The sequence below is a fragment of the Peribacillus sp. NPDC096379 genome (assembly GCF_044762875.1).
GTDB lineage: Bacteria > Bacillota > Bacilli > Bacillales > DSM-1321 > Peribacillus.
The window spans coordinates 580,457-1,503,202 of sequence record NZ_JBIWFD010000001.1; the positions used below are offsets into that span (position 1 = coordinate 580,457).

Here is a 922,746-nt window from a genome sequence, read left to right on the forward strand (position 1 = left end):
AGGCTGTTTATTACTCTGAATCTCATTTTTAATATTCACGAATGATTTAAGGAGTGATAGTACAGCCTGTTAAACCGGGATAAAGTGAAACTTCCATGAGTGGTTTTTTTTCACTGATGGTTAGTTGAACCAATCGGGGTTTTACAGGCTGTTTATTACTCTGAATCTCATTTTTAATATTCACGAATGATTTAAGGAGTGATAGTACAGCCTGTTAAACCGGGATAAAGTGAAACTTCCATCAGTGGGGATTAGTTAAGCCGGAATAAAATCTTCGATACATGAAATTGAATATGCCAAACGGCAGTCATAAGAACGAAAAGCAACAGAGAAAAAAGAGGCTGAATTGATCAGCCTCTTTTCATGTCCATTTTCACCGAATTCTTGGTCGATCATTCCCAACAACGAAACGCCAAATTTCTTTAAATACATTGGCATGATGGAGAGTGTTGATAATCACAAGAACAACGGGACCTGCAATCAGTCCGAGAAAGCCAATTAATTTATATCCCACGAATAAAGCGACGAGTGTGGCAAGTGGATCAATGCCGATACTAGATGACAGAACTTTCGGTTCAACTAATTGACGTTGGACAACTACGATGACATACACGACGATAAGTCCAATTGCGAGGTGATAATTTCCGATAATCACTTCGTACGCAATCCATGGAATAAAGACGGTCCCTGTCCCTAAGTAGGGAATGATATCAATTAAACCGGAAACTAAGGCAATCGTGATGCTATATTCGACTTTCAAAATAAGCAAGCCAATCAATATCGTGACAGTCGTTAATGAAATAAGAGTGAACTGTGCTTTCATAAAACCAAATAATGCCCCTTTCAAATCATTGATTACTTTGCCTGTTCCGAGCAAAATTCTAGGTGGAAGTACTTTGCTACTAAAATGAGCAAGCTTTTTCCAATCTTTACTGATGAAAAAGGTTGCCAACAAAGAAAAAACTAAGACAGTGGCTGCGTTGGGAAACCAGGCAATGAATGCTGGGATGTTTAAGAGGGATTTTTGAATGAAACTACCTACCGATGTAGCGAGATTATCACCAAGGTTGCGAATGTTGGAAAGAATCGTATCTTGTTGTTGTCCGTCGAGATTATTAAATAACGTGGCGCTTTGATTGTATAAGGGAAGAAGCTGACCGGCGATAAATTCCTCGATAAATTGGATGACCGTTTCTAAATGGCCTGGAACGACTTTAGCTAGATAGTTTGCACCTGAAGCGATTTCAGCAATTAATAATGTAATGATACCTGCGAAGACGGAAAGAATGAGCAGCAGAGAGAGAAAAACAGCGATACCTCTTGGTATTTTCGCCTTTTGTTCAAAGAAGCTTACAAGGGGATTCATAAAAAAGGCAAAAATCATTGCGATAATAAAAGGGTATGTATATTTTGATAAATAGAACAGAACGAAACCGCCAAGCATTGTTGCTCCTATTACAACGCAGAAGCGGATAAACCGCTGTAGGTAAACCGGATTCAAAAGCCTCACCTTCCGTCAAAACATGATTATTTCGGGTAAATGGGAAGTGCGTTCTCGTTGCTAAAAGTTCCATATACTATGATTGTACATTTTGAAAGATGGAAAAGAAAGTTAAAGTTGTGAATAATTCAGAAAAATGAGAAAGGCGCAGATTTGTAGGAATATTCCTTAGTATTTTGTTATGCTGAGATATTAAATAAAGTGCATATTAGGAGGACAACCATGAATGGAGCAATCATATTTTTACTATTTTTATTAGGAATTGGCCTGCTTGCTAAAAACTCATCACTGATGGTCGCGGCAGGATTTTTACTAGTTCTGAAAGTGACGGGATTGGATACGAAGATATTTCCCTATCTTTCTGCAAAAGGAATAAATCTTGGTGTCACGGTGATCACGATTGCCGTTTTAGTTCCGATTGCAAATGGATCAATCGGGTTTAAGGAACTACTGGATGCTTTGAAATCTCCTTATGCTTGGATTGCCCTTGCGTCAGGAATAGCGGTCGCTCTCATTGCAAAGAACGGTGTCGTTCTATTGGCCAATGATCCGCATATTACCGTTGCGCTTGTTTTCGGAACAATACTAGCAGTTGCTTTATTCAAAGGTGTCGCAGTAGGACCGCTGATTGGAGCGGGGATTGCCTATTTGTGCATGCAGCTCGTCCAATTTATTAAATAAGCTCAGAAGAGACGCAGCAATTGGGTTGACTCGCTAAATCTATCCTTATTCTGTATTAAGTCATTGCTTGCGTCTCACCTTTCCTTAGGGGTGTCTTTTATATGGGAGAAATAATTTCTGCAAATCTTGTATTTTTCTAATAAAATAATATTTTTTTCACAATTTAACTACTTTCCATTCCCAAAAATCTGAAAATTGTTTATAATAGTACTATAATTGCTCTCTGATAGAGTTTCAAGAATAGGTGGAATGTTATCATGTATTCTATCTACTCTATCAATTTTTAGTTTGCAATTAACTGGGCGATCGCTTAATTGAGAGCTTTATTGTATTATTTTAGGGGGTTTTTGAAAGTATCCATTTCAGTGTTTATTAATGATAGTTTATGATGGTACCTATCATTTAACGGCTCTTACTCTCTAAAATACATATTGTCTAGGTTAAGCTCATTTTTTATTGGAAGCGCTATATTTCATGCAGTCAAAGGGGATATTTAAGAAAAGGAGAGGTTTTGTATGACAGCAACAAAAGGTCTAGAGGGCATCGTAGCAACTACTTCAAAGATCAGCTCGATTATAGATGATACGTTAACGTATGCAGGATACGACATCGATGATCTAGCTAAGAATGCGACATTTGAGGAAGTTATTTACTTACTTTGGCACGGAAGTCTCCCCACAACAAACCAATTAGCAGAACTTACAAAACAGTTGGCAGATAACGCGGCTATCCCAGCTGAAGTTCTCAATCATTTTAAAACATATCCAATCGATAAAGTTCATCCAATGGGAGCGCTTCGTACGGCCATATCATTATTAGGTTTATATGATGATGAATCAGACGTAATGAGTGATGAAGCGAACTACCGTAAGGCCATCCGTATTCAAGCACAAATTCCAACAGTTGTAACAGCATTCGCACGTGTACGTAAAGGACTAGAACCGGTTGCACCGCGCACAGATTTAAGCTTTGCAGCCAACTTCTTATACATGCTAAGTGGAAAAGAACCTTCCGCAATTGAAGTGGAAGCATTCAATAAAGCACTTGTACTTCATGCAGATCATGAATTAAACGCATCTACATTCACTGCCCGTGTATGTGTAGCAACTTTATCTGACATCTATTCTGGCGTAACTGCTGCAATCGGTGCGCTTAAAGGACCGCTTCATGGCGGAGCAAACGAGCAAGTTATGAAAATGCTGACTGAAATTGGCTCTGTTGATCATGCAGTGTCATATATCACAGCTAAATTAGATAATAAAGAGAAAATCATGGGCTTTGGTCACCGCGTATACCGTAAAGGTGATCCGCGTGCTAAGCATTTGCGTGAGATGTCTAAGAAATTAACGGAGATTACCGGACAGCCTGAGTATTATGAGATGTCCATTAAGATTGAAGAACTGGTCACAACTCAAAAGAAACTGCCGCCAAACGTAGATTTCTACTCAGCTTCTGTATATCATAGTCTTGGTATTGATCATGATTTATTTACACCAATATTTGCAGTCAGCCGTACTTCTGGCTGGATCGCTCATATTCTCGAGCAATACTCTAACAACCGTCTAATCCGCCCTCGTGCAGACTATACGGGACCTGGTATGCAAAAATATGTGCCAATTGAAAAAAGATAAGGAAGTATTTTTTTATTATTATGTGAGTTTGTAGTAAATTAATAGATGGTAGGAATAAAGGTTAGAGGCAATCAACATGGACCTGCTAATCTTTGATATTGAATCGGAGGTAATTAGACATGACACAAGGTGAAAAAATCGCAGTAACACATGGTGTACTAAACGTACCAAACAACCCAATTGTACCTTTTATTGAAGGGGACGGAATCGGTCCAGATATCTGGGCAGCAGCATCTCGTGTATTAGACGCGGCTGTTGAAAAAGCTTACAACGGCGAGAAAAAAATTGTTTGGCAAGAAGTATTGGCTGGACAAAAAGCATTTGATCAAACAGGAGAATGGCTTCCAGAAGAAACGCTGAATGTAATTCGCGAGTATTTGATTGCGATTAAAGGACCGCTTACTACGCCAATCGGTGGTGGAATTCGTTCATTGAACGTTGCTTTGCGTCAAGAGCTTGATCTTTTCGTATGCCTTCGTCCAGTCCGTTATTTCGATGGTGTTCCTTCACCTGTTAAACGTCCAGAAGATACGGACATGGTCATTTTCCGTGAGAACACAGAAGACATCTATGCGGGGATTGAATATGCAAAAGGATCTGATGAAGTTAAAAAACTAATTGACTTCCTTCAAAATGAAATGGGCGTAAACAAAATCCGTTTTCCTGAAACGTCAGGTATTGGAATTAAACCAGTTTCTGAAGAAGGAACAAAACGTCTTGTACGTGCGGCTCTTAACTACGCAATTAAAGAAGGCCGTTCTTCATTAACTTTAGTACATAAAGGGAATATCATGAAGTTCACAGAAGGTGCATTTAAAAACTGGGGTTATGAAATAGCTGAACAAGAATTCGGTGATAAAGTATTCACTTGGAATCAATATGATCGCATTAAAGAAGCTGAAGGAACAGATGCGGCAAATAAAGCGCAAGCTGCTGCTGAAGCAGAAGGTAAGATCATCGTAAAAGATTCGATCGCTGATATTTTCTTACAACAAATTCTAACTCGTCCGAAAGAATTTGATGTAGTTGCTACAATGAATCTAAACGGAGACTACATTTCTGATGCGCTAGCTGCTCAAGTTGGTGGAATTGGGATTGCTCCTGGAGCGAACATCAACTACGAAACTGGACATGCTATTTTTGAAGCAACTCACGGTACTGCTCCGAAATATGCAGGACTTGATAAAGTGAACCCTTCTTCTGTTCTTCTTTCAGGTGTGCTATTACTTGAACATCTTGGATGGACGGAAGCTGCTGCGAGCATTACAGCTTCAGTAGAAAAAACAATTGCTTCAAAAGTTGTAACTTATGACTTTGCCCGCCTAATGGACGGTGCTACTGAAGTGAAATGTTCGGAGTTCGCTGATGAACTAATTAAAAACCTATAATTTTCGATAGAACGCTTCTTTAGAGAAGAGGCCGGGGTATACCGGCTTCTTTTCCAAGAAGTTTATTCGTGCAACAGGGATAAAGGAAGTAAATGATAATTTTTACATAGGGAAGGGGAGATCTCCATGTCAAAACGTAAAAAAATCTCTGTCATCGGTGGCGGTTTTACAGGAGCGACAACAGCGTTTTTTGCTGCACAAAAAGAATTAGGTGATGTTGTATTAGTAGATATTCCGCAAATGGAAAATCCGACTAAAGGGAAAGCGTTAGATATGCTAGAAGCAAGCCCTGTGTTTGGATTCGATGCAAAAATTACAGGTACTTCTGATTATGCAGACACTGCTCATTCTGATATTGTCATCATTACTGCTGGGATTGCTCGTAAACCAGGTATGAGTCGCGATGATTTAGTACAGACTAACCAAAAAGTAATGACAGCTGTTACGAAAGAAATTGTAAAATACTCTCCAAATTCAACGTTAATCGTTTTAACAAACCCAGTTGATGCTATGACATATACGGTATACAAAGAATCAGGTTTCCCTAAGAATCGCGTTATCGGTCAATCAGGCGTTCTTGATACGGCACGTTTCCGTACATTCGTTGCCCAAGAGTTGAACTTGTCTGTGAAAGACGTGACTGGCTTCGTTCTAGGTGGTCATGGTGACGATATGGTTCCTCTTGTTCGCTACTCATATGCAGGCGGAATTCCGTTAGAAACGCTCATTCCACAAGAACGTTTAGACGCAATCGTTGCTCGTACACGTACAGGCGGCGGAGAAATCGTAAATCTACTTGGAAACGGTAGTGCTTATTATGCACCTGCGGCAGCTCTTGTAGAAATGGCAGAGGCTATTTTGAAAGATCAACGCCGTGTCCTTCCGACGATTGCATATCTTGAAGGAGAATATGGATTTGATGGAATTTATCTTGGTGTGCCTACGGTTCTTGGAGCAGGTGGAATTGAACAAATCATTGAACTTGAATTAACAGAAGATGAACAAGCAGCACTTTCTAAATCTGTTGATTCTGTTCGCAATGTGATGGCGATTCTTAAATAATTTCTAAAGTATATATTATAAAAAGCTGTCTAAGCGAGAGAATATGAGTGCCATTCGTTCACCTCTCTCTTCTTGGACAGTTTTTTTTCAAATCTGACGGAGGTCAACATTATGTTGCTTAAGAAACGAAAGCTTGGTAGAACAATTGAAGAAATCAAAGAAGGTGAAAAGCTAACGCTCACTGAGAAAATGGAAGACAAAGATTTATTGTTATATTTAGGATTAACGAATGATGCAAACCCCTTATATATTCAACATGATTATGCCGCGCAGACTACTTTCAAAAAACCACTTGTGCCTCACATTATGCTAATCGGTATCGTCACTTCAGCTGTCTCCAAATATCTTCCGGGTCCAGGGAGCCATATTTTGTCCCATCATATTGAATTGCCAAATCCGGTCTATCACTATGAAACGATCAAGTTTCGATTTGAAGTAAAAGAAGTGAATGTTAATGAAAATGAAATGGTAATAGAAGTTGTAGGAGAAAACGATGAAGGAATTTGTATATTAGAAGGTAGAATAAAGGTTTGTCCCCCTAGCCAAATTAAAGGAATAGATGGCAGTGTTTTGGAAAGTTTCTAAAAAGATGATGAGCAGGATGTCTCAGGAAAGCCAACCTTAAACTACTACTATATTGTTTCGTTAGTGGTCTGGTCAGAACCTTGCTTATGGGCATCTTTTTATCCTGTATTAATAGGCAGTAACCTCCCACCTTAAGGCTTAGAGGGATGGAAGAAACATAGGTAGGGGATAAATCGCTCGTAAAACCATAACAATCAGTGAGGGATGAAGAAAACCCCGCTGATTGAAGATTCACTTAATATTACTCTTACTCTTTTCCTTAATTTAAATTATAATGAAGATGGATGAGTCGGCTCATTGTGAGTCGCGGGGTAATATATTTTCGGGAGGAAGCTATGTCTAATAAAATTCTCGTAGTGGATGATGAAAAATCCATTGTTACGTTACTACAATATAATTTAGAGCAATCAGGTTATTCCGTGATTACCGCTTTAGATGGTGAAGAAGGGTTAAATCGGGCAATTGCCGAAAAACCACAGTTAATTATCCTGGATTTAATGCTTCCGAAACTAGATGGGATTGAAGTTTGTAAGCAACTGCGCCAGCAAAAAATAATGGTGCCAATCTTAATGTTGACAGCGAAAGATGATGAGTTTGACAAAGTATTAGGATTGGAACTTGGTGCAGATGATTATATGACAAAGCCGTTTAGTCCAAGAGAAGTGGTCGCAAGAATTAAAGCGATTCTTAGAAGATCACAAATCAGTCAGGAAGCTGGAGAATCGAATGACGAACGAGAAGGTGTTCTGAAACTTAATGAATTAGAAATTTACCATGATCGTTATGAAGCTTTTTTTAAGGGGAGATTACTTGAGCTGACTCCAAAGGAATTTGAATTATTACTGTATCTTGCACAGCATAAGGGAAGAGTTTTAACAAGAGACCAGCTACTAAGTGCAGTCTGGAATTACGATTTTGCGGGAGATACGAGGATTGTCGATGTACATATTAGTCATCTTCGAGAAAAAATAGAAGAAGATACAAGAAAGCCAATTTATATTAAAACAATACGTGGTTTAGGGTATAAGCTTGAGGAGCCGAAACCGGAATGACCAAATTCAAGACAAAGCTGTTAGTGGCGATTATCAGCTTGATCATTATTGTTCTTCTGGCAGAGGGGTTACTGCTCGGACAAGTTTTCAAAAATTACTATGTCAATACATTTAATGAAAGAATGGAAAGAGAAACCATTTTTATCGCCAAGTATATTCAGGAAAACGGGGGAATTTCTGAATTTATTCAACAAGGAAAAACAGAAGACTTGGCCAATCTACATGATGCCAATTTCACAATTATCAGGAATGATGGAACGATCCTTTATGATGATAATGTAAACCGAAATAATCATCCCGAACGTCACGAACATATGCTGAAAAGCATCACTAATCAATTAGATAGGGATAAGCAGAGTGGATTTGTAGAGGGGTCTAAGAGTCTGCAATATTTTTATAAAACGATACAAAAAGACGGCGCGATTGAGGGTGCAGCTGTATTAAGTAATGAAATAGAAGCAATCGATCAAGTGAACAGTCAAATATGGTGGATTTTGACGATAAGCCTTATCGCGTCGCTATGTATTATTACCATGTTTGCGAGCAAAATCGCTTCTAGATACTCTCGTCCTATTGAGGCGGCGGCGACAACCGCGATTGAGCTTGCAGAAGGAAATTATCGGGCAAGAACCTATGAGCGGAGTTCGGATGAAATAGGCGTGCTTAGTAAATCGTTAAATATTTTGGCGAGAAATCTTCAAGAATTGCAAATTTCCAGAGATTTGCATGAGGATCGTCTGGAAACTCTGATTGAAAATATTGGTAGTGGCGTGTTGCAAATCGATCATAAAGGGCATATTACGATGACGAATCTTGCGTATAAACAACAGTTTAATATGGAAGATACTGATTTATTGTACAAAGTTTATTATGAAGTGATTCCATCTGCAGAGATTATTGCGATTATTGAAGAAATTTTCATGACGGAAAAAAGCATCAAACGTCAAGTGTTAATTCCACTTACTATTGAAAGAAAACATTTTGAAGTGTACGGAGCGCCGATCATTGTAAAAAATGATGAGTGGAAGGGAATTATTATTGTTTTCCATGACATTACTGAATTAAAAAAGTTAGAACAAATGCGGAAAGACTTTGTGGCGAATGTGTCGCATGAGTTGAAAACGCCAATCACTTCTATCAAAGGGTTTTCGGAGACCCTGCTGGACGGCGCTTTAAAGGACGAACAAGCCTTATATGATTTTCTAAAGATCATTTTAAGTGAAAGTGATCGCCTTCAAGAGCTTATTCAAGAATTGTTGGATCTATCCAAAATTGAGCAGCAAGATTTTGTTTTACAAATTGAGTCTGTGAATGTTAGTACCATTCTTGAAGAATCCATCGCGATGCTTTGTGGTAAAGCAGAAGAAAAGAATATTAGGTTGGTCCTTGAAAGTAAGAGTCCTTCTTTATGGGTTGAGGGAGAAGCGAATCGAATTAAACAAATTTTTATCAATCTTATTACGAATGCACTAAATTATACAACAAGTGAAGGCGAAGTAAAGATTGAAGCATCAGAAGACGCGGACAATGTTCGGGTAGTTGTTCATGATAATGGCATTGGAATCGAAAGCAAAGAACTGCCGCGGATATTTGAGCGTTTTTACAGAGTGGATAAGGCAAGAAGCAGGGACTCTGGGGGAACAGGACTAGGTTTAGCGATTGTGAAGCATATTTTGGAAGTTCATAAAGGGAAAATAACGGTTGAAAGCTGTCCTGGGAAAGGAACGTCGTTTACGGTTCTTTTAAAGAAACATATTCGTTGAGGGGGAAATTAGAATTTACATGATTTTAACAATTCTAATACATGCCGTTTATAAATAGGGGTTACAATGAACTAGAAAACCCCATCATCCAGGGAGCAGATGAGACGAGGACAACCCCATGTCCTCGTCTTTTTTGGCTTTTATACAAAATCTGTAGGCGTTAAGACGCCACTACTTACTATGAGGGATTAACACGCTACACCCACCTAATCACAATGGAGAGGCCCCGTGTCCTTCATACGAAATAGTAAGAGATAGTGAACTACCACGAGCCTAAAGGTATCGTAGTTTTACGCCCACAAAATATAAAATTATGAAAATAATGAATCCTTTTCCAATATTTATCGTACATAAGAAGAGAGAGAATAAAGGAGGGGTTTCGATGGTAAGTTTAAAAAAGATTTACATAACAACTGGATTGACTCTATTGATTATCATATTAGGAATTGTGGCGATTACAACCTGGTATACCGTTGATGAATCAGACCAAGCGGTGATCTTAACATTCGGAAAAGTGGATGAAACGATTACTGAACCTGGATTACATGTGAAAATGCCTTGGCCGATTCAATCCGTTGAGAAAGTATCAAAGGAAACATTTAGTCTACAATTTGGCTATACCGATAAAGATGGTGTAGTGGAAGATTTTCCGAAAGAAACGAAAATGATTACCGGTGATGAAAACATTGTGCTCGCGGATTTAGTCGTTCAATGGAAAATAACTGATCCCGAGAAATATTTATATAACGTTGATGACCCGAACGAACTTTTATATGATTCAACATCTGCGGCACTTCGTAGCATTATCGGCAACTCGAAGATTGATGATGCACTAACGTCTGGAAAAGCTGAAATTGAAGCAAACGTCAGAGAACTGCTTTCCCACCTGATTGAAAAATACGATATCGGGATTTCGGTCCTTGCTGTTAAGCTTCAGGATGTTGAGCTTCCCAATAAAGAAGTTCGAAAAGCTTTTACAAATGTTACGGACGCTCGTGAAACGATGAACACGAAGAATAATGAAGCGCAAAAATATGAAAATCAGAGAATGAATGAAGCAAAAGGGGAAATTGCAGCGATTAATTCTGCTGCAGAAGGAGAAAAAGCTGCCAGAACCGAGCGTGCCCGCGGGGACGTAGCTGTTTTTGATAAGCTCTATGCAGAATATAAAAATAACCCAGATATTACAAGAGAACGTTTAGTGATTGAAACGCTTGAGCAAGTCCTTCCAAATGCAGAGATCTATATTATGAATGATGACGGGAATACGATGAAATACTTCCCGATCCGTGCGCTTGAAAAAGAACAGCCAAAAGCGCCAGCTGAAAGTGAGGGAACGGAATGAGTGAAAAAGTAGTCGAATTAAATAGTCGCAAAGGCTTTGGACCGTGGAGAGGATATGTAAGAGTCGGTATTTTCTTCGTGATATTACTTCTATTATTTCTTATCTTTATTAGTAATGTGTTTGTTGTGAAGGAAGGGGAATATCGAGTCGTCCGTCAATTCGGAGAGGTTGTTCGCATTGATAAGACGCCTGGTTTAAAAGTGAAGATCCCTTTTATCCAAAGTGTGACAACGTTGCCGAAGTATCAAATGGGATACGATGTTTCAGAAGCGGAAATTAATACAAGAGATAAAAAGCGAATCATGATCGATAATTATGCGGTTTGGAGAATTGAAGATCCGAAGAAAATGATTACCAATGCAAGAACAATTGAAAGTGCTGAAGCAAGAATGGAAGAATTCATTTATTCCGTTGTCCGTACCGAACTTGGTCAATTGAATTACGATGAAATCATCAATGATGAAAAGTCTTCAAGAGGAAGCCTGAATGATCGAATGACGGACAAAGTAAACGAGCTTCTTAAAGACTCGAATTACGGAATTGTAGTGACAGACGTTCGAATTAAACGAACCGATTTGCCAGCGGAGAACGAAGCGTCTGTGTTCAAACGAATGATTTCAGAACGTGAATCAACCGCACAGCAATATCTTTCAAAAGGTGACGCAGATAAGAACCGTATCATGGCCGATACAGACAGAAAGGTGACTGAGCTCTTAGCGACTGCAAAGGCAGAAGCTGATATCATTCGCGCCCAAGGGGAAGCGGAAGCGGCGAAAGTATACAATGCGTCTTTCTCCAAGGATGCCGAATTCTACCGTTTATATCGAACACTAGAATCGTATAAGAAAACAATTGGAGAGGATACGGTTATTATTCTGCCAGCCAATTCTCCATATGCAAGTCTGTTGATGGGAAACACTAAATAATGAATTTCAGAAGTAACCGTTCATTTCTCTTTCTGTATCTACTCGTGGTAGAATATAGAGATGGGAAGAACGGTTTTTTTAATAAAGCGACACTACGAACCCGATTCAATGAACTTAGACTAAGTACGCCGCATCCTGCGGCAACGTCTGAGTGACCCACATCCTGTGGGCCTCAACTAAACCGCTGAAGAACACAGCGGTAAGTTTCACTGTATCTCACCAATCGGGCTTTTAAGGGCAGTTGTCCCCCACCTACACTTCTTCGATTCCTACTCCTCTAAGTCGGGGGTCTTACTGCCCGTTAATGCGGGATAAAAAAACAAGATAATTGACTATAAAATTGGTTTTTGAAATCCAGTGTTTTTGTAAAAGGAGGATTCTCAGTTTGAGTAATAAATTAGTACTTATTGATGGAAACAGTATTGCGTATCGAGCTTTTTTTGCCTTGCCATTGTTGAATAATGATAAAGGAGTCCATACGAATGCAATTTATGGATTCACGATGATGTTAAATAAGATTTTGGAGGAAGAAAAGCCAACACATGTACTTGTAGCGTTTGATGCCGGGAAAACGACTTTCCGCCACGAGTCGTATAAAGAATATAAAGGTGGCCGCCAGAAAACACCGCCAGAACTGTCTGAGCAATTTCCGTTTATCAGGGAGCTTCTTGATGCTTACGGAATTTCTCGTTATGAGCTTGCGAACTACGAAGCGGACGATATTATCGGTACTTTATCGCTTCATGCTGAAAAAGAAGACTTTGAAATTAAGATTATCTCTGGGGACAAAGATTTAACACAATTATCTTCGTCAGCCACAACAGTTGGCATTACGAAAAAAGGCATTACCGACATTGAAGAATACACCCCTTTACATATTCAAGAAAAATACGGCATCACACCCATTCAAATTATTGATATGAAGGGTCTAATGGGAGACGCTTCTGATAATATTCCTGGAATTCCTGGTGTAGGAGAAAAAACGGCGCTTAAATTGCTTCATCAGTTTCAAACAGTGGAAAACCTGCTGCAATCCATTGATCAAGTTAGCGGAAACAAACTGAAAGAAAAAATTGAAGAACATAAAGAGCTTGCCGTACTAAGTAAGGAGCTAGCTACTATTACGCGCGAAGCACCGATTGAAATCCAACTAAGTGATACGGTATACAATGGAATGGACCAGGAAAAAATCGCTCCTTTATATAAAGAGCTCGGATTTAACACATTGCTTGAGAAATTAGATGTTGCAAATCCTGCTGAAGACATTGTTCAAGAAGCGATGGATATTGAGTTGGTCACAGAGATTACCGAAGAAATGTTGACAGAGGAAACGGCCCTTTATATCGAAATTCTAGATGATAATTATCATCGTGGAGATATCGTTGGCATTAGTCTTGCGAATGAAAAGGGGAATTTTTATATCCATGGTGATGTGGCCATCCACTCAGAGATCTTTAAAAGCTGGGCAGAAAATGAGTCGTATAAGAAATTCGTCTATGATGCAAAACGCTCGATTGTTTCGCTGAGTAGAAGAGGGATTGATTTAAAAGGAATTGAATTCGATTTATATCTAGCAGCCTACTTACTCAATCCAGCAGAATCGGTTGTGGATGTTGCAGCCATTGCCAAAGCTCAAAAGCGACCAATGCTTCAACCTGATGAATCTTTTTATGGAAAAGGGGCGAAACGTCAGATTCCTAACCAAGATGCCTTATGTGATTTCTTAGGGCGAAAAGCGAGAGCGATTTTAGCATTAAAAGATGGAATGATTACAGGCCTTGAGGAAAACGAGCAGTATGCATTATTGACTGATTTAGAATTACCACTGTCGATCATTCTTGCCAATATGGAATTACAAGGCATAAAGGTCGATGTCTCGCGTCTGATGGATATGGGACAAGAGCTGTCACAACGCTTGCAAGCTATTGAAGGAAAAATCTTCAGTTTGGCTGGTGAGGCATTCAATATTAATTCGCCTAAACAGCTAGGTGTGATCTTGTTTGAAAAGCTTCAGCTACCGGTAATGAAGAAAACGAAAACAGGCTATTCAACTTCAGCAGATGTTTTGGAAAAACTGGAAAGTAAGCATGAAATCGTTCGTGAAATTTTACATTACCGTCAGCTTGCTAAGCTACAATCTACTTATGTTGAAGGTTTGTTGAAGGTGGTTAGTTTTTCAGAGATAGATAAGGTTCATACAAGGTTCAATCAAGCATTAACCCAAACAGGGCGATTAAGCTCAACAGATCCCAATTTGCAAAATATCCCGATTCGTTTAGAAGAAGGAAGAAAAATAAGACAAGCATTCATTCCATCAGAAAAAGACTGGCTTATTTTTGCGGCTGATTATTCGCAAATCGAATTGCGGGTACTTGCGCATATCGCCAATGATCAAGCGATGATTGAAGCGTTCCGCTCTGATATGGATATTCACACGAAAACAGCGATGGATGTGTTTCATGTTGGAAAAGACGAAGTGACTTCAAATATGCGGCGTCAAGCGAAAGCTGTTAATTTTGGAATCGTCTATGGAATTAGCGACTATGGCTTATCTCAAAGTCTTGGTATTACTCGGAAAGAAGCAGGAGAATTTATTGAGAAATATTTAAAGAGCTTTCCAGGGGTACAGGAATATATGCATGAAAGTATATTTGAAGCGAATCAAAAAGGATATGTTAATACGCTTTTAAACCGCCGTCGCTATATTCCGGAAATCACGAGCAAAAACTTTAATATAAGAAGCTTTGCCGAACGGACTGCAATGAATACACCGATTCAAGGGAGCGCCGCTGATATTATTAAACTTGCGATGATTAATATGGCGGAACGCATTGAACAGGAAAATTTAAAAACAAAAATGCTTCTTCAAGTACATGATGAACTAATCTTCGAAGCGCCGCCGGAAGAAATTGAAATCCTAATGAAGATCGTACCAGAAGAAATGGAACGCGCAATTGAGCTAAACGTTCCGTTAAAAGTGGACTACTCGTATGGTCCGACATGGTTTGATGCAAAGTAATAAGAAAAGCGGAAGCGACTGATCAGGGACGACAAGCATCTGCCGATCCCTTACAGAAGGTGTACTATACCTTCAGTAAGGGGTTGGCAGATGACTCGAGTCTCTAGGAGCTGCAGCTAGACAATAAGAAAGGCGGGAGCTACTTGGTCAAGGTGGATCAACTAGGTTTGCCGTATTTCATTGTATTTATTAGTATGAACCAAATAACGAATTAAAAAGGGGGAGAAGTAATGCCGGAACTTCCTGAGGTTGAAACGGTTAGGCGCACATTAGAGGAACTTGTGATTGGTAAGGAGATTCGTGATGTGTCGGTATTTTGGCCGAAAATCATTAAAGCTCCCGAACAAGTCGAGCAATTTCAAGATGCCTTACAAGGACAAACGATTCATGAAATCCATCGCCGTGGGAAATTTCTTATTTTTCAGCTTGACGATTATGCGATGGTTTCACATTTAAGAATGGAAGGGAAATATGGTGTCTATGCTTCAGCGGAACCGTATGATAAACATACCCATGTTATTTTTTCTTTCACGGATGGCACGGAACTACGATATCGGGATGTTCGGAAATTCGGCACGATGCATTTGTTTGCAAAAGGCGAAGAAATGAATCAACTTCCACTTGCGCATTTAGGTCCAGAACCGTTGTCTCGTGAATTTACAATTGACGATCTCACTGCAAAGCTAAGGAAAACAAATCGTAAAATTAAAATGGTTTTACTGGATCAAACAGTTGTAGTTGGAATCGGGAATATATACGTGGACGAGTCTTTATTCCGAGCAGGTATTCATCCGGAGCGAATTGCTTCATCCTTGTCAGAAGAAGAAATAGCTCGCCTGCATCGTGAAATCATTGCTACTTTATCAGAAGCTGTTAATAAAGGTGGTAGTACGATTCGTTCGTACATCAATTCACAAGGCCAAATGGGCATGTTCCAGCTTGACTTATTCGTGTATGATCGAAAAGGAAAAGCGTGCAAACGATGCAATACAACCCTTGAAAAACTTAAAGTAGGTGGAAGAGGTACCCATATTTGTCCTACATGTCAGCCGTTTCATTCAAAGTAAATTTATCTAGGTAAATACACATTGGATATGCCCCATCCATATACTATTTTAGCTTGAATGGAAGGGGCATACGTTTCGATGTGGCTACAATTAATAATTCTTGCATTTGCGGTTAGCATGGATGGTTTTGGTGTTGGAATGACTTTTGGTATGAGGAAAATGAGGCTTCCATTTAAATCAATTGCAGTCATTGCGTGTTGTTCGGCATTAAGTGTAGGCATGGCAATGATAATTGGTGATTTTATCACGAGGTTTGTCTCTGTAGAAGCAGCAGGAAAAACAGGTGGCTTGATCTTAATTTTACTCGGGAGCTGGATTTTATTTCAGTATTTTCGTTCGAAAAAGCGTGTTGAGGAAGAGCAAACGCATGATACCGAGAAAATACTCTTTAATTTTGAAATCAAATCATTAGGAGTAGCGATTAATATTTTACAAAAGCCGATGAATGCAGATTTTGATAAATCAGGTACGATTACTGGAGTAGAAGCAATAGTCTTAGGTTTTGCATTATCTCTTGATGCATTTGGGGCAGGTATTGGAGCCGCGATGCTTGGCGTTTCTCCATTTATTCTCTCGATTAGCATTGCTTTGATGAGCTCATTGTTCTTATGGAGCGGCTTGCAAAGTGGTAAATTACTTTCTTCAAATAAAGTTGTCCAGCACTTGTCCTACTTACCAGGTGTTTTATTAATCATTATTGGTCTTTGTAAATTATAATTATTGAAATAGGGGTTGGGTATGGGACAGGTAATCGGAATTACAGGCGGTATTGCAAGTGGTAAAAGCAGTATTAGTCAATTTATTCGAGAAGAGTTAGGTTTTACAATCATTGATGCGGACATTGCCGCAAGAGAAGTGGTCGAACCTGGGCAAGAAGCTTATCGCGCAATCATCAAGGTATTTGGCTCAGAACTTCTTCTACCGGATGATTCGATAGATCGCGCTAAACTTGGCAGTATTATTTTTCATGACGAAAAGAAAAGGCAAATGCTTAATGGAATTGTTCATCCAGCTGTAAGAAAAAGAATGCTTGAGCAAAAAGAAACGGCCTTCGCGTTGGGGGAAAATGTCCTATTCATGGATATTCCTCTTTTGTTTGAAAGTAATTTAACGCATATGGTAGATAAAACGATTCTGATTTATGTGGATGAGCTGATCCAACTTGAACGTTTAATAAAACGTAATGGTTTAAGTGAGGTAGACGCTAAAGCTAGAGTCGATTCGCAAATGCCGCTAGTAGAAAAGAAAAAACTGGCCGATGTCGTCATAAATAATAATGGATCGCTGCTAGAATCAAAGAAACAAATAAAGCAGGTTTTGGCACAGTGGGAAGTTATATAAGTAATGGAAAAAGAGGCTTAAAAAAGCTTCTTTTTTTGATTATATATGTTGAATAAATGATCTCTGCCTTTATCTACATTTCGGATAAGTAGTGAAATCAAGATTGCTTATATAGTATAGCTTTTTGTGGGTGAAATCTGATTTATGATGATAAGGGAAAGTGAATATTAGAGAAATCAGAATTTTATTAACAATATCGTTTTGAATGTGTTATACTAATTTTAATATTATGATAAAAAGTATAACGTTAATTCGGGGGGCAGAGCTATGAGTACAAGAATCGCGATTAATGGTTTTGGAAGAATTGGGAGAATGGTTTTTCGTCAGGCTATTTTAGATAATGATCTCGTTGTAACGGCAATTAATGCAAGCTATCCAGCTGAAACGTTAGCACATTTAATTAAGTATGATACAATTCATGGGAAATTCGAAGGGGATGTAACGGTGGAACAGGAAGCCATTATCGTAAATGGTCGCCGTGTTCAATTGCTTAATAGCCGTGATCCAAAGCAGCTTCCGTGGGGGAAGTTAAATATAGATATCGTCATTGAAGCAACTGGGAAATTTAATGACCGTGAGAAAGCAGCTCTGCATTTAGAAGCAGGTGCGAAAAAAGTGGTCTTAACAGCTCCGGGAAAAAATGAAGATGTCACGATTGTCATGGGTGTTAATGAAGAAGCCCTTGATATTGATCGTCACTTTGTTATTTCTAATGCTTCATGTACAACTAATTGTCTTGCACCTGTCACAAAAATCTTAGATGAACAGTTTGGAATTGAAAATGGGTTAATGACAACTGTACACGCTTACACAAATGATCAAAAAAATCTCGATAATCCACATAAGGATTTAAGACGTGCTCGCGCTTGCGGACAAAGTATTATCCCGACAAGCACAGGTGCTGCAAAGGCACTGTCACTTGTGTTGCCGCAATTAACAGGGAAAATACATGGCATGGCGCTCCGGGTACCAACGCCAAACGTGTCGCTCGTGGACCTTGTTGTAGACGTTCAGTGTGATGTGACTGTGGAAGAAGTAAACGAAGCCTTCCGTAAAGCTTCAGAAGGTACACTTAAAGGAATTCTTGAAATTTCGATGGAACCGCTCGTGTCTATAGATTTTAATACAAGTCCACAGTCGGCAACGATTGACGGCTTATCGACGATGGTCATGGATCATAGAAAAATTAAAGTATTAGCCTGGTATGACAATGAGTGGGGTTATTCGACTCGCGTTGTGGACCTTGTGAAATTTGTAGGTTCAGAAATGAAAAGCCTTTCAAAAGTGATGGTCGGTATGTAGGTTAGTTTGTTTTATACATAGCTAAAAAAGTACCGAGTTATTGAGAGGACACTGAAAAAGTAATTCTTTTTAAAAGTTTTGAAGATTTTCATCAACATACAGATAATAGAATAAGTTAACGACCAATATGTAGTAGGTCGTTAACTTATTTTCCTCTTTAACCGGACTTTTTGAACAACCTTTATAAGATTTGAAATGAAAGGTTGTTAGAAAGAACTGCACGCAAGCTCACACGGAATTTAAATTTTTGAATAAAATAAAAAAACGCTGTTGCAAATTTTTTTGAAACGAAGTATACTAAAAATCGTGAACTTCTTGAATAAGAGTCCATAGTGGCTACTTAAAGGGTTAGGACCTCTTTGGACTAACTTTCCCCCGTGGTAGTTGTTTGTAGAATCATATTCTACAGAATTCTTAATCATGTAAAAGGGGGAATAGTAGATGGAAACAATGGGTAGACATGTAATTTCAGAGCTTTGGGGCTGTGACTTTGAAAAACTAAATGATATGGATTATATTGAAAGAGTATTTGTGGATGCTGCGTTGAAATCAGGTGCTGAGGTACGTGAAGTAGCTTTTCATAAATTCGCACCGCAGGGAGTTAGCGGAGTCGTCATTATTTCTGAGTCACACTTAACTATTCATAGTTTTCCGGAACACGGTTATGCTAGCATTGATGTGTATACATGCGGCGATTTAAATCCGAATGTTGCTGCGAATTATATTGCAGACGCATTGAATGCAGAAACTCGCGAAAACATGGAACTTCCACGAGGAATGGGTCCTGTTTCAGTGAAAAAAAGCGAAGTCAGTGCTATATAATACCGAGAGTACAAGAGGTGCAAATGATGCATCTCTTTTTTGATTTTATACATGACAGTTTGTTTCGATCTAAGGCGCTTGTGCTTTTGTTCGGATAAGGTATTAGTTTTCAATGAGTTTTACTTTGATCTCGTGTATAATAAAAGGTAAAAAGGGATAAGAGGATGATTTAAGTATGGGTTGGTTGAAAACGTTTACGAATCGATATAGTCAGCAATGTGAATCAAGTGAACATCATCATGATACAGAACTGCAAACACGCTATTATAAAAGTAATTTTGAACAAACGCTACGTGGTGTTGAAGAAGTATTCAGCAATAAACAACATTATGAGATTAAATCAGTTTCTAAAGAGCACGGGGAGATTCTTATCCATTCCAAACAGTCACCGCGTCTAGACATCATTATTACAATTATCACGGTCAGACCACTAGAAACGGCCGTTGACTTTACCGTATCAACGGAAAAATGGTCACCGATGGGAATTAATAAGGCACTTAAAAAACAGATCCTTGTGGCGTATGATGCTCTCGACCAAAAGCTATCATCCATTCGTACCAAATAGTGGGGCAAGAGTTTGAACGAATGCCCTTGTGCTGGTAGGAAGTTTTATATAAGATGGTTATATCTAAAGTGAGAAACATCTATTAGTGGGTGTCTTGCTGCCCGTTAATATTGGATAAAAAGTAATTTTCCAAAACGGCAGCTTTATCCCGGTTTAACAGGCTGTACTCCCCCCTACTCAACTTTTGTGCGAGCATCGAAAAAAGTTGAGTAGGGGGGTAAATAGCCTAATCTAGCTGCGGCTCCTAGCCTCTCGAGGTCACAAGCTGTAATGCTTGTCGAGGCTGGGCGGTCGTCTCGCTTTTTGAAGTAAAACCCCGATTGGTTCAACTAACCATCAGTGAAAAACCCTCACTGATGGAAGTTTCACTTTATCGAGTATACTACATAATACGGAGCTGATTAACGATGAAATGTCCGTCATGTCAATATAATGGAACGAGAGTTCTTGACTCGCGACCAGTCGATGAAAGTCGTTCAATTCGTCGTAGGCGAGAATGTGAGAAATGTAGCTACCGTTTTACAACATTTGAAAAAGTGGAAGAAACGCCGCTCATCGTTGTAAAAAAAGATGGTACACGTGAAGAATTCAGTTCTGACAAAATTCTTCGAGGCTTAATTAGGGCTTGTGAGAAACGCCCTGTTCCTCTCAAAGAATTAGAAGATATTACGAGCTCTATTGAAAAGGAACTAAGAAGCGAAGCCGCTTCTGAAGTGAAAAGTGATTTAGTCGGTGAAATGGTCATGAATAAGCTTGCAACAGTTGATGAAGTCGCATATGTCCGCTTTGCTTCTGTGTATCGCCAATTCAAGGATATTAATGTATTTATTGACGAGTTAAAGGACTTAATAGATAAAGAGCGAAATCAGAGCTAAGGGGAAATTTACTTTGGCTCTTTTTTCACTACCGATATATTGAATGTTTAGAAAGGTCTATAATTACCACGCTAGTATTGAGATTTACGCGACAGAATGGTACATTACTATTCTGTATCCAATGAAACCTTAGCACTTACATTCAATATATATCCGTTTTTTTATGAGTTTTCATGTCTAGCGTAAACGGCTTATATTCTCTAGTTATAGGCCGAGTATATTAGCTTTTAGGACATGGGTACCGAGCTTCGCGACTTACAAATAAGCCCTCTACTTAGTAGGTAGACTTATTTTATTATAGAAAGTACCCCAAAATCCGGCACCGCACCGCCACCATTGTGATGAGGCGAGTCGCGCTACATGATTTTATCTTTCGTGGTAAATGGTGGGCTTTTAACGTATGCAGGTTTTCTTAGAAAGGGTCTGAAGGAAGATGTCTAACACTTGGCAGGAATTGCTTCCTGTTGATCGATATACCGTTTCGTCGACAGGGTTGCTCAACGATTATGATCGTAAAGTAATGACGTTGCTGTATCAACCACTTATTGGTCCGATTTGCACTAGTTTATACATGACATTATGGAGTGAGTTGGAAGAGAATCGACTTTGGTCCCAATCTTCTTTGCATTACAACTTAATGAACACCATGGACTTGAACTTAAATGAAATCTATCATGCAAGGAATAAATTAGAAGGAATCGGTCTGTTAAATGTGTACCGAAAAAAAACAGAAGAAGGAAAACAATTCATTTATGAGCTGAATCCACCATCAACACCAAAGCAATTTTTCAATGATGGGATGTTGAATATCTATTTGTTTAAAAAAATAGGCAAGGTTCATTTCAATCGTTTGAAGAATTTTTTTAGTGATGAAGTGATGCCAACCAATGAATATGAACAAGTCACGAAGAGTTTTACTGATATTTTTGCATCGGATCAACAGACATCTTTGTATGTGTCAGATGAAGGCGAAGAAGAATTAAATCTTGAACCAGAAAAACGTTTTATCGGTCGACATGAAGGCAAAGAACTTGAAGGGTTTAAGGAAGACTTTAATTTCGATTTATTGTATTCTGGGGTAAAACCATCTCAAATCACTCGTAAAGCTTTCACGCCGAATGTTCAAGAGACGATTGCCAAGCTTTCGTTTTTGTATGGGATTGATGTACTAGATATGCAAAAGCTCGTCATTAGTGCTGCTGATATCAACAATGAAATTGATATCGAAACATTACGGAAAGCTGCGCGGGATTGGTACCAAATTGAATCGCAAAATCAATTGCCAACTTTAATGGACCGCGTGCAGCCAGAGCGAAATCGAACACAAAAGAGTGAGCCAAAAACAAAGGAAGAAGAATATATAAGGCATCTTGAAACGACTTCACCAAGAGAGCGACTCAAACAGCTTTCTGGTGGAGCTGAACCGACAAAGGCTGATTTGCAAATTATTGAGGGAATTCTTTTTAATCAAAAATTAAACCCTGGTGTTGTAAATGTGTTAATTGAATATGTGATGTTGAAAACCGATATGAAGCTAACGAAAGCCTATATGGAGAAAATTGCCTCCCATTGGACCAGGAAAAAAGTAATAACTGTTAAGGATGCAATGGAGCTCGCCAAAAATGAACATCGTCAATATCAAGAATGGGCTAAAACGAAAAAAGAAGGCAAAACGGCAACGAGAAAAGCGACTCGAACGGAAGTTGTTCCTGAGTGGCTGAATAAAGAGAAAAACAGTGAAAAAGAAAAGAAAATAGAAACAGAAACAGAAACGAAACTGAATGATCAATCAGCGGAACGGCTACGTAAGATTGAAGAATCATTAGGAATTTTGAAAGACAGGGGGTGAGGCATACATGGAACGAATCAACAATGCCTTTAGCAAGACGACTAATACAAGTAAGTTCAAAAAGCAATATGAAGAGTTGAAAAAAGAAGTGCTTAGTGATGAGCAGATTCGTCTGTTTTTGAATGAAAACAGCTCGCAGATTTCAGAAGAAATGCTAGATAAGAGCGTAATGAAGTTGTATGAATTTACCACTCAAAGTAAGCAGTGCCAAAAATGCCCGAGCCTAGGTGAGTGCGTAAATTTATTACAAGGCTTCCATCCAAAGCTTGTTATTCGGCGCAATATGATTGATCTAAATTATGAAGATTGTCCGCGTAAGGTCATGAATGATAAAAAGCGGAAATTAGAGAAGTTGATTCAAAGTCTCTATGTTCCCAAAGACATTCTTACAGCAACAATGGAAGATTTTTACCGTAGTGATGCATCTGAGAACAGAATTGATGCGGTGGAGAAAGCGATGGCCTTTATTATGGATTATAAGCCAGGAGAAAAGCAGAAAAGCTTGTATTTGTATGGGGAATTTGGCGTTGGGAAAACGTATCTGCTTGGCGCGATTGCCAATGAACTTGCTAAGAAGGAGATTTCTTCATTGCTTGTGTATGTTCCGGATTTTCTAAGAGAATTGAAGGGATCATTCACGGACAATACGTTTAATGACAAGATTGACATGGCTAAAAAAGCGCCTGTCCTTATGTTTGATGATATTGGCTCAGAGTCCATGACAAGCTGGGGTAGGGATGAGGTAATCGGCCCTATTTTGCAATTCAGAATGCTTGAGAACTTGCCGACTTTTTTTACGTCTAATTTTAACTTTACCGAGATGCAGACACATTTAACTTTCTCACAGCGCGGCGAGAAGGAAGAAGTCAAAGCGGCTAGAGTCATGGAGCGAATTAAATATTTAGCAGAACCATTTTTATTAAAAGGAAAAAACAGAAGACATTGATTTCGTATGAAGGACATAGGGCGGGTCTGCGCAACTTACTAATATAGCCAAACCATTTATCAGGGATACTGATTTTATTTAGAAAGGAACCAAAATGATGGCTCCGCACCGTCATCATTGTGATTAGGCGAGTGTAGTGTGTTACAATGATTGGTCCTTCATAGTAAATGGTGGCGCATTAAAGCCATATCGGTTTTGTATGAAAACAAAAGGGTCAGCCCCCACATCTACTATATATCGTTTGGAGACAAGCCAATGATCCGATAAACGCTATATAGAGTGTGAGGTCAGATCCTTTTTTAGTAGCACGTAGCACGCATTAACGGGCAGTAAAACCCTCACCTCAAGGCTTGAGGAATCGAAGAAGTGTAGGTGGGGGGAACTGCCCGTAAAAGCCCGATTGGTGAGATGCAGTGAAACTTACCGCTGTGCTCTTCAGTGGTTTAGTTGAGGCCCACAGGATGTGGGTCACACAGACGAAGACATGAGGACGCGGCGTACTTAGTCTGTGATTCATTGAATCGGGTTTACTGTCGTTTGATCGAAGCGTTTGCTGCGATCTTAGCGACAGTAGAACGGGACTAACAATCAGTGGGGGGGAAGAAAACCCCACTGATTGAAGGTTCACTTTATGGTAAATGGTGGCGTTTTAACGCCGTTTGGGTTTTGAATGGAAAATCACTTGATTTTCCTTTAAGGTTTACTTCTAAAAAATAGGCTTATCCCATATACATAGAAACAAAGCGTTTCGTATAGGGGGGGTATCGTTGGTACATATCTATTTTCAAGATGATACAGAAGCACATAAATGGCTCCAATTCGTATCTGTCCACCCTTTAGGGGCAGAACTGCATTCATATATACAATTTATTTCGGAAAAAGGGATCGTTGTTACGTTAGAAGAGCGGCATTTGGTTGACATTCATCGGTTATTAAGTGATGTGTTTTATACGTTTTTAATAGAAGAAAAGCTGAGAGATGGCCTTGAGCAAACGATTCGCGAAAAATTTTTATTTGAAGAACAGGAAGAAGTGGATGCGATTCTTGACATTGCCTCTTCCATCGTTGAAGGAGAGATGAAGGCGGATTCAAGTAAAGAGTTTAAGGAGGCAAAAGCCGCGATTGCTGAAGCTATTCAAGTCGTGCTAATTGAAGAGAAGTCCTTTTCGTTTGAATCCATTGCCATGTTTCGGTTGAAGGAGTTCTTTGAATATTTGGAGCATTATGCAGGGCTAGCGATTGATGAGTATAAACTTGAGCAAGATTATCAAAGCTTTATTGCCACTTTACGTGACTTTCTTAATAAGCGGCAGTCTCAATTACCAATCATTCATCTAGTACATCAAGAAAGCTTTGCTTTTTTTGATGAATCTTTTCGCAAGCTGGAAAAAGAAGACTTCCAGAGAATGATGGATCGAAGATTATTGGGAGGATATCCGATTTATATCGATTCAACTGCACTCGCACCGCTTATTTCGATTGCACCAGAGCGATTATACGTCTATACCGATGAGGCGGAAGATGGGCTTATTCAAACGATTCGGCGTGTGTTTGAAGAACGGACCGTTATTCGGCCAGTTCAATCTTTCAGAGGTACTCATAGCTAATTTTAAGAAACTTCATGAACTTATTTTTAGCAATCCTTGATTTTCTTTGAATAACCCGATATAATTTCCTACATACTAACATTTATTATAATGAAAAGTAATGATGAGGACATGGGTATTCTTACATTTCGGTTTTAAAGAGAGGGAATGCAAAGCTGAGAGCTTCCTAACACGAACAGAACACTTACCACCTCTAAACTTCAGTTAGGAACGCGTGTAAACGCAACTATTAGCTGACGGGAAGCTGCCGTTACCAAGCTACGAGTGTCATTTGGCTATGAAAAGCTGAGTGAAACGAGGGTGGAACCGCGGGTTAAATAATGATTATTAAGCTCGTCCCTGTTTTTATACAGGGGCGGGCTTTTTTGTGTTTTCCGCAAGAATACGACAAATTTAAGGAGTGAACGAGTATGTCAGAAGTAGTGAAAATAACTTTCCCGGACGGAGCAGTGAAGGAGTTTGCCAAAGGCACAACAACAGATGATATCGCAGCATCTATCAGTCCAGGGTTAAGAAAAAAGGCAATCGCAGGTAAATATAATGGTGAAATGTATGACTTAAAACGTCCAATTGAAGCAGATGGTTCGATTGCGATTATTACCCAAGACAGTGAAGAAGCACTAGAAGTTCTTCGTCACAGTACAGCTCACTTAATGGCACAGGCGATTAAACGTCTATTCAAAAACGCTAAATTCGGTGTTGGTCCGGTTATTGAAGGTGGATTCTACTATGATGTTGATCTTGAAGAATCACTAACACCAGAAGACTTGCCGCTAATAGAAAAAGAGATGAAGAAAATCGTCAATGAAAATCTTGAAGTCACTCGTGTTGAAGTGAGTCGTGATGAAGCTATTTCACGTTTTAAGGAAATTGGTGACGAGTATAAATTGGAGTTGATCGATGCGATTCCAGCCGATCAACAAGTAACCATTTATGAACAAGGTGATTTCTTCGATCTATGCCGTGGCATTCATGTACCGTCAACAGGGAAGATTAAAGAATTCAAATTGCTAAGTATTGCTGGCGCTTATTGGCGAGGAAACAGCGACAACAAGATGCTCCAACGTATTTACGGAACAGCTTTCTTCAAAAAAGAAGACTTGGCTGAACACCTACGTTTGCTTGAAGAAGCGAAAGAGCGTGACCACCGTAAAATAGGCAAAGAATTGAGCCTATTTACAAGTAACCAATTGGTCGGCCAGGGACTGCCGTTATGGCTTCCAAAAGGTGCTACAATTCGTCGAGTGATCGAACGATATATTGTCGATAAAGAAGCGAGTCTTGGCTATGATCACGTGTATACTCCCGTTATGGGAAGTGTCGATCTTTACAAAACTTCCGGACACTGGGAACACTACCAAGAAGACATGTTCCCTGTTATGGATATGGATAATGAACAGCTCGTCTTGCGTCCGATGAACTGTCCGCATCATATGATGATTTATAAAAATAGCATTCATAGCTATCGTGAACTGCCAATCCGAATTGCGGAACTCGGTACACAGCACCGTTATGAAATGTCTGGGGCTCTATCAGGGTTGCAGCGTGTTCGCGGGATGACTTTAAATGATGCACATATTTTCGTTCGTCCTGATCAAATTAAAGAAGAATTTAAACGTGTAGTCAACTTAATTCTTGAAGTGTACAAAGATTTTGATCTAAACGATTATTCTTTCCGTCTTTCCTATCGTGATCCACAAGATACAGAGAAGTATTTCGATGACGATGCAATGTGGGAAAAAGCACAAGGCATGCTGAAGGAAGCGATGGATGATCTTGGTCTTGATTATTATGAAGCAGAAGGCGAAGCAGCATTCTACGGTCCTAAGCTTGATGTTCAAGTTCGTACTGCTTTAGGTAAAGATGAAACATTGTCAACTGTTCAATTAGACTTCTTACTACCGGAACGTTTTGATTTAAACTATGTGGGTGAAGATGGTAAACAACATCGTCCCGTTGTTATTCACCGTGGCGTTGTATCTACAATGGAACGTTTTGTTGCATTCTTAATCGAAGAATATAAAGGGGCTTTCCCAACATGGCTATCACCGGTTCAAGCGCAGGTGATCCCAGTTTCTCCTGACGCACATCTTGATTATGCAAAAGAGGTTCAGGATAAGCTAAAAGCCGCAGGGATCCGTGTCAACCTTGACACACGAGACGAGAAAATTGGCTACAAAATTCGTGAAGCACAAATGCAAAAAATTCCGTATATGCTCGTTGTCGGTGATAACGAAGTAAAAGAAGGCAGCGTAAACGTTCGTAAATACGGCGAACAAAAATCCGAAACAGTTTCATTCGAAGACTTCGTGAAAGCTATTAAAGCCGAAATAAATCGCTAAATAGAAGGGTCTGATCTCGTACGCTATCCAGCTTTTCTTAAGCTGGAGCAAAAATGCGGGGTCTGACCCTTCTTATCTTATTTTGTATGCGGAACGCTCTAACCTGATTATTTTTTGATACGGATTATTTGTGTAGCCGCCATTTATGGACTACTATGTAGGTTATAATATGGTATACTAGGAGTTGTTCGTGTGAATCAAAAGAAGAAATTCACCACCCTTTTTGGTCCTACATTCCTTGCAACGCTTATTTTGTTACTGCTTCCGGATTATCGGCAGTGGGCGATTATTCCAGTCCTGCTGTTTTGGCTTGTCTTTTTTGTCTGGGAATCGATCGATAAGAAAAAAGCCAAGAACACAAATTAACAAAATTAGCGGGGAGTCCTTAGGATAGGTCCACCAGTGGGTCTGACCCTTTGTTTAAAATATTTCAAAGAAATGTATTGCAAAATTAATGGGAATTTGATAAGATAATTTTTGTTGTTGAAAAGCAATTTAAGCATTTGACAAATCATCAGTGTTTATGTTATATTTTCTAAGGTAAATTGAATACTTGTTTTGAGTAAAAGAAGAAGCACCCGCTTCTCACCTAATTGACGCAATATGCTGTCGGTAGGTCATGATTTGATTATTTGGATTTATTCTACTTAGTCTATCAGTGTGGGTGTTATTGCATCCGCACTTTTTTGTTTGTTTAATAATGCAAGTACAAATCATGAGGCGAAAGAGATAGCCTAAAACGTGTGTATTCTTTCTTTTAGCCCAAACGATTGTATTCGCTAAATATCCTTGGAGGTGGCTAACTATTAGTAAAGACGCGATGGTAAATGAGGGCATCCGCGCCCGTGAAGTTCGACTTATCGACCAAAACGGAGAGCAACTTGGAATTAAAACAAAATTCGAAGCGATGGAAATTGCCGCTCGTGTAAATCTTGATTTAGTTATAGTTGCTGCGAATGCAAAGCCTCCGGTAGCCCGGATTATGGACTACGGAAAACACCGCTTCGAGCAACAAAAGAAAGAAAAGGAAGCTCGTAAAAATCAAAAAGTCATCAGCTTGAAAGAGGTTCGTCTGAGCCCAACAATTGATGAACATGATTTTAACACAAAGCTTCGCAATGCAATTAAATTCCTTGAAAAAGGCGATAAAGTAAAAGCCTCTATCCGTTTTAAAGGACGCGCAATTACCCATAAGGAAATTGGACAACGTGTATTGGATCGTTTCTCTGCAGCTTGCAAAGAAGTTGCGACAGTTGAATCGCATCCAAAAATGGACGGACGAAGCATGTTCTTAGTTTTAGCACCAAAAATCGAAAAGTAACTGTAATGAGGAGGAATACCTTATGCCTAAAATGAAAACTCACCGCGGATCTGCAAAGCGTTTCAAGAAAACTGGATCCGGTAAACTTAAGCGTTCACACGCTTACACAAGCCATTTATTTGCTAACAAATCCACTAAAGCTAAACGTAAACTACGTAAAGCTGGTCTTGTAAGTAAAGGTGACTTCAAACGTATTCGTCATATGCTAGACAATATTAAATAAGTTCGATTTATCGAGTTAAATAGGAGGGAAATAACATGCCACGTGTAAAAGGCGGTACTGTTACTCGCAAGCGTCGTAAAAAGGTATTAAAATTAGCTAAAGGTTACTATGGTTCTAAACATACTTTATATAAAGTAGCTAACCAACAAGTTATGAAGTCAGGAAACTATGCTTTCCGTGACCGTCGTAACAAAAAACGTGATTTCCGTAGATTATGGATTACACGTATCAACGCTGCTGCACGCATCAACGGTCTTTCTTATAGCCGTTTAATGCACGGTCTAAAGCTTGCTGGTATCGAAGTAAACCGCAAAATGCTTGCTGACTTAGCAGTTGCTGACGATAAAGCATTTGCTCAATTTGCAGACGCTGCAAAACAACATTTAAACAAATAAGATCAAATTGATCTAAAACGGCCATTCTCGGACTTCGAGAGTGGCTTTTGTTTTAGGGGAGAGGAGCAAGAAATGGAAACTGCACTTATCATTTATTTATTGGCAATCAATGTGGCAACATATATTACAATGGGACATGACAAGAAAAAAGCTCGAAACCGTGAGTATCGTATCAGTGAACAAACATTGTGGCTGTTAGCTTTCTTTGGAGGCGCAACAGGAGGTTATGTAGGGATGAAACATTACCGCCATAAAACGAAGCATGTTTCTTTTAAACGGGGATTTCCGATTTTAATGATTATTCAAGTGGCGATGGTAGCTTACTGGTTCTTAAAATAAAGCCATTGATTTTTGCTGCTGTCTAAAGGTATGTGAAACTGAGGAGTTTACACCAAACATATTGGAATACATAAATTGTCATATGTGGCAGGAGAAACGTATATGTTTGTAAGAGCAGGACGAAGCAGCAGAGAGGGGATTCCCATTATGAATCAAGAACTCGTTATGCTCGTGAGTATTATTCAGTCAGGGACGATATTTGCGCCAGTGCTCTTTATTCTATTTCATGTGGCAAGGCAGGTATTATTTATTCCCGTCGCAGTCGTTTGTATGACGGGCGGGTTATTATTCGGTCCACTTGCCGGGACGATTTATTCGATCATTGGTCTCACGTTATCTAGTCTTGTCTTTTACGGAGTGAGCTGCAAAGTTCCGAAATTGACGGCGCGCTTGTTTAAAATGAAAAATAAACTGTTTGGGCATCGAAAACTCAATGTTAAACAAATCACTGTGCTTCGTCTGATCCCTTTTGTCCATTATCATATGCTGTCTCTTTGCTTAATGGAATTGAAAAAAGGATGGAGAGCATATGCTTCCGCCTCCTTTACAACCAATATCCCACTTGCCTTCTTCTATACAGTGTTCGGTCATTATATCCGTGCGTTTAGTCCGACACTCATTGTCCTTATCCTATGTTCATTCACGTTATTAGTCTATTTAATGAGAGAAAAACAAACAGTGATTAAGTGGCAGGAATTTTTTCAAGTAGGAAACTAAAAATGAAGTGACGATTTCTCAAAGGCTGTTCTCATAACGAAAGGGTCAGAACCACACACAAACTGGATCTGACCCTTTTTAGACTGGATTAGCTTTTAAGTTATCGATATTTATAAAACAAAGAAACAAGGAATAAACTCATCAAGGTTGAATCGATTATTCTAACAACGACTATGCCGTAACTCCTAATCGAAACATAGTCGATGAGAAACCATACGATCACAGATAATATTGTGAGAAGGAAGATAGACGACCAAAAAATGAATTTTTGTTTTGGATACACTTCAAGGTTTTTCCGCTTATTTTGCGAATAGGCTCTGAAATATAGATAACCTATGATCATCATAATTCCAAATAATGTACTGCCATGTTGTAAAAATTTATATAAAGGTATGTCTAATCTATAGACACTAAACATGTAATTAAATATCGGGAATTTCATCACCATAAATCCATTCATATGAGTGAAAGAATCCCATATGACGTGAGTAAGCATGCCAAACAACGCCGAATAACAAAAAACGATTATTTTCAATAGTTGACTAGCATCAGACTTTTTCGTATATGAATCTTGTAGAAAACCGGGCAAATGATTAACTAAAGTTTGGTGGATGAAGAAATGATAGATCAAGTAAATGATTGTAACCAATGGGAGATTAAAGTAAAGAAAGCCAAAAAAAGTATGGCCAAATTCTCCAGAAGGCTGCCCTCTTAAGAAGTATTCAAAATCAGGAGCCATACTACCTAAAACCATAGCTGAAAAATTAATATAATTGCTTTTTCTTGAGAAAGGCAGTACAGCTGCTGGATGAGCAAAAGTTAATGGCATATGTATTCACCTTATATTTTCTATTCAAATTATGGACATTAAAACCGCTAACTTTAGCCTATCATAGCTTAAATGAGTTTAAAATAAGCAGCTTTCACTTATTATGTCAAATCACCTTTTTAGGATAATAATAGAGATATAGCGATTTAAACGTTGATCAATAAAAACATTCATGAGCGTCTGCTCTAAAGGGAAACGATGAAAAAGGTTCAGTACTCAAATTGTATCACCTTAAGAAGGTGGCGGTGCTCAGCTGATTTTGCGAAGCCCCGCCCCTTTTCTACAGAAAAACACATAGCGACTTTTTGTGAGTGCCATGTGTTTTTGATGCTAATTTCTTCTTAAATATAGTTAATATCTCTTCTATTCCAAAAATTCCTTAATCGGACTTTTCCAGTCAATAATGGCCTGCGGGTACCGTTTTTTTACCTCTGACTCAATAAACTGAAAATCCTTGCGCTCCATTCCTTTTAACGAGCTCGTATTTCTCGGCCAGATGAAAATTGAAATGACTTCAAAAGCTTGTACAGTTGTCCCGAGATATTTTTCACCTTCAAATAGAACTCCTTTATACGTCACAACAAAGTTTTTTTGGATGTTGTTCGGATCATCGAGAAAGAAAAACTTACTATGTTCCTGTGCAAGCTCCAATTTCCGTTTTGGACTGACAATATATTTAATCACAGTATAGATGAGAAAAATAATCAAAGCGAACAAAAGCAGGCGAATGAACAATACCATGGAGATTCCTCCTCATACATTTTCCCTTATTTACGCATGGACAAGAAAAAAGTTTCACTAATTTCGATAAAAGTTTATTCTTATAAAAATGGATAAAATTGTTTGTGATAGATCGCTAACCATGTTACACTAAAATTGTACCAAATGGTAGGTATAAATCACTGTACACAAATAGGGAGGATGTTGAACATGAATTTTTATCAAAAAGAAAATTTAAGAAACTTAAATCAAGTAAAAGATTTAGCTCCTGAACAATTACAGGCCTTTTCTGAATTTAACAGTACGGTCTTTCAAGAAGGGGCGCTGTCAATTAAGGAAAAGGAAATCATCGCAGTGGCGATTGCACATGTCACAGAATGCCCATATTGTATCGACAGCCATACCAAAAAAGCCAAAGCTGTAGGTGTGACACTTGAAGAACTAGTTGAAGCTGTATTTGTCGTATCTGGTATTGAGGCTGGAGGAGCAGTAACGCATAGCACACATATCGATAATGCTTTAAGTCAAGAAGCCAGTGATTCATTATATAATCGGTCTAACCTTAAAAAGCTTGGACAATTGCAAAAAGGAGCTCCTGAAGGTTTTAAAGCGTACTCTAAATTTAGTGCAACAGCAATGAAAGAAGGCAAGTTAAGTGCCAAATTCAAAGAAATCATTGCTGTAGCTGTTGCACATGCGACACAATGTCCATATTGTATTGATGTTCATGCTAAAAATGCAGAAAAACTTGGCGCTACTAAAGAAGAATTATCAGAAGCAGTGCTCGTTACTTCAGCTTTACTTGCAGGCGGAGCGTATGCCCATATCGCCAATTTAATTCAAAGCTATGGGGAATAATTATTGAATCAAATAGTGAAGCACATCATCTAAGATTAAACAGCGAAAAAGGTGTGAATATATGTCTAAAAAGCAAGAAATTATTACAATCTCAAGAGGGATTATTCATTCTAAAGGATACCAAGCCACTTCAATTTCTGATATTCTCAAAGCAGCTTCGATTGGCAAAGGGCAATTTTATCATTATTTTTCATCGAAATATGATCTTGGACTAGCTGTTGTAGAAGACGTAATTCAAGATCTAGATCAACAGTTGATAAATGAAATCTTTCATTCAAAGGAAAAAGCGAAGGCAAGATTAAATAAAATGCTTGATTGGAATCTTGCCTCTCATACTGAATCGAAAAGTAAGCTTGGCTGTGCTGTTGGTAATTTAGCGATTGAGATGAGCGAACACGATGAAACATTTCGAGTGAAAATTAAAGAGTTTTTTGACAAGTGGATTTCTGAGGTAGAAACTGCATTAACAGAAATGGTCAAAGAAAATCAATTAGCTCCAACAACAGATTGTAAAAAAGGTGCCCAAGCCATCGTTGCCATGATTGAAGGCGGGATCCTCTTAATGAAGAATCAGCAAGATCTTGAGATTTTGACCCATGTGATGGAAATGATTCGCAAACAGTATCATCTTATTTAAACAAAAAAAGACCCTACTCGGTCTTTTTTTTGTAATCGTATAGAACGCTACTGTCAGATCAGTAGCTATTCACTAGTATTATTGCTTGTGGTCAGAACCCGTTTTTTTAACACCTTTACTACTATAAGGTTTGGCACTCTTGGCTTTGTTGGCACCAGCTTTCCAACGATTCCAGCCCTTCTTGTCAGTACCTCTTCCTGTTCCACCTTTAGCTTTACTCATATAATCACTCCATATTGTTGTAGCCTTTAGTTTAAAGTCATTGGCTAGTTTTGCCCACTTTTGTCCCACGCTTAACGGGCAGTAAGACCCCCACATCAAGATTCTGAGCATGCAAAAGAAGATAGGTGGGGATCAAACTGCCCGTAAAGGTCCGATTGGTTCAACTAACCACCAGTGGGGGATGAGGAAAATCCCCACTGGTGGAAGTTTCACTTTATTAGTAATCAAGCATTAACTATACAATATAATGACAGATAGTTATACACTTTTTTACACAAGCTTAGAAAGTTCTTGAAGTTGTATAATGGCGGCAGAACCCTCCGTAGTTCGTAACGCTTCGCATATCTTTCGTTTTGTTTCATAATAAAAAAGGTATCTCCTTCAGGGAATATGCTATAGTAAAACCATACAAAACCTGTATGGCGTTACAACGCCATATTTTGCCCTTGAAGGATCATTATGTAGCACGCGAAACTCACCTAATTACAATGGTGGCGGTGCGGAGTTGGATTTTGGTGTACTTACTAAATATTATAAGTTAACCTATAAAGAAAATTGGCTATATTAATAAGTCGCGAAGCCCCGTCCCTATGTCCTTCAATCAAACCACTTATGAAAGTTGGAACGAATCATGAATATCACAAAACTATTTGAGATGCAAAAATCACTTGATCGGCATATACAAGAAAAGCACAATCTCCATGCAGAAGACCTAATTGATAAAAAAATCCTCGCTTTATTCGTTGAGTTGGGTGAATTAGCAAATGAAACACGTTGCTTCAAATTTTGGAGCCTAAAGGGTCCATCGGAAAGAAAACTCATTTTAGCTGAATATGTAGATGGCGTTCACTTTATCCTTTCACTGGGCATTGGTTGTAATTTGCAGATAACGAGCGTTGACGTGAAAGTAGGGCAATCTAGTAAAGAGAATGATGTAACGGCTCAATTTCTGAACATATATGCTTCTATTCAATCATTTAGTATGGAACAATCTCAGGAAAACTATGAGACCATGTTTACAGATTATCTCGTTCTCGGGAATATGCTTGGTTTTTCTGGAGAAGACGTGGAACGGGCGTATGTCGAGAAAAATCAAATCAATTATGATCGGCAGAAACAAGGATATTAATGCGTGAAATGAATGGTGATGTACTATAATAAAGAATAGTGTCCATACATAAGGAGGAATAACAATGACTCATTTAGATGAAACGTTAACGATGCTAAAAAGTTTAACGGATGCAAGAGGAATTGCTGGCAATGAAGGAGAAGTCCGTCAAATCATGAAAGAATATATCGCCCCTTTTGCTGATGAAGTGACGACAGATCATCTAGGTAGCTTGATTGCGAAGAAAACAGGACAAGAGGGCGGGCCAGAAATCATTGTAACTGGCCATTTAGATGAAGTAGGCTTCATGATCACCCAAATTGATTCAAAAGGCTTTCTGCGCTTCCAAACAGTTGGTGGCTGGTGGTCACAGGTCATGCTCGCCCAGCGTGTAACAATCGTGACAAGAAAAGGCGATGTTACAGGGGTAATAGGTTCAAAACCACCACATATTTTAAGTCCTGAAGCAAGAAAAAAACCTGTAGATATTAAAGATATGTTCATTGATATCGGCGCATCAAGTAAGGAAGAAGCAGAGGAATGGGGAGTAAGACCGGGAGATATGGTCGTGCCGTATTTCGAATTTACTGTGATGAATAACGAGAAGATGCTCCTTGCCAAAGCATGGGATAACCGAATTGGCTGTGCGATTGCCATTGATGTCTTAAAGCAATTAAAAGAAACCGAACACCCAAATATTGTTTACGGGATTGGAGCGGTTCAAGAAGAAGTCGGATTACGCGGTGCCAAAACATCCACGTTTAAAATTCAGCCAGACATCGGCTTTGCGGTTGATGTCGGGATTGCTGGGGACACGCCTGGAGTTACGGATAAAGAAGCGCTAAGTAAAATGGGGGAAGGACCGCAAATCGTCCTTTATGATGCAAGTATGGTTTCTCATAAAGGACTTCGTGATCTTGTAACAGATACGGCTGATGAAATGAAGATTCCATATCAATATGAATCAATGCCTGGAGGCGGAACAGATGCGGGATCGATTCATGTGACGGCAAATGGTGTTCCAGCGCTTGCAATTACGATTGCGACTCGCTACATCCATTCACATGCGGCCATGCTTCACCGTGATGATTATGAAAACGCGGTTAAACTAATTGTAGAAGTCATTAAAAAGCTGGATCGCAAAACAGTTGATGCGATTACTTATGGCTAAGATTTGTTGCTGAACAAAGCAGGTACCTTCGGGTTTCCTGTTTTTTGTTGTTTAGCGTACGATCTGAAATTGATTAATAATCTGTCTGTCCACAATTTGAAAACGGCTGATATGTTTAAAGAATGATGTTTCGGGAATAGATAATTATAAGATACTTTCAAGTTTCATCTATTTGAAGGAGGAAGAATAATGGTCAAGAAGAAAAGAACAGCGTCAACGGTTCAAAAAAACCTCGAAACGGAGATAGAAGAAGCTGGAAATGTGCAATTGGATGAGGATGATAACCCAATCATGAAAGATGAATATTTTCAGAATCGGATTAATACCGATCATTTATAAGCGAAAGAAAAGCAATAGCCAAGTAACGGCTATTGCTTTTTTAAACCAGTTTCTAAAGATTGTAGCATTTCGGTTTTTTCTTCCTCTGATGCATGTTGCCAAATGATTTCAAACAACACACCAAGTCCAGGTAGCATTTTTTCTTCGCCCTTTTGAATGGCTTCGACGATCGTATCTTCTAACTGATCCTGTGTATTCCCTGCTACGTTGTGAATAATTGCATTTCTTAAATTCAAGTTCATATTGAACCCTCCCATCACCATAATTGTCCACTTCTTTAGTATGGAACAAATCGAATGAAAATATGTAGCAAAGGGCGAAATGCGTTATAATAAGATCTAGTGAAAAAATGAAGGAGCGTTTACCTTGAAATATATTGAGTCCGTCAAAAATCAAAAAGTAAAGCAATGGAAGAAATTATTAACGAAAAAAGAGCGTGAACAAACAGGTACATACCTGATCGAAGGGTTTCATCTTGTTGAGGAAGCACTAAAAGAAGGCGATATTGTTCGTGAAGTGATTGTCAGCATTGAAGCTGTCATTCCTGGGAAATTTAAATTAGAAGGAACAGAAGTTACGTATGTGACAAGTGAAGTGTTGCATGCGATTTCCGATACAGAAACACCACAAGGAATTGCCGCAATCTGTGATCAAAAAAAGATCCGTTTCGAAGACCTTTCACCGAAAAAAGTGCTGTTAATCGATGCTGTGCAAGATCCAGGTAATATTGGGACGATGATTCGAACAGCTGACGCAGCAGGGATTGATGCGGTTATTCTTGGGGAAGGCTGTGCGGACGCTTATAATCCTAAAGTGATTCGCTCGACTCAAGGAAGTATTTTTCATATGCCTGTCCTAAAAGGAAACCTAACAGAAATCATCGGTACATTGAAGGAACAGAATATTCCGGTCTATGGCACTGCCTTAGAAAAAGCAGTTTCCTATGATCAAGTAGAAAAGTCGGAAACATTTGCTCTGCTTGTAGGCAATGAAGGACAAGGTGTTGACAAAAAATTGCTAGCACAAACGACGCAAAATCTCTACATTCCGATTTTCGGGAAAAGCGAATCATTGAACGTGGGGATCGCAGCGGGGATCTTGATGTATCACTTACGGAAATAGGGTTCTGGCGCGACCCGAGAACTGGCGCGATTCGAGACGAAACCGGCGCGAATCAAGGCGGAACCGGACGCGATCAGAGGCAAGTCCGGAGCGCAAACTCGGATTCCGGATCGAAAAGTTGTAGAATAAATTTGAATTTGAATCTCGGGTTGTTTTATATTATAATTAAAGCTAAATTTCATAATGAAAAAGACTATGACAGAGAAGAGTAGCATCGTATCATTCATCCAGGAAGAAAATGCCTTAGACTGCAAGCATTTTTATGATTATGTTGATGTGAATTCACCTCTTGAGTCGGCATCGGGATACAGATAAACCTGTTGAAAGCTGCATCGGCAAAAAGCCGTTATCTGTAATGAAGTGAGTGCTTATTTTTATTGGCGCTAATAAGGGTGGTACCGCGATACATAAACCTCGTCCCTTTCTAGGGATGGGGTTTTTTTGTGTTTATTTTTAAACAATAAAGGAGGATATATGATGCAGGAACGTTTACAAGAACTGCAAGCTGAAGCGTTGCAGAAGGTTGCCGAAGCTTCTGAATTAAAGGAATTGAATGACATTCGTGTCGCATATTTAGGGAAAAAAGGACCAATCACGGAAGTGTTACGCGGAATGGGCAAGCTTTCAGCTGAGGAACGCCCAAAAATGGGAGCGTTGGTGAATGTTGTCCGTGAAGAGATTGCCTCAAAAATCGAAGAAAAACAGCAGGTGCTTGAAGAGGCAGCTGTCCATGCCAAACTAGCTGTTGAAAGAATTGATGTGACATTACCGGGACGTCCGGTTAATAAAGGAAATCATCATCCGTTGACGCGTGTCATTGAAGAAGTGGAAGACTTATTTATCGGAATGGGCTACACGGTTGCGGAAGGTCCGGAAGTTGAAACAGACTTTTACAACTTTGAAGCGTTGAATTTACCAAAGAGCCATCCAGCACGTGATATGCAAGATTCCTTCTATATTACAGAAGAAACATTGATGCGAACTCATACGTCTCCAGTGCAAGCAAGAACGATGGAGAAGCATAAAGGGCAAGGGCCGGTTAAAATTATCTGTCCGGGTAAAGTATATCGTCGTGATAATGATGATGCGACTCACTCGCATCAATTCATGCAAATTGAAGGACTAGTGATTGACGAAAACATCTCAATGAGTGATTTAAAAGGAACGCTTGAAGTGTTTGCGAAGCAAGTATTCGGCAAAGAACGGGAAATTCGTCTGCGTCCAAGTTTCTTCCCATTTACAGAGCCATCGGTTGAAATCGATATTTCTTGTAAAATTTGCGGCGGCAAAGGTTGCAGCGTTTGTAAAGGAACCGGCTGGATCGAAGTACTCGGCGGTGGAATCGTTCATCCGAATGTTTTGGAAATGGCAGGATTTGACTCGAAGAAATATTCTGGGTTTGCGTTCGGTATTGGTGTAGAGCGTATTGCCATGTTGAAATACGGCGTAGACGATATTCGTCATTTCTACACAAATGATGTCCGTTTCCTAACTCAATTTAATCGCCACGAATCTTAATAATTTATTTAAAGGAGGAGCAATCCATGTTTGTTTCATATAAATGGCTGCAAGATTATGTCGATCTTTCTGGCATGACAGCAACAACGCTTTCAGATAAGATTACCAAAAGCGGCATCGAGGTTGAAGGAGTAGAAAAGAAAAGTGAAGGTCTTAAAGGGGTAGTCATTGGCCACGTACTAGAACGTGAACAGCACCCAAATGCCGATAAACTAAATAAATGTTTAGTCGATGTTGGTGGTGAAAGCCCAGTTCAAATCATCTGCGGTGCGCCGAATGTTGATAAAGGACAAAAAGTGGCAGTCGCAACGGTTGGGGCTGTGCTTCCAGGCAATTTCAAAATTAAGAAAGCGAAATTACGCGGTGAAGAATCGAACGGCATGATTTGTTCACTTCAAGAGCTTGGCATTGAATCAAGATTGATTGCAAAAGATTATGCCACAGGAATTTTCGTCTTCCCGAATGATGTAGAAGTCGGCCAAGATGCGCTTAGTGTTTTAGGACTTGACGATGAAGTACTTGAATTAGGCTTGACACCGAATCGTTCGGACTGCTTGAGCATGCTTGGTGTTGCTTATGAAGTAGGTGCCATCTTAGGTCGTGAAGTAAAATGGCCGGAAATCACCAAAGAAGAAAGCGCTGAAAAAGCAACAGATTTCATTCAAGTAAAAGTGGAAGCATCTGAAGATAATCCATTATACGTTGCGAAAGTCATTAAGGATGTGAAAATTGCACCATCACCACTTTGGATGCAAACACGCTTGATGGCAGCGGGCATTCGTCCACATAACAATGTCGTCGATATCACGAATTATATTCTACTTGAATACGGACAACCACTCCATGCATTTGATTATGATCGTCTAGGTTCAAAAGAATTAGTCATTCGTAAAGCGCATGCTGCTGAAAAAATTACGACATTAGATGATGTAGAACGTGAACTTGCAAGCGATCATCTTGTCATTACAAACGGAACAGAGCCAGTTGCGATTGCTGGTGTAATGGGTGGAGCGAATTCTGAGGTGCAGGACGATACAACAACAGTCATCATTGAAGCGGCTTATTTTGCTGGAACCGTTGTCCGTAAAGCATCAAAAGACCATGCGTTACGCAGTGAATCAAGTGCTCGTTTCGAAAAAGGCGTCGACCCGAATCGCGTTCGAGAAGCGGGAGAACGTGCTGCACAGTTGATCAGCCAATATGCTGGTGGCACTGTGTTAGAAGGGTCTGTTGAAGTCGATACACTGACAATCGAACCAGCTGTCATTTCAATTACTCTTGAAAAAATTAACAAATTGCTAGGGACAAGCATGACGGTTTCTGAAGTCGAGTCGATCTTCACTCGTTTGCAATTCGGAGTATCAGTAGATAATGAGACATTTACCGTAACTGTACCGACCCGTCGCGGTGATATTACGATTGAAGCCGATTTAGTTGAGGAAGCAGCTCGTATGTATGGCTATGATAATATCCCAACAACACTGCCAACTGGAACGGTTACACCAGGCCATTTGACTGATTATCAGCAAAAACGCCGCAAAGCACGTCGTACGCTTGAAGGTGCTGGGCTTTATCAAGCGATCACCTACTCATTAACAAGCAAGAATAAAGCGACTCAATATGCATTGGACGTTCGTGAGTCTGTTGCATTGGCGATGCCGATGAGTGAGGAACGTAGCCAGCTTCGCCTAAGCATTGTTCCTCAACTATTGGAAGTCGTGAAATACAATAATGCCCGTCAGCTTGATTCACTAGCTCTTTATGAAATCGGTTCTGTCTTCTTGAAACAAGATGGAGAACAACTTCCTGAAGAACGCGAACATGTAGCTGGAGCAATAACAGGTCTATGGGAATCAAACCCATGGCAAGGCGAGAAAAAATCAGTTGATTTTTACGTAGCAAAAGGCGTGCTTGAAGCATTATTCGATACACTAGGATTGACAGAGCAAATCGATTACCGTCAATCTGAAAAAGAAGGCATGCACCCGGGACGCACGGCAGAAGTCTTACTGAATGGTGATGTAATTGGCTTCGTCGGTCAAGTTCATCCAACAGTCCAAAAAGAACTGGACTTGAAAGAAACGTATGTTTTCGAACTATCTTTCAAAGCGATGGCAGAAGCGGCTGTTGCACCGATCCAATACAGCGCAATCCCACGTTTCCCATCGATTACACGTGACATTGCCCTTGTTGTAGATGCAACAACCGTTGCGGGTGATATCCAAAAAATCATCGCAGAAGCAGGCGGAAAACTTCTTAAAGAAGTAAGTATCTTTGATTTATATGAAGGCGAACGCATGGAACCAGGTAAGAAATCTCTTGCGTATTCGTTGAAATATTTCGACCCAGAGCGCACGCTAACTGACGAAGATGTGACGAAAGCACATGAAAAAGTATTAGCAGCGGTGAAAGAAAAAGCTGGCGCTGAATTAAGAGGATAATTGTAAACAAAGCAGCCTTCCGAATGAAGGCTGCTTTGTTGTTTTAAGGAAGGAGTTGTGCGTAACTAATTAGCCAAAATTGATTAGTAAAAGTAAAGATGGATTATGAATATAGTTCGATGATGTATAATAAAGTTTGATTAAAATCCTGTATTAATTTCCACTTTTTTTGTTCTGGTCGATGTTGTAAAACTCAAGGATGTTACTCCACAAAAAGGCATTTAATTGAGTAACGCTCACTGAACTAAATAACATAATCTCCTTTGGGAGAAGTGTGTTAAAATTCATAATAAACCAATTGGGGGTATATTATGTTTGTACATAAAATTGATGAGGACTTATCTTTAAAACTAATGGATATAAGAGATGGGGAAAAGGTCTTTGAATTAACAAATAATTCAAGAGAATATCTTAGAGAATGGCTTCCTTGGCTAAATACTACAACAAAACTTGAAGAAACAATAGAGTTTATCAAAATAACTTTAAAGGGTTTCGCTGAAAATAAGAGCTTGAATACAGTTATTTTATTTAAAGGGACAATTGTTGGAGTTGCAGGTTACAATAGCATAAATTGGTCAAACAAAACAGCATATATCGGTTATTGGCTTGGCGAAGAATACCAAGGAAATGGAATTATGACCAAGGTGGCGAAAGCATTGACTGATTATGCTTTTACTGAGTTAAACCTTAATAAAGTTGAGATTAGGGCTGCGGTTGGTAATAAGAAAAGTAGAAGTATTCCTGAAAGATTAAACTTTGTAAATGAAGGATCTATTAGACAAGCAGAATGGTTATATGACCATTATGTTGACCACGCTGTTTATGGGGTTTTGGCAGAAGAATGGATTAAAAAATAGATAAACTTTTATCCCGCATTAACGGGCAGTAAGATCCCCACCTCAAGGCTTAGAGGAATCGAAGAAGCGTAGGTGGAGGACAACTGCCCGTAAAAGCCCGATTGGTGAGATACAGTGAAACTTACCTTTGTGGTCTTCAAAGGTTTAGTTGAACCAATCGGGTTCGTAGTGTCGCTTTACCGAAACGGAGTGGAGGTATTAGCGACACTAGAACGGGACTAACAATCAGTGGGGGTTGAAGAAAGCCCCCACTGATTGAAGTTTCACTTTATTATGTTAACGGGCTGTTAGTTGAAAAGAATTAATTGATTTTAAAGCAGAGGTCATATTTAGTAGTTATTCCAGAAAAGGGTGCAATTGTTCAGCAACACAGGTAGAGAATGATCTAATTGAATATAATTCAAAGCTTGTTTTGATCCATCTTTTTTCAAAACAAGCTTTTTCTATTTGCTTTTTTATTTCAAGGTTACAGTAAAAGTTGAATAAAAAAACAGTATGAATTGGTTCATATATCCAGTGTGAATGAGTAAAATCTCAAAAATAAAAGGCCCAACCCTAAAAGCCGGGGACTACCCTCTATTAATATTTCTTCCGATATAATGCCTTTGCTTTTTCCGTATTAGCAAAATGAACCTTCGTAAATTCATTCAACGCATCAATCCCTTTTTCATGAATAAGCCGTGCTGCTGCTTCATCTACTGCGTGGCCTGCGCCTTTGGGAATTTTGAATCCAGCTTTTTCACTCAATTTGTCAAAATACTTTACAAATGCATAGCGTGCTAAAATGGAAGCTGCTGCAACACTGAGGTGAATGCCTTCTGCTTTCGTGCTCAAATAAGTATTTTCCGCTTGAAACAGTTCTTGTCCCTTTAAATAGTTAAAAAATACATCGGGTTGGGCAAATTGGTCAATGAAAACAGCTTCTGCCTGTTCGGGTGAAATCTTATTAATGACATGCTTAATCGCTTGGTTGTGCAGTAAAGCTTTCATTTTTCCTTGTGACATGCCGCTAGCTTGCAAGGCATTGTACTTCGGATTGTCACATGTGAGCAGGGAAAATGGCACAACATCTTTAATCTGCTTGGCAATGTCAATGATTTGCGGATCTTTTAGATTTTTCGAATCTTGAACGCCTAATTCTTTTAATAGGGCTAGCTGCTCTTTTTTTGCATAAACAGCGACGACCGTCATTGGCCCGAAGTAGTCGCCAGTGCCAACTTCATCAGAGCCGATTATAGACATGGTACTGATATGGGCAGGTGGTGAATAACGATGTTGGGTGACAGAAGTCTTTTTTTTAGCAGCAGGAATCGCAACTTTTGCGTCGCTAGACCATTTCTTTGCTTCAACTTCTGCGGATGCACCTTGGAATAGAACTTTCCCCGACTTATAGGCAGTCACGGTACACTGCGCCGATTTAGCCATAAAAATACTTCCCGGCGGTGTTTTATCAGATAGGGAAGTTTGGTAATGTCCCTTCAATTTGTTCATTTGAGCGGTGGAAAGTGTTAATACAACATTCGACATAAGTAAAGACTCCAATTCTTTATAGTTTTATATATGTAAGATCATTGTGTATTTTGTTTGTTAAGACCTACGAGCTCTTTCGCGTGCCTCCGCTTTTACTATTTCCAGCTCTAGGCACTATCTGCTCGCCATTTGTTTGTCACCGATAATCGGGCACCTTCCGCCTTTCTTGCTTTCATGACAGAAAACTTCATGATATGATAGAAATTAGGATTTTTCAGATTGGAGGCATCAGCTTGTCGAGTGAAAATAAAAATAGGATAACAGTTGATATATATGGACAGCAATATACAATCGTGGGTGAGGAGAGTTCAGGCCATATTCGATTAGTTGCTTCGATGGTGGATGATAAGATGCGTGAGATCAACTCCAAGAATCCTTATTTAGATACAAGTAAGCTTGCTGTATTGACAGCTGTGAATGCTATGAATGATTATATAAAAATAAAAGACGAAATATACCAGCTAGAACTGGAATTAAAGAAAGTAAAGGACTGAGTACATGTTAGACTTGGCGATTTTGGCCATTCTCTTAATTGGATTTTTAGTTGGCTTGAGACGGGGGTTCATTTTGCAGCTCATTCATTTGACGGGCTTTTTTGTCGCTTTTGCCGCGGCTTATACGTACTATGATGAACTCGCCCCGAAACTAACCTTATGGATTCCGTTCCCATCTATGAGCGGTAATTCAGAAACAATGAATATGTTTATCGGTCAAGCAAACCTTGAAGAAGCTTATTACCGTGCAATTGCATTTGCGATCATCTTCTTCGCTACGAAGTTAGTGTGGCAGCTATTTGGCTCAATGTTGGACTTCATATCGAACCTACCAATCTTGAAGCAGTTGAATCGATGGGCTGGTGCGATTTTAGGTTTCGCTGAAGTATATCTTATCATGTTTATTCTATTATACATAGCTGCATTACTGCCAATGGCCAACGTTCAGGACGCGCTGAATGGCTCGTTCATGGCGGATCTCATCGTAAAAAATACCCCCTATCTTTCGGGGAAAGTAACAGAGTTGTGGTTTCAATATGTAGCTGCATAAAGTGAAACTTCTATCAGTGAGGTGTAGTTTCCCACTGATGGTTAGTTGAACCGGAATAAAGGCTGCAAGTTCTTTAGATGGCCTTGTGTCATCTTTTTTTAAGAATTCGCGTTGGAAGGGTGAGGAACCATGTCAATCAATAAAAAAGACATCATTAAACTATTAGAAAAAATAGCAATCTATATGGAGCTAAAGGGTGAAAATCCATTTAAGGTATCAGCGTTTAGAAAAGCGGCAGCTGCACTTGAAACAGACGATCGAAGTTTATCATCGATAAGTAATTTTACAGAATTAAGTGGAATTGGCAAAGGAACTGCTGCTGTGATTGAGGAATATATCAATGAAGGGAAATCGACTGTTCTAGAAGAACTGCAGGAACAGGTGCCAAAAGGATTGGTGCCATTGTTGCAACTTCCAGGACTTGGTGGCAAAAAAATTGCCAAGCTACACAAAGAACTGCAAATTCGGGATATACAAGAGCTGAAGGCAGCGTGTGAAGAGGGGAAAGTCCGCGGACTTACTGGGTTTGGCGCGAAGACAGAAGAAAAGATTCTTACCTCGATTGCTGAAGTAGGTTCCAGGCCTGATCGTCTCCCACTTGCTTTCATGATGCCAATAGCAATGGATATTGAGACATCGCTTGAAAATATGACAGATATCATCCGTTTCTCGAGAGCTGGCAGCATCCGTCGCATGAGAGAGACGATTAAAGACATTGATTTCATTATTTCATCGAACAACCCTGAGAAGGTGAAGGAACAACTACTTTCCTTGCCTGCCATTAAACATGTCATTGCAGCAGGTGATACGAAAGTGTCCGTAACACTTGATTACCAATATGATGTGTCGGTGGATTTTCGGATTGTAACAGATGCTGAATTTATTACAACGCTGCACCATTTTACCGGATCAAAAGACCATAATGTGCGAATGCGTCAGTTAGCGAAAGATCGTGGCGAGAAAATTAGTGAATATGGCGTTGAAAATATGGAGACAGGTGAGATTCTTACCTTTGATTCAGAAGAAGCCTTCTATGCCCATTTCGATCTGCCGTTCATACCACCGGAAATTCGTGAAGATGGAACAGAAGTGGAAGGGTACACGGATAAAGAACCACTTGTTTCCCTTGGAGATATTAAAGGGGATCTCCATATGCATACAACCTGGAGTGATGGAGCTTATTCCATTGAAGAGATGGTTGAAGCGTGCCGTGCTAAAGGCTATACATATATGGCGATCACCGATCATTCCCAATATTTAAAAGTTGCCAACGGATTAACAGCTGAACGATTACGGGAACAAAAAGAGATCATTCACGCTTTAAACGATAAATATGATGATATTACTATCTTATCAGGAATCGAAATGGATATTTTGCCTGATGGATCTCTCGATTATGAGGATGAATTGCTTGCCGAAATGGATCTTGTCATTGCTTCGATTCATTCAAGTTTTTCACAATCCAAAGAGAAGATCATGGAACGACTAAGAAACGCGATGGAAAATCCCCATGTGGATATCATTGCCCATCCAACAGGCCGTTTGATTGGGAAACGTTCTGGATATGAAGTCGATATGGACCAATTAATCGAACTCGCGGCAAAAACAAACACCGCACTAGAACTGAATGCTAATCCGAATCGATTAGATCTTGCTCCTCCTTATTTAAGAAAGGCACAAGAAGCGGGCGTAATGATCGTGATTAATACGGACGCACATAATTTTGATATGCTTGAACATATGGCAGTAGGCGTCTCTTCAGCGAAAAAAGGCTGGGTGAAACTTTCTTCCGTCTTAAACGTAAAAGAACCAGACGAACTACTTGCCTTTTTAAACAGAAATGATTAATTGACGCACATGAAAAGGGAGGACTACAACTCCATGCATTCGAAAGTTTTGAAAACATTGGAATTTGATAAAATAAAAGAACAGCTATTGAAATATGCTTCTTCTGCAATCGGTAAAGAAAAGGCGGCTGAGCTCGCCCCTTCTACAGACCTTACTGAGGTGACAAACTGGCAGGAAGAAACAGATGAAGCAGCAAATGTACTCCGTAGGAAGGGCAATGTCCCACTCGGTGGAATATTTGATATTCGTCCACATGCCAAACGGGCCCAAATTGGTGGGATGCTCAGCCCTCATGAATTAATGGAAATCGCTAGCACCATTCGTGCAGGCCGAATTCTTGGTCGCTTTTTTGAAGAATTACTTGAAAATGAATTTAGTGTGCCAAACCTAAATGGCTATATGGAAACATTGCTTCCTCTGCCTGAATTGCAACAGCAAATTTCCTATTGCATTGGGGAGAATGGCGAAGTCCTAGATTCAGCTAGTGATAAATTAAGAACGATACGAAATCAACTGCGCACAAACGAAAGCAGAATACGTGAAAAATTAGAAAGCATGATTCGTTCTTCTAATGCTCAGAAAATGCTTTCCGATGCGATTATTACGATTCGAAATGATCGATTTGTTATTCCAGTTAAACAAGAATATCGCAGTAATTACGGCGGAATCATCCATGACCAGTCCTCTTCAGGGCAGACTTTATTCATAGAACCGCAAGTGGTTGTTGAGCTCAATAATGTACTTCAAGAAGCAAGATTGAAAGAACAGTTGGAAATTGAGCGCATTCTTGTGGAATTATCACAAGCGGTTGGCGAGCATACGCATGACTTACTCGTCAATGTAAAGGTACTTGCGCAAATCGATTTCATTTTTGCAAAAGCCCGTTATGCGAAGGCAATCAAAGGTTCGAAACCTGCTTTAAATGATGAGGGCAGAGTTAAACTATTAAAAGCAAAACATCCTCTCATTCCTGCTGATGAAGTAGTAGCAAACGATATTTACTTAGGTGATGAATTTACAACGATTGTGATTACCGGGCCGAATACCGGGGGGAAAACCGTAACGATTAAAACAATTGGGCTTTTAACATTAATGGCTCAATCAGGCTTGCAAATCCCTGCTTTGGATGGATCGGAAGTCGCTGTATTCAAGCATGTGTTTGCGGATATTGGTGATGAACAGTCCATTGAGCAAAGCTTAAGTACGTTTTCTTCTCACATGGTAAATATTGTCGATATTTTAAAGTATGTGGATTATGAAAGTCTTGTCTTATTTGATGAGCTTGGTTCTGGAACAGATCCACAGGAAGGTGCGGCACTTGCCATCTCCATCCTTGATGAAGTCTACAAGCGCGGGGCAAGAGTCATCGCGACTTCCCATTATCCGGAATTAAAAGCATATGGCTATGACCATGAAGGGGTCATCAATGCCAGTGTCGAATTTGATGTGGAATCACTAAGACCGACCTATAAGTTATTGATCGGCGTACCCGGACGCAGTAATGCATTCGAAATTTCAAAGCGGCTCGGATTGAATGATGCAGTGATTAATCATGCGCGCAGTCATATTGGCGCTGATACGAATAAAGTGGAGAGTATGATTGCCTCACTAGAAGAAAGCAGAAGACAAGCTGAAGAGGATGCAAGGGAAGCAGCAGATTATCTAAAGCAAACCGAAAAACTGCATAATGAGCTGCAAAAAGAAACGCTGGAGTATCATCAAGAAAAAGATTCGCTGATGGAGAAAGCGGCAGAAAAAGCAGCCGATTTAATTGAACAAGCGAAAAAAGAAGCGGAAGCCATTATTGCCGATTTACGAAAGATGCGACTTGAGAAAAGTGTCGATATTAAGGAACACGAATTGATTGAAGCGCGAAAACGTTTGGAGGAAGCAACACCAGTTATCAAGAAAACGTCTAAACCACTCGTGAAAAAAGCGCCTAGAACGATTCAACCAGGTGATGAAGTAAAAGTGATCTCTTTTGGGCAAAAAGGGCACGCAATTGAGAAAGTTTCCAATACAGAATGGCAAGTACAAATTGGGATCATGAAAATGAAAGTAGACGAAGCCGATATTCAACTGATTGGTGCGCCAAAGCCGGAAAAAATGGCAAAGCCACTATCAACGGTAAGAGGCAAGGACTATCATGTAAGCTTAGAACTTGATCTTCGCGGTGAACGTTATGAAAATGCCTTATCAAGAGTTGAGAAGTATATTGATGATGCCCTGCTTGCAGGCTATCCTCGTGTATCCATCATTCATGGCAAAGGAACAGGTGCGCTAAGACAAGGGGTTCAGGAATATTTGAAAAACCATCGCTCGGTTAAACGCAGTCGCTTTGGTGAAGCGGGTGAAGGTGGAACAGGAGTTACAGTCGTCGAATTTAAATAAGGGCGAATCAGGAGAAGTTGAATGGAAAAAATCTGGGGAAATGAATATGTGTATACGACTGCTTATTATAGTGTTGTCATTTTATGTATTGTCTTGTTTTTAGCTGTATTTGAGCTGGTAACTAAGTATAAAAATTGGGAAGAAATTAAAAATGGCAACGTATCTGTCGCGATGGCCACAGGCGGAAAAATATTTGGAATATCCAACGTTTTTCGCCACTCCATTATTCACAACGATTCTTTATTGACGATGATTGGCTGGGGGGTTTACGGATTTGTTCTGTTATTACTCGGCTATTTCATATTCGAGTTTTTAACCCCAGGCTTTAAGGTCGATGAAGAAATTGAAAATGACAATCGCGCAGTCGGACTATTGGCGATGATTATTTCCATCGGCTTGTCCTTTGTCATTGGAGCAGGGATTTCATAAGTCTTAGAGAAGGGAAGAAGTTGAAATGTTGGAAAGACTTGCGAAGATCTTATTTATTTGCTGCGGAACCTTTCTTGTCATTGGAGTTATTTATATGGTAGTCAGTGGTTAAATCACAAAAAAACAGTTTATCGAAAAAGGGTCAGACCCCACATCCACTTTTTACTGTTTAGAGAAGCGTAAATGCCTTAATAAACAGTGTGGAGAGTATGGGGTCAGACCCTTGTTTTGATAAATGAGCTTAGTTAAGATTTCATTCTACATCAATTTCGAAATAAACATGGTGGCAATACCAAAGTAAATCAGTAGTGATAGAATATCGTTTAGTGTTGTAATTAATGGACCAGAAGCGATAGCAGGGTCGATGTTAAATTTATATAATATTAGCGGAATAATCGTCCCAGCTAAAGTACCAATAATGAGAGTCATAAATAATGAACTTCCAACTACTAACCCTAGAACTGGATTTCCTTGCCAAATTAAAGCGATAATCGAAATTAAGATGCCGCAAGTAATGCCGATGATTAATCCAACGTTCAATTCTCGCAAAATAAGTTTGAAAACAACTCCTCGATCCGTATCATTAGTAGCTAGACCTCTTACAACAACAGCTAAAGATTGTGTACCTGTATTACCTGTCATCCCAGCAATCATGGGCATAAAGTAGGCCAGTGCAACTACTTTGGATAATGTTTCTTCAAAACTACTAATAATCGTTCCAGACACTAAACCGATAAATAAAAGTAAAATAAGCCATGGGAGTCGGCGGTACGCGGCCACATGTGCCTTCGTATCAAAATCGATCGCTTTACCCGATGCTGACAGTTTTTCAATGTCTTCGTTTGCTTCTTTAATAACAACATCAATAATATCATCAACAGTTACAATTCCTACTAATTCATGATTTTTTTCGACTACAGGAACGGATACAAAGTCATAACGCTCAATAATACGAGCGACTTCTTCTTGGTCAGCGGAAGCCGGAACGGAGATCACACGGCTATACATAATATCTTGAATCTTTTCATATTCATCACTTATGATTAAATCTCGATAGGAGACAACACCTACTAATTTTTTATCATGATCAATGACATACAGATAGTTAATCGTTCCCGAGAACTCTGCAAATATTTTAAGTTTATCAACGGATTCACGAACCGTATAGTGTTGAGGAATCCACACGAACCGGTTTGTCATGATTCGACCTGCCGTTTCAGGAGGATAGTTCATGATATGTTGAACGATTTTCGATTCTTCTTGTTTCATACCTGAAAGAAGTTCTTCAATTTTATCAGGAGATAGGTTCTCTAACAATGAAGCTAAATCATCATTTTCCATTAGATCCATTACTTGACCGGATTTTTCAATTCCTAATTTAGTAAGGATTTTTAATTGATGTACTTTTTCAACTTCCTGAATAAGCTCAGCGATTTGTTCCGATGTAAGAAACAATAAGAACCGAGTATGATGTTTTTCTGGAAGCCCCTCAAAAATTCGTGCAATATCATAAGGTTGAAGTTCTTCTATTATTGCTTGGAATTCATTTCTTTTGCCTTCTTTTACTACTTTTATGATTTGAAGCGCTAGTTGGTCTTCTGTCATGTCTTTTATCATCTTCGCCACTCCTTTTTGAGGAGTAAGAAATAATTCCCCTCAGTGATCTAACAAAAGTAAGAAAAATGATGTGAAATTCGTCTTTCATAACCTTTGTATTTATTTGATTTTTATGCTTTAAGTAGGGGTCCGAATCTGGGTCCATTACTCCTCACCTCCCAAATAGAAAAGTACAAGCTCATGAAATCCTCGTACCAGAAGTTTTCCAAAATGAAAAACACCTCCATTACAAATGAAGGTGTAACACACGGTACTATATGTACATTGTCTGCATGACAAATACATGGCAGTCAATCTGTTCCTCCATTCGTAGAGCTTTAGCACTGTGTGGCATAGGACAATCGCCAGCTACATTAAAAACCACCTTATGTCGATGGTTCCTGTTGACCCATTGGCGTCTTTCGACATTTTTGGGCAGTAGCATATCTCCAACACAGGAGCCTCACCTAACGAGGATATTTAGTTTGCAAATTCACTCTAAAGGAATATTTTTTAGAAGTCAATGTTTATCTATTCATAAAGTCTACCTTTTTTTAGTCTTTGTGAATGGAATGTTCCTCCTTCGTTTGCTTTTTTCTTAATATGTGAGTAAACCCACGCAAAAATCTATTCAACCTCATACTATGTTCATTAATGGAACAATAGCATGTCCACCTTCATTCGTATCATTATTTTATATTAGAAGGAATTGTGACTCATTGTCAGGTATATTATAATAAAGGATAAAATTTTAAATTTTCTGTTTTTTTAAAAGGAGGAATTGGATGAACGACAAGCCATGGCAAGATATGTATCCAGCTACTATTCCTACGTCACTTGAATACACAGAAAAACCACTGCACTCATTTTTAAAGCAATCCGCAGAAGAATTCTCCGATACGATAGCCATTCACTTTGAAGGAAAAGAGATGACGTATAAGGAACTTTATGAATCGGCTCTTAAATTTTCCGCATACCTACAAGATATTGGGCTCGAAAAGGGGGACCGGGTGGCCATTATGCTACCAAATAGTCCGCAAGTTGTTATTGGTTTCTTTGGAACGCTTATGGCTGGTGGAGTCGTTGTTCAAACGAACCCACTTTATACGGAACGAGAGCTTGAGTATCATCTAAACGATTCTGGAGCGACATTTATTTTAACACTAGACATTCTCTTCCCGCGAGTTTCGGCCATTGCTAAAAGAACGGATCTTAAACACATCGTTATAACCACCATCAAAGATTATTTGCCCTTCCCGAAAAATCTTATCTATCCATTTATTCAGAAAAAACAATACGGACTCGTTGTTAAAGTCGAGCATAGCGGCAACCATCATTTATTAAAAGAAATTATGAAAACAAGCGTACCTCAAGAATCAACCGTAGAAACGGATTTCGAAAATGACATCGCATTATTGCAATATACAGGTGGCACAACTGGCTTTCCGAAGGGAGTCATGTTGACGCATAAAAACTTACTAGCGAACACGGAGATGTGTAAAGCATGGTTGTACAAAGGGGGGCGAGGGAAAGAAAAGGTTCTCGGCATTATCCCATTTTTCCATGTGTATGGGATGACCACAGTCATGCTTTTGTCCGTTGTACAAGGCTATCAAATGATTTTAATGCCCAATTTTAATGCTGAAAAAACGCTAAAAACGATTCACAAAGAAAAGCCGACCACGTTTCCGGGAGCACCCACCATTTATATTGGCTTGTTGAACCATCCTGATATCGGAAAGTATGATTTATCTTCAATTGATGCATGTATTAGTGGATCGGCTGCTTTGCCCGTAGAAATCCAAGAGCAGTTCGAACGGGTCACAGGTGGAAAATTAGTAGAAGGCTATGGCTTATCAGAAGCTTCACCTGTTACACATGCCAATCTAATCTGGGATGAACCCCGTGTTAAAGGGAGCATTGGATTGCCATGGCCGGATACGGATGCTGCGATTCTTTCTTTGGAAACAGGAGAGCCTGTGCCAGTAGGAGAAATCGGTGAAATTTCCATTAAAGGTCCTCAAGTGATGAAAGGCTATTGGAACCGACCAGAAGAAACAGAAGCAGCATTCAGAAATGGTTGGCTTCTTACAGGCGACCTTGGATATATGGATGAAAAGGGTTATTTTTATGTAGTTGACCGGAAAAAAGATGTCATTATTGCTGGCGGCTTTAATATTTATCCGCGTGAAATTGAAGAAGTGTTATATGAGCATGAAGATATTCAAGAACTTGTTGTCGCAGGTATCCCTGATCCATATCGTGGTGAAACCGTGAAGGCTTATATCGTCTTGAAAGAAGGAGCTTCGGTTACGGATGAGGAGTTAGATGAATTCGCAAGAAAATATCTCGCGGCATACAAAGTACCACGCGTATATGAAATCCGTAAAGAACTACCAAAAACAGCAGTAGGAAAAATTTTGCGTCGGGCCCTTATTGAAGAAGAAAAGAAGAAATGGAGTGAAGATGAACATAAGAAGGCCTAATGATTGGCTTCGGTTTAGCCCATGATCCAAGTGCAAATATGAATGAAAAATCGAACGGTCTGACCTCGTACTCAATAATCAGTGTGTAGTGTTTCATACACTTATTTTATACTGTATTTAGTTGGTGCGGGGTCTGTCCTTTTTCAGTGACAAAAGTAACAGCATGAAGCGGCGTTTGAATGAACATTTCTCCTTGACAGGTAGGGTCATTCACTCTACTATGAAAATATGAATGACTATTCATTCATATCTAAAATGATAAGGAGAAGTTCAGTGAACCGAAATAAACCAAAGTATAAACAAATCATAGATGCTGCTGTTGTTGTAATTGCACAGAATGGCTATCATCAAGCACAAGTTTCAAAAATTGCCAAACAAGCAGGAGTCGCTGACGGTACAATCTATCTGTATTTTAAAAACAAAGAAGACATTTTAATTTCATTATTCTATGAAAAAATGGGTTATTTTGTAGAACAAATTGAAGAGGAAATAAAGGAAACGATGAGTGCGGCGGAGAAATTACTTGTAATGATCAGAAAACATTTTCAAATTCTTGCAAGTGATGCGAACTTGGCCATTGTCACCCAGCTTGAATTACGGCAGTCCAATCTTGAACTCCGAGAGAGGATCAATGATGTGCTACGAGACTATTTAAAGATCGTAGACACGATCATCATTGAAGGAAAAGAGAACGGTGAGTTTCTTTCAAATTTGGATGTCAGACTAACAAGGCAGATGATTTTTGGAACGATTGATGAAACGGCAACAACTTGGGTAATGAACGATCAAAAGTATTCCTTGCCAGATCTTGCAGAATCGGTCCATCAACTATTACTTGGCGGTTGTGGCTCTAAAAAGTAGAATTCTTTCGTTTAAATAAGAAGCTTGGCACCATACATTTCTATAAGTTTTTTACATAATTATTTATACATTTAAGGAGGGGATGATCATGGCGTTTTTAAACCATTCTATCGAAAATCACGTTGCTCTCGTTACGATTCAAAGGGCTCCTGCGAACGCACTTTCTTCAAGTCTCATCCAGGAAATTTCACAGCTGTTTGATGAGCTGGTAACGAATCAAGCAGTTCGTTGCGTGCTGATCCACGGAGAAGGAAGGTTTTTCTCTGCGGGTGCTGATATAAAAGAGTTTACAAGTGTAAGTAGTGGTGAAGCCTTCACGAAACTTTCCAGAAATGGCCAAGAAGTATTTGAGAAAATTGAACGATATCCAAAACCGGTTATTGCTGCCATTCATGGTGCAGCTCTTGGGGGAGGATTGGAACTAGCGATGGCTTGTCATATCCGTTTGGTTACAAAAAATTCCAAAATTGGTTTGCCAGAGCTACAGCTTGGACTTGTACCTGGCTTTGGTGGCACCCAGCGTCTAACCCGTTATGTGGGAGTTGCAAAGGCTGCTGAAATGCTGTTTACGAGTGAACCGATTACGGGTACAGAGGCTGTTCAATGCGGGTTGGCAAACCATGCTTATTCAGATGAAGAGCTTTTGCCAAAAGCAAAGGAGTTGGCAGAGAAAGTTGCACAGAAAAGCCCACTCGCATTGAAAGCGGCGATTGACCTTTTAAACGATGCCAAGCCAGAGAGTTTTTATAAAGGCATTGAAAACGAAGCGAAAAGCTTTGGTACGATATTTGTTTCTGAAGATGCCAAAGAAGGAATCAGTGCTTTTATTGAAAAAAGAGAGGCTGTTTTTAAAGGTAAGTAATGAAACTTTTCTAATCGGACTTGTTCAAAAAGGCGGATAAAAAACGGGCCGATCTTTTTGAACAATGTCTAAAATAGTCTTAATTTTTAAAAAAATCAGGAGGGATTCCTTTGAATATTTACGTATTACTGAAAAGAACGTTTGATACAGAAGAAAAAATTACTTTAGCAAACGGAAAAATCAATGAAGACGGCGCTGAATTCATTATTAACCCGTATGATGAGTATGCGGTAGAAGAAGCGATCCAAGTGCGCGATGCACAAGGTGGAGAAGTAACAGTTATTACTGTTGGAAACGAATTCGCTGAAAAGCAGTTGCGTACAGCACTTGCCATGGGCGCTGATAAAGCAGTTTTAATCAATATTGAAGAAGATGTAGCATATGGCGATCAATTCACGACAGCGAAAATTATTAGTAAATATTTAAAAGATAAAGATCCTGATTTAATTATTGCTGGTAATGTAGCGATTGACGGCGGTTCAGGCCAAGTTGGGCCACGAGTAGCTGAACTTCTTGGCATTCCTTATATTACAACCATTACTCAGCTTAAAATTGCTGGTACAAATGTAAGCGTTACCCGTGATGTTGAAGGCGACGCTGAAATCATCGAAACGTCCTTGCCGTTATTAGTTACGGCTCAGCAAGGCTTGAATGAGCCGCGTTATCCATCTCTTCCTGGCATTATGAAAGCAAGGAAGAAACCGTTTGAAGAATTAGAGTTGGATGATTTAGAACTTGAAGAAGACGATGTAGCAGCGAAAACAAAAACGATTGAAATCTACCTTCCGCCTAAAAAAGAAGCAGGAAAAGTACTGAGCGGTGATATGAGCGAGCAAGTAAAAGAACTCGTACAATTACTGCGCTCAGAAGCGAAAGTGATTTAGTTTTAACAGCAAATCAAAACGACGATCCCGATTCAAACAATAAAGTGAAACTTCCATCAGTGGGGTTTGTTTTCCGCTGCCGGATAGTTAAACCAGGATAAATGACTTACAGGAGGTTTTTTTAATGGCTAGAAAAGTCCTTGTATTAGGTGAAGTACGTGACGGATCTCTGAGAAATGTATCATTTGAAGCAATCGGCGCAGCTAATTTGGCAGCAGATGGCGGTGAGGTAGTCGGCGTTTTAGTAGGAGAAAACATACAAACGTTAGGCAATGAATTCATTCAATATGGTGCGGACCGCGTCATTACAGTAGAAGATGAAAAACTTGCTCAATATACGTCTGATGGGTATGCACAAGCAGTTCTTGCAGTCATTGCTGCGGAAAATCCAGAAGGCATTATTTTCGGTCATACAGCTCTTGGCAAAGACCTTGCGCCCAGAATTGCCGGGAAACTGAATTCAGGGCTTATTTCTGATGTCACATCCATTGAAGAAGCAGGCGGAAATCTAGTCTTCACTCGTCCGATCTATTCAGGCAAAGCGTTCGAGAAGAAAATTGTAACAGATGGAGTCATCTTTGCAACGATTCGTCCGAATAACATCGAGCCATTAGCGAAGGATGAAAGTCGAACCGGTGATGTTTCTTCTCTTCGTGTGGAGATTAAAGACCTTCGTGCTATTATCAAAGATGTAGTAAGAAAAGCAACAGAAGGAGTGGATCTTTCAGAAGCGAAAGTAGTCATTGCCGGTGGACGTGGCGTAAAAAGTGAAGAAGGCTTCAAGCCATTGAAGGAACTTGCTCAAGTTCTTGGCGGAGCTGTCGGCGCTTCCCGAGGTGCATGTGATGCAGACTATTGTGATTATTCCCTTCAAATTGGGCAAACAGGAAAAGTGGTCACACCTGATCTTTATATCGCATGTGGTATCTCTGGGGCGATCCAACATTTAGCGGGCATGTCCAACTCTAAAGTGATCGTCGCGATCAACAAAGACCCTGAAGCAAACATCTTCAAGATTGCTGATTACGGCATTGTCGGCGATTTATTTGAAGTCGTTCCATTACTTATTGAAGAATGTAAGAAACTTAAATTAAACGTCTAAAGGGTCTGATTCTTCCGTTGAAAGACATTTGCTCATCAAGCAGATGTCTTGATTTTTGCAATCAGATGATGCTATTTTAAGAATTAATCCCGCATTAACGGGCAGTACCCCCACCTCAAGGCTTAGATGAATCGAAGAAGTATACGTGGGGGATAACTGCCCGTAAATGCCTGATTGGTGAGATACAGTGAAACTTACCTTTGCGGTTTTCAAAGGTTTAGTTGAACCAATCGGGTTCGTAGAGTCGCTTTATCTACGCTGCGCGGAGATATTAGCGACACTAGAACGGGACTAACAATCAGTGGGGATGAAGAACACTCCCCACTGATTGAAGTTTCACTTTATACGAATCATATTGCGAATAGATACGTAAGTTAAGGGTATCTTAGCAATGAAGCAAAATAATAGTAAGCATCTCATTATCAATGGTATACTGGTTTTAGAAATATAGTTTATTAGGAGGCATATATTATGGCAATTGTACACTCGACTGACCAAACATTTACAACAGATACAAACGAAGGTTTAGTTCTTGCTGATTTCTGGGCACCGTGGTGCGGACCTTGTAAAATGATCGCTCCAGTTCTTGAAGAACTTGATGGCGAAATTGGTGACAAAGTGAAAATCGTTAAAGTGGATGTAGACGAAAACCAAGAAACTGCTGGTAAATTCGGCGTAATGAGCATCCCAACTTTAATCGTGTTAAAAGATGGAGAAGTTGTTGACAAAGTGGTTGGCTTCCAACCGAAAGAAGCATTATCAGAACTTCTTGCAAAACACGCTTAATTCTTTTATATTTAAGAAACTTCAAGTCTATGGCTTGGAGTTTTTTCTTTTATACACTTTATGTAGATTGATTGGTTGGGAGGTTGAACATGAATCAGAGAATTAAGGACAAGCTTGCCCTGCTTCCTGATCATCCCGGCTGTTACTTGATGAAAGATCGCCAGGGAACGATTATTTATGTCGGTAAAGCCAAGGTACTGAAAAACCGAGTTCGCTCGTATTTTACTGGCTCGCATGACGGAAAAACGCTTAGACTCGTCAATGAAATTGAAGACTTTGAATATATCGTTACATCATCAAATATTGAAGCACTCATTTTAGAATTAAACTTAATCAAGAAACATGATCCGAAATATAATATTATGCTGAAGGACGATAAAACGTATCCGTTCATCAAGCTGACGAATGAGCGTCATCCGCGCTTAATCATCACCAGAAAAGTGAAAAAAGATAATGGTAAATATTTTGGTCCCTATCCGAATGTCATCGCGGCTAATGAAACGAAAAAGCTCCTTGACCGCATTTATCCGCTTAGAAAGTGTAATACATTGCCTGATCGCGTGTGCTTATACTATCATCTTGGTCAATGTCTCGCACCATGTGTGAAAGAAGTGCCACAGGAAAAATACAAAACGATGATGGGTGAAATTACGCGATTTTTAAATGGTGGCTATCAAGAAATTAAAAATGAGTTGTCTGATAAAATGCATGAGGCAGCTGAAGAACTTGATTTTGAACGGGCTAAGGAATATCGAGATCAAATCGCCCATATTGTCGTTACGATGGAAAAGCAAAAAATGATGTCCAATGATTATACAGATCGTGATGTTTTTGGTTTTGCGTATGATAAAGGCTGGATGTGTGTACAAGTATTCTTTGTTCGTCAAGGTAAATTGATTGAACGTGACGTCTCGTTGTTTCCGATATACGATGAACCTGATCAAGAATTGCTAACATATCTAGGGCAATTTTATTCAAAGGCAAATCATTTCAAGCCGAAAGAAATTTTTCTACCTGAATCAGTAGATACACAATTAGCGGAGCAATTATTACAGGTTAAAATTCTTACCCCGAAAATTGGACAAAAGAAAGAATTACTCAATCTTGCTAGTAAAAATGCTAGCATTGCGCTGGGAGAAAAATTTGCTTTAATTGACCGGGATGAGGATCGCACGATTAAAGCAGTGGAGAGGCTTGGAGAACAGCTCGGCATTTATACACCGCACAGAATTGAAGCTTTCGATAATTCAAATATTCAAGGAACGAATCCTGTTTCTGCGCTCGTTGTCTTTATCGACGGAAAACCTGAAAAACGGGAATATCGTAAATACAAGATTAAAACGGTTAAAGGACCAGACGATTACGAATCAATGCGTGAGGTAGTCCGTCGCCGCTACTCGAGAGTGTTGAAAGAAGGACTTCCGCTTCCAGATTTAATCATTATTGATGGCGGTAAAGGGCATGTTGAAGCAGTTCGCGATATTTTAGAAAATGAACTCGGTCTAGAAGTCCCACTCTCAGGCCTTGTAAAAGATGAAAAGCATCGTACATCTGAACTGATGATTGGCAATCCACTTGAGATTATCCCGCTTAACCATAGGAGTCAGGAATTTTATCTGCTACAACGGATTCAAGATGAGGTGCATCGTTTTGCCATCACTTTTCACCGCCAGCTGCGAGGTAAAAATGCTTTTCAATCTTTGCTTGATGAAATTGAAGGCATCGGCGAGAAACGAAAAAAACAACTTCTAAAGCATTTTGGCTCAGTAAAGAAAATGCGTGAAGCAACGGTAGAAGAAGTTCAAGCGGCAGGCATTCCGCGATCTGTCGCTCAAGAGCTTGTAAAGAAATTGCAAGAATAATCTTGCTGTTCAAAATTGGGTATGCTATACTACAGTTAATTTTTAAAAGTAATATACGTTTTTAATAAATTTGATTGTCTAGCTACAGCGCCTAGCCCGGCTGAGGTCATAAGTCAAACATCTGATGGAGAGAAAATCACTTTCCATACAGATGTTTGCCTTATGCTCTGTCTGAGGCTGAACAAGGCGCTTACGCTTTTCGTGTGTTGATAGAGGTGCGGGTTTCATTAGTAAAGACTTGGAGAAGGATGAGCTTCTGTGAAAAGTCTTGAAAGGGGAAGTCGCCGAAGCGATCAAGTCTCATAGCTTGATTTTGCTGGTCTGACATTGAATAAATGGCAGATTGTCAGAACAATTTTGTTCTGGAGGGCTATCTCACTGTGATATTCGTATGTATTTACGTTACCACAGCAATGAGATAATTCTCATTGCTTTTTTTTGTATGCAAAAAAACAGCTGGAAAGGGTGTCACAAAGTGGGATTAATCGTGCAGAAATTTGGCGGTACATCAGTAGGAAATATTGAAAAAATAAAGCATGTAGCAACTCGGGTAATAGAAGAAGCGGCTCTTGGGAATGAGGTTGTTGTCGTTGTGTCGGCAATGGGCAAAACGACCGACGAGCTCGTTTGGATGGCGAATGAAATCAGTAATACTCCGAGCAAACGGGAAATGGATATGCTGTTATCAACTGGAGAACAGGTCACGATTTCATTTCTTACGATGGCATTACAAGAACTTGGGTATGACACAGTTTCTTTTACCGGTTGGCAAGCTGGGATTAAAGCTGAATCGATTCATGGGAATGCAAGAATTTTGGATATTGAGACGAATCGGGTCAAAGAACAGCTTTCGGCAGGAAAAATCGTTGTTGTAGCGGGCTTCCAAGGAGTGGATGCGAGCGGTGAAATCATGACATTGGGCCGAGGTGGATCCGATACGACCGCTGTTGCATTAGCGGCAGCTTTAAAAGCAGAACGCTGTGACATTTATACAGATGTTACAGGTGTGTTCACAACAGATCCTCGTTTTGTAAAATCAGCAAGGAAATTACAATCGATTTCTTATGATGAAATGCTTGAATTGGCGAATCTTGGGGCAGGCGTCCTTCACCCACGTGCAGTAGAATTTGCGAAGAATTATGGAATACCGCTAGTCGTTCGCTCAAGTATAGAACGGGAACAAGGAACAATCATTGAGGAGGAAGTAACGATGGAAGAGAATTTAATTGTTAGAGGGATTGCATTTGAAGACAGTATTACACGGGTAACCATTTTTGGACTGACTGGAAGATTAACTTCCTTATCTACCATTTTCACAACCCTTGCCGAGCAGCACTTAAATGTAGACATTATTATCCAAAGCATTACGGATACTGGTACGACGAATCTAACATTCTCGATTAAAGAGGATGACGTAAGTGGCGTGTTAACGGTTTTAGAAAGTAATAAAAAAGAATTACAGTTTGAAAGAATTGAAACGGAAAGTAATTTAGCGAAAGTGAGCATCGTTGGTTCGGGAATGGTTTCTAATCCGGGTGTTGCAGCGAAAATGTTTGCGATTCTTGCAGATGCAGGCATCCAAGTGAAAATGGTCAGCACATCTGAAATCAAAGTTTCTACGGTTATCCCAGACAAAGACATGGTTCTGGCTGTTGAAACATTGCATGTGGAATTTCAACTTGATGAAAGAACGGTAGTCAAAGCGTAAAAAATGAGTAGAGGATCGTTAAACCTATGCAAAGCATGGCTAAACGATCCTCTTTATCTACTTATCCCACATTAACGGAAAGTCAAGCGCCCCACTGATGGAAGTTTCACTTTATCTACTCAATCGGGTCTTTTAAATCTAATTTTACGAATATCGTAGCTCTGCGGGCGCGACGTTTCGTTTCTTCGGCGCCTTCTGCTGTGAATTTTCTTTGTAAGCTGATTTGTTCAGCAAGAAATCCAGTCTCAAGTTGAAAGTGACATGCGGTGTTCAATTCAAACCGTCTTTCAACCATTATTCCAGTTAATGTCATTTCGATTTCGTCTTTGGATTGCTTGACCAATGTTAAGTCCCCCCAGCCGGCACTAGAGAAAAAGTTAATGGTTTCATCTATGTTGTGAAGCGGGAATTTCCTTGCCAACTGTTTTCCAGCCCAGTATAGAACATGGGGAGAATCTTTGCCTAAAATATCATTTAATAGTATTTCTCTAATTAACTCGTAGCCAAAAATCGGGATATGCATTTCAGTGTTATCAGATAATTCTTGCAGAGCCTGAGCTTCTTTTTCCATTGTATTCCCCACTTTCTATACAACTATTATATACGTTTTGTGAGTTGAAGCATTAATTTTTATAGGAAAATCTAAAATTAAATTGTTGGATAAATGGTGACTTATGGGATTTTCCTTAGGTGAATAAGGAAAAAAACTAGTAAAATATTTCTATTTTGAAAAAAGAAATCTTGTATCCGTTTTCTTGACGCAATTATCAGACAGGGGTAAAATGGACATGTCAGAAGATTGTTAAATAGTTTCATACATTTAGAAAATGCAGGGGTAAGGGAGAATTGATTTTATCTTTGCGAGAGTTTTCACAAATTAAGGGGGGGCACTTTGTGGCGCAAAATCGAGAGTTTGGGAACCGTAAGCTTCATTCACTTCTTGGGGTAGTTCCAATTGGACTGTTTTTAATCTTCCATTTAACAGTCAACTATATGGCAACTAAAGGAGCGGATACCTTTAATGCAGCGGTACATTTAATTGAATTCACGCCAATCAAGATTGTCGTTGAGTTTGTTGTCATTTATTTACCGTTGATTTTCCATGCTGTTTATGGGATTTACATCGCTTTTACAGCTAAAAACAACTTAGGAAGATTTAACTTTTTCCGTAACTGGATGTTCTTTTTACAAAGGGTATCAGGAATTATAACGTTAATCTTCCTTATTTGGCATGTGTATACGACAAGAATTCAAGCTGCACTTGGTGCTGAAGTGAACTTTGACATGATGGCAACGATTTTTTCAAGTCCATTCATGATTGTTTTTTACATTGTAGGGCTTCTTTCAACCGTTTTCCATTTCGCTAATGGACTTTGGTCATTCTCGGTAAGCTGGGGGTTAACTGTTTCACCTAAATCGCAAAAGATCATGACTTACATAACATTAGTTGTATTCCTAGTCCTTAGCTATATTGGGCTACGTGCAATTTTTGCTTTCGTATAAAAGGTTCGAATAAATCAGAGCAAGCTAACAAGCTTTGAACGGATATGAGGGAGTGAGCAATAATGGGTAAAGGTAAAATTATTGTCGTCGGTGGAGGTCTAGCAGGGCTAATGGCTACGATTAAAGCGGCTGAGCATGGACAACAGGTAGATCTATTCTCGTTAGTTCCTGTTAAACGTTCTCACTCTGTTTGTGCACAAGGTGGCATAAATGGAGCAGTAAATACAAAAGGTGAAGGGGACTCCCCGTTGATTCACTTTGATGATACAGTTTACGGTGGCGATTTTTTAGCGAACCAGCCGCCAGTTAAAGCAATGTGTGAAGCGGCACCATCAATTATTCATATGTTCGACCGGATGGGTGTTATGTTCAACCGTACACCTGAAGGTCTACTAGATTTCCGTCGCTTCGGTGGAACACAGCATCACCGAACAGCATTTGCTGGGGCGACAACCGGACAGCAATTGCTATATGCATTAGACGAACAAGTTCGTCGCTATGAGGTAGAAGGACTTGTTACGAAATATGAAGGCTGGGAATTCCTCGGGGCTGTTATTGATGAAGATCAAGTAGCGCGCGGGATTGTTGGCCAAGACTTAAAAACAATGGAAATAAAAGCGTTCCCAGGAGATGCTGTCATTATGGCAACCGGTGGACCAGGGATCATCTTTGGTAAATCAACGAATTCAATGATCAATACAGGATCAGCAGCTTCTATTGTTTATCAACAAGGCGCGATTTATTCGAATGGAGAATTCATTCAAATCCATCCGACCGCACTTCCTGGCGATGATAAACTTCGATTAATGTCAGAATCGGCTCGTGGCGAAGGCGGACGTGTTTGGACGTATAAAGACGGGAAACCTTGGTATTTCTTAGAAGAGAAATATCCGGCATACGGAAACCTTGTGCCGCGTGATATTGCCACGCGGGAGATTTTCGATGTGTGCGTAAATATGAAGCTTGGTATTAATGGCGAAAACATGGTTTATCTTGATCTCTCTCATAAAGATCCGAAAGAATTGGATATTAAACTTGGCGGCATCATTGAAATCTATGAAAAATTCATGGGTGAAGATCCACGTAAAGTGCCAATGAAAATCTTCCCTGCTGTTCACTATTCAATGGGCGGACTATGGGTAGATTATGATCAAATGACCAATATTAAAGGCTTATTCGCTGCAGGTGAGTGTGATTATTCACAGCATGGTGGCAATCGTCTAGGTGCTAACTCTCTTCTTTCCGCTATTTACGGTGGAATGGTAGCAGGGCCAAATGCTGTTAAATATATTTCGGGTCTTGAGGAAACAAGCGAATCTCTACCATCTTCTTTATTCGATGGCTATGTGAAGCAAGAACAAGAAAAATGGGATGGCATTATGTCGCTTAATGGAACAGAAAATGCCTATGTTATACACAAAGAGCTTGGCGAATGGATGACAAATAACGTAACTGTAGTACGTCATAACGATCGATTACAAGCAACAGACGATAAAATTGTCGAATTAATGGAACGGTATAAAAATATCAATATTTTAGATACATCAAAATGGAGCAACCAAGGAGCTTCTTTCACAAGACAATTACAAAACATGCTCCAATTAGCTCGGGTTATTACAATAGGTGCTCTTAATCGTAATGAAAGCCGTGGTGCCCATTACAAACCGGACTTCCCGGAACGTAATGACGATGAATTTATGAAAACGACAATGGCTAAGTTTACTGGCCCGAATTCAGCTCCTGAGTTCTATTACGAAGATATTGATGTTTCGTTAATTGCACCACGGAAACGCGACTATACGACAACTCACTAAAAAGAGGGGGAGAAAAGCATGGCTGAGACAAAGACAAAAACAGTACGGTTTGAAATATCAAGACAAGATACTCCAGATTCAGATCCATATATAGAGGTTTTTGAATTAGACTATCGTCCAAATATGAACGTCATTTCTGCCCTAATGGAAATCCGTCGTAACCCGGTAACGGTTGACGGAAAAACAACAACACCGATTTCTTGGGATATGAACTGTTTGGAAGAAGTTTGTGGCGCTTGTTCAATGGTGATCAATGGCAAGCCAAGACAGTCTTGTACAGCACTTATCGACCAATTAGAACAACCGATTCGCTTAAGTCCTATGCGCACATTCCCTGTTGTTCGCGACCTACAAGTGGATCGCAGCCGTATGTTTGATTCATTGAAAAAAGTAAAAGCATGGATCCCAATTGATGGAACGTATAATCTTGGACCAGGTCCTCGTATGCCAGAAAAGAAACGTCAATGGGCGTACGAACTTTCTAAATGTATGACTTGTGGTGTGTGCCTTGAAGCTTGCCCGAACGTAAACAGCTCTTCAGACTTCATTGGACCATCAGCACTTTCACAAGTACGTCTATTCAATGCGCACCCAACTGGCGAAATGAATCGTTCAGATCGCCTTAATGCGATTATGGGAGACGGAGGCTTAGCCAACTGCGGGAATTCACAAAACTGTGTACAATCATGCCCGAAAGGCATCCCGCTGACGACTTCAATCGCTTCCTTGAACCGTGACACAACCCTACAATCGTTCCGTAACTTCTTCGGAAGCGATCAAGTTTAATAAAAATAATGAAAAAAGAACCCGGAATTGGGTTCTTTTTTCATTATGGGAAATGGTGAATCCTCATTTATGCGTAAAACTTAGAAAATACGTGTAAAAATTTTTTCTAGTTATTTACGATTGGCACTGGGTAGAGAGTAGTATAACAAAAAAGAAAGATTTGCGTTGTAGGAGGTAATTGTTTGTTTGATTTTGCAGATGTTACCAAATTCATTTTTTCTTTTTTTCTCATCATGCCGATCGTCACGTTTATTCACTTAAGCGGTCACCTATTTTGTGCTGCGATATTTGGAGGTACAGGGAAAAAGCTTACACTCGGCTGCGGGAATAAATTATTTTCAATTTTGAAAATGGATATAAAAAAATACTACTTTTGGAATGGACACTGCGAGTTCGATAAATTACAAGTCGATCATCCATTTAAAAGTGTGATGATTTATTTAGGAGGAGCGCTGTTCAATCTATTCAGCATATTTATTATTAATGGACTCATATTTTTGGACGTATTAAATAATTCTATTTTTTGTTACCAATTCATTTATTTCTCTTTCTATATCATGTTTTTTTCACTTTTTCCGATGTATTTTTCCGATGGATCACCTAGTGATGGACAGGCAGCTTTACTTTCTTTTAAAAAACAAGAGAAGGATATTGTTACAGATGACGTTATAATAAAGAAAAAGAAGGCTGATTCTAAAAACGCAAAACCTTTAGAAGAAGATGATGATGTAATCTAGCCTTTTTGATTATTAAAGTAATAGGCTTTTTAAATAGATGATTTATCAATAGAATAAATGAATAGCTATTCATAAATAACATTCATGTGCGTCTCCTCCCAACCTAACGATGAAAAAGGTTTGGGATCTTAATTTCTGTCATATTATGAAGGTGGCGGTACGAAGCTGATTTTGCGAAGCTCCGTCCCTTTTCCACAGAAAGGAGCGAATAGAATGAGCAGAATATCATATATCGATAATATGGAAGAATGGGCGTCATCCTTTCAATTTAAACACCCGGTTAAAGTACGTTTTTCAGAAACGGATATGTTTGGACATGTAAACAATACCGTTCCGTTTATGTATTTTGAAGAAGCAAGGATTGAATATTTTAAGAGCATTGGCTTTATGCAAAATTGGGTACACAATGCGAGAGAAGAAATCCCTGTTGTCGCAGATCTACAATGTGATTTTCTCGAGCAATTGTTTTTTGATGATGAAATCGATGTTCACGTCAAGGTAGCTCGAATCGGAAATTCAACCGTAGATCTTCATTACATGGGGACGAAGGAAGGGAAAGTGTGCTTTACAGGTCGTGGCACGATCGTTCAAATTTCAAAGAAGACAGGTAAGTCAGTGGTATGGACGGAGGAAATGAAACAGAAGATGGGAGCGTTTTAGCAAGGGTTTCAAGTCTACATCATTTCTAACGAAAGGGTCAGACCCAGCATTCACAATTTACAGTTCAAATTAAACGTAAGTACTTCTACATACGATGTATAGAGTGCTGGGGAAGACCCTTATTCTTTTTACATCAATCCTAATATTATCTAGATACATCTAAATTATGAATTGTTTTGCTGACCTTCTTTGTTATGGGCGTAAGAAACTTATGGAACTTAAGAAACTTTTTCTATACAGTTTCATTAATTGAAGAAAGCACGATAGATTTGTCCATAAAGTAATTTGGAAAGACTTAAGAGCTCCGTTTTAGGGAGCGATATCTTGCTTTGAGTATCTCGTTACTTTATCGATAAAAGTCTTATTAAGCTAACTTTCTTTTCGCGGTTTCTTTTTTCATCCATGGAATTACTTCACGATTGAACCAGTAAATGTCTCTAAGGTTCATTCCTCTTGGTGCTTGGGCAGATGCTGGATTAGTAAAGGTAGAAGTGGTGATAAATTCACTGAATACGCAACCATAATTCCGTTTTGAACCATCTAATTCTCTAATTAAACTAACGCTGATTTCCTTTTGTGAACGTATATAATGTTTAATCTGTATGGCTGTCTTTCCATCATGAGGAAGATAGTAGATCAAATCAATTCCTCCGTCTGCTCCCTGTTTTGTTGACTGGTTTTTGTTTTTTTATTGGTTGTTTATGGCTATTCTTTTTTATTAATACTGGTAATAACTGATCCATAATGATAGACGAAATCATAGGGAGAACGAAAATAAGTATGTAATAATAAATATCTGTTCTATTCAATAAAAGAATAGTTAAAGTAATAAATCCAACTATTAATCTAACGAGTTGAAGGATGCTGTTTCTCTGCTTCTTATTCATGATTTTCTCTCCTGTTCTAATTTCCCTTTCAAAATAAACAATATGTCTTAGGTATCTAGCTTTTCTTCATTTAGCTACACTACGCTTCCTAGATTAACTAATTTGAGAAAATGTGTTCGTGAAATTAAAAACTTTAAAGCAACCTTCAATTTTTATTAATATAGGTAAAAATATCCAAAAAAGTCTAGTATCATTACTCATCATTTGCAGTCACTGATTCACTTCACAAAGAATAAAATACTTTGATTTCTTGAAACAACTGTGAAGAGTGAAGTTGTGGTGCCAACTGATTTAAAAGGGTATTATGGATTCTAAAGTACATATTTGGATCGATAAAACACCCAAGGCCAAGTCCGATTAATACAGATTAAAAATCAAAAATTAGGTCAAATAAAAAATCTAAAAGAAATTCACTATTCGAGCCTTGAAACAGTCACTCTCCCCCCTCTCTTGTCATACTATAACAAGACTAAATAGACACCCACTCCGGGTTTTTATGCTGGTGAAGGCAAGGAGGGTTACAACACTTGAAGGAGAACGAATTCACTCATAAGCCATTACTCACCAAAAGAGAAAAAGAAGTATTCGAACTATTAGTTCAAGATAAGACAACGAAAGAAATCGCAGGTGAATTGTTTATCAGCGAAAAAACAGTTCGAAACCACATTTCAAATGCGATGCAAAAGCTTGGAGTCAAAGGGCGTTCCCAAGCAGTCATTGAACTCCTTCGTATGGGAGAGTTGAAGCTCTAACACATTCTCGATTTCATACGAAGTTGATTGATAGAAGCTTACAGAGCACCATTTTGTCAAACTGTTAGCAGCGATATTTCTAGCACAATAATGAATGAATACATTCAAGAAGGTGCTCGTTATTGCTGTTAATTTTTTTGTATGAAGGACATGGGGACGGGTCTTCGCGACTTACTAATCTAGCCAATCTTCTTAGCTTGTATCCTTTTTTTAATATAGAAACCACCTCAAAATTTCGGCTCCGCACCGCCGCCATTATGATAGGGTGAGTGTAGCGTGATACTTGATTAGTCCTTCATGGTAAATGGTGGTGTTTTAACGTCATAGGAGTTTTGTATGAAGGACATGGGGACGGGACTTCGCCATTTACTAAAATAGCCAATCTACTTTACAAAAATACCTACTTTATCCCGCATTAACGGGCAGTAAAACCCCTACCTTAAGGCTTAGAGGAATCGAAGAAGCGTAGGTGGGGGATAACTGCCCGTAAAAGCCCGATTGGTGAGATACAGTGAAACTTACCGCTGTGCTCTTCAGCGGTTTAGTTGAACCAATCGGGTTCGTACTGTCGATTGATCGAAGCGTTTGCTGCGATCTTAGCGACAGTAGAACGGGACTAACAATCAGTGAGGGATGGAGAAAACCCCCACTGATTGAAGTTTCACTTTATAAAAAAAGTATTTCAAAAACCAGCTCCGCACCGCCACCATTGTGATTAGGCGAGTGTAGCGTGCTTAATAATAGATGCCTAATGGTAAATGGTGGCGTTTTAATGCCATATTTGTTTTGTATGCGAAGAATGGTTCTTGAAATTTCCCTATTTTTCATAGACAATAAAGACAATAAAGTTTTGTATAAGTGGTTGGGAGCTGTGAGAAATGGATGAAGTAACACATGTTGCGCATGTGGCGAGAATTGAAAAAGAGCTGCGTTATGTTTCGGGTTTGGTTAAGCAAAAGGGCCGGGAAATGTTAAATAATTATAAAATTACGCCTCCACAATTTATTGCTCTTCAGTGGTTGTCAGAAGAAGGCGATATGACAATAGGGGAGCTTTCCTCTAAGATGTATTTGGCTTTCAGCACAACGACGGATTTGATTGACCGCATGGAAAAAAATGAGCTTGTCCAACGTGTGAAGGATGAGAAAGATCGTCGGGTGGTAAGAATTCATCTTTTAGAAGAAGGAAAACGGATAATAGATGAGGTTATTAAAAAGCGTCAAGTGTATCTTCAAGACGTTTTAGTGAATTTTTCAAGTGAAGAAATCGTAACACTTAAAGAAAATTTAATTAAATTACATCAAGAAATGCGATAAGAATGAGGCGAGATGTTTGAAACGACCAATAGGCATAATGGATTCGGGAGTCGGTGGCTTAACGGTAGCGAAAGAGGTTATGCGTCAGCTACCCAATGAGAATATTGTATATATAGGGGATACGGCGAGATGCCCGTATGGTCCACGGCCAATGGAAGATGTGAAGACCTTCACTTGGCAGATGACGCGTTATCTTTTGAAATACGATATGAAAATGCTGATTATTGCATGCAACACAGCTACAGCCGCAGCTCTCGAAGAAATTAGTTCAGAACTACCGATTCCGGTACTCGGTGTGATCTACCCGGGTGCCCGTGCAGCATTAAAGGTATCCTTAAATTTACATATCGGTATTATTGGGACTGATGGTACCGTTACGAGTAAGGCGTATGATCACGCACTTGCAATGATTAATAATCGAGTGAAGGTGGATAGCCTTGCTTGTCCGAAGTTTGTTCCAATCGTGGAAAGCGGCGAGTTTCATGGTCCGATCGTTAGAAAAGTGATAGCTGAAACGCTACGACCCTTAAAGAAAACGAACATTGATACGCTCGTTCTTGGCTGTACGCATTATCCATTACTGGGGCCGGAAATTAGCCGGTTCATGGGAAGGAATGTGAAAGTCATTTCATCTGGTGAAGAGACTGCACGTGAAGCGAGCGTCATCCTACAACATGATAATCTGTTGAATGTAAGCAAAGAAACACCAAAACACCAATTTTTCGCGACTGGATCTAAGGAAATATTCCAAAGTATTGCCTATAGTTGGATCGGTGAAAAGATAGGGGTTGTCCAAACGGTGAAAATTGATTGATCAGACTAACTATTTGGACATGACACATTGGTAACAGTTTAAATACGATTGATATTGTAGGAGGCAGACCCATATGAGTCGCCTCCTATTTTTTTTGAAAAAAATAGGTCTATAAATTCCCATGGCTCGTATAAATAGTAGTACAAACTGTCCTGGGAGGGATTGAACATGACTCACGTAACAAAAATATCAGTTATCACAACTGTTCTGGCTTCTTCGCTCTTTTTAGGTGGTTGCGGCCTGTTCGGTGAAAAAGAAAAAGCAAAAATTGACCCACCAGAAGGAGTGACACTAGTAGATGATGAAGCAGGATTAAAAGAAGTGGATGGTAAGGAAGCAACTAAAACTGATAGTAAAGAAGAAGCAACCAAAACCATCAAAACCGAATTGTATTTGATTGATAAAAGCGGGTTTGTCGTACCACAAACGCTAGAGCTTCCTTCTAATACAGCAGTTGCCCAGCAAGCGCTTGAATATTTAGTCGCCAACGGACCTGTGTCTGAGGTGCTTCCAAATGGCTTTAGAGCGGTAATACCTGCGGATACACATGTAAGTGTTGATATTAAAGAAGGTGTAGCAACCGCTGATTTTTCCAAGGAATTTGCTACCTATAAAAAAGAAGATGAATTAAAAATTCTCCAAGCCATCACTTATACATTAACTCAATTCGATACGGTTGATAAAGTGGTATTAAAATTGAATGGCACGGAAATGAAAGAAATGCCGGTTAACAAAACACCGATTTCAGACGGATTGAATCGTTCAGTAGGTATTAACTTCGATTTATCTAATGTTACGGATGTTTCTAATACGATGCCGCTTACTGTGTATTATATTGGCGGTGAAGATGGTAGCTACTATTATGTTCCTGTAACAAAAAGGGTCAAAGAATCGAATACTGACACGATCACGGCAGCTGTCAATGAACTGGTAAAAGGACCAGGACTTGCCTCAAGTCTGCTTTCAGGTTTTACGGATGATGTTGCGTTAATTGCCGAACCGAAAACTGAAGATGGAAAAGTTACCTTGGATTTCAATGAGAATATTCTAGGCAGTTTCAAAGAAAGAAAGATTTCGAAAGAGGCTCTTGATGCACTGGTTCTTTCATTAACAGAACAAAAAGACATTGAAAGCGTGGAAGTGCTTGTACAAGGAAAGGGCGGTTTGGTGGATGAAGCTGGTAAAGCATTAACCGAACCCGTAAGCCGTCCTGCAAAAGTGAATACGGGCAGTTTTTAATAGAAGGATATAAATGTGTGAGGGCTGCTTTTGGCAGACCTTTTTTTGTTTGTGATGATAAGGGATTTCATTAAGTGGTAGAATTATTATGATAGAGGAAATTGTGTTAGACTTTAATTATCGTTAAAATTGGAGTACTAATTAACAAGTTAGGCATAAAAATCAACCGCGTTATAAAAAAATCTTACAGTGATTCAGGAGTGATATAGGATGAAAACGGTCATTATTGCAACGAAAAACAAAGGGAAAGCAAAAGAATTCGAAAGCTTGTTTCATTCAAGAGGGTTTCAGGTTCAGACGCTCCTTGATATCGAAGACGCCCCAGATGTCGAGGAAACAGGGACTACCTTTGAAGAAAACGCAATTTTAAAAGCAGAAGCAATTAGTAAAATGCTCGGGCAGTTTGTGATAGCTGATGATTCGGGCTTGATTGTAGATGCGCTTGATGGCAGACCTGGCGTGTATTCAGCACGCTACGCTGGTGAGGCAAAGAGCGATGCGGCCAATACAGATAAGGTTCTCGAAGAATTAAAGGATGTGCCAGAAGACAAAAGAACGGCAAGATTTTATTGCGCACTAGCGCTTGCATCTCCAAATCAAGAAACAATTACAGTGTCTGGTTCTGTGGAAGGACGAATCACAAACGAACCAAAGGGTACGAATGGTTTTGGCTATGATCCTGTTTTTTATGTGAAAGAAAAAGGAAAAACGATGGCTGAGCTCAAAAGCAATGAGAAAAATGAAATCAGTCACCGCGCTAATGCCCTACATGTACTCGAAGGAAAATTAGATGCTTTTCTTGAAAAGGAAGCAGCTCAATTATGAAAGTAGGGATTATGAGCGATAGCCATGGTCTAACGTCAGAGGTTGAAAAAATAAAAGCCCGTCACCAAGCTGAAGTCGATGTATTCATCCATTGTGGTGATTCTGAGTTAGAGAAAGCAGATGCGATTATGGAAGGGTTGTTAGCGGTTAGAGGTAACTGCGATCATGACCCTGCTTATCCAGATTATACAGTGGAAACAATCGGTGACTCGCGTTTTTTGGTCACCCATGGTCATTTGTATAATGTGAAAATGACCGTTATGAATCTTTCCTATAAAGCGGAGGAAGAGCAAGCGGACATCATTTGCTTCGGTCATTCACACATCCCCGGTTCTGAAATGATTGACGGGAGACTATACATTAACCCAGGGAGCATACGCCTTCCAAGAAACCGTAAAGAAAAAACGTATGCCATCCTCGAGCTCACTCAAAAAGAAGCTATCATCCATTACTACGATGTCGAGGGGAATTTGGTAAAAGACTTAAGCAATGCGTACACATTTGAATGAGATCATGTATAATAGACAGAAGAAGTCCACTTCTGTCTATTCATACTCAGTAAAATAAAAAATCACGAAAAAGAGTTGACTATCCAACTTCCACATATTATAATAAATCTTGTCGTTAGGCATTTCATACCTTGTCCCAGTAGCTCAGCTGGATAGAGCAACGCCCTTCTAAGGCGTCGGTCGGGAGTTCGAATCTCTCCTGGGACGTTAGAAAATGAGCGGTAAACACCGCTACATCAACCTCTTATATCGTTTAGTGAAACAGTCAGTATGGCGGTCATGTAAGAAATTACACCGTATATTGGCTTGTATACTTTCGATATAGGGGGTTTTTTCGTATGATAAAAAGAAAAGGATAATTTGAAAATAAGTGATATAGTAACGATTTCTGGAAAGTTAGATAAATATGTTCATGGTTTATTTGGCACTACACCGAAATGGATTGTTTAAGAAGTCGACATAATTATTGAAACATACAGTAGATGAAAATTATATCTATATCAACTTTCACGTTATAATAGTATTAATGCTAAGTTGTAGGAGTGAAAGGGTATGACAAATCATTCATCTTCATTTTCAAAAGTAACGGGAAGAAAATTAACAGATGAAATCATTGAGCAATTAAAGAATAAAATTTTCTCAGGTGCGTATAAAGTGGGGGATCGTCTTCCCCCCGAACCTCAGCTTATGGAAGAATTCGCGGTAGGTCGTTCCACCCTTCGCGAATCTATAAAAGTGCTTGTTCACGCAGGAATTCTCGAAGTAAAACAAGGAAAAGGCACACGCATTTTGTCTTTGGAATGGACGAATGAAACTTCTTTTAATCAACTGTTGCAACAAGCTGATAGGAACGATGTATATGAAGCACGAGCGATGTTAGATCAAGAAGTCGCAAAATTAGCTGCAAGGCGAAGAACAGATGAAGATTTATTGCATATAAAAACCTGTTTGGATCAACGTTATAAAGCATTGCAGCAAGGAAATTATGCGACATATGTAGATGCAGATATTGATTTCCATTTAGCTATTGCCAAGGCAAGTGGGAATCAGGTCCTATATAATTTATATCAATCCTTCATTCCTGTTTTACGGAAGATCTTGAGCAGCCTTATTGTACATGTAACGAATTATAACGATAACTCAGAGATACATGAGGATTTATTTCAAGCCATCTTAGCGCAAGATGAAGAGGAAGCCATTCGTTCTGTAAACCAAAATTTGGAGCATTAACAGCTCCTTTACAAAATTAAACGTCTGATGATACGATGTTTAGAAATCTATGTAAAGGGAGTTTGAAGATGAAGAAACAAATACTATTTATAATTGTAGCTCTATTTCTCGTTTCCTTAAATTTACGAATGAGCATTGCTTCGATATCCCCTGTATTGGAGAACATTAGAAATGATTTAGAATTAAGTAATGGTATGGTCAGTTTGCTTACATCCATTCCAGTCATTTGTATGGGCTTTTTTGCATTTTTCGCAACAAGGGTAAGCGCTCGATTTGGATTAGAAAAAACGATTGCGACCTGTTTGCTCTTAATTGGTATAGCCACAGCATTTCGAGCTTTTACGAATTCAGCAATAACCCTGCTTATTACAGCCTTTTTAATTGGAATAGGTATAGCCATTTCTGGACCTCTAGTTTCGGGATATATTAAGCAAAAGTTTCCGAATAGAATTGGGATGATGGTCGGTGTTTATTCTGTAGGAATGGGTATTGGTGCTTCATTAAGTGCCGGATTAATGATTCCCTTGCAAAAGCAACTAAATGATTCATGGCAGCTTGCTTTAGCAAGTTGGAGCATTTTTGCAGTCATTGGATTATTATTTTGGTATCCGATGGTGAAAAAAAGTGAGTTTGTTAAGAATTCAACGAAGGCAACGATTCAATTGCCATTTAAAAATAAAAACGTATGGTCGTTTACGCTCATATTCGGTCTACAAGCTGGTATGTTTTATTGTATAAGTACATGGTTAGCACCGATTGCACAATCAATGGGATTTAGTGGGGAGCAATCAGGAACACTCATTACTTTATTTACGATTATTCAAATGATCTTTAGCTTTTTAATTCCATCATTAGCAGATGTATATAAAAACGAAAAGGCTTGGTTAATGGGAAGTACATTATTTGTTTTAATTGGTTTGTTATGCATCGTCTTTCATATAGTGAATCCTTGGCTTGCAACAATTCTGATTGGGATTGGACTTGGTGGATTATTCCCTCTGGCACTGGCACTTCCGTTAAACGCAGTTTCTTCGTCAAGCGAAGCAAGCTCTTGGACTTCAATGATGCAAGGGTTTGGTTATATGCTTGGTGGAGTCATCCCCTTTATCGCAGGATTAACAAGAGATTATATCGCATATGAAAAACAAGTATTTGTATTAATGATTATTCTTTGTATGGTCCTATTTATTGCGTTACTAAGATGGCGAGGAGATAAGAGAGTAAATCAATAATATTAAAACATTGTATTAATAATAATTAAAGATTCATAACACGAAGTAAATTAGATAAAACTAGAGAATTTATTTTGAAATTATCAACCTTTTTTTAATATAGAAAACCAACATAACTACAAAACCATTCAATAGCTTCCCTATAATAATGTTAGCTTGTTACTTGTGAATGTATGAGTGTTGTTGAAGAAATCGACACGACCAATTAGAAGAAGTTTCATATACTTGCTTCATTGGATAGACTCTGAAAACCCTATAGCCTAAAAGGCTATAGGGCCCACTTCTGATATCTTGTCATTTCAAAGATGCAGCAGCAAACTCATCTTTAGTATGATCGAAATAGAGCTAAGCTTACTTATCGTTCAAGAGATATTAACCAAGAGTAGTTCCAGTTGTAGAGCCAGGAATTATTTGGTTTCCAGTAACTTGAATTTGTTGAACTTGTAATACTTTTAACGTAAGGTCCATGACAATCTTTTCACGCAAAGTGCTAAACGCTTGTTCAGGTTCGACCATAGTTGGTGAAAAATCAAGTTCAAAGAAGTTGGCACGTACTAACTCACCATAAGGTTGTTCATTATAGTTCACAAGGTTCTGGAAGAAATATTTATCCAAACGTGGAGCTACTTGATTTGCTTCATTAAGAAACATAGCTGAGTTAGCTGAAGAACCAGCTAGAATTGGGAATAAGATAAAGTCCGCTGCTGTAAGATCTGCGAATCCAGAAAACGGAACATCTGCAATTCGATCAAACAAAGTTCCATTACATTCGGTTGAAGCGTATTCAATATTTTTGCGAATGAATCCAGAAACAAATAATTTAGCTCTTGTTACGTTGAAGAAATTAGTGCCAGCAATTGGAGCAAATTCAACAGGCACAAGCTTGACTTGATTTAGAAATGCATTCTTAAGAACTCTTTTAATTTCCGTTGCTGCTGGCGAAAGTGGAATATCCGCCTCTACAACAATTTGTAATGTTCTTTCTGCTACTACAACCGGGATTTTAATCGTTGGAGTACTTGCTACACTAACGAGTGGTGTTGCTTGATCGCTTAATGGAATTTGTTCTGTCGAAGTTACTGGACAAGGTGGGTTAACTTGTTGTAAAGGTTGATTATTGAGGTTATCGCTCATAAAGTAATCTCTCCCTAATATTTTCTAATTTTTATTACCGTACGAAATTACTATATTCAACATTTTATTTTTAGCATGGGTCATTGAAGTAGGAGCTTGGCCTCTTTTATTTGATAGCCTTGATTTTTCCAATGGATTAAGGTTTTCAGGCTTTAAATGCCGTTGGGATTGGATTAATATCTCTATTTCGGGAGCTAACCATGGGACTTGCGAGTTCTCATAGTAACATTTTCCTTTAAGCGTTATCGTATCTAACTCGAACACTTTGTTCTTGTAGTAAATGCACGAATGTAACTAACACTGTTTTCTGGGCTAATTGCTTTTCATTTGCTTCCTTTTTTGTGTGTATGGGATTTACTTGAACGGACTCAATAGGAGTATGGTTGTAGTTTTCATGAACCGTGTCTGATAAACTTGTATGTTCATGAATTTCGGAAAAAATTAAACGACAATATGGCTGCTCTGGATAATACGTTACATTGTTGAATAGTTTAGTGTTAGTTTGAGGGACTTCTTTATTATTTGGGTCAAAAAAGTCAAATGTTTTTTGAGTAATCGCTCCAAATACCGGTGGATGGAGGAAATTATTAATTTCGACAATAGTGGAGAATGGTCTTTTTTTTGTTATTAAATAAATTTTTCCGTCTTTGTAAAGTGGATCTGTTTCAAGATCCTGTTTAGCGGCTGTATATTCAATGTTTTGGATGATATATCCTTCTATAAATAAGTTTCCTTTTAATGCTTTAGACATCCCGTTCTTTAATGGTTCAGAAAATTGGGTTGGTATAAACTTACTATTTGATAGGACAACTTTATTGGAAATTACGTTAATCCACATAATATTTTCCTCAAACAATACGGCTTCTTCTAAACAAATCTCTATTTTGTATTCCCCAACTACAACCGGAACTCTAATATTTACAAAATCAAAAGAAGTGCTAGATTGATTATTTTTTTCCTCCGATTTATCAACGGGTGAATCATGTACGGGAACGACAAGCGAATCATCCTCATACAGGTCCTCATCGATGTCGTCCCTGTTAAAAATCTTGTGTTTTTCATCAGCTAAGTTGGAACCAGAAGGATCGTTTGAATCAAATGCAACCTCCGTTGGAGAATAATTGCTAACGTCGGCTTGAAAATTCTGCTGATCATTAGTGGGTTCGGTTGTGTCCATAACAGAATTATCTTTAGCTTCCGGTTCGATTTCAGAAGGTTGCTCAATACTTATACATGCAGGTGAGTCAAATGAATTATTAATTGTTTCTGGAAGAGAATTTTCATTAAACTCGTCGCCTTCATCTGAGACACAAAGGCTAGGAATATGATTTGATAGTCGACAATCCATTTTCCTGTTAAAAATCTTGTGTTTTTCATCAGCTAAGTTGGAACCAGAAGGATCGTTTGAATCAAATGCAACCTCCGTTGGAGAATAATTGCTAACGTCGGCTTGAAAATTCTGCTGATCATTAGTGGGTTCGGTTATGTTCATAACAGAATTATCTTTAGCTTCCGGTTCGATTTCAGAAGGTTGCTCAATACTTATACACGCAGGTGAGTCAAATGAATTATTAATTGTTTCTGGAAGAGAATTTTCATTAAACTCGTCGCCTTCATCTGAGACACAAAGGCTAGGAATATGATTTGATAGTCGACAATCCATTTTCCTGTTAAAAATCTTGTGTTTTTCATCAGCTAAGTTGGAACCAGAAGGATCGTTTGAATCAAATGCAACCTCCGTTGGAGAATAATTGCTAACGTCGGCTTGAAAATTCTGCTGATCATTAGTGGGTTCGGTTATGTTCATAACAGAATTATCTTTAGCTTCCGGTTCGATTTCAGAAGGTTGCTCAATACTTATACACGCAGGTGAGTCAAATGAATTCTTAATTGTTTCCGGAAGAGAATTTCCATTAAACTCGTCGCCTTCATCTGAGACACAAAGGCTAGGAATATGATTTGATAGTCGACAATCAATTTTGATGACTGTAAAATCTTTGTTTTTACCGCAGGAGGTGGAAGGAGATTCTATTTGAACTCTAGAAGAATTAACAATGTTTATTTGTCTGGATATAATTTCCTGCATCTTTGTCGAATTCACCCATGGAGTCTTCACTATACTCAACTCCTAAATGAAATTTTTTCACCTGTTATTTATGTATGCTGTTTCTCCGCTATTGTTCCTCTAATCTGTATATTTCTAGTGCCCGTCGAAAGCGGTATGTTGAAGGAAAAGAGCGCATGTAGTGAATATGTGGAGAGTAGAAGTGTTGATGCAATTCGCTAGTTCAAGAGTCTGCATACTAGAACAAGTCTTGTATGAAGAATTTAAAAAGAAAGATAAAACGAATAAATATAGCAAAACAAGACGAGTCTACCTTCAAAAACCGAAAGTAGATTCGTCTTTTTCATAAAAAACTTTAATAATTCATCAAAAGGCCTAAGTGTTTCGGTGGTCTTGATAAAAGGGCGTAATCTTTAAACAAATCAGAATAGTAGGGGGTAGCTAGAAGCGTCTTCTTTTGTTGGGATTTTACTGTTCTGATATTTGATGGCATTAGGGCAATTGAATAAGAAAGAATGCCCATTTGTCCAATCGTCCCAAAGGTTATCTGAATAAATTGAAATAAAAGGGGTGAAAAGATGGGATATACGTTTATTCATAAAAGTTATAGCAGACATAAGTGGAATCGATCGAATTGTACATGTGAACGTGGTAATTGGTGTCGGGATTGTTGTGGGTGTGATGGACCAAAAGGAATCCCGGGTCCACAGGGAATACCCGGTCCTCCAGGTACAGGAAGCGTCATTCCGAGTGTTGAAAGATATTTTTATATTGTAACCTCAAATATTGAGACCCCTGAAACGATTCCTGCGAATCAATTTACAAACGATGATGGGATGCCTGCTACAGCATTTCCAGCTTCATTTGCGTATTACACCCTTTATATGAACGCGATGGTTCAGACTGCAGATACTTCATCTGTTACTACTGCAGCGCTCACGGTTCCTGATGGAGATGTATTAGATCCAGCAACTCCAATTGTCGTTGAATTTGTCGTAACGTAATCAATCAGCAGGGATTTTAAAATCGGACAAGATTATTAAAAAAGAAAATATTTAGCGGGAAATAGAAACGGGAAACTTTAAACATTTAAGGTTTCCCGTTTCGTAATTTTCATTTGACCTTTAAGATTAAAAGTAGATGTTTTTGCAAAAAAATCATATGAAAATTCACGCGAAATAAAACTAATTTTTACATGAAGTCGTCTAAGGTATAGAAAGAAAGGGTGAGATACGTGAAGGAGTTAGTTGCAGAAGCTCTCCAAAATGGCGAGGAGGACGCGCTGCTTGATGAGATCATGACGGTGTATGGACAAGATATCTTGCAGCTTGTTTATTCGTATGTGAAGAACCTTCCATTGGCAGAAGATTTAACTCAGGAAATCTTCGTGAAATGCTATCAAGCACTGCCGAGGTACAGGGGACAGGCGAAAATACGTACTTGGCTATGGCGGATCGCGATCAATCATTGTAAGGATTACTTGAAGAGCTGGTATTATCGCCAAGTCGAATTAGACGCTGGAAATCATGCTGGTTTTCAAGCAGTAGATCATGTTGAACAAGATATCATTCAAAAGGATGAGGATCAGGTATTAGCAGATGCTGTCATGAATCTTCCGGTGAAGTACAGAGAAGTGATTTATTTGTATTATTTTCAAGAGCTTACGATTAAAGAATTGGCAGAAATGACAAGGAACAGTCAGAGCACGATTAAAACAAGGATGCGCAGGGCGAAACAAATATTAAAGAACAGTTTGGAGGGAACAGGATGGAAAATCGATTAAAACAGTTGAAAAAAGCGATGAAGACTACTGTTTTTTCAGGCGTGAATTTTTCAGAAAAACATCAGAAAAACATTCGTCAGGCCATTGTAAATGAAGGAGCTGGTGAAGAGGAAGTCATTCTTGCGATTTTTAGAATGTTGAAAAGTGAAAAAAGCGGCTTTGAAATTATGGGCGTTCTGACGAGTAAAGGGAATATAAAGTTCGCTGATCATGAAGGTTTGTTGTATGCATTACTACATGATTTAGAACAAAAAGAGTACATACAAGCATATTGGGGAACTTCCGAGCAAAAATTATACAAATTGAATGATAAAGGGCGGAAGCTGTTGAGCAAAGCGGAGACAAAAAAAGAATCGGCCTCATTTGTTCTTCAAACCGTAATGGGTGGATAATTCTATGAATAAAGAAAAGTTTTTGTCCGAAGTATCGCGTAGTATTCGTTCCACGGAAGCTAGGAAACTCGTTGAAGTAGAACTGAATAATCATTTGAAACAATCAATAGAAGCGCTAAAGAAACAAGGATTAAATGATGAAGAAGCTGAACAGAAGGCCGTTTTAAGAATGGGGAGTCCAATCCTCCTTGGGCAAAAAATGGATCGTTTGCACCGCCCGAAAGTGGATTGGAAAATGATTGGCTTGTTTTTGTTTATCGTTGTTCTTGGAATGGTGCCAATATTTGTGTTCGAATCTGAACATACAGCGATGGCCTTTCTTCAGAAGTTCCTTGTAACGTTTATTGGAATTGCTTTCGCCGCAGTTCTCATGTTTTTTGATTATCAAAAATTGCAAAAATTAGGTATTGGCTGGTTCATAATTGGTTGGGGAATCATTTCTTTTGCACTCATTTCAGGAAATATGGTGCACGGAAGTGTTACTCTCGTGTTAGGACCATTTTCAACGGATATATCGATCACACTGCCACTCTTTTTATTAGGATGGGCAAGGATTTTTCGAAATGAAAAAATGAAAATGTATATGGTCGTGATTTTATATCTAGTTACAAGTTATTTAATTATATTAACCCCAAACCTTTTCGTTTTTGGCATGTTCACGATTATCACAGGTGTAATGTTGTGGGGAAGTCATTTTGAGAAAAGGAAAGTTATTTGGTCTTATATAATTTCATTGGTGATTGGTGCATCGATACCGCTATATGCTTGGTTTGCCTCTGGAATTAAGGAATATCAACTAACACGTTTATTGGCGTATCTACATCCTGAAAAATATGCAGATTCATCTGGATATCACTATGTAAAAATCAAAGAACTCCGAGATGGAACCGGATGGTTTTGGCAGTCGTTACCCGAATCAGGATTGATGTTACCAGAGAGTACAACGGATTTTGTTTTCATTTCTTTATCTTATACCCTAGGCTGGACATTTGCGGTTGTGTTGGGAGGCACATTGTTGTTGCTAATCTGTCGCATGCTTATCGTTGTTAAAACGGTCCGTGATGGATACGGAAAGTTACTTGTAATCGGCGCCTTAAGTCTTTTCGCTTTTCAGGTGGTGTTTAATCTTGGGATGTCATTTGGGCTATTTCCGATCATGAGTGTATCACTTCCATTTATAAGTTACGGAAATATGCAGGTTCTGTTGAATGCGGGGCTCATCGGTCTTGTATTAAGTGTATATCGAAAAAAAGATTTGATTCGATCTAAGACTCTATAAGTGAAAACGAGAATTTTCTTTAAAAAAGAAAGTCTCGTTTTTTATGTTTCTTGAATTTTTTTAAAAGGTCAAAAGTTCTATTAATATAGAAAATAAGTCATAGCAATGATGAAAGCGGATTCAACGGAATTGATAAAATAGAATAGTCAAATAATTAGGAAAAAGGTATTGACGTGCCTTAAATATCAGCGTAATATAAGTTTCAAATACAACAGCTTTTACATTCTTCTAAAAATTAAAAGAATTTAATCAGCTGATTACTACTCAAACTTAGCGAGTAAAAAATAAAATTCAACATGTTAAAGCATTGATGAGGATAAGTAGTCTTTTGAGCAGACATTTACAGAGAGCCGGGTAGCTGGAAGCCGGTATTGTCCAAAAGGTGAACTCACCTCTGAGTTTCAGCCCGAAAGTGTATGAGTAAGGCTGAACGGGTGCCAACCAGCACCCGTTATCAAAATATAGTACAGAGTGAAATCTGTTTAGAGTGCGCACGTATTTTGTGCGAATTAGGGTGGTACCGTGGATAGGATATATAGCCTTTTCACCCCTTTAAGTAATGCGATAGCATGCTTAATGAGGTGAGAGGCTTTTTATATGTTCTTCAGCCTTTTGGAAGTAAAAGCATGACCACGATCAAACATTAAAGAAGTAAAGGAGGTCTTTTCAAATGACAGAAAAAGCAGTGGTAGCAGCCAGTAAAGCGGAGCAACAAGTAAAGAGCGGGGCCGCATTTCTGATTGATGCCCTGAAAAAGGAACAAGTTGAAGTCATTTTTGGATATCCGGGTGGAGCTGTTCTTCCGATCTACGATGAAATTTACCGATCAGGCATGGTTCATATCCTACCGCGTCATGAACAAGGCTCCATTCATGCGGCAGAAGGATACGCCCGAATTACTGGAAAACCTGGTGTCGTTATTGCGACTTCTGGCCCGGGTGCAACCAATATTGTGACTGGCCTTGCAGATGCTATGATAGACTCGATTCCTTTAGTTGTCTTCACTGGTCAGGTAGCTACATCCATAATTGGCACAGATGCCTTCCAGGAAGCAGATGTCATTGGAATTACAACGCCAATCACAAAGCATAATTACCAAGTAAGAAAACCGGAAGACCTCCCGCGCATTATCAAAGAAGCGTTCTATATTGCTTCAAGTGGCCGGCCGGGACCTGTACTCATCGATATTCCAAAAGATGTAGCAACGATTGATGGTAAAGTTGGTGAAGAACCAGAAATGGATTTACCAGGCTATCAACCAACTACACAACCAAATTATTTGCAAATTAGGAAACTAGTAGAAGCTGTGAGCAGTTCGAAAAAGCCAGTGATTTTAGCTGGAGCAGGGATTCTGCATGCAAAAGCCTCTGAACAACTATTGCAATATGCGGAGCAACAAGGAATTCCAGTTGTGCATACACTTTTAGGACTTGGTGGATTCCCAGCTGATCATCCATTATTCATCGGAATGGGTGGCATGCACGGTATTTATGCCGCAAATATGGCCATCTCAACATGTGATTTGCTCATTAATATCGGTGCCCGTTTTGATGACCGCTTAACTGGAAATTTGGCAACTTTTGCGCCAAACGCCAAGGTTGCACATATTGATATTGATCCTGCAGAAATTGGCAAAAACGTACCGACGAAGATCCCTGTTGTTGGAAGTGCCAAAGAAGCGCTCGAACAATTGGTCGCCCAAGACGGAAAGAAACCTGAGCTTACTGAGTGGATTGAAACGTTGCAAGGTTGGAAGCAAGAATTCCCATTTGTATACAACAGAGAGTCGGATATATTGAAACCGCAAAGAGTCATTGAACTTTTACATGAAAAAACAGATGGTGATGCGATTGTCGTAACAGATGTTGGTCAACATCAAATGTGGGCAGCTCAATATTTTCCTTTTAATAAACCGCATGCTTGGGTAACTTCAGGTGGACTCGGAACGATGGGATTTTGTATACCAGCAGCAGTCGGTGCTCAAATTGCAGAACCTGAGGCAACTGTTTTTGCCGTAGTTGGTGATGGTGGATTCCAGATGACGAGTCAGGAATTAGCAGTAATGGCTGAATTAAACCTTCCAGTCAAAATCATCATCGTGAACAATCATGCTCTAGGAATGGTTAGACAATGGCAGTCAGAGTTTTATGAAGGACGCTTTTCTCACAGTAAATTCGATTATCAGCCAGACTTTATTAAATTAGCAGATGCCTATGGAATTCCGGCTTTCAAAGTCGATAATGAAGCAGATGCTAGTGCCAAAATTGAAGAAGCACTTGCGATCAAAGGACCTGTACTCATTGACTTTGACGTAGAACCTGAAGAAAACGTCTATCCGATGGTGGCGCCGGGTAAAGGGCTGCACGAAATGGTAGGTGTGAAGCTATGAAGAAAGGCATTCTAACCCTAACTGTAAACAATCGCCCTGGCGTGTTAAATCGAATTACGAATTTGTTTACGAAACGAAACTATAATATTGAAAGCATTGCTGTTGGTCAGTCTGAACAAGAGAACGTCTCAAGAATAACCGTAGTTGTTCATGTTGAAGATGAGAACGTCATTGAACAGATGACCAAACAACTAAATAAGCAGATTGATGTCTTAAAAGTAACAGATATTAGCAATCAATCCATAGTAGCGAGAGAGCTAGCTCTTGTAAAAGTACTTTCTTCAAGCCAAACCCGTACAGAGATCTATTCTTTAATTGAACCATTTCGCGGGTCGGTCATTGATGTTAGCAAAGATAGCCTCACGATACAAATTACAGGTGAATCCGATAAGGTCGAAGCATTCATTGAATTGCTCAAGCCTTATGGAATAAAAGAACTTGCGCGAACCGGCACAGCAGCCTTTCCGCGCGGTACACAAAAACAATCGGTTGTAAAAAGCTTCACGATTGTCTAATAAAAGTGAAATTTCCATCAGTGGTGGATTATCTAACTAATATAAATAGAACGAAGCAAGGATATACAGGCTACTTTCCCTACATATTAAAGGGACATTACAGCTTGAATAATCAGAAAAAAACAACTAATGAGAAAAAAAGGGAGATGTATTAAAATGACAAAAGTATATTATAACGGTGACGCAAACGAAACGTATTTAGCAAATAAAAAAGTAGCAGTAATTGGGTACGGTTCTCAAGGACACGCTCATTCACAAAACCTTCGCGATAGCGGTGTTGAAGTAGTAATTGGTCTTAGAAAAGGAAAGTCATGGGACAAAGCAGAAGAAGATGGTTTCCAAGTTTATTCTGTAAAAGAAGCAGCAGATCAAGCTGACGTAATCATGATCCTTCTTCCAGATGAAATGCAAACAAAAGTATACCAAGAAGAAATCCAACCCGTATTAAGAGCTGGTCAAGCATTGCTTTTCGCACACGGATTCAACATTCATTTTAATCAAATCGTTCCTCCGGCAGATGTAGATGTTCTATTAGTTGCTCCAAAAGGTCCTGGACATCTTGTAAGACGTACGTACGAACAAGGCGCAGGTGTACCAGCATTATTTGCCATCTATCAAAACGTGACTGGCGAAGCACAAGAATTAGCTCTTGCTTACGCTCAAGGAATCGGTTCATTACGTGCTGGTGGTTTGGAAACAACATTTAAAGAAGAAACAGAAACAGATTTATTTGGAGAACAAGCTGTACTTTGCGGCGGATTAACGTCATTGGTAAAAGCTGGATTCGAAACATTAACAGAAGCAGGCTATCAACCAGAAGTTGCATACTTTGAGTGTTTACATGAATTGAAACTGATCATCGACTTAATGTACGAAGGCGGACTAGAAAACATGCGTTATAGCATTTCGGATACAGCTCAGTGGGGAGATTTCGTTTCAGGACCACGCGTTGTGACTGAAAGTGTAAAAGCGGAAATGAAAAAAGTGTTGAAAGATATTCAAGATGGCGAATTTGCTAAAGGTTGGATTCTAGAAAACCAAGCAAATCGTCCAGTATTCACAGCAATCAATAACCGTGAAAACGAACACCAAATTGAAGTAGTTGGCCGTAAGCTTCGCGCAATGATGCCTTTTGTACAACAGCAACAAAAAGCTAAGAAAGAGGTGGTGACTGTTGCGAAAAATTAATATTTTCGATACAACGCTTAGAGATGGCGAGCAATCAGCAGGTGTAAACTTGAACTTTTCTGAAAAAATAGAAATTGCTTTGCAATTAGAACGATTAGGCGTAGATATTATCGAAGCAGGATTCCCTGCGGCATCAAAAGGCGATTTCGCATCTGTTCAAGAAATTGCCAAAAAAATTCGCACAAGCTCAGTTACCGGGCTTGCGCGAGCGGTGCAAAGTGATATTGATGCAGCATGGGAAGCATTAAAAGATGGTGCAGAGCCTAGATTGCATACGTTTATTGCTACTTCTCCGATCCACCGTGAATATAAATTAAAGCTTTCAAAAGAACAAGTCGTGGAACGTGCGGTACAAGCGGTAGCTTATGCTGCTAGCCGCTTTCCGCTTGTTCAATGGTCGGCAGAGGACGCGAGTCGTACAGAGCTTGATTATTTAGCTGAAATCGTCGAAGCAGTAATTGGTGCGGGAGCAAGGATTATTAATATTCCAGATACGGTTGGCTATACAACGCCAAAGGAATATGCTGAGATTTTTACGTATCTGCGCAATCATGTTCCTTCTATTGATAAGGTGCAATTATCAACACATTGTCATGACGATATTGGAATGGCTACAGCAAACTCACTGGCTGCTATCGAAGCAGGCGCCACTCAGGTGGAAGGTACCATTAATGGGATCGGTGAACGAGCTGGGAATGCTGCACTGGAAGAAGTCGCAGTAGCGCTACATATCCGCAGTGACCATTATCAAGCAAATACAAGGCTGACTCTTAATGAAATTAAACGTACAAGCGATATGATCAGTAAATTGACCGGTATGATCATTCCTCCGAACAAAGCAATCATCGGAAGAAACGCATATGCACATGAATCTGGCATTCATCAGGATGGCTTTTTGAAAGAAAAAACAACCTATGAAATTATCTCTCCTGATCTTGTTGGTGTGACCACAGATGTTTTGGTACTTGGCAAGCATTCCGGACGACATGCTTTCAAAAACAGGCTGGATGAATTGAAATTGTACGTAACGGATGAAGAAATGAACCGTCTGTTTGTTCAATTCAAAGCATTAGCGGATAAGAAAAAAGAAATGACAGACGAGGATCTTGCAGCACTTGTTCTTGAAGAAAAAATTTCGAAGGATGATCGCTTCTTTGAATTAGATTCCCTTCAGATTACGTATGGAACGAACCAAATTCCAACGGCGACTGTTACATTGAAAAATGGCAATACAGACCTGATCCAAGAAGCAGCTACAGGTGCTGGTAGCATCGAAGCCCTTTACAATACGCTAGAACGATGTCTGGACAATAAAGTGAATCTGCTTGATTACCGCATCCAATCCGTTGGAGCCGGCCGTGACGCCTTGGCTCAGGTGTATGTGAAAATCCGTTATCGTGGGATGGAAACAAGTGGTCGAGGCCTACATCAGGATGTGTTAGAAGCATCTGCAAGAGCGTATCTAAATGCAGTAAACCGCATCATCTATTTGAGTGAAAAAGATACCGTTCTACAATAACAGCGAGAAGTTATGTTCAAAAAAGAGGATAAAAACACACTTTATCTAATTTTTTGAACATCCTCTAGAAAGGAGAGAGAAAGATGAAAAGGAAAATTGCAGTGTTGCCTGGAGATGGTATCGGAAAAGAAGTGACGGGAGGTGCAGTTGAAATACTCGAAGCCGTCGCAGAACGATTCGAGCATGAATTCACCTTTGAATATGGCCAAATCGGTGGGGCAGCCATTGATGCAACAGGACAACCACTTCCTGATGAAACCATTGAATTGTGTAAATCAAGTGATGCAATTCTTCTTGGTGCAGTTGGTGGGCCAAAGTGGGATAGTCAGCCCACTCATTTACGCCCGGAACGTGGGTTACTGAAAATCCGGAAAGATTTAAATCTTTATGCCAATCTGCGGCCAATCAGCTATTTTTCTAGTTTGTCGGAAGCCTCTCCGCTGAAACAAGAAATTATTGAAGACGTGGATTTTATCATTGTACGAGAATTAACTGGCGGCCTTTATTTCGGGAAACCAAGTGAACGTACGATTTTTGAAGGTAAGGAAGCTGTCGTTGATACGTTATTTTACCAAAAAGAAGAAATGAGACGAATCATTGAACTTTCTTTTGAAATCGCAAGCCAAAGACAGAAAAAAGTAACGTCTGTCGATAAAGCGAATGTGCTTGAATCAAGTAGACTATGGCGTGAAACGGCAGAGGAAGTGGCAAAGAATTATCCTGATGTAACATTAGAGCATATGCTTGTGGATAATGCCGCGATGCAATTGATTCGCAATCCTAGACAATTCGATGTTGTGGTCACAGAAAATATGTTTGGGGATATTTTAAGTGATGAAGCATCGGTTCTAACAGGATCACTTGGAATGCTTTCCTCTGCATCAATTTCAGTAGACGGACCTAGTTTATTCGAACCAATCCATGGTTCAGCGCCAGATATTGCTGGCAAAAACGTAGCGAATCCGCTTGCAACGATTCTTTCAGCAGCATATATGCTTAGGTTGTCGTTTGGAATGGAGAAAGAAGCAGAAGCGGTTGAAAAGGCAGTTCACTCTGTACTCGATTCAGGATTCAGAACAATTGATATCGCTGGGAGTAATACAGAGAGCTTGTCAACTGAAGAAATGATTGCTGAAGTCAAAGCTGCTCTTTTAAATGAAGTAGCAATCTAAAGCAAGATGGGTGTTAATGAGTAAATGTGATTCACAAAGAAGACGGCTCAAATAAGCCTTCTTTCAGCCATTTTTGGTGAAGGAAGAGTCTTTTTTGAGCTATTATTTTAAAAAAATCACATAAATGGTGCAATAACGGCATCATTTTATGAAGGAAGAATGTATAAAAGTCATAAAACCAGCTCTAATTAAGTGATGGAGTGATTGTCATATTTTTAGGTTTTTACACATTGTCTAGCTTAACTTTAAAAGATCATGTTAGTTAGCTGTTTAAGTTAAGCGCTGGTCTATCCTTATTCTTCATAAATTATAACAGCTAAACATTAAAAACTTTGTGAGGTGAGCAAGCGTGGGGAAATCAATTATTGAAAAAATTTGGGAGCAACATATCGTTCATCAAGAGGAAAATAAACCGGACTTATTATATATTGATCTGCATTATATTCATGAAGTCACTTCACCGCAAGCATTTGAAGGTTTAAGGTTGAAAGGTAGGAAAGTAAGACGACCTGACCGGACGTTTGCGACGATGGATCATAACGTTCCAACAATCAATCGTTATTTTATTGAAGATGAAGTTGCTCTGAAACAGTTGACGGCGCTTGAAACAAACTGCCGTGATTTTGGAATTGAGCTTGCAGATTTGAACAGTCCGGATCAAGGGATTGTTCATGTTATCGGTCCTGAAATGGGATTAACACAGCCAGGAATGACCATTGTTTGTGGAGATAGCCACACGTCAACTCATGGCGCATTCGGATCGATTGCCTTTGGGATTGGAACAAGTGAAGTGGAGCATGTTTTTGCAACTCAGACATTATGGCAAACAAAACCGAAGACGTTAAAACTTGAAGTAAACGGAAAACTAAAATTTGGCGTAACGGCAAAAGATGTGATTTTATACATAATTGCCAAGTATGGCGTGAATTTTGGAAATGGATATATTGTTGAATATTGCGGAGAGGTATTCCGAAATATGTCGATGGAAGAACGAATGACTGTTTGTAATATGTCGATTGAAGGCGGCGCACGTGCTGGGTTAGTCAGCCCAGATGAAACAACATTCTCCTACTTACAAGGCAGAAAGTTTGTTCCAACAGGCAAAGAGTTTGAAGAGAGTGTTGAAAAGTGGAAACTCTTAGCTAGTGATGAAGATGCAGTCTATGACAGGGAAATCACCATTGCTGCAGAGCAAATCTCTCCAATGGTTAGCTGGGGAACAAATCCTGGCATGGCAAGTGCTGTAGATGAGAATATCCCTGTTGGGTCTAGTGATACGGTTGGGGAAAAAGAATTGCAACTTGCTCTCGAATATATGGGGTTAACGGAAGGAATGCAGATTACCGATATTCCGGTCCAACATGTATTCATTGGATCTTGTACGAATTCACGTATTGAAGATTTGCGAAAAGCAGCAGACGTTATCTTGGGGAAACAAGTGCATAAAGGAGTCCGGGCAATGGTTGTCCCTGGTTCGCAAAAAGTAAAAAAACAAGCCGAGGAAGAAGGGCTTGATGAAGTATTTAAGTCAGCCGGTTTTGATTGGAGGGACTCGGGCTGTAGCATGTGTTTAGGAATGAATCCAGATGCAGTTCCAGCAGGAGAGCATTGTGCCTCAACGTCCAATCGGAACTTCGAAGGTCGTCAAGGTGCTGGCGCACGAACGCATTTAGTCAGCCCGGAAATGGCGGCGGCGGCGGCGCTTTATGGAAAGTTTGTTGATATCAGAAATTTAGAAAACTCATCAATGCATCAATTACATTAATTTAGGAGGTGCAATATGGAACCAATTACGATATACCGAGGAAAACCGGCAGTTTTAGACCGGAACAATGTGGACACAGATCAGATTATTCCGAAGCAATTTTTAAAACGAATTGAACGGACAGGTTTTGGAGAATTTTTATTTTACAACTGGCGATATAATGAAAATGGTGAGCTTCGCGAAGACTTTGAGTTAAACCAGCCTGAAGCCGCGGGTGCTTCCATTCTAGTGGCAGGTGAGAACTTCGGTTGCGGATCTTCAAGGGAGCATGCACCGTGGTCGTTGCAAGATTTCGGTTTTCAAATCGTCATTGCGCCTTCATTTGCTGATATTTTTAAAAATAACTGCTTGAAAAATGGGATTCTACCAATTGCTCTTTCTGCAGATGAAGTTTCCTATTTAATGAAGGAAGCCAAAAATACCGATGTTGAATTCACAATTGATTTACCTAATCAAAAGGTTTACGGACCAGCTGATTTTGCTGCAGATTTTGACATTCACCCATATTGGAAAGAGATGCTAGTGAATGGGTGGGATGAGATCTCAATCACCCTGCAATATGACGATCAAATTTCTAAATATGAACAAACAATAGACGTTATGTCTACGAAATAATTGCCTAGCATGGCCGATTGGATCAGACTCGCACAAATACCTACAATGGAGTGTTACAAACACTTATTTTGAACGGTATAGTTGTAGTGAAGTCTGATCCTTTTTCATCGTTTTAGTTTTAGAGCAGACGCTCATGGATGTTTCTTATGAGTCATCCTCTTTTGCTAATGAATTTTTAGTTAATTTTTGTATTGTGATAAAAACAATGCTAAACTATTTGCTAGAAAATATATTGACAGGCGGAGTTATACAATGGGCGGAAAAAAGAAACAAAAGCAAGAAGGAAATGTTATTCCGTTTCCTAAATTGGGCAGTCGGCTTGTGGAAAAGGGCATAGAACATATCGAAAAAAGAGAGTTCAAACGTGCTGCGGAGTTGTACAGCCAAGCAAGAGAGCTCGATCCTGAGAATCCCGATGTTAATGTCGGTTTAATCGTTTCTTTTGTCGAAATGGGACGCTATCTAGAAGCACGGGATTTGTGTAAAGAAGTGCTACATAAAGGAATTGGCGACTATTTTCAGATCGTCAGTATCTATTTAATGGTTTTACTCCAACTTAACGAGCATGAAGAAATGGTGATAACAATCGAGGCTTTGTTGGATGATAATCAAGTACCCCATGATAAAATCGACCACTTTAAAAATATGCTTGCGTTTAGTACTAGAGTTTTAGAAGAGAATGAAGATATGTCTGCTGAAATCGAAGAAGAGAAACGAACGGAAGCAGAGTTTTATGATGACGAATGGTTTGCTGGAAAATCCGACGAAGAAATTTTTAGGAATATAAGTCGATTGTCAGAAGCGAATATTCGTGTTTTTATGCCATCTGTTCAGAAATTTCTGCTAGACGTTGCGGCACATCCTTTTTTGAAGACGCTATTACTCCACATTCTACAAGAACAGGAATATGATAAAAATATACGGGTAACAAAGCTCAAAAAAGAGATTAACATCATTCCAACAGAAATACGACCTATGAAAGATACGGATTTTTTCAAAACGGTTACATCCCTTGTAGAAAGACAATTAGAACAAGAGAATCCATCATTATTGGCTATGGCTACATCTCTCATAGAAAGGCAGCAATTTATCATGTATCCAATTGCACCTGATGCGAGCACCTTTCCAATTTGGGCTTGCGCCTATCATACTATGGCAGAGATGTATCAAACTGGTGATAATACCGTCAATCAAAGAGCCGCTCAATATGGAGTAAGTCCGGATTCCGTGCACGAAATAATCCTACAAATTAATACAATTGAAGAATTTTCTTATGGGAATATTTAATGTATTGCTGTTGAAACGAAGGGAACCTGTGTTATAATGTAGGGGTTGTAATGTCTCGTTTTGTTATGAAACGAACAGAGCCCTAGCTATTAGGGTATGGTGATGCTTGTTAGGAATAGCATAGCAGATTCATCCAGTGCTTATTCATTTTAGTATATAGATTTTTGGAGGGAAACACATGTCTGTAAAATGGGAAAAACAAGAAGGTAATCAAGGCGTACTAACTGTTGAAGTAGAAGTTGCTACTGTTAATGAAGGTTTAGACGCTGCGTTCAAAAAAGTTGTAAAACAAGTAAACGTACCAGGCTTCCGTAAAGGAAAAATGCCTCGTCAAATGTTCGAAAAAAGATTCGGTGTAGAATCTCTTTACCAAGATGCACTTGATATCATTCTTCCAGATGCATATGCAAATGCAGTTGAAGAAGCAGGAATCAACCCTGTTGATCGTCCTGAAATTGACATTGAACAAATGGAAAAAGGCCAAAACCTTATTTTCAAAGCGAGTGTAACAGTTGCACCTGAAGTTAAATTAGGTGAATACAAAGGTCTTGAAGTAGAAGCATTCAACGCTGAAGTAACAGACGAAGATGTTGATAACGAAATCAAAGCTCTTCAAGAACGTCAAGCTGAGCTAGTAGTAAAAGAAGAAGGACAAGCAGCTGATGGTGACACAGTTGTGATCGACTTCGAAGGATCCGTTGATGGTGAATTATTTGAAGGCGGAACATCTGAAAACTATACATTAGAGCTTGGATCTAATAGTTTCATTCCTGGTTTCGAAGAGCAAGTAGTGGGTCTTGAAACAGGAGCTGAAAAAGATATCGAAGTATCTTTCCCAGAAGAATACCATGCTGCTGAGCTTGCAGGTAAACCTGCTGTATTCAAAGTGAAATTACACGAAATCAAAACAAAAGAACTTCCTCAATTAGATGACGAGTTCGCTAAAGATGTTGATGATGAAGTTGAAACACTTGCTGAATTGAAAGAAAAAACAAAGAAAAACCTTGAGCATGACAAAAAACACCAAGCAGAAAACGCAATTCGTGACGCAGTGATCGAAAAAGCGTCTGCAAACGTGGAAGTTGACATTCCAGAAGTTATGGTAAATAACGAAGTAGATCGCATGATGAAAGACTTCGAACAACGTCTTCAATCTCAAGGCTTGAACATGGAGTTATACTTCCAGTTCTCAGGACAAGATGAAGAAGCTCTTAAAGGACAAATGTTAGAAGAAGCGAAAAACCAAGTTCGTGTAAGCCTAACTCTTGATGCAATCGTTAAAGCTGAAAACATCGAAGTAACAGAAGAAGATGTGAATGCTGAGATTGAAAAAATGGCTGAAATGTACAAAATGGATGTAGAGAATATCAAAAAAGCACTTGGTAGCCTAGAAGGTCTTAAAGGCGATCTTAAAATCAACAAAGCAATCGACTTCCTTGTTGCAAACAGCAAAACAGTCGCTGCTGCTGAATAATAAAGGCCAGTGTTTCTTAGGCTAGGTATTTAAATTTAGCCAAACAACCTATTTTGTATTATAATTAGAAACATGCAAGGCACGAGCATTCGTGCCTTGTTCTATACATAGGCAATGAGCCAAAAATCGATATCGGTATCACATAGTCATACATAAAACCGAAATTTTTACATTTGTGTTTAATCTTGTGACTAAAGGCTGGTATAGTGAAAAACGCTTGTTTTTACGACAACCATGCATTAGCCACTATGAATGTAGAAGCCTCAAATCGCCATTTTTAAAAAAAAATATTTTGATGGGGATTTCAGCATTGATTTTTTTATAAATTCAGTGTAGATTAATTTTAATACCGCATATACATAGTTATACATACACAATATCCCTGCCTTATTAGTAAGTGTCAAACAGGAGGAAGAAAAGCTCCTATCTAAACACACCCGGTAATTATTATTGCACTAGTTCCATGAAATAGCTTTGGGCAAATGATTTAAATTTGCTAGCCCATGGAGGTATGAAATGTTTCAATCAAATGGTTAGTAAGCGTTTTCAAAAAGTGAATTGCGTGATATACTAACTTTGTTGTTAACTGATTCGGTGGGCGTGTTCTTTGGCAATGTGACTCCATTGACACTTAACGTTTTTCGGGTTTGGGAAAGCCTGTTACGGGCAACATACATATTATTGTTAAGAATAGTTAGTACTTATTGGACAACTATCATGTCCTAAGCATTTTTATTACAAAAATACTTGGAACATGGTACAATGCGGTCTACATCAAAATTTTATTACCGAGCTTATGCGTCTATTTCAGTCCAAAAAATAAGACGATTAGCTATGTATATAGGAAAATTCTATAAAGGAGTGAGTCCATGTTTAAATTTAATGATGAAAAAGGGCAATTAAAATGTTCTTTTTGCGGAAAAACTCAAGAGCAAGTTCGTAAACTGGTAGCAGGGCCAGGTGTATATATTTGTGATGAATGTATTGAACTTTGTACAGAAATCGTAGAAGAAGAACTAGGCACGGAAGAAGAAATCGAATTTAAAGATGTTCCAAAACCGATGGAAATTCGTGAGATTCTTGATGAATATGTGATTGGACAAGAGCAGGCTAAGAAATCTCTTGCTGTTGCGGTATACAATCATTACAAGCGAATTAATTCAAACAGTAAAGTGGATGATGTAGAACTTGCAAAGAGTAATATTGCTCTAATCGGACCTACTGGTAGTGGGAAAACGTTACTTGCACAGACATTGGCACGATTATTGAATGTTCCGTTTGCCATTGCGGATGCTACTTCATTAACGGAAGCCGGGTATGTTGGGGAAGATGTTGAAAACATTTTGCTTAAATTAATCCAAGCTGCAGATTATGATGTTGAAAAGGCAGAAAAAGGAATCATCTATATTGATGAAATCGATAAAGTAGCACGTAAATCTGAAAACCCTTCTATTACGCGTGATGTGTCTGGTGAAGGTGTTCAGCAAGCCTTATTAAAAATTCTTGAAGGTACCGTTGCAAGCGTTCCGCCACAAGGTGGTCGTAAGCATCCACACCAAGAGTTTATTCAAATTGATACAACAAATATCCTCTTTATTTGTGGTGGTGCATTTGATGGGATCGAACCGATTATTAAACGCCGTCTAGGCCAAAAAGTAATTGGTTTTGGATCAGATGTGAAGAAAGATGATGTTGGAGAAAAAGAATTACTTTCTAAAGTGCTTCCAGAAGATTTATTGCGCTTTGGTTTAATTCCAGAATTCATTGGTCGTATTCCAGTAATTGCTACATTGGAGCAATTAGATGAAGCGGCATTGATTGATATTCTAACTAAACCGAAAAACGCTCTAGTGAAGCAATTTGAAAAAATGCTGGAGCTTGACAATGTCATTCTTGAATTCGAGGAAGATGCTCTACTTGAAATTGCGAAGAAAGCAATTGAAAGAAAAACCGGAGCTCGTGGACTGCGTTCTATTATTGAGGGCATTATGCTTGAAGTAATGTTTGAACTGCCTTCACGTGATGACATTGATAAATGTATTATTACAGGTGCAGCCATAACAGAAAATGAGTCACCTAAACTCGTTCTTAAAGATGGAACAACGATTAACGCGGCTGACAGAACATCTGCATAATCCTAAACAGGGTCTGATTTCGTACTCTACACACAAGTATTGCGTGTTATCATCACGTATTACTGGATGTTGTAGCGGCGAGGTCAGCCCTTTTTTTTGTCTTGAATCGTTAAATTTTGGCTCCGGCGCGCAAATCCCGCTCGCAAAGTACTGATTCCGGCTTGAAAACCTTCCGATTCGGCGCGCCATGTCTGGAAAGGGAGGCTGAACAATAAGCCATGAGGGGGTGTTTCAGTATTTTAAATGCCGAGCCTGCTAGTGTGGTGTTTTCTTTTCATACGCGTACCAGCCACTCCTCATTTTCCACAGAGAATGAAAATGGCCCAATGTTCTCCTTATAGTGTGTGTTCAAAAAGAAGGATAAAAAGAGCAGAGAAGTTCGAGGAGCGCATCTTGAGAGAACCGGAACGTATGCAGTAATACGTGAGGACTGGAGATACAGAGGGACGAAGAAATTCGACAGCTATTTTTACCGGACTTTTTGAGCATCCTCTTATACGTAAAAAAAGATGGATGATTCATTTAGGCAAAGGAGATACTATCATTTACATACTTGGTGAATGCAGGAGGGAAAGGCAATGAATTGGACAGGAATCGCGCTATTAATTCAGCTGTTTTTTGGTATTGTGATTGGTATGTATTTTTTTAATTTACTTAAGGGACAAAGGACACAAAAGGTATCGATTGATCGTGACTCTAGAAAAGAAATGGATCACTTGCGAAAAATGCGTTCTATTTCTTTAACGGAACCATTATCAGAACGTGTACGGCCGATCGCATTTGCTGATATTGTTGGCCAGGAAGATGGAATTAAGACGTTAAAGGCTGCACTTTGCGGTCCCAATCCACAGCATGTTATTGTATATGGCCCACCGGGTGTCGGCAAAACAGCAGCTGCAAGGCTTGTTTTAGAAGAAGCGAAGCGCAATAAGAAATCGCCATTTCAAAAAGCAGCCGTATTTGTAGAATTGGATGCAACAACGGCCCGGTTTGATGAACGAGGTATTGCAGATCCACTGATTGGCTCTGTTCATGATCCAATCTATCAAGGAGCCGGTGCTATGGGACAAGCAGGCATCCCGCAGCCAAAACAGGGGGCAGTAAGTAACGCACATGGTGGTGTCTTGTTCATAGATGAAATTGGTGAGCTTCATCCAATTCAAATGAATAAACTACTTAAAGTGCTAGAAGATCGTAAAGTATTCTTAGAAAGTGCGTATTATTCAGAAGAAAATACGAATATTCCAACTCATATCCATGATATTTTTAAAAACGGATTGCCTGCAGATTTTCGCTTGATTGGTGCAACAACGAGAACCCCGAATGAAATTCCTCCTGCCATCCGTTCGCGCTGTATTGAAGTTTTCTTTAGAGAGCTCGATCCTTGCGAGATTATTTCGATTGCTAAAAAAGCATCTGAAAAGGTGAAGATGACAATCAGTGATAAAGGTCTAGAAACGATCGCTGAATATGCCCGAAATGGCAGGGAAGCTGTAAATATGGTTCAAACGCTAGCTGGTATTTCTATTACAGAAGATCGTGATTACATTAAAGATGAAGACATAGCTTGGATGGCTCACACAAGCCAACTAACGCCAAGAATGGACAGGAAAATAGATGACAAGCCAAAAATAGGTCGGATTAATGGACTTGCTGTTTACGGTCCAAATAGCGGGGCACTACTTGAAATTGAAGTAACCGTCATGCCTGCACTTGACAAGGGAAGTATTAATATTACTGGGATTGTAGAAGAAGAGAGCATTGGTGGAAACGGGAAATCCGTCCGTAGAAAAAGTATGGCAAAAGGTTCAATCGAAAATGTGATTACCGTTCTTCGTTCGATGGGGGTTCCTGCTGATCAATTTGATATTCATGTCAACTTCCCGGGAGGCAGCCCTGTGGATGGACCATCTGCCGGAATTGCGATGGCAAGCGGAATCTATTCAGCTATTTACAAAATTCCTGCTGAAAATACAGTGGCGATGACAGGAGAAATCAGTATTCATGGCCATGTTAAACCGATTGGCGGGGTCATTCCGAAGATTAAAGCAGCCAAGCTTGCAGGTGCAAAAAAAGTGATCATACCGCATGAAAACATGCAGCCATTGCTGAATGAAATAGACGGAATTGAAATCATCCCGGTGAAAACCGTGAAAGAAGTCTTTGAAATTGCGTTAAGAAAAGATATTATTCCTGAACAAATCTTGCCTCAGCTTGATTTAACGAAGCGGGAAAGTGTATAAGTGAAACTTCCATCTGTGGGTGCCATTCCTCACTGGTGGTTGGTTAAACCGAGATAAACGTATTAATAGGGTCAGTTCTCGTACTTTACTCAGGAGAATCCGGTGTTAAATGCACTTGATTCTTACTGAATAAAGGAATTGCGAGATCTGACTCTTTGTTTTTTCAGGTAAGCCTATCAATCTGAGGGCGGGTTTCCACCTGCTTATTAGGCCATTGTAAGGGTGTGAAAATAACTAATTTTTGCCGATGGTGATCGGGAACGATATTTTGTCTACTATACGTCAAATTTTTGGTTTTTCGTGCGTATTGTTTTGTTTTTGGAGATAATAAAAGAGGAATAAGCTTGTCAGATAGACACGTTCTTGTAAATACGTTAGAATTGTTACACTGGTCAATCTAAAAAACTAGACGATACGATAAATTATTGGAGGTGTCAGGCATGGCTGATAGAGAAATCATCGTCCCCCTCCTGCCGCTAAGAGGCTTACTTGTATATCCTACAATGGTGCTACATTTAGATGTTGGACGAGACAAATCGGTACAAGCTTTGGAAAAAGCAATGGTGGAAGATCATCTTATCTTTTTAACGACACAAAAGGATGTTTCCTTAGAAGAACCAGGTGAAGAAGATATTTACCAGATGGGAACTTTAACAAAGGTGAAGCAAATGCTTAAACTCCCGAACGGTACAATCCGCGTATTGGTAGAGGGACTGAACAGGGCTCAGATTATTGAGTTCTATGATGATGAGACACAATTCTCTGCCAAAGTCGAAGTGTATGAAGACAGTGATGAAAAAGGAATTGAGCATCAGGCATTGATGCGTACGCTGTTGGAATACTTTGAACAGTACATAAAAATGTCGAAGAAAATTACTCCTGAAACATTTGCCGCAACGGCAGATATTGAGGAACCCGGCAGGCTTGCGGATGTGATAGCATCCCATTTGCCATTAAAGCCGAAAGAAAAACAGGAAATTTTAGAAACCATTGATGTGAAAGAACGATTAAGCAAAATAATCGAAATCATCAATAATGAAAAAGAAGTATTAAACCTCGAGAAGAAAATTGGCCAGCGTGTGAAACGTTCAATGGAAAGAACACAAAAAGAGTATTATTTACGCGAACAAATGAAGGCGATCCAAAAAGAACTTGGCGACAAAGAGGGGAAAACTGGGGAAATAGCTGCCCTAACTGAGAAAATAAATGAAGTTGGCATGCCAGAGCACATCAAGGAAACGGCCATGAAAGAATTGGATCGATATGAGAAAGTCCCTTCTTCCTCTGCGGAAAGTTCTGTCATCCGTAATTATATCGAATGGCTCATCACACTTCCGTGGTCTAAGGCAACAAAGGATGATCTCAATATTCAAAAGGCTGAAAAAGTGCTGAATCGTGATCATCATGGACTTGAAAAAGTGAAAGAACGTGTACTTGAGTATTTGGCTGTCCAACAATTAACACAGTCGCTTAAAGGACCAATTCTTTGTCTTGTCGGGCCGCCTGGAGTAGGGAAAACTTCTCTTGCACGTTCGATTGCAACGTCGATGAATCGCAATTTCGTTCGGATTTCGCTTGGCGGAGTGCGTGACGAATCAGAAATACGCGGACACAGAAGAACGTATGTTGGTGCGATGCCAGGACGCATCATTCAAGGCATGAAAAAAGCAGGAACGATTAATCCAGTGTTTTTACTAGATGAAATCGATAAAATGTCCAATGATTTTAGAGGCGATCCTTCAGCTGCGATGCTTGAAGTGTTGGACCCGGAACAAAATAATCATTTCAGTGATCATTATATTGAAGAAACCTATGATCTCTCAAAAGTGATGTTCATTGCTACAGCTAATAACTTGGCGACGATACCAGGACCGTTACGGGATCGGATGGAGATCATCTCTATTGCCGGTTATACGGAGATCGAGAAACTTCATATCGCAAAAGATCATTTGCTACTTCGGCAAATGAAGAATCATGGTTTGCAAAAGACACAGCTTCAAGTTCGTGAAGACGCACTAATCAATATCATCCGCTATTACACGAGAGAAGCGGGTGTCAGAAGTCTGGAACGTCAATTAGCTAGCATTTGCCGTAAAACCGCGAAAATCATCGTATCTGGTGAGAAAAAGCGCGTGGTGATTAGTGAGAAAAACGTAGAAGATTTCCTAGGAAAAACGATGTTCCATTACGGTCAAGCAGAAACTGTGGATCAAGTCGGTGTTGCAACCGGTCTTGCTTATACAACAGTAGGCGGAGATACGCTCCAAATCGAAGTGTCTCTTTCACCAGGAAAAGGGAAGCTCATTCTGACAGGGCAACTAGGCGATGTCATGAAGGAATCTGCCCAAGCAGCATTTAGTTTTGTTCGTACGAAAACGGAACAACTCGGAATTGATGCGAATTTCCATGAAAAGCAAGATATTCATATCCATGTACCAGAAGGAGCCGTTCCAAAAGATGGACCTTCAGCAGGGATTACTCTTGCAACAGCGTTAATATCTGCTTTAACAGGTCGACCTATTCATCGAGAAGTAGGGATGACAGGCGAAATTACTTTGCGTGGACGCGTGCTCCCGATAGGCGGTTTAAAAGAAAAATCACTAGCCGCACACCGGGCAGGATTGACGAAAATTATTATCCCGAAAAATAATGAAAAAGACATTGACGATATACCGGAAAGTGTCCGAAAAGAATTAGAATTTGTTCTCGTTTCTCATGTTGATGAAGTGTTGGAACATGCATTGGTAGGTGAAACAGAATGAAAGTAACAAGTGCCGATATCGTCATTAGTGCGGTGAAACCGGAACAGTACCCAAATGAATCGATTCCGGAATTCGCCCTTGCAGGTAGATCAAACGTCGGCAAGTCCAGCTTTATTAATAAGATGATCAATCGTAAGAATCTTGCACGGACATCTTCAAAGCCAGGAAAGACGCAAACGTTAAATTTTTATATCATAAACGACATGCTGCACTTCGTTGACGTACCTGGATACGGCTACGCCAAAGTATCTAAAACGGAGCGGGCAGCGTGGGGGAAAATGATTGAAACGTATTTTACAAATCGCGACCAGCTTAAGGCAGCTTTATTAATCGTTGACCTGCGCCATCCACCGACGAAAGATGATATCATGATGTATGGCTTCTTTAAGCATTATGATTTGCCCGTCATTGTCGTTGCAACGAAAGCTGACAAAATCCCAAAAGGGAAATGGCAAAAGCATTTGAAAGTGACACGTGAGACATTAGATATGGAAAAAGAAGACGAAACCATCGTTTTCTCTGGTGAAACGGGCCAAGGGAAAGACGAAGCATGGGGATTGTTGAAGAAGTTTATGTAAAAACAGGGTCAGACCTCACACTCTACACATTGTTTACTGACATGTACACGTCATATAAACGATATAAAAGATGTGGGGTCAGACCCTTTTTTTTATTTCTTTTTAATGAAAAGAATATAGATGCCAATACCCATTACCAGAAATGGCCAATAAGACGCTGAGTTTGCGAGTGCAGTTTCGCTCAGTCCGAATTTGCTGATGAGCTGGTCATAATAGACCGTTATAATAGCAATAATAAGTAACAAGATTCCTTTGGTTAAGCTTGATTTCGTCTTACTTGCCTGCATCAGAAAGCCGATGGCAACAATGAGTTGAAGAACACCGATGTGATTAGGCCAAAAAGCAAGATGATCAACTAGATGATAGTGCAGCCCGGTTCCAAAAAGGATCACACCTGGAAGGATGGCTTGAAACTGTTTCCCACCATATGCTTCTCCTAAAAAAGCAGCTCCGATAATACAAAGAACGGTTGGCCAATTGAAAAAGCCTTCAAATAAGACGAGATTATACTGTTGAAGCAAGAAATAGAGGCCGAAGCCGAGTAAGATAATTCCGGGAAAGATTCTCTGAGTTTTCATCATGACCCCCTAGTTTGATTACTTGAAGTTCGTTTCAATTTTTGTTATGGTCTTTCATATAGAGTAATTGTCGAATCCACTTATGTAAAATGAAGATTAGGTAACAATTCCATGTTAGCACATCGTTTTCATGAACTGTTCATAATTTTGCCGTTTTAAGTAAAATATAAATGATATAATGTAGGATGTTGAGTATTGAATTTACTGGGGGTGCAAACGAAAGATGCATATAGTAGCGGTAGGCTTGAATTATAAATCTGCCCCTGTCGAAATCCGAGAGAAATTATCATTCAATGAAGCTGAACTTGCTTTAGCAATGAAAGCATTAAAAAACAAAAAAAGTATTCTCGAAAACGTCATTATTTCGACATGTAACCGTACCGAAATCTATGCGGTGGCAGATCAATTGCACACAAGCAGATATTATATAAAAGAATTTCTTTCCGAGTGGTTCAATATCGAGAGAGAAGAGTTTTCTTCGTATCTTACAATCTATGAAGGCGAGGGAGCGATTGAGCATTTATTTAAAGTAGCATGTGGTTTAGATTCGATGGTTCTTGGTGAAACCCAAATACTTGGACAAGTACGGTCAAGCTATATGGAGGCTCAAAAAGAATCAACAATCGGAACCGTTTTCAATCATCTTTTTAAGCAATCATTAACGTTAGCAAAAAGAGCTCAATCCGAAACAGAAATTAATACAAATGCAGTATCTGTTAGCTATGCAGCCGTTGAATTAGCGAAGAAAATATTTGGCGAATTAACGGGAAAGAATACATTGATTCTAGGTGCAGGTAAAATGGGTGAACTCGCCATTCAAAATCTCCATGGTAATGGAGCTGACGATATCACGGTTATCAACCGCACACATGAGAAAGCCGTTACTTTAGCTGAGCGTTTTTCTGGGAAAGCAAAGCAATTACAAGAATTGCAATGCGCGCTAGTGGAAGCAGATATTCTTATTAGTTCAACTGGTGCAAAGGATTTCGTTATTAATAAAGAAATGATGACCTTTGTGAATAAGATGCGTAAAGGCCGCCCCATCCTGATGGTTGATATTGCTGTTCCGCGTGACCTAGATCCTGCAATCGCTGAACATGATAATGTTTTCTTATATGATATTGATGATCTTGAAGGAATTGTAGAAGCGAATATGCAGGAACGTAAAAAAGCAGCTGAGAGTATTTACATGATGATTGAATCCGAGATTGTTGAGTTTAATCAGTGGGTAAATGTCTTAGGTGTTGTGCCGGTTATTTCAGCACTTAGGGAGAAGGCGCTAGCGATTCAATCTGAGACAATGGTAAGTCTTGAACGGAAGCTTCCTCACTTAAGTGAACGCGATCAGAAGCTAATCAGCAAGCATACGAAGAGCATCATTAACCAAATGCTGAAAGATCCCATTCTATATGCAAAAGAAATAGCGGTCGAGCCAAATGCGAAAGAAGCTTTGGATCGTTTTGTGAAGATTTTTCACTTGGCAGATTTAGTTGAAGAATCTACGATGCCCGTACAACAGGAAAAAAGAAAAGTGGCGCAGGTTAAACCAGTCCCTGTTCAAGTGTAGTTGGAGTATCATATGGAATTAATTATGACAAGATTACATGAAGTGACTGTACTAATTTATGCAGCAAGTGTGCTCTTATATTTTATTGATTTTCTTCATAATAACCAGAAGGCAAACAAAGGAGCTTTCTGGTTACTTGCTATTGTTTGGGTCTTACAAACCGTATTTTTATTTTTATACATGCTACAAACGGGCCGAATCCCCGTGCTGACGATTTTTGAAGGCCTTTATTTTTATGCATGGGTGCTTATTACGTTATCGTTGTTGATCAATAAATTTCTACCTGTTGATTTTACTGTATTTTTTACAAATGTATTAGGGTTCATCGTGATGGCGATTCATACATTTGCACCGGTTCAAATTCAGTCGAAGGTACTGGCAGAGCAGCTCGTTTCAGAACTTTTGCTGATACATATCACCCTTGCAATCCTATCCTATGGGGCGTTTTCACTTTCCTTTGTATTCTCGTTATTGTATTTAATTCAATACGATTTATTAAAAAGAAAGAAATGGGGTAAGCGTCTATTACGGCTTGGCGATTTAGCTAAGCTTGAGCATATGTCTTATGTGCTCGCGGTCATTGGTGTGCCGATGTTGATTCTATCGCTTATTCTAGGGTTGCAGTGGGCCTATATCAAAGTGCCAAATGTCATTTGGTTTGATCCAAAAATTCTTGGTTCATTTTTAGTGCTCATTGTGTACAGTATCTATTTATATTTTAAAGTCCGAAAGCAAATGTATGGAAAAACGTTAGCCTATCTGAACCTTATTTCATTTTTAATCGTTCTTATTAACTTTTTCTTTTTCGGAAGTCTTTCCACATTTCATTTATGGACTACATAGGAGGATATCATGAGAAAAATAATTGTCGGTTCAAGACGAAGCAAGCTTGCTATTACGCAGACTAACTGGGTAATTAATCAATTAAAGGAGCTTGGTGTACCTTATGAGTTTGAAGTAAAAGAGATTGTGACAAAAGGAGATCAAATCCTTGATGTAACATTATCTAAAGTGGGCGGTAAAGGCTTGTTTGTGAAAGAAATTGAGCAAGCGCTTTTAAATAAGGACATTGATATGGCTGTTCATAGTATGAAAGATATGCCTGCTGTGTTGCCGGACGGTTTGACGATTGGCTGCATTCCACCGAGAGAAGATCACCGCGATGCCTTGATTTCTAAAGACCACGTAAAACTTGCTGATTTAAAGCCTGGTGCAATCGTTGGAACAAGCAGTTTGCGTCGCAGTGCACAATTGCTGGCGGAACGTCCTGATCTTGAAATTAAATGGATTCGAGGCAATATCGATACTCGTCTTGAAAAACTAAAAAACGAAGATTATGATGCCATTATCCTTGCAGCAGCCGGCCTTGCGAGAATGGGTTGGAAATCAGATGTTGTAACAGAATTCCTTGAACCAGAGCTTTGCCTACCTGCTGTTGGACAAGGTGCACTTGCTATCGAATGCAGGGGTTCAGATGCTGACCTGTTAGAACAATTGGAAAAACTGACGTGTAACGAAGCGAAGGCAACAGTAGAAGCGGAGCGGGCTTTCCTTGATAAAATGGAGGGTGGTTGCCAAGTTCCAATTGCGGGATTCGCTACTGCAAATGATGCGGGAAGTATTGAATTAACAGCGCTCGTGGCATCACCTGATGGAAAAACAATTTTCAAAGAAGTCGTTGCAGGAGAAAATCCTAAAGAAATCGGTATTGAAGCAGCTCGGATCTTAACGGAAAAAGGTGCGAAAACATTAATTGATTCTGTGAAAGAGGAGCTCAGTCAGTAATGAATGAGTCTGGCCCTCTAAAAGGTTATCATGTTCTCATTACTAGAGGGAAAAGTCAGGCAACAGGCTTAGTAGAAAAAGTGGAGAGCTATGGCGGCAACGCTGTGGTCGTTCCACTCCTTGATTTTGTCCTGCCTGAAAACGTCAATCAGCTTAAAAATTACGTTCGTCATATTCATGAGTATGACTGGTTAATTCTTACGAGCCAAAACGGAGTTGACTACTTTTTCCGTCTTCTAGAAGAGCAGGCACCGGTAAAATTGCCACGGATTGCAGTAATTGGTAGTAAAACTGAGGAAATCCTTAAGAGTCACGGGGTTAAGTCGGATTTCGTGCCCTCAAATTTTGTCGCCGAATCTTTTGCAGAGGAATTTATTCCAATGATAAAGCGGGGCTCGCGTGTCCTTATTGCGAAAGGAAATTTGGCTCGTACGGTTATTGCCAAAAAAATTCGTGAGGCAGGGGCACAATGCCAGGAAATGATTACGTATCAAACGGTATTGCCTAAAGAAAGTGAGCCGAAGCTTTCAGACTTGCTCACTAAGGGGCGATTGAATATTGTTACGTTCACGAGTTCGTCAACGGTCCATCACTTTATGAAAATCGTAAACAAGCAAGATTTGCAAGCGAGTTTAGATCAACTTGTTTTTGCCTGTATTGGTCCAATCGCTTTTGAGACAGCTGAATCATATGGTTTGTCTGTAGCTGTTTGTCCAAAAGTATACACAGCAGAAGCTATGATTGATTGTTTGGCGGAATATATGTCAAGACAATATACAAAATGAATATGGCGTTAAAACACCACCACTTACGAGGAAGGATAAATCAGGTAGTACGCTACACTCACCTAATCGCAATGGTGGCGGTGCGGAGCCGGAATTCGGGGTGCTTTTTTCAATAAAATAAGTGTACTTGCTAAGTAGATAGGCTATATAGTAAGTACTGAAGCCCCGTCCCCATGTCCTTCATCAAAATGAGACTGACGTTTCTAATGCCACGATTTACGATAAAGGACCCACCTAGTGTACGTAAGTTTAGTATGGGCTATATTTTTAAAACGCGGAGACTGAATCCCTTTGGCCTTCGTGTAAATCATTTTTAGGGAGGAATTCATATGAAAGACATTCAATTTACGAGACACCGTCGTCTGCGTTCAAGTGCTGGCATTCGTTCCCTCGTTCGCGAAACGCATTTACATAAAGAGGACTTTATTTACCCAATCTTCGTCATTGATGGTGAGAATGTCAAAAGTGAAATCACTTCTATGCCAGGAATTTATCAGCTTTCTATGGATCGTTTATTGGATGAAGTGAAGGAAGTCGTGAGCCTAGGAATTAAATCAGTCATCTTATTCGGTGTGCCATATGAACATGATAAAGATGAAGTAGGTACAGGCGCATTTAGCCATAATGGGCTTGTACAAGTCGCTACACGTTTGATTAAGGAATCATATCCAGAACTGATTGTTGTCGCTGATACTTGTCTTTGTGAGTATACAAGCCATGGTCATTGTGGCGTTGTAGAAGGCGACAAAATCTTAAATGACGCGTCCCTGGACTTACTTGCCAAAACCGCAATTAGTCAAGCAGAAGCAGGAGCGGATATCATTGCCCCTTCCAATATGATGGACGGTTTCGTTCGTGCAATCCGTGCTGGACTTGATGAAGCAGGCTTTTTAGATGTGCCAATCATGTCATATGCGGTTAAATATGCATCAGCCTATTATGGTCCTTTCCGCGAAGCAGCCAATGGCGCACCACAGTTTGGCGACAGAAAAACGTATCAAATGGACCCAGCTAACCGGATGGAAGCGTTCCGTGAAGCGGAATCGGATATAGATGAAGGAGCAGATTTCCTCATCGTCAAGCCGGCGCTTTCTTATCAAGATATTATCCGTGATGTGAAAAATTATACAACTCTGCCAGTTGTTGCTTATAATGTGAGTGGAGAATATTCGATGGTCAAAGCAGCTGCAATAAACGGCTGGGTAGATGAAAAGTCGATTGTCTTAGAAATGTTAACAGGCATGAAACGTGCAGGAGCGGATTTAATCATTACATACTTTGCGAAAGACGCTGCGCGCTATCTAGATGAAATGAAGTAAGAACCTTTTTCTAAAAAAGGATGTGTCCAAAAAGGCCAGTGAAGTACGTATGCACAAATACGTGAAGACTGGACTTTTTGAACAACTTTTAAAATAAACGATGAAATGGGGAATACCATGCGTTCATATGAAAAGTCAAAACAAGCCTTTGCACAGGCACAGAACCTAATGCCAGGCGGTGTAAATAGCCCAGTTCGTGCATTCAAGTCAGTTGACATGGATCCGATTTTTATGGAACGGGGAAAAGGCTCAAAGATTTATGATATTGATGGCAATGAATACATCGATTATGTATTGTCATGGGGGCCGCTTATTTTAGGCCATTCGAATGACCGTGTCGTGGAGGCTATAAAAAAAGTCGCAGAAACTGGCACAAGCTTTGGAGCATCTACTCTCATTGAAAATGAATTAGCGAAGTTAGTCATTGAAAGAGTTCCTTCGATTGAAATGGTCCGTATGGTTTCATCTGGTACAGAAGCGACATTGAGTGCTTTGAGACTTGCGCGCGGATATACAAGTCGCGATAAAATTTTGAAATTTGAAGGATGCTACCACGGCCATAGCGATTCATTATTAATTAAGGCAGGATCCGGTGTCGCAACACTTGGTTTGCCAGACAGCCCAGGTGTTCCAGAAGGTATCGCGAGAAATACGATTACAGTTCCATACAATGATTTAGCAAGTGTTAAATACGCATTTGAACAATTTGGTGAAGACATTGCGGCCATCATCGTTGAACCAGTTGCCGGCAATATGGGGGTTGTCCCACCCGAGCCAGGATTCCTAGAAGGCTTACGAGCTGTAACAGAAGAATATGGTTCTCTATTAATTTTTGATGAAGTGATGACAGGATTCCGTGTCGGTTATAATTGTGCCCAAGGATATTATGGCGTAACACCTGATATTACTTGCCTCGGAAAAGTAATCGGCGGCGGTTTGCCAGTCGGTGCATTCGGTGGGAAACGGGAGATTCTAGAACGCGTTGCACCAAGCGGAACGATTTATCAAGCAGGTACGCTCTCAGGTAATCCGCTTGCAATGACAGCTGGACTTGAAACACTGAGTCAATTAACGCCTGAAGTGTATCAAGAATTTATACGTATTGGGGACATGTTGGAAGCAGGCATCGGTCAAGTTGCCAAGAAATATGACATCCCACATACGTTCAATCGTGCCGGTTCTATGATTGGCTTATTCTTTACAAACGAAGATGTCATCAATTACGAAACAGCGAAACAATCCGACTTGAATTTCTTCGGCACCTATTACCGTGAAATGGCCGAACAAGGCGTATACTTGCCACCATCTCAATTCGAAGGGCTATTCCTGTCAACCGCCCATAGTGACGAAGACATTGAAAAAACAATCGCAGCTGCTGAACAAGCATTTGCTAAATTGAGAAAATAAAAGTAAAAAGCAGATTTACCTTTTGAGGTGAATCTGCTTTTTTTACGTAATGAAGATATGCGTCAACATGAAAAACTGCACACTTCAATTCTTCCCAGTCATTTTTCGCGTCATATTATCGTAGGAATTTTCATAGATTGTTAATGGCATCGTTATTTGTTTTCTTAGTTTGGAAGGAGGAGTTTGTTTGTCAACCGAAAATCAATCGTTTTTACGATTTTCCTTAGAGGAATCAGTCTGGTTTCAGAAAGGGCAGGAGATAGAAGAGCTTTATTCACTATCGCTTGAACCGAATGTGACCATTCAAGAGAGTGACCAGTATGTGGTCATTAGGGGTTCGTTGGATTTGAGTGGGGAGTATAAGGAAACTGAAGAAGAAGCTGGGGCGCAAGATCTTGGATATTCACAGCCCTATTATCCGAAGACGATTCATAGTGTGGATCAAAGAGAAGACGGATTGAGTGAATTTATTCATCGTATCCCTGTTGATATTACGATTCCAAACAATCGCATACAGTCCCTAGATCATATTGATGTAAATATCCATGCTTTTGATTATTTTATGCCTGAAAAAAATTGCTTGAAGCTTGAGGCGGAGCTTTTAATTAGTGGGATTGAAGAGTCACGACCGGAAAGTAAATCTGAAGAACCAAGAGATTATTTACATTCAGATGAATATGAAGAGGAAGAAAATGAGCGAGATGAATCAAATTCAACATGGGAAGAAACGGTTGAAGTGGAATTTGAGGATGAGAGTTATTCTTCTTCTGGGAATGTGGAGATCCCACCCGAGCCAGTCTCATTTTACCGGGAACCAGAAGAAATGGCAAATAAGCCAGAAGAAATCGAATATTCGTCAGAGGAAAATGAACCAAAGCCAGCCTTTTTTCACCGGGAACTAGAAGAAGCGGCAAATGAGGCAGAAGCAATCGATGATTCGTTAGAGGAAAACGAACCCGAGCCAGTCTCATTTTACCGGGAATTAGAAGAGGCGGCAAATACGGCGGCAGAAATGGAGTCTTCAGTAGAGGGAATCGAAACAGAGTTAGTCCCTTTATCTCGAGAAATAAAAATGGAAAAAGAAGATGAGGACGAGTTATTTACTCCGTTTGTTGTAGAGGCTAGAAAATTACCAGACATTGAAGAAGCTGAAGCATCACGGCCGATTTATGCAAATAAAACAGAAGAGATACAAGCTGTGGACCTTCCTATATTGGAGCAGAAATCAGAAGTGCCACTGAACCGCAAAGTTGAGAATCGTGTACCTAATTCAGAAATCTTCCCAGAGAATGTTTCTGAGAATTCTCTGTTGGAAAAGGAATATGCTCCATTACTTGATTTTGTCCGCCGAAAAGAAGAAAAAACAATGAAGGAAGAACCATCTGAACGTGAAAAAGCCGCAAGTGTTGATTCGGCACAAAAAGAGGCAACTAGCGACGATCATCTCTCGTTAACCTCCTTTTTAGGTCGAAAGCAAGAGGAAGAGTTAATTGGCATCAAAGTATGTATTGTTCAGCAAGGAGAAACCCTAGATAGCTTGGCTGAACGTTATGAAGTCAGTGTACAGTCACTCCTAAATAGCAATGAACTAGAACCAAGCCAAGATATCTATGAAGGTCAAGTATTATACGTTCCTAAGGTGAGAGTTACTAAAAATTAATCAAGGGCAGAGCGGGTCATCCCCTCGCCCTGCCTCCTTATCAAGAAATTAATTGATGGAAGTGAATTCCATGGCGGATCATGAAACAAGAAACAAGGATGCTGAAGCGGTTCTCCGTAACTATGCGGTAAAAACGTACCATATTGAATATATGGGCAATATTACAAAGCTATACAGTGATAAAGGAGTCTTTGCTCTTAAATCGATTGATCCTCATATTGGGATTGATTTTATCCGAAATATTCAACGCTTATATCAGCGTGGATATAATCGAATTGTCCCCATCTATCAAACGATGGACGGCCGTTATGCGGTGCTTCACAACAGTCGATTGTATTATTTGATGCCTTGGCTTTCTGATCAGGAAGATGGAGAGCGCTCCGAACGGAATAAGCAAATGTTTCGCGAGCTTGCCCGGATGCACGCATTGTCAGTAAGAGAGATTTCCGTTGATCAGGAAGAGCGTGAAGAACATTATCAAACGACCCTTGAAGAATGGAAGAAACAGTTGGAATTTCTCCGTGAGTTTGTTGAAAGCTGTGAAAAGAAATGGTATATGTCGCCATTCGAGCTGATGTATTGTACGTACTATACTGACCTTTCACAGGCGCTAGAATATTCAACGAAAAAACTAGAAGAATGGTACGAGAAAACAAAGGATCATGAAAAGATCCGGACGGTTGTGACACATGGAAAGGTTTCATTGAAACACTATGTATACGATGATCGCGGCTATGGCTACTTTATTAACTTCGAAAATTCAAAAACAGCACCACCACATTTTGATTTGCTTCCATACCTAGTGGAGGCTGCGAGAACCTATCCATTTCCGTGTGATGACTGTGTCGATCTTCTCTACAACTATATGCGCTATTTCCCCCTGAAGTCAGAGGAAGTATTGTTATTTCAAAGCTATCTCGCTTATCCAGGATCATCCATTTCGGTGGTTAAAGGTTATTTTGAAAAAAAGGGACATCGAAGTGAGTTACAATATGTCAGTCATTTTCAACGGCAATATTGGTTATTGAAAAATATTGAATATATGGTGATGAAAATCGAGGAAAACGAAAGGGCAAAGAAAGCAGCTGCAGAGGCACAACAACAGCAAGAACAAGAACAGCAAGAACAAGAACAGAATGCAGAATAATCCGATGCGTATGCTAAAAGGAACAGTAGCATATCGCTTCGGATTATTTTTTGATTCCTCATATCCAATTTTGCCGAAAAGAAATCAACAGTACGACAACGATCGAAAGCAGCAAAATATCTAAAAATGTCGGAAACAAAAGAGTGCGAAATCCCTGAAAAATACAGATCGGTAACATAAACTGACTACAAACATTACGGATACCTTTCAGCCAGGGCGGCAGCGTATAGGGAGTATAACGTTGTCTCAAAATTGCCCAACTCCTCACTTTTAAGTGGTACGATATCATATGGTTAAAAGTGGAGTTCCGTGAATAAAGTGAAACTTCCATCAGTGGGTTTTCTATCCCCGCTGATGGTTAGTTAAACCGGAATAGATGATCACATTTCCGGAAATACTGAATATTATAAGAAAAACCGTCACAGATGTAAGGGTAGACACCAAAACTCATTTAAAAACTTATAAATTCATATTTAATTAAAAAACTAAAGAAGATGATTGACGTTAGGTGTATTTCTTTTGTAAAATGAATCTTAATGAATAATTACATATCAACCGCTATGATTGGAAGTAGTATGATGAAAGACTGCTAAAAGAGAGGAAGCCATTTGCTGAAAGGTTTCTAAGTGTGTCCCATCAGAAGTCGTCCATGAGCAGTTTCCGTGAACAAAAGTAGTAGCGGAAGCCGGCGAAAAGCCGTTATCTAATCTTTAAGAGCCGAGAAAAGGATTGAACTCTTTTTTCGGAAAAAAGGTGGCACCGCGAACAACTTTCTTCGTCCTTTTGTGATGAAGGAAGTTTTTTTGTGTCTTTAACACATTTTTAAGGAGGAAATTCAGATGGAAGAATTAACGATGCCGACAAAGTATGATCCGCAGTCCATTGAAAAGGGCCGCTATAAATGGTGGTTAGATGGGCAGTATTTCAAAGCGGAAAGCGATGAAAAGAAAGAGCCATACACGATTGTGATTCCACCACCGAATGTTACGGGTAAATTGCATTTAGGTCATGCATGGGATACGACGCTTCAAGATATTATTACGCGAATGAAACGGATGCAGGGCTATGATGTGTTATGGCTTCCAGGAATGGACCACGCTGGAATTGCAACACAGGCAAAGGTTGAGCAAAAGCTTCGTGCTGACGGAATTAGCCGTTATGACCTTGGTCGTGAGAAGTTTGTCGCAGAGACATGGAGCTGGAAAGAAGAGTATGCAGGCCATATCCGTGATCAATGGGCAAAGCTTGGCTTAGGTCTTGATTATAGCCGAGAACGATTTACATTAGACGAAGGACTTTCTAAAGCAGTGCGAGAAGTATTCGTAAAGCTATATAATAAAGGGTTGATTTATCGCGGCGAATATATTATTAACTGGGACCCTTCAACAAAAACGGCGTTATCTGATATTGAAGTCATTCATCAGGATGTTCAAGGTGCGTTTTATCATATGAACTATCCGTTATCTGATGGATCGGGTTCCATTGAAGTGGCGACAACTCGTCCTGAAACGATGCTAGGGGATACAGCAGTTGCTGTCCATCCAGAAGATGACCGTTACAAGCACCTAATTGGTAAGCATGTTATTTTGCCAATTGTCGGCCGAGAAATTCCAATTGTTGCGGATGATTATGTCGATAAGGATTTCGGTTCAGGTGCAGTGAAGATTACGCCAGCTCATGATCCAAACGATTTTGAACTTGGCAACCGCCACAATCTTGAGCGCATTCTTGTCATGAACGAAGATGGCTCAATGAATGACAAGGCCGGTATTTACAAAGGAATGGACCGTTTCGAATGCCGTAAACAAATTGTCAAAGACTTACAAGAACAAGGCGTTCTGTTTAAAATTGAAGAACATATGCATTCTGTCGGTCACTCTGAGCGAAGTGGCGCTGTCGTTGAACCGTATTTGTCTACGCAATGGTTCGTCAAAATGCAGCCATTAGCAGATGAAGCGATTAAACTTCAACAAGGATCAGACGAAGAAAAAGTTCACTTCGTACCGGATCGTTTTGAGAAAACCTATTTACGCTGGATGGAGAATATCCGTGATTGGTGTATTTCTCGTCAGCTTTGGTGGGGCCACCGTATTCCGGCTTGGTATCATAAAGAAACAGGAGAAGTATATGTCGGTCAAGAAGAACCTGTTGACAGTGAAAATTGGGAACAGGATACGGATGTTCTTGACACATGGTTCAGTTCAGCACTATGGCCGTTTTCAACAATGGGCTGGCCGGATCGTGAAAGCGCCGATTTCAAACGCTACTACCCAACAGGTTCACTTGTTACAGGCTATGACATTATCTTCTTCTGGGTGTCTCGAATGATTTTCCAAGCAATTGAATTCACTGGCGAGCGTCCATTTAAAGATGTACTCATTCATGGGCTCGTACGTGATGAACAAGGTCGCAAAATGAGCAAATCCCTAGGTAATGGAGTTGATCCAATGGACGTCATCGATCAATATGGTGCCGATTCATTACGTTACTTCTTATCAACAGGAAGCTCACCAGGCCAAGATCTTCGCTACAGCACAGAAAAAGTGGAAGCGGTATGGAATTTTGCTAATAAAATTTGGAATGCATCCCGTTTCGCATTGATGAATATGGATGGAATGAAATATGAAGAAATTGACTTAACTGGTGAAAAATCCGTTGCGGACAAATGGATCTTAACTCGTCTGAACGAAACGATTGAAACCGTTACTCGTCTAGCTGATAAATATGAATTCGGTGAAGTAGGCCGCGCTCTTTATAACTTTATCTGGGATGACTTCTGTGACTGGTATATTGAAATGGCGAAGCTACCATTATACGGTGAAAATGAAGCAGCAAAGAAAACGACTCGTTCAATTCTAGCTTATGTACTTGATAACACCATGCGTTTATTGCATCCATTCATGCCGTTTATCACCGAGGAAATATGGCAAAACTTGCCGCATAATGGCGAATCAATCACCGTTGCAGCATGGCCGGAGGTGCGTTCTGAACTTACGGACAGTGCAGCAGCTGAGGAAATGAAGTTGCTTGTTGAAATCATTCGTTCTGTACGTAATATTCGCAGTGAAGTAAATACACCACTTAGCAAGAAAATCAAGCTCATTCTGAAAGCGAAAGACGAAAGCATTGTAACAACACTTCAAAATAACCGTGCCTACATTGAACGATTCTGTAATCCTGAGGAATTGACAATCGGTACAGTAGTAGATGAGCCAGGCCAAGCAATGACAGCTGTCGTTACAGGTGTGGAACTTATTCTACCGCTTCAAGGCTTAATCAATATCGAAGACGAAATTAAACGTTTGGATAAAGAGCTGGAGAAACTGAATAAAGAAGTAGAACGTGTGCAAAAGAAACTAGGCAATGAAGGCTTCGTGAAAAAAGCCCCTGCACAAGTAATTGAAGAAGAAAAAGCAAAAGAAAAAGACTATGTTGAAAAACGTGACGCTGTTATTCATCGTATGAATGAATTGAAACAGCTGTAAGTAAAAAAAATCTTGAGCGTTACTCTTAACCCTACGAGGAAAAAGGTTCAGGATTTTAAACTGTATCACCTAATGAAAGGTGGCGGTGCGGAGCTGATTTTGCAAAGCCCCGCCCCTTTTCCATGAAAAAAGGATGACTCAAAAAGGTAACAGATGACTCTATGGGTCATCCTTTTTTATTAGTTGCATACAGATGGATAATTGAATTGAAAAAAGCCACTTTGAAGATCAAGAAAATTTCCAGCCGTCCATAAAAAAATCATTTTGCCTATTTTTTAGGAGTTTGTTATGTTTAAATGTGATCCTTTATTAAAAGTTTGAGAAAAAGATCGATTTTTAGGGAGTGGTATGTTTGTTTCAATCAATGGAAGAGGTAATGGACTATTTATATAGTAGAGAATCGAAGCTTGGGATGGACTTCGGGCTTGCACGGATGGAGAATCTTTTAAAAGAGCTCAGGAATCCAGAAAAGAGCTTTCAATCCATACATATTGCTGGATCAAATGGTAAAGGCTCGACATTGAATGCCTTAAAAGAAATCTTAATGGCTCAAGGTCTTAAAGTTGGCAGTTTTACTTCACCACATCTAGAAAAAGTGAACGAAAGAATGATGATAAATGAAACGATGATCTCAGATGAAGAAATCATTGAACATATGAATACCCTTTATCCTTTATTGGAAGAAGGACAAGTAGGATATCGAGCTACTTTTTTTGAGATTATTACGATCCTATCCTTTCTTTATTTTCAAAAAAAAGAGATGGACATTGCGCTCATTGAAACTGGATTAGGTGGTAGGCTTGATTGTACGAATGTCATCACTCCTTTACTATCTATTATCACGTCGATTTCTTTAGAGCATACGAATATTCTTGGAAATACTTTGGCTGAAATCGCATCTGAAAAGGCGGGCATTATTAAACATGGTGTTCCGGTTATTAGTGGTGTAACGGAAGAGGAACCAGCTACGGCTATAATGGAGTATGCCAAAGTACAGGATGCAAACCTTTATTGTATAAATAAAGAAATCTTCGTGAATGAGCCTAGCCAAGTTCAGGATGGCCAATATTTTTCGTTTAAAATGGGGCATACAACGCTTGAACAAATCGACCTTAAAATGCTCGGACGTCATCAGGTGAATAATGCGGCGCTAGCTATTGCAGCAGTAAGGCTATTAATTGAAAAATACCATCTAGAAATCTCTGAAAATAGCATTCGGCAAGGGTTGGCAAAAGCACATTGGGCTGGGCGATTTGAAGTGTTACCAGGTCATATCATTTTAGATGGCGCTCATAACCCTGCTGGAATGAAAGTTTTGTTGGAAACATTACAAACTAGATACCCTGATTTGAATTATCATTTTGTTTTTACTGCTTTACAAGATAAAGACTACAATCAAGTGTTAAGCATGGTAGATGAACAAGCAGCATCGATTATCTTTACCGAAATTGATTTTAAGCGAGCAGCATCCGCACAGGAACTTTTTGAAAAAAGTAAGATGGATAAGAAAAAGGCCATCATAAACTGGCAGGAAGCGATCGATTATGCACTGAATCATCGAACCATCAATGATTTAGTCATCGTCACAGGTTCCCTCTATTTTCTTGCACTTGCCCGACCGTATATCATGAAAAATAGTTGAACAGACGACCGTATTCGATTGAGAAATGAATTTTGCGCGCCGGAGCCCAATTTGACGCAAAAATTTATGAAGCCAACTGCCATATTCATACGAGATCAACCCTTTATGACAGTTTTTATAAAAAACCTGTAGCTTAATGATGCGATGGGGCAATGTTCAGTGGAAACACCAGACTTAGCACGGATATTAACTTCCTGTTTCAAGTATTACGAGCCAGAATTATTAATAGGAATCGATAGTGGTGCTAAGCGAGGAGGGAGAAACCGGGTATCTCAATATGACGGGTGAAACACATATTTAAAGATCGGACCTTTCGCAAACTATAGACACTTCATTTGAACTGTGTACAGTAGGCATTAGGTCGGATCTTTTTTTAGTTTTGGATTACTTTTTCTAATTCATTGGTTTATGATAGGGATGATAAGTTAAATGCGGGGTGAAGCACTTTGATGATTATATATACAACAATGATTGCTGTCGTTCTGCTAGCTATCCTCCTGTATACACTTCCTTTGCGAATATCGCGGTCTGGGAGAATAGCTATTTTGATATGTAGTGTTTGTCTCGCAGCCATTCCGCTTGTTGCGAATGATTTTTTTCCGCGTTGGTTTCTGTATATCGCGCAGTTTCTATTGGCTATTCTTATGACTTATATCATGGTGAATAGACTCGAGTTTTCTCATGGAAAGGAAACAGAAGAAGCCAATTTATCGGAAATGGATCCGTTGTTTTCTTTTGCTGAGTTACAAGAACGAGCAAAAATGAGTGAAACGGTAGATGAATACTATGCTTCTTCAAAAGAGCAGCCAGAACCATTTATGATTCAAGAAGTTGAAGGGAAATCAGACACATCATTGGTTAAAATTGAAACGATCATGAATAAGCCGCTGGAATTGAAAGAGGATGCTTCTGAATTTATTGATTTTACGAATCGAGAAATTTTGGCGACTGAGGATACAGATGACCTAGAACCTTTCAGTTCAAGTGAGGAAGAACAGGTTTTGGCAGCAAGAAAGAAAATCTTTGCAAATCTTGAAGCGCAGGTAGCAACTTCTATAGAGGACGAGCAGCTGAGCAAGAACGAAGTAAACCTTGCACCGGCTGAACGTCTCAGTCTGGAGTTTGATGATTTGGAAGAAATGTATTTGAAAAAAAAGCAAGCGGGGGGACAGTAAATGGAGAAACGCTTCCCTACCTACTTACGGGTTTTAGCAATTGTAGTCCTTTCAACGATTTTTATCATGTCGTTTTCACAATTAGGAGTCAAAGCCTACGAGAAATTCCTGCAACAAGATCAAAAGTTTGCCGCAAATACATTCATTGGAACTGTTCAGGTTAGTGGCGAGTCTACTAAACAAGCAAATGAAAATCTCATCCACACGATTGCTGAATGGCAAAGCAAAAGTCGCCTTTCATTAACCTTTGCAGATCGTAAAATGACGATTCCTATGGATTTCATTCATTTTTCGTTAGAAGAATCTGTTCAAGACGCAGAAAACGGTATGGACAATCCATTATTCGCTACTATAACGGAAACAAATATCAGACAGTTGTTAAAAGAAATTGTGGATGAACAGGTAATTGAAAGGGTAAAAGTAGATCAATTACAAGCGGAAATTCAGAGACAAGCTGGTTTGCTTGATGTGAATGAGCGAGTGATAAGTTTGACAAAATTCTTTGAGGAATCGGTGTCTGTAAGTGTGATTTCTCATGCAAAAAAGCAACATATCGACGTCAAATCATTATCATCATGGGTTGGGAGCACGCATCCAATAACGATTCCAGCTTTCGGCGAGTTTTCTTTCATCAACGATTTGAGTGTGAATGCCGGTAGTTGGACGGATGAATTTTTAACACAAGTAGCCTCTCTAGTATATGAAGCAAGCTTATCAACTAATCTACAAATTCTTGAAAGAAATACAAGTCAGGAAGTGCCTGTAGGGGTTACAGCAGGCTATGAAGCCAAAGTCAATCGAAACGGAATGGACTTGAAATTAGCCAATCCTAATGACTTCGAAATGACAGTTACAATCAAAGCTACTCAACCAGGTGTGCTCATCGTTGAAATTAGTGGATACGAGACAGAACAACAATATAAAGTCGTATTAAAAGATTCGAAGACCATCCCTTATCGGAAGATCATTCAATACACAGCATTATTGCCAAACGGTTCAGAAACGATTAAGAAGTCAGGTAAACTGGGATATTCAGTATCCGTTTATCGGGAAACGTATAATTCATTGAATGAAAAACTGGATTCCGTGCAAATTTCGAATGACTTTTATTTACCTGTGAACGAGGTTGTTTTGAAGGAAATACCTGTGGAGTCTGAGGTAATAGGGGGAGATGATATGGAATTAGAACTGATTGAAGAGGGTGAAGATGATCATTCGGACGAAGAACTAGATACGCAACTGAGAGTTGATGAAGAACTTGGTGAAGACTCAATAGAAGAGAAACTACCATTGGATACAAAAGAAAAAGATAAATCTATAGACTAGACTTGAGAAATGGCTGCCAAATATTTTTGGTAGCCATTCTGGTTATTTTTCTAATCATCTGTTACTTCATTTTTAGTGAGTTATAAACCCGACCTTTTTTGTAAAATCATTTGTATTTGTTAATCAATCTTACTTAGTGCCTGAAGTGGAAAATCTTTAGGATCCCTTATATACTGTTCTATACCCTTGAATGTAATAGTAGTTCCCCCACTTGTCACATTAAAACCATTTCTAGCAATTACTACACCTTCAAATGATTCACCACTAAAAGTTACCTTGCCATTTGGGGCAAATAAGACCCCTGTCATTTTTAAGCCCCCGCTGTTTATAGTAATATCTCCCTGACTAACAATGGTTGCGTTAGTAAAAGTATTTACATATTTTCCTAAACCACTATCATAATAGCTTTGAACATTTATGCTATTCCCATATAATCTCATATTATCAGGTTTTATCGTTTGGGTATATCCGTGATCCTTGTACCACTGAGAATCTTTTAATGGTGGAATATCCGTATAACTCTTAGTTAACTTTGGAACATCAGCTTTAAGAATCACTTTGTCCAGAATAGATTGATGATAATTATTAGGATATTTTAAAGTCCCTTTATAATAAATTCTTGCATTTCCTTCTATCGTAGGTGTCCAATCCAATTCAACATTCCCTTGAACGTAAACATTTCCATGAATGATAGCATCTTTGAGCTTAAGATTTCCATTAACATATACATCTCCATATATATGACGTGTTCCACCCCACAAGGTTACATCTCCATTCACATATATCGTTCCTGGAGATGTAGGTGAACCCAAACCTGCACTACCTCCATCTATATTTACGGACCCATTTATATTAATATTAGAAACATTACTAAATGAACCACCGTTTAATTGACTGCTAAGCAAATTTCCTCCAACAATAATCGTGGCATTAGGTCCGTTCACTTGATTACCTTGAAATTCAAACTGTGAACCATACACAAAAATATCATTCTTCACTAGAAAAGTATAAAAATCTTCCACTGTACTAGGGCTAGGAGGCTTTACAATCTCACCCGCAATAGGCTGATTCGTTGTCCCCGGTAACACCGTTTCCAAGTTGTATTCGTTTTGATAGTGATCTTTTATAGTAAAGGCTACTTTGAAAGTTGATGTAGACAATAGCTGTATGCTTTGCTCTGAAACGACTTTAGTCCCATTGATTAGTACTTCTGTAAAAAGATAATTTGTTTCTGTTGCTAATGGATTTTTCTTTTCTTTCTCTGTGTATAACATGCCAGAACTATACCAAATACTATCTCCATTCTCATGCATCGATCGCAACTGGGTCATGACAATATTTGCTTCTTGTCTCAATTCGTTATGCGACTGTGTCTTCTCCTTAACGTGCAGCGTTTGAAAAAACACACCATACACAACACTCCCAATAAATCCTGTAATGGCTAAAGCGGCTAGCACTTCTATTAAAGTAATGCCAGATTCCTTGTTTACCTGTTTCATGAAATTCCCCACTTTTTGATAAAATTGATCCATTCCCTATTATAGTTTGTTATATAATGAATAAAAAGACATTAGGTGGTAGCAATTCGTGAATAATCTAAAAAATAATCAAGCCTTCACTCTTATTGAAGTTCTAGCTTCCATCACAATCCTTGGTATTGTGTTAACGATATTTTTATCCTTCTTCTCAAATGCAATGACATTTTCTACAAAAACAGAAGATAAATTAACAGCAATTAATCTAGCTGAACAAGAACTTTATGAGGTAACAAATAGCTTGGAAACATATTGTAAAACAAACGATTGCCAAACTATCCCAGTAGATAAGTATATTCGTCCATCCATTCCATTAAATCAAAAAAACTATCTTTCAACCGTGACACCTTTAACACAAAGTAGACAAGAAAGCTCACTAGGCTTACTTCCTATCTCTATAAGAATAGAATCAGAAGACCATAAAGAACTAACGATTACATATGGATATGTAGATGTAAGCCTCAACAATTAGGAGAATAATTGATGAAACAAAAAAATGAAGCAGGTTATACATTAGTGCTTGTATTATTAACGATTACATTAATCCTTATTTTTTCAGTAACTTTAATTAGCAATGTTTTAAACAGTTCTTTGCAGAATCAAAAATCAGAGGGAAATATACAGTTACATCAATCATCACGAATGGGCTTAAAGTATGTTGAGAAGGAGATAAACACAGCAAATAACGAAGCAAAAAAAGCGGTCATAAAATGGCTAAATGAGTTCCCTACCACTAACGCTATTCCTACAGACGCTGAAATTGCTGTTAAATACGAAAAAGAATTTAGAACTAAATTAGTAGATAAAGAAATCATATCATCTGATAAAATGTATCAATTTAAAATAGATTATATTAGTATAACAAGAGTAGATAACACTCTTACGGTCACATATACTATTACTCCCTCATTGAATAATGTGTATGCTCAAGCAGATTCGGAACGAGAAAAAACCATTAATATAAAGATCCAAGAACAAAATCGCTAAGCAACCTCTCTCCCATCTCAAGTGTAGATGTACTCACTTGGGATCCTTTCACGCTTGCCGCATCGTTCCATGGCAAAAAGGGCAGACTGCTTCAACTTCATCTCCCTTTTTCAAATTATAACTAAATTCTTATACAACAAAGTTAGGTACCTCGTCTATTTTCCTACAATCCATGCAAACAAAAGGGACAAGTTCTTCTTTTCATCTAAATTGAATGGAAGAACATCCTAATATCATTATTCGTATAGTACTACAAAGATTGGGTAATTCGCTCTATAATTTAAGTAGATTTCATGTTATTTTGAATGATAGCAGACAATGATCAAAGGATGCCAGATAGGGGTGATAGAATGAAAAGTGAAAGAAAACGTTTAGGCGATTTACTTGTTGAAGCAGGGATCATTACGGAAGAAAAATTGCAGGATACATTAACATACAAAAAAGAAGGGCAAAAAATGGGTGATGCCTTATTGGAACGCGGATTAATCAATGAGCAGCAACTCATTGAGGTGCTTGAGTTCCAACTAGGTGTACCTCAGATCAGCTTATTTCGTTATCCCGTAGATACAGCCGTCTTAGGCTTGATTGCAAAAGATTTTGCCTTCAGGAACTTAGTCATGCCCATAAAAAAAGAAGGGAATCAACTCATTGTAGCGATGCATGATCCGATGGATTATATCGCATTAGATGATATGGGACTATCGACTGGTTTGGTGATCTCACCTGTCATAGCGAAAAAGGAAGAAATCATTGCGTCACTCTATAAATATTATAGCAAGACAGAGACATTTGAAGAATTAGATATGAACAGGATCGCGACTGAGAATCTAGATGGTGAAGATGCACCAGCTGTTAAGCTTGTCAATCAACTTCTTGAAGCGGGCGTACAGATGAAAGCGAGCGATATTCATATCGATCCACAGGAATCAAACATCCTTATTCGCTATCGGGTCGATGGGATTTTACGTACAGAACGTGTCCTTTCGAAGAATATTTATAGTTTGTTAATTGCTAGAATTAAAATTTTGGCTAATTTGAACATTACCGAAACGAGACTGCCACAGGATGGCAGAATTAAATTGGATGTGAATGCTACGCCTATTGATTTACGAATTTCATTATTGCCAACCGTATTTGGTGAAAAAATCGTCATTCGTATTTTAGATTTATCCAATGTGATGATTCATCTTTCACAGCTTGGTTTTAATCAAGTGAATGTCAAAGCCTTTGTTGCGATGATTGAACGGCCGTCTGGGATGATTCTGATTACGGGGCCAACCGGTTCTGGAAAAACATCGACTCTATATGCGGCATTGAATCATTTGAATACTGAACAGGTTAATATTATTACTGTGGAAGATCCTGTGGAATATCAAATGAAGGGCATCAATCAAGTGCAGGTCAATCCAAGCGTAGGTCTAACGTTTGCTAGTGGCTTGCGCTCGATTTTACGACAAGATCCAAACATTGTCATGATTGGTGAAATTCGTGATCGCGAGACAGCGGAAATAGCTGTTCGGGCATCTTTGACAGGGCATCTTGTATTAAGTACTTTGCATACCAATAGTGCGCTTTCAACGATTCCGAGACTATTAGATATGGATGTTGAACCGTATTTGGTTGTTTCCTCCTTAACTGGCGTCATCGCTCAGAGACTGATTCGCAAAGTCTGTCCGGATTGTAAACTAGCATACACACCATCTGCCATGGAAAGAAATTTGTTTCAAAAACGTGGCATCCCTGTGCAATCTTTATATCGTGGCAAAGGATGTCCAAGCTGTCAAAACAGTGGCTATCATGGCAGGATTGCGATTCATGAAGTATTGAATATCGATGATACAATTCAAACGATGATGATGAATAATAAGCCACTTAGTGAAATCCAGCAATATACGGTTCGCAATGGGATGATTTTCCTCATTGACGATGGCTTGCTTAAAGCCAAACAAGGATTGACAACGGTAGAGGAAGTACTGCGGGTAGCGGGGACATGATTAGGGGGCTAGATGTGTGAAGGAGAAATTGGATTATATTTTAAAAGCTGCTTTTGATTTAGGGACGTCTGATATTCATTTAACGGTAGGTGTACCGCCGATTATGAGACTTCACGGTGACTTGAAACAGTATGGAAAAGAAAACCTTACGCCAGCAGACACAGAATTAATGGCGAAAGTAATGATTCCTGAATCGATGTGGCAGGCGTTTAAGGACAAAGGAGAGTTGGATCTGTCATATGGAATCCCTGGCGTTTCGCGCTTCCGGGTCAATGCTTATCATCAGCGTTCTTGTATCAGCCTTGCGATTCGAGTCGTACCAACCGAAGTTCCGACTTTAGAACAATTGAAGCTACCATCTGTTTTACAAGCGATATCTGAAAAAAGGCAAGGGCTCGTTTTGGTGACAGGACCGACTGGAAGCGGGAAATCAACGACGCTTGCAGCGATGATTGATTATATTAATAAAAATATGAAGAAACATATTATTACGCTTGAAGATCCAATCGAGTATTTACATAAACATCAATTGAGTATTATTGATCAACGGGAAGTTGGTTTTGATACACAAAATTTCTCAAATGGCCTGCGCGCTTGTTTACGACAAGATCCTGATATTATTTTAGTCGGAGAAATGCGCGATTTAGAAACGATTTCCACAGCGATTACCGCAGCGGAAACGGGTCACTTAGTACTTGGCACCTTGCATACAACAGATGCACCGGCAACAATTGACCGGATCATTGATGTGTTCCCGCCCAATCAGCAACCGCAAGTCCGTGTTCAGCTTGCCTCCGTCTTATCTGCGATTATCTCACAGCGTTTATTGCCGTCAAAAGACCGGGCAGGAAGGGTGGCAGCGATCGAGATTCTGGTGAATAATGCTGCTGTCAAAAATTTAATTCGTAATGAAAAAATCCATCAAATTGCAAGTGTGATGCAGACGAGTAAATCGGCTGGCATGCAAACGATGGAAATGTCGATTAAACAATTAGTGGAAGAAGGGAAGATTGATTCTTATTCTGCCCTCCCTTATTTAGAAGAAGGAATCATCTAATGCCAGTTTTTCACTATCAGGGTAGAGATCGGATGGGAAGAAAAAAACAAGGGAAAATGACGGCGGACACACGAAAAGAGGCGGTCACAAGGCTAAGAGAAACAGGGATAGCTGTGACGAGTATTGATGAACTAAAGGGCATTTTATATAAAGAAATCTCCTTGGGTAGAAAAAGCATAAAAAATCGTGATTTTATTATATATCTGCGCCAGTTTTCAACATTAATTCAAGCAGGGATCAGTGTTGTAGAAGCGACAAAGATTTTGGCGGAACAAACATCAAGTAAACTGCTGCGAAAAACATTAGAACATATTGTTCAAAGTTTAGAAGATGGAAACCCTTATTCTGAAGGAGCAGAAAAGCAACGAAATGTGTTCCCGCCTCTCTTCATAAATATGATGCGAGCGGGTGAAGCTGGCGGGAATCTAGAAGAGGTTCTGGAACGAATGGCAGTTTATTTTGAGAAACAGTATCAGACAAGGCAAAAAGTACAATCGGCGTTGATGTACCCAGCAACGGTTGGTTGCTTGAGTATTATTATTATCATTTTTATGTTAGCTAAAGTCGTACCAACTTTCGCCGATATGTTTACTTCATTTGGTAGTGAGCTTCCTTTCTTTACGAAGTTGATTCTCAATCTTGGTGGATTTTTTGAAAGGTTTTGGTGGGTATTTCTCTTATTAGCGGTTGGATTATATATCTTCATTCGCTATATACGATCCAATAGCGAGATGAAATACTATCTTGATTATTGGCTTTTAAGAATGCCTATCTTCGGGCAACTGATTCAAAAGGCGGAGATTGCAAGAATGACGAGAACATTAAGCTCGCTTTTCAAGAGTTCTGTGCCAATTTTGCAATCTTTAACAATGGTGGAAAAGATTTTAGGAAATGAAGTGTTAACCAGGGTGATGAAACAATCGCGACTTTCGATTGAAAAAGGCGAGTCCATGGCCATTCCGATGGAAAGACACTGGGCATTTCCACCGATGGTCACGCAAATGATCATCGTCGGTGAAAAATCTGGTACTTTGGATGTCATGCTAGATCGCGTCGCTGATTTTTACGAAATGGAAGTAGACAATGCAACAAATCAAATGAAATCTCTTATTGAACCCTTTCTCATTATCTTTCTAGCTGTAGTTGTTGGAGGCATTGTAGCAGCCATTGCCGTTCCGATGTTCACTATATTTAACGAAATCCAATAAAAATGTTCAATATAGTAGAAAAAGTAGTTGTCAACTAGTGAATGAGTCTTATATACTAGCAATATATAAATAGATTGGAAACTGTGATTGATCATTTTTATTTGGGCACTTAAATGATCAGGAGTGAGTAGTGCACCCCGCCAATTTATGTTTAAATCCAAATTTTGGAATTTAAATATAAACATGGCGGTTTTTTTGTATGAAGGACATGGGGACGGGGCTTCGCAACTTATTCATCTAGCTAATCTATTTAGCGGGTTTACTTATCTGTTCGAGAAGGCTTCCGAAAATCCGGCTCCGCACCGCCACCATTGTGATTAGGCGAGTGTAGCGTGCTTCATGACCGATCCTTCATAGTAACTGGTGGCGTTTTAACGCCCTTTTAGGTTTTGTATGAAGTTACAAGCTGTTTTATTACACCGTGTCATACTACATAAAAAAATGAACTGAGGAGTGAACGTACATGATTAAACGAGTAAAAGCATTGATTCATGATCAAAAAGGGTTAACCCTAGTTGAACTTTTGGCTGTCATTGTGATTTTAGGAATCATCGCAGCGATTGCTGTGCCGAGTATTGGAAAGATTATTGATAATAGTAAGAAGGATGCTCATCTTGCGAATGCACAGCAAGTGATTGCAGCAGCTAAATTGTCCGATGCAGCCAATGAGAAATTTGGAGCAGACGGGGAAATTACTTTAGCGGAACTTATTAATGGTGGGTATATTGATGCAGACATTAAGCCTAGTGCTAGTGCCTCTGATGTGTCTGGTCTTAAAGATCCAGATGGAGGAGTATACTCCGTTGGTGGTGTTATAGTCGAGGAAACAGCCGGTAAAAAATCATATAAAGTATATTTAGTAGGAAGTAAGCGGTCTGTTGGAGCTAAAGAGTCTCCTGTTCCATCTTCGGCTTTAGATGATCGAACGAAAGTTATATCTAATGTGAATTGATACATGTATTATGATACTCCCACTCCTTTCCGCAAGGAGTGATTTTTTTTATCTAATAATAATCAATCTGCTTTATCAATCAATTGAACCTTCACGGCATTATCTTATTTAAATCTATATAACTTCCTGTATAATAAAAGGAACAACATGACGTCAAAACTCCACATCCAGTATGAAGGAAGGCTTATTGAAAACGGGGAGACCAAAACTCCAATAAAAAGGGAGAAATCCATGACACTATTTATTTACAGCTACATAGGTATTTTAGGCTTAGTTCTCGGATCATTTTACAATGTCGTTGGCTTGCGGGTACCGGAGAAACAGTCAATCGTACGGCCGCGGTCACAGTGTCCAACTTGCAAAAGAACGTTGACAGCTACGGATTTGGTACCTGTGTTGTCATATGTCTTTTTAAGAGGAGAATGCCGGAACTGTCATTCGAAAATATCGCCGCTCTATCCACTTGTTGAGCTTTTAACGGGTTTATTGTTTATGCTTGCATTCTATGAATTTGGATGGACAGGTGAACTAGTAATCGCACTTACCTTCATCTCGTTGTTAGTCATTATTTTTGTATCTGATATTGTCTATATGATTATTCCTAATAAAGTGCTGTTGTTTTTTGTTCCTCTTGTTTTAGTTGTCCGTTTAGTCGTGCCATTAGATCCATGGTGGGATATGTTTGTCGGTGCGGTCGTTGGCTTTGGTCTGCTTTTTTTCATTGCTGTCATTAGTAAAGGTGGCATGGGTGGGGGAGACATTAAACTGTTTTTCGTGTTGGGCTTGGTTCTCGGCCTCAAGCTGACTCTCCTTACGTTTGCCTTGGCAAGCTTCTTTGGAGCATTGTATGGAGTGGCTGGCATGATACGGGGAAATTATAAGAAACGGCAGCCGATTCCATTTGGCCCATTTATTGCAATGGGTGCGTTGCTATCCTATTTTTATGGAAATGAAATCTTAAACTATTACTTTACTATGTTTTATTGAAGCGGGTGATGAAGAGAGTGAGTGCATTTAATAGACAACATCGAGTTCATCTAGCCATTAAAGATCGGTATATTCGGTTTGTGGAATCTGGAAAAAAGCGAAAACTGCTAGCCTATGGGCAAAAGAGCCTTCCAGATGGTGTGATCGTTGAGGGGCAAATCAAAGATCGTGAAACGCTCGAACTGATTGTCGATGAAATGATCGATCAATGGAAGCTTAAAGGGAAAAAAGTTTCATTCTGTGTACCTGATTCAACAGTAATCGTTAGGAAAATTCATGTTTCGAATGAGATTCCAGATCATGAACTGAATGGCTATTTATATATGGAATTGGGCCAGAGCATCCATCTGCCTTTTGCAGACCCTTTAATCGAAGCTGTGCCTTTAGAAAAAGCGGCTGAAAACCGAGACGTGTTGTTATTTGCTTCAAGAGAAACCGTGTTACATGAATTTACAGCATTATTAAAGGGTGCATCTCTTAAACCTGATATAGCAGATCTATCAGTGCTATCGCTATATAGAATGTATTATCATCTAGGTCTTGCTAAGCAGGATGAGCATGTATTAATGGTGCAAATTGGGGTAGATGCATTTGTTTTATCTGTTTTTAACGAACATAAACCCGTTTTTTCGCGTCATTATCCTTTGGAATTTCATGATGAGCACTTTGAACTTTCTAAAAGCCGCAGTGGATCGGAATTTTATTCTTGGGTGGGTGCACCGAACGAATTACACAGTCAATCTCAAGATATTACCATGGAAATCGAACGTTTCCTATCCTATTACCATTTCAATCTTACAAAAGGAAATCATCGTATCTCAAAGCTCGTTTTGTCAGGAGACCATCCTTGTATGGAAACTTTTTATTCGGATATACATACTGCGATTGAAGTATCCGTTCAGCCATTACTTGAACCACTATTTCAAACGAAAAAAGGAAGGAACATCCCTCCTGTATATGCTGAATGTATTGGACTAGCGTTAAAGTAGGTGTCAACATGCTTGTAGATATTAACTTATTACCTAAAAAAGAAAAAAAACGACGTACCGTTGTCTTCTTGATTTTGTTGACGGGGATTGTGCTATTGGTCAGTGGATTCTTCTTCATGACTACCTATCAAGCACAGAAGACCCGATTGGTAGAACTGGAGCAAGAGTTAACGTTGACTAAAGAATTAAAAGTCGCGAAGGAAAAAGAGCGAACTCAGAGTGTTGAGTCCAAATCTGTGCGTGAATTGACAACGGCGATTCAATGGGTTGAAGAACATCAAAGTTCAACCTTTTTCATCATGAGAACTGTATCTTCATTATTACCTGAACGAGGGTTTATCGTAGATTTTTCCTATCAAGAAGATGGGGCTGTGCAGCTTACTGTTCGGTTCGATTCTTCCCGGGAGGCAGCTTATTACTTGAAAAGTATTTCAAATTCAGCCATTATTTCAGGAGCTAAGTTACAAACCCTTTCAACGGAGAAACTTGGGGATGGTGTGACAGCGGAGCCTATCCTTCCACGTTACAATGCACAATATGAATTAACGGTGGACAAGGCAGCCATTCAAGCATCAATACATGGGGAGGTAGGGTCATAATGCTTTCCCGAAAAGTAGTGTCGTTGATTCTCACACTTTTGTTGCTTTTTTTTATCATAGGTGTGAGTGGCGTGTATTATTTTGAATATAAACCATTACAGGACAAAATGGCTAGTCTTAACCGTTCGATTACGAAGGAACAAGATGAGCTAGAAAAGTTAGATCAAAAAGAGCAGAAAAGTGCTGCCATTAATACGATGGCTCTACAACGGAAGCTTCCAGTGAGTGAACTTGTTGATCAATTTGTATTATTGCTTGAAGAAGTGGAAGTAGCATCTGGTAGTCTTATTACGAATCTAGCATTTACAGATGCCGAACAAGCAGGTGATTCGGTAGATGAATTAGAAGCTGGAAAACTTGAGACAGCAGTAGAAACATCAAATACAAATCCACTACCTGAAGGAGTAAAGAAATTAACAGCGGTCATTACGGTTGAATCACCAACATATCTTGAACTGGAATCATTTGTGAAAGGACTCGAGAAATTGGAGCGCCTTACAAAAGTAGAAAGCCTTCAATACACCGGACTCAAAGAAAGTAGTCGTTTAATGAACGCAGAAGATAGACTTACATTTAGTTTAACAGTAGCTACTTATTATTATCCTAAATTAGAAGAACTTAAAAATCAGCTTCCAAAATATCAGGAACCGAAACCAGCCAATAAGATAAACCCATTATTTGAAGCAAATCTTCCTCAGCTATCGGAGAACAAAGCAGAGGGAAAATTGAACAAACCAGCTGAGCAAGATAAGGATCCTGACGGGAAAATTGTTAAACGGAATCAAATAACATACAAAGTGTACACCCATAACGTGCAACCAGGAGATACCCTTTTTCAACTTGCTATTTTATATTATAATAGCCGAAACGGTGAAAAGGTGATTAAAGATTGGAATGATCTGAAACAACTTGAAGCGAATACGACAATTGAAATTCCTGTTCCTACTGATGGCAAAAATTGACGAAAGCTATTGATAACAAGACGACAAAAGTCTTGTTATTTTTTTTTATTCCTATGATAGGATGGAAAAAAATGTGCGTAGGGGGCGAAAAAAATGGACAACCCAGAAAATAAAAAAGGAATCACCATAAAAATTAATGGCGAGGAAAAGCCCTTGGTTGAAGATGATCGTAGTGATAGCGTGACAGTAGCTGAAAATCAAACTTCTGCAGCAATGGAGCCAGAGGATGAAAGCTTTGATTGGGTATTTCCTAAGGACGAGGGTGTATTCTATCAACCCGCCACTTCTACGAAAAAGAAAAATCCAACGATCCTCGCATTTGGCGGTAAATGGAAAAACCCAGGTAACAAATCGGGATACTCTCTTAAACTTCCATTTTTAGCTATTTTATTTGCGGTGATTATAGGTTCAAGTCTAGGTTTAATCGTGTTGAAAGCAATTACGGCTGATAAAGAGGTAGCGGCTGTCCCTGTTGAATCTAAGATCCCTAATGAGCCTGTGAAAGATGAAAAGAAAGGAGCGGCTGTACCTACCATCCAACCGCTAACGGCTTTCCTTGTTCAAGGTGGTTTGTTCAGCAATGAAGAGGCAGCCAAGCAAATTCAGGAACGAGTTATGGATAAAGGTGTACCTGCGGAGGTATTGAAACAAGATGAGAAGTATTATTTGTTTTTAGGTTCAGCTACAAATCTTGATGAGAGTAAGCAACTTGCTGTTTTCTTTAAAAGCTATGATGTGGAGGTGTTTTGGAAAGAGCTTACCCTTAAGCCTGGAAGTGCGGCAAGCAGTAACGCAGCCATTATGAATAAAATGATTACAGTCTATCAGAACTTAACAAAGGCATCTAGTGCACAACTATTAAATCCGACAGCAACCACCGATATGAAATCTTTACAAACAGAACTTGAAGAACTTAAAACCAAGGTGAAAGACGATGCACCAGCAGGTCTAAAAGCCGCCTATTCTGACTTGAGCTCTGCCACCGATTTAATCAAGCAATACCAAAGTACTAAAGAACCCTCTCAGTTACTAAAAGCCCAACAAAAACTGCTGCAGTTCTTGAATTCCTATCAAATCTGACATAAAACGACTATTTCTCGGGAAATAATGAAGGACCAGACCTACTTTCGTGCTTTACTGCATGAAATGGGGTCTGGTCTCCATAATAAAGTGTAGACTTTTCCATGAAAGTGGATTGTTAGTTGAGTGATTATTTGGTACGATTAGAATGGACTCCTGGCCTGCAATGATATTTTTTATAGTAAGGAATGTGATGTAGTATGCACCCATTGATTTTAGCCTCATCTTCACCTCGTCGTAAGGAATTGCTGCAAGTACTTCAAATCCCTTTTCAATCTGTAGACGCGAATGTTGACGAAAGCATCGAACCGAATACGGCGCCATCTGATGCCGTAAAAGAGCTGGCTCACAGAAAAGCAAAAGCAGTTGCTGCGAATCATCCCGACTCTTGTGTGATTGGCTCTGATACGGTTGTAGCTTTAGACGGCTTGATATTAGGCAAACCGACTGACCGTGCAGACGCTAGAAGAATGCTACAACTGCTAGCTGGAAACACGCACTTCGTTTATACAGGTGTTGCGCTCGTTCAAGGAAAGAAGAGCCAAGTATTTTTTGAAGAAACAGAAGTGACGTTTTGGGATCTGTCAGATGCAGAGATTGAAGGGTATCTTGATAGTGGAGAACCGTTTGACAAAGCAGGAAGCTATGGAATCCAAGGTTATGGTTCACTATTTGTCAAAAAAATTCATGGCGATTATTTTTCTGTTGTGGGACTTCCCGTTTCAAGATTGTCTCGTGAACTTCTGGCGTTTCAAGCGGAAAACGAGTAATCCGTTCAAGCTCTCTGACAGGAATCCATCTAAATGTAATAATGAAAGGATGGTTATTTTGTCAGAAAAAATGCTAATTCGAGATGTTCCGAAAGATGAGAGGCCGCGCGAACGATTTATCCAAAACGGCCCTCAAAGTCTCTCCAATCAGGAATTGCTCGCAATCTTACTCAGAACAGGAACGAAAGACGAATCCGTTCTTCAGCTGGCCAATCGTTTAATCAATACGTTTGAAGGCCTGCGTATGTTAAAAGATGCGTCCATCGATGAAATCACCGCCATTAAAGGAATTGGTGAAGCAAAGGCCATTCAAATTCTAACTGCAGTTGAACTTGGCAAAAGAATTACTCAATTGAACTATCAAGATCGCTACGTAATCCGTTCCCCTGAAGATGGCGCAAACTACTGCATGGAAGAAATGCGCTTTCTCTCACAAGAACATTTCATCACCCTTTACCTCAATACGAAAAATCAAGTGCTCCACAAACAAACGATTTTTATTGGCAGTTTAAATGCCTCGATCGTGCATCCGCGCGAGGTCTTTAAGGAAGCGTTTAGAAGATCTGCAGCCTCTATTATTTGTCTACATAATCATCCCTCAGGTGACCCCTCGCCAAGTAGAGAAGATATAGAAGTTACCAAGAGATTAGTCGAATGTGGTAAAATAATAGGAATAGAACTTTTGGATCATATTATTATTGGCGAACATAAATTTGTGAGTTTGAAGGAAAAAGGCTATTTGTAACACTATCAAAATTCCTGATGATGCGGTATAATAATGTTTATGATTTTTTAAGGGGAACATTATAAATTTTTGCATTTTTGAATATTGACCATTTAAAATCTTACTATAAAAAGTATTTTGTGTATGAAAGGGAGAAACCAGTATGTTTGGAATAGGCACAAAAGATTTGGGAATCGATTTAGGAACGGCGAACACGCTTGTTTATGTTAAAGGGAAAGGTATTGTCGTCCGAGAGCCGTCTGTCGTTGCGTTGCAAACAGATACGAAGCAAATTGTCGCAGTCGGAAATGATGCGAAAAATATGATTGGGCGTACGCCAGGTAATGTAGTGGCATTAAGACCTATGAAAGATGGCGTAATTGCTGATTATGAAACGACAGCAACGATGATGAAATATTACATGAAGGAAGCACAGAAAAAAGGTGTTTTCGGAAGCAAACCATATGTAATGATTTGCGTACCATCTGGAATTACAGCGGTTGAGCAACGTGCAGTTATTGACGCGACTAGACAAGCAGGTGCTCGCGATGCGTATCCAATTGAAGAACCTTTTGCGGCGGCAATCGGTGCGAATCTTCCAGTTTGGGAACCAACAGGAAGCATGATTGTGGATATCGGTGGTGGTACGACAGAAGTTGCCATCATTTCACTTGGCGGAATTGTAACAAGTAAGTCGATTCGAATTGCTGGCGACGAAATGGACGATGCAATTGTTAGTTATATCCGTAAAAATTACAACTTAATGATTGGGGAACGTACTTCTGAGAGCATTAAGATGGAAATCGGTTCAGCGGGGGATACAGAAGGCATTGAAAATATGGACATTCGTGGTCGTGATCTATTGACAGGCTTGCCGAAAACGATTGAAATCTCTGCTAAGGAAATTTCAGTTGCACTTAAAGATACAGTTGACGCAATTGTCGATTCTGTGAAAAATACGCTAGAGAAGACTCCTCCAGAGCTTGCTGCTGATATTATGGATCGCGGAATTGTTCTAACAGGAGGAGGAGCTTTACTGCGTAATCTTGACAAAGTAATTAGTGAAGAAACGAAAATGCCCGTTCTTATTGCCGAAAATCCGCTTGATTGTGTAGCAATCGGAACAGGTAAAGCGTTGGATCATATCGATAATTTTAAAAATAAAACAAAAGATTTACGATAAAAGCTTGAAGTGAGCATATTCAAAAGCTCCTTGACCCACATCGGATGAAATAAATTTGGAGTGCATTCAATTTCCGAGATAAACTTCTTTCATCTCGGTTAAAAACTGCCTATAATGGGGATTGAACACATTGGGCCACGTGCGGAATTCAGCCCAAGTGGACAATCCCTGTTTGTTTGAAAAATATCTAATTTGTAGTTTTCTCCCGCATAACGGAAAGTCAAGACCCCGTATAAAGGCTTAGAGGAATCGAAGAAGGGGTGAAAAACTCCCACAGATGGAAGTTTCACTTTATGTAGTCGTACATTTTTAATGAATTTTAGTGTTCAGCGCCAGGTGCCATTGGAATGATAAGCGAAAGTAGTGTTTCCTAGGCCGCGCCACTTATGCTTGTAGTTGATAAGCGGGTGCCTGGCGCTTTTCCAGACAGAGGTGTAGATTGTCATGCCACAGTTTTTTAACAAAAAATTAATCTTGTTATTAGCAGGAATTATTGTTCTTGTGGCATTAATCGGGTTTTCAATGAGAGAACGCGAAACATTGTCATGGCCGGAACAATTTTTTAAAGATACAACAGGATGGTTTGCAAATGCTTTTGATAAACCAGTTTCAGCTGTTACCGGACTTTTTGAAAATCTGAACGATCTGCAAAATACATATGATGAAAATGCAAAGCTTAAAGCTCGTTTAGGTGAATATGTGCAGATAAAAACAGAAGTCCAAGCATTGAAAAAGGAAAATGCAGATTTACGGAAAATTCTTGATAAGGAAGATGATTTGAGTAAGTATTCGCCCATTCAAGCGACAGTCATTGGCCGAAATCCAGATCGTTGGAATGAGTTAATTACGATTAATAAAGGCGAGATGAATGGGATAGAAACGAATATGGCAGTCATTACAGCGGATGGATTAATCGGTAAGATAAAGAGTACGACTCCTACTACCGCAACTGTACAGCTGGTTAGTTCCGGAGATCCGAATAATAAAATTTCAGCCTCTATTGTACAACAAGATGCAGCGAACGGAATCATCGAAGGGTATGATGACAAGCAAGGCTATTTGTTAATGAAGCGGATTCCATTTGATAAAGAAATAAAAATTGGCTCGATTGTAGAGACATCAGGACTTGGCGGCGTTTTTCCATCACGATTAATTGTGGGGAAAGTTGTCGAAGTGAAAGTGGATCAAAACGGCTTGAATCAGACGGCATATCTCGAACCTGCCACAGATTTTTATGATATAAAAAATGTCATAGTCGTCAAACGTGAAGTTGTAGGTGACGAAGAAGCGAAGGGTGAGGGTAAAGAATGAAGAGACTAATCCTTCCTCTCACTGCCTTTCTTTTCTTTATCATGGAAGGTTCATTCGCAAACCTACTTGCTGGCGATATATTCGGCGGTGACAAAATTATTGTGCCGAGGTTCATTATGATTCTTGTCGCATTCATTACCATTTATGGTTCGCGAAGAACGGGTATGGTATACGGCTTCATACTAGGTATAATGTATGATGTCGTATATACAGAAATATTGGGCATTTACATGTTCATGCTTCCATTTTTTGCTTACCTTATTGCGAAAATCATGAGGATTTTTCAGTCGAATCTGCTAGTGACCATTCTTACTTCGCTCGTATTTATTACGCTTTTAGAAGTGATTGTCTATCAAATTAATCTTCTGATTGGGTTTGCGCATATGGAGTTTAATACTTTTCTGGAAATTAGGCTTGTGCCAACTCTCCTGTTAAATCTTGCTTTTCTCATTGTTTTTTCTTATCCGTTAAAGCGTATGATTGAGAAACAGGAACTTGAATCAGCTGGCGAGTAAAAGTTGGCTTACTCATTCCTAAAGTACATAGTCTCTTCCTATAGAAGATAGGTAGGGCTATCCACTCTTCATAGAGCTTGTTCGGCTTCAATGTAGGCTTGACTTTGTCTAACCTTACACTAGCCATGCGGTGACTTACCTTGGCTTTAAGTGAAAAGTCAAGGAGTGGTGACGGTTTTTCTACTTTCATGCGCGTAGAAAAAGGAAATATCTCTAGTCATGTCGAATTATACTTTCATTGAGGTGAAACATGCGTCATGAATAAAAGAATTCAGCAAAATGTTATGATAAAAGGCACGAAAGATGGACTTACTCTTCATCTGGATGATTCATGTGCTTTTTCTGAGCTATTGAAAGAATTAGAATCAAAGCTTTCTGCAAATTATCAATTTCAAGAAAATGATTCGGGCATTGCCGTTAAGGTACATACAGGAAATCGTTATCTGCTTGAAGATCAGAAAAACAGTATCCGAGAATTGATCAGCCAGAAAAAAAAACTGGTTGTTGATGAAATCATCTCCAATGTGATGACGAAGGAAGAAGCAAAGCGATGGAAGGATGAACATCAAATGACGACCATTGCTAAAGTCATTAGATCGGGTCAAATTTTAGAAGTTGTTGGAGATTTACTGTTGATTGGAGATGTGAATCCTGGCGGGACAATTATAGCCGGTGGAAATATTTTCGTGATGGGTGCTCTTAGAGGGATAGCGCAAGCAGGGCATAACGGCAACCGCCAAAGCTTTATTAGTGCTTCCGTCATGAAACCATCACATATAAGAATCGCGGATAAGATCATGAAAGCACCTGACAAATATATAGCAGATGGCCATGTGATGGAGTGTGCTTTCGTCGATGAAACGGGCCATATTATTGTGGAAAAAATTCAAGCTATTAAGAACCATAGACCGAATTTTATTAGATTAGAAGGGGGACTCTAATCGTGGGAGAGGCAATAGTTATTACATCTGGAAAGGGTGGGGTGGGAAAGACCACAACATCCGCAAATTTAGGTACATCGTTAGCTCTTCTTGGCAAAAAAGTATGTTTGATTGATACAGACATTGGTCTTAGGAATTTAGATGTAGTCATGGGACTAGAAAATCGGATTATTTATGATTTAGTTGATGTTGTAGAAGGGCGCTGTAAGATACACCAAGCATTAGTGAAAGATAAGCGCTTTGAAGACAGACTTTATCTTCTTCCAGCTGCTCAAACGACGGACAAAACATCCATTGTTCCTGAACAAATGCATAAACTTGTTCACGAATTAAAACAAGAGTATGATTATGTCATTATTGACTGTCCGGCTGGAATTGAGCAAGGATTTAAAAATGCGATAGCTGGTGCAGATAAAGCGATTGTCGTAACCACTCCAGAAAAATCAGCTGTCCGTGATGCGGATCGGATCATTGGGTTGCTTGAAAAAGAAGAAAATATTGAATCGCCAAAACTCATCATTAATCGAATTCGCAATCATATGCTGAAGAATGGGGAAATGATGGATATTGATGAAGTCACGACTCATCTCTCCATTGATTTGATTGGTATTGTTCTTGATGATGAACAAGTGATTAAAGCATCCAACCTAGGTGAACCAATTGCCATGGATCCTCATAACCGTGCATCCATTGCTTACCGCAATATTGCGAGAAGAATTCTAGGTGAATCGGTTCCGCTTTCATCCATAGAAGATGAACCAAAAGGCTTAATGGCAAAAATAAAAAAAATATTCGCAGGTTCTTAAACAAAAACTCCAGCATATGCTGGAGTTTTTGTTTTGAAGCAAGAGAACTTATACGTCGAAATCAGGAAGTATGCGTAAAATTGGGCTTCGGCTAGCAAATCTCGAATTTCGCTCGCAAAGTACAAATTCCGGCACGCAAACCTTCCAATCTGGCGCGCAAATTTGATTTCTAGCTCGTAATGCTTGAAAAGGAAAGTTGCTGCTCGTGTCAAGCTTGTTTTTACCTACGCCCCCTCCTTGTAACTGTCATAGTTCGGACAAGTACATCATACACTTGTACAAAGTAATTAGACGGGGGAGGACCAAAGTATGGATGATCGAAGAAAGAGAATTCAGGATCGGATTGCGAAGCGGAGAAAGCAGGCTGAACAAAACCAGCAAGGAGCATGGGCGAATTTGATTCAAGACGAATCGGATGGATATCGTCCCAATTTGTCGTATGAAAGCCCATCGCCTGGAAACGATTATCCCCTTTTTAAAAAAGAATGGTTTTTATTTAAAATTCTTGCAGCGGCTTGTTTGTTTTTACTCGTGGCCATTGCCTATAAACATCCGTCCACACAGCTTGATAAAGTGCGAGTTGTTGTGAAAGACACGATGAATCAAGAATTCCAGTTTGCGACAGTAGCATCATGGTATGAAGATACATTCGGGAAGCCAATTGCTTTTTATCCTGATAAAAAGAAAACCGAAACGGGGACCGTTGCAGACAATTCAGATCAGCAATCCGATCTTCCGGTTATTGGTAAAATCACGGAAAGCTTTGAGGTGAACGGGGAAGGTGTGTTGGTCGAGACATCCAAAATTAAAAACGTAGAAGCATTGAATGAAGGGATTGTCATGTTTGCTGGTGTGAAGGAAGGTTTAGGGAAAACAGTGATGGTTAAGCATGCCGATAAAAGTGAATCATGGTACGGTCAACTCGAATCAGTGGAAGTAAAGCTCTATGATCCTGTTGTAAAAGGCACTGAAATCGGGAAGGTGACAGCAAGTGAAGACGGTTCAAAAGGGACATTCTATTTGGCAATTAAAAAAAATGATCAATTTATTGATCCTAAACAGGTGATTTCCTTTGAATGAATTAGTAAAGCTGTTATGGAAAGTCAAAATTCATCCTACATTATGGCTCGTGATTGCGATTTCCGTACTGACTTCACATTTCACGCAAATGCTCATGTTTTTTGTCATTATTTTCGTCCATGAAATGGGCCATGCTACCGCTGCCCACTTCTTTAAATGGCGGATTAAATCGATTCAGTTGCTTCCATTTGGCGGCGCACTGGAAACGGATGAGTATGGAAACAAATCACTAAGGGAAGATTTGATTGTCATTTTGGCAGGGCCTGTACAGCATGTATGGCTTGTCGGACTTGCCTATTTGTTCTACTCATTTTCCATTATACCGTATGAGATGTATCAGCAATTCTTTTACAGCAATGCAGCCGTGATGATATTCAACTTGCTTCCTGTTTGGCCTTTGGATGGTGGCAAATTATTGTTTCTAGGTTTATCAAAGCGAAAATCCTTTCTTGATGCACATTCGTTTACTCTTCTTTTCTCAGCCATTTTGGCAACCGCCGGTCTGATTCTATCGGTTCTATTGATTTCTTTCAATTTGAACGTATGGATTATTGCCTGCTTTATCGGAATCACGCTTGCGATGGAATGGCGTCAGCGTTATTATGCGTTCATTCGTTTTCTACTTGATCGCCATTACGGCAGAAGTGTGGATTTAACAAGGCTTGAACCGATTCAAGTCGATGAGAACGAGATGATTTACAAAGTACTGGAAAAATTTCAGCGCGGATGTAAACACCCAGTCATTGTGATGAAAAATGGTCAGGAAAGCGGTTCGTTAGATGAAAATGAGCTTCTTCACGCCTATTTTACCAATAAAATGACCAACGGGAAAATCGGTGAATTGTTATATGCGTATTAAATGTGATATTCTTGCAACACACATTGTTTGAAGGGATTTTATCATGAAAAAGCTAATTGCCAATTTATCTACACGAGAAAAAAGATACGCCTGTATAGAAAATGGACGTATCACTAAATTAGAAGTTGTGCCGCCCGATCATGCTAGTAGCGTCGGTAACGTTTACCTTGGTAAAGTGACGAAAGTTCTGCCAGGCATGGAGGCGGCGTTTATTGATTATGGAGAAAAAAAGAGTGGATTTTTGTATCGTGATGAGCTCCCATCTTATCAAGAAGCGAAACGAAACGGCACACAGAAAAGCTCGGTCAACCAGTACATACGTGAAGGGGAAAAACTGCTTGTTCAGGTGACCCGTGATGAAACGGGGACAAAAGGAGCCAAGTTGACAGGATTGATTGAATTTTCCAGCAATCATGTTGTTTATATTCACGGAATTGATTATGTCGGCGTGTCGAAAAAATTCAAAAGCCTGGAAAGTCAAAATCAATGGCGAAGTATGGCCTTTACACATAAGAAAGCAGATGAAGGGCTCATTATTCGAACAGCGATGGAAGGAAAAAGCGAGGCTGTATTTCTAAAGCAGCTACATACACAGCGAGAGAAATATGCCCAATTGCTCAAAAAAGCTACCTCATTAAAAAAGCCTACTCTTGTGTGGCGCAGAGATTCATTTCTTGAAAGTATTTTGACAGAAATGACCGACGTTCCAGGTGGGGAGCTTCATGTTGATGATTTCACTTGTTTTCAGGAATTGAAAAAGTGGCAGGAAGATCATGAAAGTGACTGGGCGATTTTTTATGAAACAGGACCGGTAAATATTTTTTCTCAAGCAGGCATTGAAAGTGATGCAGAGCAAGCGTTGAAGCAGGTTGTTCGGTTAAAGAATGGCAGCTATCTTATTTTTGAAGAAACGGAAGCCTTCACAGTTGTTGATGTGAATACGGGGAAATTTACCGGAAAAGCCCAGAAGGAACAGACGCTATTTGAAACGAATATGCAAGCGGCAAAAGAGATTGCTTATCAACTACGACTTCGGAATATTAGTGGGATTATCTTGATTGATTTTATCAATATGGAACAAGCCGAGCACCGCCGCGCGATTTTCGATATGCTGAAAACAATAACGAAACAGGATGAAATGCGTGTTCAATTGATTGGTTTTACAGAGCTTGGGATTTTTCAATTGACGAGAAAACGAACATCCACTTCACTAAGCGAAAAATTAATGATAGCTTGCCCTACATGTCTCGGTACTGGCAAGGTGGATAGCGCAGAAACGGTTGCCTTCAGGCTCGAGCGTGAACTGATGGAACATCGCAAGCTTGAAGAGGAAGCCGTTTTGATTGAAGCGAACGATGCTGTAATAGCCATCTTGTTTGGCGAAAATGACTCTTACAAGCCGGTTCTTGAAGAGATGCTTCGCAAAGAAATTCTTGTCACGATTCTGCAAGGGAATGATCATCGATATGAAATTAAACGATTTGGAACAAAGAACGAACTGATGAAAGTACGGGAAAATCTATTGACATAATTCATGAATATATGATAATATCGTACTGTTATGTTTGTAGCACCCGTGCTACAACCGCTCATAGTAGGTTCACAAGCTTTTGCTTTTTGCAAAACGCCTATGATTGGCGAGTCTGAGACATTCAAGGAGGTGCAGGTATGTACGCAATTATTGAAACTGGCGGTAAACAAATTAAAGTAGCAGCAGGCGAAGCAGTTTACATTGAAAAATTAAATGTAGAAGCAGGCGACACTGTTACATTTGACAAAGTTTTATTCGTAGGTGGCGAAAACGTGAAAGTTGGTGCTCCACTAGTTGACGGCGCTACTGTAACAGGTAAAGTCGAAAAACAAGGGAAACAAAAGAAAATCACGGTTTTCAAATACAAATCGAAGAAGAACTACCACAAAAAACAAGGTCATCGTCAACCATACACTAAAGTTGTTATCGAAGCGATCAACGCGTAAGGCTGATTATTATGATCACAGTAACATTTAATGCTCCACAAAATGTAATCAAATCGTTTACGATGAGTGGACATGCTAATTTCGCTAAAAAAGGTTCAGATCTTGTTTGTGCAGGTGCATCAGCGGTTTCCTTTGGAGCTGTCAATGCGATTATGTCTTTAACGGATGTAAAGCCTGAGATTGAGCAAGGGCAAGACGGCGGATATCTTCGCTGTGTCATTCCGGATTCGATTTCGGATGATGCACAGGAGAAGGTACAGCTACTCTTGAACAGTATGCTTATATCACTTCAGACGATCGAACGTGATTACGGAAAATACATGAAAATTATCCTAAAACATTAGGAGGTGGAACATATGTTAAGATTAGACTTACAGTTCTTTGCTTCCAAAAAGGGAGTAGGTTCTACAAGAAACGGTCGTGACTCACAATCAAAGCGTTTAGGCGCTAAACGTGCAGATGGTCAATTCGTATCTGGTGGTTCTATTTTATACCGTCAACGCGGAACGAAAATCTACCCGGGTGAAAACGTTGGACGTGGCGGAGATGATACTCTATTCGCGAAAGTGGACGGAGTTGTTAAATTCGAACGTTTCGGACGTGACCGTAAAAAAGTAAGCGTGTATCCAGCAGCACAAGAAGCATAATCCTTACATCTTGAATAAGAAGGCTTTGCTTTAAAGGGTCTGATTCCTTCTATAAACACAATATATCGCGACATTTGCATGAATGGTTTGCTGTATATCGTGAAGAAGGGGTCTGACCCTTTTTTATGATTGAAAAATGGTTGAACATGCTCTGCCATCGTCCAAAGAACTTATATGTATGTGTTCAATAAGAACCGAGACTTTCCATGAAGGATCAATCATGTAGCACGCTACACTCACCTTATTATAATGGTGGCGGTGCGGAGCCGGAATTTGGGATACTTCCTTTAATAAAAATAGTATACCTGCTAAGTAGATGAGCTATATTAGTAAGTAGCGAAGCCCCGTCCTATGTCCTTCATACAAAAAGAGTTTTTTGGAAGCTGGTTCATGTAAGGATAATAATTAATCTCCTACTATCCGCACTTCACGAATATTTGATATAATCATAAGAAAAGTGGAAGGCGCCGTTTATTGGCGACAAGCGGAAGCACATAAATCAGGTGAAATGCTTTGCGCTAGCTACTTATCAAAATACGTAAGAAGTGAAGTTATTATCCATTTAGAAATACATGACAGAGCCTAATACGAAATAGTAGGAGTAAATCATTTATGGAAAAAGAATGGACAACCGTTGAAATTCTACGCCATTCACGACATGACTGGCTGAATAAAATTCAATTAATAAAGGGCAACTTGGAACTAAGCAAACCCGACCGTGTGAAGGCAATTATTGATGATATCATTATAGTGGCTCAGCATGAGGCAAAGATATCCAGTATAGATATGCCTAAATTTAGCGAACTTTTGCTGACAGCTAATTGGACATATAGTGTGTTTCAAAGTGAATTCGAAGTAATTGATCTTGTGCAAGGTACGAGCGTGTTGGACCAAATGATGTACGATTGGACAAAGAATTTTTTTCAGATTCTTGAAGAACAGCTGGATACTTATTGTGAAAATAGATTATCAATCAATATTGATAAAAATGTAAGTACCGATTTAATCCGATTTTCCTTTGATGTACAGGGAAAGATAAAAGATGTATCATCAATTGTTGAGTTTTTGCAGAATTCATTAGTGGATAATCAGAAGATAGATCTCGAGGAAGCGACAGAGCAACTTGTCTATTTTACGATGGATATTAAAATGAAACAGAAGACATCTTAGGATTACATACAGAGATAAGGAAGTGATAGCATGTTTATCGATCAAACCAAAGTATTTGTAAAAGGTGGCGACGGTGGGAACGGAATCGTTGCTTACCGAAGAGAAAAATATGTACCAATGGGCGGACCAGCTGGAGGAGATGGCGGGCACGGCGCGAATGTTGTATTTGAGGTAGAAGAAGGATTACGGACACTGATGGATTTCCGTTATCAGCGCCATTTCAAAGCACCACGCGGCGAGCACGGCATGTCAAAAAATATGCACGGCAAAAACGCTAGCGACATGATTGTTAAAGTTCCACCTGGTACAGTTGTTATGGACGAAGATACGAAAGAGGTCATTGCCGATTTAGTCGAACACGGTCAGCGTGCGATCATCGCAAAAGGTGGACGTGGCGGGCGTGGTAATTCTCGCTTTGCGACTTCAGCGAATCCAGCTCCGGAAATTGCTGAAAACGGTGAGCCAGGGCAAGAACGGAATATTGTACTTGAGCTTAAATTACTTGCTGATGCAGGGTTAGTTGGATTCCCGAGTGTTGGTAAATCAACCTTGCTTTCGGTTGTTTCTGCTGCACGTCCGAAGATTGCTGAATATCATTTTACTACGATTGTTCCGAATCTTGGTATGGTTGAAACGGAAGATGGCCGTAGCTTTGTTATGGCTGACTTGCCTGGTTTGATTGAAGGTGCTTCAGAGGGTGTTGGACTCGGACATCAATTTTTACGTCATATCGAAAGAACGCGCGTAATCGTTCATGTTATTGATATGTCAGGACTTGAAGGAAGAGATCCATACGAAGATTATCTGACAATCAATAAAGAACTTCAGGAATACAATCTCAGACTTACTGAGCGTCCACAAGTCATTGTGGCAAGCAAGATGGATATGCCTGATTCAGAAGAAAATCTGCAGAATTTCAAAGAACAATTGACAGATGACTATCCAATCTTCCCAATTTCAGCTGTTACACGTGAAGGAATTCGTGAACTTTTATATGCTGTTGTAGATAAAATCGAAGAAACACCAGAGTTCCTGCTTGAGCATGAAGAAGAAGAGACAGGCGTTCACCGTGTCATGTACAAGCATGAATCAGCGCAAGATGAATTTGAAATTACACGTGATTCAGATGGAAGCTTCAATGTTTCTGGATTCAAAATTGAACGCTTATTCAAAATGACTGATTTCACTCGCGATGAATCGATTCGTCGTTTTGCAAGACAGCTACGTACTTTCGGTGTAGATGAAGCATTACGTAAGCGTGGAGCGACAAATGGTGTGACCGTCCGAATTCTGGAATATGAATTTGAGTTTGTGGAATAAGAAATAGTTTAGACAGTTTGTGATAACAGAAAGCTATAAGAAAATGACTTTTATAAAATTCGGAGTCATAGAGTTGGGGGTGCGAGCATGGCGAATAAAATTGATAAACGATTCTTCTTGGTCAGAGAAGATGTGCTGCCGGAAGCGATGAAGAAAACGCTGGATGCAAAGGAAATGATTGAAAGAGGCAAAGCTGAATCAGTCTGGGAAGCCGTCCAACGGGTAGATTTGAGTAGAAGTGCTTATTATAAATACCGCGATACCGTTTTTCCGTTTCATACGATTGTCAAGGAAAAGTTGATTACGTTATTCTTTTATTTGGAAGATCGCTCCGGAACTTTATCAGAGTTGTTGCGTGTCGTCGCATCATCCGGCTGTAATGTGTTAACCATTCACCAAACAATCCCGCTTCAAGGTCGAGCCAATGTGACGTTATCACTCGACGCAAGCGCGATGAAGGTTGGAGTGGATGAAATGATGACGAATTTCAGGAAAATGGAGTTTGTCGAAAAGGTAGAAGTACTAGGGTCTGGTACGTGATTGGTAGCCCCCATGCATTTTGTGTGCGTGGGGGCTTTTCTATAGAAAAACCCATAGTTGACGCATAACTCCCAAATCCGACGCATATTCTCATTTTCATCCAATCATTCTTGCGTTTTTTCACCTTTTGTTGCAAAACTATTGTAAAATATCAGAATATAGCATAATATAGACATTATTTTCGTGAAAAAGGAGTTTGTTTACATGACATATGAAATTGCTTTCTTGGGCCCAAAGGCAACATTCACGGATTTAGCGGTTTCTCAGCTTTTTCCTGATGCAAAGAAGATCCCGATGCCGACGATTCTTGACTGTCTAGATGCAGTGGAAAAAGGAGAGGTGAAACTTGCTCTCGTTCCGATTGAGAATGCGTTGGAAGGTTCTGTCAACATCACGATTGATTATTTAACCCATGAAGCACAGTTGCCGATACGGGGAGAAATTATTATCCCGATTCAGCAACATTATATGGTTCATCCTACTCATAATGATCTGGCATTTAAACCGGATATCGTCTATTCCCATTCCCATGCGATCGCGCAATGTCATAAATTTTTGCATCGCGAGTTGAAAGGGATTCCTTATGAATATACAACGTCAACGGCAGCAGCGGCAAAAATGGTCAAAGAGAATCCAGAGCGGAAAATTGCGGCGATTGCCAATGAGATGGCAGCGGAGGAATATGGACTAGTCATCACGAATCGCAATGTTCATGATTATTCCCATAATCACACGAAGTTCGTTGTCGTTTCTCGTGAAGAGGTAGCCTATCATGGTCATTTGGCGGCGGAAGGTGGAAGGAAAACGACGCTTATGGTTATGCTGCCAGCGGATTATACCGGAGCGCTGCATCAGGTGTTATCTGCATTTGCTTGGAGGAAGCTGAATCTTTCTAAAATCGAGTCTCGGCCAATGAAAACGGGTCTTGGTGATTACCTCTTTATTATTGACGTGGAAATGGCAATGGACGAAGTGTTGATTCCAGGAACGATTGCTGAGCTAGAGGCTTTGGGATGCAAAGTTTCAATTCTTGGTTCCTATCCTAGCTTCTCCGTTAAAAGTGGCGTCATGCAGAAGTGAATATTAAAAGAAAGAAAAATGAACGAGAAAACTAAAAGGGTCTGACCTCGCACTTTATATCAGTATGTAGTGTCTCATGAACGTATCTTATACTGTATTTAATTGTTGCGGGGTCTGACCCTTTGCTATCTAAGAGACATCTTTAATCAATAAGGATGTCTGCTTTCTTGAGTGCTGCCTCTGCTTCATTGAGGAGTTCCTCAGACGATGCGGCAATCGTATGTAAATGAATGCCGTTCGTCAATTCAGACAAATAGGCGGCTTTCGTTTGCGAAACTTTCTCCAAGAATTGCTGAACTTCCTTGCGATTGGCCACCATAATCGAAGCTGTTAAATCGCCGTACACGGGATGTTCAACTTTTACATCCTTTACCATAATACCAAGGTCAACAAGTAGATTTAATTCGGTTTCAGTGAGTGACGGATCATGATTGCATGCGACAGTGCGTTCATGCATGGTTGGCTTTTTTGATTGCAAATATATATAGCCTTGACTTGTGGCGACGATTGGCTCATTTCTAGCTTTGAGCAAGGTAATATCGCTGACAATCACTTGCCGGCTTACATTGGTCATTTTCGAGAGTGTGCTTCCTGTAATCGGCTGCTCGGATGTTTGCAGTAAACTTAGTAGTTTTCCCCGTCTTTCTTCCCCTAACAATTTCTTTCTTTCTGTCATTGTACCGCTCCTTAACGTAATTATCGATATCCCCAGTTTACCATAAGAGACTCCTAAACCGTAATCTTGTTATGAAACCGTAATAATGTCGATGATACCTTGACTTAGATTTTGAACATCATCTTCCGTTGTACTTTTGCCAAATGAAATCCGAATGAGCTGATGTGCGTCTTCTTCTGATTTTCCGAGTGCCATCATCGTTCTTGAAGGATCTTGTTTTCCGATTTGACAAGCACTTCCTGTTGATACACTAAACCCCATTCGATTTAATTCCAGCAACATATATTGGCCTTGTAAACCTCTACACGTAAGCGCAAGAATGTATGGCGATTGGGAGGAAGATTCAATAACTTGAACATCCATAGTATGGTCGGAAAGCTGATTCAGGCAAAGATCGCGTAATGCTTGAATTCGAATGAACTCTTGCTTTTGCTGGTCTACAAGAGCGTTCGCTGCCGTAATAAAGGCGGCAATGCCAGGAACATTGACTGTCCCAGCACGAAAGCCTGCTTCATGTGTCATATTGGGAATCGGTGGGGTAAGCTCGCTAATTTTGGGGAAAATTACGGCACCAACGCCCTTTGGTCCATACACTTTATGACTAGATATACTAAGGCTATCGCAAAGCGCACATATGGATTGAAGCGGAAACTTCCCAAACGATTGTACACAATCGACATGTAGGAAAATTCCTCGTTCTTGTGTGATCTGACCAATTTCTATAATCGGTTGAATGACGCCAGTTTCAGAGTTGATATGCTGAACAATGACCATGCATGTCCGTTCATTTATACATTCACATAGGTGATCTACATCAACTCTTCCATCTTCCAAATGCCGTAAATACGTAACTTCATAGCCGGTTTCTGCAAGTTTTTTCACGTAATTTGCTAAAGAAGCGTGTTCCGTTTGACTGATTATGATATGGTTTTGCGTTCGGTTTTGTGAAGCTAAAAAAGTCTCTAAGGCAAGGATGTTACTTTCAGTCCCACCACTTGTAAAGACAACACTCTCTTTTTTTACCCCGAGAATTTGGGCAAGTTGTTGCCGTGATACATCAAGCAGTCCAGAAGCATCAGTCCCGATATCATGAAGGCTTGCGCTATTGCCGAAGTAACGTTGTGAAGCTTCGATCCAGATCTTCATTGCATCAGGATCCATGGGTGTTGTTGCTGCATAGTCAAAATATTTCAATATGTCCACATCCACATTCTTAGTTAAATAGACTGCTAGAAAAAAACTCTTGTAAATCATTTAATAGTATGTAAAGATATGTGTCAAGACATCTGTTTGTACAGGAGGCGGAAATATGGACCCGGTGGATGTACTGATAGTCGGTAGTGGTGTTGCGGCTATGCAGACGGCGCTTAGAGCTAGCAAGACTAAACATGTGATACTCATCACAAAATCAGAGCTTAGACAAAGTAATTCCTATTTAGCTCAAGGTGGCATTGCTTGTGCGATCGCAAATGAGGATAAACCTGAGCTACATAAAATAGATACAGTTTGTGCTGGTCGCCATTACAATAATCGGATTGCTGTTGAAAAGCTTGTGACAGAAGGTCCTGGCGTGATTCAAGAACTTATGCATTCAGGGATGGAGTTTGATTGTGACAAACAGGGCGTGCCATTGCTTGGATTGGAAGGTGCGCATAGTCAAAGAAGGATTCTCCATCGTCATGGTGATGCAACAGGCCAACATCTGATGGAACATTTTTTGCAGCAATTAGCTAAATCTTCCATACAAGTGATGGAGTATACAGCGGCGATTGAATTAATTCTCGGACAAGACGACTCATGTATCGGCGTCAAAACGATGAGCAAAGAGGGGAAAGTTGAATCCCTTTATGCGAAAGCAGTGGTGTTGGCAACCGGGGGCTGTGGATCACTGTTTCGTTTCACTTCCAATTCACCTACTGTGAGCGGTGATGGCATTGCGTTAGCTTTTAAAGCAGGAGCGAGAATTCGAGATATGGAATTTATTCAATTTCATCCGACTTTGCTTTACATAAATGGCAAAACCGTAGGGTTAGTGTCCGAAGCTGTTCGGGGAGAAGGGGCAGCGCTGATTACAGAAAGAGGGCAGCGAATTATGAGCGATGTGCATCCGCAAAAAGAGCTTGCTCCCCGTCATATTGTCGCGCAAACGATTTATGCTTATTTGAAAAATGGCGAACAAGTATATCTAGATATTTCGATGATTGCTGATTTCAACAAACGGTTTCCGACCATTGCAGCGCTTTGTGAAAATAATGGGCTGGATCTAAGAAGGCTGAGAATTCCGGTTGCTCCAGGAAATCATTTTTTAATGGGTGGCATTGAAGTAGATGAATGGGGAAAAACGTCTGTTCAAGGGCTATATGCAGTAGGAGAAGTGGCTTGTACGGGTGTTCATGGTGCGAACCGCCTTGCGAGCAATTCTCTGCTTGAAGGACTCGTTTATGGCAAGTTGTTAGGCAAGTATCTTGCAGAAGCACCTGAACGAGTTTGGCCTGTTGAAAAAAAGGAAACAAAACGAGCGGAATCGCAACTCGTTTTACCTAATCTAACAGAGATACAAGCAAATATAATGAATGATGCAGGAATCGTTCGTAATCAAGCGAATCTTTCCAGGCTACTATTGTGGCTGGAATCATTTGATCTGAAAGCATTATTGCATGTTGATGTGACAAGGCTTTCTTTAGGTGAACTAGATAAAATCAACGCGATAATCGTGTCGTGGTTGATTGCCTATTCTGCATTAGAGAGAACCGAAAGTAGAGGTGGTCATTTTCGAACAGACTATCCGCTTGAAAATAATGAGGAGTGGCGTGAGGAATCTGTTGTACTTGACCGAAATCGAGCCATCCATCCATTGAAAGGTCGGGAACTTTATGAACAAATTAAAGCTTAAGCAAGTATTGGAAGCATTTTTCATAGAAGACATCGGTGAACGTGATGTAACGAGTGATACATTGTTTGCTAAAGATGAGCGTGGCACATTAACGTTTTTAGCGAAGGAAAAAGGTGTTTTTTCAGGAAGTGATGTGATTAAGACCGGCTTTTCTTTACTGGATGAGGATGTGTTGATCGAGCTTTTCGTACAAGATGGCGAAGCATTTGAAGCAGGCTGTACACTCGTTTCCATCACGGGCAACATGGCAGCACTGCTGAAGGGAGAGCGGGTCGTTCTTAATTTAGTGCAAAGAATGTCTAGTATTGCTACGGCATCTAGGCAAGCTTGTACCTTATTAGAAGGAACGAAGACGAAAGCTTGTGATACACGAAAAACAACGCCAGGCCTGCGGATGCTTGAAAAATATGCGGTCCGTTCTGGTGGGGCTTATAATCATCGCTACGGATTATATGATGCTGTCATGATTAAGGATAACCATATTTCTTTCGCCGGATCAATCACAAAAGCAGTTGAAATCGCGAAATCGAAGCTTGGTCATACCGTGAAAATTGAAGTAGAAACAGAATCAGCAGAACAAGTAAGAGAAGCAGTGGCAGCGGGTGCTGATATTATTATGTTTGATAATAGAACGCCAGAAGAAATTGCAGACCTTGTCAAACTCGTGCCACCCCATATTATAACGGAAGCATCTGGGGGCATCACATTGCACACTTTAGCATTGTACCGCGAGACAAATGTTGATTTTATTTCGCTGGGTAGTCTGACACATAGTGTTCGGGCATTGGATATTAGCGCAAAAGTAATGGAATGCGAGGAGGTTCTGTAATGAGTATTTTGGATATGGTACAAGCGTCAACCAATGTTTTACCTGAAACGTATAAAACGATGTCAAACGAACAAATGGAAGCCCGTGTTTGGGAAATTAAGAAAGAACTTGGTGGACGATTGTTTATTCCAGGTCATCATTATCAACGTGAGGAAGTCATTCAGTTCGCTGATGTAACAGGGGATTCCCTGCAACTGGCACAGCTTGCTGCCCAAAACCGTGAGGCGGAATCGATCGTGTTTTGCGGTGTTCACTTTATGGCGGAAACGGCTGATATATTGACAACACGTGAGCAAACAGTCATTTTACCAGATATGCGAGCAGGGTGTTCGATGGCGGATATGGCCGATATTGAGCAAACGGAACGAGCCTGGTCAAAGCTTTCGGCGATGTACGGTGACACGATTTTGCCACTTACCTATGTCAATTCAACAGCAGCCATTAAAGCTTTTGTCGGCAAAAATGGCGGAGCGACCGTCACCTCATCAAACGCCAAAGAAATGGTGTCATGGGCGTTTTCCGAAAAGCAACGAATTTTATTTTTACCTGATCAGCATTTAGGGAGAAATACCGCTTATGATCTTGGCATCCCTCTCGATAAAATGGCAGTCTGGGATCCATATAAGGATGAACTGATTTATGATGGAAACGTTGAGGATGTACTCGTGCTATTGTGGAAGGGACATTGTTCCGTTCATGAAAATTTCACAACAAAGAATATTGAAGCATTACGAAAAGAGCGTCCTGGGATGAATATCATTGTTCACCCAGAATGTCGCAGAGAAGTTGTCGAGAAGTCCGACTATGCCGGTTCGACATCTTATATTATCGATAAAATTGAAAAAGCAAGTCCCGGTAGTGAGTGGGCGATTGGCACAGAAATGAATCTTGTCAAACGGTTAATCAGCAAGTATCCAGATAAAAAAATCATTTCTTTAAATCCCAATATGTGTCCCTGCTTGACGATGAATCGTATTGATTTACCTCATTTACTATGGTCTTTGGAATCGATTGTAAATGGCGTTCGGTTTAATCCAATTGAAGTGCCACAAAAAATCGCCAAGGATGCCATTCTTGCCTTAAATCGCATGCTTGAACGTGCGTAAGCTTTGACAAATAACTTGTACTGCTTCGTAAATTAGCGTAGCTCTATCCCTTATCGAAAGAATGTCTAAATGGCATTCTTTTTTTTGTGGAAAAGGTGCGGGGCTTCGCAAAATCAGCTCCGCACCGCCACCTCCATAAGGTGATACAATTTGAGAACTTGAACCTTATTCATCGTTGGGCTTTAGAGCAGAAGCCCATGGATGTTTTTAATCAAATGCTTTTTCTTAAGCGGTGAACGGGGTTACGCTCATAAAAACGTTACCTTCTGCATAAGTTTTGATGATAATGATAGCAATTTGCCTAATGCGTCATAGTATATATGGACTTATGCATAGGAGGGGTTTGCAGCGTGAAAATTCATATAGTCCAAAAAGGTGATACCCTTTGGAAACTATCAAAGAAATATGGGGTAAGTTTTGAAGAGCTTAAAAAGGTCAATACACAGCTCAGCAATCCAGATATGATGATGCCTGGTATGAAAATAAAAATTCCCGGAGCAAGTGGGCATGCCGCGAAAGATGGGCATCATCATGCGAAAATCAATTACGGTACGAAGGCTGGGGCTGTGGAGCAACATCCTATCATGAAAGAACAACATGTTGTGAAGGAATACCCGATTGTGAAAGAGCAACCAATCATGCAACAACCAATCATGAAAGAACAACCAATCGTGCAACAACCAATCATGAAAGAACAACCAATCGTGCAACAACCAATCATGAAAGAACAACCGATCATGCAACAACCAATCGTGAAAGAAAAACCAATCGTGAAAGAAAAACCAATTGTAAAAGAAAAGCCGATTGTGAAAGAGAAAGTAATCGTGAAGGAAAAACCGATTGTCAAAGAAGTGCCAATTCCTCAACCGGTTATTCCAGAAATTGATATTAATAACTATTATATGGTGAATATGGCGAATATGAATGTGCAAAAGCCTGTTGTTCAGCCACAAATGCCGGTAATACCTAAACAGCCAAAAAAGGTGCTTCCTAGTTATGAAGTAGAAGAAATTGTTGAATCCATGGAAGTTGAGTGTGTGCAGGAGGAAATTCCCGAAGAGGAGTGTAAGCCTATTACACCTATAATGCCAGGTACTGGTTTTTGTTATCCACCACCACCTAATCCTTGGGTCTATGCACAAATGCCTGGTATGGTAGCGGGCGCGCATAGCATGCCGAGTCCAAACGGGTATGGCTATCCACAGCAGCCGGTTTACGGTATGGGCCATCAAATGCCACAGGTTGGATCTCATCATCATCACCATATGGACGAATCATCATCTGATGACGTGTATCATCACCATCATTACTATGGAAACGAGAATATACATGGAGTCATGCACCAACAGCCTTATCAGCAAAATCAGGGTGGCTATCAGGTTCCGTATGCAAAACATGATTCCTCTGATGAGTCACATGGTGGAGTGATGGGATCTTCATACAATCCATATACACAGCCACAATACGCACCAGCTAGTCAACCGTTAGCAAATAAAGAATCAGATTGTGGGTGTGGTCCGAAGCTTGTGGCGCAACCATATAATCCGAATCAGCCGGGCTATGCAATGGACTCTGGGCATCATCAAGCTATGAATCCACAAGTACATCCCAATATGTCCGGCTACGACCATATAGAATCGGATGTGGAATCCGATTCTCAAGGTCCCCATATTCCGGTAGCACAACCAGGATACGGTGGTCAAGGGGGACATAGCGGAACACCAGGCTATGCAATGAGCCCTGGACATCAACAACACGCCACATATCCACAAGTAAACCCTAATATGTCCGGCTACCACCATATAGAATCGGGTGTAGAATCCGATTATCAAGATAGCCACATTCCGGTAGCACAACCAGGATATGGAGGCCAACCAGTTGGCGGTATGCCAGGGTACGGAGGTCAACCAGTTGGCGGCATGCCAGGGTACGGAGGTCAACCAGTTGGCGGCATGCCAGGGTACGGAGGTCAACCAGTTGGCGGCATGCCAGGATATGGAGGTCAACCAGTTGGAGGTATGCCAGGATATGGAGGTCAACCAGTTGGAGGTAATCCAGGATACGGAGGCCAACCAGTTGGCGGCATGCCAGGATACGGAGGCCAACCAGTTGGCGGCATGCCAGGATATGGGGGTCAACCAGTTGGCGGCATGCCAGGATACGGAGGCCAACCAGTTGGCGGCATGCCAGGGTACGGAGGTCAACCAGTTGGCGGCATGCCAGGATATGGAGGTCAACCAGTTGGAGGTCAACCAGTTGGAGGTATGCCAGGATATGGAGGTCAACCAGTTGGAGGTATGCCAAGTTTCAGTGGCCAACCCGGACCAAGTGGCCAATTAGGATTTGGTGGTTATCCGGGATATGGAGGCCAACCAGATATTATGCCAGGACGTGTAAATGCACCACAAACATTTGGACGACCGACATTCGCTGACGAAAGTGATGGATATTAAAGCAAAGGGAGACAGTGTATTTTACACTTGTCTCCTCTCTCATTTGCAGAACCATATGATTCATCCATTGAAGATTGAACATTTGCGAAGCTCTGTTTACCTCATTCATTGTAACAACCGATTATTTATCATAAAAGGGTTTGATTCGATTCAAACATTGAACAATCAAAAAGAATTGACTCAACAATTAAAAAAGAATGGGTTTATCCATACGTATTCATTTTTGGAAGATCTAGCCGTATTGGAATATGACGGTCAAGTATTCGGAGCAATCGAGTATATTCAGCCATCATCGGACCGTTTTCATTTTGGTAGTGAAAAAAATCGCCTTGAAGGATTAAGTGTACTTCATACATTTCATACTAGTACCGGTTCAAACTTAACGAATAAACTCAATTCTTTTAATCAAATTGCTAAATGGGAAGAACGATTGGGGATATTTTGTAACTATCAGCCGATTATCCGTGAGTTTGTTGCTGAACCAATATTATCTAGTTGGATAAATTGGGCCAAGTGGGCATTGACAGGCATGAAACAGCATGAAATAGAGCTGATGGCTGAGAAGACAGTCATCATTCATGGCGATTGTGCCCACCATAATTTTTTAAGAAAGCAGGACGGAGAACTTGCCCTTCTTGATTTTGACCTAATTGCTTACGCGTCGCCGTCAATCGATTATTTGCAGTATTGCAGTCGAATCTTACCTTTTTTAGTGGACCCGGCAAAAGAGCTATGGTCCTATCCAGAAATAGAAACATACAAAGAGAATAAAGCGTTTTTATATGCACTTACGTATCCAACTGATATATTTCGTGAATGGAATCGTCTGTGCAAAAATCATGTTTCCCATCATTCAGCACAGCTGCATAGAATATGGAAGGTGACGATCGAACAATTTGCGAAACGGATGAAATTCAATGAAGAGATTGCCAGTCTAATCGAATCGCTTTGACAAGTTTCCTCTCGTCTGGGCGCAACTGACAGTGTAAAAACCTCAACTGAAATGGAAACTAATGTAGAGCATACGCTCATTCCATTTTAGAGGATGTTCAAAAAGTCCGGTAAAAAAAGCTGTCGAATTTCTTTGTCTCTCCGGTTCTCACGTATTACTGTGTGAGGACCGGAGAGACAATCGCTCCTTGAACTTCTCGGCTCTTTTTATCCTCCCTTTTTGAACACGCATTATTAGGAGGTTAACAAGTTGGTGCAGAAAAAAATACTCGTTCTCCCATGTGTCGTTTTGCTTGCCGGACTCATTGGTTGCACGGCTAATAATCAGGCTGGGGATCAGAATCAAGAGGATGTTCTAAATACGGGCGGCTATGATTCGAATGAAAAGGATAATTTAGTCCGGCAAATCACGTATCAAGCACCAATTGGACAGGTGGTACACGATTATAGCGAAGCCAATCAAATTCAAGAAAATCTAACGAGAAATGGCGAAAACCCCACCATACCGAGATCGGATTATGGCAATGGGCTCCTATTTCAAGAGCGCAATTTCAGCCAGAAAGATCGTAATTACCACGGTCACATCACCCCACTAAGGACGAAATCGTCGTATTACAATGCGTATGAAGGAAGGCTTGTCGACGCCATCATGAAAAAAGCAAACAAAGTCGATCATGTGAAAGAATCATGCGCGATTGTCAGAGATCAAGAGCTCATTGTTACATTATTGCTTGACGATTATTCGAGGGATGCGGCAATTGCTGCTAAAGAAGAAGTAGAAAGTAGGGTCCAACCGATGGCTGGCAATCGTACCTTGTACGTCCTAACTGATCAAGGAGTTTATTATCGCACAACAGTGCTTGATAATAAACTTCGTGGTGGTGGACCAAAAGAACAGGTCATCTTGAACGTGGAAAATATGATGGAAACTTTAGGGGTACATGAGAACCATTTGAAATAATTTCAGAAGGGTCTGATCTCACACTCTATATACCGTTTATTATGTCTTATACACGTCATATACACGATATATAGTAGCTGTGGGGCCTAACCTTTTTTTATGGAACCGTTTTTTTATGAGTAAAATCCCTTTTACTGGCCAAACTATGGACTAAAAGATTCCATAGTTTGGCTAAAAGAGGTGATAGTAGTGAAATTGAAATTTGTCTTTCTTTCTATTCTTTTAACAGGAATCGCTTGGATCGGATCTGTTTCATCGGCAACTGAGCAAACATCCGTGATTACGCAAGCCTTGGAAAGAAAGGTCGTATTGCAGCGGGTGTATTTGGACGGTGAGATGAGTGAAGAGACGCGTACAGAGTCTATTTTAGCAATGGAGGATTTCTGGGCGGAATATGCAGGCTGGCAGCTCGTTGACCAAAATAATGAAGAAATCATCTTGAAGAAAAACGAGTCTGATATATCGCCGTTACTAAAGTCAAATGGTTTTTTTGGAATAAGTGAAGATGGAACATTTTCTATTTTCAACGGCAAGCCTGAGGAACAAAAAATCATTCAATCCTTTTTTCATATTGATATAGAGCGGTTAGAAGTGAAAATACAAGAAGAGCTCGTCCAAGGCATTCCCATTTTGAATAAGAATCAGTACGAAAAGGTGCTTGAAGTGTACAAGTCATATTCTCTTCCAAGTGGCGAAAAGTGAAAGTTTCTATTTATTCAATAAAGTAGGCATGTTTCGTTTAAGGAAAGGGAACGAACATGTCTGTTTGTGTTGTTTTTTTTAAAAATACATATTGCGATCTTGATAGCGATCATTTCTCTGCCTTGTCCGTGTTTTTATGGTAAAATAGGAGATAAAGCAAATTCAGGGAGCGAAGAGATTTGTATGATTATATAAAAGGTACGATTGATTATATTGGACCGGAATACATAGTAGTGGAAAATGGAGAGATTGGCTATCAAATTATGACGCCCAATCCTTTTGTCTTTTCATCAAGGGAAAAAGAAAAGGTGCAGATTTTCCTCTACCACCACGTCCGCGAAGATATCGCCGCGTTTTACGGTTTTGAAACGCGTGAGCAAAAAGCATTGTTCACAAAATTGTTGAATGTAACGGGAATTGGACCAAAGGGGGCGCTTGCGATTTTGGCTTCTGGCCAAGTCGAACAAGTGGTACAGGCAATCGAGAATGAAGATGAAGCCTTCCTTGTGAAATTTCCGGGTGTCGGCAAGAAAACAGCACGCCAGATCGTTCTTGATTTGAAAGGGAAGCTTGAAAACATTATTCCTGATGCTTTTCCGAATCTTTTCAATGATGGCCATGCTAAAGCTGTAAGAGCAGCTGGTTTCAGTGAAGCGTTAGAAGAGGCGACACTTGCATTGAAAGCACTCGGGTATTCCGAGAAAGAAGTGCAGCGGGTAGCGAAGAAGCTTCTGGATGAGGAAATGACGACAGAACAATATATTAAAAAAGCATTGCAAATGATGTTAAGATAAGGGGGGGCGAACATGGAGGAGAGACTGCTCAACCAGGAAGCTGAATTGAACGAACAATCCTTTGAACAAAGCCTCAGACCTCAATATTTAAAACAATATATTGGCCAAGAAAAAGTAAAGGCGAATTTAAGTGTTTATATAGAAGCGGCGAAAATGCGTGAAGAAACTTTGGATCATGTTCTTTTATATGGACCACCTGGACTTGGGAAAACAACCCTTGCTGTGATCATTGCCAATGAAATGGGTGTGAATGTCCGGACAACATCAGGTCCGGCGATTGAAAGGCCTGGTGATTTGGCGGCGATTCTGAGTGCGCTTGAGCCAGGTGATGTCTTGTTTATCGATGAAATCCACCGTTTGCCTCGTACTGTTGAAGAAGTGTTGTATCCAGCAATGGAAGATTTCTGTTTAGATATCGTCATTGGAAAAGGGCCGACTGCTCGTTCTGTAAGAATTGACTTGCCTCCCTTTACGCTTGTCGGAGCAACGACTCGGGCAGGCTCCTTGTCTGCACCATTGCGAGATCGTTTTGGTGTATTAAGTAGGCTTGAATATTACACGGAACCACAGCTTGCGGATATTATCGTGCGGACTGCTGTGATTATGGAAACAGAAATGGATCAACAAGCGGCAGGGGAGTTAGCACGACGCTCTCGTGGTACACCGCGGATTGCCAACCGATTGCTTAGACGAGTCCGGGATTTTGCCCAGGTTCGTGGAGATGGTACAATTACACGTGAAATGGCCGATTATGCACTTGAATTAATGCAAGTCGACCGTTTAGGTTTGGATCATATTGACCATAAATTACTTAAAGCCATTATTGAAAAATTTCGCGGTGGCCCCGTTGGTTTAGAAACGATTGCAGCGACAATCGGTGAAGAATCCCATACGATTGAGGATGTTTACGAGCCGTATCTCCTGCAAATCGGGTTTATCCAACGAACGCCAAGAGGTCGGATTGTGACAGAGCTTGTCTACAGGCATTTTCAGATTGAGCCATTAGTTGAGTAGATCCAGCCGATTTATATTTAGGCGTCTAGAGAATGATTTAATGATTTAGGAAGTGAAAAAGTTGAAAGTAGATTTATTTGATTTTCATTTACCAGAAGAATTGATTGCACAAGTTCCGCTTTTAGACCGTGAATCAAGCCGATTAATGGTGCTGAATAAAGAGACTGGTGAGATCGAGCATGAAACATTTAAGCAAATCACGAACTATCTGAACCCAGGAGACTGCCTCGTATTGAACGATACGAAAGTTCTTCCAGCAAGATTATTTGGTAGTAAAGATGGTACAGGTGCGAAGATAGAAGTACTTCTGTTAAAACAGCAAGATAATGATTCATGGGAAACGCTTGTTAAGCCAGCAAAACGGATTAAAGAAGGGTCTGTCATTGTATTCGGAGATGGCAAGCTTAAAGCCGTTTGCACAGGTGTGCTTGAGCATGGCGGAAGAATCCTTGATTTTAGCTATGAAGGGATTTTTTACGAAGTGTTGGATGAGCTTGGTACGATGCCATTGCCGCCTTATATTAAAGAACAACTGGATGATCAGGACCGCTATCAAACCGTCTTTGCCAGGGAGCGGGGATCAGCAGCAGCTCCTACAGCTGGCCTGCATTTTACCGAGCAGCTTTTGGAAAAAATCAAAGAGATGGGCGTTCATGTTGCGTTTATCACATTGCATGTCGGGTTAGGTACATTCCGTCCAGTGAGTGTCGACGATATCGACAACCATGATATGCATTCGGAATTTTATCAAATGACGGCTGATACAGCACAGATTTTGAATCAAGTTCGTTCAGATGGTGGAAGGATTATTACAGTCGGCACTACGTCAACTAGAACACTGGAAACGATCGCATCGCGTCATGATGGTGTTTTTCAAGAAGAAAGTGGTTGGACGAGTATCTTCATTCACCCGGGTTATGAGTTTAAGGGGATTGATGGCATGATTACCAATTTCCATTTGCCAAAATCAACACTGATCATGTTAGTCAGTGCGCTGTCGAGTAGAGAACATGTGTTACACGCCTACGAAACAGCCGTTTTAGAAAAATACCGCTTTTTCAGTTTCGGCGATGCGATGTTGATTATCTAAAGTGAAACGACCATCAGTCGAGGGATTACAGACTGTTAAACCGGGATAAAGTGAACCTTCAATCAGTGGGGGAGCATCCCCACTGATTGTTAGTTGAACCAATCGGGCTTTTACGGGCAGTTGTCTCCCACCTACGCTTCTTCGATTCCTCTAAGCCTTGAGGTGGGGGTCTTACTGCCCGTTAATGCGGGATAAAAATTTTTAAAAATAAAGGAGTTCTTGCTTTTGACTGCAATACGTTACGAACATATTAAAACTTGTAAACAAAGTGGTGCGAGACTAGGAATTGTTCATACACCACACGGTTCTTATGAAACGCCAGCATTTATGCCAGTAGGAACGATGGCAACTGTAAAAACGATGTCACCAGAAGATTTAAAACAAATGGGTGCCAATATTATTTTAAGTAATACGTACCATCTATGGCTACGTCCGGGTCATGAAATTATTAAGGAAGCGGGCGGCCTGCATAAATTCATGAACTGGGACCGTGCTATTTTAACCGACTCTGGCGGATTCCAAGTATTCAGTTTAAGCGACTTCCGAAAAATTGAAGAAGAAGGCGTTCATTTCCGAAATCATTTGAATGGGGACAAGCTTTTCTTAAGTCCAGAAAAAGCGATGGAAATTCAAAATGCGCTCGGCTCTGATATTATGATGGCGTTTGATGAATGCCCACCATTCCCGGCAACTGAAGAGTATATGAGAAAATCGGTTGAACGTACGTCGCGTTGGGCTGAACGTTGCTTAAACGCTCACGAGCGTCCACAAGATCAAGGGTTATTCGGAATCGTCCAAGGTGGCGAATACGAACACTTGCGTAAACAAAGTGCAAAGGATCTTGTTTCACTAGACTTCCCTGGCTATGCAATCGGTGGTTTATCTGTTGGTGAACCGAAAGATATTATGAACCGTGTGCTCGAATTTACGACACCGCTATTGCCAAGTGACAAGCCTCGTTACTTAATGGGTGTTGGTTCACCGGATTCATTAATTGACGGTGCGATTCGCGGGGTTGATATGTTTGACTGTGTCCTGCCAACGAGGATTGCTCGTAATGGAACTTTAATGACAAGTAATGGTCGGTTAGTTGTGAAAAATGCGAAGTATGCGCGTGATTTCGGACCAATCGATGAAAACTGTGATTGCCATGTTTGTAAAAATTACAGCCGTGCCTATATTCGTCATTTAATTAAATGTGAAGAAACGTTTGGAATTCGATTAACTACTTACCATAACCTTCATTTTCTGTTAAACTTAATGGAGCAAGTCAGACAAGCGATCCGCGAAGATCGATTGTTAGACTTTAGAGAAGAATTTTTTGAGCAATACGGTTTTAATAAGCCAAATGCTAGGAATTTCTAACTCAACAAAATAGATATTATTCAGAAAGGAGAGATAGTATGCAAGGTCTAGGTGGAATATTACCATTAGTATTAATGTTTGTTCTGTTTTACTTCTTATTGATTCGTCCAAACCAAAAGCGACAAAAAGCGGTTAATTTGATGCAATCAAGCTTAAAAAGAGGGGACAAAGTCGTAACAATCGGCGGCCTCCATGGGACAATTGATAGTATTGAAGATGCAACAGCTGTCATTAAAGCGACAGATGGAAGTAAACTGAAATTCGAACGTTCTGCAATCCGTGAAGTAAAGGAAAGCGCTCCGGAAAAAGAACTCGTATAATCAGAATGAAAAAACGGTTTCCAATGTGGAACCGTTTTTCTTTTGGTTATTATGTTTTACGTTTGTGAGGAGCTCATGTTCACCCCAAGAACGCCGCCCATCATCGCGGTCACAACGAAGCAGCCTTGATGAATCCATTGCTTCAGGGAGAATAGTGAGTCATGACCAAGATATTGGAACATTAGAATAATCAATACATAAAGCATCCCTGTTCCACTACCTAACAGCAACCCTTGTTTTTTCCCTTTGCCACCTGAAACAAAGCCACCAATAAACAATGTGATAAAAGAAAGTGCCATAATAATATAAGTGAGTGAACTTTCCGTAACACTCGTAAACCGCAGAATCATTGCAAAAATGAAGCTGAAAAGAATGACTAATATAAAAATGACGCCCACTCCATGCAAAATTGCAGTCCCCATTTTTCTTGTTTCGATTGTACTCCTCCCCCTTCAAAATGACTCAAGTCTTAAATAGGCCTGGATGTCTTTGTACAAGCATATTCGATAGACCTTAGTTTTAGACCAGAAGAAGGAAATGAAAATTGTAACAACCATTAGAGAGAGGCTGTTCAAAAAGTCCGGTAAAAATAGCTATCGAATTTCTTCGTCGGTCTGTCTCTCCGATCCTTAAGACCATCGCTCGCAGAACTGCTCGGCTCTTTTTATCCATCTTTTTAAACACGCACTATTATACTCAATGGTCATAAATAATTTTAAGACCTTAGGGCTATCCTAAAAGAGATTGTAATGATTGGGGGCCTAGTTCATGAACGTTTATTTAACGGTAAGTTTACGCACAATTATCATTTATTTGCTCATTCTTTTGATTTTCAGATTAATGGGGAAGCGAGAAGTAGGGGAATTGAGTGTGTTGGATTTAGTTATTTTTATTATGATTGGCGAAATGGCGGTCTTGGCAATTGAGAATTTTGATAAACCGATTATGTATACCGTTTTGCCCATGCTGATCCTATTGATTATCCAAATTATTTTAGCCATTGTATCATTAAAAAGTCCAAAGGCAAGAAAAATCATCGACGGCTCACCGACACTCATTGTGAATAAAGGGAAAATAGATGAAGCAGCCATGAAAAGTCAACGCTATAATTTCGATGATTTGCTTATGCAGCTGAGAGCTCAAAATATTCTAAGTGTTAGTGATGTTGAATATGCAATATTAGAAACGTCAGGTGAGCTATCTGTGATCGAAAAAAAACAAGTGAAAAAGTCGGATAAAACAGGTCCTTTTCCGCTCATTCTTGATGGTGAATTACTAACATCTAATTTAAAATACATTAACAAATCTCCCGAATGGTTGATGAAGCAGATTGAGCAAAAGGGCTATACGGATATTAATCTCATCTCGTTTTGCAGCTATGTTGACGGTCAATTGTTTATTGATGAAAAATAAAGCCTCGCGCATTTTTTTCAGCGCCAGGCAAATTTTGCAAGCATTTGGCCAATAACTGGAATCCGCTGGAGTTCGGCTTTCTTTACTTCTCCAAGGAGCAGGAGAAGAATGCCGAACGTGATTCCCATATTAATGCATGAAATCAATAGTCGTGGTAACAAAGGTTGAGAAGCGAACAAGGTAAAATAAGAATAATGTCCACAGAATCCTGAGAGCAGTGTAATCAATACGGTAGATGCATATAAACGAAGATGAATCGTAACCGGAATAATTTTTAAAAGAGTCGTGAAATGTAGGAACGTGACTAATACAGTGCCCACAGCAATTCCAATTGCGGCACCCATGATGCCGAAGCTCTCTTTAGAAGCGAGAAACCAAATGGCTGCAATTTTGATAATTGAACCAATTAAGCTGTTTACCATCGCAGCTTTTGCCAAATTCAGTGCCTGAAGCATCGACTGCAGTGGCGTTTGAAAATAAAATAAAATGAAAAACGGCGCTAAAAATTTAATGAAAACAGCCGCATTATCAGATCCGTACATAATTTGTAAAATTGGTTCTGCGAGGACAAATAAAACGACTACAGCTAGGGCACCTGTTATCAAAGTAATTCGGATCGATTGTTGAAGTCTTCGCTCAATTAATTTGGTATCACCAACCGATTGGGCTTCGCTAATCGATGGAATGAGTGATGTTGCTAAAGACGCGGTCACAAAAGATGGCAGCATTAATAAAGGCAGGGCATATCCTGTTAGTTCCCCATATTGCTTTGTAGCCACTGATGCGGTTAATCCGGAAATGGCTAGGCTTTGAGCAACGACAATTGGCTCAAGAAACCATGCAACATTGCCGATGAAGCGGCCTCCTGTATTGGGTAAGGCAATTCCCATCAATTCCTTAAATGTACTTTTTCCAGATGAAAAAACGGAAAAGAAATTTTTGCGCATTTTAAAATGTTTCTTTATTTTAAACATGGTAAGTAAATAAACGAGAGAAACGAGTTCACCGATAATCGAAGCAAACATCGCGCCAGCTGCTGCGTATTCAATCCCATATGGCAGAAACGCTTTCGTCAAAACAGCAATGAAGGTAATTCGGGCAATTTGTTCAATCACTTGCGAAAATGCGAACGGCTTCATATTTTGCTTGCCTTGGAAATAGCCGCGAATCACCGATGAAATGGCGATAATCGGCACAATGGGTGCAATCGCCATTAGCGGCCATACCGTGCGCTCATCTGTGAAAAGCTGCTGACTTAGCCAAGGAGCAAGCAAAATCATAGCTGGTGTAAAAATCAGCGACAAAGTGAGCGTGCAAGCAATTGAAACAACAAGGATTTTCTTTACTTTTCGTTCATCACCCTTAGCATTCGCTTCTGCCACATACTTCGAAATCGCAACAGGTAAACCAAGTTGCGTAATATTGACGACAAGGAACAGGGTCGGAAGTGCCATCATATATAGACCAACGCCCTCTTCACCGATGAAACGGGCAATGACGATTCGATTAATAAATCCAAGAATCCTCGTAATCAAGCTCGCACCAAGCAAAATGAGGGTTCCTTTTAAAAATTTCGACATGCGATTCATCCCTGCCTTCTCAAAAAAGCTAATATCATATACAATTATCTATATGAAAATGTGGACAAAGCATGACTTAGTCTTCTAAAAAAAGCCTAGGAAATTAGAAAAGGCGAAGGAAAAATGAACCCAGTGGAGGTGTCTTTAATGGAAAAACAACATCCTTATCAGCGCTATTTTATAAAAGTGAAGCCTGTTTTACGTAACAAAGTGGAAGAATTACGGCTGCTCGGTTTAGATGACGTGAACGAAGATGAAGTATGGGAATGTCTTGTATTGAAAAAGTGGAAGAAACCGGATGCGGACATACGTATTTATGAAATCGTCCAAGACATTTTGACTCTCTCCAATAGTCAATTCATGACGTATAAAACGATAGAAGCTTATACAGCGCCCAATTTGTTTGAGGATTTATCAAGTGAAGAGTTGAAACAATTGCTCAAAGATTAATGTTTTGTAAAAGGGATAAACTTAAATTGACAGTAGTTTGTAATTGTCTCATAATAATGGTGTTGCAATTATTTAGAAATTTTAATGGGAAAATATGGCTATAAGCCTGTTTTCTGATTAGGTATGTTATACGCTTTTCATCAAACTCAGAACAGGATGAAACTTGTTCGATAGAACCCGTTTCTTTTGTAAGGATGCCGATCATACCGAACACTGAAACTTTTGGGTAAGGCGTGTAAAAGAAAGGGGTCCACAAATCAATGGTAAAAAGAAGTAGAATCGTTGCGTTTTTTCTCATCTTACTATTCATTATCGCGACGATGGGCACAACTTCAAAAGGAATCTTAAGTAATATTAAGCTCGGTCTTGACCTGCAAGGCGGTTTCGAGGTTCTGTATGAAGTAATACCAGGTGAAAATCAAAAAGTTACTCCAGATGTACTAAGTAGTACCGTAGAGTCTTTAAACCGACGAGTGAACGTCCTCGGTGTTAGTGAGCCAGTTATTTCGATTGAGGGGAATAATAGGATTCGCGTGCAAATACCTGGTGTTGAAGACCAAAGTAAAGCTCGAGAAATTCTATCGACTCAAGCGAAGCTCTCTTTCCGCGATTACAATGATACATTGATGCTAACTGGTTCCGATTTAAAAGAAGGCGGTGCAAAGCCAACTTTTGATGAAAATAATACACCAGCTGTATCTGTCACGTTAAAAGATAAAAATAAATTCAAAGAAGTGACGCAAAAAATTTCAGCCATGCCTCAAGGTACGAATCTTTTAGCAATCTGGCTTGATTTTGAAGAAGGAAAAGATTCCATCAAAGGAAATCAGGAGAATATGATTTCTGCACCTGCTGTTTCCCAAGTATTTAGTACAGATACTGTTCAAATTACCGGGAACTTCACAGTGAAAGAATCAAAAGAACTAGCTGATCTATTAAATGCAGGTTCCCTGCCAGTTGAATTGAAAGAAGTGTATTCAACTTCAGTTGGCGCACAATTCGGTGAACAGGCATTAACTGAAACCATTTTTGCTGGAATCATCGGCATTCTGCTTATTTTCGTATTCATGTTAGGCTACTACCGCTTCCCGGGTTTCATTGCGGTTGTGACCTTAGCTGTTTATATTTTCTTAACATTACTAGTGTTCGATTGGATGAACGCGGTATTGACATTGCCAGGTATTGCTGCCTTGATTCTCGGGGTAGGAATGGCAGTGGATGCGAATATTATCACATATGAACGAATTAAGGATGAAATCAAACTGGGCCGCTCGGTGAAAGCAGCAGTGGCTGAAGGGACGAAAAACTCACTTAGTACGATTTTCGATGCGAACTTAACGACGCTAATTGCTGCAGGCGTATTGTTCTTTTATGGGACAAGCTCAGTTAAAGGATTCGCAACAACGCTGATCATCAGTATATTAATGAGCTTTATCACAGCGGTTTATGGAACACGTTTCTTCATGAACATGTGGGTGAACAGCAATATCTTTAACAAGCGCCCAGGCTGGTTTGGTGTGAACAAGAAACATATTCATGATCTTGCTGAAAAAATGGATCTGTATCACTTGCCAACTCGCTTTGAAAAACTCGATTTTGTTAAAACAAGAAAAATATTTTACGGGCTTTCAATTGGTGTGACCATCATCGGTATCATCTTCCTGTTTGTTTTCGGCTTGAATCTTGGCATTGATTTCAGCAGTGGTACGCGTATTGAAGTGACTTCACCTCAATCGTTAACAAAAGAAGAAATCAAAGGCGAATTTGATTCTCTCAAACTGAAGACAGAAGACATTGTCCTTGCTGGTGCAAATAATCAAACAGGTGTTGTCCGACTAAAAGGGGTTCTCGATAAACAAGAAATTGCTGACTTAAAGAGCCATTTCGTAAAGAAATATAAAGCTGAGCCGAATGTTAGCACTGTTTCCCCGACAGTCGGTAAAGAACTTGCGAAAAACGCCTTGAAAGCTGTCTTGATTGCATCGCTTGGTATCATCTTGTATGTTTCTGTTCGTTTTGAATGGAGAATGGGTGTACCAACGGTTATCGCGCTCCTACATGATGCCTTTTTCATCATAACGATATTCAGCTTACTGCAAATAGAAGTCGATCTAACCTTTATCGCAGCCGTACTGACGATCATCGGTTACTCGATCAATGATACGATCGTGACCTTTGACCGGATCCGGGAAAATCTGCGTCATAAGAAGAAAATTAAGACAGTGGAAGAACTTGAAGAAATTACGAACATCAGTATCCGCCAAACATTAACACGCTCCATCAACACCGTATTAACCGTGCTTGTTGCTGTTGTCGCATTGTTAATCTTCGGCAGCGATGCTATCCAAAACTTCGCACTTGCACTCCTTATCGGAATGCTTTGCGGCGTCTATTCTTCACTTTTCATCGCTTCTCAGTTCTGGCTTGACCTGAAAGCAAAAGAATTGAAGAAAAAAGGAACACTCAACACAGAAAAAGCTAAAAAAGAAAATCTAGAAGGACAAGTATAAAATGAAGGACCAGCGATTATGCTGGTCCTTTATTTTGTTTTCGTCGTGAATCGATCGAATAGGGCTGCGGCACGCAAATCGTAAAGCACGCTCGAAATGTTTCCATTCTGGCACGAAAGCCTTCCGAACTGGCACGTAAAGAGACGAGCCCGGCACGCAAATTCGATTTGCGGCACGTAATGGGTGAAAAGGAAAAGAGTGTGTGATGTCACCCATAATAATTGCCCGCCGCACATCATGAAGCTTGGGGTCTTTTATAAAAGTTGTAATAAAAGGGAGTGGTTTGAATGAAGTATCCGTCCTCAACTGGCTGCGGCACGCAAATCGTAAAGCGCGCTCGAAACATGTCCATTCCGGCATGAAAGCCTTCTGAACTGGCACGTAAAGAGACGAACCAGGCACGCAAATTCGATTTGCGGCACGTGATGGATGAAAAGGAAAAGAGTGTGTGATGTCACCCATAATAATTGCTCGCCGCACATCATGGAGCTTGGGGTTTTTTATAAAAGTTGTAATAAAAGGGGGTGGTTTGAATGAAGTACCCGTCCTCAACTGGCTGCGGCACGCAAATCGTAAAGCGCGCTCGAAATGTTTCCAATCCGGCACGAAAGCCTTCCGAACTGGCACGTAAAGAGACGAGCCAGGCACGCAAATTCGATTTGCGGCACGTAATGGATGAAAAGGAAAAGAGTGTGTGATGTCACCCATAATAATTGCCCGCCGCACATCATGAAGCTTGGGGTTTTTTATAAAAGTTGTAATAAAAGGGGGTGGTTGGAATGAAGTACCCGTCCTCAACTGGCTGCGGCACGCAAATCGTAAATCGCGCTCGAAACATGTCCATTCCGGCATGAAAGCCTTCTGAACTGGCACGTAAAGAAGCGAATCCGGCACGCAAAATCAAATAGCGGCCCGTAAAGGTTCAATACGATACTTAACTAGGCTATTTTTCACCTTCTTTTGTAAAGATTAGATAGGTTTTTGCTAAAATGAGTAGGATTTCCTTTGGTTTTGTCGAATGATTTTAGATACTAACATATAAGGAGTGATTTTTTGTTTATAAAAGAATGTGGACCTTCGCTGACCTTAAGAAAAATGCAAGCTTTATTGCGAAGATTACCTTTTGAAGATCCTAATAGGCCAATTATTGAGAATGATTATGGCAAGTATTTGGCGGGGTTTCGAGGAGAGCAGTCGCTCGTTTATTATTTAACCTTTTTGAATAATAAAGATTATCTGATTTTTCATGATTTAAGACTGCCGATTCTTCATCATTTTTTTCAGCTCGATTATTTAATTCTTACCGCCAATTTTGCTTTAATTCTTGAAGTGAAGAACTATTCAGGCACTGTTTATTTTGATCCCCAGTTTGATCAATTAATCCGAACGACCCAACAGGACGTCGAGGAAACCTTCCCGGATCCTGTTTCGCAGGTGGAACAACACCGCTCTAATCTTCTGAAATATCTTCATGACCAAAAACTCGGTCCAATTCCAATTGAAACACTTGTTATTTTTTCCAATCCTTATACTCAACTTAAAACTACCCAGGGCAATCACAAAATCACAAAAAAGGTGATCCATAAAGAAAAATTTCTGCAAAGTTTTCAAGTATTTGAGAAAAAATATTCAAAAGAAGTTCTGACACATAAATCAATGAAGAAAGTGTCAAAAATAATTATGAGATCACATACACCACTTGACCAAGACCTATTAATGAAATATCAAGTTCAAAAAGAAATACTTATGAGCGGTGTTCATTGTCCGATCTGTTTTACACTGCCAATGGAAAAGTTAATGGGTAAGTGGAGATGTAATAATTGTACTTATCAATCAAATGACGCCTACATCGAATCAATCCAAGATTATGCACTACTTGTTGATACTAAAGTTACGAATAAGGAGTTCCGCAACTTTCTCGAAATACCATCAGCATCGATTTCTGCAAAACTCCTTAACTCGATGAACCTCCCTAAAGAGGGCAAATCAAGAGCTGTTACATATCAACTCAAACATGATGAATAAGTATCATTACGGAACACTAGACAGGTATTTTTCATTATTTCACGTCTAAATATATCTTCGGCACGCAAATCGCAAATTTCACACGAAACGTCCCTATTCTGGCACGTAAAAGGACGAATTCCGCACGCAAATTTAATTTGTGGCACGTAATAGATGAAAAGGAAGAAAAATCTACGCATCGACGCCGGATGGAAGCGAAATAAGTTTGAAACCCCTCGCCCTCTTTTGTATACTTATAAGATTGAGGGGTGAATGTATTGTTAAAGCCAAGAACTCGTTGGAACTTACAATCTGCCGATGAGCAGATTACGGATGTGCTAGCAAAGGAACTTCATATAACACCTCTAGTTGCATCGCTATTGGTTAATCGAGGCTTCCAAACAGTTGAAGAAGCCCGGTCTTTTCTGTTTATAAAAAAACAAGCCTTCCACGATCCGTTTTTATTAAAAGATATGGATCTTGCTGTTGAACGAATAAAAGCTGCTATAAATAATGGTGAAAAAATTCGCATCTTTGGAGATTACGATGCGGATGGCGTTAGTTCAACGACCGTGATGATGGATACGTTGAATAAGCTTGGTGCGAATGCTGATTTTTACATTCCGAATCGTTTCACTGAAGGATATGGCCCGAATGAAACGGCTTTCCGATTAGCTGCACAAGAAGGCGTAAAGCTATTGATTACCGTAGATACGGGGATTTCAGCGATTAACGAAGCGAAGATTGCGAAAGAACTAGGCATCGATTATATTGTCACTGATCACCATGAACCAGGGGTGGAATTGCCGGAAGCGCTAGCAATTCTCCATCCTAAAATTGCCGGGAACCCATATCCATTTAAAGATTTGGCTGGTGTTGGCGTTGCGTTCAAGCTTGCGCATGCGCTACTAGGAGAATTGCCAGAGGACTTGCTTGAAATTGCAGCGATTGGCACGATTGCTGATCTTGTCCCACTTTATGGGGAAAATCGCTTGCTTGCAGCGAAGGGAATTGAACAGCTTCGCCAGACAAGACGACCAGGCCTCCTTGCACTTATGAAAAAAGCAGGCATTCAGCAGGACGCATTGAATGAAGAATCGATTGGGTTTGGCATGGCACCACGGATTAATGCTGCTGGTCGACTTGGAGCCGCTGATCCTGCCGTGGATTTACTCATGGCTGAAGATATGGAAACAGCAGCTGACCTTGCTTCAGAAATTGATGCGATGAATAAAGAACGTCAGGCAATTGTTGCTGAAATTGCCGAAGAAGCGATTCGTGAGGTGGAGGAAAACTATCCACCAGCTGATAACAGTGTCCTGATTATTGGCAAAGAAGGCTGGAATTCAGGGATTGTCGGCATTGTTGCTTCTAAACTTGTGGAGAAATTTTACCGGCCGACTATCGTATTAAGCTATGACAGTGAAACAGGACTTGCGAAAGGTTCGGCCAGAAGTATTGAAGGTTTTGATTTGTTTAAAAATCTAACACAATGCAGTGATATTCTGCCTCATTTTGGTGGCCATCCAATGGCTGCAGGGATGACGTTGAAGCTCGATGATGTACCCGATTTAAGAAGCAGGTTGAACAAGCTTGCGACTGAACAACTGACAGAAGCAGATTTCACACCGATCACCAAGCTTGATGCTAAAACAGATCTTACTGAGGTTAGTATTCAAACGATTGAAGAAATGAGCTTGCTTGCTCCGTTCGGGATGAGCAATCCGAAACCTCGTGTTTTAATAGAAGGCGTCGGTGTGACGGGCATTCGCAAAATAGGATCAAACCAAAATCACCTTAAACTGCAACTTGATAATGGAACGGTCAAACTAGATGGGATCGGGTTTGGAATCGGCGATTATGCTGATCATATTTCACCAAATGCGGAAGTTTCGGTAATTGGGGAACTAGGGATTAATGAATGGAATAATATGAAGAAACCGCAAATCTTTCTTCAAGATATTTCCGTTGCAAATTGGCAGCTTTTCGATTATCGCGGACTGAATCAGGTAGAAAAATGGTTCGAAGATGTGCCGAAGCAAAATCGTAAAGTCATTATTTTCTCAGAAACGACGCTTAGTCGTTACCCATCTTTACGACAGGAACAAGGTTTTTTGCATATTCATAATGAAGAAGAGGCAGCACAAATTGATGTAAACGAATGTTCATTAATTTTAATGGATATGCCGCCATCTAAGGGCATTTTGGAAAAATTACTAGCAAACCAAGAACCAGCCCGTATTTATGTTCATCTGTATCATCAGCAAGAGAATTTTCTCAGCACAATGCCGACGCGCGATCATTTTAAATGGTTTTACGGCTTTTTAGCAAAAAAAGGTCCGCTGGATTTGAAACGTTATGGCGATGATTTAGCGAAACATCGTGGCTGGTCACGAGATACGATTGATTTTATCTCACAGGTGTTTTTTGAATTAGATTTTGTTACAATAGAGAACGGGTTAATTATGCTCACTAACAATGCGAATAAACGCGACTTGAGCGAATCAGAATCATATGCACGTAAGAAAGAGCAATTTGAGCTTGAACGAGAGCTTGTTTATTCTTCCTATCAGCAGTTATTCGATTGGTTCAATCATGTAGTTCATAAGGCGACAGGCCTTGAGGAGGAAACAAAGCAATGGATTTAAAGCAGTTTATCACGATTGTACCTGACTGGCCGAAACCGGGGATCTCATTTAAAGATATCTCAAGTCTGATGGAAAACGGCGAAGCGTATCGATACGCAACAGATCAAATCGTTGAATATGCACAAGATAAACAAATCGACATCGTTGTAGGACCGGAAGCAAGAGGTTTCATTATTGGTTGCCCGGTTGCCTACTCACTTGGCGTCGGTTTTGCACCTGTTCGTAAAGAAGGGAAACTTCCGCGCGAAACAATTAAAGTCGAATACGGCTTAGAGTATGGCAAAGACGTATTAACGATGCATAAAGATGTCATCAAACCAGGGCAACGTGTACTGATTACAGACGATCTGCTTGCAACGGGTGGAACCATTGAAGCAACGATCAAGCTTGTTGAAGAGCTTGGTGGTATTGTTGCAGGGATTGCGTTCTTAATTGATTTAACATACTTAGAAGGTAGAAGTAAATTAGAAGGTTACGACGTTCTAACTTTAATGACCTACTAAAAATTTGAGAATATTCCACAGGGTCATACCTCACTGTCTATACATTGTTTATTGTGTAGATGTGAAGGTAGGCCCTTTTTATTATTAATTATTGGTAAAGAAACGGTGAATTTTGTCGTTATTGATTAAAAATAACTCGAATTATGCAGAAAATGCGGTCTTAGCTCTTTACATATGGCTTCTTTTTCTTGATAATAGATACAATACTATTTTTCTGGTTTTTGGACAAGAGGCAAAGGGTCAGACCTTTGGACATCCTCGAATAGCGGAACAACGATTCTTTCAACTGTAATAATTGTCACTTTTTGCTGAATACCTGTATATCCATTTTGTCTTGTAGCAAGATGAAGCATCAGCGTCAGCACTAAATGTGGCTATTTTTTATTAACCTTATTCGGAAAACCTTTTGATAGGCGAATCTGCTGGGTAAAGTGGGGTAAAGGTGATACGATGGCAAATGATCAAATTTTAACAGCTGAGCAGGTTGTTGAACGGACAAAGAACTATCTTCAACAGGATGAGACAGACTTTATTTATCGTGCCTATAAATTTGCGGAGCACGCTCACAGAGAGCAGTTTCGTAAATCGGGCGAGCCGTATATTATTCATCCCATTCAAGTTGCAGGCATTTTAACGGACCTTGAGATGGATCCATCGACAATTGCAGGCGGATTTTTGCACGATGTCGTTGAGGATACCGAAGTGACGTTACAAGATATCGAAAAGCAATTTGGTGAAGAAGTGGCGATGCTTGTTGACGGTGTAACCAAGCTCGGTAAAATTAAATATAAATCACAAGAAGAGCAGCAAGCCGAGAATCACAGAAAGATGTTTGTGGCAATGGCCCAGGATATTCGTGTAATCCTAATTAAATTGGCCGACCGTCTTCATAACATGAGAACGTTAAAGCATCTTCCACAAGAAAAACAACGTCGGATTTCCAATGAAACATTGGAAATTTTTGCACCACTTGCGCATCGTCTTGGCATCAGTACGATTAAATGGGAACTTGAGGATACCGCTCTTCGTTATCTGAATCCTCAGCAATATTACCGAATCGTGAATTTAATGAAGAAAAAGCGTGCCGAGCGTGAAGAGTATTTGGACGAAGTTATCATGGAAGTACGCAAAGAAGTAGATGATGTGAACATCAAGGCAGATATTTCTGGACGACCGAAACATATTTACAGCATTTACCGGAAGATGGCCATGCAAAACAAGCAATTCAGCGAAATCTATGATTTGCTTGCGGTACGAATTGTCGTGAATAGCATTAAGGATTGTTATGCCGTCCTTGGTATTATCCATACATGCTGGAAACCGATGCCAGGCCGTTTCAAGGATTATATTGCGATGCCGAAGCAGAATATGTATCAATCGTTGCATACGACGGTGATCGGTCCAAAAGGTGACCCGCTTGAAGTACAAATTCGTACGACTGAAATGCATCGAATTGCAGAATACGGAATTGCCGCACACTGGGCTTATAAAGAAGGCAAAGAAATTGATGAGCAATCTTCATTAGAAGAGAAACTCACCTTTTTTAGAGAAATTCTTGAATTCCAGGATGATGCAACGAATGCTGAAGAGTTTATCGAGTCACTGAAGATTGATTTGTTCTCAGATATGGTGTTTATTTTTACACCAAAAGGCGATGTAATTGAGTTGCCGTCTGGATCGAATCCAATTGATTTTGCTTATCGCATTCACTCCGAAATCGGCAACAAGACGATTGGGTCTAAGGTGAACGGCAAGATGGTGCCGCTTGATTACAAGCTAAAAACAGGCGACATTATTGAAATCCTAACATCTAAGCATTCCTATGGACCTAGCCCGGATTGGCTGAAACTCACGCAAACATCTCAGGCAAAAAATAAAATTCGACAATTTTTCAAAAAGCAACGTCGTGAGGAAAATATCGAAAAGGGCCGCGAGATGGTAGAGAAAGAAATTAAAGCACTTGATTTTGAGTTAAAAGAAATCCTAACTCAAGAAAACATCAAACGCGTTGCTGGAAAATTTAATTTCTCAAATGAAGAAGATATGTATGCAGCTGTTGGCTATAACGGGATTACAGCTGCGCAGATTACCACTCGTCTTACCGAGAAATTACGGAAACAGAAAGAATTAGAACAAGGACCGACACTTACAGAAGCGGTTACAGAGCTTAAATCGCTTCATAAATCGAAAAAGCGGGAATCTGGTGTCCGCGTTACTGGCATTGATAATCTATTAATACGTTTATCAAAATGCTGTAATCCGGTTCCGGGAGATGAAATTGTCGGTTTCATTACGAAAGGCCGCGGTGTTTCTGTTCATAGAACCGACTGTTCAAATCTAAATACGTGCGAAGTAGAAGACCGTTTAATCCCAGTCGAATGGGAAGGGAATCTGAACGATCACAAAGGATACAATGTTGATATTGAAATCAGCGGCTTTGACCGTCGCGGTTTATTGAACGAGGTGCTACAAGTGGTCAATGAAACGAAAACGGACTTTACGTCTGTATCCGGCAAATCAGACCGCAACAAAGTAGCGACGATTAACATGTCCATTGCTATTCAAAATATTAGTCATCTGCAAAAGGTAGTCGATCGAGTTAAACAAATTCCGGATATTTATTCAGTCAGAAGAATCATGAACTAAGGAGTTATCACCATGCGTGTTGTTGTGCAGCGTTCTAAAGCAGCAAGAGTACTTGTGAATAACGAAACAATTGGCTCAATCGACCACGGTCTCGTTTTATTGGTCGGTGTTACACATGGCGACACAGCGGAAGACGCCGCTTACCTCGCTGAGAAAATTGCCAACTTGCGTATTTTTGAAGATGAAAACGAGAAAATGAATCATTCCCTACTCGACGTAGGCGGTTCAGTTCTCTCGATTTCACAATTCACCCTGTACGGCGATTGTAAGAAAGGCCGCCGCCCAAACTTCATGGACGCCGCTCGTCCAGAAGAAGCGAACGCCATTTACGAACTTTTCAACGAAGAATTCCGCAAAAAAGACATCCATCTCGAAACAGGCCAGTTCGGAGCGAATATGCAAGTTGAACTCACCAATGATGGCCCTGTCACGCTTATTGTTGAGAGTAAATAGGAAAGTAGACCACAGCTAGCTGGTTTGCTTTCTTTTTTTTGTGGGAAGATGGACGAATTATTATCGGGAACTTCGTCCAAAAAGCGCGGACAAGACCTCCTTTATGTTGATCTGGAAATCGAAATAACGAGTCAGAGCCTAATTTAGTGATCCGATGAGAAATTACGTTAATATTCATGAACCACCCTTGCAAAATCATCCGATTCAAGCATTGCACGCCGGAATGAGGAAGAATCGCGCCAGAACCGATCCTTTTCGCGCGAGAATCGGGATTTACGAGCCGGAGTTTAATATCGCTCCAGTACACCCCAAAAAAAACGTACCAGAAAATAGGCACGTTTAGTTTCTTTTATTTAAAAAACGTCATCAACCCATTATAGATGGCGGTTGTAACCATTTCTTGATACTCATTTGAGGTGATTTTCAGTTCTTCAGCTGGATTGCTTAAATAGCCAAGTTCGAGCAGGGCTGCGTTTTGGTGATTTTCTCGTAAAACGTGATAGTCACCGAATCGATAGCCGCGGTTATTAATTTTTAGTGCTGAGCTTAGGGCATCGTCAAGAACTATGGCAAGCTGTTGTTGATATGTATGGTAGTAGTACGTCGTAATGCCATTGATTCTTGTATCTTTGGTCGCATCGTAATGGATGCTGATGTAAGCATCTGCAGCGTTCAGTTGTGAAATCCCGACCCGAGCTGGCAGAGTGATGTATGTGTCAAGACTGCGTGTTAATAGGACGTTTGCTCCTGCTTGTTCGAGCTTAGCCTGAAGCATACGAGCTGTACGTAACGTTACATCTTTTTCCATCGTACCGCCTACGCCAAGTGTTCCTGGATCGCGGCCGCCATGACCTGGGTCAAGGACGATTACTTTACCGTTGAGATTATTTTCAATGCCAGATCGTTTACTTGGCTGGGCTTGTCCATCTGTTGAAACGAGCCACCCTGCCACATAAGCTGTCTGCCTGTTAGCGAGCTGGATTTTGTACCAGTCATTTTCCATGCCGAGAACTGCGAACGTTTCACCCTTATTTGCACGAGCAAGTAAGGTCGTATTTGTATCTGGACCACTTCGTAAACTAGTCCCATCACGAAGGATGACGATCGTGGAACTAGTAGGCTTTTCTGCCACTGTGGGCTCAGTTTGAACCGATTTGGACGGCTGTTGCAAATACCGAGTCGCAACCCAGCCCGTTTTCCCAGTTTCATATTGGATTTTTGCCATGTCGTTTCGCTCTTGCAAAATAGTGAAGGAATCCCCATTATGAACGGTCGCAAGAATCTCTCCATCGGTTGTAGCCGATTTGCGGACGACTAGTTCAGACGCAGTGACAGTAACAGTAGCTTTTTCTTCACCGTCGATCGCGATGAATGATGTGTTAACCCAGCCACTTTCGCCATGAAAGGTAATTTTCCCCCACTCCCCTTGAATGTCTTCGAATGAAAGAGTCGCATCCTTTTTTAGCTTGCCAATTACTCTTCCATCTTTAGAAGCAGACGCGCGAACATTGAGATTGTTCGTTAATGCAATTCCCGTCGCTTTGACGGTTTGTACGTTGGTTTTTTTATTTTTGGCTATGCCAGTTTGGATAAAATCGGCGGATATCCATCCAGAAATCGTATTGTTTTGAAACTGGATCCAATTATTTTCTCGATCTAGGATGTTGATTTCAGTGCCTTTATTTATATAACCTGTTTCTTCAAAAGACGTGCCAGGACCTTTGCGAATCCGTACATGATCGGACGTTACGGTAGCTTTTTCAGCACTTTTTGCACGTTTTGTATCGTCAGCTACAAGATAGCCCGCGATCCATCCTGATTTGTTTTCAGCCAGTTTAATTTCCAGCCAATCATTTTCCTCGGAAACGACCTGATAGGTATTTCCTCGGTATACTTTTTCTACGATCGGGAAACTTAAAGCTGGACCTTCCCGAACATTGATCATTTCTGTATTGACAGTGATGTCTGATTTCGTTTGACCGTATACATCTTGTACTGAAAATCCTGTTGATGTGAGAAGAGCTGCTGTCAGAATCCCGGCGATATATGTTTTAGTTCTCATGTCTTCCTCCTCGTTCTTATTGAAAATAGTCTAACAACAATTTATTCTATCTTATCATAAAATTTCCTGTTTATTTATGAAGAAAACTTTGGGTTTTGGGCAAAACTAAGAAAAAAGCAGGAGGGATGAATGATGAAATTCAGTGAAAAAGGGCAATTAAGCCTAGACCCAACCAATCAACTTTCCGGAGTCGATTTCCGAGATCATTTACAAAAAGAACAAGGCTCAACAATGTTTGAACTTGCATCAGAATTTGGCCTAAACGAGCGCGATGTGCAAAAATTGAAAAAAAAGCTGGGCGGGCGCTGATCTTTCGCGCTTTTCCGCTAGAAACTGACATGCGGTATTGACAAGACTAGTTGGAGTCCTTATTATTAATGAATAGTTATATAAGTAAAATTAATAGTTTCTACATAAGAACAACCAATGATGAAGAAAAGTAATTAAGAACCACATGTAAAGAGAAGAAATGCCTTAGGCTGAAAGCATTTCTACATGATGACTTAATGAAAGAACACTTCTGAGGCTTCACTCTGAAAAATTTTTTTAGTAAGAGATGAACGTAGGCAGGCGTTAACTGCATGAAGTGGAAGCATAATGATATGTTTCAATAAGGGTGGCACCACGGGAATTACAACTCTCGTCCCTTGTAGCAGTAATGTTACAAGGGATGGGAGTTTTTTGTTGTTTTAATCAACGATTAAATAAGTAAAATTATAGATTTGATTAAAACATGCACGTGACGAAACCAATTTTGGTCCGTGTAATCCCTTAATTGATTCCATTGTTTACAGTTGAATTGCATGAAAAGTCGTATTTATGTTAAAAAGAACTGGTGTTGTGCCAAAATGTACGAAAAAGTTTAACGGATGTAAGCAATTGTAGTGTGACAAATAAAGTTACAGATTTTAAGTAACAGTGTTAAACAAGTAAAATTATAGAATAGTGAATACAAAATAAATGTTTTTTTCAATAAAGGAGGATCTCATATGAGCATTCAAATTCCAAGAGGTACGCAAGATTTGCTTCCCGGTACAACGGAGATTTGGCAATATATCGAGAAGACGGCGCGTGATTTATGCAGTCGTTATCAATATAAGGAAATCAGAACACCGATTTTTGAGCACACGGAATTGTTTTTACGTGGTGTCGGTGATACGACAGATATCGTTCAGAAGGAAATGTATACATTCAAAGACCGCGGTGAGCGGGACTTGACGTTACGACCAGAAGGAACGGCTGCTGTTGTTCGTTCGTATATCGAAAATAAAATGTTCGGATTACCGAATCAGCCGGTGAAATTGTATTATATCGGACCGATGTTCCGTTATGAGCGTCCACAGGCAGGGCGTTTCCGTCAATTCGTGCAATTTGGCATTGAAGCGTTAGGGAGTAAAGATCCGGCGATTGATGCTGAAGTATTGGCTCTTTCCATGGGGCTTTATCAAGAGCTTGGTTTGAAAAAATTGAAGCTTGTGATTAATAGTCTAGGTGACAAAGAAAGTCGTACAGCTCACCGAAATGCGTTGGTCGACCACTTTAAACCGCGGATTGGCGAGTTTTGTAGTGATTGCCAAAGTCGTTTAGAGAAAAATCCATTGCGTATTTTGGATTGTAAAAAAGACCGTGATCATGAATTGATGAAAACAGCACCGTCGATTCTCGAATATTTAAATGAAGAATCACGCTCGTATTTTGAAAAAGTACAAAAGCATTTAACGGATCTTGAGATTGAATTTGTCGTTGATCCGACACTCGTACGTGGTTTGGATTATTACAATCATACGGCGTTTGAAATTATGAGTGAAGCAGAAGGATTCGGTGCGATTACAACGCTTTGCGGCGGTGGTCGTTACAATGGCTTAGCGGAAGAAATTGGTGGTCCTGAAACGCCTGGAATCGGCTTTGCACTAAGCATTGAGCGATTAATCGCGGCACTTCAAGCGGAAAACGTTGAACTGCCGATTGAGCAAGGAATCGATTGCTACCTCGTTTCCATGGGCGATGCGGCGAAAGATTACACGGTAAAACTCGCCTATCAATTACGCAATGCCGGTTTTACAGTGGAAAAAGATTACAACGATCGGAAAGTGAAGGCGCAATTTAAATCAGCTGATCGACTAGAAGCGAAATTCGTGGCTGTACTTGGTGACGATGAGCTTGAAAAAGGAAAAATTAATGTGAAAAATATGGCGACTGGTGAACAGGTTGAATATGAACTAACTTCATTTGTTGCTGAATTTAAGAAGCTTTACGCTTAAGGAGGAAATAGAATGTTTGGGAGAAGTTATTTTTGCGGTGAAGTAACAGAAACAGCCGTTGGCGAACAAGTTACATTAAAAGGATGGGTCCAAAAACGACGTGACCTAGGTGGGTTGATTTTTATTGACCTTAGAGATCGCTCTGGGGTTGTCCAAGTTGTCTTTAATCCTGATGTATCAAAAGAAGCATTAGCGATTGCTGATAAAATTCGTACCGAATATGTGGTCGATATTCAAGGGAAAGTCGTGAGTCGCGACGAAAGCAACGTCAACAATAATATCGCAACAGGTAAGATTGAAATTTTGGCAGAAGCGATCACAATTATTAATGAAGCAAAAACAACACCTTTTGCGATTGCTGATAAAACGGAAGTGTCTGAAGACCTTCGTTTAAAGTACCGTTACTTGGATCTACGTCGTCCGGTTATGTTTGAAACATTGAAAATGCGTCACCAAACGACAAAAGCCGTTCGTGAATATTTAGATGGCGAAGGTTTCCTTGATATTGAAACACCGATTTTAACAAAAAGTACGCCAGAAGGAGCTCGTGACTATTTAGTTCCTAGCCGTGTCCATGATGGGGAATTCTATGCATTGCCACAATCTCCTCAGCTTTTCAAACAAATGCTGATGGTATCAGGCGTTGAGCGTTATTATCAAATCGCTCGCTGCTTCCGTGATGAAGACCTTCGTGCCGACAGACAGCCTGAATTTACGCAAATTGATATTGAAACAAGCTTTATGAGCCAAGAAGACATCATGAACATGGCAGAAGCAATGATGTTGAAAGTCATGAAAGATGTAAAAGGAATCGACATCACATTACCACTGCCACGTATGAAATATGACGAAGCGATGAGCCGTTACGGATCAGACAAACCAGATACTCGTTTTGCCATGGAATTACTTGATGTGTCTGAGCTTGTGAAAGAGAGCGGATTTAAAGTATTCGCCGGAGCAATTGCAAATGGTGGACAAGTAAAGGCTTTGAATGTGAAAGCTGGAGCGGCTGATTATTCACGTAAAGACATTGATGCGCTTGGTGAGTTTGCTGCTGTATACGGAGCAAAAGGATTGGCTTGGCTGAAAGTGGAAGCGGACGGTTTAAAAGGACCAATCGCTAAATTCTTCACAGAAGAAGACCAGAAGCAATTATGTTCACTTGTTGAAGCAGAAACAGGCGATCTTCTTCTTTTCGTTGCCGATAAGAAAAGCGTTGTCGCGGATGCACTTGGAGCACTGCGAATGAAGCTTGGAAAAGAAAGAGGCTTAATCGATAATAGCCAATTCAATTTCCTTTGGGTGACAGACTGGCCATTACTTGAGTATGATGAAGAAGCGGGCCGCTATTTCGCAGCGCACCATCCATTCACAATGCCTTTCCGTGAAGACCTAGAATTGCTTGAAACAGATCCAGCAAATGTACGTGCTCAAGCCTATGACCTTGTGTTAAACGGCTATGAACTAGGTGGTGGTTCATTACGTATATTCGAACGCAATGTTCAAGAAAAAATGTTCAAAGTTCTCGGCTTCAGTGAAGAGGAAGCAAATGAACAATTCGGCTTCTTAATGGAAGCATTCGAATACGGTACACCTCCACATGGTGGAATCGCGCTAGGGCTAGACCGTCTTGTGATGCTGCTTGCAGGCCGTACAAACTTACGTGACACGATTGCCTTCCCGAAAACAGCAAGCGCATCAGATATGCTTACACAAGCTCCAGGCGTAGTAAGCAAGGCGCAACTTGATGAATTGCATCTGTCAATTGTAGGGAAAAAACAAGAATAATTTCCTATAAAAAAAATCTTGTAAGCGAATATTCAGTATGTTATGATAATTCCAATAAGTAAGAGTCCTGAAGTGTACGTTCTTTAACCTATAAGTTTTGACCGAACACTTATAGTTTCGGGAGCACAGGTTTCTGCCCTACGCAAATGCCTCCATGGATGAGGACTTGTAAACGTCAGAACAGCGCACCCACCTGCTGCGAGCGGGTTCAAAACAAAGGCGTAAACGACACAATCGGGTCTCTTACTTCATATTTAATGATTAACCCTGCTCTTATGAGTAGGGTTTTTTGTATGGATTTTTTAAATATAGGGAAATTAGCTTTGGCGCGCAAATCGCGAATCACGCTCGCAAAGTGATGATTTCGGCACGAAAATACTCCGTTCCGGCACGAAAAGAAGCCAACTCGGCACGCAAATTTGGAAACAAGCACGTAAATTGCAAATCGAGTGCTCGAACTTCACCGGGGTTAGATACAAGGACTGATTATGGGTAGGTTTATAGAATAGAGTTGAGACTTATCTAGGGGACCTCATCTATTTAGAAAACATCCACTTCGATTCAATGAAAAAGTTTAATTTTTTTTCAAAAAAGCAAACTTTTCGTGACGAACTAAGGTATGTAGTTTGAAGGAATTAACAGAAGGGGAGCAATCCGATCTATGGAACTTACTGAAAAAAAGCTGATTCAAGATATAGTGGGAGGTGACAAGGCTGCCTTCAAGAAACTGTATGACATCCATTTCAACCAAGGTATGCGTACGGCGATTGCGATTACGAGGGATCGTGAGGTTGCGAAAGACGCCTTGCAAGAAACATTCATTCGTGTGTATCGCAATCTATCTTCCTATGATGAAAATCAACCATTTGAGCCTTGGTTTTATCGAATTTTAATCAATGAATGCAACCGATTATTAAAGAAGGAAGCGAAAATGAAACAGTTGGTGCAAGTGCAAAAGACAGAAGTGATTCATTCCGACTATGGGCAAAAAGAGGAATATGATGATTTATATGAGGCGATTCAATCGTTAAAAGATATGTACCGCCATCCGTTAATTTTAAAATATCTCAAAGGGTTTACGGAACGTGATATTGCCATCTGTCTAGAAATCAATATGAATACCATTAAAACCCGTTTATTAAAAGGAAGAGAAAAATTAAGAAAGCTGTTAAGCGAGAAAAGAGGCGGTCAAGATGTCTAAGAAATTGAACGAAGATCAAATTAAACAAACAATGCTGGAAAATACCGAATATGATAGTCAGGACAAAGAGGAAATATGGAATAAAATCGAATCTGAAATTAAGCAATCGGATCGGAAAAACAAAAAGCAAACTTTGAAAAAACGGTATGCCGTTCTTATTACCGTTGCTGCTGCCATATTTTTATTATTTGGAACGGAAGCAGGGACCGGTTATGCCCTAATTGATAAGGTGAAGCAGCTATTTGTGCCAGAAAAGAAAGTGCCGCTGTCCATCGAAGGAACGGAGGAAGAAACAGATGTGACACTGAAGGAATCTGCTGACTATGTGATTTATGTGGATGAAGAACATTATCGTTATGAAGAAAAAGCGGGCTACGATCTCATCGTCCCTAAAGTGGACTTACCGGAGCGATATCCTGAAGTTTCAATGGAAATCAGACAAATTACAGATAAAAAACCAGATGAAGTGCTAAAAGACGTGCAAGCCGAATTAAAAAAATCTTTCCCAGAATTAAAGAATCCAGAAAAAGTAACGACGCCAATTCAAGGGTGGATGTTGAAAGGAATTGCCGGCGTTGAATGGAATTCACCTGTAACGAAAACATTTATCGTCAGCAACGGTCAAGCGGGAAGCTTCGTCATTAAACAAACCTACTTTTTAGAGGCATCAGAAGGACACGCTGTTCGATTTGATAACATGTTAAAAGAGTTCAAACTTATACCAAAAGAATAACTCCCTTTTGATTGGATTTCAGATAAATAACAAACAAATCCGCGAAAAATAGGACGACATATCTAGACATTTTCTTTGCACATTCATATATATATAGAAAGGAACATTCCGAATATTGAATGAAATATGAAATATTAGATTGACGAAGTGTAAATAGTCGATTAAAATTATGTCAATTTGGTAAACAAAGCGTGCCAGGTAATGGATAGGGATTTGCGCAAGGTATTCTGTCGGGTATGAAGGCAGAACTTTATTACGCGGATGTTCCAATTTAAGTATAAACTTTTTTCTTGCGAAGTAGTAAAGCAGGACAAGAGGTATAAACAAAGGGATGACTTTGAGATGAAATTGATAGATTGCGTATTAGCTGACAAACAAGAGGAAATGCTTCATTTTATTGAACAATTGGTGAATATAGATAGTGGTTCACATGTAAAGGCTGGAATCGATACAATCGGTTTAATTATGAAAGGCCATTTTGAGGACGTCGGATTTGCGGTGGACACGATTTTGCAGGAAGTTCACGGAAATCATATGGTCATGCAGCATCGAGAAGCGGTTGATCCGAAAATTATTATCGTTGCTCATATGGATACCGTTTTTCCGAAAGGCACAGTGGCAAAACGTCCGTTTCGAATTGAAGGGGATCGTGCCTATGGACCGGGCGTCGTAGATATGAAGTCAAGCTTAGTCGAACTATTGTATGCGATTAAGTATATGAAAGAAGTCGGGTATGAAGGTTACAAAAATGTGCAAATCATCTTAAATAGTGATGAAGAAATCGGCTCACCGACGTCTCGCTCGCTCATCATGGAAAAAGCACAAGGGAAAGAATTCGCGTTGATTATGGAGCCGGCAAGGAAGGACGGATCTCTCGTTTCGGCAAGAAGAGGCGGTGGCCACTACACCTTGATTGTCAAAGGGAAAGCGGCACATGCAGGCATCGAGCCAGAAAAAGGGAGAAGTGCGATTGAGGAACTCGCTCATAAGGTCATTCAGCTCCATCACTTAACCGATCACCAAAAAGGCATTAGTGTCAACGTTGGCATGATTGAAGGCGGATCTGCCTATAACACCGTTTCTTCAAAAGCTGTTGCTCATATTGATATTCGGATTGCGCAGATGGATCAAGCTCAAACATTGCTTGAGAAAATGAAAGAAATTTGTTCATTCACATCTGTTCCAGGCACAAAAATCAAGTTGACCGGTGAAATTGGCCGGCCGCCGATGGAAAAAACGGAACAGACGAAAAGCCTTCTGAAAATCATCCGTAAAGTGGGAGAAGAAATCGGCATTAAGGTGTCTGACACATCAACGGGCGGAGGATCAGACGCATCATTCACAGCAGCAACCGGTGTTGCAACCGTAGATGGACTCGGTCCTGTCGGCGGCAATGCACATAGTGATGAAGAATATCTGGAAATCCCAACCTTAACTGAACGGACTTTATTATTGGCAAAAACGATTCAAAAACTATCTGAATAAATGTAAGACCCCCGAGATGTTCGGGGGTTTTCATTTTTTTGAAAGATTAAATAATGGGTTATGTTTTTCCTCTAGTCCCAAAAAGAGGCTTTGGGGTGCAAAGTATGAATTCCGGCACGCAAATTCGAAATCTGGCGCGCAAAATTAGAAAAGTGGGATTCATGCATGCATTAAAACCTCAAATATTCCTATATGTCCCAATGCGCTAACGAACTCCACACCGATAATTATCCCGACCAGCCTACTTATCTTTTATTAAAGTTTATGGTATAGTCTTTTTTGGGAATTGTATTTATTAAGATTGTAAAGATGGAGTTGAAACATATGTTACATCAGTTTTCACGTAATGAGTTGGCGCTTGGCCAAGAGGGTTTAGATCTGTTGAAAAATTCAACGGTTGCCGTGCTTGGGATTGGCGGAGTGGGTTCTTTCGCGTCTGAAGCATTGGCACGTTCAGGTGTAGGCCGTTTGATTCTTGTAGATAAGGACGATGTCGATATTACGAATGTGAATAGACAGTTACATGCACTTCTTTCAACGGTTGGTCAGCAGAAAGTCGAGCTAATGCGTGACCGGATTCAAGATATTAATCCGGATTGCGAAGTGATCGCGATGAAAATGTTCTATACCGAAGAGACGTACGAAGATTTTTTCAATCACGGCATTGATTATGTCATTGATGCTTCTGATACAATCATCTATAAAATCCATCTTATGAAAGAGTGTCTGAAACGAGATATTAAGATCATTTCGTGCATGGGCGCAGCCAATAAAATGGATCCAACGAGATTCAAAATTGTCGATATATCCAAAACACACACAGATCCACTTGCCAAAGTGGTACGTACGCGTTTACGTAAAGAAGGCATATATAAAGGAATTCCGGTTGTATTTTCTGATGAAACGCCGATTGTCACAAGAGAAGAAGTCAATAAAGTGGTCGGTAAACCAGATGCGAAAATTCGCAAAGCGAAAATGCCGCCATCTTCCAATGCGTTCTGCCCATCTGTTGCAGGATTGATTAGTGCAAGTTGGGTTGTAGGTGAAATTACGAAAGACGTGAAAGTATATCGTGTGGGTGATGTAATTGAATAATTTCGGGGGGGAAATGCTGATTTCGATCGGCATTTTTCTATGCCCACCAAAATATTTTTCGCTAATTTTTTTGCAAACGAAAATATTGTGATATAAAAGCCTTACCCTAGAACAAGCTATTTTTATAAAAAAACACCTATATTACAATAAAATTCTGCAAGTGCTCGCCATATATAGACCTACATACAAATCACTCTTCCGTATAAAACCATCTAGACGAACGAATCAGAATCAGTTACACTGTTGTCAAAATATTTATTTAATTTAAAATATTTGATTTTCGTGTAAAGGTATGATTTCCAAATGTTTTAACATTATGAAAATCAGGGGGTACATGCATGAAAACGAAAAAGCTAGCGGGAATTTTCCTGTCCCTGTCACTAGTAGCGGGTGTATTAGCCGGCTGTAATTCAGACAGTACCGGGAGCAAAGCAAGCGAAGAATTATTGATTGGAGCGAACTTAGAATTGACCGGCGGAGTTGCTTCATACGGCCAATCGATTTATGAAGGAGCCAACCTGGCGCTTAAAGAAATCAATAAAAAGGGAATTAACGGGAAACAACTGAAGTTAGTCAAATATGATAACAAATCGGAAGCACAAGAAGCGATGAATGGGGCCTTGAAACTGATCAACCAAGACAAAGTTCTTGCTATCATTGGTTCGGCAACAAGCACGAACACACTTGCTCAAGTAGCGCTGGCGAATAAAAACAAAGTTCCGATTATAACAGCAACCGGAACAAGTCCAGAAGTGACGGTGACAAATGGGAAATTGAATGATTATGTATTCCGGACATGCTTTATCGACCCATTCCAAGGAACCGTTGCTGCAAACTTTTCTACGAAAAACCTAGGTGCCAAAACGGCAGCGATTTATATTGACAACTCAAGTGATTATTCAAAAGGGCTTGCGGCTTCTTTTAAAGAATCATTCGAAAAAAATGGCGGATCCGTTGTAACCGAAGAAGCCTATTTACAAAAAGATACCGATTTCCGTGCCACTTTAACAAGGATTAAATCGAAAAAGCCTGATTTCATTTATATTCCTGGCTATTACGAAGAGGTAGGCTTGATTGTGAAACAAGCACGTGAATCAGGAATTGACGTGCCAATTATGGGCGCTGATGGCTGGGATTCTCCGAAACTATTAGAAATCGCAGGGAAGGATGCTCTAGCAAACACCTTCATCACCAACCATTATTCATCTGGCGATCCTGACGTGAAAATCCAAAGCTTTGTCGAAGCCTTCCAAAAGGAATACAAAGGCAAAAAGCCGGATGCTTTCGCTGCATTAGGATATGATACGGCCTACTTCCTGGCAGAAGCGATTAAAAACGCTGGCGAAGAAGTAACGAGCGAGAACATTCAAAAAGCTCTTGCTGAAACGAAAAATCTGCAATTAGTATCAGGCTCATTTACAATCGATGAAAATCATAACCCGATCAAATCAGCGACCATTTTACGATACGAAAAAGGTGAGCAAGTTTTCGAAACAAAAGTGAATCCTTAAAAAACATGAGGCTGTCCGATCATGAAAGGGTCAGACCCCACATCTTCTATCTATTGTTTGTAGACGTGTAAATCACACAATAAACGGTGTCTAGAGTGTGAGGTCAGACCCTTATTTTCTTCCAGTATTGAAAGGTTTGTACGCTTTCTTAAAAGGGGAGTAAACGATGGAAATCATCCAACAATTAGTAAATGGAATTTCTCTTGGCAGTATTTATGCACTGATTGCTCTCGGCTATACGATGGTTTATGGCATTGTCAAACTGATCAACTTCGCTCATGGTGATGTATTCATGGTCGGTTCGTTTGTTGGCTTTTATTCGATCACCTTCTTACACTTATCTTTCTTTCCTGCTTTAATCTTGTCGATGGTTGCCTGTGCAGTGTTCGGTGTTCTCATTGAACGGATTGCCTACAAGCCATTGCGCAATGCGACGAGAATTGCTGCGCTCATTACCGCGATTGGTGTGTCCTTGCTCATAGAAAATGGCATGATCTTTTTTAGAGGCGCCCAACTTGAAGCATATCCCAACGATATTTTACCTACGAATAAAATCGATATACTTGGTGTTACGGTTGAAAGTAAATCACTACTCATCCTCGGTGTTTCTGTTGCCCTCATGATTATTTTACAATTTGTTGTTCATAAAACCAAAATCGGCAAAGCGATGCGGGCTGTTTCCCATGATGCAGAAGCCGCAAAATTAATGGGCATTAACGTCGATAACACGATCTCAGCCACATTTGCCATCGGCTCTTCGCTAGCTGGAGCGGCGGGTGTTATTTTTGGAACGTATTATTATAAAATCGAACCGCTGATGGGCGTGATCCCTGGCTTGAAGGCATTCGTTGCGGCTGTGCTTGGCGGAATCGGCATTATTCCAGGAGCGATGGTCGGTGGATTGCTATTGGGTGTGATCGAATCATTAGTGAGTGCAGCCGGAGGATCGCTTTGGCGGGATGGCGTCGCCTTCATTGTCTTAATTCTTATCCTCATTTTCATGCCACAAGGAATTTTTGGAAAAAACAAACGAGAAAAAGTGTAAGGGAGACAAAGCGATGATCAAACTGAAACAGACAAAAGGTTTTTGGCTCTCCATTCTATTCGCGTTCGTCTTGTTTACCATCGTCCAAGTTGTCATCTCAAGTGCTATGATTAATTTTTATTTCGTCAACATGATCTTAACGATGGGCATCTATATTATTCTTGCAGTAAGTCTACATTTGATCATTGGCATTACCGGTCAATTTTCCATTGGGCATGCCGGCTTTCTTGCGGTCGGTGCTTATACGTCCGCGGTTTTTACGATGAAACTCGGTCAGCCACTATTGATCGGTCTGATAGCTGGTGGACTTGCTGCGGCAGTGGCTGGGATGCTGATCGGCATTCCGAGCCTTCGGTTAAAAGGAGACTACTTGGCGATTGCCACACTTGGTTTTGGTGAAATCGTTCGGATTACCTTTTTCAATATCGATTATATCGGCGGACCGAGCGGCATGATGGTGTCACAATTAACCACATGGCCATGGGTATTTGGCTGTATGTTACTCACTATTTTAGTCATTCGAAACTTCACGAATTCCACGCACGGTCGGGCTTGTATCTCAGTTCGGGAAGATGAAATCGCCGCAGACGCCATGGGCATTAATACGACCTATTATAAAGTCGTCGCTTTTTTAATCGGTTCTTTCTTTGCTGGAGTGGGTGGCGCACTTTGGGCCCATAATTTTTACATTATTCAACCGAGCCAATTCGGATTTTTAAAGTCATTTGATATTTTAATATTCGTCGTTCTTGGCGGATTAGGTAGTATGAGTGGTGCCGTGATTGCCGCCATTTTACTCACACTCGTTTCCATGTTGTTAACGGAATACCCAGAAACAAGAATGATCATCTATAGCTTGATCTTGATTTTCACCATGCTGTATCGCCCGCGGGGATTGCTTGGCACGAAAGAAGTCACATCCTTATTTACGAACCGAAGAAATAAAAAAGGGGGGCCTAAAGATGGAAACAGACACACCGTTGCTTAAAGTCGAACAAGTAGGAATCCGCTTTGGGGGCTTAAAGGCGGTGGCAGATGTGAATATGAAATTATATTCGGGGGAACTCGTCGGCTTAATTGGTCCAAATGGGGCCGGCAAGACGACGTTATTCAACTTGCTAACAGGTGTATACGTGCCAACTGATGGGCGCATCTTTTTTAAAGGAGAAAACTTACGAAAACAACCTCCATATAAAATCACGAAAAAAGGCATCAGCCGTACGTTTCAAAATATCCGTTTATTCGAAGAACTATCTGTGATTGATAACGTAAAAGTTGCCTATCATTCGCTTGCCAAGCATTCAATTCTAAGTAGTATTTTACGGTTGCCAAATCATTTTTCTGGTGAAAAGGAAATGGAAGAAAAGGCGTTGGAATTTCTAAAATTATTTAACTTAGATCAATATCGGGACGATAAAGCGAAAAACCTGCCATACGGACAACAGCGCCGACTTGAAATTGCCCGGGCGCTTGCAGCTAACCCAGAATTGTTGTTGCTCGATGAACCGGCTGCTGGAATGAACCCAAAGGAAACGGCACAGCTGATGGAGTTGATTGCCTTCATTCGAGAAAAATTCAATTTAACGGTCTTGTTGATTGAGCATGATATGTCGCTCGTCATGGGTGTGTGTGAACGAATCTATGTGCTTGATCACGGACAGCTTATTGCCCATGGAACGCCTGAAGAAATCCGCAATCATCCGAAAGTCATCGAGGCATATCTCGGCGAGGAGGTGTCCTAATGCTTACGATTGAAGATCTCAACGTGTATTATGGCAATATCCATGCTTTGAAGGGTGTTTCGCTTGAGATCAACGAAGGAGAAATTGTCACGCTGATTGGAGCGAATGGAGCCGGAAAGAGCACTTTGCTTAAAACGATTTCTGGCTTATTGAAACCGAAGCAAGGAAAAATCGTCTTTGAAGGGAAACCAATCGCAGCTAAAGCAGCCCAAACAATCGTGAAGCGTGGAATCTCTCATGTTCCGGAAGGACGCCGTGTTTTTGCTAATATGACGGTAGGCGAAAACCTAGAACTAGGGGCCTTTTTACGAAAAGACAAAAAAGGAATCAAACAAGATCTGGAAATGGTGTACGATTTATTTCCGAGGCTATTAGAACGATTGAAACAACAAGCGGGTACTTTATCGGGTGGTGAACAACAAATGCTTGCCATGGGCAGGGCCTTAATGGCGAAGCCGCGCTTGCTCTTGCTTGACGAACCATCGATGGGCTTAGCACCATTGCTCGTGAAAACGATCTTTCGCATCATTGAAGAAATTAACGTATCTGGTACAACAGTTCTGTTAGTCGAACAAAATGCGAATCTAGCCCTATCCATCGCCGACCGTGCCTATGTCATGGAAACAGGCCGCATCGTTCTCTCAGGCAATGCTGAAGAACTCACCTCAAGCGAGAAAGTAAAAATGGCCTATCTTGGAGGGAACTAATAGGAAACCGCCTTAGACATGAGGCGGTTTTTGCGTACTTCACTATGTAGAAAAAATCAGTATTGGCTCCACCTACGCCAATACCACGATAGCCACGCATGCTATCCACCTGAGTTTTAGTATAGGGATATATTGTTAATTTGATATAATGCTTGTATAAAGAAGTGTAAAAAAGTGGTGACGATTATTACAAATTTTTTCGCCGTGGCTGAATGATGCGGTGGGCGGAGTATAGAGGGGGAACATAGACTTTGGGGCGTGAAATTCCCTTACCGTTTCAATGATTACAAGCCAGAAATTACATTAGCGAGTGGGATTAATGTCATTACGTGCCACAAGTAGCTCGATGCACCTACCAACAAAAAAAAGAAGGCCAAATGCCTTCGTTATTCGTTCAGCTATGAGATTTTTTTTCGGCTTTTATTTCCGAATTTCACGTATGTATGACCGTCTTCAGATTTGAAAAATTTGATTCGAAAGAGCTTCAAAGGTGTCCAGACTTCTCTCATTTTATGTAAGGCCATCTATCCTCATCCTTTTAGCGGTAGCACAGCCATCTTAGCATCTTTGCTTTAGACCTGTAACTTTGCGTCCTTATTTTTCAATAAGTTTGCCTTTCACAAAATTATTCAACTTCTTAGAAAAGTATACCAATAAAAAGGCTAAAAGGTTAATAATTCTTATCGGGAAAATGTGACATAAATCGACTATTAAGAAGCTGGAAACGATGGAAACATGTCGTACTCACCATTCGGTTAAAAGGTTGCTATGATGAGACGACTCTTTCAATGATCTGATATCTTAAAATGCAAACGCTTTACTTTTTCCTTCATTAATATAGATGTAGGAAAAAGTGTTCGTTATTACGAATCGTAAAACGGAGGTTGTGCCATAACGAAAGGGTCAGAACCACATATCTATTGTTTATCGGTGCGTGTACATGACGCAATAAACAATAGAAAAAGTGTGAGATCAGACCCTTTTTGTGTTCCTTATGGCTTAGCAATGAAATAGTCGACTAAATAGCTACTCCACAGATCATAACCAGCTTCGTTCGGTGCACTCAAATCCTCGATTAAATACTGTTTCAAGTCTTCAGATTGATCATCTGGCCAAGCTTGCCAATGATTCAAATAAGGCAGCTTCTCTTCCTCAGCATACTTCTGTAGTGCTTCCACTTGGCGAGGATAGAACTTCGCGTTAAACAATGGGTAGGGTGGCTGCAAGATAACAGTTGTCGTCGGTTTACTTGCGCGAACTTCTGTGAGAATCGTTGTAATGTTCGCTAATGAATTCTCTGTAATCACTTCACCGTTATCATTTAGTGTAAATGGTTCAAGCAGGATCATGTCAGCTTTCGCTTCAATGAGATCTTTTTGTTTCTCTTGTTGAACAAAGGCCGTTGACGTGAGATCGTAATCAAGAACATCAATACGAATCGTCTCACCATACGTTTCTTTCATCGCTGAGATGACCGCCTCTGTCCAATCTTTCTCCGTTTTGCTTTTGGCTCCGACGAGAAGAATCTGATATGGCTCACCAGCTTTTAGTTTCTTTTCAAACTCTGCAACACTTTCCTTCGGCCAATTTTTTGTAAAGAGAAGTGAGGATGTCGTGGACGCCCTATTATGGTCCTCCGCTTTAACGGTGTTTACGTCAGCTGGATGATGATGCTTGGAAATTTGCTCGTTCCAATGCCTGTTTCCAAAGATCAGCACAGCTGCCACGCAAATGAGTAATACTACAGTCAAAAAAACTTTCATGTGAACCCCCAATGATGATTTTTCATAATTCAAATATAAGATGCAAGTAAGTTCTACCAAATTTGAAATTACTCTACCAATTTCATAATAAAAGGTATAGTATTACAAAAGGGCTTGCATCTACTAAAAATGACATTTTCTCTTATGTTATGACAATAAATCCTTTTTTACAACATAATGTATGCTATAATACTTACTAATTTTGTGCAACCATCTAGGAGGAAACAATGGAAGAGACTATCAGTTTAAAAGAACTATTTTTAACATTGAAAAAAAGACTGGGATTAATCATCTCGATTACAGCATTGGCTGTCTTAGTGAGCGGAATCATCAGTTACTTTTTCTTAACCCCTATTTATCAAGCTTCGACCCAAATACTCGTCAATCAAGCGAAAAGTGATCAATCCACCTATAACGTTGGTGAAGTACAAACCAATCTACAGTTGATCAATACATACAATGTCATTATCAAGAGCCCAGCAATCCTTGATCTTGTCAACGATGAATTGAAGCTAGGGATGAGTGCGTCTGAATTGAACGAGAAAATTACTGTTCAAAGCGAACAAAACTCACAAGTTGTCAACATCCTTGTACAAGATGAGGATCCGGCACAATCCGTATTGATTGCCAATAAAATCGCCGCCGTCTTTCAAAAAGAAATTGTCGATATTATGAGCGTGGACAATGTAAAAATCTTAGCTAAAGCAACTGTAGGGGAAAATCCAGCTCCGATTAAACCACAGCCACTTTTAAACATTGCGATTGCGATGGTTGTTGGCCTTATGGTAGGTGTCGGTCTTGCCTTTCTACTAGAATACTTAGATAACACAATCAAGACAGAACAAGATATTGAAAAGCAATTAGGACTGACCCTTCTAGGGACGATTTTAAATATGGACGATCAAGTGATTAGTGATAGAAGAAATAACCGTACTAGCAGAGCAGGAGTGAGAGTAAATGGCCTTGAAAAGTAAAAAGAAAACACTACTAAGTGATAACAAGAGAAAACTCATAGCAAAATTTAATCCGAAATCTGCCATTTCTGAACAATACCGAACAATCCGAACGAATATCCAATTTTCCTCAGTCGATAAAGAAATCCGTTCAATCATTGTCACTTCTTCATCACCTAGTGAAGGAAAATCAACAACGGTAGCCAACTTAGCGGTCGTCTTTGCTCAGCAAGGAAAAACGGTTTTACTAATTGACGGAGATATGAGAAAACCAACCGTTCATTATACCTTTAATAATTCCAATACATCTGGCTTAACGAATGTGCTCACAAGGCAAAAGGAATTGATGGACACCGTGATTTCAACGGATGAAAAGAACCTGTTTGTACTTCCAAGTGGACCGATTCCACCGAATCCAGCAGAACTTCTCGCCTCTAAAGCGATGAAGGAACTAATGGCGAATGCTAAAGAGCAATTTGATCTTGTGTTATTCGATAGCCCACCGGTTCTAGCTGTAACAGATGCGCAAATTCTCGCTAATTTCTGTGATGGCACGATTTTAGTTGTTTCAAGTGGGAAGACAGAATCAGAAGCAGCCCTGAAATCGAAGGAACTATTGCTCGCAGCTAATGCAAATCTACTAGGCGCCGTCCTAAACAATAAGAAGAGCAATTCGGGCGATTACTACTATTATTACGGGACTAAAGACTGACGTTTTGACAAGCCTTTAGAACTAGTATAGAGTAATATAATGCCAAATAATTTACAGAAAATTGTCTAAAATGGTAAGAAATAATCAAAGCCTATCCGAGGAGATGTTTTTTTATGATAGATATTCATTGTCACATATTACCTGGAATCGATGATGGAGCCCAACATGTCCCGGATAGTCTTGCTATGGCAAAACTTGCCGTGTCACAAGGGATCCACTCGATCATCGCCACACCACATCACAAAAATGGAAAATATGAAAATACAAAACAAGACATTTTAAATAGAGTAACAGAGTTAAATGAAAGATTAGTAGAGGAACAAATCCCGCTTAAGATTTTCCCAGGACAGGAAAACCGAATCTATGGGGAGTTAGTGGAGGATTATCAATCAGGAGAAATCTTAACCGTAAATGATACGGGTACATATGTCTTCATCGAACTTCCAACAGGACATGTTCCACGATACACGGAACAGCTACTATATGATATACAAATGCAAGGCCTAACACCGATTATCGTCCATCCAGAACGAAATCAAGAACTAATCACCAATCCAAACATGCTCTATCAATTCGTCAAAAAAGGCACCTTGACGCAAACGACAGCAGCAAGCGTTGCAGGAGGATTCGGCAAGAAAATCAAAAAATTCTCCCTACAACTAATAGAAGCCAACCTAACTCATTTTATTGCCTCTGATGCTCATAACGTAACAACAAGAAGCTTCAAGCTGAATGAAGCCTATGATTTGATTGAAGAGAAATATGGGGTCGATATGGTGTATTTGTTTATGGATAATGCTGAGCTGTTATTGCAAGGAAAAACGGTGTATAAAGAAGTGCCGCAACAAATTACACAGAAGAAATTCTTGGGGATTTTTTAATGTAAAACGACAACTTTACTATAAGCAACGGTAATACCTTCTATCCGTTATCTATGGAGGTACTCGGTAATGCTGTGGGACCCTTTCTTTTTAAGAGTCCTTAGACGCATTACGTTGTCAATAGTGTGGTGTGAGGGTGGATTAACTGCCCGTTTATTTTTTTGACTATATTTCTATTTTTTTGTAAAAATACCAGATAAACCTTCTGTCTATATGTATTGGCTGGGTAGGAAGAAGGTTGAATATCTTCTTTAAATAGTTAATGAAAGGATATGTTACGAACGTGACTTATCATTAGCTATTTACTTTTCAGGCTACATACCCATATAAAATCATAACCTAAAAAATAAGAGGAGGAATTCATTGTGAAAAAAGTTCGTAAAGCGATTATCCCAGCTGCTGGACTAGGTACCCGCTTTCTACCAGCTACAAAAGCAATGCCGAAAGAAATGCTGCCAATCGTTGATAAACCTACAATTCAGTACATAGTAGAAGAAGCAGTTGCATCGGGTATTGAAGATATCATCATTGTCACAGGTAAAGGCAAGCGATCGATTGAAGATCATTTTGACAATGCCTTTGAACTAGAAACAAATTTAATGGAAAAAGAAAAATTTGAATTACTTGAAAAAGTCCAAGCTCCTTCGAAAGTAGATATCCATTATATTCGCCAAAAGGAACCTAAAGGCTTAGGCCATGCAGTGTGGTGTGCCCGTAAATTTATTGGCAATGAACCATTTGCCGTTCTACTAGGAGACGATATTGTTCAAGCAGAAACTCCTTGTTTGAAGCAATTAATGAATGAATATGACCAAACATTATCTTCTGTCATCGGCGTGCAAACTGTGCCTGAGAATGAAACAAATCGCTATGGGATTATTGATCCAACTGAACAAAATGGCAGACGATATCAAGTAAGTAATTTTGTAGAGAAACCGGCGATCGGAACGGCACCATCTAATCTAGCGATTATGGGGCGCTATATTTTAACTCCTGAAATTTTTATGTTTTTAGAGCAACAGGAAAAAGGTGCTGGTGGAGAAATTCAGTTAACGGATGCTATACAAAAGCTAAATGAAATTCAACGAGTATTTGCTTATGATTTTGAAGGGAAACGGTATGATGTTGGTGAGAAATTTGGTTTTGTGAAAACTACGTTAGAGTTTGCGTTGCAGAATGAAGAAATAAAAGATGAGTTATTAGCGTTCTTAGAGCAAACGGTGAAGAATATGTCTGCTCAAAAAACAAATGGATAAGGATTACTGTTAATCCAAAATCCGAGTTATCGCTATTTAATTAAAGAAGGGGTTGCCATTGGATTATAAAAAAAGGATTCCATTATTAATCATTTTAGACTCGGTCATTGTGTTATGTTCGATCTTACTTGGATACTTTATTTTGAATCCTGAATTGAAGATCTATACAAAGCCTATATTATGGATATGCTCGATTTCCTTGCTTTTAAGCCATCATTTATTTGCTACTATTTATCGTCTTTATCAAAAAGCATGGGCGTATGCAAGTGTAGGTGAATTAACCGCGATTGTAAAAGCTATTACGTTTTCGATTTCGGTGACTGCCATTGTTCAACTTGTTTTAACCCAGGATGTATATTTTAGGGTTTTAGGTATCACGTGGATGTTACATATGATTTTAATCGGCGGTTCCCGATTTTCATGGCGGGTTTTCCGAGACCGATTTATTTCAGCGAATCCTAATAAGAAACGAACGTTAATTGTTGGTGCAGGTTCAGCAGGAACAATGGTTGCTAGGCAGCTTTTGAAAAATACAGATGCCGACCTATACCCGATTGCCTTTGTCGATGATGATTCTAAAAAGTATAAATTACAAATCTATGGAATTGAAGTACAAGGGAATATTAAAGACATCCCAAAATTAGTAGAAGAACTAAACATAGAAAACATTGTCATTGCGATTCCTTCATTAGAAAAACATGAGATTAAAAGAATCTATGAAGAATGTGCAAAAACCAAAGCAAAGACAAAAATCATGCCATTGATTGAAGACCTTGTTACCGGCAGAGTTTCAGTGAATCAAATTCGAGATGTGCAAGTGGAAGACTTACTTGGTCGAGAACCAGTCGAATTAGATATGAGTGCTATTTCAGAAAAACTTACAGGAAAAACCGTGCTTGTTACAGGAGCTGGTGGATCGATTGGTTCGGAAATATGCCGACAAATAGCCAACTTCCAGCCACAAACATTGCTTCTTTTAGGTCATGGTGAAAATAGTATTTATTTGATCGATATGGAATTAAGAAGAAAGTATATGGGCGATTTTGGAATCATTCCTATTATTGCGGATGTTCAAGATCGTGTTCGGATCTTTGATATTATGTCTGAATACAAACCGGATGTTGTTTATCATGCTGCCGCTCATAAACATGTGCCTTTAATGGAATATAATCCAATGGAAGCTGTGAAAAACAATATCTTTGGCACTCGAAACGTAGCTGAGGCAGCGGATGCTTTTGGAGTAAATAACTTTGTTCTCGTATCAACAGATAAGGCTGTTAATCCTCCTAATGTGATGGGGGCGACGAAGCGGTTCGCGGAGATGGTTATTCAGAACCTAGCAAAAGAAAGTGCTACAAAGTTTGTTGCCGTGCGTTTCGGAAATGTACTTGGGAGTCGAGGAAGTGTCATTCCATTATTTAAAAAGCAAATCCAAGCAGGTGGTCCAGTCACAGTAACAGATCCAGAAATGACACGTTATTTTATGACGATTCCGGAAGCTTCAAGGCTTGTTATTCAAGCTGGTGCATTGGCTAGAGGTGGCGAGGTATTTGTCCTTGATATGGGCGAACCTGTTAAAATTGTCGACCTTGCGAAAAACCTTATTACTCTCTCAGGATATACAATAGAAGAAATCGGAATCAAATTCTCTGGGATTCGACCTGGGGAGAAGTTGTTTGAAGAGTTATTGAATGAGAATGAAGTTCAGGCGAAGCAGGTGTTTCCGAAGATTCATATTGGGAAGGCGGAGCCGATGGAGAAAGATGAGCTTTATTCTATGATCGAGACTTTGCCTCATAAGAATTCGGTAGAGTTGAAAGAAATATTAGTAAGTATCGCTAATACAAAATTTGGTAAGAAGAAACAAACAGTATTGGTTGTGAGTTGAAGAAGTAAATGAATGAATTTGAGGGAAAAAGAAGAGTGTGCTTGAAAAGAAAGTTTCAATGGTTCCTGTTCATATGATTGATTTTATTGTATGGACAAGGGCTGTTGTTTTGTATTTTTAATGTTGAAGTAGACATACGTCTTTGTAAGTGGTATGTACATTTGATGTATTTAGTTGGTTAGTAGTTAGTTGGATAGAAGAAAAGTTGGAATCCAATTAAGTACTAAGTTACTAAAGAATCACTATAAATGCTTAACAAATAAAGATTAATAAAGCGAGGATAATTATTATGATTGATACTGAATTAAGAAATATCCCCTTTTCTCCACCGGATATTACAGATGCGGAGATTGAAGAAGTTGTAAAAGCAATGAAGTCTGGTTGGATTACAACTGGACCTAGAACAAAAGAGTTTGAAAAAAGAATAGCTGAATATGTTGGTACAAATATGGCAGTTTGTTTAAATTCCGCAACAGCAGCAATGGAGCTTACTCTTCGTATTTTAGGGATAGGTCCGGGAGATGAGGTCATTACTTCTGCATATACTTATACAGCATCGGCATCCGTTATAGATCATATTGGAGCAAAAATTGTACTAGTTGATACGGCTCCAGATTCATTTGAGATGGATTACGCAAAACTTGCTGATGCAATTACAGAGAAGACAAAAGCGATCATTCCTGTTGATATCGCTGGGAAGATGTGTGATTACGATACTATATATAAAATAGTAGAAAGTAAAAAAGATCAGTTTAAGCCAAACAATGAACTTCAATGGTTATTTAATAGAGTAATTGTAATGACGGATGCTGCTCATGCTTTTGGAGCTGAGAGAAATGGAATGAAATGTGGACAAGTGGCAGACTTTACCTGCTACTCTTTCCATGCAGTAAAGAACCTAACAACGGCTGAAGGTGGTGCAGTAGTTTGGAGTAGAGGACTTGGATTGGATGATGAGTGGCTATATAAACAATTTATGTTATATAGCCTTCATGGCCAATCTAAAGATGCGTTAGCGAAAACGCAAAAAGGTGCATGGGAATATGACATTGTCTATCCCGCTTACAAGTGCAATATGACCGATATTATGGCTGGGTTTGGTTTAATTCAGTTAAATAGATATGAGAGTCTTAAGCAAAGACGTAAAGAGATTATTGAGATGTATGATAAAGCACTTTTACCATTAGGGATTCAAAGCTTGCAACATTATGGTGAGGACTTTTCATCGTCGGGTCATTTATATTTAACGAGAATACCTGGACTTACCGAAGAAAAAAGAAATGAAATAATTGTTGAGATGGCTGAAGCTGGTGTTGCGTGTAACGTTCACTATAAGCCATTGCCTATGTTTACGGCATATAAAAATTTGGGGTTTGACATTGAGGATTACCTGAACGCTTACAAGCAATATGTAAATGAAATTACGCTTCCGCTTCATACTTTGTTGAGTGATGAGGATGTGGAGTATATAATAGAAAGTTTAAAAAAGACTTTGGATGAACTCAAGGTGTGGGGTGGCTAAATGTATAGGAATTTTTTTAAAAGAGTATTTGATTTAATATTAGCTTTGATAGCACTTCCATTTTGGTTTATTATCCTATTAATTGTTGGACCGATCATTTACTTTCAAGACAAAGGGGCAATTTTTTATAATGCATCGCGGCTTGGCAAGAATGGAAAGATATTTAAAATGTATAAATTCCGTTCAATGAAAATGAATGCTCCTGACTTGAGAAATGAAGATGGGTCAACTTTTAATGCAGAAGATGATCCCAGATTAACTAAGATAGGAAAGTTTATTCGTAAAACAAGTCTTGATGAAACACCACAGCTGTTAAATATTATTAAGGGTGATATGAGTATCATCGGACCAAGGCCTGACTTACCAGAACATCGTGCATTATATGAGGGCAATGAAGGACGGAAACTAGAAATAAGACCGGGTGTTACTGGATATAATCAGGCTTACTTTAGAAACACGGTACCTTGGAAAGAAAGAATTCAAAATGATATTTACTACATTAACCAACTGTCTTGGTGGCTTGATATTAAAATATTTTTTAAAACAGCTATGTCGGTTTTGAAGCGCGAAGATGTATTTGTAAGCGAAAAGGGTACTAATTCAAATCAAAATACAGATATAGGAATGAAGGGGTGAGTTTATTATGAAAAATATAGAAAATGCAGTAACCTTCAATAAATTAAAGTGGGATACAGACTTTTTTGGTGTTACTAGTGCAAAAGCTATATTGCATAGACCGCTTACATTAGATGAATGGAATGAATTAAAAACAAGTTTTAAAGATTTTCAGTTTATATCAATTGAGAATCAACATTCAGAACCTGTTAATGCTCAGATGATCGGAAAGGATATATCCGCGTTTTTGGTAGACGTGAATATTCAGTTTGTGAAAAAAATAATAGGGCCAAATGAGATGCCAAAAAACGTAACAAGCCACCAATCACTAGAGAGAAATGATCAAATGATCGAAATAGCAGATTTTCAGTTTTCAAAGTTTACGGATGATCCAGAATTGGCTAAACGAGGTGGCGATCAAATATATCGTCAATGGCTTATTAATTCTTTTGGAAAGCCAGATAAGTTTTATGCGTTATCTAAAGATGAAATGGGCGATATAAATGGTTTCCTATTATTCTCCTATTCAGATAATGCATGTGTAATTGAGCTAATTGCTGTGTCTCAAAGTGAGACTAAAGGTGGCATTGGTACTAGCTTATTTAAAGCAGTAGAATATGCGGCATATCAACGTGGATTTAATGAAATTAAAGTTGGTACCCAAGCGAGGAATATGGGTGCAATTAACTTTTATCATAAAGTTGGTTGTAAGCAGGTAGGGTGTCATCAAGTTTATCATTTGTGGAATTTATAAATATTATGGTGTGTTAAGTCGGGGGATTTAAATGAGGAAAGTTCTTATTGTCTCAACAGTCAGTAGACAGTTTTATTTGTTTGAACAAGGTAATATAGAAGTTCTAAATTCTTTAGGATATGAGGTTCATGCTTCTGCTAATTTTAGTGATGCAAATGAAAGGTTAGACGCTTTAGGTATTATCAGGCATCCATTTGATATTCAGCGATCACCATTCTCTCTAAAGAATATAAAAGCATATAAGCAATTAAAAAAAATCATGAAATCAGAGAATTTTGATGCTGTACACTGTCATTCTCCAATGGGAGGCGTGTTAGCTAGACTTGCAGCGAAGTCATTAGGGATTACCGCTGTGATCTATACAGCTCATGGCTTTCATTTCTATAAAGGGGCACCATTTGTTAACTGGGTAGTGTATTATCCAGTGGAGAAATTCCTAGCAAGATATACAGACCATCTCATTACGATCAACAAAGAGGATCTTTACAAAGCCAATGATTTCAAAGCTGGACAAGTACATTATGTTCCAGGCATTGGCGTCGATACGAATAAGTTTGACGATGCAGTAGGTAGGCGTGAGGAGAAGCGAGCTGAATTAAGGATCGAAGAAGATACGGTAGTATTACTTTCTATCGGTGAGATGATTAAGCGGAAAAACCATGAGACAGCCCTAAGAGCAATAGCGAAACTAGAGAATCAAAATTATGTGTATTTAATCTGTGGTAGAGGGGAATTAGACAGCTACTTACAGGAGCTCACCCTCTCCCTTGGAATTCAAGAGAAAGTAAGATTTCTCGGTTTCAGAAATGACATTAAGGAAATCTGTATCGCTTCTGACGTATTTGTATTCCCTTCTTATCAAGAGGGATTGCCTGTTTCTGTCATGGAGGCCATGTCAGCAGGACTACCAATTATCGCTTCTGAAATTCGGGGAAATACGGATTTAATCGAAAACGGAGTTGGTGGATACTTGTTGCATCCAGAGGATATTGATGGATTTGCAGCATCAATTCAAAAAGTCGTAAACAATACGCCATTGCGTCAGGCTATGGGTACTAATAATAAAACTGAAGTGAGGAAATACGACACGAGTGTTGTGAAAAATAAAATGAGAGAAATATACAGCGGGCTATAACAATTATTAAAAGAAAAGAGAGACTATGAATGAGAATCATATTTGTACGTTCTAATCCAGTGGATCCCGATTCTAGGGTGGAAAAAGAAGTGAATAGTCTTGTTGAAGCTGGATATAAAGTGGAGATTCTAGCATGGGATCGAAGTTCAAAATACAGAATTAAGGAATCTTACGTAAAACTTGAATCCGGTGATGTGAAAATTTATCGATTAGGAATTCCAGCCTCCTACGGTGGTGGAATGCGGAAAAATTTATGGCCATTAGTGCAATTTCAAATGAGAGTATTCAGCTGGTTAATCAAAAATAAGCAACGGTATGACGTCATTCATGCCTGTGATTTTGATACAGCTTTTATATCTAATAAAGTTGCAAAGCAGTTGAAGAAGAAGTTCGTCTATGACATTTTCGACTATTACGTGGATGCATTTGGTGTACCGAACAAGCTGAAAAGTTATGTTATTAATCAAGACCACGAAATTATTAATGGAGCGGACGCGGTCATTATTTGTACGGACAAAAGGAGAGAACAAATTAAAGGGACGAGTCCTAAATATTTAGCTGTCATACACAATACACCGGCATATCAGGAAGATGGTTTCCAGAAGCTTGATTTAAATCCGGATAAGACTAAGCTAGTGTATGTTGGAATTCTAGGTAATGGAAGATTTATAAAGGAAATCGTAGAAATCGTGAAAAGGAATCCACAATACGAGTTCCATGTTGGTGGCTTTGGGGAGTATGAGGATTATTTAGAGGCAGTTGCAAATAAATATAGCAATATTTATTTCTACGGAAAGCTGCCATATCACAAAACATTAGAATTAGAAAATAGCTGTGATATTATGACGGCCATCTATGACCCGAAAGTACCAAATCATTATTATTCAGCACCGAATAAGTTTTACGAAGGTTTAATGTTAGGTAAGCCCTTAATTATGGCGGAAAATACGGGTATGGATGCTACTATCGCAAAATATCGCATTGGTGAAGTTATTGAATACAACATGGTGAATTTAGAAGCTGCCATAGAGAAGTTAGTTGAGCGAAAGTTTGAATGGGGTAATATATCGACTAAAATGAAGAACTTGTACAAAGAGAAATATAGTTGGGATGAGATGGAATTAAGGTTAATAAATCTTTACAAATATTTATAAAGAATGTTTGTCCAATCTTATTTTTTTCTTATAGCTCTTAGCTTAAAGAGGGGAGACTTATGGGTGAAAATATTATTTGCGGTTTCCAGACCTTTAGAGATTAATACATCCGCTTCGATAAGAAACCGTGCGACAATTGAAGGATTATTAAGCTTAGGGCATGATGTAGATCTAATAACGACCGAGTTTGATCAAAACCATCCGAACTATGATCAGAGTTTATCAAATAGCAACTTGAGTGTAAGGTATCTTAAACTCGGTGGTATACAAGACATTGCAAAATTTGGAAGGAAATTTAAAGCGATTCAACCGTTAAAAAATATAACTTACATGGTAATGAAATACTTTGAAATTTATGACAATCTCAAAGGTATGGCAAACTATGCCACAAAAGATCAAATTGATATAACGGATAGCAAGTATGATTTAATTATTTCTTCTTCAGATCCTAAGTCATCACATCTTTTTATTAGTAGAATGTTTGAAAGAGGGTTAGTAAGTAATACGCCGTGGATTCAAATTTGGGGAGATCCGTTTTTGTCGGATATAACAAGAAACAATAAATTATTAAATTCAAAAATCAAAAAAGAAGAGAAAAGACTCTTTAAGTTTGCTAATAAGATAATCTACGTATCGAAGTTAACACTGAATGAACAGAAAAAAATATATCCAAACTATGCAATCAAGATGGATTATGCACCGATCCCTTACGTGAAGAAAGAAATATATCCTAATAGTGATATTAACAAAGGGATTTTAACATTTTTATATTGTGGGGATTATTCATCAAAAATAAGAAATATAAAACCTTTGTATGATGCAATAAATAATTCTAGACACAAATTAATTATTTGCGGATTAAGTGATATTAGTCTTGAAAGTACAGATCGTATAAAAGTTTACCCAAGGGTATCTTTCGAGAAAACGAAAGAGTTTGAAAAAGATTGTGATGTTTTAGTTCATTTAAGTAATACAATGGGTACACAAATCCCGGGTAAAATTTATCAATATTCAGGGACTAACAAGTTAATCTTATTTATACTGGATGGACCAAAAGAGATACTATTAAAAACATTTAATAAATATAATCGCTATATATTTGCGGATAACAATAAGAATGAAATCTTTGGAAAAGTTGTTCGGATAGAGAATAAAGAATTTGAAAATACAAAATTTGTGGTGGGGAATTTTAGTCCGGAGAATATAGCAAATAAAATTATTAACATAAACGACAAGTGATTGTTAAAACTGGAGTGTAATAAATGGCAACTTGGCTAGTTATTTTTTTTTACAGTTTATTTCTAGTTATAGCTGTATATAATTTAGTTACTCAGTATAAACGGAAGAAAAAAATAAATGCATTCATATTTTTTCATGCTGCATTTATTTTGTACTATATATTTATCCCGATTATTAGTCACATTTGTATAGACTTGAATTCTGACGGTCTAGAGAGTTTCGTCTTATGGATAAGTTTAGCTGACTCATATGATATTTTCTATGCATTTTCTTATACAGTCATTGCTTATACAGTATTTATATTTGTTTATCGTATAAGTTTTGCTTCGAAAACAAGACTAAGTCATGAAATTACAGAGAAAACTAATACTGAGAACAATAATAAACATGAGAGTCATATCATCCAAGAAAATAAAAAAGTTTATAAGTTTGCAGTACTTACAGGGATTTCAACATTAGCTATCGGTGTTTTTGCGGAGTTACTGATTGCTAATAGTCTTGGTGGTATCCTTACTGCACTGGCAATGGGAGATCAGTTAAGAGCATATGGTAGTGATAGTTCAGTTTTAATACCTCAAAATAGACTCTTTGCAATAGTATTAATGGTTAGTTCACTTGCTTCAACTTATTTTTTAGCTTATGCATTAAGAATAAAAAGAAGTTTCATTGTGCAAATGTTTCTTTTAATATCTATCCTAGCAAGTATTTTTTATCTTCTTATTAACGCAGGTAGGTTAGGAGTAATACTTTTTGGGTTAACATTTTTTATAGATTATGCCTTTAGAAAATCTAAATATCCATTTATATATATGTTTGTATATTCTATATTTGGTTTTATTTTATTAGGACTTCTTGATGATCTATTTTTCTATCTAAGTTATGGATATTTAAAAGAAAGTTCGTCTGATTTAGGCTCAATTATAAATGAATTTGCTTTTCCATATCTTAATTTACTAAATGTACATCACATTAATGATGCTTTTGGACTTAGAATGGGAGTAGATTATTTTACTTGGATCATAAATATTATCCCAACTTCTATTTTAAGTATTTTCGGGTTAACGAAAGTTACATCAGGTTATCACTTTATAACAGAATATTATATAGAAACGAATTCTGGTGGAGGAATTCCAACTGATTTACTAACCTTAGGAATAAGACAGTTTGGATTTATAGGCATTTTAATAATCTCAACCACAATAGCTATTATCTGCAAAGAATTGGACAAAGTGATCGATAAGTTACATTCAGATAAGTTTTATTTCATTACATTAAGAATTGCTCTAATTTTGTTTATCATCGTTCCTTATGCTGATTTAGATTCATTTGTTCGTAACAGATATGACATGATTATGGTACTAATCTTTGCAGTAATAGTGAACTTTATTAAAACAAAGTCTAAAAGGCATTATCCTAGTGGAAATACTCGTTGATGGGAGATAACGTATAGAAATGAGACTTTTTATGCATCGAATATTTATATTAATTTCAAAGGTGATTATACCTCTCTTTTACAAAAAGGAATTCCTTAAAGGGCGTTGGTTTGATGATAATATTGAGGGGTGGAAATGGTGTTGGAGAAGTTTATTGTTTCAAAAGTTACTGGGAATGAATAGACATGTTCCTTTCCCGGTTTCACATAATAATATTCTTGGTAATGCCGGCAATATTCATTTTCATATAAATGATCTAAATATCTTTCAACACTTTGGTTGCTATTTTCAAAATTGGAATGGTGGAAAAATTGTGATCGGAGAAGGAACATATATTGCTCCGAATGTGGGGCTAATTACAGAAAATCACAATATCTATGATTTAGATTCACATGATGAACCTAAAGATATCACTATCAGTAATAACTGTTGGATAGGAATGAATGCAGTAATTTTACCTGGTGTGACATTAGGGGATTCTACCATTGTTGGTGCAGGTGCAGTTGTTACTAAGAGTTTTGAAGAAGGGCACTGTGTTATCGGTGGTGTTCCTGCTAAAAAAATTAAAGACTTAGATAGGTAGCTACCCAATGCAAATAATTAAAGTGTATTAAGCTAATCTGAAAAAATTATTGATTTTGAATAGAGGAAAATGATGTTTAAAATGAAAAAGGGGCTACTGGACTCGCAGTATTTTAAATATATTTATCAATTAACAATGGGTTCTTTACTTGCTCAGATCATAACTGTTATTGTAGCACCTATCATGACAAGACTATATACACCAGAACAGATAGGTATATACACGTTAATATTAACTTTAGTAGCAATATTCGGACCTGTTTTATGTGGGAAGTATGATCAAGCTATTGTAGCTGCAGAAAATGAAAAAGAAGTGATGCAACTAATTGTTGGGTGTATAGTGTTTTCATTTTCTTTCCTAATTTTAATTACAATAGGCTATAAGTTTTATCTTACAATGAATCCGCAAATAACAGATGAAATTGGGGGCTTTTCCTATTTAGTGATTGGAATATTATTCCTAACTTTGTTTGTTAATATCTTAACGGCTTATAACAATAGGCATAAGGAATATAAAACTATATCTTCTGTTATAGTAACTAGAACACTGGCGCAAAATGTTGGAATAGTGGTTTTGGGTTTACTAAAAATTGGATCAATTGGATTATTAATATCTCAATTACTAGGAATGCTAGTAGGTTTTAAAAGGCAAGGAAAGCATTTATATCAGAATAGGATTCAACTAAGGGATGTTAATTTTCAGGGAGTAAAAAATTCCTTAACTAAATATAAAAATTTACCAATATTCTCGATGCCTTCACATCTTATTAATACAGCATCTTACTCCATATTAAACTTTTTTATTATTGGTCTGTTTGGACTTGCAACTTTTGGATTCTATGCTATTTCCTATAGAATATTAGGGCTACCTTTAAATTTAATTAGTATGAATGTTTCAAAAGTATTCTTCCAAAAAGCATCAGAGGAAAATCAATTGACAGGTAATTATAGTAAATCGTTAAAGCTAATAAGCCTTTTTCTCCTATGTCTATCTATACCTATGGTTCTGATATTAATGATATTAGGCCCTTATGTATTTGATTTAGTATTTGGAGATGGTTGGAATGTTGCCGGAGTATTTGTACAGATACTAGCACCAATGTATGGAGTTAGGTTTATAGTCACAGCATTAGCTCCTGCACTGATTATATCAGGAAAACAAAAAGCAGAGTTTTATATGTCTAATCTATTTATTATAGCATCGGTTGTTTCTTATGTGATATGTAAATTAATGAGATGGGATATATATACGTTCCTAACCTTTATAACGACTACTTATTCAATAATCTATACAATTTTCTATCTATATATTTATAAATTGAGTAAAGGTACAAAAACTGTACTAAGTAATTAAGAGAAGAGGTTGTTTAACTAATGATTAACGTTATAGGACTTGGCTACATCGGTTTACCTACTGCTTTAATTCTAGCGAAGAACGGAAATAAAGTTGTGGGAACTGACTATAACATAGATTTAGTAGATTCATTAAACAATGGTGAGCTTACATTTGAGGAGATTGGACTGGAAGAACTGTTTTCAGAGGCAAGGTCCAATGGTATTACCTTTACGACAGAATATCAAAAATCACATACTTATATTCTTGCAGTTCCAACGCCATATGTAAAAGAAGATAAAAAGTTAGATCCGAAGTACATTATTTCTGCCGTGAATGGCGTACTAGACGTGTGTGAAAAAGGTGCTTTCATTATTATAGAGTCAACCATTTCGCCAGGAACAATTGATAAATATATTAGACCGGAAATAGAAAAAAGAAAATTTGTGATTGGAGACGATATACATCTCTTACATGCTCCCGAAAGAATTATTCCAGGTAATATGATTTATGAGTTAGTGAATAACTCAAGAACAATTGGAGCGGATAATCCTGAAATTGGTGAAAAGATAAAAGGTTTATATACGAGCTTCTGCAAGGCTGACATTTTCGTGACAGATATTAGATCAGCGGAAATGTCTAAGGTTGTAGAGAACACCTACAGAGATGTTAATATTGCATTTGCTAATGAGTTAGCTAAAATTTGTCGTATTGATAGCATGGATGTTTATGAGATTATTAGAATTGCTAATATGCATCCACGGGTTAATATATTACAACCTGGCCCAGGAGTTGGAGGTCATTGTATTTCTGTAGATCCTTGGTTCTTAGTTGGAGACTATCCAGATCTAACAAATTTAATTTTGTCAGCTAGAAAAATAAATGATTCTATGCCAAGACATGTTTTAGGCCGAATAAGAGATATAATGAGAGAACATGGTATTAAAGATATATCAAAAGTTGGTCTCTACGGATTAGCATATAAAGAAAACGTTGATGATACAAGAGAAAGTCCCACACTTCAACTATTAGAAAGAATGGACGAGAACTTAGCATTTGGGGTTAAAGTATTTGATCCTTTCGTAAAGAGTAGAATTGTAGATCATCAATTTATGAACTTTAAGGACTTTTTAAATGAGATAGAGATCCTGGTAATTATGGTTGGACATAATCATATAAAAAGCAATATGGACCTAATTAAGGATAAACTAGTTCTTGATACTAAAAACATATGTGGTTTTGAGGGTCCTTATAAACTATAAGAGTAAAGTTGGTAGATAAGATGAACAAAAAAGTGATGGTAGTTTTCGGAACACGACCAGAGGCTATTAAAATGTGCCCATTAGTAAAAGAATTAAAATCTCGAGATAAATTAGAAACGGTTGTTTGTGTTACAGGTCAACATAGAGAAATGTTAGATCAAGTTCTTGATGCTTTCGAGGTAGTTCCTGATTACGACCTTTCAATTATGAAAGCCAAACAAACATTATTTGACGTAACCATAAATATCCTCGAAAAAATGAAAAGTGTTTTGGAAGAGGTAAAACCTGATGTGGTTTTAGTTCATGGCGATACTTCTACAACTTTTGTAACAGCTTTAGCTTGTTTCTACTTACAAATACCGGTTGGACATGTTGAGGCTGGACTTAGAACGTATAACATCTATTCGCCGTATCCGGAAGAATTTAATCGTCAAGCAGTTGGGAGTGTAGCAAAGTATCATTTTGCTCCTACTGAGATGTCAAAAGAAAACTTAGTTAAAGAAGGAAAAAATCCTGCAAATATTTATGTGACTGGGAACACAGCTATTGATGCATTAAACACAACAGTTAGAGAAGACTACTCTCACGAACATCTAGATTGGGCAGCAGATAGCAGGCTTATTATGATAACCGCACATAGAAGAGAAAATCTTGGTGAACCGATGAGAAATATGTTTAGAGCAATAAAGAGGATAGTAGATGAGCAACCAGATATTAAGGTTATATACCCTATTCATATGAACCCAATAGTAAGAGAAGCAGCTAATGAAATTCTAGGAAACTGTGACAGAGTAAGACTGATTGAACCTTTGGAAGTTTTAGATTTTCATAATGTCCTTTCAAGATCTTATTTAATACTAACTGATAGTGGCGGTATTCAGGAGGAAGCTCCAAGTCTAGGTAAGCCAGTATTGGTTATGCGAGATACTACTGAGCGTCCTGAGGGCCTAGCTGCTGGTACATTGAAACTTGTTGGAACAGATGAAGAATTTATTTATCAATCATTTAAATTTATACTTAATGACAAAGCAGAGTATGAAAAAATGAGTCAAGCAAGTAATCCATATGGTGATGGGTTTGCAAGTATGAGGATTGCAGATGTGTTAGAATTTTAAATATAATATTTGCAGGTATCGAATGGTATTGGGTACTGCCATCACTCGGAATTTGTCGAAATACTAATAGAGGCAGAGAGTCAATGAAAGACTCTTTGTCCTTTTTTTGTTTGGTTAGCGTAATGTGAAGCCATGTTTAATTAAATATTTTAAGAGTGTTGGTTGTTAATCTGGGGTAAAGGAGCTCTCATTTAAAAAAAGTGGAAGAATGTTATAACGTCTAAGGACTTCGATTATGTATTTTATTAATTGGATGGTGTAGTGATTGAATAATTTTAACAGGGAGGGCATCTAAATGATCCTAGTAGTAGGCGGGGCTGGATATATCGGCAGCCATTTAGTAAAAGAACTAGTGGAATTGAAAGACGTGCTAGTGTTAGATAATTTATCAACAGGTCACCGTTCAGCAATTGATGAGCGGGCTTTGTTTGTTGAAGGGGATCTAGGCAATGAGGCAGACCTTGAAAAAATCTTTATAGAGAACAAAATTGAAGCAGTTATGCACTTTGCAGCGAATAGTTTAGTAGGAGAGTCTGTCGTAGATCCGTTCAAGTATTACGATAATAATGTGGCGGCTACACTTACGTTATTAAAAGTAATGATGAAGCATGACGTGAAGAACTTCATCTTTTCATCAACAGCCGCTACATATGGTATTCCCGATGTAAATGTAATTACGGAGAAAGCAAGTACAAACCCAATTAATCCATACGGTCGTTCCAAGTTAATGATTGAGCATATTCTTGCTGATTTCCATGCAGCTTATGGCTTACATTATGTGGTACTACGCTACTTCAATGCTGCTGGAGCACATCATACTGCTGAGATTGGTGAACAACATAACCCTGAGACACATTTGATTCCGATTATTCTTGAGCATTTATTAGGAGAGCGAGAGAAAATCTCGGTATTTGGTACGGATTATGATACCGCGGATGGTACGTGCATTCGTGATTATATTCATGTGACTGATTTAGCTGAAGCACATATTAAAGCAGTAGATGCTTTGTTAGTAGGTACCGTACAAACTGCCCTTTATAATTTAGGCAATGGAAAAGGGTACTCTGTAAAAGAAGTCATTGAAACATGTGAAACAGTGACTGGACGTAAAGCAACCATAGAATACACGAATCGTCGCCCAGGAGATCCAGCTCGACTCGTAGCTTCATCTGATAAGATTTACAAAGAGCTAGGCTGGAAAGCGAGTAGAGGGCTGACTGAAATTATTGATAGCGCTTGGAAATGGCACTCAAAAAAGAAATAGTATAAACAGGCATCCTTCTCTGGGTGCCTGTTTACACCTGAATTTAGCATTTTCTGCGTTGGTTTTGTATCCTATCATAATTTGAAAATTTTCATTACAGTAAAAATGAACTTGGCCAAGATTTCTTGAATATTATTTTCTTGATAAAAGAAAACGCTATCACTTACGTGGTAACTATTGTAAAAAAAGGAAATCTCGATTATAGTAAAAAGGTTAAAGAATAATATGGAAATAGGTGTATGTAGAATGAAAAAGATGATTGTAATATTGCTATCGTTGGGTCTTATTTTTTGTATTTCTATTGGTTCATTCACGGTTGAAGCAGCGGTAACTAAAGCAAAAACGTACAAAAACTGTACAGAACTGAACAAGGACTACAGCGGCGGGGTTGCCAAATCTTCTACTGTAAAAAACAAAGGGGGAAAAACAAATTACAAGCCTTATGTATCAAAAGCGCTATATGATGCGAATAGCAGTAAAGATCGTGATAAAGATGGCATAGCTTGTGAACGTTAAGAGTAGTACAGGTATCTGAAAATCCGGTGCCTAATCACCACCCTTTTAAAGTGAGATGTGCATAATGATGAAAAGACCTTGCGGAAAAATTTTTCTGCAAGGTTTTTTTTTTTTTTATTGTGAGAAAAACATTTTTCTTGTGCCATCACAGGGGATATGTTAAAGTTTTTCAAAATTGCTTCCTTTTTAAAGCTATGAATGCTTTTTGAAGGGTTTAAGACGTATGAGAGAATGACTGTGATACTGTTGGTGATTCTTACTATAAGCGAGCTAATAGTAAGAATGTATTATCGATTCATTTACAGGGGAAAGTTTCACTTTTTTGCTGATCCAGATGTTGTACCAATTGAATTGTATGAAACGTAGGGAATACATATAATTGAATGTTCTATCGTTCAGGACTATCATTATAGTCTCGGGTCCCTGTTTCAAAAGGTTGTACAACACCTCTCTAGGAAGGAATCATTCTATTGAACAAAAAGCGCACCATACTAATCGTTCTTCTGCTGTGGGCATCATGCATTTTTTACTTCTCATCCCAACCATATGAAGAACAGAATCTCCAACCGTTTTTGGGAAAGTATCTCGAAGGCAATACTAGTTTGGAGAATATGTTATCTTGGATTGTATTTAGTTACGCTGGGCATGAAGTAAGTGTTCAAAATCAGGGTCTTGCAGGTTTTCTTGAATTTTTTATTCGGAAAACTGCACATTTATCTATTTTTTTCGTATTTGGATTTTTGGCTGTAGCTGCATTACGTTATTTTTCTAAGCGCCGTGTTTTTACTTTTGGTGTACCTCTGTTGTGTGTATTGATCTATGCATGCTTTGATGAGATCCATCAACATTTTACCGGCGGTCGGACACCTCTATGGCAAGATGTTGTCATCGATACAATTGGTGGTTTACTCGGCATCCTATTTTTCCACGGGCTGTTACGCATTAAAACGAATGGGACGATTAAACGTTGGTTTTCGTTTGAATGAGTTTACCCAAACGAAAATCAGCGTTTTTACTGTTGATCGTTTACATTTCTCCTAACGCGCCGATTTTTCATCTCTTATCACAAAATGGCGAATGGTTTCTCTTGGTCTTCAAGAAGCTAATCCTTATACTATGAGCAATCAGAATTTAACTCTAACATTCTGTTAATCCTTTTTAACCATTATTGGCGCATAAATAGCTAAGAGCTACTAATCTGGAGTAGGAGGGAGCCTATGCTTACTTTCATAGCTGGGTTATTCGTAGGTTCATTTATTACAATCGTGGTGACGAACATCTGGATTGAAATATTGATAGGTCTTAAACAGTTGCACTAGATAAAACAAATCTGCTTTTAATTAGATTGAAATTTGAGGGTAGTTTCTTTGTTGTAAAGTTTGTATTGTTTTTATTTTCCTGTAAAACTTGTGTGAACTTTCTTTTGAAATAGGGGAAGTGAAGCATCATTTCGTAAAAGCATAGAAATCATCATGGTATTGCCCACAATATGAAGAACTCTGAAAACTATCTCGATCTTGTGAAAGACAAGAATACATGTAGAGCAAGTCCCCTTAATATTCATCAAAATCCTGTAACACTTATTTTAATAACAATTACTACCTTAATTTTAAATTCCTTTGGAATAAATCATTAGCAATATGCTTGAGGCTATGGTGCTTGACTACCATCCTCAAATAATTAAAATATAAAGCGATTACGTGAATTTTAGTATGACGCTTCTTTATGAACATTTTGAATCGCTTTTTTTATGGCGATTCTTTTTTTGGAAGCCATACCTGTTGCGAAAAAGTCTTTAAAAGGTGGTTCATCTTGGCATATGGTTGCTACCACTTTAAAGTAACGATCGCTTATCGGGAAAATACGTTGTCTAGTGTGAATAGTAAGTGAGTATTCGAAAATTTCAAGTTCTATTTCGTCCCCATATCTATTTATCAACCGTTTAACTTCGCGGGAGATGTAGTTTTCCATTCGTTTTTTGTCCTCCTTTGTCCGAGTTGTTCTATCTATTATTTTATGTGACTTGGACTTGTAAGCATAGTTAAAGTTTTATAAAGTTGGGGACTGTGTTTTGCGTGCCAGTCCCCGTTCGAATGATCTTGATTTTACAACTGTCACGCATTCATCATTTTCGAATGTTTCATAAACGAAAATGATCTAGCGAAAAATCATTCATTTCGTTTAAAGCGCGAAAGTACTAAATCATAAGAGGGCCTTGCAGAGAGAGTTTATTGAGCACTAAGATTATGTGAGTGAGAGAAATACAAGCTCAGTAAAAGAGCGGATATCTAAAATGTAGTTCATCTTTTCACCTCCTGAATATGGCGAATAAAGAGTATCCGTTTTTCTAAAATGCTCTTAGTAACCGTCACGATCTTCATGTAATCAATCTTATTAAAAGAAAAGCAACCGACCAAGGTCAGTTGCTTCGGATCCCTTTATGTTTATGGCATCATAAAAATCTAGGTTATGGCATTCTATTTGTGCAGTGCCGTAGGCGCTGCACAAATTAAAAAAATCACTTGTCAACATTCCAAAATACACATACACCTCCTGTTGGGACAAAGAGCGCAGGGGGTATTAAAGGAGATGTTGGCAGTGGCCGAAATTAATTATATCAGACATGAAATAATTAAAAAAGATAGCAACTATTCAGAGATCGCACAAAGATTAGGAAGAGATTCTAGAACAGTAAAGAAATATGCCGAGCAGGAGGTTATCACCCCAACATTTGACGTAGAACCAATCTTTATTATTCAATTCTCTATATGAGAAATGTACATGGTTCAACTCCCCAGTCTTCACAGCCGTTGCTGAACCACTTTAAATACATCCTCAATCAATTTTTATCGGTTTTATAGACTTTACCTCAATATAGTGATCCAAATCATCAGTGAGTGTTTAAGTATTAAAAAGTTTTGCTTTTTTAACGTAACCAACGATTATTAGTAATCGGATAATTTTTTTATGGAATTATTTTTAATAGATTGAAAATATAGGAGATTTGGCTTATGATATTCTTAATAAAGAACAATTTTTCTTGAAAAAGAACAAGAAACTGACTGTATGGGGAAAAAGAATGTTAGATTATCTATATTGGGGGATGGGACGATTGCATACATTGGACAAGGATATAGATCAAGAATGGCTCGTTTTAATAGAAGAAGCAAAAAAAATAGGGATATCTATTCAAGAAGTCCGTAAGTTCCTTACAAATAACTCCATTAATATTGAAAGCGAAGAACAACTCAAACCTAAAAAATAACTTTTTATGACATAGGGGGAAGTGAGTAAATTGGAAGAAATGAATAAAAAAAATAACAGCCAATCTATCCAGGCATCGAGATACCAGCAACAATGGATGTACGAAGCAGCTCGAACTAACAACAATAAGGAGTCTGAATTTCAAGAAACTCTTTTGCAAACTTTAAATCGAATTGAAACAAAGCTTGATATATTACTTATGCACCGTCATAAGTAATCGTATAAAAGATATACTTAATGTAGTCTTTTTATGGTGTTTTCTTGAAGGAGAAATTGTGAAAAAATTAGTGCTAAATGGTGAGTAAGAGTTGACAGATTTTATAGAAGATGGTAATTTTAAAAATGTGATAGTTCTTTATAATGAACAAAAATGGTTTTTTTTAGTAATTATTGTCCATTTATCAGTCGTTTTGTTCTTTATAATGAAAAATTTGTGAGTTGGAATAATCGAAGACGAAATAGATATTCTAATGTTCACAGTAAGAGTAAGTGGTGTAGGAAAATAATAAATCAAGGAATTTACTGAATATTAATCATTTAAATGTAGATTTTTTTACATTTTTTGTTCTATATTAAGAACTAAAGGGATCTTAATAAAGTATGGAAGATTTGGTGATGTCTCCTTACCACTATAAATGGAGGCACTCGATTACGCTGTGGGTTGAAATAAACCTTAGACGCAAGTCGTCAAGAGTGTGGTGAGAGGAGGGGTTAAATGCCCCATTTTATTATTAAAGTATTAAATTATGAAGTTTCTAAAGGGAACTCGTAATTTAGTACTTTAATAGTTGGTTTAGTAAAGGAGCTGTCAGGTATAGAAAAATTTGTTGGAAATGCAGTAGTTTATTCTATATTCAGAGGCATCTAGTAAATAACAAAAATGTAGTTTTAATCATGCTAAGCATTAAGTTCTGCACGTTTTCCTAAAATTATTTCTTCCTGATGAAATGTATTTGAAAAAGTATTAATTGGGTGAAAATCCATCTATGAAAATAACAGGGATTTCTATGCAGAAATAAAAGTAGGAAATGGTGAAGAATATTGAATTCAGCCTTTTTAAATCAAGAAACATTTAAAAATATTGTAACATATGCCTATCAACGAGGAAATGAAGTAAAAGATATGACGGTAACGATTTTAGTTGAAGAAATTAAGCAACAATTTATAGCTACGATCTCAGAACAAGAGGTAGGAATAAAGCAAACTTCTTCTTACAGCGAAAAATTAGAAGTGAAAATATGATAAGAGGGAGATCTGTGTTCAACAGGTACACGTTAAAAAAAGGAATAAAGAGGTAAATGGATGATTGGGAAAAATATAGTAAAAATACGGAAAAGGAGAGGATACACCCTCTCAAAACTTGCCGAACTAACAAATATATCGAAGTCTTACTTAAGCAATATTGAGCGTAATCTGAACAAGAATCCATCGCTTCAGATCATGTTAAAAATTTCAGACGTTTTAAACGTAGATCTCGAAACTTTATTAAAGACCGACAAGGACGAGGATACATATATCGAGAAGGAATGGGTCGACTTTGTAAATGAATTAAAAGAATTAGGATTGGAAAAAAATGATATCAAAAAATACAGAACCTTGATTGAATTTATTAAATGGCAAAATCAACATTCGAAAACTAAATAAAATTCAATTCAAATCTATTTTCTGGAGGACTATATGGAGGAAACAATTAGCATTAGCGATATTTTTAATACGCTTAAGAAACGTTGGAAGTTAATCATGTTCCTGACAGTGGTTGCAGCATTGATTAGTGGTAGCATTTCTTATTTTGTAATAACACCTGTATACCATGCATCTACACAAATCTTGGTGAATCAGAAAAACCAAAATAATCAAATAGACGCCACGCAATTAAAAGTCAATATAGATGTGATTAATACTTATAGTGTGATCATAAAAAGTCCCGCCATACTGGATAAAGTCAAAGCAAATCTTAATCTTCCAGAAAGCGTAGCGCAACTCAATCAAAAAATTACCGTAAATAGCCAAGATAACTCCCAAGTTTTTTCTTTAGCTGTTCAAAATAGTAATCCAGCAATGGCTGTAGAAATTGCCAATGAAGTAGCTGAAACATTTCAAAGGGAAATCCCAGCAATTATGAACGTCGACAATGTAACCATTCTGGCAAAGGCTGTGAATCCCATTCCTGTCGGACCAAACCCATTAATGAATATTAGCGTAGCAGTGGTAGTTGGTTTGATGCTCGGTATAGGATTGGCCTTTTTATTAGAGTACTTGGATAACACGTTAAAAGATGAGCGCGATATTGAAATATACCTCGGACTTCCGGTACTAGGATCGATTCATAAATTTTCATCAGGGAAGCAAAGATCTAAAATACAAAAAGTAGGAAGTGAACATGTTGCGTCTTAAATGGAAAAAAAAGCAGGTAAAGCCAGTCAATTTAATTGCGCATAGTAGCCCTAAATCACCTATTACTGAAAGATATCGACTAATCAGAACGAATATTCATTTATCCTCTGGAGATAAAGAAATCAGATCAATCGTCGTAACATCAGCTGAACCTTCAGATGGGAAAACTACTACAGCAGCCAATTTAGCCATTGTCTTAGCACAGCAAGGGGAACAAGTTCTACTTGTAGATGCCGATTTAAGGAAACCTTCTGTTCATTATGCATTTAACGTCAATAATATTCATGGACTGACTAGTGTGTTGACTAAAAGGATTAGCCTAGATAAGGCCATTTCCAATACACATGTACCGAATCTGGATATTTTGACTAGTGGCCCTATTCCGCATAATCCTTCGGAACTATTAGATTCCAAATCTATGGAACTATTAATGGAAGAGCTGAAAGGGATGTTCGAATATGTAGTGTTTGATACACCACCTGTACTTGCTGTCACAGACCCACAAATTATGGCACATAAATCTGATGGTGTCGTCATGGTTGTATCCAGTGGAAAGACTTCTCGAGAAGGTGCTATGAAAGCAAAAGAATTGCTAGAAAAAGCGAAGGCACAATTACTTGGTGTAGTAGTGAATGAAGTGAAATCGAAAGCTGACTATTACCAATATGGATAAAAATAAATCCGACAAATGAAACTCATGCGAATGCAACTATTGCTGGTTATGAAAAAGTTTGCGGGTTTTTTAAATGGAAATTCCATTCTTTCATCTTAGATTTGAAAAGGGGTCTTGTAAGTGTTAATTGATTTACATTGTCATATTCTACCTGGGGTTGATGACGGAGCCCTTGACTTGCTGGAGTGTATGGATATGGCGAATACGGCAGTAGGAGCTGGAATTAACCATCTATTTGCAACACCGCATCACATGAATGGGCAATATATAAATAAGAAGAATGAGATCCTTGCTCGGGTAACTGAGGTTAATAAGCATTTACAACAAGAGAAGATTCCGCTTACGTTCTATCCGGGACAAGAAGTAAGGATCCATCAACATTTAATGATATCACTGGAAATGGAGGAAGTCCTGACTCTAAATAATAGGGAAAAATACCTATTGTTAGAACTACCATCGGGATATGTACCCGCATATACACATGAAGTGGTCTACGAACTATTAATGAAGGGAATAACCCCGATTATTGTTCACCCTGAAAGAAATCGAGAATTAATAGAAGATCCTCATCTCCTTTTTCAATTGGTTCAGCAGGGATCCTTAACCCAACTCACTTCTGGAAGTGTAATTGGTCTGTTTGGCAAAAAGATTAAATCCTTTTCGGGAAAGATCATTGAACATCACTTGGCCCATTTTATTGCAACGGATGCACATAATGTTTATTCAAGAGGCTTCACGCTTCAAGAGGCCTATGAAACAATCACCAAAACATATGGTATAGATCGCACCTTATATTTTAAAGAAAATGCGCAAACGGTGCTGCATGGCCAAAGCATTCCCATTAAACAACCAATGCCAATTAGGAAAAAGCTTTTAGGTATTTTTTAGAAGTGGAGGATAGATAAATATGGAAAAGTTTGATGATTATCCAAAATGCGTTACATAAAGCAAGATGCTCCCTTAGTTCAATTACCTTATTTAGAAACGATGCTATTATATTCTATTAAAAATAGAAAAGTGGCACTGCTAAAGAGAGAAACTGTACAGTAATAATTTTAGGACTCTTCTAATTCATCAAACTATATGAATTGTAGGGAAGAAGTTCATAGATGTAAGACGAGAATAAAAAAATAGTATAACCTCTCGGAATAAATGAGATGAAATGTTTTGATTGAAAAGAATCATTGGGAACTTCAATGAATTGCTAATTTTGGAGTATTGTTTCAAGGATTAGCTAAAAAAAGACATGCTAATTAAATCATTTGATTTTAATTTTTTTACAAATAGAAAGACTGGACTTAGAACGACTTACCTCTTTATCCGCGATTGCATCCTGCTTCCCGGCATGATTCGGTTAGTTACGTGGGTGATCCTCGATTAAATTTGCGCAACAATTCACCTTGGGAACGGTGGATAAGATGTACTAGATGCCGCACATTTTAAAAATAAGATATTTGCTTGTTAGCGTAACAACGGGTTTGATTCTTAGACCGAGAAATATAAATTGTTAATTAAAGAAGGGATAGCTATTGAGTTATAAAAAACGGGTACCATTATTAGTTCTATTGGATTCATGTATCGTTTTATCTGCGATATTCCTAGGGTATTTTATTTTGCATCCCTCTTTGCATGTCTACACAATACCTTTGCTTTGGATTTGTGCGATTTCATTATTAATTAGCCATCATTTATTTGCTTCTATATATCGCCTCTATCAAAAAGCATGGGAGTATGCAAGTGTCGGAGAGTTATTAGCGATTGTGAAGGCCGTTACTTTTTCTATCGCAGTGACGGCAATGATTCAATTTATCTTGACTCAGGATGTATATTTTAGGGTTTTAGGCATCACATGGATGATACATGTGATTTTTATCGGTGGTTCCCGATTTTCATGGCGGGTTCTACGAGACCGATTTATTTCACCGAATCCTAGTAAGAAACGTACCTTAATTGTTGGAGCGGGTTCAGCAGGCACGATGGTTGCTAGGCAGCTTTTGAAAAATAATGATGTTGATCTATATCCAATAGCATTTGTGGATGATGATACGAAAAAGTATAAACTTCAAATCTATGGAATTGAAGTCAAAGGGGATATTCAAGATATTCCCCAATTAGTAGAAGAACTAAACATTGAAAACATCGTAATTGCAATTCCTTCATTAGAAAAACATGAGATTAAAAGAATATATGAAGAATGTGCAAAAACAAATGCAAAGACAAAAATTATGCCATTGATTGAAGACCTTGTTACAGGCAGAGTTTCAGTGAATCAAATTCGTGATGTACAAGTGGAAGACTTACTTGGCCGTGAACCAGTTGAGTTAGACATGAGTGCGATTTCTGAAAAATTAACGGGGAAAACCGTACTCGTTACAGGTGCTGGTGGCTCGATTGGTTCGGAAATATCTCGGCAAATAGCCAAGTTCCAGCCACAAAGATTGCTTCTTCTTGGTCACGGTGAAAATAGTATTTATTTGATTGATATGGAATTAAAAGAGAAGTATAAGGAACGATCGGAAATAATACCCATTATTGCTGATGTTCAAGATCGTGTTCGGATCTTTAATATTATGTCTGAATATAGGCCTGACGTTGTGTATCATGCTGCGGCCCATAAGCATGTTCCTTTAATGGAATATAATCCAATGGAAGCTGTGAAAAATAATATATTTGGAACTCGAAATGTAGCAGAAGCTGCAGATATGTTCGGGGTAAAAAACTTTGTCTTAGTATCAACTGATAAAGCGGTGAATCCGCCAAATGTTATGGGTGCAACGAAGCGATTTGCAGAGATGATTATTCAGAATCTTGCAAAAGAAAGTGCGACAAAGTTTGTAGCTGTTCGTTTCGGGAATGTACTTGGCAGTCGTGGCAGTGTCATTCCATTATTTAAAAAGCAAATCCAAGCTGGTGGGCCAGTTACTGTAACGGATCCTGAAATGACTCGTTACTTTATGACCATTCCTGAAGCTTCACGACTTGTAATACAAGCGGGAGCGTTGGCTCGAGGCGGAGAGGTATTTGTTCTTGATATGGGGGAGCCGGTTAAAATTGTTGACCTCGCAAGAAACCTTATCGCTCTTTCTGGTTATACAATTGAAGAAATTGGAATCAGATTCTCAGGAATTCGACCTGGAGAGAAGTTATTTGAAGAGTTACTGAATGAGAATGAGGTTCAAGCGAAAAAAGTGTTTCCTAAGATTCATATAGGGAAGGCTGAGCCGATGGGAAAGGAAGAATTGTATTCGGTAATAGAAATGTTGCTAAAAATGGATGAAGATTATTTGAAGGAGACTTTGATCGGGGTAGCTAATACGAAGTTTGGTGAAAAGACTTTATTAGTAGGTAGTGTGTGAGTAGAAGGAAGTTAATTTGAACCTAGATTTAGAATGGAGGTTTGGATTGCGCCAATTTTATTTTAAGACTTAAAAAAATGTCTATAACATTAGGTACCTTATTTTATGTTTCAAATTAGCTTTGTTAAATGAAGGTTATCCATTTAGTTGATAAAAAATTTGAAAAGAGTTTTGAAATGGGAAGGAAGTTTAGAAAATGGAGTCTATAAAAGTGAAAGAAAGGATATTCCTCTCTTCACCACATATGAGTGATGAAGGTTATGAAAAGCTATATATAAAAGAAGCTTTTGATACAAACTGGATTGCTCCTTTAGGTGAAAATGTGAACGAATTTGAGAATGAATTAGCTGCAAAGGTTGGTTCAAGAGCAGCTGCAGCATTAACTTCTGGGACAGCTGCGATTCACTTAGCTCTTAAAGCAGTAGGAGTAGGTGAAGGGGATATTGTTTTCTGTCCGACATTGACATTCTCAGCTACGGCAAATCCAATTATCTATCAAAACGCAATTCCTGTTTTTATTGATAGTGATTATGAGACATGGAATATTTGCCTAAAAGCATTGGAAGAAGCTTTTGAGAAGTATCCAGAAGTAAAAGCTGTTATTGTAGTCCATCTGTATGGTCTATCTGCAGATATGGATAAGATATTGGAGATTTGTAAGAAGCATAATGTTGCGGTTATAGAAGATGCAGCTGAGAGCTTAGGTACTTACTATAAAGGACAGCACACTGGAACTTTTGGCGATTATGGCATTTTTTCATTTAATGGCAATAAGATCATTACTACTTCCGGCGGTGGTATGCTTGTTTCTAATAATGAAGAGCGAATTACTAAGGCGAGATTTTGGGCGACTCAATCTAGAGATCAAGCGAGACACTATCAACATAGTGAACTAGGATTTAATTACCGAATGAGTAATGTTGTTGCGGGCATTGGGCGAGGCCAGTTAAAAGTATTAGATCAGAGAGTTGAGAAGAAGAGGGATATCTTTGAGTTTTATAAGCGGCAACTTGGTGAACTTGACGGCGTTGAGTTTATGCCAAGCAATGAATGGAATGTGCCGAACTATTGGTTAAGCGGTATGACTTTGTGTGACAAGGTCAGACCAATTGATGTTATAGAAGCTCTTGAGAAAGATAATATTGAATCAAGACCAGTTTGGAAACCGATGCATTTGCAGCCATTCTTTGAGAAGTATGATTTTGTTGGTAATGGGATTTCAGAGAAGTTATTTGAAAACGGTGTTTGTTTGCCGTCTGATACGAAGATGACAGATGAGGATTTAGAGAGGGTAGTGAAGATTATTAAAGGATTGTGGTTAGAGTAATGCAAAATTCCAAAGATGGTATCTATAGAGAATTTATTAAAAGACCTATGGATTTTATATTATCTCTGATGGCTATTATTGTTCTAAGTCCGGTACTTTTAGTTGTTGCTTTACTTGTAAGAGCAAAACTAGGTAGTCCGGTGTTATTTAAACAAGAAAGACCAGGGTTGAAAGAACAGATTTTTATTATGTATAAGTTTAGGACGATGACAGATGCACGAAATGTTCACGGTAAATTGTTGCCAGACCAAATTCGGTTAACCAAATTTGGCCGTTTTTTACGCTCGACTTCTTTAGATGAATTGCCAGAACTATTTAATATTTTAAAAGGTGATATGGCAATTATTGGGCCAAGGCCATTGTTGGTACAGTATCTGCCACTTTACAATGATCAACAAAAACTCCGACATGAGGTTAGGCCAGGTTTGTCTGGTTTGGCACAAGTTAACGGTAGGAATGCTATTAGTTGGGAAGAGAAGTTTAAACTCGATGTTGAGTACGTGGATAATATAAGTTTAATTGAGGATTTGAAGATAATTCTACTAACCATTAAAAAGGTATTCGTCAGAGAAGGCATCAATTCAGAAACTGCAGCTACAATGGAGCCTTTTAAGGGTTCTAATAAGGAAAGAATAAAGATATGAAAAATAAAATTTTAATAATCGGTGCTAGTGGTCATGGAAAAGTAGTTGCTGACATTGCAATAAAAATGAAAAAGTGGGAAAGCGTTGCTTTTCTAGATGATAATAGAAGTATCAAAATCTCAATGGGAATTGAAGTTATTGGAACTTCTGATAAAGATATTGATTATGTAGATGATTATGAAATATTTGTTGGTATTGGAAATAATGCTATTAGAAAAAATTTGCATGAAAAGCTAGAAACGGTTGGTGCTAGCATTCCGGTACTAATTCATCCGAATGCAGTAATTGGAGAACAAGTGGAGATAGGAATAGGGACAGCGGTAATGGCGGGAGCAGTAGTTAACTGTTGTACTAAAATTGGAAGGGGTTGCATTATCAACACTGGTTCTACAGTAGATCATGACAATAATATTGAGGATTTTGCGCATGTATCCCCAGGGGTACATATAGCAGGGGCAGTGAAAGTGGGGCGAGGATCGTGGTTAGGGATTGGTAGTATAGTAAGTAATAACGTAAACATCTGCGGTGGGTGCAAAATCGGGGCAGGAGCTGTTGTGATCAAGGATATTACTGAACCTGGAGTTTACGTGGGTGCTCCAGTTAGGAGGGTTTAGGATATGAAGATTCTTGTTTTTGCGAATTTTGGTATGGGTTTATATAACTTTAGAAAAGAATTGTTAGAGGCATTAATTAATCAAAACAATGAGGTTTATGTTTCTCTACCTAATGATGAATATGTACCAAAGTTAGAAAAAATAGGGTGTAAATTTGTAGATACCCATTTAGATAGAAGAGGAACAAACCCGCTTAAGGATATTAAATTATTGATTAATTATATGGGAATAATAAAACGTATTAAACCAAATGTGGTTTTAACATACACAATTAAACCTAATGTTTATGGAGGTATAGCGTGTGCGATAACCAAAACACCATATATTACAAATATAACTGGACTGGGAACCTCTATTGAAAATAAGGGGTTAATTCAAAAGGTAACTCTGAAGCTTTATAGGTTAGGTTTAAAAAAAGCGTCATGTGTATTTTTCCAAAATAAAACTAATCAAAGGTTCTTCATCGACAATAAAATCGTTAAGAGCAATACGAGATTAATTCCGGGCTCAGGTGTAAATTTAGAATTACAAAAATTTGAAAAATATCCAATGATTGATGATAATATAAAATTTCTGTTTATTGGGCGGATTATGAAAGCAAAGGGAATAGAAGAATTAATGGAAGCAGCTGAATTGGTAAAAGTTCAATATCCAAATGTACAATTCCATTTAATTGGAGGTAGCGAAGAAAATTATTATAAAAAGTTAGATGAGTTAGAAAGATTAGATATTATTAAATACCATGGGCAGCAGAATGACGTGCATTCATATATTAAACAAACTCATGCAACAATACTTCCGTCTTATCATGAAGGTTTAGCAAATGTTCTACTAGAATCAGCATCGTCAGGACGGCCAGTATTGGCTTCAAGGGTAACTGGTTGTATTGAAGCATTTGATGAAGGCTTGACTGGATTTGGATTTGAGGCTAAGAATGTTGAAAGCTTAGTTGAAGCGATTATTAAGTTCATAAACTTGCCTTACGATCAAAAAAGAGTTATGGGAATCTATGGGCGGAGAAAGATGGAAAATGAGTTTGATAGAAATATTGTAATTAGTGCATATTTGAAAGAAATAAAAAAGACTGTCGAGAAGGAGAAACATAATGAATCTATACGAGAAGTTAGTTAATAAAGAGGAAAAGATATCCCTACTTGGACTAGGCTATGTTGGTATGCCAATAGCTGTTGCTTTTGCTAAAAAAGTTGATGTAATTGGTTTTGACGTAAATAAACAAAAAATTGTTCTATATAAGGACGGTGTAGATCCAACAAAAGAAGTTGGAAATGAAATAATCAAGAATACAACTGTTGATTTTACTTCAGTTGAAGCAAGGCTTAGAGAAGCGAAGTTTCATATTGTTGCAGTCCCTACACCTGTAAAAGATGATCATACACCAGATTTAATGCCAATAGAATCTGCAAGTAGAACTTTAGGAAGGAATCTAACAAAAGGTTCGATAGTTGTCTTTGAATCTACAGTTTATCCGGGTGTAACTGAAGATATCTGTGTTCCAATTTTAGAAAAAGAATCCGGATTAAAGTGCGGTATAGATTTTAAAGTTGGTTATTCTCCAGAAAGAATTAATCCTGGTGATAAAGTTCATAGATTAGAGACCATTATTAAGGTTGTATCAGGTCAAGATAAGGAAACTTTAGATATTATTGCAAAAGTATATGAATTAGTTGTTGAAGCTGGAGTACATAAAGCAGCAAGTATCAAAGTGGCTGAAGCTGCAAAGGTTATAGAGAATGCACAAAGGGATATAAATATTGCTTTCATGAATGAGCTTTCCATCATATTCAATAAAATGGAAATTGATACGAAGGCAGTCCTTAGGGCAGCGGGAACAAAATGGAATTTTCTTGATTTTTCCCCAGGTCTTGTTGGTGGTCACTGCATAGGTGTTGATCCATACTACTTAACGTATATGGCAGAGAAAATGGGCTATCATTCCCAAATTATTCTTTCGGGAAGAAAAATAAATGACGATATGGGTAAATATGTTGCTGAAAGTACAGTAAAGAAAATGATTAAGGCAAATAAACAAATAAATGGCGCTAAAGTAGCTATTTTTGGTGTTACGTTTAAAGAGAACTGTCCAGATGTTAGAAATACAAAAGTAATCGACGTAATTAAAGAATTAGAAGAGTATGGTATAGATGTTAAAGTAGTAGATCCTTCAGCAGATAAAGAAGATCTGTGGCGTGAATATAGAATTAATTTATGTGAAATAGAAGACATAAGAGAAATGGATGCAGTAATTTTTGCAGTTCCACATGATGAATTTAAAGCTATTCAGTTGGAAGACGTAAAGATGATGTTTGGAACAACTGGATTTATTAATTCGGAGGTTATGAATGAAGTAGCTGCAACTTTAGAATTTGGAATTGATATTGAAAGAAATGATTGTGTATTAATGGATATTAAAGGAATGTTTAATCGAAAAGAAGCAGAGGATGTAGGTTTTTTATATTGGAGGTTATAGGAATGGGATATGAAAATATAAAGTTTCCTGAAGGAAGTACATTTTTAGTAACTGGCTCCGCGGGATTTATTGGTTCCAATTTAGTGGAAGCAATTCTCAAGTTAGGCTATAAGGTTAGAGGGCTTGATAATTTTTCAACTGGTAAAAAAGAAAATGTAGAAGAGTTTTTAAACAATCCCAACTACGAATTTGTCGAAGGAGATATTCGTGACCTTGACACTTGTATGAAAGCTTGCGGAGGGATCGATTATGTTCTTAATCAAGCAGCATGGGGAAGCGTTCCGAGAAGTATAGAAATGCCATTGTTATATGATGAGATTAATATAAAAGGCACATTGAATATGATGGAGGCTGCAAGACAAAATGGTGTAAAGAAATTTGTTTATGCTTCAAGTTCATCTGTTTATGGTGATGAGCCTAATCTTCCTAAAAAGGAAGGAGGAGAAGGAAATGTATTGTCCCCTTATGCTCTTACTAAAAAGGTGGATGAAGAGTATGGAAAACTATATACCAAATTATACGATTTAGATACCTATGGTTTACGCTATTTCAATGTATTTGGTAGAAGACAGGATCCTAATGGGGCCTATGCAGCTGTTATTCCGAAATTTATTAAACAATTGCTTAATGATGAACAACCAACAATAAACGGTGATGGAAAGCAGAGCCGTGACTTTACTTATATCGAAAATGTAATTGAAGCAAATCTTAAGGCTTGTAACGCTCCTAATGATGCAGCAGGACAAGCTTATAATATTGCCTTCGGTGGAAGGGAATATTTGATTGATATATATTTCCAATTGTTGAATGCATTAGGGAAAGATATTCAGCCGATTTTTGGACCTGAGCGTAAAGGTGATATTAAGCATAGTAATGCTGATATTAGTAAAGCGAAAGAAATGCTTGAATATGATCCTGATTGGAGCTTTGAACGTGGAATTCAAGTAGCTATTAAATGGTATAAGGAGAATTTATAATGCAAAATGAGGTGAAAAAAAGGCTTGTACTTATGATACCTCAGATGAGACATGGGGGTGCAGAGAGAGTTGTATCCCGGCTTTCATTATTGATGAGTGATTTTTATGATATCTATATTGTTGTATTTGATGACTCAAAGATCACTTACGAAGTGGGTTGTGAATTAATATCGTTAAATGCTAAGCCTAACCCACAAAACAATATGTTTAAAAGAGTTTTAAATATACTAAAACGTATTTATCTATATAGTAGGTTTAAAAAGAATAATAATATTGATATAACCTATAGTTTTGGAGACACAGCTAATTTAGTGAATGTGTTTTCGTTTGGTAACGATAAAAAAGTTATTTCTATTAGAGGATTCAAAAGGATTAGGTTAGGTAAAGGAATAAAGGAGAAATATTTATTCAAACCAATTTCAAAATTCCTTTGTTATAAATCTCATTTAATTGTTTCTGTTTCTGAATTAATGTCTAGAACAATTATCAAAGAATATAAAATTCCTTCATCTAAAATCAAAACTATTTATAATGGGTATGATGTGGATAAAATAATAAAATCTTCAAAAGAAAGAATTTCTGGTGATGATTTTGTAAAAATAGGAAATGATAGGGTGATTGTTACTGCAGGTACTTTTCGTGCAGAAAAAGGATATTGGCATTTACTAAAGGCATTTTCATTAGTCCATAAAAAAGAAAAAGATATCAAGTTGCTGATTTTAGGCGAAAACTATTGTGGAAATAAACAAAAGATAGAAAAGTTAGCAAATGAACTTAATATTTCAGATAACATAATTTACGGTGGTTATCAAACAAATCCATTTAAATACTTCTCAAAAAGTTCAATCTATGTGCTAACCTCAACATCTGAAGGTTTTCCAAACGCAATGGTAGAGGCGATGACTTGTGGATTACCAGTTATTGCATCAGATTGTAAAACTGGGCCGAGAGAAATTCTTGCACCTGATACAAGTCTATCTAAATCAACTACTTCTATCGAAATGGGGAAATATGGAGTTCTAGTAAAGCGAATGAATGAGCATGAAAATTATAACTCCAGTATTATTGAGGATTGTGATCAAAACTTAGCCGATGCCATAGTAATGATGTTAAATGATGAAAATTTAAGAAATAAATATGCCGATAGATCTAGGCAAAGAGCGAATGACTTTAGTTATATTGAATGGATAAAAAAGCAAAATGAGATTTTATTAGATTAACCTTAAATAATGGTTGGCTATATAAAGAAGTATCAGTTGACCCTAGAAACATATTAGGATTGTTCATTTCTAAAAAGTTTACAAAAAGATAAAATCAACAATTTGGGGTGAATTATGAAAATTATGTTTGTACATGCTACCATGAATGCTGGTGGTGCAGAGAGAACTATAGCTAGTCTCTCAAACTTTTTTGTTAACAAGAATCATGAGGTAAGTATAGTTACTCTACGTGATAGCGAAGTAGCATATTTATTAAGCAGTAAAGTAAAATATTACAACTGTAATAGAAGTTATGAAAGTAAAAATGCTTACGAAGCGGTAAAAAACAACATTTTCCATATCAAAAGAGTGAGAAGTTTTATATTAAAAGAAAAGCCTGATATAATTTTGTGCTTTTCAGTAACTTCCTTGTTCATAACAATAGTAGCTAATATCTCTCAAAATAGTAAAATAATATATAGCGAGAGAAGTAATCCATATGTAATTATGAAAGGGACAATGTGGAAAAAATTAAAGCGTCCTTTATCAATATTTGCAGATGGATGCATATTTCAAACAGAGAGAGCAAAAAGTTACTACCCAAAATTAATACACAAGAAAAGTATAATTATACAAAACCCTGTTTTTGTAAATGATTATACGGATTTACCAACTAAGTTTAATAGAAAAAAAACAATTGTGTCAGTAGGTAGACTTATAAATAGTAAAGGCTTTGATGTATTAATAAAGGCTTTTTCAATGATACATCACGATTATCCTGAGTATAAATTGTTGATTTATGGAGATGGAGAAGAGTTAGAAAGTTTACAAAGGTTGATAAAGAAGTTATCTCTTGAAAATAAAGTTGAGCTTCCAGGACATATGAAGAATATTCCTACTAATATCTTTGACGCTGCTGTATTTGTATTTCCATCTAGACTTGAAGGTATGCCTAATGCTCTTTTAGAAGCTATGGCATGTGGGTTGCCGTGTGTTTCTACAGATTGTGATATGGGACCAAGAGAACTAATAAACAATTACGAGAATGGAATCTTAGTTCCAGTAGATGAGGAAAATGAAATGGAAAAAGCTATTCGAGAAATTCTGAATGACACTCAACTAGCGATAAGATTAGGAAATAACGCAAAAAAAGTACAAGTAAAAAACAGTATTGAAGTCATTGGAGATCATATCTTAGAATATATGGAGCGAATTATCTATGGAAACAATAAAAAAAATAATAAAAAAGTTTCAGTTTATAAGAGCTAGAAATCCATATCAAATTGCTTTATTCCACAAAAAGAATGGTGTAAAAATGGGGAGTAACTGTCAGATATTTGGAGGGGTTAGTTTTGGTAGTGAACCATATTTGATTTCATTAGGTAATAACGTAAAAATTACCGCTAAAAATCAGTTCATTACACATGATGGTGGGATAAATGTTCTCAGAAATTTAGATTTACTTCCCAATGCAGATAAGTTTGGAAAGATAGTAATTGGAGATAACGTTTTTATAGGAATAGGATGCACAATTATGCCAGGTGTAAAAATTGGTGATAATGTAGTAATTGGTACAGGATCTATAGTTACTAAAGATATACCTTCAAACTCTGTTGCTGCAGGTGTTCCTTGTAAAGTTATTAAATCAATTGATGATTACTATAGAAGCCTTAATGATGAAGTAGATTATACAAAAAATATGGGACCAAATGAAAAAAAAGAGTATTTAATAAAAAAATATTGTCTAAATAATAAATAAAATATTTTAGGTATTAAAACATATTTTAATTTACAAATACGTGGTCTAAATTCATCGTCTATAGACGGTATAAGCTTTTAGTCGTGAACTTATGTGTCCATACTTAAAGAGTGAAGTGAAAGTATGGACGGCTATAAAAAAAGTAGTCATGCCGTATATGACATCAAGTATCATGTCATATGGTTAACGAAATATAGGTATAAGGTGTTTCATAGGCCAATTGTTGTGAGAGCAAGGGAGTTAATCAGACAGGGATGCGAAGCAAGAGGAATTTCAATCTTGCAAGGGAGTATTGGAAAAGATCACATTCATTTATTGTTATCATGCCTGCCAAGTGCTCCGAGTATAATCTTACAGTACTTAAAAGGACGATCATCGAGATTGTTGCCAAGAAGAAATATTGGGGTCAGCCACAGTTGGAACGATGACAGAAGAAATGATCAGAAACTATATTGCAAACCAATTTAATGAAGAAAAGAACGATATTTTCAAGAATGAAGAATGAGTTTAGTCTTATTTAGTAGGCTTTAGTTTAGGGTCTTTCAGATGACTTCAGTCTTAGCTAACGACTTTAGTCGTAGACATTTATGACTAAATCCGCCTGCTTTAGCAGGTGGTGGTTTAATTACATAATTTTTTCCAGATGATAATCATTTCTATTTCACTAATTAAAAGACTTGAAATATGTAAATGTATGTTGTCGCTAATATATGAAATGAGGAGGCAAGTTATGTGTGGAATTTGTGGTTTTATATCAAATCATAAAATCAATATAAGTAATCTAAAACAAATGAATAATACAATGAAACACCGTGGCCCAGATGATAGCGGTGAGGAGATTCATCAATCGGGTAATAAATATATTGGACTTGCACAAAGAAGACTTTCTATAATTGATTTATCCCCACTGGGGCATCAACCCATGTTTTCTACAGATAAAAAAGTTGCAATTGTTTTTAATGGTGAAATATATAACTTTAAGGATTTAAGAAAAGAATTAGTTGGATATAATTTTATATCGACAAGTGATACAGAAGTTATTATTGCAGCGTATTTAAAGTGGGGATTGGATTTCCTAAATAAATTAAACGGAATGTTTGCTATCGCGATATATGATTTTCGTGATGAAAAGCTCATCTTAGCTCGAGATAGAGTTGGTAAAAAACCTCTGTATTATTACTTCGGAAATGGAGATTTTGTTTTTTCAAGTGAGTTAAAACCAATAATGAAATACTCATATTTTAAAAAAGATATAAATGTAAACGTTATTTCAAAATATTTATATCATGGATACATTAATGCTCCTGAAACCATTTTTAAAGATACTTATAAAATGGAACCTGGACAACTTCTAATTTATAAGGATGGCAAAATAGAAAAGGAAAAATTTTGGAATGTAGTTGATAAGTATTTGGAAAATAGAGAAAATCCAATTGAAGATTATAAACAAGCTAAATTAGAATTATCAAACTTGATTGAAGACTCGGTAAGAAAAAGAATGATTTCTGATGTTCCACTAGGTACCTTTTTAAGTGGAGGAATAGATTCAACTCTTGTGACTTCTATTGCACAAAAAAACAGTAAAAAACCATTGAAAACATTTTCAATAGGTTTTATGGACAAGGAGCTAGATGAAGCAATATATTCAAAGGAAGTCGCAACATATCTAGGTACGGAACATACTGAGCTCTATATAGAAGAATCTAAGATGAATTCACTAGTTGATAGTATACCAGACTATTATGACGAGCCAATGGCTGATTCTTCACAGATACCTACAATGTTAGTATCTGAGTTAGCAAAGACCGAAGTTACAGTTGCATTAAATGGAGATGGTGGCGATGAACTTTTTTGCGGTTATGGAAGATACGATTCAGCAAATAAAGCTAAGAAATATGATCAAATTGGGTTAATTCTGCATAATTTATTGAATCTACCTTTTATGAAACAGTTTAATATTATTAGCCAATTACCAAATGGAGTAAAAACAATCATAAATAATAGAGATGAAAAACTAAAATCACAAGTTGGTGGTCTTCATAATATTAGTATTTGTAATGAAATGGTTATTAGTAAACAGAATGAAATAAAATTCCCTATTGAGCATTTGTTTGATACAAATAATTGGATGCAGAGGTTAATGTTAGTTGACCTACTAACAGTTTTGCCAGAAGACTTACTACAAAAAGTTGATAGAGCAACTATGAAGTATTCATTAGAAGGTAGATCTCCTTTATTAGATTATAGAATAATTGAATATTCCTTCAGGATACCCCATGAATTTAAATATAAAAACAACGAAAAAAAATATATACTTAAAGATATTTTATATGACTATGTGCCTAAGCATATGATGGATAGACCAAAAAAAGGTTTCTCCGTACCTTTACAAAAATGGCTTAAAAACAACTTAATTAAAAAGCTTAAATATTATAGTGAATCTGAGAAATTAATAAGACAAGGTATTTTTAATCACATAATTATAAATAAAATGATACGAGAATTAGAAAATACAGATGAATATCAAAAATATAGATATACTAAGTATTTATGGGGATATTATGTATTCCAGATGTGGTATGACAAATATATTGAGGAATTATAATGGGAGATTTCACATTTAAATTAAGGGGAAATAGTAAATATAGAACAATGCTTATAAGCCTTAATAATCTTGTAATTATAAGTTTATTTATATGTGTAATTTTGGTTAGGGATATTTATGGGGTATCCATCTCTAAATACTTCTTAATATTACTAGCATTTATGTTATTTCTTATTAATGATAAAAATATAATACTTGGTTTTTTTGCTTTTATTATCCCTATATCAAGTGGTGTTTCATATAATTTTATCATAGGTATAGGGCTTTTGATTTTGATAATCAAAAATAAAGAGAATATAAAACTTAAGTTTTCGTCCGTATTTTATATACTGATAATTTTAATAATAGAATTATTGTCTTCCGTCTATGGGTATTTCTCAATTGGTGACTTTATAAGGTTTCTACCATTTCTGCTTTTAATATTAGTAGTTATGGCAGACAAACATGAAAGCTACAATCATGAATTAATATTAAAGTTTTACCTTTTGGGTTTTATTATAATGACAATAGATATTATTGGTCAGACCTTAAAATACTATTCTTTTGATGAAATAATTTTATTAGGAGTGCGTTTCGGAAGCACTAGGCAAATACTTGATATATATACGGAGGGTCAATTAATATCATTAAACCCAAATTCATTAGGAGTATATTCTGTTATTGCTATAAGTATTGGGTTGCTGTTATACAATATAAACAAGAGCAATGTATATATCTTTATTATTATTTATACTACTGTATTTGGGATTATGTCTCAATCCAGGACCTTTATTATTGTTTTTTTCTTCGTGATCTTTTTTCACCTCCTCACTACATCAATTACTGTAAAAAAAGCATTAAGATCTATATTATTAATTACTTTAATCCTTTCAATAATATATTTAATTGGAACGAAACTGTTACCAGAATACGGTGTAAGTTTTGTAAAGAGATTTACTGAGGTTAATGATTTAACAAATGGTAGGAATGAAATTATGAACTTTTATTTCCAGGGTATATTTAATGAAGTAAATAAAATGCTTTTTGGTGTGGGAATTCAAAATTATAACCTTAAATTTGATTATCTATACTCATTGCATAATGCAACCTTGGAGGTTGTTGCTATTTGGGGAATAGTTGGTTTTATCTTAATTTGTTTATTGTTTAGAGATTTCTTTAGGAATGCTATAAGGGACTATAAGTATAGAATAGACAAAAGCTCCTTAACTATATCACTAGCTTTTTTAATCTCGATTCAGTCGGGTCAAGGTTTTTCTATTTATAATAACATTTTAATGTTAATTATTTGTTATTCCTCTATTAGGTTAGGTAGTTTATATGAAGAAAAAAATAGAATTTCTTAATAACCTAAGAAATCAAGAGCTGCGATTTTTATTAAACTGGGAATTTGGATCCATTTACATTTAACGTAGTTTTCTGAAAAATTTATAGATTAAAAAAGGATTAAATTTTAACCTAGAACTTTGAAACTAAAGAGGGTGACATCGTGTCAAAAGTCAGTATAGTTATACCTGTGTATAATGTTGAAAAATATGTACGCCAATGTATCGATAGTGTTCTAGCACAAAGTTATAAAGATTTTGATTTAATTTTAGTTAATGATGGTTCAACAGATAATTCTGGGGTAATTTGTAACGAATATAGGAAAAGAGATTCGAGGATTAAAGTTTTCCACAAGGAAAATGGCGGTCTTGTTTCAGCTTGTACTTTTGGTATTATGAAATCATCTTCTGAATTCATCTGTTTTGTTGATAGTGATGATTGGATTAGTGTAGACTTTTTAGAAGTCCTAATAAGTAATCAAGAATATACGAATGCTGATATTGTTTGTTGCCAAGCTATTAGGGAATATGAAAATGGCAATAGTAATTATAATTTAACAAAATTGGGTAGTGGATTGTATAGGTTAGAGGATATTGTCGACGCGTTAATTTACGATAGGGTTATAGGAAAGGTAATAGCAAACTCCAGGTGTGGAAAGCTAATTAGAACATCCATTGTTAAAAATAACCTGAATTTTTATAGAGAAGATATTGTAAATGGTGAGGATCAACAACTAATTGTACCAGTAATTATGGACTGTAACAGTATATCTATTTTATCAGATTTTTATTCATATCATTATAGATATAACAGCGCTTCAATTACTGGAAGTTATGTTGTGAATTTATGGGGGAAATTATCACTCCTTTACAATCATTTAAAAGACGTTCTAAAACAAAAGTCAGATTATGATTTTACTACTCAATTATACAATGAACTAATTACACATGCATTGATCTGTATAAATAATGAATACAAACATGATATAAAGTTTAAAGATCAATATAAAGTTTTTTGGGACATATGTAGCGATAAGGAGCTTATAAAAGCAGTACAGCAATCAGATATAATTATTAGTGGCATACGAAAAAAAACTCTATTATTTTTTATAAAAAAAAGAACGCCGTTTTTTTTAACTTTATTTGAGAGTGTGAATAAATATAGATATAATTTAAAAAATAGCGAATAATTTACAACTTTAATTACAATTTAACTTCTTTGTCGACGATTTAAAGGAGACTCTATATATTTGCTGGTAGTTTTATGGGGGAATGTTAATTTGGATAAAGAGCGAAGTAGAATTAAAAATACAATCCGTAATACTACCTATGGCATATCTGGGCAGATACTAACATATGTATTTACATTTATGTATAGAACGGTCTTTATTAATACTTTGGGTGTTACTTATTTAGGTATTAACGGGGTTTTCACAAATTTATTATCTATACTATCTCTTGCAGAACTTGGTATTGGAGCAGCTATAACATTTAGTTTGTATAAGCCATTAGCAGAAGGTAATAAAAACCAAATAAAAGCCCTCATGACTTTTTATGCCAATACTTACAAAGTAATTGCATTATTAATTACTATATTAGGTATTTCAATTGCACCTTTTATAGAATATTTTATCAAAGAAGAATCAATTATTCCTAGCCTAACTTTAATTTATTTTTTAATTTTGGCTGATTCAGCCGTATCTTACTTTTTTGCGTATAAACGTTCTTTAATTATTGCTGATCAAAGAGGTTATATTAATACTATAAATGTAAATAGTTTTGCAATCATTAGAAACTTATTACAAATTGCTGTATTGCTAATAACAAAAGAATTTATATATACTTTGGTTATTCAAATAGTCTGTACGTTAGCATCAAATATAAGTATATCTTTAAAGGTTAATAAACTTTACCCATATTTAAAAAGCGGTTCAAAAGTAAAGCTTGGAAAAGATTATAAAACTGATCTTTTTAAAAAGCTTCGTGCAATGTCTTATCATAATATTGGTTCTGTTGTTGTTCTTGGTACAGATAACTTACTTATTTCATCCTTAGTAGGGGTTTACTGGGTTGGATTGTATTCAAATTATTTAATGATAATGGCGATAATTAGAAACATAATTGGTCAGTTTTATAATTCAATAATTGCAAGTATAGGTAATTTAACAGCGAGTGACGATGTTGATAAGTCTTATAATATTTTTAAAAAACTATTTTTCTTAAATTATTGGATCTATTCGTTTGTATCTATTTGTTTACTTACGTTATATAATCCATTTATTTCTCTTTGGATTGGGGAGAAATATATATTAGACCAATTAATTGTGATAGTAATAGTAATTAATTTTTACCTAAGTGGAATGCGGCAAAATGTATTAGCTTATCGCAACGCATTAGGTCTATATTGGAACGATAGATATAAACCTATTGCAGAAGCTACTATTAATTTAGTGGCATCACTTGTCTTAATAAAACAATTTGGATTAATTGGTGTTTTTCTAGGTACTACTATTAGCCTTATAACAACTTCATTTTGGGTGGAGCCCTATATTCTTTTTAAGCACTATTTTAAAAAACGTGTGAGGTTTTATTTTGCTAAGTATATAGTTCGATTTATCTTTACATTAATTATGGCAACATTAATGCAGCTATTATCCAATACTATTTATCAAAACACTTGGGGAAGTTTTATATTATTGACAATACTGTGTATAACAATTTTTAATTTTATATTTTTATTGGTCTATATTAGATCTGGGGAACTTAAGTATTTATTCTTTATATTTAAGAAATTTGTAATAAATCCATTGTATTTAAAACGAAAAGCTAGGAAATAATTCTCTTGCTAAGCAAAAATTAAATTCAATTGGCTTTTATAGAACACTTCTAGAAGACTTATAGTTTTAAGTGTATTTTAGTATCTTACTATAATGTTGTAGTTTAAAAGTGGAAATTTGAAATTGCGTAATTATGATATTATTCATCTCTAAGAATGTGTCACATGTACCACACGTCTCTTAAATTTAAAGGAATTAGATTAAATTTTTTAAAACTAGCACGTTGGTAATGGAATGTAACTGAAAATGATTGTTATAGTGCTGTTTTGAGTGATCATTATTAAAGATTAATTAATAGAATTGCTAAAGTTGGGAGGTGTAAATTTAAGATGTCTATATTAATAACCAGAGGGGCAGGTTATATTGGACCTCACACAGTTAGATATTTTGAATAAAATGAAAATTTTGTTGTTGTCGATAATTTACAAAGCGGACATAGAAAATCAGTGGATCGAGCATTTCTATCAAATTGACCTTAGGGACAGAAAAGCATTAGACAAAGGGATAAAGTTTTTAAGAATTATAATATTGAAACGGTTATCAATTTTGTAGCTAACTCTTTAGTAGGAGAAAGTATGGACAATCCATATGAATACTACCATAACAATGTTTACGGGATGATGTGTCTTTTGGATGAGATGAAGGATAACAACGTAATTAAAATTGTATTTTCATCAACTGCATTAACTTATGGTGAGCCTAAGAATATTCCAATACTAGAAAAAGATGAAACCAATCCAACGAACACTTATGGTGAAACAAAACTAGCTACGGAAAAAATGATGAAGTGTTCTGAATGAGGCTATGGTATTAAATATGTTTCTTTAAGATATTTTAACACTGCAGGAGTACAAGAAAGTGGCAATATTGGAGAAGACCGTGATCCAGGAACCCATCTGATTCCTTTAATTTTACAAATGCCACTTGGAGAAAGAGAAAAAATTTATATGTTCCGTGATGATTACCCTACAAAAGATGGGACCTGTATTAGGGAATATATCCATGTAATGGATTTAGTGTCAGCTCACTTTGGGGCTATAGAATATATAAGAAAAGATAATCTAAGTGGAATTTTTAATCTGGGTAATGGAAATGGTTACTCAGTCAAAGAAGTGTTTGATATGGCAAGAAGAGTCACTAACCATCCAATTTCAGTGGAAGTAAAAGAAAGAAGAGCAGGGGGCTTAGCTGCCTTAATTGGAAAAATATTTTGGGTGGAAACCACAGTTTGATCCATTAGAAAAAATAATTACTGATGCGTGGAATTGGCATAAGAATAATCCAGATGGTTATAAATAGTAGCTTCATGCTATGCCGAGCTTCAGAAGCAAAGAATGGTCCTTATACCTCTTTTAATTAGTTTTAGGTGCCTAGACACCACCTGGATTTTGTCGAGAAATATAGAATGTAAGTGTTAAGATCTTGCACTCGCTTTTTTTTTAGACTTTCAATAATGAATTATGGGTAGCATGTAATAAGGAAGATTCTAAAGGGATAAGAATCTAGAACGATATCAAACAACCAGATTAACTGTAAATTTACAAGTAAGAGTAGTAATAATATCCAAAGAGAGGTCATTGTGATTTTGTTGTAGGTGAGACAGATTATATTGGGAGTCACAAAGTTAAAGAATTGGTTGAATAGACAGAAGTGCACGGTCTCAAAAATTTATCAACTGACCACCAGCGGGCTATTGAAGAACATTTGTTATTTATGCAGGTAGATTTATTTAACTCAGAGGATTTGTATAAAGTTTTTTCAACGTTTAAATTGATGCTGTTATGCATTTTGCAACTAATAGCTTAGTTGATGAATCAGTCATTAAACCGATGAAATATTACGAAAATAATGTAGCGGAGACATTAACATTTTGAAAACAAGTATGATGTGAAGAATTATTTTCTCGATAATTACCACAACCTATGGGATTCCAGAAGATTAGCTTTTAACAAAACAATTAAAAACCAAGCCAATAAATCCTAACGGTCGTTCTAAATTAATGATTGAATAGATTCTGGAGGATTTTTTCAAAAACATATGACCTACATTGATCATTCAAAGGCAAGCGTCAAATCACGAACATTCTAAAAAAATATTGATCATGAGATAATCTCCTCAAATATATTGTAAGCTCCAAATAACGCCTATCTGTTCATCAGGTGGGCGTTTTGTATGCTTTAGTTAGTATTAATTGGCACATGACAGTCTGTAGGGAGCGTCTTCGACCAGAGCAGAAGCGAATCCAACGCTGTTTTGACCAAACTATAGATTTTAAACGCTAAACTAGAATGGATAGTTATCGCCAACTAATATTGAACTCCTTTCGCCATAAATTAAATTAGAAAGAGATCGTTATGGGATGAAGTAGGTTGTAGTAGGGGTAGTAACACCGGGACATTATTACGAGGATTTAGTGCGACGTAGTCAATCTATAGTTATCATGTGCGCTTCTTGAATGCATTGACAACTGCACAAGAACGTCAAGCTCTTTTAAATTGGTCAAAAACGAATAATATAGACTCTATTGGGGGGAAAGTAGTGGATAATAGTTACAATCTGGATTTATTAATATTACCTAATGAATTAAGGTTATTACTTGAAATTATGAAGATAGAAAATGGTAATAGTATAGGGGAAATCAAAAGTGAATTAACCAAGGATATTAATTGGGAGTATTTCCTTGATTTAGCGAGGCATCATCGTGTGCATCCATTAATTTATTCAAAGTTGAATAGTATAGATGAAAGCTTGGTTCCTTCACATATTATTCAAATTTTATATCAAGAGTACAAACAAAACACGTTTCAGATGCTTCATTTAAGCGGTGAAATGGAACAAGTGAGTAAGTTGTTTACCGAGAATCAAATTCGTCTTCTTTTTTTGAAAGGTCCAGTAATTGCTGCAGATATTTACGGAGATATATCCTTAAGAACTTCTAAGGATTTAGATATTCTAATTTCAAAAACTGATTTAAAAAAAGCAGAAGAACTTCTTTTAAATTACGGATATGAGAGAGAGGAAGCTTCAGTTACATTAGGAGAGTGGAAGTGGAGGAAACACCACATAGCGTACTTCCATCCTGAAAAAAGAATCCAAATTGAACTTCATTGGAGACTACATCAGCCACCTATGAGAGAATCAAGCTTTAATGAATTGTGGGAAAGAAAAAGACGCAGTAAACTTACATCATATCCAGTATATTTCTTAGGAAAAGAAGATTTATTTTTATTTCTTATTGATCACGGTAATAGGCATGGTTGGTTTCGTCTTCGGTGGTTAGCCGATATTGATCAAATCATAAGGAAAAGCATCATTTCTGAGAAAAATAACGAGTTGTCAAAAAAATATCATCAATTAGGAGGGAAAGCTCTTATATTGGCTGCTCATTTATTAAATACACCAATCAATGAAGATATGCAATTATTCATATTAGGAAAACGTTCAAGAAAGTTAGTAGAATTAGCATTATACTACTTTGTTGAAATGGGTAATTCATATAACAACCATTTTCAAGATGTTTTGGAAATAAACGATAAACTTCATTTGTTTTCGGTAAAGTCAAGTCTTCCAAAAACGTTTCCTATTCATTTTTATAAACTTTCAATGATGTCAAATGTGAATAGGTATATCTATGTTATCAGACTTTTTAATCCTAGTAATATGGATATGCAATTTTTGAGGTTGCCAAAACCTTTATACTTTCTGTACTTTCCCTTACGACCGTTTTTGTGGATTTGGAGAAAGACAAGGAAGCCTGTTTAATCGAAGGTAGATTACAAGGAAATGAAATGCAATAAAAATTTTTAAACCTCTTGTTGATTTTAATCATTCAAACATAAGAAATCCAACAGGACACATCAAACGAGAAATTGTTGCCTTTGTTAATATGATTTGCCCTTACAAAAGTACAAAGAGCATGGCATAACAGTGCCAATACTAAATCAGTCCCTCGGAGCTATCAAGTTATGATACTGACTGGAAAATATGAAAAAACCAGCTATCCTTCCTTTAATTATTTTAAAGGAAGAACTTTCATTTTGGTCGTACAAAGTAGTATTTGACATGAATAAAAAAGAATTAGAATGATATTACTTAGAAGAAAAAATCGAATCCGTGGGGAAGGAAGTAGGTTTTATTGTTCGAAAAAGAAAACTTAGTGGTAATTGACTTTCTAGTGTTTTTGAGTCCCATTCTTTTCGCAAGTCTAGTGACCAATCCATTTCTTTCTAAGCCGTGAGAACTCGCGTAATTCACGAACATCAACAGGTAGAATAAAACTCTTTTCAATCAGTCCATGACGTAGGAGTTTGGCAATCCATTCTGCGTTTGATATATCAGTTTTTTACCTGGAACAATCTAGAATCATTGGGCGTTAGCAAGCGTGATATCAAAGATTTCTTCCAAAATATTAAAAACAGATTTCAAATAGACTCCCGTGCTTTCCAGTGCAATATGTGTCACCCCATGGTCTTCAATCCTCCACAATAGCCAGAATAAATCCTTGGTAAGAGTGGGAAGGATCACTGTTTCCTTCATACTAATTCTCGTTTAGAACACAAGACACAATTGCTTCTAAATGTACATCCAAACTAAAAATCAGCACATCGTTCAAAAAATACCTATGTAATAAACAGAGTATTAAATTAAGTAAAATATGTAGTGATTAGATCTTGGAAATATAATTTTTTAATCTTGATCAAATACAACACTAATCATAAATCTAGAAGATATTAATATATAATGCTTGCGTAGATCTAATTTGATAAATAAATGTAATTCAATTTATTGACATAGGTATAAATAGGTGGTAAATTCAACTTATATAGTTCGTTATAACGAATTTAATGTTCTCAAAATAAGTTCAAATAACTGTTCATTAACATATTACTCTTTTGGAAAAATTACCTACAAAAATAAGAACAATAGTAATTACTATAATTAAGCAATGTGGTCTTTAAAAGTTAACGATTAACGTAATTTTTGGGCGTAAAATTTTGAATATTCATTATTACCGAGTGATCAATGAAATGAATTATAGCTAAAGTGGTTTGTGGAAGTATAAAGGAAATATGAATACAAAACAATGAATAAATTTAAAAAGAGCAATTGTCTAAAACATGTTAATAAAATAAAAAATATGTATAAAGACATGGGTCTAAAACAGTTACTTTGATGGCTAGGTTGTTTAAGAAAGGAGGAATCGGATTTAGTGCTTAGTGCCATTAATTCAAATGGGAGAGGTATGGACACCCTTAAAATTAGTTGGGATTAAGATTTTTAAATCAGATAGTGGAAGTATTTACATCAAGGTTTTTAAACTTCGACGCAGAAAGATCATGTAATATGTGTCAATACTATTAAGATACGTAATCCTATTAAAAAATAGGGACGTAAAAAATATATGTCTATAGCTTTGTTAGTGATTTTACAATAAATAGGAAAAATGTGCAAGCAAATAGAAAACTAGATGAACGATCATTGAATGATTTTATAAACTATGTAATACATGAAATAAAAGGGTGCAGCATCTGCAGAAATAAACGGAATTTATAGTTTGTTCTATCACTAGTAGCAACTGGATTATGCTTAATAGTTAGATTGAGTTAGTTAATATATGGTAATTTGGTGATTATGAAAATACCAATATTTTTTATTATAGAAATCTAGAACGAGCAGAATTAAATAAATGCACTCAATGAAATGTATATACATACCAAAATAATCAGGGGGAAATCATGAGTGCTATAACCGGTATTTATCATTTAAATGAAGAACCAGTAAATCTACAGCATGGTCAAGGTTTAATGACAGCGTTGCAGAAATACCCTGCAGATGATATGCAAATATGGCATTCAGAAAAGGTTTTTCTGGGCTGTCATGCACAATGGATCACACCGGAATCAATAGGAGAACAGCTACCTTATTATGATCATGAGAGACAGCTAGCTATTACAGTTGATGCAATTATTGATAATCGTGAAGAATTATTTGAACGATTACAAATTGATCGGAAACTAAGAAAAACTATTCCTGACAGCCAATTAATTTTACTTGCTTATAATAAATGGGGAGAAGAATCACCAAAATATTTAGTAGGTGACTACGCCTTTATGATTTGGGACGAGAAAAAACAACAACTTTTTGGTGCTAGGGATCCTTCTGGATATCGGACACTGTATTACTATCGTAATCAAACTCGTTTTGCTTTTTGCACAGTTATAGAGCCACTATTAGATTTACCATATATCGGAACGGAACTAAATGAACAATGGCTTTCTGAATATTTGGCCATTACTGGGATGATAGATACAGTAGATGCCCGTATGACGCCTTATCGTCATTTAGAGCAAATACCTCCATTTCATTCGATTACGGTACTTAAAGATAAAATTAAGATTAATAGATATGGCACCTTTACATCAGACAAGCGATTAAAATTAAAGTCTGATAACGATTATATCGAAGCATTCCAGGATGTCTTCCAAAAAGCAGTCACATCCAGGTTACGTACGCATCACAAAGTGGGCTCGCAGTTAAGTGGAGGGTTGGATTCGGGTTCAGTCGTTGCCTTTGCTGCTAGAGAATTGCGAGAGAGAAAAAAAACATTACACACTTTCAGTTATATTCCTCCGAATGATTTTGAGGACTTTACACATAAACTATTTATGCCCGATGAAAGGCCGTATATTAAAACAACCGTACAGCATGTTGGAGGAATTACTGATCATTACTTGGATTTTGAAGGGAAAAGTTCTTATTCGGAAATAGACGATTTACTTGACGTGATGGAAATGCCCTATAAATTTTTGGAAAATTCCTTTTGGTTAAAGGGAATATTTGAAAAGGCAGGTGAAGCAGGCATAGGAGTGCTGCTAAATGGGGATAGGGGGAATTTTACTATATCCTGGGGGGCAGCAGAGGACTACTACGCCACCTTATTAAAAAAGTTAAAATGGCTACGACTCAATCAAGAATTGAATCAATATTGCAAAAACGTAGGTGGGTCTAGACTTCGGCTGTTACCTGGGATTGCCAAAACAGGATTTCCAATTATTCATCAATTAATGTCCAAAGGGCCACCTGCTGAACATCCGGTGTTAATTAATCGGGATTTTGCAGAACGGACTGGAATTTTTAATAAACTTAAAAGGCATGGTATAGATGAAACTGGCTGGATTTCAAGTCCCAATTTATACGAACAGAAGAGAGTTCTTTTTGAGGACATGCTTCCTTGGAATTCGGGTAACACACTAGACTCTAAACTTTCCTTACGTCATGGACTCTGGAAACGTGATCCAACCAATGATCTACGTGTCGTTCGTTTTTGTTTGTCGGTACCAGAAGATCAATATGTACAGAATGGATTAGATCGAGCTCTTATCCGAAGATCCACAGAAAAAATTTTACCCGAAAAAATCAGATTAAATCAGCGCGTATTTGGGGTACAAGGAGCTGATTGGGTTCATCGGATGATTCCATATTGGGATACATTTATAGATGAGGCTACTCAACTAAGTATGGATAAGCGCATATTAGAATTTATAGATGAACAAAAAATAAAATCAGCTTTAATAACGGTTAAAGAAGGAGCCCGTCCGGAATATTTTGCAAATTTCGACTATAGGATTTTAATGCGCAGTGTAATTGTTTACCGTTTTCTTAAAAAATTTACTTGAAGGGAGGTGAGCAGATGAGAAAAGAATGGCAAAAACCCGTATTAGAAGTACTTGATGTGAATATGACAATGGCCAATATTACTGGAAAGTATTTTGATGGTAACTTTACGGCTGGTCAACCAATTCCACCAAATATCGCGCAAAGCTAACAAAAAAGCAATATTAGATTTATTTGCACAATCAATCATGCAAAAATGTTCAAATTAGGGTATTTCATACATATGGGAACCCTCTAGATTAGTACCTTTTTAATGTTTACATGTTAAAAAGCTCCTATACAAGAAAAAAACGTATAGGGCTTTTTAACATTAATAAAATTTGTATGGTTTCGAAAATCCTAAGTTTTCCTTTATTGACACCTAACGCATTAGGAGGTATATATTAAAAGGTTGTTTGTTATTGAGAATCATTAACAAGATTACATAGATTGATTTTAGATAATTAGTGTTCGTTCGTATATTTGTTCACTATAGTGAATGATGAGGTTTATATACATTCCTGCAGATATCTGTTTATTAAATTCGAAACTTTTTATTTTCAGTGCTAATAAAGTTCTGTAAATTGAAGGTTTGATACATGGAGGAACAACAGTTGATAGAAACTACTGAAAAAAATATTTATAAAGCATTTGGTTTAACTATTTCTAGTACAATCCATCTACCAGAATTAACTCAAATCAATAATAAGGATAGGTTAACTGATATCGTTATTAAAAAGGAGGATCTCACCGTCACATGGGCTAAACAATTCGTTACAAATGAGCATTATGTCATTAATGAAAATTCAGTTATTTTTCAAGTTCCTCATGTTGCCACCTATTTAATAAGAAATGGAAATGAAATATTATTTTCACCTTTGGAGGGCTCTCAGGAAAATGAAATCAGAATATACATCCTTGGTACTTGTATGGGGGCTGTATTGTTGCAAAGAAAAATACTTCCGCTTCATGGGAGTGCCGTAGCTATAGATGGGAAGGCATATGCAATTGTAGGGGATTCAGGAGTTGGAAAGTCTACGCTTGCTTCAGCTTTTTTAAACAATGGCTACAGACTTCTAAGCGATGACGTAATACCAGTGTCTCTTAATAAAGAAAATATTCCAGTTGTGGCACCTGCATATCCGCAGCAAAAATTATGGCTGGAAAGCTTAAATCAGTTTGGGATGGTATCGAGCAATTATCAACCACTTGTAGATAGAGATACAAAATTCGCGATTCCGGTCCATTCGCAGTTTGCGAACGAATCATTGCCTCTTGCTGGTGTAATTGAATTAGTTAAAACAGAGGCTGATGAAGTGGAAATGTACCCCATTCAAAAAATGGAACGCTTCCTTGTATTATTCAATCACACCTATCGTAATCTATTTATTGAACCCTCAGAATTAATAGACTGGCACTTTAACACTTCGGCAAAGATGGTCAAACATATTGACCTTTATCGATTACATCGACCAGTATCCTATTTTACGGCACATGAATTAACAGACATTATTATAAATACGTTAAAAAAGAAGGAGAATGTTTATGTTAAAAACTAAAGAATTAGCCCATAACCATCTAATTAGTCAATTGGAAGGAAATATCGTAAGTGATATGGATGGCGAAACAGTGATGTTAAGTGTTCACAATGGGAAGTATTATAATTTAGGTGCAATAGGTGGAGTAATATGGGAGTTAATTAAGGACTCGATTTCTATAGAGGAGTTGATTACAACATTACAGTCTCAATATGATGTCGAACAAACAGAGTGTGAGGAACAAGTCCACTCCTTTTTGGACCAGTTGCTTGAAGAAGGTTTAATTAAGATAGAAGCATAATCACATTCCTAGTATTCATGATTTTCAAACTCTAGGAGGACAGGATGAACACTTTGAAGAAAGCGCGATCATTTGTGAGGCTAGATAAGAAAACGAAGCTGTTGTTGATTGAAGCCTATCTTTATTTAGCTTGGGCTCGCTATTTGAAAAGCATCCCTTTTTCAAAAGTGGTTCCTTCTTTAGGAAAGCAAATGCAAGAGACATCTAGTACAGCTGATCTATCAAATAAAAAAGTGATAACTAGTGTTTCACATGCTATTCATTTGATGAGTCGCTATACGTTTTGGGAAAGTGAATGTCTTGTAAAGGCCTTTGCTGGAATGAAGATGCTAGAGAAAAGAAATATTGAAAGCACACTCTATTTAGGCACAGCTAAAGATGAAAAAGGGGAACTTATTGCCCATGCCTGGTTACGTAGTGGTCCCTTTTATATATCAGGTTCCGAAGTGATGGATAGGTTTACAGTTGTTGCTAAATTTGCTAAAGAAATCAGCGCTAATAAGGCTAGTTAACTAGATTAATAGTTTACTTTTTTATAAGAAACCTGATTTAACTATGTATGTGGATCATGATAATAACGAACAGGTCATGCAAAAGGAGGATATGGATTTGAAGCATCTTTTGTACTTTACAAAGCGAATTCATCATTATTCAGGAAAAATACTATATATCAATCTGATTTGCATGATTTTCATTAGTTTACTAGAAAGTGTCGGAATTTTCTTATTAATCCCTCTGGTTGGGTTAACTGGACTCTTGGATGTTACAACAAAGGAAATTCCATTTTTAAGCTGGATAAACGAATTATTTCAAGGTATTCCTGAAACACTCAGTCTCATCATCATATTAGGAATTTATGTCATTCTAATGATGGGACAAAGTATTTTTAAGAGAAATCAATCGGTCTTAGGAGCAAAGATTCAACAAGGTTTTATTAGGCATTTAAGAGAAGAGACCTATAGAGGGTTACTTCAAGCAAACTGGGGATTTTATTTAAAAAAGAGAAAATCGGATATCGTCAATCTAATGACAAACGAGATTTTTAATGTAAGTGCTGGTGTTCAATTGTTTTTACAATTTTTATCTTCCTTTATTTTTATTTCGATACAGATTGGTATGGCCTTTTATTTATCGGTAAGTATGACTAGTTTAATCTTATTTTTTGGCATGTTTCTTCTTCTTTTTTCTAGAAAGTTCGTCAAAAGGTCTAAGACATTAGGGAAGGAATCCTTTTTATTAAATCAGAAGTATCTTGGCGGAATTACCGATCATTTTAACGGGATCAAAGATATTAAAAGTAATTCTCTAGAGGAATCTCACTTAAATTCGTTCCTTCCTTTAATTAAAGAAATGGAACATAATAGTGTTAAATTAACTACATTAAATTCAACCTCACAAATGGTCTTTAAAGTAGCCTCTTCCTTTTTAATTGCATTTTTTGTGTTTCTTTCCATTCAAATGTTTAAGGCTGAGGGAGCCCAATTGATGCTAATTATGGTTATCTTTTCAAGACTATGGCCCATGATTACGGGTATTCAGACTTATTTGGAGCAACTAGGAGCTATTGTTCCATCTCTTAAAGCGTTATTGGATTTACAAAATGAAAGTTTAGAAGCAAGAGAGTTATTTAATCGTGATTATGAAGATGTAAAACCAATCGAGATTAAACATGGATTATATTGTAGAAATGTCTCTTTTAGGTATCATTCAAATGAAAATACATATGCGCTACAAAATATTAATATAGACATCCCATCTAATAAAATGACAGCAATCGTAGGGAGGTCAGGTGCTGGGAAAAGTACGTTAATTGATCTTCTGATGGGCCTAAATCAGCCAGAACAGGGAGAAGTGGCTATCGATGATGTCCCTCTTACTAAGGATCATTTATTATCCTTAAGGAGATCGATTAGTTATATTCCTCAGGATCCATTTCTTTTTAATGCAACGATTCGAGACAATTTAATGATCATTGAACCGAATGCCAGCGAAGAGTATCTTTGGGAGGCACTGGAATTCGCAGCAGCAGCTGATTTTGTAAAGAAGCTGCCTCAAGGCTTGAATACGCTCATTGGCGATCGCGGAATTAGGTTATCTGGGGGTGAAAGGCAGCGATTAGTGCTAGCTCGAGCTATTTTACGTAAACCTTCGATCCTTGTTCTCGATGAAGCAACAAGTGCATTAGACACAGAAAATGAAGCGAAGATTCAAGCTGCAATAGAAAGACTAAAAGGAACGATGACCATCATCGTCATTGCTCATCGCTTATCTACCATTCGTAATGCGGATCAAGTGGTAGTTATGGATCAAGGAGAAATAATCCAAGTAGGGGCATATAACCAATTAGCGAAAGAAAAAAGAGGGATGTTTAGCCATCTATTAGGTAACCAAATGGAAGTAAGTGGGTAGTTTAATTCAGGGGCTTACATTGAAGTAATTGATATATTCCATAAAAGACAAAAAGAAGTATTGTAGCCAATAGAGATTCTATTACCTGGCCCATGGCGTTTAATGAAGTAATGTCGAAAATTGTTGAAATTTTTAAAAAAACAATGATTACAAATAATAGAATATATTGGTATATTTATTGGTATATAGTTAATGTTATGTAAAGATATTGTTAAGATTACTGGGAAGGAAATAGGCTCATTCTTACAAAAAATTAGGATTAAAGTATTCAAACTACATATTGGTAATGACTTTATTAGAGTTTTTAACTAGATATTGTAAGGGACTAATAGAGTGTTTCATTACTTTTGAGAAACGCAAACCTATTGAAAAATAGGGACGCAAAATTACAGGTCTAAGGCTATGCTATGACGGCTGTGTTGCCACAAATCGGGTGAATATATGAGCAAGCAAGTAGTAATCGAAGCTGAATGGATGGAGTTAATTTTAGAAGCGAAAAATTTAGGCTTGTTTATTGATGAGGTTTGGGATTTTATCCAACAAGACTAAAACTAGAATAACTAGCTGAAAACAATGATTTATTTGGGGAAATATAGGTTGTGATTACTTTGGAGGGCTGATATTCAGTCTTCTTTTTTTGGATAGTCATTTTTGTATAAGGATAATCAGCTCCTATTGTCCACCACATATATTATTGCAAAATTAATCGAGACTTCGTATAGGTGAAAAAGTCCTTTATAAGGAAAGTATTTAAAGTAGGTTCATTTCATTCCGATATTGAAGAAATACTCGATCAAAAAGTTACCCAGCGTTGGCAGGTGAAACAAATCAGAACCTCGTTGCAATTGAATATTCGCTCAAAGGCTCAGGTAGGAATACCATTCGTAGAATTTGCTTGAAGAGTTGCTTGGATAACGAGGGTACGAATAGTAGATTAAGGAACATAGACAATCTTATGATTCTTCATTGTTTTGTTGCAAAATAAAATTAGAATAGGGATTCGACGTACCGACTGCAATTCTTGAAAATGAAGATTGTGATTTCGAATATAAAGCCTTCCAATCTTGTAATCGAGAAGTTGAAACTTCCTCTGGGTTTTCTAACAGATGATATCTATCTGTAGAATAAAACATTCGTAATCCTGTTCCTACATTAAAATAAAATTATGAATGTAGAGTTTAAGACATAGAATATATCATTTAACCTTGAATTAACAAAAATACAAATTCCAAAAAGTAATCTGAATAAATGTTTCACAGAGAGTTTTCTGTGTTTGCCAACGAGTTATGTTGATAATCTTTGAAGTTAGAATTTTGCAGAAATTTTATCTTATGAACAATGGGGGGGATTAGGTAAGCATTAGTGCATTATAGATGGGAACTGTTGACATACATAAACACCTAGAGAACTTTCTAAGTTTTGATTCCTAGTTATGGATAGCTGTTTCATCACTCGGAATTTTTCGGAAAATTAATAGAGACAGAGAGTCAGTGATTTGGCTCCCTGTCTTTTTACGTAGCTACAATGTTGTCATCTAGTTACATACTTTTTAGCAGAAACAAAAAGGTTTAATATCGGTGCCTGGCACAACCCGAATAAAGATAAATTTACAGTTAATCCTGTTTCCGTTCCTGTGAATTGTGCTGGTAGTTTTAAAGGAGAGTGATATGGCGACTACTGTAAACATTGTAGTCAAATCTATCGCCGAACTATATAAGCGAAATAATGCTTTAGAAGGTTAATTATGGATTTAACAATTATACGTGAATGGCTTATACAAAATGGAATCCCTGCTGAAGCATTAGATCAAACGGTTGAACCGGAAGCATTTAAGGGATTTAGGAGAAACATTAAAAACAACTCTGTAAAATGATAATCATGTAGGTCTTTTGGTCACAGTATTCTTTGTACATTTCGGTGACATGGCCACTATAGTTTAGAGCAACAGATAAAGATATTAGCGATGGAAAATGGAATTAATACACTCAAGGGATGACAATAACTATGCTTACACTTTACAAATATATGGTTGATTGATCATGGAATGAAACACTTAAATGAGGTACCTGAACCGAATCAGACAATGATAATTAAAGATGGGTATCAACTTGAAGCACCTGTTTAGTAAGGTGAATTTTTTATGCACCAATTGTTATAAGAATACGTTCGTTAGTTTACCAACATCATTTTTGCTACCAAATAGATTCTTGTCCATTTCGGAACTATCCATAAATTCATAACCTAATAGTGGCAAGAGGGATTTGCAGGTGAAAAATACGTGGAAACAATAAATCTAGATGACATTGATGTAACTATATTGAAAAAACGTTTTAGAGTAACAAGTTCTTTCTCATTCGAATCAAGAGATAAATCAGGAAGAGCCTTGTGTCTAAGCAGGATAGCACTCTTGCAAAAAGAAGTAGGTGGATTTGTTGCTGCAATTTTTAATAAAGGTATAAAAGTTTCGTCAATACACAACGAGTGGTTGTTTGATAATCCGAATTTGATTTACGTGAATATTGAAGACAGTGATGATCCACTAGTTTTTGCAAGAAAAGTCAGAAGAGCGTTAAGGAACTAACTGAGGTCTTTAGTTGTATAGTTGGCAGAAACAGAGACTCAACTCAATTTAAGCCCGCCTTATTTAACTAACTTTTTTAAAGCTCTAGAAAAAGGCAATGCAACAGTTGTTTTCTTGGGAGATAGTTTAACTGCCCCAAATGAACCGAACAACTTCAAAGCACACCTTGTATACCTACAAGAGTGGTTTAATACTAAGTATGGAGCGGATAAAGTAACGGCGGGCAAGATGCCAGAATGATGTGTTCTAGGCTTGCAAGAGATGTAATAAATAAGGCACCAGATGCAGTCATCATAAGTTCTGCTTGGAATGACATTGGTAACAATCATATTGACACATATGCATCATACATGAATCGCATGGTCGATTTAATTAAGAAAACAACAAAAAAACCAGTTGATATTGTATTACGAACAACAAACGTAGGCACAAGCTCAAACATGCCAATATTGAGGAACACAACCACTCCTGCTATTTATCGTGTCGCTATGCGAAATAATGTACAAATATTTGATTTGTTAGGAATTATGGACAAGGATATCAAATGCGGAACTATTGTAGTAAGTGAACTACTAGCGGTTGGCGATGATAAGCACTACACTACACAAGGTCAAGAGTATATCGCAAATCAATTTAAACCATTATTTGATACAGCTGTTCAATTGACTAAGAAAAGTGAATATCCGAAATTTGCAACTGATTTCGATTATATCCCAGTAGTTGATAGCAGGGTAACGATAGCTGGTTTTGCAACTGGAACAACATTCGAATCTAACTCATATAATATATATTGTATAAACGTTAAAATTCTATGGTAAAACAATCGGCGTAGCTTTATCTGTAGGGGAAGCATATGGCATGTTCGATTTAACCATTGATGGCAATCCATATACAATTGACTGTTATGAGGAACAAGACAACGTAACATACGAACATCATTTAAAAATCTTTTATTTTGATGCACTAACGGATGGTGAACACACCATTGTATTAACTCACTCTTCTGCAAGTAATCCTTTAAGTTCAGGTACGACAGTTCTAATCATGGGCTTTATCGTTGAAAAAAAGATGTCAGGTTATTATAAATTTGCTCCTAAATTAACTGGAACCAAACTTTACTATAACGCTACTGACAAATCTACAAGGGTCGATGTCATAAGCAATACTACCCCGTTCACGCTACCTTTTGACCGAATACAGAAAAACAATGTCGGTACTAGTGCGGTTGCAGACAATGCTGTAACGATTACAGAAGCAGGCTTTTATCATGCATTAGGATCTGTTAAAACATTAGCAGCAATATTGATGGTAAATTACACAGAAGAGTAAACGGTGGTAACAGATGTGCAAAAAGTGTTGAACATTCAGCAACTTATACAAGTGATCGGATTGACCAAATTAATGCTCATCTATGGCTTAATGTAAATGATAAAGTAACACTTGTTTATCAACGTATGAGTTCAGATAATGTGAGCATTAAATATGATGATTCAGATGCAACATAATTAAAAGTAGTTAAAACACTTTAAGTCTATAAACAGCGAAAGGTGATAAAGTGAATATTGATGTTACAGACTTTGGCGCAGTTGGTAACGGGTATATAGATGATACGCAAAACATTTTAAATGCTTATAAAAAATTAGTTTCTTCTGGTGGTGGAACTCTCTTTTTTCCACCAGGAGGATATAAATTCAATTTACTAATTGATAATCCAAATATAATGATTAGAGGATCTGGAAGGTCAGCTCCTACATCGCAAGGCGGAAGAGGCGGAACATATTTTATTCCTGCTGATTTTACTAAACCTTGCATACAAATTGGTGATGGTATTAAACCAATTAATACGATTACATTGAAAAGTTTCAATATGTTCGGTGATAAAAACGCAGAAACTAGTGATGGACTAGTCATTAATGGAGCTTATTATATAAACGTAGATGATTTTGGGGTTTATGACTTTGGCAGAGACAACATAAGAATTGATGGGGATAAACGACCTAGCTTTAATATTTATTTCAATCAGTTTTTATCCAAATGGGCAAAAGGTTCAGCGTTTAAAATAGTTGAAGCAGGTTCTATTTACATCAATAATTTTTTGTTAAGTGGAAGGAATTCTCCTTCTTCATATGCCTTGTATTTAGATAACGGCGTTTTAAGTGCACAAAACGGTTGGATACAAATTTCTTCTAGCTTAGAGGGTCATGTGTATCTAACAGGAGATAGGTCTAAAATAACAGGGTTTAATGTAAATTTAGATTCAAATTCTAGTAACGATAATATTATAGAATTAAACTACCCAAGTGGAGCGATTCACGCTTATCTAATTGGACAAATTATCATAGATGGCAAAATAAAATGGCGAGATGGAACTGTTAATGATGCGTTTCCTAACTATACCTATATGGCAAATTTAAGTTGGTCGCAAGTATCTGATGTATTAACTTTTGGACAATCAAATGCTGCTGGATCAATAAAATATCAACAAAGTAACACAAAGCTATACAGGATTAATGACAACCCACAAGAAACTGTCATGTTAACAGGTGCAGCTTTTCGCCCACATCTCACTTATGAGTATCCTCTACAGGGTATAGACGGTGGTGCAATGTGGAGGAATAAAGAAACTGGGCAAATTCGTTATCGTTATGATTCTCGTTTCCCTGCTTCTGATAATGCAGGCGTTCCATTCAGTACGTTCGTTTCCGTTCCAGCGAGTGCAAACTCAAAAGGTAATCCAGGTGAATGGTCAGCAGACGAAAAATATCTATACGTATGTCATAAAAAAGATACATGGAAACGTACTAAAATAGAATCGTGGTAATGCACAGTCGTGGAAACTTCGACATAAGCACTCATTAATTTGAGTGCTATTATTATGCAAAATTTTATTATTAGGAGCTAATCAAATGTCATTTTTAGAACTACTACCCGAGTGGAGTTCGCTGGGTATAAGGACCCCCACAACAGTTAAAAGACGAAAGCTGGAGGTATAAACACGCCTGCGTCTTGTTAAGTGGCTTCACTTCACCACTTAATTTGCATTAAAAGAGCTTCAAGAGAATACTATCCATACCGACAATTTATATAGTGAAGTTGATGATGTATTGTTTGTTGCTACTGCTATGGCTGTAAAAAAGCCTACGAAAAGGCCGTCACAGTTGTTACAAGGGGTACTAGTGTTATAGATTCAGCCCCTATTACCTTAAACACAATAAATAAGTTAGTTAAGGTGATTGAAAGTGATCCTAATTTTTCAGCCACTATCATGAATTTAATAGAGCTCAATTAATGATAATTCTCGTTATCTTTTCAAGACTATGGCCCATGATTTCGGGGATCCAGACTAATTTGGAGCAACTAGGAGCCATCGTTCCATCCTTTAAAGCGTTATTGGATTTACAAAATGAAAGTTTAGAAGCAAGAGAGTTATTTAACCGTGATTATCAAGATATAAAGCCAATCGAGATTAAACATGGGTTATCTTGTCGAAATGTCTCTTTTAGGTATCATTCAAATGAAAATACATATGCGCTACAAAATATTAATATAGACATCCCATCTAATAAGATGACAGCAATCGTAGGGCGGTCCGGTGCTGGGAAAAGTACGTTAATTGATCTTTTGATGGGCTTAAATCAACCGGAACAGGGAGAAGTGACCATCGATAATGTCCCTCTTACTAAGGATCATTTACTGTCCTTGAGGAAATCGATTAGTTATATTCCTCAGGATCCATTTCTTTTTAATGCAACGATTCGAGACAATTTAATGATCATTGAACCGAATGCGAGCGAAGAGTATCTTTGGGAGGCACTGGAATTTGCAGCGGCTGCTGATTTTGTAAAGAAGCTGCCTCAAGGTTTGGATACGCTTATTGGCGATCGCGGAATTAGGTTATCAGGGGGAGAAAGGCAGCGACTTGTGCTAGCTCGAGCTATTTTACGTAAACCTTCGATCCTTGTTCTCGATGAAGCAACAAGTGCATTAGACACAGAAAATGAAGCCAAGATTCAAGCTGCAATAGAAAGACTAAAAGGAACGATGACCATCATCGTTATTGCTCATCGCTTATCTACCATTCGTAATGCGGATCAAGTGGTAGTTATGGATCAAGGAGAAATAATCCAAGTAGGGGCATATAACCAATTAGCGAAAGAAAAAAGAGGGATGTTTAGCCATCTATTAGGTAACCAAATGGAAGTAAGTGGGTAGGTAATTGGATACAGGGGTTCATGTTTTGGTGATAAATCTATGTATCGTAAAAAAGAATAGGTTTATGGCTTCTTGATGAATAAAAAGAAGTATTACAGCCAATAGGGATTCTAGATCCCGGCCCACGGCACTTATTAGATCATTTGTTAATTGAGTCTTCCATATTATTATTGGCCAGCACCAAGTGATATTTAAATAGATATACATGAAGTAATGTCGAATGATGTCGGAATTTTCGAAAAAATAATGATTACAAAATTAGGATATATTGGTATATTATTAATATATAGTTAATATTAATTAAAGTTATTGTTAAGATTACTAGGAAGGAAGTAGGATCACCCTTACAAAAAATTGGGTTTAAATTTTTCAAACTACATATTGGGAATGATTTATTAAAGTATTTAACTAAATATTGTAAGCGACTAATAGAGTGCCACACTACTTTTGAGAAACGCAAACCTATTGAAAAATAGGGACGCAAAATTACAGGTCTAAGGCTATGCTAAGACGGCTGTGTTACCACAAATCGGGTGAATATATGAGTAAACAAGTAGTATACGAAGCAGAATGGTTGGAGTTAATTTTAGAAGCGAAAAATTTAGGCTTGTCTATTGGAGAGGTTCGAGATTTTATTCAACAAAACCAAAATCAGAATGACTAGCTGAAAACAATAATTTATTTAGAAAAATATAGGCTGTAATTACTTTGAAGGACTGACATTCAGTCTTCTTTTTTGTTGGTAGTTATATAGGGTCGTTGTTTGTAACGAGCTTCGACCCATTCATTATGAGCGTATTAGGGAAATCTGTGGATTCTTAATAACTTTTTAAGAATCTATGCTTTTGGATTGAAAATATAGCGATTTTTAAGAGATTCCTATTCCAAATCCGTATTTTCTATGGAGCCAATTAAGAAATTGCCTCTATTTGCTGCCTAGCATATCGTTTTTGTATGAAGGACATGGGGACGGGGCTTCGCGACTTACTCCCATAGTCAATCTACTTAGCAAGTCTATTTTTATGATCGAGAAAGCATCAAAAGTTCGGCTCTGCACCGCCGTCATTGTGAGGAGGAGAGTGTGCGTGCTTGATGATCGATCTTCCTAATAACTGGTGGCGTTTTAACGCTATTCGGGCTTTGTATGATAATGAATGTTTTGCTATCATTAGGTCTTATTTTAGGTATTTCTATTCGTTCAATCACGGTTGAAGCAGCAACTAAAGCAAAAACGTACAAAAACTGCACTGAACTGAACTGAACTGAACAAGGACTACCAAGGCGGGGTTGCTAAATCTTCCACTGTAAAAAACAAAGGCGGAAAAACAAAATACAAACCTTTTGTATCAAAAGCACTATATGATGCGAATAGTAGCAAAGATCGTGATCATGATGGCATCACTTGTGAGCGTTAATTCTTGGTGTGAAAGTATTTAATAATGAAATGGCAATTGGAGCAATCAATGCGCTACGTGCCAAAGGCATGACGGATGTACCTGTTGTAGGTGTTGATGGGGTCCATGATGCCCTTCAAGCAGTCAAAAAAGGGGAAATGATTGCAACAGTATACCAAAATGCACTAGAACAAGGAAAGACTGTTGTTGATATGGCAGTGAAAGCAGCCAAAGGGGAAACAATTGAGAAACGATATGAAATTCCTTTTGAGCTAGTAACAGATGAAAATGTTGATGAATATCTAAAATAATTTTGATAGAGGAGTGGTCTACGTGATAATTGAAAAGATGGAACTAGAAGAATCTAAACATATAAAAAGTACAATGGATGCGGCAGTACTAACCGAAGTAAAAAATATTGAAATACAGAAAAGGGAAATTCCAACACCAGAAGCTGACGAGGTTTTAATTCGAATCAAAACGGTAGGGTTATGTGGATCAGATGTTCATTATTATGAGCATGGGAAAATTGGTGATTATATTGTAGAAAATCCCATTATTCTAGGACATGAGGCATCAGGAGAGATTGTCAAAGTGGGTGAAAAGGTTACGGAACTTAAGGTGGGGCAGCGTGTATCCATTGAACCTGGAGCGACTTGTGGAAAATGTGATCATTGTGAAGAGGGACGCTATAATCTGTGCCCACATGTAGAGTTTCTTGCTACACCACCCTATGATGGAGCTTTCTGTGAATACATTGCCATGAGAGCTGATCTAGTTTTCCCTATTCCAGACAGCATGAGCTATGAAACGGCAGCACTAATTGAACCATTTTCAGTAGGGATCCATGCCATTAGCCGAGGAAAACTTCAATCAGGAGAAACGGTTGTGATTATGGGCATGGGACCCATTGGCCTAGTAACTGCAGCAGCGGCAAAAATGGCTGGGGCAAAAACGATCATCGGGGTCGATTTAGAGCAAAGTCGTTTGGATGTAGCGAAAGAAATGGGAGCAACTCATACAATCAATTTACGTGAAGACAATCTTGATGACAAAGTCATGGAATATACGAATGGTGTTGGAGTCGACCTTGCCATTGAAACAGCCGGTAATCCGAAAGCTGTACAAGGAACGATTACATCGGTTCGAAGAGGCGGAAGAGTCGTCATAGTTGGAATGTCCCCACAAGATGAAGTACCTGTCAGCATTAGCAAGATTGTTGATAAAGAAATTGATCTAATGGGGGTCTTCCGTTACCATCATACCTACCCGAAAGCCATTGAAATGCTCACTAGTAAAGAAATTGATATCGAGAAAATGATTACAAATCAATATCAACTCTCTGACGCGAAAGAAGCGTTTGAAAAGGCTATCCATGATAAAACGAATACATTGAAAATGATGATTTATCCTTAATCTCGGTGTCTGTTTGTTGTACCTATCACTCCCCGAATCATCTTGTTCAATAGGAAAATAGAAAAGGAGAGCAATTACCATTGGTAATCGGCTCTCCTTTTTGCTAGATTATCTTTTGTAAATATCTCCATGAAGTTCGATGTCTATTACAATCATGAGCAACGCCTCACTATATATTTTTCCAAAGCAGATTCTTGGGAGGGAATATCTTATAATACTGAAGATGGATTTCCTTTTTTTATACAATATAAAGTAACGCCCCCCATCCGGCTTGCAAAGGTTGAAAAGTAGGGTTCATGCACGAGTCCAAATGGGCGTAACCGGCAAAAGTCGCTTGTACTGCATCAATGATCGTCGGGGTTTATATAAAAAGCGTAATAAAAGGTTATGTTTTTCCTCGGGTTCCCCATTTAAAGTTGAAAAAAGAGGCTCCGGCGCGCAAATCGGAAATCTCGCTCGAAAAGTGGAGAAATTGGCGCGATTACCTCTCTTTTTGGCGCGAAAAGAGGCAAAACTGGATCGTAAATTTGAAATCTGGCTCATAAAGGTTGAAAAGTAGGATTCGAGTATGGGTCCAAACTAGTGTATCCGGCTAAAGCTGCTTGTGGTGCATCAATCTACTTCGGGGTTTATATAAAAAGCGTAATAAAGAGCCATGTTTTTCCTCTAGTTCCCCATGAAAAGTCGAAAAAAAGAGTTCCCGGCACGTATTATGATGCCTGAACCCAGCCCCTTGTAGCGTAATTCTCTTGGCTAAATAAAAATAAACACATCATCCTTCTTTCGGTATACTAGGTATATTGCTGGCTGTGGTATAGGAAATAAAAGCCTAGTATCTTGCACATTCGTTTGTGCCTGCCAACTTGATTTTTAATCCTGAAAGAATCATATTAGTGGAAAGGTTTGTGAACGATCGAACGGACTTGTTCAGCTTAGGGCAACAGGCAGGAATCTATTGTGTTTTGACCTTTGAAATGAAAGTGAAAGATGCAGAAATATAGTTTTTAGAATTGGAGAGGGAATAATTTTTAGATAATTCGGATATTCAGCCCAATATCATCAGTCCATAACGAACATCAATTGGACTCAACAACGCTTTCATCTGAAATGAAAGCGTTTTATAATAAATGACAAGGAGGAGGCAATCAACCATGTTTGACTATCGATCTACACAGCTTCTTGAGGAGCTCCTCTCTTATCCAGAGAAAAATGTGCCAGAGCTAAGACGTAAACTGCAATTATCAAACAGACAGTTTCATTATGATTTAAAGAAAATGAATGATGGTTTAAGAGAATTAGCGTTGCCTATTATTGAGCTGGATGGAATGAATCTTAACGTACCAGATACATTGCTTAAGGCGATCCCATTCGATGTTATTTCTGATAAGCAGGTTGTTTATTCAGAAGAACAGCGGATGTATCTTATCTATCTTTATACGTTTATTCGGCAAGAGCCTGTGTCCAATTTACATTATCAGCTAGTTCTTAATGTAAGCCGTAATACAGCATTAAATGATATTAAGAAGGTACGTAAGCTTTGTGAAGAGGAAGAAATTGATCTGCTTTACTCGAGAGCAGATGGGTATCATTTATGGGGATTAGAAGAAAACAAGCGAAGACTCGCAGCGATTGCCATTAATCGAATCTTACCCTTTCCTTTTGCTGAGAAAGCCTTACAAAACTTATTTGCTGAATGGAAGGTAAGCTTCAACTATGAAACTATTCGCGAGTTGTTGGAACAAACAGCGGAGGAAAATCAAGTTCATTACGTCACCGATCGGTTAGACGAACTCGCTTATTTTCTAGCTTTTATTCAAGTGAGGCAACGACGGCAAACCATCCTCTATACAGAGGAACAGTCAGCAATCATTGTCGCACATCCATTTTATAGGTTGGGAGAGTCACTAGCAAATGAACTGTTTCATCAGCCGATTCAAGAGGAGGCTACGTTTGTCACGATTCAGCTTCTTGCCGCTTTTCAAGGTTCGATGAAGGGGATGTTTAATCCTTTTCTTGAAAAAATGGCGTTTGAATTAATCGAAAACGTAGAGAGGCAAACCTTTGTTGAAATTCCAAATAAAGTGGAATTACAACGTACGCTCTATCAGCATCTTGTTCCAGCCTACTTCCGGATACAGTTTCGTGTACCGATTTCAAACCCTTTGATTGAGAAAATCCAAGCACAGCATGCTGAGTTATATGCCATTGTAAAAGAAGCTCTACAGCCATTGGCAGCAAGAACCAGACAACCAATTTCTGCGGAAGAGGTCGGCTTTTTCACCCTCCATTTTGGTAGCCAGGTAAAGCTCGCAAAACCAAAAGAATATAAAGCGATTCTTGTGTGCTTGAATGGGGTCAGTTCATCGCTCATGATGCGAACACAGCTGTCTCAGCTTTTTCCGAAATTGAGCTTCACGCAGAACTATTCAATTGATGAATTCATGCGTGTGGATCCGGCAAGCTACGATGTCGTTTTCTCGACGGTTCCGCTTGCTTGTTCAAAGCCTGTACACGTTATTCCACCTTTGCTTACAGCCGTGGAGAAAAATCAACTCATTCAAGCGGTGGGGCGTCACATACCGGATCTTGTTGTATGGAATGTTTCAATGGAAGACATTATGACAACGATCCATCGTTATGCCGATGTAAAAGATGAAAAGGCTCTATACGAAGTACTTTTTTCAAAATTATGGTCCAATACATCATCTGAAAGGAGCTACCAGCCAATGCTCTCGGAATTATTAACAGAAAACATGATGCAATTTACGAATGATTCCCTAAACTGGGAAGAAGCGATTCGGCTCAGCGCAAGCCCACTTGTAAACAAAGGGCACATAGAAGATAGCTATGTAGAAGCGATGGTTCAAAAAGTAAAAGAAAATGGGACATATATTTATATTGGAAAGGGGATTGCGATTCCACATGCTAGACCTGAAGACGGTGTGAATCAAGTAGGCATGTCTCTTTTAAGAGTCAATCATCCAGTCTATTTACTAGATAATGAGAATTACCCTGTGGAACTCTTTATCTGTTTAGCTGCGATTGACAGCCAAACACATTTAAAGGCGCTATCGCAGCTGACGACCTTGCTTTCGAATAATGAAGCGATCGAACAATTAAAAGCGATGCAAAATCCGGAAGAATTATATGCATTTATAAAAAATGAGGAGGTAGCAATATGAAAATTTTAGCGGTTTGTGGATCAGGTTTAGGGACAAGTTTTATGGTGGAAATGAATATTCAGCAAATTCTAGGGGAACTGGGTGTGAAGGATGTTGAAGTGAGTCACTCTGATTTAAGCTCAGCAACACCAGGCGATGCAGACGTGTTTTTCTTGGCTAAAGATATCGCAGAAGGTGGTAGTCACCTTGGGAATGTGATTGTCTTAGAAAGCATTATTGATATGGATGAACTAAGAGAAAAAGTGACAGCTGTCATGAAAGAAAGTCAAAAAATTTAAGTAGATATGAGGAGGAAGTTTCATGAATGGGTTCCTTAACGTAATCGTTGATATTTTAAGTCAGCCGGCTATTTTAGTCGCGCTGATCGCACTTATTGGATTACTCGCACAACGTAAAAACATTCCAGATACATTGAAGGGAACAACGAAAACATTTGTCGGCTTTCTCGTCATTTCCGCCGGAGCAGGGATCTTGTCAGGATCTCTTGCTCCCTTTGGCGAAATGTTTCAACAAGCCTTTCATGTAAGCGGTGTCGTACCGAATAACGAGGCCATTGTTGCGTTAGCACTGAATGAATATGGCTCCAGTACAGCTCTCATCATGTTCTTCGGAATGGTGTTTAATGTGGTAATCGCTCGTATTACGCCTTTTAAATATATCTTTTTAACGGGTCATCATACACTTTATTTTGCTTGTATGCTTGCGGTTATTTTCTCAGTAGCTGGCTTCACCTCATTTGGGCTCATTTTAACTGCTGGTCTCGCTCTTGGCATTATCATGACCCTTTCTCCAGCTATCGTTCAACCGTTTATCCGTAAAGTAACGGGGAATAACAATGTGGCGCTTGGCCATTTCAGTGCGGTTGGCTATGCAGCTAGTGGGATTGTTGGCAAGCTTGTAAAAGGGAAAAACTCTCGTTCTACTGAGAACATTAATTTTCCAAAAGGGCTTGGCTTTCTGCGTGATTCAACAGTAAGTATTGCACTTACCATGACGTTGATTTATTTAATTGTCGCCCTTGTTGCAGGACCTACTTATATCGAAGCAAATTTGAGTAATGGAACGAACTACCTTGTTTTTTCCTTGATTCAAGCTGGTACATTCGCAGCTGGTGTATTCGTCATCTTAGCTGGTGTACGTCTTGTCTTAGCCGAAATTGTCCCTGCATTTAAAGGAATCTCACAGAAACTTGTTCCGAATGCCAAACCAGCCCTTGATGTTCCAATCATTTACACGTATGCACCGAATGCTGTACTGATCGGATTTTTCTCAAGCTTCTTTGGTGGAATTGTTAGTTTGCTCATTATGTCCCTTTCTGGAACCGTTATGATTCTTCCAGGGGTTGTACCACATTTCTTTACGGGGGCAGCGGCAGGCGTTATTGGAAATGCTACTGGAGGCTTGCGTGGATCAATCGTCGGCTCTTTCGTTAATGGACTGATCATCAGTTTCCTGCCACTTTTCCTATTGCCGGTATTAGGGGATCTTGGATTTGCCAACTCAACCTTCTCTGATGCGGATTTCGCAGTCTCAGGAATTTTCTTTGGTACCCTTGCTAATTATGTTGGCAAAACTGGCATTGTTGTCGGTCTACTTGCGATCCTAGCTATTATGTTTGCATTCAACTTTAAACGTACAAAAACAGATGCAGCTAATCAGGAATCTATACAGGAGGCGAAATAATATGCAAGCAACACAAACTGATTTACAAGTTTACGCCAATCAAATCCGTTATTATACGCTGAAGGAACTACAGGAATTGGGCTTCGGTCATTATGGAGGCAGCCTTTCCATTGTGGAAGTACTTGCTGTTCTATACGGTAAACATATAAATATTGAGCCAAATGATGCCGAAAATCCAGATCGTGATTACTTCGTGCTTTCAAAAGGGCACGGGGGTCCGGCACTCTATGCGACTCTGTTTCTGAAAAAATTCATCTCAGAAGAAACGCTTTATTCGCTTAATCAAAACGGTACGACTTTACCTTCTCATCCAGATCGTAACTTAACTCCTGGTGTTGAAATGACGACGGGTTCACTTGGTCAAGGGATTTCAGCAGCAACCGGTATCGCTTTTGGCAACAAGCTTGATGGCCGCGCGAATTACACTTATGCCATTGTAGGGGACGGAGAATTGAATGAAGGTCAATGTTGGGAAGCGTTCCAATTTGCTGCTCACCATCAGCTTGAAAATCTTGTCGTCTTTATTGATGACAATAAAAAACAGCTTGATGGTCTAACGATTGATATTATGAATCCATTTGATTTTGTTGAGAAAATGAAAGCTTTTGGATTTGCTGCAGAGCGAGTGGACGGATCGAATGTAGAAGAAATCGATGCTGCGGTTGAGAGAGCGAAGCAACGTACAGGCAAGCCAACTGCTATTATTCTAGATACGACGAAAGGACAAGGTGTTCCGTACTTAGAACAAAAGGCGGACAATCACCATATCCGACCTAGTGCAGAAGACAATAACGCTATAAATAAGGCTCTAGAAGAATTAGAAAAAGCACTTCAAGGAGGTCAAAACCAATGACATTTTCTTCTGTCCTCGACGAAAAAGAAATGCGTCAAACGTACGCTGATACGATTCGTGAATTAGCTAAGAAAGATGATCGTGTGATTGCGCTTGAAGCGGACTTAAGCTCAGCCATGTCTACAAGCAGACTAGAGTCTGAACTTCCAGGTCAATACGTGAATGTTGGCATTATGGAAGCCAACATGATGGGATTAGCTGCCGGACTTTCTGTTGTAGGTCGCAAACCTTTTATTCACTCTTTTGGCCAGTTTGTTACAAGACGTGCTTTTGACCAACTTTTCGTTTCCCTTGGATATGCCAAGCTTAACGCCGTGATCGTTGGATCTGATGCAGGTGTGACTGCAGAACATAATGGAGGCACACATATGACGTTTGAAGATATCGGCCTAGTTCGAGAAATTCCAAACGCTCATGTCTATGAAGCTAGCGATTCAAATCAACTCAAGTATTTACTGAAAAAGGCTTATAAAGAAGGCGGTCTTCATTACATCCGCACGATTCGGAAGCAATCGATCAACCTATACGATGAAAACGAATCCTTTGAAAAAGCCAAAGTGTTGCGTACCGGTAAAGACGTAACCATTGTTGCTTCGGGAATTATGGTAGGTGAGAGTTTAAAAGCAGCTGCCAAGCTTGCTCAAATCGGTATTGAGGCAACGGTGATTGACATGTTTTCCATAAAACCTTTAGACATTGAGACACTCATCGAAGCTGCTAAAAAAACAGGGGCTGTCGTCACTGCAGAGAATCACAATGTAAACGGAGGACTCGGCAGCGCTGTGGCTGAGGCCCTTTCTGAACATTACCCAGTTCCTCTTTACCGTGTTGGTGTTCGTGAACGCTTTGGCCAAGTAGGAAAAACGGAATATTTAAAAACGGTGTATGGATTGGATGCACAAACGATTGTAAGGGAAGTTGAGAGAGTGATTGAGAGAAAATAGATAGGAGAAGCAGGGGGACCGTTCTCCTGCTTCTTAAGTTTTGTGATAGGAAAGTTCCTACATAGGTATACTGGCTACAGGGAAGAGTAGCCACAAATATTACTACCGTGATTTTCTCTCCTGTCACATTGTCACTGGATGCTAAGTCCTTAGCTGTCAGTTTTGTGATATCAATCCCTATATTTTCTAGTATTTGCTACAAACAATAGGGAAAAGACACAATATGAAAAAATAAAAGAATCACCCTCGAATTTTGGTATAATAGATCTGTGAAGAACTAGTACCACATTTCGAGGGTTTTCCTATACAAGTTGCAATCCATCATCTAAAATTTAGAATAGCTTAGAGTAGACAGATGCCCGATCGATGCTTTCTGTCTTTTTGGTTTGTCCGATATGGCGGATATAGATATTCATCAGTATGTTCCTTATAACTCTTAAATACTACTATTATATTATTTTTATTTTTCTGACTGATTAATATGAGAATAAGTTTCTGATTATATGTATAATTATTTTTGACATATAATTTACTACATTAGTCAATTGGAGGAAAATAACGTGTATATAAAAGTAGATTCATTAGCCTTGTATAATCAATTTAATAACATTTGGATAGAATGTTGGCTTGAAAAAGGATATGGATTGGAAATGGAAGATGGCCCAGCCGATCGATACTTAATCACAGATTCAAAAGATCAAAAAGTAGGAACGATCGAATTTAAGCCATATCTATTAGAGCCGAATCATAATATTAACACAGTTTATCCTTTTCATCTGATTGAATCGATTAAAAATAATCCAGAATCGGTGATCGAAATTGATAAGGTTGCCATCTTAAAACAATTTAGAGGAAGGAACCTAGAAAGACTATTATCGGTGTTTGTTCACTACTCGGAACAACATGAAATTAGTTATTGTGTTGCTTTACTTGAGAGGGTTTTCTATAAGGCACTAAGAACGATCTATAAGTTTCCAGTGGAGTCTGTTGGTGAACAAATTTATTATAAAGGGGATTATGTGATCCCTGCTGTTATTTACCCTAAAGATCTGTATCAACATAAGGAAAAGTATCCTTGGTTACGAACTAGTAATCAAGATGATCATAAAAAGAATTATATATTAAGGTAATGCAAATCCAGAATGGAGAAACAAATGGACAGTCTTAAAACCCGGAAATTGGCTTATACTTTCATCGCGCTTTTTATTCTTTCTAACTTTCTTTGGAATATCATGTTTCAAAACAATCCGCCCGTATTAGATTGGGGTGCAGTGACATTTCAAATCATTGCTTGTCTTACATCCATTGGATGGCTTATTTATACTTTTTTTAAGACTTCAAAAAGTTTTTGGTTATTTCTTGGATTGGGAATTCTGAGTTATCTAATTGGAACGTTGATTTGGAGTTATAATGCATTTATTCTGAACCTTGATGGAGCGTCCAATACGATCTCTGAGAAATTTTGGATCTTGCAAAATGGCTTCTATTTTATCGCACTTCTGATTATCCTGAATAAAATAAAAAGCCATTTGCTAACCATTCGGTTCTTTCTCGATCTGTTAATCGTTATGACGGCAGCCACTACATTTAGTTGGATTTTTTTAATTAATCCATTGATCCATCAACATACCAATATGCTGTTAAATATCCTGGAGTTACTTTATCCCATTTTAGATTTAGGTGTATTCGTAGGGGTTTTAAGCGTTTTTTTCGCATCAGGTAGCATTTTCTCAAAAATGACAAGATTCCTTCTCGTTTCTGGTTTTTTAACTCAGATTATTGCCGATAGTATTTTTATCTCTTTAAAAGTGATGAATCCATACTCTGTAGGAAGTATCAATGAACCGTTATGGATTCTATCCATCCTCTTAATAGGTTTAGCTGGAATCTATTATGTGCCCTTTCAAAAGAAAGAGACGATAATCAATCAAAAAAGAAAAAATAAAAGTCATTTTTTGAAAATTATTACTCCTTACTTGGGTGTTCTTATACTTTCTGTTTATTTTATTTCCTTATTGTACAAAACGCATCCTGTTGTACTGGGTCTGTTTTTAACGATATTATTAGCTATTTTGAGACAAATCCTAACTTTATTAGAAAATGATAAATTAGTGAACGATTTAAATCAATTAAATGAAGATCTTGAAGAAAAGGTAAAGGAAAGAACGGATAAACTAGTAGAAACGCTAAATTCAATGGAATATATCGCTTTACATGACGTCGTTACTGGGTTACCCAATCGTAGATTTATGGAGAAAAGACTTTCACAAGCGATCAGCAATTCGGATGTGTTGCGACAGCAAATGGCATTTATGATGCTTGACTTGGACCGCTTTAAACAAATTAATGACAGTCTTGGCCATTCCTATGGTGATCGTTTATTAAAAGAAGTAGGGAGTAGATTAATCAATTGTCTAAATCAAGATCAATTTGTTTGTCGGCTAGGCGGGGATGAATTTGCATTATTAATCGAAAATACAAATATGGATGAGATAGAAGCCATCACAGAATCTCTATTAACTACCTTAAGAGAAACCTATTATATTAAGGATGTTGAACTTAATATTACCCCAAGTATTGGGGTGTCTGTTTTTCCTGATCATGGGAATAACTTAGATGCTCTCATGATGGCAGCAGATACGGCCATGTACAAAGTAAAGGGAAAAGGAAAAAATGATTGTCAAATTTACAATGGTTCAATGAGTATGGAACCAACAGTAAAGTTAGAAACTTCGTTAAGAAAGGGTCTAGAGCGGGATGAATTTATCTTATACTACCAGCCGCAAATCTCCCTGATCAATCAAGAAATTGTTGGTGCAGAAGCTTTGATACGTTGGGAAAGACCTGGCTATGGACTGGTACCTCCATCAGATTTTATTCCAATTGCCGAAGAAATGGGACTAATCTTGCCAATCGGAGAAAGAGTTTTATGGAAGGCTTGTGAGCAGTCCGCTTATTGGAGTAAAAAGGGCTTTACTCAATTAAGAATTGCCGTGAATATCTCTTCCTTACAATTTCAGCAAAATAATTTTATTGAAATGGTATCAAAAATTATCAAAGAAACCGGAGCCAATCCAAATCAAATCGAGTTGGAAATTACCGAAAGTATTGCGATGGGCCCAATTGAGCAAACAATAGCTAAATTAAATTTGTTAAAACAAATGGGCTTTAAAATAGCCATAGATGATTTCGGAACAGGCTATTCATCGCTCCATTATTTAAGCCAATTTCAAATTGACCGCCTAAAAATAGACCGTTCCTTCATTTCTGCTTTAGAGAATAGCGAAAAAGATGCAGCCATTGTGAAATTGATTGTCCTGATGGCGAAAAGTTTGAACTTCCAAGTGATTGCTGAAGGTGTAGAGAATAACACTCAAAAGTCATTTCTAGAAGACATACAATGCGATGAAATTCAAGGATACTTGTTCAGTCGCCCTGTATGTGTGGAGGATTTTGAGAGATTACTGGGGTAAGCTAGAACGGTCCCTTTGTTCTCTTTTGCACTTCTGGAGGATGACTATGACGATTTCAAATGATAATAAAATGATAGCAAAAACAGCTTTACAAGCATTTGGAGGCAAGCCAAATGTATCGAAATACTGGGACGATAAAAATGATAGTCATATTGATTTATTATCAACTATAAATAAACCATACGAGGGTATTACATCCTACTCAACTATTGGATTATCAGACTATTCAATTGGATACGCAGTAGACGCAAAACCCTTAAGAACTGAAATCGTAGGGGCGAGTGCATCAAAGTTTGCACTTTTCCCTCATATACTATCGACATGTGCCCTTTATGTTATTAACACAAAGTTCTCTATTTATCATGGTGAAATATTTCGGGATATAATAAGAATGTATTACCCAGATAGCGAGATGGAGCACGTACTATTTACAGCCCCTTTTTTATGGGAAGACTTAAAGACTCTAGATTTTCCAGCTGAAAAAGTTGCATGGTTACTTGCAATACCAATATCAGAGGAAGAGTTTGTATTTGCTGAGAAAAGGAACAGAGGAACTTGAAGGCTTGTTAGGGCAAAAAGATATAGATATATTCGATCCTTTAAATAGGAGTTAAACCTTCCTAATAAAAACACGCAAAAGGAAAATAATAGTGTTACAATCAAATAGTCTAGAATTTTCTAACAAGAGAGGACTTGAGGGGTATGGAACGTAATAAAGAATGTATGTATTGCATGGAGGATGAAGGTCGCGACAACTTAATGATTGAAATTTGTCAGTTGGATGTTTCTACTGTTTTTCTTTTTAAAGAGCAGACGTATACGGGCAGATGTAATGTCGTGTATAAGGATCATGTAAAAGAACTTTTTCAGCTTGATCAAGATGAATTGGCGGCATATATGAATGATGTAAAAAAAGTAGGAGAGGCTTTAGACAAGGCTTTCCAACCAAACAAGCTTAACTATGGGGCATATGGTGATAAAATGCATCATCTACATATGCATATCGTCCCTAAGTATGAAGATAAAGAAGAATGGGGTTCTACCTTTGAAATGAACCCAGGTAAAACATACTTAAAAGAAGAAGAATATCAGGAAATGATCGCAAGCATTAAAAAATATCTCTAACAACTAACATTTTAAAATAGTTTGTACAACAAGAGGTGCACCAAATGGTAGCATCTCTTGTTGTTGAAACATAATCGTAAATTCTTAAACGCGATTATACGGCTCTTGCATTTTTCATGCTAGATGACGGCGGCACGAGCAATTTTTAATCGAAAACCATACATCCTCTACGTCTCGAGAAAATGCTTTGAAAATACAGTAACAAAATCTTATCTATTTCTCCCCTTAACCAGGATTTATCTCATAAGAATGATCGGTTATAGTAGACCTGTTTTACTATTAATTGAAATGTTCTTTTTTCTCTCTCTTTCTACTATAAATACCTTCCCTAGCTTACGAAGCCAATGAACGGATGAATACTAGATTATCCTAATGAACCTAGACAAAAACCATAATTTTCTATATAGTTAGTCCAAAAGACTTATATGGAAAGAGTGAAGATATGCATTGTTCATCATGTGGAGAAAGGCTTGCAAACTCCTCAAATTACTGTTCAACATGTGGGAAAAAGCAAAAAAAATCTAAAGTCGTTCCTTTTTTACTTACGTTAAGTATTTTTTGCATCTTAGCAGTTGGTTTGTCACTCTATTATTACTTTCAGTATGATGTACCGCCAGAAATAGCGTCAAAGAAAATAGTGACTGAGCCTGTGAAACAAGTAGTGGAAGAAAAAGCTGAAACGATTGCCTTACCAGCTAAAAAGACTGAGGTACAGGTTAAAAAAGACATTACGGATGTTATTGCAGAACAGCAAACTAAAGTGTATACGATTTTTACAGAAACCTCTCAAGGTTCTGGCTTTTTGATGAATCAAAATGGCGATATTGTAACCAATGCGCACGTGGTTGAAGGATCTGTCCAGGCAGTCGTTAAGAATTCAGATGGAAGTGAATACGGCGGTCAGGTAATTGGCTATTCCAACGATACCGATATCGCTATTATTCGTGTGCCAGAGTTGGCAGGAGAGGAGCCGATGGCGCTTGAAACTTCAAACCAGACATTAATAGGTGAAGAAGTAATCGCTCTTGGGAGTCCGCATGGTCTTGAAAATACGGCAACATTAGGATACATAACCGGAGTAGGTCGTAACTTTTTCATCGGAAACCGCTCTTATGAAAACATCTATCAGATGTCCGCAGCCATTTCCCCTGGCAGCAGTGGGGGACCACTTTTATCTAAAAAAACCGGAAAAGCAATCGCAATTAATTCAGCAAAAATGATTGGAGAAGAAGCGATTGGTTTCAGTATTCCGGTCAAGGATATTTATAGTATTCTACAAGACTGGGTTGAACAGCCGCTCACTGAACAAGAGATTTTCGATTTATTTTATAATGAATCTGGTGATTATTATTACCAAGATCTTTGGGAAAATGAAGAGGATTGGTATTTTGACGGTGGAGAATACGTTGAAGAAGAACCAGATACATTTATTGAAAATCCAGGCGAAGAAGAAACGGACTCATCCTATTACCAAGATTCTTATGAAGAGGATTCCTATTACCAAGGATATGATGATTCTGTAGAGTATGAAGAACTAGAGGAGTATCCAATTTATGAAGAATACGAGGAGCCCGTCGACACGGAAGATCCTTTGATATATGAAGAACCTATAGAAAATGAGGATCCAGCGCTTGAAGCCCCATACCCAAATGATGAAAATATTGATGGAAATAGTTTGAACGGTGAACTAGAGGTGGGAGGAAGTGAATAGTAAAAGTAGCTTTGTGTGCAAATCCCCACATGTAGGCGGTTTTCTGATAATCTATCAAACTAAATGCTAATAAACTTAACAATAAAGCAGGTGGGCGGTGAGCCATTTCTCGATAAGAGGGAAGTAGAAATCTGACGACATTCGAGGCAATTGCTAGGGACTTTATTCCAATCTAATTTTATTAGATGTCATAGCAATTGCCATCATGCTATTTTTGCTAATAAAAAGAAGAAGGAAGGAACAGAGGCACCGAGATCCATTAGAAACGAAAATGGGGAAGGAGTTGTCTAGCTATCATTGGACGGATACCCCACATACCGAAATCCTCATTTATCACTTCGTAAGAACCTTTCCTATTTAAAGAAACGTATCAAGAATCACAATCCGATATTTGTTTGCCTATGGTTATTGGTAGGTTACAAAGCAGCGGAGTGGAAAATTAAAAACCATTTGTCAACAAATTTCAATATCCATACACTGCGATCAATAAGTAGAAACCGACTGCGTATTTAGTGGATTTGGGGCTTGAATAATTGGGGATACAAAGATTTTGATACTTTGCTAGTAAGCTAAGGTGATGGCTGGAACTTTTCCATGTTTATGCAGTCTAATGTAATGAAGGATGGTGATGGGTGTGAAGAAGTTAATTGTTCCTCTTTTACTAATGAGTGTTTTTGTAACAGGCTGTGGAACGGATAAGCAAGGAAGCTTGGAAATCTCAAACCAGGTGGATTTTGGTGAAGAGGACTATCAAAAAATTGTGTCCGCCAATAATCAACTGGGAATGGATCTGCTGTCAGTGGTTGAGGCGAATGAAGATGGCAACACGTTCATTTCACCGACAAGTTTATTCATGGCATTGTCGATGGTATATAACGGAGCGGATGGGAAAACAAAAGATGAAATAGCCAAGGTTCTGCAGGTTGAAGGGATCGATGTAGCTGAGCTGAATCAAGCGAACGCTTCTTTGATGTCCTTGCTTCATAGTGACTCTAAGAAAATTCAGCTGAATGTCGCGAACTCGATTTGGTTAAATAATCAGTTTCATTTTCAGACTGACTTTGCCAAGAAAACAAGAGATTATTTTAATGCGAAGATTCAGGAAATGGATATATTGGATCGCCAGTCTCCTGAAATGATCAATGACTGGGTGAAACAGGCCACGAATGGAAAAATAGAAGAAATGGTAGAGGCTCCTTTAGATTCGAATATAGTGGCCATTCTCCTTAACGCGATTTATTTTAAAGGGGGGTGGACCTATGGATTTGATAAAAAACAAACAGAGCAGCGAGCCTTTCATTTAAAAGACGGGACTACAAAGAATCTTCCACTAATGACGCTTAATAAAGAATTGGCGTATACGGACAACGCAAGCTTCCAGGCGGTCTCTCTCCCTTATGGCGATGGTGAAATGAGCATGAACGTATTTCTCCCGAAAGAAAATACCAGTTTAGAAGAATTTGAAAAGTTACTCACAAATGAAAACTGGAAGAATTGGATGTCCGAGTTCCATGAGAGAAAAGGAACGATCATGCTTCCAACCTTTCAAATGGAATACGAAGTGAAATTAAATGAAACGTTAAAAAAGCTTGGTATGAATTCTGCATTTGAACGAGATGCCAATTTCACGAAAATGATTACAGAGGAAGAGCCGTTATCGATTAGTGAAGTAAAACAAAAAACATATTTGGATGTGAATGAAGAAGGAACAGAAGCGGCTGCTGTAACCTCAGTAGAAGTGGTTGCTGTGTCTGCACCCGTAGATAAACCATTTCAGATGGAGGTTAACCGGCCATTTTTCATTGCTATAACAGACGATGAAACGGGGACAATCTTATTCATGGGCTCGATTTCCAATCCACAGGAGGGGAAGTAGTTTTTTGATTGAATATGAATGCTGGAGTCAATCGTGCTTTCGTGGATTAATAAATAGTTACCTGTGCTACATTCCCAATCATATATTATTCAGTTCGGATTAATTATTTGAAATTCAGACAGAATATTAGATGTTTTGGACAAATTAACCTTCAAAATTAGAAGATTACTATCAATTACTAACTAAAGCTACCAATCTCCCGCCGCTTTCATGGAGCGCGAAACTGGCAGCTTTAGTTTTCAAATCGATTACGGACTTACTTATTCATGAAAGTAGGGAAGATCCAACGCTGCGATCGTTTTTCCTGTCATCATCCTCCCACTCATCAAGCATCCTTCTTCCTCAACCGTTTAATCTGAGCAATCTCAGATAACATATCCGCAAACCGAGCATTTTGTACTTCTTCCGATTCCGGCCCGCAGATTGGGCAACAGGAAATGATGATCGATGAAACGCTTATCGCACTGACAACGTGTGTACCGTTACAAATTTGACACATATTTTGCACCCGCCAATCTATAATTTAATATATTACGATCGCCTTTAATGGCTACCGTATAGTTTTGACACATTTGATAGATTCGTGTACCAAGGGCCTCGTCTACGTTCACGATTTCATCTACGGTTAACTCGGATGAAACGAGGATTGGCTTATGGTTCAGGTAGCGATAGTTGATAACTGCGTACATTTGTTCAATCTGCCAGATCGTCGCTCTCGGTTCTCCTTTCAGCGGTTTGAACAAATCGTCGATGAAAAGGACGTCTACTTGCCGCATGCGTGCTAATTTCGTTGCTAGTTTTTCGAAATCATCTTTCAAGTCATTAAATCCTTCTACATATGGAAAATAGAGGACCGATATGTTTTTTCGTTGCATCAAGTTATTGGCGATCGCCGTTAGTAAATGAGTTTTTCCTGAGCCGGGTTGTCCGAGTAAGGCAATGCTATTGGCTCTGTCCGTTCGTATCGCTAGAAAACGCTTCAAATAGGAACTTGAACAGTCGTACATATCGACAATGATTTGCGGCTTTCCTTCCAGGCTGAAGTTCTTAAAACCCAACTTCTTAAATTCATCAGTAATGTCGCTTGCCTTTAACAACCGCTCCATTTTTTTCTGTTTTATACATGCACAGCGTTTCGAAAAAGTCGTACGCCACGCCCACGCTTGGTCTGGGCTACATACTTGTCCAGAAAGAAAATCTTCTTCTAAGACCATAGTTTCTGGGGTTAGGGTCGTGACTTCCACTCCGTTCATGATTTGGTGATTTGTCACCCATTTCGTTTCCTCATGGACGCGATAAATGATAATCCCGTGGTCCTGACATATTGGGCAATTAGGTTGGGCTTCTTCTAAGCCAACCGACTTGGTTGCCGGTGATGGATTTTTCGTTCTTTGTAGCAGCTTGGTTAGGACGTCTTCTACCGATCTTGTTGCCATTTTTCTCCCCCCTTGAGGCAAATTCTTGATCCAGCCCTGTTACATCGATCAAGGAGCGTACATTCTGATTCGCCCAATCTATCAAGATGCCCTCAGCATATCCCCACATCTTTTGTTTTTTTAGCGCCCGTTTCATCGCTTCGATCACTAATTCTGGTCCAAGATCGTTTTCCCACATCATGATACGTTCTGCCATAAAAGGGTTGAGTGATCCGAAATTCTCCTGATAAAATCGGACGGCATCTGTAGGGCTAGTTTTTCCAGCTGCCGCTGGCTTTTTTTGTTCTGTTACAGCATCTGATGGCAGAAATCCAAGGTCATTTCCGAGCTGTTTACATTGGTTGACAAATTCATGAACAAAGCCTTTATTCTTAATACTTGCTAGTTCTCTTTTAATACAAGCAATCACTTTTGGACTTCTAATCAAATTGTATTTCGCCCAGTTCAAAATGATAATTTCCTTCGTGACATCGTCATATAAGATTTTTCCGTAATCTACGAAGCGCTGCAGCAGTTTGTCAATGGTCTCGCGGTTATAACCCGTTTCTGTTTCGATGATGCGTTTTGGGAGTTCATAGATTCCGCATTGTGAGGTTTTACTGTTGGTCATGAGATACAGATAGAAATACTTTTCCTCTGGAGTGAGATCCAGCACAAACCCGTCTTGCCAAAATGCAATATGTACTTGTCTATATTTCGCCATGCGTACTCTCTCCTTTGCGCAATTTTTGTTCATAGATGGCAACGCGATCATCCATGAGTGTCTGCTCAATAGCTAAAACGATGAAAAAGATTCAGGTTCAAACATGATAGGATCTTATGAAGGTGGTGGTGCGGAGCTGATCTTGCGAAGCTCCGCCCCTTTTCTGCAGAAAAAAGCTCTTCAACTCTTTTATAAGCCGTTTCATAGAAAAAGTAGCATGCCAATAAAAAAAATTTTCAGGTACCTTTGTGTTGCTGCGTGTATGTAAGTGCACGACGAGTCTGACCCTTTCTCGTTATGGGACACCTCTTATTTTTGTACAGAATTCCAAGCTGTATAAGCTAGCTAGCATTCTCTTCTCTTTCTCTTTCTTCTTATTGTTCTTCTTCTTCCCTTAGTCTATGGATACCGTATCAATACGGTAGTCTCACGGTATGAAATTTTAGGGAGGCTTCTTTTTTGTGAAGTATCAGACACGATACTGCCAGTTACTCATTGTTTTAACGTGATGAGAGACCGTCGCATTTATTTTACGTACCATTCACCACTCGGATTTTGTTGTAAAGGTTTTATGTGACTTGTAAAATTTGTGTGATTTTTCTGTGGAAATAGAGGAAGTTAAGACTCCTTTACGAAATATATATAGTATGAATATTTCACTAAGGTGGTTTGTTTACTATGGGAAGTCAAAGGTATATCCAAGAGGGAGAAAAAGAGTTTGTTAATGGGGTAACTAGGGTTGTAATGGAGTGTGATGTGTCTAATAATCATTACCTTTTGAATGATGCTGGAGTTCTTACATATATCGTCTCCTCTAGAAAACCAAGGGTTGGACTTCAAATTAATAGTGAAACAAAAGTTCTTTGTGTGTTCTCGAAAGGTCTTATTAGAGATTTTCATGATAAAGCAAGAGGTACTGATGATCTGGCTAAACAATGGATTAAACGAGCAGTTAGAGACATCATTGATCATGGGAAAGATGTACCTCGAATCATTTATCCCGCACTAACCGGTAGTAAAATTCCCACTGATTGAAGTTTCACTTTATCGTGTATTTTAGAGCAACCGAGATGAGTTGCCACATAGATTTGGCGTGAAATGTTACCACTCAAAGAATCAGACTCCGCAAAACTAAATACAGAATGAGATAACATACTGATTTAGAGTGCGAGGTCTGATCTATATGAGTTATCCGTATTGAATGCGCTTACATAACTATTTGTTAAATAAGGTCTTTACTCCCTGATAGATTAAGGCCAATGAAAAGACGATAACTGTTAAAACGCCGATGATTGTAGTGAATGGTTCCAAACTTGATAAAAATGTTCCGGCTAAGGACACTTTTATCAAAGAGAATCCAGCTAAAAGACTTGCTAAAAACACTAGGATCATTCTATCCATTATTTTTCCCCCCTTTTTTTATATAATATATGTGTATTTTGGGGGAATGAGCGGTTGTTTACCTATGTTCTTACATAAAACGAATTTTATTTTTACATGGCAGCCGCCATTCAAAATAAATAAAAAATCCAATTGGGAATTCGGGTGGAGTTGGCAGTGGAGAAGCTAGGCTAGAATTTAATAAGTGGCGTAAAGAATATTGGAAGGCAAGATATGCCAATGAAATGATTAAAAGGGAGATTATTGAATGAAGATAGAAATATTAAATGCCATTGATGAAGAGTTCGAAATGTGCCCTGAAGCCTTTGGAGGGCCTCTTAATATTGAGGAAGTAAACCAAGCAGAAGATGAACTAAAAGTAAAATTGCCAGAGGATTTTAAAGAATTTCTTTTGAGGTATGGTTCTGGAGCAGTTGGTGAAGCTATTGTCTTGGGATTGAGAGAGGCGGAGTTTGTTGCGACACCATCATTTGTAGAGAAATCTCTACATTTTAGAAAAGCACTCCCTAAAGGGTATGAGAATTTTATTGCCATTGGTATAGACGGTGCAGGAAATCCGGTGGGTTTTAATTCTCAGAATACAGAAATTATTACATTTGACTTTGATTTCAGTGGGAAAGAAATTATAGCAGAGAGTTTTGAGGACTACTTAGAAAAAGCAATTCGTGAAGAATTAAATATACATTTTTAACATATCCAGGATACTAGCTGTAACAAGACAAACTAAGAAATTGATATTGTTAACTGTAAGCACTTGATTGCATTGTAGGCAACAAGTGCTTTTTTGTGAGAAATTTATACTTTGAACAACATAAAAAATGAGTGTGTGAAATTCATAACTCATGAAGGTTGTAGTATCATGGTGTTATATAACAATGAAGCTGCTGGTTTAGATGCCGTTTATATTCATACTCCTAATCCTAACGAAGACAATTACCCTCTTAAAATAGAAAATTTAAACTGGAGTTGCATTATCCTAAAATATTTCAAAGATTTAATAAACCTAAAGGAATTTAATGTGGGACACTATAAGTGGGAATCCAATAACAGCTATATAATCCAGTCCAAAAATAATGGGATTAAATTGTAGGACTTATTGAACTAATAGGCTTTTGTTTAACAAGAATAGGGAAACCCAGAAAGATTGGGTTTCCCTAAAACCTTATCAAAAAATCAACATTAAGATTTAACAGCGCCTATCCATAGTAATAAACAAACACCTCACTTCGCCTAAATAGATGAGATTTACCGAATAGAAAGGTATTTTAGAATACAACTGGAATATTTAATATAGAATTGAAAGAAGAATCATAAGGGGTGATTGAATGAAGAAAATGATAGTGTTAGTTGTATCCGTTCTATTTATTGTCGTTTTCTTATCTAACAACAAACTTTTCTTACCTCCACTTCCAATTGATCATGTTAGCAAAAAAGAAGCGATTGAAAAGCTAAATGATTCAAATAAAGCAATCGTTAAATTATCAAGAGAAAATGGATATGAGTGGTATATCACATATAGTGATCAAAGCATAGCTGACGAAAATATCAAGGATATGCTAAGTCAAAATAGCTGGATGTTCAAGCAAAAGGACGGTAGCGGACTTTTCTTTGAGAAACAAGGAGACCAATTGATTGCCACGACGCAGATGTGGACTGGTGATTATGTCTTGGTTAAAATTCCTGTCACTTTTAACGATTAATAAGTGAAGATCTAAATCAACATTAAAATTTTACAGAGCCCAAATATTAAAAACGGTTAGTGCCAGATGGGGGCGGTTGTCTAATACGATAATTATCGATGTATCATAAAGTATCATGATTAGCCCCTTATAAAGGTCTTTATTTGGAATTTAACGAATACTTTGTTCTTTACTTTGGTAAGATTTTTAAGGGAATTTTAGTTCCTCCAAGTTCTTGCCCCCCGATTTGATATTTTTTTATAATATGATGTTGGCCTTTAAGGCTAGATCATGTAATAAGATTTGTAATCTTTATAATTCAGCAACGTCTAACAGAAAAAGGAGGGATTAAAATGAGAAATAAGCAGTATTTATTTGCACTACTAATAGTGTTCATTATCATAGTAGGAGGTTGTTCAAGTAAAACTGCAGAAGAGCCGCCAGAAATGCCCCCCGATGTGATCGTAAAAATAAATGGTGAAAATATTGAAACAGCTAGAGGCACGTATCAATGGGAAACAAAGGGTTTATTCTCTAATCAGACGGTGATTGCGGATGCTGCTGCACCATTTCAAATAGCTGAAAATATGAAAGCGAAAATAGTTGAACAAAGTTCAGTAGCGGATATAGAGTTCAATAATGGCTCTCAACCACAATTACACGCTTATTTGTGGGAAGAAGAAAAACGTGGTGAAGAATTACCTTTGAATCAACACAAAATCACCTTACCATTGGAAAAAGGAAAGTATGTAATTGAAATTCATGCTGAATGGACAAATGGAGACTCATCCTATACTTTTGTCGTAGAGGTACAATAACAAGATTTTTCTTCAACAAAAGGGTAGGTAGAATGGAAGGAAAAAAGCTATTAATATAGAAGCTTTAGTGTAGCTCACTAACCATATTTAAAGAAAAGGAGAGATTCTAACGATGTACGAACTAAAAACAAAAGAAACCGACAGTAGTGTCATTGAGTTTATTGAAAATGTTGAAAACCCTAAAAAACGTGAAGACGCATTTAAATTATTAGATATTTTTACAGAAACGACAGGTTATCAAGCGAAGATGTGGGGACCGAGTATAATTGGGTTTGGTTCCTATCATTATAAATATGTATCTGGTCACGAAGGCGATGCACCACTAGTTGGCTTTTCACCCAGAAAAGCTAAAATTAGTTTGTATTTTGCACCGGGTGACACGGAACGAGAAGATTTGTTAAAGGAGTTTGGCAAACATACTACAGGAAAAGCGTGTGTGTACATAAATAAAATAGCGGATATTGATGTTGATGTTTTACAAGCGTTAATTCATCAATCAGTAAAGTTTTTGAAAGAAACCTATCCAAATGAGTAAGTGTTTAAAGAGAGCCAATGACTTAAATTTTCAAGTAGTTTGAATCTAATCAATGATAGATGAAACTAGATTCAACTGTTTGGCTTCTTTTAAGTATTCTTCCTCGCCAGCAATAAACAGAATAAGCAGGAGTGTCTACATTTTCAACCTGTAAATGGTTTAGTAATGAAAGGAAGATTCTGAAGCGTACGGTCCTTTATATAAATAACGAATACGAAACAGGGCTGTTCTAAAAGGGTCGGACCCTTTTAGATAGCCCTTTTACCAAATAAAGGTTTCTTCTAAATTATTTGTCTACTATGCTTGCAACTAAGAAAGGAGAAAACGATATGACTAGAAAATATACGATCGGAATAGATTTCGGAACGGAATCAGGGAGAGTGCTATTGGTAGATGTTTCCACTGGTGAGGAGATCGCTACTCATGTAACTCCATATAAAAATGGCGTTTTAGATGAGGCACTGCCGAATGGAAAGCCACTTCAACCAGATTGGGCCCTACAACATCCAAGAGATTATTTAGATGTCCTTTTTCAATCCGTTCCTAAAGTGATCCGTTTGGCTCAAATTGATAGACAAGATGTCATCGGAATAGGGATTGACTTTACATCCTCCACTATTTTACCTTTAGATCGAAATGGACATCCATTATGCTTCGATCCAAACTGGGAAAGCCATCCACATAGTTGGGTGAAGTTATGGAAGCATCATGCGGCGCATAGGGAAGCAGATGAAATAACAAGATTAGCCAAAGAAAGAAAAGAAGAATTTTTACATCGTTATGGTGGCAAAATCTCATCGGAATGGATGTTCCCGAAGATCCTACAAATTATCAAAGAGGCACCTGAGGTTTTTTACGCAGCAGACTTATTTATCGAAGCTTGTGACTGGGTCACGTATCGATTAACCAACCATCTGATTCGAAGTAGTAATACATGTGGTTACAAAGCATTTTGGAATAAAGAAGCTGGGTATCCAGAAGCTTCATTTTTTAAAGCATTACATCCACGTTTTGAACATATTTTAGAAACAAAAATGCGTGGCGAGGTTCGGTCGATTGGTGAGAAGGCAGGAGAACTAACAGAAGAGATGGCCCATAAGTTAGGGCTCTTACCAGGGATTGCTGTCGCTGTTGGAATTATTGATGCTCATGCTGGAGTGCCAGCTGTTGGAGCCGTACACCCTGGCCAGTTTGTATTAGCGATGGGGACTTCTACTTGCCATATGCTTATTTCTGATAAAGAAAAAGCAATTGAAGGGGTTTGTGGGATTGTCGAAGATGGGATTATTCCTGGATATTATAGTTATGAGACTGGTCAAGTTGCTGTCGGCGATTCCTTTGCTTGGTATGTTGGCCAAGCCGTACCGGGTTATGTCGAAAAACAGGCAATTGAAGCAGGAAAGAATGTGCATCAAGTATTAGAGGAAAAAGCATCAGCATATAAACCTGGACAATCTGGTCTTATCGCCTTAGATTGGTGGAATGGCAATCGTTCTGTCTTAGTGGATGCCAATTTATCTGGGACGATTATCGGATTGACATTAGCTACGAAACCAGAAGAAATTTATCGTGCTTTATTAGAATCGACAGCATTTGGGACTAGAAAAATTATTGAAAATTTCACCGATGCAGGGGTAGAGGTTAAGGAACTTTTCGCATGTGGTGGTCTGCCACAGCGAAATCATTTGCTTATGCAAATATATGCTGATATAACCAATCGTGAAATAAAAATACCTGCTTCCAATCAAACAACGGCTTTAGGTGCTGCCATGTATGCTTCTGTTGCTGCAGGGGGAAATCATGGTGGCTACGACACGATTTTTGAAGCAGCTGATAAGATGGCCAAAGTTAAAGACGAAGCCTTCGTTCCAATCGCAGAAAATGTGAAAATATATGATGAGCTTTATAAGTATTATCTGGATCTACATGATTATTTTGGTCGGGAGAAGTATGAAATCATGCACGGCTTAAAAAACATGAGAATGACAGAAAACTAGAAATACAAATGTAAATGAAAGGCCTGTTGTGTTCACACTTTATGAAATAGCCGAGAATACTCGTGACTTTAGCCATGAAATGAATCGACTTCGGATGGGGCGTGGCTTATGCCACGTTAATGATCCGACATATGTTCAGACACACATATACAAAAAAGTACTAATATAGTGCTCTTATTTCCCTTAAATCTTTTAACATATGCTACCATTAAAATGAAATGGAAGATTTGCTAGACGTTAAGCATGGTAGGGGATATGCGTACTCCATTTCGTACCTTATTGTATGGTGCGTCAAATATCGCGATAAAGTATGAATGGGTGACATAGATGTAAGATGAAAAGAGATGCAAAAAATTCCTTATTTACTAACCAGACGATAGAGTGGTGTAAATGTGCGGGTGTTTAATCACCTGGAAGGGACAATCTCTCAATTAATTCACCAAGGATTCTCATGGACGATCGATGTTTTTTCCATAACTGGTTCTGTCCGACATTATCATTTTGTTAATAATTCTTCCTTCGCAGTTACTGGAATCTATTGCACGAATTAATCAATTAAAAGTATAGTTTTAAAGTAGCTTGCTATTCTCTTCAATTCCTGATAAGATAAAGAAGAATTATTTTTGTTCGGTGTAAGGGATTGTAGAAGTTTCAACTTTACGTCTTAATGATCACTTTGGCAGGGATAGTAACACATTGTGTGTTTTTCACACTAGGAGGCAACAAAAATGGAACAAGGTACAGTTAAATGGTTTAATGCAGACAAAGGTTTTGGATTTATCGAGCGTGAAAATGGAGACGACGTATTCGTACACTTCTCTGCTATCCAAAGTGAAGGATTCAAATCATTAGATGAAGGTCAAAAAGTTACTTTTGATGTAGAAGCAGGTCAACGTGGACCTCAAGCTACAAATGTTCAAAAAGCATAATATTGACATCATATACAAACCAGGCTCTTTTATGAGAGTCTGGTTTTTTATTTGTCTAAATCATTGAATTTTTGATAAAAATCCCTACTCAATGTTTGGGTGGGGAGAGGATCAGACAAGTAAAGTAGTTTTATAGTTTGAGTAAAAGTAGCTTGATATCCTTATGATCTCTAATATTTTGTTAAATTCCTTAAATTTAGCCAGGGTATACTACCGATTAAACTTTGGCAACTTACTGGTAAGGATTGGCTCTGACGCGCAAATCTGATTTCCGGCTCAGATTGTTAGAAAAGCTAGGGGGATGCACGAAACAAAGCTACCGATCAACTAGTTTTCTGGCTTGTCATCACTCGATATTTGTCAAAACTTTTTTCGCATAGTAGCACTACTATGTATGCTAGTATGTTCTGGCTGAAATCAAGCTTCGCACACAGCATGTAACGAGAGAAAATCAGACTTGTTATCTTATAGTTGAATTCTTATAAAATTTCTTCTCCAGTTTTACAGAAAAAATAAGCAAAGACAGAGAGTCCATTCAATGGGGCTCTCTGTCTTTTATGCCTGAAATCATAGCGTTTTCAGGCACTAAATCCATTTCTCCAAAAGGTTTCAGATGCCTAATCGCCTCTTAATGTGTGTGAAAATACTGTAGAATAATGTAGAGTTTTGCGGTATACTACATGAAAACAACAAAGATTCTAAAAATATTATTATATCAGTAAAGTATAAAAATAGTAGTTAGAAGTTCTTCTCGTTTTAGTTTATTGACTTTTGGCCAAATTGGGAATTTTTTTATGTATACAATTATAAGAATTGAATGTATTTAAATGCACTATTTGGCATTAAAATTCGAATGGAATGTCGGGAGATGTTATTGGAAGGAGCTTTCATATGAGCGGTGAATCTGTTTTAGAAGTGAAAAATCTGCGTACTTCTTTTTTTACAGATGGTGGAGAAGTAGCGGCGGTAGATGATATCGACTTTTATATTAATAAAGGAGAAATCCTTGGGGTTGTGGGGGAATCGGGCTGCGGGAAATCGGTGACTTCGTTATCGATTATGGGCTTAGTCCCGAGTCCTCCTGGAAAGATTGTCGGCGGAGAAATTTTGTATAAAGGCGAGGATTTGACGAAGGCATCGGAAAAACGGATGCGGCAAATTCGAGGCAATGATATTACGATGATCTTCCAGGAACCGATGACGTCTTTAAACCCCCTGTTTACGATTGGGAATCAGATTATGGAAACGATTCGCTTACACAACAAATGGAATAAGCAGCAAGTGAAGGAACGAGCGATTGAAATTTTGCAAATGGTTGGATTACCTCGCGCGGAAGAGTTGCTAAATGAATACCCTCACCAGTTATCTGGCGGCATGCGTCAACGAGTCATGATTGCGATGGCTATGGTCTGTAATCCGCAATTGTTAATCGCTGATGAGCCGACAACTGCTCTAGATGTCACCATTCAAGCACAGATTCTCAAGCTCATGAAAAAGTTAAATCAAGACTATCAAACGGCGATTATGATGATTACCCATGACCTTGGCGTTGTAGCCGAAGTTTGTCAGCGAATTGTTGTTATGTATGCCGGAAAGGTCGTCGAAGAAGGGGATATTGCGACGATTTACAAAAATCCAAAGCATCCTTATACTGTTGGGTTAATTAAATCTGTCCCTGATATGCGAAAAAAAGTCGATCGGCTTTATTCGATTCCAGGCAATGTTCCGAAACCAGGAAGTATTAAAGAAGGCTGCCGTTTTGCTGCGCGCTGTGAGCATGCCTTTGATCGATGTTTTACGGAAACCCCTGAACTGTATCAAACAGGAGAGGGACAAAAAGTAAGATGCTTCCTTCATGAACATCAAGGAGGTGTTTCCGGATGACCAAACCGATATTACAGGTGAAAAATGTAAAAAAATACTTCCCGATTACGGGCGGGATTTTAGGGAAGAAAATCGGCGATATGAAGGCTGTTGATGGTGTTTCTTTCCATGTCAATGAAGGCGAGACATTAGGGATTGTTGGAGAAAGTGGCTGTGGAAAATCGACAACAGGCAGAATGCTGCTTCGGTTAATTGAACCGACAGACGGGTCGATCCTCTTTGATAATCAAGATCTTCGGGCGCTACCCAAAAAAGAGATGAGAAAAGTAAGGCGTAATATTCAGATGATCTTTCAAGACCCTTATGCATCTCTTAATCCGAGACATACAGTGGAAAAGATATTAGAGGAACCGCTACTCGTCCACGGAATTGGGGATGCGACGGAACGAAAGAAAAAGGTTAGTGAAATGTTAGAAGTAGTAGGGCTAACTAGTTATCACGCGAGACGTTATCCCCATCAATTTAGTGGTGGTCAGCGTCAACGTATTGGCATTGCCCGGGCGTTAATGACCAATCCGAAATTGATCATTGCAGATGAACCGGTCTCAGCACTGGATGTATCGATCCAATCTCAAGTACTCAATCTATTGAAAGACTTGCAAAAGGAATTTCAATTAACGTATATCTTTATCGCTCACGATCTTGGCGTTGTCCGCCATATTAGTGATCGAGTCGGGGTCATGTATAAAGGACGGATGGTGGAGCTAGCTGACGCTGAGAAAATTTATCAAAATCCGCTTCATCCATATACCCAACAATTGTTAGCAGCAGTTCCGATTCCGGATCCGGAATATTATCAAGCAGATGCACAAGCTGCGATCCAATTTGGTACATTGCCAAGTCCGTATGTCATCGATGATTCTTGGATGAATATTGAATCAGAACGTGATGATTTAGTAGAAGTTGCGCCAGGCCATTTTGTAGCTTGTCGTTTGAAGTGATTTTTGACTAAACATTGATATGTAGAAATGAAAGGGGAGGGGTTCTTGTGTTAACGTACACAATTCGCCGTCTATTGATGCTTATACCCGTCCTATTTGGTATGACATTTGTTGTGTTTTTCATCATTCGAGCAATCCCAGGTGATCCAGCCCAAGTGATCTTAGGGCAGCAAGCAACAAAAGAAGCGATGGCGCAATTAACAGAAAAGCTTGGCTTAAACGATCCATGGTATGTGCAATTTTTTCACTATGTAAAAGGGCTCCTGTCAGGAGATTTAGGGGAATCATTACGAAGCTCAGCGCCAATTAAGGATGAAATTTGGCCATACCTTGCAGCGACATTGGAATTATCATTGGTTGCAATGTTTATTGCTATTTTTATTGGCGTAAATGCAGGGATTATTAGTGCCTGGTTTCAAAATTCATGGTTTGATTATACCGCGATGATCCTGGCGTTAATTGGGATTTCGATTCCGGTTTTCTGGCTCGGTTTAATGGAGCAATGGGCTTTTTCTTTAGAGTTAGGTTGGCTTCCTTCAACAGGACGTGAGAATGTTCGTGATCCAGTTGAAGTGGTGACGAATCTCTATTTAATCGATACATTGATTGCTGGTAGATTTGACCAATTCGGTGAAGTCATCCGACATCTAATCTTGCCAAGTTTAGCTCTTGCAACGATTCCCATGGCGATTATTGCCCGTATTACTCGTTCTAGTATGTTAGAGGTGATGCGTTCCGATTATATTAGAACGGCACGTGCAAAAGGGATGAGGATGTTTTTTGTTGTGTACAAGCATTCGTTGAAAAATGCGGTCATCCCAGTGTTAACTGTAATCGGCTTGCAAGTAGGGCTATTACTTGGTGGAGCAATCTTAACGGAAACGATTTTCGGCTGGCCTGGAATTGGCCGTTATATTTATGAAGCGATTGGGTTTCGTGATTATCCAGTGATTCAGTCTGGCATATTAATCATTGCTACCATCTTCATACTGATTAATCTAGTTGTGGACCTTCTGTATGTTGCTATCGATCCACGTATTAAATACAACTAAAGAGAAGGGGGATTTTTGTGCCGGTTTTAGCAAAACGTGAAAATGAGACAAACCAGCTTCAACAGGAAGAAGCGGTTTCCCCATGGCGGGAAGGATGGAAAAGCTTTAAGAAAAACAAAGTAGCATTGGTTGGCTTAGGGATTGTGCTATTTTTTATGATCATTGCGGTCTTTGCACCGCTATTAGCCCCATACGGAATCAATGAACAAGAACTATCCATTCGAAATAACCCACCTTCGCCTGAGCATTGGTTTGGAACAGATGACTTTGGCAGGGATATTTTTTCCCGTGTATTATATGGGGCTCGAATCTCATTATGGGTCGGCCTTGTCTCCGTATCGGGATCTGTTATCGTCGGGTGCTTCCTTGGCATTATCGCCGGATATTACGGACGATGGATTGATACAGTGATTTCGAGGATTTTTGATATAATGCTCGCATTTCCTAGTATTCTATTAGCGATTGCGGTCGTAGCCGTGTTAGGGCCATCTTTACAAAATGCCTTAATTGCGATAGCGATTATTAATATTCCGAATTTCGGCAGACTCATTCGTTCGAAAGTACTCAGTGTGAAACAGGAAGAATATATTATGGCGGCTCGAGCAGTAGGGATGAGTGATGGTCGTATTTTGTTCCATCATGTGTTGCCGAATAGTTTGGCGCCGATTATTGTTCAAGCTACATTAGCCATCGCAACAGCCATTATTGAGGCAGCAGCACTCGGATTCTTAGGGATGGGTGCTCAACCACCGCAAGCGGAATGGGGGAAAATGCTTGCCGATTCAAGGCAATACATTATTCAGGCACCATGGACCGTTTTATTCCCAGGGATCGCGATTATGCTGACCGTGCTTGGGTTTAACTTAATGGGGGATGGACTCAGAGATGCATTAGATCCAAAAATGAAAAACTAAAAGTAGGTAGTTAGCGGGACGATTCGTCGTACCGCTTTCCATATAGAAAATAGGGGGAACGATGATGAAAAGAAATTCTTCATTATTTGTAAGTATTTTAGTCGTACTTACATTATTACTTACTGCTTGTTCTGGTGGGAACAAAGAAAAAGCCGGAGACAAGAGCGAAACAACAGAACCAAAAGCTGGCGGTACATTAATTTATGGCCGTGGCGCAGATTCAATTGGCTTAGATCCAATCAATATAACCGATGGTGAGTCGATTCGTGTGACGCATAATATTTTTGAAACATTGTTTGTTTATGATGATAAGCTTGAATTACAACCAAAACTAGCGGAATCTCATAAAGTTTCTGAGGATGGCTTAACATGGACACTGACGCTTAAAAAAGGTGTAAAGTTCCAAGATGGCACCGATTTTAACGCAGATGCTGTCGTATTCAACTTTGAGCGTTGGATGGATCCAGCAAACCCATACCATAAAGGAGATTTCCCATACTATCCATTCCTATATGGTGGATTTAAAGGTGATCCAAATCACAAAATTGCCTCTGTAAAAGCAGTAGATGAATCAACAGTTGAATTTACACTAACTGAAAAAACGGCGCCATTTCTTAGCTATCTAGCGATTCCAATGTTCGGGATTGCCAGTCCTGATGCGATTAAAAAGTATGGCGACAAGTTTTATGAAAACCCAGTTGGCACGGGACCATTCAAGTTTGATAGCTGGAGTCGTAATGATAAAGTTGTCTTAAAGAAAAATGAAAATTATTATGTCGATGGACAACCGTATTTGGATGAAATGATTTTCCGTGTGATTCCGGATAATTCATCCCGTTTAACCGCTCTTCAAAGTGGCGAAGTTGATATCATTGATGGCCTAAATCCAGATGATGCCGATACAATTAAAGCAAATTCACAATTAAGCCTGATTAAGCGTCCAAGTTTTAACACAGGATTCATGGTGTTCAATACACAAATGGCACCATTTGATAATGTAAAAGTGCGCCAAGCGATTAATATGGCGATTAACAAAAAAGAGCTAATTGATGCATTCTATAATGGCTATGCAGAAGTGGCGAAAAACCCATTCCCATCTTCACTTTGGGGCTATAATGATGCGATTGAAGATTACAAATACGATGTAGAAGCAGCGAAAAAGCTACTTGCAGAAGCAGGCTTCCCTGACGGCTTCAAAACAGAATTATGGACGATGAGCAATCCAAGACCGTATTTACCACAACCATTAAAAATTGCAGAAGCGATGCAAGCAAACTTAAAAGCGATCGGAATTGACGCAGAAATCAAAACGTATGAGTGGGCAACGTATTTACAAAAGACAGGTGAAGGTGAGCACCCAATGGCCTTATACGGTTGGACGGGCGTTATGGCTGATCCAGATAATTTCTTATTCCCGAACTTAAGTAATACGAATATCGAAAAACCAGCCAGCAATCGTGCATTCTATGATAATGAAGAGTTTACAAATTTATTACAACAAGCACGCGTAACCTTTGATCAAGACGAACGCATCAAGTTGTACAAACAAGCACAGGAAATTTTCCATCAAGATGCACCATGGGTAACAATTGGTCACACAACACCACCTATGGGTCTTGCGGGCTATGTACAAGGATTTAACGCTCACCCAATGGAAAATGATAATTTTGCTGAAGTGTACTTGACGAATTAAACAACATTACAATTTTTATACATGATCTTTGCGTCATGTAAAGACAGAAAGGGTCTGACCCCACACTCCATATAACGTTTAAAAAGTCATTTACGACCTATATAAACGAGATAATGTTGTGGGGTCTGACCCTAATTTTATACAAGGAGGGCTATCAATGTTTGAACTCTTAAAAAATCTAAGTAATCTCGTCGGGCCAAGCGGTTTCGAACAAGATGTTCAACGGTTTATTTTACGTGAAGTGAAAGACTATGTAGATGAATATCATGTTGACGCAGTTGGTAATTTACTCGTGAAAATAAAGGGGAATGATGCAAGTTTCCCATCTTTAGTCATTGCGGCACACACAGATGAAATTGGCTTTATTGTCAAAAAAATTGAAGAAAACGGCTTGATTCGCTTTGAAAAATTAGGTGGCTTTGATGATCGAATCTTACTTTCCTTGCCTGTATTTATAAAAGCAGATCGTGGCATTGTACATGGTGTCATTGGGACTTTATCTGTTCATTATGTGAAATGGGATGATCCAAACCGAGTGGCTAATCATCGCGAACTTTACATAGATGTTGGTGCTCGTTCAAAAGAAGAGGTCTCAGAAATGGGAATTCGCGTAGGTCAACCTATGTCTTACGGGACAGAATTTAAGAAAATTGGCAACCATCGTGTTGTCGGAAAAGCATTGGACGACCGAGCAGGCTGTGCGCTACTGATTCGCTTGCTGCAAAATTTACGTGAAACAGGTACCAAACATGGCGATATTTACGGAGCATTTACCGTTCAAGAGGAAGTAGGATTAAGAGGGGCATCCGTCGTATCAGCGGCTGTCGAGCCTGACTTCGCTTTAGTACTAGATACCACACCGACGAGTGATACAAATGACGCGTTGATGACAGGTACACGCGTATTAGGTGCTGGTCCGTGTATTAAAATAGTCGATAAATCGTTCATCGCTCATCCACTTGTCACGCAACATTTGAAGAAGGTGGCAGAAGATGGCCATATCCCTCATCAGCTTGAAGTATTCATGGGCATTGGTACAGACGCAGGAGCGATCCATATGACACATAAAGGTGTATCAACAGGTGTTATTTCCATCCCATCACGCTATACACACACACCTATTGAAGTAGTAGACTTAGAAGATATGGAAAACTCCTATCAACTTCTCTATGAATTTGTAGTCACATTGAATGAATTAAAAGGGAAGACGTTTTTGGATACGTGAGAAAGGTCTGACCACGCATTTTATATACAGTCCATAGTCGTAATGATGCTTACTTTGGTCTGTATATTATAGTGCGGGTCTGACCTTTTTTTCTTTTTATCCTGCTTTATGCTGATTACCAGTAGGTTTTTTCCAAATACTTTCCATTTGCTCGAGCGTCTTACCTTTCGTTTCAGGAACAAACTTCCAAACAAAGATTGCTGAAAGTACACTCATTAGCCCGTAGAAACCGTACGTTAACCCACCACTAAATTCCATCATCATTGGATAAGTAGATGAAATCAGATAGTTAGCAGCCCATTGTGCAGCTACAGCAATGGCCACGGCTTGTCCACGAATTTTGTTAGGGAAGATTTCTGAAATCAGTACCCAACAGATTGGCCCCCATGACATCATGAATGAAGCGGTGTAGACAATAATAAATAGTAAAGTACTCATCCCGATAATATTTGAAAAAGCCAATCCTGCTACACCAAACATGCCAATCGCCATACCAATGGAACCAATGATTAATAAAGGTTTACGCCCCCATTTGTCCACTGTCAAAATGGCGATAACCGTAAAGACCACATTGATCAGTCCCATAACAATGGTCTGTAACATCGAAGCATCTTTGGCAGCTCCCATGCTTTCAAAAATACGCGGGGCATAGTATAATGCAACGTTGATCCCAACAAACTGTTGGAAGACAGAGAGAAGGATTCCAACAACGATCACTAATTTTCCGTAAGCAAATAATTTTTCAGAAGAAATATTTCCCGTTACTGTTTGTTTAATTTCACTCAAAATCGATTTCGCTTCTTTTGAACCATTAATTCTCGTAAGTATGGCTAGCGCTTTATCATCTTGATTTTTCAATGCTAAATATCGAGGTGTTTCTGGTACGAAAAGTAAAAGAGTACCAAATAATAGCGCTGGAATAGCTTCTGAAGCAAACATATATCGCCAGCCGATGTCGTTAATCCATTCAATTGTTTGACCGTTAGCAATGCCCCAGTTAATAAAGTAAACGACTAACATCCCAAAAATGATCATAAATTGATTGAATGATACTAATCGACCACGAATATTAGCAGGTGCAATTTCACCAATATACATCGGAACAATCGCTGAAGCTAAGCCGACACCAATTCCCCCGATGATTCGATACAGGTTAAAGGTTAGTAATAAAGCGATGGATGGATCTCCTTTTGTGAAAAATAAAAACTCAGGATAAGCAGAGCCTAATGCTGATAGGAAGAAAAGGGCAGCAGCTGCGATCAATGAATGTTTACGACCAAATTTTGACGCGAAATAACCAGAAAGCAAGCCACCGATGATACAGCCGATTAATGCGCTTGAAATCGTTGCCCCATGTGCTAAAGAGCCTAAGCCTAATGGTTTAATCAAATAGGCTTCTACTGACTTATCAGCCCCAGATATAACAGCTGTGTCATACCCGAAAAGTAAACCACCAATCGCAGCGACAAGTGTAATGGCAGAAATATAAAGTACGTTTCGTTTTTGCTTCATCGTTTATGAAAGACAGATTTTAAAAACCAAATAGGAAAGTGAGTAACTAAATCGTCTAGCACTATTTTTATCAAAAAATAATAACGCTTTCAATTCATTGCAAACAGATAGTTAGAACAGATGCTGTCAACTTATTTACTATATTGGTAAAATCAAATAAAACCTGTCTTATTCCCCCCTTGTTTGAGATGTGTATTCAGCCATACAAATCAATTTTGTTAAATTAATGAAAATTTGAAACGAGTTCTCGATTGATATACTTCATTCTTATCTAACACGATAGTAGGGAAGCTTGGATGATGAATGGCATTTGGTGGACATTGTGTTTCAAGGCATATCCCTAAGTGCTTTTGAGACGGAACACCTCTAATTTGAAAATTACTTTCTAGCATATTGGAGCTGTATAAAACAACATTTGGCTGATCTGTTTCAACGATCAGTTTTCGTCCACTGATCGGATCTACTAAACAAATTTCTTCTTGATTATTCACGTTTAATAGAAATGGATGATCATATCCACCACCAACGAGCTGGTTCTGAATATGCTTCGATTGTGCACCTTCGCGTACTTTTTTTCCTTCTCTAAAATCAAAAGCCGTGTTTTCAACATCGATATAAATACCTGTTGGTAGGAGTGCCTCATTGAGCTCTAAAAAACGATCACTTTTCATCGTTAGTTCATGATCGAGTATATCCCTCTTTACATCGCCACTTAAATTAAAATAAGAATGGTTCGTTACGTTTAGTAATGTTTTTTTATCTGATAGACCTTGATACGTAATAACTAATTCATTCTTGTTATTCAGACTGTAGATGACCGTGATTTCAAGCTTCCCAGGATAACCTTCATCGCCATCAGGACTTAGATGGAAAAATTTTAAGTTGATCTCATCCGAATTCTCTTCAATAGTAGAATCCCAGATCACACGGTGAAAACCAGTAGGCCCACCATGCAAATGATTTTTCTCTTCGTTAGTAGGTAGATTGTAAGTGATACCGTCTAGATCAAATGTTGGTGGATGTATTCTTCCTGCTACTCGACCAATCATTGAACCAAAGAAAGCTGAATCGTTTACATACTCGTCTAACGTATCAAAACCTAGGACAACATTTTCGATCTTTCCTTCTTGATCTGGTACTTGAATCTTCGTAATTATACAGCCGAAATCGATACAAGTAATTTCCATTCCGTGATCAATACTGATCGTAAATGAATATACCTTTTGTCCGTGTAATTCACCAAATATCGCCTTTGTTACGTTCATATTACTCTCCCTTTTTAGCGTTCGATTCATTCTACAAGTTTGCAAGGAAAACGGATTGAAACAATTCCTCCTATATAAAAAGCGTAGGAGGGCGGCTTTACTAGAATCATTCCATTTTTCGGAACTTTTTTAATCCTTCATTTAATTGCTTAGTTTGTTCATACACCTGTTTATATAAATGATAAAGTTGTTGATAGTCTTCAACATTTTCCGGTACAGGTGTGTATGTTTTAGCAGCGGATATGAATACATCGGCACATGCTTCTAAAGATTCGAACCATTTACAACCGTATGCGGCTAGTATTGCTGCTCCGACAGCTGGTCCTTGTTCACTGGATAGCTTGATAATTTTTGCGTTGAAGATGTCAGCTTGAATTTGCAGCCATGTGTCATTTTTTGCTCCACCACCGATGGAGATGATTGTGTCAATTGTCTTGCCATTTTCTCGGAATATTTCGATCGATTCATGCAAAGAAAAGGTAATGCCTTCAATGACCGATCGTGTGAAATCGCTTTGTTTATGGGAAGAATCGATGCCGATAAAACTTCCGCGTATGTTGGCATCTGCGTGCGGTGTTCGTTCACCGACGAGATATGGGGTAAATAGCAGGCCGTTTGCTCCAATCGGAACTTCATGTAAGCAGGCAAGTAGTGATTCAAACGATTCATCTTTGGCAAACGTATTTTTAAACCAACTTAAACTATGTCCAGCTGCTAACGTTACGCCCATTGTGTAAAAGGCATTTTCTTTACCATGATTGAAATAATGGACTTTTCCCTGAAAATCACGGTCTTTTTTCTCCTCATGAGAAAGGACAACACCTGATGTTCCAATACTGCATAATGTTTTTCCTTCTGAAAGGATGCCAGAACCAATTGCACCACAGGCATTGTCTGCTCCACCGGCAAATACTTTCGTAGAACGAGCTAAACCGGTTTGTTTGGCAATATCTTCAGTAATCGTGCCGACATACTCGTGTGATTCTACTAAAGGCGGGCAGATATTGAAATCAATCCCGACTAACTGACATACTTCTTCACTCCACTTTTTCTGAGCAATATTCAATAAAAGGGTGCCAGCCGCATCTGAATATTCACTATGGATGAGACCGGTCATTTTAAAACGCAAATAATCTTTTGGCAACATAAAAACAGCCGTTTTTTCGAAAAGCTCTGGCTCATATTGTTTCACCCAAAGTAATTTTGGTAAGGTAAATCCTTCTAATGCTTGGTTTTTCGTGATGTCTAACAGTCGTTTTTCGCCAATCATATTGTAGATTTCCTTACATTGCTCTGTCGTTCTCGTATCATTCCAAAGGATGGCATTACGTAAAATGTTATTCTCTTCATCTAATAAAACAAGACCGTGCATTTGCCCGGAATAACTAATCCCTTGAATTTGTTCGATTTCGCCATCAAATTGCTCGACAAGTTCCTGTAATGCTACGATTGTTTTTTCTACCCATTCATTCGGGTCTTGTTCACTATACCCAGACTGCTCTTGGATTAAAGGATAAGACTTTGTTGTTTCATGACAAACTTCACCGCTTTCATTCATTAATAAAACTTTGACAGCACTCGTACCTAAATCAATCCCAATTACATAGTTCATGAAAAATCACCCTTTTTTTAGATAGAAGGAGGGTGTCCTAGGACACTCTCCTTAACTAGTTTAGTTATTTCATATTTACAGTTGCTATTGCATCTAAAATGTACTTATTTAAAATGGCTTTTAAGTATTCTTGTCTACCAGATTTATTTTCAATCTTGTCAAGTTGCAGGGCATATTGTTCTAGTGTATGGAAGTTTGTTCTTCCCTCAACAATATCAAGTCCGATGCCTTCTGTATAACTGCTGTAACGATCTGCAATAAAATTGTCTAATACTTGATCATCAATTAAACGCTGAGCTACTTTTGCACCGATAGCAAAGCTGTCCATGCCGGCAATATGTGAATAGAACAAGTCTTCAGGGTCAAATGAACCTCTTCTTACTTTCGCGTCAAAGTTTAATCCACCTGATCCAAGTCCATCATTTTTGAGAATCTCATACATCGCTAGTGTTGTAGAGTATAAATCTGTTGGAAATTCGTCCGTATCCCAACCAAGTAATGTATCACCTTGGTTTGCATCGACTGAACCTAACATCCCATTAATACGTGCTACATGTAATTCATGCTCAAATGTATGACCGGCAAGTGTGGCATGGTTCGCTTCAATATTAAATTTGAAATGGTCTTGTAAGCCATATGATTGTAAAAACGAGAGGCTCGTTGCCACATCAAAATCATATTGATGTTTTGTTGGTTCCTTCGGCTTTGGTTCAATTAAAAATTGAGCATTATAGCCAATTTCTTTTGCATAATCTAAAGCCATATGGAAGAAACGAGCAAGGTTATCAAGTTCAAGCTTCATGTTTGTGTTGAGCAATGTATCGTATCCTTCACGCCCACCCCAAAATACGTAGTTCTCTGAACCTAGTTCTTTACCAACTTCTAAACCTTTTTTCACTTTAGCCGCTGCATAAGCAAATACATCAGCATTCGGTGATGTTGCTGCGCCATGTAACCAGCGTGGGTGAGAGAACATATTCGCTGTATTCCATAATAACTTTGTTTTACTCGTTTTCATATATTCTTTAACCATTGCGACAATTTCATCTAGATTCTTAAATGTTTCACTTAGTGAATCTGATTCAGGTGCCACGTCAAAATCATGGAAACAGAAGTAGGGAACGTCTAGTTTTTCATAAAATTCAAACGAAGCTTCCACACGTGCTTTGGCTAAGTCCATTCCAGAAAATTGATTATACGGACGTACCATTGTACTTTGTCCAAATGGATCCGTTCCTTCTCCAGTAAACGTATGCCAATAGGAGACAGCAAAGCGAAGAACATCTTCCATTCTTTTACCATTGATTGATTCTTCCGGGTTGTAATATTTATACGCAAAAGGATTCGTAGAGTCTGAACCCTCATATTTCACATGATTAACCGTATTAAAATAGCTCATTTTTATTCCTCCCAAATTGTTTTCATATAATTTATTAGTATCATTGAAAACGGTTAATGGTATCGCTTTCAACTTGATAATTGCATTGTATCAGCAAAAACTTAGTTTGTCTATCGAATGAACTAAGTTTTTCTTTTTCTTTTTAATATGGTATAAATAGAGTAAAGAAACCGTATAGATCGTAAATTTGAGGAGAAATGATATGACTTGGAATCAACAATTAGTAAAAGTAAATAATAAATCAAAAGTATTAGAAACGATTAAGGATCAAGCTCCATTATCCCGCGCTGATATCTCACAGCAATTAGGACTAACGAAAGGCACGATTTCCTCATTAGTTAATGAGTTATTAGCAGAAAATATTTGTTATGAGACTGGGCCTGGCGTATCTAGTGGGGGCAGACGTCCAGTTATGCTGCTCTTTAATGAATGTGCTGGATACTCGATCGGCATCGATTTGGGTGTGAATTATATATTAGGGGTGCTAACTGATCTTTCAGGCAATATCGTTCAGGAGAAGATGAAGACAATCAATAATATGGACTATGAAATGGCCATGATTGCGATGAAAAAGCTGATTCAATTTTTACTAGATTCTGCACCTACGAGTCATTATGGTGTTGTAGGAATTGGCATTGCCGTACCTGGGATTGTCAGTAATGGGGGCGACCATATATTGCTCGCACCTAATTTAGGTTGGAAAAATATCCATTTAAAACAAGAGATTGAAAAGGAATATAACCTACCTGTTGTCATCGAGAATGAAGCAAACGCTGGTGCATATGGCGAAAAGCGGTTCGGAGCAGGAAAAGAATTTGAGAATCTTATCTACTTAAGTGCTGGAATCGGTCTTGGTGTAGGGTTTATTTTGAATAATGAACTGTATCGCGGGGCAGAAGGGTTTTCAGGAGAAATGGGCCATATGATTATTGATATACATGGAAAAGAATGCAGCTGTGGAAGTGCAGGATGCTGGGAGTTGTATGCATCCGAACAAGCATTATTAAACCAAGCCAAGGACGTAAAATCAATCAATCAAGCAGAGTTAAACTTGGAATCATTAGTTCAACTAGCAACAGAAAATGAGGAAATAAACTCTTTATTTGCTCAAATTGGTAGATACTTAGGCTTTGGACTGACGAATATTATTAATACGTTTAATCCACAACAAATCATTATTGGAAATCGATTAGCACTGGCAAAAGACTTAATCGTGCAACCAATCGCCGATGTCGTTGAACGTCATTCATTAAGATATAATCAAACAAACTTAAAGATTAGCTTTGCAGAATTAACCAACTATTCAGCAGCACTAGGGGTTTCAGCTTATGTAACCGAGTTTTTCTTGAAATCAGATTTACAAGAATCAAGATAAATTGTACATGATTTTTAGAAAATGAAGCGGGTCAAAATGGAAAGACCTTAAATTCGCGGTTCAAGATTATGGAATCGGTTTTTTGTTATCTTGTATGAAAAGTGTAAATAAATTTCGTTTTAGCTATGTAAGCTCGAGTGGTGAGGAAGGATATCCGGGGAACCTGACCCATTTCGTAACATATACCTTAAATAACCAGAATGAATTAATGATTCATTATTCTGATCAAACAGATAAAAAACTGTATTAACCGTCACCAACCATTCCTAATTCAACTTAAGCGGGAATGTAAAAAGAAATGTATTGAATCATTCGCTAAACATAAAAAGTGATAAATTTTTGGAGCTGGATCAGGAACTTATCCCGAATGGTCAGTTTCTAGAAGTGGAAAATACTCCATTTGACTTTAGGAGGGAACGACTGATAAAAACAGGGGGGGCATCGGATCATCCACAAAATTTACTTGTAGGGGAAGGTTATGATCATCCATTTCTTCTAAATACAAATAATGACCAGGAAATTGTCCTAATGGACGTTGAAAGCGGACGGACTTTAGCGGTAGAAACGGATGAGGTTGGATTTGTTGTGTATTCAGGAAATACCTTGAAAGAGGAGGGGGAATTCAACGGAGTTCCTTCTCGGAAATATCTTGATATCTGTTTAGAAACACAGGGATTACCTGACGCGGATCATCATACCCATTTCCCATCTGTCATATTAGATAAGAGGGAAAATTATTCTTCGGTAACGAAATACCGGTTTGGTGTTCAAGGAGATAAGGAAGATATTTTGGAGAATTAATTAGCCTTGAATGTTACTATTGAAAATTGAATCATTCATCATATCTTTCTTAAGGTAAACAATCACTTTTGTAGGAAACCATTTAATTAATTATTATCTGAATAATTTGTATATTGACAATTATCTGAAAATGTCGGAAGATAGAAATGAACACGCGTACATTGTGGGGGTGATTATCTTAGTAAGTAGAAAGAATGTTGCAAAGCTAGCGGGTGTATCTGAGGCGACAGTTTCAAGAGTATTTAATAATGTAGGTCCAATTCGGGAAGAAACTAAACGTAAAGTTTTAAAAGCAGCAAAAGAATTAAATTATTACCCAAACTCAATTGCTCAGAGCTTTGCTAGGAGGAGGAGTGGAAATATCGGTGTTATTGTACCTTATTTTCCAAAAGTTGATGTGATTTCAACTTATTATTTCTCACAATTACTAAATGGAATTGGTACAAAGCTTGGAGAAGAAGGATACGGGTTGTTGCTTTTATTTAGTCCTATGGATGAACCAAAAGATTATCTCCAATTTTTTCTTTCACAGAGGGTTGATGGTTGTATCATTATTGGATCTAAAAATACTCCGGATGAAATTAAGGCACTGGAAAAACTTCATCATAAGAACCTACCGTATTGTCTTCTTAATCAGACTTTTCTGGGCCACCCTTTTCATTTTCTTGACGCAAATCATTATGATGGCAGTTTTAAAGCTGTTTCTATGTTAATTAAGAAGGGGTTCCAAAAAGTATTGTTTCTAAACGGGCCAATGGAATATTCGAATAGCGTCGATCGTCTTGCAGGATATCATGATGCATTTGCTAATGCTGAATTAACACAAAATACTGATTGGATCTTTCACGGGAATTACAGCCGAAAAAGCGGACTTCTTGCATCAGAAAAAATAGGTCCCTTAATAAAAGATTTCAAAGCTATTTTTGCAGGGAATGACCGTATGGCTATTGGCTTAATGCAGGGATTAGGGCAGCAGGGATATCAAGTTGGCAAGGATTATGTAATTATTGGGTACGATGATTCAGATCTGTCCAAAATTACTACTCCAACACTAAGTACTGTCAAAGTGCCATTGTTTGATATGGGGTATCTAGCTGCTGAAAAGGTTGTACAACTACTATCCTCGGATGAAAAGAGAGTAATTCAAGAACGACTTTCTGTAACTGTTATTGAACGAGAATCTTCACATATGAATTTGATAAAAGGGGGGTAGCTTAATGGAGACTATAAAAGTTGGTATGGTTGGTTATAAATTTATGGGAAAAGCACATAGCCATGCATATAAAGATCTTCCATTATTTTTTCCTAATGTTATTCGTCCTGAAATGAAAGTTATTTGTGGACGTAATACCGAAGAAGTTGTTAAAGCAGCTTCTCAATTTGGCTGGGAGGAATACACAACTGAGTGGATGGAACTAGTGGAAAGGGATGATATTGATTTAATTGATATTAATGCTCCAAGTAATGTACATAAAGAAATAGCGATTGCTGCAGCAAGAGCAGGAAAACATGTTTTTTGTGAAAAACCGTTAGCGCTTACACTTCAGGATTCAAGAAAAATGCTTGAAGCTATCGAAGCTGCAGGAGTGAAACATATGGTCGGTTTTAATTATCGATTTGCACCAGCAGTAATGTTGGCTAAAAAGCTTGTTGATGAAGGAAGATTGGGGGAAATCTACCATTTTAGAGCTTGGTTTTTACAAGACTGGCTTGTTGATCCAAATTTCCCCCTCACATGGAGACTCCAGAAAGAAATTGCCGGTTCCGGTTCACATGGGGATTTAGGAGCTCATCTAATTGATTTGGCTCATTATATGATTGGGGACATTACCGAGGTGATTGGAATAAATGAAACTTTCATTAAGGAGAGACCAATTCCGACTAATATGACCGGATTATCAGCAACGGGCAGTGCTGACGGAGAAAAAGAAAAAGTTACTGTAGATGATGCGACTTTGTTTTTAGCTCGGTTTGCAAATGGTGCGATAGGCTCATTCGAAGCTACACGTTTTGCTACAGGGCATCGCAGCACGAATTCTTTTGAAATAAACGGCAGTAAGGGAAGCGTTATTTTCGATTTTGAAAGAATGAATGAGCTGCAAGTGTATTTTGGCGATGATAGGGATGATGTGCAAGGATTCCGTCGTGTACTTGCAACAGATCCTGTACATGCTTTTTCAGAAGCATGGTGGCCTGCAGGGCATACAATCGGTTATGAACATACGTTTATTCATGAAATTGTAGAACTTATGGAAGCTTTTCGTGAAAACCGTCAACCCATTCCTAATTTTAAAGATGGTGTGAAATGTCAGCAAGTTTTGGAAGCGGTTGAATTATCCATTGCAAGAAGGGGATGGGTAAAACCTTCAGAATTATAGATTGAAAGGAGTGCGACAAATGAAGAAAAGTGCATTGATTGTATGGGGTGGATGGGATGGACATGAGCCTGAACAGGTCGCAAATATATTTCAAGGAATACTAGAAGAAGAAAATTTTAACGTTGAAGTCTCTGACACTCTCACTTCATATGAAGACGTTGAGAAACTTAAATCTTTGGATTTAATAATTCCACATTGGACAATGGGGAAGGTTGAAAAAAAATTCGTTTTAAATATTTCAGAAGCTGTAATGAATGGTGTGGGCTTAGCAGGCTGTCATGGAGGAATGTGTGATTCTTTCAGAGACAATGTCGATTGGCAGTTCATCACTGGTGGTAACTGGGTAGCACACCCTGGTAATGATGGGGTTGAATATATGGTTAACGTTAAACACTCTTCAAGCCGACTATTAGATGGTTTAACTGATTTTAAAGTGGTTAGTGAGCAGTACTATCTTCATGTGGATCCGGCAGTTGAAGTTCTGGCCACCACTCGTTTCCCAGTAGTAGATGGACCGCATGTTTTTAATAAAGCAGTAGATATGCCTGTCGTTTGGACAAAACGATGGGGGCACGGACATGTTTTTTATAATTCATTAGGTCATAAGGCTAATATTGTAAAAATGCCAGAAGTTTCTTTAATAATGCGACGAGGGTTTTTATGGGCTGCAAAAGGTAAAGAACGCGCTGCAGGATCGCGGTATATTACCTTTGGAACAGCAGGAAATGGCAATGGGCGAATATTTTCTGGAATGGGAGATAGTCAATAAGTAATATCTGATTTGAAAAGGAGATGACTACAATGAAAAAAATAAGAATTGGTATTGTAGGCTGCGGTTATATAAGTTCTATTTATATGGAAAATTGTAGAAAATTCGACCATCTTGACCTACTTGCATGTGCCGATATTGATGAACAGCGGGCAGCGGCACAAGCAAAAAAATATAATATTCCTAGAGTTTATTCTGTTGGTGAACTTCTTTCAGATCCTGAAATTGATCTAGTGATTAATTTAACGATTCCTAAGGCACACGCAACAGTTTGTATTCAGGCACTTGAAGCTGGTAAACATGTTTATACTGAAAAGCCTCTTGCGGTAACACGGGAAGAAGGAGAGCTAATATTAAAAACTGCTAGAGCAAAAAAATTACTGGTTGGGAGTGCACCAGATACCTTTCTCGGAGCGGGTATCCAAACGGCTATTCAACTAATTGAAAATGGTGAAATTGGCAATCCAATTGGTGCCTCTGCATTTATGATTAACCGTGGGCATGAGCATTGGCACCCAGATCCTGCTTTCTATTACGAAGCTGGAGGCGGTCCAATGTTTGATATGGGACCTTATTATTTATCAGCTTTAGTGTCTATGCTTGGTCCAATTAGGCGTATCGCTGGGTCAGCAAGAATTAGTTATCCGGAACGTGTTATAACGAGTGAACCAAAAGCTGGCTCTAAGATTCCGGTTTCAACCCCGACCCATATTTCTGGAATCATTGATTTTTCATCAGGCGCAGTGGGAACGATTACGACCAGTTTTGATGCATTTGGTGGAACATCCCTTCCTCCAATTGAGGTTTATGGAAGTGAAGGTACCCTGCTGGTACCAGATCCAAATACATTTGGTGGACCTGTTCGAATAAGAAAAAAGGATGAAAAAGAATTTATTGATGTCCCCCTTTCCTATGGCTATTCTCAAAACAGCAGAGGCCTTGGGGTAGCCGACATGGCACAGGCGCTTTTAACTGGAAATAGTAACCATCGAGCCAATGGCCATTTAGCATATCATGTTTTAGAGGCCATGCATGGTTTTCATGATTCTTCTAAAAATGAGACTTACTATAATATGCAAAGTACATGTGACAAACCAGCTTCACTGCCTATTGAACAAAAGTTGTCGTGAAATAAAGTATTATGTTAGATAAACAAAATTTAATTCATTTGTCTTTCCTATTACTATATTTATCTATTTTATTTAAAAGAGATAGCTAGGGATGGGATAAATCTATTTTTTAAAAGGGAGATGAAAAAAATGTTTAAGTATTTGAAAAGGAAAACTCCGTTAATTTCCGTTTTGTTAGTATTTCTTCTTTTAATTACTGCATGTCAGCCAAAAGCTCCAACAACAAAAAGTTCTAATTCAAGTAAATCTGATTCAAAAACACTAACCGTTTGGCATGTTGATCAAGGACCAGCGGAGGAGTCTTTAAAGAATGCTGTGAAAAGATTTGAAAAGAGTCACCCTGGTGTTACTGTTAAATTAGTTAGGCAAGAAAATGATCCGTATAAAACAAAGTTAACTGTTGCTACGGGTGGTGGAAACCCTCCGGATGTTTTTCATTCATGGGGAGGCGGATGGTTAAAAAATTTTGTTGATGCTGGTCAAGTAAAAGATCTTACAAATGCTGTAGACAAAAACAATTATTTACCAGCAGCCATTTCTTCATCAACTTATAATGAAAAGGTTTATGGTCTTCCCGTAACTATGAATATTGTTCCAGTTTGGTATAATAAAGAAATTTTTGAGAAATACAATCTTCAAGAACCTCAAACCTATGATGAGCTAGTAGAGATTATAAAAACGTTAAAATCTAATGAGATTATTCCATTCGCACTAGCGAATAAATCAAAATGGACAGGTTCCTTATATATGATGTATTTAGCGGAAAGAATAGGGGGCAAAGAACTATTCAATGAAGCATATGGACGTTCAGGTAGAGGCTTTGATGATGTAGCTTATATTCAAGCGGCGACAAAAATTCAAGAACTTGTTAAAATGGGAGCTTTTCCGGAGGGTGTAAACGGAATGAACTATGATACAGGTCAATCGAGACAATTATTGTATACAGATAAGGCTGCTATGTCAATTGATGGAAGTTGGTTTTTAAATACATTAAGAAATGAAATGCCAGAGTTTGAAAAAAAATTAGGATTCTTCATGTTCCCGTCAATTCAAGGAGGAAAAGGTTCCGATAAAGAAATCGTGGGCGGAGTTAGTCCAGTGTTTTCTGTAGCAGAAAAAGGCGCAAATAAAGATCTTGCTGTTGAGCTTGTAAAAGAACTTGCTGGTAAAGAAACTGCAAAGGAAATGGCAAATAAAGCGAGTAGGATTTCAGCCGTAAAAGGTGTGGAATATGAGGATAAATATGCACAAAAAATCAATGATATTATGCAAAAGGCAGAATACTTGCAAACCTTTTATGATCAAACTCTTCCAACAGAAGTTGCAACAGAACATTTAGATACTACTCAAGCGCTTTTTGGATTATCAATTACACCTGAAGAAGCTGTGAAAAAGGTGGAAGAAAAAGCGAAAGAAGTTATTAAATGACGTTTTTAAATAATTAAATAGAGAATGACTTAGAGGGTCCAATATCATCTTTGGAAACAATAAGTCATCCTCTTTTAAAAAAATCGAGGTGGGAGAGATTGTGAAAACAAACAGTAAAGAATTGCCGGTTTTTTCTAATTCTATTTCTATAGTAAATAAGAAGAAAATATCTGTAAAACTTAAGCAAGGTTTAGTAATAACAGGCTTTATTGCCCCAGCGTTACTAATATATGGAGTCTTTGTTTTATATTCCATAGCTATGACCTTTTATTACAGTCTTTTCAATTGGTCAGGAATCGATAATAATTTTATCTTCATAGGTATTCAGAACTATATAGACCTTTTTAAAGATGAATTATTTTGGAGTTCTTTAAAGAACAATTCATTACTAGTTGTTTCCTCTCTTTTAACTCAATTACCTCTTGGCTTAATTATGGCTTTATTATTATTTAGTCCTATTAAAGGGATGAGATTTTTCAGGTCCGTGTATTTTATGCCATTTTTAATGTCAACTGTTGCTATTGGTATGTTATTTACCTTTATGTATGATGGTAACTTTGGAATCATCAATAAAATGCTTGGGTCGATTGGTTTAGAATCACTTCAAAGAGGTTGGTTAGGAAATGAAAGTACGGCAATATGGGCAGTTATTATCACGATTTGCTGGCAGTATGCTCCATTTTATATGATATTATTTAGGGCAGCAATTGTCGGAATTCCTGAAGAACTCTATGAAGCCGCTATGATTGATGGTGCAAATTCTCGACAGCGCTTTTTTAAAATAACATTACCGTTATTAATGCCAATAATTATCACATCTAGTATTTTATCTATTATTGGATCGTTAAAATATTTTGATTTAATCTACGTAATGACTGGTGGCGGTCCAAACAATTCTACGGAATTAATGGCCACCTATATGTATGAAGAAACCTTTACAAATTTTAATATGGGCTTTGGAAGCAGCATATCTTTTTCAATGTTTTTAATTGCATTGGTAATTACAATCATTATTGTTTTCTCTGATCAAAAAAGAAAAGGGGAGAGCTAAATGAGCATCATAAAAAAAATAAGCAAAATGCCACTTTATTTACTGGCAATAATCTTATTGGTTTTTACAGGCTTACCATACTTTCTGATGATTAATTCATCATTAAAAAGTCAGCTGGAGTTCATGACTTCACCTTGGTCATTACCCAATTTTTTAACATTTGAAAATTATTCTAAAGTGTTATCGTCGGAATTCCTGCGTTATTTTGGTAATAGTTTGATAGTTGCGGTCATTTCAGTAATATTGGTCATTGTTGTATCTGCTATGGCAAGTTATCCTTTGGCAAGGATGAAATTTAAGTTGAATCGCCCTCTTTTTATCCTTTTCATGATTGGTATGATGATTCCAATTCATACCACGTTAATCCCTATTTATCTATTAACGATAAACATTGGATTATATGATACTATTTGGGGACTAATCGGTCCATACGTGGCGTTTGCTATACCTGTATCTGTTGTAATATTCACGCAGTTTCTACAGGATATTCCTACGGAGTTAGAAGAATCTGCAAAGATTGATGGGTGCGGCCAATTCCGGTTATTTTGGAAAATATTATTTCCACTCCTAAAACCGGCAGTTGCAACAGTAGCCATTTATAACTTTATTCACATTTGGAATGAATTTGTATTTGCATTAGTTTTGACGAATTCCAAAGAAAATTTTACATTGCCTCTAGGTTTACGAGATTTTTATGGAGAATTTTCCGTCAATGTACCCGGAATAATGGCAGCACTAACATTAGGAAGTCTCCCTCTATTATTGGTGTATTTTGTTGCTCAGGAAAAAATTGTAAGAGGAATTGCAGCAGGATCTGTAAAAGGATAAGTATAGCTTTTGCTTTGCATTATTTTATACGAAGGCGAATCTGATAAACACATCTGGGTGTGAGATATAGCAATTTTTCCGGTAAAAGGCATTCTTTAGTTTCCATGCACATGAAAGGACTACTGGAAGAAAACAGACGCTTTCTTTTCTAGGAAAAAATCCAATCTCGCATGCCAACTGCCTAATATGAAATGGATTTAATAATAGTATATCGAAAAAGTAGTCATGATATTCATTATAGATTTGGAGGGATTATGACTTCACAACAACATATGTATCTTTACAGAAGGGGGATTAGAAATTAGGGGGAAATTCCAAGTTTAAGGACAGCAACACACAACAAAACGGTTGTAAAAATAAGAAAATGGAGGGATTCTATGAAAATTGGTAAAAGGAATACCAATACTGTTCTTTCAATAATTTTGTTACTAGGACTTCTTTGTGGTAACACTTTTGTCTCGGCCTCTAGTAATAGTGATGATTTAGTATATTCTGCACAAGCAAATAGGCATAATGATACTGCAAAAATAACGAAAAATATGAAAGCGCTTCCTAATGTGAAAGAGATTCCGTATGGAGAGGGAATGACTTTCCATAGCGAACCGACTTCTATTAGTCATCCATTTAGCTCGATGTATAGTTCTAGCGGTCGTGTAGACATTTGGAATGACTATGGCTATGAGGAAAAAGAGTTTTTCATGTCAGGTAAAGCAAATGTATATGACATCAATAAAAAAGATGACCCATCCATAAAATCATTAGGCAATGATTATACAACAAGGCTACTAGTAAGATTCCCCAAGGATGCGTCTAAATTCTCTGGTCGAGTTTATGTAGATATTTTAAATGCTTCTAGCGGTGTAGATTTGGAAGATACTTTTGGCAGAAGCTATGATTGGTACATGAACGAGGGGCATGCCTATATTGGGATTACTTCGAAAACTGATACGATTAATGCACTAAAGAAATTCGATAGTAACAGATATGCAGATTTAAACTGGAAAGTAAATGGAGTAGATGAAAACGGGTTGGTTTGGGATATGATATCTCAACTAGGTACTAAGCTTCGAGACAAAAGTGCAGGTGATATATTGGGTGGTCTAGACCCGAAATATGTGTATTTATCCGGTCAAAGTCAATCAGGTTTTTATTTGAATACGTACATCACATTATTTGATGATTTCCTGAAAAAATCCAATAAAAGAAAGCCATTGTTTGACGGTTATTTGAATTTAGTAGGACCTGGAACGACCAATGTACGTTCGAATGGACCGAAGCCATCTGTTACATATTCAGAAACGAGTGTTCCATATATCGTGATTATGTCTGAATTTGAACACCGGTTTGGAAGCTTAACAGAATATCCTGAGTATGAAAGAAAAAAAGACTCAAATTCTAAGAAAAATAAGTTTAGATTCTATGAGGTTGCAGGTACTCCTCATACTGATCCTACACTCGCAGTTATTCCCAATAGCGCTGAAATTGCTCTTGGTAACGGGAAGGGCAGACCACCCAAGGAGTATGATGCGGGACATTATGAAAGCGATTTAAATCTTCAAATATTTGTGAATGCTGCCCAAGAAAACATGCATAAATGGGTAACCAAAGGGATACCTGCTCCATCTGCTCAAGGCAAATGGCTCGATTACAAAAAGACTAAAACGAAAGGGAAAACATTATATACTCCTAAAACGGATGAACACGGAAATGCATTAGGTGGAATCCGTGCACCGATGATAGAGTATCCAATTGCAACGTATTATGCGAGCAGAAATGGATTGCCTTTTGAGACAAATGGAAGCATGGTATTTTTTACAGCAGATAAAATAGCAAAATTATATCCTGATTTTGAAAAAGATTATAAAAAGCCATTCATAAAACAAGCAAAAAAACTATTGGATACAGGTTATATTTTACAAGAAGGCTATGACAAACTAGTAACTTATGTGAATGAAAAGAAAGGCTTCGGCGGACCAGATGCTGAGAAAATTTCCGCTATAGCGAATGCTAAGCCAACAAAGATTGTAGAAAAAACGTTTGATCATGAAGCGATTGGTTTTCATCCAGAAAAACAACCCGATGTAGAGGCGAATCCAAATCTAAGTCATCCATATAATTCGATGTTGTCATCTGTCGGTTCTGTAGATATATGGGGAGATTATGATTATACAGAAAAGGAATTTTTTCTTTCTGGTAATGCCAATGTGTATGAGGTTGGTAAAATCGAAGGCAATGATGTTCCGACGATTAAGAGTGGACCTCATGATTATACAAATCGGATCATCGTTCGTATGCCTAAGAATATGAAGAATTTTTCGGGTGCTGTTTATATCGATATTCTAAATGCATCCAATAATTCGGATATGGAAGATACATGGAGAAGAAGCTGGGAATATTACATGCAAAATGGTCATGGTTATATAGGCATTACATCTAAAAATGTCAATGTTTCAGCGTTGAAAAAATTTGATCCTGTAAGATATGCAGCCATTGATTGGGGGGCTGATCAGGCTGGTGAATATGAAAACGGATTATTCTGGGATATGTTATCGCAGCTTGGCGTCGCTTTACATGATGACGAACAAAGCGCACAAATCCTTGGAAAAAAACCAGACTTTGTTTTCCTTGGCGGGCAAAGCCAATCTGGAATGTATCTGAATACTTATACAAATACCTTCCAGCCATACTTATATGATGCAAAAAAGAAAGAATACTTGTTTGATGGCTACTATAACTGGGTGGGTCCGAGACCGACTTCTTTGATACCACCTTTACAACCAGTGCCAAGTACAAATGAAAACAGTCCACAAACCATCTTTAAGGCAATGGGTGTTCCAAACATTGCGATTATGTCTCAAGCGGAATTTAAGGCTAAAGAAGCGAGTCCTTCTACTTATAAGTCAAAAAAGGATCAAAACAGTGAGTATGATATTTTTAGACTATATGAAGTAGCGTCGACGCCTCACTCAGATGCGATATCACCGATTATTCCAAATAATGATGCGATTGTTAAGGCTGGGGCAAAAGCTAGACTATACCCAACTAGTCCATTACCTAATACGATTAAGAGTGATTTGCACATTGATATGTTTGTAAGTGGAGCATTGCAAAACCTGTATGATTATGCTATTGCTAAAAAGGCTAATCTACATGCAGATCCTAAGAAGTACTTCCCGTCTGCCGACGATCGATGGGTAAATATAGATCCTGCAACAGGAAAATTCACAAGAGATGTGCATGGCAATGTAGTAGGTGGAATTCGTCATCCTCTCGCTGATCACCCACTGGCTACTTATATGGTAGAAAGTGATTTTATGACAATGTTTACTAACGAAAAGTTAAAGAATCTATATGGCACAAGAGAAAACTGGGTGGCTAAGATGAACGCTTCTGTCGATCAATTACTTGCAGAGGATTTAATCCCACAAACAGTTGCCGCCTCGTATAAGAAAGTCATTGCTGAGAATACAAGCCCTTGGAATCAACAATAAAATGATATCGTAACAAATGCTCGGAGTACCAGGTTTTGGGTGTTTCGAGCATTTGTTTTTGCCGATGAAATGGAATAAAAAGGTCCATGAGCGTCTGATCCCAACCCAATGATGAAAAAGGTTCAGGTTCTCCATTTGTATCACTTTATGAAGGCGGCGGTGCGGAGCTGATTTTGCAAAGTCTTGCCCTTCTCCACAGAAAAGAGCGTTATTACTTTGTTCTTAACTTCTATTACCTAAAATATTATTTAGAAAGGAAAGTTTAAAAGGCATTTAGCTAAATACTCACAATATACTTGATTAAAGGAAGGAAGGGAATATTTAAGAAAGTAGGTGTAGTTGTTGGATAGTAGGCAAAAAAAGGCGATTGTTATTGCAGGTTTATTTGGCATTATCTTAACAATAGCTATTCTTTGTGTGTACCTAACTTCGCCAAAAGAAAAAGTGGAAGAAAAGCCTGTTACTCAAGTTGACGTACTGGAAAAAGTTCATACAAGTGGAACAACGATGCCGGAGTCTGAGGACTTATTGACAGAAGAACAGATAGAAGGTGAACCGGCTTATATTTCTGAGGATGTGGTAACGAATAAGGAATAAAAATAAAAGGACTGGCCAGATGTGTAATTACTGGTCAGTTCTTTTTTTAAAATCTGGAATTGTAATAACGGGTTGAGTTGTATGGAAGAAATCATAAGGCTCTTTTACATACGTAATATTCGGATTGTTGAACTCCCCCACCTAATTTCCAACGAAATTTGAAGTGGGGGAATCCTGCAAACACCCGTATATCCACCAGTTATTGAGCAGGCTCTACTCGTAGTCCCTATGGTGAAAACTTTTAGAATCTTGTACGTTGGACTCACCGCACGCTCTGCTCTGCTTGGTTTTCACTACTTCGATACGTGCGGAGCGATTAGAACGTTGAAGATTTTACGCAACAGACGATTTTCCTGTTGCAACCTCCTATCTTCAGTTTTTAAAGGGCATTTGTACAAATATAGAACAGAACAAACACTCGTGTTGTTCAACGGTTTAGGCTAACGCCGACCGAAATACATCTCCTACCTACTCATTGGGGTGTGCCCTTCACATTCATTGAGGAAGGAGTCATCTTTCGGGAAATGATAAAAATTGTTTTGATTATAATGTTCTAGTTGTCGCTCGTATACCTAGATACTGGCTCGTAATCTTGTTCAGCGGGATCGATGGCTTGAATATCATGTAATTCTTCCTTGCATTTTTTCCATATTATTCATGATTATGATTGATACTATAAGGGTACATGATTGTTAAGGTTCCGTTTTTTGTCCTATTATCAGAATTTTGTCGAAAAGTTTTAAAGGAGTGCTTAGGTTAATATGATAAAATGGTAAAATAATTGATTAATAGGATTTGAAGGTTAATTGTTTGCTGCTAGTTTTATGGAAAGAATAAGAATACGTAGGGAATGGGGGAAGCTCGCGTTATGATGCGAACGTGAAAGACCATTTTCTAGTTTCTTATGAAATGAGAAGAGGTCGTCCCAAACGACTATATACCTGTTTATATTACGTGAAAGTAAATGGTGTATAGAGAGTCAGATCCTTCTGGGACAACTTTTTCGTACATATACGAGGGAGAATTTATCATGGATGCAAGTATAACAAAGGAAGATTTTTATCACATTCTCAAAGAAGCTTTTGACAAAGGAGAATCGGAGGGGGATGTAACAGTCAATGAGTTAGTAGAAGAATTGACTTTAAAACTCCAGGCAATATTACTAGAGGCATAAGGAAGATATAGTGAATTTGTATCATTATTTATCTGAATTTTAAAATATCATCCCGCATTAATGGAAAGTCAAGACCCCCATCTCAAGGCTTAGAAGAATCGAAGAAACGTAGGTGGGGGATGAAGAGCCCCCACTATAGCCAATGAAACGGAATGAGGACTGCTATCAGGGAAGCGTGGAATCAACAAACCATGCTAGTTGTTCCGCTTCCTTTTTAGATAAACGGTCGAGTAAGCTGACTGTTGTTATATCTTACTCATCCATTAAATCCACAAAATACCACTATTTATGGTATATATTTTCCGTTGTAGCCTGTGTTTCTCAAATTAACCTGGAAAGTTGACTTGTAGAAGCAAAAAAGTTCAAAATGGTGTAAAATAGTAATAAGAACTAGAAAGGGAGGTTGTCATATGCGATTAGAAGGAAAGAAAGTTATTAGTTTGGTTCATCATGAATGTGAAGATTTAGAGCTTTGGTATCCGATTCTCAGACTTCGAGAAGAGGGAGCGATTGTCCATCTTGCTGGTGAAGTGGCAAATGAGACATATATCGGCAAATACGGTGTGCCAGCAGAATCTGATTTGGCATATGGTGACGTCAATCCAGAAGATTATGATGCTATTCTAGTACCCGGAGGTTGGGCGCCTGATAAAATCAGAAGGTTCCCTGAAGTGATTTCATTAATCCAAGAAATGGATGCCAATGAAAAACCGATTGGCCAAATCTGTCATGCAGGCTGGGTATTGATCTCTGCGAAAATTTTGCAAGGCAAAAACGTAACAAGTACACCTGGCATTAAAGATGATATGGAAAATGCGGGTGCCAATTGGTATGACGAGCCGGTTATTACAGACGGACATCTTATCTCAAGCCGTCGTCCACCAGATCTGCCGGATTATTTACGAGAGTTTATTAACGTATTAGAAGCGAAATAATAGAACGTTCTATAGTAAAAGCGGGAGTCCAGATAATAGGGCTTCCGTTTTTTAATTGTTCTAGGATACGTACTATTTCAGTTTTTCAACCCTAAATTAGGCTCCGGCGCGCAAATTGCAAATCTCGCTCGTAAAGTATGCATTCCGGCACGTAAATCATCTGTTCTGGCACGCAAATTTGATTTCCGGATCGTAACGATAGAAATGGCGGGCGATTTCCAGCTCTAATCCCCAGCCAAATAAAAAAGCCTATGCACACATCACGCATGCATAGGCTTATTCATGTATTTATTCCGCTCCGTAACTAATCATGTTTGTCAAAATTCGATAACCGCCTGGAACTTGGCCTTGGATTTGGCGGTAGAGGACAAGGTTCGTGTAGAGATAGGTTCCTTTTCCGTAATTAGCCATTAAAATACCACCATCAAATGGTTCTTCATTTGGATCAGCCATAGAAATGAATGTTTCAAAGCGTGGATCCCACTTCATAGGGAAGTATAATCCTCTTTCTTGAACCCAATTGTCCCAATCGCTCGTTGTTATTTTGTTCGGATAGTTGAAAAGCGCTGAGTTTGGTTTCGAGACGTTGACTACAGCTTTTTCATCGGTTACTCTCCAGCGAATGGAGGGATTACCAATTGTAAGTGGATAAGGTGCAGTTGTCTGTGCATCCCATCCATCACCAGGCTTGTGATATTGCACGACAAGGTGACCGCCATTTTCTACGTATTGAAGTAAGCGAGCATTATTTGCTTTTAAATCTTCTCGAGACAGGTAAGCTCGAATGCCTGTCACAATTGTATCGTATTGACTCAAATCACCGGATGATAAATCTGCTTCTGTTAGTTTTGTGATATTGAGACCTGCGTTGCTTAAGTAGTCAGCGACTTTATCAAATCCACTCTCAATATAGCCGACTTTTAATGAAGCTGGTTTTAATAGCTCGAAAGCAACGGTGTTGATTGCTGCTGGATATTGATAATAGAAGGTGCCGATATGGTCATAGGAAATTTCTTGAATGGTCGAATTAAATGTTTTTCCATTGACCGTAGCTTGTGCTGTTAGTTTATACTCACCATTTTGAATCGTTTTCGGTGGTGTAAGGGTAAATTTCGCTTGTTTCTCTTCTGACATTTTCGTAAATGAAACGGTTGTTTTTGTAGGAGAAACTTTCCAATCTTTAGGAATGTTTAAACCGACATTGGCTGATGTTTTTCCATTACGATAATTTTTCACGGTTACGGTTACGGGTATTTCTTTTTGTACGTCTGCGGTGTTGACGACGATGTCTTCAGGAGAAAGGGTTAAACTGACATCTGGAAGAACAGCCACGGTACCTTCCAAATCCTCGGTTACAGTCGTTTGGGTGTTCCCAAATTCATATGAAATGTTTGTTGTCAGCGCTGGTTCATGATAGGCGTGATAATAGTCTGCATCTTTTGGCACATCAATCTCATAAGTAATCGTCGTTGATTGATTTGGTGCTAGATTGATTGCTTTCGCCTTTGTTTTAGCTTTCCACCCTTTTGGTACATCCAATGGAGCTGTAACTTTTTTCAACGTTTGTTTTCCTGTATTCTTCACGGTTACGGTTACGTTTGTTTCTTGACCTTTTGTCAGGATGGTAGAGGCTGCTTTTGCTTTTACATCTAGGCCTGAAGAGACATAGCTTGCAGTTTGTAATTGCTCTTCTTTTAAGGAAAGTTTGTGAAGCAAATCATTTTTCAATTCCTTGGTTAACTTAGCTTTTTTAATTTGGGATGAAAGTGAGCGGACATTAGACAGTGCAGTTTGTGATGTTGTGAAAACATGTTGTTCATTTGGATAGGCGGCAACAACCGCGTTCAAATTTCGTTGCACATTGATGAATTCAGTCTTTAATTTTGAAGCAGAGCTTGGGAGTTTGGCCGACCACTCGGTAAAATTATAAGGGACTCCGGCAAATAGATCTGACTTGTCATTCAGATCAACAGCAGTTTGTTTTAATTCTAGATGGATTTGGCGGGGTGCTGCTGGGATATCAGATCCCATACCTTGGCTTTTGTGCAGATAACGTGATTGTTCGCCAAGTTGTGGGTAGGTCATGCCATATATGGGATCGTAGGTGCCGATTTCGATAGATGTAGTCGCTTTCTCTTTAGTGGAAACAGGTAAATACAACTTTTTCACTTGCCATACCGATAGACCTTGTTTCAAATGTTGCGGGTAGACAGTTGGATCAGCTGCATCTTTAAAAGCACGTTCACTTAAAATCGTCATGGTGCGATGATGGCCATGCTGAGTATCATCATCTTGGAAGGAAGGCATGAGAATATCAGGCTGATATGTACGGATAAAGCGGATCAGCCGTTCATATGTTACATCTTCTCCCCATTTTGCTAATGTTTCTGCAGGTGTTTTCGAAAAGCCGAAATCATAAATCGGATCAGAGGTTGTTTCACTGAGATGGTAGGCTTTTACACCAGTAATTTTCGCTGCTTCAATCATTTCTCTGGAGCGGATAATTCCAAGGGAATTGTCTAGTTCAGCGCCGATTTCATTTTGTCCGCCTTCCCCGCGGTTTGCGATTAGGCTTGATGTTTTTACACCTAATCCCCTTGATAAATAGGCAAGAAAATCGCTGCGTTCATCATCAGGATGAGCGCCACTGTTTAAGAATGTAACGGTCGTTTCAAGCGGTTTGACTACATTCCATAACGCCACATCTGTTTTTTTCGGTTCGTTTGCACTACCTGTGGTCGGTACGAGTGAAAATACGATCACGAGAGAAAGAAAAGTGATTAAAACCTTTTTCATACTTGTAACCCCTTTCGATTTTAGTTAAGCTTCTTTGAAGACTATGCCTAGTAGGTTAGTAATATTACCTAACGAACTGGATAAAAAAAGCTTATCTAAATAAATAGCACGCTTGGTTATAATTGTAAATGATACTTAATAACTATTAAAAGCTGAATATTTAAAATAATTAAAAAAATAACTTGTTCATATTATCCTAATAAGGTATATTTTAGTTGATTAGGCAGATTGACTAACTAAACAGGTAAGGCCGTGATGTGATGAGTTTTAAACGAACACCCAGTCATCTAAAATTCGTTAATAAAAAAAGAACTATTCAATGTATAAAAGAATGTTCGCCGATTTCAAGGGCTGAGATTGCGAGTATGCTTGGTCTAAGTAAACCGACTGTTTCTCAACTTATAGACGAACTCATCAATGAAAAATGGGTCGTTGAGAAAGGAATTGGTGAATCTTCTGCACAAGGTGGGAGGAGACCGATTCAGCTCTTTTTTAATGAACGAAAAGCGTTTATCATCGGGGCAGATATTGGCGGGACGAATGTGAAAATCGTGGTATGTGACCTAATTGGCAACATTCTTTGTGAAACGAGTTTTTCAACAACTACGTATTTGCAATCAGGCCTTCTTAAGCAAATGGCGCTTGAAACGGATCGATTGATTAACAAGAAACAGATTTCTAAAGAGCAAATTTTAGGAATGGGCGTAGGTATTCCTGGGATCACGCAAACGAAAAGTGGCTTGGTGATAGAGGCTCCGAGCTTAGGGTGGATCCAATACCCGTTTATTGCAGAAGCGAAACGCTACTTTGATTTTCCGATTTATGTCGACAATGATGTGAATGTGGCGGCGATAGGTGAACAGTGGTTGGGAAATGCAAAGAATAAACGAAATGTGCTGTTTATTGCGGTTGGCACAGGAATTGGTAGCGGTATCATCCTGAATAACCAATTATACAGAGGGGCATCAAGTGCAGCTGGAGAAATGGGTTATATGGTGACAAATAAAGATGATATGAAACGTGAATTCAAGCCGATTTTTCACAGATATGGCTATTTGGAAAGTGTCGCAGGAGGGAAGTCGATTGGCGCCGATTTTACCAAAGCTGTCCAAAAAGACCCAGGACATGCTTTATATGAAAAGGCGAGGACCTCTGAATTAGTAGGAGAAGAAGCTTTTTTGTCTGCCAAAAATGGAGACCATGTAGCAATTGTGGTTATTAACGAGGCGATCGAACATTTGGCGTACGCGATTGTGAATGCTGCGAGTTTACTAAATCCAGAGATTGTTATTTTAGGAGGTGGTGTACTACATTCAGCTGCATACATTTTACCTAGAATTCAAGAGATAGTAGATCCTTATCTGCCTAGTTTAGTAGAAATAACAACTTCAAGGCTTGGAGAAAACGCCGGCGTCTTAGGAGCAGTATCACTATTTTTGAGAGAACATGAGAGCATTTTGAATGTTCATGATGAGGGGGATTTTTTATGAAAAATAAGAAAAAGTCGATTGTTTCCGTTTTGACATTATCTGCAGCGCTATTGATTTCTGGATGTAGTAGTACAGAGACAGATACGAAGACAAACTCGAATGCAGATGGTGCAAAGGAAGAAAAAAATGCATTAGAAGATAAAATTGTCGTGTATTCACCACATGGAAAAGATATCTTATCCAAGTTTGAAAAGCAATTTGAAGAAAAATATGAGGTCGATGTAGAGTGGCTGGATATGGGGTCACAGGAAATTCTCGACCGTGTGCGATCAGAGAAGAATAATCCGCAGGCCGATGTTTGGTGGGGAGCACCTTCTACGAACTTCAATCAAGCAAAGGATGATGGCTTACTAGCTGCTTATCAACCTACTTATTCCGCTAGTCTTGACGCGGGATTCCGTGATCCAGATTGGTATTGGACAGGTACGAGCCAGACACCTGAAGTTATTATGTACAACAGCAAAGAACTATCCAAAGACGAAGTTCCGAAAGATTGGGATGAGTTGCTTGATCCGAAGTGGAAAGATGAAGTTATCATCCGCTATCCGCTCGCATCTGGAACGATGAGGACGATTTTTTCTGCGATGATTTATCGTACGTACAAAGATACGAATGATCCAAAAGCGGGCTATGAATGGTTGACGAAGCTTGATCAAAACACGAAAGAGTATTCAGCTAACCCGGAAATGATGTATAACAAGGTTGCCAAAGGAGAAGGTTCACTGTCTGTTTGGGCGATGCCGGATGTTGTCATGTTGAAGGAAAATAAAAACTATCCGTTTGAGTTTGTCATTCCTGAAAGTGGGACACCAGTATTGACAGAAGGAATAGCCATTGTTGAAGGGGCTAAGCATCCAAAAGCGGCACAAGCTTTCTATGAGTTTGTCAATACACCAGAAGCTGCGAAAATCTTAGCAGAGGAATTTTACCGAATTCCGACAAGAAGTGATGTGACGGACTTACCTGACTGGATCACGAATACAGAAATTAAAGCGATGGATATTGACTGGAACGTTTTCCAAGAAAAAGGCGACGAATGGATGAAGTATTGGGATGAGAACATCAAGAGTGGAGACAAAGAAATTAAAGAATAAGGAAGTGTCGTTTGGATGGCGTCGATACAAATAGAGAATGTCCAAAAAGCCTTCGGAAAAACGATAGCTGTTGATCATTTAAATCTAGAAATTAAAGACGGTGAGTTCTTTACCTTTCTAGGTCCAAGTGGTTGTGGGAAAACGACAACACTAAGGATGATTGCTGGGTTTTATTATCCAACAAAAGGTGTCGTCCGATTTGGCGAAAAAGATATGACGCGTGTACCTCCGGAGAAAAGAAATACGGGCATGGTTTTTCAAAACTATGCTCTTTTTCCTCACATGACGGTATTTGAGAATGTCGCATTTGGCTTGCGAGTAAGAAAGGTTTCTTCTGCTGATGTAAAGGCGAAGGTACAAGATGTGCTTCGTAAAGTCAGACTTGAGAGTTATTCGGATCGTCAAGTGAGTCAGTTGAGTGGCGGGCAGCAGCAACGGGTAGCTTTGGCCAGAGCACTCGTGATCGAACCGGAAATCCTCTTATTGGATGAGCCGTTAAGTAATTTAGATGCCAAGCTTCGCGATGAAATGAGAGCAGAGATTTTACGGTTGCAACGAGATTATAAGATTACGACCATTTATGTCACGCATGATCAGGCAGAGGCATTATCGATGAGTGATCGGATAGCTGTTTTCAATTATGGGGTCTGTCATCAGGTTGGGACTCCTGCTGAAATTTATAATCAGCCTGCTAATGATTTCGTGGCAAGTTTTATCGGCGAAATTAATCTATTGCCTGTTCAAGTTGATTATGTCGAACAAGAGAATATAGCGGTTACGTTAAAAAATGATGGCGAACCAGTAAAGCTTGTTGTCCATAATCACGCGAATGAAGGGGAGTTAAATAAAGGGGATTTGGCTGTTTCGATTCGCCCTGAAGCCATCCGGATTCTCGATGCCATTGAAGATGGAACGAATGTTCTAAAGGGGAAGATTGAATCTGTCCAATTTTTTGGATCGATTGTCAATGTGATGGTACAGATCCAACATGTATCCTTAAGAGTAGATGTGTTAAATACGCATGAATTCGGCCATTTTTATCAAGGGAAGGACGTGTATGTAGAACTTCCTAAAAAACAACTTCGTCTGATCCCTGTCATAAGTGGTGATGCCAATGATTAAAAACCGTGATACGAGATTAACGATTTGGCTTCTGATTCCAGTCGTATTAGTGCTCGTGGCATATGTTCTTTATCCTTCTTTGCGAACTTTTTTCGAAAGTTTACAAAAAGACGGATCGATTTCATTCGGAAATTATCAGGATTTCTTCGTGCAGGAATCAAAAACAAACTTGGAAGCTCTGTGGAACTCGGTGTATATTTCCATTTTGAGTGTAGTAGTTAGTGCATTCATTGGGATTCCACTGGCGATTATTTTTAACCGCTATGATTTTCCAGGGAGAAGTTTCTTTTCAACTGCCGCGATTTTGCCAATCGTTCTGCCATCTCTAGTAGGTGTTATGGCGTTTATGTTTTTGTATGGTGAATCTGGATTGATCCCGAACGCGATTAAAGATTTGTTTGGTCTGGAAAAAGTCCCGTTTAAAATTGGCGGCGTTTCCGGAATTTTGATTGTGCATGCGTATACGATGTATGTGTATTTTTATATGACGGTTTCAGCGGCGATTAATAAAATCGACCCTTCCTTAGAAGAGGCAGCGTATAACTTAGGAGCCAATCGGTTCAAAGTGTTTTGGAAGGTGACATTTCCATTATTAACACCGGCGATCGTTGCCGCGTCATTGCTTGTATTTATGATCTCGATGGCTTCATTCAGTGCCCCGTTCTTATTAGCGGGCGGATATCGGGTATTGAGCTTACAAATTTATTTTTCGAAAATTAATGGCGACATGGAAATTGCCGCAACACAATCGGTTATTTTATCGATTGTTTCGATAGCGTTTTTATTATTCATGCGTTGGTATCAAAACCGCAAAGATTACCGGATGGCGACAAAAGGAATTGGCGCGCACAGGAGTGAAGTGAAAAATCCGCTGATGAAGTGGGTGATGGTTGGCTTTGGCATCATCGGTGTATTGGTTCTGCTTTTGCCGCACTTTACGATTCTGTTGCTTTCACTTGTACCGGATGGGACGTGGACATGGCAAACGTATCCGTCGGTCTTTAATATTGAAAATTATCGGCTTTTGTTTGAAGATCCTAATATATTCAAACCTCTAAAGAACAGTTTAATCATGGCTGTGATTGCTACGGTTGGAAACTTGGTTTTTGGGGTAATCGCTTCCTATGTGTTGGTAAAAAGAAAATTCGTTGGCAAAAGCTTCATTGATATTCTTGTCATGATTCCGTGGGCATTGCCGGCGACCGTTATCGGGATGAATTTAGTTTTCGCCTTTAATGAGCCGAGCGTTTTTTCTTTCGGGCAAATCTTAGTCGGCACATTTTGGATTTTGCCGCTCGCCTATTTCATCCGGCATATTCCACTCGTTGTCCGCTCGACAAACGCGGTGCTAGAACAATTGGATGATTCCATTGAGGAGGCCGCGAGAAATTTAGGAGCTAAATGGTTTTATACGTTTAGAAAGGTAATTTTGCCGATCATTATGCCTGGTGTATTATCAGGGACATTATTAGCGTTTATTGAGTCCGTTGGCGAATTTCCAACGTCTGTCCTTTTGTATACGATTTCAAACAGACCGATATCGATTGAAATTATGAATCAGCTTCGTATGTTCAATATGGGTCAGGCCGCTGCTTACGGGATGATTCAGATTACGCTGATTGTGATTGTCCTCTTTATTTCGAACAAATTTTTTGGAATTAAAGCCGAAAAAGCCTTATAAATGGTGGTGCAAAGATGAGTAAGTTGGATGAATTTATCAAAAATGAAGGTCGAGTATTTCCGGGGAAAACCTATGTCGAAGAGTTGTTAAAGCCGGTTTTTAATGATCAACGAGATTACTTATTTCATGTTATGTTCGATATTCATCGGGCCCATGTGATTATGTTATCCGAACAGAAGATTATCAAAGAAGAGGAAGCCAATCGTATGTTGGCTGGCATTCGGAGGGTGTCAGAGATCGATCTGACCTTAGTATCCTACGAGCCACAATTTGAAGACTTATTTTTCATGATGGAAGCAAAGATTGGTGAAGAAATCGGTCATGAACTGGCAGGAAAGATTCATATTGGCCGTAGCCGGAATGATATGGGTGTTGCGATGTATCGGCTCGTTTTGCGAGGGCATCTACTGCGATTAATCGGCGATGCCAATCAGTTGAGTGAATCATTAATCATGCAGGCAGAAAAGCATATAGAAACATATATCACCGGGTATACGCATACGCAGCCAGCTCAGCCGACGACATTAGGCCATTATTTTCTGGCGATCTATGATGTGCTGCAAAGAGATATTAGCCGGATGTGGGCGGCCTATAAAACAGTGAACCACTCTCCACTAGGCGCGGCTGCTTTAACGACAACTGGTTTTCCAATTAGCCGGAATCGCACTGCAGAGTTGCTTGGTTTTGATGAGATCGTTGAAAACTCGTATGACTCGATAGCAGGGGCCGATTATTTACTAGAAACAGCGACAGCGATTATGACGTGCATGGTGAATACTGGTAGATGGATTCAAGATTTCTTGCAACATGTGACAAGAGAATTTGGTACTTTTTATGTAGCTGATCCGTACGTGCAAGTGAGTAGCATTATGCCGCAAAAAAGAAACCCTGTTTCGATTGAACATTCCCGCTCGATTGCGAGCAGTAGCTATGGGGACGCACTTAGTGCGATTCAGATGATTCATAATACCCCATTTGGCGACATCGTGGATACGGAAGATGATCTCCAACCGCATTTATATCGCGCCTTTACCAATGCCAGTCGTGTGATGAAACTGATGTATGCGGTCATTTCTACGTTAAAAGTAAATGAAGAGCATGCAAAAAAAATGGCCGAAAAATCTAGTATTACTGTTACGGAATTAGCCGATACGCTTTCCCGTGATTATGGAATCTCGTTTCGAAAAGCCCATTCTGTTGCGAGTCATATCGCCAAACAATCGATACGTGAAGGGAAGGAGTTATATGACTGGGACACACAAGACATCAACGAGATGATAGCTGAATTTGTTGCTGTACATATCACCGAAGAGGAATGGCAGAAAATCATCTCGCCTGAATATTTTGTGGCAATTAGAAAGATTCAAGGTGGACCAAGTCCGAAAGAAGTGACGAGGATGATTGAAATTAGAAAACAGAAACTGAAGCAACAAGTGGTGGAATATGAGGAAATCGTAAACGAGTTGGATGAAAAGAGAAAAGCTTTATTGGCGTATTAAGGGATATCAAGGGAGAAAGCTAATTTAATTGGCTTTCTTTTTTTGCGTTAAAAAAAGGGATGTGGTGAGTAAATCACAGAAATTGGTGAGCAAAAGTGTGAAAGTGGTTAGTGCATGTACAAAGTTGAAGGGTAAGTCAATGAATTTGGAAAGAAATGCGGTACATGGTGAGTAAATCGTTCAAGTTGGTTAGTATATCTAGTTTTGTGAGGTGTCTTCATGAAGAGCCACTCTTATGAATTATATCCCCATAACTGGAATAGAGAAAGATGTTTTAGAAAGAATAAAAGAACGGAGTGATAACAAAAAAACAAAATAACTGGTTAAATAAGGGGAAAGGTGTTTAATGAATGATGTAAAAGAAAAATTATGGACGAGGCAATATACAACTGTTGTATTATCGACACTGATTTTATTTATTGGCATTTATATGCTTACAGCCGGCTTTTCGATGCATATTACTGAAATTAGTCATCAACCGACCTTAGCTGGTTCAATGACGACTGCTTTTATGATCGCATCACTTGGTACCCGATTTGTTTCAGGAATTCTTATTCAGAAACTGAATATGAAAGTTCTGTTGTTGATTTCGCTCGTGTATTTTATGGGGACGATTGGTTTAAGTTTGCTCAATGACTCGATTGGTTACTTGCTTTTCATTCGTGTCTTGCAAGGAATCGGCTTTTCGATTATTACGGTTTTACTTTTTACTATATCGAGCAGTCTCGTACCGAGTTCGCGTTTAGGGGAAGGTCTCGTGTTTTTTGCAATGGCAACAAGCATTGGCTTGACAGTAGGGAATATGATTGCAATCTCTTATCTCGGACGTTTTTCCTTTCAATCGTTGCTGATTGTTATCCTTTCACTTGTGCTCCTCTCATTTATTGGCAGCTTATTTATCAAAAATATCAAAAAAGAGAAGCCGGCCAAAAAGAAAACGTCCAGTGAGCCGTTCTACAAGTATATGTTTGATCGTCGCGTACTTCTTCCAAGTATCATCGTCGCATTAGACTATATGGCGATCGCAGGAACCGTTAATTTTATGGGGGCTCTAGGGAAAGAGACAAATATTGGCGGAAGTATTTCGCAGTTTTTTACGATTCAGGCGATTACGATGATTATCGTCAGAATCTTTTCAGGGAAAATCTTTGATCGATTTGGTCATAAAATATTAATGATACCAGCTACTATATCTGGTGCGTTTGGCTTAATTTTATTGGGGACATCACATCATATTGGTTTGGTGTTGTTCGCTGGTTTCTTTTTTGGAGTTGCTTATGCAGTGATTCAGCCAACCATACAAGCTTGGGCGTTAAGCCTCGTCCCACAGGAAAAAAATGCGACAGCTAATTCCATGTTGTTAATTTTTATGGATCTTGGAATGGCGGTTGGATCCATTGGACTTGGTAGTGTCGTTGGCTATATCGGTTATGGCATGACCTTCAGTTACTCTTCTGTTTTCATGGTTCTCATTTTGATCATCTACCTTGTTGGTATTCGAAAAATGAAAGCGGTCAATCAATAAATAATATGTAAGAGCGTCTAAAGAGGCCGAGGTAGTCCTAATTACGGGACAGCCTCGGCCTTATCTGATTCATTCACTTCATCATCCACATTCCGGGCTACTTGGTGTGTACTTGCTTAAGTCGGTTAATAAAAGCGGGGAAGTGATGAGTGAATCTGAAGATAAATATTACCATAATATAAAGTTCTTTAAAGAAGAAATTCAGTTTCAATTTTTCCAGTCTATTATTTTAAAGACTGTATGTTATAAAAAGATAACTTAATATGGTAAAATATATACAGTTTATTAATTTAGTAGAATAAAGTGGATTGGAGAATTGGATGATAATGAAATTACCTTTACTAAAAGTAGGGTTGCTTACTTGTTTAGCAACAGGTCTATTTTATGAAGAAGCTTTTGCGGAGTCAGAATGGACCTCGAAATGCGAAGCTTATGGGGAAGTAAAGCCCAATGAGAATCCATCTGTTCAACAAGTAAACTGCTTGCTGACGAACGCGGCAGTAGCTGCTGACATTCCTCCTGAAGTTGTAAAAGCTGTGGCCACACAAGAAAATGGTGGGTGGAGGCAATTTACTAATAATGGAGAAGCTGTTATCTCTAGTGATGGTGGTATTGGGCTCATGCAGATTACCAATCAACCGGGATATGATCAAGAGCAACTTAAGAATGATATTTACTACAATATTGATGCAGGTATCAAAACGCTTAATAGTATGTACGCTCGCACATCGACAGACCTTCCAAAAATAAAGGATGCTGGGAGGCAGGTCATTGAAAATTGGTACTTCCCTGTGATGGCTTACAACGGTATAAAGCCCGTTAATAGTCCAATTTCCAAACTTACGGGATTGGAAAATAAAACCGCTTACCAAGAAAAAGTCTTTGCTCATATCGAAAAACATAGCTTCTTAAATGGTACGAAGTTAACTAAGTTCCCATTTAGTTCAACGGATTTTCAATATAATCCTAGCGATAACAAAAATATTGAGTTTTTAAAGAAGGAGTACACATTAACGGGTCAAACGCATGAGTCCGCCTATCTTTTTAAAGCGGGGGATAAAGTAGCTGTAACAACCGAAAATGTGAATTTACGACCACAACCTGGTACTGCTCAAAAAGGCATTACGCTATCTAAAAATACGACATTGATTGTTACTGGACAATTTGTGTTTGATCAAAACGCGAACAGCCAAAACCAATTTGTATGGTATCCGGTTAAAACAGCTGATCAAAAAAATACAGGATATATTTCCTCTGCTTATTTGATAAAAGCAAGTGAAACTACAACAACTGACATTTCTTTCACTGACGTAGATAAAACTGATAGATTCTACGATGACATTTACTCGATCAGTGAAAAAGGTATTATTTCCGGATTCCCGGATGGCACATTCCGTCCGGAGGAAAAAGTCACTAGAGCGCAGGCGGCCATAATGATTAGTCGTGCTTTGAAATTATCACTTGACTCTACTGTGACACCGTTCAAAGATGTTACACCTTCTGTAAGTGGAGCTGAACATATTGCTGCTGCACATAAGCAAGGTATTATTACCGGTTTTCCAGGTGGTGAGTTCCGCCCGAAACTCCCAGTTAATCGAGGTGACATGGCCATTATCTTATCGAGAGCTTTTAAACTGCAAGGTACGACTGACAAGACTTTCTCGGATGTCACGAAAAGCATGAAATCATACGACTCCATTCAACGAATTATAGCAGCCAAAATTACATTCGGTTATGATGATAATACGTTCAAACCTAATAATGGTATTACTAGAGGCGAGTTTTCGGCCCTATTAAATCGAGCTCTACAGTATAATGCTCAATAGAAGAACTGGGGTTTTCATGTAATTGCTACTTGCAATTATAAAAGCTGCTCCCTCAAATTAATTAAGAAAGTGTTAGTAATAAATGACTTCGGATATTGAATCCGGGGTCATTTTCTTTAATTAATAAGGATATTTACTTTCTAAGACAGGTATCCACTTTATGAAAGAGAGCATTCAATCCTTTTTTGCTTATCTATTTGCAAGTGGGAGAGTCTGAGCTTCAAATCAAGATTATAATCCGAAATTGAAAATCACATACCTAAAGATACTTGGTGTCAAGCAACATCTAGAAATAAGGGAATGGTTCAGAAACAGAAAGCTATTTAATGGTCTTTCTGTTTTTTTAGTTTAAAAACAGAATAACAGGTATATTTTTCAGAGAATTACAAAATTTTTACAATATCTTAACGCTAGAATAAGAAAAGATTGGTCTTTCTTTAATAAAATAAAGAAGAGCAAACTTTATTCCGCATTAACGGGCAGTAACCAACTGCAATGTGTAGAGGAATCGAAGAAGCGTAGGTGAGGGATAAACGGCCTAATCTAGTTGCGGCTCCTAGCCCTACTTAAGGGTCATAAGCTGTAATACTCTGTGGCAAACTACGCCATGCCGTATTCCATCTTATGCTTGTCTGACTATCACAGGATGTGGGTCACGCAAACTAAAGGACGCGGCGTACTTAGTCTATGATTCATTGAATCTTAGTTTGTAGTGACGCTTTATCTTTGCTGCATGAAGGTATTAGTGACACTAGAACGGGACTAACAAAGCCCCGATTGATTGAAGTTTCAAGGGGGGATTGGATGAATATTACTGTTGCTGGAACGGGGTATGTTGGGTTGGTTACAGGGGTTTGTTTAGCTGAATTGGGTCATCAGGTAATATGCTTAGACATTCAAGAAGAGAAAATGGCCATGTTGCAAGCTGGCCGTTCGCCGATTTATGAACCTGGTTTAGAAGATCTTCTTAGAAAAAACTTACAGTGTGGCCGATTACATTTCACAACCAACCCACAATATGCCTACGGAAATGCTGAAATTATTTTTATTGCGGTAGGTACACCAGAGCAACAAGATGGTACGGCGAATTTAGAATACGTAAGAGAGGTCGCCCATTCGATCGCCCAGTTCATGAAGAATGATGTCATTGTTTGTACAAAGAGCACTGTACCTGTGGGAACAAATAATCAAATAAGCGAGATAATCCATCGCAATAAACCAGCAAACCTCTATGCGGAAGTGGTTGCCAATCCTGAATTCCTCAGAGAAGGATCTGCGATTGTCGATTTCTTTTACGGGGATCGCATCGTGATTGGTACGGATTGTCCAAGGGCACAAGCCTTAATGGAACAAATTTATCTTCCACTAGACATTCCGATTATAAAAACAGATATCAAAAGTGCAGAAATGATTAAATACGCAGCTAACGCCTTTCTGGCAACAAAAATTAGTTTTATCAATGAAATTGCCACGATTTGTGAGAAGGTTGGTGCAAATATAGATGAAGTAGCAAAGGGGATTGGAAAAGACGAGCGGATTGGTCCTTATTTTCTAAAAGCGGGTATTGGCTATGGCGGGTCTTGTTTTCCAAAAGATACGAAAGCACTTGTTCAGCTCGCTGGCAATATGCAACACCCCTTTGATCTTTTACAGGCTGTTATTGAAGTGAATACTCATCAAGCATCACTCCCAGTTGTAAAGGCAAAGGAAGTAATCGGTTCATTAAAAGGCAAGAAAGTAGCACTACTCGGTCTGTCGTTTAAACCGAATACGGATGATGTCAGAGAAGCGGCCTCTTTAGTTATTGTCAAAGAATTACTGAAAGAAGGGGCAATTATAACGGCCTTTGATCCAATTGCGATTCCAAATGCCCAACATGTTTTAGGCAACACCATTGAATATACACAGGATATTCGGCTTGCTCTCTTACATGCGGACGTAGCGATCATTGCAACAGAGTGGGAAGAAATTAAGCAACTTTCATTAGATTCTTATGAATTATATATGAAAAAACCAATCGTCATAGATGGGCGAAATTGTTATTCCCTTCAAGAGATTCGAAAACATCCGATGACGTATATTTCGATTGGAAGACCGACTGTTATACATGAATATAAGAAAAGTGGGACCTATTAATGGGGGCAGACGATGGCGAGATTATTACTTACCTTTTATAACTTCGAATGTCGATTGTTTCAGAAAATTAATCGCCATTTTGCAAACAAACATTTAAATTTCTTTTTCAGCCATATTACCCATATTGGTGGGGCTACATGTACCATCGCGACCGTTTTGATGTTGATCATCTTTTCGTCAGGTTCAACAAGAATGACGGCCATTTCGAGCGCACTTGCTTTAGCTGTAAGTCATATACCGGTTCATATTGTTAAGAAGCTTTTCCCGAGAAAAAGACCGTATTTAATCGTAGAAAAAACAAATTTTCATACGAATCCGTTACAAGATCACTCTTTTCCATCTGGTCATACAACGTCGATTTTCTCAGTTATCATACCGAATATCCTGTTTATCCCGGTTATTGCACTAATTTTACTTCCTTTAGGCATTCTTGTAGGCTTATCGCGAATCTATTTAGGCCTTCATTATCCTTCAGATGTTTTGGCAGGGGCTATACTTGGGTCATTTGTCGGGAGTCTTTGCTATTACTTGCTAAGTGTGTAATGCGGTGCCGAGAGGGAAGAAGCATATGTAATTACCTTTGCCTTGAATCGGTTCTTACGCTTTTTAATGAGGAGGATTCTCATGAAGATTGCCATTTTCACAGATACCTTTGATCCAGATATAAACGGTGTTGCACGAACATTGAAACGATTTACCGATTATTTAGGAGAACAGAATATTTCTTTTAAAATCTTTGCACCAAAGTCACAAACTAATGACTATGTTTCTAGTCATATTCATCGTTTTAAAAGTCTGTCTTTTTTCTTATATCCTGAGTGTCGTTTAGCTTTCCCTAATCTCATTCAAGTCAAATCAGAATTACAGGATTTCGCTCCAGATTTGATCCATGTCGCTACGCCATTTAACATTGGGTTTTGCGGCGCTTATTATGCAAAAAAATTAAACATTCCATTAGTTGGCTCGTATCATACTGATTTTGATCATTACTTACAATTTTATAACATGGAATTTCTCTCTAAACTGCTTTGGCGATATATGAATTGGTTTCATCGCCCATTTAAAAAAATCTTTGTGCCATCAATGGATACGTTAGAACGGTTAAAACGTCATCAGTTTACGAATTTAGAGCTTTGGGGGAGAGGGGTCGATTGCAATCTTTATCACCCTCATTATGATAAAAAAGCGGTACGCAAGCAATATGGCATTCAAAAAAAATACTTGCTTACGTATGTAGGCAGATTAGCTCCAGAGAAAGATGTAAAGACGCTCCTAGCCATCGCAAAATCAATTCCAGCTTACATAAACGAGCAAATTCAGTGGTTAATCATAGGAGACGGTCCAATGCGTGAAGAACTTGAAACTGAAGCTCCTGAAAACATGATGTTTACTGGCTATTTAAAAGGTGAAAAATTAGCGGAAGCGTATTCTGCATCAGATGTATTTGTTTTCCCTTCACCAACTGAAACATTTGGCAATGTGGTTCTCGAAGCTCTTGCAAGCGGTACACCGGTCATTGCCGCGAATGCAGGTGGAGTAAAAACGATTATTCAAGAAGGAGTAACCGGTCATTTATGTCAACCTGGGGATGTACAGCAATTTACCGATTCGCTTATGCGATTGATCCATCATGATCAAGTACGGGATCGAATGGGGATCGAAGGTAGAAATTATGCGGTAACACAAAAGTGGGATGCAATCTTTGATCAGTTACTTTGGCATTATGCGCATGTAATCGAGGAACCGAAGCAACAAAAGTTTGCCTAAGGTTGGAGTCAGCCTTTTATTTTTTCAAAAGGGCTGATTTCTACTTTTAGCTATGAAGATGACATGCTGGAGGCTAGGGACATGAATGTGTATGTAAATGTACAGCAACTATTACATAAAGCAATATTTTCGGGAATGCTTTGCAAAGTGGATGAACTTTATGCGCGTAATAAAATTCTAGATTTATTGGCGTTACAGGATTTTTCTGAAACCGAAGTGGAGCCAACTGAAAAAGACATGTCTGATCTTCTGGATGAATTAACCGATTATGCAGCAAAGACGAAAGTCATTAGTGATTTTATTGAAGAAAGAGACAGACTCTCGGCGAAGATTATGGATACTTTTCTACCCAAACCATCTGAGATAAATCGCCTTTTTATTGAAAAATATGAGCAAAATCCGAAACGAGCAACGGATTATTTCTATCAGCTAAGTAAGAATAGCCATTATATTCAATCAAAGCGGATTGAAAAAAATATTAATTTTTCAGTGGAAACAGCATATGGCAAGCTAGCTTTTACGATTAATCTGTCCAAGCCTGAGCTAGACCCGATGGAGATCGCTAGGGCAAGAGAACAAAGATCCCTTCCTTCTACTTACCCAAAATGTCTGCTTTGTATTGAAAACGAAGGCTATACTGGCAAAGTGGGGCATCCGGTGTTCCAGGGGATCAGCTAGAAATGATTGATGACGTGTTATATATTAACGGTAAAGTGCATGAGGAACCATATGTAAAAAGTAATAATAATTCTCATATAAATAAAGTAACTGGCGACTTCACACTGCAAGAACTGACAGGAAAAAAGATCGTTCCTGAAGGGTATCTCTTTGTATTAGGCGATAATCGTTCAAATAGTGATGATAGTCGAATCTTTGGTTTTATTTCTGAGGACTCAATTATTGGAGAAGTACAATTTCAATTTTATCCATTAAAAGAAATAGGTATTCCCAAATAGTTCTTAAGCGAGTATGTTGAATATATTGAGGTTAAATCGGGGCGATCTTCACTATTGAAGGTCGCTTTTTATTTATTGCGGTAACGTCAAACATGAACGGTTTAAGAGTCGTTTTCAAACGCAATCTGGGACAGACCTAATTATCTGAAAATGACCAAAATATATCAGAGAAATTGTTTAGTTGGTAGAAGGGGAATGATTAGTAAAACTTTAGCGAAAGTTTTACTAATCATTCATATAATAGAAGCGTATTTTAGTGAAATTTACTAAGGTTAAACGAGAGTTCTTCAATTAAAATTCTGATAAATGTAGAAAAATATGTATTATGTAGAAATGAATAGAGTGAATTTTTTGAAAAAAAGTATTGAAAGCGCTTAAATAAATTGGTATTATTTACGTAACAAGTAAATATTCAGTAAAAAATGGCAGAAATACTAGTTTGATGTTTACTGAATGTAGTGAAGGAGTCTGAGATGGCAACAATCAAAGATATTGCAGTTCGTGCAAATGTGTCAAGTGCAACTGTATCTAGAGTTTTAAATAATGACCCTACACTTTTAGTCACTGATGAAACGAGAAATCGGATCGTAGAAGTTTCAAAGGAACTGGACTATACGACTGTGAGAACGCGGAGAAATGTAAAAAGGCTTGAGAGTGTAAGGAGTCCTAGAATTGGTATTATTTTAACGTGTTCATTAGAAGAAGAAGAAGATGGTGTTGATGACGACCCATACTTTTCTATTATTAGACAAGGTGTAGAGAGTGAGTGTTTAAATCAGGGAATTTATACGAACAAGATTATTCGGTCTTCTGATTCAAGTCAAGAGCAAATCATAGAAGATATAGATGGCTTGATTGTGATTGGTGGTATGAACCTGAGTCTTTTAAATAGACTAAAAGATACTTTGAATAATATTGTGTTTATCAATTACTCACCAGATGAGGATAGTTACGATTCAGTCATGATTGATTTTAGAAAAGCAACCACTAGTGCTATGGAACACTTATTGAATCAAGGATTTAAGGAAATTGGTTATATCGGTGGAAGTGAGAACGATGATTTTTCAGATAACAATTTAGTGGTTAGGGATACGCGTCTAACGATATATGAAGAAATAATGAAATCGAAAGGGATCTTTCGGAGAGATCAAGTATTTATTGGCGAATATACAATGACGCAAGGATACATGTTGATGAAAGAAGCAATTCATAAGGGGAATCTACCTGAAGCCTTTTTTATTGCAAGTGATTCGATGGCGATTGGGGCACTGCGCGCAATTCAAGAGGCACATTTAAAAGTGCCTGAAGATATTGCCATTGTTAGCTTTAATGATATCCTAATGGCGAAATTTGCAAGTGTACCATTAACGTCAGTTAAGGTTTATACAGAGCAATTGGGAAGAGTGGGAGTGAAATTATTATTAGACAGAATTAATGGGAGGGAAATACCTCTGAAAGTAACTGTCCCTACTAAGTTAGTTATTCGCGATAGCTGCGGGGCTAAAAATAAACTAGATTCTTAAGGTTACATTATATCGATCAGGATTGGGGCAAATGTTTAACTTTTAAGGAGGTGAGGAACTGGAGAAATAAATTCGTTTGTCTAGAGTCATTAAGGGGTCATATTGTACGCATAAAGAAAGAGATGAAAAGTCATATAAGTAGATAAAGATCCATTTGGCAGAATAGATCTTTATCAACGACTCTTCCATCTCTACTATTCTCTATAAGAGAAAAGAACTAGATCTCTATTGTATATTAACTTCATCCGTTCTAGCAAAAAATAATGTGTTACTAGTCAAAGAAAAAACCATTTATTTTACTAAGAAAATAGGGGAGAAAAACGATGAAAAAGTATCTGAATATGTTCTTGCTTATAGTAGCTTTCAGTTTAATTGTTTCGGGATGCTCAAGAAGTGCATCAAATAAGACTGGGGGAGAGGACGGTACTATCACATTATCCCTTTTCTCATCGATGAGTAATGAAGGGGAAAAGAAGGCATTCGCAAGTGTTGTCGCCAAGTTCGAAGAGGCAAATCCTAAAATAAAGATTGAATTGAATTCGCCTGGAGATTATGAAGATATGCTTCGTGTCAAGATGGCTGCGAATGATATGCCAGATTTATTTGATACACATGGTTGGTCGCAGCTTCGATATGGTGAATATGTCATGGATTTAAAGGACATGGATTGGGTTAAAAATCTTGATCCAGCGTTAAACCAAATACTTAAAGATAAAGACGGAAAAGTGTATGCGCTTCCACTGAATCAAGCGAAAGATGGTATTAGCTATAATGTTGCTGTGTTAAAAGAGTATGGCATTGAACAACCGGCAACATTAGATGAGTTTATGAAAGCTTTAGAAACAGTTAAAGAAAAAAGCAAGGGAGAAGTTACACCATTATGGATTCCTGGTAGTGATAAAGATGGTATTGCTCAAATTTTTGACGAGTTTGCGACGCCATTACTTATTACCGACCAGAAGAATAGTTATGGAGATCAATTAGTAGATGGAACATTTGACTGGAACAATTACACGCTGCTTGCTGAAAAAATGAAGGAAATGCAAAACAAAGGGTTGTTAAATGAAGATGTTCTAACAGCACAATTACAACAAGCAACAGAGTTAATTGCTCAAAATAAGATTGCTTTCACGTTTGTTGCAGGCTCACTTGGCCCTGATGCAACAGAATTAAACCCAGATGTAAAAATAGGGACGATGCCAGTACCTGCGATTCATGCAGGAGATCAGCCAAGTTGGATTGGCGGTGAGCGTCATACTTTGGCGATATTTAAAAATACAAAGCACGCTGATGAGGCAAGACGTTTTCTTGACTTTATCGCTCAACCAGAAAATATTATAACGATTGCTAAAGGAACATCAGCGCCAGATGCTTTTACGAATGTTGATGCGGAAAACTATTTCTCCGCGTACTATAAAGAATTCGAGGATATTGATGTACAACCTTACTTTGATCGTGTGTATTTACCAAGTGGCATGTGGGATGTTATGGGGACGACTGGTCAAGAATTGCTTTCAGGTAGCTTAACACCTGAAAAGTTATCGAAAAAAATGGGCGAAGAATATAATCGTTTAAGAAAACAGTAGCTACGTGTACGAATAAGGGAGTTATTGAAGGATGGCGACTCCCTTATCCACAAAACGCTTTAGCACGTCTAAATAAGGAGTTGATATGATGAGCGAACTAGTAGCGAGAAGAAAGGTAGCCGTTGCCAAGAAAGCACCGAAGCGAAAAGAGAAAAAGCCATCTTCTCTTTGGTGGATGTATACGCCAAGCTTGGTCATCGTTTTTCTGTTTATTTTATATCCCTTCTTAAATGGGATTCAGTTATCGTTTACAAATTGGAACGGTTTTTCGCAAAGTTATGATTGGGTAGGCTTAGACCAATACAAACGAATGTTAACAGATCCTACAACATGGCTCGTTGTCAAAAATACCTTAATTTACGGAATGGGTAGTACCATTTTGCAAAATATTATTGGCTTATTATATGCGTTATTGCTAAATCAAAGCATTCGAATGAAAGCCATTACCCGAACGGTGATTTATCTTCCCGTTATTATTAGTCCATTAATCATGGGGTATATTTGGTACTTTTTCTTTGCCTATCAAGGTGGAGCACTGAATGACGTCTTGCTTTTCTTAGGCTTAGATAAAATCAATGCATTAGCAAATCCTGAATGGAATACGTGGATCATCGTATTTGTCAATACCTATCAATATGTGGGCGTTGCCATGATCATTTATTTAGCAGGATTACAAAGCATTTCAAAAGATTATTATGAAGCAGCACAAATTGATGGTGCCTCTTCCCTGCAACAATTTAAAAATATTACACTCCCTTTGTTAATGCCATCGATCACGATTAATATGGTGCTCAATATCATCGGCGGTTTGAAACTATTTGATGTGATTATTGCCTTAACGGGCGGAGGACCTGGAAATGCCTCACAATCGATGTCAACGTTTATGTATGATCTTTATTTTAAAAGACAGGATGCTGGTTACGCAGCAACGCAAGGTGTTTTCATGGCTGTGATCATTCTTATTTTAAGCTTAGCTGCTCTCGTTTACTTTAGACGGAAAGAGGTCGAAGCATAATGACATACACAGACAAGAAAAAGAAACGATTGTTTGCCGGGTTAGCCATTTTCATTACGCTTGTTCATATCATACCTTTCTATATTTTAATTACGACTGCTTTAAAAGCGAAAGGCGATTTTAGTTCAAAATGGGTTTTCCCCAAGCAAATCAGTTTCGAAAACTTTTCCGAAGCGTGGAAACTTACCAACTTAGGGAATTCGTTTATCAATTCGGCAATTATCACACTGTTTTCAGCCGTATTATTGATTGTGTTAGGATCAATGGCCGCCTATCCACTGGCACGTCGGCAAACAAAGTTAAATAAGTTTTTTTACTTCTTATTTATTGCCATTATGATTATTCCACCGTTGACGGCACTTGTGCCATTGTACAATTTGGTTGTCGATTTTGGCATGATGAATACGTATGAAGTGGCAATTTTCAATAATGTTGCCTCGTTTATGCCATTAACGATCTTTTTATATGCAGGCTTTATCCGGTCGACGATACCAAAGGAGTTGGAAGAAGCAGCCAAGATTGATGGGGCTAGTACGCTCGGGATTTTCTTTAGAATCGTGTTTCCATTGTTAAAACCAATAACTGCATCGATTCTAATTATCTCTTGTGTATACATTTGGAATGATTACCAGTTTGCGATCTTCTTCTTGCAAGATAGTGCGATGCATACATTAACCGTTTCATTAGCCAATTTCTTTGGGTCCAATCAAAATAAACTGAATTTAGTAGCAGCGGCAGCCTTAATGTCGATGTTACCAATGACCATTTTATTTTTATTCTTACAAAAATACTTCATTAAAGGGTTATCTGCAGGTTCAGTCAAAGGTTAATTGTAAAAAAACAGGAATAAGGAAGGAAGATGAAAAATGTCTAAAATTACATTTATTGGAGCAGGAAGTACGATTTTTGCTAAAAACGTCCTAGGAGATTGTTTGTTTGTACCAGCATTAGCAGGGTTTGAATTTGCCCTTTTCGATATTGATGAGCAACGTCTACAAGACTCTGAAAATATGTTGAATAACTTAAAGAAAAACTATAATAGTAATGTGACGATTCAATCATACTCTGATCGAAAAGAAGCGCTCCGTGGAGCAAAATATGTGATCAACGCGATCCAAGTTGGTGGCTACAAACCGAGTACTGTAATCGATTTTGAGATTCCTAAAAAATACGGTTTACAGCAAACGATTGCCGATACGACAGGTATTGGTGGGATTTTCCGAGCCCTTCGTACGATTCCAGTGATGTTGGATTTTGCAAAGGATATTGAAGAGGTTTGTCCAGATGCCCTTTTCTTAAATTACACAAATCCGATGGCTAGTTTAACCGGTGCGATGCTGCGCTACACAAACGTGAAAACGATTGGACTATGTCATAGTGTTCAAGTTTGTACCGAGCATTTGTTTAGAGACTTAGAAATGGACCATGAAGGAATTGAAGAACGGATTGCTGGCATTAACCATATGGCGTGGCTATTAGAGGTCAAACGCGATGGCAAGGATTTATATCCAGAAATCAAACGCCGGGCAAAGGAAAAACAAAAAACAAAACATGATGATATGGTTCGTTACGAATTAATGGATAAGTTTGGTTACTATATTACCGAGTCTTCCGAGCATAATGCCGAGTACCATCCATATTTTATCAAGAGCAAATATCCTGAGCTGATTGAACGATTCAATATTCCGCTTGATGAATATCCGCGTCGTTGTGTTTCTCAACTTGAGGGATGGGAATCGATGCGCGAAGAAATGGTGAACAACAGTCAGCTTACACATAGCCGAACACATGAGTATGGTTCAAGAATTATTGAAGCGATGGAAACAAATGTGCCGTTCAAATTTGGTGGAAATGTGTTAAATACCGGTCGCTTGATCAGTAATCTTCCAGAAAATGCAGTTGTTGAGGTACCGTGTGTTGTCGATCGCAATGGTATTATGCCGACCTACATCGGTGATTTACCCGAGCAACTAGCTGCACTGAACAGGACAAATATTAATACACAACTCCTCACAATCGAAGCCGCGGTCACTGGAAAACGTGAGCATGTGTACCAAGCGGCTATGCTTGATCCACACACAAGCGCGGAACTATCCATGGATGACATTATCTCAATGTGTGATGAGTTAATTGAAGCACATGGAGATTGGTTGCCGCAATTTACGAAAAACGAATCTAAGGATTATGTGAAATAAGAATTTGCGAGTAATTTAGAGGCTGTCTTAAAAAGGGTCAGACCACGCACTATATATACTAGTTGCGGAGTCTGACCCTTTTGCTCGATTTTTTTTATAATAAGTTTGATCATTTGAGCGTGTTTATTCGGTTATCGAATTTTCCCCCAAATGCCCTCCCAATAATAATATCTTAAATAGAAGTTCTCTAAGTAAACCACTTTTTCACAAAGTCTTTTAAATTTTATAGTAATCAACGCTTCTATGTGTAGTACTACTTTAAGGGGAACGTTTTCTTAGACATAAAGCCGTAACGAAAATTACAAATTGTTTTCTTTTATTAAGAGAAGGTAACAGTTCGATTACAAATAGGAAATGTTGGATGAATCGACAAAATTTTAAAAATAGCTTGTTTATACTGGCTTTAGCTGTAAAAGAAGGGAGTTGAAAATCGACCGTAATTAAATAATTGTGATGATAACTTCGGATAAGGAGCTATGATGGAAATTTTACTCAGTTTAAGCATATATATATCGGGTGCTCTTTCTGTTCTATGGCTAATCACCATCGCATTTGACTTGTTTCTGAAATAATAGGCTAAGAATAAGAGGGACATCTATTTTGTATTCTTTATTAAGAACCAACTAGATTAGTTCGAAACGGTTGATTGGAAGGAGAACAGGAAATGCGTGATGATAGTAAGCTTTTAGAAGCAAAGGAAAGAAAACTAGCCCGATTTTTGGAAGCACATTCAACAGAGGAAGTGTTTAATGAAGTCCAGGAATACATGCCATCCCTTCGTTCTCGATCAGATATTCTCCGTAAGCTGAACGAAATGAAGCTACCACCCTCTGTTATAAAAACTCTCATTTACTACGTACTAGCTACGAACAAACAAAAATTCGTGACTGATAAACTACTAGCGTTAGCTAATCTATGCAGAAAATTGAACATACAAGATGCCCAGGAAGCAATTACTTTCTTTAAACAATACTATTCATTTCATACTCAAATCAGTCAAGAAGGGTAACGTCAATTTTCTCTTATAGTTTGAACGCTCACTCTGAATCAGTATGTAGTGTTTAATGAAATAATCTTTTACTGTATTTAGCTGTTACCCGGTTTGCCGTTCACCAATCTTAGCTACCCTTTATAGGTAGCTCTTTTTGTGTTCTATTCTTTTTTACAAGATAACTTTAACAATAAAAATATAATCAAATTTAATAAAAGTTTATTGTAAAACGATAATAATTGCATTATTATTTAGATAATACTTATAAAGTGGGGTGCTTTATGAAACGGGGAACAATACTTTTTTTAAAGGTAACTACTTTTATTATTGGGTTTACACTCCTTGGATTATGTATCTTTGTGTTACCGGGGTTAGCAAGAGATGCAGCGGAGATGAATCCCGAGTATGCTTATTTGAGATTTCCTGTTCTTTTTGGTTTGTATATGACTGCGCTACCACTTTTTCTTGCTTTGTATCAATCATTAAAGCTTTTAAAGTATATTGAAAGTAAAAATGCTTTTTCAAAATTAGCTGTTATGTCGTTAGGACATATAAAGAACTGTGCCATTACAATCATTATCTTCTATGTAGCAGGGATCTTTTTTCTTGCCTTTCAAAACGCTTTGCATCCTGGAATAGCAATGATTGGTGCTGGTATCATATTTACAACACTGGTTATTTCATTATTTACTGCGGTGCTCCAAGAACTGTTAAGAAGTGCACTGGAATTAAAATCAGAGAACGATTTGACAGTCTGACGTGACCAAATGGCAATTATTATTCATATTGATGTGATGTTAGCGAAAAGAAAAATGAGTGTAACAGAACTTTCAAAGAGAGTTGGTATCACGATGGCTAATCTTTCTATATTGAAAAATGGCAAGGCAAAAGCCGTTAGATTTTCAACTTTAGAGGCAATATGTAAGGTTTTGGACTGTCAACCTGGTGATGTTTTAGAAGACAGAAGTACATAGAAACACAAGCATTAAGGGACTTCTGTTTTATCCGAAAAACAAGAACTTTTAGGTGGGATAGTATGACATTGATATTATTAATCGGTCTTTTTGGAGTGGGACTCGTTATATTGTTTAAAAATCCAATAATAGACAAATTTGAGAAAAACCAAAAGGTAAATATGCTAAAAAGTACTATGTGGTTTCAAAATCATTGGTTAGCTGGAATATTCCTATTCGTCATGAATGCCGTTCTATTTTTTTCAACTTGTCTTGTGCTTTATGTGTTGATGTATTTCATTATTCCATTTGTTCATATACTTGTGATGTTTTTTGCTGTAATCGGAAGTATTATTTTATGGATCGTAATAAATAAGGCTTGGCAAGGTACGAAAAGAAACCGTTGGAAGATGGGGACGATCGGGAGCAGCTTTTATATGTTCTTGACCATTATTTTTGTTTATTGGTTCGTGACAATAAAACCGTCTTATCCAGGTGAAGATACTTTCATGAGGGCTATTGGATTATTTTTCGCTATAATCGTTACGACAGTTGCATTTATTACGTGTTTGGTTATTACAGGATTATCCAAAAGGAAAGTAGCCCATTAACCGAAATATGAAATTGAACAGATTCTTTATATTTTTGCTAACGGGTACCTGAACAGGGTAATGTGTGTATCTTGAAGCGATAAACGATCACCTATTATGGCGCTTCTTTTCAAGTAAAAATCATAGGATCACCAAAAAGGGACAAACTGTATTTGAAAAGAAAGGAGATGCAAGTCGTGACAAAAAAGTTCAATAAAGGTAGCCGTAATCAAAATGCACCACAATTACACGGACAAGTTCCGGTTAGTGGGGACAACAGTAAAGGAAATAAAAGAAATAAAGATCAGAACGATAAAACAGATGGTGAAAGTTAAATGCAACAAACCGGTCCATTCAGGCCGGTTTGTTGCATTTTGTTTATGTTCCGAATAATTTTTATCGTACTAGTGCAATTGTTGAGATATGCACATGAGCTGCACTTTTAGAATTATTTAGAAGTAAGTATTTGTTGAAGGAACAAAAGGAACTTTCAAAGTCGAGAAGCTTTTTGAGTGTAATAAGTTGATAGATTGTGAATGTTGCTACTTCGACTAACGTAAGCGGTTTAATTGAAATCGAAAATGGTATAATTTAGAATGAATGGGAGATTCGGAGGTGGGGATATGCTTGAACTTATTTTAGTTCTCTTTGTTCCAGCGATTTTAATTATATTTTTGTTTGATTTTGCAAAATTTAGGCAGCAAAATCAAACGATAATTGAACAGAATGAAAAGGTTATTTCTCTATTAGAAGAAATTAAAAATAAATGATCACTGTCATTCTAGTAAACGGTGCAAGAGTCCAATAATGGAAGGCTGTTGCTGTGGATTTTCTTTTACTGACGAGGGAAGGGCAGTTGAAAATGAAGTATAACATCAGGTTATGAATTGGAGATGCGAATGAAATGAAATCAATTATTGAAGCTACAACTTTTCCAAGAACTAGACAATCAATTGCCGAAGATTTGAGAGCTTTAGGATTAAATAAAGGAATGACCGTACTCGTACATTCATCTTTATCGTCTCTAGGATGGGTAAACGGTGGAGCTGTTGCTGTTATTCAAGCATTAATGGATGTGGTTACGGAACAAGGTACCATCGTGATGCCTTCTCAATCTGTGGAATTATCCGATCCTTCAGAATGGCAATACCCTCCCGTACCAGAGGAGTGGTGGCATGGAATTAAAGAAAGCATGCCGGCCTACAATGCTGATTATACCCCTACTGCTGGGATGGGAAAAATAGTTGAGGTATTCAGGTCTTATCCAGAAGTTTTAAGAAGTTCTCATCCAAATTACTCCTTTATAGCTTGGGGAAAGGATAAACATGAAATTCTTCATCAACAATCTCTTAATTTTGGACTTGGTGAACAATCTCCTTTAGGAAAACTGTATATGCGTCAGTCATTTGTCTTATTATTAGGTGCTGGTTTTGATAGTAATACTTGTTTTCATCTTGCTGAATACAGGATTCCTAATCAGAAAGTTATTAGGAAAGGTGCTCCTATGATAGTAGAAGACAAAAGGCTATGGAAAGAATATAAAGACCTCGAATATAGAGAGGAACTTTTTGAAGAAGTCGGTAAAGCATTTGAGGCAGAATATGATCTTACATCTGGTTTAGTCGGTTCTGCTAAAAGTCGCCTTTTTTCACTTAAAGAAGCAGTTGATTTTGCTGAGAAATGGTTTGGAAATTATGATAGTAAACATATAGGCTGACTGCGGTTTTACCAAATGGTTTAGTAAAAACTTGCGTGAATCCCAATAGCCGTTCATTTCATTTCTTGTGCGTTACTCGCTTCACAGAATACATAGAATTGTACGAATTGGACTAGGTGGAACACTGATATGTGGTGAAAGTAACATGTTGTTCGGTGTGAGCAATGGGAAAGGTTGCTGCAAACAACCCCTTACCTAGCAGTAAAGGGATTGTTTGCGGCAACCTTTTTCTAATTCTATTAAAGGGCAAGATTTATTTAATAATTGGATAGGTGTATCAGACTGATAATGTCTTGGGGGAAAGCAATTGAAGCGCACTATGTTTAGGTTTTTAATGTATTTTTCGGTTTTTTTAATGGTAGTTTAATTGTTAACGCAATTTCCAAACCTAATTTGAATGTTTTAACAGCATTTTCTATTGCCTTGGGGACCTCAGCAGGGCTTACATTTGTCGAATATTATCTATCTAAGAAATTCAAGGAAAGTGAACAGATATCATATTAGTCCAAGGGAACTATAATGGTAGTTCCTTTTCTTGCAAGGCAAAATTTAAGAACAACATTAGAAAGTGAATCCAATTAAACAGTTGGACACTCATTCTATGTTTAATAAAAGGATTTGATAAAATATGAAAGAACTTTATGAAAAATATCAACTTTTGAATATACCGAATAAATACCAATTATCAGATGTTGATGTTGTTATGAAAGAGGAATATTTATCAAAAGAAATCCATGTAAAAGATATGGACTTTTTGTTAGAACCAGAAAATGTAGATAAGTTCATCAAATGTTACAAGTTAGATAATAAGGAAATCTTAGATAAATTATTTACAGAAGAAGAAAAACAAAGTTTGATACACATGAAGATTATGAATGAACAAGATCCCTCAGATCCTAATAATTTAACTGAATTTGAATATACTCGTATTCAAAATGGGGAGTATTTGGTAGTATTTATTGGTTCAATGGATGGCAAATATATTGAAGATCTCAAGCTTGTAGGAAGTAGTTCAAGATTATTTGATCGATTACTTATTCTAGCAGGAATTGAAAAAGAAGATTGTCAGTTAGGAAATATTATGTTTGAACATTATTTATTAGCACTATCAAATTTAGGTTATTTAGATTAAATATCATTCTATCACGTTATAATTCATTTTTTTAATACCATTTTCATGTGAAGTAAACATAATCATAACTTTGAGTAATAAAGGGAGGTGGACGTTTTTTTAGATATCCACCTTCTTTTTGTTTTTTAGTTACCATGCTTCTAAAAAGGCGTGTGAGCCCACGGATTCACACGAATGAGCCCAAATATTCTTTTACAACAAGATTGTTTAACGCCGTTATTTTTAAAAATCACTTGCAAATAGGAACTATTACGTTTTATAATGATTAAGCAAATGTAACGCAAATGAGGTTTTCTTTAGGTCTATCGAAACGTTACTCATTTTTTAGACTTTAAAACGTAATGATTTTGATTTGTTAATTGGAATATCCAGAGGGGATTTCGCGTGAGGGAGTGAACATGTTGAGTAATCAAAAGATTCCAGTTACCGTACTGAGCGGGTATCTTGGTTCAGGAAAAACGACTTTGCTCAATCATATTTTAGCAAACCGTGAGCAATTGAAAGTAGCTGTTATCGTCAATGATATGAGTGAAGTGAACATAGATGCTGCATTAGTTAAACAAGGTGGCTTCCAGAAAACGGACGAGAAATTGGTGGAAATGCAAAATGGTTGTATTTGCTGCACGCTCAGAGAAGATCTACTAATTGAAGTAGAGAAGTTGGCCAAGCTAGGTGACATCGATTATATCGTCATCGAATCAAGCGGGATTAGTGAACCTATTCCAGTAGCTCAAACCTTTACATATGTGGATGAAAGTTTAGGAATCGACTTGTCTAAATACTGCAAGCTGGATACGATGGTGACGGTTCTCGATGCGAACCGCTTTTGGCACGATTATGCTTCTGGAGAAAGTCTACTTGATCGTAAACAGGCCGTTGATGAAACGGATGCAAGGGAGGTAGCTGATTTATTAATGGATCAAATTGAATTTGCAAACGTGATTGTGCTGAATAAAGTAGATTTAGTAGCCCACTCCAATATTCAGGAATTAAAAGCCGTTTTGCAAAAATTTAATCCGCAAGCGCAAATTATCGAGGGTGAGTATTCTAAGGTCCCACTTGATCAAGTATTAAACACAGGTCTGTTTGATTTTGAGACGTCGAGTCAAGGAGCAGGTTGGCTAAAAGAATTAAACGAAGAGCATATTCCGGAAACAGAGGAGTATGGCATATCTTCGTTCGTGTATCGTCGTCATAAGCCATTCCATCCTGAGAGGCTGATGACTTGGCTAAAAGATTGGCCAGTTGAGATCGTTCGAGCAAAGGGATTTATTTGGCTAGCTACTAGGAATAATATTTCTGGACTAATATCGCAAGCAGGACCATCTTTGACGATTCAAGGAGCAGGAAATTGGATCGCAGCTTATCCGGAAGCGGAACGAAAACAACTATTGGCAGAAGAACCCGAGCTTCTCAATCGCTGGGATGATACATATGGGGACCGTATAACAGAATTAGTCATGATCGGCATCAGTATGGATCAAAAGCAAGTCGAGCAGACATTGGATGCATGCTTGCTTACAGAAGAAGAGATGGTCCAGGATTGGACGAAATTTATCGATCCTCTGCCTTCATTTGTATGAAGGACATGGGGGCGGGTCTTCGCGGCTTCCTAATATAGCCAATCTATTTATCAGGTATACTGATTTTATCGAGAAAGCATCCAAAATCCGGCTTCGCGCCGCCACCATTGTGATTAGGTGAGTGAGTGTAGCGTGATACAGGATGGATCCTTCATAGTAAATGGTGGCGTTTTAACGCCATATTTGTTTCATATATAAAATCTAGATAAATCCATGAGGAGGAAACATGATGAGAGTAAATATTATATTGGCATGTACAGAAACAGGAGATCGGAATTATGTGACAACGAAGAATAAACGGAATAATCCCGACCGTATTGAGCTTATGAAATATTGTCCGAGATTGAAAAAACGTACTTTGCACAGAGAAACAAAATAAGAATAACGCTAATTATTGAGTGAATAGGTTTTAATTTATAAAACGTAATGATTTTGTTTTAATAAAAGTAAGTAAAGGAGAATCGGAAAATGGCGAAAAAGTCTAAAGTTGTAAAAGAGAAAAAAAGGCAAGAAATGGTGATGAAATATGCAGCTATCCGTCAGGATCTAAAAGAAAAAGGAGATTATGTGGCTCTAAGTAAACTGCCGCGAGATTCATCACCGACACGTTTGAAAAATAGATGTGAAGTGACAGGAAGACCAAGAGGATTCTTAAGAAAGTTCAAAATGTCCAGGATTGCCTTTAGGGACTATGCACATAAAGGACAAATTCCTGGCGTGAAGAAAGCAAGCTGGTAATGAAACAGGGGCTGCTCTAAAAGGGTCTGACCTCGCACTCTAATCACAATATAAAGTAGTTGCGAGGTCTGACCCTTTTGTTATGGGGCAGCCCCGAATTCAAGCCGCGGGAAATTTTTGCGGAGGGCATGATGAATTCAATTTCCCTTGAATTTCTGCCACAATATGAAATGGTAGGTGCAATCGAATGAAATGAATGGATTGCACAGATAGAATGAGAAAAAGTATAGACCAAACGATTTGGTAGGGCTACGTGGTGCTAGTATAGTCTTTGTGGACACGACTACGTTTAAGTCCTTACAATAATTTTTGAGCGGATCTGTCCGTCTCGGAACGTAAGAATACAGGTGAAAAATACCCTATTTTTGTCTTCTCATCCATTGTGTTGCAACCCATTTTTCGCCAGTAATAACGGGCGCTCCACCATGTAAAGTTCGTTCGTTTACGTTTTGGTCGTTATAGAAGTATTCGAAATACACCGCCATTCCTTTTTGTGGGGAGACTGAAAAATTTAGTTTCGGAAAAAAAGTTTCTCCGCCATGCTCCACGTCGTTTAAGTACATGACCATTGTGCTAATTCTATTATTATTTGTTGCTTTACTTGTAGATGTAAAAAAGTCAAAATGAGCTTTATATTCTTGACCAGGAGTATATTTAAGAATTTGAATCCCTTCGCCGTGTTCAATGGGGATATTCATAATCGCTGCTATTCTTTTTTCAATATTGGTAATGATGTCATTTTCATTTTCTTGAAAAAACATACTACTACTTGTTCTTATCTCATTAACATCGTGTGTCACTCCAATTTTAGAACGATGCATTTTGTCAGTTGATAATCTAATTAGCTCGTCACATTCTTCGTCACTCAACACATTTCCTAAAATTACGACTAGTGGTTCTTCTAATCTAGCAATGATATTAATTTCTCTATCTTCTGTTTTGATTGTATTGCCAATATGATTAAAAATCGTTTGTTCTTTACTATCCACTGTCAACTTTCATCGACTCCTCAGGAGATTTAATTTTCGGAATGATTATTTTTAACTTTTTTTGTAAGTTATGATCTATGATCATTATATCATGAACCGCACGTTTATAACGGTTTCTTATTCAGCTGATAACGAAAATATTATTTTTCAGGAATCTTACAGACTTTTCCGAACGAGAAAACCCACTTCTTCAGAGGTGGGATGGTAGTGAGGTCGAAACAGGCATGTCATTAGGCATGTTCATGTTTCGATTTTTTTTTGTGCGTTAAGTGAACGTATTATTTGAAAACGGAACATATGTTCTTTATGATTGAATTATGGAATTATTTAAATAATAGGGGAGGGGGAAAACACCGTGTTTGTGACTCATTCATTTAAAATACTTTATGATAAAAAATTGTATTCGGAGTTAAGGTTGATGCAGCGAGAAGCAGCTTCCGTTTGGAACGATATAGTCAGAGAAGCAACATCTTATTATATTTGCTTTAAAAAGTGGTTAAGTAAAACGGAAATCCAAGCAATCCGAAAACAAACGTATCATCTTCATTCTCAAACTGTTCAGGCCATTGCGGATAAATATGTGGCGAATCGTGAAACCATTCGACAACTGCGAAAAACAGATAAAAAAGCAAGGTATCCGTGGCGAAGAAAGTACTATTATTGTATTCCATTAAAAAAAGCGTCAATGGATGTCTCTAAAGAAACGATTACGATTAAAAAAGTGGAATATGGATTCCAACTTTCTGATCTATTAACCAAAAAGAAAAATAAAAATTGGAATGAAAAGGTGCCGAAGAGAAATGTAACGATTGTCATTCCCAATCGGTCAGAAGAAATCTTAGAAACGTGCAACTATGCTGAAGTAGTGTGGAGAAACGGAGCGTATTGGTTTTGTTATTCGGTATCTGTACCAGAAAAAGACACTTCATCATATGCTTTTAAAGCGGCAGGTGGAGATTTAGGTGAAATTCACTCTGTAACTGTAGCAACCGAGGATCAAGCATTAGTAGTTTCGGGTCGAGTGATGCGTAGTATTTCTCAATTCCGTGCAAAGGTAGTAGCCGATTTAAGTAAGAAAATGTCTCGTTGTAAAAAGGGCTCTCGTCAATGGAAAAAATATAGACAGGCAAGCGTACGAATTCGACAAAAGACAAAAAATCAGCTTGAAGAGTTGGAACATAAGACAACAAAAGAAGTTATTTCTTTTTTAGAAGAAGAAAAAGTAACAAACTTTGTCATTGGAAACGTATCCGGTATTGAAAAAAATACAAAGAAAAATAGGGAAAAGAAACGGAAAAACAATAAAAAAAGACGACAACAATTATCGTTATGGAATCAGGGGAAAATCAAACAAAAGTTGACATACAAAGCCCAATTAAAAGGGATCCGCATGGAAGAAACAGAAGAAAGCTATACCTCCCAAGATTGTCCGTTTTGTGGGGGGCGACACCAAGCAAACGGAAGAACCTTCGTATGTTCTGTTCATAAAACAGAAATCCATCGTGATGTGAATGGCGCGCAAAATATTGTGCGCAAGAAATATCACATGGAAACGAAATCACTTCTTTCGGTTTTATATAAGCAACCGGTTTGGAATAAGCGTTTTTTGTCCAGGGAAGAAAGACAAAAAGCCAAACATCCAAAAGATCAACCGAAAAAAGAGAAAAGTATCGCCGGACGGACGGCGTAGTAGGCACAGACCTTGCCCTTTCGATGGACGGTTTTTCTATCGAGAGTTGTTCGCTAAAAGTTTTGCCTCTGCGACTTCCTTTGGGAGTTTGTAAGTGAAATGTTTGCGAAAAAGAATCCCACTGCTTTAGCTGTGGGAGTGGTCAAATACAGTGTTTCAATTCAATAGGCATCCATTGCAGTCTGGGGGCTGGCTTTTTTTTAAAATTATCAAACTTGAATCGTTTTGTTGTACCATTTTCTTTAATAGGGTGAAGGGAAAAGAAGGTTGCAAAATTGAAGGTGGTAAAGCGCCCTAAACAAGGCGATGCCGAGGCATTTAATACATTGATTCATGAAATTTGAGCCTGTTATGATCGCAATTTTTTCATAACAGGCTCTTTATATTTGTTATGTAACAGACTATTGGTTGAAAGCGTTGCCTTTTGATCGTACTGTCTCGATCTCCATTAAGATATGAGCGTTTTAAAACGATCTTGATATTCTAGCAATACCATTTCATAGACTCCAAGAATCTGCTTTACACAAGCGATCGTTCATTTTTCTTTAAAAAGTATAAATAAATAATCATCGAAATAAAAATAGAAAGAGCTGATGCTAAATAAATGCTTCGATAACCGAATAGGTAGCCGATTTGTCCGAAAGTGATGGCACCAATCCCTACGCCAAGATCGAAGAAGGAGAAGAAGGTCGCGTTGGCCATTCCTTTTCGATTTCGTTCCGCCTTTTCAATGGACCATGCTTGGAGTGCTGGCTGGACCGTTCCGAAGCCGAGACCGTAGAATATGGCGGCTGTGTAGAGCACGATGTTATTTGGAAGCCATGCGAGGAGCAGCATAGCGATGAGAATACAGATAGCCGATGGAATGTAAATGAATTTGTGACCTTTTGTATCATATAGTTTTCCTGCATAAAGACGTGTAAATAAAAGAGCGATCGCATAGATGAGGAAATACCATTGAATGCCTGTGACTCCTTGTTTCATTGAATAGAGTGGGAGAAACGTGGCAATCCCGCCGAATGTTACGGTAATGAAAAATAATAAAATCGATGGTTGCAAAGCCGTTTTTTCATAAAGATCCAATTTACGGGTTGTCGTTTTTACAGCGGCTTTTTCGCCTTTTTTGTAGTGAATGGTTGAAGCGAGTGCAACGGCTACTAGTCCTAATGCTCCACATAGAAGAAATAGTGTTTGAAATGATAGTTTTCCAGCCAGTGCTAGACCGAGTGAAGGACCGATTGCCAGTGCTAGATTTCCAGACAGGCCGTAAAAACCCATCCCTTCACCACGTCTGCTCGCAGGAATGATATCGCTTGCAATTGTACCGGAAGCAGTGGAAGAAAAGCCCCAACCGATGCCCTGGGCGACCCTTAGAGCGAATAGCATAAACATACTGGCCATGAAACCAAATACTCCAACTGTAAGAACAAATATAGAAAGACCAAATAAAAATACAAACTTTCTTCCTCGTGTTTCAAGAATTTGTCCTGCAAATGGGCGTACAATCAAGGCGGAAAATGTGAAAATCCCAACGACCATGCCAATTAATTGATCATTTCCCCCTAAGTATTCAACAAAGAGCGGAATGGTCGGTAATGTCATTTGAAAGCCGAGAAAAATAAAGAAGTTAGCGATACAAATCATCACAAAATCACGGGTCCATATTCTATCCTTACCTTGAGGACGTTGTGTTACTAAAGCTTTGTCCATCTATAAGCCCTCCTTCATTCCCCTCATATGTATATATTTTACTAGAATTTGGATGATAAAGCTATTGTTTAGGATAGGGGGTTTTTCGTGTTACTAAATATATTTTTATCGCCACAAATTATGACATATCTGTTTCATGATCGGACATACATATGAAGAAGAGCTTGTTTTAGGGAATGGCAGGTGGAGGTTGTGAGGAAAAGAAGATATAAAAGGCGGATTGTATTGTTGGTTATCTCGGCCATCATAATCGGAATGATCCTTTTTGTTATGCTTAGGCTCCCAAGCAGCCCTGAAAAAGTGGTTCATGATTTTTATATGTATGAAGCTGAGGGGAGTTTTGATCAATCATGGTCATTGTTTCATCCTGATATGAAGATTCGGTTTCCAAAAGCAAATTATATCCAAACTCGTTCACATGTTTTTATGCAGCATATGGACGTTGATACATTTTTCTATGAAATTGGTAAGGCGAAGAAAAAGAAAGGATGGAGAATGAATAAAGCAGGTGAAGTGTTTGCTGAGGTCTATGAAGTACCGGTTGACGTTACTTTTCATTCTCAATTTGGTATTTTTACGATGCAACAAAACTGTTATGTTGTGAAGGAAAAAGGAGAGTGGCTCATCCTATGGGATTATCGATTTTAGGTGTAGAATAAAGCTGAAATATTGTACTTCTCCTTTTTCATTCAAAATACGATAATAGGTTTTACATAGATCTCTTTGCACGATTACTAATTGCCTTTAGGATGAACATTTTCTCTTGTGAGGTAAGCATTGTCCAACTGCCAGCTTTAATTTTCATGACGATCGACTCCTATTTTTCAAATTATAGGGAAAAAGTACTTTCTCCTTATCAAAAGTATACCGCGAATTACGCTAATATAAACAAGATAAATTCCTACAAATTTTTTGCATAGACTCGTATTTTGTCAAACAATCGTCTGTTTTTGCTCAATCATTATTTTCATAAACTAAAAATGAAGAGGGAGGACCAAAAGCAAAGGGTCAGACCCAGCAACTACTTCATACAGTTTAAATGGAGTGTAAATAACATGATAAACTGTGTGGTGAGTGCAAGGTCAGACCCTTTTGACATTCTGCATTATTTTAATTCTAAATGTACGTTTAGCTCGTTATGAATTCTTTGTTTTTCTTCGTTACTTACAATTCCGTAGTAGATTCCATCGATTTTCTTACCTTCACTCTTAATCTCCATTTGTTCAACACTTTTCGCTGCAGCGCGATAGTGTTTTTGGATGTCGTTCATTTGCGAGAATGTAAGATTTGTTTCAATATTTTTGCTTAATGCTTCAAAAATAGTCGAGTAGTTTGTTAATGTAGCAAAGCTTGCCCCTTTATTAATGACTCCTTGAATGATTTCACGCTGTCTGTATTGACGGCCAAAGTCACCGCGTGGGTCTTCTTTTCTCATACGAGAGAAGTTTAAAGCTTTTGCTCCATCTAATTCGATTTTTCCAACTGGGAAATGATCTCCACCATAGCTAAAGTTTAAGTCATTGTTTACTTCAACACCGCCAACTGAATCTACGATATCCTTAAACCCTTCCATATTGATCTTTACGTAATAATCTAATGGAATATCGAGGAAGTTCTCGACTGTATCCATCGACATTTTCACGCCACCAAATGCATAGGCATGGTTAATCTTGTCCACTTTATTTTTGCCGATAATATCAGTTCGAGTATCGCGTGGGATACTTAACATTTTCACGGAATTTGTTTCTGGGTTAACGGTTAAAACGATCATCGTATCAGAGCGTCCACTGTCTCCATCACGTTCATCAACCCCTAGCAAGAGGACGGAAAATGGCTCCTGGTTTGTATAGACGATTTCGCTTTGTCGTTTATCAGAAATGGGACGATCTTCAATCGGTGTATGCATTGTATTAACCGCTTTTGTAAGAGAATGATAGACGGAAAATGCATAAGCGCCACCTGCTACTACCAAAATGAGAAGGGTGATACTGATAATCTTCAGCCATCTCTTTTTCTTCTTTGTTTTATTTGAACGTTTCATCTAGTACTTCCTTCCTATTTACAGAAATGGGACTTAAAATTCATTATATAGAAATTTACTAGAATTGGATAGTGTTTTATGGTGGAATAATGACTTAGACTGGCGAATCTTAACGGAAATTTAGCGAATCTTAACGAAAATTTAGCGAATCTTAATGTGACATATTAGACAGATAATGTTAAAATTTATAGGTATTTCCTTTTATGATGAGTGGTTATACGATGTTTGCTGAAAAGGAGTGAATTTGATTTGGTAGTTGTCTCGTTAAATAACGTCACGAAGAAAATTGGTAGTAAGACGATTATTGATAATCTTAGTTTTGATGTGCACGCGGGGGAGGTGTTTGGTTTTCTTGGGCCGAATGGGGCTGGAAAAACAACGACGATTCGGATGCTTGTTGGGTTGATGAAGATAACGTCAGGAGATATTTTCATAGATGGACATAGTGTGAAAGCTAATTTTGAAGAAGCGATCAGTAAAGTGGGCGCCATTGTTGAGAATCCTGAAATGTATAAATTTATGTCTGGTTATGATAATTTGAAGCATTATGCAAGGATGGTAAAAGGCGTAACTCTAGAGCGGATTGATGAAGTTGCAGAGCTTGTTGGGTTGCAGAATCGAATGAAAGAGAAAGTGAAGACCTATTCATTAGGGATGCGTCAGCGACTTGGTATTGCACAGGCTTTGCTTCACCGTCCCAAAGTATTGATTTTGGATGAACCGACGAATGGACTTGATCCAGCCGGTATCCGGGAAATCCGTGATTACTTGAAACGACTAGCTCGCGAGGAAGACATGGCCGTGATCGTATCGAGTCACTTATTGTCTGAAATGGAAATGATGTGTGATCGGATTGGCATCATTCAAAATGGGCGTATGATTGATGTGCAACTTGTGAATGACATGGTGAATGGCGGCAATGTTTCCTATGTGATTTCAGCAAAACCGATTGATCAAGCTTTCAATGTGTTGCAACATGCATTTGAAGGGATAAATGTGAAAATGACGAAGCAACACCTTCATGTGGAAGGTGAATCTGTTGATGTTCCGAAACTAGTAAAACGACTCGTTGAAAACCAATGTGATATTTATGAAGTGAAACAAGTCAATCAATCTCTTGAAGAGAAATTCCTTGAAATTACAAGTGAAAAAGGAGGGATCGCTTAATGGGATTACTCGCAAATGAATGGATCAAGATTTTTAAGCGGAAATCAAGTTATATTATGATTGGGATCCTTGCGATCATTGTGTTGGTTGCGGCGATTGGGATGACGTTTATAAATAACCAGGGCACTGAAACTGGCGATAATGGAAACTGGAAGACGGTACTGGAGGCAGAAAATAAAGACTTAAAGGAAGAGCTCAAGTCAACTCCAGGACCTTATAAAAAAGAGGTTGAAAGAGTCATTGCTGAGAATGAGTACCGCATCACACATGAAATGCCAAGAGTGACGTCTTATAACGTATGGACGTTTATGAATGAGATGATGGGGTTAGTCAATATCGTAGCATTGTTTACGATCATTATCGCGGCGGGAATCGTGGCAAGTGAATTTAGCTGGGGTACGATTAAACTGTTGCTGATTCGCCCGATTAATAGAGCGAAAATTTTGTTGAGTAAATACATAACGGTCCTATTATATGCTCTATTTATGCTAGCTATTTTATTTGTTTTAAGCTTTATTTTAGGAGCTGCTTTCTTTGGGTTTGAGCAGAACCAGCCACATTTGGCCTATTTAGATGGTCAGATTGTTGAACGTGCACAAATTCCATTTTTACTTTCCCAATACGCATTGAGTTCGGTTGGCTTGCTGATTTTTACCACGATGGCGTTCATGATTTCGGCTGCTTTCCGGAACAGTTCCCTTGCTATCGGACTATCCATCTTCCTACTATTAGTCGGTAGTATTGTAACATCTATCATTGCAGGATTCTTTGATTGGGCAAAATATTTACTATTCGCAAATACGAATTTGCTTCCGTACTTTGGAACAGGTACACCGATGGTTGAAGGTATGACCTTAGCGTTCTCGCTCATTGTGCTACTTGTGTATTTCATCATCTTCCTTGTCGTAGCATTCTGGGCTTTTGTAAAACGAGATGTAGCAGCTTAATATCGTTCAAAATCGGAAACTGGCGTGAATGAAGTGCATTCCAGCTTAATTCAGGTCGTTTCCATTGCAAACGGAGTGTATTCAGTCACGCAAATCCGAAATTGGTAGTTTGATATAGGTTATAAAAAACGCCAAGCCTTTATTTCCGTGTAGGATTAGGCTTGGCGTTTTTTTCAATTTTATCATAAACAGCTGCAAGGGCTTGTTCAAATTTTCCGCTCGTTTTAGGCTGGTAATATTTTTGAGTAACCAGTTTATTTGGCAAATATTGCTGTTTAACCCAGCCACTTTCATAGTTATGCGGATACAAATATTCAACGCCGCGTCCGAGTTCTTTGGCCCCCTTGTAGTGGGCATCCTTCAGATGGTCAGGTATGTCACCAGTGTTTCCGGCCCGAATATCAGCAAGTGCTGCGTCAATCGCCATAATTGCTGTGTTTGATTTAGGGGATAAGCACAGCTCGATGACTGAATTGGTGAGTGGGATACGTGCTTCCGGAAAGCCGAGGCGTTCAGCTGCTTCGACTGCTGCTAATGCACGAGGTCCAGCCTGTGGATTAGCGAGACCGACATCTTCGTAGGCAATGACGACGAGTCTACGGGCGATGCTGACTAAATCGCCTGCTTCAATTAAACGACCTAAATAATGAAGGGCGGCATTCACATCACTGCCACGAATGGATTTTTGAAAGGCAGAAATCACGTCATAATGGGCATCGCCGTCTTTGTCGTGAGAAAAGCTTTTTTTCTGAATGCATTCCTCTGCAATTTCCACTGTAATCGTAATCGTCTCATCGTCGTCAGGCTCTGTTGAGATGACTGCGAGCTCTAGGGCGTTCAAAGCGCTTCTAACGTCACCATTGGAGGCGGTTGCCAAATGAAGGAGTGCTTCCTCACTTACATTTGTAGAATATTTCCCAAGTCCTCGGTTATCATCATCGATCGCACGTTTTAAAGCCGTAACAATGTCATCGGGTTCAAGTGCTTTTAATTCGAAAATTTGACAACGACTCCGAATAGCTGGGTTAATTGCATGATAAGGATTACTTGTTGTCGCTCCTATTAATGTAATCATGCCATTTTCAAGATATGGTAACAGGAAATCTTGTTTCGCTTTGTCGAGTCGATGAACTTCGTCTAATAACAGAATGACTTTCCCTGACATTTTTGCTTCGGCAGCGACAATTTCCATATCTTTTTTATTATTAGTCACCGCGTTCAAAGTACGGAAGGCAAATTGGGTACTGCCAGCAATGGCGCTAGCAATTGACGTTTTGCCAACCCCAGGCGGGCCGTATAAGATCATTGAAGAAAGCTGTTTTGCTTTGACCATTCGATAGATAATTTTTCCCTCATCAACGAGATGCTCTTGCCCCATCACTTCCTCGATAGAACGGGGGCGCATCCTAAATGCAAGTGGTTTTATGGACATCGTCATCGCTCCTATAGCTTTTGTGTATGAAGGACATGGGGCGGGTCTTTGCGACTTAATAATATAGCCAATCTACTTTGCAAATATACGTACTATATTAAGAAAGCATCCAAAATTCTGGTTCCGCACCGCCACCATTGTTATTAGGCGAGTGTAGCGTGTTCCATGGTTGATCCTTCATGGTAAATGGTGGCGCATTAACGCCATATTCATTTTGTATAATAAAGGTATCATATTTTTCATGAAAAAGAACGTAAATAGGCTAACGGAGCGTGTTCAAAAAGTCTGGTAAAGAAAAGCTTGTGAATTTCTTTGTCGCGCATTTTCGATCTTCTGTTAAAATCGCGTACGTTCTGTGCAAAGATCCGTTCCTTACGTATTCCTGCCTACGCGAAAGGTTCTCGAGACGCGCTCGCAGAATTTCTCGGCTCTTTTTATCCTCCTTTTTGAACATGCACTAATATGCATTTTACCTAGGATTATGCTATAATTTTTAAAGCATATTAATCCGATCATGAAATGATGATATAGGTTATAAATTGAAGGAAAACATAAAGGTGGGTAAACGATGAGAATCTCGACAAAAGGCCGCTATGGCTTAACCATTATGATTGAATTGGCAAAGCAGTATGGTGAGGGGAAGAGTCCGACATCGCTTAAGTCGATTGCACAGACACATAATTTATCAGAACATTATTTAGAACAGCTGATCGCACCGCTTCGAAATGCTGGCTTAGTTCGCAGTATTCGTGGAGCGTATGGCGGCTATATCCTAACGAAAGAACCGAAAGAAATTACGTCTGGTGACATCATCCGCGTACTGGAAGGCCCGATTACTCCGGTTGAAGGAATTGAGGATGAAGAACCAATTAAACGCCAACTATGGGTCCGGATTCGGGATGCAGTAAAGGATGTTCTAGACAGTACGACACTTGAGGATCTAGCGAATTATAAAGATGATAGCGAACATGATTCGTATATGTTTTATATTTAATACCTTTAAAACCGTGAAGGAATAAAAAGGGTTTAACTCCAAGACTACACCATGTAGAAGCTGTTTATACGCAATCTTCTGAAATGGTAGTTGTAGAGTTAAGCTCCTTTTTTCTTTTTAAAATACGCTGTATTATATAACATTGTTGACTTTTGGCCCATTTTAGCTCTACCTTTCAGCATAGCTGAAAGACGTGTGAAACTAGGGTTTCACACGAATGAGCCAAAAATCTTTTTAACAACAATATTGTTTAACATAGCCTTAAAATAAGTCGTTTAGTGAAATCATTGTTTTGCATCATGTCAAATAAAATTATAGAATATGACCATCATGAAAATTTCAGGATAAATTGACATGGAAAATTTATTTTCTTTTATATATCGGAGGAAGAAACGTGAAGAATGTGTATTTAGATCATGCGGCGACATCACCGATGCATCCGCGTGTGATTGATCGGATGATGGCTGTCATGAAGGATGAGTATGGCAATCCGTCTAGTATTCACTCGTATGGCCGCGCGTCGCGTCATGTGCTGGATGAGTCCCGTGCGATGATGGCTCGGAGCATTGGTGCGTTATCGAATGAAATCATTTTTACAAGTGGTGGTACGGAAAGTGATAACACGGCGTTAATTGGTATTGCGCGTGCTTATCAGCATCAAGGCAAGCATATTATTACGACAGAAATAGAACATCATGCTGTCCTTCATACATGCCAGTTTTTGGAGAAATCTGGTTTTGAAGTAACCTATTTACCTGTTAATGAAGAAGGGCTTGTTTCGGTTGAAGAGTTGCGATTGGCACTTCGGGATGATACCATCCTCGTTTCCATCATGTTTGGTAATAATGAGGTCGGAACGATACAACCGATTCAGCAAATCGGTGAGCTATTACAGAATCATCCAGCATTTTTCCATACGGATGCGGTACAAGCGTACGGTTTGGTGAAAATCGATGTGAATGAACTTCATGTTGATTTACTTTCGGTTAGTGCTCATAAAATTAACGGACCTAAAGGTATCGGATTTCTCTACATCCGAGACGGCATTAAACATCAGCCGCATTTGTACGGTGGCGAGCAGGAACGAAAGCGTCGTGCTGGAACGGAAAGTGTCCCAGCGATTGCTGGCTTTGCAGAGGCCGTTACCATTGCACAAAGCACAATTGTGGAGAAAAATGAGCTGTATGTAAGCTATAAAAAAGTTATTTTAGATATTTTTAACGATGCTGGTGTGAACTATATCGTGAATGGGTCTAGCGAATCATCATTGCCGCATGTGTTAAATATTAGTTTTCCTGGAACAAATGTGGAATCGATGCTTGTGAATTTGGATTTGGCAGGCATTGCTGTTTCAAGTGGATCTGCCTGTACAGCGGGGTCTATCGATCCTTCTCATGTCCTTGTTTCGATGTTTGACAAAGATTCTGAACGGACGAAAAACTCGATTCGCTTTAGTTTTGGCTTAAACAACTCTGAGCAAGATGTGAGACAAGCGGCACATGAAACGGTTAAGATAATCAACAGATTGTTGAAATAAAGAATTAGGTAAGAGGTGAAACATAATGAATAAAGCACCTAAAGACACGCGTGTCGTAGTCGGTATGTCAGGTGGCGTTGATTCATCTGTTGCTGCTCTGCTTTTGAAAAAACAAGGCTATGATGTAGTCGGGATTTTCATGAAGAATTGGGATGATACAGACGAAAACGGCGTTTGTACCGCAACAGATGATTATAATGATGTAATTGCCGTATGTAATCAAATTGGTATTCCATATTATGCTGTAAACTTTGAGAAGCAATATTGGGACAAAGTGTTTACGTACTTTTTAGAGGAATATAAAGCAGGTCGGACACCGAATCCGGACGTTATGTGTAACAAGGAAATTAAGTTCAAAGCATTTCTTGAACATGCAGTCAGCCTTGGTGCCGATTATTTAGCAACGGGTCACTATGCACAGGTTGCTTACCGTGACGGAGAATATAAAATGCTTCGCGGTATTGATGAGAATAAAGATCAAACGTATTTCTTGAATCAGTTGACGCAAAGCCAGTTGGAAAAGGTCATGTTCCCACTCGGTCACATTGATAAAAAAGAAGTGCGAGAAATTGCCAAAGAAGCTGGACTTGCAACAGCAACGAAGAAGGATTCAACTGGCATTTGTTTTATCGGTGAACGCAATTTCAAAGATTTCTTAAGCAACTATTTACCCGCACAGCCCGGTAATATGGAAACGTTGGATGGAAAAGTGATGGGCAAGCATGAAGGTCTCATGTATCATACAATCGGTCAACGACACGGACTTGGTATTGGTGGCAGTGGAGAGCCTTGGTTTGCGGTCGGCAAAGACTTGAAACGAAATATATTGTATGTCGGACAAGGTTTCGAAAATGATGTGCTATACTCTGACTCACTTAAAGCGGTCAATATGAGCTGGGTTGCCCAACATGCACCTGCCGCGGAATTTAGCTGTACAGCCAAATTCCGTTACCGTCAAACGGATAGTAAAGTGGATGTGAAAGTGCTTGAAAATGGCGATGTTGAAGTCATCTTTGCTGAGCCAGTTCGCGCGATCACGCCTGGACAAGCCGTTGTTTTCTATGATGGCGATGTGTGTCTTGGCGGCGGTACGATTGATGAAGTGTTTAAAAATAATGAAAAACTGACATATGTCGGATAATGAACATCCCCAGCCGTGGTTTGGCTGGGGTTTTTGTGATTTTACTGTTTAGGTGAGAGGATCAAATGGAGATATAGCGCGTAAATCTTAAATTCCGCTTGAAACGTACAGATTCCGACGTGCAAACACCCCAACCTGGCACGCAAATAGGCAATTCCCGCTCGCAAAATTGATTTTCGGCGCACAAATTTTGTAAAGGAAGGTTTACGCACGAAGTAGGATGAAACGAATCGTACAGAACTCACGAATCGTAGATCATCCATTCATTTACCGCGCATTCCTACCGCACGATTAATGATGAGCCGACTTCTTTATGGTATACTGCTAAAGAATGAAATCTAATGGGGAAGTCCCATAAATAAAGGGTCAGACCCTTTTTTATAGATTAAATGGAGAGTGAATATGATGGATAAAAACCAACAAGGAATTCAATATATGCAAGAAGGTAAGTATGAAGAAGCGGTGAAGATTTTTTCCGAGGCGATTGAGGAAAGTCCGAAAGAGCCTGTAGCATACATAAATTTTGGCAATGTTTTAACTGCGGTTGGCGAAACAGCGAAGGCAGAGAGTTTCTATAAAAAAGCACTTGAACTCGATAAAGAAGCTGGGGCCGCTTATTATGCGCTAGGAAATCTGTATTTTGAAATGGACAAGCTAATCGAAGCGAAGGATATGTTTGAAAAGTCGCTTCGTACCGGGCTAGATACGAGTGATGCGTATTTTATGCTTGGCATAACTTTGATGCAGCTTGATCAAGGGAAACTCGCAATGCCGTACTTGCAACGTGCGGTTGAATTGAATCCGGATGATGTCGATGCTCGTTTTCAATATGCGCTTTGCTTAGCTAATGCGGAGTTGTACGATGAGCTAATTAAAGAATTGGAAATCGTGATTGAACAGAATCCAGAGCATGCAGACGCTTACTACAATCTTGGCGTGGCATTTGGTGGCTATAAAGAAAATGCTGTGAAGGCTATTGAATATTTCGAGAAAGCTTTGGAAGTGCAGCCTGATCATATGCTAGCAGCGCATGGAAAAAAATTGATGGAAACGCTGAACGAAGAATAAAATCGTTTTGGAAAGGGGGAACCGTATGAGCCAGCAGGATGCGTTGGATCTTTTTTCAGAAGAGAAGAAATTTATGAAAGGTCGGCACTTAGTGACAATTTTTCATAATGAGTCAAATTTGTATTCTGTCGTGCGGATTCGCCTCGATGAAACGAATTTGGAATACGACGAGCAAGAAGCTGTTGTAACAGGGTATTTTCCAAAGATTCATGAGCAGGAAACGTATATTTTTTATGGCACGATGAAGGATCATCCACGGTTTGGCATGCAGTTTCATGTCGAACATTTCAGGAAAGATATGCCGCAGTCGAAAGAAGGAATCGTCGCTTATTTATCGAGTGATTTGTTTAAAGGGATTGGGAAAAGAACGGCAGAAAGCATTGTCGATACACTTGGCGAGAATGCCATTTCGAAAATACTTGCCAATCCGTCACTCTTGGATACGGTTCCGAAATTATCATCTGAAAAAGCAAAAAGCTTCTACGATACATTGATTGAACATCAAGGGTTGGAACAAGTCATGATTGGGTTGAATCAATATGGATTTGGACCACAGCTTTCGATGAAAATTTATCAAATGTACCAACATGATACGTTGTCGATTTTACAAAAGAATCCTTATCAGCTTGTCGAGGATATTGAAGGAATCGGTTTTGGCCGAGCGGATGAACTTGGGTTTCAGCTTGGTATTTCAGGGGGGCATCCTGATCGAATTAAAGCAGCCTGTTTGTATACGCTTGATGCCCAATGTCTTCAAGACGGCCATGTGTATATGGAGGCTGAGGATTTACTAGAAGCAGTTAAGAGCATGCTTGAAGAAAATAAACGAGATGAAATTGAGTTTACAGCGATTTCTTCGGAAATTGTGAAGCTTGAGGATGAAGGGAAAATCAAAGTCGAGGAGCGTCGGATTTATCCGCCCTCTTTATATTTCTCAGAAAAAGGGATTGTCACGAATATAAAGAGAATTTTAGCGCAAACCGAGTATGAAGATCAATTTCCTGAATCTGAATTTTTGCTGGCGCTTGGTGAATTAGAGGAGCGGCTTGGCGTCGATTATGCCCCGGCTCAGAAAGAAGCGATTCAGACGGCGCTTCAGTCGCCGATGTTGATTTTGACAGGAGGACCGGGAACGGGGAAAACGACAGTTATTAAAGGAATCGTTGAGCTGTATGCAGAGCTCCATGGTGTGTCCATGGACATTCACGACTATAAAAAAGAGACTGAACCATTTCCGTTTGTCTTGGCAGCACCGACTGGACGTGCGGCAAAGCGAATGGCAGAATCCACAGGTTTGCCGGCTGTAACTATTCATCGGCTTCTCGGTTGGAATGGGAGTGAAGGATTTTCCCATGATGAAGAGAACCCGATTGAAGGGCGAATTGTGATTATTGATGAAATGTCGATGGTTGACACATGGCTTGCTCATCAGCTGTTAAAAGCTTTACCTGAGCATGTACAGCTTATTATGGTTGGAGATGAAGACCAGCTCCCATCGGTTGGTCCCGGTCAGGTGTTAAAGGATTTACTGGCATCACAATCGGTTCCGATGGTTGGCCTTGAGCAAATTTACCGCCAGGCAGATGGTTCTTCGATTATTGAACTTGCCCATGAAATTAAGCGAGGAAGATTGCCTGCGAGTTTCAGTCAGCAGCAAAGCGACCGTTCCTTCATCCGCTGTGGCACAGGACAAATCGCCCAAGTCGTTGAAAAAGTCGTCGCGAATGCCCGTAATAAAGGCTTTACATCAAGAGATATTCAAGTGCTTGCCCCGATGTACCGGGGGCCGGCGGGGATTGATAATCTAAACAAAATGCTTCAAGAAGTGTTCAACGGTAATGCTGATGCGAAAAAACGGGAGCTGAAATTTGGCGATGTCGCTTACCGGAGTGGCGACAAAGTATTACAACTCGTCAATCAACCTGAAGAAGGCGTCTATAACGGCGATATGGGCGAAATAGTCTCCGTCCTTTTTGCCAAGGAAAATACGGATAACGTCGATAAGTTAGTCATTTCGTTTGAGGGAATCGAAGTAGTCTATACGCGGCAAGATTTAAATCAAATTACCCATGCTTATTGCTGCTCGATCCATAAATCACAAGGAAGTGAATTTCCGATTGTGATTTTACCTGTCGTCAAAAGCTATTATCGAATGTTGCGGCGAAATCTATTGTACACGGCGATTACAAGAAGTAAAAATTTCTTGATTTTATGCGGGGAAGAAGATGCCTTCCGTCAAGGAATTGAACGCAATAATGAAATGAAGCGCAAAACGACATTGATGCAAAAACTACAAGCAACTGACATGGAGGAAACTGATACTACAGAGATTATAGAGACTGAAGAAGCAGTCGATCCTTTCGAAATGCTCATGAAGGTTGACCCAATGATTGGCATGGAACACGTTACACCATATGATTTTATGTAACCAAACATGGAAAACCTTTCAGTTCATCTTTGTTTGTCTAAAGACAAATACTAAAGATGTTCGGAAAGGTTTTCTTTGCATAAGGGTATGTATCATGGAAAAAATGGGCATAATCGTAGCGAATGAAATGTTGAAATATCATTTCGGTCTATGAAGAGGTAGGTGTCCATTTTGGAAATTAAATGCCCGAATTGTAACAGTAAAGATGTAGGTAAAATCGGTGTCAATCAGTTCTATTGTTGGAATTGTTTCATTGAAATGAGTGTAATGAAAGGGATCATTAATACCCATCAAGTCGAGGAGGACGGAAGTTTAAGCTCGTTGGACGACTTGTTTGAAGAAGATGATCGCCGTTTGAGTATGTAAACGCGAGAAAAGAGGTGCAGCAATGAGGGGACGTTCAAAAAGCTTCCTTGGTAACAGTACCGGTATGATGAAAAAATACACGAAAAAGATGCGAAAAAAATTAAAATCGATGCTTTAATAGGAAAGCCCCGTTGGATCAAACACACAGTTTTTTAACTGTGTGTTTTTTTGATTTAGAAGTAAATGGGCGGATATTGGGGATAATGTAAAGAACATTTAGCTAAAAAGTTGTATAGAAAAACATAAAAAGGGTGAAAAGAATGAAAGAACTTACAGTTTCAACAGTAGGGGAACTTGTAAATGCAGTGGACAATCAAGCGATTGAAGTGATTCGAGTAAAAGGAAGGATAAAGGAGAGCCCTTCCATACATTTGTCACCAGGACAACAATTAGTTGGTGAAGCCGATTCGCTTATTGAATTTAAAGGAGGCGTAGACGGTATTGAGGTAAGTCGGGATAATAGTATTGATGGAATAACTTGTATTGTTGAACCTAGCCGTCGGGCAATACTAAACCGTTCGGATGTAGAATCACTCGGAACTTTGGAACTAAGGAATGTAAAAACAATTGGGCAAATTCAACTTATTGCTACTGGATCTGTACGATCTGGGCATGTCGTTGCTCAGAATGTGGAAGTAATCGAAGCAGATACGAGAGATCGGCAGGAGCGACCCAATGGGTTTGGTGTGTATGTCTTGCAGGGAGCCTTCACATTATGGAATCAACAAACTGACTCAAACGTGACCATCTCCGCTCATCTTTTAGGTCTGAAAGCTGGTAGTGACAAAAAACCGGTACAAGGAAGTGGCATATTTATTAGTGGGGCTGGTGATGTAGGTGGAAGGCTCGAAGTGGATATACTGGAAACAGGTGAGATACACTCAAATGGTGGAATTAAACAAGGTACGCCCGATCTTATTACAGGTGGTGTTTTTGTCGTATACAGTGCTCATGTGAAAAAGGTTGTAAATCGCGGTCCAGTGACGACATATGGTGTCAATGATATGGTGTTAGATAACTGGGGAATCGTGAAAGAATGGGTGGCAGAAGACCGAATAACGTCTCATGGACCAAGTGGGATTGGTTTTGTCAACTTTAACGAAATCGGGACGCTTCGTGTTCTTAGTGATATTGAGACTCGTGGGGTTGGTGCTCGGGGATTTAATTTGTATGATGGAAATTTAAAGCATGCAGAATTTAAACGGATTATTACACATGCAAATGCTTCAGTAGGGATTCAAGTCAGTCGACCTTTAGGATCGTTAATCGTCCATGAAGATATTGAAACGTTTGGAAGAGAAGGAGAATCCTTAGTAAAGGGAGTCATCACGCAACTATCTGCCGATGGGTTAAGTGTCAAAGAAGGCGGAAAAATCGATAAAGTTGAAATTGGTGGAAGAATTGTTACAAATGGGTCTAACGTTCGAAGTCTTCACGTACAAGGCGAAATAAATCACCTTACTGTTAATGGTGGGATTTTCGCAAAAGGATCTGGAGCGAAGGCAGTATTCGTTGAAAATGGTAGCGTGCCATTAAGCGGTATAGAACTATATGAAGCAACAAAATAAAGGGAATATATATAAAGTACATCTGGTGAATTTTATTTTTTGGCTAACCTGTTTTAAATAAACAGGTTATGTGGTAAACCCAAAATCAAATATACATATTTTACTCCTCAAACACGAACACTACTAGTCGTGAGGTGAGGTGTATGAACATTCGAATGAAGTGGTTTTATCGACTGGGATTTCTGTTGCTATTATTTATTGTCTTATATATTTTTATGAAGCTCAAGCCGATGTGGGCACCGATTGTAGGCGTTGGGATGAAGGTGCTTATTCCCTTTTTAATTGCGGCGTTTATTAGTTATCTCTTGCACCCAGTAGTGGAGCTTTTGCATAAAAAGGGGATGAAGCGAGGGCTTTCCGTTGCCATTATCTATTTATTGTTCTTTGGTGGGTTTGGTTTTGCTGTGTACAAAGGAATTCCGATCATGACCGAACAAATCAGAGAGTTATCTGAGAATGCGCCACAAGCAGCGGAGCAATATCGGGATTGGACAGACTGGATTGGTCGTAAGACGGAGGATTGGCCCTTTGGCATTCATGAGCGATTAGATGCTACTATCCTCAAGATTGAGGGTAAATCGGAATCGTTGATGGATACAATCATGAGCTATTCGATGAAGCTATTTGATTTTGTGTTATTAATTGCTCTAATCCCGTTTATTGCTTTTTATATTGTAAAAGATTATGATGCATTGAAAAAAATGACACGATATTTAACACCGCGAAAATGGCGCAACCAAGGGATTGCTTTTTTAAAAGATATCGACGTTTCGCTAGGTGGCTATATTCGCGGACAAATCATCGTGTGTGCGGCAATCGGTGGTATTTCTTCACTGCTGTTTTGGATTGTCGGGATGAAATACCCATTGCTTCTAGGTGCGCTTATTGGGATTACGAATATTATTCCGTATTTCGGTCCGATTTTCGGTGCGATTCCGGCGGCATTGATTGCAGCTTCTATTTCTGTAAAAATGATTATGATCGTCGTTGTCATTGTCTTGGTGCTACAATTTTTAGAAGGAAATATCCTTTCACCGCTTATTATTGGAAAAAGCTTGCATATGCACCCGATCTTTATTATGTTTGCGCTATTGGTTGGTGGTGAAGTAGGAGGTGTGATTGGGTTAATCATTGCGGTTCCTATTCTTGCTGTCGTAAAAGTATTTGTCATTCATGCACGGATACATTTTAAAAATAACCCATCCACCGATTAAAAATGGTGGTATCGGTAGGTATCCATTGACAAATGAAAATCTTGTGAATATAATCCAATACATATGCTTTATTTTTACACGAGAACTCGTTGAAGGAACAAGTACGCTGTAGCCCTTCTTAAAGAGAGGCAGTCCCCATGGCTGAAAGGGACGCCAGAATGAAGAACAGTGGAAAGCTAGTCCGGAGTGCAGTTAATTCCTGCCGTATGCCGCGTTAAGGCGTTGATTGAGGTGATGAGTGGCGTATTTGCACTCATAATCAGGGTGGTACCGCGAGCAAACTCTCGTCCCTGTCAGGGATTAGGGTTTTTTTTGTGTCCAAAAAAGGGTGAAACAAGGTGTTTACGTAGTACGAAATAACTAATATTTAGGGTGTCTAAGCTAAGGGGCAGATCTCACAACAATTAAATACGTATACACGAAATACTGATTTAGAGTGCTTAGGTCAGACCTGATAAGACGCTTTTTAAAAATAAGGAGGAAATAGCATGAAGAACTTAACAGGCGCGCAAATCCGTCAATTGTATTTAGATTTCTTTAAAGAAAAAGGCCATTCCGTTGAACCTAGTGCATCACTTGTGCCACATGAAGATCCAACATTGCTTTGGATTAATTCAGGTGTAGCTACGTTGAAAAAATATTTTGATGGTCGTGTGATTCCAGAAAATCCACGGATTACGAATGCACAAAAAGCGATTCGGACGAATGATATTGAAAACGTCGGAAAAACGGCACGTCACCATACGTTTTTTGAAATGCTTGGGAACTTCTCAATTGGCGAATATTTCAAGGAAGAAGCGATCACATGGGCATGGGAATTTTTGACGGATGAGAAATGGATTGGTTTTGATCCGGAAAAATTAGCTGTGACGATCCATCCTGAAGATGAAGAGGCGTTTGAGCTTTGGAATAAAAAAATTGGTATTCCAGCTGAGCGCATTATCCGTCTTAAAGAAAATTTCTGGGATATCGGCGAAGGTCCAAGCGGCCCGAATACAGAGATTTTCTATGATCGCGGACCTGAATATGGTGATGACCCGAATGATCCTGAACTTTATCCAGGCGGCGAAAACGAACGCCATCTTGAGGTGTGGAACTTAGTGTTCTCCCAATTCAACCACAATCCTGATGGTAGCTACACACCACTACCAAAGAAAAATATTGATACCGGAATGGGCCTTGAACGGATGGCTTCCGTTGTCCAAGACGTGCCAACGAACTATGATACAGATTTGTTCATGCCAATTATCCGTGCGGTTGAAGAAATTTCTGACGTGAAATATCGTACTGATGTAGAAAAAGATGTTGCATTTAAAGTCATTGCCGACCATATTCGTACTGTAGCATTTGCTGTCGGTGACGGAGCACTTCCTTCAAATGAGGGACGTGGATATGTATTGCGTCGCTTGCTACGTCGTGCTGTACGTTATGCGAAACAAATTAATATTAATCGACCATTTATGTTCGAGCTTGTTCCTGTTGTCGGTGAGGTTATGTATGATTTTTACCCGGAAGTGACAGATAAAGCGGAATTCATTGCGAAAGTTGTGAAAAACGAAGAAGAACGTTTCCATGAGACATTGCATGATGGCTTATCAATTCTTGCTGATGTGATTGAAAAAGCGAAGAATTCTGGCAGCGCAATTATCCCAGGGGCTGACGTATTCCGTCTTTATGATACATATGGCTTCCCGGTTGAATTAACGGAAGAATATGCAGAAGAACAGGGGATGACGGTTGACCAAGCTGGCTTTGATACAGAAATGGAAGCTCAGCGAAAACGTGCACGCTCTGCACGTCAAGATGTCGATTCGATGCAGATCCAAGGTGGAGCGCTTGGCGACATTAAAGTAGAGAGTAAATTTGTCGGCTATGATGAGCAAGAAACAGAAGGACAAGTGCTTGCAATCGTTAAAGATGGCGACCTTATAGCCGAAGCGCATGAAGGGGAAGAAGTTCAAGTCATTTTGAGCCAAACGAGCTTCTATGCTGAAAGCGGCGGACAAATTGCAGATAAAGGGATTATCGTTAACGAAGACGTAAAATTGAATGTGTTAGACGTTCAAAAAGCACCAAATGGTCAAAATCTGCACAGAGTGACGGTTGAAGCTGGAACATTAACACAAGATGCAAATGTGATTACAGTTGTGGATGCTGATAATCGTAGCCAAATTATTAAAAATCATACAGCGACCCACCTATTGCATCAAGCGTTAAAAGATGTGTTAGGAACTCATGTAAACCAAGCAGGGTCCCTTGTGGAACCAGACCGTCTGCGTTTTGACTTCTCTCATTTTGGGCAAATCACAGCAGAAGAGCTTGAGCAAATTGAGGCAATCGTAAATGAGAAGATTTGGAAAAGTATCGCTGTAAATATTGACTACAAAAACATTGAAGAAGCAAAAGAGATGGGCGCAATGGCATTGTTCGGCGAGAAATACGGTAAAATCGTTCGTGTCGTTCAAGTTGGCGATTATAGCCTAGAGCTTTGCGGAGGGTGCCATGTTCCGAACACGGCTGTTATCGGCTTGTTCAAAATTGTCTCTGAAAGTGGAATTGGTGCAGGAACTCGTCGTATCGAAGCAGTCACTGGAGCGGGTGCCTATAAACTAATGGCTGATCAAATTGGTGTCTTAAAAGAAGCGGCTGCCAAATTAAAAACGAATCTAAAAGAAGTTCCAGCTCGAATCGAATCTGTTTTAATTGAAGTGAAAGAGCTACAACGTGAAAACGAGAGCTTAGCGACTAAACTTGGCAATATTGAAGCAGGAAATCTTGTTTCACAAGTGAAAGAAGTAAATGGCATTAAAATTCTTACGGCAAATGTGCAAGCGACAGATATGAATAATCTTCGGACAATGGCAGATGAATTGAAACAGAAGCTAGAATCCGTTATTATCGTGTTAGGTTCAGCACAAGGAGATAAGGTCAACTTGATTGCTGCGGTCACGAAGGACTATATTGATCAAGGCTATCATGCTGGTAAATTGCTGAAAGAAGTAGCGGGCATTTGCGGCGGCGGCGGCGGCGGTCGTCCAGATATGGCACAAGCTGGTGGAAAAAATCCGGCAAAATTGAATGAAGCGCTAAGTTTTGTGGAAGAATGGGTAAAATCCGTTTCATTATAAATCTGACTAGTGTACAATGTATGTATCCATGGAAACCCGTTCGGAAATATGGAATGTTGAAAAGAGGTGCAGGACATGAGTTCGTTTGATAAAACCATGAAATTCAACTTTCCGGAAGAGCCCTTTGAGAGAGATGTGCAAGAGGTATTATTCCAAGTCTACGGTGCACTTCAGGAAAAAGGCTATAATCCAATTAACCAAATCGTCGGTTACCTGCTTTCCGGTGACCCAGCCTATATCCCGCGCCATCAGGATGCGAGGAATATCATTCGGAAGCTTGAGCGTGACGAGATTATTGAGGAATTGGTAAAATCATATTTAAAACAACATCGTGAGGGTCGTTAATGCGTACAATGGGGCTTGATTTAGGTTCGAAAACCCTTGGTGTTGCGATCAGCGACGCAATGGGTTGGACCGCACAAGGAATAGAAACGATTAAGATTAATGAAGCCCAAAAGGACTTTGGCTTAAAACGACTTGGACAACTTATTGAAGAGTACGAGGTTTCTGCAATTGTTATTGGATTTCCAAAAAACATGAACGGAACGATCGGACCGAGAGGCGAAGCGAGTCAAGCATTCGAAAAGCGCCTCGAAGATAAGTTCAAGCTGCCAACTCACCTTTGGGATGAACGGCTATCCACAATGGCTGCAGAACGCGTTTTACTTGAAGCTGATGTGAGCAGAAGTAAACGGAAGCAGGTCATTGACAAAATGGCTGCCGTCATGATTCTTCAAGGCTTTTTAGACAGACAAACAAATTTATAAAGAGGTGCATACAAATGGAACATGGTGAAAATAACATTACAATTGTAGATGAAAACGGAAACGAACAGCTTTGCGAGGTATTATTCACATTTGATTCTGAGCAATTTAACAAATCATATGTCCTTTACTACCCAATCTCAGCTGAAGACGACGAAGATGAAGAAATAGAAATTCATGCGTCTTCTTTCGTACCAAGTGAAGACAATAAAGACGGTGAACTATCCCCAGTTGAAACAGAAGAAGAGTGGGATGTAATCGAAGAAATGCTTTCTGCATTCCTTGATGAAGAAGGCGACGAAGACTGATCTAATTGATCGCTTATCTATCTAAAAGAGGTTGTCCCGTTATTATGGGATAGCCTCTTTTTTTATGGATATGGGGCGGGGCTTCGCGATTCACTAATATAGCCAATCTACCATGTTGATTTACTTCCTTTATGAAGAAGATACTCCAAAATTCAGCTCCGCATCGCCACCATTGTGATTAGGCGAGTATAGCGGTGCTACAGGATGAATCCTTCATGGTAAATGGTGACGTTTTAATGCCATATATAATATTTTACAATATAATTCTGTATTTATTAGCGAATTTTAGTATAATAAGTCGGAGTGTAGCATTACAGACAGAGAAAGACTGCAAATACCGTTATAAGCAGTTTGCTTAGAGGGGGAACATAAGTGGATCAGAAGAATAAAACAAAGATACAGTATATTCGAGAGAGAATGCTCGAGCAGCAAGGTGAGGCGAGAATCGTGAGAAAAATTATTATGATTGTTATGTTGGTTATTGTGGTAGTAGCAGCTTGTGTTGGCATCGGTGGCTATTTGTATGTGCAATCTGCCCTAAAACCTGCTGACCCAGATAATCAAAAGATACAAGAGGTAGAAGTTCCGATTGGTTCTTCTGTTGGTAACATATCGACAATTCTTGCAGAACAAGGAATTATCAAGAACGCAAAAATATTTAAATATTATATTAAATTTAAAAATGAATCTGGTTTTCAAGCTGGAAACTATAAGCTCGCGCCTTCCATGTCTTTACCGGAAATCATAAAAAGTTTGAAAACGGGTAAAGTGGTGATGGATGCGCAATTGAAAATAACGATTCCAGAAGGCAAGCAGCTTGTACAAATTGCCAATATCATTGCTGAAAAAATCGACAAGAATCCTGACGATGTATTCAAACAGATGAATAATAAAGCTTTTATTAATCAAATGCAAGCAAAGTATCCAGACTTGCTAACGGATGAAATTTACGGCAAAAATGTACGATACCCGCTCGAAGGGTACTTATTCCCAGCTACTTATGATTTTTATGAAGAAAAGCCGAGTCTGGAGAGTATTGTCACAGAAATGTTGAAAAAGACGGAAGAAGTTCTTGCTCAATACAAAGATGAGTTGGATGAGCAGCATTTTACAAATCATACGATGTTAACTCTTGCGTCCTTAATCGAGGAAGAAGCGACAGCAAAGGTTGATCGTGATATGATTTCTTCTGTTTTCTTTAACAGAATGAAAATTGATATGCCGCTGCAGACAGACCCAACTGTCTTATATGCAAAAGGTCAGCATCAAGACAAGGTCCTTTACAAAGATTTAGAAGTAAACTCCCCTTATAATACGTATAAAAATAAGGGCTTAACACCTGGACCAATCGCCAATGCGGGGACAATGTCGATTGAAGCTGCTTTAAATCCAGCAACATCCGATTATTTGTATTTCTTGGCAACGAGCACAGGAGAAGTAGTTTTTGCAAAGACTTTGGATCAACATAATCAAAATAAAGCCAAATATATTACAAATAAAAAATAATGCCACATCAATTGGGAGAGATATATTCACATTCTCCCTCTTTTTGTGGTAAAATAGTCAAAGTGCAATTTTAGGCAAGAGAAATTTTGTTCATAAACGTATGGACTCGGCTAAGTGCCGGGTTTTTCTTGAGAAATAAGAAGTATAAGTTTCTAGAGGTGTTTTGCTGTTTCGTGCATATAGTCAACTCCCTCTATTTTAGCTAATTGAGCATGGTGCTTGTGCTTTTCTATAGTGCTAAACTCTTTAATGAATGTAAGTGGTAGCGCATGACACCTTCTTTCGTAACAAGGTGTTTGCGCTTTTCGTAGGAGGAAAAAACATGAGCATAGATGAATATCTTCAATCGCTAATCCCAGAGCGTAATGGTTTGATAGCGGAGATGGAAGAGTATGCAAGGTTACATAATGTGCCGATTATGGAGCCGGAAGGTATGGAAACATTGCTACAAATCTTAAGGCTAAAAAACCCGCAAGCCATTTTGGAAGTGGGTGCAGCAATTGGATATTCGGCGCTGCGAATGGCTGAAGCATTCCCAAATGTGAAAATTGTCACAATTGAACGTGATGAAGAACGAATTGGTGTGGCTAAAGAAAACATTAGTAAAGCTTGCGCACAAGATCGGGTGATTCTAATCGAAGGCGATGCACTTGAAGTGACAGAATCGATTAAAGACTATGGTACTTTCGATGCGATTTTTATTGATGCGGCAAAAGGGCAGTACAGAAAATTCTTCGAGCTATATGAGCCTTTCTTGAATGATTCAGGCATTATTGTGACAGACAATGTGTTGTTTAAAGGTTTAGTGGCAGTGCCGGAAGAAGAAATTGAGCCAAGGCGCATTCGCAGTTTAGTACGGAAAATCAAAGAGTATAACGTTTGGCTCCACAATCACCCTGATTACGATACAGTCATTTTGCCAATTGGTGATGGTGTCGCCATTAGTAAGCATAGGGGTCAACGAAAATAAAGAAATCAGAACTTCTTGTCATACCGACAAGTATAAGACGACATATTCAAGTTTAGTTTGGATAAATGACTCTTTGACAATAAATAAGAATGGCTCGGTGAACTCGGGATAATATACGGACCTTAATACGAAAATAGGAAGTATTCAAAACGTATAAGCAGCGATTGTTCGGGAAACATAGCGAAAAGACGAGCTTTCTTTAGTTCGCCGGGTTAGTTCTCAGATGATAAAGCATATACAGGAATGGAAATGATGAGTAGCCTTATTCTTTTGAACAGGAGGGCTAAGGGGGGCGCACCTTAGAATTTCCCACAACCGTGTGAGGCGGTAAAGAAATGAACGTAGGTGCTAGCAATCAACTTCTAAAAAATTGTCCGAAGAAATGAGGATGAACCTGATTTGCCAACAACATGATGCGAGAGGGGAACTAACGGACATGGAAAAGAAACCAGTTGTAATCGGAGTAGCCGGCGGCTCAGGATCAGGAAAAACGAGCGTAACACGCGCGATTTATGAAAGTTTCAAAGGACATTCCATCTTAATGCTAGAACAAGATTATTATTATAAGGATCAAACGAATCTCCCTCTTGAAGAACGGTTAAAAACGAATTATGACCATCCGCTTGCATTTGATAATGATTTGCTAATTGAGCATATACACAAGCTTTTGGGGTATGAATCGATCGAGAAACCAGTATATGATTACAATATTCATACTCGCTCTGAAGAAATCATTCATGTTGAGCCAAAAGATGTGATTATTTTGGAGGGCATTCTGATTCTTGAAGATGAGCGCTTACGAAATTTAATGGATATGAAGCTATTTGTGGATACGGATGCTGATTTACGAATTCTTCGCAGAATGTCCCGCGACATCAAAGAGCGAGGCCGTTCATTGGATTCAGTGATGGATCAATATATTAATGTGGTCCGTCCGATGCACAATCAATTCATTGAGCCAACAAAGCGATATGCGGATATTATCATTCCTGAAGGTGGCCATAATTATGTCGCAATCGATTTAATGGTAACAAAAATACAAACAATCCTTGAACAAAAGTCATTTTTGTAATAACATGACATAGATAAAGATAAGAAGCAATTATTTCTTACACGGTTTAGACTTTCTCTAAATTAGATACGAAACAAAGTCTAAACATTTATACACTGGCAAAATTAGATGGAAAATAAAATACGTACAAAGCGCGCCCTTTTTATAAAAGGACGCGCGCTTATGTATTTGTTGCTTGTTTTTATATTTTATTTTCGCCAGCCGAGCGTTACAGCTAGAAAAGTGTAGATCACTAGATACTACATAAACGGTCACCATGCTTTTAGCATCGTGAAGAATTTTGAAGGAGTGAAGGTTTTGGCAGTTGAAAAAGTATTTCCAATGACAAAAGAAGGTAAAGAGAAATTAGAGCAAGAACTTGAATATTTAAAAGCGGTAAAGCGTAAAGAAGTGGTCGAAAGAATTAAAATCGCCCGTAGCTTCGGTGACCTTTCTGAGAACTCAGAGTACGATTCTGCGAAAGAAGAACAAGCATTTGTTGAAGGGAAAATTACCACGCTTGAAAATATGATTCGCAATGCGAAAATCATCGTTGAAGATAGTACAAATTCAGATACTGTTGGTTTAGGTAAAACGGTAACATTCGTTGAACTTCCAGATGGTGATGAAGAAACGTATTCGATCGTAGGAAGTGCCGAAGCAGATCCGTTTGAAGGTAAAATCTCAAATGATTCGCCGATCGCCAAAAGCTTAATTGGTAAAAAATTTGGTGAAACCGTAACCGTTAACACGCCAGGCGGCGACATATCTGTGAAAATCATTAGTGTTAAATAATTGCATAACCGCTTTAAAAAGGGTCAGATCTCGTATACTATTCAGTAGCGGGGTTTGCCCCTTTTTGCTTGGAATTTGGGAATCGGATCCGTTAACTACGGGTGAATATATGCGTCACTCCCTGGATATATCCGCTAATTTAAAATCCCCCAGTCCAATATATGGCCTGGGGGAATACAGAAGGAGAAGGATATAAAACTAAGATTCTAAGATCCATTGCAATAGGTGGTGATTGGTTAACGGTAAAGATGGAACGGGGAATAGGTCATTGGTTTAGCCATTTTCCACGTGACATATGCCACCACAAATTAAGAGGTTCCTTCTGCACCTTGAAGCGGAGTCTCACCACTTCAAGGGGATGTTCAAAAAGTCCGGTAAACATAGCTGTCGAATTGCATCAAAGCTCATTAATGAACTTCTGTTAAAACCGCGCACGTCCTGTGCGCAACACAGAAGTCAGCACATCCTGTGCAAGTCCGGTCCTCACGAGATGCGCTCCTCGAACTTCTCGGCTCTTTTTATCCTCCTTTTTGAACACTCAATTCAAGGCTTAAAAATATTTATCGCTATCAAAATCAAGTTCTACTTGATAGTTCTTCGCGTTAATTAGATTCGAAAGTCGATTTGCTTGTCTTTCTGTTTCAATACCCTTTACCCGATAAACTTCCGGATCGAATGTTGCAACCCTGACTAAAGTGATGGCTTCACTATAGGAATGAATCATCTCTTCTTTAACAGAGGTGCCGTATTGTTTGTATTTACGTGCCTGTGCCCGTAGCTGGGTGGCGAGCTCTATCGCTTCTACAATCGTTAAAGATTGTTCTCCGAAGGAAACTTCATTTTCATAGTTCGCTTTGTACATGAGCTTATCAAGTAAGCGAAAATCACTGCGAACCTCTTTGAGCTCTTGTTCCACTGCTACGAGATTGCGTACCTGACTTGGTATCTCTGATCCTTTTTCAATTTCGACAAATGCAAGTAGGTCCATTTCTGTGTCTAATTCCTGAATGCGCTTTGATAGGACACTTTTCAGCTTAACCGCATCGGCCAATATCAATTTTCTCATTCATGTGCCTCCTGTGAAATCTTCTGTGACTACTGTATCATGAATTCGTGAATAAATGCATGTATAATTGTTTGAAAAATGGAGACCTCGTCCAAAATAGGGATGAGGTGTTAGATGATGAAAATACGACGAATAAAATGGCTTGGCGCATTCATTATCGCGTTGTTACTCGTTTTGATAGGGAGATTAGTCGACATTCAGTTGTGGAACACTGAGTCGTTTTCGAAACATCAGGTGAACTTAATCGAAGCAAGTGTGAAGCAGAGATCACAAGTATTAACCGTTGACGATGGCCGCGGCAAGTTTTATGACCGTGATGGAGAGCCTTTAACTCATGAAGAGAAACAAGTGCTTGTCTTATTTCCATTTTTAAAAAAAATGGAGTGGCCTGCAGATCAAATTGCATCCATTCTCGGGATTCGAGAAGATCAGTTACGAGCGGAAATTATGAACGGAAAGAAGCCATTTGCTTTTGGCGGTAAGCAGCCACTTGAATTAAGCGAGTATCAGTCGAAAGCGATTAATGACTTAAAAATACCAGGTGTATTCGCTGTGAAACAGAAATTCAATTCTGCAAGCATGCAAGCTAGCCAGTTGCTTGGTTCGACGGTGGTGTACTCTTCATTGTCAAAAGAAAGATACCCGGACCTTGAGCTTTTTCCTGACACAAGAGTGGGTGACAAAGGGTTACAGCGAACGTTTGATGAGTTTCTCTTATCAAGCGGCGAGTCCAAGCTTGTGTTTCATGTAGATGCGAATGGGGGGCCAATGTTTGGAGTTGACGTGAAATATGTGGAACCTGCCAATCCGCTTTACCCTGTAAAAGTCATCACAACACTAGATAAAGAAATTCAAGCAACCGCAGAGAAAATCGTGGATGAATTTCAAATTAAAAAAGGCGGGCTTATTTTACTCGATATTGAGAAAAGTGAAATTTTAGCAAGTGTTTCTCGTCCTGTTTTAGATATGCAACAACCGAATGGAGAAGGAGCTATCAACAATATGTTCACCCAACATGTACCTGGTTCTGTCTTTAAGACGGTTGTAGCTGCAGCGGCGATTGATTATGAAACAGCACCACCAACTCGAATGTTTGACTGTAATCAAACGATTGATGGCAAGGAAGAAAAACAAAGACCGCTCGGAATGTTGAACTTTCAGAACAGCTTTGCGCAGAGCTGTAACCGGGCATTTGCACAAGTGTCTCAAGAAATAGCCCAAAAAGATGCGAACTTCTTTGAAACATATGCCGACAAACTTGCGATCACAAAGTATTCGGGCTGGCAAGGTGATTTATATCATTCAGCTTTTAAACAACTGTATGGCGAGCAAGCAGGAACCATCTGGAAGGATCAGAATGAACTGAAGAACGATCCGAAGATGGTCGCCAAAACAGCGATCGGCCAATTAAATGTTCAAGTGACTCCGCTTGCTGTCGCCAACATGATGGCGACGATTGCCCGTGGCGGCGAAAAGCAAATGGTGAAGGCGGTACAAAAGGTCGAATTCAATAACGGGACATCTGCGATTGATTTCCCCGAAAAAGAAATAGATCAAAATAAAATTTCTCCATATACAGCAATGAAGCTTCAAGAATTATTAAGAGGCGTCGTGAATGAGCCAAAGGGCACCGGTACTTTATTGAAAGATTTGCCTTATACCGTTGCTGGGAAATCAGGAACAGCGCAGACAAAAATAAAGGAAGGCAAGTTGAATAAATGGTTTGCAGGCTACTTTCCCTATGAAAATCCAAAATATGCGTTAGTAGCGGTTAATTTGGATACAACGGAAAATACGAGTGGAATGGCAGCTGTTTTTGCGGAAATGGTAAAAGAGATCTATGCGGTCAATCATGAAGATCGTTCGAAAGAAGGGGAACCGCTAAATTAAGGATTGGGAAAGTATTCCCTTCAAACTGATACGGGAACGTGTTAAAATAGACCTTGTATTGAATAATGAGGAGGAAGTACATTGAAAAAAAATTCTGGACCTTTTCATACGGGTGCACGTTCATCAACCAAAGACAAACAGAGAAAAACAAATCGTATATATAATATTTCCATAACTGTTGTAATCGTGTTAATCCTAATTGTCGGAGGATCGATACTATTTAGTAAAGACGAAACGAAACAAGCATCAACGACGGTTAAAGAAGATACACCGAAGCAAACGGAGAAAAGTGATGCTAAGACTAGCAAAGCGGAGGATGAGGATCAGGACATTACGTCTGAAACTGATGATTCGAATGCCGAAAATCAAGACGAGACAGATGCAGAGCAGGGAATTGATGAGAATGGTCAAGATGATTCAACAGTCATTTTGGAATCTGAAGATGAAAATGACGAGAATACCGAAACGAGTGACTCACCGGATTCAGTGGAAACTAAGCAACCTTCCAATGCCGAAGTAACAAATTTCGATAAAGGATCTACTAACTGGGCAGAAATGGAAAATGCCGTTGCACAAGGAGCTGGTATCTCTACAGATAATATGACAGTCTTGTGGCTGGGAAATGGCGGAGCGCCTGGTAAAGCCGTTGGAACCGTTTCGGCAAAGGATACAAAGCAAGTTTACAGCGTCAACATCGAGTGGGTGGAAGGCTCGGGCTGGAAACCAGTGAAAGTGGAAAAAAAGTGATTTAACAAAAAGCAAAGAGGATGCCTAAAAGTGGGTCTGACCTCGTACACTACAGTAGTAATGTGTTATAAACACTTATTTTACTTGTAGTTGCGAGGGCAGACCCTTTTTTAAAATAGAACTTATTAAAGTTTATTATTTTTTCATCTTAAAATGCACGACAGCACTGTAAAATCGATGTCCTTCTTCCACGTGCATTTGGTGAGAAACGGACTGTACTTCAAGGAGAATGGCTTTGTTGATCTCGATTTGTGTTTGGATTTGCTTTTCGAGGTTTCTAATGGTGTCCGCTTCAAAGAACTCCACTTTGTCTTGGATTAAATCTAGCTGAAAATTCATGGTCATGCCTCCATTTGCTTAGGGTATAGGGCTATTTTATCACGTTTAAAGACTAATTCGCAGGGAAATCTAATACTTGAAGGAAAGGAGAAGATGTGGTAGATTAAGAACAGTTTCAAAACAAAAACATAGTATATTTATAGGAATAATTAAATATAAAAAGGTGATAAAAATGGGAAGAGAATTTATCGAGCTTTTTGAAGAATGGTCGAAATCCTATGATGATACTGTAGATGGTCATGATGTAGAATACCGCGAAGTGTTTCTGAACTATGAGCGGATTTTAGATAGTGTAGTAAGCAGAGCACATGGTCACACGATCGAATTCGGGATCGGAACGGGTAATTTGACAGAAAGATTGTTGAATGCAGGTTTAACAGTGACAGCTGTAGAGCCCTCACCTGCGATGAGAGAGAAGGCCATGGGAAAATTACAAGCTCGCACGGAAATAGTAGATGGTGATTTTTTTGAATTTCCTAAGCCTGAACAAGTGGATTCAATCGTTAGTACCTATGCGTTCCACCATTTAAATGATGATGAGAAGGCGAAAGCTATTGCAATCTATAGCCAATTATTAAAAACTGGTGGTAAAATAGTGTTTGCGGATACGATGTATCTGACAAATATTCATCACAAACAGGCCATACTTGATGCAAAATCGTCTGGGTATCATAATTTAGCAAACGATCTATCCACTGAATACTATACAACGATCCCGTTTTTAGAAGAGATATTAAAAGAAAATGGCTTTACTGTATCATTCGATAAGTGCAACTCGTTTGTCTGGATTATGGAGGCTGAAAAATTATAGAAAGAGGTACAGGAATGAAAGTAGCAATTATCGGAGCAATGGAAGAAGAAGTAACGATTCTAAGAGATAAAATAGAGAACCTTGAACAAATGACGATTGCTGGTTGTGAATTTAATACGGGCACATTAAACGGCGTTGAAGTCATTTTACTAAAATCAGGAATTGGCAAAGTAAATGCAGCCATGTCAACAACTATATTATTAGAAAAATTCAAGCCAGATGCGGTTATTAATACAGGTTCTGCAGGCGGGTATGAACCATCATTAAATGTCGGGGACGTTGTGATTTCAACTGAAGTACGCCATCATGACGTGGATGTAACGATTTTTGGCTATGAATACGGTCAGGTTCCGCAATTGCCAGCAGCGTTCATCCCTAATGAAAAGCTGTTTGCGATTGCCGAGATTGCTGCCAAAGAAATCACCGATATCCAAGTCAAAAGCGGATTAATCGTAACGGGTGACTCATTCATGAACGATCCAGTTCGTGTTGACTTTGTTCGCACAAAGTTCACGAACCTCTATGCAGTAGAAATGGAAGCAGCAGCAATCGCTCAGGTCGCTCACCAATTTGGTACTCCATTTGTAATCATCCGTTCCCTTTCTGATATTGCTGGAAAAGAATCGAACCTTTCATTCGATCAATTCCTAGAAACGGCAGCATTAAACTCAAGCCAGTTGATTATGAAAATGATTGATCGTTTGAAAGTGAGTTAAATAAAAAAACTAAGTTAGATTCGTGGAGATTCGTTGGACGAAAGAATGGTCATGAACAACTCTTTCGTTCAACGTACTCTTCACATTCTGAAATACTCCTAAAAACATAAGAAAAAATAGGAGGGGGAGAAAATAATGAATGTCTACCATGGGATTCATGAATTAATCGGTCATACACCGATGATGGAAATTACTCAATTTTCTTTACCAGAAGGTGTCCGAATTTTTGCAAAGCTTGAGTTTTTTAATCCAGGTGGAAGTGTAAAGGATCGTCTTGGTCGCGAATTACTTGATGCCGCCACAAAGAGCGGCGAATTAGTTGCAGGTGGTACATTGATTGAACCAACGGCGGGAAACACGGGGATTGGATTGGCATTAGCCGCAATTAACAAAGGCATTGACGTCATCTTTTGTGTGCCGGAAAAGTTCAGTGCAGAGAAACAGGAATTGATGCGTGCCCTAGGAGCTAAGGTTGTGAATACGCCTACTGAAGAAGGGATGCTTGGAGCGATCAAGAAAGCGCAAGAACTGCTAAAAGAGATTCCGAATTCCTATTGTCCACAGCAATTTGCCAATCCGTCCAATCCAGCTGCTTACTATAAAACACTAGGCCCAGAAATATGGGAACAGCTTGATGGACATGCGGACATCTTCGTTGCAGGAGCAGGAACAGGTGGAACATTCATGGGAACGGCTCTTTATTTAAAGGAACAAAATCCGCATGTTAAGACAGTAATTGTTGAACCAGAAGGCTCTATCTTGAATGGCGGTGAATCTGGTCCGCATAAAACGGAAGGAATTGGCATGGAGTTTTTGCCGCCTTATATGGATGAAAGCTATTTTCATGAAATTTACACAGTATGCGATGAAGACGCTTTCGGTTTGGTGAAAGAACTAGCCTATAAAGAAGGTCTGCTTGTCGGAAGTTCATCTGGCTCCGCTTTTTTTGCGGCATTGCAGGAAGCGAAAAAGGCAGTCCCAGGAACAAATATTGTCGTTGTTTTTCCAGATTCAAGTGAGCGGTACTTAAGTAAACACATTTATCAAGGGGGAGAGTAAGATGAAAAAAAAGACACAGTTAATTCACGGCGGCATTTTTGGAGATGAACAGACAGGTGCTGTTTCTGTTCCCATCTATCAAGTGAGCACATATAAACAAGATGGTCCGGGAAATCATCGTGGGTATGAATACTCACGCACAGGGAATCCGACGCGTCATGCCCTAGAAGAATTAATTAGTGACCTAGAGGAAGGAAAACGAGGATTTGCATTTGGTTCAGGGATGGCGGCAATGACCGCGGTTATGATGTTGTTTAAGCAAGGTGATCACGTGTTAATCACGGATGACGTGTATGGTGGCAGCTACCGTGTCATCACGAAGGTATTAAATCGTTTTGGTTTAGAGGCAACTTTCATCAATACAAGTGATCTAGATTCCATTGAAGAAAATATCAAAGAGAACACAAAAGCTTTATTCATAGAAACGCCAACAAACCCTACTTTGAAAATTACCGATATTGCAGGGGCAGCAAACATCGCGAAGAAACATGGCTTGCTTACGATTGTAGACAATACCTTTAGCACGCCGTATTGGCAAAATCCGATTACACTTGGGGCAGATATTGTGCTTCATAGTGCGACGAAGTATATTGGTGGTCATAGTGACGTTGTAGCCGGTCTTGCCGTTGTGAATGATGAGAAACTTGGAGAGGAACTTCACTTTGTTCAAAACTCAACAGGAGGCGTCTTAGGGCCACAGGATTCATGGTTATTAATTCGCGGCATCAAAACACTTGGACTTCGCATGGAAGAAACGGAAAGGAACACGAAACAAATCACAAACTTCCTGCTTGAACATGAAGCGGTATCGAAAGTGTATTACCCAGGTATTGAAAGCCATCCAAATCATGAAATTGCCAAGAAACAAGCACGCGGCTTTGGCGGTATGGTGTCCTTTGATGTCGGCAGTGCCGAAAAAGCGGCAGATGTACTAAGTAAAGTGAAATATTTTACCCTTGCTGAAAGTCTTGGTGCTGTGGAAAGCTTGATTTCCATCCCTGCCCTTATGACACATGCCTCCATCCCTGCTGATCGACGTGCTGAATTAAGGATTACAGATGGACTGATTCGCATCTCTGTAGGAATTGAAGATGCTTGCGATTTAATTGATGATTTAAAACAAGCCTTGCAAAACTAAACAGAACCTAGTACGTATTGCTAGGAGCATACTACTATGTAAAATCAGGATTTACCTGTATCTTTGGGACCCAAATCAGGGCAAGAAAGATCTCGGGCAAGCAAAGATTTAAATGATTGTAAAATTCATTCACAATTTTGCCACCAATTAGATGAAATTTGTTCATAATATACACCGTTCTGGTCAAGGAAAACGTGGTACCTTTTAAAGTAGGCAAGTAAAAGGAGTGTATGCCATGTTTTCGATTGTAATGGTGCTCGTTGTCATCACTGTTATTGGCATTGTGGTTGCAACAGAAGTAACAGTGGACTCAGATTAAAATTCTTGCAGGGTCTGGGCCTCACACTAATCCCCTTTTATTGTGTTACTTACATATCACACAAACGATAGATAGTAGAGTAAGGTCTAACCCTTTCGTTAAAGAAAAGGAGCAAATGCATTTGCTCCTTTTTCATTAACAGACAAGAGGACCACAACTAACAAACCACCAGAATCCAAAGATTAAGAGAAGAATCAAAAGTACGATGAAAAACGCATACGCTGGGCCATAACTTCCGCGCACCATACCAGGTCCAAATGCTGGATAAGATTGGTATGGTCCATAACCGCCACCTGGATATCCATAACCCATGAAATCACCTCCAATTAGGATAGAAATTCCCCCTATACTGTATGCTTCGTGAAGACGAGGTGTATAGGATATTGCCCATTATCACTGAATTTAGAAATCTGTGAGACGCATCACAAAATGCGTAATGAAAGTGAAATTAAGTTGTACAGACACAAAGACGTCCCTTCTAGCATAAGCATTAGATATAGGCGAATGACGAGAAACTCTGGGGGTGTGAGAATGCCGGATATTTTAACTGCATTAGGTTATATGGTTAAAGAGTTTTATTTGCTCGTATCATACGTAAAGAACAATGCTTTTCCTCAGCCGTTATCAGCGGGGGATGAACGCAAATACTTACAGCTAATGGCCGAAGGAGATGCCCAGGCACGCAATATGTTGATTGAGCATAACTTACGGCTAGTCGCCCATATTGTCAAGAAATTTGAAAATACGGGCGAAGATACGGAAGATCTTATTTCCATCGGCACGATTGGACTAATCAAAGCAATCGAGAGTTATTCGGATGGAAAAGGAACGAAGCTTGCGACCTATGCGGCACGTTGTATTGAGAATGAAATACTCATGCATTTACGAGCTACTAAGAAAACAAAAAAAGATGTATCGCTTCATGATCCAATCGGCCAAGATAAAGAAGGAAATGAAATTAGTTTAATTGATGTACTGAAATCTGAGTCTGAAGATGTCATTGACACGATTCAGTTGAATATGGAAATTGAAAAGGTAAAAAAATATATTGATATTTTAGATGAACGTGAAAAAGAAGTGATTGTCGGTCGATTTGGGTTGGACTTAAAAAAGGAAAAAACTCAGCGGGAAATTGCCAAAGAACTGAATATTTCAAGAAGCTATGTGTCACGAATCGAAAAGCGTGCATTAATGAAAATGTTTCATGAGTTTTACCGAGCTGAAAAAGAGAAACGACGCGGTGGATAAGTGAAAATAAGCTGTAGCTACCTAATCAGATGCTTGTTGGGATTTAGAACATTTGATGGATTGCATAAAAAATAAACAGAGCGTAAAGCAAATGCTTCACGCTCTGTAGCTCGTTCATTTGGTTTTAAACATTTCAACGATGGCATGGTAGATTTCAGTACCTTGATAAAGGAATAATCTAGATGCTGTCAATGAAAATAAAGCGATCATAATGAAACGAAATACCATTTCGTCCACTCCCCTATTTTTTATTTTATCTAATAAAAAATATAGGAGTTAAGATGAGGTAATTCGATCTGTAAAAGACGGGACCTTGTAGGACATAACGTCTGATGAGCTTAATAAAGGATAAGCTATAGAGAAATAGCGTGAGTACTGCTAGAACAACTGCAGTAAAATCCATTAAGCTGAAATCAGGTATAAACTGCATGGCTTCAATCTGAAGTTCAACAGCTACTGTGGGATCTTCTTCAACCATTTTGAAATGCTTATGTAGGCTAGGTCCTGTGAGTCCGCCATGGATTTTGCTAACCGCAGAATGTTGAATGCTTCCGAGTAAAAATAAGGCGAGTATGAGAATGGATAATCTTTTCACTGTAACCCGCCCCCTTTTCTTTTGAATTATTTCTATCTTACCATGAATTTTCATGAATGTCAGAAAGAAAAATAGACATTTTCCTTAAACAGGTTCAAGTGAATATTGGCGTTTTTTACTAAAGTATGTCATGTAGTAGCGGAATACCACCTTTAAGTTAGAAAAATTCTGAAAAGTTCTTTATAATAGAAGTATCAAAAAGAAGGAGGTAGGATCTATGGCATATCCGTTAACTTGGGATTTAGATGTGTTTTTTAAGGGTGGAAGCGCTTCACAGGAATTTACCGCTTTTTTAGATCAATTACGAGTGGATGTAGGCGAATTTGATAGGTTAGTAAGTGGCTGGAAGGTGAAATCTGTAGAGCAGGATCAGCATTTGCTTGAAACTGCTATGGAGTTATTTGGACAATCGGGTAAAAAAATGCGCCAAGCAGGAGCGTTTGTAAGCTGCTTAGAGGCACAAGATGTTAAAGATCAGAAAGCGAATGAATTACGCGGTCAAATAACGAAGCAAAGCGCCATCTTCCAGAATGCATTAACGAAGTTTGATCAGAAACTTGTCACTCTGGATGAGGAGTTTTTCCAAAACCTACTAAAAAAAGAACCATTAAAAGAATTAAAATACATATTGAATGAACGTCGCGAACGTGCGATGGAGAAGCTTTCTGTAGAAGAGGAATCATTAATTCATGCATTGGCAGTGGATGGATATCATGGCTGGAGCCAACTGTATGATACGGTTGTCAGTACGATTCACATCCCATTTGAGGAGAATGGGAAAGTGAATCAATTATCTGTAGGGCAAGCAGCTAATAAATTTTCAGATCCTGATCAAGATGTGCGCAAGCGGATTTTTACTGCTTGGGAACATGCTTGGAAAGAGCATAGCGATGTATTGGCTAAAGTGTTAAATCATCTAGCTGGGTTTCGCTTAAGTGTGTACGAAAAACGCGGCTGGAAGGACGTACATAGAGAACCACTTGAAATCAATCGGATGTCCAAGCAAACATTGGACAGCATGTGGTCTGTGATAGCAGAACATAAAGAGCCACTTGTCCGATTTCTGAAACGAAAAGCAGAACTGCTTGGATTAGAAAAATTAAGCTGGGCTGACTTGGATGCACCGATTACAACGTCTGCAAAAACGAGTGTCATGAGTTATCAGGAAGGTGCTGAATTTATCCTAAAGCATTTTGGAAAGTTTGGCAGTGAGTTAGAGAGTTTTACGAAAAAAGCGTTTGAAGAAGGATGGATCGAAGCACAAGATCGTCCGAATAAACGCCCAGGTGGATTTTGTACAGGGTTTCCTGTGTCTGGTCAATCCCGGATTTTCATGACGTATTCCGGAACGCCGTCTAATGTATCAACTTTAGCGCATGAATTGGGACATGCCTTTCATTCATATGCGCTTAAAGATACACATACATTAAACCGTGCGTATGCAATGAATGTTGCGGAAACGGCTTCTACGTTTGCTGAACTGATTGTCGCGGATGCCTCTGTAAAAGAAGCGAAGTCAGAGAGCGATCGTATTTCGCTTTTGGAAGACAAAATTCAACGTACTGTTGCTTTATTAATGAATATTCATGCGCGTTTTCTATTTGAAACACGTTTTTACGAGGAACGAAAACAAGGAATAGTAAGTAGTGCTAAATTGAATGAATTGATGATTGATGCCCAAAAAGAAGCGTATGGAGAGGCATTAGATGAATATCACCCTACATTCTGGGCATCCAAGCTTCATTTCTATATTACTGGTGTACCGTTTTATAATTTTCCCTATACATTCGGATATTTATTCTCGCTCGGTATATATGCGAAAGCGCAAAAAGAAGGTAAAGAATTTGAAGAGAAGTATATCGCCCTTCTAAAAGATACGGGTTCAATGCGGGTTGAAGATTTGGCAAGCAAACATTTAGGGGTAAACTTGTTAGGACGTGAATTCTGGGAAGAAGCGGTTGGCACTTGTCTTAAAGATATTGAGGAATTTTTTGAGTTGACGGATCCACTGGTGAAACAAGCATAATCAAAGAATTTTAAGCAAAAAGGGTCTGACTTCGCACTTTATATACTATTTAGTGGTATATCGCTAAACGGTATATCGAAATTCGGGAGCAGGCCCTTTTATTCAAAGAAGAATATTTTTATGGGTTTTAGTGTGTAACCTCACACCTGCTACGTTCGGACGATCACAATGTGCTGACTTCTGTGTTGCGCGTCATGACGTACGCGATTTTACCGGACTTTTTGAACTACCTCTGATATTATTCTAGACTTTTTTAAGTTTAAATGGACTGATCATGAGTAAAGATAATATAATCATGAAGAATAAGAAAAATACGGGCGGAGCGTACTGAATTACAAGGAAGCTTAATGTCAATAGGCAGCCAGCTACCGTAATGGGCAATCCGGTAAAATAGCCATTGTTTTCACTGATGTTAAAACGGGCTAGCCTAAAAGCTCCACAGCCAATATAAAAAACAGTGAAGAAACTGCCTGGTGCTCCAAAATCAAAGATGATTCCTTGATAGAGAAGTAAGGCTGGAGCGACGCCAAATGAGATAATATCACACATAGAGTCGAGTTGCTTACCTAACGCCGATTCAATATTAAATTTTCGTGCAATCATCCCATCGAAGCGATCGCAAAGTGCGGCTAGAAAGATTAATAGAAGACTAAGATTCAATTGATTCGTTAAAACAGCTATAATTGCAAATCCGCCAAGTGATAAATTTAGAAGGGTAATAATATTTGCCGTTTGTGCTTTCAGTTTTTTTAACGTAAGATCCAAAGCATGCAGGAAAAACAAATCATCCACTCCCTTCCTGTATTGTTAAAAGTATTGATTATATAATCATATTATTTCTGATACAATTTATGCGAGAATTATTTCTATTATTTAACAAATGGTGGTGTGTGGTGTTTGTATCAATCTTTATATCGTCTATTTATTGAGTTAACAAATGGAAGAGTTACTTCAGGCACTTTGCGGAAGTTTAGTCAGTCTACAAAGAGCCGCGCAGTGATCCCTTCCTTTGTGAAAATCTTTCAAATTAATCACGAGGAAAGCGAGCAGAACGTTACAACTTATCCTACTCTACATGATTTATTTACGCGTAGGCTGAAAGAAGGCGTAAGAGTGATTGATTCAGAGCCTAATTCTGTCGTTAGTCCTGTAGATGGTGTTTTTGAGGATTATGGTTTAATTACTATGAATAAAGAGATTGTGGTCAAAGGAAAAACGTATTCAATCGAGGAAATGCTGGATGATACAGCTGTTTTCGAGAAGTATGTTGGTGGCAGCTTTGCGGTGCTCTATTTAAGTCCGAGCCATTATCATCGGATTCATGCACCAATTTCAGGGAACGTTACGAAACGGTGGATAAAAGGGGAGAAATCCTATCCAGTGAATCGACTGGGCATGAAATATGGTCGTTCACCTTTATCTAAGAATTATCGAAATATCACGGAGGTTCAGCATCATTTGGCACATGTTGCTATTGTAAAGGTTGGTGCGATGTTTGTGAACTCCATCGTTATATCAGATGAAGCTAATCAATTAAAAAAAGGTCAGGAGTTTGCTTATTTCAGCTTTGGTTCAACGGTTGTGTTGCTTTTTGAAAAAGGCAGTTTTGAGAAACGAGAAGATTTGATTGTTCCAAAAGAAGTGAAAGTAGGAGAACGAATTGGGAAGGTAAAGGGTTGAGCAGAGGGAGTCTATATCGAAAAGGCAAGACCCCCCACAACTAATATATCTCGTTCATATGAAGTGTAAATCATACAATTAACGGTGTATAAAGTGTGAGGTCGGCTCCTTTTTTGAGACATCCTCTAAAATCCATTATGCTAAAGAACCTCTAATTTTGTGAGTTAAAGATCTTCGTTGGATTTCTGTTTCGATTAAAATGATGAAGTCTGAACTTAACTTCAGTTTTATGGCTTTGAAATAAGCTTCGATTAATAAATCATCTGATAGTTTATTCATTGGCATGCCCTAAGGCAGGTCACCTCCAATTTTTTTCCTAGGAATAAAAATTATTTCACATGCATATAGTGGTAAGTGATCTATGGTATAGTCATACCTTACCAGAAAAAGTAATCGAGAACAATCGTTCTAGTTATCCACAATGGACGTGGATAAGTTGTGGGTATTTTGTTTATAAATGATTGTTTGGTCTGCTAATCTAAGGGGATAATGTGTATAACTTTATCCACAATGAAAATAATTAAAGAATTTGTCGAAATGTTTTTGGGAATATACGTAATATATGAATAGGATGGATGGATCGTAAATGGTCATGCAATAGCGAAATTCATTAGGTTTGCTGCTTTCCAGCGCTGCTTTTTTATATTATGATGGAACTTTACGGCAAGACTAAAGAAGAGAGCGTGTTTTCTTTTAGAAATTTGTTGTAACAAACAAGAAAAGGGTTGAACAGTAATTCAAGAGAGGTTATTGAGGTGAATCATGCTTAAATTATTTTTACCAAATGAACATGTGAAAAGCATTTTTGAGATAAAGCCTGAAGACTTGAAAAAAAAAGGCGTAAAGGGAATTATTACAGATTTAGATAATACCCTTGTAGAATGGGACAGGCCTTTAGCAACGCCTAAATTAATCGAGTGGTTCGAATCCATGCGCAATCACGGGATTTTAATCACTATTGTTTCGAATAATAATGAAACGAGAGTAAAGTCCTTTTCTGATCCGATTCAGATCCCGTTTATTTCACTTGCACGTAAGCCGATGAGCAGATCTTTTCGCAGAGCGGCTGAACAAATGGGCATTAAGCGAGAAGAGGCCGTGGTGATTGGCGATCAGTTGATGACAGATGTGTTGGGTGGAAATCGAGGCGGCTTTCATACGATCCTTGTCGTGCCGGTTGTACAGACAGATGGATTCTGGACGAAGTTTAATCGGAAAATAGAAAGACGGATTTTGGCATTTTTCAGAAGAAAAGGAATGATAGAATGGGACAATCAGAAGTAATGCACGAGGAAGAACTAGCTTGCATCGGTTGTGGAGTGAAAGTCCAAACCGAAGACCCGAAAGCTTTGGGGTACACGCCTAAGTCAGCGTTGGAAAAAGAAATGATCATTTGCCAACGCTGCTTTAAATTGAAACATTATAATGAAGTACAGGATGTTTCTCTGACAGATGATGACTTCTTAAAGATCTTGAATCAAGTAGGTCAAACTGATTCATTAATTGTGAAGATCGTGGATATATTTGATTTTAATGGCAGTTGGTTGCCTGGGTTACATCGTTTTGTTGGCTCTAATGATGTCCTATTGATTGGCAATAAAGTAGACTTGTTACCGAAATCGGTAAAGCATAATCGATTGATTCACTGGATGAAGGAGTCTGCTAGAGAGCTTGGCTTAAATCCAGTTGATGTGTTATTGGTGAGTGCTGAGAAAGGTAATCAAATTCAAGAAGCAGCATCCGCGATCGAACAGTATCGGAACGGAAAAGATGTCTATGTTGTTGGGTGTACAAACGTTGGTAAATCAACATTCATCAATCGGCTGATCAAACAAGTGAGCGGAGAGGAAGATGTGATTACAACATCTCATTTCCCAGGAACGACGCTTGATATTATTGAAATTCCGCTGGATGATGAAAAAGCATTGATTGATACACCAGGCATCATTAACCATCATCAAATGGCTCATTATGTCGATAAACGTGATTTAAAATTCATCACACCGAAAAAAGAAATTAAGCCGAAGATTTATCAGCTTAATGAAGAACAAACATTATTCTTTGGCGGTTTGGCTCGATTGGATTATGTGTCAGGCGGTCGCCGTTCTTTCACATGCTATTTATCCAATGAATTGAATATTCACCGTACAAAGCTTGAAAAAGCGGATGAATTATATAAAAATCATGCAGGCGAGCTTTTAACTCCTCCACGCAGAGAAGGTATGGCTGATTTTCCTGAACTGGTTGCTCATGAATTTTCGATTAAAGATGGGAAAATGGACATTGTCTTCTCAGGTCTTGGCTGGGTAACGGTGAATGAGCCAGGTGCAAGAGTTGTTGCTCATGTTCCAAAGGGTGTTAATGTGATTTTACGAAAATCTTTAATTTAACAAGAACGAAGCAAAGAATCATTTTAGTTAGATAGACTAGAGAGGTTTTAGGGGGAAAAGGATGAAAAAAATCTACGGAGTTATAGGGGACCCGATTGCGCATTCGATATCACCAGCGATTCAAAACGATGCTTTTACTCATCAAGAGCTAGATTGTATCTATCATCCATTCCATATAACGCCAGAAAACTTGAGTGATGCGGTAAAAGGAATGAAAGCGATTGGTATTGCCGGCTTTAATATCACCATTCCACATAAAACGACCATCATTCCCTATCTTGACGAGATAGATGAGCTTGCTGCTACAATTGGTGCAGTTAACACTGTTTCTTATCAGGATGGCAAGTATATCGGGTATAATACAGATGCAATGGGTTTTTATAAGGCGCTATCTGATCAAATCTCAAATCTAACAGAGAAGAAAATCTTAGTAATTGGAGCTGGTGGCGCAGCGCGAGCCATCTATTTTACGCTGCTTTCGCACGGTGCTATCTCCGTCGATATAACGAATCGGACGTTAGAAAAGGCGGAAGCGCTAATAGCGGATTGTCCATTTGAAAAACAATCAACTGCTCTAACGCTCTTACAGGCAGAAGAGCAGTTAGCAGATTATGATGTGATTATTCAAACGACCTCTGCTGGAATGAGTCCCCATCTGGATGAAATGCCATTTAGCATTCGAAATTTATCAGAGGGTTCATTTGTGAGTGATATTATCTATAACCCACTGGAAACAAAGCTATTAAAAGAAGCAAAGCAAAAAGGTGCCGACGTTCAAAACGGATTGGACATGTTGGTCTACCAGGCTGCCTTAGCTTTCCAAATCTGGACAGGGATTACTCCGGATACAACTAGAATGAAAAACATCATGCGAACGACATTAGGAGGAAAATAAATGCTTACAGGTAAACAAAAACGATTTTTACGTGCAAAGGCACATCATCTTAATCCAATTTTTCAAGTTGGGAAAGGTGGCGTCAATGACAATCTGATTAAACAGATCGGTGAAGCATTAGAAGTACGGGAATTAATCAAAGTAAGTGTGCTGCAAAACTGTGATGAAGACCGAGATGACGTAGGTATGGCGCTATCAAAGGGAGCACGTGCTGAGCTTGTACAAATCATCGGCAATACGATTGTGCTGTATAAAGAATCTAGAGAAAATAAACAAATCAAGCTGCCTTGAGTATGAAAAAGGTCGGAATCCTTGGTGGTACATTTAACCCGCCACATATTGCCCACCTGATTATTGCGAATGAAGTGCTGGATGCATTAAAATTGGATGAAATCAGATTTATGCCCAATTACACGCCGCCGCATAAAATAAAAACAGACGATGTCCCAGATGATGATCGTGTTGCGATGCTTAAGCTTGCGATCGACTCTCACTCGTCATTTTTACTAGAAACGATCGAGTTAGAACGAAAAGGTACGTCTTATACGTTTGATACGATACAAGTCCTCCTTGACCGTGAGCCGAATACAGAATTTTACTTTATCATTGGTGCAGATATGATTGAATATTTACCAAACTGGCATCGAATTGATGAGTTGGTTGAGCTTGTTACCTTTGTTGGCGTCAAGCGGCCGGGGTATGAGGTTTCTACAAATTATCCTGTGGAGATGGTAGATATTCCTGAAATGCTGATTTCATCCTCTTTAATCAGGGAACGGGTCAAGCAAAGGAAAACCATTCGTTATTTAGTTCCTGATCAAGTTTGGGAATATATGAAAGGAAATGGATCGTATGAAACGTGAGGAAGCGCTGGAAATCGTAAAAAAACAGCTGACAGAACGAAGATACGTGCATACAATTGGTGTGATGGAAACGGCGATTAAACTTGCTAGACAGTATGGAGCAGATGAGGAAAAAGCGGAGCTTGCTGCGATCTTCCATGATTATGCGAAATTCCGTCCGATTGAAGAAATGAAGGAGATTGTAATCTCTGAGAATATGGCTTCTGAGTTACTTGAATATGGCGACGAGCTGCTTCATGCCCCAGTTGGTGCGTACCTAGTGCAAAAAGAAGTGGGCATTACCGATCGGGAAGTGTTAGCTGCTATTTCCCACCATACATCTGGTAGAGTGAACATGACGCTACTTGACAAGATTGTCTATTTAGCGGATTATATTGAACCGGGACGTTCTTTTCCTGGTGTAGCAGAAGTACGGCAGTTGGCGAAAGAAAGTTTGGATACGGCGTTATTACAATCTGTTTCCAATACGCTTGCATTTTTGGTGAAAAATAACCAAGCGGTGTACCCGGATACGTTTCATTTTTATAATGCTTTAATTTTACAACATAAGTGAGGGTTCAAAAGGACATTGAGGAGCAATGCCGCAATTCGCAAGCTTTTTCGGACCTTTGAACAACTCAATAAGGAGAAGATTTGATGACTGAAAGAGAGCTATTAATAACGGCAGCAACGGCTGCTGATGATAAACGTGCAGAGGACATTCTTGCATTAAATATGAAAGGAATTTCTTTGATTGCAGATTATTTTCTAATTTGTCATGGTAATTCTGATAAGCAGGTCCAAGCGATTGCTCGTGAAATGAAACAAAAAGCAGAAGAAAATGGCGTTGAAGTAAGACGCATGGAAGGCTTTGACGAGGCAAAATGGATCCTTGTTGATTTGGGGGATGTGGTTGCTCATGTATTCCATCGTGATGAAAGAGGGTACTACAATCTTGAACGTCTATGGGGAGATGCTCCAATCGAGAACTTGCAAAGCGAATTAAGCCAATGAGTTATGAACGCTTCGCCTATGTGTATGATGAACTGATGAAGGATGCTCCTTATGAGAAATGGCTTGAGCTCCTTCTATCAAAAATGACCCAGTACGAGGCAAGTGGCCAAAACGTGCTTGATCTTGCATGTGGTACGGGTGAGTTTACAGTAGAACTGGCAAAGCTAGGCTTTCATGTTTCCGGCGTGGATTTATCAGAGGAAATGCTGGCAATTGCAAATGAGAAAGCAACTTTATTAGGACTCTCCATTCCGTTTTATCAACAAAATATGGCACAGCTTTTCGGGCTTGGCGTTTATGATTGTGTAACCCTTTTTTGCGACTCTTTAAATTATCTTCGCGAGGAAGCAGATGTTTCGGAAACATTTCGCTCTGTTCATGCTCATCTGAAACAGGATGGCTTGTTTTTATTTGATATCCATTCCATCTATAAAATGGAGCATGTGTTTCAAAACCAAACATTTGCGATAAGTGATGAAGAGGTTTCATATATTTGGGAATGTTATGCAGGAGAAGAGCCCTATAGTGTGGAACACGATTTAAGTTTCTTTGTCCGTGATCCCGAAAATGGCCTGTATGATCGCTTTGATGAATACCATTATCAACGCACATACCCTATTTCTTTTTATCAGGAAAAGCTTGTAGAGTGCGGTTTTGAAGTGCTTGAGCTGTTAGACTTAGAGGATGAACCGATTCACGATCAAACCGAGCGGATTTTATTTGTAGTAAAGAAGAAATAAGTAGTGAAAAGGGTCTGACCTCACACTCAATAATCGTTTCCGTCGTATAAACGATTATAGTAGATGTGGGGACAGACCCAATTGATATTGGACAGCCTTTCTTTTCTGTGGAAAAGGGGCGGGGCTTCGCAAAATCAGCTCCACACCGCCACCTTCATAAGATGATGCAATTGGAGAACCTGAACCTTTTTCATCGTTGGGTTGCGTGCAGACGCTCATGGATGTTTCTTATAAAAATTAAAAAAAGAAAAGGATTTCTACATTCAATGACGAATACTAATAAGGTGCCCTAAATTGTTTTTCCACTTCTTCAATGTCTTCTGTAAACTTCTCCTTTGTCGCTATGAAAAGATGCTCGAACATTTCTCCTGTTTCTGCTTCAAGAATTTTCATTCCTTCACCAGTAATTCCGCCTTTTACCATTACTTTCTCTTGTAGTGTTGGTAAAGTGTAGATGCCTTTCTTAAGTAAGTCCCCTAAGCCGATTACCATATTTTCTGTTAAGATCCTTGCCGTTTCTTCGTCTATTTTTGTTGTTTGAACAGCCCCATCGATAAATTTTCTTGCTAAATACGTGAAAAATGCCGGTCCACAGCTCACAATATCAGAAGCAGCCCGTGTTATTTCATTTTCAATGATCACCGCCTCGGACATACTATTTGCTAATGCGGTAATCGTTTCTTTCCAAACACTTTGACATTGGCTTCCAAAGCTGAGTAAAGATACACCAGAAAGAGCGCGATTGGTAATGCTTGGGATGAAGCGGGCGCAAGAACAATCCAATTGAGATTCAAGTTGGTCGACTGAGATTGGACTTGTAATCGAGATCACACATTTGTCTTGATTTATATAAGGTTTGATGGTTTGAATTACCGGCAAAACCTCCAAAGGCTTCACACAGACAAAGAGGGCATCAGCATGCTTTGCAACATCAGCCGCGGTATTTACCACGGTTACGCCTTTATATTGATACTGGATAGCGAGTGCTTTTTTTAGAGTGCGGTTCGTGATGATGAGATCTTCTTCTGTGATTGCTTTTGCTTCCAGCCATGATTCAAGTAAAACAGTCCCCATATTTCCTGTTCCGATTACACCAATTTTCAAAATTTGCCACCTCCTACTAAACGGAACTACTCCTAAACTCTATGATACCAATTGCTTGGTTATGACGAAAATTAAAATGAAGGGTGATTTCAATGGACGTTCAAGGAAAAAAGAAAATAATCATCGGTATAGTAGCAGGAATTGCTTTATTACTCGTTTTTGCTTATTTTCAAACTTCAAAGCCGGAACCTAAGGAAACGGCAGCTGTTTTTTCTGATGGGGGCGGTATGTTTGATGAACCGTTAGAGCAGGAGGAAGAGGAACAAGAAGAGGTTATCATTAAAGTAGATGTGAAAGGAGCGGTTAACCGTCCTGGCGTCTATATCGCAGATAGCGGTGATCGAGTGATTGACCTTATTGCAGATGCTGGAGACTTCACAAGTGAAGCGAATAAAGATCAAGTGAATTTAGCACAAGTTGTAGAAGATCAAATGGTCATCCTTGTACCGGAAATTGGTGATGAGAGTGTAGATGGGGTAATAACAGGTCCGGAGACATCCTTGGGAGGTTCGTCTGACGGAAAAATAAATTTGAATACGGCGACACAAGCAGAGTTGGAAACATTAACGGGCGTTGGCCCATCAAAGGCACTGAGCATCATCGACTATCGGGAAAAAACCGGGAAGTTTCAAAGTGTGGAAGATTTGAAAAAGATATCGGGAATCGGCGATAAAACGTTTGAAAAATTAAAGGATTCGATAAAGGTAAAATAATCAGCTATTCAAATGGGGGAAGAGAAGGTAAAATGTAGACAATGTCGGAATAGGTTGTTCAAAAAAAGTTCTGGTTTTCTGATCTACACGTGTTGCTGGTTACGGAAAGGGGTCTGTCCGGTCAGACCCCGCAACGACTCTATACTGTGTATAGAGTACGAGGTCAGACCCTTTGGGGATATCTTCTTCTCGGCTACTAAAAGTGAAAAAGGGGAATGTATGTTGAATCGAATTAGTTGGAATCAATATTTTATGGCGCAAAGTCATTTATTAGCATTAAGAAGTACATGTACAAGATTAGCGGTTGGCGCAACGATTGTCCGTGATAAACGAATCATTGCCGGTGGATATAATGGTTCAATCGCTGGTGGCACGCATTGCATCGATGATGGCTGCTATGTGATTGATAATCATTGTGTCAGGACGATTCATGCGGAGATGAATGCGGTTTTACAATGTGCCAAGTTCGGTGTACCGACTGAAGGCTCTGAAATTTATGTCACACACTTTCCTTGCTTGCAATGCTGTAAATCATTAATACAAGCGGGAATCAAGGCGGTTTATTATGCAAAAAATTATAAAAACCATCCTTACGCTATAGAGCTTTTCGAGCAAGCGGGTGTTACAGTTGAACAGGTTTTAACAGAGGAAATCATTGACCTAAAAGGTAAGGAAAAACAAAATCTTGTTGCTGATTTATTAACCGCACTGTCAGAAGCTGGCGGTTCGATTGAACGAGTGAATGAACTTCAGAAACAGGCAGAACGACTATTTTTATCTCGCATCAACGGGCAGTAATACCCCCACCTCAAGGCTTCGAGGAATCGAAGAAGCGTAGGTGGAGAATAACTGCCCGTAAAAGCCCGATTGGTGAGATACAGTGAAACTTACCTATGCGTGAGCAGAGATTTAGTTGAACCAATCGGGTTCGTAAAGTCGATTTATCGAAGCGGAGATAGTAGCGGCTCTAGAACGGGACTAACAATCAGCGGGGGATGAAGAATCCCCCACTGATTGAAGTTTCACTTTATTAAAAAAAGATGGAGAGTGACTAAAAATTAAAAGGGGGAAAACGACAACTTTGATTACATGATCCGGATCACTTTGGACGAGATACCCCTTTTTAGTCTTCTTCTTTTAAGTTGAAGGAGGCCTTATGACGAAACAACTCATATTCGCTGCCGTATCTGCCACATTTGGCGTAACAGCTTTCACTTATTTCGGGTGGGAATGGCTTGTTTGTGCGTTCCTTTATTATGGCTTCCTTTATTTTCAAATTCCTAGCAAAATCTTAGCTCTTCACCTCTTTGTCCTTCTGCTATTTTTCCTCAGTGCGACTATTTCTGAAAAAAACAACCGTACGGAACTTTCAGGTATGGAAACAAACTTCACGATTACTTTTACGGATTCAATCGACATTGACGGAGATATGATGAAAGGCTTTGTGACAGCTGAGCATAACGAAAAGCTCCAGCTACGGTATAAGATTTCTTCTGAGTTTGAAAAAATAGACTTGCAAAAACATATGGAAATTGCTTTGTCTTGTCCTGTCGCGGGCGTTCTGGAAGTACCGAGTGGAATGCGCAATTTTAATAGCTTTGATTATCAGCTGTATTTAAAAAGACAAAGTATTCATTGGGTTCTTAAAGCGGATTCGATTGAATTTGCGAAATGCATATTAAAAAAACACACCGCTAAGCAAGTCATTCAGGATTTTAGGAATAAGGGGATATCCTATGTAAATGAGCATTTTCCCAAAGAGTCAAGTGGGTATGTGAATGCCCTCCTATTTGGAGAGCAGAAGTTGATTGATGAAGAAGAGCTAAAAGACTATCAGCGTTTGGGCATTGTTCACTTGTTAGCGATTTCAGGATTGCATGTTAGTTTTTTAACAGGTATGATTTTTTATCTTGGTATCCGGGTCGGTATAACACGAGAAAAGATGTCTCTCGTCATGCTCCTGTTTTTGCCGATATATATCATCCTCTCTGGTGCAAGTCCTTCCGTTCTTCGTGCATGCTTCATGGCGATGTTATTCTTTCTACTTTCTTTTATCAAAAAGCATATTTCTGCCTCTGAAACAATTTCCAGTATTTATTTGCTCCTTCTTTTATACGCCCCGAACCATCTCTACAATATTGGTTTTCAGCTTTCCTTTTCTGTTGCTTTTTCCATTATCATGTCGCTTAGAATCTTTGGACGAATTCAAAATCAACTTGTTTTACTCCTTGTTACCAGTCTTCTATGTCAGCTTGCGGCCATTCCGATTTTACTGTTTCACTTTTTTGAGTTTTCATTAATCGGTGTGCTTTTGAATGTGATGTTTATTCCGATCTATTCTGTCGTTCTCTTGCCGTTTTCGATCCTTGTTCTACTTATACATCTTCTTACGAATCCGTTCGGTGAATTTCTGCTGTTTTTTCTAAATGAAAGCTTTGTGTTATGTAATGCGATAGCGGGGTTTACAGCGGACCTGCCATTTGCTTATATTAGCTTTGGCAAGCCTGCATTCCCCATTCTTTTATTGATAATTATCTTGATACTTGCCTTGTTTGCCGTGTGGGATTTGGATAATCACCGAAAAACAAAGATTTTATTTCTTGTCCTGACTCTCTTGCTTTTATTGCAATATAATATCCAGAAGTTGTCTCCATATGGGGAAGTGACCTTCATTGATATTGGTCAGGGCGATTCGATTTTCATTAAGCTTCCTTTCAATAAGGGAAATTATTTAATTGACACGGGCGGTAGGATTAGTTTTGAACAGGAGGCATGGAAAGATAGGCGGAAAACCTATTCAACTGGTGAGGATACCGTAATCCCTTTTTTTAAAAGCAAAGGAATCCATACACTCGATTTGCTTATTTTGACCCATCCAGATGCAGATCATATCGGTAGTGCGGATGATGTTGTTGAGAATATTCACGTGAAGAAAATTGTCATCGGCGGTGGGAGTGAAGAAATTTATAAAAATAAGAAGTTCATACAAACAGCCCTTGTGTCAGGGAGTGAGGTTACGTCTGTAAAACGCGGGGATCATTGGTCAGTGGGTGAAGCTGCATTTTACGTTTTGAATCCATACAGGGATGAGGAGGACGTGAATGAATCATCGATTGTATTGTATGCGGAAATGGGCGGGGTAAGCTGGTTGTTTACTGGTGACTTTGGTGAGCAAGGGGAACAAGCGTTAATTCAGGAATATCCCGGGTTAGCCGTTGACATATTAAAAGCTGGTCATCATGGAAGTAAAACATCTTCGTCTGTCACATTCATCGAGAGTCTGAAGCCAAAAATAGCTGTCATATCAGCTGGTGTGAATAATCGTTACGGTCATCCGCATCAACAAGTGCTAGATATATTAAGCACTGCAGGAATATCTGTCTACAGAACGGACCTACATGGAGCCATTTCTTATCAGTATTATCAGAAACGAAATGGAACCTTTTCCACAGCGTTGCCATAGGATGGAGTATATAAGAAAAACAAGTCTGTTTTACAAAAAAAGGAACTGCTAAACGCAGTCCCAGTCTTTGTGCCTGTTTGGAGAGCTGTTATGTAGACCAGATTAAGAACCAATAACCTGAACGGTTACAGCAATTCCGAAAATAACGGCAAAAAACACAAATGAAACGATGAAACCTATTGCAGAGTCATTTACATCGTTTGATCTCGGTTGCAAATTTTTTTCAAATTCGTTCATTTATACCCCTCCTATTTCTTTAATAGTATAAGCGATTACAAAGAAAAAATCTAGGACACCATTTTCAAAATATGGTATTTAATGAAATGGTTTCTGATGCCTTCAGTAGTAATTCGGGATTAGCAGCTCGTAAGAAGTAATACGTCTTTTTTTGTAGAAAATCAACTTCCTATACTGACAAGAGTTGTCACAAATAGTTTTGGCTTAAGAGGCTAAAATAAATGTACAAAGCAAAGAAAGACGCATGACTTATTATCATGTATCAAATACCGCTTGAGAGAAAGTTAAACCCGGGAACTTACTTGACAGCGTTTATATAAAGTGGGGAATTGGTCAACACGAGGCCAATTCCCTAAAGTTCGGGGGGATTTTCTAAAAAGAAACATACGCATTCTTTTGTGGGGCTAATTCTCGGCAGCGGCCTCTTGTCCTATCCTAGTTGCATCAATGTTTACCTTTAAATAGCTTGTCAAAGTCTCTTGTTATCTATACGATAAGAGGGAGATTACATAAAAAGAGGCGGTATTTCTTGGTAGTAGACGTTTGGAAAAGTATTAAAAAGAAGCAATTTGCGCCAATTTACTTATTGGTTGGAACAGAATCCTATTTGATTAACGAAACGAAGCAGCTTTTGATGCAGCATGCTCTCCTTGGAGATGAAATTGATTTCAATTTCTCGCAATATGATCTTGAAGAAACACCGATAGAAACAGCGTTAGAGGATGCAGAAACGCTGCCGTTTATCGGTGAGCGTCGTCTTGTATTTGTTCAAAATCCTTTCTTTTTGACAGCAGGTGATAAAAAACAAAAGGTTGAGCATGATGTGAAACGATTGGAAGCCTACTTAGCTGATCCTGTTCCTTATTCCATTTTAGTCATTGCGGCACCGTATGAAAAATTGGATGAACGGAAGAAAATTACAAAAGAACTGAAGCGCAAGGCTGTTGTTGTTGAAGCGAAGAAGTTGAACGAACATGAGCTAAAAGTGTGGATCAGGGATAGAGCAGCGATGTCACAGATTCAAATAGACGAGCAAGCAATCGATTTATTGCTTGAATTGGCTGGGACAAATTTAATGATGTTAACGAATGAACTAGATAAAATGGCCATGTATGTAGGGGAAGAAAAAAGAATTGATGCTGTGATTGTAGAAAAATTAGTGGCGAAATCATTGGAACAAAACATTTTCACACTAGTCGATCATTTACTACAGCGGAAAATTGAAAGTGCCATTACTATTTTTCATGACTTGCTGCGCCAAAATGAAGAACCGATTAAAATATTGAGCGTGATGGCTGGGCAAGTACGCCTTCTTTATCAAGTCAAGGAACTGGCAAGACAAGGCTACAGCCAGCAAAAAATCGCAGGTTCCATGAAAATTCACCCGTATCGAGTGAAGCTCGCTCTTGAAAAAACCGGGAAATTCGGTGAAAGTGAATTGATGACGATTATGCATGAACTAGCTGAAGCGGATTATAAAATGAAGACAGGACAAAGCGATAAAGCCATTACGCTTGAACTGTTAATGCTGAAAATGGGCTAACTCTTAAAGATACGAAGTGTTGACTTGGGTTTTGCTGAAAAATTGAAAAAAGGTGTCCGAATGAACGGACACCTTTTTTGCCTGTAAAAAAACGATCCAGGGGATCGTTCATTCGTTTGTTGATTAAGCGTTTAAAGCATTAAGCCTTTTCGTTAAACGAGATTTTTTACGGGCTGCCGCATTTTTATGGATTAATCCTTTAGATGCAGCTTTGTCTAATTTTTTAGCAGCTATTAAAAGAGCTTCTTTTGCAGTTGTAGCGTTGTCGCCTGCTAGAGCAGCTTCAGCGTTTTTAATAGTTGTACGCATTGTAGATTTTACAGTAGCGTTTTGAACGCGTTTAGAATCGTTTGTTTTCACGCGTTTAATAGCAGATTTAATATTTGGCATTCCGTTCACCTCCTACATTAAGAAATCGAGATTATATGAACTCGACTTATCAGTTCTATACTTAAATAGCACAAGTGATATTTTATCAGAATGCATTCTATAATGCAATACCCTTCAAAAGGAATAATTGACGCTAAAAGCAAACTTTATCTCGTTATAGAGTATTGTACCAAAAAAATGAATAAGAAAAAAGAAATATTAGCAGAATGGTAATAAGAAAAGCGAAATCCCCTATTTCGGAGGAAGCTAGGTGGTGGAGCTAGACAGTAAGAAAAGCGGAACCACCTCTTTAAAACTAATACAATTCTTCTTAAGACAACTACCATTACAAATAACGGAGGTCAAAATGGAAAAGAATTTGGATTTAAGCCAGTATTCGATAAGAACGGATCTTGCAGTGGAAGCTACCGCATTAGCCGCAGCTCACAAAGGGGTTTCAGGTGAGAAGGATATTTCAAAAATTGAAGGAGTGATCATTAAAGAAAAAAATAAGAATGATTTAAAAATTTCCCTTGTCGAGGTGACAGAGAAAGGTGCCGAGAAAATCGGTAAGAAAAAGGGAAGTTATTTAACGATTGAAGTGCAAGGAATTCGCCAGCAAGATACAGAGACTCAACAAATGGTAGAAAAAGTGTTTGCAAAAGAACTGGCTCAATTTTTACAAGCAAGAAATATTTCTAAAGAAAGCAGTTGTCTCGTTGTGGGACTGGGAAATTGGAATGTAACGCCTGATGCATTAGGACCTGCAGTGGTTGAGAATCTAGTTATTACAAGGCATTTATTCGAATTGCAGCCAGAATCTGTTGAGGAAGGATTTCGTCCAGTGAGCGGAGTTTCTCCTGGTGTTATGGGGATTACTGGGATTGAAACAAGCGATATTATTCAAGGAGTGATTGATAAAAGTAAGCCAGACTTTCTAATTGTCATAGATGCTCTGGCCGCGAGTTCAATTGAGAGAGTGAACTCTACTATTCAAATTACCGATACGGGCATCCATCCAGGTTCTGGTGTGGGAAACAAGCGAAAGGAATTGAGCGAGGATACACTTGGCATTCCCGTTATTGCGATTGGCGTTCCGACTGTTGTGGATGCGGTATCGATTACAAGTGACACGATTGATTATATTTTAAAGCATTTTGGGAAAGAGTTGAGAGAGGGAGATCAACCATCAAGGGCTCTGGCACCAGCAGGCTTCAGTTTTGGAAAAAAGAAGAAGCTGACAGAAGCGGATTTGCCTGACGAATCGCACCGTCAAACTTTTCTCGGCATCGTCGGGACACTGCCAGATGACGAAAAGCGCAAGCTAATTTATGAGGTATTGTCGCCAATTGGTCATAATCTTATGGTGACGCCAAAAGAAGTAGATGTGTTTATAGAAGATATGGCGAACTTGATTGCAAATGGCTTGAATGCAGCGTTGCACGGATCAATCAATCAAGACAACACAGGGTACTATACTAGGTAAAAGCATGCTTTTAAACTGATAGTTCTACTCTCTCTATTAAAGTCATATTTATAGGAGACAAGCAATAGAGAGGGTGAAAAAATGAAAAGAAACCGATCAGGCGGAATAATCACAGTTGTCCACGGAGCTACCATTATAAAAGGGTTTTTGTCCGTTCTCGTCATGATGGTTTTGCTATTTTCAATAATTGGAGTCATGACTTCTTTACGTCCTGAATATCGGCTATCCTCGGAGTCTGTGAATGCAATGACCGATCAAATTTCAGGGAAAATGTTGTATTCATTACTAGCAAATGAAAATCATTATTTTTTTTCAGCATTACCTGAAGGGAAGTCAAGTTCGAATATCACGCAGCAAGTATTAAAACTATCAGCGAATATATCTTTAGATGATCCGCGTAGCCTTCTAGGTCGAGAGCTTCCAGGGTTTTCGATTTTTGATAGCGAGATTTTGGTAGCAGGTGAAGGGACGAATTATACGAATATGCCGTATGAATCCTCGCCACCGAATGACGTTCTAAATGATGAACGAGAAGCATCGATACAAAATTTAGATGGAATCGTTGAACCGGCAAAAGAGCCTGTAAAAACACCTGCAATGACGACAGATGGAAAAAAGGTCGTCTATATTTACCATTCTCATAATCGAGAATCGTTTTTACCATACTTAAAAGATGTTACTGCTCCGAATTTAGCCTATCATTCACAAATCAACATAACGAAGCTTGGATTGAAACTGCTTCAGGATTTAGAAAGTAAAGGAATCGGTTCTTCTCTTGAAAAAACAGATGTACAGGCTAACCTTAATAAAAAAGGGCTAAAATATACAAAGTCCTACCAGGAATCACGCTCGATTGCTGTAAGTGCGATGGATAATAATCGTGATTTAGATTATTTAATTGATATTCATCGTGATTCTAAAAGAAAAAAGAATACAACCATTACGATTAATGGGAAACAATACGCCAAAATTGCCTTTGTCATCGGTTCGAATAATCCGAATCCTGAGAAAAATATTGCGTTAGCTACAAAGCTTCATCATGCCATTGAGAAAAAGTATCCTGGATTATCAAGGGGAGTTTTGAAACAAGGTGGCAAAGGGAACAATGGTGTCTACAATCAAGATCTCTCTGGGAATGCGATGTTACTTGAAGTGGGTGGTGTTGACAATACATTTGAAGAAATGTATTTAACCATTGATGCATTTGCCAATGTTTTTAGTGAATTTTACTGGGATGCGAAGGAAGTTAATGTACCGGTTACGGAGAAAAAGTAATAGGAAGGAGTGCCATTTGTGCTTCGATTTTCTTTTAAATGTTTCTTAATTGTCTTAGTTTTGTTCTTCGGAGTGTTGCTCGGGATGCAACAAGCGAATACGGGAATGAAAAAAATGAAAGGCTATAATGACCCTTCTTTCTATAATGCTTTTACGGTTACAGAGTCAGATGAAGGAGACATTCATGCGTCCATTCTTGGAGAAACAGTTACAAGTCATGATTTAGCTAAGAAAAAAGAAAAGCTTGAAGAAATGAAAGCCTATAATTTTTTCTCATCAGTAGGGAAGGGGATGAGTGAGGCTGTTTCTAGTGTTTTTAAAAAAGCGTTTCAATTCATCTCGGATCTCTAGATAAATTGTATAGGGCCTCGCACTTTAAATTCAGTATGCTTTAAAGTGCGAGGTCTCTTTGTGTCGTACAAAACCTAGAAATCGCGCCAGAACTACATTGAATCACTCCAGAATGAAGAGCAATCCCGCCAAAATCCTGTGTAATCAACCCAGAGCGGAATATAGTGTAACAAGATCCCAAATCCGCGCCTTCCGCTTTTCCAACAGTCCAGCTCCAGCGCCTAGCCCCTCGAGGTCATAAGCCAAGTAAGTGAGATGGAGAGAAACCCGCTCTCCATCTCACTTACTCGCCTTATGCTTGTCGGGGCTGACCAAGGCGCTTCCGCTTTTCCTTGAACATTGCTTTTTCTCTTGTTATAATGTAAAACAGTGTATTTGTGTCGAGAAGTAGGAGTGAACGTGATGAATAGAGAAGAAAAATTAAAAAGACAATCCAAAATTAGAAATTTTTCCATCATTGCTCATATAGACCATGGGAAATCGACGTTGGCAGATCGTATTTTGGAAAAGACGAATGCCTTGCAGCAACGTGAAATGAAGAGTCAGCTGCTCGATTCGATGGATTTAGAGCGTGAGCGTGGAATTACGATTAAATTGAACGCCGTACAATTAAAGTATAATGCGAAGGATGGAGAAGAGTATATTTTCCATTTAATTGATACACCGGGGCACGTCGATTTTACATACGAAGTTTCCCGAAGCTTAGCAGCCTGTGAAGGTGCTGTGCTTGTAGTCGATGCCGCGCAAGGAATAGAAGCACAGACCCTTGCTAACGTGTATTTGGCATTAGACAATAATCTCGAAATTATTCCTGTTATTAATAAAATTGACCTACCAAGTGCTGATCCTGAACGGGTTAGAAATGAAATTGAAGAAGTCATTGGCCTGGATGCATCAGATGCGGTTCTTGCTTCTGCAAAAGCTGGTATTGGGATTGAGGATATTTTAGAGCAGGTTGTTGAACTAGTTCCAGCACCACAAGGAGATCCAGATGCACCGCTTAAAGCGCTGATCTTTGACTCCATCTATGATGCCTACCGCGGCGTTGTTGCTTATATCCGTGTGATTGACGGTTCAGTAAAAGTCGGCGATCGAGTAAAAATGATGGCGACGGGCAAGGAATTTGATGTAACAGAAGTTGGCGTCTTTTCACCGAAATCTCAACTTGTTGATGAACTTAATATCGGGGATGTAGGCTTTTTATCAGCTGCCATTAAACATGTAGGAGATACACGTGTTGGGGATACGATTACGAATGCTAAGAATGGGGCAACTGAAGCGCTTGCTGGTTACCGTAAACTGAATCCAATGGTGTATTGTGGTCTGTATCCAATTGATTCAGCGAAATTTAACGACTTGCGTGATGCTCTCGAAAAGCTTGAATTGAATGACTCAGCTTTGCAATTCGAACCTGAGTCGTCTCAAGCCCTCGGATTTGGTTTCCGTTGTGGATTTTTAGGATTGCTTCACATGGAAATTATTCAAGAGCGTATTGAACGTGAATTTAAAATCGATTTAATTACGACTGCGCCAAGTGTTATCTACGATGTCGTTATGACAGACGGTACGCAACTGAAAATCGATAACCCTGCTAATATGCCGGAGGGACAAAAAATCGAACATGTTGAAGAGCCTTATGTAAAAGCGACAATGATGGCACCAACTGAATTTGTCGGCGCCATTATGGAGCTTTGTCAAAACAAACGCGGGAATTTCATCGACATGCAATATTTAGATGAAACACGCGTCAGCATCAATTATGAGATTCCACTTTCTGAAATTGTTTATGATTTCTTTGATCAATTGAAATCAAATACAAGAGGCTATGCTTCATTTGATTATGAATTAATCGGATATAAGCCATCTAAGCTAGTGAAGATGGATATTCTACTAAATGCAGAGACAGTGGATGCATTAAGCTTCATCGTTCACAATGATTTTGCTTATGAACGTGGGAAAGTCATTGTTGAAAAATTAAAGAAGCTAATCCCTAGACAGCAATTTGAAGTGCCGATACAAGCGGCGATCGGTCAGAAAATTGTCGCTCGTTCTACGATTAGTGCGATGCGGAAAAACGTTCTGGCAAAATGTTATGGCGGTGACATTTCCCGTAAACGTAAACTTCTTGATAAGCAAAAAGAAGGTAAAAAACGGATGAAGCAAGTCGGATCTGTTGAAGTACCTCAAGAAGCATTTATGGCTGTACTAAAAATGGATGACACAACGCCAAAAAAATAAAGTGAGTTTCAAAAAGAGGGTAGGCCATGGTAATTTCGGTGTCTAGCCTCTTTTTGATTTTTTACGCAAACAAGGATTACTAACAAAAGGTTGTGAACTATATGATAAAAAGCGCTTATATCCATATCCCGTTTTGTGAGCATATTTGCCACTATTGTGATTTCAATAAAGTATTTTTAAAAGGACAGCCGGTCGATGAATATTTAGTCATGATGAAAAAAGAAATGCAATTACAGGTGAATAAATATCCAACTGCTGGGCTTGATACGGTTTTTGTTGGTGGTGGAACCCCGACATCATTAGACGAAAAACAGCTCGCGTTCCTTTGTGATTCAATTTCTGAGTGGATGCCGATGAATGAAGGGGCAGAATATTCCTTTGAAGCAAACCCTGGTGATCTTTCCCGTGAAAAATTGGCCATCATGTTTCAATCCGGGGTAAATCGGCTTAGTTTTGGGGTACAAAGCTTTAATGATGATTTATTAAAAAGAATTGGTCGAACACACCGAGCAAAAGAAGTGTATGAAACGATTGAAAAAGCGCAGTCGGTCGGCTTTACGAATATAAGTATTGACTTGATTTATGGACTTCCTGGTCAGACGATGGAAGATTTTCTAGAAACGCTTGATGCAGCGCTTGCACTTGATTTGCCGCATTACTCTAGTTATTCGCTGATTGTCGAGCCAAAAACAGTTTTTTATAATTTAATGCAAAAGGGAAAACTAAACTTGCCACCTCAGGATCTAGAAGCGCGCATGTATGAGCAGCTCATGGAAACGATGGATAAGCATGGTCTCAATCAATATGAAATCAGCAATTTTGCAAAACCAGGCTATGAAAGTCGTCATAACCTAACCTATTGGAATAATGATGAGTATTATGGCATCGGCGCTGGGGCTCATGGCTATACGGCGGGTAGACGAATCGCTAATCATGGGCCAGTGAAGAAATATATGACACCACTTGTAGATAACGAGCTCCCTGTCCTAGAAAATCATCTTGTCCCTATTCATGAACAAATGGAAGAGGAAATGTTTTTGGGGTTAAGAAAAACAGCAGGTGTTTCTTACGCGAAATTTACCGATAAATTTCGGGTGGAAATGACAGATGTTTTTGCGAAACCACTCGAAAAACATGTTGGAAAAGGCTTGCTAGAAGAGAAGGATGGGTTTGTGCGATTAACTAAACAAGGCAAACTGCTAGGCAATGAAGTATTCCAGGAATTCCTTGGTTTAGAATAAAGATGGGCAATCTCTAAAAAAAATGAAGAAAGTTCTAGGTCTAAACCGTTGACATCACTACCGGCATTTGATAATTTATTAGTATATTAGCACTCACGAGGACAGAGTGCTAACAGGGGGGATCATAGATGATAACGGATCGTCAATTATTAATCCTTCAAGCCCTTATTGATGATTTTATTCGAAATGCCCAACCAATTGGATCGCGGAGTTTGTCGAAAAAAGAAGGAATCGCTTTTAGTTCTGCGACAATCCGGAATGAGATGTCGGATTTAGAAGAATTTGGTTTTTTGGAAAAGACACATACCTCATCAGGGAGAATTCCTTCTGAAAAAGGGTATAGATATTATGTCGACCATTTGTTGGCGCCGCAAAGCTTAAAAACAGATGATCGCCGTATTATTCGCTCGATTTTTGCAGATCGGATTTATGAACTTGAGAAAATCGTTCAAAAATCCGCCAAAATACTCTCAGAGCTAACGAACTACACATCGATCGTTTTAGGTCCAAAAGTCAAAGATAACAAGCTGAAGAAGATTCAAATTATCTCTTTAAGTAGGGAAACGGCGATTGCAATTATTATTACCGACACTGGACATGTTGAGAATAAGGTCATTTCACTTCCGCCATCTTTTGATATGAATGAAATTGAGAAGATGGCAAATATTTTAAATGATCGTCTGGTCGGGGTCCCTCTTGCTGAGCTACGTGATAAGATTTATAAAGAAGTAGCTGTATTGCTTAGTCAGCATATCCATAATTATGGTACGTTAGTGACTTCTCTTGCAGAAACACTGGATATCGCGAAGCCTCCAAAATTATTTTTTGGTGGCAAAACGAATATGTTGAAACAGCCTGAGTTTCATGATATTGATAAAGTATCTTCACTGCTTTCATTGATTGAACAGGAACAAGGCCTTTATGAGATAATGAAACAAAATCCAGCTGGTATTCACGTGAAAATCGGTAGAGAAAATAACAATGTTTTGCTTGAAGATTGCAGTTTGATTACCGCTACATATTCGGTCGGGCAACAACAAGTAGGAACAATTGCGATTCTTGGACCGACAAGAATGGAATACTCCCGTGTTATTAGTTTGCTGGAATTCTTCTCAAAAGATATGACGGCCCTTTTAACAAAGCTGTATCAAAATTATTAGTAAAGGCAATATTGGGGGATGTGCAGGATATGCTGTTCTGCCGTTCTCTAGTATGTCTTACATATATAAAGCACCCATTTTTAGGAGGTGAGATTGTGACAGAAGAGAGAAAGAATGAACAACCAGTAAACGAAGAAACTGTTGAAGCTATTTTTGCTGAGGAAGATGTTCAAGTTGAGCAGGCAAATGAAGAAGAAGCTGTTGCTCCTATGGATGAACTTCAAACGGCTACTGCCAAGATTGAAGAATTAGAAGCAAAGATAGAAGAAATGGATAATAAATATTTACGTTTACAAGCTGATTTTGATAACTCAAGACGACGTGCCAAGCTTGATATGGAAGCGGCATTGAAATATAGAGCGCAAAGCCTTGCTGGCGATTTAATCCAGTCTTTAGATAATTTTGAAAGAGCGATGAAAATCGAAAGCGATCATGAAGAAACGAAATCGATGCTTGCCGGAATGGATATGATCTATAAAGGAATTGTAGAAGCGTTGAAAAAAGAAGGCATCGAAGCGATTGAATCTGTAGGAAAAGAATTTGATCCACATATGCATCAAGCTGTTATGCAAGTACAAGACGATAACGTTGATTCTAATATCATTGTGGAGGAATTCCAAAAAGGTTATAAATTGAAGGACAGAGTGATTCGTCCGTCGATGGTCAAAGTAAGTGAATAAACTACATAAATAGCAGGAGGTAAGTGACTATGAGCAAGATTATTGGTATTGACTTAGGTACAACGAACTCATGTGTATCTGTACTTGAAGGTGGGGAACCAAAGGTAATTCCGAATCCAGAAGGCAATCGTACAACACCATCCGTTGTTGCTTTCAAAAATGGTGAAAGACAAGTAGGGGAAGTAGCGAAACGTCAAGCAATAACAAACCCTAACACAATTATCTCTGTTAAACGTCATATGGGAACAAATCATAAAGAAACGATTGAAGGGAAAGATTACTCACCTCAAGAAGTTTCAGCGATTATTCTTCAATACTTGAAATCATATGCGGAAGAATATCTTGGCGAAGAAGTAACGAAAGCAGTTATCACAGTTCCAGCATACTTTAATGATGCAGAGCGTCAAGCGACAAAAGACGCTGGTCAAATCGCTGGTCTTGAAGTAGAGCGTATTATCAACGAACCAACTGCTGCAGCATTAGCTTATGGTTTGGATAAAACAGATCAAGATCAAACCATTCTCGTTTTTGACCTTGGCGGCGGTACATTTGACGTATCTGTTATGGAATTGGGAGACGGCGTTTTTGAAGTGAAATCAACTGCTGGCGACAACAAACTTGGTGGAGATGATTTCGACCAAATGGTTATTGACTATTTAGTAGCTGAATTTAAAAAAGAAAACGGCATTGACCTAGCTAAAGATAAAATGGCGGTACAACGCTTGAAAGATGCTGCTGAAAAAGCGAAAAAAGATCTTTCTGGTGTTACATCTACTCAAGTATCATTACCATTTATTACGGCTGGAGAAGCAGGTCCACTTCATTTAGATGTTACATTAACAAGAGCGAAATTTGATGAAATCACAGCTGGACTTGTAGAACGTACAATGGGACCAACTCGTCAAGCGTTGAAAGATTCAGGACTTTCTGCATCTGAAATCGATAAAGTGATTCTTGTTGGTGGTTCAACACGTATTCCTGCTGTTGTTGAAGCGATCAAAAAAGAATTAGGTCAAGAACCTTCAAAAGGCGTAAACCCTGATGAAGTAGTAGCAATGGGTGCTGCAATTCAAGGTGGCGTTTTAACTGGAGATGTGAAAGATGTTGTACTTCTTGATGTAACTCCACTTTCACTTGGTATCGAAACAATGGGCGGAGTATTTACGAAATTGATTGATCGTAATACAACGATTCCTACAAGTAAATCTCAAGTATTCTCAACGGCTGCTGATAATCAAACAGCTGTAGATATCCATGTTCTTCAAGGTGAACGTCCGATGTCTGCTGATAATAAAACGCTTGGTCGTTTCCAATTAAGCGATATCCCACCAGCACCACGTGGAATTCCACAAGTTGAAGTAACATTCGATATCGACAAAAACGGGATTGTAAACGTACGTGCGAAAGACCTTGGCACAAACAAAGAACAAGCAATCACAATCAAATCATCTTCAGGTCTATCTGATGAAGAAATCGACCGCATGGTACGTGAAGCGGAAGAAAACGCTGATGCTGATAAACAACGTAAAGAAGAAGTTGAACTTCGCAACGAAGCCGATCAACTTGTTTTCCAAACGGAAAAAACGTTGAAAGACCTTGAAGGTAAAGTCGATGAAGCGGAAGTTGCGAAAGCAAACGAAGCGAAAGACGAACTTAAAGCTGCGATTGAGAAAAACGAATTAGAAGAAATTCGTACGAAAAAAGACGCGCTTAATGAAATCGTTCAAGCTTTATCAATGAAGCTTTACGAAGAGGCAGCAAAAGCACAACAAGCTGCTCAAGGTGCAGAAGGCGAAGCACAACCATCAAATGATGATGTAGTAGACGCTGAATTCACAGAAGTAGACGACGATAAAAAATAATACAATGAGATATGGCAATTGATTAGCGAAGAGCCAACTCTCTGAAAAAAGTCAAAGTCAGGTTATCTTGGCTTTGGCTTTTTTGAGATAAGAAATGGTTGGTGGACTTTAGTCAAAGTTCCATAAATAGGCGCTTACGTTTTTCTTATTGTCTAACTACAGCGCCTAGCTCGCTTTAGAAAAAGTTGATTGCCACAAGATGGCGAAGAGCATGCCATCATGCGTCAATCCTCATTTTCTTCGCGAGCTGTCCAAGGCGCTTGCGTTTTTCTTATTGCACTATATCTTCGATGGATGTTAGAATAATCTTTATGTGAAAAGGATCGGGAGTGAGAAAGAGTATGAGTAAAAGAGATTATTATGAGGTGCTTGGGGTTTCCAAAGGAGCATCTAAAGATGAAGTGAAAAAGGCGTATCGTAAGCTTTCTAAACAATATCATCCAGATATTAATAAAGCGGAAGATGCAAATGATAAATTTAAAGAGATTACAGAAGCATATGAAGTGTTAAGTGATGAACAGAAGAAAGCACATTATGACCAATTTGGGCATACGGATCCGAATCAAGGGTTTGGTGGCCAGGACTTTGGCGGCTTTGGTGGTTTTGAAGACATCTTCAGTACATTCTTTGGTGGAGGCGGCGGAAGAAGAAGAGATCCGAACGCACCAAGACAGGGATCTGATTTACAATATACGATGACACTCTCTTTTGAAGAAGCGGTATTTGGCAAAGAGACGATAATCGAGATTCCTCGCGAAGAAACCTGTGATACATGTTCTGGTTCAGGCGCTAAACCAGGAACAAAGGTAAATACATGTTCACATTGTCATGGTACAGGTCAATTAAATGTCGAGCAGAATACAGCATTTGGTCGTATGGTCAATCGTCGTACTTGTCATCATTGTCAAGGAACAGGGAAAATTATCCCTGAAAAATGTTCAACATGTAGTGGTGCTGGAAAGGTTCAAAAACGTAAAAAGATTGAAGTCAAGGTTCCAGCTGGAATTGATGATGGTCAGCAGCTACGTGTTACAGGGCAAGGTGAACCAGGATTCAATGGCGGTCCTGCTGGGGACTTGTATGTAGTGTTCCGAGTACGTGAACATGAGTTTTTTGAGCGTGAAGGCGATGATATTTATTGTGAAATGCCGATTACATTTGCTCAAGCAGCACTAGGAGATGAAATCGAAGTACCTACTGTTCATGGAAAAGTGAAGCTGAAAGTTCCTGCAGGCACACAAACAGGTACCCGTTTCCGTCTAAAAGGAAAAGGTGTTCAAAATGTCCGTGGCTATGGTCAAGGTGATCAGCATGTTGTCATTTTACTCATTACACCAAGAAAGCTTACTGAAAAACAAAAGCAATTACTTCGTGAATTCTCTGATATTAGTGGACAAAATGCCCCGGATGAACAGGAAGATGGTTTTTTTGCTAAAGTAAAACGCGCATTTAAAGGTGACTAATTGATTAGGGGAGTTGGTAGAAATGAAATGGTCTGAAATTGCAATCCATACAACGAATGAAGCGGTCGAACCTGTTTCCAATATTCTGCATGAGGCGGGTGCGAGTGGAGTTGTTATTGAAGATCCTTTGGAACTGTTAAAAGAACGAGAAAATGTCTTTGGAGAAATCTACCAGCTTAACCCAGCCGATTATCCCGAAGAAGGCGTTATCGTTAAAGCATATATACCTGTGAATAGTTTCTTAGGTGAGACAGTAGACGCGATTAAGGAATCCATTAATAATCTGTTAGTGTTTGATATTGATCTAGGCTTAAATGCGATATCGATTAGTGAAGTGAATGAAGAAGAATGGGCGACAGCTTGGAAGAAATATTATCATCCTGTTAAAATTTCTGAACGTTTTACCATTGTACCAACTTGGGAAGACTATACACCAGTGAACAGTGATGAGCTGATTATTGAATTAGATCCAGGAATGGCCTTTGGAACGGGAACCCATCCAACGACAGTTATGTGTATTCAAGCATTAGAGCGTACAGTAAAGCCTGGCGATGTCGTGGTGGATGTTGGTACGGGTTCAGGCGTTCTAAGTATTGCTGCAGCATTACTTGACGCGAAAAACGTTCATGGTCTTGATTTAGATGAGGTCGCAGTCCGTTCAGCGATTATCAATGTGAAACTTAATAAAGTTCAAGAACGAGTCAATGTTTCGCAAGGGAATTTACTGGATGGTATCAAAGAACAAACAGATGTGGTCGTGGCGAATATTTTAGCTGAAGTGATTCTTCGCTTTACCGATGATGTGGCAAAAGTGGTGAAACCAGGTGGCTATTTTATTTCATCAGGAATTATTCAACCGAAAAAACAAGAAGTAAAAGATGCGATAATTGCGGCTGGCTTCACAATTGAAGAGACGCTTTTAATGGAAGATTGGGTTGCGTTTATCGCCAAAAGAAACCAATAAAGTGTTGCATACTAGAGAAATCATTAAGGTGGCAAAGCAGTTGCCACCTGTTTTGTATGAAGGACATGGAGATCCGGACTTATTAATTTAGACAATCTACTTACAGATATCCTTCCATTATTAAGAAAGTACTTCAAAATCCGGCACTGCACTGCCACCATTGTGATTAGGCGAGTATAGCGTGCTACATGATTTATCATTATGGTAAATGGTGGCGTATTAATGCCATATTTGTTTTGTATGAAAGTAGGTGTTTGTTTGCAACGATATTTCTTAGAATTAGATGCGTTTGTAGATGAAAAGATTCAAATCACTGGAGCGGATTTTCATCATATTACAAGGGTAATGAGGATGGGGACTACAGACCAGTTGATTGCTGTTAAACCGGATGGACAAGCGGCATTGGCTGAGATCGCAGATGTGACGAGTGAAGCTATACAAGCTACTGTTATTGAATGGTTGAAGGAAGATAAAGAACTACCGATTAAACTTGCAATTGCGAGCGGTCTGCCTAAAGGGGATAAATTGGAAGTAATCGTGCAAAAAGGAACGGAAATGGGAGCGCATGAGTTTATCCCTTTCATTGCGGCTCGTTCGGTGGTAAAATGGGACGAAAAAAAGGCGGGGAAAAAGATCGAACGCCTGCAGAAAATAGCCAAAGAAGCGGCTGAACAGTCACATCGCACCGTACTTCCTCATGTGACAGAACCACTGAATTTAGCGGGCCTTATCAATCATGCTAGTGAGTATGATGTAAAAATGGTCGCATTTGAAGAATCGGCAAAACAAGGAGAGAAGGGTGCTCTTGTTTCTGCTTTACAAGAAATGAAACCTGGTCAATCCCTACTTTTTGTATTTGGTCCAGAAGGTGGTTTATCAGAGGGAGAAATCGCAAAACTGACCGAAGCGGGATTTACCCTATGTGGACTTGGACCAAGAATATTACGAACTGAAACAGCACCACTCTATACATTGGCCGCTGTTTCTTATCAATTAGAATTATTGAGGTGAAGAAGATGGCAACTGTCGCTTTTCATACATTAGGATGTAAAGTAAACCATTATGAAACGGAAGCCATTTGGCAATTATTTAAAAACGATGGCTATGAACGTGTTGAATATGAAACAAATGCGGATGTATATGTGATCAATACATGTACAGTGACAAATACGGGAGATAAAAAAAGTCGCCAAGTTATTCGTCGGGCGATTCGTAAAAATCCAGATGCTGTTATAGCAGTAACAGGCTGTTATGCACAAACGTCGCCAGCTGAAATTATGGCCATTCCTGGTGTTGATATTGTAGTAGGTACTCAAGATCGGACGAAGATGCTTGGGTATATCGAGCAATATAAGCAAGAACGTCAACCGATTAATGGCGTTGGAAACATTATGAAATCACGCGTGTACGAAGAATTGGATGTGCCTGCATTTACCGATCGCACGCGAGCTTCCTTGAAGATTCAAGAAGGTTGTAATAACTTCTGCACTTTCTGTATTATTCCTTGGGCTCGTGGCTTAATGCGTTCTCGTGACCCGAAAGAAGTGCTCAATCAAGCACAGAAACTTGTTGACGCTGGTTACAAAGAGATCGTTTTGACTGGTATTCATACAGGTGGCTATGGGGAAGATATGAAAGATTATAATTTAGCGAGATTGCTCAGAGATTTAGAAACGCAAATCGTTGGATTAAAACGAATTAGAATATCTTCGATTGAGGCAAGTCAAATTACAGATGAAGTGATTGAAGTGTTGGCGAATTCCAATAAAGTCGTACGTCACCTACACATTCCGATTCAGTCTGGATCTGATACAGTTCTTAAGCGAATGAGAAGAAAATATTCGATGGAATTTTATGCAGACCGTTTAGTGAAACTTCGTCAAGCTTTACCAGGTCTTGCCGTTACTTCCGATGTAATTGTTGGCTTCCCTGGTGAAACGGAAGAAGAGTTCATGGAAACATATAATTTTATTAAAGACCATAAATTCTCTGAATTGCACGTTTTCCCCTACTCTAAACGTACAGGTACTCCGGCTGCGAGAATGACAGATCAAGTGGATGAAGAAGTAAAGAATGAACGTGTACATCGCTTAATCTCGCTTTCTGAGCAACTTTCAAAAGAATATGCCTCTCTTTTTGAAGGGGAAGTGCTAGAAGTTATTCCAGAAGAGCTTTACAAAGAGAATCCCAAAAGCGGCTTATATGTAGGCTATACAGATAACTATTTAAAAGTCGTCTTCCAAGCTACCGAAGAAATGGTTGGCGAAATTGTGAAAGTGAAAATTACAAAATCGGGTTACCCTTATAATGAAGGGCAGTTTGTGACAGTTTTGAAAGATTCTGAAGTAACAGCCGGAATTGTAGGTTAACCAATAGGCAGAGGGCGTCTCTAAGGGTCTGACCTCGCACTCTAAATCAGTATCTAGTGTTTCGTACACTTATCATATACTGAATTTAGTTGTTGCGGGGTCTGACCCTTCTTTGTTTTTTATAAATTCCCAGGTTCTTGCACACAATAATAACTAAGAGTCCAAACATGTAAATTTAATATTCGTCATATTCGACTAAACATGATATGATGAAGAGGTACGTACAACTAATATACTTAGTTTAGAAGGAGATATCATTATGTCAAAAAATGTAGCTAACCTTATTGATCATACGTTATTAAAAGCAGATGCAACAAAGGCACAAATTAAACAATTATGTGAGGAAGCAAGAGAGCATCACTTCGCATCCGTTTGCGTAAACCCTACTTGGGTTACTTATGCGAGTGAATTGCTTGCAGGATCTGATGTAGTCGTTTGTACAGTGATTGGCTTCCCGTTAGGAGCAAACACTCCTGAAACGAAAGCGTTTGAAACGAAGAATGCCATTGAAAATGGTGCAAACGAAGTCGATATGGTGATCAATATCGGCGCCTTAAAAGATCAAGATGATGAATTAGTAGAACGAGATATCCGTGCGGTTATTGAAAGTTCAAAAGGGAAAGCATTATCTAAAGTCATTATCGAAACGTCTTTACTAACAGAGGAAGAAAAAATCCGTGCATGTGAGCTTGCTGTAAAAGCAGGTGCTGATTACGTGAAAACGTCAACGGGCTTCTCAACAGGTGGGGCAACTCCTGAAGACATCGCCCTTATGAGAAAAACAGTAGGTCCTTCTATCGGTGTTAAAGCTTCAGGTGGTGTCCGTAATACAGAAGATGCAACGAAAGTAATCGAAGCCGGAGCAACTAGAATTGGTGCAAGTGCAGGAATTGCGATTGTGAATGGTTTAACGGCTGATTCTGATTATTAATTTTTAAAAAAGGCTTTGTTTCAAAAACCCCCCTCGGTTTTTGAAGCAAGGCCTTATGTTTTTTTTCTAGTATGAATTCTTAAAACAATGTTTGCAAATTGTTTAGAGAAAGGCAATACAGCGAGTGATGTGATGACATTAAATAAAACGCTCGCATGGGCAAGTTGCATATCCTTTGAAGAAGTTAATGCTTGTGCAAATGTTTCTAAATAATGAATCAATGGAATAAATATCAGTACCCCTAGCAAATTCAACCAAATATGCGCGTACGCAGTAAGTGATGCCTCCTTTCCAGATCCGATACTTGCCATCCAACCGGTAATGCATGTCCCAACATTTGAACCGAGCATAATCGCGATCGCGGTTGCTAAAGCCATATCTCCTCCTGCCAAAAAACTCATCGTAATTCCAATGGTCGCTGAGCTTGAGTGAATGATAGCTGTAATGATCACGCCTGTTAAGATTGCAATGAATAGGTGACTGTCCATTTCTGCAAGCAAATGCTTCGTAAATGGATAGTTGGCTAATGAGGAGGATAGAAATTTAAATCCGCTCATCGCTGCAAAAATGGAGCTAATCCCAATCAAAGCAGTCCCAAGGCTCCTCGCGAGCGTTGATGGAAGCAGCCACAATACCGCACCACTGATAACGCCGGGAATAATATATGAGTTAAGTGAAAAGGTCATGAACTCTGCGGTGAAGGTGGATCCAATATTTGTGCCAAGAATAATGCCAATAGTTTGAGGGAAGGCAATGCTTCCTGACGAAACGAGTCCGACCGTCATGACCATGACGGCTGAACTACTCTGGAGGACTCCTGTAAAGAGCACGCCCGCTAAAAATCCCTTCCATGAACGATTTGTTATTTTTTCAAGTATCGATTTTAATTTTATCCCAGACAAATTAAATAAGCCGACCCGTAAAACAAACATTCCAGTAAGAAAAATGACAATAAACAATACGAACAAGGCTAAATCCCTCAAGTAACTCACCTCTGCTAAAGTGTATGGACTAGTTGCGTGGGACATGCTTGTTTAGAACGATATGAATAAAAAATAATTTTTCACAAAAAAAGTTTAGATATATCGCAGTAAACGACAAATAGTTTTAATTAACCAGTTGACCTGATTAGATGCATATATTATAATGGTTTAGTACATGTATAACATGTTGACAACTTGAGTTTGTGTGTTGTTTTCGGAGGGAGGGAAAGAGATGTCTAAAACCGTCGTTCGTAAAAACGAATCGCTTGAAGATGCTCTTCGTCGTTTCAAACGTACTGTATCTAAAGCAGGATCGCTTCAGGAAGCTAGGAAGCGTGAATTTTATGAAAAGCCAAGTGTAAAACGTAAGAAAAAGTCTGAAGCTGCAAGAAAACGTAAATTCTAAGAGAGGGTGGAAAGATGAGTCTTCTCGAGCGTTTAAATAATGATATGAAACAAGCGATGAAGAACAAAGAAAAGGACAAACTATCTGTTATTCGTATGCTTAAATCTTCTCTTCAAAACGAAGAATTGAAAAAGCGTGAAGAATTAACAGATGATGAAGAATTGACAGTGCTCTCTCGCGAATTAAAACAACGCAAAGACTCCCTCCAAGAGTTTGAAAATGCAGGTCGTATCGATCTCGTGGATAAAGTCCGTACCGAAATAGATTACGTTGAGGCATATATGCCGGAGCAACTTTCAGAAGAAGAGATTTCCGAAATTGTAAAAAATACAATCGAAGAAGTCAAAGCATCATCTAAAACAGATATGGGCCGAGTAATGGGAGCGCTAATGCCTAAAGTAAAAGGCAAAGCAGATGGTTCTCTTGTAAATAAGTTAGTGCAACAACATCTATCTTAAACTCAAACACCCAAAGCCATAGGCATTATGTCTATGGCTTTTTGTTTGTGTATAGATATAGAAGGCTTTCTGCTTCCTAACCTATTGCAAAACCCTCACACGTTCTTTAGCCCGCATTAGCGGGCAGTAAACCCCCCGCTGATTGAAGTTTCACTATATGTTTATGGACATTCACATCAGTTTGTAAGGGATTTTCCTTGCTGATTGTAGCTTCATAGGCGATACTCAAAATAGCTGTAAAGATTCTGAAACCTTTAGGCAATACATACGTAATAAAGAGGGGAAGCAAAAAATAGGGAAAGGAGGAACCTCCTTTGAGAATTTGGCGTTCCGTGATCATTGGTTTCTTATTCTTATTGGTGACAAGTTTGTTGATCATTCAGCCTAATCAAGCAAAAGCTGAAGGTGGAATTGTTTATCTCGTACCGATTGAAAATACGGTGGAAGATGGATTGTATGCTTTTATTGACCGTGCATTGACAACGGCCGAGGAGAATGGGGCAGAAGTCGTCATTTTCGAAGTGGATACACCTGGGGGAGCAGTTAATTCAGCGACAAAGATTGCGAAACGTATGCAAAATACGTCAGTTGCGACAGTGGCCTATGTGAATAACCGAGCACTATCAGCAGGCGCTTATATATCGCTCAATACAGATAAAATCTATATGGCTCCTAATGCAACGATGGGATCAGCGGCTGTTATCGATACAGCAGGGAATGCAGCGGGGCTTAAGGCTCAATCAGCTTGGAGTGCCGCAATGAAAACAGCGGCTGAGCAAAATGGCCGAGATCCTATCTATGCACAAGCAATGGCTGATGCGGACATTAATTTGCCTGAATATGATGCGGGAAAAGGCAAATTATTAACGTTCACAGCTGAGCAAGCAAGGAAAGCAGGCTATAGTGAAGGAACTGTGCGTGCAAAAAGTGAATTATACAGCATTCTTGGTGTAGAAGATGCTGACATACGGTCAATTGATGAAAGCATCGCCGAAAAAATCGCTCGCTTTCTGACAAATCCATTTATTATTCCGGTGCTGTTAATCATCGCTGGAGTTGGGATTGTGATGGAGTTATTTACTCCAGGCTTTGGCTTCCCGGGTACTACTGGACTCATTGCCTTATTGCTCTACTTTTATGGCCATTTCGTAGCAGGCTTGGCGGGTTATGAAGTTTTAGTCTTATTTATATTGGGTGTTTTGTTATGTATCCTCGAATTGTTTATACCGGGTGGGATTGTTGGTGCTCTTGGTATGGCGGCGATTATCGTCAGCTTGTTCTTGGCTTCTAACAATCCGGTCCAATTAGGGATTTCTCTACTGGTTGCAATAGCAGTATCTGTACTTGTGTTTATCCTACTTGTAAAGGTGTTTGGAAAAGAGATGAAATTTTTTAGAAAAATTGTATTGAAAGACTCAACGAGCTCGGAGCAAGGATATGTATCAAATGTGAGCAGGATTGAATTGGTTGGTATGGAAGGAATCACGCTAGTTGATTTGAGACCTTCAGGGACGGCTGAGATTGACGGGGAACGTTTGGACGTTGTATCTGAAGGAAGCTTTATTTCGAAAAACGCTAAGGTTAAAGTTGTAAAGGCAGAAGGTTCGCGAATTGTCGTTCGTGAAATCTAGATGAGCTTATTTTAATTTTGAAAGGATGAATGATTTGGACGCAAATATTATCTTTATTATTTTGGCTGCGATAGCAATTATTATCGTACTGTCGGTATTTTTTACATTTGTACCTGTTACACTTTGGATTTCAGCGTTAGCTGCTGGGGTAAGGGTCAGCATATTTACATTGATTGGAATGAGATTACGTCGAGTAATTCCAAGCCGAGTTGTCAATCCGCTTATTAAAGCACATAAAGCTGGAATAGGTGTAGGGACTAACCAATTGGAAAGTCATTACTTAGCTGGAGGGAATGTGGACCGTGTCGTGAATGCGTTAATCGCTGCTGAACGAGCGAACATCACTCTTCCTTTTGAAAGAGGTGCGGCGATTGACCTAGCTGGCCGTGATGTATTAGAAGCGGTTCAAATGAGTGTAAATCCTAAGGTTATTGAAACTCCTTATATTGCGGGTGTGGCAATCAACGGGATTGAAGTAAAAGCAAAAGCAAGAATTACCGTGCGTGCCAATATTGAACGCCTTGTCGGGGGCGCTGGTGAAGAAACAATCATCGCCCGTGTTGGTGAAGGGATTGTTGCAACAATTGGTAGCTCAAAAAGTCATACAGATGTACTTGAAAATCCTGATTTGATTTCTCGTACTGTTTTATCAAAAGGCTTAGATGCTGGTACTGCGTTTGAAATCCTCTCGATTGATATTATGGATGTGGATATCGGGAAAAACATTGGTGCGATTTTGCAAACGGATCAAGCGGAAGCAGATAAGAAAATCGCGCAAGCAAAAGCGGAAGAACGCCGTGCGATGGCTGTCGCTGAAGAGCAAGAAATGGTCGCTCGCGTACAGGAAATGAGAGCGAAGGTTGTGGAAGCAGAAGCTGAGGTTCCATTGGCAATGGCTGACGCCTTGAAATCAGGCAATCTTGGTGTCATGGATTACATGAACATCCGAAACATTGAAGCGGACACAGGCATGCGTGGCTCCATTGGAAAAATGTCTAACGCCCCAAAGGATCATGACAAGTAAGACATTAGGAAGGGAGGATTAATATGGAATCCCTCTTTGATTTAATCTTCGGCAACATCTGGATCATCGCCATTATTATTGGGATTGTGTCCAGTATGTTTAAAAAGAAGAAGGAACAGCAGAGTGAACCCAAGCGTACCGGGACACCTACTACGCCTATTAACCAGAAACCGGTGCGTGAACAAAGTCGACCTAGGCATGAGCCTACGAAAACGATTCGCCAATTTTATGAGGAAGCAAAGAAGGCGATGGAGCCCCCGGTTCCTGCTGCTCTTGAAATCGAACCCGAAGCAAAACCAGCAGCAGAAGTATGGGCGAAGGAGCAAGAACTGCAACAGCAGGCAGCTGAACGTACGCGTAAAACGCAACCTAAAAGCATTTCAGCTGTGGGGAACGAGATTTCTGATCATAACAGTCCAGTTTATCAAACCACCTTTGAAATCAATCAGCAAAAAGTACTAGATGGCATTATCATGGCTGAAGTTCTTGGCCTTCCAAGAGCCAAGAATAGACGACGTTCGGGTCGTCGAATGTAAGAATACATGAGCGTAAAATAATGGTGCTAGAACCCCCATTCATTTCATACATTGAGATGAAAGGGGGTTCTTTTTTATGGCACAAAAATGGGGGCAGCGATTTAGAAGACTTCTTGTTAAAACTATGGATCTGCCGCAAGATGTCATGATGGACCTGCCAAGAATCACAATGATTGGTCAATTACATATTTATATTGAAAATCATAGAGGCTTACTGAACTTTACAGATACAGAAGTCCGGCTTCTTTTAAAAAATGGGCAGCTACTCGTTAAAGGACGTTCATTTGTAATCAAAACGATTTTGCCCGAAGAAATCATGCTAGAAGGTAAAATCGATCAGGTTTCTTATATAAACGAGTAAGCTTGGGAGGAGAACCATGAAGAATCAATGGACAAACTTGTACACAGGGTTTGTAGAGGTCAAGGCGAGTGGGAAAGGAACGGAGCGGTTAATAAATGAACTGATTAGACAAGGGGTTTCCGTATGGGATATCAGGAGAACGGCTCCTGGTATTCTTGTCTTTTGTATGGATGTGCAGGAAATTTCGAATCTGCGGAAAGCCGTTCGGAAAAATGAGTGTAAAGTTACCTTTGTAAAAGGAAGTGGTGGTCCGTTCTTAATTAAAAGGCTAATCAAAAATAGCGGCTTCGTCATCGGCTTTTTGGCTTTTCTGATTACGATTTTCGTACTGTCTAATATGGTCTGGGGAATCAAAGTCCATGAAGCAAGCCCAGATACCGAGCATGCGATTCGAAAAGAATTAGATAAGATGGGGATAAAAAAAGGCAAGCTTCAATTCTTGTTGCTTGATGTGGATGAGATCCAAAAGCAGTTAGGAGATAAAATTGACGTATTAACGTGGGTAGGTGTAGATTTAAAAGGTACAACCTATCACTTCCAAGTTGTTGAAAAAGAGACACCTGAAGAAGTGAAAACATATTCTCCACAACATCTTGTCGCTAAGAAAAAAGCCGTTATCAAGAAAATGCTCGTTGAAAAAGGCAAGCCCATCGTTAATATCAATGATTATGTTACAAAAGGGCAGCTGCTTGTATCAGGTTTAATTGGTAAAGAGGATAAGCAGCAAATGGTACCGGCGATTGGCAAGATTATGGGCGAAACATGGTATAAGGCAACGGTTGAAGTACCTCTCAAAACGAATTTTTCTGTTTTTAATGGCGATGAATCAACTAGACACTCTATAGCCGTCGGTAGTCTGTCTATTCCATTTTGGGGATTTAAGAATCCAGATTATCCAGAATACGTAACAGAAACATCATCCAAGCCTTTCTTTTTTTTACAATGGAAATTGCCGATTTCCTATAAAACGCAAACATTAAGAAGCAAAGAAGATTTAGTTCGGGAATATACGAAGAATGAAGCGGTGAAAGAAGCGAAAAAAATGGCAAAGGTGAGCTTAGAAAAAGAACTTCCAGAGGATGCGGAGATTATAGGTGAAAAAATTTTGCGTGAAAGCATCGGAAATGGTAAAGTTATACTATCAATACATTATCAGGTTATCGAAAACATTGCGATTGGGCAACCAATTATTCAAGGAGACTAGCGAATGTCAGAAGATATCAAAGCAATTAACGTAAGGCTTGAATCTCCCCATGAAGCGCAAGCGCTGCTTGGTAATGGGGATGTACATATTAAGATGCTTGAAGAAGAATTGCAGGTTTCTGTAATTACACGTGGAGAAGGCATTACGATTGCGGGCGAACTAGATCGTGCAGCTCTTTGTGAGGACATTCTACGATCTCTTCTTACCATAATTCGTAAAGGCATCAATATAAGTGGACGAGATGTGATTTATGCCCTTGAGCTTGCAAAAAAAGGAACACTGGAGTACTTTGCCGATTTATACGAAGAAGAAATTGGCAAAAATGCGAAAGGTAAATCGATCCGTGTCAAAACGCTTGGACAGCGCCATTACATCCATTCAATTAAGAAGCATGATCTTGTGTTTGGTATTGGTCCAGCAGGTACTGGTAAAACATACTTAGCCGTTGTGATGGCCATCAATGCATTGAAAAACGGTCAGGTCAAGCGAATTGTTTTAACTCGTCCTGCTGTTGAAGCTGGAGAAAGCTTAGGTTTTCTTCCTGGTGACTTGAAGGAAAAGGTCGACCCTTACTTAAGACCGTTGTATGATGCTCTCCACGATATGCTTGGCATGGAACAGACGCAAAGGATGATGGAACGTGGTACGATCGAAATTGCCCCGCTTGCCTATATGAGGGGTAGAACCTTAGATGATGCATTTGTCATCCTTGATGAAGCCCAAAACACGACTCAAGCACAAATGAAAATGTTCTTAACCAGACTTGGCTTTGGGTCGAAAATGGTCATAACGGGGGACAGAACACAGATTGATCTTCCAAAAGGAATGAAGTCCGGTTTAATTGCAGTAGAAGGGATATTAAAGGAAGTGAAAGGTCTTTCCTTCATATATCTTGAGCAGAGTGACGTAGTCCGTCATCCGCTAGTTGCGAAAATTATCTCCGCCTACGATACGGTAGAAGATAAATAAAGATGTTACATAAGGGGTTAGAACTCGTACTTTATACACGATTTACAGTGTATAGGAGATATGAGGTCTGCCCCTTTTTCGTGATAAGTTTTATAAAAAGGAGTTTAAGGCTTGTTCAATAACCGATACTGGTAAAAAGGAAAAAAGATGAATATTCTTCTGTAAACTATGAGAAGAGGGTGAAATGCTGATTGAAAACTGTTATGATTTTACATAATAGACGAATGCCAATTCTTATGTATACATAATATGATGCGAAACAAAATAGGAGGGGCGATTTTTGAGACTAGTTCAAGAATATGTGCGTAAATTAAGAGAACTATTGGGAAATAGATTTATCCGGGTTATACTGTTTGTGCTACTAGGTGTGTATAGCTGCTTTATTATGTTTTCAAATGTAAAACCAGAGAAAATTAATATCCAATTGTTTCAGCCTTCTGAGCAAACGATCCGAGCCACGAAAACCGTTGAGGATACGTATAAAACCGAACAGGATAAAGAAGAAGCAACAAAGCAAGTATCAGATGTGTACACGCTAAAAAAAGAATATGCCCAAAATAAAGTAGATTTAATATCATCGATTTTCGATTCTGCTTTGGAAGTGAAGAAAGAAGCAGAAGAAACAATCAGAAAAGATGAAAATGGAAAAATTATTCCCGTTTCAGCAGAAGATCAACTATCCTTACTTAAGGAAAAATTGACAGAAGATGTAAGTCGAGAAATTGGTGATACTGTGCTGACATCACTTGTCAATGCTGACGAAGATGAACTGAACATTACGAAGGACTTGACAATCACTGCTGTTAATAATGTCATGAGCGCAAAAATTGCCGCTAATGATGTTGAAAACGCGAAGAAAAGGGCAGAAGAAGAGCTGAGGTATGCTAGTATTAGTTCAGAGTTAAAGTCTGCTTCCGTTTCTTTGGCACGAAATGCAATCATCCAGAATTATTTCTTTGATCGAGAGAAGACTGATGATCAAAGGAGAAAAGCAGTAGAAACGGTTGAACCTGTAAAAATTTTGCAAGGACAAATCATTGTTGAAGAAGGACAACTTGTAGATCGTGAAGTCTATCGACAACTTGAACTAGCCGGTTTTCTTAATAATGAAAATACGATTTACCCGTTTGCTGGATTGGTTCTCTTTGTGTTCATTTCTTTAGCAGGGTTTTATTATTACTTTTATCATTCCAATGATCTTGAGATAAGCAAAACCAATCAAATGTTGATTTTTGCCCTCGTGTTTATTTTAAGTATCGGGATGATGAAAATATTCAGTTTGCTGGGCGATCTTAAATACGGCGAAATTGGGTATTTTTTTCCGGCTGCACTAGCGGCCATGTTATTAAAAATCTTGCTGAATGAGCGATTTGCTGCGGCGATTATGATTATTCTAGGTGCATTTGGCTCGATTATTTTTAATGCGGAGACACCTGGTAATCTTAACTATACAATTGGGTTATACATATTATTTAGTGGCATTGCCGCAATCATAATCATGTCTCGAAAAAACTTTCAAATGAAAATTTTACAGGCAGGGCTTGTATCGTCAGTGATTAATATTTTGCTCGTGTTTGCTATTACGTCTATTACGAATGGAAACTATACGAAGATGGAGTTTATGGTTTATTCGTTTGCGGCCATCGTATCTGCGTTAGGATCAGCTGTGTTAACAATTGGTTTACTACCATTCTTTGAAGCAGGATTTGGCATTTTATCGTCCATTAAATTACTTGAACTTGCTAATCCAAATCATCCTCTGATCCGGAAAATATTGACGGAAGCACCAGGTACCTATCATCATAGTGTGATGGTTGCAAATCTGGCAGAGTCGGCTTGTGAAGCGATTGGAGCGAATGGGTTGCTTGCGAGAGTAGGCTGTTATTATCATGATATTGGGAAAACGAAACGGCCGCATTTTTTCATAGAAAATCAAATGAATAGTGAGAACCCACATGACAGACTACCACCTGAAACGAGTAAGGATATCATTATTGCCCATGCTGTAGATGGAGCAGCCATGCTTAGGAAGCATAAGTTTCCACAGGGAATTGTTGATATCGCCGAACAGCATCATGGGACGACACTACTGAAATTTTTTTACCATAAGGTTTTGAAGGAAGATGAAACAACACTTGAGGAAAGCTATCGTTATCCAGGGCCAAAGCCGCAAACTAAAGAGGTTGCCATCATCGGCATTGCGGATAGTGTCGAGGCTGCAGTTAGATCGATGAATCATCCAACACAAGAGAAAATAGAAGCGCTCGTTCGTGCGATCATTTCTGATCGTTTGAATGACAATCAATTTGATGAATGCGATATAACGATGCGTGAATTGCATGTAGTAAGAGAGGCGCTTTGTGAGTCCTTACACGGCATCTTTCACTCAAGAATAGAATATCCCGAAATGAATAAAACGGAACAGAAGGTGAATATATGACGATAGATATCGATTTTTTGGATGAGACAAATGAAGTGAGCAAAGCGGCCGTTGAACTTGTTGGGAAAGTGATTCAATTTGCTGCAAGTAAAGAAGGAATTGAAGTAGGCAGCGAATTATCTGTTACATTTGTAAGTAATGAACGGATTCGTGAAATCAACTTAGAATATCGCAATAAAGATTACGCTACAGACGTGATTTCCTTTGCACTTGAAGAAATGGGTGAAGATGAAGTAGCAATCGTCGGTGATCATCTACCAAGAGTGCTAGGGGATATTATCATCTCGATTGAAAAAACAAAAGAGCAAGCTTTGGAGTATGGTCATTCTTTCGACAGGGAGCTTGGATTTCTTGCGTTGCATGGCTTTTTGCATTTGTTAGGCTATGATCATATGAACGAAGCCGATGAAAAGGAAATGTTCTCGCGTCAAACGGACATTCTAGAAGCATATGGGCTTAAAAGAGACTAAGCCAAAGTCGTCATTAGTTAAGAGCTTTGGTTACGCCTTTAGCGGCATCATTTCAGCAGTTAAATCAGAACGTAATATGAAGATTCATGTGGTTATTGCACTACTCGTGATCGGATTTGGTTTTTACTTTTCTCTGTCAGGAATCGAATGGCTCTTCATTATGCTTGCGATCTCTGGTACGATTACGCTAGAAATGGTGAACTCAAGCATTGAAAGGGCTGTGGATTTGGCTACAGATCAAATCCATCCCTTGGCAAAAGAAGCAAAAGATTTTGCAGCAGGCGCCGTTTTGATATATGCTATATTCTCTGTCATTATAGGAATCATCATTTTTTTGCCGAAAATAGTAGCTTGAAAACCGAGCTGATTTAGGGCAGTAAGAACCCCACCACAAGACTTAGAGGGATCGAAGCGTAGGTGGGGTAACTTGCCCGTAAAAGCCCGATTGGTGAACTAATCGGGTTCGTAGTTTCACTTTATGTAGCTGTTAACGAACTAAATGACCTCAATTCTGAAAGGAAGACAATAAATGAAAACATCTCAACTGATCTCTGAAGCAAAAATTGCGAGAGACAAAGCGTATACACCGTATTCCAAATTTAATGTGGGTGCGGCATTGCTGACAGCGGATGGCAAAGTGTACCATGGTTGTAATATTGAAAATGCTGCTTACTCCATGACTAACTGCGCCGAACGTACAGCTATTTTTAAAGCAGTTTCTGAAGGCGATACGAAATTTGCTGCGATTGCTGTTGTGGCTGATACGAAAAGACCTGTACCACCATGCGGGGCATGCAGACAAGTAATTGCTGAATTATGTCCGAGAGATATGAAAGTGGTTTTAACGAATTTAAATGGGGATATACAAGAATTAACAGTAGAAGAATTGCTGCCAGGAGCATTTTTACCGGAGGATTTGAATGGATAAATTATTTGAAGATACACAAGAAAAAGGATACAAGTCAGGATTTATTTCGATTATTGGTCGACCAAATGTCGGGAAAAGCACCTTCTTGAATCGAGTCATCGGGCAAAAGATTGCTATTATGAGTGATAAACCGCAAACAACAAGAAACAAAGTTCAAGGCGTCCTGACGCAAAATGATTCACAAATGATTTTTATCGATACACCTGGCATTCATAAGCCGAAGCATAAGTTAGGCGATTTTATGATGAAAGTTGCAACGAATACGCTGAAGGAAGTTGACTTAATTCTCTTCATGATTAATGCTGTTGAAGGATACGGACGCGGCGATGAATTTATTATTGAGAAATTGCAAAATGTTAAAACGCCGGTTTTCCTAGTTGTAAACAAAATCGATCAATTGCATCCGGATGAGCTGTTCCCGCTGATTGAAAAATATCAAGCGCTATACCCATTCACAGCCATTGTACCAATTTCTGCACTTGAAGGAAATAATGTCGAAACATTACTCGGACAGATTAAGAAACATCTGCCAGAAGGTCCGCAATTTTATCCAGCAGATCAAGTGACGGATCATCCTGAGCGTTTCATCATTTCTGAATTAATTCGAGAAAAAGTTCTTCACTTAACACGCGAGGAAATCCCGCATTCAGTTGCCGTTGTCATTGATTCAATCAAGAAAATGGATAATAGTGAAACGATTAATGTTATGGCGACGATTGTAGTTGAACGAGACTCACAAAAAGGGATCGTCATTGGTAAGCAAGGGAAAATGCTGAAAGAAGTCGGCAGTCGTGCGCGCGTCGACATTGAAAACCTATTAGGTTCCAAAGTGTTCCTAGAATTATGGGTGAAAGTTCAAAAAGACTGGCGCAATAAAATGTCCCAACTGCGTGATTATGGATTTAACGAGGATGAATATTAATTAGCAAAATTTACGTCTTATGAAAATGGATTGAAGGGTCAAGATATGAATAGGTCAGAAAAAAGTATCATGCTACTCACGAAAGGTGGGCTTTACGATGTTAGAATTTACCTGGGGAATGTTTAGTCAAACCGGTAATATTGATACCTATCTTCTTTTTAAAGAATTAGAGGTGGAAAAACGCGGTCGAGCCGAGAATGACGAAGAGATAGCTGAAATTGATTTTCCTGTTACCTGACGTTTGTCTTGATTTCTAAATATGCACGATTAATAGTTAAAGGCGCCGTGGCTCGAGGGAGTCAGGCGTTCTTTGTGCTTTTTTGGAAGGTGCCGGAGATTCGTTAACTTAAAGATTGTGACCAAGCAAATTGCAAGGTAAACTAGATATTGAGTGGGAATCGATAAATTCTGACTATGCTCCGTTACCTTATTTGTATTAGTATCTTTGTATGATAAAGCTTTCCTTTAAAGTAGCTCGTGGCGTTTTTATATATAGGGCATAGGGCGGGGCTTCGCGACTTATTCATATAGCCAATCGGCCTAACAGGTATACTTATTTTATCAAGAAAACATCCAAAATTCAGGCTCCGAACCGCCATCATTGTGATTAGGTGGGTGTAGCGTGCTATATGTGGTAAATGGTGGCGTTTAACGACATACAGCTTTGGAATGAAAGGTGGTGGATCTTTGCTTGATACAAAAATGTGAAGGTATTGTTATACGGCGGACAGATTATGGCGAGAATAATAAAATTATTACCCTATACACGCGGGAATTCGGTAAGATAGGCGTGATGGCAAGAGGCGCCAAAAAGCCTAATAACAGACTTGCTGCCGTCACACAGCTCTTTTATTACGGGTATTTTGTCTTCACTCCTTCGAGCGGTCTCGGGAGCCTTCAGCAAGGTGAAACAATTGATTCGATGCGCTCGATAAGGGAAGATATTTTCGCAACAGCGTATGCATCTTATATGGTGGAATTGTTAGATAAGAGCGTTGATGATCGGAAGGCAAATCCATTTCTGTTTGAGTTGCTTTATCAATCGCTCCATTACATAAATGAAGGCTATGATGCTGAAATTCTCAAGTTCATCTTCGAAATGAAGATGTTACAGGTGAATGGGCTAAGTCCTACACTTAGTCAATGTGCCAGTTGCGGTAACAGTGAAGGCGAATTCTCTTTTTCAATTCGTGAAGGAGGATTTCTTTGTCATCGCTGTGTCGGAAAAGATCAGTACCATATGAAAATTTCGCCTGTGACCGTTAAATTGTTGCGCTTATTTTATTATTTTGATTTATCTCGTCTCGGTAATATTTCTGTTAAGCAAGAGACGAAGAAAGAATTGCAGACGATCATAGACGCCTATTATGATGAATATTCTGGATTGCATTTAAAATCCAAGAAATTTTTAAAACAGATGGATTCGATGAAAGATCTATTTTAGAAAGATTGACAACCGAGCAACACTTCGTTAAAATTCAAAACATAATCAAATTTAATGCGTTGAAGAAAAGGAGTACTTGATTTTCTCCATATAAGCGAACCTGGGATAGTGTGAGCCGGGCTATGGACTTTCAAGGAAGGCGTTTCGGAGCATATAAGCTGCATTTGCAGATAAAAGAGGCCGTGTATATACGCGGCAATTAGGGTGGAACCGCGGGTATACTCTCGTCCCTATGCTACTGGCATAGAGACGGGAGTTTTTTGTGTTTCATTAGAAAAAATAATATGTAATGGAGGCGCAGTATGAATATCCAAAATATGATTTTAACGCTGCAAAAGCATTGGTCAGAGCAAGGATGTATTTTAATGCAGGCATATGATGTCGAGAAGGGTGCTGGAACGATGAGTCCATACACATTCCTGCGGGCAATCGGACCTGAGCCATGGAATGTTGCTTATGTTGAGCCATCAAGACGCCCAGCAGATGGACGTTATGGTGAGAATCCAAACCGTCTTTATCAGCATCACCAATTTCAAGTGATCATGAAACCATCACCAGATAATATCCAGGAGTTGTATTTAGATTCCTTAAAAGCACTAGGAATTGATCCACTTCAGCATGATATTCGATTTGTAGAAGATAACTGGGAAAATCCATCACTAGGCTGTGCCGGATTGGGCTGGGAAGTTTGGTTAAACGGGATGGAAATTACTCAATTTACCTACTTCCAACAAGTTGGTGGATTAGAATGTAAACCGGTTTCTGTCGAAATCACATACGGAATTGAACGGTTGGCGTCGTATATTCAAGAAAAAGAAAATGTCTTTGATCTTGAATGGACAAATGGCTTTACGGTTCGTGATATATATGGTCAACCAGAATATGAGCATTCCAAATATACATTTGAAACATCAAACTTAGAAATGCTTTTCCAATTATTTACGATGTATGAAAAAGAAGCGCACGCCCAAATGGAAGCAGGACTCGTACACCCAGCTTATGATTATGTATTGAAATGTTCGCATGTGTTTAACTTGCTGGATGCAAAAGGGGCTATTTCTGTAACGGAAAGAACAGGTTATATTGCACGCTGCCGAAATTTAGCTCGTAAAATCGCAAAAACTTTCTATGATGAGCGTGAAAAATTAGGCTTCCCCATTTTAAAAGAGAAAGGAGAGAACTAAAACATGAATAAGCAAGATTTGTTAGTGGAAATTGGATTAGAAGAAGTGCCAGCACGATTTGTCACAGCGGCAATGGAACAATTGTCCGATAAAGTACAAAAATGGTTAACGAAAAAAGCAATTCCTTTTGGGGAGGTCTCTGTGTTCTCAACACCCCGTCGTTTAGCATTTTACATTCAAGACGTGGCAACGGCTCAAGCCGATATTGAGGAAGAAGCAAAAGGCCCTGCCAAGAAAATTGCCCAAGATGCAGAAGGGAACTGGTCTAAGGCAGCGATTGGCTTTACAAAAGGTCAAGGAATGACGGTCGATGACATTTATTTTAAAGAAATGAATGGCGTGGAGTATGTTCATGTAAATAAGTTTATTAAAGGACAGCCAACTCTCCAATTATTAACAGAATTGAAAGAGATCATCACAAGCCTTTCATTTCCTAAAAATATGCGCTGGGCTGATCAGGATCTTCGCTTTGTTCGCCCGGTTAAATGGATGGTTGCTTTGTTCGGTAGCGAAGTAATCCCATTTGAGATTGCGGGAGTAGAAACAGGTCGCATGACAAAAGGGCATCGTTTTCTAGGAGAAGCAGTAGAAGTCATCACCCCTGATCAATATGAAAAAGCGCTTGAACAACAATTTGTCATGGCTGATCCGAAAAAACGGAAGCAGTTGATTCTCGATCAAATTCATAAGCTTGAAGTGGAGAATGGCTGGCAAATTCCTGTTGACCAAGACTTACTTGAAGAGGTTAATAATTTAGTGGAATATCCAACTGCTTTATTCGGGAATTTTGAAGAAGAATTTTTGGAACTTCCACAAGAAGTGTTGATTACTTCGATGAAAGAACATCAACGCTATTTCCCTGTTAAAAGTAAAGACGGCAAGTTGCTGCCCCATTTCGTGACCGTACGTAACGGAAATGCAGACTATCTTGACAATGTGGCAAAAGGGAATGAAAAAGTCTTGCGAGCTCGGTTATCAGATGCGGATTTCTTCTATCGCGAAGATAAGAAAAAAGAGATTGCAAGTGCGTTAGAAAAGTTAAAATCCATTGTGTACCATGAAGAAATTGGTACATTGGCTGAAAAAACGGCCCGTGTTCAGAAGCTCACAGGCATACTTGCCGATCAGGTAGAACTTTCCGATCAGAAAGAACTTGCCTTACGTGCAGCGGAAATTGCCAAATTTGATCTAGTGAGTCACATGGTTTACGAATTCCCCGAATTGCAAGGCTATATGGGTGAGAAATATGCGTTATTAAAAGGCGAGCCAAAAGAAGTAGCAGCTGCAATTAATGAACATTATATGCCTAGACATGCAGAAGATAGTGTTCCGCCATCGTCAATCGGAGCCGTTTTAAGTGTCGCTGAAAAAATGGATACAATCGTTTCGTTCTTTGCGATTGGCGTCATTCCAACAGGCTCCCAAGATCCATATGCATTACGCAGGCAGGCTAGCGGCGTTGTTCAAATCTTATTAGAGAAAAAGTGGTCGATATCTCTAGAGAAATTACTCACATACGCTCTAGATGAAATGGAAGCGCGTGGAATTGCTAAACGAGATAGCGCTGAAATTTCAGCGGACCTGTTACAATTCTTTAAAGCACGTGTGAAGCATTTATTAACCGAAAAAGGCATTCGCTATGACTTGATTGATGCACTGCTAATCAACGAAATTGGCAACGTATCAGCCCTAGTAGAACGGGCATTAGTGCTTGAAAAAGAAAAAGACAGCTCGGAATTTAAAAAGAATATCGAAGCGTTAAGCCGGGTAATGAATATCGCAAGTAAATGTGAGCAGAAACAAACGATCGATCCAACGTTATTTGAAAACAAAGAAGAGGCAGCATTATTTGAAAAATATCAAACAGTTGCTACGAAATACAGTGAAACAGATGATGAGGAAACTCGCTTCCACTTACTCGTGTCTCTTCAGCCGGAAATTGAGCAATACTTTGAACATACAATGGTCATGGCAGAGCAAGACTCTATTCGTGAAAATCGCTTGTCACTCATGAAAGAAATTAGTGAACTAGCAGAAAGCTTTGCCAGCGTGAATAAAATTTTATCCTTATAAAAACGAAAAGATGGGGATGTCTTATAAGGGTCTGACCTCGCACTCTAAATCAGTATGTAGTGTCTCGTACACTTATCTTATACTGTATGCAGTTGTTGTGGGGTTTGACCCCTTTTGCTTTGTTTATCCCGCTTTAACGGGCAGTAAACCACCACCTCAGGGCTTTAGAGGAACCGAGGAAGCGTAGGTGGGGGATAACTGTCCGTAAAAGCTCGATTGGTGAGATACAGTGAAACTTACCGATGTGATCTTCAGCGGTTTAGTTGAACCAATCGGGTTCGTACTGTCGATTGATCGAAGCGATAGCGAAGATCTTAGCGACAGTAGAAAGGGACTAACAATCAGTGGGGGATGAAGAAAACCCCCACTGATTGAATTTTCACTTTATGGTACTAGGACATTTTGGCTCTTTATATGAAGGGCATGGGGACGGGTCTTTGCGACTTACTAATCTAGCCAATCTTCTTAGCTGGTAGACTTCTTTTATTATAGAAAACACTTCAAAATTTCGGCTCCGCACCGCCACCATTGTATGCGGTGAGTGCAGCGGGATACTTGATTAATCCTTCATGGAAAATGGTGGCGTTTTAACGCTATAGGAGTTTTGTATGAAGGAAAAGGGAACGGAACCGATCTGGTAAAGTAATCTAGCTTGTGGTGTGTAAACCTTATTACATAGTGATTTCAGTGCTCTTTTCATTTAAATAGGTTATAATAATGATAAATAGTATAGCCTAATAAGTTTCTCTGCTTAAGCAGTTGGGTGGTGAGTAAAATCGAATTAAATAAACGCCAAGAATTGATTGTAGAAATTGTAAAAGAAAATGGGCCGATTACCGGGGAACATATAGCGGATAGGCTCAATTTGACTCGAGCTACACTAAGGCCAGATTTAGCTATTTTAACAATGGCTGGATTTCTCGATGCAAGGCCAAGAGTCGGTTATTTTTATACCGGTAAATCGAGCACACAACTCCTAACCGATAGTTTGAATAATATTTATGTGAGAGATTATCAATCGATTCCAGTCGTTATAAATGAAAGTATTTCGGTATATGATGCCATTGTAACGATGTTCCTTGAGGATGTGGGAACGATGTTTGTTGTCGATAAGCACGCGTTGCTTGTTGGCGTTCTTTCGCGTAAAGACTTGTTAAGGGCGAGTATCGGTAAACAAGAATTGGCTACGATCCCTGTCAATATTATTATGACAAGAATGCCCAACATTACGATGTGTACAAAAGAAGATTTAATGATCGACGTCGCTAAGAAATTGATTGACAAGCAGATTGATGCTTTACCAATCGTGAAAGAAGTTGAAAGTGGTTTTGAAGTGGTAGGCCGAATCACTAAAACGAATATAGCCAAAGCATTTGTTGCTTTAGCTGATGAAAGCTATTAGAGACTTTCTGAGGGGATGGATTGAAATGAAAGGTTCGATTATTTTTGTAGTTTCTGATTCAATCGGTGAAACAGCAGAACTGGTCACAAAGGCAGCTGCCAGCCAGTTTCCAGCTAATCATTTTTCAATAAAACGAATTCCATATATTGAAGATGAACAAGGTGTGGATGAAGTCATTGCCCTTGCAAAATTAAATCAGGCAATCATTGCGTATACACTCATTAAACCGGAAATTCGAGCATATATGAAAGAACAGGCTGAAAAGGAAAACATATTAGCATATGATATCATTGGGCCGCTTATGGACATGCTTCAGCAGAGAGCAGAAACATCGCCTAGGAATGAACCAGGGCTGGTTCGCAAACTTGATGATAACTACTTTAAACGAGTTGAAGCGATTGAATTTGCGGTAAAGTATGATGATGGACGTGATCCGCGTGGCATTCTTCGTGCAGATATTGTCCTTGTCGGTGTCTCAAGAACATCCAAAACACCATTATCACAATATCTAGCACTTAAGCGGTTTAAAGTTGCGAATGTGCCACTTGTTCCTGAAGTTGATCCACCGGAAGAGTTGTATCTCGTTCCTCCAGAGCGATGTTTTGGTTTGAAAATCAGTCCTGAAAAGCTGAACACGATTCGTAAAGAACGCTTAAAATCGCTTGGATTAGGTGATCACGCGATTTATGCCAATGTAGAACGGATTAAAGAAGAGCTTAAGAATTTTGACAGCATCGTTGCAAAATTGAATTGCCCAATCATTGATGTGACGAATAAAGCGGTGGAAGAGACAGCTAACACCATTATTAATATAATAAATAATCGCAAATAAACATTTGCCGCTATATCAAATGGCGGCTCCTTTTTATGGTTTGAGAATTTTTTTTTCAAAAAAAGTAATAAATACATAGTAGATTTTGCACAGACTATCCCTACATCAGATTTTAACCATTCGAAAAAAAATTCAATCATGCGATTCCGAGCTAATTAAGTTGAAATGGTAGCAACTTTTAAACAATTGTACTATAATAAAAAGTTGTGAGAAAAACAAAATTTTAGGTTTAGTATTAATTAATACGGAATAGACTATAAATATTAGAATGTCAAGGACTTCATCATGATAAAATTCGACAGATATGCTTTTCGGCAAAGAATCGAAGGAGAAAAAAAGGATTATGCAGAAAGATGTAGAATTAATACTTATGGTGAATGAAAAACCAATGATTTATGTAGATGCTGATGCGTGTCCTGTAAAAAGTGAAACATTGCATTGTGCAAAAATGTTCGATGTTTCGGTTGTTTTTGTCGCTTCATATAAAAATATGATGAACGATCCAGAAGGTGAATGGATCTATGTGGATGCAGACAAAGAAGCAGCTGATCTTCAAATTGCAAATTCCGTAAAAAAAGGTGATATCGTGATTACTGCTGATATTGGATTAGCCGGAACCCTGCTCGCTAAACGAGTTTATGTACTTTCTCCTCGTGGAAAGGAATATACAGAAGATAAAATTATGTCTCTTCTTGATATGCGTTATCAATCTGCAAAACTTCGCAGGCAAGGTAAGCATACAAAAGGACCTAAATCGTTTACGAAGGAAGACAGAAAAGCCTATGTTGAAAAACTTATGGGAATTTTGTCGAAACTTGCAGGGAATAACGAATCCATGTCGAATTAAAAACAATCACCGAAATGTAAGGTGAAAATATGGCGAATGCCCGAATAGAAGATGAAAAATTAAATCAAATCCGAGAAGCTGTGGATATCGTCGATTTAATTGGCGAATACGTCCAGCTAAAAAAACAAGGGCGAAATTATTTCGGCCTTTGTCCGTTTCATGGTGAAAGCACCCCTTCCTTTTCAGTATCACAAGACAAGCAAATCTTTCATTGCTTTGGCTGTGGGGCAGGCGGCAATGTGTTTACCTTTTTAATGGATATCGAAGGCTATAGCTTTATCGAAGCCGCCAAAAAGATTGCCGAAAAAGGAAATATCCCATTAGATGTCGAAATAAACCAAGAATCATCCCGTCCTCAAATGCCTGTTGAATCTAAACAGATTATTGAAGCACATGATCTTTTGAAAAAATTCTATCATCATCTCCTTGTTAATACAAAAGAAGGACAAGACGCATTAGAATATTTACTTCAACGGGGATTTACGGAAGAAGCTATTGAAAAATTCCAAATAGGTTATTCTTTGGATTCATGGGACTTTGTTTATAAATTTCTCACGAAAAGGGGATATGAGCCGGAGCTTTTAGAAAAAGCAGGTTTAACCATTTTGCGAGAAAGAGATGGCACCTACTTTGATCGTTTTAGGAATCGAATCATGTTTCCTATCACGGATCATCAAAGCAATACGGTTGCGTTTTCGGGGAGGGCTCTAGGTCAGGATGAGCCGAAATATTTAAATAGTCCCGAAACACCGGTATTTAATAAAAGTCAGATTTTGTATAATTTTCATGCTGCAAGGCCACATATTCGGAAGAAAGACCAAGTTGTCATATTTGAAGGCTTTGCGGATTGCATTTCTGCTGTCCGTGCAGGCGTTGAACAATCGGTCGCAACAATGGGTACTTCTTTGACTGAACAGCATATTCAAATGCTAAAGCGGAATACCGACCAAGTTTTGATTTGTTATGATTCAGACTCTGCTGGCATGAATGCAGCAAATAGGTCACTAAATATGCTTCTTCAAAGCGGATTTCAAGTTAAGGTAGCCGTCATGCCTGATCAACTTGACCCCGATGACTACATAAAGAAATATGGCGAAAAAAGCTTTAATTCTGAAGTAATAGGGGCCAGTTTAACACATATGGCTTTTAAAATGCTTTTCCTTCGCAAAGGAAAAAACTTAAATAATGAAGGAGATCGCATTCAATATATTGAAGATATATTACAGGAGATTTCCAAGCTTGCAAATCCGGTTGAAAGAGATCATTATTTGCGTCAACTCTCGTCTGAATTCTCCCTATCATTGGATGCATTAGAGCAGCAGCAAAGGCAAGTTTTTTTCTCTGAAAAAAAGAAAGGGAATGTCGCCTCTCCTGCTCCTGTCAAAATGAATTCTTTACAATATGAGCGAAAGCTTAGGCCTGCTCATTATAACGCTGAACGAATGATGATTGCTCATATGTTAAAAAGTAGGGAAATGACCGCAAAAATTCAAGCACTGCTCGGAACAACCGTTTTTCATGTGGATGAACATCAAGCGATCATTACGTATTTATATGCATTTTATGAAGACGGGCACGAGCCAGATGCGAGTTTTTTCTTAACATACCTGCCTGATCAAAACTTGAGAAGAATTGTTTCTGAAATAGAAATGATGTCAGTGAATGAGGAAGTTACCGACAAAGAACTGACAGATTATCTAAATCAAGTGTTGAAATATGAAAAGATGTTAATGATAAAAGAAAAAGAAGCAGAACGAAAAGAAGCAGAACGCCGCAGTGACCATCTTAAAGCGGCACAGATTGGTATGGAAATTATTCAATTACGAAAATTATTATAGTTGGTTGACTTGTGTAAGTCTTGGAAGGAGGGGAACAGATGGCTGAAAAATCAGCACGTTCCAAAGAGGTTGACAATAATGATTTGAATTTAGATCAGGTGAAAGAACAACTGCTTGAGTTAGGGAAGAAGAAAGGGTCATTGTCCCTTGAGAAGATTGCAGCGCGACTCGGAAGCTTTGAACTGGATTCAGATCATATGGATGAGTTCTACGAATTTTTAGGTGAGCATGGTGTCGAAATTCTTACTGATGGTGAGGAAGAAGATGACGATGACCCAAATGAAAAAGAACTACAAAAAGAAGAAGAATTTGATTTAAATGATTTAAGTGTACCACCTGGGGTGAAAATTAACGACCCTGTCCGCATGTATTTGAAAGAAATCGGCCGAGTGGATTTATTATCTGCCGTAGAAGAAGTTGCCCTTGCAGAACGTATCGAAGAAGGCGATGAAGAAGCAAAACGCCGTTTAGCTGAAGCGAACCTTCGACTAGTAGTAAGTATTGCTAAACGTTATGTAGGCCGAGGAATGCTCTTCTTAGATCTTATTCAAGAAGGAAACATGGGTCTAATTAAAGCCGTTGAAAAGTTTGATTATCGTAAAGGATTCAAATTCAGTACGTATGCCACATGGTGGATCCGCCAAGCCATTACTCGTGCGATTGCAGACCAAGCACGTACAATTCGAATTCCTGTGCATATGGTTGAGACGATCAATAAGTTAATTCGTGTTCAAAGACAATTGCTTCAGGATCTTGGCCGCGAACCTTCTCCTGAAGAAATTGCTGAAGACATGGATCTGACTCCTGAAAAAGTTCGTGAAATCTTGAAAATTGCACAAGAGCCAGTATCACTAGAAACGCCAATCGGCGAAGAAGATGATTCTCACTTAGGCGACTTCATTGAAGACCAAGATGCGACATCACCTTCTGAGCATGCGGCTTACGAGTTATTGAAAGAACAGCTTGAGGATGTTCTTGATACACTCACGGACCGTGAAGAAAACGTACTTCGTCTTCGTTTTGGTCTTGATGATGGCCGTACACGTACACTTGAAGAAGTCGGCAAAGTATTTGGTGTTACGAGAGAACGTATTCGCCAAATCGAAGCTAAGGCACTGCGAAAACTAAGACACCCAAGCCGAAGCAAACGTTTGAAAGACTTCTTAGAATAAGATATCCCATCAAGTAAACTTTCTAAAACCTAGGGTCTGACCTAACACTATTTATACCGTTTATTGTGTCATCTAAACGATATATAGTAGATGGAAGGTCTGGCCTTTATTTTGTTTTTTACACATATTGGCGCTCGGGCTAATATGTGTATTTAATCTGCCGATATAGTTAATAAACGATTGCTTTAGGATGTGCGTATATGAACGAAACGCGAAAGAAAATTATTATCCAAGAAATTATTTACTGGAAAAGGAACAGATTACTGCCAGAACACTATTGTGATTATTTACTCGTGCTTTACAGCGGCGGTGAAGAAGTGAAGTTTACCAACTCAACCAGGGCACCTTCAAGAAAAACAGCAAATTATCTGTATGGCATCGTAGTACTCCTTTTATTTTTTACTCTATTTTTGAATTATTTTACTCAATTTGCTGTTGGTTTGCAAATGGGTCTGACCTATTTTTTATTTTTATCCTTAATTAGCTGCACCATATTATTTTATAAGAAAAATATCCACTATCAGTTTCCACTCATTGGTTCTATGGTTGTTTTACTGTTAGCGACGATCCAAACAGCTAAGTACATGGCTTCTGGACAAGAAATCGTCCTATATATACTTTTACTCGTCAATTGTGCGATTTGGTTTGTTTTAGGTAAAAAGATGAAATTTCCTCATTTCCTAGTTTCGGGAATTTTGGGATTAACAGTAATTCTTTACTTCATAGCTAGATTATACAGTATTTTTTGAAAATAGAAAATATTCTATTGGATTTTTCTAGAAGTTTACAAATATTTTAATTAGAATCAGGATAAATTTGCCTTAAATAAGAAATTATATAAGTTATTCGTGTTTAGGTCTTTTCCTTATTTCTTTTTTCTAGTAAACTAAAGATGCTTGTATATTTATTTATTATGAACAGAATAGTAATACATAGGGAGGTAATTCTATGAAACGCAATCCAGTTATTCCGTTTATTCTTATTATGGTATTTGGAATTGGCTTGATGTTCATGCTTTCTTTCAAGGGGCTTGGTGATGCGAAAAACATCGCTGAGGAAAAAGAAGGCGGTAGCGAAAAAGCAGGGGAGCAAGTTGCTGCTTCACCAGAGGAACTGTATAAAACCAATAGTTGTATCGGTTGTCATGGAGGAAACTATGAAGGTGGAATGGGTCCTAAATTAGCTGGCGTAGCCGATCATTTATCAGTGGATGAAGTCAAAGACATCATCACGAACGGTAAAGGCGCAATGCCGGGCGGATTGATTCCAGCAGACAATATAGATGCGATGGCAGAATTTATTCACGGTTTGAAATAATGTAAGCGAGTAGCAGCATTTCTATTAGGAATGCTGCTGTTTTTTTAGGAATTTGCTCATAAGACAAGAATTTTGACGAACTCACTTGGATGAACCAACTCACATACAGCGAATTCCGTGTAAATAGAACATAGACGAAAAAAATTAATGATGCGCCAAATTGAAAAAGAGCAGATCCCAATAAAACTTTTGGGATCTGCTCTTTTGACTAGGAGTAGTTTTTGACATTGATGGTTTCGTGTAATCATGTAACAATTAAAATTAGCCAAATAAGGTAGAATACAACAAGAATAAATTAAGACAAATAATTAATACAGCGACAAACCAAGCACTAATCGTCGTTATTCGGTGGTTTGTAAGATTACCCATAATTTTTTGGTTACTCGTAAACATAATTAATGGCACTAAAGCAAACGCAATTCCAAAGGAAAGGACCACTTGGCTCATAACAAGAGCTTTAGACGGGTTAACCCCCATCATAATGATCGCTAACGGCGGAATCATCGTAATAATTCGTCTTAAATAGATCGGTATTCTCTTTTTGATAAAACCCTGCATGACGACATCGCCCGTCATTGTACCAATAGAAGAACTTGAAAGTCCTGCCGATAATAATCCAATTCCAAAAAATATCGCTACAGAAGGACCTAGTAATAGGCTAAATTGATTAAACGCCACATCTAAATCCTCGACGAATAAACCATTTTTATGAAAAAGAGCCGCCGATACAATTAACATACTAGCATTGATTGCGCCAGCAATAAGCATGGCAATCATGACATCAACAAACTCGAAACGAAAGATCTTTTTCCGCTCAATATCATTTTTGCCGACAATTCTATTTTGTGTTAAAGCAGAATGTAAATAAATAGCATGTGGCATGACAGTAGCTCCAAGCATTCCAGCAGATAATAAAATGCTATCTACATTTTCAAATTTAGGTGTAAAGAGTCCTGAAAGAACAGCGAAAGAATCAGGTTGTGCAAAAAAGACTTGAATACCAAATGCAATCACAACCACAAAAATCATTCCTGTAATAACTGCTTCTAATGTACGGACACCTCTTCTTTGAATTTCTAAAATAGCAAATGATCCTATAGCGGCAATGATCGCAGACGTTATAAGTGGAAGGTCGAAGAGTAAATAAAGGCCAAGAGCGGCACCGATAAATTCAGCTAAGTCAGTAGCCATAATAACAATTTCGGCTTGTATCCATAACAAGATGGAAGTTTTTTTTGAAAATCGCTCCCGGGATACCTCCGCGAGATTTTTCCCAGTGGCGATTCCTAATTTAGCTGACATCGTTTGAATTAATGCAGCCATTAAATTAGAAGCGAAAATGACCCATAGTAAGGTGTATCCATATTTCGAACCGGCTGCTATATTTGTAGCATAATTTCCAGGATCAATATATGCGACAGCTGCAATGAAAGCAGGGCCTAAAAAAGGCAACAATCGTTTCATTCCTTTAGCATCTCCTCGTAATGAATGAGAAGCGGATTTTGACAGTCCCTTCGAATTAGCCATGATGTTTGCAACCTCCTTTTTCGTCTAACTGATAAAGTTTCGTTAAGGAAACTTTATTTGATGGTAACAATTATATTCGCTAATTATTAAAAATGTCAAAGAGAAATGAATGAAGCATTTATACCGGTTTAACCGACTGTAATATCCCACCTCAATTTTTGTTTAGAGAACCGAGAAAAGATAGGTAGGGGATAAAAACTCACTAATGGAAGTTTCAATTTATTGGTATACTTACATGATAAACAAAGTAAAATCCTAATGCTTAAAGTACGTGTTCAAAAAGGGGGATAAAAGAGCTGAGAAGTTCTGCGATCGTCTCAAACCTTGCACGTATGCAGTGAGGACCGGACTTACACTGGATGTGCACGATTTTAACGGAAGACCAAAAATGCGCGACGAAGAAATTCGGAAGCTATTTATACCGGACTTTTTGAACAGCCTTTTAAAATACAACGTTCTTCATCAATATTAAAAGAATGATTATCTCGTCAGATATCCGTATTTTAAGTAATTAAGGATCGATGATAGCTTTTCTTATAATCGCAGTTCTTATCAATTTTTGTTATAATTTATGTACGATGCCAATCTAGCTTGGACGTAAATTGAAAAGAGAGATGATAACATGAATCATGAAAAACTATCGATGAGATTAGAGCGAGTTGCTACATATATACCAAAAGGAAGCGTGTTGGCTGATATTGGATCAGATCATGCGTATTTGCCTTGTTATGCAGTGCAGAAAGGGATCACCGTAAAAGCAATTGCGGGAGAAGTTGTCGAAGGACCCTTTCAATCGGCAAAAAAACAAGTGGAACAGACGGAATTAGAAGATCAAATAGATGTACGATTAGGAAATGGCCTTGATGTGTTGGTCCCTAATGAGGCGACATGCATCACGATTGCCGGGATGGGTGGAATATTAATTTCGTCTATTCTTGAAAATGGGAAAGATAAGCTTGGTGCTGTAAAAAGGCTTGTTCTTCAGCCTAATGTCGGTTCAAATGTTGTCCGTAACTGGCTGCTTGAAAATGATTGGGAATTGGTGAATGAAGAAATTCTTGAAGAAGATGGAAAAATTTATGAAATATTAATTGCCGAGCGAGGAATACCTGCCAAGCCTTATGCAAATCATGCTGAATCCGCTCTGCTTTTTGGACCATTTTTAATGGCACAGCGTCATGAAGTATTTTTGAAAAAATGGCAGCTAGAAAAGGAACATTGGCAAAGAATTATCAGAGAGATGGATGAAAAAAGTCAGCATGCTGCAACAAGTAGTAAGCGTCAGGAATTGATGGATCAAATTCAAAAGGTGGAGGAGGAATTAGGGATATGAAAACGGCAAATGGCCACCAAATCATTGAATTATTTGAACAGTTTTCACCAAAGCGATACGCAGCTATGGAAAACGATCCGATTGGCCTCCAAATCGGCAGTTTGAAAAGACCTGTAACAAAAGTATTGGTGGCACTTGATGTAGTACCGGAAGTGGTTGATGAAGCAATCGAGGCTGGGGCTGAGCTTATCATTGCGCATCATCCATTCATTTTCCGTCCATTGAAAAAAATTGATCTGACGGAAACAAGTGGTCAAGTGATTGAAAAATTAATTAAGCATGACATCGCAGTCTATGCTGCACATACCAATTTGGATGTCGCAAAAGGCGGCGTGAATGATTTATTGGCCGACGCATTAGAGTTGCAACAGACTGAAGTGCTTGTTCCTACACATGAAGTGAAGTTGAAGAAACTTGCTGTGTATGTTCCAGTTGATGCTGCGGATATAGTGAGAGAAGCAATCGGAAAAGCTGGAGCAGGTGCGATTGGCAACTATAGTGATTGTTCGTTTTCGATGGAAGGAACAGGAAGATTTTTACCGCAAGAGGGAAGTAATCCGACGATCGGTTCAAAAGGAATCATCGAAAGTGTTGCTGAAGTGCGTATTGAAACGATTTATCCTGAAACCGTTGAGCGAAAACTTCTCTCGGCTTTGTTTAAAGCTCATCCTTATGAAGAGCCTGCTTATGATCTATATGAGCTAGAAAACATTGGGGAAGTATTGGGTCTCGGTAGGGTTGGTACATTAAAGGAAGAAATGACACTCGAGCAATTCGCGGGTCATGTGAAGAAAACACTCGAAGTTGATACGGTCCGCATGGTAGGAGACCGTCAGGCATTGGTAAAAAAAGTCGCAGTTCTAGGTGGAGATGGAAATAAGTATTTCACCCAAGCGTTATTCAAAGGTGCCGATGTATATGTAACGGGTGATATGTATTATCATATCGCGCACGATGCAAAAGCGATGGGATTGAACATTATTGATCCAGGACATAACGTGGAAAAGGTCATGAAAAAGGGAGTAGCGAACGTCATGGCTGCTCGCTGTGATGCTAAAGGACTTGCTGTTGAATTCATCGCCTCTGCCATTCATACGGATCCATTTACATTTATCTAAAAAAAGGGTCTGACCTCACAAACTATACACCGTTTATTGACTCACTTATTCTTCAAATAAACGATATTAGTAGATGTGGGGTCTGACCCTTTTACTTTGACGATTACCTTAAGACTTTTGCTTGATTTTCGGCAAGATTTTCGTTAATGGTACTTTCTTTGTCGTATCCCAAGTGGACTCATCTTCTGGATCGTAATTCTCTAAAAATGTAATGACTTCTTTCGTAATCGGTGTTGGAGTGGATGCACCTGAAGTTACTCCAACTGTTTTGGCATCCTTTAGCCAGTCTAACTGAAGCTCAGACAGATCAGCGATTCGATACGCTTGTGTGTCAGCAATCTCAATGGATACTTGTGCAAGGCGATTGGAGTTATTACTTTTAGGGTCTCCGACAACAATCAGCACGTCGGCTTCACCAGCTTGCTTAGCAACGGCTTCTTGACGCACTTGGGTCGCCATGCAGATTTCTTTGTGTACTTCACAATGTGGATATTTCTCTTTCACTTTTTCCATAATTTCTACAACATCCCATTGGCTCATTGTTGTTTGGTTCGTAACAATGATTTTATCGTCTTTTAGTATTAATTTCTCTACATCTGCGACCGATTCAACCAAATGAACCATATCTGGTGCAACGCCAAGAGCTCCCTCGGGTTCTGGATGATTCTTTTTCCCGATATAAATAATTTGATAGCCAACAGACGTTTTCTCCCGGATTAAATCGTGAGTAACAGTAACATCTGGACAAGTCGCATCAATGCTTACAAGTCCTTTTTCTGAAGCTAATTTTCTAATTTCAGGTGAGACGCCATGGGCAGTGAAAATAACAGTACCGCCATCCACTTTTTCAAGAATTTCCTTCCGATTATTTCCGTCAAGCGTAATGATTCCATCTGCTTCAAAAGCATCTGTCACATGTTTATTATGAACAATCATGCCTAGTATATAAATTGGACGTGGTAATGTTTTATCTAAAGCCGCATTCCGAGCGATAACCATAGCATCGACAACGCCATAGCAATAGCCGCGCGGTGATATTTTAATTACTTTCAATGTGGTTCCTCCTTATATGGAAAAAGAAATCCATGGATACACTATATATTATATAAGAGGTTACGAGATATTACAAAGAATGTTGGTATGTGAAAAGAGAGTGATCAAAAAAAGTGGTGAAAAGCTTGTGGATGGCCTCCAAAATCATGAATGATTTGTGCAAGCTTAGGCCTCTCATATTAATAGCATAAGGGAAGGGGAGAGATTGCTCATCCAACTTCTCGGTTTTATTTATCCTGCATTAACGGAAAGTCAAGACCCCCCTTCTCAAGGCTTTAGAGGAACCGAGGAAGAACTGCCCAATCTAGTTGCGGCTCCTAGCCCGTCTGAGGTCGTAATACTCTGTGGCAAACTACGCCACGCCGTATTACAGCTTATGCTTGTCGGGGCTGGGCAGTCGCCTCACTTTTTGAAGTAAAAGCCCGATTGGTGAGATACAGTGAAACTTGCCGATGCGAAAGCGAAGATCTTAGCAACAGTAGAACGAGACTAACAATCAGTGGGGATAAAGAAAACCCCCACTGATTGAAGTTTCACTTTATCCTGCTTTTTGAAATGCATTAAAAGCTAAAGTAATGAAAAAGAATGCAGAGAGGGTCTGCATTCAGATTAGATATATAATTTAGGCCTCGAATTACCTTGTGTTGTTCTTTTTTTTCGCGGTTTCTTCTCGGGGACTGGTTCTTCTATGACAGCTGTGTTCTCTTCTACGGGTGTTGTATTTTCCACGGTTTCCTTTGGTGTTTCTTCAGTTGAATCAGTCGATCCCGAGCTTTTCAAACCTTGATAAATCTTCCACATGGACGGGATATTCTTAACGATTGGACCGTATTGTTGAATCATCGGTGTCACTTGTTCGGCTGCTTGTAAGACTTTTTGTGTGTTTGCTAACATGCCTGAAAGGGCACCTGGGTTTTTTAACGTTTCCAGAATTCCGCCGGCACCTGCGCCAGTCGTTGCTGCCCCTCCTCTTGTTGCTTGACCGGCAGCAGATGGAGGGGCGAATGGGTTACTAGGAGCTTTATTTTTATTTTTACCTAATAACTTGGATAATAGTCCGCCCGATGAAGTCGGCTGTTGCTGCTGATTTCTCTGACCTTGCCCAAATCCGAATCCGGGATTCATACCATTTCTAGCCTGTGGAGGGGCGAATCTAGCTGGCCCAGAAAATCCATTCTGGCCTCTGAAGGATTGCGGATTACCGTTCCCACGCCCATGCCCGAATCCTGGGCCTTGCCCGAACATTCTATTTGGAGGCATATTGTCACTCCTTTCTAAAAAACTTCCCCCGATGTGTGTTCCATATAAATTATGCATAAGAAGGAAAAAGGTTATCTGTTTTGGATTGTATATGAAAAGTGTATGTATAAACTGAATAGTTCGTTCCATTCGACTCATCATTATTATGAAATAATATACGCATACTTGCGTATTACACCACTCTTAAACTATAATAAGTAGATATGTCAAGGTTCTGATGAAGATTAGAAAGCCTGACGATTTAAAGGAGTTTTTAGATGAAGCAAAACAATTTTGAACGATTTAAGTTGCAAAGCTATATGATAGAGGCCGTGAAGGCATTAGGTTTTGATAAACCGACGGAAATACAAGAGCGTGTAATTCCGGCTGTTCTAAAAGGGACAAGTCTAATTGGTCAATCGCAAACAGGTACGGGGAAAACTCATGCGTATTTACTACCAATTATGAACAAACTTGATAGCACAAAAGAAGAAGTGCAAGCGATTATTGCAGCACCAACACGTGAGCTTGCCAACCAAATTTATAAAGAAGCTCTTAAGATTGCTGAGCATTTTCCAGAGGAATCACCTCTTGTGGTTCGCTGTTTTATTGGCGGGACGGATAAGCAACGTACAATTGACAAGCTAAAAACGCAACCGCAGCTCGTGATTGGTACACCAGGAAGAATTAAGGATTTAGTAGCGGACCAAGCACTCCGCGTTTTCACTGCTGATACGCTTGTTGTCGATGAAGCAGACCTAATGCTCGATATGGGCTTTATAGAAGATGTTGACAAATTTGCATCGAAAATGGCACAGCATATTCAAATGCTGCTCTTTTCAGCAACCATTCCTGAGAAATTAAAGCCATTTATGAAAAAATATATGAATAATCCGAAGCATGTCCAAGTTGATCCAAAGCAGGCAGCTGCAGTGAAGATTGAACATGTCCTCGTGCCATTGCGTCATCGTAATAAAACACAGTTGTTACACGACTTAGTTGTGAAATATAATCCGTACTTAGCGATTATATTTACCAACACGAAAAAAATGGCAGACACCGTTGCGGATGCTCTTATTGAAAAGGGATTAAAAGTAGGCAGAATTCACGGTGATCTTTCACCGCGTGATCGTAAGAAAATGATGAAGCAAATTAATGACTTAGACTACCAATACATTGTTGCGACTGATTTAGCGGCTCGTGGGATTGATATTGAAGGTGTTTCTCACATTATTAACTTTGAACTACCATCAGATCTTGACTTCTATATTCATCGAACAGGGAGAACGGCACGTGCGGGCTATTCCGGAATCGCTGCCACGATCTATGATGTTTCTGACGAGGATGCGTTAAACCGATTGGAGAAATTAGGAATCACTTTCCATGATACGGATATCGTAAATGGTGATTGGGTGGAAATCGATGCTCGTAATAAACGAAAACAACGGAAAAAACAAGGAAACGAAATCGACGAAAAAGCGAAAACGATGGTAAAAAAACCGAATAAAGTCAAGCCGGGCTATAAAAAGAAAGTTCAACGCGAAGTTGAAAATTTCAAAAAACGTGAGCGTCGCTTACAAAGAAAGAAATAAAATAAAGTGAAACTTCCTTCAGTGGGGTATTATAGCCTGTTAAACCGGAATAAAGGTTAGGAGGATAAGATGATGAAAATAGGATCACATGTCTCGATGAGCGGGAAAAGCATGTTGCTTGGAGCGAGCGAGGAAGCCGTTTCTTATGGTTCGAATACGTTTATGATCTATACGGGCGCCCCGCAAAATACGAGGCGTAAGAAGATTGAAGAGTTGAATATTGAAGCAGGCAAGCAGCATATGGCCGAGCATGGGATTACAGATATTGTCGTTCATGCCCCATATATCATTAACATCGGAAACTCGCAAAATCCGGCAACCTTTGAGCTAGGTGTGAATTTCTTACGAAGTGAAATTGAACGAACGGCAGCACTTGGAGCGAAACAAATTGTGCTTCACCCTGGTGCGCATGTTGGCGCTGGACCGGAAGTGGGGATCAAGAAAATTATTGAAGGCCTAAATGAAGTGCTCATTTCCGATCAAGAGGTGCAAGTTGCACTAGAAACAATGGCAGGAAAAGGTACTGAATGTGGTAGAAGCTTTGAAGAGCTAGCGATGATATTCGACGGTGTTGCCCTTCATGATAAATTATCTGTTACCCTTGATACATGTCATATCCACGATGCTGGGTATAATATTATCGAAGATTTTGACGGCGTTTTAAATGAATTCGATAAAATCGTTGGCCTTGATCGCTTAAAGGTGTTACACATTAATGACAGTAAAAACGAACGCGGCGCGCGCAAAGACCGCCATGAAAACATCGGCTTTGGCCATATCGGTTTTGAGGCGTTGCGCTATATAGTTCATCACCCACAGTTAACAGAGATTCCAAAGATTCTTGAAACACCATTCGTTGGTGAAGATAAGAAAAATAAGAAAGCTCCATACAAATTCGAAATTGACATGTTAAAGGGAGATTCCTTTGATAGCAGTCTTCTTGAAAAAGTTGTATTAAGTTAAGTAAAAAACAGCGAATGGTAGATGTTAGCCGTTCGCTGTTTTTATCGTGAAAGCAGCATGGGGATGAGATAAAAGGCAAAAGTGGATTAAACGAAAAAGGTGTGAGTGGAATCAAGGAATAAGTATGAGTGGATTTTTACAACTGAAAAAACATCTCCTTATCCAATAAGAAGATGCTACCCGTTCGTTATAGCCATTTTTCGGCCCAATTTTCAAATGAAGTAAGCGCTTTCGATAATTCGGTCCCTTTTTTAGTTAAAGAGTATTCAGTCCGAATCGGGCGATCTGCAATCACATTACGAATAACAATGCCACTATCCTCAAGCTCTTTAATTCGTTCATTTAGGACTCGCTTACTCAAGTTAGGGATATAAGTAGCAATTTCACTAAATCTTTTTGGCTCATCCTTCAAAGTATAGAGAATCAAACCTATCCATTTTTTCCCTAATAAATGATAGGACTGTTCTACTTTTTCACATAGCTTCTCTTCTTGTTTTGCCTCAATCATATTTTATCACCTCATATCTTTAGTGTATTCTAAATCACAAAGGGAACAAATAGTAACTAATAATATTTTTGAACAATAATAAATTATATTCTATGTAATCATATGATAACACATAATACTTTTTAAATGTATGTTTAATGCCATTATTATCGATTTTAGTAAACAAGTGTAACAAAAAAATAGGTTATATAAAATTACTATGTTATTATTAATACAATTCGTATATTCTAATTAATATGACAACTAAAAGGTGCTGATCTCTTTTTTATCGTTTCAAACACAGAATTATACTGGAAAATATATTTGAAAAATGTATAGTGGAGAATGTACTTAAAAAAAACGATACGACAGTGGTCAAAGGAATTATCCAGCGAAAGTTGATTTCTTAAAGTGGTACAAGGCATTGCTGAAAACATGATGTAAGGAGCGAGAACGGTGATTGAAAAAAAAATCGTTGGTGAAAAAGCAGTTGAATTTGTAAAAGATGGCATGACTGTGGGGCTGGGCACTGGTTCGACCGTTTATTATACGATTATTAAACTTGGGCAATTAATGAAAGAAGGTCTTTCGATAAAAGGAGTCCCAACCTCGATTCAAACGGAAAAACTAGCAAACGAATGTGGAATTCCTCTCGCTAACATAAACGAGATTGATTATATTGATGTAGCGATTGATGGGGCAGATGAAGTGGATCCGCAATTAAATCTTATAAAAGGAGGCGGCGGAGCGCTCTTGAGAGAGAAGATTATCGCTAGAGCTGCAAAGGAATTTATTGTCGTTGCTGATCCTGCTAAAATTGTAAACCATTTAGGAGCGTTTCCTCTCCCAATTGAAGTAGTCCCGTTTGGAGTGGAAATGACAAATAAACAGATTCGTTTATTAGGAGCGGAAACGACGATCCGCTATAGCGATGGAATTCCCTACAGGTCTGATAATGGGAATTATGTCATTGACGCAAAGTTTCCCAATATACTTGATCCTATCTCATTAGAACACAAACTTAATTTGATTCCAGGTGTTGTTGAAAATGGCTTGTTTAATCAAATGGCAGATGTTGTGATTACTTTAAATGCTGAAAAAAGTATCGTGATAAAAAATGCTCATGAGAAATAGGAAGTCGAAGTTTCTCATTAGTTACTAAAACGAAATTTATTGTTAATAGTTTACAAAAAATAACAAATTGATTATGTGATGTCTTTTGTGTATTATTTTAGGTGTTGTTTTGAAAAATACATCATGGAACCGCTTGAACTAAGTTCACAAAGTAGACACAAATTACTTGACTATAAATGATCCAAGGTATAACATGGTTATATAAAGTAACTCACATAATAAAGAGTACCTGGTAAATTATTCTTGATGAACTATAACCTGGTACAAAGATATCAATCATGTTTTTGTTAATTAAGGGGGAATAAAGGGATGGAGTCCATGACCTTTGTTTTATTCGGATCAACGGGGGATTTGGCGAAGAGGAAAATTTTCCCTGCTTTGTATAATTTATATGCAAATCAAAAAATGCCTCAAAAAATCTCCATCATCGCTGTAGGAAGGAAAGAGATGTCAGATAGTGATTTACAAACCTATGTGAAACAATCTTTGCAAACCTTTTCTAGAAGTATAATAGATGATGAAACTAGTTTAGCAGATTTTCTTAGTGCTTTTCGCTATAGCCAATTTGATGCAACAAAGATTGAAGACTATCAATCATTACGTGACCTAGTTGAACAGAGAGAAAAGGAATTACATATTCCTGAAAATAGAATGTTTTATCTTTCTGTTGGTCCAGAGTTTTTCGATCTTATTGCTTTGAATATAAAAGAAAGCGGATTAGGTTCTACAAAGGGTTGGAAACGTTTGATTATTGAAAAACCTTTTGGTCATGATTTAGAATCGGCGCGCCTCTTAAATGCAAACTTAACGAAAGCGTTTGAGGAAGAAGAAATATATCGAATTGACCATTATCTTGGTAAGCCAATGGTTCAAAACCTAGAGGCCTTAGAATTTGCAAACCCAGTTCTGCAAACGCTTTGGAACAATCAACACATCGCAAATGTACAAATAACAGCGAGTGAAACGGTTGGGGTTGAGGAACGAGCAGGTTATTATGATAAATCAGGTGCACTTAGAGATATGTTTCAAAATCATATGTTACAAATGTTAATGATGACAGCGATGCACCAACCAAACCGAATTAGTGCAAGTGACATACGTAATGAAAAAAGAAAAGTAATGGAATCTCTTCGCCCATTAAAAAAAGAAGAGGTTGGATTACACGTCATACGTGGTCAATATACGTCAGGGGAAATTGGCGGGAAACCGGTGAAAAGTTATTTAGAGGAGCCAGGAATTTATTCTACTTCTATGAATGACACCTTCATCGCTGCTGAGCTTTGGATTGATAGTTCATTTTGGAGTGGCGTGCCGTTCTATATTAGAACAGGCAAACGAATGAAAGAAAAGTCTACCCGGATTGTCATTGAATTTAAAGACTCTTCAAAAGAACTTTATAAGGATCAAAATGATAAAGTGGCTCCGAACCTCTTAATCATTGAAGTCAATCCAAATGAAAATGTAACCTTACAATTAAATAGCAAAAACCCATTAAATGGGGAAATCGAACCTATAAAAGTGAATTTTACTTCCGACCAAAAAGATGTACCTGAAGCCTATGAAAGACTCATCTATGATGCTTTTCGTGGTGATTCCACCTTCTTTGCCCATTGGAATGAAGTAGAATTGGCTTGGGAATGGGTACAACCTATTATCGACGCCTTTTCTGAAGGCTCTGTGCCACTCACACATTATGAGTCCGGATCTTACGGGCCAAAAGAAGCAGATCAATTATTACAAAACACCGGTTTTAAATGGTGGTTAGATGAAGAAACTGTTGACTCGAAAAAGGAAGCTGTACTTGTTTAACAAATAAAAGATCATTCAGGGGGATAATAAAATGACACATAATATTGAAACTTTAGCCGTTAATACGATTCGTACTCTATCAATCGATGCAATAAACAGTGCAAATTCAGGACATCCTGGACTACCTATGGGTGCAGCGCCAATGGCGTATGCTTTATGGGCCAATCATTTAGCTCATAATCCTGCACATTCAAAATGGTTTAATCGTGATCGTTTCGTCCTATCAGCAGGACATGGTTCAAGTTTATTATATAGCTTACTTCATTTAACAGGCTATGACGTTTCTATCGAGGATTTAAAAAACTTCCGTAAGCTTAACAGTAAAACACCAGGTCACCCAGAAGTGGGCCATACAGACGGTGTTGAAGCAACAACAGGTCCATTAGGTCAAGGAATTGCGACTTCAGTTGGGATGGCGATGGCAGAAGCACATTTAGCAGCAAAATTTAATCAAAAAGACTTCCCAGTAGTGGATCACTTTACGTATGCATTAGTAGGTGATGGTGACTTAATGGAAGGTGTAGCGTATGAAGCGATGTCTATGGCAGGTCATATGAAACTAGGAAAATTAATCGCATTATATGATTCAAACGAAATTTCTCTAGACGGAGAATTAAACCTTTCATATAGTGAAGATACAAAAAAACGTGCGGAATCTGTTAATTGGCAGTATTTGCGAGTAGAAGATGGAAACGATGTTGAAGCAATCACAAAGGCGATTGAAGAAGCAAAACAAAACCCAGATCAACCAACTTTAATCGAAATTAGAACAATTATTGGCTTCGGTAGCCCGAAAGTTGCTGGAACGAATAAAGCACATGGTAACCCACTTGGTGCAGAAGAAGCGAAAGCAACAAAATTAGCGTATGACTGGAATTATGAAGAAGATTTCTATGTACCAGAAGAAGTAAAAGCTCATTTTGCAGAGTTAAAACAAGCTGGTGGCGAAAAAGAAGCACAATGGAATACATTATTTGCAGCTTACAAAGAAGCTTGTCCAGCATTGGCAAGTGAACTTTCCGATGCGATTGATGGAAAAGTGCTAATTGAAGCACAAGACATTTTAACTTTTGACACGGATAAAGAAGTTTCAACTCGAGTGGCAAGCGGACAAGCCATTAACCACTTTGTTAAGACTGTTCCTTCAATCTTTGGCGGCAGTGCTGATCTGTCAGGCTCTACGATGACAGATATTAAAGGCGAAGCGAAATTTGCTGTTGAATCATTTGCTGGCCGAAATGTGTACTTCGGTGTTCGTGAACACGCAATGGGAGCAGCAGGTAACGGGATGGCTCTTCACGGAGGCGTAAAACCATTTGTTAGTACATTCTTTGTCTTCAATGATTATTTACGTCCATCTATCCGTTTAGCTGCAATATCAAAACTTCCAGTAACATATGTGTTTACACATGATTCCGTTGCGGTAGGAGAAGATGGTCCAACACATGAACCAATCGAACAATTGACGGCTCTTCGTGCGATCCCTGGCCTTACAGTGATCCGTCCAAGTGACGCCAATGAAACAGCAAGTGCATGGGCATATGCATTACAAAACGTGGATGGTCCAGTTGCGTTAGTTCTAAGCCGACAAAACTTGCCTGTGTTTGAAGAAACAAAAGGCAATATTGAGAATCTGTCTAAAGGTGCATACGTACTAACGGAAACAAATGAAAATCCAGATCTTATTTTACTGGCTACAGGATCTGAAGTATCGCTTGCTGCTAGTGCTAAGCAAGAACTTGAAAAAGAAAATGTATCGGTTCGTGTTGTGGCAATCCCAAGTTGGGAGCTTTTCAATAGCCAATCAAAAGAATACCAACAACAAGTCTTACCGGCTTCCGTTACGAAACGTGTTGCATTAGAAATGGGTATTTCTCTTGGCTGGGAACGTTTTGTAGGCCATGAAGGAAGAATCTTATCGATTGACACATTCGGAGCATCTGGTAGCGGAGCATCTGTATTGGAATACTTCGGCTTTACTACTGAGAACGTTGTGAAGATCTCAAAAGAATTGCTAAATTCTTAATCAAGAATTTGCACATGAATGATAATAAATCTGCGTTTTCTAATTGAGCGAATTGATTAAATGGTCAAAGAAGGAAATTAGAAAGCGTGGGATTTATATATATATATGCTTGTACTATCTTAGGAGGCGTCATCATGAAAGTCGGATTAATCGGTTTAGGGAAAATGGGGTTAAATATCGGTCAAAATTTATTGGATCACAACCATGAAGTAGTAGCATTTGATGTAAATCCCACAGCAGTCCAAGAAATGAAAAACTTTGGTGCAACGGGAACATCTAGCTATCAAGAACTTGTTGAAAATTTAGACAAACCTAGGGTTCTTTGGATTATGGTCCCTCATTCTGTTGTTGATTCAGTAATCGATGAAGTGAAACCTTTCCTTGAACCTGGAGATATTGTGATTGAAGCTGGTAACTCTCATTATAAGGAATCTATTCGCCGCTACAATTATTTTAAAGAAATTGGGGTAAACTTCTTAGACGCAGGTACTTCTGGCGGTATGGAAGGTGCGCGTAATGGTGCCAATTATATGGTAGGTGGCGATGCGGAAGCATGGTCGATCGTTGAACCAATTTTCCGTGATACCTCTGTAGAAAACGGCTATATTTTCACAGGTAAAGCAGGCGGAGGTCATTTCCTGAAAATGGTTCATAACGGGATTGAATACGGAATGATGGCTGCCATTGGTGAAGGATTTGAGATTCTAGAAAAAAGTGAATTTGACTATGATTATGAAAAAGTTGCAAGGGTTTGGAACAACGGATCTGTTATTCGATCATGGTTAATGGAATTGACAGAAAATGCTTTCTCTAAAGATGCAAAACTTGATGATATCAAAGGGGTCATGCATTCTTCAGGTGAAGGTAAATGGACGCTCGAAACAGCTTTAGACCTTCAAATGGCGACACCAGTCATTGCGATGTCCTTGTTAATGCGTTATCGCTCATTAGATGAGGATACGTTTACAGGGAAAGTTGTCTCAGCACTCCGCAATGAGTTTGGTGGACATGCTGTAGAGAAGAAGTAAGAAAGCAACAACAAAACATCCATGAGTGTCTGCCTTAAAGCCTAACGGTAAACAAGGTTAGGTTCTAAAAACTGTATCACCTTATGAAAGTGGCGGTGTGGAGCTGGTTTTTTCGAAACCCCGCCCCTTTTCAACAGAAAATAATTTATATGAAAATATGGGGGTAATTTATAATGAAATTTTTTATCGATACTGCGAATCTTGAGGATATTAAAAAAGCGTATAAAATTGGCGTTCTTTCTGGCGTAACAACAAATCCATCTTTAGTTGCTAAAGAAGGCGTTAAATTCGAAGATCGTATTGAAGAAATCCTAAAAGCTGTACCAGTTGTTGAATCTGTATCTGCAGAAGTAACTCCTGCTGCCGTTTCAGCTGAAGAAATGATCGCAGAAGCAGAGGAATTGATCAAAATCAATGGTGGGGATAAGAAGGTAACAATCAAAGTTCCGATGACTTTAGCTGGCCTAGAAACGACTCGTTATCTTGCAGAAAAAGGTGTTAAAGTTAACGTAACTCTTATTTTCACTGTAAACCAAGCACTTTTAGCAGCTCGTGCTGGTGCTGCTTATGTATCACCATTCTTAGGACGTTTAGATGATATTTCTGAAGATGGTGTTCAATTGGTAGCGAAAATCGCTGAACTATTCCGCGTTCATCAATTAGATTCACAAATCATTGCCGCTTCTGTTCGTCATCCAGATCACGTAACTCGTGTAGCAATGGCTGGTGCTCATATCGCGACAATTCCATACAGTGTTATTGAGCAACTTACTAAACACCCACTTACAGATCAAGGCATTGAGAAATTTGCTGCTGATTGGGAAAAAGCTCCTAAAAACTAATTGTAAATAAAGACCATTTGTATGGTTTTCTATAAGGTGTTAGTTTCTTATCGATTTACCTGGAATAAATTATTCCAGGTAAATGTAAAGAATCTAGCGCCTTTTATGTTGATAAAATGGATGCCATAATAGGAGCATCTTAGTGCAATGTATCAGAATGACACCAACGGAAACCAATGTTTTAAAGAGTTCTGAAAAAAATTCTACTTTGATATTTATGCCGCATTAACGGGCAGTAACCCCTCACTGATGGAGGTATCATTTATTCAAGAAATGATCTCCAGCATTTACTACAAAACCTTTACGATCCTTAGCTACATACTTCATAAGATATCACCAGTTTGTACATATGAACGAACTGTATAAAAACCACTTCTACAGTTTAATCTAGTAATGACTAGGTTATTTTAGAATTGCAAAATTTGAACGGTTGTTATATAATGTGTAATCGGAACATAAGTACAAAAAAATGAACAGCTAGTTCACAGGGGGAAAAAGAATGGATCATACAATGAAAAGGACTGATCGTCCACCGTACGGAATGCTTGCCGTACTGATGATTGGTGCTTTTATAGCTTTTTTAAATAATACTTTACTAAATATCGCATTGCCTTCAATTATGAAAGACTTAAATGTGGACACATCGACTGTGCAGTGGTTGAGTACCGGTTTTATGTTAGTAAACGGGATTTTGATTCCAACTACGGCTTTTTTAATTCAAAAATATTCTGTACGCCGTCTTTTCTTAGTAGCGATGGCTTTATTCACGCTCGGTACGATTCTCGCTGGATTTGCCCATGCATTTCCACTTTTATTAATCGGTAGAATGGTTCAAGCTTCTGGTTCTGCAATCATGATGCCGTTGTTAATGAATGTCATGTTAACGAGCTTTCCTGTGGAAAAAAGGGGAGCTGCAATGGGAGTATTCGGATTAGTTTTAATGGGGGCTCCAGCCATTGGTCCGACTTTATCAGGTTGGATCATTGAACACTATGACTGGAGAATGCTATTTCATTTTGTGACACCGATTGCTGTTATTGTTCTTTTGATTGGCGTTTTCTTGCTTAAAGATAAAAAGGAAAAAGTGGATATCCGTCTAGATCTATTTTCGGTTCTTCTATCCAGTCTAGGATTTGGCGGGTTACTATATGGCTTTAGTTCTGCTGGTTCGAAAGGCTGGGATAGTCCGTACGTATACGGAACACTAATCATTGGAGTCGTTGCATTGGTTTCGTTTATTTTACGTCAGTTTAAATTAGAAAGACCTATGCTTGAATTTAGAATCTATAAATATCCAATGTTTGCTTTATCATCGGCTATTTCCATGACGATTACGATGGCTATGTTTTCGGCTATGATATTACTCCCTATTTATGTCCAAACGATTCGTGGAATATCTCCTATGGATGCAGGGTTAATGTTGTTGCCAGGGGCGATCTTGATGGCCGTCATGTCACCAATTAATGGGAAGTTATTTGACAAGTTCGGTGGACGTATATTAGCCGTCATTGGTTTAGCGATTACTACAATCACGAGTTATTATTTCAGTAAGTTGACTCTTGATACGTCTTATACGTACTTAATGGTTTTATACTCAGCCCGGATGTTTGGGATGTCTATGGTGATGATGCCAGTTTCGACGAATGGTTTAAATCAATTACCAGCGCGCTATTACCCACACGGGACAGCAATGAACAATACAATGCAACAAGTATCTGGTGCTATAGGTACGGCATTATTGGTAACGATTATGTCGAATCGTACCCAAACGCATGCGACTGAGTTAGCTGCAAATGCAATGAAAAATGTGGTTGGGCAACCATCCGTTGCACAAGCTGCAGAGATGAAACAACAAATTATGATGCAAGCAATGTTAGAAGGAATTAATGATGCTTTCTTAGTGACTGTTGGTATTGCTGGCGTTGCTCTAATTCTGGCTTTCTTTATAAAAAGGGCCAAACAAGCGGAAGATACAATAGCAAGAAAACCGTCCGATAAAAAGGTAACAACGAAATTAGCGAAGAATTAAAAGAGATGCAGTATTAGGCATCTTTTGAAAACACCTAAAAAGACTATTAATCGATAAGTCATAAAAAAAGGGTTAGAATCTACCATTATATACAGTATTAATTAGTGTTTATAACACGATAAACTGTATATTAATGTGGATACTGACCCTTTTACTATTATGTAGATGCCGATTACAATTTTGAAAGCCCTCTCAATGAAAACTGTTTTGCTGACAAATCTTCATTTCCTTTTTAATCTGTGTTTGTTGACAGGTAGTAAAAGACACGATATTATTATCTTTAATTAATAATGAATTAATTAAAGATAAGTGAATTCAAATGATTAAAAATGTACGATCTAATATAGTAAGCCATAGGGAGTATTGTGAAAATCGGAGGGATTTATATGGAAGCATTTGATCAGTTAGTAAGAGAGAGACGTTCGGTACATAATTTTTTAGACAATTATCCGATTACTGCAAAAGAACTCAACGAAATTTTCGAACTAGTAAAAATGGGACCATCTGCATTCAATTTGCAACATACGGATTATCTAGTTGTGATGGATCCAGAAGTGAAGGAAGGTGTCAAAAAGGCAGCCAATGGCCAATACAAAGTAGGGACAGCTTCAGCTGTTATTATCGTATTGGGGGATAAAGAAGCATTTAAAGATGCTGCACGTATTTATGAAGGCCTTCTTATGTTAGGTATGTTGAGTAAACAAGAATATGATCATGAAGTTCAAGATGTCATGTCTCTCTATGAAAGCAGAGGAGAAGTATTTCAACGAGAGGAAGCGATTCGAAATGCTTCTTTATCAGCGATGTTGTTTATGTTGGCAGCCAAAAGTAAGGGATGGGATACTTGCCCAATGATCGGATTTGATCCAGATCAGTTAAAGAAATTATTATCTATATCAGATCAATACGAACCAGTTCTAATGATTGCGATTGGCAAAGAAAAAATCCAGAGTAGAAAGCCACGAGGGTACCGTAAACCAGTAGCTGAATTTGTGAAGTACCTATAAGCGATACAGTCCTATCTTGAATGGAGGATTAAGAGACTGTCTGAAAAGGGTGACTATACATCTACTATCTATTGTTTCTTCCGCATTAATGGGCAGTAAGCCCCCCACCTAAAAGCTTATGAGGTAGGGGACAAATGCCCGTAACAGCCCGATTGTTGAGCTATAGGGAAACTTAGCTTTGTGGTTTCCAAAGGTATAGGTGAACCAATCGGGTTCGTACTATCGATTGATCGAGGCGAAAGCGAAGATCAGAGCGACAGTAGATCGGGACTAACCATCAATGGGGGAGGGAGAAAAACCCGCACTGATGGAAGTTTCACTTTATATGATGGAATAGACATAATGAACGATGGGTAGAGTGTGGGTTCATCTGTTGGAACTTAACTTCTAGACCCAATTATATTTTTAGAAATTCGCTGTGAGTTGGGTGAATAGCTTCCCAATTTGATTCGCTGTTTTGGAACCTGCTACTTCTGCAATTTCGCTAAGTACATTTTGCCGCTGGACTGTATCAAAAACATTAATATTTCTTCCTGCTAGTATGCGGCTTATATTGTACGCTTCATTTTGGGTTAGGCTAACTCCATGCTGACTTGCGATGGATTGTAATTCATAATCCTTAATTTTATTAATTTTGTGATTGATCATCGTTTCAAATAATTTCATCTATTGAACCTCCTTTTTGCTACCATATGGATAACATATGATGGAAGTGGGCTTAAGTGAACCATACTTTATAAGTAATACAGGCTATTTCTAAGCGTGTAGGCTTAGTTTCTTTACAATTTGCCGTATTTCTTATATACTACTTTAAGTAAATCGTAACGATTCTTATAAAAATAAAATAGGTGATCGAATTGAATAATGAGAAAGTGATGCCGATTATTAAGATTGAGGATATTTCCTACAAATATTCAAAAGATCTGGTTTTAGAAGATGTCTCACTTCATGTACCACAGGGGGCCTTTTTAGCGATTGTTGGTCCGAATGGTTCGGGAAAGTCGACATTGCTGAAATTAGTTCTCGGCGTATTGAAGCTACAAAAAGGGAATGTTGAATTATTTGGCAAGCCCATTCGTCAATTTAAAGATTGGCAGAAGATTGGCTTTGTTTCACAGAAAGCTAATTCTTTTAATTCTGGTTTTCCGGCAACCGTTTTTGAAGTAGTACAAAGCGGCTTAACCAAAAAAATAGGCTTATTTAAAATCCCACGCAAAGAACATAAAAAAAAGGTTGTTAAAGCGCTAGAGTCTGTCGGTATGCTAAGCTTTAAGGATCGGAATATTGGCGAGCTATCCGGTGGGCAGCAGCAAAGAGTCTTCATTGCTCGGTCTCTTGTCAGTGAACCCGAATTGATGATTTTGGATGAACCAACAGTAGGTGTTGATCAAAACAATGTCCAACAATTTTATGAAATTCTTGAAATGATGAATAAACAATTAGGGATTACCCTTATTTTAGTTACTCATGATGTTGCGACTGTAACGGATAAGGTGACGCATGTCGCGTGTATCAATAAAACGCTGCACTTCCATGGAGATGCATGTGAATATAACGAATTAAATGAAGAAGAACTGTCCTCTATATACGGTCATGGGGTTCAGCTACTCAGTCATAATCATTAAGAGGTTGGAGGTCACCCATGATTTCGGGTATTTTGCAGTATGAATTTTTACAAAATGCATTTCTAACAGGCTTGATTATTGGTGCGTTGGCTCCACTAATCGGGGTATTCGTAGTGGTACGAAGAATGTCGATGATCGCGGACGCTCTCAGCCATGTCGCCCTAGCAGGAATTGCATTTAGCTTATTATTAGAAAAGAACTTTATTGCAATGGCAGGTCTGAATCCATTGTATATGGGAATGACGTTTTCGGTTGTAGGTTCTTTGTTTATTGAAAAGCTGAGAAATGTCTACAAACACTTTAAAGAACTTGCGATTCCGATTATTTTATCGAGTGGAATCGGTTTAAGTGCAATTTTCATTTCACTTGCAAACGGCTTTAATACAGATTTGTATGGGTATTTATTCGGCAGTGTTAGTGCCGTCAGCCGAACAGACTTGCAACTTATTATTGTTGTATCTATCTTTGTGATCATAACTTTAGTCTTATTATATAAAGAACTATTCTTATTGTCTTTTGACGAAGAGCATGCAAAGGCATCAGGAATTCCTTCAAAAGTCATTCATTTTATCTTCATTGTTATGGTTGCGCTTGTCATTGCTGCGTCGATGCGGATTGTTGGTATTTTGCTTGTGTCATCACTAATGACGATACCGGTTGCGGCTAGTCTCCGCTTTGCCAAAGGCTTTAAACAGATGATATTTTATTCTGTGATATTTGGGGAGATTTCAGTCATTTCTGGTCTGTTTTTATCGTATTATCTCGACCTTGCACCTGGTGGTACTATTGTCATGCTTACTGTATTAATATTAGTTCTCTCGATTCTTATTGGAAAAATCAAAACACGTTTTGCATAAGGTAGGGTGATTATTATGAACGTAACAACAGCGATGCAATTATTAAAAGATAAAGGCTATAAGCATACTGGGAAACGAGAAGAAATGCTTCAATTATTTTCTTCAAGTGATAAATATTTAACTGCGAAGGATGTCCTTGAGAATATGAAATCGGATTACCCAGGACTTAGCTTTGATACCATTTACCGTAATCTTTCTCTCTTTGTGGATTTAGGGGTATTTGAAACAACAGAATTAGCAGGTGAGAAGCATTTCCGTTTCACTTGTGGCCATCATTCCCACCATCACCATTTTATTTGTTTAGAGTGTGGTAAAACGAAGGAGATCGAAACTTGTCCCATGAATGGCTTAAATGAAAGTCTGCATGATTATGATATCTCCGGCCATAAATTTGAAATTTATGGAAAATGTCCGAGTTGTGTTAATCTTTAAAAAACCATCTAGTGATGGTTTTTTTTCACAAGAAAGGCATTAATACGTTTTTGTGTCTAACACAACCGTCTAGCTCCTTGTTATAAAAAAGAGGATTGAATCAAGAAGGTAAAGAATATCTTCTTGGTTCAATCCCTACGTATTTCAGAAGCTGTTTTTAGGTATTTGGTCTTTTCTTATTTCAACCAATTCTCCACCCATTTTTCCACTTCATGCCAATGATAAACTCGAATAACGCCGTCAGGAATGGGATCTTGATTGTAAGGTGTATCGAACAATAATACGGGAATATTGCATTCTTTTGCAATAGCTACAGCATTGTCGTGCTTGTCTTCGATAAAAAGATCGACCTCGAATTTCTTCGCTGTGGCTACTTTATCGTGTGATCCAATCAATTCAATATGCTTGTATTGTAATTCTTGCTTTGAAAACCAAGTTTCTGTTACATCCAACATTGCATTATTTCTAGCACTAATAAAGTAAAGATCATGCGTACTAGCCCATTTACGCAAAACTTCTTTTGCACCGTCTACAAGAATGGAGTCAGCATAAATAATGGGTTCATTCTCCATAAACCATTTAGAGAATTCTTCTTCGGGGACTTTTACAAAAGGATTGAAGTCATATTGATTCATTTCTTCATATGTAAGTGATAATTGAAAAGCTTTATTTAAATATGGAACAAATGTATCAGGTCTAGTAATCGTTCCATCAATATCAATACCAAGTCGTTTACGCAAGCTATTTATCCCCCTTATTAAGTCTAAATTCAAGTGTAACACTAGTAAATGTAACCATGCAAAGAAATAATTTTCATGAGGTTTTTGACGGAAATCACATACACTATAAATGCTCCTAAAAACGAAAGTGAGGGATGCACGTATGGAAGAAGATCGTTATTCCAGCATGGATGATGAAAAGAGAAAATCCAAGAAGCTTGAGACAGTGGAGAATCACTTAGATACAACGGCACTGGGCGAGGAAGATCAGGTAGTCATATCAGATATAAATCGCAGTTATGAGACTGTACCAGTAGCTACTGAGGCGGTGCCTGTAGTAACTGAGAAGAAAGACATTTCTTCCCACCGGTATGATGAGGAAACATCTGCAGAATTTGCTGAGCCAATGGGTAACCGTGCTTACTCAGTAAGAGACCGTGATGATGTTAATGGAAAAACAGGTACAGGATTTGGCGCATTTGCTTTGATTGTGTCTATTCTTTCCCTGTTCTTCATGCCAGTATTCTTAGGAATTGCCGGGATTATTCTTGGATTCATTGCTCGCAGAAGAGGGGCATCAACTCTTGGTGCATGGGCAATAGGTGTTGGGGTGGTTTCCATTATCGTAGGAATCTTTATCATGCCGTTTTTTTAAAAAGACGATATTTAGGGGCAAAAAAAGAGGCCTGGATCATTCCAGGCCTTATCTTGATCATTTCGCAGCTTCTGCTTCAGCGCGTTGTTTCGCATAATATTCTTCAGCAATTAGATCGATTTCTTTTTTCAATTCTTCTACCATTGTTTCTTCAGGAACTTTACGGACGGTTTTTCCGTGACGGAATAGTAGTCCTTCACCGCGTGCTCCAGCAATCCCGATATCTGCTTCTTTCGCTTCCCCAGGACCATTTACCGCACAACCAAGAACAGAAACCTTAATCGGTGCTTTAATGGTTTGAATGTATTCTTCAACCTCGTTAGCAATACTGATGAGATCAATTTCAATTCGGCCACATGTTGGGCAGGAAATAAGTGTGGCCATGTTCGAAGCAAGACCAAATACCTTCAATAGCTCACGAGCAACCTTTACTTCTTCAACAGGGTCAGCACTTAAAGACACACGCATCGTATTGCCGATGCCTTTGCTTAAAATGGCACCAAGTCCTGCTGAACTTTTCACAGTTCCAGAGAATAATGTCCCTGACTCCGTGATTCCAAGGTGAAGTGGATAATCAAAAGCTTGAGAAGCTTTGTCATATGCTTCAATGGCTAAGTTTACATCAGATGCTTTCATAGAAACGATGATATCATGGAAATCAAGGTCTTCAAGAATTTTAATATGATGAAGAGCACTTTCTACCATTCCATCAGCTGTAGGGTAGCCGTACTTCTCAATAATCCGTCTTTCAAGCGATCCGGCGTTTACGCCAATTCGAATGGGAATCCCTTTTGCTTTTGCCGCTTTTACAACAGCTTCTACTTTTTCACGACGACCGATATTACCCGGATTGATGCGGATTTTATCTGCGCCGCCTTCTATAGCTAATAAAGCAAGCTTATAATCAAAATGAATGTCGACGACAAGTGGAATGTTAATTTTTTTCTTAATTTCTGGTATAGCTTTCGCTGCACGTTCATCAGGGCAGGCTACACGTACAACTTGGCATCCAGCTTCCTCGAGACGCAGGATTTCCGCAACCGTAGCTTCAACATCATGCGTTTTCGTTGTTGTCATACTTTGTACAATTACTTCATTATTTCCGCCAATTGTTAAGTTTCCAACTTTAATTGGACGAGTTTTCGTTCGATGTATTATTTCACTCACGTGGAATTCTCTCCTTTAGGAAAAAATCATATTTCGGTACGTCTTAATGACCGCTTTACCCATTGTAACAATCTTATGAGTATATTGACAAGGATTGAATCTTTTATTCATTATAGAAGGGGATTTTATACGTATTGCCTATTTGCATGGCTTCAGGTTTAATTCCATTTAAGTTCTCAAAATCCGAAATGATGGTTTCGATGGAAAGAGGAAGTGTACCTTCCTGCTTTTTAATGATGGATAATAACGAATCCCCTGCACGTATCTTGATTTCTTTATATGGAATTGGGATAATTTCTGAAACAGGAGTCGAACTAACCTCAATGGTTTTCACAGTTGATTTAGCAGGGAGCGTTCCTTTTGTTATATCGTAATAAATGATAAAAACGGTAAAACAAATCGATAAGAAAAGTAGCATTTTTTTCATGAACATCCCCCAGCTCGTCTCGTCTTTATTTCATGTATATGTGAAACCATTCGGACTATGCCTAAAATTGGGCAGTTTTTTTACCTGTGATTTCTATGTTTCAAATGTACAGGCAATCCGCTACGTTAGAAAATGAGAGCTAAAGAAGAGAAAGTTACCCCCATTAAGGGAATATCATGAAGGAGAATTTAATGATTGCTGGTTATAGAGTATGTAGGATGAAGCAATTAAAAAGGGACACCAATATATCGATGTCCCTTAAGAAATTATTTAGAGTTAATACGTTCGATTCTATCTTTGTTATTCGGTACCTCTTTTAGAGATAAATACAACATGAAAATGGTAACGAACCAGTTTATGGTTGAACCGTATGGGACAATCGTTTGAAAAGCCGCCATAATTGTGAAAAAGATCGTCGGCAATGTGATGCTGTAAGCTGTAATTCTCCAAAGGTGACGATAGGAAAGACCACGGCCAAGCAAATTATTAAAAAGTAAACCAAACATAGCAAAGATAGACACTTTAATAAATAATAACGCTGACGTAAACAGGAACATTGCTAGAACTAACACAACAATCGCTACAGGCAAAAGGGATGTAGCAGTGTCTAGCATCTTTTCAATATCTTTGTTTGAGATCGATTGCCCTTCAAGTAAGGAGTAGGGACCTGTTTGAATTTCTCCGCCTGTCGTGAAGACAAGTTCATTTTGTAATAATCCGATAGCAGTGATAGATTCTCGAGCAATTTGCTGGGCAGTTATTTCACCGCTGTCATCCATATAAATTGTCATATTATTCTTCTCGATAATAACAGGTTCTTCACTAGTATCCGTTAGTGTTCCATTCTTTATTGTGAAATCAGGCAAATCTTCCGTAAATGTTGTCTTAATTGCAGGAATGCTTGCTTGGATTGCCGTACTGAAATAATAGGCAGAGGGAATAATGGAAACGAGAGAAAGGAAGAAGACGAACAAGATCGTTTTTCCGATTCCTTGGTTTCGAAAACTTGCGATGTCTTTCGGTGAGTACAAACTTAAAATAAATTGTTTGAAAATATTCATTCTTCACAGCCCTTTTTATGAAATGGTTTCTATATGTCTTTTTCATTTTAGCTAGGTGTCCAGAAGAACACAACAGAAAGTCATTGAAGATTCGTTAGAATGTATTTGAAAGAATTTTTCTTTCAATGATAAGCGTATAAGTTTATTACAATGGGTATTAGAGTGCTACCTAGGCCAATACGTTAAAGCCCGATTGGTTCAACTAACAATCAGTGGGGGATGAAGAAAACCCCCACTGATTGAAGTTTCACTTTATAGTAGAATATAGCCAAGGCGCTGTGGTGGTTTTTCTTAGAAAGTAGGATGAAAATGGATGTAATGTATTGGCTCGTAATTGTTGTCATGTTTATTATTGGGTTTATTGGTCTCGTTTATCCCATTATCCCAAGTGTGTTGTTTGTTTTGGGTGGTATTTTGTTATATGGAGTATTTTACTCCTTTGAGTCTTTTAATTGGATATTCTGGACCATCCAAATTTTATTAGTCCTTTTATTATTTTGTGCAGATTATGTAGCTAATTTAGCAGGTGTGAAAAAGTTCGGGGGGTCTAGGGCGGGCGTATGGGGAAGTACGATTGGTATCTTAGTCGGTCCGTTTGTCATTCCGTTCTTAGGGATTATCATCGGACCATTCTTAGGGGCCATCATAGCGGAGATGGTTATTCACAAGAAAAGTCCGGTCGTAGCTGCAAAAATTGGCTTCGGTTCAGTGATGGGCTTTGTTGGGAGTGTTGTAACCAAAAGCATCATCCAGCTGTTTATGGTTATTTACTTCTTGTTCGTCGTTTTGTAATAATGAGGATTAGTTTGGTGAGCTATAGACGTCATCGGCTTGGGGCTACAAGCCAACAAGAAGGCCAAAGAAACAACCTCCATGCCGTCTTGTCTCGTGCTTGTCGCCGATAAATGGGCGCCTTTTCGCTTTAGGTGGATGAAGAATTTGAAAATGATGAGGCATAACGTTTGAAACGTTACCAAAACTTTGATATTCTAATTGAAACGAGCATAGTGTTTGCATGTGCAATGCTACTTCGTCCAAAAAAACATTAGTTACATAGGGAGGAATTTTATTATGGCATTCGAACTTCCACAATTACCGTACGCATATGATGCGTTAGAACCAAACATCGACAAAGAAACAATGAACATTCACCACACGAAACACCATAACACGTATGTAACAAACTTAAACGCTGCTCTTGAAGGCAATGAAGAACTTTTGAGCAAAAGTGTTGAAGAAGTAATTGCAAACCTTGATGCAGTTCCTGAAGCGAAACGCACTGCTGTACGCAACAATGGTGGCGGACACGCGAACCACTCATTATTCTGGCAAATCATCTCACCAAATGGTGGCGGGCAGCCGACTGGTGAATTAGCGGATGCAATCACTTCTAAATTTGGCAGCTTTGACAGCTTCAAAGAAGAATTCGCTAAAGCAGCTACAACTCGTTTCGGATCGGGCTGGGCTTGGCTTTCAGTAAACAATGGTGAGCTTGAGGTTTCAAGCACACCTAACCAAGACTCTCCAATCATGGAAGGCAAAACACCTTTACTTGGTTTAGACGTTTGGGAACATGCATACTACTTGAACTACCAAAACCGTCGTCCAGAATACATCAACGCATTCTGGAACGTTGTAAACTGGGATGAAGTAGCTAGCCGTTTCGGCGCAGCAAAATAAGATAGCAACTAAAAAAACAGGGATTCCACAAAGGAATCCCTGTTTTTTTAGTTGCTAGAGGAAAAATTTTGAAATATCGACTCCTTTAAATAAATGTCCATTGTTCTTCAAACACTATAAAAGTAATTAAAGGAGAGTTAAAATATGGGCATTATAAAAAAATGGACTGGAGACATGGAGATTAATCGGGATTTACGGATTCTGCTAATTATCGGCGGACTGTACAGCATGAGTATTGCGCTCTCAAATACGTTTGTAAATGTATTTCTGTGGAAGCAGTCTGGAGATTACGTAGATATCGGAATTTATAATTTGGCCGTGGCAATTTTTCAGCCGTTTACATTTGTGTTTGCAGGTAGAATTGCCAAAAAGGTAGATCGGATTATTGTTTTGAGGCTCGGCGTCATATTTTTAGCTGCTTTTTATTTAGCTGTTCTCTTAATTGGCACACAGGCCACACATTTTCTTATCTTACTAGGTGGATTACTTGGGATCGGGTATGGGTTCTACTGGCTTGCCTTTAACGTGTTGACTTTTGAAATTACAGAACCAGAAACACGTGATTTTTTCAATGGCTTTTTAGGGTTGCTTACTTCTGCAGGAGGGATAATCGGACCTATTTTCGCGGGCTTCATTATATCCAGAATGGAGAAGTTTACAGGGTACTCGATCATATTTGGGGTATCGTTGTTATTATTTGCGATAGCGGTATATTTTAGTTTTTCTTTAGAAAGACGGCCAGCTCATGGTAAATATTTATTTTTCCGTACACTTAAAGAAAGGAAAAATAATGATAATTGGCGGCTAATTACGTATGCACATTTTTTTCAAGGTTTACGCGAAGGAACATTTATGTTTGTCGTTTCGATTTTGGTTTTCATTCAAACGGGAAGTGAACTTGCGCTAGGAAATTTCAGTATGGTGAATTCAATCCTTTCGTTTATCGCTTATTATTTCGCAGCAAGATATATTAAGCAAAAAATGAGGAAGAAATCAATCCTGCTTGGCGGAATACTCTTATATGCAGGCGTATTCTTACTTGCTTTCGATGTCACCTATGCCAAGCTGCTTTTTTATGCTGCGACGATCGCAATTGCTTATCCAATCTTACTTGTACCGTACATGTCTTTGACTTACGATATTATTGGCCGTGCGTGGCAGGCGGCAGAGTTAAGAATTGAATATATTGTAGTTAGAGAACTCTACATTCTGCTCGGGCGGATTGTTTCAATTGCGGGCTTTATTCTTACCGTCATGTTTTTTGACCCGGTAAAAAGCTTACCTATCTTTTTATTAATCGTTGGATCAGGACATACAATTATTTATTTATTTGTTAGAAAAATTAATATGGACCACCCCGCATGATATACGGATATCTAGAAAGGGTTAGGCCTCGCGACTGAATAAAGTGTGAAAATAAAAAACGCGAGGTCTACATCTTTTTATTCTAAAATGAAAGAAACACCTATAGACGCCTACCTCTTTCGTTCCGGCTCAAAAGAGGACAATCTGTCGCGTAAATTTCAAATCTCGCTCAAAAAAGATGAAGCCTGCGTGTAAATCATAATTTCAGCACCAAAAAAATGTTTTTTGCAGAGAAAAGCTCAGAAACGGAAAGAGGATTAAAAGCACCTGCTACATAGGCAAAATAAATAAGTAATTTTGCATTAACAAAACTAGATATTCTCTTTCAAGTTATATAGAATAAGATAGATTACTATTTTTATAAAAGGATGTGTGGCTTAGCGTGACGAAAGAAAAAAAGAAAAAGACTCATGTTCCTTTGCGATTAAATTTACTTTTCTTTGCAGTTTTCCTATTATTTTCAGTGCTCATTCTCCGTCTGGGACTTGTTCAAATCGTCTATGGAGATGATTATAAAAGAGAAATTGAAAGAACAGAAGAAGTGACTGTGAATAATCCTGTTCCTCGTGGGAAAATGTATGATCGAAATTTAAAGGTGATGGTCGACAATGAGCCGTTGAATGCTATTACTTATACGAGAAGCCAGGGAACAAAGGCAACGGAGATGCTGGATACTGCAGAAAAACTAGCCAAATTAATTGATAAAGAAACGGATAAGATAACGGTACGAGATAGAAAAGATTTCTGGATTCTTAAACATCCGGATGAGGCTGAAGCCAAAATCACCGATGCCGACCGAAAAAAGGTTACGGAAGGCGAACTTGAACAAAAAGATTTATACAAGCTTCAAATTGAAAGAATTACTGAGAAGGAAATCAATTCCTTCACAGATCCTGAGCTTGAAGTGCTCGCCATTTATCGTGAATTTTCGAGTGGCTATGCGCTAACACCACAAATTGTTAAAAACAAAGACGTAACCGAAGAAGAATTCGCTAGAGTAAGTGAAAACCTTGATTCAATGCCAGGTGTAAACATCACTACTGACTGGGATCGAACATATGCTTTTGGTCAAACGTTGAAATCCGTCCTCGGTAAGGTATCATCATCGGACGAAGGTTTACCGAGTGAAAAACTTGATTATTACCTTTCACGCGGGTACAGCCGGAATGATCGGGTAGGGAAAAGCTATATCGAATTGCAGTATGAAGATGTGCTTCAAGGAAATAAAGCGAAAGTGAAGAATATAACAGATAAGGGCGGAAATGTTGTTGAATCCCAAATTATTTCTGAGGGACAGCGTGGGAAGGATTTAGTCTTAACCGTTGATATGGATCTTCAGCAAGCAATCGAAAATGAAATTGAGAAGCAATTACTACAGGCAAAAAAAGCAGGCAATACAAAATTCCTTGATCGGGCTTTTGTTGTATTAATGGATCCAAAAACAGGGGAAATTTTGACGATGGCCGGAAAGCAATATGCCATTGATAAGGAAACAGGCAAACCAACGATCAATGATTATGCTCTAGGTAATATTTCGTCTTCCTATACAGTAGGGTCTAGTGTAAAAGGTGCAACGATTTTAACTGGGTATCAAACAGGTGCCATTCAGCCGAATCGGTATTTCTATGATAGACCCTTACTTATTAAAAATACGCCACAAAAGAAGTCGTATTCAAATATGGGGAATATTAATGATTTAACAGCGTTAAAAAAATCCTCCAACGTATACATGTTTTTAACGGCAATTGCGATAGCTGGTGCAGAATATTCACCAAATAGGGGGCTGAATATTGGACCTAAGGACTTTGATACGATGCGCCATTCTTTTGTCCAATTTGGTTTAGGGGCACGGACAGGGATTGATTTGCCGAATGAAATGACTGGTTTCGTCGGGCAAGATACGAATAATCCTGGTAAATTACTCGATTTTGCTATTGGACAGTATGATACCTATACACCGATGCAGTTGGCACAATATGTCTCAACAATCGCGAATGGCGGCTATCGAATGGAGCCTCATATAGTCAAAGAAATTCATGATCCTGTTGATGATAATACACAACTTGGTGCTGTATTTAATGAAATAACCCCAAAAGTCCTGAATAAACTGGACATGAAAGATAGCTGGATTGATCGTGTTCAGACTGGCTTTAAAATGGTTGCTATGGAAAAAGGGGGAACGGCTTATAAATACTTCGGCGGAAAGAACAAAGCCTATACAGTCGCTGCAAAAACAGGTACAGCACAAGCTTTCTATGATGGACCAAACAAAGATAAATATAAAGGTCTCCAAGCAACTATGAGCCTGAGTATGGTTGGATATGCTCCGGCAGAGAATCCTGAAGTTGCTTTTGCCGTTGTCGTTCCTTGGGCTTATCAAGGCCATTCAAGCAATGGGTTGAACGGCAAACTGGCTGAATTCGCTCTGGATACTTATTTCGATTTGAAAAAGACTCGTCAACAGGCAGGCCAAACGGAAGCAACTTCAGAGAATAAGGTTGTTAATAGTAAGGAAAACGAACAAGAACAAGCAGAATAATGAATAAACGCTTTTAAAAAAAGATGTCCCAAGAGAGTCTGACCTCATACTCTATCAATAGTACATACACTTTGTGCTATTGATAGGGTCTGTGGGTTAGGCTCTTTTGTTTTTAGGATAGCTTTTTTTGCATTTCAATTCTACTGATTACTATTGTCTACATGTATAGAAGGTGCAAAAGGGGGGATTTCTAAAGAAGAGAATTGTTTGTTCTCGTTTATTCGACGCAATTCTTGTTTGTTCTTTACAAAATTCGCACAGAAGTTTACGCAAAATTTACAAATGGTTTAATGTTCGTTAACAGTAAGATAGTAATCTTAGTTTGTAGAAACAAACAATGAATATTTCAGGGGGAATAAGTAAATGAAGAAATTTAAAGGTTTCGCTTTAACAGCAATGTTAACAGGAGTTTTGGCTGTAGCAACAGCATGCGGCTCAGACACTACTAAAGATGAAAGCACTTCTGGTACTACTGGGGACACAGCTGAAAAACTTTCTGGAGAAGTTATTATTGATGGTTCATCTACTGTATACCCAATCATGGAAGCTGTTTCTGAAGAATACGGAGCAGTTCAGCCAGATGTAAGAGTATCTGTTGGTTTTTCAGGTACTGGTGGCGGATTTAAGAAATTCATTGCAGGAGAAACAGACTTAAGCAATGCTTCTCGCCCAGTGAAAGATGAAGAAAAAGCAGAGCTTGATAAAAACGGAATCGAATTTACTGAATTACCATTAGCATTTGACGGTATAACAGTTGTTGTTAACCCTGAAAATGATTTTGTTGACCATTTAACAGTTGAAGAATTAAAAGCATTATGGGTAGATAGCGGAAAAGCAAAAATGTGGTCTGATATCCGTCCAGAGTGGCCGAAAGAAGAAATTAAATTCTATTCTCCAGGTACAGATTCAGGAACATATGATTATTTCAACGAAGTTATTTTAGAGGATGCACCGATCGTTTCAAACGCAACACTTTCAGAAGATGACAATATCCTTGTTCAAGGTGTATCAGGTGATAAAAACGCGATTGGTTTCTTCGGTTATGCTTATTACGCAGAAAACCAAGACAAGCTTAAAGATGTAAGCATTGATAATGGAAATGGTCCAGTTGAACCGACTCATGAAACAATTGGAAACGGGGACTACGCACCACTTTCAAGAACAGTTTTCACATATGTATCTAATAAAGCAGTAGCTGATAAAGAACAAGTTGCAGACTACACAAAATTCACAATCGAAAATGCTGGTAAATTGGCAGAAGAGGTTGGTTATATTAGCTTACCCGAAGAAGATTATAAAAAAGATTTAGAAAAACTAGCTGAACTTACAAAATAAGTTTCAGATATAAAAGAATAACAAAAAATGAAAAGATGGCGGGTACAACCTGGATGAACCCGCCATCCTTTTGGCTATGATGAAAGGGGTTTTCAGATTGCCACGCGGTAACGATAAAGAATACTCAGTGCAGCAAATGATTACAGAGAAAAGATTAAAGAAAAAGAACAATTTTAATTTTGAAAAATTAATTCCTGGACTACTTTTACTAACTGCAGTTTTATCCGTTTTAACAACAATTGGAATTGTGTTCACATTAATATTTGAAACATTTATCTTCTTTGACCGAGTATCAATCATTGAATTTTTCACAAATAAAAAATGGTATCCATTTTCCGCGACAGATGCATCATTTGGAATTATGCCGCTCGTTGTGGGTACTTTAAAAGTAACAGGAATTGCAGCGATCGTTGCAGTCCCTATTGGTTTGGCAACTGCCATTTATTTGAGTGAATATGCTTCTGAAAAAGCACGTAGAATCATTAAACCAATTTTAGAAGTATTGGCTGGTATCCCTACCATCGTGTATGGATTTTTTGCACTGACATTTGTTACGCCAATATTGAAACAGTTGATTCCGAGTCTTGAAACATTTAATGCGTTAAGCCCAGGGATTGTCGTGGGAATTATGATTACGCCAATGGTTGCTTCTTTATCGGAGGATGCCATGTCGTCTGTACCACGTTCAATTCGCGAAGGAGCCTTCGCACTTGGAGCCACTAAATTAGAAACGACAATTAAGGTCATTTTACCTGCAGCAGTATCTGGTATTACCGCATCGGTTGTTCTTGCTTTATCCCGAGCAATTGGGGAGACGATGATCGTTTCAGTGGCAGGTGGGTCAACACCGAATGCAAGTTTTGATGTCACATCTTCTATTCAAACGATGACGGCGTATATTGTTCAAGTGAGCACAGGTGATGCTGGGTATCAAACGACCATTTATTATAGTATATATGCAGTAGGAATGACTTTGTTCCTCTTTACACTGTTTATGAACTTATTTGCACAGTTCATCACACGAAAGTTTAAGGAGGAATATTGATGAATAAGTTAGTGGATAAAGAAATAGTTGCAAAAAAAATGGCGAGTAGGATTATCAAAAACCGAGTGTTTAAAGGATTGTTTTTCCTTTCCACATTGTTTGGTTTATTAGTACTCGGGGTATTATTCTATCGAATTATTACCCAAGGAATTGGCTATATAAATTTAGACTTCTTCCAGAACTTCGCATCAAGAAGACCGGAAGATGCAGGTATCAAAGCTGCCTTCATCGGTACAATTTGGCTTATGATCGTCGTGGCTCCTGTTTCGTTAATACTAGGTGTCGGCACAGCAATATATTTAGAAGAATATGCGAAAAAAAATAAATTCACATCTTTCATTAAACTTAATATCTCTAATCTTGCCGGCGTCCCTTCGATTGTATTTGGGCTACTGGGACTTACCATTTTCGTCAGAGCATTGGCATTAGAACGTTCTGTACTAGCTGCAGGATTAACGATGAGTCTTCTCGTTCTACCTGTTATTATTGTAGCCTCGCAGGAAGCAATTCGTTCTGTTCCGAAAGAACTTCGTGAAGCATCTTTCGCGATGGGGGCAACAAAATGGCAAACTGTTTTAAAAGTTGTTTTACCTGCTGCGATTCCTGGAATCTTAACTGGTGGGATTTTGGCCTTGTCAAGAGCGATCGGCGAAACTGCGCCACTTATCGTCATCGGGATACCGATGTTCGTCGCCTTTTTGCCAAAAACAATCATGGACACATTTACTGTATTGCCTATGCAAATCTACAACTGGACATCCCGTCCTCAAGCAGAATTTCAAGACGTAGCAGCGGCTGGTATTCTTGTTATGCTTGTTTTATTAATCCTAATGAATTCGATTGCGGTATTCATTCGAAATCATTTTCAGAAAAGATATTAAGGGAGGAAGCAGCAAATGAATGTAACAGTATTAAGATCCCAAAATAAACAAGACGGAATAACTACAAAGACCCATGAGGAAAAAGAGTTTGTTTATAAAACAACAGATTTGAACCTATGGTATGGTAGCACACATGCATTAAAAAACGTCAACTTGGATTTGTATGAAAATGAAGTTACGGCTATCATTGGCCCATCAGGGTGTGGAAAGTCGACGTATATTAAAACGCTAAACCGCATGATTGAAATGGTTCCTGGTGTAAAAACATCTGGTGAAATCCAATACAGAGGTCGTAATATTCTAGATAAATCATACGGTGTGGAAGATTTACGTACTCAAGTAGGAATGGTGTTTCAAAAGCCAAACCCATTTCCAAAGTCTATTTATGAAAATATAGCGTACGGTCCCAAAATCCATGGAATCAAAAATAAGAAGGTTCTTGATGAAATTGTTGAGAAAAGTTTACGTGGTGCAGCGATTTGGGATGAGGTGAAAGACCGTCTAAAAGAAAATGCGTATGGCCTTTCAGGTGGACAGCAACAACGTCTTTGTATCGCTCGTTGCCTTGCCATTGAGCCGGATGTCATCTTGATGGATGAACCAACTTCTGCACTGGATCCTATTTCGACTTTAAAAGTGGAAGAATTAATTCAGGAACTAAAAAATGACTTTAGTATTATCATCGTTACGCATAACATGCAGCAAGCTGCACGTATTTCTGACCGTACGGCATTTTTCTTGAGCGGTGAGGTTGTCGAATATCGTGATACAACAACAATTTTTTCAAACCCAACTGATAAACGGACAGAAGATTATATTAGTGGAAGATTTGGTTAATGAAAAGGGTCTGACCTCGCACTCTGTATTGAGTTGTTGCGGGGTCAGACCCTTTTTTTGAGGTATTCTCTTCATTATTCAGTCAGCATTTTAACAATTTCGGTAAGTTCCATATTAGGTGTAAATGTATATTGTCCAATCTGAATGCGCTTGATTAATTGATTTTCTTTCAAGTATTGGAGAAACACTACACCATTTTCGAAAATGCCCTCGTTTTCAAGAACCTCTGCTATTTTCTCAGGTGTCATCCCAGATTCCACAGTTAACGTATAAGAAACAGCAGATGGCTTCTCAGCTTGTATAGGTACCACTCGTTTCTTAGCATCAGAAATGGTTTCACTGGCCTGCTGCTTGCTTGTAGCCTCTTTTTTGCTAGTTTCAGCAGATTGGATTTTGTATCCGTTATGTTCCAGCATCACTTTCGCTTCTTCAAGGGTTAAAGAGGCTTTCTTTTCAATAGGAAATACATATGAATAGCCACCAACAAGAGCAGACGTGAATATGATTCCTGCTGCAAATGCTCGAATTGTCGATTTATTCATGTTTTGATCCTCGCTTTTGTTGCATCTTCAATAACTGTGATGACCGTATCCATCGATAAGGTAGATTGTTTGGCAATTTGCTCAAGTGATATCCCTTGTTGATACAGTGAGAGCACTTGGCTTTTAAGAATTTCATTGATCTGTGAAGCAGTGTTGTTTGGTTTATGTACTGTATACGATGGAGGGTTTTCTTGAATAAGTAGTTCTTCTTCTAATATTTTGATTTTCTTTTTAATTTGATACATTTCTTGCATATGCGTAATGGTCATTTGCTCTATTTCTTCTTCAAGTTTTACATGATCTTTTGTGAAGAAGGAAATTAGTAAAAGAATACTGGAAAATACCAAAAGTCCAATTAGTAGATATTCCATACGTTCACCTCTGCATTTTTTTTATTGGGTCTCTCTGATCATTTAAACCCCTTGATACCGTCGCTTCGAGTGAAAGTAGACAAGTACGTTTGAACTAAGGATGCGAATCAAAGACGGCTAAGATAAAGGCATTTAGCTATTTAGTCGTTCGGTCACAATTCTTAATTTACCACACTTTTTTGCAAAATTGGGTAAGTTTCTGGAGCAATGAGCATAATTATAAAAAATAAACCGGTATTTGTCTAATCAGTTACTGAAACGTTGTCGAATTTAAATGGAAAAATCTAATAAATACGTTTTAGCAAATATTTTTTAACTAATTTACCTAGAAGGAAAAGGAGATGTGAAATTCGACAAAATGCGTTTATTGTATGGAATGCTATTCAGTGCTACGATTAGAGTAATAAAAAACTGACTATTCTAACTATTGAACAGACACACAGCTCGTAGGTTGTAGGTTGTAGGTCTTGCTTAAGTACCAATATATTGAAGCGCTTACATTAAATGAAAAGGGGAGAATCATGATGAACACTTTATCAGCTTACGAAACATTACCCAAGGGATCTGAGTCACATGGCTTCCGGAAACAATTAAAGGCTGGAATATGGATTGATGGAGAATTTGACTGGTATTCTGAGGAAGAAATGGCTGTTAATACAGGGGGACAAATACGTTCCCTCATTCAATCTTTTTCAAAACAACATATATCATTTGTGAGATGCACGATTAAAAATACATCTGCTTTTTTAAAATCACCTAAAATGGTCTTTCATTATGAAAACATGCGTGATCCTCAAAATGTTGCCTTTTATTGCCCAGGAGAGAAGGCAATTTTACACATTGGCAAAAAATCAATCTCCTTGCTTGGTGGGGTAGTAAAAGGAAAGGGGATTTCGCAATATTGTATTCAAGGAAAAGGGAGCTTGTATCAGTATGGCTGCTTTAAATCGCTTAAAGAAGGAATACTTTCCTATTCACCACTCGCAAAAGGAGAAGTGAGCAGCATTTTTTCCTTAGAACCGGAAATTCAACCTGATGAGTGTATTGAAGCAGTCGCTTGGGTCATCCATACAAACACCAAAGAGGAAGCCTTGTTCATGCATGATCAATTACTTTCTGCTCTGCCTCATTAATAGAAGTATTTTATGATGATATTTCTCAAAAAACAGACTAGCATTTGTATAGAAAAAATGCTATTATAGAAAAGTCCTATGTGAAAACGTCAATATGTTTGGAGGGAAATACACATGCGCGTGAATATTACATTAGCTTGCACTGAATGTGGAGATCGTAACTATATTTCTAAAAAAAATAAACGTAATAATCCAGATCGTCTTGAGCTTAAAAAATACTGCTCAAGAGAAAAACGTTCAACTACACACCGTGAAACAAAGTAAGCAACAGGGTTTTCTCCTGTTGTTTTTTTTTGTAGAAAAATGGTTGGAGCTATACAAAACGTAGTACAATAAGAGTTAAAATAACTGAATAATTGAAATTTAACTAATGATCTTTTCATTTAAGTTAAGTGATTATATGTTAAAGCATAAGAAAGGCGGTATTCTACATGACAGATAATAAGCGGAAAATTCGTGAAGAAATGAAACGGAGATTATCAAGTTTGTCTACGATTGAGCATACCCAGCTTTCGCGTGAAATTGCACAGAAAGTGTTCGCGCTAAAAGAATGGAAGCAGGTAGAAACGATTGGTATTACTGTAGCGGTTCATCCGGAGCCTGAAACAAAATTTATTATCGAACAAGCTTGGCTCGAAGGAAAACGCGTAGCGGTTCCGAAATGTAAGCCAAGTAGTAAAGAATTGGATTTCAGGTACATAACCAGCTTCTCGGAATTAGAGACGGTTTATTTTGGCTTACAGGAGCCCGTATTGGCGACGGAGCAGGCAACTAAGGAAGACCTCTCTTTACTGATCGTACCGGGTTTAGCGTTTACAAGAAAAGGGTACCGATTGGGCTTTGGTGGCGGATACTATGACCGTTTTCTTTCCGATTATAAAGGCAAGCTACTGTCACTGGCATTCGAACTTCAGTTAATGGAATACTTGCCTATCGAATGTCATGATATCCCCGTTTCAAAAATTATTACACCAAATCATGTATATAGCGCCGAGAATTAATACTTTTTCTTATGAATATAAAGAGGATGTTCAAAAATCCGATAAAAAAGCTTGCGAATTGCATCAAAGCGTATTTTTGACCTTCTGTTAAAGTCGCGCACGTCATGACGAGCCACACAGAAGTCAGCACATCCTGTGAAAGTCTGGTTCTCGCGTATTCCTACATATTTGAAAGGTTGTCGAGATGCGCTCGCAGAACTTCTCGGCTCTTTTTAACCTTCTTTTTGAACACGCACATAAAATGAAACCTAGATTAATCGACAGTGCGAACCCGATTTAATGAACTAAACTGCTGAAAAGCATAGCGGTGCGTTTCATTGTCTCTCACCAATCAGACCTTTAGGGGCAGTTGATATCCTCCTACCTCTATCTTCTTTTGTTTACTCAGAATTCTAAGAGGGAGTCTTACTACTCGTCAAGAGTGGGATAAAGTGAAACTTTCATCCCCAACTGATGGTTAGTCCCGTTTTCCTGTCGTTAAGACCTTCTCTTTCGCTTCGATCAATCGACAGGACGAACCCGATTGGTTCAACTAAACCGCCGAAGAGCACAGCGGTAGTTCCACTGTATCTCACCAATCGGGGATTTACAGGCTGTTTATCCCCACCTATTTATTGTTTGTTTTTCTCGGGAAAATTGAGGTGGGGGTATTACAGCTTGTTAAACCGGGATAAAAATTCTTGATTTCGCCACACTAGGGATAGGAGGGATGGATATGCTTCGAACAATAATGAAAATAATGATGATTGGCATGGTAGTGTATTTTGGATATCATTGTCGTTATCGCTTGATGAATCTGATCTTAGCCAATTCCTTTTTGCGTAAATTGCTAGTTTCGGGAACATTTGGATCACGTGCTGTACGTGAGAAGATGTTACAAGGCCTCTTTAGTGGGGGAAATGGTACTAATTATTCGTAAGGCAGGTTTTGGGTCTGATTCTGTATCTCCTAAGTTTATAGGAGTGGGGATCGGCCCTTTTTTAGGAATTAAGAAGAACGTTATGAACAGCAACTTTTTCGAGAGTAGAGCCAATCAATTTAATGCGAATCTATATTTTTCAATGCCTATAGATTGAGCAAGGCTCTTGTTTTTGAATAACAAAAAAACGAAACAATTCATGTACGTTTGTTTGTACAATTACAATTAAATCTACTATAGTGAAGAGAAAGGGTAAGCAAGAATACATAAATTAGCAATAAGAAAGTGGGGAAAGTATTGGCATTTAAGGAGGATTATCTATATTGGTCGATTATTAAACAGCTTACAGTTCAATATCATTATCGAATGGTTACGATATCTGACGATCATCAAGAAATATGGCTTGAAACAGAGAGAGACAAGGCGTTTCCTGTTGTTAGAATCATTCGTCATGATCTTGATTGGGCGAATTGGTTAAAGCGTGATATTGACAGAGCCACTCTAATTGGCGAACAAATAAGGAAAAAACTTATTAAAAAGCCTTTGGATGTTTTGAATGTGTATATTACAGAGTTTGAACCTGTAGATGAATATGAATTTATTGACAAGAAAAGGATGGCAAACAAAACGACAGTCACTTCACAAATCGTAAGTACAGCTGCCTATACTGACAGAATAAATGAGCTTGAAACGATGTTTACTAAGTCTCTTTCCATTGAATTTCCACCTGATGAGGAAATCGACGAACAAAAGATTAGCAAGGTAAAACAAGTTGCTCTAGCGGGTTCTGTTCAACAAGCAAAGGAAGAACAACAGCTATTCCAAAGAGGGAAACCTCTATTTACATATATTTTTATGACGATGCAGATTATCATCTTTTTATTAATGGAAATGAATGGTGGAAGTACGAATACAAAAACACTAGTGGATTACGGAGCTAAATATTCGCCTTATATTCTGTCCGGAGAATGGTGGCGCTTTTTTACACCAATTGTTGTACATATTGGCTTTATGCATTTATTGATGAATTCCCTATCTCTCTATTTTATTGGAACGGAAGTTGAACGGCTTTATGGAAATATCCGATTTTTAATCATTTATCTGGTAGCTGGCTTTGGTGGATCATTAGCCAGTTTGATTATTACGCCGTCCGTTTCTGCGGGAGCGAGTGGCGCTATTTTTGGCTGTTTTGGTGCTTTACTCTATTTTGGCATCATATACCCGAAATTATTTTTTAGAACGATGGGCATGAATATTATTATTTTGATTGCAATCAATTTAGGCTATGGCTTTTCAGTGTCAGGAATTGATAATGCCGGGCATATTGGTGGGTTGGTCGGCGGCTTCTTGGCTGCTGGTATCGTCCATCTCCCTAAACATAAACCAAACATTAAACAACTATTATTTGCGGGTGCTACGATTATCCTTACCTTTGGATTGCTTCAATACGCCTATAGTGATAGGAATCAATCTGTATACTTTGATGAAACGACAGGGAGTTTGGCCCAAGAATATATGACTGCTGGAGATAGTGATAAAGCATACGAACTGTTAACGACTAGTATTGATAAAATGGAAACTCATCCGTTTTCTTCATTTGTATTAGGAAATATTGAATTTGAGCGTGGTAATTATCAAGATGCCTCAATGAATTACGAAGAGTCCGTAATACAAAATCCGGAATTTCATGAAGCTCATTACAATTTAGGCTTATGTTATTATAAGCTGCATCGGGTGGAAGAAGCGAAGAGCCAGTTTCAAAAAGCGGTTGATCTTTCTCCAGATCAAGAAGAATATCAAAAAATATTGAATCAGTTGAATGAAACACCATAAAGTATCACTATCTTGCAAATAATAAGGGGGTTAGGAATAAATGCCCTATAGCCTTTGCGTACCAATTAATACGTGGGGTATATAAATGATTTAGACAGTTGACTAAAGCTAACCTTTGAAAAAAGCCTCGCATGAAGAATAAATATTTTTCTTCGTGCGAGTGCTTTAGAAATAACTTTTATATACTTTGCCGAAGCACTATAGGTGTTCCGTCGCTAGTTTGCAATAGAATGAGAAGCTCTGTGTGATTTTTTGCAACAAGTACAATTGGGATAGTACTGCCAATTGGATTTAGGATGCTTCCGTCTTCTTTTTGTATTCCCAAAAGATAATTTTTATATAACCCTTCCCAAAGTTTTCCGATTATTTCTTCTCTCTGTGCCGATGGAAAACTTTTAAGTAGTTCATCGGTCCTGTTTGGCAAATCCGTTAACGGTAATGCGGTGTAATGATTTTCTAGGATGCCGAATTGCTTCAGGGCGTCTGTATAAGCTGTATCTACAATAGACCTTGTGTACTTGTCAAGTGTATGCTGCCATTTTTTTTGCTCATTATTGATCGGATCGTGAAATGTTTGAAAGTCCTTTTGGAGAGAGAGGATTGCATAAAGATGATCTTTACTCATTTTTTGCACACTTGTATAGGTGTTTTCTTTCGGATGCACTTCCCCATAATGGAAGCTGACGCTTTCGAAGAGACCACTTTCTTTTTCAGAAAAAGATTTTGTATGTAATAAATTTGCTTGATCTTGTTTCCAATCCTTTATAAGTCCTAGTAATCGGCCGTTTCTAAATAATAAAGAAATATCTTGGCGTAAATAAACCGGCTGAGCTAAGGTGGATTCGACTTTCCAGTTTACTTGATAGTGTGACGTACCTTTTTGCTTTGCACGTAAATTCGTATCAGCTGTAGTAAAGCGGAGGTCAGGGTCTATCGGGAAAAAAATAATGGTATCTTCGACAGATTTTGATCCGAAGGTAAAAAATGCAGCTAATAGAGCAGTTACTAATATAATGGCTGTATGCTTCCATTCGATTTTCATCATGCACCTCCAAAAAAATCACGGTACTCTATCTTATGAATGAAGATGGACAACTATGAAAATATATTTTGTTTTGCAAATAGATAAAACATTCATGAGCGCCTGCTCTAAAGCCTATCGATAAAGTGAAACTGCCATTAGTGGGGGGACAGCCTGTTAAACCGGGATAAAAAGGTTCACAGGTTTTATAAACTGTATCACCTTATGAAGGTTGGCGGTGCGGAGCTGATTTCGCGAAGCCCCGCCCTTTTTTTGCAAAAAAAACGCTTTCACTTGTCGGTTAATCATGTATTCGCTATACTTTTACTAGAATATAAATTAAGTAAAGCAACTTTAGGAAAGGGACATTCATGAAAACAATTTATGATATTAAAACATACTTAAGAAGATTTGGAACGTTCATCTATACAGGTGACAGAATCGCAGATCTTGAACTGATGGAAGTAGAGATTCGAGAAATTTACAAGTTAGGTATAATGGACACTAAAGAATTCCAGATGGCTATTTTGTTGTTAAGACAAGAGATTCAGGCTTCGGAATGAGAAGTAATCGGGTTGATGTATATAAACAATCAATAAAAAAGTAGAAGGTGACATAAATGGATAAATGGCTAATGGGCGTAGATTTGGGTGGAACCACAACGAAGCTCGCAATTATTAATATGTACGGTGAAATTCTTCATAAATGGGAAATTGCCACTGATATTTCAGATAATGGTCAGCGCATCACCACCAATATTGCCAAAGCGATTGATGATAAATTGGCGGAATTAGGAGAGTCTAAAAGTAAGTTGCTTGGGGTCGGAATGGGGGCACCAGGCCCTGTAAATGCTGTAAATGGTTCAATTTATGAAGCTATTAATCTTGGCTGGAACAACTACCCGTTAAAGGATTTACTGGAAACGGAAACTTTACTACCAGCTGTCATTGATAATGACGCGAATATAGCGGCACTTGGAGAAATGTGGAAGGGTGCAGGAAATGGGGCAAAGGATATCGTTTGCGTGACGCTTGGAACTGGAGTCGGTGGCGGGGTCATTGCTAACGGATTAATGGTTCATGGGGTAAGCGGTGCGGGTGGAGAATTAGGTCACATCACAGTCGTAACAGACGCAGGTGCTCCTTGTAACTGCGGCAAAACCGGCTGTCTTGAAACGGTAGCTTCCGCGACAGGAATCGTTCGTTTGGCAAAAGAAGCTCTGGAAAAAACAAACGAACCTTCCTTGCTCCAAGAAAAAATAGATGGTGGGGAAAGCTTATCATCGAAACTACTATTCACATGTGCAGAAGAAGGAGATGCTATATCTCTAAAGGTTATTCAACAAGTTAGCAAGTACTTAGGCCTTGCTTTAGCACAGGCAGGTAATATCTTGAATCCGGAAAAAATCGTAATTGGCGGAGGGGTCTCTAAAGCGGGTGATTTACTGCTTAAACCAGTTCGGGAGTATTTTGAATTCTACGCATTTAAGCGGGTTCGCAAATCAACAACAATTAGCATGGCTACACTCGGAAATGATGCAGGAGTCATTGGAGCTGCATGGCTTGTGAAAAAACATTTCGCTAATTAATGGATCTTGATAAATCATCACAATGAGAGGATGTTCCAAGAAAGGGGTTGACCCTTTCGTTATGGGGCATTCTTTTTGTCATGTATGATAATAAAAAAATATTTTGTGACAGTTTTTGGGGGCTTTCGTTGATTTTTTGTTTTATAATGAATATCTAAAGCATTAGTAAAAAAGGAGGTGTGGGGGTTGAAAAATTTTTTAGGGCAGTAGTTCATCTATTGCTGCGACCGGGACTACCGGCAATTCGGTTAAACAATTGTTTTGTATTATGTACCATCTCCATATTCCTTCTCCTAACGGCTTGTGAGGCCACGAAGAATGAAGAAACACTGAAACCAGAAAAAGAATTAGAAAACCCCGTTGTCGTTGAAGACAAGTATGAGCTACCTGAATTTCTAATCGACAAACACGAACAGATTGTACAAGTGTATGGCTGGTTGGATTCCTCCACCATTATTTATTCGGAAAAACTCGGTAAAAATAACCAATTACAGGTGATGAGCTGGAATTTTCAGACGCAGAAAAAAAGCGTTTTTTATCAACCAACCGAAGATATTGTGGATGTCAGTATTAGTCCAGATCGATCGTACGTGCTCGTTCATTTAGCTCCATTGGCTAATGAAGCAGTGATTGAAGTTTTAAACCATGATGGCACGATGGCTTTTTCTGCTTCTGTTCCATCAATTGAGTTAGCTTATGAATGGAATATACATGACCAAGGTGTGTTGTTTCTTTCTAGTTTTTTTGAAGATTGGTCATATCGAACATACATCGTAAATACGAAAGAACAAAAGATTGAAATGATAGAATTTCCACAGCCCTTTGTGAAGTGGGGAAGTAAGGAAGACCTGCTGTATCTAGACTGGGATGAAGATGAGCCTAATTTAAAAGCCCCACTTATGAAGAAGAATCTTCGTTCAAATCAGCGGGAAAGTATGATGCTTGACGTTATTTACTTTACTCGAACAGAGCATACATTAATGACGATTCAAGATCAAAGCGAGAACTATGATAAAGCTACTTATAGCTTTTTTACTGATAAAAACAAACTTATTACAAGTTTTTCAGCACTACATTTAAAAAACTATTCGAGTTGGCTGATCCCTTACTTCGACATGAGAGAAGAAACTTCTCAATTTATCTCTTTCATACCAGAAAAAGCGGCGAATGTTGGTCAATATGCTGGGGGATTTTCCTTACACGTATTCAACTGGAAGACTGGAAAAGAAGAAGTGATTCTTACGAAAGCGGAAAACGAACCATTAAGCTGTTCGCCGAACGGTATTTGGTGCCTTTATGGGAATCAATTTGAAAAAATTATTAACTTGAAAAATAAAACAGTGAAAAATTTATTTGAAATTAGCTAAAAATAAAGAGGCAGCCGATTGGCAGCCTCTTTATTTTTACCGTTTTAAGTAATCAGTGTACTAGTGTTGGAAAGCCGTTGTTAATGACAGTCATAATGGCAAACCAGCCAAATACAACTGTACTTCCTCCAGCAAACAAAATCGCTAGAATGTTTTTATCTTTAAATGCACGTAGTGTAGCAGCTAGTCCTAATATTGCGACTAGAGCGAAAATAATTACTAATCCCATGTTTTTGCCCCCTTTGTTCTCAATCTTTGCTTACTTATACTGTACCCAAAGATTTGATAACGAACTTTAGAATATGTAATTTTGATTGCATATATTAACATTTTAATGTTTTTTTGGATGTTTGTCGAGGTTTAAAAATGAACCTTTTTTATGAAGGACATGGGGACGGGTCTACGCGACTTACTACTATAACCAATTTACTTAGCAAGTATACTTAGATAATCAAGAAAGCGTCCGAAATTCCGGCTCCGCCACCATTGTGATTAGGCGAGTGTAGCGTGTTTAATGAACTATCCTTCATAATAACTGGTGGCGTCTTAACACCATTCAGGTTTTGTAATTAGATTGATGCTTCATGGTAAATGATGGCGTTATTACGCCACATTCTTTTTGTAAGTTAAATGAATGGTTTTATTTTTTCAAAAATGATAGGTTTAAACCGTCATATGTTTCTCGCGAATCTAATATGAAACATCATGTCTTATAAGTTGTGTAAAATGATCATAAAACGTTTTGCAATTAGAATAGGAGTGGAAGATGTTGAAGTGGAACCAGATTCCTTTAGGACCGTTACAAACAAATTGCTACGTCATGGAGAAAGCAGAAAAGTGTGTAATTGTCGATCCAGGCGGAGAAGGTAATAAATTAATTCAGTATATTCAGACTAAAAGGTGGCAGCCCATAGCGATTTTATTAACACACGCTCATTTTGACCATATCGGAGCCGTGGATGTTATTCGAGATTATTACCAGATTCCCGTATACTTACATGAAAAGGAAGCAAAGTGGCTTGCAGATGCAGATCTAAATGGCTCAAAATCATTTACTCCAGGGAACCCAATCGAAATAAAGCCTGCAGATCAAATGATTACAACAGAATTTGACTTGGTGCTTGGCGAATTCCATTTTATTGTATTGGAAACTCCAGGACATTCACCAGGAAGTGTTTCCTATTATTTACGAGATGAAGGTATGATTTTCGCAGGTGATGTACTTTTCCAACAAAGTGTAGGCCGCACAGATTTAAGAGGTGGCAATGAACAGCAATTGCTGAAAAGCATTCACGATAAGCTATTAACTTTGCCAGAAGATACGATTGTCTTACCTGGACATGGTCCGATTACGAACATTGCCGATGAAATGGATCAAAATCCGTTTCTGAATGGATTTTAAGATAAAAAATATGAAAAAAGAGGGTTTCCAAAAAAAAGAAAGGGTCACAGACCCCACATCTACTATAGATCGTTTCCTTGTCGTGTGAATGACATTATAAACGGTGTATAGAGTGTGAGGTCAGCCCCTCTCCTTAGCCCCTTTTACTATGTAGCAATTAATGCGCTGCCCCGCCCGCAGGCAGTAAAAATACTGTGTAGTAGCTGTATCCGACAAAGAAAACGGTTAAATAAGCGCCAAACACATAGATATACATACGCTCTGAAAGACGAAGATAACTTAAAAGTACAAAAAAACCAGTTTGCCCGAAGAAAAGTAAAGATAATGCATACATGTCTCCAAGGTAGAAAAAGATTGCCATAATGGCTGTCCAAAAACCTAGAACGCGATACATACGATCCACTCTAATACCCCCTTTAATTCCCATTGATGGTTACATCTAACGTAATTATAGAATAGTTGCTCACGAACTGTAAAGTCTAGTTTGTAAGCAATACCAAATATGTACAGGGTGACAAGTTTTAAAACAGATAGAGGTTGTTCAAAAATTCCGGTAAAAAAGCTTGCGAATTGTATCCAAGCGCAGTATTGACCGTCTGTTAAAATCGCGCACGTCCTGTGCAAGTCCGGTACTCAACGTTACTGCATACGCGAAAGGTTCCCGATATGCGCTCGCAGAACATCTTGGCTCTATTTAACCTTTTTGAACACGCACTTTAAGTCTTATTTACTATGCCCATTATTATATATGGAAATTCTTATGGCAGTGAAAGAATCAGCAAGTCATGTAATCAAAACAAGCCCAATAATCTAAAGCCAGTTAGAAAAATATTCGTAGCATTATTATGGACGGTCATCCTATTTTTCCTTCAAAAAAATATTTTAAATAATTTGATTTTTTTTTGAAGGATTTTGCCAAAAGGCGTCGAAATGTATAATTAACCAAAATAGGAGGTGAATTGTAAGTGAAATCGATTGAAAAGACAGCTGACGATATCCTTTCGCGCGCTGTCCGTCTAGGAGCATCTGATATTCATATCGTTCCTAGAAAAGATGGTCCTCTCATCCAATTCCGCATTGAAAGTAAGCTACATCCTCAGGAAGTGTTAACGAAAGACGAAAGTGATCGCCTCATTTCTCATTTGAAATTTCTTGCTTCGATGGACATTGGTGAAAAAAGACGGCCACAAAGCGGAGCCATTACCCTTGAGTTGGACAACAAAATTATTGGTCTAAGATTATCTACGCTACCCACCACTTTTTCCGAAAGCCTTGTGATTCGTCTCATTCCTAAGCAAAATATTCTTCCCGTCGAACAGCTTTCCATTTTTAAGAATACAGCGGATAAACTATCAGCTCTGTTAAAACACTCTCACGGATTACTGATCCTAACCGGACCGACCGGAAGCGGAAAAACCACTACCTTATACTCGTTGCTTCACCACGCAAAAGACATGATTAACCGCAATGTTATCACCTTAGAAGACCCCATTGAAAACGAATCAGAACAAGTCCTTCAAGTCCAAATTAATGAAAAAGCAGGTATTACGTATTCAGTAGGCTTAAAAGCCATTTTGCGACACGATCCCGATGTGATTATGGTAGGAGAAATTCGTGATGTAGAAACGGCGGAAATCGCTGTGAGAGCGGCCATGACGGGGCATCTCATACTCACAACGATGCATACAAGGGATGCCCACGGTGCCGTATACCGGTTGCTCGAATTTGGAATCAGTTGGATTGAAATTCAACAAACCTTACTAGCTGTGACGGCTCAAAGATTGCTAGAACTTCAGTGTCCAATCTGTAAGAGAAATGAATGTGATGGCGAGTGTGGTATTAAAAAGAGAAGAAAACGAGCAAGTGCATACGAACTTATTACAGGTAAAGAGTTGTCAGCAGTATTGCGATCGGCCAAAGGTGAAGGGAATGACGTATATTATCGAAAATTAAGGAATGAAATCGGCAAAGCAGTTGCGTTTGGGTATGTAAATCAAGAGGAATTTACAAGATTGGTGTATGAACATGAAACGAAGTAATTGGAATATGAAGGAGCAATCACAATTTCTTCTCAAATTAGGAGAGCTTTTAGAATTTGGTTACCCGCTTGCCGAGGCCATCCGATTTCTTATGCTTCAGCATACTAAAAAGAAAGAAGCGGATTTACAACGTTCGATTTCAGAGCTACGAAGCGGAAATCCTTTTCATAGCGTCTTAACTATGCTGAATTTTCATCCTCAATTGGTCCACTTTATTTACTTTTCAGAAGCATACGGCAACCTACCTAAAGCACTTCAGGAAGCAGGACTGTATTGGGGGCAAAGAAATGATGACATTGAGAAATTAAAAAAGATCTTTCTGTATCCTCTTTTCCTCATTTTCTTTGTAACAATTGTATTTTATATGATGAAAACCGTGCTTCTACCTAAAATTCAATCTCTCTTTCAAACGATGAATGCTGAAGAAACGTTGTTATTACAAATCATTGTTTTATTTGTAACTTTATTGGATTTGCTTCCTTACCTCCTCGTTTTTGCGATTATCGTATATCTGCTGCTTCACTCATTTTATTTGAAGAAACTCTCGCCTTTTAAACGCCAAAGCTTGCTTTTAAGAATCCCCCTCCTTGGCACCTTTATAAAATTGTACGAAACCCATTTTTTTGCAAGCCAATTAAGCGGCCTTTTAGTAGGAGGATTATCTATTAACGAAAGTATTACCCTATTCGAAAAGAGTGGAGTTCAGCCGTTTTATCATGATGTTTGTCAATTAATAAGAAATGAATTAACGGAAGGGAAGCCGCTTGACGCCATATTTCGAGATCTGCCTTATTTCGAGAAAAGGTTAAGTGTCATTACCGCAAACGGTCAGAAATCGGGAAGGCTTGAGCAAGAATTATATATGTATAGCCGTTTTATTTTGGATCAAGCCGAAGAGAAGATGAAGTTTATGATGCAGATTATTCAGCCAGCCTTATTTTCGCTAATTGGTCTTGTGATTGTTTCCATTTATTTGGCTGTTCTGTTACCAATGTTTTCGCTTATGAAAGGACTTTAAGGAGGAAAAAAATGAATGAAAAAGGGTTTACACTCATTGAAATGCTCATTGTTTTGTTTGTCATTTCTATCCTGTTAATTATTACGATCCCTAACATTTTGAAAAACCAAAATTCAATTCAGTCAAAGGGTTGTGATGCCTATGTGAAAATGGCTCAAAGTCAAGTACAGGCTTATCAAATCGATCATCATGTATTACCAGAGAGCCTAGCTGAATTGAAAGATAAGGAATATCTTAAAGAAACCTACTGCCAGAAGGAAGGAGATATTATTCTGAGCGCAGATGGAGAAGTCAGCTTAGTGAAGGAGAGTCAGGATGAATAATGAGATGACAATTACTAGTGACGAACAAGGCTATACACTTTCTGAGATGTTGCTTGTTCTGTCTATTTTTATGTTAATTGTTTCTCTAAGTGTCGGCTTTCTACCAGGCTTTTCAAAAAGCATGGAGAAACAGCTCTTCATGGATCAAATGATTGATGATTTGCATTATATACAGCATTATGCAATGACTCATAATATGAAGACGATTTTTTCGATTGATACGAAAAACAAAAAATACTATGGATTCACCGATTTTAAAGAGAAAATACTTATTCAACGATCGATTCCAAATGACATAAAAATTGATAAAGGGAGTCTGAATTTGGAAATTACCTTTTACCAAGAAGGAGTACCTAAAATGTCAGGCACTTGGTTGATTCGGACGAAAAATTCAGTAAATAAACTCACCATTTATTTAGGGGCAGGAAGGATGAAAATTGAGAAACTCTAACGGATATATATTTCTAGAGACTATGATTGCTTTTGTTATCTGCTTATTTATCGTGAGTACGATTTTGCCTATCGTCCATGAAGTCAAAATTGATCGTGCAAATATAAAAATTAGATCCGTTGCCCTGCACCTGCTTTATGAAACATTGGCGGCTTATCTTGATGGTGATGGAAGATTGTCACCGGAATTATCGGACGAGTACCGTTTCACTTGGACGATTGAAGACGAATCGACAAAGGTAATGGGATGTATTGAATATGAAAATGCAGAAGGGTCATATGAAACGATTTGTGACGCAGTTGAATAATCGAGGGTTCACACTCATTGAGATGTTGCTGTCCTTGTCGATCTTTATTTTGATTGCTGGAATGATTGTTCAGCTTTATGTAGTAGTAGGGAAAGAACTTTATCAGGATAAACGGCTCAATCAAATGGAATGGGAAATTTTTCTGCAACAAATCAAGGGAGAACTTTGGCAATCTAGCAGCCAGACTATATTAAATGACAGCATATATATGGTTGTAGGGGAAAATATTATAAGCATTGAAAAATATGATCATATTTTACGAAGGCGGGTGAATCGTACGGGACATCAAATTATGCTTCAAAACGTTTCTAGCTTTCATTGTAGGATGGAAGGAAATAAGATTGTTATATCCGTAAAAGATTTGGCAGGAAATACGTTTACAAGGGTGCTGAGACCCTTCGTGACAAGTGGATTTGAAAATGTGCAAGAATGAAAAAGGGGCTGTATTGCCTGTCACAATGGTTGTAGCCTCGATTTTGATTGTGTTCACTTTTTACAGCATAGAGAAATTCAACCTTGAAAAAATGTTTTACAAAAATGTTGAAAATGTTTTAGTACTTGATCATCTTCTGTTGTTGGCCTCTCATGAAGTACAGAATATGGTCGCTCATGATGCGTATGTTGATGGAGGTGTTCTTCATTTTCCAAATGGGACCGTTGAGTATGCAATGATAAGCAGCGAAGAGCGCTATTCTTCGCTGGAATTATTTGCATTAACCACGCAAGGTCTGAGTAGGAAAGTGAATGTCCTTTATGACATAGAGGAGGGGGAGTTGGTAAAGTGGGCGAAAGTATTTACTCTAAACGATCATATGAATAAATAAGCTGATTTTGTCCATACTAAATAGTAGGTGATGTCTATGTCTACGAATGATTATATTAAATATTTAACGCAGCAACTAGTAAAATACTTTGAAGTTCCAAAGACCGTTCGAAAAGAACAACGCAAACATAAAAAAGAAAATAGACCAACATTTCTAAGTCAATGGTTTGGAATTGTACCTTTCGCAATTAGCATGCTTTTAAAAAGAAAATAAAATGAAACTTCCATCAGTGTTTTTCCCACTGATGGTTAGTTAAACCGGGATAAACGAGAGAGATTGTCCAAATAGGGTCAGACTTCACATTCTTTATACTGTTTAGTGTGTCATGTACACATCATATAAATAGTGTTTAGAGAGTGTTGGGGTCTTGACCCTTTTTGTTTCTAGAAGAGGATGTTCACAAAGTCCGGTCAAAAAGCTTGCGAATTGCATCAAAGCTCATGAATGACCTTCTGTTAAAACCGCGCACGTCCTGTGCGCAACACAGAAGTCAGCACATCCTTCACGTATTACTATATACGTTCCGGTCCTCTCGAGATGCGCTCCTCGAACTTCTCGGTTCTTTTTATCCTCTTTTTTGAACACGCACTAGAAGACTAAATCGCTTGATTGGATAAATAAAATAATCCGCCATTAACAATAGAAATAGTAATATTCGGTTCATAGCGATTTTGTAATGCTTCTTTTTCGGTATAGTAGCTCTCAGCTTTGTCTTCCATATCTTGATAAAAGTTTTCAAGTAACCGTAAATCATCTTCCCATCGCTCGATCGCTCTTTCAGCCCAAGTATGATCGTCTCCTTCGAAAGTTCGCCTAATATATGAGTCAAGCCTGAGCAGACCGCTTTTTGGTTTGATGAGCGGCGATAAGGTAAATGAGTAGTCTGGAATTTTTGGAGTTACTTGTATTTGTAAAAGCCTTTCATGAAACTGTTCGACGATTTCTCCTGTTATTAAATTTAAGCCTGCAGACAACAGAATATCTTTCTTGCGATCACTTTGATAGGAAACTTTTGCATTGATAGAAAGCCATGGATATAAGGGATTCTGCGTATGGTTCTGCTGGATAATCTCCTCGTATAAGCGGATAAATCCGGCAAGCCTTTTCGTAGATGCAAAAATCTGATGTAGTCGTTGTGATCCGAAATGGATCAGTTCCCCTTTGACGTCAGCTGGTGCCTGTTGTGGATCTGTTATAAGGGTAAGCTGAGATGGGTTGGGAACGCCACCGGTTTTTTCAAGGTAGTGCCAGTAAAAGGGACGGTTCATCAATTCCTTATCGAGTTCAATCGTTAATTGAATCATTAAATAAGCAGGGTGGTTTTCTATGATTTCACAATGATTCGCTTTGAAATAGGTGAGCAAGAAATCATGAATTTCCTGTTGCTGCATGAAGATTTCCCTCCTTCATATCTTGGGCGAATTGAATCATGGAAGAAAGATTATCCATTTTAATTTTCATTTCACCTTCTGATTTTGACCCATCTACTACATCCACTAAATAATCTTCAATATTGCCGATATCTAATTTTGTTAAAATATCATCTAAATCACCAATCACTTTTTCAAATAGCTGAATCTTTTCATAGAGAAGTTTCAAGATATGTTCTTCTACTGTATTTTCCGTCGCGAAATTATAAATCATGACATCTTGGGTTTGACCGAGCCGATGAACCCTGCCAATTCGCTGCTCCAACCGCATCGGATTCCATGGTAAATCAAAATTGATTAAATGATGACAAAATTGTAAGTTGATACCTTCACCGCCAGCTTCTGTAGCAATTAGTACTTGAATCTTATTTTGAAAAAGCTCTTTCATCCAATCTTTTTTACCGCGCTTAAACCCGCCACGAAAAGGTACTGAGCTTATGCCGTTTTGCTGTAAAAACCATTGCAAATAAAGTTGTGTAGCTCGGTACTCCGTGAAAATAATGACTTTATCGTTGATTTTCTGGATTAATTCCAACGTCTTCTCTGCCTTTGAATTGCGCTCAACTTGCTTTGCTGTCTCAAAGAGATTATTCAACTTTTCTATGAATTCAGGTGCAGGATTTTCATGTTTTTGAGACATGTTTTTTAAAGTGGTAAAGACTGCTTCTTTGCTGCTACATGCTTCTCTTTGGAGGGTTAGGCTTGAAAATGCACTTCCCGCTCCTTCAGATTGCGATCGGAACGCAGCTACAGCGTCATATAAAGCCTGCTCAGTAGGTGAGAATTTAATTATAATTGTTTCAACATGACGTTTCGTCCACTCGATTCCAGTATCGGCACGGCGGTTTCGAATCATAACCGTATTAACAAGCTCCTTAAGATGTTCATCTTCATAGATGGTGCGGCCTTTTCCTTTATACTTTTCAGAAAAAAGAGCTGCATTTCCTAAATGTCCAGGTTTAAGAAGAGAAACAAGATGAAAGATTTCTTCTACCTTATTTTGAATAGGTGTAGCAGTTAAGAGAAGGCAGAATTTCTTTTTCAAACTTTGAACAAATTCGTAGTTTTTCGTTTTATTATTTTTTAATTTATGAGCCTCGTCAATAATGATTAAATCGTATTCTTGCTTAAAAATGATGTCTCTATGTGGATTACGCTTCGCTGTATCTATGGATGATACGATACAATCGCATGAATCCCATACATAGCTTTTTCTCTGAACAACAGCGGGGATATGAAATTTTGTATTTAGCTCAAACGCCCATTGGGAAACGAGTGAAGCAGGAACGAGAATCAGGACTTTTTTCACGAGACCGCGAATCATATATTCTTTAATAATTAAGCCAGCTTCGATTGTTTTTCCAAGACCTACTTCATCAGCCAAAATTGCTTTGCCATTCATAGTCTCGACGACTTGTCGGGCAGCTTCAAGTTGATGAGGGAGTGGTGTTAGCTGATTAAGATGATGAGGTGCTTGCAGTCCTTCAAATTCTGGAATGGCCAGATGCTTTTCCGCTTGAACTGCAAGTTTATACAGCTCCCAATTCGCCCAAGGACCATCATTCTCCACTTTATCTAAAAATTCTTCTGACCATTCATCGTCAAATTTGATTCGAATTTGCATAAATATTGCTCCTTTCTAAATATAAAAACCTAATACACGAACATTAAGGTGATAAATATAAAAAAAGTTTGGTTTTTGTGAAAAGATGATTGCGATTCAAGCATTATTAATGGTAGTATGAACGTAACGAATAAATTTTGAAATTTTCTATTAATAAATATGATTTTTATTTGAAAGACTTCCACTGTTTGATTTACTATAGTAGTAACAGAATTCTAGGTGTTTGGTGAAAGTAGCCTCTTTTTCTGTGAAATAAAGATTGTGTAAAGTCGGCAAAGTCCGTTTTAGTTGTTCAACCCTTATTTACATAGTATGTTCAAAAAAGACAATATTATATGCGGATGAAGGCTGGGGGAGAGACTACATTTGTAGCGCCGAAGGAGCAAGCTTAGCAGCGAATCTCTCAGGCAAAAGAACCCTTGTTGGACGCAACTCTGGAGAGTGTCTAAAGGCGTAAGCTTTTAAGACCACCAAAGGGGAAAGCCTTTTAAAGGTAAACTTTCAGGTTTCAGGACAGAGAAATAGCTCAAGAGGAGCTTCTCTGTCTTTTTTTATGCCCAAAAAAATGTGAGGAGGCGTAGTATGACTGAATTAAAAAGGACGCCGTTATTTACTATTTACGCAGATTATGGTGGTAAAACGATTGACTTTGGTGGCTGGGAGCTACCAGTCCAATTTTCTAGCATTAAAGAAGAACATGAAGCAGTACGTACAAAAGCAGGCTTGTTCGATGTCTCTCATATGGGGGAGTTTGTTGTAAAAGGTGAAGGAAGCACGGACTTTTTACAAAGAATGATTACGAACGATATTCTCAAGCTTGAAGTAGGGCATGCGCAATATGCCGCATTGTGCTATGAAAATGGTGGAGTTGTCGATGATTTAATTATTTACAAGAAAGCGAAAAATGACTATTTATTAGTCGTGAATGCTGGCAATATTGAGAAGGATTTCAATTGGCTGCACGATCACTTGATTAAAGATGTTGAACTGACAAATATCTCAAATGAAGTTGCTTTGCTTGCTCTTCAAGGTCCAGCTGCTGAAAAAGTCCTTCAGAAATTAGCTGTAAACACAAATTTGAGTGAGATTGACTTTTTTACTTTCAAAGAAAATATGGAACTTAATGGAGTCACGGCTCTCGTCGTATCACGCACAGGGTATACAGGGGAAGATGGCTTTGAAGTGTATTGTAATAACGAAGACGCAAAAATACTCTGGAAAGCGATTCTCAAAGCAGGTAAGGATGAAGGCGTTCAACCAATCGGTCTAGGTGCTCGTGATACGCTTCGGTTCGAGGCGAAGCTCCCGTTATACGGTCAAGAGTTAACACCTAATATTTCGCCAATTGAAGCGGGAATTGGTTTTGCGGTTAAAGTTGACAAAGAGGCTGATTTCATCGGCAAGTCTGTTCTTGCCGAGCAAAAAGAACATGGTGCACCGCGCAAGCTTGTCGGCATCGAAATGATGGAACGCGGCATACCACGTCATGGTTATTCTGTTTACTATGGTTCTGAATTGATTGGCGAAGTGACAACTGGGACACAATCGCCGACATTGAAGAAAAACGTAGGTCTTGCCTTATTGAAAAAAGAGTATACGGGAATTGGAACAGAAGTTGAAGTTGAAATCCGTTCCAAGCGCGTGAAAGCCATAGTGGCTAAGACACCATTTTATAAACGACCAAGAGGATGAGGGGGAGAAATTCATGACTAAACATCGCTATTTACCGATGACTGACCAAGATCAAAAGGAAATGTTAGCCGCAATTGGAGTTCCTACTATAGATGAGCTATTCAGTGATATTCCACAGAGCGTACGTTTCCAAGGTGAATACAAGATTAAACCTGCTAAATCAGAACCAGCTCTTTTAAAAGAGCTTACTAAATTGGCTGGGAAAAACGCCGATGCAAAGCGCTATGCTTCTTTTCTAGGTGCTGGTGTATACGATCATTATCAACCAATTATCGTTGACCATGTGATTTCTCGTTCTGAGTTTTATACAGCGTATACCCCTTATCAGCCGGAAATTTCTCAAGGAGAGCTCCAAGCAATCTTTGAATTTCAAACGATGATTTGTGAATTGACTGGCATGGATGTTGCCAATTCTTCTATGTATGATGGTGGAACTGCTCTTGCTGAGGCAGCGATGCTAAGTAGCGGGCATACAAAACGTAAGAAAATCTTGATTTCTAGTACGGTTCATCCTGAGTCCCGTGATGTTGTAAAGTCGTATGCGTTGGGACAGCGTGTTGAAGTAGTGGAAATTCCACATCTTGATGGTGTAACCGATTTGGATGCACTGCAAGAATTAATCAGCGACGATATTGCAGGAGTCATCGTTCAATATCCAAATTTCTTTGGGCGTATTGAACCTTTAAAGGAGATTGAAAAAATCGTTCATGAACAAAAAGCGATGTTTATTGTCTCAAGTAATCCCTTAGCGTTAGGCGCCTTAACCCCACCTGGAAAACTAGGCGCAGATATTGTTGCTGGAGATGCTCAACCATTTGGAATTCCTGCAGCATTTGGTGGACCACATTGCGGCTATTTTGCAGTAACGAATAAATTATTGCGTAAAGTACCAGGTAGACTTGTCGGGCAGACCGTTGATGAAGATGGCAAACGTGGCTTTGTATTAACGCTTCAAGCTCGAGAACAGCATATTCGTCGTGATAAAGCAACTTCTAATATTTGTTCGAACCAGGCACTAAATGCTCTCGCTGCTTCCGTAGCTATGACAGCACTCGGGAAAAAGGGTGTAAAGGAAATGGCTGTACAAAACATCCAAAAAGCTCATTATGCGAAAAAAGCTTTACAAGCTAAAGGAATCGAAGTCGTGTTCGAAGGTCCTTCGTTTAACGAATTCGTGATTAAGCTTCCAGCATCGTATCGTGAAATCAATGATCAATTGTTTGCGAAAGACATAATTGGCGGCTATCATCTAGGTTTAACGTACCCAGAACTTCAAGATCACATGCTTGTAGCCGTGACAGAGTTGAGAACAAAAGAAGAAATTGATGCATTTGTACAAGAATTGGGGGATAGCCATGAATAATCAGGATCAACCATTAGTTTTTGAAATGAGTACCGAAGGACGCATCGGTTATAGTCTACCAGAAATGGACGTAGAAGCTATCTCACTTGAAGAACTGCTTCCAACTGACTATATTCGCGTTGAGGAAGCGGAATTGCCAGAAGTATCTGAGCTTGATATTATGCGTCATTACACAGCACTTTCGCATCGTAATCACGGTGTGGATTCAGGTTTTTATCCACTCGGTTCTTGTACGATGAAATATAATCCTAAAATTAACGAAAATGTAGCTCGAATTGCCGGTTTCGCCCATATTCACCCACTTCAAGATGCCAGCACTGTGCAAGGTGCACTTGAGCTCATGTATGATCTTCAAGAACATCTTGTGGAAATTACGGGGATGGATCAAGTCACACTACAACCAGCTGCAGGAGCACATGGTGAGTGGACTGGGTTAATGATGATTCGCGCGTACCATGAAGCAAACGGAGATACGAAACGTACGAAAGTCATTGTCCCGGATTCTGCCCATGGAACAAATCCAGCTTCTGCAACTGTTGCTGGGTTTGAAACGATCACAGTCAAATCCGATGAATTCGGTTTGGTTGATCTTGAGGATTTAAAACGCGTAGTAGGTGATGATACAGCAGCACTCATGCTAACGAATCCAAATACATTAGGATTGTTTGAAGAAAATATTTTAGAAATGGCTAAAGTTGTCCATGATGCAGGTGGAAAACTGTATTACGATGGTGCGAACTTAAATGCTGTACTTTCCAAAGCGCGTCCCGGTGATATGGGCTTTGATGTTGTGCATTTAAATCTGCACAAAACGTTTACTGGACCACATGGCGGTGGCGGCCCAGGTTCTGGACCAGTTGGCGTCAAGCAAGACTTAATCCCGTATTTGCCTAAGCCTGTGCTTATTAAAAAAGATGGTCAATATACGTTTGAATATGACGTACCTCAATCGATCGGCCGTGTTAAGCCATTTTACGGAAACTTTGGCATTAATGTTAGAGCGTACACATATATTCGCTCAATGGGGCCGGATGGCTTGAAAGCCGTGACAGAGAATGCGGTTCTAAATGCAAACTATATGATGAGAAGGCTCGCTGAGTATTACGACCTGCCATACGATAAGCATTGCAAACATGAATTCGTATTAAGCGGCAGACGCCAAAAGAAACTAGGCGTACGTACGCTCGATATTGCCAAAAGATTGCTGGATTTCGGTTATCATCCACCGACCATCTATTTCCCATTGAATGTTGAGGAATGTATGATGATCGAACCAACTGAAACAGAATCAAAAGAAACATTAGATTCATTCATTGAGGCGATGATCCAGATTGCCAAGGAAACAGAAGAAAATCCAGAAATCGTTCAAGAAGCACCACATACGACAGTAATCAAGCGTCTGGATGAAACACTAGCAGCCCGCAAACCAATATTGCGTTATCAATCGTAGCAATAATTAGGAGGGTCTGACCTCACCACTCTATGCACCGTTTATCGTGTCATGTTCACGGTTTAAACGATATATAGTAGATGTGGGGTCTGACCCTTTCCGTTTTGGATACCCTCTTTTTCTGTTTTCTAGAGGTATAGGTATCTCTACTCATTACTTTACTTGAAACAGGAAAATGGAAGGAAATAAAAATAGACAATACGGTAAATAGCGAGCAGAATAGAAAAGATGGTTCTTACCCTAATTCAAATAATCATTGAATAGTCTTTTAGAGGTTATTTAAAAAATCCGATAAAAAACATCAAAGCTCATGAATGACCTTCTGTTAAAACCGCGCACGTCCTGTGCGCAACACAGAAGTCAGCACAACCTGTGCAAGTCCGGTCCTCACGCATTACTCCATCCGCGAAAGGTCTCTCGAGATGAGCTCCTCGAACTTCTCGGCTCTTTTTATCCTCCATTTTGAACACTCACTATTAGGAATAAAAACTTCACCGTATAGTTCTTCTTCATAATATCTTCAACATTCTTTTATTAAATAAGGTTTCCACGAAGTAATAATTATCAATTGACGAGGAAAAGCTTAAATGATATTGTGTATGATATTGTGTAAAAGAATAATTTGTTTATTAAACAAATTAAATGAAATGACTTTTGAAAGGGCTATCAACTTGAGAAGGAAATTTTAAGAGATCATTTCATATTCTTGTTCATACACGATAAATGTTTCTAGCAATTATAAAAAATTTTTTAGTAGGAGAGAAGATAATGAAAGCTGTTATGATTCCTGAAGCACATAAAATTGAAGTATTGGATGTACCTCAACCAGAAATTAAACAAGGCAATGAGGTCCTAGTGAAAATTAAAAGAGTAGGTATCTGTGGTTCAGATATGCATATTTACCACGGCACGAATCCTCTCGCTACATACCCACGGATTGTCGGGCATGAAGTGACTGGTGAAGTTATCGAAATTGGTTCTACTGTTAATGGATTAGCAGTCGGTGACCATGTTGTCATTGAACCAATTAGCTATTGTGGTACATGTTATGCATGTAGAAGTGGAAGACCGAATGTATGTAAAGAGGTATCGGTTTTCGGTGTTCATGAAGATGGTGGTATGAGAGAAATTGTAGTCCTGCCAGAAAAACAATTACACAAAGTTGATCCAGAAATTAGCTGGGATGAAGCAGTAATGGCTGAACCATATACAATTGGCGCCCAAGCTACATGGAGAGGGAATGTGAAAGAAGGAAATACTGTATTTATTCAAGGTGCAGGGCCAATCGGTATTTGTGTTTTAAAAATGGCTAAGCTAAATGGAGCAACCGTTATTATTTCAGATATTACGAATAATAGATTGGAATTTGCTAAAGAAAATGGTGCAGACTACACGATCAATCCTACTGAAGTCGACTTAGAAAGTAAAATCTATGAAATTACCAACAACGAAGGGGCAAATATTGTTATTGATGCAGTGGGTACACCACAAACATTTGAATTAAGTGTTAATGTAGCTTCTGCTGCTGGTAATGTGGTTACATTAGGTTTCAATGAGAAACCGTCTTCTATCGCTCTATTGCCGATTACGAAAAAAGAATTAACGATTACGGGTTCTAGACTTCAAACCAATCAATTTGGCAAAGTTGTACAATTGATCAATGACAAGAAATTAACGCATGATGGTTTAATCACGCATAAATTTCATATCAGTGAAGCAAAAGAAGCATTTGAATTTGTAGAAAAAAACCCTGAGAAAGTTAGAAAAGCTGTCATTATTTTTGACTAAGAAATGAGGAAGGGTAACCTTCTCTAGCTGTCGAGAACCCCTCGGCAGCTTCTATTTTTTTACCTGTCGTTTATCACTGTATACATGTGAAAATATGCACAAGTGGAAGTAGTTTATCAAAGATCGATCCATACTTCGTTCAAGGTCTTTTAAAATATTGGTTGATTTTTACAGCTGATCAATTGCGAAAAAATTATGAAATAAAGGGTTTACATTAACAAAAATGTATTATAGTATACTTGTATACAAGTTAGTTTGAAAATGAAATCGTTTTAAAAGAGTTAACTGCCAAAAGTGGTAAAGCTTAATATTATTTCTAGTTACTTTGGTAGCGTCACCATATTTTAGAATAATGAAAATGATGTAGAGCAAGGATTACAGATCAAGTATTAATCGTTTATGTAATCAAACATAATAGATTACTAAACATGCGGTCAAAATGCCAGCTGGTACTGGTATGCATAAATCTATTAATGAGACGACGGTTTATTGATGAACTAAGAAGACTTTTATCAGGAAGCAATTATCAAAAAAATAGTGAATTAGTTATTCGAAAATTTCCACTTTACTAAAAATAATAAATCACAAGGATGTTAGGAAAGGCGAGAATAAAAATGGACAATAACAAGTATATGCTTGGTGTAGATGTAGGCACAACGAGTACGAAAGCAGTTTTGTTTCGTGAAACAGGTGAAATTATCGCTCAAGAAAACAATGGCTATCAATTATACACACCAAATGTTTCAACAGCAGAGCAAGATCCAGAAGAGATTTTTGATGCGGTCGTACGGTCTATTCGGAATGTCATGCAGAAATCAAAAATTGATCCTAAAGATTTATCATTTCTTTCTTTTAGTACTGCTATGCATGGGGTTATCGCGATGGACGAATTTGATAAACCTTTAACACGTTGCATAACATGGGCAGATAATCAAAGTGAAGAGTGGGCAAAGAAAATAAAACGTGAACTTAACGGTCATGAAATTTATTTGCGAACTGGGACACCGATTCATCCAATGTCTCCTTTGAGTAAAATTGCCTGGTTAACACATGATCGTCCGGAAATTGCAAGCAAAACAAAAAAATACATAGGGATTAAAGAATACTTATTTCACAAGTTTTTCGGCGAATATGTAGTCGATCATTCGCTTGCTTCATCAATGGGATTATTAAATCTTAAAAAACTAGACTGGGATGAAGAAGCGTTAGAAGTAGCGGGGATTACAGCTGATAAATTATCAACTCTCGTTTCCACTACTAAAGTTATGACTGGTTGTTATCAAAATCTAGCTCAAGAGTTGGGTATTTTAGAAACGACACCTTTTGTTCTCGGAGCAAGTGATGGCGTTTTATCTAATATTGGTGTTAATGCAATAAAAGGGGGTGAAGTAGCAATAACCATTGGAACGAGTGGGGCAATTCGTACGGTGATTCCGAAACCACAGACCGATCCAAAAGGCCGAATTTTTTGCTATGCTTTAACTGAAAACCACTGGGTAATTGGTGGTCCAGTCAATAACGGCGGGATGATCTTACGTTGGATAAGAGATGAATTTGCTGCAAGTGAAGTTGAAACGGCGAAACGATTAGGGATTGACCCATATGAAGTACTTACACGTATTGCAAGTCGAGTTAGGCCTGGAGCCAATGGTCTTTTATTTCATCCGTTTTTATCGGGGGAACGGGCACCATTATGGAATTCAGATGTTCGTGGTTCCTTCTTCGGATTAACTTTAAGTCATAAAAAGGAACATATGGTTAGAGCAGCTCTAGAAGGCGTTATTTTTAATCTCTATTCTGTATATTTAGCTTTAGTAGAGGCAATGGATGAGCCTGTTACAAGTATTAAAGCAACAGGCGGATTTGCCAGATCAGATGTTTGGCGTCAAATGATGGCTGATATTTTTGATCAAAAAGTTATCATACCAGAAAGTTATGAGTCTTCTTGTTTAGGTGCTTGTATCTTAGGTTTATATGGACTTGGTAAAATTGAAGATTTTGATGTGGTCGAACAATTAATTGGACAAACACATGAACATAAACCTAATCCTGATCATGTGAAGGAATACCGTAAATTAATGCCTATTTTTATTAATGTTGCTCGTACATTAGAAAAAGAATATGAGCAAATCGCAATGTATCAAAGAAACATAGACGGAGAGTTTTAATAAGTCTTGTATTAGTAAAAATAACATAGTTAGTAGGGAGAAAGAGTTATGCCATTAGTCATTGTCGCATTGGGGATTATTGTTTTACTAGTATTAATCATGAAATTTAATATGAATACATTTATTTCATTAGTTGTTGTTTCATTCTTGATTGCTTTAGCTTTAGGTATGCCAATCAGTGAGATTGTTGCATCCGTTCAACACGGGTTGGGGAACACTCTAGGTGGTATCGCCTTAGTCTTTGGGCTAGGAGCGATCCTTGGTAAATTCATTGCAGATGCTGGGGGAGCCCAACGTATTGCCATGACATTAATTGATAAGTTTGGTGAGAAGAAAATTCAATGGGCTGTTGTAGCAGCTGGATTCATTCTAGGTATTGCCTTGTTCTTTGAAGTAGGTCTCGTCTTATTAATTCCAATTGTTTATCAAATTTCGAAACATTTGAAAATATCGTTTTTATGGTTAGGTATGCCAATGGCGACTGCATTATCAGTTACCCATGCATTCTTACCACCACACCCAGGTCCGACTGTTATTGCTCAAGAATTTGGAGCGAACGTAGGTCTAGTATTAGTTTACGGTCTCATTATTGCGGTTCCAACAGTAATTATTGCGGGTCCTCTATTTACGAAATTTGCAAGAAAATTTGCACCATCGGCTTTTGAAAAAGAACCGATGGGAAGTATGGCTTCCATAGGTAACGCAAAACAATTTAAAATAGAAGATACACCAGGGTTTGGTATCAGTGCTTTCACAGCGTTATTCCCAGTTATTTTAATGGCATTTTCAACAATCGTTACTTTATTTCAAGATGCGTTGAATTTACCAACATTATTTATTGACATTGTGAAAATGATTGGTGCACCAACTACAGTTATGTTGCTTTCTGTATTACTTGCAATGTATACGATGGGTGTAGCACGAAAAATTTCAATGAAACAACTGATGCAATCTGCAGAAGCTTCGATTGCATCCATCGGTATGATGTTGCTCATTCTAGGTGCCGGTGGTTCCCTTAAGCAAGTATTAATCGATGGCGGTGTTGGTGATTATGTAGCAGTTCTTTTTGAAGGTAGTACAATATCACCACTCATTTTAACTTGGCTGATCGCTGCTGTAATCAGACTTGCTCAAGGTTCTGCAACAGTGGCTGCGTTAACAACAGTTGGTTTAGTTATTCCAATGATGACCGGAACAGATGTCAATATGGAATTAATGGTATTAGCAACAGGTGCAGGTAGTATCATTGCATCACACGTAAATGATACTGGTTTCTGGATTGTTAAGGAGTCCTTTGGCTTAACAATGAAAGAGACATTCGCTACTTGGACAGTACTTGAAACACTAATTTCTGTATGTGGTCTTGCGTTTGTTTTAGTTCTTAGTTTATTTGTTTAAGGTAAGACGTCCTTTATTACAAAGTGTAATCGGTTTATTGGGCAAAAAGGATAGCGCTTAAATTAGCGAATAGTAGGAATAGTGACGACTCTTATCATGTAATCATGAATGGTATGTAAAATAGTATTCTGGATAACTGTTTACGCACAGTTTCATGAAGGTACAGTGGGGAGTACCTACATATGAAAAGGTAAACGGAGAAGGTCGTTTCAAACAGCGGAAACAAAAGTGGATGGAATTTTGTTCGATGATGAATAAAGGAATTAGATATGTAGTACTAGTTGTTTAAAAGTGAGAAACGAATATGTTCATAAACTTCATCAGTTGAAAAAGGGTTTTAGGGTCAGACCACATATCTACTATACTATCGTTTAATGAAGTGTCGTTAACACGATAAACGGTATATAGAGTGTGGGGTCTGACCTTTTTTCTGTGGAAAAGGGGCGGGGCTCCGCAAAATCAGCTCCGCACCACCGTGATACAGTTTGAGACCCTGAACCTTTTTCAACGTAGGGTTTGGAGCAGACGCTCATGGTTGTTTTCTATAAAATATTTCATTCTCTTGATAGAATTAGACAAGTCTGGCTGACTTCTAGTGCCAAATCGTTTTGTGAATCGATTGTATAATTCAGAAAATAGTTAAAAATCAAAATGAAACTGTTTACAATTGTCAATGTTTATAATAAAATGTACTTGTATACAAGTACACAACTTATTTTCGTAGGAGAGTGATCTATATATAATGAATTATCCTACATCTTGGTTAACGGGCGTGTCGATTGGCGAGAAGATAGCCTGTGAAGTACGACTAAAAATTATTAGGGGTGATATTGCTGTAGGATCAGTTTTGTCTGAAAATCACTTGGCACAAGAATTTAGTGCTAGTCGCTCACCAGTGAGAGACGCATTACGCGTACTTGCGAATGAAGGTCTGATCCGCTTGGAAAGAATGGGGGCAGTTGTATTAGGCTTAAGTAAAAAGGATATGGAAGAGTTGTATGATGTTCGGATTTTAATTGAGACATATTTACTTAAAGCTTTAAGTAAAACAGATCCAACGAATTTAAGTCTGGAACTAACAAAAGTGATAGACAAGATGACTTTGGCGATGGAACATCGAAATTCGATTGACTTTTCTTATCAGGACTTATTTTTTCATGAATTAATCGTCATTGAATCGAAGCATAAACGATTATTGAGAGTCTGGTATAGTTTAAAGCCGGTAGTTTTGACAGCGCTACTCGTTGCGACAACAAAGCGATTTGAAAAGGATTTTGATGAGATCCAACTATTAATAGACAAACATAGATTAATGATCGATGCGCTCCTTTCACAGGATGATCATTTAATCGAACAGACATTACTCGAACATTTCCAGGATACGAGAACAACGGTCTATGATTCTTTAATGAAAGATGATTTACAATAATAAAAAACACCTTGAGCATCTGATCTAAAGCCCAACGGTGAAAAAAGTACAGGTTCTAAAAATTGCATCACCTTATGAAGGTGGTGGTGCGGAGCTGATTTTGCGAAGCCCCGCCCCTTTCCACAGAAAATAAAAACGCTTAATAGGGGAGAGTCGGTTAGTATGAAAGCTGGTTTGTATCTATCTGAAAAGAAAGTAAGCATTGGAGAATTAGCGAAACCTGTTATTAAGGAAAATGAAGCTCTTATTAAAGTAGCTTATGCTGGTATTTGTGGAACCGATATGATGATTTATTCAGGTAAACACCCACGGGCAAAAGCTCCACTGGCAATGGGGCATGAATTTAGTGGAATGATCGAAGAGATCAATGGCGAAACTCCGTTTAATATCGGTGATCGCGTTGTCATCGAACCGACGATCAGCTGTGGGAAATGTGACGCTTGTTTATCAGGGAATTCACATGTTTGTAGAACGTTACAATTAATCGGGATTGATTCACATGGAGGGTTTGCCGAATACGTGGCTGTACCGCTACACCGTTTACATAAAGTACCGAATTCGTTATCCGATATACATGCGGCATTAGCAGAACCAGTTGCAGTAGGCATCCATACTGTCCGACGTTCTAACGTTAAAGTGGGGGACACTGTTGTTGTATTAGGGGCAGGTCCGATTGGCTTATTAATTGCCTTAACGGCAAAATTGGCTGGAGCGGGTAAAATATTTATTTCTGATATTAGTCCATACCGATTAGGTAAGGCCGAAGAAATGGGATTTATCGCTCTTGACGGTAAAAAAGTAGATGTAGTCGAGCACGTGAAAGAGGCTACGAATGGTGTAGGTGCAGATGTTGTTTTTGAAGTAGCCGGCACAAGAGTAACGGTTGAACAAATGCTTCATGTTTGTCGTACACAAGGACAAATTGTCGTCGTAAGTGTCTTTAAACAACCACCAACAGTTGATCTAGCAGCTATGCATTTCCGCGAATTATCTTTGACAACGACTAGATGTTACAGTTCAGCAGATTTTGCCATGGCGGTCAGTATGATGGCAAGTGGCCAAATTGATGTAACACCGCTGATTTCACACGAACTGCCATTAGAGGAAATTGAAAAAGGGTTTGAATTAATGACTAACCCAGAAGATTCATTAAAAGTATTATTTCGACCACATGCATAATAATGGAGGGAAAAGAACATGTTTCGATTAGATGGTAAAGTTGCCGCGATTACAGGTGCCACAAGAGGGATAGGTAGAAAAATGGCTTTAGCTTTAGCAGAAGCAGGAGCTACAGTAGCCTTACTTCAAAGGAATACGAGTGATGATACTGTACAAAAAGAGATTGAAGCATTGGGACAAAAAAGTGTCATCATCCCGTGTGATTTGGGAAATCAGGCACAAGTAAAAGCGGCGATTCCGACTGTTGTCAAGGAACTTGGTCAAATTGATATTCTAGTCAATAATGCAGGTATTCAACGAAGATCTCCTTCTGTTTCATTCTCTGAAACGGATTGGGATGACGTAATCAATGTGAATTTAAAATGTGTCTGGCTGTTATGTCAGGAAGCCGGTAAATTCATGGTACCTCAAGGTAAAGGGAAGATTATTAATATGGCTTCTTTATTATCCTTTCAAGGAGGTTTAACCGTTCCTGCCTATGCCGCAGCGAAAGGCGGAGTAGCACAATTAACGAAAGCATTAGCCAATGAATGGGCGAAAGAAAATGTAAATGTCAATGCCATTGTTCCTGGCTATATTGCGACAGATATGAATGAAGCATTATTACAAGATGAAACAAGAAATCGCCAAATTCTGGAGCGAATTCCAGCAGGTCGATGGGGACAGGCAGAGGATTTTATGGGATCTGTAGTCTTCTTGGCATCTGATGCATCGAATTACATTCACGGTCATTTATTAGTAGTTGATGGCGGTTGGATGGGAAGATAAAGTGAAACTTCCGTTAGCGATGGGCTTTCGCTAACGGTTAGTTGAACCAATCGGGCATTTACGGACAGTGTTATTATTCAAATACTTCAATTTTTTCTATATAAAATCTTAAAATGAAGGTTTTACTGTCCGTTAATGCGGGATAAGTTGAGTTACGTAAAGTGAAAAGTGGTTGTGATGTTGTTTCGATATTTATCTTTACTTTCGTTGTCTAATCTATCAACTTCAGGTAAGAGCACCCCCTACTCAAGGAATGTGAAGGGAGGGGGTGAGTGGCCTTTTTGCATAGAGGAACACTTGTTCTCGTGATACGATATTCTTGAACAGATTGTTCATTAATAACTGAACATATGAGGTTAGTACGAGAAAGGCTTCGTACCGTAAAATGTTCAAGGTAAAACTAACAGCCAAGGCACACAATTGTGTGAACCCAATAAGCCGAAAAAAGAAGACCCAACGGCAAGACCAATGGGATAGAGGGGTTGGGTGTTTCTAGCACACCACTGTGTCAACGCAACGTACGTTAAGCGTTCAGAAATGTTCGATACGTTAGAAACCCCCACTTCAAATTTTATTAGAAAATGAAGTGGCGGGAGTATTCATCCTATTGGCCTTACCTCAATAAAGCATAATATAAAGCTGAATTGAAAGGGATGTCTTAACGAAACCACAAGTGAAAACTGAACTACCATTAGGAAAAAGGGGGAGGATTTAATAAAAATCAACCTCCTTTTTTTCTTGCCTCGCTCTTTACAAAACCACTTTAATAAACCAGCTAAAGTTCAAATTGAAAGGTAAATTGCTGATAGTTATTTGTTAAATCCCCCTCATATCTACTCGAAATGTCATATCATCAGGAATACATCAGTTTTTCCTAATTAAAAAAAGAACCCATACAAGATGGATTCTTATTTGCCTGTTCTAATTTTTCCAGTCCACTGTTTAAATCCGCCTTTTAATTGGTAGATGTCCGTGTACCCTTTTTTGCGTAATATTTGAGCAGCTTTTCCGCTACGCATACTGTTTTGGCAGTATAAATAAATAGGCTTGTCTTTACGTAATTCTGTAAGGCGCGTCTTGACTTGTGTTAAAGGGATGTTTCTTGCACCTAGTATATGACCGCCCTCGTATTCATTCGGTTCGCGAACGTCAAAAAGTTGTGCTTTACGATATCCTTCAATAAATTCTTCCTGGCTAAGCGGTTTAACTGCACGACGCTGACTGAAAAAATTGAAAAGTGCGTAAGCAAGAAGTGCAATAAGTATAACGAGTGATATAATCCAACTCACGGTAAAACTCCTTTCTAGACTAAGCAACATATAGAGGTTATTCAAAAAGTCCGGTAAAAAAGCGTGCGAATTGCTTCAAAGCTCTGTCTCTCCAGTCCTTACGTAGTACTGTATACGCGCAGGTCCTCTTGAGATGCGCTCCTCGAACTTCTCGGCTCTTTTTATTCTCCTTTTTGAACACGCACATATAGACATTACTTATTATATAATTGAAACGAAACTTAATCAAAAGATTTTTCCTGAAATGGCAGGAATGTTTGTTAAAGTTGAATTTCTTTTGATATTTGGTAAATGTTGATACAATTATACGGTATGGATGAGCATTCTATTTTACGTCTTCCTATTATTCAATAGAGAATGACAGATGTACTATGGGAGGATTTTATGGGAAAGCAAACGTGGGCATTTATTGATTCAGGAAACAGCACACCAGCGTTTAATATGGCATTGGATGAAGCGTTGTTGAATTGGCATAGTAATGGGGAGATTCCACCAGTCGTAAGGTTTTACGGTTGGAATCCGGCAACTTTATCGATCGGCTATTTCCAAAGAGCGGAAAAAGAAATAAACATAGCAGAGGTAAAGAGACAAGGATTAGGCTTTATACGCAGACCTACAGGGGGCAGGGCTGTTTTACACGAACATGAACTTACATATAGTGTAATTGTGAACGAAGAATATCCAGACATGCCCAAAAATGTGACAGAAGCATATCGAGTAATCTCAGAAGGGATTCTAATGGGTTTCAGAAATCTTGGGCTAGATGCCTATTTTGCTGTACCGTCTACTGAAAAGGAAAAAGCAGCATTGAAGGAACCTAGAACTTCAGTTTGCTTTGATGCGCCAAGCTGGTATGAGCTTGTCGTTGAAGGCAGGAAAGTAGCGGGAAGTGCCCAGACGAGACAAAAGGGAGTCATCTTGCAGCACGGATCGATCTTGCTCGATATGGATGATGAGAAACTGTTTAGTCTTTTTAATTTTCCGAATGAACGAGTGAAGGAACGGATGATGAAAAGCTTTAAAAGTAAAGCTGTTGCCATCAATGACTTACACACAAGAAAAATAAGCTTAGATGAGGCAAAGGATGCTTTTCACAAAGGGTTTGCTACTGGTTTGAATATTAATCTTGAGCCTCTCATCCTGACAAAAGACCAAGAAAAAGAAGTAACTAACTTAGCGCAAGATAAATATGAAGCAGATGAATGGAACTTTATGAGATAAGATGAAACATCGGATTAAAAAATGGCCTATGGTTTTTCATCGGTTCACTTGCAATGTTTTCAATCAATGACTTCTCCATAGGATTCACATTGATAATGTGGGTTTCCTATAACAAAAGGTCAGCTCCCGCAACCACAATATACAGTTCACATTAAACGTAAGTACCACTATGAACTGTGTATAGAGTGCGTAGTCTGACCCTTTTGGTCTCTCATTATTTATTATCAGTTGTACGTGAACAAGGGCTTACTTATTTGATCCAAATCTGTTCTAACTCTCAGGTGTTGAGCTTTTTTAGATTCTCATTATTGACTATAAAGTTCTTCGAAAGAATCGGCAAGAGCGTACCAATGCTGTGCTTTTATTTCATTTAATTGTTCCGTAAGTCTTAGTGACAACATACTGTCGCTCACATGGAATTTTGTTAGTGGTTTACTATTTTTCAAGTTTTCGACTATCTTAAATAGCATCTTCTGGTAGGTTTCTTTAAATTCTCTATATTTTTGCGGGTGTTTTTCACATAATTCATTATATTGTGAGACCACATAATGAATTTGGACGAAATTAAGGGGCTTATGTTCTAATGCTAATGCTAGCACATCAAAGTTAGGGAATTTTTCCATGAATTTATATAAATTACCCATTGCCTCAGGAAAATTATTTGAAGATGTCGGGTGCTCCTGATGATAGCAAAATGTTGAAGGATCAATTATGAAGCGAGCACCATCTTTATAAAAACGATAGCCAAGTTCCCAATCCTCTGCCCCATAACCAAGAAATGATTCATCAAAATACCCAACTTTATCAAGCTGTTCTTTGCTGACTGATACATCACCTGTTAGAAAGGCAATATAAGGTAGTGTATAATCACTTAAATCCATCCCAAATTGATTTAATCCATTCGTTAGCACCTGAGTAAAATACCAGTTTGGAAAGGATAAATTTTTAAAGCGATTTTCATCAATGTCTTTTTTTGTGATAAGAGGGAATGACATGTTGGAAGTGTGATGATTTTTTTTATATTCCTTATAGGGAAAAATAAAATAAGGATCGCGTGGAACAAAGTCATCAATATGTTCCCATTGCTGCCTATTGAAGCTAGAAGTTAAAAAAGTATAGATCCCCCGATAGTGCATGGCACCAGTTACTACTACATTTTTATCATGTACGTGGTGTTTATAATGATTTTCAACGAAATCAGGTTCTGTTAGCATTTCTCCGTCGAGGAAGATAATGACTTCTCCCTCTGAAAGTTTGATCCCTAAGTTACGGGCACGCGATCTACCTTGATTTATGAAAGGTCGAACATATTTAAATTTAAAGGGAGGATCGAATTCTTTAGGAATTCTAGCCGTTTGGTCATTGGAACAATCGTCTATTAAGATTACCTCGAATTCAGAGAAATCAAAGGTTTGTTTTAACAAGCAATAAAGCGACAATGAAACATATTCATATTTATTAAATGAAGGCATAATAATACTTACTTTTATGTTATTCAGTTCTTTATTTTTGACAATTAATTCGTAGTTCTCAGTTTGCTGGCTATTATCTAGTGGCTCGATCTCAGCTTGCTGGCTATTATCTAGTGGCTCGATCTCAACTTGCTGGCTATTATCTAGTGGCTCGATCTCAGCTTGCTGGCTATTATCTAGTGGCTCGATCTCAGTTTGCTGGCTATTATCTAGTGGCTCGATCTCAATCTGCTGATTATTTTCTAGCGTCTCGATTTCAACTTGTTGTCTTTTTACTAACTGCTTGTTATCAACTATTTGTCTATATCCTAACGGCTTATATGCAACCTGTTGTTTTTTTATTAGCCTTGTGTTTCCAAGCGTTTGCTTTTTTACTACCTCATTGTGTATGAATATATTCTTATTTGTTTTTTTATTAGCATTCCCCATTTTTACTATTTCCTCCACATCCACTGAATAATAATATAGAGTATGAATCATTTCTTATTTTGATATTGGACTCATTCATCAGTTTTACAAACTTTGACAAAAGTAATCAAGTCTTTGTACAAAAATATTTTAATTATGTTAGGCGATTTACTAAAGGAGAACCAGCTGTGCATAGCTAGGCGACATGTTACTAGTTTAAATAAGGTTCACTCTGAATTCATTCAGGAATCAGTTTTCGATATAATCTGTCAGATAATTTGTCTTTTTATGATCTAACAATGGAACTTCTTAAGCAGGTTTTTTATTTTGTTTCTTTTTCCCATGAGACTCTTCTGAGATTTCGGACAGAATAGAAGTATTGTTTGCTTAGAAGAGGTGTCTTTAATTGATGGAAAACCAGGAGTTCAGTGATCATAAAGTTAGCACTTGGTGTATTGTTAGTATGGCATCGATTCCGCTTGTGATGACATTAGGAAACTCAATGCTCATTCCGGTGCTGCCCGTTTTTGAGGAAAAGGTAGGAATTACTTCGTTTCAATCGAGCATGATTATTACAAGTTATTCAGTTGCGTCGATTTTTCTTATTCCAGTTGCCGGTTATTTGTCTGATAAAATCGGCCGAAAAAAAGTGATAGTGCCAAGTTTGATTTTAGCGTTGATTGGCGGGCTGATTGCTGGTTTTGCTTCATGGAAATTGGAGAATCCATATATGGTGATCATTATCGGCCGGATCCTTCAAGGAATCGGTGCATCAGGCGCCATGCCGATTGTGCTGCCTTTAGTAGGGGATTTATATCAAGCAGATGATGAAAAAACTAGCTCCTGTTTAGGAATCATTGAAACCTCAAACACATTCGGAAAAGTACTAAGTCCGATATTAGGCTCACTATTTGCAGTTTTTCTGTGGTTTCTGCCTTTTTTCTCTATTTCCTTTTTTAGCTTCATTTCGATTGTGCTCGTTTTTTTCTTTATTAAGAGTCCAAAGGAGAAAAAAGAGCCAAGAAAATTTAAAGAGTTTATGCGAAAGACAAAGCAAACCTTTAAAATTGAAGGGAAATGGCTATGTACCATTTTTATCATTGGTGCGTTTGTTATGCTCGTTTTATTCGGTGTCTTATTCTTTCTTTCAGAAAATCTAGAAAAAATTCATCACATAAAAGGTGTGCGAAAAGGCTTCGTGTTAGCGATTCCACTTTCTCTACTTTGTATATCCTCATTTGTGACAGGAAGAGCAATCAAAGGGAATATTGCTATGATGCGGAAAATCGTAATGGTTAGTCTATTTCTCTTAGCTATTAGCGTCGTTTTTGTAGGCTATATACATGAAAAACTATTCTTGCTTCTCGTTATCACAAGTGTCTTAGGGGGAGCAATCGGAGCGATTCTTCCAGCACTGGATGCGATGATTACCGAAAATATTGCGAAAGATGAGCGAGGAACGATCTCGTCGTTCTATAGCTCCGCTCGCTTTATCGGAGTTGCGGCTGGCCCCCCGGTGATGTCATTGCTTATGAAGAATTATTTGAACATGACGTATATTGTTACAGGGGTCTTAAGTATTTGCATTCTTTTTTTAGTATTTAAGTTTATCAAGAGTAAACCAGAGAAAGAAATAGGACCTTCGCCAGTATAAAAGCGAGGTTTCCTGAAAAAGAATCTAATCCTTTCGTTGTGAGATAGCCTTTATTTTTTAATTATCGGAATGTATGTTCGTTTTATTGTAAGTCGGATGTACAAATCCATCATTTAATCAAAAGAAACAGTAATAAAATCCTCAGCTCCGGATTAAAAATGTAACAAGACCGGATGATGGGGGAGGACTTCAATGATTATTGATGGGGTATTTTCCGGTGGTGGAATTAAGGGGTTTGCTTTAGTTGGAGCCGTTCAGGTGATGGAAGAACAAGGGTTTGTCTTTAAACGATCTGCAGGAACGAGTGCAGGGTCAATCATTGCGGCTTTACTGATAGCTGGGTATACGGGTGAGGAAATGAAAGAAATTTTGAATGAAACGAATATTGAAGAGCTATTGGATCCACGGAGAATCTTACCTATTCCATTTGTGAAATGGCTGATGCTGTATCGGAAAATGGGATTATTTAAAGGGGATGCACTTGAAAAATGGATTGCAGCTAAGCTTGCTAAGCGCGGCATTGTTACGTTTGGCGATATTCCATATCAATCATTACGGATTATTGTAAGTGATATTACGAATGGACAGTTAGCGGTATTGCCAGATGATCTTGATAAGTATGGCGTAAATCCACTTGAATTTCCAGTTGCAAAAGCTGTGAGGATGAGTTGTAGCATTCCTTATTTTTTTGAGCCAGTTAAATTAAAATGGCGTCAGTCGAGCAGTTTATTTGTAGATGGCGGGATTTTAAGTAATTTTCCGATGTGGCTATTTGAAACTGAAGAAGGTAAGAAAACGCGTCCAGTTATCGGAATGAATCTAAGAGGGGATGGGCTTGGCAAAAAAGTAGATGAAATCAATAACGCTGTGGAAATGTTTGCAGCACTTTTTAAAACAATGAGAGATGCACACGATTCTCGATATATATCGAAAAAAGTAGCCCAAAATATCTTGTTTATTCCGATGACGGGGATATCGGCTACTGATTTTCATTTAACGGAAGACAATAAAGAGATGTTAGTTGAGCGAGGGAGAAAGTGTGCAGAGACTTTTTTAAAAAACTGGACGTATTAATTCTCTATAATGTGTGTTCAAAAAGGAGGATAAAAAGAGCCGAGAAGTTCGAGGAGCGTATCTCGAGAGGGTCGGACTTGCATAGGATGTGCTGACTTCTGTGTTGTGCACAGGACGTGCGCGGTTTAACAGAAAGGTCATTTATGAGCTTTGAAGCAATGCGCAAGCATTTTTACCGGACTATTTGAACATCCTCTATAAAACTCAAAGAGCATCTTTCCCAACTAAAACGATAAAAAAGGTTCGGATTTTCAAATTGAATCACTATGAAGGGCGGTGCGGAGCTGATTTTGCGAAGCCCGCACCTTATCTATAGAAAAAGAAAAAATCGGACTGCTTAAAAATGCGCCCGATTTTTCTTTTTATTTTTTTTACCTTCAATCACGGTCAAATGGATATCAGATTTCTTTCTGATTCGATTTTTCTTTGTTGAGTTTGCAGCTTTTGAAAAACTAGTGATATTGCTTTTACTCTTTGTTCTTTTCTTTGTCTTTCTGGCAGCTTTCTTAAAAGCTCTTTGCCCGGCATTCCCATGTTTGTCTTGTGTAATCATGCGATATATGAAAAAGATAGCGCAAGCAATAACGATCATGACGATGATATTTCGCAAAAAACCAACTGGATCATTTACGACTTTGGCAAATAACCCGAAAATTCCCAAGGCGATGATTCCGTAAATTATATAAGACAATGAACGATTCAACAAAGACACCTCCTTAAGAGCATCATGAGCAAATCTAAGTCATTTTAAACGCCCGAAGGAAAATTAATTTTCCTGACATGGGATATTCTCTTAAACTTTACACGATATCTTCGTTTTTTAAATCTTGTTCAGTACGACTTTCCAATTTCATCAACTCGTTAAAGGAAGCAAGTGCCACTTCAACTTGTGTGTCATCAGGCTCTTTCGTTGTCAGCAATTGCAACCATAATCCAGGGTACCCTAAATAACGAAGCACAGGTACATCTCTTAATTTATTCGTAAGCTGAAGAACTTCGAAAGATATTCCGAGGACGACTGGAATTAAGGCAATTCGACTGACGACTCTTGACCAAAGCGGTTCAGTTGGTACAAACATATAAACAAAGATGCCAACAACGACTGTGAAAAGAATGAAGCTACTGCCACAACGGTAATGAAGCCGAGAAGAAGCTTGAACGTTTTCAACACTTAGAGGCTTACCACTTTCGAAGCAGTTGATCACTTTGTGCTCTGCACCGTGATACTGAAATACTCTCTTGATCAGCGGCGTTAAGGATACAAAATAAATATAGACAAGTAATAGAAGTAGTTTGAAAGCTCCTTCCACTAAAATTTGGGAAGTATGACTTTGGAAAATCGGTCGAGTTAGCTCAGCTAAAAACATGGGAACTAGCGTGAAAATAAACTTACCAAACAGAAAGGAGATGATTCCGATGGCAGCGACACCTAGCCACATTGCAAGCTTAGATTCCTTTTTTGACTCATTTACTTTTCCGGGTTCTTCTGGTGCATCTTCTTCAAATTGCTCGGTTGAAAAATTTAAGTGTTTAGATCCGGTAGCGCTCGAGTCAATAATCGCCACAATACCGCGCAGAAACGGAATTTTTTTTAAACGTTGCAGGAGGGGCTTGCTTTGTCGCGGCAGGTGATAGTAGTCAATGGTTGAATCTTTCCGGCGTACGGCTGTTACGGTATGATGTTTGCCGCCAAACATAACCCCTTCAACAACGGCCTGCCCGCCATATGCAGGTTTTTTTGTATCAGACATTGTAGACACCAACTTATCCTTATATTTACTGGTTTTTCATCTAGTGTTACTCTCTTATTCATGTATGAACAGGTCGCTCTATTTATGAAGTAATATGGTAAATAAACCTGTTATTGATTGATAAGATCAAACATCCTTCTAAGAAGAAACTCCACGCATTTTGATGTTCTCTTAATCATACAAAACTAACCAGTTTTTTGCAATAACGACGTGCTTATAATGAAAGAAAAAAATGCTTGGTCAATACCCTGAAAAATAACGGTGGCATTGAATGGGCGCTTAACAACAAATCTCTGCTAAAATCGGTCATTTCCAATCCAAGTCCAATTATGAGACCTTCACGCATAGGCTGATATACACCAGATGGAAAAAATCCATTTTGAGCCTGCGAATTAAAAATGCGGAAATGATTCCATCGCTTATGGGACATACTAGTAACGGAGGTGTTATGTGTATGTCGAATAGACCGAAACAAGTGAACGGCGTCGTATACCATGAATCAATCTTAAGGGATGTTTTTGTTATTGGCGTATATGGAGGTTTCCTTTGGTGTGCGGTCGGACTTGTTGCTGCTTTTTTTCATTTTATGGATGTTAGTCCAAAGTTTATTTTTACATCTTGGTCAAATGCTGCTTGGATTCATACTTGGCTTGGGGCAGTGGTGACTCTCATTATTTATAGTATTGTATCCATTGTTTTTGCGTACCTGTACTATGCCCTTTTTCGTAAAGTGAATCATATTTCTGCTGGGATTGTGTACGGAGCTCTTTTATGGCTTATTTTTATCCTGATCCTTCAACCGATCTTTCCTGACCTGCCTTCTTTTTCAAAAATGACAGCAGATACAGGGATTACAAGTATATGTTTATTTATCTTATATGGGGTATTTGTAGGGTATTCAATTTCTTATGAATATGGGGAACTACAAAGGGCGTTAAATAGGGATAAATCTGAGGAGGAGACGAGCTGAAATTTGTAAAAGGTAGTAAGATAATTCGCAATTATGATAGAATATTGATGGTGAGCACTAAAAGGTAGCTGGAGTTAAGGGGGGAGTGGGACATGGGGAAAATTTTGTTAATAAATGGGCCTAATCTAAATAGGCTGGGGAAACGGGAACCTAAGCATTATGGAAAAGTGACATTACGTGATGTGGAGAAGAGTGTTGCAGACTTGGCTGATGAGTTGAAGCTTGAACTAAGCTGTTATCAGTCTAATCATGAAGGGGATATTATCGATAAACTACACTGGGCAGAGGATGCCGGTTTTGCAGGGATTATTATCAATCCTGGAGCATTTACACATTATAGCTATGCAATTCGTGATGCAATAGCAGGAATTGATGTTCCAGTTATCGAAGTACATATATCTAATATCCATGCACGGGAAAGTTTCCGTCATGTTTCTGTAACAGCCCCAGTCACAGCTGGACAAATTGTCGGTTTAGGTGTCAAAGGCTATCTACTTGCCTTAAGAGCCATCGAAACGATAATAAAGTGAAACTTTCCCTCAGTGGGGGGCTTACTGTCCATTAAAGCAGGATAAAGGAGAGATAGTTATGGAGAAACTAGAGAGATTCCGCTCACAATTGGCTAAAAAAGGCGTGGATGGCTTTTTAATTACGAGTACATACAATCTGCGCCATATGACGAATTTTACCGGAACCGCAGGTCTTGCTTTGATATCAGCAAATGAAGCGAAATTTATTACAGACTTCCGCTATGTGGAGCAAGCAGGTAATCAAGCGACTGGGTACGAGGTTGTTCAGCACAAAGGGACGATCATCGAGGAAGTGGCTAATCAAGCGAAGAAGATGGGGATTAAACAACTTGGTTTCGAGCAAGACCATATGACATTTGCGACATTTAAAGCATATGAAGCTTTAGTAAATGCCCAACTTGTACCTGTATCAGGGATGATCGAGAATTTACGCTTGATAAAGACTTCTTCAGAGATTAATATATTAAAGGATGCTGCTGCGATTGCAGATGCTGCATTTACACATATTGTTGAATTTATTCGTCCTGGGATATCCGAGCTGGACGTTTCAAATGAACTTGAATTCTTTATGAGAAAACAAGGTGCCACTTCTTCATCCTTTGATATCATCGTGGCTTCTGGGAAAAGATCGGCTCTGCCACATGGTGTTGCAACAGATAAAATCATTGAAAACGGTGATTTTGTCACGCTTGATTACGGTGCTTATTATAACGGGTATGTATCAGATATTACGCGCACACTTGCAGTTGGAGAACCAGCTGCAGAGCTAAAAAAAATCTATGATATTGTTTTAGAAGCACAGTTACGGGGTATGGCTGGAATTAAACCAGGCATGTCTGGAAAAGAAGCGGATGCCCTTACTCGAAACCTCATAGCTGAGAAAGGCTTTGGTGAGTATTTTGGCCATTCAACGGGACACGGCATTGGGCTTGAAGTGCATGAAGGTCCTGCGCTTTCTCTCAAATCCGAAACAATTCTTGAACCAGGAATGGTTGTAACTTGTGAGCCGGGAATATATGTGCCTGGTTTAGGCGGTGTTCGTATTGAAGATGATACGATCATTACAGTGGAAGGTAATGAAGCATTAACACATTCAACAAAAGAATTAATTATTTTATAAGCAAGCAGGAGGAAAAAAATGATCTCAGTTAATGATTTTAAAACAGGTTTAACCATTGAAGTAGATAATGGCATTTGGCAAGTTATGGAATTCCAACACGTTAAACCAGGTAAGGGCGCTGCATTTGTTCGCTCTAAGCTTCGTAATCTTCGTTCTGGAGCTGTTCAAGAAAAAACATTCCGTGCTGGTGAAAAAGTAGCAAAAGCACATATTGAAAACCGTAAAATGCAATATCTTTATGCAAGTGGAGATGTTCATGTTTTCATGGACAACGAATCGTATGAACAAATTGAGCTTCCAGAAACAAATATCCAATACGAGCTTAAATACTTAACAGAAAACATGGAAGTACATGTTATGACTTTTGGAACAGAAACGCTTGGTGTTGAGCTTCCAAAAAACGTAACGCTTGAAGTAGCGGAAACAGAACCAGGAATTAAAGGTGATACATCTTCTGGTGGAACGAAATCAGCTACACTTGAAACGGGTCTAACTGTACAAGTGCCATTTTTCATTAACCAAGGCGACAAGTTAATTATTAATACAACTGAAGGATCTTATGTATCTCGTGCATAAGGCTTAATGTGGGTGTCTTAAAAGGGTCAGACCACGCACACAATACACAGTTCATTGAACTGTATATTGTGTCGCGGGGTCTGACCCTTTTTGTTATCCCGTATTAACGGGCAGTAAAACCCCCACTGATTGAAGTTTCACTTCATGGAATATCTTTTTAATTTTTTTAAAAGTGTGGCGTAAGTTAATAAGAGTTATCTCCTATTCTTGTCATAAATTCATGAATCAAACATACATTTTAACAAATGATTAGCTGTAAATAGGAGGTTTCGGGCATGGATACGGTGTATACTCTATTGCCGAAGAAATTGGAGGAGCAATTTAGGAAAATTCCACTGTCAATGGCAAATAAAGTTGAAGAACTACGGATTCGAATTGGACGACCTCTTGAAGTGATTATCGAAGGTAGACCAACCTTTTTACCATATTTGGTTCATGATGAAGACGCTAAGCAGCTGCTTCATCATATTAGCAAATTTTCTTTATATGCTTTAGAAGAGGAATTAAAACGAGGGTATATCACAGTAAGTGGTGGTCATCGAATTGGACTTGCAGGTAAGGTTATTCTTGAAAATGGAGCGGTAAAAGCGATCAGAGATGTGTCGTCCTTTAATATTCGAATTGCGAGACAGAAAATTGGGACGGCAGAGAAATTGATTCCAAGTCTATACACTGACGAATGGCATCATACGATCATCATCGGTGCGCCTCAAACAGGAAAGACGACGCTTTTACGTGATATAGCAAGAATTATTTCAACTGGATGTGAAAGCAGACATATCCCACCTAAGAAAGTCGGTATCGTTGACGAGCGTTCTGAAATCGCCGGGTCAGTTCGGGGGGTGCCCCAGCTTGATTTTGGGCCGCGGGTGGACGTGCTTGACGGATGTCCAAAGGTTGAAGGAATGATGATGCTCATTCGTTCCATGTCGCCAGATGTGTTAATCGTTGACGAAATCGGTCGCCCTGAGGATACGGCTGCGGTGTTGGAGGCGGTTAATGCAGGAATTAAGCTCGTGATCACTGCACATGGACGAACATTGGCTGATTTAAAAAAACGTCCGTATATGGCACAAATCCTTAATCAACACATATTTGAACGCTATATCGAATTAAATAGAAGAGATAAATCTGGCTGGGGCTGTAAGGTCCTTGATGAGACAGGAAATGCTGTCCCGACATTGGAAGTGTCAAAGAATGATTAAGTTCATTGGTGCAGCGCTCATCGTATTTGCTACAACCTGGGTCGGGTTTGAATTAGCCCGTGTGTTAAGACAAAGACCAAGAGAATTACGACAGCTTAAGTCAGCGCTTCAGTCTCTGGAAGCGGAAATCATGTATGGACAAACACCGTTAACGGAAGCTGCTTTTAAACTTTCTAAGCAATTGCCAAAGCCTCTATCCCATTTTTTTGAAAGCTTTGCTGACAAGCTGTCAGGTGGTGAAACGACAGTAAAGACTGCTTGGGAAACGAGTTTAAAACGAGTATGGAAACAACTTGCCCTTAAGCAAGGTGAATACGAAATACTTGTCCAATTCGGTGAGACGCTTGGTCAGCATGATCGTCTTTCTCAGCAGAAACAGATTCAATTGGCCATGATTCATTTGGAAAGAGAAGAAAGTGATGCCACAGACCGTCAAAATAAGTATGAAAAGATGATGAAGAGCTTCGGCTTTTTATCGGGTGTGTTGATAATCATTTTGCTGTTGTAGCAGGAATGGAGGGCCTTAAATGGGCTTAGATGTAGATATCATATTTAAAATTGCAGGTGTTGGCATAGTTGTTGCATTTCTCCATACCATTTTGGATCAAGTCGGAAAAAAGGAGTATGCGCAGTGGGTTACTCTTTTTGGTTTTATCTATATTTTGTTTATGGTGGCCAGCATCGTTGAAAATTTATTTCAAAAAATTAAATCTGTGTTTCTTTTCCAGTAGGAGGGATCGGCCATTGAAATCTTAAAAATTGTCGGGATCTCACTTATCGCCACTTTTTTAGCACTTATTGTAAAAGAACAAAAACCGAATTTTGCCTTTTTACTAGTTGTTTTTACTGGCTGTGCCATTTTTCTCGTTCTCGTTGACAAAATATACGAAATAATTACAATGCTCGAGAAGCTCGCCGTAAATGCAAATGTCAATATGGTGTATTTAGAAACTATTTTAAAAATTATCGGGATCGCCTATATCGCTGAATTTGCTGCCCAGATTACAAAAGATGCCGGCCTTGGTTCAATCGCTTCAAAGATTGAGCTCAGCGGAAAAATTCTAATTCTAGCCATGGCTATCCCGATTTTGACAGTCATCATCGAAACAATCATTCAATTGATACCGAGCTGACAGGTAGACACCTGCGGCAATTATGAGGTGAATCTATGAAGCAGCGAACGTTCTACTTTTCCTTCTTGTTAATCGCTCTCTTTTTTATGCATAGTGATGCGGTACTTGCCTCAGAAACTAGTCAGGAAATGGATGTTCTTCAATCCGATTTGGTACAAGCTCAGATGGATCGGCTCGGTGTCGAAGAGCTGCAGGGATTTTGGGATAGTATTGTCACGGAATATGGTGGTTTTTTGCCGGAAAGTCAAAAAGGGAGTTTTATGGATTTTGTCAGCGGTGAGAAGAAATTTTCCTTTTCAGAATGGATGAAAGGGATTGGAAAATTTGTTTTTCATGAGCTTCTAGTGAATGGTAAGCTGCTCGGATCGCTCATCTTGTTAACCGTATTCAGCATGTTTTTACAAACACTCCAAAATGCGTTTGAACAAAGCACGATTAGCAAGGTAGCCTATTCCATTGTCTATTTAGTGTTAATTATCCTTGCGCTGAATAGCTTTCATGTAGCCATTCAATATACCCAAGAAACGATTGATACGATGATTGCCTTTCTAATGGCACTGCTGCCGTTACTCCTTGCTTTGATTGCTAGTTCTGGCGGGGTACTATCAGCAGGATTTTTCCATCCCATTCTTCTATTTTTAATGAATTCAAGCGGTGTATTAATTCAATATGTTGTATTACCGCTGCTTTACCTATCTGCTGTTTTAAGTGTAGTCAGTACGATGACCGAACAATACAAAGTAACACAACTTGCACAGTTATTGCGAAATTGGGCAATTGGTCTACTAGGCGCTTTTATGACTATCTTTCTTGGCGTTATTTCCGTACAAGGCGTTACGACGGCCGTTGCAGATGGCGTGAGCATTCGGACAGCGAAATTCGTGACAGGCAACTTTATTCCGGTTATCGGTAGGATGTTCACAGATGCGGCTGACACGGTTATTAATGCGTCAGTGCTCTTGAAAAATACAGTTGGCATGGCAGGCGTTATTATATTGCTCTTCATCATCACATTTCCAGCATTAAAGATATTAATGCTTTCTTTTATTTATAAATTAGCAGCAGCATTATTACAACCGCTTGGCGGAGGTCCTGTTATTAAATGTTTGGATATTATTAGTAAAAGCATGATTTATATTTTTGCAGCACTTGCGATTGTATCGATGATGTTTTTCCTCAGCGTTACCGTTATCATTGCTGCTGGTAATATTACTTTGATGGTTCGGTAGGGAGGGGAATCTATGGAATTTATTACGAGCTGGGTTACAAATATTATCGTGTTTGTCCTCCTTGCGACTGTCATTGATATGCTACTTCCGAATTCGGCCATGCAAAAGTATGCAAAGATGGTTATCGGTTTACTGCTGATTGCTGTGATTATCTCGCCGATTCTAAAGCTATTTCAATCAGACTTTGATGATCTATTGAAGATTGCAACGAGTTCAATTGATGAAAAAACAAATCATCAGGTAGAAAATTTAACAGAATTGAAGAAAAAAGAAATACAAGCCGTACAGGATGCATATATTTTAAAACAAATGGCTGTCGATATGAGGACAGGGGTGGAAGAGGAGTTGATGGATCAATATAAAATGGAAATTCAGTCATTGAATCTCGAAGTAAAAAACAAAGATCAGCCTAGCCTTCCGGATGATTTACAAAAAATTTCAATCGTCTTGCAGCAGACAAAAGATCAGACAGCATCGGTTGAAGTGGTTGCTAAAGTAGACATAGACACGAAACAATCATCGCAGAAATCGTCCAGCGACTTGGAACATATTAGAGGGTTCCTTGCTGCAAAGTGGGCGGTAGACGAAGAAATCATCGAATTTGCCGGAGAAAGGGGTGGCTAACAAATTGAAAAATGATAAAGGCCCGTTATCATGGCTGAAAAACCTTTTTAAGCAAACGAACGGTGAAGAGGAAAATAAAGAGAAGAAACCTTCTAAGTATGCCTATGTATTGACTGTTCTTTTATTAGGAGTCGGCATCATGATGGTGAGTAGCTTGCTTACAAATAAAGAGTCGAAAAATGATGCTGTTACAACATTTAATCAAACAAACTCCCAAAGTAAAGAGGTAGAGACGTTTGGAAAGGCTGAAAATCAGTTTCCTTCTGTAAACGACTACGAAAAATACTTGCAGAATGAAATGAAAGGAGCACTTGAATCAATAGCGGGTGTTTCAGATGTTAAAGTTGTGATCTATGTCGATGCTTCTGAGAAAAAAGTGTTTGAAAAAAATAAAGTAACGCAAAAACAAGAGACTGTGGAGACGGACCAGGAAGGTGGTAAGCGAGAGGTCGATGACACATCTATTGACGAACAGCTTGTTATTCTCAAAAGCGGCGATAAAGAGGGGCCAATCGTTGTCGAGACGAAGAAACCGAACGTAAGCGGAGTGCTCGTCGTTGCCAAAGGTGCTGAAAATATCCAAATTAAGAAATGGATCATTGAAGCTGTTACAAGAGCATTGGATGTACCGAGCCACCGAGTTTCGGTTATGCCTAAAAAATAAGGGGGATTCTTACCATGCTATTAAAAAAACAAACTGTTTGGCTGTTAACTATGTTAAGTTTGGTCGTTGTACTTTCGGTGTATTATTTGACTGGTCCAGATCAGAATGGATCTAATGTAGCAATTTCACAGGAAGAAAAGGACAAACAGAGTACTGAAACAACAAAACCAAAAGCGGAAACGGCTAAAGTTTCTGACAAGGAAGTGCCAAAAGTCGCCATCTCTTCATCAGATGATGAGTTCGAGGCATTACGTCTTAATATTCAAGATGAGCGAAGTAAAATAAGAGAAGATCTCACAAATAAAATGGGGGACACAAGTCTTTCAGCTGAAGAAAAAAATCAGGCTGTCGAAGCTAATAATAAAATTAGTGAAACAGCAACGACAGAACAAGTGTTAGAATATGAAATTATGCAGCTGAATTACCCGGCAGCTTTAGTACGCATTGATGGAAGCAAAGTGGACGTCACAGTTAAAACAGACGAAAAATTGACAGCGTTAGAAGTGGCAGACATCATGGAGATCGTAAACACCGAAATCGATGATGTAGAAGATGTGGCGGTTGAATTTAAATTAAATGAAGGGAAATAGTGGAAAGAGGGAGTCTTTAATCGGACCCCCTCTTTTTCTTATATGTTAACCAACAAAATCAAGGGTAATCAATGATAAAGCGCTTTCTTTATAATGAGAAAAATTTCACATTTATTGTGATAAGATGTAAGATAGAAGAACGCCAAAAGAAAAGTCGTAAGTATCACTAAAACATTTATTGAATTCACACTACGAATTATCGTATGATATTAGTAGTTGGTCATAATGATTTTTTTGATACAGCAATGGAAAGCGTGGGCTAATCCGGTAGGTATTTGGATATTTATTTCAGAAGTCTTTGCTTTTTATCCCGCATTACCGGGCAGTAAGCCCCCCACGGATTGAAGTTTCACTTTATAATCATTCAAAAAACTTAACTATTACAATAAAATAAGACAAGGGGTGCCAAGATGTTGAAGGTACAAGAAATTCGAGAGATTATTAAATTGGTCGATCAATCTAGCATTAATGAATTTGTTTTTGAACAAGAAGGAACGAAAATTAAATTGAAAAAGACTACACAGGAACAAGCTACACCAGTTGTTTATCAAGCTGCACCTGCTGTCCAATCTGTTGCAGCTATTCAAGCGGCAGAGGTTGCACAAGAAGCACCAAAACAAGCTGAACGTGTAACTGACACACAAGCAAGCAATCAAGAAAATTTACATAAAATTACATCACCGATGGTTGGATCATTTTATGCTTCGCCATCACCAGAAGAAGGGCCATATGTGAAAATTGGATCAAAAGTAGGAAATGACTCAATTGTATGTATCGTTGAAGCAATGAAGCTCTTTAATGAAATCGAAGCGGAAGTGAGCGGTGAGATCGTCGAAATTCTTGTCCAAGACGGCCAATTAGTGGAATACGGTCAACCGTTATTTTTAGTAAAGCCGGAATAAGGAGCTGTTTTCAATGATTGAAAAAGTATTAATTGCAAATCGAGGAGAAATTGCTGTTCGGATTATTCGGGCATGCAAGGAAATGGGAATCGAAACCGTTTCAGTGTTCTCAGAAGCAGACCGTGAAGCTCTTCATGTCCAGCTTGCAGACGAATCATACTGCATTGGCCCGACAGCTTCAAAGGATAGCTATTTAAACGTTACGAATATTATTAGCATTGCAAAGAAAACGGGCTGTGACGCTATTCACCCTGGTTATGGATTCTTAGCGGAAAATGCTAATTTTGCAGAGCTTTGCCGAGAGTGTAATGTCATCTTCATCGGACCATCCCCTGAAGCTATTTCGAAAATGGGGACGAAGGATGTAGCGAGGGAAACGATGCGAATAGCGGGCGTACCAATCGTGCCGGGATCTACAGGAATTATTAAAGACTCGGATGAAGCGATTGCCCTTGCTGAAAAAATTGGGTATCCAGTCATCATTAAAGCGACAGCAGGTGGTGGCGGAAAAGGGATTCGAGTTGCTAGAACAGAAGAAGATTTATTGAATGGGATCAGAATTACCCAGCAAGAAGCGTTAACAGCATTCGGAAATTCTGGCGTATATATTGAAAAATTTATTGAAGATTTCCGACATGTTGAAATCCAGGTGATGGGAGATACACATGGCAATGCCATTCACTTTGGTGAACGAGACTGTTCGATCCAAAGACGTCTCCAAAAGCTAGTAGAAGAAACTCCATCTCCTGCGGTTGACTCAGAGATGCGCGAGGAAATGGGAACAGCGGCAGTAAAAGCGGCTCTTGCCGTCAATTACTCCGGAGCAGGTACGGTTGAGTTCATTTATGATTACAAAAACCGTAATTTCTATTTTATGGAAATGAATACTAGAATTCAGGTGGAACATCCGGTGACAGAAATGGTAACTGGTGTTGATTTAATCAAAGAACAAATTCTAGTAGCATCAGGGGAGAAATTGTCATTATCTCAAGAAGATGTGCAATTTAACGGCTGGGCAATCGAATGCCGGATTAATGCTGAAAATCCTGAAAAGAATTTTATGCCTTCTGCTGGGAAGATTCAAATGTATCTTCCGCCAGGCGGAAATGGCGTACGCATTGATTCTGCTGCGTACCCAGGATATGTAATTCCACCATATTATGATTCAATGATCGCGAAGTTAATTGTTCATGCTCCTACACGCGCTGAGGCCGTTGACAAGATGAGACGTGCGTTAGAGGAATTTGTGATAGAAGGAATTCACACAACCATTCCTTTCCACAGCAAGCTTATGCAACACGAACAATTTGTTTCTGGAGAGTTTAACACAAAATTCCTTGAATTATATGAGGTAATGGATTCATAATGGAAAAATACAGGAGGTGCTTTGAAAATGAGTGAAATGGAACAAATGCTTGAAGTGAACGATACCTACAATGGATTAGGTAAAGTGGAAATTTCTCCTGATGTTATTGAAGTCATTGCTGGTATTGCCGCTAGTGAGGTTGAAGGTGTTGCGCATATGCGCGGGAACTTCACCACGGGTGTTGTCGAAATGCTTGGGAAGAAAAGCCACGGAAAAGGTGTCAAGGTAGATCTTGCAGACGATGGCATTAAGGTAGACTTATATTGTGTCATGAAGTTTGGCGTATCCATTCCAAAGATCGCACAGGAAGTTCAAGATAATATTCGTCAAGCTCTACTGAACATGACAGCCCTCGAAACTTCCGAAGTGAATATTCATGTTGTCGGTATTCAATTTGAAACTGCATCAAAACAAGAAAGTGAAATTGAGCAAGAAATGTAAGGATAAAGAGAGCCCGGCATTTAGCCGGGTTTTTTCGTGAAAAAAACTCTTTTTACACGAATGAGTTTAAATCTTTAAAAGTTGAGACATACAAAGAATAGAAGTTTCACTTTACCCCGCATTAACGGACAGTAGCGTCTGCAAACTAGTTTTAGTGTAAAGAAATGAGAAGAACTTGAAGTGAGTAAACTGTCCGTAAATGCCCTATTGGTTCAACTAACCCTCAGTGGAAACCCACCACTGAGGGAAGTTTCACTTTAACTCAATCTTATTTTCTGTTAGAGTGTTACATATGTGATTTTTTATGATAAAAATTAGCACAAGTTCCACCATAAAGGTTAGATTCATTTCTTTTTGAAGATAAAACTTAATAATTATGGTGATTTAGTTAATTAATGTTCGTATGTGCTGCGATTTTCATATATAATAGTCGATATAAAAGGAGTCAATTTTATGAAAAGAAGAACTGCCCGTGAAAAAGCCTTACAGGCCATATACCAACTTGAGATTGGTAAGGGAGAAATTCAAGATGCTCTAAATAGTGTTTTGGACGGACGTCCGAGTGATGAATATCTTGAAATGTTAGTAAAAGGAACACAAGAAAACAAAGAAGAGATTGATGAAACAATTTGTGCTAATCTCGACAATTGGAAGATTGAACGATTGGCAAATATTGATCGGAACTTGCTTCGCATCGCTGTGTACGAAATGATTTACAGTGATCAGGTTCCAGTCAATGTTGCTATGGATGAAGCAATTGAAATCGCAAAAGTCTTCGGTGATGATCAATCAAGCCGCTTTGTAAATGCAGTTCTGTCAAAAGTTAAAACTCAGCTTAATAAATAACCAGTGCATCGCATACATGCTAGGGAAGACTATTTATTTTCGGGTCAAGCGGCTAAAATCATTCTCACCTTAAGACAGTCGATTTCTTAAGCTAACTTTGGAGGGTGATGAATGTGTCAGGGAAAATTATTGATGGAAAAGAAATTGCTCAATCTGTAAGAAATACGCTTCGTGAGGAAGTGGACCAGCTTCGTAGTAAAGGAACAATTCCAGGTCTTGCAGTTATACTTGTTGGTGATAATCAAGCTTCGAAAACGTATGTAGCGAATAAGCAAAAAGCTTGTGCCGAAATTGGCATACATTCTGTTTTAGTTGAATGTCCAGCGACATTGTCCCAACAAGAATTACTTACTAAAATTGATGAGTTGAATCATGATGATACCGTTCATGGAATTTTAGTACAACTACCTCTTCCAGCTCATATCCAAGAAAAGGATATCATTGAAGCCATTTCACCTGAAAAGGATGTCGATGGGTTCCATCCTATTAACATCGGACGAATGATGACTGGTCAGGATGCGTTTTTGCCTTGCACACCATATGGAGTTATGGTGATGCTTGAGCATATCGGCTGTGAAATTGCAGGTAAGCATGTCGTTGTTGTAGGAAGAAGCAATATCGTCGGCAAGCCGGCAGGTCAATTGTTTCTGAATAAAAGTGCGACGGTTACGTATTGCCATTCAAAAACGAAAGATCTTGCCTATCATACAAAGCAAGCTGATATACTGGTCGTTGCTGTCGGTAAGAGAGATACCATCACGGCTGCTCATGTTAAGGAGGGTGCAGTTGTTATTGATGTTGGTATGAATCGGAATGAAGAAGGCAAGCTATGTGGCGACGTTTCTTTTAACGAAGTAAGAGAAGTTGCCTCATATATTACCCCGGTTCCAAAAGGCGTTGGTCCAATGACGATTGCTATGCTTTTGGAAAACACTGTTAAATCAGCTAAGAAATCGATTACCCTACAAGATGCATAAATAGCAATTTCCATCAGTGGTGAAAACCATCCCACTGATGGAAATTTCACTAATATCCCGGTTTAACAGGCTGTAATATCCCTACACTCATTCTTACACGAGAGTAAAATAGCTAGCTAGTGATAAACAGCCTGTAAAACCCCGATTGGTGAGATATAGTGAAACTTACCGATGCGTAAGCGGAGGTTTAGTTGAACTAATCGGGTTCGTAGTGTCGCTTTTATCGAAGCGTAAGCGGAGATATTAGCGACAGTAGAACGGGACTAACCATTAGCGCAAAACTTTGGCTAATGGAAGTTTCACTTTATGAAGAAGCTGTCACTTGTTCTATAATGGCAAATGATAGCTTTTTTGTTTTATAATAAAAGTATAGGATAATTAATTCCGAGGGTAAGCGCTAAAAATAGTAAGTAGAGGGCATGAACGGCAAAAAAACATAACAGAGCGCGTGCACTTTTTTAGATAAGGAGAAAATGATGGAAGAGCAAAGATATTTAAGTGTTTCGGCTGTGACGAAATATATTAAGCGTAAATTTGATGCGGATCCTCATTTACAAAATGTATACATAAAAGGAGAAATATCGAATTTTAAGCAGCATTCAAGCGGACATATGTATTTTACGATTAAGGATGAGAAAGCAAGAATACTTGCAGTGATGTTTTCTGCCCATAATAAGAATATGAAGTTTATTCCGGAAAATGGGATGAAAATCTTGGTGAGAGGCGATATTTCTGTATTCGAACAAAGCGGGCAATACCAGTTGTATGTCAAGAGCATGTCACCTGATGGAGTAGGTGATTTATATTTAGCCTATGAGCAGCTGAAGAAGAAACTCGAAACGGCAGGATTATTTTCTTCTCAACATAAGCAACCACTTCCGAAATACCCTCATGCAGTCGGTGTTATTACTTCACCAACTGGGGCTGCTTTGCGGGATATTTTGACTACGATTAAAAGAAGATATCCAATTGCTAAAATCATCATATACCCGGCGCTTGTTCAAGGAACGAATGCACCTAAATCAGTCGCTAAAGCGATTTCCGAAGCGAATTCACGTAAAGAGGTTGAAGTTCTTATTGTCGGGAGGGGAGGAGGCTCCATTGAAGAGCTCTGGGCGTTTAATGAAGAAATTGTCGCAGAATCGATTTATGACTCTGATATTCCGATTATTTCGGCTGTTGGACACGAAACGGATTTTACGATTGCGGATTTTGTAGCAGACTTGCGTGCACCAACACCAACTGGAGCTGCTGAAATGGCCGTTCCACATCTTCAAGAAATTTACGAACGGCTCTGGAACCAAAAGAATAGGCTGACAAGGACGATTCATGAACAAGTGAATGTTGAACAAACAAAGCTGTCGCGACTGGCAAAATCTTATGCTTTTCGTTATCCTAAAAAAATGTACGAGCAAAAAGTCGAACAATTGGACCGGGCGTCGGAACGATTAAAACGCGAGAGCACCAAATATTTTCAAAAGAAAAACGAGATGCTCGAAAATACATTAGCCCAATTAATAAAACAGCATCCAAACCAACAGTTAGCGATTGCAGCGGATCGGTTAACCAATAGCGAAAAAATGTTGAATCGGCTTATGCAAACAGTTTTAAAAGGGCACACCCAAAGATTTGTCTCAGTTACTACAACATTATCTGCCTTAAGTCCGCTTAAAATTATGGAACGGGGCTATGGTCTGATTTTTACAGAAGAAGAAACACTTGTTAAAAGCAGATCACAAGTAGTGGTCGGAGATCATATCGATGTGAAGATAACCGACGGAACCTTGCATTGTAAAGTAGAAAAAATAGAGGAGCGAAAAGATAATGAGTAAAGAAAAAGAGTTGACTTTTGAGCAGGCAATGGAAGAACTTGAACAAGTTGTTGAGAAATTAGAAGAAGGCGACGTACCTCTTGAAGAAGCAATCTCCATCTATAAAAAAGGAATGGACCTATCTAGACTTTGTCATACAAAATTGAAATCTGTTGAAGAACAATTGACGCAAATACTTAGGGAAGATGGCGAACTTGAAGAATTCGCAGTAGAGGAGGAATAGACATGAATGCAACGTCATTTCATACGTTTTCAGAAACATACAAACAACTCATTGAAACAAAGGTGATTGAATATGTTGAAGAGTTAAAAGCGCCTGATAACTTAAAAGCAGCAATGGCTTATTCTTTGAAAGCAGGCGGGAAAAGAATACGTCCTTTACTTGTTTTGGCCGTATTAGATGCATTTGCGAAGGATGTGAACGCTGGAGTCCCGGCTGCAGCTGCGATTGAAATGATTCATACCTATTCTTTAATCCATGATGATCTGCCAGCGATGGACGATGATGATTTACGTCGCGGTAAACCAACCAATCATAAAGTTTTTGGTGAAGCGACGGCGATTCTCGCAGGTGATGCATTACTTACATATAGCTTTCAACTTATTGCCAACACGGAGCATCCTTGCGTGACATCAGACATGAAGCTCAATTTAATCCTTGAAATCGCTAAAGCGGCGGGAGCTGAGGGGATGGTTGGCGGTCAAGTAGCTGATATGGAAGGCGAGAACAAACAGCTATCACTAGAAGAGCTCCAATATATTCATGAACATAAAACAGGCAAGTTGTTAATGGCATCTGTCCTTTCAGGAGCGATTTTATCTAGTGCAAGTACCGAACAGCTTCTTGCACTTAAACGGTTTTCCTATCATCTAGGGCTGGCTTTTCAAATCCGAGATGATATTTTAGATATTGAAGGCTCTGAAGGAGAAATTGGTAAACCTGTTGGCAGTGATTCAGCGAACAACAAGAGCACGTACCCTTCATTGCTGACTTTAGAAGGGGCAAAGGTAAGGCTCGCAGAACATATCAAAATGGCGCATGAAGAGTTGGAAAAAACGGAATTGGATACATCTCTTCTTAATGAAATAACGGATATGATTGCAAAGCGTAAATCCTAAGACGACAACAATTGTTAGGAAATTCTATTTGTGTTATACTTTTGTTGTTTAACTGGCGTATCTTATTGAAAATCGGTATAATATGATGGAATTAACAGCCGCCGAAATCAGAAGGTATCGGCGGCTATTTTTGAAGAAATTTGAAGAAATTTGCTGAATAATGACAGCTGTTATAGTGCGTGTTTAAAAAGGAGGATAAAAAGAGCCGAGAAGTTCGAAAAGCGACTGTCTCAAACCTTGCGTGTGTGAGGACCGGACTTGCACAGGATGTGCGCGGTTTTAACAGAAGGTCATTCATGAGCTTTGAAGCAATTTGCAAGCTTTTTTACCGGACTTTTTGAACATCCTCCTTTAGTAATTAAATTAGAATTTTCCAGCGATAGGTCTCTGATAAGACCTGGAAATAACAGAAAGTGAGTGATCCAATTTGGATCTTCTATCTATAAAAGACCCATCTTTTTTAAAAGCGATGAATAATGAAGAATTAAAAGAATTAAGTGCCGATATTAGAAAGTTTTTAATAGAGAAATTATCGATTACCGGTGGACACCTAGGTCCGAATCTTGGAGTGGTTGAACTGACCATTGCGTTACATAAGGAGTTCAACAGTCCACAAGATAAATTTTTGTTTGATGTTGGCCACCAGTCTTATGTTCATAAAATCCTAACAGGACGCGCTTGTCAGTTTGATACATTAAAAAAATACAAAGGACTTTGCGGGTTCCCGAAAATGAACGAAAGTGAGCATGATGTTTGGGAAACAGGTCATAGCTCAACATCTCTTTCTGGAGCAATGGGAATGGCTGCAGCGCGCGATTTAAAAAAAGAAAAAAACTTTGTGTTGCCTATTATCGGTGACGGTGCTTTAACAGGTGGGATGGCACTTGAAGCACTTAACCATATCGGTCATGAAAAGAAAGATATGATTGTCATCTTAAACGATAATGAAATGTCGATTGCCCCAAACGTTGGCGCCTTGCATTCCGTACTCGGAAGGCTGCGTACGGCTGGAAAATATAATTGGGCGAAGGATGAGCTGGAATTATTACTTAAGAAAATACCAGCAGTCGGTGGGAAAGTCGCTGCTACAGCTGAGCGTATTAAAGATAGCCTAAAGTATCTGTTAGTTTCAGGGGTATTTTTTGAAGAGTTAGGATTTACTTACTTGGGACCTGTGGATGGTCATAACTTTGATGAATTATTCGAGAATTTTCGTTATGCTAAAAAAACAAAAGGCCCTGTCCTTTTACACGTAATTACGAAAAAAGGGAAAGGATACTCTCCTGCTGAATCTGATACAATCGGAAACTGGCATGGAACAGGACCTTATAAAATTGAAACGGGCGATTTTGTTAAAACAGCGACAACAGCCCCTGCATGGAGTTCACTTGTTAGTGAAACGGTAAGGAAACTCGCTCGTACAGACGAACGAATTGTTGCGATTACACCGGCTATGCCGGTCGGTTCTAAATTAGAAGGCTTTGCAAGTGAATTTCCAGAACGAATGTATGATGTAGGCATTGCTGAACAACATGCAGCAACCTTTGCAGCAGGACTTGCAACGCAAAAAATGAAACCGTTTCTTGCGATTTATTCTACTTTCCTACAGCGTGCCTACGATCAAGTGGTTCACGATATTTGCCGGCAAAACCTGAACGTCTTTTTTGGAATCGATCGAGCAGGTTTAGTCGGAGCAGACGGGGAAACACATCAAGGTGTGTTTGATATCGCCTTTATGCGTCATATTCCGAATATGGTCTTGATGATGCCGAAGGATGAAAATGAAGGCCAGCATATGGTTAATACAGCAATGAAATATGATGATGGTCCGATTGCAATGAGATTTCCACGCGGAAATGGGTATGGTATTCCGATGGACGATTCTTTACAAGAAATCCCGATTGGAACTTGGGATGTGTTAAAAGAGGGTAGAGATGCTTGCGTGTTAACATTTGGTACAACGATTCCAATGGCAATGGAAGCAGCAGAGTTGTTAGAGAAACAAGGGTATTCCGTTAAGGTCGTGAACGCACGATTTATTAAACCACTGGACAATGACATGATGCATCAATTACTTGAGCAGAAGATGCCGATTTTAACGATTGAAGAAGCTGTTCTTCAAGGCGGCTTTGGTAGTGCGGTGATTGAATTTGCTCATGAGCATGGATATCATGGAGCAATTATTGACCGAATGGGCATTCCTGACCGTTTCATTGAACATGGCAGTGTGGATCAATTACTTGCAGAAATCGGCATGACAGTAGAAGAAACGGTGCGGAACATCAAACGAATTACACCGAAAAAGCAAAAAAGGGCTTGAATGAATGAAACTGAAAAAAGAAAGACTTGATATTTTACTTGTTGAATCTGGGCTGGCAGAGACTCGGGAAAAAGCAAAACGAATGATTATGGCGGGCCTTGTTTATGGAAATGAGGAAAGATTAGAGAAACCGGGTGAAAAGGTTTCAACTGATTTAGTACTTACTATCAAAGGGAAGGTCATGCCTTATGTATCCAGAGGTGGGCTAAAGCTAGAGAAAGCGTTGAAACAGTTTGATTTATCTGTTGAAGGAAAAGTACTGCTTGATATTGGAGCTTCAACAGGAGGATTCACTGACTGTGCCCTACAAAATGGAGCGCAAATGTCTTACGCGCTTGATGTGGGTTACAATCAGCTCGCCTGGAAGCTAAGGCAAGATGAGAGAGTGAAGGTAATGGAAAGAACAAATTTCCGCTACGTCACACCTGCTGACCTTGATGGGGAAATGCCTAATTTTGCGAGCATTGATGTTTCATTTATCTCGCTTACATTGATCTTACCTGTCTTGAAAACATTATTGGTGGCTAATAGTGATGTTGTCGCTCTTGTTAAGCCTCAATTTGAGGCAGGCAAGGATCAAGTAGGTAAAAAAGGAATTGTTCGTGATGTAAAAATTCATCGTGAGGTTATGGATAAAATTATTCATTTCGCTCAAGGTGAGGGATATGATATTAATGACGCTTCTTTTTCTCCGATTAAAGGTGGCGAAGGGAATATCGAATTCCTTTTGCATCTTAAGTGGCAAGGTGAAAAAGATCAAGGTGAGAATTTCTTGAAGCAGTCGGTTGAAGAAATTGTTCAAAATGCTCATCAAGAATTAAAACAAACGAAAACTGATGAATGAGTAGGAGAGCTCCTGATGCAGTAAAACTGTTGACGGAGCTTTTTTTACAGATACTTATTCAAATAAATGCTTTCGAATACAAGAAAAAATTGTACAAATTCAACTAAATCCGCTAACATTATTTATATAATAAATATTCGCCGTCCAAGTGAATTGGACTGCTAACTTAGAGGTGCTTTAAATAGATGAACAAAGGTCAACGACATATAAGGATTCGAGATATCATCACGAATAATGATATAGAAACGCAAGATGATTTAGTGGATGCGTTGAAAAATGCTGGCTTTTCTATCACACAAGCGACGATTTCAAGAGATATTAAGGAACTGCATCTCGTGAAAGTACCGCTAATGGATGGTAGATACAAATACAGTCTACCTGCAGACCAGCGCTTTAATCCGCTTCAGAAATTAAAACGAATGCTGATAGATGCATTTGTCAAGATTGATTCGGCGAGCCATTTTCTCGTATTAAAAACCTTGCCAGGTAATGCTCAGGCAATAGGTGCCTTAATTGATCATTTAGATTGGGAAGAAATATTAGGGACGATTTGTGGCGACGATACATGCTTAATCATTTGCCGTACTCCAGAAGATACTGAGGAAATTTCTAATCGATTTTTAGACATGCTCTAATGAAGACAAAAGAGGTGATGAGAGTTTGTTAACAGAACTTTCAATAAGAAACTTTGCAATTATTGAAGCCCTTTCAGTTTCGTTAGAGAAGGGCTTGACTGTTTTAACAGGAGAAACGGGTGCTGGTAAATCGATCATTATCGATGCGATTCACCTGTTAGTTGGCGGTAGAGGATCTGCAGAGTTTATTAGACATGGGGAAAAAAAAGCGGAAATTGAAGGGTTATTTCAAATTGACGACGAACTCCATCCGGTTTATCAAAAAGCTTCGGAATTAGGGATCGAGATTAGCGATGGAATGATCGTGCTACGCCGAGATATGTCGACAAATGGTAAAAGTGTCTGCAGGGTAAATGGCAAGCTTGTGACGATAGCACTGCTACGTGAAATTGGTAGAACGCTGATCGATATTCATGGCCAGCATGAACATCAAGAACTGATGGATGAACGTCTTCATCTGCAACTGCTCGATCAATTTGGTGGAGAAAGAATTGCCAAGGCACTAGGGGAATACCAAAAGCTCTATAAAGAATATGATCATGCGATGAAACAACTACAGAAATTAGGCCAAAACGAACAACAAATGGTTCATCGTTTGGATTTAATTCAATTTCAATTTGATGAAATTCAGCGAGCGAATTTAAAGTTAAATGAGGATGAAGAGCTGTCTGAAGAAAGAAAGAAAATCAATAACTTTGAAAAAATTCATGAGGCCCTGCAAACCAGCTATTTAGCATTATCGGGGGAGCAAAGAGGGCTTGATTGGCTATCTGTTGCGATGAATAACCTTGAAGAGGCCGCAGATCTTGATGAGACGGTTAAAACCATTACAGAACCAGTCTCGAATAGTTATTACGTTCTTGAAGATGCAATTTCTTCTATTCGTGAACAGCTTGATGCTCTTGAATATGACTCAGAACGTCTAGATTTTATTGAAAGTCGCTTGAATGAAATTAATCAGCTGAAACGGAAATATGGGGGCACGATTGAAGAGATTGTTGTATACGGTGCCGCAATTGAAGAAGAAATTGAAACACTTTTGAATCGTGAAACCCATATCACTAAGCTTGAGTCACAAATAAAATCAGTAAAGGCTGATTTGTTATTAGAAGCCAAAAATGTAAGTGAACTACGTGAAAAATATGCCAGACAACTGACAAAGAAAATACAACAGGAATTAAAAGAACTTCATATGCAAAAAACGGTATTTGAAGCTCATTTCCATCACACAGCTTTTTCGTTTAGTGACTCCTCTACAATTGGACGTAACGGATTGGATGAGATGGAGTTTTATATTAGCACGAATCCTGGAGAACCACTAAAGCCATTGTCTAAAATTGCTTCAGGCGGAGAATTATCGCGTATTATGCTTGCGTTAAAAAGTATTTTTTCCAAGCATCAAGGAATTACATCGATTATTTTTGATGAAGTGGACACAGGGGTCAGTGGTAGAGTAGCCCAATCCATTGCTGAAAAAATCTATAAAGTGGCCATTGATTCACAAGTACTTTGTATTTCTCACTTACCACAAGTCGCTGCAATGGCAGATACGCACCTTTATATAGCAAAAAATATTAAGGCAGGCAGGACGAATACATCTGTTCATCCATTAAAGTATCCCGACAAGGTAAAGGAAATTGGTCGAATGATTTCTGGTGTTGAGATTACCGATTTAACCAAACAACATGCTGAAGAACTTTTACAACAGACGGAGAAAATTAAACAGATTGCTGGGGTATAGTCTTATCCCGGTTTAACAGGCCGTAATATCCCCACCTCAATTATTGTGTAAAAATAGGTGGTGACAGACAGCCTAATCTAGTTGCGGCTCCTAGCCCGTCTGAGGTCATAAGCTGTAATACTCTGTGGCAAACTGCACCACGCCGTATTCCATCTTATGCTTGTCGGGGCTGGGCAGTTGCCTCGCTTTTTGAAGTAAACCCAGATTGGTGAGATACAGTGAAACTTACCTTTGTGGTTTTCTCAAAGGGATAGTTGAGCCGCAGGGTGTGAGTCACACAGACGAAGACATGGGGACGCGGCGTACTTAGTCTGTGATTCATTGAACCTTAATTCGTAGTGTCGCTTTATCGAAGCGGTAGTTTGCGATTTAGCGCCACTAGAACGGGACTAACCATTAGCGAAAAGTCACCGATAATGGAAGTTTCACTTTATCCCGGTTTAACAGGCTGTAATATCCCTACCTCAATTTTTGTGTGAGAATCAAGAAAAAATAGGTGGTGATAAACAGCCTGTAAAGCCCTGATTGGTTCAACTAACCATTAGCGAAAAGTCACCGATAATGGAAGTTTCACTTTATTCGTAATTTCACAATATTTTTCATTGAAAAGCTATCCAAAAACGGATAGCTTTTATTTTTGCCCAGAGTTATAAATGCTTGCTGTGAGGGCTACATTAAAGGTGTAGCCATTTAGGATTTGAAGCAAAAGCGAGGGGAGTGAAAAAGATTGTACAAACAATGGATCAAAAGAATTATCGGTGGAATTCTCCTTGTTTCGCTATTGACATTAGGATTGTATCAACCATTTCGCGAGTATTTTTCAATTCCTAAAAAAATTGTCCTTTTCGAAGGTGAACAATATAGCATCCGTAATAATTTGGCTGTTCATGCGACAACTCATTCAAATGAAGAAGGGATAACTGTTCAAGATGAATCGGGTTTGCTGACACTTGACGCAGATAAACCTGGAACGAGCGAACTGCTTCTGAATGTTGCTGGATTCCCAGTCAAGAAAGTGGATGTTCATGTATTAAAGGATTTCAAGGTGATTCCTGGAGGACAGTCAATTGGTGTGAAATTAAATACGCTCGGAGTATTAGTAGTTGGACACCATCTAGTGGAAACAGGTGAAGGCAAGAAATCACCTGGTGAAGCAGCACATGTCATGATAGGTGATATTATTACCCAAATAAATGGCCAGACAATCAAAAAAATGTCTGATGTAACCCCTTATGTACAACAAGCAGGTGAAAAAGGTGAACCCCTTCAACTTGTGATATCACGTGAGAAAGAAAGCTTTAAGACAACCCTTTTACCATTAAAAGATGAAAATGAAGGCACGTACAAGCTTGGACTTTATATTCGCGACTCAGCCGCTGGAATTGGCACGATGACATTTTATCATCCTGAAACAAAAAAATATGGGGCACTCGGCCATGTAATTTCAGATATGGATACGAAAAAACCAATTGTTGTAAAAGACGGACAAATAGTTCAATCAACTGTAACATCCATTGAAAAAGGAAGCAACGGAGATCCGGGTGAAAAATTAGCTCGATTCTCGTCAAATAAAGAAGTAATCGGTAATATTAACAGAAATAGTCCATTTGGAATTTTTGGACAAATGAAAAAAGAAGTCGGAAATGGGATTGCAGATCAACCTCTGCCAATTACTTTATCCCATGAAGTAAAAGAAGGGCCAGCAAAGATATTAACCGTATTAGAAGGTTCAACAGTAGAGGAATTTGATGTTGAAATTGTTAGTACGATACCGCAAAAATTCCCAGCTATTAAAGGAATTGTTTTAAAGGTAACTGATAAAAAGTTACTAGAGAAAACTGGCGGGATTGTTCAAGGAATGAGTGGTAGCCCTATTATTCAAAATGGAAAATTAGTTGGTGCTGTGACCCATGTTTTCGTCAATGATCCAACGAGTGGGTATGGTGTTCATATTGAATGGATGCTAAACGAGGCCGGCATTGATATATATGAAAAATCTGGTCCCAAAGAGAAAGCAAGTTGAACAAAGGAGCCTCCAGTCTGGGCTCCTTTTCCTGTTCACAAAAAGGATTGTCAAATATTTTGTGCATATCAATCCGTTTTATTCCTTTATTATGGTAGAATAAAATAAGAAATAAAGAATATTCGACAAAGCCTATATTGTTTAGCGAACACGGTCGAAAACAAGTGAATTTATGAGAAAAATATTGATTTTTTATAAATTTTATAAAATTAAAAGGAATTTAGTTTCCTATGTCGAAAATTTCAATTACAATGTTTTTAGAAATAATAGAAAAAATGACCAATTGTAGTTGAGGAGGAATTCAATAGTGAAGAAAATTAAGGTATGTATTGTGGATGATAATAAAGAACTGGTGTCCTTATTGGATGAATATATTTCATCTCAGGAGGATATGGAAGTAATTGGTATATCTTATAACGGACAGGACTGTTTAAATCTTCTAGAAAATATCGAACCTGATATACTTATATTAGATATTATCATGCCGCATTTAGATGGCCTGGCGGTTTTGGAAAAATTAAGGGAAATGAAACGTGGTTCTATGCCGAATGTCATTATGTTAACTGCTTTTGGTCAAGAAGACGTAACAAAGAAAGCGGTTGATCTTGGAGCTGCCTATTTCATCCTCAAACCATTTGATATGGAAAACTTAGGAGGGCATATTCGCCAGGTAAGTGGAAAAAGTAATCAAATGACGAATAAATCTTCACAACTAGGATATCGCCCAGTTGAATCCAAACCAAGAAATCTTGATGCTAACATCACCAGTATTATCCACGAAATTGGTGTTCCTGCTCATATTAAAGGTTATATGTATTTAAGGGAAGCGATTTCAATGGTCTATAATGATATTGAGTTACTAGGGTCTATCACAAAAGTTCTATATCCCGATATTGCTAAGAAATACAATACAACGGCAAGTAGGGTGGAACGCGCAATTCGTCACGCCATTGAAGTTGCTTGGAGTCGAGGCAATATTGAATCCATTTCTTCCTTATTTGGCTATACAGTTTCCATGTCCAAAGCAAAACCAACAAATTCGGAATTCATCGCCATGGTAGCGGATAAATTGCGGTTAGAACACAAGGCTTCTTGAGAGGGTTAGAATTTAGATATTCTTGCCCTTAAGAAGTAATCCTGATAATTATAGGCACTTTCGAGTTATCGGGTTTATCCGATATGGGCGAAGCTGCTTTTTTTTATGGGTACTAGGTAAACCGTTATGATTCGTTCTAAAAACTTCATACAATCGAATAGATCATATATTCAATTGGTTGTGAAAGGATTAAGCAACGAAAAATGACTTTTATAAAAGAAAGCGATTGCGGAATGGGTTGGAAAAAATTAAAGAATGGTCTCTGATAACATATTTGCCTCATCCGTAGCTGATATACGGAAGATTGTCTCCTTTTGTGAATACCCCCGTTTTGTTGCCGAGATTCTGGCTAAAAGCGCATATCAATATTTTTATCCCGTTTTAACGGGCAGTATGACCCCACCTCAAGGCTTAAAGGAAGCAAAGAAGCGTAAGGTGGGGAATGAAGAAAAGCCTCGCTGATTGAAGTTTCACTTTATAAAGCTGTAGTGGTAACAGGTATGTAGTCTGAATTAATTAAGGGAATAAAAACTGTGAACGGCAAAGATGTGCTTGTCGCCTTTACAATGTAAATGATGTTTTTTACTATAGATATTCTGTAATGTGAAAATTTGGCTGGTTGAGAAAAGATGGTTAGAAACATATAAAACCAGTTGAACAAGAAGGTAAAAGAGGCTTGCTTAAGTGGAACAAATACTTGCATTTTAAATGAATTTAACTTGGGAGGAATTAGGCATGACTCAAATATTTGCTCATAGGGGAGCCGCCGGAACGCACCCAGAGAATACAATGTTTTCCTTTTACGAGGCTTACAGAGTAGGAGCTGATGGAATTGAGTTAGATGTACAACTTTCCAAAGATGGTGAAGTGGTTGTGATTCACGATGAATTATTGGACCGCACAACGACAGGTAAAGGAAATGTGAAAGATTATATGTGGAAAGATCTGCAATTATTAGGGGCGGGATATAAGTTTCGGAAGCAGTTCGCGGACGCTACGATCCCTAACCTAGAGGAAGTGCTTGCTTGGATTCAAGAGACGAATATGATTTTAAATATTGAATTGAAAAATGGCGTTTATCCATACTTAGGTCTTGAAGAGAAAGTTATCGCTTTAGTGCGGACGTACTCCATGGAAAATCGGGTCATTTTGTCTTCTTTTAATCATTATAGTCTTGTGCACGCATACCGACTTGCCCCAGAGATTGAAACAGCGCCACTTTATCGGGATGGCTTATATATGCCATGGATATATGCTACATCAATTGGGGCGAAAGCGATTCATCCTTCTATTCACACGGCACCTGATGCAATCATTGCAGCGTCAATGAAAGAAGGTGTAGCAGTCCGTCCTTATACGATTAATAAAGAAGATAAAATGAGACATCTTTTAGAAATGGGCATCAGCGCATTTATAACTGATTTTCCAGAGCGAGCAGTAAAATTACGAAATACGATAGAAGCACAATAATTGAAAAAGAACAAAACAAATATGGCGTTAAAATGCGACCATTTACTCTGAAGAATTCACCCTGTAACATGATGCGCTCGCCTAATCACAACGGTGGCGGTGTGAAGCTGGATTATGGATGCTTTCTCGATAAAATAAGTATACCTGCTAGGTAGATTGGCTAGATTAATAAATCGCGAAGCCTCGCCCCTATGTCCTTCATACAAAAAAAGAGGATGTCTTAAAAAGTAAAGGATCAGACCAGCAACTAGTGTATACAGTTTAAATGAAGTGTGAATATCACGATAAACTGTAAGCTTATAGTTGGATCAGCCCCTTTTTTTAGGACAGCCTCTTTTTTATACTTTAAATCTTGTTTGTACCTTTTCTTTCTTTCGGTCGCGATGGAGCACAAATCCTGCGATAAACCCAATCCCGCCAATGGTTAGAAGCAAACCAACTAAAAATTGAACCCAAAGGGCTGGGAAGGGAAATTGAGAGATCCCAAACACCATGTCTCTCATTATTTTAATTCCGTAGGCGGCAAGTGCACCGGGTATGAAAAGGATAAGAAAAGCGATAGCTCGTTTCATAAATAAAAACCCCTCAAATTGAGAAATTTGGAACTAAGTATTGTGCCTTATCATGATAAGATGTCTTATTTTATATGATAAGGGAAGCATTAGATTTGTCAAGTGACAACTAATTCATTAAAATAAGGGTATTGTTGAAAAAACTTGCGTTTATTAATGGGTGTATTGTGAAGAAAATTGCAGATATAGCCGAGGTGGTATTCATGCAACAAGTAATGGTCGTTGGGGCAGGACCGTGTGGAACAGCAATTTTGCGAATGCTACATGAAAGTCCGCTGTTTTTAGTATCTTTTGTTGTTGATATCAATGAAAATGCAGAAGGGATGGTGTATGCAAAAAAACTGTCTATTCCAACCGCTACTGATTGGGCATCTGTAAATATGGAATCGATTGATGTGATTATCGAAGCAACAGGATATGAACAGGTATTTCAAGAGATCAGGAAAGCAGGGCAGGGGGACTTTTTGTTGATTCCTGGTAATGTCGCATATCTCATATCTGAGCTTTTTCAAGAAAAAAAAATACTAATCGAAACGCTTGAAAAACAATTGTATAAGCATGACCTCATTTTCAATACGACAAATGATGGGATGATCGTTATTGATAAGCGTGGTTATATCATGTTGTTTAACCGTAGTGCAGAACGAATGACAGAAAAGGTACGGGAAGACGTAATGGGTATGCATATCCATGAGGTAATCCATAATAGCAGGCTCCCAAAAATTCTTCAGACGAATCGAACCGAAGTAAATAAAGAACAAGTGCTTGAAAATGGCCTGAAAATCATTACGACACGAATGCCGTTGCTTGATGAACAAAATGAAATAATTGGGGCGTTTGCAGTTTTCAAGGATATTACCGAAGCTGTTGATTTAGCGGAGCAAATAACGGACCTTAAGGAAGTGCAGACATTGCTTGAGGCGATTATCCAGTCAAGTAATGATGCCATATCCGTCGTGGATGAGGAAGGGCGGGGGCTGATCATCAATCCCGCATATACGAGAATTACTGGCTTAAGCCGAAAAGAAATTATTGGTAAACCTGCAACTGCGGATATTTATGAAGGAGACAGCATGCATATGCGAGTCTTACAAACGAGAAGACCTGTCAGAGGCATTAATATGAGATTGGGCCCTAATCGGAAAGATGTGATTGTCAATGTTGCGCCAGTGATTGTCGATGGACGTCTGAAAGGAAGTGTCGGCGTCGTTCATGATGTCACAGAAATTCAGCAGTTAACGGCTGAATTAACTCGAGCTAGGCAAATAATCAGAACCTTGGAAGCAAAATATACCTTTGCTGATATTATTGGAAAATCAGAGGGAATGAGTTTACCAATTGAACAGGCAAAGCTTTGTGCGAAAACGCCGGCGACAGTACTCCTTCGTGGTGAATCCGGAACAGGAAAAGAATTGTTTGCGCATGCGATACATAATGCAAGCGACAGAAAGTATAACAAATTCGTTCGAGTAAATTGTGCAACGATTTCAGAAACGCTTCTTGAAAGTGAGTTATTTGGCTATGATGAAGGGGCGTTTACTGGAGCTAAACGCGGTGGGAAAAAAGGTTATTTTGAAGAAGCGAATAATGGCAGTATTTTTCTCGATGAAATTGGTGAATTGAAAGGAAATATGCAAGCAAAATTATTACGAGTGCTGCAGGAGAATGAAATTGTTAGGGTGGGAGGAACAACTCCGATCCCAATAAATATCCGTGTGATTGCAGCGACAAATATTAATTTGGAAAAAGCAATTTCTGATGGTAGCTTTCGCGAGGATTTGTACTTTAGAATGAACCAGATGCCGATTCGTATTTCGCCTTTAAGGAACCGGAAGGAAGATATGAAAGAGCTAGCTCTCCATTTAATTCAAAAAATCAATCAAGAGTATGGTCGAATGATTGAAGGGATTAGTGATCTCGCGATTGAACGATTAAAACAATACGATTGGCCTGGGAATGTAAGAGAGCTAGAAAACATTCTTGGACGGACGATTATCTTTATGAAATTAAATGAAACAATTATCGAAGAGCATCATATTCCTGATTTTATCGAATCCTATAATCAAGGCTGTAAAGACTCACCATTAAAAAAAAATCACTTACAGTCAGAGAATGAGCCCCTTAGTGAACAGATGGATCGTTATGAATATCAGATCATTAAACAAGCTCTAATGAAAAACTCAGGAAATAAAACAAATACGGCAAAAATGTTAGGCGTTTCGGTTCGTAACCTCTATTATAAAATGGAAAAGCATGGACTTGAAAATGTTGACACGCAATAAATTTCATGATGTGCAAATATTTGCATATTATTTTTAAAAGATCGTTATCCAAATCAGATTGTAGCGGCCATATAAAATTGGCATGCATCTTGCATATCTACTTAATGTGTTGAAAATCAAGAAGGTGGTTGGGGCCGGGATTCGGTGAAGTGGGAAATGTTAAACTTGCTTCCGTTATCCCGGTTTAACAGGCTGTAATACGCCCAATGATTGAAGTTTCACTTTATTTAGGAGGAATATTCATGGAGATTTTTACTTACCTAGAGAAATATGACTACGAACAACTTTTATTCTGTCAGGATAAACAATCGGGGTTGAAAGCAATCATTGCGATTCACGATACAACGCTTGGACCTGCTCTTGGCGGTACAAGAATGTGGACGTATGAGTCAGAGGAAGCGGCCATTGAGGATGCACTGAGACTTGCTAAAGGAATGACTTACAAAAATGCTGCGGCAGGATTAAACCTCGGCGGTGGTAAGACCGTTATTATCGGCGATCCAAAGAAAGATAAAAACGATGAAATGTTCAGAGCGTTTGGTCGTTATATTCAAGGATTAAATGGTCGTTACATTACAGCTGAAGATGTAGGAACGACAGTGGCTGACATGGACTTGATTCATGAAGAAACCGATTTTGTAACGGGTATTTCACCAGCGTTCGGATCCTCAGGAAATCCTTCGCCAGTAACAGCTTTCGGTGTTTATCAAGGAATGAAAGCAGCGGCGAAAGAAGCCTTTGGCACAGATTCATTGGAAGGAAAAACAGTTGCTGTACAGGGTGTTGGAAATGTAGCCTATACTTTACTGCAATATTTACATGAAGAAGGCGCGAAACTGATCGTAACGGATATTAATAAAGATGCAGTACAGCGTGCAGTTGAGAAATTTGGTGCTCGTGCTGTCAATCCGGATGAGATTTATGGGGTAGAATGTGATATTTATGCACCATGTGCGCTTGGTGCTGTTATCAATGATCAAACGATTTCACAAATGAAAGCAAAAGTAATTGCTGGATCTGCAAATAACCAATTGAAAGATCCACGTCATGGTGATCAAATTCACGAAATGGGAATCGTTTATGCACCAGATTACGTGATCAATGCAGGTGGAGTCATTAACGTTGCTGACGAATTATACGGCTACAATCGCGAGCGTGCCATGAAAAAGGTAGAAGGCGTCTATAACACCATCGAGAAGGTCATTGAAATCGCAAAACGTGATAATATTCCGACTTACCTTGCTGCAGACCGCATGGCTGAAGAACGAATTAAGAGAATGAGTAATTCTAGAAGTCAATTTCTTCAAAATGAGAAGCATATATTAAATCGTAGAAAATAAACTGCGATATGTTTCTTGAAGTTCATGCATCTCAATTTGGATCAAGAAAAAATAGGTGATATATGACTACTTCATCTCTCCACAGCTCTTAAATTAATATAATGTGTTTGCTTGTAACCAAAGACCGGAGATGATTTTTTTAACATGTAAGAACGTACAACTTTTTTCAATCAGTTTTTGTGACTAGTGAAAGCAGCCTACCACTCTATCCATGAGCTAAGCAATCTGATGGGGAGAAAAAAAGCACTCTCCATACAGTTTGTTTGCCGCATGCTAGCCTTTAGGTTAATAAGGTATTTGCGCTTTTCTTAGGAGGTTCATGATTTTGCAAGTATCTAGATATCGAATTCTTGTTATTAATCCTGCTGTTACATCGACGAAATTTGGCGTATATGAAAATAATCTGCCTGTAATGGAACGAACGATTGCGCATGATAAAGAAATAATCGCTGAATTTCAATCAATTAATGAGCAAGATCATTTTAGAAAACAGATGATACTTGCTGCCTTAGACAAAGAAGAAATTAATCTTTCAAAAATAGATGCAGTGTGTGGAAGAGGTGGATTATTACGGCCAATCGAAGGTGGCACCTATACGGTTAATAAAGAGATGCTTGAAGATTTAAGAAACGGCTATAATGGTCAGCACGTCTCTAATTTAGGTGGTATCCTTGCCTATGCAATAGCCAGTGGTTTAAATATCCCTAGCTTTATTGTCGATCCAGTCGTAGTGGATGAGCTCGAACCGATTGCGAGAATATCAGGATCACCTTTGATTGAACGTAAAAGTATATTCCACGCACTAAATCAGAAAGCGGCAGCAAGAAAAGCTGCTACTGAATTAGGAAAAAGCTATGAAGAACTAAATGCCATTGTTGTCCATATGGGCGGTGGAATCACAATAGGTGTTCATAAAGATGGCAAAGTGATAGATGTTAACAACGGGCTTGATGGTGATGGCCCTTTTAGCCCAGCGCGTGCTGGGACCGTACCAATAGGCGATCTTGTGCGACTTTGTTTCTCAGGCGATTATTTCCGTGAAGAAGTAATGGGGAAATTAGTAGGACAAAGCGGACTTGTCGGGTATCTTGGCACCAATAATGCCATGATCGTAGAAAAAAAGATAGAACAAGGCGATAAGCATGCAGAGCTAGTCTATGAAGCCATGGCTTATCAGATAGCAAAGGAAATTGGTTCAGCTGCGACCGTGCTTTCCGGAAAAGTGGATTGTATTGTTTTAACTGGGGGTCTTGCCTATAGTAGACGTTTTGTTAACGGCATTTCCAAAAAAATCAGCTGGATTGCAGATGTGACTGTTCATCCGGGAGAAAATGAATTACAAGCGTTAGCAGAAGGTGCATTAAGAGTACTTGATGGCAGAGAGACAGCGAAGGAGTATTTAGGAAAACAGCTAAACGCTGTTAATGTGCACAGATGAAATGAAGGAGGGCTATTATGGCCAAAGAGTATGATCTCGTCATCCTAGGAGGCGGTACAGGAGGTTACGTCGCAGCAATTCGTGCAACACAGCTAGGCTTAAAAACAGCTGTTGTTGAAAAAGGCAAGCTTGGCGGTACCTGCCTTCACAAGGGATGTATACCTTCTAAGGCATTATTACGAAGTGCTGAAGTATTTACAGTCGCGAAAAAGAGTGAAGAATACGGAATAATGACTGGTGAAGTGAAACTAGATTTCTTGAAAGTTCAAGAACGAAAAACAAAAATTGTCGATCAGTTATACAGTGGCGTGCAACATTTAATGAAACAAGGGAAAATTGATATATATGAAGGAATCGGCCGTATTCTAGGTCCCTCTATTTTTTCGCCGATACCAGGAACGATTTCTGTAGAAATGAATGATGGCTCGGAGAACGAGATGCTACTTCCCAAAAACGTGATAATCGCGACCGGTTCAAGACCTAGAACACTCCCAGGTCTTGAGATCGACGGGCAATTTGTCCTTACTTCTGATGAAGCACTTCAACTCGAACAAATCCCGCAATCTATTATTATTGTAGGCGGTGGAGTGATTGGAATCGAATGGGCTTCAATGCTTTGCGATTTCGGTGCCGATGTTACAGTGATTGAATATGCTAATCGAATTATCCCAACTGAAGATGATGATGTTTCTAAAGAAATGCAGCGCCTGTTAAAGAAGAAAGGTGTAAAGATCATTACAGGAGCAAAAGTGTTACCAGAAACGTTAAATAAATCAGAGACAGCATCCATTTCTGCAGAAATCAATGGTGAAACGAAGGAATTTTCAGCTGAAAAAATCCTAGTGTCCGTAGGTAGAACAGCAAATGTTTCTGGGATTGGAATAGAGAATACAGAAATTATCGTGGAAAAAGGCTTCATTAAAACGAACTCATATTATCAAACAAAGGAATCACATATTTATGCGATTGGTGATTGTATCGGCGGCTTACAACTTGCCCATGTAGCTAGTCATGAGGGAATAACAGCGGTAGAACATATCAAGGGAGATGATCCAGCGCCGATTGACTATTCCCTTGTATCCAAGTGTATCTATTCAAGTCCAGAGGCTGCTAGTGTCGGCTATACGGAAGCTTTTGCAAAGGAAAACGGATACGAAGTAAAAGTTGGGAAATTTCCTTTTAAAGCAATTGGCAAGGCGCTTGTATACGGACAATCGGATGGATTTGTCAAAATCATTGCAGACAAAGCAACGAATGATATTCTTGGTGTGCATATGATTGGGCCACATGTAACAGATATGATCACTGAAGCTGGATTAGCCCGAGTACTTGATGCGACACCTTGGGAAGTCGCGAAAACGATTCATCCACATCCGACGCTGTCAGAGGCAATTGGCGAAGCAGCGTTAGCAGTAGATGGCTTAGCACTTCACTTATAAGTAGTTTGGTGAAATAAAATAAATTTTTAAATATGAGTTTTAATGTCTAGCTATAGTAGCCAAAACCTACGAGGTTACAAGCCAAACAATTGGATGAGAAGGGTGATCACCACCTATTCGGCCTGTTTGTCATATGCTAATATTTAGGTTATTCACGGCGCTTTTAGCTTTTCTAAAGAGGAGGTAAAAAAATGGTTAAAAATCGTCATAAAGAGTTAGGGATAAGTGATGAGAAGGTACTTGAAATGTATAAGGTAATGTTGTTATCACGGCGTATTGATGAGCGGATGTGGCTTTTAAATCGTTCTGGTAAAATTCCATTTGTTGTGTCATGTCAAGGACAAGAAGCGGCCCAAGTGGGTGCAGCCTTTGCTCTCGATCGTGAAAAAGACTATATCTTACCCTATTATCGAGATGTAGGTGTGGTCTTAACATTCGGAATGACAGCAAGAGAGTTGATGTTATCAGCCTTTGCTAAGGCAGAAGATCCAAACTCGGCCGGACGACAAATGCCAGGGCATTTTGGACAGAAGAAAAATCGAATTGTAACGGGTTCATCACCTGTTACAACCCAGGTTCCACATGCCGTTGGAATTGCTTTAGCTAGCAAGATGGAAGGTAAAGATTTCGTTACGTTTACAACTTTTGGCGAAGGCTCTTCCAATCAAGGTGATTTCCATGAAGGAGCGAACTTTGCAGGTGTACATAAACTTCCAGTTATTTTCATGTGTGAAAACAATAAGTATGCCATTTCCGTGCCGATTGAAAAGCAGTTCGCATGCGAAAATATCTCAGACCGTGCGATTGGCTATGGGATGCCAGGGGTTACCGTCGACGGAAATGACCCATTAGCGGTATATCGTGCTGTTAAAGAAGCAGCAGACCGCTGCCATAGAGGGGAAGGACCGACCCTTGTTGAAACGGTTTCGTATCGGTTAACTCCGCATTCAAGTGACGATGATGATAGCAGTTACCGTACTTCAGATGAAGTGGCCCAAGCAAAAACGAAAGATGCAATCATCACATTTGGTGCTTATTTAAAGGAAATCGGCCTATTAAATGACGAACTTGAAAAGCAAATGGATGATGACATTATGAAAACGATCAACGAAGCAACGGATTATGCCGAAAATGCACCATATGCAAAAGCAGAAAGTACACTAGACTACGTATACGAAAAGTAAGGGGGAAATGGGATGCCGGTAATTTCATATATTGATGCTGTTACAACAGCAATACGTGAAGAGATGGAGCGAGATTCACGCGTATTCGTCTTGGGAGAAGATGTTGGGAAAAAAGGCGGCGTGTTTAAAGCAACACATGGTTTATATGATCAATTTGGTGAAGGACGAGTGATTGATACTCCACTTGCTGAATCGGCTATAGCAGGTGTCGGAATTGGTGCAGCTATGTACGGAATGCGACCGATTGCCGAAATGCAGTTTGCTGATTTCATTTTGCCTGCAGTCAATCAAATCATTTCCGAGGCGGCAAAAATTCGCTATCGTTCTAATAATGATTGGGACTGTCCAATCGTAATCCGTGCCCCTTATGGCGGTGGTGTTCACGGGGCACTTTATCATTCGCAATCGGTTGAGGCCATTTTTGCCAATCAGCCTGGATTGAAAATTGTTATGCCATCAACGCCTTATGATGTAAAAGGATTATTAAAAGCAGCAATCAGGGATAATGACCCAGTGCTTTTCTTTGAACATAAACGTGCGTACCGTCTGATCAAAGGTGAAGTCCCTGATGATGATTATGTATTGCCAATTGGAAAAGCAGATGTGAAACGGCAAGGTGAAGATATTACAGTGATTACATACGGACTTTGCGTTCATTTTGCCCTTCAAGCTGCTGAAAAATTAGCAAGTGATGGAATCTCTGTACATGTACTAGACTTACGAACGGTTTATCCATTAGATCAAGAAGCAATTATAGAAGCAGCAGCGAAAACAGGGAAGGTATTGCTGATTACAGAGGACACGAAAGAAGGAAGCATCATGAGTGAAGTGAGTGCGATTATTGCAGAAAACTGTTTATTTGACCTTGATGCACCAATTATGCGACTCGCAGGTCCAGATGTTCCAGCAATGCCATATGCTCCAACGATGGAAAAATATTTTATGGTCAATCCGGATAAAGTAGAAAAAGCGATGAGAGAGCTTGCTGAATATTAAGGGACATCAGTAAGGAGGGTAAGAATTATGACAATCGAACAAATGAAAATGCCTCAGCTTGGTGAAAGTGTGACAGAAGGCACAATCAGTAAATGGCTAGTTAAACCGGGTGATTCTGTAAACAAATATGAGGCAATTGCCGAAGTGATGACTGATAAAGTGAACGCGGAAATCCCATCTTCTTTTACAGGTGTGATCAAAGAATTAAAGGCTGCAGAGGATGAAACATTAGCGGTTGGCGAAGTGATTTGTTCAATTGAAGTTGAAGGTAGCGAAACACAAGCAAACGAAACCATCCATAGTGAAGATAAAAATGAGGAAACAACACAAGTAGTAGCTGGTGATGTAAGTATTTCAAAAGCCCGATATTCTCCAGCAGTATTAAAAATATCACAGGAAAATGGCATTGATTTGCATCAGGTCAAAGGAACTGGAAAAGAAGGTCGGATTACGAGGAAGGACCTGTTAAAGCTGATTGAATCAGGCAATATACCTAAAGCGGCTGAAAGAAAATCGGCTTCAAATCAACCATCAGTCTCTGTACCTGAACTAAAGCAAGGTTCGCTTCAAACTACACAAGCTCCTGCTATTCATACTGCAGTGGGAGACATTGAAATTCCTGTCAATGGTGTTCGTAAAGCAATTGCAGCAAATATGCAAAAAAGTAAACACGAGATACCACATGCTTGGATGATGGTAGAAGTGGATGCAACAAATCTAGTTCGCTATCGTGAATCAATAAAGCAGGAGTTTAAGCAAAAAGAAGGCTATAATTTAACCTATTTCGCATTCTTCGTAAAAGCGATAGCGCAAAGCTTGAAGGAATTCCCTGAAATCAACTCGATGTGGGCAGGAGATAAGATTGTCCAGAAAAAAGATATTAATATCTCCATAGCTGTTGCGACAGATACGGCTTTATTCGTACCCGTTATTAAACATGCTGATGAAAAAACAATCAAGGGGATTGCCCGGGAAATCACAGAGCTTGCTCAAAAAGTTAGATCTGGCAAGATTACATCCGATGAGATGCAAGGTGGTACGTTCACGGTCAATAATACTGGTTCATTCGGCTCAATACAGTCAATGGGGATTATCAACCATCCACAAGCAGCCATCCTTCAAGTCGAATCAATCGTAAAACGACCTGTTATTATTGATGGAATGATTGCCGTTCGCGATATGGTTAACCTTTGTTTATCATTAGATCATCGCATTCTCGATGGCCTCGTTAGCGGAAGGTTCCTTGCACGGGTGAAGGAAATTATCGAAACAACGACTCCGGAAAATACAACTATTTATTAATGATTAAAGTCGGTTCAAGAAATACTTGAACCGACTTTTTTTGTGCGCAGGATATAGTTATCAACTCGATGTGAGTGTTGGCTATAAGCTGTGGGATATACGAACCATTAGCCAAAAAGCAAGGGTAATTCCATGAATCGTTTCTTGGTTTTAACGATCTTTATTAGAAAATACTTATAAAATGACGTCCAAAGTATTTGTCGAAAAAACGTTAAATCGCGAACTTTGAAGATACGTTCTAAAAACCCGAAGGCAGTAACTTTAGCTATCTACAGAAACATGTAGAATAGTACCTCTATCAGTAACATATCTTTTCTATTTGACAACTAGGCTGATGACTTTCCTAAAAACAGGATATCGTTTTCGAAATTCTCCACATACATAACCTATGCTCATCAACATTAGCGAGTATTGTACCTCTCACAAAAGTTAGAAATTAATTCTATAATAAGTGTCAAAAAAGCCAGTGAAGATGTCTTTCACATCCTAAGTTGACTCGATTCTCCGTTACTCACCGTATTTATAGCATACGTTCGATTATGCGAAATTTCATTGCATGGATCTGCTCGGCTCATTTTTACTTTCCACATTGAACAAGTCATAATCTAAAAAATCCACCAACCTAGAAAGTATGGATAAATTTTAGATTATATGGAAAAAGCTTATCACTATCTCCAGGATTGTTGACTATTAACTTGCTGAAACATATCGTTAATGGGAAGAAAAATTAGAAGAAGGAGATTGTACATGAAAACTGCTATTGGCATTGATATTGGAGGAACGAAAATAGCGATTGGTGTCGTACAAGAGGATGGAAACGTCCTAACAACACATGAATTTCCGACCAAGGTTGAATATGGTCCAGATTACGCTACAGACTTGATTACTTCGTGTGTGAGAGAATTCATGCAACAATTCCCAGCCATTAGAGGAATAGGTATAGGTGCCCCGGGTCCGCTAGACTCGAGACAAGGAATCGTACTAAATCCACCCAATCTAAAATCGTGGCATGGTTATCCAATAGTACATAAAATTGATAGCGTTTTCGGAGTGCCGGTAAGAATTTTGAATGATGCCGATGCAGCCGCGTTTGGAGAGTACTTTTTTACTTATAGAGATACATATAAACATGTCCTCTATGTAACAGTTAGCACTGGCATTGGTGGGGGAATCATAATAAATGAGTCGTTATATGAAGGTGCCCTATCTGGTGCTGGTGAAATTGGGCATAGCGTAATCCAGCCTGAGGGTCTCGTTTGTGGCTGCGGCAAAAAAGGGTGTTTGGAGACACTTGCATCTGGGACTGCTCTGAACCGTATTTGGAAAGATAGAATGGCAGCAGAAGGAAAGCCAGTAGATCCTAATTGGAACAGCAAAGATCTTTTTGCTCAATTCCATGAAAATGACCATATTGCCCAATTGGTTATTGAGGAAGCTTCCACTCATTTAGCATTGGGGCTCAGCCAAGCAATACAAGCGCTGAATCCTGAGCTACTCATATTAGGTGGTGGAGTTATCATCGGACAGCCAGTATTTTATAAAATGGTTAGTGAAAAACTACCAAATTACCTTTTAGACCAACATAGTCAATTACTAAAGATAGAAAAAGCCAGTCATGGTGCATTAGCAGGAGTAAAAGGAGCTGCGGCTACGATCCTGTCGAAGGATTGAGATATAGGAGGGAAACAAAATGGAATCTAAGACTACTGCGCATATTATTTCTCACTCCCACTGGGATCGGGAATGGTATATGTCTTTTGAAAAGCATCGTTACTACTTAGTAAAGTTAATGGATACACTAATCGATTTGTTTGAAAAGGGAGAAGATTTTCAGAGTTTTCACTTGGATGGACAAACGATTATTTTAGAAGATTATTTCCAAATTCGTCCTGATAAAAAAGAAATAGTTAAGAAGTTAATACAAGAAAAAAAGCTTCATATTGGTCCTTGGTATGTGTTACAAGACGCATTCTTAACAAGCTCAGAAGCGAATGTCAGAAATATGTTGTACGGTTTACAAGATGCGAAGGAATACGGTGCTGTGTCAAAGTTAGGGTACTTCCCGGATACATTTGGTATTTACGGACAAGCACCTCAATTGCTTCTGCAAGCTGATATTAAAACGGCTGCGTTTGGGAGAGGTGTAAAACCAACAGGCTTTAATAATATGGTGAGCGATACGAAAACATTTGAATCGCCATATTCAGAACTTAAGTGGGAGTCGCCAGATGGTTCGGCTGTGCTTGGAGTATTGTTTGCGAATTGGTATTCAAACGGCAATGAAGTACCTGTAGATAAAGAGAGTGCTAAAACGTATTGGGAAACAAAGCTAGCTGATGCTAAGAAATATTCTTCAACGCCACATCTTCTTTTCATGAATGGGTGTGATCATCAACCAGTTCAAGTGGATATAGGTGAAGCAATCAAAGTGGCTGAAGAACTTTTCCCAGATACTACATTTATACATTCTAGTTTTGATGAATATTTAGAAGCACTTCAGCGCTCATTACCAGAACAACTCCAGACGATTTCAGGTGAATTGCGAAATCAACTGACAGATGGATGGTCAACGCTTGTAAATACAGCCTCTGCTCGAATTTATTTAAAGCAGATGAATCAAGAGAGTCAAACACTATTAGAAAAAGTGGCTGAGCCACTATCTGTGTTTTCATATTTACTTGGTCATGAATATCCACGTGATTATTTGCGTTATGCATGGAAAACTTTGATGGAAAATCATCCACATGACAGTATTTGCGGTTGTAGTGTAGATGAAGTACATCGAGAAATGGTAACTCGTTTTGAGAAGGTTCAGCAGACTGCAGAAACTATTATCGAGGAAAAAGCCAATGAAGTTGTATCTCATATTTCAACGAAACAAAGTGGTGTTGATGAGGATATGATTCCAGTTGTCGTTTTTAACACATCAGGAAATACACGAGATGCGGTTATCGAAAAGGAAGTTGAACTAGAAAAAGTCTATTTTTCAGAGATGCCTTTTTCAGAGATTCCAAATTTTCTTCGTTCGAAGGATTTACCTAGTATTCATTTGGTTGATAAGAATGGCACGGAACATGTCTGTAAAACAGAGGATCTTGGTATTCGGTTTGGATATGACCTACCTGAGAATGGTTTCCGACGTCCATATTATGCAAGAACGATCAAATTAACATTCCTAGCTGAATCTCTTCCGGGCTATGGGTATAAAACATATTATATTAAACTTGCCACAGAAACGAACTTGAATGAACAGCCATCGATTAATCGAAGTGCTCATGAAATGGAGAATGAATATGTCCATTTATTGATTCATGAAAATGGTTCGTATACATTGACTGATAAAGAGACTGGGAAAGTATTCGGAAATCTAGGAATCTATGAAAATAGCGGGGACATCGGTAACGAATATATGTTTAGGAAACCGAATGGTGAAGTTCCTCTTACTACGAAAGATTTGAAAGCACAGATAAGAGTAGTTGAAGACCATTCATTACGCTCTGTTATAGAACTTGTTCATGAGTGGGAGATTCCAAAAGAAGCCGATGAACAATTTCAACAAGAAAAAGAACGATTAGTTTGGCATAAGGACAGACAATCAGGTCGATCTTCTGAAAATGTAACCATTCGTTTAATTACACATATTCAGTTAGATCGAAAAGCAAAGGGACCTTCTGTTAAGGTTACAATTGAAAACCAAGCAAAGGATCATCGTTTACGTGTGCTTTTCCCTACTGATTTAGCTACGAATGAACATTATGCAGATAGTATTTTTGAAGTAGTAAAGCGTCCTAATACACCTGAAAGAGAGTGGGAGAACCCTAGCTTTGATCATCATCAACAGGCTTTTGTAAGTGTAACAGACGGAGAGCATGGGATGACAATTGCGAACAAAGGATTACATGAGTATGAAATCCTTGAGGAACAACAAACTATAGCCGTTACGATTCTGCGTTCAACTTCTGAATTAGGCGATTGGGGTCTATTTCCGACACCAGAGGCTCAATGTATCGGAACGTACCAAGCGGAGTGGATGGTTATCCCTCATAAAGGGACAGTGGTTGAATCAGAGGCATTCAAAGAGGCCTATGACTTCCAAGTGCCTGTGATTGTTGTGCAAACAGATGTGCATGAGGGGATACTTCCAACCGAAAAGACATTTTTCACTTGGGAAGGTAAATCTTTAGCAATCTCATCTATCAAGTTAGCGGAGGAAAGAGATGACGTAATTGCTCGATGGTTTAACACATCTGAAAAAGAAACAATGGTCATTGCTCAACCAATGCAAGGTACAACTAGTTATAAGAGTACGATCATTGAAAGTGTGAAAGAGCAGTATGAAAATACGCAAATTCAAGAAAAAGTAAAACCGTTTGAAATTATTAGCCTTGGTTGGCAAGTGAAGGAGTGAAGGAAATGATTACTGAGACTACAATCCCACAATCACTAACACAATTAATTGATAAGGTGAAGGAACATTTTCCTGAAGATAAAAAGCTTCAGGAAATGTTTGAACAATGCTTTGTGAATACGTATGAAACAACATTAAAGCCACAAGAAGATGGAACAACATTTGTTATTACAGGTGATATACCAGCAATGTGGTTAAGAGATTCTGCTGCCCAAGTACGCCCATATCTACTTGCTGCTGAAGAGGACGAAGAAATGGCGAAACTAATTGAAGGTGTTGTCCGCCGTCAAATGAACTATATCGTTCATGACCCATATGCAAATGCATTCAATGTAATTGCTAATGGAAAAGGCCATCAAGAGGATAAAACGGATATGTCCTCAATGACATGGGAACGTAAATATGAAATTGACTCACTTTGCTATCCGATTCAACTTGCTTATCTTTTATGGAAGTCAACTGGAAGAACATCCTACTTTGATGGCACATTTATAAAAGCATTAAACCAGATCTTGCATGTTTGGAAAGTTGAACAAAATCATGAGGATGAATCAACATATAGCTTTGAAAGAATGGATGTAAGACAATCAGATACTCTGAACAGAGATGGAAAAGGATCTAAAACTGTGAGAACAGGAATGACTTGGAGTGGATTTAGACCAAGTGATGATGCTTGTTTATATGGTTATTTAGTACCTGCAAATATGTTTGCGGTCGTAGTACTAGGTTATGCGTCAGAGATTTGTAAAGAAGTTTTAAAAGATGAAAGTCTTGCAACACAATGTGAGCAACTAGCTTCTGAGATAAAAGAAGGAATAGAAAAATTTGCCGTGTTAGAACATCCGATTTATGGAGATTTATATGTCTATGAAACAGATGGAATGGATAGGTATCATCTTATGGATGATGCGAACGTTCCTAGTTTACTAGCGGCTCCATATCTTGGCTGGTGCCAATTTGATGATAAAACCTATCAGAATACTCGTAACTTTTTATTAAGTAGGGATAATCCATACTTTTATGAAGGAAAAGTGGCCAATGGAATTGGAAGTCCCCATACACCGGATCATTATATTTGGCATATTGCATTAGCAATTGAGGGGATGACATCTACAGATGTTTCTGATAAAAAGAGAATTTTGGAGATGATGAAGCAGTCAGATGGAGGAACTGGATTTATGCATGAGGGCTTTAATGCAGATCAACCAGAAGAATTTACGAGAGAGTGGTTCTCATGGGCAAATTCGATGTTTAGTGAATTTGTATTAAGTTTATGTGGTTTTGCAGTTAAAGGAAGTCCGCTTTATAAAAAGCTACAAGAAAACAGCATATAAGTTAAGAAACATTACCGCATCTTGGTTGTTACAGAGGTTGGAAAAAAATAATCTTAATAACAGGAGTGGGAATTTGTTGAAAATTAGATATGGTCTTATCACTGCGTTCTTAAGTTTGCTTATAGTGTGTGTACTTCCGATTACAGGTTTTGCAAAACAGCCGGAATCATCTTATTGGTATCCTGGAACATTATTAAAATGGAGTCCAAAAAGTGATCCTGACGCTGTATATAACAAAAGTACTATTCCATTAGCTGATAGGGAAGTTGTTTTCAGTGTAAATGAAACGTCACAGTCAGAAGCAAAATTGGTTGCATTATCGGCATTAAATCCCAACACGAGTGGGGTCCCATCTCAAGGTGGAAATGAATTTTTTGCCAATACTTTTAGCTACTGGCAGTATGTTGATTTAATGGTGTATTGGGCGGGTTCTGCTGGAGAAGGAATTATTACTCCTCCAAGTGCTGATGTAATTGATGCTTCTCATAAAAATGGCGTTCCAATCTTAGGAAATGTTTTCTTTCCCCCAACAGCTTACGGGGGACAAGCGCAATGGGTAGACCAAATGCTTGTACAGCGTGAGGATGGATCATTTCCTGCTGCTGACAAACTGTTAGAGGTTGCTGAATATTACGGATTTGATGGCTGGTTTATCAACCAAGAAACAGCAGGTGGAAATAGAGAAACTGCTCAAAAAACAAAACAGTTTTTAAAATATCTTCAAGATAATAAGCCAAAAAATATGCAAATTATGTGGTATGACTCAATGGTTGAAAGCGGAGCAATTAGTTGGCAAAATCACTTAACAGATCGTAATAAAATGTTTTTGCAAGATGGTAATGACAAAATTTCCGACAGTATGTTTTTAAATTTCTGGTGGACGAATCAACAATCATCTCATGATAAGGCACTAGAAATTGGTAGAAGTCCATATGAACTATATACTGGCATTGATGTCGAGGCAAATGGAACGAACACAAACATTCCATGGAAAGGCATTTTCCCAGAAGGACAAAAACCATTGACTTCATTAGGGATTTACCGTCCAGACTGGGCTTTTAAAACAACTGAAACAATGGAAGCGTTCTATCAAAAAGAACAGGAATTCTGGACTGGAAAAGCTGGGGATCCTCGCAAGACTGGTGAAAATGGAGACTGGAAAGGGATGGCTCACTATTTTGATGCAAAAACGGCCGTTCAAGAGCTTCCGTTTGTGACCCACTTTAATACAGGTAGTGGGAAATTCTTTGCAGTAGATGGTGCTATACAAAGTAAAGAAGAATGGAATAATCGTAGTTTACAAGATATTTTACCTACATGGCGCTGGTTAAAGGATAGCGAAGGAGAACCTCTAGATGTTAACTTCGATTGGGATACAGCATTTTACGGTGGAAGTTCTTTGAATGTTTCTGGAAACTTAACGAAAGAAAATGCCACACATGTGAAGCTTTATAAAACGAATCTCCTAGTTGAAAAAGATACTGAGATCTCGGTAACTTACAAAACTGATATGAAAAAGCCTAACATGAAACTTGGTGTAAGCTTTGTAAATCAGCCTGATGATTTTGTGTTTTTTGATGTTAAGAAAAAGAGCCGAAATCAATGGATGAAAGAAACAGTTAAATTAAACAAGTATAAGGGAAAACGAATTGCGACGATTTCTCTATTCTTCGAAAGTGATAAAGCAATTGAAGATTATCAAATTAACATCGGAGAAATTAAAGTTACAAATAAACATAGCGATAAAGAAATCCCAGATATACCAAAGAAAGTTCAGGTGAAAAATCCAACTTTCAATGAAGGACTATATACGGATTTAGAATTATCATGGGAGTCTGTGGAAGGTGATATTCAGCATTATGAAATTTATCGCACTCTTCCTAATAAAGAAAAGGAATTTATCGGGGCAGTTCCAAATAAAGCTTACTATATTTCGAACTTACGAAGAAGTGGTAAGGAAACAGCAACTTCCCTAGAAATTGTAGCTGTAACGACTGATTTTGTTCGAGGTGAAGCTGCGAAGGTCAAGTTTAAATGGCCTGCATACCCACAACCAAAGGCAGACTTTAAAGTAAATCAAACAGTTGTAGCACCAGGTGAAAAAATCCAATTCTTTAACAATTCATCAGAAGCGACAGAGGAAGTTCAATGGCAGATTGAAGGTGGGACACCTACAGTAAGTACTGAGCATAATCCAGTTGTAACGTATGAAGAAGAAGGGGTGTACTCCGTTACCCTGATCGCTAAAAATAGCGAGGGAGAAGACGTTCTTACAAAAGAAGGCTTTATTACAGTTTCAAAAGATGCAAAAAACATTACGAACGTTGCACTGAATAAAACTGCAACTGCTAGTGGACAATGCTCTCCTTCTGAAGGACCAAAGAACGCGATTGATGGGAATGTAACGAATAATAGTAAATGGTGTGCCATTGGTACAAATCATTGGTTAAAAGTTGATTTTGGTGAGGCGATTAATTTATCAAAATTTGTTGTCAAACATGCCGAAGCAGGCGGAGAGCCAGCAGCCTTTAATACAAGGGCATTCACAGTTGAGATAAGTCTTGATGGGGAAAATTGGACGAAAGCCGTAAATATCACAAATAATACAGCTGCTATTTCAGAACATCCCATTTCAACGACAAAAGCTCAATATATTCGCTTATCTGTCCAACAACCAACACAAGGTGGGGACCAAGCGACAAGAATATTTGAATTCGAGGCATATGGATATTAAGTATGATAATCGGAAATGGGGTTATTCCCCCTTTTTGTGGGAAAGTGGCGGGGCTTCGCAAAATCAGCTCCGCACCGCCACTTTCATTAGGTAATACAGTTTTTAGAACCTGAGAACCTTTTTCATCGTTGGGTTGGGATCAGACGCTCAAGGATGTTTCTTACCATAATAGTAGGGGATGAAAAAAATGGGGAGAATGTTACAAGAAGTAAGTGAATGGATTGTTAGGTTAGTTTGGACGAATATTCTTTGGTTTGTATTTATCGTGGCTGGACTAGGTGTTTTTGGTATTATGCCAGCTACTGTTGCTTTATTTGCTGTGACACGAAAGTGGAAGATGAAAGAGCTAGACGTTTCCATATTGAAGATATATAAAGAAACCTTTAAAAAAGAGTTTGTCCGTTCAAATTGTATTGGGCTAATTTATGCGGCGATTGGCTTTTTTTTATATGTCGATTTAAGAATTGCTGAAAACATGGAAGGAACGTTTTCTGTTATTCTTTATGTTTTTATTAGTTTTATCATTCTTTTATATCTGAATACTATTATTCACTTTTTCCCTGTCTATGTACATTATCATTACTCAATAAAGGAGTACATCAAACAATCCTTTATTATTTCACTTATTAGTCCTTTTTCCACATTATTGATTGGTATTGGTTTGTTTTTTATTGGCTATTTAATTACAAATATGCTGGGACTTCTACCATTTATTTCAGGTGTACTGCCTGCCTATTGGATTATGAATGTTTGTATAAATAGATTTAATACTCTAGAACGGCAGCAATCACAAGTAAATAAACAAATGAAGTTCAAGGAAAGCGTAAATTAATATACGAATGGGGGATTTATATGTTTTTAGTAGAAAGAAAGCTAGAAGCAAGAATACAAGAATTGGCGCAGTTCCGTTATCGAGATGGCATGGAGATTGGTCAGTTTCGTACAATTGAGGATGAAGGTAAAGTAGGTACATATCCACCTATTGAAAAGGGGGACTCAACTTTACAACTAAGAGACCAATGGACGGGTCGAGACCGGTATCTTTGGCTAAGTGCAGATGTTCAACTTCCGGCAGAATGGACGGGTCGAAAAGTAGTTGGTTTATTTGACTTTGGACGTACTGGCGGAGGAAACAATTCTGGATTCGAATCATTATTATTCTTAAATGGAAATCCATACCAAGGTGTTGATTCTAACCATCAGGAAGTATTTTTCCCACCAACCGAAATAGGAAGCACTGTTCAATTAGATTTCAGACTTTGGTCTGGGCTTGAAGGCGGTGGAGAGCCAAAGGAGCAAACTTACACACTTGAGGTGGCCAAAGTGGCGTGGTTAGACGAGGCTTGCGATGATTTATACTATACATCTTTAGCAGCGTGGCAAACAATTAAAGAACTTAGTGATGACCGACCAGAAAAGCATGCAATTGTAACAGCATTAAATCAAGCTTTTAGGCAAATCAATTGGAGTAAACCGGGTGATGACGTATTTTATAGTAGTTGTGAGATTGCTAGTGAGGAATTGAATAAAAGTCTTAACGAAATCGAAAAACATCATCCTGTAACCATTCATTGTGTTGGACATACACATATTGATGTTGCTTGGCTATGGCGCTTAAAACATACACGTGAAAAGGCTGCTCGATCTTTTTCTACTGTTTTAAGATTAATGGAACAATATCCTGAATATTTATTCCTACAAACACAGCCGCAGTTATATGAATATATTAAAGAAGACTATCCAGAAATCTATGAATCGATTAAGAAACGTGTAAAGGAAGGCCGTTGGGAAACTGAAGGTGGAATGTGGTTAGAAGCAGATTGTAATATTCCTAGTGGGGAATCACTAGTAAGGCAAATTTTGTACGGAAAAGAATTTTTCAAGAGGGAATTTGATGTAGATTGCCAATATTTATGGCTACCAGATGTATTTGGCTATAGCTGGGCACTTCCACAAATCTTGAAAAAATCAGGAATCGATACATTTATGACTACAAAAATTAGCTGGAATCAGTACAATCGCATGCCAAATGATACGTTCCAATGGCGTGGAATTGATGGGACTGAAATCCTCACTCATTTTGTAACCACTCCAGAACCTTGGAATTCGGATGATTCATGGTTTTATACATACAATGGGCTGATTACAGCAAAGACTGTAAACGGTGCATGGAATTCATACCGAAATAAAGATGTTAACCAAGATTTACTGCTTTCTTATGGCTATGGTGATGGTGGTGGTGGAGTCAATCGAGAGATGATTGAGCTTCGTCGCAGGTTCGAAAATATGCCAGGATTACCAAAGGTACAAACGACAAAAGCTGGAGATTTCTTCCGGAAATTACACGAAAATATTGAAAATACAAATGAATATGTCCACACTTGGGATGGAGAATTGTACCTTGAATATCACAGAGGAACCTATACAAGTCAAGCATATACAAAACGAATGAATCGAAAACTCGAGTTGAGTTATAGAGAATCAGAATGGTTGTCTGTATGGAACTCTCTATTATCTTCATGGGTGAAATATCCGAAGCAACAGCTTGATGAAGGATGGAAGATTATTTTACGAAATCAATTCCATGATATTATTCCTGGTTCATCCATTAAGGAAGTATATGAAGATGCAGCAGTGGAGTATAAACAAGCAGAAGATATCCAACTTGAAATTGATCAAAATAATTTCAATGAGTTTATTGAACCTAAGTACGAAACGTATACAGTCTTCAATGCAACTAATTGGCAAGATGCACAAAATGTATTCATCCCATACGATCAAACGAATGATGTAGCTGGAGGATGGATTTCAGGTTCAGGTGAAAATCTAAATTGTCAACGAACTGAAACTGGTTGGTTAGTAGAATTAGATAAAACTAAACAATTTGGTGCAGTAGAAATCCAAGTCAAACAAGATCCTATGCTAGAAAATAATACACCATTTGTTATTAATGAAAAGTCGCTAGAAACACCTTTTTATCTAGTTGAATGGAATGACTCCCTTCAATTGACGCGTCTATTTGATAAGGAAGCTAATCGTGAAGTACTAGCACAACAGGAAAAGGGGAATATTCTTCAGATTTTTGAAGATAAACCATTGGCACACGATGCCTGGGATATTGATTTGTATTACCAAGAAAAAATGGAGGAAATCCGTGAAGTAGTATCTAGTGAAGTTGTTGAAAACGGTCCGCTTCGTATAGTCATTCGGACGAAATGGAAGTATCAAAGTTCTTTGGTTGAACAAGATATGATTTTCTATGCTCAAAATAGACGTATTGATTATAAAACAAAAGTGGATTGGCATGAGCAACGTAAGTTAATGAAAGTAGCATTCCCAGTTGATATTCGTTCAATCGAAGCAACGTATGATATACAATTTGGTAATGTGAAGAGACCGACACATTGGAATACGAGCTGGGATATGGCGCGCTTCGAAACAGTTGGACACCAATGGGCAGACCTGTCTGAAACTGGATACGGAGTGAGTTTGTTAAATGATTGCAAATATGGGTATGACATTAAAGACCAAACGATTCGCTTATCCTTGTTAAAAGCTGCAATTTACCCTGACCCAACTGCAGATCAAGGAGAACACGAGTTTACGTATTCATTGCTACCTCATCAAGGAGATTGGCGAGTTGGGCAAACAGTCAAGCAAGCTTGGTTTTTAAATAATCCATTGAAGGTAGTAAAGGGTGGATTTTTACCAGAAGAAAGCTCATTTATGAATCTAACTAACGAGCATGTTAAGGTCGATGCGATTAAGAAAAAAGAAGATGAGGACGCAGTCATTATTCGCTTACATGAGTATGAAGGGCAACGGGGAAATGTCTTGATCGAATTCCCGAGAAACGTTAAAAAATGGTATGAAACAAATTTGATGGAACAGGCTGATAGCAAGGAACAAACTCAAAGTATTGATTTTGAAATAAAACCATATGAAATTAAAACTATACTAGTCTATTTTTCTTGATGAAATAAGATCATACATGATAAATAATTTATCCAGCTGTTGGAAAAGTGGAATTAATTCACTTTTCCAACAGAAAATATAGTAGAATAGTAGTTGGGTAAGTAAGTTTGCATGGGAGGATCTAAGGAATGTTCTTGAGTAAAATGAAGAAGCGGCTAACGAATAAGGTGTTTAGCAAGATATTAATCACTTATTCCGCAACAATCCTTCTTACGATGTTTCTATTACTACTTGTATTATCACGCTATTATACAGAAGTTATTATTCAGAAAGAAATGGACGCAAGTACACGAACACTAGAACGGGTGGAATCGTATCTCCAACGAAAAAATGAGTATACACAAAATGTTATGCAAGACTTATATTTAAAAACAGATCTGATTTTTAATGATATTGCCTTTGCGTTGCAACATGATTATGATACATATCTATCGTATCGACTAGATAAATACAGTGAGAACTCTTCATTTGTTCCGAATAATCTTAATACATTTTTCCAAGCATATTTTAGCCAAGATCCTGATATCAATGCAGTGAGTTTAAAAAGTGCAAGCCCTGGTACAGAGTATCTATATATTTATAACCACTATAGGTGGAATAAAGATATGGCTAAGAAAGAAAATTTGGAAGGCAAAAGCATTCATCCTGAAGACTTACAACTGCAGAATGTTGAGTGGGAGCAAGAACGAAGTATCTTCAATAATATTCAAATATCTCGTTCTATTAATGATCCCGCTACCCTTAAGAAATTAGGAGATCTTACAGTTTTTTATGATACATCAGGAATTCAAGATATGATTCGATTACGGAAATCCCAATTTAAAGGAAAAGTCTATATATTTCAACGTGATGGGGATTATCTATACTCGTCAGACAATAGTAATATTCCAGAACCATTGAAAGATTTATCATTTAGAACGAGCTTTAAGAAAATAAAGTGGGATGGAAAAAATTATTATATTAATACTTTAGCTGATGAACAGATGGGTTACTTGTATGTAGGGTTCATCCCTGAGAATGATATGAAGAAAGTAACAATTGTACATAGGTATATGTTATTATCTACATTTATACTCTCCGGTATAGCAATTGCTGTAACCTATTTTGCCATGAGATCTTATTCTAGAAGAATTAATAAAATAGAAAAGGCCATTCACGAAGTTCGAAATGGAAACTTACAAATTAGAATCCCAGATAGTAGAGAAAAAGACGAGTTAACAACCATATCAGAAAGTTTCAATGATATGTTAGATGATTTAAACATGTATATTAAGGACGTATATGTTTTAAATATTCGCCAGAGAGAGGCTGAAATGGAAGCGCTTCAGTCAAAGATACAACCACATTTTTTATATAATACATTAGAAGCTATTCGCATGAAAGCCATAGCTGACGGATCTAAACCAGCTAGTAATATGATTTATAGCTTAGGGCAATTATTTCGTTATTCTTTAAGTAGTAGGGAAATCGTTCAAATTTCTGATGAAATCCAACATGTTAAGGAGTATATAGGTCTAAATCAGATTAGATATCCTAATCGTATAAACGTAACCTACGAGATTCCAGAAACTTGTTTAGACGAAAAAATGCTCAAATTTACCCTTCAGCCACTTATTGAAAATTATTTGATTCATGGCTTTCGAAAAGAAACAATACATAATGAATTACGAATAAAAGTTCAAAGAATTCATTGGGATATTGAAATTATAATAGAAGACAATGGGAAAGGTATTTCTCAAGATAAATTATTGGCCATACATACAAAATTATTAGCAGGAACTACCACTTCTGAGGGTTCAATAGGATTAAGTAATGTTCATCAAAGAATACGATTAAAATATGGACAAGACTATGGCATTCAAATTAGTAGTATTGAAGGAGAAGGAACGATTGTAGAAGTTAGAATTCCAGCAGCTAGGAGTGAATAATTGCAACATGTATAATGTCTTTTTAGTAGATGATGAACCATTTATTATTGAAGGTATGAAAGCCTTGGTACCTTGGGAAGATTATGGACTTAAAGTCGTTGGTGATGCTTCTAACGGAAGTGAAGCTCTAAAAAAGTTAGAAACATGTCATGTTGATCTATTATTAACTGATATCATGATGCCCTTAATGGACGGATTAGAATTAATTAGTATATTGAAAGAACGTCAACCTCATACCAAATTTATCGTTTTATCTGGATACGAAGAATTTGAATATGTGAAAAAGGGAATGAAGCTAGGAATCGAAAATTACCTTTTGAAGCCAGTCAATGAACAAGAACTCATTTCAACATTGGAAAATAGTGTAGAGAAACTTGAAAAGTCTACAAATAATGAAGAGGCATACACGATTTTAAGAGATAATACGATTTGGCGATGTCTTAATCAAGACATCGATGCTAAAGAATGGCGGGAAAGAGTAGACTTATATAATTTGAAGTTTGGTGGTCATAAGCTAGCTATTGTTTTAATGCAAGTATCAGATGAGATTGAGCATGGTAACATATCCTTTTTTAGAAAAAGGGTAGAGGAACTATTTCAGTCTGTCTGTATTATTAATCCAGATGGCGAACTTATCCTTTTAGTTTCGTCTACATGTGAAAAGGAACTTAAGAAAAAACTAGATGAATTGAACGAGCTATTTGCTGGATATGTTGCTTGTAAGTATCATATTAGTGTTGGATCATTTGTTTGCTCCACAAGTGAATTGTATAAGAGCTATCAACGTGCAAAAGAGTTATCTAGCTTTCGATTAGTACTCAAAGAAAGTGGACTGATAACAGATGAATCAATCATGCAGTATACCCAAGCAAGCTTTTCTACTTCGTATGAACTGGATGATCTAAAGAGATCTATTGTCGGATTAGAACAAGAAAAAGCGTTTTTGTGGATCAAAGGTGCCTTTGCTGTAATTAATAAATCTACTAAAAAGGTTGCTCCTACTATTATTAGAGGATTCGCTATCGATATAGTTACGTCCATCCAAAAAGATGTATCGTCACATACAAATGATCAAACAGTAGGTATTGTAAAGCGTATCTTAGAGGCCTATTCAATGGAACTTTTAGTTGACATTCTTATTGATTTTATTGAAGGGATTTTTAGAACATTAGAGCAAAAAACACAGCATGGAAGTCCTATTATTCAAAGCGTAGTGCAATATATTCAAGAACATTTTCATGAAGAACTTTCTTTGAAAACTTTAAGCTATAAATTCCATATAAACTCCATTTATTTAGGCCAACTTTTCCAGAAAGAAACTGGCTTAGTATTTTCTGAGTATATGAACCATTTAAGACTGGAAAAAGCTAAGCAATTGTTAAGAGGCACACATTTAAAAGCTGGAATAATTGGAAAACAAGTGGGTTATTCAGATTCTGCGTATTTTTATAAACAGTTTAAGAAGGTGGTGGGGATTACTCCGTCAGCTTGGAGAACGATGAATATCCAGTCATGATATCCCGTTATTCGGGATTTTTTCTGTTGTAGAGGGCCATATCTCGGCCCAAAAGAATCAACGAATATTAAAAGTGGTGGATGAACTACCGAATGTTTAATAAGTACAGTAAATCTTAATATTGTTAACTATATACATTTTTGACTTTTCTTTATTATAAAGATGTAAAGGTTTTCATTACAAGAGAGGAGGGGCTTCGTGAATCGTATCAAGAGTTTTTTCCAAGATGTTTATAAAAATCGTGTGTGGCTTCTCATGGTATTACCAGGAACGATTTGGCTATTGTTATTTGCATATCTTCCGATGTTTGGAACGGTCATTGCTTTTAAAAACTTTCATTATGATCCGAATGGTTTTTTTGCAAGTATCCAAAATAGTGAGTGGGTTGGTTTTGAAAACTTCGCGTTTTTATTTAATACAAATGACGCCTGGATCATTACAAGAAATACGATACTATACAATTTAGTATTTATCGTATTAGGGCTTATCTTAGCAGTGTTTGTAGCAATTGTTTTAAGTGAACTCGCAAATAAGAAGCTGTCTAAAATATACCAAACAGGAATGCTGTTTCCACACTTTTTATCATGGATTGTTGTTAGTTATTTCGTATTCACGTTTCTAAGCGTGGATAGAGGTCTTCTTAATAATATACTCGGTTGGTTCGGAGTAGACGACCCTATTTCGTGGTATAACGAAGCAAAATATTGGCCATTCATTATCGTTCTAACAAGCATGTGGAAGGGTATTGGATACGGCAGCATTGTTTATCTAGCTGCCATAGTTGGGATTGATAAAAACTATTATGAAGCTGCTATGATTGATGGTGCAAATAAGTGGCAGCAAATCCGTAATATTACAATCCCGATGATAACACCGCTTATTGTTATTTTAACCATTTTAAACGTTGGTAGAATTTTCAGCGCAGACTTTGGTCTGTTTTACCAAGTGCCTCGTGATTCCGGTACGTTATATTCAGTAACGAATGTAATTGATACGTATGTATACCGAGGGTTAACGACAATGGGTGACATTAGTATGAGTACTGCTGCTGGTCTTTACCAATCACTTGTAGGTTTTGCATTAGTCATGCTGACAAATTATCTAGCTCAGAAGGTTGATAAAGAATATGCTCTATTTTAAAAAATCGAGAGAGAAAGGAGGGTGGCCGCAATTTTGTGGCAAAATACAATGAAAATCAATCAAAATAGCTCCCCGCCTACTCCGTTACATAAAGGGAATGTGCAAAATCAACTGAATCAACCGAACAAAAAAAGTAAGCGTAAGAAAAAGTACACAGTACATGGACTAAGTGGGTTTCCTAATCTTTTGATGAATATATTGTTAGGATCATTTGCTTTAATGTGCATCTTTCCATTTCTATATGTAATCATCATCTCTTTAACGGATGAGAAAACCTTAGCGCGAAATGGTTATCAGATTTTACCTGAAATTTGGAGTTTTGAAGCATACCGATACTTGTGGCAAATGAAGGATCAATTGCTTCAATCTTACACGATTACGATAGTCGTAACAGTGCTTGGTACGGTCTTCAGTGTAGCTATGATTGCATTATTTGCCTATGCTATTTCTAGAAAGCAATTCAAATACCGCGGTTTCTTCACTTTTATTGCATTCTTTACAATGCTCTTTAGTGGAGGACTAATTCCTTTCTATATCGTAGCAACACAGTTTTTACATTTACGAAACTCTATTTGGGCTTTGATCTTACCACTTGCAATGAACGCATTCTACATTTTAATCATGAGAACCTTTTTCCAAAGGTCTGTACCTGAATCCATATTGGAATCTGCTCGGATTGATGGAGCAAGTGAATTACGAATTTTTGCCAAAATTGTTGTTCCACTTTCGTTACCAGGTCTTGCAACCATTGCCCTTTTTAGCACATTGGGTTACTGGAATGATTGGTTTAATGCCCTGTTGTTTATTGATGAACCGAACTTGGTTCCACTTCAGTCTATGCTGATGAAAATTGAAAACAACATAGAATTTTTAAGACAAAATTCATTAGCAGGTGGAGCGCAAAATGATTTATTAAGCGCAATCCCTCAAGATGCTGCAAAAATGGCAATGGTTGTTATTTCCACTTTGCCAATAGCGATTGCCTATCCATTTTTCCAAAAATATTTTGTTAGTGGATTGACAATCGGTGGCGTTAAGGAATAAATACTTTTTGAAATAGATAATTAAAAGGGAGGAATTACCATTAATAAGAAATTTGCTTTTATGATCGTACTATTATTCAGTTTAACGACCTTGTTAGCTGCATGTGGTGGAGGTAAATCAGCTAATACGAGTGGAAGCGGTAAAGCCGATAAAAATAAACCGTATGAAATTATGTGGTACACGATTGGTACACCCCAAAAAGATGTTGATAAAGTAATGGAAGAAGTAAATAAATACACAAAAGAGAAAATTAACGCAACCGTTAAATTGAAACAAATCGACTGGGGTGATTATGATCAAAAAATGCAATTGATGATTTCTTCAGGTGAATCATTTGATATTGCCTATACCGGTGGTGGAAACTATGTGTTAAATGCACAAAAAGGAGCATTTAAAGACCTAAATGAACTTCTTGATACACATGGAAAAGAATTAAAAGCAACACTTGATCCAGCGTTCATAGAAGGAGCTAAAATTGATGGAAAGCTTTATGGTATTCCTTCTAACAAAGAAGTTGGACAGCAAAGTGTGTACGTTTTTAATAAGAATTTAGTCGATAAATACAAAATGGATATTTCAAGCATTAGCTCGTTAGAAGATTTAGAACCGTTATTAAAAACAGTTAAAGAGAATGAGCCAGATTTTACACCGCTTGCCACTTTTAAACCGTATTTACCATTTGATTATATATTAGAAGATGAACTGCCATTTGCGATTCCTTTAGAAGGAAATAAAAATAAGGTAGTTAATATCTTTGAATCAGATATTATGATGGAAACGTTAAAAACAATGCACAAATTCTATAAAGCTGGTTATATAAAAGCCGATGCTGCAACAAGTACAGATCCATGGCCGTTAGAAGTACAAAACTGGTTCTTACGTAAAGAAATGTACCAGCCATATGCGGAACTAATATGGTCTCGTTCAGCAGGTTATGATGTAGCAGTTCAACCAATGCATGATCCGATTACATTTAACAACTCTGTAACAGGAGCTATCCAAGCTATCTCAGCAACTTCAAAAAATCCAGAGAAAGCTATGGAGTTCTTAAATCTATTAAATACAGATCCATATCTTCGTAACTTAATTGATCGTGGTATTGAAGGTGTGCATTACGAAGAGGATGCTAATGGTAAAATTAACGATCTTCCAGCTCGTGTTGAAAGCTATAACATGCCAACGTACTCTCTAGGAAACCATTTCATTCTTAAGTTATATGAAAATGATCCTGAAGATAAATGGGAAGCGTTCAAAAAATTCAATGATGCTTCTGTAGAAGCACCAACCTTAGGTTTCTATTTTGATACGAATCCTGTTCGTACAGAAATCGCTGCAATTTCAAACGTTGCAAGTGAATTTGCACCTGCTCTATTAACTGGTAGTGTTGACCCTGAGGTATATCTACCAAAAGCTAATAAGAAGTTTAAAGATGCAGGATTAGATAAAGTACTTAAAGAAATTCAAAAACAATATGATGAGTGGAAGAAAAATAATTAAAAGATTCCGTACAAATAACAAAGGGGACAAAGTCGGAAGCTTTATTTTCCGACTTGCTTTCTTTTAATGGAAGGCAGGTTATTAAAATGAGTACAGATGTAGAAAAGAATAAATACATGTTTCCGAAAGACTTTTGGTGGGGATCTGCATCATCTGCAACACAGATGGAAGGATTTTCAGGAGCAGAGGGAAAAGGAAAGAATATATGGGATTACTGGTATGAAACAGAGCCGAATCGTTTTTATCAGGGAATCGGACCTAATAACACTTCACTATTTTATACGAAATTTATTGACGATATTCAGCTCATGAAAGAAACGGGACATAAAAGCTTTCGCTTTTCTATTTCATGGTCCCGTATGTTTCCAATGGGTCGTGGAGACATAAATCAGAAGGCGATTGATTTTTATAACACTGTTATTGACACTTTACTAGAAAATGAGATTGAGCCTTTTGTGAATCTCTATCATTTTGACATGCCAATGGCTATGCAAGATGAGGGTGGTTGGGAAAGTCGCTCTGTAGTTGAGGCGTATGTGGAATATGCATCTACTTGTTTTGATCATTTTGGAGATCGTGTAATGAAATGGTTCACACATAATGAGCCAATCGTACCTGTAGAATGCGGTTATTTATATGGACATCATTATCCAGCACTTTGTGATTTTGAAAAGGCTGTTCAAGTTGGATTCCATTCTGTGTTAGCCTCGGCAAAAGCAATTAAGGTATACCATGATAAAGAGCTTGGAGGGAAAATTGGAATTATATTGAACGTTACTCCCTCCTATCCAAGGAGCAATCACCCTGCTGACTTAGATGCTGCAGAAAAAGCTGATTTGCTATTTAACCGTTCTTTTCTAGATCCATCAGTCAAAGGCACGTTTCCGGAAAAGTTAATTGACATGTTACGGGTAGAAAACTTTTTACCTAAGTATGAAGCAGAAGATTTGGACATAATCCGTGAAAATACCGTTGACCTATTAGGGATTAATTACTATCAACCGCGAAGAGTTAAGGCGAAGGAAAATATGCCAAATCCGAATGCTCCATTTATGCCAGAGCGGTACTTTGATAATTATGATATGCCAGGGAAAAAGTTGAACCCATACAGAGGCTGGGAGATTTATGAAAAGGGTATTTACGATATTTTAAAAAACATTCAAGAAAACTATGGAAATATTGAATGCTTCATTTCGGAAAACGGTATGGGAGTAGAATCAGAAGAACGCTTTAAGGATGCGAATGGAATGATTCAGGATGATTACCGAATTACCTTTTATGAGGATCATTTAAAGTGGGTACATAAAGCATTAAACGAAGGTGCAAATGTAAAAGGATTTCATGTATGGACCTTTACGGATAATTGGTCTTGGCTAAACAGCTATAAAAATCGGTATGGTTTAATATCAGTCGACTTACAGAATGACTATAAGCGAACAATTAAGAAAAGTGGTAAATGGTTCAAGAAGTTAGTGGATAACAATGGGTTTTGAAATGAGGAGTATGTTATGAAAACGTATCTAGTCTATGACGTTGGTGGAACATCAGTAAAATATTCAGTTATGGATGAACATGCTAATGTTTTAGAGAGCTCTTCAAGCCCCACGCCTCCACAAGGTGACGGACAAATATATAAATTTATCATTGATACGACGAAAAAGTATAAAAATAAATGGGATCTTAGCGGAGTTGCATTAAGTGTACCAGCTGCAGTTGATGTAAAGACCGGTTATGTTCATTATGCTGGTCAAGTAACTGATTTTATCGGAAGAAGTCTTAAGGAAGAACTAGTTGATATAGGCTTACCTATTGAGCTAGAGAATGATGCAAATTGTGCAACTTTAGCCGAAAAGTGGAAAGGGAATGCGCAAGAATGTAATAGTTTCATATGTATGACAATAGGAACTGGCATAGGTGGAGGAATATTCCTAGACGGAAAATTGAGACGTGGAAGAATGGGGATGGCTGGAGAAGTTGGACTCATGATCATGAGTCCAACCCAATCATTAGATACTCTGGTTGAAACGAGTACGTTTAGTAGATTAGGATCCACTTGGAATTTACTAAATCGAGTATGTCTTAAAACAGGCGAAAAGCTGACCGGTGAAGAATTAATCGATCGCTATAATAAAAAAGACCATAGTGTACAAGAAGAAGTAGAAGCATTTTTTGATGCAATAGCAATAGGAACGGCTAATTTAATCCATACATTGGCACCTGAAAAGGTTTTGTATGGGGGCGGAATCAGTGAACAATCAGGATTCACAAATCATATCAACAAGCGTCTAAAGAAAATTCGTCCGGAAATCGTTGAAATTACTGAGATTGATGTATGTAAATTTAGAAATCTTGCAGGGCAAGTTGGTGCCTTATATAATTTTCTGAATATTCAGTAAAATGATGTGAAACAATGAAAGTTTCTATAGGAATCATCTATTACTTTATATAGTGATAGGTTTATAGATCGGTAGAATTTTATATAAGAAAGATCATTCGTGCACACATGAACTTACATTTTTTACCAAAAATGTATGAAATTATATTTAAAACAATTAGATAATGAAGGAAGTGGCTTAATTGAAGCAACCTATTTTTTTACTTCCAGTATTTCAAGAAAGAATTTGGGGTGGAAAAAAGCTTAAAACAGAATTTCAATATGATATCGAATCTGAATTGACTGGAGAGTGCTGGGCAGTCTCCGCACATCCTAATGGTCAAAGCACAGTAAGTGATGGATCTTATAAAGGGAAGTCACTTAGTAAACTTTGGTCGGAAAATCGAGAATTATTCGGGAGTCTCAAGGGTGAAGTATTTCCGTTACTAACCAAGATTTTAGATGCAAATAATGACCTTTCTATTCAAGTGCATCCTAATGATGAATATGCCAATAAAAATGAAAGTGGAGAACTAGGTAAAACGGAATGTTGGTATGTAATTAACTGTGAAGAAAATGCTGAAATAATCTTTGGGCATAGAGCGAATTCAACAGAGCAGTTTGTTGAATTGATTAATAACGGAGAATGGGATAGCCTACTGCGTCGTGTGAAAGTAAAACCGGGTGATTTCTTCTATGTACCAAGTGGCACAATCCATGCATTATGCTCAGGCGTTCTTATTTTAGAGACGCAGCAGAGCTCAGACACAACATACCGTGTATATGACTATGAGCGTGTTGACAAACAAGGTAACAAGAGAGACTTACATATTAATAAGTCAATTGATGTCACAACTATCCCACATCGTGATATATCTGTCAAACCTACTACAGAAGAAATCGCTGGCGGTTCAATTACAACATTTGTTCAGAGTGAGTATTTCTCTGTCTACAAATGGGAGATTGAGAGTGTAGCTACTTTTACACAAGATAAACCCTTTTTAATAGGCAGCGTTATAAGTGGATCGGGTGTAATCATGACAGAAGACGGTAGCTATTCATTCGAAAAGGGAAGTCATTTTATCTTACCAAATGGCTTAGGGAAATTCCACATAAAAGGGTCAGCGGAAATGATTATTTCTCATCCGTAAAGTGCTTATATCACTTTTTCGATTTCTTTGCGAGCATGAACTATCTAAATCAAAAAGTAGGCAATCTAAATATCGACTAATATCTTCAATGCTAGTTCCGAGAGGTAATTTCTTTAGGGAAAACATTGACTCCGATGATGAAGGTGGAAGAACACCATTAACCCACTCGGCTTTCCGGATTGTACGAAATCATATCGATTTTAATAGACAACGGAGCTAATGTTAATGCTAGAGATGACTTTGGATATTTCGCCTTACATAATGGAGCAAAACTACCGAGCGATATTGTTCAGTTATAAACATATTTTAAGACCTTGATTGGTTTAATGCCTTTCAAGGTCTTATTTATTATAGCGTGGCTGGAGTTTTAGAATAAATCGTTTTTTATTTAGAGAGTAGAGATCACACTCAAAAGCCCAATATAATATGAAAAGAGTAAAGACTAAATTAATTGAAATAGATCAAATTTGAATAAATATAGGGCTTTTTGTGTAAAAGTTTAGAACTGTGTAATTCAGTTATGATTCTTAATCAACGTATTCTTTTCCTAAGATAGATATGTTAGAATGTTATTATTATTCAGTTATCTTTGAAGGGAGGCAGCTTTCTTAATCGTATACAGGGGAAATGGTGACACTTGGGATCGTTAAGAAAGCGATTACATGAAATTACTGGACGTAAAAGAGTTAACCTTCCCTCGGCCTTTGTATGAGGAGTGGAAGGCAGTCGTTGAATCCAGTTTAAAAGGGAAAAGTGTCGAAAGTCTAAAAACGAACACATATGAAGGAATCCAATTAAACCCACTTTATACAGATGATGTGCTGTCAAGTGAGTATCCTGGTTTATTTCCATATACTCGGGGGATCTACCCAGCAGGTTATTTAGAGCAGCCATGGCTTATTGTACAACCAATCACAGGCAAGAATGCCGTTGATGCGAATAAAAAAATGAAGGCTGCATTAAAACGTGGCCAAAATGTTTTAACGTATACACCAGATTTATTTAATGAAGAAAGTAATATCGGTTCTTTGTTTGAAGGGCTGGCCCTGGATGCGTTACCATTGTTTATCGATACGAAAGGTTTGCAAAGTAAAGTTCTTAATGGATTAATCAATGCCTGCAAAAAACAAGGCGTGACCTCGAGGGGAGTTTGTGCAGAAGACCCAATTTCAGAATGGGCACAAGCAGGGGAGATTCCTTCCCAAACGAATGCTTTTTTTTCTCAATGGTTTAAAGAAATCAAACAATATCAAGAAAAGTCCGCTCAAATGAAAACAGTTTTGATTAAGACCCCTGTTTTTCATAACGCTGGCGCTAATGCGGTTCAAGAGATTGCGATTGGCTTATCGATTGCAGCTTATTATATTGAAGAAGCCCAAAAGCAGGGATTGGCAGTCCAAGATTTCGTGGAAAAAATTGTCTTTTCTTTTGCGTTGGACTCAACCTATTTTATGGGGATTGCCAAGCTTCGGGCTGCTCGTAGACTTTGGGCTGGGATGGCAGAGGCATATGGGGCCAATTGTGAAAGTTTTAAAATGAACATCCATGCTGTTACTTCACGAGTTACAGAAACGAAGTATGACGAGCATGTGAATTTGTTACGCACAGCTAATCAAGCTTTTGCTGCCACGATTGGAGGCATTCAATATTTAGAGATTCACCCGTTTTCACACGCATCAGGAAGAGAAGATCCATTGGCGGATCGAATAGCTCGTAATATGCATGTCATTTTGAGTGAAGAATCTCAATTAGCGAGTGTGGTAGATCCAGCAGGCGGATCGTTTTATGTCGAGCAGCTGACGAATGAATTAGCTAAAATGGCATGGACTGCTTTTCTGGAACTGGATGAAGCGGGGGGGATTCTTACTTCATTGAAAGAAGGAAGGATTCAAGAGCAAATCAAAGCCGTTTATAAAGAAAAAGAGCGAAATGTAGCCCTAAGAAAAGATAGCATGATCGGTACCAATGTTTATCCAAATCCAGCTGATATGTTGAAGCAATCAGAAAGTGCGGTAACGAATTCATATCTAACAATACGTGATCCGATTCCTATTCCTCCCGTATCATTGTGTCGTCTGGCAGAGCCATTTGAACGGATAAGAACCCGCAGTGAAGCTTATAAAAATAATATAGGTACTAGTCTAAAAATTGGCTTACTTAATCTTAGTGAAATGAAATCTTATAAATTGCGGGCTGATTTCATCAAAGGCATGCTCGCAACAGGTGGGATAGAAACACGGGATAGTCAAGGACTCGTAGTAGAACAAGATGCGATTCAATTTGTTGAACAAAGTGGGATCCGTGTATTTTGTTTGTGTGGTAGCAATGATGATTATGAGTTGTATGCTGGAAAAATAGTTACAGAAATCAAACGAAAATATCCTGACACGATTCTTTACATAGCTGGCCAGCAAACTTCTGAAATAAGCGAACGATTAAAAAGCGAAGGTGTGAAGGACTTTATTACAGTGGAAACGAATGTTCTGGAAATATTAGCGCAGCTTCAATTGGAGTTGGGGGGAATCAAACATGATTAAGCCTAACTTTCATCAAATCAATCCTGCAAAAGTTAAAAAGGTAGGAACAGAAGACGCCTGGAAAGTAAAAGCATCTGCTGTTGTTCAGCAATCCATCGATGATTTGCTTTTTGAAACAAATGAAGGAATTATGACTCGCCTGCTATATACACAAAATGATTGTGAAAATCCTGAACATATGAAAAGTCTACCTGGGTTGGCTCCATACACGAGAGGACCTTATCCATCAATGTATGTGAATCGTCCTTGGACAGTACGGCAATATGCAGGGTTTTCAACAGCTGAGGAATCCAATGCCTTCTATCGGCGCAACTTGGCAATGGGACAAAAAGGGCTGTCGGTAGCATTTGATCTGGCGACCCATCGAGGCTACGACTCTGACCATCCTAGAGTTGTCGGTGATGTAGGGAAAGCTGGCGTTGCCATTGACACGATTCTTGATATGAAACAACTCTTCGAAGGAATCCCCCTTGATCAAATGTCGGTATCAATGACGATGAATGGTGCGGTCTTACCAATTATGGCGTTTTATATTGTCACCGCAGAAGAACAAGGTGTAACACAGGATAAACTTTCTGGCACGATCCAAAATGATATTTTAAAAGAATACATGGTCCGAAACACATATATTTATCCACCTGACATGTCGATGAAAATTATCGCAGACATCTTTGAGTACACGTCCAAATATATGCCGAAGTTCAACAGTATTAGTATCTCAGGCTATCATATGCAAGAGGCAGGTGCACCAGCTGATATTGAGCTTGCCTATACGCTTGCTGATGGTCTTGAATATGTTCGTACAGGGTTAGAAGCGGGCATTGATGTTGATAAGTTTGCGCCAAGATTGTCCTTTTTCTGGGCAATTGGTATGAATTATTTTATGGAAATTGCCAAAATGAGAGCGGCGCGTTTTATATGGGCAAAATTAATGAAGCAGTTTGAACCGAAGAATGCTAAAGCAATGGCTCTACGAACACATTCCCAAACTTCAGGCTGGAGTTTATCTGAACAAGACCCCTTTAATAATGTTGTTCGTACATTGCTCGAAGCACATGCAGCTGCACTGGGACACACTCAATCCTTGCATACAAATGCATTGGATGAAGCGATTGCACTACCTACCGACTTTTCCGCAAGAATTGCTAGAAATACACAATTATATTTGCAAGAAGAGACTGGCATAACTAATGTAATTGATCCGTGGGCAGGTTCTTTTTATGTGGAAGCACTGACAAATGAATTAATTAACCGCGCCTGGGAGCATATTGATGAGATTGAAAATCTCGGTGGGATGGCAAAAGCAATTGAAACAGGACTTCCTAAAATGAGAATTGAAGAAGCGGCTGCAAAACGCCAAGCTAAAATCGATTCTAAGGCAGAGACAATTGTCGGTGTGAATAAATACAGGCTAGAAAAAGAAGATCCGATTGAAATTCTTGAGATTGATAATACTCTGGTAAGAGAAAGCCAGTTAAGAAAGTTAAAAGACGTAAGAGAAGCACGTGACCAAGTAAAAGTTGAGGAAGCGCTTCGTACTCTTACGGAAGCGGCTAAAGACGGCGAGGGGAATTTACTCGAGCTTGCGGTTTGTGCGGCGAGAGTCAGAGCAACACTTGGTGAGATCTCGGATGCAATCGAAGAAGCGAGTGGTCGCCATAAAGCGATGATACGTTCGATAAGCGGTGTGTACAGTTCTTTTTATTCTGAAGTAGCTGAAATTACCGAGGTAAAGGCTATGACGGACGAATTTCTTGAAAATGAAGGAAGAAGACCGCGCTTACTTATGGCGAAAATGGGTCAGGACGGTCATGACCGCGGCGCTAAAGTGGTTTCTACCGCATTTGCCGATTTAGGCTATGATGTCGATATTGGTCCGTTATTTCAAACACCTGAAGAAACGGCCTTACAGGCAGTCGAGAATGATGTGCATGCAATCGGGATGAGTTCCCTTGCAGCGGGACATAAAACACTGCTTCCTCAGCTTGTGACGGAATTAAAGAAGCTTGGCAGAGATGATATAGTTATCATTGTTGGCGGAGTCATCCCAGCGCAGGATTATGAATTTTTGCTTACTAATGGCGCTTCTGCTATTTTCGGACCGGGTACAGTCATTCCTCAGTCAGCAAAAATCGTGCTTCAAGAAATTTACCGTCGCCTTGGTTATGAGGAAGTGGCTGAATAATGGCTGAAGAAAAAAAACCTGAATGGTTTGACGAAAATACAAGCGACGATTTTGCTACATCATTAAAAGAAGGCATTGAAATGATTGCGCATCATCAAATAGCACGAAAAACTAAATTCATCAAAAAAGCAGCTGGGACGATAGACATTACAAAGATTCAAAATTTGTTAGTGCAAGGTGACAGAGCAAATCTTGCCAAAGCAATCACACTAGTTGAGAGCAATGCATCTAAGCATTTCGAACCTGCACAGGAGCTGCTAAAGAATGTTTTACCCCATACTGGAAATGCTATCCGTCTGGGAATCTCGGGAGTTCCTGGTGCAGGGAAGAGCACGTTTATCGAAGCTTTTGGAACGTATCTTTGTAATCTTGGATATAAAATTGCTGTACTTGCAGTTGATCCGAGTTCTTCGGTCAATGGTGGCAGCATTCTTGGCGATAAGACAAGAATGGAAGAGTTATCCAGGAATCCACGAGCATTCATCCGTCCCTCTCCGTCTCAAGGGACGCTTGGAGGTGTCCATCGTAAAACACGTGAGACCATGTTGCTCTGTGAGGCTGCTGGTTTTGACATTATTCTTATCGAGACAGTAGGTGTTGGCCAAAGTGAAGCAATAGTTCGAGGAATGGTCGATTATTTCATGCTCCTTGTTTTAACGGGAGCTGGCGATGAATTGCAGGGAATGAAGAAAGGAATCTTAGAGCTTGTTGATGGGATTATAGTTAATAAAGCGGATGGATCTAATAAATCTCTTGCACAAAAGACCAAATTGGAATACGGCAGAATTCTTCACTTTATGCTACCAGCCACAAAGGGCTGGGAAGCAAAGGCCTATGCCTGTTCGTCAATAACTGGAGAAGGGATTCAAGAATTGTGGAACGTGATGCAACAATTTGAAGAACTCACGAAAAAATCAGGCGTATTTCAGGAAAGGCGGAGGCTCCAAGCGAGGGAATGGCTACATTCGTTAATGAATGATCAGCTTCGTCTGCTATTTTATGGGAATCCTAAAATAAAAAGCCTATTGCCAATGTTAGAAAATCAAGTAATCGCTGGAGACAAAACGGTAACAAAAGCGGTTCAAGAAGCATTTTATGCTTTTATGGAAGGCAGTAGGTCTTCTCCACAATAAAAAATGGATAGCAGGAGGACTGCTATCCAAACGGGGAGTTGGGTGATGAACCTAGATCACTTTTAATATTCCCGGTCTGCAAGAGTTTGAAACTATTTTTTTATCATAAAGAAAGTTTATGATGTATCTACGAGTTTAGATGTCTAGGGGATGCAGTCTAACCCCATGACAAGGGAGAAAGGGCACACCCCATACAGCTTTGCTTGTCTTTTGCTAGCCTTTAGGGTTGATCCGAGGCGCTTGCGCTTTTCATTTGCGCTAGGTAAAAAGATTGAAACACTACCTTGCACTTGTTATGATGGAAGAGAAGATGAATAATGGAAGGGGAATGAAACATGAGCATGGATTTTAACTTTTTTATGAATGATGTTGTCAGCCAGGCGCGTACTGAAATCAAGGCTGCTGGATATACAGAACTAAAATCACCTGAAGAGGTGGAAGATGCGTTTGCTAAAAAGGGGACGACGTTAGTCATGATTAACTCAGTTTGCGGATGTGCAGGAGGAATCGCAAGACCGGCAGCTGCTCATTCGGTTCACTATGACAAACGCCCAGACCATCTTGTTACCGTTTTTGCCGGACAAGATAAAGATGCAACGGAAAAAGCACGTGATTATTTTGAAGGCTATCCACCATCATCTCCTTCTTTTGCAATTTTGAAAGACGGCGAACTCCTTACAATGGTAGAACGTCATGAAATTGAAGGACATGATCCAATGTCAGTCGTGAATAAGCTGCAAAGCTACTTTGATCAATATTGTGAAGAAGTATAATTTCATTCAAAAAAAGACTCGTTTATCGGGTCTTTTTTTGTCAGGAATAATTGAGAACTGCTGTCTTTATATTTAACGCTACACTACAAAATTTCAACTATTAAACCTAAGATGAAAATGGCTTAAAGTTGTGTCGCGCTAAAATCGATTAATTAACAAAATTTTCTGATAATGTTATTGACATTGAAAAAAACAGAGTGTATTATACTTAGAAAGTGGTACTAACATCGTGACGTAACGATGTTAGTGTTTACTCAGATGTTCAAAATAAACTCAATGGAGGAGGAAGTAGGACAAGATAAGGCATAGAGAGCTATATACGTCAATCTATTTTGCTAGATAATCGATGTGATTCATTCAAAGCAATAAAATGGATACGATCTATCATTGTGTACCCGAAAAATATTGATTGAGTACTTAGCATTAATGCCAAAAAGAAAAATTTAATGGTTGGTAGAAGTATTTATGGTTCTAAAGTTGTGTAAATAGAAGGTAGTTTAATTAGTTTTGTTAAGTGATCTTAGCTTTAGTACCCACTATATGTAAACGCTTACCTAATGGTAATTCCAAAAAATACTGAAAGTTGGTGGAGGTTTGGAACATCAACAGGAAGAATTAAAACCTGGTCTTAAACAAAGACATTTAACTATGATATCTTTGAGTGGAGTCATTGGTGCTGGTTTATTCGTAGGAAGTGGTATTATCATTAGCCAAACTGGTCCTGGAGCTATTTTGTCGTATGTGTTTGCAGGCATAATAGTTGTTTTAGTCATGAGGATGCTTGGGGAAATGGCTACAGTAAACCCCAATACGGGATCCTTTGCTGTATATGCAAGGGAAGGGATTGGTGAGTGGGCAGGATTTGCTACAGGTTGGTTATATTGGTTTTTTTGGGTGATTGTAATTGCACTTGAAGCTACAGCAGGAGCAGCAATCATACACGAGTGGCTTCCTTCAGTTCCAGTTTGGTTAATAAGCCTCACATTAATTATTCTATTAACACTTACAAATATCTTTTCCGTTAAATCATTTGGTGAATTTGAGTATTGGTTTTCTATTATAAAAATAGGAAGTATTATTGTATTCTTATGCCTAGGAGTAGCAGTGATTCTAGGGTTCATACCAACTATAGAGTCTCCTGGTGCTACTAATCTTATGAACATCGGTGGTTTTATTCCTAACGGGATAGGAGCAGTACTTGTCGGTATAGCGATTGTTTTTCATGCATTCGTAGGAGTTGAGATTCCTGCCATCGCGGCTGGAGAGACTAGTGATCCAGTGAAGTCTGTAAGAAGTGCATTAAATAGTGTGGTGTGGCGAATTCTCATTTTTTATATCGGTTCGATCGCTATAGTCGTGACTATTTTGCCTTGGAATTCAGCATCCTTACTAAAAAGTCCATTTGTTGCTGTTCTTGAAATACTAGGAATCCCTTTCGCTGCTCTTATCATGAATATTGTGGTACTGACAGCATTGCTTTCTTGCTTGAATTCAGGACTTTACACGAGCTCTCGTATGCTATTTTCTCTTGCGCAAAAGGGTGATGCGCCAAAGCTAATTTCAAAGGTGAGCAAAAAAGGAGTCCCTATTTTTGCTGTAATAGCGAGTACATTATTTGCCTTTATCAGCACCATTTTTAGTTATATCTCTCCTGACAAAATATTTTTCTTTTTAGTAAATTCTTCTGGTGGAGTTGGAATTCTTGTCTATTTAGCCATTGCGATTTCTCATCTGCGCTTAAGAAGAAAAATGGAAAAAGACAATCCTGGAATTTTCAAAATTAAAATGTGGTTATTTCCGTATTTAACGTATGCGACCATCATCGCTATGGTTTCAGTATTAACATTAATGGCTTTTATTGATTCACAGCGTCCGCAGTTTATTTTTACAATGCTATTTAGTTTTATCGTTATTTGTTCATACTTTGTCATTCGACGAAAAAAAGAAAAGTATATAGAGACAGAAATAAAAATTGTAACCAGTCCTCCAAATTCTGAGAAATTCTAATTTCATTAGAGTGTTACACTGTTCGAAATGTAAAATTAGGAAAAAAAGAATCTTCACGTTCGCCATTTTCACTACTTCATTGAACTAATTCTTCAGGAACTCTACCTTCATCACAATTAAGACTTAGCAGGAAAATTAAAAAAATCAATAATATAGAGGTTTGTTATCAAAAGAAAAATTGGTATGTACAGAGGTGACAGTCTTTAAATTTTCCAATTTTTTAAAATGGCAATAATTGTCGTTAATTGTTTTTCGAATATTCGGATTATTCGTTGACTATTTTAGAAAGGGGTAGTATCATAAAAAACATAACTGGTACGGACGTTGCAACGTCGCTATCAGAAATAAATCAATTGAGGAGAATGTACAATGGCCGAAACAAAAACGTTAAGAGGAACGAAAGTAAAAATGACACCAAGTGAAGCAATTGTTGAGACATTAGTCGCAGAAGGGGTCAAACATATATCTGGAATTTTAGGTTCCGCTTTTATGGATATGCTTGATTTATTGCCAACAGCTGGTATTCGTTTTATTGGAGTTCGTCATGAACAAAGTGCCGCGCATATGGAAGATGCCTATTGCCGGGTTTCGGGCGTTGCCGGAGTTGTGATCGGACAAAATGGGCCTGGAATGACCAATATGGTGACATCGGTAGCAGCGGCCAATCAAGCTCATACTCCTATGATTGTAATATCTCCTTCTGCAGGAACACCTACTGTCGGGTGGGATGGATTTCAAGAATGTGATCAGGTTTCCGTTTTCAAAGCAATCACTAAAGAAACAGTGAGAGTGACTCATCCAGGCCGGGTAGCCGATTGTCTACGAACCGCTTTTCGAATTGCTTATGCTGAAAGAGGTCCTGTTTTATTTGATATTCCGCGTGATTATTTCTATGGTGAAGTGGAGGATCAGATTCTTAAGCCTCATCAATATCGAGTCGATTCACGAGGATGTGGTTCATCTGAATCTTTAGATCGAGCAGCGGAAATCTTAGCTAACGCTGAGTATCCTGTCATTATTTCTGGTAGGGGCACAGTTGATTCTGATGGAATTGAAGAAATAAGGAATATAGCAGAACATCTAACAGCTCCTGTGGCTGTATCCTATATGCATAATGATGCATTCCCAGCTGATCATCCGTTAGCGGTCGGGCCAATCGGATATATGGGATCAAAAGCTGCTATGAATACACTAAAACAAGCGGATGTTATATTAGCGGTTGGTACAAGATTATCCGTATTTGGCACATTACCGTGCTATGACATTGATTATTTCCCTAAAGATGCACAAATTATTCAAATTGATATCAATCCAAGACAAATTGCCAGAACTCATCCAGTGGAAGTTGGTATTATCGGTGATGCCCGTGAAGCTAGTCGAGAAATTATGAAGCGGTTAAAAGAAGTTAAACCTAACCCAAAACAAGAAAGACAGCGCTTGAGAGAAATTACAAATGAAAAACAAAAATGGGAAAAAGAACTAGTAGATCTAGCAATGATCGATGGGACCCCAATTAATCCCCGTCGTGCACTGTTAGAATTAACAAAAGTATTACCTGAGAACGCAATCGTTACAACTGACATAGGTAATGTATCTTCTACTGCAAACGCTTACTTGAAGTTCAACCGAAGCCGTAGACACATCGCTGCCCTTACTTTTGGGAACACTGGCTTTGCCTATCCATCTGCTCTTGGTGCCAAATTAGCTGAGCCGAATGCACCTGTTATAGCAATCGTAGGAGATGGAGCATGGGGAATGAGCTTACATGAAGTAAGTACAGCAGTTGAAGAAAATATTCCAGTCATTGCTTGCGTCTTTAATAATAATGCATGGTGCGCGGAGAAGAAGAATCAAGTCGATTTTTATAATAATCGTTTTGTCGGGGCGGATATCCAAAATCCTGATTTTGCTGAAGTTGCCCGTTCTATGGGTGCGGTTGGAATTAGAGTGGAAACAGCCGAAGAATTAGGTCCTGTCATAGAGGCAGCTATAAAAACAAACAAACCTACCGTCATTGATATTCAGGTTGATGGAACACAATTAGCGCCTCCGTTTAGGAAAGATGCGTTAAAAATGCCTACTCGATTATTAGATAAATACGCGCATTTAGATCATAAAAATTGGAATTAATAATTTCTGAAAATTGAAAGTGCTAACGATAAGTGTCGGCTCGATAACTTAATAGATAGAGTTGAGTTTATTCTCGACAATAAAGAATTGAGGACAGAAGAATAAAACTTTCCGATGACATGATCAATTGAAATAATCATGTCATCGGAAATCTCTTGAAGAAAATAGTTGGATTCGCCTTGTAATAGTTGAGCGAGTAGATGCCTAATTGTAAATTTATTATCTATATTATATAGAAATGAGTGATCGAGATGATTATAGGCGTTCCAAAAGAAATGAAAGATAGTGAGAATCGAGTAGGCATGACTCCAGCAGGTGTAACCACATTCAAAAATAGTGGGCATGAGATTTTGATTGAAAAGGGTGCCGGATTAAATAGTGGATTTACAGATCAAGAGTATATTCAATCAGGAGCTAAAATTGTAGAATCAGCAAAACAAACTTGGTTAGCTGATATGGTCATTAAGGTAAAAGAACCACTTCCAGCTGAATATCAATTTTTTCGCGATGGATTAATTCTCTATACGTATCTCCATTTAGCGGCTGAGCCAGAATTAACTCAAGCCCTAATAGATCATAATGTAGTAGCTATTGCTTACGAAACCATTCAATTAGAAAATGGATCCCTTCCATTGTTGACGCCGATGAGTGAAGTAGCGGGACGTATGTCCATTCAGATTGGTGCACAATTTTTAGAAAAACCAAAAGGTGGTAAAGGGGTCTTAATTGGTGGTGTGCCGGGTGTAGCTCCAGCTGAAGTTGTGATTATTGGCGGTGGGATTGTTGGTACGAATGCAGCTAAAATGGCCCTTGGATTAGGTGCAAGTGTCACCTTGATTGATATTAATGCGAATCGTCTCCGTCAATTGGATGACCAATTTCAAGGGCGATTAAAAACATTAGTGTCCAACAGCTTTAGCATAGCCCAGGCGGTGAAAAAGGCAGATTTGCTTGTAGGAGCTGTACTTATACCTGGGGCACGTGCTCCTCGTCTAGTAACGGAAGAAATGGTCAAAGACATGCAAAAGGGCTCTGTTATTGTTGACGTAGCTGTTGACCAAGGTGGTTCGATCGAAACAATTGATCGAATTACGACACATAATAACCCAACTTATGTAAAGCATGGTGTTGTCCATTATGCAGTTGCTAATATGCCGGGAGCTGTTTCTCGTACTTCTACGATTGCCTTAACGAATGCAACCGTACCTTATGGAGTAGAAATTGCAACGAAAGGTTACAGGCAGGCTGCTCTTAATAATAAGCCTTTAGCTAAAGGGATTAATGTTGTCAATGGTAAGGTAACGTATGAAGCGGTGGCCATTGCTCATGGTCACGATTACCATTCTCTCGATTCTGTTTTTTCCAAGGACCCTGTTACGACCTAGGAAACTACATGATTTCTGCTAAGTGTATCTTACTAAATATGAGGAGGGTTCTATATTGAAGATAGAAACTGAAATGAAAGACCTCGTCCAAATGGATAAAGATCATTTATGGCATGCGATGCATCGATATAACGAAAAGGCAAGTCCTATGATTGCAGCAGAAGGCAAAGGCTCTTGGTTTACCGATACAAAAGGCGATAAATATTTGGATGGAGTATCTGGATTATGGTGCTTGAATTTAGGGCATGGCAGACAAGAAATTGCTCAAGCAGCTTATGAACAAATGATGAATTTATCATATTTCCCACTTACCTTAAGCCATAAACCTGCTATTGAACTGTCTTCTAAAATAAGTGAACTTCTAAAAGGTTCATACACGACTTTTTTCGCTAACAGTGGGTCTGAAGCTAATGAAACGGCTTTTAAAATTGCTCGGCAATACCATTCACAAAATGGGAATCCGGGGAAATACAAATTTATCTCTAGATATCGTGCCTATCATGGCAATACCTTTGCTGCATTAAGTGCAACTGCTCAGGCGAATCGAAGAGTAAAGTATGATCCAGCCGTTCCGGGCTTTCTCCATGTGCCACCACCATATAGTTACCGAACTCCATTTGGAGAAAACGTTGAAAATTCTGATTTGCTAGCTGCAGAATATATAGATCAGGTTATTAATTTTGAAGGTTCAGAAACGGTAGCAGGCGTTATCCTTGAACCATTCATTTCCGGAGGGGGGGTACTGATTCCATCTAAGGAATACTTGACAAGGGTAGCGGAAATTTGTAAGAAGCACGATGTTCTTTTAATTGTAGATGAAGTGGTTTCAGGTTTTGGCAGAACAGGGAAAATGTTTGGATTTATGCATTCCCAAGGGGTTCAACCTGATATCGTAACAATGGCGAAGGGATTAACAAGCGGTTATCTTCCGCTGGGGGCAACAGCTGTAAACGCTAAGATTTATGAGAAATTTAAGGAGAACGGAAAATTAAATCATTTTAGACATGTTTCTACTTACGGAGGTCATCCTGCATCGTGTGCTGTTGCCCTCAAGAATATTGAAATAATCGAAAATGAAAAGATTGTTCAACGGGTATCTGAACTTAGTGAATCCACATTAAGTGAACTCTATGAGTTAACAGCTCTTAACAAAGTAGGAGAAGTTCGTGGAATTGGGTTTCTATATGGAATTGAATTGGTAGAGGATAAAAAATCAAAAGCACCTGTCTCAGACGAGTTTATGGGAAGAGTTATCGGGGCTTGTAAAGAAAAGGGCCTTATTATTGGGCGAAACGGTGACACAGTTCCTGGATATGGGAATGTATTAATCATTGCTCCTCCACTCTCTTCCACAGTTGAAGATTTGCGCTTTGTTATAGAAACTGTTAAGGCTGTGTTACATGAATCGTGCTAACAAATAAGAGAAAGAGATTATTGTTAATCAGGTTGAATCGATTAAATATCCCAATTGTTCACGATTAAAATAAATGGGCATGAGTAGTCTGGATATTTTGACAACCATGCCCGTTTTTTATTTCAAAGCTGATCAAGCTAGTGTTAATACTAGGATGTAGCAAGGGGGGAATTGTAAATGGAATTAGAAAAATATAAGCCTCTTGAGGAAACGAGTGAGGTTTCCAAAGTCGAAAATTCAAAATTACCTGTACAAGAAAAGAAATCAAGTTTACTTATGTGGGTTAGTGGTATTGCTTTTACATTTTTTATCGCGCTCTTAGGTTTCGGGTTGTCTAAAATTACCGGATTTAATCGGATAGGGCCGCTTGCATGCTCCATTATTATTGCGGTGGTGTATCGACAAATCGCAGGGTATCCGGAGAAATTTCGTCCGGGTATTGAATTTTCAGCTAAAAAGCTTCTTCGTTTTGCCATCATTTTATATGGACTGAAATTAAACATTGACATCATTTTTAATCAAGGCTTACCTCTGTTGGTTCGTGACATAGGAACGGTGGCTTTTGCTATTATTGTCATGGTTTTGATTGCAAAATGGTTAAAAGCAGATGCTTCAATTTCCCTTCTTCTCGCGGTAGGAACCGGGGTGTGTGGTGCAGCAGCTATCGCGGCGATATCTCCTATTGTGAAAGCGAAAGAAGAAGATACCGCCATAGGAGTGGGAATCATCGCATTAATGGGGACACTCTTTTCCATTATTTATACTCTAATACGTCCAATCCTTCCACTATCCGCTATAGATTACGGAGTTTGGTCGGGAATAAGTCTCCATGAAATTGCTCATGTCGCTTTGGCAGGTGCTCCTGCGGGTGAGGATGCGCTTGCTATTGCGTTACTGGCTAAACTTGGACGCGTCTTCTTACTAATCCCATTGTGCTTCCTATTTATGTATTGGATGAAAAGACGCTCGTCGGAAAATACAGGTCTAGATGCAAAAATTGATTTTCCATGGTTCCTCATTGGATTTATTATCATGAGCTTAATTGGAAGTTATGTGCTAGGCAAGTATATCCCAGTTTCTCAAATGGTGATGGAGGGTGTCTCTACTACGACTACATTTATTTTGACAATGGCCATGATTGGTCTCGGTCTTAATGTCAGTTTTCAGGCTCTTCGTACAAAAGCCATGCGTCCTCTTTTGGCAATGACCATTACCTCTTTGCTACTTTCTGTAATCACGTACTTTATCATCTAAAGGAGAGAAAATGGGAGGCCTTTTAAAGTTGAGAAAGGGCTCCTTCTTTGTTACCTATAAAATAAATTACTATTCGTGGCGATTGTCTGATCCTTGTCAAGATCATACGTATTTTTTCTCATGTTTTAGCATTGTATGGCATAATGCTTTACTTAATAGCAGAAAAGATGAGTAATAAACTAAAGATAAGGCGAACACCAATCAGTTAATAAATGTTTGATTATTTGAAAAAAAGTGGTCTATTTGAATATTATTAAAATTTAGTTTATAATATGGTGACTGATACGAACATCACAATGTCTTTTTAGACTTGGAGGAATTTTTATGGAGTTAGACTTTAACAATCCAATTCCATTACATGCTCAATTAAAAAATATATTAGAAGATCAAATTTTACAAGGGTATTATAAGGACAAAATCCCAAGTGAAAGAGAACTTATGGATATGTATTCTGTTAGCAGGAGCACTGTAAGAGAAGCGGTTTCTATTTTAGTTCGCGAGGGAAGATTAGAAAAAAGGCATGGTAAGGGAACATTCATATCTCTTAAACCAGTACAAGAATGGCTTAAAATGATTAGTTTTACTGAGACTACTAAAAATATGGGGATAAAATTACTAAACCATGGTCGTGTAGTAACTCCTGAAAATATCGCTGATGCAAATGGGTTTGAGGATGAGTCGTACTCTATTAAGAGGCTACGCTTACAGGATGATATACCAATCGCGATCGAATTACATTATTATCCTAAAGAACTTGGACAAAAAATAGCAGAATTTGATTTAAGTACGACTGTTTTATACGATGCTCTCGAAGGTGAACTTAACATTGACTTTTATGAAGCAGAACAAATAATAACGTGCGGTTATCCAACAAAGGAAGATGCTGAACATTTAGCAATACCCGATACAATGTGCTTGTTAATTACAGAACGTATGATTTTTGACTCTGATGGAAACATGGTGGAATATTATAAAGGGTTATTTCGATCAGATATGTATTCATTTGCTATGAAAATGTCTCGCAAGAACAACTAACGATCTTATCAAATCAAAACAAGTAAACGTATTATCGGCCACATTAAATAATCCAAGTCTTCTATGTTCGTAGAGAGGCTTGGATTATTTGTTTCCTAAAATATGTGCTTTATACTGTTCAAAGAGTCCAATATGGGATAAGACTTTTTGGATCGAAAAATAGAAACCTTTTTAAAGCTAGAATTAATACTCATGGTAATGCTTTTACTTTTAATTTTAATTTAAATCAGAAGGTGGCAGTTGTTATGAGGGATATAATAAAAATCATTGCAGGAAATATTTTGATGACTTTCGCTTATGCTTATTTAATTGTGCCAAATGAAATTATTAATGGTGGTGTGACAAGTTCCGCGTTACTATTAAATGCTTTATCTGGCTATAACATTGCCATGCTTGCTAATTTCGTAACAGGACTTTTATTAATTATATGTTTAATTTTTCTAGGAAAAGAATACTTTTTTAAATCAATAGTAAGTAGCCTTTGTTATATGTTGTTTTTTAACCTTTTTTATTCACTGAATATAAGCTTAGATGTAAACATAGTTATAGTAATTATCATTTCTTCGATTTTGATCGCAATTGGATACTATTTATGTATAACAGCAAATGCATCCACTGTTGGGTTTGATGTTATCGCTCTCATTTTAAATCATAAAAATAAAAAAGTAGATATAGCAGTGACAATAAGAATTATTAACCTTATTGTCCTATTATTTGGTCTGTTCGTTTATGGTTATCCTTCGATTATTAAGGGAGTTGCTTATACGTTACTCTTTTCGTTCCTCTTAAAGAAAATGCTGAATAGAAAACAGAAGAGTTTATAGGGCGGTTGCACTATTCATCATAGGAAAGAAACGCATGCAAAGAGTGTAGTCAATGATCTTTTCATAAAATTTCCGTTTTGTAGAGGGAGGCCAGAGGAGATATGAGGGGAGTGACAACTTACCTAACAAAGGCTATAATAATAATTTGGATAGCAGCCATACATAGAGAAAACAAGATAGATGGATAGAAAGGAACATGCACGGTGATTTCTTTACATAATGTAAGTAAAAGCTATCAGCAGCACCAATCAATTTTGCAAGCAGTGCACTCGGTTTCGCTAAACATTGATAAAGGTGAAATTCATGGTGTGATTGGTGCGAGTGGTGCGGGTAAATCAACACTGCTTCGTTTAATGAATGTCCTGGAAACACCTGACGATGGAACGGTTGTGGTCAATAATCAAACGTTAACGACACTATCAAACCGTAAACTTCGTGAAGCAAGGCGATCGATTGGCATGATTTTTCAGCATTTTAATCTTGTTGCAAACAAGACAGTATTTGATAATGTTGCAGTCCCACTTGAATTAGCTCGCTATTCAAAAAAGGCCAAGGTAGAACGGGTAAAAGAATGTTTGGAATTTGTCGGGCTTGAGGATAAAGCCCATCAATATCCAGCACAGTTAAGCGGTGGACAAAAGCAGCGGGTGGCGATTGCAAGAGCTCTTGCGAACCGACCAGCTGTTTTGTTATGCGATGAACCTACTTCTGCCTTGGATCCACAGACAACAGCAGGGATTCTGGACGTATTGCAAACAGTGAACAAAGAATTGGGTGTAACGATTGTCATCGTCAGCCATGAAATGGATGTCGTGAAAAGTATTTGCGATAAAGTCACGGTTATGGAAAGTGGAGAAATACTGAAAACAGTTTCAATTGACCCCCAAGTGTACATCATTCCTAAAAATGATCCAAAATGGTTTCTGCAGCAACTAACAGAAAAAGAGAGGAATTCGAATGCCTGAAATTATTTTAAAGTATCAAACTGAAATCTGGCAGTCGATTGGAGAAACATTTGTCATGGTTGGGATATCTATCATTGCTGCTCTCTTGATCGGATTACCGATTGGAACATTGCTCTATCTTTGTCGAAAAGGACAATTGCTTGAAAATCGAGCCTTATATTCCAGTTTGAACGTATTTGTCAATATTGTTCGTTCGTTCCCGTTTTTATTGCTCGTCGTCTTTTTAATTCCTTTTACAAGGTTTATTGTTGGAACAGCAATCGGTACAATGGCCGCGACCATCCCACTCTCTATAATGGCTATCGCCTATTACTCAAGATTAGTGGAACAGGCCCTTCTTGAAGTTCCGCGCGGTATCATTGAATCAGCTGTTTCAATGGGAGCTTCAGTCCTTGAAATTATCTTTAAGTTTTTGTTCTTGGAAGCACGTTCAGGTCTTATACTCGGATTAACAACGTCAACGATTAGTTTTATATCCTATTCAACCGTAATGGGCATTGTCGGCGGAGGCGGAGTTGGTGATTTTGCGATTCGATATGGCTATCAGCGCTTTGAGACCGAGTTAATGATTTATATGATTATCATTATGATTTTTTTAGTACAAACGATTCAGTTTACAGGAACGACCATCGCCAAAAAATTGGACAAACGATAAGTGAAACTAACCATCAGTGGGGAGTTTTTTCATCCCGACTGATGGTTAGTTAAACCGGGATAAAATAACAGATTGAGAGGTAATCAATTATGAAAAAAATCATCACGCTTTTAGTACTAACCATGTTTGTATTGGCCGGCTGTAGCGACAAGGCTGAACCTGCTCCAGGAGAAAAGAAAGTAGTGAATTTAAAAGTAGCTACATTGATTCCGCCTATGACGGATATGTTGGAAATTGTAAAACCTTTGATGAAAGAAGAAGGAATTAATCTAGATATCGTGGTTCTTGGTGATAATGTGCAACCGAATAATGCCCTTGCTAACAAGGAAGTCGACGTAAACTTTTTCCAGCATGTTCCCTTTATGGAACAGTACAATGAAAGCAATGACACAGATTTAGTTCTTGTAAAGCCTATTTATCATGCTATTTTTGGGGCTTATTCAAAACGTTATAAAAGCATGGAAGAGCTGCCAGAAGGTGCAACAATCGCTATTCCGAATGATCCGATAAATACTGCTCGTTCACTCATCATGTTTGCCGATCAAGGAATTATTAAGTTGAAAGAAGGCGTAGGGCTTAAAGCGACCCAAGCCGATATAGTAGAAAATGAGAAAAACTACAAATTTGAAGAAGTGGACTTGCTCATGCTTGCTAGGATGATGGATGATGCTGATCTCGTTACCTTATACCCGTCCTATGCCGCTCCGCTTGGCTTAACGCCAAGTAAAGATGCGTTATTGACAGAAACTGTGGACTCAGAGTTTGCGATCTCATTAATCGCCCGTTCTGACAATGCGGAATCAGAAGCCATCCAGACATTAGCTGAAAAATTGACTGGACCTGAAATTAAGAAATTTTTAGAGGAAGATTACGCAGAAACGGCTTTACCTGCATTTGAATAAAACTAATTAGTCATTTGAAAAGCTGTTGATCTATACATCAACAGCTTTTTTAGTTGAGAGCAATCTATTTGGCAATAAATTTCACAAATTGTTCATAGCTTTTTGTAAGCGCTTATATTATAATTAAGATATCGATATAACTTTTTACTTTAATCTATTAGAAAAAAGAAAAAGTTCCCCTTTTAGAAGGAGAGACAAAGTATCTTTGTTAATTGTTGAAAACGCATACATTTTCTTTATGAAAATAACATAAACTTTTAGAGCGTAATTAAAACTTTATTAATAAACTAGACATCTAAGGAGGCTATATCATGAAAGATTATATTTTTATCTTGGATAATCAAATAGAAGCAGAAGAAATAATTATAGAAGCTAGTGGAATGATGGATGCATTTATGAAGGCCAAGGAGTTGCAAAGAAAGAAGAAAATCGATAAAAAATCAAACGTGAACTTATTATTTAAAGGGATTAGTTATTAAATTAAGATGTAGTCTATGATTTGATAGTAGATCACAGTAGCTGATTTATTTCGAATAGTAAGGCGACAAATCTTGGAATGCTTTCTAAGATTTGTCGCTTTAAATTTAGACTGTATCTATTAACTTTTATTGGGATTCTAGCTTGTTAACCCCGAATAATATTAGAATGATAAAAATATCCTCATCGTTTTCAACTTAAAGAATAAAGTTAGCGAAGACATATAATATGATAATACTAATTACAATACAAATATTTGATAATGTGCCAATTAAGCGATAAGTAGGATATTTAAATTCATGGGCAAATGGCAAAACAGAGAGACCAACCGGTAGTAATAATCCAATTAGGATGGTATATCTAAACATTTGATCGAAAGGAAGTAAAAAGTAAAAAGCTAAGCCAAATATAAGCCCGAAACCATACCGGAAAAGGACGTACTTAATGGTCGGTCTCAAATATTGTTTTTCAAAATTAAAGTTTAAATATAACCCCAATAATAGTAAAGATAAGGGTAAGTTAGCTTTAGATATAATCGTGGCTATATCAATGAATCCACCCGGTAAATGGATATTGCTGAAACTTAAAATGCCCGCAATGATGTACGTCATTAAAGGAACCGATTTGCTGAGCTTTTTTACTATTCCAAGCGGTTTAAGGACTAGTCCCTTCTCTGAATAATAGCTTCCCGCTATATAAGAAAGTCCAAAGACAATTAAGGAATTTCCTATATCAAACATTCCGAAATAAATTAGACCGATCGGACCCCAAATCGCTTCAACGAGTGGAAAGGCAAATAACCCTACATTATATCCAGTAGCCATCATCATAAGGGTCCCTTTAAGCACCCTCTCTTCATTTTTAAATACAAAAAAAGCGAAAAAAATAGAAATAAACCCAATCATGAAGGCTAGTACAGGTAACATGATTAATGAAGGCTCAATTTTAACAGAATCAAGAGAAACGATAACTAGAGCTGGTAGGGTAATATTAAAAATAATTCTAGAAATAGTTTCTCCGTCTTTTTCTTTTAATAGATTAATACGTTTTAATAGATATCCAATGCATATGATGACTATTATGTACAGAAATTGTTGATTCATACCGTATGATCTCCTCTGAATGTCGTTAAGAAAAATATATCATACTATCATATCTTTGTGTTCATATACCTACAGATATTGACAGAATTCATTTTTATAAAATAAAGGTTGATCTGTGAATTATTGAGAAAAATCTTTTTGGCTATAAAAAAAACACCCAAATCTCTAGCCATTGGCAGTGACTTCGGTGATTTTTTTATGAAGAGATACTCTTATCTAGTTGAGCTAGCATTTTCGACTGTTCTTAGCCGTTGTTTCGCTTTTTCACCTTTTGCCCATTTGATGCAAATAAGCAAGGTTACGAAGATGATGGCTGCACCAAATATATACGGTAGTCCCATGTTTACATCAAACAATGCGCCAGCAAGTGCAGGTCCGACCATGTTACCGATACTCATATATGCATTGTTCATGCCAGCCGCAAAACCTTGTTCGCTTCCAGCCATTTTTGATATGGTCGTATTGATGGCAGGCCGAACCAAGGAAGTCGCGATAAAGAAAAAGGTGGATACAATTAATACAGAGACAAAACCAGTTGCAAACAAAAGACTGATTAAGGAAATCGCCGTCACGACAAGCATCGAATTCATAACGCGCACTTCACCAAATCGATTAAGCACACGATCGAGTACAAACGCCTGTACGATGACCCCGATTAAGCCGCCAACGACCATTAACATGGAGATATCAAATGGACTGAACCCAAACTTCACATCTGTAAATAAGCTGATGGTTGACTGATAATTCGACAAACCGAATGAAAGAGTAAACATCATGAGTAGAAGGATGAAATATGGTTTTTTTACAGAAACGGCCAATTGGTTGATTAGAGAAGATCGCTTTGTTGGTTCTACGGATACGGCAGAACGGGCGGGCTCTTTCAAGAAAAAGATCGATAAAATAACGGCTATAGCAGCAACAGACCCTGCTATATAAAATGGTGCTTTCACGCCAAAAGCCGCTAAAAAGCCGCCGATACCAGGTCCGACCACAAACCCTAATGACATTGAAGCTCCGAGACGCCCCATTCCTTTCGCTCGGTTCTCTACCGTTGTAATATCTGCTACGAAGGCCATCATGGATGGAATTAAAAAGGCCGCACCCATCCCGCCAATCGCCCGTGAAATAAAGAGCAGTACGAGTTGTTGAGAAAAAGCAAAGATAAACTGTGATAATGAAAAAAGAATTAAACCGAACACAATGATTTTCTTTCGACCAAACCGGTCAGACAAATCCCCGGCAATCGGTGAAAAGATAAATTGTGCCAAAGCGAATGTAGCAATGAGTAAGCCAAAGGTTTTCCCTCCAGCTCCAAAATCATGAATAATCGTCGGCATGATCGGAATAACGAGTCCAATCCCGGTCATGACGATAAACATATTGGCCATTAATATGAGAAGGGGAAACTGTTGAATATTTTTTCTTGACATTTATTAACCTGCTTTCTTTATACTCTCTAATTTTATCCCACTCTTAATGGGCAGTAAGACCCCCACTGATGAAAGTTTCACTTTATTTAATAAGTGGGGTGACAGGCATTTGTTTCATCGCTTCTTCCAATTCCGACGCTAGTTCCACAAAAACGTTGCTTTCTTTTAAATTGTGGATCATGCCTGATAAAACGGCTACACGAGGTTTTATTTCTAATAGTTCCTTTTCCAGAATTTCCACAGATTCGATCATAATATTTTCTGCATGCATACTTAATGAGACAAGCGTTTCTTTCATTTTCCGCACGATGTAAAGAGGATGAGTAGTTTCATGTGGGTGTGCTTGCAAAGGAGAAGTCATAAAAAACGGATTAGGTTTTTCCTCAATGAATGTGTGTGCGATTGTTTTAAGCTGTAGAAATAGAAAACGAGCAAGTTCATTAGGGTCACACGCTTTTCCCTCTTCAATAATGCCGCGCACGTAGGTAATTAACATGCCTTTTAGCGTAGCCGTTAAATCTGTCGCATATGTTGCTGCTTCTTGCCCAAAAACCGACACGATTCCTTTTTCTGTTTTCTGAAGCAGTTTGGTATGTTGTTGATGCACGAATTGATTGAGAGATGGGTCCTCAAGTCCTCTGACCTCATTCATTTGCATTTGAAAAAACTCGTGAAATTCACAATAATGACGGAGGCGAATAGCAATTCCACGGATAAAGGCCTCCTCGACTGAATCATCGTTCGTTTCTGCTGCAGCCATTTGTTGGTTCAGCATTTGATAATAATACGAAAAAATATCGGATAAGAGTTCTTCTTTCGATTTGAAATGGGTATATAAGCTTCCTTTGGAGACTCCACATACATCAGCAATTTGCTGCATGGACGTTTGATGGAAGCTTGTTTTCGAAAAAAGTTTCATAGCAGCGATTAATATTTTTCGTTTCTTTTCGTTCATTCCGCACCTCCATTAACCAACTGGTTTTTGAATTGACCAACTGGTCATCTCTTTATAAATTCTACCACAGGTCTCGAACACTTTCACGTAAAAATTTTCGTATAGCGAAGTTTTTTACATTCCAAAATTTTCGCAATACAAAGCATCCAATCATGCAATAGTATTTCAGTGTACAGGGCGATATTTGTTCAGTTTTTTGTATTGAATATGAATGTAGGAGAGATAATATATATTGAAATAATAAAAACATCCATAAGCATCTGATCTCGACTAAAACAATGAATAAGGTTCAGGTTCTCAAATTGTTTCAGCTTATGAAGGTGGTGGTGCGGAGCTGATTTTGCGAAGCCCCGACTCTTTTCCATGATGAAGGGGAGAATGGTAAAATCATTTATCAGAATGTAAACATGGATTTATTATTATAAATATTATTGCATAATTATAAAGATGTGTTAAAATACATTAAAGTGCATGAATATTAAAAGCTATAATTATATTTTCCTATAATGAATGTATCAAATGTTGATAGGGAAAAATTAATTCATTAGGTATGGAGGAGTATAGAATGAAGAGTAGTAAACAACTTATGCTTATGTTTGCCATGATTATGATGATCGGTATTTTAGCTGCATGTGGGACATCCAATAATGATGATTCAGCAAACAATAAAGAATCAGCAAATGGTGATGGAAAAAAAGTATTAATGATGGGAACTTCTGCGGATTATCCGCCATTTGAATATGTTGAGACGGCAAAGAGTGATGATATCATCGGCTTTGACATAGATGTGGCTAGAGCAATTACTGAAAAACTTGGCTATGAATTTAAAGTAAAGGATATCGACTTTAATGGACTCGTGCCTTCTTTAGAAAACGGGACAATTGATTTTGTTCTTTCGGGGATGTCTCCTACTGCAGATCGTAAAAAAACGGTGGATTTCAGTGATATTTATTACAAATCGAACCATATGATTGTAACGAAAGCAGACGGGAAAATCAAAAGTGTTGAAGATCTTAATGGTGCTACAGTAGGTGTTCAATTAGCGTCCATCCAAGAAGGAATTGCCAAGGATCTTAAAAAAGACGGCATAGATCTTACGGTTGAAAATCGTAATCGAATTCCAGATATCGTGCAAGAAATCAAAGCTGGCCGTTTTGATGCAGCTATTATTGAAGATACAGTCGCAAAAGGCTATTTAGCTGACAATTCAGATCTTGCGGGGTATGTGATTGACGGAAAAACAAAAACAGAAGAAGCAGGTTCAGCGATTGCATTCCAAAAAGATAGTGAACTAACTGAAAAATTTAATAATGAATTGAAAAAAATGATGGAAAACGGTGAAATGGAAGAACTTATTTTAAAATGGTTTGGTGGCGAAACAGCTAAATAAGTGAAGAAAACGTTCAAAAGGGTGCGTGTTCTCTTTTGAACGTTTTTCCGCGCTTTCCTGTTTACTGACCAATGAAAGGATGAATGGTTTGAACTTGGATTTTGAAAGAATTATGCCCTCCCTTCCTTATATTTTAGAGGGGATTCCAATGACGTTAAAAGTCGTTGCTGTAGCAGCGGTAATCGGGATTGTGTTAGGAATCGTGTTGTCGTTAATGAAAATCAGCCGCATGAAGCCATTGAAATGGATTGCGGACTTTTATACTTCTATTTTCCGCGGCACACCGCTTGTGCTCCAGCTTATGTTAATTTATTTTGGATCACCGCAATTGTTCGGCGTGCAAATTGATGCTTTTGAAGCGGCTTTCTTGTCATTTGGTTTAAATTCTGCTGCTTATATTTCAGAAGTAATTCGTGGCGGAATTAATGCTGTCGATAAGGGACAAAGAGAAGCGGCACTTGCCCTAGGAGTTCCCTATTCGAGTATGATGTTAAGTATAATCTTGCCTCAGGCGTTTAAAAATATTTTACCAGCTTTAATGAATGAATTTATTACGTTAACAAAAGAATCGGCAATTGTCACAACTATTGGACTAGCAGATATCATGCGCCGTTCTTATATTGTTGGTGGCGAAACATATAAATTCTTCGAACCGATTTTATTTGCTGGGTTGATATATTATGTGATGGTCATGATTTTAACTGTGATTGGTAAATTGGTTGAAGGGAGAATGAAACGCAGTGATTAAAGTAGACAACCTCCACAAAAGTTATGGAAAACTGGACGTCCTTAAAGGAATCAACACAAGTATTAAAGAAGGCGAAGTAGTCGCAGTTATTGGTCCTTCAGGGTCAGGGAAATCGACATTTCTTCGCTGTTTGAATTTACTCGAACAGCCAACTTCTGGGCAAATTTGGATAAAAGAAACGGATATTACCGATAAAAAAGCAAACATCATGAAAGTCCGAGAAAATGTTGGGATGGTGTTTCAACATTTTCATTTGTTCCCACATAAAACAGTTCTGGATAACTTAACCTATGCACCGATGAAGGTGAAAGGTCTTTCCAAACAAGAGGCACAAAAACAAGGACGGGAACTACTAAAAAAAGTGGGTCTAGCAGATAAAGAAAAGCAGTATCCGAATAAATTATCCGGGGGGCAAAAACAGCGTGTTGCCATCGCTAGAGCACTTGCAATGAACCCTGATGTTATGCTGTTTGATGAGCCTACTTCAGCACTCGATCCAGAAATGGTTAAAGAAGTGTTAGCTGTTATGAAAGATCTTGTTCATACAGGAATGACAATGGTCATTGTCACACATGAAATGGGCTTTGCACGTGAAGTAGCTGATCGAATTCTTTTCCTTGATGGTGGGAACCTTGTTGAAGATGCACCGCCAAGTGAGTTCTTCTCGAGCCCGAAAAGTCAGCGTGCGCAAGAATTTTTGGAAAAGGTTTTATAAGACTAAACAAGACAACGAATAGTTGTCTTTTTTTTTGCGGAAAAATGTGAATACTAGAATTATGGTAGTCAACAGCACTTTCACTATAAATTGGCTGCATTTGTTGGTAAGATGGGTACTATCATAAGAAAACTAGGTGATATCGTTATGTTTAAAATTGGATACCGGACATTGAAAACGGCAGCTGGCACGACGCTTGCTATTTTTCTAGCACAATTAGCGGGGTTGGATAGTTTTCCATCTGCAGGAATTATCACGATTCTTTGTACGAAAGTAACGAAAAAGAAATCTCTTGGGGCCGCTTATTCGCGATTTATAGCTTGTTTAATTGCGATGGTCTATTCCACCATCCTGTTTGAACTATTTGGCTATAATCCAGTTATCATTGGCATTATTTTATTACTTTTAATACCGACAACGGTTGCTTTGAAAGTAAATGAAGGCATCGTAACAAGCGGTGTTATTATCCTACATCTATATACGGCTGAACATATTACGCTTGATCTCTGGCTGAATGAATTAGGACTCATTATAATTGGAATTGGTTCAGCTTTATTAATGAACTGGTATATGCCAAGTCTTGAAAATAAATTAATCGATTACCAGCAAAAAGTTGAGGAGAATTTCAGCAAAATTCTTATGGAGCTAGTAAATTATTTGCATACCAACAAAAGTGACTGGGATGGAAAAGAAATTACTGAGACAACAAAATTATTAGCTGAAGCAAAGACATTGGCATTTCGCGATGTAGAGAATCATTTTTTGCGTGAAGATGACGTTTATTATCATTATTTTAAAATGAGGGAAAAGCAATTTGAAATTATAGAGCGCATCTTGCCACTAGCTACGAATATTCCGTCAAAAGTTAAGCAAAGCAAGATGTTGGGGGAATTTCTCATTGAACTAAGCAACAACGTTCATCCGCAAAATACCGCAATTATTTATTTACAAAAGCTTGATGAGATGGAAAAGGTTTTTAAAAAAATGGAGCTTCCTGTGACTCGAGAAGAGTTTGAATCGAGAGCAGCGTTATTACAGTTAATGAAGGAAATCGAGCAGTATTTGCAGCTTAAGCATTCATTTAAAGGGCTACCAGAACCAAAAAAACAGCATGAAAAGCTGAAGAGGGGTGAAAACTAACGGAAAATGAATGGAAGGTTTGATCAAATGAAGATGTTACTTTCCTTAATCTTTATAAGCATCTTGTTGTCATGTGTGCCAATGCCCGCTTCAGCTGTTGTTGGAGAACCCTTTGTCATCGTGAATAAAGCAACCAACAAGGTGGCATTTATTGATGATAATAAAGTTCAGAATGTTTACCCAGCTGGTACAGGGAGAAGCAAGGAGCTTACACCAGAAGGATTATTTACCGTTAAAGTGAAGGCTGTTAATCCGTATTTTCGAAAAAAGAATATTCCTGGCGGTGATCCTAGAAATCCACTAGGAACGAGGTGGATTGGCTTTGATGCATTGGGAACAGATGGGAGAATTTATGGACTTCATGGTACGAACAATCAAGCTTCTGTTGGGAAATATATTTCAAATGGATGTGTCCGTTTGAGAAAAGCTGATATCGAACATTTATATGAGCGTGTGCCAATCGGTACAAAAGTTTTAGTCACCCGTTCACCAAAAGACTTTACAACATTGGCTAAAGAGCAAGGAGCCATTAAATAAGAAAAGCGTAAATATCCGTCAATAAAGAGGCTGTCTTTTAACTAAAGGGTCAACCCCACATCAACTATATTCCGTTTATAGACGTGTAACGACTAATAAACGGAATATAGAGTGTGGGGGCTGACCCTTTTTGGACGATCTCTTTTTTATTGTAGGAAGAATGCAACGCCAGAAAGTAGACTTGTCAATAACATGGAAATAATCATTAAATAAACAACAATTTTTCTCGTTTTCTTGTTTTTCATATTAATCTCTCCTCATTGTAAAGAGCATAGAATTCTTTACAGCATCCGTATATATGTATAGTTTACCTTGTCCATAGTAGAATCTCAAGGATATTTGGTTGGTAACCAACTTAACAAATATAAGCAGGGATTTGCAGGAATTTGTTGAATAGTATCATTATTCAATAATAGTAAACAGGGGGCTGCTTATGATCAATAAGATTGACCATATAGGTATAGCTGTAACATCATTAGCTGAGGCATTACCGCTTTATACAGAGGTATTTAACTTGAAGCTGGAAGGGATTGAAATCATAGAGAATCAAGGGGTCAAAGTAGCATTTGTAAACGCAGGCAATACAAAGTTGGAATTATTGGAAGCGTTATCTAAAGATAGTCCTATAGCCCGATTTATTGAAAAGCGAGGCGAAGGCATTCATCATATAGCTTTTGGTGTGGAAAATATTGCAACACGAATTGAGGAGATCAAAAATGGCGGTTTGCGCATGATTGATGAAACGGCAAGGATTGGTGCTCATAATGCTCAGGTTGCTTTCCTTCACCCAAAATCAGGCGGCGGGGTTCTTTACGAGTTGTGTGAGAATTACGAGGGGGAGAAAAAATGACAGACATCTATGAAAAGATCAATGAATTGTATGACCGGCGGCGGGAAGTAGAGCTTGGCGGTGGAGATGAGCGCATTATCAAACAGCATGAAAAAGGCAAGTTAACCGCAAGAGAACGAATTCATCTTCTGGTCGACAAAGGGAGTTTCGTTGAACTTAATCCATTTATCGAGCACCGCAGTGTCGATTTTGGCCTAGATAAAATCAAAGGACCTGGGGATGGCGTTGTAACGGGTTATGGGAGAGTGAATGGACGTCCGATATATTTATTTTCTCAAGATTTCACAGTGTTCGGCGGTGCACTCGGTGAAATGCATGCAAAAAAAATAGCGAATGTAATGGATCTAGCTGCGAAAAATGGAGCACCGTTTGTCGGACTGAATGACTCTGGTGGAGCTCGAATTCAAGAAGGAGTTGTCTCACTAGATGGCTACGGACAGATCTTTTACCGAAATGCGATTTATTCGGGGGTTATCCCGCAAATCTCGGTTATGATGGGACCGTGTGCCGGGGGAGCGGTTTATTCACCAGCTATTACCGATTTTGTATTTATGGTAGAGGAAACAAGCCAAATGTTCATCACCGGACCGAAAGTGATTGAAACTGTGACTGGAGAAAAGATTAGTTCTGAAGATCTTGGCGGTGCAACTGTACATAACAGCATTAGCGGGAATGCCCATTTTCAAGGAAAAACAGAAAAAGAAGTACTGGAAATGGTGCGTCAGTTACTGTTGTATTTGCCGCAAAATAATGAAGAAAAACCACCAAGCATGGAGGTCTGCAACAAAGAGGATTACCGGGAAAAGCTTACGGATATTATTCCATTTAATGGTTTACGTCCCTATGATGTCCGTAAAGTAATTGAAGAAATCGTTGATACAGATTCGTTCATGGAAGTTCAAAAAGATTTTGCGAAAAATATTGTCATTGGATTAGCGAGAATGAAGGGCGAAGTCGTCGGACTTGTCTGCAATCAGCCTAAAGTTTTGGCCGGCGGACTTGATATAGATTCTTCAGACAAAGCAGCCCGGTTTATTCGTTTTTGCGATTCGTTCAATATTCCGCTGATTACCTTTGAAGATGTGTCTGGATTTTTTCCAGGAGTTAAGCAGGAACACGGAGGAATCATTCGCCATGGTGCAAAAATCCTTTATGCCTATTCAGAAGCGACTGTTCCAAAGATGACGGTTATTCTTCGTAAAGCATATGGTGGGGCGTATGTAGCGTTAAATAGTAAATCAATTGGTGCAGATCTTGTATTTGCTTGGCCAAATGCTGAAATCGCTGTCATGGGACCTCAAGGAGCCGCGAATATTATTTTTGCAAAAGAAATTCAAAACAGTGATACCCCAGAGCAGATACGCGCACAGAAAATTGCAGAATATCGCGAGAAATTCGCGAATCCATATGTGGCAGCGAGTCAAGGAATGGTCGATGATGTCATTGATCCGCGAGAAACACGGATTAAGTTACTTCAATCCCTAGAAATGCTGCGTAACAAAAAAGAATCTAGACCCTTTAAAAAACATGGGAATATCCCTTTATAAAGGTGAATATCGCTAAATGAAACACGATATCTTGCGGGTACCGAACCATTAGCGATATACTAGGAATGTTGAAGTAGTTATACTTCATCAATGGGGACTTTGCTGTTACCTGTAATAAAGTGAAGGTCCCTCATTGGAATTTTTCCGATTGAGAAATGAATTTGATCAGGTATATACATATAGGAGGTTTTGTTGAAATGGTGAATGAAGAACGCATTGTAAAGGAATTTCTTGAATTGGTCCAAATCGATTCAGAAACGAAGTTTGAAACGGAAATTGCCAAAGTTTTAAAAGAAAAATTCACGGCTCTAGGTGTGGATGTTTTTGAGGATGATACTACCGCTGTTACCGGTCATGGAGCTGGCAACTTGATATGCACGTTGAAAGGAACGAAAGAAGGAGTGGATACAATTTATTTCACTTCACATATGGATACGGTCGTTCCTGGGAATGGAATTAAACCGTCCATTAAAGATGGCTATATCGTCTCTGATGGTACAACGATTCTTGGAGCAGATGATAAAGCAGGTCTTGCGGCGATGCTTGAAACTCTTCGTGTATTAAAAGAGGAAAACATTCCGCATGGTACGATCGAATTTATCATCACGGTAGGCGAGGAATCTGGACTAGTCGGTGCGAAAGCTTTAGACCGTTCACTTGTTACAGCTAAATACGGGTATGCACTAGATAGCGATGAAAAAGTTGGGAATATTATTGTAGCTGCTCCAACTCAAGCAAAGATCTTTGCCAAAATGTACGGGAAAACAGCTCACGCTGGCGTTGCCCCTGAAAAAGGAATTTCCGCTATTACGATGGCAGCAAAAGCGATTGCGAAAATGCCGCTTGGAAGAATCGATGAAGAAACAACTGCGAATATCGGCTATTTCAGAGGTGGACAGCAAACAAATATCGTGTGTGACTTTGTGGAAATTTTGGCCGAGGCTCGCTCTTTAATCCCAGAAAAAATGGAAGCCCAGGTTGAGAAAATGAAACAAGCGTTTGAATCTATTGCATCTGAAATGGGTGGAAAAGCTGAAGTTGAAGTAACGGTTATGTATCCTGGCTTTAAATATGGCGATGGCGATCATGTTGTTGAAGTAGCCAAGAAAGCAGCAGCTAAAATCAACCGCCCATCAAAGCTTCTTCAAAGCGGTGGTGGCAGTGATGCAAACGTCATTGCTGGCTTCGGCATTCCAACAGTAAACCTTGCTGTCGGCTATGAAGATATCCATACAACCAATGAAAGAATTCCGGTTGAAGAATTAACAAAATTAACGGAAATGGTCCTAGCTATTATCGAAGAAGTAGCAGGAAAATAATCGAACGAAAACATGACTGGAATCTGAGGCATCTTGGATTCCGTTTTTTATGGGAAATAATCTGGGAAATGGGGTCTGACCCCTAGTATATCTGTTGTTTGTAAGGAAGTGACAGTTGAATGGAAGGGATGTATCCGAAAAAGGGAAAAGTAATCCTTCATGTGGATATGAATAGTTTTTTTGCATCAGTAGAGATGGCGTATGATGCAGGGCTTAAGGGTAAGCCACTTGCAATCGCTGGGAATGTTGAGGAGCGACGTGGGATTATAATCACGTGTAGCTATGAAGCAAGGAAATTTGGTGTGAAAACGACGATGCCGATTTGGCAAGGGAAAAAGCTGTGCCCTGAGCTTCTTGTATTGGAGCCAAACTTTGATCGATATCGGAAAACTTCCATCGCAATCTTTGAACTGATGAGACAATATACAGAACTGGTAGAACCGGTTTCAATTGATGAAGGGTATCTGGATATCACAGGTTGCTCGGAACTTGGCTCGCCTGTTGAAATCGCTGAAAGTATTCAAAAACGGATTTTTGAGACGATGGATTTGCCTTGTAGTATCGGTATCGCTCCGAATAAATTTCTAGCTAAAACGGCTTCAGATATGAAGAAACCGATGGGCATCACAATTCTGAGAAAACGAGATGTTCCGTTGAAACTTTGGCCTCTCAATGTTGGTGAAATGCACGGAATCGGCAAGAAAACGGCAGAGAAGCTTAATGGTGTCGGGATCAAAACAATCGGTGATCTTGCTAAAGCGCATGATGTAACACTCAGGCATGCTCTCGGTATTAATGGACTAAAATTAAAGGAACGGGCTACTGGAATAGACGGGCGTGCAGTTGACCCTGAATCCATATTTGACAATAAAAGCATTGGCAACTCGATGACTTTACCAAAGGATCTAACGAATCAGAAAGAATTAATCGATATATTAGAGCAACTTTCAACAAAGGTAGCACTTCGGTTGAAAAATAAAAAATTAGTTGGGCAAAAGATTGGCGTGACCATTCGCTATAAAGATCGCCGGACGATAACGAGGAGCAGGATTGTCGAGAACCCTTTTTTCGAGAAAGCTGATATCCATCGGCTTGCAGTCGAGCTGTTTAAAAAGCATTGGAATGGAGAGAAAGTTCGTCTGCTTGGGGTGACGGCTTTCGATGTAATGGATAAAGAAGATGCCTATAAACAACTAGATTTATTTTCCTATGAAAAAGATGCAGAAGAAGAGCCACTTTTCCAAGCTATCGAAAAGCTGAAAAGTAAATACGGTAAGGAAATCATAAAAAAAGGGGTCGAAGCAGCTGAAAAGAAAGGCCAAGCTGAGACAAGTTTTAGTAAGGATTTTCTCGATAACTTGCGCTTAAAGGAATAAAAGAACGGATAAAGGATGCGTAACGATCACTACGAGGAAGTCATAAGGGTCAGACCTCGCACACTAAATCAGTAAGTAGTGTTTCATACACTTATCTTATCCTGTATTTAGTTGTTGCGGAGTCTGACCTTTGCTTTTGACACCCCGTTAACTCTATTGTGAAACAGATATTAACTAGCTTTTCCTACAGTTTATCTGGATCTGTTTTAATGACTTTTAAATCCGTCTCATTCTGATTTTCAACAATATGTTTAAGCATGGATAATTTATTATTCCAAAATTGTTCAAAATATGAAAGCCATTGTTTCAATTCATCCAATGATTCTGGTTGTAAGCGAAAACGTTTTTCTCTACCTATTTTTCGTCCACTGACTAGTTCTGCTTCTGAAAGAATATGAAGATGTTTAGCGATAGCTGTCCGACTCATAGGGAAATGCCCGGTGATTTCTAAAATAGATAATTCTTTTTTTGCGAGTAATCTAAGAATATCTCGCCGTGTAGGGTCAGCAATCGCTTGAAATACATCATGCTTTTGTACGGATGCAGACACTAGTTCTGAACAATCTTTCTTAACTTATCAAGAATACCTGTCCAACCTTGATCCATTGTGTCACGAATAATGGAACTTTTCGCATTCGCTTTCGGAAGGATATAATCAGGGTTTTTCCATCCCCCGTGAATAAGTGTAAACTCTGTCTTATCTTCGACTTCTTTTAAAATAAATGAAACGACCCATCCATCTTCATCCCATGTAAAAGAAAGTCGATTTGGCGAATCTAATTCAATGACTTTGCAGGGCGATGGGCCGAATGGCGATTGTAAATGGAATTCATGTCCGATGATCGGCTGAAAATCATTGGGCATGAACCATGAGGCAATCCCTTCTGAAGTTGAAATCGTATCCCATACTTTTTGAATAGGCGCATCAAAAACGACTGTTTGCTTAATATCTTGAAGTGTAACCTGATTATTTTCTATCAATATAATTCTCCTTTTTGTATCAATATGAAACCAAATGGTTTTGTTTTTTGAATTATATAACACCCATTGGTTTTGTGTCAAGGGTAAAAGAGGCTGACCCAGAGCGAAAGGGTCAGGCCTCACAATTATATAGATCACAAGAAAAATTTCATATTACTTCTATCATCAATAGCGTTACCTTTTTGATAGTCACTAATCAGGTGAAACAGGATTAAGTACCTAGTGTGAAATAGGGATTTTGGGATTTGAAAATTTTGGTGTATATCAGATAATGTAATCAATATAGGGAATTTAGTAGCGAAGCAGAAGGTGCAATATAGACACAACAAGGAGGGAGCCTAATAGGATGAACGCTATCTGGATTACTGGAGCGGTGTTTTTATTTTTTATTGCCTTGGAATCAGGAATATCTTATTGGATTAATTTAGAAAAGGCTAGGTATGTAGATGGGGAACAACATGAATAACAAGAGGGTGTCCCCAAAAAGGTCTAACCCTGCATGTGCAAAGATTATGGGTCTGACCTTTTCGTTATGGGACAGGCTCTTGTTTTTTCTTCATTTTAATTATCGATTTCTAGATTTTCAACAGGCCACCAGAAATGCCCGTCTTTTTCCAGCAGTTCATCGGCACATTTGGGTCCTACGCTTCCAGCAACATAATTCGGGAAGGTTTCATCTTTCGTGTTTTCCCATACTTCCGAAATGATGTCAACGAATTTCCAAGATAGAGCGACTTCATCCCAGTGGGTGAAATTGGTGGCATCACCACGCATACTGTCGAATAATAACTTCTCATAGGCTTCAGGGGTATTCATTCGGTCAATGCTCGTATTGGAGAAGGATAGTCTTACAGGTTTCGTTTTCATTTGGTTACCGTTTTTCTTAGCGTTTAAGAGTAATGTAATTCCTTCCTCTGGCTGGATATGGATGACAAGTAAGTTAGGATGGACATTTTCTTCTGGTTCCTTGCTATAGTATAAATTCATTGGAATATCTTTGAATTGGACAACAATTTTCGTTGATTTCACATCCATGCGTTTTCCAGTTCGAATATAGAATGGTACTCCTGCCCATCGGAAATTATCAATGAGTAATTTACCCGCCACATATGTTTCGGTATTGGATTCAGAGTCGACCGACGACTCATTTCGGTAGCCAGGAAGTAAGGAATCTAAAACAGTACCCTCACTATATTGACCACGGACAAAGAAAGTTTCAACTTCTTCTTTCTTCATGGGACGTAGTGAACGCAATGCACGTGCTTTCTCGCTACGAATTTCTTCGTCCGTCAATTTGATTGGCGGTTCCATAGCAAGTAGGGCAACCATCTGCATAAGATGATTTTGGACCATATCACGAAGCGCTCCACTGGTTTCATAGTAACGACCTCGTTCCTCAACCCCAAGCGTCTCGCTAGAAGTCACTTGGATATTGGATATGTACCGGTTGTTCCAAAGCGGTTCAAACATTGCGTTCGCAAAGCGAATTACTTCAATATTTTGGACCATTTCTTTTCCGAGATAATGATCAATTCGGTATATCTCATCTTCAGAGAAGGCTGTGCGAATTTGTTCATTAAGTGCTTGAGCTGATTCAAAGCTAGTCCCGAATGGTTTTTCAATCACGAGTCGTTTGTAGCCCGGCGTATCTGTCAAGCCCTGCCCTTTCACTTGCTCAGCAATTGTACCAAAGAATTCTGGAGCCATTGCTAAATAGAAAATTCGATTTCCTTTCAAATCATATTGTTCATCCAGCTTATCGGCAATTTCTTTTAATTCGATGTAGGATTCTGACCTACTCACATCATGGGAATGATAATAAAAATGTGAGGCAAATTCATCGACGTTTTCATGGCTGTCAGCAAAGGTCATAACAGAATCTTTAACATTTTCTTGAAATTGAGCATTTGTTAATGGTCTTCTAGCTACACCAACAACAGCAAATTTCTCCATATTTTCTTTTTGAAACAATCGATAAATAGATGGGAATAGTTTTCGTTTGGCCAAATCTCCGGTGGCTCCAAAAAGGATGATTAATGCGGTCGGTTTATTAGTTGGAATCACTTGCATAACCTCACTTTTCTAGTAACAACAGTAAAAATGTTGTTTTGATAATTCATATATTCAACTATAAAGATACATGTAAGTGAACGCAATTTAATTGCACGAATATTCATTTTTTAATAGGGGGATTCAGAATTGCATCAACTGAATATCTTCTTTCTCCTAAAGGATACCCATAACTTAACTGTAGTATTTATCCCGGTTAAACAGGCTGTAGGTATTTATTTTATTGAAAGAAATCCAGTAGTGAATGTTAAACAGCCTGTAAAACCCCGATTGGTGAGATACAGTGAAACTTACCGATGCGTGAGCGAAGGTTTAGTTGAGGCCCACAGGAAGTGGGTCACACAGATGTTGCCGCAGGACGCGGCGTACTTAGTCTGTGATTCATTGAATCTTAGTTCGTAGTGTCGCTTTATCGAAGCGATAGCTTGCGATTTAGCGACACTAGAACGGGACTAACCATCAGTGAAAAACCTCACTGATAGAAGTTTCACTTTATGTTATAATATATGAAGGAAAAAGATGCATCGGAGGTAATATTTTGGATTTTGTTTTTTTAGGGACAGGTGCAGGTGTACCTGCCAAAGCTAGAAATGTGTCGGCTATCGCGCTTGAATTGCTGGAAGAGCGAGGAGTGGTCTGGTTGTTCGATTGTGGGGAAGCTACTCAACATCAAATATTAAAGACATCTGTTAAACCACGCCGAATTGAGAAAATTTTTATTACGCATTTACATGGTGACCACATATTCGGTTTGCCTGGACTGCTTAGCAGTCGTTCTTTTCAAGGAGGGACTGATGACTTAACTGTATATGGTCCGAAAGGGATTGCAGATTATATTCAAACAAGTCTTTCCATAAGTGGCACCCATCTTAAATATGTTCTTTCCATTGTAGAGATAGAAGAAGGTATCGTCTTTGAGGATGATCAATTTACGGTTTCGGCCTTAGCGCTTGATCATGGAATTCTTTCTTATGGGTATCGGATTGTAGAAAAGGACAGACCCGGGACCTTGCTTGCCGATAAGCTGAGAGATGAAGGTGTAGCACCTGGCCCCATTTTTAAAGCTATTAAAAACGGGGAAAATGTTACACTGGAAGATGGACGCGTTTTATATGGAACTGATTATCTTAGTGAACCCAATAAAGGAAGAATCCTTACGATACTTGGCGATACGAGGACGTGTGAACAGTCTATACAGCTTGCGGAAAATGCGGACTATCTTGTTCATGAAGCAACTTTTTCGGCGGATGAAGGGGAGATGGCATTTGATTATTTTCACAGCACGACTGCCCAAGCTGCAAAAACAGCAAAACTAGCGGGTGCCCGTCATTTAATTTTGACACATATTAGTGCCAGGTATATGGGGGAAGACATCGCAGTACTGCAAAACGAAGCGTGTGAAATTTTTCAAAACACGGTAATTGCAGAAGATTTACTCCAGATAAAGATACCTTTGTATGTAGAAAAACAAGGGGAGTCTATTCTTGAATAGCCCTCTTTGTGTGGTATGATAAAGTGAAACATCCATCAGTAGGGTCTTTTTTTCACCACCGATGGTTAGTCCCGTTCTAGTGTCGCTAAATCTTCGATAAAGCGACACTACGAACCCGATTGGTTCAACTAAGCAACTCTAGGTAAGCTTCACTGTATCTCACCAATCGAGGATATACAGGCTGTTTAACACCCACTTGATTCCATATAAAGAGAGTAATACAGCCTGGTAAACTGGGATAAAAGATTTAGAAAACGAAAGTTGTACATAAAAAAGGAGCTTTAATATGAGCGAAGAAAAAGATTTACAAAAGAAGGCCCATGATTTTTTAGTGCAAACGAGCCGAACCTTTGTCATTCCAATTAGCCAGCTTCCTTCTGGACTACAGGAAACGGTGGGCGCAGCGTATTTATGCATGCGTGCAATCGATGAAATTGAGGACCACCCTCAGCTCCCAGCTGAGATAAAAAGTAAATTATTAATAGAAATCAGCAAGTTGTTGAGAAATGGATACAATCGTGAGAACCTGCTGAAAATTCTCCTTCCTTATGAAGCTTCCCTACCGGACGTTACGTTATTTCTAAATGATTGGATTACGCTTTGTCCTGAAACGATCGTAGACAAAGTACTTGATGCGACGGCAGAAATGGCAGAAGGAATGGCTAAATGGGTCGAGTTGGACTGGCAGATTCAAAATGAAGCGGATTTGAATGAATATACCTATTATGTGGCTGGTCTTGTTGGAACGATGTTATCGGATCTTTGGAAATGGCATGATGGTACAGAAACAGACAAAGAACTTGCCATAGCCTTTGGGCGTGGACTTCAAACCGTGAATATTCTTAGAAATAAAGCTGAAGACGCAGAAAGAGGCGTGAACTTTTTCCCAGATGGTTGGGAGTTCGAAGATATGCTTCAGTTCACTGAACAGAATTTAAAGCGCGCTAATTTATATTTGGCAGATATTCAAACAACATCGATCCGCCATTTTTGTGAAATCCCATTAGCATTTGCCCACGCTACTGTCACAGCGTTAAAGGATGGCAAAGAAAAAATCAATCGCGAAACTGTTACCGACATTGTAACGAAAATTGTTGGTAGCTAATGAATATCGAACCGTTCAAGTTCACTATCTTGAACGGTTTTTTTATTTGTTATTTTAAAATATTGTCGGAAAAATTAGAATTGTATTGTAATTAGTCTAGGTATTTGGGTATAATTTATTTCAACAAAGCATAAAAGCAATAAAGGAAATAGGGGGATATATTTATGAGAAACACATGGTTTAAAACAGCAGCGACCGCTTTAGCGGCAAGTGTATTGTTAGTAGGGTGTGGAAGTGATACTAGCAGTTCTGGCGATTCTGGAGAAACGTCTAAGGAAAAAACCTATCAAATTGGTGTGTCTCAATTTGTGCAGCATGCTTCACTTGATGAAGCTTATAAAGGGTTTCAGGAAGCATTGAAAGATAAAGGAATCAATGCAAAATATGACCCACAAAATGCGCAGGGAGATCAAAATAACACATTAACGATTTCGCAAAATTTCGTAGGCAAAAATGTAGATTTGATATTTGCTAATTCTACGCCAAGTGCTATGGGAGCATTAACTGCAACAAAGGACAGTAACAAGGACATCCCAATTGTCTTTACTTCTGTAACTGACCCAGTAGCAGCTGAACTAGTTGAATCTCTTGAAGCACCTGGAGGAAACATTACAGGAACAACAGATGCGCATCCTGATGCGATTGCTAATTCTGTGAAGTTTATGGCAGAAGAGCTTGGTGCGAAAACGATTGGAACAGTCTATAATTCCGGAGAACAAAATTCAATCGTTCAGATTAATATGTTAAAGGCGGAAGCAGACAAACATGGAGTTAAAGTAGTTGAAGCATCAGCTGCGACGTCTGCTGATGTGAAGCAAGCCACTGAATCACTCGTTGGCAAAGCAGATGCCTTCTTTATCATAACAGATAACACGGTTGTAGCAGCGCTTGAATCGGTTATTATGGTTGCTAATGAAAAAGATATTCCGCTGTTTGTTGGAGAATTGGATTCTGTTGGACGCGGTGGATTTGCGGCATATGGTTTCAGTTACCACGATATCGGGTATGAAGCAGGGGAAATGGCTGCAGACATTCTATTAAACGGAAAAAAACCTTCCGAGCTTCCGGTTCAATATCCGCAAAATCTTAAACTTGTCATAAATGAAAAGGCAGCGAAGGAAATGGGAGTCGAATTGAAGGAAGAATGGAAATCAGAAGCTGAATTTATTAAATAAAAATTAAAAACATCTAAGTATAAGCTTCTAAGAAAGGGATGAAAGGATGCCTACAGCAATCTTTAGTTCATTTGAATCGGGACTGATTTATGCAATCATGGCTCTCGGCGTATATTTGACATTTCGGATTCTTGATTTTCCAGATTTAACAGTTGATGGTAGCTTTGTAACGGGAGCAGCTGTCACGGCAATTATGCTTGTAAATGGCTACTCACCAATTATCTCAACGGTAGCAGCCATACTAGCAGGTTTTGCAGCTGGTTCGATTACAGGACTCTTGCATACAAAGGGGAAAATCAATCCGCTACTTTCTGGGATCTTGATGATGATTGCCTTATACTCGATTAATTTACGAATTATGGGCAAATCTAATATTCCGTTATTTTCGGAATCAACGATCATTACGAGTGTTAAGGAAATTTGGGCAAAAACAGGATTGGATGCCTTCTTCAATAAAGGAATGGAACTGCTAGGACTTGGAAATTCTGTTCCGAGCACATGGGCGATTATATTTATTATGCTCGTCATTTCACTAGTCATAAAATTTGTCTTATCGCTATTCTTAAAAACAGAAATTGGGCTTGCTATCCGCGCTACTGGTGATAACCAATCGATGGTGAAAAGCTTTTCCACCAATACTGATAACATGAAAGTGCTTGGACTTGCAATTAGTAATGCACTAGTCGCTTTCTCTGGTTCTCTCATCGCCCAATACAATGGCTTTAGCGATATTGGCATGGGGATTGGCATGATTGTCATTGGCCTTGCTTCTGTTATTATCGGTGAAGCGATCTTTGGAGCAAAAACGATTGCACGAGCTACGCTTGCTGTGATTGGCGGTGCGATTGTATACCGACTTGTCGTTGCACTCGCGCTTCAAGTTCAATTCTTACAAACAGGGGATGTAAAATTAATCACCGCAGCGATTGTCATCGGTGCCTTAATCATTCCGCAGTTAAAGGATAAGCAGAAAGAAAAAAGCATGAAGAAGAAACGCTTGAAAGAACTGCAATTGCAGCAAACATTGGTGAAGGGGGCAAAAGAGGTTGCTACAGCTAAATCAGATATATAAAGTGTTTAACCAAGGAACTCCAGATGAAAAGCTAGCGCTAAAATCTCTCGAGCTTACCCTTGCAAAAGGTGAATTTGTGACCGTCATTGGTAGCAATGGTGCCGGTAAGTCGACACTAATGAATATGATTTCCGGAAAGCTGATCCCTGATGCAGGTTCAGTGATCATAGATGGTAAAGATGTTTCGCCGGTTGATGAGTATGTGCGAAGCAAAATGATTGGTCGTGTTTTCCAAGACCCGATGGCTGGAACTGCGCCACATATGACGATTGAAGAAAACTTGGCAATCGCTTATGGCAGAACGAATAAAAGAGGTTTGCGATTTGGCGTCACGAAAAGTCGTCGCAGCTTTTATAAAGAAAAGCTCGAGACGCTACACCTCGGATTGGAAAACCGGATGAATGCGAAAGTAGGTATGCTTTCAGGCGGTGAACGGCAGGCATTGTCACTATTGATGGCGACCTTCACGAATCCGAAAATACTGCTTCTTGATGAACATACAGCAGCACTCGATCCATCACGTGCCGACCTTGTTACTAACCTAACAAAGGAGATTGTTAGTCAAAACAATCTAACGACATTAATGGTTACGCATAATATGCAACAAGCCCTTGATCTTGGTACTTCCTTAATTATGATGGATAAAGGTCAAATTATCTTTGAAGCAAGAGGCGAAGAAAAACAAAAGTTAACCGTAGAGAAGCTTCTTCATGAATTCCAACGAATCAAAGGTGAAAAAATGCTGAATGATCGAGCGGTATTGATTTAAAAAAGGAAAATGTTATTATGATGAATATAGAAGCAGTGAGATATTTTTGAAATCTCACTGCTTTTTTTATGGAGATGTGGGTCGAATATCTTAAGTCGATGTATGTATGCGATCTATAAGTTCAACCATTCAACATCCTTTAAAAAAGATCGTTGGTATATCAAAAACATCAAATCCCCTTAACCGCTCCATAATACCCTGCCAAAAGTAAGATGACAAAATATAAAATGAATACAAGATCATGCTTAGAAAAACCGATTTCGTAATAATACGTTCGGTTCTTCGTATCGGAAAAACGCTTTGCTTCCATGGCCACAGCGATCCGGTGTGCACGTCGGATACTCCCTGATAACATCGGGATGGCATAAGCTTTCATTTTAAAAAAAACGGATTGTATCCCTGTTTGTCTGATCACTCCTCGCACTCTCATAGCATTTTGGATCGTTTGAAATTCGTCCAGCATGATCGGAACTAATCTCAAGGCGGCCATAAAGCTATAAGCATATTTAGGGTTGAGTTTGACTTGTTGCATTAAAGAATAGAACAGATAGACGGGTCTCGTAGTTAAGGCAAAGGTTAGTCCTAGTACTGCAAATAGTAATGCACGAAAACCAACAAGAAGTCCTCTAAAAAAGCTTTCTTCGGTAATATGAATAAGCCCCCACTTAAACCAAGTGGTGTTTCCTTGTCCAAATAAAATCATCGAAGAAGAAGTCGATAAAAATACAACAAAAAAAGGAATGAAAAGTAATGAAATTCGTTTGAGCGGCTGTCCTGTAAAACACAAGAATAAAATCAAGACGATAACCGTAAAGTTCATCATAAATAGTAAATCATGAACTGATAACACAACGATACACAACATCATTAATACGAATAACTTAAGGCTAGGATTAATCCGATGTAGCCATGTTTCTTTACTTGAAAAATCTAATTGCATGATGTTCCTCCATTACACGGATACTAATTCAGTCTTCATATTCATACTTTGTATTTCATCGCTGATCACTTTCCCAGCATCGATTGTCCAAATTCTTGTTGCAAAGTTGTTTGTAATCTGTTCATCATGGGTAATCATGATAATCGTCGTACCTTCTTGTCTGAGTTCTTCCATCCATTCCAATAATGCAAAGGTGTTTTTGGAATCTTGGCCAAAAGTAGGTTCGTCTAAAAGAATTAGCTTTTGTTCCTTTACAATCGATGCAGCTACACTTAAACGACGTTTTTGCCCCATCGATAACTGATATGGGTGTTTATTACGATGGTCTACTAGCCAGAACCGTTCTAGAAGTTCTTCGACTTTACCTTCTATTTCTCGGGTATCCTTTTTGTCTATCTTTAATGAGTAGGCGATATCTTCATAGACTGAATTTGCGACAAATTGAAATTCGGGATTTTGAAACACAAATGTCACGAGATCCGCATGTTTTTTTCCTTTTTTTATCGGGCTTCCTACTAATTCACAATGTCCTGTTGTTTTGATAAATTGCATGAAAGCATGTAAAAGAGTGCTTTTGCCGGCTCCATTTTCTCCTTTTATAACAATCCATTCACCTGAATAAGCTTGCAAATGATCTACCCGGATTTTTTCTTCCTTTTGCCTAAATCCTTTAAAGCTTTGCACATCTAATACTTTCTCCTTTTTTTCAAAGGGCGTCCTCGAACGTAAGAGGGAGGTAGTTTCTAGATACTCTTCCCAAATACCTGGAAACCAGATTCCTTGTTCCCTCATTTCATTTTGATACGTTGATAAGATTTCTTCTTTTGGTCCATCGGCTATAATCTGTCCTTCTTCATTAAAAAGAATGATTCGTTCAATGAATTCTAGGACATGATCAATTTTATGTTCTACAATAATCAATGTTTTTTCTTGGCCGACTTCTTTTAATACATTCCAAATCTCTTTCGTTCCTTTAGGGTCAAGCATCGCTGTTGGTTCATCTAAAAATAATACGTCTGGTTTTAGGGCCAAGATCGATGCTATAGCTAAGCGTTGTTTCATACCTCCAGATAGTGTTTGAATGTTAGTATGAATATCTGGTAGAGATAAGCCGACCTGCTGTAAGTGATGATGGATTCGCTCAATCATTTGTTGTTTTGGAACGTTCATATTTTCAAGAACGAATGCAATTTCTTCATCAACAAAAGGCATGCAAAACTGACTATCAGGATCTTGAAAAACATACCCCCATGAAGAGGGACATAAAAGTGCCTCAGCTTTCATGGGAACGTCAATCGAATGAGGAATTAAGCCACTTAAAACTTGTAAAAGCGTCGATTTTCCACAACCTGATGGCCCGAGAAGGAGAACTTTTTCCCCTTTGTAAAAGGTAGAAGATAAGTCCTTAAATAATAAGGACGCATCTCCAGGGAATTTCAATCGTAACTTTTCAACATGTGCAATTCGTTCCATAGTTATCCACCCTTACTTTTGATCCAGTTCAGCATAATCTTTACTTGATGCTGGACGCACAAGATTTGTTACGCCTGTCGCTTCTAAAACTCTCACTAAATAGTAAGCAAACACACCTGCAAAGAGAATAGACCCGAGAAATCTAGCAAACATAAATAATGTTAAATTCCAAGCAGCAAGATCACCGATTTCTCCATAGGCGAAATCCATTAGGACCGATCCTAAGCATGCAGCGATAGCCGACAATATCGCTACGGAAATATGAAATCGTTTATATTTGAAAGCCATAAAGACAAGCTCTGCAAACAAACCTTGGACAACGCCATACAGAAGCACGGTTAGCCCCCATGGGGAACCTAAAAGAAATTCACCGGACGCCGCTGCAATTTCAGCAAGCAATGCAACACCTGGTTTACGGATGATAAAAAAGGCAACATTAGCCGCAATAAACCACATGCCATACATAAATTGGTCGGCATGTAAGCCGATTGGTTTTAGAGCATAATATACGGAACCCCAAAGAATATAGACAATGCCAAATGCAATGGCAATTACAATCGTCACTAATATGTCTGTCAATTTTAATCCTTTTGTCATGTTATGAATCTCCTTATTTAGAATTGGCTAATTATTATACTTCTAGTACTTCTTTTTGAACCGGCCACGTTTCTAACTGATACGCCATTTCCCAAAAAGAGTATTCATATTGACTACTAAGGATGAAATGCTCTTTCATTCGTAGTTTATCGTCCTCAGTCACTTTGTTAGCAATCTCATCGATTCTCTTAATCTGTTCGTCTACCAATGTCCGGAACCAATCGCCGCCATATGCAGCAATCCATTCTTGATAAATCGGTTCTTCTGGTGTACAACCTTTTAGTCTTTCACCAATTTCATAATATAACCAGTAACATGGCAGGATTGCCGCAATTACGTCACCTAAATGTCCTGAATAGGCAGCACGATACATATGTGACGTATATGCATAAGCAGTAGGTGCAGGTTTAAAATTCTTCTTTTCCTCTTCAGTAATGCCTAATCGTTTAGAGAAATTGTCATGGAGCGATAGCTCAGCTTCATACGTTCCTTGTGCATGGCTGGCAAGTCGACTCGTTGTGTATAAATCTGTTGCTTTTACTGCCCCTAAAGCTTGTACTCTAGCAAAGTGAGATAAATAATAAGCATCTTGCATCACATAGTAGCGAAAACAGGCGAGTGGGAGTGTCCCATCTCCAATACCTGTAACAAACGGGTGGTGAAAGCTTGCTTCCCAGATGTGATCAACTTCTTTACGAATTTCCTTTGAAAATGTCATGTGATTTGCCCTCCATTTTTTCTATTAGTAGTAAGTGAGACACAGATAGATATATGAAATTGCCCAGTATCTTCTTTTAAAAAATAAAAAACCACTTCCTTTTTAGCATAAGAAAGTGGTTTTGATTGGTTACAAAATAGGTGTCCTCAGTATAGACGCCCCCACTTCCCTACGCTGGTATAATCCAGATCAGGTTCTAAGGGTCTTAAAGTCTCACTTTAATCTCAGCCTTTTCAGTCATAAGAAGCTTCCAATATCTTTTTAAGCTTCATTTCCCATTCAAGAGGCACCCCTAGTGGTAAAAATTGTTTATTTAATTGTCATTTGTCTAAATAGTACCATGAAATTTTTGATTGTCAATCTTTTATGAAAAATAGGAATGTTTGATGATTACCGAAACATTGCAGATTGATATGCAAATAAGCTTTGACAGAATGGAGGGGGTAGGCGATCCATACTGAAAGTTCACATTTGATTCATTTTTGGCTTTTTTTATTTGGGGAAAATCGCCGCTATGGAAACCTCGAATAATTCTGGAGACGATAACCATTTTGGAAGGGACTAGTTTTATGATGAAAAATGAGACAAATTTCTTCAAGAGGTTTTGATGTTTAGTGTGAGTAGTCTACCCCCTCTATGACCAGAGATAACAGCTCTCCATATAGCTTGTTTGGCTTAGGCGATCCTTTTGGTTATGTATTCTAGCCCAGTTTGCGATACCAATAAATGAGGTCTTTTTTGCATATTTTGAGCATTTTGTTAAGGAACAAAATTAATGAATAATTGAATTAACCAACAGGATCAAGTATTCGCTTACTTATTAAGGAAAGCCTGAAATCAAGAAAAGTCTTGAATATTCAAAAAATAACTGATATATTATTAAAAAGTAAACTACCTGGATAACTCGGAAAAATCATTATCATAACCAAGTAAAATGATAAGAATTATAAGTATTTAATTAGGAATTTGGGAGGCTATCATGTCAGAGTATCAGCAAGTAAGTAAAAATTTAGGAGAAGCTCTTAAGAAAGCTACGCAGCCATTTAGAAAGTATCGAAATTTTGCAGATGAAGTTTGGTCTGAAGGAGCCATTGATACTAAAACAAAAGAGATTTTAGCAGTAGCGGTTACTCATGTTACAAAGTGTAGCTACTGTGTTGACTTTCACACAAAGCGAGCAAAGAAGGCTGGTGCCAAGGTAGAAGAGCTTATTGAAGCTGCGGTACTTTCTGCTTCGATTCAATCGAATCCCGCACTAATGGAGGATGAAACATTACGTGTCTCGAATCTCGAAGATTTCCCTTTATCTGCTCGCTCGTTCTTCATCTACCCAACTAGCGAAGAAGGCTTCTATTTGACTCAGAAAACAAAGGTTTTGATAGGGTTAGCTGTTAGTTATGCTTTAAAAAATAATGAATGGATATCAACATTTTTACAGATAGTACCAGATCTTTCAATTTCCGAAGATGAAATAAAAGAAACCAGTATGGTTGCGTCAGCTCTGCTAGCGGGAGCAACCATCAGGCATATTGATGATATCATAAATGCCTTTGAAAATTGATTGGAGGCATTTATATGTTGAAAGGAACGAATAATACATTTGTTAACCACATTCTTCCATGGTTAGTCCCCGTTATCTTTATTGGGATATGGCAAGTGCTGGGGCAAGTAGGGTTCATTTCTCGAAATTTCTTACCTACCCCTTTGAGTGTAGTGGAAGGGGCGATTCGACTTGGGGAATCTGGAGAGTTATTTGATTACATATTTGTAAGTACAGGACGAGCATTATTAGGTTTCTTGATCGGAGGCATTATTGGTTTTGTATTTGGATTAATCAATGGAACCTTTTTTATCTTTGAAAAATTATTTGATACGTCCATTCAGATGATACGCACGATCCCTCATTTGGCACTTATTCCACTAGTCATTATTTGGTATGGGATTGGCGAGGAGGCAAAAATATTCTTGGTTGCACTTGGTGTTGCCTTTCCAATCTATCTAAATACGTTCCACGGAATTAAAAATGTAGATAAAGGCTTACTCGAAATGGGAAAGGTGTACCGTTTGAAACCATTCCAACTTTTTACAAACATAATGTTACCAGGAGCACTACCTTCAATTTTAGTGGGAGTAAGATACGCCCTGGGAATCATGTGGATGTCCTTAATTGTTGCAGAGACAATCGGTTCAGACTCGGGGATTGGTTATATGGCTACATCAGCCAGAGAATTTGTTCAAATGGATATTGTTATTTTAAGTATCGTTTTATATGCACTTTTAGGTAAATTATCTGATTTCCTGGCAACGCTCCTGGAACGTCGATGGTTGCAATGGCATCCCAATTTTTTTAAGAATAAGAAACAATCAAAACAGAAACTTAAAGGAGAGCATAGAAGTGTCGGGAGTAGAAATTAACATCAAACAACTGGATAAGAGTTTTGGGACTTTACAAGTCCTGCACAATATTGACTTCCATGTCAAATCAGGTGAATTCGTAGCGATTGTTGGGAAAAGTGGCTGTGGTAAAAGTACGTTGCTTAGAACGTTAGCTGGTCTTGAAAATATTACTGCTGGAGAAATTACTTTTAATGATAGGGTCGTAAAAGGTGTTCAGGAAACAACAAGAATGATGTTTCAGGATGCGAGACTTTTACCTTGGAAAGATGTGATAACCAATGTCAAGGTGGGGACTCCGAATCGTGATAAAGCGGAGGAAGCGTTGAATAACGTAGGGTTATCTGATAAAAGAAATGATTGGCCAGCTGTTTTATCGGGTGGACAAAAGCAGCGGGTATCACTTGCAAGAGCGTTAGCAGGCGATCCTGAACTCATTTTATTTGATGAACCACTAGGAGCATTAGATGCATTAACACGTATTGAGATGCAGGAATTAATTGAAAAACTATGGACGAATCAACGTTTCACTTCAATCTTAGTCACTCATGATGTAAGTGAGGCTGTCATTCTTGCAGACAGGGTTGTCTTGATAGAGGATGGCGGAATCGCGCTTGATGTGAAAATTGATTTACCAAGACCTAGGAAAAAGGACATGAAGTTTACTGAATATGAAAATATGATTCTAGAAAAAATTATGCACAAATAAAAGGAAATACGGGGGCGTTGAGAGTTGAAAAAGGTAATATATTCACTTATAACACTAGTAAGTATCGTGTTTTTAGCTGCTTGTAGTTCAACTAGCAATACAGATAAGGCTAATGGAGATTTGGAAAAAGAAAACGGAAATAAAACCGTAACAATCGGTTATCAAAAAGGAAATACCCTAAATATTTTAAAGGCTAGAGGAAACCTTGACGAGCGCTTGAAAGAGGAAGGCTATAAGGTTGAATGGAAAGTTTTCGCTATAGGAACAGCTTTACTGGAGGCTTTAAATGCAGGGCATATAGACTTTGGTCATGCATCTGACGCGAATAGTGTTTTCTCTCAAGCAGGAGGCAAGCCAATTGAATACGCTGCATCAGAAACCCCTTACCCAAAGGGAGTTGCATTAGTAACGAAAACAGATTCCGGCATAGAAACAGTAAGTGACTTAAAAGGAAAGAAAGTAGCAGTTACTAAGGGCGGAAACATGCACTATTTATTATTAAAAGCCCTTGAAAAAGAAGGAATGAAAGAAAGTGACGTGGAAGTTGTTTTCTATGCGGATGCATCTGAAGGTTCAGCAGCATTCAGCTCAGATAAAATTGATGTTCTGGGAACATGGGATCCTTATCTTTCGATTGTTGAAGATATCTTTGAAACTAGGACCATTGTGAACGGTGAAGGGTTGACGGAAAATCGCACTTTTTATTTCGGGTCGAATGAAATATTGAAAAACAATCCAGAGGTCGTCAAAATCGTTTTAGAAGAACTTGAGAATTCGGACCAATGGGCGAATGAAAATAAAGAAGAAGTAGCTAAAATTTTGGCAAAAGAACTAAATTTAGATGTAGAGCCCTTAATTGTTGCGAACGAAAGAAGGGATTTTGGGGTATTACAAGTGGATGATGAAGCGGTGAAGGTTCAGCAAGATTTGGCGAATTCGTTCTTTTCTATCGGATTATTCCCGAATGAAGTTGATATTTCAGAAGCAGTAGAACCCAACCCCACTTGGCTTCCAACGAATCTAAAGTAAAAAATACCACATTTACTAGTTTCTCATTTGTAGTGGATTAAAAATAATTTAGTCGTGATCTATGATGCGATCCATAAATAAACAGTGCAATTTCACGAATTGCACTGTATTTTTTGTTTTTATGACTTTGTCTCGAGAGCACGAGATTCTGCTGGGAGCTTGATTAGCCAAATAAAAGTTGGAAAATATGCCGCCGTTTTTGCTTTTTGGGTGCTTTTTTTCCGTCAAAGACAAGTGGATTACTAGATAAAGACATCCCTTTTTCATTGTTTTTTCCAGTCTCAAGCACTTCAATCCGTTTAGCCATGCTTTCAATCTGTTTGTTTAGATCTTCAATTTCTCTACGATGTTGAAGGAGTTGGTAAGATGCTACGCTATCGGCTTTATCATCGAGTCGTCTTTCTAACTCCTGAACGGTTGTCAGAAGTTTTTCTATGACAATCTGATTTTCAGGAGATTGAACAGTTGGCTTGACTGCTCCTTTTCTACTCTTTTTCTCCCCCAGTTCAACTTGCTGGAGAACAAATCCAGCGTTTAATTGCTGCTGGATTTGTTTCAATTGCTGTATGTTTTCGTCCGTAAATAAGTAGTGACCATGTGAATTACGCTCAATCTCCATATTGCATGCTGTGACCCAACGCTGTACCGTACTTTGAGAAATTCCTAATTCATTAGCTACTGACCCTGAATTTTTCATTAAAAATCCCTCCTAATGACTATACAATTCTTCCTCTTTCCTTGATTTCCTTTCTCTCTGACAAAACAAGTTTAGATTCGGCAAAGAAAGTGGATTTGCCCCTTATTTTTTGGCAGATGTCGATTTTACTTTGAAGAATTCAACTCTCCTATGAATGAGGAAATCTATATAAAGTGTGAGAAGAGGAAATTTTGAGAAATAAAAACACTTTGAATTATAGAGGTTGTTCAGAAAAATCTAGACTTAAAAAACTAAACGGTTATAATTCTACTATATATTGAATATTCTGATACCTGGTTAAGGAGGAGGTAGAGGCATGAGTGATGTGTATGTAATAGAAGGGGCTCGAACGGCATTTACGAGTTTTGGAGGATCCTTTGCTCAAGTTTCGGCAGCTGATTTAGGGGCAGCGACAGCACGGGAAGCTTTAAGAAGAGCAAACATACCGCCAACAGATGTAGATCATGTTATTTATGGGAATGTTATTCATTCCTATACGAATGCATCCTATTTGGCGAGACATATCGGCTTAAAGGCGGATGTGCCTTATGAGGTTCCCGCATACGCTGTGAATCGTTTATGTGGTTCAGGTGCACAGGCGATTGTATCTGCTGCACAGCATATTTTATTAGGTGAGGCTCAAATCGTGCTTGCTGGTGGTGCGGAGAATATGTCAATGTCACCTTTTGCGAATTTCAACGCGCGTTTTGGTGGCTCGAAATATGGGACGCTTGTTTTTGACGATATGTTGCAAAGTACATTAACGGATGAGTATGCAGGCAGCGGAATGGGCATGACAGCGGAAAAATTGGCATCCATCTACTCGATTTCCCGAGAAGAACAAGATTCGTTCGCTTTGTTAAGTCAACAACGTGCAGCCAAAGCGAGAGACACTGGTGTTTTTGCGAAAGAAATTGTTTCTGTTGAAGTTCCACACCGGAAAGGCACCAAGTCTATTTCCGTGGATGAACATATAAAAGGGGATGTAACAGCAGAGAAATTGGCGTCATTAAAACCTTCATTTAAAACAGATGGAACCGTGACACCAGGAAATGCGAGTGGGATTAATGACGGTGCAGCTTCTGTTATTGTTGCAAGTAAAAGAGCTGTGGACGAAAGAGGTGTACAACCACTCGCACGAATTGTGTCATGGGGAGTGGCTGGTGTAGACCCTTCAATTATGGGAATTGGCCCCGCTCCAGCAATCCGTCAAGCATTGGATAAGGTTGGATTGACGATTGCTGACATGGATGTAGTCGAAATAAATGAAGCATTTGCTGCGCAATATTTATCAGTTGAGAAGGAGCTAGGGCTTGACCGTGATAAAACGAATGTCCATGGTGGTGCGATTGCACTAGGTCATCCAGTCGGTGCTAGTGGAACGCGAATCCTATTATCACTAGCGTACGAGCTCAAACGACGGGGTGAACGTTTTGGAATCGCAAGCCTTTGTATTGGTGGTGGACAAGGAATCGCTGTTGCTTTAGAAAACGTCTAAAGGTTGTATCATGAAAGCTCAAGTATCTAGAAACTAAAAAGGGGATTTTCCCCATTTGAAAGAAACGAAAGTGAGGTTGGAAACGGGGCCGCCTTTAAGAGTAAGTCTATTTTAAAGGCTTTTTTTCTAAAAGATTGTGGCTAAACAAATAATTGAATGTATAATATTAACAACAAAATAGAATGCTGTTTAAATAGTTTTAGGAGGTGCATAGATGAAATTAAAGAGTTTTATTGTTACCTTCTTATCGCTTGTATTAACGACAGTTGTACTTTTCTTAATTGGTCATTTGTTTTCCATCCCTTGGTTAATGTTTCATCTCGAGTATATAGATAACGCAAATGGCTTCATCATTTCAACTGGCTCATTCGTTCCTTTAATAATAGGTTTGGTTGTAAGTTTTTTTGCAGAAAAGATTTATGTTTATAAATACCGGTAAAAACTTGGTTGATCATACCAAGTTTTTTTAGGCTCTTATTTTTGCAATGGTTGTAAAATTACTTGATGGCAAGAACCAGGGAGCATCCCCTAACAATGAATTCTTGTTTTTAGATAAAGTAGATTAAATCTAGGAAATCATAAACAAGCAAGAAATATGTAAAGGAAACGACCTCTCATATTTCTTGCTTGGCTTATTCTAGCCTGTTGTTAAGAACAAGACGCTTGTGTTGCTGTTTTACCAGCCTCTCTCATACTGTGCGGGTGGTGTGATTTCAGCGTTCAATTCTTGTGCGGCTGTTCGTGGCCAGTATGGGTTTCTGAGCAGCTCACGTGCAAGAAAAATTAAGTCTGCGCGGTCATTTTGCAGGATTTCCTCTGCATGAATGCTAGAAGTGATTAAGCCGACTGCGCCTGTCGCAATCTCTGCACTGTGTTTAATGGTTTCACTGAAAGAAACCTGGTAGCCTGGAAATATATGAATGCGGGCAGGTGCTACTGCGCCAGAGCTTACGTCGATTAAATCGACGCCATCTTCCTTCATCCATTTTACAATTTCGATATACTGCTCGGGAGTCATGCCGCCTTCTAAATAGTCATTGGCTGAGATTCGGATGAATAATGGTCCATCCCAAACTTCTTTTACAGCAGTAATTGTTTCTTTTACAATCCGATAACGATTTTCGGCAGAGCCGCCGTATTCGTCCGTTCGTTTGTTACTGATCGGTGATAGAAATTGATTGAGCAAATAGCCGTGGGCGCCGTGAAGCTCAATCACTTCAAAGCCTGCTTTCTTGGCGCGTTCTGCTCCTTTTTGAAAAGCAACAACCGTTTCTTGAATATTTTCTTTGGTCATTTCTTTTGGAGTTTGATAACGATCATTAAACGCAATGGCTGAAGGCGCGATAATTTCTTCTTTAAGTTCAGCTTTACGACCGGCATGAGCGATTTGTATCCCGGTTTTCGCTCCTTGTTCTTTTATGAGTGAAACAAGTTTCGATAGTCCTGATACATGCTCATCACTCCAAATACCAAGATCATTCGGAGAGATTCTTCCTTGTTCTGTCACGGCTGTAGCTTCAACGATAATTAAGCCTACACCTCCGACTGCACGGCTTGTATAGTGGGTCTTATGCCAGTTTTGCACAATTCCATCTTCATCAGGACAGGAATACATGCACATTGGCGACATCACAATTCTGTTTTTTAAGGTAGTATTCTTAATTGTATAAGGTGAAAATAGTTTAGCACTCATTTTGTTCAACTCCTTGGATTAAGTTATCGCTAGTATATCAACTTCATTTTGATTCTGCCAAAAATTTGATTATCCGTTAGAAATTAAAACTGGAAATCTCCTTTTTTATTTCTTTAGAGATTTCATCACCCATCCGTTTTGCTTGTTCGGTTGCTTCTTCAATACAAGCGATAAAAGCATTCTGGACATGAAAGTTTTCTAATACTTTAAGTCCGGCTTCTGTCGTACCTCCAGGTGAGGTTACTTCTTTACGGAGCGTTGTTGGTGTTTTGGGTGATTGATTCAGCATTTCTGCTGCTCCTTGAATGGTTTGGATAATCAACTGTTTGGCTGTGACAGGATCAAGGCCGATTTCTTGGGCAGATTTCTCCATTGCTTCCACTACGTAGTAAATATAGGCAGGGCCACTGCCTGAAAGACCAGTTACCGCGTCTAATTTGTTTTCCTCGACAACGGACACAGTGCCAATGGATTTGAATAGTTCAATGGCTATTTGAAGCTGTGCGTTTCCTGCTAGTGAATTAGCGGAAAGAGCAGTAGCCGATAAGCCGACAGCAGCCGAGGTGTTTGGCATGGCCCGGACAATCGCCATTTTCGTTTCAATAATTTCTTCAAGGCTTGCTAGATTAACACCTGCGGCTACGGAAATGAGCAGCATATTTTCAGTTAAATAGGGGCGGGCGGCTGTTAACGCAGCAAGTACGTCTTTAGGCTTCACTGCAAGAAGTACTACATCTGCATCAGTTAGAGCAGCTTCAAGAGATGTGTGACCATGTACCCCATATTGTTGTTTTACATAAGCTAACCGTTCTTGATTTGATTTATTTGCTACTTTAATTTGTGTAGGATTGACTCCGCCTCTTGCAATCATGCCTGATATAATCGCTTCTGCCATTGAACCGATGCCGATACATGTGATTTTGTTCATTTCATTCGCTCCTTTTTTTGAATAAATAAAAAAGCCTTTCATCCAATAAAGGACGAAAGACATAACTTCCGTGGTACCACCTTCGTTCATCTTTCTTTTTGAAAGATGCAGCTCACAGTCCGTTATCGCCGGACGGACGTCAGGTTTACCTGATGGCTCATAAGGGAGGTTCGATAAACAGCGGGTGGTGAAGCCTTGCAGCCTGATGAGCCTCACTCTCTTGCACCATATTTTATGTACTGGTCTTATTCATCGCCTACTATTTACATATTGGGATGTGCATGGAATTTAGCTGTTCTGTATTCCTTTACTAGGTTACAGTCCCAGTACTAATTATCCCGTATTAACGGGTAGTAATACCTCCACCTCAATGCTTAGAAGAATCGAAGAAGCGTAGGTGAGGGTAAACTGCTCGTAAAAGCCTGATTGGTGAGATACAGCGAAACTTACCGATGCGTGAGCAGAGGTTTAGTTGAGGCCCACAGGATGCGGGAACGTCTGAGTTCGTTGATCCTTAGTTCGTACTGTCGATTGATCGAAGCGTTTGCTGCGATCTTAGCGACAGTAAAACGGGACTAACAATCAGTGGGGATGAAGACAACCCCACTGATTGAAGTTTCACTTTATAAATTATGATGGAAGTCTCAATCTATTGTCAATAGACATGACGATAATTTTATGAATTATTATGTGAAAATAATGACAATTATATAGACGAGATGTAAAATATAGACGATATCTTAATTAAAAAACGATTCGCATTGAAATTTTACATATAATTTTTTATTTTTAATAGTAAAGGTGGAATCCATATGACAAGATTAGATGAGAAAATTGAAAAACTATCGATTCCGACTCCTTATTCTGTTGGCGATGTAAATGTTTATGTAATAAAAGGGGATGCGCTTACACTTGTAGATACAGGACCGAGAACTCGTGAGGGAAAAGAAGTTTTAGAAAAAAGACTTCGTGATTTAGGGCACTTGATAAGTGATTTTGATCAAATCGTGCTCACTCATCATCACCCTGATCATGCTGGTGGCATTGATTTTTTTCCTGAACAGGCAACAGTGTTTGGACATGCTTGCAATCAAAGATGGCTTGAATTGACAGAAGAATTCAAAGAGACACTTGACTTTTTTTACTTGAATATTGGAAAGGAACTAGGTGTATCCGAAGAGATGATCACTTCGATGAACAATTATGGCGGTTCGGGAAGGTATATTAGTAAGCGTACGGTGCAATCATTTTTGCAAGAAGGAGATGAAATCCCTGGTCTTTCTGGCTTTCGCGTTATTGAAACACCTGGGCATGCCCAAAGTCACATTTCGCTTTACCGGGAAAGTGATGGGGTGATGATTGGCGGGGATCATCTGCTGGACAAAATCTCACCAAATCCTATCTTGGAACCACCGATTTCACCTAATGAAAGCCGTCCGGAGCCATTAAATCAATACAATAACTCTCTTAGGAAGTGGCTCGAGCTCCCCATTTCACTCACCTATTCAGGACATGGTAGGGATATTTCCGATACGCATGCGTTGATCAACCATAATTTAGCTCGACAGCATGGGCGTGCTATGCAAGTCAAACGAATGATCGAAGCTAAGCCGCAAACGGGGTTTGAGATTTGTAAACAGCTTTTTCCGAGAGTATATCGCAGAGAGCTTGGCTTAACGATTTCTGAAACAGTCGGTCAACTTGACTATTTAGAGGCTTTAGGAGAAATTAAAAAGGAAAATCAATTCGGGACATCTATATATTTAGTAAATAAGTGAATCGAGGAGTAGACAATGAGTAGATTACTTAATAAATGCGTAGTCATTACAGGTGCTTCAGGTGGGATTGGCAAAGAAGTTGCGAGGAAGGCGGCAGAGCAGGGAGCACGTGTCGTTCTGCTTGCACGAAATACGGATAAATTAGAGAAGCTAAGGAATGAGCTAAACAGCCAGTATGGAGATGTGGCATATTCGTATACCTTAGACGTTTCAGATATGAAAAAGATTGTTGAAGTATTTACAGAGATTTATGCACACGTTGGAGAAATCGATGTTCTCGTGAATAATGCAGGGTATGGCACTTTTAAAGAAGTCGATGAAACAGATACTGACGAAATTCAAGCCATGTTCCGAGTAAATGTAATCGGCTTGATGGCTTGTACGAAAATGGTCGTTTCTGCGATGAAAAGGCGGAAATCCGGTCATATCATCAATGTTGCTTCCATGGCAGGAAAGATTGCAACGCCAAAGTCTACTCTATATTCTTCAACTAAATTTGCAGTGATTGGTTATTCCAATGCGTTGCGTCTGGAAGTAATGCGTGATGGAATTCATGTGACAACCGTTAATCCAGGACCGATTGCAACAAACTTCTTTGACATTGCCGATGAAAGCGGAACATATGTGAAGAATATCGAAAAATTTATCCTACAGCCAGAATACGTGGCGGATAAAATCGTGTCAGCGATGCTTACGAAAAAACGCGAGATCAATTTACCGCGCTTCATGAATGCGATTAGTAAGATTCATACACTTTTTCCTAATACGGTAGAAACGCTTGGGAAAAATGCTTTTTTTAAAAAGTAATGGTTGAAAGAAGATAAGACCAGTTTGACTATTCACTGGTCTTATCTTTTTTATTCACTTCATTTTTAGGTACAAATCCTCCTTTATATGGGTCCCATTGTTTCCCGGATTTCTTTTCATTAATTCCGTAGAGTGTATTATGGATTAAATCCCGAAATACCACCGCTGCACCTGTTACAAGAATTCCTTGTACAACAGACGTGATCGCAAATCCATAATAAAGCAGACAAGACATTATGGCAAAACTAACCTGAATCCAAGCATAGCTCCATGCTGGAATAAATGGTGTTTGACGCAAAAATAGTCCAATAAAATACAAGACGGGAATCAAAATCAATGCGTCATTCCGAATATAGATCGTTAAAAAATCCATCTAGCACTCTTCCCTTTCGTATGCTTCTTCTTTTCATTTACTTCATGCGTTAGATCTCCCCTTCAAGCACTGATTGAAGTTTCAATTTATTACAATTTATGTATTTCTGTACAACCATGATCTAGTCTTATATGTATAAAACGAAAGAAAATTTTCCCCCACAGGGTCAGTCCTTTAAAAATGTCGATGAAATCAAGGCGTGTTAAGTGAATGTAGCTTGGGACATATGACAAAAGATCCCCACTAGTATCCTAATATCGCTCATGCAGGAATTGAGATGTATGATTAAGTATTTTATGAAAAAAGTCATACTTCCATCAGTGGGGTATTACAGCCTGTTAAACCGGGGGAAAGTTTCTTTCAGTGGTATATATGGGGATATTTCTTTCCATGCTCTTGTATGTTACATAATGAATGACTAACAGATTACCTGATTGAACAAAATGCATAATGCCAACACATTTAGATAGATCGTGATCTGCTAATTTAGCTATCTTTTTTGAAAGCGTTTTCTTAGGGTGTGGAAAAATCATTCATATATTTATAGTGTACATGCATAACATATTTGAGGAGGGGTTACTTATGGCAGATAACGTGAAAATTGGTCTTATTCAAGCTTCGAATGATATGGATGGAAACCAACCTGTAGAGGTTCACAAGCAGCAAGCAATTGAAAAGCATATAAAGCTTGTCAGGGAAGCAAAAGAAAAGGGTGCACAAATCATCTGTTTACAAGAGATTTTTTATGGTCCCTATTTTTGTTCAGAGCAAAATACGAAATGGTATGATGCAGCGGAAGAAATTCCGAACGGTCCAACGACAAAACTTTTTCAGGATTTAGCAGCAGAATTACATGTAGTTATTGTTTTACCAATCTATGAGAGGGAAGGGATTGCAACATACTATAATACCGCAGCCGTCATAGATGCAGATGGAGCTTATTTAGGGAAATATCGAAAACAACATATCCCGCATGTAGGAGTTGGAAACGAAGGCTATGGGTTCTGGGAAAAGTTCTATTTTAAACCAGGGAACTTGGGCTATCCGGTGTTTGACACTGCGTTTGCAAAAGTAGGAGTTTATATTTGCTATGACCGTCATTTTCCAGAAGGTGCGAGAATACTAGGATTAAAAGGAGCTGAAGTTGTGTTAAATCCATCTGCGACAGTAGCTGGACTTTCCGAATATTTATGGAAGCTTGAACAACCTGCACATGCTGTAGCGAATGGCTATTATCTTGGTGCCATTAATAGAGTAGGAACAGAAGGGCCATGGAATATGGGGGAATTTTACGGACAATCTTATCTTGTTGATCCAAGAGGGAACTTTGTCGCAATGGGAAGTCGCGACTGTGATGAAGTAATAATTGGAGAAATGAATAAACAAATGATACGAGAAGTTCGTGATACATGGCAATTTTACCGAGATCGAAGACCGGAAACGTATCAAGAAATGTCCGAGTTATTACCATAATAAATGAATTTTCAAATGGGAGCTTTACATCATATGGGTAGTAAAACCCTTTCTATTATAAGGGTGAAAAAGTAGGTAGTAAGGATCTTCTCTAAAGGGAGGTTGTTATTGTGAGTAACGTAAATCAAGTAAGAATTTCAGTTGAAAATTTAAGTAGGAATTTTCAAGAAGTTCATCCTGGGTTAACGAAACAGGAAGCAATGGAAGAATCGAATCGTTGTCTCTATTGTTACGATGCTCCGTGCATTACTGCTTGCCCAACAGGAATTGATATCCCGACATTCATTAAAAAAATTGCATCAGGGAATGTGTTAGGGTCGGCCAAAACGATTATGACGGCGAACCCGATTGGGGCAAGCTGTGCTCGTGTATGTCCGACTGAAGAATTATGTGAAGGTGCTTGTGTACTAAACCATTCCACAAAACCAATCATGATTGGCAACTTACAGCGCTATGCAACAGACTGGGCGATACAAAATGAGCAGATTTTGTTCCAACCAGGTAAGAAGAACGGTAAAACAGTCGCCATTATTGGTGGAGGTCCAGCTGGCTTGGCTAGTGCCCGGGAACTTGGACGATTAGGCTATGACGTTACTATTTTTGAAGCAGAAGAAAAAGCGGGTGGATTAAACACGTATGGCATTGTTTCATTCAGGCTCCCTAAAGAAATCTCTTATTGGGAAGTAAAGCAAGTAGAAAGCTTACAGGTGAGAATTCGTACAAATACGCGAGTAGGTAAAGATATATCAGTAGAAGCAATCCTTGAAAACTATGACATTGTTGTTCTAGCAATTGGCATGTCTAGTGTTCCAGATATAGGGGTTAGCGGGGAAGATTTAGCTGGTGTGTATGATGCGATTGAATTTGTAAAAGAAACGAAAACAAAACCTATTTCCAACCAGTTTCTCAAAAAACGAGTCGCTGTGATCGGAGCAGGCAATACAGCGATTGATGGAGCCACTTGTTCCGTTCGTCTTGGTGCTGCAAATGTAAAAGTTTTATACAGACGGACAATCGAAGAAATGACAGCTTACGAGTTTGAATATGAATTTGCGAAACAAGATGGTGTTGAATTTAGATGGCTTACTGCTCCAAAACGGATCATTGGCGACGGGCAGGGGCATGTAAAGGAAATCGAATGTATCAAGATGGAATTAGGTGAGCCTGGAGAAGATGGTCGCCGCCGTCCAGTTCCAATTGAAGGTTCTGAATTCACACTTGAAGTCGATGCGGTTATCAAAGCAATTGGACAATCAAGATATGTAGACCTAATTGAGGAATTTGCGTTAGAGCATAATGGCGGAGTTATCAAAATTGATCACAACACCTTTCAGACATCTAATGAGAAGGTGTTTGCATGTGGCGATGTGATTTTTGGAAAAGGGCAGGGCGAAGCAATGGTTGTATCAGCTGCGCAGCAAGGAAAAGAAACAGCCCATGCCATTCATAAATCATTGTTTCATTCTGTTACAGAAACATCATAATCCAAAACACATCTTACTAATAAGGAGGTAAAATCATGGCTGATTTACGTATTAATCTAGCAGGTATTGAATCCCCCAATCCATTTTGGTTAGCCTCTGCTCCTCCAACCAATTCAGGATATCAAGTCCAACGTGCATTTGAAGCTGGTTGGGGAGGAGCCGTATGGAAGACATTGGGTGATCCGATATTAAATGTTACATCGCGTTTTGCAGCGGTTAGCTTCAATGGCCAAAGAGTAGCAGGATTTAACAATATCGAATTAATCACCGATCGACCGCTGGAAGTAAACCTAAAGGAAATATATGAAACAAAAAAGCGGTTTCCCAATCACACCATCATCGCATCACTGATGGTTGAACCTAGCCAAGAAAAATGGCATGAAATTGTCAAAAAGGTAGAAGACGTGGGAGTAGACGGGTTAGAGCTGAACTTTGGCTGTCCTCATGGCATGGCTGAAAGAGGGATGGGCTCTGCTTCAGGTCAGGTACCAGAATTAGTGGAAAAACAAACGTATTGGGCGAAGGAAGCCGCAAAAACCCCTGTAATCGTTAAGCTGACACCGAATATAACAGATATTACGGTTACGGCCGAAGCCGCCGTAAAAGGTGGCGCTGATGCGATTAGCATGATCAATACGATTAACAGTTTAGCAGGGGTTGATATTGATTCTTGGAATACCATCCCACATGTTGGCGGAATAGGAGCACATGGTGGTTATTGTGGACCTGCTGTCAAACCGATTGCCCTTCATATGGTTGGCGAGTGTGCGAGAAATCCTCGAATTAATATCCCGATATCTGGAATAGGAGGAATCTCTAACTGGAAAAATGCTGTTGAATTTCTGTTAATGGGTGCAACTAGTGTACAAGTTTGTACAGCAGCTATGCACCATGGTTTTAGAATCGTAGAAGACATGATTGAAGGATTGGATCACTACTTAGATGAAAGAGGAATTGCCTCAGTAATGGACTTGATAGGAAAGTCTGTAGAGAAATATTCAAATTGGGGCGATCTCGATCTGAACTATAAAGTCGTTGCACAAATTAACAATGATATATGTATTAATTGTAATAAATGCCATATTGCTTGTGAAGATACGTCACACCAATGTATCGACATGTTGAAAGATCCCTCGGGAAACAGCTTATTAAAAGTTAGAGAAGAGGACTGTGTTGGCTGTAATTTATGTGCAATCGTATGTCCAGTGGATGGTGCAATTGACATGATTGAAATACCAAGTGGACTGCCACCAATGACCTGGAATGAACGCCAAGCAGCACTGGGTGTAGTTTCATGTGAATCGAATAAATAAAACTGGATATTCAAATTATTATAAATTGGAGGATACCTATGAAAAAAGTAATAAAAAACGGTACGATTGTCACGGCGACGGATACGTATCATGCAGATTTATTCATTGAGAATGGGGTAATCAGTCAAATTGGCAAGCATTTTTCATCTGATGATGCAGAGATCATTGATGCAAAAGGATGTTATGTGTTCCCAGGTGGCATTGATCCACATACTCACTTAGAAATGCCGTTTGGCGGGACGGTAACAAAAGATGATTTTGAAACCGGTACAATTGCTGCAGCCTTTGGTGGTACGACAACGGTCATTGACTTTTGCTTAACGAATAAAGGTGAAAAATTACAAAGTGCGATCGAAAATTGGCATGCAAAATCAAATCATAAAGCGGTGATTGATTACGGTTTTCACCTGCAGATTGTCGAAATGAATGAAGATGTGTTACATGAACTCCCTAAAGTGATCGAACAGGAGGGGATTACATCATTTAAAGTATTTATGGCTTATAAAAATGTGCTGCAAGCCGATGATGAAACACTCTTCCGTACACTTATTTCGGCAAAAGAACTTGGAGCGCTCGTCATGGTACATGCAGAAAATGGCGATGTCATTGATTATTTAGTGAAAAAAGCATTGGAACAAGGCCATACCGATCCGATCTATCATGCTTTAACAAGACCTTCTGAAGTGGAGGGGGAAGCGACCGGAAGAGCAGCAATCTTAACCGGGTTAGCCAGCTCGCAACTTTATGTTGTCCACGTGTCTTGTGCGGATGCAGCTAGAAAAATTGCCGAAGCAAGAAATAATGGAATTGATATTTGGGGTGAAACTTGTCCGCAGTATTTAGTGTTGGATCAGTCCTACTTAGAAAAACCGAATTTCGAAGGGGCAAAATTCGTCTGGTCTCCGCCTTTACGCGAAAAATGGAATCAAGACGTGTTGTGGAATGCTTTAAAAACGGGGCAACTGCAAACAGTAGGATCGGATCAATGTTCATTTGACTTCAATGGACAAAAAGATCTTGGCAAAGGTGATTTTTCAAAAATCCCGAACGGGGGGCCAATTATTGAGGATCGGGTGAGCATCCTTTTCTCAGAAGGGGTAAAAAAAGGCAGAATATCACTCAATCAATTCGTTGACCTTGTATCAACAAGATCGGCTAAATTGTTCGGCCTATATCCAAGAAAAGGCACGATTGCTGTTGGGGTGGATGCGGACATTGTCATCTTTGATCCAACAGTAGAGAGAACCATTTCTCAAGAAACGCACCATATGGCCGTTGATTATAATGCGTTTGAAGGAATGAAAGTGACAGGAGAGCCTATTTCCGTATTATCTCGAGGAGAATTTGTCATCCGAGATAAGAAATTTGTCGGACAATTAGGAGCTGGCCAGTATTTGAAACGAAAGAAATATGGTACAAACGATCAATCAGAAACAACAAACCTAGTTTAACTTTCCATCGATAATAATGTTTATATTAGTGAAGGCCCGTTCCCATTTCCATTATATAAAGATCAATTTTTATAGTTGGAGGAGCAAATGTTTAGTAGCCTCTCCTTTCTTTTCTCACAGCATGGCTAACGTGTCTTATGTGATAATTGCTGGAATATTACAAAAAACAACAGAGAGAAGTGGTGCCTCAATGAAAAAGAGTGGGAATTATCTCAAGTCTCCAGATTTACTGCCGATTTCACATGATGATAGAAAGATAGGAACGAAAGGTTTTGCGGTGATTTGGGTAGGGATGGCGGTGGTCTTAGCCGCATTTGCAATAGGTGGTGCAGGCGTTCAAAGTTTACCGCTAGGATGGGTGATTGTTGCAACGCTTATTGGGTCTGTTGCAATTGGGATGTTCATGACCATTATTGGTGATATCGGCATTGAACATGGCCTTTCCTTTCCTGTTTATATGAGGGCGCCATTTGGAACTATCGGTACGCATATCCCTTCTTTAGTACGTGGCGTAACGGCTGCTTGTTGGTTCGGCCTCAATACGTTTTTCGGAGCAACGGCCATGAATGGAATCTTAAACATTCTCTTTAAATTTGATAATTGGTTTGTGTGCTTCTTATTGTTTGCAGCTGTTCAATTAGTCAATACCGCACTGGGTATTAAGGCAATTGAGCGCTTTGCCGATTTAGCGGCACCAATCATTATTCTTATTTCCGCATGGATGTACACATCCCTTTCTGACCAAGCAATGGAACAAGGAAGAGAAATTTGGTCATGGGTTGAAAGTCCTGTTGCAGGGGGAGCTGCTCTAACAGCTTTTATGGTTGTTGTTATGAGTAATATGGGCTTTTGGGCAACGTTGGCAGCTGATATGCCTTCTTTATCCAGATTTTTTAAAGCTCCAAAAAACGAACGGAATTGGTTTAAACGAAATAAATCGCAAATTGTAGGAAGTATTATTGTCATGCCGATTGTCAACACATTTATGATCATTATCGGTGCCGTTTCATATATTGCAGTATCTAATTTTGATCCTGTTGCTGCACTCCAACAAGCTGCAAGTGGCTTTGTTTTAGGAATTCTTTTATTGATGATTGTGTTTGCGCAATGGTCTACAAATACGTCTGCCAATGTAGTTCCAGCTGCTACGATTTTCTCCAATGTAGGAGGGCCAAAAGTACCGTTTTGGGCAGGAGTTATTATAGCGGGTATCATTGGGATCATCGTACAACCATGGAGTTTATTTGATGTTATCATCCCAGCTCTCCTTATTATTGGGGGAATCTTGTCTGCGATTGTCGGTATTTTATTTACGGACTATTATGTACTTCGTAAGAGACGAGTGAATGTGCATGAACTTTATGAAGATCATGGCCAATTTAAATATATGAATGGATTTAATGTGGCGGGAATGATTGCTTGGGTTATTGGTGGTGTTGCTGCCTATTGGCTACCGGCTTATTCCTTTCTAGTCGGTTTTGTGGTTGGTGCAGTGATTTATTACTTTTTAGCAAAATATTGGTGGTTTAAGAAATATCGACAAGCAGAAATTACGGATCCAAGTGATGAAAAATATTTGGGTATTACAGTTGGCCGTGATTGGGTCATTGATATAGGGGAAGAAACGGCCGTTGTTCCTGAAAGTGTTGAATCACAATTATAATCATTTGTGGTCTTTGTCCGCCTTTTTTTGAATATATTTTTAAAAAAGGAGAGAAAGAAAATGTCCGAGTACCAACAGTTCTTACAAGAGCGAGATCGAATCGATAACCTCCTACAAAAGGGGTTTAAAATCAAACATATTACGGAAAACTTGAGTGGCGCTTTTGTAGAATTTGAAAAAAGGAAAAATCATGACGGCGAAAGTAATAATAAAACGTTACACATTATAACCCCTGAAGCACGTAAGTATTTTTCCGTTATTTTGATCAAACAACAAACAGAAAACATATAATCAACATGTATAGACCAATGGGATCATTCCCCATTATCTGAGTGGAAGGTTTCCTTTTATGGACACCTGGATATGAATGAAAAAGATGTGTGAATTTTTATGCTCATAAAAGGATGATTACGTCGAGATATGACGATTAAATGTGAGAGGTGGAATGAAATGGCGAAGATTAAGCAAAGCGGCGATATCCATGCGTTAGATCAAGAGTATGTTTGGCATTCGATGAAGCCATATAGCCCTGGCTCTACAATGGTTATTGAAAAGGCGGAAGGATCTTGGGTAACCGATCACACGGGCAAGCGCTATTTAGATGCCATGTCTGGTTTATGGTGTGTAAATGTTGGCTACGGAAGAACAGAATTGGCTGACGCTGCTTATGAACAGTTAAAAGAAATGGCTTATTTTCCACTTACACAAAGTCATACTCCCGCCATTAAACTAGCAGAAAAGTTAAACGAAATGCTAGGCGGCGAATATGTCATATTCTTTTCCAATAGTGGCTCAGAAGCAAATGAAACGGCATTTAAGCTAGCGAGACAGTACCATCAACAAAAAGGCGATCATGCCCGTTACAAATTTATTTCCAGGTATCGAGCCTATCATGGGAATTCAATGGGCTCTTTAGCGGCAACGGGTCAAGCACAGCGGAAATATAAATATGAACCATTGGCCCCTGGTTTCATCCATGTGGCACCACCAGATTTATATCGCTCTAATGATCATACTGACTGTCCCCCTACAGAATTGGAGTCCGTGAAAGATATTGATCGAGTGATGACATGGGAGTTAAGCGAAACGATCGCTGGTGTCATCATGGAACCGATTATTACAGGAGGTGGCATTTTAGTTCCACCTGACGGCTATATGGCAGGAGTCAAAGAAGTCTGTGAAAAGCACGGAGCTCTACTCATTGTAGATGAAGTAATCTGCGGCTTTGGCCGTACAGGAAAACCTTTTGGCTTCATGAATTACGGAGTTAAACCGGATATTATTACAATGGCCAAAGGGATTACAAGTGCCTACCTCCCTTTATCGGTAACTGCCGTGAAAAAAGAAATCTATGAGGCATTTAAAGGCTCAGAAGAATATGATTATTTCCGCCATATTAATACATTTGGTGGGAATCCGGCTGCCTGTGCTCTTGCTATAAAGAACCTTGAAATTATGGATGATGAAAAATTATTTGATCGATCCAAAAAATTAGGAGAATATTTACTACATTGCTTATCGACTCTTACAGAAGAGCATCCATTTGTCGGTGATGTAAGAGGCAAAGGTTTGTTAGTGGGGATTGAACTTGTCAAAGATAAGGCAACGAAAGAACCGTTGGAAGCCGGGTTAGTCAATAAAGTCATTGCAGGCTGTAAACAAAAAGGTCTGATTATCGGAAAAAATGGAGCCACGGTTGCAGGATATAACAATGTGATAACTCTAGCTCCACCATTAAATATTGCAGAAGAAGATTTAGAATTTATGATTAAAACGCTAATAGAAGAATTGCAAGCGATTTAGAATGTTAATGTGTGATAGGGGTGGGATGTATAACGTTATGCAAACTTTAACGATAAACAAAAAACGATTAGAGCAAAAAATAAATGATCTCTCGCAAATTGGGAAAATTGCCGAGACAGGAGTTTGTCGGCTTACACTGTCAGACGAGGATAGACGGGCCGTTTGGACAGTGAGACAATGGATGGAAGATGCTGGACTAACGACAAGAATCGATCATTTCGGAAATCTAATTGCCCGACTAGAAGGAGAAAGTCCGGAAGCCCCGATTTTGATGCTAGGTTCACATATCGATTCACAGCCATATGGCGGAAGATTTGATGGTGTCATCGGGGTACTCGGTGCACTTGAAGTCGTTCAAACGATGCAAGAGCAAAGCATCGTACCAAGTATGCCCATTGAAGTCGTAGCGTTTTCGGATGAAGAAGGCTGTCGTTTTAATAAGGGGTTATTTGGGGTCAGAGGGATACTCGGGAAACTAGAAGACGGTGAATTAGAACGGACTGACAAAAATGGAATCACAAGAAAAGAGGCATTAATTCATTTCGGATGTGATCCTACTAAATTAAAGGAGTCGGAATATCCAGAAGGAAAGATTGCAGCGTTTCTTGAGATGCATATTGAACAAGGACCTGTTCTGGAAGCGAAGGATACACCTGTTGGAATTGTTACGGGTATTTCGGGACCATTATGGTTAACGGTAGAATTAGAGGGCTTTGCTGGTCATGCCGGCTCAGTGCCAATGCCGATGCGAAAGGATGCCCTTGTTGGAGCAGCGAAGATCATTGTAGCGCTAAATGAACTAACCAGCGCAGATTGTTCGGCTCCTACAGTTGGTACTGTAGGAAGTATGAATATTTTTCCAGACTCACGGAACATCATCCCAGAGAAGGTGAGTTTTACAGTCGATTTAAGAGATATTGATATCGACCGACGACATAGAATTGAAAAGCAATTAAGAACAAGAATTACGGAAATCACAGAGGAGCATCAATTAATTTGTAAAATCACAGAAGATACCAATAGTGAGCCACGCTATTGTTCCGAAAGAATTATGAATGTCATGAGAGAAGAAAGTGAGCAAATCGGTTTAAATCCAATTGATTTAATGAGCGGACCATTTCATGATTCTCTCGCGATGTCATACGTTTGTGAATATGGAATGATCTTCGTGCGCTGCAAGGATGGTATTAGCCATAATCCGAAAGAGTTTTCCACCATAGAGGACATATGGTTAGGAACGGAACTGTTGTACCGGACGACTATTAAGATGGCGAGTGAATAACTGTTATCTATAAATTGAACGATTGAATTCCCTCTTTTATTTCGAAAGCTATGTAAAGTCAAAGTAAAAATCAGGGTAATAGGAAAAAACGCATTCAAATCCGACCTTCTCATCAGGAAAAGTAGGGAAGCCCAGTACAGTTGATTAAGATTACGAGTTGGAATCAAGATTTGCGCGCGGGAATGAGCAATTTTCGATCCAGAATCGAAAATTACATGGCAAAATCGTTTTGTCGTTCGTGTGCAACACCCGCCTTCAGTGGTCTAATGAATGACCTGTGAAGGTAGGTGTTTTTTTCTTCCACATAGGATACAGAAGGCATTCTGCTTCGAAGTCGGAACAAAAGATATGGCAAAATCAGCGAGTAGTCTTTATCCACAGCGAAACAATGGAAAAAATTCTTTGTACTGCTTTCAGATTTTTCAGCTCGCCCCGTGTGCCAAAATAGCCATTTTCTCTTCATCCATCGGCCCAATGACTTTTTCTCTAATGATGCCCTCGCGATCGATAATGTAGCTTGTTGGGATGGAAATGGTTTTGTACAGCTTTCCAACAGTGTCTGTTTTGTCTAACAAAATCGGGAATGTTAATTGATAGTTTGCAACGAAATCAGCGACCGCTTTTTCATTTTTTTCTTGAGCTGTTAAATTTACTGACAACAGAGTAATATCGGAATTACGACTTTTTTCATAAAAACTTTGCATTTCCGGCATCTCTGCTTTGCAAGGCGGACACCATGTCGCCCACAAGTTTAAAATTACGACTTTGCCTCGATAATCCGAAAGCTTTATTTGCTCTCCTGATAACGTCGTCAATTCAAAATTCGGTGCAGGTTTCCCTATTTTTACAACAGGCTGAGTCTGTCTGGATCCCGTTAGCTCCTCAGCACTGACGTATGAGTTTGCGGCTATTAGTCCAATCCATACAGATAGGATTGTATAACATAGTTTTTTCACTAACCTTTCCCTCCTTGCTAACACCATCTTTACTTAATTTCCCCTGAACACTGTCAAATATGAAAAATGATTTATAACAGAAATGTTAGGCGACGATAAAGTTATTTAATTACAAATAAAATCGTTACATTTACAATAAGGAAGTATTTGTATGTATCATAAGTGCTCTTTCCAAGTCAATTATAATAGAATGTGAAGAAATGAACTTAAATTAATGACGCAGGTTAGTAAAAGAAGGAAAAAGATAATTAAGATAGCGTTAGGAAAATGCAGATATACAACATTAAGGAAATCCAAATATAAATGCCTGATTTCTGACTTCTAGCATCTGGGAATTAGGCTTTAGTGACTCCAGAACAGCACCTTTTAGTAATTAAAATATAGATTCTCTTGAATACAGGCTGCTTGCCAGAATCTATAAAAACTTTGTCAATCCTGTGAGGTGAGAGTAAAGTAAATACATCAGTTTTAGCTTTCTATGCATTGCTATATATTCATTAATCCTTCTTTTGTTAATTGACTTGAATGTTGTTTTTTAATAATAATGACAAATAAGCTTGCTAATAAACAGAAAACTCCTGCCAAGAAGAATGCCCAAGTGTAAGTGTTGAAAAATTTGTAGATCAGACCCCCTCCATAAGCAGCAGCTGCTGCACCTGCCTGATGGAATGCATAAATCCAACCATAAACTATTCCACTTTTATTGATGCCGAAGATTTGTCTTGAGATACTAATCGTTGGTGGAACAGTTGCAATCCAATCTAATCCATAAAACACAGTAAAGATAACTAGCATAGTAATGGAACCTTCATTTAATGCACAGGGAAGGAATACAAGAGAAACCCCTCTTAAACCGTAGTACCAAAATAATAGCCATCGATTATCGAATCGATCTGACAGCCAACCGGATAGAGTTGTTCCTACTAGATTAAAGATTCCCATAAACGAAAGAATCGAAGCTGCTGTAACTAAAGGTATTCCAAAACTAATACAGTAAGAAACAAAATGTGTACCAATTAAACCACTCGTTGAAAGCCCACAAATAAAGAAACTACCAGCTAATAACCAAAATCCCTTCACTTTCACAGCTTCGAATAAACCATTGAAGGCAATAACAATAGGATTTTCCTTTTGTCCTTCATCGCTCTCTTGTATTTTCTCTTCAAGTCCATATGGAAGAATACCAACATCCTTTGGTGTGTTTTTCATAAATAAAAAGATTATGATAAGCATAATGAAACTAAGGATCATCATTAAACCAATCGCTGGGCGCCACGAATAATTCTCTATAATAGCTGCTAAGACAGGAAGTAAAATTAACTGGCCTGTCGCTGTACTTGCCGTTAATATTCCTACTGCAAGACCTCTTCTTTTCTCAAACCAATGATTCGCTACATATGGACTTAATACCGTTAAAAAAAGACTTGATCCTAGCCCAATAATAAAGCCCCAAATGATGATCAGCTGCCATGATTGATTCATAATGATGATTAGTATGATACCCGTCAGTAAAGTTGCCATAGAAACTATCATCATTTTCTTTAAGCCAATCACATCAAGTAATGCTGCCATAAACGGACCTGATATACCATATAAAAACATACTAATGGCAAAAGCTAGTGCAATAACAGATCGATCCCAGCCAAATTCATTTTCGAAAGGATTTATGAAAACCCCTGATGATGACATGACAATTCCGGCTACAATAATGGAGAAAAATGTTACGGTAAGAATAAACCAGCTATAGTGTATACGTTTCAAAACTCAACCCTCATTCTATGGATATTTCTCATCATGTTCTACATTCTTGGTGTAAGATGCATTCTAATTTCCATGGAGTTACTTAAAATATTTTCCTGACTTTTTAGATGCATGGTGGCTGTTTAATCGTTTCTAACTACATATTCTCAAAAGTTCAATATTTTTTCTTAGATAGGTCTAATTTAAAAATAAGTGAATCTCTATCAGGGTAGTCATATTTAATCGGCAAATCCTCTTTGACAATCTCCTTAAATCCAACTTTTTTATAGAAACCATGTGACCTAGTAGCTTTAGATGGAGTATCCAAAATCACCTTAGTAAACCCTTGTTTCTTCGCAAAAACAAGTAATGTTTCGTAAAGACCTGTTCCTATCCCAACCTCTTTACCACGATAATCTTTATAAACGAAAAATTTCTTTAATACTGCAACCTCATTGGTTTTCTTCTGCAAACCAATAGAACCTACAACCTTTTCGTTATTATTTAACGCTATCCAAAAATTGCCACCGTCATTTACATAATTCGATTGAATGTCTAGAATATCTGGTTGTTCTTCGACACGAATACCCAATTCATACTCCGCATTCTGTACATGCAATATTAATTTAATGACATCTTCTTTATACTTATCATCGTAAACCGTAATCATTTATTAACTCCCCCAATTGTGTTTATAAAAAGATATACTATTTATATTTTTGTAATGGAAATATTGAATTTATCTACTTTACCTACTGAAATCAACAACAATGTTTAACAGAGTACGGGTCAACTTAAAATATTGGTTTAAAGCTGTTGTATTACTAGTTGAACTATTTATGAATTATTTTTCTCTATCTTTTTTTTGACAGCCGTTGTAGATCTAGAAAAACAGATAGGCTTATTCTTCTCATCTGTAATTTGAATTTCCCAAACCATGGTTGTTTTGTGGATGGGAAAACCAGTAGCTTTTACAGTTCCTTTACTCTCTCCACGAATGTGATTGGCGCTAATCTCCAATCCAATTGCATATTCATTCCCCATATCCAAGAGATTCCAACTTCCTACACTTGCCACAGTTTCACTACTGAAGCTCCTCCATGAAGCTGTCCAAAGTGTTGTCTGGTTGCATCATGAACGGGTATCGGGCGACTACCTTCTCATTTGACACTTCAACAATTTCGATTCTAAGGGTATCCAATATTTATCCTCCTGATTTCTATTTTTCTTAACATTAACTTGTAACTGATTATTAGTAAAATTGAAGTTTATGAAGTTATCCATTGATTTTTTTGATACTATAGAAGTAAGAGTAAAATAAAGGTTGGTGAAATGATGGAAATACGCCATTTTATTACGTTTAACAAGGTCATTGAAACGGGTAGCTTCACACAAGCAGCAGAACATTTAGGTTACACTCAATCCACGGTGACTTCTCATATTCAGGCGCTGGAAGAACATTTAGGCGCACCTCTGTTTGATCGGATGGGCCGAAAGATAAGATTGACTGATATTGGCAAGAAGTTGTTGCCCTATACTCAAGAGATTTTAGATACCTATGGAAAGATCGAAAGCATTACCAGTGATGGAGAGGATATAAGAGGGGAGTTAAAGATTGCGGCTCCGGAATCACTAACGGTATATCGCCTAGAACCAATATTAAGAGAATATAGAAAGAAGTTTCCTCATGTAAGCATCAGTTTAAGTAACGCCACCTGTGGAGATAACAAGAGAGCAATACTTAATGGTAGTGCAGATATTGCATTTGTCATGTTGCCACAGTTACAGGATTCAGATTTAATCGTCCATTCGTTATTAGACGAACCGATTGTCCTTGTTGGAAGTCCTGACTGTATACTGAATAATTTAGATAAAAGCTACGAAAATCAAAAGATAAGCGAGTGTTTGATTGCGAATGAGAAAGAATGCAGTTATCGAACGATGTTTGAAGAATACCTTGGAGAACGGGGGATTGTACCTTCCCACACGATGGAGCTTTGGAGTATAGAAGCGATGAAACGTTGTGTAATGAGTGGGCTTGGTATTGCTTATTTACCTTTAATGACAGTAAATGATGAAATCAAGGAAGGAAGGTTAAAAGTAATTCCCTGCGTTGGTGGCTTTAAACAGATTTTCTCCCAAGTCGCTTATCACAAAAACAAGTGGATTTCCCCAGCTTTATCAATGTTTATCGATATTACTTTGAAACATGCAAGAGACTGGTCATGTGCGGAGACTACTTGTTGAGCGAACATGGTGCTTTTCTTGAATAAGTTTGAAGAACACTTAGATTTATATGATTTTATTGTTATATGATTAAGCGCAGTGAAGATTTTACATTTAAAAATTAACCAACTTTATTTTAACCCCGTCCTAAAATCAGAACGGAGTTATTCGTGTTGGGGTTTTAAAATTAAATAACTTTATTGTCACTATACAGCTGGTTTAGTGAATCCTAATAGATACATTTCTTTCTTTAAATAACTAGACCAGCCAATGCTGAAATACCACCTATTATGACTGAAGTTATTACATAAAGAATTGCTAATTTTATTTTATTAGATTGTATTAAAGTTATGGTTTCATATCCAAAGGTAGAAAAGGTTGTATATGCACCACAGAAACCAACCCCCAAAAAAGCCCATACCCAATCACTGATTTGATTTGTCTGATGAAGACCGGCAATAACTCCAAGAAAAAATGAGCCTGTAATATTAATAATCCAAGTACCAATTGGGAATGGATGCACTCTTTGAGCTTTATTCGTAATAAAACTGCCTAATAAAAATCTAGCAGTAGCACCTAATGAACCGCCTAGTCCTATTAACCAAATCATACTACATCTCCTTTTTCTTTATATGTTAATGCCAATTTACGACCTAAATAAGCTAATAGTAAGCCTAGTATTGTGGTTGTTAAAACATAGAGTAGTGCTAGAAAAATAAGACCTTCTTGGAATAAATGAATAGTCTCCACTGAAAAGGTTGAAAAGGTTGTAAACGAACCGATAAAACCTGTTCCAATAATTAACGTAAATTCGGGTCTTATTCTTTTCTTTTGGTCCATAAATGTTAGAAACCAACCGAGGAAGAGGCAGCCAAACAGATTTATTAGTAAGGTACCCAAAGGAAATCCATGATTTGTAGGTATCCATACTCCCAAAGCATACCTACATACAGCACCCAAAAAGCCACCAATCATAACTGCTAATACATTCAACTTAATCACCTTTCTCTTTTACCTTAGGGCTTAGTAACTTGAAATAAATAGGGGAATTATCGATTTTAGAGCAAAAATCCCCAGTTATTCCTTCCCGCTATTGTAGTATTTTTAATTGTAAAGGGAAAGAACCCTACTGAGCTATAAGTAAATATGTGCTTTCGATCCATTACAGGTCAATTTGTTTGTAGATCGGCTTATAAGCAAAATAATTAACGCAATAGGAGAGATTCGGTATAATAGGTCTCGATAAGGAGTGGAAAGTATGAAAATTGAATGGACAGAGACGGCCAAACAGAAAATGACTGAAATACTTAATGGACAGGATGGCTATATGAAATTAAAGTATGATACAGAAGGCTGCGGCTGTGTGATGAGCGGTGTAACGGCATTATGGCTGGTGCGTGAAACCGAAGCAGACGACAAGCTGGTTGACACGAATCATATGCCTGTATATATAGAGCGTACAAAGGCCATTTTTCTCGACGAAGTAATGAAAATTGATTTTGTACCGGAAGTGAATAGTTTTCAGCTAAAAAGCCCAAATGGCATGCTGAATCCACGATTAAGCTATCATAATAAAGTAGTATGAAAAAAAGCCGTTTTGCAGGAGAATTCCTACAAAGCGGCTTTTGCGTTATTGGCTAATACATATTTATGAAGAAATTCATCAATTGCCTGCTCATACTCTTCGCGATTTTCATTGTAGCTTTGAGCATGTGCGCCATTAACCGCTAAATATAGCTGCTTGGGCCCTTGTTTCTTTTCGAATAAATCAACGGTCATCGAAGCTGGAATGAACGAGTCATTTTGACTATGAATGAACAGAACCGGTTTCTTAATATTTTGCACAAAGTCAATCGGGGAGATTGCACTCGTCCAATAATGGTCGCGAAGCCTGATAAAGGCGCGTCCAATTGGAAGGATAGTCCAGATAGGTAAAGGAATCTCCTTCGTAATCTGATGCTGTAATTGCTCTTCAAAATTAGAAAACGGGCAATCGGCGATATAAAAGTCAGCTCCATCTTCAATCATACCAGCATATAAAAGTAAAGTTGCCGCACCCATGGATTCACCATGAATGCCAATCAGAAGGTCATCTCCTCTTTGTTTCTTTAACTTAGAGATTACCGCCTGTAAATCGAATTTCTCATAATGACCATAACTGCTCGTTTTACCGCCAGATTCCCCGTGGCGGCGGTGGTCATAAATCACAGTATTGAAGCCACGTTCAAGAAAAATCGAACTATATTTAATCGAATTCACCTTATTTTCCGTCACTCCATGACAAATAATTACCCATTTATTCGTATCATGCGGTTCAATAAATAAACATTTCAATTGATAGCCTGAAGGCGAAACAACCCAGCTTTCCGTTTTCGGCAGCGCCGCAAAATCCTGTGGATTCAATCGCTTTGCTGTAATTTCACGTTTTTTAATAAATTCATCTTCTTTTTTCTTCATAAACATTACTCGATTGGAAAAATAGATGCCGATTCCGATTATGTAAATCAGCACCCCGGCTAACGCCAAAAACCACTTTTTCATTTTACATCCCTCGATTTCCATGAAATACTATCATTATATAGCTGGCAGAATCAGATGACAAATGAATCCAAATCATGAAGCAATCGTGATATACTAATAGGTACGAATTTAGTGGAGGTTTTTTTACTATGAAGAAAAAGCAAACGAAGCAACAACATCCGAAAAGAGAGAAAGACGATTCGTTAAAGCTTGGCGATTTAATCAGCGGGGATATTATGGCGCAGCTTAAAAGCAAACAAAAAGAGCTGAATGAAGCCCAAGCGGCGGAAAAAGCAGCGGAAGAAGCGAAAAAGAAAGAAGAACGAAGATTACGCGAGAAAAACAAGTCGTTTGAAGAGCTGCTTGGTGAAAGCGATCTAAATTGGAAAAATTATAAATAAATACGAAAAGGGTCTGACTCACACTTTATGAACAACAGTTTAAAGCGTTACTTACGCTTCATTTGAGCTGTATATAAAGCTTGCGAGGTCTGACCCTTTGCTTCGTTAATCTCGATGGCTGTCGTAAATTCCTGCTTTCGTCAGTTGTTTTAGGAAAAGAATTTCTTCTTCGGAAAGTGGAGTGCACAAAGTAGCACGGCAGTTTTCACGAAGCTGCTGAACGGAGCTTGCTCCTGGAATAACTGCACCAACCTCTGGATGTGACAGAACATATTGTAGTGCCGTTTCGTTCAGATTGCGTGGAGTTAGTTTTTCTTTTATCTGTGGCAGAATGGCTTCTAATTCTGTAAAGCTATAATCTAAGTATCCATTCTGCTTTATCTTTTCAGAAGCTTTCTCAAGTGTTTTTTCGCTTAGAAGCCCTTTCGCCACAGGTCCGCGGGCAATTACGCTGATTTTATTTTCGGAAAGCAGCGGTAGCCATTCTTCAGGTCGACGATCAAGCAGGCTATATTGCATCATCACGGATTCGATGTTGGATTTTGCAGCAAATTCTTTAATGACATTTGGGCGAATCGAGGAAATACCATAATAGCGGATGTATCCTTCTTTTTTTAATTCCTCGAAAGCATCAATTGTTTCCTCAATATGATCTGCAATCGTGCCTCCGTGGAGCTGGTAGAGATCGATATAGTCCGTCCCAAGACGGTGCAGGCTATCTTTTACCGCTTTTTTTATATAGTCTGCGGAAGGATCCCAGCTCCAGCTGTCGAGACTCTCATTCCAGCGATTTCCAACCTTTGTGGCAATCACTACATCACCGCGGACCGACTGAAGCGATTCCCCAACAATCTTTTCATTTTGACCAAAATGATATAAATCTGCTGTATCAAAGTAATTGATACCTTCGTCAAGTGCAGCTTTAATGATTTCCTTTGCTTGGTTTTCATCGGTTCCAAGCGACATACAGCCGAGACCAATCTTAGAAATTTGTAAATCAGAATTCCCTAACTTTCGCTTTTCCAACGCTTTCACTCCTCATCATGACTGTTTCATTATAAAATGTAATATAAATCAATTGTAAAGGAGGAAGGCGACTTACTCAAAGAATTAACATTATCTGAATAGAAAGTGGTGGTTCTCTTTAAAATACTCAAGAAGCAGTCTGTCTTTCACTTGATACGTGTTAAAAATCGTTCTTTTTTCGATGAGTGAATGTCGTTAATCCAATCGTTAACAAATTCATATTTTTTTTGGAATTCTTTAAGCTTTTGTTGAATTTCCCAGCTCTTTCCCGTAAGAACAATCCCTTTTTCCAATACATATAGTTTCATAAAAATCACTCTCCAGCATTAATATGGTAAAATATATGAACGATCATGCGAGAAGTAGAACAAGGAGTGGATAAAATGAAAAAGTTTGAAGAAAAAACGATTACGTCTCAATCTATATTTAAAGGAAAAATCATTAGCCTACAGGTGGATGAGGTCGAATTGCCAGACGGAAATACGAGCAAAAGAGAAATTATTAAACATCCAGGGGCAGTGGCTGTCATTGCGGTAACCGATGAAGGGAAGATCATTATGGTCGAACAGTATCGGAAAGCTATGGAAAGAAGTCTCGTTGAAATTCCTGCTGGTAAGCTTGAACCAGGGGAAGATCCTGCTCATTCGGCTGCACGTGAATTAGAAGAAGAAACAGGGTATGGATGTGCGGAAATGGAGCATCTTACGTCTTTCTACACATCACCTGGGTTCGCTGATGAAATAGTGCATATGTATGTGGCTCATGGTTTGCGCAAGATAGAGCAGCCAGCTGGGACAGATGATGATGAATTTGTGGAACTGATGGAATTAACCTTAGAAGAAGCTGTCCAGTATGAATTAGAAGGAAAGATCAAGGATGCGAAAACGGCGTATGCGGTTCAGTATTTACAATTACAACAGGCGATTGCTAAATAAATGAATGAATATTATGCAGATCTGCACATTCACATCGGACGGACATGGACGGGTAAAGCAGTTAAAATCACTGGTGCCAAATCCTTAACGTTATCTGAAGTGTTAAAGGTATCAAGTGAACGTAAAGGGCTGGATATGATTGGTGTCATTGATTGCCATTCACCAGAGGTCATCGAAGAAATAGACGAGTTGCTGAAGCAGGGGAGCGTAACTGAAATAGAGGGAGGCGGTTTACGATTTGGCAAAACGACCCTTATTCCTGGTTCAGAAATCGAAGTCTATGATAGCCAGTGTAAAGGCCCAGTTCATGTACTAGCTTATTTTCCTACATTAGATAAGATGAGGATTTTCTCAAAATGGATGGCGCAGCATGTGACAAATATTCAACTAAGCTCGCAACGGATTTATTGCGAAGGAAAAACGCTACAACTAAAAGTGAAGGAGTTAGGAGGGCTGTTTATTCCAGCCCATGTATTTACTCCTTTCAAAAGCTTGTACGGAAAAGGGGTCAGTAAAAGTTTAACGGAAGTATTTGACCCGAAACTAATTGATGCGATAGAACTTGGATTAAGCTCAGACACAAGTATGGCCAAAGAGATGAATGAGCTGAACGATTATGTATTTATTACGAACTCTGATGCCCATTCACTCGGAAAAATTGCTAGGGAATATCAAAAATTGGAGCTCAAAGAACCGAGCTTTTCAGAGCTTAACATGGCATTTCAAGGAACTGGTGGCAGAAGGGTTGCTACGAATTATGGACTGAATCCGAAGCTAGGCAAATATCATAATACCGTCTGTGCAAAATGCTTTGCACCGGCTGAACCGAATACGAAAGTGTGCTTGAATTGCGGAGCGAAAGCAATCGTCAAAGGTGTTGCATTACGGATTGCAGAGCTTGCTAGCATAAATCATACCCATATTTATCGTGACCGGCCACCATATATTCACCAAATTCCACTCGATTTCATTCCAGGACTTGGACCGAAAACAATGGACAAACTTCTAGACTATTTCGGTTCGGAAATGAATATTTTACATGAAGCCACCTTTGAACAATTACATCAGGTCGTACCTGAAAAAATCGCACACTATATTGATTTGGCACGTAAAGGGCAATTGGTGATTGAGACAGGTGGCGGCGGAAGGTACGGCAAGGTGAAGGCAAATGAAAAGGAATCCCATTAAAGAATTTACTCACTCGCCACAATGAGTGTTAAAAGAGTCGAAATGTTAAAACCGTGAACAGAGAATAAGGCGATATAGCTGCAAAGAAAAGCTCGCTGAAGTCACGTGGGCACTGAAAAAGTAACTCATTTTGAAAGTAGCGAAGATTTTTATCGATATACAGACAATAGAAGAAGCTAACAACCTATATATAGTGGGTCGTTAGCTTCTTTTTCTCTTTAAAAGGACTTTTTCAGTAGCCTCGAAATCACAGCAGGCTTTTCTTATTTTATAATTTTCGAAAACACGCAAGTATCCCGCACCGATTTGCCATCCACACTCACACTATCATTTCGAAGAATTGTCTCAAGAACAAAGCCCAATTACTCGGGACCCCGTCTACTGCTAACATTGTTCGGATCGCAGCGAATCTCTACTCGCTTTGCTCCAAACATATCAGTTGTCTGAAAAAACAAACAACTTATCGTGTTGAAAAAAATTCTGAGTCATAATGGACACGATTCATCATACAATTTAGTAAGTAATAGTCGGGAGGAAAAAAGATGAAGAAAAAATCCGTCGTACCAAACGCAGCAATTAATCATATCAACGAACATTCCTCATTGTATGTGTTTATTACCGTACTATTTTTAATGGGGGTCATCTTTGGGGCCATTCTTGTCAATAGTTTGAGCTTTACTCAGAGTGATGACTTATTTTATTATCTATCGCAATTTTTTGGACAAGTATCCGAGGCGAAAGTTACGGCTGATTGGGACATGTTTACCCAAAGCGTTTCTCATAATGTAAAATATATAGCGGTTATGTGGATATTAGGAGTGTCAGTAATCGGTCTGCCTGTAATTTTGGTTTTACTGTTTTTAAAAGGAATAGTAGTTGGATTTACAGTTGGTTTCTTGGTTAGCCAAATGGGGTGGGGGGGCTTCTTGCTTTCTTTTGTTTCGATTCTACCGCAAAATATTATTATCGTTCCTGTATTTATCATCATCGCCGTCATATCCGTTTCGTTATCGACGAAAATGATACAAAGAATTCTCATGAAACAAATTCGCGAGCCGTTAAAGCCGATTATCATGCGTTATATATTTGCATTGACCGTATCGGTCGTATTTTTAGCCTGCGCTGGTGCAATTGAAGCCTATGTATCTCCTTCTCTAATGAAAAATGTCGTTAGTTTATTAAATAGATAAAACATCCATGAGCGCCTGCTCTAAAACTAAAGCTATGAAAAAGGTCCAGGTTCTATAAAGTGAAATTTCAATCAGTGGGGGGCTTCATCCCCCACTGATTTTTTAGTCCCGTTCTCCTGTCGCTAAGTTCTTCGCTTTCGCTTCGATCAATCGATAGTGCGAACCCGCTTCAATGAATTACAGACTAAGTACGCCGCGTCCTTTAGTCTTTCGTCTGTGTGACCCACATCCTGAGGGCACAAATTTTACCACTGAAGAGCACAGCGGTAAGTTTCACTGTATCTCACCAATCGGGCTTTTACGGGTAGTTATCCCATCTATGCTTCCTCGATTCTTCTAAGCTTTGAGGTGGGACTACTGCACGTTAATGCGGGATAAATTGTATCACCTATATGAAGCTCCGCACCTTTTTCGCAGAAAAATAAGCAGATGAAGATTTTCTTTTTTGACAGTTTTCCCTCTTTTGATATAATAGAAACGATACGGCGCGGGAGGGAAAAGGTATGGAGACTAGAATCGATCGAATAAAAAAGCAGTTGCACTCGTCCAGCTATAAATTGACGCCTCAACGAGAAGCGACCGTCCGCGTTTTACTTGAACATGAAGAGGATCATTTAAGCGCTGAAGACGTTTACCTCCTTGTCAAAGAGAAGGCGCCGGAGATAGGTTTGGCAACAGTATATCGTACGCTTGAATTGCTTACTGAATTAAAAATAGTTGATAAGATTAACTTTGGTGACGGAGTGTCCCGATACGATTTAAGACAGGAAGGCGCAGCGCATTTTCATCATCATCTTGTATGTGTGGAATGTGGTGCAGTGGACGAAATTCAGGAAGATTTGCTTGAAGATGTAGAAGTAATCGTTGAACGTGATTGGAATTTTAAAATAAAAGATCATAGATTGACCTTCCACGGAATTTGCCACAGATGCCATGATAAAACAGAAGATGATGAAGCAACTGAATGAGTTACGCAGCCTTTTCCTACACAAGGAGAAGGTTTTTTGCATATTTCCCTTATTTAAAGCAAAAACCCGTATAAAACCTGTCTGACTTGGCATAGATTGAAGTAAGACAAGTTATTCGAACTGTGAATCAAAGAGTGCAGACTCGAATAAAGTGAAACTTCCATAAGTGAGGGTTTTTCATCCCCACAGATGGTTAGTTAGGGGACGGAGGGAAGAAATGAAGACATCATTATCCATGTTACTTCATACTGCAAAGGTATTGCTGCTCTTCGTGAGCTTTACTGTTCTTTTTTATAGCGGCATGGTATGGTTAAATCAGGAGTTTGAAGGGTATCATCGCTATGATGAACCGAAAGGAACTGCAATTAAAGTAACAACAGCGGAACATCCAGAAGAAGAGACTTGGTTTAGCAGGCTTATGCTGTTTTATTTAAATGGGGAGTAATGCACATGGAAGATCAAATAAGAGATTATATTCACTTTTTGACCGTGGAGAAGGGGCTTGCTAAGAACACTCTTGTTTCTTATGAGCGAGACTTGAAATCGTATCAGACCTACTTGAAAAATGTCAGTCAACTGGCTAGTTGGAACGATTCCCGCAGGACGAACATTATCCATTTTCTTGCACACTTGAAAGACCAAGGGAAATCCTCGAAAACAATTGCTAGACATATTGCTTCGATCCGGTCCTTTCACCAATTTCTCATCCGTGAAAAAGTGACAGACCAAGATCCATCTGTACATATTGAATCACCACAGCCAGAAAGAAGTCTTCCGAAAGTGCTAAGTATGGAAGAAGTTGAATCATTACTTGAATCACCAAAGCTTATCGAGCCATATGGATTTAGGGATAAGGCGATGCTTGAGCTCTTATATGCAACAGGTATGCGGGTGAGTGAATTGATTAATCTCAATGTATCTGATGTTCACTCGACAATGGGCTTTGTACGTTGTGTCGGTAAAGGGAATAAAGAAAGAATTATTCCGATTGGAAAAACAGCACTTTTCGCCATTGACCAGTATCTAGTTCAAGCTCGCGGCAAATTTGTTAGTAAAAATTATAAAACCGATTCACTATTTCTGAATCATCATGGGAATCGCCTGACTCGGCAAGGCTTTTGGAAAATTTTAAAGAAGCTTGCGAAAGAAGTAAACATTGAAAAAGACCTAACGCCACATACATTACGCCATTCGTTCGCCACGCACTTATTAATGAATGGAGCCGATTTAAGAGCGGTGCAGGAAATGCTCGGGCACGCCGATATTTCAACCACGCAAATATACACACATGTGACAAACGTTCGTTTGAAAGATGTGTATTCGAAGTCCCATCCAAGAGCTTAATAGATGGATAGAGGAATGTACCAAAAGGTTTAGACCTCGCACACTACACATTGTTTATCGATTTAAAGGACTTTAATTAGACTGTCAGTAGTGGTTGCGAGGTTTTTAAAATATATAATCATTGAAAAAAGGATAGTCATTCGTTTACAATAAGGTTGTCAGACTTCTGACCTCGAAGAACGCTTACATTTTAAAACGAGATTTAATCAATATTATTACGGGTAGTATAAAAGATAGAGGTAAAAAGCAAGGAGGAATGAACATGAAAGAAGTATCTAAATATAAACGGATTTTCTTAGTTGTGATGGATTCAGTCGGGATCGGCGAGGCGCCGGATGCTGAATTATTTGGTGATAAGGGTGCGGATACACTTGGTCATATCGCAGAGAAGATGAACGGATTAAAAATGCCGAATTTAGGGAAATTGGGGCTAAGTAATATTCGAGAAATTCAAGGTGTGGATAAAGCGGAACAACCACTAGGATTTTTCTCTAAAATGCAAGAAGCATCAACGGGAAAAGATACAATGACTGGTCATTGGGAAATTATGGGTCTTAATATCACGAAGCCTTTCCGCGTCTTTCCTGACGGGTTCCCAGAGTTGCTCATTCACGAATTAGAAGCAAGAACAGGTCGCTCAATCATCGGAAATATTCCAGCAAGTGGAACAGAAATTCTCGACCAACTTGGTGAAGAGCATATGAAAACAGGGGCGCTGATTGTTTATACGTCCGCTGATTCTGTTCTTCAGATTGCCGCGCATGAAGAAGTGGTTCCGCTAGATGAATTATATAAAATTTGTGAAATTGCTCGTGAATTGACATTGGCTGATGAATATAAAATCGGCCGTGTCATTGCTAGACCGTTTATCGGGGAATCAGGCCATTTCCAAAGAACGTCGAATCGCCATGACTATGCATTAAAACCGTTCGATCGAACGGTTATGAATGAATTAAAAGATGAAGGTTTGGACGTTCTGGCCATCGGGAAAATCTCTGATATTTTTGATGGGGAAGGTGTAACTAAGTCATTGCGAACGGTTTCCAATATGGATGGAATGGATAAATTATTGCAGACGCTAGATATGGACTTTACAGGCTTAAGTTTCTTAAATTTAGTTGACTTTGATGCATTATTCGGACATCGCCGCGATCCAATCGGATACGGAAAAGCGTTAGAGGAATTCGACGCACGTATGCCAGAAGTGTTTAGTAAATTGAGAGAAGATGATTTATTAATCATTACTGCAGACCATGGGAATGATCCCGTTCACGCAGGAACAGACCATACACGTGAATACGTACCATTACTTATCTACTCAAAACGCTTTACAGACGGGAAAGAATTGCCAATTAGTCAAACATTTGCTGATCTCGGCGCAACAGTAGCAGATAATTTTAAGGTGAAAATGCCGGAGTTTGGAAAAAGTTTGTTAGGATATCTTCATTAAAAGATTGCTGATGTTGGTATTGCTCACGAACAATAAAAAGAATAAAGGGAGAATTGCGGAATGTACGAAAAAATTGAAAAAGCAGCATCGTTTATTAAAGAAAAGTTTAATGCAACACCAGAAATCGGCTTAATTTTAGGATCAGGTCTAGGTGTATTAGCGGACGAAATTGAAAATGCAGTGAAAATTCCGTACAGTGAGATTCCAGAGTTCCCAGTGTCAACCGTTGAAGGGCATGCAGGGCAGCTAGTACTTGGCGAACTAAGCGGGAAAAAGGTTGTCGCTATGCAAGGCCGTTTCCATTATTATGAGGGCTATCCTATGGAATTGGTCACGTTCCCAGTTCGTGTTATGAAGCTTCTTGGTGTGGAGAAAATGATTGTGACGAATGCTGCCGGTAGTGTGAATGAAAGTTTTGTTCCAGGTGATTTAATGCTCATTACAGATCATATAAATTACACAGGGACAAATCCTTTGATCGGACCGAACGATGAGCGCTTTGGTCCACGCTTCCCGGATATGTCTGAAGCATACAGTAAGCAGCTTCGTGCAAAAGCGAAGGAGATTGCTACTTCACTTCAACTTGATACAAAAGAGGGAGTCTACTTAGGATTTAGCGGTCCAACTTATGAAACACCAGCAGAAATCCGTCTTGCAAGGGTTATGGGCGGAGACGCAGTAGGGATGTCAACTGTGCCAGAGGTTATCATAGCTCGTCATTCAGGGATTGAAGTGCTAGGTATCTCTTGTATCACGAATATGGCAGCTGGTATCTTGGATCAGCCACTATCGCATGAAGAAGTGATTGAAACGACGGAGAAAGTAAAAAGCAGCTTCTTAAGCTTTGTAAAAGAAATTGTTAATCAAATGTAAATTAAAAATTTTTTAAGAAGTGGTGATTTCAGATGAGAATGGTTGATTTAATTGCAAAAAAACGGGATGGTTTTGAACTATCAACAGAGGAAATTAACTTTATTATTGACGGTTACACAAAGGGATCGATTCCTGATTACCAGATGAGTGCATTCGCCATGGCTATTTACTTTAAAGGCATGGCTGAAAAAGAACGTGCTGACTTAACGATGGCGATGGTCAACTCGGGAGATACGATTGATCTATCAGCGATAGAAGGAATTAAAGTAGATAAGCATAGCACCGGTGGTGTAGGTGATACCACAACGCTTGTGCTAGGCCCGCTTGTTGCTGCAGTCGGTGTACCTGTTGCGAAAATGTCAGGCCGAGGTCTTGGCCACACTGGCGGTACCATTGACAAATTGGAAGCGGTAGAAGGCTTCCATGTTGAAATTGAAAATGAAGAATTTATCCATCTTGTCAACAAAAACAAACTCGCTGTAATTGGTCAAAGTGGAAATCTGACTCCAGCTGATAAAAAACTCTATGCTCTTCGTGATGTAACAGCAACAGTTGACAATATCGCGTTGATTGCAAGCTCGATTATGAGTAAAAAAATTGCCGCTGGTGCGGACGCTATCGTCTTGGATGTAAAGACAGGCGCGGGGGCATTTATGAAAACGGTTGAAGATTCTGAACAGTTGGCTAAGGCAATGGTAAGCATCGGGAATAACGTAGGCCGTAATACAATGGCGATAATTTCAGACATGAGCCAACCACTTGGCTTTGCCATCGGAAATGCATTAGAAGTAAAAGAAGCGATTGATACATTAAAAGGGGAGGGACCGGAAGATTTAACGGAACTTTCCTTAACGCTTGGTAGTTATATGGTGTATTTAGCGAAGAAGGCGGAATCTATTGAAAGTGCAAGAACGATGCTTACACAAGCAATCAAGGACGGCTCAGCACTTGCTTCTTTCAAAAATTTCCTTGAAGCACAAGGAGGAGACGGGACGATTGTTGATCATCCGGAGAAGCTTCCACAAGCCCAATACATATTTGAGCTTGAGGCGAAAGAAGATGGATATGTTTCTACAATCGTAGCAGACGAAATAGGAACAGCCGCAATGCTTCTAGGAGCAGGACGGGCTACAAAAGAATCTGAGATTGATTTAGCTGTGGGCCTTATGCTAAATAAGAAGATTGGCGATCGCGTCGCCAAAGGGGAGTCCCTTGTGACAATTTACAGTAACTTTGAAGACGTTTCTGCCGTCGAAGAAAAACTGTATGCTAATATTACAATTTCTTCTGAAAAAGTCGAAAAACCAACGCTTATATACAAACAAATTACGGAATAATTTTGATGAAAATAAGGTTGTCCTAAAGGGTCAGGCCTCACACTCTATACACCGTTTATTGTGTTCTGTTCACGCCTTAAACGATATATAGTAGATGTGGGTTCTGATCCTTTTTCATGGTGGGCACTGAAAAAGTCTATTTTATTATCTGTATATTGATGAAAATCTTCAAAACTTTTATAAAGAATTCCTTTTTCAGCGGCCTCTTTCTCATGGGACGGCTTTTTTTGTATTTAAGGAATAGGAGTTTAGCTCACGGCTGATATATGAGAAAATCCGCTGATATAAGTTGCAAATTGGCCGATATATTGTGGGGAATGGCTGATATCTGTAAATTAGGCCAATATTTGAATGAAACCACTCCAATTGCAACGAAGACCGCTTAATTTAGTAGAAATTGGATGAAATAATTTATTAATGCGTCGAAGTCAAGAAACATGAGTCGAGTCGAAATAAAAGCAGATACCGATAGATACCTTCCTTCATTTTCCTTTTTAATTGACAAGGTCTGTATATTAATGATTATTTTGGAAAAAATAAAGCTATCAAGAATAGGAGGGGTTTGCAGATGAAGCGGATAGTAAGTATATGCGCAGCCATTCTACTACTAACAAGCATGAGCATTCCACATAGTTTTGCTGCTGAGAAAAATGGTATTGAATTAGCAGAACAGGCGAAATCGGCCATTTTAATTGAAAGAGATACCGGAACAGTTTTATATGACAAAAACGCAGAAGAGCAGCTACCGCCTGCTAGTATGACAAAAATTATGACTATGCTACTCATCATGGAGGCGCTTGATAAAGGTGAATTAAAGTTAAATGAAAAGATTAGCACAAGCGAATATGCCGCCTCAATGGGAGGATCGCAAATCTTTCTAGAACCTGGAGAAGTTATGACGGTTGAACAAATGTTGAAAGGAATTGCGATTGGTTCAGGAAACGATGCATCGGTTGCAATGGCTGAAAGATTGGAAGGTTCTGAAGAAGCATTTGTCACCAAAATGAATAAGAGAGCGAAGGAACTAGGTGCAAATCAAACGAAGTTCCAAAATGCCACAGGACTCCCAGAGTCTGATCATTACAGTACAGCGCATGATATGGCGATTATGGCCAAGGAATTATTGAAATATGACTTAATTACCGAATTTACAGGGACATACGAAGCATACCTTCGTGAAAATACCGACAAGAAATTCTGGCTTGTCAATACAAATAAACTTGTTAGATTTTATCCAGGTGTTGATGGATTGAAAACTGGATTTACAAATGAAGCGAAATATTGCTTAACAGCGACTGCGAAAAAAGGCGATATGCGGGTCATTGCGGTCGTAATGGGGGCCCCGACACCGAAAGAACGGAATGCACAGGTGACGAAAATGCTGGATTATGCATTTTCACAATTTATGACCCACCCGCTATATAAGCGAGGTGTCGATCTTGATACGGTTTCTGTAAGTAAAGGGAATAAGAAAACTGTTACGGGTGTAACGAGTGAGCCGATTTCTGTATTAACCGCAAAAGGCGGTTCAGCGAAAGATTTTACAAAAAATATCAAACTCGACAAACATATAAAAGCACCGATCAAGAAGGGTGAAAAAATTGGAACAATTGAAATCTTAAAAGATGGAAAAAAAGTGACGAGCTCACCCGTCGTAGCGAAAAATACAGTGAAGAAAGCAAGCTGGTGGGATCTATATAAACGATCTTTCGGCATGTTTACAAAAATAGAGTAGCGTTTTGTGTCAAAATCAAGCCAAATCCTACTTTTTTAGCCGAAAACCCACTAGTTTTGCCAATAAGAAGGAATTGACTCTCTAAAAGTAGAAATTCACTCCTTATACGACAGATAAGGAGGCATGAAGTTTGAGTCTGATAATTGAAATGGAAACTAAAAATCGAGTCTTATGTATCCGTCTAAAAGGAGAATTGGATCACCATACAGCTGCAAAGCTAAAACAACAGGCTGAATCCGTGCTGGAGAAACAGGAGATTAAACATATCGTGCTTAACCTTGAAGAGTTAACATTTATGGATAGCTCAGGGCTGGGCGTCATTCTTGGACGCTATAACCAAATTAAGAAAAACAAAGGTGAAATGGTTGTCTGTGCAATCTCGCCATCTGTAAAGCGCTTGTTTGATATGTCAGGATTGTTTAAAATTATCAAGCTTGATATTTCTGAAGAAAATGCTTTACAAAGATTGGGGGTTGCCTAATATGAAAAATAAAATGGAATTGACATTCTCGGCACTCAGCCAAAACGAATCGTTTGCGAGGGTGTCTGTCGCATCATTTATCGCACAATTAGATCCGACACTGGATGAATTAACAGAGATTAAGACTGTCGTATCTGAAGGGGTGACGAACTCCATCATTCATGGCTATGAAAATGACCCGACTGGTGTTGTTTATATTTCTGTTGTCCTTGAAGAAGATATGGTTGAATTGGAAATTCGTGATGAGGGCCTTGGAATCGAAGACTTAGACGAAGCACTTCAACCGCTTTATACGACAAAGCCAGAACTCGAAAGATCGGGAATGGGATTTACGATTATGGAAAATTTCATGGACGAAATGCATGTCATTTCCCATAAAGGCGAAGGAACCATCATTCGACTAAAAAAGCACTTAACTAAAACCAAAGCTTTGTGCAATTAAGGGAGACACGCCTATGGATGTGGAGGTTAAAAACAAGAAGAACCAGGTCCATTTAAAAGATGACGAATTACGGATGCTAATCCGACGCAGCCAGAGTGGGGACCAAGAAGCTAGGGACAAGATTGTAAATAGTAATCTAAGATTAGTCTGGTCGGTCGTGCAGCGATTTTTGAATCGAGGCTATGAGCCTGATGATTTATATCAAATTGGCTGTATCGGTCTTCTGAAATCTGTTGACAAGTTTGATCTATCGTTTGAAGTGAAATTTTCCACGTACGCGGTTCCGATGATTATCGGTGAAATTCAACGTTTCATCCGTGATGATGGGACCGTAAAAGTAAGTCGATCGTTAAAGGAAATGGCTCATAAGGTCCGGCGTGCTAAGGAAGAACTTTCGAAGACATATGGGCGAGTCCCAACATTGACGGAACTTGCCGAGCACTTGGAGCTGACTCCAGAAGAAATTGTCCTTGCACAGGAAGCAAGTCGCAGTCCATCATCCATTCATGAAACCGTATATGAAAATGATGGGGACCCTATCACCCTGCTTGACCAAATTGCAGATACGAATGAAACAAAATGGTTTGATAAGATTGCCTTAAAAGAAGCGATTCATGGACTGGACGAACGAGAGCGATTAATTGTCTATTTGCGTTATTATAAAGATCAAACTCAATCAGAGGTGGCCGTGCGTTTAGGCATATCGCAAGTGCAAGTATCCCGTTTGGAAAAGAAAATCCTTCAACAAATGAAAGACCATATGAATCAGTGATTCATATGGTCTTTTTGCGTGTAAAAAAACATCTATGAGAGTCTACTCCCAACTTAGGCGATGAAAAAGGTTCAGGTTCTAAAAACTTCACCACCTTATGAGGGTGGCTTTGCTGCGCTGATTTTTTAGAAGCTCCGCACCTTATCCGTAGAAAGAAAAGATAACAGTTGAGTCGAATGGTAATTTTTAGTCATTGTGATTCTCCCGTATGTTCCTTTGATTTCCAATCCATACTACAAATATAAGGAAAAACAGTGCGGGGTGAGTGATATGGAACTAATATATGTACGAATGCGAAACCGCGTATACGTCAAATTAAATCAGGAAGTGAAGGTTAAAGATGTAGTAAAAGTAATTGGTCCTGAGGATATAGTGAGAAAGCTTGAGGACATTACCTTGTTGGAAGTAAAAAAAGAGGACAAAAATATCATCATTATTGATCTAGTTCAAGTTATCCAAGAAATAGGAAGAATGGACGGTGAACTTGAAGTACAAACGTTTGGTCCTGCTCAAACCATCGTAGAAGTAGTCGATGAAAAAAGAAAATTCTCATTTTTATTTTTCATCGGAGTGTGGATGCTTTTGTTTATTGGTACAGGAATCACGATTATGAACTATCATGTCGATGTGAGTATGCAAGAAGTCCATCAAAAATTATTTAAGCTTATTACAGGTAGGGAAGACAAGAGCCCGTTATTGATTCAAATTCCTTATAGTTTTGGCTTGGGACTAGGGATGGTCCTGTTTTTTAATCACTTTTTTAAAAAACGATTTAATGAAGAGCCAAGTCCGCTTGAAGTAGAGATGTTCAATTACCAACAAGATTTAGACCAATATGTGATTATGAATGAAAATAAGGAAAGTATCCGTCAAATTGATGACAGGTAATTTGATTTTAGTTGCCGTTATCGGTTTTGCAGGCGGACTTTCTGTTGGCGCTGGATTTGTCGCTTTCTTAACTGTTCTCGGACTACTACCAAGGCTAACTCAACTGACAAAAACGATGAAAATGATTCATTATTATGAATGGGCCGTAGTATTTGGCGTGCTTGCTGGAGGATGGCTTAGCCTGCAAGGAAATATCTTGCATTGGAATCAATACGTATTGCCGATCATTGGTGTGGCAAACGGCGTATTCAATGGAATGCTAGCAGCTGCATTAACGGAAGTGCTAAATGTGTTTCCCATTTTATCCAAACGGATTGGAATACAAGATAAAATGGTTTATCTAATCATGGCCGTAGTATTTGGAAAGGTGATTGGATCATTGTTTCAATGGATTTATTTCGTCAACTTGTGAAGGGAGATGAACATGTGGAAAATGGTTTATGCAAGAATTTAACCCTAAACCTTTATTCTGTTCATCTCGGTTTAATAGGCGTAATACCCCGATTCAATTTTGGTGAGAGAATCAAGAAAAAATAGGTGGGGGAAAAACCACTGATGGAAATTTCACTTTAATATAGAAAGGATACTTTTAATGGTTAACAAACGAAAAGTAATCCTCATAACCGATGGTGACGAATATGCAAGAAGGGTTGTTGAGATTGTAGCCAAGGAAATTGACGGTCGCTGCATCTCCATGTCTTGGGGGAACCCTACCACTCTTTCAGGCAAGGCCATTGTTGAATTAATAAAAAAAACACCCAAAGACCCTGTATTAGTGATGTTTGACGATAGCGGGATTGTAGGAGAAGGTGCAGGAGAGACTGCTATGCGCTATGTGGCTAATCATGAGGACATTGAAGTACTCGGCATCATTGCTGTTGCTTCAAGAACGCGGCATGAAGAATGGACGACAGTAGATGTTAGTATTGATCGAGATGGTAATTTAACAGGAAATGGCGTAGATAAGTTTGGGGCAGAAGAATTTGAACCAGGAAAGATTACCGGAGATACCGTTTACTGTATCGATCAGTTACATGCACCGATTGTCGTAGGAATTGGTGATATCGGAAAGATGTCAAAAAAAGATGATTATGAAAAAGGTGCTCCCATCACCAAGCTTGCAGTCGAACTTATTTTAGAAAGGAGCGGGTATAGTGACGAACAAAAAAGAGCACAAAATGCGACCGATTCCTGAAAGCGTAGAAGAAACAGAAGCATTTATGAAAGAGAAGGTCGGCCTGGGAGAAAGTTTTGATTTAGGTGTTAGAAAGCTAATTATTCTTAAAAAACAGGTTCATGTGTATTATGTCAACGGTCTGACAGATACAGCATTTATTATCGATATCTTGGAGCAGCTCGTAGACCAGAATGATACAGAGAGACATACTCAAAAGGTGTTTGAAAAAGTCCATAATAATTTAATACATCAATCAGTCGACGAAATTAAGACACTTGATGAATTAGTCGATCAAGTACTCTCTGGTTTAATTGTAGTACTTGTAGATGGGACGCCAATCGGACTCGTTGTCGATGTCAGAAGCTATCCAGGAAGAACACCAGTAGAACCAGATACAGAAAAGGTGGTACGCGGTTCGAGAGATGGCTATGTAGAAAATATTATCATCAATACAGCACTGACTCGTAGGAGAATTCGAGATGAACGGCTTAGATTTGAAATCATGCAGGTTGGAGAACGGTCAAAAACGGATATTGCTATCGGCTACATAAAAGGGTTGGCTGATCCAGACTTGATAGATATTGTACGGAAAGAATTAAGCAATATTAAAGTGGACGGATTGACGATGGCTGATAAAACAATAGAAGAATTTCTCGTAAAACAAGGGTACAATCCATATCCACTGATTCGATATACGGAACGGGCGGATGTCGCGTCGACCCATTTAATGGAAGGGCATGTCATCGTTTTCGTGGATACTTCTCCAAGTGTTATCATTACTCCTGCAACGATTTTTCATCATATGCAACATGCAGAGGAATATCGTCAGGCCCCAGCCATTGGTACACTTGAAAGATGGGTTCGATTTTTAGGAATTTTTGCTTCTGTTTTACTATTGCCAGTTTGGTTCTTATTTTGTTTGGATCCATCCTTATTGCCGGAAAGACTAGCATTCGTAGGACCAAATGAATCAACGAATATTCCGATCATCTTGCAAATCATTATAGCGGACATTGGAATTGAATTTTTGAGGATGGCAGCCATCCATACGCCAACCCCACTCTCAACAGCAATGGGACTAATTGCTGCCGTCTTAATTGGTCAGATTGCTATCGATGTTGGATTTTTCGTACCAGAAGTCATACTCTACGCTTCTGTTGCTACAGTTGGAACATTCGTTACACCAAGTTTGGAACTCGGAGTGGCGAATAAAGTCTCACGGCTAATTCTTTTAATAGGCGTTGCGGTATTTAAGTTGCCTGGTTTAATCATTGGCATAACGTTGTACATCATTTTGCTAGCTAGTGTAAAAACGTTGAATACGCCATACTTATGGCCTCTTATCCCGTTTCGTCCAAAAGCACTGTCGCATATTTTGTTAAGAAGACCTTATCCAGGTTCGATAATCCGACCAAGTATTGTACATCCACAGGATCGATATCGACAACCAAAATAAAGTGAAAATTCAAACAGTTTAGTTTTACTACCCGTTAATGTGAGATAAGTGAAAAAACGAAGATACCTTTAATAAATGGAGAAAGTTAAACCAAATTGTTAGTTCATTCATGTGAAACTGCGGTTTCACATACTTTTAGCTATGCTAAAAGGGCAGCAATAGCTAAAATGATCTAAAAATCAACAGCGTTGTATATGTAGCCTTATAAAAAGAAGTTTCACATAAGTATTGCTGTTGTCGAAAAGTTGTGGTAATTTAACTTTATTCTAAAATCAATAGTAAATCTTTGAATAGCTAGTGGAAAGAAAAAAATTCCACATGGAAGAGGCTGTCTCGTAATGAAAGGGTTCAGATCTCAATCTCCTATATATTGTTTATATGACATAGACATGACACAATAAACGGTGATAGTGTGTATGGTCAGACCCTTTTGGGGACATCCCTCAAAAGAACTCCGGGAATTAGCTCCAAAGACGGGAAAGGGAGAGACATATATGCACTTTTATGGAACAGGAAAAGTAAATGATGCAAGACATCTTGAAATAGGCGGAGTAGATACTGTACAGCTTGCTGCTGAATATGGAACACCTCTATACGTGTATGATATCGAATTAATTAGAGAAAGAGCGAGAGGATTCAAGCAAACATTTGAAAATCTGGGAATCTCTGCTCAAGTCGCATATGCAAGCAAAGCATTTTCATCAATCGCCATGATTCAACTAGTGAAAGAAGAAGGACTTTCACTTGATGTTGTTTCTGGAGGAGAGCTTTATACAGCATTAAAGGCTGAATTTCCAGTAGAACGAATTCATTTCCATGGCAATAACAAGAGCGAAGAAGAACTAATGATGGCATTAGAGCATCATATCGGCTGTATTGTCGTAGATAACTTTTCCGAATTGGAATTATTAGAAGAGCTGTGTGTGTTTAAAGAGCAGAAGGTAAATATTTTACTTAGGGTAACACCTGGGATTGAAGCCCATACACATGACTATATTCTGACGGGGCAAGAAGATTCGAAATTTGGCTTCGATTTGCTAAATGGCCAAGCAGAGCAAGCGTTAAAGCAAGCTTTAAAAAGTAAGTGGATGAACGTACAAGGACTTCATTGCCATATCGGTTCACAGATTTTTCAAACGACCGGTTTTGTACTAGCGGCAAAAAAGATAATTGGACAATTAAAGAAATGGAATGAAGAATTCGGGTATCAACCACCTGTGCTAAATTTAGGCGGTGGCTTTGGGATTCGGTATACAAAAGAAGATACACCTATTCCTGCTTCTCAATATGTAGAGGAAATTGTTCGTGAAGTTCAAAATGAGCTTCAAGGAACGGACATTCCAATGCCTGAAATTTGGATTGAACCAGGGCGTTCCCTTGTAGGGGATGCAGGGATTACTTTATATAAAGTCGGTTCTGAAAAAGAAGTGCCACAAGTTCGTAAATACGTAGCGGTTGACGGAGGAATGAGTGACAATATTCGTCCTGCACTGTACGAAGCAAAATATGAGGCCGTCCTTGCGAATCGACCATTGGATGAAGTAGAAGAGACGGTTTCTATTGCTGGCAAGTGCTGTGAAAGCGGCGATATGCTTATTTGGGATTTACCTTTGCCAAAGTCTGGCCGCGGAGATCTTCTAGCGGTATTTTGTACAGGAGCATACGGATATTCGATGGCGAATAATTATAATCGGATTCCACGTCCAGCAGTAGTCTTTGTGGAAAATGGAGAGGCAAAGCAAGTGATTAAACGAGAAACGTATGAAGATTTAGTCCGTTTGGATTTAGAATTAAAGGAAATTGTAAAAACGAAATAAAAAAAGTAAAGGGTCAGACCTTGCACTCAAGAGTGTGGTCTGACCCTTTACTATTAGCGTGTGTTCAAAAGGAGGATAAAAAGAACCGAGAAGTTCGAGGACCGGAGAGGCAGAGCGACGAAGAAATTCGACAACTATTTTTACCGGACTTTTTGAACATCCTCTATTAGACAAGCAATTTTATGAAAGCTTAAGAGAAGAAGGATTTTATCGCATCAATCAGGCTAGCAAAAAAGCCTTTAAGCTTATCGAGGAAAGATTGGCCTTCTTCTGATTGGAGGTAGGTAGATAATTTTTCTTTAGCTTCTGTTAATTGATTGCCGACAGCATTCCAGTCAATATTTAACTCCTTCAACTTATTAAACAAGTCAATAAGGCTTTGGATCTGTTGCTCGTTTAAGGTAATTCCTAGTTCTTTTGCAGCAGACTCAATGATAATTCGAACGTCCGCTTCCGTTTTCGGAGGATCTATTGCCATTTTTTCTTTTATCTTTGTCATAAGTGCGGCGGCTTCGTCTGTGCCAACCTGATCACCGAGTTGAGCTGTTTTCACCATCTCTTCATTTGCCGCTTGTTTTATTTCTTCAGGTATGGCTTTATCTGATGAAAGTTCATAGGCTTTAATCACACCAGTTAAAGCTGCCGTCCCTGAAACAGGAATTGGGGCCGTTACATGAATGGTGGCATCTTTGACACCAGCAGTAGCAAGTGCATTGGCATACATCTCTTCTGTAACCCAGTTAATATTCTTTGATTCTACTTTCAATCCTGTACCCGCTTTTTCCAATGTGATGGAAGAAGAAGAGATTGCTCTCGTTCCGATTAATCGGCTTGCAATATAATTTCCTAAATAATCGTGTTCTTCTTTATTGGTAACTGTTAGAATCTCGGCGTCAGCAGGTGCACCCATTTCTGCAAGTAGCATCTGTTTTTGTTCTGCTGTGAGATTTTCACCAAGTGTAATAATCATGTCCCCTACCATGGCATCGGCAAATGCGCGAATTGGTACGAACATACAGAGTATCAGGGCAAATAATCCCCATTTCATCATTCTTTTCATTGTATTTCCCCCTTCAATTAGTAGACGAACGTTTTTAGAAAAAGTTTCATAGTATGAGAGAACCCATTACCTGTCATTGGCTACAGAGAACTACATCCGATAGGTGAGATATAGTGAAACTTACCGCTGTGCTCTTCAGCGGTAAAGTTTGCGCCCTGTGGGTCACGCAGACGAAAGACTAAAGGATGCGGCGTACTTAGTCTGTGATTCATTGAAGCGGGTTCATACTGTCGTTTGATCGAAGCGCAAGCGAAGATCTAGGCAACAGTAGAACGGGACTTACCATCAGTGGTGGGGGCGGGACCCCACCGATAGAAGTTTCACTTTTATAGTATAAGCAGATTGTAGTGAAGTTTCAAAATAAAAGTGGTAAAGCATCTGCTTTTATGGTAAAAAATTGAAAGAATGTTGTCAGAAAGTAAAGGTTGTAGTAAAATGAGGGCATAGATAAATAGAGAGCGGCTACCTATGCCGAAAATTTAATTATATTTCTGTACAAACGATTGATGGTTGATAAGGGAGTTCATGAATGAGAAAAACTAATCTAGCTCTAATCTTCATATTGATTGCACTTGGGCTTACTTGGGGAATCGTATATTGGATATGGATTGCATAAAGTGAAACTTTCATCAGTTTGGGTCAAATTTTTTGTTAAACTAGGGTAAAAAGGAATTTTAGCGAATGTTGAAACAAAAGAAGTTTTTATGTATGATGAATATCAGTTCAATTATTAAAATACAACGTTCTTTTAGTAACGAGGGATATTATGTTAATCAAATATAAAAAAGCATACGAAAAATTTGCTATGGGTCTATTGTCGTTTATGCCTGAGGAAAAGGATATTAAAAAATTACAAAACACGATTAAAGAATACGAAATCAATGATAATTTGCAATTGTATCTTTGGAAGAATGAGGAGATTGTCGGTGCGATTGGAATCGACCTTTCACTTTCTGACGTGATTATCATTAAACATATTTCTGTTAACCCTTCTTTTCGCCAACAAGGGATTGGAAAGACCATGATAAAAGAAATTCAAGAGCTTTTTCCTAATAAAGAAACTAAGCCAAACGAAAATACCGTATCCTTCTTTGAAAAGTGCGATATGATCAAAGAAGTTGAATAATAAGAAAAATGCAAGAGATCAGTACTCATGTAAATAAATAATGGTTAAAAACGAGGATATCCCAAAAAGGGTCTGACCTTGTTATGGGTAACCCTCGTTTTTATACCTTATTGGGGTAATCAAAAATCTATGAGTAAAGGCTGACGAGAAATCAGTCTTTTTCTTTTGGGCAAAAAGCTTGAATCACTTTCATAATAGACTATTTCTTTTTCTTGGAAGAATCAGTCATTTTTCGTTTTTCGAATTTGCAGCTGTTTGTTACGTTCCAGAATGACCTCTGAACGATCGCGTAATACATGTCTGTTAATAAGTAGAGCATCATTCATGTCGCTTTCTTTCATCCAGTGATAGCCAGCTTCACGGCAATCAGTAAGACAGGCTTCGATTAATCTTTCGTCAGAAATTGGCAAATTGACACTTTGATAAGCCTTTTCTAAGGTAATTCTTTCAGTTAGCTCATGGATGACTTTCATTAGTTCATCGTAATCTATACCAAGCTTGCTGATTTGTGCAGGCTTCATTTGAAGAATATTACCTGCTTTTCGAATGGTCTTTCTTGCGCCAATAAGATTTCCCCTACGGTAATGATAGAGTGCTACGGCTATTTGGATGAATCCTACCCAATAGGAGTCTCTTTCCCGAGGTGATACCTCTTTCCAATATTCTTCTAGAATTTCGTGGCATTCGAAGTAATCCCTGCTAGCATGGAAATGAACTAAAAAAGACACATATTCTTTAGGGTAGATCATTTTGTTCACTCCTATAATTCTTCGTTATCGCCATTGTAGCACAAGGTCTAGCTAGACGTGAATTGGCAGAATAGGAAAGATTTTTTTGTAAAGAGTTTCATCGACCTGCGAATGTGCTAGGTCTAATGGAGGAATATGATTATTAAATATAAGGTTAAACCAGAAGGTGAAGGGTGAAGTAAAATCTAGGTCACTATTTGTAAATGAAAAGGAAATGGTTCTCGTAATATTTCTGCTGTATGGATATTCTCCAATCATTAAATACTATAGTCAAACTGAATTGTGATTGGGTGGTATAGTGAAAAACATCTGGGAGATTTTTAGGGATGATATAAGGAGCATTACTAGGAATAGGGTTGCGTCAGTCCTCGTTATTGGTCTGATGTTGTTGCCATCTATATATGCATGGTTCAATATTAAAGCGTCTTGGGATCCGTACAGTAACACGGCCGGCATCTTTGTCGGAGTGGCGAATAATGATACAGGAACTTCATTGAATGGTAAGTCAGTGAATTTAGGTAACGAAATTATTGAATCTTTAAAGGGAAATACCAGTTTGGGATGGAAGTTCACGGACGAAAAGAATGCCATTGCTAAAGTCGAGACAGGTGAATACTATGCGACGATTATTATTCCTGCCAATTTCTCGAAGAATATCACAACTGTTTTGACGGATATTCCAGTTAAACCAGAGATTCACTATTATGTGAATGAAAAAATCAATGCCATCGCTCCGAAAATGACCCAAAAGGGAGCTAGTACAATTGTTGAAAATGTCAGTGAAAACTTTGTGAAGGAAGCGAGTGGAAGCATATTTGCCATCTTTAATGAATTAGGAATTGAGCTAGAGAAGGATTTACCGGCTATTGATAATGTGAAAAAGATGGTCTACTGGTTGGAACAGAAGTTGCCTATACTTGAAACTACTACCAAAAATGTACAGAGTGATTTAACAAAAGCTCAGAAAGTCGTCCAACTTGCTAATGAAGGACTTATCAAAATAAAAGGGATTACTGCAACAGGGGAAGATTTTGCTTCAGGAGTTGACCAGTATGCAAACTCAGCCCAAACGGCCATGAATAAGCTTGATCCACTTATCAAACAGGATTTGGAAACGATTCAAGCGGATGGCCTGTTCGTAAGTGACAAATTGAATCGCTTGAAGGATCCTAACTTATCCACAGATCAAGTCATTGCGTTAGTGAATCAAGCGAAGGCAAGGCTAGATAAGACGGAAGTTGTAATGCAAGGTATACAGGACCTTTTAAAAGGGCTAAATGAATTTAGTGATAATAACCTCTTGCAAGCGGAAATAGATGCTGTTTCAAATCATCTTGAAAATATTAAGCAGCAACGACAAGTTTTAGCCAAAATGATTGAAACAAATAATTTGGCGGAGCAAACCGTTGATCAACTTACAAATCTTACAATGCAGAATAAAGGAATTGTAGATGGTTTAATCAACAACTATCCTAATGTGACCTTACCTAAATTTAAGGAGGCCTTCTCTCGGGTAGATAGCATCTTGACGGATGCACGTTCTATGATAGAAAAAGGGAAGCTGGCACTCCCAAAGGTCGAAGGGACTTTGCACGATGCGAGTAGAATCTTGACGACAAGCAAGGTAGAGCTAACTATGTTGCAAAAACGCTTTCCAAAATTAGAAAATGAAATAACAGCGTTGGCAGATAAGCTACGTACTTTTGAAAAAGGACATGACATCAAGGAAATTATTGATCTGTTACGTAATAATAGCAGTCAGGAAAGTGATTTCTTCGCTAAACCCGTTCTCCTAAAGGAACATAGCTTATTTCCAATTCCTAATTATGGATCGGCGATGTCCCCCTTTTATACTACCTTGTCGTTATGGGTTGGAGCGACACTGCTTATTTCGATGATGAATGTGAATATATCAGGAGATTATAAGCCGACTAATGTGTATCTGGGCAGATTACTCACCTTTCTAATAATCGGGATGATACAGGCGCTTATCGTATCAGTTGGTGATATTTTCCTTATTGGTACGTATGTAGCTGAAAAGCTCTGGTTCATTTTATTTTCAATCATAATTAGCGCTATTTTTGTTCTAATCACATACACATTCGTGTCTGTACTAGGAAGCGTCGGAAAGGCTTTATGCGTACTTCTGTTAGTTTTGCAAGTTACAAGCTCAGGTGGTACGTTTCCTGTTCAGGTGGCACCTACATTTTTTCAAAAAATCAATCCATATCTGTTGTTTACCTATGGGATTAGTTTGCTTCGGGAAGCTGTTGGAGGCATACTTTGGAGTGTCGTTTATCGAGATTTACTAGTTCTGATAATTTATGCTATATGTATACTTATTTTCGGACTTTTGTTGAAAAAACCGCTTCATCGTTTTGGCAAGAAGATTAAGGAGAAAATGCGACAATGCAGGGTTCTTGAGGAATGAGAGGAATATGTACAGATGAAAAGCAGTTTTGATTACCTAACGGAGTGAACCTGATTTATCTAACAATCAGTAAAAACAAGTCATTGCCTAATTGACGGTATGCCAAAATGGTTTTAATAAAAAGAGGATTTGACTTTTCGTCAAATCCCTTTTGTAAAATGTTCTGAGTCCTGTTAACTAGGCCAAGCATTTCAATTTGTTTTATTAATTAGTGTTTAGTACCGTTATTTTGGAGCTCCTAGTCGCATTTTTAACAAAGCTTATGAACTAGAAATTAAAACCAAGATGCACCTACGATAATTAACAAAATGAATAATACGACAATCAAAGCGAATCCTCCGCCGTGACCAAATCCTCCATCGCCCATGTTAGTACCTCCTTTAATTCTAATTTCTTTACAGTGTCAGAGTATGCACTTTTTAAGAAAAGTGTTTGGGCAGAAACCCAATTTAGAAAAATGTTCCTAGAAAAAGATGTCCTCTTTGTTTAAGGGCGTGGGGCTTCGCGACTTACTACCAGCCAATCTACTTTGCAGATGTCCTTATTTTATTAAGAAAGTACCTCAAAAGGCGGCTATGCACCGCTACCAAGTGTACTGTGCTAAATGATTTATCCTTTATTTATGGCAAATGGTGACGTTTTAACGCCATATTTGTTTGATACACTGTTGGATAACGGCCGATAATCCACTATACTATAGTGTGGCATATTGTGAACAAGGTAGAAAAAGAACGGATCTTAATTCGGTTTGCCTTAGGATTTGCTACCGAAAATGATGTAATGGGGTTTTGAAATGGCTTATAATATTAAAATTGATGCTTTTGAAGGGCCGATGGATTTACTGCTTCATTTAATCAATCGGCTCGAAATAGATATTTATGATATTCCAATGGCTGACATAACAGAACAGTATCTTAGTTATATTCATACAATGAAACATCTAGAATTGGATGTGGCGAGTGAATATTTAGTAATGGCTGCCTCGCTGCTTGCCATCAAAAGCAAAATGTTAGTACCAAAACATGAAGAGGAACGCATATACGATGAAGAAGGCATAGAATATGAAGAAGATCCTCGTGATGAGCTTGTAGAAAAATTGATTGAATACAAGAAATATAAACTTGCAGCGAATGAATTAAAAATGCTTGAAGAGGACAGAAGTTTAATGTTCATGAAGCCTCCAAGTGATTTAGGAGAGTTTGCAAAAGAAGCCGAAATGAATCATCCAAATTTGAATATAAGCTTGTATGATATGCTTGGCGCTTTGCAAAAATTGCTTCGCAGGAAAAAGCTTCAGAAACCGATGTATACAAAAGTGACGAGACAGGAAGTATCGATAGAAAAACGGATGAATCAAATCATGACGGATCTACAAGCTATTCAAGGTAGAACAAGCTTTTTTAAATTATTCCCAGAGCCAGAAAAAGAGCAGATTGTGATTACTTTTTTAGCAATATTAGAGTTAGTGAAACGAAATGAAATTTTTCTCGAACAAGAGCATAACTTTGCAGAAATATTCGTTGCAACTAAGGATGGTGTAAGAACAATTGGAAGTGATTAATTGGAAAGGTATCGTTGAAGCTCTGTTGTTTGCGGCTGGGGATGAAGGATTATCTCTGAAGCAATTAACTTCAGTGCTTGAAATGGCTGAACTTCAGACAAAAGAAGTTCTAAAAGATCTTAAGGAATACTATGAAGATTCCAAACGAGGCCTTCAGCTAGTTGAAATAGCAGGCGTTTATCAATTGGCTACTAAAAAGGAACATTCAGATTATATTAAGAAGCTTGTAGAATCGCCCGGTTCAGGCGGGTTGTCTCAAGCTTCTCTAGAAACACTGGCCATCATTGCATACAAACAGCCAATAACGAAGGCTGAGATTGAGGAAGTTCGTGGTGTGAAAACTGAGCGGCCTTTGCAGACGCTTATGTCTAAAGTGTTAGTCAAAGAAGTAGGTAGAGCCGAGGGAGCTGGTAGGGCCTATTTATACGGCACAACGAAAGAGTTTCTCGATTATTTTGGACTGAAAACACTTGAGGAATTACCCGCGCTTGGCGCCTCTACCGAGGAAAACTTTGAACAAGGTGAAGCTGATTTATTTTTTGAAAAATTCCAAGAAACACTTGAATGACATTATTATCATAATTGTGGTAATATACTAACAATATCATCTTAGCCGGGCCATAATAGATCGTTGAAGACTAAAATGGATTGGCGGATGAAATTTCTTTAAGGAGGTTTCGCTGTTGGATAATACAATGATTCAGTCTCAGCTAATAAATGTACGAAACTTTTTAGAGATAACGATAAGTGAGCTTGAGACATATCTTAATGAAACGACCATGCATGAGCTGAAGCAAGAAAAACCAGGGGATGAAACGTATTACAAAGGGATTTTATCGACCATTCGCCGCTTGTTGGTGAACAGTGAATATTGCTTGGAGGAATGTCAGATTATCCTAAAGAACACCACTTTTCATAAAGCGGCAGCTGAGAAAACGTTATATCAAATTTTTCATGGGTGTGTGGAAGAATTCTTTACCCCTAGATCAGATGTTTGGTATGAAGACAGTCGTTCTGCCTATACAGGTGCACATGCAATTAGATTCCAAAAGGAAGCCCCTGACAGTGTAGACAAGTTGTTAAAAAATCTTGAAGGCAGCTTTCAAAGAATACGTGAAGAGCTGGAATTTTACGAAAGCGATTATCGAACTAAAATGATGAAATCGAATTGATTATAAAAGAAAAGCCGATTTGCGTAGGATCCACTCGCAAATCGGCTTTTTGTTTACTCGGAATATTCTTCACACAACTGTAATCGTTTCATAGGATAGTTCAGAATGGGCGATGTTGATCATGGTTGACCCAAATTCCAATCCGTCAAAAAAGGAAGATTCCCGTGATATTGGAGGAGAACTCAAACGATGAATAAACAGTATTTGGAAGATGTTGAAGAATGGCTTCGGGGTGTTGCGAACTATCTTGACAAAAGACAGGATGGTACTGGCGATTTACGTGATGAACTGGATCAACTTTTAGAATGGACATCTGGAATAAACGAAGAGGAACTGTCTGCAACTGATATCGAGCAGCTTCAGCAACGTATCCATATTCTCCATCATAACGTAACCAAACTTGCACAAAAGGATCAGGAGCCAAATTTAAATAAATCAGTGCCAATAGGAAAACACACACTTCCACCTCTCCCATACGCCTACAATGCATTAGAACCGGTCATATCAGAAGAAATTATGAAACTCCATCATGATAAGCACCATCAAGCCTATGTAGATGGACTTAACAAAGCCGAACTTATGATGCAAAAAGCACGTGAAACCAATGATTTTTCCTTAATTAAACACTGGGAAAGAGAAGTTGCTTTTCATGGATCAGGACATTACTTACACACCTTGTTTTGGGATATTATGAGTCCGAAAGGCGGCGGGAAACCCAATGGGGGTTTGCTAAAGCAAATCGAGCATGACTTTGGCAGCTTTGAAGCCTTTAAAAAACATTTTAGTGAAGCGGCAAAAGCAGTTGAAGGGATTGGGTGGGCGCTATTAGTATGGGCACCTAGGGCAAAGAAGTTAGAAATTCTTCAGTCGGAACGACATATGATTTTGACGCAATGGGATACGATTCCCTTACTTGTTTTGGATGTTTGGGAACATGCCTACTATTTGCAATATAAAACAAATCGAGCAGGCTATGTGGATAACTGGTGGAGAATTGTGAACTGGCCTGAGGTGCAATATAGATTTGACAAAGCAAGTCAACTTACATGGAAAACTCAATAATAAAACAATGAAAAGAACAATTGTAAAAACCAAGTTGGTTCATACTATGCTTGGTTTTTTTGCGATTTTAATGAATCTTGGTGAGTTCAGACCCCAGAGAACATAAGACGAGCACCTTGTGCTTTTCTTATCATATCCTTTGACTTTGTGCATAAACTTGTACAAAACCATAAAGGGACGAGGGGACTGCATGCGTTTTCGATATCGAGTTTTGCCATGCATATGCATGGTGATAATCGTTTTTACATTCTTTCCAGCCAAAGCCAAAGCCAGCCTTCCTGTAAGTGCCCATAGTGCAATTCTAATGGATCAGGACAGCGGACGAGTTATGTATGAGGAGAATGCCCATGAAAAAAGCCGCATTGCTAGCATAACAAAAATCATGACAGCAATCTTAGCAATAGAATCTGGTAAATTAGAAAGTACGGTAACAATAAGCTCGAATGCTGTTGGGACGGAAGGGTCTTCTCTTTATTTGAAAAAAGGCGAAAAAATCACGCTGGAGAACTTAGTCTATGGGTTAATGCTACGTTCCGGAAATGATGCAGCTGTAGCTATCGCAGAAGAGGTAGGCGGCAGTTTGGACGGGTTTGTCTGGATGATGAACCAAAAGGCAGAGGAAATCGGCATGACAGATAGTCATTTTTCAAACCCGCATGGACTCGATAGCACGGAGAACCATTACTCGACTGCTTATGATATGGCACTATTAACACGTTATGCCATGAAAAATGAGACATACAGGGTGATTTCAGGCACGAAAAAGCATCGAGCTTCGAATTCCGAAGAAGACTGGGACTATGTTTGGAAAAATAAAAATCGTTTGCTTACTGGGCTGTATGAGTACACAACAGGAGGCAAGACAGGCTTTACAAAGCTTGCAAAGCGGACCTTAGTTTCAACAGCTACTAAAGATGATCTAAACTTGATCGCTGTCACATTAAATGGTCCAGATGATTGGAACGATCATATTTACATGTATGAACATGCCTTTTCAGATTTTAAACCAATTGAATTGTTACAAGCAGGACCTGTTAAGGATGTAGGGATTAAGCAATATAAAGGGAAAATCTATGTGAAGCACGCCTTTACCTATCCGCTTTTGGATGAAGAAGAAAAAAATGTGGAAGTAAAATTCAAACTAATTAAGCCAAAGAAAGAATGGAAAGACGAACGGAATACACCAGAGATTGTCGGGAAAGCAGAAATATTTTATGACAATGAGCGGGTTGGATCTCGGTCAATCTTTTATGGGGAACCTCAAGAAACGTTTAGTGAACAAAACTTGAGCAAGATTTGGACGGATTTCATACAATTCTTTGTAGGGATTGGTCGCCATGATTAATTATATATGGGTAGGCATGACTTTGATTGGTGTCATATTTGCCATGGTAAATGGGACAATGGATGCTGTTAATGAAGCATTGTTTAAAGGGGCGAAGGAAGCTGTTACCCTTTGTTTAGGGTTGATGAGTATTCTCGTGTTTTGGCTTGGCTTGATGAAAATTGCACAGGATTCAGGCTTGCTGGACAAGTTATCTGCATTATTCCGTCCTTTTATTAGATTGTTATTTCCGGAAGTACCAGCAAATCATCCTGCATTGGGCTATATCTTATCTAATATGATGGCTAATTTCTTCGGGTTGGGCAATGCAGCGACTCCGCTCGGAATAAAAGCGATGGAGCAATTGAAAATATTAAACGGCGGCAAGGACTCAGCGAGTAGATCCATGATTACCTTTCTGGCTATTAATACGTCAAGCATTACCCTCGTTCCGACAACAGTCATCGCGATTCGTATGACGTATGATTCAGCCTCACCAACAGATATTGTATTTCCTACCATCATTGCAACGGCGATTTCTGCTGTAGGGGCAATCCTTATTGATCGTTATTTTCATAGAAAACGAGTCCGGAATGGGAGGAGGTAGCTTGTATGCAGTGGATGACCGTTATATCCATTTGGATGATTCCATTTTTAATTTGCGGCATCTTGTTGTATGGAACGTTTAAAAAAGTTCCCACCTATGAGACGTTTGTAGAAGGAGGAAAAGAAGGAATCCAGATGTCCTTTTCAATCATTCCTTTTTTAGTTGGTATGCTTGTTGCTATTTCTGTTTTTCGCGCTTCTGGGGCCCTTGAATTTTTTGTTCAATTTCTGAGACCTTTGCTTGAATTTCTCCATGTTCCAGCAGAAATCGTTCCTCTTGCCATTATCCGCCCAATTTCAGGTACGGCTGCCCTTGGGATGACAAGCGATTTAATATCTGTTTATGGACCAGATTCTTTTATCGGCAGACTTGCAGCAACGATACAAGGAAGTACGGATACGACGTTGTATGTGTTAACGGTTTACTTTGGTGCTGTTGGGATTAAGAAAATGGGTGATGCGTTGAAAGTTGGATTGCTGGCAGATTTAGTCGGCCTTATTGCCGCAATCGTAGTAGTGACTCTTGTTTTTGGAGGTAAATAATGATCGGATGGGGATGGATGATTCCGTCTCTTTTTTTTCTGAAAAACTAGTAAAACCATAATAAATAAAAGTGTTTTCGAAATCTTGGCAATTTGTCGAAATATCGTCACCTTTTTTTGGCTAAGAACCAGATGTCTGTGGTAAACTCATATTGAATAATTCTCCATATTACTGTGGAAAAGGGGCTTCGCTTCGCAAAATCAGCTGAGCACCGCCACCTTCTTAAGGTGATACAATTTGAGTACCTGAACCTTTTTCATTGTTTCTCTTTAGAGTAGACGTTCATGGATGTTTTTAATGAAAAAACTGTCAAAACGATCGTCTTTTTTTGAAGCATAACACTGGTTGGTAACTGCTCATTTTTAAAGATAAATCATCTCTTTTCTTTAAAAAATTTCATTCACCTTCTTTTTTTCGGTACAATGTGTAATAATTGTATGATTACGTTACTACTACAAACATGTTAAAACAACATTTGATGAGGTGGAAGATAGATGGAGAGATTACAAAAAGTTATTGCACATGCTGGTATGAGCTCAAGAAGAAAAGCAGAAGAGTGGATTCAAGAAGGAAGAGTAAAAGTAAACGGTACAGTCGTGAAAGAATTAGGAATCAAAGTAGGACCGAATGATAAAGTAGAGGTAAATGGTGTCCCGCTTGAAAAAGAAAAACCTGTTTATTTCCTGTTTTATAAACCGCGTGGTGTCATCTCTGCTGTGTCGGATGATAAAAATAGAAAGGTCGTAACAGATTACTTTTACGAAATTGAGGAGCGGATTTATCCTGTGGGACGCCTTGATTATGATACATCCGGCTTGCTGTTGATGACAAATGATGGAGACTTTGCTAACGTCTTAATGCATCCGAAGCATGAGGTAGATAAAGTATATGTTGCAAAGGTAAAAGGAATTCCACTGCGTGAAAGTCTGAAGAAGCTCGAAAAAGGTATCGTATTAGAAGATGGAAAAACAGCACCTGCGAAAGTGAAGTTTCTCTCCAGTGACAAGAAAAAACAGAATTCAATCATTGAAATAACGATTCATGAAGGAAGAAACCGTCAAGTAAGAAGGATGTTTGATGCAATTGGTCATCCGGTTCAGAAATTGAAAAGAGAGCGTTATGGATTTTTAACATTACAGGGCCTTACTACAGGGGATGCCCGTGAATTGACGCCTCATGAAGTGAAACAACTAAGAGCATTAGCAACCACCGATGGGAAAAGCAACAGACTAAAATAAAGAAAAACTAAAAATAGGGGTATTACAGTCTTTTAAATTTGGCTAAATTTCAACAGATTTAACGTACCATATTGAAATGATGTAAGAAGCGTGTAGGGGGATGGATATGGATAAAAAACAGCGCCGGCTGATTATGAGAACATCAATCCTTATTCTTTTAGGTGCAGCTTTAGTCTTTTCATTGTATGCGAATTTTACAAAAGACAAAGTAGCAGCCGTTCAAAAGGGTGACATGGCTCGGGATTTTGTGTTAACCGATATGGATGGGAATCGGCATAAGCTTTCTGATTATAAGGGGCAGGGAGTGTTCTTGAATTTTTGGGGTACATGGTGTAAGCCGTGTGAATATGAAATGCCGTTTATGGATAACCAATATCAGAAATATAAAGATCAAGGTGTGCAAATTCTTGCAGTTAACGTTGGAGAATCCGATTATTCTGTCAAAAAATTTGCTGAGAAGCATCAATTAACATTTCCTATTATGATTGATAACAACAATCAAGTGCAAACGGCTTATAAAGTAGATCCGCTGCCTGTTACCTTTTTAATAGATAAAGATGGAAGAATTGTGGACACACTAACTGGCAGTTTAAGTGAAGAGAGCATTCAAAAACATATGGAGAGAATTAAACCATAACATTGGGGAGTTTTTGACATGAAAGAAGTGGTGAAATGTGAGTGTGGCCATGTGAATCCGCATGGCACTATTTTGTGTGAATCTTGCGGTCGGGTACTAGATGAAACACAAAAAAACTCAAAGATGATTGATATGCGTTATGAGGGGAGCGCACGTCGATCACAAACCTATAATAAATCGATGATTGATAAGATTTGGAATTTCTTTTCTTCTGTAAAGGTAGGCGTCAGTTTGATCGTGATCTTACTCATCGCATCATCTGTGGGAACGATTTTTCCTCAAGAACAATACATACCTCCCACAGAATTACCTGAAGTTTTTTACGAAGCAGAGTACGGCTTTTTAGGCAAGTTGTACTATTTATTAGGATTTCATAACTTATACAGTTCGTGGTGGTATTTAATTTGTATCGCGATGCTTGGGACTTCTCTTCTGATTGCAAGTATTGACCGCGTTGTTCCTCTTTATCGATCACTGAAAAAACAGAAAATCGCGAGACATGAAGGTTTTTTAAAGAAGCAGCGAATCTTTGGGATAACGAATACAGACAAACAGGCCAGCGATTTTGAAGAAATCAAGAGAAGTTTGGAATCTAGAAGATATAAAGTCAAAGAAGAAAACGGCAACTTACTCGCGGAAAAAGGACGATTCTCTAGATGGGGTCCATATGTCAACCATGCTGGTCTCATCATCTTTTTGATTGGTGGGATGCTTCGATTTTTACCAGGAATGTATGTCGATGAGGTACTTTGGCTACGTGAAGGCGAAACGAAAGAAATCCCCGGAACGGAGGGGCAATACGCCCTGAAAAACAATCAATTCAAAGTAGAAGTGTATGATAAAGAAAACGAGGAAGACCAAACATTCAATGCTGCCATTGATAAAGTGGGAACAATCGTAAAAAATTATCAAGCTGATGTAACACTTTATGAAAAAGAAGGCAATTCTCTTCCTGGGGAAGATGCAACATTAAAAAAGATCAAAGACCATGCGGTCAAAGTTAATTTTCCATTAAAACACGATCATTATGCGCTCTATCAAGTCGATTATAAACTTGATGAATTAAGTGAAATGTCATTTAATCTAATGAATAAAAGCACGAAAGAAACGTTTGGAACGATGACTATTTCGTTGGACGATCCCAAAACTATGTATGAGTTGAAGGATGGCTATTCAGTTGAGTTAATGAGCTATTTTCCTGATTTTGAATTTGATGAAAATCAGGAACCTGTTACTAAATCAAGAATTCCAAACAATCCAGCCTTCATATTTAACATGAAGACACCAGATAAACCAAAAGGTGAAGTCAGTTTTGTTGCTATTCAACAAACGCTTGAGCCACTAGGAGAAAATACATATAAGATGGCTTTTGCAGGAGTTGATACACGAAACGTTACAGCGCTTACTGTCAGAAAGGATCTAACTCTATGGATCTTCTTCGTTGGCGGCGGCATATTCATGATCGGTGTTATTCAAGGTGCTTATTGGAATCATCGACGTATTTGGATTCAAAGAAAAGACGGGGAAATTTGGCTGGCAGGACATACAAACAAAAACTGGCATGGATTAAAACGCGATATATCCATGATTCTTGAAGGCACGAATCTAAACGAGCCAGAAGATCAGTTGGAAGCCAAACATATTGGAGAAAAAGAGAAATAAGGTGGGGTATACGTGGCAGAATTAAGCGCTAACTTGTTATATGCTTCTTTTGTCCTTTATTTAGTCGGTACATTTTTCTTTGGCGGCGCTATAAAGGAAAAAAAAGGAGCATCAGAAAAAAAACAAAATAAATGGGCGATGATTGCCATTTGTTTAACGGTATTGGGGTTTGTGTCACAACTTGGCTATTTTATTACAAGATGGATAGCAAGTGGACATGCTCCAGTAAGTAATTTATTTGAATTTACAACCTTTTTTGGCATGATGCTTATTGCTGCATTTATTTTGCTTTATTTTATCTACAAAACACCTGCGTTAGGACTATTCGCTTTACCGATCGCCCTTCTTATCATTGCTTATGCAAGTATGTTCCCTCGGGACATAGCACCACTCATTCCGGCACTTCAGAGTGATTGGTTGCATATTCATGTAACGACGGCGGCGACTGGACAGGCAGTACTGGCTATTAGCTTTGTTGCTGCTATATTGTATCTTGTAAAATCTGTTGATCAAACGCAAAAGAGCAAGAAGACCGCTTGGCTTGAAGTAATCATGTTCACAATGGTAGCAACACTAGGTTTTATCATCATCACATCGACTTTTTCTGCAATGGATTATAAAGCGAACTTCACATGGATGAATAAATATGATAAAGAAGATGTGTTTGAATATCATTTGCCTGCGTTGATTGGCCCTCATGAAGGGGTATTAATGACAGAAGGGAAACTGGAACCACTCGTAAAAATGCCGGCGATTATCGACGCAAATAAAGCAAATACTGTTGTATGGTCGCTTTTTTCTGGAATAATTTTATACGGTTTAATTCGCTTGATTTTTCGTAAAAGGGTGGCGGCCATTTTCAAGCCGTTGGTTAAGAACGTAAACTTAGATTTAGTCGATGAAATCAGCTATCGATCGATATTAATCGGCTTTCCCATTTTCACACTTGGCGCTTTAATTTTTGCGATGATTTGGGCACAAATTGCCTGGACACGTTTCTGGGGATGGGATCCTAAAGAAGTATGGGCTTTAATTACCTGGCTGTTTTATGCAGCGTTTCTTCACTTACGCCTTTCAAAGGGCTGGCATGGAGAAAAATCAGCATGGCTTGCGGTAGTAGGTTTTGCCATCATTATGTTTAATCTAATCGTCGTGAACTTGATTTTAGCTGGACTTCATTCATATGCATAACTAAATCAAGAGGCGCTTCCATTCATCAGAAAGGATCGCCTCTTTTTTATATGATAGGCTAGGTTTGGTGCGAAAAACTTGTTAACCCACTAATATCCTACTTCAATTTTTTTATGGGAATCAAGAAAAAATAGGTAAGGGATAAGCAGCCTAATCTAACTATGAAAGGTTTACTTTATCCCGCATTAACGGGCAGTAAGACCCCACCTCAAGGCTTAGAGGAAACGAAGAAGAGTAGGTGGGGGACAACTGCCCGTAAAAGCCCGATTGGTTCAACTAACAATCAGTGGGGATGAAGAACCCCCCACTGATTGAAGTTTCACTTTGTTATAGGCTTTGCTAAAAGGCCTGCGAAACTTTGGTTTGACACAAATAGGCCAATAATCTCTTTTTAATAGTATTAAAAAAAGATTGTTGTACTCGTAGTAGAATAGGACATGAAAGCCTGAATAAGTGAAAGATTTGTGACAAACATAATATTCATTCGTACAAAAGCAGAAAGAGAATAGAAATGCCCGCTTTCATTTTGTAGAATAGAGGTAAGAAAGGGTGCAAACATACATGGGAAATCCGATTAAAATTTTAGTTGTAGATGATGAAGATAGAATTCGTCGCTTATTACGAATGTATCTTGAAAGGGAAAACTATGAAATTGATGAGGCAGAAAATGGGGATATTGCGCTCACGAAGGCAATCGCAATTGATTATGATTTAATTCTTCTAGATATTATGATGCCTGGTAAAGATGGAATCGAAGTGTGTCGAGAATTAAGAGAAAAAAAAGCGACACCTATTATCATGCTTACGGCAAAAGGAGAAGAGGTTAATCGAGTACAGGGCTTTGAAGTAGGCACAGACGACTATATTGTGAAGCCATTTAGCCCTAGAGAAGTTGTTCTACGGATAAAAGCATTGTTGCGCCGTACCGCATCAAGTACGACATATGTACAACCTGATACTGCTACGAAGGATGTTATTGTGTTTCCTCATTTAACAATTGATCATGATGCACATCGTGTAACTGCTGATGGGGTAGAAGTATCATTGACTCCAAAAGAATATGAATTATTATATTTCTTGGCCAAGTCTCCCGACAAAGTGTTTGATCGTGAGCAATTACTAAAAGAAGTGTGGCATTATGAATTTTTTGGAGACCTTCGAACTGTAGATACCCATGTAAAACGACTGCGTGAAAAGTTGAATCGCATATCGGAAAATGCAGCTAAGATGATAACAACCGTATGGGGTGTTGGGTATAAGTTCGAAGTTATACAAGAATGAAGCTATGGAGAAGTGTAGTTGGCAAGTTATGGGCGACCATTTTATTATTGGTATCCCTCGTTTTAATCATTTTAACGATTTTACTCGTCGAGTTTTTTGGGAATTTTCAAATTGATGAAGTTGAAAATAATTTAATGAAGACCGCAAAACGTATTGTCGAGATAACCAATACCCATGCTGATACAGATGAAGTTTTACAGATTGCATCGGAAATGATCGGTATAGAAACCAAAATGCTCGTTTTGAATGATGAGAACATTATTTTCAGCTCAGAAGCAATGGAGAAATACGGTGTTAATCCAGAATTTCTAAAAAATGACCCTAATCTAATCAAGGTTTTCACAAAAAGGGAAATGGTGAAGAAAGAACTGCTGCTTCCACTGAAAGTTGGTAATCAAAAGATTTCAGCCATTGTTGTTGGGGTTCCGCTTGATTTAAATGGTCAACAAGATGAAGTCTTTCTCTTTCAATCGTTAGAAACAATGGAAGAAGCCATTACATCTACTACAAAGTTCATTTTGCTTGCAGCTGGAGTCGCAATTATCCTTACAACAATCTTTGCGTTCTTTTTATCAACGAGGATCAATGCTCCATTAACGAAAATGCGGGAAGTAGCATTTGAAGTGGCTAAGGGGAAGTTTGATACAAAAGTACCGATTGTAACAGATGATGAGATTGGTGAATTGGCGATTGCTTTTAACCAAATGGGTAAACAGTTGAAGAATAACATGAGTGCCTTAAACCAAGAAAAAGAGCATCTAGCTAGCATTTTAAGAAGTATGGCAGATGGAGTCATTACGTTTAATAGAGATGGAACCATTTTGCAAACAAACCCGCCTGCAGAGCGTTTTTTGCATAGTTGGACTTTCGAGAAACTTGAGAATAATGGAATGGTTCCGTCTGTACTCATGAATTTATTTGATCGCTCGGAGCTACTTGACAAAGAGCAAGTTGGTGAAATTTCTTTGCAAGGTCATGATTGGGTGTTAATCGTCAGTCCGTTATATGGAAGTGAGAGCATCCGAGGTGCAGTTGCGATTATCCGTGATATGACGGATGAAAGGAAAATGGATAAACTCCGTACTGACTTCATTGCGAATGTCTCCCACGAATTGCGAACACCAATTAGTATGCTTCAAGGGTATAGTGAAGCAATCATTGATGATATTGCTGAAAATGAAGAAGACAAAAAGGAAATGGCAAAGGTTATTTATGATGAATCGCTCAGAATGGGACGACTCGTTAACGACTTGCTTGATTTAGCCAGATTAGAATCGGAAAATATGCAACTTTGTTGTGATTGGATCCAAATGGAAGATTACTTAGAAAGAATCGTCTATAAATTTTCGGGACTTGCTAAGGAGAAAGAAATTATTTTGATAACTTCATTGAGAAATCCAAATCTTGAATGGACGTTCGATCCTGACCGAATTGAACAGGTATTGACGAATTTAATTGATAATGCCATTCGTCATACGCCGATTAGTGGAAGAGTTGAAATCATTCAACGACTAGATGAACGCCATGGGTTGATGATAGAAGTGAAAGATTCAGGTTCTGGAATTCCAAAAGAGGATTTAGCCTTTGTGTTCGAACGCTTTTATAAAGCAGACAAAGCAAGAACTAGAGGGAGTTCAGGTACTGGTCTGGGGCTTTCTATCGCTAAAAATATTATCAATGCACATGATGGGAAAATATCGGTGAACAGCTTGATTGGAGTTGGAACCACTTTTACTTTTAGTTTGCCTCGAAAAATGAAAGAAAATGAATAAAACACGAAAATCTTGCCGGAAAATCTTGTTTCATAAGAAACTTTCATGGCGTTAAAACACCTTTGCCTAGTATTAAGGTAGATTGATTGCAAATAGAGAAACTGACTTCAATTAGGTGGCGAATCGGAGCAACATAGTAGTAGATGTCCATACGAAATCTAGTTTACTATTCGATGTAATGGGTAACCGTTTTAAGTCATACCGTCCACCGCTATACACCAGTAAGGCATTAGAGGAGGCGGTTCATGCTATCCTCTATTTGTCTATGGAAACAGCATGAATCCTCATCATAATTTTAATCCGCATGAACCCTTTACTTTAAGGCTTAGAGGAATTGAAGAAGCGAAGGTGGGAGATTACAGCCTATTATCCGGAATAAAAAATGAACGAAGTGGTCTACATATCAATCATTTCTCATACAAATAGAGAGTTGATGAAATTTATGTGAGGGGATAGATATGCTAGATTATGGAAAACGTTTGTTGATTGTATTGATTTTTGGAATTTGTATCAGTTTGATGTTTATTGGTGGGAAAGGTAAGCATGAAGTAGACGAAGGATTCATTACAAGAAATCTTAACGAAAATGTGAAGGACAAATACGGATACTTCATGTGAATTTTGTGTTTCTGACGATGAGTAACGACACGATATGATTCATGAATTGGCAAAAGAGGAAATCCCCAAATGGTCAGACCTCATACTCTATACACCGTTTAATCTGTCATATAAACGATATATAGTAAATGTGGGTTCTGATCATTTTGTTATGGGACAGCCTCTTTGTTCATTAGGCGATATTTAGTTACTTCATTGTAACGTGATTCGATATAAGAATGTAATATCTTCAAGTTGTTTTAGTTTCTCTTGCATGTCATCACTTAATGGATTATCAAAAGAGAGAACCATGATGGCCTCCCCACCAGCTTGTTTACGACCGACTTGCATGGTCGCAATGTTCTCACCATGGTCACCGATTATTTTACCAACACGGCCAATGACCCCGGGGCGATCCATATGCTGGACATACAATAGATTTCCTTCAGGATGGAAATCTATTGTGAAATCATTCAAACGAACGATGCGTGAACCATAGTTTTCCACATATGTTCCACTAATGCCAAGTTGTTTGTTATCTCCCTTGGCTGTAACGGTAATTAAGTTACTATACCCAAACGTATCATGGGAAGTCTTTTCGCCAATTGTCAGACCGCGTTCTTTAGCAATCAAAAGAGCATTGACTTCATTGACGGGCACATCTAATCTGGACTTGAAGAACCCAGATAGCAAACTTTTTGTTAAAATACTTGTATCAAAATCCAAAGCTTCACCTGCATAATTCACCGAGATTTCATGAATTCCTTCAGGCATACATTGACTGATAATCGATCCCATCTGTTTTACTAGTTCATAAAAAGGTTGAACCTTAGCAAACACTTCTTTGGATATTGCCGGAAGGTTAATCGAATTCGTGACAGGTTTGCCAGTAAGGAAGGATAGGACTTCCTGGGCAACTTGAGTTGCTACATTTAATTGGGCTTCTTTGGTCGATGCCCCAAGATGAGGTGTTGCAATAACTGAATCAAGTTCGAGTAATTTATGTCCCAATGGTGGTTCTTCTGCAAAAACATCAATGGCAGCACCAGCGATATGCCTCATGACAATCAATTCGTACAAATCATCTTCATTAATAATGCCGCCTCTAGCACAATTTAATAGATAAACACCTTTTTTGCATGTTAATAAATTTTCTTTATTTATTAGACCTCTTGTTTCTGGTGTAAGAGGGGTATGCACTGTGATAATATCAGCCAAGGTTAATAGTTTTGCCAGCTCAAGCGGAGTAACCCCCATTTTCTTCGCCCGATCCGTCGTTAAGAATGGATCATAGACGAGTACATCCATACCGAAAACTTTTGCACGTTTCGCGATTTCACTGCCGATTCTGCCCATTCCGACAATCCCTAAACTTTTCCCATAAAGCTCTGTACCTGTAAAAGAAGATCGTTTCCATTCCCCATTCTTAAGTGAGGCATGAGCTTGAGGAATATGACGCATTAGAGAAGCCATCATAGCAAAAGTGTGCTCAGCTGTAGATATTGTATTCCCGTCTGGTGCATTGACAACGACGATTCCGCGTTTAGTAGCAGCAGGGACATCGATATTATCGATACCGACTCCAGCACGAGCAATGATTTTAAGATTTGGCATAGACGAAATTAGTTCTTCAGTTACAGTCGTTGCGCTTCTAACGAGGATCGCATCTATTTCATGAAGTTCGTTTTTGGCTTCTTCTACTGTTTTTTCAATTAGCTTTACCATAGGTGCTACTAATAATGGCCCTAGTCCCTCTGGTTTAATTGCGTCCGCAACTAAAATCTGATACAAAACAAAACACCCCCTCTAAAATAATTAACTTAAATTTCAGTTAATTCTACAGGATGGATATACAAGTGTCAATTTTAGAAATTTTCACATGTTAAAAACAAGGAAGATTTCATCATTTAACACTTATTTGATCATAGTGCAAATTTAAATCCTTGCTTTTTTTTTCATTCGATGATAAATTAAAACCAATCAAGATGGTATGGATATTTGGAAATGTATGTGTAATAGATTAGTAGCAGTTCGTTCTCCAACTTAAGAGATAGGTAACAGAGGCTAATCTGGTCGCATATAATATTTCTTGTATTCTACTACTTGAAACACATTTTCGGAAACGGAAAAAAAATCGAATAGGTCTATCTTCGGGGCGGGGCGTAATTCCCCACCGGCGGTGATGAAGGGACACCTTCAAAGCCCGCGAACCTTCGGGTTGATTTGGTGAGAATCCAAAGCCGACAGTATAGTCTGGATGGGAGAAGATGGAGGTTTCTTTCGAAATGTTCAATTTTACTTGAATTGAACGTTTATTTGACGATACCTTTAAAGCTCCCTTTAGTTCTATGAATTAAAGGGTATTTGAATGGTCGCAAATAATTTCGATGGAACCAATCCTCTTTTTCGTGGGGTAGATCACAAAAAAGAAGGAGAGAGATCTATGAAGGTGTACAATGTAAAGAAACTGGTTATTTTGGCAATGTTGGGGAGTATTTCTTATGTGTTAATGGTATTAAATTTTCCATTCCCTGGTTTACCACCGTTTTTAAAGATTGATTTCAGTGATATTCCGGCCATAATAGCTGCGCTGATTTTCGGTCCTATTGCAGGGATTATCGTTGAATTGCTGAAAAATGTATTGGATTTTGTCATGATTGGAAGTCCGACGGGTGTGCCTGTAGGGCATATTGCTAACTTTGTAGCTGGAGTTCTATTTGTTTTGCCAACCTATTACATTTTTAAAGTATTAAATTCAAAACACGGAATGACAATTGCTTTAGTTGCGGGTACGATTATCATGTCTTTATTAATGAGTGTGCTAAATTATTATGTGATTCTTCCAGCGTATACGCTATTTATGAACTGGGATGCCATGTCATCTCAGGAAACAAGACAATTTGTTACGACTGCAATCCTTCCATTCAACATTTTGAAGGGTGGATTGATTACAATCGTATTTACACTGCTTTACATTAGAATGAAAACTTGGATTGATAAACAAGCATTATCTCATAATGCTTGAAGCGAATAGATGATAAGAGGCTGTCACAACAGGGTCTGACCTATTGCGGCAGCCTCTTTTTTATTAACAATATTGATTAATATTTACTTTGAAAAACTCCACCTTACATGTGTAAGGTGGAGTTTTTCAAAGTTGTTCGCTTTTATTTGTGCTTACTCAAATTTAGTAGCGTCTCCATCAAATGATTCATCTGCAATTTTGATGGAATCTGTTGGACAGCCTTCGAAAGCATCCATCATATCATCTAAAAGAACATCAGGAACTTCAACAGTTCCTTCATTATCATCTAGTATTACGAAGGCGATGCCTTCATCATCATAATCATAAATGTCAGGCGCTGCAGCTCCACAAGCACCACAAGCGATGCATGTATCCTTGTCAACGATTGTATATTTAGCCATTACAAAACTCCTCCCGGTAAATCCGCACTTTTCTGCTTTAAAATTGGTTCATGCCCTTGCATACTTCCTTATTGTAAAACTGAATGTAGAAATTTTCAATATAAATGTAATGAAAACACTTTTTGTATCGGGTTTTGTCAAACGAAACGATATGAATTTGTGACAAATTTAATGTTGATATTAAAAAAACGGCCAGTTTTTTAAAATCAATCAGGTTTCATAACCAATAGACTTCAATGTTTTGGTACAATGATAGAAGGTAGAGATTATAACAAGGTTGTGAATGTAAAAAATGCAAAATTACTTTGAAATGATCGTCCTATATTGTATTCGTATATTTAATGGAGAACGCTCTGTTTATGCTATTTTACATATGCTAAAGGGGAAAAAATCGTCTCAAACGATTCAAGATATTCATCTGTTTGGACTGACGAATCTGTTAGGTACATTACCTGATATTTCGAGAAGACAGCTTGAAATAACTGTAGATAATCTGCTTCAATCAGGGCTACTTATCACTTTACCTCAAAATGGCTATTATCTGGTAACCTCGAACGGTCAAGAACTACTGCAACAGCATCTGAAAAAGTATCCATTCCCAGAAACGTTGAATGGATTCAGATTTCAAAATCGTACCCAATCGTATTGGAGCAGATTAAGCCTCTTGATTCAAACTATATCACATATTATTCACAAGCAAAATCGTTTCTATCCGATTCAAAGGGATCTCCAAACACAAACATGGGTCAAACGGTATTTAGCCCAAAATCGGCAAAGTAGAGTGGAAATTGGGCGTCATTTATTTGACGAATTATCTACACTTCTGGAAAAAAGACCGGAAAAGGAACGAGACGTTTTTGTAAAAAGATTAACAGGTATTCATCGTATAGGAAGAACTTATTCGCAAATCGCCAAAGAATTACATGATGACGAGTGGTATATGCGGTACTTATTTCTCGGAACGATTCATTTTATGTTACAGCAAATAGATGACTCATCAGTGCAGTATCCTTATTTATACAGCATTATTAAAGATGTTCAAGGCAATTCGCACACTCAGTTAACTAACTCGACGCAAAGGACTTTAAAGTATTTATATGATGGGAAATCGTTAGAGGAGATTGCCTTTATTCGAAGATTAAAGCAAAGTACAATTGAAGATCATATTGTGGAGCTCGCCTACTCTGATCCACGGTTTAATATTTCGCGCTTTATGTCTCCAAAAATTGAAGAAGCAATAAGGATAGCTGCTAAAACGAGTCGAACGAAACAATTACGTGCTGTTAAAGAAATCGTGGCCAATGATGAAATCAGTTATTTTCAAATCCGCCTTGTCCTGGCAAAAGCAGGTGATGATAAATGAATATAGAAGAAATTTTAGTCAAACAATTCGGTTATAATATGTTTCGTCCAGGTCAAAAAGAAGTCATCGAATCTCTACTTGAGGGCAATCATACTTTGGCAATGTTACCGACTGGTTCTGGGAAATCATTATGCTATCAGCTTCCAGCCTATGTATTAAATAAAGCAGTTATAATTGTATCACCTTTACTGTCTCTTATGCAGGACCAAGCGGAGCAGCTAAAAATGCGAGGCGAAAAAAGTGTAATTACACTGAATTCATTTTTGACATCGGTTCAAAAAAGGGAAGCGATTGAGCGTTTAGACTCGTATCGCTTTATTTACTTATCGCCAGAAATGCTTGCCATTCCTCGTATTATCGAACGATTGCAGAAACTTGAAATTGGATTGTTCGTTATTGATGAAGCGCATTGTATTTCACAATGGGGGTATGATTTCAGAACGGATTACTTGAACTTAGGAAATATAAGGAGTAAATTGAACAATCCTCTTACGTTGGCATTGACGGCAACTGCTACAAAAACGGTTCAAGCAGATATTAAAGAGAAGCTGAAACTCAAAAAAACAAAGGAAGTCATTACTTCTGTGGATCGCAGTAATATTGCTTATATTGTTGAGGAGCTCTCTTCGTATGCTGAAAAGCTTGCAAGGCTCAAGGAATTAGTAAACAGCTTTGATGGATCGGGGATTATTTATTTTTCAAGTAAGAAAGCGGCAGAATTTGTTACGAACTTTTTACAAGAAAATGGTGTTAAGGATATTGATTATTACCACGGAGGGATGGAACAAGAGCAAAGGATGCTGATTCAACAGCAGTTTCTTCATGGACAATTACGTATCATTTGTGCGACTTCTGCATTTGGTATGGGTGTGAATAAAAATAATGTAAGAGTCGTTATTCATTTTCATTTGCCAGGAGGGATGGAAGCTTATTTACAGGAAATAGGCAGAGCAGGCCGTGACGGGAAGCAAAGTGCAGCCATTCTATTGTATTGTGACGGTGATGAAGGTTTACCACTCCATCTAGCAGAGCAGCAGTTGCCTACACTTTATCAAATTGAAGAGACTTGTGCATCTCTTCATAAACTTGAAGTAGGTATTTGGAATATTGAACCAAGGCAAGAAATAGAATTAAGAGAAATGCATGCATTGACAGATGTGCAGTGGAGATGGATTACGCATTTTGTAAAAGAATTTGAACGTGAAGATCCGTTTATGATAACTAAGAAGTTAAAGAAAATTGCTAATGAGAGAAGGTTTGAAAATCAAAACAAACTTGAGCGTTTCTTTCGTTGGGTTTCCGTTTCTGGCTGCAGACGGGTAAATATTCTGTCTTACTTTGATGTGGCTATGACAGAAAAAAATCAAACTTGCTGTGACCGTTGCAAAGTGGTGACAGATGAGCTTTTAGCATCCTTACCACATGATGACCTAATAGTTAAAGAGTTGAAAAAAACATGGAAGCAGGAATTGGCTGCCATTTTGATAGGAGAAGCAAAAACCAATGAAGAACAAACAAGCTGAGCTCATTGGACGGCTTTCCAATCAAGAGCTACATAAGCAATTATTTTTAACACAGATTCTACTTTTGGTTATTTCTGCTATACTTGGGTTCATTCTATTTGATTACTTTTCATCATTCACGAAAATTTTTCGAATGGAATGGAAAATAATTTATATTGGAGTTAGTGCAGGAATCACTGTTGTTTTGCTAGATTTAGTGATGATGAAACTCTTGCCAGAAGCGTATCACAATGATGGAGGAATCAATGAAAGAATCTTTACGAGTTTGTCCTATCCGATGATTGCCGTGGTCGCATTATCGGTTGCAATAAGTGAGGAAGTTCTGTTCAGAGGCGTGTTACAAACCCATATTGGATTAATATGGACAAGTGTTCTCTTTGCCCTTGTTCATTATCGCTATTTGTTTCATCCATTTTTATTCGTCAATATTATTTTATTAAGCTTTTTTATTGGTTTCATTTTTGAAATGACAGGTAATTTATATGTGACGATTAGTATGCATTTCACGATTGATTTCATTTTAGGGCTAATAATTAAGATGACAAAAGGAAAGAACCTTGATAGAAAGAGGGAAGAATGATGCATCCCGATAATACACCAAACGAGTTTCAAGAAAATAATGTAAGAAAGAACGCGAAACCTTTACCAACCAGGAGCGAACTTCGAGCGAAAAAGAAAAAAAAGCGGAAGAATAGGTTTCCGTTAATTAAGATATTAGCTGCTTTCTTTATTGCTATGCCTATTGCGATATATTTTTTATTACCATACTTAGAAAAAGAAAAGCCAATTTCATTAACTCCACAAAAGAAAACAAGTGGATTTGAAACAGTAGAAGTTACAAAGCGCATAAACGATGTAGAATCAAACGAAACGATAGATTCAGAGCAAGAAAAAACGAATGATAAGGAAGCAGTCCCTGGTGTTTCTAACCTACCTGAAGAAATTGAACAACCTGTGGAGAAACCTTCGGTATCTGTATCAGAAAGGAAAGAGAAGAAAGACAAAAAACAGGACGCAAAAGATGGGTACCAAATTGTTTATCATACCGTTTCGCCAAATGAAAGTTTGTTTATTATTGCAACGAACTATTATAAATCTGCTGCTGGTATCGAACAGATTAAAGAATGGAATCATTTAAAGGGAGATGAAATACAGGTAGGTCAAGTTTTAAAAATCCCTTTAAAGGAAAATGAATAAGAGTTTTCAGTCATAGTTTTGGGACATGCACATATAGTGATGGTGTAGACGCATTGGAGGGGAAGTAAATGGAGTCAGCCATCCTATTATTGGACGATAATACTGATCAGGCGACGAAACAAATGTTGCAGCATGTAGTAGAGCGAAAAAGAAAATTTGAGGCATTGAAAAAAAAGCATACCATGACGATGTGGGCAACAATTATTTCCGCAGGTTCATTGTTTGCCTACCTATACACTGCTATAATTATTCCCTATTCTTATTCTTTTTTCACAATGTTTTCTGCGTTTGTTGATCAGTTTACGCATATGCTATTTTTACTAATGACAGTGGGCTTGTACGGTTACATGGGTATCATGAAGAAAAAGGCTGATAAAGCAGAGCTGGAATACCATACAATGAGAAAAGAAATCATTCATAAAAGCAAAGAGCTGTGGAAACCTGAGATGAAATGGGAAAATCGGCACAAGGTGTTTGAAATGATGAAGAAAAATTATGATATAAATCTGTATCATGAAAGTAAATAGAGCTATAATAAACGTGCTTTCCAACATAACATGTAAATTGTTTCATCAGGGGCATGACTCTTTGACTTTGGGTCAGCCTATTTTTGTATGAAGGACATGGGGACTTAGTCTTCGCGACTTATTCATATAGCCAATCTACTTAGCAAGTATACTTATGTAATCAAGAAAGCGTCCGAAATTCCGGCTCCGCACCGCCGCCATTGTGATGAGGTGAGTGTAGCTGTGTAATGATTGATCCTTCATGGAAAATGGTGGCGTTCTATCCCATACAATTTTTATTTAAAATCAAATGGTAAGTGATGAGAAGGAAGGCTGTCAATAGATGATTCAAAACGGAATAATTATAGGTCTCGCCATAATTATAGTCCTGATAGGGTATATGTGGCGAATGGCATTTTTAAATAGAATTTTAGTACAATCCTTGAACTTTGAAGATTTCTCGGAATCAGCACATCCTATTTCTTTATTTTTTATATCTGACATACATAGGCGAAAGGTGTCACCTAAGCTAATCGATTATGTCCGTAATAAAGCGGATATCGTCATCATTGGTGGTGATTTAAGAGAAGGAGGAGTTCCGTGGAATCGGGTGACTGCGAATATTAAAAAACTAAAAGAAATAGGCCCCGTCTATTTCGTATGGGGAAATAATGATTATGAACAAAATGAGCAAGAATTATTGAATATACTCGAGAGGCAAAAGGTGACAGTCCTTAATAATAAATCGACGAGGCTTACAGTATCAGAAAATCAAAAGATTACGTTAATTGGTATTGAGGATATAAGTGAAAAAAAGGCGAGGTATGATTTAGCTCGTAAAGATGCTGTAGCGACTGATTTTAGAATTTTAATTAGCCACAACCCACTTATTGTCAATAAGGTGAAAAGAAGCCATAATATTCATCTTGTTTTATCTGGTCATACTCATGGCGGACAAATTAGGATTTTTGGAATCGGACCATATGAGCATGGAGGAATAACTAAAACTGAAAAATCGCTTTTTTTAACGAGTAATGGGTATGGAACAAGTACGATACCATTACGGCTGGGGGCAAAGCCAGAGACCCATTTACTGACGCTTCAAAATGGAAAGGATACGGAATATAAATCAAAAATCATTGAACTGTAGCTTGGACAAATGTCAATTTACGAGTTTTTATTCTTTGATTTACCTTGTTTTAAGTGTTGATTGAAAGGATTTAATGCCACTCTATTAGTGCGTGTTCAAAAAGGGGGATGAAAGAGCCGAGAAGTTCGAGGAGCTCATCTCGAGAGGACTGAGCGATTTGAACAGGAGGTCATTAATGAACTTTGAAGCAATTCGTAAGCTTTTTAACCGGACTTTTTGAACAACCTCTATTAGAAAATGTTAAACCAGATTTAGTATTGTCTGAACATTTAACAGACATTTTTAAGTTGGTGGAAAAAGTGAAACACACAAACCCTGATATAATTGTCGGAATCGAAGATGAGAAGGAAGGATTAATTAGAAGCGAAAATGGATATGCACCGTGATTAATCGTTTTCATATGATGTATGAAAATGGTTATTCAGGGGGCATTCTTTTATGAAGCTTGAGCGACTGACGAATAACAAGATTAAAATATTTTTAACGTTCGATGACTTGTTTGATCGAGGGATAACCATAGAAGATATTAAGGCTAATTCACTCAAGATTCACAAACTTTTTCAGGAAATGGTGGAAGAAGCATGTGAGGAAATGAACTTTAAAATGAGCGGATCAATTGCGGTTGAGATTTTTTCCTTACAGGCACAAGGGTTAATTATTGTTGTGTCTAAGAACGAGGAAGATATGTTGACTGATGAAGATGAATACCTGGATTTAGATGTTCGGATTGGTGAACATCCTTATATACTTTATACGTTTGCAGATATTGAAGCAGTTATTCAACTCGCGCATTGTGTAAAACAAATGAATGTTTGCATAACCCTTTATGAATTTGAGAGTCAATATTATTTTCTGATTGAAAAGGTGCCGGAAGAGTCGTATGATACGATCATTTCGCTTTCTGCTGAATATGGGTATGCGTCTACGTTGACTATATCTAGATTAAAGGAGTATGGAAATTGTATTATACCTGAAAACGCTCATCTAATACTTACGAAGTATTTTTCCAAATAATTATGTTATGGAAAGGTAAAGAGCAATGGCAAGAAAAACAACGTTCAATTGCTCTTTCCTACTTTGTAAATCCAAGGTCTAACTGTCTTATTACGTAGGATAGAGTAAGATAAATGATGCCGCTTTCAGCAAGTTTGTGATTATTCGACTTTTTCCAATTTTAATGCTTTGCAGAAATGATACAAAGGTGTATACTTTTGAATGAAGGACATGAGGACAGGGCTTCGCGACTTACTCATATAGCTAATCCATTTAACGGTATACTTATATTTATTAACGAGAAAGCATTCGATATTCCGGCTTTGCACCGCCACCATTGTGATTTTAGCGAGTGTAGCGTGCTTAATGATCTATCCTTCATTGTAACTAGTGGCGTTTTAAAGCCATTTTACGTTTTGTATGAAAGATGACTCAAAGTAATTACTGAAGATTCTAGGAGGTATACAGATGGTAGCCGAGAAAGGTACTGACCATACTAACCAAGAACAAGAATATGATGTGCTGAAGTCTACTCAGACTGTAATACATAAAGCATTGGACAAGCTTGGTTATCCTGAGGAAGTTTATGAGCTGCTTAAAGAACCATTGCGTTTGTTAACAGTGAAGATTCCAGTAAGAATGGATGATGGTTCAGTAAAAATATTCACTGGATATCGTGCTCAACATAATGATGCGGTAGGTCCTACTAAGGGTGGAATTCGTTTTCATCCAGATGTGACTGAAAAAGAAGTGAAGGCATTATCTATTTGGATGAGCTTAAAATGTGGAATTGTTGATTTACCATATGGAGGAGGAAAAGGCGGAATCGTTTGTGATCCTCGTAATATGTCGTTTCGTGAACTAGAAAGATTAAGCCGCGGTTATGTGCGTGCGATTAGTCAAATCGTTGGACCAACGAAGGATATCCCTGCTCCTGATGTATTTACCAACTCACAAATCATGGCTTGGATGATGGATGAATATAGCCGAATGGATGAATTCAACTCCCCTGGTTTCATTACGGGTAAACCGCTTGTTTTAGGTGGTTCACACGGTCGTGATTCAGCTACGGCGAAAGGGGTTACAATTGTTATTCATGAAGCGGCTAAGAAAAAAGGCATCGATGTAAAAGGTGCACGCGTCGTTGTTCAAGGATTCGGTAACGCTGGAAGCTATCTTGCGAAATTTATGCATGATGCAGGTGCGAAGGTCGTAGGGATATCTGATGCTTATGGTGCCCTTTATGAGCCGGATGGACTGGATATTGATTATTTACTTGATCGCCGTGATAGTTTTGGAACGGTTACCAAGTTATTTAAGAATACGATTACAAATAAAGAGTTGTTAGAACTTGAATGTGATATTCTTGTGCCAGCAGCTATTGAAAACCAAATAACAGAAGATAATGCTCACAATATACAGGCGAAGATTGTTGTCGAGGCAGCTAATGGTCCAACAACGATGGAAGCTACACAAATCTTAACTGACCGCGGCATCTTACTTGTACCAGACGTACTTGCTTCATCCGGTGGAGTTACCGTTTCTTATTTTGAATGGGTTCAGAATAACCAAGGATACTACTGGGGTGAAGAAGAAGTAGAAGAGAAGCTAGAAAAAATCTTGATTAAAGCGTTCAATAATATTTATGACACTGCACAAACAAGACGTGTTGATATGCGCTTGGCTGCCTATATGGTAGGGGTAAGAAAAATGGCAGAGGCCTCACGTTTCCGCGGTTGGATTTAAGTCTTAAGCTTAATTAATTGATGAAAGTGACAAAATCTCCTATTCTTAATGAAAAGGAGATTTTTTTTTGAAAAGTTTCTTGAAATATAAGGAATCGCATCTGCAAACAGGCACAATGCGCCATCGGTTCAAGATCAAAAGCCGATAAGAGGACGACTTGTGCTTTGATACAAGAAAGAGGGTAAAACATGATTCAAGAAGAAGTGATTATTATTGGCGGGGGACCATGTGGCCTCGCTGCAGCCATTGCTTTAGAGAATGAAGGAATTCAGGCACTTGTTATTGAAAAAGGCAATATTGTGAATTCTATCTATCACTACCCCACTCATCAGACGTTTTTTAGCACGAGTGAAAAACTTGAGATTGGCGATGTTGCTTTTATTACAGAAAATAGAAAACCAGTCCGGAATCAGGCGCTAGCCTATTATCGAGAAGTAGTGAAGAGAAAACAATTACGAATATCATCATTTGAAAATGTAACCAATGTTGAAAAAGAAGAGAATGGTACCTTTGTCGTTATTACTTCTAAAGCAACCTATTCGGCGAAAGCCATTATTGTCGCAACTGGTTATTATGACCACCCGAATTATCTAAATATTCCAGGTGAAAATCTTCCGCATGTATCGCATTATTTTAAGGAAGGTCACCCATTCTTTGATAAAGATGTAACAGTGATTGGTGGAAAAAATTCAAGTATTGATGCTGCGTTGGAGCTCGTAAAGGCCGGTTCAAGGGTTACTGTTCTTTATCGAGGTATAGAATATTCTCCAAGCATTAAACCGTGGATATTACCAGAGTTCGAATCACTAGTTAAAAATGGGACAATCACAATGGAATTTGGTGCCCATATTGATGAAATCACAGAAAACCAAGTAATCTATCATACGGCTGAGCGTGTCGAAGCAGTTAAAAGTGATTATGTGTTTGCTATGACAGGCTATCATCCGGATTATTCCTTTTTAGAAAGAATGGGGATTCACATTCAAGAAGAGAATGGCAGACCAATATTTAACCATGAGACAATGGAAACGAATGTATCTGGAATATACATTGCTGGGGTTATTGCTGCTGGAAATAATGCGAATGAAATCTTTATTGAAAATGGTCGTTTCCATGGTGGAATGATTGCTACACATATTGCTTCTAAAATTCTCTAATTCGCATATGCCAATCTAAATAGAGTGCTAAACCAAAATTCGATTGAGCACTCTATTTAGATATTCCATACATACGTAAATATATTCTAGATTCATTTGGGGTGATTTTAGATAAAGTCCCAAGTAGCAAATTTGCGAAATTAAATCGATTAATGTTGCTATGTCTGCTCTTTTATTTCATTCACGATTTGGAAGAAATTTTGACTGTAGAGACATTCCTTTTTAATCATTCCGATACGAATTCTTTCCGTCTAACAACAAGGCAGTTTACATTTGCCTTTTTACTATTATGGATCATATCAGTAATTGGATGCTATCAAGCTTTAAAGAAGAAAGTATTCTTAGGGATGGAGCCTCTTACTTTCTTTTCAATTTTAGTACCAGGTCTCTTTTTAGCCAACGGTGTAAGTCACTTCAATCAATTCATTATTATAAAAAACTATGTTCCAGGTATCATTACATCGATACTTGTCATCTATCCATATTCTTTTTTTTACTCTTACATACTTGTTCAAAGAGAAATTAATAACGATGAAAAAATTTATGTGGTTTCTATGTTTAGTTTTTATTTTACAAATTCCTTTTGCACTTTTATCCCTTTGGTTTTCCGAATTATTGTTTTAATCTATGGTTATTTTACTTTGAAACGAGTCATCCATTTAAATTTACAGAGAAAACATTCGCTGGATTTCTATTTGAGATTCCGTGTTATGTAGGGCAATCAATAATTTGATCCGTGCTTTCTGACCGTTGAGACCGTTTGAGAAAATGATCCCCATATCCTTCAACTGCTTCCCACCTCCGTTATATCCATACACATCTTGTACGATTCCATTAAAGCAGCGGGAGACGATCACAACAGGAATATTTGCCGCTAATAGGGCCTCGATTCCTTTCATCGTTTCGGGAGGCATATTACCTTGGCCTAGAGCTTCAATGACTAAACCATCAATATTCATCTCCTTTAATGCATAAAATAAGGTAGAGTCCATTCCAGCGTGTGCTTTAAGCAAGGTTACTCGTTTTGAAACGGTTTCCATCGGATACTTTTCTTGATGCTCAGGATGATGATGGAAAAAAACAGCACGCTTGGTCACGATCCCTATTGGACCGTATTGTGGACTTTGAAAAGTGGAAACATTGCTAGTATGCGTTTTGGTAGCGTTAGCGGCTGTATGAATTTCATCATTTAAGACGATGAGGACGCCTTTTCCAACCGCTTGATCACAGATTGCAACCTTAATGGATGAAATGAAGTTGTATAATCCATCAGAGCCGATTTCATTGCTTGAGCGCATAGCACCTGTGACAACGATAGGGATATTCGTCTGTATCGTCAAGTCCAGAAAATAGGCTGTTTCTTCAAGAGTGTCTGTACCGTGGGTGATCACAACTCCGTCGATTGGCGCATCTTGGATTGATTCCTCTATTAGCTTCTTAATTGAAAGCATTTCGGTAGCAGTGATATGTGGCGAAGGCAAGTTAAAAGGCTCTTTGATGATTAAATTCGCCATATCATGAATCGTCTCAGACGTTATTTTAATTGGGTTTTCATTGGCTAATTTTACGGCGCCAGCCGAATCCTCCATCATAGAAATCGTCCCACCTGTATGAATAATTAACACATTTTTTTTCATAATTCGTCACCTCCAGGTTCATTAAAAAAGCCAATCACAGAAATTAAGCTGTCATTTTCTTTTTCCTCATTCCATGATACGATTAAATAAAAGATAAGAAAAGGGGTCAGCCATGCTGGTCATTTTAACTGCAGGCATTGCACCTGGTTTAGCATTGCTGAGTTACTTTTATTTGAAAGATCAATATGACTCTGAACCGGTTTCAGCCGTGTTTAAGACGTTTTTATATGGCGTTTCTCTAGTGCTTCCGATTATGTTTCTCCAATACGTGATGCAAACGGAAAATGTCTTTACATCCCAATTTGGCGAAGCATTTCTAAAAGCTGCACTGCTGGAGGAATTCATGAAGTGGTTTTTTCTTCTGTATATTATTTATCCGTTCGCTGTATTTGATGAACCGTACGATGGAATTGTTTATGGTGTTTCTGTTTCACTAGGGTTTGCGACGATGGAGAATATTTTATATTTAATTGCGAATGGAGTTGAACATGCATTAGGAAGAGCGATACTTCCTGTGTCTAGTCATGCATTATTCGGTGTAATCATGGGGTACTATTTGGGTAAAGCCAAATTCTCCAACACACATAAAAAACTATTCTTGTTCTTATCTCTAGGAATATCGGTGTTTCTTCATGGATTGTATGACTTCATTCTCTTAATAGATCGATTTTGGGTTTATTTGATTTTGCCATTTATGATTTTTCTTTGGTGGTTAGCTTTGAAAAAAGTAAAAACTGCACGACGTCTATCTCAATTTCATGATTCAACAAGTTTTTAAATAATAGTGTGTGTTCAAAAGGAGGATAAAAAGAGCCGAGAAATTCGAAAGCTATTTTTACCGGACTTTTTGAACAACCTCTAATAGGCAATCCTAATATCGATTTTTCAGCTCAAATCATTTAAAAGAGAGTAAAGAGGGAGACCATTTGGTTTTCCTCTTTTTGCTATTAAGGTTTTTTCTACTTATCTTGGAATAAAAACGGCCCTTAAGAAGAAAATAGGTATACATTACATCATAAGAAAAAGAGGGTGTGTAGTTGATGAAAGGAATTTCGTCAAAATGGAAAGGGGTAATAGCGACAGTTTTAGCTGTTTGTTGCTTAGCATTTTCTGACTATGATGCTTCGGCCTTTACGAGCCAAGTTATCCAAAAAGGTGCGGTCGGAGACGATGTCATTGAGCTTCAAGCTCGATTGCAAAATATCGGCTATTATCATGGGAAAATCGACGGGGTATATGGGTGGGGAACGTATTGGGCTTTGCGAAATTTCCAACAAAGCTTTGGGCTACCTATTGATGGTTTAGCTGGTTTTACAACGAAAAAAAAGCTTGCAGATGCATCGAATTTTAATGCGAAATTTGTCCATGAACAAATTCAAAAAGGCAACGAGTTTACGTATTATGGTGGCGTAGATATTGAAAAGCAAATTAAACCGAATACAAATAAGAAGAATACGAACACGGTGGGGAAAACGAATACTAGTACGAAACAAGCTACCAAAAGCAATCAAAAAACGAATACTGCTTCGAATCTTCCAGCTGGATATTCACAGAATGATATCCAATTAATAGCGAATGCAGTGTACGGTGAATCTAGAGGTGAACCTTATATAGGGCAGGTTGCAGTTGCTGCTGTAATCTTAAATCGTCTGGATAGTCCTTCGTTTCCAAATACAATATCCGGGGTTATTTTTGAACCTGGAGCGTTTACGGCTGTAGCGGATGGCCAAATTTGGTTGACTCCCAATGAAAGAGCAAAAGAAGCAGTTATTGACGCAATCAATGGTTGGGACCCAAGTGGAAATGCTGAGTATTACTTTAACCCACAAACAGCAACAAGTAAATGGATTTGGACAAGACCCCAAATTAAACAAATCGGCAAACATATTTTCTGTCATTGAGAGGTGAAACGAATTGATTAGAAACGTAGTGATTGGTGTATTAGTATTAGCTGTAGCAGGTACTGGATTTTGGGGCTACCAAGAACATAAGGAAAAAAACGCAATCTTGATTAATGCTGAAAATACGTATCAACGTGCATTTCATGATTTATCGTATCAGGTAGATATTTTGCAAGATAAGATTGGTAATACATTAGCAATGAATTCACGGACATCTCTTAGTCCTGCCCTTACAGATGTTTGGAGAATCACATCTGAAGCACAAAATGATGTAGGTCAACTTCCATTGACATTACTTCCATTTAATAAAACCGAAGAGTTCTTGTCAGATATCGGTGATTTTAGCTATCGAACTGCTGTTAGAGATTTGGAAAAAGAACCGCTTAATGATAAGGAATACACTAGACTTGAAACACTTTACGGCCAAGCTGGAGAAATTCAAAAGGAACTAAGAAAGGTTCAACATCTTGTTATTAAGAATAATCTTCGTTGGATGGACGTTGAAATGGCTTTAGCGTCAGGGAAAGAGAATACGGACAACACGATTATTGATGGTTTCGAAACGGTTGAAAAAACAGTGTCGGGTTACTCTGAATCCCAAACAGGAGATCCCACTTATACGAGTAATAAGCAAGAAAATAAAAACTATCAAAACTTAAAAGGTGAGATTATTTCGAAAAAAGAGGCGGTTCAAAAGGCGAAAAAATATGCAAAAATGAAAGAGCCGATCGAGGTAAGAGTTGAAGAAAATGGAAAAGGTGCGAAATATGAATTCTATAGTATAAGTCTCCTTGAAACAGGTACTAATACCGAAGTAGATATGGATATAACTAAAAAAGGCGGATATCCAGTCTGGTATATTAACAACCGTGATATTCAGAACAGTAAATTGGATTTAAATAAAGCGAGTCAAAAAGCGGTTCAATTTCTAAAAGAAAATGATTTTGAATCACTGGATTTGTTTGAAAGTGCTCAATATGATCATGTAGGATTATTTAATTTCGTTACTTTACAGGATGGTATAAGAATCTATCCTGATTCAGTGAAAATTAAGATTGCACTTGATGATGGATCAGTGCTTGGTTTTTCAGCTGATGACTTCTTTCAATCACATAAAAAACGTGATATTCCCAAAGCCGCACTATCTGTTGAAGAAGCAAAAACAAAAATTAATCAGAAAGTAACCATTATGGAGGAAAGAAAAGCGTTAATAGTCAATGATCTTGATCAAGAAGTGCTTTGTTATGAATTTTTAGGAACCATTAATCAAGATACGTATCGGATTTTTATCAATGCTAATTCGGGCAGAGAAGAAAAAGTGGAAAAATTGAAAAATTCTGAGCCGGTGTATGAAAATCTATTGTAAGAAACGAATTTAGCATTATGACGTGATATTTTGTATGGGGAATGATCTAAATAACTCGTATACGATAGAGGAGTCTCCCTCACATTTTGGTTCATACAAACACATGGATCGTTTTTGTAGCATATTATTCATATAAAAAAAGGAAGAGTACGTATGTGCTTTTCCTTTTTTTGTTTTCATGTAATAATAATGGAAATAGAGAAAGAAAGCCTCATGTTGAACAAGTTATTATAGGGAAGTGTGAAATGATGATTAATATCGGGGACGCTATATTAATAAAGTCAAGGTTTTCTATGACTGAAGAAGTGTATAAAGCAATGGTAGTAGAGATAGAGGATGGCGGTTTATTTATTGATTATCCGGTGAATGTTGAGACCGGGAAGATTGCGTTTTTGCCAGATGGTATGCAATTGGAGATTACAATTACTGATTCAGATCAAGCTGTTCATATTTTTGAATCTGAGGTGCTAGGTAGGATTAGAGTAAGAATTCCAATGATTCAATTATTATTACCTCCGGAGAATACTTTCATTCGAATTCAGAGACGACAATATGTAAGACTGGAGGTCTCAGTGGATGCAGCTGTCCATCCACAAAAAAATGAATTTTTACCTTTTAAAACCATTACGGAAGATATAAGTGCCGGTGGAGTAGCGATAAGGCTACCGAAAAATGTAGATATAAAAGAAGCTACCAACGTAAAATTATGGCTCGTTTTGCCCTTGAAGTCAGGAGAAATTCATTATCTAAGCATGAAGGGAAGAATCACTCGCTTAAATGATGAACAGAAAGGAAAAAATATCCTTTCGATTCAATTTATTGATGCAACGGATACCGATACTAAATTATTCATGCGTTTTATTTTTGAAAAACAACTGGAGTTAAAGAAGCGGGGAATTATCTAAAAATGTTAGACTTCTCATGCTAAACATATGGTTTAGTTAACAAGTATTATATATCATTATTTCGTAAAGAAATTGAATGAATAACATATCATTACTCCATACTGTTAGAAAGGCTTGATCGCGGATGGAGGATTTGAACAATTTTGAAAACAGTAGAACGATTTATTATTAAATTGATTTGGATTCAATTGATTTTCTTACTTGCCTGTCAACTTTTTTTGAATCGTGAAGACACTTTTGTTCAATTTAAAAAACTTGCTCGGTATGAAGGGGTCAATAGCAATAATTATACGAAAGTCATTGAAACGTTTGATGATTTGCAAGACTAAAAGAAAGCGGGTTTTTTCGCTTTTTTTTTGTTGAAGTAACCTTAGAGTGCGTGTTTAAAAAGAGCCGAGAAGTTCGAGGAGCGCATCTCGAGAGACCTGCATGTATGCAACAATACGCGAGGACCAGAGAGACAGAGCTTTGATGCAATTCGCAAGCTTTTTTACCGGGCTTTTGAACATCCTCTTAGAGGTTTAAAAAGCTCATTTAGTTTTTTATGTATGGCACCGCTATTATACATGAATGAGCTAAAAACGTTTGAACAACCTCTTAATAGTATGTTACCTAAGAAGATGAATTCTTATTTGTTAGGCAAAAGTATTTCTGTTTCCTTAAGTGAATGTGATAAAATAAAGAGGATAAGATATTATAGCGTTAGATAGGATTTTAGGAGGATTTATGATAAAAAAAATATCTGTTGCCATCGATGGACCTGCAGCAGCGGGGAAGAGTACCGTGGCAAAAATAGTGGCAGAAAATTTTAAGTACATTTATGTGGATACGGGTGCAATGTACCGTGCATTAACATATAAAGCTTTTAGTGAACGAATCAATCCGACAGAAGAACAAGAACTTTTTTCTTTGCTGACACAAACGAAAATCGAATTAATGCCAAGTGAACATGGACAACTTGTGTTTCTTGATGGTGAAAATGTCACAGCACAAATAAGGAATAACGAAGTGACAGCTGCTGTCTCTGAAGTATCTAAACATCGTTCGATTCGAGAAGAAATGGTCACAAGACAGCAACAGCTAGCAAAAGGCGGCGGTGTTGTCATGGATGGACGGGATATCGGCACACATGTCCTTCCAGATGCGGAAGTAAAAGTGTTCTTAATTGCTTCAGTAGAAGAGCGTGCAAACCGTAGATACCAGGAAAATTCACAAAAAGGATTTTCAGCAGATATAGAGAAATTAAAAGAAGAGATTGCTTTACGTGATAAGCTGGACTCGGAACGAGAAGTATCACCATTAAGAAAGGCGAAAGATGCCTTAGAACTAGATACTACCTCCATGTCGATCGAACAGGTAGCAAAGAAAATTATTTCGCTCATAGAAGAAAGGATAAGATGAATTTGAATTTTTACACATTTGCAAAAAACGTTGTAAAAATTGTTCTATTGCCATTCTATAGGGCTAAAGCGATAGGAAAGGAAAATATCCCGGGAGGGGGTGGCGTACTAATCTGTACCAACCATATTAACAACCTAGATCCACCGATGGTTGGAATTGCAACGAAAAGAGACATTCACTTTATGGCTAAAGAAGAATTGTTTCAGATTCCTATTTTGAAGGGCGTATTACCTAAAGTTCATGCATTTCCAGTAAAACGTGGATTGAGTGACAGGGAAGCACTACGAAAAGGACTAGCGATACTTAAAGATGGGCAAGTATTAGGGCTTTTTCCAGAAGGAACACGAAGTAAGGATGGTCAATTAGGTGAGGGATTAGCGGGAGCAGGATTTTTCGCTCTCCGATCAAAAGCAACAGTTCTTCCATGTGCAATTATTGGTCCATATAAAATGTTTAGACCTGTAAAAATTGTCTTTGGAAAACCGATGGATTTTGAAAAATTGCGCGAAGAGAAGGTTTCAGCAGATGTCGCAACGAGGGCTATCATGAATGAAATTCAAACTTTGATTAATGAGCATAAATAATTCATCTTGCTTGACAATTTATCGTTTTTATTAGAGTTTATATAAATAGGGGATTAATTCCGAATTATGAATTAATATAAAATCTTTATTTACTCTTAGACAGGCAAGCTAACATATTCTTAGATCAGGAAAAAGCCTGGAATAGAAATTCTGCAGTGCAGTCATGGGTTAAGGAGGAGTTCGTAATGACAGAAGACATGAACCAAATTGAAGTAAACAATTACGTAGTGGGAGACAAGGTGAATGCAACGGTTTCCAAGGTAGAGGAAAAACAAGTCATTGTAGCTGTGGAAAACGTGAAAGCCGATGGCATTATCCCCATAAGTGAATTATCAAGCTTACACATCGAAAAAGCATCTGACGCAGTAGCACAAGGCGATATACTTGAACTTGAAGTAATCAAGGTAGAGGAAGAAGCTCTTATTCTATCAAAAAGAAAAATAGATGCTTTAAAGGCTTGGGATCAACTTGAACGGATGTTCGAGACTCAGGAAGTATTTGAAGCGGAAGTTCGGGACGTCGTGAAAGGCGGTCTTGTCGTTGATTTGGGAGTAAGAGGATTTGTTCCTGCCTCTCTAGTTGAAGACTATTTTGTAGAAGATTTCTCAGATTATAAAAACAAATCATTAACATTTAAAATCGTTGAGCTTGACAAAGAGAAAAATCGTTTAATTCTATCACATCGAGCGGTCGTTCAAGATGAAAAGAAAAAACACAAAACAAATATTCTTGATAAAATCGAAAGCGGACAAGTGATTGAAGGAATCGTTCAAAGACTGACAGATTTCGGAGCATTCGTAGATATCGGCGGTGTAGACGGTCTTGTTCATATCTCGCAGCTGTCTCATGATCATGTTGAAAAAGCAGCTGATATCGTCTCAGAAGGTGATCAAGTAAAAGTGAAAGTTCTTTCCATTGATCGTGATAATGAAAGAATCTCTTTATCCATTAAAGAAACACTACCTGGACCTTGGGAAGGTATTGCAAAAAAAGCTGCAAAAGGATCGGTGCTAGAAGGGACAGTTAAGCGTCTCGTTTCATTTGGAGCGTTTGTTGAAATTTTCCCTGGAGTAGAGGGTCTCGTGCATATTTCGCAAATCTCGCATAAGCACATTGGCACGCCTCACGAAGTTTTGCAGGAAGGCCAACCTGTTACGGTGAAGGTGCTTGAGGTGAATGAAGAGGATCAACGTTTGTCCTTAAGCGTTAAAGATTTGCAGGAGCAAGACTCTTCACATTATGGGGAATATGAATTGCCTGAAGAGTCAAAAGGGTTTCAATTAGGTGAAATTCTTGGGGATGCATTTAAAAAATTAAAATAAAGATAAGCCTGTCATATTATGAATGAGTCAGACCCCAGACCTACTATATTCGTTTATACGATATAATAAACGGTGTATAGAGTGTGAGGTCGGACTCATTTTTTAGAAAAGATTCGTTATTTTACCAAAAAGGTAATTTCTAATTATATTTTACTGTTTATTTCTTCTTCTCGCCTCTTCAGGTCCTTCCATCTTCGTTGCACCAGAATATTTAAGAGACTGATCACGGTCTGACTCCACTCTATGGCTCATCTTTAATTTTTTCTCTTGTCGATCTTTTCCCATAATTAACACCTCCTTCTTTTAACCTAACTAAAGGTCCCTTTATTTATTCACAGAATCCGTATGAATTATGAAAAACGAGTGATGCCAAGGTTTAACCTCTGATTAAAGCAGGCATACTGTTTTATAAGAGGTTGTTCAAAAAGTCCGGTAAAAATAGTTGTCGAATTGCTTCAAAGCTTTGTCTCTCCGGTCCTCACGTATTACTGTATACGTACCGGTCTCTCGAGATGCACTCCTCGAACTTCTCGGCTCTTTTTATCCTCCTTTTTGAACACGCGCTATTAAGAGGAGTGTTAAAGATGGAAGGGTTACTTTTTTATTGGATTACTTGGATTGCGTGGGTCGTTGTCATGTTCTTTTTTTCAAAGACACAGGTCTTTCGTTTTCCATTATTAGTTCACCTATTAGCCGTAATGGGAATTGCCGGATATATTCTTCATATCGGAAGGTACTCAATTGGGTTCGCTGGAATTTATTTATTATTTGTCGTTCTCATCTATCATCGTAGACTTTCATTGTATCAGTTTGCCTATTTCATGCTTTCTTGTTTGATAATTGCATTAGGTTATGCTTCTTTTCAGTTATTTGCACTGCTCGATCCGCTTTGGGTCTTTGTCAATCCTACATGGTTAGCTGCGCTTTTGCTTCATTTTTTAACATTATTTTTATATAAAAGCTGGAAACAGCGAATAAGTAGCATTCTTGTCGGCATGATTTTAGGTGATGGAATTTATATGATTACGATGGTACACAATTCACTTCCTTATACCGCTGTATCTTACATATTGCTTGATATGATGACCATTTCAGTCAGTGCAAGTCTTTTTTGGTCAGGTCTTGAATGGTTAAGCGTTTTTGCAATGAACTATATGCAAAGTAAATTTCAGACAGGACAAAAACAATTATAGAGATTGCTCAAGATGCTCAGGAAAATGACGGATAAATTGCAAAAAAGAAGTGTATTTAACTGACGTACTTAAGTGTCGGCCTTCTTATAAAACTCGGCTTTCAATTAGTGTTTGTCCTACACATTTCAGTGATTAGCTCCGGTGCTTAGTTTCCTCTGAACAAGAAACTTGGCCATTTCTGAGCATCTATTTGGCTTGCTAAAACGGATTCAATTGTATAGATTATTGTAGTTGAGCTATGGTTATAGTTTTTCTATATTGTTGATTGTTGAAAAATTTGATACTATATGATAGTTAGTGAAGGCTGCTGAAAGCTTTGCAGATAACGAATGAAGAACAATTAGAGCGTATGCTAAGAAGGTTGTCTTCTTTAAGGAACCTGTCAATATTTTATGAAAGTTTGTGGACTCTTTTCATTAAAATATATTTGATTATCTAAAAAAGTCAGGGTTTAATACGGTAAAGTGAAACTTCGATCAGTGGGTCTCACTGCCCGTTAATGCGGGATAAATGGAATGCATTCATGAATGTAATGATGGAAGCGATACATGTTAAAAGAGAGGATGACAAACAACATGCCAAAACCGGTAGTTGCCATAGTTGGCCGCCCGAACGTTGGGAAATCAACCATCTTCAATCGAATTGTCGGAGAGAGAGTTTCGATTGTAGAAGATGTTCCTGGTGTTACGAGAGATAGAATATATAGTTCAGGAGAATGGCTGACATATGATTTTAATATCATTGATACAGGTGGAATTGATATCGGAGATGAGCCATTCCTCGAACAAATCCGTCAACAAGCTGAAATCGCTATTGATGAAGCAGATGTCATTATTTTTATGACAAATGGACGTGAAGGAGTTACTTCTGCAGATGAGGAAGTAGCGAAAATCCTTTATAAATCAAAAAAACCTGTCGTTTTAGCCGTGAACAAAGTGGACAATCCTGAAATGAGAAGTCAAATTTATGATTTTTACTCACTTGGTTTTGGGGAACCATATCCGATCTCTGGATCACACGGTCTAGGGCTTGGTGATTTGCTTGATGAAGTTGCTAAGCATTTCCCGCAATTCGATGGCAGTGATTATGATGAAGGTGTCATTAAGTTCAGTTTGATTGGACGTCCAAATGTCGGAAAATCATCACTTGTAAACGCCCTATTAGGTGAGGACCGAGTGATTGTCAGCGATATTGAAGGAACAACAAGAGATGCAATTGACTCCCCTTATAAATTTGATGGCAAAGAATATGTCATCATTGATACGGCAGGTATGCGGAAAAAAGGGAAAGTATATGAAAGTACAGAGAAATATAGTGTACTAAGAGCTTTACGAGCGATTGAACGTTCTGATGTTGTTCTTGTAGTCTTAAACGCGGAAGAAGGAATTCGTGAGCAGGATAAGAAAATCGCTGGATATGCTCATGAAGCGGGCCGTGGTATAATTATCGTTGTCAATAAATGGGATGCGATTGAAAAAAATGAAAAGACCATGAAGGAATTCGAAGAAAGTATCCGGGCACACTTTTTATTCATGGACTATGCACCAATCGTTTATTTATCTGCATTGACGAAAAAACGGATTCATACGGTCATGCCAATCATTGATCAAGTCAGTGAAAGTCACGCATTAAGAGTTCAAACGAATACCTTGAATGAGGTGCTAATGGATGCGATTGCTATGAATCCAACACCAACACATAATGGTGCTCGTTTGAAAGTGTATTATACAACTCAAGTTGCCGTTAAACCGCCAACGTTCATTGTTTTTGTGAATGATCCAGAACTTCTTCATTTTTCATATCAAAGATTTTTAGAAAATCGAATTCGAGACGCCTTTGGCTTCGAAGGAAGTCCGATCAGGATGTTCGGTCGCCAAAGAAAATAACGGAGGCGGTGTAAGTATGTCAGAAATTAAACAGAAAATTGCAGTGATTGGCGCTGGGAGCTGGGGAACGGCTCTTGCCATGGTTTTAGCCGACAATCAGCACCAAGTCCGTCTATGGGGCCATAACGAAGCGCAAATCACGGAAATTAATACACATCACACAAACTCAAAGTATTTGCCTAATATCGAATTACCTACAAATATTGTTGGATACCATTCGCTTGAACATGCCGTGGAAGGTATTGAGACGCTGATCATGGCGATACCAACAAAGGCTATCAGAGACGTGCTGAAGGATATTGTTCCATTAGTAAGCCGACCTATGACTATTGTTCATGTATCCAAGGGTATCGAGCCTGATTCACTTTTGCGCATATCGGAAATGATTGAAGAAGAGGTTCCGGCATCGAAGCTTCAAGCAGTCGTTGTTTTATCAGGGCCAAGTCATGCTGAGGAAGTTAGTTTGCGTCAGCCGACGATTGTCACGGTTTCATCAAAAAACATGAAAGCTGCTGAGAAAATCCAGGATTTATTTATGAATCAAAACTTTCGTGTCTATACAAATCCAGACATCGTGGGGGTTGAAATTGGTGGTGCGCTGAAAAACATCATCGCTTTGGCCGCAGGTATCACGAATGGATTAGGATATGGCGACAATGCAAAAGCAGCGTTAATCACACGAGGGCTTGCTGAAATATCTAGATTAGGGACCGCGCTGGGAGCAAATCCATTGACATTTTCCGGAATCACTGGAATTGGTGATTTAATTGTTACTTGTACTAGTATTCATTCCAGAAATTGGCGTGCAGGTAATATGCTTGGCAAAGGAAATAACCTTGAAGAAGTACTGGCGAATATGGGCATGGTTGTAGAGGGTGTACGAACAACGAAAGCCGCCTATCAACTTGCTCAAAAGGTCGGAGTTGATATGCCGATTACGAATGCCTTATATGGTGTTTTGTTCAATGAACAGAACGTGAAGGATTCGGTCGATTCATTGATGACGCGAGTGAAAAGAAACGAAATTGAAGATTTGTTTAATGCTTGGGGAGAAAAACAAAAGCTGTAACATAATGTGAAACTTCAATCAGTGGGGACCCCCGCCCAAGCTTTTTTGATTCTTTTAAGCCTTTTAGGTTACTACTCGTTAATGAGGGATAAATATTTATCCTAAAATAGGCGATAGATGGTTCGAGTCTATGAACATCTGCATACAATGCTACGACAGTAAACTAGCAACATGCCTTGGTTTTAGGTGGATTTAGTCAAATGGCAGAAGGTAAAGGAATTCTTTATCTTCTGTCTTTTTTTATAATGGACTATGTTAACTAATAGTGTTAATAAAACAAATAGACCTAGAGCTAAAATGAGTCAAAAGTTACCATCGCTAAATAACATAACCCATTATTTATAACAATTTGAAGGTAAGCTTTGCCTGAGGACCTGATCCTTTTTCAAATATTTCTACAGGAATCGATAATTCCCTCCCATTACTGGAAATTCATATGATATAATGATTCGGAAAAAGGAGAGGATTTTAATGACACCAGCACTACAGAAAATGTGGATTTCGTTTGTTGCCATGGGATTTATGGCAATCTCCATTTTTTCGATTTATTTTAGCCGTTATAAATTAAAAGGAATTTGGCGTACATTAACCGCAATAATTGCATACATACTAATGATTTTGGCCGGTCTGATTATTTTTGTAGTAGTTGTCAGCGGGCCGACGAATTAAAGAGGGTACCGACATGAAATCGATAAAAAGGTTCTTAAGTATTTGCACAATTCCCCTCCTATTATCAGGTTGTTTATATCCAGTTGAAAAAAAAGTGGAGAATCAGACACCTTATAAAGAGCAAATTCAGTCTGTGCAAAGCGCAGTAGATCAATTTCAAAGTGACCAAGCGGTTTTGCCGATTTTAACGAAAGAGAATGATACGCCTATTTATCAGAAATACGTGATTGACTTTAGGAAAATAGCGCCAAGATATATGGCTGGAGCGCCAGGAAACTCCTACGAGGCAGGAGGCGTATTTCAATACGTACTAGTCGATGTTGAAGATGATCCAACTGTGAAATTGATCGACGTTCGTATGGCTCAACAAATTCAAGATTTGATGCTAAGGATAACTCTTTATCGTCAAAGTAATGGATACCCGCCATTCGGAGAGAGGATCTCGGACTATGTGTATGCGTTGAATTATGAGAAGTTAGGTATGAAGGAAGCGCCTACAGTGACAAGCCCATATAGTCAGAAACCGCTTCAAATTGTTATTGATACAAATGGTGAGCTGTTTGTCGATTATACGCCTGATTTATACGACGTCTTACAAACTGATGCAGAAAATTACAAGCCTGGAGAAGATATTCGTAATCTCCTAGTGGAAAATAGCGAGTTTGTCCCAGCATTTTCATTACCATACACGTATGATGCTAAATCAAAGGTTCCAATTTTCTTAACAAAATAGTCATAACCCTTCCCCTACAAAATATATTGTAGGGGAAGGGTTATTTTATTTTCCTCTATTATCCACAAACATAAATGCCTGCCCTTATAGAGTAAAAAAAACAGGTATATTCTTTTAGGACAACATCATACATTTATATTGTCCTAGAAATAAAAACGGATGAAGTTTATCCCAATGACTTCAATTCAGGAGGGGATACCTTGGAAAAGGTAAACATTTTTAAAGATATTGCTGAACGTACTGGCGGAGATATTTATTTAGGTGTCGTCGGTGCAGTAAGGACAGGAAAGTCTACATTTATTAAGAAGTTCATGGAGCTTGTGGTTATCCCGAATATCGGAACTGAATCAGATCGGGCACGGGCGCAGGATGAACTTCCTCAAAGCGCAGCGGGAAAAACGATTATGACGACAGAGCCGAAATTTGTTCCGAATCAAGCTGCTTCCATTCATGTTGCAGAAGGTCTTGATGTGAATATCCGGCTAGTTGATTGTGTCGGCTATACCGTACCAGGGGCAAAAGGGTATGAAGATGAAAATGGTCCCCGAATGATTCACACACCTTGGTACGAAGAACCGATACCGTTCCATGAAGCGGCTGAAATTGGTACGAGAAAAGTCATTCAGGACCATTCCACTCTAGGTGTGGTCGTTACAACCGATGGTTCCATTGGAGAAATTCCGCGCAGTGATTATGTTGAAGCAGAAGAACGAGTGATTGAAGAGTTGAAAGAAGTAGGCAAACCTTTTATCATGATCATAAATTCTGTACAGCCACATCATCCTGATACTGCGAATTTAAGGGAAAATCTACAAGAGAAATATGATATTCCTGTATTGACGATGAGTGTAGAAGGAATGAGAGAATCTGATGTACTAAGCGTTCTGCGTGAAGCGTTATATGAATTTCCGGTGCTTGAGGTAAATGTGAATCTACCTAGCTGGGTAATGGTTTTAAAAGAAAACCATTGGCTAAGAGAAAGTTATCAAGATGCCGTAAGAGAGACGGTCAAAGATATTAAAAGGCTCAGAGATGTGGATCGTGTCGTCGGTCACTTTAATGATTTCGAATTTATTGATCGCGCAAGTCTTGCTGGAATCGAAATGGGTCAGGGTGTAGCAGAAATTGATTTATACGCGCCTGACGCATTATATGATGATATTCTGAAAGAAATTGTAGGTGTTGAAATCCGCGGGAAAGATCATCTACTCGCGCTGATGCAAGATTTTGCTCATGCCAAAGCTGAATATGATCAAGTGTCTGATGCATTAAAAATGGTGAAGCAAACGGGGTACGGGGTGGCTGCACCATCATTACACGATATGAGCATAGATGAGCCAGAAATTATCCGTCAAGGGTCCCGATTCGGCGTACGCCTAAAGGCAGTAGCCCCATCAATCCATATGATAAAAGTGGATGTGGAATCCGAATTTGCGCCAATCATTGGCACAGAAAAGCAAAGTGAAGAACTGGTCCGCTATTTAATGCAGGATTTCGAGGACAACCCGATGTCAATCTGGAATTCGGAAATATTTGGTAGGAACTTAAGTTCAATTGTCCGAGAAGGAATACAAGCTAAACTCTCGCTAATGCCTGAGAATGCAAGGTATAAACTGAAGGAAACGTTAGAGCGAATCATCAATGAAGGCTCTGGAGGTCTCATTGCGATTATTTTATAAAATGGAAAAGGTCATTCCTAGAGAATGGCCTTTTTGGAATTTGAAAACGCCTGAATACGTTCGTTCACAGAAGTTGGCTCCAAGAAGCTCACTTCTTTAGAGGTGGGAGTAGTCAGTCAAGTTGTTCATTAGTTTGTACATCCATCTAACTCGTTTTGGATTATCTTATGAAGTAATATAGGAAGATTGTACTTTTTACCCCTTGATAAATGACATATTCGTTTTTATACCTAATATTTGCATATTTATTGAGGATGGAGTAGAGTATGAAAAGTTAGTTCTAAAGCAGGCCTTACTCTTGCAACACATCCAGTGTTTATAATGTGTAAATAAGGGTAATGATGAATGGTATGAGGTCAAATTTATACTATATGCATTTTCTCATGAAAAGATTCCCATTATTTTATGAAATTCCTTGCTATCTGAATAGGAATTGTGATAATCTACATTAAGAAAACGCATTGTAAAGCCATTCTTGCAGGTTTAGGGACCTTTTCTAAAACGTTCCGGTGAGCTTGCAAATCCATCCGGAATTCCTTGAGGTATTTTTATGTGCGTGTTCAAAAAAGAGGATAAAAGAGCCGAGAAGTTCGAGGAGCGCATCTCGAGAGGACCAGAGCGTATAAAGTAATACGTGAGGGTCGGACTTGCACAGGATGAGCTGACTTCTGTGTTGCGCACAGGACGTGCGCGATTTTAACAGAAGGTCAATCATGAGCTTTGAAGCAATTCGTAAGCTTTTTTACCGGACTTTTTGAACAACCTCTTTAAGAAGAAGATCGAAGCTGTGAATTTTTCAACTAGGTAACAAATCACTATTATAGTTTGTAATAATGATTTTTTATAAAGATCCTTTTGGGAGGAGGTGAATGGCATGAACAAAACGGAATTAATTAACGCAGTTGCTGAAACAGGTGAGCTTTCTAAGAAAGACGCTACGAAAGCTGTTGATGCTGTTTTTGATACAATCTTAGACGCTTTGAAAAGTGGAGATAAAGTACAACTAATCGGATTCGGTAATTTTGAAGTTCGTGAGCGAGCTGCTCGTAAAGGGCGCAACCCGCAAACCGGCGAAGAAATCGAAATCGCAGCAAGCAAAGTACCAGCTTTCAAACCTGGTAAAGCTCTTAAAGACGCTGTTAAGTAATTACATAACGGTATTTGAGCATAAGAAAAGAGGATGTCCCATAAGTAAAGGGTCAGACCCTGCAACTACTATACAGTTTAAAAGAAGTGTAACTAACACTATTAACTGTATGGTGAGTTCTGGATCAGGACCTTTCGGGACATCCTCTTTTGCCTATCTTTTTACGAATATGATACAATTGAGGAAGTTATGCTTGTCTTAAGCCAATCTTTTCATAAATGTTATAATTAAAAATAATGACTTACATAGATTGATTTTTACTACATCTGGGGAGGTAAAGAAATGACAAATGTGAACCATGCAAAAATTGAAGAAGCTGTACGGATGATTTTAGAAGCCGTTGGTGAAGATCCAGAGCGCGAAGGATTGTTGGATACACCGAAACGAGTGGCAAGAATGTACGAAGAGATATTTTCAGGGTTAAATCAGGATCCAAAAGAGTATTTCGAAACAGTGTTTGGAGAAGATCATGAAGAGCTTGTATTAGTGAAAGATATCCCGTTTTATTCAGTATGTGAGCATCATCTTGTCCCTTTTTACGGTATGGCACATGTTGCATATATTCCGAGGAACGGAAAGGTGACGGGTTTAAGTAAACTAGCTCGAGCGGTTGAAGCCATTTCAAAACGTCCTCAGCTTCAAGAACGAATTACGTCTACGATTGCGACATCAATCATGGAGAAACTGGACCCTCACGGTGTAATGGTTATTTTGGAGGCGGAGCATATGTGTATGACGATGCGCGGTGTGAAGAAACCTGGGGCCAAAACAGTCACGTCTGCAGTAAGAGGTGTTTTTGCTGAAAATCACAGTACAAGAGCAGAAGTTTTATCGTTTATTAAAAATTGATAAGATTGGGGAGGGAATGGGATGGATGAGAAAACTTTTAAAGATTATCTTGTGATAAAAGCAATGGAAGATAGCGTTAATGTCATTGGATTAACGAGAGGATCAGATACGAAATTTCACCATTCTGAAAAGCTCGATGCAGGAGAGGTTATGATTGCGCAGTTTACTGAGCATACTTCTGCGATAAAGATCAGAGGCAATGCTAAGATTTATACCCCATACGGCGAAATCGAGAGCGAATCGAAAAAAGGATAAACGAAACCAGTCTGTATACATATTTGAAAAGAAGTTTTAAATCAAATGCTGCTATTATATTATGAACAACCTCTACAAGTATTGTTACAAAAATAAAGCATACAAGGATATTTCCTATTATTTTTATGTTATAATAATATGTGCTTCTAAACCGATTTAAAGAAGGTATAGAGCGTCAATATTATCTTACGGGATACAAGGGTGATCTCAATTGTTAAACATAGACGATCTTTTGATTGAACTGAAAGAATCAACCGAATCAAAAGCTTATCATCCATACTTACTTAAGTATCTTGATAAGCCCAATATAGATTTTGATAAAGTACTCTTGCTTTGGGGAATGTTTAATGAACTGGATATCCCAATACAAGAACGAAATACGTATATTTTGGCTACCTTACTTGTTCAGAGTGCTTTAGATACACATGAATTAGTAACGAATGCCCATGACAATGAGAAGAGCAAAAGTGGCCGTTTGCTCAAGGATCGACAATTAACTGTGCTTGCAGGTGACTATTATAGCGGTCTCTATTACCAGTTATTAGCTAATTCAAATAATATCGAATTGATTAGCGTTTTATCGAATGCAATTAAAGATATAAATGAACATAAAATCATGCTTTATCAAAAGACTATCATCAATGAAGTTGAAGTAATTAGGAGTACGCAAGTAATTGAATCTTCTTTAATTGGTAAAGTGGCCGATTATTTAAATATGCCCTTTTGGAAAGAAATATCAGGTGCGTTACTTTTGTTAAAAAGGCTTCATTCAGAAAAGTTGAGCTATCTAAAGAATGGCGAATCCATCGTAATTGCAGCCTTTGATTCAATAGACGCTCGAAACATCGATCGGCATACCTTTGATGAAGGGGATTCAAATCGGATACAAGTAGTCATTGATCAGCATATTTTACAAGCTCATAGGTCTGTAGAACATATAATCCTGAAGTTTGCTCCCCGAAATAAATGGGTCAACGAGAGAATTCATCACATTTTGGAAGTAACAGCTGCCCATACTAATACATTTGTGGAAGAAGGGTGAACATGGATCAATCTAAAGAACAAAAAGTTCACCATGTTTTTGAAAAAATTTATGGGAACTATGACAAGATGAACTCTGTTATTAGTTTTAAACAACATATTAAATGGCGTAAAGTGACGATGGATCATATGAATGTGCAACCAGGCTCTAAGGCACTGGATGTCTGTTGCGGCACCGCAGACTGGACCATAGCAATGGCAGAAAAGACGGGTAGCGAAGGGGAAGTAACAGGCCTCGATTTTAGCAAAAACATGTTAAAAATCGGTGAAGAAAAAGTAAAGAATGTAAAACAAATCACTCTTCTTCATGGGAATGCCATGGAACTACCTTTTGAAGACAATACCTTTGACTATGTCACAATCGGCTTTGGCCTTCGTAATGTTCCTGACTATATGCAAGTACTTAGAGAAATGTATCGTGTGTTGAAACCAGGTGGAATGGCGGTTTGTCTAGAAACATCACATCCGACAATGTTTGGATTCAAACAAGGTTTTAATTTATATTTTCGTTTTATTATGCCGATGTTTGGAAAAGTATTTGCAAAAAGCTTTAAAGAATATTCTTGGCTACAAGACTCGGCCCGTGATTTTCCAGGAATGAAGGAGCTTGAAAGAATGTTTAGTCAGGCTGGTTTCGCTAATGTAAGCTATAAAGCACATACTGGTGGAGTAGCTGCCACTCATTTCGGCTACAAGCTTGAACAATAGAAAGGGTTAGTGACTACAAAACTGGGTGGAATGTATGAAATTTAAAATGTTGTATTCTTTTTTGAATACGGATCTTCAATTAATTGAGAAAGAATTGGAAGCTGCTATCCAGGCAGATTCTCCTGTACTTAGACAAGCATCGCTGCACTTACTTCAATCCGGAGGGAAACGCATTCGCCCAGTCTTTGTATTATTGGCTTCTAAATTTGGCAATTATGATATTCATGTTATTAAACATGTAGCCGTAGCTCTTGAGCTTATTCATACAGCATCTCTTGTCCATGATGATGTGGTAGATGATGCTGATCTACGAAGAGGTGCAGCCACAATAAAATCAAAATGGGATAATCGTGTCGCTATGTATACAGGCGACTACATTTTTGCGCGTGCACTTGAAGTCATGTCTCACATAAACAATCCATCTGCCCATCAAATCCTTGCTAAGACAATGGTTGAATTGTGTTTAGGGGAAATTGAACAAATTAAAGATAAGTTCAATTTTGAACAAAATTGGCGGACTTATTTCAGACGAATTAAACGAAAGACAGCTTTATTAATCGCTTCAAGTTGTCAATTAGGTGCGATTGTTTCGGGCAGTGACAAAGAAGTGTGTCAGAAGCTTTATAAGTTCGGGTATTATGTTGGGATGTCTTATCAAATCACGGATGATATTCTAGATTTTACGAGCTCTGAAGAAGAATTAGGCAAGCCAGCAGGTGGAGATCTTCGGCAAGGGAATATTACTCTACCTGTACTAATTGCAAGGGAAGATCCAAAACTTAGAACATTAATTGAAACAGTCCATGAAACGATTTCAAATGAAGAAATGGATATCATTATCAAGGCGATAAAAGCTTCAGGGGCGATTGAAAAAGCTGCAGAGATTAGCAATCTTTATCTAAAAAAAGCGTTTGCGGAGCTTGAAGGACTGCCTTCCAACCAAGCGAGAAAAACTTTATCTCAAATTGCGAAAAATATCGGTAAACGTAAATTCTAATGATTACATAAAGCTGAGTCAAGATGATTCACATCGTGGATGATCTTGACTCAGCTCTAAACAAGAGTGAGTTGTGGGAAACTCCGTTCATCTGTTTATAATGCTCCCTGTATTTTTTAAAATGTATGCGCTTGCAAAAAAGATTGCTATATTTTTAGAAAAGTGGTAATATTTCGGTGGATAGGTCGAATAGACAAACAGATGATACTTACGGGAGTGGGAGAAATGGAACAAACATTTTTAATGGTCAAGCCAGATGGTGTTCAACGTAGTTTAATCGGCGAAATTGTCGGTCGCTTTGAAAGAAAAGGCTTTCAACTTGTCGGTGCTAAATTAATGGTAATCTCACAAGAACTTGCCGAACAGCATTATGCTGAACATAAAGAACGTCCTTTTTTTGGCGAGTTAGTAGATTTCATCACTTCAGGTCCTGTATTTGCAATGGTTTGGGAAGGTGAAAACGTAATTGCAGCAGCACGTCAAATGATGGGCAAGACAAACCCTAAAGACGCAGCAGTTGCCACAATTCGCGGCGATTTCGCTATGACGGTCGAAAAGAACATTATTCATGGTTCCGACTCACTTGCCAGCGCAGAGCGTGAAGTGGCATACTTCTTCAAAGAAGAAGAATTGGTTGCTAGCAAAAAACTAATCAATGAGTGGGTTTATTAATTCTTTGCAATATCCTGACTTAAAAAGCCTGGATGATGAGTGAATTTGCTCTTCATCCAGGCTTTTTGCTATTGATTTAATAAATTATATAGCCCCGCTTGAACGGAGAGTGATAAGTTAAGAATAAATAAGTGGAGGGAAGGAAAAAAGGATGAAAGTAACGCTTTAATTTTTCGGAATCAGGTTGAAAAGTACCACTCTCTTCCGATAAGAATAATAGATTGTATAAATAAAATATGCAAATAGTGCGGGGAGTCGTTAAAATGGTACAAGAGTATGAACAATTTACTTTGAAGATAAAAAAATTAACTGGCATAGATTTATCATTATATAAAGAAGCGCAAATGAAACGGCGTTTGACTTCCCTCTATGAAAAAAAAGGATATCGATCATTCGATGCTTATTTTCAAGCAATACAACAAGACACAAAGCAACGAGAAGAATTTCTTGATCGGATGACGATTAATGTGTCAGAATTTTTTCGAAATGCAAAGCGTTGGGAAGTGTTAGCAGAGAAAATTTTACCTCGGCTGCTTTTATCTAAACGAAAGTTGAAAATTTGGAGTGCTGCTTGTTCGACTGGGGAAGAACCGTATACGATTGCTATGGTGCTTGCATCCTTTCTTCCGTTGCAGCAGATAGAAGTACATGCGACGGATATTGATGAAAACGTTATTGCAAGAGCAAAGCTTGGTGTGTACCCGGAAAGGTCATTAAATGAAGTGCCGCTTGAGGTGAAAAAGAAATTTTTCATAAAAGAAGGAAACTTTTATCATATAGCGGATGAAATTAAGAGAACTGTTACATTTAAAAAACAAAATTTATTATCTGAAAGATTTGACTCAAACTATGATTTAATTGTTTGTCGAAACGTGTTAATTTATTTTACTGAAGAGGCTAAGCACCTCCTCTATACAAAATTCAGTCAAGCTTTAAAAAACGACGGTGTGTTTTTCGTTGGAAGTACCGAACAGATTTTCAACCCCAACCAATATGGCTTTGAGACGGAAGAAACTTTTTTTTATAAAAAACTTCCATGAGCGACTACTCTAAAACTAAAACATTGAAAAGGTTCAGGGCTAAAAATAGGATCACTTTATGAAGGTGGCGGTGTGGAGCTAGATTTACGTATACTTACTAAGGTCACATAAGTATACTGGCTAAGTAGATTAGCTAGATGAGTAAGTCGCGAAGCCCGTCCCGATGTCCTTCACACAAAAATCTAAGTCTACAAAAGTGACAGCTAAGAGAGTTATTTAGCAGTAGCGGAATCTTCCGTTTTGTTAGATAATCTCTTTTTGTTTAGACGATACATTTCATATAATTATTTGATTTTTCCTGAAAAAAGATGGATGAATCGTTAATTTGGATAAAACAGTAGTGTTTTTCTTGAATTCAAATTCCCATTTTTCATAAAATTGTGGTATATTGTTACTTAAATCAAAATCCTTTAACGGTTTAAATGGGGGCAGAGAAAATGAGATATTTAACAGCAGGCGAATCGCATGGTCCACAGTTAACGACAATTATTGAAGGACTTCCAGCAGGAATGCCGATTACAGCCGAAGATATTAATAATGAGCTAGCGCGTCGACAAAAAGGGCATGGTCGCGGAAGAAGGATGCAAATTGAGAAAGATGAAGCATTTATCGCATCTGGAATCAGACATGGCTATACGCTTGGCTCTCCAGTGGCTCTTGTTGTTGAAAATAATGATTGGAAGCATTGGACAAAAATTATGGGTAGCGAACCCATCTCTGCTGAAGAAGCGGAAGAGGTCAAACGAAAAATCACAAGACCACGACCAGGACATGCAGATTTAAATGGTGGGATTAAATATGGTCACAGAGATTTACGAAATGTACTCGAGCGATCGTCAGCAAGGGAAACGACAGTCAGAGTGGCTGCGGGAGCAGTTGCCAAAAAACTCCTTTCTTTGCTAGGGATTGAAATTGCATCACATGTGATTGAAATTGGCGGAATCAAAGCAAATCCGACTCCGTATTCTTCGATTAAAGAATTACAGCAAATCTCGGAAGATTCCCCTGTTCGCTGTTTGGATAAAGAAGTGGAACAGAGCATGATGGATGCTATTGATCAAGCGAAGAAAAATGGCGATTCTATCGGTGGAGTTGTCGAAGTAATTGTCGAAGGAATGCCGGTGGGAGTTGGCAGCTACGTACATTACGATCGTAAATTGGATGCTAAACTAGCTGGAGCAATTGTAAGTATTAATGCGTTTAAAGGTGCAGAAATTGGAATTGGCTTTGAAGCAGCTCATTTATTTGGCAGTCAGGTTCATGACGAGATCGCATGGGATGCGGAACAAGGTTATTATAGAAAAACAAATCGTTTAGGCGGTTTTGAAGGTGGAATGACAACGGGCATGCCGATTGTTGTACGTGGTGTCATGAAACCAATTCCAACATTATATAAACCATTAAAAAGTGTTGACATTGATACGAAGGAAGAGTTTGCAGCAAGCGTGGAGCGTTCTGACAGCTGTGCAGTTCCAGCAGCAGCAGTAGTTGCAGAAGCAGCAATAGCATGGGAATTAGCATGTGCAATCGTTGAACAGTTCCCATCTGACCGATATAGTCAATTATCCGAATATATCGAGCAATACCGTCAAGAAGTAAAGGAGTTTTAAGCGATGGAATCAATCGACATTAAAACACCTTCCAAAGAGTACCCTGTTTTTTTAGGAAATCATGTAATGGAGCAACTTCCGTTATTTTTAGAAAAAAATCATTCGGATATTACGAAAATATTGATTATTAGTGATGAAAAGGTAGCGAGCATTCATTTACGTACAGTGAAAGAATTGGCAGAAAAAACAGGAAAACAAGTATTGGAATATATACTTCCAGAAGGGGAACATGCAAAAACATTTGATGTGTTTTATCAATGTCAAAGCTTTGCCCTTGCGAGTGGGTTAAACAGAAAATCGATGATTCTGGCTTTGGGTGGTGGAGCTGTCGGCGATGTTGCTGGATTCGTTGCAGCGACATTTATGAGAGGGATCCCATTTATTCAGCTGCCTACGACATTGCTTGCTCATGATAGTGCAGTGGGTGGGAAAGTTGCGATCAATCATCCAGAAGGAAAAAATATGATTGGCGCTTTTCATCAGCCGGAAGCGGTTTTCTATGAGTTATCTTTTTTACATACGTTACCGATAAAAGAACTACGATCAGGTTTCGCTGAGGTCATTAAACATGCGCTTATTCAAGATCCGGATTTTTATAAATGGCTTCTTACAGAAATTCAAGATTTACAAGCCATCACAGATGAACAATATCTTTACATGATCAAAAGAGGTATTGAAATTAAAGCTTCGATTGTCAAAGAAGATGAGAAGGAAAATGGAGTGCGTGCTTATTTGAATTTCGGGCATACATTAGGTCATGCTGTGGAAGGATTAATGGGCTACGGCAATTTCACGCATGGTGAAGCTGTTTTAATTGGCTGTGTGTACGCATTGAAACTAAGTCAATACAAAGAAGGGTTAAATTTTGATTTAGTGGAATTTATGGAGTGGGTGCAATCATTAGGATACTCTATCAATATTCCGAAGCAACTTGATCACACATCATTAATCCAGAAAATGAAAAAAGATAAAAAAACAATTTCCGATACGATTACATTTGTTTTGCTGAACGAGATAGGATCTCCAATATTAGCAGAAATCAATGATGAGATCATTCTGAATCAGTTAGAAGTGATATTCTAAAATTAATAAAAGAAATATAAAAGGCCGGAGAGTGAATGACAATGATAAGAGGAGTTAGGGGAGCTACCACAGTTCTGCACGATGAAGAACAAGAAATTATACAAGCGGTAGAAACACTTCTAGTTGAAATGATTCAGGAAAATGAGATTCATCCTGAAAAGGTAGCATCGGTTTTCGTTTCAGTTACTGAAGAATTGCAATCAATTTTTCCGTCAAAAGCACTTAGAAATATCGAAGGATGGAAATATGTTCCGGTTGTTTGCATGCAGGAAATACCAGTTAAAGGATCGCTTCCTTTCTGTATTAGAATCATGTTGCATCTTAATACTGATAAAACGCAGCAAGAAATTCAACATGTATACCATGGTGAAGCAGTTGCATTACGACCAGATCTAAAGAATTAAAATAATAGAAGACTAAGAATTTCTATATAAAAAAATGAGGTGTAAGAAAATGAAGTGGAATCAATCAGTATTATCATTAAAACCGTATCAACCAGGAAAATCAACGGATGCGGTAAGAAGAGAGTATGGTCTGGATGAAATTGTGAAGCTTGCTTCCAACGAAAATCCATTTGGCTGTTCAGAACAAGTAAAACAAGTCCTATCAGAATTCGCTTCTTCATTAGCGATATATCCGGATGGTTATGCGACTACACTTCGAGAAGCGGTGGCTAAACACACAGGTGTGAAGGAAACACAGCTTATTTTTGGGAATGGTTCAGATGAAAATATTCAAATCATTTCTCGGAGTTTGTTAAGTGAAGGAAAGAATACAGTTATGGCGACACCTACTTTTTCCCAATACAAGCATAACGCCATTTTGGAACATGCTGAAATTCGCGAAATTCCATTAATTGATGGGGATCATGATTTAGAAGGAATGCTAAATGCTATTGACGAAAATACAGCAGTCGTATGGGTGTGTACACCTAATAACCCGACTGGTACATATATCGGTGAAAAGCAGCTTCGTGAATTTCTTGAGAAAGTTCCAGAAGATGTTCTCGTTGTCCTCGATGAAGCATATGCAGAGTATGTTGTGGCAGAAGATTATCCGCAGACGAATTCATGGCCTACTACATACAAAAACTTAATCGTTTTACGTACTTTTTCAAAGGCGTATGGTTTAGCGAGTATGAGGATTGGCTACGGAATAGCGGATGAAGAAGTGATTCAAAAGCTGGATCCTGCAAGACAGCCATTTAACGCAAACACACTAGGTCAAGCAGCTGCTATTGCCGCTATTTCTGATCAAGACTTTATTGCGCATTGTAGTATTGAAAATCGACAGGGACTTGCCCAATATGTTAGTTTTTGTGAATCTGAAAACTTATTTTATTACCCGTCACAAACGAACTTTATTTTGATTGATTTTAAAGTAGACGCTGATCAACTATTTCAACATTTATTAGAGCGTGGTTATATCGTGCGTTCTGGTAAATTCCTTGGCTTCCCTACTAGCCTAAGAATTACAGTCGGCACTAAGGAACAGAATGAAGGAATGATTGCTGTTCTAAAAGAATTCACGGCACAACAAGCAGCCGTTCTCAGCAAGAATAATTAAGAGAACCATTGAAATGAATGATTATAAAGGTGGGCGCTGTGCCATAACGAAAATGATGGTAAGTGGCTCACCCTTTTTAAAAGATGCTTTTAGAATGGATCGTTAGGATTTTAAAGAATGAAGCAGGTGGCATGAATGAACGGAAATGTATGTGTAATTGGTCTTGGTTTAATAGGTGGATCGCTTTCGATGGCGATTAAACATGAACATCCGGAGGTAAACATTGTAGGGTTTGACCGGGATGATAACAACGCTCATTTGGCAAAAATTCTTGGAATTATTGATGAAATGACTCCATCAATTGAATGGGGTGTACAAGAAGCAGACCTTATTATTCTAGCTGTACCAGTCAATGAAACAGAGCGAATTATCAATGAGTTGGCAAATATGAACTTAAAAAAGGACTGCATCGTGACAGATGCTAGTAGCACAAAAGGTTCAGTTGCAAGAGCGGCAGCAAGCTTACTAGATAAAGGAATTACGTTCATTGGAGGACATCCAATGGCAGGCTCCCATAAAAGTGGTGCTGGTGCTGCTAAGCTTCAATTATTCGAGAATGCTTTTTATTTATTAACCCCAGCAGAGGGAACTCTTAATTCAGACATCGATAGACTTAAAGCATGGTTAAAAGGAACAAAAGCTAACTTCTTACTCGTAACACCGGATAATCATGATTTATTAACGGGTGTCATCAGCCATTTTCCACATATTATTGCTTCAGGGCTCGTCAAACAAGCAGAACATTACAGTATTAAAAATCCGCTCGTCTCGCGTTTGGCAGCAGGGGGATTCCGGGATATCACAAGAATCGCGTCAAGCAGTCCAGAAATGTGGCGGGATATTCTGATTCATAATAAATCAGTATTAGTTGAATTAATGGATAACTGGATCGAAGAAATGGTTCAAGTGAAAGATTTGATCACGTCTGAGGATCGTGACGGTATTTATCGTTTTTTTCAGGAAGCCAAAGAGTTTCGTGATGATCTTCCTGTCCATGGAAAAGGAGCGATACCTGCTTATTACGATTTATATATTGATGTTCCGGATTATCCTGGTGTGATTTCGGAAATTACGGGATATTTTGCCAAAGAAGAGATAAGCATTACCAATATTCGAATTGTCGAGACAAGAGAAGATATATTTGGAGTCTTAGTTGTTAGCTTTCAAACAGATGTAGATCGGACAAAAGCCGCTGCATGTATAAAAAAATATACAAGTTTCGATACCATTCTCGTATAATGTCGGAATAATTATAAAGGAGATCAGTAGATGGCGACACAAACATTACAAACAAACATTGCATCACTAAAAGGAACTTTATCTATACCAGGGGATAAATCCATTTCACATCGTTCGATCATGTTTGGTGCTTTAGCGGAAGGAGTTACCAAAATTGAAAACTTTCTTCCAGGAGCGGATTGTATAAGTACGATCGATTGCTTTTCTAAATTAGGTGTCAGCATTCAGCAGAATGGCGACCGTGTCGAAGTAATCGGTAAGGGTTTTTCAGGGTTAAAAGCACCAAGTGAAGTTCTTGATGTAGGTAATTCTGGTACAACGATTCGGCTTATGCTCGGAATCTTGGCAGGTCAGGCTTTTCAGGCGGAGTTGATTGGCGATGATTCAATTGGGAAACGTCCAATGACACGAGTGGTGAATCCTTTGAAGCAAATGGGAGCGGATATTGAAGGTCGGAATAACGGTGAATTTACACCACTTTCGGTTAATGGAACTGAACTTAAAGGAATTCGGTATGAGCTTCCCGTAGCAAGCGCACAGGTGAAGTCTGCGATCATCTTAGCTGGTCTTCAAGCTAAAGGTACGACAACTATTGTTGAACCTGAAAAAACACGTGACCATACTGAGCGAATGATTGTCCAATTTGGCGGGAAAGTAGAAAGAAAGGGAAATGAAATTAGTGTTGAAGGTGGCCAAAGTTTTCAAGGCACTTCCGTGTATGTTCCTGGAGATATATCTTCAGCAGCCTTTTTCATGGTGGCTGCTGCGATTACACCTAATAGTGAAGTTAAGCTATTAAACGTAGGCTTAAATCCTACCCGTACCGGAATTATTGACGTGCTAGAACGAATGGGTGCAGATATCGAGATTGAACCAGTCCATGAAAAAGGCGAGCCGTACGGTCATATCACAGTACGTTCCTCCAAACTTCATGCCATTACGATTGAAGGAGATTTAATCCCACGTTTAATCGATGAAATTCCTGTTATCGCTCTGTTAGCTGTTAGAGCAGAAGGAACGACCATCATTAAGGATGCAGCAGAATTGAAAGTGAAAGAAACAAACCGGATTGATACAGTTGCAGATGAGCTAACACGTCTAGGAGCTAAAATCAATCCAACTGAAGACGGCTTAGTCATTACAGGAGGTTCGCCACTACATGGTGGTGAAGTTTCAAGTCATGGAGACCACCGCATTGGTATGATGCTAGCAATTGCAGGATTAGTTGCGAGTGATGAAATAATCCTCACTGATTCAAAGGCGATAGAAGTTTCATATCCTCAGTTTTTTGACCATTTGACAACATTAATAAAATAAGATAATTGTGATGATTCAACCAAATTATCCTTTCGAATGGGGAAGGTCTTAAATTAGGTTGAATCATCATTTTCTGTGGAAAAGGGGCGGGACTTCGCAAAATCAGCTCGGCACCGCCACCGTTATAAGGCGATACAAATTAAGAACCTGAACCTTTTTTATCGTTGGCTTGGGATCAGATGCCAAAGGATGTTTTTTTATAAATGAACATATCTCTTGGTTCCTTTTCATAAGCTGGTCATAAGACAAGGCTAGGGAGGAGTTCTATGTCGAATTATATCATTGATAAAGTAATGGTATGGCAAGACGTCAAAGAAGTCCATTGTAGTGAAAGATGATCAAGTGGATTCTATTCACAACCTTGTCAATCAACTGAAAATGATGAAACAAAATCTGGAAAACTTTATTATGAGTCCTGTTACAACGACAGTCTTAAATGAATCGAAACTACCTACCTCCCAGTCACTGTATGAACAGCATGTGTTAAAAGGTGTTGGGATGATCTTAATTCCTGTAAAAGTTGCTTACGTATATCTCCTCATTCCCTGTCTAGAAGAAATACGAAAACGTTTGAAAGAATCACCACTTGATTATCTACTTGCGATTAAAGTTGCCCAAAATACGATCTCCCCAAAGCTCATGCAACGCTGTATTAAAGAACGTATCCCCGCTGTATTTGTGGAAATTACGGATTTAGATGAATTAAAACGGCTTCCATGGAGCTGGATTCGCCAATTTTCCTTTCCATATAATTCGATTTTTATCCCTATATTCAGACAAGAAACTGCAAATGACAAGGGAAGACAATTTGGAATAAGATTATGACTGATGCCAAACTTTCACATAGTAAAGAGTCCCTTATTGAAGGTGCTCCTACCTCTGTTCCAACATTAAAAAAAATTGGTTTGTATCCGATAAAAGGATATTTGCGTAATAATGGAGAATTAAGCTATAACTTATTTTATTCTTCGTACGATACAAGTGACTTCAATGGAATTTCAGAAGCGGAATATGATAAACTGGTTGTCACCGTGTTAAATGGGGAGGTTGTGAGGGCAGGGTCAACACTATCCTTTTCCGATAAAAAAGGATCTGAAATAAAAATCAGAATTCCTGGATTTTTAATATGAAGAAATTGTATGCAGGAGGAAGGTTTTTATAATGAACACAATTGAAAAAGTGCTCAGCAATCTAAAAAAAGGCGAATTAGAAGAAGCATTTCTACATATAAATCGAATAAAATCATCTGAAGCAATTGAAGAGATGCTCCTTTTAGCTGAAGAATTATTACAGCTGGGATTTATGGAGCAAGCAAAGGATTTATACGAACATTTACTTAAGCTCTTCCCTAATGAAGGAGAGCTAATCGTCACACTTGCTGAAATTCTCGTTGATCTGGACCAAGAAGATGAGGCATTCCTGTTGCTTGAAAAAATTAGCATGTCGGATGACATGTATCCAAGCGCTCTGCTCCTTTTAGCGGATTTATATCAAATGCAGGGAATGGATGAGGTCAGTGAGCGAAAGCTTAAACAAGCAAAGGAATTGCTACCAAACGAACCATTGATTGACTTTGCGTTAGCGGAACTGTATTACCAGCAAGGGAAGGATCATGCTGCTGTTGCGAATTATAAAGAGGTACTTAAGCAGCAAAAAGAAATTGGCGGTGTAAGTATTAACCAGCGATTAGCGCAGACCTTAAGTAATTTGGGTGAGTTTGAAGAAGCCATTCCTTTTTTTGAAAAGGCATTGGAAGACAAACTCGAAATCAACACATTATTTGAATATGCATTAACGGCTTACCAAGCAGCCATGTTTGAAACAGCGATTCAAAGGTTTACCGAGCTCAAGGAGTTAGATCCAGAGTATCATTCCCTTTATTTGTATCTTGCGAAGTCTTATGAAAGTCTAGAGCGTCTGGATGAAGCTCTAGAAACGGTAAGGGAGGGGATTCACAAGGATGAATTCAACAAAGAGTTGAATCTTTTTGGGGGTAAAATTGCTTTGAAAAAGGGTCTGACTAATGAGGCAGAATTGTTTTTCAGAGAATCTCTTGCCATTGATCCGGGCTATTTGGAGGCTACGCTGACATTACTTAAGTTGTTCATGCATGAAGAAAAGTATGAGGAGATCATTGAAACGATTGAAAGTGTTAGGAAATATGGGGAAGATGATCCGCAATTTGAATGGATGCTTGCTGTGAGCCTACAAAAAAGCGAGCGTTACAAAGAAGCATTAGTAAGCTTCCAAAAGGCTTATGCATTTTTTGCGAATAATCAAGATTTTTTAGAAGATTACGGATTCTTTTTAATTGAAGAAGGAGTACTAGCTACCTCTAGAGAAATATTTAATAAGCTTCTCGAACTGGATCCGGCAAATGATGAATATGTGCTGATTTTGGATCGATTAGCTGAAGAATAAAAAAGGGTAAAGGATGCTGATTGATACAATATCTGTACAGAGGAGGGAACTCATGGTGGCAGCCCCTGTATCTGTTAACGAAAAGAAAGACTTTATTCGCTGGTTTTTAAATCATTATCAGTTGAAGCGCAGGGAATGTGTATGGATTTTGAATTATTTAATGAGCCATGATCAGTTAATGAAAAAGGTTCATTTTGTGGAAAGTGCTCAATACTGCCCACGAGGCTTGATTATGTCAACGCATTGTGTGGAAGAGGCACCTTTCCGGTTTTATAAATCCAATATCATGACAACTGACGCAGAGAAGTCGTTTCATGATATCCGCCTTAATCGGGATGAAGACATCTATATCCAATTAAATTTTAAATCGGCCTACTCATCCTACCACTATGCCGCGGTTTTAGAAGAAAATCCATTTATGCCAAAAAGCACAGGGAGTAATGAGAGAGATAAGCTTATGGCAGAGAAGTTTCTAGAAAATTCGTTGGCGACATTCCAGAAAGAGCGGATATTAAAAGCGATCGATAATGCACTTGACCTGAATGATAAAGAAACTTTTTATTCATTAACAAAAGAACTGAATAAGCTGTAAAGCGATGTTTCAATTAAGTTATGTTTATCGTGATGTTGATTTGCTACCTAACGGGGAGACGTGTGAAATCACGGTATTGCACCAATTAGTTTAAAATCATTATCAATTATGGATAACATAGCCTTCAATTAAAACGAAAAAGGTTGTCTAAGGATCAGACCTCACACTCTATACACCGTTTATTGCGTCATATACACGCATATAGACGAGGTATAGTAGCTGTGGCGTCTGGTCCTTTTTTTATGAGACAACTATATTTTTTAATTTCTGCGAAAACGCTACAAATAACTTTACAGATTTTAAATCTAGTTCAAATGAGATTTCGATCGCGCCATCTACTAAACATGATAATAGTTTAATTTGTACAAATAGAATTAGGTGTTATTAAGCCAAATTTGTATCTGATACTAATTAATGAATATTTTGTTAAAATGAAGGATTACTGGTAATGATATATGAAACAAGACTTAATCATGATAAAATGTTAGGAGATGATTGATAACTGCAAGGAGTGAGTAAATTGAAGTGGAATTATAAGGAAGTTGGGTTGTATCAAGAGTCGAAGGAATATGTGGATAGTCTAATCATTCCAATGAATCCGATTTCATTCGGAGTACAGATGAAACATTTTTCGTCCATGCATGAATTTATGGGAATATTAACGATGGAAGTCGAGAAGCAATTAAAAGGAAGACTCCTGTTAATGCCGGAGTTAACGTACTGGTCAGAAGGTCAGGACAAAGCAGATCTCATAGAAATATGGAAAATAAAATTGGCGGAAACTGATTTCAAGCACGTTTTTTGGATTACATCTGACAGTGAGTGGAAAAGATATGAAGATGAGCTTCCAGGTTCACTCCTATGGATTCCTTCTATTAGGCTTGAACATTTAGAAGAAGGACAAGCAAGGCAGATGATGAACGACCAAGTGCATCAAATGCTCGATATGCTTACGCAAAGCTGGAATAAATAGCATTGGATACACAGGCAATATACCACAATATTGCCATCATTTAGGACCGACATATATTGACCTTGACGGAATATTGAGATATCATTGTAATGTCCTAGTTTTATAGTGTTGCTATTTATTGGTTAATTGGTTCAGAATAGTAATAGAGGGGGGGAAAAGCATGAGTAAGCGTAATGTTTCACGACGTCAGTTCCTTAATTACACTCTTACAGGTGTAGGCGGTTTCATGGCTGCAGGAATATTAATGCCAATGGTTCGATTCGCGGTTGATCCAGTGTTGAAAGCAAGTGCATCAGGAGGATTTATCCCAACGAGTCAGAAAGTTTCGGAATTGACAGCGGAACCAATCCGAGTTGATTACACATTTGATCAAATCGATGGTTGGTACGAGTCCCAAGTGACGAATACGGCATGGGTATATAAAGCAGATGATGGTAAAATCGTTGCTCTATCACCTGTGTGTAAGCACTTAGGATGTACTGTTGCTTGGAATACAGACAAAGAACATCCAGAACAATTTTTCTGCCCTTGCCACAATGGTAGATACACAAAAAATGGGGTAAACGTACCAGGAACTCCACCGATCAAACCGCTAGATGTTTATGAAACGCAAGAAAAAGACGGAATTCTTTATTTAGGGTTACTAAAACCGCATGAGGGGGCGTAATCATTGTTAAACAAGATTTATGATTGGGTTGACGAACGTTTAGACATTGCGCCCATATGGCGGGATATTGCTGACCATGAGGTTCCTGAACACGTAAACCCTGCACACCATTTTTCAGCATTTGTTTATTGTTTTGGGGGCTTAACCTTCTTCATTACAGTCATCCAAATTCTTTCAGGTATGTTCTTAACCATGTATTATGTACCTGATATCGTGAATGCATGGGAGTCTGTTTACTACTTACAAAACGAAGTGGCATTTGGACAAATTGTACGAGGTATGCATCACTGGGGAGCAAGTCTAGTTATTGTGATGATGTTCTTACATACTCTTCGGGTTTTCTTTCAGGGAGCTTATAAAAAACCGCGTGAGCTTAACTGGGTTGTTGGAGTACTAATTTTCTTTGTCATGTTAGCTTTAGGTTTGACAGGTTATTTATTACCATGGGATATGAAAGCGGTTTTTGCTACAAAAGTTACATTAACAATCGCTGACTCTGTTCCATTGATTGGTCCAGCTATTAAAACATTAATTGCTGGAGATCCGACGATTGTTGGAGCACAGACGTTAACTCGTTTCTTTGCGATACATGTCTTCTTCTTACCAGCTGCACTATTAGGGTTAATCGCAGCTCACTTTATAATGATCAGAAAACAAGGAATTTCAGGACCGTTGTAAGAAACCCAGAAGCGCTTTAGAAATCTAGTTTGTACAACTGGACAAGCTTCCGGCTCAAATGCGTAGACTGCATTTACAGGACATAGAAATATTTTTATTCAATAACCTAAATAATAACCTTTTCATAAAGGAGGGGGATTGTTCAATGCATCGTGGAAAAGGTATGAAATTCGTAGGTGATTCTCGAATCTCAGCGAATAGTAAACCGTTTATTCCGAAAGACTATTCGGAATACCCAGGTAAAACTGAAGCATTTTGGCCGAATTTCTTATTGAAAGAATGGTTGGTTGGAGCCGTATTCCTTGTTGGTTTTCTTTGCTTAACGGCAGCGCACCCGTCGCCGCTTGAAAGAATTGCCGACCCGACAGATACTGCATATATTCCACTTCCTGACTGGTATTTCTTATTTCTTTACCAGTTACTGAAGTATACGTATGCTTCAGGTCCATTTAATATTGTAGGTTCAATAATTATTCCTACACTTGCATTTGGGGGATTGTTACTTGCGCCGTTTCTTGATCGTGGTCCAGAACGCCGTCCTACGAAACGTCCATTCGCAACTGGCTTTATGCTATTAGCTATCGCAGGGGTTGTGTTCTTGACTTGGCAATCTGTTTATTACCATGACTGGGATAAAGCAGCTACACAAGGGAAGATTGTTGAAGGGGTAGCGATTGATAAAGAGGCTGATGGCTACAAAGCCCTTGAAGCAAATACTTGTCTTTCTTGCCATGGTGCTGAATTGACAGGGGGAGCTGGTCCAGCTCTTATCGATACTGGGCATACTGCTGATGAGATTAAAGACATTGCCAAAAATGGTACTGGTGGAATGCCTGCTGGTATTTTTAAAGGTTCTGATGAAGAACTAGAAGCTCTTGCTGATTTTCTTGTGAATTTATCAGCGAAATAATGTGTGAAGGAAGAGGATATCCCATAAGTAAGGGTCAGACCCTTTGGGACATCCTCTTTTTTGTCATTTCATTTACATGAATAACTTGAAAGAAAGAGGTATATATATGAATCTGATCTATCCGATTCTTGCAAATAAGAAGTTTATCATGATGTTGCTAGTGATTAATATATTCGGAACATTGTATGGTTACATTTGGTATGGAAGCCAACTTGCTGTTACTCCTACCATTTTTCTCCCATTCGTTCCGGATAGCCCAACTGCATCTTTGTTTTTTGTATTTGTTTTACTTGCCTTTCTATTGAAAAAGAGTTGGGGACTAATGGAAGCACTTGCGATCATGACCCTTTTTAAATATGGAATGTGGGCAGTGGTGATGAATGTATTGACATTATATACGACAGGAGAACTTGCTTGGCAAGGATATATGCTGATAGCTTCTCACTTAGGAATGGCGATTCAAGGAATCTTGTATTCACCATTTTATCGAATTAAGCCATGGCATTTTATTGTCGCAGGAATTTGGACTTTACATAATGACGTGATTGATTATGTTTTTGATATGATGCCGGTTTATCGAGATTTACTTGTACATATGAATGAAATAGGCTATTTTACATTTTGGCTCAGCTTGCTTTCGATATTTATTGCCTACTATTTTGGGTATAGAGAAAAAAGATTTACATTATCCCTTTGAAATTTTTGTGAAACGGTGGTCTACTCCATCTTCCATTCTCATATTGATTAATAGAGAAATAAGGAGGGACAAGGAGTATGGTGAAAAAAATCCTGGTGCTTGCACTGCTGCTAGTAATCACCGTTTCTTTTTATCAAGTTCGTGCTGAGCCTACTGAAAGTATGGGGCAGTTGGATTCCATCTCCGACGAAGCACTAAGACTTGTAGAAATGAAACGATATAAAGAAACAGAGAAGATTCTTCAAAAATTTTCAGCACGTTATCTGCTTTCATCAAAAGAAAAAGAGCTTTTTAGCATGGCTGAATTAAGAGTTGTTACTGCTGCTTATGATGATGCACTGGAAGTCGTTCAAACCTTAGAAAAAACAGATTCTGAAAAAATAAATGCTGTGACGAAGTTTCGATTAGTACTGGATGCCGTCAATTCGAATAACCAGCCATTGTGGATGGCTTTAGAAGATCCAATCATGGAAGCCTTTAATGAAGCAAAAGAAGCAGTTAAAGCAGGGGATTCAGAAGGATTCAATGATGGGTTGAATGATTTGTTATCACAGTACAATCTCATATATCCAAGTTTAAAAGTTTCAGTGTCATCTGAGAAGCTTCAACAGCTTGATGCTCGTGTAACTTATATGGATCAATATCGTCCGGTTATGTTAATGATGGAGTCAAACGAACAGGAATGGGATGCATTGGAACAGGATTTAAAGTCTATATTTGATGAGCCCCATGAGGATGAAGCAGATCCATCATTATGGTGGGTAATTATTTCAACAGGAAGCATTATTATCCTGACATTATCTTATGTAGGCTGGAGAAAATACAAAGGCAATGTGAAGGCAGAAAAGTCACGGAAAGATCACAATGTTTGACAGAGATGATCGCTACTTTTACAATTGAAATAATCATTCTTTTAGGAGGAAACAATGTTTTTACTTTACTTTGCGATTATCATCTTAGTCCCGCTATTCGCTCAAATGAAAGTGAAAAGCGCCTACAAAAAATATTCTAAAGTGCCTGCTTCATCAAGAATGTCGGGTGCAGAGGCGGCAAGAAGAATTCTAGATTCAAATGGTTTGTATCATGTTACGGTAGAAGAAACTCGAGGGGTTCTTAGTGATCACTATGATCCACGATCTAAAACAGTTCGCTTATCCTCAGATAATTATCACGGTCATTCTGTGGCAGGAGTTGCCATTGCGGCCCATGAGGTAGGTCATGCTATTCAGGATCAACAGAATTACTCACCGCTTCGTTTACGTCACACATTAGTACCAGTGGCCAATATTGGTTCGAATTTTTCATGGATCTTGATCATTATCGGTATGATAGCCCATATGAGTAATTTTGTCTTACTTGGCATTATTTTCATGGCGGCAGCTGTTGTATTCCAACTTGTGACGCTCCCGGTAGAATTTAATGCTTCATCTCGTGCAATGAACCAGGTGGTTACTCTAGGTGTTATTCGTAACGATGAAGAGCGTGAGACGAAAAAAGTATTGAACGCAGCAGCATTAACATATGTTGCGGCAGCCCTTGTAGCTGTACTTGAATTACTCCGTTTAGTTTTAATATACACGGGTATGACTAGAAGTGACGATTAGAAAAAAAGCAGCTCCTTAGGATCTGCTTTTTTTCATTGTTAAGCGTAATTATGCGCAATTATTTTTGTGGATCACTTAATTAGTCTGTCTGAATCCGCCGAAAGCTTCTTACCCATTGTAGTATGGTTCCACTTGATGATTAAGTTAATGAATGATTGGATGAAAATACTGATTTTGAAGTGAGGACATATTTTTAGAGAGTTTTACAGATGCACCACCTTCATCCATAGAATGACTACTGTTAAATTTGGATTGGAAATTTTGATATCGGCGAGTGGATCAGTGGGTATATTTACCGTTCGATTGGATTTTTATTCTCATCTAATGTAAACCCTTCTCCAAGTACATCGTGAACTTCACTGACAGATACGAAAGCATGTGGATCTACAGAAGTGATAATGTTCTTTAAACGGACAATTTCCGTTTTTCCAACGACACAGTATAGCACTTCCCGATCTTCCTTTGTAAATGAACCATACCCCTTTAGAACGGTAATTCCCCGTTCCATTTCCTTCATAATTTTTTTTGCAATTGCTTCGTTATTGCGACTAATGATCATCGCGCCACGCGCAGAATATGCGCCTTCCTGCATGAAGTCAATAACGCGAGCAGCGATAAAGACTGCAACGAGCGTGTACATTGCTTCACGATATTCAAGATAGGTAATAATGGAAATTAAGATAACGACCGCATCAAATAAAAACATCGTTCTACCCATATTATGCCCCCAATATCGATTGGCAAGCCTTGCGATAATATCAACGCCTCCAGTTGTACCTCCATAACGAAAGATGATACCGAGTCCTACACCGATAAAAACCCCTGCAAATAAAGCAACAAGCATTAAGTCATTTCCGAGAGTTAATTTAATTTCATTTCGTTCAAAAATCCAAAGCCAAAAGGAAACGCCAACTGTCCCGATAATGGTATATAGAAACGTGGTTCGACCAAGGAACTTCCAGCCGATGAAAAATAAAGGAATATTTAGAATAAGGTTCGTATAAGCTGGGTTAATTCCAGCTAATTGATATATAATCAAGGTAAGGCCAGTGAAACCGCCTTCTGCTAAGTGGTTTTGCATATTAAAGTGTACAAGACCAAAACCAAAAATAGCTGCGCCAAATAAAATGAACAAAATATTTTTAAATCTCAAACCGTATATCAAGCGTTTGACCTCCAATATCAATTATAATAAAGTGAAACTTCCATTAGCGGTGACCTTTCGCTAATGGTTAGTCTCATTCTAGTGTCGCTAAATCGCAAGCTACCGCTTCGATAAAGAGACACTACGAACTAAGGTTCAATGAAATTAACAGACTAAGCGCGTCCTGCGACAACGTCTGTGTGACCCACTTCCTGTGGGCGCAAACTTACCTTTTGAAAACCACAAAGGTAAGTTTCGCTGTACCTCACCAATCGGGGGTTTACAGGCTGTTTTTCAAAAGCTAGCAATTTTAATCTTTCGCAAGAGTATATTTGATGATAATTAATACAGTCTGTTAAACCGGGATAAAGTGAACCCCACTTAGGTGGCATCTTAAAGTCTATGAAATCAGGGTAAACAAGAATGTTCTTTATTATATCGAATTCTAATACTAGTTACAAACAATGGAAAATCAAGTGGGAATCCAACCAGTAGGGGGCTTACTGCCTGTTAATGCGGGATAAACGAAAATCTTGTCATATAAGTGATTTTTGGCTAACATGGGGAAGAGATTCACTATAGAGGTCGTACAAAAAGTTCAGGGAAATTCACCGCAGAAAGAAATTTTTTTCCTTGTGCGGTCATAACTACAGTTGATGTTTAGGACAAAAACGTGTTATATGCTCCACTACTGTCCTCTTTGACTACAGTTTCTTGTCCTTTTTTAGCCTCCACTTATAGCACAGATTAATCTAAACTAGTTAGAAAGGTTGAGGGAATGGAACAGAAAAAAAATATGCAAGATCTTCAAAATGAAGTAGATCAATACATAAGTCAATTTAAGGAAGGCTATTTTAGTCCTTTAGCCATGCTTGCGAGAATGACCGAGGAACTAGGCGAGCTTTCTCGAGAAGTCAATCATTATTATGGTGAAAAGCCTAAGAAAACGACTGAAAAGGAAAATACAGTTGAAGAAGAATTGGGAGATCTCCTATTTGTCATCATTTGCTTTGCTAATTCTTTGAATATTGATTTAGCAAAAGCTCATGATCTTGTCATGCATAAATTTAAAACACGTGACAAAGACAGATGGACAAAAATTGATGAAGAGAAAAAAGGAGAATAAAGGCTATGGAAACAACTCGAATCATTGTGGCAGGACCTCGTGGAAGAATGGGAAGTGAAGCAGTCAAGCTTGTTTTAGAAACGGCGGGCTTTGAATTAGTGGCAGTCATTGACCGTAAACATGATGGGGATAATTTAGGAAATCTTGACGGGTTCCAGGGAATCGATGCACCGATATATTCAGATATTGAGAAATGTTTTTCTTCAGTCAAAGCGGATGTATTAATCGATTTAACTACACCTGAAGTTGGGATGTTGCATACGGTTGCTGCTTTAAACCATGGGATTCGTCCGGTAGTTGGGACGACTGGTTTTAGTACAGAAGATTTAGCTGAATTGGAAGACCTAACAACTGAAAAAGGCTTAGGTTGTATTATTGCTCCGAACTTTGCGGTAGGTGCAGTATTGATGATGAAATTTTCCCAAATGGCTGCTAAATATTTCTCAGACGTGGAAATTATTGAAATGCATCATGACAAAAAGCTTGATGCCCCGTCAGGTACAGGCGTAAAAACAGCGGAAATGATCAAAGCAGTTCGTGAACCCAAAGTACAAGGTCACCCTGAAGAAAAGGAAACGATGCAAGGGGCTCGTGGTGCGAATATAGATGGCATGCGTGTACATAGCGTACGCTTACCCGGGTTGATTGCTCATCAACAAGTGATGTTCGGCGAAAAAGGTCAAATGCTGACCATTCGTCATGACTCATTCGATCGCGTATCCTTCATGTCTGGTGTTAAGCTTGCAGTGGATTCTGTTATGAAACTGGATGTGCTTGTTTATGGCTTAGAGAATATTATTGAATAAAAGAGGGGGAGAATACCGATGAAAATTGCATTAATTGCCCATGATAATAAGAAAGAAGATATGATTCGATTTACAACGGCGTATAGAGACATTTTGGAGCAACATGAATTGTTTGCAACTGGTACAACTGGTAGAAGAATTAACCAGGAAGTATCTCTTCCGGTTCATTGCTTTAACTCGGGACCGCTTGGGGGCGATCAAGAAATTGGCGCACTTGTATCACGTAATGAAATGGATATGATTCTATTCTTTCGTGATCCACTAACTTCTCAGCCACACGAACCTGATGTGAATGCCTTAATCAGACTTTGTGATGTATATCAGGTACCACTGGCAACGAATATGGGTACTGCAGAAGTAATTATTAGAGGTCTAAAACATGGCTATTTAGACTGGAGAAAACTAGACAAAACAAAAGGTGAGTAAAATGGAAAAGAAAATAGATATATTAGCTTTTGGTGCCCATGCAGATGATGTTGAAATTGGCATGGGAGCCACGCTTGCTAAATTCGCAAAGCTAGGGAAAAAGATTGTCATTTGCGACTTAACAAAAGCGGAATTGTCTTCAAATGGGACAGTAGAGTTACGTCAACAAGAAGCGAAAAATGCAGCAAAAATCCTTGGTGTTAAGCGAATTTCGCTAGACCTCCCAGATCGAGGTTTACAGTTGAAAGAAGAATACATACAAGAAATTACAAGTATTATCCGCAAATATCGACCAAGTTTGGTATTTGCGCCTTATCGAGAAGACCGTCATCCTGACCACGGCAATTGTGCACAACTAGTAGAGGAAGCTGCATTTTCAGCAGGTATCAGAAAATATATGGAAGAATCAGGTCAGACTGCCCATAAGATTGCTTCTCTTTATTTTTATATGATTAATGGCTTTCATAAGCCCGATTTTGTCGTTGATGTAACGGAAACGATGGATACAAAGCTTGAGAGTTTACGGACATATGCAAGTCAATTCCAACAGACGGATACCGCTATTGACACGCCGCTTGTAAATGGGTATATCGAAACGGTGGAGGCAAGAGAGCGTCTCTTTGGAAAAGAAGTAGGCGTTACGTATGCGGAAGGATTTCTCTCGAAAAAACCATTATTACTTTCACAAGACCTAATAGGAGGATAACATGAAGTTGAAAATTGGTATTACATGTTACCCAACAGTCGGTGGGTCTGGAGTCGTAGCTACTGAACTTGGCAAACTCCTTGCTGAGAAAGGCCATGAAATTCATTTCATTTCATCGAGTCTTCCTTTCCGGTTAAATAGAATGTATCACAATATTTATTATCATCAAGTTGAAGTGAATTCATATTCCGTTTTTCAATATCCACCTTATGATTTAGCTTTGGCAAGCAAGATGGCAGAAGTCATTACGCGAGAAAAATTAGATATTTTACACGTCCATTATGCGATACCTCATGCTGTATGTGCGATACTTGCCAAACAAATGGCGTGTCATGATGTGAAGATTGTCACAACATTGCATGGAACAGACATAACCGTTTTAGGGAATGACCCGTCCTTAACGGAGCTAATTAAATTCGGAATTGAAAAATCGGATGTAGTAACGGCTGTATCGAACTCATTAGCGTTACAAACAAACGAATTACTAGCTCCAGATAAAGAAATAAGCACAGTTTACAATTTTATTGATGAACGAGTGTACCGTAAAACGGATTCTTCTAATCTCCGTCATGAATATGAAATAAGAGATTACGAAAAAGTAATCATCCATGTGTCCAATTTCAGGGCAGTAAAACGGGTAAAGGATGTTGTTCAAGCATTTGCTCTAATTAGAAAAGAAATCTCCGCCAAGCTAATGCTTGTAGGGGATGGTCCTGAAATATCAGAAATCACCAAATTGATTAACCGTTTGGGACTAGATGCTGATGTTCTCTTGCTTGGGAAGCAAGATAATCTTAACGAATTGTATTCAATCAGCGATCTCAACCTTTTACTTTCAGAAAAAGAGAGCTTTGGACTTGTTCTACTTGAAGGTATGGCTTGTGGTGTTCCTGCCATCGGAACGAATGTAGGTGGCATTCCTGAAGTAATTGTTGATGGAGAAACTGGATTTATATGTCATGTAGGTGATATTGAAGCGATTGCGGAGAAAGCGGTTTTACTTTTACAAGATGGCCAGCTTCACAATCAATTTAGCAGAGCTGGAATCATGGCAGTCGAAACGAAATTCCATTCCAATACGATCACTAAACAATATGAAGCGATTTACAGAAAACTGTTAAATCGGTAGGGGTGACAATCAACTTTGGATCAATTATTTACAGAGGCGATTCCAGTTATCGCTGCTATAGAAGAAGCTGGATATGAAGCCTATTTTGTTGGAGGATCTGTCCGCGATTCGCTAACAGGAAGATTGAGTAATGATGTGGATATAGCCACCTCTGCCACTCCTGACGAAGTAAAAGCTATTTTCCCAAAAACAGTAGATGTAGGAATTGCGCACGGTACGATTCTTGTCTTGCATGAATCAGGAAATTACGAAGTGACGACCTTTAGAACAGAAAGCGGATATTCTGATTTCCGCCGACCTGACGAGGTGAACTTTGTCCGTTCATTAAGAGAGGATTTACAACGACGAGATTTTACGATGAATGCGATCGCGATGGACCGTAAAGGAAAATTAATCGACCCTTTTGGTGGTAAAGAAGCGATTCAAAAAAAGGAAATTGTAACGGTCGGGAATCCTGATGAACGGTTTACTGAAGATGGGCTTAGGATGATGAGAGCAATCCGATTTGTAAGTCAGCTTAGCTTTAAATTAAATCTTGATACATATGCATCATTAAAGAAACATGTCCATCTAATGGAACATATTTCAGTGGAACGGATTCTTGTTGAATTTGAAAAGCTATTATTAGGTGTGGAGCGAAAGAAAAGCATGGAGTTGGTCGTAGATTCTTACTTGTATGACTATCTGCCAGGATTTAAATCTTATAAAAGTCAATTAGAGCGAGTTGGGACGTACTCTATCGAGGAGCTTAAAAATATAGAAGAATTATGGGGATTCCTACTCGTTCTATTAGACATAGAAAACATAGAGTCGTTTTTAAGAAACTGGAAAATGCCAATGAAAAATATTCGTTTTATTCAATCTGTCGTCAGACTGGTAAAACAAGATCCCTCTTTTCTGCAAGATAAGTTCCTTCTTTTTAAAGAGGGTGAAAAAGCGGCCGTATCGGCAGCTTCAGTAAGAGCTGTTCTGGAAAATACAAATGTAAAAAATGCGATAAATACTGTGAAAGAAACGTATAAGAACCTAATAATTAAATCAATGTCTGAGCTTGCTTTGACAGGACATGATCTACTCGCTTGGACATCTGACCGGAAACCGGGACCATGGGTGAAGGAAGCTATGGATGGTGCTTTGCAAGTGGTACTGACGGGGAAAGTGGCTAACGACAAAGTAGCAATAAAGGAGTGGCTTAACACGTGCAATCTGATGTGAGGAAAAAAATAATTGATGCTTTCTCAAATGCATTTGGTAGCTTTGTTTCTGGCCAAGAAATTGCTGATTATGTCGGTTGTTCTCGGACAGCTGTGTGGAAGCATATCGAGGAATTGAGAAATGAAGGCTACGTACTTGAAGCAATTCGGAATAAAGGATACCGAATCATTTCTGCACCTGGAAATGTAACGAGCAACGAAATTCAAATTGGCTTGCAAACAACTACATTTGGCCAAAACATTCATTATGAAGAGAGCGTCGATTCTACTCAAAAAATCGCTAATCGCCTTGCGAACGGGGGTGCAGCCGAAGGGACGATCGTGATTGCTGAAGAACAAACCTTAGGGAAAGGCCGATTATCTCGCAATTGGCATTCGCCAAAATTTACTGGAATCTGGATGAGCTTGATTCTAAGGCCAAAAATCCCTTTTCATGAAGCTCCACAATTGACCTTGCTTGCGGCAGTTGCAGTGGCTCAAGCGATCGAGGATGTCACCGATCTCTCGCCAGAGATCAAATGGCCGAATGATTTATTGATTAAAGGGAAAAAGGTGACGGGAATATTAACAGAGCTTCAGGCGGAATCTGATCGTATTCATTCTGTCATTGTTGGCATCGGAGTAAATGTAAATCAGAAGCTCAGTGATTTTCCTGAGGAACTACAGAATACTGCGACATCTTTGTTTATTGAATCAGGAAAAAGTATCTCGCGATCAACTTTAATTCAGCAAATCCTTCGTAATATGGAAAAACTGTATTCTACATATTTGAAACATGGATTTAACCCAGTGAAACTTCTATGGGAAAGCTATGCAGTTTCACTTGGGAAAGAACTAAAAGCGACAACTGTGAATGAAACGATTATTGGTAAAGCACTTGGTATTACTGATAGTGGTGTTTTGCTTTTAGAAGATAAAACGGGAAAAGTTCACCATATTTATTCAGCAGATATTACGATTCCGCAAAAATAGGCGTAATAATATTACTATAGAATATACATTATAAAGTTGGTATAATGCTTATGGGCAGTATCATTCGAACTGCACCTGCACGGCCATTTAAATTCAACAAACTAAAATTTCTGCCTTGATCCAGTAGTGGACGGGGACGGAGGGATGAATCTTCTGATAAATTTAAAGAGACGAACTTTTATATAGGGAAAACTGCCATATGCAAAGTTGGCTGGACAATGGGTCCTATTTCCTTTAAAGCTCGTCTCTTTTTTGTTATATGCCTATCAAGAAAGATTATTCATCTCCTCTAATAAAAGGAGGATATTTGAATGAAACTTTCCGGACAGTTTCTGAAAATGAAAAAAAATGATAAGAAAATTGTCATGCTTACTGCGTATGATTATCCAAGCGCAAAGCTTGCAGAACTTGCTGATGTTGACATGATTCTTGTAGGGGACTCCCTCGGCATGGTTGTTCTAGGTTATGAATCGACGCTCCGAGTAACAGTTGATGATATGATTCATCATACAAAAGCAGTGAAACGCGGAGCACCTAATACGTTTGTTGTTACCGACATGCCATTCATGAGCTATCATCTTTCATTGGACGAAACACTTAAAACCGCTGCACGCATGATTCAAGAAGGGCGTGCTGATGCTTTAAAACTTGAAGGGGCAGGCCAAGTAACTGAAAAGATTGCTGCCTTAACAAAGGCTGGAGTTCCAGTTATTGCTCACTTAGGATTAACACCACAGTCAGTAGGGGTACTTGGAGGCTATAAGGTTCAAGGGAAAAGTGCAAATGCCGCCGAGCAGCTATTAGATGAAGCAAAGCAATGTGAAGCTTGTGGTGCGATAGCTGTTGTACTTGAATGTGTGCCATATCAAGTAGCAGAAATGATTACCCAACACCTTAGCATTCCAACAATCGGTATTGGTGCTGGGAAAGATGTAGATGGTCAAGTACTTGTCTATCATGACGTCGTGAATTATGGCGTCGATCGCGTGGCTAAATTTGTCAAAACATATGCAAATGCTAATGAATTAATAAGCGAAGCCTTATCAAAATACGTAAGTGAAGTAAGAGAACAGCAATTCCCTGCATTAGAGCATAGTTTTACGATGAAAGAAGAAGAAGTAGCTGCGTTATACGGGGGTAAAGCATGAAAATCCTTACAATAGCAAAAGAGATACAGCAACAAATAGCTGAAGAAAAAAAGAATGGCAAATCGATAGGGTACGTCCCGACAATGGGGTTTTTACATGAAGGTCATGTAAGTTTACTGAAAAAAGCACGTCAAGAAAATGACATCGTTGTTTTAACAATCTTTGTAAACCCGCTTCAATTCGGGCCAAACGAAGATTTTGAGAGCTATCCTCGTGACATTGAACATGATGAAAAAGTCGCACAATCGGCTTTAGTCGACTATTTATTTTATCCATCCATTAAAGAAATGTACCCGGATGAAGTGTCCGTAAAAGTAACCGTTCAAAGTAGAACAGATGTGCTTTGCGGGAGAAAAAGACCAGGTCATTTTGACGGAGTAGCAACTGTCCTAACGAAGTTTTTCAATATGATTAACCCGGATAAGGTATATTTTGGCATGAAAGATGCTCAGCAAGTGGCTGTTGTGGATGGGTTAATTACAGATTTTAATTTCGATATTGAAATGGTCCCAGTCGAAACGATTCGTGAAGAAGACGGGTTGGCAAAAAGTTCGCGGAATGTTTATTTACTTAAAGAAGAGCGTGCCTGTGCTCATGAATTGTATAAAGGTTTGAATCTTGCACGAGAAGCAGCACAACATGGTGAAGACAATCCAGAAAAATTAGTTTCACTCCTTTCAAATCATATTATGAACTATACAAATGGAAACATCGACTATATTGAAGTATATTCCTATCCTGAACTAAGGCCAATCGAAAAAGTGACAGGAAACGTCATTATTGCTTTAGCTGTCCAGTTTACAACTGCTAGATTAATTGATAATGTAACATTTTCGGTTCATGAATGAAACGAACTAACTAGGAGGAGCTTGCATGTTTCGCACAATGATGAATGGGAAGATACACAGAGCTACTGTGACAGAGGCTAATTTAAACTATGTTGGTAGTATAACAATAGATGAGGACATTCTTGATGCAGTCGGAATTCTCCCTAATGAGAAAGTAGCCATTGTTAATAATAATAATGGTGCAAGGCTTGAAACGTATACCATTGCTGGTAAAAGAGGTAGCGGTGTTGTTTGCTTAAACGGAGCAGCAGCAAGACTTGTACAGCCTGGGGATATTGTTATTATTATTTCGTATGTCATGATTGCTGAAGAATCTGTTCGTATTCATAAGCCTAAGGTGGCAATTATGAATGAAAACAATGAAATTATTGAAATGATTTCTTATGAACCAGAGGCAACTATTTATTAAATGAACAGAATTTCGCTAACCTAAAAAGTTTCACTTAATCCTATAAAGCTGCTCATCATTGAAAAGGTAATTCCTTATAAGGAACGACAATTTCTCTATATGAGTGGCTTTTTCTTTAGTTAATTTAGAATCACGTTCATTTTCCTTATTGGATTAAATGTGGTATAAACAAGAAAGAACAACAAACGAACATACTTGTGTGAATGGGATTTAGAGGTGTTTTAATTAATGGCGCAACGCTATGTAGTAGTCGATTTAGAAACAACAGGAAATTCTCCGAAAAAAGGGGAGCGTATTATTCAATTCGCAGCAGTTGTGATTGAAGAAGATCAAATCATCGCTGAATATTCTACCTTTATCCATCCTGAGCAGGATATCTCGATGTTTATAGAAGAACTTACAGGTATTGACAATGATATGGTGAAAGAGGCACCTTTGTTTGAAGAAGTGGCCGAGCGTATTTCCGCTTTGTTAAAGGACGCTGTCTTTGTAGCGCATAATGTATTATTTGATTTGAATTTTTTAAAAGAAGAGTTAGAACGCTGTGGAATGGAAGCTTTCTACGGCTCTACAATTGATACTGTCGAACTTGCTAAAATCATGAAACCAACTTCTGATGGATATAAATTAAATCAGCTTGCTAAGCAAGAGAAGCTTGATCACTCTAGGCCACATCGAGCTGATAGTGATGCATATGTCACGGCCCAGCTTTTTCTTGAACTGAAAAAGAAACTTTATCAGCTGCCACTGCTAACTATGAAACAGTTATACCGACTTTCATACTCTTTGAAAAGTGAAATTTCGGAGCTCATTCAAGAATGTATAGCAGAAAAGCATTCTCAGCCAAGTGATTACGATGCAACGATTGAAGCATTCCAGGGCTTAGCTTTTAAGAAAATGAGCAGAGATTATGCTCAGAATACGTGGAAAACGGAGTATCCGAGTGATAGCCAAGCGAAATTAAAGCTGATTCGGGAATCATTACCCCAATTTGAAAGCAGAGAAGGGCAGCTTGAGATGATGGATCGGGTATATGATTCGTTTGAAAATGAACATCATACGATTATTGAAGCTGGAACAGGCATTGGTAAGAGCTTAGCTTATTTACTACCAGCTGCCTATTTTTCCGTGAAACAAGGAAAGCCCGTGGTTATCTCGACGTATACGCTTCAGCTTCAAGAACAGCTGCTTCAGTCTGAAGTGCCAAAATTAAAGGGGATCCTCCACTTTCCGTTTTCTGTCGTGCTATTGAAAGGGCGAAGTAATTATCTTAGTCTTGCAAAGTTTGAGAGAGCTATTAGGGAAAAAGAAGACAACTATGAAACCGCACTTACGAAAATGCAAATACTAGTTTGGTTAACAGAAACAGAAACGGGAGACAAGGATGAATTAAATTTAACGAGTGGAGGAGAGTTATTCTGGGAGAGGCTTCAAAGCAATTCATTTACTAAAACGGGATTACAAAAGCCTTGGCAAGCTGTCGATTTTTATGAAAGAGCCAAAGCTGTAGCGCTAAAAGCAGATATCATTATTACAAACCATGCGTTTTTAATGGCTGATTTAGTATCACCTGATCGTTTGATTCCGAGAGACGGTTTCTTAATTCTCGATGAAGCACATCATCTTGAACGTGCTGCAAGCAAGCATCTTGGGCGAAGACTCGATTATGTTTCGGCAAAAACCCTTTTAAATCGATTAGGCCATTCTGATCAAAAACAATTGTTATTTCGATTGGAGAAACTACTGCATCAATATTCGCTTACTCCTGTGACAAAGTCAGCAAATATTGACCGTACATTACTTGATTTTTTCTATGAATTTGACCAATTATTTTTTCAATTAGGGGCACTTGCGAATAAACAAGGAAGGTCTAGTGGTCCAAAGCAGATATCCATTCGCTTAATTGATGAACAATGGAAAATGACGACAATGCTTGCCGAAAGATTGGTCGATCAGCTCCAGGTGATTCTGTCTGGATTAGACGACAGAATTTCTTTACTAAGTAGTGTTGAAACTTTAAGTAAAAATGCCCAGTTTTATTTGAATGATTTTGAACTGATGCGTTATCAAATCAATGAGCTTAAGAAAACTCTCGCAGATTTTTTTGTCACACAAAATACCGATTTTATCTATTGGATGGACTATACAAAAGCCAATCCACAACAAGGGATATCTTTAGCTTCACAGCCGATTACAGGAAGCAAGTTGTTATGGAATACATTTTTTTCGAGACAAAAAAGTATTATTATGACATCGGCAACTCTTTCTGTTAAAAGTTCGTTTCAGTTCTTTATGAATCAGCTCGGGATGCAGGATGTTCCAGTAAAAACATTTAGCTATTCTTCGCCATTTTGCTATCATAAACAAGTTCGAATACTTGTACCAAAGAACATTCCAGATATTCAAAGCGTCGCACAAGAAGAATTCGTCCTTCACGCAGCTGAACATATTATTCTCGCTGCTGAAGCTGCAAAAGGGAGGATGATGATTTTATTTACCTCTCATGAGATGTTAAGAGCTACCTATTATTTACTTAAAGAATCTCAAATGTTGCAAGAGTATACGCTATTTGGACAAGGGATAACGAGTGGCAGTAAAACCCGGCTTCTGAAAAACTTTCAAAGCTTTGACAAAGCGATCCTGTTAGGTACGACTAGTTTCTGGGAAGGGGTGGACGTACCTGGGGAGGACCTTTCTTGTCTGGTTATTGTTAGGTTGCCATTTTCACCTCCTGATGATCCAATTACGGAAGCGAGATGCAACGTAATTAGAAATCATGGCAAGAATCCATTCTCACTCTATTCACTTCCGGAGGCAATATTGAGATTCCGACAAGGATTTGGCCGATTAATTCGTACAAGCACAGATAGAGGTGTGCTCATCGTTCTTGATCGAAGAATCATGACAACTGTATACGGAGAGGCCTTTAGGCAAGCCATTCCTTCAGTTAATTGGTTGCAAGTTTCAAAAAATGAACTAGTTAATGCAATTGAGGAATGGATTTAAACGACTTGCTATAAATGGAATGTTCATGATGCAACAGTGCACTAAAACGTCATGTATTAACGAGCCGGGAGACTTATTTAAAAGGGGAAAACCGGCTTACTTAAGGTGGCAGAGTGTAGCCAAAAACTATTAGAATTTTAGTTTACCTTTCAATTTATTTGATCATGCTGTTTACGTTCACAAAGCTCAGTCCGCTGTTGTTTCATACAAACGAATAAATTCTAAGAATAGCAAAAAAATTGATATGGAAATTCGAAACAAACTGGTATAATGTGAGAAGAAGTCATACACATAAAGCCTTGTTATTCCAAGGATTTATGAGAAAATTTGTTATTAAGGGGGTGCTTGAAAATGGAAAGCAAAATAGAAGTGATTTCAACCGTAAAATTGCAGCATTCCCCAGATTTATATAAAATTGTCGATTCTCTAAACCGTAATTTAAAGGAAAGAAATTTAATGTTTGGGCTTGCGCTGGATTCAGAGAATCAGGAAAAAGCGATATTCACGATTTATCGTACATAGAAAGAGTGACTGTATTTGAAAAAATGGCTGATTATATCTTCTGTTTTTATACTTTGTTTAATCGGCTTTGTGTCGGGGGCGTACATTAAAGCGATGGGGCCGAGGCAAGAAGCATCTGACATCGCTTATGCAAAGGCTCGGCAGGAGAGTGACCTAGTTACACTTGATGAATTTTATCTTTATCATGGACTCGAATCTTATTCTGTTGTTATCGGAAAGACCGCGGCTGGCGAGAAACTAGTTGTTTGGATTCCTGAGAACAAAGATTTAGATATAGTAACAGCTCAATATAAAAATGGTAAGACAAAGAAAGAAATCACGCAGATTGCCAAGGAACGATCAAAATCAAAGAAGATTATTTCAGTAAAACTAGGGATGGAAAACAATGTTCCACTTTGGGAAGTAACTTCTCTGGACGCTACAAAACATTATAATTATGAATATTATGATTTTAAGACAGGCGAAATGATTGATTACTATCGAGGTATTTAGACAGAAAATGGAGGGTTTTTTATGAAAAAGTTAGCAAATCGCGTACAGGCATTAACACCATCTTCTACATTAGCAATTACAGCTAAGGCTAAAGAGCTTAAGGCTCAAGGACAAGATGTTATTGGACTTGGAGCAGGCGAACCAGACTTTAATACTCCACAGCATATTATCGATGCAGCTTTTAAATCAATGAATGAAGGTCATACAAAATATACCCCTTCAGCCGGCTTGCCAAAGTTGAAAGAAGAAATCATCAATAAGCTTTCAAAAGAGAACGGTCTCTTATACCAACCAAATGAAATTATCGTTGGCTCAGGTGCGAAACACGTGCTTTATACATTATTTCAAGCGATTCTGGATGAAGGCGATGAAGTAATTATCCCTATTCCGTATTGGGTTAGCTATCCTGAACAAGTTAAATTAGCTGGCGGTACTCCAGTATATGTGAATGGAACAGAAGAACAGTCGTTCAAAATTACAAAAGAGCAGCTTAAAGAAGCAATTACAGATAAAACAAAAGCATTTCTAATCAATTCACCTAGTAACCCTACAGGCATGTTATATTCTGAAGAAGAATTACGCGAACTTGGGCAAGTATGTTTGGATCACGATGTATTAATCGTTTCTGATGAAATTTATGAAAAACTTATTTACGATGGTGCACAGCACACTTCCATTGCTTCTATTTCTCCAGAATTGAAAGAACAAACCATTGTCGTGAATGGAGTATCCAAATCCTATTCCATGACAGGTTGGAGAATTGGCTATGCAGCTGGAAACACTCAGATTATTAAAGCTATGACTAATTTAGCGAGCCATAGCACATCAAATCCAACAACAACAGCTCAATACGGAGCGATTGCGGCACTGTCAGGGCCACAAGATAAAGTAGAAGAGATGCGAGTTGCATTCGAGGACCGTTTGAATATCATTTACGATAAACTGACTGTTATTCCTGGAATCACTTGCCTGAAACCCCAAGGGGCATTCTACCTTTTCCCGAACGCAAAGAAAGCTGCTGAACTTACAGGCTATGGTAATGTAGACGCATTTGCTGGAGCTCTGCTTGAGGAAGCGCTAGTAGCTGTTATTCCTGGTTCTGGATTTGGAGCAGATGATTATATTCGTTTATCCTATGCAACATCCTTAGATCAGCTGGAAAAAGCTGTTGAACGCATTCGTTCATTTGTAGAATCAAAGATGGCCTAAATGGCTATCTTTATAGTAGAAAACAGAGTAATTTTTATCAGGTTTGCCACTACAATCAAGTACATGTATAATGAAAATGTTATATAAGTATAAGATTTATTAATGAGTTTTAGTGTCTAGCGTAAGCAGCCTAACCTCTCTAGGGTTTAGCCAATCAAGTTATATCAAGTGAAAACTACTTTCGATATAACTTGTTCGTCTTATGCTTAACGAGGTTGCTAAAAGGTGCTTGCGCTTTTCTTATGATTTGGAGGGAATGTATCGTGAAAATTACGATAGCACAGGTAAGTAAATATGTTGATCAAGAAGTGACAATCGGTGGTTGGTTAGCTAATAAACGATCAAGCGGTAAGATTGCATTTTTACAATTGCGCGATGGTTCAGGGTTTATTCAAGGCGTTGTTGTCAAAGAAGAAGTTGGAGAAGAGATTTTTGCACGTGCGAAATCAATTACACAAGAGTCATCTCTATATGTAACAGGAATTGTGCAAACTGATGAACGTTCTCCATTTGGCTATGAGCTGCAAGTGAAGAATGTTGAAGTCATCCATGAATCAGTAGACTATCCAATTACACCTAAATCACACGGAACAGAATTTTTGATGGATAACCGCCATTTATGGTTACGTTCGAAACGACAACATGCGGTTATGAAAATCCGTAATGAAATCATTCGTGCTACATATGAATTTTTCAATAATGAAGGCTTTGTGAAGGTGGATCCACCGATTTTGACCGGAAGTGCACCAGAAGGAACTTCAGAATTATTTGCAACAAAATACTTTGATGAAGATGCATTTCTATCACAAAGCGGACAGCTGTATATGGAAGCTTGTGCAATGGCACTTGGAAAAGTATTTTCTTTCGGTCCAACATTCCGTGCAGAGAAGTCGAAAACCCGTCGCCATCTAATTGAGTTCTGGATGATTGAACCGGAAATGGCCTTTTACCAACATGAAGACAGTTTAAAAGTACAAGAAGATTATGTGTCTTATATCGTTCAATCTGTTTTGCAAAATTGTAAGTTAGAATTGAACACGCTAGGCCGTGATATAGAAAAACTTGAAAACATTAAAGCGCCGTTCCCACGAATTACCTATGATGATGCACTTGAATTCCTGCATGAAAAGGGATTTGACGATGTTCAGTGGGGAGATGATTTTGGTGCCCCACATGAAACGGCGATTGCCGAAAGTTATGCATTGCCTGTTTTCATCACGCATTACCCAACGTCATTAAAACCATTTTATATGCAACCAGATCCAGAGCGAGAAGAAGTGGTATTATGTGCCGATTTAATCGCTCCGGAAGGATATGGCGAAATTATTGGTGGATCAGAACGTATCTATGATTACGATTTGCTTGAACAAAGAATTGAAGAACATAAATTAAGTAAAGATGCTTATAACTGGTATCTCGAATTACGTAAATATGGTTCTGTCCCTCACTCTGGTTTCGGACTTGGGCTTGAGCGTACTGTCGCTTGGATCAGTGGTGTCGAGCATGTTCGTGAGACGATACCATTCCCGCGTTTATTAAATAGACTATATCCATAATTAAATGAGAGTATCATAAAAAGGGTCTGACCACGTATTCTACAACGGTAGCAAAGTGTTGTATACACTTTGCTAGACTGTTATCCGTAGTTATGGGGACAGACCTTTTTTCATCTTTGGGCTTTAGAGCAGACGCTCATGGATGTTTTTATAAGCCGTAAAAAAGAATTATTAAAAAATGTTACGTTATTTTTGGCAATTAATTTCCAAAATGTATTATAGGTATTGTCGAACATTGTTTCATGTTATACTAATAATGAGGTGTCAAAGATATGAAAAATAACTTATATGCATGGTTTAAAGAAGGGTCGATGACGATTCCTTCATTTTTATTTACTCATTATAAAAAGATTGGCTTAAATGAGCAGGAAGTTATGCTATTGCTTCAACTCCAACAATTTATTGAATCTGGAAATGATTTTCCCGCGCCATCACAGTTAGCAGAACGAATGACTCTTCAGGAAACAGAGTGTTTGTTTTTAATACAGCGTTTAATTCAACGAGGGTATATTAAGTTAGAGGAAGATAAAGGGCAAGCAATAGGTGATGAAAGGTATTCACTTGATCCTTTATATGAGAGATTGATTGATTGCTTCTTGCAGGCACAGAAACAAGAGAAAGCGGAGCAGGCCTTAAATGAAGGGGAAAGCCTCTATACAATATTTGAACAGGAATTCGGACGGCCGCTATCGCCATATGAGTGTGAAACGCTTGCCTTATGGATGGATGATGATCATTCACCTTCAATCATAAAAGCAGCATTGCGTGAAGCTGTAATTTCCGGTAAATTAAATTTTCGTTATGTTGATCGCATTTTATTTGAATGGAAGAAGAATGGCATTAAGACGATTGATCAGGCAAAGAATCGTGGTCAGCAATTCAGAATGCATCAAAAGCACGAGAAGAAGCAGGTAACACAAACTCCACTTAAAGATGTGCCTTTTTATAATTGGTTGGAGCAATAGTTCTAAATAGTTCTAGGTAAAAGGAGTCAATTATGCTGAATAAAACCCAGATACGCTATTGTTTGGATACGATGGGTGAGATGTTTCCAGATGCACATTGTGAATTGAATCATTCTAATCCGTTTGAACTCGTCATTGCGGTTGCACTCTCCGCTCAATGCACAGATGTTCTCGTAAACAAAGTTACGAAAACGTTATTTCAAAAATACAAAATTCCTGAGGATTACCTAAATGTCCCCATTGAGGAGCTTGAACAGGATATTCGTTCGATTGGATTGTACCGCAATAAAGCGAAGAACATCCAAAAGCTTTCAAAAATGCTGATTGAAGAATATGGTAGAGAAGTTCCTAGAGACCGGGATGAATTAATCAATTTACCAGGTGTTGGTAGGAAGACGGCAAATGTTGTTGTTTCAGTTGCATATGGTGTTCCGGCCATTGCGGTTGATACTCATGTTGAGCGAGTAAGTAAACGCCTTGGAATATGTCGCTATAAAGACAGTGTTCTTGAGGTGGAAAAAACTTTAATGAACAAAATTCCAAAAGAAGAATGGTCCGTTACCCATCATCGCTTGATTTTCTTCGGTAGATACCATTGCAAAGCTCAAAATCCACAATGCCCTGTTTGTCCTCTACTTGATGTATGTCGCGAAGGGAAGAAACGAATGAAAAAGGAAGCTGTGAAATGATTGTACAATTACCACAAGAACTTGTACATGAAAAGTTCTTTTTCAGTGATAGGATTGAAATTGAAAATTTTATCACTGAGAAATGGAATCCGGATTTTAATCCAACACTTTTTGTGTATGACATGTTGTATTGGAATGGGGGACAAGGATTTCAACCATGGCAGCAGGGCTTTATAACAATACCTGTCCTTTTTGAAAAATGGAAGGAATTAGCTGACTCTTGCAGAATCATATTTGCTGAACGAAGGCAGAATGAAGCTGAGATGTTCATGAAAAAAGGAATGGCCTTTTTTTTTCAAGTGGTGTTTTGGATGAATGAACAACCAGTAGTCCTGCATAATTGGCATGAGCAAATTAACAGGCTTTCGGTAAAGCCGATAAATGTTGCTGAAAGACTGTCATTTGTTAACACGTCTCCCGCCCATTATGCTTCTTTTATCCAGCTAACAGAATTGTTTCTTGAAGCTGAAAAACAATTTTATAAAACCTTAGCAATGAAAAAACGAAATCAGCAAAAGTAAGAGGATGTCCCAAAGGGACATCCTCTTCTTTTATTGGAGACATTAAGGGTTGTCTCCTGCGGCAGGTGGTACCGTGTTTTCAGCATCAATAGGTGGTTGTGGTGGTTCAGTAGTTCCGCCAGTTCCGCCAGTGCTATTTTCAGAACCATTACCATTACCATTTCCGTTGCTATTACCATTACCATTACCATTACCGTTGCTATTACCATTACCATTACCGTTGCTATTATTATTACCATTACCGTTGCTATTATTATTACCATTACCTGGATTAGTAGTATTACCATCATTGTTTCCATTGCCTGGATTAGTAGTATTACCATTATTGTTTCCATTGCCTGGATTATTAGTGTTTCCGTTGTTATTACCGTTATTGTTATTGTCGTCATTCGAATTATCTTGCCCTTGATCATTCTGTCCAGTGTCATCTGTCTCTTCAGGGTTATTTAAGTCAGGTTCAGGCTCGATCGGTTCTTCCTGAATTGCAGTGACTTTAACACTGGCTGAAGCTGATGCACTTTTCTGACCGTTAACGATCGCTGTGACAGTGAATGTATAAGTTGAACCAGGGTTAGGCTGTTGGATTGTTAATCCCATTGTACTCGAACGTGCGAGTACTTGAGAGGCGCCTCCATCAATCGACACTTTAACCTCAAATTCTGGTGTTTTACTACTATCTGTTTGAGGGTAGTTCCATTGAAGATTAATGGAATTGCTTGCTTCATCATAACTTGCATTTACTCCAACAGGTGCAGATGTCTTATCATATTGCTTAGTTACTTTTGTTGGTTCATGTCCTCTTATGAAATATTCATAAGTAACTTGATCTTTAGGTGTATAATCACTTGCTTTTACTGCAGGGTTCGATCCTTTAAGAATGCCACGCTTTACAACATTTTTCGGCTGTTTAAAGTCTTCGGGTTTATCATCTTTATGAACATATGTCATTAATTCTTTAACCATCTTTTTTGGAATCCTTTGCGATTCTTTTCCAAGGTATTCGCTTTTTTTATCATATCCAATCCAAGCAGCGACCGTATAATTGGTCGTATAAGCTGTCATCCAACTGTCTGGAACTCCTGCTGATGGAATGTTAAATCTCTTTTTGTCAGCTGCATCAAAATTGGATGACCCAGTTTTACCAGCCATTGGCAAACCAGAGACTTTCGCTAATTGTCCAGTTCCGTAGCTTTCATCTATGACTCCTTTTAACATGTCAGAAATCATAAAAGCAGTTGATTCTTTCATAACAGCTTTTGATGTGAATTTGTTTTCGATTTCTGTCTTATCACGTAAAACTATTTTTGTGACAGTATGAGGCTGATTATAGATCCCGCCGTTTCCGAAAGCACTATAGGCGCCAGCGATTTGCATCGACGATACGGATTGAGTGCCTCCGATTGCGCCAGACTCATAATTATTTTTAGGGATAGGAATGCCTAATTCTTGCGCAAAGGCATATCCTTCTTCAACACCAACCTCTTGAAGAGCCTTCAGTGCCGGGATATTAAGGGATCGTTCTAGAGCCTCACGCATACTCACATCACCGCGATAATGCCCACCTGCATTTTTAATCGGTGTGCCATTCGAATATTGATATGGTTCATCGGTTAGTTGCTCATAAGTAGACCAATTTAATTTGTCAATTGCGGGAGCATAATCCATGATCGGCTTAATTGTAGAACCTGGTGAACGTTTTGCTTCCGTTGCATAGTTAAACACACGTTTACCTTGAATATTTCTCCCACCACCGATTGCCCTTATTTCACCGGTTTTCGTATCAATTAAGGAAATTCCGGCTTGCAATGATTTGCTCGGATATTGAATGATATCCTCGGTATTTAGCATGTCATAAACATATTTTTGTGCATCTTTATCAATGGTTGTATAGATTTCCAGTCCATCTGTATATGGATTATAATCTCCCATACTTTGGACTTCTTCAATCACTTGGTCAATAAAAGCATCATATGATGTTGTATCAACTTTACTCGTATCCTGTGCTTGTAACGTTTTGGTTACGGGTATGCTTTGTGCATTTTTCATTTCTGCTTCCGTAATAAATCCGTGACGATTCATTAAGTGAAGCACAATATTTCGTCTTTCTTCTGCGCGTTCAGGATATTTAAAAGGATTATATCTGCTCGGACTTTGCGGTAACCCGACAAGCATGGCTACTTCTTCGAGTGTAAGGTCTTTAAGATCTTTTCCGTAATACGTATCTGCAGCAGTTGCGATGCCAAATGCATGGTTGGCATACCAAATTTTGTTCACATACATTTCAAAAATTTCTTCTTTCGTGTATCTTTGTTCCAGTTTAATGGCCAGCCATGCTTCTTGAACTTTTCGTTTTATTGTCTTTTCATCGGTTAAAAATGTCCGCTTGACGACTTGTTGAGTTAGTGTACTGGCACCTTGTGAACCAAAGCCATTCGTTACATTGCCGATTACGGCACTACCTAGGCGCAGAATGTCGACTCCACCATGCTTAAAGAATCGAACATCTTCCGTAGCCAAAACGGCATTTTTAATAACTTCAGGAATATCCGCATAAGCTACATATTCCCGCTTTTCAACGCCTTCTTCGGTAAGTAAATTACCCTCTTTATCAAAAAACTTTGAGGAAAGGGGGTCTTTTAAAAGAGATTCGTCGATTTTGGGTGCATCGCTAATGAAATAGGCAAATGTTGCCCCACCCGCAACGACTCCAATAATCCCGAGCGTTACTAGAACGAGAAAAATCTTTTTAAATATTCCTTTTGGCTTTTTCTTACTCTTGCCTGTTTTATTAGAGTTTGCCTGCTTGCGGCGTTCCTCTCTTGTATTATATTTTTCAGCCACTACAGCTTACCTGCCTTTCGTAATGAATCATCGGGAAATTACCCCAAGATGGAATCTACTACTTTAATATAGTCAATCCTTGGATGAAAGCCAAGTGGAATTCGTTTTGAACAAGATTCCACCTCTGTTTTTGTAATTGATTTTCTTCCGCCTTCATTCATACGGTTCCAGAATTTTGTTAAATGCCCTAATTCCATTAAGTAAATTTCATCAGTTGTAGAAAATCGGATAATGACGAAAGCGACTCCACCTTGCTGGTCGATGCTTTTCATATGCTGGATTTGGTGTTCGTGAAAATTCTTAAGTGGGAACGAAGTTGGATTTTGTGTTTCCTTTGCTTCAAAATCTAAATGCTTACCCTTGTACACTCCATTATAATCCGTAGTAGATGCTTGTTTGAAATAAGCTTCTTTTATCACGGCTGCACTCCGTTTCGGATAATGAACATCGACAATTTGAATAGGGGTAGGCTTCTTATGGACGACAGCGATCCCATTTGCTACATAATATTCGTTCGTATCGTTTAAATCATCCTCCAACGTTTTTCCTCGATTGCCAAAGCTGCTTTTTTTGATGGAACGTTGAACGGCTTCCGAGCTTTTAGAGACGTATTTACGCCCATTGGGGTAATGAAAAGCCACATGAATTCCCCCTTGTTTTTCACTTATCATATAATAGCAAAAAAAAATGTGAAGTAGTGAATAAAATGATCTTTTTCTTTTCAATCTAACTATATATTTTATCACATTTAGGTGTAATTGGGTAATGAAAGAGGGAATGGTTCACTGATTTATGCTTTCATATACAATAAAATAGAATTAAGAATGGATATAAGAAGTCTCATTTGGAATCAATGTAATTAATTTGAAGTCGTTTTTAGGAGTAGACAAGGAGCAATCAAAAAGTGGTTGAAAGATTAAGTGGTGATGTTGGCCTAGTATGTAAATGAGCGGGTGTCCCAAACTAAAGGGTCAGCTCCTACCAACACTATATACAGTTCAAAATGAGTGTATATACCAGTATAAACCGGAAAGTCGTGTTAGGGGCAGACCAGTTTAGGACAGCCGCTTTTACAAACTTATTGGGCTTGCTTAGGTAGCGGGACGATCAGGACCGGTTAATTTCGGGTTTCCGATTGCTGCTTTCGTGCTCAAGTTCTTTTCATTTTTCTTTTTTTGTTGTTCTTTACTCTGATTTGTCGTCATGATTTAACACCTCCCACTACTAGTTTTATCTCAAATTGTCCACTCATTCATAAGATTTGTCGAAAGCTTAAAAAAATCCCCCTGTATTTCACTTTTTTTGACGATTTACTTCTAGTTTTGTCAGACGTGAAGGGCTTTTGATAAAAATAAAGAATACTTTTATAAAGAGATTAGGGAGGGATTTTAATGGGAATCAAACATGTGGATGTAGAAGAAATTCTTGGGTTAATGGAAGAAATCAATGAGCATTTAGAAACTTTAGAAACAACGTTATCTGTTTCCTTTGCCACGGAACGCAACAAGTTATGGACTAACGAGCATCACATGATCGATTCCGCAAGTATGAAAGTAAACGAAGCAGAAGCTAAATGGTTGTTGATGCAAAATGAACATACAGTTCTACGTGATATGGATAAGAATCGGAAGGAGATTCTTTCGATGAATCCGAGGCTAGGGTTTTAAATTACGAATGAAAGTAACAAATCCGGCAGCTAAGCTGTACGGGTTCTTTTTTTGCGAAAATGTTTTATAATTTGGTTATAGAGGATGTTCAAAAAATTAAGGGGAATAATGGTTGATTTTTTAAAGAAAGAACTATCTCTTTATTTATTATGGATTACCTGTGCGGGTGCAGATCATAGAGTCGATTATTCCACGAAATACTTGTTTCTTTTTGAATACACACTTATACATAAAAATGGGGGATTATATGCTGGATAAAAAACATGTAGAAAAACTTACCATTCAATTATTACAGTTCACTGAAAAATCGGATGAAATATATGAAGCAGTTAGGGAAGAAGGAAAGGAAAGGGATTTTTATCAAGAGGTGAAACCATTTGTTGATGAAGTGGACGCTGTCTTAAAATTATGGACACCTGGCATGAGAGAATGGATGAAAGCGGAAGACTTTACCCACTTGTTCCCACAACAAATTGAGCAAACAGCAAACAATCTTGCTGATGTAGTTGTACAAGCCTTCTTTCCAAAAACAAGCTATAAACGATTTAAAAGTCATATTCAATCAGTACGTTTTATTCTGCAAAATGTTTTAACAGAGATTCAACATAAATTGTAACGGATTGATTGGCTTCTCACCAAAAACACTTCCGACACATATAATAGATCAGCTAATGACTTAATGGGGGGAGTATACATGAACACGTGGGGGTCCTATGAATGGGATCACAGAAATAATGGAGCCTACTTTAATGAGATGAGCGGGTATGTGAATGGGTATCATATGCAGCAACCTTCCTACCAGCCTCATCCTCAATACGTGCAGGTACCAGGGCAGCACGCGACTGGACATATGTCTCAGCATGGTCAGCAACCATATCAAGTGGGTGCCTATCATCCTTTTATGCAACATCCCCAGCCAAGCGAACCGGTATCGGGGTTTTATGGACAGCATCCGATGCAGTTCTACCAACAGCCGGTACAGGGAATTAATCCATTTGAAAACCCATTATCTAAAACCAAAACAAAGAATGGGCAAATGAATAATGCTCAGGCAGGTTCCAATCCTTACCCTAAACAGCAATTTATGCAAAAGCAGCAACCGACAGGCGTTCAATCGATGCTCAACCAATTTAAAACACAAGATGGATCAATGGATTTAAATAAAATGGTGAATACAGCAGGACAGATGATGAATACGGTAAATCAAGTTTCGTCGATGATTAAAGGGGTCGGCGGTATTTTTAAAGCATAATTAATAAGGGTCAGATTCTACCGATTATCGACTTTACTGGTAAAATCCGGCCCTTTTAATGTTATAAAAAACGTCCATGAGCGTCTGATATAAAACCAACAATGGAGAAGGTTCAGGTTCTTAATTTGTATCACCTTATGAAGGCGGTGGTGCGGAGCTGATTTTGCGAAGCCCCGCCCCTTTACCACAGAAAAAAACAAAATAAGTTAGTCATCGACTTTAATTGATTTTCCTCTAATTTTCGGTATGGTCAGACGTAGGATTCCATCTCGATGGTGAGCGGTCACTCTTTGTTCATCGATAGGTTTGGACAAGCTAATTGTCCTTGTAAGGGAGGTTGACTGTCTGTTTCGTGTTGAAAGAAAATCTTTTTTTTCAACGGATTGCTGTTTGTTTTTGAGAATTCGAATCGTGATAGTCTGAGGTAGGATTTCTATATCAATATCGTTTCTACGGATTCCTGGCAAGGAAGCGCTGACGAAATAATCATTTTCTGTTTCTTCCACATCTACCGGAAAGCTCCCAGAAGAAACAGAGCCGAAAAATTCATTCATCGATTGGAGCATTCCCTTTGCTGGTTTATCACCAAAAAGTCGGTCCATTTTATTGAAGAAATCGTGAACACCTTCATGAGGAAATGTTTTTTTCCTTTTTTCAGAGTCAGTCATGGTTCATACTCCTTTCAAATTCATTCATGGAATAAGGAATCGTTTTTCTTGAAAAGGTGAAAAAGTAACAATTGAAAGTGAATTATCGTGGCCTATCGTCCACTTGGTGAGCAAAAAATTAAGGTCAATTAGGTTCATAATAATTATTTTTTATGCAAAGAATCTGTGGTGTATTAGCCTATGTATCTCGGCCTAATTATGTGACAGAACTTTGTATATTATGGATTAATGAAAGCTGAAAAGGGAAGAAATGCGGGATGAACATGAAGAAAGCAAGCTTTCAACTGCCTATACAAAGGAAGTGTTACTTAAGGATAGCGATCATATGGGAATGTTTGAATATCTGGTGACATTATCCTCCAATATTCTCAATTTTACCTAATTAAGTCGCCGTTTGAAATCTTATTCCATTTAAAGGGAATGAGATTTTCCTTTTGTATAGAACGTTTATTCGGTAATATAGAAGGATGGGGTGGTCTTTATGAAACTGAGAAAAAATTTACAAGAAATCATGGCTGAATTAAAAAGCAGTGAAGAATATAAGCATAATATTGCCCACTGGCATACGATTGAGGCGAAATTAGCAAAATCAGCACCATTTCCAGCTCGTATGCATGAATTGCTGCAAGCTGCATTAGTAAAACGAGGAATTCAAAGTCTGTATACACACCAAGCAACAGCTTTTGATGTAGCGGTTGAAGGGGGAAGCTTAGTCGCTATCACTCCTACCGCTTCTGGTAAAACACTTTGTTACAATCTGCCTGTTTTGCAATCCATTCTTGAAAATGAAAAAACGCGTGCGCTTTATATTTTTCCAACGAAGGCACTTAGTTATGATCAAAAGAGTGAACTCCATGAAATGATTAACGAAATGGATGCTGCAATTAATAGCTATACGTATGATGGGGATACACCTTCAAACATCCGTCAAAAAATCCGGCAAGCAGGGCATATTGTTATTACGAATCCTGATATGCTACATTCTGGGATATTGCCGCACCATACAAAGTGGGTATCTCTGTTTGAAAATTTGAAATATGTCATCATCGATGAATTGCATATATATCGCGGTGTTTTTGGTAGTCATATGGCGAATGTGATTCGAAGACTAAAGCGAATTTGTGCATTTTATGGCAGTGATCCTTTGTTTATTTGTACGTCGGCGACCATTGCCAACCCACTTGAACTTGCCGAGGAATTGACGGGAAAAGAAATGAAGCTCGTCGATAATAATGGGGCTCCGAGCGGAAGAAAACATTTTGTTTTTTATAATCCTCCAGTTGTCAATAAACCATTAAATATTAGAAGAAGTGTGGTACTTGAAGCGAGAACGCTTGCTCTTGAGTTCCTTTCGAATAAAATACAAACAATCGTGTTTGCAAAAAGCCGTGTCCGAGTAGAGATTTTATTAACCTATTTGCAAGAGCTAGTGGCGAAACAGCTAGGACCAAAATCGATTCGTGGATATCGCGGTGGCTATCTACCAAAGCAGCGACGAGAGATAGAAAGAGGACTGCGAGACGGATCCATTTACGGAGTTGTCAGTACAAATGCATTAGAACTTGGGGTGGATATTGGACAATTACAAGTGTGTATTATGAACGGTTATCCTGGTTCGATTGCAAGTGCCTGGCAACAAGCGGGGAGGGCAGGAAGACGACACGGTGAAGCACTGATCATCATGGTTGCAAGCTCAAACGCCCTTGATCAGTATATCGTTCAACATCCTGAGTACTTTTTCACGAGAAACCCCGAAACGGCACGTATTAATCCTGATAATCTCGTCATTCTTGTTGATCATTTGAAATGTGCCGCGTATGAACTTCCATTTAAAAAAGGAGATTTATTTGGTAAGAATGACGTTTTGGATGTGTTGGAATTTTTAACGGAAGAGAGAGTGCTTCATCAAAACGGCGACAAATGGTATTGGATGAATGATGCTTTTCCAGCCCACAATATTAGTCTACGATCTGCTTCACAGGAAAATGTTGTCATCATTGATCAAACAGAATCTCCTAATCATCAAGTCATCGGTGAAATGGATACGTTTAGTGCTATGACATTGCTTCATGATGAAGCGATTTATTTACACCAGGGTACTCAATATCAGGTGGAAAAACTTGATTGGGAGGAAAAGAAGGCATATGTACGTGAAGTGAATGTTGATTATTATACAGATGCCAATCTTGCTGTACAGCTTTCAGTATTAGAAATTGATAAGGAAAAGTCATTTGCACAAACAGAAGCGACTTATGGTGATGTATCAGTCAGAGCGATGGCAACCATTTTCAAAAAGATTAAATTTGAAACGCATGAAAACATTGGCTCAGGGCCGATTACGCTACCAGAATCTGAACTGCATACAAATGGTGCCATGTTATCGATCCATCATGATGCATTTGACTGGGATGAAAATCGAATGGAACAAGGCCTGATTGGTGCATCACACGCATTAAATTTTATGGTCCCGCTATTTGTCATGTGCGACCCGAATGATATTCACGTATATCCACAAGTAAAAGCAGCCCATAATGAAAAACCGACCATTTTTATCTATGATAAATACCCTGGTGGTGTCGGTTTAAGTGACAAGGTCTATCAAAATGCCGAGACGATCCTTAAAGAAACACAAGAGATGATTGAACGTTGCCTTTGTGAAAATGGCTGCCCATCATGCATCGGAACAGACACGGCATCATCCTCTGCTAAAAGAGATGCTGTGAATGTGTTGAAAATATTCCGTTAAAGAGGTTGTTCAAAAAGTCCGATAAAAAAGTTTGCGAATTGTGTTATCGCGTATTTTTGACCTTCTGTTAAGATCGCGCATGTCCTGTGCAAGTCTGGTCCCAAACGTTAGTGCATACGCGAAAGGTCCTTGAGATGCGCTCGCAGAACTTCTCGGCTCTTTTTATCCTTATTTTTGAATACGCATTTAAATGTTGTAAATAGAGGTGCTTCTAATTGTCATTAAAAAATAAATTAAATCGCATGAAGACACATATGGATTTACAGGTTTCCGAGAAAAAAGCAAGTTCAGTTGAAGTCACTAAAAAGCAGCTTCATGAAAAAAGTAATGGTCATCTAGAGCTGCCGTTTGCTGAAAAATGGCGGCAATTCGATACGTTACCATATAAGTTTGATGGCTCTTATTGTTGGATAAGAGAGGTTCGATATCCCATTGAGATGAAACATGGTCACTATTCGATTGCAGACTTACACACAGTCATGGATCTGTGGAAGAAAAGTGGATTGAGTCATCCGTTAACTGCTTCAGGAATCGGAATAGAGGATTTGTTTTTCTTTGATACAGAAACAACGGGCCTTGGTGGTGGAGTTGGGAATACCATTTTCATCTTGGGGTATGCAAGCTTTGAAAAAGATGAAGTTGTAGTTCGGCAACATATTTTGCCCCAGCCTGGCGCTGAGATCCCGCTGTACCAGAGTTTCTTAGAAAAGGTGAATTATGAAACGCTTGTTACGTATAATGGCAAATCATTTGATTGGCCTCAATTGAAAACAAGACATAGGCTCATCCAACAACATGTACCGAACTTACCAGAATTCGGACATTTTGACTTATATCACGCCTCAAGAAGACTTTGGAAACGCAAATTAGAAAGAGTGAAACTATCGATTGTCGAAACTGAAATTCTAAAGTTTAAGAGAGAAAATGATATCCCAGGCTATTTAGCACCGATGATTTATTTTGATTATGTCGAACGCCAAGATCCAGAAATATTATTTGGTGTTCTAAAGCATAATGAATGGGATGTCCTTTCTTTAATCACTCTGTATATTCATCTTTCACGGCAAATTCTCCAAGTTGATGGATATGGGGATGAGTCACTCGAGATCGCGCGTTGGCTCCAGTATCTTGGGAAAAAAGAGGAGGCAAATACAGCATTTGAACTTGTGGTCAAAGGAGGTTCTGAGGATGAAATACTACTTGCCAAACAGGCACTCGGCTTTGCAAAAAAGAAAAATAAAAATTTTAATGAAGCGTATTTGATATGGAAAGAGGTTTTTGAGAAAGGGAATGGCATGTTGAAAGTTGAAGCCGGTATTGAATGTGCGAAATTGCTAGAACACCAATTTAAGGATTATGAACAAGCAAAAAAATATACAGAAGATGCGATGGATACACTTACAGGTTTATCTAAAGATAAAGATTCTTTGATCGTCAATGAGTTGACGAAGCGTCTGTTACGACTGCAGAGGAAATTACAGGTTGATTCGAATATCCTTTAAAGAGGAAAGTGATAAAAATTTCCTGATTTTATATGATAAGAAATAATTGTGGCAACCTGTTAAAACATGTAATATTGAATGCGGATGATAAGTCCTAAAATATAATAAATGAGGTCGTACGGGTAATGTACAAAGCAATTTTATTTTTGTTTTTCGTTGTCTTATGTTTAACTGCATTTTTATTTTCTACTTTTGGAGATACGTTCTATACCTTTTTATTATAAATTAGGTTTTTGACTAGTACATGAAACCCCTTTTTATCATAGTCTGTAATTGAAAGCGATACTTTGATGAAAGGGGACATAAAAAAATGATGGAATATTCTAATAAGCAATTCGACTATCATAAAACAGTGGTAGGTGCAAAACACGGATGTGGTCACAAAGTAATGGGCGCACATACAGGTCCTGCATATTCTCCAGCAGTTATGGGTGCTGCAGTTGGCCCAGCACCAACTCCAGCACCTTATCCTTATGTTGGTGGTGCCCAGATGGGACCGGGTTATCCAGCTCCTGGATATGGAGGAGGTCCAGTAATGCCGACAAATGTTGCGCCAGCTCAAGTATCACCAACAACAAACACGGTCAATACCAATGTAATGAAGACGATTGTACCTCATATCCACCCGTCTCATAATACAACGGTTAACAAACATGTATTTCAGCATCAACATTATTTTCCTCATACCAATTCAGTAGTCAATGAATGCTATAATCAGCAATCAATTTGTAGTGGACCGCCACCATTTCCGCCATGTAATCCATGTTGTGGACCAAGACCAAGACCATTCGGTTTTTAACAAATAAGAACAAGGGCCTATACTTGCCCTTGTTTCTTTTTAATATAATAAGGAAGATGAGTGCTGAGAACAAGAAAGATGGTATACTAAATAATAGTATCAATAATGGGGAGAATAAAATGAAAGTTCTATACATAACAGGCTATAAGGCCTATGAATATGGTATTTTCAAAAAAGATCATCCAGGTATAAAATATATAAAGAAAGTACTAAAGCAGCGATTAACATCATTCATTGAAGAAGGATTGGAATGGGTCATTATTTCTGGACAGCTTGGAACAGAGCTTTGGGCAGCAGAAGTCGTTTTTGAATGTCAGCAGGAATATGCTGTAAAGCTTGCGGTGATTACGCCATACTTAAACCAAGAAGAGTCATGGAACGAAGAAAATCGTGAATTTTATCAATCGATTTTAGCGAAAGCTGATCTGGTCGAATCCATTTATAAAAGTCCATATGAAGGTCCAAGTCAATTAAAAATGAAAAATGTCTTTATGGTTCGCAAAAGTGATGGTATGATGATAATTTATGATGAAGAAAAAGAGGGATCGCCTAAGTTTGCAATGGCTGAAGCGAAGAAGTATAGGCTAGACTATGATTATTCGATCTTCCCCATCACATTTGATGATCTCGAACAAGCAGCTACGGAAGAGCAGTGGTCTGATTAATGCCTGTAGCTTTTTTATCCCGCATTAACGGGCAGTGCCCCCGCTGATTAAAGTTTCATTGACAAATTAAGTTTTTTTTGAAAAAATAAATGAAAAGTCGATGTATGGAGAAAGTGTAGAGGTGAGTCTTATGCTATCTGATAAGATAAAATTGACTGGAAAAGAGATTTTGGAAAAAGATTTCAAAACGGCAATGCGCGGATATAAACCTGAAGATGTGGATCAGTTCTTAGATGTTGTCATTAAGGATTATGAAGCATTCTATCAGGAAATTGAAGATTTAAAACAAGAAAATCTAAAACTGCGAAAACAATCTGAAGAACAAGTTAAGCGCCAGAGTCAAACAAACACTGGGCCTATGCCGGGAACAACGAACTTCGATATTCTTAAAAGATTATCGAACTTGGAAAAGCATGTATTCGGCAGCAAACTATATGATTGATTAAAATGCTGTTAACTTTGATTGTTGACTCTATTTTGTGAAAATCAGTTTTTTAAGATTTGGAGCTTGAGTAAGGTTGGAAAATCAATATAACATCCCCATTTTGTATCATTACCCAACAAGAGTAATATTTCTACTTGCTATCTAGAAAAGATTCATGTATAATAAATTCTTGTGTAATGACGTTCGGGTAATTGCTGCAGTTTTTAAAACTGTAGAGGAAAGTCCATGCTCGCACAGACTGAGATGTTTGTAGTGTTCGTGCCTGGCGAAAAAATAAGCCACGGCAGCAGGTGTATCCTGCTGACGGCCGGGAAAATGCCTAAGTCCTTTTTAGGATATGGCATGAATACCTATAAAAGTGCCACAGTGACGTAGCCTTTTCAGAAATGAAAAGGGTGGAACGCGGTAAACCCCACGAGCGAGAAACCCAAATTAATGGTAGGGGCGCTTTCTTCCTTGGAAATGAACGAGGAGAAGGACAGAGGCTGTTGTCTCTGTAGATAGATGATTACCACCTAAGTACGAGATGAATAATCGCTTGCAGTACTACGGTACAAAACATGGCTTACAGGACGTTATCATACAAAACAAAACTCTCCTTATTTAATGAGGAGAGTTTTGTTTTGTCTAGGCTACGCTTTTTTGAAAGTTATTCAATTCATGTTTAATTGTTACAATCTAAACTGAATGACTTGTAACTCATGGAAATGAAATTCGTTTTTGTATGTTCTAATATCAAACATCCACGAGATACTGTATACTTTGCTAGTGAATTGATAAAAGTGGTAAGGGGCTCTTTTTTTACAATCAAGATATTTCCACAACGACAAGTGTAGGAATCGAATGATCTCCGTTTGGTGGAACTAATAGGGGAACACTGCTTAAGGATATCAAAATGGAAAGAAACTATTCGTAAATTAGTGACATTGAAACAAGTAGGCATTAAACTAACTATTGATGACTTTGGAAAAGGGGTATTCGTCGTTAATCTCTTTAAGTCGCTTCCGATTGACACGTTGAGAAGGGACCAAAGATTCATCTGTCATTTACATATGTATCGCGATGATACCTCTGCTGTAAACACATTCTTATGATAATCATAGCCTTAATGTAATAGGATTGATGAATGTGTAAAATAAGAAAAATGTACGATAATTCAAAGATATTATATCTCAAGGTCAATTCTTCTAGGTGGATTGAAAAATTCATCAGAAAGTTGGATCTTGAGTTGTTAATAGGAAAGCTGGTGTAAAGATGAAACAATTTGATATTATTGCCACTTCGGCAATGGGGCTTGAGGCTGTTGTAGCAAAGGAAGTCCGCTCCCTCGGTTATGAGTGTGAAGTTGAGAATGGAAAAATTATGTACAAAGGTGATGCGTCTGCGATTGCAAGATCGAACTTATGGCTCCGAAGTGCAGATCGAATCAAAATTAAAATTGGCGAATTTAAGGCGACCACTTTTGATCAATTATTTGAAAAAACAAAAGCGTTGAACTGGGAAGATTATCTCCCCGAAGATGCAGAATTTCCTGTAAGCGGAAAATCTGTTAAATCCACTTTGTTTAGTGTGTCAGATTGTCAAGCAATTGTAAAAAAAGCAATTGTTGATCGAATGAAAAAGCATTATAAAAAAACAACATGGTTTGAGGAAAATGGTGCACTGTTTAAAATTGAAGTATCGATCCTGAAAGATATCGTTACACTAAGTATGGATACGAGCGGTCCTGGACTGCATCGACGAGGATACCGGACAGACCAAGGTGAAGCGCCATTGAAGGAAACACTTGCTGCGGCGCTCGTGATGCTGACTAATTGGTATCCTGACAAGCCGTTTATTGACCCGTTTTGTGGTTCTGGAACCATTCCGATCGAAGCAGCTTTAATCGGTCAAAATATCGCTCCAGGCTTCAATCGGGACTTTGTTTCAGAAAGCTGGAATTGGTTTGATAAAAAAGTGTGGGATGCAGCAAGAGTGGAAGCGGAGGATCTTGCGAAATACGATCAACCACTTGATATAGAAGGATATGATATTGATCACCGTATGATTGAAATCGCCCAGGCTAATAGCTTTGAAGCTGGCTTTGGTGATATAATTTCTTTTAAGCAAATGCAAGTAAGTGATCTAACAACGCGCAAGGAATATGGAGTGATTGTCGGAAACCCTCCATATGGAGAACGTTTGGGTGAAAAAGAACAGGTTGAAGAAATTTACAGAGGGATGGGTCAAGCGTTTTACAAGCTTGATACATGGTCTATTTATATGATTACTTCCCATCCGGAATTCGAAACGTACTACGGAAAACAAGCAACGAAAAAACGCAAGCTGTTTAATGGCTTTATACGAACCGATTATTATCAATATTGGGGGAAACGCCCACCTCGTAAAGATTGATGTTAATCAGATAAAGATAAGCAGTACCGCAAATAACGGAGTACTATTTGTCTTGACCACATTATTTTCGGTTTGAGGATGTGTAGCATAGGTTTATTATGAATAGTCTGCAGGCTAGTGCCTGTGGGCTCTTTTTATTCAATGCTAATGGTTAGTTAAACTGTGATAAATATAGCTTCCATATTGATCTTCCTGTACATATAGCAAAAGCTATTGCGAATATGAAAGAACGATTAGAATTGTACAAAGGCTTTTTAAGATTATCCAAAGGAAGTTGATTCTGGTGAACGAGTACTTATTTTCTGCTTATGCTTGCTTTTATTAGGACTATCTGTTATTCTAATAAAGAATTATTTTTGTTCGATATGAAAGAAATAGCTGTTGTATGACACATTATCTTCATTATCATCAGGGCAAGGATAGTAATACACTGTGTGCTATCACACTAGGAGGCAACAACAATGGAACAAGGTAAAGTAAAATGGTTTAACGCAGAAAAAGGATTTGGATTTATCGAACGTGAAGGCGGAGACGACGTATTCGTACATTTCTCAGCTATTCAAGGAGAAGGCTTCAAATCTCTTGATGAAGGTCAAGAAGTTACTTTCGAAGTAGAACAAGGTCAACGTGGACCCCAAGCTACTAACGTAAACAAAGCATAATAAGATTAATCATATATAAACAGGCTCCCTTTCTTGGGGGCCTGTTTTCATCTGGAATGAACTATCTTTTTAGCTGAAATGCTACCATGTTGCCTTAGTAATATCTTGACGGTCAACGAGAAATAAAGGATAATGTAATTTTGCTGATAAAGTAAATTTTAACCACCATGATGTACGTAGAATCCCCTGTTGGTTCGTTACGAATCATATAAAGTGAAACTTCAATTAGTGGGGGGCTTCATCCTCCCATCGACGCTTCTTCGATTCCTCTAAGCCTTGAGGTAGGGGCCTTACTGCCCGTTAAAGCGGGATAAATGAACAGAAATTTCACAAATGAAAACTTCAACCATCATGAACATGGAACGAATAGATGAAGATTATTCTTAAATATAAACATAAAATGTCTAGCTATGGCACCTTAACCAAGGCGCTTGCGCTTTTCTTATTAGGAGGAAATTGATGATCCAGTCGCTGCCTTTTCCGATAACGAAAGAAGATTCATTTTACGATAAGCTTTCTGAGTGGATAGGGGATGTTTTTTATGACATCTTACCAGAAAAAGGCTTTGAATTAAGAGATGAACAAATTTTTATGGCTTTTCAATTAGAAAAAGCTTTTAAAGAAAAACAAGTGATGTTCGCTGAAGCAGGAGTAGGGACTGGAAAGACACTAGCTTACTTGCTTTATGCAATCTGTTATGCGCGCTATACGAATAAACCGGCGATCATTTCTTGTGCTGATGAAACACTCATCGAGCAATTGGTGAAAGAAGAAGGGGATATACAGAAAATTAAAGAATCCCTTGGATTAACAGTTGATGTTCGCTTAGCAAAATATCATGATCAATACCTATGTCTTAAAAAGTTGGAACATGCTGTTAATACAGTGGATTCAGAAGGAATTGATCAGGTTTATGACTCTCTTCCTAAATTCGTACATGGTAATGAGTCAATGTCTGCATATACGGCATATGGCGATCGAAAGCAATACCCATACCTAAATGATGAAGAATGGTCACAGGTAGGCTGGGATCAGCTGCAAAATTGTTTTACCTGTGATGTGAGACATCGCTGTGGTCAGACGCTTTCACGTGACCATTATCGTAAATCAAGCGATTTAATCATTTGTTCCCATGATTTCTTTATGGAGCATATTTGGACAAAAGAAAAGCGAAAGCGTGAAGGACAGCTACCGTTATTACCTGAATACAGCTGTGTCGTATTTGATGAAGGACATTTATTGGAGTACTCTGCTCAAAAAGCACTCACATATAAAATAGGTGAAGCGACTTTAGCTACCGTTCTAGAGTCCCTAGTTGCGAATGAAGTTCGCGAAGAAACGCTTTATATGATAGAAGATTTAATCGATATGAGTGAAAATTTCTTTGCGGTCCTACATGAACAATCGGTCCCTGTTACCGGTTCAAACCGCTCTGAAATACCAGCATCGAACGAAATTCATTCATTAGCCGTTAAGCTTCATAAGAAAGTAGAAGAACTTGAAGAAAGTCTCGTATTTGAAGCAGAGCTTTATACAATTAATGAATATGATTTGAAGGTGACGGAAGAGTATTTAGAGCAATTGAACTATTCCCTTTCGTTATTTGTCAAAAATGAACAAGCGATCACATGGTTTGAGCAAACTGAAAATAGTAAAACATTGGTCATCATGCCAAGGCTTGTTCAAGAAATTCTGTCTGAAGAAGTGTTCACGAAGAAAATTCCTTATATTTTCTCGTCAGCAACTCTATCAAATGACGGTTCATTTGATTATATTGCAGACAGTTTAGGGATTAAAAACTCTAGTCATTTTTCAGTTTCTTCCCCATTTGAATATGATGAAGTGATGGATATTAAGTTGCCTGTTTTTTCAACAGATGACGCTGATGCTAAGCTAACTTATACTCTTAACAGTATCAAAGAAACAGAAGGTAGGACATTAGTCCTTTTCCAATCAAAAGAAGAGCTTCAGTGGTTTAAAAGACAGGCTGTATCCTCTCCTTATTCTTTCTATTTTGAAGGGGATGTAGAAATTAGCGAGCTGGTAAAGAAATTTCAAGAGGAGGAAACTTCTGTTCTGTTCTCTTACCATTTGTGGGAAGGTTTAGATGTACCAGGAGATTCACTAAAGAATGTCATTATCTTTTCGCTACCGTTCCCGCCACATGATCCTGTATTTCAGGCGAAACGTGATGCTTGTGCTAATCCTTTTGAACAAGTAGACTTACCGTATATGCTTTTACGCTTGAGACAAGGCATGGGCCGATTAATTCGTACAAGCGAAGATTCAGGTACTGTTCATATCCTTACTGAGAAAAGTCTTTCAAGATCAACTCTTGATAAAGTCATCGCTGTTTTACCAACATCATTAAAGTGAATAATCGTACAAAACGAATATGGTAACAGATGATTGTTCAAATGATAAACATAAAGCTAGTTAGATTGTGGGCAAATATCTTTCGGAGATTTTATAGATAAAATGTGAAGGTTTTGCGGTATTCAATTATTAACAAAAAGAAGAAAAAAAGTTCTGTTCAAATCGAATGACACCTGATATAATTTTATTACAATAATAATATTCAGTTACACTCATATAATAGCAGGGATATGGCCTGCAAGTTTCTACCGGATTACCATAAATGATCTGACTATGAGTGAGTCATATATACTTGATGCTAATCATGCAGGCCGGTACTATTTGTATGTTTACCTGTCCATGTAATGCCCAAGAATGATTGTCTCACTCTACTATTTGGAGTCAGGTAATGATCCTTGGGTTTTTTTATATTCTAAAATAACAAGGGTAATGAGTGAAAAGATCATGATGAATTGGGGGAGTATACACATGCAACTACTGAAAACGAAAATCCTAGAAGAAGGACAAGCATTATCCGAGAGCATACTGAAAGTCGATTCTTTTTTAAACCATAGAATGGATCCCGTTCTAATGCACGAAATGGGGAAAGAATTTAAACGTAGATTTCAAGATGAAAAGATAGATGTTGTCCTTACCATCGAATCATCCGGGATTGGTCTTGGTGTGATGGCTGCCCTTGAGCTTTCTGTTCCAATGATTTTCGCTAGAAAGCGCAAATCGGTGACGTTAACTGATGATCTCATTACAGCAAATGTATATTCTTTTACCAAAAAAGAAGCAAATGAAATCGCCGTATCCAATAAGTTTATTGGTAGCGGGGACAGAGTGTTAATCATTGACGATTTCCTTGCGAATGGGCAGGCGGCTTTAGGATTAATGGAAATTTGTCATAAAGTGAATGCCACTGTAGTAGGAATCGGAATTGTGATTGAAAAAGCCTTTCAAGATGGTGGTGAAAAATTACGAAAACAAGGCGTACGTGTTGAATCCCTTGCAAAGATCGAAGCACTTAGTCTAGGAGAGATTACATTTGTAGAAGAGCCGGAGGGTGCAATCCATGAGTAATCATCCGCTTAAAACGGCGTCGCTAGGAATTCAGCATGTCTTAGCCATGTATGCGGGTGCTGTTATTGTGCCTCTGATCGTTGGTGGCGCATTAGGATTAAGCGTAGAACAATTAACCTATCTTGTATCGATTGATATCTTCATGTGTGGAATTGCGACCATTTTACAAGTTTGGACAAATCGCTTTTTTGGAATCGGCCTGCCTGTAGTACTCGGCTGTACCTTTACCGCAGTTGGCCCGATGATCGCAATCGGTGGACAATATGGTATCACGTCCATCTATGGATCGATTCTTGTTTCGGGTCTTGTTGTGATGCTAATAGGGAAATCATTCGGAAAACTTGCTCGTTTCTTTCCGCCGCTTGTGACTGGCTCTGTCGTTTTGATTATTGGAATCACACTTATACCTGTAGCGATGAATAACCTAGCTGGAGGACAAGGAGCTAAAGATTTCGGGTCGTTAGAAAATGTGCTACTTGGATTTGGTACACTTCTATTGATTATCATTTTGTATAAATTTTTTACTGGATTCATACGATCTATTTCTATATTAATCGGTTTGCTGGTTGGAACAGTAGCTGCTTCGTTTTTCGGAAAAGTTGATTTTTCACCAGTTGCAGATGCATCAATTTTTCATATGCCGCATTTATTTTATTTCGGGATGCCAACTTTTAATATACCAGCTATTTTAACAATGATACTAGTCGCGATTGTAAGTTTAGTTGAGTCAACTGGCGTTTATTATGCATTAGGTGATATTACAAATCGAAAAATCAGTCAAGCTGATTTAACGAAAGGATATCGTGCAGAGGGGCTAGCGATTGTGTTAGGTGGCCTATTCAATGCATTTCCTTATACCGCGTTTTCCCAAAATGTAGGGCTCGTCCAGTTATCTGGTGTGAAAAGTAAGAATGTAATCTATACTGTAGGGGTCATGTTAGTTGTGATCGGGCTAGTTCCGAAAATGGGAGCTCTAACAACAGTAATTCCTACATCTGTACTTGGCGGTGCCATGATTGCCATGTTTGGAATGGTGATCGCTGCAGGCATAAAAATGCTGAGCCAAGTTGACTTTGCAAGACAAGAGAATTTATTGGTTATTGCTTGCTCCGTGGGCTTGGGGCTTGGGGTCACTGTCGTCCCAGACGTTTTCTTGAAATTACCGGAAAGCTTGCAGATCCTTACAAGCAATGGAATTGTAGCAGGAAGTATATCGGCCATTTTCCTTAATATCTTATTTAACATGATTCCTTCTAAACGAAGTATTAGTAATCCTATAGTGCTTGAGCAGAAGGCATCTTAACCCACAGGGTAAAAGATGAAGAAGAGGCTGTTTCAATGGTAATCTCATTGAAACAGCCTTTTTATATGCAATAATAAAGTGAAATGGAAACAGTTAACCACCTCATTCATATCTTATAAGAATAAGTATACGAAAGAGAGTGGAGTATGTGGAAAAGAAATATTGCAAACACTGCAGAACATTGTTAACCGTAGAATCAATTTGCGATCATTGTGGAAGAAATGAATTTCAAGATATCATTATTGAAGTGCAAAAGCAATCTCGTAGATTTAACTCGGAAAATCAGCTTTAGACATGCATGAATGATAGTTTGCACAAGTGAGTGACTTCGACCGTTACTTGCTTTTTTTGTATGAGGGACATGGGGACGGGGCTTCGCTACTTACTGATATAATCAACCTATTTATCGGATTTACTGATTTTACCTTAGAGAAAACATCCAAAATCCGGCTTCGCACCGCCACCATTGAGATTAGGTGAGTGTAGTGTGCTTCATGATACGTCCTTCATAGTAAATGGCGGCGTTTTAACGCCATATTTGTTTTGTAAAAAAATACAGACGAAATCAATAATCGTCTGTAATCATTCATTCTATTTACGAAATGACATTATGATTCAATCATTAATAGAATGTGGATTTCTTGATCAGCCTCAATCGTTATGGACAAATGTATGGCTTTTTCAAATCCATATAGTTTAGTTTCGCCGACTAACACTGTTGGCGGGGAGATATCCATTACGATATTGTCAACCGTAAGTTGGGTAGCTAAATTTCCAGCAATCATATTCCCAAGCTCTGCAGCAAAGGATTCTAGCATTTCTCCTTCTAACGTCATGCCGAACATCGTTTCACCAATCCGGCCAATTGCGTCTTGATTACCTTCGATTAGTAACCTTCCACGGACATCGCCAGTCATACCTATTAAGACCCCAATACCGTTTTGTAGAAATGGTTCATTAATTAATAATGGTTTGCTCATTTCGAGATTGAGGGGAATAATCGTCTTTACTGCTTGAATGGTCCCATTTAAAACGCCTGAAATCTGTGTGGTAACACTCATTCTATTACCTCCATAAAACAATATAATTAATCATACCACTTTATTGGGTATTTGGGACTGGTAATTTTAGAAAAGAACGAAAATTTTGTTAAAAAAACAAGAATGATGTCGATTTTTAGGTCTTTAGACTGATTTTTTTGCTCAGCCTATGATAATCGAAGCTATGAATAAAGAAAGTGATTTTGGGAATGATAACCATCATTATCACTGGAGGTGGAAATATTGCCATATATTTTATCAACATCACATATCCAGCTACCTTATTTATTTGCTCAAGAAAAATTAATGGAATTTTCACGTGAAATATTTGGTTCTACTTTTAAAGATATTGATCGGTTATTGCGGGCATTTAAAAATGGACAAGTGGATACGCGCTATTTTATTAAAGATTTGGATTGGTTTAAACAAGATCATACATTCGAAGAGCGAAACAATGCTTTTATTGAGGGTGCTGTGACATATGGAACTAAAGCCATTCAAAGCTGTCTATCTAATGCAACTTTTTTGAAACAAGAAGTAGCATTACAAGAAATTGAAGCGATTTTTTTCGTAACAAGTTCAGGCATAGCGACGCCAACCATTGATGCACGAATTATGAATATTCTCCCTTTCTCCCCTCATACGAAGAGAATACCGCTATGGGGTTTAGGTTGTGCAGGAGGTGCGTCAGGGTTGTCTCGAGCCTTCGAGTATTGCAAGGCATTTCCAGAAGCAAAAGTGCTTGTTCTATCTGTCGAGCTATGTAGCCTGTCTTTTCAAAGGAATGATCGGTCGAAAAGTAACTTAATCGGCTCATCTTTGTTTTCAGATGGAGCTGCATGCACGCTTATTTGCGGTGATGATGTTGCACGTAAAAAAATAAGTCAAGTAAAACGAGTCCCTAAAATACTATCTACACAGTCCACTTTAATGCCAGATTCATTAGATGTCATGGGCTGGGACGTGAAAAATGAAGGCCTTCATGTTATTTTTTCAAAAGATATACCGACGATTATTAGCAATTGGTTGAGTCCGAATGTAGACGTTTTTCTCGAGAAAAACGATATGAACCAGCAAGATATTCGCCATTTCATTGCCCACCCAGGTGGTAAGAAAGTAATTGATGCGTATTGTGAATCATTAGGATTTCATGAGGAAATGGTGAAGATTTCGATGGAAGTGTTAAGAGAGCATGGTAATATGTCTTCTGCCACCATTCTTTATGTGCTAGAGAAATTTATGGAACAAGATATAAGCGAAGGAGAATATGGTCTTGCGGCTGCGCTTGGGCCTGGCTTTAGTTCAGAATTACTATTAATGAGGTGGGAAGAATGACATTTCTACTATTTATTACGCTGCTCGCGGTACAGCGACTAAGCGAACTTGTATTGGCGAGATATAACGAAGATCGTTTAAAGGCGAAAGGGGGGCTTGAGTTCGGTAGCTCCCATTATCCATGGATTGTCCTTATGCATCTTGGGTTCTTTTCGTCATTCATTGCAGAGGTCAATTTTCTTGATAAAAATGTCTCGGCAATATGGCCTTTTTGGCTAAGTATATTTTTACTAGTACAGATTGGAAGAGTCTGGGTCATTGCATCACTTGGACCGTATTGGAATACGAAAATTATCGTTTTGCCAGATGTAGAGGTTATTGCGAAAGGACCCTATAAATATGTAAAACATCCGAACTATATCATTGTTGCAACAGAGATCCTAGTCATATCATTCTTATATAATGCCTTTGTCACAGCAACATTGTTCACATGCCTAAATGCATGGGCTATGTCAGTTCGAATTCCAATTGAAGAAAGAGCGTTGAAGAATTTAACAAGCTATTCCACCGTTTTCCAAAAAAATAAAAAATAATAAAAATCTTATTGAAAATGATTATCGTTCGTGATAAGATCTCTATATAAGATGAAAATGATTATCAATTGAGACAACTATAAATTAATTTATATAAGGATGGTGTATAAAATGGTCTGGTTTTTTGTTTTACTAACAATTGTTACATATAGCTTTGTGATGAAATATGTGTTAAGCCATATTGCAAGCTCTAAAAAAGCACAAAAAGGTCCGGCAATGAAACAAAACATAACGAAAAATAACCAAACATACATCCCGACACCGACAACCAGGTAATATACTTGGTTGTTTTTTTATTCTTTTCGTTAATTCATTTCCAAACATATGAATACTTAACGAAATCGTTTACAATTAAAAGACAAGCTTGTATTGAATTTTCCATTTGATAATGCATATGATAAATCGTAATTATACAACGATATTTAAGGGGAAGAGATGAATGGTTTACACTGATACAACACTAACTTACAACTTCACTGACTTAATGTCCTTATACGAAAAACTTTCTGCAGAGGGAGATCAAACGAATGCAGAGAAAATAAAAGAACTTTTGCTAAAATCTCAGAAAGAAGAATATGTGATAGCGTTCTGCGGGCACTTCTCAGCAGGAAAATCAAGTATGATTAATTTCTTATTAAATAAACAATTGCTTCCATCGAGTCCAATCCCGACAAGTGCGAATACGGTGAAAGTTCAAAAAGGTGAAGGCTTTGCAAAGGTCTATTATCGTAACCGTAAACCTGTAATATTTCCTGCTCCATATGATTACGCTGCTGTTAAGAATTTTGCAAAAGATGGTGATACCGTATCCTCTATTACAATTAGCTCGAAGGATTTTCCTTTACCTGATACTTGTGTGATTATGGATACACCTGGTATCGATTCAACAGATGATGCTCATCGAATTTCAACTGAGTCCGCCCTTCATTTAGCCGACGTCGTTTTTTATGTGATGGATTATAATCATGTTCAATCAGAAGTGAACTTTCTTTTTACGAGGGAACTGACAGAAGCGGGCAAGTCTCTCTATCTAATGGTCAATATGATTGATAAACACGATGAAAACGAACTAAGTTTTGAAACATTTAAACAATCCGCTCGTGATGCTTTCGGGGCTTGGGGTGTCATTCCCGATGGTATGTTTTTCACATCCATTCGTGATTTGACGAATTCTCATAATGATGTTGAAACCGTCCGGCAATTTATTGGCACTTTAGTTCAAAATAAAGAAACAAATCGTGAGCATACCCTAATTGTTTCTACGAAAAGGGTAATCAATCAGCATCTTAGTTGGTTAAAGGATAAATATGAGGAGGCGCATTCAGAAGAACTTGAGTCATTATATAGCCTTCCTGATACTGAAAGAGCCGTGATAACAGAAAGTGTGAATCTACTTCTTCAGGAAAAACATGAATTAGTTCGTAATATAGAACTGGTGAAAGAGAACTTTGCTCAAGGAACACAATCTATCATAAAAAATGCCATACTCATGCCTGCAGGAACCCGCGAATTGGCCAATCAATTCCTAGATTCCACGCAGAGAGACTTTAAAACGGGTCTGTTTTTCACAAAGAAAAAAACAGAACAAGAACGTCAAGAACGAAGACAAGTATTTCTAACAGATATACAGGAAAAAGTCAAAACACAGTTAGAATGGCATATTAAAGAGCAAGCTGTCCAAACGGTGGCTGCGTCTGGCGTCCATGATGCGCTGATGGAACAAACTGCACAGAGCCTACACGTAGAGATTACGGAATCCTTATTAACTAGTTTACTTAAGGGGCAAGTCCAAATTACGGGAGAATATGTATTAAATTATACAAATGAGCTTTCTGAAGCAATTAAAAGAGAAGCAAGAAAATCGTGTGAACAATTCATAGATCGACTTTCTCAAAAAATGCTGGAAAAGAACGAGCGGCGCACTCAGGAATTAGATGTTGAATTGAAGCGGTTTTCATCGTACCAATATGCGTTAATTTTGGTCAATGCGATGGAAAAAGAACTCCAAGAAGAAAAAGACGAGCTTGCTAAAATACTTGCAGGTAATGGAAACCAACAGCCTCAAGTAGAACAAATATTGGCAGCTTGGCTGAAAGAAGAAAATGAAGCAGAAAGAAAAATAACCGTTCAAGAGGAAATTCAACAGCAGAATAAGGTTGAAAAGAAGAAGAAAAAGGAAGAAGTTCCTTTAGGTCGAGTAGAATCGCAAGTAGCAACCAAGCGAATCAGTTCGAAAGATAAACTACACCAAACAGCTGTTAGTTTGTCGGGAGTCGCAAATTTGATTTCACCTTTAAAAGGTTTTCAATCTTTATATAAAGAATTAAAGGAAAAATCTAAACGACTTGAAAATCAAACGTTTACTGTTGCTTTATTTGGTGCTTTCAGTGCAGGGAAATCTTCCTTTGCCAACGCATTGATGGGAGAAAGCGTACTCCCTGTTTCACCAAACCCGACAACAGCGGCAATCAATAAAATTATGGCAGCAGATCAAGCCCATAAGCATGGGACTGCATCCGTCAAGCTTAAAACGGAAGCCATGCTCCTTGAAGATGTGAATGTAGCGCTCGCTGTTTTTGCAGAAAAAGCAGCAAATCTAGATGAAGCGCATCATCTTTCTAAAGTCCTTATCGAAAAAAACAGCAAAACTGAAACGGGTAAAACACAATTGTCATTTTTACGTGCTTTTCACGCAGGATTGCTGCAATACAAAAGCGAGCTTGGTACGACTTTGACTGTGGATTTGGCTGGATTTCGTCAATTTGCTGCCGAAGAGATGAAGTCTTGTCTGGTTGATTTAATTGAATTATATTACGACTGTGAATGGACGAGGCAAGGCATGGTATTAGTCGATACACCTGGGGCAGATTCGATTAATGCCCGACATACCGATGCCGCATTTGAATACATTAAGAACTCTGATGCAGTTCTGTTCGTAACCTACTATAATCATCCATTTTCAAAAGCTGATCGTGAATTTCTCATCCAACTTGGCCGAGTGAAAGACTCCTTTGCGATGGATAAAATGTTCTTCATTGTCAATGCCGCTGATTTAGCAGAGTCACAAGATGAGATCAATGAGGTCAAAGAGTATGTAAAAGATGAATTGTCTGGTTTTGGTATCCGTTTTCCGAAGCTATTTGCGCTAAGCAGTAAAGGTGCTTTAGGAGAAAAGCAGAAACAAGGCTCGTTTTCCCATCCTTTTCTTCCAGACAGTGGCATTGTCAAATTTGAAGCCCAGTTTCATGCGTTTATCGAACATGACCTAATGGATCTTGCTTTAAAATCAGCAAAAGCTGCCATGATTCGGGCTGAGGAGTTATTGATGGATGTTATTATCACATCTAAGCAAGATAAAGAAACGAAGCGAAAAGCATTGCTCAAGCAAAAGGTAGATTTTCAAAAAATGACAAAAATTGTGCAGGAAATGAGCGGTGAAACCGATAAACAACGTTTGAAAAAAGAACTCGATGAGCTGATCTTTTATAGCAAACAGCGAGTGTTTTTCCGATTTTCTGATTTTTTCAAAGAATCCTTTAATCCAGCTGTATTAAAAGATGATGGACAGGATGTGAAAGTCGTCTTGAAACAATCGTTAATCAGTTTATTAGAAGCATTAGGTTTTGATTTTGCTCAAGAAATGCGAGCAACCGCTTTAAGAGCTGAATTATACGTGAATAAGCTCGTTTTAGAAAAGCAAAAATCGATGATGGAGCAAATTCAAAAGGTAAAGAAGAACATAGCCCTAAAACCGTATGAATCACAAAAGGGTCCAATTATTGAATTCAAGCGTGCGTTTATTGGGCTAACAGAGAATGAATTTAAAAAAGAACTTGCCTTATTTAAGAACCCAAAAACATTCTTTGAGAAAAATGAAAAAGTCAAAATGAATGATGCGCTAAAAGAAAAGTTGGATAAACCAGCACTTGATTATGTGAATGCAAAAAGGGAGCAGTTAAATGAAAGCTATCAAGAGCATCTTGCGCAACAATTGATTTTGCTGCAAAAAAATAGTGAAGCAGAACTCACTGAAATTTTTGCAGGTCTACAAGCTGCTCTTGAAGAAACGATTGATATTCCCCGCTATGAACAAATTGTAGAAGAAGTTAAACGTTTAAATCAAAAGTAAGGCAAAAAATGCGGGGGCTGATCCTTGAAACAACCCTAATTAAAGGAGCAAACAAAAAAATGTCATATTTGATTGAAACGTATGAATTATTGGAAGCAATGAAAGCTGAAGAAATTAGAATTGTCGATTGCCGATTTAAGCTTAGTGAACCTTCATACGGCAGAGAACGTTATAACAAAGAACATATTTCTGGAGCTGTGTATTTCCATCTTGAAGAAGATATGTCAGGATCGGTGGGTACCCATGGTGGCAGACACCCGCTGCCTAATCTTGATGAATTTAAACAAAAGCTTGAAGAAGCGGGAATTGGGAATAACACAAGAGTGGTCGCTTATGATGGTGGAGAAGGAGCCTTTGCCTCAAGATTTGTTTGGATGCTATCCTACCTAGGGCATAAACATGTGCAAATTCTAAATGGCGGCTACCCTGCATGGAAACGAGCAGGGGGAGGAGTAGACGGAGAGTTGCCTCATTACAATAAACAAACTTTCGAAGTTGTGACTGATTCTACCATTCTTGCTACATATGCTGAAGTGAAAGAATATGTGAATCGCAAGCCGAATGAAGTTACTCTGCTTGATTCTCGGGAAGAAAGACGTTATATGGGAATAGAAGAGCCAATTGATAAAGTTGCGGGACATATCCCATTTGCACTTAATAAAATGTGGAATGATGGAATAAAGGATGGCTCATTTTTATCTGCTGAAAAACAACGAGAAAGGTTTGCTGAATTAAGCAATATTCAATCAGTGATCGTGTATTGTGGCTCAGGTGTCACAGCCGCGCCGAATTATATTGCACTAAAAGAAGCAGGATTCGAACAAGTTAAGCTATACGTGGGAAGCTTTAGTGATTGGATTTCTTATGAGGAGAATGAGGTTGCTAAGAAAAGCTGACTTTATCTCGCATTAACGGGCAGTAAGCCCCGCCGATTAAAGTTTCACTTTATTTTTATGAAACTAGTAATTATCCTGAAATAATAGTAGAGTAGTGTATGAGGTGATTGTTTTGGATGTAAAAGAAAAAGACCAGCTGCCATCCTTTTTGCTTGTCGATGGAATGGCGCTTTTATTTAGAGCATTTTATGCAACAGCAGTAACCGGACAATTTATGATTAATTCGAAAGGCGTTCCAACGAATGCAGTTCAAGGTTTTCTTAAACATATGCTCATGGCTATTGATCATTTTTCACCAAGTCATGTTGCCGTTTGTTGGGATATGGGAAGTAAAACCTTCCGTAACGATTTATTCCCGGAATATAAGGCAAATCGATCGGAAGCGCCGGTTGAGATGAGACCTCAGTTTGAGTTGGCAAAGGAAGCTGTTGAAGCATTTAGCATTCCTAACATTGGTGTTATTGGATATGAAGCAGATGATTGCATGGGAACCATTGCCAAAACAGCTATGAATGAAAGTCATGTATCAATATTGACCGGTGATCAGGACATGCTGCAATTGATTGATGATCGCATTTCTGTTGTACTGCTTAAAAAAGGATATGGAAACTATGAAGTCCATAATGGCGAAAGCTTTTTTGAGTGGAAGGGTATTACACCAAAGCAAATGATTGATTTAAAAGCACTGATGGGTGATACTGCGGATAATTATCCGGGAGTAAAAGGGATAGGAGAGAAGACAGCGTTGAAGTTGCTCATTCAATATGAAAATATTGAAGGTATTCTCAATAATCTTGCATCACTTACAAAAACTCAACAAACAAAAATCCAAGATGCCGTTGACATGCTTCATTTATCAAGACAGCTCGCAGAAATTAAATGTGATGTTCCTATTTCATGTCCACTTGAAACGAGCGTTTATCGCTATGACCAGGAAAAGGTTAGAAAGCTAGCAGAAGACCATGAATTCAAAACGATTCAACGAATCATCTAATAAAAAACCGCACCCTAGGGTCCTATGATCCGGAATGCGGTTTTTTCCACAGTACATTTTACGAAAGATATAATTGGATCACTTGGGAAGTCGGTCTACTAGCAGAAAAGCCCTCAATATATGTCAATTTTGATGGGGAGAATCCACGCTGATTGAGACTGCTCATGACTTTTATGTTATTGTTCGTTTAACTATTATCCCACTCTTAACGGGCAGTAAGACCCCCACCTCAAGATTTTGAGCATGAAAAATGAAGATAGGTGGGGGATCAAACTGCCCATAAAGGTCCGATTGGTTCAACTAACCATCAGTGGGATGAGGAACCCCCCACTGATGGAAGTTTCACTTTATTTATGATTTTCTTTCTTGGCTTTTTGTTCTAATTGCGATTTAGGACTTGTGTTGCCTTTGCCTCCACCTGAATACCCTTGAGGATTTACTCCGCTAAATGCATCATTGCCACGGTTGCGATTTTTGCTCAATGAAAACACCTCCTAGCTCTACTATTTCCTTAAAGTTCAAAAATAATATGGAAACTTTTGTCGAAAAATGGATAGTCAAATAGGGTGATTTAAGGTAATATGTAGAATGGAAAAGGATGGAGTGAATGTTTGTGGAGAAAACAGTGGAGGAATATGTTTGTTTTCTAGAAGAAAAAGGCTTCACTTTTGGAGAAGATGCCATTGGCTTTATTTATTTCGGCCAGCGTTATACAAAAGCGAGCGATTTCCTTGTTAATATAGCCATAGAATTAACGTTAAAAGCACAAAAAAACTTCGATGGTAGCTTTTATATTTCTTTACTGGAAACCATGAAGAGAAATAAGATAGCCAGTCGTTCTAAAGCTGAACGATTTGCCCGTGAACAGGGATTGTTAAATTAGATAGAATGGTGAAATGAAAGCTACTTGAATTGTTAGCTAAGCCGCCCTATTCAAGTTGGGCGGCTAATTTTTTCGGAAAAGGTAACTCGGCACAAATCATGCCTGTAAGAATAAATAAACAGCCAATAAGTGACACGGTTGTAAGACTTTCGCCGATTAAAACAAAGGATGTTAGTGCCGCAAATACAGGCTCCATTGCAAAAATCAACGCAACTCTCGTTGGAGAGGTATAGCTTTGAAAATAGGTTTGGGCAAAGAATGCAAAAGCTGTCGCAAAAAAAGCAGTAACAAGTAAAGCACTCCAAACGTCTGGCTTTAGCATAACGTCTGGGTTCATTAGCACAGAGAAATCTTCGAATAAAAGGGCCGACACGAAAGAAAGAATGGCAACCGACAAGACTTGGATAATCGTTAATGGCAAGGCTGGATGTGCTTTCGCATATTTTGCGGTCATAATGATCTGCATCGCAAAACTGATGGCACAGAAAAATACGAGAACATCACCAAATACGATCGTAGAGCCTTTTGCAGCTGTTAAAAAATATAATCCAAAAGTCGCAAATAGCACGCCCAGAATGGTTGGCAGTCGTAATTTTTGCTTCAATAACAGCAAAGAAAATAGCGGGACGAGTACTACACTTAAGCCGGTGATAAAACCTGCTTTTGCAGGCGTTGTCGTTAATAAACCAACTGTTTGAAAGGCGTAGCCCAAAAACAGCCAGATGCCGATTTTAATTCCAGAAAAAAGTAAAGATCTTGTCCAAATCACATCGATTTTTTTGGAATAAAAAATTCGATAACCAATAATTAGTAAAACAGCTGCGATAAAAAAACGGATCGCATTAAATAGATGTGGCTCTAAGAAACCGATTGCATTTTGAACCATAACGAATGTTGAACCCCAAATGAAAACGACAAATAATAAGGTTAAATCTGCTACTGTCGCTTTCTTCATGATTCTGTACCTCTATTATTCATTCGAACCGCTCTCCTTGCTAGCTCATCAGCGGATTTATTCTCGCTACTTGGAATCCACTTTAGAAAAAACAAGTCCAATTTACTAGACAAATCGAGGACCTGATCTAATAATGTAGAATACCTTTTATTTTTCACAAATCCTTTTTCAACTGCTTGATTAATAAGTTGTGAATCTGTACGAAATGAAACAATCTTAAATTGATGACTCAGACAAATTTCCAGAGCCTTAATCAATGCCCAGTACTCCGCTTCGTGATTTTCCATATTTCCAAGTGGAATGGAATGCCGTTCGACTGTTCCATTATTATTTATAAAAATGCCAGCGCCGCTCGGTCCAGGATTTCCTGCACTAGCCCCATCGATATGTACCTCAATCATGATGATAAACACTTCCTTAGAAAATTTGTATGGCATTAAAACGCACCATTTACCATGAAGGATTAATCCTATAATACGCTACACTCACCTAATCACAATGGTGGCGGTGCGAAGCCGGAGTTTGAGGTACTCTCTATAATAAAAATAAGGATACCTGCTAAGTAGAGAGCTTATTAGTAAGTCGCGAAGCCCCGTCCTCATGTCCTTCATGTAGAATAATTTGATAATGTTCAGTAAAATCCTTAAGTAACATATCTGATATTTCTTTCATTCAATAATAAGCATGAATCCATGTATTTCTGCGTAAAATATGAGAAAATAATATCGTTTAGTATGAAGACACAACAGTTATTATAGTCTTTAATGAATGAATTTTGTATAAATATTTGAAAAAGTTTATTAGGGGGTAATGAATTGAAGGTCACCATGCTTTGGCAGTATCATCAGGCTAAGAAACCCTCTGCCATGTTTACCTCGGATTGGATTTCTGCAAAAGAAGCGTTGATTATTGCAGACGATCTTGAAAAAACAGGACGTTTGAAGGACATAGAGTTCAAAGATGAAAGAGGAACCTCTTGGACAAAGAAGGAAATGAAAAAATTATTAACTGAAATCGAGCATGAACCTCAGGATGTAACGGTCTACTTTGATGGTGGCTATCATAAGGATTCAAATATGACCGGCATTGGTGTAGTTATTTATTATAAACAAGGCAGGGAAAGTTTTAGAATTCGTCTGAACGGTTTACTAGAGGAGCTTGAATCGAATAATGAAGCTGAATATGCTGCTTTTTATGAAGCAATGAATCAGCTAGAGATACTTGGTGTACATCACCAAATCGTTACATTCCATGGAGATTCCCAAGTGGTCCTAAACCAATTATCAGGAGAATGGCCTTGTTTTGAAAAGGTATTGAATGCATGGGGGGATCGAATCGAGGAAAAGCTGAAAAAACTTGACATCACGCCGATTTACGATCCTATAACCCGGAAAAAGAACGCTGAAGCAGATCAACTTGCTTCACAAGCTCTCCGAGGAGAAGAAATTTATAGTCAACTTCAGGTTAAATGAAAGGATTTATCGTTTTAAAAAGTAAAGAAGGAGTAGAAAAGATGAGCAGGAATGAATGGTATAATGAAGTACAAGAAATTTTAGAGCTTCAGTGCAAAGGGTGCTTTGTTCATAAACAATTTAAAAAAGAAAAAGGCAGACGGTTTGCCCATAAATTTTGTATTTCGCAGTGCACTGTCGGAGAGCAACTGCGAACAGTAGGAAATAAGCTTATTAAATAAAAGCTGTGATACTACTTTCTCATTACCTATTGACAATTTTCTAATTTTTTTGCATACTTAATAAAAACTTGAACGAAGATAGAAGAATAGTAAATGTCATTTATTGTGTCAGAGAGCGGGGGATTGCTGAGAACCCGTCACAATGAACCATTGAACCTGCTTCTGGAGTCCTGGGAGAAAACCGGGCGTATCCTTGGCGTTAACAAGAAAAGTGGGATGCAAAATAATGCATTCAACAAAGGTGGTACCACGGAAACTTACCCTTTTCGTCCTTTTTTTAGAGGATGAGAAGGGTTTTTTTATACATAAATGATGATTTATGGAGGAAATATTCATGCAAAAGAAACGGATCGTCGTGAAAATAGGAAGTAGCTCTTTAACAAATAGTAAGGGGCAAATTGATCAGGAAAAAATAACGGATCATGTAGCAGCGATTGCCAAGTTGAAGGATGCTGGGCATGAGGTACTATTAGTATCTTCCGGAGCCGTTGCGGCTGGTTTTCGGAAATTAGGCTATTCTTCACGTCCCGTCACCTTAAAAGGAAAGCAAGCTGCTGCAGCTGTCGGTCAAAGTGTACTTATTCAGTCGTATAATGAGCAGTTTAGTGAATATGGAATCATTCCTGCACAAATTTTATTAACAAGAACCGATTTTTCCAATAAAAATAGGTATCGAAATGCACATGAAACATTGACGGAATTGCTTAGTCGAGGGATCCTGCCAATTATTAATGAAAATGACACGGTTTCTATCGAAGAACTAACCTTTGGAGATAATGATATGCTATCTGCTTTAGTAAGCGGACTTGTACATGCGGATCAGCTTATCATTTTGACGGATATAAATGGGTTATATGACGCGAATCCGAATAAACAGCATGATGCGAAACGAATTGATTATATAGAAATGGTGACCGATGATCTCATGAAGCTTGGAGGAGATTCTGACTCGAAGGTTGGGACTGGTGGAATGAAGTCCAAGCTTTATGCTGCTAAAACTGCTTTATCATTAGGGGTAAAGGTCTTTATCGGAACTGGCGATGGAAGTAAAAAGCTCAAAGAAATTATGTCTGGAAAAGGTGACGGCACCTATATTGGGAAAGATGCCCTCCCGACCATAGCCAGAAACAAACAGTGGATATCGCTTCATTCACATGTGTCAGGTGCCTTATTTGTTGATGAAGGCGCCGAAGAAGCGTTAGTGAAAAAAGGTAGCAGTTTGCTTCCAGCTGGCATTTATAAAATGATTGGTAGCTTTGATAAAGGAGATGTAGTTGAGGTATACGGATCATTAGGACTGCTTGGAAAGGGAGAAGTGCTCTATTCGGAAAATGAACTAAAATCGGTCATGGGCAAAAGAAGTGATGAGGTTGTTTTTCCAGCAATCGAAGTGATTCATCGAGATAAGTGGGTAAAAATTAAGGAGGAAAAATAATGAGTGAAATAGCTGAAAAAGGAATTCGAGCCAAAGCTGCAAGTTATCAAATGGTCAATGTTTCAACAATTGAGAAAAATGAAGCATTAAAAAAGATTGCTGAACAGTTAATCGCTGAACAAGCCTATTTAATGATGGAGAACAAAAAAGATTTGGTAGCAGGCAGTGAAAATGGCTTAACTACTGCGGTGCTTGACCGAATTATGTTAGATGAAAAGCGCATTACTGCAATGGCAGAGGCGATTCAATTATTGATCGAGCTTCCTGATCCAATTGGCGAAACATTAGAAACGATAGAAAAAGAGAATGGTCTGTTAATAAAAAAAGAACGAGTTCCTCTTGGCGTTATCGGGATGATCTATGAAGCTAGACCGAATGTAACGATTGATGCTGCAACGCTTTCTTTAAAAACGGGAAATGCGGTCATTTTACGTGGAAGTTCTTCAGCACAGCATTCTAACCAAGCAATAATAAAGGTCATTCATCAGGCATTGAAAAACACGAAACTACCGGTTGATGCTGTTCAATTAATTGAAGATACTAGCAGAGAGACAGCAAAAGAGCTTTTCCATGCAAGTGAATATTTAGATGTGTTAATACCGAGGGGGAGTAAAAATCTAATAGACACAGTTGTAAGAGAATCTACAGTTCCCGTTCTCGAAACAGGCGCAGGAAACTGTCATATTTATCTTGATGAAAGTGCAGATTTTGCAATGGCAACAGATATTATTGTAAATGCAAAAACTCAGCGTCCTTCGGTATGTAATGCTGTGGAAAGCCTTGTTATTCAAGAAAAATGGTTAGAGATTCATGGGGAAGATTTGTTGAAATTTCTGCATGAAACGGGTATAAATCTATTCGGCGATAACAAAGTTCTAGCACAATTTCCTGAAGTAAACGAAGCGACAGAAGAGGATTGGTCTACAGAATATTTAGACTTATCACTAAGTGTTAAAACAGTTGCTAATGTATTAGAAGCTGTCCATCATATCAATACTTATGGAACAAAGCACTCAGAAGCAATTCTTACAAATGATAAGGTCGCAGCGAAATTCTTTTTAACAAATGTTGATGCGGCGGCTGTTTATCATAATGCATCTACTCGCTTTACAGATGGATTTGAATTTGGCTATGGTGCTGAAATTGGCATTAGCACCCAAAAGCTTCATGCTAGAGGACCAATGGGGCTACCAGCACTCACGTCCACGAAGTATTTCATTTATGGACAAGGACAAATTAGATCCTAATTAAAATTACACAGTAACTAATCAATATGATATGAAAAAGGAAAACTTTAGTGATGGAGAATGTGAATCGCAATTAAATCGGATTACAATAAAAATTATGGTTATCGGGCTATCAGCTCGGTAGCCTATTTTTATTTTTCAATACCTCAAGATTGATACATAACGGTTAGATCAAGCGGCATTTCATTTTAGAAAATAGGTCTGTGTTCTAAGTCAAGAACATATTGCTTTTTTGAATTTTGTATATCGTATCGGTTTAGTTTCGTCCTATTCGGCGATAATTAAGGACGCTAGCGCTTTTCTTATTTTGTGATCTTTCCTTGACATTTAAAAAAATAAGAGTATAGTTACCTTTAGTAATAGTTACTCATAGTAACTTTTTAGAGGTGAATAAATTGGAAGGTTTTTTTCGACATTTTTTAAGTCTATATAGACCACTTATCACTACATTGAACGAACTCTTAAGCGCATATAACCTTTCTTACTCTTTATGGCAGGTTATTGTGTTTGTGAAAAACAATGGACCTTCGACGCTTGTAGATATTTCAAATCACTATAATGTGGAAAAGCCAACCATTACGAGGAGGGTTCACCGCTTAGAAGAACTCCAAATCGTCAGGCAAATTCCTGGTAAGGATAGGCGTGAAAAAATCATTCAGTTAACGGAATCAGGGGAAGAGATTTACCAAGAATGTCGTAAAATGATAACAAACTTGGAATATAGCGTTATGGAAGGTATTCCTAAAGAAGAGCGATTCGCTACGTTCCAAACACTTCCTAAAATACAGGATAATATTATAAATAAGGAGAGTAACAAAAATGAATAAACCTAAATTGTGGACGAAGGATTTTGTCATTGTTTCCTCCGTCAATTTTTTCTTAACGTTAGTCTTTTATTTATTAATGGTAACAATCGCTGTCTATGCAGTGGAAAAGTTTGATGCTTCAACAAGTCAGGCTGGACTTGTAACGGGGATTTTTATTATCGGAACGTTAATTGGTCGGCTGTTTATCGGTCGTTTTATTGATTCGATTGGCCGTAAGAGAACGTTATTCATTGGTTTAATCTTTTTTATTTTGACGACACTTTTATATTTTGTGAATTTAGGCATCCCCTTTCTTCTTATTACCCGCTTTATTCATGGTCTTGCACTTGGTATAGCGAGCACAGCGACAGGAACGATCGTTGCTCAGACGATCCCTTCAACACGAAAAGGGGAAGGCATCGGCTATTATAGTATGAGTGCGACACTAGCTACAGCAATCGGGCCATTCATCGGACTATATATGAGCCAACATACAAGTTTCCAAATGATTTTTAGTGTCTGCCTTGCTTTAGGGGTAATTGGTTTGATAACTGCATTCTTTGTGTATGTGCCAACACTACCAGTATCAACAAAAACTCCTGAAATCAAAGGATTCAAGCTTTCCCAATTTGTTGAGCCAAAGGCACTGCCGATTGCATTTATTACTCTGGTCGTAGCCTTCTGTTACTCTAGTGTCCTTTCTTACATTAACTTTTATGCAATTGAAATCGACTTGGTTGATACAGCAAGCTTCTTCTTCATAGTGTATGCAGTAGCAGTATTGGTATCGCGGCCATTCACAGGTCGCTTAATGGACACAAAAGGCGCAAACTTTATCATGTATCCAGCTTTTATTATCTTTGCTGCCGGGATGCTACTTCTAAGTTTAGCAAGCAATAGCATCATTTTATTATTATCAGGAATCCTTATTGGCTTCGGCTTCGGTAATATGCAGTCAAGTACCCAGGCAGTCGCAGTCAAATTGACTCCTCCACATCGAATGGGTCTAGCAACGTCGACTTTCTTTATATTTCTTGATGGTGGGCTCGGCTTCGGTCCCTATCTACTTGGATTTATCATTCCATTAACCGGCTATAGTACTCTGTATGTCATTATGGGTGTTGTAATCTTGGCAACTATCGTTCTTTACTATTTCATGCATGGTAAGAAAGAAAGTTCAGCAAGGGCGAGTATGGAAGTATCAACGTCGATTTGATAGCTAGCTAGAAAAGGGACATGTTTTCAAGAAAGATCATGTCCTGTATTCCTTAAAATTTATCTGTTATGATAAGGATGGAAATACTAGATGGACGATATTTTCTTATCCAATTCTTTTTTATTATTCTTTTACAAAAGTGATGAAAAAAATTCGTATAACTCCAATGATATGGTTTGGAGGTCTCTACCAGGAACCGATAATTCCTGATTACGAAGAAGGTGCATGTAAGTGTATTTTCTTCGTAATCAGGAATTTTTTTTACCTTTTTACTTTTCAAATAACATAAAATTAGGAGGTTATTATGAATTTCGCAGAGTTACCTAAAATTGAACTTCATTGCCATTTAGATGGTAGTCTTAGACCTGAAACGATCATTGATATAGCAAAGAGAGAAGACATCGGTATCCCTTCTTTTGATCTTGAAGAAATTCAGATAGAACTCACGGCTCCAATAGAATGTGAATCTCTTGATGAATATTTGAGAAAATTCGCAATCCCGAATTTAGTTATGCAGTCAAAAGAAAATTTAAGAAGAATTGCCTTTGAGCTGTTGGAAGATGCTGCACAGGAAAATGTAAAATATATGGAGGTTCGATTTGCTCCTTTACTTCACACTAAAAAAGGATTAGATGTAGAAGAAATCATACAAAGCGTCTTAGAAGGAATGAAGGACGCTGAAGATCAATACGATATAAAAGGAAACTTAATACTTTCATGTATGAGAACGATGTCGGTAGATCGTGCTTTTGAGGTCGTAGAAAAGGGTAAAAGCTTCCTTGGAAAGGGAGTTGTTGCTATCGATTTATGTGCATCTGAGGAGGAAGGGTTTTGTAGAATCTTCGAAGCACCGATACGATTAGCGAAAGAATATGGCTATCGAGTAACGATTCATGCTGGTGAAACTGGTATAGGCAAAAATGTACTAGAGGCAGTTAAACTTTTGGGCGCTGAAAGGATTGGACATGGAGTATTTATGAAAGATTGTGATGAAGCATATCGAATAGTGAAGGAACAACAAGTTGTGCTGGAAATGTGTCCGACAAGTAATGTCCAAACAAAAGCAGTGAATAATTTTCGTGAACATCCAATCTATAATTTTCACAAAGATGGAATAAAAGTAACTATTAATACGGATAACAGAACGGTATCAGCTACAAATATGCTGAATGAATGCACTATAGTATTTAACGAATTTAATATGAGTTTTGAAGATTATAAACACATTTATTTTAATAGTGTTGAAGCATGCTTTGCAGATTTAAAGACAAAGGAAATGCTGAAAAAGTATATATAATGGAGAAGATTAAGCTGCCAGAACCAAGGAAATGAGGGTTCTGGCAGCTAGAAACCTCATTTGCCATTACTTATATTGAGTTAAGTACATAGAAAGAATCGAATAACTACACTTATTTAGAAAGCTTCTGAATTAGTTCTGAAAGTCTTATTAATCCTTTTTTTAGTTGGCCGGGCGATGCATAACAATAAGACAACCGAAGATGCTGTTGATCGTTTCGATCGTATACATTTCCTGGGTTTAATAAAATTCCTTCTTTCAGGGCTTTTTCAAATAATTTTCGGATTGAAATTTGTTTATGGATAGAAAGCCAAATATAAAAACCGCCTTCTGGTATATTCCAGGAGGCTAATTCTTTAAAATAAGTATTTAGTATGTCAATAGTAAAGTCTCTACGGCATTTTAATTCTACTCTTATCTTCTTGATATGTTCATCATATAAACCACTTGATAGCCATTCGGCAACGGCAAATTGAGATAAAGAACTTGAGCCATAATCGGTTTGCATTTTAATATCTGATAAACGGTCGATTACAGGTTCGGGTCCCACAATCCAACCTATTCTTAAACCGGGGCCTACGGTTTTAGACATGCTCCCCATATATAAGACAAGTCCCTGGTTATCCCGGGCTTTTAATGGATTAGGTGGCGAGTGTTCAAACCATAAATCTCCATAAACATCATCCTCAATAATCGGTAACTTTTCATTCTTACAAACATTCAATAAATCTATTCGTCTATTTTCAGACATTAATACCCCTGTTGGGTTATGAAAAGAAGGGATGGTATAGAGTAAAGCTCCGTTATGCTGCCTTTTGAACCTTCGTATCGATTCCGTTAGCCCTTCATGGTCCATAGGAATACCAAATAAATTCATTCCTGCTGATTGAAAGACATTCACCGAATTCAGGTAGGAAGGTGTTTCGAGAAAAATGGTTGAGCCACGGTGTAATAAGCCTAAAGAGATTAATTGCAATGCCTGAAGTCCTCCAGAAACAATCAAAATAGAAGAAGGCGAGGCTTCAATCCCTTTGGCTTTTAAATATTCACTTATTATTGCTCTTAAATGGATACTCCCTTTTGGTTCCGAATAGCCTAAAGAGAACATTTTTGAAGTACAACTTTGGAACATTTGTTGCATTTTTTCAGTAGGCAACAATTCAGGAGAAAGCTCCCCTGTGCCGAGTCGGATGATTTTCGGGTTCATTTCAGCTTTATTGATTTCTTGAATGATTTGGATATTTGGCTGATAAGATCCAGATTTCACGTAACTATTCCAATCAGGTGGTGGCGTAGTAGCGAGTATACTCCATGTATTATTTACAACGATGGTACCTTTTCCAACTTTGGATTCGATTAACCCATCTGCTATTAGCTCTCCTAGCGCATAGACAATTGTACTGCGATTCACTTGGAATTTGTTTGCTAGCTCCCTTTGTGTAGGAACTCTAGTCCCAACTAACCACTCACCGTTCATGATTTTACTTTGAATATATTCGTATATTTGTTGGTGTAGCGGAATTGAAGATGATTTGTTTAAGGTCCATTCTTCTGGCATAAAAAATACGCTCCTCGCTTTTTTTATCCATTATAATCGATTGGTTGGATTAAATTCCAACCAATTGGTTGGAGACCTTTTGAACTTTTTCTTATACAATCATAACAATAATCAAGCAGGAGGAGCAAAAATGTTAGAAGCAATTATTCATGGTTTCATTTTAGCGTTCGGATTAATTTTACCATTAGGGGTTCAAAACGTGTTTGTGTTTAACCAAGGTGCAGTCCAGTCTCAATTTATGAGGGCATTACCAGTTATCATGACTGCAGCCATTTGTGACACTCTATTAATTTCTTTAGCCGTTTTAGGGGTGTCTGTTGTTGTTCTTGAATATTACTGGTTAAAAACAGTCCTACTTACAGCAGGTATTTGTTTTTTACTTTATATGGGTTTTGTTACGTGGAGGAGTACACCGATTGTTAAAGAGCAGAGAAAAAGCGTTTCGTTTACTCCTAAAAAACAAATTGCATTCGCTATGTCTGTATCGTTGTTAAATCCACATGCGATTTTGGATACAATTGGTGTGATTGGCACAAGTTCATTAAAATATACTGGAGTTGAAAAAATCGCATTCGCTGTCGTATGCATACTGGTTTCATGGGTATGGTTTGTAGGATTGGGAATTGTCGGCAGAGTAACAGGGAAAATGGATCGGTCAGGTCGCTTTTTAGCCATTCTCAATAAAATTTCAGCAATTGTCATGTGGGGAACAGCTATTTATATTGGATTTACTTTAATAAAATAAATATAATATATAGATTGATCTCCATTGAACGGATGGATAATTCTACGATTCATCCATATACGAAAAGCGAAATTTGCTGTAAAGTTATTAGTATAAGGAACTTGTTCAAAAAGGAGGGTGCACTAACGTTGCCATCCGTGTTAATTATTGCCGAGAAGCCTGATCAAGGGGCAACATTGGCCAAGCAATTTAAAACGAAAAAAAATCAAGGGTACATAGAGATTTTCCCAAATGAGCTTTTCCCAGATGGGGCCTATGTATCATGGGCAATTGGCCATTTAACGGAGCTTATTTCACCAGAGAAATATAAGCCAGAATGGAAAAAATGGTCGCTTGATACGTTACCGATGATACCTGAAAAGTTTCAATATGAAGTGACGAACTCGAAGTATAAGCAATTTCAAGTAGTCAAATCGTTACTGAGAAAAGCAGAAGTGAAGGAAATCATCCATGCAGGAGATGCTGGTCGGGAAGGGGAACTAATCGTTCGCAATATCATCCAGCTAAGCGGTTCAAAAAAACCAATGAAGCGGCTTTGGATTTCATCTCTTACACCAAAATCTATCTATGAAGGGTTCCAGCATTTATTAGCGGAACAAGAGACGAGACCTTTGTTCCATGAAGCGTATACAAGAGCATGTGCAGATTGGACTGTTGGAATGAATGCTTCAAGAGTTTATAGTATACTCCTGAAGAAAAAAGGAATCAGCGATGTATTTTCAGCAGGCCGGGTGCAAACGCCAACGCTTGCATTAATTGTGAAAAGGGAAAAGGAAATTGAACAATTTGTATCGAAGCCTTTTTGGGAAGTCATAGCTGACTTTGATATGGAAGGTGGAAAATATCAAGGGAAATGGCAGAAGAATCAGGAGCCCCGTATTGACGATCAAGAAATGGCTGAGAAAATCGCAGCATTTTGTAAGGGGAAAGATGCAAAAGTAACCGATATGGTAACAGAACGCAAAGAATTTCTGCCACCGCTACTATTCAATTTGTCTGCATTACAGGCAACCGCAAATAAAATGTATAAATTTCCACCAAAAAAAACGCTTGATGTTCTACAAAGCCTCTATCAGAAAGGCATTGTATCTTATCCCAGATCAGACTCCAATTATGTAACTAAGGGAGAAGCAGAAACCTTTCCAGATATCATGGATAAATTGAGCAAATTTGCCGACTACTCGCCATACTTTCCACTGCCACAGCCATCCATTCTCCATAACAAACGCTTTGTCAATGAAAAAAAGGTGACCGATCATTACGCTATCATTCCAACAGAACAAGTCACTGATCCAGCACGTTTGTCTGATGACGAACGAAAAATGTACGATTTAGTCGTTAAAAGACTAATTGCTGCTCATTATGACAAAGCTATTTTTGATTATACGACCATAACAACAATGGTCGATCAACGGGCTGAATTTGTTTCAAAGGGGAAGCAGAAAATTCAAGAAGGTTGGCGGAAGGTCATTTTTAATAAAGAGAAAGAAGACGAGGACATTTTGCTTCCGAATGTTGAAAAAGAAGCTACAGGAAAAGTAGTGAAGTGTAAAGTGAAAGAAGGAAAAACACAGCCACCTAAGCGTTATACCGAGGGTCAGCTGATTACGCTTATGAAAACTGCAGGAAAGCATCTTGACAATGAGCAGCTTGAGAAAGTATTAATGAAAACAGAAGGCCTTGGAACAGAGGCAACAAGAGCTGGGATTATTACGATGCTAAAGGATCGAAAGTATATTACGGTGCAAAAAAACCAAGTCTTTGCGACAGATAAAGGGAAGGTGTTAATTGAAGCAATCGGTGAAAAAATTCTTGCATCACCAGAAATGACAGCAAAATGGGAACAACGTCTCAGAGAAATAGGCGAGGGCAAAGCATCTGCAGGAACATTTATGGAAGCTGTAAAGAAATTATCATCGAAAATCATTACTGACGCAATAGCAGCTTCAAATGAATGGGATTTCTCTCAATTTGATACAGAATCGATTCAACGGAAATCTTCGAAACGAAAGGGTTCTGCATCACTTGGTACATGTAAATTATGTGATGGAAAGATCGTCGATAAAGGAAACTTCTACGGCTGCACAAATTATTCGACAACAAAGTGTACATTTACCGTTTCAAAAAAAATTCTTAATAAAAACATTACGCAGGCAACCTTGAAAACATTATTAAAATCAGGGGAAACGGCTGTTATTGCAGGATTTGAAAAAGGGGACAAAACATTTAATGCAGCCTTGGTTTGGGATGAACAGTCAAAGAAAGTCAACTGGAAGTTCCCGAAGGAAACGAATGCATCCGAGTAAAGTCTTTTGGTTTGTACTTGTTTAAGTAAGTTTAATATAGTAGAATTTTTTAGTATATGTATAAAACATTTCATACATTTTTAGAGTCTAACTTTATACATGTCACGCTCGCTATAGACTAGTCCGAGCTAAATAACTAGCTTTTTGTGACGAGTACCTGTGACAGTTTTTCTTGATTGATAAGAAAGTATAAGGTTTTTTAATGAGTTTTGGCGAAAGCATCCTACTATCTCGATTAGGGTTATATAGGACGTACGAACTTCGGCGATCGCCACAGCATGAGGTGGAACTTAGTCGAAGTTCCTTATTTGGCGCTTTTCTTATGAATGGGAGGATTAATAAATGCCTACACCGAGTATGGAGGATTATATCGAGCAAATCTATTTATTAATAGAAGAAAAAGGATATGCTCGGGTTTCTGATATTGCGGAAAACCTGTCTGTTCATCCTTCCTCAGTTACGAAAATGGTACAAAAACTTGATCAAGAAAAATATCTAGTTTATGAAAAATATCGCGGACTTGTACTAACCGCTAATGGAAAAAAAGTAGGGAAACGGCTCGTGTTTCGCCATGATCTGCTAGAACAATTGTTGCAGATTATTGGGGTAAAAGAAGAAAATATTTATCAAGATGTTGAAGGAATTGAACATCATTTAAGTTGGGATTCCATCGATCGAATTGGTGATCTAGTCGAATATTTTCAAGAAGTTCCAGAACGAATCGAGCAACTAAGAGCCATACAAAAGAAAAATGAAGACGTAGAAAAATAAGAATGGTTTAGAGGGCCTGACCTCGCACTTTACACATAGTATATTTAAGTTTACTACAAAACTTATGCTGTACTCGTAATGGCGAAGTCAGGTTTTTTGTGCTTAAACCGTCTTTCCGTGGAAAAGGGGCGGGACTTCACAAAATCAGCTGCGCACTGCCACCTTCATAAGGTGATACAATTTGAGAACCTGAACCTTTTTATCGTTGGGCTTTAGAGCAGGCGCTCATGGATGTTGTTATAAATAAATAATAGAATATACTGAAACCTTTTTCAATTATTATCGTAAGTATAAATAGCTAATTTCACTTGTAGGCGTGCGATAATTTTAGCAAAATACGTAGATACACTTGAAGAGATGAGGTGTGAAACATGACTATACATAATTGGCTTTTAGATGCCGAGGAACAATGGAATCAATTTGCACTTGATTGGTCAAAAAAATCACAAGAGATGTGGGAAATGGGAAGTAGACAGACGATCATACCTTTCTTTAAGGAACATGTTCCATTTGGGGCGAAAGTAGCTGATTTAGGTTGTGGCGATGGATATGGATCACTTAGACTTGCAAGCCTGGGTTACCATGTTACTGGTCTTGATTTATCCTCTGAAATGATTGAAATTGCTCAATCAAAGACGCTTGGAATTGAACATATGTCATTTGTTCAGGGTGATTTAGCAAGGCTTCCATTCTTGAATCAAGAATATGATGCCATTATGGCGATAAACTCGCTAGAATGGACCGAAAATCCAGTACTTGCCCTAAAAGAAATGCATCGTGTTGTAAAGCAAGGCGGTTACGGCTGCATAGGTATATTGGGACCAACTGCTATGCCAAGAAAGAAGCATAGCTATCCTAAAATCCTTGGGGAAGACGTAATTATGAATACTTTGCAATCATGGGATCTGGAAAAATTAGCTACGGAAAATGGCTGGGAAATCATAGCGGAAAAAGGAATTCCGAAGCGTGGAGTGGACCTTACAAAGCTTGATTATTTAGAAAAAGATTCGCAGCAATCGCTTTCATTCACGTGGGTATTTATGTTTAGAAAAAAATAATGGAGCTGATTAGTATGGAAAAATACAGAATAGATCAATTCATTAATCAAACGAAACAAGAAGATAAAGGGCAGGGCTTGTTTGAATTGGAAACATCAAGAATTCTTGAAATTAACCTTGAAAGCCAAATTTGGGCAAAGATGGGATCGATGATTTCCTATCGTGGTAACATAAAGTTTGAACGTGAAGGCATTCTTGAACATGGGATTGGCAAGCTCTTTAAGAAGGCATTTACAGGCGAAGGTGCTCCGCTTATGAAAGCTACAGGGCAGGGTAAACTATATGTTGCCGATCAAGGCAAGAAAATCTCTATTTTGAATTTATATAATGAATCAGTTACTGTGAATGGTAATGACTTACTTGCATTTGAACCTAGTATTGACTGGGATATTAAGCTAATGCGTAAGGTTGCTGGTTTGATGGCAGGCGGTCTTTTTAACGTTACGTTGAAAGGTACGGGAATGGTAGCCTTCACGTCTCATTATGAACCTCTTACTCTATTAGTTGAACCAGGAAATCCAGTGTATACAGATCCGAACGCAACTGTTGCTTGGTCTGGGCACCTTGAGCCAGAGTTTGTCACAGATGTTTCACTTAAATCATTTTTTGGGCGAGCAAGTGGTGAATCGATTCAAATGAAATTTCAAGGAAATGGCTTCGTTGTTGTACAGCCATTTGAGGAAGTGTATCTTTCGCAGCAAAGCTAATAGAAGGTATCGGACTATTTTTACTCTTTCTATGGTATAATGAGTTTAGAGAGGGAGTGTGGACGGTGTCCAATAAGAATAAATTCCAACCAGGCGAAGTTGTCAACCTTGGAGAAACTGGTGAAGAAGTAACAATTATGAAGTGGCAATATGTTCCAAATATGAAAAAGTATACGTATGTAATCAAAGAAAAGCCGTCAACTTTTTACTTTGAGGAAGAACTTACAAAAATATGATGTAATGGATAGGAGACCAACTTTTAAACGAGTTGGTCTCTTTTAGCGTGAGATTAATGAGGTATTATTACCTTAATCCCATTCATAAGGTGTTTCTTGGTATACATAATAATTGAGCCAATTTGAAAATAAAAGACTGCTATGGCTTTTCCAGCGATGAAGTGGGGTCTTTTCGGGATTGTCGTCTGGATAATAATTCTCAGGGATATCCGTTAGAAGACCTTTTGCCTGATCACGTGTATATTCTTGTCCTAATGTGTCGGCATCATATTCAAGATGTCCTGTAATCATAATTCTTCTACCATCTTTTGATGCGAGCAGCAAGATCCCCGCTTGGTCTGATTGGGCAAGTACGATCAGCTCTTCTTGAGTCAACAATTGATCAAGGTTAATGTCCGTGTACCTGGAATGTGGAGCCAAGAATTGATCATCAAAGCCGCGAACAAGCCGCTCGTTAGGCTGAAGAACATGATGTGGAAAAATACCAAAACATTTCTTTGGTAACTCGTGTTTGTTAATTCCATAATGATGATATAGGGCTGATTGTGCACCCCAGCATATATGTAAGGTTGACGTAACATGTTTGGTTGTCCAATCCATAATTTCTTGAAGCTCTTCCCAATAATCCACTTCCTCAAATTCCAACTTTTCAACGGGTGCACCCGTAATAATCATCCCATCAAATTTATTGTTTTTCACCTCCGAAAAAGGCTTATAAAATTGATCTAAATGAAGCTTACTTGTGTTTTTTGCTTCATGCGAGATTAATCGTAAAAATGAAACATTCACTTGAATCGGTGTGTTTCCCAAAAAACGAAGAATTTGAGCTTCCGTTTTTTCTTTCTCCGGCATTAAATTCAAGATAAGTATATTTAATGGACGAATGTCCTGCTTAGTTGCCAGTTCTTCTTCCATTACAAAAATATTCTCCTGCTCGAGAATTTGTTTGGCGGGTAATAAACCCGGAATTTTTATAGGCAATTTATATCCTCCTCCACGGTTTTATTAGAATTAGAAAATTCTAATAAAACTTATTATATAGAAGTTTCAGTAATAAGGCACCATTTTTTGTCTAAAATGAACCTGATGATTGCCTAATGATGGGAACATTGCCTGCATAAAATGTTGAATTGGCGCCGATTACGAAAGGATATGCTATATATTGTTAAACCCTCACTGATTGATGTTTCACTTTAAAGACGTGTATATGACACGATAAACGGGGGATAGAGTGTGAGGTCATTCGCTTTTGGGAAAAACGTGTCCTATGGTAAAATATGAAGCTAAGAAAAAATGAATCAAGAGGTGTGTTATGGTATTTGATCCTACTGCATTTGATAATATGAAAGTTATAGTTGAAGGAGCGGTATATGACCGGGATTTAGACGGTGATATCCTTGTGACGAATCGAAAAGATTTAGTGAACCTTGCAGATTTGTCACGAGAGTTCAGTATGGAGATGGAGTTAAAACATGTACATACAAGAAAAAAGGTCCTCGCTGGAATAACGCTGATTTCGAAATTAGAAAACCTTAGTGCTGAATTGCTGCCCCAATCCGATCATGAATCTGCTTCAGGGTCAATCCTAAAAGTTATGGTCGCAATCCAAGATAAGCTGGATGAAATTCAAACTCAACAATTAATGAATGTCCTTACCCATATTTGGGGTGAAACTCGTCTCATTGAAAAAACGGATTCCGAAACGAAAAATAATCTAGAAAAGCAAATTCTCTATACAACGGAATGTACCATTTCTTTTGGAAGGCTAATTAAAGAAGAACAGATAGATGATCTTGTGGAAATTGTCGATTACGTAATTGAAACGTTGGAGCAATTAGAACCTATATTCAAGTAAAACGTAAAATTGGGAAAGTTAGCATGAAATGATATACAATATATCTACTAGTCGAAGGAGTGACCTTGTATGTCTATTTATCAATTTGATGTAAAAAAAATAAATGGTGAATATATATCAATGGGGGAATTCGAAGGGAAAGTAGTAATCATTGTTAATACGGCAAGTAAATGCGGTTTTGCGCCGCAATACGATGAACTACAGGCGTTATACGAGCAATATCAGGATGACGGCTTGGTCATACTCGGTTTCCCATGTAATCAATTTCTCTCACAAGAGCCTGGCGATAATCTTCAAATTGATTCGTACTGTAAATTAAATCACGGCATCACATTCCCGATGTTTGCTAAAATTGACGTGAACGGTAAAAATGCCCATCCTATGTTTCAATATTTAACCGAACATGCTCCTGGTATGCTCGGTTCAAAGGGGATCAAGTGGAATTTTACAAAATTTTTACTAGACCGTAATGGAAATATTATCAGCAGATACGCTCCACAAACAAAGCCTATGGTATTAGAAGACGAAATAAAGACACTTCTCTATTGAAACCGAGTAAATAGGAAATTTAAAATAGCCTGATTCCCAATCCATCTGATCAATACGTTGATTGAGATTTCTGAGAATTAGGCTTTTTATCCCGCAGCGTCGCTTTACCTACGCTGTGCGGAGGTAAAGCGATACTAGAACGGTACTAACAACCAGTGGGGGATGGGAAAAATCCTCTACTGATTGAAGTTTCACTTTAGGGGAATGACCTATTTTTGATAAAAGCAAATGTTCATCCCTGTTCCATCATATAATTAGAAAACGATTACATACATGTGGAGGGCATTCAGAATGACTAAACGTATAGCCTGGGTGATGGACAGTACTGGTTACTTGGATGACGAATTACAGAAAAATGATGATATCTATATCGTCCCGATGGTTGTCATACTGAAGGGAAAAGAGTATCGAGATGGAATTGATATTGTACCAAAAGAACTTTATCGTGTGATGGAAGAAGAAAAAGTGGTAGTGACAACGTCTCAGCCTTCTATTGGAACCTTTATGGAATTGTATCAGTCACTTGAAGAGAAGAGGTATGATTGTGTCATTTCCGTTCATTTATCGGGAAGCTTAAGTGGAACGGTTGCGGCAAGTAGGCAAGCAGCTGAAATGGTTTCAATTCCTGTTCATGTATTCGATTCACTTGTCATTTCTTATCCATTGACAATGGTGTTGAGAAAAATCATGAGTAATATCGAAAACGGAATGGAGGTCAGTGATGCATTACGGGAAGCAGAGAAATATAGTCAGAGCAATGAGACGTATGTATTAATAGGATCACTTGACCAGCTTCATAGAAGTGGTAGGCTTTCTGGTACCCAATATCTGCTCGGCAGTATGTTGAACTTCAAACCAATTATTTCGATTGAAAATGGCATGCTTGCGACGATAGCAAAAGTGAGAAGCGAGAAAAAAGCAGAAGCGCGGATTTTTGATCTATTTAAAAAAGCGTATAACTCCAAAAAACTGAAGGAATGCTGTTTATTATTTGGTGCATCGCCTTCGCAGACTGACAAATGGCGTGACGTCATTCATGATATCGATTCAAGCATCATCATCCATGCCTCCCCAATAGGCAGCGCCGTTGGTGTTCATGCAGGTCCAAAGACTCTTGGATTATCTTGGTTTAATGAAGAATGACCAAAGCGTTCCAGCATGATACAATATGAAAGAAAAAGACCAGGGAGTGCACAATGAATAAAGATCTAATTGAATTGGCTGAAATCTTTGTGAAGAATAGGTTTGGAAATGACACAACAGGACATGATTGGTTCCATACAGACAGGGTACGAAAAATAGCCTTGCATATTGCATTTGAAGAGCAAAGGGGTCATGTACCTACAATTGAATTAGCTGCATTATTACATGATATACCTGATCGTAAATTAAATGAATCTGAAGGAGATGGCTGGCGCATATTGAATGATTGGTTTCTTCATTCGAAAATTGAGAAGCAGACCATCAACGAGGTAACAGCCATCATTGATTCTATTTCATATAGTAAAGGACAATCCAGACTACCTTCCATTGAAGCAAAAATTGTGCAAGATGCGGATCGGTTGGACGCAATTGGTGCAATTGGAATAGCAAGAACATTTGCGTATGGTGGAAGTGTAGGCAATCCAATCCATCATCCAGATTTAGACACAATTGAGGCAAAGCAATCAACGATCCAGCATTTTTATGATAAATTATTGAAGATAGCGGATCAATTACATACAAACACAGCAAAAGAATTGGCAAAAAAGCGAAATCAGTATATGCAGGAATTTTTACAGCAATTTTATATAGAATGGGATGTACAAATATGAAAGTTTTTGCAATGGAAAACGTAACAAAAATGCAAGGTGAAAAATTAGTCTTTGAAGACCTTTCTTTTTCAATTTCTGAAGGCAATAAAATTGGTATTATCGGTGTAAATGGAACAGGAAAATCAACACTTTTAAATATCATCGCTGGAATTGAGGAACCTGACACTGGGAAAAAAGATCACCCTAACGACTACTCCATTTCATACTTATCTCAGGATCCAGATTTTCCTAGCGGTGTTACCATTATGGATTTCCTTTATGAAAGTGACTACCCTGTTTTTAAAGTCATTAAAGCCTATGAAAACACGCTACAAAAATTGCAAAATGATTCGGATAATACCGAGCTACAGAACAGGTTATTAAAGCAACAACAGGAAATGGATGCATTAAACGCATGGGATACAAGTGCTGACGCTAGAACGATTTTAACAAAGCTCGGACTCCCTGATTTCTCAAGGAAATTAGATGAGTTGTCAGGCGGGCAAAAAAAACGGGCAGCGTTAGCGAAAACGTTAATTGAAACAACCGATTTGCTTATTCTTGATGAACCAACGAACCACCTTGACTACGATAGCATTAAATGGTTGCAGGAATATTTAATGAAATCGAAGCGTGCCGCTCTCTTTGTAACCCATGATCGTTATTTCCTTGATACGGTAGCGGATAAAATCTGGGAGCTTAGCGGTGGCAGCCTATTTGAATACACAGGAAATTATGGCGATTTTCTAGAAGCAAAAGCAATCCGAGAAGAAAATGAAGGCATTGAACGAAGCAAAAAGGAAAGCTTATTCAAAAAGGAACTGGCTTGGATAAGAAAAGGCGCAAAAGCGAGAACAACGAAGCAAAAAGCAAGAATTCAACGCTTTGAAACCCTCGAAACGGATGTACAAAATAAATCGCAGCAAGGGTCTCTTGATATCGAATTAAGCGGGGCACGCTTAGGGAAAAAAGTGTTGGAGCTTGAGTCCATCTCGAAGTCATACGGCAATCACACGATCCTACATAATTTCTCCTATTTATTTAAACGAGGAGATAGAATTGGCATCGTCGGTCAAAATGGAACAGGAAAGTCGACGTTGCTTAATATTTTGGCAGGTAGAGTAAACATAGATTCTGGTGTGATTGAAACAGGACAAACTGTGAAAATCGGCTACTATACACAGGAAAGTGAAGATATGGACGATAGTAAGCGGATGATTGAATATATTCGCGAGACAGCCGAATCGATTGCCTTGAAGGATGGAACCTATATATCTGCTGCTCAAATGCTCGAGCGATTTCTTTTTCCACTACACACTCACGGTACACTAATCCGAAAGCTTTCGGGCGGAGAAAAACGAAGACTTTATTTATTGAAGATACTAATGTCTGCACCGAATGTCCTGCTTTTGGATGAGCCAACCAATGATCTCGATACTCAGACATTAACCGTACTTGAAGATTATTTAGAGACATTCCCTGGGGTAGTCGTCACTGTTTCACATGACCGTTATTTTCTTGATAAAGCATGCTCCCAGCTGTTTGTTTTCAAAGGGAATGCTGTTGTCAGTCATTATTACGGCAGCTATTCTGAGTTTTTAGAAGAAAAAATAGCAGTGGAGCCTGTTGAGAAGCCTGTTGTTCAATTACAGCAACAGCGTTCTGAGAAAAAGAAAAAGAAATTGACTTACGCCGAGACGAAGGAATGGGAAGAAATTGAAGAGAAGATGGAGAAAGCCGAAGAACGTTTAACAAGTATTGCTGCGGAAATGGCAACAGCAGGCAGTGACTTTGATAAACTTCACCTCTTAATGGAAGAGGAGACGAAAGTTAAAGAAGAGCTTGATTATATGCTTGAACGATGGGAATATTTAGCGGAGAAATTAGAGGGATAAGTAGGTTAGGTATGACTAATCATTCACACTAACAGCGTCTAAACCCTAGATTATGATAAATTATAGTCACATATTCTAAAAATATGTGTAAAGGAGCGAACGTATGAATATTATATCGATTGAACCTACACCAAGCCCAAATACGATGAAAATTAACTTAACCGAAGAGCTTCCAACTGGTAGAAGCAATAATTATAAAAAAGAGGAAGCCGAAAAAGCGCCGCAATTGATCCGCGAAATCTTAAATATCGATGGTGTCAAGGGCGTTTATCATGTTGCTGATTTCTTAGCCGTTGAGCGAAATGGTAAATATGATTGGCAAGAAATTTTGATTAAAGTTCGCCAAGTATTCGGTGAAGATACTAGCGATGAAGAAGCGGGACAGATTATTCTCGAACATTATGGAGAAGTCAATGTTTCGATTTTGCAGTTTAAAGGATTGCCATATCAAATTAAGCTTAATGATGGAAATAGTGAAAAGCGTTATGCCCTTCCGGAAAACTTTGCTCAGGCTGTTCAAGCAGCGCAAAAACAAGATGATAATGTTGTTTTGCAAAGAAAATGGAAAGACTATGGCGTCAGATACGGAGATATGGATGTAATTGGTGCAGAAGTATCTGAAGAGCTTATTGCTGCGTATCCACCAGAGCGGATAAATGAACTTGTAGCTCAAGCGAAGCAAGAGAACGACAACAAAAAAGAACTAGTAAAACGGACTAAAATCAAGCTTACTGCAGAGATGCTTGAGGATGAAAACTGGGAAAAACGCTATCAAGCACTTGAGCAAATGGAGGATCCAACTATAGATGATATTCCATTGCTAAAAAAAGCTCTGTCAGACAGTAAAGTATCCGTACGTAGAGAAGCAGTCGTATTACTAGGGATGATTGAAGATCGAAAAGTATTACCTGCTCTTTATCTTGGCTTAAATGATAAAAATCCAGCAGTGAGAAGAACGGCTGGAGATTGCTTATCTGATCTCGGATTTGCAGAAGCGATGACGGAAATGGCATCTGCCTTAAAAGATAAAAGTAAGATTGTTAGATGGCGTGCTGCGATGTTCCTCTATGAATCTGGCGATAAAAGCGTGTTATCTGCTTTAAAAGAAGCGGAAAAAGATTCTGAATTCGAAGTGGCTTTGCAAATAAAAATGGCAATAGACCGGATCGAAAATGGGGAAGAGGCAAAAGGATCTGTTTGGAAGCAAATGACAGAAGCGAGACAGGCAGAAGAATAATATGTTGCATAGATAAATAGAAAAAGTCTCTCTCTTTTTTTATACTAACGTATAAAAAAGAGAGAGACTTTTATTATTATTTTGACATATCATATGTTCAATTAGATTTAATTGTGTTAGAATTTTTAGAGAATACAAAATAATGCTATTTATTATTTAACTTAATATATTGGGGGTTTTCAATAAATGTCTACGCCAAAAATGAGAAGTGACATGATTACACAAGGAATCGACCGTGCTCCGCACCGTAGTTTGTTGCGTGCAGCCGGCGTTAAAGAAGAAGATTTCGGCAAACCGTTTATCGCCGTTTGTAACTCTTATATTGATATCGTTCCAGGACATGTACATTTGCAGGAATTTGGAAAAATTGTAAAGGAAGCGATTCGCGAAGCGGGCGGTGTACCTTTTGAATTTAATACAATCGGAGTTGACGATGGAATCGCCATGGGTCACATCGGCATGCGCTACTCCTTGCCAAGCCGTGAAATTATTGCCGATTCAATTGAAACTGTTGTTTCAGCGCATTGGTTCGATGGAATGATTTGTATTCCAAACTGTGACAAAATTACGCCAGGGATGATGATGGCGGCTCTTCGTGTCAATATTCCAACAATGTTCGTTAGTGGTGGACCAATGAAAGCGGGTGTGGATAAAGAAGGTAACCCACTTAACTTAAACTCTGTTTTTGAAGGGGTTGGAGCTTACCAAGCTGGTAAAATTGATGAAGCAAAATTACAAGAGATTGAGCAATTTGCTTGTCCTACATGTGGTTCTTGTTCTGGTATGTTTACTGCAAACTCAATGAACTGCTTGGCAGAAGGTCTTGGTCTTGCCCTACCTGGTAATGGTACAATTTTAGCTGTAGCTCCCGAACGTAAAGAGTTTGTTAAACGCTCAGCTACGCAATTAATGGAGCTTATCAAAAAGGATATTAAGCCACGTGATATCGTAACAATCGATGCAATTGACAATGCGTTTGCGTTGGACATGGCGATGGGTGGTTCAACAAACACAGTCCTTCATACACTTGCATTAGCACATGAAGCTGGAATTGAGTATTCATTAGAACGTATCAATGATATTGCAAGTCGTGTACCTCATCTTGCAAAAATCGCTCCGGCATCAGATTATCACATTGAAGATGTTCATAATGCAGGAGGCGTTAGTGCCATCATCAATGAGGTTCTTAAAAAGCCGGGTGCAATCAATGGTGATTGCCTAACTGTATCTGGTAAAACATTACGTGAAAATGTTGCTGGGGCGGAAATCTTGGACAAAAATGTTATTCGTCCATTAGACAATCCTCATTCTGAGCGAGGCGGCCTTGCTGTATTATTCGGTAACCTAGCGCCAAATGGTTCAGTTATTAAAGTTGGAGCTGTCGATCCAGCAGTTGGCGGCTACCATAGAGGTCCTGCAATCTGCTTCGATTCTCAAGAAGACGCACTTTCTGGAATTATAACTGGGAAAGTAAAAGAAGGCGATGTTGTAGTCATCCGCTATGAAGGCCCTAAAGGGGGACCTGGTATGCCAGAAATGCTTGCGCCTACATCTCAAATCGTTGGTAGAGGTCTTGGAGCCAAAGTTGGTTTGATTACAGATGGACGTTTCTCAGGTGCGTCGAGAGGTATTTCAATTGGACATATTTCTCCAGAAGCAGCAGAGGGCGGGCCAATTGCATTTGTAGAAAATGGTGATATCATCGAACTTGACTTGAATAATCGTACGATCCAATTAGAAGTTTCTGACGAAGAATTTGAAAAACGTAAAGCAAACTGGAAAGGCTTTGAGCCAAAAGTAAAAACGGGCTATTTGGCACGTTACTCTAAGCTTGTTACAAGTGCTAACACAGGTGGCGTAATGAAAATCTAATCAGATGGAGTTAATCTATCCAGAAGCTTGTTAAAGAAGGGGCGGGTTCACACTCTAAATTAGAAGAAAGTGTTTATACACGAATTCTCTAATAAGAGTTGGGCCTGGCCCTTTTTAATTTGGAATTGTAAACTTCAGATCTATTCAAGAAGTAGTGGAGCAGTCGATTCACTATTTTGAAAAAATGAGCGGATTATCTAACTTAAACGTATTATAGACGATTCACTTTTTTGCATAATTGTTAATATGTATAGTATTCTTATGGTGTATGGGAAAATAAAGGAGGCATTTACTTATGTCAATGGCATATGAAGAATATATGAAACAAGTGGTAAAACCAATGCGTGCCGAACTTGTTCAAGCGGGTTTTACGGAGTTTACTACTCCTGAAGAAGTAGAAAATTTCATGAATACAGTAAATGAAGAAACAACTCTTGTTGTTGTAAATTCAGTATGCGGATGTGCGGCAGGGCTTGCCCGACCAGCAGCAACTCAAGCGGTGTTAAATTCGGAAAACAAACCAGATCATATCGTGACCGTGTTCGCCGGCCAAGATAAAGAAGCTACGGCAAAAATGCGTGAATATTTCACAGGTTATGAACCATCCTCACCATCGATGGCTTTATTAAAAGGAAAAGAAGTGATCCACTTCATTCCACGCCATGATATTGAAGGGTTTCCGATGGAAGCGGTAATGGAAAACCTTCTTACAGCGTTTGCACAAAAGAAATAATTTAGTATTGGAGTATGTAGAGACTTATCTCTTGGGGCCTGACCTTTTAGATAAGTCTCTACAGCTTTTTAGTTGAATAAAAAGGAGAACAGAAACAGTTACTAAAAATATGCAAATATGTGTAGATATGTGACACAATATGTTTGTGGGGAAATAATACAATCCTAATGAATTTGGAACACTTATTAACTGATCAGTCAAAACACTTCAAAATGGGATAGAGAAGGTGTATTGACAGCTTTTCGAACACCGACAGGAAGAAGATTTTATACTCACACTCAATACCTAGAGTATATAGGCGCTTCATCGAAAAATGAAAATAAGAGAAAAGTAGTTATTTACACTAGAGTATCTAACTCAGGTCAGAGAGACGATTTGCATTTACAAATTGAATTTCTTCAACAATTTGTAAATACAAAAGGTATTAATGTTGATGAAGTGGTGAAGGACATCCGGAGTGGATTAAATTTTAATCGAAAAAAATGGAACTTGCTTTTGAAGGATGTGCAAGAAAATAACGTATCAGAGATTTATAATTCACATAAAGATCGCTTTATTCGTTTTGGTTAGGACTGGTTTGAGCGATTCCTTTTGAGTCACGATACAAAATTAATTGTTGTGAATAACGAAAAATCGTCTCCACAACAAGAATTGGTTCAAGATTTGATTTCTATTGTTTATGTCTTTTCATATCGAATCTACGGATTAAGAAAATATAAGAATACAATTAAAAAGGATGGTGAGTTGGATGAAAACTTATAAAACAGAGATTTATCCAACTCAAGAGCAAATTATTAAATTAAACCAAACGATTGGTGTCTGTAGATTCCTTTATAATCAGTTTATTTCATATAATAAGGAAGTATATGAGAAAGAAGGGAAATTTGTAAGTGGCCTGGACTTTGATAAGTATGTTAATAACGAACTATCTGTCCAAGAAGGATTTGAGTGGATTAAAAAAGTCTATGGAAAAGCTCGCAAGAAATCCATTATGAATGTGGAAAACGCCTTTAAGAGGTTTTTTTAGGAATTATCTAAATTCCCTAGATTTAAAAAGAAAAGGAATCAAGATGTCTCTTTCTATGCACCGAGAAACAACAAAGGCGATCTTCTTATCGAACGCCATCGAATCAAAGTTCCCTTTCTTGGTTGGGTTCGATTGAAGGAAAAAGGGTATCTGCTTGTCAAACAACAGGCAAAAAATATTACGATTACACAAAAAGCAGGAAGATACTATATTTCGGCACTCCTTGATTGTGATTTTCCTTATTCAAATAATCAACAGAAATCTGAAGGTATAGGTATTGATCTAGGCATCAAAGAATTTGCGTTTGCAAGCAATGGTCACTCGTTTAGAAATATCAACAAAACACCAAGAGTAAGAAAGTTTGAGAAGAAATTAAAAAGAGAACAGGGATCACTTAGTCGAAAATACGAATTTTACAAAAAGAAAGGTGGGAAATCTGCTGCTAAAGAGAGGCGGAACCTCAATAAAAATATACTCAGAGTTCAGAAACTTTATCAACGGCTTTTAACTATTCGTGAAGCGTATCGACAACATGTTGTATCTATGATGGTGAAAACCAAACCATCATTTATTACGATCGAAAAGTTTAACGTTAAAGGCATGATGAAGAATCGACATGTAGCAAAAAGTGTTGCCAATCAAGGGTTTTATGATTTTAAACAGCGCTTACTTCATTCTTGCAAAAAGTTTGAAATTGAGCTTAGAGAAGTCGATACGTTTTATCCATCTTCTAAATTGTGTTCATGTTGCCGACACAAGAAAGTTAATCTTTCTTTATCGGATCGAATTTACAAGTGTGATAACTGTAAAGTTGAATTAAATCGAGATCATAACGCTAGTTTAAATCTAAAACAAGCAACCCAATATGTTGTCTTAACTTAACTAAACAACATATATGTACCGATGGCTAGTCGGGGATTGACGCTTGTGGAGAATCAAACCCACTACGGTAGCGAGAAAGTAGCGAAACAGGATTCGTTGAAGCAAGAAAACTCTGGATACGTATATTTATACACATTTTTAGTAGCAGAGCTATCATGTTTGTCACAACAGCTGGTCGGACCGATGATCTACATATTGAACAAGCTAAAAATATTGCCACTCAATTTTCACTTCCATTTTACCAGAGGAATAAACGTTCTATAGCTAGAATGCATCAAGACTATAGAATGGATTGCCTAGTAGTAGGAAAAAACAAACTGGAACTTCATAAAATTTCTGGAAGTATGCCTTTCTTTTTTCACCCAAATCTCGCAATGGTTCGTACTAAACGATTGATGAATGGGGAAGAAGATCCGTATATAGCGGCTGCTAAAATTGAAAGAGGGTCCTCTATACTTGACTGTACACTAGGCCTAGGAGCAGATGCTATCATCGCGAGCTATGTATCAGGTCCTGGTGGGGAAATTAGAGCAATTGAAGGAAATCCGATCGTCTCTTTTATTGTGGAACAAGGACTGTTGCAGTGGGAAAGTGGCATCGAACTTATGGATGCTGCGATGAAAAGAATCCATATTCAAACAGGCAATCATCTTGAGGTGTTAAAGACGCTTACGGATAATAGTTTCGATGTGGTGTACTTTGATCCGATGTTTGAAGAACGTATTGAAGAATCAGAAGGTATGAAAGGGTTGGCACAATTTGCATCGCATGAAGATTTACAACTAGAAACGATAGTGCAGGCAAAGCGGGTTGCTAGAAACCGAGTCGTGCTAAAGGATCATTTTCAAAGTAAACGTTTCGAGCAATTGGGGTTCACAACAATCAAAAGGAAAACTTCTTTATTTCATTATGGCTATATTCAATTATAAACGAAACTCGTCTCTTTTTTTTCGACGGGCTTCTTCGCGTTTGAATTTTAATCGATCTATAATGAAAAAAGAAGCCTTGCCATCTGTTAATGGCAAGGCTAGTTAAGGCTATTAAAATGAAAAGCCACTTCTTTTTCTGATTAGAAACAAGCGAAGAAATGAAGTAGGTCCATTCATGGCAATACAAGTGATTAATCGGCAATCGCTTCATAAATGAAATAAACAAGTGAAATAACGACAAGAATCAAAATCGCTGACGATCCCATAGATGAATTCCTCCTTTACAAAACAATGGGTTACTATTAATAATTCTACATCAGATAAGGATAATCCTTCATTCTTATTTGCATATGTAAAAATTCTTGAGAGGGAAAAATGGTATTTCTTTATTATATGCAAGTAAGCCTTTTCTCATAATGAAACCGTATATACATTTTTTTCGTAATTTCCTAAGAAATTCAGTATACTAGAAACTAGAAGATAGAAATGACTAGTTATGTATAATGGCACGGAAATATTCCAAATAAAGATTAATATGTGAACCGAAATTTGGAAACTAAAATGATTAAGGAGGAGAGAAAACATCATGCAGAAATCGAGATGGTTGAAGAAAAGCCTCGTTGTATTAGTATCTGTTTTAACATTCGGTATGGTTTCTCCTTCCGATATATCTTGGCGTGCACAAGCACATTCTGATAAACACGCGAAGAAGGACATCTTTGAAGAAGCAGAAAGTACAGGCTATTCTTTATTGGAATCAGCTGATGATCCGATTTCAACAACAATATTTGACCGAAGTGAGTTTATTGAATCAATGATGGCAAAGGCCCAGGACCATGCCTTTACGAAATTCGGTGCAAAGATTGGTCCGAAGATTGAGGATGAATTTAAATTTTCTGTTTTACCAAAAATTGAAGAAGCTATTACTCAAATGGCAGTAAAATTTCCTGATGAAGAGCTTGTCCAGTTAACCATATCTAAAGGTCCTTCTTCAGGGCGCGGTGAGAAAATTTTTCATATTTTTAATGAAAATACCGGAAAAGATATCATTCGTTTTCATGTTAGACAAGAGAATCCGCCCCAAGAAGGATATTGGTTCAATTTTCACTACCATACGTATCATGATGAATTCGCTACACATTATGCTTTAGGCAAAATTTATTGGAATAAGAATACACCTCCAAAATGGTCGGAGCAAACTTATTTTTCTTGAAAATGCTTTATTTTTGCTGGAAATTGAAGTTAACATTTGAAACATAAATCCAATAGGCGTATGCTAAACGATATAGCCAAACTGAATGCGCTGCTATTAGCGCATTTTTCGTTTTTTAAAGAATGATGTATACGGTATTCAGTTTGGTTTCGAAGTTCCTGTATAGGCACTTACGATTTTCTAATAAAAGAATCAATTTATTTTACAAGAAAGCCGGGATAATATGTTAACAAGCATTATGGACACATATGCTCAATTTTTTGATTGGGGGATGTGGGTTGAAGTATTGTCAGATCCAGTAAGCTGGGGGTTAATTGGCACACTGATTTTACTTGAAGGTTTGCTGTCAGCGGATAATGCACTGGTTCTTGCGGTCATGGTTCGTCATTTACCTAAGAAACAACGAAAAAAGGCACTCTTCTATGGATTACTTGGTGCTTATGCATTCCGATTCATTGCAATTGGACTTGGTGTTTATTTAATTAATCTATGGTGGGTAAAAGTATTAGGAGCAACATATCTTGCGTGGCTTGCCATTAAGTATTTTATTGATAAAACGAAACAAGGTGAAAGTGAAGAAGAAACAAAAGGATTGTCTAAGGAAAGTTTCCTGATTAGAATGTTCGGTAATCTATGGGGAACGGTAGTTGCTGTTGAGTTAATGGATATTGCGTTTTCGGTTGACAGTGTGCTTGCTGCATTTGGTGTCAGTGAAAAAGTATGGGTGTTGTTGATTGGTGGTATGCTTGGTGTGCTAATGATGCGTGGCATAGCAGGTGTCTTTCTTAAATTAATCGACAAAGTGCCTGAACTTGAGACGGCTGCGTACGTATTGATTGCGATTATCTCAGTTAAAATGTACCTTGCTGTCATTCATATTGAGATTCCTTATGCAATGTTTTTCCTTTTGATCGTCATCACGTTTGCGATTACTTTTGTTGTCCATTTCCGCAACTTACGTCATCTAAAAGAATAAGTGAAAAAAGTGTTTCCCAAAAGGGTCAGACCTCACACGCTATACATCGTTTATTGTGTCATTTATCCGTCACATAAACGATATATAGTAGATGTGTGCTCTGACCCTTTCGTTATGGGGTAGACTCTATTCTACGTTCAGATGGAAATAGGGTAGGGATACATTCAAATATCCGGAAATTTCCGTTTGATGATCTGAAACACTAAGGAAAAGAAGATGAAGAAGCATAATGGAATAAAAATGGACCATAGAATTGAGCTAATTAAAGGGTGTAAAAGGAGACCTAAAAAGAGAGAAAATATGAAAAGGTCAAGATAAATGAAAACCTCTAAATTAAATACATCAAGCACTTCATCTGCAAGTTCAGGGTGAAGTCTTAATAGCTCCTGTTTATTAACACGTCTCAATATAATCACCTAGCATTCATCCAGTTACTTCTTGTATATGTTCAAACCTACCGAAGCGTTACTCATAAAGTGAAACTTCTATCAGTGAGTTTTTTTATTCCCCACTGATGGTTAGTTAAACTGAGATAAATTCATTGAAATTCTTCTGTTGCCATCAGTGATCTCACCTTATTTTCCCAATATTTTCGAAAGTTTAATGATTTCATAATATGTTATACTTCAATAATATGAAAGTAGTAGTTTATCCCGTATTAACAGGCAGTAAGCCCCCACCCCGAGGCTGAGAGGAATCAAGGAAGGACTGCCCGTAAAAATCCGATTAGTGAGATACTGTGAAACTTACTGATGCGTGAGCAGAAGGTTAGTTGAGGCCCACAGGATGTGGGTCACTCAGACGTTGCCGCAGGATGCGGCGTATTTAGTATGAGTTCGTTGAATTCGGGTTTGTAGTGTCGCTTTAGCGACGCTAGAACGGACTAACAATTAGTGGGGGATGAAAGAACCCCTTAATGATTGAAGTTTCACTTTATATTGCTAGTTTAATGAATTGGTGGTTGTATACATGAGAAGAATATTATCTTTAGTCTTATGCCTCCTTCTTTTCTTCATTCTATCTTCATTTTCATTTGTTGAAACGGATGGCATAAGTGTTGGTGCTTTTGCAGAAGATCATCGTCTAAAATTAACGAAAGTATGGCAGGAAAATACAAAACTAGGCAGACTTTTTTTATTTCCTGAACATTCCTTTAATGTAGACGAAGCTGTTCAGATTGTTGAACAAATTAGTGTGCTTCCTCCTGCTACAATTCAGAAGTTAGTTGATAAAAATGTGAAAATTAAACTGTTCACAGGTCGTTTAACTGATGATCCATTTGCTGAGCATTTAAAAGGAAGTAAGCCAAGAGGATATAAAAATGAACAGACGACTTGGGATGATGTGCCAGGAATGGGAGGGGATCGAATTGTCCTTGTGAAAATTGGTGCAAGTGAACCAGGAAACGGGCACAGTTCGATTAATCTTGAGCTTCACGAATTAGCCCATACGATTGATACATATGCATATGACGGAATTCGTGATGATGGAGTATTTTTGGGAGCTTGGGAACAAGAAGTAAGCCGTCTTTTTCCTGACAAAGCCTATTATTCTACATATCCAGAAGAATACTTTGCCGAAACATATGCGATGTTCTTTGCGAATGCAGCTTCTAATAAAGTGCTGAAAGAGAAGGCACCGCACACGTATTTATATATTAAACAGTTAAACTAAAATGGGGATTAATGTAAGTGTCTTCGTTGGAATATTACTTTGCGAAGAGAACAGATATTTTGATTATCACTGCATTTTAAATGGTTCTCCTAATCTAATATTCAAAAAGGTTTTGGTGTTGAAACCAGAACTAGGCTACAATAATAGTGTGTATTTGAAAAAAAGGTGGTTTATTTAATGAAGCAATATTTGGATTTATGTAAGCATGTGCTTGAAAATGGTACAAAAAAAAGTGACAGAACAGGAACAGGTACAATCAGTACTTTTGGCTATCAGATGAGATTTAATCTGCAAGAAGGCTTTCCAGTTCTTACGACCAAAAAACTAAGCTTAAAGGCAATCATTCATGAATTATTGTGGTTTCTGCAAGGCGACACGAATGTTTTGTACCTACAGGATAATGGGGTACGCATTTGGAATGAATGGGCGAATGAAAATGGTGAGCTTGGTCCTATTTATGGCCATCAATGGCGTTCATGGGGAACAGCTGATGGCAGACAAATTGATCAAATTTCACAATTGATTGACCAGATTAAAACTAATCCTGATTCACGCCGTTTGATTATTAATGCTTGGAATGTCGGCGAGTTAGAAGAAATGGCTTTACCTCCCTGCCATGCGATGTTCCAGTTTTATGTTCGGGATGGAAAACTGTCTTGTCAGCTCTATCAACGATCCGCTGATGTATTTTTAGGTGTGCCATTTAATATCGCGTCATATGCCTTGCTGACAATGATGATTGCACAAGTCTGTGACTTGGAGTATGGAGACTTTATTCATACATTTGGGGATGTTCATATTTATAACAATCACATTGAGCAAATCAATCTCCAGTTAACTCGGGAACCGTATCAATTACCAGTTATGAAAATTAATCCAGATGTAAAAAGTATTTTCAATTTTAAATATGAAGATTTTGTACTGGAAAACTATGAGGCGCATCCACATATTAAAGGAGAAGTGAGTGTATGATTTCTTTCATGTTCGCAATGGATGAGAATCGAATAATCGGCAAGGATAATACCTTGCCTTGGTATTTACCAGCGGATCTCCAGTATTTTAAAAAAGTGACAATGGGTCACCCTATTCTGATGGGGAGAAAAACGTATGAGTCAATTGGAAAGCCTTTACCGGGTAGAGAGAACATCATCTTGACTCGAAATGCAGATTATCAACAAGAGGGCATAACAGTGATCTCAGATATGAAAGAAGCCGTGGCATATGCGGACGCCTTGGATGAAGAGGTATTTGTTATTGGCGGAGCAGAAATCTTTCAGCAATTAATTTCTGATTGCAAGCGTCTATACATAACGCAAATCCATCATTCATTTGAGGGTGACACGTATTTCCCGGAATTAAATATGTCAAAATGGCAGACGGTATCTAAAACGACTGGTATCGTAGATGAAAAGAACAAGTATCCTCATGAATTTATTGTATTAGAACGAATCGAGAACTAGACAGAATGGGAGTACTCCATTTGTGGAATTAAATGTAGTACTCGCTGTCTTATTTAATATTGAGACATGTTAGTTGAACTTGTTAGAGTTTTCTATCAGGTGCAAATATGGTGAAATGTCTGAAAAATCTGTTGATTTATTTTCGATTTGTGATATAATTTACAAATTATCTAGAGATGTGAAAAGAGGGTATTACATGAGCCAAATAACATCAACAAGAAAATGGGTCCAAGTTGAAGATATCTTAGTTGCTTATCAGGAGCTTAAAGATATCGTTGCGCACACGCCACTGCAAAGAAACGAAAGATTATCCGAGAAGTATGAGTGTAATGTTTACTTAAAACGAGAAGACTTACAGCATGTGCGCTCTTTTAAGCTTAGGGGAGCCTATTATAAAATGAAAAAGCTGACTGCAGATGAAACAAGAAATGGAGTTGTCTGTGCGAGCGCGGGCAATCATGCGCAAGGGGTTGCGTTTGCGTGTAGTCAGTTGGGGATTTCAGGGAAAATCTACATGCCTGCGACAACTCCTCGGCAAAAAGTTGACCAGGTTCAGCTATTTGGTAAAGACAAAATTGAAATTGTTTTAGTAGGCGATTCGTTTGATGATGCCTTTCTTGAAGCAGAGAAATGCCAGGAAACAGAAAAAAGAACGTTTATTCATCCGTTTGATGACGAACTTGTCATCGCTGGTCAAGGAACAGTAGCTATTGAAATATTAAATGATTGTGATGAAAAAATCGATTATGTCCTTGCAGGAATTGGCGGAGGGGGCCTAGTGTCAGGTATCTCTACATATTTTAAATCGGTCTCACCTGAAACATCTTGTATCGGAGTCGAACCAGAAGGCGCTGCTTCAATGAAACAATCTTTAATGAAAGGTGAAGTAGAGGCTTTACAGGACATTGACACGTTTGTAGATGGTGCAGCAGTTAAATGTGTAGGACAAAAAACGTTTGATCTCTGTCAGGAATATATGGATGATATCATTAAGGTCCCTGAAGGAAAGGTCTGCACAACCATACTAGACTTATACAATGAACATGCGATCATAGCAGAGCCTGCAGGAGCGTTGTCTGTTGCGGCGCTTGATTTTTATCGGGATGAAATCAAAGGGAAAACCGTCGTTTGTGTAATTAGTGGGGGCAATAATGATATTGGCCGTATGCAAGAGATAAAAGAAAAATCACTTTTATATGAAGGGCTACTTTATTACTTCATTGTCAATTTTCCTCAGCGGGCAGGAGCTTTACGTGAATTCCTTGATGAAGTACTCGGACCTAATGATGATATTTCAAGATTTGAATATACGAAAAAAAATAACAAAGAACAGGGTCCTGCTTTAGTTGGCATTGAGCTGAAAAATAGACAAGATTATGGACCTTTGATTGAGCGTATGAGCAAAAAAGGGTTTCCATATGTCGAAGTAAATAAAGATAGTAATTTATTTTCTTTATTGATTTAAGGTTAAAAGAATGGGATGTTCCAAAAGGGCCTGACCTAGCACTCGCCACACAGTTTATCGTGTTACTTACACTTCATTTAAACTGTATGTAGTAGTTGCTGGGTTTGACCCTTTATTTATGGGATACCCGCTATTTTTAATAAAACTGGAATTAATTACTGGTATAGGGTAAAATAATAAGGTATAAATCGTCGTTTATTACACATTTTAAAAGTATTCTAATCAAGTTATGTCAATCTAAAAGTGAGCTATTATTTAGCGAATGTATTATTTTATGTAAGAAAGTAACAGGAGGGGTGTTATCATGTTTTCAAATATAGGGGTACCAGGATTAATTTTGATTTTAGTGCTTGCACTCATCATTTTCGGACCAAAGAAATTACCTGAAATTGGACGGGCATTCGGTCAAACTTTACGTGAATTTAAAAGTTCAACTCGTGAGTTAACACAGGATGTCTTTGAAGAAAAAGATGAAAAAAAGAATAATTCAGTAAAATAAGTACTGTGTCTAAGAGGAGGTTGTCCCATAACGAAAGTGTCAGGCCCCACAAATACAATATATAGTTGAAATAATGTGTATATAACACTATAAACTGTGTATCGCAAGTGAGGTCAAGACCCTATTGGGACATCCTCCTTTTAACTTGTAAGATAAGGGCCCTTAGTTATATCGATGTGTTTAGTGACAAGCAAATGAAGTACAGTCTTACAGGTCAAATAACTTCCAAGCTTCTTTGAGTCGCTATACAAAGTGGATATAGGAGATTTGTTCTTCTTCATCCAAGTAGATTTAACTTTACCTTATAATGAATGGATACATAAAGGATTGTAGTTTTTTAGAAGTAAAGATGAATATGTGGGCATTATTACCATTGGTATGAGTTACCCGTTACATGCCGGAATAATGAAGAAAATTCGGTAATATTCGTATTTTTAATAGAGAGCGTGATAGATTTGGCAGATCAAGAACAAAACGTAATTGCCCATTTAGAGGAGCTGCGTAAACGTTTAATTATTACGGTAATTGCATTTATCCTCTTTTTTATTGTTGGTTTTATCTATGTTGAAGAGATATATCAGTGGCTTGTTAAAGATTTTGATGAAAAACTAATGGTGCTAGGACCAAGTGATATCCTCTGGATTTATTTCATGCTTGCAACGGTTGTTTCGGTAGCGGCTACAATTCCGGTGTTTGCGTTTCAATTATGGTTATTTGTGAAACCAGCGTTGCTGCCGAGGGAGATAAAAACAACCCTATCTTATATTCCAGCACTTTTTCTTTTATTTGTTGGTGGTCTAGCATTTGGATACTTCATTATTTTCCCAATGGTACTGGATTTCTTACTTGGATTAAGCAGTGGAATGTTTGTGACCAATTTTACAGCAGATAAATATTTCCAGTTTCTTCTTAATATGACATTGCCGTTTGGGATTCTTTTCGAGCTTCCTGTTGTGACGATGTTTTTAACATCAATTGGGATCGTTAATCCATATGTGTTGCAAAAGCTTAGAAAATACGCGTACTTTGTCTTGGTCGTCATAGCGATATGTATTACCCCACCAGATTTTGTATCAGATTTTCTCGTAACTATACCGTTGCTGCTGTTATATGAAATCAGTATTTCGTTGTCAAAATTTGTGTACAAACGGAAGCAAAAACGAGATGCACACATTCAAGAAGAGGTGCAAGAAGAAGGCCTAGATTAATAAATAGCTTTCATATGGCGAGCCATTCACAAAGAAACGCATAAAATTATACGATGCTGTCTGAAGTATTGAATGAAGAAGTAGAGGAGGAATTTGCCTACTTCTTCAATTCGATCAAGGACAGCATTTTTTATTTGGGAATTCCGTTTTTTTTTTTTTTTGAAAAATTATAAAAAAGGGAAGAAATGTGTCGAACTTTCAAACTTTGTCAAAATAGCTCGAAATATTGGATATTAAGATTGAATGATCGTATTAACAAGGTATAATTAAGGGAATTGTTAAGGTTGGGAAGTGGAATGATGGGAAATGTGAAAATTGTAACAGATTCGACTGTTGATATGACGCAAGAGGAAATCAAGCGATATGGTATTGAAATGGTACCCTTATCGATTTCAATAGACGACATGATTTATTTAGATAAGATCGAAATAGAACAAGAAGAATTTTTGATAAAAATGAAGAATGCTAAGGAGCTTCCGAAAAGCTCTCAGCCATCGACAGGCACTTTCTTAGACGTTTTTGACAGACTTGGAGAAGATGGAAGCGAGATTATTTCTATTCATATGACTGGTGGAATGAGTGGTACTGTTCAATCTGCAGAGAGTGCAGCGAAAATGACTGAATCCAATGTCACGGTGTTTGATTCAAAATATATTTCAAAGGCATTATCATTTCAAGTAATTGAAGCTGCCAAAATGGCGAAGGAAGGCAAAAGTGTTGCTGAAATTCTGGAGAGGATCAAAGATATTCAATCCCAATCAAGATTGATTATTTCCATTGATACGTTAGAGAATTTAGTGAAAGGCGGACGAATCGGTAAAGTGTCTGCCATGATTGGTTCGTTACTAAACATTAAACCAATTGCGATCTTAGAAGATGGAGTACTTCATCCTGTCTCAAAAGCAAGAAGTCAATCTCAAATTGTTAAATTTGTCGTGAATAAATATAAAGAAGATTTGAAGGATAAGCAAATCACAGGAATTGGTATTGTTCATGTGAATGGATATGAAATCGCTTCAAAGATTAGAACAGCATTAGCTGAAATCAGCGGCTTATCCAATATAAAAATTGAAGGTACGTCTCCTGTAGTAAGCACTCACACGGGCGAAGGTGCTATGGGAGTTATGTATCATTGGGAATAGAAGCATGAAAAACCTGTGAAAACTAATAGATGTCACAATTTGTGAAAAGGTCATAAAATTTTTAGCTTGAATGCAAATTTCTTTAAACAGCTTACATCCTCTGGTAAAATAATATAATCATAATATGCAAATAAAGGCGGTAAAACAATGAAAAGGCGGCAAAGCATAATATTGTTCATTGGAATTATGGTTGTTTTGTTATTATCGGCATGCAGTTCACAAGGGATTAAAAACGGGTATAATTCGGATCTTGAAGAGTTTACTTTCATGGATCATAACAACAAAGAATTTTCGAAAAGTGACTTGAAGGGGAAGGTTTGGCTTGCTGATTTTGTGTTTACAAACTGCACAACGGTTTGTTTACCAATGACGAGTAATTTGGCTGAATTTCAAACGATGCTTAAAGATAATGACATTTCAAATGTAGAAATTGTTTCTTTCTCTGTAGACCCTGAATTAGATACACCAGCAGCGTTGAAGGAGTATGCAGAACGATTCAATGCTGATTTATCCTCTTGGCATTTCCTAACGGGCTATACTCAGCAGGAAATTGAAGAGTTTGCTAAAAAGAACTTTAAAACGATTGTTCAAAAACCAGCCAATACTGATCAAGTTATCCATGGTACTAAGTTTTATTTAGTTAATAAATCTGGAGAAATTGTTAAAGATTATTCAGGCGTGAGTGATGTACCGTTTGAAGAAATGCTGAATGATATTAAAATTTTACAAAAATGATGTGGATGTCCCTAAAAGAACTGACCACGAACGCTATACATAGTTTATAGTAGTCGAAGGGTTTGGGGCTTTTGTTATGGGACATTCTTTTTTATTGCCTTGCGTTTTGAAAGCTGATTATGTCATCAAACTTCATGATTTGCGATTTTATTAATCGTACGTGATATAATAGTGAAAGACCTTTTTTAGGACGGTGACACCTATGAAGAAAAAAATATCCTGTCTATTGATTGGACTGTTGATCCTCACTTCATGTTCAAACATTCGAACAGTTTCAAATTATGCTTTACAACAAGAAAACGAGCTTGAGTTAAAAAAAAAGGATGCGATCCCTGCTACTTTTTTTCCTGATCCGATCGAAATCGTTTCGTTAGGTGATTCTTTGACACAAGGCGTAGGGGATACGACTGACAAAGGTGGTTATATACCCTATTTGCGACAACTGCTAGAAAAAGAACCAACGATTACGTCTGTGAATGTTGTCAATCATGGCGTAAAAGGCAATCGAACTGACCAGCTATTGAAGCGTATGAAAGAAGATAAGGTGATTGCTAATATTAAAAAGGCAGATGCGGTTGTGATTACGATTGGTGGCAATGATGTCATGCAGGTATTCCGCCAAAATATAGTCGATTTGAAAATGGCACAATTTGAGAAAGCAAGAATAGGGTATGAAAAAAGATTGGAACAAATATTCAATAGGGTTCGCTCAAACAATGAGCATGCACAAATTTATTTAGTTGGCATATACAATCCATTTACCAAAGTTTTAAGTGCCTTTCAAGAATTGGAAATTATTATGGACCAATGGAATCGCAGCGGCCAAACAATCGTTGAGAGATATGATAATGCGTATTTCATTGGAATTGGCGATTTATTTGAAAATACGGCAGAGAATTTATTATTTACCGAGGACCATTTTCATCCAAATAATCGAGGCTATGAGTTGATTGCAGACAGAATCTATCAAGAAATGAATATTGAAACAATAGGAAGAGGTTCAATAGAGGCGAGTGCAAAAGGGGATGAAGAATAATTAATGTCTAAAGCAAGTTGGAAATACTTATTTCTAGGATTAATGGCAATAAATATTATTGTGCTAGTTACACTTATTATATTGATTAATTTACCTGCGAAAGATGAGGAAGCTGCACAAATAGATCGTCAAGATCAAGGTGTTTCATTCGTCATAAATACGAATCGAGATGATTTAAATATGTTGATTTCTCAATATATTGAAAAAGAGGGATTAGCTGGACCTGTCCATTATGATGTTCATTTATCAGATGTCGTTGAACTTTACGGAACAATGCCTTTTTTCGGAAGAGATATTGAATTAAAACTCACGTTTGTTCCTGAAGCTCAAAACAATGGAGATGTTGTGTTAAAACAAGAGTCGATTTCAGTTGGCCAACTCAATTTACCTGTCTCCTATGTATTGAATTTCATTAATCGTCAATATAAAACACCAGAATGGGTCACGATACAGCCAGATAAAGAGCAAATATACGTATCATTGCAAAATATGGAATTGAAAAGTGATGTACATGTGAAAGCAAAAGAATTCGATTTAAAAAATGATAAAATTTCATTTGTATTAACAGTGCCCTCTTTACAGCCATAAAAAGGTCATATCTCACATTCTACACATCGATTGTCGGTCTAGTTAACGATATATAGTAGATGTGGGATCTGACCCTTTTATTATGGGGCAGGCAACGGAAGTTTTTGTATATCTTTGTTAAGGAGAAACGAATAATGCTTCCAACTCAGGCTCTGCATCCTGTAAACCGATTATATAGATGGTATAGGCCATATCTGCTCTGAATTCAGCGTGTGGAATTGAGAGTACGTCTTGTTTTGTACTAGTAACTCTTGCTTCAAGGTCAATGCTCATTGGCGTAATTCCCATATAATTTGTTGCTGTTCTGTACGGTACATTTCGAAATACTACATCGCCATTTTTTACAGCTAGATCAATCGCTGGGCTATCTGAAGCCAAATGGATCAACCGAACTTTGGATTCACCGTTAGGAACAGCAGGTAGGTCTTCATGGACGACGAGTCGTATCTGTTTATCCAGGCCGCTTACAGCTAATGTATAAAGCTTTCCTGGTTCAACCTGAATCTTCTGACTGAGAATGGTTGAAGAGAGCTGACCAGTTGGATAGACATCTATTTGATATTTTCCGGCAATTAATGGTAAATAGTCACTGATTGTTTTATATGGACTGTTCTGCAAAATTCTTGTTTCATTCACATACACATCGACATTTCCTGCTTTTGGTGCTGCATGGAGGATTCTTACCCTGCCAGGACTCTTTCTAAATACTTCTTCTGAGCGCATCACTTCAAAAGCTTTATTCAAAGCCGTTAAATGTTTGTGGTAATAATGAACATGCAGGTTTGGGTCCATGTATTTATAATAGCTAGCTAATAGATCATACTTTTGTGCTTTTTTAAAATAATTTTTTCGATTATTCTTAGAATTCGACATGCGTTTCTCTCCTATCTGCAAAGCTTTCGTAAACAGCATATGCAAACCGAAGTAGGCTGGTGTCACAGTAAAGGAAAGATTCCTTTTTCATTGTTCATTAAAAATGATTAGAAACGAATATGAAATGGATTGAGGTAGAACAGCGTATTATTTTACACTGCATGTAAAAAGCGGTAAAATTCATACAATATGATTTTTATCTTTCATTAACGGGGAGTAAGACCCCCACTGATGGAAGGATCGCCTTATGCTAACGAACAGATCATACTCGATTATTAGCCATATATTCGAAAATTGGAGGTTGAATAGTTGTGACTCGCAATTTAGAAAAAGCAACATTTGCAGGAGGATGCTTTTGGTGCATGGTAAAACCGTTTGATGAGCAGCCGGGGATTGAATCTGTGCTATCCGGTTACACGGGCGGTAACAAAGAAAATCCAACCTATAAAGAAGTTTGTTCTGAAACGACTGGGCATTATGAGGCTGTACAGATTACATATGATCCCAATGTGTTTCCATATGAACGATTAGTCGAATTATTTTGGCAGCAAATTGATCCGACAGACACTGGTGGACAATTTTACGACCGCGGTGGATCCTACCAAACCGCAATTTTTTATCATACAGCCGAACAGAAGCAAATGGCTGAAGCTTCAAAGGAAACATTACAAAACAGCGGAAGATTCAATCATCCAATTGTCACACCTATTATACCGGCTAAGCCGTTTTACCTTGCCGAAGAATATCATCAGGATTATTATAAGAAAAACCCAGCTCATTATAATCGGTATCGAATCGGATCAGGGCGGCAAACATTTATCGAACAGAATTGGGGGAGTCGTAATGACTAATCAAAATCATGATTTAAAACAAAAATTAACACCTATACAATATGAAGTAACACAAAATAATGGAACAGAGCCAGCTTTTAGAAATGAGTATTGGGATAATAAAGAAGAGGGTTTATATGTAGATATCGTTTCTGGTAAACCTTTGTTTACTTCAAAAGAAAAATATGATGCAGGCTGTGGCTGGCCAAGCTTTACAAAGCCACTTATAGACCAGGAAATTATTGAGAAGGTTGATACGAGCTATGGAATGCGACGAACGGAAGTAAGAAGTAAAACTGGAGATTCTCATCTCGGTCATGTATTTGATGACGGGCCGGGGCCTGAAGGATTAAGATATTGCATCAATTCTGCTTCTCTTCGATTCATTCCAGTTGCTGACCTTGATAAAGAAGGTTATGCACAATATAAAAACGTATTTCGTTAATCACTTAGAAGGTACAAAGCTTTTGTGCTATTATAGAAAAATGTTACATCATCTAAGATAGGGAAGGGGATTTTTATGTTTAAGAAATTATTTGGGAAAAAAACGGAGGAGTCCGTAGCAAAAGATATCGTATTATTTGCGCCAATGAATGGAAGCGTGGTAGCTTTGGAGGATGTTCCTGATCCGGTATTTGCAGAGAAAATGATGGGAGATGGCCTTGCTATCGAACCAGAAGATAATACAGTGTATTCACCTGTAGATGGTGAGATCGTGCAAGTTTTTCCGACAAAGCATGCGGTTGGGATTAAGGCTGCAAACGGAGCGGAAATTCTGATTCATATTGGCCTCGAAACAGTAGCATTAAATGGTGAAGGCTTTGAAGCCTTTGTCAGTGCGGGTGACAAAGTGAAAATGGGGGATAAACTCATTTCCTTTGATCAAACGATTATTAAAGAAAAAGCAAAAAGTACACTTATTCCAATTATTATTACGAATAGCGATGAAATGGAGTCTATTGTGAAAACGACTGAGACATCGTTAACTAGAGGAGAAACTCACTTTTTAACAGTAACAGTTAAATAACGAGGTTGTCCCATATCAACAAAGGTCAGACCCCGCATCTACTATATATCGTGTAAACGACATATACGATGTGAGGTCTGACCTTTTATTTATTTGTAATAATACCGAAGATATGAACATCAGTTTTACCCGAACGATTCATTAATGATTTTGTTCCACTTGTCTCAAAACGAACCTTATGTAATCCGTCAGCTAAACCACTTCCAATATAGAGATATCGTACTTTTGAAAAAGGCCACCAAGTGTCGAGTGTAGTCGTATATTTTCCATCGATAAATACATCTAGTTTCCCGCCTTCAGGTGTTCTTAAGAAAATCCCGCCTAGAGTAGTTCCGGTAAAATCATACTCGATATAATTGCCTTTTATTTCACTGACAAAGCCTAAAGAGGAATGACTAAAACCATATAAATGGCTAGGCTGATTTACTTTAATAAGGTTCAAGTCCTTTTGCCTATATAGAGGTGTGGACAAAGAGGCGATGACTTTATCTTCAATAGTATGACGAAGTAACTGCGAGTATATCTCATTAGCATAAAGCTGATAACCTGTTCCGTTCGGGTGAATAAGATCTTTTGTAAGTTGCTCTGTGCTTAAGCCGGATTTCGCAAAGACTGGGCGCATGTCTTGGTGGGCGGTCCCATAGTGACGAGAAATTTTCTTGATTTGGTCAGCAAAGTCGTAAAAAGTGAGGGAATTTTCTGTTATGGTAAAAATCTCAGCATTCGGAAAACGTATTTTTACCTTTCTCACTAGAGCTTCATAAATTTCTCCGAAATCATCTGAAGACATGTATTTTCGGTCGTTTTCTCCAAAAACAATAAAGACAAGATCAGGGGGTTCTTTTAAATTAGTTTGAGAAAAATTATAGAGCCCTTCAAAGGCTGTGGCACCACTTTGAACAATATAATCCCCAGATATCTTACTATTCTCTTTTTGTTTCATCATATTCTCTAAACGGACAAACCAGCGTTCTTCCGGAGTTTCTGCTCCTGAACCTCTACCTATGCTATCACCGATTACTAAATAGCGAATGGGTTTGTTGGTTTTTATCTTATCGTAAACATTTAGATGAGTATCGTTCCCATAGGTTTTCTGATTTAGGAAAAAAACAAACAGTATGCTCATGAATAGGAATAAAGCAATTAACGTCTTGATCATTCTTCTCTTCAATATTTTTCCGACCTTTTCTTTTTTATATAAGTTGGTTTGTAGCGGAATTTGGCGGCTTACTTCAATACGCCTTTGACTTTTTTAAAACCTGCTTATATTATATCCTATTCTTTAAATAACCTCTCAATTTAATGGTCGAAAACCACCTTATTTATAGGATATTGTCCTTAGATAAATAGAGCAGTCGTAAAAAAATAGGCAAATGCACAGACCGAATCGGGCGCATCTGCATATTGTAAAAATGTAAGAGATATCAAAAAGAGGAGTGAATGTAATGTACGGATACGGATATGGTGGCGGATGTGGTGGATACGGATATGGTGGCGGATGTGGTGGATACGGCGGCGGTTTTGCCCTAATTGTGGTGCTGTTTATCCTATTAATCATCATTGGTGCATCTTTCTGCTGTTAACAAAGAAAAAATAGTAACCGACCTTATTATAAGGTCGGTTTTTCTGCTGTTAACCCAAAAATAGAAATACAATTTCTCTTCAACATTTTTGATGATTGTAGCAATCTTTTAGAACATGTCGTAAGAATTAGTATAAAGTCAGACCTTTTTCTAATGTGATCTTCTGAGCGTGTTAAAAACGAGTAGATCTGTTAGTAACAACATTTTAATTACGGGAAGAAAGATTGCGCCATTCAAGACATACACTAGATTATAAGGTTCGTAAGATAAGCGAAAAGGAGTGCTGCAAAAATGGGGGAATCGTCGTTAATTAAACCAGTACTCGACGTAGAATACCCGATCATTAGTCATGGGAAAGGGGTATTTCTTTATGATGCTTTTGGAAAAGAGTATCTTGACGGATGCTCTGGAGCAGTGACAGCGAATATCGGCCATGGTGTGGAAGAAGTTACAAAAGCTATGGTGGAACAAGCTGAGAAGGTTTCGTTTGTATATCGTTCCCAGTTTACGAGTGAAGTGGCAGAACAGCTTGCTTTAAAACTTTCAGATTTAACGAATGGCGACTATCCTTGGAGTTTTTTTGTGAACAGTGGCTCTGAAGCAACGGAGACAGCCATGAAGCTAGCGATTCAGCATTGGCAGGAAAAAGGAAAGCCACAAAAGAACCGAATCATCTCGAGATGGATGAGCTATCACGGGATCACGCTTGGAGCCTTGTCTATGTCTGGGCATCCAGTACGCCGTGAACGATTTACGGAAATTCTTGAATCGTATCCGGCAATCTCTGCTCCCTATTGTTATCGTTGTCCATTACATTTGGAAAGCAAATCATGCGGGCTTGCTTGTGCGAATGAACTTGAAGCAGCAATTAGAAGAATTGGAGCGGATCATGTGGCCGCCTTCATTGCTGAACCAGTTATTGGTGCAGCGGGAGCAGCGATAACACCACCTGATGGCTATTTTCAAAGGTTGAAGCAAATTTGCGAGAAGTACGATGTCTTATTTATTGCCGATGAAGTGATGACAGGAATGGGGCGTACGGGGAAATTACTTGCTTCGGAACATTGGGGAGTAAAGCCTGATATTGTGACACTTGGTAAAGGAATGAGTGGGGGATACACGCCGATCGCAGCGACGCTCGTTTCGGATCCGATCATTCAACCGATCCTACACGGTTCAAAAGTAATTATGGGTGGTCATACCTTTAGCGCAAATCCATTATCTTGCGCTATTTCACTTGCTGTACTCAATTATCTCACCAAGCATGATGTAGCTAATCATGCCGCCGCTGCCGGTGTTTATTTGAAAAACAAGTTGAACTCATTGGCACAGAAGTATTCCTTTATAGGTGATATTCGAGGGAAAGGCCTTCTTCTTGGTATTGAATTTGTCCAAAATAAAGAAACGAAAGAACCTTTTCCACTAGCCGCATCTATAACAAGTACAATTATTAGGCTTGGGATGAAGCATGGTTTGCTTTTATATCCTGCAGCAGCAGGAGAAGAAGGAGTCACAGGAGCAGCGATTATTGTCGCCCCACCGCTAACGACCACGGACAAAGAATTGGATGAATTAGTGAATCGATTAGAAGCTGTTTTTGTAGAATGGACTGAAAAACATTTACCGAACGTGCATGCAGAAATGTAACAGGAGGTGAGGAATATGACTGAAAATACGTATAAAAAAGTAACGAACCGTGACAGTTTGGCCCCACTTTTTAAAGATGGAATGAGCATCTTATTCGGTGGTTTTGGAGGAGTAGGTACACCGCCGGGATTGGTCGATCTTATTATAGAAACAGGTATTAAGAATCTAACATTAATCGGCACAGACGCTGGATTTCCTACGATTGGAATCGGGAAAATCATTACAAAAAAACGAGCAAAAAGATTACTTGTTTCCCATATTGGATCCAATCCTACTGCAGGAATTTATATGAACGCTGGTGAGCTGGAAATTGAATTTAGTCCACAAGGAACATTAATTGAACGAATTCGAGCAGGCGGGATGGGCCTTGGTGGTATATTATCTGACATTGGTATTGAGGCAGAAATTGTAAACCAAAATAAAGAAAAAGTGAAAGTTGCAGAAAAAGAATATTTAATTGAACCAGCTATAACGAGCGATGTTGCCATTGTTTATGCAAAAAAAGCTGATTATTATGGAAATTTGGTTTTTGATAAAAGTGCCAGAAACTCAAACCCTTATGTGGCTATGGCTGGAAAAACAACGATTGTAGAGGCATTAGAAATTGTCCCCATTGGCTCCTTGAACCCAGAAGAAATTATTACTCCAGGGGTATTTGTAGATTATATCGTGCAATCGAAAGGAGTGAATTGGCAATGGGCATGGGAACAGAAATAAGAAAGATACTAGCAAAGCGAGCAGCACAAGAAATTAAGGAAGGGATGCTAGTTAATCTGGGTATTGGGATTCCTTCTTTGGTACCTGATTTTTTGCCGGAAAATTTTCCAGTCATGTTTCATACTGAAAATGGAATTATTGGAATGGGATCTTCTCCTAAACCTGGAAAAGAAGACGAAAATCTTTGTAACGCCGGAGGGTATCCTGTCACATTGCAGACAGGAGGTTCGTATTGCGATAGTGCCACGGCATTCGGGATCATACGGTCAGAACGTATCGATTTAACCATTTTAGGAGCTTTACAAGTTAGTGGAAAAGGTGATCTTGCGAATTGGATAGTGCCAGGGAAGCGAATTCCTGGGATGGGTGGGGCTATGGATTTAGCAGCCAAAGCAAAGAAGGTCATTGTTGTAATGAATCATTTTGACAAAAGTGGCGCTTCGAAACTAGTCAAAGCATGTACATTGCCCTTAACAGCCCCTAACTGTGTACATATGATCATTACAGAGCTCGGTGTTTTTTCCGTTACTTCTGAAGGGCTTGAGTTAACGGACATGTTCGAACCTTATACTTTTGACGATGTTGTAGCGAAAACAGATGCGGAAGTAAAGCAGGCCAAACATATTCACATCATAAAAGAAAGGTAGAGATTGTGATGGATAAAAAACAAAGAGTGATAGATTGGATTCATGAGAACTATACTAAAGGCGTCAAATTATTGCAAAAGCTAATTCAAGAACCAAGTAAGCGGGGCAATGAGGGTGGTGCACAAGCGATTATCATTGAAAAATGCCGCGAACTCGGATTAGAATTGGATATTTGGGAGATTGGCGATGATGTATTAAAAAATCACCCACAATTTCACTGTGACCGTAGTGATTTTACAGGAAATCCAAACCTTGTGGCGATAAAAAGAGGGGAAGGATTTGGAAAATCTATTCTTTTGAATGGGCATATCGATGTTGTACCAGAAGGGAATCAAAATGATTGGGAAATGGATCCTTTTAGCGGAAAATATATGAATGGTAAAGTGTATGGCAGAGGGTCTACTGATATGAAAGGTGGCAATGTTTCGTTGCTGTTGGCGATTGAGGCAATTATGGCAAGTGGAATCAAGCTAAAAGGAGATATGATTTTTCAAAGTGTAATTGAAGAGGAAAGCGGTGGGGCAGGCACACTTGCAGCGGTACTACGAGGATACCGTGCAGATGGGGCGATTATCCCTGAACCTACGAATATGAAAATCTTTCCGCTTCAACAAGGTTCGATGTGGTTTCGACTTACTGTAAAAGGAAAATCAGCTCACGCTGGCACTCGATATGAGGGTGTGAGTGCTATTGAGCAATCCGTCATTGTGATGGAAGCCATCCGAGGCTTAGAGAATAAAAGAAACGCAGCACTCACTCATCCATTGTATGAAAATATCCCCATCCCGATTCCGATCAATCTTGGAAAAATCCATGGCGGTGAATGGCCATCTTCTGTTCCTGATACAGTCGTTTTGGAAGGACGTCTTGGAGTCGCACCTTTTGAAACAGTAGATGAAGCCAAAGCCAGCTTAGTAGCGTGTATTTTAGAACTAAACTCCTCGTCTGACTGGTTTAGGAACAAACCGGTTGAACTTGAATTTTTCGGTGCACGTTGGTTGCCTGGTCATATCGACTTAGAGCATCCATTTCTTCAAACCGTGCAAGCTGCTTATAAAGAAAAAACGAATCAAGAAGCAAAGTTAGAAGCATCGCCATGGGCAACGGATGGTGGCTATTTATCTGGAGTTGGCGGAATCCCGACCATTGTGTTTGGACCAGGCAAAACGGAATTAGCCCATGATGCTAATGAATATATTGAAATAGAAAAAATGATTGAAGTGGCCCAAATTATTGCGTTAACAATTCTTGATTGGTGTGAAGTTACCGAATAATGAAAACAGTGAGAGTAGTTCATCGGGGTTAGACCAGGCATAAGAAATAAATTCAACCAAATATACAAGAGAGAGAAGGTGTGAGGTCTGACCCTTCCCATATTTTTTGGTACACTAAATACAAAATAAAGTAAAGGGGAAGGCTAATGAATCATATACCTTTGGAAAAAGTGATAAATGGAAATAGCTTTTATGTGAAACTTGTAATCGATCCTTTTAATAAACGGGTTAGAATGGATGATTATTTAGGAAATATTACACATTGTTTAACAACAGCGGAAGAAGCCGTCTTAGAAATCGGTGCAGAGAAACTGATTGTGAAAGCGCGTGAGGAAAATTTCAAAGAGCTTATCTTAGCAGGTTTTGTCTTCGAAGCAAGTATTGATAAGTATTTTTTTGGCAGTGATTGTTGTTTTTTTGCAAAATATTATCAAAATGAGCGTCGAAACAGTATAAATTGGCAAGAAGAAGACGAAATTTTAACCCGGGTATTATCCCTTAGCGCTATTGAACAAAGAAAACAGCTTCCTTTAGGTTATACAATAAGAAAAGCGAATAGTGCTGATGCAAAAGCATTGGCACGTTTATATAAACAGGTTTTTGAAATTTATCCGGTTCCGATGAATGACCCAGAATATGTGAAAAAATGTATCGAAAACGATGCTGTGTTTTATGTTTGTCTTTTTAACGAGAAAATTGTAAGCGCCGCGTCAGCAGAAATGAACAGCCATTATCATAATGCTGAAATAACCGATTGTGCGACACTGCCGGAGCATCGGCAATTCGGTTTAATGAAGCTTCTAATTAAGGAGCTAGAAAAATACCTAGCCGAACAGCAAATCTTTTGTATGTATTCCATTGCAAGAGCTCTGTCATTTGGCATGAATGCGGCCTTCCATTCACTTAATTACACGTATCGTGGAAGATTAGCGAATAACTGTTTTATTTCTGATAAACTAGAAGACATGAATATCTGGGTGAAAAATTTTTCATAAATGCTGAAAAATCAGCAGTAAACTGACAAGATTACGGCACTCCTTCATATAGTTTAATAGACAAGGCTTAAAGGAGTGAATAAAAGGTGAATCAGGAATTTTACACGACTCGAGAAGTGTTAGAAGCGATTTTAACGAGTATTGATGAAGGTATTCATGTTATCGATACGAAAGGTTATACAATTTTTTATAATCAAGTAGCAGCGGAAAGGGATCGAATGAAGGTGGAAGAAGTGTTAGGGGCGCCACTTATACAATCCTTTCCGTCTCTCAATCACCATTCTTCAACTCTGCTTAAGGTGATTGAGCGAGGAGTACCAATTAAAGATAAGCAACAGTCTTATATGAATATTCATGGGAAAATGATTGAAACCATCAATACGACCTTGCCACTACATGTAAATGGAGAGCTGATTGGAGCCATCGAAATTGCCAAAGATTACTCCAACTTGAAAGCATTAAAGGGTACTCATGCACTAGACATTCAGCCGTTAAGAAAGGCTTTGAAGCAAGCAGAAGAAGAGCTGATATCTAATGCTTTAACAAAAACAAAAGGGAATGTTTTACAAGCAGCAAAATTGCTCCAAATACCCCGTCAAACGCTTCAGTATAAGCTTAGTAAAATATAATCATCGGATATGATGATAAAAATTTTTTTATAAAATACATGATTTTTGTCTATATTGTCATGATTCTTGCATTAACTATTACTATCAAGATGCAAGGGGGAACCATGATGTTATTCGATTTATATAAACCTGATCGACACTGGAAAAATATTGAGCTGTGGCAAGATGTTACAGATGAGAAGTGGAATGATTGGATTTGGCAGCTTACGAATACAATTCGAACATTAGATGATTTAAAAAAAGTGATTAACCTTACACCGGATGAAGAAGAAGGTGTTCGAATATCGACGAAAACGATTCCGCTTAATATTACACCCTATTATGCCTCACTAATGAATCCTGATGACCCACGATGTCCAATACGAATGCAAAGTGTCCCGATTTCAAGTGAAATGCATAAAACGAAATATGATATGGAAGATCCGCTTCATGAAGACGAAGATTCCCCGGTGCCAGGGTTAACCCATCGTTATCCGGACCGGGTCCTGTTTTTAGTGACGAATCAATGCTCTATGTATTGCAGGTATTGTACACGAAGAAGATTTTCTGGGCAGATTGGAATGGGGGTTCCAAAGAAACAACTTGATGCAGCGATTCAATATATTAGGGAAACGCCAGCTGTTCGTGATGTTCTTTTATCTGGTGGCGACGGACTTTTGATTAACGATACGATTCTGGAGTATATATTGAAAAATTTGCGTGACATCCCACATGTGGAAATTATCAGGATTGGGACACGTGCGCCTGTTGTTTTTCCGCATCGGATCACCGAAAATTTATGTACAATTTTAAAAAAATATCACCCAGTATGGCTCAATACACATTTCAATACATCCATTGAAATAACAGAAGAAGCAAAGAAAGCGTGCGAAATGCTTGCTGATGCTGGTGTTCCTGTAGGCAATCAGGCTGTTATTCTCGCAGGAATTAATGACAGTGTGCCGATTATGAAAAAATTAATGCATGATCTCGTGAAAATCCGCGTCAGGCCTTATTATATTTACCAATGTGATCTGTCTGAAGGAATCGGTCATTTTAGGGCACCGATTTCAAAAGGAATTGAGATCATTGAAGGATTGCGGGGACACACTTCAGGTTATGCCATTCCAACATTTGTCGTCGACGCTCCTGGTGGCGGAGGAAAAATTACTCTTCAGCCTAATTACATTATTTCGCAATCACCAGAGAAAACAGTTCTTCGCAACTTTGAAGGTGTTATTTCAACGTATCCCGAACCAGAAAATTACACACCAGGGCGGGCAGATGATTACTTTGAGAGTATTTACCCGCACGCTGGAAATAAACGTTCAGATATTGGCATTGCTGGTTTGCTGAATGAGAGTAAGTTCAATTTGGTCCCTGAAGGACTTGAACGTTTATATCGTCGTGAAAAATATGAAAATAATCCTGAACATAGTACATTAAAGGATCAACGTGAAAAGCGTGACATCTTAAAAGAAAAAAAATATCAGGCACAACTAAAGAAAATGTCATCTGCAAAGAGTGATCAAGATAAGGGGGATCAAAATGGATAAATGCAGCTGGTGTGAAGTCGCTGGGGTTGTACTTGGTGCTGGATCGGTCTATTGGGAGCTTCCAGATGGTACAAAAGCGATTGAAATCTTAAATACTCCCACCTATTCCTGTGAAAGCTGTGGGGCTGTGTATCAAAATGACGAAACGGTGAAACAAATTGAAGACCAACTATTCTTAATCTCTACGGAGAACTTAAATAAAACGGTTGATTTTCAAGAATTGATGAAGATGAAGCGACTGCTTAAGCGAAACTATTTTGACTTTTCGTGAATACAATTTGTTCGCCTCTATATTTGTTACGATAATAAAATTGTAGTAGTAGGGCGAATAAGCGAAAATGTAACCATTCTGTTGAAACAATAGTAGTAATGATAGAGAACATCCGATTTCTATCTGGATGTTCTTTTTTGACGGCAAGACAAATCTCCATTATATTTATGTCAGATTTAATTTATTTTGGAGGGTTATCATGAAGTCTTTTTACACTTTTTTAATGAAATATCGCCAGCCGAAAGAAGTGGATGAAATGACGAAATTTGCGAATGAAGCATTTAATGATCATACATTTCCGAAGCAAGCTAATAATTATGATGAACTTAGCCGGTATTTAGAAATGAATGGGCATTATCTACGCAGTATGTCTATTTTTGATGAAGCTTGGGATGTGTATATGTTGAACGAGAAGAGATGATACATTCATAAATCAAATGAGGTATCTATGGATGTTTGTTCATACAAAGCTAATTGCTTATCGGCTTATTAGTAATGGCTACACTAAAAGGTTGGATATTGTGAAATTACAGCTACTAATGAGTAACCAGATTTACTGAATAGTGTAAAAAAGAATTGAGAGCTAGTCCTTTTTTTACGACTGAAAAAGGACTGGCTTTTTTGTATGCGGGTATAAAGGAAATAATACAACGGCATCAGAGAATTCAGATTAACGCAGTGAATATATTCTGCATATACTTTATATTAATTAAACATATAGGACCGATTTATAAGGGGATGTCTCTTATGGGGAAAAAGAAACAGCCGAAATTCAAGAAAGGCGATACAGTGGTTATTACGATGTATGGGACAGTAGGGAAAATCACAGATGTGAAATTTATGGATGAATCTTTTGTTTACGAAGTGAATTACAGTCAAGGTCTTTATTTAGAAAACACACTTCAAAGTGTCGAAGAATATGAAGGCGAGTTAGTGCCTGATTCAGAGCATATTGATATTGAATATAAATTTACCTTCGGTGACCTCGTTCAAGTTGATGGATATGAGCGTGATTATTTTAAAATACTTGGTTTTAGAACCGAGATATGGCGTTATAAAGAAGATGCCTGGGAAGATATTGTCTATGAACTTTCTAGAATTTCCGACGGAGAATGGCTCGAAGCCCATGAGGAGGAAATTACGTTAATTGCTGATGCAGAACGAGCTGAAAGTATTATGTCTAAATTAGGTCTTATTGAGGACCAGCAAAAAACATCCAAAGTTGCTGACTCCTTGAAAAAAAATGGGCTAAAAACAGAACCAATCTCGAACGTTCAAGATGGTGATAAAAAGGAGTTTATAGATGGTTTGCTCGATCTTTATAATGATTATCAATTGCTTTATAAATGGTTTGAGGATGAAGACTATTTCCATGTAATGAAAATAGCCCTATTAAAAATAAAAAAGACAGTGGAAGATACGGCAGGTGATGGAAAATTAAAGAATTGAAGGAATAAAATCAAGCAGTCATAATTCGTCTTGCAGGCTCATACATCTTTAATAAGGGGGCGATGACATGCGAGAAATTGAGGTATTCATTGATACAGAAGAAATTGCGGAATTCTTCTTTCAGGAGTTAATGAGACGGGGCTATATACCGACTGAAGAGGAGTTAGAAGATCTTGCAGACATCACATTCGATTATTTGCTTGATAAATGTATTATCGATGAAGATACTGAGGACTAACTTGGGTGGAATTTACACTTTCCCATATCAGTTTAACTCACTTTAGCGGATAACCCCTCACTTCTTTAAAAAGGTTAGACTTACTGTGTGATCAACATAGTGACTATGTCAAAAAACATACATGGCGCACCAAAGCATTGTTTCTCCTCAGCAATGCTTTTTTTTGCTTAGCCTAACGGTATAAACTGAAAAATAGAGTTACCCCTGTTTTTACACGAAGTTTTTAAAATCTTCCAAAGAAACTGATATAGATGAGATAACAAAGGTATTGAATAGCATGCATTTTTAACAAAAATCAATTATAATGAAGATTCCGTGCACATTTCCATTTTAGGAAGGTGCTATGGTATAGTTATTTGCGGTATTTACTATTTAAGCTTTAGAGGAGGACACAAAAGTGAGTGTACATATTGGTGCAAAAGAAAATGAAATTGCTGAAACGGTCTTGTTACCTGGAGATCCACTTCGGGCAAAATATATAGCAGAAACATTTTTGGAAAACGCTACACTTTACAATGAAGTTAGAAACATGTTTGGCTACACAGGCACATATAAAGGAAAAAGAATTTCTGTTCAGGGTACAGGAATGGGTGTACCTTCGATTTCTATTTATGTTAATGAATTGATTAATAGCTATAATGTTCAAAACCTCATTCGTGTTGGTACAGCTGGAGCCATTCAAAAAGACGTAAAGGTACGTGACGTTATTCTTGCAATGAGTGCTTCAACAGACTCACAAATAAACCGTTTAACATTCGGCGGTATTGACTACGCACCAACAGCAGATTTCGATTTATTAAGAAAAGCATATGAAGCAGGTCTTGCAAAAGGTTTGCAATTAAAAGCTGGTAATGTCTTTACAGCAGATCATTTTTACAATGAAAACAGTGATTTAGAAAAATTGGCGAGATACCAAATCCTTGCCATAGAAATGGAGTCTGCAGCACTTTACACGCTTGCTGCCAAGTTTGGTCGGAAAGCTCTGTCTATCCTGACAATTAGCGATCATATTCTTACAGGGGAAGAAACAACTTCAGAAGAACGTCAAACTACATTTAATGACATGGTTGAAGTTGCTTTAGAGGCAGCGATTCAAGAATAAGATGAAACGTTCAATTATGGGATAGTTTGCTGATTGAAGAAATTTGGCTAACTATCCCATAACACTTTCATTATCCTTTTTTTGCTTAACCTAAACATTTATATTTTTAGTAAAGACATAAATCTGGTAAAATAATTTTACATACAAACTAATGTTACATTTATTTGCATAAACGGGCAGTAAGATTCCGTAGTTACCCTAAATGAATATGAGTGAAAATTGAAGGTACAAATTGAAAGTGGTGAACACGCATTGGAAGAAGAAAATAAACAAACAGAATCTCCAGAAAAGACCCGATATGTTAAAATGAGAAGATTTCCGTTTATTATGGGGATATTTTTACTTGTTTTTTTAACGGCAGGAATTACTACGATTGCGCTGACTTTTGGAACAGATAAAGTCGAATCATCTTTACCTTCTCAAATGTCTTCCGGTGAACATCCTGAATTCGCCAAACTTTATTCTACTTATGACACATTAAAGAATCAATTTTATCAAGATGTAAATGAAACGGACCTTGTGAACGGTGCCATTGATGGTATGATTAAAGCACTTGATGATCCATATTCTACCTATATGAATCAAGAAGAAGCAAAGAGCTTTCAAGAAAGTATTTCTGCTTCTTTTGAAGGAATCGGTGCAGAAATTCAACAGGAAAATTCATTTATTAAGGTCGTTTCTCCGATTAAGGGTTCTCCAGCAGAGAAAGCTGGAATTAAGCCTAATGACTTAATTCTAAGCGTGAACGGTGACAGTTTGGAAGGTGTAAACTCAACTGAAGCTGTCATGAAGATAAGGGGAAAAAAAGGAACTAAAGTTGACTTAGAAATTTCTCGAGAAGGATCTGAAAAACCAATTGATATCACAATTACACGTGATACCATTCCAGTTGAAACAGTTTATGCCGAAATGCTGGACAATCATATTGCTAAAATTCAAGTAACTAGCTTTTCAATCGATACTGCTAATGAATTAAAGCAGGCTATTGCAGAAATGGATAAGCAGGGGATGAAGGGTATGATTCTGGATTTGCGTGGTAATCCAGGTGGACTTCTTGATCAAGCCGAAGAAATTGCTAGCATCTTTGTACCAAATGGCAAACCTATTTTACAAGTGGAAAATCGGACAGGCGAGAAACAGGTGGCTAACGCAAGAAACAATGGTGTGTTTGAAAAACCTGTAGTCGTGTTGATCGATGGCGGTAGTGCGAGTGCTTCGGAAATCGTAGCTGCTGCAGTCAAAGAATCAGCTGGTATTCAGCTTATCGGAGAAAAATCATTTGGTAAAGGAACCGTACAAACAGCAACAGATTTTAAAGATGGCTCCAATTTTAAATTTACAACGGCAAAATGGCTGACACCTAATGGAAACTGGATACATTCGAAAGGAATCGAACCGGATGTTTTGGTTAAACTTCCAGATTATGCGAGTCTTACTTATATTTCACCTGAAAAAGAACTGAAGGTATCTGAATCAGGTGTGGAAGTGAAAACGGCAGAGAAAATGTTAGAAGTCGCAGGGTATAAACCTGGCAAAATTGATGGTTTCTTCGACAATGAAACTGAAAAAGCTGTATCACAATTCCAAAAAGACCAAAGTATCAAGGTAACGGGAATTCTTACTGGTGAATCTACGACAAAGCTTATGCAAGTTCTGCGAGAAAAGATCCTTGCAAACGATACACAGTTAAAAAAAGCATCGGAAGTACTTGAAAGTCAGTTAAATACTAGCAAATAATCAAACCAGCAAAGTTTCTCTAAAAGGACACTTTGCTGGTTTTTTTGTTGAATTTTCATGCGACGAGCGTTGTAACGCAGCAAGATACATGTTAAGTCACGTTAACTTATGGTACACTGCTAGTGAAAGTAAATTGATTTGAAACAGGAGTTTATTTAGAATGGAAAAAATGACAGAGGTATACATATTAAGTGGTTTTCTAGGAAGCGGGAAGACGACATTATTGCAGGAAATTATTCAACAGGAAAATGAAGCAGGGCGTAAAGCAGCAATTTTATTGAATGAACTTGGCAGTGTTTCCGTTGATACGGCAAGGCTAGGGGATGAGGTTCCTTTCAAAGAGCTACTAGGTGGCTGTATTTGTTGCACCATTCAAGATAAGGTGGAAGTGCAGCTACATAGTTTGCTATCTGAGCATGAACTTGATGCGATTTATATAGAAACAACTGGAGCTGCTCATCCGGTTGAGGTATTGGATAGCATCATGAGTCCATTATTTGCTAAAAAGCTAAAATATCGCGGGATTATTACAGTAGTGGATTTACTTCGTTTCAGAGATCGGAACGAGCTGTCACCTCAGCTTCGTCAGCTTTTAATTGAACAGGTGCAGCATGCAGACTTTATCCTCTTAAACAAACAGGATTTGGTGAGTGAGTTAGAGGCAGGACAGCTTGTATACTCGATTCAGGCAATAAATCCTGAGGCAATAAGTTTACTTACTACACAAGCTAAAGTCTCCCTTTCTTCTTTACAAAAAATGAAAATGAAGAAAAAAAATGTCCATAGTCAATTGGATGTCCATAGTCATTTACATTTGCAGGCTATCGTCCATTCCTTCAAAAAGTCTATAGATCAAACCTCCTTCGAAGAGTGGCTTCGCGGTCTCCCGGATACGGTTTATCGAATGAAGGGCTATTTGTCCTTTACAAACGCTGAGCAGCCATACTTATTTCAGTATTCTTACGGTATGCCAATCTATATGAATGAATTTATTAAAATGCCGCTCAATCTTGTTATTATTGGTGAAAAACTTAATGAAGAAGAGATCCGGTATCAACTAATAGCTTTGGAAGAAAAATAGTTTTCGATCAGTTTTTCTTGAAATCTATTGGGGCAGATAGAAGTTAAGGTATAACCCATCTTGGACAAAAAGGAGTAGACATAGCAAGAAGCTGGCTATGAAGAGTAAAAAGTCAGCTTCTTTGTTTGTAATTAGTTTTGAATTAGCACAATTTGTACGAAAACTACATGCTTCGTTCTCCAAATGCTGCAAAGGTTTTTTCGTCTTCGATTAAACCGCATGCTGCACATTGGACTCTCACCTCTGGTCCACGGTAAGGAAGATGAAATGGCTCTAAATTATCACTTGAGAATTCTTGTACAACTTCACCAGATTGAGGATCTTTTTTTACAGAAGTTGCGACTTGTTGAATAAGATTGAATCTTGATTTATTTGTTCGGCAATTTGGGCAGCGGTAAACTTGTGCCAATAGAATCACTCCTTTATACAGTTGGCTAAAACGATTTGGGTTTTGCTTTGAGCTGACAAAAATGTCATATAGGAAAGTAGATTGATCTATTATTAGGATTACCTTTATAAAGGGAATTATGTAAATCAAAGGGGGGAGTAAAATGAATGAAGAAAACGCCAAAAATCTATTGCGAATCTATTCGAAATTATGGAAGAATCGAATAGTAGAGGAGCGAGGCAATAAAGCCGACGAATTTCTTCGCGAAAAAGTAAAAGGAGAACTGCTTGATGAAAACAGTCATCCAAGAGCGAGGAAAAATAGGTATGAGAAATTTTATTTATGTCTTCAAAGAGTTCATCATTCCCAATTAAGCCGCGAAGAGAAGAGTATGATTATTTCGGTTTATCTGGAAGAAATGGAGAAATTAGCACAGACACCGATGTGATTATCTGGAATTTGTCACATTGTTTACTGATTTAACTCTCAATTCATGATATCTTGTTATAAATATAGTAATTAAAGGGGAAGAATGATGAGAAAAAAAGTAGGAAGCATGTTACTAATGATTTCAATGATCGTTCTTGCTGCTTGTTCTAACAATCAGGAGCAAGATACTGAACCAAAAATGCTAAACGTAAAGCTGACAATTAATCCTGAGCATGCCCAAGTAAATGATGTCGTTACTTTTAAAGCTAAAGTTACATATGGTGATGAAGCAGTAGAAGATGCCGATGAAGTGAAGTTCGAAATTTGGCGTTCACAAAGTGAAAACCATGAAACGATTGAAGTAAAACATTCAAAAGACGGGGTATATCAACTGGAGCAATCATTCTCTGAAGAAGGTACTTATTATGTGTATGCTCATGTACAAGCAAGAGACTTACATAATATGCCCAAGGAGGAATTTGTGATTGGGACTGCTAGTGAACCGGAAGAAAAAAGTGCAAGTCAATCGATGAATGATGAAAATCAACATAACCATCACGATAAATAATAGTAAACAGATATTGTCTTAGGAAGGGTCAGACCTCACCACTATATATTCCGTTAATCGTGTTAAACACACTTTTTTTAACGATATATAGTAGATGTGGTCTGGTTCTTTTATTACGTTTAAAATTCTGAATATTACGTTTTTTAAATGTGACAAATAATTATTTTTGTAATATAAAAGTAAAGAATGTTACATGAAAAGACTATAAAAAAAGTTGTCAATCCTAAATTACTAGTTTTATTTGGTAGTTAAGCGTGTGACTACCATTGACAGCGACAAATAGAAGGAAATTGAATCTAGTTAGAAATACGTTAGAAAACTATTAATCTATAGGTTTTCGTTGAAAAAGCGATAGAATATTACTACTCTGAATAGCAGTTCATTTCTTAATTTCCCCTCAAGGTAATTCATGGTACGAATGTTACAAAAAAAGCCGTGTTATGATTTTGGCAGAAAGAAAACACCATTGAATTTCAGGGAGGAATTAATAATGAACAAGAAATCACTATTTACAGCAGCGGCTGCAGCGGCCCTAATTTTCACAGGAGTTGGAGCGAAAGAGGCTGATGCTTCTACAATAAAAAATGTAAACATTCAAACAGTAGCATTTAAGGTTAATAGCCAAGAAGACTTACAAACAGCACTAGATCAATATCTTGCAAAATATAATATTCCAGTAAACTATAAAGTTAGCATTCAAAATCAGTATGGTGCAATAACTAAACAAAATACGGCAAAACCAGCCGCTCCAGTTCAGCAACCGACACAAGCACCTGCAAAACAGCCTGTACAAACGCCAGCTGAAAAACCAGTAAAAGAACCAAGCAAGCAACCAGTTCAAACACCTACTGCTCCAACACAAACTCAAACACCACCACCTGCTTCAAAACCGACTAATTCTGGAACTCCAACAAGTTCTTCAGTCAGTCAATTTGAAAAAGAAGTGGTTGAGCTGACAAATGCTGAGCGTGCAAAATCCGGTTTAAAAGCTCTTACACTTGATACAGAGTTAAGCAAAGTTGCACGTGCAAAATCTCAAGATATGAAAGACCGTAACTACTTTGATCACACTAGCCCAACATATGGTTCACCATTTGATATGATGAAACAATTTGGTATCAACTATTCTTCTGCGGGTGAAAATATTGCACAAGGTCAAACGACTCCTCAACAAGTTGTACAAGCTTGGATGAATAGTGAAGGACACCGCGCTAACATTTTAAAAGCAAGCTACACTCATATCGGAGTTGGCTATGTACAATCAGGAAACTACTGGACACAAATGTTCATCGGAAAATAATCTAGATTCATTTGCTAAGAATAGGCTTCCACCCAGCATATAACGGGGTGGAGGTCTTTTTTTTGTATTGAAAACAGAAATAGACGTCTTATTAAATTTCCGAGACGTCTATTTCAGAAAACTGAATATCTTGCTGCTTTGAAAGACGAATTTCCAGTGTTTCATTTTTATATTGCGCCGTCGTTCCTTTTTTCTTCACGATGCATGGTAGGGTAGTAACAAATTTTTCTTCATATCCAGGAATGCCATCTATTAAAAGTTGATTGGAAGTATGGTAGATTTTTAAATGTCTAATACATGTTGAATCTTTAATTAGGATGCGAACATAAACATCTGAATGCGTTTCAAATACAGCAGCTTGTAGTTTTCCATCTGAAGAGGTGTTTTGTTGTGTGTGTGAACTTGAGTTTGGGTTTTGTTGATTCATGAACTGTTGCATCTGATCAGGCATCGCTTGTGAAAAAATTTGATTCATGAACGATTGAATATCATTTGGATTCATATGCTTGATTTTATCAGAACTATTTTTCTGAAAGGAGAAAAGAGAACTCCACGGAAACATTCTGTACACCTCATTTCTTATCCGTTAAGGGCCGTACAAGGCTTTAAATCAATTTATTTACAATATAATATGCGAAAGGTCTCTATAGGGTAACGAATAGGGAAGAGCATCCGATATGCAAAAATAGTGAAACAATTCTTATGCAGTGGGATTATAGGCAACGTGGTATGTAAAGAACATGAAATAAATCTGTGATGTGTCATCCAAGTTAGGAATAAAACATTCCTGTTAATAGATCAGGAATCGTGATGAAATCTCGATTAGATCCTAAATTTGTGGATGCACAACGAAAAAGTCCGCCTCGAATAACTACTGATACAGTTCAAATTAAATACAAATATAACGATAAACTGTATATAGAATATGAAGACAGACCTCTTAAGATCATCATTGTGTTTAATTTTCTTTCACCGATGAATACTTCACTCGCTGCAAGAATAGCAGTCGAGTCAATAAGCCAATTGCGCCTAGTGCAAGGCCGGAGATAAGACCAATCCAATATCCGAACGGACCTAAATCCGTTAAGTTTGCAAGTATATATCCAAACGGAAGCCCGATAATCCAGTAAGAAACTAATGACATGAAGAACGTAAAATTCACATCTTTATACCCGCGAAGAATTCCTTGGATCGGGGCTTGGAAAGCATCTGAAATTTGGAAGAAGATTGCATAGATTAAAAAGTGTGTTGTCAATTTTAGGACAAGCTGATCATCTGTGTAAATTGCAGCAACTTGCTCCCGTAAAAAAAAGATAACAAGAGAGAAAATTAAAGACATCAAGACTGCAATGGATATTCCGATTTTGCTGTATTCAAGTGCGTCACTGTACCGTTTTGCGCCAACTTCAAAAGCAATAACAATGGTTAATCCCATCGAGATACTTAACGGTGCCATATAAAGAAATGAAGCAAAGTTCATCGCAATTTGGTGAGAAGCAATTGTGATCGTATCATAACTACTCATTAACAAAGTGACAGCTGCAAAAATACTTGTTTCAAAAAAGATTGAAAAACCAATTGGTAGTCCGATGACAAGGAGGGTTTTCCAATTTTTTAATGATACTCGATAAAATCTTTCGAAAATTCGATAGGAGGCAAAAGGTTCTGCCTTCATCACTACTAATGTGGCAATGATAAAAATTAGCCAATAGGTGATGGCTGTAGCATAACCAGAACCAGCTCCTCCTAATTCAGGGAAACCAAGTTTACCATAAATTAATAAATAATTAAAAATGATATTGATAGGTAATGCGGATAGTGTGATGAGCATTGAAATTCTCGTTTGACCAAGACCATCCATGAACGAACGGAGAACATTAAATACAAAAAGCGGCAGAATTCCGAAACCAAGTCCTACTAAAAAGGAATGAGCAATTTGTTCCACAGCTGGTTCTAGATTCATCATATTTAAAATAGGGTTAAGAAAGATAGCACCGATTATTGTAATACCAACTCCCATAGCGAGAGCCAAATATATCGCCTGAATGATATTGAAAGGAACCTTTTTTGTATCTTTTGCTCCGATTAGTTGAGAAATAATTGGAGGAATGGCGAGCAGTATACCACCCAATCCTGAATAAATGGGCATCCACAAGGAGCTGCCGATTGAAACCCCTGCAACATCAGCGGTGCTGTATCTTCCTGACATCATAATATCAAAGAAGGTCATCGCATATAAACTAAGCTGAGTGATAAGAAGCGGGAATAAAATAGTGGATAATTGGCGGATCTTTCCACGTTTTGTATAGGTCTTTTGCATAATATTACCTCGATTTATTAATTTTTGCACAATGGTAGAATTATATCATAAGTTGCAGTGCCAGCCAGTTAATAAGTGATTAAATGTTGATGTTACATACTAAATTTTGGGTCTGTTGTCCTGTTTTTATGCAGATTGATAAGTTTTTCCCTATGTATCAGCTGGAAATGTGGTATGATGAGGGGTAGAAATTTTTGGCTTTGGAAGGTGAATCAATTGAAAAAGAAGATTGTGTTTACAGGTGGAGGATCTGCTGGTCATGTTTCTGTTAATACAGCAATCATCCCTGAATTTTTGAAAAATAATTGGGAAGTTACATATATAGGCTCTGAAAAAGGAATCGAGAGAGAAATCATTGAAAAAGAATTTCCGACCGTCAGCTATCAAACGGTTTCAGTTGGAAAATTGCGAAGATATATGTCATTGGAGAATTTAAAAGATCCGTTTCGTGTTATAAAAGGAATTTTCGATGCACGGAAAATCCTCAAACAAATCCAGCCTGAATTTGTTTTTTCAAAAGGTGGTTTCGTTTCAGTACCTGTCGTATTGGCAGCAAAAATGTTACGAATTCCTGTGTTTATTCATGAATCCGATTATACCCCTGGTCTTGCGAATAAACTTGCAATGCCATTTGCTTCAAAAATATTTACGACATTTGTAGAAACGGAAAAACATGTTGCCAAATCAAAATCTATTTATATTGGTGCAGTTCTCAGAGACGGAATATTTAAGGGGAATGCTGACAAAGGTAGAGAGAGATATGGTTTTGATAAAAGTAAACCTGTTTTGCTTGTGATGGGTGGGAGCCTAGGTGCGGTCAGAATAAATAACCTAATAACGGAAAATCTTGATGACCTATTAGCTTTCTACCAGATTATTCACATATGCGGAAAAGGAAATATTCAAGAAAAATTACGGAGGAAAGGATATCAGCCATTTGAATATGTTCATGAGGAACTATTCGATATGTTAGCCTGCGCCGATGTGGTTGTGTCTCGTGCAGGATCGAATTCTATTTATGAATTTCTTGGTCTTGAAATACCGATGCTACTTATCCCACTGAGCGCCAACGCTTCAAGAGGAGATCAAATCTTAAATGCAGCGAGCTTTGAAAGTCAAGGTTTTAGCAAGGTTATTCAAGAGGAAAATTTAACATATCAGGCTTTTTCTGATACGCTTGATCATTTGGTGGATGAATCGCCACAATATAAAGCGAAAATGCAACAAAAACGTCCGTTTAAAACTGGTACAGAGATGTATGAGTTGCTTATACAGCTTCAAAAATAATTCTTTTTCTACGTATAAAACGTAAACCATTGGAAATCTCTATCAAGAAGTAATAAAATAGAAAAAACAAGCATGGATTTGATTCTATGCTTGTTTTTTTATAGTCTGAAAAATTGAATGTTCTTCGTAATCCATTTTAAAGGTCTATGCAGTAATTTATCCCGCACAAACTAAAAGGCTTAGAGGAATCGAAGGTGGAGGCTGAAGAACCCCCCACCCGCTAATTGAATAAATTCATTTCGTTGCCTTTTTTTATCTTTCAATTAAGCTTCTAATAAATGTTGCGTTTCATCTTCGTCTTGACGGAGAACATGAAGATTATAAAGATCTTTCGGTATTTCATAAAGATCATATATTTCGCTGTGCTTATTTAATTGTTCATACAAATATTTGCGGGATTCATTGGCTAACAAGACATAAGGTAGTTTTTCTGCAGCTTTAATAGATCGGATATTTTGCTTTCTTATTCTCATGAAAACCGTTTCGATACCTAGCTCGAAAAAAACCTCATTAAAGAAAGCTTCTTTTGCCATGGAATTATAGCCTTTACCGTGATAAGGTTTCCCTAACCATGTTCCAAGAAAGCCAGCTTGATTTTCAATATCAAATAATGAAATGGTACCAATAGGTGTACCCCATTCATCGGTAATTGTTCTTGAAATCAATTCGCCTTTTTCTTCTGCTTCCATTGTTTGTTTCGTGACGAATAGATACTCTTCATAGGAATCTACTTTATGGCGCACGAAAGGGAAGACATCTGGATGCGTCATAATTTCATAAAGAGTATTGCAATCAGAAAAGTCTCTTTTTTTTAACATTTCCGTCCCTCCGTTTGAGGGCAGTCCTAGTGTATACCTGCTCTCACCCTCGAAATTTTTTAGTCATTCATCAAAAAATTTCGGGGTGGGAATCGAACCCACTAGAACCGGAAACCGGTGGCGCACCATTTGCCTTCCCTATTTTTATTTTCCAGCAATATCAAAAAAACAAAAGATCCTAAAAAGATAATACTAAAAAAAGTTTAAAAAGAAAATAGGTATTTGCGGTTTTTTTTTCAACAAATTTCAACAATTTAATGGACCTATTATTTTACTGTTTCTAGAATGGTCTTTCCTTAAAAATATAGATGTGAATCATCGGAAAATTAGTCTGATTAAAGGCTTTGAGGGAATGATTAAAATTTTCCAGTGTATTGAAGAAATAAAATGATTCCTCCTAATGCCCACACATAAAAGGAAAAGATTTTCAGTGATTTTTTCTTTAAAAAATTGATCATCCACATAACGGCTAAATAGCCGAAAAGCGCGGAGGAAAGTGTCCCGATAAAAAGTGTTGAAAACGGCAGGGGTTCAATCGCTCCTGTTATGACTGGTTTTAATTGAAAGATAATTCCGCCGCTAATCGCTGGTATTGATAATAAAAAAGAAAAATAAGCTGCTGTTGCACGGTCAAGCTTACATAATAGACCTGCTGCTATCGTTAAGCCGGAACGAGAGAGGGCGGGCATGATGGCACAAGCTTGGAAGCTTCCAATAATAAAGGCATCTTGAAGGGAAATTTCGTCTAGGGTTTTTGTGCCCCGTCGAGAATTGTCAGCGATCCATAAAATGAATCCTGTAGCAAGAAATTCCCACCCGATCGTCACACCCGTTTTTGACAATTCATCAAACCAGTCACTAAGAAGTAACCCTGCAGCTACTGCTGGAATCGTACCGACGATAAGCAATGCAGTTAATTTTGAAAAGGGTTTTTTTATTAAGTGACCAATCTCGCCTTTATAGACAACGAGGAGAGCTAGAAGAGTGCCGATATGCAGCATCGTATCAAGGTAGATTCCTGCTTCGTCTAAATGGAATAAATGTCTTCCTAAGTACAAATGACCAGTACTTGAGATTGGAAGAAATTCTGTTAGACCTTGTATAATTCCGAGAATAAAGGCTTGAAGTTCGTTTAACAAGGAGCTTCACCTCTCTTTTTTGTATGAAGAATATGGGGACAGGGCTTTGCGACTTACTAATTAAGACGATCTACTTAGCGGGTAGACTGAAAGCATCCAACATTCCTGCTCCGCATCGCCACCATTGTGATTAGGAGAGTGTAGCGGGCTACAGGATTAATCCCCCATGGTAAATGGTGGCGTTTTGTTCATTTAAGGCAATCATCACTTTCATATGTATGCTTGTCTAAATTGAACATGTTCATAAAATTTTTTATGCAAAGTGAAACTTTTTCTGAAAAATTCGTATAGAATAGAGAAGGAATAACAGAGGAGGGGATTTTGATGCCGAATCAAGATGAAAAATTTTTAGCAATGTTAATTTATTTACTTAGCTTTTTTACCGTTTTTTTAGGCCCTTTAATCATATGGTTAATAAAAAAGGATTCTTCTAAATTTATAGATTACCATGGAAGGGAATATTTGAATTTCCTTATTTCTTACACCATCTATACATTTGTTGCATCGCTCACATTTCTCATAGTAATCGGCTTCGTTCTGGTACCGGTTGTAGCTATTGCGGCATTTATCTTTACGATTATCGGCGCTGTGAAGGCGTATGAAGGGACGGAGTATAAGATTCCATTTATTTTTCGTTTGTTATAAGCCAAGTCGTTAAGGGTCAGACCTCGTACTCTATTACAGTATAGTGTTGAATACACTTATCTTTCCTGTATTTAGTAGCTACAAGGCTTGACCCTTTATTGCTTATTTTAGTGGTTATGCCAAACTTTTTATGTAGTTCATTTATTTTGCCTTTCCGTATCCATAACAAACAGACGATTCAAACTCACTCTCCATATTCTTTGCTCGTCTTATGCTAGCGACTAGGATCATCAAATCTAAGGCAATTTTTTATGATTTTACTTCTTTCTTTAGTCAAAGTTTTCATTCTAACAGGCTGTTTTTTTGAATAAACTAATTGGACAAGCAGATAATGTTATTTTTTTAAAAGTTGCCGTTTTCCAATTAAGAACTGGGCTCTTGGGGGAGAGAGAAGATGGATATTCAGAAGTATTACGAAAAAACAGCGAAAATTTCCTTTTATGCAGCCATGATCTCACTAATCATTGCGATTCTCTTTGTTGTGCTACATTTATCAGGGAGAATGGCTGGGAATATTCTCTGGCTAACCTTACCATTTATAATCCTTAGTCTGAATTATTATATACGTTTTCGTTTGTATGAGAAACGTATGAATGAGACACCAATAAATGTCCAGTCCGAAAGCATGCAACTTCTTGATACAGAGCATTTGTTAATTGCCTTTCTGCCAGCTCCAAGCTTGAGGATGCAGTTTTTTAATAAAGATGGAGCTGTCGTAGGGGAAATTAGGGATCAAGACATGTCTTGGTACAAATGGTTGCTGCCAAATGCTGTATCTATGCTTATGCCAAAGCGGTACGGATTATTTGATTGTTTTGGAAATCGACTTGCCCAGTTTCAGTCAGGGGTAGGGCTGTGGAGTAATATGATTGTAAAGGATCATGAAGGAAATGAACTTGGACGTTATAAAGAAAATAGGAAGAAGGCATTTGTCAAAACAACAGGGATGATTTCAAAACCGGATGGAACAGACTGGATACCTATCAAAATTGGAGGGTTAAACTCATTTCAATTGGATGAAATGAATGGCAAAAAACTTGCTTCGTTTCAAACAGGATGGATGCCCCGGGAATGGGGGAAACTGTTTAAAAACCCTAATATGCCTATCCTAACTTTTCATGAAAAAACAGATTTAGAAGTAAAACTCGTGACGCTCGGTTTCTTATCCGCAATCTTCCACCATGTCTCTAATTGAAGAGAAAACTAAATAAAATATAAAAATCAGACGTTTATTTAAGCGAATTATCAAATGTTTTGTTATAATTTAAGAATTCTAAAGAAAAAGTGGTGGAAATGATGAGTTTATTAAAAGAAATAATCACCTTTAATGAAAAATTTGTCGAAGAAGAAGAATATGTAAAATATGCAACAGACAAATTTCCTGACAAAAAATTGCTTGTACTTAGCTGTATGGACACTCGACTTGTCGAGTTATTGCCAAAATCGATGAACCTAAAAAATGGCGATGTGAAATTCGTTAAAACAGCAGGTGCAACTGTTTCTCATCCATTTGGAAGTGTAATGCGTAGTATGCTTGTAGCTGTTTATCAACTGAAAACAGATGAAATTTTTGTTGTTGGACATCATGATTGTGGCATGGCTGCGATAAATGCAGATGTCATGATTGAAGAAATGAAGGAACGTGACATTACTTCTGAAACACTTAGCACAATCGAAAACTCGGGAATTGATGTTAAGAAATGGTTACGTGGATTTAATGATGTAAGTGAAAGTGTAAAAAACAGCGTCCAAATTATTAAAAACCATCCGTTAATGCCAACAGGTATTGCGGTACATGGTCTTGTAATCGCTCCTGATACAGGCAAGTTGGATGTAGTTGTGGATGGATACATAGATTTACATAAATGAAGAAATTGTTAACAGCTTTCTTACAGGGAGTGCATGGATCATTGTGAAAAGGATTCTGATTATTAGCGTCTAAATTAGAAGACTTGTATCTTAGTGAATGTTTGATAAACTCACAGTGTGTGGTTTGTCACATCTACAAACGGGTGGGAGAGGGAGAAAACTAAAGGGAAGTAAAATGAAAAAGACGAACTTAGAATCTTACTACAAGTTTGCAGAGAGTGGCACAACTGGAAAACGGGAAGTACTAGCAGGTTTTGTTAGCTATTTCACCATTGTGTATATCATCATTGTCAATTCGATGATTCTTTCAGAAGCCGGAATTCCTCTCAATGGAGCAATTCTCGCAACAATCTTGATTTCTGCAGTAGGTTGTATTTTCATGGGCCTGTATGCAAATGTGCCGATCATCCTTGTGCCTGGTATGGGAATTAATGCAATGTTCGCATACACAATGGTGCAAGGAATGGGCCTATCTTGGCAATCAGCGCTTGCAGCTGTGTTTGTATCAGGACTCATTTTTGTTGCTATTGCCTTTTCACGCTATTTAAATGTCATCAATGCAAGTATCCCACATTCTTTGAAAGAAGCAATTTCAATTGGACTTGGGTTGTTCCTTCTTTTTCTCGGATTGGAAAAAGGAGGGCTTATTACAGCCGGATCCTCTACACTTCTTCAAGTGGGCGACTTTGGCAATGCCGAAGTAATTGCGACGATTTTGACAATGATTCTTGCTTTTGTACTTTTTATTCGCAATGTTCCGGGCAATTTTCTTTTAACAATCATTGCCGGAACCGTAATTGCATGCATTTGTGGGACAATCAATCTTACAGACATTGCTTTCACAGTTCCAGAGGTTAGTGAGTACAAAGAAGTGTTCAATGCCCTTACTTTTGTCGAAATTAATCGTCTTGAATTTTGGATTGCTGTATTTTCAATGACCATGGTGCTTGTATTCGAAAATATCGGGCTCGTTCATGGATATGTGAATAGTATTGGTAAGCCTGAGCGCTATCAGAAGGCGTTTCAAGCAACCGGAATATCTGTGCTCCTATCCGGAATATTAGGGTCAAGTCCACCAGTTGCGACTGCAGAAACGGCTGCGGGCATTGCATCAGGAGGACGTACTGGATTTACATCGGTGGTAACAGGAATTCTATTCCTTTTCTCGTTTTTGTTCGTTCCTGTCATTAAAGTGATTCCAAACAGTGCAATCGCTCCGATACTTATCATCATCGGTATTTTAATGCTCTCGAATATTAAGTATCTTGATTTCGATGATTTCTCAGAAAGTATCCCAGCAATTATGATTATTGTCATGATACCATACACACTTAGTATTCCTGATGGTATGGCTGCTGGATTTATTTTATATCCGATACTAAAGATTGCTGCAGGCAAAGCTAATCATGTATCAAAGCCAATGTATTTCATCGCATTGTTATTTCTTACTTACTTTGTTATTGGGGTAATCAGTTAAAAAAGTAGGCAGCTCTTTAGGAGGCTGACTTCCACGTAAATATCTATTGATATTATAATGTGGAGTCTAGCCGCCTTTGTTGTTTTGTCAGCTTCCATTTTGTTAATTGACTGAATATTTTTAAATTAGAATTAAAGTAAGCATCGTATATAGAAATTTTCATGAATTTGAAAGGAGTGTACCGATGATCATTGATATTTTAAAATGCCATGGTTCTGGCAATGATTTTTTATTGATTGATGAATTAACGAGAGATTATCGGTTTACAGAAGATGATAGAAAAAGACTGGCACAAGCATTATGCAAGCGAGAGGGTTTGCTTGGAGCAGATGGAATTCTTTTTGTACTTAAAAGTGAGAAAGTAGACGCAAGAATGCGTGTATTTAACGCAGATGGATCGGAAGCAAGTATGTGTGGCAATGGATTACGTTGTGTAGCGCGATTTGTTTGTGAGACCCTTGGTAAGGAACAACTTGTAATTGAAACAATGAAAGCTGATTTATCAGTTGAAAAAACAGGTGATTTATATCAGGGAATTCCTACGTTTAAAGTTGAGATTTCACCAGTTCTTTTTAATGTGGAATCCTTGCCGCTTACCATTAATAAAAAGACGCTTATCAATGAACCACTAGTGCAGCTATCCAATTCATTAAAATTCACAGCATTGGCGGTCCCGAATCCTCATTTAGTCACGATTGTTGAGCAAGATGAGCTCAATTCCGATGTTCAGGAAAAAATATCGCTATCTGTGAATAGTCCCAATGAATTATTTCCAGATGGAGTTAATGTCAGTTTTGTAAAGCTTTTAGAATCAGGGGAGATCTTTGTACGGACGTATGAACGTGGGGTAGGATTTACGAATGCCTGCGGCACAGCGATGTCAGCCGCAAGTCTAGTGACCTGTTTGAATGGCTTCAATGAGACGGAAAGGGAAATTTCCGTTTATAATAATGGTGGGCAAGTAAAATGCGTGGTTCATTATTATGAAAGTTTCGAGAAGAATTGGATTGACTTGATTGGAAATGGCACCTATGAATATAAAGCATCCATTGCGTTAGAACTTGAAAATTGCGAAGATTTCAAGCTGCTTCATGAAGTGCGTTTTGACAAAGAAACGGCTTTGTATGCAGCTTTTCAAAGTGAAATTCAGGAACATCTTAAAAAGTTCATGTGAAAATGGCAGAGGATGTCCCAAAAGAGCCTGACCTTACCCTCACCACACAACGTATAGTGTTACTTACATGATATTTAAACTGTATGTGGTAGTATAGGGGTCTTGCCATCTATACTTATGAGAGCTCCTTTTTTTATGTTGTTGTAAAAAGTTCGATAAAAATAGCTGTGAAATGGCACCAAATCTCTGTTTCTCCAATTCTCACGTATTACTGTATATGTGTAAGACTACAGATGGTCGCTTGCAGAACTTCTCGGCTCTTTTTATCCTCCTTTTTAAACACGAACTAAAAGTGAGACCCTCCTCTTTTCAATGGGAAATGAAGGGTATCAGACGTATTTGATTTGAGGGAAACGGGATTATGCTATTCATGCATTTTTCTTTCTAAAATGAGGAAGATATTGTATAATAAAGTCAAGTTAATAGTCATTTAGGAAATTCGTGAGATCACAAATGCATAGCAATTGCTGTGTACGTTGTGGTCTCTTTTTGTTTCAAATAAACTCAGATAAAGGAGGAAAAAAGCAATGAGTTTTTCAAGCTTAGATAGAAATGAGAGGATACATAGAGTCCAAGAACAAGCATTTGATTTATTAGTAATCGGTGGTGGCATCACAGGTTCAGGTATCGCCCTTGATGCGACAACCCGTGGGATGAAAACAGCATTAGTGGAAATGCAAGATTTTGCAGCAGGTACTTCAAGCCGCTCAACAAAACTCGTTCATGGTGGTCTTCGGTATTTAAAACAGTTTGAAGTGGGGATGGTTGCTGAAGTTGGTAAAGAACGTGCGATTGTTTATGAAAATGGTCCACATGTAACAACACCAGAATGGATGTTACTTCCATTTTACTCAGGCGGAACATTTGGTAAATTTACAACATCAATCGGTTTACGGGTTTATGACTACTTAGCTGGTGTAAAACGAAAAGAACGAAGAACCATGCAAACAGTAGAGGAAACGATCAAGAAGGAACCTCTTGTAAAACGAAAAGACTTAATGGGCGGAGGGTATTATGTAGAGTACCGTACAGATGATGCTCGATTAACGATTGAAGTGGCAAAGAGGGCATCAGAACTAGGTGCTGAATTACTAAATTATGCAAAAGTAGTTGACTTTACTTATGAAAATGGAAAAGTGACAGGAGCGGTCGTAGAAAATATATTGACAAAACAGTCATTTACCATTAAAGCGAAAAAAGTCATCAATGCTTCAGGTCCATGGGTGGAAACCCTTTTACAAAAAGATGGTTCAAAAAAAGGGAAAACATTGCATTTAACAAAAGGCGTACATATCGTAATCGACCAATCCCGTTTTCCTCTGAAACAGGCGGTTTATTTCGACACGCCAGACGGACGGATGGTTTTCGCGATTCCTCGTGCAGGCAAAGCATATGTAGGTACAACGGATACATTTTATGAAAAGGATCCAATGAATCCTAAAATGACTTTAGCTGACCGTGACTATATTCTCAAAGCGATTAAATTCATGTTTCCAGATGTGGACATTACCAACGATGACGTTGAATCTAGCTGGGCCGGTGTTCGCCCACTTATTCACGAAGAAGGAAAAGACCCATCAGAAATTTCTCGGAAAGATGAAATTTGGGTATCTGATTCTGGATTAGTTACAATCGCAGGAGGTAAATTAACTGGTTATCGTAAAATGTCCCAACAAGTGCTTGATACAGTGGCGATAAGCTTCGAAACAGATTATGGAATTAAATATGACAGATGCCAAACTAAGGAAATTCGCATCTCTGGCGGTGAAGTAGGTGGATCGAAAAACTTTCATGCATATGTTGAATCTCAAAAAGTAAAAGGAGAAGCAGTTGGACTTGACTCTAAACAGGCTTTGGCTATTGCTCAAATGTATGGTTCCAATGCATCTGATGTTTTTGCTCTTATTAAGGATAAACGTAGTGATGCCGTGAAATATAATCTGCCTTTAGATGTTTACGGCATGCTCGTATATGCGATTCAATCTGAAAGCACCGTAACCCCTGTTGACTTCCTTATGAGGCGGACAGGAGCGATCCTGTTTAATATCCAAGGGGCAAAAGCCTGGAAAGATGGAGTTATTGACTATATGAGTGATACCTTCCAATGGACAGAAACGGAAAAGCAGAAATATACAATTGCTTTAGAAGAGCAATTATATGCAGCGCAGCATCCCGAAGAGTAATGGAAACAAAAAAGCTGACAACCAGGATGAACACTTCCTACTTGTCAGCTTTTTTATGTAGCAAAAACCCATCTTTTTTATAAAAAGGTTTACAAACTTAAGGCAATTCATAACATAAAAAAACCTAGGACGAGCAACTTAAGAACAAAGTGAAACTTCTATTAGTGGAGGTTTTCTTCATCCCACATGGATGGTTAATTAAACCGGGATAAAAAGGAAAGGTTGGACATATGATGAGAGTATTCCTTAGCTTTATAATCGTCACACTATATTCATTCACTATTGGCTTAACTATTTATGCAATACCCATTCCTGATGAGTTAGTCCCATTAACCAACACATCAGAATTCGCAGAACGTAAGGTTGCTTATTTAACCTTTGATGATGGGCCGTCTCATAATACAATTCCAATTCTCGATATATTAGATAAATACCAAATTAAGGCGACTTTTTTTGTTATGGCAAATCGACAAAGCTATGCTAAACAGGCTTATGAAGAAATGGTTAGACGTGGCCATACTATTGCTTTACATTCGAATACTCATGATTATCGAAGGATTTACAGATCGAAAGATGATTTTTTTAAAGATATGGGAAAATTAGAATCACTGCTGGATCATAAGTATGCCATCAATACAAAGTTAATCCGCTTTCCAGGTGGTTCCAATAATATGCTTATTCAAAGGAGTGAAAAGAAATCGATTCGTACAGATATTATTTCAGAACTTGAACGAAGAGGCTATACGTATTTCGACTGGAATGTAGATTCAAAGGACGGCATTAGTCCGATGATTAGTCAACAAACAATTACGCAATCTGTTTTAACCGGAGCTAAGAAGCATAAGCAAGCAGTAATTTTGCTGCATGACATCGATGATATGAAAAACACAGTTAGAGCATTACCTGATATCATTATCGGACTTAAAAAACAGGGTTTCGAGTTTGAAATGATTACGGAAGACAATGGAAAAGTGCAATTTCCATGAATAATGAACGTACAACCGTTTTGCCACCTGAAAGAAAATTAGAATTGTATGAACTAAAGGAGTAAATAAGTGTATTTTTTATGTGTTAAAAAACGAGCGTGTTTCCGAGAACGAAAGGGTTAATACTTACAAATACATGCAGTTTATGTGATGTATATGAACGATAATAAACTGTGTATAAAGGCGATTTAACCCTTTTGAGACACCTGTACTTTATTCCATATTACGTTGGAGAATATTATTGTTATAAAATTTTGACCTTTGTGAAGATAACACGATTAATATGGATCATTATCTAGCTATTTTAAAAGAACAATCGGAAAATTCAAATCAAAATATACTGAAATTGTGAAAAAATTCAACAAATTACCAAGACATGACCTTTATTCAAATATACAAAATACAATCCTATTTAATCAAATACTAGAGTTATAGAAAGGAAAAGGGAGATAAAAGCTGGCTAATGCAGAAAATTGAGGGTCTTAAACATAAAGTATTGCAATGCGTTAGCATAATTATGTTTTTTTCTCTATTTTTCTAGGTTTAACCTTTGGATATTTGTTAAAAACATGGTAGTATAATTATTGAAAACGTTTTATCCTTTAAATATTGATAATAGTATAAAAATATAACTTTTTTAGGAGTTTTTTAATAAAAAAGTTAGCTAATATCGTGGGGATGGGTAAAACAAAATAAAAATTATTCGTTAAATTTGGGGGTTTAAAAAATGACCATCAAGGAAGCTAAGGCATATGACCCATGGAAAGCTTTTTCTGGTCCAAACCTTGGGTACGTCTTGGAGCAATACGACCTATTTCAACAAGATCCGGATTCAGTCGATCCAGAGCTAAAAAACTATTTTAAAATTTTCGGACCACCTACAGTAAACACTGTACCAAATCAAAAAACAATCGTCGAAAATCAAACGGCAGTGGTTTCATCAGGTGATGTACTTTCAATGAAAAAAATCACATCTGCTGTTAAACTTACAGAAAATATTCGTTCATATGGTCATTTAGCAGCGAATATTAATCCGTTGAACGAAGTGGCGTTGGATAACGAACTTCTTCAATTGGAGAAATATGAATTAACAGCTGACGATTTGCGAAAAATTCCGGCTGACTTTATTTGCCCAGAATCACCTGAAACCGTCAAAGATGGCTATGAAGCATTTCGTTATTTAAAGGAGCTTTATACAAAAACGATTGCTTTTGAATTTTCGCAAGTGAATGATTTGGATGAAAGACAATGGCTAATTGATGCAGTTGAATCAGGTAGTATTTTTCCTGAAGTTACAAATGAGAAAAAAGCCATTTTATATAAACGATTAGCGGAAGTTGAAGGATTTGAGAAATTCCTTCACCGTACGTATGTTGGACAAAAACGCTTTTCAATTGAAGGCCTTGATATGCTTGTTCTGGTTCTTGATCATTTAATTTCTCAAACTGTTCAAAATGGCACATCTAACGTAAATATCGCCATGGCACACCGCGGCCGTTTGAATGTGTTAGCACACGTTCTTGGTAAACCATATGAAATCATTTTCTCTGAATTCCAGCATAGTCCTAATAAGGATTTAGTCCCATCAGAAGGGTCAATAGGGATTAATTACGGCTGGACAGGTGACGTTAAATATCATTTAGGATTGGATACACTTATCACAAATGGAAATACACAAAAAGCAAGAATTACACTAGCTAATAATCCATCCCACTTAGAGGTCGTTGGTCCAGTCGTTGAAGGATATTCCCGTGCTGCACAAGAAAATCGGACAGAAGCGGGCTTCCCAATACAAGATATTTCTCGTTCAATGGCGATTCTTATTCATGGTGATGCAGCATTTCCAGGGGAAGGTATTGTTCCCGAAACGCTTAATTTAAGTCGTTTAAAAGGGTACCAAACAGGTGGCACGATTCATATTATCGCGAACAATATGATTGGATTTACGACTGAAAGCGAAGACTCTCGTTCTACTAAATATGCAAGTGATCCTGCAAAAGGCTTTGAAGTACCGATTGTACACGTGAATGCAGATGATCCAGAAGCGTGTCTTGCTGCTGTTACACTTGCTTTTCAATATCGTGAAAAATTCAAGAAAGATTTCCTGATAGATTTAATCGGCTATAGAAGGTTTGGTCATAACGAAATGGATGAGCCGCTAGTTACCCAACCAGGAATGTATGGCTTGATTCATAAACATCCAACCGTTAAAGACTTATACGGAAAAAAATTGCTTGAGACGAGTTCAATCAGTAATAAAGAACTGGATGCACTATCAGAGCAAGTCGAGGAGAAATTGAAAGAGGCTTATGACAGAATTTCTGGTAACAAACCAGAAACTGTTTGTGAACTAGATCCACCTCAAACCGTTGAAAAGGGATTTCCAAAACTTGATACTACTGTAACTTCAGAAGATTTAATTCGCATGAATGAAAGTCTTGTGGAATGGCCAGAAGGATTCCAGATTAATAAGAAGTTAGGCCGTATTCTTTCCCGTCGTCTCGATTCATTTGGAGATGAAGGGAAAATTGATTGGGCTCATGCAGAAACATTAGCATTTGCTTCAATACTTTCAGATGGTACGCCGATTCGATTAACTGGACAGGACTCTGAACGTGGAACATTTGCCCAGAGAAATATCGTATTACATGATAGTGAAAATGGCAAAACATACTCACCGCTACATACATTAAAGACTGCTAAAGCATCTTTTGCTGTGCACAATAGCCCGTTAACGGAAACAGCAGTTCTTGCATTTGAATACGGATATAATGTTTTTGCACCTGAAACACTTGTGCTTTGGGAAGCGCAATTTGGTGATTTTGCCAATACAGCTCAAGTAATATTCGACCAGTTTATTTCTGCAGGTCGCGCTAAATGGGGTCAGAAATCTGGACTCGTTATGCTATTACCACATGGATATGAAGGACAAGGACCTGAACATTCTAGTGCACGTCTGGAACGTTTCCTTTCCCTTGCAGCGGAAAACAACTGGACAGTTGCCAATTTAAGCTCTGCAGCTCAATATTTCCATGTGTTAAGAAGACAAGCAAAAATTCTTGAAATGGAACAAGTTCGTCCGTTAGTGATTATGGCACCGAAGAGTATGCTGCGTAATCAAGTGATGGCCTCTACCTTTGCTGAATTTACTGAAGGAGAATTCCAGTCATTTATTGAAACGCAAACTTTGGGTCAAAATCCTAATACGGTTGAAAGGATTGTACTTTGCACAGGTAAAATAGCAGTAGAGATACGTGAAAAGATTGCCAGTGTTACAGATACTGACTGGCTTCAAATCATCAGCCTTGAAGAAATCTATCCATTCCCACTAAAGGGAGTGAAGGAAGTTTTCGTAAAATATCCAAATTTGAAAGAAATAGTATGGCTCCAAGAAGAGCCGAAGAACATGGGAGCATGGACATTTGTTGAGCCCCGCTTATATGAAACAGTTCCAAATGGAGTTTCTGTCTCTTACATTGGTAGAAAACGGAGATCGAGTCCATCAGAAGGGGATCCACTTGTTCACAAGCAGGAACAGCACCGTATTATGACTGAATCAATTACGCGTACTAAAGAGGGGGAGAAGTAAAATGGCTGAAGTGAAAGTGCCTGAACTAGCAGAATCAATCTCAGAAGGAACGATTGCACAATGGTTAAAACAACCTGGGGAAACGGTTGAAAAGGGAGAATATCTTTTAGAACTTGAAACAGATAAAGTAAACGTTGAAATTATCTCTGATTATGGTGGTACATTATCTGAGTTACTAGCAGCAGAAGGAGATACCGTTCAAGTTGGACAAGCTATAGCTGTAGTTAGTGAAGACGGAACAAATGAAGGATCTTCATCTAAAGTAGAAGTACCTGTTGTAGAGGAATTGAAGGCAGAAGAAGTTAATTCTGTACCAACTGCTCAAAGAACGATCGCTTCGCCTGCCGCTCGTAAACTTGCACGTGAAAAAGGGATTGATTTATCCCAAGTACCTGCTGTAGATCCACTTGGCCGTGTAAGAATCCAAGATGTAGTAGCAGCAAAAGCACCGGTACAAACAAGTGCACAAGAACCGGCACCAGCTAAACCCGCACCTGCAGCGCAAACAGAACATGATGATCGAGTAGAAGTCGTGAAAATGTCTCGTCGTCGTCAAACGATAGCGAAACGTTTAGTAGAAGTTCAACACGAAGCAGCAATGTTGACAACATTTAACGAAGTAGACATGACGGCTGTTATGGATTTACGGAAACGTCATAAAGATGCATTTGTAAAACAAAACGATGTGAAGCTTGGTTTCATGTCATTCTTCACAAAAGCTGTGATTGGTGCACTTAAGAAATATCCATTACTTAATGCAGAAATTAATGGGAACGAAATTCTTAAGAAAAAATTCTATGATATTGGTGTTGCTGTATCGACAGATGACGGTTTAGTTGTGCCAGTCGTTCGTGATGCAGACCGTAAAAGCTTTGCTGAAATTGAACAATCGATTAGCGATCTTGCTGTTAAAGCAAGAAACAATAAATTAGCACTTGCAGATCTTTCAGGTGGAACGTTCACCATTACAAACGGTGGAACATTTGGATCATTGCTATCTACGCCAATTCTTAATGCACCACAAGTCGGAATTCTTGGAATGCACAAAATCCAAGTAAGACCTGTAGCCATTGATAACGATAATTTTGAAAACAGACCAATGATGTATCTAGCTCTTTCTTATGATCACCGTATCGTCGATGGGAAAGAGGCGGTTGGCTTCCTTGTAACTGTTAAGGCGTTACTGGAAGACCCAGAACAACTATTGTTACAAGGTTGATAAAAAATCCCCAATCAGATAATCTGATTGGGGATTTTTTATCTCATTTTTGTAGAATTTAACATTAAGTTTTCATTTGAATGAATGGTTTTGAATAAAAGTGAATGAAAATGGATGATTTCAAACGATTTTGATTGAAATTTTGCGGATAATCATTTATTATACAGATATAGCAAGGGAGGTAATTGTTTTGTTAACAACTGAGAGGCATCAATTGATTTTAGCTTTGCTGAAAGAGCAAGGAACAATCAAGCTTCAGGACCTTGTTGAGCAGATGAATGCTTCTGAGTCAACCATTAGACGTGATTTAGTTCAACTAGAAGAAATGAAAGCGTTAAAAAGGGTGCATGGCGGTGCTGCATTATTCAAGCAAAAAGGACTCGAACCTTCAATAAATGAAAAAAAGCATGCAAATCATGTAGAAAAACAACAAATTGGCAAACTAGCTGCTTCCTACATCGATAATGGAGACTGTGTTTATCTTGATGCAGGAACAACCGTACTTGAAATGATCCCTTATATGAAGGAAAAGAATGTTACGGTGCTCACAAATGGACTTATGCATCTTCCATTACTTATGGAGGCCGACATAAAAACATTTCTTGTTGGAGGAAAATTGAAAATTGCAACGAACGCGATTGTAGGTACTCAAGCCGTTCAGTTCCTTTCCGATTATCGTTTTGATAAATGCTTTTTAGGTATGAACGGAATCCATCCGGATTATGGGCTGACAACACCAGATCCCGATGAAGCACTGTTAAAAATGAGAGCGATTCAATTATCGAATAAATCGTATGTTCTTGCAGATCGTTCGAAACTATTTGAAACCACATTTGCCAGAGTTGGCTCAATTGAAGAGGTTACGATAATAACAGATGCAAATGATGAAGAAGCAGTACTTTCATTACGAAAACATTCAAATGTAAAGGTTGTGACACCATGATATATACGGTAACGCTTAACCCTTCCATCGATTATATAGTGGAAGTTGAACAGTTCAAAGTGAATCAATTAAATCGAACGAAGCGGGATACGAAATTTCCTGGTGGCAAAGGAATAAACGTGTCACGTGTTCTAAAGAGAATTAATATGGATTCTATTGCTCTTGGGTTTTTAGGAGGGTTTACTGGTTCATTCATTCGCGATTTTTTACAGGATGAACAAATTCAGACGGACTTTATTGAGGTGTCTGAGGATACGAGGATCAATGTTAAATTAAAAAGTGATCGTGAGACGGAAATCAATGGCTTGGGGCCGAGTATTTCTAGATTTCAATATGAACAAATTTTGGAGAAAATCAAACTATTAACAAATGGGGATACGATTATATTAGCTGGTAATGTAGCTCCCAATATGCCTGCAGACTTTTATGAAACGGTTGCAATGGAATGCGAACATAAAGGGATTGATGTAATTGTTGATACAAGCGGCCCTTCTTTGTTGAATGTACTGAAATATAAACCGTTTTTAATTAAACCGAACCATCATGAACTTGGAGAGATATTTGAAACGGAGATTCATACGATCGAGGATGCTGCTACATACGGGAAGAAACTTGTTGCTTTAGGTGCGAAACATGTTATTGTTTCCATGGCTGGTAATGGTGCAGTCTTATGTACATCTGACAGAATATATACAGCGAACGTACCTAAAGGAAACGTCGTGAATTCGGTTGGAGCAGGTGATTCACTAGTAGCGGGTTTTATCGGGACGTATAAAAAAACAGAGAATCTACTTGAAGCATTTAAATTTAGTATTGCTTCGGGAAGTGCCACTGCGTTTTCAGCCGACCTTTGTCAAAAAGTCGATATCGAACATTTAGTATCGCAGATTGAAGTTAGTGAGATTACAGGGGGATAAAAGGATGAAAATCACCGATTTATTAAAGAGAGAAACAGTGATCATAGATTTTAAAGCAACGACTAAGCAAGATGCCATTGATGAATTGGTTGAGAAATTATCAGGTGCAGATCGATTGAATGATAAAGAAGCATATAAAAAAGCCATTTTAGCACGTGAAGCACAAAGCACGACAGGGATAGGCGAAGGAATCGCGATCCCGCATGCAAAAACAGCTGCAGTAAAAACGCCTAGCATTGCGTTTGCACGATCCACGCAAGGTGTAGATTATGAATCTCTTGATGGTCAGCCGGCACATTTGCTCTTTATGATCGCTGCAAGTGAAGGTGCGAACAATGCTCATCTAGAAACTTTATCAAGATTATCTTCTTTATTGATGGATGCTAGCTTCCGGGATCAATTGTTAGCTGCGCAATCAGAATCAGAAATCATTTTATTAATTGACAACAAAGAACAAGAAACTGCAGAGGAAGAAGAATCAGAAAAAAATGAACCTGTATCTTCTACTGGAAATAAAAAAATCTTGGCTGTTACCGCTTGTCCAACAGGTATCGCACACACATATATGGCTGCTGATGCGCTTAAAGCAAAAGCGAAAGAAATGGGTGTTGATATTAAAGTTGAAACGAATGGTTCGACAGGGATTAAAAATGGCTTAACTGCTACAGAAATTGAAGAAGCAGATGGGATTATTGTTGCGGCGGATAAACAAGTTGAAATGAATCGATTCGCTGGAAAAAAAGTCGTAATCGTCCCTGTTGCACAAGGGGTGCGAAAACCGGAAGAATTGATTACGCGAGCAATAAAAGGCGATGCACCTGTCTATCAAGGTGATAACAGTAAAACAGAAAGCAAAGAAAAAGCGGGAAATGGTATTTATAAGCATTTAATGAGTGGTGTAAGTAACATGCTTCCATTCGTCGTTGGTGGCGGTATTCTGATTGCACTATCCTTTATGTTTGGCATTCATGCAAATGATCCTGCTGATCCAAGCTATAATCCGATTGCTAAGGCTTTAAATGATATTGGTGGTGGCGGAGCTTTCTTCTTCCTAGTACCAATTCTTGCAGGGTTCATCGCGAGCAGTATTGCTGATCGACCAGGATTTGCCCCTGGTATTGTAGGTGGTTACTTAGCGGCACAAGCAGACGCTGGATTCCTTGGCGGCTTGATTGCCGGATTCCTTGCCGGTTATGTAGTATTAGGCTTGAAAAAACTATTTAATAAGCTCCCTGCAACATTGGAAGGGATTAAACCCGTTTTACTTTACCCGGTATTTGGTATTTTAATTACCGGACTTATTATGATGTTTGTTGTAAACGGACCCGTTTCAGCGATTAATAGCGGTCTTACGAATTGGCTACAAAGCTTGTCAGGTACGAATGCAGTTTTACTTGGTATATTGCTAGGCGGGATGATGGCTGTTGATATGGGCGGCCCTATCAATAAAGCTGCCTTTACATTTGGTATAGCAGCAATCGAAGCTTCAAGCTTTGGACCGCATGCAGCAGTTATGGCGGGCGGTATGGTTCCGCCACTCGGAATTGCCCTTGCGACCATCATGTTTAAGCATAAATTCTCCGATACAGAAAAGAAATCAGGATTTACGAATATTTTTATGGGAGCATCCTTCATTACAGAAGGCGCCATTCCATTCGCAGCAGCTGATCCAATACGTGTGATCATTAGTAGTGTAATAGGTGCAGCAACAGCTGGTGGTTTATCTATGTTATTTAACGTAACTTTGCCAGCGCCACATGGTGGAATTTTTGTTATTCCCCTTGTCAATCACCCATTCCTCTATATTTTAGCGATCTTAATCGGTACATTAATCACCGGGATTATTCTTGGGCTTTGGAAAAAGAAAACGGTATAACAAATTTTGAAAAGATGATCAATGGAGCTCATTTAAGCCCTTCATTGGTCATCTTTTTGTATGGAAATCAAAAAAATTCTTAAACGAACGAGATGAGCCACTATTAGTGATATGGTAAGAATGAATGAACGAGCAAAAAACCGCTTGAATAATTCTTTCACGAGGAGGTTATAAGTGATGAATGGAATGTTTTTTTATCCAATAAATACCATATAATGAAATCAATTCTAATGTAAGTTCATGCATAGCTTCCATGTTATTCAATGGCTAAATTATGTAAAGTAAAAAGAATTTGCGTATAAACACTGATATAATGCGTGTATACGCATTATTATGAAGCAATCAATAAAATTACTATTCTTTTCCTCAATTTCCTTGGGAAAAATTAAACACTGAAAAACGCTTGAATGCTTGTTATCCTTGTGAAGTGCTTAACAAGGAGGTTACAGGATGAAACTTTTAAGTATCGTGATATGTATCATCACTTTTTGTATAATTTCTATTGGGTATAATTTACCTGTAAATACATCAAAGGTATATGCTGCACAGAAACAGCATCTTACAAAACAAGGGGAAACGATTTGGGATATCGCAAAGCAATATGGTGTGCCAATTCAACAGTTAAAGGAAGTTAATGATAATGATAATAATGTCGTGATTCCTGGTGAAACATTTATCATACCTACAAGTATTAGTGACAGTGATAAAGAGCTGTTAAGCAGATTGGTTCATGCTGAGGCGAAAGGTGAACCATATGACGGCAAGGTTGCAGTTGCAGCTGTTGTTTTGAATCGCGTTCATGATCATGCTTTTCCGGATACAATTTCTGAAGTCATTTATCAGGACAACCAATTTTCACCGGTAGATGACGGTAGTATCAAAGAACCTGCTGATGAAGATTCGAAAAAAGCTGTTAATGAAGCACTCGCCATTCAAGGTTATACGTTTGATCAATTATATTTTTATAATCCGAGTATATCAAGCAGTAAATGGATGAGAACGCTAAACGTGACGAAAATAATTGGTGCACATCATTTTGCCATTTAAAACATATTAAGGGATGAAGAAGGTATACGCTTCTTCATCCCTTTTTCTTTAATACAGCAAAGAAGTGGAGTATACTAAATGAAATGAATCATAAAAGGCTGAAATTCCTGAAATAAGGAAGAAAAATGGCCGGAAATTTGGAGCTGAGTGAATGGCAAATACTCATGTTTATACTAAGAAAGAAGAAGTTGCCAATGCAATCACGCACGGTATCGGTGTAGTGCTTAGTATCGCAGCCTTAGTATTTTTAATTATTTTTTCAGTGCAGCAAGGAAATGCCTGGCATGTGGCAGCTGCTACAATTTATGGAGTTTCGATGCTCACCTTGTTCGTAGCATCAACTTTGGTGCATAGCTTTCCAGAAGGAAAAGCGAAAGATGTTTTTGAGATTTTTGATCACTCAGCAATCTATTTTTTCATTGCCGGTACATATACGCCGATTATGCTTATTGTGGTTCATGGTAAGCTAGGTTGGACTCTCCTTAGTATCGTCTGGGTAGTTGCTATAGTAGGGACTGTTTTTAAAGCATTCTTTGTGAAAAAGTTTCTATTTCTCTCGACCCTTTTGTATATTGCAATGGGGTGGATGATTGTCATAGCATGGGGACCAATATCCGCAAACTTGCCGGCAACGGGTGTCCAATTATTAATGATAGGTGGCTTACTTTACACAGTTGGAGCCATATTCTATGTGTGGCGTGGGTTTCCATTTCATCATGCAGTATGGCATTTATTTGTATTAGGCGGATCTGCTACACACTTTTTTGCTGTATTACTGTATATAATCCCGATTCAGTTATTATAACGGGACAAATTGATTAAAAAAGGAACGTTCATTCAAGGCTCTATTCTTGTTGATTTTTAACTAATGCGATATTGAATTAAAAAACAAAAATCAACCAAATATGAATAATTTGGTGGTTTTAGTTGAAGATTACTTGTGCAAGGTTTAAATTTCTTTATTCGGGAAATAGATAAACTAATAAGTACAAGGAGGTATCGTTTTGTGAAAAAGTCATTACAAGTATTATTTGTCTCATTTGCAGCCTTAATTTTGTTAGCTGCTTGTGGAAACAAAAACGAGGTTGATAATCCGCCAGCGGAAGAAAAGGCCGGACAAACAAATAGCGGGAATGCTAATGTAGAGCAGGATCAAATTCAGAACACAGAATTAGCTTCTAAAGGTAAATTTAAGGAATTTGAACTTGGCGTGGAGTATGCGGGCGATAAAGAGTATAGTGTTGATTATGATACATTAGGTGATATGGAAGCATCTATTGAAGATGAAATCAATGGCGAGCATATTTATGGTGATGATGCGATGAGTCAATTAAACACTAAATTTGAGCAACTAACTTTTACAAAAGATACTTCAGATAATGAAGTCATTAAAGAAGTACTGCAAGTGTTTAACCTTGATGAAAATTATCAGGAATTTGAATTAGATGTTCATTTTGATGATGGTACAAAGAAAGAATATAAGAATAAAAAATAAACAAAAAGGAACAGCGGTGCTGTTCCTTTTTGTTGTTGGTTTATGATTAAGCCACAGTGCTCTTAGGAAGTACTTTGGCTGTCTCTAACCTAGAGCGAAGAAGAATGCCTAACCAGCCAGCAAGGATTGCTTTTGCAATGCCGACAAGGATGAAAGGGAGAAAACCCCCAACAAATGCAGCTGTCCAAGACATTGATGCTGCAATCTTAAGCCAGGCTGTACCGATTAGTAATGGAAAGAACATGGAAATGATGTTCGCGATGATTGCATGAAACACAGTGTACTTCGTTTTTTCAAGATAAAAGCCAATGAAAAAAGCAGCTGGAATAAAGCCGATTAAATAACCACCAGTAGGTCCAACAATTCGTGAGATTCCACTTGTCATTTCTGCAAACACAGGGATTCCGACTGCACCAATTAATAAGTAAAGAAGTACAGAATACGTTCCTCTTTTTGCGCCTAATATTGTTGCAGCTAAGCCAACTGCTAATGTTTGCCCTGTAAATGGAACAGGTGGAATTGGAATCATGACTTGTGAGAGGATTCCAATGATTGCTGCAAATAAAGCAATAATAATAAGATTGACTAGCCGAGTTTGACTTTTAGTTTGCAAGATTTCCACTCCCTTTGTTAACTTATGAATATATTCGGTTTACAATTAAATTTTAATCGTGATGATGTTGACTGTCAATCTATTATTTTTTAACTTTTTTGAAGTAATGTGAAAACGAGAATGATTCTAAAGATTTTAAAAAAGATGAAACCTTCGCAAAACAAATTCGTATAGTAGGTAAGCAACAAAAAAGAAAGAGAGGAGTGCTTACCAGTCATGTAAATGAGATGTATGACCAGAGTTAAAATTTGAGATAAAAGGATGAGGACGATGGAGTTGTTTGGATTACCACTTGAAACAATTTACTTATATACCTTAATTATTTCTGGTGCATTGACTTTTATTTTTATTTTATTCAATGATATCCTTTCCGGCTTGGAAGCTCCCGATTACTTAAATCCGGTATTAATCCTCGCTTTTCTCACCGTTTTCGGTGCATCAGGTTATCTATTTGAAAAGGTAACGAACTTGCATAGTGGTTTATCTGCAGTCATATCTGGATGCATTGCGCTCCTGATTGTCAGCTTGTTGAATATTTTCATTCTTATACCATTATCAACTGCAGAAGAATCATTATCCATTTCTGAATCGGATTTGAAAGGAAGAACCGGCAAAGTGTTAACATCCGTTCCAGTGGATGGTTTTGGGGAAGTGCTAATTGAAGGTGCGAGTGGCTCGATTGCGAAGCCTGCAGTAAGCTTTAATAATGAAGCAATTCCAGCAGCATCGATTGTATTAGTGATTGAAGTGAAAAATGGCGTATTACATGTTTTGCCACATCAACAGATAGAAATTGGATAGGGGGATATTTATCATGTTTGATTATTTATGGATTATTGGAGTTGTTGTTGTTTTATTATTAGCTCTTGTTGGAGTTTTTATCACGAAATATCGTACTGCAGGCCCTGATGAGGCTTTAATTATTACAGGAAGTTACTTAGGCAACAAAAATGTACACACAGATGAATCGGGTAATAAAATTAAGATTGTTCGTGGTGGCGGAGCATTCGTTCTTCCAGTTTTTCAACAAGCAGAACCACTGAGCTTATTATCTAGTAAGTTGGAAGTTTCCACTCCGGAAGTTTATACAGAGCAGGGTGTTCCAGTAATGGCAGACGGTGTTTCCATCATTAAGATTGGGAGTACTATCAACGAGATTGCGACTGCTGCCGAACAATTTTTAGGAAAAGCGAAGGAAGATCGCGAACAAGAGGCGCGTGAAGTGCTTGAAGGGCATTTGCGTTCCATCCTTGGTTCAATGACCGTAGAAGAGATTTATAAAAACCGTGAGAAATTTTCACAAGAAGTTCAACGTGTGGCTTCTCAGGATCTTGCGAAAATGGGTTTGGTGATCGTATCATTCACCATTAAAGATGTTCGGGATAAGAATGGCTATCTTGATTCACTTGGTAAACCTCGAATTGCTCAAGTGAAACGGGATGCTGATATTGCTACAGCTGAAGCTGATAAAGAAACAAGAATCAAACGAGCTGAAGCATCGAAAGAAGCACAGCAAGCGGAACTAGAGCGAGCAACAGAAATTGCTGAAGCAGAAAAAATCAATAAACTGAAAATTGCAGAATTCCGCAGAGAACAAGATATCGCAAAAGCCCGAGCTGACCAAGCATACGACCTAGAGACTGCTCGTTCAAAACAGGAAGTAACGGAACAGGAAATGCAAATTAAAATCATTGAAAGGCAAAAGCAAATTGAACTTGAGGAAAAAGAGATTCTACGCCGTGAGAAACAATATGATTCTGAAGTGAAGAAAAAAGCAGATGCAGATCGCTATGCTGTTGAGCAAGCTGCTTCAGCAAATAAAATGAAAGATATTGCTGAGACAGATGCGAATAAATATCGCGTAGAAGCAATGGCGAAAGCAGAGGCAGAAAAAATTAGAGTGGATGGCCTGGCAAAAGCAGAGGCTCAGAAAGCTCAAGGAACAACAGAAGCTGAAATCATTCGACTAAAAGGGGTTGCCGAAGCAGAAGCGAAGCAAAAAATCGCCGAGGCATTTGAACAGTTCGGTCAAGCGGCTGTTATGGACATGATTTTGAAAATGCTTCCTGAATATGCGAAGCAAGTGGCAGCTCCATTAGGTAATATCGATAAGATTACAGTAGTAGATACTGGTAGCAATGGCCCAAACAGCGGTGCCAATAAAGTAACTAGTTATGCGACTAATCTCATGTCAACTTTACAGGAATCATTGAAGGCTTCTTCAGGAATTGATGTAAAGGATTTATTAGAAAGTTTCGCAGGAAAAAGAAATCTACAATTAGATCGAAATCGTGCTGAAACTGAACTCGTTGAAACAACCCTAACAATGGCTGCAAGTAAAGAAACGCAAGAAAAATAAGGATATCCAAGGGTTCGACCACGTACTCTAAATCCAATATGTAGTGTAATTACACTATATATTGGATTTACTAGTTTCGGTGTCGGACCTTTTATTTTTGATGAAGTAAAGGAAACGAATGCGGATGACTAAACTTGTCCCATTCTTAATAAGCTGTGTGATATGGAGTTGCCTTTTACTGGTTGAGGGTTTACATAATAAATCGATTTGTACAGCTAATTTAACAAATCTAAGCCGAATGCCTATGCAAATAAGATTATAGAACATACACCTAATAGGAATAGGAATTTAGAAAACATCGAGGAGGGTTATAATGAACCAAGAATATCCTTATTTTTATCATGGTCATAATCTAAGAAGACCTGTATATGGTGGTCGGCCAGGATTCGGTGGATTTGGCTTTGGAGGCTTTGGTGGCGGATTAGCTGGCGGTTTGCTCGGTGGGCTTGCTGCAGGCGCTTTATTAGGCGGAAGTTTTGGAGGCTATGGTGTCAGACCGAGCCCATACCCTTATCCCTACCAGTATCCTTATTATGGTGGTTATCCGGTATATTGATGGCGTAATAAAGAATGTATTCCCATTAGACCTCGTTATCTATGCACGTATCCAGTGTTTTAGTATTTACGAGGTCTAAAACTATGTATTGGGATATCTGCATTACTTTGTCATAGAATCAATTCCAATCAAGTCGGTCAAATATCTTCGTAATTAACCACCAGGCAGCGCGGAAAGGTAAACTTAATACTTGAAAAATTAGATGAAATATACCTTCTCCAATTAACTCTCCGAAGAACTCCTTTATTGTTTCGAATCGATTCTTTTTTTGTTTTTTTATCTGTTTCGTCATACTTAAACACACCATTCAAAAAGTAATATTTCGATGGTTTTAGTATGCTGGATTTTAAATCAATAGTATATCGTTTATTAATTGATCCAATTATTTTTAATGGAGATATTTTGAAAAATTCTAAAATGAAAAGCGAATTCATCAAAAAAAAGTGGTTCATTTTGTTGAAATTCGTAGCAATTTAAAAAACTCTCCAATATTTCTGGTTTTATTTTTCCAAGTAAGTCTGTCACATAAAACTGATATTGGAATTTTTCAAACAAAAACAAAAGGCCTGCTTCTTCAAAAAGTTCCTTGCTCTCACTTTCATTCATGAATCATCACTCCTTATTTCCATTATGCCAAAATGGTTCCAACATAAACCTCGGTAAAATAACTGGAGAAATTTAAAAATGAAGGGGATCTAAGAAAAATATACATTTCAACAATTTCCTCGTCAGAATATAATAAGACATGCTAATGCCATAAATGAATTAAATAAAGTATCCAGGGTTCTAAGTTTCAACCATATAAAGAAAAGGCGACTCATTTTGAGTCACCCATGGATTAAACCTATTAATACATCGCAGCAATTTGTTTTTGAAGTTCGCCATTTTCAAGATATTCATCATATGTTACTTGTTTATCTACCGTACCACTTGGAGTTATTTCAATAATACGGTTAGCAATTGTTTGAGTAAACTGATGATCGTGTGATGCAAAAATCAATGAGCCTTTAAAATTAATAAGGCCGTTATTCAAAGCAGTGATGGATTCTAAATCAAGGTGAGATGTTGGTTCATCAAGCATTAGAACATTTGAACCACTCAACATCATTTTTGATAACATGCAACGAACCTTTTCTCCACCAGATAGAACACTAGGTTTCTTCAGTACTTCTTCACCAGAGAAGAGCATTCTTCCTAAGAAACCACGCAGGAAGTTTTCTGTTTGATCGTTTGGTGAGTATTGACGTAACCAATCGACTAATGTAGTGTCAATTCCTTCAAAGTATTCAGCATTGTCTTTCGGGAAATAGGCTTGAGTGGTTGTTATACCCCATTTGAATGAACCACTATCTGGTTCCATTTCGCCTGCTAAAATTTTAAACAATGTTGTTTTAGCAATTTCGTCTTTCCCAACAAAAGCAATTTTGTCGTCTTTATTCATAATGAAGCTTACATTGTCTAATACTTTAACACCGTCAATTGTTTTTGAGATGTCTTCAACACGTAATAAATCATTGCCAATTTCACGTTCCGGTGTGAACGCAACATATGGATAACGACGAGATGATGGTTGAATATCATCTAAAGTGATTTTTTCAAGAGACTTTTTACGCGAAGTTGCTTGACTTGATTTAGAAGCGTTGGCACTAAACCTCGCCACGAAGGCTTGTAATTCTTTAATTTTTTCTTCCTTTTTCTTGTTAGCATCTTGAGCCATTTTAAGAGCAAGTTGGCTTGATTCATACCAGAAATCATAGTTTCCGACGTATACTTTGATTTTACCGAAATCAAGATCAGCAATATGCGTACAAACTTTATTTAAGAAGTAACGATCATGTGAAACAACAATGACCGTGTTTTCAAAGTTGATTAAGAATTCTTCTAACCATTTAATGGCTTTTAAGTCAAGGTGGTTGGTAGGCTCATCTAGAAGAAGAACGTCCGGTTTACCGAATAGGGCTTGAGCAAGTAATACTTTCACTTTCTCTCCACCTGATAATTCAGCCATTTTCTTTGTGTGAAGATCTTCACCAATTCCTAGACCTTTAAGAAGGATAGCCGCTTCAGATTCTGCTTCCCATCCATTCATATCTGCAAATTCACCTTCAAGTTCAGCTGCTTTCATACCGTCTTCGTCCGTGAAATCTTCTTTCATGTAGATGGCATCTTTTTCCTGCATCACTTGGTACAGTTTTTCATGGCCCATAATAACAACTTTAAGTACTTCATGTTCTTCGAATTCAAAATGGTTTTGTTTCAAAATAGCAAGGCGTTCACCAGGTCCCATGTGAACGTCGCCTGTTTGTGCTTCTATCTCACCAGAAAGAATTTTTAGAAATGTAGATTTTCCAGCTCCATTTGCTCCGATCAAACCGTAACAGTTGCCCGGATTGAATTTTATATTAACTTCATCAAATAACTTACGGTCACCATAGCGCAGGCCGACATTATTAACAGTAATCATTTACTTACATACCTCCAATGACAATATCTATAAAAGTATACCATGTATTGCCGTCGTGGAGAAATGTTTTCAGTTAAACTGTGAATTTATCTACAAATTACTGCTATTAATCATCGATTCAAGCGGTTATTCATAAAAATGAATGATATTTGGGAGAAAAGTTGATATTTGTCAAAATAATATCAAAAATTTGAAACTTTTTTGATATTGAATACGTTTAATAATAGAGAGATGCAAAATTCTTGTGGGGGTGGGTGTTCGTGGTAAGAAGTATAATATTGGGTGGAATATGTAGCACGATCATTCTATTAAGTTCCTGCAGTTATTTTTCTGTTAGTAGCACGGAAGATGCAAAACTTCAGGAAATGAAGATTATAGATGAGAACTTACAATTAAAAGATAAAGTCGCGGAATTAGAAGAATATATTTCGATGCTTGAAAAGAATCAGCAAACTGCATTTGGAATTAATGAAGGTATTTTTCGTTTTATGGAAGCGGTCGAAACGAAGGATCTGGTTGAGTTGAAGAATAGAGTGGCAGAAGATGTTAGTGTCGAGTCAACAGGCATTACATTCGATAATGGAAAATATTTGAGGTATAGCTTCAGTCAGTCTAATGATTATCTGAAGTTGAAAGAGCATGAGATTAATTCTGAAAAAGCGATTTTCGTATATGAGGTTTTTTCCGATGACAATAAAGTGAAAGCAAAGCACCTATCAGTTGAAGTTGTACATCAGAAAAATGGCTGGAAAATTAATAATGTAACAGAGGAGATCTTATAATATCCTTTATAATTAAGGGGGGGGGGGCGATGGGCCATCCCTTTCTAAAAAACAGTAGAGACAGTTAACATTAAATATTACTGTTGTAACTAAAAGAAATGTCCCAAAAGCAGACGTTTTTTAATGTTTTAATTACGGAGAGGATCTCGCCTTCCGTAAGCAACTTAGAGGCTTTGCAGAAAGGTTGTTATTCATGGGCAAATGCTATTGTTATGAAAAATATAAAGATGAGCTTCCTAAGGGGATAAAAATAACATGTTTCAGGGATGCCTGCAAAAATTATAGAGAGCATAATGCAGGAATGCATAAAGAATTGGAGGACAACCAAAAAGAATAAAAAGGTCGAACTATTCCTCCAAAAGGAACTAAATAGTTCGACCATTTTTAGTATGGTAAGTAAAAGCTAGATTACAGCTTACTAAGTTAAAACGATAATCAATTGTGTTCACTTATCAATTTGAATTCACGTCCTTGGCAGACTATTTATTTGTATTCTTCAATTTTTAATACTTGTCCATTGTTTGCATCAATGATCACTCCTGCTTCACGATGGTTGGCTGTGCTTATTTCGAAATTATAGACTATACGATTGTTAAAGTAATCCAAATCCGCCTCGGTTATCGTCCCTCTTACTTTATCTAAAGCTATTTGTTTTGCATCTACTAAAGATATATTTGTCGAAACGTTTTGAAGTTCATTTACCTCAATCTTGAGATCGTTTTTTCCTAATATGTTTTGATCGACTTCTAAAACTTTTCCTGTTAAGGCATCAATATCTATTTCGTATTTTCTATCTTGTTTTACGATAATAACTTCGTATTTTTTACCCTCTCTATCTTCGTCTAAATGAGTATTCGTTACAATCCCACCTTTTGTTTCATTCAGTGCAAGTTCATTTGCTTTTTGTTCAGTAATCTTTTGTGAGATTACACTTTTTGGTGAAGTTTCATTTGTCGGTAGTGTAGTAAGTTTATTACTTGTCATCGCATAAGCACTTGCTCCGATCCCACCTATGACTATAGCACCGGTTATTAGCTTTGTTATGATATGCATGGTTTTTAACCTCCATGATTGTTTATATATTTATTTTTATCATAACCAATGGAATTTATAGAAAAAAAAAGAAGGTTAAAATTTCCTTAGAAAAGTATAAGAATATAAAGTGGTCGGTTTGTTGCTTCCGTTAATACTTACTCATAAACATGATACGAGTCATTTTTTTTAGCGTAAAAATGTTGATAGTAATTGTGCAATATGATTCGATTCCAATTGAGAAAACTGGAATCGGGTCATAATGACGAAAGGATAATATCTGGATGGTTCTTGACATTTCATAACCTTGGGAGTCTTCATATTTTTTGATAAAAGGAATCGAAAGTAGGGAGTGTAGGGAAATGGACGATCGATTTATACAGCAGAAGCGATTTCAAATGCTTGGTACAGAAGGCCAGCGCAAGCTTCAGGAAGCTTGCGTGACTATTATTGGCTGCGGAGCGCTCGGAAGTGCGGTGGCAGATATTCTCGCCCGTGCTGGTATTGGAACATTAATTCTAGTAGATCGAGATTATGTTGAAATTTCTAATTTACACCGTCAAACGCTGTACACTGAACAAGATGCTATTGAGATGATTCCCAAAGTAGAAGCTGCAAAAAGACGACTCAATCAAGTAAATCAACATGTTTTAGTTAAAACGGTATTTGATCATGCAGATGCTGAACTGATTGAACATTTTGCTAAACGAAGCGATATTATTGTCGATGGCACTGATAATTTTGAAACAAGGCTGATTGTTAATGACGCCAGTCTGAAGCATCAGATACCGTGGATTTACGGCGCGTGTGTGGGAAGTACGAGTGTTGTGAAGTCTTTTTATTCAGATTCATCTGCCTGTTTTCGCTGTTTATTGCCCGTTTTACCAGCTACTAACGATACATGTGCTACGGTTGGAGTGATTGCTCCAGCGGTTTTTATGACAGCTGCTTTCCAATGTGCTGAGGTGTTCAAATATCTATGCGGTGATAAAGATAATATGAAAAAAAAGCTGGTATGGCTTGATGTCTGGACTAATCAACAGCATCAATTTGGAATAGAAAAAATGAAGCGTTCTGATTGCCCTTCATGTGGTGGGGAACGTACGTACCCTGCACTTCAACGATCAACTCAAACAAAATTCGCTTCATTTTGTGGCCGTGATTCCGTGCAAATTATTCCTGCTAATGAGCGAACACTCACACTTGATGATGGTGAAAATGTAGCAAAAAAACAAAGACTTCCGTCAAAACGAACTCCTTACTTCGTTCAAATAGAATATAAAGGTTGTCGTGTAATGATGTTTGCCAATGGTCGTTTACTCTTACATGGAATTCAAGATGTGAACGAAGCAAAATCGTTGTATCATCAATTATTCGGTTGAAACTACATCATTTAATATGGTGGCATTTTGTAATACATGTCCGAATATAAGTAAAATAGTTGAAATTTTAAAATGCTCTACCTGACTAAAGGGTGAGTTTTTATGATTATTTGGCACCGAATCTAATATCTAACAGGGAGTGGTTATTTCTTACCGAACATACACACTTTTCTCTCGAGAGGAGGTCATTAGCCATTTTTGAAAACAGGAATCCGATCACGGTAAAAGAAGCAATCTCAAGAATTATGAAAAAAGTAGATAAAATCCAAAGTGAAACGATTCCTCTATCTGAAGCGGCAGGGCGTATTTTAGCAGAACCTGTATTGGCGAACCATGATGTCCCGCCATTTAACCGTTCTATTTATGACGGTTTTGCGGTTCGTTCTGTAGATACAACAGGAGCATCCAGTCATTCACCAATTGCTTTTACAGTGATTGATCGTATTGCTGCAGGTGATGTGTCGACCGCCCTGCTTGGCAAAAATAAAGCAGCCCGTATCATGACGGGTGCTGAACTACCGAAAGAATCGGATGCGGTGGTTATGCTTGAGCAAACAGTTAGTGGTGAACATTCATTTACAATTCGCAAGACGTTTACTCAACTTGAAAATGTATCCTTAAAAGGAGAAGATGCAAAAAAAGGTGAAGTCATTATTGAAAAAGGGTCCCATGTTACTCCAGGCGTGATTGCTGTTTTGGCGACGTTTGGCTATACGCATGTGAAAGTGGCGAAACGACCCGTTGTTGGTTTGCTTGTTACTGGCTCTGAATTACTGGATGTGTCAACTCAGCTTAAACCAGGGAAAATTCGTAATTCTAACGGTCCGATGATAATAGCCCAGCTCAAGAGACTGGGTGTGGAGCCCAGATGGCTAGGTGTATTGAATGATGATGTAGAGGCCTGTTATTTATCAGTTAAGCAAGCGGCAAAAGATTGCGATGCTGTAATTACAACAGGGGGCGTGTCGGTAGGTGACTTTGATTACTTACCAGCTGTTTATGAAAGGATGGGGGCGGAAGTCCTATTTAATAAAGTAAAAATGCGTCCAGGTAGTGTGACAACTGTTGCACATACTGATCATGTTTTATTATTTGGCTTGTCTGGAAATCCTAGTTCCAGTTTTGTTGGATTTGAATTGTTTGCCAGACCAGCGCTTTTGGCTATGAGCGGTTCAAATAAGCCGTATTTACCTTATAATAAAGCAGTTTTACAGGAAGATTTACAAGACAATCCGTTTACGCAATTTATCCGGGCTGTCTACGAATCAAGTCCAACAGGCGCAATCATTAATCCTGCCGGTTTTAATAAATCGAACTCTGTTACTTCGATCGCACGAGGCAATTCGTTCATAGTTCTACCAGGCGGAACACACGGATATAAGAAAGGGGAAATAGTAGACGTCTTGTTACTTGGCGTGGATGAAGGCGGAGAAAACTGGGTCATACATGAGTAAGAAGCAGTTAAATTTCCGGACGGTCCACCCCAAAAATCTTTAGACGGAGGAAAATATGAACCTATTTGAAGTTACGCCAGAAGAGTTATGTCCTAATCGTTATTTACAATACGTGACACATGCAGAAGTAGGTGCAGTGACGCTGTTTTCCGGTATTGTCAGAGAGTGGACGAATGGAAAACGAACGCTGTTTTTAGAATATGAAGCTTATGTACCAATGGCTGAGAAAATGCTTACCGAAATTGGAGCTGACATTCAAAGGAAGTGGCCGGGAACTCGTATCGCAATTGCCCATCGAATCGGAAAATTGCAAATTTCTGAAACTGCGGTAATCATAGCTGTATCTTCGCCGCACCGACAAATAGCATATGAAGCTAATGAATTTGCAATTGAACAAATTAAAAAACTCGTCCCAATTTGGAAAAAAGAAATTTGGGAAGATGGTGAAAAGTGGATGGGTGGGCAAACATATAAACCGTTGTGAGGTGGGGAACGATGATTCATCTTTATTATTTTGCACAAATCAAAGAATTGACTCAAAAAAAAGAAGAAACGATTTTATGGGCAGATGGGACAGTCGCACAGCTTGTCAAATGGGCGGATGAGACTTATCCGGGATTTACAGACTATTCATGGCAAGTCGCAGTAAATGAAGAATATGTATTAGAAACAGAACAAATAAATCCGGGTGATACTGTTGCTTTTATTCCTCCGGTAAGTGGTGGGTAAAATGAATCAGAATCGTAAAGGACTGATATGATGAAACAACCGCTTACAGATACATTAAACAGGCCTTTGCACGATTTACGCATTTCAGTAACTGACCGCTGTAATTTTCGCTGCACGTACTGCATGCCCAAAGAAGTGTTTGGTGATAAGTATGTGTTTTTGCCAAAAAGTGAATTATTAACCTTTGAAGAAATGACAAGACTTGCTTCGGTCTTTGTTCAAATGGGTGTAAAAAAGATTCGGCTGACTGGTGGTGAACCATTGCTACGTAACGATTTGCCAGAATTCATCAAGATGCTCAGGGATTTAGAAGGGCTAAAGGACATTGGTTTGACAACAAATGGATTGCTTTTGAATAAATACGGAAAAGCTCTTTATGAGGCAGGACTGCGGCGCTTGAATATTAGCCTTGATGCATTATCCAAAGAAATATTCAGCAAAATGAACGGTCGTGGCATCAATCCAGCTCTAATCCTTGAGAATATCGAGTATGCCAAAAATCTCGGTTTTTCAGTAAAAGTTAATATGGTCGTCCAAAGAGGTGTCAATGAACAAGAAATTATTCCGATGAGCGCTTATTTTAAAGAGAAAAATATTACGCTTCGGTTTATTGAATTCATGGATGTTGGCAATGATAACGACTGGAGTTTTCAGAAAGTAGTTTCGAAAAAAGACATTTTAAGTGAATTGCTCAATCAATATCAATTGATTCCTGTGGATGCTGATTATTTCGGTGAAGTGGCTGAGCGCTATCGTTATGAAAATAGTGAAGTAGAAATCGGCTTTATACCGTCTGTCTCTAAATCCTTTTGCTCATCTTGTACACGGGCACGTTTATCATCGGACGGAAAATTGTATACGTGTTTATTTGCGTCAAACGGTTATGATTTGCGGGAACTTCTTCGGGGAAATGCGACAAGTGACGAACTGTCTAATGCAATTTGGCAAGTATGGACTAACCGAACAGATCGCTATTCAGACGAACGGACAGATCTTCAGGCAATAAGTCGTAAGAAAATCGGTATGTCTTATATTGGTGGCTGAATACATTGATGTTGGACCTTATTGAAAAAAGGGAGTGTGAAATGATAGAATTTACGCATTTCAATGAACAGGGTCGTGCTAGAATGGTCGATATTACTAAAAAACATGAAACGAGTCGAACAGCCATAGCCCAATCCAGTCTTCTATTAACAGATGAAATATACAAAAAAATTGCGAATGGTTCGATGGAAAAAGGAGACGTTCTTGCTGTTGCCCAAGTTGCAGGGATTATGGCGGCGAAACAAACGAGCCATATTATCCCGATGTGCCACCCGATTGCTTTAACTAGCATCGATATAGTTTTTCACTGGGAAAGGACGGAAGATGCTTACCGATTAAATATTAAATGTTCTGCAAAAACGAAGGGGAGCACAGGTGTTGAAATGGAGGCGCTCACTGCAGCTTCCGTTTGTGCCTTAACCGTATATGACATGTGTAAATCTATTCACAAAGGAATCATCATCGGACCGACATTTTTAGTTAGTAAGACAGGCGGTGAGAGTGGGGATTATAGTAGAAATGAATATACAAAGTCTGTATAACGGGAAATATTACTTACTATGAAGCGCGCTACATTTGCCTTTTCATAATGAACATTTTTTCGAAAATTGGATTTTGGATACTGTCTCGATAAAAGTAGATTTTCTGCTTAGTAGATTGGCAAAATTAATAACCTGTGAAGGTCCGTCCCTTCAGTTACAAAACGCTTAGCTAATTATTGCTAAGCGTTTTGTATTGGATAGGCGCTAGTATGAATCATTTCGTTTGTTAAGTATTTGAAAGTAGTCCAAGTAAAATAAAAGCTAATGTGATGCTAACTAAAACATAGCTGGAGGCAAGTTTGGTGTCGCCGGACTCTACGGCAATATAAATCGCGGTAGGAATTGTTTGCGTTTTACCGGGAAGGTTGCCGGCGAACATAAGTGTTGCTCCAAATTCGCCGAGTGCACGGGTAAAGCTCAAAACGCCACCAGCAACAAGAGCATTACTAGCTAAAGGAATTGAAATTTTCGTGAAAACGATCCAATTAGAAGCCCCATCTACTTTAGCGGCCTTTTCGATATCTTTATTAACTATTGTGAACCCTGCTTTGGCTGATTGAAACATGAGCGGAAACGCGACGACGCTTGCAGCTATTATTGCAGCAAAGGAGGTGAACAGGATGGTGCTTCCTGCCCAAGTTTGCTCCAAAGATTAAAATTAATGAGAAACCAATTACAGAAGGTGGTAAAACGAGTGGTAGCATTAGTATTGTTTCAAGTATGATTTTTCCTTTAAATGATTTTACAGTGAACAACTTACCTACTAGTACTCCACTGATAAAAACAGCAAGAGCTGCTGAAAATGAAACGATTAACGATAATTGAATGGGAAAAAAGTAATGCTGGTCCATAAACTTCCACCTTCAATTTTTAAACTTTATTTTGAAGTAATCGACATAAACCCGTTCTGTGAAAAAATATTTTGTACATCTGAATTATACAGAAATTTGATAAATAGTTCTGCCTCTTTCTTATTAGTACTATTTTCGACTATCCCTCTGTAATTTTGGATAAATGTTCAATAGATCAGCCCCATTTTAGATAGCGTATAAATCTTTTCTAATTTCACGAACCACATGTCTGAGTTCTGGAAGAATTAACTTTTCCATTGCCAGTTTAACTGCACCTACTGATCCAGGTGTGCAAAAAATCGCTGTATTGCTTGAGACACCCGCGATTGCTCGTGATAGGATAGCAGCAGAACCGATATCTTCCAGATAGCTAATAACACGGAAAATCTCACCAAATCCAATCATTTCTTTATCTAATAAAGGTTGAATACTTTCAATCGTTACATCTCTTTTAGCAAGTCCCGTTCCACCATTTAGTAAAATTACATCTACCATTTGATCAATGCATCCGGAATGAAAGGCCTGTACGATTTCCGTTTTTTCATCTGCAACAAGTTCATAAGCTGTCACATTATGGTCATATTTTAAAAGCATTTCTTTCATTAACTGGCCGCTGTAATCCGTATCAATTGTTCTGGAATCACTAACCGTTATAATTTTACAATTGATAATGTCTTGCGCTTCTTGTTTAAGTTCGTTTGACATGACAGCCTCCTTATCCTCTTACAGTGTTTATATATGTCGAGATAAAAAAATAAAGAACTGGCTGAATGGGTATCCTTTATAACAAATCATCTACTTTTATGAAAAATGGGGTCATATTTCGAATGAAAAATAACAAGCAATTAAAAAAACAAATGGAAAATAAGGCACTTCTTATTTTGAAAATGGCTCTTGCTTCCGCTCTGTCTTGGGAGATTGCTAAATTAGCTGGATCACATCATCCTTATTTGGCACCGATTTCAGTCATTCTATGTTTACAAACGACGATTAAACGGTCCATTCGCTTTTTCTATCATCGAATGATCGGGACGATTATTGGCATTTCAATGGTCATGCTTTTTGCCCCACACTTAAAAGTAAATGGCTGGACAATTGGAGCACTTATTCTTATCGCTTGTTTTGTCGCAGAATGGTTAAAAACTGATGAAACGGCTATCCATCAAGTCGCACTAACGGTGCTTCTCGTTTTTGTTTTAGGGCATAAATCAGGTAATTATCCAATAGATCGTTTCCGTGATACGTTGATTGGTGCGATTGTTGCTGTTATATTACATATGCTCATATACCCACCGAATTTCACAGGACATGTTTCAAAAAGTATCGATCATTTCGCTGATCAATTAACAACAATCTTTAGTAAAGTATCAGAGTGGACCAAGTCTGGTCTTAAGAAACACATCGGCTACACCTTACAAACAGAGACAAATCGAGTACTCCAAGAGCTTCACGAAACTAAGAATCTTATGAAAGATGCCGCAGATAGCCTTTCATATAATCCATTTGCGAAAAGAAGTAAGAAGGATCTGAAAAGATTTCAACAAAGGCTACATTACCTTACTCAAAGTTATTCTTATCTTTCAAATATTGTCGGGATACTAACCGCTTGGTCTGAAGCGGGAACAATAACTCCAGTCCAACAAGCTTTATGGTCTGACCAGATCAAAGCATTAATCCCTTTATTCCAGACAAAAGAAAACCCGATTGTGTTTCATCTATCGGGTGATGCATTACAGGTTGTCATTCCTGCTAATCTTGAAGAACAGCAATTTCATATTTCTTTATTTTACGAAACGCGGAGCTTATTGAAAAAACTAGGTCAGCTGCCTAGCAACAAAGGTTAAATCGGTGGCAGAATGCGGTGGTCACCTCCGTCCGTATTAATGAAATTCCAAATTTCAGTCGAACCAACATGTGGATGTTCAGTAATCGGATCGTCCCATTTTTTTGATCAAGAAGAAATAAAGGTCTCCCGTACTGATCCTTCTCCTTACTTAATTGTAGATATCTATGATTGCTTGCTGTATATTCAGCTGGCCATTCAATAGAACCCATAAAGGCCGGTATAACGCTTGTATCGATATTGGAAAGCAGTTTTGTAACTCGAAATTGCATAATAATCCCCGTTGAATCTGGATCCACAGGATCTCCAATAGGAAAATGAGTAGGGACATCATTTTTTAGTGTAATCATTTTACCGCCAAGATTTGAAAAATCAATAATCACATCTAATCGCTCTGCAGGTGCGAGCAACAACGATTTCATCCCAATCGGTTTCTCAAGAAAGCTACTATCCGTGCCGATTTGGTAAAATAACTGATCGGAATCCAATGTTAAGCGAAAGAAGCGTGCGTTCGCTGCATTTAATAAACGAAAGCGATACTTACGCAGCGCAACATTAAGATATGGCCAAACCTTCCCATTTACAACAATTGTATCACCAAAAAAAGAAGGGACTATTGAAGGGATTATCCCAGAAACATTGTCCTTAGGCTACTCTGGATAGGCTGAGGAGCCATCCTCCCTAAATGAACGATCCTGAAGTAATAAAGGAATCTCATACTTGCCACTTGGCAGATTTAACGATTGCTCGTGCCAATCGCGGATTAGATAAAATCCTGCCAAACCAGTATAAATATTTAATCGCGTTAACCCGATTGCATAATCATGATACCAAAGTGCACGGGAACTTTGCTGATTATCATATTCATACACACTTTTTCTCAAAATGATTCGAATTTGTCGAATCCTTTTGAGAACCATGCATCCGGATAACCGTCACTTTCTGGCTCTGTTCGACCACCATGAAGGTGGACAACTGTTCTTACATCAGGTATTTCCTTTTCTGCTCCATGTACGGTGTGATCAATTGGATATAAATGGTGTTCTGGCAAATCATTCATCTACTTAACAAAAACCTTTTCACCTTGTACGACTTCAATCGTTGGCCCTGGATATATGTCTTCATAGCCCCAAATGGTTGTTTCCGGCATGTCATGATGCAAAGCTTGCTTTGTTTCCTTCATGGTCACTTCATAATACGTATAATTCTCTGAGAGAAAAGTCGGCTTTAATACAGGCGGAATAGGCAGAGGATCCATAAATTTTCTCATATTCATGATTTAACCGCCCCCTACAAAGTCTTTTTACTATGTATATGTCTTGGTTAAGAAAAAAACTATCCATTCTAGGAATAGGGTGACCGTGAATATAAATAGGATAGAACGTTTTTGTATGAAGGGCATGGGGACTTAGGATTCGCGACTTACTAATCTAGCCAATCTACTATGTAGATATACGTACATTATTAAGAAAGTACTTCTAAATCAAAAATCCGGCTCCGCACCGCAACCATTGTGATTAGGCGAGTGTAACGTGCTGCAGGACGGATCCTTCAAAGTAAATGGTGACGTTTAGCGCCATAGGAGTTTTGTATGAGATGGGGGAGTTACATGGAAGATATTTACCGAATATTAGAAATGATTGACGATACAAGGAAAAAAGCATTAGCGACCGTTATTCGGGTTGTAGGATCGGCCTATAAAAAAGAAGGTTCTCAAATGCTTATCTTTGAAGACGGAACACAAATAGGCATGTTAAGTGCTGGTTGCTTAGAAACGGATTTGGCGATTCAAGCACAAGAAGTGTTGAAAAAACAAATAACTATTTTGCTTCAGTACGATATGAGCGAAGAAACTGATTTAGCGTGGGGCCAAGGGGCTGGCTGTAGTGGAATAATTGATATATTGCTTGAGCCAGTCAATGGAAAAGTTCAGGAAGATTTCATTTTAGTAAAGAAATTGCTAACTTCCAATCAAAAAGTAGTATGGTTGAAAAAGTATTCAGAAGCAGGGGAGTATATCTTTATCTCAAGTGAAGATCAGGCATTCGGAAGGTGGTCAGGTCAAATACCTGAAATAAATTTTGATGTAAAAAGTGGAGTAATGACAAATCAACCGATTTTTCAACATACTTATCAGCCGAAACCACATTTAATTGTGTTCGGTGCAGGTCCTGATGCTAAACCGCTCGTTTCTCTTGCAGCAGAAACTGGTTTTTCTGTAACTGTGTGTGATTGGCGGGAAGAGTTCTGTCAGCAGAAGGATTTTCCGGATGCAGATCAACTTTTTATTGGCTTTCCAACTGAACTTATGAAAAAAATCTCGATTTCTTCCGATGCCTTTGTTGTTATTATGTCGCATCATTTTCAACGGGACCAACAAATTCTTTTGTCATTAATAGATAAAAAGATAAGGTACTTAGGTATTTTAGGTCCAAAAGAAAGGACAAAACGGCTTCTTAAGTGTGAAAACGTTCCAGAGTGGATTCATTCGCCAATTGGCTTACCGATTGGAGCTAAAGGCCCTTTTGAAATTGCGGTAAGTGTTTTAGCTGAAATGATTGAAGTATGGAGAAAACCTGTTCGTAAAAGAGTGGGATTTGTATGAATCATTCTAGTTTAGTGGGAATTTATCTAGCAGCAGGTAAAAGTAGCAGAATGGGTAGAGCTAAGCTTAATTTACCAGTTGGTAATCAATTCTTAGGAAGTATGGCTTTCAGGGCGGCACTTGAGTCAAAACTTGATTGCACTATCGCTGTTACTCGGGAGGGAGATTCTCTTGAGTGGTTGGCACCTTTTTCGAAAAACAAGGGTTGGAGTTATTTGGAATGCCTAAAAGCTGATCGCGGCCAAAGTGCTTCACTTAAAGCAGGTGTAAGGATGGCGGCTGATATGGGTGCTACTGGCGTGGTTGTTTTACTTGCAGATCAGCCCTTTATAACGAGCGAGATGATAAATCGCTTAGTTGATGAATTTAAAATCTCGCAAATGGGTTCTTATGTTTCTTTTTCACATGAAGGAATGATAAAGCCACCAGTCCTTTTTGCAAAGAGTTTCTTTCCAATGTTATTTGAATTAACAGGTGATCAAGGAGCTCGAACGGTTATTCGTGAGGAAATGAGAGAACAAGGAAAACAAATTGAAATAAATAGTGATCTTCATTTTTTTGATATTGATACAGAGGAGGAATATCAACTTTTAATGCAACAGATGCGAAAAAAATAAAATAAGTAGCTTTATAGAAAAATCTTTAAAATTGGCAGATAACCTCTGACAATGCGGACGGTTAAAACTTACACGTCGAAACTTAGAAAAATATAAACTTTGAAGAAATCGGAGTGGTGAAATTGGATGTTATCGGAAAAAGTATCATTCGTAAAGAGGCTCAGGATAAAGTGACCGGAAGAGCGAGATACACACATGATCACCACTCAAATACTATGCTCTCAGGGAAAGTCGTTATTAGTCCGTACGGCCATGCTAAGATTATTAAAATCGACACAATAGAGGCGAGGAAAATGCCGGGCGTTAGAGCGATACTCGCTGGCGAACATTTTCCGCTTACTGGTGAAGATATTCGTGATAGACCGCCGCTCGCTGTCGATAAGGTGCGCTACCATGGAGAAGCGATTGCGCTAGTTATTGCTGATACACCAGGCCAGGCGAAAAAGGCAGCCGACCGGATTAAGATCCAGTATGAATTACTGCCTGTAGTTCATTCACCGATACAAGCGTTTCAAAAGGACGCCCCATTAGTGCATGAGGGCTTAGGAGAATATGTAAAAGAAAAACATACCTCCCCTGTTCCAGGAACAAACATAGCAACACATATCAAAATCCGAAAAGGCAATATGGAAAAAGGCTGGACTGAAAGTGTAACGACTGTCGAAGCAGACTTTTCCTTTCCACCATCCGATCATGTTGCGATGGAGACTAGATGTTCCATTGCAGAGATATTGCCCGATGGAACCATCAAAATCATGACATCATCGCAAGCCCCATTTATGGTTAAACAATTAATCGCGAAATACTTTAATGAAGATATTGGAAAAATAATTGTGGAAACGCCACTCGTTGGCGGTGCATTTGGCGGCAAGGCATCCGTGCAGCTTGAAATCCTTGCCTATTTAGGGTCGAAAGCAGTTGGCGGATTGCCGGTGAAAATATTAAATACTAGAGAAGAAGATATTTTAATGTCCCCATGCCATATCGGCTTGGATGCAAAAATAAAATTCGGAGCTGACCACCTTGGGATCATCAAAGTAGCTGAAATTCGTTATTTATGGGATGGTGGAGCTTACTCGGATAAAGCGATTGATTTAACGAGAGCTGGGGCTGTTGACTGCACAGGTCCCTATAATATTGAAAACCTATGGTGTGATTCGTACTGTATGTACACGAATCATCCATATGCTTCACCATTCCGCGGTTTTAGTCATTCGGAACTCTCATTTGCCATTGAAAGAACGATGGATTTATTAGCGCAAAAGCTCCAAATTGATCCACTTGAGCTACGTTATAGAAATGCTATTAAGCAAGGTCATACAACACCAACAAGAGTGCTTTTGAATCAAAGTAATGTTGGAAACTTGCAGAAATGTATTGTGAGATTGAAAGAATTAATCCGTTGGGATGAGGGACAGATCAAGGAGATTAATAACCGCTTGGTCAGAGTGAAAGGAATTAGTTGTAGCTGGAAAACTTCAACAATTGATCCAAACGCCCCCTCAGGTGTGATTTTAACGTTTAATCGGGATGGAAGTATAAATATAATGTCAGGAGTCGTTGAAATAGGTACGGGGACAAAAACCGTTCTTGCTCAAATTCTTGCAGAAAGGCTGAAGATGAATGTGGACAACATTCATGTCAGGATGGAAGTAGATACACAAACAACACCAGAACATTGGAAGACTGTCGCGAGTAGGGGCATCTACATGGCGGGAAGAGCCTTATTAGAAGCTGCAGAGGATGTCATCAATCAGTTGAGGGAGATAGCTTCAATTGTACTAAGGGCACCAAAAGAAGATCTCGAATTGGCCGATAGCCGGGTATTTTTACGCGACAATCCTTTAATGGGGCTCCATTATAAAGATATTTGCTATGGATATCAATATCCGAATGGAAACTCAATCGGTGGCCAAATTATCGGGAAAGGAAATTTTATTATGCGCCATCTTACCCATTTGGATCCTGAAACAGGGGCAGGGAAGCCTGGACCAGAATGGACAGTTGCCGCGTATGGGGTTGAAGTGGAGTTTGATCGCCGTGATTATACATATCGATTAGTGAAGGCGGCAACGGTTGTTGATATAGGTAATGTATTAAATAAAAAAGCAGCGTTAGGTCAAGTGATGGGGGCAATGAGTATGGGTTTAGCGTTTGCTGGACGAGAAACGTTTTATTTTGATGAGTACGGTCGGGTTTTGAATCCGCAACTACGTACTTACCGACCGCTCCATTATGGAGAAAATCCTGAATATCTTGTTGATTTTGTTTATACCCCTGACCTTGAAGCACCATACGGGGCACGCGGGGTTGGCGAGCATGGACTACTTGGAATGCCTGGTGCACTAGGGAATGCCTTGTCTGTCGCTGCTGGTGTTTCACTTCATCATTTACCTCTAATTCCAGAGTTGATCTGGAAAACAAAGGAGGCGAAAAGCTAATGTTACCGTTTGATTTTGATTATTATAAGCCAGCATCATTGAAAGAAGCGATCGACCTTTACCAATCTAAAGCAAGAAATAGGGAAAAGTCGATGTTTATTTCGGGTGGTACGGAATTAATCACTCTAGGAAGAATTAATCTTGTTCATACTGAAGCGGTTATTGATTTGAAAGATATTGCCGAATGCAAGGTCATGCAGTTTGAAGGGGATTATCTTGTCTTCGGAAGCACATTAACTCTTACAAAAATTGAAGAAACCAATCTTTTTCCACTATTAACAAAAACGGCGAGTGAAGTGGCTGATCATACTTCCCGTGGGAAAATTACTCTTGGTGGCAATATCTGTGCGCAAATTTTTTATCGCGAGACTGTATTGCCATTTTTATTAGCAGACAGCCAAGTGATGATTGTCGGTCCCGATGGGGTAAAAGTGGCACCGATCAATGATCTTTTTCACGAACAACTTCGATTGAAAAATGGTGAGTTCCTAGTTCAACTTGCAACAGAACAGAAATTTATTCGCGCACCATTTGTCAGCATAAAACGGCGTCAGCAATGGGATACTGGCTATCCATTGATCACAGTCGCCGCTTTAAAAATGGGGGAAGAAGTGCGTGTTGCCTTGAGTGGACTATGTCCATTTCCGTTTCGATCCAAAAAGGTGGAGAACTCGTTAAATAACCGGGAATGGCCGATTAATGATCGAGTTGACGCTGCTTTAGCAGAATTACCAAGGCCGATCTTAAACGATATTGAAGGCTCTTCAGATTACAGACTCTTTGTGTTGCGGAATTTATTGCATGATGTTTTAGAGGGATTGGGTGTTAGTTTTTGAGTTTTCTGTTTTTAAGAATCCTCAACCCTTTTTGACAGAAACTCATCTGTTATGTCGATGAGTTTACTGTCTAGCAAAAGCGGTCTTCCTCTAGGACTAAGTAATCAATTGGTTGGGGAGAACACCGCTAGCCTGTTTCTAATCGCTAACTCGTTTTATGAGAGGGGCAATAAGTATGAAAACGCAAATCATTGATTTACATGTAAACGGGAATCTTCGCACGGTGACAGTCAGGTCGGCAGATACGTTATTATATGCAATAAGAGGAAAGCTAGGTTTGACTGGGGCAAAACCAGGATGCTTGAATGGTGACTGTGGCGCATGTACGGTGAATGTTGACGGTTGGCCAATGAAATCGTGTTTGATGCTCGCGATCGAAGCCGTTGGGAAAAATGTAACGACCATAGAAGGTTTGAAAAACACACCTATTCAGCGGGCTTTTATTGAGAACTTTGCGTTTCAGTGTGGTTACTGTACGCCTGGTTTTATTATGAACTGTCATTCGCTCATCCTAAAGCATCCAGATGCTGATGATGCAACTATAAAAGAGTGGCTAGAATCAAATATTTGCCGCTGCACAGGCTATACTGAAATCGAAAAGGCGGTTAAATCCGTTTTAGAGAAGAATTGAACAAAGATTGAACTTTGGAAGCATAATGTATCAAATGTACTATTTCGAAAATGGTAACTCGATGAAATTATCATAATACACATCTATGAGCGTCTACACGCAACCCAACGATGAAAAAGGTTCAGGTTCTCCAATTGAAACACCTTGAAGGTGACGGTGCGGAACTGATCTTGCAAAGCCCCGCCCCTTTTCCACAGAAAAGAAAAGTCTCCGTAAGTACTAGCTTCATAACAACTTGACTATGTGTGGGGGTCTTGTTCATTCCTAGCGATAACTAGCTGGACGTAGGTCAGGGAGACAAAAACACCGGGCCGGGATAAACGGCATCGTTTTCCTTTTGAAATAGGTTTTCTTCTTGCATTCGGCGGAGTTTTCTGATAATATTTATTATCCATTTCACCGTTGCAAACGATTGTCAAGATGCTTATTTCAAGAGATGAAAGGAGAACACAATGACATCGAAGCAGCATCCGGATCTGAAACATGAACAAGAAAGATTAGAATTTACGAAGCGCTATATTGATGTAGTCGTAAAGACCGCTGCGACGAGTAAAGATCAATTTAAGAAAATTATGCAGGAGACATTTGGAGATGAAGATTGGCAAGAGTCGGGACGGTATTCAGAATTGCTAACAACGGCCAATTTTTTTGATATGTCGAAAGCTGAGTTGGAAAACTTAAGAAAAGCAAAAAGTAAACCATATTTTGCTCGGGTCGATTTTTCACGTGATGAAAACGATCTAAAGGAAGTTCTTTATTTTGGAAAGGCATCCCTTTATCAGCGGGAAAATCAGGAGCAAATTATCGTGGATTGGCGTTCGCCGATTGCGAACCTTTACTACGAAGGAAGAATCGGACCGGTCACATATGAAGCAGAAGGGGAGAGTTTTTCGGGAGATATTACGTTGAAACGGCAATTAATGATTGATGGAGGAGAGTTAGAAGAGATCCGAGACATTGATTTAACGACAACCGATGAACTTCTTCAAGAATCGCTTTCAAAGAGTTCGAGTAATCGTCTGACAGAAATTGTCTCAACGATTCAGGAAGAGCAGAACAAGATTATTCGAGCAGACTTAAATAAACCGATCATCGTTCAAGGGGCTGCGGGAAGCGGAAAGACGACGATCGCTCTGCATAGGATTTCTTACTTCATCTACCACTACAAAGATTTGTTTGATCCAAGACAGCTGATGATTCTTGCTCCTAGTCGTCTGTTTATTGATTATATTTCGGAGGCGCTGCCTGAATTAGGAGTCGAGAAAGCGAAGCAATTTACCTTTTCTGAATATGTACAAGTGGCAATTGAACGCGAATTGAAGCTTGTTCCTGATAAGAAACTAACCAATTTGCTTGAAAGAAATGATGAGGAGACATTGGAGTCCATCTGGGTATCTAGTATCAAAGGTTCTTCGCAATTTAAAGGAATTCTTGATCAATTTATCATGGACATTATTAATCGATTTGTTCCAAATGAAGATTTTTATTGTGATAAGTATCGCTTATATTCTGCTAAAAAATTCAAAAAGCTATTAGTGGAAGAATATTGGTATATGCCGGTATATACTCGGGTTGATAAATTAAAACAAATTTTGCAAAGTCTAGTGAAATCTAAGAAAAAAGCGATGCTCGAGCGAGTGGAGAGGTTCTATGATGCTCGAATTGAGAAAGCTTTATATAAAAATATTGACCCTACTGTCCGACGAGAATATGTGACAAAATGTCTTGATAAGAAAGCAGAACGCCAGGAAGACATTAAGAAAGAAGTGCGCAATTCTGTTAAAAACTATTTTAAACAATTTGAACGAAAAATGATTTTTGAGTATTATCAGGAGTTGTTCTCTGATCCAGAAATACTAGTTACATATAGCAAAGAGTCTCTATCCATACATGAAGCAAAGCGTCTTTGTGTATATCAATCGCAGCTTTTTAAAAGAAAGCAATATGAACTTGAGGATTTAGGAGCAATTCTTTATCTCTATTCCCACCTTTTTGGGGTAGATAAAGAAAAGCGAGCGAAGAATATTGTCATCGATGAAGCTCAAGATTACAGCTTTATGCAGCTGCAGGCGTTAAAAACGGCTTCGGACACTGATATGTTTACGCTTGTTGGAGATCTTGCTCAAGGTATTTATTCGTATCGTGGATTAGAGGAATGGGATGAGGTCCATCGGAGCATATTTCCAAGGGCTACCTACACTGAACTTAAGAAAAGCTATCGAACAACAGTAGAAATTATGAATGAAGCAAATAAACTATTGGATCTATTGCCTTATCGTTTTCCTCAAGTAGAGCCTGTTGTTCGACATGGTGAGAAACCGTTATTTATAAAAATAGAGGATGATAGATGGGGCAAAGAACTACTTGAGCGGGCAACTAAAATGAAAGAGCAAGGATTACGGACATTTGCTGTGATTGCAAAAACAATGGCTGATTGCCGTAAAGTTTATAACATTTTGAGTAAGATCGATTCAACCGTTTGCTTGCTAGAAGAACAAGCTTCCATACCTAAGGAGCGTTTGGTCATCTTGCCTTCATATCTTGCTAAAGGTTTGGAGTTTGATTGCGTGTTTGCGATTTCCTTGAACGAACGATATGAGCGAGAACGTGAACTAGACATTAAACTGCTCTATGTGGTTATGACAAGAACGCTACATCGCTTGTATTTTATCGGAAACTCAGAAGCGGATTTTTTAATAAAGTGAACCGTCGATGTAATAATAAGTCTGAACCAACTCTCTTAATGAAGAAGGGTTCAGACTGTTATTTCAGTATTTTAATCATTAAAAAATATCTTTTGTTAGTCCACAGTCAATTTCTTTAGTTCCAATTCCGCAAAGGTTAAAAAACCGGCTAATGATTCAGAATTGGAAAATCCAGCTTGAGCTGATTTGTCATTCCCACCACCTTTTCCACCATACACTCCTAAGTTCTGTTTGAAAAATTGTCCGCAATTCACCCCTATTACCCCATTTTGATAAAGCACTGCTTTATTTTCTAGAACAGAGCCGAAAAGGACAACAGCATCTCGTTTAGAGGTAATCTTCGCGGCAAGCAGCTGTAGTTCTTTTAATGATTTATTGGAAAATTCACGAGTGATAAGTACCCCGTTGTTCTCAGACAAGATTTCTTTCATTTCAAATAATGCCATCTCTTCTTTTAATTTTTCATTTTCATCAAGTAGATGCTTTTGGTTTTGCTCAGACCTATTTATACGGTCAAGAATGTCATCTCGTCCCGCGCTGTATTTACTGGATAATCTTGTGATTATTGCTAAGCTTTCTGAGAAATCTCGTAACGCCCGAAATCCACATTTGAAATAAATACGAGTGAAGCTTTTTTGTTTTTCCATTTTCAACAGTTTAATCATCCCAATTTCGCCTGTTTGCCGGACATGAGTTCCACCGCATGGGTTATATTCGATTCCTTCCATTTCAACAATACGAATATTTTCCGTAACTTTAGGTAACTTCACGACTGGCAATTCCTTAAGTTGTTCAGAAGTAATGAAATAGGTGAGCAGCTTTCTATTTTCGAAAATATATTGATTCGCTAGTTGTTCTAAACTGTTGACTTGATCTTTGGAAAATTCTTTTCTGTCCACATCAATCGTCACATAGTCTGTTCCGAGGTGAAAACTTAATGTGTTTGCGTCAAATAACTCACGACATACTGCTGACAACAGATGCTGACCACTGTGATGTTGCATATGATCAAAACGACGCTCCCAGTCAAGTTCACAGTAAACCTTACCTAGTTCTGGTTTTCTAGTTAAAACATGAACAATTTCCTCATTAATAACTTGCACATCTACTATATCAATTCCGGCGATCTTTCCGCGGTCTGATGGCTGGCCACCACCTTCTGGATAAAAAGCTGTTTCTTGCAGCGTAACGTAGAAATGGCTGTCTTTTTCAGTGACTGTCAGGATTTCAGAATCCCATGCTTTTATTGAAGTATCATCATAATATAATTTCGTTGTCATTACTTTCTCCTCCTGAACCAAATATCGTCATTATATCATGTAAGAATGAACCAATAATATAGATAATCTGAGTATTGATTTCATAGTAGAATTTTATAGCGCTCTAAAAAATCTAGCTTCTTTTTCTCGATTATTTGCTTTCCAATTGCCGAGAACCTTTAATTTATTAGGGTTTCAGTTTTTTTTTATTTCCAGGAAGTAAATTGACAATGTAAATTCCATTAGGTAATATTTCTAATATATCAATTATAGAAATGATTGTTTCTATAATTGAAACGATAAATAATGTTGGAGGTATAGGATGGTTACTTTAATAACAATTGGCCAGACCCCTAGAGATGATTTGTTGAAAGCGTTTAAAAAAGAGGGTATATGTGATTATCAACTGGTTGGTGCACTTGATCATGTTTCTCAAAATGAAATAGATGTATTAGTAAAACAGCCAGGAGAAGAAAAATTATACGTTGTATTGAGAAATGGAATGGCAAATATGAGCCAAGGCACGATCGAAAAAAAGGTAGAAGATGCAATAAAAAAATATGAGGATTGTTCTGAAGTTATTGCAGTGTTGTGCATGAGTGAATTTACGTATACATCTAATCGAACAGAAATAATTTATCCGATTAAAGAATTGAAAGAAAAGGTAGGAAATATAAAAAACGGTGATACTACGATAATATTTGTTCCAATCAAAGAACAGATAGGAACAGCGAAAATAAAATGGGCAATTGTAGAAGGGAATAAACATATTGTAGCTGTTCATCCAAAATCTGAAGCAGTACTTGAAGAAATGATTAGAGAGATTGAATTACATCATCCAAAGTATGTGATCATGGATTGCTATGGGTATGACTCGGATTTAGTAGCTCAAATTGAAAGTAAATATTCATGTACTTGCTATAACGCCCAACATTTAATTGTTCAGAAAGTGAAGGCAGTTAGGAATGAATAAAAATAGTTCAGAAATTTTATTAACCTTAGATAAAGGATTACAAGTTATATCACATTTATCGATTATTAATAGACCAATATCAATTGGTGAATTATCTAAAATAATGAAGATAAATAAATCAACTTTATTCAGAATATTAAAAACGCTACAAAGAAGAGGATTCGTCTTTCAACAAGATAATGGTGATTATGGTTTGCGTCCTGAGGAATTTAATATTATTGTGGATCGATTTGATAAAAATGAAGCTCTGCAGCGCACATTACGACCGGAATTAGAAAAATTATCGAGTCAATGTTCAGAGACGGTAACTCTTTCGGCTCTTGTTGACGAAAAAGTGGAGTGCATTGATAAAATAGATAGTCCCAAATCTGTACATGTCACCCATATTATTGGCAGATATTCACCTTTACATGCAGCTGCTTCTGGAAAAGCGGTATTGGCTTTTATTCCTCAAGCTAAAATAGCTAGGATTATGAGTGAAGAGGTTTTGGAGAAATTTACTGATTCTACAATTGTTTCAAAAGTGATACTTGAACAGGAATTAAAACAAATAAAAAAGAATGGATTTGCTGTTAGTCATGGGGAGTTAGATTTAGGGATTAGTGCAGTAGCTGCACCCATATTCTCGAAGTCTGGAAAAATAGTAGGATCAGTTAGCATCCTAGGAATAAGTCAAAAATTTTCGGAAGAAACAATCATAAGTCTTTCAAAAACAGTGATAAATTCAGCTGATAAAATGTCAGCATTATTAAACTATTGATGGGGTGTAGAGATGGAATTGATAAATAAAGATCGATTATGGAAAACAATAAATGATTTAGCTGCTCTCACAATTGAGAATCAACCATGGACGAGACGGTCATTTACCGCCAAATATAACGAAGGGCGAGAATGGTTAATAAATGAAATGAGAGAAATAGGTTTAGAAGTAAAAAAGGATGAAGGAGCTAATGTAATTGGGCGTTTAATTGGAACTGAACCAAATCTACCTCCAATTGTTATTGGATCTCATACGGATACGGTTCCAAATGGAGGTAGATTTGATGGAATTGCTGGTGTACTTGTAGGATTAGAAATTGTTAAATCTTTGGTTGAACACAACATTGCAATCAAACATACAATTGAAATTGTAGATTTTACAGCAGAAGAACCATCAGAATACGGTTTATCTACAGTTGGGAGCCGTGCATGGTCTGGTAACTTAACTGAGGAAATGCTGACTTACACGAATTCGGATGGACAATCGTTATCAGCTGCGATTTCATTTGCAGGTGGAGACCCAAAGACTCTATTTAATTGTAAAAAAGAGAAAGATACAATTGCTCTATATTTAGAATTGCATATTGAACAAGGACCAGTTTTATTAAGAAATAATGCGAGTTTAGGTGTTGTAACAGGGATTGTAGGAATTCAACGTTATAAAATTTCAGTAGATGGATTACCAAATCATGCAGGAACAACACCGATGGATATGAGAAATGATGCTCTTACAGCAGCTGCTGAAATGACGCTTGCTCTAGAGAAAGTAGCAAATGAAGAATTTGAGCAGCCAGTTGTTGGAACAGTTGGCGTTTTTAATAATTTTCCAAATGCATCAAATGTGGTACCTGGAAAAGTAGAATTCGCTGTTGAAATTCGTAGTATTTCTGAAGAAGTGATTGACAAAGTAGCAAATGACTTTTTAGAAAATGTTGATTCGATTAGGAGGGCTAGAAATGTAAATGTACAAATTGAAAATATCTCAAGATCAAGCTCAATTGTAATAAATGATGAAATTAAGCAATTATTACATAACTCATGTAGAAAAGTGACAGATAGCGTTATTGAATTACCAAGCGGTGCTGGTCATGATGCAAATCAAATGTCATTGCTTGCTCCGGTAGGGATGATATTTATACCATGCAAGGATGGTAGAAGTCATTGTCCAGAAGAATGGGCAGAGAAAGAGGATTTATATTTAGGAGCAAAGGCCATGTTAAATGCTGTTCTAGAGTTTTCAAAATAGTTTTCAAAGATAATACTGTAAAAAATCCATTCATCTTATTTAAAAGATGAATGGATTTTTTTATTAAATGAAATTTCTGAATAAAAGCGCTTGCAAAAAAGGGTTGTAAAGTATATATTATCAATATTAGATAATGTATTATCACTAAATGATAACCTGTAACATAATTGGTGATTTCACATTATCTAAAGAACGGAGGATTGTAGTGAGCGCAGAAAAAACTTTGGAAATTTTAGAGCAATTTGATTTTGAATCAAGAACACTTTCTGTCCCTGAACTAGCAGCGAAGCTACAACAACCACAAAGCTCAGTGTACAGGCATTTGAGGGTACTGAAAGAAAAAGGATACATTATTGAGTATTCACCTGGATTGTATAGCTTGGGATATATATTTTTAAAACTTGCTAAAATTGTAAAAATGGATATTGATCTACCAGTCGTTTCGCAAGAAGCAATGAGAGAATTAACTCGATCAACAGGAGAAACCTCCATATTACTAGTACCCTCGAATTTACAAGCGGTTTGTTTAGCAGCAGTTCCTTCTGGCCACCCAATTAAGGTTTCTTCTGAACAAGGAAATATTGTCCCTATTTACGGAGGAGCTTCCTCAAAAGCTTTATTGGCTTTTATGGGTGACCAAATTGTTAAGGATCTTTATCTTAGTGGAGTTGTAAAAAAACACACGAATCAAACGATTCTCGATTTGGATGTCATGTTAAATCAATTAGAGGAAATTCGCCAAAAAGGGTATTCTTATTCGGAAAGTGAAATTGATGATGGTGTTATTTCTTATGGTATGCCGATATTTGATAGTGACAAGAAGCTAGTTGCATCTTTAAGTGTTGCTGGCCCAAAAGAAAGAATGGAAAAAAAAGGGAAGAATGAAATTGTACAGGCAATAAAAACTGCTGTAGAAAAAATTGAAAATCAACTATAAGGGAGTTTTTACGTCATGACCAAAGTAGAGCAGATTATTAAAGGGAATATTGTTACTAAAGATACAGTAATCCATGGAGAAGTTGGAATTAAGGAAGGGAAAATCGTTAGTATTCATGAAGGATCAGGAAATTTGGAGTCTGAAAATATCAAAGATTTTGGTGATGCATATGTTTTTCCGGGAACGATTGATGTTCATGTGCACTGTTTTAGTAATCCAAATGAAGGATTTGTTACAACTAGTTCTTCTGCCGCAGCAGGTGGGATCACAACTTTCTTAGATATGCCTTATGATTTGCCAAACCCAATTAATAATGTTGAGCAATTCAATAAGAAAGTTAAGCAGTTAGAAGAAGAAGCAGTTGTAGATATTTGTTTATGGGGAACCATTTCAAAGAAGGGTGGAACAGATCAAATTATTCCTTTAGCAGAAGCTGGAGCGATTGCTTTTAAGATGTCTACTTTTGAAACAGATGAGTATCGTTTTCCGAGAATTCCAGATCCGGAAATCTTAAAAGCTATGAAACTGATTGAAGAAACAGGTTTACGAGCTGCTTTCCATTCGGAAAACGATGAAATCATAGTTGATATGATTGATCAATATCAGAAAGAAGGAAAGGTTTATCCTAAAGCGCATAACGAAACACGCCCGCCAGTTACTGAAACAAGTGCTGTATTAAAGTTATTGGAATTCGCCTATTGGACGAATGTGAAACTTCACATTGTTCATGTTAGTCATCCGAGAACAATAGATTTGATTAAACTATTCCAAGCTCAAGGAGTTAAAGTAACTTGTGAAACATGCTATCCGTATTTATTAATGGATGTAGATGATCTGGAGAAATACGGGCCAGTTGCGAAAAACAACCCACCATTAAGAGAAAAAGAGGAAGTTCAAGGGTTGTGGGAGCATATTAAAGAAGGCAATATAGATCTAATCTCTTCTGACCATGCTCCATGGAGTGCTGAGCAAAAAGTTAAAGGAAATGATAATATTTTTCTTGCATCATCTGGGCTGCCTGGTGTTGAAATTATGACACCGTTAATGTTTAATAGCACTGTTTCAAATGGGAAATTATCACCAAATGACTTTGCAAATTTAATGTCTACTCATCCAGCAGAAGTATTTGCTATCCCTGGAAAAGGACAAATCAGTGTAGGGTTTGATGCTGACTTTACTGTAATTGATCCGAATCAAAAAACAGTTATTGACCAAAATTCATTTAAATCCTTCTCGAAATTAACTCCATTTGATGGACAAGAATTAAATTGTAAAGTGATTTCTACCATTGTTCGTGGGGAAGAAGTTTTCGATGGTGAAAATGTAACTAAAAATCCTGGATACGGTAAATTTGTTGCTGGATCAGCAGCAAAAGCAACTGTATCTATGTAAGTGTTAAGGTAAGGTCCATACTTCTTTAGGTAGGAGCTTCCAATCAGATGGGGAAGAACCCCATCTGATTTCCTTAAATGTTTAATCAAGTAAAACGAGTGTACTTTATCACATTTGAAAGGCATGGTGAAGATATGAAGTTATACTATTTACTAGCGTTAATACCCTTTATTGCAATACTAGGTGGGGCTCCTTTTGTAAACAAAGTCGAACCTTATGTATTAGGATTACCGTTTTTCTTATTTTGGATCATATTTTGGGCAATATTATGCTCAGTGATTATGTTCGTTATTTATCGTTTGGATCCTCTTAATAAGGAGAATGAAGAATGAATATAGCGTTGTTAATTATCATCCTATTTTTAATCATCAGTATTATTTTGGGGCTTTTAGCCAAACGTGGGAAAAATATGAGTATGGAACAATGGGCAATTGGCGGCCGGGGTTTTGGCGGGATATTTGTATTCCTCCTGTTAGCTGGTGAAACTTATTCCGTTTTTACGTTGCTAGGAACGAGTGGTTTAGCATTTAATAACGGCGCAGCAGCCTTTTATTTATTAGCTTTCACTGCTTTAGGAACAATAACATCGTATTGGCTATTACCGGTCATCTGGAAATATGCGAAAGAAAACAATGTAGTATCTCAATCGCAATTCTTCTCCAAGAAATATAACAGTACAGGTCTTGGAGTATTCGTTGCAATAGTAGGTGTAGTTGCACTGATTCCGTATATCACAATCCTGTTTAAATCAATGGGGATTTTAGTTGCAGCAACATCATACGGTGCTATCTCATCAAATGTAGCCATTTGGGTGGGGATGATTGCATTATTAGGTTATGTTATGGTCTCAGGAATTCATGGATCGGCATGGACCTCGACAATTAAAGATTTTTTAATATTCTTTGTTATCTTATTTTTAGGAATTTATTTACCGCTGCATTATCACGGAAGTTTTGAAGGGCTGTTCCAAGCGGTTAGTGAGGTCAGGCCTCAAGCATTAACCCTTCCTGAGAAAGGTTTGAGCGTTTCATGGTTTATCTCAACTGTAGCAATTAGTTCCTTTGCGTATTTCATGTGGCCTCATGTTGCACCAACAGTATTTGCGTCTAAAAATGCAAAAGCATTTCGTTTAAATGCAGTATTGCTACCGATATACGCTATTATGGTACTATTTGTTTATTTTGTTGGATTTACAGCAATTGTCGAGCTTCCTGGCTTAAAAAACGGTGACTTTGCATTGTTAGAACTTTCAATGAAGTCGTTTGATCCATGGTTTGTCGGTATTATAGGTGCAACAGGATTGCTTGCAACGCTAGTTCCCGGATCGATGATGTTAATGTCAGCGGCGACAATGATTACGACCAACGTGATAGAACCATTAAAGCCCAATGTTTCTGATAAAAATAAAGCACTCTTTGCAAAGGGATTTGTTGTTTTATTATCAATAGTATGTGCATTTTTCTCCATGAGTGAAAGTAGCACATTAGCCACTTTATATTTGACATCATTTAGTTTAATTACCCAAATGGCTCCGTCGTTGTATTTAAGTTTAAGAAAAAATAATGGAATTACTAAATATGGTGCTGGAATCGGAATGCTGGTAGGTGTAGCGATTGTTATCTATGTCACATTTACGAAAACAACAATGGCAATATTATTTCCATCGCTTCCAAGTGTCATTCAAGATTTGAATATTGGCATAATCGCTCTTGCTGCTAATATTTTGGTAATGTTTATTGTAAGTTCACTTACAAAAAATACTAGTATGAATGATAGAACTAATGGAAAAAAAAGCGATATAAAGTTAACGAGTTAAATAGAGTTGAATATAGAATTAATATAACGACTGTTGATTAACTACTATAAACCAAAAGGGATGCATGTTGGGGCACTACTTCTATAGTTTGTAGAACACAAACTATAGAAGTAGTGCCCTTTTGTTTATGAATACGACATTCCTAATTTGTTTTGAAAGAATATTTTAGAAAAGGCTGTTTTCGCATAGAGTGTGATTTAATTGAACATGACTGTTAAACAGTTGATATGTTAAGAAGCGCATAATAAAAGATCACAACAAGAGGTCTCTTTATTATAAGAATATTGATGCGACTACAAACCTATTATGATTAAGAGGGAAGGTATTCCAGTACCATTCCAACTTAAACTATCTATTAAATCAGCAAGATTTCCATTAACAAACCTGTAAAACGCATTGTTCATATTTCCAGTTGGATTTCCTTTTTATTCTTCTTGTCTTAGCCTCTCTCTTCTTTTTCAGAGTTTCTGAATCTTTACTCATTACCCCACCCCCACTTTCTATTCATCTAATATCTATTACTTAATCTACATTATATAAATTTATCTTTTTAGAATTGATAAATTTTCGCATTTAATAAACAACAATCCTTTAGAAAACAGCCATTTCTAAATATGTAACCCTCTTAGCAAAATGTAAGTTGAAATAGAAAACTTTCATGAGCGTCCGACCCAAAGCCTTACGATGAAAAAAGTTAAAGTTTAAGAATTGTATAACCTAATGAAGGTTGTGGTGCGGAGCTGACCGCGCGAAGCCCCGCGCCTTTACCACAGAAAAATGTCTATGTAATGCGAGTCGATTGTATTATGATGAAGGTACGTTAGTAATAGGGGGATATTTGTGAATCTGGAAAAATATAAAAATCATTTAATACAGAATACGAAAAAAATTCTAATGGATTGGTTTGAATCTAAAGAAAATGAAAGGATTCCTCAAAGAGAAGTCTATCGTTTTCTTCATTCGATTAAAGGAACTGCTGGAACCATTCAGCTTGGGGGCCTGATGCAAGTATCTGATCGGCTACTTTCTGTGCTTGATGAGAATAGTGAAAAGGTTTGGGAGCTTGATGAGCTAAGAAGCTTTCTATTTGATTTGATGGAATTAACCTACGAATATGAAAACTATGAACATGTAACGATGAAAACAGGCGCAATCAGACAATCGAACGCACAGCTTATCCAAATCATTGATGATGATGTGTCCATGTTAATCCTACTTAAAGATGTGCTTGAAGAAAAAGGGTGGATGGTTATAACGAATACAGATCCTGAAAAAGCGGTTAATCAATATTTCGAAATGCAGCCTGATCTTTTAATTCTAGATATACATTTACCGACGAAAGACGGCTTTCACGTATTAGAGGATATACAGACTCATAATGAAAAGTATTTCATTCCCAAGATGATAATAAGTATACAAAATGACAAGCAAACAAGAATAAAAGCTTATCAATCTGGTGCAGATGATTTTATCGGTAAGCCAATTGATATAGAAGAGTTCATCGTGAAGATAGAACGACATTTACAAAGGAAGAAAATGTTTGATCAATCGGTCTTGATAGATGAATTAACTCAAATCTATAATAGAAGATTTTTGGAAGAAACGCTTCCACGATATTTTCAAGAATTTAAACGGTCGAAACAGGCTTTCTCAATCAGCGTGGTAGATATTGATTACTTTAAGCATGTGAATGATACATATGGACATTTGTATGGGGATATAGTGTTAAATGAATTTGCCCAATTTATTAAGAGATCCATTAGAAGTTCCGACTTAATTTTCAGGTATGGGGGAGAAGAGTTTGTCATTATATTTCCAGGAACCAAGGATACAGATGCTCGACAAAGGCTGACGGAACTTATTCATGCATTTTCCCAAAAAGTGTTTATTTATAAAGAGAAGAGTTTTACAGTCACATTCTCTGCTGGATTGTTTACGGTTGATGATGAATTCGTAACTCCTGACGAAGCGTTTAAGTATGCAGATCATGCCTTATATGAGGCAAAGCGATTAGGTAGAGCGAGAGTTGAAACTGCTGGAAAATCCCTTTGTTACAAAAAGAATGTACTTAATGTGTCAGTCATTGACGATGATATCATTATTCGGACCATGCTTTATAAAATAATCGAATCGATTGACATGGGTCATATAGAACTAAATATTGCCGTCTTTGAAAACGGGCCTTTATTTTTTGAATCAGGAAGGGCAGATGACGGTCGGGATCATTTTTTGATTGTTGATGGTGTCATGCCAATCATGGATGGACTTGAGGTCCTACAAAAAGTGAAAACTGGTCCTTATGCAAACCAATTCTCGGTATTAATGCTGACTGGACGAAAGAGCAAAGAAAATATTGCTCAAGCATTAAAGCTTGGTGCAGATGATTATGTTACAAAGCCATTCTCAATGCCTGAACTACAGGCGCGAATTGAACGTTTACTAAAACGAGAAAAATAATGCAGATAAGCTAGAAAAACTGACAAAAAATCCGATCTATATAGAATGGGTGTTATTAGAAGATCACTTACAAGTATGAGTATGATAGAAAAATAATGTGGGTGATTCAGCTATTTTCGATTTCTACTCATTTTATTCAAGGAGGAAAAAACATGAAACGGATTTTATTGGCAGAAGATGAAGCAGTGTTACGGATGTTAATTGTTGACACGCTTGAGGATGAAGATTTTATCGTTGACGAAGCGGCTGATGGCCAAGAAGCACTTGATTATTTGAAATTGGAAAAATATGATCTTGTAATTCTTGATTATATGATGCCGGTATATACAGGTCTTGAGCTTATTGAAAAAATTAAGGCAGGAGAAACGCTGGGACATTCGAAAATTTTGATGCTTTCAGCAAAAAGCCAAGCCTATGAACAAGAAAGAATTCTGTTAGCAGGTGCTGACTACTTTATGGAAAAACCATTCAGTCCTCTTAAACTTTTAGAAAAAATTGAGGAAATTGTAAATGAGGCTTAGTAATTATTTTCGGAACAGCCTGTCCAGACAGGTTATTTTACTCATCAGTGCTTGTTTAATATTTGGTCTTTTTGGTACTGCCATTTTGTTTTTTCTTCAACAAAACTTAAATCATCAATATATCGAGAATCGCAAAGTGCTCGTTGAAAAACGGAAAACAATTAATACGATTTATGATGAATATAACGCTGTTTTTTTAGATATTAGAGGATATGTTGCATCGAATAACTCACAATTGATGGAGCGTGCAAGAGGGAAAGAAAAGGGTATAAGAGCGTTAATTTCAGTACTAGAACGAGATAGTGTGACTATTTCTGAAAAATCCGATTACCGAGAAATGGTTGAGTTTTCTGATTATTACTTTGGTGATGTGTTGCCAAATATTATCACTAATTATGAAAATGGTAATCATACTGAAATTCTTGATCTAGCAAATACAGAGACTACCATGAAAGTGGAACGGTTTCTAAAAGATACGAAGGCCAAAAGCTCAGCGCTTGATAATCAGTTAGCGAAGAATGTAGTCGAACTTAGTAAAAATCAATCAAATTTACAGCTAATCTTTATCGGTTTTATTGTTCTATTCTTATTGCTCGTCCAATATATTATTCGAATGATTTTTAGAAATATTGGCAAACCACTGATTGACTTCTCATTTGCCGCAAATGAAATTGCCGCTGGTAGAGAAGCGGTTATTCATGTAGATCCTAAGAGAAAAGACGAACTAGGTATGCTATCTGTTGCTTTCCAGAAGATGGTTGAAAGCATTCAAGAAAAAGAACAGGGATTAGTTGCGCAAAATGAAGAGTTAATAGCCCAACAAGATGAATTACATGCACAGCAGCATGAACTTGAAGTCACGTTAGAAAATCTCAGATTACATGAGCAAAAACTCACTAGAAGAAATGAATTAATTCATAGTATTTCTAATACCTTAAATAAAAAAGAAGTTCTTCAAAGTGTTGTTCAAAACATGTGTAAACTGATTGGTGCAGATCGAGGAATCATTAAACTAGTAGAAGAAGACGCTTATGCCGCTTTTGGTCTAACTCAAATAGGTATCGATCGATTTATCCGTTTTATGGATATAGGGTTGGTACAGCGTCTATTTGAGACAAAGCAAGCATTTACCTTGAAACGGGAACAAGAAATTGCAGAAAAAGGATATCATGAGAATATCAACTATAGTTATGATTTGTATTTACCCGTTCTATCATCTTCGCATAAAGTTGAAGCTATCATGGTGTTCAGCCGATATGGTAACAATTTCTCAGACAAGGATTTGAGTGAATATGAAGCATTAGCAAGACAAATTGCAATTTCTCTTGAAAAAATCAAGATGTATGAAGAAACGGAGAGTAATCGTAATTTAAATCAAGATATTTTAAATGCAGTCCAAGAAGGGATTCAGTTGATTGATCAAAATGGTAAAATGATTCAAGTAAATCAGCGTCTAAATTCCATCTTTAATCAAAAACAATTAATAAATGGATTGATAGGATTGTCATGGACTGAATGGAGCTCGCTTATGGCTGAGCAAATAGAAGGGGATACATTCCTTGTCAATTTGAAAAGAGCTATTGAATCTGCTGTAAATGCAGAAGAAGAGCAATCATTTGTTTATTGTAAAAAGGATACAAAACAAGTAATGAAGGTGTATGCGAAAACGATTTATCATGGGGATGATTCTCTAAGAACAATCCTTGTTCATCGTGATATAACGAAGGAATACGAAGTTGATCAAATGAAATCTGAATTTGTAAGCACAGTGAGTCATGAATTACGGACTCCTCTAGCAAGTGTCCTTGGTTTTACAGAACTTCTATTAAATAAAAAATTAAAGCCTGAAAGAAAAATGAAATATTTACAGACGATTTATAATGAAGCAAATCGGTTAACTTTATTAATTAATGATTTCCTTGATGTTCAAAGAATGGAATCAGGTAAGCAAACGTATGAGAAGAAATATGTGGATCTATATCCAATTATTGAAACTACAATCGAACACCAAAAAGTGAATACGACCCTTCATCATTTTGCGTTTGAATCGGGTGTTCATCAGTCTATTATTTTTGGAGATAAATCTAAGCTTGAACAAGTGTTTACGAATCTTCTTAGCAATTCAATAAAATACTCGCCAAATGGAGGAAATGTTACAGTTAGGATAAATGAGAACCCTGAATCTGTATTCATCGAAATTGAGGACGAAGGATTAGGTATTCCTAATGACGCCATTCCACATTTATTCCAAAAGTTTTATCGAGTTGACAATTCGGATCACAGAAGAATTGGTGGAACTGGCCTTGGACTAGCAATTGTTGAAGAGATTGTTAAAGCTAGTGGTGGAAAAATAACCGTCGAATCTGAATATGGGAAGGGAAGTGTCTTCAAGCTTGAATTTCCAAGGGTGATAACAAGGGAGCTAACGAAACAAACGGAAGGAATCTCATCAGATTTGAATTACAATATCATAGTCATTGAAGATGATTTAAGTTTAGCTGAACTTTTAAAACTTGAATTACTTGATAGCGGATTCCATGTAAGTTACTTTAGCAGTGGAAGTCAAGCGTTGGAACAAATGAAAACAGCTGCCCCAGACGCCATTGTTCTAGATATTCTTCTTGAAGAAGATGAAATGGATGGCTGGAGTGTTATGAAAGAATTAAAGGGAAATGAACGATTCAAACATATACCCATCTTTGTTTCAACAGCTCTAGATGAAAAAGAACAAGGTTTTTCTTTAGGTGCTCAAGAATATCTAGTAAAGCCTTATCAGCCAAGTCAACTTTCAAAAGTGATTATGCACACTCTGTTAAGCAATGGGAAACAAGGTCAAATCTTAGTGCCTGAATAAACAATTTACAATTATGGGGATTGGTGTTAGGGATGTTGGAATCTTTAGGAAAAATAACTGGATGTGTTTAACAGAATTACCAGTGTTGGTATAATAGACAGATAAAGTCTATAAAATAGGAACGGAGAAGGTATATGGGGAGAAAATCGCGAAGAACAAGGAAACTGCTTATTCAAACGACATTACTATTATTTGTCTGTTTGATTATTAGTGTCGCATTTTATCTTTTTCAACTCCAATCGATAGAGCGACAGGCTGTACCGGCTTTTTCTGAAAAAGAAAGTCAGGTTACAAAAGTGGCTGTTAAGAAAGCACCAGAATCTTCTTTTCTAGAGAAAAAAACGGACGTACATAAGTACGAGCAATCGGGAACGCATAAACCCATCACAGTAACGTTTACCGGAGATGTTTTATTAGATCGAAGTGTAGGACAATTAATAGAAGCATATGGAGTAGATTATCCATTTATACAAGTAGGCGATACGCTCCGGAACTCTGATATCACGGCAATTAATCTTGAAACATCAGTCTCAACACGTGGCATTCCATCTGATAAGCAATTTACCTTTCGATCGGAACCAAAGACATTGCAAGGTCTAGTCAACTCAGGTGTTGATGTCGTTTCCTTGGCAAATAATCATACACTAGATTATGGACTCGACGCACTACGTGATACATTTGATCATTTGAAATCGTATAATATTGCCTATACAGGTGCAGGGAATAACGAGGAAGAGGCTTTTTCTGCCTTTTATAAGGAAGTGAACGGTAAGAAAATTGCAATCATTGGAATAAGTAGGGTTTTACCTGAGGTATCTTGGGGTGCAAAAGAGGATCAACCTGGTATTGCAAGTGGCTATCAAAATGAACCGATGATGACCTATATAAAGAAAGTAGCTGACCAGTCTGATTATCTAATGATAATGATTCATTGGAATAGGGAAAGACAAGATTACCCCGAAAGCTATGCTAGAGAAATGGGGAAAGCTTTCATTGATGCAGGAGCTTCAGCCGTTATTGGCTCTCACAGTCACTCATTGATGGGGATCGAGGAGTATAAAGGCTGTCCCATTTATTATAGCCTTGGTAATTTCATCTTCACAGAATCGGCTTCACCAAAAGGTTCAGAAACGATGATTGTCCAAGTTACTTTAGATAATGGAGAAATTTCTTCTTCGCTCAAACCTGCGAAAATTGTCAAAGGACAACCACAATTCATGGACGAAAACTATAACCAAGCGATTATATCAAAGCTCAATCAACTTTCTTATAATGTAAAGATTGATGGAAAAGGTGCAGTGAGTTACTTGCAGTAACTCCGCGCTTTTTTAAATTAAACATATACAACTCTTTCGAAAAATGATAAATTCAAATATGGTAATCAGAATAGAAACGTGGCTGCTAGCGCTGGATACGGACAGACGAACATAGTTAAAGACAACTATTATCCGTTTTTAATACGCTAAACGATAAAAAACGGGTACAATATTAGAAGTAGATGTAGCGAAATGCTTCAGGAGGTATAAAGATGAGTAAGATTCAGGCTGGAATGGCCATTAAATTAGAAGTGGAACGAGAAGCTGAGTTTGGTTATTTTATTGGTGACGGGATGGATAGTATCCTTCTACCGAACAGTGAAATCCAATCTGATTCACAGATTTCAATAGGTGATAAAGTGAAGGTTTTTGTCTATCTAGATAAAACGGGTCGCTTGACTGCAACAACGAAAATTCCTGAAGTGCGCTTCGATAGTTATGGCTGGGCAGAGGTTGTCAGCGTGAAAAAGGAAATGGGTGTATTCGTAAACATTGGCTTAAGTAAAGATATCTTAGTTTCAGTTGATGATTTGCCGAACCTGCGTCATCTATGGCCGAAAGTGGGAGATGCTCTATATATTTCACTAAAATCAGATCGGCATGAAAGGTTATTAGGAAAACTTGCGTCAGAAGATGTAATGCAGGAAATGTCAGTCGAAGCCCCATTAAAAGGAATTCGTAACG

849 protein-coding genes, 1 tRNA gene, 2 other RNA genes, 13 pseudogenes, 12 riboswitches and 8 other annotated features (1 of these 885 running past the window's edge) are annotated in these 922,746 nt (G+C 38.4%); of the genes and pseudogenes, 736 read left to right on the forward strand and 129 right to left on the reverse strand.

Annotation, left to right across the window (positions count from 1 at the left end):
• Nucleotides 1-373: 373 nt before the first annotated feature.
• Entirely contained in the window at nucleotides 374-1,501 is a 1,128-nt protein-coding gene (ytvI, locus tag ACIQZI_RS02810) for a sporulation integral membrane protein YtvI (RefSeq protein ID WP_403069130.1), read from the reverse strand.
• A gap of 222 nt (nucleotides 1,502-1,723) precedes the next feature.
• On the opposite strand from ytvI, the gene ACIQZI_RS02815 reads away from it, so the two are divergent.
• From ACIQZI_RS02815 to ACIQZI_RS02945, 27 genes are all read left to right on the forward strand, one after another.
• On the forward strand, nucleotides 1,724-2,182 hold the full coding sequence (locus ACIQZI_RS02815) for a DUF441 domain-containing protein (protein ID WP_062176858.1): 459 nt from the start codon (nucleotides 1,724-1,726) through the stop codon (nucleotides 2,180-2,182).
• A 515-nt stretch (nucleotides 2,183-2,697) separates the two neighbouring features.
• Nucleotides 2,698-3,813 (forward strand): citrate synthase, encoded by a 1,116-nt coding sequence (gene citZ, locus ACIQZI_RS02820; RefSeq protein WP_403069134.1) that lies wholly within the window; start codon nucleotides 2,698-2,700, stop codon nucleotides 3,811-3,813.
• A gap of 119 nt (nucleotides 3,814-3,932) precedes the next feature.
• Entirely contained in the window at nucleotides 3,933-5,201 is a 1,269-nt protein-coding gene (gene icd, locus ACIQZI_RS02825) for an NADP-dependent isocitrate dehydrogenase (RefSeq protein WP_403069137.1), read from the forward strand.
• 126 nt (nucleotides 5,202-5,327) lie between these two features.
• Nucleotides 5,328-6,263 (forward strand): malate dehydrogenase, encoded by a 936-nt coding sequence (mdh, locus tag ACIQZI_RS02830; protein ID WP_403069140.1) that lies wholly within the window; start codon nucleotides 5,328-5,330, stop codon nucleotides 6,261-6,263.
• Nucleotides 6,264-6,371: 108 nt separating this feature from the next.
• On the forward strand, nucleotides 6,372-6,848 hold the full coding sequence (locus ACIQZI_RS02835) for a MaoC/PaaZ C-terminal domain-containing protein (RefSeq protein WP_062183005.1): 477 nt from the start codon (nucleotides 6,372-6,374) through the stop codon (nucleotides 6,846-6,848).
• Nucleotides 6,849-7,183: 335 nt separating this feature from the next.
• Nucleotides 7,184-7,900: a winged helix-turn-helix domain-containing protein gene (locus ACIQZI_RS02840; protein WP_062176868.1), complete on the forward strand. Its 717-nt coding sequence runs from the start codon at nucleotides 7,184-7,186 to the stop codon at nucleotides 7,898-7,900.
• The gene (gene pnpS, locus ACIQZI_RS02845; RefSeq protein WP_403069145.1) at nucleotides 7,897-9,663 is read left to right on the forward strand and encodes a two-component system histidine kinase PnpS; all 1,767 of its coding nucleotides are present in this window, start codon (nucleotides 7,897-7,899) and stop codon (nucleotides 9,661-9,663) included. Before ACIQZI_RS02840 ends, pnpS begins: the two co-directional genes overlap by 4 nt.
• Before the next feature lie 382 nt (nucleotides 9,664-10,045).
• Nucleotides 10,046-11,008, forward strand: a complete 963-nt coding sequence (hflK, locus tag ACIQZI_RS02850) for an FtsH protease activity modulator HflK (RefSeq protein WP_062176874.1) — start codon at nucleotides 10,046-10,048, stop codon at nucleotides 11,006-11,008.
• On the forward strand, nucleotides 11,005-11,934 hold the full coding sequence (gene hflC, locus ACIQZI_RS02855; protein WP_403069149.1) for a protease modulator HflC: 930 nt from the start codon (nucleotides 11,005-11,007) through the stop codon (nucleotides 11,932-11,934). Before hflK ends, hflC begins: the two co-directional genes overlap by 4 nt.
• 385 nt (nucleotides 11,935-12,319) lie before the next feature.
• Nucleotides 12,320-14,953: a DNA polymerase I gene (polA, locus tag ACIQZI_RS02860; protein WP_403069152.1), complete on the forward strand. Its 2,634-nt coding sequence runs from the start codon at nucleotides 12,320-12,322 to the stop codon at nucleotides 14,951-14,953.
• Between the two features lie 230 nt (nucleotides 14,954-15,183).
• On the forward strand, nucleotides 15,184-16,020 hold the full coding sequence (gene mutM, locus ACIQZI_RS02865) for a DNA-formamidopyrimidine glycosylase (RefSeq protein WP_403069155.1): 837 nt from the start codon (nucleotides 15,184-15,186) through the stop codon (nucleotides 16,018-16,020).
• Between the two features lie 78 nt (nucleotides 16,021-16,098).
• On the forward strand, nucleotides 16,099-16,737 hold the full coding sequence (gene ytaF / locus ACIQZI_RS02870) for a sporulation membrane protein YtaF (protein WP_062176889.1): 639 nt from the start codon (nucleotides 16,099-16,101) through the stop codon (nucleotides 16,735-16,737).
• 21 nt (nucleotides 16,738-16,758) lie between these two features.
• Nucleotides 16,759-17,361 carry a dephospho-CoA kinase gene (gene coaE / locus ACIQZI_RS02875; protein WP_403069158.1) on the forward strand — a complete coding sequence of 201 codons (603 nt, stop codon included), beginning with the start codon at nucleotides 16,759-16,761 and terminating at the stop codon, nucleotides 17,359-17,361.
• A gap of 267 nt (nucleotides 17,362-17,628) precedes the next feature.
• The gene (locus ACIQZI_RS02880) at nucleotides 17,629-18,663 is read left to right on the forward strand and encodes a glyceraldehyde-3-phosphate dehydrogenase (RefSeq protein ID WP_403069161.1); all 1,035 of its coding nucleotides are present in this window, start codon (nucleotides 17,629-17,631) and stop codon (nucleotides 18,661-18,663) included.
• Between the two features lie 441 nt (nucleotides 18,664-19,104).
• Complete coding sequence (speD, locus tag ACIQZI_RS02885) at nucleotides 19,105-19,485, forward strand: adenosylmethionine decarboxylase (protein WP_062176897.1); 381 nt, start codon at nucleotides 19,105-19,107, stop codon at nucleotides 19,483-19,485.
• A 175-nt stretch (nucleotides 19,486-19,660) separates the two neighbouring features.
• Nucleotides 19,661-20,050 carry a hypothetical protein gene (locus tag ACIQZI_RS02890; RefSeq protein WP_403069165.1) on the forward strand — a complete coding sequence of 130 codons (390 nt, stop codon included), beginning with the start codon at nucleotides 19,661-19,663 and terminating at the stop codon, nucleotides 20,048-20,050.
• A 407-nt stretch (nucleotides 20,051-20,457) separates the two neighbouring features.
• Nucleotides 20,458-20,925: a transcriptional regulator NrdR gene (gene nrdR / locus ACIQZI_RS02895; RefSeq protein WP_062176904.1), complete on the forward strand. Its 468-nt coding sequence runs from the start codon at nucleotides 20,458-20,460 to the stop codon at nucleotides 20,923-20,925.
• Between the two features lie 433 nt (nucleotides 20,926-21,358).
• On the forward strand, nucleotides 21,359-22,774 hold the full coding sequence (locus ACIQZI_RS02900) for a replication initiation and membrane attachment family protein (RefSeq protein ID WP_403069168.1): 1,416 nt from the start codon (nucleotides 21,359-21,361) through the stop codon (nucleotides 22,772-22,774).
• A 7-nt stretch (nucleotides 22,775-22,781) separates the two neighbouring features.
• Complete coding sequence (gene dnaI / locus ACIQZI_RS02905) at nucleotides 22,782-23,720, forward strand: primosomal protein DnaI (RefSeq protein WP_403069171.1); 939 nt, start codon at nucleotides 22,782-22,784, stop codon at nucleotides 23,718-23,720.
• Between the two features lie 767 nt (nucleotides 23,721-24,487).
• A complete protein-coding gene (ytxC, locus tag ACIQZI_RS02910; protein ID WP_062176912.1) occupies nucleotides 24,488-25,327 on the forward strand; it encodes a sporulation protein YtxC in 840 nt (279 codons plus the stop codon).
• Between the two features lie 410 nt (nucleotides 25,328-25,737).
• Nucleotides 25,738-27,669, forward strand: a complete 1,932-nt coding sequence (gene thrS, locus ACIQZI_RS02915) for a threonine--tRNA ligase (protein ID WP_403069176.1) — start codon at nucleotides 25,738-25,740, stop codon at nucleotides 27,667-27,669.
• Nucleotides 27,670-27,861: 192 nt separating this feature from the next.
• The gene (locus ACIQZI_RS02920) at nucleotides 27,862-28,035 is read left to right on the forward strand and encodes a hypothetical protein (RefSeq protein WP_403069179.1); all 174 of its coding nucleotides are present in this window, start codon (nucleotides 27,862-27,864) and stop codon (nucleotides 28,033-28,035) included.
• Nucleotides 28,036-28,229: 194 nt separating this feature from the next.
• Nucleotides 28,230-28,363, forward strand: a sequence feature (ribosomal protein L20 leader region).
• Nucleotides 28,364-28,489: 126 nt separating this feature from the next.
• The gene (gene infC, locus ACIQZI_RS02925) at nucleotides 28,490-28,990 is read left to right on the forward strand and encodes a translation initiation factor IF-3 (RefSeq protein ID WP_062176917.1); all 501 of its coding nucleotides are present in this window, start codon (nucleotides 28,490-28,492) and stop codon (nucleotides 28,988-28,990) included.
• Between the two features lie 22 nt (nucleotides 28,991-29,012).
• On the forward strand, nucleotides 29,013-29,213 hold the full coding sequence (gene rpmI / locus ACIQZI_RS02930; RefSeq protein WP_049682546.1) for a 50S ribosomal protein L35: 201 nt from the start codon (nucleotides 29,013-29,015) through the stop codon (nucleotides 29,211-29,213).
• 35 nt (nucleotides 29,214-29,248) lie between these two features.
• Nucleotides 29,249-29,608 (forward strand): 50S ribosomal protein L20, encoded by a 360-nt coding sequence (gene rplT, locus ACIQZI_RS02935; RefSeq protein ID WP_062176920.1) that lies wholly within the window; start codon nucleotides 29,249-29,251, stop codon nucleotides 29,606-29,608.
• 72 nt (nucleotides 29,609-29,680) lie between these two features.
• Entirely contained in the window at nucleotides 29,681-29,947 is a 267-nt protein-coding gene (locus ACIQZI_RS02940) for a DUF1294 domain-containing protein (protein ID WP_403069184.1), read from the forward strand.
• A gap of 102 nt (nucleotides 29,948-30,049) precedes the next feature.
• Nucleotides 30,050-30,664, forward strand: coding sequence for a TVP38/TMEM64 family protein (locus tag ACIQZI_RS02945; RefSeq protein WP_403069187.1), 615 nt, complete (start codon nucleotides 30,050-30,052; stop codon nucleotides 30,662-30,664).
• Nucleotides 30,665-30,764: 100 nt separating this feature from the next.
• Here the strand turns inward: ACIQZI_RS02945 and ACIQZI_RS02950 are convergent, their stop codons facing one another.
• Nucleotides 30,765-31,493 carry a DUF4184 family protein gene (locus tag ACIQZI_RS02950; protein WP_403069190.1) on the reverse strand — a complete coding sequence of 243 codons (729 nt, stop codon included), beginning with the start codon at nucleotides 31,491-31,493 and terminating at the stop codon, nucleotides 30,765-30,767.
• A gap of 363 nt (nucleotides 31,494-31,856) precedes the next feature.
• Nucleotides 31,857-32,234: a hypothetical protein gene (locus tag ACIQZI_RS02955; RefSeq protein ID WP_062176929.1), complete on the reverse strand. Its 378-nt coding sequence runs from the start codon at nucleotides 32,232-32,234 to the stop codon at nucleotides 31,857-31,859.
• Between the two features lie 189 nt (nucleotides 32,235-32,423).
• Here ACIQZI_RS02955 and ACIQZI_RS02960 point away from each other — a divergent pair, with 189 nt between their 5' ends.
• On the forward strand, nucleotides 32,424-33,071 hold the full coding sequence (locus ACIQZI_RS02960; protein WP_062176931.1) for a carboxymuconolactone decarboxylase family protein: 648 nt from the start codon (nucleotides 32,424-32,426) through the stop codon (nucleotides 33,069-33,071).
• A gap of 61 nt (nucleotides 33,072-33,132) precedes the next feature.
• On the forward strand, nucleotides 33,133-33,708 hold the full coding sequence (locus ACIQZI_RS02965; protein ID WP_062176934.1) for a TetR/AcrR family transcriptional regulator: 576 nt from the start codon (nucleotides 33,133-33,135) through the stop codon (nucleotides 33,706-33,708).
• Between the two features lie 78 nt (nucleotides 33,709-33,786).
• Here ACIQZI_RS02965 and ACIQZI_RS02970 read toward each other — a convergent pair whose 3' ends face one another.
• Nucleotides 33,787-33,930, reverse strand: a complete 144-nt coding sequence (locus ACIQZI_RS02970) for a DUF3934 domain-containing protein (protein WP_082674954.1) — start codon at nucleotides 33,928-33,930, stop codon at nucleotides 33,787-33,789.
• A gap of 619 nt (nucleotides 33,931-34,549) precedes the next feature.
• On the opposite strand from ACIQZI_RS02970, the gene ACIQZI_RS02975 reads away from it, so the two are divergent.
• From ACIQZI_RS02975 to ACIQZI_RS02985, 3 genes are all read left to right on the forward strand, one after another.
• A complete protein-coding gene (locus ACIQZI_RS02975; protein ID WP_403069196.1) occupies nucleotides 34,550-35,059 on the forward strand; it encodes a dUTP diphosphatase in 510 nt (169 codons plus the stop codon).
• Between the two features lie 64 nt (nucleotides 35,060-35,123).
• Nucleotides 35,124-36,209 (forward strand): M42 family metallopeptidase, encoded by a 1,086-nt coding sequence (locus tag ACIQZI_RS02980; RefSeq protein ID WP_403069199.1) that lies wholly within the window; start codon nucleotides 35,124-35,126, stop codon nucleotides 36,207-36,209.
• 189 nt (nucleotides 36,210-36,398) lie between these two features.
• A complete protein-coding gene (locus tag ACIQZI_RS02985) occupies nucleotides 36,399-36,548 on the forward strand; it encodes a hypothetical protein (protein ID WP_403069202.1) in 150 nt (49 codons plus the stop codon).
• A gap of 29 nt (nucleotides 36,549-36,577) precedes the next feature.
• Here the strand turns inward: ACIQZI_RS02985 and sspI are convergent, their stop codons facing one another.
• Nucleotides 36,578-36,790 carry a small acid-soluble spore protein SspI gene (sspI, locus tag ACIQZI_RS02990; RefSeq protein ID WP_062176947.1) on the reverse strand — a complete coding sequence of 71 codons (213 nt, stop codon included), beginning with the start codon at nucleotides 36,788-36,790 and terminating at the stop codon, nucleotides 36,578-36,580.
• 124 nt (nucleotides 36,791-36,914) lie between these two features.
• On the opposite strand from sspI, the gene ACIQZI_RS02995 reads away from it, so the two are divergent.
• The 4 genes from ACIQZI_RS02995 to ACIQZI_RS03010 all read left to right on the forward strand — a co-directional run bounded on the left by ACIQZI_RS02995 (nucleotide 36,915) and on the right by ACIQZI_RS03010 (nucleotide 42,486).
• The gene (locus ACIQZI_RS02995) at nucleotides 36,915-37,670 is read left to right on the forward strand and encodes a TrmH family RNA methyltransferase (RefSeq protein ID WP_062176950.1); all 756 of its coding nucleotides are present in this window, start codon (nucleotides 36,915-36,917) and stop codon (nucleotides 37,668-37,670) included.
• A gap of 186 nt (nucleotides 37,671-37,856) precedes the next feature.
• Nucleotides 37,857-38,095: a binding site (T-box leader), on the forward strand.
• Nucleotides 38,096-38,147: 52 nt separating this feature from the next.
• Nucleotides 38,148-39,188: a phenylalanine--tRNA ligase subunit alpha gene (gene pheS, locus ACIQZI_RS03000; RefSeq protein WP_403072005.1), complete on the forward strand. Its 1,041-nt coding sequence runs from the start codon at nucleotides 38,148-38,150 to the stop codon at nucleotides 39,186-39,188.
• A 26-nt stretch (nucleotides 39,189-39,214) separates the two neighbouring features.
• Nucleotides 39,215-41,629, forward strand: a complete 2,415-nt coding sequence (gene pheT / locus ACIQZI_RS03005; protein ID WP_403069207.1) for a phenylalanine--tRNA ligase subunit beta — start codon at nucleotides 39,215-39,217, stop codon at nucleotides 41,627-41,629.
• A gap of 311 nt (nucleotides 41,630-41,940) precedes the next feature.
• Complete coding sequence (locus ACIQZI_RS03010) at nucleotides 41,941-42,486, forward strand: GNAT family N-acetyltransferase (protein ID WP_062176957.1); 546 nt, start codon at nucleotides 41,941-41,943, stop codon at nucleotides 42,484-42,486.
• 579 nt (nucleotides 42,487-43,065) lie between these two features.
• Here ACIQZI_RS03010 and rnhC read toward each other — a convergent pair.
• Entirely contained in the window at nucleotides 43,066-44,013 is a 948-nt protein-coding gene (gene rnhC / locus ACIQZI_RS03015; protein WP_403069211.1) for a ribonuclease HIII, read from the reverse strand.
• A gap of 236 nt (nucleotides 44,014-44,249) precedes the next feature.
• On the opposite strand from rnhC, the gene zapA reads away from it, so the two are divergent.
• The 5 genes from zapA (at nucleotide 44,250) to ACIQZI_RS03040 (ending at nucleotide 49,728) form a co-directional block, all read left to right on the forward strand.
• Nucleotides 44,250-44,510, forward strand: coding sequence for a cell division protein ZapA (gene zapA, locus ACIQZI_RS03020; RefSeq protein ID WP_062176962.1), 261 nt, complete (start codon nucleotides 44,250-44,252; stop codon nucleotides 44,508-44,510).
• Between the two features lie 4 nt (nucleotides 44,511-44,514).
• Nucleotides 44,515-45,060: a CvpA family protein gene (locus tag ACIQZI_RS03025; protein WP_403069215.1), complete on the forward strand. Its 546-nt coding sequence runs from the start codon at nucleotides 44,515-44,517 to the stop codon at nucleotides 45,058-45,060.
• Nucleotides 45,061-45,189: 129 nt separating this feature from the next.
• Nucleotides 45,190-46,908: a DNA polymerase/3'-5' exonuclease PolX gene (gene polX, locus ACIQZI_RS03030; RefSeq protein WP_403069218.1), complete on the forward strand. Its 1,719-nt coding sequence runs from the start codon at nucleotides 45,190-45,192 to the stop codon at nucleotides 46,906-46,908.
• A 33-nt stretch (nucleotides 46,909-46,941) separates the two neighbouring features.
• Nucleotides 46,942-49,299 carry an endonuclease MutS2 gene (locus tag ACIQZI_RS03035; protein ID WP_403069221.1) on the forward strand — a complete coding sequence of 786 codons (2,358 nt, stop codon included), beginning with the start codon at nucleotides 46,942-46,944 and terminating at the stop codon, nucleotides 49,297-49,299.
• 21 nt (nucleotides 49,300-49,320) lie between these two features.
• Nucleotides 49,321-49,728 (forward strand): DUF350 domain-containing protein, encoded by a 408-nt coding sequence (locus tag ACIQZI_RS03040; RefSeq protein WP_062176973.1) that lies wholly within the window; start codon nucleotides 49,321-49,323, stop codon nucleotides 49,726-49,728.
• Nucleotides 49,729-49,986: 258 nt separating this feature from the next.
• On the opposite strand, the gene mgtE is transcribed toward ACIQZI_RS03040, so the two are convergent.
• The gene (gene mgtE / locus ACIQZI_RS03045; protein ID WP_403069224.1) at nucleotides 49,987-51,345 is read right to left on the reverse strand and encodes a magnesium transporter; all 1,359 of its coding nucleotides are present in this window, start codon (nucleotides 51,343-51,345) and stop codon (nucleotides 49,987-49,989) included.
• A gap of 294 nt (nucleotides 51,346-51,639) precedes the next feature.
• Nucleotides 51,640-51,806: riboswitch (M-box (ykoK) riboswitch) on the reverse strand.
• Between the two features lie 303 nt (nucleotides 51,807-52,109).
• Between mgtE and ACIQZI_RS03050 the strand changes: the two genes are divergently transcribed.
• From ACIQZI_RS03050 to ACIQZI_RS03085, 8 genes are all read left to right on the forward strand, one after another.
• Nucleotides 52,110-53,810, forward strand: coding sequence for an AMP-binding protein (locus tag ACIQZI_RS03050; protein ID WP_403069227.1), 1,701 nt, complete (start codon nucleotides 52,110-52,112; stop codon nucleotides 53,808-53,810).
• A 273-nt stretch (nucleotides 53,811-54,083) separates the two neighbouring features.
• The gene (locus tag ACIQZI_RS03055; protein WP_062176982.1) at nucleotides 54,084-54,671 is read left to right on the forward strand and encodes a fatty acid metabolism transcriptional regulator FadR; all 588 of its coding nucleotides are present in this window, start codon (nucleotides 54,084-54,086) and stop codon (nucleotides 54,669-54,671) included.
• 88 nt (nucleotides 54,672-54,759) lie between these two features.
• A complete protein-coding gene (locus ACIQZI_RS03060) occupies nucleotides 54,760-55,533 on the forward strand; it encodes an enoyl-CoA hydratase (RefSeq protein ID WP_403069230.1) in 774 nt (257 codons plus the stop codon).
• A gap of 110 nt (nucleotides 55,534-55,643) precedes the next feature.
• The gene (locus ACIQZI_RS03065) at nucleotides 55,644-56,417 is read left to right on the forward strand and encodes an electron transfer flavoprotein subunit beta/FixA family protein (RefSeq protein ID WP_403069233.1); all 774 of its coding nucleotides are present in this window, start codon (nucleotides 55,644-55,646) and stop codon (nucleotides 56,415-56,417) included.
• A gap of 124 nt (nucleotides 56,418-56,541) precedes the next feature.
• Nucleotides 56,542-57,519 (forward strand): electron transfer flavoprotein subunit alpha/FixB family protein, encoded by a 978-nt coding sequence (locus tag ACIQZI_RS03070; RefSeq protein ID WP_062176992.1) that lies wholly within the window; start codon nucleotides 56,542-56,544, stop codon nucleotides 57,517-57,519.
• Nucleotides 57,520-57,990: 471 nt separating this feature from the next.
• Nucleotides 57,991-58,305 carry a thioredoxin gene (trxA, locus tag ACIQZI_RS03075; RefSeq protein ID WP_062176996.1) on the forward strand — a complete coding sequence of 105 codons (315 nt, stop codon included), beginning with the start codon at nucleotides 57,991-57,993 and terminating at the stop codon, nucleotides 58,303-58,305.
• Nucleotides 58,306-58,394: 89 nt separating this feature from the next.
• Nucleotides 58,395-60,167 carry an excinuclease ABC subunit UvrC gene (uvrC, locus tag ACIQZI_RS03080; protein WP_062176999.1) on the forward strand — a complete coding sequence of 591 codons (1,773 nt, stop codon included), beginning with the start codon at nucleotides 58,395-58,397 and terminating at the stop codon, nucleotides 60,165-60,167.
• Nucleotides 60,168-60,369: 202 nt separating this feature from the next.
• Nucleotides 60,370-60,548, forward strand: a riboswitch (Lysine riboswitch).
• 94 nt (nucleotides 60,549-60,642) lie between these two features.
• A complete protein-coding gene (locus ACIQZI_RS03085) occupies nucleotides 60,643-61,875 on the forward strand; it encodes an aspartate kinase (RefSeq protein ID WP_403069238.1) in 1,233 nt (410 codons plus the stop codon).
• Nucleotides 61,876-61,990: 115 nt separating this feature from the next.
• Here the strand turns inward: ACIQZI_RS03085 and ACIQZI_RS03090 are convergent, their stop codons facing one another.
• Entirely contained in the window at nucleotides 61,991-62,446 is a 456-nt protein-coding gene (locus ACIQZI_RS03090; RefSeq protein ID WP_403069241.1) for a YslB family protein, read from the reverse strand.
• Between the two features lie 323 nt (nucleotides 62,447-62,769).
• On the opposite strand from ACIQZI_RS03090, the gene ACIQZI_RS03095 reads away from it, so the two are divergent.
• The 5 genes from ACIQZI_RS03095 to ACIQZI_RS03115 all read left to right on the forward strand — a co-directional run bounded on the left by ACIQZI_RS03095 (nucleotide 62,770) and on the right by ACIQZI_RS03115 (nucleotide 67,375).
• Nucleotides 62,770-63,378 carry a succinate dehydrogenase cytochrome b558 subunit gene (locus ACIQZI_RS03095; RefSeq protein WP_062177008.1) on the forward strand — a complete coding sequence of 203 codons (609 nt, stop codon included), beginning with the start codon at nucleotides 62,770-62,772 and terminating at the stop codon, nucleotides 63,376-63,378.
• 62 nt (nucleotides 63,379-63,440) lie between these two features.
• Nucleotides 63,441-65,192: a succinate dehydrogenase flavoprotein subunit gene (sdhA, locus tag ACIQZI_RS03100; RefSeq protein ID WP_403069245.1), complete on the forward strand. Its 1,752-nt coding sequence runs from the start codon at nucleotides 63,441-63,443 to the stop codon at nucleotides 65,190-65,192.
• A gap of 18 nt (nucleotides 65,193-65,210) precedes the next feature.
• Nucleotides 65,211-65,978, forward strand: coding sequence for a succinate dehydrogenase iron-sulfur subunit (sdhB, locus tag ACIQZI_RS03105; RefSeq protein WP_062177014.1), 768 nt, complete (start codon nucleotides 65,211-65,213; stop codon nucleotides 65,976-65,978).
• Nucleotides 65,979-66,160: 182 nt separating this feature from the next.
• Nucleotides 66,161-66,715 (forward strand): hypothetical protein, encoded by a 555-nt coding sequence (locus ACIQZI_RS03110; RefSeq protein WP_403069248.1) that lies wholly within the window; start codon nucleotides 66,161-66,163, stop codon nucleotides 66,713-66,715.
• Between the two features lie 213 nt (nucleotides 66,716-66,928).
• Nucleotides 66,929-67,375, forward strand: a complete 447-nt coding sequence (locus ACIQZI_RS03115; RefSeq protein WP_403069251.1) for an acyl-CoA thioesterase — start codon at nucleotides 66,929-66,931, stop codon at nucleotides 67,373-67,375.
• Between the two features lie 364 nt (nucleotides 67,376-67,739).
• On the opposite strand, the gene ACIQZI_RS03120 is transcribed toward ACIQZI_RS03115, so the two are convergent.
• Together ACIQZI_RS03120 and ACIQZI_RS03125 are read right to left on the reverse strand one after the other, a co-directional pair.
• Nucleotides 67,740-68,015: a restriction endonuclease gene (locus tag ACIQZI_RS03120; RefSeq protein WP_403069254.1), complete on the reverse strand. Its 276-nt coding sequence runs from the start codon at nucleotides 68,013-68,015 to the stop codon at nucleotides 67,740-67,742.
• Between the two features lies 1 nt (nucleotide 68,016).
• Entirely contained in the window at nucleotides 68,017-68,262 is a 246-nt protein-coding gene (locus ACIQZI_RS03125) for a hypothetical protein (protein WP_403069257.1), read from the reverse strand.
• 527 nt (nucleotides 68,263-68,789) lie between these two features.
• Here ACIQZI_RS03125 and ACIQZI_RS03130 point away from each other — a divergent pair.
• From ACIQZI_RS03130 to ACIQZI_RS03170, 9 genes are all read left to right on the forward strand, one after another.
• Nucleotides 68,790-69,014 (forward strand): helix-turn-helix domain-containing protein, encoded by a 225-nt coding sequence (locus ACIQZI_RS03130; RefSeq protein WP_028392149.1) that lies wholly within the window; start codon nucleotides 68,790-68,792, stop codon nucleotides 69,012-69,014.
• An 878-nt stretch (nucleotides 69,015-69,892) separates the two neighbouring features.
• Nucleotides 69,893-70,330: a MarR family winged helix-turn-helix transcriptional regulator gene (locus tag ACIQZI_RS03135; protein ID WP_403069260.1), complete on the forward strand. Its 438-nt coding sequence runs from the start codon at nucleotides 69,893-69,895 to the stop codon at nucleotides 70,328-70,330.
• A gap of 16 nt (nucleotides 70,331-70,346) precedes the next feature.
• Nucleotides 70,347-71,144 carry a glutamate racemase gene (gene racE / locus ACIQZI_RS03140; RefSeq protein WP_062177028.1) on the forward strand — a complete coding sequence of 266 codons (798 nt, stop codon included), beginning with the start codon at nucleotides 70,347-70,349 and terminating at the stop codon, nucleotides 71,142-71,144.
• A gap of 168 nt (nucleotides 71,145-71,312) precedes the next feature.
• Nucleotides 71,313-72,383: a GerMN domain-containing protein gene (locus tag ACIQZI_RS03145; protein WP_403069264.1), complete on the forward strand. Its 1,071-nt coding sequence runs from the start codon at nucleotides 71,313-71,315 to the stop codon at nucleotides 72,381-72,383.
• A 210-nt stretch (nucleotides 72,384-72,593) separates the two neighbouring features.
• Nucleotides 72,594-73,208 (forward strand): XTP/dITP diphosphatase, encoded by a 615-nt coding sequence (locus ACIQZI_RS03150; RefSeq protein ID WP_403069267.1) that lies wholly within the window; start codon nucleotides 72,594-72,596, stop codon nucleotides 73,206-73,208.
• Entirely contained in the window at nucleotides 73,205-73,717 is a 513-nt protein-coding gene (locus ACIQZI_RS03155) for a metallophosphoesterase (protein WP_403069270.1), read from the forward strand. The genes ACIQZI_RS03150 and ACIQZI_RS03155 overlap by 4 nt, the downstream gene beginning before the upstream one ends.
• Before the next feature lie 133 nt (nucleotides 73,718-73,850).
• Nucleotides 73,851-73,924 (forward strand) — tRNA-Arg (locus ACIQZI_RS03160).
• A gap of 345 nt (nucleotides 73,925-74,269) precedes the next feature.
• Nucleotides 74,270-74,947: a FadR/GntR family transcriptional regulator gene (locus tag ACIQZI_RS03165; RefSeq protein ID WP_403069273.1), complete on the forward strand. Its 678-nt coding sequence runs from the start codon at nucleotides 74,270-74,272 to the stop codon at nucleotides 74,945-74,947.
• A gap of 62 nt (nucleotides 74,948-75,009) precedes the next feature.
• Nucleotides 75,010-76,179 carry an MFS transporter gene (locus ACIQZI_RS03170; RefSeq protein ID WP_403072008.1) on the forward strand — a complete coding sequence of 390 codons (1,170 nt, stop codon included), beginning with the start codon at nucleotides 75,010-75,012 and terminating at the stop codon, nucleotides 76,177-76,179.
• 372 nt (nucleotides 76,180-76,551) lie between these two features.
• Here ACIQZI_RS03170 and ACIQZI_RS03175 read toward each other — a convergent pair whose 3' ends face one another.
• Nucleotides 76,552-77,313 (reverse strand): CsxC family protein, encoded by a 762-nt coding sequence (locus ACIQZI_RS03175; RefSeq protein WP_062177044.1) that lies wholly within the window; start codon nucleotides 77,311-77,313, stop codon nucleotides 76,552-76,554.
• A gap of 235 nt (nucleotides 77,314-77,548) precedes the next feature.
• Nucleotides 77,549-79,429: a DUF7852 domain-containing protein gene (locus ACIQZI_RS03180; RefSeq protein WP_403069276.1), complete on the reverse strand. Its 1,881-nt coding sequence runs from the start codon at nucleotides 79,427-79,429 to the stop codon at nucleotides 77,549-77,551.
• Between the two features lie 752 nt (nucleotides 79,430-80,181).
• Between ACIQZI_RS03180 and ACIQZI_RS03185 the strand changes: the two are divergent.
• The 17 genes and pseudogenes from ACIQZI_RS03185 to yihA form a co-directional block, all read left to right on the forward strand.
• A pseudogene (locus ACIQZI_RS03185) lies at nucleotides 80,182-80,382 on the forward strand (DUF4183 domain-containing protein); the annotation flags it as partial.
• Between the two features lie 230 nt (nucleotides 80,383-80,612).
• Nucleotides 80,613-81,161 (forward strand): sigma-70 family RNA polymerase sigma factor, encoded by a 549-nt coding sequence (locus tag ACIQZI_RS03190; protein ID WP_403069279.1) that lies wholly within the window; start codon nucleotides 80,613-80,615, stop codon nucleotides 81,159-81,161.
• The gene (locus tag ACIQZI_RS03195) at nucleotides 81,146-81,553 is read left to right on the forward strand and encodes a PadR family transcriptional regulator (RefSeq protein WP_403069282.1); all 408 of its coding nucleotides are present in this window, start codon (nucleotides 81,146-81,148) and stop codon (nucleotides 81,551-81,553) included. The genes ACIQZI_RS03190 and ACIQZI_RS03195 overlap by 16 nt, the downstream gene beginning before the upstream one ends.
• A 4-nt stretch (nucleotides 81,554-81,557) precedes the next feature.
• Nucleotides 81,558-82,832, forward strand: a complete 1,275-nt coding sequence (locus ACIQZI_RS03200) for an FtsW/RodA/SpoVE family cell cycle protein (protein WP_403069284.1) — start codon at nucleotides 81,558-81,560, stop codon at nucleotides 82,830-82,832.
• Nucleotides 82,833-83,130: 298 nt separating this feature from the next.
• Nucleotides 83,131-83,387: a binding site (T-box leader), on the forward strand.
• Nucleotides 83,388-83,502: 115 nt separating this feature from the next.
• Nucleotides 83,503-85,221, forward strand: coding sequence for an acetolactate synthase large subunit (gene ilvB / locus ACIQZI_RS03205; RefSeq protein ID WP_062177066.1), 1,719 nt, complete (start codon nucleotides 83,503-83,505; stop codon nucleotides 85,219-85,221).
• Nucleotides 85,218-85,736 carry an acetolactate synthase small subunit gene (gene ilvN, locus ACIQZI_RS03210; protein ID WP_062177069.1) on the forward strand — a complete coding sequence of 173 codons (519 nt, stop codon included), beginning with the start codon at nucleotides 85,218-85,220 and terminating at the stop codon, nucleotides 85,734-85,736. Before ilvB ends, ilvN begins: the two co-directional genes overlap by 4 nt.
• A 156-nt stretch (nucleotides 85,737-85,892) precedes the next feature.
• Nucleotides 85,893-86,924 carry a ketol-acid reductoisomerase gene (ilvC, locus tag ACIQZI_RS03215; protein WP_062177074.1) on the forward strand — a complete coding sequence of 344 codons (1,032 nt, stop codon included), beginning with the start codon at nucleotides 85,893-85,895 and terminating at the stop codon, nucleotides 86,922-86,924.
• A complete protein-coding gene (locus ACIQZI_RS03220) occupies nucleotides 86,911-88,443 on the forward strand; it encodes a 2-isopropylmalate synthase (RefSeq protein WP_403069290.1) in 1,533 nt (510 codons plus the stop codon). The genes ilvC and ACIQZI_RS03220 overlap by 14 nt, the downstream gene beginning before the upstream one ends.
• 83 nt (nucleotides 88,444-88,526) lie before the next feature.
• Nucleotides 88,527-89,615, forward strand: a complete 1,089-nt coding sequence (gene leuB, locus ACIQZI_RS03225) for a 3-isopropylmalate dehydrogenase (RefSeq protein ID WP_403069293.1) — start codon at nucleotides 88,527-88,529, stop codon at nucleotides 89,613-89,615.
• A 349-nt stretch (nucleotides 89,616-89,964) separates the two neighbouring features.
• Nucleotides 89,965-91,380 carry a 3-isopropylmalate dehydratase large subunit gene (gene leuC / locus ACIQZI_RS03230; protein WP_403069296.1) on the forward strand — a complete coding sequence of 472 codons (1,416 nt, stop codon included), beginning with the start codon at nucleotides 89,965-89,967 and terminating at the stop codon, nucleotides 91,378-91,380.
• A gap of 15 nt (nucleotides 91,381-91,395) precedes the next feature.
• Nucleotides 91,396-91,995: a 3-isopropylmalate dehydratase small subunit gene (leuD, locus tag ACIQZI_RS03235; RefSeq protein WP_403069299.1), complete on the forward strand. Its 600-nt coding sequence runs from the start codon at nucleotides 91,396-91,398 to the stop codon at nucleotides 91,993-91,995.
• Between the two features lie 252 nt (nucleotides 91,996-92,247).
• Nucleotides 92,248-93,282 carry a tetratricopeptide repeat protein gene (locus ACIQZI_RS03240; RefSeq protein WP_062177088.1) on the forward strand — a complete coding sequence of 345 codons (1,035 nt, stop codon included), beginning with the start codon at nucleotides 92,248-92,250 and terminating at the stop codon, nucleotides 93,280-93,282.
• Between the two features lie 178 nt (nucleotides 93,283-93,460).
• The gene (gene tig / locus ACIQZI_RS03245; RefSeq protein WP_403069302.1) at nucleotides 93,461-94,756 is read left to right on the forward strand and encodes a trigger factor; all 1,296 of its coding nucleotides are present in this window, start codon (nucleotides 93,461-93,463) and stop codon (nucleotides 94,754-94,756) included.
• 869 nt (nucleotides 94,757-95,625) lie between these two features.
• The gene (gene clpX / locus ACIQZI_RS03250) at nucleotides 95,626-96,891 is read left to right on the forward strand and encodes an ATP-dependent protease ATP-binding subunit ClpX (RefSeq protein WP_403069305.1); all 1,266 of its coding nucleotides are present in this window, start codon (nucleotides 95,626-95,628) and stop codon (nucleotides 96,889-96,891) included.
• Between the two features lie 578 nt (nucleotides 96,892-97,469).
• Entirely contained in the window at nucleotides 97,470-99,134 is a 1,665-nt protein-coding gene (gene lonB, locus ACIQZI_RS03255; protein WP_403069309.1) for an ATP-dependent protease LonB, read from the forward strand.
• A gap of 440 nt (nucleotides 99,135-99,574) precedes the next feature.
• Nucleotides 99,575-101,896, forward strand: coding sequence for an endopeptidase La (gene lon, locus ACIQZI_RS03260; protein WP_062177104.1), 2,322 nt, complete (start codon nucleotides 99,575-99,577; stop codon nucleotides 101,894-101,896).
• Complete coding sequence (gene yihA, locus ACIQZI_RS03265; protein ID WP_062177107.1) at nucleotides 101,893-102,474, forward strand: ribosome biogenesis GTP-binding protein YihA/YsxC; 582 nt, start codon at nucleotides 101,893-101,895, stop codon at nucleotides 102,472-102,474. The genes lon and yihA overlap by 4 nt, the downstream gene beginning before the upstream one ends.
• Nucleotides 102,475-102,566: 92 nt before the next feature.
• On the opposite strand, the gene ACIQZI_RS03270 is transcribed toward yihA, so the two are convergent.
• On the reverse strand, nucleotides 102,567-103,055 hold the full coding sequence (locus ACIQZI_RS03270; protein ID WP_403069314.1) for a LiaI-LiaF-like domain-containing protein: 489 nt from the start codon (nucleotides 103,053-103,055) through the stop codon (nucleotides 102,567-102,569).
• A gap of 220 nt (nucleotides 103,056-103,275) precedes the next feature.
• Between ACIQZI_RS03270 and hemA the strand changes: the two genes are divergently transcribed.
• From hemA to ACIQZI_RS03330, 12 genes are all read left to right on the forward strand, one after another.
• On the forward strand, nucleotides 103,276-104,619 hold the full coding sequence (gene hemA, locus ACIQZI_RS03275) for a glutamyl-tRNA reductase (protein WP_403069317.1): 1,344 nt from the start codon (nucleotides 103,276-103,278) through the stop codon (nucleotides 104,617-104,619).
• A gap of 12 nt (nucleotides 104,620-104,631) precedes the next feature.
• Nucleotides 104,632-105,462, forward strand: a complete 831-nt coding sequence (locus ACIQZI_RS03280) for a cytochrome C assembly family protein (protein ID WP_062177116.1) — start codon at nucleotides 104,632-104,634, stop codon at nucleotides 105,460-105,462.
• A gap of 9 nt (nucleotides 105,463-105,471) precedes the next feature.
• Nucleotides 105,472-106,404 (forward strand): hydroxymethylbilane synthase, encoded by a 933-nt coding sequence (gene hemC / locus ACIQZI_RS03285; RefSeq protein ID WP_403069320.1) that lies wholly within the window; start codon nucleotides 105,472-105,474, stop codon nucleotides 106,402-106,404.
• Nucleotides 106,404-107,189: a uroporphyrinogen-III synthase gene (locus ACIQZI_RS03290; RefSeq protein WP_403069323.1), complete on the forward strand. Its 786-nt coding sequence runs from the start codon at nucleotides 106,404-106,406 to the stop codon at nucleotides 107,187-107,189. The genes hemC and ACIQZI_RS03290 overlap by 1 nt, the downstream gene beginning before the upstream one ends.
• Nucleotides 107,190-107,518: 329 nt before the next feature.
• Nucleotides 107,519-108,508, forward strand: coding sequence for a porphobilinogen synthase (gene hemB / locus ACIQZI_RS03295; protein WP_403069326.1), 990 nt, complete (start codon nucleotides 107,519-107,521; stop codon nucleotides 108,506-108,508).
• Between the two features lie 117 nt (nucleotides 108,509-108,625).
• Entirely contained in the window at nucleotides 108,626-109,915 is a 1,290-nt protein-coding gene (gene hemL, locus ACIQZI_RS03300) for a glutamate-1-semialdehyde 2,1-aminomutase (RefSeq protein ID WP_062177128.1), read from the forward strand.
• A 187-nt stretch (nucleotides 109,916-110,102) separates the two neighbouring features.
• Nucleotides 110,103-111,575, forward strand: a complete 1,473-nt coding sequence (locus ACIQZI_RS03305; protein ID WP_403069329.1) for a LysM peptidoglycan-binding domain-containing protein — start codon at nucleotides 110,103-110,105, stop codon at nucleotides 111,573-111,575.
• A gap of 55 nt (nucleotides 111,576-111,630) precedes the next feature.
• Complete coding sequence (gene ysxE / locus ACIQZI_RS03310; RefSeq protein WP_403072012.1) at nucleotides 111,631-112,722, forward strand: spore coat protein YsxE; 1,092 nt, start codon at nucleotides 111,631-111,633, stop codon at nucleotides 112,720-112,722.
• A 551-nt stretch (nucleotides 112,723-113,273) separates the two neighbouring features.
• Nucleotides 113,274-113,508, forward strand: a binding site (T-box leader).
• Nucleotides 113,509-113,561: 53 nt separating this feature from the next.
• Nucleotides 113,562-116,207, forward strand: a complete 2,646-nt coding sequence (locus ACIQZI_RS03315) for a valine--tRNA ligase (protein ID WP_403069332.1) — start codon at nucleotides 113,562-113,564, stop codon at nucleotides 116,205-116,207.
• A 352-nt stretch (nucleotides 116,208-116,559) separates the two neighbouring features.
• Nucleotides 116,560-117,849: a bifunctional folylpolyglutamate synthase/dihydrofolate synthase gene (locus ACIQZI_RS03320; RefSeq protein ID WP_403069335.1), complete on the forward strand. Its 1,290-nt coding sequence runs from the start codon at nucleotides 116,560-116,562 to the stop codon at nucleotides 117,847-117,849.
• A gap of 449 nt (nucleotides 117,850-118,298) precedes the next feature.
• Complete coding sequence (locus ACIQZI_RS03325) at nucleotides 118,299-119,024, forward strand: hypothetical protein (protein WP_403069338.1); 726 nt, start codon at nucleotides 118,299-118,301, stop codon at nucleotides 119,022-119,024.
• On the forward strand, nucleotides 119,025-120,350 hold the full coding sequence (locus ACIQZI_RS03330) for a VanW family protein (RefSeq protein WP_403069341.1): 1,326 nt from the start codon (nucleotides 119,025-119,027) through the stop codon (nucleotides 120,348-120,350).
• A 119-nt stretch (nucleotides 120,351-120,469) separates the two neighbouring features.
• On the opposite strand, the gene ACIQZI_RS03335 is transcribed toward ACIQZI_RS03330, so the two are convergent.
• On the reverse strand, nucleotides 120,470-121,882 hold the full coding sequence (locus tag ACIQZI_RS03335; RefSeq protein ID WP_403069344.1) for a prepilin-type N-terminal cleavage/methylation domain-containing protein: 1,413 nt from the start codon (nucleotides 121,880-121,882) through the stop codon (nucleotides 120,470-120,472).
• Between the two features lie 55 nt (nucleotides 121,883-121,937).
• Between ACIQZI_RS03335 and ACIQZI_RS03340 the strand changes: the two genes are divergently transcribed.
• The 28 genes from ACIQZI_RS03340 (at nucleotide 121,938) to pheA (ending at nucleotide 147,623) form a co-directional block, all read left to right on the forward strand.
• On the forward strand, nucleotides 121,938-122,357 hold the full coding sequence (locus tag ACIQZI_RS03340; protein ID WP_403069347.1) for a type IV pilus modification PilV family protein: 420 nt from the start codon (nucleotides 121,938-121,940) through the stop codon (nucleotides 122,355-122,357).
• A gap of 11 nt (nucleotides 122,358-122,368) precedes the next feature.
• A complete protein-coding gene (locus ACIQZI_RS03345; protein WP_062177154.1) occupies nucleotides 122,369-122,872 on the forward strand; it encodes a hypothetical protein in 504 nt (167 codons plus the stop codon).
• 350 nt (nucleotides 122,873-123,222) lie between these two features.
• Nucleotides 123,223-124,866, forward strand: coding sequence for a GspE/PulE family protein (locus tag ACIQZI_RS03350; protein ID WP_403069351.1), 1,644 nt, complete (start codon nucleotides 123,223-123,225; stop codon nucleotides 124,864-124,866).
• Between the two features lie 16 nt (nucleotides 124,867-124,882).
• Entirely contained in the window at nucleotides 124,883-125,923 is a 1,041-nt protein-coding gene (locus ACIQZI_RS03355) for a type IV pilus twitching motility protein PilT (RefSeq protein WP_403069354.1), read from the forward strand.
• Complete coding sequence (locus ACIQZI_RS03360) at nucleotides 125,923-127,131, forward strand: type II secretion system F family protein (protein ID WP_403069357.1); 1,209 nt, start codon at nucleotides 125,923-125,925, stop codon at nucleotides 127,129-127,131. The genes ACIQZI_RS03355 and ACIQZI_RS03360 overlap by 1 nt, the downstream gene beginning before the upstream one ends.
• A gap of 67 nt (nucleotides 127,132-127,198) precedes the next feature.
• A riboswitch (cyclic di-GMP riboswitch) is annotated at nucleotides 127,199-127,282 on the forward strand.
• 312 nt (nucleotides 127,283-127,594) lie between these two features.
• Complete coding sequence (locus ACIQZI_RS03365; protein ID WP_403069360.1) at nucleotides 127,595-128,083, forward strand: type II secretion system protein; 489 nt, start codon at nucleotides 127,595-127,597, stop codon at nucleotides 128,081-128,083.
• Nucleotides 128,084-128,314: 231 nt separating this feature from the next.
• On the forward strand, nucleotides 128,315-129,070 hold the full coding sequence (locus tag ACIQZI_RS03370; protein WP_403069363.1) for a prepilin peptidase: 756 nt from the start codon (nucleotides 128,315-128,317) through the stop codon (nucleotides 129,068-129,070).
• A gap of 17 nt (nucleotides 129,071-129,087) precedes the next feature.
• Nucleotides 129,088-130,059 (forward strand): type IV pilus biogenesis protein PilM, encoded by a 972-nt coding sequence (pilM, locus tag ACIQZI_RS03375; RefSeq protein WP_403069366.1) that lies wholly within the window; start codon nucleotides 129,088-129,090, stop codon nucleotides 130,057-130,059.
• The gene (locus tag ACIQZI_RS03380) at nucleotides 130,035-130,658 is read left to right on the forward strand and encodes a PilN domain-containing protein (protein WP_403069369.1); all 624 of its coding nucleotides are present in this window, start codon (nucleotides 130,035-130,037) and stop codon (nucleotides 130,656-130,658) included. The genes pilM and ACIQZI_RS03380 overlap by 25 nt, the downstream gene beginning before the upstream one ends.
• Nucleotides 130,658-131,620: a hypothetical protein gene (locus ACIQZI_RS03385; protein WP_403069372.1), complete on the forward strand. Its 963-nt coding sequence runs from the start codon at nucleotides 130,658-130,660 to the stop codon at nucleotides 131,618-131,620. Before ACIQZI_RS03380 ends, ACIQZI_RS03385 begins: the two co-directional genes overlap by 1 nt.
• A 93-nt stretch (nucleotides 131,621-131,713) precedes the next feature.
• Entirely contained in the window at nucleotides 131,714-132,700 is a 987-nt protein-coding gene (locus ACIQZI_RS03390) for an SPOR domain-containing protein (protein ID WP_403069375.1), read from the forward strand.
• Nucleotides 132,701-132,900: 200 nt separating this feature from the next.
• Nucleotides 132,901-133,470 (forward strand): Maf family protein, encoded by a 570-nt coding sequence (locus tag ACIQZI_RS03395; protein ID WP_062177182.1) that lies wholly within the window; start codon nucleotides 132,901-132,903, stop codon nucleotides 133,468-133,470.
• Between the two features lie 49 nt (nucleotides 133,471-133,519).
• Nucleotides 133,520-134,215: a RadC family protein gene (gene radC / locus ACIQZI_RS03400; RefSeq protein ID WP_253722357.1), complete on the forward strand. Its 696-nt coding sequence runs from the start codon at nucleotides 133,520-133,522 to the stop codon at nucleotides 134,213-134,215.
• A gap of 142 nt (nucleotides 134,216-134,357) precedes the next feature.
• Nucleotides 134,358-135,377 carry a rod shape-determining protein gene (locus tag ACIQZI_RS03405; RefSeq protein WP_062177185.1) on the forward strand — a complete coding sequence of 340 codons (1,020 nt, stop codon included), beginning with the start codon at nucleotides 134,358-134,360 and terminating at the stop codon, nucleotides 135,375-135,377.
• A gap of 444 nt (nucleotides 135,378-135,821) precedes the next feature.
• Nucleotides 135,822-136,688 (forward strand): rod shape-determining protein MreC, encoded by an 867-nt coding sequence (gene mreC / locus ACIQZI_RS03410; RefSeq protein WP_403069380.1) that lies wholly within the window; start codon nucleotides 135,822-135,824, stop codon nucleotides 136,686-136,688.
• Nucleotides 136,685-137,203, forward strand: a complete 519-nt coding sequence (mreD, locus tag ACIQZI_RS03415) for a rod shape-determining protein MreD (protein WP_062177189.1) — start codon at nucleotides 136,685-136,687, stop codon at nucleotides 137,201-137,203. Before mreC ends, mreD begins: the two co-directional genes overlap by 4 nt.
• A 257-nt stretch (nucleotides 137,204-137,460) precedes the next feature.
• Nucleotides 137,461-138,144 carry a septum site-determining protein MinC gene (minC, locus tag ACIQZI_RS03420; RefSeq protein WP_403069384.1) on the forward strand — a complete coding sequence of 228 codons (684 nt, stop codon included), beginning with the start codon at nucleotides 137,461-137,463 and terminating at the stop codon, nucleotides 138,142-138,144.
• 2 nt (nucleotides 138,145-138,146) lie between these two features.
• Nucleotides 138,147-138,950, forward strand: coding sequence for a septum site-determining protein MinD (gene minD, locus ACIQZI_RS03425; protein WP_403069387.1), 804 nt, complete (start codon nucleotides 138,147-138,149; stop codon nucleotides 138,948-138,950).
• Nucleotides 138,951-139,259: 309 nt separating this feature from the next.
• Entirely contained in the window at nucleotides 139,260-140,030 is a 771-nt protein-coding gene (locus tag ACIQZI_RS03430; RefSeq protein WP_403069390.1) for a peptidoglycan DD-metalloendopeptidase family protein, read from the forward strand.
• Nucleotides 140,023-140,889 (forward strand): M50 family metallopeptidase, encoded by an 867-nt coding sequence (locus ACIQZI_RS03435; protein ID WP_403069394.1) that lies wholly within the window; start codon nucleotides 140,023-140,025, stop codon nucleotides 140,887-140,889. Before ACIQZI_RS03430 ends, ACIQZI_RS03435 begins: the two co-directional genes overlap by 8 nt.
• A 43-nt stretch (nucleotides 140,890-140,932) precedes the next feature.
• Nucleotides 140,933-142,420, forward strand: a complete 1,488-nt coding sequence (locus tag ACIQZI_RS03440; RefSeq protein WP_403069397.1) for an Rne/Rng family ribonuclease — start codon at nucleotides 140,933-140,935, stop codon at nucleotides 142,418-142,420.
• Nucleotides 142,421-142,462: 42 nt separating this feature from the next.
• Nucleotides 142,463-142,544: a sequence feature (ribosomal protein L21 leader region), on the forward strand.
• 13 nt (nucleotides 142,545-142,557) lie between these two features.
• Entirely contained in the window at nucleotides 142,558-142,866 is a 309-nt protein-coding gene (gene rplU / locus ACIQZI_RS03445) for a 50S ribosomal protein L21 (RefSeq protein ID WP_062177208.1), read from the forward strand.
• An 11-nt stretch (nucleotides 142,867-142,877) separates the two neighbouring features.
• On the forward strand, nucleotides 142,878-143,210 hold the full coding sequence (locus ACIQZI_RS03450) for a ribosomal-processing cysteine protease Prp (RefSeq protein WP_403069400.1): 333 nt from the start codon (nucleotides 142,878-142,880) through the stop codon (nucleotides 143,208-143,210).
• 12 nt (nucleotides 143,211-143,222) lie between these two features.
• Nucleotides 143,223-143,513 (forward strand): 50S ribosomal protein L27, encoded by a 291-nt coding sequence (rpmA, locus tag ACIQZI_RS03455; protein ID WP_049682444.1) that lies wholly within the window; start codon nucleotides 143,223-143,225, stop codon nucleotides 143,511-143,513.
• A 612-nt stretch (nucleotides 143,514-144,125) separates the two neighbouring features.
• The gene (locus ACIQZI_RS03460; protein WP_062177211.1) at nucleotides 144,126-144,683 is read left to right on the forward strand and encodes a Spo0B C-terminal domain-containing protein; all 558 of its coding nucleotides are present in this window, start codon (nucleotides 144,126-144,128) and stop codon (nucleotides 144,681-144,683) included.
• Nucleotides 144,684-144,713: 30 nt separating this feature from the next.
• The gene (obgE, locus tag ACIQZI_RS03465) at nucleotides 144,714-146,003 is read left to right on the forward strand and encodes a GTPase ObgE (protein ID WP_062177214.1); all 1,290 of its coding nucleotides are present in this window, start codon (nucleotides 144,714-144,716) and stop codon (nucleotides 146,001-146,003) included.
• Nucleotides 146,004-146,090: 87 nt separating this feature from the next.
• The gene (locus tag ACIQZI_RS03470; RefSeq protein ID WP_062177217.1) at nucleotides 146,091-146,543 is read left to right on the forward strand and encodes an ACT domain-containing protein; all 453 of its coding nucleotides are present in this window, start codon (nucleotides 146,091-146,093) and stop codon (nucleotides 146,541-146,543) included.
• A gap of 204 nt (nucleotides 146,544-146,747) precedes the next feature.
• On the forward strand, nucleotides 146,748-147,623 hold the full coding sequence (pheA, locus tag ACIQZI_RS03475; protein ID WP_062177220.1) for a prephenate dehydratase: 876 nt from the start codon (nucleotides 146,748-146,750) through the stop codon (nucleotides 147,621-147,623).
• 142 nt (nucleotides 147,624-147,765) lie between these two features.
• Here the strand turns inward: pheA and ACIQZI_RS03480 are convergent, their stop codons facing one another.
• Nucleotides 147,766-148,299, reverse strand: a complete 534-nt coding sequence (locus ACIQZI_RS03480) for a transcription repressor NadR (RefSeq protein WP_403069407.1) — start codon at nucleotides 148,297-148,299, stop codon at nucleotides 147,766-147,768.
• Nucleotides 148,300-148,368: 69 nt separating this feature from the next.
• Nucleotides 148,369-149,553: an IscS subfamily cysteine desulfurase gene (locus tag ACIQZI_RS03485; RefSeq protein ID WP_403069410.1), complete on the reverse strand. Its 1,185-nt coding sequence runs from the start codon at nucleotides 149,551-149,553 to the stop codon at nucleotides 148,369-148,371.
• Nucleotides 149,554-149,608: 55 nt separating this feature from the next.
• Here ACIQZI_RS03485 and nadB point away from each other — a divergent pair, with 55 nt between their 5' ends.
• From nadB to yajC, 12 genes and pseudogenes are all read left to right on the forward strand, one after another.
• Nucleotides 149,609-151,192: an L-aspartate oxidase gene (nadB, locus tag ACIQZI_RS03490; protein ID WP_403069413.1), complete on the forward strand. Its 1,584-nt coding sequence runs from the start codon at nucleotides 149,609-149,611 to the stop codon at nucleotides 151,190-151,192.
• The gene (gene nadC, locus ACIQZI_RS03495) at nucleotides 151,173-152,021 is read left to right on the forward strand and encodes a carboxylating nicotinate-nucleotide diphosphorylase (RefSeq protein WP_403069416.1); all 849 of its coding nucleotides are present in this window, start codon (nucleotides 151,173-151,175) and stop codon (nucleotides 152,019-152,021) included. Before nadB ends, nadC begins: the two co-directional genes overlap by 20 nt.
• Complete coding sequence (nadA, locus tag ACIQZI_RS03500) at nucleotides 152,021-153,127, forward strand: quinolinate synthase NadA (RefSeq protein ID WP_403069419.1); 1,107 nt, start codon at nucleotides 152,021-152,023, stop codon at nucleotides 153,125-153,127. The genes nadC and nadA overlap by 1 nt, the downstream gene beginning before the upstream one ends.
• A 350-nt stretch (nucleotides 153,128-153,477) precedes the next feature.
• A pseudogene (safA, locus tag ACIQZI_RS24275) lies at nucleotides 153,478-153,666 on the forward strand (SafA/ExsA family spore coat assembly protein); the annotation flags it as partial.
• Between the two features lie 1,969 nt (nucleotides 153,667-155,635).
• Nucleotides 155,636-156,532 carry a phosphotransferase gene (locus ACIQZI_RS03510; RefSeq protein WP_403069425.1) on the forward strand — a complete coding sequence of 299 codons (897 nt, stop codon included), beginning with the start codon at nucleotides 155,636-155,638 and terminating at the stop codon, nucleotides 156,530-156,532.
• Nucleotides 156,533-156,784: 252 nt separating this feature from the next.
• Nucleotides 156,785-157,492, forward strand: coding sequence for a YhcN/YlaJ family sporulation lipoprotein (locus ACIQZI_RS03515; RefSeq protein WP_403072016.1), 708 nt, complete (start codon nucleotides 156,785-156,787; stop codon nucleotides 157,490-157,492).
• Nucleotides 157,493-157,681: 189 nt separating this feature from the next.
• Nucleotides 157,682-158,194 carry a BofC C-terminal domain-containing protein gene (locus ACIQZI_RS03520; RefSeq protein ID WP_403069428.1) on the forward strand — a complete coding sequence of 171 codons (513 nt, stop codon included), beginning with the start codon at nucleotides 157,682-157,684 and terminating at the stop codon, nucleotides 158,192-158,194.
• A 179-nt stretch (nucleotides 158,195-158,373) separates the two neighbouring features.
• Nucleotides 158,374-158,988: a Holliday junction branch migration protein RuvA gene (gene ruvA / locus ACIQZI_RS03525; RefSeq protein WP_062177247.1), complete on the forward strand. Its 615-nt coding sequence runs from the start codon at nucleotides 158,374-158,376 to the stop codon at nucleotides 158,986-158,988.
• Nucleotides 158,989-159,000: 12 nt separating this feature from the next.
• A complete protein-coding gene (gene ruvB / locus ACIQZI_RS03530) occupies nucleotides 159,001-160,002 on the forward strand; it encodes a Holliday junction branch migration DNA helicase RuvB (protein WP_062177250.1) in 1,002 nt (333 codons plus the stop codon).
• A gap of 61 nt (nucleotides 160,003-160,063) precedes the next feature.
• Nucleotides 160,064-161,092 (forward strand): tRNA preQ1(34) S-adenosylmethionine ribosyltransferase-isomerase QueA, encoded by a 1,029-nt coding sequence (queA, locus tag ACIQZI_RS03535; RefSeq protein WP_062177252.1) that lies wholly within the window; start codon nucleotides 160,064-160,066, stop codon nucleotides 161,090-161,092.
• A gap of 225 nt (nucleotides 161,093-161,317) precedes the next feature.
• Nucleotides 161,318-162,457, forward strand: coding sequence for a tRNA guanosine(34) transglycosylase Tgt (gene tgt / locus ACIQZI_RS03540; RefSeq protein WP_062177255.1), 1,140 nt, complete (start codon nucleotides 161,318-161,320; stop codon nucleotides 162,455-162,457).
• Between the two features lie 38 nt (nucleotides 162,458-162,495).
• Entirely contained in the window at nucleotides 162,496-162,777 is a 282-nt protein-coding gene (gene yajC, locus ACIQZI_RS03545) for a preprotein translocase subunit YajC (protein ID WP_403069435.1), read from the forward strand.
• 56 nt (nucleotides 162,778-162,833) lie between these two features.
• On the opposite strand, the gene ACIQZI_RS03550 is transcribed toward yajC, so the two are convergent.
• On the reverse strand, nucleotides 162,834-163,199 hold the full coding sequence (locus ACIQZI_RS03550; protein ID WP_062177259.1) for a TIGR04086 family membrane protein: 366 nt from the start codon (nucleotides 163,197-163,199) through the stop codon (nucleotides 162,834-162,836).
• A 346-nt stretch (nucleotides 163,200-163,545) separates the two neighbouring features.
• Here ACIQZI_RS03550 and ACIQZI_RS03555 point away from each other — a divergent pair, with 346 nt between their 5' ends.
• Nucleotides 163,546-164,190: a DUF421 domain-containing protein gene (locus ACIQZI_RS03555; protein WP_403069439.1), complete on the forward strand. Its 645-nt coding sequence runs from the start codon at nucleotides 163,546-163,548 to the stop codon at nucleotides 164,188-164,190.
• 17 nt (nucleotides 164,191-164,207) lie between these two features.
• On the opposite strand, the gene spoVB is transcribed toward ACIQZI_RS03555, so the two are convergent.
• Nucleotides 164,208-165,770 carry a stage V sporulation protein B gene (gene spoVB, locus ACIQZI_RS03560; RefSeq protein ID WP_403069442.1) on the reverse strand — a complete coding sequence of 521 codons (1,563 nt, stop codon included), beginning with the start codon at nucleotides 165,768-165,770 and terminating at the stop codon, nucleotides 164,208-164,210.
• 147 nt (nucleotides 165,771-165,917) lie between these two features.
• Here spoVB and ACIQZI_RS03565 point away from each other — a divergent pair, with 147 nt between their 5' ends.
• Nucleotides 165,918-166,220 (forward strand): post-transcriptional regulator, encoded by a 303-nt coding sequence (locus ACIQZI_RS03565; protein WP_403069445.1) that lies wholly within the window; start codon nucleotides 165,918-165,920, stop codon nucleotides 166,218-166,220.
• Between the two features lie 260 nt (nucleotides 166,221-166,480).
• Nucleotides 166,481-168,730, forward strand: coding sequence for a protein translocase subunit SecDF (secDF, locus tag ACIQZI_RS03570; protein ID WP_403069448.1), 2,250 nt, complete (start codon nucleotides 166,481-166,483; stop codon nucleotides 168,728-168,730).
• Here the strand turns inward: secDF and ACIQZI_RS03575 are convergent.
• On the reverse strand, nucleotides 168,713-169,582 hold the full coding sequence (locus ACIQZI_RS03575) for a hypothetical protein (protein ID WP_403069451.1): 870 nt from the start codon (nucleotides 169,580-169,582) through the stop codon (nucleotides 168,713-168,715). The genes secDF and ACIQZI_RS03575 overlap by 18 nt on opposite strands.
• A 201-nt stretch (nucleotides 169,583-169,783) precedes the next feature.
• On the opposite strand from ACIQZI_RS03575, the gene ACIQZI_RS03580 reads away from it, so the two are divergent.
• The 3 genes from ACIQZI_RS03580 (at nucleotide 169,784) to ACIQZI_RS03590 (ending at nucleotide 173,885) form a co-directional block, all read left to right on the forward strand.
• Complete coding sequence (locus tag ACIQZI_RS03580; protein ID WP_403069454.1) at nucleotides 169,784-170,755, forward strand: nuclease-related domain-containing protein; 972 nt, start codon at nucleotides 169,784-169,786, stop codon at nucleotides 170,753-170,755.
• 257 nt (nucleotides 170,756-171,012) lie between these two features.
• Nucleotides 171,013-173,382 carry a single-stranded-DNA-specific exonuclease RecJ gene (gene recJ / locus ACIQZI_RS03585; protein ID WP_403069457.1) on the forward strand — a complete coding sequence of 790 codons (2,370 nt, stop codon included), beginning with the start codon at nucleotides 171,013-171,015 and terminating at the stop codon, nucleotides 173,380-173,382.
• Nucleotides 173,373-173,885 (forward strand): adenine phosphoribosyltransferase, encoded by a 513-nt coding sequence (locus tag ACIQZI_RS03590; protein WP_062177277.1) that lies wholly within the window; start codon nucleotides 173,373-173,375, stop codon nucleotides 173,883-173,885. Before recJ ends, ACIQZI_RS03590 begins: the two co-directional genes overlap by 10 nt.
• A 206-nt stretch (nucleotides 173,886-174,091) precedes the next feature.
• Here the strand turns inward: ACIQZI_RS03590 and ACIQZI_RS03595 are convergent, their stop codons facing one another.
• Nucleotides 174,092-174,238, reverse strand: coding sequence for a hypothetical protein (locus ACIQZI_RS03595; protein ID WP_403069461.1), 147 nt, complete (start codon nucleotides 174,236-174,238; stop codon nucleotides 174,092-174,094).
• 97 nt (nucleotides 174,239-174,335) lie between these two features.
• Here ACIQZI_RS03595 and ACIQZI_RS03600 point away from each other — a divergent pair, with 97 nt between their 5' ends.
• Together ACIQZI_RS03600 and dtd are read left to right on the forward strand one after the other, a co-directional pair.
• Nucleotides 174,336-176,531, forward strand: a complete 2,196-nt coding sequence (locus ACIQZI_RS03600; protein ID WP_062177280.1) for a RelA/SpoT family protein — start codon at nucleotides 174,336-174,338, stop codon at nucleotides 176,529-176,531.
• 12 nt (nucleotides 176,532-176,543) lie between these two features.
• On the forward strand, nucleotides 176,544-176,984 hold the full coding sequence (gene dtd / locus ACIQZI_RS03605) for a D-aminoacyl-tRNA deacylase (protein ID WP_062177284.1): 441 nt from the start codon (nucleotides 176,544-176,546) through the stop codon (nucleotides 176,982-176,984).
• 349 nt (nucleotides 176,985-177,333) lie between these two features.
• Here the strand turns inward: dtd and ACIQZI_RS03610 are convergent, their stop codons facing one another.
• Nucleotides 177,334-179,046, reverse strand: coding sequence for an N-acetylmuramoyl-L-alanine amidase family protein (locus tag ACIQZI_RS03610; protein WP_403069466.1), 1,713 nt, complete (start codon nucleotides 179,044-179,046; stop codon nucleotides 177,334-177,336).
• Nucleotides 179,047-179,175: 129 nt separating this feature from the next.
• On the opposite strand from ACIQZI_RS03610, the gene ACIQZI_RS03615 reads away from it, so the two are divergent.
• The 13 genes from ACIQZI_RS03615 (at nucleotide 179,176) to ACIQZI_RS03675 (ending at nucleotide 192,614) form a co-directional block, all read left to right on the forward strand.
• Nucleotides 179,176-179,355 (forward strand): hypothetical protein, encoded by a 180-nt coding sequence (locus ACIQZI_RS03615; RefSeq protein WP_403069469.1) that lies wholly within the window; start codon nucleotides 179,176-179,178, stop codon nucleotides 179,353-179,355.
• Between the two features lie 108 nt (nucleotides 179,356-179,463).
• Nucleotides 179,464-179,697 (forward strand) — a binding site (T-box leader).
• Between the two features lie 338 nt (nucleotides 179,698-180,035).
• Nucleotides 180,036-181,307, forward strand: coding sequence for a histidine--tRNA ligase (gene hisS / locus ACIQZI_RS03620; protein ID WP_062177296.1), 1,272 nt, complete (start codon nucleotides 180,036-180,038; stop codon nucleotides 181,305-181,307).
• A gap of 12 nt (nucleotides 181,308-181,319) precedes the next feature.
• Complete coding sequence (aspS, locus tag ACIQZI_RS03625) at nucleotides 181,320-183,095, forward strand: aspartate--tRNA ligase (protein ID WP_062177298.1); 1,776 nt, start codon at nucleotides 181,320-181,322, stop codon at nucleotides 183,093-183,095.
• 61 nt (nucleotides 183,096-183,156) lie between these two features.
• Nucleotides 183,157-183,340: non-coding RNA, 6S RNA (ssrS, locus tag ACIQZI_RS03630), on the forward strand.
• A gap of 416 nt (nucleotides 183,341-183,756) precedes the next feature.
• Nucleotides 183,757-184,296, forward strand: coding sequence for an RNA polymerase sigma factor (locus ACIQZI_RS03635; RefSeq protein ID WP_403069473.1), 540 nt, complete (start codon nucleotides 183,757-183,759; stop codon nucleotides 184,294-184,296).
• Nucleotides 184,289-185,029: a hypothetical protein gene (locus ACIQZI_RS03640; RefSeq protein ID WP_403069476.1), complete on the forward strand. Its 741-nt coding sequence runs from the start codon at nucleotides 184,289-184,291 to the stop codon at nucleotides 185,027-185,029. The genes ACIQZI_RS03635 and ACIQZI_RS03640 overlap by 8 nt, the downstream gene beginning before the upstream one ends.
• A 342-nt stretch (nucleotides 185,030-185,371) precedes the next feature.
• The gene (locus tag ACIQZI_RS03645) at nucleotides 185,372-186,514 is read left to right on the forward strand and encodes a M20 family metallopeptidase (protein ID WP_062177310.1); all 1,143 of its coding nucleotides are present in this window, start codon (nucleotides 185,372-185,374) and stop codon (nucleotides 186,512-186,514) included.
• A 324-nt stretch (nucleotides 186,515-186,838) separates the two neighbouring features.
• Nucleotides 186,839-187,609, forward strand: a complete 771-nt coding sequence (locus ACIQZI_RS03650; protein ID WP_403069480.1) for a tRNA threonylcarbamoyladenosine dehydratase — start codon at nucleotides 186,839-186,841, stop codon at nucleotides 187,607-187,609.
• 338 nt (nucleotides 187,610-187,947) lie between these two features.
• On the forward strand, nucleotides 187,948-189,120 hold the full coding sequence (locus ACIQZI_RS03655) for an ABC transporter substrate-binding protein (RefSeq protein WP_403069483.1): 1,173 nt from the start codon (nucleotides 187,948-187,950) through the stop codon (nucleotides 189,118-189,120).
• Between the two features lie 166 nt (nucleotides 189,121-189,286).
• Nucleotides 189,287-190,165: a branched-chain amino acid ABC transporter permease gene (locus ACIQZI_RS03660; RefSeq protein ID WP_062177318.1), complete on the forward strand. Its 879-nt coding sequence runs from the start codon at nucleotides 189,287-189,289 to the stop codon at nucleotides 190,163-190,165.
• A 13-nt stretch (nucleotides 190,166-190,178) separates the two neighbouring features.
• Nucleotides 190,179-191,153, forward strand: coding sequence for a branched-chain amino acid ABC transporter permease (locus ACIQZI_RS03665; protein ID WP_403069487.1), 975 nt, complete (start codon nucleotides 190,179-190,181; stop codon nucleotides 191,151-191,153).
• Nucleotides 191,128-191,907 carry an ABC transporter ATP-binding protein gene (locus ACIQZI_RS03670; protein WP_062177326.1) on the forward strand — a complete coding sequence of 260 codons (780 nt, stop codon included), beginning with the start codon at nucleotides 191,128-191,130 and terminating at the stop codon, nucleotides 191,905-191,907. Before ACIQZI_RS03665 ends, ACIQZI_RS03670 begins: the two co-directional genes overlap by 26 nt.
• Nucleotides 191,907-192,614, forward strand: coding sequence for an ABC transporter ATP-binding protein (locus tag ACIQZI_RS03675; protein ID WP_062177329.1), 708 nt, complete (start codon nucleotides 191,907-191,909; stop codon nucleotides 192,612-192,614). The genes ACIQZI_RS03670 and ACIQZI_RS03675 overlap by 1 nt, the downstream gene beginning before the upstream one ends.
• A gap of 540 nt (nucleotides 192,615-193,154) precedes the next feature.
• Nucleotides 193,155-193,239, reverse strand: a riboswitch (cyclic di-GMP riboswitch).
• A gap of 367 nt (nucleotides 193,240-193,606) precedes the next feature.
• Here ACIQZI_RS03675 and ACIQZI_RS03680 read toward each other — a convergent pair.
• On the reverse strand, nucleotides 193,607-194,377 hold the full coding sequence (locus ACIQZI_RS03680) for an SGNH/GDSL hydrolase family protein (RefSeq protein ID WP_403069492.1): 771 nt from the start codon (nucleotides 194,375-194,377) through the stop codon (nucleotides 193,607-193,609).
• Between the two features lie 227 nt (nucleotides 194,378-194,604).
• On the opposite strand from ACIQZI_RS03680, the gene ACIQZI_RS03685 reads away from it, so the two are divergent.
• From ACIQZI_RS03685 to ACIQZI_RS03775, 19 genes are all read left to right on the forward strand, one after another.
• Complete coding sequence (locus ACIQZI_RS03685) at nucleotides 194,605-195,351, forward strand: YveK family protein (RefSeq protein ID WP_403069495.1); 747 nt, start codon at nucleotides 194,605-194,607, stop codon at nucleotides 195,349-195,351.
• Nucleotides 195,335-196,042, forward strand: coding sequence for a CpsD/CapB family tyrosine-protein kinase (locus tag ACIQZI_RS03690; protein WP_062177338.1), 708 nt, complete (start codon nucleotides 195,335-195,337; stop codon nucleotides 196,040-196,042). The genes ACIQZI_RS03685 and ACIQZI_RS03690 overlap by 17 nt, the downstream gene beginning before the upstream one ends.
• Before the next feature lie 113 nt (nucleotides 196,043-196,155).
• On the forward strand, nucleotides 196,156-196,923 hold the full coding sequence (locus ACIQZI_RS03695; protein ID WP_403069499.1) for a tyrosine-protein phosphatase: 768 nt from the start codon (nucleotides 196,156-196,158) through the stop codon (nucleotides 196,921-196,923).
• Between the two features lie 365 nt (nucleotides 196,924-197,288).
• A complete protein-coding gene (gene galU, locus ACIQZI_RS03700) occupies nucleotides 197,289-198,179 on the forward strand; it encodes a UTP--glucose-1-phosphate uridylyltransferase GalU (protein ID WP_403069502.1) in 891 nt (296 codons plus the stop codon).
• Between the two features lie 58 nt (nucleotides 198,180-198,237).
• Nucleotides 198,238-200,067 (forward strand): polysaccharide biosynthesis protein, encoded by a 1,830-nt coding sequence (locus ACIQZI_RS03705; protein WP_403069505.1) that lies wholly within the window; start codon nucleotides 198,238-198,240, stop codon nucleotides 200,065-200,067.
• 289 nt (nucleotides 200,068-200,356) lie between these two features.
• Nucleotides 200,357-201,589: a DegT/DnrJ/EryC1/StrS family aminotransferase gene (locus tag ACIQZI_RS03710; protein ID WP_403069508.1), complete on the forward strand. Its 1,233-nt coding sequence runs from the start codon at nucleotides 200,357-200,359 to the stop codon at nucleotides 201,587-201,589.
• Nucleotides 201,590-202,225: a sugar transferase gene (locus ACIQZI_RS03715; protein WP_403069511.1), complete on the forward strand. Its 636-nt coding sequence runs from the start codon at nucleotides 201,590-201,592 to the stop codon at nucleotides 202,223-202,225.
• A 7-nt stretch (nucleotides 202,226-202,232) separates the two neighbouring features.
• Nucleotides 202,233-202,958 carry a GNAT family N-acetyltransferase gene (locus ACIQZI_RS03720; protein WP_403069514.1) on the forward strand — a complete coding sequence of 242 codons (726 nt, stop codon included), beginning with the start codon at nucleotides 202,233-202,235 and terminating at the stop codon, nucleotides 202,956-202,958.
• A 31-nt stretch (nucleotides 202,959-202,989) separates the two neighbouring features.
• Nucleotides 202,990-204,093 (forward strand): glycosyltransferase family 4 protein, encoded by a 1,104-nt coding sequence (locus ACIQZI_RS03725; RefSeq protein ID WP_403069517.1) that lies wholly within the window; start codon nucleotides 202,990-202,992, stop codon nucleotides 204,091-204,093.
• A gap of 29 nt (nucleotides 204,094-204,122) precedes the next feature.
• Nucleotides 204,123-205,247, forward strand: a complete 1,125-nt coding sequence (locus tag ACIQZI_RS03730) for a glycosyltransferase family 4 protein (RefSeq protein ID WP_403069520.1) — start codon at nucleotides 204,123-204,125, stop codon at nucleotides 205,245-205,247.
• A 63-nt stretch (nucleotides 205,248-205,310) separates the two neighbouring features.
• Nucleotides 205,311-206,486: a glycosyltransferase family protein gene (locus ACIQZI_RS03735; protein WP_403069523.1), complete on the forward strand. Its 1,176-nt coding sequence runs from the start codon at nucleotides 205,311-205,313 to the stop codon at nucleotides 206,484-206,486.
• A 23-nt stretch (nucleotides 206,487-206,509) separates the two neighbouring features.
• On the forward strand, nucleotides 206,510-207,919 hold the full coding sequence (locus ACIQZI_RS03740; protein ID WP_403069526.1) for an O-antigen polymerase: 1,410 nt from the start codon (nucleotides 206,510-206,512) through the stop codon (nucleotides 207,917-207,919).
• Nucleotides 207,920-207,938: 19 nt separating this feature from the next.
• A complete protein-coding gene (locus tag ACIQZI_RS03745; protein ID WP_403069529.1) occupies nucleotides 207,939-208,502 on the forward strand; it encodes an acyltransferase in 564 nt (187 codons plus the stop codon).
• A 69-nt stretch (nucleotides 208,503-208,571) separates the two neighbouring features.
• Nucleotides 208,572-209,855 (forward strand): lipopolysaccharide biosynthesis protein, encoded by a 1,284-nt coding sequence (locus tag ACIQZI_RS03750; protein ID WP_403069532.1) that lies wholly within the window; start codon nucleotides 208,572-208,574, stop codon nucleotides 209,853-209,855.
• A gap of 20 nt (nucleotides 209,856-209,875) precedes the next feature.
• Nucleotides 209,876-211,096 carry a nucleotide sugar dehydrogenase gene (locus ACIQZI_RS03755; RefSeq protein ID WP_403069535.1) on the forward strand — a complete coding sequence of 407 codons (1,221 nt, stop codon included), beginning with the start codon at nucleotides 209,876-209,878 and terminating at the stop codon, nucleotides 211,094-211,096.
• Nucleotides 211,097-211,116: 20 nt separating this feature from the next.
• Nucleotides 211,117-212,211, forward strand: a complete 1,095-nt coding sequence (wecB, locus tag ACIQZI_RS03760; protein WP_403069538.1) for a non-hydrolyzing UDP-N-acetylglucosamine 2-epimerase — start codon at nucleotides 211,117-211,119, stop codon at nucleotides 212,209-212,211.
• A gap of 295 nt (nucleotides 212,212-212,506) precedes the next feature.
• A complete protein-coding gene (gene galE, locus ACIQZI_RS03765; protein WP_403069541.1) occupies nucleotides 212,507-213,475 on the forward strand; it encodes a UDP-glucose 4-epimerase GalE in 969 nt (322 codons plus the stop codon).
• 246 nt (nucleotides 213,476-213,721) lie between these two features.
• Entirely contained in the window at nucleotides 213,722-213,991 is a 270-nt protein-coding gene (locus tag ACIQZI_RS03770) for an excalibur calcium-binding domain-containing protein (RefSeq protein WP_403069544.1), read from the forward strand.
• Between the two features lie 470 nt (nucleotides 213,992-214,461).
• Nucleotides 214,462-214,977, forward strand: a complete 516-nt coding sequence (locus ACIQZI_RS03775) for a VanZ family protein (RefSeq protein ID WP_403069547.1) — start codon at nucleotides 214,462-214,464, stop codon at nucleotides 214,975-214,977.
• Nucleotides 214,978-215,698: 721 nt separating this feature from the next.
• Here ACIQZI_RS03775 and ACIQZI_RS03780 read toward each other — a convergent pair.
• Complete coding sequence (locus ACIQZI_RS03780; RefSeq protein ID WP_403069550.1) at nucleotides 215,699-215,962, reverse strand: hypothetical protein; 264 nt, start codon at nucleotides 215,960-215,962, stop codon at nucleotides 215,699-215,701.
• 618 nt (nucleotides 215,963-216,580) lie between these two features.
• Between ACIQZI_RS03780 and ACIQZI_RS03785 the strand changes: the two genes are divergently transcribed.
• From ACIQZI_RS03785 to ACIQZI_RS03905, 25 genes and pseudogenes are all read left to right on the forward strand, one after another.
• Nucleotides 216,581-216,763 carry a hypothetical protein gene (locus ACIQZI_RS03785; protein WP_403069553.1) on the forward strand — a complete coding sequence of 61 codons (183 nt, stop codon included), beginning with the start codon at nucleotides 216,581-216,583 and terminating at the stop codon, nucleotides 216,761-216,763.
• 268 nt (nucleotides 216,764-217,031) lie between these two features.
• Nucleotides 217,032-217,256 (forward strand): anti-repressor SinI family protein, encoded by a 225-nt coding sequence (locus ACIQZI_RS03790; protein WP_403069556.1) that lies wholly within the window; start codon nucleotides 217,032-217,034, stop codon nucleotides 217,254-217,256.
• Between the two features lie 21 nt (nucleotides 217,257-217,277).
• Nucleotides 217,278-217,472: a hypothetical protein gene (locus tag ACIQZI_RS03795; protein WP_403069559.1), complete on the forward strand. Its 195-nt coding sequence runs from the start codon at nucleotides 217,278-217,280 to the stop codon at nucleotides 217,470-217,472.
• Between the two features lie 824 nt (nucleotides 217,473-218,296).
• A complete protein-coding gene (locus ACIQZI_RS03800) occupies nucleotides 218,297-218,497 on the forward strand; it encodes a YwzD family small protein (RefSeq protein ID WP_403069562.1) in 201 nt (66 codons plus the stop codon).
• Between the two features lie 60 nt (nucleotides 218,498-218,557).
• Complete coding sequence (locus ACIQZI_RS03805) at nucleotides 218,558-218,899, forward strand: helix-turn-helix domain-containing protein (RefSeq protein ID WP_403069565.1); 342 nt, start codon at nucleotides 218,558-218,560, stop codon at nucleotides 218,897-218,899.
• A gap of 33 nt (nucleotides 218,900-218,932) precedes the next feature.
• Nucleotides 218,933-219,649: a YveK family protein gene (locus tag ACIQZI_RS03810; RefSeq protein ID WP_403069568.1), complete on the forward strand. Its 717-nt coding sequence runs from the start codon at nucleotides 218,933-218,935 to the stop codon at nucleotides 219,647-219,649.
• Nucleotides 219,636-220,322 (forward strand): CpsD/CapB family tyrosine-protein kinase, encoded by a 687-nt coding sequence (locus tag ACIQZI_RS03815; protein ID WP_403069571.1) that lies wholly within the window; start codon nucleotides 219,636-219,638, stop codon nucleotides 220,320-220,322. Before ACIQZI_RS03810 ends, ACIQZI_RS03815 begins: the two co-directional genes overlap by 14 nt.
• Before the next feature lie 120 nt (nucleotides 220,323-220,442).
• A complete protein-coding gene (locus tag ACIQZI_RS03820; protein ID WP_403069574.1) occupies nucleotides 220,443-221,210 on the forward strand; it encodes a tyrosine-protein phosphatase in 768 nt (255 codons plus the stop codon).
• Between the two features lie 641 nt (nucleotides 221,211-221,851).
• On the forward strand, nucleotides 221,852-223,678 hold the full coding sequence (locus tag ACIQZI_RS03825; protein WP_403069577.1) for a polysaccharide biosynthesis protein: 1,827 nt from the start codon (nucleotides 221,852-221,854) through the stop codon (nucleotides 223,676-223,678).
• A gap of 211 nt (nucleotides 223,679-223,889) precedes the next feature.
• Entirely contained in the window at nucleotides 223,890-225,005 is a 1,116-nt protein-coding gene (locus ACIQZI_RS03830; RefSeq protein ID WP_403072019.1) for a DegT/DnrJ/EryC1/StrS family aminotransferase, read from the forward strand.
• The gene (locus ACIQZI_RS03835) at nucleotides 225,005-225,649 is read left to right on the forward strand and encodes a sugar transferase (protein WP_403069580.1); all 645 of its coding nucleotides are present in this window, start codon (nucleotides 225,005-225,007) and stop codon (nucleotides 225,647-225,649) included. The genes ACIQZI_RS03830 and ACIQZI_RS03835 overlap by 1 nt, the downstream gene beginning before the upstream one ends.
• Entirely contained in the window at nucleotides 225,646-226,263 is a 618-nt protein-coding gene (locus tag ACIQZI_RS03840; RefSeq protein WP_403069583.1) for an acetyltransferase, read from the forward strand. The genes ACIQZI_RS03835 and ACIQZI_RS03840 overlap by 4 nt, the downstream gene beginning before the upstream one ends.
• A 3-nt stretch (nucleotides 226,264-226,266) precedes the next feature.
• Nucleotides 226,267-227,394, forward strand: a complete 1,128-nt coding sequence (locus ACIQZI_RS03845) for a glycosyltransferase family 4 protein (RefSeq protein ID WP_403069586.1) — start codon at nucleotides 226,267-226,269, stop codon at nucleotides 227,392-227,394.
• Entirely contained in the window at nucleotides 227,369-228,751 is a 1,383-nt protein-coding gene (locus ACIQZI_RS03850; protein ID WP_403069589.1) for a nucleotide sugar dehydrogenase, read from the forward strand. The genes ACIQZI_RS03845 and ACIQZI_RS03850 overlap by 26 nt, the downstream gene beginning before the upstream one ends.
• 2 nt (nucleotides 228,752-228,753) lie before the next feature.
• Nucleotides 228,754-229,728: an SDR family oxidoreductase gene (locus tag ACIQZI_RS03855; RefSeq protein WP_403069591.1), complete on the forward strand. Its 975-nt coding sequence runs from the start codon at nucleotides 228,754-228,756 to the stop codon at nucleotides 229,726-229,728.
• The gene (locus ACIQZI_RS03860; RefSeq protein WP_403069593.1) at nucleotides 229,728-230,948 is read left to right on the forward strand and encodes a glycosyltransferase; all 1,221 of its coding nucleotides are present in this window, start codon (nucleotides 229,728-229,730) and stop codon (nucleotides 230,946-230,948) included. The genes ACIQZI_RS03855 and ACIQZI_RS03860 overlap by 1 nt, the downstream gene beginning before the upstream one ends.
• 114 nt (nucleotides 230,949-231,062) lie before the next feature.
• Nucleotides 231,063-232,196, forward strand: coding sequence for a glycosyltransferase family 4 protein (locus ACIQZI_RS03865; protein WP_403069596.1), 1,134 nt, complete (start codon nucleotides 231,063-231,065; stop codon nucleotides 232,194-232,196).
• Nucleotides 232,147-232,686: an acyltransferase gene (locus ACIQZI_RS03870; RefSeq protein WP_403069599.1), complete on the forward strand. Its 540-nt coding sequence runs from the start codon at nucleotides 232,147-232,149 to the stop codon at nucleotides 232,684-232,686. The genes ACIQZI_RS03865 and ACIQZI_RS03870 overlap by 50 nt, the downstream gene beginning before the upstream one ends.
• Before the next feature lie 123 nt (nucleotides 232,687-232,809).
• A pseudogene (gene tnpA / locus ACIQZI_RS03875) lies at nucleotides 232,810-233,037 on the forward strand (IS200/IS605 family transposase); the annotation flags it as partial.
• A 379-nt stretch (nucleotides 233,038-233,416) separates the two neighbouring features.
• Nucleotides 233,417-235,291, forward strand: coding sequence for an asparagine synthase (glutamine-hydrolyzing) (gene asnB / locus ACIQZI_RS03880; protein ID WP_403069602.1), 1,875 nt, complete (start codon nucleotides 233,417-233,419; stop codon nucleotides 235,289-235,291).
• A complete protein-coding gene (locus ACIQZI_RS03885; RefSeq protein WP_403069605.1) occupies nucleotides 235,291-236,634 on the forward strand; it encodes a hypothetical protein in 1,344 nt (447 codons plus the stop codon). Before asnB ends, ACIQZI_RS03885 begins: the two co-directional genes overlap by 1 nt.
• 143 nt (nucleotides 236,635-236,777) lie before the next feature.
• Nucleotides 236,778-237,803, forward strand: coding sequence for a glycosyltransferase family 2 protein (locus tag ACIQZI_RS03890; protein WP_403069608.1), 1,026 nt, complete (start codon nucleotides 236,778-236,780; stop codon nucleotides 237,801-237,803).
• A gap of 90 nt (nucleotides 237,804-237,893) precedes the next feature.
• Nucleotides 237,894-239,450, forward strand: coding sequence for a lipopolysaccharide biosynthesis protein (locus ACIQZI_RS03895; protein ID WP_403069611.1), 1,557 nt, complete (start codon nucleotides 237,894-237,896; stop codon nucleotides 239,448-239,450).
• Between the two features lie 329 nt (nucleotides 239,451-239,779).
• Nucleotides 239,780-240,749: pseudogene (gene galE / locus ACIQZI_RS03900) on the forward strand (UDP-glucose 4-epimerase GalE).
• A gap of 1,161 nt (nucleotides 240,750-241,910) precedes the next feature.
• A complete protein-coding gene (locus ACIQZI_RS03905) occupies nucleotides 241,911-243,212 on the forward strand; it encodes a nucleotidyltransferase domain-containing protein (protein ID WP_403069614.1) in 1,302 nt (433 codons plus the stop codon).
• Nucleotides 243,213-243,812: 600 nt separating this feature from the next.
• On the opposite strand, the gene ACIQZI_RS03910 is transcribed toward ACIQZI_RS03905, so the two are convergent.
• The gene (locus tag ACIQZI_RS03910; protein WP_403069617.1) at nucleotides 243,813-243,986 is read right to left on the reverse strand and encodes a hypothetical protein; all 174 of its coding nucleotides are present in this window, start codon (nucleotides 243,984-243,986) and stop codon (nucleotides 243,813-243,815) included.
• Between the two features lie 1,199 nt (nucleotides 243,987-245,185).
• Here ACIQZI_RS03910 and ACIQZI_RS03915 point away from each other — a divergent pair.
• The 29 genes and pseudogenes from ACIQZI_RS03915 to ACIQZI_RS04050 all read left to right on the forward strand — a co-directional run bounded on the left by ACIQZI_RS03915 (nucleotide 245,186) and on the right by ACIQZI_RS04050 (nucleotide 275,801).
• Nucleotides 245,186-247,126, forward strand: a complete 1,941-nt coding sequence (locus ACIQZI_RS03915; RefSeq protein ID WP_403069620.1) for a lasso peptide isopeptide bond-forming cyclase — start codon at nucleotides 245,186-245,188, stop codon at nucleotides 247,124-247,126.
• A 14-nt stretch (nucleotides 247,127-247,140) separates the two neighbouring features.
• A complete protein-coding gene (locus ACIQZI_RS03920) occupies nucleotides 247,141-247,275 on the forward strand; it encodes a paeninodin family lasso peptide (protein WP_403069623.1) in 135 nt (44 codons plus the stop codon).
• Between the two features lie 442 nt (nucleotides 247,276-247,717).
• A complete protein-coding gene (locus ACIQZI_RS03925) occupies nucleotides 247,718-248,662 on the forward strand; it encodes an aldolase (protein ID WP_403069626.1) in 945 nt (314 codons plus the stop codon).
• A complete protein-coding gene (locus tag ACIQZI_RS03930; protein WP_403069629.1) occupies nucleotides 248,649-248,942 on the forward strand; it encodes a lasso peptide biosynthesis PqqD family chaperone in 294 nt (97 codons plus the stop codon). Before ACIQZI_RS03925 ends, ACIQZI_RS03930 begins: the two co-directional genes overlap by 14 nt.
• A gap of 44 nt (nucleotides 248,943-248,986) precedes the next feature.
• Nucleotides 248,987-249,454: a lasso peptide biosynthesis B2 protein gene (locus ACIQZI_RS03935; RefSeq protein WP_403069632.1), complete on the forward strand. Its 468-nt coding sequence runs from the start codon at nucleotides 248,987-248,989 to the stop codon at nucleotides 249,452-249,454.
• 97 nt (nucleotides 249,455-249,551) lie between these two features.
• Nucleotides 249,552-251,351 (forward strand): ABC transporter ATP-binding protein, encoded by a 1,800-nt coding sequence (locus ACIQZI_RS03940; RefSeq protein ID WP_403069635.1) that lies wholly within the window; start codon nucleotides 249,552-249,554, stop codon nucleotides 251,349-251,351.
• Between the two features lie 345 nt (nucleotides 251,352-251,696).
• Nucleotides 251,697-251,778: riboswitch (cyclic di-GMP riboswitch) on the forward strand.
• 14 nt (nucleotides 251,779-251,792) lie between these two features.
• Nucleotides 251,793-251,900, forward strand: a complete 108-nt coding sequence (locus ACIQZI_RS24280; protein ID WP_483878413.1) for an anti-repressor SinI family protein — start codon at nucleotides 251,793-251,795, stop codon at nucleotides 251,898-251,900.
• A 1,195-nt stretch (nucleotides 251,901-253,095) separates the two neighbouring features.
• Complete coding sequence (locus ACIQZI_RS03945) at nucleotides 253,096-253,224, forward strand: hypothetical protein (protein ID WP_403069638.1); 129 nt, start codon at nucleotides 253,096-253,098, stop codon at nucleotides 253,222-253,224.
• A 378-nt stretch (nucleotides 253,225-253,602) separates the two neighbouring features.
• Nucleotides 253,603-253,932, forward strand: a pseudogene (locus tag ACIQZI_RS03950) (DUF1259 domain-containing protein); the annotation flags it as partial.
• A 21-nt stretch (nucleotides 253,933-253,953) separates the two neighbouring features.
• Entirely contained in the window at nucleotides 253,954-254,172 is a 219-nt protein-coding gene (locus ACIQZI_RS03955; RefSeq protein ID WP_403069641.1) for a hypothetical protein, read from the forward strand.
• Complete coding sequence (locus ACIQZI_RS03960; protein WP_403069646.1) at nucleotides 254,169-254,750, forward strand: SGNH/GDSL hydrolase family protein; 582 nt, start codon at nucleotides 254,169-254,171, stop codon at nucleotides 254,748-254,750. The genes ACIQZI_RS03955 and ACIQZI_RS03960 overlap by 4 nt, the downstream gene beginning before the upstream one ends.
• Before the next feature lie 40 nt (nucleotides 254,751-254,790).
• On the forward strand, nucleotides 254,791-255,261 hold the full coding sequence (locus ACIQZI_RS03965) for a hypothetical protein (protein WP_403069649.1): 471 nt from the start codon (nucleotides 254,791-254,793) through the stop codon (nucleotides 255,259-255,261).
• A gap of 226 nt (nucleotides 255,262-255,487) precedes the next feature.
• Nucleotides 255,488-256,753 carry a glycosyl hydrolase family 28-related protein gene (locus ACIQZI_RS03970; protein ID WP_403069652.1) on the forward strand — a complete coding sequence of 422 codons (1,266 nt, stop codon included), beginning with the start codon at nucleotides 255,488-255,490 and terminating at the stop codon, nucleotides 256,751-256,753.
• A gap of 458 nt (nucleotides 256,754-257,211) precedes the next feature.
• Nucleotides 257,212-258,144, forward strand: a pseudogene (locus tag ACIQZI_RS03975) (ABC transporter ATP-binding protein); the annotation flags it as partial.
• Between the two features lie 445 nt (nucleotides 258,145-258,589).
• Nucleotides 258,590-258,671: riboswitch (cyclic di-GMP riboswitch) on the forward strand.
• 14 nt (nucleotides 258,672-258,685) lie between these two features.
• On the forward strand, nucleotides 258,686-258,808 hold the full coding sequence (locus ACIQZI_RS03980) for an anti-repressor SinI family protein (protein WP_403069655.1): 123 nt from the start codon (nucleotides 258,686-258,688) through the stop codon (nucleotides 258,806-258,808).
• A 480-nt stretch (nucleotides 258,809-259,288) separates the two neighbouring features.
• Nucleotides 259,289-259,559, forward strand: a pseudogene (locus ACIQZI_RS03985) (excalibur calcium-binding domain-containing protein).
• Between the two features lie 8 nt (nucleotides 259,560-259,567).
• Nucleotides 259,568-259,849 (forward strand): substrate-binding domain-containing protein, encoded by a 282-nt coding sequence (locus ACIQZI_RS03990; RefSeq protein ID WP_403069658.1) that lies wholly within the window; start codon nucleotides 259,568-259,570, stop codon nucleotides 259,847-259,849.
• Between the two features lie 37 nt (nucleotides 259,850-259,886).
• Nucleotides 259,887-260,954, forward strand: coding sequence for an NAD(P)-dependent alcohol dehydrogenase (locus ACIQZI_RS03995; protein ID WP_403072022.1), 1,068 nt, complete (start codon nucleotides 259,887-259,889; stop codon nucleotides 260,952-260,954).
• 1,151 nt (nucleotides 260,955-262,105) lie between these two features.
• Nucleotides 262,106-264,136 (forward strand): BglG family transcription antiterminator, encoded by a 2,031-nt coding sequence (locus ACIQZI_RS04000; protein ID WP_403069661.1) that lies wholly within the window; start codon nucleotides 262,106-262,108, stop codon nucleotides 264,134-264,136.
• On the forward strand, nucleotides 264,133-264,414 hold the full coding sequence (locus tag ACIQZI_RS04005; protein WP_062177486.1) for a PTS sugar transporter subunit IIB: 282 nt from the start codon (nucleotides 264,133-264,135) through the stop codon (nucleotides 264,412-264,414). Before ACIQZI_RS04000 ends, ACIQZI_RS04005 begins: the two co-directional genes overlap by 4 nt.
• A gap of 22 nt (nucleotides 264,415-264,436) precedes the next feature.
• Entirely contained in the window at nucleotides 264,437-265,819 is a 1,383-nt protein-coding gene (locus tag ACIQZI_RS04010) for a PTS ascorbate transporter subunit IIC (protein WP_403069664.1), read from the forward strand.
• Nucleotide 265,820: 1 nt separating this feature from the next.
• The gene (locus tag ACIQZI_RS04015; RefSeq protein WP_062177490.1) at nucleotides 265,821-266,672 is read left to right on the forward strand and encodes a transketolase; all 852 of its coding nucleotides are present in this window, start codon (nucleotides 265,821-265,823) and stop codon (nucleotides 266,670-266,672) included.
• The gene (locus ACIQZI_RS04020; RefSeq protein WP_403069668.1) at nucleotides 266,669-267,616 is read left to right on the forward strand and encodes a transketolase family protein; all 948 of its coding nucleotides are present in this window, start codon (nucleotides 266,669-266,671) and stop codon (nucleotides 267,614-267,616) included. The genes ACIQZI_RS04015 and ACIQZI_RS04020 overlap by 4 nt, the downstream gene beginning before the upstream one ends.
• 560 nt (nucleotides 267,617-268,176) lie before the next feature.
• Entirely contained in the window at nucleotides 268,177-268,746 is a 570-nt protein-coding gene (locus ACIQZI_RS04025) for a hypothetical protein (RefSeq protein ID WP_403069671.1), read from the forward strand.
• 102 nt (nucleotides 268,747-268,848) lie between these two features.
• Nucleotides 268,849-271,089, forward strand: a complete 2,241-nt coding sequence (locus tag ACIQZI_RS04030) for an EAL domain-containing protein (RefSeq protein ID WP_403069674.1) — start codon at nucleotides 268,849-268,851, stop codon at nucleotides 271,087-271,089.
• A 46-nt stretch (nucleotides 271,090-271,135) separates the two neighbouring features.
• Nucleotides 271,136-271,703: pseudogene (locus ACIQZI_RS04035) on the forward strand (suppressor of fused domain protein).
• Between the two features lie 88 nt (nucleotides 271,704-271,791).
• Nucleotides 271,792-272,214, forward strand: a complete 423-nt coding sequence (locus ACIQZI_RS04040; protein ID WP_062177501.1) for an HIT family protein — start codon at nucleotides 271,792-271,794, stop codon at nucleotides 272,212-272,214.
• A 577-nt stretch (nucleotides 272,215-272,791) separates the two neighbouring features.
• Nucleotides 272,792-273,925, forward strand: a complete 1,134-nt coding sequence (locus ACIQZI_RS04045; RefSeq protein WP_403069678.1) for a S1C family serine protease — start codon at nucleotides 272,792-272,794, stop codon at nucleotides 273,923-273,925.
• A 634-nt stretch (nucleotides 273,926-274,559) separates the two neighbouring features.
• Nucleotides 274,560-275,801, forward strand: a complete 1,242-nt coding sequence (locus tag ACIQZI_RS04050) for a serpin family protein (RefSeq protein ID WP_403069681.1) — start codon at nucleotides 274,560-274,562, stop codon at nucleotides 275,799-275,801.
• A gap of 325 nt (nucleotides 275,802-276,126) precedes the next feature.
• Here ACIQZI_RS04050 and ACIQZI_RS04055 read toward each other — a convergent pair whose 3' ends face one another.
• From ACIQZI_RS04055 to ACIQZI_RS04065, 3 genes are read right to left on the reverse strand one after another with little or no spacing between them, the layout of a single operon-like run.
• Nucleotides 276,127-276,300 (reverse strand): hypothetical protein, encoded by a 174-nt coding sequence (locus ACIQZI_RS04055; RefSeq protein WP_403069684.1) that lies wholly within the window; start codon nucleotides 276,298-276,300, stop codon nucleotides 276,127-276,129.
• Nucleotides 276,284-277,237, reverse strand: coding sequence for an ATP-binding protein (locus ACIQZI_RS04060; protein WP_403069687.1), 954 nt, complete (start codon nucleotides 277,235-277,237; stop codon nucleotides 276,284-276,286). The genes ACIQZI_RS04055 and ACIQZI_RS04060 overlap by 17 nt, the downstream gene beginning before the upstream one ends.
• Nucleotides 277,134-277,940, reverse strand: coding sequence for a DnaD domain-containing protein (locus ACIQZI_RS04065; RefSeq protein ID WP_403069690.1), 807 nt, complete (start codon nucleotides 277,938-277,940; stop codon nucleotides 277,134-277,136). Before ACIQZI_RS04065 ends, ACIQZI_RS04060 begins: the two co-directional genes overlap by 104 nt.
• A 678-nt stretch (nucleotides 277,941-278,618) precedes the next feature.
• On the opposite strand from ACIQZI_RS04065, the gene ACIQZI_RS04070 reads away from it, so the two are divergent.
• The gene (locus tag ACIQZI_RS04070; RefSeq protein ID WP_403069693.1) at nucleotides 278,619-278,975 is read left to right on the forward strand and encodes a hypothetical protein; all 357 of its coding nucleotides are present in this window, start codon (nucleotides 278,619-278,621) and stop codon (nucleotides 278,973-278,975) included.
• A 180-nt stretch (nucleotides 278,976-279,155) separates the two neighbouring features.
• Here ACIQZI_RS04070 and ACIQZI_RS04075 read toward each other — a convergent pair whose 3' ends face one another.
• Entirely contained in the window at nucleotides 279,156-279,341 is a 186-nt protein-coding gene (locus ACIQZI_RS04075; protein ID WP_062177520.1) for a hypothetical protein, read from the reverse strand.
• Nucleotides 279,342-279,588: 247 nt separating this feature from the next.
• Between ACIQZI_RS04075 and ACIQZI_RS04080 the strand changes: the two genes are divergently transcribed.
• The 12 genes from ACIQZI_RS04080 (at nucleotide 279,589) to ACIQZI_RS04135 (ending at nucleotide 293,008) form a co-directional block, all read left to right on the forward strand.
• A complete protein-coding gene (locus ACIQZI_RS04080; RefSeq protein WP_403069696.1) occupies nucleotides 279,589-280,032 on the forward strand; it encodes an SMI1/KNR4 family protein in 444 nt (147 codons plus the stop codon).
• A gap of 634 nt (nucleotides 280,033-280,666) precedes the next feature.
• Entirely contained in the window at nucleotides 280,667-281,041 is a 375-nt protein-coding gene (locus ACIQZI_RS04085) for a hypothetical protein (RefSeq protein ID WP_403069699.1), read from the forward strand.
• 332 nt (nucleotides 281,042-281,373) lie between these two features.
• Nucleotides 281,374-281,838: a hypothetical protein gene (locus tag ACIQZI_RS04090; protein WP_403069702.1), complete on the forward strand. Its 465-nt coding sequence runs from the start codon at nucleotides 281,374-281,376 to the stop codon at nucleotides 281,836-281,838.
• A 112-nt stretch (nucleotides 281,839-281,950) separates the two neighbouring features.
• Nucleotides 281,951-282,373 (forward strand): DUF1801 domain-containing protein, encoded by a 423-nt coding sequence (locus ACIQZI_RS04095; protein ID WP_403069705.1) that lies wholly within the window; start codon nucleotides 281,951-281,953, stop codon nucleotides 282,371-282,373.
• 329 nt (nucleotides 282,374-282,702) lie between these two features.
• Complete coding sequence (locus tag ACIQZI_RS04100) at nucleotides 282,703-284,370, forward strand: ribulokinase (protein ID WP_403069708.1); 1,668 nt, start codon at nucleotides 282,703-282,705, stop codon at nucleotides 284,368-284,370.
• A gap of 728 nt (nucleotides 284,371-285,098) precedes the next feature.
• Nucleotides 285,099-285,299, forward strand: coding sequence for a cold-shock protein (locus ACIQZI_RS04105; RefSeq protein ID WP_062177553.1), 201 nt, complete (start codon nucleotides 285,099-285,101; stop codon nucleotides 285,297-285,299).
• 891 nt (nucleotides 285,300-286,190) lie between these two features.
• Complete coding sequence (locus ACIQZI_RS04110) at nucleotides 286,191-287,183, forward strand: ABC transporter ATP-binding protein (RefSeq protein WP_062177556.1); 993 nt, start codon at nucleotides 286,191-286,193, stop codon at nucleotides 287,181-287,183.
• Entirely contained in the window at nucleotides 287,180-288,124 is a 945-nt protein-coding gene (locus ACIQZI_RS04115) for an ABC transporter ATP-binding protein (RefSeq protein WP_403069713.1), read from the forward strand. The genes ACIQZI_RS04110 and ACIQZI_RS04115 overlap by 4 nt, the downstream gene beginning before the upstream one ends.
• 47 nt (nucleotides 288,125-288,171) lie before the next feature.
• Nucleotides 288,172-289,176, forward strand: coding sequence for an ABC transporter permease (locus ACIQZI_RS04120; protein ID WP_062177562.1), 1,005 nt, complete (start codon nucleotides 288,172-288,174; stop codon nucleotides 289,174-289,176).
• A 17-nt stretch (nucleotides 289,177-289,193) separates the two neighbouring features.
• Nucleotides 289,194-290,090, forward strand: a complete 897-nt coding sequence (locus ACIQZI_RS04125) for an ABC transporter permease (protein ID WP_062177565.1) — start codon at nucleotides 289,194-289,196, stop codon at nucleotides 290,088-290,090.
• A 64-nt stretch (nucleotides 290,091-290,154) separates the two neighbouring features.
• Complete coding sequence (locus tag ACIQZI_RS04130; RefSeq protein ID WP_403072025.1) at nucleotides 290,155-291,783, forward strand: ABC transporter substrate-binding protein; 1,629 nt, start codon at nucleotides 290,155-290,157, stop codon at nucleotides 291,781-291,783.
• A 157-nt stretch (nucleotides 291,784-291,940) separates the two neighbouring features.
• The gene (locus ACIQZI_RS04135; RefSeq protein WP_403069718.1) at nucleotides 291,941-293,008 is read left to right on the forward strand and encodes a M42 family metallopeptidase; all 1,068 of its coding nucleotides are present in this window, start codon (nucleotides 291,941-291,943) and stop codon (nucleotides 293,006-293,008) included.
• 96 nt (nucleotides 293,009-293,104) lie between these two features.
• On the opposite strand, the gene xylE is transcribed toward ACIQZI_RS04135, so the two are convergent.
• The 4 genes from xylE to xylA form a co-directional block, all read right to left on the reverse strand.
• Nucleotides 293,105-294,520: a D-xylose transporter XylE gene (gene xylE / locus ACIQZI_RS04140; protein WP_403069721.1), complete on the reverse strand. Its 1,416-nt coding sequence runs from the start codon at nucleotides 294,518-294,520 to the stop codon at nucleotides 293,105-293,107.
• A gap of 218 nt (nucleotides 294,521-294,738) precedes the next feature.
• The gene (locus tag ACIQZI_RS04145; RefSeq protein WP_403069724.1) at nucleotides 294,739-295,785 is read right to left on the reverse strand and encodes an aldose epimerase family protein; all 1,047 of its coding nucleotides are present in this window, start codon (nucleotides 295,783-295,785) and stop codon (nucleotides 294,739-294,741) included.
• A 106-nt stretch (nucleotides 295,786-295,891) separates the two neighbouring features.
• Nucleotides 295,892-297,397 (reverse strand): xylulokinase, encoded by a 1,506-nt coding sequence (gene xylB, locus ACIQZI_RS04150; protein ID WP_403069727.1) that lies wholly within the window; start codon nucleotides 297,395-297,397, stop codon nucleotides 295,892-295,894.
• 64 nt (nucleotides 297,398-297,461) lie between these two features.
• The gene (xylA, locus tag ACIQZI_RS04155; protein ID WP_403069730.1) at nucleotides 297,462-298,796 is read right to left on the reverse strand and encodes a xylose isomerase; all 1,335 of its coding nucleotides are present in this window, start codon (nucleotides 298,794-298,796) and stop codon (nucleotides 297,462-297,464) included.
• Nucleotides 298,797-298,998: 202 nt separating this feature from the next.
• On the opposite strand from xylA, the gene ACIQZI_RS04160 reads away from it, so the two are divergent.
• The 14 genes from ACIQZI_RS04160 to ACIQZI_RS04225 all read left to right on the forward strand — a co-directional run bounded on the left by ACIQZI_RS04160 (nucleotide 298,999) and on the right by ACIQZI_RS04225 (nucleotide 314,753).
• On the forward strand, nucleotides 298,999-300,171 hold the full coding sequence (locus ACIQZI_RS04160; protein WP_403069733.1) for an ROK family protein: 1,173 nt from the start codon (nucleotides 298,999-299,001) through the stop codon (nucleotides 300,169-300,171).
• 94 nt (nucleotides 300,172-300,265) lie between these two features.
• Nucleotides 300,266-300,421 (forward strand): aldose epimerase family protein, encoded by a 156-nt coding sequence (locus ACIQZI_RS04165; RefSeq protein WP_403069736.1) that lies wholly within the window; start codon nucleotides 300,266-300,268, stop codon nucleotides 300,419-300,421.
• Nucleotides 300,422-300,474: 53 nt separating this feature from the next.
• Nucleotides 300,475-300,972: an aldose epimerase family protein gene (locus ACIQZI_RS04170; protein ID WP_403069739.1), complete on the forward strand. Its 498-nt coding sequence runs from the start codon at nucleotides 300,475-300,477 to the stop codon at nucleotides 300,970-300,972.
• 130 nt (nucleotides 300,973-301,102) lie between these two features.
• Entirely contained in the window at nucleotides 301,103-302,185 is a 1,083-nt protein-coding gene (locus tag ACIQZI_RS04175) for a LacI family DNA-binding transcriptional regulator (protein ID WP_403069742.1), read from the forward strand.
• Between the two features lie 4 nt (nucleotides 302,186-302,189).
• The gene (locus ACIQZI_RS04180; protein WP_403069745.1) at nucleotides 302,190-303,350 is read left to right on the forward strand and encodes a Gfo/Idh/MocA family protein; all 1,161 of its coding nucleotides are present in this window, start codon (nucleotides 302,190-302,192) and stop codon (nucleotides 303,348-303,350) included.
• 19 nt (nucleotides 303,351-303,369) lie between these two features.
• Nucleotides 303,370-304,119, forward strand: a complete 750-nt coding sequence (locus ACIQZI_RS04185) for a ThuA domain-containing protein (protein WP_403069748.1) — start codon at nucleotides 303,370-303,372, stop codon at nucleotides 304,117-304,119.
• A 32-nt stretch (nucleotides 304,120-304,151) separates the two neighbouring features.
• Entirely contained in the window at nucleotides 304,152-305,249 is a 1,098-nt protein-coding gene (locus tag ACIQZI_RS04190; protein ID WP_403069751.1) for a Gfo/Idh/MocA family protein, read from the forward strand.
• A gap of 129 nt (nucleotides 305,250-305,378) precedes the next feature.
• A complete protein-coding gene (locus ACIQZI_RS04195; protein ID WP_403069754.1) occupies nucleotides 305,379-306,677 on the forward strand; it encodes an extracellular solute-binding protein in 1,299 nt (432 codons plus the stop codon).
• A 100-nt stretch (nucleotides 306,678-306,777) separates the two neighbouring features.
• A complete protein-coding gene (locus ACIQZI_RS04200; RefSeq protein WP_403069757.1) occupies nucleotides 306,778-307,728 on the forward strand; it encodes a carbohydrate ABC transporter permease in 951 nt (316 codons plus the stop codon).
• A complete protein-coding gene (locus ACIQZI_RS04205) occupies nucleotides 307,729-308,556 on the forward strand; it encodes a carbohydrate ABC transporter permease (protein WP_403069760.1) in 828 nt (275 codons plus the stop codon).
• A 377-nt stretch (nucleotides 308,557-308,933) separates the two neighbouring features.
• Nucleotides 308,934-312,047, forward strand: coding sequence for an alpha/beta hydrolase domain-containing protein (locus tag ACIQZI_RS04210; RefSeq protein ID WP_403069763.1), 3,114 nt, complete (start codon nucleotides 308,934-308,936; stop codon nucleotides 312,045-312,047).
• 342 nt (nucleotides 312,048-312,389) lie between these two features.
• On the forward strand, nucleotides 312,390-312,644 hold the full coding sequence (locus tag ACIQZI_RS04215; protein ID WP_403069766.1) for a hypothetical protein: 255 nt from the start codon (nucleotides 312,390-312,392) through the stop codon (nucleotides 312,642-312,644).
• Nucleotides 312,645-313,674: 1,030 nt separating this feature from the next.
• The gene (locus ACIQZI_RS04220; RefSeq protein ID WP_157279393.1) at nucleotides 313,675-313,818 is read left to right on the forward strand and encodes a YwzD family small protein; all 144 of its coding nucleotides are present in this window, start codon (nucleotides 313,675-313,677) and stop codon (nucleotides 313,816-313,818) included.
• Between the two features lie 410 nt (nucleotides 313,819-314,228).
• On the forward strand, nucleotides 314,229-314,753 hold the full coding sequence (locus ACIQZI_RS04225) for a type 1 glutamine amidotransferase domain-containing protein (RefSeq protein WP_062177599.1): 525 nt from the start codon (nucleotides 314,229-314,231) through the stop codon (nucleotides 314,751-314,753).
• Between the two features lie 288 nt (nucleotides 314,754-315,041).
• On the opposite strand, the gene ACIQZI_RS04230 is transcribed toward ACIQZI_RS04225, so the two are convergent.
• Nucleotides 315,042-317,549, reverse strand: coding sequence for an NEW3 domain-containing protein (locus ACIQZI_RS04230; protein ID WP_403069771.1), 2,508 nt, complete (start codon nucleotides 317,547-317,549; stop codon nucleotides 315,042-315,044).
• A 260-nt stretch (nucleotides 317,550-317,809) separates the two neighbouring features.
• On the opposite strand from ACIQZI_RS04230, the gene ACIQZI_RS04235 reads away from it, so the two are divergent.
• The 28 genes from ACIQZI_RS04235 (at nucleotide 317,810) to rpsN (ending at nucleotide 346,668) form a co-directional block, all read left to right on the forward strand.
• Nucleotides 317,810-319,039 (forward strand): ROK family transcriptional regulator, encoded by a 1,230-nt coding sequence (locus ACIQZI_RS04235; RefSeq protein WP_403069774.1) that lies wholly within the window; start codon nucleotides 317,810-317,812, stop codon nucleotides 319,037-319,039.
• Nucleotides 319,036-320,133, forward strand: a complete 1,098-nt coding sequence (locus ACIQZI_RS04240) for an extracellular solute-binding protein (protein WP_403069777.1) — start codon at nucleotides 319,036-319,038, stop codon at nucleotides 320,131-320,133. The genes ACIQZI_RS04235 and ACIQZI_RS04240 overlap by 4 nt, the downstream gene beginning before the upstream one ends.
• A gap of 15 nt (nucleotides 320,134-320,148) precedes the next feature.
• Nucleotides 320,149-321,255 (forward strand): ABC transporter ATP-binding protein, encoded by a 1,107-nt coding sequence (locus ACIQZI_RS04245; protein WP_403069780.1) that lies wholly within the window; start codon nucleotides 320,149-320,151, stop codon nucleotides 321,253-321,255.
• On the forward strand, nucleotides 321,248-322,936 hold the full coding sequence (locus ACIQZI_RS04250) for an ABC transporter permease (protein ID WP_403069783.1): 1,689 nt from the start codon (nucleotides 321,248-321,250) through the stop codon (nucleotides 322,934-322,936). Before ACIQZI_RS04245 ends, ACIQZI_RS04250 begins: the two co-directional genes overlap by 8 nt.
• 14 nt (nucleotides 322,937-322,950) lie before the next feature.
• Nucleotides 322,951-324,435, forward strand: coding sequence for an argininosuccinate lyase (gene argH, locus ACIQZI_RS04255; protein WP_403069786.1), 1,485 nt, complete (start codon nucleotides 322,951-322,953; stop codon nucleotides 324,433-324,435).
• A gap of 346 nt (nucleotides 324,436-324,781) precedes the next feature.
• Nucleotides 324,782-325,960, forward strand: coding sequence for an MFS transporter (locus ACIQZI_RS04260; RefSeq protein ID WP_403069789.1), 1,179 nt, complete (start codon nucleotides 324,782-324,784; stop codon nucleotides 325,958-325,960).
• Nucleotides 325,961-326,280: 320 nt separating this feature from the next.
• On the forward strand, nucleotides 326,281-327,786 hold the full coding sequence (locus ACIQZI_RS04265; protein WP_403069792.1) for an S-layer homology domain-containing protein: 1,506 nt from the start codon (nucleotides 326,281-326,283) through the stop codon (nucleotides 327,784-327,786).
• 804 nt (nucleotides 327,787-328,590) lie between these two features.
• Nucleotides 328,591-329,922, forward strand: coding sequence for a UDP-glucose dehydrogenase family protein (locus ACIQZI_RS04270; RefSeq protein WP_403069795.1), 1,332 nt, complete (start codon nucleotides 328,591-328,593; stop codon nucleotides 329,920-329,922).
• Nucleotides 329,923-329,934: 12 nt separating this feature from the next.
• Nucleotides 329,935-330,465, forward strand: coding sequence for a phosphatase PAP2 family protein (locus ACIQZI_RS04275; protein ID WP_062177656.1), 531 nt, complete (start codon nucleotides 329,935-329,937; stop codon nucleotides 330,463-330,465).
• An 81-nt stretch (nucleotides 330,466-330,546) separates the two neighbouring features.
• On the forward strand, nucleotides 330,547-331,689 hold the full coding sequence (locus ACIQZI_RS04280) for a glycosyltransferase family 4 protein (RefSeq protein ID WP_403069799.1): 1,143 nt from the start codon (nucleotides 330,547-330,549) through the stop codon (nucleotides 331,687-331,689).
• An 81-nt stretch (nucleotides 331,690-331,770) separates the two neighbouring features.
• A complete protein-coding gene (locus ACIQZI_RS04285) occupies nucleotides 331,771-332,367 on the forward strand; it encodes a hypothetical protein (RefSeq protein ID WP_403069802.1) in 597 nt (198 codons plus the stop codon).
• 2 nt (nucleotides 332,368-332,369) lie between these two features.
• On the forward strand, nucleotides 332,370-332,645 hold the full coding sequence (gene lepB / locus ACIQZI_RS04290; protein ID WP_403069805.1) for a signal peptidase I: 276 nt from the start codon (nucleotides 332,370-332,372) through the stop codon (nucleotides 332,643-332,645).
• Between the two features lie 473 nt (nucleotides 332,646-333,118).
• Entirely contained in the window at nucleotides 333,119-334,168 is a 1,050-nt protein-coding gene (locus ACIQZI_RS04295; protein ID WP_403069808.1) for a LacI family DNA-binding transcriptional regulator, read from the forward strand.
• Between the two features lie 323 nt (nucleotides 334,169-334,491).
• Nucleotides 334,492-335,754, forward strand: a complete 1,263-nt coding sequence (locus ACIQZI_RS04300; RefSeq protein ID WP_403069811.1) for an ABC transporter substrate-binding protein — start codon at nucleotides 334,492-334,494, stop codon at nucleotides 335,752-335,754.
• 88 nt (nucleotides 335,755-335,842) lie between these two features.
• Nucleotides 335,843-336,769 (forward strand): carbohydrate ABC transporter permease, encoded by a 927-nt coding sequence (locus ACIQZI_RS04305; protein WP_403069814.1) that lies wholly within the window; start codon nucleotides 335,843-335,845, stop codon nucleotides 336,767-336,769.
• Nucleotides 336,769-337,599: a carbohydrate ABC transporter permease gene (locus tag ACIQZI_RS04310; protein WP_403069817.1), complete on the forward strand. Its 831-nt coding sequence runs from the start codon at nucleotides 336,769-336,771 to the stop codon at nucleotides 337,597-337,599. The genes ACIQZI_RS04305 and ACIQZI_RS04310 overlap by 1 nt, the downstream gene beginning before the upstream one ends.
• Nucleotides 337,600-337,635: 36 nt before the next feature.
• Nucleotides 337,636-338,964 carry an alpha-glucosidase/alpha-galactosidase gene (melA, locus tag ACIQZI_RS04315; RefSeq protein WP_403069820.1) on the forward strand — a complete coding sequence of 443 codons (1,329 nt, stop codon included), beginning with the start codon at nucleotides 337,636-337,638 and terminating at the stop codon, nucleotides 338,962-338,964.
• 664 nt (nucleotides 338,965-339,628) lie between these two features.
• A complete protein-coding gene (locus ACIQZI_RS04320) occupies nucleotides 339,629-339,973 on the forward strand; it encodes a hypothetical protein (RefSeq protein WP_403069823.1) in 345 nt (114 codons plus the stop codon).
• 263 nt (nucleotides 339,974-340,236) lie between these two features.
• Nucleotides 340,237-340,713: a DUF2975 domain-containing protein gene (locus ACIQZI_RS04325; protein ID WP_403069826.1), complete on the forward strand. Its 477-nt coding sequence runs from the start codon at nucleotides 340,237-340,239 to the stop codon at nucleotides 340,711-340,713.
• Between the two features lie 9 nt (nucleotides 340,714-340,722).
• On the forward strand, nucleotides 340,723-340,929 hold the full coding sequence (locus ACIQZI_RS04330; RefSeq protein ID WP_403069829.1) for a helix-turn-helix domain-containing protein: 207 nt from the start codon (nucleotides 340,723-340,725) through the stop codon (nucleotides 340,927-340,929).
• 62 nt (nucleotides 340,930-340,991) lie between these two features.
• On the forward strand, nucleotides 340,992-341,519 hold the full coding sequence (locus ACIQZI_RS04335; RefSeq protein ID WP_403069832.1) for a hypothetical protein: 528 nt from the start codon (nucleotides 340,992-340,994) through the stop codon (nucleotides 341,517-341,519).
• 176 nt (nucleotides 341,520-341,695) lie between these two features.
• Nucleotides 341,696-341,833: a hypothetical protein gene (locus ACIQZI_RS04340; protein ID WP_172796814.1), complete on the forward strand. Its 138-nt coding sequence runs from the start codon at nucleotides 341,696-341,698 to the stop codon at nucleotides 341,831-341,833.
• A 288-nt stretch (nucleotides 341,834-342,121) separates the two neighbouring features.
• Entirely contained in the window at nucleotides 342,122-342,268 is a 147-nt protein-coding gene (locus ACIQZI_RS04345; protein ID WP_172796815.1) for a hypothetical protein, read from the forward strand.
• 134 nt (nucleotides 342,269-342,402) lie between these two features.
• Nucleotides 342,403-343,215 carry an AAC(3) family N-acetyltransferase gene (locus ACIQZI_RS04350; protein WP_403069837.1) on the forward strand — a complete coding sequence of 271 codons (813 nt, stop codon included), beginning with the start codon at nucleotides 342,403-342,405 and terminating at the stop codon, nucleotides 343,213-343,215.
• 628 nt (nucleotides 343,216-343,843) lie between these two features.
• On the forward strand, nucleotides 343,844-344,347 hold the full coding sequence (locus tag ACIQZI_RS04355) for a hypothetical protein (RefSeq protein WP_403069840.1): 504 nt from the start codon (nucleotides 343,844-343,846) through the stop codon (nucleotides 344,345-344,347).
• A gap of 398 nt (nucleotides 344,348-344,745) precedes the next feature.
• Entirely contained in the window at nucleotides 344,746-345,930 is a 1,185-nt protein-coding gene (locus tag ACIQZI_RS04360; RefSeq protein ID WP_403069843.1) for a GTP-binding protein, read from the forward strand.
• A gap of 229 nt (nucleotides 345,931-346,159) precedes the next feature.
• Nucleotides 346,160-346,309, forward strand: coding sequence for a 50S ribosomal protein L33 (gene rpmG, locus ACIQZI_RS04365; protein WP_403072028.1), 150 nt, complete (start codon nucleotides 346,160-346,162; stop codon nucleotides 346,307-346,309).
• An 89-nt stretch (nucleotides 346,310-346,398) separates the two neighbouring features.
• The gene (gene rpsN / locus ACIQZI_RS04370; protein ID WP_403069846.1) at nucleotides 346,399-346,668 is read left to right on the forward strand and encodes a 30S ribosomal protein S14; all 270 of its coding nucleotides are present in this window, start codon (nucleotides 346,399-346,401) and stop codon (nucleotides 346,666-346,668) included.
• Nucleotides 346,669-347,027: 359 nt separating this feature from the next.
• Here the strand turns inward: rpsN and ACIQZI_RS04375 are convergent, their stop codons facing one another.
• Nucleotides 347,028-347,663: a 2OG-Fe(II) oxygenase gene (locus ACIQZI_RS04375; protein WP_403069849.1), complete on the reverse strand. Its 636-nt coding sequence runs from the start codon at nucleotides 347,661-347,663 to the stop codon at nucleotides 347,028-347,030.
• Nucleotides 347,664-348,012: 349 nt separating this feature from the next.
• On the opposite strand from ACIQZI_RS04375, the gene ACIQZI_RS04380 reads away from it, so the two are divergent.
• A complete protein-coding gene (locus ACIQZI_RS04380) occupies nucleotides 348,013-349,347 on the forward strand; it encodes an RNA-guided endonuclease InsQ/TnpB family protein (protein WP_403069852.1) in 1,335 nt (444 codons plus the stop codon).
• Nucleotides 349,348-349,866: 519 nt separating this feature from the next.
• On the opposite strand, the gene ACIQZI_RS04385 is transcribed toward ACIQZI_RS04380, so the two are convergent.
• Complete coding sequence (locus tag ACIQZI_RS04385; RefSeq protein ID WP_403069855.1) at nucleotides 349,867-351,057, reverse strand: MFS transporter; 1,191 nt, start codon at nucleotides 351,055-351,057, stop codon at nucleotides 349,867-349,869.
• A 192-nt stretch (nucleotides 351,058-351,249) separates the two neighbouring features.
• Here ACIQZI_RS04385 and ACIQZI_RS04390 point away from each other — a divergent pair, with 192 nt between their 5' ends.
• Nucleotides 351,250-351,705 (forward strand): hypothetical protein, encoded by a 456-nt coding sequence (locus ACIQZI_RS04390; protein ID WP_157279395.1) that lies wholly within the window; start codon nucleotides 351,250-351,252, stop codon nucleotides 351,703-351,705.
• A 457-nt stretch (nucleotides 351,706-352,162) separates the two neighbouring features.
• Here ACIQZI_RS04390 and tagU read toward each other — a convergent pair whose 3' ends face one another.
• Nucleotides 352,163-353,098: a polyisoprenyl-teichoic acid--peptidoglycan teichoic acid transferase TagU gene (gene tagU / locus ACIQZI_RS04395; RefSeq protein WP_403069859.1), complete on the reverse strand. Its 936-nt coding sequence runs from the start codon at nucleotides 353,096-353,098 to the stop codon at nucleotides 352,163-352,165.
• Between the two features lie 249 nt (nucleotides 353,099-353,347).
• Between tagU and ACIQZI_RS04400 the strand changes: the two genes are divergently transcribed.
• Nucleotides 353,348-354,265: an ABC transporter ATP-binding protein gene (locus tag ACIQZI_RS04400; RefSeq protein ID WP_062177721.1), complete on the forward strand. Its 918-nt coding sequence runs from the start codon at nucleotides 353,348-353,350 to the stop codon at nucleotides 354,263-354,265.
• On the forward strand, nucleotides 354,265-355,212 hold the full coding sequence (locus ACIQZI_RS04405) for an ABC transporter permease (protein WP_403069862.1): 948 nt from the start codon (nucleotides 354,265-354,267) through the stop codon (nucleotides 355,210-355,212). Before ACIQZI_RS04400 ends, ACIQZI_RS04405 begins: the two co-directional genes overlap by 1 nt.
• Before the next feature lie 139 nt (nucleotides 355,213-355,351).
• Here ACIQZI_RS04405 and ACIQZI_RS04410 read toward each other — a convergent pair whose 3' ends face one another.
• Entirely contained in the window at nucleotides 355,352-356,644 is a 1,293-nt protein-coding gene (locus tag ACIQZI_RS04410; RefSeq protein WP_403069865.1) for a replication-associated recombination protein A, read from the reverse strand.
• A gap of 568 nt (nucleotides 356,645-357,212) precedes the next feature.
• On the opposite strand from ACIQZI_RS04410, the gene cymR reads away from it, so the two are divergent.
• From cymR to greA, 16 genes are all read left to right on the forward strand, one after another.
• Nucleotides 357,213-357,638 carry a cysteine metabolism transcriptional regulator CymR gene (gene cymR, locus ACIQZI_RS04415; protein ID WP_028391914.1) on the forward strand — a complete coding sequence of 142 codons (426 nt, stop codon included), beginning with the start codon at nucleotides 357,213-357,215 and terminating at the stop codon, nucleotides 357,636-357,638.
• A gap of 394 nt (nucleotides 357,639-358,032) precedes the next feature.
• Nucleotides 358,033-359,175 (forward strand): cysteine desulfurase family protein, encoded by a 1,143-nt coding sequence (locus tag ACIQZI_RS04420; RefSeq protein ID WP_403069869.1) that lies wholly within the window; start codon nucleotides 358,033-358,035, stop codon nucleotides 359,173-359,175.
• 25 nt (nucleotides 359,176-359,200) lie between these two features.
• The gene (gene mnmA, locus ACIQZI_RS04425; protein WP_403069872.1) at nucleotides 359,201-360,316 is read left to right on the forward strand and encodes a tRNA 2-thiouridine(34) synthase MnmA; all 1,116 of its coding nucleotides are present in this window, start codon (nucleotides 359,201-359,203) and stop codon (nucleotides 360,314-360,316) included.
• 405 nt (nucleotides 360,317-360,721) lie between these two features.
• On the forward strand, nucleotides 360,722-361,384 hold the full coding sequence (locus ACIQZI_RS04430; RefSeq protein WP_062183033.1) for a tetratricopeptide repeat protein: 663 nt from the start codon (nucleotides 360,722-360,724) through the stop codon (nucleotides 361,382-361,384).
• Nucleotides 361,385-361,409: 25 nt separating this feature from the next.
• Entirely contained in the window at nucleotides 361,410-363,812 is a 2,403-nt protein-coding gene (gene recD2 / locus ACIQZI_RS04435; protein WP_403069875.1) for an SF1B family DNA helicase RecD2, read from the forward strand.
• Between the two features lie 177 nt (nucleotides 363,813-363,989).
• Entirely contained in the window at nucleotides 363,990-364,178 is a 189-nt protein-coding gene (locus ACIQZI_RS04440; RefSeq protein WP_028391909.1) for a hypothetical protein, read from the forward strand.
• 260 nt (nucleotides 364,179-364,438) lie between these two features.
• A complete protein-coding gene (locus ACIQZI_RS04445; protein ID WP_403069878.1) occupies nucleotides 364,439-365,746 on the forward strand; it encodes a hypothetical protein in 1,308 nt (435 codons plus the stop codon).
• Nucleotides 365,747-365,889: 143 nt separating this feature from the next.
• Nucleotides 365,890-366,960, forward strand: a complete 1,071-nt coding sequence (locus ACIQZI_RS04450; protein ID WP_403069881.1) for an AI-2E family transporter — start codon at nucleotides 365,890-365,892, stop codon at nucleotides 366,958-366,960.
• Between the two features lie 488 nt (nucleotides 366,961-367,448).
• Nucleotides 367,449-370,088, forward strand: coding sequence for an alanine--tRNA ligase (gene alaS, locus ACIQZI_RS04455; RefSeq protein WP_403069884.1), 2,640 nt, complete (start codon nucleotides 367,449-367,451; stop codon nucleotides 370,086-370,088).
• Between the two features lie 75 nt (nucleotides 370,089-370,163).
• Nucleotides 370,164-370,433: an IreB family regulatory phosphoprotein gene (locus ACIQZI_RS04460; protein WP_028391906.1), complete on the forward strand. Its 270-nt coding sequence runs from the start codon at nucleotides 370,164-370,166 to the stop codon at nucleotides 370,431-370,433.
• The gene (gene ruvX / locus ACIQZI_RS04465) at nucleotides 370,433-370,855 is read left to right on the forward strand and encodes a Holliday junction resolvase RuvX (protein ID WP_062177747.1); all 423 of its coding nucleotides are present in this window, start codon (nucleotides 370,433-370,435) and stop codon (nucleotides 370,853-370,855) included. Before ACIQZI_RS04460 ends, ruvX begins: the two co-directional genes overlap by 1 nt.
• Before the next feature lie 14 nt (nucleotides 370,856-370,869).
• Nucleotides 370,870-371,160 (forward strand): DUF1292 domain-containing protein, encoded by a 291-nt coding sequence (locus tag ACIQZI_RS04470; RefSeq protein ID WP_062177750.1) that lies wholly within the window; start codon nucleotides 370,870-370,872, stop codon nucleotides 371,158-371,160.
• 372 nt (nucleotides 371,161-371,532) lie between these two features.
• Nucleotides 371,533-372,666, forward strand: a complete 1,134-nt coding sequence (gene mltG / locus ACIQZI_RS04475) for an endolytic transglycosylase MltG (RefSeq protein ID WP_403069889.1) — start codon at nucleotides 371,533-371,535, stop codon at nucleotides 372,664-372,666.
• Between the two features lie 322 nt (nucleotides 372,667-372,988).
• Complete coding sequence (locus ACIQZI_RS04480) at nucleotides 372,989-373,636, forward strand: O-methyltransferase (protein ID WP_062177752.1); 648 nt, start codon at nucleotides 372,989-372,991, stop codon at nucleotides 373,634-373,636.
• 436 nt (nucleotides 373,637-374,072) lie between these two features.
• Complete coding sequence (gene udk, locus ACIQZI_RS04485) at nucleotides 374,073-374,708, forward strand: uridine kinase (RefSeq protein WP_062177755.1); 636 nt, start codon at nucleotides 374,073-374,075, stop codon at nucleotides 374,706-374,708.
• Nucleotides 374,709-375,005: 297 nt separating this feature from the next.
• Nucleotides 375,006-375,482 carry a transcription elongation factor GreA gene (gene greA / locus ACIQZI_RS04490; RefSeq protein ID WP_049682241.1) on the forward strand — a complete coding sequence of 159 codons (477 nt, stop codon included), beginning with the start codon at nucleotides 375,006-375,008 and terminating at the stop codon, nucleotides 375,480-375,482.
• Nucleotides 375,483-376,032: 550 nt separating this feature from the next.
• On the opposite strand, the gene ACIQZI_RS04495 is transcribed toward greA, so the two are convergent.
• Nucleotides 376,033-376,548, reverse strand: coding sequence for a hypothetical protein (locus tag ACIQZI_RS04495; RefSeq protein ID WP_403069894.1), 516 nt, complete (start codon nucleotides 376,546-376,548; stop codon nucleotides 376,033-376,035).
• Between the two features lie 114 nt (nucleotides 376,549-376,662).
• Between ACIQZI_RS04495 and ACIQZI_RS04500 the strand changes: the two genes are divergently transcribed.
• Nucleotides 376,663-378,438, forward strand: a complete 1,776-nt coding sequence (locus ACIQZI_RS04500; protein WP_403069897.1) for a peptidoglycan D,D-transpeptidase FtsI family protein — start codon at nucleotides 376,663-376,665, stop codon at nucleotides 378,436-378,438.
• Between the two features lie 81 nt (nucleotides 378,439-378,519).
• Complete coding sequence (locus tag ACIQZI_RS04505) at nucleotides 378,520-379,185, forward strand: YrrS family protein (protein WP_403069900.1); 666 nt, start codon at nucleotides 378,520-378,522, stop codon at nucleotides 379,183-379,185.
• A 135-nt stretch (nucleotides 379,186-379,320) separates the two neighbouring features.
• Here the strand turns inward: ACIQZI_RS04505 and ACIQZI_RS04510 are convergent, their stop codons facing one another.
• Entirely contained in the window at nucleotides 379,321-379,524 is a 204-nt protein-coding gene (locus ACIQZI_RS04510) for a DUF2536 family protein (RefSeq protein WP_062177770.1), read from the reverse strand.
• A 172-nt stretch (nucleotides 379,525-379,696) separates the two neighbouring features.
• On the opposite strand from ACIQZI_RS04510, the gene ACIQZI_RS04515 reads away from it, so the two are divergent.
• From ACIQZI_RS04515 to ACIQZI_RS04530, 4 genes are all read left to right on the forward strand, one after another.
• Complete coding sequence (locus ACIQZI_RS04515; protein ID WP_062177772.1) at nucleotides 379,697-380,335, forward strand: class I SAM-dependent DNA methyltransferase; 639 nt, start codon at nucleotides 379,697-379,699, stop codon at nucleotides 380,333-380,335.
• A gap of 14 nt (nucleotides 380,336-380,349) precedes the next feature.
• Nucleotides 380,350-381,051 (forward strand): 5'-methylthioadenosine/S-adenosylhomocysteine nucleosidase, encoded by a 702-nt coding sequence (gene mtnN / locus ACIQZI_RS04520; RefSeq protein ID WP_403069905.1) that lies wholly within the window; start codon nucleotides 380,350-380,352, stop codon nucleotides 381,049-381,051.
• A 135-nt stretch (nucleotides 381,052-381,186) separates the two neighbouring features.
• Nucleotides 381,187-382,110 (forward strand): PLP-dependent cysteine synthase family protein, encoded by a 924-nt coding sequence (locus ACIQZI_RS04525; protein ID WP_403069908.1) that lies wholly within the window; start codon nucleotides 381,187-381,189, stop codon nucleotides 382,108-382,110.
• A gap of 1 nt (nucleotide 382,111) precedes the next feature.
• Nucleotides 382,112-383,248 (forward strand): bifunctional cystathionine gamma-lyase/homocysteine desulfhydrase, encoded by a 1,137-nt coding sequence (locus ACIQZI_RS04530; RefSeq protein ID WP_062177780.1) that lies wholly within the window; start codon nucleotides 382,112-382,114, stop codon nucleotides 383,246-383,248.
• A gap of 454 nt (nucleotides 383,249-383,702) precedes the next feature.
• Here ACIQZI_RS04530 and ACIQZI_RS04535 read toward each other — a convergent pair whose 3' ends face one another.
• Complete coding sequence (locus tag ACIQZI_RS04535; protein WP_172796816.1) at nucleotides 383,703-383,879, reverse strand: hypothetical protein; 177 nt, start codon at nucleotides 383,877-383,879, stop codon at nucleotides 383,703-383,705.
• A gap of 219 nt (nucleotides 383,880-384,098) precedes the next feature.
• Between ACIQZI_RS04535 and sigK the strand changes: the two genes are divergently transcribed.
• Entirely contained in the window at nucleotides 384,099-384,815 is a 717-nt protein-coding gene (gene sigK / locus ACIQZI_RS04540; protein ID WP_403069913.1) for an RNA polymerase sporulation sigma factor SigK, read from the forward strand.
• 253 nt (nucleotides 384,816-385,068) lie between these two features.
• Here sigK and ACIQZI_RS04545 read toward each other — a convergent pair whose 3' ends face one another.
• On the reverse strand, nucleotides 385,069-385,410 hold the full coding sequence (locus tag ACIQZI_RS04545; protein ID WP_403069916.1) for a hypothetical protein: 342 nt from the start codon (nucleotides 385,408-385,410) through the stop codon (nucleotides 385,069-385,071).
• A 217-nt stretch (nucleotides 385,411-385,627) separates the two neighbouring features.
• Here ACIQZI_RS04545 and ACIQZI_RS04550 point away from each other — a divergent pair, with 217 nt between their 5' ends.
• A complete protein-coding gene (locus ACIQZI_RS04550; RefSeq protein WP_403069919.1) occupies nucleotides 385,628-387,436 on the forward strand; it encodes a M3 family oligoendopeptidase in 1,809 nt (602 codons plus the stop codon).
• Nucleotides 387,437-387,679: 243 nt separating this feature from the next.
• Here the strand turns inward: ACIQZI_RS04550 and pssA are convergent, their stop codons facing one another.
• Nucleotides 387,680-388,219 (reverse strand): CDP-diacylglycerol--serine O-phosphatidyltransferase, encoded by a 540-nt coding sequence (pssA, locus tag ACIQZI_RS04555; RefSeq protein WP_062177792.1) that lies wholly within the window; start codon nucleotides 388,217-388,219, stop codon nucleotides 387,680-387,682.
• A gap of 114 nt (nucleotides 388,220-388,333) precedes the next feature.
• Here pssA and ACIQZI_RS04560 point away from each other — a divergent pair, with 114 nt between their 5' ends.
• The gene (locus tag ACIQZI_RS04560; RefSeq protein ID WP_403069923.1) at nucleotides 388,334-389,116 is read left to right on the forward strand and encodes a phosphatidylserine decarboxylase; all 783 of its coding nucleotides are present in this window, start codon (nucleotides 388,334-388,336) and stop codon (nucleotides 389,114-389,116) included.
• Between the two features lie 135 nt (nucleotides 389,117-389,251).
• On the opposite strand, the gene ACIQZI_RS04565 is transcribed toward ACIQZI_RS04560, so the two are convergent.
• Nucleotides 389,252-389,395 carry a sporulation histidine kinase inhibitor Sda gene (locus ACIQZI_RS04565; protein WP_062183039.1) on the reverse strand — a complete coding sequence of 48 codons (144 nt, stop codon included), beginning with the start codon at nucleotides 389,393-389,395 and terminating at the stop codon, nucleotides 389,252-389,254.
• Between the two features lie 483 nt (nucleotides 389,396-389,878).
• On the opposite strand from ACIQZI_RS04565, the gene ACIQZI_RS04570 reads away from it, so the two are divergent.
• From ACIQZI_RS04570 to ACIQZI_RS04605, 8 genes and pseudogenes are all read left to right on the forward strand, one after another.
• Nucleotides 389,879-390,400: a YqeG family HAD IIIA-type phosphatase gene (locus tag ACIQZI_RS04570; protein WP_403069926.1), complete on the forward strand. Its 522-nt coding sequence runs from the start codon at nucleotides 389,879-389,881 to the stop codon at nucleotides 390,398-390,400.
• Nucleotides 390,400-391,506 (forward strand): ribosome biogenesis GTPase YqeH, encoded by a 1,107-nt coding sequence (yqeH, locus tag ACIQZI_RS04575; RefSeq protein WP_403072033.1) that lies wholly within the window; start codon nucleotides 390,400-390,402, stop codon nucleotides 391,504-391,506. The genes ACIQZI_RS04570 and yqeH overlap by 1 nt, the downstream gene beginning before the upstream one ends.
• A 61-nt stretch (nucleotides 391,507-391,567) precedes the next feature.
• A complete protein-coding gene (aroE, locus tag ACIQZI_RS04580; RefSeq protein WP_403069929.1) occupies nucleotides 391,568-392,401 on the forward strand; it encodes a shikimate dehydrogenase in 834 nt (277 codons plus the stop codon).
• Entirely contained in the window at nucleotides 392,402-392,692 is a 291-nt protein-coding gene (gene yhbY / locus ACIQZI_RS04585; protein ID WP_062177804.1) for a ribosome assembly RNA-binding protein YhbY, read from the forward strand.
• A 2-nt stretch (nucleotides 392,693-392,694) separates the two neighbouring features.
• Nucleotides 392,695-393,264: a nicotinate-nucleotide adenylyltransferase gene (locus tag ACIQZI_RS04590; RefSeq protein WP_403069933.1), complete on the forward strand. Its 570-nt coding sequence runs from the start codon at nucleotides 392,695-392,697 to the stop codon at nucleotides 393,262-393,264.
• On the forward strand, nucleotides 393,254-393,817 hold the full coding sequence (gene yqeK, locus ACIQZI_RS04595; protein WP_062177810.1) for a bis(5'-nucleosyl)-tetraphosphatase (symmetrical) YqeK: 564 nt from the start codon (nucleotides 393,254-393,256) through the stop codon (nucleotides 393,815-393,817). Before ACIQZI_RS04590 ends, yqeK begins: the two co-directional genes overlap by 11 nt.
• An 83-nt stretch (nucleotides 393,818-393,900) precedes the next feature.
• Entirely contained in the window at nucleotides 393,901-394,257 is a 357-nt protein-coding gene (gene rsfS, locus ACIQZI_RS04600) for a ribosome silencing factor (protein WP_062177812.1), read from the forward strand.
• A 35-nt stretch (nucleotides 394,258-394,292) separates the two neighbouring features.
• Nucleotides 394,293-394,700: pseudogene (locus ACIQZI_RS04605) on the forward strand (class I SAM-dependent DNA methyltransferase); the annotation flags it as partial.
• A gap of 573 nt (nucleotides 394,701-395,273) precedes the next feature.
• On the opposite strand, the gene comER reads toward ACIQZI_RS04605, so the two are convergent.
• Nucleotides 395,274-396,101 carry a late competence protein ComER gene (comER, locus tag ACIQZI_RS04610; RefSeq protein WP_403069938.1) on the reverse strand — a complete coding sequence of 276 codons (828 nt, stop codon included), beginning with the start codon at nucleotides 396,099-396,101 and terminating at the stop codon, nucleotides 395,274-395,276.
• Between the two features lie 92 nt (nucleotides 396,102-396,193).
• Here comER and ACIQZI_RS04615 point away from each other — a divergent pair, with 92 nt between their 5' ends.
• From ACIQZI_RS04615 to ACIQZI_RS04625, 3 genes are all read left to right on the forward strand, one after another.
• Entirely contained in the window at nucleotides 396,194-396,814 is a 621-nt protein-coding gene (locus tag ACIQZI_RS04615) for a helix-hairpin-helix domain-containing protein (protein WP_403069941.1), read from the forward strand.
• Nucleotides 396,815-397,036: 222 nt separating this feature from the next.
• Nucleotides 397,037-397,612, forward strand: a complete 576-nt coding sequence (locus ACIQZI_RS04620; RefSeq protein ID WP_062183045.1) for a ComE operon protein 2 — start codon at nucleotides 397,037-397,039, stop codon at nucleotides 397,610-397,612.
• Nucleotides 397,613-397,970: 358 nt separating this feature from the next.
• Nucleotides 397,971-400,277 carry a DNA internalization-related competence protein ComEC/Rec2 gene (locus tag ACIQZI_RS04625; RefSeq protein ID WP_403069944.1) on the forward strand — a complete coding sequence of 769 codons (2,307 nt, stop codon included), beginning with the start codon at nucleotides 397,971-397,973 and terminating at the stop codon, nucleotides 400,275-400,277.
• A 102-nt stretch (nucleotides 400,278-400,379) separates the two neighbouring features.
• On the opposite strand, the gene ACIQZI_RS04630 is transcribed toward ACIQZI_RS04625, so the two are convergent.
• On the reverse strand, nucleotides 400,380-400,514 hold the full coding sequence (locus ACIQZI_RS04630) for a YqzM family protein (protein ID WP_082674969.1): 135 nt from the start codon (nucleotides 400,512-400,514) through the stop codon (nucleotides 400,380-400,382).
• Nucleotides 400,515-401,043: 529 nt separating this feature from the next.
• On the opposite strand from ACIQZI_RS04630, the gene holA reads away from it, so the two are divergent.
• Nucleotides 401,044-402,057, forward strand: coding sequence for a DNA polymerase III subunit delta (gene holA, locus ACIQZI_RS04635; protein WP_403069948.1), 1,014 nt, complete (start codon nucleotides 401,044-401,046; stop codon nucleotides 402,055-402,057).
• A gap of 123 nt (nucleotides 402,058-402,180) precedes the next feature.
• Here holA and rpsT read toward each other — a convergent pair whose 3' ends face one another.
• Nucleotides 402,181-402,447, reverse strand: a complete 267-nt coding sequence (rpsT, locus tag ACIQZI_RS04640) for a 30S ribosomal protein S20 (RefSeq protein WP_062177831.1) — start codon at nucleotides 402,445-402,447, stop codon at nucleotides 402,181-402,183.
• 346 nt (nucleotides 402,448-402,793) lie between these two features.
• On the opposite strand from rpsT, the gene gpr reads away from it, so the two are divergent.
• The 13 genes from gpr to deoC all read left to right on the forward strand — a co-directional run bounded on the left by gpr (nucleotide 402,794) and on the right by deoC (nucleotide 418,446).
• Nucleotides 402,794-403,912 (forward strand): GPR endopeptidase, encoded by a 1,119-nt coding sequence (gene gpr / locus ACIQZI_RS04645; protein ID WP_403069952.1) that lies wholly within the window; start codon nucleotides 402,794-402,796, stop codon nucleotides 403,910-403,912.
• A gap of 81 nt (nucleotides 403,913-403,993) precedes the next feature.
• Entirely contained in the window at nucleotides 403,994-405,187 is a 1,194-nt protein-coding gene (spoIIP, locus tag ACIQZI_RS04650; protein WP_403069955.1) for a stage II sporulation protein P, read from the forward strand.
• A gap of 18 nt (nucleotides 405,188-405,205) precedes the next feature.
• Nucleotides 405,206-405,538: a YqxA family protein gene (locus tag ACIQZI_RS04655; protein ID WP_062177837.1), complete on the forward strand. Its 333-nt coding sequence runs from the start codon at nucleotides 405,206-405,208 to the stop codon at nucleotides 405,536-405,538.
• Nucleotides 405,539-405,940: 402 nt separating this feature from the next.
• Nucleotides 405,941-407,776 (forward strand): translation elongation factor 4, encoded by a 1,836-nt coding sequence (gene lepA / locus ACIQZI_RS04660; protein ID WP_062177840.1) that lies wholly within the window; start codon nucleotides 405,941-405,943, stop codon nucleotides 407,774-407,776.
• 101 nt (nucleotides 407,777-407,877) lie between these two features.
• A complete protein-coding gene (gene hemW / locus ACIQZI_RS04665; protein WP_403069960.1) occupies nucleotides 407,878-409,017 on the forward strand; it encodes a radical SAM family heme chaperone HemW in 1,140 nt (379 codons plus the stop codon).
• Nucleotides 409,018-409,145: 128 nt separating this feature from the next.
• Nucleotides 409,146-410,177, forward strand: coding sequence for a heat-inducible transcriptional repressor HrcA (gene hrcA, locus ACIQZI_RS04670; RefSeq protein WP_403069965.1), 1,032 nt, complete (start codon nucleotides 409,146-409,148; stop codon nucleotides 410,175-410,177).
• A 92-nt stretch (nucleotides 410,178-410,269) separates the two neighbouring features.
• On the forward strand, nucleotides 410,270-410,857 hold the full coding sequence (gene grpE / locus ACIQZI_RS04675) for a nucleotide exchange factor GrpE (protein WP_403072037.1): 588 nt from the start codon (nucleotides 410,270-410,272) through the stop codon (nucleotides 410,855-410,857).
• Between the two features lie 29 nt (nucleotides 410,858-410,886).
• The gene (gene dnaK / locus ACIQZI_RS04680; protein ID WP_062177847.1) at nucleotides 410,887-412,719 is read left to right on the forward strand and encodes a molecular chaperone DnaK; all 1,833 of its coding nucleotides are present in this window, start codon (nucleotides 410,887-410,889) and stop codon (nucleotides 412,717-412,719) included.
• A 341-nt stretch (nucleotides 412,720-413,060) separates the two neighbouring features.
• Entirely contained in the window at nucleotides 413,061-414,182 is a 1,122-nt protein-coding gene (dnaJ, locus tag ACIQZI_RS04685) for a molecular chaperone DnaJ (protein WP_062177851.1), read from the forward strand.
• A 22-nt stretch (nucleotides 414,183-414,204) separates the two neighbouring features.
• The gene (gene prmA / locus ACIQZI_RS04690) at nucleotides 414,205-415,146 is read left to right on the forward strand and encodes a 50S ribosomal protein L11 methyltransferase (RefSeq protein ID WP_062177854.1); all 942 of its coding nucleotides are present in this window, start codon (nucleotides 414,205-414,207) and stop codon (nucleotides 415,144-415,146) included.
• Between the two features lie 258 nt (nucleotides 415,147-415,404).
• A complete protein-coding gene (locus ACIQZI_RS04695) occupies nucleotides 415,405-416,157 on the forward strand; it encodes a 16S rRNA (uracil(1498)-N(3))-methyltransferase (RefSeq protein ID WP_403072040.1) in 753 nt (250 codons plus the stop codon).
• A gap of 5 nt (nucleotides 416,158-416,162) precedes the next feature.
• Complete coding sequence (gene mtaB / locus ACIQZI_RS04700) at nucleotides 416,163-417,515, forward strand: tRNA (N(6)-L-threonylcarbamoyladenosine(37)-C(2))-methylthiotransferase MtaB (RefSeq protein WP_403069971.1); 1,353 nt, start codon at nucleotides 416,163-416,165, stop codon at nucleotides 417,513-417,515.
• 259 nt (nucleotides 417,516-417,774) lie between these two features.
• Nucleotides 417,775-418,446: a deoxyribose-phosphate aldolase gene (deoC, locus tag ACIQZI_RS04705; RefSeq protein ID WP_403069974.1), complete on the forward strand. Its 672-nt coding sequence runs from the start codon at nucleotides 417,775-417,777 to the stop codon at nucleotides 418,444-418,446.
• A gap of 53 nt (nucleotides 418,447-418,499) precedes the next feature.
• Here deoC and ACIQZI_RS04710 read toward each other — a convergent pair whose 3' ends face one another.
• A complete protein-coding gene (locus ACIQZI_RS04710) occupies nucleotides 418,500-419,429 on the reverse strand; it encodes a Na/Pi symporter (RefSeq protein WP_157279596.1) in 930 nt (309 codons plus the stop codon).
• Between the two features lie 232 nt (nucleotides 419,430-419,661).
• Here ACIQZI_RS04710 and rpsU point away from each other — a divergent pair, with 232 nt between their 5' ends.
• The 24 genes from rpsU to cccA all read left to right on the forward strand — a co-directional run bounded on the left by rpsU (nucleotide 419,662) and on the right by cccA (nucleotide 442,887).
• Complete coding sequence (gene rpsU / locus ACIQZI_RS04715) at nucleotides 419,662-419,835, forward strand: 30S ribosomal protein S21 (protein WP_028391853.1); 174 nt, start codon at nucleotides 419,662-419,664, stop codon at nucleotides 419,833-419,835.
• Nucleotides 419,836-419,849: 14 nt separating this feature from the next.
• On the forward strand, nucleotides 419,850-420,293 hold the full coding sequence (locus ACIQZI_RS04720; protein ID WP_062177866.1) for a GatB/YqeY domain-containing protein: 444 nt from the start codon (nucleotides 419,850-419,852) through the stop codon (nucleotides 420,291-420,293).
• Between the two features lie 314 nt (nucleotides 420,294-420,607).
• Nucleotides 420,608-421,924: an NfeD family protein gene (locus ACIQZI_RS04725; protein ID WP_403069979.1), complete on the forward strand. Its 1,317-nt coding sequence runs from the start codon at nucleotides 420,608-420,610 to the stop codon at nucleotides 421,922-421,924.
• Nucleotides 421,925-421,958: 34 nt separating this feature from the next.
• Nucleotides 421,959-422,948, forward strand: coding sequence for a flotillin-like protein FloA (gene floA, locus ACIQZI_RS04730; protein ID WP_403069982.1), 990 nt, complete (start codon nucleotides 421,959-421,961; stop codon nucleotides 422,946-422,948).
• Nucleotides 422,949-423,034: 86 nt separating this feature from the next.
• A complete protein-coding gene (locus ACIQZI_RS04735; protein ID WP_403069985.1) occupies nucleotides 423,035-423,484 on the forward strand; it encodes a hypothetical protein in 450 nt (149 codons plus the stop codon).
• Nucleotides 423,485-423,560: 76 nt separating this feature from the next.
• Entirely contained in the window at nucleotides 423,561-423,845 is a 285-nt protein-coding gene (gene yqfC, locus ACIQZI_RS04740) for a sporulation protein YqfC (RefSeq protein ID WP_028391848.1), read from the forward strand.
• Nucleotides 423,846-423,861: 16 nt separating this feature from the next.
• Nucleotides 423,862-425,049 carry a sporulation protein YqfD gene (gene yqfD, locus ACIQZI_RS04745; RefSeq protein WP_403069988.1) on the forward strand — a complete coding sequence of 396 codons (1,188 nt, stop codon included), beginning with the start codon at nucleotides 423,862-423,864 and terminating at the stop codon, nucleotides 425,047-425,049.
• A gap of 3 nt (nucleotides 425,050-425,052) precedes the next feature.
• Nucleotides 425,053-426,018, forward strand: a complete 966-nt coding sequence (locus ACIQZI_RS04750) for a PhoH family protein (protein WP_062177885.1) — start codon at nucleotides 425,053-425,055, stop codon at nucleotides 426,016-426,018.
• 280 nt (nucleotides 426,019-426,298) lie between these two features.
• Complete coding sequence (locus ACIQZI_RS04755; protein ID WP_403069993.1) at nucleotides 426,299-428,458, forward strand: HD family phosphohydrolase; 2,160 nt, start codon at nucleotides 426,299-426,301, stop codon at nucleotides 428,456-428,458.
• Nucleotides 428,455-428,928, forward strand: a complete 474-nt coding sequence (gene ybeY, locus ACIQZI_RS04760; RefSeq protein WP_403069996.1) for an rRNA maturation RNase YbeY — start codon at nucleotides 428,455-428,457, stop codon at nucleotides 428,926-428,928. Before ACIQZI_RS04755 ends, ybeY begins: the two co-directional genes overlap by 4 nt.
• Nucleotides 428,909-429,283: a diacylglycerol kinase family protein gene (locus tag ACIQZI_RS04765; RefSeq protein ID WP_403069999.1), complete on the forward strand. Its 375-nt coding sequence runs from the start codon at nucleotides 428,909-428,911 to the stop codon at nucleotides 429,281-429,283. The genes ybeY and ACIQZI_RS04765 overlap by 20 nt, the downstream gene beginning before the upstream one ends.
• Before the next feature lie 174 nt (nucleotides 429,284-429,457).
• Nucleotides 429,458-429,856 (forward strand): cytidine deaminase, encoded by a 399-nt coding sequence (locus tag ACIQZI_RS04770; protein WP_062177897.1) that lies wholly within the window; start codon nucleotides 429,458-429,460, stop codon nucleotides 429,854-429,856.
• The gene (gene era / locus ACIQZI_RS04775) at nucleotides 429,849-430,778 is read left to right on the forward strand and encodes a GTPase Era (protein WP_403070002.1); all 930 of its coding nucleotides are present in this window, start codon (nucleotides 429,849-429,851) and stop codon (nucleotides 430,776-430,778) included. The genes ACIQZI_RS04770 and era overlap by 8 nt, the downstream gene beginning before the upstream one ends.
• Before the next feature lie 97 nt (nucleotides 430,779-430,875).
• Nucleotides 430,876-431,016 (forward strand): YqzL family protein, encoded by a 141-nt coding sequence (locus tag ACIQZI_RS04780; protein WP_082674970.1) that lies wholly within the window; start codon nucleotides 430,876-430,878, stop codon nucleotides 431,014-431,016.
• 453 nt (nucleotides 431,017-431,469) lie between these two features.
• A complete protein-coding gene (gene recO / locus ACIQZI_RS04785; RefSeq protein ID WP_062177902.1) occupies nucleotides 431,470-432,222 on the forward strand; it encodes a DNA repair protein RecO in 753 nt (250 codons plus the stop codon).
• 50 nt (nucleotides 432,223-432,272) lie between these two features.
• Nucleotides 432,273-432,457 (forward strand) — a binding site (T-box leader).
• 67 nt (nucleotides 432,458-432,524) lie between these two features.
• On the forward strand, nucleotides 432,525-433,406 hold the full coding sequence (glyQ, locus tag ACIQZI_RS04790; protein ID WP_403070006.1) for a glycine--tRNA ligase subunit alpha: 882 nt from the start codon (nucleotides 432,525-432,527) through the stop codon (nucleotides 433,404-433,406).
• A 3-nt stretch (nucleotides 433,407-433,409) separates the two neighbouring features.
• A complete protein-coding gene (gene glyS / locus ACIQZI_RS04795; RefSeq protein ID WP_403070008.1) occupies nucleotides 433,410-435,479 on the forward strand; it encodes a glycine--tRNA ligase subunit beta in 2,070 nt (689 codons plus the stop codon).
• A gap of 763 nt (nucleotides 435,480-436,242) precedes the next feature.
• Nucleotides 436,243-436,881 (forward strand): transcriptional regulator CcpN, encoded by a 639-nt coding sequence (ccpN, locus tag ACIQZI_RS04800; protein WP_062177911.1) that lies wholly within the window; start codon nucleotides 436,243-436,245, stop codon nucleotides 436,879-436,881.
• A gap of 25 nt (nucleotides 436,882-436,906) precedes the next feature.
• Nucleotides 436,907-437,713, forward strand: coding sequence for a pyruvate, water dikinase regulatory protein (locus tag ACIQZI_RS04805; RefSeq protein WP_403070012.1), 807 nt, complete (start codon nucleotides 436,907-436,909; stop codon nucleotides 437,711-437,713).
• A gap of 343 nt (nucleotides 437,714-438,056) precedes the next feature.
• Nucleotides 438,057-438,560, forward strand: a complete 504-nt coding sequence (locus ACIQZI_RS04810) for a YaiI/YqxD family protein (protein ID WP_062177917.1) — start codon at nucleotides 438,057-438,059, stop codon at nucleotides 438,558-438,560.
• A gap of 29 nt (nucleotides 438,561-438,589) precedes the next feature.
• Entirely contained in the window at nucleotides 438,590-440,398 is a 1,809-nt protein-coding gene (gene dnaG / locus ACIQZI_RS04815; RefSeq protein WP_062177921.1) for a DNA primase, read from the forward strand.
• A gap of 38 nt (nucleotides 440,399-440,436) precedes the next feature.
• Nucleotides 440,437-441,570, forward strand: coding sequence for an RNA polymerase sigma factor RpoD (rpoD, locus tag ACIQZI_RS04820; protein WP_062177924.1), 1,134 nt, complete (start codon nucleotides 440,437-440,439; stop codon nucleotides 441,568-441,570).
• 200 nt (nucleotides 441,571-441,770) lie between these two features.
• Entirely contained in the window at nucleotides 441,771-442,319 is a 549-nt protein-coding gene (locus tag ACIQZI_RS04825) for a hypothetical protein (protein ID WP_403070018.1), read from the forward strand.
• Between the two features lie 199 nt (nucleotides 442,320-442,518).
• Nucleotides 442,519-442,887 (forward strand): cytochrome c550, encoded by a 369-nt coding sequence (cccA, locus tag ACIQZI_RS04830; protein WP_062177929.1) that lies wholly within the window; start codon nucleotides 442,519-442,521, stop codon nucleotides 442,885-442,887.
• Between the two features lie 261 nt (nucleotides 442,888-443,148).
• Here the strand turns inward: cccA and ACIQZI_RS04835 are convergent, their stop codons facing one another.
• Nucleotides 443,149-444,414 carry an Nramp family divalent metal transporter gene (locus ACIQZI_RS04835; protein WP_403070021.1) on the reverse strand — a complete coding sequence of 422 codons (1,266 nt, stop codon included), beginning with the start codon at nucleotides 444,412-444,414 and terminating at the stop codon, nucleotides 443,149-443,151.
• A 622-nt stretch (nucleotides 444,415-445,036) separates the two neighbouring features.
• On the opposite strand from ACIQZI_RS04835, the gene ACIQZI_RS04840 reads away from it, so the two are divergent.
• Together ACIQZI_RS04840 and ACIQZI_RS04845 are read left to right on the forward strand one after the other, a co-directional pair.
• Nucleotides 445,037-445,747 (forward strand): tRNA (adenine(22)-N(1))-methyltransferase, encoded by a 711-nt coding sequence (locus ACIQZI_RS04840; RefSeq protein WP_062177935.1) that lies wholly within the window; start codon nucleotides 445,037-445,039, stop codon nucleotides 445,745-445,747.
• Nucleotides 445,744-446,865 (forward strand): Nif3-like dinuclear metal center hexameric protein, encoded by a 1,122-nt coding sequence (locus tag ACIQZI_RS04845; RefSeq protein WP_403070026.1) that lies wholly within the window; start codon nucleotides 445,744-445,746, stop codon nucleotides 446,863-446,865. Before ACIQZI_RS04840 ends, ACIQZI_RS04845 begins: the two co-directional genes overlap by 4 nt.
• Nucleotides 446,866-446,973: 108 nt before the next feature.
• On the opposite strand, the gene ACIQZI_RS04850 is transcribed toward ACIQZI_RS04845, so the two are convergent.
• Together ACIQZI_RS04850 and vrrA are read right to left on the reverse strand one after the other, a co-directional pair.
• Nucleotides 446,974-447,918 carry a 4-hydroxy-3-methylbut-2-enyl diphosphate reductase gene (locus tag ACIQZI_RS04850; protein ID WP_403070030.1) on the reverse strand — a complete coding sequence of 315 codons (945 nt, stop codon included), beginning with the start codon at nucleotides 447,916-447,918 and terminating at the stop codon, nucleotides 446,974-446,976.
• A gap of 609 nt (nucleotides 447,919-448,527) precedes the next feature.
• Nucleotides 448,528-449,178: a VrrA/YqfQ family protein gene (vrrA, locus tag ACIQZI_RS04855; protein WP_403070033.1), complete on the reverse strand. Its 651-nt coding sequence runs from the start codon at nucleotides 449,176-449,178 to the stop codon at nucleotides 448,528-448,530.
• Nucleotides 449,179-449,435: 257 nt separating this feature from the next.
• Here vrrA and ACIQZI_RS04860 point away from each other — a divergent pair, with 257 nt between their 5' ends.
• Complete coding sequence (locus ACIQZI_RS04860; RefSeq protein ID WP_403070036.1) at nucleotides 449,436-450,749, forward strand: DEAD/DEAH box helicase; 1,314 nt, start codon at nucleotides 449,436-449,438, stop codon at nucleotides 450,747-450,749.
• Nucleotides 450,750-450,818: 69 nt separating this feature from the next.
• A complete protein-coding gene (locus tag ACIQZI_RS04865; RefSeq protein WP_062177952.1) occupies nucleotides 450,819-451,712 on the forward strand; it encodes a deoxyribonuclease IV in 894 nt (297 codons plus the stop codon).
• 187 nt (nucleotides 451,713-451,899) lie between these two features.
• Here the strand turns inward: ACIQZI_RS04865 and ACIQZI_RS04870 are convergent, their stop codons facing one another.
• A complete protein-coding gene (locus ACIQZI_RS04870; RefSeq protein WP_062177955.1) occupies nucleotides 451,900-452,220 on the reverse strand; it encodes a winged helix-turn-helix transcriptional regulator in 321 nt (106 codons plus the stop codon).
• 435 nt (nucleotides 452,221-452,655) lie between these two features.
• On the opposite strand from ACIQZI_RS04870, the gene rpiA reads away from it, so the two are divergent.
• From rpiA to ACIQZI_RS04905, 7 genes are all read left to right on the forward strand, one after another.
• Nucleotides 452,656-453,333 (forward strand): ribose-5-phosphate isomerase RpiA, encoded by a 678-nt coding sequence (gene rpiA, locus ACIQZI_RS04875; RefSeq protein ID WP_403070041.1) that lies wholly within the window; start codon nucleotides 452,656-452,658, stop codon nucleotides 453,331-453,333.
• A 309-nt stretch (nucleotides 453,334-453,642) separates the two neighbouring features.
• A complete protein-coding gene (gene zwf, locus ACIQZI_RS04880; RefSeq protein ID WP_062177960.1) occupies nucleotides 453,643-455,142 on the forward strand; it encodes a glucose-6-phosphate dehydrogenase in 1,500 nt (499 codons plus the stop codon).
• 31 nt (nucleotides 455,143-455,173) lie between these two features.
• Nucleotides 455,174-457,168: a transketolase gene (gene tkt, locus ACIQZI_RS04885; protein ID WP_062177963.1), complete on the forward strand. Its 1,995-nt coding sequence runs from the start codon at nucleotides 455,174-455,176 to the stop codon at nucleotides 457,166-457,168.
• A gap of 134 nt (nucleotides 457,169-457,302) precedes the next feature.
• Complete coding sequence (gnd, locus tag ACIQZI_RS04890; RefSeq protein WP_062177967.1) at nucleotides 457,303-458,196, forward strand: phosphogluconate dehydrogenase (NAD(+)-dependent, decarboxylating); 894 nt, start codon at nucleotides 457,303-457,305, stop codon at nucleotides 458,194-458,196.
• 173 nt (nucleotides 458,197-458,369) lie between these two features.
• Entirely contained in the window at nucleotides 458,370-459,038 is a 669-nt protein-coding gene (gene fsa / locus ACIQZI_RS04895; RefSeq protein ID WP_403070046.1) for a fructose-6-phosphate aldolase, read from the forward strand.
• A gap of 499 nt (nucleotides 459,039-459,537) precedes the next feature.
• Nucleotides 459,538-461,067 carry a DHA2 family efflux MFS transporter permease subunit gene (locus ACIQZI_RS04900; RefSeq protein WP_403070049.1) on the forward strand — a complete coding sequence of 510 codons (1,530 nt, stop codon included), beginning with the start codon at nucleotides 459,538-459,540 and terminating at the stop codon, nucleotides 461,065-461,067.
• 386 nt (nucleotides 461,068-461,453) lie between these two features.
• A complete protein-coding gene (locus ACIQZI_RS04905; RefSeq protein WP_403070052.1) occupies nucleotides 461,454-462,074 on the forward strand; it encodes a nitroreductase family protein in 621 nt (206 codons plus the stop codon).
• A 405-nt stretch (nucleotides 462,075-462,479) separates the two neighbouring features.
• Here the strand turns inward: ACIQZI_RS04905 and ACIQZI_RS04910 are convergent, their stop codons facing one another.
• Nucleotides 462,480-462,740: a DUF2624 family protein gene (locus tag ACIQZI_RS04910; protein ID WP_062177980.1), complete on the reverse strand. Its 261-nt coding sequence runs from the start codon at nucleotides 462,738-462,740 to the stop codon at nucleotides 462,480-462,482.
• A 209-nt stretch (nucleotides 462,741-462,949) separates the two neighbouring features.
• Here ACIQZI_RS04910 and ACIQZI_RS04915 point away from each other — a divergent pair, with 209 nt between their 5' ends.
• Genes ACIQZI_RS04915 through ACIQZI_RS04925 form a run of 3 tightly spaced genes read left to right on the forward strand, consistent with a single transcriptional unit; the run spans nucleotide 462,950 to nucleotide 464,988 of the window.
• Nucleotides 462,950-463,699, forward strand: coding sequence for a metal ABC transporter ATP-binding protein (locus ACIQZI_RS04915; protein ID WP_403072043.1), 750 nt, complete (start codon nucleotides 462,950-462,952; stop codon nucleotides 463,697-463,699).
• Nucleotides 463,700-463,716: 17 nt separating this feature from the next.
• A complete protein-coding gene (locus ACIQZI_RS04920) occupies nucleotides 463,717-464,556 on the forward strand; it encodes a metal ABC transporter permease (RefSeq protein WP_062177983.1) in 840 nt (279 codons plus the stop codon).
• 15 nt (nucleotides 464,557-464,571) lie between these two features.
• The gene (locus tag ACIQZI_RS04925; RefSeq protein WP_062177986.1) at nucleotides 464,572-464,988 is read left to right on the forward strand and encodes a Fur family transcriptional regulator; all 417 of its coding nucleotides are present in this window, start codon (nucleotides 464,572-464,574) and stop codon (nucleotides 464,986-464,988) included.
• A gap of 176 nt (nucleotides 464,989-465,164) precedes the next feature.
• Here ACIQZI_RS04925 and ACIQZI_RS04930 read toward each other — a convergent pair whose 3' ends face one another.
• Complete coding sequence (locus tag ACIQZI_RS04930; RefSeq protein WP_403070057.1) at nucleotides 465,165-465,728, reverse strand: 5' nucleotidase, NT5C type; 564 nt, start codon at nucleotides 465,726-465,728, stop codon at nucleotides 465,165-465,167.
• Nucleotides 465,729-465,993: 265 nt separating this feature from the next.
• On the opposite strand from ACIQZI_RS04930, the gene ACIQZI_RS04935 reads away from it, so the two are divergent.
• The gene (locus tag ACIQZI_RS04935) at nucleotides 465,994-466,362 is read left to right on the forward strand and encodes a DUF4190 domain-containing protein (protein ID WP_062183064.1); all 369 of its coding nucleotides are present in this window, start codon (nucleotides 465,994-465,996) and stop codon (nucleotides 466,360-466,362) included.
• A gap of 11 nt (nucleotides 466,363-466,373) precedes the next feature.
• Here the strand turns inward: ACIQZI_RS04935 and ispG are convergent.
• The 3 genes and pseudogenes from ispG to ACIQZI_RS04950 all read right to left on the reverse strand — a co-directional run bounded on the left by ispG (nucleotide 466,374) and on the right by ACIQZI_RS04950 (nucleotide 469,017).
• Nucleotides 466,374-467,529, reverse strand: a pseudogene (ispG, locus tag ACIQZI_RS04940) (flavodoxin-dependent (E)-4-hydroxy-3-methylbut-2-enyl-diphosphate synthase).
• A 103-nt stretch (nucleotides 467,530-467,632) separates the two neighbouring features.
• Entirely contained in the window at nucleotides 467,633-467,956 is a 324-nt protein-coding gene (locus ACIQZI_RS04945; protein WP_403070060.1) for a hypothetical protein, read from the reverse strand.
• A 266-nt stretch (nucleotides 467,957-468,222) separates the two neighbouring features.
• On the reverse strand, nucleotides 468,223-469,017 hold the full coding sequence (locus ACIQZI_RS04950) for a DUF1189 domain-containing protein (RefSeq protein WP_062177994.1): 795 nt from the start codon (nucleotides 469,015-469,017) through the stop codon (nucleotides 468,223-468,225).
• A gap of 309 nt (nucleotides 469,018-469,326) precedes the next feature.
• Here ACIQZI_RS04950 and ACIQZI_RS04955 point away from each other — a divergent pair, with 309 nt between their 5' ends.
• Nucleotides 469,327-469,809: a DUF456 domain-containing protein gene (locus ACIQZI_RS04955; protein WP_062177997.1), complete on the forward strand. Its 483-nt coding sequence runs from the start codon at nucleotides 469,327-469,329 to the stop codon at nucleotides 469,807-469,809.
• Between the two features lie 45 nt (nucleotides 469,810-469,854).
• Here the strand turns inward: ACIQZI_RS04955 and ACIQZI_RS04960 are convergent, their stop codons facing one another.
• Entirely contained in the window at nucleotides 469,855-470,055 is a 201-nt protein-coding gene (locus ACIQZI_RS04960; RefSeq protein WP_403070065.1) for a hypothetical protein, read from the reverse strand.
• A 33-nt stretch (nucleotides 470,056-470,088) separates the two neighbouring features.
• Here ACIQZI_RS04960 and ACIQZI_RS04965 point away from each other — a divergent pair, with 33 nt between their 5' ends.
• The 7 genes from ACIQZI_RS04965 (at nucleotide 470,089) to pstB (ending at nucleotide 478,699) form a co-directional block, all read left to right on the forward strand.
• Entirely contained in the window at nucleotides 470,089-470,697 is a 609-nt protein-coding gene (locus ACIQZI_RS04965) for a superoxide dismutase (protein WP_062178000.1), read from the forward strand.
• A gap of 144 nt (nucleotides 470,698-470,841) precedes the next feature.
• Nucleotides 470,842-472,062, forward strand: a complete 1,221-nt coding sequence (locus tag ACIQZI_RS04970) for an MFS transporter (RefSeq protein WP_403070069.1) — start codon at nucleotides 470,842-470,844, stop codon at nucleotides 472,060-472,062.
• A gap of 382 nt (nucleotides 472,063-472,444) precedes the next feature.
• The gene (locus tag ACIQZI_RS04975; RefSeq protein ID WP_403070072.1) at nucleotides 472,445-474,601 is read left to right on the forward strand and encodes a peptidoglycan D,D-transpeptidase FtsI family protein; all 2,157 of its coding nucleotides are present in this window, start codon (nucleotides 472,445-472,447) and stop codon (nucleotides 474,599-474,601) included.
• 363 nt (nucleotides 474,602-474,964) lie between these two features.
• Entirely contained in the window at nucleotides 474,965-475,936 is a 972-nt protein-coding gene (locus tag ACIQZI_RS04980) for a PstS family phosphate ABC transporter substrate-binding protein (RefSeq protein ID WP_403070074.1), read from the forward strand.
• A gap of 79 nt (nucleotides 475,937-476,015) precedes the next feature.
• A complete protein-coding gene (gene pstC / locus ACIQZI_RS04985) occupies nucleotides 476,016-476,981 on the forward strand; it encodes a phosphate ABC transporter permease subunit PstC (RefSeq protein ID WP_403072047.1) in 966 nt (321 codons plus the stop codon).
• Entirely contained in the window at nucleotides 476,981-477,862 is an 882-nt protein-coding gene (gene pstA / locus ACIQZI_RS04990) for a phosphate ABC transporter permease PstA (protein WP_403070077.1), read from the forward strand. The genes pstC and pstA overlap by 1 nt, the downstream gene beginning before the upstream one ends.
• Nucleotides 477,863-477,877: 15 nt before the next feature.
• Nucleotides 477,878-478,699: a phosphate ABC transporter ATP-binding protein PstB gene (gene pstB, locus ACIQZI_RS04995; protein ID WP_403070080.1), complete on the forward strand. Its 822-nt coding sequence runs from the start codon at nucleotides 477,878-477,880 to the stop codon at nucleotides 478,697-478,699.
• A 74-nt stretch (nucleotides 478,700-478,773) separates the two neighbouring features.
• On the opposite strand, the gene ACIQZI_RS05000 is transcribed toward pstB, so the two are convergent.
• Both ACIQZI_RS05000 and ACIQZI_RS05005 read right to left on the reverse strand, forming a co-directional pair.
• On the reverse strand, nucleotides 478,774-479,241 hold the full coding sequence (locus ACIQZI_RS05000) for a hypothetical protein (protein ID WP_403070083.1): 468 nt from the start codon (nucleotides 479,239-479,241) through the stop codon (nucleotides 478,774-478,776).
• Nucleotides 479,238-479,612, reverse strand: a complete 375-nt coding sequence (locus ACIQZI_RS05005; RefSeq protein WP_157279399.1) for a hypothetical protein — start codon at nucleotides 479,610-479,612, stop codon at nucleotides 479,238-479,240. Before ACIQZI_RS05005 ends, ACIQZI_RS05000 begins: the two co-directional genes overlap by 4 nt.
• Nucleotides 479,613-480,079: 467 nt before the next feature.
• On the opposite strand from ACIQZI_RS05005, the gene ACIQZI_RS05010 reads away from it, so the two are divergent.
• The 5 genes from ACIQZI_RS05010 (at nucleotide 480,080) to ACIQZI_RS05030 (ending at nucleotide 484,498) form a co-directional block, all read left to right on the forward strand.
• Nucleotides 480,080-480,745 carry a hypothetical protein gene (locus ACIQZI_RS05010; RefSeq protein WP_403070087.1) on the forward strand — a complete coding sequence of 222 codons (666 nt, stop codon included), beginning with the start codon at nucleotides 480,080-480,082 and terminating at the stop codon, nucleotides 480,743-480,745.
• A 114-nt stretch (nucleotides 480,746-480,859) separates the two neighbouring features.
• Nucleotides 480,860-481,009 carry a 50S ribosomal protein L33 gene (rpmG, locus tag ACIQZI_RS05015; protein ID WP_028391797.1) on the forward strand — a complete coding sequence of 50 codons (150 nt, stop codon included), beginning with the start codon at nucleotides 480,860-480,862 and terminating at the stop codon, nucleotides 481,007-481,009.
• A gap of 167 nt (nucleotides 481,010-481,176) precedes the next feature.
• A complete protein-coding gene (locus ACIQZI_RS05020; protein ID WP_403070090.1) occupies nucleotides 481,177-481,746 on the forward strand; it encodes a 5-formyltetrahydrofolate cyclo-ligase in 570 nt (189 codons plus the stop codon).
• A 715-nt stretch (nucleotides 481,747-482,461) separates the two neighbouring features.
• The gene (locus ACIQZI_RS05025; RefSeq protein ID WP_062178023.1) at nucleotides 482,462-482,665 is read left to right on the forward strand and encodes a hypothetical protein; all 204 of its coding nucleotides are present in this window, start codon (nucleotides 482,462-482,464) and stop codon (nucleotides 482,663-482,665) included.
• A gap of 297 nt (nucleotides 482,666-482,962) precedes the next feature.
• On the forward strand, nucleotides 482,963-484,498 hold the full coding sequence (locus tag ACIQZI_RS05030; protein ID WP_403070094.1) for a rhomboid family intramembrane serine protease: 1,536 nt from the start codon (nucleotides 482,963-482,965) through the stop codon (nucleotides 484,496-484,498).
• A gap of 178 nt (nucleotides 484,499-484,676) precedes the next feature.
• Here ACIQZI_RS05030 and ACIQZI_RS05035 read toward each other — a convergent pair whose 3' ends face one another.
• Complete coding sequence (locus ACIQZI_RS05035; RefSeq protein WP_403070097.1) at nucleotides 484,677-485,543, reverse strand: hypothetical protein; 867 nt, start codon at nucleotides 485,541-485,543, stop codon at nucleotides 484,677-484,679.
• A gap of 347 nt (nucleotides 485,544-485,890) precedes the next feature.
• Here ACIQZI_RS05035 and ACIQZI_RS05040 point away from each other — a divergent pair, with 347 nt between their 5' ends.
• The 3 genes from ACIQZI_RS05040 (at nucleotide 485,891) to ACIQZI_RS05050 (ending at nucleotide 488,474) form a co-directional block, all read left to right on the forward strand.
• Complete coding sequence (locus ACIQZI_RS05040; protein WP_062178030.1) at nucleotides 485,891-486,082, forward strand: YqgQ family protein; 192 nt, start codon at nucleotides 485,891-485,893, stop codon at nucleotides 486,080-486,082.
• 56 nt (nucleotides 486,083-486,138) lie between these two features.
• A complete protein-coding gene (locus tag ACIQZI_RS05045) occupies nucleotides 486,139-487,107 on the forward strand; it encodes an ROK family glucokinase (protein ID WP_403070102.1) in 969 nt (322 codons plus the stop codon).
• A 179-nt stretch (nucleotides 487,108-487,286) separates the two neighbouring features.
• Nucleotides 487,287-488,474, forward strand: coding sequence for a YqgU-like beta propeller domain-containing protein (locus ACIQZI_RS05050; RefSeq protein ID WP_403070105.1), 1,188 nt, complete (start codon nucleotides 487,287-487,289; stop codon nucleotides 488,472-488,474).
• 52 nt (nucleotides 488,475-488,526) lie between these two features.
• Here the strand turns inward: ACIQZI_RS05050 and ACIQZI_RS05055 are convergent, their stop codons facing one another.
• Nucleotides 488,527-488,703, reverse strand: coding sequence for a DUF2759 domain-containing protein (locus ACIQZI_RS05055; RefSeq protein ID WP_082674971.1), 177 nt, complete (start codon nucleotides 488,701-488,703; stop codon nucleotides 488,527-488,529).
• A gap of 540 nt (nucleotides 488,704-489,243) precedes the next feature.
• On the opposite strand from ACIQZI_RS05055, the gene ACIQZI_RS05060 reads away from it, so the two are divergent.
• Complete coding sequence (locus ACIQZI_RS05060) at nucleotides 489,244-489,876, forward strand: MBL fold metallo-hydrolase (RefSeq protein WP_062183069.1); 633 nt, start codon at nucleotides 489,244-489,246, stop codon at nucleotides 489,874-489,876.
• Nucleotides 489,877-490,033: 157 nt separating this feature from the next.
• Here ACIQZI_RS05060 and ACIQZI_RS05065 read toward each other — a convergent pair whose 3' ends face one another.
• Complete coding sequence (locus ACIQZI_RS05065) at nucleotides 490,034-490,279, reverse strand: DUF2626 domain-containing protein (protein WP_062178037.1); 246 nt, start codon at nucleotides 490,277-490,279, stop codon at nucleotides 490,034-490,036.
• A gap of 562 nt (nucleotides 490,280-490,841) precedes the next feature.
• Here ACIQZI_RS05065 and comGA point away from each other — a divergent pair.
• Genes comGA through ACIQZI_RS05105 form a run of 8 tightly spaced genes read left to right on the forward strand, consistent with a single transcriptional unit; the run spans nucleotide 490,842 to nucleotide 495,051 of the window.
• The gene (gene comGA, locus ACIQZI_RS05070) at nucleotides 490,842-491,915 is read left to right on the forward strand and encodes a competence type IV pilus ATPase ComGA (protein ID WP_403070110.1); all 1,074 of its coding nucleotides are present in this window, start codon (nucleotides 490,842-490,844) and stop codon (nucleotides 491,913-491,915) included.
• The gene (gene comGB / locus ACIQZI_RS05075; RefSeq protein ID WP_403070113.1) at nucleotides 491,902-492,933 is read left to right on the forward strand and encodes a competence type IV pilus assembly protein ComGB; all 1,032 of its coding nucleotides are present in this window, start codon (nucleotides 491,902-491,904) and stop codon (nucleotides 492,931-492,933) included. The genes comGA and comGB overlap by 14 nt, the downstream gene beginning before the upstream one ends.
• Before the next feature lie 11 nt (nucleotides 492,934-492,944).
• Nucleotides 492,945-493,256, forward strand: coding sequence for a competence type IV pilus major pilin ComGC (gene comGC / locus ACIQZI_RS05080; protein WP_403070116.1), 312 nt, complete (start codon nucleotides 492,945-492,947; stop codon nucleotides 493,254-493,256).
• On the forward strand, nucleotides 493,249-493,707 hold the full coding sequence (gene comGD / locus ACIQZI_RS05085; protein ID WP_403070119.1) for a competence type IV pilus minor pilin ComGD: 459 nt from the start codon (nucleotides 493,249-493,251) through the stop codon (nucleotides 493,705-493,707). Before comGC ends, comGD begins: the two co-directional genes overlap by 8 nt.
• Before the next feature lie 52 nt (nucleotides 493,708-493,759).
• Nucleotides 493,760-494,014, forward strand: coding sequence for a hypothetical protein (locus ACIQZI_RS05090; protein ID WP_403070123.1), 255 nt, complete (start codon nucleotides 493,760-493,762; stop codon nucleotides 494,012-494,014).
• Nucleotides 493,965-494,447 carry a competence type IV pilus minor pilin ComGF gene (comGF, locus tag ACIQZI_RS05095; RefSeq protein ID WP_403070126.1) on the forward strand — a complete coding sequence of 161 codons (483 nt, stop codon included), beginning with the start codon at nucleotides 493,965-493,967 and terminating at the stop codon, nucleotides 494,445-494,447. The genes ACIQZI_RS05090 and comGF overlap by 50 nt, the downstream gene beginning before the upstream one ends.
• The gene (comGG, locus tag ACIQZI_RS05100) at nucleotides 494,434-494,838 is read left to right on the forward strand and encodes a competence type IV pilus minor pilin ComGG (RefSeq protein ID WP_403070129.1); all 405 of its coding nucleotides are present in this window, start codon (nucleotides 494,434-494,436) and stop codon (nucleotides 494,836-494,838) included. Before comGF ends, comGG begins: the two co-directional genes overlap by 14 nt.
• 36 nt (nucleotides 494,839-494,874) lie before the next feature.
• Nucleotides 494,875-495,051 (forward strand): YqzE family protein, encoded by a 177-nt coding sequence (locus tag ACIQZI_RS05105; RefSeq protein ID WP_082674974.1) that lies wholly within the window; start codon nucleotides 494,875-494,877, stop codon nucleotides 495,049-495,051.
• Nucleotides 495,052-495,434: 383 nt separating this feature from the next.
• Here ACIQZI_RS05105 and ACIQZI_RS05110 read toward each other — a convergent pair whose 3' ends face one another.
• Together ACIQZI_RS05110 and ACIQZI_RS05115 are read right to left on the reverse strand one after the other, a co-directional pair.
• On the reverse strand, nucleotides 495,435-496,229 hold the full coding sequence (locus ACIQZI_RS05110) for a YqhG family protein (protein ID WP_403070133.1): 795 nt from the start codon (nucleotides 496,227-496,229) through the stop codon (nucleotides 495,435-495,437).
• Nucleotides 496,207-497,892: a DEAD/DEAH box helicase gene (locus ACIQZI_RS05115; RefSeq protein WP_403070136.1), complete on the reverse strand. Its 1,686-nt coding sequence runs from the start codon at nucleotides 497,890-497,892 to the stop codon at nucleotides 496,207-496,209. Before ACIQZI_RS05115 ends, ACIQZI_RS05110 begins: the two co-directional genes overlap by 23 nt.
• 341 nt (nucleotides 497,893-498,233) lie before the next feature.
• Nucleotides 498,234-498,321: riboswitch (glycine riboswitch) on the forward strand.
• A gap of 3 nt (nucleotides 498,322-498,324) precedes the next feature.
• Nucleotides 498,325-498,411, forward strand: a riboswitch (glycine riboswitch).
• A gap of 63 nt (nucleotides 498,412-498,474) precedes the next feature.
• On the opposite strand from ACIQZI_RS05115, the gene gcvT reads away from it, so the two are divergent.
• From gcvT to ACIQZI_RS05165, 10 genes are all read left to right on the forward strand, one after another.
• Nucleotides 498,475-499,584 (forward strand): glycine cleavage system aminomethyltransferase GcvT, encoded by a 1,110-nt coding sequence (gcvT, locus tag ACIQZI_RS05120; RefSeq protein ID WP_062178068.1) that lies wholly within the window; start codon nucleotides 498,475-498,477, stop codon nucleotides 499,582-499,584.
• A gap of 13 nt (nucleotides 499,585-499,597) precedes the next feature.
• Complete coding sequence (gene gcvPA, locus ACIQZI_RS05125) at nucleotides 499,598-500,947, forward strand: aminomethyl-transferring glycine dehydrogenase subunit GcvPA (protein ID WP_403070141.1); 1,350 nt, start codon at nucleotides 499,598-499,600, stop codon at nucleotides 500,945-500,947.
• The gene (gene gcvPB, locus ACIQZI_RS05130; protein ID WP_403070144.1) at nucleotides 500,940-502,397 is read left to right on the forward strand and encodes an aminomethyl-transferring glycine dehydrogenase subunit GcvPB; all 1,458 of its coding nucleotides are present in this window, start codon (nucleotides 500,940-500,942) and stop codon (nucleotides 502,395-502,397) included. Before gcvPA ends, gcvPB begins: the two co-directional genes overlap by 8 nt.
• Nucleotides 502,398-503,165: 768 nt before the next feature.
• On the forward strand, nucleotides 503,166-504,185 hold the full coding sequence (locus ACIQZI_RS05135) for a zinc-binding alcohol dehydrogenase family protein (protein ID WP_403070147.1): 1,020 nt from the start codon (nucleotides 503,166-503,168) through the stop codon (nucleotides 504,183-504,185).
• Nucleotides 504,186-504,817: 632 nt separating this feature from the next.
• On the forward strand, nucleotides 504,818-506,353 hold the full coding sequence (gene gntK / locus ACIQZI_RS05140) for a gluconokinase (protein ID WP_403072052.1): 1,536 nt from the start codon (nucleotides 504,818-504,820) through the stop codon (nucleotides 506,351-506,353).
• A 48-nt stretch (nucleotides 506,354-506,401) separates the two neighbouring features.
• A complete protein-coding gene (locus ACIQZI_RS05145) occupies nucleotides 506,402-507,751 on the forward strand; it encodes a gluconate:H+ symporter (protein WP_403070150.1) in 1,350 nt (449 codons plus the stop codon).
• A 154-nt stretch (nucleotides 507,752-507,905) separates the two neighbouring features.
• Entirely contained in the window at nucleotides 507,906-508,040 is a 135-nt protein-coding gene (locus ACIQZI_RS05150) for a hypothetical protein (RefSeq protein WP_403070153.1), read from the forward strand.
• Nucleotides 508,041-508,493: 453 nt separating this feature from the next.
• Nucleotides 508,494-509,180, forward strand: coding sequence for a GntR family transcriptional regulator (locus ACIQZI_RS05155; RefSeq protein ID WP_403070156.1), 687 nt, complete (start codon nucleotides 508,494-508,496; stop codon nucleotides 509,178-509,180).
• A gap of 162 nt (nucleotides 509,181-509,342) precedes the next feature.
• Entirely contained in the window at nucleotides 509,343-510,359 is a 1,017-nt protein-coding gene (locus ACIQZI_RS05160; protein ID WP_403070159.1) for a zinc-dependent alcohol dehydrogenase, read from the forward strand.
• Between the two features lie 18 nt (nucleotides 510,360-510,377).
• Nucleotides 510,378-511,127, forward strand: a complete 750-nt coding sequence (locus tag ACIQZI_RS05165) for an SDR family oxidoreductase (RefSeq protein WP_403070162.1) — start codon at nucleotides 510,378-510,380, stop codon at nucleotides 511,125-511,127.
• 908 nt (nucleotides 511,128-512,035) lie between these two features.
• On the opposite strand, the gene ACIQZI_RS05170 is transcribed toward ACIQZI_RS05165, so the two are convergent.
• Nucleotides 512,036-512,446 (reverse strand): rhodanese-like domain-containing protein, encoded by a 411-nt coding sequence (locus ACIQZI_RS05170; RefSeq protein WP_062178093.1) that lies wholly within the window; start codon nucleotides 512,444-512,446, stop codon nucleotides 512,036-512,038.
• Nucleotides 512,447-512,800: 354 nt separating this feature from the next.
• On the opposite strand from ACIQZI_RS05170, the gene ACIQZI_RS05175 reads away from it, so the two are divergent.
• Entirely contained in the window at nucleotides 512,801-513,637 is an 837-nt protein-coding gene (locus ACIQZI_RS05175; protein WP_403070166.1) for a lipoate--protein ligase family protein, read from the forward strand.
• A gap of 305 nt (nucleotides 513,638-513,942) precedes the next feature.
• Here ACIQZI_RS05175 and ACIQZI_RS05180 read toward each other — a convergent pair whose 3' ends face one another.
• Entirely contained in the window at nucleotides 513,943-515,538 is a 1,596-nt protein-coding gene (locus tag ACIQZI_RS05180) for a glycosyltransferase family 2 protein (protein ID WP_403070169.1), read from the reverse strand.
• A 388-nt stretch (nucleotides 515,539-515,926) separates the two neighbouring features.
• Between ACIQZI_RS05180 and ACIQZI_RS05185 the strand changes: the two genes are divergently transcribed.
• Both ACIQZI_RS05185 and ACIQZI_RS05190 read left to right on the forward strand, forming a co-directional pair.
• Complete coding sequence (locus ACIQZI_RS05185) at nucleotides 515,927-517,171, forward strand: MFS transporter (protein WP_403070172.1); 1,245 nt, start codon at nucleotides 515,927-515,929, stop codon at nucleotides 517,169-517,171.
• A 192-nt stretch (nucleotides 517,172-517,363) separates the two neighbouring features.
• Nucleotides 517,364-518,245 (forward strand): patatin-like phospholipase family protein, encoded by an 882-nt coding sequence (locus ACIQZI_RS05190; RefSeq protein ID WP_403070175.1) that lies wholly within the window; start codon nucleotides 517,364-517,366, stop codon nucleotides 518,243-518,245.
• A 337-nt stretch (nucleotides 518,246-518,582) separates the two neighbouring features.
• Here ACIQZI_RS05190 and ACIQZI_RS05195 read toward each other — a convergent pair whose 3' ends face one another.
• Together ACIQZI_RS05195 and ACIQZI_RS05200 are read right to left on the reverse strand one after the other, a co-directional pair.
• Nucleotides 518,583-518,948, reverse strand: a complete 366-nt coding sequence (locus ACIQZI_RS05195; RefSeq protein ID WP_403070178.1) for an SA1362 family protein — start codon at nucleotides 518,946-518,948, stop codon at nucleotides 518,583-518,585.
• Nucleotides 518,949-519,045: 97 nt separating this feature from the next.
• The gene (locus ACIQZI_RS05200; RefSeq protein WP_403070181.1) at nucleotides 519,046-519,996 is read right to left on the reverse strand and encodes a DUF1385 domain-containing protein; all 951 of its coding nucleotides are present in this window, start codon (nucleotides 519,994-519,996) and stop codon (nucleotides 519,046-519,048) included.
• A gap of 454 nt (nucleotides 519,997-520,450) precedes the next feature.
• On the opposite strand from ACIQZI_RS05200, the gene ACIQZI_RS05205 reads away from it, so the two are divergent.
• The 27 genes from ACIQZI_RS05205 to ACIQZI_RS05335 all read left to right on the forward strand — a co-directional run bounded on the left by ACIQZI_RS05205 (nucleotide 520,451) and on the right by ACIQZI_RS05335 (nucleotide 546,249).
• Nucleotides 520,451-520,966: a YqhR family membrane protein gene (locus ACIQZI_RS05205; protein ID WP_062178110.1), complete on the forward strand. Its 516-nt coding sequence runs from the start codon at nucleotides 520,451-520,453 to the stop codon at nucleotides 520,964-520,966.
• Nucleotides 520,967-521,058: 92 nt separating this feature from the next.
• On the forward strand, nucleotides 521,059-521,496 hold the full coding sequence (gene aroQ, locus ACIQZI_RS05210; protein ID WP_403070184.1) for a type II 3-dehydroquinate dehydratase: 438 nt from the start codon (nucleotides 521,059-521,061) through the stop codon (nucleotides 521,494-521,496).
• A gap of 58 nt (nucleotides 521,497-521,554) precedes the next feature.
• On the forward strand, nucleotides 521,555-522,616 hold the full coding sequence (locus tag ACIQZI_RS05215) for a M24 family metallopeptidase (protein ID WP_062178116.1): 1,062 nt from the start codon (nucleotides 521,555-521,557) through the stop codon (nucleotides 522,614-522,616).
• Nucleotides 522,617-522,634: 18 nt separating this feature from the next.
• On the forward strand, nucleotides 522,635-523,192 hold the full coding sequence (efp, locus tag ACIQZI_RS05220) for an elongation factor P (RefSeq protein ID WP_403070188.1): 558 nt from the start codon (nucleotides 522,635-522,637) through the stop codon (nucleotides 523,190-523,192).
• A gap of 275 nt (nucleotides 523,193-523,467) precedes the next feature.
• Nucleotides 523,468-524,397, forward strand: coding sequence for a stage III sporulation protein AA (spoIIIAA, locus tag ACIQZI_RS05225; protein ID WP_403070191.1), 930 nt, complete (start codon nucleotides 523,468-523,470; stop codon nucleotides 524,395-524,397).
• Complete coding sequence (gene spoIIIAB / locus ACIQZI_RS05230) at nucleotides 524,390-524,905, forward strand: stage III sporulation protein SpoIIIAB (protein ID WP_403070194.1); 516 nt, start codon at nucleotides 524,390-524,392, stop codon at nucleotides 524,903-524,905. The genes spoIIIAA and spoIIIAB overlap by 8 nt, the downstream gene beginning before the upstream one ends.
• Nucleotides 524,906-524,924: 19 nt before the next feature.
• Nucleotides 524,925-525,128 carry a stage III sporulation protein AC gene (spoIIIAC, locus tag ACIQZI_RS05235; protein WP_028391742.1) on the forward strand — a complete coding sequence of 68 codons (204 nt, stop codon included), beginning with the start codon at nucleotides 524,925-524,927 and terminating at the stop codon, nucleotides 525,126-525,128.
• A 12-nt stretch (nucleotides 525,129-525,140) separates the two neighbouring features.
• Nucleotides 525,141-525,530, forward strand: a complete 390-nt coding sequence (gene spoIIIAD / locus ACIQZI_RS05240) for a stage III sporulation protein AD (protein ID WP_157279403.1) — start codon at nucleotides 525,141-525,143, stop codon at nucleotides 525,528-525,530.
• 35 nt (nucleotides 525,531-525,565) lie between these two features.
• A complete protein-coding gene (spoIIIAE, locus tag ACIQZI_RS05245) occupies nucleotides 525,566-526,759 on the forward strand; it encodes a stage III sporulation protein AE (RefSeq protein ID WP_403070198.1) in 1,194 nt (397 codons plus the stop codon).
• 12 nt (nucleotides 526,760-526,771) lie between these two features.
• Complete coding sequence (gene spoIIIAF / locus ACIQZI_RS05250) at nucleotides 526,772-527,383, forward strand: stage III sporulation protein AF (RefSeq protein WP_403070201.1); 612 nt, start codon at nucleotides 526,772-526,774, stop codon at nucleotides 527,381-527,383.
• 4 nt (nucleotides 527,384-527,387) lie between these two features.
• Entirely contained in the window at nucleotides 527,388-528,047 is a 660-nt protein-coding gene (spoIIIAG, locus tag ACIQZI_RS05255; protein WP_403070204.1) for a stage III sporulation protein AG, read from the forward strand.
• A 14-nt stretch (nucleotides 528,048-528,061) separates the two neighbouring features.
• The gene (locus ACIQZI_RS05260; protein WP_403070207.1) at nucleotides 528,062-528,637 is read left to right on the forward strand and encodes a SpoIIIAH-like family protein; all 576 of its coding nucleotides are present in this window, start codon (nucleotides 528,062-528,064) and stop codon (nucleotides 528,635-528,637) included.
• Nucleotides 528,638-529,047: 410 nt separating this feature from the next.
• The gene (gene accB / locus ACIQZI_RS05265) at nucleotides 529,048-529,539 is read left to right on the forward strand and encodes an acetyl-CoA carboxylase biotin carboxyl carrier protein (protein WP_403070210.1); all 492 of its coding nucleotides are present in this window, start codon (nucleotides 529,048-529,050) and stop codon (nucleotides 529,537-529,539) included.
• A gap of 13 nt (nucleotides 529,540-529,552) precedes the next feature.
• Complete coding sequence (gene accC, locus ACIQZI_RS05270; RefSeq protein ID WP_062178149.1) at nucleotides 529,553-530,905, forward strand: acetyl-CoA carboxylase biotin carboxylase subunit; 1,353 nt, start codon at nucleotides 529,553-529,555, stop codon at nucleotides 530,903-530,905.
• Nucleotides 530,906-530,932: 27 nt separating this feature from the next.
• A complete protein-coding gene (locus ACIQZI_RS05275) occupies nucleotides 530,933-531,346 on the forward strand; it encodes an Asp23/Gls24 family envelope stress response protein (RefSeq protein ID WP_062178152.1) in 414 nt (137 codons plus the stop codon).
• A gap of 453 nt (nucleotides 531,347-531,799) precedes the next feature.
• Nucleotides 531,800-532,192, forward strand: coding sequence for a transcription antitermination factor NusB (gene nusB, locus ACIQZI_RS05280; protein WP_062178155.1), 393 nt, complete (start codon nucleotides 531,800-531,802; stop codon nucleotides 532,190-532,192).
• A 113-nt stretch (nucleotides 532,193-532,305) separates the two neighbouring features.
• Complete coding sequence (gene folD / locus ACIQZI_RS05285) at nucleotides 532,306-533,169, forward strand: bifunctional methylenetetrahydrofolate dehydrogenase/methenyltetrahydrofolate cyclohydrolase FolD (RefSeq protein ID WP_062178158.1); 864 nt, start codon at nucleotides 532,306-532,308, stop codon at nucleotides 533,167-533,169.
• A gap of 476 nt (nucleotides 533,170-533,645) precedes the next feature.
• Nucleotides 533,646-535,001 carry an exodeoxyribonuclease VII large subunit gene (xseA, locus tag ACIQZI_RS05290; RefSeq protein WP_403072056.1) on the forward strand — a complete coding sequence of 452 codons (1,356 nt, stop codon included), beginning with the start codon at nucleotides 533,646-533,648 and terminating at the stop codon, nucleotides 534,999-535,001.
• Entirely contained in the window at nucleotides 534,994-535,224 is a 231-nt protein-coding gene (locus tag ACIQZI_RS05295; protein WP_028391730.1) for an exodeoxyribonuclease VII small subunit, read from the forward strand. Before xseA ends, ACIQZI_RS05295 begins: the two co-directional genes overlap by 8 nt.
• Before the next feature lie 2 nt (nucleotides 535,225-535,226).
• Nucleotides 535,227-536,120, forward strand: a complete 894-nt coding sequence (locus ACIQZI_RS05300) for a polyprenyl synthetase family protein (RefSeq protein ID WP_403070217.1) — start codon at nucleotides 535,227-535,229, stop codon at nucleotides 536,118-536,120.
• 427 nt (nucleotides 536,121-536,547) lie between these two features.
• Nucleotides 536,548-538,440: a 1-deoxy-D-xylulose-5-phosphate synthase gene (gene dxs, locus ACIQZI_RS05305; RefSeq protein ID WP_062178168.1), complete on the forward strand. Its 1,893-nt coding sequence runs from the start codon at nucleotides 536,548-536,550 to the stop codon at nucleotides 538,438-538,440.
• Nucleotides 538,441-538,444: 4 nt separating this feature from the next.
• The gene (locus ACIQZI_RS05310) at nucleotides 538,445-539,284 is read left to right on the forward strand and encodes a TlyA family RNA methyltransferase (protein ID WP_403070220.1); all 840 of its coding nucleotides are present in this window, start codon (nucleotides 538,445-538,447) and stop codon (nucleotides 539,282-539,284) included.
• Between the two features lie 185 nt (nucleotides 539,285-539,469).
• Nucleotides 539,470-539,919: a transcriptional regulator AhrC/ArgR gene (ahrC, locus tag ACIQZI_RS05315; protein WP_062178174.1), complete on the forward strand. Its 450-nt coding sequence runs from the start codon at nucleotides 539,470-539,472 to the stop codon at nucleotides 539,917-539,919.
• 25 nt (nucleotides 539,920-539,944) lie between these two features.
• Nucleotides 539,945-541,660, forward strand: coding sequence for a DNA repair protein RecN (gene recN, locus ACIQZI_RS05320; RefSeq protein ID WP_403070224.1), 1,716 nt, complete (start codon nucleotides 539,945-539,947; stop codon nucleotides 541,658-541,660).
• Between the two features lie 727 nt (nucleotides 541,661-542,387).
• On the forward strand, nucleotides 542,388-543,683 hold the full coding sequence (gene spoIVB, locus ACIQZI_RS05325) for a SpoIVB peptidase (RefSeq protein ID WP_403070227.1): 1,296 nt from the start codon (nucleotides 542,388-542,390) through the stop codon (nucleotides 543,681-543,683).
• Nucleotides 543,684-543,990: 307 nt separating this feature from the next.
• Nucleotides 543,991-544,779: a sporulation transcription factor Spo0A gene (gene spo0A / locus ACIQZI_RS05330; RefSeq protein ID WP_062178182.1), complete on the forward strand. Its 789-nt coding sequence runs from the start codon at nucleotides 543,991-543,993 to the stop codon at nucleotides 544,777-544,779.
• Between the two features lie 735 nt (nucleotides 544,780-545,514).
• A complete protein-coding gene (locus tag ACIQZI_RS05335; protein WP_403070231.1) occupies nucleotides 545,515-546,249 on the forward strand; it encodes a glycerophosphodiester phosphodiesterase in 735 nt (244 codons plus the stop codon).
• Nucleotides 546,250-546,587: 338 nt separating this feature from the next.
• Here the strand turns inward: ACIQZI_RS05335 and ACIQZI_RS05340 are convergent, their stop codons facing one another.
• On the reverse strand, nucleotides 546,588-546,821 hold the full coding sequence (locus ACIQZI_RS05340) for a DUF2627 domain-containing protein (protein WP_028391721.1): 234 nt from the start codon (nucleotides 546,819-546,821) through the stop codon (nucleotides 546,588-546,590).
• Between the two features lie 203 nt (nucleotides 546,822-547,024).
• On the opposite strand from ACIQZI_RS05340, the gene ACIQZI_RS05345 reads away from it, so the two are divergent.
• The 36 genes from ACIQZI_RS05345 (at nucleotide 547,025) to ACIQZI_RS05520 (ending at nucleotide 599,581) form a co-directional block, all read left to right on the forward strand.
• Entirely contained in the window at nucleotides 547,025-549,103 is a 2,079-nt protein-coding gene (locus ACIQZI_RS05345; protein ID WP_403070235.1) for a sigma 54-interacting transcriptional regulator, read from the forward strand.
• A 242-nt stretch (nucleotides 549,104-549,345) separates the two neighbouring features.
• The gene (gene bcd, locus ACIQZI_RS05350; RefSeq protein WP_062178194.1) at nucleotides 549,346-550,443 is read left to right on the forward strand and encodes a branched-chain amino acid dehydrogenase; all 1,098 of its coding nucleotides are present in this window, start codon (nucleotides 549,346-549,348) and stop codon (nucleotides 550,441-550,443) included.
• A 325-nt stretch (nucleotides 550,444-550,768) separates the two neighbouring features.
• Nucleotides 550,769-551,881: a butyrate kinase gene (gene buk, locus ACIQZI_RS05355; protein ID WP_403070239.1), complete on the forward strand. Its 1,113-nt coding sequence runs from the start codon at nucleotides 550,769-550,771 to the stop codon at nucleotides 551,879-551,881.
• 17 nt (nucleotides 551,882-551,898) lie between these two features.
• Nucleotides 551,899-553,320 (forward strand): dihydrolipoyl dehydrogenase, encoded by a 1,422-nt coding sequence (gene lpdA, locus ACIQZI_RS05360; protein ID WP_403070242.1) that lies wholly within the window; start codon nucleotides 551,899-551,901, stop codon nucleotides 553,318-553,320.
• A gap of 191 nt (nucleotides 553,321-553,511) precedes the next feature.
• A complete protein-coding gene (locus tag ACIQZI_RS05365; RefSeq protein ID WP_062178200.1) occupies nucleotides 553,512-554,504 on the forward strand; it encodes a thiamine pyrophosphate-dependent dehydrogenase E1 component subunit alpha in 993 nt (330 codons plus the stop codon).
• Between the two features lie 12 nt (nucleotides 554,505-554,516).
• Nucleotides 554,517-555,500, forward strand: coding sequence for an alpha-ketoacid dehydrogenase subunit beta (locus ACIQZI_RS05370; RefSeq protein ID WP_403070246.1), 984 nt, complete (start codon nucleotides 554,517-554,519; stop codon nucleotides 555,498-555,500).
• Between the two features lie 27 nt (nucleotides 555,501-555,527).
• Nucleotides 555,528-556,802, forward strand: a complete 1,275-nt coding sequence (locus tag ACIQZI_RS05375) for a dihydrolipoamide acetyltransferase family protein (protein ID WP_403070249.1) — start codon at nucleotides 555,528-555,530, stop codon at nucleotides 556,800-556,802.
• A 747-nt stretch (nucleotides 556,803-557,549) separates the two neighbouring features.
• Nucleotides 557,550-558,473, forward strand: coding sequence for an ROK family protein (locus ACIQZI_RS05380; RefSeq protein WP_403070252.1), 924 nt, complete (start codon nucleotides 557,550-557,552; stop codon nucleotides 558,471-558,473).
• 19 nt (nucleotides 558,474-558,492) lie between these two features.
• Nucleotides 558,493-561,210, forward strand: a complete 2,718-nt coding sequence (locus tag ACIQZI_RS05385) for an alpha-mannosidase (protein WP_403070255.1) — start codon at nucleotides 558,493-558,495, stop codon at nucleotides 561,208-561,210.
• A gap of 5 nt (nucleotides 561,211-561,215) precedes the next feature.
• Nucleotides 561,216-562,544: a glycoside hydrolase family 125 protein gene (locus tag ACIQZI_RS05390; RefSeq protein WP_403070258.1), complete on the forward strand. Its 1,329-nt coding sequence runs from the start codon at nucleotides 561,216-561,218 to the stop codon at nucleotides 562,542-562,544.
• 73 nt (nucleotides 562,545-562,617) lie between these two features.
• On the forward strand, nucleotides 562,618-565,278 hold the full coding sequence (locus tag ACIQZI_RS05395; RefSeq protein WP_403070261.1) for an endo-beta-N-acetylglucosaminidase: 2,661 nt from the start codon (nucleotides 562,618-562,620) through the stop codon (nucleotides 565,276-565,278).
• 187 nt (nucleotides 565,279-565,465) lie between these two features.
• Nucleotides 565,466-566,110, forward strand: a complete 645-nt coding sequence (locus ACIQZI_RS05400) for a YesL family protein (RefSeq protein ID WP_403070264.1) — start codon at nucleotides 565,466-565,468, stop codon at nucleotides 566,108-566,110.
• Between the two features lie 20 nt (nucleotides 566,111-566,130).
• The gene (locus tag ACIQZI_RS05405; RefSeq protein WP_403070267.1) at nucleotides 566,131-569,253 is read left to right on the forward strand and encodes an alpha-mannosidase; all 3,123 of its coding nucleotides are present in this window, start codon (nucleotides 566,131-566,133) and stop codon (nucleotides 569,251-569,253) included.
• Between the two features lie 128 nt (nucleotides 569,254-569,381).
• Nucleotides 569,382-571,181, forward strand: coding sequence for a sensor histidine kinase (locus ACIQZI_RS05410; RefSeq protein ID WP_403070270.1), 1,800 nt, complete (start codon nucleotides 569,382-569,384; stop codon nucleotides 571,179-571,181).
• Between the two features lie 7 nt (nucleotides 571,182-571,188).
• Nucleotides 571,189-572,697 carry a response regulator gene (locus ACIQZI_RS05415; RefSeq protein ID WP_403070273.1) on the forward strand — a complete coding sequence of 503 codons (1,509 nt, stop codon included), beginning with the start codon at nucleotides 571,189-571,191 and terminating at the stop codon, nucleotides 572,695-572,697.
• Nucleotides 572,698-572,952: 255 nt separating this feature from the next.
• Complete coding sequence (locus tag ACIQZI_RS05420; protein ID WP_062183078.1) at nucleotides 572,953-573,837, forward strand: ABC transporter permease; 885 nt, start codon at nucleotides 572,953-572,955, stop codon at nucleotides 573,835-573,837.
• Between the two features lie 189 nt (nucleotides 573,838-574,026).
• On the forward strand, nucleotides 574,027-574,881 hold the full coding sequence (locus ACIQZI_RS05425) for a carbohydrate ABC transporter permease (RefSeq protein WP_253722539.1): 855 nt from the start codon (nucleotides 574,027-574,029) through the stop codon (nucleotides 574,879-574,881).
• Between the two features lie 39 nt (nucleotides 574,882-574,920).
• A complete protein-coding gene (locus ACIQZI_RS05430; RefSeq protein ID WP_062178230.1) occupies nucleotides 574,921-576,378 on the forward strand; it encodes an ABC transporter substrate-binding protein in 1,458 nt (485 codons plus the stop codon).
• Nucleotides 576,379-576,464: 86 nt separating this feature from the next.
• A complete protein-coding gene (locus tag ACIQZI_RS05435) occupies nucleotides 576,465-577,871 on the forward strand; it encodes a glycoside hydrolase family 1 protein (RefSeq protein WP_403070276.1) in 1,407 nt (468 codons plus the stop codon).
• Nucleotides 577,872-577,886: 15 nt separating this feature from the next.
• The gene (locus ACIQZI_RS05440; RefSeq protein WP_403070279.1) at nucleotides 577,887-578,774 is read left to right on the forward strand and encodes an ROK family protein; all 888 of its coding nucleotides are present in this window, start codon (nucleotides 577,887-577,889) and stop codon (nucleotides 578,772-578,774) included.
• Between the two features lie 181 nt (nucleotides 578,775-578,955).
• Nucleotides 578,956-579,903: a mannose-6-phosphate isomerase, class I gene (gene manA, locus ACIQZI_RS05445; RefSeq protein WP_403070282.1), complete on the forward strand. Its 948-nt coding sequence runs from the start codon at nucleotides 578,956-578,958 to the stop codon at nucleotides 579,901-579,903.
• A gap of 662 nt (nucleotides 579,904-580,565) precedes the next feature.
• Nucleotides 580,566-582,440 (forward strand): methylmalonyl-CoA mutase family protein, encoded by a 1,875-nt coding sequence (locus ACIQZI_RS05450; RefSeq protein ID WP_403070285.1) that lies wholly within the window; start codon nucleotides 580,566-580,568, stop codon nucleotides 582,438-582,440.
• Nucleotides 582,433-584,625, forward strand: coding sequence for a methylmalonyl-CoA mutase (gene scpA / locus ACIQZI_RS05455; protein ID WP_403070288.1), 2,193 nt, complete (start codon nucleotides 582,433-582,435; stop codon nucleotides 584,623-584,625). Before ACIQZI_RS05450 ends, scpA begins: the two co-directional genes overlap by 8 nt.
• Nucleotides 584,625-585,758 (forward strand): methylmalonyl Co-A mutase-associated GTPase MeaB, encoded by a 1,134-nt coding sequence (gene meaB / locus ACIQZI_RS05460; protein ID WP_403070291.1) that lies wholly within the window; start codon nucleotides 584,625-584,627, stop codon nucleotides 585,756-585,758. Before scpA ends, meaB begins: the two co-directional genes overlap by 1 nt.
• Before the next feature lie 335 nt (nucleotides 585,759-586,093).
• Nucleotides 586,094-586,531, forward strand: a complete 438-nt coding sequence (locus ACIQZI_RS05465; RefSeq protein WP_062178253.1) for a BrxA/BrxB family bacilliredoxin — start codon at nucleotides 586,094-586,096, stop codon at nucleotides 586,529-586,531.
• 594 nt (nucleotides 586,532-587,125) lie between these two features.
• A complete protein-coding gene (locus ACIQZI_RS05470; RefSeq protein ID WP_403070295.1) occupies nucleotides 587,126-588,538 on the forward strand; it encodes an amino acid permease in 1,413 nt (470 codons plus the stop codon).
• Between the two features lie 369 nt (nucleotides 588,539-588,907).
• Nucleotides 588,908-590,668 (forward strand): sulfoacetaldehyde acetyltransferase, encoded by a 1,761-nt coding sequence (gene xsc / locus ACIQZI_RS05475; RefSeq protein ID WP_062178256.1) that lies wholly within the window; start codon nucleotides 588,908-588,910, stop codon nucleotides 590,666-590,668.
• A gap of 251 nt (nucleotides 590,669-590,919) precedes the next feature.
• Nucleotides 590,920-592,053 carry an alanine dehydrogenase gene (gene ald, locus ACIQZI_RS05480; RefSeq protein ID WP_062178258.1) on the forward strand — a complete coding sequence of 378 codons (1,134 nt, stop codon included), beginning with the start codon at nucleotides 590,920-590,922 and terminating at the stop codon, nucleotides 592,051-592,053.
• Nucleotides 592,054-592,126: 73 nt separating this feature from the next.
• On the forward strand, nucleotides 592,127-593,467 hold the full coding sequence (locus tag ACIQZI_RS05485) for an aminotransferase (protein ID WP_403072061.1): 1,341 nt from the start codon (nucleotides 592,127-592,129) through the stop codon (nucleotides 593,465-593,467).
• Nucleotides 593,468-593,743: 276 nt separating this feature from the next.
• A complete protein-coding gene (locus ACIQZI_RS05490; RefSeq protein ID WP_403072063.1) occupies nucleotides 593,744-594,721 on the forward strand; it encodes a YeiH family protein in 978 nt (325 codons plus the stop codon).
• A 324-nt stretch (nucleotides 594,722-595,045) separates the two neighbouring features.
• Nucleotides 595,046-595,756, forward strand: a complete 711-nt coding sequence (locus ACIQZI_RS05495; RefSeq protein ID WP_403070300.1) for a GntR family transcriptional regulator — start codon at nucleotides 595,046-595,048, stop codon at nucleotides 595,754-595,756.
• 245 nt (nucleotides 595,757-596,001) lie between these two features.
• Nucleotides 596,002-596,580, forward strand: coding sequence for a YitT family protein (locus ACIQZI_RS05500; RefSeq protein WP_403070303.1), 579 nt, complete (start codon nucleotides 596,002-596,004; stop codon nucleotides 596,578-596,580).
• Nucleotides 596,581-596,783: 203 nt separating this feature from the next.
• Complete coding sequence (locus tag ACIQZI_RS05505; RefSeq protein WP_403070307.1) at nucleotides 596,784-597,545, forward strand: methionine ABC transporter ATP-binding protein; 762 nt, start codon at nucleotides 596,784-596,786, stop codon at nucleotides 597,543-597,545.
• A complete protein-coding gene (locus ACIQZI_RS05510; RefSeq protein WP_403070310.1) occupies nucleotides 597,538-598,200 on the forward strand; it encodes a methionine ABC transporter permease in 663 nt (220 codons plus the stop codon). Before ACIQZI_RS05505 ends, ACIQZI_RS05510 begins: the two co-directional genes overlap by 8 nt.
• 89 nt (nucleotides 598,201-598,289) lie before the next feature.
• Nucleotides 598,290-599,102 carry a MetQ/NlpA family ABC transporter substrate-binding protein gene (locus ACIQZI_RS05515; protein ID WP_062178274.1) on the forward strand — a complete coding sequence of 271 codons (813 nt, stop codon included), beginning with the start codon at nucleotides 598,290-598,292 and terminating at the stop codon, nucleotides 599,100-599,102.
• Between the two features lie 311 nt (nucleotides 599,103-599,413).
• Nucleotides 599,414-599,581 carry a hypothetical protein gene (locus ACIQZI_RS05520; protein WP_156187555.1) on the forward strand — a complete coding sequence of 56 codons (168 nt, stop codon included), beginning with the start codon at nucleotides 599,414-599,416 and terminating at the stop codon, nucleotides 599,579-599,581.
• Nucleotides 599,582-599,776: 195 nt separating this feature from the next.
• On the opposite strand, the gene ACIQZI_RS05525 is transcribed toward ACIQZI_RS05520, so the two are convergent.
• From ACIQZI_RS05525 to ACIQZI_RS05535, 3 genes are all read right to left on the reverse strand, one after another.
• Entirely contained in the window at nucleotides 599,777-600,682 is a 906-nt protein-coding gene (locus tag ACIQZI_RS05525; RefSeq protein WP_403070315.1) for an AEC family transporter, read from the reverse strand.
• Between the two features lie 212 nt (nucleotides 600,683-600,894).
• Nucleotides 600,895-602,112, reverse strand: a complete 1,218-nt coding sequence (locus ACIQZI_RS05530) for an MFS transporter (protein WP_403070318.1) — start codon at nucleotides 602,110-602,112, stop codon at nucleotides 600,895-600,897.
• Nucleotides 602,113-602,194: 82 nt separating this feature from the next.
• Nucleotides 602,195-603,067 carry a TetR/AcrR family transcriptional regulator gene (locus tag ACIQZI_RS05535; RefSeq protein ID WP_403070321.1) on the reverse strand — a complete coding sequence of 291 codons (873 nt, stop codon included), beginning with the start codon at nucleotides 603,065-603,067 and terminating at the stop codon, nucleotides 602,195-602,197.
• 565 nt (nucleotides 603,068-603,632) lie between these two features.
• On the opposite strand from ACIQZI_RS05535, the gene ACIQZI_RS05540 reads away from it, so the two are divergent.
• From ACIQZI_RS05540 to ACIQZI_RS05560, 5 genes are all read left to right on the forward strand, one after another.
• Complete coding sequence (locus tag ACIQZI_RS05540) at nucleotides 603,633-604,457, forward strand: transporter substrate-binding domain-containing protein (RefSeq protein ID WP_062178287.1); 825 nt, start codon at nucleotides 603,633-603,635, stop codon at nucleotides 604,455-604,457.
• Between the two features lie 88 nt (nucleotides 604,458-604,545).
• Complete coding sequence (locus ACIQZI_RS05545; RefSeq protein WP_049682068.1) at nucleotides 604,546-605,205, forward strand: amino acid ABC transporter permease; 660 nt, start codon at nucleotides 604,546-604,548, stop codon at nucleotides 605,203-605,205.
• Nucleotides 605,198-605,920 (forward strand): amino acid ABC transporter ATP-binding protein, encoded by a 723-nt coding sequence (locus ACIQZI_RS05550; RefSeq protein WP_062178290.1) that lies wholly within the window; start codon nucleotides 605,198-605,200, stop codon nucleotides 605,918-605,920. Before ACIQZI_RS05545 ends, ACIQZI_RS05550 begins: the two co-directional genes overlap by 8 nt.
• A 147-nt stretch (nucleotides 605,921-606,067) precedes the next feature.
• The gene (locus tag ACIQZI_RS05555) at nucleotides 606,068-607,060 is read left to right on the forward strand and encodes an aromatic acid exporter family protein (RefSeq protein ID WP_403070327.1); all 993 of its coding nucleotides are present in this window, start codon (nucleotides 606,068-606,070) and stop codon (nucleotides 607,058-607,060) included.
• 27 nt (nucleotides 607,061-607,087) lie between these two features.
• Nucleotides 607,088-607,597, forward strand: coding sequence for a L,D-transpeptidase (locus ACIQZI_RS05560; protein ID WP_403070330.1), 510 nt, complete (start codon nucleotides 607,088-607,090; stop codon nucleotides 607,595-607,597).
• A gap of 146 nt (nucleotides 607,598-607,743) precedes the next feature.
• On the opposite strand, the gene prli42 is transcribed toward ACIQZI_RS05560, so the two are convergent.
• Nucleotides 607,744-607,842 carry a stressosome-associated protein Prli42 gene (gene prli42 / locus ACIQZI_RS05565; RefSeq protein ID WP_157279407.1) on the reverse strand — a complete coding sequence of 33 codons (99 nt, stop codon included), beginning with the start codon at nucleotides 607,840-607,842 and terminating at the stop codon, nucleotides 607,744-607,746.
• A gap of 188 nt (nucleotides 607,843-608,030) precedes the next feature.
• On the opposite strand from prli42, the gene mce reads away from it, so the two are divergent.
• The 4 genes from mce to ACIQZI_RS05585 all read left to right on the forward strand — a co-directional run bounded on the left by mce (nucleotide 608,031) and on the right by ACIQZI_RS05585 (nucleotide 612,689).
• Nucleotides 608,031-608,447, forward strand: a complete 417-nt coding sequence (gene mce / locus ACIQZI_RS05570) for a methylmalonyl-CoA epimerase (protein ID WP_062178296.1) — start codon at nucleotides 608,031-608,033, stop codon at nucleotides 608,445-608,447.
• The gene (locus tag ACIQZI_RS05575; protein WP_403070334.1) at nucleotides 608,444-609,994 is read left to right on the forward strand and encodes an acyl-CoA carboxylase subunit beta; all 1,551 of its coding nucleotides are present in this window, start codon (nucleotides 608,444-608,446) and stop codon (nucleotides 609,992-609,994) included. The genes mce and ACIQZI_RS05575 overlap by 4 nt, the downstream gene beginning before the upstream one ends.
• A gap of 197 nt (nucleotides 609,995-610,191) precedes the next feature.
• Entirely contained in the window at nucleotides 610,192-611,313 is a 1,122-nt protein-coding gene (locus ACIQZI_RS05580; protein WP_403070338.1) for a tripeptidase T, read from the forward strand.
• 119 nt (nucleotides 611,314-611,432) lie between these two features.
• Nucleotides 611,433-612,689, forward strand: coding sequence for a DNA polymerase IV (locus tag ACIQZI_RS05585; protein ID WP_062178305.1), 1,257 nt, complete (start codon nucleotides 611,433-611,435; stop codon nucleotides 612,687-612,689).
• A gap of 184 nt (nucleotides 612,690-612,873) precedes the next feature.
• Here the strand turns inward: ACIQZI_RS05585 and ACIQZI_RS05590 are convergent, their stop codons facing one another.
• From ACIQZI_RS05590 to zwf (ACIQZI_RS05600), 3 genes are all read right to left on the reverse strand, one after another.
• Nucleotides 612,874-613,239 carry an ArsR/SmtB family transcription factor gene (locus ACIQZI_RS05590; protein ID WP_403070342.1) on the reverse strand — a complete coding sequence of 122 codons (366 nt, stop codon included), beginning with the start codon at nucleotides 613,237-613,239 and terminating at the stop codon, nucleotides 612,874-612,876.
• Nucleotides 613,239-613,670 carry an SRPBCC family protein gene (locus tag ACIQZI_RS05595; protein ID WP_062178309.1) on the reverse strand — a complete coding sequence of 144 codons (432 nt, stop codon included), beginning with the start codon at nucleotides 613,668-613,670 and terminating at the stop codon, nucleotides 613,239-613,241. The genes ACIQZI_RS05590 and ACIQZI_RS05595 overlap by 1 nt, the downstream gene beginning before the upstream one ends.
• A gap of 561 nt (nucleotides 613,671-614,231) precedes the next feature.
• Entirely contained in the window at nucleotides 614,232-615,740 is a 1,509-nt protein-coding gene (gene zwf, locus ACIQZI_RS05600; RefSeq protein ID WP_403070346.1) for a glucose-6-phosphate dehydrogenase, read from the reverse strand.
• Between the two features lie 538 nt (nucleotides 615,741-616,278).
• Between zwf (ACIQZI_RS05600) and rnz the strand changes: the two genes are divergently transcribed.
• The 5 genes from rnz to ACIQZI_RS05625 all read left to right on the forward strand — a co-directional run bounded on the left by rnz (nucleotide 616,279) and on the right by ACIQZI_RS05625 (nucleotide 621,353).
• On the forward strand, nucleotides 616,279-617,232 hold the full coding sequence (gene rnz / locus ACIQZI_RS05605; protein WP_403070349.1) for a ribonuclease Z: 954 nt from the start codon (nucleotides 616,279-616,281) through the stop codon (nucleotides 617,230-617,232).
• Nucleotides 617,233-617,518: 286 nt separating this feature from the next.
• Nucleotides 617,519-618,337, forward strand: a complete 819-nt coding sequence (locus tag ACIQZI_RS05610; protein WP_403070352.1) for a squalene/phytoene synthase family protein — start codon at nucleotides 617,519-617,521, stop codon at nucleotides 618,335-618,337.
• A gap of 164 nt (nucleotides 618,338-618,501) precedes the next feature.
• Nucleotides 618,502-619,512 carry an ABC transporter substrate-binding protein gene (locus tag ACIQZI_RS05615; RefSeq protein ID WP_403070355.1) on the forward strand — a complete coding sequence of 337 codons (1,011 nt, stop codon included), beginning with the start codon at nucleotides 618,502-618,504 and terminating at the stop codon, nucleotides 619,510-619,512.
• A gap of 46 nt (nucleotides 619,513-619,558) precedes the next feature.
• Nucleotides 619,559-620,584, forward strand: coding sequence for an ABC transporter permease (locus ACIQZI_RS05620; protein WP_403070358.1), 1,026 nt, complete (start codon nucleotides 619,559-619,561; stop codon nucleotides 620,582-620,584).
• Nucleotides 620,559-621,353, forward strand: a complete 795-nt coding sequence (locus ACIQZI_RS05625) for an ABC transporter ATP-binding protein (RefSeq protein WP_403070361.1) — start codon at nucleotides 620,559-620,561, stop codon at nucleotides 621,351-621,353. Before ACIQZI_RS05620 ends, ACIQZI_RS05625 begins: the two co-directional genes overlap by 26 nt.
• Nucleotides 621,354-621,522: 169 nt before the next feature.
• Here ACIQZI_RS05625 and ACIQZI_RS05630 read toward each other — a convergent pair whose 3' ends face one another.
• The 4 genes from ACIQZI_RS05630 to tenA are packed head-to-tail and all read right to left on the reverse strand — an operon-like array spanning nucleotide 621,523 to nucleotide 625,081.
• Nucleotides 621,523-622,293 carry an energy-coupling factor transporter transmembrane component T family protein gene (locus tag ACIQZI_RS05630; RefSeq protein WP_403070364.1) on the reverse strand — a complete coding sequence of 257 codons (771 nt, stop codon included), beginning with the start codon at nucleotides 622,291-622,293 and terminating at the stop codon, nucleotides 621,523-621,525.
• Nucleotides 622,294-622,305: 12 nt separating this feature from the next.
• A complete protein-coding gene (locus ACIQZI_RS05635) occupies nucleotides 622,306-623,766 on the reverse strand; it encodes an ABC transporter ATP-binding protein (protein ID WP_403070367.1) in 1,461 nt (486 codons plus the stop codon).
• A 12-nt stretch (nucleotides 623,767-623,778) separates the two neighbouring features.
• On the reverse strand, nucleotides 623,779-624,372 hold the full coding sequence (locus ACIQZI_RS05640) for an ECF transporter S component (RefSeq protein WP_157279409.1): 594 nt from the start codon (nucleotides 624,370-624,372) through the stop codon (nucleotides 623,779-623,781).
• 25 nt (nucleotides 624,373-624,397) lie between these two features.
• Nucleotides 624,398-625,081 carry a thiaminase II gene (gene tenA, locus ACIQZI_RS05645; protein ID WP_403070370.1) on the reverse strand — a complete coding sequence of 228 codons (684 nt, stop codon included), beginning with the start codon at nucleotides 625,079-625,081 and terminating at the stop codon, nucleotides 624,398-624,400.
• 149 nt (nucleotides 625,082-625,230) lie between these two features.
• A riboswitch (TPP riboswitch) is annotated at nucleotides 625,231-625,385 on the reverse strand.
• 675 nt (nucleotides 625,386-626,060) lie between these two features.
• Between tenA and ACIQZI_RS05650 the strand changes: the two genes are divergently transcribed.
• From ACIQZI_RS05650 to ACIQZI_RS05665, 4 genes are read left to right on the forward strand one after another with little or no spacing between them, the layout of a single operon-like run.
• Complete coding sequence (locus ACIQZI_RS05650; RefSeq protein ID WP_403070373.1) at nucleotides 626,061-626,642, forward strand: carboxymuconolactone decarboxylase family protein; 582 nt, start codon at nucleotides 626,061-626,063, stop codon at nucleotides 626,640-626,642.
• A gap of 14 nt (nucleotides 626,643-626,656) precedes the next feature.
• On the forward strand, nucleotides 626,657-627,496 hold the full coding sequence (locus tag ACIQZI_RS05655; RefSeq protein WP_403070376.1) for an ABC transporter permease subunit: 840 nt from the start codon (nucleotides 626,657-626,659) through the stop codon (nucleotides 627,494-627,496).
• Nucleotides 627,471-628,184: an ATP-binding cassette domain-containing protein gene (locus ACIQZI_RS05660; protein WP_062178350.1), complete on the forward strand. Its 714-nt coding sequence runs from the start codon at nucleotides 627,471-627,473 to the stop codon at nucleotides 628,182-628,184. The genes ACIQZI_RS05655 and ACIQZI_RS05660 overlap by 26 nt, the downstream gene beginning before the upstream one ends.
• A gap of 24 nt (nucleotides 628,185-628,208) precedes the next feature.
• On the forward strand, nucleotides 628,209-629,213 hold the full coding sequence (locus ACIQZI_RS05665; RefSeq protein WP_403070379.1) for an aliphatic sulfonate ABC transporter substrate-binding protein: 1,005 nt from the start codon (nucleotides 628,209-628,211) through the stop codon (nucleotides 629,211-629,213).
• Nucleotides 629,214-629,376: 163 nt separating this feature from the next.
• On the opposite strand, the gene ACIQZI_RS05670 is transcribed toward ACIQZI_RS05665, so the two are convergent.
• Nucleotides 629,377-629,910 carry a MerR family transcriptional regulator gene (locus ACIQZI_RS05670; protein WP_062178355.1) on the reverse strand — a complete coding sequence of 178 codons (534 nt, stop codon included), beginning with the start codon at nucleotides 629,908-629,910 and terminating at the stop codon, nucleotides 629,377-629,379.
• A gap of 316 nt (nucleotides 629,911-630,226) precedes the next feature.
• Between ACIQZI_RS05670 and ACIQZI_RS05675 the strand changes: the two genes are divergently transcribed.
• Both ACIQZI_RS05675 and ACIQZI_RS05680 read left to right on the forward strand, forming a co-directional pair.
• The gene (locus ACIQZI_RS05675; protein ID WP_403070382.1) at nucleotides 630,227-631,408 is read left to right on the forward strand and encodes an acetyl-CoA C-acetyltransferase; all 1,182 of its coding nucleotides are present in this window, start codon (nucleotides 630,227-630,229) and stop codon (nucleotides 631,406-631,408) included.
• 214 nt (nucleotides 631,409-631,622) lie between these two features.
• On the forward strand, nucleotides 631,623-631,847 hold the full coding sequence (locus ACIQZI_RS05680) for a hypothetical protein (RefSeq protein ID WP_403070385.1): 225 nt from the start codon (nucleotides 631,623-631,625) through the stop codon (nucleotides 631,845-631,847).
• A gap of 237 nt (nucleotides 631,848-632,084) precedes the next feature.
• On the opposite strand, the gene namA is transcribed toward ACIQZI_RS05680, so the two are convergent.
• Nucleotides 632,085-633,101: an NADPH dehydrogenase NamA gene (gene namA, locus ACIQZI_RS05685; protein ID WP_403070388.1), complete on the reverse strand. Its 1,017-nt coding sequence runs from the start codon at nucleotides 633,099-633,101 to the stop codon at nucleotides 632,085-632,087.
• Nucleotides 633,102-633,177: 76 nt separating this feature from the next.
• Nucleotides 633,178-634,029, reverse strand: coding sequence for a pyrroline-5-carboxylate reductase (proC, locus tag ACIQZI_RS05690; RefSeq protein WP_403070391.1), 852 nt, complete (start codon nucleotides 634,027-634,029; stop codon nucleotides 633,178-633,180).
• Between the two features lie 812 nt (nucleotides 634,030-634,841).
• Here proC and ACIQZI_RS05695 point away from each other — a divergent pair.
• Together ACIQZI_RS05695 and ACIQZI_RS05700 are read left to right on the forward strand one after the other, a co-directional pair.
• A complete protein-coding gene (locus ACIQZI_RS05695) occupies nucleotides 634,842-635,807 on the forward strand; it encodes an MBL fold metallo-hydrolase (RefSeq protein ID WP_403070394.1) in 966 nt (321 codons plus the stop codon).
• Between the two features lie 15 nt (nucleotides 635,808-635,822).
• Nucleotides 635,823-636,614 carry an SDR family NAD(P)-dependent oxidoreductase gene (locus ACIQZI_RS05700; protein ID WP_403070397.1) on the forward strand — a complete coding sequence of 264 codons (792 nt, stop codon included), beginning with the start codon at nucleotides 635,823-635,825 and terminating at the stop codon, nucleotides 636,612-636,614.
• 28 nt (nucleotides 636,615-636,642) lie between these two features.
• On the opposite strand, the gene ACIQZI_RS05705 is transcribed toward ACIQZI_RS05700, so the two are convergent.
• Entirely contained in the window at nucleotides 636,643-636,987 is a 345-nt protein-coding gene (locus tag ACIQZI_RS05705; protein ID WP_403070400.1) for a phage holin family protein, read from the reverse strand.
• A gap of 582 nt (nucleotides 636,988-637,569) precedes the next feature.
• Between ACIQZI_RS05705 and ACIQZI_RS05710 the strand changes: the two genes are divergently transcribed.
• The 8 genes from ACIQZI_RS05710 to ACIQZI_RS05745 all read left to right on the forward strand — a co-directional run bounded on the left by ACIQZI_RS05710 (nucleotide 637,570) and on the right by ACIQZI_RS05745 (nucleotide 647,456).
• Nucleotides 637,570-638,460 (forward strand): nitrilase-related carbon-nitrogen hydrolase, encoded by an 891-nt coding sequence (locus ACIQZI_RS05710; RefSeq protein ID WP_403070403.1) that lies wholly within the window; start codon nucleotides 637,570-637,572, stop codon nucleotides 638,458-638,460.
• Nucleotides 638,461-638,570: 110 nt separating this feature from the next.
• Entirely contained in the window at nucleotides 638,571-639,944 is a 1,374-nt protein-coding gene (locus ACIQZI_RS05715; protein ID WP_403070406.1) for an NAD(P)-dependent oxidoreductase, read from the forward strand.
• 35 nt (nucleotides 639,945-639,979) lie between these two features.
• Entirely contained in the window at nucleotides 639,980-641,257 is a 1,278-nt protein-coding gene (gene preA, locus ACIQZI_RS05720) for an NAD-dependent dihydropyrimidine dehydrogenase subunit PreA (protein WP_403070409.1), read from the forward strand.
• A 38-nt stretch (nucleotides 641,258-641,295) separates the two neighbouring features.
• Nucleotides 641,296-642,708: a dihydropyrimidinase gene (hydA, locus tag ACIQZI_RS05725; RefSeq protein ID WP_403070412.1), complete on the forward strand. Its 1,413-nt coding sequence runs from the start codon at nucleotides 641,296-641,298 to the stop codon at nucleotides 642,706-642,708.
• Between the two features lie 190 nt (nucleotides 642,709-642,898).
• Entirely contained in the window at nucleotides 642,899-644,371 is a 1,473-nt protein-coding gene (locus ACIQZI_RS05730; RefSeq protein ID WP_403072068.1) for an NCS1 family transporter, read from the forward strand.
• 60 nt (nucleotides 644,372-644,431) lie between these two features.
• Nucleotides 644,432-644,662: a hypothetical protein gene (locus ACIQZI_RS05735; RefSeq protein WP_403070415.1), complete on the forward strand. Its 231-nt coding sequence runs from the start codon at nucleotides 644,432-644,434 to the stop codon at nucleotides 644,660-644,662.
• Nucleotides 644,663-644,821: 159 nt separating this feature from the next.
• On the forward strand, nucleotides 644,822-646,174 hold the full coding sequence (locus ACIQZI_RS05740) for an aspartate aminotransferase family protein (RefSeq protein WP_403070418.1): 1,353 nt from the start codon (nucleotides 644,822-644,824) through the stop codon (nucleotides 646,172-646,174).
• Between the two features lie 37 nt (nucleotides 646,175-646,211).
• Nucleotides 646,212-647,456 (forward strand): M20 family metallo-hydrolase, encoded by a 1,245-nt coding sequence (locus ACIQZI_RS05745; protein ID WP_403070421.1) that lies wholly within the window; start codon nucleotides 646,212-646,214, stop codon nucleotides 647,454-647,456.
• Between the two features lie 422 nt (nucleotides 647,457-647,878).
• On the opposite strand, the gene ACIQZI_RS05750 is transcribed toward ACIQZI_RS05745, so the two are convergent.
• The 4 genes from ACIQZI_RS05750 to ACIQZI_RS05765 all read right to left on the reverse strand — a co-directional run bounded on the left by ACIQZI_RS05750 (nucleotide 647,879) and on the right by ACIQZI_RS05765 (nucleotide 651,196).
• Nucleotides 647,879-648,412 (reverse strand): TlpA disulfide reductase family protein, encoded by a 534-nt coding sequence (locus ACIQZI_RS05750; RefSeq protein WP_062178405.1) that lies wholly within the window; start codon nucleotides 648,410-648,412, stop codon nucleotides 647,879-647,881.
• 486 nt (nucleotides 648,413-648,898) lie between these two features.
• Nucleotides 648,899-650,173 carry an MFS transporter gene (locus ACIQZI_RS05755; protein WP_403070425.1) on the reverse strand — a complete coding sequence of 425 codons (1,275 nt, stop codon included), beginning with the start codon at nucleotides 650,171-650,173 and terminating at the stop codon, nucleotides 648,899-648,901.
• 154 nt (nucleotides 650,174-650,327) lie between these two features.
• The gene (locus ACIQZI_RS05760; RefSeq protein WP_403070428.1) at nucleotides 650,328-650,822 is read right to left on the reverse strand and encodes a GNAT family N-acetyltransferase; all 495 of its coding nucleotides are present in this window, start codon (nucleotides 650,820-650,822) and stop codon (nucleotides 650,328-650,330) included.
• A 167-nt stretch (nucleotides 650,823-650,989) separates the two neighbouring features.
• Nucleotides 650,990-651,196: a hotdog fold thioesterase gene (locus ACIQZI_RS05765; protein ID WP_403072071.1), complete on the reverse strand. Its 207-nt coding sequence runs from the start codon at nucleotides 651,194-651,196 to the stop codon at nucleotides 650,990-650,992.
• Between the two features lie 288 nt (nucleotides 651,197-651,484).
• Between ACIQZI_RS05765 and ACIQZI_RS05770 the strand changes: the two genes are divergently transcribed.
• Nucleotides 651,485-652,399 carry a LysR family transcriptional regulator gene (locus ACIQZI_RS05770; RefSeq protein ID WP_403070431.1) on the forward strand — a complete coding sequence of 305 codons (915 nt, stop codon included), beginning with the start codon at nucleotides 651,485-651,487 and terminating at the stop codon, nucleotides 652,397-652,399.
• A gap of 229 nt (nucleotides 652,400-652,628) precedes the next feature.
• On the opposite strand, the gene crcB (ACIQZI_RS05775) is transcribed toward ACIQZI_RS05770, so the two are convergent.
• Nucleotides 652,629-652,988 (reverse strand): fluoride efflux transporter CrcB, encoded by a 360-nt coding sequence (gene crcB, locus ACIQZI_RS05775; protein ID WP_403070434.1) that lies wholly within the window; start codon nucleotides 652,986-652,988, stop codon nucleotides 652,629-652,631.
• A complete protein-coding gene (gene crcB, locus ACIQZI_RS05780; RefSeq protein WP_403070437.1) occupies nucleotides 652,985-653,371 on the reverse strand; it encodes a fluoride efflux transporter CrcB in 387 nt (128 codons plus the stop codon). The genes crcB (ACIQZI_RS05775) and crcB (ACIQZI_RS05780) overlap by 4 nt, the downstream gene beginning before the upstream one ends.
• A 265-nt stretch (nucleotides 653,372-653,636) precedes the next feature.
• Here crcB (ACIQZI_RS05780) and ACIQZI_RS05785 point away from each other — a divergent pair, with 265 nt between their 5' ends.
• A complete protein-coding gene (locus tag ACIQZI_RS05785) occupies nucleotides 653,637-653,963 on the forward strand; it encodes an iron-sulfur cluster biosynthesis family protein (RefSeq protein ID WP_062178421.1) in 327 nt (108 codons plus the stop codon).
• 26 nt (nucleotides 653,964-653,989) lie between these two features.
• On the opposite strand, the gene ACIQZI_RS05790 is transcribed toward ACIQZI_RS05785, so the two are convergent.
• Nucleotides 653,990-654,919: an alpha/beta hydrolase gene (locus tag ACIQZI_RS05790; RefSeq protein ID WP_403070442.1), complete on the reverse strand. Its 930-nt coding sequence runs from the start codon at nucleotides 654,917-654,919 to the stop codon at nucleotides 653,990-653,992.
• Nucleotides 654,920-655,047: 128 nt separating this feature from the next.
• Between ACIQZI_RS05790 and ACIQZI_RS05795 the strand changes: the two genes are divergently transcribed.
• Entirely contained in the window at nucleotides 655,048-655,299 is a 252-nt protein-coding gene (locus ACIQZI_RS05795) for a YqkE family protein (protein WP_062178426.1), read from the forward strand.
• Between the two features lie 105 nt (nucleotides 655,300-655,404).
• Here the strand turns inward: ACIQZI_RS05795 and ACIQZI_RS05800 are convergent, their stop codons facing one another.
• Together ACIQZI_RS05800 and mciZ are read right to left on the reverse strand one after the other, a co-directional pair.
• The gene (locus tag ACIQZI_RS05800; RefSeq protein ID WP_403070446.1) at nucleotides 655,405-656,325 is read right to left on the reverse strand and encodes an aldo/keto reductase; all 921 of its coding nucleotides are present in this window, start codon (nucleotides 656,323-656,325) and stop codon (nucleotides 655,405-655,407) included.
• Between the two features lie 146 nt (nucleotides 656,326-656,471).
• The gene (gene mciZ / locus ACIQZI_RS05805; protein WP_082674981.1) at nucleotides 656,472-656,633 is read right to left on the reverse strand and encodes a Z-ring formation inhibitor MciZ; all 162 of its coding nucleotides are present in this window, start codon (nucleotides 656,631-656,633) and stop codon (nucleotides 656,472-656,474) included.
• 75 nt (nucleotides 656,634-656,708) lie between these two features.
• Between mciZ and ACIQZI_RS05810 the strand changes: the two genes are divergently transcribed.
• The 18 genes from ACIQZI_RS05810 (at nucleotide 656,709) to lysA (ending at nucleotide 674,378) form a co-directional block, all read left to right on the forward strand.
• Nucleotides 656,709-657,260 (forward strand): NUDIX hydrolase, encoded by a 552-nt coding sequence (locus ACIQZI_RS05810; RefSeq protein WP_403070450.1) that lies wholly within the window; start codon nucleotides 656,709-656,711, stop codon nucleotides 657,258-657,260.
• Nucleotides 657,261-658,448: an endonuclease Q family protein gene (locus ACIQZI_RS05815; RefSeq protein ID WP_403070453.1), complete on the forward strand. Its 1,188-nt coding sequence runs from the start codon at nucleotides 657,261-657,263 to the stop codon at nucleotides 658,446-658,448.
• 542 nt (nucleotides 658,449-658,990) lie between these two features.
• The gene (gene spoIIM, locus ACIQZI_RS05820) at nucleotides 658,991-659,638 is read left to right on the forward strand and encodes a stage II sporulation protein M (protein WP_062178439.1); all 648 of its coding nucleotides are present in this window, start codon (nucleotides 658,991-658,993) and stop codon (nucleotides 659,636-659,638) included.
• A 503-nt stretch (nucleotides 659,639-660,141) separates the two neighbouring features.
• Nucleotides 660,142-660,606 carry a ferric iron uptake transcriptional regulator gene (fur, locus tag ACIQZI_RS05825; RefSeq protein ID WP_062178441.1) on the forward strand — a complete coding sequence of 155 codons (465 nt, stop codon included), beginning with the start codon at nucleotides 660,142-660,144 and terminating at the stop codon, nucleotides 660,604-660,606.
• 217 nt (nucleotides 660,607-660,823) lie between these two features.
• Nucleotides 660,824-661,051 carry a YqzK family protein gene (locus ACIQZI_RS05830; RefSeq protein ID WP_049682018.1) on the forward strand — a complete coding sequence of 76 codons (228 nt, stop codon included), beginning with the start codon at nucleotides 660,824-660,826 and terminating at the stop codon, nucleotides 661,049-661,051.
• 5 nt (nucleotides 661,052-661,056) lie between these two features.
• On the forward strand, nucleotides 661,057-661,950 hold the full coding sequence (xerD, locus tag ACIQZI_RS05835; RefSeq protein ID WP_403070459.1) for a site-specific tyrosine recombinase XerD: 894 nt from the start codon (nucleotides 661,057-661,059) through the stop codon (nucleotides 661,948-661,950).
• A 262-nt stretch (nucleotides 661,951-662,212) separates the two neighbouring features.
• Nucleotides 662,213-663,400 carry a phosphopentomutase gene (gene deoB, locus ACIQZI_RS05840; RefSeq protein WP_403070462.1) on the forward strand — a complete coding sequence of 396 codons (1,188 nt, stop codon included), beginning with the start codon at nucleotides 662,213-662,215 and terminating at the stop codon, nucleotides 663,398-663,400.
• 60 nt (nucleotides 663,401-663,460) lie between these two features.
• Nucleotides 663,461-664,273, forward strand: a complete 813-nt coding sequence (locus tag ACIQZI_RS05845) for a purine-nucleoside phosphorylase (protein WP_062178449.1) — start codon at nucleotides 663,461-663,463, stop codon at nucleotides 664,271-664,273.
• 32 nt (nucleotides 664,274-664,305) lie between these two features.
• A complete protein-coding gene (locus ACIQZI_RS05850) occupies nucleotides 664,306-665,610 on the forward strand; it encodes a pyrimidine-nucleoside phosphorylase (RefSeq protein WP_403070466.1) in 1,305 nt (434 codons plus the stop codon).
• A gap of 568 nt (nucleotides 665,611-666,178) precedes the next feature.
• Entirely contained in the window at nucleotides 666,179-667,345 is a 1,167-nt protein-coding gene (locus ACIQZI_RS05855; RefSeq protein ID WP_403070469.1) for a D-alanyl-D-alanine carboxypeptidase family protein, read from the forward strand.
• 130 nt (nucleotides 667,346-667,475) lie between these two features.
• Nucleotides 667,476-667,826 carry an anti-sigma F factor antagonist gene (spoIIAA, locus tag ACIQZI_RS05860; protein WP_062178458.1) on the forward strand — a complete coding sequence of 117 codons (351 nt, stop codon included), beginning with the start codon at nucleotides 667,476-667,478 and terminating at the stop codon, nucleotides 667,824-667,826.
• 1 nt (nucleotide 667,827) lies between these two features.
• Complete coding sequence (gene spoIIAB, locus ACIQZI_RS05865; protein WP_062178460.1) at nucleotides 667,828-668,268, forward strand: anti-sigma F factor; 441 nt, start codon at nucleotides 667,828-667,830, stop codon at nucleotides 668,266-668,268.
• A gap of 13 nt (nucleotides 668,269-668,281) precedes the next feature.
• Nucleotides 668,282-669,040 (forward strand): RNA polymerase sporulation sigma factor SigF, encoded by a 759-nt coding sequence (gene sigF, locus ACIQZI_RS05870; RefSeq protein WP_062178463.1) that lies wholly within the window; start codon nucleotides 668,282-668,284, stop codon nucleotides 669,038-669,040.
• 270 nt (nucleotides 669,041-669,310) lie between these two features.
• The gene (locus tag ACIQZI_RS05875) at nucleotides 669,311-669,928 is read left to right on the forward strand and encodes a stage V sporulation protein AA (RefSeq protein ID WP_403070474.1); all 618 of its coding nucleotides are present in this window, start codon (nucleotides 669,311-669,313) and stop codon (nucleotides 669,926-669,928) included.
• A complete protein-coding gene (locus tag ACIQZI_RS05880; protein ID WP_062178469.1) occupies nucleotides 669,918-670,340 on the forward strand; it encodes a stage V sporulation protein AB in 423 nt (140 codons plus the stop codon). Before ACIQZI_RS05875 ends, ACIQZI_RS05880 begins: the two co-directional genes overlap by 11 nt.
• Nucleotides 670,341-670,520: 180 nt before the next feature.
• Nucleotides 670,521-671,123 carry a stage V sporulation protein SpoVABEA gene (gene spoVAEA, locus ACIQZI_RS05885; RefSeq protein ID WP_403070477.1) on the forward strand — a complete coding sequence of 201 codons (603 nt, stop codon included), beginning with the start codon at nucleotides 670,521-670,523 and terminating at the stop codon, nucleotides 671,121-671,123.
• Nucleotides 671,107-672,561: a spore germination protein gene (locus tag ACIQZI_RS05890; RefSeq protein ID WP_403072075.1), complete on the forward strand. Its 1,455-nt coding sequence runs from the start codon at nucleotides 671,107-671,109 to the stop codon at nucleotides 672,559-672,561. Before spoVAEA ends, ACIQZI_RS05890 begins: the two co-directional genes overlap by 17 nt.
• A 494-nt stretch (nucleotides 672,562-673,055) precedes the next feature.
• Nucleotides 673,056-674,378: a diaminopimelate decarboxylase gene (lysA, locus tag ACIQZI_RS05895; protein WP_062178474.1), complete on the forward strand. Its 1,323-nt coding sequence runs from the start codon at nucleotides 673,056-673,058 to the stop codon at nucleotides 674,376-674,378.
• 190 nt (nucleotides 674,379-674,568) lie between these two features.
• On the opposite strand, the gene ACIQZI_RS05900 is transcribed toward lysA, so the two are convergent.
• Nucleotides 674,569-675,429, reverse strand: coding sequence for a DUF1002 domain-containing protein (locus tag ACIQZI_RS05900; RefSeq protein ID WP_403072078.1), 861 nt, complete (start codon nucleotides 675,427-675,429; stop codon nucleotides 674,569-674,571).
• A gap of 775 nt (nucleotides 675,430-676,204) precedes the next feature.
• Between ACIQZI_RS05900 and ACIQZI_RS05905 the strand changes: the two genes are divergently transcribed.
• The gene (locus ACIQZI_RS05905; RefSeq protein ID WP_062178477.1) at nucleotides 676,205-676,564 is read left to right on the forward strand and encodes a GNAT family N-acetyltransferase; all 360 of its coding nucleotides are present in this window, start codon (nucleotides 676,205-676,207) and stop codon (nucleotides 676,562-676,564) included.
• Nucleotides 676,565-676,785: 221 nt separating this feature from the next.
• Here the strand turns inward: ACIQZI_RS05905 and ACIQZI_RS05910 are convergent, their stop codons facing one another.
• Nucleotides 676,786-677,310: a DUF309 domain-containing protein gene (locus tag ACIQZI_RS05910; protein WP_403072081.1), complete on the reverse strand. Its 525-nt coding sequence runs from the start codon at nucleotides 677,308-677,310 to the stop codon at nucleotides 676,786-676,788.
• A 301-nt stretch (nucleotides 677,311-677,611) separates the two neighbouring features.
• On the opposite strand from ACIQZI_RS05910, the gene ACIQZI_RS05915 reads away from it, so the two are divergent.
• Nucleotides 677,612-679,744, forward strand: a complete 2,133-nt coding sequence (locus tag ACIQZI_RS05915; RefSeq protein WP_403070482.1) for a YhgE/Pip domain-containing protein — start codon at nucleotides 677,612-677,614, stop codon at nucleotides 679,742-679,744.
• Between the two features lie 274 nt (nucleotides 679,745-680,018).
• On the opposite strand, the gene ACIQZI_RS05920 is transcribed toward ACIQZI_RS05915, so the two are convergent.
• The gene (locus ACIQZI_RS05920) at nucleotides 680,019-680,111 is read right to left on the reverse strand and encodes a YjcZ family sporulation protein (protein WP_082674982.1); all 93 of its coding nucleotides are present in this window, start codon (nucleotides 680,109-680,111) and stop codon (nucleotides 680,019-680,021) included.
• A gap of 426 nt (nucleotides 680,112-680,537) precedes the next feature.
• Between ACIQZI_RS05920 and ACIQZI_RS05925 the strand changes: the two genes are divergently transcribed.
• The 14 genes from ACIQZI_RS05925 to ACIQZI_RS05990 all read left to right on the forward strand — a co-directional run bounded on the left by ACIQZI_RS05925 (nucleotide 680,538) and on the right by ACIQZI_RS05990 (nucleotide 694,410).
• Nucleotides 680,538-681,305, forward strand: coding sequence for a segregation/condensation protein A (locus ACIQZI_RS05925; protein WP_403070486.1), 768 nt, complete (start codon nucleotides 680,538-680,540; stop codon nucleotides 681,303-681,305).
• Nucleotides 681,292-681,873: an SMC-Scp complex subunit ScpB gene (scpB, locus tag ACIQZI_RS05930; protein ID WP_403070489.1), complete on the forward strand. Its 582-nt coding sequence runs from the start codon at nucleotides 681,292-681,294 to the stop codon at nucleotides 681,871-681,873. The genes ACIQZI_RS05925 and scpB overlap by 14 nt, the downstream gene beginning before the upstream one ends.
• Before the next feature lie 115 nt (nucleotides 681,874-681,988).
• Complete coding sequence (locus ACIQZI_RS05935) at nucleotides 681,989-682,477, forward strand: DUF3907 family protein (RefSeq protein ID WP_062178489.1); 489 nt, start codon at nucleotides 681,989-681,991, stop codon at nucleotides 682,475-682,477.
• Nucleotides 682,478-682,666: 189 nt separating this feature from the next.
• Nucleotides 682,667-683,539: a superoxide dismutase gene (locus tag ACIQZI_RS05940; RefSeq protein WP_403070494.1), complete on the forward strand. Its 873-nt coding sequence runs from the start codon at nucleotides 682,667-682,669 to the stop codon at nucleotides 683,537-683,539.
• Between the two features lie 226 nt (nucleotides 683,540-683,765).
• Nucleotides 683,766-684,884 (forward strand): serine hydrolase, encoded by a 1,119-nt coding sequence (locus ACIQZI_RS05945; protein ID WP_403070497.1) that lies wholly within the window; start codon nucleotides 683,766-683,768, stop codon nucleotides 684,882-684,884.
• On the forward strand, nucleotides 684,877-685,470 hold the full coding sequence (locus ACIQZI_RS05950; RefSeq protein ID WP_403070500.1) for a nucleoside recognition domain-containing protein: 594 nt from the start codon (nucleotides 684,877-684,879) through the stop codon (nucleotides 685,468-685,470). Before ACIQZI_RS05945 ends, ACIQZI_RS05950 begins: the two co-directional genes overlap by 8 nt.
• Nucleotides 685,471-685,475: 5 nt before the next feature.
• A complete protein-coding gene (locus ACIQZI_RS05955) occupies nucleotides 685,476-686,012 on the forward strand; it encodes a spore maturation protein (RefSeq protein WP_403070503.1) in 537 nt (178 codons plus the stop codon).
• Nucleotides 686,013-686,506: 494 nt separating this feature from the next.
• The gene (rluB, locus tag ACIQZI_RS05960) at nucleotides 686,507-687,250 is read left to right on the forward strand and encodes a 23S rRNA pseudouridine(2605) synthase RluB (RefSeq protein WP_062178505.1); all 744 of its coding nucleotides are present in this window, start codon (nucleotides 686,507-686,509) and stop codon (nucleotides 687,248-687,250) included.
• Nucleotides 687,251-687,356: 106 nt separating this feature from the next.
• On the forward strand, nucleotides 687,357-687,887 hold the full coding sequence (gene resA, locus ACIQZI_RS05965; protein WP_403070507.1) for a thiol-disulfide oxidoreductase ResA: 531 nt from the start codon (nucleotides 687,357-687,359) through the stop codon (nucleotides 687,885-687,887).
• 18 nt (nucleotides 687,888-687,905) lie between these two features.
• Nucleotides 687,906-689,549 carry a cytochrome c biogenesis protein ResB gene (resB, locus tag ACIQZI_RS05970; RefSeq protein WP_403070510.1) on the forward strand — a complete coding sequence of 548 codons (1,644 nt, stop codon included), beginning with the start codon at nucleotides 687,906-687,908 and terminating at the stop codon, nucleotides 689,547-689,549.
• A gap of 12 nt (nucleotides 689,550-689,561) precedes the next feature.
• On the forward strand, nucleotides 689,562-690,740 hold the full coding sequence (gene ccsB / locus ACIQZI_RS05975) for a c-type cytochrome biogenesis protein CcsB (protein ID WP_403070513.1): 1,179 nt from the start codon (nucleotides 689,562-689,564) through the stop codon (nucleotides 690,738-690,740).
• A gap of 561 nt (nucleotides 690,741-691,301) precedes the next feature.
• Entirely contained in the window at nucleotides 691,302-692,021 is a 720-nt protein-coding gene (locus ACIQZI_RS05980; protein WP_062178515.1) for a response regulator, read from the forward strand.
• The gene (locus ACIQZI_RS05985; protein WP_062178518.1) at nucleotides 692,018-693,793 is read left to right on the forward strand and encodes an ATP-binding protein; all 1,776 of its coding nucleotides are present in this window, start codon (nucleotides 692,018-692,020) and stop codon (nucleotides 693,791-693,793) included. The genes ACIQZI_RS05980 and ACIQZI_RS05985 overlap by 4 nt, the downstream gene beginning before the upstream one ends.
• A gap of 458 nt (nucleotides 693,794-694,251) precedes the next feature.
• Nucleotides 694,252-694,410, forward strand: a complete 159-nt coding sequence (locus tag ACIQZI_RS05990; RefSeq protein WP_157279413.1) for a hypothetical protein — start codon at nucleotides 694,252-694,254, stop codon at nucleotides 694,408-694,410.
• A 192-nt stretch (nucleotides 694,411-694,602) separates the two neighbouring features.
• Here ACIQZI_RS05990 and serA read toward each other — a convergent pair whose 3' ends face one another.
• Nucleotides 694,603-696,180, reverse strand: a complete 1,578-nt coding sequence (gene serA / locus ACIQZI_RS05995; protein WP_403070519.1) for a phosphoglycerate dehydrogenase — start codon at nucleotides 696,178-696,180, stop codon at nucleotides 694,603-694,605.
• Nucleotides 696,181-696,531: 351 nt separating this feature from the next.
• Nucleotides 696,532-696,662: riboswitch (FMN riboswitch) on the forward strand.
• Nucleotides 696,663-696,832: 170 nt separating this feature from the next.
• On the opposite strand from serA, the gene ACIQZI_RS06000 reads away from it, so the two are divergent.
• A complete protein-coding gene (locus ACIQZI_RS06000) occupies nucleotides 696,833-697,414 on the forward strand; it encodes an ECF transporter S component (protein ID WP_403070522.1) in 582 nt (193 codons plus the stop codon).
• Nucleotides 697,415-697,566: 152 nt separating this feature from the next.
• Here the strand turns inward: ACIQZI_RS06000 and ACIQZI_RS06005 are convergent, their stop codons facing one another.
• The gene (locus ACIQZI_RS06005) at nucleotides 697,567-697,815 is read right to left on the reverse strand and encodes a ferredoxin (RefSeq protein ID WP_062178524.1); all 249 of its coding nucleotides are present in this window, start codon (nucleotides 697,813-697,815) and stop codon (nucleotides 697,567-697,569) included.
• A 292-nt stretch (nucleotides 697,816-698,107) separates the two neighbouring features.
• On the opposite strand from ACIQZI_RS06005, the gene ACIQZI_RS06010 reads away from it, so the two are divergent.
• The 11 genes from ACIQZI_RS06010 to ACIQZI_RS06060 all read left to right on the forward strand — a co-directional run bounded on the left by ACIQZI_RS06010 (nucleotide 698,108) and on the right by ACIQZI_RS06060 (nucleotide 708,166).
• Nucleotides 698,108-699,178, forward strand: coding sequence for a YpbB family protein (locus ACIQZI_RS06010; protein ID WP_403070525.1), 1,071 nt, complete (start codon nucleotides 698,108-698,110; stop codon nucleotides 699,176-699,178).
• Nucleotides 699,175-700,701 (forward strand): RecQ family ATP-dependent DNA helicase, encoded by a 1,527-nt coding sequence (locus ACIQZI_RS06015; RefSeq protein ID WP_403070528.1) that lies wholly within the window; start codon nucleotides 699,175-699,177, stop codon nucleotides 700,699-700,701. Before ACIQZI_RS06010 ends, ACIQZI_RS06015 begins: the two co-directional genes overlap by 4 nt.
• Nucleotides 700,682-701,281, forward strand: coding sequence for a CPBP family intramembrane glutamic endopeptidase (locus tag ACIQZI_RS06020; protein ID WP_062178533.1), 600 nt, complete (start codon nucleotides 700,682-700,684; stop codon nucleotides 701,279-701,281). The genes ACIQZI_RS06015 and ACIQZI_RS06020 overlap by 20 nt, the downstream gene beginning before the upstream one ends.
• Entirely contained in the window at nucleotides 701,278-701,898 is a 621-nt protein-coding gene (locus ACIQZI_RS06025; RefSeq protein WP_403070533.1) for a LysM peptidoglycan-binding domain-containing protein, read from the forward strand. The genes ACIQZI_RS06020 and ACIQZI_RS06025 overlap by 4 nt, the downstream gene beginning before the upstream one ends.
• Before the next feature lie 68 nt (nucleotides 701,899-701,966).
• A complete protein-coding gene (locus ACIQZI_RS06030) occupies nucleotides 701,967-702,425 on the forward strand; it encodes a YpbF family protein (protein WP_062178540.1) in 459 nt (152 codons plus the stop codon).
• Between the two features lie 388 nt (nucleotides 702,426-702,813).
• Entirely contained in the window at nucleotides 702,814-703,554 is a 741-nt protein-coding gene (locus tag ACIQZI_RS06035; RefSeq protein ID WP_403070536.1) for a metallophosphoesterase, read from the forward strand.
• Nucleotides 703,555-703,736: 182 nt separating this feature from the next.
• Nucleotides 703,737-703,940, forward strand: a complete 204-nt coding sequence (locus ACIQZI_RS06040; RefSeq protein ID WP_403070539.1) for a hypothetical protein — start codon at nucleotides 703,737-703,739, stop codon at nucleotides 703,938-703,940.
• A 52-nt stretch (nucleotides 703,941-703,992) separates the two neighbouring features.
• On the forward strand, nucleotides 703,993-704,568 hold the full coding sequence (locus ACIQZI_RS06045) for an adaptor protein MecA (RefSeq protein ID WP_062178546.1): 576 nt from the start codon (nucleotides 703,993-703,995) through the stop codon (nucleotides 704,566-704,568).
• Between the two features lie 447 nt (nucleotides 704,569-705,015).
• Complete coding sequence (locus ACIQZI_RS06050) at nucleotides 705,016-706,293, forward strand: Glu/Leu/Phe/Val family dehydrogenase (RefSeq protein WP_062178549.1); 1,278 nt, start codon at nucleotides 705,016-705,018, stop codon at nucleotides 706,291-706,293.
• A 188-nt stretch (nucleotides 706,294-706,481) separates the two neighbouring features.
• Complete coding sequence (locus ACIQZI_RS06055) at nucleotides 706,482-707,450, forward strand: YpdA family putative bacillithiol disulfide reductase (RefSeq protein WP_403070545.1); 969 nt, start codon at nucleotides 706,482-706,484, stop codon at nucleotides 707,448-707,450.
• A 152-nt stretch (nucleotides 707,451-707,602) separates the two neighbouring features.
• Nucleotides 707,603-708,166, forward strand: coding sequence for an HXXEE domain-containing protein (locus ACIQZI_RS06060; protein WP_403072084.1), 564 nt, complete (start codon nucleotides 707,603-707,605; stop codon nucleotides 708,164-708,166).
• On the opposite strand, the gene ACIQZI_RS06065 is transcribed toward ACIQZI_RS06060, so the two are convergent.
• Complete coding sequence (locus ACIQZI_RS06065; protein ID WP_062178558.1) at nucleotides 708,116-709,087, reverse strand: asparaginase; 972 nt, start codon at nucleotides 709,085-709,087, stop codon at nucleotides 708,116-708,118. The genes ACIQZI_RS06060 and ACIQZI_RS06065 overlap by 51 nt on opposite strands.
• Before the next feature lie 112 nt (nucleotides 709,088-709,199).
• Between ACIQZI_RS06065 and prsW the strand changes: the two genes are divergently transcribed.
• From prsW to rpsA, 8 genes are all read left to right on the forward strand, one after another.
• Entirely contained in the window at nucleotides 709,200-709,865 is a 666-nt protein-coding gene (gene prsW, locus ACIQZI_RS06070; RefSeq protein WP_062178561.1) for a glutamic-type intramembrane protease PrsW, read from the forward strand.
• Nucleotides 709,866-710,127: 262 nt separating this feature from the next.
• The gene (gene sleB, locus ACIQZI_RS06075) at nucleotides 710,128-710,988 is read left to right on the forward strand and encodes a spore cortex-lytic enzyme (protein ID WP_403072087.1); all 861 of its coding nucleotides are present in this window, start codon (nucleotides 710,128-710,130) and stop codon (nucleotides 710,986-710,988) included.
• 13 nt (nucleotides 710,989-711,001) lie between these two features.
• Entirely contained in the window at nucleotides 711,002-712,354 is a 1,353-nt protein-coding gene (gene ypeB / locus ACIQZI_RS06080; RefSeq protein WP_403070550.1) for a germination protein YpeB, read from the forward strand.
• Nucleotides 712,355-712,599: 245 nt separating this feature from the next.
• Nucleotides 712,600-713,259 carry a flagellar brake protein gene (locus ACIQZI_RS06085; protein ID WP_403070553.1) on the forward strand — a complete coding sequence of 220 codons (660 nt, stop codon included), beginning with the start codon at nucleotides 712,600-712,602 and terminating at the stop codon, nucleotides 713,257-713,259.
• Nucleotides 713,260-713,402: 143 nt separating this feature from the next.
• Nucleotides 713,403-713,588, forward strand: a complete 186-nt coding sequence (locus ACIQZI_RS06090; protein ID WP_403070556.1) for a YpfB family protein — start codon at nucleotides 713,403-713,405, stop codon at nucleotides 713,586-713,588.
• Nucleotides 713,589-713,985: 397 nt separating this feature from the next.
• A complete protein-coding gene (cmk, locus tag ACIQZI_RS06095) occupies nucleotides 713,986-714,660 on the forward strand; it encodes a (d)CMP kinase (protein ID WP_403070559.1) in 675 nt (224 codons plus the stop codon).
• Nucleotides 714,661-714,662: 2 nt separating this feature from the next.
• Nucleotides 714,663-715,244, forward strand: coding sequence for a lysophospholipid acyltransferase family protein (locus tag ACIQZI_RS06100; RefSeq protein WP_403072090.1), 582 nt, complete (start codon nucleotides 714,663-714,665; stop codon nucleotides 715,242-715,244).
• 185 nt (nucleotides 715,245-715,429) lie between these two features.
• On the forward strand, nucleotides 715,430-716,566 hold the full coding sequence (rpsA, locus tag ACIQZI_RS06105) for a 30S ribosomal protein S1 (protein WP_403070562.1): 1,137 nt from the start codon (nucleotides 715,430-715,432) through the stop codon (nucleotides 716,564-716,566).
• 150 nt (nucleotides 716,567-716,716) lie between these two features.
• Here rpsA and ACIQZI_RS06110 read toward each other — a convergent pair whose 3' ends face one another.
• Nucleotides 716,717-716,851 carry a YpzI family protein gene (locus ACIQZI_RS06110; RefSeq protein ID WP_403070565.1) on the reverse strand — a complete coding sequence of 45 codons (135 nt, stop codon included), beginning with the start codon at nucleotides 716,849-716,851 and terminating at the stop codon, nucleotides 716,717-716,719.
• A 299-nt stretch (nucleotides 716,852-717,150) separates the two neighbouring features.
• Here ACIQZI_RS06110 and ACIQZI_RS06115 point away from each other — a divergent pair, with 299 nt between their 5' ends.
• The 31 genes from ACIQZI_RS06115 (at nucleotide 717,151) to ACIQZI_RS06265 (ending at nucleotide 745,861) form a co-directional block, all read left to right on the forward strand.
• Nucleotides 717,151-717,759: a YphA family membrane protein gene (locus ACIQZI_RS06115; RefSeq protein WP_403070568.1), complete on the forward strand. Its 609-nt coding sequence runs from the start codon at nucleotides 717,151-717,153 to the stop codon at nucleotides 717,757-717,759.
• A gap of 575 nt (nucleotides 717,760-718,334) precedes the next feature.
• On the forward strand, nucleotides 718,335-719,645 hold the full coding sequence (gene der, locus ACIQZI_RS06120) for a ribosome biogenesis GTPase Der (protein WP_062178582.1): 1,311 nt from the start codon (nucleotides 718,335-718,337) through the stop codon (nucleotides 719,643-719,645).
• A gap of 16 nt (nucleotides 719,646-719,661) precedes the next feature.
• Nucleotides 719,662-720,714 carry an NAD(P)H-dependent glycerol-3-phosphate dehydrogenase gene (locus tag ACIQZI_RS06125; protein ID WP_403070571.1) on the forward strand — a complete coding sequence of 351 codons (1,053 nt, stop codon included), beginning with the start codon at nucleotides 719,662-719,664 and terminating at the stop codon, nucleotides 720,712-720,714.
• Nucleotides 720,715-721,185: 471 nt separating this feature from the next.
• The gene (locus tag ACIQZI_RS06130; protein ID WP_062178588.1) at nucleotides 721,186-721,383 is read left to right on the forward strand and encodes a DUF2768 domain-containing protein; all 198 of its coding nucleotides are present in this window, start codon (nucleotides 721,186-721,188) and stop codon (nucleotides 721,381-721,383) included.
• 13 nt (nucleotides 721,384-721,396) lie between these two features.
• Nucleotides 721,397-722,116 carry a hypothetical protein gene (locus ACIQZI_RS06135; protein ID WP_403070575.1) on the forward strand — a complete coding sequence of 240 codons (720 nt, stop codon included), beginning with the start codon at nucleotides 721,397-721,399 and terminating at the stop codon, nucleotides 722,114-722,116.
• A gap of 200 nt (nucleotides 722,117-722,316) precedes the next feature.
• Nucleotides 722,317-723,795 carry a stage IV sporulation protein A gene (spoIVA, locus tag ACIQZI_RS06140; protein WP_062178592.1) on the forward strand — a complete coding sequence of 493 codons (1,479 nt, stop codon included), beginning with the start codon at nucleotides 722,317-722,319 and terminating at the stop codon, nucleotides 723,793-723,795.
• A gap of 874 nt (nucleotides 723,796-724,669) precedes the next feature.
• The gene (locus ACIQZI_RS06145) at nucleotides 724,670-724,942 is read left to right on the forward strand and encodes an HU family DNA-binding protein (RefSeq protein ID WP_028391560.1); all 273 of its coding nucleotides are present in this window, start codon (nucleotides 724,670-724,672) and stop codon (nucleotides 724,940-724,942) included.
• Between the two features lie 282 nt (nucleotides 724,943-725,224).
• Nucleotides 725,225-725,791 (forward strand): GTP cyclohydrolase I FolE, encoded by a 567-nt coding sequence (folE, locus tag ACIQZI_RS06150; RefSeq protein ID WP_062178595.1) that lies wholly within the window; start codon nucleotides 725,225-725,227, stop codon nucleotides 725,789-725,791.
• A gap of 21 nt (nucleotides 725,792-725,812) precedes the next feature.
• Nucleotides 725,813-726,046 carry a trp RNA-binding attenuation protein MtrB gene (mtrB, locus tag ACIQZI_RS06155; protein WP_062178598.1) on the forward strand — a complete coding sequence of 78 codons (234 nt, stop codon included), beginning with the start codon at nucleotides 725,813-725,815 and terminating at the stop codon, nucleotides 726,044-726,046.
• 211 nt (nucleotides 726,047-726,257) lie between these two features.
• A complete protein-coding gene (locus tag ACIQZI_RS06160) occupies nucleotides 726,258-727,088 on the forward strand; it encodes a heptaprenyl diphosphate synthase component 1 (protein ID WP_403070580.1) in 831 nt (276 codons plus the stop codon).
• 2 nt (nucleotides 727,089-727,090) lie between these two features.
• The gene (locus ACIQZI_RS06165; RefSeq protein ID WP_403070583.1) at nucleotides 727,091-727,795 is read left to right on the forward strand and encodes a demethylmenaquinone methyltransferase; all 705 of its coding nucleotides are present in this window, start codon (nucleotides 727,091-727,093) and stop codon (nucleotides 727,793-727,795) included.
• Between the two features lie 34 nt (nucleotides 727,796-727,829).
• Nucleotides 727,830-728,792, forward strand: coding sequence for a heptaprenyl diphosphate synthase component II (gene hepT, locus ACIQZI_RS06170; RefSeq protein ID WP_062178607.1), 963 nt, complete (start codon nucleotides 727,830-727,832; stop codon nucleotides 728,790-728,792).
• A gap of 225 nt (nucleotides 728,793-729,017) precedes the next feature.
• Complete coding sequence (ndk, locus tag ACIQZI_RS06175; protein WP_062178610.1) at nucleotides 729,018-729,464, forward strand: nucleoside-diphosphate kinase; 447 nt, start codon at nucleotides 729,018-729,020, stop codon at nucleotides 729,462-729,464.
• 263 nt (nucleotides 729,465-729,727) lie between these two features.
• On the forward strand, nucleotides 729,728-730,504 hold the full coding sequence (locus tag ACIQZI_RS06180; RefSeq protein WP_403070588.1) for a CheR family methyltransferase: 777 nt from the start codon (nucleotides 729,728-729,730) through the stop codon (nucleotides 730,502-730,504).
• A 437-nt stretch (nucleotides 730,505-730,941) separates the two neighbouring features.
• Nucleotides 730,942-732,114, forward strand: a complete 1,173-nt coding sequence (gene aroC / locus ACIQZI_RS06185) for a chorismate synthase (protein WP_062178615.1) — start codon at nucleotides 730,942-730,944, stop codon at nucleotides 732,112-732,114.
• Nucleotides 732,115-732,117: 3 nt separating this feature from the next.
• Complete coding sequence (aroB, locus tag ACIQZI_RS06190; protein WP_403070593.1) at nucleotides 732,118-733,197, forward strand: 3-dehydroquinate synthase; 1,080 nt, start codon at nucleotides 732,118-732,120, stop codon at nucleotides 733,195-733,197.
• A gap of 41 nt (nucleotides 733,198-733,238) precedes the next feature.
• The gene (gene aroH, locus ACIQZI_RS06195; protein ID WP_062178622.1) at nucleotides 733,239-733,601 is read left to right on the forward strand and encodes a chorismate mutase; all 363 of its coding nucleotides are present in this window, start codon (nucleotides 733,239-733,241) and stop codon (nucleotides 733,599-733,601) included.
• A 49-nt stretch (nucleotides 733,602-733,650) separates the two neighbouring features.
• Complete coding sequence (hisC, locus tag ACIQZI_RS06200) at nucleotides 733,651-734,763, forward strand: histidinol-phosphate transaminase (protein WP_062178625.1); 1,113 nt, start codon at nucleotides 733,651-733,653, stop codon at nucleotides 734,761-734,763.
• 135 nt (nucleotides 734,764-734,898) lie between these two features.
• Nucleotides 734,899-736,002 carry a prephenate dehydrogenase gene (locus ACIQZI_RS06205; protein WP_403070597.1) on the forward strand — a complete coding sequence of 368 codons (1,104 nt, stop codon included), beginning with the start codon at nucleotides 734,899-734,901 and terminating at the stop codon, nucleotides 736,000-736,002.
• A 30-nt stretch (nucleotides 736,003-736,032) separates the two neighbouring features.
• The gene (aroA, locus tag ACIQZI_RS06210; RefSeq protein ID WP_403070600.1) at nucleotides 736,033-737,319 is read left to right on the forward strand and encodes a 3-phosphoshikimate 1-carboxyvinyltransferase; all 1,287 of its coding nucleotides are present in this window, start codon (nucleotides 736,033-736,035) and stop codon (nucleotides 737,317-737,319) included.
• A gap of 327 nt (nucleotides 737,320-737,646) precedes the next feature.
• Nucleotides 737,647-738,144: a hypothetical protein gene (locus tag ACIQZI_RS06215; protein WP_403070603.1), complete on the forward strand. Its 498-nt coding sequence runs from the start codon at nucleotides 737,647-737,649 to the stop codon at nucleotides 738,142-738,144.
• Nucleotides 738,141-738,449 (forward strand): hypothetical protein, encoded by a 309-nt coding sequence (locus ACIQZI_RS06220; RefSeq protein ID WP_403070606.1) that lies wholly within the window; start codon nucleotides 738,141-738,143, stop codon nucleotides 738,447-738,449. The genes ACIQZI_RS06215 and ACIQZI_RS06220 overlap by 4 nt, the downstream gene beginning before the upstream one ends.
• A gap of 31 nt (nucleotides 738,450-738,480) precedes the next feature.
• The gene (locus tag ACIQZI_RS06225) at nucleotides 738,481-739,740 is read left to right on the forward strand and encodes a tetratricopeptide repeat protein (RefSeq protein ID WP_403070609.1); all 1,260 of its coding nucleotides are present in this window, start codon (nucleotides 738,481-738,483) and stop codon (nucleotides 739,738-739,740) included.
• A gap of 55 nt (nucleotides 739,741-739,795) precedes the next feature.
• On the forward strand, nucleotides 739,796-740,332 hold the full coding sequence (locus ACIQZI_RS06230; protein WP_082675101.1) for a ReoY family proteolytic degradation factor: 537 nt from the start codon (nucleotides 739,796-739,798) through the stop codon (nucleotides 740,330-740,332).
• A gap of 520 nt (nucleotides 740,333-740,852) precedes the next feature.
• Nucleotides 740,853-741,305, forward strand: a complete 453-nt coding sequence (locus ACIQZI_RS06235; protein ID WP_062178643.1) for a YpiF family protein — start codon at nucleotides 740,853-740,855, stop codon at nucleotides 741,303-741,305.
• Between the two features lie 160 nt (nucleotides 741,306-741,465).
• Complete coding sequence (locus ACIQZI_RS06240; RefSeq protein WP_062178646.1) at nucleotides 741,466-741,972, forward strand: QcrA and Rieske domain-containing protein; 507 nt, start codon at nucleotides 741,466-741,468, stop codon at nucleotides 741,970-741,972.
• Between the two features lie 3 nt (nucleotides 741,973-741,975).
• Nucleotides 741,976-742,650 (forward strand): menaquinol-cytochrome c reductase cytochrome b subunit, encoded by a 675-nt coding sequence (qcrB, locus tag ACIQZI_RS06245; RefSeq protein WP_062178649.1) that lies wholly within the window; start codon nucleotides 741,976-741,978, stop codon nucleotides 742,648-742,650.
• Nucleotides 742,651-742,795: 145 nt separating this feature from the next.
• Nucleotides 742,796-743,560, forward strand: a complete 765-nt coding sequence (locus tag ACIQZI_RS06250) for a menaquinol-cytochrome c reductase cytochrome b/c subunit (protein ID WP_062178651.1) — start codon at nucleotides 742,796-742,798, stop codon at nucleotides 743,558-743,560.
• A gap of 106 nt (nucleotides 743,561-743,666) precedes the next feature.
• Nucleotides 743,667-744,257: a lipoprotein heptaprenylglyceryl N-acetyltransferase LhaT gene (gene lhaT, locus ACIQZI_RS06255; protein ID WP_062178654.1), complete on the forward strand. Its 591-nt coding sequence runs from the start codon at nucleotides 743,667-743,669 to the stop codon at nucleotides 744,255-744,257.
• A gap of 77 nt (nucleotides 744,258-744,334) precedes the next feature.
• Nucleotides 744,335-745,129 carry a sporulation protein YpjB gene (gene ypjB / locus ACIQZI_RS06260; protein ID WP_403070615.1) on the forward strand — a complete coding sequence of 265 codons (795 nt, stop codon included), beginning with the start codon at nucleotides 744,335-744,337 and terminating at the stop codon, nucleotides 745,127-745,129.
• Nucleotides 745,130-745,183: 54 nt separating this feature from the next.
• A complete protein-coding gene (locus ACIQZI_RS06265; protein ID WP_062178660.1) occupies nucleotides 745,184-745,861 on the forward strand; it encodes a zinc metallopeptidase in 678 nt (225 codons plus the stop codon).
• Nucleotides 745,862-746,153: 292 nt separating this feature from the next.
• Here ACIQZI_RS06265 and ACIQZI_RS06270 read toward each other — a convergent pair whose 3' ends face one another.
• Complete coding sequence (locus tag ACIQZI_RS06270; protein WP_403070618.1) at nucleotides 746,154-747,026, reverse strand: YitT family protein; 873 nt, start codon at nucleotides 747,024-747,026, stop codon at nucleotides 746,154-746,156.
• A 757-nt stretch (nucleotides 747,027-747,783) separates the two neighbouring features.
• Between ACIQZI_RS06270 and ACIQZI_RS06275 the strand changes: the two genes are divergently transcribed.
• The 18 genes from ACIQZI_RS06275 to ACIQZI_RS06360 all read left to right on the forward strand — a co-directional run bounded on the left by ACIQZI_RS06275 (nucleotide 747,784) and on the right by ACIQZI_RS06360 (nucleotide 764,749).
• On the forward strand, nucleotides 747,784-748,131 hold the full coding sequence (locus ACIQZI_RS06275; RefSeq protein WP_062178666.1) for a nucleotide pyrophosphohydrolase: 348 nt from the start codon (nucleotides 747,784-747,786) through the stop codon (nucleotides 748,129-748,131).
• A gap of 5 nt (nucleotides 748,132-748,136) precedes the next feature.
• Nucleotides 748,137-748,937, forward strand: a complete 801-nt coding sequence (gene dapB / locus ACIQZI_RS06280) for a 4-hydroxy-tetrahydrodipicolinate reductase (protein WP_062183107.1) — start codon at nucleotides 748,137-748,139, stop codon at nucleotides 748,935-748,937.
• 18 nt (nucleotides 748,938-748,955) lie between these two features.
• Nucleotides 748,956-749,363, forward strand: coding sequence for a methylglyoxal synthase (locus ACIQZI_RS06285; protein ID WP_403070623.1), 408 nt, complete (start codon nucleotides 748,956-748,958; stop codon nucleotides 749,361-749,363).
• Nucleotide 749,364: 1 nt separating this feature from the next.
• On the forward strand, nucleotides 749,365-750,069 hold the full coding sequence (gene bshB1 / locus ACIQZI_RS06290; RefSeq protein WP_403070626.1) for a bacillithiol biosynthesis deacetylase BshB1: 705 nt from the start codon (nucleotides 749,365-749,367) through the stop codon (nucleotides 750,067-750,069).
• 1 nt (nucleotide 750,070) lies between these two features.
• Complete coding sequence (bshA, locus tag ACIQZI_RS06295; RefSeq protein ID WP_403070629.1) at nucleotides 750,071-751,198, forward strand: N-acetyl-alpha-D-glucosaminyl L-malate synthase BshA; 1,128 nt, start codon at nucleotides 750,071-750,073, stop codon at nucleotides 751,196-751,198.
• Nucleotides 751,199-751,213: 15 nt separating this feature from the next.
• Nucleotides 751,214-752,413 (forward strand): CCA tRNA nucleotidyltransferase, encoded by a 1,200-nt coding sequence (locus tag ACIQZI_RS06300; protein WP_403070632.1) that lies wholly within the window; start codon nucleotides 751,214-751,216, stop codon nucleotides 752,411-752,413.
• A complete protein-coding gene (locus tag ACIQZI_RS06305; RefSeq protein WP_403070635.1) occupies nucleotides 752,398-753,384 on the forward strand; it encodes a biotin--[acetyl-CoA-carboxylase] ligase in 987 nt (328 codons plus the stop codon). Before ACIQZI_RS06300 ends, ACIQZI_RS06305 begins: the two co-directional genes overlap by 16 nt.
• A 311-nt stretch (nucleotides 753,385-753,695) precedes the next feature.
• Nucleotides 753,696-754,532: a 3-methyl-2-oxobutanoate hydroxymethyltransferase gene (gene panB / locus ACIQZI_RS06310; protein WP_403070638.1), complete on the forward strand. Its 837-nt coding sequence runs from the start codon at nucleotides 753,696-753,698 to the stop codon at nucleotides 754,530-754,532.
• Nucleotides 754,529-755,380 (forward strand): pantoate--beta-alanine ligase, encoded by an 852-nt coding sequence (gene panC, locus ACIQZI_RS06315; RefSeq protein WP_403070641.1) that lies wholly within the window; start codon nucleotides 754,529-754,531, stop codon nucleotides 755,378-755,380. Before panB ends, panC begins: the two co-directional genes overlap by 4 nt.
• Before the next feature lie 25 nt (nucleotides 755,381-755,405).
• Nucleotides 755,406-755,789 carry an aspartate 1-decarboxylase gene (panD, locus tag ACIQZI_RS06320; protein ID WP_403070644.1) on the forward strand — a complete coding sequence of 128 codons (384 nt, stop codon included), beginning with the start codon at nucleotides 755,406-755,408 and terminating at the stop codon, nucleotides 755,787-755,789.
• Nucleotides 755,790-756,017: 228 nt separating this feature from the next.
• The gene (dinG, locus tag ACIQZI_RS06325; RefSeq protein ID WP_403070647.1) at nucleotides 756,018-758,795 is read left to right on the forward strand and encodes an ATP-dependent DNA helicase DinG; all 2,778 of its coding nucleotides are present in this window, start codon (nucleotides 756,018-756,020) and stop codon (nucleotides 758,793-758,795) included.
• A gap of 351 nt (nucleotides 758,796-759,146) precedes the next feature.
• Complete coding sequence (locus ACIQZI_RS06330; protein WP_082191123.1) at nucleotides 759,147-759,317, forward strand: YpmA family protein; 171 nt, start codon at nucleotides 759,147-759,149, stop codon at nucleotides 759,315-759,317.
• A 15-nt stretch (nucleotides 759,318-759,332) separates the two neighbouring features.
• Nucleotides 759,333-759,809 carry a cell wall elongation regulator TseB-like domain-containing protein gene (locus tag ACIQZI_RS06335; RefSeq protein ID WP_062178693.1) on the forward strand — a complete coding sequence of 159 codons (477 nt, stop codon included), beginning with the start codon at nucleotides 759,333-759,335 and terminating at the stop codon, nucleotides 759,807-759,809.
• A 21-nt stretch (nucleotides 759,810-759,830) separates the two neighbouring features.
• Nucleotides 759,831-761,018, forward strand: coding sequence for a pyridoxal phosphate-dependent aminotransferase (locus tag ACIQZI_RS06340; protein ID WP_403070652.1), 1,188 nt, complete (start codon nucleotides 759,831-759,833; stop codon nucleotides 761,016-761,018).
• 263 nt (nucleotides 761,019-761,281) lie between these two features.
• Nucleotides 761,282-762,574: an asparagine--tRNA ligase gene (asnS, locus tag ACIQZI_RS06345; RefSeq protein WP_157279423.1), complete on the forward strand. Its 1,293-nt coding sequence runs from the start codon at nucleotides 761,282-761,284 to the stop codon at nucleotides 762,572-762,574.
• Between the two features lie 272 nt (nucleotides 762,575-762,846).
• On the forward strand, nucleotides 762,847-763,539 hold the full coding sequence (locus ACIQZI_RS06350; protein ID WP_062178699.1) for a DnaD domain-containing protein: 693 nt from the start codon (nucleotides 762,847-762,849) through the stop codon (nucleotides 763,537-763,539).
• 32 nt (nucleotides 763,540-763,571) lie between these two features.
• On the forward strand, nucleotides 763,572-764,228 hold the full coding sequence (gene nth / locus ACIQZI_RS06355; RefSeq protein WP_062178703.1) for an endonuclease III: 657 nt from the start codon (nucleotides 763,572-763,574) through the stop codon (nucleotides 764,226-764,228).
• Nucleotides 764,225-764,749, forward strand: coding sequence for a YpoC family protein (locus tag ACIQZI_RS06360; RefSeq protein WP_403070657.1), 525 nt, complete (start codon nucleotides 764,225-764,227; stop codon nucleotides 764,747-764,749). The genes nth and ACIQZI_RS06360 overlap by 4 nt, the downstream gene beginning before the upstream one ends.
• A 42-nt stretch (nucleotides 764,750-764,791) precedes the next feature.
• Here the strand turns inward: ACIQZI_RS06360 and ACIQZI_RS06365 are convergent, their stop codons facing one another.
• Both ACIQZI_RS06365 and recU read right to left on the reverse strand, forming a co-directional pair.
• Nucleotides 764,792-767,590, reverse strand: coding sequence for a PBP1A family penicillin-binding protein (locus ACIQZI_RS06365; RefSeq protein ID WP_403070660.1), 2,799 nt, complete (start codon nucleotides 767,588-767,590; stop codon nucleotides 764,792-764,794).
• Nucleotides 767,591-767,628: 38 nt separating this feature from the next.
• Entirely contained in the window at nucleotides 767,629-768,231 is a 603-nt protein-coding gene (recU, locus tag ACIQZI_RS06370) for a Holliday junction resolvase RecU (RefSeq protein WP_062178708.1), read from the reverse strand.
• A 750-nt stretch (nucleotides 768,232-768,981) separates the two neighbouring features.
• On the opposite strand from recU, the gene ACIQZI_RS06375 reads away from it, so the two are divergent.
• The 3 genes from ACIQZI_RS06375 (at nucleotide 768,982) to ACIQZI_RS06385 (ending at nucleotide 770,509) form a co-directional block, all read left to right on the forward strand.
• On the forward strand, nucleotides 768,982-769,257 hold the full coding sequence (locus ACIQZI_RS06375; RefSeq protein ID WP_062178711.1) for a hypothetical protein: 276 nt from the start codon (nucleotides 768,982-768,984) through the stop codon (nucleotides 769,255-769,257).
• A 247-nt stretch (nucleotides 769,258-769,504) separates the two neighbouring features.
• Nucleotides 769,505-769,873 carry a YppE family protein gene (locus tag ACIQZI_RS06380; RefSeq protein ID WP_403070664.1) on the forward strand — a complete coding sequence of 123 codons (369 nt, stop codon included), beginning with the start codon at nucleotides 769,505-769,507 and terminating at the stop codon, nucleotides 769,871-769,873.
• A gap of 78 nt (nucleotides 769,874-769,951) precedes the next feature.
• On the forward strand, nucleotides 769,952-770,509 hold the full coding sequence (locus ACIQZI_RS06385) for a YppG family protein (RefSeq protein WP_403070667.1): 558 nt from the start codon (nucleotides 769,952-769,954) through the stop codon (nucleotides 770,507-770,509).
• A 206-nt stretch (nucleotides 770,510-770,715) separates the two neighbouring features.
• On the opposite strand, the gene ACIQZI_RS06390 is transcribed toward ACIQZI_RS06385, so the two are convergent.
• On the reverse strand, nucleotides 770,716-771,177 hold the full coding sequence (locus ACIQZI_RS06390; protein WP_062178725.1) for an Hsp20/alpha crystallin family protein: 462 nt from the start codon (nucleotides 771,175-771,177) through the stop codon (nucleotides 770,716-770,718).
• 481 nt (nucleotides 771,178-771,658) lie between these two features.
• On the opposite strand from ACIQZI_RS06390, the gene ACIQZI_RS06395 reads away from it, so the two are divergent.
• The 12 genes from ACIQZI_RS06395 (at nucleotide 771,659) to ACIQZI_RS06450 (ending at nucleotide 785,134) form a co-directional block, all read left to right on the forward strand.
• A complete protein-coding gene (locus ACIQZI_RS06395; RefSeq protein ID WP_062178727.1) occupies nucleotides 771,659-773,923 on the forward strand; it encodes a DEAD/DEAH box helicase in 2,265 nt (754 codons plus the stop codon).
• Nucleotides 773,924-774,138: 215 nt separating this feature from the next.
• Entirely contained in the window at nucleotides 774,139-775,425 is a 1,287-nt protein-coding gene (locus ACIQZI_RS06400; RefSeq protein ID WP_403070671.1) for a ribonuclease H-like domain-containing protein, read from the forward strand.
• 310 nt (nucleotides 775,426-775,735) lie between these two features.
• The gene (locus ACIQZI_RS06405) at nucleotides 775,736-776,224 is read left to right on the forward strand and encodes a CotD family spore coat protein (protein ID WP_403070674.1); all 489 of its coding nucleotides are present in this window, start codon (nucleotides 775,736-775,738) and stop codon (nucleotides 776,222-776,224) included.
• 119 nt (nucleotides 776,225-776,343) lie between these two features.
• Nucleotides 776,344-776,889, forward strand: a complete 546-nt coding sequence (locus tag ACIQZI_RS06410) for an SLOG family protein (protein WP_062178731.1) — start codon at nucleotides 776,344-776,346, stop codon at nucleotides 776,887-776,889.
• Nucleotides 776,890-777,019: 130 nt separating this feature from the next.
• The gene (gene gpsB / locus ACIQZI_RS06415; RefSeq protein ID WP_062178733.1) at nucleotides 777,020-777,331 is read left to right on the forward strand and encodes a cell division regulator GpsB; all 312 of its coding nucleotides are present in this window, start codon (nucleotides 777,020-777,022) and stop codon (nucleotides 777,329-777,331) included.
• A 182-nt stretch (nucleotides 777,332-777,513) separates the two neighbouring features.
• Nucleotides 777,514-777,907, forward strand: an RNA gene (gene rnpB, locus ACIQZI_RS06420) — RNase P RNA component class B.
• Between the two features lie 284 nt (nucleotides 777,908-778,191).
• The gene (locus tag ACIQZI_RS06425) at nucleotides 778,192-778,428 is read left to right on the forward strand and encodes an EAL domain-containing protein (RefSeq protein WP_403070679.1); all 237 of its coding nucleotides are present in this window, start codon (nucleotides 778,192-778,194) and stop codon (nucleotides 778,426-778,428) included.
• Between the two features lie 160 nt (nucleotides 778,429-778,588).
• On the forward strand, nucleotides 778,589-779,728 hold the full coding sequence (locus ACIQZI_RS06430) for a THUMP domain-containing class I SAM-dependent RNA methyltransferase (RefSeq protein WP_403070682.1): 1,140 nt from the start codon (nucleotides 778,589-778,591) through the stop codon (nucleotides 779,726-779,728).
• A gap of 461 nt (nucleotides 779,729-780,189) precedes the next feature.
• The gene (locus tag ACIQZI_RS06435; protein ID WP_028391509.1) at nucleotides 780,190-780,390 is read left to right on the forward strand and encodes a cold-shock protein; all 201 of its coding nucleotides are present in this window, start codon (nucleotides 780,190-780,192) and stop codon (nucleotides 780,388-780,390) included.
• Nucleotides 780,391-780,849: 459 nt separating this feature from the next.
• Nucleotides 780,850-782,766 carry an ATP-dependent DNA helicase gene (locus ACIQZI_RS06440; RefSeq protein WP_403070686.1) on the forward strand — a complete coding sequence of 639 codons (1,917 nt, stop codon included), beginning with the start codon at nucleotides 780,850-780,852 and terminating at the stop codon, nucleotides 782,764-782,766.
• A 192-nt stretch (nucleotides 782,767-782,958) separates the two neighbouring features.
• Nucleotides 782,959-783,060: riboswitch (purine riboswitch) on the forward strand.
• 174 nt (nucleotides 783,061-783,234) lie between these two features.
• Complete coding sequence (locus tag ACIQZI_RS06445; protein ID WP_403070689.1) at nucleotides 783,235-783,831, forward strand: xanthine phosphoribosyltransferase; 597 nt, start codon at nucleotides 783,235-783,237, stop codon at nucleotides 783,829-783,831.
• Nucleotides 783,824-785,134: a nucleobase:cation symporter-2 family protein gene (locus tag ACIQZI_RS06450; protein WP_403070692.1), complete on the forward strand. Its 1,311-nt coding sequence runs from the start codon at nucleotides 783,824-783,826 to the stop codon at nucleotides 785,132-785,134. Before ACIQZI_RS06445 ends, ACIQZI_RS06450 begins: the two co-directional genes overlap by 8 nt.
• Before the next feature lie 608 nt (nucleotides 785,135-785,742).
• On the opposite strand, the gene ACIQZI_RS06455 is transcribed toward ACIQZI_RS06450, so the two are convergent.
• On the reverse strand, nucleotides 785,743-786,195 hold the full coding sequence (locus ACIQZI_RS06455) for a chemotaxis protein CheX (RefSeq protein ID WP_062178749.1): 453 nt from the start codon (nucleotides 786,193-786,195) through the stop codon (nucleotides 785,743-785,745).
• A gap of 222 nt (nucleotides 786,196-786,417) precedes the next feature.
• On the opposite strand from ACIQZI_RS06455, the gene ACIQZI_RS06460 reads away from it, so the two are divergent.
• The 6 genes from ACIQZI_RS06460 (at nucleotide 786,418) to ACIQZI_RS06485 (ending at nucleotide 794,061) form a co-directional block, all read left to right on the forward strand.
• A complete protein-coding gene (locus ACIQZI_RS06460) occupies nucleotides 786,418-787,509 on the forward strand; it encodes a type III polyketide synthase (RefSeq protein WP_403070696.1) in 1,092 nt (363 codons plus the stop codon).
• The gene (locus tag ACIQZI_RS06465; protein WP_403070699.1) at nucleotides 787,506-788,042 is read left to right on the forward strand and encodes an isoprenylcysteine carboxyl methyltransferase family protein; all 537 of its coding nucleotides are present in this window, start codon (nucleotides 787,506-787,508) and stop codon (nucleotides 788,040-788,042) included. Before ACIQZI_RS06460 ends, ACIQZI_RS06465 begins: the two co-directional genes overlap by 4 nt.
• A 111-nt stretch (nucleotides 788,043-788,153) precedes the next feature.
• Nucleotides 788,154-788,318, forward strand: coding sequence for a hypothetical protein (locus ACIQZI_RS06470; protein ID WP_403070702.1), 165 nt, complete (start codon nucleotides 788,154-788,156; stop codon nucleotides 788,316-788,318).
• Between the two features lie 163 nt (nucleotides 788,319-788,481).
• The gene (locus ACIQZI_RS06475; RefSeq protein ID WP_403070705.1) at nucleotides 788,482-792,171 is read left to right on the forward strand and encodes a dynamin family protein; all 3,690 of its coding nucleotides are present in this window, start codon (nucleotides 788,482-788,484) and stop codon (nucleotides 792,169-792,171) included.
• A gap of 59 nt (nucleotides 792,172-792,230) precedes the next feature.
• Nucleotides 792,231-793,067 carry a sulfurtransferase gene (locus tag ACIQZI_RS06480; protein WP_403070708.1) on the forward strand — a complete coding sequence of 279 codons (837 nt, stop codon included), beginning with the start codon at nucleotides 792,231-792,233 and terminating at the stop codon, nucleotides 793,065-793,067.
• Nucleotides 793,068-793,230: 163 nt separating this feature from the next.
• Nucleotides 793,231-794,061: a 5'-3' exonuclease gene (locus ACIQZI_RS06485; RefSeq protein WP_062183116.1), complete on the forward strand. Its 831-nt coding sequence runs from the start codon at nucleotides 793,231-793,233 to the stop codon at nucleotides 794,059-794,061.
• Nucleotides 794,062-794,408: 347 nt separating this feature from the next.
• On the opposite strand, the gene ACIQZI_RS06490 is transcribed toward ACIQZI_RS06485, so the two are convergent.
• Nucleotides 794,409-794,552, reverse strand: coding sequence for a small, acid-soluble spore protein L (locus ACIQZI_RS06490; RefSeq protein ID WP_156187544.1), 144 nt, complete (start codon nucleotides 794,550-794,552; stop codon nucleotides 794,409-794,411).
• 122 nt (nucleotides 794,553-794,674) lie between these two features.
• On the opposite strand from ACIQZI_RS06490, the gene ACIQZI_RS06495 reads away from it, so the two are divergent.
• On the forward strand, nucleotides 794,675-794,944 hold the full coding sequence (locus tag ACIQZI_RS06495) for a DUF6123 family protein (protein ID WP_403070713.1): 270 nt from the start codon (nucleotides 794,675-794,677) through the stop codon (nucleotides 794,942-794,944).
• Nucleotides 794,945-794,990: 46 nt separating this feature from the next.
• On the opposite strand, the gene ACIQZI_RS06500 is transcribed toward ACIQZI_RS06495, so the two are convergent.
• The gene (locus ACIQZI_RS06500) at nucleotides 794,991-795,899 is read right to left on the reverse strand and encodes a DMT family transporter (protein ID WP_403070715.1); all 909 of its coding nucleotides are present in this window, start codon (nucleotides 795,897-795,899) and stop codon (nucleotides 794,991-794,993) included.
• Nucleotides 795,896-796,300 carry a reverse transcriptase-like protein gene (locus ACIQZI_RS06505; protein ID WP_062178766.1) on the reverse strand — a complete coding sequence of 135 codons (405 nt, stop codon included), beginning with the start codon at nucleotides 796,298-796,300 and terminating at the stop codon, nucleotides 795,896-795,898. Before ACIQZI_RS06505 ends, ACIQZI_RS06500 begins: the two co-directional genes overlap by 4 nt.
• A 414-nt stretch (nucleotides 796,301-796,714) precedes the next feature.
• Here ACIQZI_RS06505 and ACIQZI_RS06510 point away from each other — a divergent pair, with 414 nt between their 5' ends.
• From ACIQZI_RS06510 to add, 7 genes are all read left to right on the forward strand, one after another.
• A complete protein-coding gene (locus ACIQZI_RS06510; RefSeq protein ID WP_403070718.1) occupies nucleotides 796,715-797,371 on the forward strand; it encodes a ribonuclease H family protein in 657 nt (218 codons plus the stop codon).
• Between the two features lie 41 nt (nucleotides 797,372-797,412).
• Nucleotides 797,413-797,592 (forward strand): zinc-finger domain-containing protein, encoded by a 180-nt coding sequence (locus ACIQZI_RS06515; protein ID WP_062183122.1) that lies wholly within the window; start codon nucleotides 797,413-797,415, stop codon nucleotides 797,590-797,592.
• A 66-nt stretch (nucleotides 797,593-797,658) separates the two neighbouring features.
• Nucleotides 797,659-797,869: a binding site (T-box leader), on the forward strand.
• Nucleotides 797,870-797,926: 57 nt separating this feature from the next.
• The gene (proB, locus tag ACIQZI_RS06520; RefSeq protein ID WP_062178772.1) at nucleotides 797,927-799,027 is read left to right on the forward strand and encodes a glutamate 5-kinase; all 1,101 of its coding nucleotides are present in this window, start codon (nucleotides 797,927-797,929) and stop codon (nucleotides 799,025-799,027) included.
• Nucleotides 799,027-800,274 (forward strand): glutamate-5-semialdehyde dehydrogenase, encoded by a 1,248-nt coding sequence (locus ACIQZI_RS06525; protein ID WP_403070723.1) that lies wholly within the window; start codon nucleotides 799,027-799,029, stop codon nucleotides 800,272-800,274. The genes proB and ACIQZI_RS06525 overlap by 1 nt, the downstream gene beginning before the upstream one ends.
• Before the next feature lie 449 nt (nucleotides 800,275-800,723).
• Nucleotides 800,724-801,101: a MarR family winged helix-turn-helix transcriptional regulator gene (locus ACIQZI_RS06530; protein WP_403070726.1), complete on the forward strand. Its 378-nt coding sequence runs from the start codon at nucleotides 800,724-800,726 to the stop codon at nucleotides 801,099-801,101.
• Nucleotides 801,094-802,296 (forward strand): MFS transporter, encoded by a 1,203-nt coding sequence (locus ACIQZI_RS06535; RefSeq protein ID WP_403070729.1) that lies wholly within the window; start codon nucleotides 801,094-801,096, stop codon nucleotides 802,294-802,296. Before ACIQZI_RS06530 ends, ACIQZI_RS06535 begins: the two co-directional genes overlap by 8 nt.
• 133 nt (nucleotides 802,297-802,429) lie before the next feature.
• Nucleotides 802,430-802,529: riboswitch (purine riboswitch) on the forward strand.
• Between the two features lie 71 nt (nucleotides 802,530-802,600).
• Nucleotides 802,601-803,593 (forward strand): adenosine deaminase, encoded by a 993-nt coding sequence (gene add, locus ACIQZI_RS06540; RefSeq protein ID WP_403070735.1) that lies wholly within the window; start codon nucleotides 802,601-802,603, stop codon nucleotides 803,591-803,593.
• Between the two features lie 112 nt (nucleotides 803,594-803,705).
• Here the strand turns inward: add and ACIQZI_RS06545 are convergent, their stop codons facing one another.
• On the reverse strand, nucleotides 803,706-805,151 hold the full coding sequence (locus ACIQZI_RS06545) for an aminotransferase-like domain-containing protein (protein WP_403070738.1): 1,446 nt from the start codon (nucleotides 805,149-805,151) through the stop codon (nucleotides 803,706-803,708).
• Between the two features lie 130 nt (nucleotides 805,152-805,281).
• Here ACIQZI_RS06545 and ACIQZI_RS06550 point away from each other — a divergent pair, with 130 nt between their 5' ends.
• The 6 genes from ACIQZI_RS06550 to ACIQZI_RS06575 all read left to right on the forward strand — a co-directional run bounded on the left by ACIQZI_RS06550 (nucleotide 805,282) and on the right by ACIQZI_RS06575 (nucleotide 810,974).
• Complete coding sequence (locus tag ACIQZI_RS06550; protein WP_403070741.1) at nucleotides 805,282-805,896, forward strand: LysE/ArgO family amino acid transporter; 615 nt, start codon at nucleotides 805,282-805,284, stop codon at nucleotides 805,894-805,896.
• A 137-nt stretch (nucleotides 805,897-806,033) separates the two neighbouring features.
• Complete coding sequence (locus ACIQZI_RS06555; RefSeq protein ID WP_403072096.1) at nucleotides 806,034-808,202, forward strand: DNA topoisomerase III; 2,169 nt, start codon at nucleotides 806,034-806,036, stop codon at nucleotides 808,200-808,202.
• 342 nt (nucleotides 808,203-808,544) lie between these two features.
• Nucleotides 808,545-808,973, forward strand: a complete 429-nt coding sequence (gene mntR, locus ACIQZI_RS06560) for a transcriptional regulator MntR (protein ID WP_403070744.1) — start codon at nucleotides 808,545-808,547, stop codon at nucleotides 808,971-808,973.
• A gap of 371 nt (nucleotides 808,974-809,344) precedes the next feature.
• Nucleotides 809,345-810,031 carry a class I SAM-dependent methyltransferase gene (locus ACIQZI_RS06565; protein WP_403070747.1) on the forward strand — a complete coding sequence of 229 codons (687 nt, stop codon included), beginning with the start codon at nucleotides 809,345-809,347 and terminating at the stop codon, nucleotides 810,029-810,031.
• A 14-nt stretch (nucleotides 810,032-810,045) separates the two neighbouring features.
• Complete coding sequence (locus ACIQZI_RS06570; RefSeq protein WP_403070749.1) at nucleotides 810,046-810,738, forward strand: AIM24 family protein; 693 nt, start codon at nucleotides 810,046-810,048, stop codon at nucleotides 810,736-810,738.
• A gap of 65 nt (nucleotides 810,739-810,803) precedes the next feature.
• Nucleotides 810,804-810,974, forward strand: a complete 171-nt coding sequence (locus tag ACIQZI_RS06575; RefSeq protein WP_172796823.1) for a hypothetical protein — start codon at nucleotides 810,804-810,806, stop codon at nucleotides 810,972-810,974.
• Between the two features lie 72 nt (nucleotides 810,975-811,046).
• Here ACIQZI_RS06575 and metA read toward each other — a convergent pair whose 3' ends face one another.
• Nucleotides 811,047-811,955, reverse strand: a complete 909-nt coding sequence (metA, locus tag ACIQZI_RS06580; protein ID WP_062178810.1) for a homoserine O-acetyltransferase MetA — start codon at nucleotides 811,953-811,955, stop codon at nucleotides 811,047-811,049.
• Between the two features lie 331 nt (nucleotides 811,956-812,286).
• Here metA and ACIQZI_RS06585 point away from each other — a divergent pair, with 331 nt between their 5' ends.
• The 23 genes and pseudogenes from ACIQZI_RS06585 to ACIQZI_RS06695 all read left to right on the forward strand — a co-directional run bounded on the left by ACIQZI_RS06585 (nucleotide 812,287) and on the right by ACIQZI_RS06695 (nucleotide 835,742).
• Entirely contained in the window at nucleotides 812,287-812,829 is a 543-nt protein-coding gene (locus ACIQZI_RS06585; protein ID WP_062178813.1) for a hypothetical protein, read from the forward strand.
• Nucleotides 812,830-812,898: 69 nt separating this feature from the next.
• Nucleotides 812,899-813,378 (forward strand): glutathione peroxidase, encoded by a 480-nt coding sequence (locus ACIQZI_RS06590; protein ID WP_062178816.1) that lies wholly within the window; start codon nucleotides 812,899-812,901, stop codon nucleotides 813,376-813,378.
• A gap of 291 nt (nucleotides 813,379-813,669) precedes the next feature.
• Nucleotides 813,670-814,521, forward strand: coding sequence for a DegV family protein (locus tag ACIQZI_RS06595; RefSeq protein ID WP_403070755.1), 852 nt, complete (start codon nucleotides 813,670-813,672; stop codon nucleotides 814,519-814,521).
• Between the two features lie 53 nt (nucleotides 814,522-814,574).
• Nucleotides 814,575-815,192 (forward strand): HD domain-containing protein, encoded by a 618-nt coding sequence (locus ACIQZI_RS06600; protein WP_062178821.1) that lies wholly within the window; start codon nucleotides 814,575-814,577, stop codon nucleotides 815,190-815,192.
• Nucleotides 815,189-817,066: an ABC-F family ATP-binding cassette domain-containing protein gene (locus ACIQZI_RS06605; RefSeq protein ID WP_403070760.1), complete on the forward strand. Its 1,878-nt coding sequence runs from the start codon at nucleotides 815,189-815,191 to the stop codon at nucleotides 817,064-817,066. The genes ACIQZI_RS06600 and ACIQZI_RS06605 overlap by 4 nt, the downstream gene beginning before the upstream one ends.
• Nucleotides 817,067-817,169: 103 nt before the next feature.
• Nucleotides 817,170-818,303: a conserved virulence factor C family protein gene (locus ACIQZI_RS06610; protein WP_062178827.1), complete on the forward strand. Its 1,134-nt coding sequence runs from the start codon at nucleotides 817,170-817,172 to the stop codon at nucleotides 818,301-818,303.
• A 201-nt stretch (nucleotides 818,304-818,504) separates the two neighbouring features.
• Nucleotides 818,505-820,175, forward strand: a complete 1,671-nt coding sequence (gene ilvD / locus ACIQZI_RS06615; protein ID WP_403072099.1) for a dihydroxy-acid dehydratase — start codon at nucleotides 818,505-818,507, stop codon at nucleotides 820,173-820,175.
• Nucleotides 820,176-820,470: 295 nt separating this feature from the next.
• Complete coding sequence (locus ACIQZI_RS06620) at nucleotides 820,471-820,908, forward strand: BrxA/BrxB family bacilliredoxin (protein WP_403070763.1); 438 nt, start codon at nucleotides 820,471-820,473, stop codon at nucleotides 820,906-820,908.
• 184 nt (nucleotides 820,909-821,092) lie between these two features.
• Nucleotides 821,093-821,670: pseudogene (locus ACIQZI_RS06625) on the forward strand (IS607 family transposase).
• Nucleotides 821,657-822,817, forward strand: a pseudogene (locus tag ACIQZI_RS06630) (RNA-guided endonuclease InsQ/TnpB family protein). Before ACIQZI_RS06625 ends, ACIQZI_RS06630 begins: the two co-directional pseudogenes overlap by 14 nt.
• A gap of 155 nt (nucleotides 822,818-822,972) precedes the next feature.
• Nucleotides 822,973-823,746 carry a class I SAM-dependent methyltransferase gene (locus tag ACIQZI_RS06635; protein ID WP_403070766.1) on the forward strand — a complete coding sequence of 258 codons (774 nt, stop codon included), beginning with the start codon at nucleotides 822,973-822,975 and terminating at the stop codon, nucleotides 823,744-823,746.
• A 586-nt stretch (nucleotides 823,747-824,332) separates the two neighbouring features.
• Nucleotides 824,333-824,959: a YpjP family protein gene (locus ACIQZI_RS06640; RefSeq protein ID WP_062178839.1), complete on the forward strand. Its 627-nt coding sequence runs from the start codon at nucleotides 824,333-824,335 to the stop codon at nucleotides 824,957-824,959.
• A 223-nt stretch (nucleotides 824,960-825,182) separates the two neighbouring features.
• Nucleotides 825,183-825,935, forward strand: coding sequence for a TerC family protein (locus tag ACIQZI_RS06645; RefSeq protein ID WP_403070771.1), 753 nt, complete (start codon nucleotides 825,183-825,185; stop codon nucleotides 825,933-825,935).
• A 969-nt stretch (nucleotides 825,936-826,904) separates the two neighbouring features.
• Nucleotides 826,905-827,609 carry an anthrax toxin lethal factor-related metalloendopeptidase gene (locus tag ACIQZI_RS06650; RefSeq protein ID WP_403070774.1) on the forward strand — a complete coding sequence of 235 codons (705 nt, stop codon included), beginning with the start codon at nucleotides 826,905-826,907 and terminating at the stop codon, nucleotides 827,607-827,609.
• A gap of 177 nt (nucleotides 827,610-827,786) precedes the next feature.
• Nucleotides 827,787-828,581: a thymidylate synthase gene (locus ACIQZI_RS06655; RefSeq protein WP_403070777.1), complete on the forward strand. Its 795-nt coding sequence runs from the start codon at nucleotides 827,787-827,789 to the stop codon at nucleotides 828,579-828,581.
• Entirely contained in the window at nucleotides 828,578-829,069 is a 492-nt protein-coding gene (locus tag ACIQZI_RS06660; protein WP_062178853.1) for a dihydrofolate reductase, read from the forward strand. The genes ACIQZI_RS06655 and ACIQZI_RS06660 overlap by 4 nt, the downstream gene beginning before the upstream one ends.
• Nucleotides 829,070-829,265: 196 nt before the next feature.
• On the forward strand, nucleotides 829,266-830,534 hold the full coding sequence (gene ilvA, locus ACIQZI_RS06665) for a threonine ammonia-lyase IlvA (RefSeq protein ID WP_403070780.1): 1,269 nt from the start codon (nucleotides 829,266-829,268) through the stop codon (nucleotides 830,532-830,534).
• A gap of 304 nt (nucleotides 830,535-830,838) precedes the next feature.
• Nucleotides 830,839-831,033, forward strand: a complete 195-nt coding sequence (locus ACIQZI_RS06670; protein WP_062178859.1) for a twin-arginine translocase TatA/TatE family subunit — start codon at nucleotides 830,839-830,841, stop codon at nucleotides 831,031-831,033.
• Nucleotides 831,034-831,488: 455 nt separating this feature from the next.
• The gene (gene tatC / locus ACIQZI_RS06675; protein WP_062178862.1) at nucleotides 831,489-832,241 is read left to right on the forward strand and encodes a twin-arginine translocase subunit TatC; all 753 of its coding nucleotides are present in this window, start codon (nucleotides 831,489-831,491) and stop codon (nucleotides 832,239-832,241) included.
• Between the two features lie 299 nt (nucleotides 832,242-832,540).
• Nucleotides 832,541-833,383 carry a DegV family protein gene (locus ACIQZI_RS06680; protein WP_062178865.1) on the forward strand — a complete coding sequence of 281 codons (843 nt, stop codon included), beginning with the start codon at nucleotides 832,541-832,543 and terminating at the stop codon, nucleotides 833,381-833,383.
• Between the two features lie 147 nt (nucleotides 833,384-833,530).
• Entirely contained in the window at nucleotides 833,531-834,118 is a 588-nt protein-coding gene (locus ACIQZI_RS06685) for an SCO family protein (RefSeq protein ID WP_403070785.1), read from the forward strand.
• A 202-nt stretch (nucleotides 834,119-834,320) separates the two neighbouring features.
• Nucleotides 834,321-835,154: an SGNH/GDSL hydrolase family protein gene (locus tag ACIQZI_RS06690; RefSeq protein WP_403070788.1), complete on the forward strand. Its 834-nt coding sequence runs from the start codon at nucleotides 834,321-834,323 to the stop codon at nucleotides 835,152-835,154.
• A 3-nt stretch (nucleotides 835,155-835,157) separates the two neighbouring features.
• The gene (locus ACIQZI_RS06695) at nucleotides 835,158-835,742 is read left to right on the forward strand and encodes a YpmS family protein (RefSeq protein WP_062178874.1); all 585 of its coding nucleotides are present in this window, start codon (nucleotides 835,158-835,160) and stop codon (nucleotides 835,740-835,742) included.
• Between the two features lie 117 nt (nucleotides 835,743-835,859).
• On the opposite strand, the gene ACIQZI_RS06700 is transcribed toward ACIQZI_RS06695, so the two are convergent.
• Nucleotides 835,860-836,615, reverse strand: coding sequence for a DUF4397 domain-containing protein (locus ACIQZI_RS06700; RefSeq protein ID WP_403070791.1), 756 nt, complete (start codon nucleotides 836,613-836,615; stop codon nucleotides 835,860-835,862).
• 311 nt (nucleotides 836,616-836,926) lie between these two features.
• On the opposite strand from ACIQZI_RS06700, the gene msrA reads away from it, so the two are divergent.
• From msrA to ACIQZI_RS06715, 3 genes are all read left to right on the forward strand, one after another.
• Nucleotides 836,927-837,466, forward strand: a complete 540-nt coding sequence (gene msrA, locus ACIQZI_RS06705) for a peptide-methionine (S)-S-oxide reductase MsrA (protein WP_403070794.1) — start codon at nucleotides 836,927-836,929, stop codon at nucleotides 837,464-837,466.
• Nucleotides 837,459-837,890 carry a peptide-methionine (R)-S-oxide reductase MsrB gene (gene msrB, locus ACIQZI_RS06710; RefSeq protein WP_403070797.1) on the forward strand — a complete coding sequence of 144 codons (432 nt, stop codon included), beginning with the start codon at nucleotides 837,459-837,461 and terminating at the stop codon, nucleotides 837,888-837,890. The genes msrA and msrB overlap by 8 nt, the downstream gene beginning before the upstream one ends.
• Nucleotides 837,891-837,965: 75 nt before the next feature.
• Entirely contained in the window at nucleotides 837,966-838,472 is a 507-nt protein-coding gene (locus ACIQZI_RS06715) for a PTS sugar transporter subunit IIA (protein ID WP_403070800.1), read from the forward strand.
• Between the two features lie 85 nt (nucleotides 838,473-838,557).
• Here ACIQZI_RS06715 and ACIQZI_RS06720 read toward each other — a convergent pair whose 3' ends face one another.
• On the reverse strand, nucleotides 838,558-839,598 hold the full coding sequence (locus ACIQZI_RS06720; RefSeq protein ID WP_403070803.1) for an SGNH/GDSL hydrolase family protein: 1,041 nt from the start codon (nucleotides 839,596-839,598) through the stop codon (nucleotides 838,558-838,560).
• A 319-nt stretch (nucleotides 839,599-839,917) separates the two neighbouring features.
• On the opposite strand from ACIQZI_RS06720, the gene ACIQZI_RS06725 reads away from it, so the two are divergent.
• The 15 genes from ACIQZI_RS06725 (at nucleotide 839,918) to ACIQZI_RS06795 (ending at nucleotide 853,377) form a co-directional block, all read left to right on the forward strand.
• Nucleotides 839,918-840,055, forward strand: a complete 138-nt coding sequence (locus ACIQZI_RS06725) for a YjcZ family sporulation protein (protein ID WP_403070807.1) — start codon at nucleotides 839,918-839,920, stop codon at nucleotides 840,053-840,055.
• A 291-nt stretch (nucleotides 840,056-840,346) separates the two neighbouring features.
• On the forward strand, nucleotides 840,347-841,702 hold the full coding sequence (locus ACIQZI_RS06730) for an aspartate aminotransferase family protein (RefSeq protein WP_403070810.1): 1,356 nt from the start codon (nucleotides 840,347-840,349) through the stop codon (nucleotides 841,700-841,702).
• Nucleotides 841,703-841,717: 15 nt separating this feature from the next.
• Nucleotides 841,718-842,419, forward strand: coding sequence for a CoA transferase subunit A (locus tag ACIQZI_RS06735; RefSeq protein WP_403070813.1), 702 nt, complete (start codon nucleotides 841,718-841,720; stop codon nucleotides 842,417-842,419).
• Nucleotides 842,398-843,066 (forward strand): 3-oxoacid CoA-transferase subunit B, encoded by a 669-nt coding sequence (locus tag ACIQZI_RS06740; protein ID WP_403070816.1) that lies wholly within the window; start codon nucleotides 842,398-842,400, stop codon nucleotides 843,064-843,066. The genes ACIQZI_RS06735 and ACIQZI_RS06740 overlap by 22 nt, the downstream gene beginning before the upstream one ends.
• Nucleotides 843,067-843,071: 5 nt before the next feature.
• Nucleotides 843,072-844,340: a peptidase gene (locus ACIQZI_RS06745; protein WP_403070819.1), complete on the forward strand. Its 1,269-nt coding sequence runs from the start codon at nucleotides 843,072-843,074 to the stop codon at nucleotides 844,338-844,340.
• A gap of 146 nt (nucleotides 844,341-844,486) precedes the next feature.
• Nucleotides 844,487-845,335, forward strand: a complete 849-nt coding sequence (gene ablB, locus ACIQZI_RS06750; protein WP_062178902.1) for a putative beta-lysine N-acetyltransferase — start codon at nucleotides 844,487-844,489, stop codon at nucleotides 845,333-845,335.
• 86 nt (nucleotides 845,336-845,421) lie between these two features.
• Nucleotides 845,422-845,964: a helix-turn-helix domain-containing protein gene (locus ACIQZI_RS06755; protein ID WP_403070825.1), complete on the forward strand. Its 543-nt coding sequence runs from the start codon at nucleotides 845,422-845,424 to the stop codon at nucleotides 845,962-845,964.
• A 107-nt stretch (nucleotides 845,965-846,071) separates the two neighbouring features.
• Entirely contained in the window at nucleotides 846,072-847,499 is a 1,428-nt protein-coding gene (gene kamA / locus ACIQZI_RS06760; protein WP_062178908.1) for a lysine 2,3-aminomutase, read from the forward strand.
• On the forward strand, nucleotides 847,492-847,770 hold the full coding sequence (locus ACIQZI_RS06765) for a YokU family protein (protein ID WP_403070828.1): 279 nt from the start codon (nucleotides 847,492-847,494) through the stop codon (nucleotides 847,768-847,770). Before kamA ends, ACIQZI_RS06765 begins: the two co-directional genes overlap by 8 nt.
• A 199-nt stretch (nucleotides 847,771-847,969) precedes the next feature.
• On the forward strand, nucleotides 847,970-848,191 hold the full coding sequence (locus ACIQZI_RS06770) for a YozE family protein (RefSeq protein WP_082674990.1): 222 nt from the start codon (nucleotides 847,970-847,972) through the stop codon (nucleotides 848,189-848,191).
• Nucleotides 848,192-848,517: 326 nt separating this feature from the next.
• A complete protein-coding gene (locus ACIQZI_RS06775) occupies nucleotides 848,518-849,219 on the forward strand; it encodes a hypothetical protein (RefSeq protein WP_403070833.1) in 702 nt (233 codons plus the stop codon).
• 67 nt (nucleotides 849,220-849,286) lie between these two features.
• On the forward strand, nucleotides 849,287-849,457 hold the full coding sequence (locus tag ACIQZI_RS06780) for a YozD family protein (RefSeq protein WP_403070836.1): 171 nt from the start codon (nucleotides 849,287-849,289) through the stop codon (nucleotides 849,455-849,457).
• A gap of 397 nt (nucleotides 849,458-849,854) precedes the next feature.
• Nucleotides 849,855-850,559 carry a purine-nucleoside phosphorylase gene (gene deoD / locus ACIQZI_RS06785; protein WP_062178919.1) on the forward strand — a complete coding sequence of 235 codons (705 nt, stop codon included), beginning with the start codon at nucleotides 849,855-849,857 and terminating at the stop codon, nucleotides 850,557-850,559.
• A gap of 219 nt (nucleotides 850,560-850,778) precedes the next feature.
• Entirely contained in the window at nucleotides 850,779-852,296 is a 1,518-nt protein-coding gene (locus tag ACIQZI_RS06790; protein ID WP_403070839.1) for a lmo1851 family serine protease, read from the forward strand.
• Nucleotides 852,297-852,456: 160 nt separating this feature from the next.
• Nucleotides 852,457-853,377, forward strand: a complete 921-nt coding sequence (locus ACIQZI_RS06795) for a CobW family GTP-binding protein (RefSeq protein ID WP_062178921.1) — start codon at nucleotides 852,457-852,459, stop codon at nucleotides 853,375-853,377.
• Between the two features lie 163 nt (nucleotides 853,378-853,540).
• Here the strand turns inward: ACIQZI_RS06795 and ACIQZI_RS06800 are convergent, their stop codons facing one another.
• Entirely contained in the window at nucleotides 853,541-853,786 is a 246-nt protein-coding gene (locus ACIQZI_RS06800; RefSeq protein ID WP_062178923.1) for a hypothetical protein, read from the reverse strand.
• 142 nt (nucleotides 853,787-853,928) lie between these two features.
• Here ACIQZI_RS06800 and ACIQZI_RS06805 point away from each other — a divergent pair, with 142 nt between their 5' ends.
• From ACIQZI_RS06805 to ACIQZI_RS06815, 3 genes are all read left to right on the forward strand, one after another.
• The gene (locus ACIQZI_RS06805) at nucleotides 853,929-854,213 is read left to right on the forward strand and encodes a hypothetical protein (RefSeq protein WP_062178926.1); all 285 of its coding nucleotides are present in this window, start codon (nucleotides 853,929-853,931) and stop codon (nucleotides 854,211-854,213) included.
• A gap of 84 nt (nucleotides 854,214-854,297) precedes the next feature.
• Nucleotides 854,298-854,762, forward strand: coding sequence for a FixH family protein (locus ACIQZI_RS06810; RefSeq protein ID WP_403070844.1), 465 nt, complete (start codon nucleotides 854,298-854,300; stop codon nucleotides 854,760-854,762).
• 490 nt (nucleotides 854,763-855,252) lie between these two features.
• Nucleotides 855,253-856,062 (forward strand): CAP domain-containing protein, encoded by an 810-nt coding sequence (locus tag ACIQZI_RS06815; protein WP_403070847.1) that lies wholly within the window; start codon nucleotides 855,253-855,255, stop codon nucleotides 856,060-856,062.
• A gap of 91 nt (nucleotides 856,063-856,153) precedes the next feature.
• Here the strand turns inward: ACIQZI_RS06815 and ACIQZI_RS06820 are convergent, their stop codons facing one another.
• Nucleotides 856,154-856,624: a hypothetical protein gene (locus ACIQZI_RS06820; protein WP_062178934.1), complete on the reverse strand. Its 471-nt coding sequence runs from the start codon at nucleotides 856,622-856,624 to the stop codon at nucleotides 856,154-856,156.
• 396 nt (nucleotides 856,625-857,020) lie between these two features.
• A complete protein-coding gene (locus tag ACIQZI_RS06825; RefSeq protein ID WP_403072103.1) occupies nucleotides 857,021-858,382 on the reverse strand; it encodes an MATE family efflux transporter in 1,362 nt (453 codons plus the stop codon).
• A 207-nt stretch (nucleotides 858,383-858,589) separates the two neighbouring features.
• Between ACIQZI_RS06825 and ACIQZI_RS06830 the strand changes: the two genes are divergently transcribed.
• Nucleotides 858,590-859,669, forward strand: coding sequence for an undecaprenyldiphospho-muramoylpentapeptide beta-N-acetylglucosaminyltransferase (locus tag ACIQZI_RS06830; protein ID WP_403072106.1), 1,080 nt, complete (start codon nucleotides 858,590-858,592; stop codon nucleotides 859,667-859,669).
• A gap of 263 nt (nucleotides 859,670-859,932) precedes the next feature.
• Here ACIQZI_RS06830 and ACIQZI_RS06835 read toward each other — a convergent pair whose 3' ends face one another.
• Nucleotides 859,933-860,487 carry a GNAT family N-acetyltransferase gene (locus tag ACIQZI_RS06835; RefSeq protein ID WP_062178938.1) on the reverse strand — a complete coding sequence of 185 codons (555 nt, stop codon included), beginning with the start codon at nucleotides 860,485-860,487 and terminating at the stop codon, nucleotides 859,933-859,935.
• A 356-nt stretch (nucleotides 860,488-860,843) separates the two neighbouring features.
• Nucleotides 860,844-861,626 carry an undecaprenyl-diphosphate phosphatase gene (locus tag ACIQZI_RS06840; protein WP_403070852.1) on the reverse strand — a complete coding sequence of 261 codons (783 nt, stop codon included), beginning with the start codon at nucleotides 861,624-861,626 and terminating at the stop codon, nucleotides 860,844-860,846.
• 324 nt (nucleotides 861,627-861,950) lie between these two features.
• Here ACIQZI_RS06840 and ACIQZI_RS06845 point away from each other — a divergent pair, with 324 nt between their 5' ends.
• From ACIQZI_RS06845 to ACIQZI_RS06915, 15 genes are all read left to right on the forward strand, one after another.
• Nucleotides 861,951-862,271: a DUF4870 domain-containing protein gene (locus ACIQZI_RS06845; protein WP_062178942.1), complete on the forward strand. Its 321-nt coding sequence runs from the start codon at nucleotides 861,951-861,953 to the stop codon at nucleotides 862,269-862,271.
• Nucleotides 862,272-862,665: 394 nt separating this feature from the next.
• Nucleotides 862,666-863,466 (forward strand): hypothetical protein, encoded by an 801-nt coding sequence (locus tag ACIQZI_RS06850; protein WP_403070855.1) that lies wholly within the window; start codon nucleotides 862,666-862,668, stop codon nucleotides 863,464-863,466.
• A gap of 101 nt (nucleotides 863,467-863,567) precedes the next feature.
• Nucleotides 863,568-864,140: a beta-class carbonic anhydrase gene (locus tag ACIQZI_RS06855; RefSeq protein WP_403072109.1), complete on the forward strand. Its 573-nt coding sequence runs from the start codon at nucleotides 863,568-863,570 to the stop codon at nucleotides 864,138-864,140.
• Between the two features lie 175 nt (nucleotides 864,141-864,315).
• Nucleotides 864,316-865,617, forward strand: coding sequence for an NCS2 family permease (locus tag ACIQZI_RS06860; protein WP_403070857.1), 1,302 nt, complete (start codon nucleotides 864,316-864,318; stop codon nucleotides 865,615-865,617).
• Nucleotides 865,618-865,801: 184 nt separating this feature from the next.
• The gene (gene dapF, locus ACIQZI_RS06865; RefSeq protein WP_403070860.1) at nucleotides 865,802-866,791 is read left to right on the forward strand and encodes a diaminopimelate epimerase; all 990 of its coding nucleotides are present in this window, start codon (nucleotides 865,802-865,804) and stop codon (nucleotides 866,789-866,791) included.
• A 527-nt stretch (nucleotides 866,792-867,318) separates the two neighbouring features.
• Nucleotides 867,319-868,974 carry a glycerol-3-phosphate dehydrogenase/oxidase gene (locus tag ACIQZI_RS06870; protein ID WP_403070863.1) on the forward strand — a complete coding sequence of 552 codons (1,656 nt, stop codon included), beginning with the start codon at nucleotides 867,319-867,321 and terminating at the stop codon, nucleotides 868,972-868,974.
• Between the two features lie 230 nt (nucleotides 868,975-869,204).
• Nucleotides 869,205-869,960 carry a polysaccharide deacetylase family protein gene (locus ACIQZI_RS06875; RefSeq protein WP_403070866.1) on the forward strand — a complete coding sequence of 252 codons (756 nt, stop codon included), beginning with the start codon at nucleotides 869,205-869,207 and terminating at the stop codon, nucleotides 869,958-869,960.
• A 727-nt stretch (nucleotides 869,961-870,687) separates the two neighbouring features.
• Entirely contained in the window at nucleotides 870,688-873,549 is a 2,862-nt protein-coding gene (gene sucA / locus ACIQZI_RS06880; protein WP_403070869.1) for a 2-oxoglutarate dehydrogenase E1 component, read from the forward strand.
• A 1-nt stretch (nucleotide 873,550) separates the two neighbouring features.
• Nucleotides 873,551-874,768, forward strand: coding sequence for a 2-oxoglutarate dehydrogenase complex dihydrolipoyllysine-residue succinyltransferase (odhB, locus tag ACIQZI_RS06885; RefSeq protein WP_403070872.1), 1,218 nt, complete (start codon nucleotides 873,551-873,553; stop codon nucleotides 874,766-874,768).
• 190 nt (nucleotides 874,769-874,958) lie between these two features.
• The gene (locus tag ACIQZI_RS06890; RefSeq protein ID WP_403070875.1) at nucleotides 874,959-875,711 is read left to right on the forward strand and encodes a DeoR/GlpR family DNA-binding transcription regulator; all 753 of its coding nucleotides are present in this window, start codon (nucleotides 874,959-874,961) and stop codon (nucleotides 875,709-875,711) included.
• Entirely contained in the window at nucleotides 875,708-876,628 is a 921-nt protein-coding gene (gene pfkB / locus ACIQZI_RS06895; RefSeq protein WP_403070878.1) for a 1-phosphofructokinase, read from the forward strand. Before ACIQZI_RS06890 ends, pfkB begins: the two co-directional genes overlap by 4 nt.
• A gap of 4 nt (nucleotides 876,629-876,632) precedes the next feature.
• Nucleotides 876,633-878,504, forward strand: a complete 1,872-nt coding sequence (locus ACIQZI_RS06900) for a PTS fructose transporter subunit IIABC (protein WP_403070881.1) — start codon at nucleotides 876,633-876,635, stop codon at nucleotides 878,502-878,504.
• A 450-nt stretch (nucleotides 878,505-878,954) separates the two neighbouring features.
• On the forward strand, nucleotides 878,955-879,551 hold the full coding sequence (locus ACIQZI_RS06905; protein ID WP_082674994.1) for a cell wall hydrolase: 597 nt from the start codon (nucleotides 878,955-878,957) through the stop codon (nucleotides 879,549-879,551).
• 151 nt (nucleotides 879,552-879,702) lie between these two features.
• Nucleotides 879,703-880,356, forward strand: a complete 654-nt coding sequence (gene trhA, locus ACIQZI_RS06910) for a PAQR family membrane homeostasis protein TrhA (RefSeq protein WP_403070885.1) — start codon at nucleotides 879,703-879,705, stop codon at nucleotides 880,354-880,356.
• 201 nt (nucleotides 880,357-880,557) lie between these two features.
• On the forward strand, nucleotides 880,558-881,046 hold the full coding sequence (locus ACIQZI_RS06915) for a YusW family protein (protein WP_062178986.1): 489 nt from the start codon (nucleotides 880,558-880,560) through the stop codon (nucleotides 881,044-881,046).
• A 46-nt stretch (nucleotides 881,047-881,092) separates the two neighbouring features.
• Here ACIQZI_RS06915 and ACIQZI_RS06920 read toward each other — a convergent pair whose 3' ends face one another.
• Entirely contained in the window at nucleotides 881,093-881,659 is a 567-nt protein-coding gene (locus tag ACIQZI_RS06920; RefSeq protein ID WP_403070889.1) for a biotin transporter BioY, read from the reverse strand.
• A gap of 270 nt (nucleotides 881,660-881,929) precedes the next feature.
• Between ACIQZI_RS06920 and ACIQZI_RS06925 the strand changes: the two genes are divergently transcribed.
• The 3 genes from ACIQZI_RS06925 to ACIQZI_RS06935 all read left to right on the forward strand — a co-directional run bounded on the left by ACIQZI_RS06925 (nucleotide 881,930) and on the right by ACIQZI_RS06935 (nucleotide 884,574).
• On the forward strand, nucleotides 881,930-882,460 hold the full coding sequence (locus ACIQZI_RS06925) for an NfeD family protein (RefSeq protein ID WP_403070892.1): 531 nt from the start codon (nucleotides 881,930-881,932) through the stop codon (nucleotides 882,458-882,460).
• 13 nt (nucleotides 882,461-882,473) lie between these two features.
• Complete coding sequence (locus tag ACIQZI_RS06930) at nucleotides 882,474-884,018, forward strand: flotillin lipid rafts scaffold protein FloT (protein WP_403070895.1); 1,545 nt, start codon at nucleotides 882,474-882,476, stop codon at nucleotides 884,016-884,018.
• 313 nt (nucleotides 884,019-884,331) lie between these two features.
• A complete protein-coding gene (locus tag ACIQZI_RS06935) occupies nucleotides 884,332-884,574 on the forward strand; it encodes a hypothetical protein (protein ID WP_403070898.1) in 243 nt (80 codons plus the stop codon).
• Nucleotides 884,575-884,692: 118 nt separating this feature from the next.
• Here ACIQZI_RS06935 and ACIQZI_RS06940 read toward each other — a convergent pair whose 3' ends face one another.
• The 3 genes from ACIQZI_RS06940 to ACIQZI_RS06950 form a co-directional block, all read right to left on the reverse strand.
• On the reverse strand, nucleotides 884,693-884,866 hold the full coding sequence (locus tag ACIQZI_RS06940; protein WP_403070901.1) for a hypothetical protein: 174 nt from the start codon (nucleotides 884,864-884,866) through the stop codon (nucleotides 884,693-884,695).
• Between the two features lie 77 nt (nucleotides 884,867-884,943).
• Nucleotides 884,944-885,180: a hypothetical protein gene (locus ACIQZI_RS06945; RefSeq protein ID WP_403070904.1), complete on the reverse strand. Its 237-nt coding sequence runs from the start codon at nucleotides 885,178-885,180 to the stop codon at nucleotides 884,944-884,946.
• A 241-nt stretch (nucleotides 885,181-885,421) separates the two neighbouring features.
• Nucleotides 885,422-887,038, reverse strand: coding sequence for an ABC-F family ATP-binding cassette domain-containing protein (locus ACIQZI_RS06950; protein ID WP_062179003.1), 1,617 nt, complete (start codon nucleotides 887,036-887,038; stop codon nucleotides 885,422-885,424).
• 260 nt (nucleotides 887,039-887,298) lie between these two features.
• Here ACIQZI_RS06950 and ACIQZI_RS06955 point away from each other — a divergent pair, with 260 nt between their 5' ends.
• A complete protein-coding gene (locus ACIQZI_RS06955; RefSeq protein WP_403070908.1) occupies nucleotides 887,299-887,820 on the forward strand; it encodes a hypothetical protein in 522 nt (173 codons plus the stop codon).
• A gap of 483 nt (nucleotides 887,821-888,303) precedes the next feature.
• On the opposite strand, the gene ACIQZI_RS06960 is transcribed toward ACIQZI_RS06955, so the two are convergent.
• Nucleotides 888,304-888,873 (reverse strand): PepSY domain-containing protein, encoded by a 570-nt coding sequence (locus tag ACIQZI_RS06960; protein ID WP_403070911.1) that lies wholly within the window; start codon nucleotides 888,871-888,873, stop codon nucleotides 888,304-888,306.
• Nucleotides 888,874-889,214: 341 nt separating this feature from the next.
• Between ACIQZI_RS06960 and ACIQZI_RS06965 the strand changes: the two genes are divergently transcribed.
• From ACIQZI_RS06965 to moaC, 6 genes are all read left to right on the forward strand, one after another.
• Complete coding sequence (locus ACIQZI_RS06965) at nucleotides 889,215-890,234, forward strand: ThiF family adenylyltransferase (RefSeq protein ID WP_403070915.1); 1,020 nt, start codon at nucleotides 889,215-889,217, stop codon at nucleotides 890,232-890,234.
• A gap of 194 nt (nucleotides 890,235-890,428) precedes the next feature.
• The gene (locus ACIQZI_RS06970) at nucleotides 890,429-891,688 is read left to right on the forward strand and encodes a molybdopterin molybdotransferase MoeA (RefSeq protein ID WP_403072112.1); all 1,260 of its coding nucleotides are present in this window, start codon (nucleotides 890,429-890,431) and stop codon (nucleotides 891,686-891,688) included.
• Between the two features lie 55 nt (nucleotides 891,689-891,743).
• Nucleotides 891,744-892,172, forward strand: a complete 429-nt coding sequence (locus ACIQZI_RS06975) for a molybdenum cofactor biosynthesis protein MoaE (RefSeq protein ID WP_403070919.1) — start codon at nucleotides 891,744-891,746, stop codon at nucleotides 892,170-892,172.
• Nucleotides 892,173-892,183: 11 nt separating this feature from the next.
• On the forward strand, nucleotides 892,184-892,417 hold the full coding sequence (moaD, locus tag ACIQZI_RS06980) for a molybdopterin converting factor subunit 1 (RefSeq protein WP_403070922.1): 234 nt from the start codon (nucleotides 892,184-892,186) through the stop codon (nucleotides 892,415-892,417).
• Nucleotides 892,418-892,444: 27 nt separating this feature from the next.
• Nucleotides 892,445-893,461, forward strand: a complete 1,017-nt coding sequence (moaA, locus tag ACIQZI_RS06985) for a GTP 3',8-cyclase MoaA (protein WP_403070925.1) — start codon at nucleotides 892,445-892,447, stop codon at nucleotides 893,459-893,461.
• Between the two features lie 41 nt (nucleotides 893,462-893,502).
• Nucleotides 893,503-894,003 (forward strand): cyclic pyranopterin monophosphate synthase MoaC, encoded by a 501-nt coding sequence (moaC, locus tag ACIQZI_RS06990; protein WP_403070928.1) that lies wholly within the window; start codon nucleotides 893,503-893,505, stop codon nucleotides 894,001-894,003.
• A gap of 226 nt (nucleotides 894,004-894,229) precedes the next feature.
• On the opposite strand, the pseudogene modB reads toward moaC, so the two are convergent.
• Both modB and ACIQZI_RS07000 read right to left on the reverse strand, forming a co-directional pair.
• A pseudogene (modB, locus tag ACIQZI_RS06995) lies at nucleotides 894,230-894,854 on the reverse strand (molybdate ABC transporter permease subunit).
• Nucleotides 894,855-895,040: 186 nt separating this feature from the next.
• Nucleotides 895,041-895,559: a MogA/MoaB family molybdenum cofactor biosynthesis protein gene (locus ACIQZI_RS07000; protein WP_403070931.1), complete on the reverse strand. Its 519-nt coding sequence runs from the start codon at nucleotides 895,557-895,559 to the stop codon at nucleotides 895,041-895,043.
• Nucleotides 895,560-895,681: 122 nt separating this feature from the next.
• Between ACIQZI_RS07000 and ACIQZI_RS07005 the strand changes: the two genes are divergently transcribed.
• Entirely contained in the window at nucleotides 895,682-896,698 is a 1,017-nt protein-coding gene (locus tag ACIQZI_RS07005) for an FUSC family protein (RefSeq protein WP_403070934.1), read from the forward strand.
• Here the strand turns inward: ACIQZI_RS07005 and ACIQZI_RS07010 are convergent.
• Nucleotides 896,682-897,185 carry a cupredoxin domain-containing protein gene (locus tag ACIQZI_RS07010; protein ID WP_403070936.1) on the reverse strand — a complete coding sequence of 168 codons (504 nt, stop codon included), beginning with the start codon at nucleotides 897,183-897,185 and terminating at the stop codon, nucleotides 896,682-896,684. The two genes, ACIQZI_RS07005 and ACIQZI_RS07010, sit on opposite strands and share 17 nt — an antisense overlap.
• Before the next feature lie 197 nt (nucleotides 897,186-897,382).
• Here ACIQZI_RS07010 and ACIQZI_RS07015 point away from each other — a divergent pair, with 197 nt between their 5' ends.
• Entirely contained in the window at nucleotides 897,383-897,586 is a 204-nt protein-coding gene (locus ACIQZI_RS07015; protein WP_403070939.1) for a hypothetical protein, read from the forward strand.
• On the opposite strand, the gene ACIQZI_RS07020 is transcribed toward ACIQZI_RS07015, so the two are convergent.
• On the reverse strand, nucleotides 897,578-897,757 hold the full coding sequence (locus ACIQZI_RS07020; RefSeq protein WP_403070942.1) for a cupredoxin domain-containing protein: 180 nt from the start codon (nucleotides 897,755-897,757) through the stop codon (nucleotides 897,578-897,580). The two genes, ACIQZI_RS07015 and ACIQZI_RS07020, sit on opposite strands and share 9 nt — an antisense overlap.
• On the reverse strand, nucleotides 897,758-897,973 hold the full coding sequence (locus tag ACIQZI_RS07025; RefSeq protein ID WP_403070945.1) for a cupredoxin domain-containing protein: 216 nt from the start codon (nucleotides 897,971-897,973) through the stop codon (nucleotides 897,758-897,760).
• A 333-nt stretch (nucleotides 897,974-898,306) separates the two neighbouring features.
• Between ACIQZI_RS07025 and ACIQZI_RS07030 the strand changes: the two genes are divergently transcribed.
• The 6 genes from ACIQZI_RS07030 (at nucleotide 898,307) to helD (ending at nucleotide 906,532) form a co-directional block, all read left to right on the forward strand.
• Complete coding sequence (locus ACIQZI_RS07030) at nucleotides 898,307-899,302, forward strand: XdhC family protein (protein WP_403070948.1); 996 nt, start codon at nucleotides 898,307-898,309, stop codon at nucleotides 899,300-899,302.
• The gene (locus ACIQZI_RS07035; protein ID WP_403070951.1) at nucleotides 899,299-899,919 is read left to right on the forward strand and encodes a nucleotidyltransferase family protein; all 621 of its coding nucleotides are present in this window, start codon (nucleotides 899,299-899,301) and stop codon (nucleotides 899,917-899,919) included. The genes ACIQZI_RS07030 and ACIQZI_RS07035 overlap by 4 nt, the downstream gene beginning before the upstream one ends.
• A 122-nt stretch (nucleotides 899,920-900,041) precedes the next feature.
• Nucleotides 900,042-902,360: a xanthine dehydrogenase family protein molybdopterin-binding subunit gene (locus ACIQZI_RS07040; protein WP_403070954.1), complete on the forward strand. Its 2,319-nt coding sequence runs from the start codon at nucleotides 900,042-900,044 to the stop codon at nucleotides 902,358-902,360.
• Nucleotides 902,360-903,196 carry an FAD binding domain-containing protein gene (locus ACIQZI_RS07045; RefSeq protein WP_403070956.1) on the forward strand — a complete coding sequence of 279 codons (837 nt, stop codon included), beginning with the start codon at nucleotides 902,360-902,362 and terminating at the stop codon, nucleotides 903,194-903,196. The genes ACIQZI_RS07040 and ACIQZI_RS07045 overlap by 1 nt, the downstream gene beginning before the upstream one ends.
• Nucleotides 903,197-903,371: 175 nt before the next feature.
• A complete protein-coding gene (locus ACIQZI_RS07050; protein WP_403070959.1) occupies nucleotides 903,372-903,827 on the forward strand; it encodes a (2Fe-2S)-binding protein in 456 nt (151 codons plus the stop codon).
• A gap of 452 nt (nucleotides 903,828-904,279) precedes the next feature.
• Nucleotides 904,280-906,532, forward strand: coding sequence for an RNA polymerase recycling motor HelD (gene helD / locus ACIQZI_RS07055; protein ID WP_403070962.1), 2,253 nt, complete (start codon nucleotides 904,280-904,282; stop codon nucleotides 906,530-906,532).
• Nucleotides 906,533-906,627: 95 nt separating this feature from the next.
• Here the strand turns inward: helD and ACIQZI_RS07060 are convergent, their stop codons facing one another.
• The gene (locus tag ACIQZI_RS07060) at nucleotides 906,628-907,812 is read right to left on the reverse strand and encodes an alanyl-tRNA editing protein (RefSeq protein WP_403070965.1); all 1,185 of its coding nucleotides are present in this window, start codon (nucleotides 907,810-907,812) and stop codon (nucleotides 906,628-906,630) included.
• Nucleotides 907,813-908,113: 301 nt separating this feature from the next.
• Here ACIQZI_RS07060 and ACIQZI_RS07065 point away from each other — a divergent pair, with 301 nt between their 5' ends.
• The 7 genes from ACIQZI_RS07065 to ACIQZI_RS07095 all read left to right on the forward strand — a co-directional run bounded on the left by ACIQZI_RS07065 (nucleotide 908,114) and on the right by ACIQZI_RS07095 (nucleotide 914,914).
• Nucleotides 908,114-908,764: an AroM family protein gene (locus ACIQZI_RS07065; protein WP_403070968.1), complete on the forward strand. Its 651-nt coding sequence runs from the start codon at nucleotides 908,114-908,116 to the stop codon at nucleotides 908,762-908,764.
• Nucleotides 908,757-909,524: an IclR family transcriptional regulator gene (locus tag ACIQZI_RS07070; RefSeq protein WP_403070971.1), complete on the forward strand. Its 768-nt coding sequence runs from the start codon at nucleotides 908,757-908,759 to the stop codon at nucleotides 909,522-909,524. Before ACIQZI_RS07065 ends, ACIQZI_RS07070 begins: the two co-directional genes overlap by 8 nt.
• Nucleotides 909,525-909,536: 12 nt before the next feature.
• Nucleotides 909,537-910,769, forward strand: coding sequence for a M20 family metallo-hydrolase (locus ACIQZI_RS07075; protein ID WP_403070974.1), 1,233 nt, complete (start codon nucleotides 909,537-909,539; stop codon nucleotides 910,767-910,769).
• Nucleotides 910,770-910,974: 205 nt separating this feature from the next.
• The gene (locus ACIQZI_RS07080; RefSeq protein ID WP_403070977.1) at nucleotides 910,975-911,706 is read left to right on the forward strand and encodes an IclR family transcriptional regulator; all 732 of its coding nucleotides are present in this window, start codon (nucleotides 910,975-910,977) and stop codon (nucleotides 911,704-911,706) included.
• Nucleotides 911,707-911,721: 15 nt separating this feature from the next.
• Nucleotides 911,722-913,098 (forward strand): dihydroorotase, encoded by a 1,377-nt coding sequence (locus tag ACIQZI_RS07085; RefSeq protein ID WP_403070980.1) that lies wholly within the window; start codon nucleotides 911,722-911,724, stop codon nucleotides 913,096-913,098.
• A 134-nt stretch (nucleotides 913,099-913,232) separates the two neighbouring features.
• Nucleotides 913,233-913,430 (forward strand): DUF3311 domain-containing protein, encoded by a 198-nt coding sequence (locus ACIQZI_RS07090; protein ID WP_403072115.1) that lies wholly within the window; start codon nucleotides 913,233-913,235, stop codon nucleotides 913,428-913,430.
• Entirely contained in the window at nucleotides 913,427-914,914 is a 1,488-nt protein-coding gene (locus ACIQZI_RS07095) for a sodium:solute symporter family protein (protein ID WP_403070983.1), read from the forward strand. The genes ACIQZI_RS07090 and ACIQZI_RS07095 overlap by 4 nt, the downstream gene beginning before the upstream one ends.
• A gap of 293 nt (nucleotides 914,915-915,207) precedes the next feature.
• Here the strand turns inward: ACIQZI_RS07095 and ACIQZI_RS07100 are convergent, their stop codons facing one another.
• Nucleotides 915,208-915,318 carry a DUF6366 family protein gene (locus tag ACIQZI_RS07100; RefSeq protein WP_403070986.1) on the reverse strand — a complete coding sequence of 37 codons (111 nt, stop codon included), beginning with the start codon at nucleotides 915,316-915,318 and terminating at the stop codon, nucleotides 915,208-915,210.
• 436 nt (nucleotides 915,319-915,754) lie between these two features.
• Here ACIQZI_RS07100 and ACIQZI_RS07105 point away from each other — a divergent pair, with 436 nt between their 5' ends.
• From ACIQZI_RS07105 to ACIQZI_RS07125, 5 genes are all read left to right on the forward strand, one after another.
• Nucleotides 915,755-917,371 (forward strand): diguanylate cyclase, encoded by a 1,617-nt coding sequence (locus tag ACIQZI_RS07105; RefSeq protein WP_403070989.1) that lies wholly within the window; start codon nucleotides 915,755-915,757, stop codon nucleotides 917,369-917,371.
• Nucleotides 917,372-917,523: 152 nt separating this feature from the next.
• On the forward strand, nucleotides 917,524-917,892 hold the full coding sequence (locus ACIQZI_RS07110; RefSeq protein WP_062179083.1) for a response regulator: 369 nt from the start codon (nucleotides 917,524-917,526) through the stop codon (nucleotides 917,890-917,892).
• Nucleotides 917,882-920,746 (forward strand): ATP-binding protein, encoded by a 2,865-nt coding sequence (locus ACIQZI_RS07115; RefSeq protein WP_403070993.1) that lies wholly within the window; start codon nucleotides 917,882-917,884, stop codon nucleotides 920,744-920,746. The genes ACIQZI_RS07110 and ACIQZI_RS07115 overlap by 11 nt, the downstream gene beginning before the upstream one ends.
• 134 nt (nucleotides 920,747-920,880) lie before the next feature.
• Nucleotides 920,881-922,062 carry a CapA family protein gene (locus tag ACIQZI_RS07120; protein WP_403070996.1) on the forward strand — a complete coding sequence of 394 codons (1,182 nt, stop codon included), beginning with the start codon at nucleotides 920,881-920,883 and terminating at the stop codon, nucleotides 922,060-922,062.
• Between the two features lie 212 nt (nucleotides 922,063-922,274).
• On the forward strand, nucleotides 922,275-922,746 hold the 5' portion of the coding sequence (locus ACIQZI_RS07125) for a CvfB family protein (RefSeq protein ID WP_403070999.1). Its footprint extends 401 nt past the window's final position; 472 of the gene's 873 nt are visible here — the first part of the coding sequence; the start codon lies at nucleotides 922,275-922,277; its stop codon lies off the right edge, out of view.

Coding starts and splice junctions, on each gene's coding strand:
- ACIQZI_RS05105 (WP_082674974.1), top strand. CDS start 494,875: ATGTCTACGAATGATTATATTAAATATTTAACGCAGCAACTAGTAAAA.
- ACIQZI_RS02940 (WP_403069184.1), top strand. CDS start 29,681: ATGGAAACTGCACTTATCATTTATTTATTGGCAATCAATGTGGCAACA.
- ACIQZI_RS06600 (WP_062178821.1), top strand. CDS start 814,575: ATGAATAAAGATCTAATTGAATTGGCTGAAATCTTTGTGAAGAATAGG.
- ACIQZI_RS03125 (WP_403069257.1), bottom strand. CDS start 68,262: ATGAATAAGAAGCAGAGAAACAGCATCCTTCAACTCGTTAGATTAATA.
- panB (WP_403070638.1), top strand. CDS start 753,696: ATGAAACTTTCCGGACAGTTTCTGAAAATGAAAAAAAATGATAAGAAA.
- ACIQZI_RS03565 (WP_403069445.1), top strand. CDS start 165,918: ATGGAAAAACAACATCCTTATCAGCGCTATTTTATAAAAGTGAAGCCT.
- ACIQZI_RS04770 (WP_062177897.1), top strand. CDS start 429,458: ATGAAAACATCTCAACTGATCTCTGAAGCAAAAATTGCGAGAGACAAA.
- ACIQZI_RS06770 (WP_082674990.1), top strand. CDS start 847,970: ATGAAGTCTTTTTACACTTTTTTAATGAAATATCGCCAGCCGAAAGAA.
- mreD (WP_062177189.1), top strand. CDS start 136,685: ATGAAGAGACTAATCCTTCCTCTCACTGCCTTTCTTTTCTTTATCATG.
- ACIQZI_RS04110 (WP_062177556.1), top strand. CDS start 286,191: ATGAGCGGTGAATCTGTTTTAGAAGTGAAAAATCTGCGTACTTCTTTT.
- ACIQZI_RS03920 (WP_403069623.1), top strand. CDS start 247,141: ATGAGAAAAGAATGGCAAAAACCCGTATTAGAAGTACTTGATGTGAAT.
- ACIQZI_RS06845 (WP_062178942.1), top strand. CDS start 861,951: ATGCCGAATCAAGATGAAAAATTTTTAGCAATGTTAATTTATTTACTT.
- ACIQZI_RS04175 (WP_403069742.1), top strand. CDS start 301,103: ATGTCGGAAGATAGAAATGAACACGCGTACATTGTGGGGGTGATTATC.
- ACIQZI_RS03810 (WP_403069568.1), top strand. CDS start 218,933: ATGGAGGAAACAATTAGCATTAGCGATATTTTTAATACGCTTAAGAAA.
- ACIQZI_RS03720 (WP_403069514.1), top strand. CDS start 202,233: ATGAAAAATATAGAAAATGCAGTAACCTTCAATAAATTAAAGTGGGAT.
- rpsU (WP_028391853.1), top strand. CDS start 419,662: ATGTCTAAAACCGTCGTTCGTAAAAACGAATCGCTTGAAGATGCTCTT.
- ACIQZI_RS03385 (WP_403069372.1), top strand. CDS start 130,658: ATGCTTTCCCGAAAAGTAGTGTCGTTGATTCTCACACTTTTGTTGCTT.
- ACIQZI_RS24280 (WP_483878413.1), top strand. CDS start 251,793: ATGAGCAAGCAAGTAGTAATCGAAGCTGAATGGATGGAGTTAATTTTA.
- ACIQZI_RS06925 (WP_403070892.1), top strand. CDS start 881,930: ATGGAGTTGTTTGGATTACCACTTGAAACAATTTACTTATATACCTTA.
- ACIQZI_RS05465 (WP_062178253.1), top strand. CDS start 586,094: ATGAGCATGGATTTTAACTTTTTTATGAATGATGTTGTCAGCCAGGCG.
- ACIQZI_RS06085 (WP_403070553.1), top strand. CDS start 712,600: ATGATGATTAATATCGGGGACGCTATATTAATAAAGTCAAGGTTTTCT.
- lon (WP_062177104.1), top strand. CDS start 99,575: ATGGCTGATAGAGAAATCATCGTCCCCCTCCTGCCGCTAAGAGGCTTA.
- ACIQZI_RS05535 (WP_403070321.1), bottom strand. CDS start 603,067: ATGAACGAAAAGAAACGAAAAATATTAATCGCTGCTATGAAACTTTTT.
- ACIQZI_RS06960 (WP_403070911.1), bottom strand. CDS start 888,873: ATGCATATCATAACAAAGCTAATAACCGGTGCTATAGTCATAGGTGGG.
- resA (WP_403070507.1), top strand. CDS start 687,357: ATGGATAAAAAACAGCGCCGGCTGATTATGAGAACATCAATCCTTATT.
- ACIQZI_RS06465 (WP_403070699.1), top strand. CDS start 787,506: ATGACATTTCTACTATTTATTACGCTGCTCGCGGTACAGCGACTAAGC.
- citZ (WP_403069134.1), top strand. CDS start 2,698: ATGACAGCAACAAAAGGTCTAGAGGGCATCGTAGCAACTACTTCAAAG.
- ACIQZI_RS04345 (WP_172796815.1), top strand. CDS start 342,122: ATGCTTGAACTTATTTTAGTTCTCTTTGTTCCAGCGATTTTAATTATA.
- ACIQZI_RS06110 (WP_403070565.1), bottom strand. CDS start 716,851: ATGGGAAAAGATCGACAAGAGAAAAAATTAAAGATGAGCCATAGAGTG.
- ACIQZI_RS06035 (WP_403070536.1), top strand. CDS start 702,814: ATGGCATTTTTAAATAGAATTTTAGTACAATCCTTGAACTTTGAAGAT.
- ACIQZI_RS03010 (WP_062176957.1), top strand. CDS start 41,941: ATGTTTGTACATAAAATTGATGAGGACTTATCTTTAAAACTAATGGAT.
- radC (WP_253722357.1), top strand. CDS start 133,520: ATGGTTATTTTGTCAGAAAAAATGCTAATTCGAGATGTTCCGAAAGAT.
- ACIQZI_RS06515 (WP_062183122.1), top strand. CDS start 797,413: ATGAGCAGGAATGAATGGTATAATGAAGTACAAGAAATTTTAGAGCTT.
- ACIQZI_RS04310 (WP_403069817.1), top strand. CDS start 336,769: ATGACATACACAGACAAGAAAAAGAAACGATTGTTTGCCGGGTTAGCC.
- ACIQZI_RS05785 (WP_062178421.1), top strand. CDS start 653,637: ATGAAAATTGAATGGACAGAGACGGCCAAACAGAAAATGACTGAAATA.
- nadC (WP_403069416.1), top strand. CDS start 151,173: ATGAACAAATTAAAGCTTAAGCAAGTATTGGAAGCATTTTTCATAGAA.
- ACIQZI_RS03360 (WP_403069357.1), top strand. CDS start 125,923: ATGCCAGTTTTTCACTATCAGGGTAGAGATCGGATGGGAAGAAAAAAA.
- moaA (WP_403070925.1), top strand. CDS start 892,445: ATGATGAAACAACCGCTTACAGATACATTAAACAGGCCTTTGCACGAT.
- ACIQZI_RS06205 (WP_403070597.1), top strand. CDS start 734,899: ATGAACGGAAATGTATGTGTAATTGGTCTTGGTTTAATAGGTGGATCG.
- ACIQZI_RS07060 (WP_403070965.1), bottom strand. CDS start 907,812: ATGACAACGAAATTATATTATGATGATACTTCAATAAAAGCATGGGAT.
- ACIQZI_RS06715 (WP_403070800.1), top strand. CDS start 837,966: ATGTTTAAGAAATTATTTGGGAAAAAAACGGAGGAGTCCGTAGCAAAA.
- ACIQZI_RS04245 (WP_403069780.1), top strand. CDS start 320,149: ATGGCGTCGATACAAATAGAGAATGTCCAAAAAGCCTTCGGAAAAACG.
- ACIQZI_RS03365 (WP_403069360.1), top strand. CDS start 127,595: ATGATTAAACGAGTAAAAGCATTGATTCATGATCAAAAAGGGTTAACC.
- gpsB (WP_062178733.1), top strand. CDS start 777,020: ATGCTATCTGATAAGATAAAATTGACTGGAAAAGAGATTTTGGAAAAA.
- ACIQZI_RS06015 (WP_403070528.1), top strand. CDS start 699,175: ATGAATATAGAAGAAATTTTAGTCAAACAATTCGGTTATAATATGTTT.
- ACIQZI_RS04510 (WP_062177770.1), bottom strand. CDS start 379,524: ATGAATTTTCAGCTAGATTTAATCCAAGACAAAGTGGAGTTCTTTGAA.
- ACIQZI_RS06390 (WP_062178725.1), bottom strand. CDS start 771,177: ATGACTGACTCTGAAAAAAGGAAAAAAACATTTCCTCATGAAGGTGTT.
- ablB (WP_062178902.1), top strand. CDS start 844,487: ATGAATCATATACCTTTGGAAAAAGTGATAAATGGAAATAGCTTTTAT.
- ACIQZI_RS05540 (WP_062178287.1), top strand. CDS start 603,633: ATGAAGAGTAGTAAACAACTTATGCTTATGTTTGCCATGATTATGATG.
- gpr (WP_403069952.1), top strand. CDS start 402,794: ATGGAAAAGAATTTGGATTTAAGCCAGTATTCGATAAGAACGGATCTT.
- ACIQZI_RS06505 (WP_062178766.1), bottom strand. CDS start 796,300: ATGATTGAGGTACATATCGATGGGGCTAGTGCAGGAAATCCTGGACCG.
- secDF (WP_403069448.1), top strand. CDS start 166,481: ATGGTAAAAAGAAGTAGAATCGTTGCGTTTTTTCTCATCTTACTATTC.
- ACIQZI_RS06350 (WP_062178699.1), top strand. CDS start 762,847: ATGAAAAATAACTTATATGCATGGTTTAAAGAAGGGTCGATGACGATT.
- ACIQZI_RS04080 (WP_403069696.1), top strand. CDS start 279,589: ATGAAGATAGAAATATTAAATGCCATTGATGAAGAGTTCGAAATGTGC.
- ACIQZI_RS05115 (WP_403070136.1), bottom strand. CDS start 497,892: ATGCAAATTCGAATCAAATTTGACGATGAATGGTCAGAAGAATTTTTA.
- rpoD (WP_062177924.1), top strand. CDS start 440,437: ATGGCTGAAAAATCAGCACGTTCCAAAGAGGTTGACAATAATGATTTG.
- ACIQZI_RS06525 (WP_403070723.1), top strand. CDS start 799,027: ATGAGTGAAATAGCTGAAAAAGGAATTCGAGCCAAAGCTGCAAGTTAT.
- ACIQZI_RS04445 (WP_403069878.1), top strand. CDS start 364,439: ATGAAAGAACTTACAGTTTCAACAGTAGGGGAACTTGTAAATGCAGTG.
- dinG (WP_403070647.1), top strand. CDS start 756,018: ATGGCGCAACGCTATGTAGTAGTCGATTTAGAAACAACAGGAAATTCT.
- ACIQZI_RS06225 (WP_403070609.1), top strand. CDS start 738,481: ATGAACACAATTGAAAAAGTGCTCAGCAATCTAAAAAAAGGCGAATTA.
- ACIQZI_RS05440 (WP_403070279.1), top strand. CDS start 577,887: ATGAAAACGTATCTAGTCTATGACGTTGGTGGAACATCAGTAAAATAT.
- ACIQZI_RS03060 (WP_403069230.1), top strand. CDS start 54,760: ATGGCGTTTTTAAACCATTCTATCGAAAATCACGTTGCTCTCGTTACG.
- ACIQZI_RS06905 (WP_082674994.1), top strand. CDS start 878,955: ATGAAACTTTTAAGTATCGTGATATGTATCATCACTTTTTGTATAATT.
- ACIQZI_RS03855 (WP_403069591.1), top strand. CDS start 228,754: ATGGGATATGAAAATATAAAGTTTCCTGAAGGAAGTACATTTTTAGTA.
- ACIQZI_RS04515 (WP_062177772.1), top strand. CDS start 379,697: ATGGGAAGAGAATTTATCGAGCTTTTTGAAGAATGGTCGAAATCCTAT.
- ACIQZI_RS03935 (WP_403069632.1), top strand. CDS start 248,987: ATGAACACTTTGAAGAAAGCGCGATCATTTGTGAGGCTAGATAAGAAA.
- ysxE (WP_403072012.1), top strand. CDS start 111,631: ATGGAAGTGAATTCCATGGCGGATCATGAAACAAGAAACAAGGATGCT.
- ACIQZI_RS03850 (WP_403069589.1), top strand. CDS start 227,369: ATGAATCTATACGAGAAGTTAGTTAATAAAGAGGAAAAGATATCCCTA.
- ACIQZI_RS04625 (WP_403069944.1), top strand. CDS start 397,971: ATGACGAAACAACTCATATTCGCTGCCGTATCTGCCACATTTGGCGTA.
- ACIQZI_RS06855 (WP_403072109.1), top strand. CDS start 863,568: ATGAGTTTATTAAAAGAAATAATCACCTTTAATGAAAAATTTGTCGAA.
- ilvB (WP_062177066.1), top strand. CDS start 83,503: ATGACAGAAAAAGCAGTGGTAGCAGCCAGTAAAGCGGAGCAACAAGTA.
- ACIQZI_RS04135 (WP_403069718.1), top strand. CDS start 291,941: ATGTTTGAACTCTTAAAAAATCTAAGTAATCTCGTCGGGCCAAGCGGT.
- leuB (WP_403069293.1), top strand. CDS start 88,527: ATGAAAAGGAAAATTGCAGTGTTGCCTGGAGATGGTATCGGAAAAGAA.
- ruvB (WP_062177250.1), top strand. CDS start 159,001: ATGGAGGAGAGACTGCTCAACCAGGAAGCTGAATTGAACGAACAATCC.
- ndk (WP_062178610.1), top strand. CDS start 729,018: ATGGAACAAACATTTTTAATGGTCAAGCCAGATGGTGTTCAACGTAGT.
- nth (WP_062178703.1), top strand. CDS start 763,572: ATGCTGAATAAAACCCAGATACGCTATTGTTTGGATACGATGGGTGAG.
- ACIQZI_RS03665 (WP_403069487.1), top strand. CDS start 190,179: ATGATCAAACTGAAACAGACAAAAGGTTTTTGGCTCTCCATTCTATTC.
- rsfS (WP_062177812.1), top strand. CDS start 393,901: ATGACTGAAAGAGAGCTATTAATAACGGCAGCAACGGCTGCTGATGAT.
- ACIQZI_RS05025 (WP_062178023.1), top strand. CDS start 482,462: ATGCTTCGAACAATAATGAAAATAATGATGATTGGCATGGTAGTGTAT.
- ACIQZI_RS04250 (WP_403069783.1), top strand. CDS start 321,248: ATGATTAAAAACCGTGATACGAGATTAACGATTTGGCTTCTGATTCCA.
- ACIQZI_RS05490 (WP_403072063.1), top strand. CDS start 593,744: ATGTGGGTTAGTGGTATTGCTTTTACATTTTTTATCGCGCTCTTAGGT.
- ACIQZI_RS03710 (WP_403069508.1), top strand. CDS start 200,357: ATGATTGATACTGAATTAAGAAATATCCCCTTTTCTCCACCGGATATT.
- ACIQZI_RS05945 (WP_403070497.1), top strand. CDS start 683,766: ATGGTGATAATCGTTTTTACATTCTTTCCAGCCAAAGCCAAAGCCAGC.
- ACIQZI_RS03995 (WP_403072022.1), top strand. CDS start 259,887: ATGGAACTAGAAGAATCTAAACATATAAAAAGTACAATGGATGCGGCA.
- ACIQZI_RS03590 (WP_062177277.1), top strand. CDS start 173,373: ATGGATTTAAAGCAGTTTATCACGATTGTACCTGACTGGCCGAAACCG.
- ACIQZI_RS05670 (WP_062178355.1), bottom strand. CDS start 629,910: ATGAAAAATTCAGGGTCAGTAGCTAATGAATTAGGAATTTCTCAAAGT.
- rnhC (WP_403069211.1), bottom strand. CDS start 44,013: ATGTCGAATGTTGTATTAACACTTTCCACCGCTCAAATGAACAAATTG.
- ACIQZI_RS03770 (WP_403069544.1), top strand. CDS start 213,722: ATGAAAAAGATGATTGTAATATTGCTATCGTTGGGTCTTATTTTTTGT.
- mtaB (WP_403069971.1), top strand. CDS start 416,163: ATGGCAACTGTCGCTTTTCATACATTAGGATGTAAAGTAAACCATTAT.
- hflK (WP_062176874.1), top strand. CDS start 10,046: ATGGTAAGTTTAAAAAAGATTTACATAACAACTGGATTGACTCTATTG.
- yajC (WP_403069435.1), top strand. CDS start 162,496: ATGCAAGGTCTAGGTGGAATATTACCATTAGTATTAATGTTTGTTCTG.
- ACIQZI_RS05510 (WP_403070310.1), top strand. CDS start 597,538: ATGCCTGAAATTATTTTAAAGTATCAAACTGAAATCTGGCAGTCGATT.
- aroH (WP_062178622.1), top strand. CDS start 733,239: ATGATAAGAGGAGTTAGGGGAGCTACCACAGTTCTGCACGATGAAGAA.
- ACIQZI_RS04810 (WP_062177917.1), top strand. CDS start 438,057: ATGCAGAAAGATGTAGAATTAATACTTATGGTGAATGAAAAACCAATG.
- ACIQZI_RS05165 (WP_403070162.1), top strand. CDS start 510,378: ATGTTTCGATTAGATGGTAAAGTTGCCGCGATTACAGGTGCCACAAGA.
- ACIQZI_RS06055 (WP_403070545.1), top strand. CDS start 706,482: ATGATTCAAGAAGAAGTGATTATTATTGGCGGGGGACCATGTGGCCTC.
- ACIQZI_RS05110 (WP_403070133.1), bottom strand. CDS start 496,229: ATGCAGCAACAGGAAATTCATGATTTCTTGCTCACCTATTTCAAAGCG.
- ACIQZI_RS05845 (WP_062178449.1), top strand. CDS start 663,461: ATGTACGAAAAAATTGAAAAAGCAGCATCGTTTATTAAAGAAAAGTTT.
- ACIQZI_RS03025 (WP_403069215.1), top strand. CDS start 44,515: ATGTTAGACTTGGCGATTTTGGCCATTCTCTTAATTGGATTTTTAGTT.
- ACIQZI_RS04750 (WP_062177885.1), top strand. CDS start 425,053: ATGTCAGAAGATATCAAAGCAATTAACGTAAGGCTTGAATCTCCCCAT.
- proC (WP_403070391.1), bottom strand. CDS start 634,029: ATGAACAAAATCACATGTATCGGCATCGGTTCAATGGCAGAAGCGATT.
- ACIQZI_RS04065 (WP_403069690.1), bottom strand. CDS start 277,940: ATGGCGAAATATAGACAAGTACATATTGCATTTTGGCAAGACGGGTTT.
- ACIQZI_RS05400 (WP_403070264.1), top strand. CDS start 565,466: ATGGGGAGAATGTTACAAGAAGTAAGTGAATGGATTGTTAGGTTAGTT.
- ACIQZI_RS05880 (WP_062178469.1), top strand. CDS start 669,918: ATGACAGGTAATTTGATTTTAGTTGCCGTTATCGGTTTTGCAGGCGGA.
- ACIQZI_RS04185 (WP_403069748.1), top strand. CDS start 303,370: ATGAAGAAAAGTGCATTGATTGTATGGGGTGGATGGGATGGACATGAG.
- nrdR (WP_062176904.1), top strand. CDS start 20,458: ATGAAATGTCCGTCATGTCAATATAATGGAACGAGAGTTCTTGACTCG.
- ACIQZI_RS03780 (WP_403069550.1), bottom strand. CDS start 215,962: ATGGAAAACTACATCTCCCGCGAAGTTAAACGGTTGATAAATAGATAT.
- ACIQZI_RS04900 (WP_403070049.1), top strand. CDS start 459,538: ATGGATCATACAATGAAAAGGACTGATCGTCCACCGTACGGAATGCTT.
- ACIQZI_RS02960 (WP_062176931.1), top strand. CDS start 32,424: ATGAATTTTTATCAAAAAGAAAATTTAAGAAACTTAAATCAAGTAAAA.
- ACIQZI_RS05365 (WP_062178200.1), top strand. CDS start 553,512: ATGGTTAAAAATCGTCATAAAGAGTTAGGGATAAGTGATGAGAAGGTA.
- ACIQZI_RS04320 (WP_403069823.1), top strand. CDS start 339,629: ATGCGTGATGATAGTAAGCTTTTAGAAGCAAAGGAAAGAAAACTAGCC.
- yqfC (WP_028391848.1), top strand. CDS start 423,561: ATGGCACAAAAATGGGGGCAGCGATTTAGAAGACTTCTTGTTAAAACT.
- ACIQZI_RS04570 (WP_403069926.1), top strand. CDS start 389,879: ATGCTTAAATTATTTTTACCAAATGAACATGTGAAAAGCATTTTTGAG.
- ACIQZI_RS05260 (WP_403070207.1), top strand. CDS start 528,062: ATGCTATTAAAAAAACAAACTGTTTGGCTGTTAACTATGTTAAGTTTG.
- ACIQZI_RS05300 (WP_403070217.1), top strand. CDS start 535,227: ATGAATGCAACGTCATTTCATACGTTTTCAGAAACATACAAACAACTC.
- ACIQZI_RS04085 (WP_403069699.1), top strand. CDS start 280,667: ATGAAGAAAATGATAGTGTTAGTTGTATCCGTTCTATTTATTGTCGTT.
- ACIQZI_RS06455 (WP_062178749.1), bottom strand. CDS start 786,195: ATGAGTGTTACCACACAGATTTCAGGCGTTTTAAATGGGACCATTCAA.
- ACIQZI_RS07020 (WP_403070942.1), bottom strand. CDS start 897,757: ATGAATGATTTGCCAGAACACCATTTATATCCAATTGATCACACCGTA.
- ACIQZI_RS04430 (WP_062183033.1), top strand. CDS start 360,722: ATGGATAAAAACCAACAAGGAATTCAATATATGCAAGAAGGTAAGTAT.
- ACIQZI_RS04385 (WP_403069855.1), bottom strand. CDS start 351,057: ATGGACAAAGCTTTAGTAACACAACGTCCTCAAGGTAAGGATAGAATA.
- ACIQZI_RS05170 (WP_062178093.1), bottom strand. CDS start 512,446: ATGTTGCTTAGTCTAGAAAGGAGTTTTACCGTGAGTTGGATTATATCA.
- msrB (WP_403070797.1), top strand. CDS start 837,459: ATGACTAATCAAAATCATGATTTAAAACAAAAATTAACACCTATACAA.
- ACIQZI_RS05610 (WP_403070352.1), top strand. CDS start 617,519: ATGAGCGAAGAAAAAGATTTACAAAAGAAGGCCCATGATTTTTTAGTG.
- ACIQZI_RS05135 (WP_403070147.1), top strand. CDS start 503,166: ATGAAAGCTGTTATGATTCCTGAAGCACATAAAATTGAAGTATTGGAT.
- ACIQZI_RS03035 (WP_403069221.1), top strand. CDS start 46,942: ATGCATTCGAAAGTTTTGAAAACATTGGAATTTGATAAAATAAAAGAA.
- argH (WP_403069786.1), top strand. CDS start 322,951: ATGAGTAAGTTGGATGAATTTATCAAAAATGAAGGTCGAGTATTTCCG.
- ACIQZI_RS03335 (WP_403069344.1), bottom strand. CDS start 121,882: ATGGATCAATTTTATCAAAAAGTGGGGAATTTCATGAAACAGGTAAAC.
- lepA (WP_062177840.1), top strand. CDS start 405,941: ATGAATAGAGAAGAAAAATTAAAAAGACAATCCAAAATTAGAAATTTT.
- spoVAEA (WP_403070477.1), top strand. CDS start 670,521: ATGGTTAACAAACGAAAAGTAATCCTCATAACCGATGGTGACGAATAT.
- ACIQZI_RS03685 (WP_403069495.1), top strand. CDS start 194,605: ATGGAAGAGACTATCAGTTTAAAAGAACTATTTTTAACATTGAAAAAA.
- tagU (WP_403069859.1), bottom strand. CDS start 353,098: ATGAAACGTTCAAATAAAACAAAGAAGAAAAAGAGATGGCTGAAGATT.
- melA (WP_403069820.1), top strand. CDS start 337,636: ATGTCTAAAATTACATTTATTGGAGCAGGAAGTACGATTTTTGCTAAA.
- rplU (WP_062177208.1), top strand. CDS start 142,558: ATGTACGCAATTATTGAAACTGGCGGTAAACAAATTAAAGTAGCAGCA.
- ACIQZI_RS05345 (WP_403070235.1), top strand. CDS start 547,025: ATGCAACAAGTAATGGTCGTTGGGGCAGGACCGTGTGGAACAGCAATT.
- rpsT (WP_062177831.1), bottom strand. CDS start 402,447: ATGCCAAATATTAAATCTGCTATTAAACGCGTGAAAACAAACGATTCT.
- ACIQZI_RS06720 (WP_403070803.1), bottom strand. CDS start 839,598: ATGAGCATACTGTTTGTTTTTTTCCTAAATCAGAAAACCTATGGGAAC.
- ACIQZI_RS04550 (WP_403069919.1), top strand. CDS start 385,628: ATGGCATATCCGTTAACTTGGGATTTAGATGTGTTTTTTAAGGGTGGA.
- ACIQZI_RS03315 (WP_403069332.1), top strand. CDS start 113,562: ATGGAAGAATTAACGATGCCGACAAAGTATGATCCGCAGTCCATTGAA.
- ACIQZI_RS05575 (WP_403070334.1), top strand. CDS start 608,444: ATGACAGACATCTATGAAAAGATCAATGAATTGTATGACCGGCGGCGG.
- ACIQZI_RS05585 (WP_062178305.1), top strand. CDS start 611,433: ATGGAAGGGATGTATCCGAAAAAGGGAAAAGTAATCCTTCATGTGGAT.
- ACIQZI_RS05940 (WP_403070494.1), top strand. CDS start 682,667: ATGAATAAACAGTATTTGGAAGATGTTGAAGAATGGCTTCGGGGTGTT.
- ACIQZI_RS04265 (WP_403069792.1), top strand. CDS start 326,281: ATGATAATGAAATTACCTTTACTAAAAGTAGGGTTGCTTACTTGTTTA.
- ACIQZI_RS07050 (WP_403070959.1), top strand. CDS start 903,372: ATGAAAACGCAAATCATTGATTTACATGTAAACGGGAATCTTCGCACG.
- ACIQZI_RS06635 (WP_403070766.1), top strand. CDS start 822,973: ATGTTTGTCACAACAGCTGGTCGGACCGATGATCTACATATTGAACAA.
- ACIQZI_RS07025 (WP_403070945.1), bottom strand. CDS start 897,973: ATGAATATGAGAAAATTTATGGATCCTCTGCCTATTCCGCCTGTATTA.
- ACIQZI_RS06060 (WP_403072084.1), top strand. CDS start 707,603: ATGTTGCTATGTCTGCTCTTTTATTTCATTCACGATTTGGAAGAAATT.
- polX (WP_403069218.1), top strand. CDS start 45,190: ATGTCAATCAATAAAAAAGACATCATTAAACTATTAGAAAAAATAGCA.
- ACIQZI_RS06645 (WP_403070771.1), top strand. CDS start 825,183: ATGTTAACAAGCATTATGGACACATATGCTCAATTTTTTGATTGGGGG.
- ACIQZI_RS03945 (WP_403069638.1), top strand. CDS start 253,096: ATGGATTTAACAATTATACGTGAATGGCTTATACAAAATGGAATCCCT.
- ACIQZI_RS04765 (WP_403069999.1), top strand. CDS start 428,909: ATGGGCTTAAAAGAGACTAAGCCAAAGTCGTCATTAGTTAAGAGCTTT.
- ACIQZI_RS03675 (WP_062177329.1), top strand. CDS start 191,907: ATGCTTACGATTGAAGATCTCAACGTGTATTATGGCAATATCCATGCT.
- ACIQZI_RS03670 (WP_062177326.1), top strand. CDS start 191,128: ATGGAAACAGACACACCGTTGCTTAAAGTCGAACAAGTAGGAATCCGC.
- ACIQZI_RS03575 (WP_403069451.1), bottom strand. CDS start 169,582: ATGCCGGAATGGACATGTTTCGAGCGCGATTTACGATTTGCGTGCCGC.
- ACIQZI_RS05850 (WP_403070466.1), top strand. CDS start 664,306: ATGAGAATGGTTGATTTAATTGCAAAAAAACGGGATGGTTTTGAACTA.
- ACIQZI_RS05340 (WP_028391721.1), bottom strand. CDS start 546,821: ATGAAACGAGCTATCGCTTTTCTTATCCTTTTCATACCCGGTGCACTT.
- udk (WP_062177755.1), top strand. CDS start 374,073: ATGGAAAAGAAACCAGTTGTAATCGGAGTAGCCGGCGGCTCAGGATCA.
- dapB (WP_062183107.1), top strand. CDS start 748,137: ATGGAAACAACTCGAATCATTGTGGCAGGACCTCGTGGAAGAATGGGA.
- ACIQZI_RS03600 (WP_062177280.1), top strand. CDS start 174,336: ATGGCAAATGATCAAATTTTAACAGCTGAGCAGGTTGTTGAACGGACA.
- mciZ (WP_082674981.1), bottom strand. CDS start 656,633: ATGAAACTATATGTATTGGAAAAAGGGATTGTTCTTACGGGAAAGAGC.
- ACIQZI_RS05200 (WP_403070181.1), bottom strand. CDS start 519,996: ATGTCTGATACAAAAAAACCTGCATATGGCGGGCAGGCCGTTGTTGAA.
- ACIQZI_RS04910 (WP_062177980.1), bottom strand. CDS start 462,740: ATGAAATTATTTGAAACGATGATCAATCACAAAATTAATAAAATTAAG.
- gntK (WP_403072052.1), top strand. CDS start 504,818: ATGCTTGGTGTAGATGTAGGCACAACGAGTACGAAAGCAGTTTTGTTT.
- ACIQZI_RS04905 (WP_403070052.1), top strand. CDS start 461,454: ATGGAAGCATTTGATCAGTTAGTAAGAGAGAGACGTTCGGTACATAAT.
- clpX (WP_403069305.1), top strand. CDS start 95,626: ATGTTTAAATTTAATGATGAAAAAGGGCAATTAAAATGTTCTTTTTGC.
- ACIQZI_RS05920 (WP_082674982.1), bottom strand. CDS start 680,111: ATGGGCGATGGAGGATTTGGTCACGGCGGAGGATTCGCTTTGATTGTC.
- ACIQZI_RS05515 (WP_062178274.1), top strand. CDS start 598,290: ATGAAAAAAATCATCACGCTTTTAGTACTAACCATGTTTGTATTGGCC.
- ACIQZI_RS03370 (WP_403069363.1), top strand. CDS start 128,315: ATGACACTATTTATTTACAGCTACATAGGTATTTTAGGCTTAGTTCTC.
- dapF (WP_403070860.1), top strand. CDS start 865,802: ATGATCATTGATATTTTAAAATGCCATGGTTCTGGCAATGATTTTTTA.
- hisS (WP_062177296.1), top strand. CDS start 180,036: ATGAGCATTCAAATTCCAAGAGGTACGCAAGATTTGCTTCCCGGTACA.
- ACIQZI_RS05615 (WP_403070355.1), top strand. CDS start 618,502: ATGAGAAACACATGGTTTAAAACAGCAGCGACCGCTTTAGCGGCAAGT.
- pheA (WP_062177220.1), top strand. CDS start 146,748: ATGACATATGAAATTGCTTTCTTGGGCCCAAAGGCAACATTCACGGAT.
- ACIQZI_RS04040 (WP_062177501.1), top strand. CDS start 271,792: ATGGAACGTAATAAAGAATGTATGTATTGCATGGAGGATGAAGGTCGC.
- ACIQZI_RS06025 (WP_403070533.1), top strand. CDS start 701,278: ATGATGCATCCCGATAATACACCAAACGAGTTTCAAGAAAATAATGTA.
- aroE (WP_403069929.1), top strand. CDS start 391,568: ATGAAAAAAATCTACGGAGTTATAGGGGACCCGATTGCGCATTCGATA.
- ACIQZI_RS05035 (WP_403070097.1), bottom strand. CDS start 485,543: ATGATGAAAATCGAATGGAAGCATACAGCCATTATATTAGTAACTGCT.
- add (WP_403070735.1), top strand. CDS start 802,601: ATGAATTTCGCAGAGTTACCTAAAATTGAACTTCATTGCCATTTAGAT.
- ACIQZI_RS04295 (WP_403069808.1), top strand. CDS start 333,119: ATGGCAACAATCAAAGATATTGCAGTTCGTGCAAATGTGTCAAGTGCA.
- ACIQZI_RS06860 (WP_403070857.1), top strand. CDS start 864,316: ATGAAAAAGACGAACTTAGAATCTTACTACAAGTTTGCAGAGAGTGGC.
- ACIQZI_RS04115 (WP_403069713.1), top strand. CDS start 287,180: ATGACCAAACCGATATTACAGGTGAAAAATGTAAAAAAATACTTCCCG.
- ACIQZI_RS06740 (WP_403070816.1), top strand. CDS start 842,398: ATGGGCATGGGAACAGAAATAAGAAAGATACTAGCAAAGCGAGCAGCA.
- ACIQZI_RS06820 (WP_062178934.1), bottom strand. CDS start 856,624: ATGTTTCCGTGGAGTTCTCTTTTCTCCTTTCAGAAAAATAGTTCTGAT.
- ACIQZI_RS03430 (WP_403069390.1), top strand. CDS start 139,260: ATGGATGATCGAAGAAAGAGAATTCAGGATCGGATTGCGAAGCGGAGA.
- ACIQZI_RS05655 (WP_403070376.1), top strand. CDS start 626,657: ATGTTGAAAGGAACGAATAATACATTTGTTAACCACATTCTTCCATGG.
- ACIQZI_RS05190 (WP_403070175.1), top strand. CDS start 517,364: ATGATTATTGATGGGGTATTTTCCGGTGGTGGAATTAAGGGGTTTGCT.
- mgtE (WP_403069224.1), bottom strand. CDS start 51,345: ATGATAAAAGACATGACAGAAGACCAACTAGCGCTTCAAATCATAAAA.
- sucA (WP_403070869.1), top strand. CDS start 870,688: ATGACCATCAAGGAAGCTAAGGCATATGACCCATGGAAAGCTTTTTCT.
- ACIQZI_RS05710 (WP_403070403.1), top strand. CDS start 637,570: ATGGCAGATAACGTGAAAATTGGTCTTATTCAAGCTTCGAATGATATG.
- ACIQZI_RS03345 (WP_062177154.1), top strand. CDS start 122,369: ATGAAACAAAAAAATGAAGCAGGTTATACATTAGTGCTTGTATTATTA.
- ACIQZI_RS06535 (WP_403070729.1), top strand. CDS start 801,094: ATGAATAAACCTAAATTGTGGACGAAGGATTTTGTCATTGTTTCCTCC.
- ACIQZI_RS03645 (WP_062177310.1), top strand. CDS start 185,372: ATGAAATTGATAGATTGCGTATTAGCTGACAAACAAGAGGAAATGCTT.
- ACIQZI_RS06180 (WP_403070588.1), top strand. CDS start 729,728: ATGGTACAAGAGTATGAACAATTTACTTTGAAGATAAAAAAATTAACT.
- ACIQZI_RS04405 (WP_403069862.1), top strand. CDS start 354,265: ATGGGATTACTCGCAAATGAATGGATCAAGATTTTTAAGCGGAAATCA.
- ACIQZI_RS03390 (WP_403069375.1), top strand. CDS start 131,714: ATGGACAACCCAGAAAATAAAAAAGGAATCACCATAAAAATTAATGGC.
- ACIQZI_RS03155 (WP_403069270.1), top strand. CDS start 73,205: ATGAAAGTAGGGATTATGAGCGATAGCCATGGTCTAACGTCAGAGGTT.
- pheT (WP_403069207.1), top strand. CDS start 39,215: ATGTTTGTTTCATATAAATGGCTGCAAGATTATGTCGATCTTTCTGGC.
- ACIQZI_RS04780 (WP_082674970.1), top strand. CDS start 430,876: ATGTTAGAATTTACCTGGGGAATGTTTAGTCAAACCGGTAATATTGAT.
- sigK (WP_403069913.1), top strand. CDS start 384,099: ATGCCGGATATTTTAACTGCATTAGGTTATATGGTTAAAGAGTTTTAT.
- ACIQZI_RS05405 (WP_403070267.1), top strand. CDS start 566,131: ATGTTTTTAGTAGAAAGAAAGCTAGAAGCAAGAATACAAGAATTGGCG.
- ACIQZI_RS05730 (WP_403072068.1), top strand. CDS start 642,899: ATGAAAAAGAGTGGGAATTATCTCAAGTCTCCAGATTTACTGCCGATT.
- hepT (WP_062178607.1), top strand. CDS start 727,830: ATGAAATTTAAAATGTTGTATTCTTTTTTGAATACGGATCTTCAATTA.
- ACIQZI_RS07075 (WP_403070974.1), top strand. CDS start 909,537: ATGGAATTGATAAATAAAGATCGATTATGGAAAACAATAAATGATTTA.
- kamA (WP_062178908.1), top strand. CDS start 846,072: ATGTTATTCGATTTATATAAACCTGATCGACACTGGAAAAATATTGAG.
- ACIQZI_RS06145 (WP_028391560.1), top strand. CDS start 724,670: ATGAACAAAACGGAATTAATTAACGCAGTTGCTGAAACAGGTGAGCTT.
- xylB (WP_403069727.1), bottom strand. CDS start 297,397: ATGAACTATGTAATTGGGATTGATTTAGGTACGAGTGCTGTCAAAGTT.
- ACIQZI_RS06680 (WP_062178865.1), top strand. CDS start 832,541: ATGGGAAATGTGAAAATTGTAACAGATTCGACTGTTGATATGACGCAA.
- ACIQZI_RS05795 (WP_062178426.1), top strand. CDS start 655,048: ATGAAGAAAAAGCAAACGAAGCAACAACATCCGAAAAGAGAGAAAGAC.
- ACIQZI_RS02970 (WP_082674954.1), bottom strand. CDS start 33,930: ATGAGTAAAGCTAAAGGTGGAACAGGAAGAGGTACTGACAAGAAGGGC.
- gcvPB (WP_403070144.1), top strand. CDS start 500,940: ATGAATAATCAGGATCAACCATTAGTTTTTGAAATGAGTACCGAAGGA.
- ytaF (WP_062176889.1), top strand. CDS start 16,099: ATGTGGCTACAATTAATAATTCTTGCATTTGCGGTTAGCATGGATGGT.
- sspI (WP_062176947.1), bottom strand. CDS start 36,790: ATGAACTTGAATTTAAGAAATGCAATTATTCACAACGTAGCAGGGAAT.
- ACIQZI_RS04970 (WP_403070069.1), top strand. CDS start 470,842: ATGGGCATTATAAAAAAATGGACTGGAGACATGGAGATTAATCGGGAT.
- panD (WP_403070644.1), top strand. CDS start 755,406: ATGTTTCGCACAATGATGAATGGGAAGATACACAGAGCTACTGTGACA.
- ACIQZI_RS04030 (WP_403069674.1), top strand. CDS start 268,849: ATGTTTCAAAACAATCCGCCCGTATTAGATTGGGGTGCAGTGACATTT.
- ACIQZI_RS05790 (WP_403070442.1), bottom strand. CDS start 654,919: ATGAAAAAGTGGTTTTTGGCGTTAGCCGGGGTGCTGATTTACATAATC.
- ACIQZI_RS07120 (WP_403070996.1), top strand. CDS start 920,881: ATGGGGAGAAAATCGCGAAGAACAAGGAAACTGCTTATTCAAACGACA.
- ACIQZI_RS06265 (WP_062178660.1), top strand. CDS start 745,184: ATGTTTTTACTTTACTTTGCGATTATCATCTTAGTCCCGCTATTCGCT.
- ACIQZI_RS07045 (WP_403070956.1), top strand. CDS start 902,360: ATGTTACCGTTTGATTTTGATTATTATAAGCCAGCATCATTGAAAGAA.
- ACIQZI_RS06660 (WP_062178853.1), top strand. CDS start 828,578: ATGATTTCTTTCATGTTCGCAATGGATGAGAATCGAATAATCGGCAAG.
- ACIQZI_RS04450 (WP_403069881.1), top strand. CDS start 365,890: ATGAACATTCGAATGAAGTGGTTTTATCGACTGGGATTTCTGTTGCTA.
- ruvX (WP_062177747.1), top strand. CDS start 370,433: ATGCGTACAATGGGGCTTGATTTAGGTTCGAAAACCCTTGGTGTTGCG.
- yihA (WP_062177107.1), top strand. CDS start 101,893: ATGAAAGTAACAAGTGCCGATATCGTCATTAGTGCGGTGAAACCGGAA.
- ACIQZI_RS03470 (WP_062177217.1), top strand. CDS start 146,091: ATGGCGAATAAAATTGATAAACGATTCTTCTTGGTCAGAGAAGATGTG.
- ACIQZI_RS03615 (WP_403069469.1), top strand. CDS start 179,176: ATGATGAAATTCAGTGAAAAAGGGCAATTAAGCCTAGACCCAACCAAT.
- ACIQZI_RS05580 (WP_403070338.1), top strand. CDS start 610,192: ATGGTGAATGAAGAACGCATTGTAAAGGAATTTCTTGAATTGGTCCAA.
- ACIQZI_RS04925 (WP_062177986.1), top strand. CDS start 464,572: ATGAACGTAACAACAGCGATGCAATTATTAAAAGATAAAGGCTATAAG.
- ACIQZI_RS03395 (WP_062177182.1), top strand. CDS start 132,901: ATGCACCCATTGATTTTAGCCTCATCTTCACCTCGTCGTAAGGAATTG.
- ACIQZI_RS06930 (WP_403070895.1), top strand. CDS start 882,474: ATGTTTGATTATTTATGGATTATTGGAGTTGTTGTTGTTTTATTATTA.
- ACIQZI_RS04145 (WP_403069724.1), bottom strand. CDS start 295,785: ATGAACGTAACAAAGGCGATATTTGGTGAATTACACGGACAAAAGGTA.
- aroC (WP_062178615.1), top strand. CDS start 730,942: ATGAGATATTTAACAGCAGGCGAATCGCATGGTCCACAGTTAACGACA.
- ACIQZI_RS05385 (WP_403070255.1), top strand. CDS start 558,493: ATGGAATCTAAGACTACTGCGCATATTATTTCTCACTCCCACTGGGAT.
- ACIQZI_RS06900 (WP_403070881.1), top strand. CDS start 876,633: ATGAAAATCACCGATTTATTAAAGAGAGAAACAGTGATCATAGATTTT.
- ACIQZI_RS07035 (WP_403070951.1), top strand. CDS start 899,299: ATGAATCATTCTAGTTTAGTGGGAATTTATCTAGCAGCAGGTAAAAGT.
- comGD (WP_403070119.1), top strand. CDS start 493,249: ATGAATAATGAGATGACAATTACTAGTGACGAACAAGGCTATACACTT.
- spoIIIAE (WP_403070198.1), top strand. CDS start 525,566: ATGAAGCAGCGAACGTTCTACTTTTCCTTCTTGTTAATCGCTCTCTTT.
- ACIQZI_RS06125 (WP_403070571.1), top strand. CDS start 719,662: ATGTCAGAAATTAAACAGAAAATTGCAGTGATTGGCGCTGGGAGCTGG.
- hisC (WP_062178625.1), top strand. CDS start 733,651: ATGAAGTGGAATCAATCAGTATTATCATTAAAACCGTATCAACCAGGA.
- ACIQZI_RS04495 (WP_403069894.1), bottom strand. CDS start 376,548: ATGAGAAAATTGATATTGGCCGATGCGGTTAAGCTGAAAAGTGTCCTA.
- sleB (WP_403072087.1), top strand. CDS start 710,128: ATGAAAGGAATTTCGTCAAAATGGAAAGGGGTAATAGCGACAGTTTTA.
- ACIQZI_RS04920 (WP_062177983.1), top strand. CDS start 463,717: ATGATTTCGGGTATTTTGCAGTATGAATTTTTACAAAATGCATTTCTA.
- ACIQZI_RS05760 (WP_403070428.1), bottom strand. CDS start 650,822: ATGATTACGGTTTACGATGATAAGTATAAAGAAGATGTCATTAAATTA.
- ACIQZI_RS03785 (WP_403069553.1), top strand. CDS start 216,581: ATGTTGGCAGTGGCCGAAATTAATTATATCAGACATGAAATAATTAAA.
- ACIQZI_RS05985 (WP_062178518.1), top strand. CDS start 692,018: ATGAAGCTATGGAGAAGTGTAGTTGGCAAGTTATGGGCGACCATTTTA.
- ACIQZI_RS05390 (WP_403070258.1), top strand. CDS start 561,216: ATGATTACTGAGACTACAATCCCACAATCACTAACACAATTAATTGAT.
- ACIQZI_RS05630 (WP_403070364.1), bottom strand. CDS start 622,293: ATGCAATTAGATTTTTCAAGTAAAGAAACATGGCTACATCGGATTAAT.
- ACIQZI_RS05680 (WP_403070385.1), top strand. CDS start 631,623: ATGAAATTAAAGAGTTTTATTGTTACCTTCTTATCGCTTGTATTAACG.
- asnB (WP_403069602.1), top strand. CDS start 233,417: ATGTGTGGAATTTGTGGTTTTATATCAAATCATAAAATCAATATAAGT.
- deoC (WP_403069974.1), top strand. CDS start 417,775: ATGTCAAAAAATGTAGCTAACCTTATTGATCATACGTTATTAAAAGCA.
- ACIQZI_RS06850 (WP_403070855.1), top strand. CDS start 862,666: ATGGATATTCAGAAGTATTACGAAAAAACAGCGAAAATTTCCTTTTAT.
- ACIQZI_RS06670 (WP_062178859.1), top strand. CDS start 830,839: ATGTTTTCAAATATAGGGGTACCAGGATTAATTTTGATTTTAGTGCTT.
- ACIQZI_RS07115 (WP_403070993.1), top strand. CDS start 917,882: ATGAGGCTTAGTAATTATTTTCGGAACAGCCTGTCCAGACAGGTTATT.
- prli42 (WP_157279407.1), bottom strand. CDS start 607,842: ATGAAAAACAAGAAAACGAGAAAAATTGTTGTTTATTTAATGATTATT.
- ACIQZI_RS06005 (WP_062178524.1), bottom strand. CDS start 697,815: ATGGCTAAATATACAATCGTTGACAAGGATACATGCATCGCTTGTGGT.
- ACIQZI_RS06275 (WP_062178666.1), top strand. CDS start 747,784: ATGGAACAGAAAAAAAATATGCAAGATCTTCAAAATGAAGTAGATCAA.
- xseA (WP_403072056.1), top strand. CDS start 533,646: ATGGAAGAGCAAAGATATTTAAGTGTTTCGGCTGTGACGAAATATATT.
- ACIQZI_RS05560 (WP_403070330.1), top strand. CDS start 607,088: ATGAAGATGTTACTTTCCTTAATCTTTATAAGCATCTTGTTGTCATGT.
- ACIQZI_RS03440 (WP_403069397.1), top strand. CDS start 140,933: ATGAAAAAGCTAATTGCCAATTTATCTACACGAGAAAAAAGATACGCC.
- scpA (WP_403070288.1), top strand. CDS start 582,433: ATGATTAAGCCTAACTTTCATCAAATCAATCCTGCAAAAGTTAAAAAG.
- ACIQZI_RS03690 (WP_062177338.1), top strand. CDS start 195,335: ATGGCCTTGAAAAGTAAAAAGAAAACACTACTAAGTGATAACAAGAGA.
- ACIQZI_RS06780 (WP_403070836.1), top strand. CDS start 849,287: ATGCGAGAAATTGAGGTATTCATTGATACAGAAGAAATTGCGGAATTC.
- ACIQZI_RS06565 (WP_403070747.1), top strand. CDS start 809,345: ATGACTATACATAATTGGCTTTTAGATGCCGAGGAACAATGGAATCAA.
- ACIQZI_RS03965 (WP_403069649.1), top strand. CDS start 254,791: ATGTTCGATTTAACCATTGATGGCAATCCATATACAATTGACTGTTAT.
- resB (WP_403070510.1), top strand. CDS start 687,906: ATGAAAGAAGTGGTGAAATGTGAGTGTGGCCATGTGAATCCGCATGGC.
- ACIQZI_RS04835 (WP_403070021.1), bottom strand. CDS start 444,414: ATGGCTAATTCGAAGGGACTGTCAAAATCCGCTTCTCATTCATTACGA.
- ACIQZI_RS02985 (WP_403069202.1), top strand. CDS start 36,399: ATGGTCAAGAAGAAAAGAACAGCGTCAACGGTTCAAAAAAACCTCGAA.
- ACIQZI_RS03845 (WP_403069586.1), top strand. CDS start 226,267: ATGAAGATTCTTGTTTTTGCGAATTTTGGTATGGGTTTATATAACTTT.
- folE (WP_062178595.1), top strand. CDS start 725,225: ATGACAAATGTGAACCATGCAAAAATTGAAGAAGCTGTACGGATGATT.
- pstC (WP_403072047.1), top strand. CDS start 476,016: ATGAAAGGGGTTTTCAGATTGCCACGCGGTAACGATAAAGAATACTCA.
- comGB (WP_403070113.1), top strand. CDS start 491,902: ATGAAACGAAGTAATTGGAATATGAAGGAGCAATCACAATTTCTTCTC.
- ACIQZI_RS02980 (WP_403069199.1), top strand. CDS start 35,124: ATGACTCATTTAGATGAAACGTTAACGATGCTAAAAAGTTTAACGGAT.
- ACIQZI_RS03380 (WP_403069369.1), top strand. CDS start 130,035: ATGTATTGGACTAGCGTTAAAGTAGGTGTCAACATGCTTGTAGATATT.
- ACIQZI_RS03350 (WP_403069351.1), top strand. CDS start 123,223: ATGAAAAGTGAAAGAAAACGTTTAGGCGATTTACTTGTTGAAGCAGGG.
- ACIQZI_RS05205 (WP_062178110.1), top strand. CDS start 520,451: ATGTCGAATAGACCGAAACAAGTGAACGGCGTCGTATACCATGAATCA.
- ACIQZI_RS06380 (WP_403070664.1), top strand. CDS start 769,505: ATGCTGGATAAAAAACATGTAGAAAAACTTACCATTCAATTATTACAG.
- prsW (WP_062178561.1), top strand. CDS start 709,200: ATGCTGGTCATTTTAACTGCAGGCATTGCACCTGGTTTAGCATTGCTG.
- ACIQZI_RS03115 (WP_403069251.1), top strand. CDS start 66,929: ATGAGCAGAATATCATATATCGATAATATGGAAGAATGGGCGTCATCC.
- ACIQZI_RS03650 (WP_403069480.1), top strand. CDS start 186,839: ATGTTACATCAGTTTTCACGTAATGAGTTGGCGCTTGGCCAAGAGGGT.
- der (WP_062178582.1), top strand. CDS start 718,335: ATGCCAAAACCGGTAGTTGCCATAGTTGGCCGCCCGAACGTTGGGAAA.
- ACIQZI_RS05955 (WP_403070503.1), top strand. CDS start 685,476: ATGCAGTGGATGACCGTTATATCCATTTGGATGATTCCATTTTTAATT.
- ACIQZI_RS03485 (WP_403069410.1), bottom strand. CDS start 149,553: ATGATTTACAAGAGTTTTTTTCTAGCAGTCTATTTAACTAAGAATGTG.
- ACIQZI_RS06340 (WP_403070652.1), top strand. CDS start 759,831: ATGAAAAAGTTAGCAAATCGCGTACAGGCATTAACACCATCTTCTACA.
- rluB (WP_062178505.1), top strand. CDS start 686,507: ATGGAGAGATTACAAAAAGTTATTGCACATGCTGGTATGAGCTCAAGA.
- ACIQZI_RS06655 (WP_403070777.1), top strand. CDS start 827,787: ATGAAGCAATATTTGGATTTATGTAAGCATGTGCTTGAAAATGGTACA.
- ACIQZI_RS05020 (WP_403070090.1), top strand. CDS start 481,177: ATGACAGATAATAAGCGGAAAATTCGTGAAGAAATGAAACGGAGATTA.
- ACIQZI_RS05040 (WP_062178030.1), top strand. CDS start 485,891: ATGAAAACAATTTATGATATTAAAACATACTTAAGAAGATTTGGAACG.
- ACIQZI_RS03325 (WP_403069338.1), top strand. CDS start 118,299: ATGATTATATATACAACAATGATTGCTGTCGTTCTGCTAGCTATCCTC.
- obgE (WP_062177214.1), top strand. CDS start 144,714: ATGTTTATCGATCAAACCAAAGTATTTGTAAAAGGTGGCGACGGTGGG.
- mdh (WP_403069140.1), top strand. CDS start 5,328: ATGTCAAAACGTAAAAAAATCTCTGTCATCGGTGGCGGTTTTACAGGA.
- rpmA (WP_049682444.1), top strand. CDS start 143,223: ATGTTAAGATTAGACTTACAGTTCTTTGCTTCCAAAAAGGGAGTAGGT.
- rplT (WP_062176920.1), top strand. CDS start 29,249: ATGCCACGTGTAAAAGGCGGTACTGTTACTCGCAAGCGTCGTAAAAAG.
- ACIQZI_RS02950 (WP_403069190.1), bottom strand. CDS start 31,493: ATGCCATTAACTTTTGCTCATCCAGCAGCTGTACTGCCTTTCTCAAGA.
- ACIQZI_RS06685 (WP_403070785.1), top strand. CDS start 833,531: ATGAAAAGGCGGCAAAGCATAATATTGTTCATTGGAATTATGGTTGTT.
- rpmI (WP_049682546.1), top strand. CDS start 29,013: ATGCCTAAAATGAAAACTCACCGCGGATCTGCAAAGCGTTTCAAGAAA.
- ACIQZI_RS02945 (WP_403069187.1), top strand. CDS start 30,050: ATGTTTGTAAGAGCAGGACGAAGCAGCAGAGAGGGGATTCCCATTATG.
- pheS (WP_403072005.1), top strand. CDS start 38,148: ATGCAGGAACGTTTACAAGAACTGCAAGCTGAAGCGTTGCAGAAGGTT.
- ACIQZI_RS03725 (WP_403069517.1), top strand. CDS start 202,990: ATGAGGAAAGTTCTTATTGTCTCAACAGTCAGTAGACAGTTTTATTTG.
- ACIQZI_RS02840 (WP_062176868.1), top strand. CDS start 7,184: ATGTCTAATAAAATTCTCGTAGTGGATGATGAAAAATCCATTGTTACG.
- ACIQZI_RS03195 (WP_403069282.1), top strand. CDS start 81,146: ATGGAAAATCGATTAAAACAGTTGAAAAAAGCGATGAAGACTACTGTT.
- lepB (WP_403069805.1), top strand. CDS start 332,370: ATGATTGATGACGTGTTATATATTAACGGTAAAGTGCATGAGGAACCA.
- ACIQZI_RS04330 (WP_403069829.1), top strand. CDS start 340,723: ATGGCAATTATTATTCATATTGATGTGATGTTAGCGAAAAGAAAAATG.
- dtd (WP_062177284.1), top strand. CDS start 176,544: ATGCGTGTTGTTGTGCAGCGTTCTAAAGCAGCAAGAGTACTTGTGAAT.
- ACIQZI_RS05950 (WP_403070500.1), top strand. CDS start 684,877: ATGATTAATTATATATGGGTAGGCATGACTTTGATTGGTGTCATATTT.
- sdhA (WP_403069245.1), top strand. CDS start 63,441: ATGGGTAAAGGTAAAATTATTGTCGTCGGTGGAGGTCTAGCAGGGCTA.
- ACIQZI_RS05705 (WP_403070400.1), bottom strand. CDS start 636,987: ATGGATTTTTTAACGATCTATATTCGGAATGACGCATTGATTTTGATT.
- ACIQZI_RS06030 (WP_062178540.1), top strand. CDS start 701,967: ATGGAGTCAGCCATCCTATTATTGGACGATAATACTGATCAGGCGACG.
- ACIQZI_RS03695 (WP_403069499.1), top strand. CDS start 196,156: ATGATAGATATTCATTGTCACATATTACCTGGAATCGATGATGGAGCC.
- ACIQZI_RS06375 (WP_062178711.1), top strand. CDS start 768,982: ATGGGAATCAAACATGTGGATGTAGAAGAAATTCTTGGGTTAATGGAA.
- ACIQZI_RS06725 (WP_403070807.1), top strand. CDS start 839,918: ATGTACGGATACGGATATGGTGGCGGATGTGGTGGATACGGATATGGT.
- ACIQZI_RS03070 (WP_062176992.1), top strand. CDS start 56,542: ATGGCTAGAAAAGTCCTTGTATTAGGTGAAGTACGTGACGGATCTCTG.
- ACIQZI_RS06945 (WP_403070904.1), bottom strand. CDS start 885,180: ATGAATGAAAGTGAGAGCAAGGAACTTTTTGAAGAAGCAGGCCTTTTG.
- ACIQZI_RS05520 (WP_156187555.1), top strand. CDS start 599,414: ATGAAAGATTATATTTTTATCTTGGATAATCAAATAGAAGCAGAAGAA.
- xsc (WP_062178256.1), top strand. CDS start 588,908: ATGGCCGAAACAAAAACGTTAAGAGGAACGAAAGTAAAAATGACACCA.
- glyS (WP_403070008.1), top strand. CDS start 433,410: ATGAATAAGCAAGATTTGTTAGTGGAAATTGGATTAGAAGAAGTGCCA.
- hydA (WP_403070412.1), top strand. CDS start 641,296: ATGAAAAAAGTAATAAAAAACGGTACGATTGTCACGGCGACGGATACG.
- ACIQZI_RS04220 (WP_157279393.1), top strand. CDS start 313,675: ATGGATGCAAGTATAACAAAGGAAGATTTTTATCACATTCTCAAAGAA.
- ACIQZI_RS05485 (WP_403072061.1), top strand. CDS start 592,127: ATGAAAGACCTCGTCCAAATGGATAAAGATCATTTATGGCATGCGATG.
- ACIQZI_RS05890 (WP_403072075.1), top strand. CDS start 671,107: ATGCGACCGATTCCTGAAAGCGTAGAAGAAACAGAAGCATTTATGAAA.
- ACIQZI_RS05925 (WP_403070486.1), top strand. CDS start 680,538: ATGGCTTATAATATTAAAATTGATGCTTTTGAAGGGCCGATGGATTTA.
- ACIQZI_RS05185 (WP_403070172.1), top strand. CDS start 515,927: ATGGAAAACCAGGAGTTCAGTGATCATAAAGTTAGCACTTGGTGTATT.
- hflC (WP_403069149.1), top strand. CDS start 11,005: ATGAGTGAAAAAGTAGTCGAATTAAATAGTCGCAAAGGCTTTGGACCG.
- ACIQZI_RS04630 (WP_082674969.1), bottom strand. CDS start 400,514: ATGAACGAATTTGAAAAAAATTTGCAACCGAGATCAAACGATGTAAAT.
- ACIQZI_RS04865 (WP_062177952.1), top strand. CDS start 450,819: ATGATGAAAATAGGATCACATGTCTCGATGAGCGGGAAAAGCATGTTG.
- ACIQZI_RS06950 (WP_062179003.1), bottom strand. CDS start 887,038: ATGATTACTGTTAATAATGTCGGCCTGCGCTATGGTGACCGTAAGTTA.
- ACIQZI_RS04965 (WP_062178000.1), top strand. CDS start 470,089: ATGGCATTCGAACTTCCACAATTACCGTACGCATATGATGCGTTAGAA.
- ACIQZI_RS05310 (WP_403070220.1), top strand. CDS start 538,445: ATGAAACTGAAAAAAGAAAGACTTGATATTTTACTTGTTGAATCTGGG.
- ACIQZI_RS06935 (WP_403070898.1), top strand. CDS start 884,332: ATGAACCAAGAATATCCTTATTTTTATCATGGTCATAATCTAAGAAGA.
- ACIQZI_RS05415 (WP_403070273.1), top strand. CDS start 571,189: ATGTATAATGTCTTTTTAGTAGATGATGAACCATTTATTATTGAAGGT.
- ACIQZI_RS03745 (WP_403069529.1), top strand. CDS start 207,939: ATGAGACTTTTTATGCATCGAATATTTATATTAATTTCAAAGGTGATT.
- gcvPA (WP_403070141.1), top strand. CDS start 499,598: ATGACTAAACATCGCTATTTACCGATGACTGACCAAGATCAAAAGGAA.
- ACIQZI_RS06640 (WP_062178839.1), top strand. CDS start 824,333: ATGCAGAAATCGAGATGGTTGAAGAAAAGCCTCGTTGTATTAGTATCT.
- ACIQZI_RS03680 (WP_403069492.1), bottom strand. CDS start 194,377: ATGAAAGTTTTTTTGACTGTAGTATTACTCATTTGCGTGGCAGCTGTG.
- helD (WP_403070962.1), top strand. CDS start 904,280: ATGACATCGAAGCAGCATCCGGATCTGAAACATGAACAAGAAAGATTA.
- ACIQZI_RS04235 (WP_403069774.1), top strand. CDS start 317,810: ATGAGTTTTAAACGAACACCCAGTCATCTAAAATTCGTTAATAAAAAA.
- sigF (WP_062178463.1), top strand. CDS start 668,282: ATGGATGTGGAGGTTAAAAACAAGAAGAACCAGGTCCATTTAAAAGAT.
- ACIQZI_RS06065 (WP_062178558.1), bottom strand. CDS start 709,087: ATGAAAAAAAATGTGTTAATTATTCATACAGGTGGGACGATTTCTATG.
- ACIQZI_RS04055 (WP_403069684.1), bottom strand. CDS start 276,300: ATGTGTCAAATTTGTAACGGTACACACGTTGTCAGTGCGATAAGCGTT.
- ACIQZI_RS06550 (WP_403070741.1), top strand. CDS start 805,282: ATGTTAGAAGCAATTATTCATGGTTTCATTTTAGCGTTCGGATTAATT.
- ACIQZI_RS07095 (WP_403070983.1), top strand. CDS start 913,427: ATGAATATAGCGTTGTTAATTATCATCCTATTTTTAATCATCAGTATT.
- ACIQZI_RS04860 (WP_403070036.1), top strand. CDS start 449,436: ATGAAGCAAAACAATTTTGAACGATTTAAGTTGCAAAGCTATATGATA.
- ACIQZI_RS03655 (WP_403069483.1), top strand. CDS start 187,948: ATGAAAACGAAAAAGCTAGCGGGAATTTTCCTGTCCCTGTCACTAGTA.
- ACIQZI_RS06965 (WP_403070915.1), top strand. CDS start 889,215: ATGGACGATCGATTTATACAGCAGAAGCGATTTCAAATGCTTGGTACA.
- ACIQZI_RS03660 (WP_062177318.1), top strand. CDS start 189,287: ATGGAAATCATCCAACAATTAGTAAATGGAATTTCTCTTGGCAGTATT.
- dnaG (WP_062177921.1), top strand. CDS start 438,590: ATGGCGAATGCCCGAATAGAAGATGAAAAATTAAATCAAATCCGAGAA.
- aspS (WP_062177298.1), top strand. CDS start 181,320: ATGTTTGGGAGAAGTTATTTTTGCGGTGAAGTAACAGAAACAGCCGTT.
- ACIQZI_RS03550 (WP_062177259.1), bottom strand. CDS start 163,199: ATGGGGACTGCAATTTTGCATGGAGTGGGCGTCATTTTTATATTAGTC.
- ACIQZI_RS05675 (WP_403070382.1), top strand. CDS start 630,227: ATGAGTGATGTGTATGTAATAGAAGGGGCTCGAACGGCATTTACGAGT.
- odhB (WP_403070872.1), top strand. CDS start 873,551: ATGGCTGAAGTGAAAGTGCCTGAACTAGCAGAATCAATCTCAGAAGGA.
- ACIQZI_RS06485 (WP_062183116.1), top strand. CDS start 793,231: ATGGCGCTTTTATTTAGAGCATTTTATGCAACAGCAGTAACCGGACAA.
- ACIQZI_RS05650 (WP_403070373.1), top strand. CDS start 626,061: ATGTCAGAGTATCAGCAAGTAAGTAAAAATTTAGGAGAAGCTCTTAAG.
- ACIQZI_RS04015 (WP_062177490.1), top strand. CDS start 265,821: ATGCAAGCAACACAAACTGATTTACAAGTTTACGCCAATCAAATCCGT.
- ACIQZI_RS05145 (WP_403070150.1), top strand. CDS start 506,402: ATGCCATTAGTCATTGTCGCATTGGGGATTATTGTTTTACTAGTATTA.
- ACIQZI_RS07070 (WP_403070971.1), top strand. CDS start 908,757: ATGAATAAAAATAGTTCAGAAATTTTATTAACCTTAGATAAAGGATTA.
- ACIQZI_RS05420 (WP_062183078.1), top strand. CDS start 572,953: ATGGTATTACCAGGAACGATTTGGCTATTGTTATTTGCATATCTTCCG.
- ACIQZI_RS02965 (WP_062176934.1), top strand. CDS start 33,133: ATGTCTAAAAAGCAAGAAATTATTACAATCTCAAGAGGGATTATTCAT.
- ACIQZI_RS04615 (WP_403069941.1), top strand. CDS start 396,194: ATGGACGTTCAAGGAAAAAAGAAAATAATCATCGGTATAGTAGCAGGA.
- ACIQZI_RS05150 (WP_403070153.1), top strand. CDS start 507,906: ATGAAGGTACAGTGGGGAGTACCTACATATGAAAAGGTAAACGGAGAA.
- lonB (WP_403069309.1), top strand. CDS start 97,470: ATGAATTGGACAGGAATCGCGCTATTAATTCAGCTGTTTTTTGGTATT.
- ACIQZI_RS06440 (WP_403070686.1), top strand. CDS start 780,850: ATGATCCAGTCGCTGCCTTTTCCGATAACGAAAGAAGATTCATTTTAC.
- ACIQZI_RS06815 (WP_403070847.1), top strand. CDS start 855,253: ATGAACAAGAAATCACTATTTACAGCAGCGGCTGCAGCGGCCCTAATT.
- ACIQZI_RS06695 (WP_062178874.1), top strand. CDS start 835,158: ATGTCTAAAGCAAGTTGGAAATACTTATTTCTAGGATTAATGGCAATA.
- ACIQZI_RS07000 (WP_403070931.1), bottom strand. CDS start 895,559: ATGTCAAACGAACTTAAACAAGAAGCGCAAGACATTATCAATTGTAAA.
- ACIQZI_RS04955 (WP_062177997.1), top strand. CDS start 469,327: ATGGATGTAATGTATTGGCTCGTAATTGTTGTCATGTTTATTATTGGG.
- ACIQZI_RS04305 (WP_403069814.1), top strand. CDS start 335,843: ATGAGCGAACTAGTAGCGAGAAGAAAGGTAGCCGTTGCCAAGAAAGCA.
- ACIQZI_RS05635 (WP_403070367.1), bottom strand. CDS start 623,766: ATGGAACGAATTGCACATGTTGAAAAGTTACGATTGAAATTCCCTGGA.
- ACIQZI_RS03610 (WP_403069466.1), bottom strand. CDS start 179,046: ATGAGAACTAAAACATATATCGCCGGGATTCTGACAGCAGCTCTTCTC.
- ACIQZI_RS04095 (WP_403069705.1), top strand. CDS start 281,951: ATGTACGAACTAAAAACAAAAGAAACCGACAGTAGTGTCATTGAGTTT.
- ACIQZI_RS03330 (WP_403069341.1), top strand. CDS start 119,025: ATGGAGAAACGCTTCCCTACCTACTTACGGGTTTTAGCAATTGTAGTC.
- ACIQZI_RS05990 (WP_157279413.1), top strand. CDS start 694,252: ATGCTAGATTATGGAAAACGTTTGTTGATTGTATTGATTTTTGGAATT.
- vrrA (WP_403070033.1), bottom strand. CDS start 449,178: ATGCCTCCAAATAGAATGTTCGGGCAAGGCCCAGGATTCGGGCATGGG.
- ACIQZI_RS07110 (WP_062179083.1), top strand. CDS start 917,524: ATGAAACGGATTTTATTGGCAGAAGATGAAGCAGTGTTACGGATGTTA.
- ACIQZI_RS05905 (WP_062178477.1), top strand. CDS start 676,205: ATGTTAATCAAATATAAAAAAGCATACGAAAAATTTGCTATGGGTCTA.
- glyQ (WP_403070006.1), top strand. CDS start 432,525: ATGAATATCCAAAATATGATTTTAACGCTGCAAAAGCATTGGTCAGAG.
- ACIQZI_RS05555 (WP_403070327.1), top strand. CDS start 606,068: ATGTTTAAAATTGGATACCGGACATTGAAAACGGCAGCTGGCACGACG.
- ACIQZI_RS04945 (WP_403070060.1), bottom strand. CDS start 467,956: ATGAAAAAAATGCTACTTTTCTTATCGATTTGTTTTACCGTTTTTATC.
- infC (WP_062176917.1), top strand. CDS start 28,490: ATGGTAAATGAGGGCATCCGCGCCCGTGAAGTTCGACTTATCGACCAA.
- leuD (WP_403069299.1), top strand. CDS start 91,396: ATGGAACCAATTACGATATACCGAGGAAAACCGGCAGTTTTAGACCGG.
- ACIQZI_RS04105 (WP_062177553.1), top strand. CDS start 285,099: ATGGAACAAGGTACAGTTAAATGGTTTAATGCAGACAAAGGTTTTGGA.
- hemA (WP_403069317.1), top strand. CDS start 103,276: ATGCATATAGTAGCGGTAGGCTTGAATTATAAATCTGCCCCTGTCGAA.
- ACIQZI_RS02900 (WP_403069168.1), top strand. CDS start 21,359: ATGTCTAACACTTGGCAGGAATTGCTTCCTGTTGATCGATATACCGTT.
- ACIQZI_RS03870 (WP_403069599.1), top strand. CDS start 232,147: ATGGAAACAATAAAAAAAATAATAAAAAAGTTTCAGTTTATAAGAGCT.
- ACIQZI_RS05450 (WP_403070285.1), top strand. CDS start 580,566: ATGAAATTACTGGACGTAAAAGAGTTAACCTTCCCTCGGCCTTTGTAT.
- mce (WP_062178296.1), top strand. CDS start 608,031: ATGATCAATAAGATTGACCATATAGGTATAGCTGTAACATCATTAGCT.
- ACIQZI_RS06730 (WP_403070810.1), top strand. CDS start 840,347: ATGGGGGAATCGTCGTTAATTAAACCAGTACTCGACGTAGAATACCCG.
- ACIQZI_RS04005 (WP_062177486.1), top strand. CDS start 264,133: ATGAAAATTTTAGCGGTTTGTGGATCAGGTTTAGGGACAAGTTTTATG.
- ACIQZI_RS07065 (WP_403070968.1), top strand. CDS start 908,114: ATGGTTACTTTAATAACAATTGGCCAGACCCCTAGAGATGATTTGTTG.
- moaD (WP_403070922.1), top strand. CDS start 892,184: ATGATTCATCTTTATTATTTTGCACAAATCAAAGAATTGACTCAAAAA.
- ACIQZI_RS04075 (WP_062177520.1), bottom strand. CDS start 279,341: ATGGATAGAATGATCCTAGTGTTTTTAGCAAGTCTTTTAGCTGGATTC.
- xylE (WP_403069721.1), bottom strand. CDS start 294,520: ATGAAGCAAAAACGAAACGTACTTTATATTTCTGCCATTACACTTGTC.
- ACIQZI_RS05380 (WP_403070252.1), top strand. CDS start 557,550: ATGAAAACTGCTATTGGCATTGATATTGGAGGAACGAAAATAGCGATT.
- ACIQZI_RS06445 (WP_403070689.1), top strand. CDS start 783,235: ATGCAACTACTGAAAACGAAAATCCTAGAAGAAGGACAAGCATTATCC.
- spoIIP (WP_403069955.1), top strand. CDS start 403,994: ATGAAAAGAAACCGATCAGGCGGAATAATCACAGTTGTCCACGGAGCT.
- ACIQZI_RS06825 (WP_403072103.1), bottom strand. CDS start 858,382: ATGCAAAAGACCTATACAAAACGTGGAAAGATCCGCCAATTATCCACT.
- ACIQZI_RS04325 (WP_403069826.1), top strand. CDS start 340,237: ATGAAACGGGGAACAATACTTTTTTTAAAGGTAACTACTTTTATTATT.
- ACIQZI_RS03885 (WP_403069605.1), top strand. CDS start 235,291: ATGGGAGATTTCACATTTAAATTAAGGGGAAATAGTAAATATAGAACA.
- ACIQZI_RS06435 (WP_028391509.1), top strand. CDS start 780,190: ATGGAACAAGGTAAAGTAAAATGGTTTAACGCAGAAAAAGGATTTGGA.
- ACIQZI_RS03405 (WP_062177185.1), top strand. CDS start 134,358: ATGTTTGGAATAGGCACAAAAGATTTGGGAATCGATTTAGGAACGGCG.
- coaE (WP_403069158.1), top strand. CDS start 16,759: ATGGGACAGGTAATCGGAATTACAGGCGGTATTGCAAGTGGTAAAAGC.
- hemL (WP_062177128.1), top strand. CDS start 108,626: ATGCGTTCATATGAAAAGTCAAAACAAGCCTTTGCACAGGCACAGAAC.
- ACIQZI_RS03815 (WP_403069571.1), top strand. CDS start 219,636: ATGTTGCGTCTTAAATGGAAAAAAAAGCAGGTAAAGCCAGTCAATTTA.
- ACIQZI_RS04300 (WP_403069811.1), top strand. CDS start 334,492: ATGAAAAAGTATCTGAATATGTTCTTGCTTATAGTAGCTTTCAGTTTA.
- lysA (WP_062178474.1), top strand. CDS start 673,056: ATGCACTTTTATGGAACAGGAAAAGTAAATGATGCAAGACATCTTGAA.
- ACIQZI_RS07015 (WP_403070939.1), top strand. CDS start 897,383: ATGAACGATCCTGAAGTAATAAAGGAATCTCATACTTGCCACTTGGCA.
- mtnN (WP_403069905.1), top strand. CDS start 380,350: ATGAAAGTAGCAATTATCGGAGCAATGGAAGAAGAAGTAACGATTCTA.
- ACIQZI_RS03150 (WP_403069267.1), top strand. CDS start 72,594: ATGAAAACGGTCATTATTGCAACGAAAAACAAAGGGAAAGCAAAAGAA.
- ACIQZI_RS04100 (WP_403069708.1), top strand. CDS start 282,703: ATGACTAGAAAATATACGATCGGAATAGATTTCGGAACGGAATCAGGG.
- ACIQZI_RS05530 (WP_403070318.1), bottom strand. CDS start 602,112: ATGTCAAGAAAAAATATTCAACAGTTTCCCCTTCTCATATTAATGGCC.
- ACIQZI_RS06875 (WP_403070866.1), top strand. CDS start 869,205: ATGATGAGAGTATTCCTTAGCTTTATAATCGTCACACTATATTCATTC.
- fur (WP_062178441.1), top strand. CDS start 660,142: ATGGAGACTAGAATCGATCGAATAAAAAAGCAGTTGCACTCGTCCAGC.
- accB (WP_403070210.1), top strand. CDS start 529,048: ATGTTGAAGGTACAAGAAATTCGAGAGATTATTAAATTGGTCGATCAA.
- ACIQZI_RS04210 (WP_403069763.1), top strand. CDS start 308,934: ATGAAAATTGGTAAAAGGAATACCAATACTGTTCTTTCAATAATTTTG.
- ACIQZI_RS07085 (WP_403070980.1), top strand. CDS start 911,722: ATGACCAAAGTAGAGCAGATTATTAAAGGGAATATTGTTACTAAAGAT.
- ACIQZI_RS06480 (WP_403070708.1), top strand. CDS start 792,231: ATGTCATATTTGATTGAAACGTATGAATTATTGGAAGCAATGAAAGCT.
- ACIQZI_RS06285 (WP_403070623.1), top strand. CDS start 748,956: ATGAAAATTGCATTAATTGCCCATGATAATAAGAAAGAAGATATGATT.
- ACIQZI_RS06360 (WP_403070657.1), top strand. CDS start 764,225: ATGATTGTACAATTACCACAAGAACTTGTACATGAAAAGTTCTTTTTC.
- ACIQZI_RS03640 (WP_403069476.1), top strand. CDS start 184,289: ATGTCTAAGAAATTGAACGAAGATCAAATTAAACAAACAATGCTGGAA.
- ACIQZI_RS05815 (WP_403070453.1), top strand. CDS start 657,261: ATGAATGAATATTATGCAGATCTGCACATTCACATCGGACGGACATGG.
- deoB (WP_403070462.1), top strand. CDS start 662,213: ATGAAAGAAGTATCTAAATATAAACGGATTTTCTTAGTTGTGATGGAT.
- nadA (WP_403069419.1), top strand. CDS start 152,021: ATGAGTATTTTGGATATGGTACAAGCGTCAACCAATGTTTTACCTGAA.
- ACIQZI_RS03290 (WP_403069323.1), top strand. CDS start 106,404: ATGAATGAGTCTGGCCCTCTAAAAGGTTATCATGTTCTCATTACTAGA.
- cymR (WP_028391914.1), top strand. CDS start 357,213: ATGAGAATCTCGACAAAAGGCCGCTATGGCTTAACCATTATGATTGAA.
- accC (WP_062178149.1), top strand. CDS start 529,553: ATGATTGAAAAAGTATTAATTGCAAATCGAGGAGAAATTGCTGTTCGG.
- ACIQZI_RS04230 (WP_403069771.1), bottom strand. CDS start 317,549: ATGAAAAAGGTTTTAATCACTTTTCTTTCTCTCGTGATCGTATTTTCA.
- ACIQZI_RS06470 (WP_403070702.1), top strand. CDS start 788,154: ATGGTCTGGTTTTTTGTTTTACTAACAATTGTTACATATAGCTTTGTG.
- ACIQZI_RS04500 (WP_403069897.1), top strand. CDS start 376,663: ATGATGAAAATACGACGAATAAAATGGCTTGGCGCATTCATTATCGCG.
- ACIQZI_RS04480 (WP_062177752.1), top strand. CDS start 372,989: ATGAGCATAGATGAATATCTTCAATCGCTAATCCCAGAGCGTAATGGT.
- ACIQZI_RS04460 (WP_028391906.1), top strand. CDS start 370,164: ATGAGTTCGTTTGATAAAACCATGAAATTCAACTTTCCGGAAGAGCCC.
- ACIQZI_RS05155 (WP_403070156.1), top strand. CDS start 508,494: ATGAATTATCCTACATCTTGGTTAACGGGCGTGTCGATTGGCGAGAAG.
- ACIQZI_RS03240 (WP_062177088.1), top strand. CDS start 92,248: ATGGGCGGAAAAAAGAAACAAAAGCAAGAAGGAAATGTTATTCCGTTT.
- pstA (WP_403070077.1), top strand. CDS start 476,981: ATGAATAAGTTAGTGGATAAAGAAATAGTTGCAAAAAAAATGGCGAGT.
- ACIQZI_RS06165 (WP_403070583.1), top strand. CDS start 727,091: ATGGATCAATCTAAAGAACAAAAAGTTCACCATGTTTTTGAAAAAATT.
- ACIQZI_RS06870 (WP_403070863.1), top strand. CDS start 867,319: ATGAGTTTTTCAAGCTTAGATAGAAATGAGAGGATACATAGAGTCCAA.
- ACIQZI_RS06590 (WP_062178816.1), top strand. CDS start 812,899: ATGTCTATTTATCAATTTGATGTAAAAAAAATAAATGGTGAATATATA.
- uvrC (WP_062176999.1), top strand. CDS start 58,395: ATGAATCAGAGAATTAAGGACAAGCTTGCCCTGCTTCCTGATCATCCC.
- bshA (WP_403070629.1), top strand. CDS start 750,071: ATGAAGTTGAAAATTGGTATTACATGTTACCCAACAGTCGGTGGGTCT.
- ACIQZI_RS06405 (WP_403070674.1), top strand. CDS start 775,736: ATGATGGAATATTCTAATAAGCAATTCGACTATCATAAAACAGTGGTA.
- ACIQZI_RS04915 (WP_403072043.1), top strand. CDS start 462,950: ATGCCGATTATTAAGATTGAGGATATTTCCTACAAATATTCAAAAGAT.
- ACIQZI_RS04410 (WP_403069865.1), bottom strand. CDS start 356,644: ATGTCCATAAAACCACTTGCATTTAGGATGCGCCCCCGTTCTATCGAG.
- zwf (WP_062177960.1), top strand. CDS start 453,643: ATGGAGTCCATGACCTTTGTTTTATTCGGATCAACGGGGGATTTGGCG.
- ACIQZI_RS05525 (WP_403070315.1), bottom strand. CDS start 600,682: ATGAATCAACAATTTCTGTACATAATAGTCATCATATGCATTGGATAT.
- comGC (WP_403070116.1), top strand. CDS start 492,945: ATGAATGAAAAAGGGTTTACACTCATTGAAATGCTCATTGTTTTGTTT.
- mnmA (WP_403069872.1), top strand. CDS start 359,201: ATGAATAAAGCACCTAAAGACACGCGTGTCGTAGTCGGTATGTCAGGT.
- ACIQZI_RS03750 (WP_403069532.1), top strand. CDS start 208,572: ATGATGTTTAAAATGAAAAAGGGGCTACTGGACTCGCAGTATTTTAAA.
- ACIQZI_RS06020 (WP_062178533.1), top strand. CDS start 700,682: ATGAAGAACAAACAAGCTGAGCTCATTGGACGGCTTTCCAATCAAGAG.
- ACIQZI_RS02890 (WP_403069165.1), top strand. CDS start 19,661: ATGGGTTGGTTGAAAACGTTTACGAATCGATATAGTCAGCAATGTGAA.
- ACIQZI_RS05855 (WP_403070469.1), top strand. CDS start 666,179: ATGAAGCGGATAGTAAGTATATGCGCAGCCATTCTACTACTAACAAGC.
- ACIQZI_RS04165 (WP_403069736.1), top strand. CDS start 300,266: ATGAAAAGTGTAAATAAATTTCGTTTTAGCTATGTAAGCTCGAGTGGT.
- ACIQZI_RS06940 (WP_403070901.1), bottom strand. CDS start 884,866: ATGACGAAACAGATAAAAAAACAAAAAAAGAATCGATTCGAAACAATA.
- hemW (WP_403069960.1), top strand. CDS start 407,878: ATGATAAAAAGCGCTTATATCCATATCCCGTTTTGTGAGCATATTTGC.
- ACIQZI_RS03200 (WP_403069284.1), top strand. CDS start 81,558: ATGAATAAAGAAAAGTTTTTGTCCGAAGTATCGCGTAGTATTCGTTCC.
- ACIQZI_RS04950 (WP_062177994.1), bottom strand. CDS start 469,017: ATGAATATTTTCAAACAATTTATTTTAAGTTTGTACTCACCGAAAGAC.
- ACIQZI_RS02815 (WP_062176858.1), top strand. CDS start 1,724: ATGAATGGAGCAATCATATTTTTACTATTTTTATTAGGAATTGGCCTG.
- ACIQZI_RS05735 (WP_403070415.1), top strand. CDS start 644,432: ATGTCCGAGTACCAACAGTTCTTACAAGAGCGAGATCGAATCGATAAC.
- pnpS (WP_403069145.1), top strand. CDS start 7,897: ATGACCAAATTCAAGACAAAGCTGTTAGTGGCGATTATCAGCTTGATC.
- ACIQZI_RS04070 (WP_403069693.1), top strand. CDS start 278,619: ATGGGAAGTCAAAGGTATATCCAAGAGGGAGAAAAAGAGTTTGTTAAT.
- ACIQZI_RS06620 (WP_403070763.1), top strand. CDS start 820,471: ATGTCAATGGCATATGAAGAATATATGAAACAAGTGGTAAAACCAATG.
- ACIQZI_RS04335 (WP_403069832.1), top strand. CDS start 340,992: ATGACATTGATATTATTAATCGGTCTTTTTGGAGTGGGACTCGTTATA.
- spoIIM (WP_062178439.1), top strand. CDS start 658,991: ATGAAGAAAAAATCCGTCGTACCAAACGCAGCAATTAATCATATCAAC.
- ACIQZI_RS04565 (WP_062183039.1), bottom strand. CDS start 389,395: ATGAATAAACTATCAGATGATTTATTAATCGAAGCTTATTTCAAAGCC.
- ACIQZI_RS05765 (WP_403072071.1), bottom strand. CDS start 651,196: ATGGGGAATGAATATGCAATTGGATTGGAGATTAGCGCCAATCACATT.
- ACIQZI_RS05695 (WP_403070394.1), top strand. CDS start 634,842: ATGACAAGATTAGATGAGAAAATTGAAAAACTATCGATTCCGACTCCT.
- crcB (WP_403070434.1), bottom strand. CDS start 652,988: ATGATTTGGTTAATAGGACTAGGCGGTTCATTAGGTGCTACTGCTAGA.
- ACIQZI_RS03840 (WP_403069583.1), top strand. CDS start 225,646: ATGAAAAATAAAATTTTAATAATCGGTGCTAGTGGTCATGGAAAAGTA.
- tig (WP_403069302.1), top strand. CDS start 93,461: ATGTCTGTAAAATGGGAAAAACAAGAAGGTAATCAAGGCGTACTAACT.
- ACIQZI_RS06130 (WP_062178588.1), top strand. CDS start 721,186: ATGACACCAGCACTACAGAAAATGTGGATTTCGTTTGTTGCCATGGGA.
- spoIIIAB (WP_403070194.1), top strand. CDS start 524,390: ATGATTAAGTTCATTGGTGCAGCGCTCATCGTATTTGCTACAACCTGG.
- alaS (WP_403069884.1), top strand. CDS start 367,449: ATGAAGAACTTAACAGGCGCGCAAATCCGTCAATTGTATTTAGATTTC.
- ACIQZI_RS03090 (WP_403069241.1), bottom strand. CDS start 62,446: ATGGAAAAAGAAGCTCAGGCTCTGCAAGAATTATCTGATAACACTGAA.
- ACIQZI_RS03915 (WP_403069620.1), top strand. CDS start 245,186: ATGAGTGCTATAACCGGTATTTATCATTTAAATGAAGAACCAGTAAAT.
- ACIQZI_RS05810 (WP_403070450.1), top strand. CDS start 656,709: ATGAAAAAGTTTGAAGAAAAAACGATTACGTCTCAATCTATATTTAAA.
- ACIQZI_RS05215 (WP_062178116.1), top strand. CDS start 521,555: ATGGAGAAACTAGAGAGATTCCGCTCACAATTGGCTAAAAAAGGCGTG.
- ACIQZI_RS04270 (WP_403069795.1), top strand. CDS start 328,591: ATGAATATTACTGTTGCTGGAACGGGGTATGTTGGGTTGGTTACAGGG.
- ACIQZI_RS05045 (WP_403070102.1), top strand. CDS start 486,139: ATGGATAAATGGCTAATGGGCGTAGATTTGGGTGGAACCACAACGAAG.
- ACIQZI_RS06595 (WP_403070755.1), top strand. CDS start 813,670: ATGACTAAACGTATAGCCTGGGTGATGGACAGTACTGGTTACTTGGAT.
- ACIQZI_RS03510 (WP_403069425.1), top strand. CDS start 155,636: ATGATTCATCCATTGAAGATTGAACATTTGCGAAGCTCTGTTTACCTC.
- ACIQZI_RS06610 (WP_062178827.1), top strand. CDS start 817,170: ATGAATATTATATCGATTGAACCTACACCAAGCCCAAATACGATGAAA.
- spoIIIAA (WP_403070191.1), top strand. CDS start 523,468: ATGGATACGGTGTATACTCTATTGCCGAAGAAATTGGAGGAGCAATTT.
- ACIQZI_RS03280 (WP_062177116.1), top strand. CDS start 104,632: ATGGAATTAATTATGACAAGATTACATGAAGTGACTGTACTAATTTAT.
- ACIQZI_RS04130 (WP_403072025.1), top strand. CDS start 290,155: ATGAAAAGAAATTCTTCATTATTTGTAAGTATTTTAGTCGTACTTACA.
- moaC (WP_403070928.1), top strand. CDS start 893,503: ATGATAGAATTTACGCATTTCAATGAACAGGGTCGTGCTAGAATGGTC.
- wecB (WP_403069538.1), top strand. CDS start 211,117: ATGAACAAAAAAGTGATGGTAGTTTTCGGAACACGACCAGAGGCTATT.
- ACIQZI_RS05055 (WP_082674971.1), bottom strand. CDS start 488,703: ATGGGATTAGTAATTATTTTCGCTCTAGTCGCAATATTAGGACTAGCT.
- ybeY (WP_403069996.1), top strand. CDS start 428,455: ATGACGATAGATATCGATTTTTTGGATGAGACAAATGAAGTGAGCAAA.
- ACIQZI_RS06410 (WP_062178731.1), top strand. CDS start 776,344: ATGAAAGTTCTATACATAACAGGCTATAAGGCCTATGAATATGGTATT.
- dnaI (WP_403069171.1), top strand. CDS start 22,782: ATGGAACGAATCAACAATGCCTTTAGCAAGACGACTAATACAAGTAAG.
- ACIQZI_RS03135 (WP_403069260.1), top strand. CDS start 69,893: ATGGATGAAGTAACACATGTTGCGCATGTGGCGAGAATTGAAAAAGAG.
- ACIQZI_RS04190 (WP_403069751.1), top strand. CDS start 304,152: ATGAAAAAAATAAGAATTGGTATTGTAGGCTGCGGTTATATAAGTTCT.
- ACIQZI_RS06115 (WP_403070568.1), top strand. CDS start 717,151: ATGGAAGGGTTACTTTTTTATTGGATTACTTGGATTGCGTGGGTCGTT.
- comGG (WP_403070129.1), top strand. CDS start 494,434: ATGTGCAAGAATGAAAAAGGGGCTGTATTGCCTGTCACAATGGTTGTA.
- spoIIIAC (WP_028391742.1), top strand. CDS start 524,925: ATGGGCTTAGATGTAGATATCATATTTAAAATTGCAGGTGTTGGCATA.
- ACIQZI_RS03715 (WP_403069511.1), top strand. CDS start 201,590: ATGTATAGGAATTTTTTTAAAAGAGTATTTGATTTAATATTAGCTTTG.
- era (WP_403070002.1), top strand. CDS start 429,849: ATGGATAAATTATTTGAAGATACACAAGAAAAAGGATACAAGTCAGGA.
- ACIQZI_RS06975 (WP_403070919.1), top strand. CDS start 891,744: ATGAACCTATTTGAAGTTACGCCAGAAGAGTTATGTCCTAATCGTTAT.
- spoIIIAF (WP_403070201.1), top strand. CDS start 526,772: ATGGAATTTATTACGAGCTGGGTTACAAATATTATCGTGTTTGTCCTC.
- rpmG (WP_028391797.1), top strand. CDS start 480,860: ATGCGCGTGAATATTACATTAGCTTGCACTGAATGTGGAGATCGTAAC.
- ACIQZI_RS04195 (WP_403069754.1), top strand. CDS start 305,379: ATGTTTAAGTATTTGAAAAGGAAAACTCCGTTAATTTCCGTTTTGTTA.
- ACIQZI_RS06765 (WP_403070828.1), top strand. CDS start 847,492: ATGGATAAATGCAGCTGGTGTGAAGTCGCTGGGGTTGTACTTGGTGCT.
- ACIQZI_RS02880 (WP_403069161.1), top strand. CDS start 17,629: ATGAGTACAAGAATCGCGATTAATGGTTTTGGAAGAATTGGGAGAATG.
- ypjB (WP_403070615.1), top strand. CDS start 744,335: ATGGTGAAAAAAATCCTGGTGCTTGCACTGCTGCTAGTAATCACCGTT.
- bcd (WP_062178194.1), top strand. CDS start 549,346: ATGGAGATTTTTACTTACCTAGAGAAATATGACTACGAACAACTTTTA.
- ACIQZI_RS07100 (WP_403070986.1), bottom strand. CDS start 915,318: ATGAACAATGCGTTTTACAGGTTTGTTAATGGAAATCTTGCTGATTTA.
- ACIQZI_RS05900 (WP_403072078.1), bottom strand. CDS start 675,429: ATGATGAAATGGGGATTATTTGCCCTGATACTCTGTATGTTCGTACCA.
- ACIQZI_RS04000 (WP_403069661.1), top strand. CDS start 262,106: ATGTTTGACTATCGATCTACACAGCTTCTTGAGGAGCTCCTCTCTTAT.
- ACIQZI_RS03910 (WP_403069617.1), bottom strand. CDS start 243,986: ATGAAGGAAACAGTGATCCTTCCCACTCTTACCAAGGATTTATTCTGG.
- ACIQZI_RS06585 (WP_062178813.1), top strand. CDS start 812,287: ATGGTATTTGATCCTACTGCATTTGATAATATGAAAGTTATAGTTGAA.
- xerD (WP_403070459.1), top strand. CDS start 661,057: ATGGAAGATCAAATAAGAGATTATATTCACTTTTTGACCGTGGAGAAG.
- ACIQZI_RS03730 (WP_403069520.1), top strand. CDS start 204,123: ATGAGAATCATATTTGTACGTTCTAATCCAGTGGATCCCGATTCTAGG.
- ACIQZI_RS03555 (WP_403069439.1), top strand. CDS start 163,546: ATGAACGTTTATTTAACGGTAAGTTTACGCACAATTATCATTTATTTG.
- ACIQZI_RS03865 (WP_403069596.1), top strand. CDS start 231,063: ATGAAAATTATGTTTGTACATGCTACCATGAATGCTGGTGGTGCAGAG.
- mtrB (WP_062178598.1), top strand. CDS start 725,813: ATGGATGAGAAAACTTTTAAAGATTATCTTGTGATAAAAGCAATGGAA.
- ACIQZI_RS06385 (WP_403070667.1), top strand. CDS start 769,952: ATGAACACGTGGGGGTCCTATGAATGGGATCACAGAAATAATGGAGCC.
- preA (WP_403070409.1), top strand. CDS start 639,980: ATGGCTGATTTACGTATTAATCTAGCAGGTATTGAATCCCCCAATCCA.
- ACIQZI_RS06220 (WP_403070606.1), top strand. CDS start 738,141: ATGACTGATGCCAAACTTTCACATAGTAAAGAGTCCCTTATTGAAGGT.
- ACIQZI_RS03805 (WP_403069565.1), top strand. CDS start 218,558: ATGATTGGGAAAAATATAGTAAAAATACGGAAAAGGAGAGGATACACC.
- ACIQZI_RS06135 (WP_403070575.1), top strand. CDS start 721,397: ATGAAATCGATAAAAAGGTTCTTAAGTATTTGCACAATTCCCCTCCTA.
- ACIQZI_RS05425 (WP_253722539.1), top strand. CDS start 574,027: ATGAATATATTGTTAGGATCATTTGCTTTAATGTGCATCTTTCCATTT.
- minC (WP_403069384.1), top strand. CDS start 137,461: ATGAATAAAAGAATTCAGCAAAATGTTATGATAAAAGGCACGAAAGAT.
- ACIQZI_RS06810 (WP_403070844.1), top strand. CDS start 854,298: ATGATGAGAAAAAAAGTAGGAAGCATGTTACTAATGATTTCAATGATC.
- ACIQZI_RS05370 (WP_403070246.1), top strand. CDS start 554,517: ATGCCGGTAATTTCATATATTGATGCTGTTACAACAGCAATACGTGAA.
- ACIQZI_RS06735 (WP_403070813.1), top strand. CDS start 841,718: ATGACTGAAAATACGTATAAAAAAGTAACGAACCGTGACAGTTTGGCC.
- ACIQZI_RS06650 (WP_403070774.1), top strand. CDS start 826,905: ATGAGAAGAATATTATCTTTAGTCTTATGCCTCCTTCTTTTCTTCATT.
- ACIQZI_RS06690 (WP_403070788.1), top strand. CDS start 834,321: ATGAAGAAAAAAATATCCTGTCTATTGATTGGACTGTTGATCCTCACT.
- tkt (WP_062177963.1), top strand. CDS start 455,174: ATGACACATAATATTGAAACTTTAGCCGTTAATACGATTCGTACTCTA.
- yqfD (WP_403069988.1), top strand. CDS start 423,862: ATGAAGAATCAATGGACAAACTTGTACACAGGGTTTGTAGAGGTCAAG.
- ACIQZI_RS06395 (WP_062178727.1), top strand. CDS start 771,659: ATGAAACTGAGAAAAAATTTACAAGAAATCATGGCTGAATTAAAAAGC.
- ACIQZI_RS03450 (WP_403069400.1), top strand. CDS start 142,878: ATGATCACAGTAACATTTAATGCTCCACAAAATGTAATCAAATCGTTT.
- ACIQZI_RS06545 (WP_403070738.1), bottom strand. CDS start 805,151: ATGCCAGAAGAATGGACCTTAAACAAATCATCTTCAATTCCGCTACAC.
- ACIQZI_RS03930 (WP_403069629.1), top strand. CDS start 248,649: ATGTTAAAAACTAAAGAATTAGCCCATAACCATCTAATTAGTCAATTG.
- ACIQZI_RS05495 (WP_403070300.1), top strand. CDS start 595,046: ATGGAGTTAGACTTTAACAATCCAATTCCATTACATGCTCAATTAAAA.
- ACIQZI_RS04870 (WP_062177955.1), bottom strand. CDS start 452,220: ATGATTGAGGCAAAACAAGAAGAGAAGCTATGTGAAAAAGTAGAACAG.
- ACIQZI_RS04590 (WP_403069933.1), top strand. CDS start 392,695: ATGAAAAAGGTCGGAATCCTTGGTGGTACATTTAACCCGCCACATATT.
- ACIQZI_RS06475 (WP_403070705.1), top strand. CDS start 788,482: ATGGTTTACACTGATACAACACTAACTTACAACTTCACTGACTTAATG.
- xylA (WP_403069730.1), bottom strand. CDS start 298,796: ATGAGCTATTTTAATACGGTTAATCATGTGAAATATGAGGGTTCAGAC.
- trhA (WP_403070885.1), top strand. CDS start 879,703: ATGGCAAATACTCATGTTTATACTAAGAAAGAAGAAGTTGCCAATGCA.
- efp (WP_403070188.1), top strand. CDS start 522,635: ATGATCTCAGTTAATGATTTTAAAACAGGTTTAACCATTGAAGTAGAT.
- gnd (WP_062177967.1), top strand. CDS start 457,303: ATGAAAGTCGGATTAATCGGTTTAGGGAAAATGGGGTTAAATATCGGT.
- ACIQZI_RS03145 (WP_403069264.1), top strand. CDS start 71,313: ATGACTCACGTAACAAAAATATCAGTTATCACAACTGTTCTGGCTTCT.
- ACIQZI_RS04020 (WP_403069668.1), top strand. CDS start 266,669: ATGACATTTTCTTCTGTCCTCGACGAAAAAGAAATGCGTCAAACGTAC.
- yqeK (WP_062177810.1), top strand. CDS start 393,254: ATGAAACGTGAGGAAGCGCTGGAAATCGTAAAAAAACAGCTGACAGAA.
- ACIQZI_RS05410 (WP_403070270.1), top strand. CDS start 569,382: ATGTTCTTGAGTAAAATGAAGAAGCGGCTAACGAATAAGGTGTTTAGC.
- ACIQZI_RS04350 (WP_403069837.1), top strand. CDS start 342,403: ATGAAATCAATTATTGAAGCTACAACTTTTCCAAGAACTAGACAATCA.
- ACIQZI_RS03480 (WP_403069407.1), bottom strand. CDS start 148,299: ATGACAGAAAGAAAGAAATTGTTAGGGGAAGAAAGACGGGGAAAACTA.
- ACIQZI_RS06835 (WP_062178938.1), bottom strand. CDS start 860,487: ATGTTAAAAAAAAGAGACTTTTCTGATTGCAATACTCTTTATGAAATT.
- ACIQZI_RS03860 (WP_403069593.1), top strand. CDS start 229,728: ATGCAAAATGAGGTGAAAAAAAGGCTTGTACTTATGATACCTCAGATG.
- ACIQZI_RS05620 (WP_403070358.1), top strand. CDS start 619,559: ATGCCTACAGCAATCTTTAGTTCATTTGAATCGGGACTGATTTATGCA.
- ACIQZI_RS06010 (WP_403070525.1), top strand. CDS start 698,108: ATGCAAAATTACTTTGAAATGATCGTCCTATATTGTATTCGTATATTT.
- ACIQZI_RS04205 (WP_403069760.1), top strand. CDS start 307,729: ATGAGCATCATAAAAAAAATAAGCAAAATGCCACTTTATTTACTGGCA.
- hrcA (WP_403069965.1), top strand. CDS start 409,146: ATGATAACGGATCGTCAATTATTAATCCTTCAAGCCCTTATTGATGAT.
- ACIQZI_RS03270 (WP_403069314.1), bottom strand. CDS start 103,055: ATGATGAAAACTCAGAGAATCTTTCCCGGAATTATCTTACTCGGCTTC.
- rpsN (WP_403069846.1), top strand. CDS start 346,399: ATGGCGAAAAAGTCTAAAGTTGTAAAAGAGAAAAAAAGGCAAGAAATG.
- ACIQZI_RS04180 (WP_403069745.1), top strand. CDS start 302,190: ATGGAGACTATAAAAGTTGGTATGGTTGGTTATAAATTTATGGGAAAA.
- ACIQZI_RS04845 (WP_403070026.1), top strand. CDS start 445,744: ATGAAAACGGCAAATGGCCACCAAATCATTGAATTATTTGAACAGTTT.
- ACIQZI_RS05700 (WP_403070397.1), top strand. CDS start 635,823: ATGAGTAGATTACTTAATAAATGCGTAGTCATTACAGGTGCTTCAGGT.
- ACIQZI_RS06795 (WP_062178921.1), top strand. CDS start 852,457: ATGGAAAAAATGACAGAGGTATACATATTAAGTGGTTTTCTAGGAAGC.
- ACIQZI_RS04280 (WP_403069799.1), top strand. CDS start 330,547: ATGAAGATTGCCATTTTCACAGATACCTTTGATCCAGATATAAACGGT.
- ACIQZI_RS05830 (WP_049682018.1), top strand. CDS start 660,824: ATGAAGACATCATTATCCATGTTACTTCATACTGCAAAGGTATTGCTG.
- mreC (WP_403069380.1), top strand. CDS start 135,822: ATGCCACAGTTTTTTAACAAAAAATTAATCTTGTTATTAGCAGGAATT.
- ACIQZI_RS03740 (WP_403069526.1), top strand. CDS start 206,510: ATGGCAACTTGGCTAGTTATTTTTTTTTACAGTTTATTTCTAGTTATA.
- ACIQZI_RS05295 (WP_028391730.1), top strand. CDS start 534,994: ATGAGTAAAGAAAAAGAGTTGACTTTTGAGCAGGCAATGGAAGAACTT.
- ACIQZI_RS05160 (WP_403070159.1), top strand. CDS start 509,343: ATGAAAGCTGGTTTGTATCTATCTGAAAAGAAAGTAAGCATTGGAGAA.
- rpsA (WP_403070562.1), top strand. CDS start 715,430: ATGACAGAAGACATGAACCAAATTGAAGTAAACAATTACGTAGTGGGA.
- hemB (WP_403069326.1), top strand. CDS start 107,519: ATGAAAGACATTCAATTTACGAGACACCGTCGTCTGCGTTCAAGTGCT.
- ACIQZI_RS06450 (WP_403070692.1), top strand. CDS start 783,824: ATGAGTAATCATCCGCTTAAAACGGCGTCGCTAGGAATTCAGCATGTC.
- cccA (WP_062177929.1), top strand. CDS start 442,519: ATGAAACGCAATCCAGTTATTCCGTTTATTCTTATTATGGTATTTGGA.
- mntR (WP_403070744.1), top strand. CDS start 808,545: ATGCCTACACCGAGTATGGAGGATTATATCGAGCAAATCTATTTATTA.
- ACIQZI_RS04285 (WP_403069802.1), top strand. CDS start 331,771: ATGAATGTGTATGTAAATGTACAGCAACTATTACATAAAGCAATATTT.
- comGF (WP_403070126.1), top strand. CDS start 493,965: ATGAAAATGCAGAAGGGTCATATGAAACGATTTGTGACGCAGTTGAAT.
- ACIQZI_RS03595 (WP_403069461.1), bottom strand. CDS start 174,238: ATGCTTCATCTTGCTACAAGACAAAATGGATATACAGGTATTCAGCAA.
- ahrC (WP_062178174.1), top strand. CDS start 539,470: ATGAACAAAGGTCAACGACATATAAGGATTCGAGATATCATCACGAAT.
- thrS (WP_403069176.1), top strand. CDS start 25,738: ATGTCAGAAGTAGTGAAAATAACTTTCCCGGACGGAGCAGTGAAGGAG.
- panC (WP_403070641.1), top strand. CDS start 754,529: ATGAAAATCCTTACAATAGCAAAAGAGATACAGCAACAAATAGCTGAA.
- ACIQZI_RS04275 (WP_062177656.1), top strand. CDS start 329,935: ATGGCGAGATTATTACTTACCTTTTATAACTTCGAATGTCGATTGTTT.
- ACIQZI_RS04980 (WP_403070074.1), top strand. CDS start 474,965: ATGAAGAAATTTAAAGGTTTCGCTTTAACAGCAATGTTAACAGGAGTT.
- ACIQZI_RS03960 (WP_403069646.1), top strand. CDS start 254,169: ATGATGTGTTCTAGGCTTGCAAGAGATGTAATAAATAAGGCACCAGAT.
- ACIQZI_RS06050 (WP_062178549.1), top strand. CDS start 705,016: ATGGTAGCCGAGAAAGGTACTGACCATACTAACCAAGAACAAGAATAT.
- ACIQZI_RS06240 (WP_062178646.1), top strand. CDS start 741,466: ATGAGTAAGCGTAATGTTTCACGACGTCAGTTCCTTAATTACACTCTT.
- cmk (WP_403070559.1), top strand. CDS start 713,986: ATGATAAAAAAAATATCTGTTGCCATCGATGGACCTGCAGCAGCGGGG.
- sdhB (WP_062177014.1), top strand. CDS start 65,211: ATGGCTGAGACAAAGACAAAAACAGTACGGTTTGAAATATCAAGACAA.
- trxA (WP_062176996.1), top strand. CDS start 57,991: ATGGCAATTGTACACTCGACTGACCAAACATTTACAACAGATACAAAC.
- ACIQZI_RS06775 (WP_403070833.1), top strand. CDS start 848,518: ATGGGGAAAAAGAAACAGCCGAAATTCAAGAAAGGCGATACAGTGGTT.
- ACIQZI_RS05275 (WP_062178152.1), top strand. CDS start 530,933: ATGAGTGAAATGGAACAAATGCTTGAAGTGAACGATACCTACAATGGA.
- ACIQZI_RS04525 (WP_403069908.1), top strand. CDS start 381,187: ATGAATGTCTACCATGGGATTCATGAATTAATCGGTCATACACCGATG.
- aroQ (WP_403070184.1), top strand. CDS start 521,059: ATGGGGAAAATTTTGTTAATAAATGGGCCTAATCTAAATAGGCTGGGG.
- ACIQZI_RS05005 (WP_157279399.1), bottom strand. CDS start 479,612: ATGGAATATCTACTAATTGGACTTTTGGTATTTTCCAGTATTCTTTTA.
- ACIQZI_RS03165 (WP_403069273.1), top strand. CDS start 74,270: ATGACAAATCATTCATCTTCATTTTCAAAAGTAACGGGAAGAAAATTA.
- yqeH (WP_403072033.1), top strand. CDS start 390,400: ATGCACGAGGAAGAACTAGCTTGCATCGGTTGTGGAGTGAAAGTCCAA.
- ACIQZI_RS03040 (WP_062176973.1), top strand. CDS start 49,321: ATGGAAAAAATCTGGGGAAATGAATATGTGTATACGACTGCTTATTAT.
- ACIQZI_RS04160 (WP_403069733.1), top strand. CDS start 298,999: ATGACTTGGAATCAACAATTAGTAAAAGTAAATAATAAATCAAAAGTA.
- ald (WP_062178258.1), top strand. CDS start 590,920: ATGATTATAGGCGTTCCAAAAGAAATGAAAGATAGTGAGAATCGAGTA.
- icd (WP_403069137.1), top strand. CDS start 3,933: ATGACACAAGGTGAAAAAATCGCAGTAACACATGGTGTACTAAACGTA.
- spoIIAB (WP_062178460.1), top strand. CDS start 667,828: ATGAAAAATAAAATGGAATTGACATTCTCGGCACTCAGCCAAAACGAA.
- ACIQZI_RS03635 (WP_403069473.1), top strand. CDS start 183,757: ATGGAACTTACTGAAAAAAAGCTGATTCAAGATATAGTGGGAGGTGAC.
- mutM (WP_403069155.1), top strand. CDS start 15,184: ATGCCGGAACTTCCTGAGGTTGAAACGGTTAGGCGCACATTAGAGGAA.
- ACIQZI_RS06700 (WP_403070791.1), bottom strand. CDS start 836,615: ATGTCGAATTCTAAGAATAATCGAAAAAATTATTTTAAAAAAGCACAA.
- ACIQZI_RS05175 (WP_403070166.1), top strand. CDS start 512,801: ATGGGAAAGCAAACGTGGGCATTTATTGATTCAGGAAACAGCACACCA.
- ACIQZI_RS05180 (WP_403070169.1), bottom strand. CDS start 515,538: ATGGGGAATGCTAATAAAAAAACAAATAAGAATATATTCATACACAAT.
- ACIQZI_RS04225 (WP_062177599.1), top strand. CDS start 314,229: ATGCGATTAGAAGGAAAGAAAGTTATTAGTTTGGTTCATCATGAATGT.
- tenA (WP_403070370.1), bottom strand. CDS start 625,081: ATGACATTTTCAAAGGAAATTCGTAAAGAAGTTGATCACATCTGGGAA.
- prmA (WP_062177854.1), top strand. CDS start 414,205: ATGAAATGGTCTGAAATTGCAATCCATACAACGAATGAAGCGGTCGAA.
- ACIQZI_RS04260 (WP_403069789.1), top strand. CDS start 324,782: ATGAATGATGTAAAAGAAAAATTATGGACGAGGCAATATACAACTGTT.
- proB (WP_062178772.1), top strand. CDS start 797,927: ATGCAAAAGAAACGGATCGTCGTGAAAATAGGAAGTAGCTCTTTAACA.
- aroB (WP_403070593.1), top strand. CDS start 732,118: ATGGAATCAATCGACATTAAAACACCTTCCAAAGAGTACCCTGTTTTT.
- ACIQZI_RS04010 (WP_403069664.1), top strand. CDS start 264,437: ATGAATGGGTTCCTTAACGTAATCGTTGATATTTTAAGTCAGCCGGCT.
- ACIQZI_RS05000 (WP_403070083.1), bottom strand. CDS start 479,241: ATGAATAAATCGACAATTCGAGCATTTGCAGCAGGAATCATATTCACG.
- ilvC (WP_062177074.1), top strand. CDS start 85,893: ATGACAAAAGTATATTATAACGGTGACGCAAACGAAACGTATTTAGCA.
- ACIQZI_RS05435 (WP_403070276.1), top strand. CDS start 576,465: ATGAGTACAGATGTAGAAAAGAATAAATACATGTTTCCGAAAGACTTT.
- recD2 (WP_403069875.1), top strand. CDS start 361,410: ATGAGCCAGCAGGATGCGTTGGATCTTTTTTCAGAAGAGAAGAAATTT.
- ilvN (WP_062177069.1), top strand. CDS start 85,218: ATGAAGAAAGGCATTCTAACCCTAACTGTAAACAATCGCCCTGGCGTG.
- gcvT (WP_062178068.1), top strand. CDS start 498,475: ATGACTGAATTAAAAAGGACGCCGTTATTTACTATTTACGCAGATTAT.
- spoVB (WP_403069442.1), bottom strand. CDS start 165,770: ATGTCGAAATTTTTAAAAGGAACCCTCATTTTGCTTGGTGCGAGCTTG.
- bshB1 (WP_403070626.1), top strand. CDS start 749,365: ATGGAAAAGAAAATAGATATATTAGCTTTTGGTGCCCATGCAGATGAT.
- ACIQZI_RS05375 (WP_403070249.1), top strand. CDS start 555,528: ATGACAATCGAACAAATGAAAATGCCTCAGCTTGGTGAAAGTGTGACA.
- speD (WP_062176897.1), top strand. CDS start 19,105: ATGGAAACAATGGGTAGACATGTAATTTCAGAGCTTTGGGGCTGTGAC.
- ACIQZI_RS04720 (WP_062177866.1), top strand. CDS start 419,850: ATGAGTCTTCTCGAGCGTTTAAATAATGATATGAAACAAGCGATGAAG.
- pstB (WP_403070080.1), top strand. CDS start 477,878: ATGAATGTAACAGTATTAAGATCCCAAAATAAACAAGACGGAATAACT.
- ACIQZI_RS04470 (WP_062177750.1), top strand. CDS start 370,870: ATGGAACATGGTGAAAATAACATTACAATTGTAGATGAAAACGGAAAC.
- ACIQZI_RS04060 (WP_403069687.1), bottom strand. CDS start 277,237: ATGGCAACAAGATCGGTAGAAGACGTCCTAACCAAGCTGCTACAAAGA.
- ACIQZI_RS07005 (WP_403070934.1), top strand. CDS start 895,682: ATGAAAAATAACAAGCAATTAAAAAAACAAATGGAAAATAAGGCACTT.
- nusB (WP_062178155.1), top strand. CDS start 531,800: ATGAAAAGAAGAACTGCCCGTGAAAAAGCCTTACAGGCCATATACCAA.
- namA (WP_403070388.1), bottom strand. CDS start 633,101: ATGAGTGCTAAACTATTTTCACCTTATACAATTAAGAATACTACCTTA.
- ACIQZI_RS03175 (WP_062177044.1), bottom strand. CDS start 77,313: ATGAGCGATAACCTCAATAATCAACCTTTACAACAAGTTAACCCACCT.
- ACIQZI_RS06250 (WP_062178651.1), top strand. CDS start 742,796: ATGCATCGTGGAAAAGGTATGAAATTCGTAGGTGATTCTCGAATCTCA.
- fsa (WP_403070046.1), top strand. CDS start 458,370: ATGAAATTTTTTATCGATACTGCGAATCTTGAGGATATTAAAAAAGCG.
- ACIQZI_RS04805 (WP_403070012.1), top strand. CDS start 436,907: ATGAAAGGTTCGATTATTTTTGTAGTTTCTGATTCAATCGGTGAAACA.
- ACIQZI_RS04360 (WP_403069843.1), top strand. CDS start 344,746: ATGTTGAGTAATCAAAAGATTCCAGTTACCGTACTGAGCGGGTATCTT.
- ACIQZI_RS03980 (WP_403069655.1), top strand. CDS start 258,686: ATGAGTAAACAAGTAGTATACGAAGCAGAATGGTTGGAGTTAATTTTA.
- meaB (WP_403070291.1), top strand. CDS start 584,625: ATGGCTGAAGAAAAAAAACCTGAATGGTTTGACGAAAATACAAGCGAC.
- ACIQZI_RS06330 (WP_082191123.1), top strand. CDS start 759,147: ATGGAAAGCAAAATAGAAGTGATTTCAACCGTAAAATTGCAGCATTCC.
- ACIQZI_RS04355 (WP_403069840.1), top strand. CDS start 343,844: ATGAAAGAACTTTATGAAAAATATCAACTTTTGAATATACCGAATAAA.
- ACIQZI_RS06805 (WP_062178926.1), top strand. CDS start 853,929: ATGAATGAAGAAAACGCCAAAAATCTATTGCGAATCTATTCGAAATTA.
- zwf (WP_403070346.1), bottom strand. CDS start 615,740: ATGCAAGTGATTCCAACTAATAAACCGACCGCATTAATCATCCTTTTT.
- ACIQZI_RS04825 (WP_403070018.1), top strand. CDS start 441,771: ATGAACGAAACGCGAAAGAAAATTATTATCCAAGAAATTATTTACTGG.
- ACIQZI_RS05745 (WP_403070421.1), top strand. CDS start 646,212: ATGCAAACTTTAACGATAAACAAAAAACGATTAGAGCAAAAAATAAAT.
- ACIQZI_RS04840 (WP_062177935.1), top strand. CDS start 445,037: ATGAATCATGAAAAACTATCGATGAGATTAGAGCGAGTTGCTACATAT.
- ACIQZI_RS05980 (WP_062178515.1), top strand. CDS start 691,302: ATGGGAAATCCGATTAAAATTTTAGTTGTAGATGATGAAGATAGAATT.
- ACIQZI_RS04090 (WP_403069702.1), top strand. CDS start 281,374: ATGAGAAATAAGCAGTATTTATTTGCACTACTAATAGTGTTCATTATC.
- ACIQZI_RS06605 (WP_403070760.1), top strand. CDS start 815,189: ATGAAAGTTTTTGCAATGGAAAACGTAACAAAAATGCAAGGTGAAAAA.
- nadB (WP_403069413.1), top strand. CDS start 149,609: ATGGACCCGGTGGATGTACTGATAGTCGGTAGTGGTGTTGCGGCTATG.
- ilvA (WP_403070780.1), top strand. CDS start 829,266: ATGAGCCAAATAACATCAACAAGAAAATGGGTCCAAGTTGAAGATATC.
- ACIQZI_RS05335 (WP_403070231.1), top strand. CDS start 545,515: ATGACTCAAATATTTGCTCATAGGGGAGCCGCCGGAACGCACCCAGAG.
- ACIQZI_RS04535 (WP_172796816.1), bottom strand. CDS start 383,879: ATGGGTTATGGATATCCAGGTGGCGGTTATGGACCATACCAATCTTAT.
- hemC (WP_403069320.1), top strand. CDS start 105,472: ATGAGAAAAATAATTGTCGGTTCAAGACGAAGCAAGCTTGCTATTACG.
- ACIQZI_RS04240 (WP_403069777.1), top strand. CDS start 319,036: ATGAAAAATAAGAAAAAGTCGATTGTTTCCGTTTTGACATTATCTGCA.
- ACIQZI_RS03755 (WP_403069535.1), top strand. CDS start 209,876: ATGATTAACGTTATAGGACTTGGCTACATCGGTTTACCTACTGCTTTA.
- ACIQZI_RS06500 (WP_403070715.1), bottom strand. CDS start 795,899: ATGAAGAAAGCGACAGTAGCAGATTTAACCTTATTATTTGTCGTTTTC.
- ACIQZI_RS05740 (WP_403070418.1), top strand. CDS start 644,822: ATGGCGAAGATTAAGCAAAGCGGCGATATCCATGCGTTAGATCAAGAG.
- dnaJ (WP_062177851.1), top strand. CDS start 413,061: ATGAGTAAAAGAGATTATTATGAGGTGCTTGGGGTTTCCAAAGGAGCA.
- ACIQZI_RS03460 (WP_062177211.1), top strand. CDS start 144,126: ATGGAAAAAGAATGGACAACCGTTGAAATTCTACGCCATTCACGACAT.
- lpdA (WP_403070242.1), top strand. CDS start 551,899: ATGGCCAAAGAGTATGATCTCGTCATCCTAGGAGGCGGTACAGGAGGT.
- ACIQZI_RS02955 (WP_062176929.1), bottom strand. CDS start 32,234: ATGGTATTGTTCATTCGCCTGCTTTTGTTCGCTTTGATTATTTTTCTC.
- aroA (WP_403070600.1), top strand. CDS start 736,033: ATGGCGACACAAACATTACAAACAAACATTGCATCACTAAAAGGAACT.
- lhaT (WP_062178654.1), top strand. CDS start 743,667: ATGAATCTGATCTATCCGATTCTTGCAAATAAGAAGTTTATCATGATG.
- ACIQZI_RS06045 (WP_062178546.1), top strand. CDS start 703,993: ATGAAGCTTGAGCGACTGACGAATAACAAGATTAAAATATTTTTAACG.
- ACIQZI_RS06000 (WP_403070522.1), top strand. CDS start 696,833: ATGAAGGTGTACAATGTAAAGAAACTGGTTATTTTGGCAATGTTGGGG.
- ACIQZI_RS04530 (WP_062177780.1), top strand. CDS start 382,112: ATGAAAAAAAAGACACAGTTAATTCACGGCGGCATTTTTGGAGATGAA.
- yhbY (WP_062177804.1), top strand. CDS start 392,402: ATGCTTACAGGTAAACAAAAACGATTTTTACGTGCAAAGGCACATCAT.
- ilvD (WP_403072099.1), top strand. CDS start 818,505: ATGAGAAGTGACATGATTACACAAGGAATCGACCGTGCTCCGCACCGT.
- rpmG (WP_403072028.1), top strand. CDS start 346,160: ATGAGAGTAAATATTATATTGGCATGTACAGAAACAGGAGATCGGAAT.
- ACIQZI_RS03050 (WP_403069227.1), top strand. CDS start 52,110: ATGAACGACAAGCCATGGCAAGATATGTATCCAGCTACTATTCCTACG.
- ACIQZI_RS05875 (WP_403070474.1), top strand. CDS start 669,311: ATGGAACTAATATATGTACGAATGCGAAACCGCGTATACGTCAAATTA.
- ACIQZI_RS05770 (WP_403070431.1), top strand. CDS start 651,485: ATGATGGAAATACGCCATTTTATTACGTTTAACAAGGTCATTGAAACG.
- galE (WP_403069541.1), top strand. CDS start 212,507: ATGATCCTAGTAGTAGGCGGGGCTGGATATATCGGCAGCCATTTAGTA.
- ACIQZI_RS03835 (WP_403069580.1), top strand. CDS start 225,005: ATGCAAAATTCCAAAGATGGTATCTATAGAGAATTTATTAAAAGACCT.
- ACIQZI_RS06570 (WP_403070749.1), top strand. CDS start 810,046: ATGGAAAAATACAGAATAGATCAATTCATTAATCAAACGAAACAAGAA.
- ACIQZI_RS05500 (WP_403070303.1), top strand. CDS start 596,002: ATGAGGGATATAATAAAAATCATTGCAGGAAATATTTTGATGACTTTC.
- ACIQZI_RS07030 (WP_403070948.1), top strand. CDS start 898,307: ATGGAAGATATTTACCGAATATTAGAAATGATTGACGATACAAGGAAA.
- pfkB (WP_403070878.1), top strand. CDS start 875,708: ATGATATATACGGTAACGCTTAACCCTTCCATCGATTATATAGTGGAA.
- ACIQZI_RS07090 (WP_403072115.1), top strand. CDS start 913,233: ATGAAGTTATACTATTTACTAGCGTTAATACCCTTTATTGCAATACTA.
- dnaK (WP_062177847.1), top strand. CDS start 410,887: ATGAGCAAGATTATTGGTATTGACTTAGGTACAACGAACTCATGTGTA.
- ACIQZI_RS06430 (WP_403070682.1), top strand. CDS start 778,589: ATGAAACAATTTGATATTATTGCCACTTCGGCAATGGGGCTTGAGGCT.